Annotated in this window: 845 protein-coding genes, 6 tRNA genes, 6 rRNA genes, 20 pseudogenes and 1 riboswitch (1 of these 878 only partly in view); of the genes and pseudogenes, 464 read left to right on the top strand and 413 right to left on the bottom strand. The window is 69.8% G+C overall.

Annotation, left to right across the window (positions count from 1 at the left end; translation table 11 throughout):
* The 4 genes from ABFX55_RS27280 to ABFX55_RS27265 all read left to right on the top strand — a co-directional run.
* Positions 1 to 1,062 carry the 3' end of a sensor histidine kinase gene (locus ABFX55_RS27280; protein ID WP_346125563.1) on the top strand. The gene continues 1,971 nt to the left of window position 1, outside the view, so only the last 1,062 of its 3,033 coding nucleotides appear in the window; its start codon lies beyond the left edge, outside the window; its stop codon occupies positions 1,060 to 1,062.
* A 64-nt stretch (positions 1,063 to 1,126) separates the two neighbouring features.
* A complete protein-coding gene (locus ABFX55_RS27275) occupies positions 1,127 to 1,549 on the top strand; it encodes a roadblock/LC7 domain-containing protein (RefSeq protein WP_183648813.1) in 423 nt (140 codons plus the stop codon).
* 4 nt (positions 1,550 to 1,553) lie between these two features.
* Positions 1,554 to 1,919: a DUF742 domain-containing protein gene (locus tag ABFX55_RS27270; RefSeq protein ID WP_183648811.1), complete on the top strand. Its 366-nt coding sequence runs from the start codon at positions 1,554 to 1,556 to the stop codon at positions 1,917 to 1,919.
* Between the two features lie 72 nt (positions 1,920 to 1,991).
* Complete coding sequence (locus tag ABFX55_RS27265; RefSeq protein WP_183648808.1) at positions 1,992 to 2,576, top strand: GTP-binding protein; 585 nt, start codon at positions 1,992 to 1,994, stop codon at positions 2,574 to 2,576.
* A gap of 68 nt (positions 2,577 to 2,644) precedes the next feature.
* Here ABFX55_RS27265 and ABFX55_RS27260 read toward each other — a convergent pair whose 3' ends face one another.
* The 5 genes from ABFX55_RS27260 to ABFX55_RS27240 form a co-directional block, all read right to left on the bottom strand.
* Positions 2,645 to 3,403: a TetR/AcrR family transcriptional regulator gene (locus ABFX55_RS27260; RefSeq protein WP_346125561.1), complete on the bottom strand. Its 759-nt coding sequence runs from the start codon at positions 3,401 to 3,403 to the stop codon at positions 2,645 to 2,647.
* 157 nt (positions 3,404 to 3,560) lie between these two features.
* Positions 3,561 to 4,511 carry an ABC transporter substrate-binding protein gene (locus ABFX55_RS27255; protein WP_346125559.1) on the bottom strand — a complete coding sequence of 317 codons (951 nt, stop codon included), beginning with the start codon at positions 4,509 to 4,511 and terminating at the stop codon, positions 3,561 to 3,563.
* Entirely contained in the window at positions 4,496 to 5,476 is a 981-nt protein-coding gene (locus ABFX55_RS27250) for an ABC transporter substrate-binding protein (protein WP_346125557.1), read from the bottom strand. Before ABFX55_RS27250 ends, ABFX55_RS27255 begins: the two co-directional genes overlap by 16 nt.
* Before the next feature lie 7 nt (positions 5,477 to 5,483).
* Entirely contained in the window at positions 5,484 to 7,406 is a 1,923-nt protein-coding gene (locus ABFX55_RS27245; RefSeq protein WP_346125555.1) for an ABC transporter permease subunit, read from the bottom strand.
* Positions 7,403 to 8,632, bottom strand: coding sequence for a quaternary amine ABC transporter ATP-binding protein (locus tag ABFX55_RS27240; RefSeq protein ID WP_346125553.1), 1,230 nt, complete (start codon positions 8,630 to 8,632; stop codon positions 7,403 to 7,405). The genes ABFX55_RS27245 and ABFX55_RS27240 overlap by 4 nt, the downstream gene beginning before the upstream one ends.
* Positions 8,633 to 9,031: 399 nt before the next feature.
* Here ABFX55_RS27240 and ABFX55_RS27235 point away from each other — a divergent pair, with 399 nt between their 5' ends.
* From ABFX55_RS27235 to ABFX55_RS27220, 4 genes are read left to right on the top strand one after another with little or no spacing between them, the layout of a single operon-like run.
* Positions 9,032 to 12,001 (top strand): sensor histidine kinase, encoded by a 2,970-nt coding sequence (locus ABFX55_RS27235; protein ID WP_346125552.1) that lies wholly within the window; start codon positions 9,032 to 9,034, stop codon positions 11,999 to 12,001.
* Positions 11,998 to 12,420: a roadblock/LC7 domain-containing protein gene (locus tag ABFX55_RS27230; RefSeq protein ID WP_346125550.1), complete on the top strand. Its 423-nt coding sequence runs from the start codon at positions 11,998 to 12,000 to the stop codon at positions 12,418 to 12,420. Before ABFX55_RS27235 ends, ABFX55_RS27230 begins: the two co-directional genes overlap by 4 nt.
* Before the next feature lie 12 nt (positions 12,421 to 12,432).
* The gene (locus ABFX55_RS27225; protein WP_379479228.1) at positions 12,433 to 12,846 is read left to right on the top strand and encodes a DUF742 domain-containing protein; all 414 of its coding nucleotides are present in this window, start codon (positions 12,433 to 12,435) and stop codon (positions 12,844 to 12,846) included.
* A 54-nt stretch (positions 12,847 to 12,900) separates the two neighbouring features.
* The gene (locus ABFX55_RS27220) at positions 12,901 to 13,485 is read left to right on the top strand and encodes a GTP-binding protein (protein ID WP_346125548.1); all 585 of its coding nucleotides are present in this window, start codon (positions 12,901 to 12,903) and stop codon (positions 13,483 to 13,485) included.
* 9 nt (positions 13,486 to 13,494) lie between these two features.
* On the opposite strand, the gene ABFX55_RS27215 is transcribed toward ABFX55_RS27220, so the two are convergent.
* The gene (locus tag ABFX55_RS27215) at positions 13,495 to 14,448 is read right to left on the bottom strand and encodes an SIS domain-containing protein (RefSeq protein ID WP_346125546.1); all 954 of its coding nucleotides are present in this window, start codon (positions 14,446 to 14,448) and stop codon (positions 13,495 to 13,497) included.
* Positions 14,445 to 15,599, bottom strand: coding sequence for a hypothetical protein (locus tag ABFX55_RS27210; RefSeq protein WP_346125544.1), 1,155 nt, complete (start codon positions 15,597 to 15,599; stop codon positions 14,445 to 14,447). Before ABFX55_RS27210 ends, ABFX55_RS27215 begins: the two co-directional genes overlap by 4 nt.
* Before the next feature lie 169 nt (positions 15,600 to 15,768).
* Between ABFX55_RS27210 and ABFX55_RS27205 the strand changes: the two genes are divergently transcribed.
* From ABFX55_RS27205 to ABFX55_RS27190, 4 genes are read left to right on the top strand one after another with little or no spacing between them, the layout of a single operon-like run.
* A complete protein-coding gene (locus ABFX55_RS27205) occupies positions 15,769 to 16,887 on the top strand; it encodes a polyamine ABC transporter substrate-binding protein (RefSeq protein WP_346125542.1) in 1,119 nt (372 codons plus the stop codon).
* A gap of 29 nt (positions 16,888 to 16,916) precedes the next feature.
* Complete coding sequence (locus tag ABFX55_RS27200) at positions 16,917 to 17,744, top strand: ABC transporter permease (RefSeq protein WP_312895590.1); 828 nt, start codon at positions 16,917 to 16,919, stop codon at positions 17,742 to 17,744.
* Positions 17,737 to 18,516 (top strand): ABC transporter permease, encoded by a 780-nt coding sequence (locus tag ABFX55_RS27195; protein WP_312895589.1) that lies wholly within the window; start codon positions 17,737 to 17,739, stop codon positions 18,514 to 18,516. The genes ABFX55_RS27200 and ABFX55_RS27195 overlap by 8 nt, the downstream gene beginning before the upstream one ends.
* A complete protein-coding gene (locus tag ABFX55_RS27190) occupies positions 18,503 to 19,522 on the top strand; it encodes an ABC transporter ATP-binding protein (RefSeq protein WP_346125540.1) in 1,020 nt (339 codons plus the stop codon). The genes ABFX55_RS27195 and ABFX55_RS27190 overlap by 14 nt, the downstream gene beginning before the upstream one ends.
* Here the strand turns inward: ABFX55_RS27190 and ABFX55_RS27185 are convergent.
* On the bottom strand, positions 19,516 to 20,121 hold the full coding sequence (locus ABFX55_RS27185; RefSeq protein WP_346125538.1) for a TetR/AcrR family transcriptional regulator: 606 nt from the start codon (positions 20,119 to 20,121) through the stop codon (positions 19,516 to 19,518). The two genes, ABFX55_RS27190 and ABFX55_RS27185, sit on opposite strands and share 7 nt — an antisense overlap.
* Before the next feature lie 143 nt (positions 20,122 to 20,264).
* On the opposite strand from ABFX55_RS27185, the gene ABFX55_RS27180 reads away from it, so the two are divergent.
* The 9 genes from ABFX55_RS27180 (at position 20,265) to ABFX55_RS27140 (ending at position 30,868) form a co-directional block, all read left to right on the top strand.
* Positions 20,265 to 21,509, top strand: a complete 1,245-nt coding sequence (locus ABFX55_RS27180) for a glycosyltransferase (RefSeq protein ID WP_346125536.1) — start codon at positions 20,265 to 20,267, stop codon at positions 21,507 to 21,509.
* 92 nt (positions 21,510 to 21,601) lie between these two features.
* Entirely contained in the window at positions 21,602 to 22,999 is a 1,398-nt protein-coding gene (locus ABFX55_RS27175; RefSeq protein ID WP_346125534.1) for an aminobutyraldehyde dehydrogenase, read from the top strand.
* 266 nt (positions 23,000 to 23,265) lie between these two features.
* Positions 23,266 to 26,523, top strand: coding sequence for a nitrate- and nitrite sensing domain-containing protein (locus tag ABFX55_RS27170; protein WP_346125532.1), 3,258 nt, complete (start codon positions 23,266 to 23,268; stop codon positions 26,521 to 26,523).
* Positions 26,520 to 26,942, top strand: a complete 423-nt coding sequence (locus ABFX55_RS27165) for a roadblock/LC7 domain-containing protein (RefSeq protein WP_183648763.1) — start codon at positions 26,520 to 26,522, stop codon at positions 26,940 to 26,942. The genes ABFX55_RS27170 and ABFX55_RS27165 overlap by 4 nt, the downstream gene beginning before the upstream one ends.
* A 106-nt stretch (positions 26,943 to 27,048) precedes the next feature.
* Positions 27,049 to 27,375 (top strand): DUF742 domain-containing protein, encoded by a 327-nt coding sequence (locus ABFX55_RS27160; protein WP_221241885.1) that lies wholly within the window; start codon positions 27,049 to 27,051, stop codon positions 27,373 to 27,375.
* 72 nt (positions 27,376 to 27,447) lie between these two features.
* Positions 27,448 to 28,026 (top strand): GTP-binding protein, encoded by a 579-nt coding sequence (locus tag ABFX55_RS27155; RefSeq protein WP_183648757.1) that lies wholly within the window; start codon positions 27,448 to 27,450, stop codon positions 28,024 to 28,026.
* 54 nt (positions 28,027 to 28,080) lie between these two features.
* A complete protein-coding gene (locus ABFX55_RS27150; protein ID WP_346125530.1) occupies positions 28,081 to 29,412 on the top strand; it encodes an aldehyde dehydrogenase family protein in 1,332 nt (443 codons plus the stop codon).
* Positions 29,413 to 29,414: 2 nt separating this feature from the next.
* A complete protein-coding gene (locus ABFX55_RS27145; protein WP_346125528.1) occupies positions 29,415 to 29,858 on the top strand; it encodes a hypothetical protein in 444 nt (147 codons plus the stop codon).
* Complete coding sequence (locus ABFX55_RS27140; RefSeq protein WP_346125526.1) at positions 29,855 to 30,868, top strand: nitrilase-related carbon-nitrogen hydrolase; 1,014 nt, start codon at positions 29,855 to 29,857, stop codon at positions 30,866 to 30,868. Before ABFX55_RS27145 ends, ABFX55_RS27140 begins: the two co-directional genes overlap by 4 nt.
* Here ABFX55_RS27140 and ABFX55_RS27135 read toward each other — a convergent pair.
* The 8 genes from ABFX55_RS27135 to ABFX55_RS27100 all read right to left on the bottom strand — a co-directional run bounded on the left by ABFX55_RS27135 (position 30,837) and on the right by ABFX55_RS27100 (position 37,765).
* Positions 30,837 to 31,577, bottom strand: coding sequence for an ABC transporter permease (locus ABFX55_RS27135; RefSeq protein ID WP_346125524.1), 741 nt, complete (start codon positions 31,575 to 31,577; stop codon positions 30,837 to 30,839). The genes ABFX55_RS27140 and ABFX55_RS27135 overlap by 32 nt on opposite strands.
* The gene (locus tag ABFX55_RS27130; protein WP_346125522.1) at positions 31,574 to 32,308 is read right to left on the bottom strand and encodes an ABC transporter permease; all 735 of its coding nucleotides are present in this window, start codon (positions 32,306 to 32,308) and stop codon (positions 31,574 to 31,576) included. The genes ABFX55_RS27135 and ABFX55_RS27130 overlap by 4 nt, the downstream gene beginning before the upstream one ends.
* A complete protein-coding gene (locus tag ABFX55_RS27125) occupies positions 32,305 to 33,255 on the bottom strand; it encodes an ABC transporter substrate-binding protein (RefSeq protein WP_346125520.1) in 951 nt (316 codons plus the stop codon). The genes ABFX55_RS27130 and ABFX55_RS27125 overlap by 4 nt, the downstream gene beginning before the upstream one ends.
* Entirely contained in the window at positions 33,252 to 34,025 is a 774-nt protein-coding gene (locus ABFX55_RS27120) for an ABC transporter ATP-binding protein (protein ID WP_346125518.1), read from the bottom strand. The genes ABFX55_RS27125 and ABFX55_RS27120 overlap by 4 nt, the downstream gene beginning before the upstream one ends.
* A 183-nt stretch (positions 34,026 to 34,208) precedes the next feature.
* Entirely contained in the window at positions 34,209 to 35,213 is a 1,005-nt protein-coding gene (locus ABFX55_RS27115; RefSeq protein ID WP_346125516.1) for a methyltransferase, read from the bottom strand.
* Between the two features lie 19 nt (positions 35,214 to 35,232).
* On the bottom strand, positions 35,233 to 36,012 hold the full coding sequence (locus ABFX55_RS27110; protein ID WP_346125514.1) for an ABC transporter permease: 780 nt from the start codon (positions 36,010 to 36,012) through the stop codon (positions 35,233 to 35,235).
* A complete protein-coding gene (locus tag ABFX55_RS27105) occupies positions 36,009 to 36,782 on the bottom strand; it encodes an ABC transporter permease (RefSeq protein WP_346125512.1) in 774 nt (257 codons plus the stop codon). The genes ABFX55_RS27110 and ABFX55_RS27105 overlap by 4 nt, the downstream gene beginning before the upstream one ends.
* On the bottom strand, positions 36,779 to 37,765 hold the full coding sequence (locus ABFX55_RS27100) for an ABC transporter substrate-binding protein (RefSeq protein ID WP_346125510.1): 987 nt from the start codon (positions 37,763 to 37,765) through the stop codon (positions 36,779 to 36,781). Before ABFX55_RS27100 ends, ABFX55_RS27105 begins: the two co-directional genes overlap by 4 nt.
* A 451-nt stretch (positions 37,766 to 38,216) precedes the next feature.
* Between ABFX55_RS27100 and ABFX55_RS27095 the strand changes: the two genes are divergently transcribed.
* The 20 genes from ABFX55_RS27095 to ABFX55_RS27005 all read left to right on the top strand — a co-directional run bounded on the left by ABFX55_RS27095 (position 38,217) and on the right by ABFX55_RS27005 (position 56,906).
* A complete protein-coding gene (locus tag ABFX55_RS27095) occupies positions 38,217 to 41,087 on the top strand; it encodes a sensor histidine kinase (RefSeq protein ID WP_346125508.1) in 2,871 nt (956 codons plus the stop codon).
* Complete coding sequence (locus ABFX55_RS27090; protein WP_183648729.1) at positions 41,084 to 41,506, top strand: roadblock/LC7 domain-containing protein; 423 nt, start codon at positions 41,084 to 41,086, stop codon at positions 41,504 to 41,506. The genes ABFX55_RS27095 and ABFX55_RS27090 overlap by 4 nt, the downstream gene beginning before the upstream one ends.
* Before the next feature lie 5 nt (positions 41,507 to 41,511).
* Entirely contained in the window at positions 41,512 to 41,901 is a 390-nt protein-coding gene (locus tag ABFX55_RS27085; RefSeq protein WP_346125506.1) for a DUF742 domain-containing protein, read from the top strand.
* A 7-nt stretch (positions 41,902 to 41,908) separates the two neighbouring features.
* Positions 41,909 to 42,466, top strand: a complete 558-nt coding sequence (locus tag ABFX55_RS27080) for a GTP-binding protein (RefSeq protein ID WP_183660138.1) — start codon at positions 41,909 to 41,911, stop codon at positions 42,464 to 42,466.
* A gap of 55 nt (positions 42,467 to 42,521) precedes the next feature.
* Positions 42,522 to 44,078, top strand: a complete 1,557-nt coding sequence (ffh, locus tag ABFX55_RS27075; protein ID WP_346125504.1) for a signal recognition particle protein — start codon at positions 42,522 to 42,524, stop codon at positions 44,076 to 44,078.
* 474 nt (positions 44,079 to 44,552) lie between these two features.
* Entirely contained in the window at positions 44,553 to 45,002 is a 450-nt protein-coding gene (rpsP, locus tag ABFX55_RS27070) for a 30S ribosomal protein S16 (protein WP_346125502.1), read from the top strand.
* A gap of 1 nt (position 45,003) precedes the next feature.
* Entirely contained in the window at positions 45,004 to 45,249 is a 246-nt protein-coding gene (locus tag ABFX55_RS27065; protein ID WP_183648723.1) for an RNA-binding protein, read from the top strand.
* 69 nt (positions 45,250 to 45,318) lie between these two features.
* Positions 45,319 to 45,813: a ribosome maturation factor RimM gene (gene rimM / locus ABFX55_RS27060; protein WP_346125500.1), complete on the top strand. Its 495-nt coding sequence runs from the start codon at positions 45,319 to 45,321 to the stop codon at positions 45,811 to 45,813.
* Positions 45,810 to 46,583 (top strand): tRNA (guanosine(37)-N1)-methyltransferase TrmD, encoded by a 774-nt coding sequence (gene trmD, locus ABFX55_RS27055; protein ID WP_346125498.1) that lies wholly within the window; start codon positions 45,810 to 45,812, stop codon positions 46,581 to 46,583. The genes rimM and trmD overlap by 4 nt, the downstream gene beginning before the upstream one ends.
* 127 nt (positions 46,584 to 46,710) lie before the next feature.
* Positions 46,711 to 47,076, top strand: a complete 366-nt coding sequence (gene rplS / locus ABFX55_RS27050; protein WP_346125496.1) for a 50S ribosomal protein L19 — start codon at positions 46,711 to 46,713, stop codon at positions 47,074 to 47,076.
* A gap of 135 nt (positions 47,077 to 47,211) precedes the next feature.
* The gene (lepB, locus tag ABFX55_RS27045) at positions 47,212 to 48,003 is read left to right on the top strand and encodes a signal peptidase I (RefSeq protein WP_346125494.1); all 792 of its coding nucleotides are present in this window, start codon (positions 47,212 to 47,214) and stop codon (positions 48,001 to 48,003) included.
* A gap of 10 nt (positions 48,004 to 48,013) precedes the next feature.
* Positions 48,014 to 48,583: a signal peptidase I gene (lepB, locus tag ABFX55_RS27040; protein WP_346125492.1), complete on the top strand. Its 570-nt coding sequence runs from the start codon at positions 48,014 to 48,016 to the stop codon at positions 48,581 to 48,583.
* A 30-nt stretch (positions 48,584 to 48,613) separates the two neighbouring features.
* Positions 48,614 to 49,276: a ribonuclease HII gene (locus ABFX55_RS27035; RefSeq protein ID WP_183648707.1), complete on the top strand. Its 663-nt coding sequence runs from the start codon at positions 48,614 to 48,616 to the stop codon at positions 49,274 to 49,276.
* A gap of 18 nt (positions 49,277 to 49,294) precedes the next feature.
* Positions 49,295 to 49,618, top strand: coding sequence for a DUF2469 domain-containing protein (locus tag ABFX55_RS27030; RefSeq protein ID WP_067184127.1), 324 nt, complete (start codon positions 49,295 to 49,297; stop codon positions 49,616 to 49,618).
* 1,043 nt (positions 49,619 to 50,661) lie between these two features.
* Entirely contained in the window at positions 50,662 to 51,015 is a 354-nt protein-coding gene (locus tag ABFX55_RS27025) for a YraN family protein (RefSeq protein WP_346125490.1), read from the top strand.
* Positions 51,016 to 52,671: a YifB family Mg chelatase-like AAA ATPase gene (locus tag ABFX55_RS27020; protein WP_346125488.1), complete on the top strand. Its 1,656-nt coding sequence runs from the start codon at positions 51,016 to 51,018 to the stop codon at positions 52,669 to 52,671.
* Positions 52,672 to 52,933: 262 nt separating this feature from the next.
* Complete coding sequence (locus ABFX55_RS27015) at positions 52,934 to 53,383, top strand: hypothetical protein (RefSeq protein ID WP_346125487.1); 450 nt, start codon at positions 52,934 to 52,936, stop codon at positions 53,381 to 53,383.
* A 406-nt stretch (positions 53,384 to 53,789) separates the two neighbouring features.
* Complete coding sequence (locus ABFX55_RS49990; RefSeq protein WP_428834791.1) at positions 53,790 to 54,170, top strand: pentapeptide repeat-containing protein; 381 nt, start codon at positions 53,790 to 53,792, stop codon at positions 54,168 to 54,170.
* Entirely contained in the window at positions 54,092 to 55,225 is a 1,134-nt protein-coding gene (gene dprA, locus ABFX55_RS27010; protein ID WP_346125485.1) for a DNA-processing protein DprA, read from the top strand. The genes ABFX55_RS49990 and dprA overlap by 79 nt, the downstream gene beginning before the upstream one ends.
* A gap of 796 nt (positions 55,226 to 56,021) precedes the next feature.
* Positions 56,022 to 56,906, top strand: a complete 885-nt coding sequence (locus ABFX55_RS27005) for a tyrosine recombinase XerC (protein WP_346125483.1) — start codon at positions 56,022 to 56,024, stop codon at positions 56,904 to 56,906.
* Positions 56,907 to 58,030: 1,124 nt separating this feature from the next.
* Here the strand turns inward: ABFX55_RS27005 and ABFX55_RS27000 are convergent.
* Positions 58,031 to 58,705, bottom strand: a complete 675-nt coding sequence (locus ABFX55_RS27000; protein WP_346125481.1) for a M23 family metallopeptidase — start codon at positions 58,703 to 58,705, stop codon at positions 58,031 to 58,033.
* Positions 58,706 to 59,148: 443 nt separating this feature from the next.
* On the opposite strand from ABFX55_RS27000, the gene ABFX55_RS26995 reads away from it, so the two are divergent.
* The gene (locus tag ABFX55_RS26995; RefSeq protein ID WP_346125479.1) at positions 59,149 to 59,628 is read left to right on the top strand and encodes a GNAT family N-acetyltransferase; all 480 of its coding nucleotides are present in this window, start codon (positions 59,149 to 59,151) and stop codon (positions 59,626 to 59,628) included.
* A complete protein-coding gene (locus ABFX55_RS26990; protein ID WP_346125477.1) occupies positions 59,625 to 60,977 on the top strand; it encodes a CoA transferase in 1,353 nt (450 codons plus the stop codon). Before ABFX55_RS26995 ends, ABFX55_RS26990 begins: the two co-directional genes overlap by 4 nt.
* A 69-nt stretch (positions 60,978 to 61,046) precedes the next feature.
* Here the strand turns inward: ABFX55_RS26990 and ABFX55_RS26985 are convergent, their stop codons facing one another.
* Positions 61,047 to 62,381, bottom strand: a complete 1,335-nt coding sequence (locus tag ABFX55_RS26985; protein WP_346125475.1) for an MFS transporter — start codon at positions 62,379 to 62,381, stop codon at positions 61,047 to 61,049.
* Positions 62,382 to 62,438: 57 nt separating this feature from the next.
* Here ABFX55_RS26985 and ABFX55_RS26980 point away from each other — a divergent pair, with 57 nt between their 5' ends.
* The 6 genes from ABFX55_RS26980 (at position 62,439) to ABFX55_RS26955 (ending at position 67,649) form a co-directional block, all read left to right on the top strand.
* Positions 62,439 to 63,050: an ArsR/SmtB family transcription factor gene (locus ABFX55_RS26980; RefSeq protein WP_346125473.1), complete on the top strand. Its 612-nt coding sequence runs from the start codon at positions 62,439 to 62,441 to the stop codon at positions 63,048 to 63,050.
* A gap of 232 nt (positions 63,051 to 63,282) precedes the next feature.
* Positions 63,283 to 64,221, top strand: coding sequence for a 30S ribosomal protein S2 (rpsB, locus tag ABFX55_RS26975; protein WP_346125472.1), 939 nt, complete (start codon positions 63,283 to 63,285; stop codon positions 64,219 to 64,221).
* Positions 64,222 to 64,339: 118 nt separating this feature from the next.
* Complete coding sequence (gene tsf / locus ABFX55_RS26970; protein WP_346125470.1) at positions 64,340 to 65,173, top strand: translation elongation factor Ts; 834 nt, start codon at positions 64,340 to 64,342, stop codon at positions 65,171 to 65,173.
* 132 nt (positions 65,174 to 65,305) lie between these two features.
* A complete protein-coding gene (gene pyrH, locus ABFX55_RS26965) occupies positions 65,306 to 66,004 on the top strand; it encodes a UMP kinase (protein ID WP_346131258.1) in 699 nt (232 codons plus the stop codon).
* A 95-nt stretch (positions 66,005 to 66,099) separates the two neighbouring features.
* On the top strand, positions 66,100 to 66,657 hold the full coding sequence (gene frr / locus ABFX55_RS26960; RefSeq protein WP_183648670.1) for a ribosome recycling factor: 558 nt from the start codon (positions 66,100 to 66,102) through the stop codon (positions 66,655 to 66,657).
* Positions 66,658 to 66,827: 170 nt separating this feature from the next.
* A complete protein-coding gene (locus ABFX55_RS26955) occupies positions 66,828 to 67,649 on the top strand; it encodes a phosphatidate cytidylyltransferase (protein WP_346125468.1) in 822 nt (273 codons plus the stop codon).
* Between the two features lie 144 nt (positions 67,650 to 67,793).
* Here the strand turns inward: ABFX55_RS26955 and ABFX55_RS26950 are convergent, their stop codons facing one another.
* Positions 67,794 to 68,576 (bottom strand): SAM-dependent methyltransferase, encoded by a 783-nt coding sequence (locus ABFX55_RS26950; RefSeq protein ID WP_346125466.1) that lies wholly within the window; start codon positions 68,574 to 68,576, stop codon positions 67,794 to 67,796.
* An 18-nt stretch (positions 68,577 to 68,594) separates the two neighbouring features.
* Positions 68,595 to 69,515, bottom strand: a complete 921-nt coding sequence (locus ABFX55_RS26945; protein WP_346125464.1) for a suppressor of fused domain protein — start codon at positions 69,513 to 69,515, stop codon at positions 68,595 to 68,597.
* 112 nt (positions 69,516 to 69,627) lie between these two features.
* Between ABFX55_RS26945 and rlmN the strand changes: the two genes are divergently transcribed.
* Complete coding sequence (rlmN, locus tag ABFX55_RS26940; RefSeq protein WP_183648663.1) at positions 69,628 to 70,737, top strand: dual-specificity RNA methyltransferase RlmN; 1,110 nt, start codon at positions 69,628 to 69,630, stop codon at positions 70,735 to 70,737.
* Positions 70,738 to 70,741: 4 nt separating this feature from the next.
* Here rlmN and ABFX55_RS26935 read toward each other — a convergent pair whose 3' ends face one another.
* From ABFX55_RS26935 to ABFX55_RS26925, 3 genes are read right to left on the bottom strand one after another with little or no spacing between them, the layout of a single operon-like run.
* Positions 70,742 to 71,413 carry a hypothetical protein gene (locus ABFX55_RS26935; protein ID WP_346125462.1) on the bottom strand — a complete coding sequence of 224 codons (672 nt, stop codon included), beginning with the start codon at positions 71,411 to 71,413 and terminating at the stop codon, positions 70,742 to 70,744.
* Positions 71,410 to 72,132 carry an ATP-binding cassette domain-containing protein gene (locus ABFX55_RS26930; RefSeq protein WP_346125460.1) on the bottom strand — a complete coding sequence of 241 codons (723 nt, stop codon included), beginning with the start codon at positions 72,130 to 72,132 and terminating at the stop codon, positions 71,410 to 71,412. The genes ABFX55_RS26935 and ABFX55_RS26930 overlap by 4 nt, the downstream gene beginning before the upstream one ends.
* A gap of 48 nt (positions 72,133 to 72,180) precedes the next feature.
* Positions 72,181 to 73,629, bottom strand: coding sequence for a PucR family transcriptional regulator (locus ABFX55_RS26925; RefSeq protein ID WP_346125458.1), 1,449 nt, complete (start codon positions 73,627 to 73,629; stop codon positions 72,181 to 72,183).
* A gap of 72 nt (positions 73,630 to 73,701) precedes the next feature.
* Here ABFX55_RS26925 and speB point away from each other — a divergent pair, with 72 nt between their 5' ends.
* The 10 genes from speB to ABFX55_RS26875 all read left to right on the top strand — a co-directional run bounded on the left by speB (position 73,702) and on the right by ABFX55_RS26875 (position 84,779).
* Positions 73,702 to 74,643, top strand: a complete 942-nt coding sequence (gene speB, locus ABFX55_RS26920; protein WP_346125456.1) for an agmatinase — start codon at positions 73,702 to 73,704, stop codon at positions 74,641 to 74,643.
* Positions 74,640 to 76,133 carry a purine-cytosine permease family protein gene (locus tag ABFX55_RS26915; protein ID WP_346125454.1) on the top strand — a complete coding sequence of 498 codons (1,494 nt, stop codon included), beginning with the start codon at positions 74,640 to 74,642 and terminating at the stop codon, positions 76,131 to 76,133. The genes speB and ABFX55_RS26915 overlap by 4 nt, the downstream gene beginning before the upstream one ends.
* 10 nt (positions 76,134 to 76,143) lie before the next feature.
* Entirely contained in the window at positions 76,144 to 76,266 is a 123-nt protein-coding gene (locus ABFX55_RS26910) for a hypothetical protein (RefSeq protein WP_346125453.1), read from the top strand.
* Positions 76,267 to 76,354: 88 nt separating this feature from the next.
* Positions 76,355 to 76,618 carry a hypothetical protein gene (locus ABFX55_RS26905; protein ID WP_346125451.1) on the top strand — a complete coding sequence of 88 codons (264 nt, stop codon included), beginning with the start codon at positions 76,355 to 76,357 and terminating at the stop codon, positions 76,616 to 76,618.
* Positions 76,619 to 76,808: 190 nt separating this feature from the next.
* On the top strand, positions 76,809 to 78,185 hold the full coding sequence (locus ABFX55_RS26900) for an extracellular solute-binding protein (RefSeq protein WP_346125449.1): 1,377 nt from the start codon (positions 76,809 to 76,811) through the stop codon (positions 78,183 to 78,185).
* Positions 78,160 to 79,065 (top strand): carbohydrate ABC transporter permease, encoded by a 906-nt coding sequence (locus ABFX55_RS26895; protein ID WP_346125447.1) that lies wholly within the window; start codon positions 78,160 to 78,162, stop codon positions 79,063 to 79,065. The genes ABFX55_RS26900 and ABFX55_RS26895 overlap by 26 nt, the downstream gene beginning before the upstream one ends.
* Positions 79,062 to 79,880, top strand: coding sequence for a carbohydrate ABC transporter permease (locus tag ABFX55_RS26890; RefSeq protein ID WP_183648650.1), 819 nt, complete (start codon positions 79,062 to 79,064; stop codon positions 79,878 to 79,880). The genes ABFX55_RS26895 and ABFX55_RS26890 overlap by 4 nt, the downstream gene beginning before the upstream one ends.
* Complete coding sequence (locus ABFX55_RS26885; RefSeq protein WP_346125445.1) at positions 79,880 to 80,944, top strand: ABC transporter ATP-binding protein; 1,065 nt, start codon at positions 79,880 to 79,882, stop codon at positions 80,942 to 80,944. The genes ABFX55_RS26890 and ABFX55_RS26885 overlap by 1 nt, the downstream gene beginning before the upstream one ends.
* The gene (locus ABFX55_RS26880; protein WP_346125443.1) at positions 80,941 to 82,110 is read left to right on the top strand and encodes a CehA/McbA family metallohydrolase; all 1,170 of its coding nucleotides are present in this window, start codon (positions 80,941 to 80,943) and stop codon (positions 82,108 to 82,110) included. The genes ABFX55_RS26885 and ABFX55_RS26880 overlap by 4 nt, the downstream gene beginning before the upstream one ends.
* Positions 82,101 to 84,779, top strand: a complete 2,679-nt coding sequence (locus tag ABFX55_RS26875; RefSeq protein ID WP_346125441.1) for a glycoside hydrolase family 38 N-terminal domain-containing protein — start codon at positions 82,101 to 82,103, stop codon at positions 84,777 to 84,779. Before ABFX55_RS26880 ends, ABFX55_RS26875 begins: the two co-directional genes overlap by 10 nt.
* 71 nt (positions 84,780 to 84,850) lie before the next feature.
* On the opposite strand, the gene ABFX55_RS26870 is transcribed toward ABFX55_RS26875, so the two are convergent.
* Complete coding sequence (locus ABFX55_RS26870; RefSeq protein ID WP_346125440.1) at positions 84,851 to 85,276, bottom strand: MarR family winged helix-turn-helix transcriptional regulator; 426 nt, start codon at positions 85,274 to 85,276, stop codon at positions 84,851 to 84,853.
* 59 nt (positions 85,277 to 85,335) lie between these two features.
* Between ABFX55_RS26870 and ABFX55_RS26865 the strand changes: the two genes are divergently transcribed.
* Positions 85,336 to 85,752 carry a MarR family winged helix-turn-helix transcriptional regulator gene (locus tag ABFX55_RS26865; RefSeq protein WP_346125438.1) on the top strand — a complete coding sequence of 139 codons (417 nt, stop codon included), beginning with the start codon at positions 85,336 to 85,338 and terminating at the stop codon, positions 85,750 to 85,752.
* A 24-nt stretch (positions 85,753 to 85,776) separates the two neighbouring features.
* Here ABFX55_RS26865 and ABFX55_RS26860 read toward each other — a convergent pair whose 3' ends face one another.
* Complete coding sequence (locus ABFX55_RS26860; protein WP_183648636.1) at positions 85,777 to 86,274, bottom strand: Lrp/AsnC family transcriptional regulator; 498 nt, start codon at positions 86,272 to 86,274, stop codon at positions 85,777 to 85,779.
* Positions 86,275 to 86,458: 184 nt separating this feature from the next.
* Between ABFX55_RS26860 and ABFX55_RS26855 the strand changes: the two genes are divergently transcribed.
* The 9 genes and pseudogenes from ABFX55_RS26855 (at position 86,459) to ABFX55_RS26815 (ending at position 96,715) form a co-directional block, all read left to right on the top strand.
* Positions 86,459 to 87,892, top strand: coding sequence for a gamma-aminobutyraldehyde dehydrogenase (locus ABFX55_RS26855; protein WP_346125436.1), 1,434 nt, complete (start codon positions 86,459 to 86,461; stop codon positions 87,890 to 87,892).
* 26 nt (positions 87,893 to 87,918) lie between these two features.
* Positions 87,919 to 88,983, top strand: a complete 1,065-nt coding sequence (locus ABFX55_RS26850; protein WP_346125434.1) for an ABC transporter ATP-binding protein — start codon at positions 87,919 to 87,921, stop codon at positions 88,981 to 88,983.
* Between the two features lie 10 nt (positions 88,984 to 88,993).
* Positions 88,994 to 90,223 (top strand): polyamine ABC transporter substrate-binding protein, encoded by a 1,230-nt coding sequence (locus ABFX55_RS26845; protein ID WP_346125432.1) that lies wholly within the window; start codon positions 88,994 to 88,996, stop codon positions 90,221 to 90,223.
* A gap of 4 nt (positions 90,224 to 90,227) precedes the next feature.
* Positions 90,228 to 91,079, top strand: a complete 852-nt coding sequence (locus tag ABFX55_RS26840) for an ABC transporter permease (protein ID WP_346125430.1) — start codon at positions 90,228 to 90,230, stop codon at positions 91,077 to 91,079.
* Positions 91,076 to 91,862 (top strand): annotated as a pseudogene (locus ABFX55_RS26835) (ABC transporter permease). Before ABFX55_RS26840 ends, ABFX55_RS26835 begins: the two are co-directional and overlap by 4 nt.
* Positions 91,863 to 92,075: 213 nt before the next feature.
* The gene (locus ABFX55_RS26830) at positions 92,076 to 93,470 is read left to right on the top strand and encodes an NAD(P)/FAD-dependent oxidoreductase (RefSeq protein ID WP_346131256.1); all 1,395 of its coding nucleotides are present in this window, start codon (positions 92,076 to 92,078) and stop codon (positions 93,468 to 93,470) included.
* 53 nt (positions 93,471 to 93,523) lie between these two features.
* Positions 93,524 to 94,378, top strand: a complete 855-nt coding sequence (locus ABFX55_RS26825) for an alpha/beta hydrolase (protein ID WP_346125429.1) — start codon at positions 93,524 to 93,526, stop codon at positions 94,376 to 94,378.
* Positions 94,379 to 94,437: 59 nt separating this feature from the next.
* Positions 94,438 to 95,364 carry a serine hydrolase gene (locus ABFX55_RS26820; protein WP_346125427.1) on the top strand — a complete coding sequence of 309 codons (927 nt, stop codon included), beginning with the start codon at positions 94,438 to 94,440 and terminating at the stop codon, positions 95,362 to 95,364.
* 133 nt (positions 95,365 to 95,497) lie between these two features.
* Entirely contained in the window at positions 95,498 to 96,715 is a 1,218-nt protein-coding gene (locus ABFX55_RS26815; RefSeq protein ID WP_346125425.1) for an MFS transporter, read from the top strand.
* Positions 96,716 to 96,718: 3 nt separating this feature from the next.
* Here the strand turns inward: ABFX55_RS26815 and ABFX55_RS26810 are convergent, their stop codons facing one another.
* From ABFX55_RS26810 to ABFX55_RS26770, 9 genes are all read right to left on the bottom strand, one after another.
* The gene (locus ABFX55_RS26810) at positions 96,719 to 98,206 is read right to left on the bottom strand and encodes an MFS transporter (protein ID WP_346125423.1); all 1,488 of its coding nucleotides are present in this window, start codon (positions 98,204 to 98,206) and stop codon (positions 96,719 to 96,721) included.
* A 30-nt stretch (positions 98,207 to 98,236) separates the two neighbouring features.
* Positions 98,237 to 101,143: an AfsR/SARP family transcriptional regulator gene (locus tag ABFX55_RS26805; RefSeq protein WP_346125421.1), complete on the bottom strand. Its 2,907-nt coding sequence runs from the start codon at positions 101,141 to 101,143 to the stop codon at positions 98,237 to 98,239.
* A gap of 8 nt (positions 101,144 to 101,151) precedes the next feature.
* Positions 101,152 to 101,889, bottom strand: a complete 738-nt coding sequence (locus ABFX55_RS26800) for an isocitrate lyase/PEP mutase family protein (RefSeq protein ID WP_346125420.1) — start codon at positions 101,887 to 101,889, stop codon at positions 101,152 to 101,154.
* A complete protein-coding gene (locus ABFX55_RS26795) occupies positions 101,886 to 102,629 on the bottom strand; it encodes a cytochrome P450 family protein (protein ID WP_346125418.1) in 744 nt (247 codons plus the stop codon). The genes ABFX55_RS26800 and ABFX55_RS26795 overlap by 4 nt, the downstream gene beginning before the upstream one ends.
* A 21-nt stretch (positions 102,630 to 102,650) precedes the next feature.
* Positions 102,651 to 103,349, bottom strand: a complete 699-nt coding sequence (locus tag ABFX55_RS26790) for an ArsR/SmtB family transcription factor (protein WP_346125416.1) — start codon at positions 103,347 to 103,349, stop codon at positions 102,651 to 102,653.
* A 43-nt stretch (positions 103,350 to 103,392) separates the two neighbouring features.
* Positions 103,393 to 104,058, bottom strand: a complete 666-nt coding sequence (locus ABFX55_RS26785; protein ID WP_346125414.1) for a DUF998 domain-containing protein — start codon at positions 104,056 to 104,058, stop codon at positions 103,393 to 103,395.
* Positions 104,055 to 105,269 carry a glycosyltransferase gene (locus ABFX55_RS26780; protein WP_379479230.1) on the bottom strand — a complete coding sequence of 405 codons (1,215 nt, stop codon included), beginning with the start codon at positions 105,267 to 105,269 and terminating at the stop codon, positions 104,055 to 104,057. Before ABFX55_RS26780 ends, ABFX55_RS26785 begins: the two co-directional genes overlap by 4 nt.
* Positions 105,270 to 105,308: 39 nt before the next feature.
* Complete coding sequence (locus tag ABFX55_RS26775) at positions 105,309 to 106,112, bottom strand: DMT family transporter (RefSeq protein ID WP_346125412.1); 804 nt, start codon at positions 106,110 to 106,112, stop codon at positions 105,309 to 105,311.
* A gap of 78 nt (positions 106,113 to 106,190) precedes the next feature.
* Complete coding sequence (locus ABFX55_RS26770) at positions 106,191 to 106,823, bottom strand: DedA family protein (protein ID WP_346125411.1); 633 nt, start codon at positions 106,821 to 106,823, stop codon at positions 106,191 to 106,193.
* 345 nt (positions 106,824 to 107,168) lie between these two features.
* On the opposite strand from ABFX55_RS26770, the gene ABFX55_RS26765 reads away from it, so the two are divergent.
* Both ABFX55_RS26765 and ABFX55_RS26760 read left to right on the top strand, forming a co-directional pair.
* On the top strand, positions 107,169 to 108,344 hold the full coding sequence (locus ABFX55_RS26765; RefSeq protein WP_346125409.1) for a sensor histidine kinase: 1,176 nt from the start codon (positions 107,169 to 107,171) through the stop codon (positions 108,342 to 108,344).
* Between the two features lie 35 nt (positions 108,345 to 108,379).
* Positions 108,380 to 109,363: a hypothetical protein gene (locus ABFX55_RS26760; protein ID WP_346125407.1), complete on the top strand. Its 984-nt coding sequence runs from the start codon at positions 108,380 to 108,382 to the stop codon at positions 109,361 to 109,363.
* On the opposite strand, the gene ABFX55_RS26755 is transcribed toward ABFX55_RS26760, so the two are convergent.
* Complete coding sequence (locus tag ABFX55_RS26755; RefSeq protein WP_346125406.1) at positions 109,274 to 109,906, bottom strand: VC0807 family protein; 633 nt, start codon at positions 109,904 to 109,906, stop codon at positions 109,274 to 109,276. The two genes, ABFX55_RS26760 and ABFX55_RS26755, sit on opposite strands and share 90 nt — an antisense overlap.
* A gap of 215 nt (positions 109,907 to 110,121) precedes the next feature.
* Between ABFX55_RS26755 and ABFX55_RS26750 the strand changes: the two genes are divergently transcribed.
* Positions 110,122 to 110,583, top strand: a complete 462-nt coding sequence (locus ABFX55_RS26750) for a hypothetical protein (RefSeq protein WP_346125404.1) — start codon at positions 110,122 to 110,124, stop codon at positions 110,581 to 110,583.
* A gap of 9 nt (positions 110,584 to 110,592) precedes the next feature.
* Here ABFX55_RS26750 and leuE read toward each other — a convergent pair whose 3' ends face one another.
* Positions 110,593 to 112,491: a leucine efflux protein LeuE gene (gene leuE, locus ABFX55_RS26745; RefSeq protein WP_346125402.1), complete on the bottom strand. Its 1,899-nt coding sequence runs from the start codon at positions 112,489 to 112,491 to the stop codon at positions 110,593 to 110,595.
* A 103-nt stretch (positions 112,492 to 112,594) separates the two neighbouring features.
* Between leuE and ABFX55_RS26740 the strand changes: the two genes are divergently transcribed.
* Complete coding sequence (locus tag ABFX55_RS26740) at positions 112,595 to 113,083, top strand: MarR family winged helix-turn-helix transcriptional regulator (protein ID WP_346125400.1); 489 nt, start codon at positions 112,595 to 112,597, stop codon at positions 113,081 to 113,083.
* Here the strand turns inward: ABFX55_RS26740 and ABFX55_RS26735 are convergent.
* The gene (locus ABFX55_RS26735) at positions 113,080 to 114,117 is read right to left on the bottom strand and encodes an amidohydrolase family protein (RefSeq protein WP_346131253.1); all 1,038 of its coding nucleotides are present in this window, start codon (positions 114,115 to 114,117) and stop codon (positions 113,080 to 113,082) included. The two genes, ABFX55_RS26740 and ABFX55_RS26735, sit on opposite strands and share 4 nt — an antisense overlap.
* A 292-nt stretch (positions 114,118 to 114,409) precedes the next feature.
* On the opposite strand from ABFX55_RS26735, the pseudogene ABFX55_RS49985 reads away from it, so the two are divergent.
* Together ABFX55_RS49985 and ABFX55_RS49980 are read left to right on the top strand one after the other, a co-directional pair.
* Positions 114,410 to 115,435: pseudogene (locus ABFX55_RS49985) on the top strand (CBM35 domain-containing protein); the annotation flags it as partial.
* A gap of 12 nt (positions 115,436 to 115,447) precedes the next feature.
* Positions 115,448 to 116,476 (top strand): glycoside hydrolase family 5 protein, encoded by a 1,029-nt coding sequence (locus ABFX55_RS49980; protein ID WP_379479237.1) that lies wholly within the window; start codon positions 115,448 to 115,450, stop codon positions 116,474 to 116,476.
* A gap of 153 nt (positions 116,477 to 116,629) precedes the next feature.
* Here the strand turns inward: ABFX55_RS49980 and ABFX55_RS26725 are convergent, their stop codons facing one another.
* Positions 116,630 to 117,106, bottom strand: a complete 477-nt coding sequence (locus ABFX55_RS26725; protein ID WP_346125397.1) for an Lrp/AsnC family transcriptional regulator — start codon at positions 117,104 to 117,106, stop codon at positions 116,630 to 116,632.
* Between the two features lie 93 nt (positions 117,107 to 117,199).
* On the opposite strand from ABFX55_RS26725, the gene ABFX55_RS26720 reads away from it, so the two are divergent.
* The 4 genes from ABFX55_RS26720 to ABFX55_RS26705 all read left to right on the top strand — a co-directional run bounded on the left by ABFX55_RS26720 (position 117,200) and on the right by ABFX55_RS26705 (position 123,345).
* A complete protein-coding gene (locus ABFX55_RS26720; RefSeq protein ID WP_346125395.1) occupies positions 117,200 to 117,871 on the top strand; it encodes a nitroreductase family protein in 672 nt (223 codons plus the stop codon).
* Positions 117,872 to 117,946: 75 nt separating this feature from the next.
* On the top strand, positions 117,947 to 119,773 hold the full coding sequence (locus ABFX55_RS26715; RefSeq protein WP_346125393.1) for a M14 family metallopeptidase: 1,827 nt from the start codon (positions 117,947 to 117,949) through the stop codon (positions 119,771 to 119,773).
* Between the two features lie 336 nt (positions 119,774 to 120,109).
* Entirely contained in the window at positions 120,110 to 121,669 is a 1,560-nt protein-coding gene (locus ABFX55_RS26710; protein WP_346125391.1) for a chitinase, read from the top strand.
* Positions 121,666 to 123,345, top strand: coding sequence for a carbohydrate-binding protein (locus ABFX55_RS26705; protein ID WP_346125389.1), 1,680 nt, complete (start codon positions 121,666 to 121,668; stop codon positions 123,343 to 123,345). The genes ABFX55_RS26710 and ABFX55_RS26705 overlap by 4 nt, the downstream gene beginning before the upstream one ends.
* Before the next feature lie 50 nt (positions 123,346 to 123,395).
* Here ABFX55_RS26705 and ABFX55_RS26700 read toward each other — a convergent pair whose 3' ends face one another.
* Positions 123,396 to 125,402, bottom strand: a complete 2,007-nt coding sequence (locus ABFX55_RS26700; protein ID WP_346125387.1) for a molybdopterin-dependent oxidoreductase — start codon at positions 125,400 to 125,402, stop codon at positions 123,396 to 123,398.
* Between the two features lie 94 nt (positions 125,403 to 125,496).
* On the opposite strand from ABFX55_RS26700, the gene ABFX55_RS26695 reads away from it, so the two are divergent.
* On the top strand, positions 125,497 to 126,858 hold the full coding sequence (locus ABFX55_RS26695) for a hypothetical protein (RefSeq protein ID WP_346125386.1): 1,362 nt from the start codon (positions 125,497 to 125,499) through the stop codon (positions 126,856 to 126,858).
* A gap of 18 nt (positions 126,859 to 126,876) precedes the next feature.
* Here ABFX55_RS26695 and ABFX55_RS26690 read toward each other — a convergent pair whose 3' ends face one another.
* Positions 126,877 to 127,575, bottom strand: a complete 699-nt coding sequence (locus ABFX55_RS26690; RefSeq protein ID WP_379479238.1) for a ribosomal RNA small subunit methyltransferase A — start codon at positions 127,573 to 127,575, stop codon at positions 126,877 to 126,879.
* 317 nt (positions 127,576 to 127,892) lie between these two features.
* On the opposite strand from ABFX55_RS26690, the gene ABFX55_RS26685 reads away from it, so the two are divergent.
* Positions 127,893 to 128,960, top strand: coding sequence for an ATP-binding protein (locus ABFX55_RS26685; protein WP_346125383.1), 1,068 nt, complete (start codon positions 127,893 to 127,895; stop codon positions 128,958 to 128,960).
* A complete protein-coding gene (locus ABFX55_RS26680; protein ID WP_346125381.1) occupies positions 128,957 to 130,726 on the top strand; it encodes a vWA domain-containing protein in 1,770 nt (589 codons plus the stop codon). Before ABFX55_RS26685 ends, ABFX55_RS26680 begins: the two co-directional genes overlap by 4 nt.
* Positions 130,727 to 131,374: 648 nt before the next feature.
* Here ABFX55_RS26680 and ABFX55_RS26675 read toward each other — a convergent pair.
* Entirely contained in the window at positions 131,375 to 131,788 is a 414-nt protein-coding gene (locus ABFX55_RS26675) for a hypothetical protein (protein ID WP_346125379.1), read from the bottom strand.
* Positions 131,789 to 132,424: 636 nt separating this feature from the next.
* Here ABFX55_RS26675 and ABFX55_RS26670 point away from each other — a divergent pair.
* Complete coding sequence (locus ABFX55_RS26670; RefSeq protein ID WP_346125377.1) at positions 132,425 to 133,276, top strand: prenyltransferase/squalene oxidase repeat-containing protein; 852 nt, start codon at positions 132,425 to 132,427, stop codon at positions 133,274 to 133,276.
* A 221-nt stretch (positions 133,277 to 133,497) separates the two neighbouring features.
* Here ABFX55_RS26670 and ABFX55_RS26665 read toward each other — a convergent pair whose 3' ends face one another.
* Positions 133,498 to 134,151 (bottom strand): helix-turn-helix domain-containing protein, encoded by a 654-nt coding sequence (locus ABFX55_RS26665; RefSeq protein WP_346125375.1) that lies wholly within the window; start codon positions 134,149 to 134,151, stop codon positions 133,498 to 133,500.
* 199 nt (positions 134,152 to 134,350) lie between these two features.
* Positions 134,351 to 135,406, bottom strand: coding sequence for an AI-2E family transporter (locus ABFX55_RS26660; protein WP_346125373.1), 1,056 nt, complete (start codon positions 135,404 to 135,406; stop codon positions 134,351 to 134,353).
* 528 nt (positions 135,407 to 135,934) lie between these two features.
* On the opposite strand from ABFX55_RS26660, the gene ABFX55_RS26655 reads away from it, so the two are divergent.
* The 4 genes from ABFX55_RS26655 to ABFX55_RS26640 all read left to right on the top strand — a co-directional run bounded on the left by ABFX55_RS26655 (position 135,935) and on the right by ABFX55_RS26640 (position 142,993).
* A 16S ribosomal RNA gene (locus ABFX55_RS26655) occupies positions 135,935 to 137,456 on the top strand.
* A gap of 366 nt (positions 137,457 to 137,822) precedes the next feature.
* Positions 137,823 to 140,929, top strand: a 23S ribosomal RNA gene (locus ABFX55_RS26650).
* A 72-nt stretch (positions 140,930 to 141,001) separates the two neighbouring features.
* A 5S ribosomal RNA gene (rrf, locus tag ABFX55_RS26645) occupies positions 141,002 to 141,118 on the top strand.
* Together the 16S, 23S and 5S rRNA genes form the textbook arrangement of a ribosomal RNA operon.
* 636 nt (positions 141,119 to 141,754) lie before the next feature.
* Positions 141,755 to 142,993 (top strand): S1 family peptidase, encoded by a 1,239-nt coding sequence (locus tag ABFX55_RS26640; protein ID WP_346125371.1) that lies wholly within the window; start codon positions 141,755 to 141,757, stop codon positions 142,991 to 142,993.
* 1,005 nt (positions 142,994 to 143,998) lie between these two features.
* Here the strand turns inward: ABFX55_RS26640 and ABFX55_RS26635 are convergent.
* Entirely contained in the window at positions 143,999 to 145,468 is a 1,470-nt protein-coding gene (locus ABFX55_RS26635; protein WP_346125369.1) for a phosphodiester glycosidase family protein, read from the bottom strand.
* A gap of 208 nt (positions 145,469 to 145,676) precedes the next feature.
* On the opposite strand from ABFX55_RS26635, the gene ABFX55_RS26630 reads away from it, so the two are divergent.
* Positions 145,677 to 145,826 (top strand): hypothetical protein, encoded by a 150-nt coding sequence (locus ABFX55_RS26630; RefSeq protein WP_346125368.1) that lies wholly within the window; start codon positions 145,677 to 145,679, stop codon positions 145,824 to 145,826.
* A gap of 181 nt (positions 145,827 to 146,007) precedes the next feature.
* On the top strand, positions 146,008 to 146,970 hold the full coding sequence (trpS, locus tag ABFX55_RS26625; protein ID WP_346125366.1) for a tryptophan--tRNA ligase: 963 nt from the start codon (positions 146,008 to 146,010) through the stop codon (positions 146,968 to 146,970).
* 90 nt (positions 146,971 to 147,060) lie between these two features.
* Here trpS and ABFX55_RS26620 read toward each other — a convergent pair whose 3' ends face one another.
* From ABFX55_RS26620 to ABFX55_RS26605, 4 genes are all read right to left on the bottom strand, one after another.
* On the bottom strand, positions 147,061 to 147,378 hold the full coding sequence (locus ABFX55_RS26620) for a cupin domain-containing protein (RefSeq protein WP_346125364.1): 318 nt from the start codon (positions 147,376 to 147,378) through the stop codon (positions 147,061 to 147,063).
* Complete coding sequence (locus ABFX55_RS26615) at positions 147,375 to 148,991, bottom strand: PucR family transcriptional regulator (protein ID WP_346125362.1); 1,617 nt, start codon at positions 148,989 to 148,991, stop codon at positions 147,375 to 147,377. Before ABFX55_RS26615 ends, ABFX55_RS26620 begins: the two co-directional genes overlap by 4 nt.
* A gap of 88 nt (positions 148,992 to 149,079) precedes the next feature.
* A complete protein-coding gene (locus ABFX55_RS26610) occupies positions 149,080 to 150,687 on the bottom strand; it encodes an AMP-binding protein (RefSeq protein WP_346125360.1) in 1,608 nt (535 codons plus the stop codon).
* 13 nt (positions 150,688 to 150,700) lie between these two features.
* Positions 150,701 to 151,402 (bottom strand): TetR/AcrR family transcriptional regulator C-terminal domain-containing protein, encoded by a 702-nt coding sequence (locus tag ABFX55_RS26605; protein ID WP_346125358.1) that lies wholly within the window; start codon positions 151,400 to 151,402, stop codon positions 150,701 to 150,703.
* Positions 151,403 to 151,456: 54 nt separating this feature from the next.
* Between ABFX55_RS26605 and ABFX55_RS26600 the strand changes: the two genes are divergently transcribed.
* Entirely contained in the window at positions 151,457 to 152,908 is a 1,452-nt protein-coding gene (locus ABFX55_RS26600) for an MFS transporter (protein WP_346125356.1), read from the top strand.
* Positions 152,909 to 153,122: 214 nt separating this feature from the next.
* On the opposite strand, the gene ABFX55_RS26595 is transcribed toward ABFX55_RS26600, so the two are convergent.
* Positions 153,123 to 153,827, bottom strand: coding sequence for an alternative oxidase (locus tag ABFX55_RS26595; RefSeq protein ID WP_346125354.1), 705 nt, complete (start codon positions 153,825 to 153,827; stop codon positions 153,123 to 153,125).
* Positions 153,828 to 154,107: 280 nt separating this feature from the next.
* Here ABFX55_RS26595 and ABFX55_RS26590 point away from each other — a divergent pair, with 280 nt between their 5' ends.
* The 5 genes from ABFX55_RS26590 (at position 154,108) to ABFX55_RS26570 (ending at position 159,983) form a co-directional block, all read left to right on the top strand.
* Positions 154,108 to 155,382, top strand: a complete 1,275-nt coding sequence (locus ABFX55_RS26590) for an aspartate aminotransferase family protein (RefSeq protein WP_346125352.1) — start codon at positions 154,108 to 154,110, stop codon at positions 155,380 to 155,382.
* Positions 155,369 to 156,874, top strand: coding sequence for a CoA-acylating methylmalonate-semialdehyde dehydrogenase (locus tag ABFX55_RS26585; RefSeq protein ID WP_346125350.1), 1,506 nt, complete (start codon positions 155,369 to 155,371; stop codon positions 156,872 to 156,874). The genes ABFX55_RS26590 and ABFX55_RS26585 overlap by 14 nt, the downstream gene beginning before the upstream one ends.
* A gap of 105 nt (positions 156,875 to 156,979) precedes the next feature.
* Positions 156,980 to 158,131, top strand: a complete 1,152-nt coding sequence (locus ABFX55_RS26580; protein ID WP_346125349.1) for an extracellular solute-binding protein — start codon at positions 156,980 to 156,982, stop codon at positions 158,129 to 158,131.
* 190 nt (positions 158,132 to 158,321) lie between these two features.
* Positions 158,322 to 159,395: an LLM class flavin-dependent oxidoreductase gene (locus tag ABFX55_RS26575; protein WP_346125347.1), complete on the top strand. Its 1,074-nt coding sequence runs from the start codon at positions 158,322 to 158,324 to the stop codon at positions 159,393 to 159,395.
* Between the two features lie 6 nt (positions 159,396 to 159,401).
* The gene (locus ABFX55_RS26570; RefSeq protein ID WP_346125345.1) at positions 159,402 to 159,983 is read left to right on the top strand and encodes an FMN reductase; all 582 of its coding nucleotides are present in this window, start codon (positions 159,402 to 159,404) and stop codon (positions 159,981 to 159,983) included.
* A 55-nt stretch (positions 159,984 to 160,038) separates the two neighbouring features.
* On the opposite strand, the gene ABFX55_RS26565 is transcribed toward ABFX55_RS26570, so the two are convergent.
* A complete protein-coding gene (locus ABFX55_RS26565; RefSeq protein ID WP_346125343.1) occupies positions 160,039 to 161,466 on the bottom strand; it encodes an aldehyde dehydrogenase family protein in 1,428 nt (475 codons plus the stop codon).
* A 205-nt stretch (positions 161,467 to 161,671) separates the two neighbouring features.
* Between ABFX55_RS26565 and ABFX55_RS26560 the strand changes: the two genes are divergently transcribed.
* On the top strand, positions 161,672 to 162,298 hold the full coding sequence (locus ABFX55_RS26560) for a TetR/AcrR family transcriptional regulator (RefSeq protein ID WP_183648489.1): 627 nt from the start codon (positions 161,672 to 161,674) through the stop codon (positions 162,296 to 162,298).
* Here the strand turns inward: ABFX55_RS26560 and ABFX55_RS26555 are convergent.
* A complete protein-coding gene (locus tag ABFX55_RS26555; RefSeq protein WP_346125341.1) occupies positions 162,255 to 163,700 on the bottom strand; it encodes a PucR family transcriptional regulator in 1,446 nt (481 codons plus the stop codon). The two genes, ABFX55_RS26560 and ABFX55_RS26555, sit on opposite strands and share 44 nt — an antisense overlap.
* A 91-nt stretch (positions 163,701 to 163,791) precedes the next feature.
* On the opposite strand from ABFX55_RS26555, the gene gabT reads away from it, so the two are divergent.
* Complete coding sequence (gene gabT / locus ABFX55_RS26550) at positions 163,792 to 165,138, top strand: 4-aminobutyrate--2-oxoglutarate transaminase (RefSeq protein ID WP_346125340.1); 1,347 nt, start codon at positions 163,792 to 163,794, stop codon at positions 165,136 to 165,138.
* Between the two features lie 152 nt (positions 165,139 to 165,290).
* Positions 165,291 to 165,506, top strand: a complete 216-nt coding sequence (locus ABFX55_RS26545) for a hypothetical protein (protein ID WP_246451970.1) — start codon at positions 165,291 to 165,293, stop codon at positions 165,504 to 165,506.
* On the opposite strand, the gene ABFX55_RS26540 is transcribed toward ABFX55_RS26545, so the two are convergent.
* Genes ABFX55_RS26540 through ABFX55_RS26515 form a run of 6 tightly spaced genes read right to left on the bottom strand, consistent with a single transcriptional unit; the run spans position 165,503 to position 173,281 of the window.
* The gene (locus ABFX55_RS26540; RefSeq protein ID WP_346125339.1) at positions 165,503 to 166,723 is read right to left on the bottom strand and encodes a saccharopine dehydrogenase family protein; all 1,221 of its coding nucleotides are present in this window, start codon (positions 166,721 to 166,723) and stop codon (positions 165,503 to 165,505) included. The genes ABFX55_RS26545 and ABFX55_RS26540 overlap by 4 nt on opposite strands.
* A gap of 44 nt (positions 166,724 to 166,767) precedes the next feature.
* The gene (locus ABFX55_RS26535) at positions 166,768 to 167,601 is read right to left on the bottom strand and encodes a sugar ABC transporter permease (protein WP_346125338.1); all 834 of its coding nucleotides are present in this window, start codon (positions 167,599 to 167,601) and stop codon (positions 166,768 to 166,770) included.
* Positions 167,598 to 169,001 (bottom strand): ABC transporter permease subunit, encoded by a 1,404-nt coding sequence (locus ABFX55_RS26530; protein WP_346125336.1) that lies wholly within the window; start codon positions 168,999 to 169,001, stop codon positions 167,598 to 167,600. The genes ABFX55_RS26535 and ABFX55_RS26530 overlap by 4 nt, the downstream gene beginning before the upstream one ends.
* Positions 169,002 to 169,003: 2 nt before the next feature.
* Complete coding sequence (locus tag ABFX55_RS26525; protein ID WP_346125335.1) at positions 169,004 to 170,209, bottom strand: sugar ABC transporter substrate-binding protein; 1,206 nt, start codon at positions 170,207 to 170,209, stop codon at positions 169,004 to 169,006.
* A gap of 1 nt (position 170,210) precedes the next feature.
* Positions 170,211 to 171,521 carry an alpha/beta hydrolase gene (locus ABFX55_RS26520; protein WP_346125333.1) on the bottom strand — a complete coding sequence of 437 codons (1,311 nt, stop codon included), beginning with the start codon at positions 171,519 to 171,521 and terminating at the stop codon, positions 170,211 to 170,213.
* The gene (locus ABFX55_RS26515) at positions 171,518 to 173,281 is read right to left on the bottom strand and encodes a glycoside hydrolase family 13 protein (protein ID WP_346125331.1); all 1,764 of its coding nucleotides are present in this window, start codon (positions 173,279 to 173,281) and stop codon (positions 171,518 to 171,520) included. Before ABFX55_RS26515 ends, ABFX55_RS26520 begins: the two co-directional genes overlap by 4 nt.
* 123 nt (positions 173,282 to 173,404) lie before the next feature.
* Here ABFX55_RS26515 and ABFX55_RS26510 point away from each other — a divergent pair, with 123 nt between their 5' ends.
* Positions 173,405 to 174,394: a LacI family DNA-binding transcriptional regulator gene (locus tag ABFX55_RS26510; protein WP_346125329.1), complete on the top strand. Its 990-nt coding sequence runs from the start codon at positions 173,405 to 173,407 to the stop codon at positions 174,392 to 174,394.
* Here the strand turns inward: ABFX55_RS26510 and ABFX55_RS26505 are convergent.
* From ABFX55_RS26505 to ABFX55_RS26495, 3 genes are read right to left on the bottom strand one after another with little or no spacing between them, the layout of a single operon-like run.
* Positions 174,334 to 174,834, bottom strand: coding sequence for a GNAT family N-acetyltransferase (locus ABFX55_RS26505; protein ID WP_346125327.1), 501 nt, complete (start codon positions 174,832 to 174,834; stop codon positions 174,334 to 174,336). The two genes, ABFX55_RS26510 and ABFX55_RS26505, sit on opposite strands and share 61 nt — an antisense overlap.
* Before the next feature lie 47 nt (positions 174,835 to 174,881).
* A complete protein-coding gene (locus ABFX55_RS26500) occupies positions 174,882 to 175,949 on the bottom strand; it encodes a trypsin-like serine peptidase (protein WP_346125325.1) in 1,068 nt (355 codons plus the stop codon).
* Between the two features lie 56 nt (positions 175,950 to 176,005).
* Positions 176,006 to 176,998: a trypsin-like serine peptidase gene (locus ABFX55_RS26495; protein WP_183648471.1), complete on the bottom strand. Its 993-nt coding sequence runs from the start codon at positions 176,996 to 176,998 to the stop codon at positions 176,006 to 176,008.
* A 139-nt stretch (positions 176,999 to 177,137) separates the two neighbouring features.
* Between ABFX55_RS26495 and dxr the strand changes: the two genes are divergently transcribed.
* The 6 genes from dxr to ABFX55_RS26465 all read left to right on the top strand — a co-directional run bounded on the left by dxr (position 177,138) and on the right by ABFX55_RS26465 (position 184,703).
* Positions 177,138 to 178,319 (top strand): 1-deoxy-D-xylulose-5-phosphate reductoisomerase, encoded by a 1,182-nt coding sequence (gene dxr, locus ABFX55_RS26490; protein WP_346125323.1) that lies wholly within the window; start codon positions 177,138 to 177,140, stop codon positions 178,317 to 178,319.
* A gap of 44 nt (positions 178,320 to 178,363) precedes the next feature.
* Positions 178,364 to 179,530: a flavodoxin-dependent (E)-4-hydroxy-3-methylbut-2-enyl-diphosphate synthase gene (ispG, locus tag ABFX55_RS26485; RefSeq protein WP_183648464.1), complete on the top strand. Its 1,167-nt coding sequence runs from the start codon at positions 178,364 to 178,366 to the stop codon at positions 179,528 to 179,530.
* 358 nt (positions 179,531 to 179,888) lie between these two features.
* On the top strand, positions 179,889 to 181,256 hold the full coding sequence (locus ABFX55_RS26480; protein ID WP_346125321.1) for an MFS transporter: 1,368 nt from the start codon (positions 179,889 to 179,891) through the stop codon (positions 181,254 to 181,256).
* A gap of 98 nt (positions 181,257 to 181,354) precedes the next feature.
* Positions 181,355 to 182,968 (top strand): alpha/beta hydrolase, encoded by a 1,614-nt coding sequence (locus tag ABFX55_RS26475; protein WP_346125319.1) that lies wholly within the window; start codon positions 181,355 to 181,357, stop codon positions 182,966 to 182,968.
* A gap of 52 nt (positions 182,969 to 183,020) precedes the next feature.
* Positions 183,021 to 183,863 carry a GNAT family N-acetyltransferase gene (locus tag ABFX55_RS26470; RefSeq protein ID WP_346131251.1) on the top strand — a complete coding sequence of 281 codons (843 nt, stop codon included), beginning with the start codon at positions 183,021 to 183,023 and terminating at the stop codon, positions 183,861 to 183,863.
* 9 nt (positions 183,864 to 183,872) lie between these two features.
* Positions 183,873 to 184,703, top strand: coding sequence for an NAD(P)H-binding protein (locus ABFX55_RS26465; protein ID WP_346125317.1), 831 nt, complete (start codon positions 183,873 to 183,875; stop codon positions 184,701 to 184,703).
* A gap of 9 nt (positions 184,704 to 184,712) precedes the next feature.
* Here the strand turns inward: ABFX55_RS26465 and ABFX55_RS26460 are convergent, their stop codons facing one another.
* Entirely contained in the window at positions 184,713 to 185,408 is a 696-nt protein-coding gene (locus tag ABFX55_RS26460) for a DUF4097 family beta strand repeat-containing protein (protein WP_346125315.1), read from the bottom strand.
* A gap of 281 nt (positions 185,409 to 185,689) precedes the next feature.
* Between ABFX55_RS26460 and ABFX55_RS26455 the strand changes: the two genes are divergently transcribed.
* Together ABFX55_RS26455 and ABFX55_RS26450 are read left to right on the top strand one after the other, a co-directional pair.
* Positions 185,690 to 186,691 carry an NADP-dependent oxidoreductase gene (locus ABFX55_RS26455; RefSeq protein WP_346125313.1) on the top strand — a complete coding sequence of 334 codons (1,002 nt, stop codon included), beginning with the start codon at positions 185,690 to 185,692 and terminating at the stop codon, positions 186,689 to 186,691.
* Positions 186,692 to 186,787: 96 nt separating this feature from the next.
* A complete protein-coding gene (locus tag ABFX55_RS26450; protein WP_346125311.1) occupies positions 186,788 to 187,528 on the top strand; it encodes an MBL fold metallo-hydrolase in 741 nt (246 codons plus the stop codon).
* 9 nt (positions 187,529 to 187,537) lie between these two features.
* Here ABFX55_RS26450 and ABFX55_RS26445 read toward each other — a convergent pair whose 3' ends face one another.
* The 3 genes from ABFX55_RS26445 to ABFX55_RS26435 are packed head-to-tail and all read right to left on the bottom strand — an operon-like array spanning position 187,538 to position 189,264.
* Positions 187,538 to 187,915, bottom strand: coding sequence for a DUF3037 domain-containing protein (locus tag ABFX55_RS26445; RefSeq protein ID WP_346125309.1), 378 nt, complete (start codon positions 187,913 to 187,915; stop codon positions 187,538 to 187,540).
* A complete protein-coding gene (locus ABFX55_RS26440; RefSeq protein WP_346125307.1) occupies positions 187,915 to 188,727 on the bottom strand; it encodes a HipA family kinase in 813 nt (270 codons plus the stop codon). The genes ABFX55_RS26445 and ABFX55_RS26440 overlap by 1 nt, the downstream gene beginning before the upstream one ends.
* 9 nt (positions 188,728 to 188,736) lie before the next feature.
* Entirely contained in the window at positions 188,737 to 189,264 is a 528-nt protein-coding gene (locus ABFX55_RS26435; RefSeq protein ID WP_346125305.1) for a hypothetical protein, read from the bottom strand.
* 62 nt (positions 189,265 to 189,326) lie between these two features.
* Between ABFX55_RS26435 and ABFX55_RS26430 the strand changes: the two genes are divergently transcribed.
* Complete coding sequence (locus tag ABFX55_RS26430; RefSeq protein WP_346125303.1) at positions 189,327 to 189,890, top strand: TetR/AcrR family transcriptional regulator; 564 nt, start codon at positions 189,327 to 189,329, stop codon at positions 189,888 to 189,890.
* Here the strand turns inward: ABFX55_RS26430 and ABFX55_RS26425 are convergent.
* Positions 189,874 to 190,704 (bottom strand): TIGR03619 family F420-dependent LLM class oxidoreductase, encoded by an 831-nt coding sequence (locus ABFX55_RS26425; RefSeq protein ID WP_346125302.1) that lies wholly within the window; start codon positions 190,702 to 190,704, stop codon positions 189,874 to 189,876. The genes ABFX55_RS26430 and ABFX55_RS26425 overlap by 17 nt on opposite strands.
* A 26-nt stretch (positions 190,705 to 190,730) precedes the next feature.
* Here ABFX55_RS26425 and ABFX55_RS49975 point away from each other — a divergent pair, with 26 nt between their 5' ends.
* Entirely contained in the window at positions 190,731 to 191,195 is a 465-nt protein-coding gene (locus ABFX55_RS49975) for a zinc ribbon domain-containing protein (RefSeq protein WP_379479089.1), read from the top strand.
* Here the strand turns inward: ABFX55_RS49975 and ABFX55_RS26420 are convergent.
* Positions 191,178 to 192,440 (bottom strand): LLM class flavin-dependent oxidoreductase, encoded by a 1,263-nt coding sequence (locus tag ABFX55_RS26420; protein WP_346125300.1) that lies wholly within the window; start codon positions 192,438 to 192,440, stop codon positions 191,178 to 191,180. The genes ABFX55_RS49975 and ABFX55_RS26420 overlap by 18 nt on opposite strands.
* The gene (locus ABFX55_RS26415) at positions 192,437 to 193,210 is read right to left on the bottom strand and encodes an alpha/beta fold hydrolase (protein ID WP_346125298.1); all 774 of its coding nucleotides are present in this window, start codon (positions 193,208 to 193,210) and stop codon (positions 192,437 to 192,439) included. The genes ABFX55_RS26420 and ABFX55_RS26415 overlap by 4 nt, the downstream gene beginning before the upstream one ends.
* 58 nt (positions 193,211 to 193,268) lie before the next feature.
* Here ABFX55_RS26415 and ABFX55_RS26410 point away from each other — a divergent pair, with 58 nt between their 5' ends.
* The 3 genes from ABFX55_RS26410 to ABFX55_RS26400 all read left to right on the top strand — a co-directional run bounded on the left by ABFX55_RS26410 (position 193,269) and on the right by ABFX55_RS26400 (position 196,423).
* Entirely contained in the window at positions 193,269 to 194,063 is a 795-nt protein-coding gene (locus ABFX55_RS26410; RefSeq protein WP_346125296.1) for a TIGR03619 family F420-dependent LLM class oxidoreductase, read from the top strand.
* Positions 194,064 to 194,358: 295 nt separating this feature from the next.
* A complete protein-coding gene (locus ABFX55_RS26405) occupies positions 194,359 to 195,945 on the top strand; it encodes a serine/threonine-protein kinase (RefSeq protein ID WP_346125294.1) in 1,587 nt (528 codons plus the stop codon).
* On the top strand, positions 195,917 to 196,423 hold the full coding sequence (locus ABFX55_RS26400; protein WP_346125291.1) for a PASTA domain-containing protein: 507 nt from the start codon (positions 195,917 to 195,919) through the stop codon (positions 196,421 to 196,423). Before ABFX55_RS26405 ends, ABFX55_RS26400 begins: the two co-directional genes overlap by 29 nt.
* A 43-nt stretch (positions 196,424 to 196,466) precedes the next feature.
* Here ABFX55_RS26400 and qcrB (ABFX55_RS26395) read toward each other — a convergent pair whose 3' ends face one another.
* The 4 genes from qcrB (ABFX55_RS26395) to ABFX55_RS26380 form a co-directional block, all read right to left on the bottom strand.
* Positions 196,467 to 197,921, bottom strand: a complete 1,455-nt coding sequence (gene qcrB / locus ABFX55_RS26395; protein ID WP_346125289.1) for a cytochrome bc1 complex cytochrome b subunit — start codon at positions 197,919 to 197,921, stop codon at positions 196,467 to 196,469.
* Positions 197,918 to 199,207: an NAD(P)/FAD-dependent oxidoreductase gene (locus ABFX55_RS26390; RefSeq protein WP_346125287.1), complete on the bottom strand. Its 1,290-nt coding sequence runs from the start codon at positions 199,205 to 199,207 to the stop codon at positions 197,918 to 197,920. Before ABFX55_RS26390 ends, qcrB (ABFX55_RS26395) begins: the two co-directional genes overlap by 4 nt.
* Positions 199,208 to 199,484: 277 nt before the next feature.
* Positions 199,485 to 200,015, bottom strand: a complete 531-nt coding sequence (locus ABFX55_RS26385; protein WP_346125285.1) for a TetR/AcrR family transcriptional regulator — start codon at positions 200,013 to 200,015, stop codon at positions 199,485 to 199,487.
* A gap of 96 nt (positions 200,016 to 200,111) precedes the next feature.
* Positions 200,112 to 201,200, bottom strand: a complete 1,089-nt coding sequence (locus ABFX55_RS26380; RefSeq protein ID WP_346125283.1) for an alcohol dehydrogenase catalytic domain-containing protein — start codon at positions 201,198 to 201,200, stop codon at positions 200,112 to 200,114.
* Between the two features lie 112 nt (positions 201,201 to 201,312).
* On the opposite strand from ABFX55_RS26380, the gene ABFX55_RS26375 reads away from it, so the two are divergent.
* Genes ABFX55_RS26375 through ABFX55_RS26365 form a run of 3 tightly spaced genes read left to right on the top strand, consistent with a single transcriptional unit; the run spans position 201,313 to position 205,961 of the window.
* Entirely contained in the window at positions 201,313 to 202,545 is a 1,233-nt protein-coding gene (locus tag ABFX55_RS26375) for an ABC transporter substrate-binding protein (RefSeq protein ID WP_346125282.1), read from the top strand.
* Positions 202,546 to 205,218, top strand: coding sequence for an ABC transporter permease subunit (locus ABFX55_RS26370; protein WP_346125280.1), 2,673 nt, complete (start codon positions 202,546 to 202,548; stop codon positions 205,216 to 205,218).
* On the top strand, positions 205,215 to 205,961 hold the full coding sequence (locus ABFX55_RS26365; RefSeq protein WP_346125278.1) for an ABC transporter ATP-binding protein: 747 nt from the start codon (positions 205,215 to 205,217) through the stop codon (positions 205,959 to 205,961). Before ABFX55_RS26370 ends, ABFX55_RS26365 begins: the two co-directional genes overlap by 4 nt.
* An 11-nt stretch (positions 205,962 to 205,972) precedes the next feature.
* On the opposite strand, the gene ABFX55_RS26360 is transcribed toward ABFX55_RS26365, so the two are convergent.
* On the bottom strand, positions 205,973 to 206,392 hold the full coding sequence (locus tag ABFX55_RS26360; RefSeq protein ID WP_346125277.1) for an organic hydroperoxide resistance protein: 420 nt from the start codon (positions 206,390 to 206,392) through the stop codon (positions 205,973 to 205,975).
* A gap of 47 nt (positions 206,393 to 206,439) precedes the next feature.
* Here ABFX55_RS26360 and ABFX55_RS26355 point away from each other — a divergent pair, with 47 nt between their 5' ends.
* Complete coding sequence (locus tag ABFX55_RS26355) at positions 206,440 to 207,009, top strand: TetR/AcrR family transcriptional regulator (protein WP_346125275.1); 570 nt, start codon at positions 206,440 to 206,442, stop codon at positions 207,007 to 207,009.
* Here the strand turns inward: ABFX55_RS26355 and ABFX55_RS26350 are convergent.
* Positions 207,000 to 207,809: a thioesterase family protein gene (locus ABFX55_RS26350; RefSeq protein ID WP_346125274.1), complete on the bottom strand. Its 810-nt coding sequence runs from the start codon at positions 207,807 to 207,809 to the stop codon at positions 207,000 to 207,002. The two genes, ABFX55_RS26355 and ABFX55_RS26350, sit on opposite strands and share 10 nt — an antisense overlap.
* Before the next feature lie 45 nt (positions 207,810 to 207,854).
* Between ABFX55_RS26350 and ABFX55_RS26345 the strand changes: the two genes are divergently transcribed.
* Positions 207,855 to 208,514 carry a TetR/AcrR family transcriptional regulator gene (locus ABFX55_RS26345; protein ID WP_346125272.1) on the top strand — a complete coding sequence of 220 codons (660 nt, stop codon included), beginning with the start codon at positions 207,855 to 207,857 and terminating at the stop codon, positions 208,512 to 208,514.
* On the opposite strand, the gene ABFX55_RS26340 is transcribed toward ABFX55_RS26345, so the two are convergent.
* A complete protein-coding gene (locus ABFX55_RS26340; RefSeq protein ID WP_346125270.1) occupies positions 208,437 to 209,369 on the bottom strand; it encodes a LysR family transcriptional regulator in 933 nt (310 codons plus the stop codon). The two genes, ABFX55_RS26345 and ABFX55_RS26340, sit on opposite strands and share 78 nt — an antisense overlap.
* Positions 209,370 to 209,441: 72 nt before the next feature.
* Here ABFX55_RS26340 and ABFX55_RS26335 point away from each other — a divergent pair, with 72 nt between their 5' ends.
* The 4 genes from ABFX55_RS26335 to ABFX55_RS26320 are packed head-to-tail and all read left to right on the top strand — an operon-like array spanning position 209,442 to position 212,955.
* Positions 209,442 to 210,098 carry a type 1 glutamine amidotransferase domain-containing protein gene (locus ABFX55_RS26335; RefSeq protein ID WP_346125268.1) on the top strand — a complete coding sequence of 219 codons (657 nt, stop codon included), beginning with the start codon at positions 209,442 to 209,444 and terminating at the stop codon, positions 210,096 to 210,098.
* Positions 210,099 to 210,122: 24 nt separating this feature from the next.
* Positions 210,123 to 211,208 (top strand): acyl-CoA dehydrogenase family protein, encoded by a 1,086-nt coding sequence (locus tag ABFX55_RS26330; protein WP_346125267.1) that lies wholly within the window; start codon positions 210,123 to 210,125, stop codon positions 211,206 to 211,208.
* A complete protein-coding gene (locus tag ABFX55_RS26325; protein ID WP_346125265.1) occupies positions 211,205 to 212,101 on the top strand; it encodes an acyl-CoA dehydrogenase family protein in 897 nt (298 codons plus the stop codon). Before ABFX55_RS26330 ends, ABFX55_RS26325 begins: the two co-directional genes overlap by 4 nt.
* Complete coding sequence (locus tag ABFX55_RS26320) at positions 212,098 to 212,955, top strand: TIGR03619 family F420-dependent LLM class oxidoreductase (protein ID WP_346125263.1); 858 nt, start codon at positions 212,098 to 212,100, stop codon at positions 212,953 to 212,955. The genes ABFX55_RS26325 and ABFX55_RS26320 overlap by 4 nt, the downstream gene beginning before the upstream one ends.
* 77 nt (positions 212,956 to 213,032) lie before the next feature.
* On the opposite strand, the gene aroA is transcribed toward ABFX55_RS26320, so the two are convergent.
* Entirely contained in the window at positions 213,033 to 214,247 is a 1,215-nt protein-coding gene (gene aroA / locus ABFX55_RS26315) for a 3-phosphoshikimate 1-carboxyvinyltransferase (RefSeq protein WP_346125261.1), read from the bottom strand.
* A 32-nt stretch (positions 214,248 to 214,279) separates the two neighbouring features.
* On the bottom strand, positions 214,280 to 216,667 hold the full coding sequence (locus tag ABFX55_RS26310) for a CHAP domain-containing protein (protein WP_346125260.1): 2,388 nt from the start codon (positions 216,665 to 216,667) through the stop codon (positions 214,280 to 214,282).
* Positions 216,668 to 216,873: 206 nt separating this feature from the next.
* On the opposite strand from ABFX55_RS26310, the gene ABFX55_RS26305 reads away from it, so the two are divergent.
* Both ABFX55_RS26305 and ABFX55_RS26300 read left to right on the top strand, forming a co-directional pair.
* On the top strand, positions 216,874 to 217,485 hold the full coding sequence (locus tag ABFX55_RS26305; protein WP_346125258.1) for a PaaI family thioesterase: 612 nt from the start codon (positions 216,874 to 216,876) through the stop codon (positions 217,483 to 217,485).
* Between the two features lie 77 nt (positions 217,486 to 217,562).
* A complete protein-coding gene (locus ABFX55_RS26300) occupies positions 217,563 to 217,790 on the top strand; it encodes a hypothetical protein (protein WP_346125256.1) in 228 nt (75 codons plus the stop codon).
* Here ABFX55_RS26300 and ABFX55_RS26295 read toward each other — a convergent pair.
* From ABFX55_RS26295 to ABFX55_RS26255, 9 genes are all read right to left on the bottom strand, one after another.
* Positions 217,784 to 218,533 carry a glucose 1-dehydrogenase gene (locus tag ABFX55_RS26295; protein ID WP_346125254.1) on the bottom strand — a complete coding sequence of 250 codons (750 nt, stop codon included), beginning with the start codon at positions 218,531 to 218,533 and terminating at the stop codon, positions 217,784 to 217,786. The two genes, ABFX55_RS26300 and ABFX55_RS26295, sit on opposite strands and share 7 nt — an antisense overlap.
* On the bottom strand, positions 218,520 to 220,571 hold the full coding sequence (locus tag ABFX55_RS26290) for an acetate--CoA ligase family protein (RefSeq protein WP_346125253.1): 2,052 nt from the start codon (positions 220,569 to 220,571) through the stop codon (positions 218,520 to 218,522). The genes ABFX55_RS26295 and ABFX55_RS26290 overlap by 14 nt, the downstream gene beginning before the upstream one ends.
* Entirely contained in the window at positions 220,561 to 222,063 is a 1,503-nt protein-coding gene (locus tag ABFX55_RS26285; RefSeq protein ID WP_346125251.1) for a class I adenylate-forming enzyme family protein, read from the bottom strand. Before ABFX55_RS26285 ends, ABFX55_RS26290 begins: the two co-directional genes overlap by 11 nt.
* The gene (locus ABFX55_RS26280; RefSeq protein ID WP_346125249.1) at positions 222,060 to 222,374 is read right to left on the bottom strand and encodes a VOC family protein; all 315 of its coding nucleotides are present in this window, start codon (positions 222,372 to 222,374) and stop codon (positions 222,060 to 222,062) included. The genes ABFX55_RS26285 and ABFX55_RS26280 overlap by 4 nt, the downstream gene beginning before the upstream one ends.
* Entirely contained in the window at positions 222,371 to 222,721 is a 351-nt protein-coding gene (locus ABFX55_RS26275) for a Zn-ribbon domain-containing OB-fold protein (protein WP_346125248.1), read from the bottom strand. Before ABFX55_RS26275 ends, ABFX55_RS26280 begins: the two co-directional genes overlap by 4 nt.
* A 44-nt stretch (positions 222,722 to 222,765) precedes the next feature.
* Positions 222,766 to 224,607: a serine/threonine-protein kinase gene (locus ABFX55_RS26270; RefSeq protein ID WP_346125247.1), complete on the bottom strand. Its 1,842-nt coding sequence runs from the start codon at positions 224,605 to 224,607 to the stop codon at positions 222,766 to 222,768.
* A gap of 254 nt (positions 224,608 to 224,861) precedes the next feature.
* A complete protein-coding gene (locus ABFX55_RS26265) occupies positions 224,862 to 225,827 on the bottom strand; it encodes an alpha/beta hydrolase (RefSeq protein ID WP_346125245.1) in 966 nt (321 codons plus the stop codon).
* 138 nt (positions 225,828 to 225,965) lie between these two features.
* Complete coding sequence (locus ABFX55_RS26260; RefSeq protein WP_346125243.1) at positions 225,966 to 226,313, bottom strand: methyltransferase family protein; 348 nt, start codon at positions 226,311 to 226,313, stop codon at positions 225,966 to 225,968.
* A gap of 177 nt (positions 226,314 to 226,490) precedes the next feature.
* On the bottom strand, positions 226,491 to 227,048 hold the full coding sequence (locus tag ABFX55_RS26255) for a TetR/AcrR family transcriptional regulator (RefSeq protein ID WP_346125241.1): 558 nt from the start codon (positions 227,046 to 227,048) through the stop codon (positions 226,491 to 226,493).
* A gap of 26 nt (positions 227,049 to 227,074) precedes the next feature.
* Here ABFX55_RS26255 and ABFX55_RS26250 point away from each other — a divergent pair, with 26 nt between their 5' ends.
* From ABFX55_RS26250 to ABFX55_RS26235, 4 genes are all read left to right on the top strand, one after another.
* Positions 227,075 to 227,200: a hypothetical protein gene (locus ABFX55_RS26250; RefSeq protein ID WP_346125239.1), complete on the top strand. Its 126-nt coding sequence runs from the start codon at positions 227,075 to 227,077 to the stop codon at positions 227,198 to 227,200.
* The gene (locus tag ABFX55_RS26245; RefSeq protein WP_346125238.1) at positions 227,163 to 227,540 is read left to right on the top strand and encodes a helix-turn-helix domain-containing protein; all 378 of its coding nucleotides are present in this window, start codon (positions 227,163 to 227,165) and stop codon (positions 227,538 to 227,540) included. The genes ABFX55_RS26250 and ABFX55_RS26245 overlap by 38 nt, the downstream gene beginning before the upstream one ends.
* Before the next feature lie 229 nt (positions 227,541 to 227,769).
* The gene (locus ABFX55_RS26240) at positions 227,770 to 228,654 is read left to right on the top strand and encodes a LysR family transcriptional regulator (protein WP_346125236.1); all 885 of its coding nucleotides are present in this window, start codon (positions 227,770 to 227,772) and stop codon (positions 228,652 to 228,654) included.
* A gap of 12 nt (positions 228,655 to 228,666) precedes the next feature.
* Positions 228,667 to 229,548 carry a LysR family transcriptional regulator gene (locus tag ABFX55_RS26235; protein WP_346125234.1) on the top strand — a complete coding sequence of 294 codons (882 nt, stop codon included), beginning with the start codon at positions 228,667 to 228,669 and terminating at the stop codon, positions 229,546 to 229,548.
* 124 nt (positions 229,549 to 229,672) lie between these two features.
* Here ABFX55_RS26235 and ABFX55_RS26230 read toward each other — a convergent pair whose 3' ends face one another.
* From ABFX55_RS26230 to ABFX55_RS26215, 4 genes are all read right to left on the bottom strand, one after another.
* Complete coding sequence (locus ABFX55_RS26230; protein ID WP_346125232.1) at positions 229,673 to 230,917, bottom strand: serine hydrolase domain-containing protein; 1,245 nt, start codon at positions 230,915 to 230,917, stop codon at positions 229,673 to 229,675.
* A gap of 216 nt (positions 230,918 to 231,133) precedes the next feature.
* The gene (locus ABFX55_RS26225) at positions 231,134 to 231,541 is read right to left on the bottom strand and encodes a hypothetical protein (protein ID WP_346125230.1); all 408 of its coding nucleotides are present in this window, start codon (positions 231,539 to 231,541) and stop codon (positions 231,134 to 231,136) included.
* A 579-nt stretch (positions 231,542 to 232,120) separates the two neighbouring features.
* Positions 232,121 to 233,044 (bottom strand): dihydrodipicolinate synthase family protein, encoded by a 924-nt coding sequence (locus tag ABFX55_RS26220; RefSeq protein ID WP_346125228.1) that lies wholly within the window; start codon positions 233,042 to 233,044, stop codon positions 232,121 to 232,123.
* Entirely contained in the window at positions 233,041 to 234,216 is a 1,176-nt protein-coding gene (locus tag ABFX55_RS26215; protein ID WP_346125226.1) for a mandelate racemase/muconate lactonizing enzyme family protein, read from the bottom strand. Before ABFX55_RS26215 ends, ABFX55_RS26220 begins: the two co-directional genes overlap by 4 nt.
* Before the next feature lie 170 nt (positions 234,217 to 234,386).
* Between ABFX55_RS26215 and ABFX55_RS26210 the strand changes: the two genes are divergently transcribed.
* The gene (locus tag ABFX55_RS26210; protein ID WP_346125225.1) at positions 234,387 to 235,118 is read left to right on the top strand and encodes a FadR/GntR family transcriptional regulator; all 732 of its coding nucleotides are present in this window, start codon (positions 234,387 to 234,389) and stop codon (positions 235,116 to 235,118) included.
* A gap of 1 nt (position 235,119) precedes the next feature.
* Here the strand turns inward: ABFX55_RS26210 and ABFX55_RS26205 are convergent, their stop codons facing one another.
* From ABFX55_RS26205 to ABFX55_RS26190, 4 genes are all read right to left on the bottom strand, one after another.
* Entirely contained in the window at positions 235,120 to 236,379 is a 1,260-nt protein-coding gene (locus ABFX55_RS26205; RefSeq protein WP_346125223.1) for a mandelate racemase/muconate lactonizing enzyme family protein, read from the bottom strand.
* Between the two features lie 88 nt (positions 236,380 to 236,467).
* On the bottom strand, positions 236,468 to 237,313 hold the full coding sequence (locus tag ABFX55_RS26200; protein WP_183648311.1) for a carbohydrate ABC transporter permease: 846 nt from the start codon (positions 237,311 to 237,313) through the stop codon (positions 236,468 to 236,470).
* A gap of 8 nt (positions 237,314 to 237,321) precedes the next feature.
* Positions 237,322 to 238,272 (bottom strand): carbohydrate ABC transporter permease, encoded by a 951-nt coding sequence (locus ABFX55_RS26195; RefSeq protein ID WP_346125221.1) that lies wholly within the window; start codon positions 238,270 to 238,272, stop codon positions 237,322 to 237,324.
* Positions 238,272 to 239,549: an ABC transporter substrate-binding protein gene (locus ABFX55_RS26190; protein WP_346125219.1), complete on the bottom strand. Its 1,278-nt coding sequence runs from the start codon at positions 239,547 to 239,549 to the stop codon at positions 238,272 to 238,274. Before ABFX55_RS26190 ends, ABFX55_RS26195 begins: the two co-directional genes overlap by 1 nt.
* Before the next feature lie 173 nt (positions 239,550 to 239,722).
* Here ABFX55_RS26190 and ABFX55_RS26185 point away from each other — a divergent pair, with 173 nt between their 5' ends.
* On the top strand, positions 239,723 to 241,360 hold the full coding sequence (locus ABFX55_RS26185) for a right-handed parallel beta-helix repeat-containing protein (RefSeq protein ID WP_346125217.1): 1,638 nt from the start codon (positions 239,723 to 239,725) through the stop codon (positions 241,358 to 241,360).
* A gap of 29 nt (positions 241,361 to 241,389) precedes the next feature.
* On the top strand, positions 241,390 to 242,313 hold the full coding sequence (locus ABFX55_RS26180; protein ID WP_346125215.1) for a hypothetical protein: 924 nt from the start codon (positions 241,390 to 241,392) through the stop codon (positions 242,311 to 242,313).
* Between the two features lie 59 nt (positions 242,314 to 242,372).
* Here ABFX55_RS26180 and ABFX55_RS26175 read toward each other — a convergent pair whose 3' ends face one another.
* Positions 242,373 to 243,359 (bottom strand): Gfo/Idh/MocA family protein, encoded by a 987-nt coding sequence (locus ABFX55_RS26175; protein ID WP_346125213.1) that lies wholly within the window; start codon positions 243,357 to 243,359, stop codon positions 242,373 to 242,375.
* A 95-nt stretch (positions 243,360 to 243,454) separates the two neighbouring features.
* On the opposite strand from ABFX55_RS26175, the pseudogene ABFX55_RS26170 reads away from it, so the two are divergent.
* Positions 243,455 to 243,820 (top strand): annotated as a pseudogene (locus ABFX55_RS26170) (Gfo/Idh/MocA family oxidoreductase); the annotation flags it as partial.
* Between the two features lie 362 nt (positions 243,821 to 244,182).
* Here the strand turns inward: ABFX55_RS26170 and ABFX55_RS26165 are convergent.
* Positions 244,183 to 244,989, bottom strand: a complete 807-nt coding sequence (locus ABFX55_RS26165) for an alpha/beta hydrolase (protein WP_346125211.1) — start codon at positions 244,987 to 244,989, stop codon at positions 244,183 to 244,185.
* A 64-nt stretch (positions 244,990 to 245,053) separates the two neighbouring features.
* Here ABFX55_RS26165 and ABFX55_RS26160 point away from each other — a divergent pair, with 64 nt between their 5' ends.
* Genes ABFX55_RS26160 through ABFX55_RS26135 form a run of 6 tightly spaced genes read left to right on the top strand, consistent with a single transcriptional unit; the run spans position 245,054 to position 250,480 of the window.
* Positions 245,054 to 246,340 (top strand): enolase C-terminal domain-like protein, encoded by a 1,287-nt coding sequence (locus tag ABFX55_RS26160; RefSeq protein WP_346125209.1) that lies wholly within the window; start codon positions 245,054 to 245,056, stop codon positions 246,338 to 246,340.
* A gap of 45 nt (positions 246,341 to 246,385) precedes the next feature.
* On the top strand, positions 246,386 to 247,216 hold the full coding sequence (locus ABFX55_RS26155) for an NAD(P)-dependent oxidoreductase (RefSeq protein ID WP_346125207.1): 831 nt from the start codon (positions 246,386 to 246,388) through the stop codon (positions 247,214 to 247,216).
* The gene (locus ABFX55_RS26150; protein ID WP_346125206.1) at positions 247,213 to 247,980 is read left to right on the top strand and encodes an amidohydrolase family protein; all 768 of its coding nucleotides are present in this window, start codon (positions 247,213 to 247,215) and stop codon (positions 247,978 to 247,980) included. The genes ABFX55_RS26155 and ABFX55_RS26150 overlap by 4 nt, the downstream gene beginning before the upstream one ends.
* A complete protein-coding gene (locus ABFX55_RS26145) occupies positions 247,977 to 248,969 on the top strand; it encodes a Gfo/Idh/MocA family protein (RefSeq protein ID WP_346125205.1) in 993 nt (330 codons plus the stop codon). Before ABFX55_RS26150 ends, ABFX55_RS26145 begins: the two co-directional genes overlap by 4 nt.
* 34 nt (positions 248,970 to 249,003) lie before the next feature.
* Complete coding sequence (locus tag ABFX55_RS26140; protein ID WP_346125204.1) at positions 249,004 to 249,759, top strand: creatininase family protein; 756 nt, start codon at positions 249,004 to 249,006, stop codon at positions 249,757 to 249,759.
* A gap of 1 nt (position 249,760) precedes the next feature.
* Positions 249,761 to 250,480, top strand: coding sequence for an NAD-dependent epimerase/dehydratase family protein (locus ABFX55_RS26135; RefSeq protein WP_346125202.1), 720 nt, complete (start codon positions 249,761 to 249,763; stop codon positions 250,478 to 250,480).
* A 12-nt stretch (positions 250,481 to 250,492) separates the two neighbouring features.
* On the opposite strand, the gene ABFX55_RS26130 is transcribed toward ABFX55_RS26135, so the two are convergent.
* The 3 genes from ABFX55_RS26130 to ABFX55_RS26120 form a co-directional block, all read right to left on the bottom strand.
* The gene (locus tag ABFX55_RS26130) at positions 250,493 to 253,279 is read right to left on the bottom strand and encodes an early set domain-containing protein (protein WP_346125201.1); all 2,787 of its coding nucleotides are present in this window, start codon (positions 253,277 to 253,279) and stop codon (positions 250,493 to 250,495) included.
* 194 nt (positions 253,280 to 253,473) lie between these two features.
* Positions 253,474 to 255,375, bottom strand: a complete 1,902-nt coding sequence (locus ABFX55_RS26125) for an ABC transporter ATP-binding protein (protein ID WP_346125199.1) — start codon at positions 255,373 to 255,375, stop codon at positions 253,474 to 253,476.
* 1,085 nt (positions 255,376 to 256,460) lie between these two features.
* Positions 256,461 to 257,621 (bottom strand): esterase-like activity of phytase family protein, encoded by a 1,161-nt coding sequence (locus tag ABFX55_RS26120; protein ID WP_346125197.1) that lies wholly within the window; start codon positions 257,619 to 257,621, stop codon positions 256,461 to 256,463.
* A 177-nt stretch (positions 257,622 to 257,798) separates the two neighbouring features.
* Between ABFX55_RS26120 and ABFX55_RS26115 the strand changes: the two genes are divergently transcribed.
* Complete coding sequence (locus tag ABFX55_RS26115) at positions 257,799 to 258,560, top strand: hypothetical protein (protein ID WP_346125196.1); 762 nt, start codon at positions 257,799 to 257,801, stop codon at positions 258,558 to 258,560.
* Between the two features lie 142 nt (positions 258,561 to 258,702).
* Here ABFX55_RS26115 and ABFX55_RS26110 read toward each other — a convergent pair whose 3' ends face one another.
* Positions 258,703 to 259,845 carry an epoxide hydrolase family protein gene (locus ABFX55_RS26110; protein ID WP_346125194.1) on the bottom strand — a complete coding sequence of 381 codons (1,143 nt, stop codon included), beginning with the start codon at positions 259,843 to 259,845 and terminating at the stop codon, positions 258,703 to 258,705.
* A gap of 290 nt (positions 259,846 to 260,135) precedes the next feature.
* On the opposite strand from ABFX55_RS26110, the gene ABFX55_RS26105 reads away from it, so the two are divergent.
* Positions 260,136 to 260,384 (top strand): SCO4226 family nickel-binding protein, encoded by a 249-nt coding sequence (locus tag ABFX55_RS26105; protein ID WP_346125192.1) that lies wholly within the window; start codon positions 260,136 to 260,138, stop codon positions 260,382 to 260,384.
* Positions 260,385 to 260,400: 16 nt separating this feature from the next.
* Here ABFX55_RS26105 and ABFX55_RS26100 read toward each other — a convergent pair whose 3' ends face one another.
* Positions 260,401 to 261,540: an ROK family protein gene (locus ABFX55_RS26100; RefSeq protein ID WP_346125191.1), complete on the bottom strand. Its 1,140-nt coding sequence runs from the start codon at positions 261,538 to 261,540 to the stop codon at positions 260,401 to 260,403.
* A 123-nt stretch (positions 261,541 to 261,663) separates the two neighbouring features.
* On the opposite strand from ABFX55_RS26100, the gene ABFX55_RS26095 reads away from it, so the two are divergent.
* The 6 genes from ABFX55_RS26095 to ABFX55_RS26070 are packed head-to-tail and all read left to right on the top strand — an operon-like array spanning position 261,664 to position 266,260.
* The gene (locus tag ABFX55_RS26095; protein ID WP_346125189.1) at positions 261,664 to 262,392 is read left to right on the top strand and encodes an amino acid ABC transporter ATP-binding protein; all 729 of its coding nucleotides are present in this window, start codon (positions 261,664 to 261,666) and stop codon (positions 262,390 to 262,392) included.
* Between the two features lie 18 nt (positions 262,393 to 262,410).
* Positions 262,411 to 263,328: a glutamate ABC transporter substrate-binding protein gene (locus tag ABFX55_RS26090; RefSeq protein ID WP_346125187.1), complete on the top strand. Its 918-nt coding sequence runs from the start codon at positions 262,411 to 262,413 to the stop codon at positions 263,326 to 263,328.
* A complete protein-coding gene (locus tag ABFX55_RS26085) occupies positions 263,328 to 263,972 on the top strand; it encodes an amino acid ABC transporter permease (protein WP_346125185.1) in 645 nt (214 codons plus the stop codon). Before ABFX55_RS26090 ends, ABFX55_RS26085 begins: the two co-directional genes overlap by 1 nt.
* Entirely contained in the window at positions 263,969 to 264,763 is a 795-nt protein-coding gene (locus tag ABFX55_RS26080; protein ID WP_346125183.1) for an amino acid ABC transporter permease, read from the top strand. The genes ABFX55_RS26085 and ABFX55_RS26080 overlap by 4 nt, the downstream gene beginning before the upstream one ends.
* Positions 264,756 to 265,697 (top strand): asparaginase, encoded by a 942-nt coding sequence (locus ABFX55_RS26075; RefSeq protein WP_346125181.1) that lies wholly within the window; start codon positions 264,756 to 264,758, stop codon positions 265,695 to 265,697. Before ABFX55_RS26080 ends, ABFX55_RS26075 begins: the two co-directional genes overlap by 8 nt.
* Positions 265,698 to 265,714: 17 nt before the next feature.
* Positions 265,715 to 266,260, top strand: coding sequence for a hypothetical protein (locus ABFX55_RS26070; protein ID WP_346125180.1), 546 nt, complete (start codon positions 265,715 to 265,717; stop codon positions 266,258 to 266,260).
* A gap of 113 nt (positions 266,261 to 266,373) precedes the next feature.
* Here the strand turns inward: ABFX55_RS26070 and ABFX55_RS26065 are convergent, their stop codons facing one another.
* Together ABFX55_RS26065 and ABFX55_RS26060 are read right to left on the bottom strand one after the other, a co-directional pair.
* Positions 266,374 to 266,895 (bottom strand): nuclear transport factor 2 family protein, encoded by a 522-nt coding sequence (locus ABFX55_RS26065; RefSeq protein ID WP_346125178.1) that lies wholly within the window; start codon positions 266,893 to 266,895, stop codon positions 266,374 to 266,376.
* A 59-nt stretch (positions 266,896 to 266,954) separates the two neighbouring features.
* Positions 266,955 to 267,980, bottom strand: coding sequence for a CPBP family intramembrane glutamic endopeptidase (locus ABFX55_RS26060; protein WP_346125177.1), 1,026 nt, complete (start codon positions 267,978 to 267,980; stop codon positions 266,955 to 266,957).
* Between ABFX55_RS26060 and ABFX55_RS26055 the strand changes: the two genes are divergently transcribed.
* Genes ABFX55_RS26055 through ABFX55_RS26045 form a run of 3 tightly spaced genes read left to right on the top strand, consistent with a single transcriptional unit; the run spans position 267,979 to position 270,929 of the window.
* Positions 267,979 to 268,494 carry a hypothetical protein gene (locus ABFX55_RS26055; RefSeq protein ID WP_346125175.1) on the top strand — a complete coding sequence of 172 codons (516 nt, stop codon included), beginning with the start codon at positions 267,979 to 267,981 and terminating at the stop codon, positions 268,492 to 268,494. The genes ABFX55_RS26060 and ABFX55_RS26055 overlap by 2 nt on opposite strands.
* Positions 268,495 to 268,545: 51 nt before the next feature.
* The gene (locus ABFX55_RS26050) at positions 268,546 to 270,177 is read left to right on the top strand and encodes a RecQ family ATP-dependent DNA helicase (RefSeq protein ID WP_346125173.1); all 1,632 of its coding nucleotides are present in this window, start codon (positions 268,546 to 268,548) and stop codon (positions 270,175 to 270,177) included.
* 35 nt (positions 270,178 to 270,212) lie between these two features.
* Positions 270,213 to 270,929, top strand: coding sequence for a YqjF family protein (locus ABFX55_RS26045; protein WP_346125171.1), 717 nt, complete (start codon positions 270,213 to 270,215; stop codon positions 270,927 to 270,929).
* Here ABFX55_RS26045 and ABFX55_RS26040 read toward each other — a convergent pair.
* The 6 genes from ABFX55_RS26040 to ABFX55_RS26015 all read right to left on the bottom strand — a co-directional run bounded on the left by ABFX55_RS26040 (position 270,866) and on the right by ABFX55_RS26015 (position 274,829).
* Positions 270,866 to 271,159 (bottom strand): hypothetical protein, encoded by a 294-nt coding sequence (locus tag ABFX55_RS26040; RefSeq protein WP_346125170.1) that lies wholly within the window; start codon positions 271,157 to 271,159, stop codon positions 270,866 to 270,868. The two genes, ABFX55_RS26045 and ABFX55_RS26040, sit on opposite strands and share 64 nt — an antisense overlap.
* A 129-nt stretch (positions 271,160 to 271,288) precedes the next feature.
* The gene (locus ABFX55_RS26035; protein ID WP_346125168.1) at positions 271,289 to 271,915 is read right to left on the bottom strand and encodes a TetR/AcrR family transcriptional regulator; all 627 of its coding nucleotides are present in this window, start codon (positions 271,913 to 271,915) and stop codon (positions 271,289 to 271,291) included.
* Between the two features lie 28 nt (positions 271,916 to 271,943).
* Positions 271,944 to 272,345: a DUF6463 family protein gene (locus ABFX55_RS26030; protein WP_346125166.1), complete on the bottom strand. Its 402-nt coding sequence runs from the start codon at positions 272,343 to 272,345 to the stop codon at positions 271,944 to 271,946.
* A 361-nt stretch (positions 272,346 to 272,706) separates the two neighbouring features.
* On the bottom strand, positions 272,707 to 273,330 hold the full coding sequence (locus tag ABFX55_RS26025; RefSeq protein WP_346125164.1) for a DJ-1/PfpI family protein: 624 nt from the start codon (positions 273,328 to 273,330) through the stop codon (positions 272,707 to 272,709).
* Positions 273,331 to 273,332: 2 nt separating this feature from the next.
* Positions 273,333 to 274,298: a GlxA family transcriptional regulator gene (locus ABFX55_RS26020; protein ID WP_346125162.1), complete on the bottom strand. Its 966-nt coding sequence runs from the start codon at positions 274,296 to 274,298 to the stop codon at positions 273,333 to 273,335.
* 75 nt (positions 274,299 to 274,373) lie between these two features.
* On the bottom strand, positions 274,374 to 274,829 hold the full coding sequence (locus tag ABFX55_RS26015; RefSeq protein WP_346125160.1) for a hypothetical protein: 456 nt from the start codon (positions 274,827 to 274,829) through the stop codon (positions 274,374 to 274,376).
* Between the two features lie 200 nt (positions 274,830 to 275,029).
* Here ABFX55_RS26015 and ABFX55_RS26010 point away from each other — a divergent pair, with 200 nt between their 5' ends.
* A complete protein-coding gene (locus tag ABFX55_RS26010) occupies positions 275,030 to 278,560 on the top strand; it encodes a protein kinase domain-containing protein (protein ID WP_346125158.1) in 3,531 nt (1,176 codons plus the stop codon).
* A 35-nt stretch (positions 278,561 to 278,595) separates the two neighbouring features.
* Here ABFX55_RS26010 and ABFX55_RS26005 read toward each other — a convergent pair whose 3' ends face one another.
* The 3 genes from ABFX55_RS26005 to ABFX55_RS25995 form a co-directional block, all read right to left on the bottom strand.
* On the bottom strand, positions 278,596 to 279,429 hold the full coding sequence (locus ABFX55_RS26005; RefSeq protein ID WP_346125156.1) for a cytochrome c oxidase assembly protein: 834 nt from the start codon (positions 279,427 to 279,429) through the stop codon (positions 278,596 to 278,598).
* Positions 279,426 to 279,893: a DUF2243 domain-containing protein gene (locus ABFX55_RS26000; protein WP_346125154.1), complete on the bottom strand. Its 468-nt coding sequence runs from the start codon at positions 279,891 to 279,893 to the stop codon at positions 279,426 to 279,428. The genes ABFX55_RS26005 and ABFX55_RS26000 overlap by 4 nt, the downstream gene beginning before the upstream one ends.
* An 83-nt stretch (positions 279,894 to 279,976) precedes the next feature.
* The gene (locus ABFX55_RS25995) at positions 279,977 to 281,242 is read right to left on the bottom strand and encodes an MFS transporter (protein ID WP_346125152.1); all 1,266 of its coding nucleotides are present in this window, start codon (positions 281,240 to 281,242) and stop codon (positions 279,977 to 279,979) included.
* A 92-nt stretch (positions 281,243 to 281,334) separates the two neighbouring features.
* On the opposite strand from ABFX55_RS25995, the gene ABFX55_RS25990 reads away from it, so the two are divergent.
* The gene (locus ABFX55_RS25990; RefSeq protein ID WP_346125150.1) at positions 281,335 to 281,889 is read left to right on the top strand and encodes a CGNR zinc finger domain-containing protein; all 555 of its coding nucleotides are present in this window, start codon (positions 281,335 to 281,337) and stop codon (positions 281,887 to 281,889) included.
* Between the two features lie 85 nt (positions 281,890 to 281,974).
* Here the strand turns inward: ABFX55_RS25990 and ABFX55_RS25985 are convergent, their stop codons facing one another.
* The 3 genes from ABFX55_RS25985 to ABFX55_RS25975 all read right to left on the bottom strand — a co-directional run bounded on the left by ABFX55_RS25985 (position 281,975) and on the right by ABFX55_RS25975 (position 285,236).
* Positions 281,975 to 282,604, bottom strand: a complete 630-nt coding sequence (locus tag ABFX55_RS25985; protein ID WP_346125149.1) for a hypothetical protein — start codon at positions 282,602 to 282,604, stop codon at positions 281,975 to 281,977.
* A 116-nt stretch (positions 282,605 to 282,720) separates the two neighbouring features.
* Entirely contained in the window at positions 282,721 to 284,163 is a 1,443-nt protein-coding gene (locus tag ABFX55_RS25980; protein WP_346125147.1) for an N-acetylmuramoyl-L-alanine amidase, read from the bottom strand.
* 35 nt (positions 284,164 to 284,198) lie between these two features.
* Positions 284,199 to 285,236 (bottom strand): M23 family metallopeptidase, encoded by a 1,038-nt coding sequence (locus ABFX55_RS25975; RefSeq protein WP_346125145.1) that lies wholly within the window; start codon positions 285,234 to 285,236, stop codon positions 284,199 to 284,201.
* A gap of 242 nt (positions 285,237 to 285,478) precedes the next feature.
* Between ABFX55_RS25975 and ABFX55_RS25970 the strand changes: the two genes are divergently transcribed.
* Positions 285,479 to 288,325 carry an AfsR/SARP family transcriptional regulator gene (locus ABFX55_RS25970; RefSeq protein WP_346125143.1) on the top strand — a complete coding sequence of 949 codons (2,847 nt, stop codon included), beginning with the start codon at positions 285,479 to 285,481 and terminating at the stop codon, positions 288,323 to 288,325.
* A gap of 8 nt (positions 288,326 to 288,333) precedes the next feature.
* Here ABFX55_RS25970 and ABFX55_RS25965 read toward each other — a convergent pair whose 3' ends face one another.
* Both ABFX55_RS25965 and ABFX55_RS25960 read right to left on the bottom strand, forming a co-directional pair.
* A complete protein-coding gene (locus ABFX55_RS25965) occupies positions 288,334 to 289,062 on the bottom strand; it encodes a hypothetical protein (RefSeq protein ID WP_346125141.1) in 729 nt (242 codons plus the stop codon).
* Positions 289,063 to 289,143: 81 nt separating this feature from the next.
* The gene (locus ABFX55_RS25960) at positions 289,144 to 292,659 is read right to left on the bottom strand and encodes an AAA family ATPase (protein WP_346125140.1); all 3,516 of its coding nucleotides are present in this window, start codon (positions 292,657 to 292,659) and stop codon (positions 289,144 to 289,146) included.
* A gap of 285 nt (positions 292,660 to 292,944) precedes the next feature.
* Here ABFX55_RS25960 and ABFX55_RS25955 point away from each other — a divergent pair, with 285 nt between their 5' ends.
* On the top strand, positions 292,945 to 293,343 hold the full coding sequence (locus ABFX55_RS25955) for a hypothetical protein (RefSeq protein ID WP_346125138.1): 399 nt from the start codon (positions 292,945 to 292,947) through the stop codon (positions 293,341 to 293,343).
* A gap of 5 nt (positions 293,344 to 293,348) precedes the next feature.
* Here the strand turns inward: ABFX55_RS25955 and ABFX55_RS25950 are convergent, their stop codons facing one another.
* The 4 genes from ABFX55_RS25950 to ABFX55_RS25935 form a co-directional block, all read right to left on the bottom strand.
* Complete coding sequence (locus ABFX55_RS25950; RefSeq protein ID WP_346125136.1) at positions 293,349 to 294,023, bottom strand: MarC family protein; 675 nt, start codon at positions 294,021 to 294,023, stop codon at positions 293,349 to 293,351.
* Between the two features lie 74 nt (positions 294,024 to 294,097).
* Positions 294,098 to 295,372 (bottom strand): arginine deiminase, encoded by a 1,275-nt coding sequence (locus ABFX55_RS25945; protein WP_346125134.1) that lies wholly within the window; start codon positions 295,370 to 295,372, stop codon positions 294,098 to 294,100.
* 53 nt (positions 295,373 to 295,425) lie between these two features.
* Complete coding sequence (locus ABFX55_RS25940) at positions 295,426 to 295,929, bottom strand: DUF1269 domain-containing protein (protein ID WP_346125133.1); 504 nt, start codon at positions 295,927 to 295,929, stop codon at positions 295,426 to 295,428.
* 262 nt (positions 295,930 to 296,191) lie between these two features.
* Positions 296,192 to 298,333, bottom strand: coding sequence for a SpoIIE family protein phosphatase (locus ABFX55_RS25935; RefSeq protein ID WP_379479093.1), 2,142 nt, complete (start codon positions 298,331 to 298,333; stop codon positions 296,192 to 296,194).
* 300 nt (positions 298,334 to 298,633) lie between these two features.
* Here ABFX55_RS25935 and ABFX55_RS25930 point away from each other — a divergent pair, with 300 nt between their 5' ends.
* Positions 298,634 to 299,104, top strand: coding sequence for a MarR family winged helix-turn-helix transcriptional regulator (locus ABFX55_RS25930; protein WP_346125129.1), 471 nt, complete (start codon positions 298,634 to 298,636; stop codon positions 299,102 to 299,104).
* 164 nt (positions 299,105 to 299,268) lie between these two features.
* Here the strand turns inward: ABFX55_RS25930 and ABFX55_RS25925 are convergent, their stop codons facing one another.
* Positions 299,269 to 299,550 carry a hypothetical protein gene (locus ABFX55_RS25925; RefSeq protein ID WP_346125127.1) on the bottom strand — a complete coding sequence of 94 codons (282 nt, stop codon included), beginning with the start codon at positions 299,548 to 299,550 and terminating at the stop codon, positions 299,269 to 299,271.
* A gap of 244 nt (positions 299,551 to 299,794) precedes the next feature.
* On the bottom strand, positions 299,795 to 300,733 hold the full coding sequence (locus tag ABFX55_RS25920) for a threonine ammonia-lyase (RefSeq protein WP_346125126.1): 939 nt from the start codon (positions 300,731 to 300,733) through the stop codon (positions 299,795 to 299,797).
* Between the two features lie 96 nt (positions 300,734 to 300,829).
* Between ABFX55_RS25920 and ABFX55_RS25915 the strand changes: the two genes are divergently transcribed.
* Positions 300,830 to 301,288 carry an Lrp/AsnC family transcriptional regulator gene (locus ABFX55_RS25915; RefSeq protein WP_346125124.1) on the top strand — a complete coding sequence of 153 codons (459 nt, stop codon included), beginning with the start codon at positions 300,830 to 300,832 and terminating at the stop codon, positions 301,286 to 301,288.
* 23 nt (positions 301,289 to 301,311) lie between these two features.
* On the opposite strand, the gene ABFX55_RS25910 is transcribed toward ABFX55_RS25915, so the two are convergent.
* The 4 genes from ABFX55_RS25910 to ABFX55_RS25895 are packed head-to-tail and all read right to left on the bottom strand — an operon-like array spanning position 301,312 to position 304,961.
* A complete protein-coding gene (locus ABFX55_RS25910) occupies positions 301,312 to 301,896 on the bottom strand; it encodes a GTP-binding protein (protein ID WP_346125122.1) in 585 nt (194 codons plus the stop codon).
* Complete coding sequence (locus tag ABFX55_RS25905; RefSeq protein WP_346125120.1) at positions 301,877 to 302,245, bottom strand: DUF742 domain-containing protein; 369 nt, start codon at positions 302,243 to 302,245, stop codon at positions 301,877 to 301,879. Before ABFX55_RS25905 ends, ABFX55_RS25910 begins: the two co-directional genes overlap by 20 nt.
* The gene (locus ABFX55_RS25900; protein WP_346125118.1) at positions 302,242 to 302,661 is read right to left on the bottom strand and encodes a roadblock/LC7 domain-containing protein; all 420 of its coding nucleotides are present in this window, start codon (positions 302,659 to 302,661) and stop codon (positions 302,242 to 302,244) included. The genes ABFX55_RS25905 and ABFX55_RS25900 overlap by 4 nt, the downstream gene beginning before the upstream one ends.
* The gene (locus ABFX55_RS25895; RefSeq protein ID WP_346125116.1) at positions 302,658 to 304,961 is read right to left on the bottom strand and encodes a sensor histidine kinase; all 2,304 of its coding nucleotides are present in this window, start codon (positions 304,959 to 304,961) and stop codon (positions 302,658 to 302,660) included. The genes ABFX55_RS25900 and ABFX55_RS25895 overlap by 4 nt, the downstream gene beginning before the upstream one ends.
* Positions 304,962 to 305,171: 210 nt before the next feature.
* Between ABFX55_RS25895 and ABFX55_RS25890 the strand changes: the two genes are divergently transcribed.
* A complete protein-coding gene (locus ABFX55_RS25890; RefSeq protein ID WP_346125114.1) occupies positions 305,172 to 306,206 on the top strand; it encodes a terpene synthase family protein in 1,035 nt (344 codons plus the stop codon).
* A 265-nt stretch (positions 306,207 to 306,471) separates the two neighbouring features.
* Here ABFX55_RS25890 and ABFX55_RS25885 read toward each other — a convergent pair whose 3' ends face one another.
* The gene (locus ABFX55_RS25885; RefSeq protein ID WP_346125113.1) at positions 306,472 to 307,842 is read right to left on the bottom strand and encodes a cytochrome P450; all 1,371 of its coding nucleotides are present in this window, start codon (positions 307,840 to 307,842) and stop codon (positions 306,472 to 306,474) included.
* Between the two features lie 594 nt (positions 307,843 to 308,436).
* Between ABFX55_RS25885 and ABFX55_RS25880 the strand changes: the two genes are divergently transcribed.
* The 3 genes from ABFX55_RS25880 to ABFX55_RS25870 all read left to right on the top strand — a co-directional run bounded on the left by ABFX55_RS25880 (position 308,437) and on the right by ABFX55_RS25870 (position 322,503).
* On the top strand, positions 308,437 to 308,757 hold the full coding sequence (locus tag ABFX55_RS25880; RefSeq protein ID WP_346125111.1) for a hypothetical protein: 321 nt from the start codon (positions 308,437 to 308,439) through the stop codon (positions 308,755 to 308,757).
* Positions 308,758 to 309,115: 358 nt separating this feature from the next.
* On the top strand, positions 309,116 to 314,044 hold the full coding sequence (locus tag ABFX55_RS25875; protein ID WP_346125109.1) for an amino acid adenylation domain-containing protein: 4,929 nt from the start codon (positions 309,116 to 309,118) through the stop codon (positions 314,042 to 314,044).
* Positions 314,041 to 322,503: a non-ribosomal peptide synthetase/MFS transporter gene (locus tag ABFX55_RS25870; protein ID WP_346125107.1), complete on the top strand. Its 8,463-nt coding sequence runs from the start codon at positions 314,041 to 314,043 to the stop codon at positions 322,501 to 322,503. Before ABFX55_RS25875 ends, ABFX55_RS25870 begins: the two co-directional genes overlap by 4 nt.
* Before the next feature lie 62 nt (positions 322,504 to 322,565).
* Here ABFX55_RS25870 and ABFX55_RS25865 read toward each other — a convergent pair whose 3' ends face one another.
* From ABFX55_RS25865 to ABFX55_RS25855, 3 genes are all read right to left on the bottom strand, one after another.
* Positions 322,566 to 323,450, bottom strand: coding sequence for a haloalkane dehalogenase (locus ABFX55_RS25865; protein ID WP_346125105.1), 885 nt, complete (start codon positions 323,448 to 323,450; stop codon positions 322,566 to 322,568).
* A gap of 96 nt (positions 323,451 to 323,546) precedes the next feature.
* A complete protein-coding gene (locus ABFX55_RS25860; protein WP_346131249.1) occupies positions 323,547 to 324,626 on the bottom strand; it encodes a DUF1648 domain-containing protein in 1,080 nt (359 codons plus the stop codon).
* 5 nt (positions 324,627 to 324,631) lie between these two features.
* Positions 324,632 to 325,015, bottom strand: a complete 384-nt coding sequence (locus ABFX55_RS25855) for a GntR family transcriptional regulator (RefSeq protein ID WP_346125103.1) — start codon at positions 325,013 to 325,015, stop codon at positions 324,632 to 324,634.
* A 55-nt stretch (positions 325,016 to 325,070) separates the two neighbouring features.
* Between ABFX55_RS25855 and ABFX55_RS25850 the strand changes: the two genes are divergently transcribed.
* The 4 genes from ABFX55_RS25850 (at position 325,071) to ABFX55_RS25835 (ending at position 327,504) form a co-directional block, all read left to right on the top strand.
* Complete coding sequence (locus ABFX55_RS25850) at positions 325,071 to 325,412, top strand: hypothetical protein (protein WP_346125102.1); 342 nt, start codon at positions 325,071 to 325,073, stop codon at positions 325,410 to 325,412.
* The gene (locus ABFX55_RS25845; RefSeq protein WP_346125100.1) at positions 325,409 to 326,278 is read left to right on the top strand and encodes an ABC transporter ATP-binding protein; all 870 of its coding nucleotides are present in this window, start codon (positions 325,409 to 325,411) and stop codon (positions 326,276 to 326,278) included. Before ABFX55_RS25850 ends, ABFX55_RS25845 begins: the two co-directional genes overlap by 4 nt.
* A complete protein-coding gene (locus tag ABFX55_RS25840) occupies positions 326,275 to 327,069 on the top strand; it encodes an ABC transporter permease (RefSeq protein ID WP_346125098.1) in 795 nt (264 codons plus the stop codon). Before ABFX55_RS25845 ends, ABFX55_RS25840 begins: the two co-directional genes overlap by 4 nt.
* 69 nt (positions 327,070 to 327,138) lie before the next feature.
* Complete coding sequence (locus ABFX55_RS25835) at positions 327,139 to 327,504, top strand: WD40 repeat domain-containing protein (protein WP_346125097.1); 366 nt, start codon at positions 327,139 to 327,141, stop codon at positions 327,502 to 327,504.
* 43 nt (positions 327,505 to 327,547) lie between these two features.
* Here the strand turns inward: ABFX55_RS25835 and ABFX55_RS25830 are convergent, their stop codons facing one another.
* Together ABFX55_RS25830 and ABFX55_RS25825 are read right to left on the bottom strand one after the other, a co-directional pair.
* Complete coding sequence (locus ABFX55_RS25830) at positions 327,548 to 328,186, bottom strand: alpha/beta hydrolase family protein (RefSeq protein WP_346125095.1); 639 nt, start codon at positions 328,184 to 328,186, stop codon at positions 327,548 to 327,550.
* Positions 328,187 to 328,595: 409 nt separating this feature from the next.
* A complete protein-coding gene (locus ABFX55_RS25825; protein WP_346125093.1) occupies positions 328,596 to 329,414 on the bottom strand; it encodes a Rossmann-fold NAD(P)-binding domain-containing protein in 819 nt (272 codons plus the stop codon).
* Positions 329,415 to 329,821: 407 nt separating this feature from the next.
* Between ABFX55_RS25825 and ABFX55_RS25820 the strand changes: the two genes are divergently transcribed.
* Genes ABFX55_RS25820 through ABFX55_RS25810 form a run of 3 tightly spaced genes read left to right on the top strand, consistent with a single transcriptional unit; the run spans position 329,822 to position 331,697 of the window.
* Complete coding sequence (locus ABFX55_RS25820) at positions 329,822 to 330,415, top strand: DUF3618 domain-containing protein (RefSeq protein WP_346125091.1); 594 nt, start codon at positions 329,822 to 329,824, stop codon at positions 330,413 to 330,415.
* A gap of 6 nt (positions 330,416 to 330,421) precedes the next feature.
* Positions 330,422 to 330,718 (top strand): DUF4235 domain-containing protein, encoded by a 297-nt coding sequence (locus ABFX55_RS25815; RefSeq protein ID WP_346125089.1) that lies wholly within the window; start codon positions 330,422 to 330,424, stop codon positions 330,716 to 330,718.
* Entirely contained in the window at positions 330,711 to 331,697 is a 987-nt protein-coding gene (locus ABFX55_RS25810) for a YihY/virulence factor BrkB family protein (RefSeq protein ID WP_346125087.1), read from the top strand. Before ABFX55_RS25815 ends, ABFX55_RS25810 begins: the two co-directional genes overlap by 8 nt.
* A gap of 16 nt (positions 331,698 to 331,713) precedes the next feature.
* On the opposite strand, the gene ABFX55_RS25805 is transcribed toward ABFX55_RS25810, so the two are convergent.
* Positions 331,714 to 332,460, bottom strand: coding sequence for a polysaccharide deacetylase family protein (locus tag ABFX55_RS25805; RefSeq protein ID WP_346125085.1), 747 nt, complete (start codon positions 332,458 to 332,460; stop codon positions 331,714 to 331,716).
* 240 nt (positions 332,461 to 332,700) lie between these two features.
* Here ABFX55_RS25805 and ABFX55_RS25800 point away from each other — a divergent pair, with 240 nt between their 5' ends.
* From ABFX55_RS25800 to kstD, 3 genes are all read left to right on the top strand, one after another.
* Positions 332,701 to 333,684, top strand: coding sequence for a BtrH N-terminal domain-containing protein (locus ABFX55_RS25800; RefSeq protein ID WP_346125083.1), 984 nt, complete (start codon positions 332,701 to 332,703; stop codon positions 333,682 to 333,684).
* 149 nt (positions 333,685 to 333,833) lie between these two features.
* Positions 333,834 to 334,142: a hypothetical protein gene (locus tag ABFX55_RS25795; protein WP_346125082.1), complete on the top strand. Its 309-nt coding sequence runs from the start codon at positions 333,834 to 333,836 to the stop codon at positions 334,140 to 334,142.
* A gap of 153 nt (positions 334,143 to 334,295) precedes the next feature.
* Positions 334,296 to 336,077, top strand: a complete 1,782-nt coding sequence (gene kstD / locus ABFX55_RS25790; RefSeq protein WP_346125080.1) for a 3-oxosteroid 1-dehydrogenase — start codon at positions 334,296 to 334,298, stop codon at positions 336,075 to 336,077.
* Positions 336,078 to 336,128: 51 nt separating this feature from the next.
* On the opposite strand, the gene ABFX55_RS25785 is transcribed toward kstD, so the two are convergent.
* Complete coding sequence (locus ABFX55_RS25785; RefSeq protein ID WP_346125078.1) at positions 336,129 to 336,626, bottom strand: anthrone oxygenase family protein; 498 nt, start codon at positions 336,624 to 336,626, stop codon at positions 336,129 to 336,131.
* 157 nt (positions 336,627 to 336,783) lie between these two features.
* Between ABFX55_RS25785 and ABFX55_RS25780 the strand changes: the two genes are divergently transcribed.
* Positions 336,784 to 337,119: a putative quinol monooxygenase gene (locus ABFX55_RS25780; protein ID WP_346125076.1), complete on the top strand. Its 336-nt coding sequence runs from the start codon at positions 336,784 to 336,786 to the stop codon at positions 337,117 to 337,119.
* A gap of 1 nt (position 337,120) precedes the next feature.
* Here the strand turns inward: ABFX55_RS25780 and ABFX55_RS25775 are convergent, their stop codons facing one another.
* Positions 337,121 to 337,960, bottom strand: coding sequence for a class II glutamine amidotransferase (locus ABFX55_RS25775; protein ID WP_346125074.1), 840 nt, complete (start codon positions 337,958 to 337,960; stop codon positions 337,121 to 337,123).
* A gap of 263 nt (positions 337,961 to 338,223) precedes the next feature.
* Here ABFX55_RS25775 and ABFX55_RS25770 point away from each other — a divergent pair, with 263 nt between their 5' ends.
* Together ABFX55_RS25770 and ABFX55_RS25765 are read left to right on the top strand one after the other, a co-directional pair.
* Positions 338,224 to 339,180, top strand: a complete 957-nt coding sequence (locus ABFX55_RS25770; RefSeq protein WP_346125073.1) for an SDR family oxidoreductase — start codon at positions 338,224 to 338,226, stop codon at positions 339,178 to 339,180.
* Positions 339,181 to 339,209: 29 nt separating this feature from the next.
* Positions 339,210 to 340,136, top strand: coding sequence for a glycoside hydrolase family 113 protein (locus ABFX55_RS25765; protein WP_346125071.1), 927 nt, complete (start codon positions 339,210 to 339,212; stop codon positions 340,134 to 340,136).
* Between the two features lie 37 nt (positions 340,137 to 340,173).
* Here the strand turns inward: ABFX55_RS25765 and ABFX55_RS25760 are convergent, their stop codons facing one another.
* Entirely contained in the window at positions 340,174 to 340,758 is a 585-nt protein-coding gene (locus ABFX55_RS25760; protein ID WP_346125069.1) for a hypothetical protein, read from the bottom strand.
* A 238-nt stretch (positions 340,759 to 340,996) separates the two neighbouring features.
* On the opposite strand from ABFX55_RS25760, the gene ABFX55_RS25755 reads away from it, so the two are divergent.
* Both ABFX55_RS25755 and ABFX55_RS25750 read left to right on the top strand, forming a co-directional pair.
* Entirely contained in the window at positions 340,997 to 341,290 is a 294-nt protein-coding gene (locus ABFX55_RS25755) for a hypothetical protein (protein WP_346125067.1), read from the top strand.
* Complete coding sequence (locus ABFX55_RS25750; RefSeq protein ID WP_346125066.1) at positions 341,241 to 342,044, top strand: NAD(P)H-binding protein; 804 nt, start codon at positions 341,241 to 341,243, stop codon at positions 342,042 to 342,044. The genes ABFX55_RS25755 and ABFX55_RS25750 overlap by 50 nt, the downstream gene beginning before the upstream one ends.
* 90 nt (positions 342,045 to 342,134) lie before the next feature.
* On the opposite strand, the gene ABFX55_RS25745 is transcribed toward ABFX55_RS25750, so the two are convergent.
* From ABFX55_RS25745 to ABFX55_RS25735, 3 genes are read right to left on the bottom strand one after another with little or no spacing between them, the layout of a single operon-like run.
* A complete protein-coding gene (locus ABFX55_RS25745) occupies positions 342,135 to 344,405 on the bottom strand; it encodes an ATP-binding cassette domain-containing protein (protein WP_346125064.1) in 2,271 nt (756 codons plus the stop codon).
* A complete protein-coding gene (locus tag ABFX55_RS25740) occupies positions 344,402 to 345,211 on the bottom strand; it encodes an ABC transporter permease (protein WP_346125062.1) in 810 nt (269 codons plus the stop codon). The genes ABFX55_RS25745 and ABFX55_RS25740 overlap by 4 nt, the downstream gene beginning before the upstream one ends.
* The gene (locus ABFX55_RS25735; RefSeq protein ID WP_379479095.1) at positions 345,208 to 346,011 is read right to left on the bottom strand and encodes an ABC transporter ATP-binding protein; all 804 of its coding nucleotides are present in this window, start codon (positions 346,009 to 346,011) and stop codon (positions 345,208 to 345,210) included. Before ABFX55_RS25735 ends, ABFX55_RS25740 begins: the two co-directional genes overlap by 4 nt.
* 73 nt (positions 346,012 to 346,084) lie before the next feature.
* On the opposite strand from ABFX55_RS25735, the gene ABFX55_RS25730 reads away from it, so the two are divergent.
* Positions 346,085 to 346,858, top strand: a complete 774-nt coding sequence (locus ABFX55_RS25730) for a TetR/AcrR family transcriptional regulator (protein ID WP_346125061.1) — start codon at positions 346,085 to 346,087, stop codon at positions 346,856 to 346,858.
* A 314-nt stretch (positions 346,859 to 347,172) separates the two neighbouring features.
* Positions 347,173 to 348,798, top strand: coding sequence for an ABC-F family ATP-binding cassette domain-containing protein (locus ABFX55_RS25725; RefSeq protein ID WP_428834790.1), 1,626 nt, complete (start codon positions 347,173 to 347,175; stop codon positions 348,796 to 348,798).
* Positions 348,799 to 348,821: 23 nt separating this feature from the next.
* Here ABFX55_RS25725 and ABFX55_RS25720 read toward each other — a convergent pair whose 3' ends face one another.
* The gene (locus ABFX55_RS25720) at positions 348,822 to 349,268 is read right to left on the bottom strand and encodes a hypothetical protein (protein WP_346125058.1); all 447 of its coding nucleotides are present in this window, start codon (positions 349,266 to 349,268) and stop codon (positions 348,822 to 348,824) included.
* Between the two features lie 203 nt (positions 349,269 to 349,471).
* Between ABFX55_RS25720 and ABFX55_RS25715 the strand changes: the two genes are divergently transcribed.
* On the top strand, positions 349,472 to 350,089 hold the full coding sequence (locus ABFX55_RS25715; protein ID WP_346125056.1) for a hypothetical protein: 618 nt from the start codon (positions 349,472 to 349,474) through the stop codon (positions 350,087 to 350,089).
* Between the two features lie 79 nt (positions 350,090 to 350,168).
* On the opposite strand, the gene ABFX55_RS25710 is transcribed toward ABFX55_RS25715, so the two are convergent.
* From ABFX55_RS25710 to ABFX55_RS25700, 3 genes are all read right to left on the bottom strand, one after another.
* Positions 350,169 to 351,014 carry a class I SAM-dependent methyltransferase gene (locus ABFX55_RS25710; RefSeq protein WP_346125054.1) on the bottom strand — a complete coding sequence of 282 codons (846 nt, stop codon included), beginning with the start codon at positions 351,012 to 351,014 and terminating at the stop codon, positions 350,169 to 350,171.
* Positions 351,015 to 351,217: 203 nt separating this feature from the next.
* Positions 351,218 to 352,573, bottom strand: a complete 1,356-nt coding sequence (locus ABFX55_RS25705) for a sensor histidine kinase (RefSeq protein WP_346125052.1) — start codon at positions 352,571 to 352,573, stop codon at positions 351,218 to 351,220.
* A 552-nt stretch (positions 352,574 to 353,125) separates the two neighbouring features.
* Complete coding sequence (locus tag ABFX55_RS25700) at positions 353,126 to 353,917, bottom strand: SDR family NAD(P)-dependent oxidoreductase (RefSeq protein WP_346125051.1); 792 nt, start codon at positions 353,915 to 353,917, stop codon at positions 353,126 to 353,128.
* An 896-nt stretch (positions 353,918 to 354,813) separates the two neighbouring features.
* Here ABFX55_RS25700 and ABFX55_RS25695 point away from each other — a divergent pair.
* Entirely contained in the window at positions 354,814 to 355,287 is a 474-nt protein-coding gene (locus tag ABFX55_RS25695) for a winged helix-turn-helix transcriptional regulator (protein ID WP_346125049.1), read from the top strand.
* 145 nt (positions 355,288 to 355,432) lie between these two features.
* Here ABFX55_RS25695 and ABFX55_RS25690 read toward each other — a convergent pair whose 3' ends face one another.
* The 3 genes from ABFX55_RS25690 to ABFX55_RS25680 all read right to left on the bottom strand — a co-directional run bounded on the left by ABFX55_RS25690 (position 355,433) and on the right by ABFX55_RS25680 (position 359,147).
* A complete protein-coding gene (locus ABFX55_RS25690) occupies positions 355,433 to 357,670 on the bottom strand; it encodes an Orn/Lys/Arg family decarboxylase (RefSeq protein ID WP_346125047.1) in 2,238 nt (745 codons plus the stop codon).
* A gap of 206 nt (positions 357,671 to 357,876) precedes the next feature.
* Entirely contained in the window at positions 357,877 to 358,467 is a 591-nt protein-coding gene (locus tag ABFX55_RS25685; RefSeq protein WP_346125045.1) for a hypothetical protein, read from the bottom strand.
* Positions 358,464 to 359,147: a hypothetical protein gene (locus tag ABFX55_RS25680; protein ID WP_346125043.1), complete on the bottom strand. Its 684-nt coding sequence runs from the start codon at positions 359,145 to 359,147 to the stop codon at positions 358,464 to 358,466. Before ABFX55_RS25680 ends, ABFX55_RS25685 begins: the two co-directional genes overlap by 4 nt.
* 37 nt (positions 359,148 to 359,184) lie before the next feature.
* Here ABFX55_RS25680 and ABFX55_RS25675 point away from each other — a divergent pair, with 37 nt between their 5' ends.
* Complete coding sequence (locus ABFX55_RS25675; RefSeq protein ID WP_346125041.1) at positions 359,185 to 360,075, top strand: LysR family transcriptional regulator; 891 nt, start codon at positions 359,185 to 359,187, stop codon at positions 360,073 to 360,075.
* A 14-nt stretch (positions 360,076 to 360,089) separates the two neighbouring features.
* Here the strand turns inward: ABFX55_RS25675 and ABFX55_RS25670 are convergent.
* The 3 genes and pseudogenes from ABFX55_RS25670 to ABFX55_RS25660 form a co-directional block, all read right to left on the bottom strand.
* A pseudogene (locus tag ABFX55_RS25670) lies at positions 360,090 to 360,608 on the bottom strand (serine hydrolase); the annotation flags it as partial.
* 193 nt (positions 360,609 to 360,801) lie between these two features.
* A complete protein-coding gene (locus ABFX55_RS25665; protein ID WP_346125039.1) occupies positions 360,802 to 361,068 on the bottom strand; it encodes a WGxxGxxG family protein in 267 nt (88 codons plus the stop codon).
* Between the two features lie 557 nt (positions 361,069 to 361,625).
* Positions 361,626 to 362,258: a PRC-barrel domain-containing protein gene (locus ABFX55_RS25660; protein WP_346125037.1), complete on the bottom strand. Its 633-nt coding sequence runs from the start codon at positions 362,256 to 362,258 to the stop codon at positions 361,626 to 361,628.
* 402 nt (positions 362,259 to 362,660) lie between these two features.
* On the opposite strand from ABFX55_RS25660, the gene ABFX55_RS25655 reads away from it, so the two are divergent.
* Complete coding sequence (locus tag ABFX55_RS25655) at positions 362,661 to 363,140, top strand: MSMEG_6728 family protein (RefSeq protein ID WP_346125035.1); 480 nt, start codon at positions 362,661 to 362,663, stop codon at positions 363,138 to 363,140.
* 289 nt (positions 363,141 to 363,429) lie between these two features.
* Here the strand turns inward: ABFX55_RS25655 and ABFX55_RS25650 are convergent, their stop codons facing one another.
* Entirely contained in the window at positions 363,430 to 364,143 is a 714-nt protein-coding gene (locus ABFX55_RS25650; RefSeq protein ID WP_346125033.1) for an SRPBCC family protein, read from the bottom strand.
* 122 nt (positions 364,144 to 364,265) lie between these two features.
* Positions 364,266 to 364,613, bottom strand: a complete 348-nt coding sequence (locus tag ABFX55_RS25645; protein WP_346125031.1) for a hypothetical protein — start codon at positions 364,611 to 364,613, stop codon at positions 364,266 to 364,268.
* A gap of 171 nt (positions 364,614 to 364,784) precedes the next feature.
* Here ABFX55_RS25645 and ABFX55_RS25640 point away from each other — a divergent pair, with 171 nt between their 5' ends.
* Positions 364,785 to 365,432 (top strand): TetR/AcrR family transcriptional regulator, encoded by a 648-nt coding sequence (locus tag ABFX55_RS25640; protein ID WP_346125029.1) that lies wholly within the window; start codon positions 364,785 to 364,787, stop codon positions 365,430 to 365,432.
* A 162-nt stretch (positions 365,433 to 365,594) separates the two neighbouring features.
* Here ABFX55_RS25640 and ABFX55_RS25635 read toward each other — a convergent pair whose 3' ends face one another.
* The 3 genes from ABFX55_RS25635 to ABFX55_RS25625 form a co-directional block, all read right to left on the bottom strand.
* On the bottom strand, positions 365,595 to 365,912 hold the full coding sequence (locus tag ABFX55_RS25635; RefSeq protein WP_346125027.1) for a hypothetical protein: 318 nt from the start codon (positions 365,910 to 365,912) through the stop codon (positions 365,595 to 365,597).
* Between the two features lie 166 nt (positions 365,913 to 366,078).
* The gene (locus tag ABFX55_RS25630) at positions 366,079 to 366,747 is read right to left on the bottom strand and encodes an ABC transporter ATP-binding protein (protein ID WP_346125025.1); all 669 of its coding nucleotides are present in this window, start codon (positions 366,745 to 366,747) and stop codon (positions 366,079 to 366,081) included.
* Complete coding sequence (locus tag ABFX55_RS25625) at positions 366,744 to 367,805, bottom strand: ABC transporter permease (RefSeq protein WP_346125023.1); 1,062 nt, start codon at positions 367,803 to 367,805, stop codon at positions 366,744 to 366,746. The genes ABFX55_RS25630 and ABFX55_RS25625 overlap by 4 nt, the downstream gene beginning before the upstream one ends.
* A gap of 148 nt (positions 367,806 to 367,953) precedes the next feature.
* Here ABFX55_RS25625 and ABFX55_RS25620 point away from each other — a divergent pair, with 148 nt between their 5' ends.
* Together ABFX55_RS25620 and ABFX55_RS25615 are read left to right on the top strand one after the other, a co-directional pair.
* On the top strand, positions 367,954 to 369,123 hold the full coding sequence (locus ABFX55_RS25620) for a sensor histidine kinase (RefSeq protein ID WP_346125021.1): 1,170 nt from the start codon (positions 367,954 to 367,956) through the stop codon (positions 369,121 to 369,123).
* Positions 369,120 to 369,749 carry a response regulator gene (locus tag ABFX55_RS25615; RefSeq protein WP_346125019.1) on the top strand — a complete coding sequence of 210 codons (630 nt, stop codon included), beginning with the start codon at positions 369,120 to 369,122 and terminating at the stop codon, positions 369,747 to 369,749. Before ABFX55_RS25620 ends, ABFX55_RS25615 begins: the two co-directional genes overlap by 4 nt.
* On the opposite strand, the gene ABFX55_RS25610 is transcribed toward ABFX55_RS25615, so the two are convergent.
* Entirely contained in the window at positions 369,733 to 369,897 is a 165-nt protein-coding gene (locus ABFX55_RS25610) for a hypothetical protein (protein WP_346125017.1), read from the bottom strand. The two genes, ABFX55_RS25615 and ABFX55_RS25610, sit on opposite strands and share 17 nt — an antisense overlap.
* Positions 369,898 to 370,087: 190 nt before the next feature.
* Between ABFX55_RS25610 and ABFX55_RS25605 the strand changes: the two genes are divergently transcribed.
* The 4 genes from ABFX55_RS25605 to ABFX55_RS25590 all read left to right on the top strand — a co-directional run bounded on the left by ABFX55_RS25605 (position 370,088) and on the right by ABFX55_RS25590 (position 373,368).
* On the top strand, positions 370,088 to 371,887 hold the full coding sequence (locus ABFX55_RS25605; protein ID WP_346125015.1) for an alkyl/aryl-sulfatase: 1,800 nt from the start codon (positions 370,088 to 370,090) through the stop codon (positions 371,885 to 371,887).
* A gap of 7 nt (positions 371,888 to 371,894) precedes the next feature.
* Positions 371,895 to 372,302 (top strand): DUF389 domain-containing protein, encoded by a 408-nt coding sequence (locus ABFX55_RS25600; protein ID WP_346125013.1) that lies wholly within the window; start codon positions 371,895 to 371,897, stop codon positions 372,300 to 372,302.
* A gap of 174 nt (positions 372,303 to 372,476) precedes the next feature.
* Positions 372,477 to 372,998: an LURP-one-related/scramblase family protein gene (locus tag ABFX55_RS25595; RefSeq protein WP_346125011.1), complete on the top strand. Its 522-nt coding sequence runs from the start codon at positions 372,477 to 372,479 to the stop codon at positions 372,996 to 372,998.
* Position 372,999: 1 nt separating this feature from the next.
* The gene (locus ABFX55_RS25590) at positions 373,000 to 373,368 is read left to right on the top strand and encodes a phage holin family protein (RefSeq protein ID WP_346125009.1); all 369 of its coding nucleotides are present in this window, start codon (positions 373,000 to 373,002) and stop codon (positions 373,366 to 373,368) included.
* Between the two features lie 70 nt (positions 373,369 to 373,438).
* On the opposite strand, the gene ABFX55_RS25585 is transcribed toward ABFX55_RS25590, so the two are convergent.
* Positions 373,439 to 373,714, bottom strand: coding sequence for an ester cyclase (locus tag ABFX55_RS25585; protein ID WP_346125007.1), 276 nt, complete (start codon positions 373,712 to 373,714; stop codon positions 373,439 to 373,441).
* A complete protein-coding gene (locus ABFX55_RS25580) occupies positions 373,711 to 374,910 on the bottom strand; it encodes a DUF2254 family protein (RefSeq protein ID WP_346125005.1) in 1,200 nt (399 codons plus the stop codon). The genes ABFX55_RS25585 and ABFX55_RS25580 overlap by 4 nt, the downstream gene beginning before the upstream one ends.
* 386 nt (positions 374,911 to 375,296) lie before the next feature.
* Here ABFX55_RS25580 and ABFX55_RS25575 point away from each other — a divergent pair, with 386 nt between their 5' ends.
* The 9 genes from ABFX55_RS25575 (at position 375,297) to ABFX55_RS25535 (ending at position 383,726) form a co-directional block, all read left to right on the top strand.
* Positions 375,297 to 376,925, top strand: coding sequence for a SulP family inorganic anion transporter (locus ABFX55_RS25575; protein WP_346131247.1), 1,629 nt, complete (start codon positions 375,297 to 375,299; stop codon positions 376,923 to 376,925).
* Between the two features lie 226 nt (positions 376,926 to 377,151).
* Complete coding sequence (locus tag ABFX55_RS25570; protein WP_346125003.1) at positions 377,152 to 377,382, top strand: hypothetical protein; 231 nt, start codon at positions 377,152 to 377,154, stop codon at positions 377,380 to 377,382.
* A complete protein-coding gene (locus tag ABFX55_RS25565; RefSeq protein ID WP_346125001.1) occupies positions 377,383 to 377,706 on the top strand; it encodes a hypothetical protein in 324 nt (107 codons plus the stop codon). It abuts the gene before it with no gap.
* 368 nt (positions 377,707 to 378,074) lie between these two features.
* Positions 378,075 to 378,890: an SAM-dependent methyltransferase gene (locus ABFX55_RS25560; RefSeq protein ID WP_346124999.1), complete on the top strand. Its 816-nt coding sequence runs from the start codon at positions 378,075 to 378,077 to the stop codon at positions 378,888 to 378,890.
* A 500-nt stretch (positions 378,891 to 379,390) separates the two neighbouring features.
* Positions 379,391 to 380,014, top strand: a complete 624-nt coding sequence (locus tag ABFX55_RS25555) for an FMN-binding negative transcriptional regulator (RefSeq protein ID WP_346124997.1) — start codon at positions 379,391 to 379,393, stop codon at positions 380,012 to 380,014.
* Positions 380,011 to 381,492 (top strand): amidohydrolase, encoded by a 1,482-nt coding sequence (locus tag ABFX55_RS25550; protein WP_346124995.1) that lies wholly within the window; start codon positions 380,011 to 380,013, stop codon positions 381,490 to 381,492. The genes ABFX55_RS25555 and ABFX55_RS25550 overlap by 4 nt, the downstream gene beginning before the upstream one ends.
* Entirely contained in the window at positions 381,468 to 382,808 is a 1,341-nt protein-coding gene (locus ABFX55_RS25545; RefSeq protein WP_346124993.1) for a BTAD domain-containing putative transcriptional regulator, read from the top strand. The genes ABFX55_RS25550 and ABFX55_RS25545 overlap by 25 nt, the downstream gene beginning before the upstream one ends.
* 73 nt (positions 382,809 to 382,881) lie before the next feature.
* Positions 382,882 to 383,502 (top strand): L-threonylcarbamoyladenylate synthase, encoded by a 621-nt coding sequence (locus ABFX55_RS25540; protein ID WP_346124992.1) that lies wholly within the window; start codon positions 382,882 to 382,884, stop codon positions 383,500 to 383,502.
* Between the two features lie 62 nt (positions 383,503 to 383,564).
* Positions 383,565 to 383,726, top strand: coding sequence for a hypothetical protein (locus ABFX55_RS25535; protein WP_346124990.1), 162 nt, complete (start codon positions 383,565 to 383,567; stop codon positions 383,724 to 383,726).
* Positions 383,727 to 383,896: 170 nt separating this feature from the next.
* Here the strand turns inward: ABFX55_RS25535 and ABFX55_RS49970 are convergent, their stop codons facing one another.
* Complete coding sequence (locus ABFX55_RS49970) at positions 383,897 to 384,427, bottom strand: tetratricopeptide repeat protein (RefSeq protein WP_428834789.1); 531 nt, start codon at positions 384,425 to 384,427, stop codon at positions 383,897 to 383,899.
* A 22-nt stretch (positions 384,428 to 384,449) separates the two neighbouring features.
* Between ABFX55_RS49970 and ABFX55_RS25530 the strand changes: the two genes are divergently transcribed.
* Positions 384,450 to 384,665, top strand: coding sequence for a hypothetical protein (locus ABFX55_RS25530; protein ID WP_346124989.1), 216 nt, complete (start codon positions 384,450 to 384,452; stop codon positions 384,663 to 384,665).
* On the opposite strand, the gene ABFX55_RS25525 is transcribed toward ABFX55_RS25530, so the two are convergent.
* From ABFX55_RS25525 to ABFX55_RS25515, 3 genes are all read right to left on the bottom strand, one after another.
* Positions 384,660 to 384,890, bottom strand: a complete 231-nt coding sequence (locus ABFX55_RS25525) for a hypothetical protein (protein ID WP_346124987.1) — start codon at positions 384,888 to 384,890, stop codon at positions 384,660 to 384,662. The two genes, ABFX55_RS25530 and ABFX55_RS25525, sit on opposite strands and share 6 nt — an antisense overlap.
* 218 nt (positions 384,891 to 385,108) lie before the next feature.
* Positions 385,109 to 386,020 carry a GlxA family transcriptional regulator gene (locus ABFX55_RS25520; protein ID WP_346124986.1) on the bottom strand — a complete coding sequence of 304 codons (912 nt, stop codon included), beginning with the start codon at positions 386,018 to 386,020 and terminating at the stop codon, positions 385,109 to 385,111.
* A 12-nt stretch (positions 386,021 to 386,032) separates the two neighbouring features.
* A complete protein-coding gene (locus ABFX55_RS25515; protein ID WP_346124984.1) occupies positions 386,033 to 386,617 on the bottom strand; it encodes an isochorismatase family protein in 585 nt (194 codons plus the stop codon).
* 317 nt (positions 386,618 to 386,934) lie between these two features.
* Here ABFX55_RS25515 and ABFX55_RS25510 point away from each other — a divergent pair, with 317 nt between their 5' ends.
* From ABFX55_RS25510 to ABFX55_RS25500, 3 genes and pseudogenes are all read left to right on the top strand, one after another.
* Complete coding sequence (locus ABFX55_RS25510) at positions 386,935 to 387,798, top strand: MBL fold metallo-hydrolase (protein WP_346124982.1); 864 nt, start codon at positions 386,935 to 386,937, stop codon at positions 387,796 to 387,798.
* Positions 387,799 to 387,802: 4 nt separating this feature from the next.
* Positions 387,803 to 388,705, top strand: coding sequence for a PhzF family phenazine biosynthesis protein (locus ABFX55_RS25505; RefSeq protein WP_346124980.1), 903 nt, complete (start codon positions 387,803 to 387,805; stop codon positions 388,703 to 388,705).
* Positions 388,706 to 388,815: 110 nt separating this feature from the next.
* A pseudogene (locus ABFX55_RS25500) lies at positions 388,816 to 389,396 on the top strand (transposase); the annotation flags it as partial.
* Between the two features lie 21 nt (positions 389,397 to 389,417).
* Here ABFX55_RS25500 and ABFX55_RS25495 read toward each other — a convergent pair.
* Both ABFX55_RS25495 and ABFX55_RS25490 read right to left on the bottom strand, forming a co-directional pair.
* Positions 389,418 to 390,089, bottom strand: a complete 672-nt coding sequence (locus ABFX55_RS25495; RefSeq protein WP_346124978.1) for a peroxiredoxin-like family protein — start codon at positions 390,087 to 390,089, stop codon at positions 389,418 to 389,420.
* Between the two features lie 151 nt (positions 390,090 to 390,240).
* Complete coding sequence (locus ABFX55_RS25490) at positions 390,241 to 391,158, bottom strand: alpha/beta hydrolase (protein ID WP_346124976.1); 918 nt, start codon at positions 391,156 to 391,158, stop codon at positions 390,241 to 390,243.
* A gap of 464 nt (positions 391,159 to 391,622) precedes the next feature.
* Between ABFX55_RS25490 and ABFX55_RS25485 the strand changes: the two genes are divergently transcribed.
* Positions 391,623 to 392,624, top strand: coding sequence for a sigma-70 family RNA polymerase sigma factor (locus tag ABFX55_RS25485; protein WP_346124974.1), 1,002 nt, complete (start codon positions 391,623 to 391,625; stop codon positions 392,622 to 392,624).
* A gap of 665 nt (positions 392,625 to 393,289) precedes the next feature.
* Here the strand turns inward: ABFX55_RS25485 and ABFX55_RS25480 are convergent.
* On the bottom strand, positions 393,290 to 394,132 hold the full coding sequence (locus tag ABFX55_RS25480; protein WP_346124972.1) for an alpha/beta fold hydrolase: 843 nt from the start codon (positions 394,130 to 394,132) through the stop codon (positions 393,290 to 393,292).
* Positions 394,129 to 394,566 (bottom strand): MarR family winged helix-turn-helix transcriptional regulator, encoded by a 438-nt coding sequence (locus tag ABFX55_RS25475; RefSeq protein WP_346124970.1) that lies wholly within the window; start codon positions 394,564 to 394,566, stop codon positions 394,129 to 394,131. Before ABFX55_RS25475 ends, ABFX55_RS25480 begins: the two co-directional genes overlap by 4 nt.
* Positions 394,567 to 395,075: 509 nt before the next feature.
* Here ABFX55_RS25475 and ABFX55_RS25470 point away from each other — a divergent pair.
* Positions 395,076 to 395,225, top strand: coding sequence for a hypothetical protein (locus ABFX55_RS25470; RefSeq protein WP_346124968.1), 150 nt, complete (start codon positions 395,076 to 395,078; stop codon positions 395,223 to 395,225).
* Between the two features lie 70 nt (positions 395,226 to 395,295).
* Here ABFX55_RS25470 and ABFX55_RS25465 read toward each other — a convergent pair whose 3' ends face one another.
* From ABFX55_RS25465 to ABFX55_RS25455, 3 genes are all read right to left on the bottom strand, one after another.
* The gene (locus tag ABFX55_RS25465; RefSeq protein WP_346124966.1) at positions 395,296 to 395,883 is read right to left on the bottom strand and encodes a dihydrofolate reductase family protein; all 588 of its coding nucleotides are present in this window, start codon (positions 395,881 to 395,883) and stop codon (positions 395,296 to 395,298) included.
* Positions 395,884 to 396,044: 161 nt separating this feature from the next.
* Positions 396,045 to 396,620 (bottom strand): dihydrofolate reductase family protein, encoded by a 576-nt coding sequence (locus ABFX55_RS25460; RefSeq protein WP_346124964.1) that lies wholly within the window; start codon positions 396,618 to 396,620, stop codon positions 396,045 to 396,047.
* A gap of 50 nt (positions 396,621 to 396,670) precedes the next feature.
* A complete protein-coding gene (locus tag ABFX55_RS25455; protein WP_346124962.1) occupies positions 396,671 to 397,195 on the bottom strand; it encodes a pyridoxamine 5'-phosphate oxidase family protein in 525 nt (174 codons plus the stop codon).
* A gap of 88 nt (positions 397,196 to 397,283) precedes the next feature.
* Here ABFX55_RS25455 and ABFX55_RS25450 point away from each other — a divergent pair, with 88 nt between their 5' ends.
* The 5 genes and pseudogenes from ABFX55_RS25450 (at position 397,284) to ABFX55_RS25430 (ending at position 402,065) form a co-directional block, all read left to right on the top strand.
* Positions 397,284 to 397,955 (top strand): winged helix-turn-helix transcriptional regulator, encoded by a 672-nt coding sequence (locus ABFX55_RS25450; RefSeq protein WP_346124960.1) that lies wholly within the window; start codon positions 397,284 to 397,286, stop codon positions 397,953 to 397,955.
* A 62-nt stretch (positions 397,956 to 398,017) separates the two neighbouring features.
* A pseudogene (locus tag ABFX55_RS25445) lies at positions 398,018 to 398,424 on the top strand (transposase); the annotation flags it as partial.
* Positions 398,425 to 398,578: 154 nt separating this feature from the next.
* A protein-coding gene (locus tag ABFX55_RS25440) for an IS5 family transposase (protein ID WP_379479110.1) occupies positions 398,579 to 399,384 on the top strand; the annotation gives its coding sequence in 2 pieces (ribosomal slippage) (positions 398,579 to 398,930 and positions 398,930 to 399,384; 807 coding nt in all).
* A 57-nt stretch (positions 399,385 to 399,441) separates the two neighbouring features.
* Positions 399,442 to 399,726 carry a hypothetical protein gene (locus ABFX55_RS25435; protein ID WP_346124958.1) on the top strand — a complete coding sequence of 95 codons (285 nt, stop codon included), beginning with the start codon at positions 399,442 to 399,444 and terminating at the stop codon, positions 399,724 to 399,726.
* Complete coding sequence (locus tag ABFX55_RS25430; RefSeq protein WP_346124956.1) at positions 399,723 to 402,065, top strand: DUF4132 domain-containing protein; 2,343 nt, start codon at positions 399,723 to 399,725, stop codon at positions 402,063 to 402,065. Before ABFX55_RS25435 ends, ABFX55_RS25430 begins: the two co-directional genes overlap by 4 nt.
* A 154-nt stretch (positions 402,066 to 402,219) precedes the next feature.
* Here ABFX55_RS25430 and ABFX55_RS25425 read toward each other — a convergent pair whose 3' ends face one another.
* Entirely contained in the window at positions 402,220 to 402,780 is a 561-nt protein-coding gene (locus tag ABFX55_RS25425; RefSeq protein ID WP_346124955.1) for a cysteine hydrolase family protein, read from the bottom strand.
* Positions 402,781 to 403,129: 349 nt separating this feature from the next.
* On the opposite strand from ABFX55_RS25425, the gene ABFX55_RS25420 reads away from it, so the two are divergent.
* From ABFX55_RS25420 to ABFX55_RS25405, 4 genes are all read left to right on the top strand, one after another.
* Positions 403,130 to 403,339: a hypothetical protein gene (locus ABFX55_RS25420; protein ID WP_346124953.1), complete on the top strand. Its 210-nt coding sequence runs from the start codon at positions 403,130 to 403,132 to the stop codon at positions 403,337 to 403,339.
* A 104-nt stretch (positions 403,340 to 403,443) separates the two neighbouring features.
* Positions 403,444 to 403,596 carry a hypothetical protein gene (locus tag ABFX55_RS25415; protein WP_346124951.1) on the top strand — a complete coding sequence of 51 codons (153 nt, stop codon included), beginning with the start codon at positions 403,444 to 403,446 and terminating at the stop codon, positions 403,594 to 403,596.
* 2 nt (positions 403,597 to 403,598) lie between these two features.
* A complete protein-coding gene (locus ABFX55_RS25410) occupies positions 403,599 to 404,225 on the top strand; it encodes a TIGR00645 family protein (protein WP_346124949.1) in 627 nt (208 codons plus the stop codon).
* Between the two features lie 35 nt (positions 404,226 to 404,260).
* Positions 404,261 to 404,548 carry a hypothetical protein gene (locus ABFX55_RS25405; RefSeq protein WP_346124947.1) on the top strand — a complete coding sequence of 96 codons (288 nt, stop codon included), beginning with the start codon at positions 404,261 to 404,263 and terminating at the stop codon, positions 404,546 to 404,548.
* A gap of 90 nt (positions 404,549 to 404,638) precedes the next feature.
* Here ABFX55_RS25405 and ABFX55_RS49965 read toward each other — a convergent pair whose 3' ends face one another.
* From ABFX55_RS49965 to ABFX55_RS25365, 9 genes are all read right to left on the bottom strand, one after another.
* Positions 404,639 to 404,752, bottom strand: coding sequence for an ISAzo13-like element transposase-related protein (locus ABFX55_RS49965; RefSeq protein ID WP_379479099.1), 114 nt, complete (start codon positions 404,750 to 404,752; stop codon positions 404,639 to 404,641).
* Positions 404,753 to 404,804: 52 nt separating this feature from the next.
* The gene (locus ABFX55_RS25400) at positions 404,805 to 405,152 is read right to left on the bottom strand and encodes a DUF1330 domain-containing protein (RefSeq protein ID WP_346124945.1); all 348 of its coding nucleotides are present in this window, start codon (positions 405,150 to 405,152) and stop codon (positions 404,805 to 404,807) included.
* Positions 405,153 to 405,322: 170 nt separating this feature from the next.
* Positions 405,323 to 406,861 (bottom strand): amidohydrolase family protein, encoded by a 1,539-nt coding sequence (locus ABFX55_RS25395; RefSeq protein WP_346124943.1) that lies wholly within the window; start codon positions 406,859 to 406,861, stop codon positions 405,323 to 405,325.
* A 157-nt stretch (positions 406,862 to 407,018) separates the two neighbouring features.
* Positions 407,019 to 408,479: a multicopper oxidase family protein gene (locus tag ABFX55_RS25390; RefSeq protein WP_346124941.1), complete on the bottom strand. Its 1,461-nt coding sequence runs from the start codon at positions 408,477 to 408,479 to the stop codon at positions 407,019 to 407,021.
* Positions 408,476 to 408,823: a hypothetical protein gene (locus ABFX55_RS25385; protein ID WP_346124939.1), complete on the bottom strand. Its 348-nt coding sequence runs from the start codon at positions 408,821 to 408,823 to the stop codon at positions 408,476 to 408,478. The genes ABFX55_RS25390 and ABFX55_RS25385 overlap by 4 nt, the downstream gene beginning before the upstream one ends.
* Before the next feature lie 11 nt (positions 408,824 to 408,834).
* On the bottom strand, positions 408,835 to 409,221 hold the full coding sequence (locus tag ABFX55_RS25380) for an anthrone oxygenase family protein (protein ID WP_346124937.1): 387 nt from the start codon (positions 409,219 to 409,221) through the stop codon (positions 408,835 to 408,837).
* Between the two features lie 452 nt (positions 409,222 to 409,673).
* A complete protein-coding gene (locus ABFX55_RS25375; protein ID WP_346124935.1) occupies positions 409,674 to 410,687 on the bottom strand; it encodes an alpha/beta fold hydrolase in 1,014 nt (337 codons plus the stop codon).
* A gap of 50 nt (positions 410,688 to 410,737) precedes the next feature.
* On the bottom strand, positions 410,738 to 411,232 hold the full coding sequence (locus tag ABFX55_RS25370) for a DinB family protein (protein ID WP_346124933.1): 495 nt from the start codon (positions 411,230 to 411,232) through the stop codon (positions 410,738 to 410,740).
* 46 nt (positions 411,233 to 411,278) lie between these two features.
* Positions 411,279 to 411,905 carry an SAM-dependent methyltransferase gene (locus ABFX55_RS25365; RefSeq protein ID WP_346124931.1) on the bottom strand — a complete coding sequence of 209 codons (627 nt, stop codon included), beginning with the start codon at positions 411,903 to 411,905 and terminating at the stop codon, positions 411,279 to 411,281.
* 99 nt (positions 411,906 to 412,004) lie between these two features.
* Between ABFX55_RS25365 and ABFX55_RS25360 the strand changes: the two genes are divergently transcribed.
* Entirely contained in the window at positions 412,005 to 412,598 is a 594-nt protein-coding gene (locus tag ABFX55_RS25360) for a helix-turn-helix domain-containing protein (RefSeq protein ID WP_379479112.1), read from the top strand.
* A 382-nt stretch (positions 412,599 to 412,980) separates the two neighbouring features.
* Here ABFX55_RS25360 and ABFX55_RS25355 read toward each other — a convergent pair whose 3' ends face one another.
* Entirely contained in the window at positions 412,981 to 413,574 is a 594-nt protein-coding gene (locus tag ABFX55_RS25355; RefSeq protein ID WP_346124927.1) for a TetR/AcrR family transcriptional regulator, read from the bottom strand.
* A gap of 152 nt (positions 413,575 to 413,726) precedes the next feature.
* Between ABFX55_RS25355 and ABFX55_RS25350 the strand changes: the two genes are divergently transcribed.
* A complete protein-coding gene (locus ABFX55_RS25350) occupies positions 413,727 to 414,746 on the top strand; it encodes an aldo/keto reductase (RefSeq protein ID WP_346124925.1) in 1,020 nt (339 codons plus the stop codon).
* Between the two features lie 279 nt (positions 414,747 to 415,025).
* Here ABFX55_RS25350 and ABFX55_RS25345 read toward each other — a convergent pair whose 3' ends face one another.
* On the bottom strand, positions 415,026 to 415,295 hold the full coding sequence (locus ABFX55_RS25345) for a helix-turn-helix domain-containing protein (RefSeq protein ID WP_346124923.1): 270 nt from the start codon (positions 415,293 to 415,295) through the stop codon (positions 415,026 to 415,028).
* Positions 415,296 to 415,382: 87 nt separating this feature from the next.
* Here ABFX55_RS25345 and map point away from each other — a divergent pair, with 87 nt between their 5' ends.
* Positions 415,383 to 416,174: a type I methionyl aminopeptidase gene (map, locus tag ABFX55_RS25340; protein WP_346124921.1), complete on the top strand. Its 792-nt coding sequence runs from the start codon at positions 415,383 to 415,385 to the stop codon at positions 416,172 to 416,174.
* Positions 416,175 to 416,583: 409 nt separating this feature from the next.
* Entirely contained in the window at positions 416,584 to 417,468 is an 885-nt protein-coding gene (locus tag ABFX55_RS25335) for a LysR substrate-binding domain-containing protein (protein ID WP_346124920.1), read from the top strand.
* 6 nt (positions 417,469 to 417,474) lie between these two features.
* Here ABFX55_RS25335 and ABFX55_RS25330 read toward each other — a convergent pair whose 3' ends face one another.
* The 5 genes from ABFX55_RS25330 to ABFX55_RS25310 all read right to left on the bottom strand — a co-directional run bounded on the left by ABFX55_RS25330 (position 417,475) and on the right by ABFX55_RS25310 (position 424,277).
* On the bottom strand, positions 417,475 to 418,929 hold the full coding sequence (locus ABFX55_RS25330) for an aldehyde dehydrogenase family protein (protein WP_346124918.1): 1,455 nt from the start codon (positions 418,927 to 418,929) through the stop codon (positions 417,475 to 417,477).
* Positions 418,930 to 418,961: 32 nt separating this feature from the next.
* Positions 418,962 to 420,062, bottom strand: a complete 1,101-nt coding sequence (locus ABFX55_RS25325; RefSeq protein WP_346124916.1) for a zinc-binding dehydrogenase — start codon at positions 420,060 to 420,062, stop codon at positions 418,962 to 418,964.
* Positions 420,063 to 420,071: 9 nt separating this feature from the next.
* Positions 420,072 to 421,382 (bottom strand): MFS transporter, encoded by a 1,311-nt coding sequence (locus tag ABFX55_RS25320; RefSeq protein ID WP_346124914.1) that lies wholly within the window; start codon positions 421,380 to 421,382, stop codon positions 420,072 to 420,074.
* An 82-nt stretch (positions 421,383 to 421,464) separates the two neighbouring features.
* Positions 421,465 to 422,805, bottom strand: coding sequence for a phosphonoacetate hydrolase (phnA, locus tag ABFX55_RS25315; RefSeq protein WP_346124913.1), 1,341 nt, complete (start codon positions 422,803 to 422,805; stop codon positions 421,465 to 421,467).
* Positions 422,806 to 423,443: 638 nt separating this feature from the next.
* Positions 423,444 to 424,277 carry a helix-turn-helix transcriptional regulator gene (locus ABFX55_RS25310; protein WP_346124911.1) on the bottom strand — a complete coding sequence of 278 codons (834 nt, stop codon included), beginning with the start codon at positions 424,275 to 424,277 and terminating at the stop codon, positions 423,444 to 423,446.
* A gap of 82 nt (positions 424,278 to 424,359) precedes the next feature.
* Here ABFX55_RS25310 and ABFX55_RS25305 point away from each other — a divergent pair, with 82 nt between their 5' ends.
* The gene (locus tag ABFX55_RS25305) at positions 424,360 to 425,253 is read left to right on the top strand and encodes a phytanoyl-CoA dioxygenase family protein (RefSeq protein WP_346124909.1); all 894 of its coding nucleotides are present in this window, start codon (positions 424,360 to 424,362) and stop codon (positions 425,251 to 425,253) included.
* Positions 425,254 to 425,512: 259 nt separating this feature from the next.
* On the opposite strand, the gene aztD is transcribed toward ABFX55_RS25305, so the two are convergent.
* The 4 genes from aztD to aztB are packed head-to-tail and all read right to left on the bottom strand — an operon-like array spanning position 425,513 to position 429,723.
* Complete coding sequence (gene aztD / locus ABFX55_RS25300) at positions 425,513 to 426,700, bottom strand: zinc metallochaperone AztD (protein ID WP_346124907.1); 1,188 nt, start codon at positions 426,698 to 426,700, stop codon at positions 425,513 to 425,515.
* A 58-nt stretch (positions 426,701 to 426,758) separates the two neighbouring features.
* On the bottom strand, positions 426,759 to 427,670 hold the full coding sequence (gene aztC / locus ABFX55_RS25295; protein WP_346124905.1) for a zinc ABC transporter substrate-binding protein AztC: 912 nt from the start codon (positions 427,668 to 427,670) through the stop codon (positions 426,759 to 426,761).
* Complete coding sequence (locus ABFX55_RS25290; RefSeq protein WP_346124903.1) at positions 427,667 to 428,869, bottom strand: hypothetical protein; 1,203 nt, start codon at positions 428,867 to 428,869, stop codon at positions 427,667 to 427,669. Before ABFX55_RS25290 ends, aztC begins: the two co-directional genes overlap by 4 nt.
* Before the next feature lie 11 nt (positions 428,870 to 428,880).
* Positions 428,881 to 429,723: a zinc ABC transporter permease AztB gene (gene aztB / locus ABFX55_RS25285; protein ID WP_346124902.1), complete on the bottom strand. Its 843-nt coding sequence runs from the start codon at positions 429,721 to 429,723 to the stop codon at positions 428,881 to 428,883.
* Positions 429,724 to 429,772: 49 nt separating this feature from the next.
* On the opposite strand from aztB, the gene aztA reads away from it, so the two are divergent.
* A complete protein-coding gene (gene aztA / locus ABFX55_RS25280; RefSeq protein WP_346124900.1) occupies positions 429,773 to 430,552 on the top strand; it encodes a zinc ABC transporter ATP-binding protein AztA in 780 nt (259 codons plus the stop codon).
* A gap of 267 nt (positions 430,553 to 430,819) precedes the next feature.
* Here the strand turns inward: aztA and ABFX55_RS25275 are convergent, their stop codons facing one another.
* Positions 430,820 to 431,035 carry a tautomerase family protein gene (locus ABFX55_RS25275; protein WP_346124898.1) on the bottom strand — a complete coding sequence of 72 codons (216 nt, stop codon included), beginning with the start codon at positions 431,033 to 431,035 and terminating at the stop codon, positions 430,820 to 430,822.
* Between the two features lie 186 nt (positions 431,036 to 431,221).
* Here ABFX55_RS25275 and ABFX55_RS25270 point away from each other — a divergent pair, with 186 nt between their 5' ends.
* Complete coding sequence (locus ABFX55_RS25270; protein ID WP_346124896.1) at positions 431,222 to 431,458, top strand: hypothetical protein; 237 nt, start codon at positions 431,222 to 431,224, stop codon at positions 431,456 to 431,458.
* 19 nt (positions 431,459 to 431,477) lie between these two features.
* Positions 431,478 to 432,710, top strand: coding sequence for an amidohydrolase family protein (locus ABFX55_RS25265; protein WP_346124894.1), 1,233 nt, complete (start codon positions 431,478 to 431,480; stop codon positions 432,708 to 432,710).
* 415 nt (positions 432,711 to 433,125) lie between these two features.
* On the opposite strand, the gene ABFX55_RS25255 is transcribed toward ABFX55_RS25265, so the two are convergent.
* From ABFX55_RS25255 to ABFX55_RS25245, 3 genes are all read right to left on the bottom strand, one after another.
* Positions 433,126 to 433,563 carry a hypothetical protein gene (locus tag ABFX55_RS25255; protein WP_346124892.1) on the bottom strand — a complete coding sequence of 146 codons (438 nt, stop codon included), beginning with the start codon at positions 433,561 to 433,563 and terminating at the stop codon, positions 433,126 to 433,128.
* A gap of 191 nt (positions 433,564 to 433,754) precedes the next feature.
* On the bottom strand, positions 433,755 to 434,123 hold the full coding sequence (locus ABFX55_RS25250; protein WP_346124890.1) for a saccharopine dehydrogenase NADP-binding domain-containing protein: 369 nt from the start codon (positions 434,121 to 434,123) through the stop codon (positions 433,755 to 433,757).
* Positions 434,120 to 434,413 (bottom strand): hypothetical protein, encoded by a 294-nt coding sequence (locus ABFX55_RS25245; protein WP_346124888.1) that lies wholly within the window; start codon positions 434,411 to 434,413, stop codon positions 434,120 to 434,122. Before ABFX55_RS25245 ends, ABFX55_RS25250 begins: the two co-directional genes overlap by 4 nt.
* A 45-nt stretch (positions 434,414 to 434,458) precedes the next feature.
* On the opposite strand from ABFX55_RS25245, the gene ABFX55_RS25240 reads away from it, so the two are divergent.
* Positions 434,459 to 435,142: a TetR/AcrR family transcriptional regulator gene (locus tag ABFX55_RS25240; RefSeq protein ID WP_346124886.1), complete on the top strand. Its 684-nt coding sequence runs from the start codon at positions 434,459 to 434,461 to the stop codon at positions 435,140 to 435,142.
* A gap of 457 nt (positions 435,143 to 435,599) precedes the next feature.
* Positions 435,600 to 435,872: pseudogene (locus ABFX55_RS25235) on the top strand (VOC family protein); the annotation flags it as partial.
* A 7-nt stretch (positions 435,873 to 435,879) separates the two neighbouring features.
* Here the strand turns inward: ABFX55_RS25235 and ABFX55_RS25230 are convergent.
* Complete coding sequence (locus ABFX55_RS25230) at positions 435,880 to 436,584, bottom strand: GntR family transcriptional regulator (protein WP_346124884.1); 705 nt, start codon at positions 436,582 to 436,584, stop codon at positions 435,880 to 435,882.
* A 95-nt stretch (positions 436,585 to 436,679) separates the two neighbouring features.
* Here ABFX55_RS25230 and ABFX55_RS25225 point away from each other — a divergent pair, with 95 nt between their 5' ends.
* From ABFX55_RS25225 to ABFX55_RS25215, 3 genes are read left to right on the top strand one after another with little or no spacing between them, the layout of a single operon-like run.
* Entirely contained in the window at positions 436,680 to 437,405 is a 726-nt protein-coding gene (locus tag ABFX55_RS25225) for an SDR family NAD(P)-dependent oxidoreductase (RefSeq protein ID WP_346124882.1), read from the top strand.
* 13 nt (positions 437,406 to 437,418) lie between these two features.
* Positions 437,419 to 437,691, top strand: coding sequence for an EthD domain-containing protein (locus ABFX55_RS25220; RefSeq protein WP_346124881.1), 273 nt, complete (start codon positions 437,419 to 437,421; stop codon positions 437,689 to 437,691).
* Between the two features lie 47 nt (positions 437,692 to 437,738).
* Positions 437,739 to 438,173, top strand: a complete 435-nt coding sequence (locus ABFX55_RS25215) for a carboxymuconolactone decarboxylase family protein (protein WP_346124879.1) — start codon at positions 437,739 to 437,741, stop codon at positions 438,171 to 438,173.
* Between the two features lie 62 nt (positions 438,174 to 438,235).
* Here ABFX55_RS25215 and ABFX55_RS25210 read toward each other — a convergent pair whose 3' ends face one another.
* The 6 genes from ABFX55_RS25210 to ABFX55_RS25185 form a co-directional block, all read right to left on the bottom strand.
* Positions 438,236 to 438,511 (bottom strand): FAD-binding protein, encoded by a 276-nt coding sequence (locus tag ABFX55_RS25210; RefSeq protein WP_346124877.1) that lies wholly within the window; start codon positions 438,509 to 438,511, stop codon positions 438,236 to 438,238.
* Positions 438,495 to 439,844 carry a cytochrome bc1 complex cytochrome b subunit gene (gene qcrB / locus ABFX55_RS25205; RefSeq protein WP_346124875.1) on the bottom strand — a complete coding sequence of 450 codons (1,350 nt, stop codon included), beginning with the start codon at positions 439,842 to 439,844 and terminating at the stop codon, positions 438,495 to 438,497. The genes ABFX55_RS25210 and qcrB (ABFX55_RS25205) overlap by 17 nt, the downstream gene beginning before the upstream one ends.
* The gene (locus ABFX55_RS25200; protein WP_346124873.1) at positions 439,841 to 440,065 is read right to left on the bottom strand and encodes a hypothetical protein; all 225 of its coding nucleotides are present in this window, start codon (positions 440,063 to 440,065) and stop codon (positions 439,841 to 439,843) included. The genes qcrB (ABFX55_RS25205) and ABFX55_RS25200 overlap by 4 nt, the downstream gene beginning before the upstream one ends.
* 297 nt (positions 440,066 to 440,362) lie before the next feature.
* Positions 440,363 to 441,142, bottom strand: a complete 780-nt coding sequence (locus ABFX55_RS25195; RefSeq protein WP_346124871.1) for an SDR family oxidoreductase — start codon at positions 441,140 to 441,142, stop codon at positions 440,363 to 440,365.
* Positions 441,143 to 441,223: 81 nt separating this feature from the next.
* Complete coding sequence (locus ABFX55_RS25190; protein WP_346124869.1) at positions 441,224 to 441,865, bottom strand: hemerythrin domain-containing protein; 642 nt, start codon at positions 441,863 to 441,865, stop codon at positions 441,224 to 441,226.
* On the bottom strand, positions 441,862 to 442,071 hold the full coding sequence (locus ABFX55_RS25185; RefSeq protein WP_346124867.1) for a carboxymuconolactone decarboxylase family protein: 210 nt from the start codon (positions 442,069 to 442,071) through the stop codon (positions 441,862 to 441,864). Before ABFX55_RS25185 ends, ABFX55_RS25190 begins: the two co-directional genes overlap by 4 nt.
* Before the next feature lie 153 nt (positions 442,072 to 442,224).
* Here ABFX55_RS25185 and ABFX55_RS25180 point away from each other — a divergent pair, with 153 nt between their 5' ends.
* Positions 442,225 to 443,115 (top strand): LysR family transcriptional regulator, encoded by an 891-nt coding sequence (locus ABFX55_RS25180; protein ID WP_346124865.1) that lies wholly within the window; start codon positions 442,225 to 442,227, stop codon positions 443,113 to 443,115.
* A 38-nt stretch (positions 443,116 to 443,153) separates the two neighbouring features.
* Here the strand turns inward: ABFX55_RS25180 and ABFX55_RS25175 are convergent, their stop codons facing one another.
* A complete protein-coding gene (locus tag ABFX55_RS25175; RefSeq protein WP_346124864.1) occupies positions 443,154 to 443,471 on the bottom strand; it encodes a hypothetical protein in 318 nt (105 codons plus the stop codon).
* Between the two features lie 158 nt (positions 443,472 to 443,629).
* Between ABFX55_RS25175 and ABFX55_RS25170 the strand changes: the two genes are divergently transcribed.
* A complete protein-coding gene (locus tag ABFX55_RS25170; RefSeq protein ID WP_346124862.1) occupies positions 443,630 to 443,953 on the top strand; it encodes a PadR family transcriptional regulator in 324 nt (107 codons plus the stop codon).
* Between the two features lie 74 nt (positions 443,954 to 444,027).
* Complete coding sequence (locus ABFX55_RS25165; RefSeq protein WP_346124860.1) at positions 444,028 to 444,885, top strand: hypothetical protein; 858 nt, start codon at positions 444,028 to 444,030, stop codon at positions 444,883 to 444,885.
* A gap of 195 nt (positions 444,886 to 445,080) precedes the next feature.
* Here ABFX55_RS25165 and ABFX55_RS25160 read toward each other — a convergent pair.
* Positions 445,081 to 445,470, bottom strand: a pseudogene (locus ABFX55_RS25160) (IS701 family transposase); the annotation flags it as partial.
* A 442-nt stretch (positions 445,471 to 445,912) separates the two neighbouring features.
* On the opposite strand from ABFX55_RS25160, the gene ABFX55_RS25155 reads away from it, so the two are divergent.
* The 3 genes from ABFX55_RS25155 to ABFX55_RS25145 all read left to right on the top strand — a co-directional run bounded on the left by ABFX55_RS25155 (position 445,913) and on the right by ABFX55_RS25145 (position 450,985).
* Positions 445,913 to 446,266, top strand: coding sequence for an effector-associated constant component EACC1 (locus ABFX55_RS25155; protein ID WP_346124858.1), 354 nt, complete (start codon positions 445,913 to 445,915; stop codon positions 446,264 to 446,266).
* Complete coding sequence (locus ABFX55_RS25150; protein WP_346124856.1) at positions 446,247 to 449,006, top strand: caspase, EACC1-associated type; 2,760 nt, start codon at positions 446,247 to 446,249, stop codon at positions 449,004 to 449,006. Before ABFX55_RS25155 ends, ABFX55_RS25150 begins: the two co-directional genes overlap by 20 nt.
* A gap of 872 nt (positions 449,007 to 449,878) precedes the next feature.
* The gene (locus tag ABFX55_RS25145; protein WP_346124854.1) at positions 449,879 to 450,985 is read left to right on the top strand and encodes a hypothetical protein; all 1,107 of its coding nucleotides are present in this window, start codon (positions 449,879 to 449,881) and stop codon (positions 450,983 to 450,985) included.
* 395 nt (positions 450,986 to 451,380) lie between these two features.
* On the opposite strand, the gene ABFX55_RS25140 is transcribed toward ABFX55_RS25145, so the two are convergent.
* Positions 451,381 to 452,703: an aspartyl protease family protein gene (locus ABFX55_RS25140; RefSeq protein WP_346124852.1), complete on the bottom strand. Its 1,323-nt coding sequence runs from the start codon at positions 452,701 to 452,703 to the stop codon at positions 451,381 to 451,383.
* A gap of 388 nt (positions 452,704 to 453,091) precedes the next feature.
* Here ABFX55_RS25140 and ABFX55_RS25135 point away from each other — a divergent pair, with 388 nt between their 5' ends.
* On the top strand, positions 453,092 to 453,505 hold the full coding sequence (locus ABFX55_RS25135) for a hypothetical protein (protein WP_346124850.1): 414 nt from the start codon (positions 453,092 to 453,094) through the stop codon (positions 453,503 to 453,505).
* Between the two features lie 458 nt (positions 453,506 to 453,963).
* Here ABFX55_RS25135 and ABFX55_RS25130 read toward each other — a convergent pair whose 3' ends face one another.
* Positions 453,964 to 454,551, bottom strand: a complete 588-nt coding sequence (locus tag ABFX55_RS25130; RefSeq protein WP_346124848.1) for a TetR/AcrR family transcriptional regulator — start codon at positions 454,549 to 454,551, stop codon at positions 453,964 to 453,966.
* A gap of 89 nt (positions 454,552 to 454,640) precedes the next feature.
* Between ABFX55_RS25130 and ABFX55_RS25125 the strand changes: the two genes are divergently transcribed.
* Entirely contained in the window at positions 454,641 to 455,588 is a 948-nt protein-coding gene (locus ABFX55_RS25125) for an alpha/beta fold hydrolase (RefSeq protein ID WP_346124847.1), read from the top strand.
* Between the two features lie 50 nt (positions 455,589 to 455,638).
* On the opposite strand, the gene ABFX55_RS25120 is transcribed toward ABFX55_RS25125, so the two are convergent.
* Positions 455,639 to 455,812, bottom strand: a complete 174-nt coding sequence (locus ABFX55_RS25120) for a MarR family transcriptional regulator (RefSeq protein ID WP_379479113.1) — start codon at positions 455,810 to 455,812, stop codon at positions 455,639 to 455,641.
* Positions 455,813 to 455,913: 101 nt separating this feature from the next.
* Here ABFX55_RS25120 and ABFX55_RS49960 point away from each other — a divergent pair.
* Both ABFX55_RS49960 and ABFX55_RS25115 read left to right on the top strand, forming a co-directional pair.
* Positions 455,914 to 456,318 (top strand): annotated as a pseudogene (locus ABFX55_RS49960) (FAD-dependent monooxygenase); the annotation flags it as partial.
* Between the two features lie 82 nt (positions 456,319 to 456,400).
* A complete protein-coding gene (locus ABFX55_RS25115) occupies positions 456,401 to 456,784 on the top strand; it encodes an FAD-dependent oxidoreductase (protein WP_346131241.1) in 384 nt (127 codons plus the stop codon).
* Between the two features lie 495 nt (positions 456,785 to 457,279).
* Here ABFX55_RS25115 and ABFX55_RS25110 read toward each other — a convergent pair whose 3' ends face one another.
* Positions 457,280 to 458,797, bottom strand: a complete 1,518-nt coding sequence (locus ABFX55_RS25110; RefSeq protein ID WP_346124843.1) for a phosphodiester glycosidase family protein — start codon at positions 458,795 to 458,797, stop codon at positions 457,280 to 457,282.
* 314 nt (positions 458,798 to 459,111) lie between these two features.
* On the opposite strand from ABFX55_RS25110, the gene ABFX55_RS25105 reads away from it, so the two are divergent.
* The 6 genes from ABFX55_RS25105 (at position 459,112) to ABFX55_RS25080 (ending at position 465,543) form a co-directional block, all read left to right on the top strand.
* Entirely contained in the window at positions 459,112 to 460,377 is a 1,266-nt protein-coding gene (locus ABFX55_RS25105) for an extracellular solute-binding protein (protein WP_346124841.1), read from the top strand.
* On the top strand, positions 460,374 to 461,243 hold the full coding sequence (locus ABFX55_RS25100; RefSeq protein WP_346124839.1) for a carbohydrate ABC transporter permease: 870 nt from the start codon (positions 460,374 to 460,376) through the stop codon (positions 461,241 to 461,243). The genes ABFX55_RS25105 and ABFX55_RS25100 overlap by 4 nt, the downstream gene beginning before the upstream one ends.
* A complete protein-coding gene (locus tag ABFX55_RS25095; protein WP_346124837.1) occupies positions 461,240 to 462,058 on the top strand; it encodes a carbohydrate ABC transporter permease in 819 nt (272 codons plus the stop codon). The genes ABFX55_RS25100 and ABFX55_RS25095 overlap by 4 nt, the downstream gene beginning before the upstream one ends.
* Positions 462,059 to 462,130: 72 nt before the next feature.
* Positions 462,131 to 463,297 (top strand): ROK family transcriptional regulator, encoded by a 1,167-nt coding sequence (locus ABFX55_RS25090; protein WP_346124835.1) that lies wholly within the window; start codon positions 462,131 to 462,133, stop codon positions 463,295 to 463,297.
* A gap of 10 nt (positions 463,298 to 463,307) precedes the next feature.
* The gene (locus tag ABFX55_RS25085; RefSeq protein ID WP_346124833.1) at positions 463,308 to 464,549 is read left to right on the top strand and encodes a Gfo/Idh/MocA family protein; all 1,242 of its coding nucleotides are present in this window, start codon (positions 463,308 to 463,310) and stop codon (positions 464,547 to 464,549) included.
* A 37-nt stretch (positions 464,550 to 464,586) separates the two neighbouring features.
* Complete coding sequence (locus ABFX55_RS25080; RefSeq protein WP_346124831.1) at positions 464,587 to 465,543, top strand: endonuclease/exonuclease/phosphatase family protein; 957 nt, start codon at positions 464,587 to 464,589, stop codon at positions 465,541 to 465,543.
* Between the two features lie 612 nt (positions 465,544 to 466,155).
* On the opposite strand, the gene ABFX55_RS25075 is transcribed toward ABFX55_RS25080, so the two are convergent.
* The 8 genes from ABFX55_RS25075 to ABFX55_RS25040 form a co-directional block, all read right to left on the bottom strand.
* A complete protein-coding gene (locus ABFX55_RS25075; protein ID WP_346124829.1) occupies positions 466,156 to 466,794 on the bottom strand; it encodes a TetR/AcrR family transcriptional regulator in 639 nt (212 codons plus the stop codon).
* Between the two features lie 32 nt (positions 466,795 to 466,826).
* Complete coding sequence (locus ABFX55_RS25070; protein WP_346124827.1) at positions 466,827 to 467,261, bottom strand: M50 family metallopeptidase; 435 nt, start codon at positions 467,259 to 467,261, stop codon at positions 466,827 to 466,829.
* 83 nt (positions 467,262 to 467,344) lie between these two features.
* Positions 467,345 to 467,515, bottom strand: a complete 171-nt coding sequence (locus ABFX55_RS25065; protein WP_346124826.1) for a site-2 protease family protein — start codon at positions 467,513 to 467,515, stop codon at positions 467,345 to 467,347.
* Between the two features lie 17 nt (positions 467,516 to 467,532).
* Positions 467,533 to 468,186: a response regulator gene (locus tag ABFX55_RS25060; RefSeq protein ID WP_346124824.1), complete on the bottom strand. Its 654-nt coding sequence runs from the start codon at positions 468,184 to 468,186 to the stop codon at positions 467,533 to 467,535.
* Positions 468,183 to 469,211 (bottom strand): sensor histidine kinase, encoded by a 1,029-nt coding sequence (locus ABFX55_RS25055; protein ID WP_346124822.1) that lies wholly within the window; start codon positions 469,209 to 469,211, stop codon positions 468,183 to 468,185. The genes ABFX55_RS25060 and ABFX55_RS25055 overlap by 4 nt, the downstream gene beginning before the upstream one ends.
* A 41-nt stretch (positions 469,212 to 469,252) precedes the next feature.
* Positions 469,253 to 469,834, bottom strand: coding sequence for a DUF998 domain-containing protein (locus tag ABFX55_RS25050; RefSeq protein WP_346124820.1), 582 nt, complete (start codon positions 469,832 to 469,834; stop codon positions 469,253 to 469,255).
* A 119-nt stretch (positions 469,835 to 469,953) separates the two neighbouring features.
* A complete protein-coding gene (locus tag ABFX55_RS25045) occupies positions 469,954 to 470,226 on the bottom strand; it encodes a LysR substrate-binding domain-containing protein (protein ID WP_346131239.1) in 273 nt (90 codons plus the stop codon).
* Positions 470,227 to 470,385: 159 nt separating this feature from the next.
* A complete protein-coding gene (locus ABFX55_RS25040) occupies positions 470,386 to 471,372 on the bottom strand; it encodes an Lrp/AsnC family transcriptional regulator (RefSeq protein WP_346124819.1) in 987 nt (328 codons plus the stop codon).
* A 117-nt stretch (positions 471,373 to 471,489) separates the two neighbouring features.
* Between ABFX55_RS25040 and ABFX55_RS25035 the strand changes: the two genes are divergently transcribed.
* Both ABFX55_RS25035 and ABFX55_RS25030 read left to right on the top strand, forming a co-directional pair.
* Positions 471,490 to 473,022, top strand: a complete 1,533-nt coding sequence (locus ABFX55_RS25035) for an MFS transporter (RefSeq protein ID WP_346124817.1) — start codon at positions 471,490 to 471,492, stop codon at positions 473,020 to 473,022.
* A gap of 61 nt (positions 473,023 to 473,083) precedes the next feature.
* The gene (locus tag ABFX55_RS25030) at positions 473,084 to 473,656 is read left to right on the top strand and encodes a GNAT family N-acetyltransferase (RefSeq protein WP_346124815.1); all 573 of its coding nucleotides are present in this window, start codon (positions 473,084 to 473,086) and stop codon (positions 473,654 to 473,656) included.
* Positions 473,657 to 474,046: 390 nt separating this feature from the next.
* Here the strand turns inward: ABFX55_RS25030 and ABFX55_RS25025 are convergent, their stop codons facing one another.
* Positions 474,047 to 475,153, bottom strand: coding sequence for a GlxA family transcriptional regulator (locus ABFX55_RS25025; protein ID WP_346124813.1), 1,107 nt, complete (start codon positions 475,151 to 475,153; stop codon positions 474,047 to 474,049).
* A gap of 21 nt (positions 475,154 to 475,174) precedes the next feature.
* On the opposite strand from ABFX55_RS25025, the gene ABFX55_RS25020 reads away from it, so the two are divergent.
* The 3 genes from ABFX55_RS25020 (at position 475,175) to ABFX55_RS49955 (ending at position 476,586) form a co-directional block, all read left to right on the top strand.
* Positions 475,175 to 475,684 (top strand): MBL fold metallo-hydrolase, encoded by a 510-nt coding sequence (locus ABFX55_RS25020; protein ID WP_346124811.1) that lies wholly within the window; start codon positions 475,175 to 475,177, stop codon positions 475,682 to 475,684.
* A 426-nt stretch (positions 475,685 to 476,110) separates the two neighbouring features.
* Positions 476,111 to 476,461 (top strand): hypothetical protein, encoded by a 351-nt coding sequence (locus ABFX55_RS25015; protein WP_346124810.1) that lies wholly within the window; start codon positions 476,111 to 476,113, stop codon positions 476,459 to 476,461.
* Positions 476,422 to 476,586: an integrase core domain-containing protein gene (locus ABFX55_RS49955; protein WP_379479100.1), complete on the top strand. Its 165-nt coding sequence runs from the start codon at positions 476,422 to 476,424 to the stop codon at positions 476,584 to 476,586. Before ABFX55_RS25015 ends, ABFX55_RS49955 begins: the two co-directional genes overlap by 40 nt.
* A 43-nt stretch (positions 476,587 to 476,629) precedes the next feature.
* Here the strand turns inward: ABFX55_RS49955 and ABFX55_RS25010 are convergent, their stop codons facing one another.
* Together ABFX55_RS25010 and ABFX55_RS25005 are read right to left on the bottom strand one after the other, a co-directional pair.
* Positions 476,630 to 479,224 carry an ABC transporter permease gene (locus ABFX55_RS25010; RefSeq protein WP_346124808.1) on the bottom strand — a complete coding sequence of 865 codons (2,595 nt, stop codon included), beginning with the start codon at positions 479,222 to 479,224 and terminating at the stop codon, positions 476,630 to 476,632.
* Entirely contained in the window at positions 479,218 to 479,952 is a 735-nt protein-coding gene (locus tag ABFX55_RS25005; RefSeq protein ID WP_346124806.1) for an ABC transporter ATP-binding protein, read from the bottom strand. The genes ABFX55_RS25010 and ABFX55_RS25005 overlap by 7 nt, the downstream gene beginning before the upstream one ends.
* A 628-nt stretch (positions 479,953 to 480,580) precedes the next feature.
* Between ABFX55_RS25005 and istB the strand changes: the two genes are divergently transcribed.
* Positions 480,581 to 481,363 carry an IS21-like element helper ATPase IstB gene (istB, locus tag ABFX55_RS25000; RefSeq protein ID WP_346124804.1) on the top strand — a complete coding sequence of 261 codons (783 nt, stop codon included), beginning with the start codon at positions 480,581 to 480,583 and terminating at the stop codon, positions 481,361 to 481,363.
* A gap of 3 nt (positions 481,364 to 481,366) precedes the next feature.
* On the opposite strand, the gene ABFX55_RS24995 is transcribed toward istB, so the two are convergent.
* Entirely contained in the window at positions 481,367 to 481,870 is a 504-nt protein-coding gene (locus tag ABFX55_RS24995; protein ID WP_346124802.1) for a S1 RNA-binding domain-containing protein, read from the bottom strand.
* 134 nt (positions 481,871 to 482,004) lie between these two features.
* Positions 482,005 to 482,268, bottom strand: coding sequence for a nucleotidyltransferase domain-containing protein (locus ABFX55_RS24990; RefSeq protein ID WP_346124800.1), 264 nt, complete (start codon positions 482,266 to 482,268; stop codon positions 482,005 to 482,007).
* A gap of 394 nt (positions 482,269 to 482,662) precedes the next feature.
* On the opposite strand from ABFX55_RS24990, the gene ABFX55_RS24985 reads away from it, so the two are divergent.
* Positions 482,663 to 483,433 (top strand): class I SAM-dependent methyltransferase, encoded by a 771-nt coding sequence (locus tag ABFX55_RS24985; protein ID WP_346124798.1) that lies wholly within the window; start codon positions 482,663 to 482,665, stop codon positions 483,431 to 483,433.
* Between the two features lie 453 nt (positions 483,434 to 483,886).
* Entirely contained in the window at positions 483,887 to 484,672 is a 786-nt protein-coding gene (locus ABFX55_RS24980; RefSeq protein WP_346124796.1) for a tyrosine-type recombinase/integrase, read from the top strand.
* Between the two features lie 347 nt (positions 484,673 to 485,019).
* Here the strand turns inward: ABFX55_RS24980 and ABFX55_RS24975 are convergent, their stop codons facing one another.
* The 3 genes from ABFX55_RS24975 to ABFX55_RS24965 form a co-directional block, all read right to left on the bottom strand.
* Positions 485,020 to 485,985 (bottom strand): NAD(P)-dependent alcohol dehydrogenase, encoded by a 966-nt coding sequence (locus tag ABFX55_RS24975; protein ID WP_346124794.1) that lies wholly within the window; start codon positions 485,983 to 485,985, stop codon positions 485,020 to 485,022.
* Between the two features lie 101 nt (positions 485,986 to 486,086).
* Complete coding sequence (locus tag ABFX55_RS24970; protein WP_346124793.1) at positions 486,087 to 487,040, bottom strand: permease prefix domain 1-containing protein; 954 nt, start codon at positions 487,038 to 487,040, stop codon at positions 486,087 to 486,089.
* Positions 487,037 to 487,372 carry a PadR family transcriptional regulator gene (locus ABFX55_RS24965; protein WP_346124791.1) on the bottom strand — a complete coding sequence of 112 codons (336 nt, stop codon included), beginning with the start codon at positions 487,370 to 487,372 and terminating at the stop codon, positions 487,037 to 487,039. Before ABFX55_RS24965 ends, ABFX55_RS24970 begins: the two co-directional genes overlap by 4 nt.
* Positions 487,373 to 487,530: 158 nt before the next feature.
* On the opposite strand from ABFX55_RS24965, the pseudogene ABFX55_RS49950 reads away from it, so the two are divergent.
* The 3 genes and pseudogenes from ABFX55_RS49950 to ABFX55_RS24955 form a co-directional block, all read left to right on the top strand.
* Positions 487,531 to 487,683, top strand: a pseudogene (locus ABFX55_RS49950) (DUF4158 domain-containing protein); the annotation flags it as partial.
* Positions 487,684 to 487,685: 2 nt separating this feature from the next.
* A complete protein-coding gene (locus tag ABFX55_RS24960; RefSeq protein ID WP_346124789.1) occupies positions 487,686 to 487,910 on the top strand; it encodes a hypothetical protein in 225 nt (74 codons plus the stop codon).
* An 86-nt stretch (positions 487,911 to 487,996) separates the two neighbouring features.
* Positions 487,997 to 488,461, top strand: a complete 465-nt coding sequence (locus ABFX55_RS24955) for a hypothetical protein (RefSeq protein WP_346124787.1) — start codon at positions 487,997 to 487,999, stop codon at positions 488,459 to 488,461.
* A 221-nt stretch (positions 488,462 to 488,682) separates the two neighbouring features.
* On the opposite strand, the gene ABFX55_RS24950 is transcribed toward ABFX55_RS24955, so the two are convergent.
* The 3 genes from ABFX55_RS24950 to ABFX55_RS24940 all read right to left on the bottom strand — a co-directional run bounded on the left by ABFX55_RS24950 (position 488,683) and on the right by ABFX55_RS24940 (position 491,080).
* Positions 488,683 to 489,435: a class I SAM-dependent methyltransferase gene (locus ABFX55_RS24950; RefSeq protein ID WP_192774997.1), complete on the bottom strand. Its 753-nt coding sequence runs from the start codon at positions 489,433 to 489,435 to the stop codon at positions 488,683 to 488,685.
* 143 nt (positions 489,436 to 489,578) lie between these two features.
* Complete coding sequence (locus ABFX55_RS24945) at positions 489,579 to 489,815, bottom strand: hypothetical protein (RefSeq protein ID WP_346124785.1); 237 nt, start codon at positions 489,813 to 489,815, stop codon at positions 489,579 to 489,581.
* Positions 489,812 to 491,080: an IS256 family transposase gene (locus ABFX55_RS24940; protein ID WP_379479115.1), complete on the bottom strand. Its 1,269-nt coding sequence runs from the start codon at positions 491,078 to 491,080 to the stop codon at positions 489,812 to 489,814. Before ABFX55_RS24940 ends, ABFX55_RS24945 begins: the two co-directional genes overlap by 4 nt.
* Positions 491,081 to 491,870: 790 nt before the next feature.
* Here ABFX55_RS24940 and fxsT point away from each other — a divergent pair.
* Together fxsT and ABFX55_RS49945 are read left to right on the top strand one after the other, a co-directional pair.
* Positions 491,871 to 493,454, top strand: coding sequence for an FxSxx-COOH system tetratricopeptide repeat protein (fxsT, locus tag ABFX55_RS24935; protein WP_346124783.1), 1,584 nt, complete (start codon positions 491,871 to 491,873; stop codon positions 493,452 to 493,454).
* A pseudogene (locus ABFX55_RS49945) lies at positions 493,378 to 493,864 on the top strand (SRPBCC family protein). The gene fxsT and the pseudogene ABFX55_RS49945 overlap by 77 nt, the downstream one beginning before the upstream one ends.
* A gap of 1,919 nt (positions 493,865 to 495,783) precedes the next feature.
* On the opposite strand, the gene ABFX55_RS24925 reads toward ABFX55_RS49945, so the two are convergent.
* Together ABFX55_RS24925 and ABFX55_RS24920 are read right to left on the bottom strand one after the other, a co-directional pair.
* The gene (locus tag ABFX55_RS24925; RefSeq protein WP_346124779.1) at positions 495,784 to 496,215 is read right to left on the bottom strand and encodes a hemerythrin domain-containing protein; all 432 of its coding nucleotides are present in this window, start codon (positions 496,213 to 496,215) and stop codon (positions 495,784 to 495,786) included.
* 1 nt (position 496,216) lies between these two features.
* The gene (locus tag ABFX55_RS24920) at positions 496,217 to 497,284 is read right to left on the bottom strand and encodes an alkene reductase (protein ID WP_346124777.1); all 1,068 of its coding nucleotides are present in this window, start codon (positions 497,282 to 497,284) and stop codon (positions 496,217 to 496,219) included.
* Positions 497,285 to 497,350: 66 nt separating this feature from the next.
* On the opposite strand from ABFX55_RS24920, the gene ABFX55_RS24915 reads away from it, so the two are divergent.
* Entirely contained in the window at positions 497,351 to 499,501 is a 2,151-nt protein-coding gene (locus tag ABFX55_RS24915; protein ID WP_346124775.1) for a helix-turn-helix transcriptional regulator, read from the top strand.
* A 513-nt stretch (positions 499,502 to 500,014) separates the two neighbouring features.
* Here ABFX55_RS24915 and ABFX55_RS24910 read toward each other — a convergent pair.
* From ABFX55_RS24910 to ABFX55_RS24900, 3 genes are all read right to left on the bottom strand, one after another.
* Positions 500,015 to 501,646 carry a serine/threonine protein kinase gene (locus ABFX55_RS24910; protein WP_346124773.1) on the bottom strand — a complete coding sequence of 544 codons (1,632 nt, stop codon included), beginning with the start codon at positions 501,644 to 501,646 and terminating at the stop codon, positions 500,015 to 500,017.
* Between the two features lie 188 nt (positions 501,647 to 501,834).
* A complete protein-coding gene (locus ABFX55_RS24905) occupies positions 501,835 to 502,647 on the bottom strand; it encodes a hypothetical protein (protein WP_346124771.1) in 813 nt (270 codons plus the stop codon).
* A 353-nt stretch (positions 502,648 to 503,000) separates the two neighbouring features.
* Positions 503,001 to 503,513 carry a hypothetical protein gene (locus ABFX55_RS24900; protein ID WP_346124770.1) on the bottom strand — a complete coding sequence of 171 codons (513 nt, stop codon included), beginning with the start codon at positions 503,511 to 503,513 and terminating at the stop codon, positions 503,001 to 503,003.
* 147 nt (positions 503,514 to 503,660) lie between these two features.
* On the opposite strand from ABFX55_RS24900, the gene ABFX55_RS24895 reads away from it, so the two are divergent.
* Positions 503,661 to 505,019, top strand: coding sequence for a hypothetical protein (locus tag ABFX55_RS24895; protein WP_346124768.1), 1,359 nt, complete (start codon positions 503,661 to 503,663; stop codon positions 505,017 to 505,019).
* Here the strand turns inward: ABFX55_RS24895 and ABFX55_RS49940 are convergent.
* Positions 504,997 to 505,257, bottom strand: a complete 261-nt coding sequence (locus ABFX55_RS49940) for a serine hydrolase (protein ID WP_428834788.1) — start codon at positions 505,255 to 505,257, stop codon at positions 504,997 to 504,999. The two genes, ABFX55_RS24895 and ABFX55_RS49940, sit on opposite strands and share 23 nt — an antisense overlap.
* A 631-nt stretch (positions 505,258 to 505,888) precedes the next feature.
* Positions 505,889 to 506,701 carry an NmrA family NAD(P)-binding protein gene (locus tag ABFX55_RS24890; RefSeq protein ID WP_346124766.1) on the bottom strand — a complete coding sequence of 271 codons (813 nt, stop codon included), beginning with the start codon at positions 506,699 to 506,701 and terminating at the stop codon, positions 505,889 to 505,891.
* Between the two features lie 84 nt (positions 506,702 to 506,785).
* Here ABFX55_RS24890 and ABFX55_RS24885 point away from each other — a divergent pair, with 84 nt between their 5' ends.
* From ABFX55_RS24885 to ABFX55_RS24845, 9 genes and pseudogenes are all read left to right on the top strand, one after another.
* Positions 506,786 to 507,568 carry an AraC family transcriptional regulator gene (locus tag ABFX55_RS24885; protein WP_346124765.1) on the top strand — a complete coding sequence of 261 codons (783 nt, stop codon included), beginning with the start codon at positions 506,786 to 506,788 and terminating at the stop codon, positions 507,566 to 507,568.
* A gap of 160 nt (positions 507,569 to 507,728) precedes the next feature.
* A pseudogene (locus ABFX55_RS49935) lies at positions 507,729 to 507,922 on the top strand (transposase); the annotation flags it as partial.
* Positions 507,923 to 510,837: 2,915 nt separating this feature from the next.
* A complete protein-coding gene (locus ABFX55_RS24875; RefSeq protein ID WP_346124761.1) occupies positions 510,838 to 511,143 on the top strand; it encodes a circadian clock KaiB family protein in 306 nt (101 codons plus the stop codon).
* A complete protein-coding gene (kaiC, locus tag ABFX55_RS24870) occupies positions 511,140 to 512,669 on the top strand; it encodes a circadian clock protein KaiC (RefSeq protein ID WP_346124759.1) in 1,530 nt (509 codons plus the stop codon). Before ABFX55_RS24875 ends, kaiC begins: the two co-directional genes overlap by 4 nt.
* Positions 512,669 to 513,724 (top strand): PAS domain-containing sensor histidine kinase, encoded by a 1,056-nt coding sequence (locus ABFX55_RS24865; RefSeq protein WP_346124758.1) that lies wholly within the window; start codon positions 512,669 to 512,671, stop codon positions 513,722 to 513,724. Before kaiC ends, ABFX55_RS24865 begins: the two co-directional genes overlap by 1 nt.
* 720 nt (positions 513,725 to 514,444) lie before the next feature.
* Positions 514,445 to 514,756: a hypothetical protein gene (locus ABFX55_RS24860; RefSeq protein WP_346124756.1), complete on the top strand. Its 312-nt coding sequence runs from the start codon at positions 514,445 to 514,447 to the stop codon at positions 514,754 to 514,756.
* Positions 514,757 to 515,326: 570 nt separating this feature from the next.
* Positions 515,327 to 515,794 carry an RrF2 family transcriptional regulator gene (locus ABFX55_RS24855; protein WP_346124754.1) on the top strand — a complete coding sequence of 156 codons (468 nt, stop codon included), beginning with the start codon at positions 515,327 to 515,329 and terminating at the stop codon, positions 515,792 to 515,794.
* A 108-nt stretch (positions 515,795 to 515,902) separates the two neighbouring features.
* Entirely contained in the window at positions 515,903 to 517,057 is a 1,155-nt protein-coding gene (locus tag ABFX55_RS24850; protein WP_346124752.1) for an MFS transporter, read from the top strand.
* A gap of 276 nt (positions 517,058 to 517,333) precedes the next feature.
* Positions 517,334 to 517,489, top strand: a pseudogene (locus ABFX55_RS24845) (DUF4287 domain-containing protein); the annotation flags it as partial.
* Between the two features lie 262 nt (positions 517,490 to 517,751).
* On the opposite strand, the gene ABFX55_RS24840 reads toward ABFX55_RS24845, so the two are convergent.
* The 3 genes from ABFX55_RS24840 to ABFX55_RS24830 all read right to left on the bottom strand — a co-directional run bounded on the left by ABFX55_RS24840 (position 517,752) and on the right by ABFX55_RS24830 (position 519,244).
* Positions 517,752 to 518,150 carry a hypothetical protein gene (locus ABFX55_RS24840; protein WP_346124750.1) on the bottom strand — a complete coding sequence of 133 codons (399 nt, stop codon included), beginning with the start codon at positions 518,148 to 518,150 and terminating at the stop codon, positions 517,752 to 517,754.
* Positions 518,147 to 518,527, bottom strand: a complete 381-nt coding sequence (locus ABFX55_RS24835; RefSeq protein WP_346124748.1) for an SgcJ/EcaC family oxidoreductase — start codon at positions 518,525 to 518,527, stop codon at positions 518,147 to 518,149. Before ABFX55_RS24835 ends, ABFX55_RS24840 begins: the two co-directional genes overlap by 4 nt.
* Positions 518,528 to 518,641: 114 nt before the next feature.
* On the bottom strand, positions 518,642 to 519,244 hold the full coding sequence (locus ABFX55_RS24830) for a PadR family transcriptional regulator (protein ID WP_346124746.1): 603 nt from the start codon (positions 519,242 to 519,244) through the stop codon (positions 518,642 to 518,644).
* An 83-nt stretch (positions 519,245 to 519,327) separates the two neighbouring features.
* On the opposite strand from ABFX55_RS24830, the gene ABFX55_RS24825 reads away from it, so the two are divergent.
* A complete protein-coding gene (locus tag ABFX55_RS24825; RefSeq protein WP_346124744.1) occupies positions 519,328 to 519,924 on the top strand; it encodes an NAD(P)-dependent oxidoreductase in 597 nt (198 codons plus the stop codon).
* A 94-nt stretch (positions 519,925 to 520,018) separates the two neighbouring features.
* Here ABFX55_RS24825 and ABFX55_RS24820 read toward each other — a convergent pair whose 3' ends face one another.
* The 4 genes and pseudogenes from ABFX55_RS24820 to ABFX55_RS24805 form a co-directional block, all read right to left on the bottom strand.
* Positions 520,019 to 520,471, bottom strand: coding sequence for a hypothetical protein (locus tag ABFX55_RS24820; protein ID WP_346124742.1), 453 nt, complete (start codon positions 520,469 to 520,471; stop codon positions 520,019 to 520,021).
* 298 nt (positions 520,472 to 520,769) lie between these two features.
* Positions 520,770 to 521,576 carry an LLM class flavin-dependent oxidoreductase gene (locus ABFX55_RS24815; protein ID WP_346124740.1) on the bottom strand — a complete coding sequence of 269 codons (807 nt, stop codon included), beginning with the start codon at positions 521,574 to 521,576 and terminating at the stop codon, positions 520,770 to 520,772.
* Positions 521,577 to 521,936: 360 nt separating this feature from the next.
* Entirely contained in the window at positions 521,937 to 522,404 is a 468-nt protein-coding gene (locus tag ABFX55_RS24810; RefSeq protein WP_346124739.1) for a peroxiredoxin family protein, read from the bottom strand.
* A 451-nt stretch (positions 522,405 to 522,855) separates the two neighbouring features.
* A pseudogene (locus ABFX55_RS24805) lies at positions 522,856 to 523,164 on the bottom strand (integrase core domain-containing protein); the annotation flags it as partial.
* Positions 523,165 to 523,561: 397 nt separating this feature from the next.
* On the opposite strand from ABFX55_RS24805, the gene ABFX55_RS24800 reads away from it, so the two are divergent.
* The gene (locus ABFX55_RS24800; RefSeq protein WP_346124737.1) at positions 523,562 to 524,257 is read left to right on the top strand and encodes a hypothetical protein; all 696 of its coding nucleotides are present in this window, start codon (positions 523,562 to 523,564) and stop codon (positions 524,255 to 524,257) included.
* Positions 524,258 to 524,420: 163 nt separating this feature from the next.
* Positions 524,421 to 525,131, top strand: coding sequence for a C39 family peptidase (locus ABFX55_RS24795; protein ID WP_346124735.1), 711 nt, complete (start codon positions 524,421 to 524,423; stop codon positions 525,129 to 525,131).
* A gap of 248 nt (positions 525,132 to 525,379) precedes the next feature.
* Here ABFX55_RS24795 and ABFX55_RS24790 read toward each other — a convergent pair whose 3' ends face one another.
* Positions 525,380 to 525,577: a hypothetical protein gene (locus ABFX55_RS24790; protein ID WP_346124733.1), complete on the bottom strand. Its 198-nt coding sequence runs from the start codon at positions 525,575 to 525,577 to the stop codon at positions 525,380 to 525,382.
* 80 nt (positions 525,578 to 525,657) lie between these two features.
* On the opposite strand from ABFX55_RS24790, the gene ABFX55_RS24785 reads away from it, so the two are divergent.
* The 6 genes from ABFX55_RS24785 (at position 525,658) to ABFX55_RS24760 (ending at position 530,220) form a co-directional block, all read left to right on the top strand.
* Complete coding sequence (locus ABFX55_RS24785) at positions 525,658 to 526,161, top strand: integrase core domain-containing protein (RefSeq protein WP_346124732.1); 504 nt, start codon at positions 525,658 to 525,660, stop codon at positions 526,159 to 526,161.
* Positions 526,162 to 526,245: 84 nt separating this feature from the next.
* Positions 526,246 to 526,542, top strand: a complete 297-nt coding sequence (locus ABFX55_RS24780; RefSeq protein ID WP_487047408.1) for a tyrosine-type recombinase/integrase — start codon at positions 526,246 to 526,248, stop codon at positions 526,540 to 526,542.
* Positions 526,543 to 526,752: 210 nt separating this feature from the next.
* Positions 526,753 to 527,094: a hypothetical protein gene (locus tag ABFX55_RS24775; RefSeq protein ID WP_346124728.1), complete on the top strand. Its 342-nt coding sequence runs from the start codon at positions 526,753 to 526,755 to the stop codon at positions 527,092 to 527,094.
* Between the two features lie 979 nt (positions 527,095 to 528,073).
* The gene (locus tag ABFX55_RS24770; RefSeq protein ID WP_346124727.1) at positions 528,074 to 528,973 is read left to right on the top strand and encodes an integrase core domain-containing protein; all 900 of its coding nucleotides are present in this window, start codon (positions 528,074 to 528,076) and stop codon (positions 528,971 to 528,973) included.
* Between the two features lie 400 nt (positions 528,974 to 529,373).
* Entirely contained in the window at positions 529,374 to 529,679 is a 306-nt protein-coding gene (locus ABFX55_RS24765; RefSeq protein ID WP_346124726.1) for a hypothetical protein, read from the top strand.
* 100 nt (positions 529,680 to 529,779) lie between these two features.
* Positions 529,780 to 530,220 (top strand): STAS domain-containing protein, encoded by a 441-nt coding sequence (locus tag ABFX55_RS24760; protein WP_346124724.1) that lies wholly within the window; start codon positions 529,780 to 529,782, stop codon positions 530,218 to 530,220.
* 81 nt (positions 530,221 to 530,301) lie between these two features.
* Here the strand turns inward: ABFX55_RS24760 and ABFX55_RS24755 are convergent, their stop codons facing one another.
* Entirely contained in the window at positions 530,302 to 530,988 is a 687-nt protein-coding gene (locus ABFX55_RS24755) for a VC0807 family protein (RefSeq protein WP_346124723.1), read from the bottom strand.
* Positions 530,989 to 531,400: 412 nt separating this feature from the next.
* On the opposite strand from ABFX55_RS24755, the gene ABFX55_RS24750 reads away from it, so the two are divergent.
* Both ABFX55_RS24750 and ABFX55_RS24745 read left to right on the top strand, forming a co-directional pair.
* On the top strand, positions 531,401 to 531,712 hold the full coding sequence (locus ABFX55_RS24750) for a UBP-type zinc finger domain-containing protein (protein ID WP_346124721.1): 312 nt from the start codon (positions 531,401 to 531,403) through the stop codon (positions 531,710 to 531,712).
* Positions 531,713 to 531,830: 118 nt separating this feature from the next.
* Positions 531,831 to 532,769: an acyl-CoA desaturase gene (locus ABFX55_RS24745; RefSeq protein WP_346124719.1), complete on the top strand. Its 939-nt coding sequence runs from the start codon at positions 531,831 to 531,833 to the stop codon at positions 532,767 to 532,769.
* 166 nt (positions 532,770 to 532,935) lie between these two features.
* On the opposite strand, the gene ABFX55_RS24740 is transcribed toward ABFX55_RS24745, so the two are convergent.
* Positions 532,936 to 533,421: a DUF6328 family protein gene (locus ABFX55_RS24740; protein ID WP_346124717.1), complete on the bottom strand. Its 486-nt coding sequence runs from the start codon at positions 533,419 to 533,421 to the stop codon at positions 532,936 to 532,938.
* A 749-nt stretch (positions 533,422 to 534,170) separates the two neighbouring features.
* On the opposite strand from ABFX55_RS24740, the gene ABFX55_RS24735 reads away from it, so the two are divergent.
* From ABFX55_RS24735 to ABFX55_RS24705, 7 genes are all read left to right on the top strand, one after another.
* Positions 534,171 to 534,344 (top strand): CsbD family protein, encoded by a 174-nt coding sequence (locus ABFX55_RS24735; protein ID WP_346124715.1) that lies wholly within the window; start codon positions 534,171 to 534,173, stop codon positions 534,342 to 534,344.
* Positions 534,345 to 534,607: 263 nt separating this feature from the next.
* Complete coding sequence (locus tag ABFX55_RS24730) at positions 534,608 to 535,567, top strand: LysR family transcriptional regulator (RefSeq protein WP_346124713.1); 960 nt, start codon at positions 534,608 to 534,610, stop codon at positions 535,565 to 535,567.
* 77 nt (positions 535,568 to 535,644) lie between these two features.
* Positions 535,645 to 536,274: a hypothetical protein gene (locus tag ABFX55_RS24725; RefSeq protein ID WP_346124712.1), complete on the top strand. Its 630-nt coding sequence runs from the start codon at positions 535,645 to 535,647 to the stop codon at positions 536,272 to 536,274.
* A 139-nt stretch (positions 536,275 to 536,413) separates the two neighbouring features.
* Positions 536,414 to 536,845, top strand: coding sequence for a hypothetical protein (locus tag ABFX55_RS24720; protein WP_346124710.1), 432 nt, complete (start codon positions 536,414 to 536,416; stop codon positions 536,843 to 536,845).
* 11 nt (positions 536,846 to 536,856) lie between these two features.
* On the top strand, positions 536,857 to 537,045 hold the full coding sequence (locus ABFX55_RS24715) for a hypothetical protein (protein ID WP_346124709.1): 189 nt from the start codon (positions 536,857 to 536,859) through the stop codon (positions 537,043 to 537,045).
* Between the two features lie 5 nt (positions 537,046 to 537,050).
* Complete coding sequence (locus tag ABFX55_RS24710) at positions 537,051 to 537,353, top strand: hypothetical protein (RefSeq protein WP_346124707.1); 303 nt, start codon at positions 537,051 to 537,053, stop codon at positions 537,351 to 537,353.
* 164 nt (positions 537,354 to 537,517) lie between these two features.
* The gene (locus ABFX55_RS24705; protein ID WP_346124706.1) at positions 537,518 to 538,045 is read left to right on the top strand and encodes an integrase core domain-containing protein; all 528 of its coding nucleotides are present in this window, start codon (positions 537,518 to 537,520) and stop codon (positions 538,043 to 538,045) included.
* A gap of 248 nt (positions 538,046 to 538,293) precedes the next feature.
* Here ABFX55_RS24705 and ABFX55_RS24700 read toward each other — a convergent pair whose 3' ends face one another.
* From ABFX55_RS24700 to ABFX55_RS24675, 7 genes are all read right to left on the bottom strand, one after another.
* Complete coding sequence (locus ABFX55_RS24700) at positions 538,294 to 539,664, bottom strand: hypothetical protein (protein WP_346124704.1); 1,371 nt, start codon at positions 539,662 to 539,664, stop codon at positions 538,294 to 538,296.
* An 803-nt stretch (positions 539,665 to 540,467) separates the two neighbouring features.
* The gene (locus ABFX55_RS24695; protein WP_346124702.1) at positions 540,468 to 540,713 is read right to left on the bottom strand and encodes an alpha/beta fold hydrolase; all 246 of its coding nucleotides are present in this window, start codon (positions 540,711 to 540,713) and stop codon (positions 540,468 to 540,470) included.
* Between the two features lie 411 nt (positions 540,714 to 541,124).
* Positions 541,125 to 542,357 (bottom strand): methyltransferase, FxLD system, encoded by a 1,233-nt coding sequence (gene fxlM / locus ABFX55_RS24690; RefSeq protein WP_346131235.1) that lies wholly within the window; start codon positions 542,355 to 542,357, stop codon positions 541,125 to 541,127.
* Between the two features lie 147 nt (positions 542,358 to 542,504).
* Positions 542,505 to 542,792 carry a hypothetical protein gene (locus ABFX55_RS24685; protein WP_346124700.1) on the bottom strand — a complete coding sequence of 96 codons (288 nt, stop codon included), beginning with the start codon at positions 542,790 to 542,792 and terminating at the stop codon, positions 542,505 to 542,507.
* Positions 542,793 to 543,382: 590 nt separating this feature from the next.
* Positions 543,383 to 543,892 (bottom strand): NUDIX hydrolase, encoded by a 510-nt coding sequence (locus tag ABFX55_RS49930; RefSeq protein WP_379479105.1) that lies wholly within the window; start codon positions 543,890 to 543,892, stop codon positions 543,383 to 543,385.
* Positions 543,889 to 544,389 (bottom strand): methyltransferase domain-containing protein, encoded by a 501-nt coding sequence (locus tag ABFX55_RS24680; protein WP_346124699.1) that lies wholly within the window; start codon positions 544,387 to 544,389, stop codon positions 543,889 to 543,891. The genes ABFX55_RS49930 and ABFX55_RS24680 overlap by 4 nt, the downstream gene beginning before the upstream one ends.
* Before the next feature lie 1,203 nt (positions 544,390 to 545,592).
* Entirely contained in the window at positions 545,593 to 548,247 is a 2,655-nt protein-coding gene (locus ABFX55_RS24675) for an AfsR/SARP family transcriptional regulator (protein ID WP_346124697.1), read from the bottom strand.
* A 106-nt stretch (positions 548,248 to 548,353) separates the two neighbouring features.
* Here ABFX55_RS24675 and ABFX55_RS24670 point away from each other — a divergent pair, with 106 nt between their 5' ends.
* From ABFX55_RS24670 to ABFX55_RS49925, 5 genes are all read left to right on the top strand, one after another.
* Complete coding sequence (locus ABFX55_RS24670) at positions 548,354 to 549,031, top strand: DUF998 domain-containing protein (RefSeq protein WP_346124696.1); 678 nt, start codon at positions 548,354 to 548,356, stop codon at positions 549,029 to 549,031.
* Positions 549,032 to 549,174: 143 nt separating this feature from the next.
* On the top strand, positions 549,175 to 549,483 hold the full coding sequence (locus ABFX55_RS24665; protein WP_346124694.1) for a YdeI/OmpD-associated family protein: 309 nt from the start codon (positions 549,175 to 549,177) through the stop codon (positions 549,481 to 549,483).
* A 62-nt stretch (positions 549,484 to 549,545) separates the two neighbouring features.
* Positions 549,546 to 550,328 carry an alpha/beta hydrolase gene (locus tag ABFX55_RS24660; protein WP_346124692.1) on the top strand — a complete coding sequence of 261 codons (783 nt, stop codon included), beginning with the start codon at positions 549,546 to 549,548 and terminating at the stop codon, positions 550,326 to 550,328.
* Positions 550,325 to 550,876, top strand: a complete 552-nt coding sequence (locus ABFX55_RS24655) for a dihydrofolate reductase family protein (RefSeq protein WP_346124690.1) — start codon at positions 550,325 to 550,327, stop codon at positions 550,874 to 550,876. Before ABFX55_RS24660 ends, ABFX55_RS24655 begins: the two co-directional genes overlap by 4 nt.
* A gap of 5 nt (positions 550,877 to 550,881) precedes the next feature.
* Positions 550,882 to 551,130, top strand: a complete 249-nt coding sequence (locus ABFX55_RS49925) for a VOC family protein (protein WP_428834787.1) — start codon at positions 550,882 to 550,884, stop codon at positions 551,128 to 551,130.
* 643 nt (positions 551,131 to 551,773) lie between these two features.
* Here ABFX55_RS49925 and ABFX55_RS24650 read toward each other — a convergent pair.
* The gene (locus tag ABFX55_RS24650) at positions 551,774 to 552,244 is read right to left on the bottom strand and encodes an SPFH domain-containing protein (RefSeq protein WP_346124688.1); all 471 of its coding nucleotides are present in this window, start codon (positions 552,242 to 552,244) and stop codon (positions 551,774 to 551,776) included.
* A 122-nt stretch (positions 552,245 to 552,366) separates the two neighbouring features.
* Here ABFX55_RS24650 and ABFX55_RS24645 point away from each other — a divergent pair, with 122 nt between their 5' ends.
* The 5 genes from ABFX55_RS24645 (at position 552,367) to ABFX55_RS24625 (ending at position 556,219) form a co-directional block, all read left to right on the top strand.
* Positions 552,367 to 553,251 (top strand): hypothetical protein, encoded by an 885-nt coding sequence (locus ABFX55_RS24645; protein ID WP_346131497.1) that lies wholly within the window; start codon positions 552,367 to 552,369, stop codon positions 553,249 to 553,251.
* Complete coding sequence (locus tag ABFX55_RS49920; protein WP_379479106.1) at positions 553,200 to 553,457, top strand: integrase core domain-containing protein; 258 nt, start codon at positions 553,200 to 553,202, stop codon at positions 553,455 to 553,457. Before ABFX55_RS24645 ends, ABFX55_RS49920 begins: the two co-directional genes overlap by 52 nt.
* A gap of 440 nt (positions 553,458 to 553,897) precedes the next feature.
* Positions 553,898 to 554,524 (top strand): DedA family protein, encoded by a 627-nt coding sequence (locus ABFX55_RS24635; RefSeq protein WP_346124686.1) that lies wholly within the window; start codon positions 553,898 to 553,900, stop codon positions 554,522 to 554,524.
* A 400-nt stretch (positions 554,525 to 554,924) separates the two neighbouring features.
* Entirely contained in the window at positions 554,925 to 555,926 is a 1,002-nt protein-coding gene (locus ABFX55_RS24630; protein ID WP_346131233.1) for an integrase core domain-containing protein, read from the top strand.
* Positions 555,927 to 556,084: 158 nt separating this feature from the next.
* Positions 556,085 to 556,219 (top strand): hypothetical protein, encoded by a 135-nt coding sequence (locus ABFX55_RS24625; protein WP_346124684.1) that lies wholly within the window; start codon positions 556,085 to 556,087, stop codon positions 556,217 to 556,219.
* A 154-nt stretch (positions 556,220 to 556,373) separates the two neighbouring features.
* Here the strand turns inward: ABFX55_RS24625 and ABFX55_RS24620 are convergent, their stop codons facing one another.
* Positions 556,374 to 557,258: a DUF8189 domain-containing protein gene (locus ABFX55_RS24620; RefSeq protein WP_346124682.1), complete on the bottom strand. Its 885-nt coding sequence runs from the start codon at positions 557,256 to 557,258 to the stop codon at positions 556,374 to 556,376.
* 1,319 nt (positions 557,259 to 558,577) lie between these two features.
* On the bottom strand, positions 558,578 to 559,369 hold the full coding sequence (locus tag ABFX55_RS24615; protein WP_346124680.1) for a hypothetical protein: 792 nt from the start codon (positions 559,367 to 559,369) through the stop codon (positions 558,578 to 558,580).
* Between the two features lie 559 nt (positions 559,370 to 559,928).
* Here ABFX55_RS24615 and ABFX55_RS24610 point away from each other — a divergent pair.
* Entirely contained in the window at positions 559,929 to 560,282 is a 354-nt protein-coding gene (locus ABFX55_RS24610) for a hypothetical protein (protein ID WP_346124679.1), read from the top strand.
* A gap of 302 nt (positions 560,283 to 560,584) precedes the next feature.
* On the opposite strand, the gene ABFX55_RS24605 is transcribed toward ABFX55_RS24610, so the two are convergent.
* Positions 560,585 to 560,779: a hypothetical protein gene (locus tag ABFX55_RS24605; protein WP_346124677.1), complete on the bottom strand. Its 195-nt coding sequence runs from the start codon at positions 560,777 to 560,779 to the stop codon at positions 560,585 to 560,587.
* On the opposite strand from ABFX55_RS24605, the gene ABFX55_RS24600 reads away from it, so the two are divergent.
* Entirely contained in the window at positions 560,769 to 561,176 is a 408-nt protein-coding gene (locus tag ABFX55_RS24600) for an integrase core domain-containing protein (RefSeq protein WP_346124675.1), read from the top strand. The two genes, ABFX55_RS24605 and ABFX55_RS24600, sit on opposite strands and share 11 nt — an antisense overlap.
* Here the strand turns inward: ABFX55_RS24600 and ABFX55_RS24595 are convergent.
* From ABFX55_RS24595 to ABFX55_RS24565, 7 genes are all read right to left on the bottom strand, one after another.
* Positions 561,173 to 561,415 (bottom strand): hypothetical protein, encoded by a 243-nt coding sequence (locus tag ABFX55_RS24595; RefSeq protein WP_346124673.1) that lies wholly within the window; start codon positions 561,413 to 561,415, stop codon positions 561,173 to 561,175. The two genes, ABFX55_RS24600 and ABFX55_RS24595, sit on opposite strands and share 4 nt — an antisense overlap.
* A 521-nt stretch (positions 561,416 to 561,936) precedes the next feature.
* Positions 561,937 to 562,182 carry an RNA polymerase sigma factor gene (locus ABFX55_RS24590; RefSeq protein ID WP_346124671.1) on the bottom strand — a complete coding sequence of 82 codons (246 nt, stop codon included), beginning with the start codon at positions 562,180 to 562,182 and terminating at the stop codon, positions 561,937 to 561,939.
* Between the two features lie 104 nt (positions 562,183 to 562,286).
* On the bottom strand, positions 562,287 to 563,531 hold the full coding sequence (locus tag ABFX55_RS24585) for an SGNH/GDSL hydrolase family protein (protein ID WP_346124669.1): 1,245 nt from the start codon (positions 563,529 to 563,531) through the stop codon (positions 562,287 to 562,289).
* Positions 563,532 to 563,549: 18 nt separating this feature from the next.
* Positions 563,550 to 564,386, bottom strand: coding sequence for an NAD(P)H-binding protein (locus ABFX55_RS24580; RefSeq protein WP_346124667.1), 837 nt, complete (start codon positions 564,384 to 564,386; stop codon positions 563,550 to 563,552).
* A gap of 34 nt (positions 564,387 to 564,420) precedes the next feature.
* A complete protein-coding gene (locus ABFX55_RS24575; RefSeq protein ID WP_346124665.1) occupies positions 564,421 to 565,593 on the bottom strand; it encodes an aminotransferase class V-fold PLP-dependent enzyme in 1,173 nt (390 codons plus the stop codon).
* Positions 565,590 to 567,002, bottom strand: a complete 1,413-nt coding sequence (locus ABFX55_RS24570; RefSeq protein WP_346124663.1) for an aminopeptidase P family protein — start codon at positions 567,000 to 567,002, stop codon at positions 565,590 to 565,592. Before ABFX55_RS24570 ends, ABFX55_RS24575 begins: the two co-directional genes overlap by 4 nt.
* Entirely contained in the window at positions 566,999 to 567,292 is a 294-nt protein-coding gene (locus tag ABFX55_RS24565; RefSeq protein ID WP_346124661.1) for a DUF2218 domain-containing protein, read from the bottom strand. Before ABFX55_RS24565 ends, ABFX55_RS24570 begins: the two co-directional genes overlap by 4 nt.
* Before the next feature lie 104 nt (positions 567,293 to 567,396).
* On the opposite strand from ABFX55_RS24565, the gene ABFX55_RS24560 reads away from it, so the two are divergent.
* The gene (locus ABFX55_RS24560) at positions 567,397 to 567,924 is read left to right on the top strand and encodes an ArsR/SmtB family transcription factor (RefSeq protein WP_346124659.1); all 528 of its coding nucleotides are present in this window, start codon (positions 567,397 to 567,399) and stop codon (positions 567,922 to 567,924) included.
* Between the two features lie 490 nt (positions 567,925 to 568,414).
* Here the strand turns inward: ABFX55_RS24560 and ABFX55_RS24555 are convergent, their stop codons facing one another.
* Together ABFX55_RS24555 and ABFX55_RS24550 are read right to left on the bottom strand one after the other, a co-directional pair.
* On the bottom strand, positions 568,415 to 569,041 hold the full coding sequence (locus ABFX55_RS24555; RefSeq protein ID WP_346124657.1) for a hypothetical protein: 627 nt from the start codon (positions 569,039 to 569,041) through the stop codon (positions 568,415 to 568,417).
* Between the two features lie 38 nt (positions 569,042 to 569,079).
* Entirely contained in the window at positions 569,080 to 569,382 is a 303-nt protein-coding gene (locus tag ABFX55_RS24550; RefSeq protein WP_346124655.1) for a hypothetical protein, read from the bottom strand.
* A 521-nt stretch (positions 569,383 to 569,903) separates the two neighbouring features.
* Between ABFX55_RS24550 and ABFX55_RS24545 the strand changes: the two genes are divergently transcribed.
* Positions 569,904 to 570,917 carry a hypothetical protein gene (locus tag ABFX55_RS24545; protein WP_346124653.1) on the top strand — a complete coding sequence of 338 codons (1,014 nt, stop codon included), beginning with the start codon at positions 569,904 to 569,906 and terminating at the stop codon, positions 570,915 to 570,917.
* A gap of 44 nt (positions 570,918 to 570,961) precedes the next feature.
* Here ABFX55_RS24545 and ABFX55_RS24540 read toward each other — a convergent pair whose 3' ends face one another.
* Positions 570,962 to 571,492, bottom strand: a complete 531-nt coding sequence (locus tag ABFX55_RS24540; RefSeq protein ID WP_346124651.1) for a hypothetical protein — start codon at positions 571,490 to 571,492, stop codon at positions 570,962 to 570,964.
* Positions 571,493 to 571,956: 464 nt separating this feature from the next.
* Between ABFX55_RS24540 and ABFX55_RS24535 the strand changes: the two genes are divergently transcribed.
* Together ABFX55_RS24535 and ABFX55_RS24530 are read left to right on the top strand one after the other, a co-directional pair.
* Complete coding sequence (locus ABFX55_RS24535; protein ID WP_346124649.1) at positions 571,957 to 572,982, top strand: integrase core domain-containing protein; 1,026 nt, start codon at positions 571,957 to 571,959, stop codon at positions 572,980 to 572,982.
* Entirely contained in the window at positions 572,903 to 573,856 is a 954-nt protein-coding gene (locus tag ABFX55_RS24530) for a site-specific integrase (RefSeq protein ID WP_346124647.1), read from the top strand. The genes ABFX55_RS24535 and ABFX55_RS24530 overlap by 80 nt, the downstream gene beginning before the upstream one ends.
* A gap of 216 nt (positions 573,857 to 574,072) precedes the next feature.
* Here the strand turns inward: ABFX55_RS24530 and ABFX55_RS24525 are convergent.
* Together ABFX55_RS24525 and ABFX55_RS24520 are read right to left on the bottom strand one after the other, a co-directional pair.
* Positions 574,073 to 574,146, bottom strand: a tRNA-Arg gene (locus tag ABFX55_RS24525).
* A gap of 66 nt (positions 574,147 to 574,212) precedes the next feature.
* Positions 574,213 to 574,341 (bottom strand): hypothetical protein, encoded by a 129-nt coding sequence (locus tag ABFX55_RS24520; RefSeq protein WP_346124645.1) that lies wholly within the window; start codon positions 574,339 to 574,341, stop codon positions 574,213 to 574,215.
* Between the two features lie 167 nt (positions 574,342 to 574,508).
* On the opposite strand from ABFX55_RS24520, the gene ABFX55_RS24515 reads away from it, so the two are divergent.
* Positions 574,509 to 575,291 carry a phosphotransferase gene (locus ABFX55_RS24515; protein WP_183647829.1) on the top strand — a complete coding sequence of 261 codons (783 nt, stop codon included), beginning with the start codon at positions 574,509 to 574,511 and terminating at the stop codon, positions 575,289 to 575,291.
* Positions 575,275 to 576,303 (top strand): cobalamin biosynthesis protein, encoded by a 1,029-nt coding sequence (locus ABFX55_RS24510; RefSeq protein ID WP_379479108.1) that lies wholly within the window; start codon positions 575,275 to 575,277, stop codon positions 576,301 to 576,303. Before ABFX55_RS24515 ends, ABFX55_RS24510 begins: the two co-directional genes overlap by 17 nt.
* Here ABFX55_RS24510 and ABFX55_RS24505 read toward each other — a convergent pair.
* Together ABFX55_RS24505 and ABFX55_RS24500 are read right to left on the bottom strand one after the other, a co-directional pair.
* Positions 576,236 to 577,321 (bottom strand): annotated as a pseudogene (locus tag ABFX55_RS24505) (MFS transporter); the annotation flags it as partial. The gene ABFX55_RS24510 and the pseudogene ABFX55_RS24505 sit on opposite strands and share 68 nt — an antisense overlap.
* Before the next feature lie 12 nt (positions 577,322 to 577,333).
* Positions 577,334 to 577,582 carry a hypothetical protein gene (locus ABFX55_RS24500; protein WP_346124642.1) on the bottom strand — a complete coding sequence of 83 codons (249 nt, stop codon included), beginning with the start codon at positions 577,580 to 577,582 and terminating at the stop codon, positions 577,334 to 577,336.
* A gap of 107 nt (positions 577,583 to 577,689) precedes the next feature.
* Between ABFX55_RS24500 and ABFX55_RS24495 the strand changes: the two genes are divergently transcribed.
* Entirely contained in the window at positions 577,690 to 579,165 is a 1,476-nt protein-coding gene (locus ABFX55_RS24495) for a cobyric acid synthase (protein ID WP_346124640.1), read from the top strand.
* Positions 579,166 to 579,191: 26 nt separating this feature from the next.
* Here the strand turns inward: ABFX55_RS24495 and ABFX55_RS24490 are convergent, their stop codons facing one another.
* The gene (locus ABFX55_RS24490; RefSeq protein WP_346124638.1) at positions 579,192 to 579,716 is read right to left on the bottom strand and encodes a hypothetical protein; all 525 of its coding nucleotides are present in this window, start codon (positions 579,714 to 579,716) and stop codon (positions 579,192 to 579,194) included.
* Between the two features lie 91 nt (positions 579,717 to 579,807).
* On the opposite strand from ABFX55_RS24490, the gene ABFX55_RS24485 reads away from it, so the two are divergent.
* Both ABFX55_RS24485 and ABFX55_RS24480 read left to right on the top strand, forming a co-directional pair.
* A complete protein-coding gene (locus tag ABFX55_RS24485; RefSeq protein WP_183647815.1) occupies positions 579,808 to 580,158 on the top strand; it encodes a hypothetical protein in 351 nt (116 codons plus the stop codon).
* Positions 580,155 to 580,325, top strand: a complete 171-nt coding sequence (locus ABFX55_RS24480) for a hypothetical protein (protein ID WP_346124636.1) — start codon at positions 580,155 to 580,157, stop codon at positions 580,323 to 580,325. Before ABFX55_RS24485 ends, ABFX55_RS24480 begins: the two co-directional genes overlap by 4 nt.
* Before the next feature lie 4 nt (positions 580,326 to 580,329).
* Here the strand turns inward: ABFX55_RS24480 and ABFX55_RS24475 are convergent, their stop codons facing one another.
* Positions 580,330 to 581,151, bottom strand: coding sequence for a hypothetical protein (locus ABFX55_RS24475; RefSeq protein ID WP_346124634.1), 822 nt, complete (start codon positions 581,149 to 581,151; stop codon positions 580,330 to 580,332).
* Positions 581,151 to 581,888: a MerR family transcriptional regulator gene (locus ABFX55_RS24470; RefSeq protein WP_346124632.1), complete on the bottom strand. Its 738-nt coding sequence runs from the start codon at positions 581,886 to 581,888 to the stop codon at positions 581,151 to 581,153. The genes ABFX55_RS24475 and ABFX55_RS24470 overlap by 1 nt, the downstream gene beginning before the upstream one ends.
* 159 nt (positions 581,889 to 582,047) lie before the next feature.
* On the opposite strand from ABFX55_RS24470, the gene ABFX55_RS24465 reads away from it, so the two are divergent.
* Positions 582,048 to 582,593 carry an LLM class flavin-dependent oxidoreductase gene (locus ABFX55_RS24465; RefSeq protein WP_346124631.1) on the top strand — a complete coding sequence of 182 codons (546 nt, stop codon included), beginning with the start codon at positions 582,048 to 582,050 and terminating at the stop codon, positions 582,591 to 582,593.
* On the top strand, positions 582,590 to 583,852 hold the full coding sequence (locus tag ABFX55_RS24460; protein WP_346124629.1) for an amidohydrolase family protein: 1,263 nt from the start codon (positions 582,590 to 582,592) through the stop codon (positions 583,850 to 583,852). Before ABFX55_RS24465 ends, ABFX55_RS24460 begins: the two co-directional genes overlap by 4 nt.
* Before the next feature lie 71 nt (positions 583,853 to 583,923).
* On the opposite strand, the gene ABFX55_RS24455 is transcribed toward ABFX55_RS24460, so the two are convergent.
* Positions 583,924 to 584,073: a hypothetical protein gene (locus ABFX55_RS24455; RefSeq protein ID WP_346124627.1), complete on the bottom strand. Its 150-nt coding sequence runs from the start codon at positions 584,071 to 584,073 to the stop codon at positions 583,924 to 583,926.
* 247 nt (positions 584,074 to 584,320) lie between these two features.
* Between ABFX55_RS24455 and ABFX55_RS24450 the strand changes: the two genes are divergently transcribed.
* Genes ABFX55_RS24450 through ABFX55_RS24410 form a run of 9 tightly spaced genes read left to right on the top strand, consistent with a single transcriptional unit; the run spans position 584,321 to position 592,228 of the window.
* Complete coding sequence (locus ABFX55_RS24450) at positions 584,321 to 585,928, top strand: TIGR04028 family ABC transporter substrate-binding protein (RefSeq protein ID WP_346124625.1); 1,608 nt, start codon at positions 584,321 to 584,323, stop codon at positions 585,926 to 585,928.
* Positions 585,925 to 586,800: an ABC transporter permease gene (locus ABFX55_RS24445; protein ID WP_346124623.1), complete on the top strand. Its 876-nt coding sequence runs from the start codon at positions 585,925 to 585,927 to the stop codon at positions 586,798 to 586,800. Before ABFX55_RS24450 ends, ABFX55_RS24445 begins: the two co-directional genes overlap by 4 nt.
* Positions 586,797 to 587,573, top strand: a complete 777-nt coding sequence (locus ABFX55_RS24440; RefSeq protein ID WP_346124621.1) for an ABC transporter permease — start codon at positions 586,797 to 586,799, stop codon at positions 587,571 to 587,573. Before ABFX55_RS24445 ends, ABFX55_RS24440 begins: the two co-directional genes overlap by 4 nt.
* Positions 587,551 to 589,014, top strand: a complete 1,464-nt coding sequence (locus tag ABFX55_RS24435) for a dipeptide ABC transporter ATP-binding protein (protein ID WP_346124619.1) — start codon at positions 587,551 to 587,553, stop codon at positions 589,012 to 589,014. The genes ABFX55_RS24440 and ABFX55_RS24435 overlap by 23 nt, the downstream gene beginning before the upstream one ends.
* Positions 589,011 to 589,979 (top strand): putative FMN-dependent luciferase-like monooxygenase, encoded by a 969-nt coding sequence (locus ABFX55_RS24430; protein WP_346124617.1) that lies wholly within the window; start codon positions 589,011 to 589,013, stop codon positions 589,977 to 589,979. The genes ABFX55_RS24435 and ABFX55_RS24430 overlap by 4 nt, the downstream gene beginning before the upstream one ends.
* Positions 589,976 to 590,560 (top strand): CMD domain protein, encoded by a 585-nt coding sequence (locus tag ABFX55_RS24425; protein WP_346124615.1) that lies wholly within the window; start codon positions 589,976 to 589,978, stop codon positions 590,558 to 590,560. The genes ABFX55_RS24430 and ABFX55_RS24425 overlap by 4 nt, the downstream gene beginning before the upstream one ends.
* Positions 590,557 to 591,099 carry an alkylhydroperoxidase domain protein gene (locus ABFX55_RS24420; RefSeq protein WP_346124614.1) on the top strand — a complete coding sequence of 181 codons (543 nt, stop codon included), beginning with the start codon at positions 590,557 to 590,559 and terminating at the stop codon, positions 591,097 to 591,099. Before ABFX55_RS24425 ends, ABFX55_RS24420 begins: the two co-directional genes overlap by 4 nt.
* Positions 591,096 to 591,710 carry a VOC family protein gene (locus ABFX55_RS24415; RefSeq protein ID WP_346124612.1) on the top strand — a complete coding sequence of 205 codons (615 nt, stop codon included), beginning with the start codon at positions 591,096 to 591,098 and terminating at the stop codon, positions 591,708 to 591,710. Before ABFX55_RS24420 ends, ABFX55_RS24415 begins: the two co-directional genes overlap by 4 nt.
* Entirely contained in the window at positions 591,707 to 592,228 is a 522-nt protein-coding gene (locus tag ABFX55_RS24410; protein WP_346124610.1) for an OsmC family protein, read from the top strand. The genes ABFX55_RS24415 and ABFX55_RS24410 overlap by 4 nt, the downstream gene beginning before the upstream one ends.
* Here the strand turns inward: ABFX55_RS24410 and ABFX55_RS24405 are convergent.
* The 4 genes and pseudogenes from ABFX55_RS24405 to ABFX55_RS24390 form a co-directional block, all read right to left on the bottom strand.
* A pseudogene (locus ABFX55_RS24405) lies at positions 592,220 to 592,959 on the bottom strand (FecCD family ABC transporter permease). The gene ABFX55_RS24410 and the pseudogene ABFX55_RS24405 sit on opposite strands and share 9 nt — an antisense overlap.
* A gap of 50 nt (positions 592,960 to 593,009) precedes the next feature.
* Positions 593,010 to 593,204: an iron chelate uptake ABC transporter family permease subunit gene (locus ABFX55_RS24400; protein WP_346124608.1), complete on the bottom strand. Its 195-nt coding sequence runs from the start codon at positions 593,202 to 593,204 to the stop codon at positions 593,010 to 593,012.
* Between the two features lie 22 nt (positions 593,205 to 593,226).
* Positions 593,227 to 594,222, bottom strand: a complete 996-nt coding sequence (locus ABFX55_RS24395) for a 1-acyl-sn-glycerol-3-phosphate acyltransferase (protein ID WP_346124606.1) — start codon at positions 594,220 to 594,222, stop codon at positions 593,227 to 593,229.
* Between the two features lie 15 nt (positions 594,223 to 594,237).
* Positions 594,238 to 595,050 (bottom strand): patatin-like phospholipase family protein, encoded by an 813-nt coding sequence (locus tag ABFX55_RS24390; RefSeq protein WP_346124604.1) that lies wholly within the window; start codon positions 595,048 to 595,050, stop codon positions 594,238 to 594,240.
* A gap of 42 nt (positions 595,051 to 595,092) precedes the next feature.
* Here ABFX55_RS24390 and ABFX55_RS24385 point away from each other — a divergent pair, with 42 nt between their 5' ends.
* On the top strand, positions 595,093 to 595,296 hold the full coding sequence (locus ABFX55_RS24385; RefSeq protein WP_346124602.1) for an SHOCT domain-containing protein: 204 nt from the start codon (positions 595,093 to 595,095) through the stop codon (positions 595,294 to 595,296).
* On the opposite strand, the gene ABFX55_RS24380 is transcribed toward ABFX55_RS24385, so the two are convergent.
* The 4 genes from ABFX55_RS24380 to abc-f form a co-directional block, all read right to left on the bottom strand.
* Positions 595,284 to 595,748: a helix-turn-helix domain-containing protein gene (locus ABFX55_RS24380; RefSeq protein ID WP_346124600.1), complete on the bottom strand. Its 465-nt coding sequence runs from the start codon at positions 595,746 to 595,748 to the stop codon at positions 595,284 to 595,286. The two genes, ABFX55_RS24385 and ABFX55_RS24380, sit on opposite strands and share 13 nt — an antisense overlap.
* The gene (locus tag ABFX55_RS24375) at positions 595,745 to 596,647 is read right to left on the bottom strand and encodes a serine hydrolase (protein WP_346124598.1); all 903 of its coding nucleotides are present in this window, start codon (positions 596,645 to 596,647) and stop codon (positions 595,745 to 595,747) included. Before ABFX55_RS24375 ends, ABFX55_RS24380 begins: the two co-directional genes overlap by 4 nt.
* A gap of 73 nt (positions 596,648 to 596,720) precedes the next feature.
* A complete protein-coding gene (locus tag ABFX55_RS24370) occupies positions 596,721 to 597,680 on the bottom strand; it encodes a quinone oxidoreductase family protein (protein WP_346124596.1) in 960 nt (319 codons plus the stop codon).
* Complete coding sequence (gene abc-f / locus ABFX55_RS24365; RefSeq protein ID WP_346124594.1) at positions 597,665 to 599,182, bottom strand: ribosomal protection-like ABC-F family protein; 1,518 nt, start codon at positions 599,180 to 599,182, stop codon at positions 597,665 to 597,667. Before abc-f ends, ABFX55_RS24370 begins: the two co-directional genes overlap by 16 nt.
* A gap of 91 nt (positions 599,183 to 599,273) precedes the next feature.
* On the opposite strand from abc-f, the gene ABFX55_RS24360 reads away from it, so the two are divergent.
* Positions 599,274 to 599,795: a TetR/AcrR family transcriptional regulator gene (locus tag ABFX55_RS24360; protein ID WP_346124592.1), complete on the top strand. Its 522-nt coding sequence runs from the start codon at positions 599,274 to 599,276 to the stop codon at positions 599,793 to 599,795.
* On the opposite strand, the gene ABFX55_RS24355 is transcribed toward ABFX55_RS24360, so the two are convergent.
* Genes ABFX55_RS24355 through ABFX55_RS24330 form a run of 6 tightly spaced genes read right to left on the bottom strand, consistent with a single transcriptional unit; the run spans position 599,792 to position 605,907 of the window.
* Positions 599,792 to 601,426 carry a serine/threonine-protein kinase gene (locus ABFX55_RS24355; RefSeq protein ID WP_346124590.1) on the bottom strand — a complete coding sequence of 545 codons (1,635 nt, stop codon included), beginning with the start codon at positions 601,424 to 601,426 and terminating at the stop codon, positions 599,792 to 599,794. The genes ABFX55_RS24360 and ABFX55_RS24355 overlap by 4 nt on opposite strands.
* Positions 601,427 to 601,456: 30 nt before the next feature.
* Complete coding sequence (locus tag ABFX55_RS24350; protein WP_312895554.1) at positions 601,457 to 602,080, bottom strand: HAD family hydrolase; 624 nt, start codon at positions 602,078 to 602,080, stop codon at positions 601,457 to 601,459.
* Entirely contained in the window at positions 602,070 to 603,212 is a 1,143-nt protein-coding gene (locus tag ABFX55_RS24345) for an ABC transporter ATP-binding protein (protein WP_346124589.1), read from the bottom strand. The genes ABFX55_RS24350 and ABFX55_RS24345 overlap by 11 nt, the downstream gene beginning before the upstream one ends.
* The gene (locus ABFX55_RS24340; protein ID WP_346124587.1) at positions 603,193 to 604,056 is read right to left on the bottom strand and encodes an ABC transporter permease; all 864 of its coding nucleotides are present in this window, start codon (positions 604,054 to 604,056) and stop codon (positions 603,193 to 603,195) included. Before ABFX55_RS24340 ends, ABFX55_RS24345 begins: the two co-directional genes overlap by 20 nt.
* 10 nt (positions 604,057 to 604,066) lie before the next feature.
* Positions 604,067 to 604,867: an ABC transporter permease gene (locus tag ABFX55_RS24335; RefSeq protein WP_346124585.1), complete on the bottom strand. Its 801-nt coding sequence runs from the start codon at positions 604,865 to 604,867 to the stop codon at positions 604,067 to 604,069.
* Positions 604,867 to 605,907: an ABC transporter substrate-binding protein gene (locus ABFX55_RS24330; RefSeq protein ID WP_346124583.1), complete on the bottom strand. Its 1,041-nt coding sequence runs from the start codon at positions 605,905 to 605,907 to the stop codon at positions 604,867 to 604,869. Before ABFX55_RS24330 ends, ABFX55_RS24335 begins: the two co-directional genes overlap by 1 nt.
* Before the next feature lie 210 nt (positions 605,908 to 606,117).
* Here ABFX55_RS24330 and ABFX55_RS24325 point away from each other — a divergent pair, with 210 nt between their 5' ends.
* From ABFX55_RS24325 to ABFX55_RS24315, 3 genes are all read left to right on the top strand, one after another.
* Positions 606,118 to 606,849 (top strand): GntR family transcriptional regulator, encoded by a 732-nt coding sequence (locus ABFX55_RS24325; RefSeq protein ID WP_183647727.1) that lies wholly within the window; start codon positions 606,118 to 606,120, stop codon positions 606,847 to 606,849.
* 83 nt (positions 606,850 to 606,932) lie between these two features.
* Entirely contained in the window at positions 606,933 to 607,199 is a 267-nt protein-coding gene (locus ABFX55_RS24320) for a DUF6504 family protein (RefSeq protein ID WP_183647724.1), read from the top strand.
* On the top strand, positions 607,199 to 611,107 hold the full coding sequence (locus ABFX55_RS24315) for a DNA polymerase III subunit alpha (protein WP_346124581.1): 3,909 nt from the start codon (positions 607,199 to 607,201) through the stop codon (positions 611,105 to 611,107). Before ABFX55_RS24320 ends, ABFX55_RS24315 begins: the two co-directional genes overlap by 1 nt.
* 6 nt (positions 611,108 to 611,113) lie before the next feature.
* Here the strand turns inward: ABFX55_RS24315 and ABFX55_RS24310 are convergent, their stop codons facing one another.
* Positions 611,114 to 611,680 carry a DUF4328 domain-containing protein gene (locus ABFX55_RS24310; RefSeq protein WP_346124579.1) on the bottom strand — a complete coding sequence of 189 codons (567 nt, stop codon included), beginning with the start codon at positions 611,678 to 611,680 and terminating at the stop codon, positions 611,114 to 611,116.
* Between the two features lie 141 nt (positions 611,681 to 611,821).
* A complete protein-coding gene (locus ABFX55_RS24305) occupies positions 611,822 to 612,472 on the bottom strand; it encodes a response regulator (RefSeq protein ID WP_183647718.1) in 651 nt (216 codons plus the stop codon).
* A gap of 98 nt (positions 612,473 to 612,570) precedes the next feature.
* Here ABFX55_RS24305 and ABFX55_RS24300 point away from each other — a divergent pair, with 98 nt between their 5' ends.
* A complete protein-coding gene (locus ABFX55_RS24300) occupies positions 612,571 to 613,248 on the top strand; it encodes an ABC transporter ATP-binding protein (protein ID WP_346124577.1) in 678 nt (225 codons plus the stop codon).
* An 8-nt stretch (positions 613,249 to 613,256) separates the two neighbouring features.
* Positions 613,257 to 615,170 (top strand): FtsX-like permease family protein, encoded by a 1,914-nt coding sequence (locus tag ABFX55_RS24295; protein ID WP_346124575.1) that lies wholly within the window; start codon positions 613,257 to 613,259, stop codon positions 615,168 to 615,170.
* Here ABFX55_RS24295 and ABFX55_RS24290 read toward each other — a convergent pair.
* Positions 615,167 to 616,156 (bottom strand): LLM class F420-dependent oxidoreductase, encoded by a 990-nt coding sequence (locus ABFX55_RS24290; protein WP_346124574.1) that lies wholly within the window; start codon positions 616,154 to 616,156, stop codon positions 615,167 to 615,169. The genes ABFX55_RS24295 and ABFX55_RS24290 overlap by 4 nt on opposite strands.
* 56 nt (positions 616,157 to 616,212) lie before the next feature.
* Here ABFX55_RS24290 and ABFX55_RS24285 point away from each other — a divergent pair, with 56 nt between their 5' ends.
* Positions 616,213 to 617,688: a sulfatase family protein gene (locus ABFX55_RS24285; protein ID WP_346124572.1), complete on the top strand. Its 1,476-nt coding sequence runs from the start codon at positions 616,213 to 616,215 to the stop codon at positions 617,686 to 617,688.
* 13 nt (positions 617,689 to 617,701) lie between these two features.
* Here ABFX55_RS24285 and ABFX55_RS24280 read toward each other — a convergent pair whose 3' ends face one another.
* The gene (locus tag ABFX55_RS24280; protein WP_346124570.1) at positions 617,702 to 618,463 is read right to left on the bottom strand and encodes a helix-turn-helix domain-containing protein; all 762 of its coding nucleotides are present in this window, start codon (positions 618,461 to 618,463) and stop codon (positions 617,702 to 617,704) included.
* Positions 618,464 to 618,535: 72 nt separating this feature from the next.
* Here ABFX55_RS24280 and ABFX55_RS24275 point away from each other — a divergent pair, with 72 nt between their 5' ends.
* Complete coding sequence (locus ABFX55_RS24275) at positions 618,536 to 619,372, top strand: NAD(P)H-binding protein (protein WP_346124568.1); 837 nt, start codon at positions 618,536 to 618,538, stop codon at positions 619,370 to 619,372.
* Here the strand turns inward: ABFX55_RS24275 and ABFX55_RS24270 are convergent, their stop codons facing one another.
* The gene (locus tag ABFX55_RS24270; protein ID WP_346124566.1) at positions 619,373 to 620,074 is read right to left on the bottom strand and encodes a FadR/GntR family transcriptional regulator; all 702 of its coding nucleotides are present in this window, start codon (positions 620,072 to 620,074) and stop codon (positions 619,373 to 619,375) included.
* A 46-nt stretch (positions 620,075 to 620,120) separates the two neighbouring features.
* Between ABFX55_RS24270 and ABFX55_RS24265 the strand changes: the two genes are divergently transcribed.
* Genes ABFX55_RS24265 through ABFX55_RS24255 form a run of 3 tightly spaced genes read left to right on the top strand, consistent with a single transcriptional unit; the run spans position 620,121 to position 622,778 of the window.
* Positions 620,121 to 620,807, top strand: a complete 687-nt coding sequence (locus ABFX55_RS24265) for a (Fe-S)-binding protein (protein WP_344831196.1) — start codon at positions 620,121 to 620,123, stop codon at positions 620,805 to 620,807.
* On the top strand, positions 620,804 to 622,192 hold the full coding sequence (locus ABFX55_RS24260) for a lactate utilization protein B (RefSeq protein WP_346124564.1): 1,389 nt from the start codon (positions 620,804 to 620,806) through the stop codon (positions 622,190 to 622,192). Before ABFX55_RS24265 ends, ABFX55_RS24260 begins: the two co-directional genes overlap by 4 nt.
* Complete coding sequence (locus ABFX55_RS24255; protein ID WP_346124563.1) at positions 622,179 to 622,778, top strand: LutC/YkgG family protein; 600 nt, start codon at positions 622,179 to 622,181, stop codon at positions 622,776 to 622,778. Before ABFX55_RS24260 ends, ABFX55_RS24255 begins: the two co-directional genes overlap by 14 nt.
* On the opposite strand, the gene ABFX55_RS24250 is transcribed toward ABFX55_RS24255, so the two are convergent.
* Together ABFX55_RS24250 and ABFX55_RS24245 are read right to left on the bottom strand one after the other, a co-directional pair.
* Positions 622,768 to 623,781 carry a baeRF2 domain-containing protein gene (locus ABFX55_RS24250; protein WP_346124561.1) on the bottom strand — a complete coding sequence of 338 codons (1,014 nt, stop codon included), beginning with the start codon at positions 623,779 to 623,781 and terminating at the stop codon, positions 622,768 to 622,770. The two genes, ABFX55_RS24255 and ABFX55_RS24250, sit on opposite strands and share 11 nt — an antisense overlap.
* Before the next feature lies 1 nt (position 623,782).
* Positions 623,783 to 624,160, bottom strand: coding sequence for a DUF2795 domain-containing protein (locus ABFX55_RS24245; protein WP_346124560.1), 378 nt, complete (start codon positions 624,158 to 624,160; stop codon positions 623,783 to 623,785).
* 110 nt (positions 624,161 to 624,270) lie between these two features.
* On the opposite strand from ABFX55_RS24245, the gene ABFX55_RS24240 reads away from it, so the two are divergent.
* From ABFX55_RS24240 to ABFX55_RS24185, 12 genes are all read left to right on the top strand, one after another.
* Positions 624,271 to 625,356 carry a GNAT family N-acetyltransferase gene (locus ABFX55_RS24240; RefSeq protein ID WP_346124558.1) on the top strand — a complete coding sequence of 362 codons (1,086 nt, stop codon included), beginning with the start codon at positions 624,271 to 624,273 and terminating at the stop codon, positions 625,354 to 625,356.
* A gap of 116 nt (positions 625,357 to 625,472) precedes the next feature.
* Complete coding sequence (locus tag ABFX55_RS24235; protein WP_346124556.1) at positions 625,473 to 626,642, top strand: bifunctional cobalt-precorrin-7 (C(5))-methyltransferase/cobalt-precorrin-6B (C(15))-methyltransferase; 1,170 nt, start codon at positions 625,473 to 625,475, stop codon at positions 626,640 to 626,642.
* Between the two features lie 29 nt (positions 626,643 to 626,671).
* The gene (locus ABFX55_RS24230; RefSeq protein ID WP_346124554.1) at positions 626,672 to 627,565 is read left to right on the top strand and encodes a sirohydrochlorin chelatase; all 894 of its coding nucleotides are present in this window, start codon (positions 626,672 to 626,674) and stop codon (positions 627,563 to 627,565) included.
* A complete protein-coding gene (locus ABFX55_RS24225; protein WP_346124552.1) occupies positions 627,562 to 628,674 on the top strand; it encodes a nicotinate-nucleotide--dimethylbenzimidazole phosphoribosyltransferase in 1,113 nt (370 codons plus the stop codon). The genes ABFX55_RS24230 and ABFX55_RS24225 overlap by 4 nt, the downstream gene beginning before the upstream one ends.
* A gap of 64 nt (positions 628,675 to 628,738) precedes the next feature.
* Complete coding sequence (gene cobA / locus ABFX55_RS24220) at positions 628,739 to 629,971, top strand: uroporphyrinogen-III C-methyltransferase (RefSeq protein ID WP_346124550.1); 1,233 nt, start codon at positions 628,739 to 628,741, stop codon at positions 629,969 to 629,971.
* Positions 629,968 to 632,637 (top strand): GTPase, encoded by a 2,670-nt coding sequence (locus tag ABFX55_RS24215; RefSeq protein WP_346124548.1) that lies wholly within the window; start codon positions 629,968 to 629,970, stop codon positions 632,635 to 632,637. The genes cobA and ABFX55_RS24215 overlap by 4 nt, the downstream gene beginning before the upstream one ends.
* Positions 632,634 to 634,271 carry a P-loop NTPase family protein gene (locus ABFX55_RS24210; RefSeq protein WP_346124546.1) on the top strand — a complete coding sequence of 546 codons (1,638 nt, stop codon included), beginning with the start codon at positions 632,634 to 632,636 and terminating at the stop codon, positions 634,269 to 634,271. Before ABFX55_RS24215 ends, ABFX55_RS24210 begins: the two co-directional genes overlap by 4 nt.
* A 172-nt stretch (positions 634,272 to 634,443) precedes the next feature.
* Complete coding sequence (locus tag ABFX55_RS24205) at positions 634,444 to 635,436, top strand: single-stranded DNA-binding protein (protein WP_346124544.1); 993 nt, start codon at positions 634,444 to 634,446, stop codon at positions 635,434 to 635,436.
* Between the two features lie 551 nt (positions 635,437 to 635,987).
* Positions 635,988 to 637,247 (top strand): GGDEF domain-containing protein, encoded by a 1,260-nt coding sequence (locus tag ABFX55_RS24200; RefSeq protein ID WP_346124543.1) that lies wholly within the window; start codon positions 635,988 to 635,990, stop codon positions 637,245 to 637,247.
* 56 nt (positions 637,248 to 637,303) lie between these two features.
* Positions 637,304 to 638,968: an energy-dependent translational throttle protein EttA gene (gene ettA / locus ABFX55_RS24195; protein ID WP_346124541.1), complete on the top strand. Its 1,665-nt coding sequence runs from the start codon at positions 637,304 to 637,306 to the stop codon at positions 638,966 to 638,968.
* A gap of 645 nt (positions 638,969 to 639,613) precedes the next feature.
* Entirely contained in the window at positions 639,614 to 640,237 is a 624-nt protein-coding gene (locus ABFX55_RS24190; RefSeq protein ID WP_346124539.1) for a TetR/AcrR family transcriptional regulator, read from the top strand.
* Positions 640,238 to 640,683: 446 nt separating this feature from the next.
* The gene (locus ABFX55_RS24185) at positions 640,684 to 641,106 is read left to right on the top strand and encodes an acyl-CoA thioesterase (protein ID WP_346124537.1); all 423 of its coding nucleotides are present in this window, start codon (positions 640,684 to 640,686) and stop codon (positions 641,104 to 641,106) included.
* 325 nt (positions 641,107 to 641,431) lie between these two features.
* On the opposite strand, the gene ABFX55_RS24180 is transcribed toward ABFX55_RS24185, so the two are convergent.
* The 4 genes from ABFX55_RS24180 to ABFX55_RS24165 form a co-directional block, all read right to left on the bottom strand.
* The gene (locus ABFX55_RS24180) at positions 641,432 to 642,934 is read right to left on the bottom strand and encodes a glycoside hydrolase family 13 protein (protein ID WP_346124536.1); all 1,503 of its coding nucleotides are present in this window, start codon (positions 642,932 to 642,934) and stop codon (positions 641,432 to 641,434) included.
* A 17-nt stretch (positions 642,935 to 642,951) separates the two neighbouring features.
* Positions 642,952 to 643,338, bottom strand: a complete 387-nt coding sequence (locus ABFX55_RS24175) for a globin (RefSeq protein WP_346124534.1) — start codon at positions 643,336 to 643,338, stop codon at positions 642,952 to 642,954.
* Positions 643,339 to 643,468: 130 nt separating this feature from the next.
* Positions 643,469 to 644,374, bottom strand: coding sequence for a mechanosensitive ion channel family protein (locus tag ABFX55_RS24170; RefSeq protein WP_346124532.1), 906 nt, complete (start codon positions 644,372 to 644,374; stop codon positions 643,469 to 643,471).
* A gap of 505 nt (positions 644,375 to 644,879) precedes the next feature.
* On the bottom strand, positions 644,880 to 645,155 hold the full coding sequence (locus ABFX55_RS24165; protein ID WP_346124530.1) for an ATP-binding cassette domain-containing protein: 276 nt from the start codon (positions 645,153 to 645,155) through the stop codon (positions 644,880 to 644,882).
* 464 nt (positions 645,156 to 645,619) lie between these two features.
* Here ABFX55_RS24165 and ABFX55_RS24160 point away from each other — a divergent pair, with 464 nt between their 5' ends.
* The 7 genes from ABFX55_RS24160 (at position 645,620) to ABFX55_RS24130 (ending at position 654,624) form a co-directional block, all read left to right on the top strand.
* Positions 645,620 to 646,987, top strand: coding sequence for an NsdA family TPR-like regulatory protein (locus ABFX55_RS24160; RefSeq protein WP_487047401.1), 1,368 nt, complete (start codon positions 645,620 to 645,622; stop codon positions 646,985 to 646,987).
* Positions 646,984 to 647,466: a GNAT family N-acetyltransferase gene (locus ABFX55_RS24155; RefSeq protein ID WP_346124526.1), complete on the top strand. Its 483-nt coding sequence runs from the start codon at positions 646,984 to 646,986 to the stop codon at positions 647,464 to 647,466. The genes ABFX55_RS24160 and ABFX55_RS24155 overlap by 4 nt, the downstream gene beginning before the upstream one ends.
* An 86-nt stretch (positions 647,467 to 647,552) precedes the next feature.
* Entirely contained in the window at positions 647,553 to 649,262 is a 1,710-nt protein-coding gene (locus tag ABFX55_RS24150; protein WP_346124524.1) for an ABC transporter ATP-binding protein, read from the top strand.
* Positions 649,259 to 650,893 (top strand): ABC transporter ATP-binding protein, encoded by a 1,635-nt coding sequence (locus ABFX55_RS24145; protein WP_346124523.1) that lies wholly within the window; start codon positions 649,259 to 649,261, stop codon positions 650,891 to 650,893. The genes ABFX55_RS24150 and ABFX55_RS24145 overlap by 4 nt, the downstream gene beginning before the upstream one ends.
* Positions 650,894 to 651,083: 190 nt before the next feature.
* Positions 651,084 to 652,349 (top strand): DMT family transporter, encoded by a 1,266-nt coding sequence (locus tag ABFX55_RS24140; protein WP_346124522.1) that lies wholly within the window; start codon positions 651,084 to 651,086, stop codon positions 652,347 to 652,349.
* 320 nt (positions 652,350 to 652,669) lie between these two features.
* On the top strand, positions 652,670 to 654,154 hold the full coding sequence (locus ABFX55_RS24135; protein ID WP_346124520.1) for a tetratricopeptide repeat protein: 1,485 nt from the start codon (positions 652,670 to 652,672) through the stop codon (positions 654,152 to 654,154).
* Between the two features lie 17 nt (positions 654,155 to 654,171).
* Complete coding sequence (locus ABFX55_RS24130; RefSeq protein ID WP_346124518.1) at positions 654,172 to 654,624, top strand: hypothetical protein; 453 nt, start codon at positions 654,172 to 654,174, stop codon at positions 654,622 to 654,624.
* Here ABFX55_RS24130 and ABFX55_RS24125 read toward each other — a convergent pair.
* The 4 genes from ABFX55_RS24125 to ABFX55_RS24110 form a co-directional block, all read right to left on the bottom strand.
* Positions 654,612 to 655,622 (bottom strand): ABC transporter ATP-binding protein, encoded by a 1,011-nt coding sequence (locus tag ABFX55_RS24125; protein WP_346124516.1) that lies wholly within the window; start codon positions 655,620 to 655,622, stop codon positions 654,612 to 654,614. The genes ABFX55_RS24130 and ABFX55_RS24125 overlap by 13 nt on opposite strands.
* On the bottom strand, positions 655,619 to 656,422 hold the full coding sequence (locus tag ABFX55_RS24120; protein ID WP_346124514.1) for an ABC transporter permease: 804 nt from the start codon (positions 656,420 to 656,422) through the stop codon (positions 655,619 to 655,621). The genes ABFX55_RS24125 and ABFX55_RS24120 overlap by 4 nt, the downstream gene beginning before the upstream one ends.
* Positions 656,419 to 657,201: an ABC transporter permease subunit gene (locus ABFX55_RS24115; protein ID WP_346124513.1), complete on the bottom strand. Its 783-nt coding sequence runs from the start codon at positions 657,199 to 657,201 to the stop codon at positions 656,419 to 656,421. The genes ABFX55_RS24120 and ABFX55_RS24115 overlap by 4 nt, the downstream gene beginning before the upstream one ends.
* 128 nt (positions 657,202 to 657,329) lie before the next feature.
* Entirely contained in the window at positions 657,330 to 658,406 is a 1,077-nt protein-coding gene (locus tag ABFX55_RS24110) for an extracellular solute-binding protein (RefSeq protein ID WP_346124511.1), read from the bottom strand.
* Positions 658,407 to 658,690: 284 nt separating this feature from the next.
* Between ABFX55_RS24110 and ABFX55_RS24105 the strand changes: the two genes are divergently transcribed.
* The 5 genes from ABFX55_RS24105 to ABFX55_RS24085 are packed head-to-tail and all read left to right on the top strand — an operon-like array spanning position 658,691 to position 663,341.
* On the top strand, positions 658,691 to 660,103 hold the full coding sequence (locus ABFX55_RS24105; protein ID WP_346124509.1) for an aldehyde dehydrogenase family protein: 1,413 nt from the start codon (positions 658,691 to 658,693) through the stop codon (positions 660,101 to 660,103).
* A complete protein-coding gene (locus tag ABFX55_RS24100) occupies positions 660,088 to 660,984 on the top strand; it encodes a CoA transferase subunit A (protein WP_346124508.1) in 897 nt (298 codons plus the stop codon). The genes ABFX55_RS24105 and ABFX55_RS24100 overlap by 16 nt, the downstream gene beginning before the upstream one ends.
* Positions 660,981 to 661,733: a CoA-transferase subunit beta gene (locus tag ABFX55_RS24095; RefSeq protein WP_346124506.1), complete on the top strand. Its 753-nt coding sequence runs from the start codon at positions 660,981 to 660,983 to the stop codon at positions 661,731 to 661,733. The genes ABFX55_RS24100 and ABFX55_RS24095 overlap by 4 nt, the downstream gene beginning before the upstream one ends.
* Positions 661,730 to 662,542, top strand: a complete 813-nt coding sequence (locus ABFX55_RS24090) for a citrate/2-methylcitrate synthase (protein WP_346124504.1) — start codon at positions 661,730 to 661,732, stop codon at positions 662,540 to 662,542. Before ABFX55_RS24095 ends, ABFX55_RS24090 begins: the two co-directional genes overlap by 4 nt.
* A gap of 22 nt (positions 662,543 to 662,564) precedes the next feature.
* Positions 662,565 to 663,341 (top strand): hypothetical protein, encoded by a 777-nt coding sequence (locus ABFX55_RS24085; protein ID WP_346124503.1) that lies wholly within the window; start codon positions 662,565 to 662,567, stop codon positions 663,339 to 663,341.
* Between the two features lie 45 nt (positions 663,342 to 663,386).
* Here ABFX55_RS24085 and ABFX55_RS24080 read toward each other — a convergent pair whose 3' ends face one another.
* Positions 663,387 to 663,623 carry a DUF397 domain-containing protein gene (locus ABFX55_RS24080; RefSeq protein ID WP_183647630.1) on the bottom strand — a complete coding sequence of 79 codons (237 nt, stop codon included), beginning with the start codon at positions 663,621 to 663,623 and terminating at the stop codon, positions 663,387 to 663,389.
* On the bottom strand, positions 663,620 to 664,438 hold the full coding sequence (locus tag ABFX55_RS24075; protein ID WP_346124501.1) for a helix-turn-helix domain-containing protein: 819 nt from the start codon (positions 664,436 to 664,438) through the stop codon (positions 663,620 to 663,622). The genes ABFX55_RS24080 and ABFX55_RS24075 overlap by 4 nt, the downstream gene beginning before the upstream one ends.
* A gap of 154 nt (positions 664,439 to 664,592) precedes the next feature.
* On the opposite strand from ABFX55_RS24075, the gene ABFX55_RS24070 reads away from it, so the two are divergent.
* Positions 664,593 to 664,883 carry a hypothetical protein gene (locus ABFX55_RS24070; RefSeq protein WP_346124499.1) on the top strand — a complete coding sequence of 97 codons (291 nt, stop codon included), beginning with the start codon at positions 664,593 to 664,595 and terminating at the stop codon, positions 664,881 to 664,883.
* On the opposite strand, the gene ABFX55_RS24065 is transcribed toward ABFX55_RS24070, so the two are convergent.
* Positions 664,867 to 665,307 (bottom strand): NUDIX hydrolase, encoded by a 441-nt coding sequence (locus ABFX55_RS24065; protein WP_346124497.1) that lies wholly within the window; start codon positions 665,305 to 665,307, stop codon positions 664,867 to 664,869. The two genes, ABFX55_RS24070 and ABFX55_RS24065, sit on opposite strands and share 17 nt — an antisense overlap.
* A 430-nt stretch (positions 665,308 to 665,737) precedes the next feature.
* Positions 665,738 to 666,019 carry an ArsR/SmtB family transcription factor gene (locus ABFX55_RS24060; protein ID WP_346124495.1) on the bottom strand — a complete coding sequence of 94 codons (282 nt, stop codon included), beginning with the start codon at positions 666,017 to 666,019 and terminating at the stop codon, positions 665,738 to 665,740.
* A gap of 103 nt (positions 666,020 to 666,122) precedes the next feature.
* Between ABFX55_RS24060 and ABFX55_RS24055 the strand changes: the two genes are divergently transcribed.
* Entirely contained in the window at positions 666,123 to 667,007 is an 885-nt protein-coding gene (locus ABFX55_RS24055) for an LLM class F420-dependent oxidoreductase (RefSeq protein WP_346124494.1), read from the top strand.
* 735 nt (positions 667,008 to 667,742) lie between these two features.
* Here ABFX55_RS24055 and ABFX55_RS24050 read toward each other — a convergent pair.
* A complete protein-coding gene (locus tag ABFX55_RS24050) occupies positions 667,743 to 668,387 on the bottom strand; it encodes a DUF47 domain-containing protein (RefSeq protein WP_346124493.1) in 645 nt (214 codons plus the stop codon).
* 1,144 nt (positions 668,388 to 669,531) lie between these two features.
* Positions 669,532 to 670,455, bottom strand: coding sequence for an inorganic phosphate transporter (locus ABFX55_RS24045; RefSeq protein WP_346124491.1), 924 nt, complete (start codon positions 670,453 to 670,455; stop codon positions 669,532 to 669,534).
* A gap of 242 nt (positions 670,456 to 670,697) precedes the next feature.
* On the opposite strand from ABFX55_RS24045, the gene ABFX55_RS24040 reads away from it, so the two are divergent.
* From ABFX55_RS24040 to ABFX55_RS24030, 3 genes are read left to right on the top strand one after another with little or no spacing between them, the layout of a single operon-like run.
* Complete coding sequence (locus ABFX55_RS24040; RefSeq protein WP_346124489.1) at positions 670,698 to 671,786, top strand: pyridoxal-phosphate-dependent aminotransferase family protein; 1,089 nt, start codon at positions 670,698 to 670,700, stop codon at positions 671,784 to 671,786.
* A gap of 5 nt (positions 671,787 to 671,791) precedes the next feature.
* Complete coding sequence (locus tag ABFX55_RS24035; RefSeq protein ID WP_346124487.1) at positions 671,792 to 672,700, top strand: LysR family transcriptional regulator; 909 nt, start codon at positions 671,792 to 671,794, stop codon at positions 672,698 to 672,700.
* On the top strand, positions 672,673 to 675,054 hold the full coding sequence (locus ABFX55_RS24030; protein WP_346124485.1) for a GcvT family protein: 2,382 nt from the start codon (positions 672,673 to 672,675) through the stop codon (positions 675,052 to 675,054). The genes ABFX55_RS24035 and ABFX55_RS24030 overlap by 28 nt, the downstream gene beginning before the upstream one ends.
* Here ABFX55_RS24030 and ABFX55_RS24025 read toward each other — a convergent pair.
* A pseudogene (locus ABFX55_RS24025) lies at positions 675,021 to 676,281 on the bottom strand (RNA-guided endonuclease InsQ/TnpB family protein). The gene ABFX55_RS24030 and the pseudogene ABFX55_RS24025 overlap by 34 nt on opposite strands.
* A 134-nt stretch (positions 676,282 to 676,415) precedes the next feature.
* Between ABFX55_RS24025 and purU the strand changes: the two are divergent.
* The gene (gene purU, locus ABFX55_RS24020) at positions 676,416 to 677,264 is read left to right on the top strand and encodes a formyltetrahydrofolate deformylase (RefSeq protein ID WP_346124482.1); all 849 of its coding nucleotides are present in this window, start codon (positions 676,416 to 676,418) and stop codon (positions 677,262 to 677,264) included.
* 10 nt (positions 677,265 to 677,274) lie between these two features.
* Here purU and ABFX55_RS24015 read toward each other — a convergent pair whose 3' ends face one another.
* The 3 genes from ABFX55_RS24015 to ABFX55_RS24005 all read right to left on the bottom strand — a co-directional run bounded on the left by ABFX55_RS24015 (position 677,275) and on the right by ABFX55_RS24005 (position 680,565).
* Complete coding sequence (locus ABFX55_RS24015; protein ID WP_346124480.1) at positions 677,275 to 677,607, bottom strand: VOC family protein; 333 nt, start codon at positions 677,605 to 677,607, stop codon at positions 677,275 to 677,277.
* Positions 677,604 to 678,395 (bottom strand): helix-turn-helix domain-containing protein, encoded by a 792-nt coding sequence (locus ABFX55_RS24010; RefSeq protein WP_346124478.1) that lies wholly within the window; start codon positions 678,393 to 678,395, stop codon positions 677,604 to 677,606. The genes ABFX55_RS24015 and ABFX55_RS24010 overlap by 4 nt, the downstream gene beginning before the upstream one ends.
* 133 nt (positions 678,396 to 678,528) lie before the next feature.
* A complete protein-coding gene (locus tag ABFX55_RS24005) occupies positions 678,529 to 680,565 on the bottom strand; it encodes a prolyl oligopeptidase family serine peptidase (protein WP_346124477.1) in 2,037 nt (678 codons plus the stop codon).
* A 254-nt stretch (positions 680,566 to 680,819) separates the two neighbouring features.
* Between ABFX55_RS24005 and ABFX55_RS24000 the strand changes: the two genes are divergently transcribed.
* Complete coding sequence (locus ABFX55_RS24000; protein ID WP_183647602.1) at positions 680,820 to 681,329, top strand: HNH endonuclease; 510 nt, start codon at positions 680,820 to 680,822, stop codon at positions 681,327 to 681,329.
* On the opposite strand, the gene ABFX55_RS23995 is transcribed toward ABFX55_RS24000, so the two are convergent.
* From ABFX55_RS23995 to ABFX55_RS23985, 3 genes are read right to left on the bottom strand one after another with little or no spacing between them, the layout of a single operon-like run.
* Positions 681,326 to 681,685, bottom strand: a complete 360-nt coding sequence (locus tag ABFX55_RS23995; protein WP_346124475.1) for a DUF5130 family protein — start codon at positions 681,683 to 681,685, stop codon at positions 681,326 to 681,328. The genes ABFX55_RS24000 and ABFX55_RS23995 overlap by 4 nt on opposite strands.
* Before the next feature lie 5 nt (positions 681,686 to 681,690).
* Positions 681,691 to 681,981, bottom strand: coding sequence for a hypothetical protein (locus ABFX55_RS23990; protein ID WP_346124473.1), 291 nt, complete (start codon positions 681,979 to 681,981; stop codon positions 681,691 to 681,693).
* Positions 681,982 to 682,023: 42 nt separating this feature from the next.
* Positions 682,024 to 683,424 carry an amidase gene (locus tag ABFX55_RS23985; RefSeq protein ID WP_346124471.1) on the bottom strand — a complete coding sequence of 467 codons (1,401 nt, stop codon included), beginning with the start codon at positions 683,422 to 683,424 and terminating at the stop codon, positions 682,024 to 682,026.
* Positions 683,425 to 683,567: 143 nt separating this feature from the next.
* On the opposite strand from ABFX55_RS23985, the gene ABFX55_RS23980 reads away from it, so the two are divergent.
* The gene (locus ABFX55_RS23980) at positions 683,568 to 684,395 is read left to right on the top strand and encodes a nuclease-related domain-containing protein (RefSeq protein ID WP_183647594.1); all 828 of its coding nucleotides are present in this window, start codon (positions 683,568 to 683,570) and stop codon (positions 684,393 to 684,395) included.
* An 89-nt stretch (positions 684,396 to 684,484) separates the two neighbouring features.
* Positions 684,485 to 686,323 carry a dihydroxy-acid dehydratase gene (ilvD, locus tag ABFX55_RS23975; protein WP_346124469.1) on the top strand — a complete coding sequence of 613 codons (1,839 nt, stop codon included), beginning with the start codon at positions 684,485 to 684,487 and terminating at the stop codon, positions 686,321 to 686,323.
* Positions 686,324 to 686,390: 67 nt separating this feature from the next.
* Here the strand turns inward: ilvD and ABFX55_RS23970 are convergent, their stop codons facing one another.
* Positions 686,391 to 687,569, bottom strand: coding sequence for a multidrug effflux MFS transporter (locus ABFX55_RS23970; RefSeq protein WP_346124467.1), 1,179 nt, complete (start codon positions 687,567 to 687,569; stop codon positions 686,391 to 686,393).
* Positions 687,570 to 687,610: 41 nt separating this feature from the next.
* Here ABFX55_RS23970 and ABFX55_RS23965 point away from each other — a divergent pair, with 41 nt between their 5' ends.
* From ABFX55_RS23965 to ABFX55_RS23955, 3 genes are all read left to right on the top strand, one after another.
* Positions 687,611 to 688,063: a MarR family winged helix-turn-helix transcriptional regulator gene (locus ABFX55_RS23965; RefSeq protein WP_346124465.1), complete on the top strand. Its 453-nt coding sequence runs from the start codon at positions 687,611 to 687,613 to the stop codon at positions 688,061 to 688,063.
* Positions 688,064 to 688,111: 48 nt separating this feature from the next.
* The gene (locus ABFX55_RS23960) at positions 688,112 to 688,597 is read left to right on the top strand and encodes a helix-turn-helix transcriptional regulator (RefSeq protein WP_346124463.1); all 486 of its coding nucleotides are present in this window, start codon (positions 688,112 to 688,114) and stop codon (positions 688,595 to 688,597) included.
* A gap of 198 nt (positions 688,598 to 688,795) precedes the next feature.
* Complete coding sequence (locus ABFX55_RS23955; RefSeq protein ID WP_346124462.1) at positions 688,796 to 689,890, top strand: serine hydrolase; 1,095 nt, start codon at positions 688,796 to 688,798, stop codon at positions 689,888 to 689,890.
* 23 nt (positions 689,891 to 689,913) lie between these two features.
* On the opposite strand, the gene ABFX55_RS23950 is transcribed toward ABFX55_RS23955, so the two are convergent.
* The 13 genes from ABFX55_RS23950 to pepN form a co-directional block, all read right to left on the bottom strand.
* Positions 689,914 to 690,120, bottom strand: a complete 207-nt coding sequence (locus ABFX55_RS23950) for an FmdB family zinc ribbon protein (RefSeq protein ID WP_346124460.1) — start codon at positions 690,118 to 690,120, stop codon at positions 689,914 to 689,916.
* A 4-nt stretch (positions 690,121 to 690,124) separates the two neighbouring features.
* Positions 690,125 to 690,949, bottom strand: a complete 825-nt coding sequence (locus ABFX55_RS23945) for a GNAT family N-acetyltransferase (RefSeq protein ID WP_346124458.1) — start codon at positions 690,947 to 690,949, stop codon at positions 690,125 to 690,127.
* Positions 690,950 to 690,991: 42 nt separating this feature from the next.
* Positions 690,992 to 691,939, bottom strand: coding sequence for a hypothetical protein (locus tag ABFX55_RS23940; RefSeq protein ID WP_346124457.1), 948 nt, complete (start codon positions 691,937 to 691,939; stop codon positions 690,992 to 690,994).
* A gap of 71 nt (positions 691,940 to 692,010) precedes the next feature.
* On the bottom strand, positions 692,011 to 693,492 hold the full coding sequence (locus ABFX55_RS23935) for a serine/threonine-protein kinase (protein WP_346124455.1): 1,482 nt from the start codon (positions 693,490 to 693,492) through the stop codon (positions 692,011 to 692,013).
* Positions 693,493 to 693,602: 110 nt separating this feature from the next.
* Complete coding sequence (locus ABFX55_RS23930) at positions 693,603 to 696,431, bottom strand: TIM-barrel domain-containing protein (protein ID WP_346124453.1); 2,829 nt, start codon at positions 696,429 to 696,431, stop codon at positions 693,603 to 693,605.
* The gene (locus tag ABFX55_RS23925) at positions 696,428 to 699,676 is read right to left on the bottom strand and encodes a TIM-barrel domain-containing protein (protein WP_346124451.1); all 3,249 of its coding nucleotides are present in this window, start codon (positions 699,674 to 699,676) and stop codon (positions 696,428 to 696,430) included. Before ABFX55_RS23925 ends, ABFX55_RS23930 begins: the two co-directional genes overlap by 4 nt.
* Before the next feature lie 13 nt (positions 699,677 to 699,689).
* Positions 699,690 to 701,861, bottom strand: a complete 2,172-nt coding sequence (locus ABFX55_RS23920) for a glycoside hydrolase family 31 protein (RefSeq protein ID WP_346124449.1) — start codon at positions 701,859 to 701,861, stop codon at positions 699,690 to 699,692.
* On the bottom strand, positions 701,858 to 702,970 hold the full coding sequence (locus ABFX55_RS23915; protein WP_346124448.1) for a glycoside hydrolase family 15 protein: 1,113 nt from the start codon (positions 702,968 to 702,970) through the stop codon (positions 701,858 to 701,860). The genes ABFX55_RS23920 and ABFX55_RS23915 overlap by 4 nt, the downstream gene beginning before the upstream one ends.
* Positions 702,971 to 703,024: 54 nt before the next feature.
* Positions 703,025 to 704,287: an ABC transporter substrate-binding protein gene (locus tag ABFX55_RS23910; protein WP_346124446.1), complete on the bottom strand. Its 1,263-nt coding sequence runs from the start codon at positions 704,285 to 704,287 to the stop codon at positions 703,025 to 703,027.
* 12 nt (positions 704,288 to 704,299) lie between these two features.
* Positions 704,300 to 705,106 (bottom strand): carbohydrate ABC transporter permease, encoded by an 807-nt coding sequence (locus tag ABFX55_RS23905; protein ID WP_346124444.1) that lies wholly within the window; start codon positions 705,104 to 705,106, stop codon positions 704,300 to 704,302.
* Positions 705,099 to 706,028 carry a carbohydrate ABC transporter permease gene (locus ABFX55_RS23900; RefSeq protein ID WP_346124442.1) on the bottom strand — a complete coding sequence of 310 codons (930 nt, stop codon included), beginning with the start codon at positions 706,026 to 706,028 and terminating at the stop codon, positions 705,099 to 705,101. Before ABFX55_RS23900 ends, ABFX55_RS23905 begins: the two co-directional genes overlap by 8 nt.
* Positions 706,025 to 707,281: an ROK family protein gene (locus ABFX55_RS23895; protein WP_346124441.1), complete on the bottom strand. Its 1,257-nt coding sequence runs from the start codon at positions 707,279 to 707,281 to the stop codon at positions 706,025 to 706,027. Before ABFX55_RS23895 ends, ABFX55_RS23900 begins: the two co-directional genes overlap by 4 nt.
* 143 nt (positions 707,282 to 707,424) lie before the next feature.
* A complete protein-coding gene (gene pepN, locus ABFX55_RS23890) occupies positions 707,425 to 709,986 on the bottom strand; it encodes an aminopeptidase N (RefSeq protein WP_346124439.1) in 2,562 nt (853 codons plus the stop codon).
* A gap of 140 nt (positions 709,987 to 710,126) precedes the next feature.
* Here pepN and ABFX55_RS23885 point away from each other — a divergent pair, with 140 nt between their 5' ends.
* A complete protein-coding gene (locus ABFX55_RS23885) occupies positions 710,127 to 710,747 on the top strand; it encodes a mycothiol-dependent nitroreductase Rv2466c family protein (RefSeq protein ID WP_346124437.1) in 621 nt (206 codons plus the stop codon).
* A gap of 205 nt (positions 710,748 to 710,952) precedes the next feature.
* Complete coding sequence (locus tag ABFX55_RS23880) at positions 710,953 to 712,356, top strand: aldehyde dehydrogenase family protein (protein ID WP_346124435.1); 1,404 nt, start codon at positions 710,953 to 710,955, stop codon at positions 712,354 to 712,356.
* 69 nt (positions 712,357 to 712,425) lie between these two features.
* Here ABFX55_RS23880 and def read toward each other — a convergent pair whose 3' ends face one another.
* Positions 712,426 to 712,914 carry a peptide deformylase gene (gene def, locus ABFX55_RS23875; RefSeq protein WP_346124434.1) on the bottom strand — a complete coding sequence of 163 codons (489 nt, stop codon included), beginning with the start codon at positions 712,912 to 712,914 and terminating at the stop codon, positions 712,426 to 712,428.
* Between the two features lie 100 nt (positions 712,915 to 713,014).
* Here def and ABFX55_RS23870 point away from each other — a divergent pair, with 100 nt between their 5' ends.
* Positions 713,015 to 713,482: a ribose-5-phosphate isomerase gene (locus tag ABFX55_RS23870; RefSeq protein WP_346124432.1), complete on the top strand. Its 468-nt coding sequence runs from the start codon at positions 713,015 to 713,017 to the stop codon at positions 713,480 to 713,482.
* A 72-nt stretch (positions 713,483 to 713,554) separates the two neighbouring features.
* Here ABFX55_RS23870 and ABFX55_RS23865 read toward each other — a convergent pair whose 3' ends face one another.
* Positions 713,555 to 713,767 (bottom strand): hypothetical protein, encoded by a 213-nt coding sequence (locus ABFX55_RS23865; RefSeq protein ID WP_346124430.1) that lies wholly within the window; start codon positions 713,765 to 713,767, stop codon positions 713,555 to 713,557.
* Positions 713,768 to 713,878: 111 nt separating this feature from the next.
* Positions 713,879 to 715,105 (bottom strand): GNAT family N-acetyltransferase, encoded by a 1,227-nt coding sequence (locus tag ABFX55_RS23860; protein ID WP_346124428.1) that lies wholly within the window; start codon positions 715,103 to 715,105, stop codon positions 713,879 to 713,881.
* A gap of 118 nt (positions 715,106 to 715,223) precedes the next feature.
* On the opposite strand from ABFX55_RS23860, the gene ABFX55_RS23855 reads away from it, so the two are divergent.
* Together ABFX55_RS23855 and lanKC are read left to right on the top strand one after the other, a co-directional pair.
* Positions 715,224 to 716,339: a PP2C family protein-serine/threonine phosphatase gene (locus ABFX55_RS23855; protein ID WP_346124426.1), complete on the top strand. Its 1,116-nt coding sequence runs from the start codon at positions 715,224 to 715,226 to the stop codon at positions 716,337 to 716,339.
* A gap of 69 nt (positions 716,340 to 716,408) precedes the next feature.
* Entirely contained in the window at positions 716,409 to 718,937 is a 2,529-nt protein-coding gene (gene lanKC, locus ABFX55_RS23850; RefSeq protein WP_346124424.1) for a class III lanthionine synthetase LanKC, read from the top strand.
* Positions 718,938 to 719,043: 106 nt separating this feature from the next.
* Here lanKC and ABFX55_RS23845 read toward each other — a convergent pair whose 3' ends face one another.
* Positions 719,044 to 719,652, bottom strand: a complete 609-nt coding sequence (locus ABFX55_RS23845; RefSeq protein WP_312895545.1) for a response regulator transcription factor — start codon at positions 719,650 to 719,652, stop codon at positions 719,044 to 719,046.
* 140 nt (positions 719,653 to 719,792) lie between these two features.
* Between ABFX55_RS23845 and ABFX55_RS23840 the strand changes: the two genes are divergently transcribed.
* Positions 719,793 to 721,100: a M50 family metallopeptidase gene (locus ABFX55_RS23840; RefSeq protein ID WP_346124423.1), complete on the top strand. Its 1,308-nt coding sequence runs from the start codon at positions 719,793 to 719,795 to the stop codon at positions 721,098 to 721,100.
* A 3-nt stretch (positions 721,101 to 721,103) separates the two neighbouring features.
* Here ABFX55_RS23840 and ABFX55_RS23835 read toward each other — a convergent pair whose 3' ends face one another.
* Positions 721,104 to 721,610, bottom strand: a complete 507-nt coding sequence (locus tag ABFX55_RS23835) for a DinB family protein (RefSeq protein ID WP_346124421.1) — start codon at positions 721,608 to 721,610, stop codon at positions 721,104 to 721,106.
* Between the two features lie 11 nt (positions 721,611 to 721,621).
* Between ABFX55_RS23835 and ABFX55_RS23830 the strand changes: the two genes are divergently transcribed.
* Positions 721,622 to 721,957 carry an MmcQ/YjbR family DNA-binding protein gene (locus ABFX55_RS23830; RefSeq protein WP_346124419.1) on the top strand — a complete coding sequence of 112 codons (336 nt, stop codon included), beginning with the start codon at positions 721,622 to 721,624 and terminating at the stop codon, positions 721,955 to 721,957.
* 27 nt (positions 721,958 to 721,984) lie between these two features.
* Here ABFX55_RS23830 and ABFX55_RS23825 read toward each other — a convergent pair whose 3' ends face one another.
* Entirely contained in the window at positions 721,985 to 723,199 is a 1,215-nt protein-coding gene (locus ABFX55_RS23825) for a cytochrome P450 family protein (RefSeq protein WP_346124417.1), read from the bottom strand.
* Between the two features lie 337 nt (positions 723,200 to 723,536).
* On the opposite strand from ABFX55_RS23825, the gene ABFX55_RS23820 reads away from it, so the two are divergent.
* From ABFX55_RS23820 to ABFX55_RS23810, 3 genes and pseudogenes are all read left to right on the top strand, one after another.
* Positions 723,537 to 723,962, top strand: coding sequence for a Fur family transcriptional regulator (locus ABFX55_RS23820; RefSeq protein ID WP_346124415.1), 426 nt, complete (start codon positions 723,537 to 723,539; stop codon positions 723,960 to 723,962).
* Positions 723,963 to 723,984: 22 nt separating this feature from the next.
* On the top strand, positions 723,985 to 726,261 hold the full coding sequence (gene katG, locus ABFX55_RS23815) for a catalase/peroxidase HPI (protein ID WP_346124413.1): 2,277 nt from the start codon (positions 723,985 to 723,987) through the stop codon (positions 726,259 to 726,261).
* Between the two features lie 28 nt (positions 726,262 to 726,289).
* Positions 726,290 to 726,493 (top strand): annotated as a pseudogene (locus ABFX55_RS23810) (transposase); the annotation flags it as partial.
* Between the two features lie 59 nt (positions 726,494 to 726,552).
* Here the strand turns inward: ABFX55_RS23810 and ABFX55_RS23805 are convergent.
* The 3 genes from ABFX55_RS23805 to ABFX55_RS23795 form a co-directional block, all read right to left on the bottom strand.
* Positions 726,553 to 727,434 (bottom strand): VldE C-terminal domain-containing protein, encoded by an 882-nt coding sequence (locus ABFX55_RS23805; RefSeq protein ID WP_346124411.1) that lies wholly within the window; start codon positions 727,432 to 727,434, stop codon positions 726,553 to 726,555.
* A 75-nt stretch (positions 727,435 to 727,509) separates the two neighbouring features.
* A riboswitch (cyclic di-AMP (ydaO/yuaA leader) is annotated at positions 727,510 to 727,648 on the bottom strand.
* Between the two features lie 67 nt (positions 727,649 to 727,715).
* Positions 727,716 to 728,777 carry a galactose-1-phosphate uridylyltransferase gene (gene galT, locus ABFX55_RS23800; RefSeq protein ID WP_346124409.1) on the bottom strand — a complete coding sequence of 354 codons (1,062 nt, stop codon included), beginning with the start codon at positions 728,775 to 728,777 and terminating at the stop codon, positions 727,716 to 727,718.
* Positions 728,774 to 729,553, bottom strand: a complete 780-nt coding sequence (locus ABFX55_RS23795; protein ID WP_346124407.1) for a DeoR/GlpR family DNA-binding transcription regulator — start codon at positions 729,551 to 729,553, stop codon at positions 728,774 to 728,776. Before ABFX55_RS23795 ends, galT begins: the two co-directional genes overlap by 4 nt.
* Before the next feature lie 136 nt (positions 729,554 to 729,689).
* Here ABFX55_RS23795 and ABFX55_RS49915 point away from each other — a divergent pair, with 136 nt between their 5' ends.
* Positions 729,690 to 729,767, top strand: coding sequence for a 50S ribosomal protein bL37 (locus ABFX55_RS49915; protein ID WP_376773285.1), 78 nt, complete (start codon positions 729,690 to 729,692; stop codon positions 729,765 to 729,767).
* Positions 729,768 to 729,922: 155 nt separating this feature from the next.
* A complete protein-coding gene (locus ABFX55_RS23790; RefSeq protein WP_346124405.1) occupies positions 729,923 to 730,999 on the top strand; it encodes an AI-2E family transporter in 1,077 nt (358 codons plus the stop codon).
* Here the strand turns inward: ABFX55_RS23790 and ABFX55_RS23785 are convergent.
* The gene (locus ABFX55_RS23785; protein ID WP_346124403.1) at positions 730,926 to 732,224 is read right to left on the bottom strand and encodes a dihydrolipoyl dehydrogenase family protein; all 1,299 of its coding nucleotides are present in this window, start codon (positions 732,222 to 732,224) and stop codon (positions 730,926 to 730,928) included. The genes ABFX55_RS23790 and ABFX55_RS23785 overlap by 74 nt on opposite strands.
* A 38-nt stretch (positions 732,225 to 732,262) precedes the next feature.
* The gene (locus ABFX55_RS23780) at positions 732,263 to 732,853 is read right to left on the bottom strand and encodes a TetR/AcrR family transcriptional regulator (RefSeq protein WP_346124401.1); all 591 of its coding nucleotides are present in this window, start codon (positions 732,851 to 732,853) and stop codon (positions 732,263 to 732,265) included.
* 64 nt (positions 732,854 to 732,917) lie between these two features.
* Between ABFX55_RS23780 and ABFX55_RS23775 the strand changes: the two genes are divergently transcribed.
* Positions 732,918 to 734,138, top strand: a complete 1,221-nt coding sequence (locus ABFX55_RS23775; RefSeq protein ID WP_346124399.1) for an FAD-dependent oxidoreductase — start codon at positions 732,918 to 732,920, stop codon at positions 734,136 to 734,138.
* On the opposite strand, the gene ABFX55_RS23770 is transcribed toward ABFX55_RS23775, so the two are convergent.
* The 5 genes from ABFX55_RS23770 to ABFX55_RS23750 all read right to left on the bottom strand — a co-directional run bounded on the left by ABFX55_RS23770 (position 734,116) and on the right by ABFX55_RS23750 (position 736,870).
* The gene (locus ABFX55_RS23770; protein WP_346124397.1) at positions 734,116 to 735,444 is read right to left on the bottom strand and encodes a TrpB-like pyridoxal phosphate-dependent enzyme; all 1,329 of its coding nucleotides are present in this window, start codon (positions 735,442 to 735,444) and stop codon (positions 734,116 to 734,118) included. The genes ABFX55_RS23775 and ABFX55_RS23770 overlap by 23 nt on opposite strands.
* A 38-nt stretch (positions 735,445 to 735,482) precedes the next feature.
* Positions 735,483 to 735,863 (bottom strand): LLM class flavin-dependent oxidoreductase, encoded by a 381-nt coding sequence (locus ABFX55_RS23765; protein WP_346124395.1) that lies wholly within the window; start codon positions 735,861 to 735,863, stop codon positions 735,483 to 735,485.
* Positions 735,864 to 735,894: 31 nt separating this feature from the next.
* Positions 735,895 to 736,551, bottom strand: coding sequence for a nucleoside/nucleotide kinase family protein (locus tag ABFX55_RS23760; protein ID WP_346124394.1), 657 nt, complete (start codon positions 736,549 to 736,551; stop codon positions 735,895 to 735,897).
* Positions 736,524 to 736,772, bottom strand: a complete 249-nt coding sequence (locus ABFX55_RS23755) for a hypothetical protein (RefSeq protein ID WP_346124392.1) — start codon at positions 736,770 to 736,772, stop codon at positions 736,524 to 736,526. The genes ABFX55_RS23760 and ABFX55_RS23755 overlap by 28 nt, the downstream gene beginning before the upstream one ends.
* A 27-nt stretch (positions 736,773 to 736,799) precedes the next feature.
* Positions 736,800 to 736,870: transfer RNA gene (locus ABFX55_RS23750), tRNA-Gly, on the bottom strand.
* An 89-nt stretch (positions 736,871 to 736,959) separates the two neighbouring features.
* Here ABFX55_RS23750 and ABFX55_RS23745 point away from each other — a divergent pair.
* A tRNA-Pro gene (locus tag ABFX55_RS23745) sits at positions 736,960 to 737,033 on the top strand.
* 606 nt (positions 737,034 to 737,639) lie between these two features.
* On the opposite strand, the gene ABFX55_RS23740 is transcribed toward ABFX55_RS23745, so the two are convergent.
* Positions 737,640 to 738,131: an ATP-binding protein gene (locus ABFX55_RS23740; protein WP_246451866.1), complete on the bottom strand. Its 492-nt coding sequence runs from the start codon at positions 738,129 to 738,131 to the stop codon at positions 737,640 to 737,642.
* 204 nt (positions 738,132 to 738,335) lie between these two features.
* Here ABFX55_RS23740 and ABFX55_RS23735 point away from each other — a divergent pair, with 204 nt between their 5' ends.
* From ABFX55_RS23735 to ABFX55_RS23600, 28 genes are all read left to right on the top strand, one after another.
* Complete coding sequence (locus ABFX55_RS23735) at positions 738,336 to 739,202, top strand: Scr1 family TA system antitoxin-like transcriptional regulator (protein ID WP_183647488.1); 867 nt, start codon at positions 738,336 to 738,338, stop codon at positions 739,200 to 739,202.
* Positions 739,203 to 739,369: 167 nt separating this feature from the next.
* On the top strand, positions 739,370 to 740,734 hold the full coding sequence (gene tig / locus ABFX55_RS23730; RefSeq protein WP_346124390.1) for a trigger factor: 1,365 nt from the start codon (positions 739,370 to 739,372) through the stop codon (positions 740,732 to 740,734).
* A gap of 380 nt (positions 740,735 to 741,114) precedes the next feature.
* Entirely contained in the window at positions 741,115 to 741,747 is a 633-nt protein-coding gene (locus ABFX55_RS23725; RefSeq protein WP_183647483.1) for a ClpP family protease, read from the top strand.
* 12 nt (positions 741,748 to 741,759) lie between these two features.
* Complete coding sequence (locus ABFX55_RS23720) at positions 741,760 to 742,383, top strand: ATP-dependent Clp protease proteolytic subunit (protein WP_183647480.1); 624 nt, start codon at positions 741,760 to 741,762, stop codon at positions 742,381 to 742,383.
* A gap of 174 nt (positions 742,384 to 742,557) precedes the next feature.
* Complete coding sequence (gene clpX / locus ABFX55_RS23715) at positions 742,558 to 743,841, top strand: ATP-dependent Clp protease ATP-binding subunit ClpX (protein WP_183647477.1); 1,284 nt, start codon at positions 742,558 to 742,560, stop codon at positions 743,839 to 743,841.
* 108 nt (positions 743,842 to 743,949) lie between these two features.
* The gene (locus ABFX55_RS23710) at positions 743,950 to 746,514 is read left to right on the top strand and encodes a valine--tRNA ligase (protein ID WP_346124387.1); all 2,565 of its coding nucleotides are present in this window, start codon (positions 743,950 to 743,952) and stop codon (positions 746,512 to 746,514) included.
* Positions 746,515 to 747,041: 527 nt separating this feature from the next.
* A 16S ribosomal RNA gene (locus ABFX55_RS23705) occupies positions 747,042 to 748,562 on the top strand.
* 361 nt (positions 748,563 to 748,923) lie between these two features.
* Positions 748,924 to 752,035, top strand: a 23S ribosomal RNA gene (locus tag ABFX55_RS23700).
* Between the two features lie 58 nt (positions 752,036 to 752,093).
* Positions 752,094 to 752,210 (top strand): 5S ribosomal RNA (gene rrf, locus ABFX55_RS23695).
* A 224-nt stretch (positions 752,211 to 752,434) separates the two neighbouring features.
* Positions 752,435 to 753,754, top strand: a complete 1,320-nt coding sequence (locus tag ABFX55_RS23690) for a bifunctional folylpolyglutamate synthase/dihydrofolate synthase (RefSeq protein ID WP_346124385.1) — start codon at positions 752,435 to 752,437, stop codon at positions 753,752 to 753,754.
* Positions 753,751 to 754,092, top strand: a complete 342-nt coding sequence (locus tag ABFX55_RS23685) for a DUF4233 domain-containing protein (RefSeq protein ID WP_346124383.1) — start codon at positions 753,751 to 753,753, stop codon at positions 754,090 to 754,092. Before ABFX55_RS23690 ends, ABFX55_RS23685 begins: the two co-directional genes overlap by 4 nt.
* Before the next feature lie 11 nt (positions 754,093 to 754,103).
* Positions 754,104 to 756,233, top strand: coding sequence for a hypothetical protein (locus ABFX55_RS23680; RefSeq protein ID WP_346124381.1), 2,130 nt, complete (start codon positions 754,104 to 754,106; stop codon positions 756,231 to 756,233).
* 100 nt (positions 756,234 to 756,333) lie between these two features.
* On the top strand, positions 756,334 to 756,744 hold the full coding sequence (ndk, locus tag ABFX55_RS23675) for a nucleoside-diphosphate kinase (protein WP_346124379.1): 411 nt from the start codon (positions 756,334 to 756,336) through the stop codon (positions 756,742 to 756,744).
* Between the two features lie 559 nt (positions 756,745 to 757,303).
* The gene (locus ABFX55_RS23670) at positions 757,304 to 758,335 is read left to right on the top strand and encodes a rod shape-determining protein (RefSeq protein WP_346124377.1); all 1,032 of its coding nucleotides are present in this window, start codon (positions 757,304 to 757,306) and stop codon (positions 758,333 to 758,335) included.
* 1 nt (position 758,336) lies between these two features.
* The gene (gene mreC / locus ABFX55_RS23665; RefSeq protein WP_346124375.1) at positions 758,337 to 759,215 is read left to right on the top strand and encodes a rod shape-determining protein MreC; all 879 of its coding nucleotides are present in this window, start codon (positions 758,337 to 758,339) and stop codon (positions 759,213 to 759,215) included.
* Positions 759,212 to 759,676: a rod shape-determining protein MreD gene (gene mreD, locus ABFX55_RS23660; RefSeq protein WP_183647458.1), complete on the top strand. Its 465-nt coding sequence runs from the start codon at positions 759,212 to 759,214 to the stop codon at positions 759,674 to 759,676. Before mreC ends, mreD begins: the two co-directional genes overlap by 4 nt.
* A gap of 5 nt (positions 759,677 to 759,681) precedes the next feature.
* Positions 759,682 to 761,706 (top strand): penicillin-binding protein 2, encoded by a 2,025-nt coding sequence (mrdA, locus tag ABFX55_RS23655; protein ID WP_346124373.1) that lies wholly within the window; start codon positions 759,682 to 759,684, stop codon positions 761,704 to 761,706.
* Complete coding sequence (rodA, locus tag ABFX55_RS23650) at positions 761,703 to 762,863, top strand: rod shape-determining protein RodA (RefSeq protein WP_346124371.1); 1,161 nt, start codon at positions 761,703 to 761,705, stop codon at positions 762,861 to 762,863. The genes mrdA and rodA overlap by 4 nt, the downstream gene beginning before the upstream one ends.
* Positions 762,864 to 762,883: 20 nt before the next feature.
* Positions 762,884 to 764,794 (top strand): TIGR03960 family B12-binding radical SAM protein, encoded by a 1,911-nt coding sequence (locus ABFX55_RS23645; protein ID WP_346124370.1) that lies wholly within the window; start codon positions 762,884 to 762,886, stop codon positions 764,792 to 764,794.
* 93 nt (positions 764,795 to 764,887) lie between these two features.
* On the top strand, positions 764,888 to 765,646 hold the full coding sequence (locus tag ABFX55_RS23640) for a TIGR03936 family radical SAM-associated protein (RefSeq protein ID WP_346124368.1): 759 nt from the start codon (positions 764,888 to 764,890) through the stop codon (positions 765,644 to 765,646).
* Positions 765,647 to 765,872: 226 nt separating this feature from the next.
* Positions 765,873 to 768,671, top strand: coding sequence for an Rne/Rng family ribonuclease (locus tag ABFX55_RS23635; RefSeq protein WP_346124366.1), 2,799 nt, complete (start codon positions 765,873 to 765,875; stop codon positions 768,669 to 768,671).
* Positions 768,672 to 768,947: 276 nt separating this feature from the next.
* The gene (rplU, locus tag ABFX55_RS23630; RefSeq protein ID WP_183647442.1) at positions 768,948 to 769,250 is read left to right on the top strand and encodes a 50S ribosomal protein L21; all 303 of its coding nucleotides are present in this window, start codon (positions 768,948 to 768,950) and stop codon (positions 769,248 to 769,250) included.
* Between the two features lie 15 nt (positions 769,251 to 769,265).
* On the top strand, positions 769,266 to 769,523 hold the full coding sequence (gene rpmA / locus ABFX55_RS23625) for a 50S ribosomal protein L27 (RefSeq protein ID WP_090773491.1): 258 nt from the start codon (positions 769,266 to 769,268) through the stop codon (positions 769,521 to 769,523).
* 220 nt (positions 769,524 to 769,743) lie between these two features.
* Complete coding sequence (gene obgE, locus ABFX55_RS23620) at positions 769,744 to 771,096, top strand: GTPase ObgE (RefSeq protein WP_346124363.1); 1,353 nt, start codon at positions 769,744 to 769,746, stop codon at positions 771,094 to 771,096.
* Between the two features lie 10 nt (positions 771,097 to 771,106).
* The gene (gene proB, locus ABFX55_RS23615) at positions 771,107 to 772,225 is read left to right on the top strand and encodes a glutamate 5-kinase (protein ID WP_379479136.1); all 1,119 of its coding nucleotides are present in this window, start codon (positions 771,107 to 771,109) and stop codon (positions 772,223 to 772,225) included.
* Positions 772,170 to 773,522: a glutamate-5-semialdehyde dehydrogenase gene (locus ABFX55_RS23610; RefSeq protein WP_487047400.1), complete on the top strand. Its 1,353-nt coding sequence runs from the start codon at positions 772,170 to 772,172 to the stop codon at positions 773,520 to 773,522. Before proB ends, ABFX55_RS23610 begins: the two co-directional genes overlap by 56 nt.
* A 53-nt stretch (positions 773,523 to 773,575) precedes the next feature.
* Positions 773,576 to 773,752, top strand: a complete 177-nt coding sequence (locus ABFX55_RS23605; RefSeq protein ID WP_346124357.1) for a hypothetical protein — start codon at positions 773,576 to 773,578, stop codon at positions 773,750 to 773,752.
* 78 nt (positions 773,753 to 773,830) lie between these two features.
* The gene (locus ABFX55_RS23600; RefSeq protein WP_346124355.1) at positions 773,831 to 775,606 is read left to right on the top strand and encodes a serine/threonine-protein kinase; all 1,776 of its coding nucleotides are present in this window, start codon (positions 773,831 to 773,833) and stop codon (positions 775,604 to 775,606) included.
* Positions 775,607 to 775,662: 56 nt separating this feature from the next.
* On the opposite strand, the gene ABFX55_RS23595 is transcribed toward ABFX55_RS23600, so the two are convergent.
* Entirely contained in the window at positions 775,663 to 776,688 is a 1,026-nt protein-coding gene (locus ABFX55_RS23595; RefSeq protein WP_346124353.1) for a M48 family metallopeptidase, read from the bottom strand.
* Between the two features lie 86 nt (positions 776,689 to 776,774).
* On the opposite strand from ABFX55_RS23595, the gene nadD reads away from it, so the two are divergent.
* From nadD to ABFX55_RS23550, 9 genes are all read left to right on the top strand, one after another.
* Complete coding sequence (gene nadD, locus ABFX55_RS23590; RefSeq protein WP_346124351.1) at positions 776,775 to 777,407, top strand: nicotinate-nucleotide adenylyltransferase; 633 nt, start codon at positions 776,775 to 776,777, stop codon at positions 777,405 to 777,407.
* A 139-nt stretch (positions 777,408 to 777,546) separates the two neighbouring features.
* Entirely contained in the window at positions 777,547 to 777,942 is a 396-nt protein-coding gene (rsfS, locus tag ABFX55_RS23585; RefSeq protein ID WP_183647425.1) for a ribosome silencing factor, read from the top strand.
* Positions 777,939 to 778,568, top strand: a complete 630-nt coding sequence (locus ABFX55_RS23580; RefSeq protein WP_346124348.1) for a histidine phosphatase family protein — start codon at positions 777,939 to 777,941, stop codon at positions 778,566 to 778,568. The genes rsfS and ABFX55_RS23580 overlap by 4 nt, the downstream gene beginning before the upstream one ends.
* Positions 778,569 to 778,724: 156 nt before the next feature.
* Positions 778,725 to 778,797 (top strand) — tRNA-Ala (locus tag ABFX55_RS23575).
* Positions 778,798 to 779,415: 618 nt separating this feature from the next.
* The gene (locus ABFX55_RS23570) at positions 779,416 to 779,574 is read left to right on the top strand and encodes a hypothetical protein (protein WP_183647410.1); all 159 of its coding nucleotides are present in this window, start codon (positions 779,416 to 779,418) and stop codon (positions 779,572 to 779,574) included.
* 69 nt (positions 779,575 to 779,643) lie between these two features.
* Entirely contained in the window at positions 779,644 to 780,150 is a 507-nt protein-coding gene (locus ABFX55_RS23565) for a MauE/DoxX family redox-associated membrane protein (protein WP_346124346.1), read from the top strand.
* On the top strand, positions 780,151 to 780,663 hold the full coding sequence (locus ABFX55_RS23560) for a TlpA family protein disulfide reductase (protein WP_346124344.1): 513 nt from the start codon (positions 780,151 to 780,153) through the stop codon (positions 780,661 to 780,663).
* Entirely contained in the window at positions 780,660 to 782,471 is a 1,812-nt protein-coding gene (locus ABFX55_RS23555; RefSeq protein WP_346124343.1) for an ABC transporter ATP-binding protein, read from the top strand. The genes ABFX55_RS23560 and ABFX55_RS23555 overlap by 4 nt, the downstream gene beginning before the upstream one ends.
* A complete protein-coding gene (locus ABFX55_RS23550) occupies positions 782,468 to 782,962 on the top strand; it encodes a S26 family signal peptidase (RefSeq protein ID WP_346124341.1) in 495 nt (164 codons plus the stop codon). Before ABFX55_RS23555 ends, ABFX55_RS23550 begins: the two co-directional genes overlap by 4 nt.
* Before the next feature lie 9 nt (positions 782,963 to 782,971).
* On the opposite strand, the gene ABFX55_RS23545 is transcribed toward ABFX55_RS23550, so the two are convergent.
* From ABFX55_RS23545 to ABFX55_RS23525, 5 genes are all read right to left on the bottom strand, one after another.
* Positions 782,972 to 784,108, bottom strand: coding sequence for a WD40 repeat domain-containing protein (locus ABFX55_RS23545; protein ID WP_346124339.1), 1,137 nt, complete (start codon positions 784,106 to 784,108; stop codon positions 782,972 to 782,974).
* Positions 784,105 to 784,617 carry a SigE family RNA polymerase sigma factor gene (locus ABFX55_RS23540; protein WP_346124337.1) on the bottom strand — a complete coding sequence of 171 codons (513 nt, stop codon included), beginning with the start codon at positions 784,615 to 784,617 and terminating at the stop codon, positions 784,105 to 784,107. Before ABFX55_RS23540 ends, ABFX55_RS23545 begins: the two co-directional genes overlap by 4 nt.
* Positions 784,618 to 785,002: 385 nt before the next feature.
* Positions 785,003 to 785,503, bottom strand: coding sequence for a COG4315 family predicted lipoprotein (locus ABFX55_RS23535; protein WP_346124335.1), 501 nt, complete (start codon positions 785,501 to 785,503; stop codon positions 785,003 to 785,005).
* A gap of 123 nt (positions 785,504 to 785,626) precedes the next feature.
* A complete protein-coding gene (locus ABFX55_RS23530) occupies positions 785,627 to 786,004 on the bottom strand; it encodes a cupin domain-containing protein (RefSeq protein ID WP_346124334.1) in 378 nt (125 codons plus the stop codon).
* On the bottom strand, positions 786,004 to 786,378 hold the full coding sequence (locus ABFX55_RS23525; protein WP_346124332.1) for a cupin domain-containing protein: 375 nt from the start codon (positions 786,376 to 786,378) through the stop codon (positions 786,004 to 786,006). The genes ABFX55_RS23530 and ABFX55_RS23525 overlap by 1 nt, the downstream gene beginning before the upstream one ends.
* Before the next feature lie 73 nt (positions 786,379 to 786,451).
* On the opposite strand from ABFX55_RS23525, the gene ABFX55_RS23520 reads away from it, so the two are divergent.
* Positions 786,452 to 786,901: a MarR family winged helix-turn-helix transcriptional regulator gene (locus ABFX55_RS23520; protein WP_346124330.1), complete on the top strand. Its 450-nt coding sequence runs from the start codon at positions 786,452 to 786,454 to the stop codon at positions 786,899 to 786,901.
* Here the strand turns inward: ABFX55_RS23520 and ABFX55_RS23515 are convergent.
* From ABFX55_RS23515 to ABFX55_RS23480, 8 genes are all read right to left on the bottom strand, one after another.
* Positions 786,892 to 788,199 carry a nucleobase:cation symporter-2 family protein gene (locus ABFX55_RS23515; protein WP_346124328.1) on the bottom strand — a complete coding sequence of 436 codons (1,308 nt, stop codon included), beginning with the start codon at positions 788,197 to 788,199 and terminating at the stop codon, positions 786,892 to 786,894. The genes ABFX55_RS23520 and ABFX55_RS23515 overlap by 10 nt on opposite strands.
* Positions 788,200 to 788,313: 114 nt before the next feature.
* Complete coding sequence (locus ABFX55_RS23510) at positions 788,314 to 788,514, bottom strand: hypothetical protein (RefSeq protein WP_346124326.1); 201 nt, start codon at positions 788,512 to 788,514, stop codon at positions 788,314 to 788,316.
* Between the two features lie 327 nt (positions 788,515 to 788,841).
* Positions 788,842 to 789,291: a hypothetical protein gene (locus ABFX55_RS23505; RefSeq protein WP_346124324.1), complete on the bottom strand. Its 450-nt coding sequence runs from the start codon at positions 789,289 to 789,291 to the stop codon at positions 788,842 to 788,844.
* A 12-nt stretch (positions 789,292 to 789,303) separates the two neighbouring features.
* Complete coding sequence (gene nhaA / locus ABFX55_RS23500; protein ID WP_346124322.1) at positions 789,304 to 791,100, bottom strand: Na+/H+ antiporter NhaA; 1,797 nt, start codon at positions 791,098 to 791,100, stop codon at positions 789,304 to 789,306.
* 81 nt (positions 791,101 to 791,181) lie between these two features.
* Positions 791,182 to 792,555: a Dyp-type peroxidase gene (locus ABFX55_RS23495; RefSeq protein WP_346124320.1), complete on the bottom strand. Its 1,374-nt coding sequence runs from the start codon at positions 792,553 to 792,555 to the stop codon at positions 791,182 to 791,184.
* 45 nt (positions 792,556 to 792,600) lie between these two features.
* Positions 792,601 to 792,987: a winged helix-turn-helix transcriptional regulator gene (locus ABFX55_RS23490; RefSeq protein ID WP_346124318.1), complete on the bottom strand. Its 387-nt coding sequence runs from the start codon at positions 792,985 to 792,987 to the stop codon at positions 792,601 to 792,603.
* Between the two features lie 24 nt (positions 792,988 to 793,011).
* Positions 793,012 to 794,067, bottom strand: a complete 1,056-nt coding sequence (locus ABFX55_RS23485; RefSeq protein WP_346124316.1) for a phosphoribosyltransferase family protein — start codon at positions 794,065 to 794,067, stop codon at positions 793,012 to 793,014.
* Between the two features lie 40 nt (positions 794,068 to 794,107).
* Positions 794,108 to 795,088 carry a serine hydrolase domain-containing protein gene (locus tag ABFX55_RS23480; RefSeq protein WP_346124315.1) on the bottom strand — a complete coding sequence of 327 codons (981 nt, stop codon included), beginning with the start codon at positions 795,086 to 795,088 and terminating at the stop codon, positions 794,108 to 794,110.
* A 111-nt stretch (positions 795,089 to 795,199) separates the two neighbouring features.
* Here ABFX55_RS23480 and ABFX55_RS23475 point away from each other — a divergent pair, with 111 nt between their 5' ends.
* From ABFX55_RS23475 to ABFX55_RS23465, 3 genes are all read left to right on the top strand, one after another.
* Positions 795,200 to 795,856 (top strand): hypothetical protein, encoded by a 657-nt coding sequence (locus ABFX55_RS23475; RefSeq protein WP_346124313.1) that lies wholly within the window; start codon positions 795,200 to 795,202, stop codon positions 795,854 to 795,856.
* The gene (locus tag ABFX55_RS23470) at positions 795,853 to 796,509 is read left to right on the top strand and encodes a helix-turn-helix transcriptional regulator (protein ID WP_346124311.1); all 657 of its coding nucleotides are present in this window, start codon (positions 795,853 to 795,855) and stop codon (positions 796,507 to 796,509) included. Before ABFX55_RS23475 ends, ABFX55_RS23470 begins: the two co-directional genes overlap by 4 nt.
* Positions 796,510 to 796,601: 92 nt before the next feature.
* Positions 796,602 to 796,982 (top strand): hypothetical protein, encoded by a 381-nt coding sequence (locus tag ABFX55_RS23465; RefSeq protein WP_346124310.1) that lies wholly within the window; start codon positions 796,602 to 796,604, stop codon positions 796,980 to 796,982.
* Here ABFX55_RS23465 and ABFX55_RS23460 read toward each other — a convergent pair.
* Positions 796,958 to 797,452 (bottom strand): 2-thiouracil desulfurase family protein, encoded by a 495-nt coding sequence (locus ABFX55_RS23460; RefSeq protein WP_346124308.1) that lies wholly within the window; start codon positions 797,450 to 797,452, stop codon positions 796,958 to 796,960. The two genes, ABFX55_RS23465 and ABFX55_RS23460, sit on opposite strands and share 25 nt — an antisense overlap.
* A gap of 153 nt (positions 797,453 to 797,605) precedes the next feature.
* Between ABFX55_RS23460 and ABFX55_RS23455 the strand changes: the two genes are divergently transcribed.
* From ABFX55_RS23455 to ABFX55_RS23415, 9 genes are all read left to right on the top strand, one after another.
* Complete coding sequence (locus ABFX55_RS23455) at positions 797,606 to 797,968, top strand: hypothetical protein (protein ID WP_346124306.1); 363 nt, start codon at positions 797,606 to 797,608, stop codon at positions 797,966 to 797,968.
* Positions 797,965 to 798,348, top strand: a complete 384-nt coding sequence (locus ABFX55_RS23450) for a hypothetical protein (protein ID WP_346124304.1) — start codon at positions 797,965 to 797,967, stop codon at positions 798,346 to 798,348. Before ABFX55_RS23455 ends, ABFX55_RS23450 begins: the two co-directional genes overlap by 4 nt.
* A 31-nt stretch (positions 798,349 to 798,379) precedes the next feature.
* Positions 798,380 to 799,012 (top strand): SRPBCC family protein, encoded by a 633-nt coding sequence (locus ABFX55_RS23445; protein WP_346124303.1) that lies wholly within the window; start codon positions 798,380 to 798,382, stop codon positions 799,010 to 799,012.
* Between the two features lie 187 nt (positions 799,013 to 799,199).
* On the top strand, positions 799,200 to 800,447 hold the full coding sequence (locus ABFX55_RS23440; RefSeq protein WP_346124301.1) for a CynX/NimT family MFS transporter: 1,248 nt from the start codon (positions 799,200 to 799,202) through the stop codon (positions 800,445 to 800,447).
* Positions 800,444 to 801,274: an alanyl-tRNA editing protein gene (locus ABFX55_RS23435; RefSeq protein WP_346124299.1), complete on the top strand. Its 831-nt coding sequence runs from the start codon at positions 800,444 to 800,446 to the stop codon at positions 801,272 to 801,274. Before ABFX55_RS23440 ends, ABFX55_RS23435 begins: the two co-directional genes overlap by 4 nt.
* 18 nt (positions 801,275 to 801,292) lie before the next feature.
* Positions 801,293 to 802,465, top strand: a complete 1,173-nt coding sequence (locus tag ABFX55_RS23430) for an amidohydrolase (protein WP_346124297.1) — start codon at positions 801,293 to 801,295, stop codon at positions 802,463 to 802,465.
* Between the two features lie 77 nt (positions 802,466 to 802,542).
* Positions 802,543 to 802,758 (top strand): helix-turn-helix domain-containing protein, encoded by a 216-nt coding sequence (locus tag ABFX55_RS23425; protein ID WP_346124295.1) that lies wholly within the window; start codon positions 802,543 to 802,545, stop codon positions 802,756 to 802,758.
* A gap of 2 nt (positions 802,759 to 802,760) precedes the next feature.
* Positions 802,761 to 803,288 carry a Clp protease N-terminal domain-containing protein gene (locus ABFX55_RS23420; protein WP_346124293.1) on the top strand — a complete coding sequence of 176 codons (528 nt, stop codon included), beginning with the start codon at positions 802,761 to 802,763 and terminating at the stop codon, positions 803,286 to 803,288.
* A gap of 57 nt (positions 803,289 to 803,345) precedes the next feature.
* Positions 803,346 to 803,774 carry a DNA-binding protein gene (locus tag ABFX55_RS23415; RefSeq protein WP_346124291.1) on the top strand — a complete coding sequence of 143 codons (429 nt, stop codon included), beginning with the start codon at positions 803,346 to 803,348 and terminating at the stop codon, positions 803,772 to 803,774.
* Here ABFX55_RS23415 and ABFX55_RS23410 read toward each other — a convergent pair whose 3' ends face one another.
* The 5 genes from ABFX55_RS23410 to ABFX55_RS23390 form a co-directional block, all read right to left on the bottom strand.
* Positions 803,775 to 804,383 carry a hypothetical protein gene (locus ABFX55_RS23410; RefSeq protein ID WP_346124289.1) on the bottom strand — a complete coding sequence of 203 codons (609 nt, stop codon included), beginning with the start codon at positions 804,381 to 804,383 and terminating at the stop codon, positions 803,775 to 803,777. It abuts the gene before it with no gap.
* A gap of 171 nt (positions 804,384 to 804,554) precedes the next feature.
* Positions 804,555 to 804,917, bottom strand: coding sequence for a cupin domain-containing protein (locus tag ABFX55_RS23405; protein ID WP_346124287.1), 363 nt, complete (start codon positions 804,915 to 804,917; stop codon positions 804,555 to 804,557).
* 76 nt (positions 804,918 to 804,993) lie between these two features.
* Positions 804,994 to 805,758 carry an N-acetylmuramoyl-L-alanine amidase gene (locus ABFX55_RS23400; RefSeq protein ID WP_346124285.1) on the bottom strand — a complete coding sequence of 255 codons (765 nt, stop codon included), beginning with the start codon at positions 805,756 to 805,758 and terminating at the stop codon, positions 804,994 to 804,996.
* 72 nt (positions 805,759 to 805,830) lie between these two features.
* The gene (locus ABFX55_RS23395; RefSeq protein WP_346124284.1) at positions 805,831 to 806,694 is read right to left on the bottom strand and encodes an SDR family oxidoreductase; all 864 of its coding nucleotides are present in this window, start codon (positions 806,692 to 806,694) and stop codon (positions 805,831 to 805,833) included.
* 86 nt (positions 806,695 to 806,780) lie between these two features.
* Complete coding sequence (locus tag ABFX55_RS23390; protein ID WP_346124282.1) at positions 806,781 to 808,010, bottom strand: right-handed parallel beta-helix repeat-containing protein; 1,230 nt, start codon at positions 808,008 to 808,010, stop codon at positions 806,781 to 806,783.
* A gap of 189 nt (positions 808,011 to 808,199) precedes the next feature.
* Between ABFX55_RS23390 and ABFX55_RS23385 the strand changes: the two genes are divergently transcribed.
* Entirely contained in the window at positions 808,200 to 809,129 is a 930-nt protein-coding gene (locus ABFX55_RS23385; RefSeq protein WP_346124280.1) for a DUF8094 domain-containing protein, read from the top strand.
* Between the two features lie 5 nt (positions 809,130 to 809,134).
* Here the strand turns inward: ABFX55_RS23385 and ABFX55_RS23380 are convergent, their stop codons facing one another.
* Positions 809,135 to 810,034 carry an RNA polymerase sigma-70 factor gene (locus ABFX55_RS23380; RefSeq protein WP_346124278.1) on the bottom strand — a complete coding sequence of 300 codons (900 nt, stop codon included), beginning with the start codon at positions 810,032 to 810,034 and terminating at the stop codon, positions 809,135 to 809,137.
* A gap of 69 nt (positions 810,035 to 810,103) precedes the next feature.
* On the opposite strand from ABFX55_RS23380, the gene ABFX55_RS23375 reads away from it, so the two are divergent.
* Positions 810,104 to 810,176: transfer RNA gene (locus tag ABFX55_RS23375), tRNA-Ala, on the top strand.
* 293 nt (positions 810,177 to 810,469) lie between these two features.
* Positions 810,470 to 810,724, top strand: a complete 255-nt coding sequence (locus ABFX55_RS23370; RefSeq protein WP_346124276.1) for a GntR family transcriptional regulator — start codon at positions 810,470 to 810,472, stop codon at positions 810,722 to 810,724.
* A gap of 273 nt (positions 810,725 to 810,997) precedes the next feature.
* On the opposite strand, the gene ABFX55_RS23365 is transcribed toward ABFX55_RS23370, so the two are convergent.
* Together ABFX55_RS23365 and ABFX55_RS23360 are read right to left on the bottom strand one after the other, a co-directional pair.
* The gene (locus tag ABFX55_RS23365; protein ID WP_346124274.1) at positions 810,998 to 811,516 is read right to left on the bottom strand and encodes a GNAT family N-acetyltransferase; all 519 of its coding nucleotides are present in this window, start codon (positions 811,514 to 811,516) and stop codon (positions 810,998 to 811,000) included.
* 175 nt (positions 811,517 to 811,691) lie between these two features.
* Positions 811,692 to 812,087 (bottom strand): hypothetical protein, encoded by a 396-nt coding sequence (locus ABFX55_RS23360; protein WP_346124272.1) that lies wholly within the window; start codon positions 812,085 to 812,087, stop codon positions 811,692 to 811,694.
* Positions 812,088 to 812,401: 314 nt separating this feature from the next.
* Between ABFX55_RS23360 and ABFX55_RS23355 the strand changes: the two genes are divergently transcribed.
* The gene (locus ABFX55_RS23355) at positions 812,402 to 812,875 is read left to right on the top strand and encodes a GNAT family N-acetyltransferase (protein ID WP_346124270.1); all 474 of its coding nucleotides are present in this window, start codon (positions 812,402 to 812,404) and stop codon (positions 812,873 to 812,875) included.
* Between the two features lie 263 nt (positions 812,876 to 813,138).
* Here ABFX55_RS23355 and ABFX55_RS23350 read toward each other — a convergent pair whose 3' ends face one another.
* The 3 genes from ABFX55_RS23350 to ABFX55_RS23340 all read right to left on the bottom strand — a co-directional run bounded on the left by ABFX55_RS23350 (position 813,139) and on the right by ABFX55_RS23340 (position 815,867).
* The gene (locus ABFX55_RS23350) at positions 813,139 to 814,350 is read right to left on the bottom strand and encodes a glycosyltransferase (RefSeq protein WP_346124268.1); all 1,212 of its coding nucleotides are present in this window, start codon (positions 814,348 to 814,350) and stop codon (positions 813,139 to 813,141) included.
* A 7-nt stretch (positions 814,351 to 814,357) separates the two neighbouring features.
* Positions 814,358 to 815,053, bottom strand: coding sequence for a class I SAM-dependent methyltransferase (locus ABFX55_RS23345; RefSeq protein ID WP_346124266.1), 696 nt, complete (start codon positions 815,051 to 815,053; stop codon positions 814,358 to 814,360).
* Positions 815,054 to 815,144: 91 nt separating this feature from the next.
* Positions 815,145 to 815,867: a hypothetical protein gene (locus ABFX55_RS23340; RefSeq protein ID WP_346124264.1), complete on the bottom strand. Its 723-nt coding sequence runs from the start codon at positions 815,865 to 815,867 to the stop codon at positions 815,145 to 815,147.
* Between the two features lie 134 nt (positions 815,868 to 816,001).
* On the opposite strand from ABFX55_RS23340, the gene ABFX55_RS23335 reads away from it, so the two are divergent.
* The gene (locus tag ABFX55_RS23335) at positions 816,002 to 816,790 is read left to right on the top strand and encodes an LLM class flavin-dependent oxidoreductase (protein ID WP_346124262.1); all 789 of its coding nucleotides are present in this window, start codon (positions 816,002 to 816,004) and stop codon (positions 816,788 to 816,790) included.
* A gap of 35 nt (positions 816,791 to 816,825) precedes the next feature.
* Positions 816,826 to 817,218 carry a DUF3224 domain-containing protein gene (locus tag ABFX55_RS23330; RefSeq protein ID WP_346124260.1) on the top strand — a complete coding sequence of 131 codons (393 nt, stop codon included), beginning with the start codon at positions 816,826 to 816,828 and terminating at the stop codon, positions 817,216 to 817,218.
* Here the strand turns inward: ABFX55_RS23330 and ABFX55_RS23325 are convergent.
* The 6 genes and pseudogenes from ABFX55_RS23325 to ABFX55_RS23305 form a co-directional block, all read right to left on the bottom strand.
* Positions 817,186 to 817,995, bottom strand: coding sequence for an alpha/beta hydrolase (locus tag ABFX55_RS23325; RefSeq protein WP_346124258.1), 810 nt, complete (start codon positions 817,993 to 817,995; stop codon positions 817,186 to 817,188). The genes ABFX55_RS23330 and ABFX55_RS23325 overlap by 33 nt on opposite strands.
* Before the next feature lie 97 nt (positions 817,996 to 818,092).
* Complete coding sequence (locus tag ABFX55_RS23320) at positions 818,093 to 818,410, bottom strand: DUF1990 domain-containing protein (RefSeq protein ID WP_346124257.1); 318 nt, start codon at positions 818,408 to 818,410, stop codon at positions 818,093 to 818,095.
* A 94-nt stretch (positions 818,411 to 818,504) separates the two neighbouring features.
* Positions 818,505 to 818,600: pseudogene (locus tag ABFX55_RS49910) on the bottom strand (hypothetical protein); the annotation flags it as partial.
* Between the two features lie 7 nt (positions 818,601 to 818,607).
* The gene (locus tag ABFX55_RS23315; protein WP_346124255.1) at positions 818,608 to 819,360 is read right to left on the bottom strand and encodes a YndJ family protein; all 753 of its coding nucleotides are present in this window, start codon (positions 819,358 to 819,360) and stop codon (positions 818,608 to 818,610) included.
* 127 nt (positions 819,361 to 819,487) lie between these two features.
* On the bottom strand, positions 819,488 to 820,465 hold the full coding sequence (locus ABFX55_RS23310) for a helix-turn-helix domain-containing protein (protein WP_346124253.1): 978 nt from the start codon (positions 820,463 to 820,465) through the stop codon (positions 819,488 to 819,490).
* Positions 820,466 to 820,549: 84 nt separating this feature from the next.
* Positions 820,550 to 822,325: an asparagine synthase-related protein gene (locus ABFX55_RS23305; RefSeq protein WP_346124252.1), complete on the bottom strand. Its 1,776-nt coding sequence runs from the start codon at positions 822,323 to 822,325 to the stop codon at positions 820,550 to 820,552.
* 95 nt (positions 822,326 to 822,420) lie between these two features.
* Here ABFX55_RS23305 and ABFX55_RS23300 point away from each other — a divergent pair, with 95 nt between their 5' ends.
* Positions 822,421 to 823,887, top strand: a complete 1,467-nt coding sequence (locus tag ABFX55_RS23300) for a vWA domain-containing protein (RefSeq protein ID WP_346124250.1) — start codon at positions 822,421 to 822,423, stop codon at positions 823,885 to 823,887.
* 86 nt (positions 823,888 to 823,973) lie between these two features.
* Here the strand turns inward: ABFX55_RS23300 and ABFX55_RS23295 are convergent, their stop codons facing one another.
* Together ABFX55_RS23295 and rpmG are read right to left on the bottom strand one after the other, a co-directional pair.
* Positions 823,974 to 824,219, bottom strand: coding sequence for a type B 50S ribosomal protein L31 (locus ABFX55_RS23295; protein ID WP_346124248.1), 246 nt, complete (start codon positions 824,217 to 824,219; stop codon positions 823,974 to 823,976).
* Positions 824,216 to 824,380, bottom strand: a complete 165-nt coding sequence (gene rpmG / locus ABFX55_RS23290) for a 50S ribosomal protein L33 (RefSeq protein ID WP_346124246.1) — start codon at positions 824,378 to 824,380, stop codon at positions 824,216 to 824,218. Before rpmG ends, ABFX55_RS23295 begins: the two co-directional genes overlap by 4 nt.
* A gap of 117 nt (positions 824,381 to 824,497) precedes the next feature.
* On the opposite strand from rpmG, the gene ABFX55_RS23285 reads away from it, so the two are divergent.
* A tRNA-Ala gene (locus tag ABFX55_RS23285) sits at positions 824,498 to 824,570 on the top strand.
* 161 nt (positions 824,571 to 824,731) lie between these two features.
* Positions 824,732 to 825,496, top strand: a complete 765-nt coding sequence (locus tag ABFX55_RS23280; RefSeq protein WP_346124244.1) for a class II aldolase/adducin family protein — start codon at positions 824,732 to 824,734, stop codon at positions 825,494 to 825,496.
* A gap of 41 nt (positions 825,497 to 825,537) precedes the next feature.
* Here ABFX55_RS23280 and ABFX55_RS23275 read toward each other — a convergent pair whose 3' ends face one another.
* The 6 genes from ABFX55_RS23275 to ABFX55_RS23250 are packed head-to-tail and all read right to left on the bottom strand — an operon-like array spanning position 825,538 to position 831,354.
* Positions 825,538 to 826,188: an ABC transporter ATP-binding protein gene (locus ABFX55_RS23275; protein WP_346124242.1), complete on the bottom strand. Its 651-nt coding sequence runs from the start codon at positions 826,186 to 826,188 to the stop codon at positions 825,538 to 825,540.
* Positions 826,172 to 827,098 (bottom strand): ABC transporter ATP-binding protein, encoded by a 927-nt coding sequence (locus ABFX55_RS23270; protein ID WP_346124241.1) that lies wholly within the window; start codon positions 827,096 to 827,098, stop codon positions 826,172 to 826,174. The genes ABFX55_RS23275 and ABFX55_RS23270 overlap by 17 nt, the downstream gene beginning before the upstream one ends.
* Complete coding sequence (locus ABFX55_RS23265; RefSeq protein ID WP_346124239.1) at positions 827,095 to 827,901, bottom strand: ABC transporter permease; 807 nt, start codon at positions 827,899 to 827,901, stop codon at positions 827,095 to 827,097. Before ABFX55_RS23265 ends, ABFX55_RS23270 begins: the two co-directional genes overlap by 4 nt.
* A complete protein-coding gene (locus ABFX55_RS23260; RefSeq protein ID WP_346124237.1) occupies positions 827,898 to 828,857 on the bottom strand; it encodes an ABC transporter permease in 960 nt (319 codons plus the stop codon). The genes ABFX55_RS23265 and ABFX55_RS23260 overlap by 4 nt, the downstream gene beginning before the upstream one ends.
* Positions 828,857 to 830,365 carry an ABC transporter substrate-binding protein gene (locus tag ABFX55_RS23255; protein WP_346124235.1) on the bottom strand — a complete coding sequence of 503 codons (1,509 nt, stop codon included), beginning with the start codon at positions 830,363 to 830,365 and terminating at the stop codon, positions 828,857 to 828,859. The genes ABFX55_RS23260 and ABFX55_RS23255 overlap by 1 nt, the downstream gene beginning before the upstream one ends.
* A 38-nt stretch (positions 830,366 to 830,403) precedes the next feature.
* On the bottom strand, positions 830,404 to 831,354 hold the full coding sequence (locus tag ABFX55_RS23250) for a GlxA family transcriptional regulator (RefSeq protein ID WP_346124234.1): 951 nt from the start codon (positions 831,352 to 831,354) through the stop codon (positions 830,404 to 830,406).
* 72 nt (positions 831,355 to 831,426) lie between these two features.
* Between ABFX55_RS23250 and ABFX55_RS23245 the strand changes: the two genes are divergently transcribed.
* A complete protein-coding gene (locus ABFX55_RS23245; protein ID WP_346124232.1) occupies positions 831,427 to 832,710 on the top strand; it encodes an MFS transporter in 1,284 nt (427 codons plus the stop codon).
* A gap of 387 nt (positions 832,711 to 833,097) precedes the next feature.
* Positions 833,098 to 833,250 carry a hypothetical protein gene (locus ABFX55_RS23240; RefSeq protein WP_346124230.1) on the top strand — a complete coding sequence of 51 codons (153 nt, stop codon included), beginning with the start codon at positions 833,098 to 833,100 and terminating at the stop codon, positions 833,248 to 833,250.
* Here ABFX55_RS23240 and ABFX55_RS23235 read toward each other — a convergent pair.
* A complete protein-coding gene (locus ABFX55_RS23235; RefSeq protein ID WP_346124228.1) occupies positions 833,240 to 834,088 on the bottom strand; it encodes a DUF3616 domain-containing protein in 849 nt (282 codons plus the stop codon). The two genes, ABFX55_RS23240 and ABFX55_RS23235, sit on opposite strands and share 11 nt — an antisense overlap.
* A 209-nt stretch (positions 834,089 to 834,297) precedes the next feature.
* Between ABFX55_RS23235 and ABFX55_RS23230 the strand changes: the two genes are divergently transcribed.
* From ABFX55_RS23230 to ABFX55_RS23205, 6 genes are all read left to right on the top strand, one after another.
* Positions 834,298 to 835,098 (top strand): hypothetical protein, encoded by an 801-nt coding sequence (locus ABFX55_RS23230; RefSeq protein WP_346124227.1) that lies wholly within the window; start codon positions 834,298 to 834,300, stop codon positions 835,096 to 835,098.
* 37 nt (positions 835,099 to 835,135) lie between these two features.
* Positions 835,136 to 837,082 carry an ATP-dependent zinc metalloprotease FtsH gene (ftsH, locus tag ABFX55_RS23225; protein WP_346124225.1) on the top strand — a complete coding sequence of 649 codons (1,947 nt, stop codon included), beginning with the start codon at positions 835,136 to 835,138 and terminating at the stop codon, positions 837,080 to 837,082.
* 46 nt (positions 837,083 to 837,128) lie between these two features.
* Positions 837,129 to 837,872 (top strand): DUF937 domain-containing protein, encoded by a 744-nt coding sequence (locus ABFX55_RS23220; protein ID WP_346124223.1) that lies wholly within the window; start codon positions 837,129 to 837,131, stop codon positions 837,870 to 837,872.
* 154 nt (positions 837,873 to 838,026) lie between these two features.
* Positions 838,027 to 838,608: a Maf family protein gene (locus ABFX55_RS23215; RefSeq protein WP_346124222.1), complete on the top strand. Its 582-nt coding sequence runs from the start codon at positions 838,027 to 838,029 to the stop codon at positions 838,606 to 838,608.
* Positions 838,609 to 838,617: 9 nt separating this feature from the next.
* Complete coding sequence (locus ABFX55_RS23210; RefSeq protein ID WP_346124220.1) at positions 838,618 to 839,589, top strand: EI24 domain-containing protein; 972 nt, start codon at positions 838,618 to 838,620, stop codon at positions 839,587 to 839,589.
* 234 nt (positions 839,590 to 839,823) lie between these two features.
* A complete protein-coding gene (locus tag ABFX55_RS23205; RefSeq protein ID WP_346124218.1) occupies positions 839,824 to 840,918 on the top strand; it encodes a DUF4192 domain-containing protein in 1,095 nt (364 codons plus the stop codon).
* Positions 840,919 to 841,912: 994 nt separating this feature from the next.
* Here the strand turns inward: ABFX55_RS23205 and ABFX55_RS23200 are convergent.
* Entirely contained in the window at positions 841,913 to 842,254 is a 342-nt protein-coding gene (locus ABFX55_RS23200; RefSeq protein WP_183647238.1) for a hypothetical protein, read from the bottom strand.
* A 195-nt stretch (positions 842,255 to 842,449) separates the two neighbouring features.
* Here ABFX55_RS23200 and ABFX55_RS23195 point away from each other — a divergent pair, with 195 nt between their 5' ends.
* Positions 842,450 to 843,004 carry a DUF1707 and DUF4870 domain-containing protein gene (locus ABFX55_RS23195; RefSeq protein WP_346124216.1) on the top strand — a complete coding sequence of 185 codons (555 nt, stop codon included), beginning with the start codon at positions 842,450 to 842,452 and terminating at the stop codon, positions 843,002 to 843,004.
* Positions 843,005 to 843,176: 172 nt separating this feature from the next.
* On the opposite strand, the gene ABFX55_RS23190 is transcribed toward ABFX55_RS23195, so the two are convergent.
* Positions 843,177 to 844,565, bottom strand: coding sequence for an MFS transporter (locus ABFX55_RS23190; protein ID WP_346124215.1), 1,389 nt, complete (start codon positions 844,563 to 844,565; stop codon positions 843,177 to 843,179).
* 89 nt (positions 844,566 to 844,654) lie between these two features.
* Here ABFX55_RS23190 and ABFX55_RS23185 point away from each other — a divergent pair, with 89 nt between their 5' ends.
* Complete coding sequence (locus ABFX55_RS23185; RefSeq protein WP_346124213.1) at positions 844,655 to 845,233, top strand: TetR/AcrR family transcriptional regulator; 579 nt, start codon at positions 844,655 to 844,657, stop codon at positions 845,231 to 845,233.
* 703 nt (positions 845,234 to 845,936) lie between these two features.
* Here the strand turns inward: ABFX55_RS23185 and ABFX55_RS23180 are convergent.
* From ABFX55_RS23180 to ABFX55_RS23170, 3 genes are all read right to left on the bottom strand, one after another.
* Complete coding sequence (locus tag ABFX55_RS23180) at positions 845,937 to 846,851, bottom strand: septal ring lytic transglycosylase RlpA family protein (protein WP_346124211.1); 915 nt, start codon at positions 846,849 to 846,851, stop codon at positions 845,937 to 845,939.
* A gap of 249 nt (positions 846,852 to 847,100) precedes the next feature.
* The gene (locus tag ABFX55_RS23175; protein ID WP_346124209.1) at positions 847,101 to 848,627 is read right to left on the bottom strand and encodes an ATP-dependent DNA ligase; all 1,527 of its coding nucleotides are present in this window, start codon (positions 848,625 to 848,627) and stop codon (positions 847,101 to 847,103) included.
* A 191-nt stretch (positions 848,628 to 848,818) separates the two neighbouring features.
* Entirely contained in the window at positions 848,819 to 849,193 is a 375-nt protein-coding gene (locus ABFX55_RS23170; RefSeq protein WP_183647212.1) for an FKBP-type peptidyl-prolyl cis-trans isomerase, read from the bottom strand.
* A 114-nt stretch (positions 849,194 to 849,307) separates the two neighbouring features.
* Here ABFX55_RS23170 and ABFX55_RS23165 point away from each other — a divergent pair, with 114 nt between their 5' ends.
* Positions 849,308 to 849,892 carry an SDR family NAD(P)-dependent oxidoreductase gene (locus tag ABFX55_RS23165; protein WP_346124207.1) on the top strand — a complete coding sequence of 195 codons (585 nt, stop codon included), beginning with the start codon at positions 849,308 to 849,310 and terminating at the stop codon, positions 849,890 to 849,892.
* Here ABFX55_RS23165 and ABFX55_RS23160 read toward each other — a convergent pair.
* Positions 849,856 to 851,295, bottom strand: coding sequence for a GuaB1 family IMP dehydrogenase-related protein (locus ABFX55_RS23160; protein ID WP_346124206.1), 1,440 nt, complete (start codon positions 851,293 to 851,295; stop codon positions 849,856 to 849,858). The genes ABFX55_RS23165 and ABFX55_RS23160 overlap by 37 nt on opposite strands.
* Before the next feature lie 96 nt (positions 851,296 to 851,391).
* Here ABFX55_RS23160 and ABFX55_RS23155 point away from each other — a divergent pair, with 96 nt between their 5' ends.
* Positions 851,392 to 851,844: a GyrI-like domain-containing protein gene (locus ABFX55_RS23155; RefSeq protein ID WP_346124204.1), complete on the top strand. Its 453-nt coding sequence runs from the start codon at positions 851,392 to 851,394 to the stop codon at positions 851,842 to 851,844.
* Between the two features lie 3 nt (positions 851,845 to 851,847).
* Here the strand turns inward: ABFX55_RS23155 and ABFX55_RS23150 are convergent, their stop codons facing one another.
* From ABFX55_RS23150 to ABFX55_RS23125, 6 genes are all read right to left on the bottom strand, one after another.
* The gene (locus ABFX55_RS23150) at positions 851,848 to 854,244 is read right to left on the bottom strand and encodes a hypothetical protein (RefSeq protein ID WP_346124202.1); all 2,397 of its coding nucleotides are present in this window, start codon (positions 854,242 to 854,244) and stop codon (positions 851,848 to 851,850) included.
* Positions 854,245 to 854,321: 77 nt separating this feature from the next.
* Positions 854,322 to 854,846 carry a hypothetical protein gene (locus ABFX55_RS23145; RefSeq protein ID WP_346124200.1) on the bottom strand — a complete coding sequence of 175 codons (525 nt, stop codon included), beginning with the start codon at positions 854,844 to 854,846 and terminating at the stop codon, positions 854,322 to 854,324.
* On the bottom strand, positions 854,843 to 855,037 hold the full coding sequence (locus tag ABFX55_RS23140; RefSeq protein WP_203946469.1) for a helix-turn-helix transcriptional regulator: 195 nt from the start codon (positions 855,035 to 855,037) through the stop codon (positions 854,843 to 854,845). Before ABFX55_RS23140 ends, ABFX55_RS23145 begins: the two co-directional genes overlap by 4 nt.
* A gap of 42 nt (positions 855,038 to 855,079) precedes the next feature.
* Positions 855,080 to 855,850, bottom strand: coding sequence for an ABC transporter permease (locus ABFX55_RS23135; RefSeq protein ID WP_183647193.1), 771 nt, complete (start codon positions 855,848 to 855,850; stop codon positions 855,080 to 855,082).
* Positions 855,847 to 856,671, bottom strand: coding sequence for an ABC transporter ATP-binding protein (locus tag ABFX55_RS23130; RefSeq protein ID WP_346124198.1), 825 nt, complete (start codon positions 856,669 to 856,671; stop codon positions 855,847 to 855,849). The genes ABFX55_RS23135 and ABFX55_RS23130 overlap by 4 nt, the downstream gene beginning before the upstream one ends.
* 89 nt (positions 856,672 to 856,760) lie before the next feature.
* Positions 856,761 to 857,861 (bottom strand): CaiB/BaiF CoA transferase family protein, encoded by a 1,101-nt coding sequence (locus ABFX55_RS23125; RefSeq protein WP_346124196.1) that lies wholly within the window; start codon positions 857,859 to 857,861, stop codon positions 856,761 to 856,763.
* Between the two features lie 77 nt (positions 857,862 to 857,938).
* On the opposite strand from ABFX55_RS23125, the gene ABFX55_RS23120 reads away from it, so the two are divergent.
* The 4 genes from ABFX55_RS23120 (at position 857,939) to ABFX55_RS23105 (ending at position 863,209) form a co-directional block, all read left to right on the top strand.
* Complete coding sequence (locus ABFX55_RS23120) at positions 857,939 to 859,468, top strand: serine/threonine-protein kinase (RefSeq protein ID WP_346124194.1); 1,530 nt, start codon at positions 857,939 to 857,941, stop codon at positions 859,466 to 859,468.
* 9 nt (positions 859,469 to 859,477) lie between these two features.
* Positions 859,478 to 860,446 carry an NAD(P)-dependent oxidoreductase gene (locus ABFX55_RS23115; RefSeq protein ID WP_346124192.1) on the top strand — a complete coding sequence of 323 codons (969 nt, stop codon included), beginning with the start codon at positions 859,478 to 859,480 and terminating at the stop codon, positions 860,444 to 860,446.
* Positions 860,447 to 860,596: 150 nt separating this feature from the next.
* Complete coding sequence (locus ABFX55_RS23110) at positions 860,597 to 861,946, top strand: FAD-binding oxidoreductase (protein WP_346124190.1); 1,350 nt, start codon at positions 860,597 to 860,599, stop codon at positions 861,944 to 861,946.
* A 3-nt stretch (positions 861,947 to 861,949) separates the two neighbouring features.
* Complete coding sequence (locus tag ABFX55_RS23105) at positions 861,950 to 863,209, top strand: class I SAM-dependent methyltransferase (RefSeq protein WP_346124188.1); 1,260 nt, start codon at positions 861,950 to 861,952, stop codon at positions 863,207 to 863,209.
* A 146-nt stretch (positions 863,210 to 863,355) separates the two neighbouring features.
* Here ABFX55_RS23105 and ABFX55_RS23100 read toward each other — a convergent pair whose 3' ends face one another.
* Positions 863,356 to 863,511, bottom strand: coding sequence for a dienelactone hydrolase family protein (locus ABFX55_RS23100; RefSeq protein WP_346124186.1), 156 nt, complete (start codon positions 863,509 to 863,511; stop codon positions 863,356 to 863,358).
* 77 nt (positions 863,512 to 863,588) lie between these two features.
* A complete protein-coding gene (locus tag ABFX55_RS23095; RefSeq protein ID WP_346124184.1) occupies positions 863,589 to 864,794 on the bottom strand; it encodes an MFS transporter in 1,206 nt (401 codons plus the stop codon).
* 65 nt (positions 864,795 to 864,859) lie between these two features.
* Here ABFX55_RS23095 and ABFX55_RS23090 point away from each other — a divergent pair, with 65 nt between their 5' ends.
* Positions 864,860 to 865,237 (top strand): MerR family transcriptional regulator, encoded by a 378-nt coding sequence (locus tag ABFX55_RS23090; protein WP_346131231.1) that lies wholly within the window; start codon positions 864,860 to 864,862, stop codon positions 865,235 to 865,237.
* A gap of 13 nt (positions 865,238 to 865,250) precedes the next feature.
* Here ABFX55_RS23090 and ABFX55_RS23085 read toward each other — a convergent pair whose 3' ends face one another.
* From ABFX55_RS23085 to ABFX55_RS23075, 3 genes are all read right to left on the bottom strand, one after another.
* A complete protein-coding gene (locus ABFX55_RS23085; RefSeq protein ID WP_346124182.1) occupies positions 865,251 to 865,829 on the bottom strand; it encodes a carboxymuconolactone decarboxylase family protein in 579 nt (192 codons plus the stop codon).
* A gap of 194 nt (positions 865,830 to 866,023) precedes the next feature.
* Complete coding sequence (locus ABFX55_RS23080; RefSeq protein ID WP_346124180.1) at positions 866,024 to 866,563, bottom strand: hypothetical protein; 540 nt, start codon at positions 866,561 to 866,563, stop codon at positions 866,024 to 866,026.
* 49 nt (positions 866,564 to 866,612) lie between these two features.
* The gene (locus ABFX55_RS23075; RefSeq protein WP_346124178.1) at positions 866,613 to 867,089 is read right to left on the bottom strand and encodes a hypothetical protein; all 477 of its coding nucleotides are present in this window, start codon (positions 867,087 to 867,089) and stop codon (positions 866,613 to 866,615) included.
* 150 nt (positions 867,090 to 867,239) lie between these two features.
* Here ABFX55_RS23075 and ABFX55_RS23070 point away from each other — a divergent pair, with 150 nt between their 5' ends.
* Positions 867,240 to 867,839, top strand: a complete 600-nt coding sequence (locus ABFX55_RS23070; protein ID WP_346124176.1) for a class I SAM-dependent methyltransferase — start codon at positions 867,240 to 867,242, stop codon at positions 867,837 to 867,839.
* A gap of 37 nt (positions 867,840 to 867,876) precedes the next feature.
* Here ABFX55_RS23070 and ABFX55_RS23065 read toward each other — a convergent pair whose 3' ends face one another.
* The gene (locus ABFX55_RS23065) at positions 867,877 to 869,412 is read right to left on the bottom strand and encodes a long-chain-fatty-acid--CoA ligase (protein ID WP_346124174.1); all 1,536 of its coding nucleotides are present in this window, start codon (positions 869,410 to 869,412) and stop codon (positions 867,877 to 867,879) included.
* 128 nt (positions 869,413 to 869,540) lie between these two features.
* Here ABFX55_RS23065 and ABFX55_RS23060 point away from each other — a divergent pair, with 128 nt between their 5' ends.
* From ABFX55_RS23060 to ABFX55_RS23050, 3 genes are read left to right on the top strand one after another with little or no spacing between them, the layout of a single operon-like run.
* Positions 869,541 to 871,079 (top strand): GMC family oxidoreductase, encoded by a 1,539-nt coding sequence (locus tag ABFX55_RS23060; protein ID WP_346124172.1) that lies wholly within the window; start codon positions 869,541 to 869,543, stop codon positions 871,077 to 871,079.
* Positions 871,080 to 871,130: 51 nt separating this feature from the next.
* Positions 871,131 to 872,360: a cytochrome P450 gene (locus ABFX55_RS23055; RefSeq protein ID WP_346124170.1), complete on the top strand. Its 1,230-nt coding sequence runs from the start codon at positions 871,131 to 871,133 to the stop codon at positions 872,358 to 872,360.
* Positions 872,361 to 872,364: 4 nt separating this feature from the next.
* Positions 872,365 to 873,213: an alpha/beta fold hydrolase gene (locus ABFX55_RS23050; protein WP_346124168.1), complete on the top strand. Its 849-nt coding sequence runs from the start codon at positions 872,365 to 872,367 to the stop codon at positions 873,211 to 873,213.
* On the opposite strand, the gene ABFX55_RS23045 is transcribed toward ABFX55_RS23050, so the two are convergent.
* Complete coding sequence (locus ABFX55_RS23045; protein WP_346124166.1) at positions 873,179 to 874,210, bottom strand: methyltransferase domain-containing protein; 1,032 nt, start codon at positions 874,208 to 874,210, stop codon at positions 873,179 to 873,181. The genes ABFX55_RS23050 and ABFX55_RS23045 overlap by 35 nt on opposite strands.
* A gap of 254 nt (positions 874,211 to 874,464) precedes the next feature.
* The gene (locus ABFX55_RS23040; RefSeq protein ID WP_346124164.1) at positions 874,465 to 875,661 is read right to left on the bottom strand and encodes a beta-ketoacyl-[acyl-carrier-protein] synthase family protein; all 1,197 of its coding nucleotides are present in this window, start codon (positions 875,659 to 875,661) and stop codon (positions 874,465 to 874,467) included.
* A 125-nt stretch (positions 875,662 to 875,786) separates the two neighbouring features.
* Here ABFX55_RS23040 and ABFX55_RS23035 point away from each other — a divergent pair, with 125 nt between their 5' ends.
* Positions 875,787 to 877,028, top strand: coding sequence for a cytochrome P450 (locus tag ABFX55_RS23035; protein ID WP_346124162.1), 1,242 nt, complete (start codon positions 875,787 to 875,789; stop codon positions 877,026 to 877,028).
* An 18-nt stretch (positions 877,029 to 877,046) separates the two neighbouring features.
* On the opposite strand, the gene ABFX55_RS23030 is transcribed toward ABFX55_RS23035, so the two are convergent.
* Positions 877,047 to 878,543 carry a hypothetical protein gene (locus ABFX55_RS23030; protein ID WP_346124160.1) on the bottom strand — a complete coding sequence of 499 codons (1,497 nt, stop codon included), beginning with the start codon at positions 878,541 to 878,543 and terminating at the stop codon, positions 877,047 to 877,049.
* A gap of 549 nt (positions 878,544 to 879,092) precedes the next feature.
* Here ABFX55_RS23030 and leuS point away from each other — a divergent pair.
* The 3 genes from leuS (at position 879,093) to ABFX55_RS23015 (ending at position 885,487) form a co-directional block, all read left to right on the top strand.
* Positions 879,093 to 881,573, top strand: coding sequence for a leucine--tRNA ligase (gene leuS / locus ABFX55_RS23025; protein WP_346124158.1), 2,481 nt, complete (start codon positions 879,093 to 879,095; stop codon positions 881,571 to 881,573).
* 184 nt (positions 881,574 to 881,757) lie between these two features.
* Positions 881,758 to 882,276, top strand: coding sequence for a DUF1697 domain-containing protein (locus ABFX55_RS23020; RefSeq protein WP_346124156.1), 519 nt, complete (start codon positions 881,758 to 881,760; stop codon positions 882,274 to 882,276).
* A 64-nt stretch (positions 882,277 to 882,340) separates the two neighbouring features.
* Complete coding sequence (locus tag ABFX55_RS23015; protein ID WP_346124154.1) at positions 882,341 to 885,487, top strand: S41 family peptidase; 3,147 nt, start codon at positions 882,341 to 882,343, stop codon at positions 885,485 to 885,487.
* Between the two features lie 56 nt (positions 885,488 to 885,543).
* On the opposite strand, the gene ABFX55_RS23010 is transcribed toward ABFX55_RS23015, so the two are convergent.
* A complete protein-coding gene (locus tag ABFX55_RS23010) occupies positions 885,544 to 886,527 on the bottom strand; it encodes a MalY/PatB family protein (protein WP_346124152.1) in 984 nt (327 codons plus the stop codon).
* A gap of 234 nt (positions 886,528 to 886,761) precedes the next feature.
* Between ABFX55_RS23010 and ABFX55_RS23005 the strand changes: the two genes are divergently transcribed.
* The gene (locus tag ABFX55_RS23005; protein ID WP_346124150.1) at positions 886,762 to 887,007 is read left to right on the top strand and encodes a hypothetical protein; all 246 of its coding nucleotides are present in this window, start codon (positions 886,762 to 886,764) and stop codon (positions 887,005 to 887,007) included.
* A gap of 247 nt (positions 887,008 to 887,254) precedes the next feature.
* On the opposite strand, the gene ABFX55_RS23000 is transcribed toward ABFX55_RS23005, so the two are convergent.
* Positions 887,255 to 888,724 (bottom strand): glycoside hydrolase family 6 protein, encoded by a 1,470-nt coding sequence (locus tag ABFX55_RS23000; RefSeq protein ID WP_346124148.1) that lies wholly within the window; start codon positions 888,722 to 888,724, stop codon positions 887,255 to 887,257.
* Positions 888,725 to 889,253: 529 nt separating this feature from the next.
* Here ABFX55_RS23000 and ABFX55_RS22995 point away from each other — a divergent pair.
* A complete protein-coding gene (locus tag ABFX55_RS22995; protein WP_346124146.1) occupies positions 889,254 to 889,421 on the top strand; it encodes a hypothetical protein in 168 nt (55 codons plus the stop codon).
* A gap of 770 nt (positions 889,422 to 890,191) precedes the next feature.
* On the opposite strand, the gene lexA is transcribed toward ABFX55_RS22995, so the two are convergent.
* The 5 genes from lexA to ABFX55_RS22970 form a co-directional block, all read right to left on the bottom strand.
* The gene (lexA, locus tag ABFX55_RS22990) at positions 890,192 to 890,899 is read right to left on the bottom strand and encodes a transcriptional repressor LexA (RefSeq protein WP_346124144.1); all 708 of its coding nucleotides are present in this window, start codon (positions 890,897 to 890,899) and stop codon (positions 890,192 to 890,194) included.
* Positions 890,900 to 892,559: 1,660 nt separating this feature from the next.
* A complete protein-coding gene (locus ABFX55_RS22985) occupies positions 892,560 to 892,940 on the bottom strand; it encodes a YbaB/EbfC family nucleoid-associated protein (RefSeq protein ID WP_346124142.1) in 381 nt (126 codons plus the stop codon).
* The gene (locus ABFX55_RS22980; protein ID WP_346124140.1) at positions 892,933 to 893,331 is read right to left on the bottom strand and encodes a YbaB/EbfC family nucleoid-associated protein; all 399 of its coding nucleotides are present in this window, start codon (positions 893,329 to 893,331) and stop codon (positions 892,933 to 892,935) included. The genes ABFX55_RS22985 and ABFX55_RS22980 overlap by 8 nt, the downstream gene beginning before the upstream one ends.
* Positions 893,328 to 894,200, bottom strand: a complete 873-nt coding sequence (locus tag ABFX55_RS22975) for a hypothetical protein (RefSeq protein ID WP_346124138.1) — start codon at positions 894,198 to 894,200, stop codon at positions 893,328 to 893,330. Before ABFX55_RS22975 ends, ABFX55_RS22980 begins: the two co-directional genes overlap by 4 nt.
* Positions 894,201 to 894,211: 11 nt before the next feature.
* Positions 894,212 to 894,496 carry a hypothetical protein gene (locus ABFX55_RS22970; protein ID WP_346124136.1) on the bottom strand — a complete coding sequence of 95 codons (285 nt, stop codon included), beginning with the start codon at positions 894,494 to 894,496 and terminating at the stop codon, positions 894,212 to 894,214.
* An 806-nt stretch (positions 894,497 to 895,302) separates the two neighbouring features.
* On the opposite strand from ABFX55_RS22970, the gene nrdR reads away from it, so the two are divergent.
* Entirely contained in the window at positions 895,303 to 895,758 is a 456-nt protein-coding gene (gene nrdR, locus ABFX55_RS22965) for a transcriptional regulator NrdR (RefSeq protein WP_183647109.1), read from the top strand.
* Positions 895,755 to 898,563 (top strand): annotated as a pseudogene (locus tag ABFX55_RS22960) (vitamin B12-dependent ribonucleotide reductase). The gene nrdR and the pseudogene ABFX55_RS22960 overlap by 4 nt, the downstream one beginning before the upstream one ends.
* The last annotated feature ends 411 nt before the right edge of the window (positions 898,564 to 898,974 follow it).

Raw genomic sequence — 898,974 nt, 5'->3', positions numbered from 1 at the left:
AACGGCGCGTTCGCCGCGTTCGACTCCTTCGACTCGACCGGATGGGGCACCCAGCCGCCGAGGCAGGGGCTCGGCGCCTTCACCGCCGACACCGGCGGCGACAGCGGCTTCTTCCGCCAGCCGCACCAACAGGGCGGACCGCACCCGTCGTTCCCGAGCATCGACCTGAGCGCGATGCCGAACCTGGACCAGACGGCGCCGCATCCCGGCGGCTCGCACCCGTCCTTCCCGAGCCTGGAGCAGCCGGGTCAGCACTCGTTCCCCAGTGTCGACAACGGGCTGCCGCGCCGCGCGCCCCGCTCGGGCGACACCGGCGCGTTCGGGACGCCGCCCCGCTCGGGCGACACCGGCTCCTTCGGCGCGCAGGGCCGTCCTGAGGCCTTCGGGACGCCGCCCCGCGGCGAGCAACCTGGGGTCTTCGGACCGCCGTCGCGCGCGGGTGACAGCGGCGCCTTCCCGACGCCGCCACCGCGCGGCGGGGACACCGGCGCCTTCCCGACGCCGCCGCCCCCGATGTCGGCGCCGTCCTACCCGTCGGCGGAGCGGTTCGCGCCGTGGGAGGCCAACGCCCCCTCCATGCCCGCGGTGGACAACTCGCCGCTGGAGCAGGAGCAGGAGGAGTTCCTGCCGATCTTCGCCTCGGTGGAGTCCGCCTGGTTCCGCAGGCCCGAGGAGGGCGCCGCACCCGCGGCCTCCTCCCCTCAGGCCCGCAAGGAGCCGAAGTACCACATGCCTGAGGCGCAGGCGCCCGCGCAGGCCGTACCCTCTGAGGGTGACCTGTGGCGGACCCCCGCCGACGCAGGGTGGCAGGCGGCGGCCGCGGCCAGTGACCCCAGCCTCGGCGGGATCACCGCCGCCGGGCTCCCCAAGCGCACCCCCAAGGCGAACCTGGTCCCCGGTACGGCGGGCCAGCCGCCCCAGCAGATGACCCCGATGCCACCGGTCTCGGCGGATCGGGTCAGAAACCGGATGTCCAGCTTCCAGCAGGGCGTCCGAAGGGGCCGCGCGGAACTGAATGACGAGTCCGCCCCTAACGGGCTGGATAAGGAGGACAAGGCGTGAGCGAGCGTCGCGAGCGAACAGATAGTCACAGCACGTTCGTCACGCTTCCGACGAAGGAGGAAGTGTGACGACCTTGAGCCATGAGGCCCACAGGTTCGACTGGCTGATCACTGACTTCGTCAGGAACACCCCGGGGGTGGCCCACGCCGTCGTCGTGTCCGCCGACGGTCTGTGCCTGGCCAGCTCCGAGGGCTTCCCGCCGGACAGGGCCGACCAGCTGGCGGCGGTCTCGGCGGGTCTGCTGAGCCTCACCGTGGGCGCCTCGCGCGTCTTCGAGGGCGGGCCCGTGACCCAGACGGTCGTGGAGATGCAGCGTGGTCTGCTGCTGGTCATGGCGATCAGTGACGGGTCCGTGCTGACCGTCCTGGCCTCGCCCGACTGTGACATGGGTCTGGTGGCCTACCAGATGACACTGCTGGTGGACCGTGCCGGACAGGCGCTCACCCCGGCTCTTCGCGCGGAGCTCCAGGCTGCCAGGACCCGGTGATGTGATGGTGTACGGGAGTGACGGGACGGGGGACGACGAGCCCCTGTTCCGTCCGTACGCAGTCACCGGCGGCCGGTCGGAACCCCGCTACCACATGGCGATGGAGACGCTGATCTCCTCGATGTCGATCCCGGATGACGAGATGGCCCTGCTCACGCCCGAGCAGGAGGCCATCATGACGCTGTGCAGGTCGTTCCGGTCGGTCGCGGAGATCTCCGCCTTGCTGCGGGTTCCTCTCGGCGTGGCCAGGGTCGTCGTCGCCGACATGGCCGACGAAGGACTCGTTCGCCTGCACCAGCCGCGCCTCAACCAGGGACAGCCAGACATGAACATGCTCGAAAGGGTACTCAGTGGACTTCGCAGGCTCTAGCGTCAATGGGAAACGTGCGAAATCGACCGCTATCGCCTGCGTCAGCGGTCACGAACCTGGGATGGCGGTCTGATGAGCACGTTGCCCGTTGAAGGCGGGCTCACCTCGACGAAGATCGTCGTCGCGGGCGGGTTCGGCGTCGGTAAGACGACGTTCGTGGGTGCGGTGTCCGAGATCCTCCCGTTGACCACGGAAGCGGTCATGACCGACGCCTCCGCGGGCATCGACGACCTCGGCCTGACCCCGAACAAGCAGACGACGACCGTGGCCATGGACTTCGGCAGGCTGTCGCTGGACAGGGACCTGATCCTGTACCTGTTCGGCACGCCCGGTCAGCACCGGTTCTGGTTCATGTGGGACGACCTGGTGCGCGGCGCGATCGGCGCCGTGGTGCTGCTCGACACGCGGCGGCTGGCCGACTCCTTCCCCGCGATCGACTACTTCGAAGAGGCCAAGCTGCCCTTCGTCGTGGGCGTCAACGGGTGGGACGGTCAGTTCCCGCACGCGGAGAACGAGGTCCGTGAGGCGCTCGCCCTGGCGCCGCACATCCCGATCGTCAGGACCGACGCCCGCAACAGGGAGTCGGTCAAGGCCACGCTGATCTCGCTCGTCGAGCACGTGGTCAGGGTCAGGGCCTCCTACGGGACCCCTGCCTAGCCGTCAGCGAAAGGGGGAGGACCTACGGGTCCTCCCCCTTTCGCGTGCGGCGCCTGCGAAAGTAGCGGTCAGCGGCTCTCGATCAGCAGGGAGATGCCGTCGAGCAGGCGCTGGAGACCGAACTCGAAGGTGTGCTCGGGGCTGTGCGCCGAGCCGTACACCTCGGCGGCGGCCTCGCCCACGCGCGAGGCGACGGGGAAGCGCGAGACGTCCGAGATGCGGTGCAGGAAGGGGGCGTGGGAGGCCCACCACTGCTCGTCGGTCATCCCCGTGTGCTTCTCCGCCTCGAGCGCCTCCACGGCGCCCCTGGCCGCGCCGTGGACGAATCCGGTGACCAGCGTGATGACGGAGTCCATCTCGACGTCGCTCAGGCCGATGCCGTCGATGGCGCGCAGCTCGTACTCGTACTTGGCCGTGGTGTGCGGGCCGAGCACGGGGCGGCTGGTGGCGACCTGCAGCAGCCAGGGGTGACGCAGGTACAGGGCCCAGTTCTCGCGGGCGATCTGCTCCAGGCGCCCGCGCCAGCCGCCGGGGACGTCGTCGGGTCTGGCGGTCTCGCCGTAGACGGTGTCGAGCATGACGTCGAGCAGTTCGGGCTTGCCCGGCACGTAGGTGTAGAGCGACATGGTGCCGACGCCGAGCTTCTCCGCGACCCTGCGCATGGACAGCGCGCCGAGCCCTTCGGCGTCGGCGACCTCGATGGCGGCGCGCACGATGCGGTCGACGCTCAGCTCGGGCTTGCCCTTGCGGCTGGGCCTCTCGCTGGTGCGCCACAGCAGCGCGAGGCTGCGCGCGGGGTCGCCCTTGCCGGTGTACTCCACGGTCACATCTGTACGGTACACCGTACGGAGCCTGCCCTCCTGTCGACGGTGGAACTCCGCGTGTCCTGCGGCAGGGGGCTCGCGCCCGGAACGAGGCCGGCGGCTCCACCGGCGTCATCGCGGGCGCGCACACGCCGCCGCCGGTGACGTGTGCGCGCCCGCGTCACTTGGGCAGCCAGTCCTTCCACACGATCTTGTTCGCCTCGACCCACTTCTTGGCGGCAGCCTGCGCCGACATGCCACCGTCGGCCATGTCGCTGGCCACCGCGTTCTGGTGCTCGTTGGTCCAGGTGAAGTTGCGAACCAGCTCGTAGGCCCTGCCACCGGTGTCGGCGAACTTCCTGCTGACGATCTTGTCGAGCAGGTAGGGCGGGTAGTCACAGGCCACCTTCGCCGGTACGGCGTCGCAGCCGATGGCGTAGGGCGGAAGGTTGATCTTGACCAGCTTGACCTGGGTGAACAGCCACTGCGGCTCGTAGAAGTACATCAGCAGCGGCCGCCTGTTCCTGGTGGCGTTCTTCGCCGCGCTGATCAGGGCGTTCTCGCTGCCGGCGTAGACGACCCGGTAGTCGAGCTTCAGGTTCCTGACCAGCGCCTCGTCGGAGGTGACGAACGACGGGTCGCCGTCGAGCACCTGTCCCTTGTCACCGGACTTGGCGGTCCTGAACAGCTCGGCGTACTTGTTGAGGTTGCGCCAGTCGGTGATGTCCGGGTACTCCTCGGCCATCCACTGGGGCACGTACCAGCCGATGATGCCCTTGTTGCCGTTCAGCCCGGCGGAGACCGCGACCTTCTTGTCCTGGATGAACTCCTTCTTCTCCTGCTCGCGGCCCCAGTTCTCGACGATGACGTCGACCTCGCCGCTCTCGAAGCCCTTCCAGGACTCGTCCTCGGCCAGCTTCTTGGTCTGCACGCGATAGCCGAGCTCGTGCTCGAGCAGGTAGGCCAGGACGGCGGCGCTGGCCTCGTAGCCGACCCACGGGTTGACGGCCAGCCGTACGGTGCCCGTCTGCCTGGCCTGCTGGGGCGCCTCGGCCGTACAGCCGGTGAGGATCAGGGCGAGGGCGAGCGCCCCCGCCAGAGCCCTGCTTCGGAGCCTTACTTGGGAAGCCATGCCTGCCACTTGGCCTGGTTGGCCTCCACCCACTTCTTGGCGGCGTCCTCGGCGGACATGCCGTTGTTCTGGATGTCGTTGGCGACAGCGTTCTGGTCCTCGTTGGTCCAGCTGAAGTTCTTGACCAGCTCGTAGGCCTTGCCGCCGGTGTCGGCGAACTTCTTGCTCACGATCTTGTCGAGGTCGAGCTCGCCGTAGTCGCAGGCGACCTTCTTCGGGTCGGCGTCACAGCCGGCGGTGTACGGCGGCAGGTTCACCCTGGCCAGCTTGACCTTGTCGAAGAGCCAGTGCGGGGTCCAGAAGTAGAACAGCAGCGGCTTCTGCTGCTCCTGGGCCTGCACCGCGGACTCGAGCAGCGCGGCCTCGCTGCCGCCCGTGACGACCTTGAAGTCAAGCTTCAGGTTCTTGACCAGGGCCTCGTCGTTGGTGACGTAGGAGGGGTCGCCGTCGAGGAGCTGACCCTTGCCGCCCGACTCCGAGGTCTTGAACAGGTCGGCGTACTTGTTGAGGTTCTTGTAGTCGGTGATGTCGGGGTACTTGTCGGCCATCCACTGCGGGACGTACCAGCCGATGACGCCCTTGTTGCCGGTCGAGCCAGCGGAGAGGGCGACCTTCTTCTCCTCGAAGTACTTCTTCTTGAGATCGTCGTGGCCCCAGTTCTCGACGATGACGTCGACCTCGCCGGTCTCGAAGCCGGCCCAGGCGACCTCCTCCTTGAGCTCCTTCTTCTGCACCGTGTAGCCGAGCTCGTTCGTCAGCAGGTGGGCGATGACGGCGGCCGTGGCCTCGTAACCGACCCACGGATTGATGGCGATGTTGACGGTTCCCGCCGGCGCGGCGCTGCCCGAGCCGCTGGGCTGGGCGGCGGCTGTCGCTGTGGCGCCGGTGTCGACTCTGGCGCCGCCGCCGCAACCCGCGACGGCCAGGCCAAGGGCGACGACCCCGGCCATGAGGCGAATCTTCATGCGGTGTTCATCCTCTTACTTGGGGGGAAGAGCGCCTGTCGGCGCCCTGCGTGATGCGGTCGAGCATGATGCCCAGCAGCACCGTGCCGACGCCGGCGACGAAGCCCATGCCGAACTCGGAGTGCTGGGAGAAACCGGTGACGACGTCGTAGCCGAGCCCGCCGGCCCCGACCATGCCGCCCACCACGACCATGGCGAGCGTCATCACGATGCCCTGGTTGGCGGCGAGCAGGATGGCGCCTCTGGCCATGGGCAGCTGCACCTTCCACAGCAGCTGGCCGCCGGTCGAGCCCGCCGACAGCGCGGCCTCGACGGTCGTGGGGGAGACGCCGCGGATGCCGTCCTCGACCAGGCGCACCACCGGCGGCACCGCGTAGATGACCGAGGCGAAGATGGCGGTGAACCTGGTCGCGCCGAACAGCGCGAGGGCGGGCAGCAGGTAGACGATCGAGGGCATCGTCTGCGCGGCGTCCAGCAGGGGGCGCTGGACGGCGGAGAAGCCGCGCGAGCGCGCGGCCGCCACGCCGAGCAGCAGGCCGAGCAGCAGGGTGACGGTCACGGCGACCAGCACGGTGGTCAGCGTGGCCATGCTGTGCTCCCACAGACCGAGCAGCGCCAGACCCAGCAGACAGGCCAGCGCGGTCAGCGCGGGCCTCGGGCCGCTGGCCCACCAGGCCAGCGCCAGGACGGCTGCCGCCACCAGCCACCAAGGCGTGGAGGTCAGCACGTCCTGCAGCGGGTTGAGCAGGAGGTCGGAGGTCACGTTCCTGATGGCCGTGGTGACGTCGTACCAGCTGAACTTGGCCCAGTTCACCGCCTCGGTCACGGGAGGGCCGATGCGCAGGATCCACGCGTCGGGGAAGCGCGCGGGCAGGAGCGTGGCCGCCACCACCCCCGCGAGGGCGATCGCGCCCGCGACGGCGTAGCGGCGCGGGCCCGAGGGGGCGGCCTCCGCCGTCCCTTCGCGTTTCGCGGCGGCCATGGTCAGCCGGTCCAGGACGATCGCCATGACGACGATGGCGATGCCCGCCGGAAGCATGAAGCCGACGTTCGCCCTGGACAGGCCCCTGATGATGTCGGAGCCCAGCCCTGGGGCCGAGATGAGGGCGGCGATCACGACCATCGACAGCGCCATCATGATGGCCTGGTTGATCGCCAGCGCGATGGTCTCGCGGGCCATCGGCAGCTGCACCTTGCGCAGCGTCTGCCAGCGGGTCGCCCCCAGGGAGGCCGACGCCTCGATCGCGGTGGGCGAGACCCGCTCGACGGCCAGCGCGGTGATCCTGATCGCCACCGGCATCGCGTAGATGAGCGTGGCGACGGTCGCGGAGGAGGGGCCGATGCCGAAGAAGAGCACCATCGGCGTCAGGTAGGCGAACGTCGGCATGATCTGCATGACGTCCAGCACCGGGGTCAGCGCCCTGCGCACCCGCGCCGAACGGCCCGCCCACACCCCCAGCGGCAGGCCGACGGCCAGGGCCACCAGCACCGAGGTGAGGACCAGGGCGAGGGTGCGGACGCTCGCCTCCCACACCCCGAGCACACCGAGGGCGGCGAACCCGCCCACGCCGAGCAGCGCGAGCCGCCATCCGCCGGCGAGCCGGCCGAGAGCGCCCAGCACGCCGATGAGCCCAGGCCAGCCGAGCGCGAACAGGACGGTCTCGAAGGCGGCGTAGAGCTCGCCGAGGTAGATGCGGACGTAGTTGACGCCGTACAGGAAGAGCGGGTTGTCGTTCCTGTTGGTGTCGACCCAGTCGCGCGCCTCGTTGACGGCGAGGAAGGGAGCGGCCTCGTCGTCGTGAGGGAGCGTGGCGGTGCCGCGCATCGTGAGGTAGCCGGCCAGGAGGACGACGCCGACGGCCACGGGGACGAGCCATCGCGGCGGACGGCGCAGCGCCGGGGTCTCGAGGGCCGCGACGGCGCCGCTCACGATTTGGCCTCCGGCACGCGAGCGTCCTCGTCGCCGCCGTCCGCGCCGGGTGCGGCGCCTTTCACGCCGGATGCGCCGCCGTCAGGGCCGGGTGCCTCGTCGCCGCGGCCTTCGGCCTGCTTCGGGTCGGAGGTGAGCGGAGGGTCGAGGCCAGGTGAGGGCGCGGGGACGTGGCCGGACAGGCGCACCGCGGACGGCGCCTCGCCCATGGCCGACAGGATGTCCACGCGATCGACCACGCCGACCAGCCGGTCGCCGTCCATCACGCGGATGGGCCGGCCTGAGCCGGTCACGGCGGGGACGGCGTCCCTGATGACGGTGGCGGCCGGCAGCACTGGCCCGTCGAGCCGCTCGTCGGGCTCGGGGTCCCTGGAGATCCAGCGCAGCGACAGCACGTGGCTGCGGGGCACGTCGCGCACGAAGTCGGCCACGTAGTCGTCGGCGGGCGCGCCCACCACCTCCTCCGGCGTGCCGAGCTGCACGATGGCGCCCGCCCGCATGATCGCGATGCGCTCGCCGAGCTTGAGCGCCTCCGACAGGTCGTGGGTGATGAAGACCATGGTCTTGCCCACCTCGCGGTGCAGCCGGATGACCTCGGTCTGCATGTCCCTGCGGATCAGGGGGTCGAGCGCGCTGAACGGCTCGTCGAACAGCATCACCTGCGGCTCGACCGCCAGCGCCCTGGCCAGGCCCACGCGCTGCTGCATGCCGCCGGAGAGCTGGTCGGGATAGGCGTCGGCGTAGCCGTCCAGCCCGACGAGGGAGAGGATCTCGCCGGCCCTGGCGTGGCGGTCCCGGCGGGAGACGCCCTGGATCTCCAGGCCGTAGGCGACGTTGTCGATCACCTTGCGGTGCGGGAGCAGGCCGAAGTGCTGGAAGACCATGCTGACGCGATGGCGGCGCAGTTCGCGCAGCCTCGCGGGGGAGGCGGCGCGCACATCTTCGCCGCCGATGCTGATCTGCCCTGCCGTCGGCTCGACGAGCCTGGTGAGGCAGCGCACGAGAGTGGACTTACCGCTTCCCGACAGGCCCATCACGACGAACATCTCGCCTGGTCGCACGGTGAAAGTGACATCTCTGACGGCGGCGGTGCAACCGGTCTTCCCGCGAAGTTCGGAGGGGTCGAGGTCCTTGTCAGGGCCATTCAGGACACGGTCCGCCCGCGGCCCGAAGATCTTCCACAGCCCGCCGACCTCGATGGTCGCACTGTCCTGCCCGGCTTCCACTTTCTGCCTCCAGAAGCTCGCGGCCCTCGCCGCTTGGCGCGGTCCGAGTTGTCGAGGGTAGGCGCGACGGGGCTCAACATATGGCTTGAACAACGCAAATCACAACGTCGTGATCATCCAGAGACTGGGGCGTTACTGGAGTAGTCCAGGAGTGGAACGCACCAAACCCCCATTAACGGACACGGTCAGTTATATGCCTATATTTCTGGCGGCATGATCTTTTGTGGATCGCCCGAAAATGGGGGCTCCAGCTTCTCTTCGCTTGTGTCACACAAGATTGGTTTGTCGCGTTATGTTCGGCTAGCCGTTCCTTATAGTGATGTGCTCGAATAACCCGCAGTTGCTGGATTCTCCCAGGAGCCTCACCAGGAGGCCCTTTCCCTACTGAGGTTGCGTTCGGTGAGCAGAAGAACCAAGGCCGACGACGGCGGGTGGCGGTTACGCAACTGGCGCGTGCGTGCACGGCTGGTCGCACTGATCCTCGTGCCCACCGCCGCCGCCGTCCTGCTGGGCGGCCTGCAGGTCGTGGCCTCCACCAGCGCGGCCACGGACTACGACCGCGCCAACCAGCTGGCCAAGCTCGCCGAGCGGGTCGGCGCGCTCACCCACGAGCTGGGCGCCGAACGCGCCCGCACCGCCTGGTACATCGCGCTCGGCAGGCCCGAGCGTGGTCTGGCCGACGTGCGCCAGCAGATGAGCAGGGCCGACACCGAGGTCGACAAGGTACGGCAGAGCGCCACGGTCCTCGGCCCCGACCTCACAGGCCGCACCGGCGACGAGGTCGACGCCGTGCTGGCCCGCCTCGAGGACCTCACCGCGCTGCGCGACCAGGCGCTCGAGTCGGACCTGCTCCCCGGCGCGGCCCTCGGCTCCTACACCGCCGTCATCTCCGACCTGCTCGCGCTCAACGACCAGCTCGGCAAGGGCGCCGACGACGAGGAGCTGGCCCGCCAGTCGACTACGCTCGACGCGCTGGCCCGCGCCAAGGAGAGCGCCTCGCTGCAGCAGGCCCTGCTCACCACCGTGCTGGTGGCGGGCAGGTTCGAGCAGGAGCAGCTCAAGGCCTTCCTCGGCGAGCTGGCGCGCGAGACCAACGAGCGCAAGGCTTTCGCGGAGGAGGCCACCTCCGACGAGCGCCGCCTGTTCGACGAGACCGTCAACGGCCGCCGCGCCGACAGGGCGCGCTTCCTGCGCGAGCTGGTCCTCGACAGGGCCAACGCGGGAGCCCCGCTGAGGGGCCTCGACCTGAGCAAGCGCGACGACGCGCGCGAATGGTTCGAGGCGGCCACGATCGTCGTCGACTCCCTCCGCACGGTCGAGGAACGGCACGCCTCGGCGATCGTCGCCCGCACCGGTCTGCTGGCCTCCGCCGAGCAGCAGCGCGCCTACCTCGTCGCGGGAGCCGTGGCGGCGCTGCTGCTGGCCGTCCTGCTGATCACCACGGGGGTGGCCCGCTCGCTGGTGCGGCCGCTGCGGCGGCTGCGCAGCGAGGCGCTCGACATCGCGGGACAGCGCCTTCCCGGCTTCGTCCAGCGGCTGCGCGAGGCGCGCGACGGCGGCCCGCCCGCCGAGGTCGCGCCCATCGGCGTCTTCTCCAAGGACGAGGTCGGCGAGGTGGCCAGGGCCTTCGACGAGGTCCACCGCGAGGCCGTCCGGTTGGCGGGCGACGAGGCCAAGCTGCGCGCCAACGTCAACGCGATGTTCGTCAACCTTTCGCGCCGCAGCCAGACCCTCGTCGAGCGGCAGCTGTCGCTCATCGAGCGCCTCGAGCGCGGCGAACGCGACGACAACCGCCTCGGCGACCTGTTCAGGCTCGACCACCTGGCCACCCGCATGCGCCGCAACAGCGAGAACCTCCTGGTCCTCGCCGGCCAGGAGGCCGCCCGCAAGTGGACCCAGCCGGTCGAGCTCATGGACATCGTGCGGGCGGCGCTGGGCGAGGTCGAGAGCTACGACCGCGTCGTGAACCAGGTGCAGTCGGAGGTCGCGGTCGCGGGACAGGCGGTCAGCGACACCGTCCACCTGCTGGCCGAGCTGGTGGAGAACGCCGTGTCGTTCTCCGCGGGCGACACCAAGGTGACCATCTCCAGCAACCGCATCGACGGCGGCGGGGTCATGATCGCGGTGACCGACCACGGCATCGGGATGAGCCAGGAGGAGATCACCCAGGCGAACTGGCGTCTGGCCAACCCGCCGGTCGTGGACGTGTCGGTCTCGCGGCGCATGGGCCTGTTCGTGGTCGGCAGGCTGGCGCTCAGGCACGACATCCGCGTCCAGCTGCGCAGGCAGGACGTCGGCGGGCTCACCGCGATGGTGCTGATCCCCGAGGCGCTGCTCACCGCGATCCCCGGCCAGCCGCCGGTCGCGGGCCAGCCCGCCCACGGCCCTCACGGTCAGCCCGCGCCTCACGTGCAGCTCGGGCACGGCCCCCACGGTCCTGGCCCTCACGGCCCCGGTCCGCAGGGCCCCCAACGCCTCCACGGCGCTCACGGCCGGCCGCTCCCCGGCCAGGGCCAGCCGTCCGCACCGGGGCAGCCCTTCCTGCCGGGACAGCCGCAGGGCAGCCCGGTGGTGCCGGCGCAGGCGGGGCCCATGGCCTACGACCACCCGTCACTGGACGACCTGCGACCCGCGCCGATGGCGGCGCCGGTCCTCGACGGCCCGCCCGTCTTCGACAGCACCTCACCCTTCGACGGCCCTGGGACGTTCGACAGCCCGTCCGGCGACTGGTTCGCCACCAACGACGCGCCGTCCACCGATCTCGACCACGCCGCCCCTTCCGACCACACCGCGAACGGGCTGCCCAGGCGCGGAGGTCAGGGCGAGGGGCTGGGCTTCAGGCGGATGCCGGGGCTGGGCGGCTCACCGAATCCCTACGCGGGACAGCCCGACGCCACCAGACCGCTGCCGCGGGTGGAGAGCTCCTCGCTGGAGAAGGGCGAGGAGGAGTTCCTGCCGATCTTCGCCGCGGTGGAGTCCAACTGGTTCAAGCGCCCCGACGCCACGCTCGAACGCCCCAAGCACCCCGAGGGACGGCACGCGCAGGCCGGAGCGCCCGGCGCCGACGCTCCCGCGCCGCAGCAGCAGGCCGCCGACGTGTGGTCCTCGCCCGCCGACGCGGGGTGGCAGGCCGCCCGGTCGGTCAGCGAGCCGAACAGCGGCGGTCTCACCACCTCAGGCCTGCCCAAGCGCCAACCGCGGGCGAACCTCGTGCCGGGCTCGGCTCTCCCACAGACGCAGAGCGCCCCGCCTGCCCTGCCACCGCCTTCCCCCGACAGGATCCGCAGCAGGCTGGCCAGCTTCCAGCAGGGTGTGCGCAAGGGCCGCGCCGAGATCGAGCATGCGCACGAGGAGGAAGAGCAGCGGTGATGGAGTTGAGCCAGGCCGCCAGAGACGTCAGCTGGCTGGTCAGCGGCTTCGTCGAGGAGGTGCCGGGCGTCGCGCACGCCGTGGTGGTCTCCGCCGACGGCCTGCCGATGGCCTTCTCGAGAGGCTTTCCGCAGGACAGGGCCGACCAGCTGGCGGCCGTGGCCGCCGGACTGGTCAGCCTGGTCCAAGGCGCCGCGCGGGTCTTCGAGGCGGGTGGAGTCACCCAGACGGTCGTGGAGATGCAGCGAGGGCTGATGTTGGTCATGAACATCAGCGACGGGTCGTGCCTGGCCGTGCTGGCCGCGCCCGACTGTGACCTGGGCATGGTCGCCTATCAGATGACCGTTCTCGTCGAGCGGGCGGGGCAGGTGCTCACGCCCGCCGTACGGGCGGAACTGTCCTCAGCGCGCCCCTGGTGATGGGAGAGCAACGTGGCCACGTGGAATGACGGCCCCCCTTACGGGTACGGGGCGCCGCACTCCCCGAACTACGGGGAGCCCCCGCAGGAGGAGCGCAGCTCCCTGGTGCGGATGTACTCCCTCACGGGCGGGCGTACCGCGCCGCGCACGGACCTGGCCATGGAGGCGCTGGTCTCCTCGGCCACCTCGGCCCAGCTCGGCATGAGCCACACCCGTGAGTACCGGGCGATCAGCGAGCTGTGCCGCCAGATCAGGTCCGTCGCCGAGGTGTCGGCCCTGCTCGCCATGCCGCTCGGGGTGGCCCGCGTGCTGATCGCGGACATGGAGGCGGAAGGGCTCGTCCGGATCTACCAGCCGCAGCTGGACGCCGGCATGCCGAACAGGAACCTGCTGGAAAGGGTGCTCAGTGGACTTCGCAGGCTCTAGCCACAGGAAGCATGCACAATGCCTCATCGGTCACGAAGCTCACGTGGCGGTCTGATGAGCATGTTTCCTGTGGAAGGCGGGCTCACCTCGACGAAGATCGTCGTGGCGGGCGGGTTCGGCGTCGGCAAGACGACGTTCGTGGGCGCGGTGTCGGAGATCCTGCCGCTCACCACCGAGGCGGTCATGACGAACGCCTCGGCCGGGGTGGACGATCTCAGCCTCACCCCTGACAAGACGACCACCACGGTGGCCATGGACTTCGGCAGGGTCTCGCTCGACCGCGACCTGATCCTGTACCTGTTCGGCACGCCCGGCCAGCACCGGTTCTGGTTCATGTGGGACGACCTGGTGCGCGGCGCCATCGGCGCGATCGTCCTGGTCGACACGCGCAGGCTGGCCGACAGCTTCCCCGCCATCGACTACTTCGAAGAGGCCAAGCTGCCGTTCGTGATCGGGCTCAACGGGTGGAACGGGAGCTTCCCCCACGTGGAGAGCCAGGTGCGCGACGCGCTCACGCTGCCCTCTCCCGTGCCGATCGTGCGCACCGACGCCCGCTCCCGCGAGGCGGTCAAGAGCACGCTCATCACCTTGGTCGAGCACGCCCTGACCGTCCGCTCCGCCTACGGCCCCAGATACTGAGCCAGGAGATCAGGCGCCGCGCCACCAGTGGGCCGCGACCAGTTCGGCGACGAGGGTCTCGGTCAGCAGGGCGACGTCGGGGTCCTCGTCGTGCGCGTAGCGGATCGAGCCCCGCTCTCCCTCCACGTGGCCGCCGACCGTGAGGACGGTCGAGCCGCGCTGCCGTACCCAGTCCATGGCCTGGGCGTCGTAGGCGGAGCCTGGGAACAGCAGCGCCCGGTAGGAGAGCGTCTTGGTGAGGTAGACGTCCACGTGTGACCAGTCGCCGCTCTCGCACGCGTCGGCGGGGCGGCGCGGCCCTTCCCGGACCATCAGCGCCGACTGCTCGGCCGACGACATCCGCTCGGCGGGGGCGATGGCGTAGACGCCGTTCGGCCCGTCGAGCAGGTCGAGGGCGAGCGGCAGCCACTGCTCCCGCCGCTCCAGCAGGTCCGAGGTGGCCTCGGCGGCCAGCCGTACCAGCGAGGGGAGGTCGCGCCCGGCCCCCGTGAGCTCGGACTCCATCGCCAGCAGGTGGATCAGCGTGTGCTGGAAGGTACGGCAGGCCACGCCGCCTCGCTCCTCGCCCGCCAGCATCGGGATGACCGCGTCGGCCCCCTCGGTGATCGCCGAGTCCGGCACGTTGGTGAGGGCGACGACGGGGGAGGGGCCGCCCGCGTAGCGGGCGAGGGCGTCGAGCGTCTCCCTGCTCCCTCCGGTCGCCGAGATCGGCACGACGAGCGTCTCGGGGCCCGCGGGGAAGGTGGCGGCGGCCGAGCCGTACTCGGCGTAGGCGTCGAAACCCCTGGCCCGCAGGCGCAGGGCGGCCACGCCCGCGGCGTAGCGGGAGCTGCCCATGCCGAGGAAGACCACCCGCCTGACCCCCTCGGGCAGCGGCGGCCGCTCCTTTTCCAGCCAGGCGGCCAGGTCGATGAGGGCGGCGGGCTTGGCCTCCAGGTCGGCCTGGAAGAGTTCGGGGTTCACGGGGTCTCCTCGGTGAAGCGGGTGCGCAGCACGCCCATCGGGGCGTAGCGCCAGCGGGGCAGGTGACGGGCGGAGTAGATGAGCTCGCGGCACTCCTGCTCGATCTCGAACGGGCCGATCAGCCGCTCGTCCAGCAGTTCGGGCCTGCCCTCGGCGCGCAGCCTCTCCCTGTAGGCCGACAGCAACGTCTCGCGGGCGGTCGCGGCCCACGTGGCGGCGGCGGAGGGGGCGGTGCCCCTGCGCTTGATCGCGACCTGGGCGACGTGCTCGAGGCTGGTGGTGAGCTGGGCGACGTCGCGGGCGGCAGGCTGGTACGGCTCGGCCTCCGCGACGGTGGGGTTGCCGTCGAAGTCGATCACGGCGTAGCCGTCGCGCCACTGGAGGATCTGGCCCACGTGGAAGTCGCCGTGGATGCGGATCGTGGCGCCGCCGACGGCGTCTGCCAGGGGCTCGAGCCGGGCGCGGAGCGCGTCGGCGTGCTCGCGCAGCCACGTGCCGTCCTCCCCGTCGGTGAGCCCGAGCGCCTCTTCAAGCGCCCGCTCGGCCCTGTCGGAGAGCGCGGAGGCCGGCGCGGAGGCCGGCGGGGAAGCGGGTGAGGAGGCGGGCGGGGCCTGGGCACCGGCCGGCGGGAAGGTGGCGAGGGCCAGGTGGAGGTCGGCGGCCAGGCGGCCGAGCGTGGCGGCGAAGGCGGTACGGCCCGCCTCCGCCTCGTCCACGCACCACTCCCATCCGTCGCGCGCCTCGGGCAGGTACCCGGTGACCAGGGCGAGCAGCCGCTCGGCCCCCGAGGAACCGACCACGGTGAGCGCCGCGTACGGCGGCGCCGTGTGCTCGAAGCCGGCCTCGGTGAGGTGCGCGAAGGCGACGAGCGTCGGGTGGGGGAGCGGCGCGGGAACGGCCATCCACTTCACCACGATCCGCTCGCCCACGACCACCGAGTGGTTGGTCTGGTCGACGTCGATGCCGCGCTCCTCCCACGCTGGTTCCCCCGGTCCTGGACCGTCGGGCAGGGGAAGGTAGCGGTACAGGGAGAATGGCGGTGGAGGGTCGGAGCGCAGCGCCGCGAGGAGCGCCGAGGTGACGCCGTCTCCCGCGCGGGGAACAGCGGTGTCCTCCCGATCGGTGACGGGATTCTCACCCAGTGAGAGCAATCGCTCCCAAATTGAATCGCGATTCAACAACGGGATCAAACTTCCTGGTGACAATGTCCGGAAAAGTCTTGCTCATGTTGATGTTGGCTGCAACACTCCTGCTTTGGTCTGCAGTGCCCGGTTGGTCGCGAGACCCCTCGTACATCTGAATCTAGAAGGAGTAGCGGCCGTGTCCCGTATCCGGTACACCCGTCGTCTTCCGGTCGTCGTGGTGGCGACCGGACTCGCGCTCGCCGTCGCGGCGTGCGGCGGCGAGTCGTCGACCGACAGCGCGAAACCAGCTCCGAGCGCTGCGGCGCAGCTGGACGCCAAGGCCGACCTGTCCAAGCAGAGTCTCACGGTGACCGTCTGGCCGGGCTACACGCCCAAGGAGCTGGCCGAGAAGGCCAAGGCCGAGCTCAAGGTCGGCAAGGTCGACATCGTCGAGCACGACACCAACGAGACCGCGATGGCCAAGCTGACCACGCAGGCCGGCGAGAGCATCGACGTGGCGTTCGTCTCGGGGCAGTACGCCCAGGCGCTCAACGAGCAGGGGCTGCTGGAGCCGATCCACCCCGAGTTGATCCCCAACCTCAGCAACCTCTACCCCGAGGCCACGCAGCTCTCCTACGACAAGGGCAACAAGTTCTCGGTCCCCTACACCTGGGGCACCACCGGCATCTGCTACCGCAGCGACCTGGTCAAGGCCGAGCCGAAGAGCTGGAACGACATCCTGAAGCCGCCGGCATGGGCGGACAAGAAGGTCACGATGCTGGCCACCGAGCGCTGGCTGGCCCTGCCCGCGCTCAAGGTCCTCAAGTTCTCGGTCAACACCACCAAGGACGAGGAGATCGCCAAGGCCAAGGAGCTGCTGCTCGCGGCCAAGCCGCACGTGATCTACGACGACGTCACCTTCGGCCAGAAGCTCCAGTCGGGCGAGGCCGTGATGGCCGAGGCGTGGGACGGCTGGTGCCCGACCACCGACGCGAAGAAGAACATCAAGTTCGTCGTGCCGAGCGAGGGCAGCGACCTCTGGGTGGACACGATGGTGATCATGAAGTCCTCCAAGAACAAGGAGGCCGCGCACGCTCTGATCAACTACATCCTGAACCCGGAGATCCACAGCTGGGCGGCCGCCAACATCAACTACAAGGTGCCCAACAAGGCGGCCATGGACAAGGTCGAGGTGCCCGAGGGCTCGCTCCTCGGCATCTCTCCCGCCGAGCTGTTGAACGGTGAGGCTGCCATCGACCTGGGCGAGGCGTCGGTCAAGTACACCCGCCTCTCGACCGAGGTCGCGGCCAAGTAGCCGTGAAAGTCGTCGGCAAGCCCCGGCCGGTGTCCCCTCGATGGGGGCGCCGGCTGGGCGCGTTCGTGTTCCTGGGCCCGGGCGTCGCCTACCTGGCGGTGCTCCTGCTGGTGCCCCTCGCGCTGATCCTCAGCTACACCGTCTTCCGACGCGGCCGCTTCGGCGGGATCGTCTACGAGTTCACGACGGAGAACTTCAGCCGTCTGTTCGACCCGCTCTACCTCGACGTCGTCCTGACGTCGATCAAGCTGGCCACGCTCACCACGGTGTTCGCGCTCCTGCTCGGCTACCCCACGGCGTACCTGATCGCCAGGCTGCCGCGCACGTGGAAGACCGTCGCGCTGGTCGCGATCGTGCTGCCGTTCTGGACGAACTTCATCATCAGGGTCTACGCGTGGACGATCCTGCTGAGCGGGCCCGGCCTGATCAACTCGGCTCTGGGCACGCAGATGGAGCTCCTGTACAACCACGGAGCGATCGTCACGGGGCTGCTCTACTCCTACCTGCCGCTGATGGTGTTGCCGCTGTACGCGGCGATCGAGAAGCTCGACCCGCAGCTGCGGGAGGCCTCGGCCAACCTGGGCGCCTCGGCCTTCACGACCTTCCGCAGGGTCACGCTGCCGCTGACGCTGCCCGGCGTCGCCACCGGCTGCCTGTTCGTCTTCGTGCCCAGCTTCGGCAACTTCGTCATCCCCGAGATCCTCGGAGGAGGACGCACGGCCACGGTCGGCACCCTGATCCGCGCCGAGTTCCTCAAGTCGCGTGACTGGCCCTTCGGCTCGACGCTGGCGCTGGCCGTCATCCTGGTCCTGATCGTGCTCCTGGTGATCCAGTCGTGGGTGAGCCGCCGTGGGTAGGCCGCGCTTCCTCTACGTGCCGTTCTGGCTGACCTACGTCTTCCTCTACGCGCCGATCGCCGTCCTCGTCGTGATGTCCTTCAACGAGGGCAAGTCGCCCTACCTCCACGAGGGCTTCAGCCTCAAGTGGTACGGCGTGCTCGCCGAGGACGACAAGGTCATGGAGGGCCTGGTCAACACCCTCATCGTGGCGGGGGGATCGACCGTGCTCGCCACGGTCCTCGGCACCCTGCTCGCCGTGGGCCTGGCCAGGCACACCCGCTCCAAGCTGCTCGACGCGCTCGGGCTGATGCCGGCGATCCTGCCCGACCTCGTGCTGGCGATCGGGCTGCTGGTCTTCTACGACGTGGTGCAGTTCAGCCTCGGCCTGCACTCGGTGATCCTGTCGCACGCGCTGTTCGGCATGGCCTTCGTGGCGGCGGTCGTGCGCACCAGGCTCGCCCACGCCGACTCCTCGCTGGAGGAGGCCTCGCGCGACCTCGGGGCGGGGCCCGTCACCACCTTCGTCAGGGTGACGCTGCCGCAGCTCGCGCCCGGCATCGTGGCAGGCGCGCTGCTGGCCTTCACCCTGTCGATCGACGAGTTCGTCATCGCGTTCTTCACGGCGGCGCCGACCGAGCCGACGCTGCCCATCGTCATCTACTCAATGATCAGGTTCGGGGTGACCCCGGAGATCAACGCGCTCGCGTCGATCCTGCTGCTGGTGAGCTTCACCGTGGTGATCGTCGCCCAGCGCATGACGAAGATCGGGGAGTTTCGTGCTCAAGATTGACGGCGTCACCCGCAGGTTCGGTGACGTCACCGCGCTCGACAACGTCTCGCTGGAGATCGGGCAGGGCGAGTTCTTCGCCCTGCTCGGCCCCTCGGGCTGCGGGAAGACCACGCTGCTGCGGATTCTGGCCGGGTTCGAGACCCCCGACGCGGGCACCGTCACGCTCGACGGCGACGACCTGCTGTCGATGCAGCCGAACAGGCGGCCGATCAACCTGATGTTCCAGTCGTACGCGCTGTTCCCGCACATGAGCGTGGCCAAGAACATCGCCTACGGCCTGCAGCAGGAGAAGCTCGGCAGGGCCGAGATCAAGCAGCGGGTCGACGAGGTGCTCGAGACCGTCGGCCTGGCCGAGATGGCGGGGCGCAAGCCGTCCCAGCTGTCGGGCGGCCAGCGCCAGCGTGTCGCCCTGGCCCGCGCGATCGTCAAGCGCCCGCGCCTGCTGCTGCTCGACGAGCCGCTGTCGGCGCTGGACAAGAAGGTGCGGGCGGGCATGCAGCTGGAGCTCAAGCGGCTGCAGCACGAGGTCGGCATCACCTTCGTCGTGGTCACCCACGACCAGGAGGAGGCCATGTCGCTGGCCGACCGCATCGCCGTCTTCGAAAAGGGGCAGGTGCGGCAGGTGGACGAGCCCGTCACCCTGTACGAGCGGCCCCGCACGCCGTTCGTGGCCGACTTCGTCGGCGCCAACAACCTCTTCGAGGGCACCGTGGTGCCGGGCGGCCTCGACGTCCCCGAGCTCGGCGTGCTGCCGGGCGAGGGCGCCGAGGTGGCTGGGGTCGACGCGCTGCTGGCCGTCAGGCCTGAGAACGTCAGGCTCACCGATCGCGGCCTGCTCGGCACCGTGCTGGACGTCAGCTTCTACGGCGGGATCTCGCACATCGCGGTCACCGTGCCGGGCAGGGACAAGCCCGTCCTGGTCGCCCAGCAGGGCGCCGCGAAGGTCGAGGCGGGCGCTCAGGTCAGGCTCGGCTGGAACAGCGCCGACGCGGTGCTGATTCAGTGAGACAGGTCGCAGCCCGTGGCCGTGCGGGCGTAGTCGAGGATGAGCTCGGCGGCCTCCTCGGGGCCGATGAGCGGGTGCCTGGCGGTGATGCGGTAGCCGTAGGCGTCCTCCAGCGCCACCAGGTTGCGCGAGATCGTCAGAGACTCGGCCGTCAGGTCGAAGACGCCCAGCGCCTGTCCCGTGTCCAGGATCGCCTGGTACATCGACACCTGGCGGTCGAAGAGGGTGGTGAGCAGCAGGCCGTAGATCCGGTTGCGGCCCGCCGCCCCGCCCAGCTCGTTGAGCAGGCGCACGTCGGGATCGAGCGGCCCGGTGGGCAGCCCGGAGCGGATCGTCGTCACCAGCTTGCGGGCAGGGTCGCTGATCGTCGAGATCTGGCGCATGCGGTGCTCGTAGAAGCGCTCCACGCTGGCGTGGTGCGCCTCGACCAGCAGCTCGCTGAGGTCGGGGTAGTGGTAGAGCACCGCGCCGGAGGTCAGCCCCGCCTCCTCCGCCACGTGGGCCAGGTGCACCCCGTCGATGCCGTGGCGGATGATGGCCCTGCGCGCCGCCTCGATGAGGTCGATGCGCCGGTCCGAGCGGCTCTTGCGCGCGGTCACCAGCACCCCCGTTTCTATCGTGTCATTAAGGTCAACCGGGCACATACTGCCTTGAAGTTGACTCTCCCGCTAGATCAGTATTTGAATCGCAATTCAACTGAGCGTTCCTCCCGGAGTAGATGATGTCTCTCACCATCCTGTTCATGCCTGAAAGCGCGTACGGCCCGACGAACAACAGCATCGGCATCGGCGACATCCTGCGCCGTCGCGGGCACCGTGTGGTCTTCGCAGCTGAATCGTCGTGGAAGGGCAAGCTCGAGGCGCTGGGCTTCGAGGAGGACCTGGTCGACCTCGCCCCTCCGGCCGAGGAGGAGCAGGACGCGGGTCAGTTCTGGAAGGACTTCATCCGCGACACCGCCCCTGAGTACCGCAAGAGCACCCAGGAGCAGCTCGAGACCGTCACCAAGCCGATCTGGGACGCGCTCATCGACGGCGTGAAGTACTGCGAGCCGCAGCTGAAGGCGATCATCGACAGGGTGCGGCCCGACATCATCGTCGAGGACAACGTGATCACCTTCCCCGCGCTGCTGACCGCGGGCAAGAAGTTCGTGAGGATCGTCTCCTGCAACCCGCTGGAGGTGCGCGGCCCCCAGGTGGCGCCGGTCTTCTCCGGCCTGCCCGCCGACGACTCCTCCGAGTGGGACACCTTCCGCGCCGAGTACGACCGCACCCACCGCGAGATCTGGACCGCCTTCAACGAGTGGTGCGTCGAGCAGGGCACCGAGCCGCTGCCCGACCTCGACTTCATCCACGAGGGCGATCTCAACCTCTACGTCTACCCCGAGCCGCTCGACTACACCGACGCCCGTCCGCTCGGCCCGAGCTGGCACCGCCTCGACTCCTCCGTCCGCGAGACCGACGAGGAGTTCGAGCTGCCCTTCGCCAAGGGTGAGGGCGCGCTGGTCTACTTCTCGCTCGGCTCGCTCGGCTCGGCGGACGTGGAGCTCATGCAGCGCGTGATCGACGTGCTGGCCACCACCCCGCACCGCTTCATCGTCTCCAAGGGCCCGCTGCACGAGGAGATCAAGCTCGCCGACAACATGTGGGGCGCGGAGTTCCTGCCGCAGACTAAGATCATTCCCCAGGTCGACCTGGTCATCACGCACGGTGGCAACAACACCACCACCGAGGCGATGCACTTCGGCAAGCCGATGATCCTGCTGCCGCTGTTCTGGGACCAGTACGACAACGCCCAGCGCGTGGCCGAGCTGGGCTACGGCGTGCGCCTGTCCACCTACACCTTCACCGACGAGGAGCTCACCGGCGCCCTCGACAGGCTGCTGGGTGACGCGCCGCTGCGCGCGAAGCTGGCCGAGGCGGGCGAGGAGATCCGCCGTCGCGACGGCCTGCGCAAGGCCGCCGACCTGATCGAGCAGCTCGGCCAGTAGAAGCCAGGGGGAGCGCCGCACGCGCTCCCCCGCGGCCTGGTCTCCGCCGTCACGGCAGGCGACCGACCCGATCGTTTCCGAGGAAAGACACCATGCGCCAACTGATCAACCCCGCCACCGGCCAGCCGTTCGCCGAGGTGCCCGACACACCCGTCGCCGAGGTGGCGGCCGCCGTACGCAGGGCCAGGCAGGCCTTCGAGGAGTGGTCGCAGACCACGCCGGCCGACAGGGCCAGGATGCTGCTGCGCCTCGCGGACCTGGTGGAGGCCGACGCCGAGGAGCTGACCAGGCTCGAGGTGGAGGAGACTGGCAAGCCCGCCGCCGTCTTCAGGGACGGTGAGCTGCCCTTCGCCGCCGACAACCTGCGCTTCTTCGCGGGGGCCGCCCGCTCGCTCGACGGCAGCGGCGCCGGGGTGTTCAGCGCGGGCTACACCTCCGTGCTGCTGCGCCGTCCCGTCGGGGTCGTGGGTTCGATCGCGCCGTGGAACTTCCCCTTCGTGATGGCGGTGTGGAAGCTCGGCCCCGCGCTGGCGGCGGGCAACGCGGTGGTCATCAAGCCGGCCCCGCAGACCCCTCGCACGACCATGCGCCTGGCCGAGCTGATCGCCAAGGCCGGCGCGCCCGAGGGGCTCGTGCAGGTCGTGACGGGTGACGCCCAGGTGGGCGAGGCGCTGGTCACCGACCCTGGCGTGGACATGGTGAGCGTGACGGGCTCCACGGAGACCGGGCGGGCCGTGATGACCGGGGCCGCCCGCACGCTCAAGCGCGTGCACCTGGAGCTCGGCGGCAAGGCCCCCGCGCTGGTGTTCGAGGACGCCGACCTGGCCGAGACCGCGCGCGGTGTGGCCATGGGCGCGACCTACAACACCGGCCAGGACTGCACCGCGGCCACCCGCGTCTACGTCGCCAGGCAGGTGTACGCGGACGCGGTGGAGGCGATCCGCGCTACGCTGGCGGAGATCACGATCGGCGATCCGTGGGACCCCACGACGGACATCGGGCCGCTGATCTCGGCCGCGCACCGCGACAGGGTGCACGGCTTCGTGGCCCGTTCTGATGCGGAGGTGCTCTTCGGTGGCGCCCCCGTCGACGCACCAGGCTTCTTCTACCCGCCCACCCTCATCGCGGGTCCTGCGCAGGACAGCGAGATCGTCCAGGGCGAGCTTTTCGGCCCTGTCCTTGTCGTGCTGCCCTTCGACGGCGAGGACGAGGCTGTCAGGCTGGCCAACGACACCCGCTACGGCCTGGCCTCCTCGGTCTGGTCGAGGGACGTGGCCAGGGCCATGCGCGTCTCGCACCGGCTGGACGTCGGGGTGACGTGGGTGAACGATCATCTGCCGATCGCCAGCGAGGCTCCGCACGGCGGCGTCAAGGGCAGCGGCTTCGGCAAGGACATGAGCCAGGAGGCGGTCCAGGAGTACTCCGTGACCCGTCACCTCATGATCAAGCACGCGGCTCCAGCCGAGCGGGACTCGTTCCGGCCGGCCTAAACGGCATGCGGCGTTATGGGTGAAAAAAGCCAGATTTGTGGGTGTTTAGCGGAGTATGTCTCGTTCGCTGATCTGGTCAGGTTGTGTTCCAATTACGATCGCTCCTGGAATCCCATGCGCCACATGCGTGTCAGAGATTTTCGAGCACGTATGGCGAGAGGTTGCGAGACTCTGTGAGGACGGATAACCCCCGGCACGCCGCCCCGGGGGAGGACATAGGAAAGAAGCCCAGGTCGGGCAGTCGTTTCCAGCTGGGCAACTGGCGGGTGCGATCGCGCCTCATCCTGCTCATCCTGATCCCCACGGTCGTGGGCGTCCTCCTCGCCGGGATCCAGCTGGCCAACTCCATCGGCACCGCCGCCGAGTACCGCCGCCTGACCCAGGTGGCCGAACTCGTGCAGCGGCTCGGCGCGCTCTCCCACGAGCTGGGCAAGGAGCGCGCGCTCACCGCCTGGTACATCGCCGACAACCGGCGCGTGCGGCGCCTGGCCGCGCTGCGCAACCAGCGCGACGTGGTCGACGCCGAGAAGAAGAAGGTGCTCGCCAGCACCACGGCCATCGACGACGCGCACTCCGCCCGCGTGCGCCACGAGGTCGACGACGCCACCCGATGGCTCAACGGCCTCGACGGCCTGCGCGAGTCGATCGCCGGCGACAGCGACAGCGTGCCCGCCCGAGCGGCGATCAAAACCTTCACCTCGATGATCGACGTCATGGAGGGCCTGCAGAGCGAGCTGATCGCCTCGGGCAACAACGACCGCCTGCTCGGTGACGCCACCGCGCTCGGCGCGATCGAGCGCGCCAAGGAGGAGGTCTCCCGCCAGCAGGTCATCCTCCTCGTCGCGCAGATCGAGCGGAGCCTCGACTACGACGACCTGTCGGACTTCCTCGGCTCGTGGAACGCCCAGCAGGGCGAGCTCGCCATCTACGACACCGAGGCCTCGGCCGACGACCTCGCCTTCTACCGCAAGACGGTCAAGGGCCAGGAGATCGACCGCGCCGACGCGATGCGCCAGCGCGCGCTGGCCCAGATGCGCGAGTACAAGCAGATCCGCGACCTCGACATCACCTCGCGCCGCGACCTCCAGCTCTGGTACGACAGCACCGAGCAGACCGTCGACGCCATGCGCAAGGTCGAGACCCAGCTTGCCGCCTCGATCGTGGCCCAGACCAGGGTGCTGAGCGACGCCGAGCAGCGCGACGCCATCATCTCCGGCGCGGTCATCCTCGTCCTGCTGGTGCTCGTGCTGATAATCACCACCGGTGTGGCCGGCTCGCTGGTCCGCCCGCTGCGCAGGCTGCGCGCCGAGGCCCTGGAGGTGGCGGGCAGCCGCCTGCCCGACACGGTCCGCGCGCTGCGCGAGTCGGGCGACGGCGCCGTCATCCCCGAGGTCCCCTCCATCGGCGTGCTCACCCGCGACGAGATCGGGGAAGTGGCCAGGGCCTTCGACGAGGTCCACCGCGAGGCCGTACGGCTGGCGGGCGACGAGGCCAAGCTGCGCGCCAACGTCAACGCGATGTTCGTCAACCTCTCGCGCCGCAGCCAGACCCTCGTCGAGCGGCAGCTGTCGCTCATCGAGGGCCTGGAGAACGGCGAAGAGGACGAGCAGCGTCTGTCCAACCTCTTCAAGCTCGACCACCTGGCCACCCGCATGCGCCGCAACAGCGAGAACCTCCTGGTCCTCGCCGGCCAGGAGGCCGCGCGCAAGTGGACCGAGCCGGTCGAGCTGGTCGACATCGCCCGCGCCTCCCTGTCGGAGGTCGAAGGGTACGAGCGGGTCAACATCCAGGTGCCGACCGGCACCATGGTGGCCGGCCCCGCAGTCACCGACGTCGTCCACCTGCTCGCCGAGCTGATCGAGAACTCCATCTCCTTCTCGCCCCGCGAGACCAAGGTCAGCGTCTCCAGCAACCGCACCGAGGGCGGCGTCATGGTCGCGGTCGTCGACCTCGGCATCGGCATGACCGCCGACGAGGTCGCGCAGGCCAACTGGCGCCTGGCCAACCCGCCCGTCGTGGACGTGTCGGTCTCGCGCCGCATGGGCCTGTTCGTGGTCGGCCGCCTGGCCCTGCGCCACGGCATCAAGGTGCAGCTGCGCTCGCAGCCGACCGGCGGCGTCACCGCGCTGGTGGTGCTGCCCGACACCCTGCTGGTGTCCGCGTCGGCCCCCGCGCAGACCGGCTTCCCCTACCAGCAGACGCAGAGCTCCTACAGCCCGTTCGACTCGCCCGTGCTGGCGGCGCCCGTGGCGCAGTTCGGCATGGACACCCCGGACGTGCGGGCCTTCGAGGAGCCGATGCACACCCCGTGGCCCGGGGTGCTGCCTCCCGCCGAGGGCGAGTCCGCCTGGCCTCCGCTGGACGAGGAGCGCGCCTTCGGGACGCAGGGCGGCAACCCGTCCAGCAACGGCGGGCCCGCCGGCAGCGGCGTGCCGTCCGTGAACGGGTTCGCCGGCGCCCCCGACAGCGGGTTCGGCGACAGGTTCTCCGACGGCGGCTTCTCCGACAGCGGTTACTCCGACAGCGGTTTCTCCGACGGCGGGTTCCCCACCGACAGGGGTGGCTCCTCCACCGGGGCGTTCCCCACCGACAGGGGCGGCTCGTCCACCGGGGCGTTCCCCACCGACAGGGGCGGCTCGTCCACGGGCGCGTTCTCCGACAGTGGTTACTCCGACAGCGGGTTCTCGGACAGCGGCTTCGCCGACAGCGGGTGGCCGTCGGCCGCCCCGAGTCAGGCCGAGCCGACCTTCGACCCGTTCGCCAGGAGCCTGCCCGAGCCCGAGCCCAGGCCGATGGACGCCTTCGGCCGCCCGCCCGAGTTCGAGACCAGGCAGGCGCCGGGTCAGGACCTCCCGCGCAGGGAACCCTCCGACACCTCCGGCTTCCACTCGCAGGACTCCACGGCGACGTTCGGCAGGGTCGGCCAGGAGCCGCAGGGCGGCTTCATGGGGCTGCCGGAGCCCGACATGACAGGCCCGCTTCCCGTCGTGCGCACCTCGCCCATGGACGAGGACGGCGAGGAGTTCCTGCCGATCTTCTCCTCCGTCGGTTCCGACTGGTTCCGCAGGCCCGACCCCGAGGAACTGAAGGCCGCCAAGGACGAGACGCCGGCCCAGCCGGCCGCCCGTCGTCAGCCGCAGGCCGAGGAGCAGGCCGAGCAGGCCCCGCGCGGTCAGCAGCAGGCGCAGAGCATGCGTGAGGCGCGTCCGCAGGGACTGCCGCAGCGCAGGCCGGGCCAGAGCGCGCCGGTGACCCCGCCCTCGTGGTCCTCTCCTGCCGACAGCGGCTTCCAGGCGGCTCGCGCCGCCGCGGAACCCGTCCAGGGCGGCACCACGGCCTCCGGTCTGCCGCGCAGGGTTCCGAAGGCCAACCTGGTCCCCGGTACGGCGAGCGCGGCGGAGAGCGTCGCGCCCGAACCGGCGGCACCGATCTCGCCCGACCGGGTGCGCAGCCGTCTGTCCAGCTTCCAGCAGGGAGTCCGGCAGGGCCGCGAGTTCACCCGCGAGAACAAGGAGGAGCAATGAGAGAGCTGAGTCAGGGCGCCAGGGGCGTCAACTGGCTGATCACCGACTTCGTGAACAACGTGCCAGGTGTGGCCCACACCGTGGTGGTGTCGTCCGACGGTCTGCCCCTGGCCTACTCCGAGGGCTTCCCCAAGGACAGGGCCGACCAGCTCGCCGCGGTGGCCTCGGGTGTGATCAGCCTGACCCAGGGGGCGGCCAGGGTCTTCGAGGGCGGCATGGTCACCCAGACGGTGATCGAGATGCAGCGCGGCCTTTTGATGATCATGTCCATCAGTGATGGTTCGTGCCTGGCGGTCCTCGCCGCCGCCGACTGCGACATGGGTTTGGTGGCCTACCAGATGACGCTGCTCGTGGAGCGGGCGGGACAGGTGCTCACGCCTGCCGTACGCGCCGAGCTGCAGGCGACACGCCCTCGCTAGTCGGATGTGAGATGGGGGACAGGAGAAGGCTGTGACAGATCAGGGTTGGGCTGGTGATAACAATCAGGGGCGACAACCTGCCCCGCGCCCGCAGGGGTCGAGCTCTCTGGTCAGGCCGTATGCCGTGACCGGAGGGCGCACGGCGCCGCGGGTGAAGTTCGCGATGGAGGCGCTGGTCTCCTCGGCCACCTCCGAACATCGCGACCTCTCTCTCCTCAGTCCGGAGTACCAAGCGATCATCCAGTTGTGCCGATCGGTCAGATCGGTAGCGGAAGTCTCCGCCCTTTTACGAGTTCCGCTCGGCATCACCCGGGTGCTGATCGCGGACATGGCGTCCGAGGGCCTGATCCGCGTGCACCAGCCGCAGCTGGAAGCGGGTAAGCCGGATCTCAACCTGCTTGAAAGGGTGCTCAGTGGACTTCGTAGGCTCTAGTGTCAACGGGAAATGCGCGACATTGACCGCCATCGCCTGCCTCAGCCGGCTCGAACCTCACCTGGCGGACCGATGAGCACGTTCCCTGTTGAAGGTGGGCTCACCTCGACGAAGATCGTCGTCGCTGGTGGCTTCGGTGTGGGCAAGACGACGTTCGTGGGTGCGGTGTCGGAGATCCTGCCGCTCACCACCGAGGCGGTCATGACCGACGCGTCGGCGCACATCGACGACGTGTCGCTCACGCCGAACAAGACGACCACCACGGTGGCGATGGACTTCGGCAGGGTCTCGCTCGACCGCGACCTCATCCTCTATCTGTTCGGCACGCCCGGCCAGCACCGGTTCTGGTTCATGTGGGACGACCTGGTGCGCGGCGCGATCGGCGCCGTGGTGCTGGTCGACACCCGCAGGCTGGCCGACAGCTTCCCCGCCATCGACTACTTCGAGGAGGCGAAGCTGCCGTTCGTGGTCGGGATCAACGGTTGGGACGGCCAGTACCTCCACGCGGAGGAGGAGATCAGGGAGGCGCTGACCCTCTCGCCGCACATCCCGCTCGTGCGCCTGGACGCCAGGTCGCGCGAGTCGGTGAAGAGCACGCTGATCACTCTGGTGGAGCACGCGCTCACGAGCCACGTGGGACCGCGCCGCTGACCCGAGAGAACCGGTGGTGATCCGCCGTCCTTGCGGCTATTGTCGGCTCTGATCATGGTGGGGAACCCGCTCACAGGTGAGCCAGACCGGCCGCTGTCGCCGCCGTCGGCCGAGGAACTGGCCGCGACGGCCCAGACGCTGCGCTCGCGGTCGGCGGCCTGGCGCGCGGCCGACCGCGGCCGGGCGCTGACCGCCTTCGGCGCGGCCGTCGCGCGTGACGAGGACCTGCTCGAAGCGCTGGTCGCCGACACGGGCAGGCGGGAGGAGTCCGAGCTCGAACGGCGCGCCGTGGCCGCCACCGTCGACAGATGGGTACGGCAGGCTCCCGCCCTCCTGGCCGACAGACCCGACGAGCCCTCGGCGCTGCCCGGGATCGTGGTGGGCGGCGAGGCGGTGCCGTACGAGCTGGTGGGTGTGATCAGCCCGTGGAACTTCCCGCTGCTGCTCGGCCTCATCGACGCCGTCCCGGCGCTGGCGGCGGGGTGCGCGGTGCTGGTCAAGCCCAGCGAGCTGACGCCGAGGTTCGTCGAGCCGCTCATGCGGCTGGTCCCTGCCGAGCTGCCCCTGCGGGTGGTCGAGGGAGACGCGGAGACGGGCAGGTCGCTGGTCGGCCTGGTCGACGCGGTGGTGTTCACCGGCAGCGTCGCCACAGGCAGGCAGGTGGCCGAGGCGGCCGCCCGCGCCTTCATCCCCGCCTTCCTCGAACTGGGCGGCAAGGACCCCGCGATCGTGCTGGCGGGAGCCGACCTCGACCGGGCCTCCTCGGCGATCCTGCGCGGCGGCACCGCCAACGCGGGACAGGCCTGCCAGTCGATCGAACGCGTCTACGTGGCCCGCGAGGTTTTCGACGACTTCCTGCGTCTGCTGGTGGCCAAGGCCGCGCAGGCTCCCGCGGGGCCCCTGGTCACGACCGGCGTCATCCCCGAGCACCTGGCCGACGCCGTCGCCAGGGGAGCGGTCGTGCGCACAGGCGGTGAGATCGAGCGGCGCGAAGGGTGGCACCGGCTGCGCCCCACGGTGCTGACCGGCGTGGACCACACCATGCGGGTGATGACGGAGGAGACCTTCGGCCCGATCCTGCCCGTGATGCCGTTCGACGGTGTCGACGAGGCGGTCGAGCTGGCCAACGACTCCGACTACGGCCTGTCGGCCGCCGTCTTCGCCGCCACCGAGCAGGAGGCGAGGGCAGTGGCCTCCAGGCTGAGAGCCGGCGCGGTCAGCGTCAACGACGCCGCGCTGACCGCCTTCGTCCACGAGGGCGAGAAAGACTCCTTCAACCTTTCGGGCCTCGGCGGCTCGCGGATGGGCCCCGCCTCCATCGGCCGCTTCGTCAGGCGCCGAGCCCACCTGGTGAACAGGTCACCCCGATCCGTCTGGAGCGTGTAGCGATGGGACTTCGCGCGGAGATGCCGCTGCTGGCCAGGCACGAAGGCGAGTGGGAGGGCACCTACCTCCATCTCGGCCGCGACGGCGGCGTGCTCGACTCGCACCGCTCGCGCATCACCTGCGCGATCGTCGGCGACGCCGCCTACCACCAGGTCAACGAGTACACCTGGGACGACGGCAGGCGCGAGGTGCACGAGTTCCCCGGCGCCTATCTCGGCGGCGGGCGCTGCGCCTTCGACACCGAGCGCATCAGCGGCGAGTTCTGGGAGGTCGACGCCTCCACCATCTACCTCAACTGGGTCTACAAGGCCGAGGGCGAGGACCTCAAGCTGTTCGAGCTGATCGTGCTGAGCGACGACGGCGGCACCCGAAGCAGGGTGTGGCAGTGGATCAGGTCAGGCGAGTGCATCAGGCGCACGCTGATCGACGAGAAGCGAGTCGGATGACCGCCTACCGGGCGCTGGCCCTGCAGGTCAGCACCCAGGCGGTGAACGGCGCGGCCGACCCGCGCGCGCTCATGCGCGCGGCGATCGGCTCGATCGCCGCCCAGACGGCGGCCGCCAAGGCCTGGATCGGGCCCGACCTGCGGCTGGTCGTCCTGCCCGAGTACGTGCTCACCGGCTTCCCCTTCGGCGAGAGCGTCGAGGAGTGGCGGGCCAGGGCGGCCATCGCGCCGGGCGGGCCCGAGTACCAGGCGCTTGCCGAGATCGCCAAGGCGCAGGACGTGTACCTGTGCGTCAACGCCTACGAGAGCGATCCGCACTTCCCCGAGCTGTTCTTCCAGGCCACCGTCATCCTCGGGCCCGCGGGCGAGGACGTGCTGCGCTACCGGCGGCTGCACTCGATGTTCTCCCCCTCGCCCTACGACGTCTGGGAACGCTACCTCGACGTCTACGGGCTCGACGCCGTCCTGCCCGTCGCCCGCACCGAGCTCGGCAACCTGGCGGTGATCGCCTCGGAGGAGATCCTCTTCCCCGAGCTGGCCAGGGCGCTGGCGCTCAGGGGCGCGGAGGTCTTCTGCCATCCGACCTCCGAGGCCTCCTCTCCCTCGCTCACGCCGAAGGCGATCGCCAGGCGGGCCAGGGCGATCGAGAACCTCGCGTACGTGGTCTCGGCCAACAGCGGCGGCCTGGCGGGGCTGCCCATACCGGGCGACTCCACCAGCGGGGGCTCGGAGGTGCTCGACTTCGAGGGCCGTCCGCTGGCGCAGGCCGGTCAGGGGGAGTCTCTGGTGGCCGCGGCCGAGCTCGACCTGGCCGCGCTGCGCCGCTTCCGTCGCCGCCCGGGCATGGGCAACCTGCTGTCCAGGGTGAAGCCCGCCCTCTGGGCCGAGGAGTACGGCTGGCACGACGTCGAGCGCCCCGACGGGCTGGCCTCGTCCGCGCCGTCGCGGCAGTGGTTCGCCGAGCGGCAGAAGGAGGCGATCAGGCGGCTGTACGGCCCCGATGCCACCTGAGCGCCCTGCGCTCCACCGCCAGGAAGAGCCCGTTCAGCACCACGCCCAGCACGCCGAGCAGCACGATGCCCGCCCACATCGCGGGGATGTCGAAGCTGCCCTCCGCCTCGCGCATCCGGTGCCCGATGCCCTCGCTGCTGGCGTACAGCTCCGAGATCACCATCATGATCAGCGCGAGCGCCACGCTGAGCCGCAGCCCTGCGAAGATCTTCGGCGCCGCCGCGGCCAGCACGACCCGCCAGCGAGGCAGGTGGAAGACCTGGGCGGTGTCCAGGTACTGGGTGTCGACGTGGCGGGCGCCGTCCATCGAGTTGACGAGCACGGGCCACAGCACGCCGTAGACGATCGCGGCCAGCTGGATGGGGGTGCCGACCTTGAAGAACACCAGGAACACCGGCAGCAGGGCGGCGGGCGGCACCGACCTGCCGAAGTGGACCATCGGCTCCACCAGCTTGGCCAGCAGCGGCGAGCGGCCGAGCAGCACGCCGAGCGCGACGCCCGCCGCGGCGGCGAGCGCCCAGCCGGCGGCCAGCCTGGCCAGGCTCGGCACCAGGTCGGCGGCGACGTCCTCGGTCGCGGCCATCTCGCGCATCCTGGCCAGGATGGTGGAGGGCGGAGGGAAGTAGACCGCTCCCGCGGAGCGGGTGACCATCTCCCACGCGAGCGCCGCGACGGGGATCAGCCAGTACCAGGCCAGGCGCCTGATCACGTGGCCCACCTCCAGCGCAGCAGCCGCCGCTCCGCCGCGGTGAACAGCGCGTTGGCGGCGAGGCCGAGCGCCCCCGCCCAGACGGTGGCGGCGAGCATCCTGTCCACCCTGTTGGCGCTGCCCGCCTGCACCAGGTAGGCGCCGATCCCGCCGCCGCCTCCGGCGAGGAGCTCCACGCTGACGGCCACGATAAGGGTCACCGAGACCGCGATGCGCACGCCCGTCGCGATGAACGGCGCGGTGCTCGGCAGGGAGACGCGCCACAGCACGGCCATGGGGCCGAAGCCGAAGCCGCGCAGGGTGTCCTTGGCGAGCGGGTCGACGTCGGCCAGGCCGTACATCGTGTTGATGAGCAGCGGCCACGAGCAGGTGTAGACGATCAGTGCGATCTTGGCGTCATGGCTGTCGGTCCAGAGGAACATCGCCAGCGGGATGAGCGACAGCGAGGGGATCGGCCGCAGGAACTCCACCAGCGGTCGCACCGACCGCTCGACCGCGGGCACCGAGCCGAGCAGCAGCCCGGCCGGGACGGCCGTGACCACCGCGATCAGCAGCCCCGCCGCGCAGGCGGTCAGCGTGGCGCCCACGTCGGAGAGGAAGGAGCCGTCCGCCGCGAGTCCCGCGGCCGTCACGAGCACCACGGACACGGGAGGCAGCGCCTCGATGAGCCCCAGGCGTCCCGCGGCCTCCAGCACGAGCAGGAAGCCGAGGACCCCCAGCGTTCTGATCATCCGATCTTGGACGGGATCATGGTGGTGACGTCGGGCTTGGACTTCAGATAGCCATAGCCGTGCAGCAGGTCGGCCAGCTTCTGGAAGCTGGCCTTGTCGACCTCGGCGGAGAACTCGCCCAGCTTCATCGCCGACGCCGCCGCCGCGGGGATCTGCGTGTAGGTGGGGATGACGGCGTTGATGGCGTTCCTGTCGGCGCTGGCGACCTGCTGCGCCTTGGCCAGCGCGCGGTGGAAGGCCGCGGCCGTCTTGGGGTTCTTGGTCAGCCACTCCTCCGACACGCCCCACGCGTCGAGCGGCAGGCCCGCCGTCGGCCCCGAGGTGGTGTCGATGATCTCGACCGCGCCGAGGTCGTTCCTGGCGGCCGTCAGGAACGGCTCCACCAGCCACGCGGCGTCGATCTTCTTGGTCGACAGCGCGGTCAGCTGGTCGGCGAAGGGCACCGCGGTGAACTTCACGTCGTCGGGCTTGAGCCCCGCCTGCTGCAGGTGGGCGTTCGTGACGGTCTGGCCGAGCGCCTTGAGCACGTTGACGCCGACGGTCTTGCCCTTGAGGTCGGCCGCCGTCCTGATGGGGGAGTCCTTGGGCACCACGACGCTGGCGATGCCGGGCGCGGCGGTCTGCACGTGCTGGAAGAGCCTCAGCTTGGCGGCGCCGGAGTCGTTGATGGCCAGCAGCGAGACGTAGCTGGTCAGGAAGGCGTCCATGCTGCCGTTGAGGATCTTCGGCATGACCGCCTGAGGGGCCTGGATGATCTCGGTCTTGACCGTCAGGCCCTCGGCCTTGAAGAAGCCGTTCTTCTCGGCGATGAACAGCGGTGCGGAGGAGGGTACGGGGACCACGCCGACGGTCAGCGTCGTCTTCTCCTGGGCCGCCCCGCCGTCACCGCCGCCGCAGGCGGTCACGCCGCTGACCAGGAGAACGAGAGCTAGGGCGGCTCGTTTCACGCAGGGGTCCTCTCGAGGCCGCGCACGAGGCGTCCGACCTCGGCGCGCAGGTGGACGAAGTCGGAGTGCTCGCGGGTGGTGATCTGGTCGCGCGGCTCGGCCAGCTCGACCTTCAGGTCGCCGACGACGTGCGCGGGGGCCTTGGACAGCACCACGACCCTGTCGCCGACGTAGACGCTCTCGTCGATGTCGTGGGTGATCAGCACGATCGTCATCTTGTGGTGCCCGCGCACCTGCAGGACCAGGTCCTCCAGATCCTCCCTGGTCTGCGCGTCGACCGAGCCGAACGGCTCGTCCATCAGCATGAGCGCGGGCCGGTAGGCCAGGGCCCTGGCGATGGCGACCCGCTGCTGCATGCCGCCGGACAGCTGGAAGGGGTACTTCTTGCCGGCCTCCGCCAGCCCCACCGACTCCAGCGCCTCCTGTGCGGCCGCCCTGCGCTGTTGTTTGTCCATCTTCCTACGGCGCAGCGGCAGTGCCACGTTGTCGGCCACGGACATCCAGGGGAAAAGCGAGCGGCTGTAGTCCTGGAAGACGACCGCCAGATTGTCGGGGGTCTGCTTGACCAGCTTGCCCTCGATGCGGACCTCGCCGCCCGTGGGCTGGATGAGGCCGGCGATGGAGCGAAGCAGTGTCGACTTGCCCGCGCCGGAAGGGCCGACGATGCACAGCAGCTCGCCCTCGGCGACGCTCAGATTCAGCCCCTCGATGGCGTGATGGGCGCCGGGTCCAGTGCCGTAGACGTGGGAGAGGTTCGATATCTCAAGCACGGTGAATCCTCAGGCCGCAGGGGGAGTCGAAAAACGTGGTCCAGACTCTATCGGAGCACCTTGGCCATGGACTATGGTCGCGCCCGGTTTACTGCATTCAAGGAAATGTGCGGCTTTATGCCTAGGTAAATGTGGCTCCTAGGCACGAAGTCCCGAGAGCCACGTTCACCTGGGCATTTCCCGTCAGACGGGTACGGCCTCGACCAGGCTCGCTCCCGCCGAGAGGTCGAACACCTCGGTCAGCCTGAACCCGGTCTTCTCCAGCAGGACGGAATACTCCTGCCTGGTGCGCTCGGTGCCCCCGTCGAACAGGGCGAGCATGCGCATGTCCATGTCCTTTCCGACATGGGGCTCGTCTTCGTCGGGCAGGACCATTTCCAGGATGAGCAGCCGCCCGTCCTCCCTGATGGCCTCCCTGACCCGGCGGAGGATGCGCTCGGCGTCCTGGTCGTCCCAGTTGTGCAGGATGCTCGCGAGGAGATAGGCGTCGAAGCCCGCGGGCACCTGCGCGAAGAAGTCTCCGGCCAGGACCTCGCACCGCTCCATCAGGCCGTGCGCGGTGAGCGCCGCCGTCGCGCCGGGCACGACGTGATCGAGATCGACCAGCACGCCGCGCATCCGCGGGTTGGCGTGCAGGACCGCCGCGAGGATGTGGCCCTTGCCGCCCGCCACGTCCACCAGCGTGTCGACCCGCGAGAAGTCGTAGCGCTCGGCCACCTGCTCGGCGAAGGGCATGGCGCGCGAGGTCATGTAGGTGTCGAAGATCTGGCCCACCTCGGGGTGCTGCCCGAGGCGCTGGTAGAGGGGGCCGTACCGCTCGACGAACGCCGAACGGCCCTGTCGCACGGTCGTGGGGAGGTTGCCGAGGGCGTACCAGAAACTCTCCTCGGCGATCATCCGGACGGCGGGCAGCGTCGAGTCGGGTACGTCGGAGCGCAGCGACGAACCGTCCGCCGTCAACTCGTATCTGTCCTGCCCGACCGAGCGCACGATTCCCATGCCGGCCAGCTCGCGCAGCACCCGTCGCAGGGAGGGCGCGTGCGCGCCGCACCTGATGGCGAGTTCCTCGGCGTTCAACGGGCCTTCGGCCAGATGGTCGGCGCATCCCAGCTCCGCCATCGTGGCCAGCGCGGCGAACCTGGAGATGCCGGAGATCGACTCCCAGATGGGGCCGGCCGGATGGGACATGATTCCTCCAACACGGGATCTACAGTGTGCGCCTGGCGTGGTGGTGCCACACCAGGAGTCGTCGCTCGGCCACCGAGAACAGCGCGTTCACCAGATAGCCGAGCAGCCCGAGCAGCGCGATCGCTCCCCAGACGGTCGGGGTGTCGAACTCGCGCTGGGCCTGGAGCAGCTGGTAGCCGATGCCGTCGGTGCTGCCGAACAACTCGGAGATGACCATCAGGATGAGGGCGAGCGACAGGCTGAGCCGCAGGCCCGCGAAGATCTTGGGCGCCGCCGCGGGGATGACGACGTTGCGCAGCTGCTGCGCCCTGGTCAGGCCGAAGACGGTCGCGGTCTCGGTGTAGGTCCTGTCCACGCCCTTGGCGCCGTCGATGGAGTTGAGCAGCACGGGCCACACGACTCCGAAGACGATGGCGGCGACCTGCATCGCCAGGCCGGCGTGCAGGAGCACCATGAGCAGGGGCAGCAGGAGCGGCGGCGGGATGACCCTGCCGAACTGGATGAGCGGTTCGACGTAGTCGGCCGCGGTGCGGGCCCTGCCGATGATCACGCCGAGGACCACGCCGAGCACGGCCGCCAGGACCCACCCGAAGAACATGCGGCCCAGGCTGGGCAGGAGGTTGGCGACGGCGTCATCGGTCAGGAAGAGCCTGGTGAAGGGCCCCGAGAACCACAGCTCGTGCATCCTGAGCACGATCATGGAGGGCGGAGGGAAGTCGGTGTCCTGCGCGAGCCTGGTCGCCAGCTCCCACACGGCCACGACCAGCGGCACCAGCCACGCGCGCTTGAGAGCGGTCACGTCGTCGCTCCGGTTCTGGCCTGGTGCCAATGGAAGAGCCGCCGTTCGGCGAAGACCAGCAGCGAGTTGGCCACCATGCCGATGATCCCGGCCCAGAACGTGGCGGCCAGGATGAGGTCGGTTCGGTTACCGCTGCTCGCCTGGATGACGAAGACGCCGATCCCGCCGGTGCCGCCTGCCAGCAGCTCGGCGCTGACCGCGAGGATCAGCGCGATGCCCGCGGCGATGCGCACGCCGGTGAGCACGAACGGCGCCGCGCTCGGCAGGCTGACCCTGCGCAGCACGTCCAGGGGGCCGAAGCCGAAGCTGCGCAGCGACTCCTTGGCCAGCGGATCGACGTCGTGCATGCCGTAGAGGGTGTTGATCAGTACAGGCCACAGCGAGGCGTAGACGATGACGGTCACCTTCATCATCGAGTCCACCGGGATCAGCAGGATCGCCAGCGGGATGATCGCCACTGACGGGATCGGCCGCAGGAACTCCAGGAGCGGCCTGGTGGCACGCTCCACGGCTGGCAGGCTTCCCAACAGGACGCCGAGCGGAACCGCGATCACCACCGACACGAGCAGACCCAGCGCCCAGTTGGTGAGGGTGGTCGCGACCCCGGACAGGAAGAGCGGGTCGGCCAGCAGGGCCGCCGCCTCCCACAACACGAGCGAGGGCGGCGGGAAGACCACGTCATCGGTGAGCCCGAACCTGATGGTGAGCTCACCGACAATGAGGAACCCCGCGACGCCTGCCGCGCCGCGGAGGATTCGCGCACTGATCATCCGCTGGCGCCGACCAGAATGGTCTTCACGTCGAGCGGGCTCTCGATGTACTTGTACTCGAGCATGAGGTCGGCGACGCGCTGAAGCCGGGTCGCGTTGAGCGAGGTCGGGAACGTCCCGAGGGTGATCACCGACGCGGTCTTGGCGTCGATCTTGGTGTAGTCGTCCAGCACCGCCTCGACCTCCTTGCGGTCGTTGGCCACGAGCTGCTGGGCCTTGGCGATGGCGCGCTGGAAGGCGGCCAGCGTCTTCGGGTTCTTCTGCACCCACTCGTCGGTCGCCATCCACGCGGCGATCGGCAGGTCGGCTGTCTGTCCCGACATCGTGTCGGCCAGCTTGCGGAAGCCGGACTGGCTCTGGGTCGCGGTGATGAACGGCTCGGTCATCCATGCCGCGTCGCCCTGCCCCGTGCTGAGCGCGTTGGCCATGTCGGGGAAGGGCTTCTCGACGAACTTGACGTCGTCCTTCGTCAGGCCCGCGACCTTCAGGGTCGCCTCCACCGTCAGGGTGCCGATGTTCTTGAGGGTGTTGACCAGAACGGTCTTGCCCTTCAGGTCGGCGACGGAGTTGAGCGGGGAGTCCTTGGGGACCATGAGGTTGAAGGTGTTCGGGGCCGCCTGGTAGACGTCGCCGACGACCTTGATCTTCTCGCCCTTGCTGGCCGCGAGGAAGGTCGAGACGTAGTTGGTGTGCGAGATGTCGAGCTGGCCGCTCTTGATGTGGGGGAGCGCGAGGGCGCCGCCCTGGATGAGGACCGGCTCGACGGTGAGCCCCTCCGCCTTGAAGAAGCCCTTGGCGTTGGCGATGTAGAGCGCGGCCGGGTCGGGGATGGGCAGGGCGCCGACCTTGATGGTGGTCTTCTCCAGTCCCTTTCCTCCCGCGGTGGGGCTGCTGGCGGTATCGGAACCCCCGCCACAGGCGGCAAGGGTGAGCGCGGCCGCGATACCGAGAACGAGGGCGCGCGCGCGGACTGTGCGAGTCATGGAGGAGCTCCTGGGGGGGAAGCGTAAATGTCCGTTATGACGGGCGTGAAGCGTACAGGAGCGGGGATCTTTCCTGGAAGGCAAGCGCCCTGTATAGGAGCACATGCGCTAAAAGGAAAGATTATGATATGTCGCTAATGTGGGGCTTAATGTCCATAAGCGACTAAATGTCTGATTTTCTGGGCGATCTGCTGACGGTCCGTCGCCGCCCCTGCAATAAAGTGGATCTGTTTGGAGCGTTCCATAAGTTGCATTGCATTGGCTGGGGATAGAAGGTTGTGCTCCAATTGCCCCGATACTTGCCTGCAACCACTCGTCTCACCGGCGAGCCGGTTCACTCCGCACATGCGCAGGCATCCCCGAGAGGTTACGACTTGTGAGCACAGCAACGACCGGTTCCGGTCGTGGCATCGCGCCGGAACCCCCGGGCCCGCCAGAGGCTCGTGAGCCGATGCCCGAACCAGGTGAGGACGCCGGCAGGAAGATCGCCCTGCGTAACTGGCGAGTACGCACCAGACTGGTCGCGCTCATCGCCGTCCCGACCCTCGTGGCCGTTCTGCTCGGCGCGCTCCGCGTGACCACGTCGATCAGCAGCGCGGAGGAGTACGGGCGAGTCGCCGACGGAGCTGAACTGGTCGTCGCGCTCGGCGCTCTCGGACACGAACTCGCGCTCGAACGCGACCTTTCGGCTCGGCACGCCGCGGCCAACAGGAGCGGCGACGACCTTCAGAGCCTCAAGAGTCAGTACCAGGCGGTCGACACCGCCGTCACGAAGGCCAAGTCCGCCGCGAACGCCGCCGAAGAATCCATGTCGGAGCTGGGACGGCGTCAGCTGGCACAGGTACGGGCCCGGCTCGACCAGCTGCCCCTTCTGCGGGCCACGGTCTCCGGCGAGGGCAGCCAGCTGCCCCCGCTGCCCGTCATGGAGAAGTACTCCGAGGTCATGTCGGACCTTCACCCCCTGTACGACGAGACCGTCCAGGGCATTTCGGACGACGAGCTCACCGTCACCAACGCCGCACTCGGCGCCATCGCCAGGTCCAAGGACGAGGTCTCCAAGCAGCGGGCACTGCTGGCGATCGCCCTGGTCAGAGGCAGGTTCGACGGCACGGAGTTCGACGCCTTCCTGTCGGCCAGGTCCAGCCGCGAGAGCGAGCGCAACGCCTTCCGCGCCGCGGCCACCCCCGCGCAGAGGCAGTTCTACGACGACACGGTGACGGGCGCGGAGATCGGCCGCGCCGAGCTGTACGTCGCCAGAGCGGTCTACCTGCACAACCAGCGCACGTCGCTGCGCGCTCTCGACACCTCGACGACCCAGGACACCGCGCGCTGGTTCGAGGCGATCACCAAGACCGCCGACCGGCTCTACACCGTCGAGAAGAACCTGTCCGGCTCCATCAGCATGAGGGCCGCCGAGCTCAGGGCCGCCGAGCAACAGGTCGCCATCATCAACGTGGGCCTCGTCCTCGTGCTGCTCTTCATCGTCCTGGTCATCACCGCGATCATGGCGCGCTCCCTGGTGCTCCCCCTCCGACGGCTGCGCGGCGACGCGCTGGAGGTCGCGGGCAGGACACTGCCGGGAATCGTCCAGAAACTGCGCGAGGAGGGGCACACCGCGGAGAGCGTCGAGGTGCCGCCCATCGGGGTCTCGTCCAGGGACGAGATCGGAGAAGTGGCCAGGGCCTTCGACGAGGTGCACCGCGAGGCCGTACGGCTGGCCGGCGAGGAGTCCAAGCTCCGCGCCAACGTCAACGCCATGTTCGTCAACCTCTCCCGCCGCAGCCAGACGCTCGTCGAGCGGCAGATCACCCTCATCGACGGCCTGGAGCAGGGCGAGCAGGACGAGCAGCGACTCGCGAACCTGTTCAAGCTGGACCACCTTGCCACCCGCATGCGGCGCAACTCCGAGAACCTCCTGGTCCTCGCGGGCCAGGACCCCCCGCGCCGCTGGAGCCAGCCGGTGCAGCTGGTCGACGTGGCCCGCGCCTCGCTGTCGGAGGTCGAGAACTACGACAGGGTGACGCTCCAGGTCCCCGGCGGCGCGGCCGTCGCGGGACAGGCGGTCAACGACGTCATCCACCTGCTCGCCGAGCTGGTGGAGAACGCTCTCGCCTTCTCGCCTCGCGAGACCCACGTCGTCGTCTCGGGCAACAGGATCGACGGCGGCGGCGTGATGGTCTCCATCACCGACTCCGGCATCGGCATGACGCACGAGGAGATCGTCCAGGCCAACGAGCGCCTGGCCGTCGCCCCGACCGTGGACGTGTCGGTCTCGCGCCGCATGGGCCTGTTCGTGGTCTCGAGGCTGGCGCACAGACACGGCATCAGGGTGCAGCTGCGCCCGCACGGCTCGGGCGGCCTGACCGCGATGGTGCTGCTGCCCGAAGCGCTCCTGGGCGGCGCGCCCGCGCCCGCGATGGCCGGATCGGGCATGGCGGGTTCGGGCATGGCGGGTTCCGGCATGGCCGGAGCCGGTGCCATGACGGGCGCCAGGGGCGGCGACGCCCGTACGCCGATGGGCTGGGGGAGCGAGCCGCAGCGGCCCGTCCCCTTCACCGCTGACACGGGGCCCGCATGGGCCTCCGACCCAGGGCCCATGGGCGGTCCCGGCGGCTGGCCCTCCGAGCCAGGGCCCGCTCCCGGCTGGGGTGGCGCCGACAGCGTCGCCCCCGACCCGTGGCCCTCGGCGCCGCAGTGGCCCTCGGACCCCGGCGCGTGGGCCTCGGGCCCGCGCCAGGCGCCGAGCACCTTCGACAGCGGCGAGGCCGACGTATGGGCGCCCAGCAAGGGCGGCGGCGGCGGAGGCTGGCAGGACACCTCACCCCCCGACCCCGCGTCGTCCTGGTCCTTCCAGGACAGGGAGCCCACCGTCCAGCGGCCCGGCAGGTACGACTTCCCCTCGGTCGAGTCGAACCCGACGGGTCCGATCCCGGCCGTGAAGCCCTCCACGGGCGACGAGTTCCTGCCGATCTTCGCCTCGGTCGAGTCGGCCTGGTTCGACAAGGGCGACGAGAGCGCCTCGTGGGGATCGTCCAAGGCGGACGCGGGATGGACGGCCGCCGAGGCCGTACGGGAGCCCGTCAAGGACGGGTCCACCGCCGCGGGACTGCCCAAGCGGGTCCCGAAGGCCAACCTCGTGCCCGGCTCCGCCGACACCTCGGCCCCCAAGGGTGTCGCCCCTATGCCGGAGATCTCGCCGGAGCGGGTGCGCAACAGGTTCTCGAGCTTCCAGCAGGGGCTCAGGGCCGCACGCGACGACATCGGCGAGGGCCGCTACCAGGGCGGCCCGAGAACCGTTGACAACAGGGAGGAGGACGAGTGAACGACCTGAGCCACGCGGCGCGCGGGGTCGACTGGTTGATCACCGACTTCGTGAGCAATGTCCCCGGCGTCGCTCACGCGGTAGTGGTCTCCTCGGACGGATTACCGCTGGCCGCCTCCGCAGGCTTCCCCGCCGATCGGGCCGACCAGCTGGCGGCCATAGCCTCGGGCCTGATCAGCCTCACACAGGGGGCGGCGAGGGTCTTCGAGGGTGGCCCCGTCACCCAGACGATCGTGGAGATGCAGCGCGGCCTGATGCTGATCATGTCGATCAGCGACGGCTCGTGCTTGGCAGTGCTGGCAGCGCCCGATTGCGATATGGGGCTGGTGGCGTATCAGATGACACTGATGGTGGAGCGGGCGGGGCAGGTTCTCACTCCTGCCGTACGCGCCGAGCTCCGCGCGACCCAGACCAGGTGATGCAGGTGTCGGACCCCAGATGGAACACCGGCGGCGACTGGCAGCCGCAGCCTCATTCGGAGCCCGCCTCGCCGGTCCGTCCATACGCGGTGACGGGCGGGCGTACGGCGCCGCGGGTGAAGTTCGCGATGGAGGCCCTGGTCTCCTCCGCCACGGTCGAACCGCGCGACCTGTCGCACATGCCGGAGTACGCGGCGATCAGCCAGCTGTGCCGCAATGTCAGGTCGGTGGCGGAGATCTCGGCTCTCCTGCGGATCCCCCTCGGCGTGGTCAGGGTTCTGATCTCGGACATGGCGACGGAGGGACTGGTACGGGTGCACCAGCCGCAGCTCGACGCCGGCAAGCCCGACATCAACTTGCTCGAAAGGGTGCTCAGTGGACTTCGCAGGCTCTAGCCGCGGACTGACCTCGACGAAGATCGTCGTGGCCGGCGGCTTCGGCGTGGGCAAGACGACGTTCGTGGGTGCGGTGTCGGAGATCCTGCCGCTCACCACCGAGGCGGTCATGACGAACGCCTCGGCGGCGGTGGACGACCTGTCGCTCACCCCGAACAAGACGACCACGACCGTGGCGATGGACTTCGGCAGGGTGTCGCTGGACCAGGACCTGATCCTGTACCTGTTCGGCACGCCCGGCCAGCACCGGTTCTGGTTCATGTGGGACGACCTGGTGCGCGGCGCCATCGGCGCCGTCGTGCTGGTCGACACCAGGCGCCTGGCCGACAGCTTCCCCGCCGTCGACTACTTCGAGGAGGCGAAGCTCCCCTTCGTGGTCGGTCTGAACGGCTGGGACGGGCACCAGCTCCACACCGAGGAGGAGGTGCGCGACGCGCTCACGCTGTCGGCGCACGTCCCCATCGTCAGGCTGGACGCGCGCTCACGCGATTCGGTGAAAAGCGCACTGATCACCCTGGTGGAGCACGCGTTGACCGTCCGCATGGCCGTACCCGGTCTCCAGTAGCGGTTAGGCTGAGTCGCAAGACCACGCATATTCGCTTCGAGGACTGGCCAACCACGTGTTCGAGACGCTTTCCGACCGGCTGACATCGGTCTTCTCCTCCCTCCGATCCAAGGGTCGGCTGTCCGACGCCGACATCGACGCCACGTGCCGCGAGATCCGCATCGCGCTGCTCGAGGCCGACGTCGCGCTGCCTGTGGTCAAGGCGTTCGTCGCCCAGGTCAAGGAGCGGGCGCGCGGCGTCGAGGTCTCTCAGGCGCTCAACCCCGCCCAGCAGGTCGTCAAGATCGTCAATGACGAGCTGATCGGCATCCTGGGCGGGGAGACCCGCAGGCTCCGCTACGCCAAGACGCCGCCCACGGTCATCATGCTGGCCGGTCTGCAGGGCGCGGGTAAGACAACTCTGGCGGGCAAGCTGGCCAAGTGGCTGCGCGACCAGGGCCACGCGCCCATGCTGGTCGCCGCCGACCTGCAGCGCCCCAACGCGGTGACGCAGCTGCAGGTCGTGGGCGAGCGCGCCCAGGTCGCGGTGTTCGCGCCCTCGCCGGGCAACGGCGTCGGCGACCCCGTGGAGGTCGCGCGCGAGTCCATCGAGCAGGCCAGGCGCCAGCAGCACGACATCGTCATCATCGACACCGCCGGCCGCCTGGGCATCGACCAGGAGCTGATGAAGCAGGCCGCCGACATCCGCGACGCGGTCTCGCCCGACGAGGTCCTGTTCGTCGTCGACGCCATGATCGGTCAGGACGCGGTCACCACCGCGCAGGCCTTCATGGAGGGCGTCGGCTTCGACGGCGTCGTGCTCACCAAGCTCGACGGCGACGCCAGGGGCGGCGCCGCGCTGTCGGTGCGGCACATCACCGGCAGGCCGATCATGTTCGCCTCGACCGGTGAGAAGCTCGAGGACTTCGACGCCTTCCACCCCGACCGGATGGCCTCCCGCATCCTCGACATGGGTGACATCCTCACCCTGATCGAGCAGGCGCAGAAGACCTTCGACGAGGACCAGGCCGCCAAGATGGCGGGCAAGCTGACCTCGGGCGAGAACTTCACACTCGAGGACTTCCTCGAGCAGATGCAGATGGTCCAGAAGATGGGGCCCATCAAGAACCTGCTCGGCATGATGCCCGGCATGGGGCAGATGCGCGACCAGATCAACTCCATCGACGACCGCGACCTCGACCGCATCGCGGCGATCATCCGCTCGATGACGCCGGGCGAGCGGCAGGACCCGAAGATCATCAACGGGTCGCGGCGCTCGCGCATCGCCAACGGCTCCGGCGTGTCGGTCACCGCCGTCAACAACCTGGTCACCCGCTTCTTCGAGGCGCAGAAGATGATGAAGCGGATGGCGGGCGGCATGGGCATCCCCGGGATGCCTGGCGGCAGGAAGGCCGCGAAGGCGGCGCAGAAGAAGACCAAGAAGGGGCGTCGCGTGAGCGGCGACCCGCGCAAGGCCGCGCTCGGCAAGGGCCCCGCCACTCCTGAGGAGGCGGCCCCCTCCAAGGGCGGCGCGCTGGGCAACCTGGGCGGGCTCGGCGGCAAGCTGCCCAAGGGGATGGAGCTGCCGCCCGGCTTCGACCCCTCCAAGCTGAAGCTTCCCGGCCAGCAGTGATGTCCGGCAAGCGCACCCGCCTGATCATCGCGGTCCTCGTGCTCGCGATCGCCGTCCTCACGGCGCTGCAGGCGCTCGGCGTCGGACCGCGGACCTGAGACGGCCGTGCGGCGGGCTCCCCCGCCGCACGGCCGTCCGTCTTCCCGCACCCTCTTACGGCCGTCTCTCCGCCCCCCTTGCACGGCTGTTTCTCCGGCGTCCTGCGCGGCCGTCTGTCCGCCGTCACGTACGGCGGCGTCCTGGGTGGTCCGGGCAGGCGGGAACGCCGGGATGGCCGAGACTTTGCGGTGACCTGCCGTAGCCGGTCGAAGGCAGTACCAAGGGTCTGGCACAATGACATGTTGGAACACCGTGACCAGGTGGGTGCCCTCTCACCTCCCGCCGGCCACGCCTGTCCCTCGAACCGGTGCCTTGTCGTGCCCCACTCGGCGAGGCGAGGTTCACCCACGCTCTAATGCAGGAGAGACCACACCAGTGGCAGTCAAGATCAAGCTCAAGCGGCTCGGCATGATCCGCAACCCGCAGTACCGCATCGTCGTCGCCGACAGCCGCACCAAGCGTGACGGCAGGGCGATCGAAGAGATCGGTCTGTACCACCCGAAGGAGAACCCCTCCTTCATCAAGATCGACGCTGAGCGCGCCGCTTACTGGCTGGGTGTCGGCGCGCAGCCGACCGAGCCGGTCCTCAAGCTGCTCAAGCTCACCGGCGACTGGCAGAAGTTCAAGGGCGAGGCCGCCCCTGAGCCGCTGAAGGTCGCCGAGCCCAAGCCCGACCGTCACGCCATCTACGAGGCCGCGGCCAAGGAGTCGCTGTCCGGTGGCGACACCGGCACGACCGCCACCACGCCGAAGAAGGCCAAGAAGAAGGAAGAGGCCGCGGAGCCCGCCGCTGAGGCCCCCGCCGAGACTCCGGCCGAGGCCTGACATGCTCGAGGAGGCCCTTGAGCACCTCGTCAAGGGCATCGTCGAGAATCCCGACGATGTCCGGGTCCGCGCACGCCGCATTCGCAGCGGGCGCGTCCTCGAGGTCCGGGTCCACCCCGAGGACCTCGGCAAGGTCATCGGTCGCGGCGGCCGCACGGCCAAGGCGTTGCGCACAGTGATCAACGCCCTGTCCGACGGCAAGTACGTACGGGTCGACCTGCTCGACCTGGACGAGGCCGTCCGCTAGAAGGAAGTTTTGGGCGCCCCCATCGGCTCGGTCCGGTGGGGGCTGCTTTTCGTATCCGTGGAGGATCAGGTGCAGCTAGTCGTCGGCAGGATCGGCCGTCCGCATGGAGTGCGCGGCGAGGTGACCGTCGAGGTCCGCACCGACGAGCCGAGCCTGCGCTTCGCCGCGGGCACGACGCTCGACAGCGCGCGCGGCCCGTTGGCGGTCGAGGGCCACCGCTGGAACAAGGGTGTGCTGCTGGTGCGCTTCGAGGGCGTGCTGTCCAGGGAGGCGGCCGAGGAGCTGCGCGACACGCTGCTGGTCATCGACTCCGAGGACCTGCCGCCCTCCGACGACCCCGACGAGTTCCACGACCACCAGCTGATCGGGCTGGCCGTCGTGACCGTCGAGGGGGAGCCGGTGGGCGAGGTCACCGACGTGCTCCATCACGGCCAGGACCTTCTGGTGGTCGGGCGCGCAGGCGAGGACGACGCGCTCATCCCGTTCGTGAAGGCGCTGGTGCCCGAGGTCGACGTGGCAGGCGGCAAGCTGGTGGTCGATCCCCCCGAGGGCCTGCTGTCATGAGGCTCGACATCATCTCGATCTTCCCCGAGTACTTCTCGCCGCTCGACGTTTCGCTGATCGGCAAGGCGCGCGAGCGTGGCACCCTCGACGTGCGGCTCCACCAGCTGCGCGACTGGGCGCGCGACGTGCACAAGACCGTCGACGACACCCCGTACGGCGGCGGCCCCGGCATGGTCATGAAGCCTGAGATCTGGGGCGCGGCCATCGACGAGATCACCGAGGGCGGCACGCCCCGCATGATCGTCCCGACCCCCAGCGGCCGCCCCTTCACCCAGGGCCTGGCCCAGGAGCTGGCCCAGGAGCCGTGGTTGCTGTTCTGCTGCGGCCGCTACGAGGGCATCGACTCCCGCGTCATGGCCGAGTACGGCACGCGCATGCGCGTCGACGAGGTCAGCATCGGCGACTACGTCCTTGCCGGCGGCGAGGTGGCGGTCCTGGTGATGGTCGAGGCGATCGGCCGCCTGCTGCCCGGCGTGCTCGGCAACGCCCACTCGGCCGTCGACGACTCCTTCGCGCCGGGGGCGATGCAGAACCTGCTCGAGGGGCCCGTCTACACCAAGCCGCCGGTATGGAGAGGGCGCGAGGTGCCCGAGGTGTTGCTGTCGGGACACCACGGCAAGGTGGCGAGGTGGCGCAGGGACGAGGCGCTGCGCCGTACCATGAAGAACCGGCCCGATCTGGTCGAGGCGCTCGACGCCTCGGCTCTTGACAAGCGTGACAGGGAGCTGCTGCTCTCGTTTCGCGCTGAGCCGGAAGATATGGCAGACTGAATCGCTGGTGTGCCCGTCGTAGGCCACCTGATTCATCCAAACCAGCAGGCGTGTCCCCCTCGTCGCGGCGTCAAGGCGCTGCCGGGTGGACCTCCGCATGCTCGCTAAACGTTGAGGATACGCTCTCATGCACACGAAGATCCAGGAGCTCGAGAAGGCCACCCTTCGCAGCGACGTCCCGGCCTTCCGTCCCGGTGACACGCTCGAGGTGCACGTCCGAGTCGTCGAAGGCAGCCGCTCCCGCGTCCAGGTCTTCAAGGGCTTCGTGCTCCGCCGCCAGGGCAGTGGCGCCCGCGAGACCTTCACGGTCCGCAAGGTCAGCTACGGTGTCGGCGTCGAGCGCACCTTCCCCGTCCACAGCCCGGTCATCGAGAAGATCGCTCTGCTGACCCGCGGCGACGTCCGTCGCGCCAAGCTCTACTACATGCGTGACCTGCGCGGCAAGGCCGCCCGCATCCGCGAGAAGCGCGAGGCGCTGCCCGCCGGCAAGTAAGGCTTCCACCGAACGACCCCGTGACCCGCAGGTCACGGGGTCTTTTGGCTTTGCAGGGACATTTCCTTTATGTGGAGCGCCGCTGGGACACGTGTACCCTCCCTCGAGCAGGGCCTTCATCTAGGCTCGTCAGCGATGAAAAGCGAGAGCCAGGACAAGGTGGACGTGGCGGCTGCCAGGAGGAAAGGGTCGTTCTGGAAAGAACTGCCCGTGCTCGTGGTCCTGGCCCTGCTGCTGGCCCTGGTCGTGAAGACCTTCGTGCTCCAGGCGTTCTACATCCCGTCCGAATCCATGGAGAACACCCTGCTGACCAACGACAGGGTGCTGGTCAACAAGCTCGTCTATCACACGCGTGATGTCGAGCGCGGCGACGTCGTCGTCTTCTCGGGCACCGACTCGTGGGACGAGAGCCTCCCCTCCGAGGACTCCGCCAACCCCATCGCCGCCTTCTTCCGCTGGGTGGGCACCGCCTTCGGCGTCGTGCCCGGCGAGAAGGACTACATCAAGCGCGTCATCGGAGTCGGCGGCGACACCGTCAAGTGCTGCGACGCCAAGGGACGCGTGACGGTCAACGGGACAGCACTGGACGAATCGTCTTACCTCTATCCTGGCAACGTGCCCTCCCAGACCTACTTCGCGGCCAAGGTGCCGCAGGGACGGCTCTGGGTCATGGGCGACCACCGGCAGGTGTCGCTCGACTCCCGCGAGCACACCTCCGACCCCGGAGGCGGCACGATCCCTGTCGACCAGGTCATCGGCCGCGCCTTCCTCATCGTCTGGCCCTTCTCCCGGGCCACGACCCTGTCCATCCCCGAGACGTTCGCGCAGCCCGCCGCCGCTCTGGCAGGGGCGGCTCCGGCCATGGCCGGGTTCGCCGGTGCCCTGCCGCTGGTGTGGCTGCGTCGACGCTGGCTTGCGAGGCGGTAGCCGTACCCCCATGGCAGTTGAAGAGAGCAAGAAGCGCAAAGGCGGGCTCAAGGAGACGTTCTTCCTGATCGCGCTGGGCGTGGGTGTGGCGCTGCTGCTACAGGCCTTCGTCGTCAGGTCCTTCTCCATCCCCTCGGAGTCGATGGAGAACACCCTCCGCATCGGCGACAGGGTGAGCGTCAACAAGCTGCACGGCGCCAGCGAGCGCGGTGACATCGTGGTGTTCAAGGGCTGGAACAACGAGGACACCATCAAACGGGTCATCGCGGTCGGCGGCGACAAGATCGTCTGCTGTGACGCCAAGAAGCGCATCACGGTCAACGGGATCGCGCTGGACGAGAACTACCTGTTCCCCGACGACTACCCCTCGGGGGAGAACTTCTCCTACACCGTGCCCGACGGGAAGCTCTGGTTGATGGGCGACCATCGTTCGGCCTCGGTCGACTCCAGGAGCCACGTGCGCGAGGCGGGCGAGTGGATCTCCGAGGAGCAGGTGATCGGCAGGGCGTGGGCCATCTACTGGCCGTTCTCCCACGCCACGATCCTGTCCAGGCCGGAGATCTTCGGCAAGGTGCGGTGAGTCGCGGATGAGGCGTACGCTGCCTGTGTCATGTTTCGACCACGTCCTAGCGTTGTCCGGCGCGATTCCGGGCTCTACGCCTACGAGCGGGCGCTGGCGCGCAGGGGGCTCACCCCGATCGCCGGAGTCGACGAGGCGGGCAGGGGCGCCTGCGCCGGACCCCTCGTGGTCGCGGCGGTCGTGCTGAGGCGCGAGATCCAGGGGCTGGCCGACTCCAAGCTGCTGACGGCCGCCGTCAGGTCCGAGCTCCACGAGCAGATCATGGCGTCGGCGGAGGTCGGCGTCGTCGTCATCCCGCCCACCGAGATCGACGCCCGTGGGCTGCACAAGTGCAACATCGCGGGAATGCGGCGGGCCGTGGCGCGGTTGTCGTTCGTTCCCGAGTACATCCTCACCGACGGCTTCCCGGTACCTGGACTGCCGGCGCCGTCGCTGGCCGTGTGGAAGGGAGACCAGATCGCCGCCTGCGTCGCCGCGGCGTCCATCGTGGCGAAGGTGACGCGGGACAGGATGATGACGGAGCTGTCCTCGGTCTTTCCCGAGTACGGCTTCGACGAGCACAAGGGGTATGTGACTCCGGCCCACCGGCGGGCGTTGCGCGCGCACGGGCCGTGCCCGCACCACCGCTTCTCCTTCGTGACGGTGTCACGGACCTTCGTGGGGGAGAATGGAGTGGGGGCAGGAGTTGCCTGATCAGGCTGGAGGACCGGGATGAGCGCAGAGGATCTCGAGAAGTACGAAACCGAGATGGAGCTGCAGCTATACCGCGAATACCGTGACGTGGTCGGGCTGTTCACGTACGTCGTCGAGACGGAACGACGGTTCTACCTGACGAACTCGGTGGATCTCGACGTGCGGACGGCGGAGAACGGGGACGTGTTCTTCGACGTGAAGATGCAGGATGCGTGGGTGTGGGACATGTACCGGCCGGCACGGTTTGTGAAGAACGTGCGGGTGGTGACGTTCAAGGATGTGAACGTGGAGGAACTGGCCAAGCCTGACCTGGAGATGCCCAAGGAGGGGTTCTCCGGGTGAGTATCGGGCCTCTGCCCGGGGTGTGACCTGGGGCGTCCTGATTCGGCGGCTTCGGGGCCGCGGCTCTTCGCCGTGTGAGGTTTCGGCAGGCCGCCTGGAAATCTTCCGACGGGGACGCTCCTGTCGCGTCCCAGGCATCCACCATCCACACGGAGACCTGCCTTCTCGCGCCGCGGGGCCCACCGCCCTGCGGCTCCTCTCGCCTCGCGGCGCCCGTCCGGTCTGCATGGTGCGCTGTCGTGCCTGCGGCTCCTCTGGCCTCGCGGCGCCCGTCCGGTCCGCATGACGCGCTCTCGTGCTTGCGGCTCCGTCTGTCCCGCGCGATCTACCTAAGCTGCGGTTCTGCGCGTGCTGGTGGCTCCACCCCGCTCCACGGATCCGTCCTCTAGCGGCTCCCACCCACCACCCGGCGACGCCTCCCGCCCTGCGGCTCCACTGGCCCGCGTGGCCGTCCCAGATGTGGGTCCGCTCGCGGTGTGGTCTGTCCTGCTCTACGGGTTCGTCGTGCTGGGGCTCCGGTTCGCCTTGCAGGGCTCACTCGTGCTGTTGGTCTGCTCGCCTTGCGGTGATGTTCCGCAGTTTCGCCTGCCTCCTGCCTGTGATGCGGTTTCGCCTGCCTTGCGTGGCCGTCCCAGATGTGGATCCGCTCGCGGTGTGGTCTGTCCTGCTCTACGGGTTCGTCGCCCGGCGGCACCGACTCACCCTGCACGGCTCGCCCGCCCTGTCGGTCTACTCGCCGTGCGGTGCGCGCTCTGCGGCTCCGCCTGATCTGCGGTTCTACAAGCGAGGTGGCTCCACCTCATCCTGCGGTCTGCCCCGTGTCCTCTTTCCCCGTATGGCGCTCACACCCGGGAGGCTCCCCCCTGCGGGTCGCGCCCTGGCCGATCTGTCCAGCCCTCCTGGTCCAGCCCTGCCGGTTGACCCGCCACGGGCCTCGGCTATCCACAGCCCCTCGACCTCCACTGGCCTCTATCCACAGAACCCCGCTCGACCCCAACCCCCCACCGCCCCCTCCGGAAAACTCGCGCCCCGGAGGTGGTCCCATGGCATCGAAAGACGAGCTGGGCAAACAGGGCGAGCAACTCGCCGTCGACTACCTGCGTGCCGAGGGCATGCAGATCCTCGACAGGAACTGGCGCTGCCGCCAAGGCGAGATCGACGTGGTCGCCGAGCACGATCAGAAGCTGATCGTCGTCGAGGTCAAGACCCGATCAGGCCGCACCCACGGCACCGCCCTGGAGGCCGTCCGCCCCGCCAAGCTGGCCCGCCTGCGCATGCTCGCCGCCAAATGGCTCGCCGCGCAGCCCCGAAGCTTCGACTCCGTCCGCGTCGACGTGATCGCCCTCGAACAGATCGGCGGCGACTTCGCCCTGCGCCACGTCAAGGGGGCGATCTAGATGGCGGTGGCCCGCACCCGCAGCGTCACCCTCATCGGCGTCACAGGACGCAGCGTCGAGGTCGAGGCCGACGTCGGCAGCGGCCTGGCGGGCATCCACCTGATCGGCCTGCCTGACACCGCGCTGAGCGAGGCGCGCGACAGGGTGCGCTCCGCGATGGTCAACAGCCACTACCCGTGGCCAGATGCCCGCATCACCGTGAGCCTCTTCCCCGCCAGCCTGCCCAAACGCGGCAGCCAGTTCGATCTCGCCATCGCCATCGCGATCATGGGTGCGGCCGGGGCCGTACCCGCCGACCGGATCGCCGAGCCGTTCTTCCTGGGCGAGCTCGGGCTCGACGGGCGGCTCAGAGCCGTACGAGGGGTGCTGCCCTCGGTGCTCGGCGCGGTGGAGAGCGGAGGCTCGACATTGGTCGTCCCCGCCGCCAACGCCGCCGAGGCCGCGCTGGTGCCGGACGTCACCGTGGTGCCCATCGACGACCTGCGCCAGCTCGTGGAATGGCTGCGCAGAGGCGACGCGCCCCCTCGCCTGCGACTCGTGCCCGACGAACTCCCCGGCAACGAATCGCACCCAGACGGCGAAGGACCTCCCCAAGACGCCGGGCATGCGTCCCAGGACGCCCCACCGGGCCGGAGGCTCACCGTGGTCGGCTCCGGGGCCCAGACGGCTCCCGGGCTCACCTTCGAGACGGATCGTCCGCCCGTCGACCTGTCCGACGTGGTCGGCCAGCCGCTCGGACGGCGCGCGCTCGAGGTCTCCGCGGCGGGCGGACACAACCTCTGGATGCTCGGTCCGCCAGGCACCGGCAAGACACTCCTGGCCGAGCGTCTGCCGACCCTCCTACCCGACCTCGACGTCGACCAGGCGCTCGAGGTGACGGCGATCCACTCCATCGCAGGGGTTCTACCGTCCAACAGCCCGATGATGAGCCGGCCGCCGTTCGTGAGCCCGCACCACACGGCGAGCGTCGCCTCGATCGTCGGCGGCGGCAGCAACGTCGTGCGCCCCGGGGCAGTGTCCTTGGCGCATCATGGCGCGCTGTTCCTGGACGAGGCTCCCGAGTTCCCCCGGCACGTGCTCGATTCGCTCCGCCAGCCGTTGGAGGCGGGCAGGGTGACCGTGTCGCGCGCGGTCGGCACGATCACCTTCCCCGCGAAGTTCATGCTCGTCCTCGCCGCGAACCCCTGTCCCTGCGCCCAGCCCGCAGGCGCGGGCGAGCGCTGCCAGTGCTCACCCGCCGCCAGGCGCCGCTACCTGGGCAGGCTCTCCGGTCCTCTGCTCGACCGCATCGACATGAAGGTGACCATCGCCCGGTCGAGCAGGCGCGAACTGATGGCCGACCGCCAGTTCGTCGAGACCAGCAAGGTGGTGGCCGAACGCGTGCAGATGGCCCGCGAGCGTTCGGCCAAACGGCTGGCCGGGACGCCGTGGCGGACGAACGCCGAGATCCCCGCCGCCGTCCTGCACGCCGACTATCGCCCTTCGGACGCGGCGATGAAACCGATGACCGCCTGCCTCGACGCGGGCAGCCTCAGCGCCCGCGGCCTCGACCGCGTGGTACGCCTCGCCTGGACCATCGCCGACCTCGAAGGCAAAGACCGCCCCGACGTCCCAGAGACCTCCGCCGCCCTGGCCCTTTGGCTAGGAGTCGCCTGAGCTCCTGCCCCACAGCAAGGCGTCGCCCGATCGCCCTGGCCCTTCTGACTGGGAATCACCTGGCCCTGCCGTCACCCTCGATCCCATCGCCCTCCATCCCGCAGGCACTCACTCCTGTCCCGTCTCATTGGAGTGAGGAAGTCCCAGCGATCTGAGGTATCGGGCCATTCGTCTCACAAGTCTGAGACATGATCGCTGAAGTGCGGTTCACCACATCGGTGACCCGGTGAAGGCAACATCCGACCGCCCTGGAGAAGTCGCCGTGACCCTGCCTGAGCACAACACGACCTGGCACGACGCTCGCTACGACATGCCCGTGAGTCAGCAACTGGAGCGTTACAACGAGCTAGCCGCCAAGAACGCATCGGCTCGCGCCCGGATCGAGCTGGTGGCCCGAGGGATCTATGACCCCGCCCGGCATGGCGCCGATGACCGGCCTCCGCTCACCGTGGCCGAACACATCGAATTGCTGGCACTGGCGGAGAGCATCGCGCGCACCGTGCGCCATCCCTCCAACGTCCACCACGCGCTGCTGGCCGGGGTTACCTGGGCCGATATCGCCCGCATCGCCGACTCCGACGAGCTTGCCGTCCGGCGGGACTACCAGCAGTGGGCCGACGACCAGTACGACCTCAACCAGCGCTTCCCTGACCGCGGCATGACCGCCGACGAGCACGCCGCCGCGACCGCCAGAGCTGCGGATGGGAGATAAGGACACCTTCTTGCGGCCCGAGACATCCGCATGCCTCGTGATCAATGAGACACGGCTTCATCGATCTGTCTCATCCCATCTGAGACCGCAGCTCGAGAAGGCCTCCTGCCTCAAGTTCAACGAGACAGGACACCTTCACCTCAACGGGCACCGCCCACGGTCCACAGCCACGCGACTCCCAAGCCTTGGGGCCGCCACCCGAGATGGCAGCGCTCCAGAAACCCGAGGCGAGGAGCTGCCGTGCTGGGCCGCCCTCGACCACCCCAGCCGTACGGCACGCAGACGAGATCCTGATGGACCGGCCGGGACCCCGGCGAGGACACGGACCGTCCCTGCTGAACAAGAGAGGACATCAACCGGACGTCCTCGCGAGAACGACGGGAGCGTGAAGACATGACCGCCTGTCCTGGTCCGACCCCCGACGGCACCCAGGAGCCATCCCTGCAACGTCACCACCCAACCCACCCGGCACAGGACACCGTCATCACAGAACACCCCCCACCTCAACCACCCGCACCTGCGCCACCCGCACCTGCGCCGCTCGGACCTGCGCCGCTCGGACCTGCGCCGCTCGGACCTGCGCCGCTCGGACTTGAGCGGCTCCGCGCGGCGGGGCCCGGACCTGGGCCGCTCACACCTGGGTCATTTGGACCTGAGTATCCACCTTCGCTCGACGACGATCGGGAGCTCCTGGCGCGCGCCGCCCTCATGCGAGCCGCCGACGTGGGCGACGTCATCATGGGACGTCTCGTCCGGCTGTACGGCTCCGCGGCGACCGTCGAGATGATCTTCCGCGGCATCCTCCCCGAGGACTTCGTCGAAAAGGAGACCGCACGCAGGGGCGACCCCGAGCACGCCGCCGCCCTGGACCGCCGGTTGCGTGCCTGGCAGGCACGACTCCAGGCCGCCGCCCCCGCCGCCGACCTTGAGGCCGGTCACCAGGCCGGAGCCAGGCTGGTCATCCCGGGAGCCGCCGAATGGCCCACCCAACTGGACGCGCTCGGCCACAGCCGTCCACTCGGGCTGTGGGTGCACGGCAGCGCCGACCTCCGCTACTCCTGTCTGCGTTCGGTGGCGATGGTCGGCGCCCGCTCCGCCACCGCGTACGGCGTGCACGTCGCAGCCGAGTTCGGCATCGGACTCAGCGAAGCCAACTGGACCATCGTCTCGGGAGGCGCGTACGGCATCGACGGAGCCGCCCACCGGGGAGCGCTCGCCGGCTCTGCCCCGACCATCGCCGTACTCGCATGCGGTACCGACGTCTGCTATCCGAGCGCACACCATGACCTGTTCGCCGCGATCAGGGGTCAGGGCGCTGTGGTCAGCGAGTGCCCGCCGGGCGTTCACCCGACGCGTGCGCGATTCCTCATCAGGAACCGGCTCATCGCGGCGCTGTCCAGGGGCACCCTGGTGGTGGAGGCGGCGGTCCGCAGCGGCGCCCTCAACACCGCGACCCACGCCGCCAACCTCGGACGCCACCTCGCTGCGGTGCCTGGCCCGATCACCTCGGAGATGTCCCTCGGCTGCCACAAACTGCTGCGTGAACGGAACGCGGTCTGCGTGACCTCCCCTGCGGAGATGATCGAACTCGTCGGGATGATCGGCGACGACCTGGCCGCCACGCCAAGGGGCCCGGTGGTGCCCCGCGACACCCTGAACGACGAGACCCGGAGCGTGCTGGACGCCGTCCCTAGCCGCGGCGGCGCAGGACCCGCCTCGATCGCGGTGGCGGCAGGGGTGGACCTGAAGACAGCGTTGAGTTGCTTGGGCGGACTCGCCGCCGCAGGCTACATCGAACGCGTCCCCAAGGGCTGGCGCCTCCGAAGAGGCCACCCCAACTGACCGATCACCGCCTCAGCGTTCAAAGGCGACCGAGTCACCTGCACGTGCGTGGTGACCGTCGATTCCCCCATGCGGCTGGATGTTCACAGGCCGGGTCGCCACCATGCCGCAGGGGCATCCCGAACGTGGCGTGCGTGGCCAAAAGTAACAGAGCCGGCGACCGCCAGTTGTGAACGTGGTGATTGCTCAAAAAGAGGAGATCAGGGGATGGTGGATCGCAGTGGGGGAGCAGGGGGGCGGCTTCTGAAGGGGGCGGCTCGCGTGGGTGGGCCGCGGTGGGGGTCAGGGTGAGCGGTTTGTGAGGGCAGCGGCTCGGGTGGGTGGTTCGCGTTGGGGGGATCGCGGGATGGTGGGCCGCGGTGAGGGTCAGGGAGGGCGGCTTTTGAAGGGGGCGGCTCGCGTGGGCGGGTCGCGGTGAGGGTCAGGGAGGGCGGCTTTTGAAGGGGGCGGCTCGCGTGGGCGGGTCGCGGTGGGGGTCAGGGCGGGCGGTTTGTGAGGGCAGCGGCTCGGGTGGGTGGTTCGCGTCGGGGGGATCGCGGGAAGGTGGGCCGCGGTGAGGGTCAGGGGGGTGGTTTGTGAGAAGGGGCAGCTCGCGTGGGCGGATCGCTAAGGGGAAGATCGCGGGAAGGTGCGTCGCGGTGGGGGGCGGGGTGGGGTGGGTTTGTGAGAAGGGACGGCTCGCGTGGGTGGTTCGCGAAGGGGGAGATCGCGGGATGGCTGATCGCGGTGGGGTCAGGGAAGGCGACCCCTGAAAGGGGACATCTCGGGAGGGTGAGATCTCGGAAGGAGATTGTGGATGCCAAATGTCGATGAGGTGCTGGCCGAGTTCGAGAAGCACCTCCGGTTCGAACGTGATCTGTCGCCGCACACTGTGCGCGCCTATCTCTCCGATCTGGCCGCCCTGATGGCGCATCGTGGGGGAGAGCTGGGCGGGCTCGACATCGCGGTGCTCAGAGGATGGTTGGCCGAGCAGCACGCGGCAGGGCTGTCGAGGGCGACCCTGGCGCGTCGTACGGCATGCGTCAGGACCTTCACGGCCTTCGCGCACCGCCGTGGCTGGCTGGCCGACGATCCGGGGCTGCTCCTGGGGAGTGCGAAGGCGGCACGGGCGCTGCCTGCGGTACTCGATCAGGAGCAGGCGCAGGCCGTCCTCGACGCGCCGCAGGGGAGCGAGCCGAAGGAGCTTCGCGATCAGGCGATCATGGAGCTGCTGTACGCGACTGGGGTGCGGGTCGGCGAGCTGTGCGCGCTGGACGTGGACGACATGGACAGGGATCGTCACGTCGTCAGGGTGCTGGGCAAGGGGCGCAAGGAGCGGTCGGTGCCGTTCGGTCTGCCGGCGTTGCGGGCGGTGGACCGGTGGTGCGTGCACGGACGTCCTCGCTGGATCCGGGAGGGGTCAGGGCCCGCGCTGTTCCTCGGAGTGCGGGGCGGACGTATCGACGCGGGGACGGTACGGCGAATCGTGCATGCCCGGTTGGGGCAGGTCGACGGGGCGCCTGACATGGGCCCCCACGGACTACGGCACAGCGCGGCTACCCACCTGCTGGAAGGTGGGGCCGATCTACGGAGCGTGCAGGAGATGCTGGGGCACGCGTCGCTGAACACCACCCAGATCTACACACACGTGTCGATCGAGCGCCTGCGAGCCGCCTACCGGCAGGCTCATCCGCGCGCTTGACTCGAGGCGATCACCGGGAAGGGATGCCGCCCGTCCTCGTCTTGCTGAGAGCATCCCTGAGGAGCCCGCCGCCGGGAGCGGCCCGGGACCATGGGTGGACATCCGCACTCACCTCGCGCGCGAGTCCCTGTCGTAGGGCGGCGGTGGTCGCCGCGTGTTTCCACTCTCAGGGAGTGTCCCCAGCAAAGGCGGGCCGCCTCGTCCCTTGCTTTGACGCCGGTAGGAGTGCCTTTCTCGGTTCCCCCGCGCAGCAGCAGCCCCCTCGGCAGGGACGGTCGCTTCGTGTGCCCACGCATGGAACCCCCCGTTCTATGGAAGCTTCCCCCGGGTGAGAGTGACGGCCTCGCCTCTCCTGCTCAGCGCAGCCTTCCCCCAGCAGGGGCGGTCGCTTCATGTGTCCCTTGTATGGAAGCCCCCTTGCGTGGAAGCCCTGCCGGTAAGAGTGGCGGCCTCGTTTCCCCTGCTCAGAAGCAGCCCCCTCGGGCAGGGACGGTCGCCCTGTTCCTTTGTAGGGAAGCCCTCCGTTGTATGAAGCCTCCCCCGGCACGGGTGTCCGCCTCGTATCCCCCTGCTTAGGAGCCTCCCCCCGGCAAGGGGGTCACCTCGTCTTCTCCTGCCCAGAGCCTTCCCCGGCAGGGGTGGTCGCCTCCTGTTTCCTTGTATGGAAGCCCTTGCTCGGTAGGGGTGGTCGCTTCGTGCCCTCTGCCCAGGGGCCTCCTTGGCGGAGGTGGTTGCTTCGTGTCTGCCTGTATGAAAGCCCTTGCTCGGCAGGGGTGGTTCATGTGTTCTCCCGCCCAGCCGTCTCCCTGACGGGGGTGGTCGCTTCGGGTTTCTTGGGTATGGAGCTTCCTCCCGCAGCGGTGGTCGCTTCGTGTCCCCCTGTCAGGGAGCCTCCGGACGGCAGGGGGATCGCCCCATGTTCGCCCTGCCATGGGGCGGGGCGCCCCTGGGGAGGGGGGTGGCCTCCAGCCGTCCTGAAAGGAAGTCCTCGGACGCGATGCCTGTCTGGGATCACCCTGCGAGGAGCAGGTGCTGCCCTGTGGAGGAGCAGGTTCCTGCCTTGGGTGAGGAGCAGGTCCTCCCTCGGGCAGGGGTGGTCGTTCCTCGGGCAGATGTGGGCGTTCCTAATCGCTCTGCGAGGTGAGCCTCTGGGGAGGGGTGGTGGTGGCCGTATCGCTTGGCAGGAGGATCCCTGAGGACGGGGCGGGTGGCAGGTGCCAGTGGGGGAGGAGGCGGATCGGCGCCCAGGCGAGCAGGAGCAGGGGATCCAGGTAGCGGGGGCCCCGCAGCAGTCCCCAGTGAAGGCAGGACTCCGCGCAGTGGCCAGGGACCGCCTCGACGACGCCCAGCCGGTCGCCTGCGGAGACCGTCTGGCCGCGCCGTACCGACGCCTGTACGGGGAGGTAGGTGGTGCGCAGGCCGCCCGGATGGAGCAGGGAGATCACACCCCTGCCCGCCAGCGGGGCGGCGTAGGTGACGGTGCCTGGGCCGGGCGCGAGGACTGTGGTGGAGGGGGAGGCGGCGAGGTCCACGCCGCGATGGCCTGAGCGCCATGGTTCGGGCGGCGGGTTGAAGGTGCGCAGGATTCTGGGTTGTCCCGGTAGGGGCCAACGCCAGTCGGGCGGGTCGGCGTCGGCGGGTGTGGGTGCAAGGAGCAGCACCGCCACGGTGATCGCCAGCAGCACGGCGCAGCGGAGGAGTACCCGGTGTCGGAGGGGAAGGGGACGCGGCGGGCTGGTGTCTCGCAGACGGGCGCTGTTGGACGCGGCAGCCGCGTGGGTGGGGGGAGGGCAGGCCATGGGGGCAACGGTGGCAGCGGGCCGGGGTGGAGTTGGCCGGTGAACTGGGTTCTGTGGATATCTGGGCTCTGAGAGCGGGGCTGTGGATGGACCGGGCTTTGAGGGCGGGGCTGCGGGTGGACGTGCGGGGCTGCGGACGGGCGTGCGGGGCTGTGGGGGATGGGGTTTTGAGGGCGAGGCTGCGGATGGACGTGCGGCGCAGCGGACGGACGAGCGGGGCTGTGGACGGACGGGGGTCTGACAGTGGGGCTGTGGGTGGACGCGCGGGGATGGACGAGCGGAAGTGGACGAGTGGGGGTGGATGGGCGGGGCTGGGGATGGGCGGGGTTCCGAGAGCAAGGCCGGCGATGGACCGGCGTGCTAATGCAGTGAGAGGTGAGTGCTGGACGGCTGGGCCGCTGCGGGTGCCGGGTGGCTCTGGAGGCGGTGCCATGCTGGTGGTCATGAAGATCGAAGGGCGCAGGTTGGTGCTGCGTGAGGCCGTTCCTGACGACGAGTCCGCACTGCGGCGGATCCTCGCCACCCCCGAGGTGGCCAGGTGGTGGGGTGAGGTCGACGACCTGGACGGCATGCTGGCCGTCACCCTCGACGGCAGAGTGATCGGCGCGATCCAGTACGACGAGGAGGACGACCCGCAGTACCGCAGCGCGGGCATCGACATCTTCCTGGACCCCGAACACCACGGTCAGGGCTACGGCGCCGAGGCGGTGCGGGCACTGGCGACCTGGCTGATCGACGTGAGAGGCCATCACAGGCTCACCATCGACCCCGCCGCGCACAACACGGCGGCCATCAGGGCCTACGAGAAGGTGGGCTTCAGGCGCGTGGGCGTGATGCGGGCCTACGAGCGGGACCCGAGAACCGGCGCCTTCCACGACGGCCTGCTGATGGACCTGCTCGCGGAGGAGCTGATCCGCGGGTGACCGCGAAGCTGATCCAGGAGCTGGGGACGTCGGCAGGGGTGACGCTGCCCGAGGTGCGGGTCACGGACGACGGTTCGCGGCTGCCCTCGGCGTACCGGGTCGAGGTGGCGGCGGCCGTCTCGGTGGGGGCGGCGACGGCAGCGGCGGCGGCGGTGCTGGGAACGGACGCCGAGGTGGCGGTCAGGGAGGCGCTGGTCGCCTTCCGAGATGAGCGGTATTTCAGGATCGATGGCGAGCCGGGGGAGTTGTGGGCCGAGCTGTCGGGTGACTACAGGACCGCTGACGGATGGGTGCGGCTGCACTGCAACTTCGGTCATCACCGTGACGCGGCGCTGCGGGCGCTGGGGCTGTCACGGGGCTCGGACCGGGAGGCGGTACGGCGGGCGTGCGCGAGCCGTACGGCGCTGGAGGTCGAGCGGAGGGTGACGGAGCGGAACGGGTGCGCCGCGGCGCTGCGGACGCCGCAGGAGTGGCGTGAGGACCCGCGGGCGCGCACTGTCGCCGGGACGCCGCTCGTCGAGGTGGCGCGTGTGCTGGGAGACGGCGGATCTCCTCACGGGTGGCCCCTCGGAGGAGGCCGGGCGGGGCGAGACGGAGGGAGAGCGCTGGACGGGGTGCGGGTGCTCGATCTCACCAGGGTGATCGCCGGGCCGGTGGCGACCAGGACGATGGCCGCCTACGGGGCGGACGTGCTCAAAGTGGGGGCGCCCGACCTGCCCGAGGTTCCTGGGCTGGTGATCAGCACGGCCTTCGGGAAGCGGTCGTGCCACCTCGACCTGCGTTCGGCCGAGGGACGGCGGGCGCTCGCGGACCTGGTCGGGTCCGCCGACGTGGTGGTCAGGGCCGTGAGACCGGGCGCGCTGGGGATCGTGGACGAGCTGGCCGAGCGCACGCGGGGGCTGGTGAGCGTGGACATCACCGCCTACGGTCCGACGGGAGGGCGCGGGTTCGACAGCCTGGTCCAGATGGCGACGGGCATCGCGGGGGGAGACCCGCCGCGCCCGCTCCCCGCCCAGGTGCTGGACCATGCGACGGGATACCTGGCGGCCTTCGGGGCGATCGCGGCGTTGCTGAGGCGGCGGGCGGAGGGCGGGTCCTGGCGGGTGCGGCTGAGCCTGGCGAGGACCGCGCAGTGGCTGGACGAACTGGGCAGAGGCGAACCCGTCGACCGGCTGGAGGCCACGGGGTCGCTGGGCGAGATGGACAGCGACTTCGGACGGCTGACGTACGTGCTGCCGCCCGGACGGATCGGCGGCAGGAGGCCCGGGTGGACGAGCCCACCGCCACGGCAGGGCGCCGACCTGCCCGTGTGGCGGGACAACGCGCAGCGCGCGACCGGGGCCGGATAGCGCCGCTCTGGAGAGCGGTGGCGAGGCACCCGTGCGTCGGCAGCGCGATGTCCGGGACGAATCGCATGCCTAGACGGTGCGGATCTTGGTGTAGGCGAGTTCCCTCAGCGCCCTGCTCCTCACCGGATCGACGTCCTCGCCCCCGCCCCCGCCGCCGCCCGCGCCGCGCCGCCGCCGGGGCCGCAGTGGAGAGCCCCAGATCCAGAAGATCGCGAGGGACGTGCCGGCCGCGCAGACCAGGATGACCGCGCGCAGCCCCACCACCTCGGCCAGCAGCCCGCCGAACAGACCGCCGAGCGCCAGTACCCCCTGGATGGCGAAGGTCATCGTGGCGTTGACGCGGCCCATCACCTCGGCGGGCGCCTCCCGCATGGCGACGACGTTCATGCAGGTGGCGAAGGTGACAACCGTGGCGCCGATGAGCAGGCCCGTCGTGGCCATGATGGGGATCGTGACCCAGAGCGGGCCGCGCACCAGGCCCACCGTGAGCATGTCCACGGGGAAGAGCAGGATCGCGTAGACCATCACCCTGTTCTCGCCGTACCGCTTGACGAGCCTGGTGGTCGCCCACGCGCCGATCAGCCCGCCTGCGCCGGACACCGCGGTGAGCGCGCCGATCACGCCCTGCGGGAGGTGCAGGACCTGCAGCATGTAGAGGATGGCGATGGCGATGTAGGCCATCGCGAAGAAGTTCAGGGTCACGCCCGCGCCGAGGATGGCGCGCAGCACGGGCTGGGTGAGGCTGACGCGCAGCCCTTCGACGATGTCGCGCCACATGCCGCGCGACGGGCTCGGCTCGCGGTCGTCGGGGGTGCGGATGGAGCGCAGCATCAGCGCCGAGGCCAGGAACGACAGCGCCTCCATCAGGACGGCGAGCGGCGCGGTGAGCATCTGGACCAGCAGTCCCGCGAGGCCGGGCCCCGCGATCGAGGCGACGGAGTAGGAGGCGTGGAAGCCGGCCATCGCCTCGGTCCGCTGGCCGGCGGGGATGACCGCGGCCAGGTGGGGGAAGTTGGCCGCCTTGAAGACGACGCCCGCCGTACCGATGACGAGGGCGACGGCGGCCAGCAGCGGGACGCTCAGGACCCCGGCGAACCAGGCGAGGGGCACCGTCAGCGCCGCGAAGGCGGAGACGAGTTCGCAGGCGATCATCAGCGGGCGGTGCCGGCGGAGTCTGTCGGCCAGGGCGCCCGCGTGCAGGCCGAACAGCAGTGCGGGCACGAAGGCCAGCGCGGTCAGGACGCCCATCTGCGCGGGTGAGGCGGCCAGCAGGGTCACGGCGGTCAGTGGGACGGCCAGCTTGGAGACCTCCGAGCCGGTGACGGAGACCGTCCTGGCGGTCCAGAGGAGGCGGTAGTCGCGCTGCCTGCGAAGCGGGAGGGAGTCCTGAAGGGTTTGCTTCATAACTGTGAAAGTAATCCTTCATAACTCTGAAGGCAACCCTTCAGGTATGTTTGTGTCGTGAGCCACGACAGCCGTCAGCCGCTGAGCGATCCCAAGGCCATGCGGGCGCTGGCCCACCCGGCCAGGCTCGCCATGATCAACTTTTTGGGACGGCAGCCCGCCGCGACCGCCACCGAACTGGCCGAGGTCGTCGGGGTCACGCCCAGCGCCGCCAGCTACCACCTGCGGATGCTCGCGAAGTACGGCTTCGTGGAGGACGCGCCGCCGCGAGGCGACGGAAGGGAGAGGGTCTGGCAGGCGGTGAAGGAGGGCGTCTCCATCGAGAGGGAGCCCCAGGACGAGCCCATGGTCAAGGAGGCCAAGCAACTGCTGGTCGACATGATCCTGGCCGACGGCCAGCGCGAGATCAGGCGGGGGATGGCCGCGCTCGACACCGAGCCGCAGGAGTGGCGCGACGTCTCGAACTGGCGGCGCGCCTACCTGATGATGACCGCCGCCGAGGCGGCCGAGCTGCGTGACCGGATGGAGGAGCTGATCGAGCCCTACCTCACGCTGCGCAGGACCGACCCGCCCGAAGGCGCCCGCGAGGTCGTGACGCACACGTCCCTGTTCCCGCTCGTCGACCCGCCGAGGCCGGGCCTGCCGACCGAGGACCACGACGCGGGCTGACGTGCCAGGAACCCTCCGCCAGTCAGACGGTCGTGCCAGGCATGACGGTCAGGCCGGGCCTCCTCTGGAGGTATGCTTTTCGGTGGCCTGTCAGTGACAGGCCGACTTCGCATGCCCCGTCGCAAACCGTTCCCTCGGTCCGGCCGCAAGTCCGGCAGGAACGGGTGCGGGGCATCAGGGCGGCAGGCCGTACGGCTGCCGCGGCACAACCGAGAAACTGGAGGACCAGCACATGGCCCCCGTCGTCACCATGCGACAGCTCCTCGAGAGCGGTGTTCACTTCGGCCACCAGACCCGCCGGTGGAACCCGAAGATGAAGCGCTTCATCTTCACCGAGCGCAATGGCATCTACATCATCGACCTGCAGAAGTCGCTGTCGTTCATCGACCGCGCCTACGACTTCGTCAAGGAGACGGTCGCCCACGGCGGCACCATCCTGTTCATCGGCACGAAGAAGCAGGCTCAGGAGGCCATCGCCGAGCAGGCAGGCCGCGTCGGCATGCCGTACGTCAACCAGCGCTGGCTGGGTGGCATGCTCACCAACTTCTCCACCGTGCACAAGAGGCTCCAGCGTCTGAAGGAGCTCGAGGAGCTCGACTTCGACAACGTGGCCGCTTCGGGGCTCACCAAGAAGGAGCTCCTCATGCGCCGCCGCGAGAAGGAGAAGCTCGAGCGCACGCTCGGCGGCATCCGTGACATGGGCCGCGTGCCCAGCGCGGTGTGGATCGTCGACACCAAGAAGGAGCACATCGCGATCTCCGAGGCCAAGAAGCTCGGCATCCCGGTCGTCGCGATCCTCGACACCAACTGCGACCCCGACGAGGTCGACTACCCGATCCCGGGTAACGACGACGCCATCCGCGCCGTCGGTCTGCTGACCCGCGTCGTCGCCGACGGTGTGGCCGCCGGTCTCATGGCCCGCTCCGGCGCCGCTCGCGGCGACGAGAAGCCCGCCGCCGCCGAGCCGCTGGCCGAGTGGGAGCGCGAGCTCATCGAGCAGGGCTCGGGCGAGCAGAAGGCCGAGGAGGCCGAGGTCGCGGCTGAGGCCGTCGCCGAGGACGAAGCTGAGGTCACCGCCGAGACCGAGGCCGCTCCGGCCGAGGCCGAGGCCGGTGTCGAGGCTGAGACCGAGACCGAGGCCAAGGCCGAGGGCGAGACCGAGCAGGCCTAAGGGCATGCGCTGGTACGGCTCGCGCCACGCGTGCGAGCCGTACCCACGCCGGTCGCACCGGCACTGAGGCTTTTCGGGTGCACACCCGATCCACGACCGATCCCACGAGGAAATGCACATGGCTTCCGTGAACATGGCCGATGTCAAGCGGCTTCGCGAGCTGACCGCCGCCGGCATGATGGACTGCAAGAAGGCGCTGGAGGAGTCCGAGGGCGACTTCGACCGCGCCGTCGAGATCCTGCGCCTCAAGGGCGCCAAGGACGTCGGCAAGCGTGAGGCGCGCACCGCCTCCAACGGCCTGGTCGCCGTCAAGCAGGACGGCGAGTCCGCCGCCGCGCTGCTCGAGCTCAACTGCGAGACCGACTTCGTCGCCAAGGGCGAGCGCTTCCAGGAGCTGGCCGCGCAGGTCGTCGAGCACATCCTGGCCACCAGGCCCGGCGACGTCGACACCCTGCTCGCCTCCTCCCTCGACGGCAAGTCCGTCAAGGAGCACCTCGACGAGGCCAACGCCGCGCTGGGTGAGAAGATCGAGATCCGCCGCTTCGCGGTCCTCGAGGGCGGCTACATCGGCGCCTACATGCACAAGACCGACCCGCAGCTCCCGCCGGCGGTCGGCGTGCTGGTGCAGCTCGACAAGCCCAACGCCGACGTCGCCAAGGACATCGCGCAGCACGCCGCCGCGATGGCGCCGAAGTACCTCAACGCCGAAGCCGTTCCCGCCGACGTCGTCGAGAAGGAGCGCGCGCTCTTCGAGGAGATGACGCGCGACGAGGGCAAGCCCGAGGCCGCGATCGCCAAGATCGTCGAGGGTCGCGTCAACGGCTGGTACAAGGACTTCACCCTGCTGCAGCAGGCCTTCGTCAAGGACAACAAGAAGTCGATCGCCAAGTACGCCGACGAGAACGGCGTCGAGGTGCTCGCCTTCGTCCGATTCAAGGTCGGCCAGGCTTAGTCTCGTGGTGGGGGGTGTCAGTCGCCTCCCACCGCGATGACAGCTTTACTGGAAACACCACCCGAGGAGGCCGCCGCCGTGCAGGAGAACAAGGAGCCCGTCACGCCGGCGGCTTCGTCGTACAAGAGGGTCATGCTCAAGCTGTCAGGCGAGGCTTTCGCCGGCGGCGAGCCGATGGGCATCGATCCAGGCGTGGTCGGGCATGTGGCCGACTCCATCGCCGAAGCCGTCCGTGAGGGCGTGCAGGTGGCGGTCGTGGTGGGCGGCGGGAACATGTTCCGTGGCGCCGCCCTGTCCGCCGGCGGTCTCGACCGTGGCAGAGGCGACTACATGGGCATGCTGGGCACGGTGATCAACTGCCTGGCGCTCCAGGACTTCCTTGAGAAGCGCGGCATCGAGACCCGCGTGCAGACCGCCATCACCATGCAGCAGGTCGCCGAGCCGTTCCTTCCGCGCCGTGCCATCAGGCACCTGGAGAAGGGGCGCGTGGTCATCTTCGGCGCGGGCCTCGGCATCCCCTACTTCTCCACCGACACCTGCGCCGCCCAGCGCGCGCTCGAAGTCGGCGCGGAGGCGCTGCTCAAGGGCACTCAGGTGGACGGGGTCTACGACTCCGACCCGCGCAAGAACCCCGACGCGGTCCGTTTCGACCACCTCGACTACGCGGAGGTTCTCGTACGCGACCTCGCCGTCATGGACCAGACCGCGATCAGCCTGTGCAAGGAGAACGAACTGCCCATCGTGGTCTTCGACCTGATGGGTGAGGGCAACATCCTGCGCGCGGTCCGCGGTGAGAAGATCGGCACGCTGGTGAGTCCGGCAGGGAAATAGGGAGCGAGCCTGACACAGCTCGCGGAGTGGTCCCGACGGAGGAGGGACCACGAAGCGCGTGCGGAAGGTGAGCGACCAATAGACAGGGAGCCGCTGTGATCGACGAAACTCTCCTCGAAGCCGAGGAAAAGATGGACAAGGCCGTCTCGGTCGCGAAGGAGGACTTCGCGAGCATCCGGACGGGTCGCGTCACCCCGTCGATGTTCAACAAGATCAACGCCGAGTACTACGGTTCGCCGACCCCGATCCAGCAGCTGGCCTCGTTCCATGTTCCCGAGGCCCGCATGATCCTCATCCAGCCCTATGACAAGGGCTCGATGGCGGCGATCGAGAAGGCGATCCGCGACTCCGATCTCGGCGTCAACCCCGGCAACGACGGCTCGGTGATCCGCGTGAACTTCCCCGAGCTCTCGGAGGAGCGCCGCAAGGAGTACGTCAAGGTCGCGCGCAACAAGGGTGAGCAGGCCAAGGTCTCCATCCGCAACATCCGCCGCTCCGCCAAGGAGACCCTCGACAAGATGGTCAAGGACGGCGAGGCGGGAGAGGACGAGGTCCGTCGCGCCGAGAAGGAGCTCGACGACCTCACCCAGAAGCACGTTGCCAAGATCGACGAGCTGCTCAAGCAGAAGGAAGCCGAGCTGCTCGAGGTCTGAGCGGTCGGTCGCTTCCGCACGGCCCTCGCTTGATGCGGGGGCCGTGGCTTACTAACAGGAGACGTTCGTCAGACTGCCGCCCCACCGTAGCGGCAGTACGTCTGAGACGTTTCCCATTAGATCAAGCATCAGACGGCTCGTGGCGGTCTGACCGCTGAGTTGGAGAGTCTGTGGAAGAACGTACGGCGGGCAGCCGTGCCGGCAGGAACCTGCCCGCCGCGATCGCGGTGGGCGCGGGGCTGGGCGCGCTGGTCATCATCTCCCTCCTGACGATCAAGGAGCTCTTCCTCCCTGTCGTCGCGGTCGCCGTGGGTGTCGGAGCGGCCGAGGTGGTGCAGGCGCTGGCCACCAGAGGCATCAGGGTGCCGTTGATCCCCGTGCTGGTGGCGACGGCCGTGATGCAGGGCGGCGCCTACTGGGGCGGTGCGAGCTGGCTGGTGGGCACGTTCGTCGTCTTCGTCTTCGCGCTGCTGCTGTGGCGGATGTTCGACGGCGGGCAGGACGGCTACGTCCGTGACGCCACGGCCTCGGTCTTCGCGCTGGCCTATCCGCCGCTGCTGGCCGGGTTCGTGCCGCTGCTGCTTGCCGAGCCCGACGGGCACTTCCGGGTGCTGATCTTCATCGCGGTCACGGTCAGCAGCGACATCGGCGGTTACTTCGCGGGCGTCCTGTTCGGCAGACACAAGATGTCGATCATCAGCCCGAAGAAGACCTGGGAGGGCTTCGCGGGCTCGGTGATCGCGTGCACGGCCGTGGGGGCCTGGCTGGTGGTCTGGCTGATGGACGGTCAGATCTGGCAGGGAGCGCTGATCGGCGTGCTGGCGGCGATCATGGCCACGCTGGGCGACCTGGTCGAGTCGATGATCAAGCGTGACCTCGGCATCAAGGACATGGGCACGCTGTTGCCGGGCCACGGCGGGCTGATGGACAGGCTCGACTCGCTCGTGGCGACGCTGATCCCGGTGTGGCTCCTGCTGTCGCTGTTCTTCTAGGCGGCCCTGGCTCCGGACCGCCTTCCGCGACCGGCTCGACCGCCTTCCGCGACCGGCTCGACCGCCTTCCGCGACGACGGGACCGCCTTCCGTGGCCGGCTTGACCGCCTTCCGCGAGGGGTTTCACCGCCTTCGCGAGGGTTGCTAGACCGCCTTAGCGACGACGCCGATGGTGCTCGGCTTGGAGAAGTCGGGCCGCTGGTCGGTGCGCCAGGCGTTGACCGGCACCAGGTGCGGCTCCTGCAGCTCCATCCCTTCGAACAGCGCGCTGATCTGGGCGCGGGTGCGCGGGGTGAGGCCGCCGGGCGCGGACTTGGCGTAGACCTCCTGGACCGCCTCGACGGTGTCGTCCCCCGTGCGCTCACCGGCGAAGGCGTGCGACATCACGATGTAGCCGCCGGGACGCACGGCCGCGCGCAGGCTCGCCATGATCCTGGTCAGCTCCTCGTCGTCGATGACGAAGTGCGCGATCGACAGCAGCAGGACGGCCACCGGCTGCTCGAAGTCGAGGTGCGCGCCCGCGGCCGCCACGATCGCCTCCGGTTCGCGCAGGTCGCCCTCGATGACGGTGGTGTTCTCGTGGGTGGCCAGCAGCGCCCTGCCGTGGACGAGCACGATCGGGTCGTTGTCGACGTAGACGACACGCGAGTCGGGGGCCACGCGCATGGCCACCTCGTGGACGTTCTCCTGCGTGGGCAGGCCGCTGCCGATGTCGAGGAACTGCCTGATGCCCGAGGCCGCCAGGTGCTCGACGGACCTGCGCAGGAAGGCGCGGTTGTCGCGGCACATCTCCACGGCGTCGGGGACCAGCTTGAGCAGCTGCTCGGCCGCCTGCCTGTCGACCGCGAAGTTGTCCTTGCCACCCAGCCAGTAGTCGTAGACGCGAGCCACGCTGGGGGAGGTGGTGTCGATCTGGAGGTCGGTCATGTCCGGCATGTTAGGTGATCACGCCTCGCCGTTCCATGGTTCCAGCCAGAGCCATCGAACCGCCTCGCCGCCGAACCCGAACCCCGACATGTCGGGCTTGTCGTTGGCGTCCGCGAGCATGATCACCCCGTCGTACTGCCCGCCCAGCGGAAAGGTCGAGGGCTCGTGGTACCACTTGGCGGTGTGCCCGTGCCCCAGCCACGTCACCGAGTGCCACGGGTACTGCGCCAGCCACACCAGCAGCAGCGCCGCCTCGCGCGGGTCGCCGTGGGTGGCCACCGCCAGCTCGATCCTGGCGTAGGCGCGCGGCCTGTCGATCCACTGCTCGACCGTGGGCATGCGCTGACAGCTCATGCCGACCGTCGACAGGATCGTGAAGCCTCGCTTGCCGTACGGCGGGCGCTCGGTGATGCCGACCGTCGGCAGCCGTTCCCCGCTGGCGTCCCAGTAGCGGCCAGCGGGGCCGACGGCGCGGTCGAGGTGGCCCATCACGAACTGCTGGAAGGAGGCCCATGAGCCCTCGCTGTTGCGCCACTGCCAGTAGGCCCTCGCGTGGGTGAGCCTGGGCTGTAACCCCTCGAGCGCCTCGGGCAGCGCCCAGGCGAACGGTGTCTCGCCGATCGCGTCGCGCGCGTAGCCGGGCATGCCCCTGCTCATGTCGGCCCATCCAGGAATGACCGCCAGCAGCTCGTCGTTCTCATACAGGGCGACGCCGTCGCCCTCCTCGAACCACAGCGTGGTCAACTGGCCCAGCGCGTGCCGTCCCTCGGGATGGCGGGTGTTGGGCCTGGGCATGAGCGGCGGCGCGCCGGCGTTCAGCCTGGCCAGGTCGACCACCTCGGGGGCGGTCAGGTGGTTGGCCAGCCAGACGGCTCCGTGCACCTCGCCGCCCGGTGAGCACAGGTAAGCTACCGACGACGCTTCGTCGCGTTCGACCACCAGAGTGCGGCTCCCGTAAGGGTTCCCATCGGTGAGGACGACCTCGGTTTGCCCCTCGCCAGACGACCGGTATATCGCCATACATCTGGACTTTAGATCAAAGAGAGGGCTCATGACCGCCGAGAAGACCGAGCGCCCGTTGCTGCAGTTCGCCGCACCGCGGCGGGCCAAGCCCGCGAGGCACCTGGCGGACCTCACGATGCCCGAACGCCGTGCCGCCATCGCCGAGCTCGGCGAGAAGCCCTTCCGCGCCGACCAGCTCTCACGCCACTATTTCTCGCATCTGACCACCGATGTCGCCTCCATGACCGACCTGCCTGCCGCGGCCCGCGAGAAGCTGTCGGTGCTGCTTCCCCCGCTGCTCACCTCCGTACGGGAGATGAGCACCGACGCGGGCACCACGCGCAAGACGCTGTGGCGGCTGTTCGACGGCGCGCTGGTGGAGTCGGTGCTGATGCGCTATCCCGACAGGGTCACGATGTGCGTGTCCTCCCAGGCGGGCTGCGGCATGAACTGCCCGTTCTGCGCCACGGGCCAGGCGGGTCTGACGCGCAACATGTCCACGGCCGAGATCGTCGAGCAGGTGGTCTCGGGGGCGAGGGCGCTGGCCGCCGGTGAGGTGCCCGGCGGGCCCGGCAGGGTCAGCAACGTCGTCTTCATGGGCATGGGCGAGCCGCTGGCCAACTACAAGGCGGTGATCGGGGCGGTCCGCCGCCTCACCGACCCCGCCCCCGAGGGGCTCGGCATCTCCGCGCGCGGCGTCACGGTCTCCACGGTCGGGCTGGTCCCCGCGATCGGCAAGCTCGCCGACGAGGGCCTGCCCGTCACGCTCGCCCTGTCGCTGCACGCCCCCGACGACGAGCTGCGCGACACCCTGGTGCCGATCAACACCCGGTGGAAGGTGCGCGAGGTGCTCGACGCGGCATGGGCGTACGCGGCCAAGACCAAGCGCAGGGTCTCCATCGAGTACGCGCTGATCAAGGACATCAACGACCAGGAGTGGCGGGCCGACCTGCTCGGCAAGCTGGTGAAGAACAAGCTGGTGCACGTCAACCTGATCCCGCTCAACCCGACGCCCGGCTCGAAGTGGACCGCGTCGAGGCCCGAGGACGAGCGGGCGTTCGTGCGGCGGCTCGAGCTGCACGGGGTGCCGGTGACCGTCCGCGACACCCGTGGCCGCGAGATCGACGGCGCCTGCGGCCAGCTCGCCGCGGCCGAATGAGCTCTCACGGTCGGGCGCGGCGCAGCCTGGCGTAGGCGGCCAGGCCGAGCAGCGGCCACAGCAGCGAGGGAACGGCCAGCCACGGCAGGCCTTCGGTCAGCAGCCCGTCGGCGGCCGCTCGCATCCAGCCGCCCAGCGGCACCGTCAGCCAGGCGGCGGGCGAGAGGCTGACCAGCAGCATCGCCAGGAAGCCCAGCACCAGCATCATGATCGACAGCGCGGGCGAGGGCAGGATGGGGCGGCTGGTGAGCGCTCCGAGCGCGGTGCCTGCCAGCGCCGACAGCGCGTGCAGCGCGACGGCCGCCGCCAGCGCCCCTCGCGAGGGGAGCTCCGAGACGCCGAGCAGCAACCCCCACACCACGGCCAGCGCGGCGAAGGCCGTGGTCACCACCAGCGCGGCGAGCAGCCCCGCGGCCACCTCCCTCGACGGCGACCCCACCGCCGTGGCGGAGATCGCGCGCTGCTGGTCAGGCTCGGTGTCGAGCAGGCTCCTGGCCGACCAGGCCAGGAGCGGCACCAGCAGGACAGCGGTGTCGGTCAGCGCGGTGACCTCCTGACCGAGCGGGGCCCTGACGCCGTAGGCCAGCGCGAGCAGCACCAGGACGGGCAGCAGGGCCCTGACGACGCGATGCGACCTGGCGAACGCGGCGAGTCTGAAGAGGGTCAGAGCGATCATGCGCGGTCCAGCTCTCTGGCCTGGTAACCGTCGCCGCGCATCCTGGCCATGAACGCGGGCACCTCGTCGGCGGGCACCGTCACGACGACGTCCGAGGGGGGCGCGGCCGTCACGGGCGGGGTGCTCACCGTGCTCTCCTTCACCTCGCCGTCGAGGACGGCCCAGCGGCGCACCGAGGGCAGGCCGCGCAGGCCGCCCTGGTGGTCGCTCACCACCACCATGCCGCCCCTCCCCGCGACCTCGGTCACGATGGCGGGCAGCTCCGCCCTGGTGTCGGCGTCGAGCCCCGCGAACGGCTCGTCCAGCACGAGCAGGCCGGGCTCGGCCATCAGCGCCTGGACGAGGCCGACCTTGTGCGCGCTGCCCTTGGACAGGTCGCGCAGCCGCTCGTTCATGAGGGGCGCCATACCGAGCCTGTCGATCCACGGCTCGAAGCGGGCCCGTCTGATCCTGGCCTGGTGGGCGAGGTAGGCGGTGACGGTGAAGGGCTGTTCGGCGGGGAAGCGGTCAGGAGCGAAGCCGACCACGGCGGGGCGGTCCGAGATCGTGCCCGCGGTCGGCCGGGCGAGCCCCGCCATCAGGCGCAGCAGGGTGGACTTGCCCGCGCCGTTCGCGCCGACGACCTCAGCGACGTCGCCGGGGGCCAGAGCCATCTCGACGCCGCGCAGCACCGTGGGAGCGCGCCTTCGGTAGCTGTAGCTCACGTTCACCAGCCGCATGGCCCCCCATCCTGCACGGTCGGGCCCCGCCGGCGCTACGGGTGACGATCAGTCCTGCAGGCCGAGCTGGTGGGCGGCGCGGATGGCGAGCCAGACCTCGGCGAAAGCGGCGCTGGAGGACAGGTCGCGTCCGGTCAGCTCGGCGAAGCGCCGCAGCCTGTAGGCGAGCGTGTTCGGGTGGACGTGCAGCGCCGCCGCGGCGTCCTCCGTGCGCCTGTCGCGCTCCATCCAGGTGCGCGCCGAGGTGAGCAGCTGGGAGCCGTGCGCGGAGTCGTAGGCGAGCACCGCGCCGAGCACGTGTTCCACCAGCGCCGTCAGCACCCACGGGTCGTCCTGCAGCCAGCGGCCCGTGGTGTCGTCGCCGTAGTGGACCAGCGCCCTTCCCGACTCGGCGGCCCTGGCCGCGGCCCACACCGCCTCCCGCTGCGCCACGCGCAGCGGCTCTCCCGAGAGGAAGGGCCTGGAGACCCCCGCCGCCACCCCCTGGATCGCGGCGACGGCCGTGGCGAGGGAGGGGGAGCCGAGGACGTAGTGGTCGTCGCCGCGGCGCAGCATGAGGTGCGGCCGGCCGTCGAGCGCGCGGCGCAGCGCGTCGTCGCCGACCTGGCGGACGGCCAGCAGCGCGATCGGCGACTCGAGCCCCATCCTGGCCAGCCGCCGCCTGGCCGCGGCCGGGTCGAGCACGTCCTGCAGCAGCTCGGAGAGGGTCTCGGCCCCCTCGCGGCGCAGCGTCTCACGCTCGTGCCTGACCATGGCCACCTGCAGCGCGGCCACGGTCGCGATGTGCTGGACGACGGCGAGCCCCGCGGGCCGCGCGCCCTCACGCTCGAAGGCGACCAGGAAGCCGGCGGGACCGCCGGGCGCGGGCACCGGCAGCACGAACCCGCCGGGGATGGTGGGCGGAGCCTCGGGTACGGCCGGCAGCACGTCCACCGAGGGCACGGGCACGCCGGGCAGCAGCGGGCGCCCCTGCGGCGTGCAGAGGAAGACCTCGTAGCCGCTCAGCCGCTCCAGCCGCCCGAACAGCGTGGCGTGGTCGAGGTCCTCGGCAGCCAGCCAGCGCAGCGCTCCGAACACCTGCAGCTGCGCGCCGAGCCGCTGCCTCGCGTCCTCCTGGACGGCCGCCGCCACCTCCTGCGCGATCGCGATGAACGGCACGGCCAGCGGCACCTCCAGCACCGGCATGCCGCGCTCCTCGGCCGCCTCGAAGAAGGCCCTGCGCAGCGGGGGCACGTGCAGCTGCGCCGACAGCGCCAGCGCCGAGACACCGGCGTCGTCGAGCCGCTCCAGGTAGGCCCGCTGCCTGGCGGCCGAGTGCGGCACGCCGATGCCCGTGGTCATGATGACCTCGGCGCCCAGCAGCCAGGGTGTCGGGTCGTCCAGCTCGCTGACGTGCGCCCACGAGACGGAGCGCGACAGGCCCGCCTGTCCCGCGAGCAGGCGCAGCTGCAGCGCGGGGGAGCGGAGAAGATCCTCGACGGACACCTTTGTGGCCACACACAAAGCGTACGTACACCTTTGTGACCTGCACAATTGTCGCCTCTCTCGCGACGACGCAGACTCGTGCCCATGACTCAGCAGCCCAGGGGACCCGTCGATTCCTCCAGGACGCCGCGCTTCGCGGGATTCGCCACCTTCGCCCGCCTGCCGAGGCTCGACGAGGTCGAGCACGCGGACGTCGCCGTGGTGGGCGTGCCGTTCGACAGCGGCGTCTCCTACCGGCCTGGGGCGAGGTTCGGCCCCTCGGCGGTCAGGGAGGCCTCCCGGCTGCTGCGGCCGTACAACCCTGGCCTGGACGTGTCGCCCTTCGAGACGCTGCAGGTCGCGGACGCGGGCGACATCGCCTGCAACCCGTTCAACATCGGCGAGGCGGTCGAGACCCTCCAGGACGCGGCCGCCGCGTTCGACAGCAGGCTGGTCACCATCGGCGGCGACCACACGATCGCGCTGCCGCTGCTGCGCGCCGTCGCCGCCAAGCACGGGCCCGTGGCGCTGCTGCACTTCGACGCGCACCTCGACACCTGGGACACCTACTTCGGCGCCGAGTACACCCACGGCACGCCCTTCCGCAGGGCCGTCGAGGAGGGCATCCTCGACACCGAGGCGCTCAGCCACGTCGGCATCCGCGGCCCCCTGTACGGCAGGCGCGACCTCGAGGAGGACCGCAGGCTCGGCTTCGGCATCCTGACCTCGCGCGACGTCATGCGGATGGGCGTGGACGAGGTGGTCGACGCGCTGCGCCAGCGGATCGGCGACCGCCCGCTCTACATCTCCGTCGACATCGACGTGCTCGACCCCGCCCACGCCCCCGGTACCGGCACCCCCGAGGCGGGCGGGCTGACCAGCCGGGAGCTGCTGGAGATCCTGCGCGGCATGGCCGGAGCGAACCTGGTCGGCGCCGACGTGGTGGAGGTCGCCCCCGCCTACGACCACGCCGAGATCACCTCCATCGCCGCCTCCCACGTCGCCTACGACCTGGTCAGCCTGCTCGCACTGAAGGAAAAGCCGTGAAGATCGAGACCTACGGCGTCGAGCGCATTCCCGACGCCGACCGCAGCGCCCGGCCGATCGACCTGTTCAGGCTCGCCTTCGGTGGCGCGAACACCTTCGCCACCTGCGTGCTCGGCGCCTTCCCCATCCTGTTCGGCCTGTCGTTCTGGCAGGGGGTGACCGCGACCGTGCTGGGCCTGGTGGTGGGCGCGCTGATCCTGGCTCCGCTGTCGCTGTTCGGCCCGCTCAACGGCACGAACAACGCCGTCTCCTCCTCGGCGCACCTCGGCGTCCACGGCAGGATCGTCGGCTCGTTCCTGTCGCTGCTCACCGCCATCGCCTTCTTCTCCATCTCGGTGTGGTCCTCGGGCGACGCGCTGGTCGGCGGGGCGCACCGGCTGGTGGGCCTGCAGGAGAGCGACGTCACCTACGGCGTGGCCTACGCGCTCTTCGCCGTCCTGGTTCTCGTGGTCTGCGTCTACGGCTTCCGCTTCATGCTCTTCGTCAACAAGATCGCGGTCCTGGCGGCCTCGCTGCTGTTCGTCCTCGGCGTCTTCGCCTTCGCCGGCGACTTCGACCCCTCCTACGCGGGCACGCTGGCGGCCGGCGACCCGCTGTTCTGGCCGTCCTTCATCGGCGCCGCGCTGATCGTGCTGTCCAACCCGGTCTCCTTCGGCGCCTTCCTCGGCGACTGGTCGCGCTACATCCCCGCGCGGACGCCGCGCTCCAGGGTGCTGGCCGCCGCGTTCCTGTCGCAGATCGCCACCTTCCTGCCGTTCATGTTCGGCCTGACCACCGCCTCGATCATCGCCACCAAGGCCGCGAAGTACGTCGACCCCGCCGCGCCCAACTACGTGGGCGGCCTGCTGGCCATCTCTCCGGGCTGGTACTTCGTCCCCGTCTGCCTCATCGCGCTGATCGGCGGCATGTCCACGGGCACCACCGCGCTGTACGGCACCGGCCTCGACTTCTCCAGCGTCTTCCCCCGCTTCTCGAGGGTCCAGGCGACGATCTTCATCGGCACGCTGTCGATCGTCTTCATCTTCGTCGGCCGTTTCGCCGCGAACCTGACGCAGAGCATCTCCACCTTCGCCACGCTGATCATCACGTGCACCGCGCCGTGGATGGTCATCATGATGCTCGGCTACCTCACCAGGCGCGGCTGGTACGACGCCGAGGCGCTGCAGGTCTTCAACCGCCGTCAGCGCGGGGGCCGCTACTGGTTCGCCCACGGCTGGAACTGGCGGGGCATGACGGCCTGGCTCGTCTCCGCGGTCGTGGCCATCCTGTTCGTCAACCTGCCGGGCCAGTTCGTCGGCCCGCTGGGCGACCTGGCGGGCGGCGTGGACATCTCGCTGCCCGTGGGCCTGGCGATCGCCGCCGTGCTCTACCTCGTGCTGCTGGCCGCCTTCCCCGAGCCCCGCGAGGTCTACGGGCCCGCAGGCCCGCGCCTGGTCCGCGCCGCCGACACCCCCGTCCCTCCCATCGTCGCCGCCGAGCTCGTCGGCTAGCCTGTCCCGCGTGTCGCCGCGGATCCGCGCCAACGTCCCCGAGGACGCCGCCCGCGGCCCCGCGGGGGAGGGGGTCACCCTCGACGCCGTCATCCCCGTCGTTCACGAGCTGGAGACGGCCCTCTCGCCTTGACGGTGGCGCAGCAGCTTGACGGTGGCGCAGCAGCGCCACCACGACGGAGGTCACGGGGGCGGCCAGAAACGCGCCCACGAAGGTGAGCATGTCCGCCATGCGCGCGTCGTCGAGGCCGAGGCGGGCGGCCAGCGTGTGCGGGTCGTCCAGCGCGGTGCCCACGCTGACGTGCAGCCGAGACAGTCCGTTGATCGTGGGCGGCACGAGCAACGCGAAGAACGCCACCAGGAGCGCCAGGCCGCCCACGCACACGATCGCGGTCGACAGGCCCCTGCCCGTGCCACGGGCGCGCAGCAGGCGCGCGGGCGGCAGCAGCAGCGTGGTCAGCGACAGTAGAGGGCCACGGCGATGAGCGCGATCACCCCGAGCGCGCGCCATGGCTTCAGGCCCATGGCCTTCCCCCTGGAGGAACGCGGAGCAACAGAGGCACCACAAAGGGATGACCAAAAATACTGAGGTTGCCCGAATGTTGCCAGGTCTTTACGTCGTGCGGTTGTCATGACATATTGGCCCATGCTTTTCGGACACTCTCGGAGGGTTGCGTGAAAAGATCCATTGGCGCTGTCGCGGTTCTGGCCGCGACCGGAATGGCGCTCACCGCATGCGGGCAGTCGTCCTCCGACGCTGACACCATCGAGCTCACGATCACACAGAACGCCATCGCCGGAGGAAAGAACGCGGCGGCGGCCGACCACATCGCCAACTGGGTCATCCCCAAGTTCGAGGCGGCGCAGAAGGCCAAGGGCAAGGACGTCAAGGTCAAGTTCGTGCCGAGCGGCGTCGACGACGAGCAGTACAAGACCAAACTCGCGCTCGACCTCAAGTCCAAGAAGGGCGCCGACGTCATCGACATCGACGGCATCTGGGCGGGCGAGTTCGCGGAGGCCGGATACATCAAGCCGCTGTCGGAGGTCGCGGGAGCGGAGACCGACAGCTGGGAGGGCTGGTCGCAGATCCCCGAGGCCGTCCAGGGGCTGACCACCTACAACGACAAGAAGTACGCGCTGCCGATCGGCACCGACGGCCGTGTCCTCTACTTCAACAAGACCCTCTTCCAGAAGGCGGGCCTGCCCGCCGACTGGCAGCCGAAGAGCTGGCAGGAGGTCATCGACGCGGGCAACAAGCTGAAGACGGCGGGCGTGCCCACGCCGATCCAGATCAACGCGGGCACCGCCATGGGCGAGGCGACCTCGATGCAGGGCGTGCTGCCGCTGCTGGCGGGCGCGGGCGGCGAGATCTTCAAGGACGGCAAGTGGAGCGGCGCCTCCCAGCCGCTCAAGGACGCCCTCGGCCTCTACCAGCAGATCTACGGCGGCAGCGGCCTCGGCGACCCCAAGCTCCAGCAGGAGGCCAAGGGCCGCGACAAGTCCTTCGCCGAGTTCGCCGACGGCAAGATCGGCATCCTGATGGAGGGCGACTACTTCTGGCGCGGCGTCGTCAACCCCACGGACGGCGTGGCCAAGATGGCCGACCGTGACCAGGTCGTCGGCTTCGCGATGATCCCCGCCATCCAGCCGGGCAAGGGCATCCGCGGCCAGGACTTCGTCAGCATGTCGGGCGGCGCCCTGCGCACGATCAACCCCAACAGCAAGCACCCGAAGGAGGCCTTCGAACTGGCCGCCTTCACCCTCTCGCCCGAGGCGCTGAAGGAGGAGACCAAGCAGAACGTCCGCATCACCCCCCGTACGGACGTCAACAAGGAGATCCTCACCGGCGACCCGCTGCTGATGTTCATCTCCGAGAAGGTGCTCCCGCTGACGGCCTACCGGCCGCCGCTGGCCGTCTACCCGCAGGTCTCGGCCGCGCTGCAGGAGGCCACCGCCCAGGTGGTCAGCGGCAAGGCGCCCGACCAGGCGGCGACGGACTACCAGGCGAAGCTCGAAGGACTCGTCGGTGGCGCAGGCAACGTCGCGTCCTGAGGCCCGCTACAGCGCGGACGCGGCGGGTCTGGGCACACCCAGAGCCGCCGCGTTCATCGCCCCCGCGATGGCGCTCATCGCGGTGTTCCTGGTCTTCCCCGCGCTGTGGGTCATCTACCTGGGCCTGACCAACTACCGGCTGACCGGCCTGGCCGCGGCCGAACCGCAGTTCGTCGGACTCGACAACTTCGTCAAGGCCGTCTCCGACGAGGGCTTCTGGAACTCCGCCTGGCTGACCGTCCAGTTCGTGCTCGGCTCGGCCGTCATCGGCCAGGTCGTGCTCGGCTTCACCATCGCCTGGCTGCTGCGCGATCGGCAGGGGCCGCTCAAGCGCGTGGTCGAGGGCCTGGTCATCCTGGCCTGGATCCTGCCGGGCGCGGTCGTCTCCTTCCTGTGGATCGCGCTGCTCGACCGTGACGGCGGCACGCTCAACGCGCTGCTCGGCATCCCCGGCTTCGCCTGGCTGCTCGACCACCCGATGCTGTCGATCATCATCTTCAACACCTGGCGCGGCACCGCGTTCTCGATGATGCTGTACGGCGCCGCCCTCGGGAACGTGCCACCCTCGCACCTCGAAAGCGCCCGCCTGGCGGGGGCGTCGGGATGGCAGCAGCTGCGCGACGTGGTCTTCCCGCACATCAGGGGCCACATCCTGACCAACCTGCTGCTGATCAGCCTCTGGACCTTCAACGACTTCACCCCGTTCCTGCTCACCGCGGGAGGGCCCGACCACAAGTCGGAGGTGCTGGCGGTCCACGTCTACAACGTGGCGCTGAGGGGCGGCGAGCTCGGATTCGGCGCGGCGGTCTCCACGATCATCCTGCTGATCAACCTGGTGGTGGCCGTGTTCTACCTCCGGCTGCTCAGGAGGAAGTCATGACCCGACACATCGTCGGCAGGATCGGGTTCTACACCCTGATCGCGCTGCTGATGGCCTTCTTCACGGTGCCGCTGCTGTGGCTGGCCGCGGCGCCCTTCACCTCCGACCCGACGTACGAGGTCTCGCTGCCGGACTTCACGTTCACCAACTTCCAGGCGATCCTCGAACACCCCTACGCGCTCGGCTCGCTCTACAACTCGCTGCTGCTGGCCGTGGGCACCGCCGTCCTGGTGGTGCTGCTGGCCGCGCTGGCCGCCTACGCCCTCAGCCGGGTGCGCATGCCGGGCCGCGACGCGCTGCTCTACGCACTGCTGCTGCTGTCCTCGATCATCACGGGCACGGCCGCGATGGTGCCACTGTTCCAGCTGGCCGTCGAGCTGAACCTCATCGACTCGCAGCTCGGCCTCATCCTCATCCTCACCGGCGGCCTGCTGCCCGCGGCGATCTTCATGCTCAAGGACTTCATGGACTCCACGCCCAAGTCCTACGAGGAGTCGGCGCGCGTCTTCGGCGCCTCCCCTCTGCAGATCGTCGGCCACGTCGTGGTGCCACTGGTGCGGCCAGGCCTCGCCACGATCGGCGTCTGGGCGATCGCCAACGTCTGGGGCAACTTCCTGATGCCCTACCTGCTGCTGAGCGACATCGAGAAGCAGCCGGGCGCGGTGATCATGTTCACCCTCTACACCGAGGGCGGACAGGCCAACCTGCCGCTGCTGTCCACCTTCGGCCTGCTCTACTCGGTCCCTGTGGTCCTCATGTACCTGTTCGTCAGCAAGAAGTACGGCTTCCGCTTCCACGGAGGGATCAAGCGCTGATGGCCGCTATCGAACTCAAAGGCCTGACCAAGGTCTATCCCGGCGGCGTGAAGGCGCTCGACTCGCTGGACCTGGAGATTCCCGACGGCGAGTTCTTCGCCCTGCTCGGCCCTTCCGGCTGCGGCAAGACCACGCTCCTGCGCACGATCGCGGGCCTGGAGACCGCCACGGGCGGCGCGATCGTCATCGGCGACCGCGACGTCACGGGCGTCCAGCCCGGCGCGCGTGACGTGGCGATGGTCTTCCAGGACTACGCGCTCTTCCCGCACATGGACGTCACCGACAACATCGCCTACCCGCTGCGCATCAAGAAGGTGGCCAAGGCCGTCCGGGCCGAGAAGGCCCGCGAGGTGGGTGAGCGGCTCGGCCTGGCGCACCTCATGGACCGCCGCCCAGGGCAGCTCTCCGGAGGGCAGCAGCAGCGCGTGGCCCTGGCCCGCGTCATGGCCACCCAGGCGCAGGCGTTCCTGTTCGACGAGCCGCTGTCGAACCTGGACGCCAGGCTCAGGCTGGAGGCGCGCACCTTCCTGAAGAAGCTGCAGCGCGAGCTGGGCGTCACCACCGTCTTCGTGACCCACGACCAGGCCGAGGCGCTGGCCATGGCCGACAGGATGGCGGTCATGGAGAACGGGCTCATCAGGCAGATCGGCACCCCCGCCGAGGTCTTCCAGCGCCCCGCCAACACCTTCGTGGCCTCCTTCATCGGCTCCACCCCGATGAACCTGCTCGACGGGCAGGTCAGAGGAGAGAGGCTGGAGGTGGCAGGGTGCAAGCTGCCGGTGCCCTCCTCCGTCGAGGGGCGGCTGAGCGACGGGGAGCAGATCGTGTACGGCGTGCGTCCTGAGTACATGACCTACTCGGCCGAGCCCGTCGAGGGCGCCTTCGGCGGCAGAGTGTCGATCATGGAGAACCTCGGCGCCGCCCACCTGGTGACGCTGGAGGTCAACGACACCCTCGTCCAGGTTGTGGTGCAGGAAGGCAGCGAGCCTCCGCTCGGTGCGGAAGGATTCGCGGTGCCCAAGGACGGCAGGGCGCTGGTCTACCGGGATGGGAACGTCGTATGACCCTGATACAGGGCAGCTGGAGCCTGGAAGACCGCCTGGAGCAGATCCTGAGGGAGGTGCCCTTCGAGGTGCCACGCGGGGCGGCGGGGCTGACCGTGAGACTGGGCTACGACCGGTCGAAGGGGGTGCTCGACCTCGGGGCCGCCTCGCCGTACGGCTTCCGCGGCTGGTCGGGCGGCGCGCGCGACGAGTACACGATCACCCGTGACTGGGCCACGCCCGGCTACCTGCCGGGCGAGCTGGAGGGCGGGACGTGGCAGGTGTGGCTGCGGCTGCACAGGGTGCCGCCCGAGGGCCTGGAGTTCTCCCTCGAGGTGAGCGTCCACACGCGCGCGCCCGATCCGCCCGCCGAGGAGGCGCCGCTCGAGGCCGCCAGACCGCCGCGTCGGGACATCCCCGACGTCGAGGGCCTGCGGTGGTACGCGGGCGACTTCCACGCCCACACCGTCCACAGCGACGGCGCGCTGACCGTCCAGGAGCTGGCGGCGCTGGCCGCCGGCAGGGGGCTCGACTTCCTCGCCGTCACCGACCACAACACCGTCAGCCACCACCCCCACCTGGCGAAGGTCAGGGAGATCACGCTGATCCCCGGGCAGGAGGTGACCACCGACAGAGGCCACGCCAACGTCTTCGGCGACGTCGGCTGGGTGGACTTCAGGAAGCCCGCCGACACCTGGGGCGAGCGCGGCCTGATGTCGGTCAACCACCCGCTCGGCGGCGACTGCGCCTGGCTGCAGCCCGTCGCCGAGCGCCCGCGTGTGGCCGAGGTGTGGCACTCGGGCTGGTGGGACCGGCGCTGGGGCGCGCCGCTGGCCTGGGCCGAGGCCTGGCGCGACGATGTCATCGTGATCGGCGGCAGCGACTTCCACCGGCACGGCTCCGACGGCCTGCCGGGCGAGCCCACCACGTGGGTGCTGGCCGCGCATCCCGGCGAGATCCTCGAAGGGGTGCGCGAGGGCCGTACCGCGGTCTCGGCGGGCCCCGACGCGCCGCTGCTGCTCAGGCTCGGCGACGAGCTGCTCGCCCTGGACGCCGACGGGCTCGTGCTGGTGCGCCGGGGAGGCGCGCGGCAGGTGATCCGCGGCGACAGGGCGCTGGTGCCCGCCGGTGAGGGCCCCTTCAGGTTGGAAACGCACGAGAACGAGGTGATGGCGCTGTGCGCGTAGTCGTGGTCCCCCACACGCACTGGGACAGAGAGTGGTACGAGCCCTTCCAGCGCTTCAGGCTGCGGCTGGTCGCGCTGATGGACGAGGTGCTCGACACCATGGAGCGCGAGCCCGCCTACCACTTCACCCTCGACGGGCAGCTGGCCTGCGTCGACGACTACCTGGAGGTCCGCCCCGAGGCGCGCGACAGGATCGCGGCGCTGGTGCGCGAGGGCCGCCTGGCGATCGGGCCGTGGCAGATCCTGCTGGACGAGTTCCTGTGCTCGGGCGAGAACATCGTCCGCAACCTGGAGCTCGGGATGAGCCGCGCGGACAAGCTGGGCGGCGCCATGCCGGTCGGCTACCTGCCCGACATGTTCGGCCACACCGCCCAGATGCCGCAGATCCTGCGCCTCGCGGGGCTCACGCACGCGTGCGTGTACCGGGGCGTGCCGTCCTCCGTGGTCACCGACGCCTTCGCCTGGGTCGCGCCCGACGGCACCGCCGTGCGCACGCAGTACCTGCCCGCAGGCGGGTACGGCAACGGCGCGCACCTGTTCGAGGCCCCTGGGCAGTTGGAGGCGCGGGCCGAGGAGTTCGTCGCGACCATGACGCGGTGGCAGGGGGAGACCGCGCCGCTGCTGGCGATGTACGGCACCGACCACTCGGCTCCGGTGGCGGGGCTGCCGGAGATGGTGGCGTCGCTGGGCGCCCGCATGGACACCCTGTCCGGGTACATCACGTCGCTGGACGGACCCGCGGTCGAGCAGCTGCCCCGCGTGGAGGGCGAGCTGCGCTCGCACGCGCGCGCCAACATCCTGCCCGGCGTCATCTCGGTGCGCGCCCACGTCAAGCAGGCGATGGGCAGGGCCGAGCGGATGGTCGAGCGCTACGCCGAACCGCTCGCCACGCTCTGGGGCGAGGCGTGGCCCGGCAGGTTCCTCGACATGGCCTGGTGGCGGCTGGTCGACGCCAGCGGGCACGACTCGGTCACCGGCTGCGGCGTGGACGACACCGCCCAGCAGGTCGCCGCCCGCATCGCCGAGGCCGAGCACCTCGGGCAGGCCGTCCGCGACATGGTCACCGCGCGGCTGGCCGCCGCCGTGCCCTCGGGCGGGATCCTGGTCGTCAACCCCTCGCCCTACGACCGCTCGGGCGTGGTCCTGGTGGAGGTGGCGGGGTCGGACCCGCTGGTGGACGCCTCGGGCGCCCGCGTGCCCTCCCAGACTCTGGAGTACGCGCCGACGCTGCTGCTCGACGAGGAGATGGACCCCAGGGTGGCGCTGACGTTCGTCCACGGCACCGAGCTGTACGGCCAGCACGTCACCGGCTGGTCCGTGACCGAAGGGGTGCTGACGTTCACGGTCGCGCGGGAGTCCTCGGCGCCGTTCGACGTGTCGGAGGTCGCGGCGGCCCTCACCGACGACGTCACCCGCGTGCGCATCGTCGCCGAGCCCCGCCGTACGGTCGCGGCCCTGGTGAACACCCCCGCCCTCGGCCACACCAGCCTCGCCCCCTCAACCGCCCCGAACACCGCCGAAGGAACCTCAGCCGCCGCGGGCGTCAGCAGGGCCTGGGAAGGTGTGCGGGCCGGCGAGAGGGTGCTGGACAACGGCCTGCTCAAGGTGGAGATCGCCGCCGACGGCACCCTCACCCTCACCACCGCGGACGGTGTGACCGTGACCGGCGCAGGCCGCATCGTCGACGGCGGCGACGTCGGCGACACCTACAACTACGCGCCCCCCGCCACCGACCGGCTCGTCTCCGACCCCGACGACGTGGAGATCACCCCCGTCTGCACCGGCCCGCTGGTGGCCGCGGCCGACGTCCGCCGCGTCTACCGCTGGCCCGCCGACGCCCAGGTGGAGGGCACCCCCGAACTGCCGGCCGGCGCCCGCTCGGACGGCACGGAGGAGATCGTCGTCGGCACCCGGGTCGAGCTGCGGGCCGGCGAGCCGTTCGTCAGGCTGCGGGTGGAGTTCGACAACCGCTGCTCCGACCACAGGGTCAGGCTGCACGTGCCGGTGCCCGCCCCCGCCACGTCGTCCTTCGCCGAGGGGCAGTTCGCGGTGGTCGAGCGGGGGCTGACGTCGGAGGCGGGCTGCGGCGAGACCCCGCTGCCCACCTTCCCCGCCTCCTCGTGGGTGTCGGCCGGCGGAGTGGCGGCGCTGCTGGAGCACGTCACCGAGTACGAGCTGGTGGACGGCGAGCTGGCGCTCACGCTGCTTCGCTCGGTCGGCTACCTCTCCCGCAACCGCAACGCCCTCCGCCCCGAGCCGGCGGGCCCGCAGCTGCCCACGCCGGCCGCCCAGTCCCGGGGCCTGCGCACGGTGAGCATGGCCCTCATGCCCCACACCGGTTCGTGGGCGGCGGTGCCCCCCGCCGCCGAGGTCTTCCGTCACGACCTCCTCGCGGTTCCCGGCGCGGGCGAGCCGTCCCTTCCCCTGCCGCCCGCCGCGGCCGGGCTGTCGGTGACGGGCGAAGGCGTCGTCATGACGTCGCTGCGCGAGCGTGACGGCTGGAAGGAGCTGCGCGTGGTCGCCATGTCCGACGTCGACACGGTCGCCACGATCGAGGGGGCCTTCACCGAGGCGCGCTCGGCCGACCTCAGGGGCCGCCCCTGCGGCCCTGTCGACGCCTCTCGTCTGCCGTTGCGCGCGTGGGAGATCGCCACCATCCAGCTGCGCTGAGCCGGCGGCGGTCACGGCGGGCTCCTCCGATCACCGGCGAGCCCGCCGTCCTCCTTAGCGGTCGGCGGCGGTCAGCGCGGGGTGCCCGAGAACTCCAGGTTGTCGGCCATCCGCTGGAGCACGTCCATGGTCGCCTCGAACTCCTCTCCGCTCACGCCCGCGCTCATCAGCGTCCTGATGGCGCCCACCCGGCCCGCGGCCGCCGCGTGGGCGCTCCTGCCGCCCTCGGTGAGAGCGCGCCGCCCTTCGGGGTCGTCGCCGAGCCACCCCCTGCCCGTCAGCTCGCCGACGACGCCGGCCACCGTCTCGCCCCCGCCGTCCCAGAACGGACGCAGCTCCTCGCCGAGCCGCTCGTCGTCGCAGGCGCCACGGCTGAGCACGTTGAGGACCTGCCACTGGCGGCGCGAGAGGCCGGCCTCGGCCAGCAGGCGGTCGAAGGTCTGCTCGATGAGCCCGTCGAGCCGCTTGAGCCGGTAGCCGATCATCCGATTGTTCACCCGAATCAATCTCCATGCCATGAGGAATCTATATGTCAAGTGACATGTATCATGGCGGCGTGGACGATGTCGAGCGGGTCGAAGCGGCGATGGTGGCCGTCAGGCGAAGGCAGAGCAGAAGGGCGCTGGCGAGGCTCCAGGGCGTCGCAGGGCCGGTCCACGACGTGCTGGACGTCGTGGAGGCGGGCGGCCCTGTCACGGTCTCCACGCTGGCCCAGGCGCTCGGCGTCGACCAGCCGAGGGCGAGCAGGCTGGTCGCGGCGGCGGTGGCGGCGGGGCTGGTGGCGCGCGAGGCCGACCAGTCTGACGGGCGCCGCTCGGTGCTGGTGATGACGGAGGCCGGTCGCGCGGCGGCCGAGCAGGCGCACGAGGCGCGCAGGGCGGTGTTCGGCTCGGCGATGGAGGGCTGGACGGAGGCGGAGCGGGCCGAGTTCGCCCGTCTGCTGACCCGCTTCGTCCAGGCCCTCCCCGGCTGAGCCCGCCAGGGGGTGTCCGTGGGCTTAGCGGGTGCCCCAGGAGTAGGTCTGCTTGCGCAGCTTCAGGTAGACGAAGGACTCGGTCGCGCGGACGGCGGGGATGGCGCGGATCTTGCCGAGGATCTCCAGCAGGTGGCGGTCGCCCTCGCAGACCACCTCGACGATGACGTCGAAGGAGCCCGCCGTCAGCACCACGTAGTCGATCTCCTCGATCGAGGCCAGCTCGTCGGCGATCCTGTCGAGGTCGCCCTCGCAGTTGATGCCGATCATGGCCTGGCGGGGGAAGCCGAGCGTCAGCGGATCGGTGACGGCGACGATCTGCATGACCCCGTCGGTCTGGAGGCGCTGCACCCGCTGGCGCACCGCGGCCTCCGAGAGCCCGACGGCCTTGCCGATCGCCGCGTACGGCTTGCGGCCGTCCTCCTGCAGCTCCTCGATGATCCGCTTGGAGAGGTCGTCGAGCACGACCTGGGTAGGCCGGACCTCTGCTGGGTCCCTGCGAACCTTGGGCGGGGTCGTCATGTGGGGGCAATCCCTCCTGTGCCGCACATAGCTGGCGCGGCCCTGGTGCGACATGTTGTCAGTTCTTGGCTCTCTGTCAAGCGAATTCGTAGCAATTTGATATATTCACAACGAAATCCCTTGTCGTAATGCTGGCCCTCTGTCAGAGTCGCGACAACTCAGCCACCTCACCAGGAGGTCAACGTTGACCACCCGTCTGCAGAACTTCATCAACGGTGAGTTCGTGGACGCCAAGAGCGGCCGATTCTCCGACATCATCGACCCCTGCACGGGAGAGGCCTATCTCGAGGCCCCGATCTCAGGGCAGGAAGATGTCGACGCGGCTTACGCCGCGGCGGCCGCGGCGTTCGAATCGTGGGGCCAGACCACGCCGGGCGAGCGCGCCGGGCTGCTGCTGAAGGTCGCTGACGCGATCGAGGCGCGGGCCGACGAGATCAACGAGGCCGAGTGCCTCAACACCGGCAAGCCTCGGGCCCGCATGGCGGAGGACGAGACTCCCGTCGCCGCCGACCACTTCCGCTTCTTCGCCGGCGCCGCGCGCACTCTCGAGGGTCCCACGGCCGGTGAGTTCCTCGCCGAGCACACCAGCGTCATCAGGCACGAGCCCGTCGGCGTCATCGGCCAGGTCACGCCCTGGAACTACCCGATGATGATGGCGGTCTGGAAGATCGCCCCCGCGCTGGCCGCGGGCAACACGATCGTGCTGAAGCCGTCGGACACCACCCCTGCCTCGACGGTCAAGCTCGCCGAGATCCTCGGCAGCGTGCTGCCCGCCGGTGTCTTCAACGTCGTCACCGGCGACCGCGAGACCGGCGCGCTCGTCGTCAGCCACCCGACCGCCGCGATGGTCGCCATCACCGGCTCCGTCGGCGCCGGCATGGCCGTCGCCAAGAGCGCCGCCGACGACCTGAAGCGCGTGCACCTCGAGCTGGGCGGCAAGGCCCCCGTCGTGGTCTTCGACGACGTCAAGGACCTCAAGGCGGCCGCTGACTCCATCGCCACCGCGGGTCTCTACAACGCCGGCCAGGACTGCACCGCGGCCTGCCGCGTGCTGGTCCACGAGAGCGTGCACGACGAGTTCGTCGCCGCCCTCACCGAGGCCGCGGCCGGCACCGTCACGGGCGACCTGTCCAACGAGGAGGCGCTGTACGGCCCCCTCAACAACGAGAGCCAGCTGGCGAAGGTCTCCGGCTTCTTCGAGCGGCTGCCCTCGCACGCCAAGGTCCTCACCGGCGGTCACAGGGTCGGCGACAAGGGCTACTTCTTCGCCCCGACCATCGTCGACAACCTCCGGCAGGACGACGAGATGGTGCAGAACGAGGTCTTCGGCCCCGTCATCACCGTCCAGACGTTCACCGACGAGGCCGACGCCCTGGCCAAGGCCAACGGCGTGCAGTACGGCCTGTCGGGCTCGGTGTGGACCTCCGACCACGGCCGCGCCATGCGGATGTCCAACAAGCTCGATTTCGGCGTGGTGTGGGTCAACACTCACATTCCGTTCGTCTCCGAAATGCCGCACGGCGGTTTCAAGCACTCGGGCTACGGCAAGGACCTGTCGGTCTTCGGCCTGCACGACTACACCCGTGTCAAGCACGTCATGCACTACATCGGCGAATAGCCCCGACAAGAGGGATATCTCCTGGTATGACCAGCGCTATCGACCTTGATGAAGTGATCAAGGAATACGTCTCGCATGGCGAGGTCGTCCAGGCGGTCAAGGGCGTCTCGCTCTCCATAGCCGAGGGGGAGTTCTTCTCCCTCCTCGGCCCCTCCGGCTGTGGCAAGACCACCACCATGCGCATGATCGCCGGGTTCGAGGACCCGACGAGGGGCAAGGTGCGGCTCCACGGCCAGGACGTCACCAACGTCCCGCCCAACAAGCGCGACGTGAACATGGTGTTCCAGTCCTACGCGCTGTTCCCGCACATGAACGTGTGGGACAACGTCGCCTTCGGGCTGAAGCAGAAGAAGACCCCTGACGCGGAGATCAAGCGCCGCGTCGGGGAGATGCTGGACATCGTCGACCTGACCGGTCGTGAGAAGCGCAGACCGCGCGAGATGTCCGGCGGTCAGCAGCAGCGCGTGGCGCTGGCCAGGGCACTGGTCAACAATCCGAGGGCGCTGCTGCTCGACGAGCCGCTGGGTGCGCTCGACCTGAAGCTCCGTCAGGCCATGCAGATCGAGCTCAAGCGCATCCAGCGCGAGGTGGGCATCACCTTCGTGTACGTGACGCACGACCAGAGCGAGGCGCTCACCATGAGCGACCGCATCGCCGTCATGAACGACGGGCTGGTCGAGCAGCTCGCAGGGCCTCGTGAGATCTACGAGCAGCCCGCGAGCGCGTTCGTCGCGGGGTTCATCGGCACCTCCAACCTGCTGGCGGGCCCGCTCGCCGGCGGGGTACTGAAGGTGGCCGGAGGGCGCGTGCTGGTCCCTGGGGGGCAGGACGGCGAGGTCAACGTGACCGTGCGCCCCGAGAAGATCACGATCGACGTCGACGAACCCACGCAGAACGTCAGCGCGGTGCCGGGCACCGTCGCCGAGGTCGTCTACCTGGGCACCTACAACAGCTATGCCGTACGGCTGTCCGACGGCACCGAGGTGACGGTGTTCCAGCAGAACGCGAACGACGCGACGATCACGGCCGAGCGTGGCGACGCCGTCTGGCTGTCCTGGCAGCCGCAGCATTCATACGCGATTGGAAGTTGATAACCACCTCATGGACATCCGCACGAACCCCGCTTTCCTGCGCGGCATGACCACCAGTCGCCGCGACGCACTCAAGCTCGCCGGAATGTCGGCCGCCGCACTCGCCCTCGCCGCCTGTGGCGTCGAGGGGAAGAAGGCCGAAGCTCCGAAGAAGGACGCCGTCGCCGACTTCTGGGCCGGCAAGAAGCAGAACGGCACGCTCCGCTTCGCGAACTGGCCGCTCTACATCGACAAGGACGGCAAGGACTACCCTTCGCTGAAGATGTTCGAGCAGGACAAGGGCATCAAGGTCAGCTACACCGAGGCCATCCAGGACAACGGCTCCTGGTTCGGCAAGATCCAGCCGCAGCTCGCCGCCGGCACCGACATCGGCTTCGACCTGATGGTCATGACCAACGGCAACCAGCTCCAGCGAGCACTGAGCCTGGGCTATCTGGCCCCGCTCGACCACTCCAAGCTGCCCAACTTCGCCGCCAACGCGGCGCAGAAGGTGAAGAACCCGGCTTGGGACCCCAACAACACCTTCACCATCCCGTGGACGCTGGGCGTCACCGGCATCGCCTACAACCCGGAGTTCGTCGACGAGGTCACCAGCATGAACGACCTCTGGAACCCGAAGTACAAGGGCAAGGTCGGCATGATGATCGACGCCCAGGAGATCGCCAACTTCGGGATGTTCGCCCTGGGCATCGACCCGGAGAAGTCGAAGGAGGCCGACTGGCGCAAGGCCGCCGCCAAGCTGCAGGAGCAGCGTGACGCGGGGCTCGTGCGCAAGTACTACGAGAACGACTACATCGACGCGCTCGTGCGCGGCGACATCTGGATCACCATGGCCTGGTCGGGTGACGTGTTCCAGCAGATCACCGAGGGCAAGAACCTCAAGTTCGTGGTGCCGCAGGAGGGCGCGACGATCTGGTCGGACAACATGTGCATCCCGAAGACCGCGCAGAACCCGGTCGACGCGCTGGCGCTGATGGACTACGTCTACCAGCCGAAGATCGCCACGATGCTCGTGGAGTACATCAACTACATCACTCCCGTGCCCGCCACCAAGGACCTCGTGCTCGCCAACGCGGCCAAGGCCGAGGGGGAGGACAAGGAGTTCCTGGAGCAGCTGGCAGGCAGCCCGCTGATCTATCCCTCCGAGGCCGACCTGGCCAAGATGCGGGGGTACCTGATGCTGGACAGCAAGACCGACCAGCTCTTCGAGAGCATCTTCCAGCCCATCACACAGGGCTAGTGGCATGAAGCGGCTCACCCCCTACCTGCTGATCCTGCCGGGTGGGCTGTGGCTGGCGATCTTCCTGGTGGTGCCGATGGTCTTCATGGCCTCGGTGTCCACCCAGGAGGGCAACGTGGTCGACGGGTTCGCCCAGACCTTCAACTTCGCCAACTACACCAACACCCTGGCGCTGTTCCAGACCCAGTTCCTGCGCTCGGTCGGGTACGGCCTGGCGGGCACGCTCATCGCGATCGCGCTCGCCTATCCGATCGCCTACTGGATCGCCTTCAAGGGCGGCGCGAGGAAGTCCACCTACCTGCTGCTCGTCCTGCTGCCCTTCTTCGTCTCCTTCGTGCTGCGCACGGTGTCGTGGAAGTTCCTGCTGGCCGACGAGGGCATCGTGCTGGCGCCACTCAAGTCGCTCGGCGTGCTGCCCGAGGACTTCCACGTGCTGCAGACGACGGTCGCCGTGGTCGGCGGGCTGGTCTACAACTACCTGCCGTTCATGATCCTGCCGATCTACGTGGCACTGGAGCGGGTGGATCCGCGGGTCGTCGAGGCCGCGCAGGACCTCTACGCGACCAGGAGGGACGCCTTCCGCAAGATCGTGCTGCCGCTGTCGCTGCCCGGCGTGTTCGCGGGCGTGCTGATGACCTTCGTCCCGATGACGGCCGACTACGTGAACGCCGGCATCCTCGGCGGTCCGCAGAACACGATGATCGGCAACATCATCCAGACGAAGTACCTGGTCAACAACGACTACCCGTCCGCGGCGGCGCTGTCGTTCACGCTGATGGCCGCGATGCTCGTGGGCATCTTCGCCTACGCCAAGGCGCTGGGCACCGAGAACGTGCTGGAGGCGGCGGCCCGATGAGGAAGCGCAAACTCGCCGACCGGCTGCTGTTCGGCTACGTCTGGTTGATCATCGCCTGGCTGTTCCTGCCGATCGCCGTCATGATCGCCTTCGGTTTCAACGACACGCGGAGCAAGTCGAACGTCTCCTGGCAGGGCTTCACGCTCAAGTGGTGGGGACGGCTAGACGAGTATCCCGACCTGACCATCGCGGTCATGAACTCGATCAAGCTCGCCGTGCTCTCCGTGGTGATCACCACGGTGCTCGGCACGCTCATGGGCCTCGCGCTCGGGCGCTACAGGTTCAAGGGGCAGGGCCCGACGAACCTGGTCATGTTCGCCGCGATCTCCTCGCCCGAACTGGTCATGGGCGCCTCGCTGCTGTCGCTGTTCATCAGCGTGGGCGTGGACATGGGCTTCCCCACCGCGCTCATCGCCCACGTGCTGTTCTCGCTGTCGTTCGTGGCGATCACGGTGCGGGCCCGCGTGGTCGGGCTCGACCCCTCGCTCGAGGAGGCCGCCCGCGACCTGGGCGCCTCGTCGTGGACGACGTTCTGGCGGATCACCTTCCCGATGATCCTGCCAGGAGTCGTGGCGGGGGCGCTGCTGGCCTTCGCCCTGTCCATCGACGACTTCGTCATCACCCAGTTCACCAGCGGCGCGATGCAGACCTTCCCGCTGTGGATCTGGGGGGGCCACCCGCATCGGCGTCCCACCCCAGGTGAATATCCTGGGAACACTCATCTTCGCGGTGGGTGTCGTGATCGCGGTGGCCAACTCGGTCACCGCGCGACGGCGCCCCTAGAAGCGACCGTGATCCCCCGCTTCGGCGGGGGATTTCGGCATAATGCGAGGTCCTGGGCTCTCGGTGGAATCGGGAGCCCGTGGATCGCGTGGAACCTTGGCAAGGAACAGGGAGGCGAGATCGGATTCAGGCGGGGGGAACCCGCGCGCGGTCAACTGACTGATCGGGCAATCAATTCATTCAGAGATGCACTCACGTAGGGATGTGAGATTTGTGGATCCGCTGAAGGCTCTTGCTGACGCGGAGCGCAAGCCGTACTGGCTGGACACCCCGGCCAGGCCCGAGCCGCTCAAGCGGCTCATCGGGAACACGCGAGCCGATCTCGTCGTGGTGGGCGGCGGCTTCTCGGGGCTGTGGACGGCCCTGATGGCCAAGGAGAGAGACCCTGGGCAGGACGTCGTCCTGCTGGAGGGACGCAGGATCGGCTGGGCGGCCACCGGCCGCAACGGCGGGTTCTGCATGGCGACACTGACGCACGGCCTGCCCAACGGCATCGACAGATGGCCGCAGGACATCGGCAGGCTCGAGCGCATGGGCGTCGAGAACCTCGACGAGATCGAGCAGACGCTGCGGCGCTACGACGTCGACTGCTCTTTCGAGCGGACGGGCGAACTGCACGTCGCCACCGAGCCGTGGCAGCTCGACGACCTGTCCGGGCACCTCGATCTGATCCGGGATCTCGGGCTCGACTACGTCCCCATGGACCAGGAGCAGGTGCGGGCCGAGGTCAACTCGCCCACCTACCTCGGAGGACTGTGGGAGCGCAGCGGCTGCGCGATGGTCGACCCCGCCCGCCTGGCGTGGGGACTGCGCGAGGCCTGCCTCAAGGTGGGGGTGCGCATCTACGAGCGCAGCCCCGTCAGGTCGCTGGACGACAACGGCGTCACGATCGACCTGCGCACGCCGTACGGCGTGGCCAGGGCGGCCAGGGTGGCCCTCGGCACCGGCGTCTTCCCGCCGCTGCTGAAGCGGCTCAAGCACTTCCTGGTGCCCGTCTACGACTACGCGCTGATGACCGAGCCGATGTCGGAGGCGCAGCTGGCCTCCGTCGGGTGGCACAACAGGCAGGGCGTGGGAGACTCGGGCAACCAGTTCCACTACTACAGGCTCACCGACGACAACCGCATCCTGTGGGGCGGCTACGACGCCGTCTACTACAACGGGGGCCAGGTCAAGCAGGAGTACGAGCAGCGCGACGAGACCTTCGTCAAGCTGGCGGGACACTTCTACGACACCTTCCCCCAGTTGTCGGAGCTGAGCTTCACGCACAGGTGGGGCGGCGTCATCGACACCTGCAGCCGCTTCAGCGCCTTCTACGGACAGGCGCACGGCGGCCGCCTCGCCTACGCGGTCGGCTACACCGGCATGGGGGTCGGCGCGACGAGGTTCGGCGCCAACGTGATGCTCGACCTGCTCTCGGGCGAGCGCACCGAACGGACCGAGCTGGCCATGGTGCGCGAGAAGCCGATCCCGTTCCCGCCCGAGCCCGTGCGGTCGGGGGTGATCCAGTTCACCCGTTGGTCGATCGCCCAGGCCGACCAGCACCAGGGCAGGCGTAACCTCTGGCTGCGCACGCTCGACAGGATGGGCCTGGGCTTCGACTCCTGATCCGTCGCCTCCGGCCCTCCACGGCGACGGCCGGAGGCGACACACTGGATCACATGAGAGTCGAGTTCGAGGTCGACGGGATCACGCTCGTCGGCGACCTGAGGATCCCCGACGGTGAGGGGCCGCATCCCGCGCTGGTCTTCACCGGGCCCTTCACCGGCGTCCGCGACCAGGTCGCGGGGCTGTACGCGGAGCGGCTGACCGCCAAGGGCTACGTCACGCTGGCCTTCGACCACCGCAACTGGGGAGAGTCGGGCGGCCTGCCCCGCGGGCACGAGGATCCGCAGGGCAAGCTGAACGACCTCAGGGCCGCGGTGTCCCTGCTGCGCGGCAGGCCCGAGGCCGACCCCGAGCGCATCGGCGCGGTCGGCATCTGCCTGGGCGGCGGCTACGCGCTCAGGTTCGCCGCCTTCGACCCGAGGGTGAAGGCGTTCGCGGGCATCGCGGGCGCCTACAACCACCCGTACGGCAGGCACTACGAGACCATCCTCGCCGACCTCACCCAGGTGCTGGAGCGGCAGGACCAGGGAGGGGCGGTGGAGTACCTGCCCGCCGTCTCGGAGGAGGGCGAGGCCGCCATGCCGGGCGACGAGCCCTACGCCTACTACGGCTCGACCGCCTCGCCGACCTGGAGGAACGAGGTGACGAGGGCGAGCATCCGCGAGCTGGTCACGATGGACAACATGATGGGCGCCGACTTCCTGTCGCCCACGCCGGGCCTGATCGTGCACGGGGTGATCGACAAATTCTGCTCGCCCGAGGGCGCGGAGGAGGCCTACAAGCGGATGGGCCGGCCGAAGAAGCTCGTCTGGCTGGACGCCAGGAGGCACATCGACCTCTACGACGCCGAGCCGTACGTCACCCAGGCGGTGGAGGCGACCGCCGAGTTCTTGGGAGCGCACGTGTAGTGGTGTGATCTTCCGGGAAAAGACCGGACATTCCCCCGCATTGAGCACGGGGGTGGAATATGCGGTCGGCGATGTGGGCGGTGGTGCTCGCGGTCATGGTCGCGGCCTGTGGTGCGCCGCAGGAGCCTGCTCCCAAGCTGGCGAAGGTGAAGCTGGTCCTGCCGGGCCCCTGCACGGAGACCTACCAGGACAAGCCCGCCGCCGCCAGGGCCGGGACCGCGCTCAGGGCCGAGGCCAGGCGCTACCTCGCCAGGCAGCCTGGCAGGGTCGTCTACATGGCTCGCGACCTGCGCACCGGCGCCACCGTGGGGCAGGGCGAGCACGAGCACGACATGATCACCGCCAGCGGCGCCAAGGTCGACATCCTCACCGCCCTTCTCGACCGCCGTCACCGGCTGTCCGAGGGAGAGAAGGACCTGGCCACGCGCATGATCACGGAGAGCGACAACTCCGCGGCCGACTCGCTGTGGTGGAAGGTGGGCGGCGGCGAGGGCATGAGCCGCCTCTACGGCCGCCTCGGCCTGCGCGAGACGACCCCGGGGCCCAGCAAGTACTGGGGCGGCACCCACACCAGCCCCGCCGACCGGATCAGGCTCATGGAGCTGCTGGTGCGCGGCGGAAGGGGGCTGCGCGACGGCGACAGGGCCCAGGTGCTGGCGCTGATGGAGCGGGTGCAGCCCGAGCAGGCGTGGGGGATCAGCGCGGCGGCCAGGCCTGGGGACAAGGTCGCGCTGAAGAACGGGTGGACGCCCAGGCCCTTCGTCAGGAACACCTGGGCGGTGACCAGCTACGGGTGGGTGCACGGGCCCGGCAGGGACCTGCTGCTTGCCGTACAGACCGACCAGCAGCCCGGCCACGGCACCGGCATCAGGGCCATCGAGGGCCTGTCCAGGCTGATCGGGACGCGGGTGGGCGCGCTCGACCCGACGCGGACGCGGCCCTGCGTCAAAGAGCGTGAACGGCTGCGGGGGCCCCGGAGGTCCTGAGCGTCCTCATCCCCGCCATCCATCGACTAAAATGGACAACTGGTTCTATTGGCAGACCGCACGGCGGCCGCAGCGCGGTATCTACCCCGGTCGACGAAGCCCATCTCGATGGCGCTCCCGGGGGTCCCCAGCTGTGAAGTCCTATCTCGACGTTCTCGCCACACCTGGCGCGTGGCGCTTCCTGGCGCCCGCGCTCGTGGCCCGCCTGCCGTACGCGATGCTGCAGATGGGCATCCTGCTGCTGGTGCAGTGGTCCACCGGCTCGTACGGCGCGGCAGGGGTGGCCTCGGCGGCCGCCGCCGTCTCGCAGGCCGTCATCGGCCCGCAGACCGGACGCCTGGCCGACAGGTACGGCCAGCCACGCGTGCTCCTCCCGCAGGTCACGGTGCACGCGCTCGCCCTTGGAGCGCTGCTCGCGCTGGCCGCCTCGCACGCTTCCCTCGCGCTGCTCGTGCTCACCGCCGCGCTGGCAGGGGCCTCGCTGCCGCAGGTGGGCGCGATGGTCAGGGCCCGCTGGTCGCACACGCTCGGCGGCTCGGGCAAGCTCGGCACCGCCTTCGCCGTCGAGTCGATCACCGACGAGCTCACGTTCACGCTGGCGCCCGTGCTGCTGGTGACGCTCTCGACCCTCTTCTCTCCCGTCGTGGCGCTGGCCGTCGCGCTCACGCTCATCGTCACGGGCACCGTCGTCTTCGCGCTGACCCGCGTCGGCGCCCCCGAGCCGATGCCGGTGAAGGTGCGGTCGAGCAAGGGGGTGCTGCGGCTGCGCGGCGTCGCGCTGCTCGCGCTCGGCTTCCTCGCGATGGGCTCGGTCTTCGGCAGCATGCAGGTCGGCATCACCTCCTACACCGCCCAGCTCGGCGTCCCCGCCGTCGCGGGGCCGATCTACGCCACCTTCTCAGGGGCCAGCGTGGTGGGCGGGCTGCTCTACGGCGCGATCCGCTGGCGCGTCTCGGCTCCCGCCCGTCTGGCCTGGGGGCTCGCGCTGCTCGCCGCGGCGACCAGCGCGCTGATGTTCGCCGGGTCGGTCCCCCTCCTGTACGGCGCGGCGGGCCTGGCCGGCCTGGTGATCGCCCCCGTCGTCATCACCGGTTACACGATCATCGAGAGGCTGACCCCCGCCGAGGTGCGGACCGAGGCCTTCACCTGGCTGACCGGCGGGATCGGACTCGGGCTGGCCACCGGCGCCTCGATCGCGGGACAGCTCGTCGACCGCTTCGGCCCCTCGGTCGCCTTCGTGGTGCCGCCCCTGATGACCGGCCTCGCCGCCGTGCTCATCGTCACCCGCCTGAGGAGCCTGCGTCCCCTCCCGGAGCCCGCCGCCCCTCAGCAGGCCGCGGGCCGCCGCTGACGGTCACGCGTGTGAGAGGACGTCGTCGGGGATCACCTTGGGCACGCCGCGCAGAGTGAGGAAGGCGACCACGGCCAGCACCGCGAGCAGCCCGGTGGTGGTGAGGGCGGTCACCTGGAGCGCCTCGACGAAGGCGAGCCTGGCCGCCTCGATCACCGGGGGCGGCACCTGGTCGGCCACGCTGAGGGCGGCGCCGAGGCTGTCGGTCACCTGCGGCGGCAGCCCGGGGGGCAGCACGAGATTGTCGCGGTAGGCGCCGGCCAGGATGCTGCCGAGAACGGCGATGCCGAGGGAGCCGCCCAGTTCGAAGGCGGTCTCCGAGAGCGCGGCCGCGGCACCCGCCCGCTCCCTCGGCACGGCGGCCAGGATGGTGTCGTTGGTGACGGCGAAGGTGAAGCCGACTCCCAGCCCACCGATGATCATGCCGATCAGCAGGTAGGAGAAGGTCGTGGTGGTGTCGGCCTGGGTGTAGACGGCGAAGGAACAGGCCGACATCAGCAGGCCGAGCGCCACGACGGTGTTGCGCCCCCACCGCATGACCAGCTTGGCCGCCAGCGCGCCGCCGACCGCTCCCGCCAGACCGCCGGGCAGCGAGGCGAGGCCCGCCTGCAGCGGCGTCCAGCCCAGCACGAGCTGCATGTACTGAGCGAAGATCAGGCTGAGCGCGATCATCCCGAAGATGGCGAACAGGTTGGCGCCGACCGCGCCCGAGAACGCGCGGTAGCGGAAGAGGCGCAGGTCCACCAGCGGGACGGCCAGCCGTGTCTGCCGCCACCCGAAGGACAGCAGGGCGAGCACCGCCAGCAGGGCTGCGATCGCCACGTTGGCCGCGAAGCCGTCGATGACCCAGCTCTTGATCGTGTAGACCGCCGACACCACGCCGACGACCGACAGCACCACGCTCGCGGGGTCGATCCTCGCGGCGTGGGGGTTGCGCGACTCGGGCAGCACCAGGGCTCCGCCGATCAGCACCAGCGCCATCACCGGCAGGTTGATCAAGAAGACCGATCCCCACCAGAACGAGTTCAGCAGCAGGCCGCCCACGATGGGGCCGAGCGCGAAGCCCGCCGCGCCCATGCCGCTCCAGATGCCCACCGCCATGGTGCGCTCGGCGGGGTCGGTGAAGACGTTGCGGATGATGGACAGTGTGGAGGGCATGATCGTGGCGCCCGCGACACCGAGCAGCGCCCTCGCCGCGACGAGCAGTTCGGCGCTGGGCGCGTAGGCGGTGACGACCGAGGCGACGCCGAAGCCGAAGGCGCCGATCAGCAGGAGCTTCTTGCGGCCGATCCTGTCGCCCAGGTTGCCCATGGTGATCAGCAGGCCGGCCAGCGCGAAGCCGTACATGTCGCCGATCCAGAGCTGCTGCGTGGCGGTCGGGCTCAGGTCGGCGGTCAGCTTGGGCAGGGCGAGGTGGAGGACCGTCAGGTCGATGGCCAGCAGGAGCTGGGCAAGGCAGGCGATGGCGAGGCTGCCCCATTTCGTGTTCATGGAGGCAGCGTGGCGAGTGGCGCTGACCGTTCACTCACCAAGCGCTGACAGCCCCTCCTGCGCGCGTGCGTGCAGGGGCAGGTTGACGCCCTCGGTGCTCGCCAGGACGCGGGTGTACCAGTCGCGGGCCGCTTCGCGGTCACCTGCCAGCAGCTCGGCGGCGGCCAGGCCCAGCATGATCTGCAGCCGGGTGTCCTCCGCGCTGTACCAGTCGGAGGGGCACTCGGCCAGGGCCTGCCTCATGAGCGCCATGGCCACGGCCGCGTCGCCGCGCCGCCTGGCCACCTCGCCGAGGCCCAGATGGGCCCTGGCCAGGGTCTCGCGCGCGCCCGAGCGCCCCGCCAGCTCGACCACGCGCAGGTACTGCCGCTCGGCCTCGGCCAGGTCGCCCATCCGCACGACGCTGTCGGCCATGCGGCAGCTGTAGTCGGCGATGTCCTCGACCGCGCCCAGCTGCTCGGCCAGTGACAGTGTCCGGCCGAGCAGCTCGGCCGAGGCGGGGTAGTCGCCCTGCTGGTAGGCGAGGTCGGCCATGCCCGACAGGGCGATCGTGCTGCCCCACCGCTCGCCGAGCCGGCGGAAGTGGTCGAGTGACTGCTCGAAGTGGGCCCATGCCTGCCGGTGCCTGCCGAGGTTCTGCTGCATGAAGGCGAGCCCCGCATGGCTGAGACCCCGCAGCCACGGGCTCAGCTGGTCGATCGCGGCGGCCTGCATGGTCGCGATCATGTCGTAGTCGTCGGGGGGACCCTGGAACATCGGGAGCATCACGTTGAGGAACTCCCTGCGAAAGGCCCTGGACCCGTCGTACATCAGCGGCCCGAGATCGGCGGGCTGCCGCTGCTCGGCCCACGCCGACGCGAGCACGCACATGGCGTACTCCTCCTCGAGCCCCTCCTCGGGCTCGGGGCCGACCACGGCCAGCAGCTCGGCGGCCATGGCCGCGCTCTCCGCCCGCCTGCCCCTGATCCACCAGTAGCAGGACAGCGCGCCGACCAGCCGCAGCCCGTCGGCCGCCGCGCCCTCGTCCACCGCCCAGCGCAGCGCCGCGTTGAGGTTGTCGCGCTCCTTGTCGAGCATCGCCAGCCACTCCAGCTGCTCGGCCTGGCGCAGGTGCGGATCGGCGGCGTCGGCCAGGTCGCCGTAGTAGGCGGCGTGCGCCCGCCGGTACGTCTCTACCTCACCCGCCTCCGAGAGCCGTTCGGCGCAGAAGGCCCTGATCGTCTCCAGCATGCGGTAGCGCCCGCCCACCACCTCGACCAGCGACTTCTCCACCAGCGAGGTGAGCAGCTCCTCGGGCAGGCCGCAGACCCGCTCGGCCGCCTCGAGGGTCGCTCCTCCCGCGAACACCGTCAGCCGCCTGGCCATCGCCTGCTCGTCCTCGTCGAGCAGGTCCCAGCTCCACGCGACCACCGCGCGCAGCGTCTGGTGGCGTGGCAGGGCCGTACGGCTGCCGCGCGCCAGCAACCTGAACCTGTCGTCGAGCCGGGCGGCCACCTCCCTCACCGGCATGGCCCGCAGCCTGGCGGCGGCCAGCTCGATCGCCAGCGGCAGCCCGTCGAGCGCCCTGCAGATGTGGATCACGTGGTCGAGGACGCCCTCCTCGACCGTGAAGCCCGGCAGCACGGCCGCCGCGCGGTCGGCGAAGAGCCTGACCGCCGGGTAGCCCGGCGCGTCGGTCGCGCCGGGAGGCGGCAGCCGCAGCGGTTGCACGGGGTAGATCGCCTCGCCGGTGATGCCGAGCGCCTCACGGCTGGTGGCCATCAGCCGAAGGTGCGGGCAGGCCGCCAGCAGCCGGTCGGCCAGGGCGGCGGCCGCGCCGATGAGGTGCTCGCAGTTGTCGAGGATGAGCAGGAGCGTGCGGTCGGCCAGCGCGGTGACCAGCCTCGCGGCGGGGTTGGTGGCCGGGCGGTCGGGGCTGGGCAGCATCGTGTCGCGCAGGTCGAGGGCGTCGACCACCGCCTGGGCGACGTCGGCGCCGTCGGTGAGCGGGGCGAGCTCGACGAAGCAGACGTCGAGCGGCGCCGGCGCGGCCGCCTCGGCTGCCAGCCTCGACTTGCCCGCCCCTCCAGGCCCGATCAGGGTGACCAGCCTGGCCTCCTCCAGCAGCCTGCGCACCCGTCCGAGGTCTTCTGTCCTGCCGACGAAGCTGGTGAGCGGGGCGCGCAGGCCCTGCCTGGACGGCTCGGCGCCGGTGCGGGGCGCGGGGTCGAGTGAAGGGTCGGCGCGCAGCACGGCGAGGTGGGTGGCAGCCAGCTCGGCTCCGGGTTCGACGCCGAGCTCCTCGTCGAGGAGCCTGCGACCCTCCTCGTAGGTGGCCAGGGCCTCGGCCTGGCGGCCGCTGCCGTAGAGGGCGCGCATCAGCTGCACTCTCAGCCGCTCGCGCAGCGGATGGGCCGCGACCAGCGCGCGCAGCTCGCCGACCAGCTCGCGGTGCGCGCCGAGCTCCAGCTCGGCCTGTGTCCTGTCCTCGGTGGCGGCGAGCCTGAGCTCGGCGAGGCGGGTGGCGGCCGCCCGTGCGAGCGGCGCGTCGGCCAGTGCCGCGCCGCGCCACAGCCCGAGCGCCTGCCTGAGCGAGCCAGTCGCCCGCGCGGGATCGCCCGCGCGCAGCGTCTCGCGACCTTCGGCGGCCAGCCGCTCGAAGCGGTGCGCGTCGACGTCCTGCGGGTCGATCGCCAGGCGGTAGCCCGCAGGATGGAACTCCACCAGCTGTCTGCCGAGGGCTCGGCGCAACCTGGAGACCTGCGACTGCAGCGCGTTGGCCGCCCCCTCGGGCGGATCGGCCCCGTAGAGGCCGTCGATCAGCTGCTCCTGGGTGATGACCCTGCCGGCCTCGGCCGCCAGCAGGACCAGCAGCGCTCGCACCCGTGGCCCGCCGAGCGCGACGGGACGCCCTTCCCCGTCGAGGACCCGGACGGGACCGAGGATGTCGACACGCATGGTGGCGATTATCGTGGTTCCGGCAGCAGCCCGACGATCTCCGCATAGGCGGGCATCGCCGCATCCTTCTCCAGGACGGCGAGGGCGCCCTGGAGCGCGGCCCTGTAGAGCAGCGAGCCGGTGCTGACCCTGGCCACGCCCGCGCCCGCGAGCTCCTCGACGCTGTGGCTGTGGCTGTAGAGGACGTTGAGCGGCAGCGCGGTGGCGCGCGCCAGCTCCGCGATCTCCGCCAGGTCGGCCACGCCCGGGACGAAGACGCCGTCGGCGCCCGCGTCGGCGTAGGCGCGGATCCGCTCGGTGGCGGACTCGCCCGTGCCGAGCCAGTGGGTGTCGGTGCGCGCGTTGACGAACACGCCCCTGCCCGCGACGGCCTCCAGGATGCGGGTCTGCTCGCCGACAGGGCGCAGCGTGCCGTCGGCCCTGCCGTCTTCGAGGTTGATCCCCGCCACGCCCAGTCCCGCGAGCAGGTCGACCAGGTCGGCGACGGCGGCGGGGTCGTCGCTGAAGCCGTTCTCGACGTCGACGGTGAGGTAGGCGGGCAGGTCCTTCACGAGCAGGACGAGGTCGAGGGTCTCCGCCCTGGTGGCGGCGGCCGCGTCGGGCTTGCCGTGGACGGCGGCCACCCCGAGGCTGGTGGTGCCGATGGCGGGGTAGCCGCGGGAGGCGAGCAGCGAGGCCGAGCCGTAGTCCCATGCGTTGGGCAGCAGGAGCGGGTCGCCGGGCCTGTGCAGGTCGTGGAAGGTCATCGCAACTCCATGTTCGTTTCTAGGACGCCTGTGGCGATGGCCATGGCGTGCTCGGCTCCTGGACAGGGGCGCACGCCGTGACCGAAGGTCAGGTGCTCGTCGTGCCCGTCGTTCGCGGCCACGAGGTCGATCTCGATCGGCGTGCCGTGGGCGTCGACCCGCTTGGTGACCAGCAGCGGCGGGTCACGGCGAAGGGTCTCCAGCAGCAGCCGTCCGGCGGTGGTAGGAGCGCTCTCGCCGGCGAGACGGGCGACGGCGTTGCGCAGGAGGCCGGTGGTGGCGCCGTGGGCCTGCAGCAGGACGGTGATCCGGGCGACGGCGCGCGGCAGGTCCCCGGCGGGGCCGACGAGGCCGAGCAGGGTCGCGACCGCGGCGTCCGCCTCGGGGGTGCCGTCGCCCGAGAGATAGCCGGTGGCCGCCGCGTCGACGGCGCGGACGAGCGCGCCGGTGTCGTCGATCCCGAGCGCCTCGCCCAGGACCCCGGCGGGGATCTCCATGATCTCGGCTCCGCGCGCCGCGCGGGTCGCGGCGGCCGAGCGCAGGGCCGAGGGGTCGAGAGCGGCCAGGCACTCCTCCACCAGGGCGCGGCGCTCGGCGTGCTCGGCGCCGGAGGCGAAGCGGGAGACCTGCGAGCGCAGCCAGGCCAGCGTGCCGAAGGGAGCGCCTGAGGGCACGGGCGGCGGGACGCACGAAGGATCGGACAGGACGGCACGGGCCGCCGCGTGGTCGGTGATGCGCATGGCAACGACGTTAGGTCCTGGTCAGTTCGGCGACGGCCGAAGCGTGTCGGAGGGAATGTCCAGCAACAGGGCGAGGCTGCTCAGGCCCGAGTCGGTCACCTTGAGCGCCCGCTGGCCGCCGATCCTGGTGACCCAGCCCGCCTCGAGGGCGTGGCGGCACAGCGCGGCGCCGGCCGTACCGGCCAGGTGGGGACGGCGCTCGGTCCAGTCGAGGCACGGCCTGGCCATCGGCCGCGTACGGCTGGCCGTCAGCGCGATGCCGAGCTTCTCGAACCATGCCGCGCCCGGCGCGCTCAGCGAGAAACCGGGGTCGAGCAGGCCGTGGGAGAGAAGGGCGTCGGTGACGGAGACGCCGAGGCGTCCCGCGAGGTGGTCGTAGCAGGTGCGCGCCCTGGCCAGGGCACTGGCCGCGCTGGCGGCCCTCAGGGTCGTGTGCGTGGCGGCGGAGGGGCTGACCCGCGCGGCCAGATCCTCGACCAGCTGCGCGGTGGCCGCGTCGCGCAACCGGACGTAGCGGTGCCTGCCCTGCCGTTCCTCGGCGAGCAGGCCGCCTTCGACCATCTTGCTGAGGTGCTCGCTGGCGGTGGAGGCCGCGACCCCCGCGGTCCTCGCGAGCTCGCCCGCGGTCCAGGCCCGGCCGTCGAGCAGGGCCAGGCAGAACGCCGCCCTGGTCGGGTCGGCGAGCAGCGCGGCGAAGGAGGCGAGGCCTTGTGCTGACATGTCTCCACGTTAGGGCCCTGACGGTTCGGCCTGCGCCGAACCGTCAGGCCGCCTTGGCCCGGTCGGCGGGCGCGGCGGGCGCTGGGTGGCTCTCGCGCGTCATCACAGGGATCTGCGTGGGAAGGCGGTTGTCGAGGGAGGCGGCCAGACCCATCGCGACCACCAGGGCGACGTCGGCCATGACCACCGCCCGCTCCAGCAGGCCGTAGTAGGCCTCTCCGCCGATGAACGGCGAGGTGAGGGCCGCGGGGTGCGCGGCGAGGTAGACGGCCAGCGTGACGACGGCGGTGACGACGAGCGACCTGACCAGGTTCCATCGGGGGAGCGGGGCCCTGCCTCTGGCCAGCGTCCAGCCGGCGACGGGAAGCGAGGTGAACACCACGGCCGCGGCCCATCGGTGCACCTCGCCCGACAGGGAGGTGGCAGGGCCTGGATCGGTGGGGAACAGCGCGCTCAGCATGAGCCCGCCCACCGCCGCGATCAGCAGCAGCCTGGTCGCGGCGGTGCGTCCCGGCTCGCGTACGGTCAGGCCGTAGGCGAGGAAGACACAGCCCGCGGCCAGCGCCAGCGTGCCGATCATGACGGGCGCCACCCCGCCGGGCACGAGCGCGTAGTCGCTGATGAGGGTCTGCTGGGGCAGCGCCAGATGCGCGTAGGTCAGCGCGGCGGCGCACACGAGCGCGGCCATCAGGGGAGCCAGCAGGATCATCGGCCGACCTCGGCGTAGATCTCCTCGAAACGGGCCAGCGAGGCCTGGTGGTCGTGGGTGAGCGCCAGCTCGCGGCTGGCCTTGCCCGCCCTGTCGCGCAGGCCCGTGTCGGTCAGCAGCGCGGTCAGGTGCCGGGCCAGCTCGATCACGTCGCCAGGCTCGTACAGGAAGCCGTTCTCCTCGACCAGGTGCGGCAGCGCCATCGCGTTGGCCGCGACGACGGGCAGGCCGCTGGCCATGGCCTCCAGCGTCGCGATGCTCTGCAGCTCGGCGATGCCGGGCATGGCGAACGCGTCGGCCGCCGCGAACGCCTGCGGCATCGCCTCGTCGGGCACGAACCCGAGGAAGAACACCCGGTCGCCGACGCCGATCCTCCTGGCCAGCCGCTCCAGCGGCTCCCGCTGGTTGCCCTTGCCCACCAGCGCGACCTGGGCGTCGGTCTCGTTCACGATGTACGGCAGCGCCCGCACCAGCTCGTCCAGCCGCTTCTCCTCGTCGAGGCGGCCCACGAACAGCACCGTCTCGCGGTCGGGCAGCCCGAACGCCTTGCGGGCCCAGGCCTTCGGCTCCGAGCGAGGGTGGAACCTGGTCAGGTCGATCCCGCAGGAGACCGCCTCCACCTCGCGCTCGAATCCCTGCTCGGACAGCAGACCGGCGGCCAGCGGCGTGGGGGTGGTGATGTGGTTGGCGTGGGAGAAGACGCGGCTGAAGTCGCGCCAGGCCAGCCTGCCCGCCTTCTCCCTGAGCTTCGCCGGGATGTGCGCGAACTGGAAGAGGTTGTCGGGCATGAAGTGGTTGGTGGCCACGATCGGCACGCCGTTCCTTCGCGCCGCGGCCATCGCGGCCCTGCCGACGACGAAGTGCCCCTGGGTGTGCAGCACGTCGGGCTGGATCGCGTTCACCAGGCGGTCGAGCCTGGCGGGCACCGTCACCCGCATCGTCGGGTGGACCAGCAGCGGAGCCGAGCGCAACCGGTGCACGATCACACCGTCCTCCACCGTGGCCTTGGCGGGGCCGTCCTCCGACTGGCAGATCACGTGGACGTCGTTGCCGCGCTCGGCCAGGCCCGTGGCCAGGCGGTGGGTGAAGACGGCGGCGCCGTTCACGTCGGGCGGGTAGGTGTCGGTCGAGATCAGCACGCGGCGGGGCCTGGTCGGCACCGGCACGAGGGTCGGGCGGGAGGCCTGGGGTGAGATGAGCGGCATGGCCATGGGGGACTCCTACGTGGTTGAGCCAGGAAAGTGGTTCAGCTAGGTACGTGCTTCGAGCGGGGTGGTGCGGGCGAGCGCCACCGTGCCCACGGCGGTGAGGGCGGCGGCGGCGATCGGGGCGATGCCCTGGGGGAGGGGCTCGCCGAGCAGGAGGGCGCCGAAGGCGACAGCGGTCAGGGGGTCGGCGATCTGCAGCGAGGCGAACGACACGCCGAAGTGGCCGACGGCGTAGGCGCGCTGCAGGAGCACGAGGGCGAGCAGGGCGGGAACCGGCAGCGCCAGCAGGTACCACCAGTTCCACGCGCCGTCGACGAGGACGCGCATGAGGGTCGCGGTGGCGCCGTACAGCACGCCCGCGCTGGTGGCCAGCAGCGCCGCCCGCCCGGCGGGCGAGGCCACCTTCGCCCCTGCCCACAGCAGGACCGCCGCGATGCCGGCGACGGCGAGCAGCGTGGCCGCGCCGTTGGAGCTGAGGTAGGTGGGGCCGTCGTGGGCGGGCACGAGCAGGACCAGGCCGATCAGCCCGATGGCGACGGTCGCAGCCGCGGCCAGCTCCCTGCGGGAGGGCCTGCGTCCGTGCAGGCCGGCGGCGATCGGCAGGGCGAACAGCAGGCTGGCCACGCCCATGGGCTGGACGACGGTCAGCGGGCCGAGGCCGAGCGCGACGATGTGCAGCCCGCCGCCCACGGTGATGGACACCCCGCCGATCAGCCAGCGGGGCTTCCTCAGCAGGGCAAGCAGGCCGGGCTTGGCCGAGTCCGCCGCCTCGAACTGCTGGAGAGCGGCGCCGAGTGCGAAGAACAACGAGCCGAACAGGGCTACCGCCGCGGCCAGCACAGTCATGGACGCTCTCCTTTCACCTGGATGAAGCCATATGGAGGTGTCCGTTCATGGACACCCAGGGGCACGGGGGGCGAACAGTCAGGAGTCTCCTTGCGCGCCCTGTGCGGCCGCGACGAGCGCTCTGTGAGAACCCTGTGAGCGCCTCTTGCGCACCCAGCGGACGACCTCGACGAGCACCGTGATGGACACGGCGATGCCCAGGCCGAGCAGCAGGCCCCTGATCGGGTCGTTCTCGAAGGCCATGCCGCCGAAGAAGCCGATCAGCGCGGAGTAGACCGCCCAGGAGCCCGCCGCGATCGCGTCGAAGAAGGCGAACGACCTGCGCGGATAGCGGACGGCACCCATGGTCAGGGTCGCCGCCGTCCTGCCGCCAGGGATGTAGCGCGCCACGACGAGCAGCAGCCCGCCGCGCTCGGCGAGCGCCTGCTGCGCCCAGGCGTAGGTCTTCTTGCCGCGCAGCCGCTCGCCGGCCTTGCCGCCGATGGCGTAGGAGATGTGGTCACCTGCGAACGCCCCGAGCGCGGCGACGACCATCACCAGCCAGAGGGCCGGCTCGCCCGTCGAGGCCGCGAAGACGCCCGCGGTGATCACTGACGTCTCGGCGGGGACGATGGGGAAGAACCCGTCGAGCAACGCCAGCGCGAACAGCGCGGGATACAACCACGGTGACGACATCACCTGGTTGAGCAGGTCGAGAATGGCGTGAGACATGGGATTGCGCTCCGGTCTGTGGAGGAGTTCTCCCAGAGTGGCGGCGGGAGGTGCGTGCGGCATCGGGGATGGCCCCTTGCCCGCACCCTTGCCGTCCCCTGGAAAAGTCAGGGATCCAGCTCCTCGAACCTAGGGATCGGCCACTCGGCGGCACATCGGACGAACGGCACCCGCGACCCCCTACTTTCGTCAGGTACGTCGATCCAACCTGGGGCGGAGCCCGGACACACTGGGGCGAGGATGGAGATCGGCGGTAGGCCTGGCACCACCTTTCGCGGTGGGCCAGGCCGTACCCCTTACTTTCGGCAGGGGTGGCGGCCGACCTCTCCGGCTAACGTTTCGGGCATGCGCCGCACACCTCGCCAGGTCCTCTACGACGTCCTCGCCTGGCTCGGGCTGTCCGTTCTTGCCGCGGCGGCCGGCCCCGACCCTTTCGCCGAGCCAGGAGTGTTCGCGGTCGTGACCGGTGGGCGCGTGCTGCTGCTCGGGCTGGCCGTCCTGGTGGGCAGGGCGTGGCCGCTGGCCGCGTCGGTGATCCTGCTGCCGCTCGGCCCGTGGGACTTCGGCGAGGGCCTGGCCACCACCACATGGGACTTCACCGGCGGCGTCGCCACGACCGACCAGCTGTGGCCGTTGTCGTTGGTCAGCGTGAAGATCTTCCCGCTGACGGTGACCACGCTCGCCGTGGTCTGGTATGCCTACCGGACGGGCCTGCGCGCCTCGAGGACCTGGCCCGCGACGGCTCTGTTCGGCGCGGCGGCCGTCATCGGCTCGGGCGTCGTGCTGGCCCAGGGTGGCCTCCTGCGCTACTGGGTGACCATGGTGAGCGGTCTCATCGGCTGCTACGTCGTGCCGTACCTGCTGGGCACGCTCAGGCGGCTGCTGCTCCAGCAGCGCGAGCGGACCCAGCTGTCGGTGGCCGCGCAGGCCAGGCTGCGCGAGCGCACCCGCATCGCGCACGACATGCACGACTCCCTCGGTCATGACCTGGCTCTGATCGCGGTGCGGGCGGCGGGCCTCGAGATCGCTCCAGGGCTCGCTCCCGCGCAGGCGAAGGCCGCGGGCGAGCTGCGGGTGGCCGCCTCGGAGGCGACCGAGCGGCTACGCGAGATCGTCGGGCTGCTGCGCGACGACATCGACCCCGCCCCCCTCGTACCGGTCGCCTCCGACGTCACCGACCTGGTGGAACGCGCCCGCGACTCCGGCATGGAGGTCTCGCTGGAGGTGGCGGAGGGGTCCGTGCCCTCGCTGGCCTACCGCGCGGTCCAGGAAGGGCTGACCAACGCAGCCAAGCACGCGCCCGGCGCGTGGGTGCGCGTCTCGGTCTCGCCCGCGAGGATCTGGGTGCGCAACGGCCCCGCCCGCGGCAGGCCCACCGCGCTTCCCGGCGGCATGGGCCTCACCGGCCTGCGCGAGCGCGTACGGCTGGCGGGCGGCACGATGACGGCCGGGCCCGTGGACGACGGCTTCGAGCTCGTCGTTCTCCCCCTCCAGGGGGAGGAGGATCCCCTCGGGGCGTGAGGGAGCGGCGGCGCGGACCAGGCAGGTTCGGGAGCATGGACGTTCCCCGAGCCGGCATCGGCCGGATCACCGCCGCGGTGGTCGCGATGGCCGCCATCCTGCCCTACCTGACGATCAAGATCCTTTGGCTGACCGGCGACATGGTCGGCGTGACGGCTCCGTCCCTCATGGACTCCGCCACGATGGTCGGGCTCAACGCCATGACCTTCGGCATGGACCTGGTCGGCCTCCTGCTCGCGCTGGCCTTCACGATGCGGTGGGGGATGCGCCTGCCCGCCTGGCTGGTGCTCCTGCCGATCTGGGTGGGCATCGGGCTGCTGTCGCAGATCCTGGTGAGCCTGCCGGCCACGCTGCTGCTGGAAGGGCCAGGGGCCTTCGGCGAGGACTTCCTCGCCGCCTGGGTGTACCTGGCCGTCTACGGCGGCTTCTCGCTGCAGGGACTCGGGCTGATCGTCGCCTTCGTGCTCTACGCCCGCGACCGCTGGCCGTGGATCTTCGTCTCGGGCGGCAGGCGGACCGCCGTGCCGTTCCAGCACGTCGTGGGGCGCGGCAGCCTGCTGGTCACCATGGTCGTCGGCGGCGCGAACCTCTACTGGGCACTCGGCGGCACGGCCGGCCTCGACCCGGCGGTGGTGGCGGCGAAGACCGCGGCGAGTGGTGTCGCGCTGGCCTTCAGCGGTGCGGTGGCGATCGGGGCCGCGCTCGCCTATCTGTACCTGCTACGCGGCCACGCGCCCTGGGCGGTGGCGCTGAGCTGGCTGGGCAGCGGCTCGCTGTTCGGCTGGGGCCTCTACAAGATGATCGTCCTCGTGACCGCGGGGCCGCTGCGCGCGAACGTCCCGATGGTCGCCACCGACCTCGTGGACCTGTTCTCGCTCCTGACCGGGCTGGTGATGGGGATGGCGGGCGCGTTCCTGCTGATCGAGAAGTCAGGCGGGGGTGTGCAGGCGGCGAAGGACCCGCTTGAAGGCCCACAGCGAGAAGGCGATCGCGAGACCGCTGATAGCGGCCACCGCTGAGGTGCGCAGCAGCATGTAGACGCCGATCATCGCCGACTCGTGGATGTAGAGCAGGATGCTCACCGTGGAGTTGGCCAGCAGCACGAAGGCCCACAGCAGGGTGATCCTGGCGAAGAACCTGCGCATCCGCTCGTGCCTGAGCACCGCCTGCGGCAGGTGGATGTAGTCGAGCGTGAGCTTCTGGACCATGGGCGCGTTCAGCCTGACCGAGGCGAGGAAGATCATGCTGATGCAGATCGTGCCGAACTCGGGCGTGAGGAAGAAGACGGCGTTGTTGCCGGTGACCAGCGCGATCAGGGTGCGGGCGGTGATCGCCACCGCGGCGAGGAACATCGTCGCGGGCACCCTGACCCTTCTGACGAGCCGCCATCCCACCCCGAGGTAGACCCACGACACCGCCGCGATCAGCGCGCCCGTCTCGCCCAGGATCATGAGGGCGGTGTAGAAGACGGCCAGCGGCGCGACGACGCCTTCGAGCAGGCGGGGGGCCGCCTGCTTGGCCATGGCGGTCAGGCGGGGCAGCACGACAGGGGGATGACTCAACTCTGCTCCGTAGGTCGGCCGGCGTTCAGCGTCTACCCAGGCTTCGCTGGACCAGGCATCGGCGGACGCTGCCACCGGGGTGACGGCACGGTTACCCCGGCACGCGAGGGGCGCGCCGGTGGCTTACCGTACCTGAGCCCTCCGAGTGCCACCGTCAGATTGTGCACACTCAGCACTTGTTGATCTTGTCCAGGACGAATGTCATGATCCGTGACATGCGTCCTTACAAGTCCGTCGCGCTCGGACTGCTGATCGTCGCCATCGACCTCCGATTAAACGGGTTCGACCTGCTCATGGACGTGATCGGGTGGGTCGTCGTCGTGGCGGCGCTCGGACGGGTGGGGCATCCGGCGTTCCACGGAGCCAGGGTGGCGGTGGTGGCGGCCGCCGTCGTCTCAGTGACGGAGCTCATGCCGCTGCCGTCCTCACTGACCCTGATGCTCGGCCTCGCGGAGGTCCTGGCGGTGTGGATGATCGCGACGGGGATCATGGTCTCCCATCCGGACCCCCGCACCGCGAAGGTGTTCGGCCTGCTGCGCTGGGCGACGGTGGCCGCGGCGGGATGCGGGTGGCTGGCGGCGTTCGCGGGGGCCTGGCCGCTGGCGTTCGTGGGGCTCGCCGTGCGGCTCTGGCTCATCGTGGAGCTGCTCAGGGCCGAGCGCGTCGCCCCCGCGTAGAGGGCGGGATCAGCCCAGGCCCGCGGTGGCGAGCTTGGCCCCGAATCCGAGGAAGAGGGCGCCGACGCCCGCGGTGAGCGTGGCCGACAGCCTGCGCCTGGACCTGAACTGCCCGGCGAGGAAGTTGCCCCCGAAGATCAGCGCCGACAGGTAGAGCGCGCTGAAGACCTGGATGATCGCGCCGAGGATGAGGAACGACACGGCGGGGGTCGCGTAGGAGGGGTCCACGAACAGGATGAAGTAGGAGACGAAGAACAGGATCGCCTTCGGGTTGAGCAGGCTGATCGTCAGGGCCTTGGTGAAGGGGCGCACGTCACGCTCGCTCACCAGGGCGCTGGCAGGGGCCTGCGCGGTGGAGGGGGAGCGCCAGGCTCTCCACGCTCCCCTGATCATCTGGAAGCCGATCCACCCCAGGTAGGCGGCGCCCGCGACCTTGACGATCATGAACACCAGCGGGGCCGAGCGCAGCAGCGACGCGGCGCCGGCGGAGGCCAGCACCATGAGGATCGTGTCGCCGACGAACACGCCCGCCGCCGCCCGATAGCCCTGGCGCACGCCTCGCTGGGCGGCGAGCGCCAGCACGTAGAGCGAGTTGGGGCCGGGCAGCAGGATGATGAAGAACGCACCGACCATGTACGTCCAGATGTCGGTCACCCCGAAGAACATGCCTTTCACATTAGCGTGCCCTTTTGACGGACATGTCAGGTCGGGCGGTACCACAGGCCGCCGCGCGCCCGCCGGTGGCCGAGCGACCGGTAGACGGCGTCCACCAGCGCCTGTCCCCTCGGGTTGATGCCGAGGCCGGTGCCCTGGCGGTTCATCGTGTAGCCGAAGGCCAGGCGGGCGGGCGGGTCGCAGAAGCCGACCGAGCCGCCCATGCCCGCGTGGCCGAACGCCGTCTCGGTCAGCAGCGCCCCCTCGCTGTCGGCGGCGGGCAGGTGCCGGTTGTCGACGGCCTTCATGAAGCCGAGCGAGAACCTGGTCGGCACGAGCAGCACCGCGTCCACGGAGGAGGCGGACTGCGCGGGCGACATGATCGCCAGCTGCTCCTCGCCGACCAGCTCGCCCCCCGCCGAGCGACAGCGGCCGGTACATCCCGGCCAGACCCCGGGCGTTGGTGATGGCCCCGACCGCCCCGAACTCCGCCGCGTGCGCGGTCCTGGTGTCGGACTCGCCGGGGGCCTTCATGTACCCGCCGTCGTTGCCCAGCACCAGGGCGGGAATCGAGTCCGGGTCGGCGAACGCCGCGGCGTAGAAGCTGGGCAGCCGCGCGGGAGGCTCGGCGGGGATCGTCGGCGCGACGCGTCCCTCCTGCTCCTCGGGCAGCCCCAGCCAGAAGTCGAGGTCGAGCGGCTCGGCCACCTCCTCGCGGAAGAAGGCGCCGAGCGAGCGGCCGCTCACCCTGCGCACGACCTCCCCGACCAGGAACCCGAAGGTGAGAGCGTGGTAGCCGTGCCTGGTGCCGGGCTCCCAGAACGGCTCCTCGCCCGCGAGCCTGTCGGCCATCAGCTTCCAGTCGTAGAACGCCCCGCTCGGCAGCGGCTCGCGCAGGGCGGGCAGCCCCGCCTGGTGGGTCAGCAGGTGCCGCACCAGCGTGCCGTCCTTGCCGCGGGCGCCGTACTCGGGCCAGTGGCGCACGACCGGCGCGTCGAGGTCGAGCTCTCCTCGGGCGGCGAGCATGTGCGCGCACAGCGCGGTGGCCCCCTTGGTGCACGACCAGACGTGGCCGATGGTGTCGTGCAGCCAGGGGAGGCCGGGGGCAGCGTCGCCACCCCAGAGGTCGACGACCGTCTCCCCGTCGACGACGACGCAGACCGACGCGCCCACCTCGCCGCGCTCGGTGAGGTTGCGCTCGAACTCCTCGGCGACCGTGGCGAATCGAGGGTCGCAGGCGCCTTGTACCGTCATTGCCTGAATTCACCACGAATCTCACTCCGCGTCCACCAGCGGAGCCGCCCGGTGAGATCCGACGAATCCTGGGCGGCCGCCTCCGGTCCCCTAAGGTCTGAGCATGAACAGCGAGCAGGACCCGATCGACGTCATCCTCGAGCAGTGGCGGCGGGAGCGGCCCGATCTCGACCTGTCGGCGATGGGGGTCTTCAGCAGGCTGGCCCAGGCGTCACGGCTCGTCGAGTCGGCCGTGGAGCAGGTCTTCAGGCGGCACGGCCTGCGCCCTGGAGAGTTCGACGTGCTGGCGGCGCTGCGCAGGTCGGGCCCGCCGTACACGCTGATCCCCTCCGAGCTGTCCGACGTGCTGATGATGTCGCGGGCGGGCATGACCAACCGCATCGACAGGCTGGAGGCGGCGGGGCTGGTGGAGCGCAGCCTCGACCCCGCCGACCGCCGCAGCTTCCGCGTCGCGCTGACGCAGGAGGGGCGCGAGGTCATCGACGCCACCCTCACCGAGCACGCGGCCAACCTGGCCACGCTGGCCGCCCGCCTGACCGAGCAGGAGGCGGCCACGCTCGACACCGTCCTGCGCGGCATGCTGGCGCGCTAGCGCGCCTGCCGTACCCCTCGGCGCCAGATCTCCCTGATGGCGCGGGTGGCGGTGATGTCGGTGGTCGGGTCGCCCTCGACCAGCAGCAGGTCGGCGCGGAAGCCGGGCGCGATCCTGCCGCGATCGGCCAGCCCGAACCTGCGGGCGGGCACGCTGGTGGCGGCCGCGAGCGCCTCGGCGGGGCTCAGCCCGGCCTCCGTCAGCAGCAGCACCTCGCGGTGCATGCTGGCGCCGTGCAACGGCGCCCACGGGTTGGCGTCGGTGCCCGCGAGCAGCGCCACCCCTGCCCCGTGCAGCGTCGCGGCCGCCTGTACGGCGTTGCGAACCCCGTCGGGGTGGACGGGCACGACGCTCGGATCACGGTCGAGGGCCGCCATGGCCTGGGCGGGAAGCAGCGAGCCGATGCGCCCGTCGCGCACCAGCTCGGCGCCGCTCGGGTCGCCGGTGACCGCCTCGAAGTAGGTGAGCGTGCTGACCACGAACACGTCCTGGGCGGCGATCCTGGCGGCGACCTCCTCGGGGAGCGGATCGGTGACGAGGTGGGCCAGGCCGTCGACGCCCGCGTCCAGTGCGACGACGGCGTCCTCGGTGGTGACCGCGTGCGCGACGGCCATGAGCCCGGCGGCGTGCCCGGCCTCGACGAGGGCGGCGACCACGTCGGGGGCGAGGACGGGCAGGTCGAGGCCCGACACGTGCCCGCTGTCGATCACGATCTTGAGGTAGTCGGCGCCCTCGGCCAGCCGCGCCTCGACGAACGCCTTGGCCTGTCCAGCGTCGGCCACCGTGTCGAACGCCCCGACCGCGTCGCCGAGGTCCTGTCCCGAGGTCGCCTCCATGATCTGGCTGGGATGCCCGCCGGGCGCGGTGGCGAGGATCCCCGAGCTGCGCAGGTCGGCCACGTCGTCGCGCTCGGCGGCCAGGCGGCGCTGACGGGCCAGGTTCCCCGGCAGGCAGAACATGTCGAGCTCGGTCGTCACCCCGAACCTCAGCGCCTGGGCGAGGTCGCCGTCGAAGGTGTGGGTGTGGGCGTCGATCAGGCCGGGCAGCAGGGTCGCTCCGGTGCCGTCGATCTCGAGGTCGGCGCGGCCGCCGTCGTAGGCGGCGAGCCTGTCGTCCTCGATCAGGACCTCGGTGGGGGGGGACGGTCAGGACGCCGTCGAAGACGCGGACGTTTCGAATCACGGTACGCATGCGCCCTGATAGTAAGATATCAAACTATCTGACGTCAAAGGACTGACTCCCGACTTTTGGGCCTTGTGTCGGCCAGGTGTCGGACCTATCCTCCGATTGTTCGTTAGTTAACTTTCCTAATAAACCGGAGAGGCGATGCTCCGACCCATTCGTTTCCTCGCCCTGACCGCCGTCCTCACCACCGCCTTAGCGGTTCCCGCCATGACCCCCGCCATGGCGCAGGCGCCCACCCGACACGAAGCGGAGAACGCCGCCGTCTCCCAGGGAACGGTCGAGTCCAACCACGCGGGGTACAGCGGGACAGGCTTCGTCAACTACGACAACGTCGCAGGCGGCTACGTCGAGTTCGCCGTGAACGCGCCGTCGGCGGGGACCGCCTCGATCGTCCTTCGCTACGCCAACGGCACGACGACCAACAGGCCGATGACCATCGCGGTCAACGGCACGAGCGTCACCCGTGACTTCCCCGGCACGGGAGCCTGGTCCACCTGGGCCTCCACCACGATCACCGCACCGGTCAACGCGGGCGCCAACACCATCCGCGCCACCGCCACCACCGCGGGCGGCGGGCCGAACCTCGACTACGCCGAGGTCGACGTGGCCGCCCCCGCCAGTGAGTACCAGGCGGAGAACGCGGTGATCTCGCAGGGCATCGTCGACACCAAGCACGCCGGCTACACCGGCAGCGGCTTCGTGGACTACGCCAACGTCGAGGGCTCCTACGTCGAGTTCACCGTCGACGCCGCCGCCGCGGGGAACGCGGCGCTGACCTTCCGCTACGCCAACGGCACGACCGTCAACAGGCCCCTTGCCGTCGCGGTCAACGGCACGAGCGTGAACCGCGACTTCCCCGGCACCGGCGCGTGGAGCACCTGGGCCGAGACCACGGTCAACGCGGCGCTGAGGGCGGGCCCCAACACCGTCCGCGCCACCGCCACCACCGCGAACGGCGGGCCCAACCTCGACCGCCTGACGGTCTCGGCGGGAGGCCCCTCCGACACCGAGAAGCCGACGGCGCCAGGCGGGCTGCGATCCACCGCCACCACCTCCAGCTCCATCTCCCTGGCCTGGAACGCCTCGACGGACAACAGCGGCACGATCAAGGACTACCGGGTCTACGAGGGCACGTCGCTGAAGGCCACCGTGAGCGGCACCTCGGCCACGATCACCGGCCTGGCCCCCTCCTCGACCCACACCTACACCGTGACCGCGCGCGACCCCTCGGACAACGAGTCCGACAGGAGCGCCTCCGTCACGGCCACCACCCAGGCGGGCGGCACCGGCACCCCGGTGCAGGCCAACGGCCAGCTCAAGGTCTGCGGCGTACGGCTGTGCAATGAGCGCGGCGAGCAGATCCAGCTGCGCGGCATGAGCACGCACGGCCTGCAGTGGTACTCCCAGTGCCTCAACACCGCCTCACTCGACGCGCTGGCCACCGACTGGAAGTCCGACATCCTCCGGGTCTCGATGTACATCCAGGACGGCGGCTACGAGAGCAACCCCCGGCAGTTCACCGACAGGGTCCACAACCTGATCGAGATGGCCACCGCGCGCGGCATGTACGCCATCGTCGACTGGCACATGCTCGACCCCGGCGACCCGATGTACAACCTCAGCAGGGCCAAGACGTTCTTCGCCGAGATCGCCCAGCGGCACAACGGCAAGAACAACCTGCTGTACGAGATCGCCAACGAGCCGAGCGGCGTCTCGTGGTCCACGATCAGGAACTACGCCCACCAGCTCATCCCGGTGATCAGGCAGAACGACCCCGACACCCCGATCCTCGTCGGCACCCGCGCCTGGTCGTCGCTGGGCGTCTCCGAGGGGTCCGACGAGAACGAGGTCGTCGCCAACCCGGTCAACGCGACCAACATCATGTACACCTTCCACTTCTACGCCGCCTCCCACGGCAGCGACTACCTGAACACGCTGTCGCGGGCGGCCGACAGGATCCCGGTCTTCGTCACCGAGTTCGGCACCCAGGAGGCCACGGGTGACGGGCCGAACAACTTCACCAGGTCGCAGCAGTACATCGACCTGATGGCGCAGAAGAAGATCAGCTGGGTGAACTGGAACTACTCCGACGACTTCCGCTCGGGCGCCGTCTTCACCACCGGCACCTGCCCGAACGGCCCCTTCGCCGGCACCTCGCGGCTCAAGCCGGCCGGCGTCTGGATCCGCGACCGCGTCCGCGCCGACTGACAGGAGACGTGTGAGGCAGCCCGCGCGGCCCGGACGACCGCGCGGGCTCGCTCGCGTCCCGTGAACCCGCCTCCGCGGGAACCCGTCTCCTGGGGGCCGGCCGTCTGCCGGGCTGCCGGCTCGCAGGGGCGGTCCGCCGGTCGCCCGTCCCGCCTACCCGCGCAGCTCCGCCAGCGGGTGCACCCGGTGGGCGACGACCTCGGACAGCGTGATGACGGTCGTGCTGCGCCGTACGCCGGGGATGGTCAGCATGCCGTCGATCACCCGCTGGATGTGCTCGTTGTCGCGGCCGGCCAGGCGGCACCACACGTCGCCCTGACCGGTGACGATGTGGGCCTCGAGCAGCTCGGGGATGGCGTGCAGGGCGGCGGAGATGTGCTCGCGGGAGGCCTGCTCCACCTCCAGGGTGGCGAACGCCTGCACCGGGTAGCCCAGCGCGGCGGGGGAGAGCACGGGGCCGAAGCCGGTGATCACGCCGTCGGCGCTCATCCGGTCGAGCCTGGCCTGCACGGTGCCGCGCGCGACGCCGAGCAGGCGGGCGATCTCCAGCAGGCCGGTGCGAGGGCGCTCGCGCACCAGGCGCAGGATCTCGAGGTCGAGCGCGTCCAGTCCCTTGCGGCGTGCTGGCAATTCGCCTCCCGAAAGTGGCTTCGACTGTCAGTTCGTCAGGATAGCCACGCCGGTGTTGTCACGATCGCCAGGTGTGCCGAGACTGCGGGTTCCATGGAGCACACGTATCCGTTCGTCCCCTACGCGCCCGACCGTTACGACGAGGCGGACATGATCCGCAGAGGCAGGGAGTTCTTCGAGCACGTCGACAGGCGGCGCAGCGTCCGCTTCTTCAGCGACGAGCCCGTGCCGCGCGAATGCGTGGAGCTGGCCGTCATGGCGGCCAACACCGCGCCCTCCGGCGCGCACCAGCAGCCGTGGAAGTTCGTGCTGATCGGCGACGCCGCGACCAGGCGGCGGATCAGGCTGGCGGCCGAGGAGGAGGAGCGCCAGAACTACGAGGGAGGGCGGCTGACCCCCGAGTGGCGGCAGGCGCTGGCCCCGCTGGAGACCACCTCCGACAAGGGCTACCTCGAGGTGGTCCCGTGGATCGTGGTGTGCTTCGCGGAGAAATACGGCCTGCGCCCCGACGGCGGCAGGGTCAAGCACTACTACGTCAACGAGAGCGTGGGCATCGCGTGCGGGCTGTTCATCACCGCGCTGCACACGATGGGCCTGTCGACGCTCACGCACACCCCCAACCCCATGGCCTTCCTCAGCGAGATCTGCTCCCGGCCTGGCAACGAGCGGCCCTACATCCTCTTCCCCGTCGGCTACGCGGCCCCCGGCGCGGAGGTCCCCGACCTGACGAGGAAGCCCCTGAGCGAGGCTCTGGTGGATTTCTGAAATTTGGGCCTATTACGGTTGTTCATCCTTCTCCACTCTCAGTGCAGACGCTCGTCAAGCCCGAGGAGGCTGAAGGTGAAAAGCCGATTAGTCGTCCTGCTCTCCGTCCTGGCCCTGATCTGCCTGACCGGCATGACAGGGGCGGGCGCGTCCGCCGAACCGCCGCGCAACAAGCAGTACAAGGTGCAGGGACCCGCAGACGCCAGGCAGCGCAGCGCCGTCGCCGCCACCGGCGCGGCGATCGACGAGGTGGCGTCCGACTCCGTGGTGGTCACCGCCACCACGGACGAGGTCGCCGCGATCAAACGGCTCGGCTACCGCGTCGTGGAGCTGCCGTCCCCGTTACCCCCGTCCGATGCGAGGACTCTTGACTTCCCGCCATCGGACTCCGGCTACCACAACTACGCGGAGATGACCGCGAACGTGAACGCGTTGGTGGCCGCCTACCCCGCGATCGCCAGCAAGTTCGTCTACGGCAACTCCTACGAGGGCAGGCAGCTGATCGGCGTCAAGATCAGTGACAACGTCGGCTCCGACGAGGCCGAGCCCGAGGTGCTCTTCACCGCCCACCAGCACGCCCGCGAGCACCTCACGGTCGAGATGGCGCTGTACATCATGCACCTGCTCGCCGAGGGCTACGGCAGCGACGCCCGCATCACCAACCTCGTCAACACGCGCGAGATCTGGATCATGCCGGACCTCAACCCCGACGGCGGAGAGTACGACATCGCCACGGGCTCCTACCGCTCGTGGCGCAAGAACCGCCAGCCCAACGCGGGCTCCTCCGCCGTCGGCACCGACATGAACCGCAACTGGGGCTACAACTGGGGCTGCTGCGGCGGCTCCTCAGGCACTCCCTCCAGTGACACCTACCGCGGTCCATCGGCAGAGTCGGCCCCCGAGGTCAAGGCCGTGGCCGACTGGGTGCGCGGCCGCGTCGTCGGCGGCGTGCAGCAGATCAAGTCGCACATCGACTGGCACACCTACAGCGAGCTGATCCTCTGGCCGTACGGCTACACCTTCAACGACACCGCGCCAGGCCTGACCCAGGACGACAGGGACGCCCACGCCACCCTCGGCCAGAACATGGCCTCCACCAACGGGTACACCCCCGAACAGGCCAGCGACCTCTACATCACCGACGGCACCATCGACGACTGGCTGTGGGGCGTCCACAAGATCTTCAGCTTCACGTTCGAGATGTACCCGACGGGCTCCAGCCCAGGCTTCTACCCGCCGGACGAGCAGATCGTCCCGCAGACCACCCGCAACAAGGAGGCCGTGCTCCGCTTCCTCGAGTACTCCGACTGCGTCTACCGCATCATCGGCAAGGAGGCGCAGTACTGCGGGACCGGCGGAGGGACCACCGTCTACTCCGACACCTTCGAGACCGCCACCGGCTGGACCGTCAACCCGGGTGGCACCGACACCGCCACGCTCGGCCAGTGGGAGCGGGGCGACCCCGCCGCCACCACCTCCTCGGGGACCAAGCAGCTCGGCACCACGGTCAGCGGCGTCAACGACCTGGTGACCGGACGCCTCGCGGGCTCCTCCGCCGGCGCGTACGACATCGACGGCGGCGTCACCACCATCCAGTCCCCGCCGATCACTCTGCCGGCCTCGGGCACCCTCAACCTGTCGCTGTCGTGGTATCTGGCGCACGGCTCGAACTCCTCCAGCGCCGACTACTTCAGGGTGCGGGTCGTCGGATCCACCACGAGCACCGTCGTCAACCAGCAGGGGGCCGCCTCCAACAGGAACGGCTCGTGGACGGTGGCGACGGCGAACCTGAGCTCGCACGCGGGGCAGACGGTGAGGATTGTCATCGACGCGGCGGACGCCTCCACCGCCTCACTGGTCGAGGCCGCCGTCGACGACGTCAAGATCACCCACCAACCCTGACAGGGGGCGCCGGGAGCCGGCGACCCCGGCCCCTGCGCTCCACCCACGACCCGCCTCTCCAGGTCTCTTCGCGGACCGGGAGGGGCGGGTTTTTTGGGTCTTGTAAGGGGTCGGTGTCAAGGCTACGATCGCGACAACTCTTAGGAAACTTTCCTAAAAGAAATCATGACCAACGTCCGACCTGCGAAGACACGTCGTCCCTCGGCCGGTCCGGTCGAGGGAGCACCCTGCGCCGCGAGTCTCACCGCCATGGGCGCGTGAAGGCGGCGCACCCCCGCCTGACTCACTCTGACAGCCCCTGCAAAGGGAGCGCACCCCCCGAAAAGAAGGAACAGCGTGAGATTACGCGCATCAGTGGTCGCCCTGATCACCCTCGCCCTCACCCTGGTCGCCCTGCCCGCACAGGCCGCAGGCCTCACCGCCACCTTCACCAAGGCCGCGGACTGGGGCTCGGGCTTCGAGGGAAGGGTGACCGTCACCAACGGCACCGCCGCCCCCGTCAGCTGGAACGTCCAGTTCGACCTGCCCGCAGGGCACACCATCCCCTCCGCGTGGGACGCCGTCATGGTCCGCAGCGGCCAGCACTACACCTTCACCCCTCCGAGCTGGGCAGGACAGCTCGCGGCTGGCGCAAGCGCCAGCTTCGGCTTCAACGGCAGCCCTGGCAACTTCCCCGGCATCACCGGCTGCACCGTCAACGGCGCCTCCTGCGGAGGCGGCGAGCCCCAGCCCGGCGTGCCGGGACAGCCGGGCGCGGTGAGCGCCACCTCCACCCCCGGCGCCGTCTCCCTGTCATGGGGTACGGCCGGCGGCACCGTCACCGGCTACCGCGTCTACGAGGGCTCGACGCTCAAGACCACCGTGACCGCCACGAGCGCCACCATCTCCGGCCTCGGCGCGTGCGAGACCCACACCTACACCGTCAAGGCCTACAACACCGTCGGCGAATCGGCAGGCCGCGACGCCACCGCCACCACCGCGGGCTGCACCACGGGCCCACTGCCCAGGCACTTCCTCACCGGCTACTGGCACAACTTCGTCAACCCCGCCGTGGAGCTCAAGCTCTCGGCCGTGCCCGCCGAGTACGACTTGGTCGCGATCGCCTTCGGCGAGGCCACCTCGACCCCTGGCGAGGTCGTCTTCGGCGTCGACCAGGGCCTGGCCACCGCGGTGGGCGGCTATACCGACGCCCAGTTCAAGGCCGACGTCGCCGCCCTGCACCAGCGCGGCAAGAAGGTCATCCTGTCGGTCGGCGGAGAGGCGGGACGCGTCCAGGTCGCCAGTGCGGCGGCGGCCACGAAGTTCGCCGACTCCGTCCACGCCCTGATGCAGAGCTACGGCTTCGACGGCGTCGACATCGACCTGGAGAACGGGCTCAACGCCACCTACATGGCCCAGGCGCTGCGGTCGCTGCGCGCCAAGGCGGGCTCGGGGCTGATCATCACGATGGCGCCGCAGACCATCGACATGCAGTCGACCAGCGCGGAGTACTTCAAGCTCGCCCTGTCCATCAAGGACATCCTCACCGTCGTCCACACGCAGTTCTACAACTCGGGCTCGATGCTCGGCTGCGACCAGAACGCGGCCTACTCCCAGGGCACCGTCAACTTCATGGTCGCGCTGGCCTGCATCCAGCTCGAGAACGGCCTGCGCCCCGACCAGGTCGCCCTCGGCCTGCCCGCGGGAGCCGGCGCGGCAGGCGGCGGCGTCGTCTCGCCCGCCCTGGTCAACCAGGCGCTCGACTGCCTGGCCAAGCGCACGAGCTGCGGAAGCTTCGTCCCGCCCCGCGCATACCCCGACATCAGGGGCGCGATGACCTGGTCCATCAACTGGGACGCCAGCCACAACTGGAACTTCTCCAAGACCGTCAAGCCGCACCTCCAGGGAATGCCATGAGACGCATCACGCTCGCCTTACTGGCCGCCTTCGCCCTCGCGGGCACGGGCCTGGCCACGACCACCCCCGCCGCCGCGCACAGCGTCACGGTGGCCGCCTACCCCGCGTGGCAGGCCTGGACGTCCTATGCGATCGGCACCCGCGTCACCCACAACGGCGTCGACTACGAGTGCATCCAGGCGCACACCTCGCAGCCGGGCTGGGAGCCTTCCAACGTGCCCGCGCTGTGGAAGACGGTCTCGGGCGGCGGCGGCGACACCACCGCGCCCTCGGTGCCCGGCAACCTGCGCTCCACGGGCAGCACGTCCAGCAGCATCGCGCTGGCGTGGAACGCCTCCACCGACAACGTCGGCGTCACCGGCTACAACGTCTACAGGGGCTCGACGCTGGTGACCACCGTCACCGGCACCACCCACACCGACACCGGTCTTGCGTCGGGCACGAGCCACACCTACACCGTCCGCGCCCGCGACGCGGCCGGCAACCTGTCGGCCGCGAGCAACGCCGTCACCGCCTCCACCTCGGGCGGCACGGGCGCGCCCGGGCAGCCGGGCGCGCCGAGCGTCACAGGCGCCACCAACAGCTCGATCTCGCTGTCGTGGGGCGCGTCGAGCGGCACCGTCACCGGCTACCGCGTCTACGAGGGCTCGACCCAGCGCGCTCAGGTCACGGGCGCCTCGGCCACGGTCTCAGGCCTCGGCGTCTGCACCTCGCACACCTACACCGTCAGGGCCTACAACTCCGCGGGCGAGTCGGCCTCCAGCGCCTCCGTCACCGGCTCCACGACCGGCTGCCCGACCGGCGCGCGCATGCCGGGCGCGCCGTACCTCTACATGGGCTGGGGCAGCCCGCCCAACCCCGGCACCGTCATGGACGCCACCGGCGTGAAGTCCTTCACCATGGCCTTCATCCTGTCCGGCGGCGGCTGCAACCCCGCGTGGGACGGCAACCGCCCGCTGACCGGCGGCGCCGACGCCCAGGCCATCTCCACGATCAAGTCGAAGGGCGGCAGCGTCCAGATCTCCTTCGGCGGCTGGTCGGGCAACAAGCTCGGCCCGAACTGCTCCTCTCCCGAGGCCTTCGCCGGCGCCGTCCAGCAGGTCATCAACGCCGTCGGCCCCGCCGTCGTCGACTTCGACATCGAGAACAGCGACGAGTTCGAGAACTACACCGTGCAGGACCGCATCCTGAACGGCCTGAAGATCGTCAAGTCCAACAACCCGAACGTCAAGGTGGTCGTCACCTTCGGCACCACCACGACGGGCCCGAACGCCCACGGCATCCGCCTGATCAACCGCTCCAAGGAGCTCGCGGTGCCGATCGACAACTACACGATCATGCCGTTCGACTTCGGCGGCTCCAACATCTACAACGACACCGTCAACGCCTCGGAGGGGCTGAAGAACGCGCTGAAGAACGCCTTCGGCTGGAGCGACGCCCAGGCCTACGCCAAGATGGGCATCTCCGGCATGAACGGCCTGTCCGACCAGCAGGAGCTCACCACCCCGGCGACCTGGACCCAGATCACCGACTGGGCCAAGTCCAAGGGGCTGACCAGGCTGGCGTACTGGGCGGTCAACCGTGACCGTCCCTGCCCGGGCGGCGGCGTGGTCTCCCACTGCAGCGGCATCGCGCAGACCGAGTGGGAGTTCACCAGGATCACCGCAGGGTTCTGATCCCGCTCGCCGGGGGAGGGACCGCCAGGTGCCAGGCGCTCCCTCCCCCTTCAGCCCTGCTGCCCCCTGTGCCTGACCATCAGCGTCGGCTTCACCGGCTGGCCGGTTCCCGGCGGCCGGTAGGTGGGCAGCGCCTCGCCGTACTCGTGCATCCAGTCGTGGTCGACGAAGGTGTGCATGCGGCCCGAGAGGGTCCGCCAGGGCATCCCCTCGGGCCGTACGGCGGGCCCTGGCACCGCGGCCAGCAGCGCCGCGGTCTCCGGGTAGTTCCGCTCGACGAGCACGCCGCGCACGAAGTCCCTGCGCGTGCCGAGATGGTCCACCGCGAGCTTGGCGAAGGCCTCCGCCAGCTGCCGCACATCGGGCAGCGGGAAGTCGGCGTACTCCGAGGCGCCGAGCAGCAGGTCCAGCTTGCCCGCGGGAGCGCTCTGGTCGGCGCACGGCAGCCCTGGCGCCGCCCCGATCAGGTGGTGCAGGAAGCAGTCGTCGACCTGGTCGCTGTGCGCCAGCGTGAGCACCCTGGGCCAGTTCGCCGGGTGGTCGGGATCGTCGCAGGCGTGCCTGGACGGCTCGGCCACCGTGTCGAGCGGATTGCGGTCGTACTCGGGCGCCATCGGCAGCCAGCCCTCCCGTACGGCCTCGACCAGCACGGAGGCGGGCACCCTGTCGTTGAACAGCCCCTCGCCCAGCACCCACGACAGCATCCCCACATCGGTGCCGTCGTAGCGCCATCTGTCGCCATGCAGGTAGAAGTAGGCGCCGGCCTCCACCACCCGCTCGCCCTCGGCCCTCGGCCTGACCCAGCCGCCGCCCTGCACCCCCGCGCACCCGGTGAGCACCAGCAGCGGCAGCATCGCCCTGTGCGCGGTGTCGGCGTGCTCGGTGCCCAGCCGTCCCGGCATGATCATGCACCTGCCGCCGGTGCGCAGCGCGGTCTCACCCAGCTCGCGGGCGAGCCTGACCGCCCGCGCCGCCTGGACCCCGGTGATCGGCTCCTGCCAGCCAGGCGTGTACGGCTCGAGCGCGTCGTCGTACCCGGTCGGCCACGTGCCCGGCAGCCCGTCGCGCGCCACGCCGTACTGCGCGAGCAGCAGGTCGTAGACGGTCGTCACCACGTGCTCGCCCACCCGCACCACCGGCACGCCGCGACGCAGCAGCGCCGACCCCTCGTCGAAGCGGGCGAGCAGCACCTCGGCCGCGCCGCCGCCCTTGCCGTACATGGTGAGGGCGGGGTCGGTCTCCAGCGTCAGGTTCCAGTGGGCGTGGTCGCGGCGGAAGCCCAGCGAGCCGTTCGGCACCACGGGCCTGCCGCCCCTGCCGAGCAGGACGGTCTTCAGGTGCGCGGTGGGCGAGTGGTCGCCCAGGTCGGCGGCGGTCAGGAAGCGGTGCGGCACGTACCCGCCGGCGCGCTCGCGCAGGCGCACCAGGAAGGGCAGGTCGGTGCGGTGCTTGGCGTGCTCGGCGAAGGCGGGCGCCTCCACGTGGAACTCCTTCAGCAGCACGTGCCCCATCGCCATGGCCAGCGCCGCGTCGGTGCCCGCGCGCACCACGACCGTCTCGTCGGACAGCCGCGTCGGATGCCGCCCGATCGCCACCACCTTCTGGCCCCTGTAGCGGCCCGCGACCAGCCAGTGCGTGTCGGGGGAGCGGACCGCGCGGTCGTTCTCGCCCCACACGATCGCGAGGGCGGCGTGCGCCCAGTCGGCAGGCTCGGGCACCTCGGCGCAGGGGCCGAAGACCTGGTCGGCGGCGAGCGGCTGGTCCACCAGCACCGCGCCGCCGATCAGCCCGACGAAGCGGGAGAGCGTGGAGGTGGAGTGGGCCGCCACCCTGTCGGGGCCGTGGACGGCGATCGTGTGCACGTGGGCGGCCGCGGCGATCTCGATCACCTCGGCGTCGCCGACGGGCGAGACCTCCTGGCCGCGGGCCATCTGGTAGGCCCTTCTCGCCTGTGGGTTGGCTGTGAGTTCGGCCCAGGCCGCGACCGGATCATGAAGCCTGCTGCGTGCCTCTCGATAGAAGCCGACCAGCCGCGCGTTGCCCCGTGATCCCCCCATGCTCCTAATTGAACACACAGAGTGACGATCCGGGCCGGAGCGACCCGCGCAACAGGTGGCAGTACCTCCAAACGTGCGGCAGGCTAGGACCGCCATGGACTACGCAGTGCTCACGGGGATCGTCCTCGTCTCAGGTGTCGTGCTCGCCCTCGTCGCGCAATGGCGCGATTGGCGGCCTCCCCTCTGGCTCGCCATAGCGGTGGGCGTGGGGGTCCGCGTGCTCATCATGTACACCTCCGCCATCGACACCTGGCAGCCCGTCGACTTCGTCAACAGCTTCAAACCGGCGGGCGAGGCGGTGCTCAACCGGCAGGACCCCGTCCTGGGAAGCAACGGCGGCTGGCACTTCCTGCCGACCATCCCCTACGTCTACGGGATCCTGCTCTGGCTGGGCATCCCGTGGGAGTACGCCGGCCGCCTGGTCACCGTGGTCGCCGACATCGTGCTGATCCCGCTGGTCGGCAAGCTGGCGGGCGGCCCCCGCGCCTCGCTGCGCGCCTTCCAGTACGCGCTCAGCCCGCTCGCCCTGCTGGTCGCCTCCGTGCACGGCCAGGTCGAGCCCGTCGCGCTGGTCTTCGGCGTCGCCGCCTTCGTCGTCGCCCGCGGCCCCGGCGATCCGCACCGGCCGGGTGTCACGATGACCGTGCGCGAGATGCTCGGTCTCGGCGGCGGATGGCGCGGTCTCGGCCCGGCCGTCAGGCAGTCGGCCACCCACCTCGCGAGCCTGGCCAGGCCCGCCTTCACCTTCCACGCCGACGAACGGCCCGCCTACCGCAGGGCCCTGTGGGCCGGGCTGCTGATGGGCCTGGCGCTGTGCGCGAAGAGCTGGCCGATCTGGCTCATCCCCGGCATGCTCCTGCTGCTGCGCGGCTTCAGGCCCAGGCTGATCGGGCTGATCGCCACCGGCATCCCACCGATCTTCTTCCTGGTGACACTGCCGATCTTCGCGGGCACCTCGCTGTCGGACATCCCCAAGGTGATGGACGTCATGAGCGACATCCGCCCGATCGTAGGTGAGTGGGGCTGGACCGCGGTCCTGGTCGGCGGCGACTGGACGCTCCACTCCGCCTACGCCAAGATCGGCACGTACCTCATCTACGCCAGCGTGCTGGCCGTCTGCTGGGTGTGGCGCAGAGCCGACCCCGTCGACCTGACCACCGCGATCCTGCTGGTGTTCATGGTCGTCACGCCGCGCCTGGGCGCGCAGTACCTGCTGTGGTTCGTGCCGTTCCTGATCGCCAGGCCCACCCGCTTCGCCTGGCCCGCCCTGCTCGGCACGGCGCTGTGGGCCTCGATCGGCTATCTGTGGATGACACAGCACTGGAAGATCTGGCAGGACTGGCACCCCGGCTGGGCGATGGCCTCGATCGTGCTGCTGCCGGTGCTCGCCCTGGCGATGCCGTGGGGGAGGCGGGTCTTCGCCGCCCCCACCGCCCCGCTGGAGGGGCCGCGGTAGCACCGCGACCCCTCGCCGCTAGCGCGACAGGTTCCCGAACAGCGTGATCCACTGGTCGGGGTGGACGAACGCGACGACCGTGTCACGGGCGATGCCCGCACGGGCGAACGCCGCGTCCACCCCGCCGTAGTGCGGGCGCAACGAGGCGTACAGCGAGCCGCCGACACCCCCGAAGCCCAGCCTGACCAGCTCGGCGAAGCCGTCGGCGTCGTCGAGCAGCGGCTCGGGACGCCGTTCGATGCGCAGGATGCCCGAGTCGACAGAGGGCACGGGCCTGAAGCTCTCCCTGCCCACCCTGCCGACCAGTTCCCACGTGAACCACGGCCAGCTCTCCACGGTGAGCAGGCTCCACCTGCCGAAGTCACCGCTGCGCTTGCGCGCGTACTCCAGCTGGGTGAGCAGCGTCGCCGACGTGAGCGCCGGCGCGCGCAGGCACCAGTCGACGATCTTCGAGGTGATCGAGTAGGGGATGTTCCCCACGACCGCGAACGGCTCGGCCGGCGGCCGTACGGAGGTGAAGTCGCCCTTGACGATCCTCAGCCCCGTCCTGGCCTTGAGCTTGACCGCCAGCAGCGGGTCGATCTCGTAGCCGACGACCTCGGCGCCCGTCGCCGCGAGCGCGACGGTCAGGGCACCCTCACCGGCGCCAGGTTCGAGGACCAGGCCGCTGGGCCTGGCCGCCTTCACCATCAGCTCGACGGCATGCCGATCGACCAGGAAGTTCTGCGAGAGCTCCCGCCGAGCCCGATCTCTGGGCGAGTGACCGCCACCGCTGTTCCTGGCCTTCTTCTGGGTGTGCGAATAATTTCCGTGCGCGAAGTTCTGCGCCACAGCAAAAGCCCTTTCGGGTCCTCGAGACGAATGGGATCTCGACGGGCCCTGGGCTCGCGAACATGCGAAGCTAGCGAGCCAGAGCCCGGCTGCCGCGCATGCGGATGTAGTAGACGCATGAGTTACAGGTCATGGCGGCGAGCCTACGGAAGGCCGCCGGTAAATGCGATGCGTTTTCCGGCGGAGATCGTCACCCTGGTGGCATGCAGGCAACGGTCACCGTCACTCCCTCCCGCCTGCCCGAGGTGCTGCTCCACGTCGCCGTGGTGCGTCCCGTCTTCCTCTGGGGCGCGCCAGGCATCGGCAAGAGCTCGCTGGTCAGGCAGTTCGCCGACTCCCTCGGGCTCGAGTGCGTCACGCTCCTCGGCACGCAGCTCGCGCCCGAGGACCTCATCGGCGTGCCCGAGCTCGTCGGCGGGCGCAGCAGGTTCGCGCCGCCCGAGTCGATCGCCAGGGACGAGCCGTACTGCCTGTTCCTCGACGAGCTGAACGCCAGCGCGCCCGAGGTGCAGAAGGCGTTCTACTCGCTGATCCTCGACCGCAGGATCGGCTCCTACGAGCTGCCCGAGGGCTCGGTCGTGATCGGCGCGGGCAACAGGGCCAGCGACAACGCCCTCGCCCGCCCGATGGCCTCGGCGCTGGTCAACCGCCTGGTCCACGTCCACCTGCGCGTCTCCGCCGACGACTGGCTGAAGTGGGCGGCGGCCAACGGCGTCCACCCGTGGATCGTCGACTACCTCATCCAGCGGCCCGACCACCTCTGGAGCGCGCCGCCCAAGACGGAGGAGCCCTTCTCCTCGCCGCGCGCCTGGCACATGCTCTCCGACGTCATGCACTCCTTCGGCCCCTCGGAGTCGCTCGACGACGACACCCTCGCCGTGCTGGCCTTCGGCACGCTCACCACCTCGCACGCCTCGGCCTTCCGCGCCTACGTCAAGACCGTGCGGCACGCCTACGACCTCGACGCCGTCATCAAGGGCGAGGTGTCGTGGCCGCGCCGTCCCGAGGACCGCGACCTGCTCTACTTCCTTTCGGAGACCTTCCGCGCCAGGCTGGTCAAGGAGCTGCCCGCCGACAAGCGCGGCGCGTCGGCCCGAGGCAGGGACCTGGGCTTCCGCGCCAAGACGCTGCTGGTGGAGCTGGCGGAGATCTCGCTGGAGTGCGCGCAGCTGGTCATCGCCAACGACGAGAACGGCGCGCCCGCCCTGCCCACCTGGTTCCTGGTGGAGGTCGGCCGCGACCTGCCCCGCCTGATCGCCGCCCGCTCATGAGCAGGAGAGCCGCAGGCCGCGACAAGAAGGCCGACCCGTGGCGCCTGGAGGCGCTCAAGGGCTGGCAGCTCGCGAGCGGGCACCCGCTGTTCGGCCACTACCACCGCGAGCTGGTGGAGGACCGGCAGACCTACGTCACCGCCCACGGCGACGTCCACTACGACACCGCCACCCGCGCCGACGCCGCCGAGTGGGCGTGGACGTTCGCACACCTCATGCTGCACCTCGGCTTCGGCCACGCCGACCCCGGCACCTGCGCCCCCGGCGACCTCGGGCCCAAGGTGTCGGACACCTGCCACCTGCCCGACCCTGCCTACCTGGCGGCCTGCTGCGTGACCGTCGACCGTTTCCTCACGACGCTCAAGCTCGGCCGCAACCCCGCGCCGCTGCCCGCCGCACTCCCCACCGAGGACGAGTTCACGCTGTCGGAACGCTGGCGCAGAACCGGCGTGCCGGCCGAACACGCCCCGCTCGGCCCCGCCGACTTCCGCATCGGCTCGCGCGAGCAGGCCACCGCCTACGACTACCCGCGCTCCTTCGCCATCGGCGTCGCCAGGACCGCCACCTCGGCACTCGACCTGGCGGGCACCTCCAAAACCCGGCAGGAAGGCCCCTGGGACAGGGCGCTGAGCTGGTTCGTCTCCTCCTACCCCCTGCTCGGCGCGCTGGCGGCGGGCATGACGGTCGTCGCCGACGCCGAACTCGCCAGAGGCTGGGACATCTCGATCGCCGCCGTCAGCGCCGAGGCGGCCGAGATCTACGTCAACCCGCTGGCAGGGCTCAAGACCGAGGAGTGGCGCTTCGTGCTGGCCCACGAGATGCTGCACGCCGCGCTCAGGCACGGCGAGCGCATCGGCGGGCGTGACCCGTTCGTGTGGAACGTCGCCTGCGACTACGTGATCAACGGCTGGCTGGTCGAGATGGGCGTCGGCGAGCTGCCCGAAGGGCTGCTGCACGACCCCTCGCTGGCGGGCCTGTCGGCCGAGGCCGTCTACGACAGGATCGTCACCGACCTGCGCCGCCTGCGCAGGCTCGCCACCCTGCGAGGGCGCGGCCTCGGCGACGTGCTCGACAGGCCCATCGGTGGCGGCAAGGGCTATCTCGACCTCGACGACTACTACCGCAACGCGCTCAGCCAGGGGCTGGTCTACCACCAGAGCAGCGGGCGGGGGCTGGTGCCGTACGGGCTGGAGCAGGAGATCCGCGCGCTCGACCAGCCGCCGCTGCCATGGGACGCCAGGCTCGCCCGCTGGTTCGACGAGCACGTGCCCGCCGTCGAGAAGCGCCGCTCCTACGCCCGCGCCTCCCGCCGCCAGGCCGCCAGCCCCGGCATCCCGCGCCCCGGCTGGGTCCGCCCCGAAGAGGTCGTACGGCAGGCCACCTTCGGCGTCGTCCTCGATACCTCGGGCTCGATGGACACCAAACTGCTCGGCAAGGCGCTGGGCGCGATCGCCTCCTACGCCACCGCCCGCGACGTGCCGCGCGCCCGCGTGATCTTCTGCGACGCCGCGGCCTACGACGCCGGTTACCTGCCGGTGGAGGACATCGCGACCAGAGTGCGGGTGCGCGGACGCGGAGGCACCGTGCTGCAGCCGGGGGTCAACCTGCTCGAGCGGGCCGAGGACTTCCCCCGGGACGGGCCGATCCTGGTGATCACCGACGGGGACTGCGACGTGCTGAGGATCAGGAGGGAGCATGCCTTCCTCGTCCCGCAGAGCGCCAGGCTGCCTTTCAGACCGCGCGGGCCGGTCTTCGCGATGAAGTGAACCTGTAGCGGCGTGAGACGGGTGGGCTGGTGGTCTGCCGCGAGCCCCTGGCCATACGCTGCCCACCTCGACAACCAACATGTTGTACGGCAAGCGGCCCCGCGCTCATCGGCGACCGCCTCTCCAGAGACGCCTCTGCACCGGAATCGCCTGCCTTCGCCTCGCCTGTCTTCGCGTCGCCTGTCTTCGCGTCGACAGTCTTCCGGCGTCGCGTGTCTTCCGGCGCCGCGTGTCTTGGGGTGTCGCGTGTCTTGGGGTGTCGCGTGTCTTGGGGCGTTGCCTCTTCTTCGCTGGCGTCGCCTCTTTAACGGTGTCGCCTGCCTTCCGGCGTCGTTCTCTCTGGCGGCGTCGCCACTCTTCTCGCCGACGTGCTTCGGCGTTGGGGGCCGTCGTTTGCGCCTCATGGCATGGCTGGCCTCCCATCGTTCCCGCGTGGGGGATCGCGGGCGGCGTGGTGGTGACAGCAGTCATTGGCAGCCCCGCCGGCCTCTGCGCTGCCAGACTCTGCCCTGCCGGGTTCCTCCCCGCAGGGTCGTGTCCTGCCGGGTTCTGCCCCGCAGGGTTCTTCCGTGCCGCGCTTTCCTCGCAGGCCCCGCTGGGTCTGTTCCGCCTTCAGAGCGGCTCGCGTGTCGCCGACAGGGGCGCTGGCTATTCCGTGACGACCAGCCGTACGAGGTGACCGTGCGTGGCGTAACCGGGAGGGTCGCCCGGCATCACGCCGGTCACGCAGTCGAAGGTGGCCGGGGCGCTCTGCCGTACGAAGAAGGAGGGCTCGGCGATCGCGGCCAGGAGCCTGATGACGGCCCTGTACACCTTGATCCCCTCGAGCGGCTCGTCGGGACGTACGGTCACCTCGTACACACCGTCCTCCTGCAGCCGTTCGCCCAGCACCTGCCAGCCCCGGGCTCGGCGCAGGTGGGGCAGCAGGTGGGCGTGCGGATCCTCGGCCACCCATCCGGGCCTGGAGGCGGCCTCGGTGAGCGCGTGAAGGGCGGGCAGGATCGAGCTGCCGTCGCTGATCCCGGAAAACCGTTCGTCTGTGTCCCAACGCCGCTGTTCCATGCCCTCGATTGTGACAACCAGGGCCGCCCTTGTGACCGGATGACCGACTCCCGCTATCGCAAGACCCCTTCTCCCGCCCTCTGTCTCTGCTTCGTTCTCGCCGCCATCTCCCTCACCCTCACAGCCATCTGCTTCGCCGCCACCTGCCCCACCGCCTCGACCTCACCCTTCGGTCCACTCCTTCGGTTAACCCCCTTTCGGCCTTCTCCGGTACGCGGTGCCCCGGGGCCCGGGGCGGTGCCGGGGATCCGCGCCCCGCGCCCCGGGGACTCCTGGTCCTGGTCCCGGTCTCCCGGGTCCCTACCTCCCGCAGCCCCATTCCAGAGCCTGAGCTGGGTCTGAGTCTTCGGTCTCGCGATCCTTTTCTCACCGAGGGAGGGCGCCTTGGGTGCGGGACCGCCGCCTGACTGCCCCGGGCGCGCAGGATGGCATCGGATGTCGCCCGCGGTGTCGAGCCCCTTCAGCCGCCGGCTACACGAGACCGTTCCGCTGCTCGCCAGCGAATGCGTGGCCCAACCCCGGCCGGGCACACCGCGCCTCCGCGACACTCTGACGGCGTGCCCCCAGAGCTGCCAGGCCAGAGGATGGCTGATTTCTACAAGGCAGCGACCACGTCCCCGTCGTACGTTGGGGAGCATGGAACGGGAAGCAGAGCGATACCTCCAGCTGAATGCCAGGCTCATCGAAAGGCTCAGATTCGAGGCGTTGTACAGGGGCGGTTCGAAGGAGCGCGTGCTTCAGGTCCTGCGCGGATACCAGAACCCCGACGGCGGTTTCGGCCACGCCATGGAACCCGACCTTCGCGGCCCGTCCAGCCAGCCGGAACCCGTCGAAGTGGCGTTCTGGATCCTGGACGAGCTCGACGCCTTCGACGACCCGATGGTCGCCGCGGCCTGCGACTATCTGGTCTCCATCACCACGAAGGACGGCGGCGTGCCCTTCGTCCTGCCCAGCGTCAGCGAGGCGCCGCACGCGCCCTGGTGGGAGCCCGAGGACGACCCGCCCGGCAGTCTCATCCCCACCGCCTCCATCGCCGGACTCCTCCACAAGCACGGTGTGCGGCACCCGTGGCTCGAGTCCGCCACCTCGTTCTGCTGGAGCGCCATCGCCAGGATCGAGGGGACCACGCCGTACCACGCCCGCGCCATCGTCACCTTCCTCGACCTGGTCGACGACAGGGACCGGGCGGACGCGGAGTTCGCCAGGCTCAAGGAGGCGATTCTCGCGACGGTCACGATGGATCCCTTCGCGGAGGGCGAGGCGCACTTCCCCCTGGACCTCGCGCCCGCGCCGCTGCGCCACCTCTCTCTGTTCTCGGATGAGACTCTCGCGGAGCACCTCGACGCGCTGGTCCGGCTGCAGACACCCGAGGGCGGCTGGGAGCCCAACTTCCCGATGTGGACGCCGCTGGTCCGCCACGAATGGGGCGGCTACCTGACCGTGGCCACCCTCAAGACCTTCCGCGCGTACGGCCGCCCGACGACCTGATCTCACCGCGGCAGCCTTTCCAACGAGGACCATCCACCGGCCTCCCGAGTCCCTGGCTGAGCCTCCCCGCCCTCGCCGATCCCCTAGGCAGATCCTCCGCGCTGCCCGGTCCCCGGCTGAGCCTCCATCAGCGATTCGGGTCAGCCCCCGGGAAGACCACGCGGGTTGCATGGACTCTTCCTGCTGACTCGAGCCGCCGTCGCAGCGAGACGCGAGGCGGGTCAGGCCGCGACGAGGAGGCCGCTCATAGGGACGCCGCTCAAACGTTTCACCTCGTGGGAGAGATGAGCCTGGTCGGTGTAGCCGCTCTCCACGGCGACCGTGGCCAGCGGCACCCCCGATCGGGCCAGGCTGAGCGCCCGCTGGAACCGCACGATCCGCTGCAAGGTCTTCGGCGAGTAGCCGAATGCCGCCACAGCCCTCCGGTGCAGGTGCCGCTCACTCAGTCCGAGATCCCACGCCACCTCTCGCACCGACGACCCACTTCGCAGCGCGGCGGCGATGGCGGGGGCCGCGGGGTCCGGCGCGGCGCTCCTTCGCAACCGTTCGGCCAGGGCCTCGAGCGTCAGATCCGAGGGAAGCCCGAGCTCGGCGAACGAAACGCGTTCGTCGCGCAGCTCGCCGGTCGGCACGCCGAGCAGCCCGCCCAGTGCGCCAGGCCTGAACCGGATGCCTCTGTACACGTCGCCCGCGCGCATGCGCACCGGCACGGGCCCTGTGTCCGGACCCGCCACGTGGGGTCCTTCCGGCCCCCAGATCAGGTCGACGCAGGCGTCGGGCACCACGATCTGGGTGCCTTCCTCCGCGCAGTCCTGCTTCCACAGGCAGGCCACCCGATCGACGAGCGACGCACCAGGGCTCCATTCCGCGTACATGCCTTCCACGCTACGACCCGCCACCGACACTTCGCCGAAGCGTCCTGTCGCTGCTGATGTCCCGCAGCCAGGGGAGGGTCCACGTGACGGTGGCCAGCCGGAGTCCCGCTGGAGTACGCGTGATGGACGGGCGCCCGCCACGTGACCGCGGTGGGCTGGGGGTGGCTTCGCCGTACCAGAAGATGCGTGAACGGAAAGACTACGGAGAGCCGGTCGGACGAGGGGACGGGTCGCCGGAGACGAGGGCGGCGGCCCAGCGGGCGCTGGGGTCGCTGTCGATGAGCAGGGCGCGCGCCAGCAGGCTGAGCGGGATCGCGAGCACCGCCCCGAGCGGCCCCAGCACGAACGTCCACACGATGAGCGACAACAGGGTCATCGTGGTCGAAAGCCCCACCGCGTCGCCGAGGAACTTCGGCAGGATGAACGACTGGAACACCACGTTGATGGCGCAGTAGGCGGCGATGACCAGGATCATCTGCCGCACACCACCATCGAGCAGGGCGAGCATCGCGGGTGGGATCAGACCGAGCACGAAGCCGATGTTCGGGATATAGGTCGTGATGAGCGCCAGCACGCCCCAGAGCAGTGGCAAGGGGACGCCCAGCAGCGCCAACGCCGCCACGTCGAATGCGGCGCAGATGATCCCGAAAACCGTGGAGACCAGCAGATAACGCCTGGTCTTTCCGGCGAAGGTGGCAAGTGAGGAGACCAGGGCGGGCCTGTGCTCCCTGCCCGAATCAAGGATCTTCGCCATCACCGGCGCGTCGAGGGACATCGCCAGCAGGAGCACCACCATCAGGAACAAACCCGACAGGACGGCCAGCAGACTCGCCAGCAACGACTGGGCGAGACTCAGCACCTTGCCCGGGTCGAAGGACTGGATCGCCTGGTTGAGCTGCGCGTTGCTGATGCCATGCTCGGTGGCGAAACGTTGAGCGTCCGCGAGTAGTTGCTGGAACTCCGGGGCGTAGGTGGGGAGGATCCCGGCGAGCTGGGCCATCGAGATCGTCAGCACCCCGACCATCCCGAGCAGGACGAACACCACAATCAGGAACGGCACCGCCACCTGTGCCCAGATGGGAGCGCCGCGCGAGCCGAGCCACCCCCGTACGGGAGAGACGGCGATCACGAGCACGAGCGCCAGGACCAGGGGGCCGACGATCGAGGCGACCTCGCGCAGCCCGAACAGCGTGACGACCGCCCCGGCCGCCGTGAGCAGGACGATCAGCGCCCGCGGGGCCGAGTGATCGTTCATTTCGCCTACATACCCCGGCATCCCATGCGAACACCGCCCAAAGTGCCCGATCCACTACGACAGGTAGCTGAACCCCCTCTTTCTGTACGGCGGAACGTCGATTTGACGGTTGGCGGGGTCGTACATAGAGTTCACCAGTCCCAACCGGTCGGCGATGATCGCCGACCATCCAGGGAAACTTCCTTGACCAACTCCGCACCTTCGATCGTCATGTTCGCGGGTGAGTCTGATTCGACAGGAATCAGATGTCGGCGTAAGTTAGAGGGGTTGCCCCGGAAGCGGGGTGGTCTGGATTTCCGCAGGTCAATCCGATGAAAGTCAAATCACTGAATTTGACACGAATCGGAAGGGCTGAAAGAATAAAGACATAACGAAGCGAGTGCCACCGGGTAGGTGACGGTGAATGCGTCCGTTTCTTGAGAACTCAACAGTGTGTTAAAAGCCAGTGCATGATGCACAACCCCGTCCATTGGACGGATTCCTTTGGTTGGAACATTCATGTTTCAGCCGGGAGAAATTCTCAAACATTGTTTGGAGAGTTTGATCCTGGCTCAGGACGAACGCTGGCGGCGTGCTTAACACATGCAAGTCGAGCGGAAAGGCCCTTCGGGGTACTCGAGCGGCGAACGGGTGAGTAACACGTGAGCAACCTGCCCCTGACTCTGGGATAAGCCCGGGAAACTGGGTCTAATACCGGATACGACCGCCCCCGGCATCGGGTGGTGGTGGAAAGTTTTTTCGGTTGGGGATGGGCTCGCGGCCTATCAGCTTGTTGGTGGGGTAGTGGCCTACCAAGGCGACGACGGGTAGCCGGCCTGAGAGGGCGACCGGCCACACTGGGACTGAGACACGGCCCAGACTCCTACGGGAGGCAGCAGTGGGGAATATTGCGCAATGGGCGAAAGCCTGACGCAGCGACGCCGCGTGGGGGATGACGGCCTTCGGGTTGTAAACCTCTTTCAGCAGGGACGAAGTTGACGTGTACCTGCAGAAGAAGCGCCGGCTAACTACGTGCCAGCAGCCGCGGTAATACGTAGGGCGCAAGCGTTGTCCGGAATTATTGGGCGTAAAGAGCTCGTAGGTGGCTTGTCGCGTCTGCCGTGAAAGCTCGCAGCTTAACTGCGGGTCTGCGGTGGATACGGGCTGGCTAGAGGTAGGTAGGGGAGAACGGAATTCCTGGTGTAGCGGTGAAATGCGCAGATATCAGGAGGAACACCGGTGGCGAAGGCGGTTCTCTGGGCCTTACCTGACGCTGAGGAGCGAAAGCGTGGGGAGCGAACAGGATTAGATACCCTGGTAGTCCACGCTGTAAACGTTGGGCGCTAGGTGTGGGGATCTTCCACGATCTCCGTGCCGGAGCTAACGCATTAAGCGCCCCGCCTGGGGAGTACGGCCGCAAGGCTAAAACTCAAAGGAATTGACGGGGGCCCGCACAAGCGGCGGAGCATGTTGCTTAATTCGACGCAACGCGAAGAACCTTACCAAGGCTTGACATCGCCCGGAAAGCTGCAGAGATGCGGCCCTCTTCGGACTGGGTGACAGGTGGTGCATGGCTGTCGTCAGCTCGTGTCGTGAGATGTTGGGTTAAGTCCCGCAACGAGCGCAACCCTTGCTCCATGTTGCCAGCAGGCGCTTCGGCGTGCTGGGGACTCATGGGGGACTGCCGGGGTCAACTCGGAGGAAGGTGGGGATGACGTCAAGTCATCATGCCCCTTATGTCTTGGGCTGCAAACATGCTACAATGGCCGGTACAGAGGGTTGCGATACCGTGAGGTGGAGCGAATCCCTAAAAGCCGGTCTCAGTTCGGATTGGGGTCTGCAACTCGACCCCATGAAGTCGGAGTCGCTAGTAATCGCAGATCAGCAACGCTGCGGTGAATACGTTCCCGGGCCTTGTACACACCGCCCGTCACGTCACGAAAGTCGGCAACACCCGAAGCCCGTGGCCCAACCAGCTTGCTGGGGGGAGCGGTCGAAGGTGGGGCTGGCGATTGGGACGAAGTCGTAACAAGGTAGCCGTACCGGAAGGTGCGGCTGGATCACCTCCTTTCTAAGGAGCAGCTGGTCGAAGGCGCGAGCCTCCGGCCTACGTCGAGGTCATCAGCGAACGTCTGATGCTCGGCAGCTCATTAGTGGAGCACTGGCTACTCGGTTCAGCGTGACTGCTGCCCGTCTAGTACCGCCCGGCTTGCCGGGAGTGGGAACGAGGGTGACAGGGGTTACGAGGTTCCGGACACACTGTTGGGTCCTGAGGAAACGGACCGGATCGTAGGGGCCACCCGCTGCGGGTTTCGCATGGTGGCCTGATCCGTCTGTTCCGCCTCATACAGGGCCAGCGAAGAACCATCATTGTGTGGTTTGGAGTTGGTTGCTGTTTGTTGTTTGAGATTTGCATAGTGGACGCGAGCATCTTTGTGGCCAAGTTTTTTAGGGCACACGGTGGATGCCTTGGCATCAGGAGCCGATGAAGGACGTGGGAGGCTGCGTTAAGCCTCGGGGAGTCGCCAACCAGACGTTGATCCGGGGATGTCCGAATGGGGAAACCTAGCACCAGTCATGTGGTGTTGCCTCCGCCTGAATGTATAGGGCGGTTGGTGGTAACGCGGGGAAGTGAAACATCTCAGTACCCGTAGGAAGAGAAAACAACAGTGATTCCGTGAGTAGTGGTGAGCGAAAGCGGATGAGGCTAAACCGGGCATGTGTGATAGCCGGCAGGCGTTGCATGTTCGGGGTCGTGGGACCCTCTTGACTGATCTGCCGATCGGTCGAACAGTGAGAAACCTGTCTGATAGTTGAAGCCTCTGGGAAGGGGCGCCGTAGACCGTGAGAGCCGGGTAGGCGAAATCGGATGGGCTGTTTGAGGGGATCCCAAGTAGCACGGGGCCCGAGAAATCCTGTGTGAATCTGCCAGGACCACCTGGTAAGCCTAAATACTCCCTGATGACCGATAGTGCACTAGTACCGTGAGGGAAAGGTGAAAAGTGCCCCGGTGAGGGGTCGTGAAATAGTACCTGAAACCGTGTGCCTACAAGCCGTAGGAGCTTACATCAGCTTGCTGGTGTGTGATGTGACTGCGTGCCTTTTGAAGAATGAGCCTGCGAGTTATGGTGTGTGGCGAGGTTAACCCGTGTGGGGGAGCCGTAGCGAAAGCGAGTCTGAATAGGGCGTTTGAGTCGCATGCTGTAGACCCGAAGCGGAGTGATCTACGCATGGGCAGGTTGAAGCGAGGGTAAGACCTCGTGGAGGACCGAACCCACCAGGGTTGAAAACCTGGGGGATGACCTGTGTGTAGGGGTGAAAGGCCAATCAAACTCCGTGATAGCTGGTTCTCCCCGAAATGCATTTAGGTGCAGCGTCACGTGTTTCTTGCCGGAGGTAGAGCACTGGATGGCCGATGGGCCCGACAAGGTTACTGACGTCAGCCAAACTCCGAATGCCGGTAAGTGAGAGCGTGGCAGTGAGACTGCGGGGGATAAGCTCCGTAGTCGAGAGGGAAACAGCCCAGATCACCGACTAAGGCCCCTAAGCGTGTGCTAAGTGGGAAAGGATGTGGAGTCGCAGAGACAACCAGGAGGTTGGCTTAGAAGCAGCCACCCTTGAAAGAGTGCGTAATAGCTCACTGGTCAAGTGATTCCGCGCCGACAATGTAGCGGGGCTCAAGTACACCGCCGAAGTCGTGGCATTGACCCCCATGCGGGGTTGATGGGTAGGGGAGCGTCGTGCAGCCGGCGAAGCAGCAGAGTGATCTAGTTGTGGAGGCTGTGCGAGTGAGAATGCAGGCATGAGTAGCGAATGCAGGGTGAGAAACCCTGCCGCCGAATGACCAAGGGTTCCTGGGCCAGGCTAATCCGCCCAGGGTAAGTCGGGACCTAAGGCGAGGCCGACAGGCGTAGTCGATGGACAACGGGTTGATATTCCCGTACCCGCTTTAACACGCCCATATCGAACCTCGTGATGCTAAGAGTCCTTAAGCCCCGCAGCGTCCTTCGGGACAAGTGGTGAGGCTGAACGCTCGATCCGATCGGGTAGTAGGTAAGCGATGGGGTGACGCAGGAAGGTAGTCCAACCCAGGCGATGGTTGTTCCTGGGGTAAGCATGTAGGGAGTGTCGTAGGCAAATCCGCGACGCATTGATCCTGAGATGTGATGCCGAGCCGATTGTGGCGAAGTGGATGATCCTATGCTGCCGAGAAAAGCCTCTAGCGAGTGTTGTGGCGGCCCGTACCCTAAACCGACTCAGGTGGTCAGGTAGAGAATACCAAGGCGATCGGGTGAACTGTGGTTAAGGAACTCGGCAAATTGCCCCCGTAACTTCGGGAGAAGGGGGACCTCTGCTGGTGACGAAACTAGCTTTCTGAGCTGGTGGGGGTCGCAGTGGCCAGGGGGAAGCGACTGTTTACTAAAAACACAGGTCCGTGCGAAGTCGTAAGACGATGTATACGGACTGACGCCTGCCCGGTGCCGGAACGTTAAGGGGACCGCTTAGCCACGCAAGTGGCGAAGGTGAGAACTTAAGCGCCGGTAAACGGCGGTGGTAACTATAACCATCCTAAGGTAGCGAAATTCCTTGTCGGGTAAGTTCCGACCTGCACGAATGGCGTAACGACTTCCCCGCTGTCTCAACCGCAGACCCGGCGAAATTGCACTACGAGTAAAGATGCTCGTTACGCGCAGCAGGACGGAAAGACCCCGGGACCTTCACTACAGCTTGACATTGGCGTTTGGAACGTCTTGTGTAGGATAGGTGGGAGACTGTGAAGCTCGGACGCTAGTTCGGGTGGAGTCATTGGTGAAATACCACTCTGGTCGTTTTGAACGTCTAACTCTGGTCCGTGATCCGGATCGGGGACAGTGTCTGGTGGGTAGTTTAACTGGGGCGGTTGCCTCCTAAAGAGTAACGGAGGCGCCCAAAGGTTCCCTCAGCCTGGTTGGCAATCAGGTGTTGAGTGTAAGTGCACAAGGGAGCTTGACTGTGAGACTGACGGGTCGAGCAGGAGCGAAAGCTGGGACTAGTGATCCGGCGGTGGCATGTGGAAGCGCCGTCGCTCAACGGCTAAAAGGTACCCCGGGGATAACAGGCTGATCTTCCCCAAGAGTCCATATCGACGGGATGGTTTGGCACCTCGATGTCGGCTCGTCGCATCCTGGGGCTGGAGTAGGTCCCAAGGGTTGGGCTGTTCGCCCATTAAAGCGGTACGCGAGCTGGGTTTAGAACGTCGCGAGACAGTTCGGTCCCTATCCGCTGCGCGCGCAGGAGACTTGAAAGGGGCTGTCCCTAGTACGAGAGGACCGGGACGGACGAACCTCTGGTGTGCCAGTTGTACCGCCAGGTGCACGGCTGGTTGGCTACGTTCGGAAGGGATAACCGCTGAAAGCATCTAAGCGGGAAGCTCGCCTTGAGATGAGGTCTCCCACCACGTTGTGTGGGTAAGGCTCCCGGTAGACGACCGGGTTGATAGGCCGGAGGTGGAAGCACGGTAACGTGTGGAGCTGACCGGTACTAATAGGCCGAGGACTTGACCACAAAGCTTTTGCTCGCGTCCACTAGGCAATTCTGAGACAACAAGCACGTCTGTGTTTGTTAGTTTCACAGGGTTGCGGCGGTTATAGCGTAGAGGAAACACCCGGTTACATTCCGAACCCGGAAGTTAAGCTCTGCAGCGCCGATGGTACTGCACTCGGGAGGGTGTGGGAGAGTAGGTCGCCGCCGCGCAATCTTTGTATGGAAGGGCTTCACCCGTTGGGTGGGGCCCTTTCTGCATTTCCGGGGTCTCTTCTGTTGTCCAAGCGGACGTGGGATTCATGCGCGCTTCTCCACTCAAATTCCAGGCTCGTGATTCCCCGGCAGGCCGCTGGGCGGCTGGTCCGAAACGGCTGGTCCCGAGGTCAGGTGTGGTGAAATGCCTCCCGAGGCGCCAGAGCTTGCACGTGATCCCCGCAGGCCGTCGGGCGGCTGGCCCCACGCGGCTGATCAGGGCGGCGAGGGCACAGATGGCGGCGAGGGCACAGATATGGTGAAGCGCTTCGCGAGGTCCAGGACTCGCGCGTGATCCCCAGGTCGTCGGACGGCTGGCCCCCCACACGGCTGATTAAGGCGGCGAGGGCAGGGGTGTGGTGAGGTGCTTCGCCACGTCCAGGACTCGTGCGTCATCCTCCAGGTCGTTGGATGGCCGGCCCGAGGTGGCTGGTCCTGAGGGCGAAGGCGCGAAGTGTGGGGGTGAAGTGCTTCGCAAGGCGTTCGAAACCGGACGTCGGTCGTCTGTAAGCTCCTCGCCGCACGCTCGCTCCAACGACGTATCCAAGGGGCGGGACCATGCGCAGTCGACGTGTACCAGCAGCAGCCATCGCCATGGCACTCTCAGCAGCGACACTCGCGCAGGGGATCGCGCATGCCGACCCGCGCCCGCGAGACATCGCCGTGGGCACCCGGCTCGCGGCCAGGACCAATCCGGCCGTCCAACTGATCGGCATGTCCTACAGCGGGACGGTCATGGTTCCCTCACCCGTTCCCACCGCGGCTTTCACCGCGCTGTTCGCCAAGGCGAAGAAGCACGCGAAGGCGGGTCGCATCCCGGCTGACCATCAGAGCCAGGTCAAGTGGGTGCTCAGGACGGCGTCGCGGAACGTGGGAAAGTATCTCGTGCCGAGTAAGCCCGCCAGGAAGGCGGCCACCGAGGTCAGCTCCATCTGCACGGGCTGGTGGATCACGCCCGACGGTTACATGGTGACCGGGGCGCACTGCGTGGCCACGAACAACACCCTTCTCCGCCAGCGGTTCGCCGAGCTGGCGCTCCCCAAGGTCATCGAGGCTGACGTGCGCGGCTTCCTCAAGAGCGTGGCGGGATTCGCCCAGCCCGACGACGGCATGGCGAAGTTGGCCAAAACGCTGTTCACGGCATACGACCTGAAGGTGATGCGGGTGACGGGCGTGCGGAAGCGGCTCGCCGTCAAGATGCACGACGGGAAGGGCAGGATCAGCGTTCGCGCTCTCGGGCTGGTCGCCAAGGGCAGCGATTACCCGGGGGTGGACTTCGCGCTGCTGCGGATGAAGGGTGCGCGTAACCTCCCGACGCTTTCGCTCGGGCGGGACGGCGATGTCAGGGTGGGCGACTACCTCTACATCAGCGGGTTCCCCGGCATCACGGTGTTCAACGCGACGCTGGACGAGCGGTCGAGGATGTATCCGTCGCTCACCGAGGGCGCGTACAACGTGAAGCGTACGACGGTGAGCGGCGTGCCGTACCTGCAGGCGCAGGCGCCGTCCTACGGAGGGAACTCAGGTGGGCCGGTGTTCAGCAAGGAGGGGAAGGTCGTCGGCACGCTGATCGCGGGTGCCCGGCAGGTGGACGGCGCGGACACGGAGAACGCGAGCTTCGTGCTTCCTGTGGGCGTCATCAGGAAGCGGCTGGCGGCGGCGGGGGTGGCGCCGGTGATGTCGGAGACATCCAAGGTGTACGACGCGGCGCTCGACGACTACTTTGCCGGGCGGAACGGCCGGGCGCTGGAGAGGTTCTACCGGGTGCGAGAGCTGTACCCCGCGCACCCGTATGTCGGCGCCTTCATCACCGAGCTGAAGTCATCCCGCTGAAGTGGCCGCGCTGGCTCAGGCAACTGGGCTGAGATCGCCGCTGAGCCAAGCCGAAACCGTCCCGCCGAGATACCCAGGTCGGCATATCTCCTGAACCCCGGGGCTGTCGACCAACCCCTGAGGAGACCGCCGGGAACCCCACGGCGCTCCGCCGGTCTCCACAAGATCCCCTGGGGCGTCACCGTTCTGCGAGGATCCCTCGGGACCCGCCGATCTCGCCGCCGCTCTCCCTGCAACACCGGCGGCCCGCGGGCTTTGCGGCATCACAGGGAGAGCGGCGGCAATCCCATGAAGATCGGCGGGGTCTCAAGGAGGATCCTTCGAAGATCGGTGACGCCTCAAGCAGGATTCCCGGAGGGTCGGCGGGATTCCCAGAGGAATCCCCAAGGATCGGTGACGCCCCAACGGGGATCCCTGGAGACAGACTGAGCTCGCGGGGGCCTGGTGGTATTTCAGGGAAGCTGGCGGCATTCCCTATGGAGATCGGCGGCGTCTCAAGGGGGATCCTTCGAAGATCGGTGACGACTCAAGGAGGATCCCCGGAGGTCGGCTGAGCTCACGGGGCCTGGTGGTATTTCAGGGGAGGCCGGCGGCATTCCCTACGGAGATCGGCGGGGTCTAAAGAGGAGTCCCCCAAGGATCGGTGACGCCTCGACGAGGATCCTTGGAGACAGGCTGAGCCCACGGGGTCATGCGGTATCTAAGAGAGGCTGCGGCATCTCCCGGAGATCGGCGGGGTCTCAAGGGGGATTCTCCGAAGATCGGTGACCTCAACGAGGATTCCCGGAGACGCGCTGAGCTCACGAGACTAGGGTCTCAAGGGGGATTCTCCGAAGATCGGTGACCTCAACGAGGATTCCCGGAGACGCGCTGAGCTCACGAGACTAGGTGGGATTTCAGGTATCTCCCGGAGATCGGCGGAACCTCGCGGAGGTTGCCCGGAAGCCGCCGGCGCCTTGAGGGAGGCGCCGGCGGATACTCAGGAACCGACCCCGGTGGAGCGGGTCAGGGGAGGACCAGGAGGGCGTCGCCCACCGCGCGCTCTCCTCCGTCGGAGGGCTGGTTGACGACCTTGCCGCCGACGACCATCGCGGTCGAGCCGCCGCCGTCCAGGTTGATCGCCTGCACCGCGCCCAGCCACTTCATCAGCTGCGCCGCCTCGATCATGTTCGCGCCCACCGTGATGCCCGGCTTGCGTCCGTCGACCGTGGCGAGCACCAGCCCGCCCGACCTCGTCACGCCGAGGAGGGTGCGGGGGTGGCGGCGGAGGATCATGTTGACCGAGTCGTGGCCGTCGCGCTTGGCGGTCACCTTGATGCGGCCGTTGCGGATGAGCCCGACGCCGCCGCCGATCACGCTGACGTCGGGGGTGAGGGCGACCCTGCGCCCCGTGCGCTCGTCGATGACCTTGGTGTCGACGGTCACGCTCCACTTCTCCCACGCGTGCTCCCACAGCCAGTCGGCCGCCGCGCCCGCGCCGTGCAGGACCCGCGCGCCCTTGGGCACGGCGCCGCCCGCCGTCCGCAGGGCGATGACCTTGCCAGAGGCGTCGAGGACGGCCTCGGCGCCGCCGTTGGCCGGGGTCTTGGCGCCGTACTCCTCGGTGTAGAGGATCAGCTCGTCCGTGGTGCCGAGCCGGTTGACGCCGTTGATGTCGAGGCGGGTGCCGTCCTGGGAGATGGCGGACATCTTGGTGGTGAGCTCGGTGATGCGGGCCGTACGGCCCTTGAGGACGACGGCCGAGCGGCCGGGGACGGCCTCGCTGAGCAGCCTGCCGCCGACCACGGAGATGCCGACGGGCTCGCCGCGCAGGGCCGGAGAGGTGTGGATGTTGAAGAAGCCACCGTTGACGGCGGCGATCGCCTTACGCGCGCCGGCCATCGAGGAGGTGGTCTCGCGCTTGGCGACGCTCGTGCCGAGGCTCGCGGCGTAGGAACCCCGGAACCTGCGCGGGTCGACGGTGAGGACCTGCATCTGCCAGGGGCCCGTCGTCTTCACCCCGTCGTCGCCGAGGTAGTCGGCGCGGGCCTTCACCCCCGCGTCGGACAGCTCCTTGGCCGCTTTGACGGCCTTGTCCTTGTCCTTCAGCGGCCAGAGCCCGACGCGGACCATGAAGATCTCCTCGGACGGGTCGTCCGAGACGGCGGGACGGACCACGCGCTGCACGCTGGCCGTCTGGCCCGCCGCCTCCACCTCGGCGGCCTTCGCCTCGGCGGTCTCGCGTCTGCCGTAGTCGCGCCCGCTGGGCATCAGCACGGTGACGGTGTAGCCGTCGTTGGCGGTGCCGGTCGCGACGCTGTAGAGGTCGATGCCGCCGCCGACGCTCTTGTGCGTCTTCGCCGGCAGCCCGCGCTCGCCGAGGGGGAACCTCGCTGAGGGGAAGGGGGCCGACACCTCCTCTGCCGTGGCGGGCACCGCAACGGTGACCGTGAGAGCGGCGGCCATGGCAAGGCCGACGAGGGCGCGTCGAGACATGAAAAACTCCCCAGAAGGACGGCAACCGATCCATACTGGCGAGATCAACAGCGCCCAGTCAGCCGAACACGCAGACCAGGTAAGACAGTTACCTAATTGACACGACAATGCCGGGATTCAGCTGCGGTGGGTGACCATCCGGGGTTACCTTTCGGTAAGCCGCTTTCCAATGAGTTCGAGCGGCACATCATCCCGAGAGGCAGCCGACATGGGGCTGAGCATCCTCCTTGTGATCATCGCGAGCGTTGTCCTGGGATTCATTCTTGGCGCGTTCGTGGCGCGTCCCCGGCGGTGGGACATGTACATCTGCGCGGACGACACGATCCACGCCGACGCGACGCGGGATCAGCGCAGGTGAACAACTAGCCGGGCGCAAGCCGTACGGAATCTGGGTCCAGTGCGGCTTGCGCCCTATAATGGGTTCATGACTATCGGCATGTGGTGGTGGCCGCCCGACGGCCCCTGACTTCCACATGCGTGAAGGCCGTCTCCGGACGGCCTTTCGTGGTCTCTGGGGACGCTTGCGAAAGGACCCCAGAATGAACCACATCGTGCTCACAGGTGACCGCCCGACGGGCCCGCTCCACCTGGGCCACTATTTCGGCACGCTGGCCAACCGGGTGCGGCTGCAGGAGCTCCACCAGATGTACGTCCTGGTCGCCGACTACCAGGTGATCACCGACAGGGACGTGCCTGGCCGGATCCAGCACAACATCACCGAGCTGCTGCTCGACTACCTAGCGATCGGACTCGACCCGGCCAAGGTGACGATCTTCCAGCACAGCGCCGTACCCGAGCTCAACCAGCTGCTGCTGCCGTTCCTCTCGCTGGTCAGCGTGGCGGAGCTGAAGCGCAACCCGACCGTCAAGGACGAGATCGCGCACAGTTCGCAGAGCGCGGTCAGCGGGCTGATGTTCACCTACCCTGTGCACCAGGCGGCCGACATCCTGTTCTGCAAGGGCACGCTGGTGCCCGTCGGCAAGGACCAGCTGCCGCACGTCGAGGTGACCAGGTTGGTCGCGCGCCGCTTTAACGAGCGCTACGCCCCGGTCTTCCCGCTGCCGGAGGCCATGATGGGCTCGGCTCCGCTGCTCAGGGGCCTCGACGGCGGCAAGATGAGCAAGAGCAGGGGCAACGCGATCGCGCTGAAGGCCACAGCGGACGAGACCGCGGCCGTGATCAGGGCCGCCCGCACCGACGCCGACCGGCACATCTCCTACGACCCTGAGCGCAGGCCCGAGGTGGCCAACCTGCTCACGCTGGCCGGGCTCTGCCTCGGCCGCGCGCCAGAGGAGATCGCCGAGGAGATCGGGGACGGTGGAGCCGCGCGGCTCAAGCGGCTGCTCACCGAGGCGGTCAACGAGTTCCTCCACCCGATGAGGAAGCTGAGGTCCTCGCTGGACGCCGCCGACGCGCGCGAGGTGCTGACGGCCGGCAACGCCAGGGCGAGGGAGCGGGCTGTGCTGACGCTGGAGGAGGTCAGGCAGGCCATGGGGTTCTAGCCGGCGCTGGTGGCGATCGGCTCGCTGTCCGAGACGCCTCGGTGGCCACATGTCGAACATAGGCCGGCGATCAACCAGGGCAGGGACTGCTCAGTGGGCCTGGTAGACCTTGCGCAGGGTCTCGTGCACCGTCCACGTGGTCTTCGCGCCCTCGGGCAGGAGGCACACGTCGCCCGGGCCGACCTCCACGCGCTGCCCGTCGTCGGTCTCGATCGTGGCCCGCCCCGACAGGACGACGAAGATCTCGTCGCGCTCCACGTCGGTCACCACGCCAGGGGTGATCTCCCAGATGCCACGCCCCTCGTCGAGCTCGGCGACCGAGGTGACGGGGGTGCCGGAGACGATCTGGGACGGGTCGAGCGGATCGGGTTCGAGCCGGACGTCGGCGACGTGCATGACGCGGATCAACGGTTCTCCCTGCGGAAGGATTCGAGGGCCAGGAGGGCGACGTGGAGCGACAGGCACGACTCCACGTCGTCGAGGTCGGTGTCGAGGATGCGCTCGAGGCGGCGCAGCCGGTCGTAGAAGGCGGGGCGCGACAGGTGCGCCTTCTGGGCGGCGACCGCCTTGTTGCGTCCGGCGTCGAGGTAGATGCGCAGGATGCGGGTGAGGTCGCCGCCGCGTTGGGCGTCGTGCGCGAGCAGCGGCCCCAGCTCGCGTTCGGCGAACGTCTGGATCCTGGCGTCGTCGCGCAGCAGGTGGAGCAGGCCGCGCAGGCGCAGGTCGGGCAGGCGGTAGTAGGGCCTGCCGTCGGGCTGGCGGACGGCCACGTCGGCGACCTGCTCGGCCTCGAGGAAGCTGCGCCGCACGTCGCGGATGGACTCGACCGCCGAGCCCGCGGCCAGCACGAACGTCGAGCCAGGCTTCCACAGCGCGCGCAGGCGCTCGGCCAGCGCGGTCAGCGCCGGCTCGACCTGCGTGCGCGGCGGCAGCGGGAGCAGCACACCGACGCGGTCCTGGTCGAGCGCGCCGACGAGGGCGGGCAGCTTGGCGTCGCGGCAGACCGAGGCGGTGGCCTCGGCCAGCTCGCCGAGCAGTGCCTGGCCGTCGAGGGCCTGGTCGACGGGGTCGACCAGGCGCAGGACCACGCTGACGAGCTTGCGTCCGGTGAGCGGCACGCCCACCGCGCGGGCGCGGGCGGCGGCCTCGTCGGGGTCGGCGTAGGCGTGGGTGAGGATGCCGGTGATGATCGTGCCGTGCGCCTGGCGTTCGAGCGACTCCTGGTGGCGCTCCAGCAGGCGGCCCAGCGCCAGCGTGGTGGCGGCGCGCTCGGCCAGCACCATCTCGCGGGGGCCCGGCGGGGCGTCGCAGAGCAGGATGAGCCGTCCCCAGTCCTGGCCGCGGGCGCCGACGGTGGTGACCAGCCAGCCCGAGGAGGCGTCGTAGGAGGTGCGCTCCTGCGGGGCGACCGCGCGCGACCTCGACTCCCATCCGGCCAGCAGCACACCGGTGTCGCGGCCCGCCGACTCGCAGGCCAGTACCTGGTGGGCGAGGTTCTCCAGCAGCACGGGCCGGCCGGACAGCCTGGAGACCTGGGCGAGCACCTCGGCGGGCGAGGCGCCCTCCACCGACAGCTCGGTGAAGACCTCGTGCAGTTGCTCGGAGGCGCGCAGCTCCTCCAGCTGGATGTCGATGATCCTGGCGTGGACCGACTCGGTGATCTGCACGAAAGGGGTCTCGCGGGCCAGCACGATCAGCGGCAGGCCGTGCTCCTCCGCCGCCTTGACCACCGCGCGCGGCAGCTCGCGGACGAATCTGCGGCCCAGCTCCACGACCAGCCCGGCGGCGCCGACGGCCGACAGCTCGCCGATGTAGGCGGCCAGCTTCTCGGGATCTTCAGGCAGGGCGACGCCGGTGGTCAGGACCAGCTCGCCGCCGCGCAGCAGGTGTGCGATGTCGGCGATCTCGCCCACGTGCACCCACCGCACCCGGCTGTCGAGCCGATCCGCGCCTGCGACCACGCGGGGATTGCCCCTGCGAACGGTCTCCAGGGACAGAACGTCGGAGATGGTGGGCAGCACGTGTGGAGCCTATCCGATCAGGATGTAACTATGGCTACCACGACATTTACACGATGTCGCGCGAACCATTCTATGTCCGCGTACCGGCTCACGCCCTCAGATCATCGTCGGTGTACTCGTGGGCGGGCGCCTGTTCCCGCAGCTCAACGCGGCGGATCTTGCCGGAGATCGTCTTGGGGAGGTCGCCGAACTCCAGGCGGCGCACGCGCTTGTAGGGGGCCAGGTGCTCGCGGGCGTACGACAGGATCGAGCGGGCCGTCTCGGCCGTCGGCTCGAAGCCGGGGGCCAGCGTGACATAGGCCTTCGGTACGGCCAGCCGTACCGGATCGGGGGCGGGGACGACCGCGGCCTCGGCCACCGCCTCGTGCTCCAGCAGCACGCTCTCCAGCTCGAACGGCGAGATGCGGTAGTCGGAGGCCTTGAAGACGTCGTCGGTGCGGCCGACGTAGGTGATGTAGCCGTCGGCGTCGCGGCTGGCCACGTCGCCGGTGTGGTAGTAGCCGGCCTGGTCGCTCTCCCGCCCGACATATCCGGACATCAGGCCGAGGGGGCGGCGGTCGTCCAGCGGGAGGCAGATCTCGCCGTCGTCGCCAGGCTCACCGGTCACCGGGTCGAGCAGGGCGATGTCGTAGCCGGGCAGCGGCAGGCCCATCGAGCCGGGCTTGACGGGCAGGCCGGGAACGTTGCCGATCTGCGCGGTCGTCTCCGTCTGGCCGTAGCCGTCGCGGATGGTGATGCCCCACGCCTTGTCGACCTGGTCGATGATCTCGGGGTTGAGCGGCTCGCCCGCGGCGACCGCGGTGCGCAGCGGGAGCCGCCACGCGCCGAGGTCCTCCTGGATGAGCATCCGCCACACCGTCGGCGGCGCGCAGAAGGTGGCGACGTTCTCCGTCCTGAGCACCTCGAGCAGCTCGGCGGCGGAGAAGCGCTGGTAGTCGTGGACGAGCACGGTCGCGCCCGCGTTCCACGGGGCGAAGACGTTGCTCCACGCGTGCTTGGCCCAGCCGGGGGAGGAGACGTTGAGGTGCACCTCCCCCGGCCGTACGCCGATCCAGTACATCGTCGACAGGTGGCCGACGGGGTAGGACAGGTGCGTGTGCTCGACCAGCTTGGGCTGGGAGGTCGTGCCCGAGGTGAAGTAGAGCAGCAGCGTGTCGTCCGCGCGGGTGACGCCGTCGGGCGTGAAGCCCTCCTCCCCGTAGGAGAACGGCAGCCAGCCCTCCGCCTCGCCCACGGAGATCTTCGTGTACGGCCCGCCGGTGAACTTGGCCGCGTCCGCCGCGTTGGCGATGACGTGCGCGACCGCGCCGCGCTCGACCCTGTCGGCCACGTCCTTGGCCGACAGCAGCGTCGTGGCGGGGATGACCACCGCGCCGAGCTTCATCGCCGCCAGCAACGCCTCCCACAGCTCGGCCTGGTTGCCGAGCATGAGCAGGATGCGGTCGCCGCGCCGTACGCCCTGCTCGCGCAGCCGGTTGGCGACCTGGCCTGAGCGTCTGGACAGCTCGGCGAAGGTGTAGGAGACCCTGCCCACGATCTTGAGCGCGACGGCGTCGGGGGTCTCCGCGGCCAGCACGCCGTCGAACCAGTCGAGCGCCCAGTTGAACTCCGCGGGCCTGGGCCAGCGGAAGTCGCGGCGGGCGGTGGCGTAGTCGGCCTGCAGCAGGAAGTCTCTGGCGGCGCGGAAATCGCTCATGCTGGCGATCCTGCTACGTGACCAGCCGCCTCTCAAGGCCATCGAGCACGCAGGCGAGTCCGAAGGCGAAGTTCATCTCGCGGACCGCCGCGGGTTCGTGGGCGGCGTACTCCTCCGCGCGGGCGATGAGGTCGGGGTAGTCGGCCGCGGCTGTCTTGACGGCCTCGCGCATGCTCGCGGTGTCGTAGTTCTTCTCCGCGGCCGCGCTCGTCCACACGACCTCGGGGATGACCGAGCCGAAGACGAAAGCGGTGATCGCCGCCCCCGCGTAGTCCTCCTCGAGGCCGCGGAAGCCCGCCTGGTGCAGACCCTTGCGCAGCAGTTCGGCCGCGCGCAGCGCGTTGGGGCCGATGGCGGGCAACTTGCCGAGGAGTCCGGCGAGCCATGGATGACGCAGGATCACCTTGCGCATGCCGTGCGCGAAGGCCCACCCGGTGTCGCGCCAGCCGGCCGAGTCGGGGTCGGGGACCGACATCTCGCCCCAGACCTCGTCGTAGACCAGCTCCAGCAGCTCGTCCTTGTTGGCCACGTGCCAGTAGAGGCTCGTGGCGCCGGCGCCGAGCCTGGCGCCGAGCTTGCGCATGCTCAGCGCGGCGAGGCCCTCGGCGTCCAGGATCTCGATCGCGGCCCTGACGATCTGGTCGCGGGTCAGACCCTGCGCTTTCCCCTGGCGGGGTTCACGAGTCCAGACGGAGGCGAACTGCTTGGCGGTCACAGGACCAGCATAAATCCGCTCGCACAGTGTGCGAGTGTGTCGTACAGTGTGCGAGTGAACTCGAACGCTGTACGAGACCCTCGTCGTTGGTGGTCTCTCGTCGTCCTCTGCCTGGCGTTGATGCCGCTCGTGGTGGACAGCACCGTCCTCAACGTGGCGATCCCCACCCTCATGCAGGACCTGGGCGCCAGCCCCTCCGAGATCCAGTGGATCCTCGACTCCTACGTGCTGGTCTTCGCGGGCCTGCTGCTCACCGCGGGCAGTCTCTCCGACCGGTACGGCAGGCGCCGCTTCCTCGTCATCGGCCTCGCCCTGTTCGGCGGCGCCTCCCTGGTGGCCGTGCTGGCCGTCGAACCCTGGCAGCTCATCGCCGCCAGAGGGCTGATGGGCGTGGGAGGGGCGATCCTCATGCCCTCGACCCTGTCCATCCTGATCACGACCTTCGACGACGACGAGCGGCGCAAGGCCATGGCCGCGTGGAGCGCCGTCGCGATGATCGGCGTGATCGCCGGGCCCATCGTGGGCGGCCTGCTCATCGAGCACTACTGGTGGGGCTCGGTCTTCCTGCTCAACGTCCCCATCGCGGTGGTCGGCGTCATCGCCGCCCTTGTGCTGATGCCCGAGACCAAGGGGCCGGCCCGCAGCCTCGACCCGCTGGGCGTGGTGCTCTCGATCGTCGGCCTGGTCTCGCTGGTCTACGTGGTCATCGAGCGGACGTGGAACCCCGTCATGATCGCCGTGGCCGTGCTGGCCCTGGGCGGTTTCCTGGTGTGGGAGCGCAGGTCGGCCAGCCCGATGCTGCCGCTCGGCCTGTTCAGGAACCGCAACTTCAGCGGGTCGTCGTTCTCGATCCTGCTGATGTCGTTCGGGTCGGGCGCGGTGATGCTGATGCTGACGCAGTACCTGCAGTTCGTGCTCGGCTACGGCGCGGCGCAGGCGGGGCTCGCGCTGCTGCCGTACGCGGTCTCGGCGGCGATCTTCAACGGCGTGGGGGCCGCGCTCGGACAGAAGGCCAGCAACAAGACGCTGATCGTCGCGGGCATGCTGATCATGGGTGTGTCGTTCGTAGTGATGGCCATGAGCAGCGGTTACTGGTCGCTGTTCGTGGCCTTCCTCGTCATGGGGGCGGGTGGCGGGATCGCGGGGCCCGCGGCGTACGCGACGCTCATGGGGGCGGTGCCGATGGAGCACGCCGGTGTCGGGTCGGCGCTCAACGACACCATCCAGCAGGTTGGCATGGCCCTCAGCATCGCGGCGCTCGGCAGCGTGCTGGCGGGGGTGTACACCTCGGCGATGCCCTCGACCGCGCCCGAGGCGGCCCAGGAGTCGATCGCGAACGCCGTGCTGCTCGGGCCCGAGGTGGCGGCGGCCGGCAGGGAGGCGTTCGGCACGGCGATGGCGACGGGGTCGTGGATCGGGGCGGTGTCGTGCGTGGCGGCGGCGTGCCTGGCGATGGCCGTCCTGCGCCCGAAGGCCCCCGCGGCCCCGGTGCCGGCCGAGGTGTGACCCCGGCCGTTCGGTGTGCCGCTCGCGGCGTTCGCGAACGAGCCGAAGAGAGGCGCGCCTCGGGGAGTTGCGGCCTGCTGATGGGGGAGAGGGCCGGACGGATGCTCGGCCCTCTCCGAGGGGCTCTGCCCGTAGGACCTCCGGCCCGTGACTTCGGTGAGTCTCCTCCCCGAGGAACCTCGGCTCCGTGGTCGGGGAGAGGGGCGGTCGGGGGTCACCGGGTGGGGGCCCAGTGGGGGTCCTTGACGTTCTCCAGGCTGTCCAGCTTGTGAACGCGCTCGTCGTGGCCGATCTGCCGCATCAGGTCGGCCACCGACCGGTAGCGCCCGTACTCGTCGGCGTACGTCCCGGGGTCGGGCATGAACTCCAGGTCGGGGTTGTCGGCCACGAAGGTCATGTACTCGTGCTCGGCATGGTCCTCGAACTCCGCGTTCAGCCGGTACGAGGCCTCGGGCCTGACCAGGAACAGCACCCACGAGACGTGGTAGTAGAAGAACGAGATGAACCACGGCGCCACCTTGTGCAGCAGCCAGTTCTGCTTCATCCCGTTGCGCTGGATGAGGTCCTGCATGATCAGCAGGTGCCACTGCTCGTTGTCCTGGTCGGCGCGGGCCTCGACGATCCGCTCGAACACCCTCTTGGCCAGGGCAGACCTGCCCGAGTAACGGTGCACCGCCCAGTAACCCATCCGCTCCCACGCCTGGTACGGCACGCGGGCGATGACCTCGAGCATGGCGAACTTGGTGAACGACCCCTGCTTGCCGTACATGAGGTCGACGGGCTTGAACATCATCTTGGCCAGCAGGCTGTAGTCCATACGCGGCGTGTCCAGAGTCTCGGCCTGCGCGCGGCGAAGGGCGTCGCGGTCGAGCTTGGGCGGTCCCGCGGGGGCCTCGGGGCGGTCGATCGTGATGGTCATCTCTGTCTCCTTCGTTTCGATGACCTGATCGTGCTCGAAGGCAGGGTGCCCCGGCGTCCGCCGACGGAGGGCAATCGGCATGCCTCTCGCGATGTAGCGAGACTCTCCGGCGTACGTCGCCAGGTGCACGGGACATCCCCTAGGGGAGGGGCGTTCGAGACCCTCCGTTGGACGTCGTTATGTCCAGACATATTCTGTGAGGACAACGTGTAAGCCGATGTCGCGTCATGCCGACAGTTTGGAGGTGGGATGCGTGGTGGATAACCGGGATACTCGTAGCATGTCGGACCTTCTCGCGCGCCACAGGGCGGTAATCCCCAACTGGGTGGCCCTCTACTACAACGAGCCCATCGAGATCGTCAGCGGCAAGGGCAACCGTGTCGTCGACGCCTCGGGCAAGAGCTATCTCGACTTCTTCGCCGGGATCCTCACCAACATGATCGGGTACGACGTGCCCGAGGTGCGTGAGGCCGTCGAGCGTCAGCTGGCCACCGGAGTGGTGCACACCAGTACGGTCTACCTGCTGCGCGGCCAGATCGAGCTGGCCGAGAAGATCGCAAGGCTCTCGGGCATCCCCGACGCGAAGGTGTTCTTCACCAACTCGGGCACCGAGGCCAACGAGACGGCCCTGCTGCTGGCCACCTACGCGCGCAAGTCCGACCAGGTGCTCGCCATGCGGCAGAGCTACCATGGCCGCTCCTTCGGCGCGATCGGCGTCACCTCCAACCGCGCGTGGAAGAACAACTCCTACTCGCCGGTCAACGCGACGTTCCTGCACGGCGCCGACCGCCACCTGCCCCAGTTCGCGGGCCTGTCCGACGCCGACTACATCAAGGTCTGCGTCGAGGACCTGCGCCACGTGCTGGCCACCTCCGTGTCCAACGACGTGGCGGCGCTGATCGCCGAGCCGATCCAGGGCGTGGGCGGCTTCACGATGGCCCCCGACGGGCTGTTCGCCGCCTACAAGGAGGTGCTCGACGAAGAGGGCATCCTGTTCATCTCCGACGAGGTGCAGACGGGCTGGGGCCGTACGGGCTCGGCCTTCTTCGGGATCCAGAACCACGGTGTGACCCCCGACATGATGACCTTCGCCAAGGGCCTGGGCAACGGCTTCGCGGTCGGCGGCATCGTGGCCCGCGGAGACCTGCTCGACAACCTGCACGCGGTGGGCCTGGCCACCTTCGGCGGCAACCCGATCTCGATGGCCGCCGCCAACGCCACGCTCGACTACGTACTCGACCACGACCTGCAGGCCAATGCCCAGCGCACCGGCACGCTGATCATCAACGGACTGCGCGAGGCCGCCGAGCGGCTGCCGATCGTCACCGGCGTCCGCGGCAAGGGCCTGATGTTCGCGGTGGAGCTGGCCGACGGCGCGCTGGCCGCCAGGTTCATGGAGGAGTCCAAGAAGGCGGGCCTGCTCGCGGGCAAGGGCGGCCTCCACGGCAACGTCATCCGCATGGCGCCGCCGCTCACCCTGACGATGGACGAGGCCGCTGAGGGGCTCGGCATCATCGTCAACGCTCTGGAGACCATCAACGATGAAGCTCGTTAAGCACTGGATCAACGGATCCCTGGTGGACGGCGACAGCCGTACCGCCGAGATCTTCAACCCCGCCACCGGAGAGGTCAGCGGGCACGTGTCGCTGGCGTCGGTCGCCGACGTCGACGCGGCCGTCGCGGCCGCGGTCGCGGCCTTCCCCGCCTGGCGCGACGCGTCGCTGGTCAAGCGGGCGCAGGTGCTCTTCCGCTTCCGCGAGTTGATGTACGCCCACCGCGACGAGCTGGCCGCGCTGATCTCCGCCGAGCACGGCAAGGTGCACTCCGACGCGCTCGGCGAGGTGGCCAGGGGCCTGGAGGTCGTGGAGTTCGCCTGCGGCATCCCGCACCTGCTGAAGGGCGGCTTCTCCGAGGGCGTCTCGACCAGGGTCGACTCCTACTCCATCCGGCAGCCTGTCGGGGTCGTGGCGGGCATCACGCCGTTCAACTTCCCCGCGATGGTGCCGATGTGGATGTATCCCATCGCGATCGCCTGCGGCAACGCCTTCATCCTCAAGCCCTCGGAGAAGGACCCCTCGGCCTCGCTGCTCATGGCGCGGCTCTGGAAGGAGGCAGGGCTGCCCGACGGCGTCTTCAACGTCGTCCAGGGCGACAAGGTGGCCGTCGACAGGCTGCTGGCCCACGAGGACGTCAGGGCCGTCTCCTTCGTCGGCTCCACCCCGATCGCCCGCTACGTCTACGAGACCGGCACCGCGAACGGCAAGCGGGTCCAGGCGCTCGGCGGCGCGAAGAACCACATGCTGGTGCTGCCCGACGCCGACCTCGACCTGGTCGCCGACGCGGCGGTCTCGGCGGGCTTCGGCTCGGCCGGCGAGCGGTGCATGGCGATCTCGGTCGTGCTGGCCGTGGACCCCGTCGGCGACGAGCTCGTCTCCAAGATCGAGGAGAGGGTCGCCAAGCTGACCATCGGCCCGGGCGACGACGAGCGCTCCCAGATGGGGCCGCTGGTCACCGAGGTGCACCGCGACAAGGTCGCCTCCTACCTCGACCTGGGCGTCTCCGAGGGCGCGAAGCTGGTGATCGACGGGCGCGAGACCGCGGTGCTCGGCGGCGGCAAGGCGGTGGAGACGCCGGGCTTCTGGCTCGGTCCCACCCTCCTCGACCACGTGCCCGCGGGTTCTCGCGTGCACACCGAGGAGATCTTCGGCCCGGTGCTGTCGGTGGTGCGGATCTCCTCCTACGAGGAGGGCCTGGAGCTCATCAACGGCGGCGAGTTCGGCAACGGCACCGCGATCTTCACCAACGACGGGGGCGCCGCCAGGCGCTTCCAGAACGAGGTCGAGGTCGGCATGATCGGCATCAACGTGCCGATCCCCGTGCCGATGGCCTTCTACAGCTTCGGCGGATGGAAGGCCTCGCTCTTCGGCGACACGCATGTCCACGGCGCGGAGGGCGTGCACTTCTACACGCGGGGCAAGGTCGTCACCTCGCGGTGGCTCGACCCTTCGCACGGCGGCGTGAACCTCGGGTTCCCCACCAACAAGTAGTCAGCAAGGGGTGCGGGCCGTGGCGGCGCGCACCCCTGCCCCACGCGGTCCCCGGTAAGCTCCAGCCTGGACAAGGGGGACTTCGTGAAACACCACATATCTGCCATGGCTGTCGCCGTTGCGGCGTGTACGGCGATGGCCGGATGCGCGACGGCGACCGCGACGGCCAGGCCCGTGACCCCCGCTCCCAAGACCAGTCCCACTCCCTCGCGGACACCGGTGCCGAGCCCGACGCCGACCACGAGCCCCACGCAGAGCGACGGCACCCTGCAGATCCTCACCTACAAGGGGTACGCGGAGTCGGGCGGCGCCACGACGAACTGGGTGGCCGACTTCGAGAGCACGACGGGCTGCCGCATCGCCAGGCTCGACACCGTGCAGACCGCCCAGGAGATGCAGGCCAGGGTGGGTGAGCGGGCCTACGACGTGATCTCGGCGGGGCCCGAGGTGGCCGCGGGCCTGATCGCGGCCCAGCAGGTGCAGCCCATCGACACCGCCAGGGTCACGGGGTACGACGAGCTGACCAAGCGGCTGCGCGACCAGAGCGAGGTCGACGGCAAGGTGTACGGCGTGCCGTACCTGTGGGGCACCCACGAGATCATCTACGACGCCTCGAAGACCAAACCGCGTGACGCCTCGGCGCTGTACGACAGCCAGACGGCCGCGCTGCCCGACAGCCCTCTCTCCATCGCCGACGCCGCGCTCGCCGGCGGGGCCGACGACCCGTACGAGCTCACCGCGGGCCAGCTCGACCAGGCCATGACGCTGCTGGGCAAGAACAAGAACCGGCTGTACTGGAAGGACCCGATCACCCTGGTGCGCGCGTTCGCCACGGGCAAGGTCGACATCGCGCAGGCCACGCCGTACTTCAGGATGCTGCTGCAGAAGGCGGGCAGGAACGTCAAGGCGCTCGACACGTCCGAGACCACGGGCTGGGTCGACTCCTGGATGCTGAACGCGAGCACGCCCAGCCTCGACTGCGCCTACCGCTGGCTCAGCTGGACCGCGATGGCCGAGACCCAGCGTGACGCCGCCGCGTGGGTGGGGCTGGCCCCCGCCACCTCCAAGGCCTGCAGAGGCAGGGCCACGGCGGTCTGCGCCGCCTACGGCGTCACCAAGACGGCCAAGCCGGACAAGACGGCCAAGCCGGCAAAGGTGGTCTTTGCCGTACGCCCACCGGGGGATTGCACACCCCCTGAGGGGGAATGCACTGACTATGCCGCCTGGACCGAGCGGTGGCGAGGACTTGTGAGCTGATCGGGGGCCTGCCAGCCACCGCTTGACCATGCCGCGGGCGCGCCCGTCCCCCCCGCTGGGTGACGTCCGCCAAGGGGCGTCCCGGGTGTTCCCCCCGACCCCGGGGCGCTCCTTCTTCATGTGTGGAATATCCTGTCAATGGTCACTGTTCATGACGATTGAAACTTCAACATGAAGGGCGGCGATCGCCATGCAGTTCGGAATCTTCACCGTCAGCGACGTCACGACCGACCCGACCACCGGCAGGACGCCGACGGAGGCCGAGCGGATCAAGGCGATGGTCACGATCGCGCTCAAGGCCGAAGAGGTGGGCCTCGACGTGTTCGCGACAGGTGAGCACCACAACCCGCCCTTCGTCGCCTCCTCGCCGACGACGATGCTCGGCTACATCGCGGCCAGGACCGAGCGCCTGATCCTGTCGACCTCGACCACGCTGATCACCACGAACGACCCCGTGAAGATCGCCGAGGACTTCGCGATGCTGCAGCACCTGGCCGACGGCAGGGTGGATCTGATGATGGGCCGCGGCAACACGGGTCCCGTCTACCCCTGGTTCGGCAAGGACATCCGCGACGGCATCCCGCTGGCCATCGAGAACTACGCGCTGCTGCACAGGCTGTGGCGCGAGCCCGTGGTCGACTGGGAGGGCCGCTTCCGCACCCCGCTGCAGGGCTACACCTCGACGCCCGCGCCCCTCGACGGCGTGCCGCCGTTCGTCTGGCACGGCTCGATCCGCAGCCCCGAGATCGCCGAGCAGGCCGCCTACTACGGCGACGGGTTCTTCGCCAACAACATCTTCTGGCCGAAGGAGCACTACCAGCAGCTGGTCAGCCTCTACAGGAGGCGGTACGCCCACTACGGTCACGGCCTTCCCGAGCAGGCCATCGTCGGCCTCGGCGGCCAGGTGTTCATGCGGAGGAACTCCCAGGACGCCATCCGCGAGTTCCGCCCCTACTTCGACAACGCCCCCGTCTACGGCCACGGCCCCTCGCTCGAGGAGTTCATGGCCGAGACCCCGCTCACGGTCGGCAGCCCCGACCAGGTCATCGAGCGGACGCTCAAGTTCAGGGAGTACTTCGGCGACTACCAGCGCCAGCTGTTCCTCATGGACCACGCGGGACTGCCGCTGAAGACGGTCCTGGAGCAGCTCGACATCCTCGGCGAGGAGGTCGTGCCCGTGCTCCGCAAGGAGTTCGCGATCGGGCGGCCCGCCAACGTGCCCGACGCCCCCACCCACCAGTCGCTGCTCGCGCAGAAGGGTTGATCCATCATGAAGCTCGCCGTCGTCTCGGCCGGTCTCAGCCTGCCGTCCTCCACCCGCCTGCTGGCCGATCGGCTGACGTCGGCGCTGGTGGATCGGGCGCCCGAGGTGGAGGTCGAGATCATCGAACTGCGTGACCTGGCCGTCGACATCGCCAACAACCTGGTGACCGGGTTCCCCGCGACCCGGCTGCGCGCCGCGATCGACGCGGTGACCTCGGCCGACGGCCTGATCGCCGTCTCGCCGATCTTCACCGCGTCCTACAGCGGGCTGTTCAAGTCCTTCTTCGACGTGATCGACCACGACGCCCTCGCGGGCAAGCCGGTGCTGATCGCGGCGACGGGAGGCACGGCGCGGCACTCGCTGGCGCTGGAGCACGCGCTGCGGCCGATGTTCGCCTACCTGAGGGCGATCGTGGCCCCGACCGCGGTCTACGCGGCCTCGGAGGACTGGGGAGCGGAGGGCCTGTCGGAGCGCATCGAGCGCGCGGCCTCCGAGCTGGCGGGGCTGATGGGCAAGGAGCAGCCGGTCAGGGCCCAGGTTGACGAGGTCGTCCCGTTCGAGCAGCAGCTCGCGGCGCTCAGGCCGTGAGCGCGGGACAGGGCGGGGAGCGGCGTTCCTGAACGCCGCTCCCCGCCCCGTGCGATCAGAGCGACAGGCCCGTGAGGACCATGACCTTCTCGTAGGTGAGGTCCTCCATGGCCGAGTGGACGCCCTCGCGGCCGACCCCCGACTCCTTGACGCCGCCGTAGGGCATCTGGTCGGCGCGGTACGACGGCACGTCGCCGATGATCACGCCACCGACCTCCAGCTCGCGGTTGGCCTTGAACGCCACGTCGAGCGAGCGGGTGAAGACGCCCGCCTGCAGGCCGTACTTGGAGGAGTTGACCTCGGCGAAGGCCTCGTCGACCGAGGCGACCGGCTTGACGATCATGACGGGGCCGAAGACCTCCTCGCAGGAGACCTTGGCGTCGGCGGGGACGTCGGTGAGCACCGTGGGCGCGACGGTGGCGCCGTCGCGGGTGCCGCCGGCCAGCACGCGGGCGCCCGAGGCGACGGCCTCGTCCACCCATGCCGCCACGCGCTCGGCGGCGGCCACCGAGACCAGCGGGCCCACCTGCGTCTTCTCATCGAGCGGGTCGCCGGTGACCAGGCCGGCGACGGCCTCGACCAGCTTCTCCTCGAAGGCCGCCCGCACCGACTCCTCGACGATGACCCGCTGCACGGCGATGCAGCTCTGCCCCGCCTGGTAGTTGGAGAACAGGGCGACGCGCGAGGCCGCCCAGTCGAGGTCGGCGTCGGCCAGCACGACGGCCGCGGCGTTGCCGCCCAGCTCCAGCGTGACGTGCTTGCGCGGCACCTGGTCCATGATCGCGTAGCCGACCGGGCCCGATCCCGTGAAGGAGACCACCGGCAGGCGGGGGTCCTGGACCAGGGCGGAGGCGCGCTCGTTCTCGACGGGCAGGACCGAGAACATCCCAGCGGGCAGGTCGGTCTCGGCCAGGATCTCGCCGAGCACCAGCGACGACAGCGGCGTGGCGGGCGCGGGCTTCACGATGACGGGCGCCCCGACCGCGATCGCGGGGGCGACCTTGTGGGCGACGAGGTTGAGCGGGAAGTTGAAGGGCGTGATCGCCAGCACGGGGCCCTTGGGCTGGCGGCTGACGTAGGCCAGCCGTCCTGCCGCGGCGGGCTCGGTGTCGAGCCGCTGCACGCCGCCCGACCAGCGCCTGGTCTCCTCCGCGGCGAAGCGGAAGGTGGAGATGGCCCTGTTGACCTCGCCGCGCGCCCAGAAGATCGGCTTGCCGTTCTCGCCGGTGATCAGCTGCGCGATCTCCTCGTGCCGCTCGGCCAGCCGCTTGGCCACGTGGGCCAGCGCCTCGGCGCGCACGTGCACGGGCAGTGCGGCGGCCTCCTTCTGTACGGCCGCGGCCGCGGCGACAGCCTCCTCGACCTGCGCGTCGGTGGGCACCGAGTAGGTGCCGACCACACGACCGTCGTGGGAGTTGGTAACGGTGAGCTCGCGGTCGCCCGTGGCGGGCCGACCTGCGAGCCAGAAGCTGCGCACGTCCATACCCCGACGGTATGCCACATCCGGCGACGGGTAAGTTCTCCACGTTGCACAACAGCTGGGGGGCCAGCAGGCCGTTCCGAACAAAGCCGTCTGTAACAGATGTAGTGCTATTTCGGGATGTTTAGCTTGTCGAGTGGTTTGAGCGATCTCCTTACTGGCTAAGTCCTCCTGGTGCGGTTCCCCCGAGCATGAAAGGCATGGCCCCATGACCACGTCTGCGCCGCTGGGGCTTCAAGGTGCCTACCTGCTGGGTGAACGGACCTCCCACGACCGGCTGCGCGGCCGCACCCTCGAGGTGGCGGTGACCCTGCTCACCCGCGAAGGGCCCGACAGCCTGTCCATGCGCAGGATCGCGACAGAGGCGGGCTGCTCCACCACGGTCATCTACACGATGTTCGGCAGCAGGGAGGGCCTGGCCGAGGCGCTCTACCTGGAGGGCTTCGAGCGCTTCCGCCGCTTCCTCGAGGCGGTGCCCGCCAGGAAGGACCCCTTCGAGTACCTCACCGCGCTCGGCCCCGCCTACCGCGAGGCGTGCCTGGCCGAGCCCGGCTTCTACACGCTGATGTTCGAGCGGGCCATCCCCGGCTTCGAGCCGAGCGAGCGGGCGCGCACCCTGGCCCGCGCCGCGCTCAACATCCTCGACAGGGTGATCTCCGACTGCATCTCGGCCGGCTACCTCGTGCCCACGCAGCCTCGCAAGATCGCCGACGCGCTGTGGGCGGCGGCGCAGGGCGCGATCAGCCTCGAACGGGCCGGGCACCTGCGCGACGGCCGCACCTACGAGGCGGTCACGACCGCGACGATCTGCTGTTACCTGGCGGGCAAGAGCTGAGCGCGATCCACAGCTCGGCGCGCACCCCTGGATCGTCGAGGTCGCGGCCGAGCAGTTCGGAGACGCGCTTCATCCGGTAGCGCAGCGTGTGCCTGTGCACGCCGAGGCGCTGGGCGGCCGCGTCCCAGTGGCCGTTGGCGCCGAGGTAGGCGCGCAGCGACTCGACGAGATCGGCGCGCGAGCCGTACTCGTTGAGCGGCGCGAGCAGCGCCGAGGAGAAGGCGTGCGCGGCCGCGGGGTCGAGCAGGGCCAGCAGGCCCTGGCCCGCCAGGTCGGCGAACCTCACCGTGCCGCCTTCGGCCTTGCGCGCCGCCTCGAGCGCGCGGCCCGCCTGCTCGATCGCGCTGTCGAGCTCGCCGTACGGCACGGGCGAGCTCACCCCGACGGGCCCCTCGAGCCCTGGCGGCACCTCCTCGACCAGCGCGAGACCCTCGGTGGTGAACGTGCGCGGATCCATGGCCTCCAGCGTCTCGCCGTCGGCCGCCAGCACGGTGACGGGCTCGGCGGGCAGCCGCCCTCCCATCGGGGCCAGCGCCGCGCGCGCCCGCTCCACCTCTCCCGCCAGCAGCAGGGTCAGGACGGCCGTGCGCACCCCTCTCTCCGCCGCCAGCTGCGACCTGCCCTGCTCCAGCGCGAGGGTGAGCAGCGAGCCCGCGGCGTTGACGACGGTGTGCGCGACGGGGGAGAAGGGGTGCGGAGCGCCGACGGCGAAGAATCCCCTGATGCGCCTGGAGGTGCCGCTGAGCGGCTGCACGATCACGTGCTCGCCCGGCGACGACAGCGCCACGCTGGACAGCGGGCGTTCGGCGGGCTCCTGCCGGTGAGAGCCGCGGCGCAACCGGTCGAGCGCGGGCAGCACGGTGTCGAGGCGGGCGTCAGGGGTGGCGTGCGCGACCTCGCCCGACTCGCCGATCAGGGCGGCCCAGCCGCCCACCTCCTTGGCCAGTCTGTCGATGACCGCGTGCGTGCCCTCGGGCCGCAGCGCCGCCCGCGTGAGCCTGCCCTGCGCGGCGAACGCCCTGCTGATCTCGTCGTACTGCTCGGCCGCCAGCAGCTCGCTGACCGTCTTGCCGATCGCGATGAACGGGGTCTCGCGCGGCACCTCGAGCAGCGGCAGGCCCGCCGCCATGGCCGCCTCGACCAGCTCGGCGGGCACGTCGTCGTGGGTCAGGCCGACACCGAACCCGAGCCCCGCCACCCCGCGCTCGACCAGCCTGCCCACGTAGGCAGAGAAGCCCGAGGTCAGCCGCATGCCGGTGGTCAGCACCAGCTCGCCGCCCTCGAGGAACGGCGTGGGATCCTCGAGCTCGCTGACCGCGACCCAGCGAACGGGACGGTCGAGCGAACCGGCCAGCGGGCGCAGCCGCATGCGGCGCACCACGGTCTGCAGAGAAGGCGGCATCGGGTGTTTGTCCATTCCGGCAAAGCGAGCTGTGCCCATTGTGCCATCGCGACACATCGGCGTTGGGCGCCGCCCGCCGTACCGTCACGGTATGAGCACATATCAGGGAGGCCCGGCGCTTCCGCAGGAGCGTCGCCTCGTCACCGAGATCCCAGGGCCGAAGTCGCGGGAGCTGCTCGCGCGCAAGCAGGCGGCGGTGCCGCCCGGCATCGGCACCACGCTGCCCGTCTTCGTGACGAGGGCCGGTGGCGGCGTGGTCGTCGACATCGACGGCAACTCCCTGATCGACTTCGGCTCCGGCATCGCCGTCACCAGCGTGGGCAACGCCGCTCCCCGCGTGGTCGAGCGGGTCAGCAGGCAGGTGGCCGACTTCACGCACACCTGTTTCATGGTCACGCCGTACGAGTCGTACGTCGAGGTGTGCGAGAAGCTCAACGAGCTCACCCCCGGCGACCACGAGAAGCGCACGTTCCTGGTGAACAGCGGCGCCGAGGCCGTGGAGAACGCGGTCAAGGTGGCGCGCCTTGCCACCGGCAGGCAGGCCGTCGTGGTCTTCGACCACGGCTACCACGGGCGCACGCTGCTCACCATGACGCTGACCGCCAAGAACATGCCCTACAAGCAGGGCTTCGGTCCCTTCGCGCCCGAGGTGTACAGGGTGCCGCTGGCCTACCCCTACCGCTGGCCGACGGGTCCCGAGAACTGCGCCGAGGAGGCCGCCGCCCAGGCCATCGACGCGATCAACAAGCAGATCGGCGCGGGCAACGTGGCCGCCGTCGTGATCGAGCCGATCGCGGGCGAGGGGGGCTTCATCGAGCCCGCCAAGGGCTTCCTGCCGCGCATCGCGGAGTACTGCCGCGAGAACGGCATCGTCTTCATCGCCGACGAGGTGCAGACCGGCTTCGCCCGCACCGGGCAGCTGTTCGCCTGTGAGGACGAGGGCATCGTCCCCGACATCATCACCACCGCCAAGGGCATCGCGGGCGGTCTGCCGCTGGCCGCCGTCACCGGCCGCGCCGACCTGCTCGACAAGGTGCACGCGGGCGGCCTGGGCGGCACCTACGGCGGCAATCCGCTGGCCTGCGAGGCCGCGCTGGGCGTGCTGGAGACCATCGAGTCGGAGGACCTGGTCGCCAGGGCGCGCCGCATCGGCGAGATCATGCTGCCGAGGCTGCGCGCGATGCAGGAGCGCTTCGACGTCATCGGCGACGTCCGCGGGCGCGGTGCGATGATCGCGATCGAGCTGGTCAAGCCCGGCACCAAGGAGCCCAACCCCGAGGTCGTGGCGGAGATCGTCCGCAGATGCCACGCCGAGGGCCTGCTCGTGCTGACCGCCGGCACCTACGGCAACGTGCTGCGTTTCCTGCCGCCGCTCGTGATGCCCGAGCACCTGCTCGAAGAGGGCCTGGCCATCCTCGAGAAGGCGCTGTCGGCCTAACCTCGCGAAAATCGGGCATCCGGCTTGCGGCTGGATGCCCGTTTTTGCGTATCGCCATCGCCGAGTTTTCACCATCGCTTGGCAGTGCGCTCAACGATCATCCGGCTATAACGGTTCCGGTATGACCACGAGCGGTGACTGCGAGGAGCGTGATGGACTGGCTCGGCATGGCGACGTTCGACCCTGAGGGGCTGAGCTTCGCGCAGCGCGACGGCGACGCCTGCGTGGTGTGCCACAAACGGTGGCCGAGGCCCAGGGTGCACGTCGGGCGCCTGCCCGACAGCTCCCGTGTGCTGGCCTGCCCCGACTGCGCCGAGGCGCTGCTTCCTGCCATGTCCGCCACCGTCGTGGGCCTTCCCTCGCGTTAGGCGGCCCGGCTCGCCGTCTGCTCGCGCAGGCCCCACGGCGAGCCGTACTCGGTGAGCAGGTCGAGGAAGGGCACCGCGTCGAACGCCTCGGGGCCCAGCACGCCCTCGCCCCTCCACACGCCCCTGGCCACCAGCTCCAGCGCCACCACCGGGTGGATGGCGGTCTGCCACACCACGGCCTGCGCGCCGTACTCCCTCATCGACCAGGCGTTGTCGACCACGTGGTACAGGTAGACCTCGCGCGGCCTGCCGTCCTTGCCGGTGCCCTTCACCCACGTGCCCGCGCAGGTCTTGCCGCGCATGCGCTCGCCCAGCGTGGCGGGGTCGGGCAGGCTCGCGGCGACCACGTCGCGCGGCGCCACCTCCTCGTCGCCCACCCGCACCTTGTCGGTACCGTCGAGGCCGAGCTTGTGAAGGGTCTTGAGGACGCCGATGAACTCCTCGCCCAGGCCGTACTTGAACGTCACCCGCTTGGCGTCGATCCACCTCGGGACCAGGAGCACCTCCTCGTGCTCGACGTTCACGCACTCCACGGGGCCGATGCCCTCGGGGAAGTCGAACACCTCGGGTTCGCTGAACGGCTCGGTCGTGCGCCACCCGCCGTCCTCCCACACCACCGGCGGGTTGAGGCACTCCTCGATCGTCGTCCAGATGGAGAAGGTGGGCGCGAAGTCGTAGCCCTCGACGACCAGGTTCGAGCCGTCCCTGACGCCCAGCTCCTCGATGCTCTCGAACAGGTGGTCGGCGGCGTACCTGGCGAACACGTCGGCCAGGCCGGGCTCGACGCCCATCCCGACCAGCGCCAGCTTTCCGCCGGCGCGCCACTCGGCGTCCTTCGCGAACTGCTCGTCGCCGAGCTTCACGCCCGTCAGCTCGTACGGCGCGCGCGGATGCGGCCTGGACAGGGACATCGCCATGTCGAGGTAGTGCGCCCCCGCCTCAAGCGCCGCCTCGAACAGGGGCATGGTGAAGCGCGGGTCGACGGCGTTGAACAGCACGTCGCACCGGTGCTCGCGCAACGCGGCGACCACGGCGGCCCGGTCGGAGGCGTCGAGCTGGATGGCGCTGAACCGGGCGTCGCCGGCCTTGGCGGCGGCCTCGGCCGCCCGGTCCTGTTTCGAGTCGGCGACCACGATGTGTTCGAAGAAATCTCGGCGGGCGGCGATGGGGACCACGGCGGAGCCGACGCCGCCGGCTCCCACAAGGAGGATTCTCATGCGGGAACACTACCCACTGACTGGTCATTCAGCCAATCGGTGTCTCAGCCCTTCACCGCGCCGCTGGACAGGCCGCCGACGATGAACCGCTGGAGGAACTGGAACAGGACCAGCACCGGCAGCGCGCCGAGAAGCGCTCCCGCCGCGAACACCCCCCAGTTCTGCCCGAGCTGGTAGGAGACGAGCTGATAGAGGCCGACCGCGAGCGTCTGCTGGTCGGGATCGGTCAGCACCAGCCCGGCGATGACGAAGTCGTTCAGCGTGGCGACGAAGGAGAACAGCGCCACCACGACCAGGATCGGGGCGGTCAGGGGGAGCAGCACCCTGAAGAAGACCTGAGCGTGCGAGGCTCCGTCGATCTTCGCCGACTCGTCCAGCTCCAGGGGGACCGAGTCGAAGAACCCCTTCATGAGGTAGGTGTTCACGCCGAGCGCTCCGCCGAGGTAGACCATGACCAGCCCGAGCCTGCTGCCCAGCCCGAGGGGCGGGTAGACCTCCTTCAGCGCCGACAGCAGCAGGAAGATCGCCACGTAGGCGAGCACCTGCGGGAAGAGCTGCACGAACACCAGCCCGGTCAGGCCCGCCGTACGGCCGGTGAACCTGAAGCGGGAGAAGGCGTAGGCCGCGCAGGCGCCGAGGAAGACCGAGCCCGCTGCCGTGGTCAGCCCGATCGCCATCGAGTTGCCGAACCACAGGGAGAAGGGGTGCAGCGCGTCGCGGAACAGCGTGGCGTAGTGGTCGAGGGTGACGTCGGCGAACAGGTCGTTCGAGCCGGTCAGCGTGCCGCTGGGGTTGAGGGAGGCGGCCACGACGAACACCAGGGGGAACAGGGCGACGACGGCCGCGGCCATGCCGACCACGTGCCTCCAGAGCCTCATGCCGCGGCCTCCAGCCTGCGGGTCCTGCGGAAGCCCGCCAGCGAGACCGCCGCGATCACCGCGAAGATCAGGATGGAGACCGCGCAGGCCAGACCGTAGTTCCTGCTGGAGCCGCCGAAGGCCAGCTTGTAGACCAGCGAGATCAGCAGGTCGGTGGAGCCCACGTCGATGGGCGCCCGCGGGTCGCGGGGGCCGCCGCCCGTCAGCATGTAGATGACGTTGAAGTTGTTGAAGTTGAAGGCGAACGTCGCCACCAGCACCGGCGCGGTCGAGGCCAGCAGCAGCGGCAGCTTGATCCTGCGCAGCACCCTCCAGGGGCCCGCGCCGTCCACCTGGGCGGCCTCCGACAGCGCGGGCGGTATCGCCTGGAGCGCGCCCGTGCAGATGAGGAACATGTAGGGGAAGCCGATCCACACGTTCACGGCCAGCACGCTGACCTTGGCCAGCCATGGGTCCGACAGCCACGGGACGTGCGCGCCGCCGAGCAGCACCTCGTTGACGAAGCCGTGGTCGGGGTTGAGCAGCCCTTGCCACAGCAGCGCCGCCATGAAGGCGGGGAAGGCGTAGGGGAAGACCAGCAGCGTCCTGTAGACGCGGTAGCCGTCCAGCACCAGCGCCAGCACCAGCCCGAAGCCGAAGCTGAGCGCCACCGACAGGCCCGCGAAGACGAACGTCCAGGCCAGCACCCCGAGGAAGGGCCCGCGGATGTCGGCGTTGGTGAGCACCGCGGTGAAGTTCTCGGGCCCGACGAACACCTTCCATCCAGGGCTGAGCTCGCGCTCTCCGGCGGCGAACGTCCCCCGCCCGCTGTCGCGGTAGACGGTCCCCGTGGCGGTGTCGGTGATGGTGTCCGTGCGGGCGTCGTGCCTGAGCGTCGAGCGGTACAGCGCCGCCGTCATCCCGTCGGCGGTCCTGAGGCTGCCGCCCGCGGACGGCACGCGCAGAGCGGTGACCTCCCTCTGCCTGGCGACGATCTCCGCGTAGGCGAGGGGCCGCCATCCCTCCTGGACGGCCGCGCCGACCTGGAACCCGAGCCTGCCGTCCTTCTCGATCACCTTGATCGGCCTGGACGGCACGCCGGGCACCCTGACCTCGCTGCCCGCCAGGATGGCGCTGACCGCGTCCTGCTTGGTCCCGTTGTGCCCGTCGCCGTAGTTGGTGAAGGCCGCGTACCCGGTGTAGAGCACGACATAGACCTGGTAGACCAGCAGCAGCACCACTCCAGGTGCGAGGTACTTGGCGGGCACCGCCCGCCTGCTGAGGTAGACCGCGTTGACCGCGACGGTGCCGAGCAGCAGCGCGGCGAACATCCACCACGACCGTTGCCCGCCGAGCACCACGAGCCCGTGGACCGCGAGCGCGTCCACGACCCCGAGCACCACGTACTTCACGTAACGCATGGTCAGTTCCCGATCTTCGCGCGGATCCGGTCCGCGGCCTTCCTAGTCAGCTCCGCGGGATCGCCCTGTCTGCTGATGACCGCCAGTTGCGACAGTCCCCAGTCGGCCCAGACCGCGTCCATCTCGGGGATGTTCGGCGTCGGCTCGCCCTGGGCGGCCGCCTTGGCGAACCCGGTCATCACCAGGTCGCCGCGCCGCTCCTCGCGCACCGACGTCATCGCAGGCGGCCGCCCGCCCGCGTCGTACAGCGCCGTCTGCGCGCCTGCGGTGGCGAGGTAGTTGAGCAGGAGGTCGTTGGCCAGGATCGGGTTGGCGCTCTTGGCGCTGACGTAGAAGCCCTGCACCCCGACGAACGGCCTGGCCGCCTCCCTGCCCGCAGGGGGGACGGGCTCGACGGAGAACGACACCCCCGACTTGACCAGCGCGGGCGCGTCCCACGGCCCGGTCACCAGGAAGGGGGTCTCGCCCTTGAGGAAGGCGCTGGTGGCGATGTCGCCCGTCAGCGACGTGGACAGGACCTTCTCCCTGGCCAGGTCCGCGAGGTAGGCGGCGAACGTCAGGCCGCCAGGCCCGTCCAGCTCCAGCTTCCTGCCCTCGCCGAAGACGCGGGAGCCGAAGGAGGTCTGCAGCGGGTACAGGTGGAAGGGCGAGCCCGCCTTCGGGTCGATCGGCAGCCCCACCGGATACTTCGCTTTGCCCGCCTTCACCAGCGCCCTGCCCGCCTTCACCACCTCGTCGAACGTCGTGGGCCGCGAAGGGGCAAGCGTCGGATTGCGCAGCAACGCCACACTCTCGATCGCGTACGGCACGCCGTACGTCTGGCCCTCGTAGGTCATCGCCCGCACCGCCACGGGGGAGAACAGCGAGGCCGCGGCCGACAGGTCGATCGGGGCGAGCACGCCGTTCTGCACGAGCTTGCCCAGCCAGTCGTGCGGGCCGACGATGACGTCGGGTCCCTGACCGGAGGGCGCCTGGGAGACGAAGTCGTCACGCAGGTTGCCCATGGGCTTCTGCACGATCTTGACGCGGACACCCCTGTCCTTCTCGAAGGCGGCGATGATCGGCTGGAGCGCGGCGGCCCTGTCGTCGTCGGCCCACACGGTGAGAGTCGGTGTTTCGGCGGAGGTCTTCTCCCCGGAGGCCTTCTCCTCGGGGGCAGTGGCGCACCCGGCGGCCAGCAGGAGGCAGAGGGCGAGTAGTTTGCGCATGTCAGGCTCCCTTGTGCGGATCGTCATGGGCGGGGTCGCTCCAGCCCGCGACCCGCACCCGCAGGTGCCGGTCGTCCTCGTGGATGAAGGGGGCACGGATCACCGCGCCGTCGGCGTCCAGGCCGTCGCAGCGCCAGCCTCTGCCGACGGTGCCGTTGAGCCCGATGCCGCGCGGCAGCCGCCAGCTGCCGTGGCGCACGCCGGGCGCCTTCTCGCCGGTGACCAGCCCGGAGAAGTAGACCGTGTCGTCGGGCGGGGTTCCCCGCGGCACCTCGATCGTGACCTCGAGGAGCGCGTCGGCCTCACCCTCGACGACCGTGACGAGGCTCGTCCCCGCCCGCGTGACGACCTCGGCGGTGCCGGGGCGCGCGCCGGCGAGCAGGGCGGGCCCCACCCGCTCCAGGAGATCCTCTGGCGTCCATGTGAGGGGGCCGCCGAGCACCGAGGAGCGCGAGCCGTCGGCCCGCTCGCCGATCGGAGCGGCGTCGAAGACCTGGCCGACCGCGGTGCTGCCGTCCGGCGCGGTCACCGAGACCAGAGGGCTGGGCCGGCCGAACAGGTGCAGCAGCGCGCTGCCCGCGCGGCGCGCCCACGCGTCCTCGTGGTGCGGGGCCAGCGGGTCGTGGTGGTAGCGCAGCTCGTCGTCGGGGGCGTAGCCGGCCACCTCGACGAGGTGACCGGCCAGCTCGCGGACGGGCCTGACCATGATCAGGCCCTCCATGCCGCCGATGTCGAGCCACAGCCTGCGCGGGCCGCGCTCGTCGAAGCGCCTGAAGACGGGCGTCTCGGCCAGCGTCTCGGGATCCACGAAGACCAGGAACGGCGAAAGCACAGCGGCCAGGCCGAAGACGTCGGGGCGGCGGAAGGCCAGGTGGTAGCTGACCAGCCCGCCCATCGACGACCCCATCACCGCCGTGGCCCCTGGATCGTCGGTCAGCGCGTAACGGGAGCGGAGCAGCGGAAGCAGCTCCTCGATGAGGAAGCGCTCGTACAGCTCGCCGCGCGGACTGGCATGCGGGTCACGGGGATAGGCCACCTCGTGGGAGTACTCGGCGCCGCGCTGGTCACCGGCGTTGGAGACGCCCACCGCCACCAGCGGCGGCAGCAGCCCCCTGCCGATCAGGTCGTCGAGCGTCTCGTCCAGCCGCCAGCTCGGCGACAGGCCGGCGCCGGCGAACACGTGCTGGCCGTCGTGCAGGATCACGACAGGGTGGGGCCCCGCCGAGGCGTCGTAGCCGGGCGGGAGGTAGACGAAGACGTCACGGGAGTTGCCGAGCGCCCGTGAGGCGACGCCCTTCAGGATGTCGATCACGCGGAGAACTCCCAGATGTGGAAAGCGGGCCCATCGGCGGGCATCGGCTCGCCTGGCCGCAGGTCGGGGCCGCCGGTGAGGCAGGCCATGGCGGCGGGAGCGAGCACGGGGGCGTGGTCACGGCGGCTGACCTGGACCAGCAGCGTCTCTCCTGGCAGCGCCCGCTCGAACAGCAGCACGTCCTCCTCGGCCCGAAGCCAGCGCAGGCCGCCGCTGCGCAGCGCGGGCCTGGTCCTGCGCAGCCCGATGAGGTCGCGGTAGATCCGGTGGGTCCCCTCGTCCTGAGGGCCGTCCCACGGGAAGGGCCGCCGGCCGTCCTCCAGGTGGACGCCCTCGACGCCGACCTCGTCGCCCGCGAAGACCATCGGCAGGCCAGGCAGCGTGAACAGCAGCGCGGCGCCCAGGTGCTGATGGTCCCTGCCGGCGATCGAACGGAACCTGGCGGTGTCGTGCGAGTCGAGCAGCGTCATGCTGTGGGTGAGCGAGCGCCAGGGGACGCGGCTGGAGTGGCGGCGCATCACCTCGGCCACGTCGTGCCCGCCGTACAGGGGGATGGGTCCTGGTGTGCCCCAGAACTCAGTGGAACGTTCCCTTGCCAGCCACGACCAGACGGGACGGGCGAAGCCCGCGTAGGACATCGTGCCGTGCCAGCCGTCGCCCCTCAGCGCGGCGGAGGCGTCGAACTGGTGCTCGGCCAGGAGCAGGCGGTCTCCCACGGCGGCTCGCGCGTCTCCTGCGACCTGGGCGTTGAGCTCGATGCCGCCGTGACGGCCCGCCGACTGGGCGACGTCCACCCGCCAGCCGTCCAGGCCGAACTCCTCCAGGTAGCGGGTGACCACCCGTGACAGGCGGCGGCGCAGTTCCTCCGAGCGGTGGTCGAACTTGGGCAGCGTCTTCACGCCCGCGAACGTGGCGTAGTCGTCGCCGTGCAAGTAGTAGAAGCCGCGCTCGGGGCTGGACTCCTCGGCCCTGCCGCGCAGGAACCACTCGTGGCCGTCGCCGGAGTGGTTGAGCGTGATGTCGCCGATCACCCGCATGCCCCGGGCGTGCGCGGCCGCGGTGAGCGCCCTGAGCGCCTCGTCGCCGCCGAGCAGCGGGTCCACGCGGTCGAAGCTCGTGGCGTCGTAGCGGTGGTTGGACCTGGCGGGGAAGAACGGCGTGAGGTAGATCAGGTTGGCGCCGAGCCGCTCGATGTGGTCGAGCCGCTCCGCCACACCCCACAGGTCTCCGCCGTAGAGCTGCTGGAGGGCGCCTGGCGTGCCGTACGGGATGGGATCGTGCCATTCCGCCCGCCTGGCCCACGAGGGCAGCGCCGCGGGCGGCCGGGACGAGCGGGCGAACCTGTCGGGGAAGATCTGGTAGATCACCGCGTCGGCGGCCCACGCGGGCGGCGGGGGATAGGCGGTGAGCGTGAAATCGGCCGCGTCGGTGACCTCGACGCGTGACAGGCCGGCGGCGGTCAGCCAGAGCTGGCCCCCAGCGGTGTGCAGCAGGAAGCGGTAGCCGCACTCGGGATTGACGATCTCGACGCTCGCCCGCCACCAGGTCTCGCTGTCGTCCGCGCGGTCCACGAGCGCCTCGGCGAACCTCGGCTCACCGTCGGGCGCGGTGCGCACGAAGGCGCGGCGGACGCCGAGCGCGTTGGCGGTGCGCAGGAACACCTCGACCCGTTCGCCGAGGGCGGGCGCCTGGTCGGCCACGTACAGCGGCGACCCGTCGTGATGCGCCCCGGTGTTGCAAAGTGTTTCTGGCTGCCCCATGCTGTTGCCGCTCCGAAATGCAGTGTTTACCTGGCCTTACGCTCGGCGAGCCTAAGAGCGACGATTTGTCGGAGGCAACACGTTGCAACATGTTTCGGTGATTTCTCGGAGAGGGAGGATCGCGTGACGCGACTGTCCGTGCGGACGATCGCCAAGCGGATCGGGGTGAGCGCCGCGACGGTCAGCCGCGTGCTCAACGACCGCCCCGGCGTGGCAGAGGCTACCCGCGCCAGGGTGCTGAGAGAGATGCACGAGCAGGGCATGGCCGCGCCCGCCCCCGAGTCCGAGCCGTTCGTCGGCATCATCGTCCCCGAGCTGGACAACCCGGTCTTCCCGCTGCTGGCGGGGGCGATCGAGGCCAAGCTCGGCGGCCAGGGCGTCACAGCGATGATCGGCAGCTCCACCAGGAAGGGGCCGACCGAGCTCGACTACATCGCGACGCTGCTCAGGCAGCACATCCAGGGTCTGGTGCTGATCTCAGGACGGCACGCCAACCCCTCGGCCGACCACGGCTTCTACTGGCAACTGCATCGCAGGCACCTGCCGATGGTGCTGGTCGGCGGCCAGGTCAAGGACCTGCCGGTTCCCACGGTGACCACGGACGAGGCCGCGGGAGCGGCGATGGCCGTCGCCCACCTGCACTCCCTCGGTCACACCAGGATCGGCCTGGCCGGAGGGCAGGGCTATCTGCGGCCCTCGCGCAACCGGCTGAGGGGATACCGCAGGGAGATGCGCAGGCTGTTCGGCGGCGTGGACGACGCGCTCTACGCCGAGACGGACTACTCGATCACCGGCGGGCAGGCCGCCGCCAGGATCCTGCTCACAGCGGGCGCCACCGCGATCATCGCGGGCAGCGACCTGATGGCGCTGGGCGTGATGGAGGCCGTGAGGGAGGCGGGGCTGTCGGTGCCCCGCGACGTGTCGGTGATCGGTTACGACGACTCCTACCTGGCCGCCCACAGCGCGCTGACCACCGTGAGGCAGCCGGTGGAGGAGATGGCCGGAGCCGTCGCGACGGCGCTGGGTGAGCGGTTGCAGGGCTACCACACCGCTCATGTGGACCACGTGTTCACGCCCACCCTGGTCGTCCGCGGTTCGACAGGTGCCAGCTGATCGAGGCGCTTTTCGAAGCAGACGCTCTCGGCGCAGTCGGCGTAGTCGCCGAAGCGCGGGATCGAGGCGTAGCCGGTGGAGGTGTAGAGGCCGATCGCCTCCTCGAACAGGCGGCCCGTCTCGAGCCTGAGCGTGTGCATGCCGCGCTCGGCGGCGAGCCTCTCCACCTCCGCCAGCAGCGCCCTGGACAGGCCGCGACCGCGGAAGGCGGGCCTTACGTACATCCGCTTGACCTCGCCCACGCCGGGCTCCAGCGGCTGGAGCCCCACGCACCCCGCCGCCAGCTCGTCCGAGCGCAACAGCAGGAAGGAGATGCGGGGGTCGAGGTGCTTGGGTGTGTCGTCGACGACGTCGCGCTGACGCCAGGCCAGCTCGGCCTGCTGCTCCGCGCACAGCTCCACGACCTGCGGCGACTCGGAGTTCTCAGACGTTATCCGCATGCGCGGCAGGATAACGACCTCCGTGTTTCGAACGTGTGACGCGACGGTCAGGCCCGCTCTGCGGTGGCGAACAGCGCCTTGGCCGAGTCGCCCAAGTAGGGGCCGTACATGGTGCCGCGGTCGTTGCTGTACTTGAAGCTGCTGACCGAGGTGAGTTTGCCGCGCCCGGTGGTGGCGTCGAAGGAGGACAGCCAGGGGCCGCCGCTGGAGCCCGCGGTCATGTCGCAGCGCAGGCCCTGGTCGCGCGTCTGGCCGTAGGGATCGTCGCGGACCTGCCCCGAGCAGTAGATGAGGTTCTCGCCGTCGAACGGCGGGTCGGCGGGGAAGCCGAAGCCGTAGACCTGGCCGCCGCGCGAGGAGTTGAAGGCGATCTCCTGCGTGCCGACCACGTCGGCGACGTGGCGGCCGCCCGAGGTGTTGAGCGCCACCATGCCGACGTCGTAGCTGTCGTCGGCCGAGCGGGACCACGGCCCCGCGACGAACATCCTGCGGGCGGTGTAGGAGCCGTACGGCTTGCCGCCACCGGGCTCGTAGCCGGGCACGAAGGTCCAGTTGCCGGCCCACGCGCCCTTGCCGTCCTTGACGCAGTGGCCCGCGGTGACGACGACGTCCTTGCTGGCGCTCTTGACGGTGCTGGCCGAGCAGACGAAGTCGACGCCGTCCATGGTGAGGAAGACCCTGCCGGTGGTGCGGGTGACGAGGCCGCCCGTGCCCCAGCGCGAGCCGCTGGTCGTGGCGGTGGGCCTGGCGGACTGCCGGCGGGGGGTGACGATCCTGCCTGCGGCTCCCGAGAGCTCGGGCGCGGTGGCGAGGCCCGCCCTGTTGGACAGGCCGCTCAGCAGGCCACCGTCCTTGGGGAGGGCGGCCTTGGCCATCGTGTCGAGCAGGTCGATCGGCAGCGCCTTCGACATCCTGGTGGGGGTCCAGTAGTCGAGCACGCGGCGCTGCTCGTCAGAACTGCGAGCCGCCACGTGCTCGACGACGTCCTCCTGCGGGGCAGGAACCGGCGCGACCGGCTTCGATGCGTGCTGGACGGGCGTGGCGCCGATCAGTGCCGCGCCCATCATGCCTGCGACGAGTGGAACGGACGCAAGCAGGGGGAGGCTCGAGGTCATGACCCACGAGTCTGCACTACTAGGTGTGTTCTTGTGACTACTTTCGGTAAATCAGCTCAGAGTGCGTTCGTGTTCTGCGCGGCGTTGTAGACAGCCTGGGCCTCGGCGCCGAAATACGGGCCGAACATCCAGTTGGGCGCGAAGTTGTACTTGAAACTGTTCACCGAATTCTGCGTGCCGAGCCCGGTCTTCTCGTCGAAGCTCACGAACCAGGGCCCGCCGCTGGAGCCGCCCGTCATGTTGCAGGTGAGCCCGTGGTCCTTCGACATCAGGAAGTCGTCGAAGGCCCTGCCGCTGCAGTAGATCAGCTTCGACCCGTCGTACGGCGCGGCGGCCGGGTAGCCGAAGGAGTGCATCTGCTGGCGCCTGCCCTGGTTGAAGGCCACGCCCTGGCCGCCGACGACGTCGGTCAGCGCCTTGCCCTGCAGCGGGGCCACGACCACGGCGGCGACGTCGTGGTTGATGTCCTCGCGCGCGTCCCACTGCGGGGTGGTGAGCAGCTTGCTGGCCACCCAGGTGCCGTGCGGCCTCGCGCCCTTGTCGTAGCCGGGGACGAAGACCCAGTTGGTGTGGAAGGCGCCGCCCATCTTGACGCAGTGCCCCGCGGTCATGACGACGCTCTTGTTCGCGCTGGTCACCGCGTTGCCCGAGCAGGAGGCGTTGCGGCCCTGGTAGGTGAAGAAGACGCGGCCCGCGGTCTTGGTGATCGCGCCGCCGCCCGTCCACGCGGTGCCCGAGCTGGCCTTGGCCGCCTGCGGCTGGCCGGGCGCCGAGCTGGTCGGCGGGGCCTCCCACGGGATGCCGGTGGTGGGCTCGCCCGGAGCGCCGTACTTGCCGCCGGACTTGGGCGCGGGAGGCGTGAGCGGCTGGGCCTCCTCCATCTTCTCCGGCGTCCAGTACTGCGTGACCGCCTTCTGCTCGGTCTTGGTGTCGGCGGCCTCCTCGGCGACCGGCTTCGGTCCCGCTCCCGCCTGAGCCGCCGCCGCTGGGAGCGCGGCGGCGCCGGTGGCGAGGGTGAGGATGGAAAGCAGAGCGAGTCTGCGGTGCATGCGTACCTCCATTGACCGGAACTGAGGTTGGAAGCTAGCGGCACCAATATCCAGATTTCTCGCTAATTGCGTAGAACGATATAGCGTTATTCGGACATTTATTTACTTCGATTCACCTGATTAACAGGCGTTGCGGCGGATGCGGAACAATGGAGCCGTGGACTCAGACCTCTCCCGCTCCGTGACCGTGCTCGGATCGACCGGTTCCATCGGCACCCAGGCCCTCGACGTCATCGCCCGAAACCCGGGGCGGTTCGCCGTCGCCGCCCTCGCCGCGGGCGGAGGCAGGACCGATCTGCTCGCCAGGCAGGCCGTCGAGACGGGCGCGAAGGTGGTGGCGGTGGCCGACGCGGCGGCCGTGCCCGCGCTGAGGGAGGCGCTGCCGGGGGTCACCGTGCTGGGAGGTCCCGAGGGGGTCGCCGAGGTGGCGGCCATGCCGGCCGACGTCGTGCTCAACGGCATCACCGGCGCGCTCGGGCTCACCTCCACCCTGGCCACGCTGGAGGCGGGCCACACGCTCGCGCTGGCCAACAAGGAGTCGCTGATCATCGGAGGGCCGCTGGTCAAACGGCTGGCCAAGCCGGGCCAGATCCTGCCCGTCGACTCCGAGCACTCCGCGCTGCAGCAGTCGCTGTGGGCGGCAGGCCCGTCGGGCCACGACCCCGAGGCGGTGCGCAGGCTCGTCGTCACCGCCAGCGGCGGGCCCTTCCGCGGGCGCAGGCGCTCGGAGCTGGCCGACGTGACGCCCGAGATGGCGATGGCGCACCCCACCTGGTCGATGGGGCCGGTCATCACGATCAACTCGGCCACGCTGGTCAACAAGGGCCTGGAGGTGATCGAGGCGCACCTGCTCTTCGACATCGGCTTCGACAGGATCCAGGTGGTGGTGCACCCGCAGTCGATCATCCACTCGATGGTGGAGTTCGTCGACGGCTCCACCATCGCCCAGGCCAGCCCGCCTGACATGCGCCTGCCGATCGCGCTCGCGCTCGGCCATCCCCGTAGGGTCGCAGGCGCCGCCCACGCCGTCGACTGGACCACGGCGCACACCTGGACCTTCGAGCCGCTCGACGACGAGGCCTTCCCCGCCGTCGCGCTCGCCAGGCACGTCGGCGAGGAGGGCGGCACCGCTCCGGCCGTCTACAACGCGGCGAACGAGGTGTGCGTCGAGGCTTTCCAGCAAGGCAGACTTCCCTTCCTGGGAATCGTCGACACTGTCGCCAAGGTCGTCGAACAGCACAGGGCAACTCCGGCCGAATCGGTGGAAGAGGTCCTAGCGGCTGACGCATGGGCCCGGGAGGCGGCGAAGCGGATGTTCTAAACGGCGTAACCGGACGGTCCCTATCGCTGCCTAGACTGGAGGACGTGACTTCCGTAGCACTGGGCATCCCGTCGGTCCGTCCGAAGCCGTTGGCCGAGCGGCGCCACTCCCGTCAGATCATGGTCGGCAGCGTGCCGGTGGGAGGCGACGCTCCGGTCTCGGTCCAGTCGATGACCACCACGGTCACCGCCGACATCAACGCGACTCTCCAGCAGATCGCCGAGCTCACCGCCTCGGGCTGCCAGATCGTGCGCGTCGCCGTCCCTTCGCAGGACGACGCCGACGCGCTGCCGATCATCGCGAAGAAGTCCCAGATCCCCGTCATCGCGGACATCCACTTCCAGCCGAAGTACGTCTTCGCCGCCATCGAGGCGGGCTGCGCGGCCGTCCGCGTCAACCCCGGCAACATCAAGAAGTTCGACGACAAGGTCGGTGAGATCGCCAAGGCCGCCGCCGACGCCGGCGTGCCGATCCGCATCGGCGTCAACGCGGGCTCGCTCGACCCCAGGCTCCTGCAGAAGTACGGCAAGGCCACGCCCGAGGCGCTGGTGGAGTCAGCGCTGTGGGAGTGCTCGCTGTTCGAGGAGCACGGCTTCCGCGACATCAAGATCTCGGTCAAGCACAACGACCCCGTCGTCATGATCAACGCCTACCGGCAGCTGGCCAGGCAGTGCGACTACCCGCTGCACCTCGGCGTCACCGAGGCAGGCCCCGCCTTCCAGGGCACGATCAAGTCAGCCGTCGCGTTCGGCGCGCTGCTGGCCGAGGGCATCGGCGACACCATCCGCGTCTCGCTGTCGGCGCCTCCCGTCGAGGAGGTCAAGGTCGGCGCCCAGATCCTCGAGTCTCTCGGGCTGCGCGAGCGCGGTCTCGAGATCGTCTCCTGCCCCTCGTGCGGGCGCGCCCAGGTCGATGTCTACACCCTCGCCGAGCAGGTCCAGGCGGGCCTGGAGGGCATGAAGGTGCCGCTGCGCGTCGCGGTCATGGGCTGCGTCGTCAACGGCCCGGGCGAGGCGCGTGAGGCCGACCTCGGGGTCGCCTCGGGCAACGGCAAGGGGCAGATCTTCGTGAAGGGCGAGGTCATCAAGACCGTCCCCGAGTCGCAGATCGTCGAGACGCTGATCGAGGAGGCGCTGCGCATCGCCGAGCAGATGGGCGTCGAGGTCGACCTCGACGACGAGGTCTCAGGCCCGCAGGTCGTCGTCGGCTGAGACCCGCAGGGGCCCCGTGGCCCCCGCCGCCCCCGCCCCCCGCCGCCCCCGCCCCCCGTCGCTCCCGTCGCTCCCGTCGTCACGGAGCGCCGGGGAACCTGGCCGCGTTCCGGTCGTCATGGCGCAGGGCCGTCGTGGTGCAAAGGCCGTCATGGCGCAGAGAAGTTGACGGCCGGGAACCTCGTCCGGTAGAAAACCGAGCGTTCATCGTGCCAGTGAAAGGCAGACATGCCCGAGTCGGACAGAGTGCGCCGCCCCTAGCGGCGGCGTGATCCCACTCTGAGCCGCCGCATCAGCGTCAGTCGCCGGTGCGGCCTTTACCGCTGCCCGGCTCCATGCTCGACACACGGAGCGCGCGGTGCGACGAACACTCGTCATCATTCTTCTTGCCCTCATCACCCTTCCCCTGTCCATCACGGGCGCCTCTGTCGCGCTGCCCGGCATCAGGGCCGACCTGGACGCGGGCCTGGCCGCGACCCAGTGGGTGGTCAACAGCTACAACGCCTGCTTCGCCGCCTTCCTGGTGTTCGCGGGCTCGCTGACCGACGTTCTGGGCCGCAGGCGGGTCTTCGCCTGGGGCGTGGCGTTGTTCTGCGCGAGCGGCGTGGCCGGCGCGGCCGCGACCGACATCCTGCTGCTCGACCTCGTGCGGGCAGTCGGCGGGATCGGCGCGGCGGCGGCGACCACCGGCGGGACGTCGATCCTCGCCGAGACCTTCCACGGCCAGGCCAGAGCGCGCGCCTTCGGCCTGCTCGGCGCGGCGCTCGGGGCGGGGCTCGCCCTCGGCCCCACGGCGGGCGGCCTGCTGGTGGAGTGGCTGGGCTGGCGGGCGGTGTTCGCCGTGCCCGCGGCGATCTCCGCGCTGGCCCTGGCGCTCGTGCCCGCGCTGCCCGCCATGCGCGGGGCGCGTGGACGCGGGATCGACCGGGCGGGCGCGGCCCTGTTCACCTCTGCCCTGCTGGTACTGATCTTCGCCCTGGACGAGGGCCCCGCCTTGGGCTTCGGCAGCCCGCTCATCGTCGGCTCGTTCGCCGCGGCGCTCGTGCTGGCCGCGGCCTTCGTCGTCGTGGAGCGCCGCGTGGCCTTTCCGATGATCGAGACCGGTCTCGTCGCCGACAGGAGGTTCCTGGCGTTCGCGGTGGCGGCGGGGGCGCTCATGGGCATCCTCGTGCCGCTGGTGGTCTACCTCCCCTCGTACCTGATCTCGGTCGTCGGCCTCCAGCCCGCGCAGGCGGGGCTCTGGCTGCTCATGCTGACCGTCCCCTCGGTCGTCCTTCCCCCGGCAGGGGCGGCGCTGGCCAGGCGGCGTCCCGTGGCGACCGTGGCCGGCTGTGTGGCGGTGAGCGGGTCGGGAGCGCTGCTTCTGGCCACCATCGGGCCCGACAGCACGCTCATGACGCTGCTGGCGCCGTTCGCGCTGGTCGGCATCGGCGTGGGACTGTCCAACGGGGTGCTCGACGGGCTGGCCATCGGCAGCCTTCCGCCTGAGCGGGCGGGGGCCGCCTCAGGTCTGTTCAACACCGCGCGTCTGACCAGCGAGACCGTGGCGCTGGCGGCCGTGGGCGCGATGCTGGCCGCGCTCAGCGGAGGCAGCATGGAAGGCGCGGCCTTCACCTCCGCCCTTCGCGCGGTGTGCCTCGCCCTGGCCGCTCTCGCCGCCGTCGCCACGGTCTGCGTCCTCGTCATGGCCCGAGGGACACATCACCATGGCTACGCAGAGCAATGAGAGCATTACACGTTGGCAAGCAATCACCCATGCGCACAGTAGTCAAATGACAGCGCAGGGGAGTATCTCCCTGTCCTATGAGCAGAGGAGACAGCAGGGTGAAGCGGTTTGTCGGGATTGGCGCCGGACTGGCGCTGCTGGTCGCCGGGCTGGGCGGGGCGGGAAGCGCCGAGGCGAACGCGGGCTCCGGGGTGATCTGGGGACCGTGTGTGAAGCAGCCTTCGCTCGCCGCCCGGGTCCTGGGCAGTCTCGGGATCATCGATCAGCCGGCGGTCGAGCCGGAGCAGCCGGGGGTGGAGTGCGCCACCCTGCGGGTGCCTCTCGACCACCGTGATCCCTACGGCCAGAAGATCAAGCTGGCGCTCAACAGGGTGAAGGGATCGGTCTCCCGCGACGCCAACCACCTGGGCACGCTGCTGGTCAACCCCGGCGGCCCGGGCGCCTCGGGGCTCGACCTGGCCACGTACGTCGCCTCGGCGCTGCCGCCAGGCCTGGCGGCCCGCTACGACGTGGTCGGCTTCGACCCGCGCGGGGTCGGCAAGAGCGAGCCGGCCCTGCGCTGCGTCGATCCTGCCAAGTACTTCACGGCGCCCCGCCCCGACCAGGTGCCGAGAAGCTTCGCGGCCGAAAGGGTGCTGCTCGGCAGGGCCCAGGAGTACGCGGCCCGCTGCGGCAACCTGTGGGCGTGGATGCTGCCGCATCTGACCTCCGAGAACACCGTCCGCGACATGGACGCCATCAGGGCCGCGCTCGGGGAGGAGCGCATCAGCTACTTCGGCTACTCCTACGGCACCTACCTCGGCGCCGTCTACGCCTCGCTCTTCCCCGGCAGGCTCAAGCGCCTCGTGCTCGACAGCACGGTCGACCCCAAGGGCGTCTGGTACAAGGCCAACCTCGCCCAGAACCTCGCCTTCGAACGGCGTCACCGCGACTTCCTCGCCTGGACGGCCAAGCACAACGCGGTCTACCGGCTGGGCCGTACGGCGAAGGAGACCTCCTTCGCCTACTACTCCATGCGCCAGCGCCTGGCCGCCAGGCCGGCGGGCGGACTGGTGGGGGCGAGCGAGCTCGACGACCTGTTCACCCTCGGCGGGTACGCCAACGAGATCTGGCCGAGGCTGGCGGGCGCCTGGTCGAGGTACGTGCGCCAGGGTGACGTGCAGGGCCTGGTGGAGGCGTGGAAGCAGCACGGCCAGAGCAGCGCGGAGGACGAGAACGGCTACGCGGTCTACCTGGGCGTGCAGTGCACCGACGCCACGTGGCCGCGCACCTGGACGACCTGGCGGACCGACATGGCCAGGCTGCACCGCGTCGCGCCCTTCCTGACCTGGCCCAATGCCTGGTACAACGCGCCGTGCGCGTTCTGGACCACACGGGCAGGGACGCCCGTGACGCTCAGGGCGGCCCGTGAGCTGCCGCCGATCCTGATGATCCAGTCGCGGCGCGACGCCGCCACGCCGTACGAGGGGGCGGTGAACATGCGCAGGCTGTTCCCGAGCGCCCGCATGCTCGTCGTGCCTGGCGGCAACCACGGCGTCGCGCTGGGCGGCGACAGATGCGTGGACCAGCACCTGTTCCGCTACCTCGAGGACGGCTCGCTGCCCTCCACGCGGGCGAACTGCCCCGGCGTGCCGGATCCGACGCCGACGGCGCGGATGGCGGCGGGGGACGCGCCGCACCTGCGCCTGATGGAGGCGCTCGGCCGTCGATAGCTGGGCGTGGTTCATGTCAAAACGGGGCAGGTCGCGTAGGCTGGCCGGTGTGATGCTGCGTACATCGGCGTCGCGCGTGCTCGACGACAGCGACAGGGACGAAGTGCTCGCACTTCTCGACACCAACCCTGTCGCCAACGTCTTCGTCGCCTCACGGGTCAGGAGCGTCGGCTTGCACCCGACGCGCCTGGGCGGGCAGATGTGGGGGTTCGGGCCGCGCGGCGCGCTCACCTCGCTCTGCTACGCCGGAGCAAATCTGGTGCCGGTCAACGCCGGGCCCGAGGCCGTGCACGCCTTCGCCGACCGCGCGCGCAAGCAGGGCCGCCGATGCTCGTCCATCGTCGGCCCCGCCCCCGCGGTCGAGCTGCTGTGGGAGCGGCTGGAGCCGCACTGGGGGCGGGCCAGGGCCATCCGCTGGTCGCAGCCGGTCATGGCGACCACCCAGAAGTCCCCTTATCCCGCCGACCCGCTCGTACGGCGGGTGCGTCCCGAGGAGTTCGACATCCTCCTGCCCGCCTGCGTGGCGATGTTCACCGAAGAGGTGGGCATCTCGCCCAACGGAGGCGACGGCGGCGCGCTCTACCGCACGCGGGTGGCCGAGCTGATCCGCATCGGCCGCTCCTACGCGCGCATCGACGACGGCAAGGTCGTGTTCAAGGCCGAGGTCGGCGCCGTCACCCCGCAGGCCTGCCAGATCCAGGGCGTCTGGGTCGACCCCGCGCTGCGCGGCCACGGTCACGCGGTGGCGGGCATGGCGGCGGTGGTGGAGGCGGCGCTCTCCTGCTTCGCTCCAGTCGTCTCGCTGTACGTCAACGACTTCAACCACCCGGCCAGGGCCGTCTACAGGAGGGTCGGCTTCCACGAGGTCGACACGTTCATGTCTGTCCTGTTCTAGGCTCTTTTCATGATCCTCGTCACTGGGGCCACAGGAAACGCGGGCAGGGCCGTCGTAGGCGCGCTCGCCGAGGCGGGCGAGCCGGTCCGCGCACTGGTCAGGCGGCAGGCCGACCTGCCGGCCGAGCTCGCCACGGGCGACCTCAACGACCCCGCCTCCGTCGTGGCGGCGCTGGAGGGGGTGCGGGGGGTCTTCCTGCTCAGCGGCTACGACAACATGGCCGCGACGCTGGCGGAGATCGCCAAGGCGGGCGTGGAGCGCGTCGTGCTGCTGTCGGCGAGCGCCGCCGAGACGGGCAACCCGGCCAACGCCGTCTCTCGCTACCACATCGAGTCGGAGGCGATGGTCCGCGAGTCGGGCGTGCCGTGGACGATCCTGCGCCCGCGCACCTTCTTCGCCAACACCTTCCGCTGGCTCGAACAGCTGAGGGCGGGCGACGTGGTGAAGGACGCCTTCCCCGACGTGCGGGTGGCCGCGATCGACCCCCTCGACATCGGCGCGGTCGCCGCCACGGCCTTCCTGACCGACGGGCACGAGGGGCAGGTCTACCCGCTCACGGGGCCGCAGTCGCTGTCGCCCGCCGACAGGGTGCGCCTGCTCGGCGAGGCGCTGGGACGCGACCTCACCTTCGTCGGGCTCTCCGACGAGGAGGCCAGGGCCCAGATGAGCGCCGCCATGCCGCAGATGTACGTCGACGCCTTTTTCGACTTCTTCGCCGAGGGCAACCTCGACGAGTCGACCGTGCTGCCCACCGTCGAGCAGGTCACCGGCCGTCCGCCCAGGCCCTTCGCGGAGTGGGCCGCAGCCAACACCGCGGCCTTCCGCCGGTCGGACGTCTAGGTGTACCAGCTAGGAGGCGGCGACCTCCAGGCGGCCCGAGTCGCTGCTCATCTCGATCGTCCTGGCGGCGGAGTCGTCGTGGATCGCCGCGATCTCCTTGTCGCCCGAGTCGGTCTCGGCCGTGACGTGGTAGGGCCCCTTCGGCACGCGCACCTCGCTTGAGCCGGAGTCGCTTCTGGTCTCCACCTTGTCGGGCGGCGTGGTGAACACCAGCTTCGTGTCGCCCGAGTCGGTCTCCGCCACGACCTTCTTGGCGGTCAGCCGGTCGGCCTCGATCGCGCCCGAGTCGCTCTTGGCCTTCACCTCGCCCGACAGGCCGGTCAGTGTCATCCGGCCGGAGTCGGTCTCGGCGTCCACCCGCAGGCCCTTCGGCACCTCGACCACGTAGCTCACGTCGCAGCTCGAGTTGATCCCCACCGAGACCGGGCAGGTGAACGTCAGCGTCAGCGTGTCGCCCTTCACCACGTGGCTGGCGGCGGGCTTGTTCTTCCTCCAGACGAGGGTCTCGGTCACGTGGATCCCCTGGCGGTCGGACTCCACCACCTCGACGGTGCCCGAGTCGGCCTCCACCCTCAGCGCCGCCACCTTGTCGGTGACGTCGTAGCTGACGCTCTCCCGCTCCTTCGCGCCCAGCCCGCCGCACCCCGTCAGGGCCGCCCCGAGCCCGACCAGGCCCACGATCACGATCGTCCTCTTCGTCTTCACGAGAGCCAACTCTCCTACAGGCAGGGAGCGACGCCTTCAGGGACCACCCTGAAACACCCCTGAGTGGCCACCCTCGCAAGCCCCGGGACCCGGCGGCGATCCCTCGACGACGCCCTGCCCGGCGGGCGGATCGCCGAGCTCCCGAGGCGCCCCGGCCGTACCCCCAGCCGACCCCCAGCCGACCCCCAGCCGACCCCCAGCCGACCCCCAGCCGATCGTGCGCGGTGCTCGGCACAGTGGTCCCACCGGTCGGCGAGACCGGCCGAACAAGGAGAGACACCATGACCGCAAGCCGTGAGATCCGCCTGGCCTCCCGCCCTGTCGGCGAGCCCACTCCTCAGCACTTCGAACTGGTGGAGACCACCGTCCCCGAGCCCGAAGAGGGCCAGATCGTGGTCCGCAACACCTGGATGTCCGTGGACCCCTACATGCGCGAGCGGATGGACGACGTCGAGTCGTACCTGCCGCCGTTCCAGCTCGGCGCCCCCATGGACGGCTCGGCGGTCGGCGAGGTCGTCGCCTCCCGCTCGGCCGCCGTCCCCGTCGGCGCGACCGTCGTGCACTTCCTCGGCTGGCGCGAGTACGCCGTCATGGACGCGGCCGCCGCCACCGTGGTCGACACCGCTCTGGCCCCCGCCGAGGCCTACCTGGGCGCGCTCGGCACCACGGGCCTGACCGCCTACGCCGCGCTGACCGAGGTCGCCCCCGTACGGCAGGGCGACGTCGTCCTGGTCTCGGCGGCGGCAGGAGCGGTGGGCAGCATCGCGGGTCAGCTGGCCCGCAAGCTGGGCGCCGCCAGGGTCATCGGCTCGGCGGGTGGACCGCTGAAGGCCAAGAAGCTGGTCGAGGAGTTCGGCTACGACGCGGCCATCGACTACCGGGCGGGCTCGCTCGCCGCCCAGCTGGCCGAGGCCGCGCCCGACGGCGTCGACGTCTACGTCGACCACGTCGGCGGCGACCACCTGGTGGCCGCCATCGACGCCCTGCGGCACGGTGGCAGGATCGCGCTGGTCGGCGCGATCAGCACCTACAACGCCACCTCGCCCGTCCCCGGCCCCTCCAACCTGTTCTCGCTGGCGGCCAAGGACGCCAACCTGCGCGGCATGCTGATCAACAGCTACTTCCACCTGTTCCCCGAGTGGATCGGCAAGGCGGCGGGCTGGCTGGCGGACGGCTCGCTGCACACCGAGCTGACCGTGGCGGAGGGCATCGCCCAGGCCCCCTCGGCCTTCCTCGACATGATGCGAGGAGGCAACGTCGGCAAGATGCTGGTCAGGCTCTGAACGGCCGGAGAGCGGCACATGACAGGACGGCCCTGAGGGAGCCGGCGACGCCGAGGGGCGCGCCGGCTCCCCGCGCTCGATGGCATCATCGAGCTTATGAGGATCACTGTGCTGGGAGGGTGCGGCGCCTGGCCGACCGCGGGACAGGCCTGCAGCGGATTCCTGGTGGAGCACGACGGCTTCAGACTGCTGCTCGACCTGGGCTACGCGGCGCTGCCACGCCTGCTGGAGACGACGACCGCCGAGCAGGTCGACGCGGTCGTCATCAGCCACGGACATCCCGACCACTGCGCGGACCTCAACCCGCTGCTGAGGGCAAGGGCGCTGGGCGGGCACAGGCCGCCGCCGCTGCCGATCCACGCCCTGCCCGGTGCGCTGTCGGCGGTCCTGTCCCTGGACCGGCCGGGCATGCTGGAGGAGGCCTACCAGGTGCGTGAGTTCGAGGCCGGTGACCGGCTGGCCTTCGGCCCCTTCACGGTCGACACGGCGCTGCTGCCGCACTGGGTGCCCAACGCCGCCGTGCGGGTGCGGGCGGGCGGCACGTCGGTCACCTACACAGGGGACGGCGGCCCAAGCCCCGACCTGGTCGCGCTGGCCCGCGACAGCGACCTCCTGATCGCCGAGGCGACCTATCCCGACCAGATGCCGCCCGACGACGCGGGCTACCTCACCAGCGCCTTCCAGGCCGGCCAGCAGGCCGCCGATGCGGCGGTGGGACGGCTGCTGCTGACGCATCTGTGGCCGGGCACGGACCCCGGGGCCGCCGTGGAGGCCGCGGGCAGGAGCTTCCGCGACGAGATCGCGGTCGCGGTGGGCGGCATGAGCGTCGAGGTGTGAGCCGCTCGGTCAGAGGCGGACCAGGCGGTCGAAGAGCCTGTCCAGCTCGGCGTCGGGGTCGGAGGTGAGGCCGGCGTGCACGGCCGAGGTCTGCACCACCGTGCTGCGAGGGGCGGTCAGCCAGCGGAACCTGCTGCCGAGGGACTCGCGCACCAGCGGGCCCGCCTCGTCGCCGCACGCCAGCTCGTAGGCCGACAGCGCCTGCCGTACCTGGGCGGCGTCGGCGGCGGGGTCGAGGGCGCGCAGGCGGGCCTCGTCGAGCTCGACGCGAGCGCACAGGTACGCGCGCGGCTGGCAGTAGAGCAGGATCCCGACGTTGATCTGCTCCCCGCGCTCCATCTGCGGGATGACGCGGATGACGGCGTACTCGTAGACGTCGCGCTGCATCACTTGTCTCCCTGCTTCCAGAACGCGCCGACCGAGCTCGGGCCGCTCTTCGGCCTCGCGGGCGTCTCGCCCGCCATGCGCAGCCAGGCCCGAGGGCCGTGGGCGCGCGCGAGCAGGTGCTCGACGTAGGCCTCGCGCGCGGCCTGCGCCGAGTCGAACACGTCGTCCTCCAGCCACTCGTCAGGCACCAGAGCGGTGATCGACGAGAGGAGCTCCCTGGTGACCCTCTCGGCCAACCTGTCGCCCGCCGCGGAGACGTCGGTGGCGAAAGGCGCGAGGACGTGGTCGCCGGCGTCGAAGGGCCGCTGCGGGTCGGCGCTCTTCCAGCTGTAGTGGAACCACAGCGCGGCGCCGTGGTCGATGAGCCAGGTGTCGTGGTGCCAGACCAGCAGGTTGGGGTTGCGCCAGCTGCGGTCGACGTTGTGGATGAGGCCGTCGAACCACACCACCTCGGCGGCGAACGTGGCGTCGGGCTGCCACGAGAGCGGGTCGAACCCCAGCGCGCCCGGCAGGAAGTCGACGGCGAGGTTGAGCCCCTCGCTCGCCTGGAGCAGGGCCTGGATCTCGAAGTCGGGCTCGCGCAGGCCGATCTGGGGATCGAGGTCGATGAGCTTGAGCTCGGGGGTGCGCAGCCCGAGCGCCCTGGCCAGCTCGGCGCAGATGACCTCCGCGACCAGCACCTTGGGCCCCTGACCCGCGCCCCGGAACTTCACGGCGTAGGTGCCGAGGTCGTCGGCCTCCACCACGCCTGGCAGCGACCCGCCCTCGCGCAACGGTGTCACGTAGCGGGTCGCCGTGATCTCTTCCAGCATGGGACGAGGCTATCGGCCCGCCGCCCTGCGCTTCACCGCCCCCAGCATCGCCCTGCGGACCAGGCCGCTGCCCAGCCTGATCACCAGCCAGTAGCGGGCCATGGCGCGGCGCGCGTCGGGGCTGGTGGTCACGATCCTGGTCTCCGTGGTCAGCCGGGTCTGCCCGCCGCCGAGGTCGGTCAGCAGGAAGCCGAAGGTGGCCTTGCCGTACCCGGGGCTGTCGAAGGTCTCGAAGTCGGCGACGGTGAGGTTGGCGGCGGCGCCCAGCCGCCACCACTGCCCGACCACCCCGTGCACGACCTCTCTGCCGGGCTCCTCGGCCAGGACGGCCAAGCTCGGCAGGTCGGTCTGGGCGTGCCCGTGGAGCAGGCGGGAGATGAGATCGCGAGCGGCGAAGAGCGGCCTGGCCGCCTTGATGTCGCTCGGGCGCAGGTCCTGGACGGCGGCCCAGACCCGTTCCCGCGGGGCGCGGATGACGATCGAGTGCCGCTCGGCGAGTTCGGGGACGGGGATGTAGCGGTCAGCGAGCGTGGGCATGGCGACCTTCCATACGGTGGCGTATGGTCAGACTATACGGCATCGTATGGAAGGCTGGCCGGATGGGTCGGTTGACGGCGGACGACTGGGCGAAGGCAGCGCTGGACGCACTCGTGGAGGGCGGCCTGGCGGCCGTCGCGGTGGAACCGGTGGCGGCCAGGCTGGGCGTGTCGAAGGGCAGCTTCTACTGGCACTTCGCCAACAGGCAGGCACTGGTGGCGGCGGCTCTCGCGCTCTGGGAGTCGCGCACCGAGCAGGTGATCGCCGAACTCGAGACGATCGAGGAACCGGGCGCGCGCATGCGCGCGCTGCTGGAGCTGGCCTTCGCCGACCCCGCCGACGCGGCGATCTCCTTCAGGCTGATCAGCGCGGCCGACGACCCCTTCGTCGCAGGCGTGGCGCGCAGGGTCAGCACCCGCAGGCTCGAGGTCATGCAGGCGGCGCTGGAGGAGCTGGGCCAGCCCGCCCCCGCGGCCAGGGACAGGGTGGTCGCCGGATACAGCAGCTATCTCGGGATCGCCGCGCTGACCAGGATCGGCGTGGTGGAGGCGGCCCCGCGCGACGTCGTGGCCCAGGCGCTGGCCGAGCTGGGCGTGGACCCTCCCGAGATCACATCTTCGAGATGACCTCCTCGGCGAAGCGCTCCATCGTCGCGACCTTGGGCTCGCCTGGCGACAGCCACCAGGGCGCGGCCATCGTGGCCGTGATGCCCTTGTCGGCGAAACGCCGGTAGGTGGCGGCGTCGGGGAGCACGGCCAGCGGGGCGACGATCTCGAGCGCGTCCTCGGGCCTGCCGTACTCCTTCAGATAGCGGCGCAGGTCGGCGAGGACCGCGTCGATCTGCTCCTCGGTGTAGATCCGGTTGCCGATCCAGCCGTCTCCCGCCCTGGCCGCCCTGCGCAGCGCCGCCTCGCTGTCGCCGCCCACATAGATCGGGATCGGCGCGGCCGGCACCGGCGACATCGACAGCGGCGGCAGTCCCGGCAACTCGACCTGGGCGCCCGACCAGAGCTCGCGCAGGCGCGGGAGCATCTCGTCGAGCCTGCGCCCACGTGTGTGGAAGTCCTGCCCGGTGGCGGCGAACTCCTCCTTGCACCAGCCCACGCCCACCCCGAAGCTCACCCTGTCGCCCGACAGCACGGCGGCGGTCGACACCTGCTTGGCCACGGTGATCAGGTCGCGGGCGGGGGCGATGTAGACGTTGGGGGAGAAACGCAGCCGCGTCGTGACCGCCGACATCGCGCCGATCGTCACCCATACGTCCGGCCAGTGCGTCTCGGCGGTCCAGCGCATCCTGCCGTAGGGGTACGGCGTGCTGAAGTCGGCGAAGAACAGGTGGTCCGACAGCGTGAAGGTGTCGAACCCGCACCGCTCGGCCGCCACGGCCAGCTCGACGAACTCGTTCGTGTCGCAGAACGAGGCGCCGAGCCAGAACCTCATCGGCTGTGCCTCATGATTCGCTCCTTATGTCGATAACTCTGTGCAATGAGCTCAATGCGTTCGGTAGTGTGTGCGATGCGTGGAGGAGGCGGGTGATCGCATTGGCGTTTCGTCAGTCAGGGGCCGGGCGGGCAAGGGCTCATCGGTCCCAGCGGCGCACCTTGCACTCCTGGGCCTTCGCTCAGCAGATCGCGTTCACGCGCTACAAGGCCGCACGGCTCGGGATCGCCTTCGTGCTCGTGGATCCGGCCTACACGAGCCAGCGCTGCCCGGAATGCGGTTGTGTCGCGAAGGCCAACCGGCCGGTACGCGGCCGGTTCCTCTGCACCAGGTGCCGCCTCGCTGGGCGCGCCGATCACATCGCAGCCCGCGACATCGCCCAGCGCGCCGTTGCGAGTTGGGGCGCAGTCAATCGCCCACACGCTACCGGCCTCCCTTCCGCCAGACGGGACCGTGAGAGCGAGCCTTCGAGATCAACCGAAGGTAGTTGACTGGAACTCCGGGATGACCTTGGTGGCGAACAGTTCGAGGTTGCGTTTGACGGTGTCGAGGGGCAGCACGCCCTGCTGGCCCTGCATGTACAGGCCGAACCACTCCAGGTCGGGCATGCGGTCGAGCATGCGCTGGATGCCGCGCTTGACGTCGTCGGGTGAGCCGAACAGCGCCATCTCGACGTCGTTCATGCGCCGCACGTCGCCCTTCTCCGGTGAGATCGGTTCATGCCTGTCGTCCTCCTTCTTGCGCAGCACCTCCAGGTAGCCGAAGGGGCCGAAGAAGGCGGCGAAGTCCTTGGGGATCTTCTTGCCGTAGGTGTTGATCGCCTCTTCCGTGGTGTCGGCGATTCCGACGATCTTGAGGATGCCGGTGTGCTCACCCAGCTTGTAGTTGCGGCCCTGCTTGGCCGACTCCTCCTGGTAGAGCTTGGCCTTCGCGGCGTGGTCGTCGGGGTTCGGCGTGAACATCCACGGCATGATGTCCTCCTGCGCGGCCCTGATGACCGAGCGGTCGGAGATCGTGAACGGCTGCCACAGCTCGGGGTGCGGGTTCTGGTACGGCCTCGGGCACACGCTGACCGCCTGGACCCTGCCCTCGTCGTCGAGCTCGTCGGGCGCGCCGAAGGTCCGCGTCCACTCGGTGGCCGGCCATCCCTCGATGCCCTCGAAGGGATAGGGCACCTGATAGTCGAGGACGTCGGACTTGTAGCGGAGCGTCTCCTGCGTCCACGCCATCTTCATGATCTTCAGGACCTCGCCGAAGACGTCGAAGTTGCGGTTGTCGCTGGAGGAGCCGTCCGACCTGGCGGCCGCCGCCTGCCAGCGCTGGCCCAGCACGTTCATCCACCTGTTCTGGTAGCCGCGCGCCACGCCGAGCCGCAGCCGCCCCTTGGAGAACTGGTCGAGCAGCGCCACGTCCTCCGCCGCCCTGATCGGGTCCCAGGCGGGCAGCACCAGGCCGAGCGGGGCCAGCAGGATCCGCTCCGTCCGCGCCGCAAGGTCGGTCAGGAACATCAGCGGGTTGACGGAGAACTCCATCCCCTCCGAATGGAAGTGGTGCTCGGTCATCATCAGCGCGTCGAAGCCGATCCTGTCGGCGTGCACCGCGATCTCCCGCACCTCGTGCAGCAGCCTCTGGTACGACTCGGTGTCCCGCCCGATCGGGCGCCTGGCGCGGGCGTTCTCCTCGGCCGCGTACCCGGAACCGGGGATCTGGGGGTTGAGAAAGATCGCGAACTTCACCGGGAGATCTCCTTCAGCCATTGGTTGACCACGAGCGTGAACTCGGCGGGCCGCTCCTCGTGCAGCCGGTGGCCGCTGCCCTGCCAGCAGACCGTGCGCGAGGCGGGATGCTTGAACAGGTCCGACTCCCACGCCGCCTGCGCGGGGTCGGTCCAGAAGGTGAGCACGGGGCATTCGCGGCGGGAGAGGTAGGGCTCGGCGGCGGCCCGCGAGCCGATCGCCTCGGGTCCCGACCACAGCGCGTCGTACGCCTCGGTCAGCACGTGCGGGGGTGTGGCGAGCAGCCGCCGCCTGTGCCACTCGCGCAGCCAGGTGGGCGAGGCGGGCGTGTAGCACCACTCGTCGATGCGCACGGCGGGCGTCTCGCGCATCGCGACCGCCATGGCGACGACCTCGTCGGGCCTTCCGTAGCCCGGGTCGACTCCGACCACGGCCTCGATCCGCGAGGGGTGTTCGACGGCGAGTCTGGAGGCGACCACGCCGCCCATGGAGTGCCCGATCGCCACGCAGCGCTCGACGCCGAGCAGGTCGAGCAGGGCGAGGAGGTCCTCGGCCATGGTGGGCGGGTTGTTGCCGCTCGGCGGAGCCGACGAGTAGCCGTGTCCGCGAAGGTCCACGGCGATGACCCGGAATCTCGCGGCGAAGGAGGGGATGTGGTGGACCCACTGGTGGGAGTCCGCGCCCCAGCCGTGCACGAGCAGCAGCGTCGTGTCGCCTGAGCCGTCGTCGGTGTAGAACAGCCGCACATCCCCGGCCGCAGCGAATCCCATGAGCGGCAAGCTACTCTAAGAAACGGTCCCGAGCAATCGCTTGGTTAAGGAGTCGGTCATGCGGCTTGGCGTCACGATGTTCAGCACCGACCTGGCGATGCCGGTCGCCGATCTGGCCAGGGCGGCGGAGGAGCGCGGCTTCTCCTCGCTCTACCTTCCCGAGCACACCCACATCCCCGTCTCCCGCCGCACGCCGCCGCCGACGGGCACGCCGCAGCTGGCCGAGGAGTACAGGCGCACGCTCGACCCGCTGGTCGCGCTGGCCTCGGCCGCCACCGTGACCTCGACGATCACGCTCGGGACCGGCATCCTGCTGGCCGCCCAGCGCGAGCCGATCGTCACGGCCAAGGCGATCGCCACGCTCGACCACCTGTCGGGCGGGCGCGTGGCGGTCGGCGTGGGTTTCGGCTGGAACGTCGAGGAGATCGAGAACCACGGTGTGCCGTACAGGGACAGGAGAGAGGTGGCCAGGCGCAACGTGCTGGCGATGAAGGCGCTGTGGAGCCAGGAGGTGGCGGCCTTCGAGGGCGTCGAGCCCTCGTGGTCGTGGCCCAAGCCGCTGTCGGGTCCGCCGGTCTACGTCGGCGGCGCGGCGGGGCCCAGGCTGTTCGAGCACGTCGCGCAGTACGCCGACGGATGGATGCCGATCGGGGGCAAGGGGATCAAGGCCGCGCTGCCCGCGCTGCGCGAGGTGGCGGCCACGGCCAGGGTCATCCCGTTCGGCACGCTGCCCACACAGGGCAAGCTCGACTACTACGCCTCACTCGGCATCGAGGAGGTCGTGCTGTCGCTGCCCAGCGGGCCAGGCGACGAGGTGCTGCCCGTTCTGGACCAGTACGCGACATTTCTCTAGCCGCGGCACCCTAACGCGAAGGTCACCTTCCCGGTACGGCTCGCATCCGTCCCCCGGCGCCCGCGCCGCCTGCCCGTACGGCCGCGCTCGCCACCTGGTTTCGACCTGTCCCAGGTCAGAGGCGGCCTTTCCGGCTAAGCGCGCGTTTCGGGTGATCAGGGCGGGTGAGACCGCCGCTCGCCCTACCGCAAGTGTGCAGAAATAGGGACATCACAACGGAGTTACGGTCCGTTGACGCGCCGCGATCCCTCGACTTCAGTAGAGAGGTGACGGGTGGCAGCGAGGGGAGGCGCCCGTGCCTGTACCGCTCAAGATGGGGGACCCGAAGAGACTGGGAGACTACGAGCTGTCCGGACGCCTGGGGGAGGGCGGCCAGGGCGTCGTCTACTTGGGCACTCTGGGGGAAGAATCGTTCGCGGTCAAGTTGCTTCACGGACCTGTGGGGGACGAGCAGGCGGCTTTCCTGCGTGAGGTCGAGCTGGCCAAGCACGTCGCCAGGTTCTGCACCGCGCAGGTGGTGGACGCGGGGTTCGACGACGGCAGGCCGTACATCGTCAGCGAGTACGTCGACGGCCCCTCCCTGAGCAGGGAGGTGGCGCTGGCGGGGCCGCGCAGCGGCGGCGCCCTCGAACGGCTGGCCGTCGGCACCGCGACCGCGCTGGCCGCCATCCACAGGGCCGGGATCGTGCACCGCGACTTCAAGCCGCAGAACGTGCTGCTCGGCCCCGACGGGCCTCGCGTGATCGACTTCGGCCTGGCCAAGGCGCTGGACGCGGCGGCCACCGTCAGCGGCAGGGGCGTGGGAACGCCGGCCTACATGGCGCCGGAGCAGATCACCGCCTCAGCGATAACCGGCGCGGTGGACGTGTTCTCCTGGGGCGCCACCATGTGCTTCGCGGCCAACGCCTCCGCGCCGTTCGGGCAGGACTCGGTGGCGCCGGTGCTGCACCGCATCCTGACCGCGGAGCCCGAACTCGGCCGTCTCGACGGCCGGCTCGGCGCCCTTGTCGAGCACTGCCTCGACAAGGACCCGCGCAACCGGCCGACCAGCAGGGAGTTGCTGCTCGCGCTGCTGGGAGCCGGTGACGAGATTCCGGCGGAGGTGCTGCGCTCGCCTCCGCCGCACATCCTCAGGGTCGATCCCTACCCGCTGGCCGAGCCCGAGGCGACGGGGGCGGCGGAGGGCTACCTGCTGCCCGAGTCGCGCGGCAGGGTGTCGTCGGGCGCGTCGCTGGCCAGGGCCTCGCGATCGGCGGGCGGTCCGGGCTCGCCCGCCGTCCGGAGCGATCCGAGGGGGTCGGTCGTGCCGTGGCCACGGGTGCCGGGCGACGACGGAGGGCACCCCTCGTGGCCGGGGGGAGACGGGCGGACGCCCGAGGCCACGCACCCCGGCAGGTGGGTGGGGCCGGCCGCGAACAGGGCGTCGCTGGCCGTGTCCGGCGCGCTGCTGGTCAGCGCCGCGGTGCTGGTGGCGGTGCTGGTGCCCGCGCTCCAGAGCAGCGAGGCGCCTCCCGTGTCCGTCGCCGAGCCCACGCGGGTGACCTCCTCGGTCGCCGCGTCGCCGCCGGACCAGCAGGGCTCCGGAAAGATCAAGGACACCCCCACCTCGATCAAGCGCCAGCCCTCCCCGCCGCCGCCGGTCGCCCCCGTGACCTATTCCGTGCCCTCGCTCGTGGGCATGGATCGTTCCGCCGCCGTCCGCGCGATCAAGGACGCGGGGCTCGTGGCGGGGTCGGTGTCCGAGCGCGACTCGGCGCGCTCGCCGGGTGAGGTGCTCGGGAGCACGCCGGGGGGGCGGGACCAGGGTCGCCAGAGGCACCCGCGTCGACCTGGAGGTGGCGGCGGGTCCGAGGGTGCCGGCGCTGGCCGGGCTCACCCGTGAGGCCGCCTCGTCCGCGCTGGCCGCCGCGGGGCTGAGGACGGGGAAGATCACGCGGAGCTGCTCCGAGCTGCCCAGCGGTCAGGTGATCAGCAGCAAGCCGGGGGCGGGCGCCAGACTCGCGCCGGGCAGGACGGTGTCGCTGCTGGTGGCCCAGCAGGGCGCGCGGGTTCCGCCGGTCGTGGGGCTCTCCCGCGCCGAGGCGCGGGGTTCGCTGAAGGCGGCGGGCTTCGCGGTACGGCAGAAGGCGCAGATCGTGGACGACCCCGACGTCGTGAACTCCGTCCTGGGACAGAGCGTGTCGCCGGGAACGTGCGCCACGCCTGGACGGACCGTGGTGATCACGGTGGGGGTGGCAGGCCAGTCCTTCCCCGACCCCTCCGAACCGACCCTGCCTCCCGACAGCGCCGAACCGCCTGCCGGCGCCGAACCCACCCCGAGGCCGACCCCGACCGACGAGGAGAGCCCGCCCGAGAACTGATCACTGCTCGCACGCGGTCATCGGCGTCGGACCCTGGCTGTGGTCATGGGCGGCGTTCCAGTTCACGGCGTTCGACGGCACCAGGAGCGAGCAGCAGCGCGGCTTCCTCCTCGGTGACGGGACGGTCGATCTCGGCATAGCTGCCGTCCGCGCCGCGGAGGATGACGCCGGTCTCCACCCCGTGCGTGACGGTGTGCCGGTCGCGCTCCTGGAGGCCCAGGCAGATCCGGTAGGTGATCAGGTAGCCCAGCACCGGACCCGCGAAGATCGCGACGCGGAAGAACCACGTGGTGGCGTACAGCGAGACGCCGAAGGCGGTGGCCAGGACGTCGTTGCCGCCGGCCGCCCAGAGGATGCCGTAGTACACGATGCCGGCGACGCCGAGGCCGGTGCGCCAGGGTACGTCCCGTGGCCGGTCGAGCAGGTTGTGCACACGGGTGTCCCTGGTGAAGCGACGCTCCAGCATCGGGTAGACGGCGAGGCCGGTGAACAGCAGGCCGGGAGCTATCAACGCGGGGATGATGAGGCTGAGCGTCAGCGTGTGCCCGAAGACGGTCATCTCCCAGCCGGGCATGATGCGCAGCGCGCCCTCCAGGAAGCCCATGTACCAGTCGGGCTGCGAGCCTGAACTGACCACGCTGGGACGAGCGGGGCCGTACAGCCAGATCGGGTTGATCTGGAACAGCGTGGCCAGCAGGGAGACGACCGCGAACGTGAACAGGAAGAACGCCGTCGTCTTCGCCAGGAAGGCGGGGAAGAACGGCGCCCCCCTGACCACCCGGTTCGACAGGCCCTTGGCCCTGAACTGCGTGTGCGTCTGCCGCCAGGTCAGCACCACCGCGTGCAGCGGGATGAGCGCCAGCAGCAGGCCGGGGATCAGCAGCGTGTGGATGCTGAACAGGCGCGAGATGATGTCGTCGCTCGGGTACTCGCCGCCGAACAGGAACATCGCGGTGTGGGTGCCCACCAGTGGGATCGACAGGATGACCGCGTGCAGGATGCGCAGCCCCGCGCCCGACAGCGCGTCATCGGGGAGCGAGTAGCCGAACAGCCCGTTGAGCAGCACCAGTATGAACAGCAGGACACCGATCAGCCAGTTCAGGTCGCGTGGCTTACGGAAGGCGCCGGTGAAGAAGTTGCGCAGCATGTGGACACAGATCGCGGCCAGGAAGACCAACGTGGACCAGTGGTGCAGCTGGCGCATCAGCAGCCCGCCGCGCACGTCGAAGCTGATCTCCAGGCTCGAGGCGTAGGCCTCGCTCATGACGACCCCGCGCAGCGGCACGTAGGAGCCGTCGTAGATCACCTCGGTCATGCTGGGCTTGAAGAAGAAGGTGAGGAAGACGCCGGTCAGCAAGACGATGACGAAGGCATACAGGGCGATCTCGCCGAGCAGGAACGTCCAGTGATCGGGGAAGACCTTCCGCATCGCCTTGTTCAGCCAGGCCCCGCCGCCGACCCGCTCGTCCAGGGCCTTGGCCAGCCCACTTGCCTTCATCGTTTCTCCTGGGTGAGATTCAGCGGCGTCATCGACACGGGAGCCCGGTGGCGCGGGGTGCGCCGGCCCGGCAGCAGCGCGTCGACCAGCCAGTCGTTGACGATTCCCATGCGGTTGGCCGGGATGGTGAACAGGCGGTAGGCGAGAGTCGCCGCCTTGGCCGCGATGCCGGAGAACGGGATGCCCAGCGGGTCGGCCGCCGCCTGCCGGCCGCCCAGGTCCACGGTGGCGCCGCGGTTGCCGTGCCGGTACGGCCTGCGCCTGCCGGATCCGAGGGAGGCGGCGACGTTGCGGCCTGCCAGCCTGCCCTGGCGTACGGCGTGCCGTCCGCTCATCGGGGTGATCTTGCCGGGTCGGGTGAGGTCGGGGACGGCTGCGGCGTCCCCGCAGACGTAGATCTCGGGATGACCGGGCACGGAGAGGTACTCGTCGACCCTGATCCGCCCCTGCTCGACCGGGAGCCGGAGCCCGTTGATCAGGGGATCGGGGCGAACCCCGAAGCTCCAGACGATCGTCCGCGTGGGGACGAACTCGCCGTCGGTCAGCCGCAGCCCTCCGGAGGTGACCTGCCCCACCGAGGTCTGAGTCCGCACGTCCACGCCGCGTCGCCGCAGCACTCGCGTCGCGGTTTCGGACAGGCGGGGATGCATGTCGGGCAGCAGCTGCTCGGCGGGCTCGGCCAGGATCCAGCGGATCGGCTGTTCTCGCAGCCGGGGGTAGCGGCGTGCGATCTCCTTGGACATGAGCTGTCCGGCGGCGGCCACCTCTGTGCCGGTGTGTCCCGCGCCGAGCACGACGAAGGTGCAGCGTGCGGCGCGTTCGGTGGTGTTGTCGCTGGTGGCGGCCAGGTAGAGCTGGCGCAGGATGTGGTCGCGCAGGTGGAGGGCCTCGGCGACGTCGTGGAAGCCGAAGCTGTGCGCCGAGACCGCCGAGACCGGCCGGACCTTGGTGACGCCGCCGACGGTGACGATGAGCCGGTCGTAGGCGAGCAGGCCCGTGGTTCGGTCGGCGTCGACATAGTGGACGCGCCGGGAGCCGGTGTCTATGCGGTCGACGGTGCCGAGGACGACCCGAACGTCGGGCAGCGCTCTGGCGAGCGGGACCGTGACCCGGCTCGGATCGAGCTTCCCTGCTGCCACGTCGAGCAGCAGGGGCAGGTAGAGCGTGAAGCCGGTCGGGTTCACCAGCACCACCTCGGCCCTGTCCCGCATGCGGCGAGAGAGAGCGGAGGCGGCGTGATATCCGGCGAGGCCGGCTCCGACGATCACGACACGTGGCGGCGACATGGAGTGTCAGTCAGGGGCTGGGAAGCGGACACGTGGTGTGCCCCCGTCACCAGCGCGATCGTGGGTTCCACCATGGTGGACTCCTCCGCGGTTCCTAGGTGCTTACACACCTACGACGGAATAGCCCGGCGAGCTGTGACATGAGGGGAGGTGACATCAGCCTCCCCTGCGGCACGGCGGCAGAGGTCACCGCAGAAAGTCCGGCCATGAGCACGCGCGCGCGTACGGCGGGGCAGCCGGAGGAAGAGGCGCGGGTCGGGAGTCGGCCTCGGGCGGGTCAGATGGCGAGAGCGGCGGTGGTCAGGGTGGCGCGGACGGTCTCCTCAGGCAGGTCCATCGTGTGGACGACGCCCCACTGGAGCGCGCCGAGCACCGCCCACCCGCGCAACCGGTCCTGCGCCGACGGCTCGGCCCCGACGAGCTTGGCGAAGATCTCGTCGCGGAAGGTCCTGATCGCCTCGCCTGGCGATCCTGGAGGGGCCTCGTCGGCGCCGCCGAGATCCTCCATGACCAGCCTGGTCACCGCACGGTGCCGTACGGTGAACTCCACCAGCGCCGTCACGAACGCCGCCCGGTCGGTGAACTGCGCGCCCAGCAGGTCGAGCATGTCGTCGGCGCACGGCGCGATCAGCTCGGCGGCCAGCCGGTCCTTGGGGTGGAAGTGGTAGGCGACGGCCGTCTTGGTGAGCCCGACGGCGGCGGCGATGTCGGCCAGCGAGGTCGCGGCGTACCCACGCTCGGCGAACAGCTTCCTGGCCGCCGCGAGGATGCGCGTGCGGGTGTCGTGACCCTGCTCGAGTGTGGTCATCGTCTCTTTCCACCAGAGGCTCCACGTCCAGTGTGCCCATCGTAGGGCTCTGTACGGACGTACAGGACGCAGGTGGGGAGACGTTCCCCGTGGCGGCTAGAAGACGATCACCGTGCGCGCGACGGAGCCCTCGCGCACGTGGGCGACGGCCTGGTTGACGTCGGACAGCGGCAGCCGTTCGGTGACGAGGCCGTCGAGGTCGAGGCGGCCCCGCAGGTACTGCGCCGCGAGCATCGGCAGGTCGCGCAGGGGGGCGGCGTCGCCGCCCTGGGTCCCCATGAGCCTGCGGGAGGCGAAGAGCAGCCCCGGCTCGATGGTCAGGGCAGCGCCCGAGGGCGGGCTGCCGACCATGACCGTGGTGCCGCCTGGCTGGGTGGCGGCGAAGGCCTGGCCGAGGACGTCGGCCACCCCCGTGGCGTCGAAGGCGTAGTCGACGCCGCCACGCGTGATCTCGCCGACCTGTGCGGGGAGATCGCCCGCGAGCAGGGTGTGGGTGGCGCCGAAGCGGGAGGCGAGCTTGAGCTTCTGCTCGGCGACGTCGGCGGCGATGATCGTGGTCGCCCCCGCCAGCACCGCCCCCTGGACGACGTTGAGCCCGACGCCGCCGCAGCCCACGACCAGCACGCTGGAGCCGGGGCTCACGCGAGCGACGTTCAGCACCGCGCCCACGCCGGTGACGACGCCGCAGGCCAGCAGGCACATGGCGTCGAAGGGCGCATCGGTGGCGATCTTGACGCACATCGCCTCGCTGACGAGCGCGTACTCGGCGAAGGAGCCGATGCCGATGAACCTGCGGGTCTCCTGCCCCTCGAGCGTGACGCGCGGCGCGCCTCCCATGATCGCGGTCATCCTCGCGGGGCCCGAGCACAGGTGGAAGCGGCCGGCGCCGCACTGGCGGCACCTCCCGCAGGCGCCGCTCATCGCGATGATGACGTGGTCGCCGGGCCTGACTCCTGTCACGCCCTCGCCGACGCTCTCGACGACGCCCGCGCTCTCGTGCCCCAAGATGTACGGCAGCCGCCGTACGACGGGGCTCTTGCCGTCGATGGCCTTCAGGTCGGACCCGCACACCCCCGACGCCTTGATCCGCACCCGCACCTCGCCCGGTCCCGGGTCGGCGATCTCGACCTCGCGGATCTCCATCGGCTCGCGGAATCCGGTGAGGACGGCGGCGCGCATCAGCATGCGCCACACGCTAGCAAGCAAATGCTTGGTAGAGAAGCGTTGACACCCCCGCGGCCCGAACCTACGCTGACCCAAAACCAAGCGAGCGCTAGGCCAAAAGGCGGAGGCTGGGTTGCGGCGAGAACTCGTGGTGCTGGCGGTGGTGGTGGCGCTCGCGGGATGCGCGGCGCAGCAGAAGGCGGCTCCGGGCGCGCAGACGCCGGGGGTGACCGACACGACGGTCAAGGTGGGCGGGGTCCTCACCAAGACCAGCGCGAGCGGCTACTCCACCAAGGACGCCGAGCTCGGCGCCAGGGCCAGGTTCGAAAGAGCCAACGCGGCGGGCGGCGTGCACGGCAGGAAGATCGAGTTCGTCGGGGCGGAGGACGACACCCAGGACGCCGCCAAGGGCGACGCCGCGGCCAAGAAGCTGGTCCAGAAGGACAAGGTGTTCGCGCTGGTCCCCGTGCACGCCCCCAACTTCGGCGGCGCGGTCTTCCTCGAGCAGCAGGGCGTGCCGTGGTTCGGCTGGGCGACGGGCCCGCAGTGGTGCGGCACCAGAACCGGCTTCGGCTACAACGGCTGCCTGGCGCCCAAGCCGGGCGCCGGCTCGCAGACCTGGTGGGGCAACCAGATGGCCGACCTGCTCGGCGGCGCGAGCGGCAAGACCGTCTACGTGCAGACCTCCGACTCCAGCGGCAGCAAGTACGGCGGCAAGACCATCTCGCAGTCCTTCCAGGCGGCGGGGTTCACGCTGGTCGGGCTCAACTCGGCGCTGCCGGGCGCCGCGCCGCCCGCCGACTGGCTGCCCTACGTCAACAAGATCATGACCTCGGACGGCGGAGCGCCTCCCGACATCGTCGTCTCGATCATCGCGGGCACCAAGTTCAACGTCGGCCTCTACTCCGCGCTGAAGAAGGCCGGCTACAAGGGCGTGCTCAGCGACGCGACCAGCTACGACGCCGCCATACTGAAGGACCCCGCCACGGCGAGGGCGCTCGAGGGGGTGGTCGCCGCGCCGATGTTCGAGCCCTTCGAGTCGAGCGCGCCCGAGATCGCCCAGCTCAGACAGGACGTGGACAAGGTCTCCCCGGGCGCGACGCTCACCCAGCACCTGGCGATCGGCTACTGGTCGGCCGACATCTTCCTGAAGATGCTGGAGCAGACGGGCCGCGACCTGACCCGCGAGAAGTTCCTGGCCACGGGCAACGGCTCCTTCCTCTACGAGAACGCGGGGTTCGGGAAGATCCAGTACCCCAAGGACCACGCCGAACCCAACGGCTGCGGGGCGCTGGTCAAGCTCGAAGGCGGCGCCTACCGGGTGGCCAAGAGCATGAAGTGCTTCGACAACGTGCCGCTCAAGTAGATGCTGGCCTACATCCTCAGCGGGCTGGTCACCGGCGCCGTCTTCGCGGTGATGGCGTCGGGCCTGACCCTGTCGTACGCGGCCACGGGCGTGTTCAACTTCGCCCACGGCGCGGTCGGCTTCCTGACCGCGCTGGTCTTCTTCGAGCTCAACGTGGGTCTCGGCTGGCCGGGATGGGCCGCGGGGCTGGTCGCGGTGCTGGGCTTCGCCCCCCTGCTCGGGTACGGCCTGCACAGGGCGATGTTCAGGGGCCTGGCCCATGCGGGGGAGACCGCGCAGATCGTGGCGACGATCGGGTTGACGATCGCGCTGCCCGCGCTCGGGCTGCTGATCGCCGACCTGGTGGAGGAGCCCTTCGGGCTGCCGCCTGCCGACGCCACGGCGCTGCCGCACGGCGTGGGGCCCTACCCCGCGGTCGAGGTGGCCTTCGGCTTCGACTCCGACCAGGTGATCACCTTCTGCGTCGCGATCCTCGTGGCGGCGGGGCTCTGGCTGTTCATGCGGCACACGCCGTACGGCCTGCGGATGCGGGCCTCGGTCGACAGGCGCAGGCTGGCCACGCTCAGGGGCATCGACGCCGACGCGAGCTCCGCGCTGGCCTGGACGCTCAGCTCGGCTCTCGCGGGTCTCGCGGGCGTGTTGGCCGTTCCGGTGGTGGGCCTGGACTCGGGGGCGTTCACCGTGCTGCTGTTCGCCTCGGCGACGGCGTCGGTGTTCGGGCGGCTGCGCTCGATCCCCTGGACGTTCGCGGCGGGGCTCGGGCTCGGGGTCGTGCAGAACCTGGTGGCGGGCTACGCCGACTTCGCCGCGGACATCACCGGGCTGCGCACCGCGGTGCCCGTGCTCCTGCTGTTCGCGGGGCTGGTCCTGCTCAACAGGTCGAGGGAGCGGGTGGCCGGTAGCGCGGCCGAGGACGCGCCGCCCCCCGACTACCTGGCCGACCTGCCGGTGTGGCGGCGCCGCCTGCCCTGGCTCGTCTCACTGGCCGCGCTGCTGGTCTGGACCTTCACCCGGCCCGCCGACGACTACTACGTGGGCGTGGTGGCGCAGGGGCTGGTGCTCGCGCTGATCTTCTGCTCGTTCGTGGTGGTGACGGGGATCGGCGGCATGGTCAACCTGGCACAGGCCGCCTTCGCCGCGATGGCGGCGCTGACGTGCGGCTGGGCGTTCGCCTCCGGATGGCCGCTGCCCGTGGCGATCCTGGTGGGCGTGCTGGCGGCCGCGGCGGTCGGCGTGCTGGTGGCGATGCCCGCGCTGCGGCTCGGCGGCCGGATCCTCACGCTGGCCACGCTGGCGCTCGCGCTCCTCGCCGACCAGGTGCTCTTCCAGGTCGACGCCTTCAGCAACGGCACCATCGGCTGGCCGCTGCCGGCGATCTCCTTCGGGGTGGCCGACACCACCGACCCCCGCGTGCGGGTGGTGCTGTTGCTGGTCCTGATCGGGCTGGTCGGGCTGCTGGTGCGCAACCTGGAGCGGTCGGTGTCGGGCAGGGCGATCCTCGCCGTCAGGTCGGCCCCGGCCGCGGCGGCGACCGTGGGCGTCTCGGGGCCACGCACGAAGATCATGCTGTTCGCGCTGGCGTCGGCGATCGCCGGGCTCGGCGGGGTGCTGTACGCCACGTCGAAGGGGTCGATCACGGCGACGGACCTGCCCGCCTTCGCCGGGTTCGTCTGGCTGGCCGTGGTCGTGCTGCAGGGGGTGCGCAGGATCGGAGGGGCGGTGCTGGGCGGGCTGATCGCCGCCGTCTTCCCCGAGCTGCTGGCAGGATGGGGCGTCTCCGCGCACGTCGGCGCGATCCTGTTCGGCACCGGCGGCATGATCCTGGCCAAGCATCCCGACGGGGTGCTCGCCCAGCTCGCCGAGGCCCGCCACCGCCGCCGCGCCCGCCGCCAGGCCACAGCCCCGTCCCCGGCCACCGACGCGCTCTCCCCTCGGGGCCACGCGGCCCTTGGCGCCGCCCCTGAGAACCTCGCCGAACCCGGCAGGGCCGAGCCGGTGCTCAGGCTCGAGGGCGTCGTCGCGGGATACGGCGACGTGACCGTCCTGCGCGGCGTCGACCTGGCCATCCACCAGGGAGAGGTGGTCGCGCTGCTCGGCGCCAACGGGGCGGGCAAGTCCACCACCTGCGCCGTCGCCGCGGGAGACCTGCCCGTCACCGCGGGCGCGGTCCTGCTCGACGGCGATGACGTCACCGGCCGGCCCGCCCACCGGCGCGCCCGCGCGGGAGTGCTGCTGGCACCCGAGGGGCGAGGCGTCTTCCCCGGTCTGACCGTGGAGGAGAACCTGCGGACGTGGCTGGAGTCGCCCGATCCCGTCTACGAGAGGCTGCCGCAGCTGGCCGCCCGCCGTACGGTGCTCGCGGGCGCGCTGTCGGGCGGTGAGCAGCAGCTGCTGACGCTCGCGCCCGCACTCGTCAGGCCGCCCAGGGTGCTGATCGCCGACGAGCCCTCCCTCGGCCTGGCCCCGCTGGTCGTCGAGCAGATCTTCGCCCTCTTCGCCGAGCTGCGACAGCGAGGGGTGGCGCTGCTGCTGGTGGAGGAGAAGGCCACGGAGGCGCTGGCCGTCGCCGACAGGGTGGCCTTCATGCGGCTGGGCCGCATCACCTGGACAGGGCCCCGCTCCGAGGTCGACGCCGACCGCCTGACCGCCGCCTACCTGGGGGTCTCGTCATGACCGCGCTGGCCGTGGAGGGCGTCTCCGTCTCCTTCGGCGGGGTGATGGCGCTGTCGGAGGTCTCCTTCACCGTGCCGGAGGGCCAGGTCTGCGGGGTGATCGGGCCGAACGGCGCGGGCAAGACCACCCTGTTCGACGTCGTGTCAGGGCTGCGCAGGCCCAGGTCGGGCCGGGTGCTGGTCGCCGGGGCCGACGTCACGGGCGACTCCCCCGTACGGCGGGCGCGGGCGGGGCTGCGCCGTACCTTCCAGCGCACGCAGGTCTTCGGCCGCCTCACCGTCGCCGACAACGTGCTGTCCGCCCTGGAGTGGCGCGGCGGCGGAGGCGGCCTGCTCGCCGACCTGACCGCCCTGCCCGCCAGGCGCCGCCTGGAGGCCGCGCGCAGGGAGCGGGTGAACGAGGTGCTGGAGCTGTGCGGGCTGCTCCCGCTGCGCGACGCCTACGCTGCCGCGCTCCCCGTCGGGCAGCGGCGGCTGGTGGAGCTGGCCCGCGCGCTGGCCGACCGCCCCTCGCTGCTCCTGCTCGACGAGCCCACCTCGGGCCTGGACGCCGACCAGACGGTACGGCTGCGCGAGGTCATCGCCGCGCTGGAGACCACGGTGCTGCTGGTGGAGCACGACATGGGCTTCGTCATGGACACCTGCGACCACCTCGTCGTCCTCGACCTCGGCAAGGTCATCGCCGCAGGGCCGCCCTCCGAGATCAGGACCGACCCTGTCGTCAGAGCGGCCTACCTCGGCTGACCACCGCCGGGCTACTCGATCACCAGGTTCACCGCGATGTTGCCCCTGGTGGCGTTGGAGTAGGGGCAGACCTGGTGGGTGGCCTCGACGAGGCGCTGCCCCGCCTCGCCCTGGAGCTCGTCGGGCAGCTCCACCCGCAGCGTCACCTCCAGGCCGAACCTGCCCTCACCGATGCCTCCGAGGCCGACCTCCGCCGTGACCGACGCGTCGGAGACGTCCAGCTTCATCCTGCGGCCCACGTTCTGCATGGCGCTGGCGAAGCAGGCGGCATAACCGGTGGCGAACAGCTGCTCGGGGTTGGTGCCCTGGCCGGATCCGCCGAGCTCGACGGGGTGGGCGAGGGTGACGGCCAGCCTGCCGTCGTTGGTGGCCGCGCGGCCCTCTCGGCCCGAGGCGGTGGCGATGGCGGTGTAGAGGATGTTCATACTCATCACAATAATCGACGCTATGTCGATTATTCCCGGCGTAGTGTTGAGACATGAACCGGCGCAGGGGGATGACCAAGGGAGACCGCCGTGAGCGGGCCATCGTCGAGACGGCGAAGGAGCTGCTGCAGTCCGTGCCACCAGGGCAGATCACGGTCGACAGGCTGGCGGCGGGGGCGGGCATCTCGCGCTCGAGCTTCTACTTCTACTTCGACTCCAAGAGCGCGGTGCTCGAGGCGCTGCTGGAGGAGATCGCCCAGGAGATGGAGGAGGCGGCCAGGGGCTGGCTCGACGGCGCGGGCGACGATCCCGCCGCGCTGAGGAAAGCGCTCGGGGTGAGCGCGCGGCTGTGGCGCGAGCACGGGACCCTGCTGCGCCCCGCCCTGCTGGGCGAGGACGAGGAGTTCGCCGGCTTCAGGTCGAGAGTGGTCGAGGGCTACATCGGGCAGGCGGCCGCAAGGATCGGCAGGGAGCGGGCCGAGGGGCGTGCCCCCGAGGGGCCGCCGCAGGACGGCCTGGCCAGGGCGCTGGTGCGGATGAAGTTCGCGGTGCTGGCCGAGGACCAGTCGGCGCAGGCCATCGAGACCTGCGCCGTGGTGATCACTCGGGCGATCTACGCCTGAGCCGTGCGGACCGCGGCCAGCTGCGTGGCCTGGGCGACGAGGTGGCCCTTGGCGTCCCACGCGTGGGCGGTCTCGTCCATGCGGTCGCCGGTGACGTCGGCCGCCTTCACGCGCACCCTGACGGGGCCGGGGGCGGGCAGCCGCCTGATGTAGGCCGACAGCTGGATGGTCGGGGCCCAGCCGGGAGCGCCGAGGTCGTAGGAGACCGGCGGCACCGCGTCGATCGCGACGAGCAGCGACAGCGGGTCCCACTCGGAGCCGTCGGCCAGGCGCTGCCAGCCCGCGATGACGCCCTCGCGCGCGGGGGTGCCGAAGGCGAAGCCCAGGTGGGCGGGGTTGAGCCGCTGCTCGACGACGTCCATGAGCGGCACCCTGAACCCGGCGCCCGGCGCCTCGGCGGGGGTCAGGAAGCACTCCTGTTCGTCGGGCAGCTCCACCGGCTCGGTGTCCGACCACCACGGGTCACCCTCCGACAGGCGGCCAAGGGTGATGAGCGCCTCGACGAGCGGCGCGCCGTCCTGCGAGAGGCGGGCGCGCACCTGGGTGAGGGCGCGGCCCTGTCGTAGCGTCTCGACCGCGACCCGCACGGGGCCGAAGGCGGGAGGCGCCAGGAAGGAGCCGCTGACCGCCGTCACGTGGGGGTGGTCGGCGCCCGCGCTCTCGATGGCCGCCCTGCCCATGATCGCGAGGAGGTAGCCGCCGTGCGCCCTGCCGCCCACGCTCCACTGTTCGTCCAGGGTGGCGTGGAAATCGCCGTCCGCGCCTGCCGTGATCGCCGTGGCATCCCGAAATGTCGTCATATGGTCAGATTGACGGCGTTAACCTGACGGTGTCAACCTGATCCCATGAAACGGGTGAGGGCCAATCCTGGCGAAGGGACGCGGCTGCGGGAGGAGATCCTCGCGGCGGCAGAGGCGCTGCTGGTGGAGCGGGGGAGCGAGGAGGCGCTGACGCTGCGCGCGGTCGCCGGCCGTACGGGTGTGTCCACCCCCTCGGTCTACCTGCACTTCGCCGACAAGGAGCAGCTGATCGAGGCGGTCTGCCTGCGTGCGTGGGACGAGCTCGAGCGCAGGATGCGCGAGGCCGCGCAGGGCATCGACGACCCGTTCTGGGCCCTGGGCAGGTGCGGGCACGTGTACGTCAGATTCGCGCTCGACCATCCCGTGCAGTACCGGGTGCTGATGATGCGGCAGGGGTCGGGCTCGGCGGCGACGGCATGCTTCGGCTACATGGTGGAGGCGGTCTCGGCCTGCGTCGCCTCAGGCACCCTGCGCGGCGACCCGCAGACGCTCGCCCTCGGCCTGTGGTCGGCCGCGCACGGCTGCGCGTCGCTGCTGATCAGCCAGCCGTCCTTCCCCTGGCCCGATGATCTCGACGCCTTCATCGACGACACGGTCTGGATGGCGGGTCTCGGCACTGCCATCGCCTCACGCCTGTCCAGGCGCCGGGTCCTGCCCGAGGTGGTCGCCGAGCTCGACGCCTTCGCCGACCGGCTCAACGGCTAGCGGACCGCTCCCCAGCCGCCTGCGGAACTCCTCGCTGAGATGGCGGTGCACCGTGGCGACCGCGGGGACGGCCAGCCCTCCCGCCCTGACCGCGAGATAGCCGGTGTTGAGCGGCGGCACCTCGGGCGCGGTCAGCGCCACCAGCCTGCCCGCAGCGAGGTCGCCTGCGCAGAGATAGGCGGGCAGCACGGAGATCCCGGCCCCCGCCCGTACGGCTGCCAGCACCCCCCGCAGATCGGGGACGATCGCCCCCGCGGTCATCGTCGCGCGGCGGCCGAAGACGGTCCGCCAGTAGCGCCTGATGATCGGCAGGTCCTCGGCGTAGGCGACGACCGGCGCGTCCATCGTCACGCCCGGCGCCGCCACCAGGACGAACTCCTCGTCGTAGAGCGGCTCGGCGCGCACGCCGCGCAGGCGCGGCCGTACCGTGGCGACCACGAGGTCGAGCCGTCCGGCCGCCAGTTCGGCCAGCAGGTCGTCGGTCAGCCCGAACGTGGTGCGCAGCCTCAGCCCGTCGGCCACCAGCGGCGCGAGCACGGGCATCACCTGCTCGCACAGGAACTCCGCAGGGCCGCCCAGATGCACGCTCCGCCCTGACGGCAGTTCGGCGCCGACCACCTCGGCCAGCGCGTCGAGCGAGCCCGCCACCCGCCTGGCCAGCTCGTCGGCCGCCGCCGTGGGCGCGACGCCGCGCGGCAGCCGGTCGAACAGCGGCCGGTCGAGCGCCGCCTCCAGCGCCCTGACCTGCGCCGTCACCGCGGGCTGCGACAGCCCGAGCGTCTGCGCGGCGGCCGTGATCGAGCCGGTGCGGTGCACGGCGAGAAACGTCCTGAGCAGGTCGAGCGAGAGTGACATATCAGAATTGTGATGGCTGAGGGGCGATGAAGCTATTTGTGACTGATGGCTGACGCGGCGCATCATCGAGACATGAGCAAGCGCATTCTGATCGCACTGACCAGCCATGACGACCTCGGCGGCGTGCGGAGCACCGGATACTACGTCTCGGAGGCGGCCCACCCGTGGCACGTCTTCCGCGAGGCGGGCTTCGAGGTCGTGGTGGCCAGCGTCAAGGGCGGGCAGCCGCCACAGGACGGTTTCGACCCCTCCGACGACACGCAGACCGCCTTCCTCGACTCCGCCGAACTGCGGGAGGCGGGCAGGCTGGCCGACCTCGAAGGCCGCTCCTTCGACGCGGTGCTGTACGCCGGTGGCCACGGCACCATGTGGGACTTCCCCGGCGACCCCGACGTCGCGCGCCTCGGCCGCGAGGTCTACGAGAGCGGCGGCGTGGTGGCCGCCGTCTGCCACGGACCCTCGGCGCTGGTCAACCTGACCCTGTCCGACGGCGCCCCGCTCGTGGCGGGCAGGCGCGTGGCCGCCTTCACCAACGCGGAGGAGAAGGCCGCGGGCGTGGCCGAGATCGTGCCGTTCCTGCTGGCCGACGCGCTGGTGGGCAAGGGGGCGACGCACGAGCCCGCCGCCGACTGGCAGCCCCAGGTCGTCGTCGACGGCCGTCTGGCCACTGGGCAGAACCCGGCGAGCGCCGCGCCGCTGGCCGAGCGGATCGTCGAGCTTCTCAAGTAACCAAGCGTGCGCTAGGTTGGGTGAGTGGATCTCGACTTCACCCCGGCCGAACAGGCCTTCCGCGCCGAGGTTCGGGACTGGCTGGCCGCGCATGTGCCCTCGCGGCTGCCGTCCATGGACACCCGCGAGGGCTTCGAGGCGCACCGCGCGTGGGAGGCGCGGCTGGCCGAGGCCCGCCTGTCGGTGGTCTCGTGGCCGGAGGAGTACGGCGGCCGCTCCGCCTCCCCGATCGAGTGGCTGATCTTCGAGGAGGAGTACTGGGCCTCGGGCGCTCCCGCCAGGGTCAGCCAGAACGGCATCTTCCTGCTCGCCCCCACCCTCTTCACCTTCGGCACCCCCTCGCAGCAGGCCGCGTTCCTGGGCAGGATGGCGAAGGCCGAGGACGTGTGGGCGCAGGCCTGGTCCGAGCCCGAGGCGGGCAGCGACCTGGCGGCCCTGTCCTCCCGCGCGGTCAAGGTGGAGGGCGGCTGGCTCCTGCACGGCAGGAAGACCTGGAGCTCCCGCGCCGCCTTCGCCTCGCACGGTTTCGGCCTGTTCAGGACCTCGGGCTCGCGGCACCACGGGCTCACGTACTTCCTCTTCTCGCTGGAGGACGTCGCCGTCAGGCCCATCGCCCAGCTGGACGGAACGCCCGGATTCGCCGAACTGCTCTTCGACGGCGTCTTCGTCCCCGACGCCATGGTCCTGGGAGAGCCGGGGCAGGGCTGGAAGATCGCCATGGCCACCACCTCCTCCGAACGCGGCCTCACGCTGCGCAGCCCCGGACGCTTCCTCGCCACGGCCGAGCGGCTGGTCGCGCTGGCACGGACGGCCGATCCCGCGCTGCAGGACAGGGCGGCCCGCTGCCTCGTCGACGCAGAGGCCTACCGCCTGCACACCTTCGGCGCCGTGAAGGGCGAGCTCGGAGCCACCACCAGCATGGGCAAGGTCTTCTGGTCCGAGCTCGACCTGCGCATGCACGCCGTCGCCATGGACCTGCTCGGCCCCTGCGCGGCCGAGACGCCGTGGTTCGACGGCTACCTGTTCTCGCTCGCGGGGCCGATCTACGCGGGCACGAACGAGATCCAGCGCAACATCATCGCCGAACGCGTCCTGGGGCTGCCCCGATGAACTTCGCCTTCACCTCCGAGCAGCTCGCCTTCGCCGCCGCCGTGCGGGAGGTGCTGCGCGACCGCTGCGACCCCTCCGACCGCCTGTCGTGCTGGAAGGAGCTGGCCGAGCTCGGCTTCTTCGGGGCGCTCGCGCCGGAGGAGGCGGGCGGGCTCGGCCTCTCACTGATCGACGTCGTCCCCGCGCTCGAGGAGACCGGACGCGCCGCCATGCCGGGGCCCGTCGTGGAGACGCTGGTCGCCGCGCCGTACGCCCCGGAGGGAGTGACGCGCGTGAGCCTGCTCGTGGACGGCGTCGCGCTGGACGCCGACCTGGCCGACCTGGTCGTGGATGTCACGGGACCCTCCGCCGTGCCGGTACGGCTGGAGCCGCGCAGGGCGCTCGATCCAGGGCGGCAGCCGTACGGGGTGACGGTGGCGGGCGAGCCCGAGCGCCTGCCCGGCTCGGCCGAAGCGCTGCTGAGAAGGGCGACCGTCGGGACGGCGGCGCAGCTCGTCGGGGTCGCCAGGCAACTGCTCGCCAGGTCGGTGGGGTATGCCAGGGCGCGCACCCAGTTCGGACGGCCGATCGGGGCCTTCCAGGCGGTCAAGCACCAGCTCGCCGACGTGGCGATCGCGGTGGAGTTCGCCGCGCCGCTGGTCCACCGCGCCGCGCTCTCCGTGGACGGGCGGGAGGCCCCCTGGCCCGACCGGGACGTCAGCGCGGCGAAGGCGGCCGCGGGAGAGGCCGCCTCGCTGGCCGCCCGCACCGCGCTGCAGGTGCACGGCGCGATCGGCTACACCAGCGAGCTGGACCTGCGCTTCTGGCTGGCCAGGACCTGGTCGCTCGGCGCCGCCTACGGCACCAGCGCCGAGCACAGGACCCGCGTGCGTGAGGCGGTGTTCGGAGCGTGAAGTTCGGTGTCCCCCTGGGCCTGCTCCACCCCGCCGCGTGGAAGGACGTCGCCGTCGCCGCCGACTCCCTCGGCTTCGAGTCGCTGTGGGTCCCCGAGCATCTCGTCTTCACCACCGACCTGTCGCTGGCCACCTATCCGGGCACCTCGACACCCGGCATCAGGCCGCACACCCCGCTCTTCGACGCGCCCGCCTACCTGTGCTGGCTGGCGGGGCTCACCACCCGCGTCAGGCTCGGTACGGCGGTGCACCTGTTCGCGCTCAGGCATCCCTTCGTCTCCGCCCGCGCCTTCGCCACCCTCGACATCGTGTCGGGAGGGCGAGCCGTCTGCGGAGTGGGCGCGGGGTGGTACTCGGGGGAGTGGGCCGCGGCGGGCGTCGACTTCGCGACCAGGGGCCCCCGCCTCGACGAGGCGATCACGGTCGCCAAGCGGCTGTGGTCGGAGGAGACGGTCGCCCACACGGGCCGCTTCTTCTCCTTCCCCGAGGTCGCCTTCGAGCCCAAGCCGATCCAGCACACGCTTCCCGTCCTGGCGGGCGGCGAGTCGGCCGCGGCGCTGCGGAGGGCGGCCACGCTGTGCGACGGCTGGATCAGCATGCCGCACACGCTGGAGTCGGTGCGGCCGCAGCTCGAACGGCTGGCCGCGCTGCGCGACGGACGCAGGTTCTCGGTGACCGTCCACGCCTCCTCTCTGGCCTCGCCCGAGGAGATCGCCGCGTGGGAGGCGCTGGGCGTCGACCGGCTGATCGTCCGCCCGTGGAAGGGCACCAGCGACGCGGTCGCGAAGCTGACCGCCTTCGCCTCGGACTACGGCGTCACGCCAGACCGTGAGCGCCCTTCAGCGAGGTCGTAGGGCTGAGGCCGCTTCCCGAGTCCGTCGGGCCCACGTCGCTTCCCGAGTCCGTCGGGCCCACGCCGCTTCCGAGGCCGTCAGACCCAGGCGGCGAGCACCTCGTGGAAGGTCGGGAAGGTCTTCCTGACACAGCCAGGGTCGTCCAGGGTGACGCCGGAGGTGCGCAGCCCCGTGACGCTGAAGGCCATGGCGATGCGATGGTCGCCGTGGCAGGCGATCTCGGCCGCCTCCGGCGTCCCCGGCTGGATCTCGATCCAGTCGCGTCCGCTGCGCACGCCGACGCCCAGCCTGCGCAGGTTCTCCTCGCAGGCCGCCAGGCGGTCGCACTCCTTCACACGGGTGTTGTAGACGTCCTCGATGCGGACGGGGCCCGCGGCGAACGGGGCGATGGCGGCGAGGGTCGGCACGGTGTCGGAGATGTCGCGCATGTTCACCGTGACGCCCGACAGCCGCTCGGGGCCCGTGACCGTGGTGGCCTCGGTGGTGATCTCGACGGCAGCGCCCATGCGCTCCAGGACTTCGACGAAGCGCAGGTCGCCCTGGAGGCTGTCGCGGGTCAGGCCGGGGACGGTGACCGTACGGCCGGTGAGCGCGGCGGCGGCGAAGAAGTAGCTGGCGCTGGAGGCGTCGGGCTCGACCTCGTAGGCGTGGGCGCGGTAGGTGCCGGGCGGCACCGCGAACGTGTCGCCCTCCCTCGCCACCGTGATCCCGAAGCGGCGCATCATCGCGAGCGTCATCTCGACGTACGGCGCCGACACCAGGTCGGTCACCGTGATCCGCAGGCCTTCGGCGGTCAGCGGGCCGAGCAGCAGCAGGGCGGTGAGGAACTGCGAGGACAGGCCCGCGTCGAGGCGCAGGTCGCCGCCCTTGACGCCGGACGCCTCGACGGTGAGGGGGAGATGGCCGTCGGCGTCGGACAGCCGTACGCCCAGCTCTCTCAGCGCGGCGGTGAGCGGGCCGACGGGACGGCGGCGCATCTGGGCGGAGGCGTCGAAGGCGAAGGTGCCGTGACCGGCGGCGACCAGGGCGGGCAGGAATCTGGACGCGGTGGCGGCGTCGCGGCAGTAGACCTCGGCGCGGTCGGCGGGCGGGCCGTCGGGACGGCCGTGCACGCTCCACCGGTCGGCGTCCTGGGTCACCTGATAGCCGAGGTCGCGCAGGCCCTGGGCGAATCCCTCGGTGTCGTCGGACCGGAGCGGCCGCTCCAGCGTGGTGATCCCGTCGGAGGCGGCGGCCATGAACAGGGCTCGCGCCATGACGGACTTGGAGCCGGGGATGCGCACGACGGTCACCGCGAGATCGTATCCAACCGGGGCGTACGGGGTCAGGCGCGGTGACGCCCTCCGCGTCCTCTGCCGCTACGGCCCCCCGACCCGCCGGAGGCTCCCACGAGCACCGGCTCCTGCCGGCGGCCGGACGGAACCTGAGACGTCTGGGACGGCGGGGTGAAGGCCGCGGGCACGTGCGCCGGGGCCTGGTCCGGCGGAGCCTGCAGAGAAACGACGCGGGCCGGCGGGGTGGTGGCGGGCTCGGGAGAGGGGAACGGGTGGGGTGCGGGAGCCGCGTCGCGGGGCTCGGATGAGTCCCTGTGGCGGCGGCCACGGAGAGGGACGGCGGCGGAGAAGGTGTCCGTGGCGCCGCGGCCGAAACCGTCGGCGGCGCCGCTGTGGACCAGTTGGTCGGCGTGCGGCCCTGTGACGAGGCTCTCGCGCTGACGGCCTGTCGCGGCGTCGCGGGGGAGGGCGCCCGCCCGCGGGGCGCCGCTGTGGACGAGGGTGTCCGCGTGCGGTCCAGTGATGGCGCTGTGGACGAGGGTGTCGGTGGTCCTGGCGCTGTGGACGAGGACGTCGGCGTGGGGGGCCGTCGTCGCGCCGCGGGCCGGCTGCTCGGGGCGGGCAGGACGCGTCGGGCGGCTGAGCCGCGCGGGCCGGGTGAGCCGGGCGGGGGAGCCCGTGGAGGTGGCGCGATGGGCTCGGATGTCCTGGCCTCGGGTGAAGGCAGGGGCCTGCGAGCGGTGCCGTCGTCCGCGGATCGGCGCGTCGGAGGAGAAGGCGGCACTCTCCTCCGCGAGGTGCTCTCTGCGCCTGCGCCTGCCCCTGTAGCCGTCGCCCGAGGGGGCGGTCGCCTCGGCGAACGCGTCGAAGGGAGCCGAGGAGAACGCGTCGAACGGTGCCGACGAGAACGCCTCCAACTGCGCCAGGATCGCGCTCGAGGTCTCCAGCCCGGCCGCGAGCGCTGCGGCGGGGTCGGACGCGAGAGCGGAGGCCCGCACGGATCCGGCCCTCGTGCCGGTGGCGGCCATGGCGTCGAAGGCCGTCGCCTCGGAGGTGGTCGGCGTCTGCAGGGAGCTCACCGCCTTGGAGGTGAGCGACGCGTCGAAGGCGCCCACGGCCTCGGAGGCGGTCGTCGAGGCGGCGGCGGCCGAGGCTTCGGAGGCGGTCGAGGCGATGGCGTGCTCGGCGGCGGCCGTCGCGGCGAAGGCGAGCGTGGGGTCGGCGGTGGTGACGGGGTCGGGCAGGGCGACGGGGGCCGAGATGGTCAGCGCCGTGGCCGTCAGGGGGGAGGTCGCCGGGTGCTCGGCAGGACGGGCCGACACGGGCCTGCCGCGGCGGGAGCCCGAGGCGCGACGGCGGCCAGGCTGCCGGGAGGGACGGGCCGACGCCGACGCCACGGCCGGCCGCGAGGCCGCCGCCGATCCCAGGGTCGGCGCCGACGCCGAGCGCGACGTCGAGGCCGTCGCGGCAGCGGCGGCGGCGGGCGACAGCCGTACTCTCAGCTGGCGGGTGCGGGCGACGGCCAGCACGCCGAGGGCGGCCAGCAGCACCGGGCCGATCAGCGCGGGAGAGCCGAGGCTGGGCACCGGGGTCGCGGCCGAGGCGTCCTTGAAGGCGGTGACGGGCTCGCGGGTGGCGGCCTCGGTGTCGGCGGTCGCGGGCTTGGCGTGCTTGGCCTTCTTCGCGACGGGCCTGTCCGTGGCGGTGGTCGCGGGCGAGCGGGGCGAGGACGCGCTCGGCGAGGGGGAGGTGCTCTTCGGCGCGGTGGCGGCCTTGGGCGTGACCGCGTCCTCGGCGCCCGCCGCCATCGTCGGCGAGGACGGCTCCGCGGAGGGGATCCGCGAGGGGATGAGCGAGGTGACGGTGGTGGTCTCGGCGGGGACGGGCAGCTGGAGCCTGTCGGCCTGGCCCTGCTCGGTGTCGGGCGGGAGAGAGCCCTCGACCTCGGCCTCCTTCAGCCGCGCCGCCTCCAGCCGCTCCTTGATCTTCTCCGGGTACCCGTAGCCGGCGACCTTGCTCTGGTCGCGCTCCTTGCGCTTGGCGACGCCCCCGTCGATGTTGCCCTCGATCGTGAAGATCGTGTCCCCGACGACCTTCGTGACGATCCCGACGTGGTCGATGTTGTCGATGTCGTTGGAGCCGCCCCAGTCGTAGAAGACCAGCGCGCCGGGTTTCGGCTTGTGCCCCCAGGCGTCGTTCTTCTTGAACCACTCCGCGTGTGCGACGGTGTAGGCGAACTGCCCGACCCACTCCTCGTAGCCCAGCTTGTGCGCCGCCCAGGACAGGAACATGTCGCACCACGGCGCGCCGCTGTAGTCGGCGTCGAACTCGACCGTCCTGCCGTACCAGTCGCCGAACTTGGTGTACGCGCCCTTGCCCTCGGAGTAGCCGAGATGGCTCTCCAGGAGCTCGATGAGCTTCTGTGTCTCTGGGGTCATGGAAGTTGCGGGGGAACCCTTCCGTGCACGACGGGACTCGTGAGGAGGGAGGCTACCCTGGGGAAAGGGCAGGTCAAGACAGTACCAAGGGAGCCTCAAGGGGGTGCGCGTGATGAAACTGCAGGTCAAGAGGCTTCCAGAAATATCTCCCAAATCCCGACAAATGTGTAAAAGATCTACCTTATGGGTTCGCTATGGTGTCCCGCATGTCGGTCGAACTCGGCACCGAGGAATCCCGCCTCGCCGCCCTCTGCGCTCTTGCCCAGCAGACCCGTGAGCTGATGGACGCGGTCGCGCTGACCGACGTCGGAGAGGACGACCTCACCGCCGCGCACGCGGCTCTGACCGCCGTCAACGAGCGGCTGCGCTCGGTCCTGCGCCAGACCCCCCAGCCCTTCGAGATCGGTCCTGACGGCACGCTCAGGCACCTCGGCAACGCCGTCACCGGCGGCGCCAACCCGCACGCCCTGCCTCTGCTCATCGAGGTGCGCGACGGAGGGGTGCGCGCCGAGGTGGTGTTCAGGCCGCTGCACGAGGGCCCGCCTGGCGCGGTCCACGGCGGCATCAGCGCCATGATCCTCGACCACCTGCTCGGCCAGGCCGTCGCCGCCGCCGGCTCGGCGGGCATGACCGGGACGCTGACCGTCCGCTACCGCAGGCCCGTGTCGTACGGCACGCCGCTGGTGGCGACCGCGGAGTACACCCGCACCGAGGGCCGCAAGACCTGGGCGGAGGGCAGGATCTCGCTGCCGGACGGCGAGTCGCTGGTGGAGGCGACGGGGTTGTTCATCACCCCGTCCGCGTGGATCGGAGCCTGAGCCTCCATAGGAAGGCCGTCACGCACCGTTGCCTTATCGTTACCAACCGTTGGCGTGTTCTGTGGGTCTAACCCGAAGTGAAGATCCTCTACGGCACACTCGCGCTCATCGTGCTGACCCAGGCGCTCTCCGGTGGCCTCGTGGGCCGCGCCGCGCCCGTCGAGGTCGCATGGCCGGCTCCGCCGCCGGCCCATGACGGCATCGCCTCGACGGGCAGGTGTCACCTCCTGCTCGCCGAAGGAGGACGGGAAGGCCTGGCGGTCAGAGTCCAGGACGGCCCCGGCCTTCCTGCCTCGCGTCAGTAGCCCGCCCCGGTCAGCAGGCCTCCGTCCACGGTGAACTCACTGCCCGTGCAGTAGCTCGACCGGTCGGAGGCCAGGAACGCCACCACGTGCGAGACCTCGACGGGCTTCGCGAACCGCTTGATCACCATCGAGTTGATGAACGCCTCTCCGTCGACCTCGGCCATGAGGTCGGGGTCGGTCACCATCGAGGTGTTGATCGCGCCGGGATGCACCGAGTTGACCCGGATCTTGAAGGGCGCCAGCTCGCGGGCGGCCGCCTTGGTGACTCCTCGCACGCCGAACTTCGAGGCCGCGTAGGCCGACAGCCCCGCCGCGCCGATGAAGCCCTCGATGGAGGAGATGTTGACGATCGCGCCGCGTCCAGCGGCCTTCATCGGCTCGATGACCGACTTCACACCCAGCCAGGTGCCCTTGAGGTTCACGTCGATGACCTGGCCGAAGTCCTCCAGCGGCATCTCGGCGATCCTGCGGAACCTGATGATCCCCGCGTTGTTGACCAGGACGTCGAGCTTGCCGTACGTCTCGACGGCGGTCGCGACCGCGCGCCCCCACTCGGCCTCGCTCCTGACGTCGTGGCGCACGTAGGTCGCGCCGGTCTCCTCGGCCAGCGCCTTGCCCTCGTCGTCGAGCACGTCCCCGAAGACGACCCTCGCGCCCTCCTCCAGGAACAGCCGCACATGCGCCTCGCCCATGCCCCGCGCCCCGCCGGTGATCAGCGCGACCTTGCCGTCAAGCAGTCCCATCGGTGCCTCCGCAGAAACGTTGTCCGGCGGCGACGGCGATCGCGGCCGCCTCCATGGATCGGTAGACAGGTATCCCGGCTCCGGCGGCGATGGCCATGAGTTCGTCCTCGACGCCGGGCGGGGCGAACTCGCCGTTCCTGGTGACCAGCGTGACCCTGACGCCGCGGACCTCGCCGAGGTGGCGGGCGTAGGCGAGCAGGGGGTCGGCGGTCGTGCCGTAGGTGAAGAAGCTCTGCACGTTCACGTGCGCGACCACATCCCGGTACGGCAGGCGCCCGGTGATGGCGGTGATCACCTCTTTGACGAGGTCGGGCCTGCCTCTGGGGCCCACGGGGACCTCCAGGGGGTTGGCCAGCGAGCTGCCGGCGCCCAGGCCGAGCGCCCTGAGGTCGTCGAGCACGTCGTCGGGGAGCGGGTCGAGGGTGAGCCCCGCCTCGTCGAAGGCGTCGGCGGCGAGCACGCCGGCGCCCCCGCTGGGCCCGACCACCAACACCCCGGCCGTCCGGCGCTCCCCCGAACGAAGGCCCTGCGAGCCGGGGGCGGGGTTCGCGAGCGGGCGGGGGGTGTGGGCCTGGAAGTAGGCGAGGGCGCCGATGAGGGCGTCCTGGGTGGTGACGAGGGTCGCGCCGGTCTGGTCGGCGAGGGCCTGCCAGATCCGCGCGTCGCTCACCATCCCGCCCGTGTGGGACGCGGCCGCCCTGCGCCCCTGTCCGCTGCGTCCGCCCACCAGCAGCACCACGGGCAGCGGGCAGGACGACAGCGCCGAGAAGAGGGCGAGGCCGTCACGGGGGTCCTCCAGGTACAGCCCGACCGCCGAGGTCGAAGGGTCGAGGGAGAGCCACCCGAGCAGTTCGGCGGGCGTGACGTCGGCCGCGTTCCCCAGGGTGGCGACCCTGCTGAAGGCCAGCCCGCGACGCTCACCCACCTTGATCACCTCGCCCGCCAGCCCGCCGCTCTGCGAGATCAGCGCGACGCTCCCCTCGGGCCCGACGCCGCCGCCCACGAACGTCTGCCGCCCCTTCGGGCAGTAGACGCCCATGCAGTTCGGTCCGAGCAGGCGCGTGCCCGCCTCACGGGCCGCCGCCACCAGCGCCTCCTCCAGGTCGGCGCGCCCCGCCTCGCCGAAGCCGCCGCTCATGACCTGCGTGTACGGCACGCCGCGCGCCTGCCTTACGACCTCGGCGCAGGCGGCGGCGGGCACCGCGACCAGCGCGTAGTCCACCTCGGCCGCTGCGAGGGTGGGCACCGCGGGCACCCCGCCGATCGAGGCGGCCGTGGGGTGGACGGCCACCACGGGCGTCCCTGCGGCGCGGTAGAAGTCGAGGAACATGTTCCCGAAGGCGGGCTTGCTCGCGGAGGCGCCCACCACGGCCACCGCTCGCGGCTCGAACAGCGGGGTGAAGTCGGCCGCGGCGCGCGGGGCGGCCGAGGGAGGGCAGGGGGAGGGGAGGTAGCGCGCGTCCACCGCGATCACCCCGGACGGTGTGGCGATCACCGGGTTGAGCTCGAACTCGCCCAGCTCCAGCCGCTCCCACAGCCCGCCGGGGCCGCCGAGCGTCATCAGCAGCTTCACCACGGCGTCCACGTCGACGGCGGGCCGGCCGCGGTAGCCGTACAGGAGGGAGGAGCCGCGCAGCGAGGCCAGCATGCGCCGGGCGTCGCTCTCGGAGATCGGGCACAGGCGCAGGGCGGTGTCGCGCAGCGCCTCGGTCCACACGCCGCCCAGGCCCGCCAGCAGGACGGGCCCGAAGGCGGGATCGCGGATCAGCCCGGCGATCAGCTCCACCCCCTCGGGGGCCTGCTCCTCCACCAGGAAGCCGTCGCCCAGCCGTTCGCGCATCTCGGCGACGGCGGCGCCCAGTGTGTCGTGGGTCAGGCCGAGCCTGACCCCTCCCGCGTCGGACTTGTGCAGCAGCCCCGCCGCCTTCAGCACCAGCGGCGCTCGCAGCGTGCCGGCGAGCGCGGGGTCGCGGACGCCGCGGGGCACCGGGATGCCCGCCTGCCTGAGCAGCTCCTTGACCTCGTGTTCAGTCCACAAGGTGCTGGTACTTCTCTCGGATCTCGCGCCGCAGCAGCTTGCCGGGGCCGCCTGAGGCGTCCTCGACGTGCGGCAGCGACTCGGCGACCACAATCACGTCGGGCCGCTGGTGCGGCGGCAGCGTGTCGGCGAGCTCGAGTGAGATCTTGGAGGAGTCGAGCGTCTGTCCCGCCCTCGGCACCACCGCCAGCAGGATTCTGCCGTCGCCGATCCCCACCGCGCCCGCCTCGGCCACGGAGTCGAGCGCGGTGGCCGCCTCCTCGACGGCGGCCGGCTGGGTCCACACTCCGCCCTTGAGTATCGCGTCCTCTCGCCGCCCGAGCACGCGCAGCACCCCGTCCGCCGACACGGTGCCGAGGTCGCCGCCGACGTACCACTCCCCGCGCAGCACCTCGGCGGTCCTGTCGGGCAGCAGGTCGTAGCCCGACATCCGGTGCGGCCCTGCCAGGTTGATCTCACCGATCGTGTCGACGACGCGCGCGCCCGAGGGGTCGGTGACGGCGACCGCGCAGCCCGTGCGGGCCCTCCCCGAGGAGCCGAGCGGCGTGGAGCCGTCGTCCACCCTGCCCATGCAGGTGTAGGGGGCCTCGGTCTGCCCGTAGTAGGAGAAGACGCCCGCCTCGGGCAGGCGCTGCTTGATCCGGGCCAGCAGTGAGGCGGTCAGCGGCTCGCCGCCGAGCATGATGACCCTGATCGACGACAGGTCCACCGGTTCGTGCGCGGAGTCGCCGAGCAGCGCGGCGTAGAAGGAGGGGATCTGCGAGACGTGGGTGACCTTCTCGCGCGGGACGACCTTCAGGAAGTTGGCCGGGCCCCAGTCCTGCTCGAGGACCAGCCGCATCCCCGCGTAGAGCGCGGGCCCGACGATCGCGGGGAAGCCGATGCCCCAGATGATCGCGCCGGTGCCGAAGACCGAGCCGGTGGCGCGCGGCACGTCCAGCCAGATCTGCGCGGTGGCCAGCGACGAGGCGTGCGTGTGGACGACGGGCTTGGGCAGCCCCGTCGTGCCCGAGGTGTAGTAGAGCGCCAGCGGGTCGTCGAAGAAGGCGCCGAGAGGGGGTTCGGCCTCCTCGCCGGAGTCGAGGTCCTCGGCGGAGATCCACGTGGTGATCTCCGGCAGCGAGGGTCTGATCTCCTCGACGACGTGGGCCACGGTGGCGTCGTGGACGAAGGCCGTGCACCCGGAGGAGGCGACCACCGCACGCAGCGTCTCCACCGGCCAGTACGGGTTGAGCGCGGCGGTGATCGCCCCGATCTTGGCCTGCGCGAGGTAGACCTCCGCCACCCTCAGCGTCTCGTTCAGCAGCGCGGCGACGCGCTGGCCCGGCCGTACGCCCGCCGCGAGCAGCGCGTGCGCCCGCCGGTTGACGAGCCTGTTCAGCTCGTCGTAGGTGAAGCTCTGCTCGCCGCAGTAGGTGAGCGCGACCTGGTCGGGGGTTCGCGCCGCCCCCGACGTCAGGAGCGCGTGGCCGTAGTTGCCGTAGGGCGTCACTGAGAACCTCCTGGGGAGTAGAGCACGAAGAGGTTTCCTGAGGGGTCGCGCAGGACCGCGCGCGTCTCGTGCGGGCCGGCCTCGGGGCCGCGCACCAGCGCGCCGCCCCTGTCCAGGAGGTCCTGTACGGCCCGCGCCAGGTCCTCCGCCTTGAGGCAGACGGCCGTGGAGCCGGTCAGGTGCTCGTCGGGTCCCGCCAGCCCGATGCCGCCCTCCAGCAGCGCGAACCTGTCGCCGTCCCTGAACTTCACGGGCAGCCCGTAGAACTCGATCGCCTTGCCGACGTCCTCCACGGGGATGAATACGTTCATGCGGGCCTCCATTGCGGTAGTTCGTCGCGGAACGTCACCCGTACCGGCATGCCGACGCGCACCCGCTCGGGTGGGCACTCCACCACCTGGCCGAGCACGCGCGCCCCTTCGGGCAGGTCCACCCAGGCCAGCACGTACGGCTCCCGCCCCATGAACTCCCCGACGAACGAGCGGTGGACGACGGTGAAGGTGTGCACGACGCCCTCGCCGCCGACCGGTTCGAAGGGGAGGTCGCCGCCGCCGCACCAGGGGCACTCGGAAGCGGGCAGGTGGACTCGTCGCCCGCAGGCCGTACATCGCTGAATGACCAACTCGCCGCGCGCGCAGGCGGCCCAGTAGGCGTCCATCGCCTGCCAAGCTAGCGCACGCTTGGTTGGGTCACAAGAGCGGGCTAGGAGTCCTCCTGGCGGGGCAGGTCGCCCTCCGAGGCTTGCTCGCCGGTCGGGTTCCCGTCGGGCTCGGGCTCCTGCGTGGGCGGCTCGGAGGTGATCCTCGGCGCGGGCGCCGTCGAGGGCGGATCGGGGACCGTGGCGGGCGCGGTGGTCGAAGAGGAGGAGGCGGGAGGGGAGACGCCGGCGGTCGTGGAGGAGGATGTGGGAGCCGACGCGCGGTTCGACGGGCTCTCGCACGGCGGGCCGTCCACCGGCACCTCGGAGATCTGCGGTCCGTTGGCCGCGGCCCGCTCGGTCTGCACGATCAACCCGAAGTGGGCGCGCTTCCCGCACGCCACCGTGCCGAGGTCGCGCAGCAGCGCGACGGTGTAGGAGGTCTTGCCCGACAGCTGCTTGACCTCCTCGTGAAGGGTGCGCGACGGGCCTTCGCCGTCCCTGCGGGTGTAGCTGACGCGCAGCCGTACCGGGCCGGTTCCCTCGGCGGCGATCCGCACCGCGCCCGCGGACCCGCTCCAGGTGACGATGTCGGCCGACTTGACCGCGGGCGACAGCGCCGCCGCTCTGCCCGTCGTCCCGGTGGGGGAGGGCGCGCTGGAGGACGGCGGCGGCGAGGGCGGCGGCGTGGGAGGGGCGGCGGGCGCCGTGCTCCTCGGCGTCGTCGTCCTGGGCGCCGCCGTCGTCGGAGCGGGCGTCCTGGCAGGCGTCGGAGCGGCGCTTCTCGACGCCTTGGGGGTGGAGCGTCTCGTCGCCGCCGGTTCGGAGTCGACGGGGGTGGCCCCCAGCTCGAAGGGCGACCGGGGAGGAGGGGCGAGGAAGGTGCCGGGGTCGGGCAGCCGTCCGCCGCTGAGCAGCAGCGCGATCAGCGTCGCGGCCAGCGCGCCGCCCGCGATCCAGAGGTGGGGCGGCAGCCTCGGCATCCGCCACTGCCTGACCAGCGCGCCCTTGACCGGCGCCTCCTGCGGCGAGCCCGGGTTGGCCAGCGGGTAGTGCAGCGCGAGCAGCGTCGCCAGCTCGCCCAGGTGCCTGCGTCCCCGCTTCTCCCACTCCGCGCCGAACCCCGTCACGGCGGCCACCTCGAGCTCGGCGGCGAACTCCCTGGCCGAGCGGGGCCGGCCTGCGGGGTCCTTGGCCAGCCCGCGCCTTAACAGCTCGCGCACCGCCTCGGGCACCACCTCCACGGGCACGGGCTCCACCAGATGCTTGTCGCGCAGCGCCGCCACATCGGGCGCCCGGTACGGCTGCCGCCCCGTGACGCACTCGAACAGCACGCACGCCGCCGCGTACAGATCGGCCAGCACGCCGGCCGCCCCCTGGGTCCACAACTCAGGCGCCATGTACGGCGGGCTGCCCGCGGGCACCCCCGGCTCCTCCACGTGCACCACGAGGCCGAAGTCGGCCAGCTTGCTGGTCCCGTCGGCCTGGACCAGCACGTTCTCCGGCTTGACGTCCCTGTGCGCGATGCCCCGCTCGTGGGCGGCGGCCAGCCCGAGCAGCGTCCCCTTCAGCACCACCAGGGCGGCTTCGGGGCTGGTCCTCCTGTGCTCGGACAGGATCGCCCGCAGCGACACGCCGTCGACCAGCTCCATCACCACGGCGGTCCTGGTCGGGGTCTCGACGTACTCGTAGAAGCGCACGACGTTGGGATCGTCGATCTCCACGAGGCCGGGCGTCTCGGCCCCGTACCGGGACATGAACTCGTCGTCCCTGCGCAGCGTCGCGTTCAGGTACTTGATCGCCACGTATGCGCCCGTGGACTGGTAGGTGGCGAGGAACACCCGGCCGGTACGGCCGGCGCCCAGCTGACGTACTTCGCGGTAACCCGGAACCAATCCAGCCCCCATGCGCGCGCGTGCTCAATGGTTCGACGGTCTCACCCGGGGTTCTGGTTGTCACGAGTCACACTATTTCGCCCAACGTAAACGAGAATGACCCTCAGTAGCCGTCTCGGTCACTCTGTGACGTAGCGCGACCGCGAGGTGCTCCACGGCCGGCTGCTCGCACCGGCCGGGCGCGCGGACCACCTCGCCCGGCGGCCGCCCGCGTCCGGAACGCCGCGTGATGTCGTCCCGGCCGAGAGGACGGTCGCTCTGTCCTGTCAGGAGTCAGTGCCGAGGAGTTTGCGGATGAAGGCGGTGGAGACCTCCAGCGCCGCCTGGTTGGCGTGGGTGTCACGCAGCAGGTCGACCATGACGAAGTCGTGGACCATCCCCTGGAAGCGGATCGCGGTGACGGGGACGCCCGCCTCACGCAGCTTGTTGGCGTAGGCCTCGCCCTCGTCGCGCAGCACGTCGGCCTCGCCGTTCAGGACCATCGCGGGCGGCAACCCCCGGAGATCGTCCAGGCCGGCGCGCAGCGGTGAGGCGTGGATCTCGGCGCGCTGCGCGGGATCGGTCGTGTACTGGTCCCAGAACCACTTCATGCCGTCGCGGTTGAGGAAGTAGCCCAGCGCGAACTGCTGGTAGGAGCCGGTGTCGAAGGAGGCGTCGGTGACCGGGTAGAACAGGACCTGGCCCTTCAGGCCGACGTCGCCGCGCTCCTTCGCCATGATCGCCAGGACGGCGGCCATGTTGCCGCCGACGGAGTCGCCCGCGACCACCATGCGGGAGGCGTCCATGCCCTTCTCCGCGCCCTTGTTCACCACCCACTGGGCGGCGGCGTAGTTCTGCTCGATCGCCGTCGGGTACTTCGCCTCAGGCGAGCGGTCGTACTCGGGGAAGACCACCGCGGCCCTGCTGCGTACGGCCAGTTCGCGCACGAGCCTGTCATGGGTGTTGGCGCTGCCGAAGACCCAGCCCGCGCCGTGGATGTAGAAGATCACCGGGAGGGTGCCGGTGACGCCAGGGGGCTTGACGATGCGCACCCGCACGCTGCCGGTGGGCCCGCCCTCGACCGTGATCCACTCGTCGCCGACCTCGGGCTTGGGCACGCTGGCGTCGGACTGGAGGTCCTCCAGGATCTGGCGGCCCTGCTCGGGAGGAAGCTGGTAGATGTACGGCTCGTTGGAGTTGGCGTCGGCGAACCGCTGGGCCGCCTCTTCCAGGACCACCTTGTTCTCAGCCATGGATGTGCTGCTCCGTATCGTGGACGAGTGAGACGAGAATGCTCGCCTCGGGTCCTCCCCACGGTGCGGTCTCGGCCGCTCTCACCTGTGATGATTTGTCAGCTTATTTAGGTATTGATGGCGAGTTCGGTCACGCGGTCATGGCCGGTAGGGACGCAGGCGCGGCCACCAGCCGGGCACCTTCGAGCGGTAGCTGTCGTAGTCGGCGCCGAACTTCGCCCGCAGCGTCGGCTCCTCGTACCAGCGGACGAACGCGACGACGGGGACGGCCACCACCGCGACGTAGAGCAGCAGCGAGGGCTGCCCGAGCAGCAGCGCCTGCCCGATGACCGCCGAGAAGACCGCCACGTACATGGGGTTGCGCACGTACCGGTAGAGACCACCGACCACCAGCCGTTCGGGCGGGGCGGCGGGGAGCGGCGTGCCGAGCCCCTCGACCATGAACCGCGCGAACGCGTTGACGATGACCGCCGCCCGCCAGGACAAGGAGCACCCCGAGCGCCCTGAGCGGGGTCATCTCCCACCCGGGCAGCGGGGTACGCGACTCCCGTCCGGTGATCCACCACAGGACGAGGACGGCGACGGTGCCGGGGGCGGCGGCGAAGAAGAGGGTGCTGATGACAGTCGCTGGTGATCAGCCGGGGCGCCCATCGGCCAGCGCGTTCACTCGCTCGTTTTCTTCTCCTGCGGCGCCAGGCGCAGGGCCAGCGTGTAGATCTCCTTCAGCTCGTCGGCGGACACGGGAGGAACCACCTGCTGCGCCCCCACGAGCACCAGGTAGAGCAGGCGCCCCATGGGGTCCGCGTCGTCCTCGGAGCCGCCGAGCTCCCGCCACAGCGAGCGCAGATAGTCGACGCGCAACTGGTCGACGCGCCGCTGCAGCGCCTGGGCCTCCGCGTCCTGCAGGGCCCACGCGCGTACCGCGATCTCCAGGTCGTGGTCGGTGTCCTTGTCGTCGAGCACCAGGTTGAGCAGGTGGTACAGCTTGGCCTGGGCGCTGTCTCCCGCGCTTTCCGCGCCGTCGATGTAGCGGCCGGTGTGCTCGGTCTCGAAGTGCTCGAGCAGGTCACTCTTGTATCTGGCCATGCCCCCGAAGTGATGGTAGAAGGAGCCCTTGGTCAGGTTGAGGTGGGCGCACAGCCGCTCGATGGTCAGCGAGGGCGCGCCCTCCTCGCTCAGAACCTCCAGGCCCGCTTCCAGCCAGTCACGTTTACTTGCCATGCCATCACCGTACCATACTAAATGGTATGGTGGCCTGGCTCAGCTCGGATGTGGCCGGTCCCGCCGAGGTCGTCTCCACCGCCGATGACCTCGGCTACGCGTGCACCTTCGCCTATGTCGCAGAGGACAGCCAGGTCGCACGCCCATCGTGACGGCATCGCGGCGCAGGTCAGCCCGATGCTGCGCCGGCGCTCGCACGTGGACGAGACCGTGCACCGGATCCAGGACCTGATCGAGTCCCGCTTCACCGAACGGCTGCCGCTGCGCCTGCTGGCCAAGGCGGCCGGTTGCAGCGAACGCACCGTGACCCGGCTGTTCCGCCAGGCGACCGGGCTCACCCCCTTGGCGTATCCGAGCACGCTACGCCTGGAGCGGGCCGAGCACCTCCTGCGCCAGGGCGCCACCATCGAGGCCGCCGCCAGGGAGGCAGGCTTCAGGGATGCTCGGACGCTGCGCAGGCTGCGCGCCCGCGCAAGGGCCGCAAGCCGGTGAGGGCTGGCAGGCCATGTTCCGCGCCAAGAAGCAGCCCCCGGACGTTCCGCGTCGAGAAGCAGCGCCGTTCCGGTCAACCTCCGGACCGATCTGGACATGCGCACCACCCGGTCACGCTCGATGGCCTGGCCATTCGCCTCCCGAAGCGGCCTACTCCGGGAGGCGTCTGTTTTGCGGTGGATAATGCGCATATGCCACTCTTCTCCTCTCGTTGACGAGAGGAGGAAACGTGGAGCTTCGTGATATCGAGATCTTTCTGACGCTGGCCAAGGAGCTTCATTTCGGCCGTACCGCCGAACAGCTCCACGTGTCGGCCGCCCGGGTCAGTCAGGCGATCAAGAAGCAGGAACGCGCCATCGGCGCCGAGCTGTTCCATCGTGACAGCCGCAAGGTGAGGCTGACGCCTGCGGGGATACGGCTGCGCGACGACCTGACACCCGTCTACCGGGACCTGCAGGCCAGCATGGAGCGGGCCAGGCTGGCCGCCCGCGGCAAGACCGACGTGCTGCGCATCGGCATGCTGAGCAGCAACGCCCAGGACCTGCGCCCGATCATGGACGAGTTCGCGGCCCGCCATCCCGGCTGCGAGCCCCAGTTCCGGACGATCGACTTCGGCGACCCCTTCGGCCCCCTGCGCGAGGGCAGGGTCGACGTGGCGATCCTGTGGCTGCCGGTTCTGGAGCCCGACCTCACCGTCGGCCCCGTCGCCTACATCGACTCCGTCGTGCTCGCCATGGCAGCCACCCACCGCCTCGCCGGCCGTACGTCGGTCTCGCTGGAGGACCTCGGCGACGAGGTCGTCATGGGCGGCGCCAAGCCCGCCTACTGGCGTGAGGCGCTCGTGCCGCTCAGGACGCCCAGCGGGCGGCTGATCCGGATCGGGCCGATCGTGTCCTCCAACGAGGAGATGCTCCCCATCCTGTCCACCGGCGAGGCGGTCTCCCCAGGGCACGGCCACGCCATGCGCTACTACACGCGACCGGACATCGCCTACGTGCCCATCCATGACGCGCCGCCCGCCCAGATGGCGCTCGTCTGGCGCACCGGCGCCGAGAACGAGGTCACCCGCGCCTTCACCGAGGCCGTCCGCGACCTGGGCCCGCTGTCCCCGTGACCTGGTGAACCCGTGGAACTACGCGATATCGAGATCTTCCTGACGCTGGCCGACCTGCTGCATTTCGGACGCACCGCCGAACGGCTGTACGTGTCGGTGGCCAGAGTCAGCCAGGCGATCAAGAAGCAGGAACGCGGCATCGGCGCCCAGCTGTTCTACCGCGACAGCCGCAAAGTCCGGCTGACGCCCGCGGGAGAGCAGCTCCGGCGGGATCTGGCCCCGATCTACCAGGGGCTGAAGGACAGCATGGAGCGCGCCAGGCTGGCTGCCCAGGGCAAGATCGACGTGCTGCGCATCGGCATGATCCCGGGCAACGCCCACGACCTGCGCCGCTACTGGGAGGCCTTCCGGACCCGCCATCCGCAGTGGGGCCTGCGCCTGCGGCACGCCCCGTTCGTCGAGCCCTTCCGCGGGCTGCGCCGGGGAGAGGTCGACATGCTGGTCACCTGGCTGCCCGTTCAGGAACCCGACCTCGTCGTGGGGCCGACGATGTTCGCCGAGCGCCGGGTGCTGGCCGTGTCCATCGATCACGAGCTGGCCGGCCGTACTTCGGCCTCCGTGGAGATGCTCGGCGACTTCCAGGTCGCGCACGGCAAGCCTCTCCCCGACTACTGGGCCGAGAGCTACACGCCGTGGCACACGCCCAGGGGCAACATCATCGAGCGGAGCGCGGAGCTCGAGAACGTCGACGACATCTTCACCCTCGTCAGCGCCGGTGAGATCGTCAACGTCTTCCCCGTGCACGCCAGCCGCTACTGGAACCGGCCGGACATCGACTGGCTGCCCATCCACGACATGGCCGCGCTGGACTACGGACTGGCCTGGCGAGGGGAGGCGGAGAACGACATGATCCGCGCCTTCGCCCAGGTCGTCCGCGACCTCGGCACCCTCTGACGAACAAACGGCCGGGCCCCCGCAGGAGCCCGGCCGCCTGTCTACTTGGTCAGGTACGGCGTCGCCGGGCCGAGCCGACGAAACGCGTACCCGGTCCGTCGGCTGGGCCATCCCGGCCGCCGCGTCAGCCGATCCGGCGCCCGTCGCAGAACACTTCCTGGACGAGCCCGTCCACCAGCTTCTGGAAGTCCTTCGCCGGACCTCTCGTGACCTCGTCCACCCAGGTCACCGAGGCGGTCAGGGTCCTCTTGCCGTCGGGTGAGCTGTACATCAGCGCGCCGTAGCCGTGCGGGGGGCTGCCGTTGTGCTGGAAGACGGTCCCGCAGTTCGGGCCCAGGTCCTGCACGAACAGCCCGAGACCGTAGCCGAGCTTCCCGTACGGCTTGCGCATCTCGGCCAGCAACTCGGCCGGCAGGAGCTTGCCGCCGTTCAGCGCCGAGAAGAACGTCTGGAGATCCTGGGTGGTCGAGATCAGGTCCCCGGCGCCGGCCAGCAGCGAGAGGTTCTGCCGGGAGATGTCGACCGTCTTCCACTGGCCGGCTTCCTGGTAGCGGTAGTAGCCGTGAGCGTGCGGCCCGGGGAGCTGGGTCCGGGCGCCCGGCACCGCGGTGCCCCGCATCCCGAGCGGCCGCAGGATGCGCCGCTGCATCTCCTCGGCGTAGGAGTGGCCGGTGACCTTCTCGATCAGCAGCAAGGCCAGCGTGTAGTTGGTGTTGGAGTAGTTCTGGTCCGTCCCCGGCTCGAACCGCGCCGGCTTGGACAGCGCCAGCCGTACCAGCTCCTGTGGCCGGTAGGTCTTGAACCTGTTGTCCAGCCATTCGTCACCGGTGGCGGGGATCCCCGGCACGAACGTTCCGTTGTCGTAGTATTCGCCGGTGTAGTTGAACAACCCGCTGGTGTGCCGCAGCAGCATCCGCACGGTGATCCGCCGGTCCAAACCGAGCTCGGGCAGGTAGCCGGCCACCGGGGCGTCCAGCCCGATCTTGCCCTCGGCCACCAGCTGCAACACCAGGGTCGCGGTGAAAGGCTTGATGACGCTGCCCGTCCAGAACCGCCCGTTCGTCGGCGGCCTGGCGGCCTGGCCCAGCTTGCGCACCCCGGCGCTGCCGGCCCACTCGCCCCGCTGATCGTTCACGCGCAGCTGCACCCCGGCGAAACCGGCATCGACGAACGCCTGCATGGCCTTGTGCAGCTCCGGGCGATCCTGCCCGGCACCGGCCTTCGACCCGGCCCCGCTGTCGGCTGCGGCCGTCCCGGTGGTGGCCGCCCCGGCCAGCAGCGCCGCCGCCAGCGCGCTGACCGCCACTCGCCGCGAGACCCTGCCGCGGAGCCTGGTCGTCGTGATCGCTGATGGGGACTGGGTTCTCATTGTTCCTCGTCTCTGGTGTCGCGCTCAGGCGAAGGGCTCGCCGAGCGACTCGGGGTCGATGGGGGATGGGGGCCAGGCCCCGGGCACGATGAGCAGCTCGACATCCTGTCGGCGGCGATGGGCCGGCCGGCCAGCTGTCGCGTGTGTTCCAGGCGGACCTGGTCGTCCATGCCTGCGGCGTCGGCCAGGCCGAGCGAGCCGCTGGACGACGTGCCGTCAGGCGGCGTCGAGGGCCTCGGTGATCTTGCGGGTCATCGCGGCCAGGGTGGGGCTGAGCGGGCCCTGGTGAGTCCGGGCGGCTGCTTCGGTGGCGAGGATGACGGTGTTGCGGAAGTTGTCGGCTTCGGCGGGGTTGTGCTGCTTGAGCAGGCTCATGGCTTCGGTCAGGGCCGGGAGGACGTGGTCGGCGAGTGCGGCGGTGGTCTTGCCGTACAGGTGGATGTCCTTGGACTTGGCGGCGAGGATGTGACCGACCAGGCCGGTGGCGGAGGACAGGGCGATGGAACCCTCGGTGGCGCTCTTGTGGGGTGAGCCGGTGGCGTCGGCGGCGGCCATGAGTGAGACGGCGCCGTAGGCGGCGGTGCGCAGGGTGGCCTTGTCCTGGTCGGTAAGGGTGAGGGACATGGTGGTGTGCTCCTTCAATACGGAATTCGATGGAAAGGACGATGGTGGAATGGGGTCCTGCTGGTGATCAGTTCGCCATCCCTGAACCGTTCATGGATCCACCATCGCGGTTCTGTCTGATACCGGGCCGCTACCGTCCTGACACGGCCGCTGACACGACACATCGCATGGTCGGTGGCGAGCGCGAGGGCTGGTCAACCCACCGAGCACTGGCGCCAGGCCACTCCGGTGATCGGCTCCAGTGAGGGCCGCGGAGGGCGGCCTCAGTGAGCGACGGTGACCGGGGTCTGCTGCCGGGTCGAGGGGGGCGGTGTGGGCGCCGGTCTTGCGGCCGCGCAGGGCATCGAGATCTTCCTGACCTGGCCGGGGAGCTGCGCGTCGGCCGTACGCCGCAACGGCCCCACATGCCGGTGGTGCGCGTCAGTCAGGCGATCAACAAGCAGGCGCGCGACGCCGGTGCCCCTGCCTGACCACCAGCGCCGTCCAGCGGGGGCCATCGAGGTCTTGTGGACGGCGGCGGCGTCGCCCGCAGGCCGGGTTGACGAGCAAGGCGACGCCGAACGGGGAGCCGGGCGTTCCTCAGACGTTGGATGCGGATGGCCGATCGAAGCCAGACCACCATGGTGCGGCCTGCAGCGTCTTCTCCAGCATGCTCAGTTCGGTGGGGTCGAGGTCGCGCAGCGGAGGGCGGCAGAAGCCCGCGGGCCGTCCCCATATCCGCAGCAACCCCCGGTAGAGGGCCAGGTCGCTCACGCCCCGCACCGCGGGATCGGTGACCAGGCGGCGCAGGGGCAGCAGGCGGGCCCAGACGGCGCGGGCCCGCGGCAGGTCGCCCGCGCCCACGGCCTCCCACAACTCGACGGCCGTGGCGGGCGCGACGTTCAGCAGCCCGCTGATCCAGCCGTGGGCACCGCCCGCCATCGCCTCGAGCGGGGCGGTGAAACCGCCGTAGAACGCGCGGAACCCCTCGTCGGTGGCCGCGCGCAACTCGTGGATCTGGTGCACGGTCGGCAGCGTGCTCTTGACCCCGCTCACCACGCCCTCGTGGTAGAGCCCCGCGAGGTCGGCCGTGGTCAGCGGGTCGGTCGCGGCGTTGGCGGGGATGTTGTAGACCCACAGAGGCAGGTCCGTGGCGGCCGCGACACGGCGGTAGTGGCCGAGGACCTCCTCGCGCGAGGGTCGCTGGAAGTACGGCAGGACGACGAGCGCGGCCGCCGCCCCCGCCTCCTCGGCGTGCCTGGTCAGCTCGATCGTCGCGGAGGTCGCGTAGGTCCCGGTCCCGGCGAGGATCGCCACCCTGCCCGCCACGGCCTCGACCGCCACCTCGAGCAGCCGCCGCCGCTCGGCGTCGGTGAGGGCGACGAACTCGCCGCTGGTCCCGCCCACGACCAGGCCGTGGACGCCCTCGGTGACGAGCAGGTCGAGGTGCGCGGCGGTTGCGTCCTCGTCGAGTCGCCCTTCGGCGTCGAACATGGTCAGCGCGGCCGGCCAGACGCCTCTCACCTGGTGCCTCCGCGGTCGTACTCGGGCCTGAACGGGTGCTTGACGAGCTCCTCGATCCGCAGGCGGGGGCCGAGGCCGGGCTTGTCGGAGACCAGCCACTCGCCGCCGCTCACCTGCGGGGGGTCGTCGGTGTAGCGGTCCCAGAAGACGAGCTGCTCGGGCGTCAGCATCGACTCGGAGATGAGGAGGTTGGGCAGCGTGGCGGCCAGGTGCCACGTGGCCGCGCTGGCCAGCGGCCCGAACGGGTTGTGGAAGGCGATGGAGACGGCGTTCGCCTCGGCGAGGGTGGCGATGCGCTTGGCGGCGGTGATCCCGCCGCAGAAGATGACGTCGGGCTGGGCCACCGCGACCGCGCGCTGTTCGAGGAAGGGCGCGGCGGCGTAGGGGCCCGCCCACCGCTCGCCCGAGGCGATCGGCGTGGTCGAGCGCCTGGAGACCTCGGCCAGCCACTCGGGGCGCTCCGGCGGCACCGGCTCCTCGATGAAGGTCAGGTGGTACGGCTCCAGCACCTCGCACAGCCGTACCGCGTTGGCGACGTTCAGCCTGCCGTGGCAGTCGAGCATCAGGTGCACGTCGGGGCCCGCCACCTCGCGCGCGGCGGCGAAGTACTCGGCGAGCAGCGGCCAGATCCAGTTGGGCAGCAGCTCGGTCTCGGTCTGCCTGGCGGGGATGGCCGCAGGGGTCTCGTGGTGGACGCTGGAGACCTTGGTGTAGAAGCCGGGCAGCGTGGTCTTGATGGCGGTGAAGCCCATCGCGATGCGGTCGGCCACCTCCCGGGCGAACGTCTCCGGGGTCTCCGTCGCCCTGGCGTGAGTGTAGACCGGCACGCTGTCGCGGAACTTCCCGCCGAGCAGGCGGTGGACGGGCACGCCGAGCGCACGCGCGTTGAGGTCCCACAACGCCACGTCGATGGCCGACATCCCGATCGTCAGCAGCGTGCCGCCGAGGAAGGAGTCGCGGTACATCCGCTCGGAGTGCTGCTCGATGCGGGTGGGATCCTTGCCGACGAGGTACTCGCCGAGCTCCTCGACGATCGCGGAGACCGTCCTGGTGCGGCGGCGCATGGCGACCTCGGCCACGCCCTCCACACCGTCGTCGGTCTCGATGCGGACGTAGATGGCGTTGTAGTAACCGAACTCGACGATCCACTGCCGGACGGCGGTCACGCGCATGCGCTGGCTCCTCAGGTGGGGTGCCCTCATCCTCCGAAGAGAAAGGACCTAAGTCAAGAGTCCGAAGTTCGCTGCAGTCGCCGTGGTTGGGCGACCGCACAAGAGAGGGCCTGACGAAGCGGTTCCATGGTCTACGATGACGTGGAACATAGGTCTTTAGTGGAGGTGTCGTGCCAGAGTCATCCGGGCCCACCGGTGCGCTCCCACGCGACCGCGAGCCTCTCGGCACCCGCGTCGCCGCTCTGATCACCGAGCACATCGGACGTCACGGGCTCGCCGACGGCGACGAGCTCCCCTCCGAGGCGAAGCTCGCCGAGGAGTACGGCGTGAGCCAGCGCATCGTGCGCGACGCGCTGCGCGCGCTCAGCCAGCAGGGGGTCATCCGCACCCGCCAGGGCAAGCGCGCCGTGGTCAGCGAGCTGCGCCCGGTGGCCGTGCACAGCTACTTCAAGCTCGCCATGGAGGCCGACGGCTCGGCCATCGACGAGCTCATCGAACTGCGCCTCGCTCTCGAGACCAAGGCGGCGGGGCTGGCCGCCACCAGGATCTCGCCTGAGGAGCTCGAGCGGCTGCGGAGCCTGCTCGACGAGGCCGAGCAGGCGGGCGACGACCTGCGCAGGCGGGTCGAGCTCGATCTGACCTTCCACATCGGCATCGTCAAGGCGGCCCGCAACCGCTTCTTCAGCGGGGTGATCGAGGCGCTGTCCGACGTGCTGGCCACCGAGCGCGAGCGCGGCAAGGAGCTGACGGAGATCCTCGGAGAGTCGCACGCGGAGAGCGACGCCGAGCACAGGGCCCTGCTGCTCGGCCTCGGCACCGGTGACGCGGCGCTGGCCGAGCAGCAGATGCGCACCCACCTGGAGCGTGTCCAGCGCACCTTCCGCGGCGACGGCCCGGAGTGAGCTACTCCCAGACAGGGGCGCGCTCCGCCTGCCGGTAGAGCGCGTCGAACTCCGCCGTGCCGTCGTCCTCGCGCACGTCCAGGCTGGCGCCGCGCGGCTGGACCGGCAGGTTGCCGACATACCTGCACTCCTCGAACAGCTGCTTGATGCCCGCGTAGCGGCGCACCCGACCGTCGCCGAGGTGGAAGCCGAGCAGCCGTCTGGGCGGCGTGGGGGTGAACCCGTCGGGCACCCGCCAGCGTTCCAGCGCGTCCTCGTCGAGGGTGACGCCGAGGCCGGGCCCCTCGGGGACCCTGGCGTAGCCGCCGCGGATCTCGATCGGCTCGGTGATCAGGTCGTCGGCGTAGACGTTGAGGCAGGTGACGGCGGGCCAGCGGGCATGGGTGAGCACCGCGCCGAGGTGCAGTGTCCACGCCGTGGTCAGCCCTGGCCCGACGATCTGCAGGAACAGGTCCTTGTTGAAGGCCGCCGCCTGCAGCCCCTGGGCCAGGGTGCCGGCCACGCCCGCGTTGCACGACACGAAGCCGTCGACGGCGTCCTCCCTCATCCACACGGGGAACAGCGCCTTGTTGTAGTGCTCGGCGACCGGCCTGTTCACCCTGGCGCGGACGGCCTTCTGCCCCGCCACGTCCGACTGCAGCACCGGAGACTCGTACATGCCCACGCGCGGCTGCCGGTCCAGCTCGCGCAGCACCTCGATAGCCTCCCCCGGCGTGCGCAGCATGCCGTTCCAGTCGAGGTCGAGCACGTAGGTCTCGGGCGTGACGGCCGAGAGCGCGGCCACCTGCTCGTGGACGTCGAACCATGGCCTGGCCTTGAGCTTGTGGGCGAGGTAGCCCTCGGCGAGCGCGTCCTTGGCCTCCTGCGCCAGCACGGAGGGCGGCATCTTGGTGCTCCACCAGGCCAGCGGGCACCACTGGCGCACCATCGGCTGGCCGAGCAGTCGGTGCACGGGCACGCCGAGGGCCCTGCCGACCACGTCGTGGAGCGCCATCTGCAGGCCGGCGCCGAGGGAGTCGTCGGCCATCAGCTCGGCAGGGTGGCGGTCCACCACGCGGGCGGCGCTCTCGTCGGTGGTCCTGGCCCAGGTGTAGTGCGGCAGGCTCTCGCCGTACCCGATCAGGCCGGGGGAGTTCGTGCGGACCCGCACCACCTCCACCACGCCGAACTCCGAGACCAGGATGTCGTTCCACGGCCGTGAGCGCTCCCTGAAGGGGACGTGCAGGGTGATGCGCTCGACAGCGGTCACACGCAGGCTCATGACTGCTCCTTGCCGATGGTGAAGAGAGCGACGTCGTCGAGGTCCACCGTGATGTCGGCGGCGCCGTCGACCAGGAAGATCATTTCTGTCACTTCCCGTATCCGGCGGCGATGCCCTCGATGAGGCGGCTGCTCATCCACAGGTAGAGCAGCAGCAGGGGGATGACGACGATGCAGATCCCCGCGAACAGCACCGACCAGCGGGCGCCGGTGTACTGCATCGTCTGGATGAAGTTCAGCAGCGTCAGGGAGATCGTCTTCTGCTCCCGCAGGAACGACAGGGCGAAGAACGTCTCACCCCAGTCGCCGATGGCCTGCAGGATGAACAGCGCGATCAGCCCCGACCTGGTCAGCGGCAGCATGACGCGCCAGTAGGTGTGGTACGGGCTGGAGCCGTCCAGCGCGGCGGCCTCCTCGAGCTCACGGGGCAGCGAGGCGAAGAAGGCCGTGAGGAAGAAGACCGAGAAGGGCAGGTTCGTGGCGATGTAGACGATCAGCAGGCCCGCCAGCGAGTCGATCAGCCCCATCCGGTCGAGGCCGAGGTAGATCGGGATCATGATGGCGGGTCCCGGGATGCCGAGCCCCATCGCGAAGAAGACGGTGACGGGGCCGGACAGCCGCCAGCGGAAGCGCGACAGCACGTAGGCGGCGGGCGCGGCCAGCAGGATCGTGCCGAGACCGCTGCCCGTCACCAGCAGCAGCGAGTTGAGCACGCCGTCGCCGAAGGCGGCGGAGGTCCAGGCCTCGCCGTAGTTGCCCCACTGGAGCTCGGACGGCAGGCCCCACGGGTCGTGGACGACCTCCCTGGTGGTCTTGAGCGACGACAGCGCCATCCAGCCGACCACGAACAGGTCGAAGACGGCCAGCGACCAGGCCAGCGGCATCGCCAGGAGGAACAGCGGGCCGCGGCTGCGCCGTACGGTGCGGGTGGTCATGCGGCTCCTCAGTAGTCGGTCCGCTCGCGGCGGCCCATCACCCTGCGGACCAACAGGGTCAGCACGACGGTGAGGACCATGGTGAGGACGGCGGCCGCCGAGGCGATGCCGTACCTCGGGACGCCGTCGGAGGGGAAGGCGCCGGCGTAGGCGTAGACGGAGAAGGTCCAGAGGCCCGTGGGCGGCAGGCTGCCGGTGGCTCCGGCGAAGACGAGCACGAACTCGAAGGTCTTCAGCGCGCCGATCGCCCACAGCACCGCGCACACCCCGATGACGTCCCACATCAGCGGCATGGTGATGTGCCAGAACCTGCGCACCGCCGACGCGCCGTCGAGCTCGGCCGCCTCGTAGAAGGCGCGGGGGATGCGGTCGGCGGCGGCCATGAAGATCACTGTGTAGGTCCCCGCCGCCAGCCACGTCATGCCCGCCATCACGGTGGTGAACATGTTCTCCGGCGCCAGCCACAGCGGCGGCTCTGCCACGCCCAGCGCCTCGAGCACCGAGTTGGCCAGCCCGTCGGGGTCGAGCATGAACCCCCACAGGATGGCGATCACCAGCCCCGGCACCAGACTCGGGAAGAACACCACGGCGCGCACGAACTTCCTGCCGACCATGTCCTGCAGGAGCATGGTCAGCACGAAGGAGATGAGGAAGACGGCGCCGCCCACACCGAAGAGGATCTTCATCGTGTTCACGAACGACTGGCCGAAGGCCGGGTCGGCGATCATCTCGGTGTAGTTGCCGAGCCCCGCCCACTCCATCGGCCCCGCGCCCGCCCAGTCGTTGAAGCTGATCCAGACGGTGAAGACGCTCGGCACGATCATGACGAGCGCGTAGACGAGCAGCGCGGGCAGCAGGAAGGGGCCGATCATCCGCCGCCTGGCCGCCTCGAAGGGCCCGATGCCCTCCACCCGTACGGCGGGCCGCGCCGCCGTACGCTCCAGGACGGGAGTGGCCATCAGCCCTTCGACTTCCAGTACGCGGCGGCGTTCTCGGCCATCTTCTGGGTGAACCCGACCGCGGTGATCTTCCCGAAGAGCAGTTCGTCGCTGAGCGGCAGCAGCACCTTGGCGTTGAAGTCGCCGACGTCGACCACGTCCGCCTTGTTGATCTCCCCGCTGTCGAGCGCCCGCTTCAGGTCGGCGACCTGCGCGGCGGCGGGGACGTCCTTTCGCACCGACATCTCCAGCGCCACGCTCGACACCTTCTCCTGGTACTTCTTCTGCAGGAAGAAGGCCAGGAAGCGCTTGGCGTCGGCGGCGTTGCGGGCCTTCTTGGGAATGCCGAACCCGGTGGTGGTGACGTTCATCGTGGGGGTCCTGCCCTCCACCGAGGGGAAGCGGAAGGCGCGGAACTCGAAGCCGGGGTCGGCGTAGGGCGCGACCTCCTTGGGCAGGTAGGTGCCCTGGTAGAGGAAGTCGGACTCCCCGCCCGCCCACTTCTGCTGCATGGCGGGGAACTTGGTGGCGTTGAACCCGGCGGGGAAGTAGCCGCCCTTGGCCAGCGACTCGACCATCGTGGCGGCCTTCAGCACCTCGGGCCTGAGCCAGCCCTGCCCCGTCCGGTCGGGGGCGAGCGCGTGCCAGCCCTCGTCGCCCATGAGCGCGCGGGCGAAGTGCTCCAGGTAGCGCACGTTGTAGTTGGGGATGCTGCCGTCCTGCCCGAGCGGGCTGCGGCCCTTGGCCTTCTGCGCCCTCAGCACGGCGGTGAAGTCCTCCCAGGTCTTCGGCGGGGCGGTGACCAGTTCGGGGAAGGTCTTGCCGTTGAAGAACCAGCCGTAGGTCGAGACCTGGTAGGGCAGCTGGGTCACCACCCCGTCGGCCGAGGTGGCCATCCGCCTGTAGGCCTCGCCCACGGTGTCGGCGACGGTGGCCTGCTCGCCGTGGACCTTCACGCCGTAGACGTCGGACAGGTCGAGAGCCGCCTTGGTGGCGGCGAACTGCCTGGTCAGCTCCCTGTTGTTGCCCTCCACCAGGTCGGCGGGCACGTTGTCGGTGTTCAGGCTCGGCAGGAACGTCTTGACCGCGGTGCGGCCCTTCCACTGGGTCCTGACCCTGACCCCGGTCTCCTTCTCGAAGTCCTTGGCGGCCTCGGCCAGCACCTTCTGGTTGGGCTCGCCCTCCGACCACATGCTCCAGATCGTGATCTCCTTGCCCGTGCCACCCGGCTGACCGCCGCACGCGGTCAGCAGGCAGACGGCGGCGATGATCGCGGTTCCGCCTCGGCTGATCACCATGGGCACCGCCCTCTCTTAACTAAGACATAGGACAGATGTGTGTGCCCACCGTACAGCGCATCGGCGTGCGGTCAAGAGGCGTTCCGGTGGGGCCGATTCCTTGACGGGGGCTGTCGCGGCGGTTACATTCCGGCCAACCCTTCTGTCCTAGGTCCTAACGAAAGGTCCCTGCGGTGACTGCTCAGGAAACCCCCCGCCGCCGCGTGCTCGCGGGACTCGGCCTGCTCGGCGCGGCCGTCACGGTCCCTCTGGCGGCGGCCACGCCGGCCGAGGCGTCCCTCACCAAGCCCAACGACCTCAACGCCTACCCCGCCATCGCCTACGGCGCGATCGCCGACGGCGTGGCCGACGACGCCGCCGCCCTGCAGCGCGCCATCGACGCGGCGGCTGCGGCGGGCGGCGGCACCGTCCACCTGGCCGCGGGCCACCGTTACCTGATCGGCACGTCGCTGAAGCTCAAGAGCGGGGTCGCGCTCGTCTCGGACAGGTCGAGGGCGTCGATCGTGCTGACCGCCGGGTACGGCGAGCCGCAGGTGATCTCCGCCACGGGCGTCTCGACCGTGGCCCTGCGCAACCTGAAGATCATGTGCGACGAGCGGCCCTCGCTCGTGGCCGGTGTCCTGGTCACCGGGGGCACCGACGTGCTCGTGGACAACGTGCACGTGGAGGGCATCAGCGCGGGCACCTACGACATCGAGTCCGGCGAGGCCTCCAGCGCGCTCATCAGGTTCCTGAACTCCCGCCGCGTCCAGATCACCGGCTGCAGGGTGACCAAGGCGTACGTCGGGATCAACATCGCGGGCAACTCCAGCCACGTCACCATCGACGACTGCGACGTCCACGACGTCACGCAGTTCGGCGTGCACGTGCTCGGCAACGCGACCAGCCACACCGAGCACCTGACCGTCAGCAGGTGCCGCCTGGAGCGGATCGGCGGCACCTTCCCGCAGGTCGGCTACCCGATCTACATCACCGCGGGCGGCAACAAGCAGAGCCTGCACAAGCACCGCTACGTCCGCGCGATGGACAACAGCGTCGTCGGCAACCGCAAGGCCTACGGCAAGGGCGGCAACGCCGACCTGCTGGCCGTCTACGACATCTTCGACGGCGTCTTCGAGCGCAACGTGCTCTTCTACGGCGGCGACGCGGGACTGTCGACCGACCGCTGCCGCAAGCTGGTGATCGCCAACAACATCGTCGGGTACTGCAACACCGTCGGCATCAACGTCTGGCAGAGCAACGACGTCACCGTCGTCGGCAACGTGGTCTACAACAACTACCAGAACTACGGCGGCGGCCTGAGCGTCGAGGCGCGCGGGGGGATCAGGACCTACGCGCGCGCGGGCTTCAAGGCGGAGAACGTGGTCATCACCGGCAACCGCTGCTTCGACGACCAGCAGACCAAGACCCAGGACTACGGCATCTTCATCCATGAGCGCACCAAGGGGGTGGACATCGGCGCCAACACGCTCACCGGCAACAAGGAGGGCATGTTCAAGACGGGGTCGAAGGAGAACATCACCTACTCCTTCGTCGTGACGCTGGACGCGCTGCCCACCACGGGCTACTGGGAGAAGGGCATGGTCGTCCAGTTGCGCGACCCGGCCCCGGGGCAGCCGCTGCGTTGGGTGTGCGTCGTGGCGGACACGCCGGGCACCTGGCGTCCCGAGGCGGCCCAGGGCGTGCCCGCCTCCATCACGGCCGTCCCCTCCTACCAGGGGCAGCTGGCCCTGCAGGGCGCCGCGCTCTACGTCGCCACCGGCACCGCCTCGGCCGCCGACTGGCGCAAGGTCGCCGACCTGCCCGCCTGACCACCGCCCCGCGACGGAAGGACGGCCGAGTGGAACGTCGATCGATGCTGGTGGTCGGCGCGGCGGCGGTGGCAGGCGCGCTCACGGCAGGACGGTCGCGGGCCGAGGCCACGGCTGTCTCGAACCTGTACCTGCACCGGCGTAGCCCCGCCGAGCTGCGGATCTGGACGCGAAGGCCCGGCCATCGCTGGATCCGCTACGACCTGAAGCGTTTCGTCGACACCTCGATCCACCTGGACGCCTGGAGGGTGCAGGAGGTGGCGGCGGTGCTGCTGTCGGCCGACGCCCCGGGTCCCGGCGTGACCGAGATCGGCACGCGCAGGCTCACCACCGGCGCCAACTACGAGTACGCGATCAAGTTCGTCGGCGGGGCGCACGTGACGGGCTCCCACGGCTACGAGCAGCTGCGGGAGTTCCTTCCCCTCCTCGACGGCAGGCCCGCCCCGAGCGCCGAGTACACCCCTGGAGAGGAGTTCGAGCTGGCCCAGGAGAACATCGTCTACGACAGGTCGAAGGCCGAGGTCGCGGAGGTGCGCGTCAGACACGTGATCACCCCCGAGGGGCTGCGCCTGCGCTGGGATCTCGGCTGGCGGGCGGAGCGGACGGTGGACGCCGCCTACGGGGCGATGCTGCCCGCGGTGAACGAGCCCGACGTGAGCAGCGCGTGCAGGTTCACCGACAGGGCCCGCACGCAGGCGCCGGGGCCCGGCGCGCACGCCGACGCTCCCGGTGTGCGGCTGTTCAACGCGCTCAACGGCGCGACCCTCTCGGTGGAGGTCGGGCCCGACTTCTTCGGCGGGTACGCCAGGTCGGCGGGCCACGGCATCTGGGTCTACACGGGCGTCTACAACAAGGCCTATCCGACCAGGGTGTATCCGGGACAGCAGGAGGTGGTCACGCCCGGTACGACCTGGCGGCTCGACGCCTCCTACCGCTTCGGCCACCCCGCATGACCTCGGCCCTCCCTCCCCAGGACCGGAAGGGGAGGGAGGGCGGAGGCCGTACCCGCTGGTCAGCCCGGCTTGACCGGGCCACCCGAGCGGGCGGACTCGTAGACGGCCAGCACCAGCGCCAGCGCGGCGCGGCCGTCGGCAGAGGTGACCTCGGGGGCCCTGCCCTCCGCCACGGCGGAGACGAAGTCGGCCAGCTGCAGGTGATGCGCCTGCGCTCCCAGCCGCTCCCCTGGCTCGGTTCTGTCCTCCTCGCCCACCTTGAAGGAGGCGAACACCTCGTTCTCCACGACGGCGTACCCCCTGTCGCCGTGCACCGACACCCGCACGCTGGCGCCGCCGTGCGCGGCGGTGGTGGCGAACAGCCGTCCCAGGGCGCCTCCCGCGAACCGCACGGCCGCGACCGCGGTGTCCTCCACCTCGATGCCCTCGTGCGCGAGCAGCCCCGCGTACGCCGACACCTCCGCAGCGGGCCCGAGCAGGGCCAGCATCAGGTCGACGACGTGCACGCCCTGGTTCATCAGCGCGCCGCCGCCGTCCAGCGCCCAGGTGCCGCGCCAGCCGCCCGAGTCGTAGTAGGACTGCGGGCGCCACAGCGTCACCTCGGCCGCGCCGGAGGTGAGGCGGCCGAGCTCGCCCGCCTCGATCGCCGCCTTGAGCCGCCGGAAGGACGGCTCGAACCGGCGCTGGCTGATCACCGTGACGGTCCTGCCCGACTCGCGCTCGGCCGCGATGATCCGGTCCGCGGCCTCCAGCGTGATGTCGATCGGCTTCTCGATGACCACGTGCTTGCCCGCCCGAAGCGCCGGCACCGCGGCCTCGGCGTGCAGGCCGCTCGGCACGCAGACGACGACCGCGTCGACGTCCTGCCTGGCGTAGAGCTCGGCGAGGTCGCCGTGCGCGTCCACGCCGTGCTCGGCGGCCAGCCGCGAGGCCCGTTCCAGGTCGGTGTCGGCCACGGCGACCAGCTCGGCCGTACCGTCCATGGCGGCGATCAACCTCGCGTGCAACGCCCCGATGACCCCGCATCCAACGATCCCGAATCGCACGGCTCTCCCTCCATAGATATGACCTAGGACTCTAGTTCTACGCCGGAAAAGGGTCAATAAGACGGGCAGAATGGCCTGCAACTGACCTATGTCATATGATCGCCCGGACATCGGAGAACGGAGCAGCCATGCGAGTGGGCATCATCGGCACCGACAACACCCATGCCGATCACGCCGTCAGGCACCTGAACGAGGAGCGCGCGCTCGGGGCCGCGCGCGTCGTCGCGGTTCACGGCGGCACACGGGAGCGGGCCGAGCAGCTCGGGGTTCCCACGCGTGTGGAGCGCCCTGAGGAGCTGATCGGCCTGGTCGACGCGGTGATCGTGATGGACAGGGACGGCTCCCTGCACAGGAGGCACGCTGAGCCTCTGCTCAAGGCGGGCATCCCGGTCTTCGTCGACAAGCCGCTGGCGACGACGGTCGCCGACGCGGAGGCGATCCTGGAGGCGGCCCGCGCCGGGGGCGCGCCCGTCACCTCCTTCAGCGCGCTGCGCTGGAACGCGGCGCTGGAGGAGCTGTCGTCCGACGTGGGCGAGCTGCGCGCGGTGGTCGCCACCGGGCCCGTCCAGCGCGACAGCCCGTTCGGCGGGGTCGGCTTCTACGGCGTGCACGCGGTCGAGCTGGCCCTGCACCTGCTGCCCGCGCCCACCGCCGCGCCCGTCGTGTCGGTGCTGGAGGGCGTGGTCCTCGCCACCGTGCGGGCGGGGGACGCGCACGCCGTGATCAACCTGGTCGAACGCGACGCCTCGACCGCCGTGCCCTTCCACCTCCAGGTGGTCGGGGCGAAGGCGGTTGCCGCCGATCGGCTGCTGCTCGGCAAGGACTACACGCTGCCCTCGCTGCGCCGCTTCGCCGACATGGTGGACACGGGGGAGTGGCCGCTCGGAGCCGACGACCTGCTGGCGCCGATCCGCGTGCTGGAATCGGTCACCGAGGCTGTGAGGAACGCGTCGATCTCCGCCTGAGCGGCAGCCGAGCCCTCGGAGCCGGTGCGGTAGAAGAAGCCGTGCTCGGCGCCGGGCAGGGTCACGACCCTGGCGGAGGGCAGCAGGGCGGCCAGGGCGTGGACGTGGGCATGCGGGAAGAAGCGCTCCTTGCCGACCACGACGAACAGGAAGGGCGGCGCTCCCGCGTGGGCGAGCGCCCCGGGGTCGGCCGCGTCGCCCCCCTCCTCCGCGAGCCGCTGGACGGCCGGCCCGATCTCCGGGTGCATGCCCTGCCAGGAGAACGGCGTGCCGGGCCCGTTGAGGCTCACGCACGCCAGCGGCGCCTCGCCCTCGCGGTGGCCGTCAAGGGCGAGCAGCGTGGCCAGATGCGCGCCCGCCGAGCTGCCGACCAGGGCGACGGGCAACTCGCCGAGCAGCCCCCGCAGGCGGTGGTAGCCGTCGGCCACGTCGGCCGTCATCTCCGCCAGCCGCCCGCCCACCCGGTAGCCGAGCGACGCGCTCACCGTGCCCCTTCCTGCCGCCGCGCGCATCTGCTCGTGCCACTGCTCCCTGGCGCCGCCTGTCCAGCCGCCGCCGTGCACGAAGCAGAGGGCGTACGGCGCGCGCACCCGCGCCGGTTCCAGCAGGTCGAGGCCGCGTCGCTCGGAGGGAATCGAGTCGTACGGCAAACTCACGATCTTCACGGCGCTCCCTGCGTGTGGTGGAATGGTAGCTCCGAAGATAGATCCTAGGTCCTAGGTTGGCGAGATGCGTTCGACAGACATAGCGATCCGCGAGGCGGCGGCCACCTTCCGCGACATCGAGCTCGACCACCCCTTACGCCTCGCGGGCGCGACGGTCGACAGGTTCACCCTGGCGATCGTCAGGGTGACCGTCGAGGACCGCGCCGGCCGCCTGGCGTGCGGAGAGGGCGCGAGCGTTCTGTCGGTTCCCTGGTCGTGGCCGGTGTCGCGGCTGTCGTGGGCCGCCCGCGACCTGGCGATGCGCGCCCTGGCCGAGCGCCTCGCGGCCGCCGCGCTCACGGCGGGGCCAGGCGATCCCTTCGCGATCTGCGCGGAGCTCGCGGCCGGCCTGACGTCGAACGGGGAAGGCGCGCAGGGCGGAGGTGACGGCGAGCCGATGCCCGCACTGGCGGCGGCCCTCGCCCTGGGCGCGGTCGACAACGCCGTCCACGACGGCTGGGCGCGCGCGGCGAGGCGTCCGGCCACCTCGCTCTACGAGGGCTTCGCCCTCGGCCGCCCACGCCACCTGCTCCCCGTCCAGCACGTCGTGGGGGTGGGCGATCCGCTGGAGTCGCCAGGGCGGCGCGCCAGGACCGAGCCATCGGTCAGGGGCCGTGAAGGCCGCGACCATGGAGGGACGGCCTGGCCCGTCAGGCCGCTGCGGGCGTGGCTGCGCGCCGAGGGCATCACCCACGTCAAGGTCAAGCTCACGGGGCAGGACCCGGTCGCGGACGCCCGCAGGGTCGCCGACGTCCACCGCGTCCTGCGCAAGAGCCCCGGCGGCCACCACACGATCTCGCTCGACCCCAACGAGGGCTACGCCGAGACCGCGGCCGTCGTGGAGTTGCTCGACATCCTGCGCGCGAGCCCGGCGTGGGACGCCCTCGCCTACCTGGAGCAGCCCGTTCCCAGGGACGCGCCGCCCGACCCCGACGGCATGAGGAGGATCGCCGACAGGCTGCCCGTGCTCGCCGACGAGAGCCTGGCCGCCGAGCGGGACCTGTCCCGCCTCGCCGAGGAGGGCTGGAGCGGCCTGGTGGTCAAGGCCGCCAGGGGGCAGAGTCTGGCGATGAGGAGCCTGGCCCACGCCCGCGGCCACGGCCTGCGTGTCACCGTCCAGGACCTCACCGCCGTGGACGTGGCGCTGGCGCACTCGGCCAGGCTGGCCGCGGCCCTGCCGCTCGACTGGCCCGCCTTCGAGTACAACAGCCGCCAGTACGCTCCGCGCGCCAACGACGGCCTGCCCGGCCACCTCGTCCAGGTGCGTCAGGGACACATCGTGCCGGGCCCGGCGCGTCCCGGAATCCTCTGACCTATGTCTTTTCTTTGCGCCGTTCGGACCGTAGAGTCGTTGACCATGCATGTGGGATGGATCGGTACCGGCCTGATGGGCGAGCCGATGGCCCGCCGCCTCCTCGGGGCGGGGCATCGGGTGACGGCGCACAACCGCACGGCCGGCCGTACGGGCCCGCTGGTGGAGCTGGGCGCGAGCGCGGCGGCGACGGTCGCTGAGGTGAAGGGGGAGGTGGTGATCACGATGCTGCCCTTCCCCGCCGAGGTCATGGCCGAGGTGCTGGAGTGCGCGGCTCCCGGCACTGTCGTCGTCGACTGCTCCACCACCGCCCCCGCCCTGGCCAGGACGTGGGCGGCGCAGGGGGAGCGCAGAGGCGTGGCCGTGCTGGACGCTCCGGTGAGCGGCGGCCCCGCGGGTGCGGGTGCGGGCACGCTGTCGATCATGGTGGGCGGCGACCCTGCCGCCTTCGAGCGCGTCAGGCCGCTGCTGGAGCTCATGGGATCGACCGTCGTCCACCACGGGCCGCCGGGCTCGGGACAGCTGGCCAAGCTGGTCAACCAGACGCTCGTGGCGGGGGCGACGCTGGCCGCCTGCGAGGCGTACGCGCTGGCGGTGCACGGCGGGCTCGACGTCGACAGGGTCCGCGAGTCGGTCAGACCGGGCGTGGCGGGCTCCCCTCTGCTGGACTTCCTGTGGTCACGCCTGGCCGAAGGCGACCTTGAGCCCGGCTTCAAGCTCGACCACTTCACGAAGGATCTGCGCCTGATCCGCGAGGCGGCGGGCGAGCTGCCGATGCCCGGCACCGACCGGGTCGCCGAGCTGGCCGAGCGGGTGCGCGCCGCGCACGGCGGCGAGCGCGGCACCCAGGCCATGGTCAGGGTGGCCGACCGGTGATCGTCGACTCGCACGTGCACGTCGGCAGGTGGAAGTACCCGCCGATCGAGGACTACCTGCCCGCCATGGCGCAGACCGGAGTGGAGGGCGCCGTCCTCGTCCAGTTCATCGGCAACGCCGACAACTCCTACCTCACCGGCCTCGTCGCCGCGCGCCCCGGCAGGTTCGCCGCCGTCGCGATGGTCGAGGCCGACACCCACGGCGCCCCCGCGCACGTCGCGCGGCTGGCCGCGACCGGCCTGGTCAGGGGCGTCAGGCTGTGGGCCGAGACCCGCTCGCCCGGCCCCGACCCGCTGGCGCTCTGGCGGGCGATCGCCGCCGAGGGGCTGGTCGCCAGCGTGAGGGGACCGCTGGAGGACATCGCGAGCCCGCGCTTCGCCGCCCTGCTCGCCGAACTGCCGGACCTGCGCGTACGGCTGGAGCACGTCGGCTTCACCACCTACCCCGACGCCGACCGCGCCGCCTTCGACCGCTTCCTGGCCCTCGCGGCCCGCCCCCTGACCTACACCATGTGGGGCGGTTTCCACGCCAACAGCGGCACGCCGTACCCGTATCCCGACGCCGACCCGTACCTGCGCGAGACGGTCGCCGCGTACGGCGCGCGCAGGATCACCTGGAGCGGCGACTGGAACAGGCCCGACCCCGCACCCGGCGACTACGCCGCCGCCGTCAGGCACGTCCTCGAGCGGCCCTACCTCACCGAGGACGACCAGCGGCAGATCCTGGGCGGCGCGGCCAGGGAGCTGTTCGGGCTGGCCCCATGAGCGTGCGCGTGGGCATCGTCGGCCCCGGCGGCATCGCCGGACGGCACGCGGACGCGCTGGCGGAGGCGGGCGCGGTGCTGGCGGCCGTCGCGGGGCCCGACCGCGAGCAGGCCACGGCGTTCGCCGAGGCTCACGCCACCCCCGGCCACGGCCCGCCCGCCGTCCACGCCACCGCCGGCGACCTGTACGCCCACCCGGGGCTCGACGCCGTGGTCATCGCCTCACCGCACGCCCACCACGCCGCACAGGCGGAGGCCGCCCTGCGCGCCGGGCTCCACACGCTGTGCGAGATCCCCGTGGCGCTCAGCCTGGGCGAGGCCGAGTCGCTGGCCAGGACCGCCGCGCGGACCGGCAGGCAGCTGGCCGTCGCCCACACGCTGCGCCACTGCGCGCCCTACCTCGCCGTCCGTGAGCTGGTCGAGGCGGGCGAGCTGCGCGTGACGCACGTCGTGGCCCGCACGCTGATGCTGCGCCAGCGCGATCTCGGGATGGAGGGCCGCCCCAGGGACTGGACCGACGACGTCCTGTGGCACCACGGGGCGCACACCGTCGACGCGGCCCTGTGGTTCCTCGGCGCCGAGTCCGCCCGCGAGTGCGGGGGCGACGCCTCGGGGGCGGTCGTCGTGCGAGGGGCGCGCGGCGAGCCGTGGCAGGGCAGCGGGAAGCCGATGGACGTGGCGGCCGTGCTCCGCGCGCCCGGGGGCGGACTGGCCACGATCGCCCTCTCCTATCACTCGCGCCTGGCCGTGCGAGACCTGACGATCATCGCGGAGGACCGCACCCTGCGGCTGTCGGGAGGAGTGCTGCGCGACCACGACGGCGTGCTCGTCGACCGCGGCGACGGCGACCGCATGGAGCGCGAAGGGCTCGCCCGCCAGGACCGCGACTTCGTCACCGCGATCACGCGGGGGCGGCGGCCCGCCTGCACGGTCGACGACATCCTGCCCGCGATGCGGGTGCTCGACGGCCTCGCCCAGAGCGCGCCATGAACCGGCACCCTGTCAGAACACACGGAGGAACCAGGTGAACGAACTCGCGCGGATGGTCACCGATGAGATCGGCGAGGCCCTCACCAGGGCGAGGATCGCCATCCTGCCCATCGGCTCGACCGAGCAGCACGGCAGGCACCTCACCTACGACACCGACTTCGCCATCGCCGACGCCTTCGCCCGCAGGCTCGCCGCCGACCTCGGCCATGAGGCGGTCCTCTGCCCCGGCCTGCCGTACGGGCTGTCGGAGCATCACCTGCCGTTCGCGGGCACTCTCACCCTCAGGCCCGCGACCCTGCTGGGCGTGTTGCGCGACGTGGCCGAGTCGCTCGCGGCGGCGGGGCTGCGCAGGATCCTCGTGGTCAACGGCCACGGCGGCAACGTGGACGCGGTCAGGCTCGCGGGACGCGAGCTGCGGCGTGACCACGGGGTGATCATGGCCCACGTCATGTGGGCGACGCTGGCGGGCGATCTCATCCAGGACCTGATGGGCAGCGAGCGATACGGCCACGCCTGCGAGGGCGAGACGTCGGTGGCGATGGCGCTGGCGCCGCAGGTCGTCCGCGCGGACCGGATCGGGCCGCCCGACCCTGCGCTCCCTGTCCTGCCGCACGCCGCGCCGCCCGCGTCGAGGGTGGACCTGCCGCTCGCCTACGACGCGCTGTCGGCGGGCGGCGCGCTCGGCGACGCCCGCCTGGCGGGCCTGGAGCTGGGGGAGAAGATCGTCGCGACGGCGTACGGCAGAGCGCTGGAGTTCGCCCGCGCCTTCGCCGCCGAAGCGGAGGCGTGAGGTGAGGGTGCTCGTGGCGGGCGGGTCGGGAGCCGTGGGCAGGCTCGTGGTGCCCGTGCTCGCCACCCGTCACACGGTCCGCGTCATGGACCTCAGCCCTCCCCGCGACGAGCCCTTCCACGGGAGCGAGTTCTTCCACGGAAGCGTCACCGATCCAGGCGCGGTCGAGCGCGCGGCCGAGGGCCAGGACGCCGTCGTCTACCTGGCCATGGGGCGCAAGACCGGCTGGCGCGAGGGGCCCGAGTGGGTGGCCAGCCACTTCGCGGCCAACGTGACGGGGACCTACGTGACCCTGCAGGGCTGCGCCGCGGCAGGGGTACGGCGCGCGGTCTACGCCGGCAGCATGTCGGTCTTCACCGACTACACCGCACGCGACTACACCGCCCGCCCCGAACCCGACGCGACCGACGCCTACGGGCTCACCAAGCGGCTCGGCGAGCAGGTGTGCGAGGCGGCAGCGGCCGAGCACGGGCTCGCGGTCACCGTCCTGCGGCTGGTCGGGCCCATGCCCGACGAGGAGTGGCACGTCTACGGGGGCGACCACCGCGACGTGGTCACCGCGGGAAGCGACGTGGCCGCCGCCTTCCTCGCGGCGCTCGAACGCGCGGAGCCCGGCCACGCCGCCTACACGATCACCGGCGACCACGAACGGCGGGTGCTGGACTGGTCGCCCGCTCTCGCCGGCCTCGGCTGGCAGCCGCTGGCCCGGCGAGAGCGGTGACAGGAGACGCGGTCAGCTCCCCGCGACCGTCGAGATCAGCCTGGCGCGGTGCGCCGCCGTGAGGAGCCCCTCCGCGGCCAGCGCTCGCGACTCGCGGGCGACATAGGAGACCAGGCTCCCGTGGTCGGGCCAGCCCCTGTCGAGCCCGAGCCGCTGGGCCAGCGAGCACCCCTGTGGGTCCTCCGTGTTGGGCACGCCAGAGTCGGCGTCCCCGACGACGACCGTCGGCGCGGAGTCCCGCGCGCACGCGGTGACGGGGGCGCGGACCGAGCGGGCGAAGTCGCCGTGACCGTATGAGGCGACGAGCACCTCGCCAGGCGAGGCGCCCAGCTGCGAGGGCGTGATCTCGCCGCGCAGGGTGGTGGCGTCGGGGGCGCTCTCCCTCACCGTCACCTCGACCACCTCGTCGCCGACGCGCACCTCGACCTCGGCGCTGTCGAAGGCTCCCGCGGTGAGGTTGAGCGGCGCGGTGAGCTCGACGGTGACGGGGGAGTCCGGCTGCACCCTGGTGACCGGCGCGCCGTCGGGGTCGAGCAGGCGCACCGCCGTACGGTCGGCGGCCAGCCAGGCCAGGGAGGCGTTCCACGCGGTGTTGAACGAGACCCAGCCCTCGGTGTGGCCGATGTTGCCGACGGTGGGGTTGAAGGGGTAGTGCCCGTTCTTCGGCGAGCCGTCGAGCACCCCTGGCACGCCCTGCAGCATGCCGACGCCGCCCTGGTACTCGCTGAACCAGCCGAGGTCGGCCCCCTCGAAGCCCCACCGCTCCGTGGTCGCGCGGTAGGTCGCGTGCCTGCCGGTGGGGTTGCGCCCGAAGATGTTGTCCACGTGGGCCGCCGCCACCTCGCGCAGCCTGGCGGCCAGGCCCGGGTCGCGCACGACCCCTGCCGCGGCGAGCGCCGGAGCGGCGAACCCGGCGACGTTGCCCGTCTCGTTCGGGTCGCTGCCCGTGCCGCCGCCGCTGAACGACGGGATCGTCCACCGGTCGGCGGAGTACTTCCTGAAGTCCCAGAGGTTGCCCGAGCGGTCGACGGCGGTGCGCGCCCATGCCTCGATCTTCGCCAGGAGACCCGAGGGGGCGTGCCCCGGATACTCGGTCAGGAAGCGCGCCAGGGACGGGATGGTGACGTACTCCGACTGCCGCTGCCCCTTCGTCGTGCGCGGGTCGGCCCAGTCGAGGTTGTCCACGATCCAGCGCGCGTTGGCCGTGGCGGCGGCCAGGTAGCGGCCCGCGTCCGCCCGGCCCTCGCGCAGCGCCACCTCGTACATGTCGAGGTTCGGCCTGATGGAGTGGCCCGGAGGGAACTCGCCCTTGCCGGTGCCGAGCTGGGTGTAGGTCTGGAACAGGTCGCCGGTGTGCGCGGTGTAGTCGTAGGCGGAGTTGAACCTGCCGCGCTCCTGCTGACCCCAGATCGGGAACAGGTAGTCGCGAACCTCCTCGTAGAGGGCTCGTGGCACCCAGGGCGACAGGTCGGGGTAGGCGGCCAGGAAGGAGGCGAGCTGCTCCTTCCACAGGGTGGTGTTGACCCTGGCGTCGAGCAGCATCTCGGTGCCCCAGGCGATCAGCCGTACGATCTCGGGGGCGTCGGCCGGCAGCGGATGGCGCAGGCCCTTGTACACGGCGGCGTCGAGACGCAGACCCTCGAAGGCCGAGGGGTTGGCCGCGTACAGGTCGACGAGCGTGGGGATCTCGAAGGAGTAGGTGTCGCCGTCGCGCCACATCACGCTCCAGCCGCACTGCGAGGCGTTGAAGCCGGCCCACGACACACCCGCGTCGCCGAAGTAGCAGCGGGTGCCGCTCATGAACTCGATGGCCCGCCGGTAGGCGACGCGGAAGGTCCACGCGGGCCCGATGCCGAAGTCGAAGGAGCTCCCGCTGCCTTCCACCACCACCCTGTACGGCCCCGCGCCCGCCGGGCGGAAGGCGGTGAAGTCGCCGACCCCGCCCCTCACGGCCCCGGAGAAGCGGACCGCGCCGCCCTCGTCGACGACGGTGAAGGCGGTGCCGTCGGCCGCCTTCGGAGCGGTGAACCGCTTCGGCCCCTCGAGGTCGTAGCCGCTCTGGTTGACCATCACGAGCTTGGCGGCCGCGCTCCACGAGCATCCGCCGGGCTGGGCGGGGTGGTCGGGTGGGATCTGCGGCAGCGTGCGCGCGACGAGGGAGTCGATCGAGATCTTGGCCAGGTAGACGCCGATGCCGATCGTTCCCGACCCTTCACGCGCCGCCACGCTCGCCACGCGCTCGCCCGCGATCTCCACCACGACGACGCCGCGAGCCCTGCGTACGGTGAGGTCGAACCAGTCGCCCTGCACGACCAGCGGCCCGGGGCCGGAGCAGACGGTGGTGGTGGCCAGCGGCCTGGCCACCGTGATCCCGCCACCGGGCATCACCTGGGCGGCGAGGTTGGCGGCGCGCACGTCGGAGGGGTCGGCCCAGTCGGTGATGAGGTTGAAGGGCCTGCTGCTCGCCCCGCCTGTCGCCTCGACCCTGACGCGGGCGGTGACCTCGTAGTTCTCGGGCAGGTCGAGCCTGGGGTCGAGGGTCAGGTAGCGGCCGGAGGTCTGCCCTCTGGTGTCCACGGTCGCGCGCCCCTCGGCGGTCGTCCACTCCGACAGCGAGCCGGTCACGGCCCGCCATCCCGCCATGCCGCCGGTGAAGTCCGCGCGCAGGAGCTCCTCGCCCCGGGCGGCCGCCGGTGGCGCGGACGGCAGGGCGAGCGCCGCGCCCGCCACCACGCCTGCCACCATGCCCGCGACCACCTTGGCGACCGCCCGCCGCGCGCGTGCCCGTAATCCAGCCATCGCCTCGTCCTCACTTTCGCACACTCAGCACCGTGACTTCTCGCATCATGGATGATGCTTGCGTCATTTCGCAATGAGTTGCATCTAGTGAGAGTGAGTTGCGATTCGGCCCGGCACGCTGCCCTTCCACCGCCGTTCAGCGCGCGGCCGCGCAGACCGCCTGGGAACTGAGCGGAGCTGCGCGGCCGCGCGGGTCATGCCCTCGTGATCGACCCCCTTCCCCGCCTGAGACCCTGCGCGTGCCGGATCCGCAGAGGAGCGGCGCGCGTGAGGGGCTCGAGTGCGATCACCCGGGCGTCCACGGGCACGTGCCTGAGGTCGTGGGTGATGAGAATGGTGGTCCTGCCCGCCATGAGCACCCGCAGCGGCTCCATGATCTGGGCCGCCGTCTTCTCGTCCAGCCCGGTCATCGGCTCGTCGAGCACCAGCACGGGCGTGTCCCGCAGAATCGCCCTCGCGATCGCGAGGCGCTGGCGCTGGCCGCCGGACAGCAGCCGTCCCCTCGCCCCGATCCGCGTGTCGTACCTCTTGGGCAGCGCCATCACGAAGTCGTGCACCCCCGCCAGGGTGGCGGCGCGGACCACGTCCTCCTGCGAGGCGTCGGGGCGGCCGTAGGCGATGTTGTCCCTGACCGTTCCTGAGAACAGCAGGTTCTCCTGTTGCAGGAGTGTGACGTGGTCGCGCAGCGAGTGCCTGGTCAGGTCGCGGATGTCGGTGCCGTCCAGCAGGATGGCGCCAGAGTCGGGATCGTAGAAGCGCATGAGCAACTTCGTGATCGTCGACTTGCCCGAGCCGCTCGCCCCCGTGCACACCAGCACCTCACCGGGCTCGACGGTGAAGGACAGCCCGCGCAGAACCGGCTGCCTGCGCGCGGGATAGGTGAAGCCCACCGAGGCGAACTCCACCCGCCCAGGACCCCGCTCCTTCAGGTCGACCGCGCCGGGCCGGTCGGTGACCGTGGGCTTGGTGCCCAGGACCTCCATGACGCGGTCGGAGCCCGCGGCCGCCTCCGACACCGTGAGCGCGATCTCACCGAGAGACTGCACCGCCGGATAGAGGTAGGCCAGGTAGGCGGCGAAGGCCAGCAGCCCGCCCAGGGTGAGCTTGCCCTGTGCGATCTCCCACGCGCCGAAGCCGATGATGACGATCAGGCAGACCGTCTCCAGCACCTGTACGGCGGGCCCGTACAGACCCGACAGCCGGGCCTGCGTCATGTTGGCCCGCAGCCACGTGCGCCCCTCCCTGTGCAGGTGGCGTGCCTCCGCCTCCTGCCGGTTGTAGGCCTGGACCAGGGCCTGGTTGGACAGGCCCTCCTCGATGACGCTGTTCATCATGCCGTTGCTGAGCCGCTCGCGCGCCGCCGCCGTCCTGAACCTGGAGGCGAACACCTTGGAGACCAGCAGGAAGGCAGGGATCAGCGCCATGGTGACCAGCGCCAGATCCCACCTGATGAAGAAGGCCGCCGCGGAGAAGAAGATGACGGTGGCCACCGTGGTGAAGACCTTGACCAGCCCGGAGCCGACCAGTTGCTCGATGGCCTCGATGTCGTCGGTGAGCCTGGCCATGAGGTCGCCCAGGCGCCGGTTGTCGACATAGTCGGGTGTGAGCCGCTGGACGTGGCCGAAGACCCGGTCGCGCAGCCGCAGCAGGAATCGTTCGGAACCAAGGGCCGTCGTCATGGTGCCGGCGAAGGCGACACCGCCCGCCACGGCGGTCAGCCCCAGCCAGCTCAGCGCCGGAGCCCAGAACGCGCTCAGATCGCCCGTGGTGAGTACCTTGTCGGTGATGTAGCCGAACAGCGCGATCACCGCGACCTCGCACAGCGCCGCCACGATCGCGAGGATCATGCCGCTGACGAACAGCCAGCGCAGACCCTTGGTGTTCGGCCAGAACTCGGCGAACGTCTTACGGATGGACGTGGAGGGGGCGAGCGGTTCACCGCTCGCCCCCGGTTGGAATGAGAGCCGGCGGGAAGCCCGCCGACTCTCACGCGGCGTTGCTACCACCACCACCGCCGCCTGCGGCAGCCGCAGCCGCCACCCCAGAAGCGGCGACCGCCACCCCACCAGCGACGACGGCCACAGCCGCCTCCCCAACCTCCGCCCCACCAATGGTCGGTGCGGACCGGCAAGAGCTTCATAGGAATCATGATTGTTGCCCCCTTTCCTTTTCGCTCTCTGAAATGGGACGCTAGCACCCAAAATCGGGTCTTTGTCCGTGCAGTTCCTTTGTTGGGGCAGTTTTGACGGGAGGGCTCTGGTGTGGGCGTGTTGTTGGTGGGTGGCTGGTTATATGTGCAGTTGTCATGGTCGTCAGAGAGTGCTAACGATCGTGGGCCGGGCCGCTCCGAGCCTGGTCAGACGCTGGTCGGGAGCGCCTGCAGGGGATGGCTTCGAGGAGCCTGTCCCAGGTCGGACACCTCGTGACCTTCTTGCCTGCCGGATGGTCCAGGTCGGCTGCGGTGAGGCTCCCGCGCGCTGCGCCGGCTGACGTATGCCCAGGTCAACTGCTTCTTCGACCTGGTCGAGGCCGTCCAGGGGGCGCACGTCGAACCGGCTCGGCGAAGCGCCGGCGGAGGCCAGGCGCGGCTCTCGCCGTCCGACCGCACGCGTCGGTGGGACCCTCGCCGTGGCCGCGGAGCGGCTCCTGTGTCAGCTCACCGATCCGATGAAGGCGCGCTGCCTGCTGAGCAGCCGCAAGGTTTCCTCTGCCAGGACGCGCACGGTGGCCGACACCTTCCTGCGGGCGGACGTAACGGGCACCTGAAAAACAGCCGGAATAGTCGCGTGGATACCATCGAAGTGACAACCTGAGCGCACCCCATATGTCTGCCTCACCACCTTCCCAAAGAGGTGCAGAAATGCGGCGGACATAAGGGATGTATAAATTGCAGGGTAGCCATGGGTAAACACCGTCATGAGGCTGCCGCGGACCCCTGGAGCGGGTGGCCCCGCCTTCCTGGGCAGCCCCCTGGTGCGCCACCGCCTGCGGCGCCGACGCGAAGGCGTGCCCGCCCTGCTCCGCGCCGCCGGGAACGGCTTCCCCGCCTGGGTGATGCCCATCCTCCAGAGCATCCGGCACGGTGTGGTGATCGCTGGGTCGATCCTCGCCCTGGCCGAGCGAGGCGCTGGAGCCGGGACGGCGGGCCCGGCTCCAGCGCTTTCCCGTGTCAGGGCAGCCGTCAGCAGCCCCGGGCGGCGAACGCCAGGAACTGGGTGGCCTCCGCGCTGTCGAAGTTGTCGTCGGAGCCGATCACGAGCGTGCACTCGCCCGTGTCCAGGCGCGGCCCCCATGCCAGGCTCTCCAGGTTCTGCACCGGCGGACGCAGCGTGCTGAGGTCGGTGACCAGGCGCTTGGCCACCGGCCGGTACGGCCTGCGGGTCAGCAGGCTGTCCCTGCCGAGCACGTTCGTGGCGCCGCGCAGGTCGATCTCGTACAGCTTGACCCGGTAGCCGACGCCCTCGATCCAGGAGCGTTCGAGGGCCAGGTGGCGGTCGTCGTCGATCGCGAGGATCTCGGAGACGCCGCTGTCGGAGTGGCCGCCCTGCGGGACCGGCTCGGCGGGCAGTCGGTCGAGCGGGTAGACGAACTGCCCGAGGGTCCGGCCCGAGCGGCTCCAGACGGTGATGCGCGCGGGCGCGCCGTGCCGGACGGTCGGCGGCTCGCCGTCCTCGTAGCGCGGGCCCTCCGCGACGGCGGCGACGGTCCGTGGCGCGATGGCCAGGCCCTCGAACCCGAAGTTGCGCCGGGGGCCGCTGGTGGTCTCGGTCATCCTGAGGTTGCGGGGAAGGGGGAGCTCGCCGAGGTGCCTGCCCTGACGGTCGATCCTGCGGACGAACAGCTGCGACACCGGAACCGTGGGGTTGTTCGCGTCGGGCCGGTCGCCCTCGTGGCCCCACAGCAGCTGCCCGCTGCGCCGGTCGAAGCGGATCGTCTCGGGATCGGCCGACTCGGGCTGGCCGTAGCCGGGATAGGGGGTGGAGTCGGGACGCAGCAGAGTGGTGACCCCTGTGATGCTCACTCCGGTGAATTCTCCGGTCGCCCCGTCGATATCGAGGCGGCCGGTGTAGAAACGGGCAGGATTGTATCGCCAGCGGTCGTCGGAGATGAAATACCAGGTATTCGTACGGGGATCCCTGTCGATACCGGAAAGGCCGCCGACGGTGGTTCCCTCGAATGGCATCCTGTGCGGCAGGCGCTGCTCGCCGAGGAAGCGGGTGATCTGCACCTCTCGTGGGTCTTGAGGTGGCGCGGCCCCCGCAGGAGCTGCGCCGACGACTCCGAGACTGGTCGCCGCCGTCAAGGCGACGGCGATTCCCGCGATTCTCCGCGAATTTGCCATATGGCTCTCCTTGTTCCCGTGAAGATCCCTGAGGGGCCGGCGGGAATATGAGATCGCAGATTCAGAAGAATGTCAGCCGGATGGGCGCTCCACTCTGCGTTCGCCGTTCGATTGGCAGGGAAATATCGGGATAGTCGCGTTTGTGGAAGCGTTCCTCAATGACCCACACTGTGCGGTGTGAACGAGGAGATGGTGGAGTACGCGCGGCGCTGGCTGGCCGAGGACGGAGTCGTCCAGGTCGGCGACGGCTCCTGGACCAGCGGTGAGGAGCCGCAGGAGCGGCTGACGGCCAACGAGGTGGCTCACACCTGGACGCGCCTGGCGCTGGAGGACCCCGACCTCGACCAGGACGGCAGGCTGCGCCTGGCCCTCGGCCTCCTCGACCTTCTCGACGACTACTGGGTGACGTGCGAGATCGGCTTCGTCCTGGAGGGGCGCGATCCGAGGGAGGCGGGGCCGCTGTGGGCCGCCTACCGCCGCCGGCTGGAGGCCTCCCGACCGGCCGCGCCCATCACCTATTCGCTGTGGGTCGACTGGTTCGAGGACCGCGCCACGGCGGCGGCCGCGTTCGGTGAGGTGCTGGGTGACGAGGTCGAGACACTGCGGGCCCATGGCAGGCTCCGCGAGCTGACCGCGGACCCGCTGTTCCGCAGGGCGCGGCGTGTCCTGGAGATCTCCGGCCCCGTGCCGTGGGAGACCAAGCACCCCGTCTACCAGGCGGTGGCCACGCTGCCCGAGCTCCACCCCGCGCTGTTCAAAGGACTGCTCGGCAGCTACCACGACGTCTACGGCAGTCTCGAGCCCGAGGCCGCCCTCGCCCTCCTGCGGCGGCTGGACCTTCCGCAGGACACCACGCACCTCGCCTCCCTGCGCGCTGTCCTGGAGGCCGGCCACCGCAACCACTACCGCTCGCCTGACGCCTGGCCCTCGACCCCGTAGGGCTACCGCGTCAGCGGGCGCGCGTCAGGGCGTGGGGGCCGGGTGGCCGGCGACCCTCCGGGCGGCCGGCCGCCCGGCCTGACGCCGGGTGGTCGGCGAAGCGCCGGGCGGCCAGAGGTAAGGCCGCCCGGCGGGGGAGCGATCAGCCTTGGCGCCTCAGCGGGCCGAAGAACGTCCTGAGCTCGCGGGCGACCTGTTCGGGCTCCTCATGCGACATGAAGTGGCCGCCGCGCCCCGGCGTGCTCCAGTGGCGCAGGTCGGTGCAGACGCGCTCGGGCAGGCTCCTGGGCAGGTTCGCGTAGGCGGGCTCGTTGCTCAGGGTGATCGCCGAGGGCACGGTGATGGGCGGGACGGGCTTGTTGTGCGGGTAGTCGTAGTACTGGCGGAAGGACGAGCCGATCGTGCCGGTGGCCCAGTAGAGCGTGGCGACGGTCAGGATCGTGTCCTTGTCCCAGCGGGTCTCCAGGTCGCCGTCGCAGTCGCTCCAGTCGCGGTACTTGTCGATGATCCAGGCGACCAGCCCGGCCGGTGAGTCCATCAGGGCGGCGGCGATCGTGTCGGGCCTGGTCCACATGATCTCGCTGTAGCCCTGGTCCCTGAGGTCGTAGGCGGCGAGGCCGTCGAGGTAGGCCTGCTCCTCGGGGGTGGCGGGCGACTGGCTGAAGTCGGTCGTGAGCACGGCCGAGGTGACGTGCACCCCGGCCACCTCGCCCGGATACAGGGCGCCGAGCCACTGCGTCACGCCGCCGCCGATGTCCCCGCCGAACGCGCCGAAGCGCTCGTAGCCGAGGGTCTCGGTCATGAGCGAGTGCCAGATCTCCGCGACGCCCCTGCGGGTGAACGGCTCCCGAGGCAGCTCGGAGAACAGGAAGCCGGGCAGCGAGGGGATGACCACGTCGAAGGCGTCCGCGGGATCGTCGGGGTCGGCCAGCAGCGGCGCGACGCGCAGCATCTCGACGAAGCTGCTGGGCCAGCCATGGGTCAGCACCAGCGGCAGCGGCGCGGGCCCGCCTTCGGTACGGCTGCCGCGCAGGTGGACGAAGTGCACCTGCCGCCCCGCCACCTCGGCCACGAAATGAGGGAAGGCGTTGAGCGACGCCTCGGCCTTGCGCCAGTCGAAGCCGTCTGCCCAGTAGGCGACCAGCTCGCGCAGGTAGCCGGGGTCGACTCCCGCCGCCCAGGAGGCGGAGTCGGACGCGGTGGTGAAAAGGGTGCGCTCCAGACGGGCACGCAGGTCGGCGAGCACGTCGTCGGACACGGAGATGCGAAAAGCGTTGACTGTCATGATTCCTTCATTCAGGAGTGTTCGACGCTCCTGAACCGCTGGTCAGACAGACACAGCGGCGAGGAGCGCCCGTGCGGACCGGAACATCGACATGGGGCTCACCTCCTCGCGTAGATCAACAGTAAAGGACTATACACGGCGGCGATCTCTGGTGACCGGCCGGGGTTCCGAACCTCTCCCGCAGTCGCGCCCTCTCGAAGGGGCATCCTATTTGGCGAAGTTTTGGGGGTCGGCGGTCAGGGAGCGACCTACGCTGAGAATGATCGGCACAGCCCTCTGGGGAGGAAGCCATGGCGAAGTTCATGGACGTCCATCACGGCATGATGGGCATCACCGACGAGCAGCTCAGGCAGGCGCACGACGCCGACCTCGCGATACAGAGCGAGGAGGGGGTGGCCTTCGAGCACGCGTGGGCCGACCCTGAGCAGGGCGTGGTCTACTGCCTGTCGGAGGCGCCCGACGCGGAGGCCGTCCAGCGCATCCACCAGCGGGCCGGACACCCGGCCGACGAGATCCACAAGGTGCCGCTGAACGTCTGACCGGTCGACGAGGGCGTCAGAGCACCGCGTCGAGCAGGAGGGCGCCCGCTCCCAGCAGCGCGGAGTCCTGGCCCGCGCGGGCCGCGGCGATCTCCAGGTCGCGGGTGGCCAGCGGCAGGCAGCGCTCGTACACCGCCGCCCTGATCGCCGCGATCAGCGGCTCGGCCGCCGACAGGCTGCCCCCGACCGCGATGACGTCGGGGTTGAAGAAGTTGACGAGGACGGTGAGGACCTCGCCGATCAGCCGCCCGGCGTTGCGCACCTGGCTGGTCGCCTCCGGCACCGCGTCGTTGACCAGGCCGACGATGTCGGCGGGCCTGTCCACCGCGACGCCAACCTCGGCCAGCGCCGCCATGAGGGCGGCGCCGCTGGCGTACGCCTCCAGGCAGTCGGGATGGCCGCACGCGCACATGATCGAGGAGTCGGTGCGGACCCTGACGTGGCTGATGTCCCCCGCCGCGCCCCTTCCCCTGTGCAGGCGGCCGTTGACGATCACGCCGCACCCTATGCCGGTGCCCGCCTTGAGCACCATGAGGTTGTCCGAGCCCGGCCACGAGCGGGCCTCGCCGACGGCCATGAGGTTGGCGTCGTTCTCCACGAGCACCGGCAGGTCGTAGCGGGCGCCCAGCTGGTCGGCGACCGGGTAGTTGTTCCACCCCGGCATGCGGGAGGGACCGACCACGCGGCCCGAGGCGGGATCGACGGGCCCTGGGATGCCGGTCCCCACGCCGCGCAGCGGCACCCCAGGGGGAGCGTGCGTACGCAGGAGGTCGTCGAAGGCGTCGGCCATCCAGTCGAGCACCGTCTCAGGGCCGGCCGTTATGTCACAGGCCCTCTCCTCCACGGCGAGCGGCCTCCCGCTGAGGTCGAGCAGGCCGAGCCGTACGTGGTGGGCGCCGAGGTCGGCGACGGCCAGCAGGCCGGCGCTCGGCGCCAGCCGCAGCCTGCGCGGCCTTCGCCCTCCTCGCGAGGTGCCGGACCCCTCCTCCACCAGCAGCCTGGCCTCGAGCAGCTCCTCCACGCGCAGCGACACGCTCGAGGCGGCCAGGCCGGAAAGCCGCGCCAGTTCGGCGCGGGACTCGGCCTGGCCGGTGGCGACGAGCCGCAGCAGTCCCCCCTGCGCCCCGGTCACGGGTAGCCGCTCTTTGCCAGACATGAGCAGATGAATACCACGCTTTACCTTCGTACGACAATGTGTTGACTTATCTCGAAATCATCCAATACGGTCCCCTTTGACTTCGATATCGAAGGAAGTACGAGCGTTACGGGTGGAGGTCGGATGATTCGGGTACGCGGGCTGAACAAGTGGTTCGGCGCGCACCACGTGCTGCGCGACATCGACCTGCACGTGGCGCGCGGCGAGGTCGTCGTCGTGATCGGCCCCTCGGGTTCGGGCAAGTCGACGCTGTGCCGCTGCCTCAACAGACTGGAGACGGCACAGCAGGGCGAGGTCGTCATCGACGGCGTGCCCGCCCCTCTGGAAGGCCGCGAGCTGGCCAGGCTGCGCGCCGACGTCGGCATGGTCTTCCAGTCCTTCAACCTCTTCCAGCACAAGACGGTGCTGGAGAACATCACGCTCGCCCCGATGAAGGTGCGCGGCGTCAGCCGTCCCGAGGCCGAGCAGACCGCTCGCGAGCTGCTCACCAGGGTCGGCATCGGCGAGCAGGCGGGCAAGCTGCCCGGACAGCTGTCGGGCGGCCAGCAGCAGCGCGCGGCCATCGCCCGCGCGCTGGCCATGCGGCCCAAGGTGATGCTCTTCGACGAGCCCACCTCCGCCCTCGACCCCGAGATGGTGGGGGAGGTGCTCGACGTCATGACCGGCCTCGCGGCCGACGGCATGACCATGGTCGTCGTCACCCACGAGATGGGCTTCGCCCGCAGGGCCGCCGACCGCGTGGTGTTCATGGCCGACGGCCAGATCGTCGAGCAGGGCGCGCCCGCCGCCTTCTTCGACCGACCCCAGACGGACCGGGCCAGGGACTTCCTGGCCAAGGTGCTCACTCACTGAAAGCAAGGGATGGTGCCCATGAAGAAGATGGTCGCTGTCGTCGCCGTGTCGCTCCTCGGCCTCGCCGCCTGTTCCAGCACGAACACCTCAGGCAGCCCCGCCGTACCAGGAGAGGCGAAGCCCGCCGCCGCCGAGTGGCTCGCCAAGGCGCCCGTCGCCGACGCTGCCGCGATCCTGCCGGGCTCGACGATGGAAAAGATCAAGAAGCGCGGCGAGCTCATCGTCGGCGGCTCGCTCGACGCACCGCTGCTGTCCCAGCAGAACCCGGTCAGCGGCGAGATCGAGGGTTTCGACGCCGACATGGGCAAGGCGCTGGCGAAGTACATCATCGGCGAGCCGAAGGTGAAGATCGTCAACTCGGCCTCGGAGACGCGCGAGGCGCTGCTCGGCAACGGCACCGTGGACGTCGTCTTCCAGACGTACACGATCACCCCCGAGCGGGCCGAGCAGGTCGCCTTCGCCGGCCCGTACTACACCTCCGGCCTCACGATCGCCGTCAAGAAGGGCACCACGGGCATCGCCAAGCCCGAGGACCTCAACGGCAAGAAGGTCATCGCGGGCGCCAACACCCCGGCCATCGCCGCGATCAAGAAGCTGGCCCCGAAGGCCGAGATCGTCACCTTCGGCAGCGACCCCGAGTGCATGCAGGCGCTCAAGCAGGACCGGGGCGTCGCCTACGTCCAGGACGAGACGCTGCTGATCGCCAACGCCAAGAAGGACCCGTCCATCGAGGTGATCGGCAACCCCTTCACCCAGGACCCCTACGGCATCGGCCTCAAGCACGGCGACGAGCAGTTCAAGACGTTCGTCAACGACTGGCTGAAGAAGACGCAGAGCGCCGGCGTCTGGCAGCAGGTGTGGAAGAACTCCATCGGCACGGTCGTCCAGGGTGAGGCCCCCGCCCCGCCGCAGATCGGCTCGGTGCCGGGTTCCTGATGTCCGTCCTGCTGGACCACCTGCCTGTGATCTGGCAGGGACTGGTCGTGACGCTCCAGCTCACCGTCGCGTCGTTCCTCGGCGCGGCGGTGCTCGGGGTGCTGATCACCGCGATGCGGGTGAGCCCGGTCGGCGTGCTGCGCGCCATGGGCACCGCCTACGTCGAGACCTTCCAGAACATTCCGTTGCTGGTGCTGCTCACGCTGGCCTTCTTCGCTCTGCCCGAGATCGGGATCAAGGCGGACGCGCTGGTGACCGCCATCGTGGTGATCTCGGTCTACACGGCCGCCTACATCGCCGAGGCGCTGCGCTCGGGCGTCAACGCGGTCGGCAAGGGACAGGGTGAGGCGGCAAGGGCGCTCGGGCTGACGTTCAGGCAGTCGCTGTGGCACGTCATCCTGCCTCAGGCGCTGCGCACCGTCGTGCAGCCGCTCGGCAACATCGTCATCGCGCTTCTCATGAACACCACGCTGGCGGGCGCGATCAGCGTGGTCGACCTGACGGATGAGGCCAAGAGGGTGAACCTGGTCGAGGCCCAGCCCATCGCGATCTTCGTCGGCGTCGGCGTGATGTACGCGCTCCTCGCCTCCGTCATCGGCTACGTGACAGGACGCCTCGAACGGCGGCTGGTGATGGTGCGATGAGCGTGCTGTTCGACGAGCCTGGCCCGCGCGCCAGGCGCAGGATCCGCATCGCCACCGTCCTCGGTGTGCTGGCCGCCGTGGCGCTCGTCGCGCTCGCGATCCGCCAGTTCGCCGCCAACGGGCAGCTGGCTCCCGAGCGCTGGCAGCCGTACGCCACCTGGCCCATGTGGCGCTACCTGCTCGACGGGCTGTGGTCCACCGCGCTGGCCGCCGTCGTGTCGGCGGCGCTGTCCATGGCCCTCGGCCTGGTGCTCGCTCTCGGCAGGCTGTCGGAGCGACGCTGGCTGCGCGCCCCCTCGGCCGCCTACGTCGAGGTCGTACGGGTCATCCCCGCGCTGCTGCTGGTCTACGTGGTGCTGTTCGCGCTGCCCAAGTACGGGCTCGACCTTCCGCTGTTCTGGAAGCTCGTGGTGCCGCTGACCGTGTCGAACGCGGCGGCCTTCGCCGAGATCTTCCGCGCCGGCATCCTGTCGATCGAACGCGGCCAGACCGAGGCTGGCCTGGCGGTCGGTCTCAGCCGTGGCCAGACCATGCGGATGATCGTGCTGCCGCAGGCCGCCCGCAGGGTGCTGCCCTCGATCGTCAGCCAGTCCGTCGGCCTGCTCAAGGACACCTCGCTCGGCTTCGTGGTCAGCTACGGCGAGCTCCTGTACTCGGGCAAGGTCCTGGCCTCCTACAACGGCCTGGTCATCCAGACCTACGTGGTGGTGGCACTCGTCTACCTCGTGGTCAACGCCTCACTGTCCAAGCTCGCCAGAGTCCTGGAGCAAAGGAGCAGAGCCCGTGCCTGAATTCGCCGCCCTCGCCGAGGTCGTCCGCTCGGGGTTCGCCGAGAGCGTCCACTACGGCAGCGCCGTCGGCCTCACCCCCGACGGCCGCGCGGAGGTCGCGCTCGGCCCCGTGGACGCCCCCGTCCTTCCGCGCTCCTCCGCCAAGCCCTTCCAGGCGCTGGCCTGCCTGGTCACCGGCGCGGCGCTGCCGGGCGCCCGCCTGGCCATCGCCGCGGGCAGTCACACGGGCGAGGACTTCCACGTACGGCTGGTCGCCGAATTGCTCGAGGAGTACGGTCTCGGCCTCGACGCTCTGCGCTGCCCCGAGGACTGGCCTGAGGACGAGAGCACCCGTCAGCGGCTGATCCGCGAAGGGCTCGCCAAGACCCGCGAGCGCATGAACTGCTCGGGCAAGCACGCCGCGATGCTCGCCGCCTCGGTCGCCAACGGCTGGGACGTCACCTCCTATCTGGACCAGGACCACCCGCTGCAGCGCCAGGTCAGGGCCGCCGTGGAGGAGCTGTCGGGGGAGAAGGCCGCCGCCGTGGCGGTCGACGGGTGCGGCGCGCCGCTGTTCGGGCTCTCCCTCACGGGGCTGGCCAGGGCCGTGCAGGCGCTCGTCCTGGCCACGCCGGGCAGCGCGCCGAGGCAGGTCGCCGACGCCATGCGCGAGCATCCCGAGTACGTCGGCGGCACCGGGCACCAGAACACCGAGCTCATGAGGGCGCTCCCCGGCGCGGTCGTGAAGGGCGGCGCGGAGGGCGTGCTGGTCGCGGCGCTGGAGTCTGGCCACACGGCGGCCGTCAAGGTCATCGACGGCAGCCCCAGGGCGACGACGGCCATCGCGCTGTCGGTGCTGCGCCGCATGGGCTGCGACGTGTCGGGCGCCGACGCCTTCTCCGTGGTCCAGGTGCTCGGCGGCGGCGTGCCCGTGGGGGAGATCCACGCCCTTTAGCGGCATACGATCCGGTGATGAAGCGGGATCGCTGGCACGACTATCTCCACGAACGGCACTCGCCCGGCCTGCTGCGCGCCTGGGCGAGGTCGCTGACGTACTTCCGCTTCTGCCGCGCCTACGGCGGACACTCCAACGACGGCGACCGGCTGCTGGTCAGGCTGCGCGTCGAGACCGAGAGCGACCTGCCGGCGGTGATGTCCGCCCTCGGCCTGCCGATCGAACGGCTCCCGCCCGACGATCCGCGGCCGGTGGCGGGCATGGCGTACACGGCTGCCGAGTTCGGCGGCTTCCGCCTCCCCATGCCGCGCTTCCCCCACGTCAGGCAGCCCGGTGCGGTGCGGATCGCGGGCGCGGCGGCCCATGTCTGGGCCGACACCGGCTCGCTGACCCTGAGCGTCAACGACCGGCGGGACGTCTACAGCGTCACGGACGCCGCGGTCGAGAGCGCGAGGGCGATCGAGGACCTGCTCGTCCCCGTCGGGCACCACGTCATCGACCCGCCCCAGGACGACCGCAACTGTGTCTGCCCCCGCTACTACCCGCAGCTCTGGACGTCCTGACCCGCCGGAGCGCGCGGCTAGTGCGGTGTCCACGAACCTTCGCCGAGTCGGTGTGGGTCGTCAACCTCGGCGCTCCTCAAGCCCCGAGCCGGTGCACGTTAGTGGACACCGCACTAGCCGACGTAGCGGCCCACGCAGTCGGCGAACCTCGCGCCTTCGACCGCGCAGTCATAGGTGAAGTGCTCGGATCCGCCGTGGCCGGTGGCGAAGTCGTACTCGGCGATCACCCGGCCGCCCGCTCCGGCGCTCACCCCGCGCAGGGTGTAGGCGCCACCCGCCTCGATGACCTCGGGGACGAGGAACCGGTCCATGATCTGCGCCCGGCCGTCGTAGATCCTGCCCACGCTGTCGAACCTGGCGTCCTTGGTGAAGGTCTCGGCCACCTGTCCCGCGTCACCCGCGTTGATCGCCGCGACGAACCGATCGACCAGCGCGCGGTGATCGGCGGGCACGGAGCCGGCGGGCACGGAGCCGGCGGGCCCGGTCGTCGCGGGCCCGGTCGTCGCGGGCGTGGACGCGGCGGACGCGGAGGTGGCGGGCGCTGAGGTGGGAGCAGTCGAGGCGACGGGAGGCGCGGTGGAGCAGGCGCTGAGGAGGAGGACCAGAACACAGAGGGCGAGGCGGAGGCGCTGCATGCGTTCATGCTCGGCCGGTCTCGGCGGCGCTGTCCAAGACCCCTTGTCATAACCATTGGTTATGGCCGGTCCGCGCGGCGGGGAAGCGCCTTGCGGAGCAGATGGGCCAGGCCCCAGCAGGCGGGCAGCGCGATGACCGAGACGACGGCGAACTTGGCGACCGGGTCGACGCGCAGGTTGGCCGGCGCCACGGAGACGGCGACGAGCACGGGCGCGTGGATGACGTAGACGGTGAAGGCGTTCGAGGTCAGGAAGGCAGCTCGGCCTGGCGGCCTCCGACGACCACAACCGCCGCGTGCTGGCCGTCCTGGCCTATCTCGACGGGTCGAGGTGAGCGCGCTCGCCCGCGCCGGTGGGGCCAGGGTGGTCAACGCCGTGGCGACGAGCGCGGTGACCAGGGCGGAGCAGGCGATGAGGGTCTCGCCGGTGGCGTAGCCGGGCAGCAGCGACGGCACCACGTTGAGCATCGCGTGGAAGACGATCGCCGACAGTACGCTCGCGCCTGTGCCGTTGTAGAGCCAGACCATGATGACGCGCGCCGCCACCGTGCCGACGAACCACGAGGCGATCCAGGCGGGAGAGCGGCCGGCCTGCAGCAGCGGAACCACGTGCCAGATTCCCCACACCATGCCGAGAACCAGGCCCGCGCCGAGCGCGCCCCACCGCGCCTGCAGAGGGCCGGCGGCATAGCCCATCCAGCCCGCCTCCTCACAGGCGGCGGCCACGAAGAACACCGCGAACAGCAACGGAGTGGCCAGCGGTGACACGTGCTCCCCTTCGAGCGGGCCTCCTGCCAGGGCCAGCCCGTAGGCGGGCAGTTCGATGGCGGGCACCAGCAGGAAGGCTGCGGCGGGCCAGCGCGTGCGCCGCATGCCCCTCACGGCGAAGGCCCTCCTCAGCAGCCGGCGCGTCGAGCCTGGCCCGTCCCGCCGCCGCAGGAGGATCGCCGCCGCGACGAGCGGGCACGCAAACATCAGCGCGCCCACCGGCAGGTTCATGGGAGTGCCTGGCAGGTTCCCCGCGAACGCTCCCACGACCCAGAACGGGACGGCCAGCGCGAAAACCAGGGCGAAGAACCGCGACATGCTGTGCGCTTCCTTTGAGCTGGTGCGCGAGGGAGCCCTCCAGGACTTCCTGAGCATCCACGGTTCGACGGAGTGGCGCACCTACCTGGCCCTGCACGCCACCTTCCAGGGCCTGCCCGACGGAGAGCTGCGCGAGGAGGTGGGCGAGGTCCTCGCCCGTTCCGAGCAGAACTTCGTCGCCGGGATCGCGGCTGCCTACGAGCGGCTCACCGCGCTGCTGGGCTACCGGTTGCGACCGGACGCGGGAGTCACGTTCGAGACGGTGGCGCTGCTGACGGGCGCCACCCTGCGGGGGCTCGTCACGACCGCGCTCAGCACCCCCGACGTGGCGACCCGCCGCGTGAGCGCCGCTCCCTTCGGCGGCGCAGAGGCGGCCGAGTGGTCGCTGCCCTCCCTCGGCATCGCCACCACCCTCTTCGCCTTCCTCGAACCCGACCCCGGCATCGAGTGGGACGACGACAGGGCGGCGAAGGTCCGCCGTGCGCTGGAGGCGGAGGAGTGGGAGAGCGGCTGACATGCCGGGTGGCTGCCTGGGCAGGAAGGACCTCTCTGACGAGGAGGTTCGATGCGGGATGCGGGTGCGAAGTGCGAACGGGCGGCCAGGCGCGTCCTCGGCCTGACCGATCTGCGTCCTGGCCAGCTGGCGGCCATGACGGCGCTGGCCGAGGGCAGGGACACGCTGGTGGTGATGCCGACGGGGGCCGGCAAGTCGGCGATCTATCAGGTGCCCGCGCTGCTGCTGCCGGGGCCCACGCTCGTGGTCTCACCGCTGATCGCCCTGCAACGCGACCAGGTGGAGAGCCTGCGCCGCCGTGACGAGGAGGCGGTGAGCCTGGACGCGGGCACGCCCGCGCGCAGGCGGTCGGAGGCCTTCGAGGCGCTGCGCGCGGGGGAGACGGAGTTCCTGTTCTGCGCGCCGGAGCAGCTGGCCCGCCCCGACGTTGTGCGCGAACTGGCGGCGGCCTCCCCCTCGCTGATGGTGGTGGACGAGGCGCACTGCGTCTCCTCGTGGGGTCACGACTTCCGCCCCGACTACCTGCGGCTTGGGGCGGTGGCCGAGGCGCTGGGCCGTCCGGTGATCGCCGCTCTGACGGCCACCGCGGCGCCGCCCGTGCGCGCGGAGATCGTCGACAGGCTCGGCATGCGCGAGCCTCTGGAGATCGTGCAGGGCTTCGACCGCCCCAACATCTCGCTCACGGTGCGCAGGATGCTCGACGACCCCGCAGCCGAGCTCGTCGCGGCGGTCGCGCAGGAGGCGCTCCCCGGCATCGTCTACACGGCCTCGCGCAGGCAGACGGGCCGTCTGGCGGGGATGCTGACCGAGGCGGGCCTCAGGGCCGAGGCCTACCACGCGGGGTTGCGGCGGGCCGAGCGTGACGAGGTGCACGGCAGGTTCATGAGCGGCGAGCTGGACGTCGTGGTCTCGACCAACGCGTTCGGCATGGGCATCGACAAGCCGGACGTGCGGTTCGTCCATCACGCGGAGGTTCCGGGCTCGCCCGACTCCTACTACCAGGAGATCGGCAGGGCGGGCAGGGACGGCGAGGCGGCCAGGGCGGTGCTGTTCTACCGGCCTGAGGATCTCGGTCTGCACCGCTTCTTCACCGGCGCCCTGCCCGATCCCGAGACGCTCGAGCGGCTGGCCGAGGCCGTCGCGGCGTCGGGCCCCTGCACCGACCGCAAGCAGCTGCGGGAGCGGACCGAGCTGTCGCCACGGCGGCTGACCTCACTGCTCGACCTGCTGGAAAGGGCCGGCGCCGTACGGCTGGGCACGCGCAGGGTGTCTCCCGTCCCTGGAGCGCCTGACCCGCACGCCGCCGCGGAGCTGGCCATGCGGCTGGCCGAGCGCCGTCGCGACGTCGAAAGGACCCGGCTGGAGATGATGCGCCGCTACGCCGAGACCGAGGAATGCCGCCGCCGCTTCCTGCTCGGGTACTTCGGCGAGGAGCTCGCCGAACCCTGCGGCAACTGCGACACGTGCCGGGCAGGGACCGCCGACCAGCCGGCGAACGGGGAGGGCCCCTTCCGCGTGCACGCCCAGGTGGAGCACGAGACCTGGGGCCACGGCCAGGTCATCCAGCGCGGCGAGGACAGGCTGACGGTGCTCTTCCAGGAGGCCGGCTACCGGGAGCTGTCGCTCGAGGCGGTGCTCGAGCAGCGCCTCCTCACCGAGACGGGCGCGGAAGGGCGTTCGTAGGAGCAGGTCAGGCCCCCCGAGGACAGGAGCACCTGATGCGAGCACCCGCCTCCCCGAGAGTCGCCAGGCCGGTGATGTACCACCGCTGGTCGGACATCACCTTCGTCCACTGGCGCTTTCCCGCCGATGTCGTCCAGGCCCTGGTGCCCGGCTGCCTGACGGTCGAGACCTTCGACGGCACCGCCTGGGTCGGGCTGACGCCCCTCCTCATGGAGGGCGTGAGGGTGCCGGGCACGCCCGCCCTGCCATGGCTGTCGCGCTTCCCCGAGACGAACCTGCGCACCTACGTCCGCGACGCTCGCGGACGCAGCGGGATCTGGTTCCTGTCGATGGAGGCGGGGCGGCTGCCCGCCGCCCTCGGCGGACGCGCCGGCTACTGGCTGCCCTACTTCTGGTCGGACATGTCCGTGCGGACGGACGGCTCACTCCGGCGGTACAGATCGAGAAGGCGCTGGCCAGGACCCAGCGGCGCGCGCTGCGACGTGGACGTCGAAACGGGCCCTGACCTGGCGGAGGGCGAGCTCGACGAACTCGCGCACTTCCTGACCGCCCGCTTTCGGCTGTTCACGGTCGTGGCGGGCCGGCCGGCCTCCGCCGAGGTCGAACACCCCCCGTGGCCGCTGCGGCACGCCCGTCTGGCCGGCCTGGACCAGGACCTGGTCCGGGTGGCGGGGCTGCCCGCCCCCGATCAGGCCCCTCTTCTGCACGCCTCGCCGGGGGTGCCCGTACGGGTCGGCCTGTGGAGCTGGTGACGCGGTCGCCCGGCTGGCAGGGTCGCGAGCGTGGCGACCCTGGCGCGCAGGTACTCGACCGCCAGGCGCTCCACGATCTCCTCGGTCGGCGTGCAGCCCACATGCCTGGCGCAGTCGGCGGCGATCGCCACCGACGTCGACACCAGCCGGCTCTCGACGGCCGGGTAGACGTCCCGCAACTTCTCCACCAGGGCCCTGTAGTCGTCGGCCCTGCTCAGCGTGGTGGCCATGGTCACCGACTTTCGCTTCGAGCTGATGTCGCCCGGCACCAGGGACCGCGACAGAGCACTTCGGACTCCTCGCCAGCCCTGATCCCGCTCTTAGCACCATAAAACGCCTTTTTCTGGCATTGAGCGTATTTACCGTGATTTCAGATGGACCAGAGCAGGGCTTGACGGCGAAGGCCCGGTGAACGCCGACGTCAGCCGGGCGGCCAGATCGCGGGCGAAGACCTCGGGACTCTGGCCGCGGATCATGAACAGCCAGGCGAAGACGGGGCCGACCAGCATGGCGTGCACCAGGTCCAGCTCGGGCGGCTCGTCCAGCTCGCCCCGCTGGACGGCGCGGTCCAGCACCGCCCTGACGCAGTCGCGCTGCCGCTCCATGAAGGTCTGCTGGAACCTGACCGTCAGGTCGGCGTCCGCGGTGATCTCGGCGAGCAGGCCGGGAACCGTGACGAGGGCGACGGGATTGCCGAGCGTGGCGAGCACGTCGTCGATCAGCGCGGCCATGTCGGTGGTGAAGGCGCCCGTGTCGGCGGGAGCGGGCAGCGCCATGGTGTGGACGGTGGCGGCGAACACCATCTCCTGCTTGGTGGCGTGGCGGCGGTAGATGGCGGCCTTTCCGACGCCGGCCCTGCCGGCGACGGCGTCCACCGTGAGGCGGGCGTACCCGGTCTCGGCGAGGACCTCCCTCGTGGCCGCCAGGATGGACGCGTCGACCCTGCTGTCCCTCGGCCGCCCTGCGCGCTGGCCTTCGGCGCTCATGGCGCGCCCTGCCGTACGGAGGTCATGGTCATGCCTGCCTCCTGGCGGCGACGAGGAGGAGGGCCGCGGGCAGCCAGAGGAGGATCGCCGGCGAAGGCTCGAACAGGACCGCGAGGAGCGTGCCCCACGCGCCGAGCGCCCATGCCGCGAACGCAGGGGGAGTGACGTCCCTGCGGCCGAGCCAGGTGATCAGCAGTCCCAGCAGGAGCAGCGGCAGGCCGAAGGAGCCGATCGTCAGCCAGAAGGCGCCCGCGTCCGGAGGGAGCTCGCTCAGGCCGTTGGCGGGAAACCACAGCCCCAGGGTGAGCCAGGCGGGCAGGCGGTGGAGGTTGAAGGCCAGGGTCATGACCAGGTGCAGCAGGCCCAGAAAGGCGATGATCCGACCGGCGAGGACGACGTGGCGTAGCGGGGAGAGGGCGGGGGCGGCCATGTGCGCTCCTTACGGAACTGAATGTATCGGAACCGGCGGTTCCATAATGCCACAGTGATCCCGCCTCGGGTGCATGCCATGCCGTATGGTGCGTTCGGCCGCATGACGATGATCACGACAGGGAAGATCCGGGGCCTGCACGACGACGGCGTCACCGCGTTCAAGGGCGTCTGTCCAGGCAGTTCCGCACGGCGTGGACCCGCTTCGCCGCCACCGGCGACCCGGGCTGGCCCGCCTACGACTCGCTGACGGCCACCACCCACCTGTTCGACCTGGAGCCCTCGGACGTCTCCGACCCTGAGGCGGCCTCGCGGGCGCTCTGGGCGGAGCGCGGCATCGCGCTCCTCGATCAGGGCGCCTCCTAGACGATCAGTTGGATGGCCCGCTCGGCCAGCCCCGCGGGGGCGGTCCTGGGCGAGCCGGCGTTGAACGGCGGCTGCGGGTCGTACTCGATGGCCAGCTGGACGGCCTGCGCCGTCTCCACGTCACTGGCCTGGGCGAGCAGGGTGAGCGCCATGTCGATCCCCGCCGAGACCCCGGCCGCCGTCACGATCTTGCCCTCCACCACCGTCCGCTCGCTCACCGGCTCGGCGCCGTACGTGGCCAGGTGCTCGAGCAGGGCCCAGTGCGTGGTGGCCTTCCTGCCGTCGAGCAGCCCGGCGGCGCCCAGCAGGAGGGCTCCGCTGCAGACCGAGGTCGTCCACCGGCTGTGCGGGTGCGCCTGGGTGATCCAGTCGAGCAGCGCCTGGTCGGCGAGCGCGTCGAAGGTCCCGATGCCGCCCGGCACCAGGATCACGTCGGGCCTGGGAATGCTCGCGTAGCTCGCCGTCGCCTCGAGGGTGAGGCCGCCCTTGTCATCGGTGACGGGCCCTGGCTCGGCGGCGACGAACGTGACGGTGAAGCCGGGGGCGAAGGCCAGCACGGTGTACGGCCCGACAGCGTCGAGCGCGGTGAAACGCGGATACAGCGGGATGGCGACCTGCATGGTCAGCTCTCCTTTGCCTGGAATCGGCGACGGTAGTCGCCCGGTGAGATCCGCCAGTGGCGGCGGAAGACGCGATAGAGGGTCTCCGGCGTGCCGAGGCCCGCCTCCCTCGCCACGCGTTCGAGCGGGTGGTCGGTCGTCTCCAGCAGCCGCCTGGCCGCGTCGGCCCTGCTGAGCTCGACGTAGCGGCCAGGAGACACGCCGGACTGCTCGGTGAAGACGCGGGAGAAGTGCCGCTCGCTCATCCCCGCGTGCCGGGCGAGCGCGGGCACGCTCAGGTCGTCGGCGGGGTTGGCGTCGATGAACGCCTGCAGCTCGCGCAACGGCTCGCTGCGCGGGGGCAGCGCGTTCATCGGCACGCTGAACTGGCTCTGCCCGCCTGGCCTGTGCAGGTAGACGACCAGCGCGCAGGCCACGTCCCTGGCGAGCGCGTGCCCGTGGTCCTCGGCCACGAGCGCGAGGGCCAGGTCGATGCCCGCGGTCACGCCGGCCGAGGTCCAGACCTGACCCTCCTTGACGTAGATGGGGTCGGAGTCCACCTCGACGCGCGGATACCTGCCGCGCAGCTCGTCGGCGGCCAGCCAGTGGGTGGTCGCGCGCATGCCGTCCAGCAGCCCCGCCTCGGCCAGCAACAGGGCCCCGCTGCACACGGACGTGACCCGGCGGGACGAACCGGCCAGGCGCGCGATGCCGTCGACGAGCTCCCTGTCCGCGAGGAGCTCCATGGCGGCCCATCCGCCGACGACCACGAGCGTGTCGATGGGCCCCGTGACGTGGGCGAGCGGCGTGTCGACGGCGACGGCGATCCCGTTGACCGCGCGGACGTTCCCCTCCCGCAGGGAGGTCACCTCGACCTGATAATCGCCTTCGCCGCTCAGCAGCGCCGCCATGGCGAACACGTCGGCGGGCCCGGCCATGTCGAGCAGCTGGAACCCTTCGAAGATCACCATGACGACACGTCGCTGCATGTCTTTCATGCTGGTCAGCAAGGCGCTATGGCGTCAATGACACGAAGATTGCATATCCGGCCATGCGTCGCTTCTTCACGACGCGTCCGCCCGCCGGGGCACGGCTGTACGGCGGTGGAAGGCGAGGGTCGCGGTCGTCAGGAGGAGCGCCCAGACCGCGCAGTAGCCGCCGAAGACGGCGCCGCCTCTGCCGGTCAGCACGGCCCCGCCCAGCATGCCGACCGCGCCCGCCGCGGCCATGGCGACGCAGACCCACAGCATCACGATCAGCGCCCGTCGCGGCAGCGGACGACGGATCGGCAGGAAGGACGCCAGCAGCAGCCCGATGATGAGCGCTCCTGACGCGGCGTTGGCCCACTGAGCCTGCGCGACCGCGCCCGGCCCGTAGTCGCGGTAGGCGTCGGGGAGCACCCGAGGCCCGCCGGTGACGCCGAGACGCCCGTCGAGCGCGAAGAGCGCCTTCGACACCACGTAGAGCAGCGTCCAGCCGATCGCCGCCCATCCCGCCCGTCGCCCGATCCACATCGTCATGCCGTCAAGGCTGGCAGCCGCGCCCTCATGGGGCCTCCCCATCGTGAGCGACGAGGCTCCCTCTCGCGGGGGAGAGTTCTGGTACGACCGGGTCGGCGTCGTCGGCGGGCCTCGGCGTCACCTGACACCATCAACCACGGCAGACCCAGCAATACGGGTGATACGCGAACTTTGTCGCGATGCTTTCCATCCAAGATCCTGTGACACTTGTTGCGGGAGATCCGCTGCGAATCGGGGACTACTGGCTCGCCGGGCGGCTGGGCGCGGGCGGTCAAGGCGTGGTCTACGAGGCGTACGACCAGGATGGGCGCCGGGTGGCGGTCAAGATGCTGCACGGCGTCGACGTGAGCCTGCTGCAGCGCGAGGTCACCGCGGCCCGCAGGGTCTCCTCCTTCTGCACGGCGGGCGTGATCGAGGCCGACCTCACCGGGCCCAGGCCGTACCTGGTCAGTGAGTACGTGGAAGGTCCCAGCCTGGGCGGCGCGGTACGAGGCGGCAGGGTCTTCACCGCGGGAGACCTGCACAGGCTCGCGACCGGCATCGCCACCGCGCTGACCGCCATCCATGACGCGGGCGTGATCCATCGGGACATGAAGCCCGACAACGTGCTGCTCGGTCCCGACGGTCCGAGGGTGATCGACTTCGGGCTGGCGCGCACGCTGGAGATGTCGCTGACCGCGACAGGCCTGATCTCAGGGACACCCACCTACATGGCGCCCGAGGTGTTCACGGGCGAGCGGGCGGGGGCGCCCGCCGACGTGTTCGCGTGGGGCGGGATCATGCTCTTCGCCGCGACGGGCAGGGATCCGTTCAAGGCCGAGACGCTCGGTGCCGTCATGCACCAGGTCATGTCGGTCGAGCCCGACCTCACCTGCCTGCCCGAGTCGCTCAGGCCGCTGGTCCACGCCGCGCTGCGCAAGGACCCGCTGCTGCGGCCCACGGCCCGCGCCCTGCTGCTCGCCCTGATCAGCGGCGACGGCCAGCTCGACACCGCCAGGCTGCTGGCCGAAGGCGGCAGGGCCGCACAGCTCACCACGGACGCCCGTGATCCCGGCCTCGGCCCGCTCGCGGAGGAGGCGTACGGCATGCTGAGCCCCGCCGACCGCGAACTGGCCGCGCAGGTCTTCCTGCGGCTGGTCACGGTGGACGAGGAGGGCGAGCTGTCCGTACGGCGCGCGCGTCTGAGCGAGTTCGCCGAGGCGCAGGGCGTCCTGCGGGTGTTCGGCTACCTCCTGGAGACCAGCGGCGACGAGGTACGGCTGGCCAGGCCCGCGCTGCCGCACGCCTGGCCCAGGTTCCGCCGCTGGATCGAGATGAACAGGGACGGCCTCGCCGCCCACCGCGACATCCTGGCCGCCGCCAGGCGGTGGGACGACCGCGGCAGGCGCGACGGCGACCTGTTCGCGGGGCACTCGCTGGAGAACGCGCTGCAGTGGGCGGCCACCGGCCGCAAGGACATCACGCTGGCCAGGTTCGAGCGGGACTTCCTCGACGCGGGGGCCGCGCTGGGCCGCCGCAGGGCGCGCAGGACCAGGCTGCTGTCGATGAGCCTGGCCGTCCTGTTGGTGGTCTCGCTGGCCGCCACAGGGGTGGCGCTCTGGCAGGGCAAGGTGGCCGACGACCGGTTCAGGGCCGCGGAGGCGGCCAGGATCGCGGCGGCCGCGGGGACGATCCGCGCCACCGATCCAGGGCTCGGCGGGCTGCTGAGCGTCGCGGCCTGGCGGCTCCACCCGACCCCTCAGACCCGCAAGGCCATGAACGACTCCCTCGCCAAGCGCGAGACCGCCATGTTCCAGGACCCCGCGACCGAACCCGAGACGATCCGCACGCTCAGCGCCGACAGCAGGACCCTGGTCAGCGTCAGCGCGAACGAGGCGCGCCTGTGGGACGTGGTCGGCCGCCGTCAGGTCGGAAGCGTGAAGCTCGGCGTCAAGGGCACGCCGATCGACGTGGCGCTGAGCCCGTCGGGCCAGGTGCTGGTGGTCCTGACCAGCAGGGGCGTCCATGCGTGGGAGGTCAAGACGGGCAAGGTCAGACGCGCGTGGCCGTTCCGCACCGCCCTCGGAGGCGACCAGTTCGACCTGGCCGCCGTCATGTTCGGCACGGTCGACCGCTACGTGCTGCTCGAGCGGGAGACCCTCACGCTCTGGGACCTCGAGACGGGCAGGACCGCGGCCTATCCCGGCGTGGGCAGCGGCGCGATGACTCCGGACGGGTCCGCGCTCTACCTGCGCCACGACGACAGGACGATCGCCAGGTTCGCGCTGCCCAGCCTGAGACGCACCGGGACCAGGCCCGCGCAGGAAGCGTGCAAGCACTGCCCCGACCCGCCGGCCGTCACCAAGAAGGGCTGGCTGGTCGAGGTGCTGCCCGGAGGGCGGCTCGGCACGGCGGACCTGTCGGACCCGACGGTGTTCACGATCGACTCCTTGATCGACAGCGGCGTCGACCGATGGAACCAGGGAAGCCTGGTCTTCAGCCCTGACGAGAAGCTGTTCGCTTCGGCGACGGACGACGAGATCCAGCTCTGGGGTGAGGGCATGCTTCTCACCACGCTCACCGTCAGCTCCGCCCCCGACCCCAACCAGTGGGCGGCCAGTGCGATGTCACCGCAGCCGCGATTCGACCCCGACGGGAAGACGCTGCGCTACCTCAGCGAGGACCGCGTGTTCTTCCTCGACTACTCGGCGCTCACCACCCCGGCCGACCCCGAGTCGACCACTGCGGCGATCAGCCAGGACGGCGCCCAGAGCCTTGAGCTGCGCAGCAGCGACACCGCCGCCGACGCCGCCTACCTCAACGGTGCGGGCAGACGCAGACCGCTGCTGCGCGGCGGGCCCACCGGCGAGCTCGACTACCTCGGCGCGGCCTTCAGCCCTGACGGAAAGCAGGTCGCCCTGGCCACCTTCGAGATCTCCGGCGCCTTGTCCGACGACGTGGAGAACACCACCCGCCTCCGGGTCTACGACACCGCGAGCGGTAAGGAGATCAAGCGGCTCACCCTGAGCGAGAGCGGCCAGGCCTTCCTGCTCGGCTTCAGCCCTGACGGCGGCAAGGTCGCGGTGCATCTGCAGCTGTCGGACGACTCGACGAAGTCCACGCTCCAGCTCTGGGACTGGAAGGCAGGCCGCGCGCTGTGGTCGGCCAAGCTGAACGAGCTGAAGGACGTCGCCTTCGCCCGCGACGGGTCCAGGCTCGCGGTGCTGGCGCAGCGCTCAGGCCTGCTGGACGCCGCGACGGGCAAGCCCACAGGGAGCGCGCTGGTCGCCACCGGCAGGGCGACCAGCCTCGTCTTCGCCGTGTTCACCCGCGCGGGAGATCTCGTCACCGCGGACAGCAGAGGACGTCTCACGGTCTGGAACCACGAGGGCTCGCCCCGGACGGTCATCAGGGGCGCCTCCGGCGCCCCCACGGCGCCGATCGCGGTGTCACCGACCGAGGACCTGGCCGCCGTCGTCGGCGGTGACGGCCGGCTCCGTCTCTACGACCTGGCGCTGGGACAGCCGGTCGGCGCGGTGGTGGACGACGATCGGGGGACCGTCCAGCGGGCGGCCTTCACCTCCGACGGCGCCAGGTTGATCACCTTCGACCAGTACGGTGGGCGGCACGAATACCCCGTCGCGGCGTCGGCCGTCGCCGACGCCCTCTGCGGCCGATCCGGCAGAACGCTCACCGAGCAGGAGTGGGCGGCCCACCTGCCGGACGTCCCCGCGGTCGAGGTGTGCGGCTGACCGCACGGGCCGACGCCGCCGCCCTGAGCCCGCCTTCAGCGACTCGTGAAAGGCGGGGTGACAGGCGCTTCGAGGAGTCGAGCCCGGCGGAGGGCGCGGGCGCGGGCACGCCCTGTGACGGTGTACCACTGGACGGCCAGCACGGCGGCCAGGCCGAGTTCGACCAGATCGCCGCCGTAGTACATCAGCTGGGCGCCGGTGCGCAGATCGGGGACGGCGAAGCCGGTGCCGGGCGGGGGAGCGGCGTACAGGGTCTTGGCCAGGACGGCGTGAGCGGCCCCCGCCGCGAGCAGCGTGGCCGCGCGCCACGGCAGGCTCCAGCGCCTGCGCAGCGGGTCGAGCTGACAGACGGAGAAGGCCAGCAGGAAGCCGGCCGCCACGACGTGGACGTGGACGGCGGCGTGCAGCCATGGCCGCTCGTGGGCGGCGGCGAGCAGCGGCGTGCGGTACAGCATCCACAGCCCGCCCAGATCCAGCACCGCCGCCGTCGGCGGGAAGACCAGCCACGACGCCGGACGTGAATGCGCCATCGCCAGCAGCCCGCGCCGCGGGGCACCGGGCCGCAGCGCCCGCAGCGCCAGCGTCAACGGGCGTCCCAGCGCCATCAGCAGCGGAGCGGCCATCCCCGCGACCAGGTGCTGGGCCATGTGAGCGGTGAACGGCTCCCCTGGCGGTTCCAGCGTGGCGGCGGCCACCAGGGACAGGCCGCCGGCGGTGAACCAGGCGGTTCGCCGCCACGACCAGGCGTCGCCCCTGCGGCGCAGCCGTCGCGCCGCCGCCAGGTAGAGGGCGACCGCCAGCAGGCCGGTGACCGCTGCCGCCACCTGCCAGGCGTCCAGCCAGGCGGAGGCGTGCTCGTGCGCCGTCACCCCTCGGTGTCCTTCGGGCCCGGCGCGCGCCGGGCCCTGAGAGCCAGCCCGGCGCCGATGAGCAGCAGGACCGCGCCCGCGGCGTTCCATGCCAGGTCGTACGGCAACAGCTCGACCCCGTACCGGATCTGGTGCACCCGCAGCACCTTGTGGTCGACCAGGCCGTCGAACAGTTGGAAACCGCCCAGCCCCAGCAGCAGCCCGGCCCAGGCGTGGCCCGGTGACAGCGCGCGGCGGCGACGCAGATCGGCCCACATCACGAACCCGGCCACCAGGGCGAGCAGTTCGGCGGTGTGCAGCAGGCCGTCCGACAGCAGTCCGACCGCGGGGGTGGAGCGGTCGTAGAAGTGATGCCAGCCCAGGAGCTGGTGGAAGACGATCTCGTCGACCGCCGCCATCACCGCCACCCCGATCAACGCCGCGGCCGCCGTCGACCGCCCGGACTGCGGCGAAGAGCGCGGCACACCCACGATCGTGATGGTCCTTCCCCCGAGGCCCGATCCCGAGTCTGGCCTACCCCTCACGAAGGCGATCACTCGCTCCCGCCTCAGGCGAGGGCCCGGTGCTCCTGGCCCGCTTCCATGGCGGCCGACAGGTCCGTACGGCGGGCGAACGGCACGAAGACGGCCAGGATGAGCAGCGCCAGCCCGGTGGCGACGGCGAACACCGTCCGCACGTCGAACAGCTCCGCGCCCACCCCGGCCAAAGCGGCGCTGACCGGGATGACGCCCCAGCTGAGCACCCGCGACGCCGAGTAGATGCGCCCCAACAGATCCGGCGGTGACAGGTTCTGCCGGATCGTGGCGACCAGGATCCGCCAGATGCTCGAGCCGGCTCCCGCGACCACCGCACCCGCTGCCACGGCCCACACCGGAGCGTCGAAGGCCACCGGCGCCACCAGCAGGACGGTGCCGACGGCGTCCGCGATCAGCAGCGTGGTCACGCCGAACCGCCGCCACAGCCGCTCGACCACCATCGAGGCGAGCAGTCCTCCGACGGCCATCGCGGTCAGCAGCAGGCCGTACTGGGCGGCGGTGAGACCGAGCGGGCCTGGACGCACGGCGTAGACGACGAGCAGCGCGGTCGCGGCCGCCCAGACCACGTTCATCGCGGCGGTGAACAGCGTGAGCGCCCGCACCACCGGCTGCCGCCACAGGTGGAGGAATCCCGCGACGACCCCGCCGCTCCCCGCGGCCCGTGGGCCGCCCTCCTGTGACAGGGGCTCGACCGGCGGGCGGCGCAGCGTCATCGCCGCGATCCCGGCGACCGCCAGGACGTACAGGCCCGCGCTCACGCCCGTGGCCAGGGCCAGGGTGAGGCCCGCCAGCAGCCCCGCGAGCGGCGGCCCCACCAGCTGGTTGGTGACGTTGATGGTCGCCTCGATCCGCGCGTTCGCCCTGCCACGACCGGCCGGTTCGACGACCGAGGGGATGGTCGAGGTCAGCGCGGTGTCGACCAGGGTCTCGCCGACGCCGAGCAGCACGGCCGCGGCCAGGAGCAGCGGCAGCGACAGCGTGCCGGTGAGGTGGCCGGCCGTGAGCCCCGCCAGCACGAGCCCCCTGACGATGTTGACGCCGCTCAGCAGGGCGCGGCGGTCGACCCTGTCGACGATCCAGCCGGCGTGCAGCCCGAAGATCGGCCAGGCCAGGGTGAGCGCCGTCGTCACGGCCGCCACGCCGCCGGGTGTGGCGTCGACGGCGAGGGCGAGCAGCGGCAGGACGAACAGGGCCATGCCGTCACCCAGGTTCGCCGCCCCGGTGCCGAACCACAGCCCGTTGAACGATCGGCCCAGTGAGGCGGGTAGAACGCGCATGGAGTCTCACCTGTCAAAGCCATTTGATCGGTAATATCGGCCTCAGGCTATCTCACCTGTCAATAGCCGATAGAGGGTGAGAGAATGGCCGCATGACCCCTGTCGAGCTGGTCGGCAACGCGCTCTGCCTTGACTTCGCGAACACCGTCAACAGCAGGCCGGTGGCGCGGCGGGACTGGATGGCCACCCCCGAGGAGGCGACGACCTGGGCGGAGGCCGCGGGCCGTCCGATCGAGGACCCGCGCGGCCTCGCCGCCGCGCTGCCCGCCGCCCGCGAGCTACGCGAAGCCGTCTTCAGGGTGTTCGAGGCGCTGGCGCACGAGGACGGTCCGCCGCGGCAGGACCTCGACGCCATCGCCGTCCTGTACGCCGAGGGCGTCGCCCGCAGCCACCTCGAGGCGCACGGCGCGGGGTACCGGCTGGCATGGGAGGCGCCACGGACGGCGGAGATCCTCCTCTGGGAGGTCGCGGCCTCGGCTGTCGAACTCCTCACCCACGGGCAGCTGGAGCGGCTGGGAGCATGCCCCTCGTGCTGCTGGCTGTTCCTCGACACCAGCAAGAACGGCAGACGCCGGTGGTGCAGCATGGCCTCCTGCGGCAGCCGCGACAAGGCCCGACGCTACTACGCCACCCGCTCCACGCCCTGATCGTCAGGCCGTCAGCACCGCCGACCACCCTCCGGCTCCAGCGAGACCGGCAGGCAGCGTGCGGGCCCCGTGCCAGAACGTCCGGTCACCCCGACGCGTTCAGGGTGTCACGGCCACCTGGGATCTCGCCCTTCTTCACCGTGGGGGCGAGTGCCCTCGCGACCGTCTCGCCCCGCGCGGACAGCCGGTACCCGACGTCCAGGCTCTCGGTCAGGCCCAGCTCCTTGAGCCTTCGGACGTCGCTTTTCAGCGCCGCTGTCCGCCTGCCGAGCCGCTCGGCCAGAACGGCGGCAGGGGTCATGGGCCGCTCCTGGATGAGCAGGAGCAGATCCACGGTCCAGGGAGTCCGGCGGCTGGCCCTGTCGATGCGGTCCAGCGCCAGACGGACCTCGGCGATCTCCTCGGCGTCGAGGTCGCCCCGCTCGCGCAGCTCGGTTCGGGGATCGGGACCGCTCAGGTGGAGGGCGATCCTGAAGAGGGTGCCGTCGGGGGCCAGGTCCTTCCACAGGTCGTCCAGTGAGGCGTAGCCCGCGCTCGCGGCGTCCTGCGGTGTCACGTCGTCCGCGGCGTACTCCTCGACCCCGTCGATCTCCACGACGCCGACAGGGGTGCGCAACCGGCTTCCCCCGCGTACGCCGCAGCGCTTCCAGCGGCGGAAGGCAAGGGTGACGCTCCCGTCCGCGATGCCTTCCAGGATTGTCTGCCTGAACAGCACGGCTCCCCCTCCGGCGATGATCGACCAGCCTATGCCTCACAGCGGACGAGCGCCCGCCCTCCACCAGGGGAGAGCGGGCGCACGCCATGCGGATCAGCGCTGGTCGGGAGCCGGTGCTAGCCGCAGTGCTCGAAGGGGCTGTCGTAGACCGCCGAGCCTGCCTTGCCGCCCCACCTGACGCACTTGTCGGCCGCGCTCGCGCGCACAGGACCGGCGTAGTAGGCGAAGTTGCCCGAGTCGGTGACTCGCGTCCTGCCCTGCACCTCCAGGTAGGCGCTGGTGGCGGTGGCCGTGCCGAGCGAGGTCTTCTTGATGGTGGCCACGCAGTTGTAGCCGTTGGCCGAGTTGTACAGCAGGTAGACGGTGCCCGCCGTGCCGAGGGCCGCCGAGTCGATCACCTTGTACCCGCTGCCGCACACCGACTCGGCGGTGTGCGGGTTGCTGCCGCCGCTGCCGCCGGTGACGTACTGCATGTACTTGGTCCAGTCCCAGTACGGGCCAGGGTCGGTGTGGTCGGCGCCGGGAACCTGGTGGTGCCCGACGATGTGGGTGCGGTCCTTGGGGATGCCGTACCTGTCGGCGATGCTGCGGGTCAGCGCCGCCGAGGCCCGGTACATGGTGTCGGTGAACCAGGAGGCGTTGTTGACGTAGCCCTCGTGCTCGATGCCCACCGAGCGCCTGTTGTAGTCGCCCGCGTGGAAGGCCCTGTCCTTCTCCCGCACCATCTGGGTGATGTCACCGTCGGAGGAGCGGATGACGTAGTGCGCGGAGGTGGGGTTGGGCCTCGGTCCCTGCTGGAACCAGGAGATGGTCCCCGCGTAGGAGCCCTGCGCCACGTGGATGACGATGCGGTCGATCGCGTCGCTGGTGGGACGGCTGGAGACGGCGTAGTTGCTGCTGTGCGCCGGCACCCAGTGAGCCGAGGGGTAGTCCACGGCCGCGGCCGCGGCGCTGGTGTTCAGGTCGCGCGCCCTGGCGTAGGCCCCGCGGTCGGGCTCGACGGCCTGCGGCCGCACGGTGACGCTCTCGCCGTCCGCCGTGTCGGCGTCGACGCCCTCGGCCAGCAGGTCGTAGACGGTGTCGGCGTACAGCCTGGCGACGTCGGGCGAGGCGGCGTTGCCGTACTTGGCGACCACGGGGTACCACTTGGCCGGGTCCTTGCGGGCCGCCGCGTCGAGGCCGAGGTCGTCGGCGTAGGCGCGCAGGACGGCCGCGCCGCCCGCGATGTTGGCCGCGTCGTCGGACTTCAGCGCGGAGACCGGCTGGTTCGTCAGCTTGGCCGCCCGCTCCAGCGTGTGCGCGGTGGGGTTGCTGACCAGGTGCATGACGCCGTAGCCGCCGCTGGCGCTGGGCTCGCCTTCGTGCCCGTCGAGATGGGTCTCGGCGAAGGCGAGCGTGACCAGCAGGTCGCGCGGCACCTCGTAGGTGGCGGCCGCGCGGGCGAACGCGTCGGTCATGGGATCAGCGGAGACGGCGTTGGCCGGCTGTCCCGTCAGGAGGGAGAGGGGGATGAGTGAGCCGGCCAGCAGAGCAGCCGAACGGCGGAGTCGAGCCTTCACAGGTTCTCCTCGAAGGGTTGGGGGGTTCTCACGCGTCAGCCGCAGTGCTCGAAGGGGCTGTTGTAGACGTCGGAGCCTGCCTTGCCGCCCCACTTGACGCACTTGCCCGGCGCGCTGGCCTGTACGGGGCCGGCGAAGTAGGCGAAGTTGCCGCTGTCGGTGACGCGACTCTTGCCCTGCACCTCCAGATAGGCGCTGGTGGCGGTGGCCTTGCCGAGTGAGGTCTTCTTGATCGTGGCGACGCAGTTCTTGCCGCTGCCCGCGCTGTACAGCAGGTGGACGGTGCCCGCTGTGCCCAGCGCCGCGGAGTCGACCACCTTGTAGCCGCTGCCGCAGACCGACTGCGCGGTGTGCGGGTTGGTGGCGCCGCCGCCTCCGCTGCCGCACTTGTTCTTGGACGTGAGGGTCTGGATCGGGTAGCCGAACGTGGCTCCGTTGAAGACGGCCCTGCGGATGTTGCCGGGGTAGCCCTCGCCCTGACGGACCTCGTAGTGCAGGTGGGACGAGATGTTGTTGCCCGGCTTGCTGGTCCTGCCGACCGTGCCGATCTGCTGGCCCTGGGTGACGCGGGCGCCCGCGCTGACGCTACGGACGGTCAGGTGCGCGTAGAAGGTCGTCCAGCCGCCGCCGTGGTCGATCTTGACGAGGTTGCCGAAGCCGTTGGCCGAGCCCTGGTGGGAGGAGATGACCACCGTGCCGGCGGCGGCGGCCACGACGGGGTCTCCGCGGTCGGCCTCGGCCGTGCTGCCCCGGTTGAAGTCGATCTCATAGGCCCTGTGGGCGCTGCTCCCGCTGTTGTTGCCGACCCAGGTCTGGCCGCAGGGGAAGGGGAGCTGGAAGTTGGTGCTCGCCATGACCGTGGCCGATCGCTCGGCCACGGTGGCCTCGTTCGGCGGGTCGTTGTCCTCGTCGGCCGCGGGGGCCGGCGTGGCCGTGGAGTTCGGCTGCGCGGCCGTGGGACTCGGCGTGGGGCTGGCCGGTGGGTTCGCGGCGGCAGCGGCCGTCGCTCCGGTGAACCCGAGCAGGCCGGGTAGCAGGACCAATCCTGCTGTGAGCACCCCGTTGAGTCTCATGCGGATCCTTTCTGCGGCGCGAGAGGCGAAGACCCGGCTCGCGCCATGTGCTGTCCGTGGAGCTGTCGAAAGGCTCTTGTTGCGGCTCAAGAGTGCGAGGAATCCATACAAAGAACATCCGAAATCGGTATAAAGAGCTTCCAGTACGCACAGCAACCAGTTGCAAGCCTCCATTGAGGAGTACCTGCGTCATGGTGGTTGATCAGCCTGTCTTCAGCGTTCTCGGTTCTTTGCTGGTCCGGATGCCGGAGGGGAGACTTCCCGTCGCGGGCACCAAGCCGCGGGTCCTGCTGGCCTCGCTGCTGCTCGACGCGAACCGGGTGGTCAGCTCGGATCTGCTCGTGGAGGTGCTGTGGCCGCAGCGCCGCCCGCAGTCCGCGCTGGCCAACCTCCGTACCTACGTCAGCTCCTTACGGGGAACCCTCGCAGCGGTCGGCGCGCAGATCCTGGCCAGGCCGTCCGGCTACGCGATCGAGCTGGAGGCAGAGCAGCTCGACGCGCTGCTGTTCGAGGACCTGATCGCCAGGGCGAGGGCGGCGGGCGACGACGAGGAGGCCTCCGAGCACCTGCGCGGGGCCCTCGCGCTCTGGCGGGGCACGCCGTTGGGCGATCTGCCGGCCAGCCCGTTGTGGGACGAAAGGCTGCTCTCGCTCACGGAGGCGCGGTTCGGCGCCACCGAGGAGCTGGCCGCCATGAGAATGGCGAGAGGGGAGTACGCGGCCGCGATCGGCGACCTGAAGGAGCTGGTCGCGGTCCATCCCTTCAGAGAGGATCTCTGGCGGCAGCTGATGCTCGCCCTGCACGGCAGCGGACGGCAGGCCGAGGCGCTGCAGGCCTACAAGACCGTCAGGCGGCAGCTGGTCGACGAACTCGGCGTCGAGCCGGGGCCTGACCTGCGCATGGTGCACGCCGCCGTCCTCGCGGGAGAGTCGCCTCCCGTCGCGCCCGCCGCGAACGCGCTCCAGCAGTCACCGCCGCGTTCCGCACGAAGCGTCGTCGCGCCCCAGCAGCTCCCGCCGGACATCCCTGACTTCACAGGGCGAGCCGACGCCGTCGCCACGCTGACGCGGGCCCTGGCGGAGGCGGGACGGCGGCCGGAGGGACCGCCGGCGATCGCCGTGGTCGTGGGGCCGCCCGGCGTGGGCAAGTCGGCGCTCGCCGTGCACTGCGCGCGCGCCGTACGGGCCGACTATGCGGCGGGGCAGCTCTACCTCAGCCTCGGCGGTACGGCGGATGCCCCCGCCGACCCCGCCGAACTCCTGGCGGAGGCGTTACGCGCGCTGGGGACGGACGAGAAGGACCTGCCGCCCACGACGCACGAACGCTCGGCCCTGTACCGCTCCTTGCTGGCGGAACGCCCCATGCTCGTCTTCCTCGACGACGCCGCCGACGCCGCCCAGGTGCGGACGCTGCTGCCCGGCAACGGTTGCGCGGTGCTCGTGACGAGCAGGCGGCGGATCACCGAGCTGCCCGGCGCGCTCCAGCTCGACCTGGACGTCCTGTCACCCGCGGAGGCCGAGGAGCTCCTGGAGAAGATCGTGGGCGTCGAACGGCTGCGAGAGGAGAGGGAGGCCGCCGCGACGATCGTGCGCTCCTGCGGCTGTCTGCCGCTCGCCGTCAGGATCGCGGGAGCCAGGCTCGCGGGACGGCCGGACTGGCCGCTGAGCGCGCTGCGGCAGCGGCTGGAGGACGAGGCGAACAGGCTCGACGAGCTGAGAGCCGGCGACCTGGAGGTACGCGACTCCTTCGACCGCACCTACCGGCAGCTGCCCGACGACGTGGCCACGGCCTACAGGACGCTGGGTTTGCTCGGCCCGCGGTCCATGCCCGGCTGGGTGGTCGACGCGGTCCTGGACCGTCACAGGACCGAGACCGTGGTGGACGCGCTCGTGGACGTGAACCTCGTGCGGCTGGCGGGCACGGACGCCATCGGCCAGCTTCGCTACCAGCTGCACGACCTGGCCCGCTGCAACGCCAGGGAGAAGGCCGGAGGCGACGTCGAGCGTCACGCGCTGACCCGGGTGCTCGGGGCGTGGATGAGCGCCACCGAGCAGGCCTCCGCACGGCTGCCGACCACGCTCTTCAGCCTGACCTCCCCGACGGCGCCCCGGTGGAACCCCGAGGGAGACACCTTCGGACTCCTGACCGCCGACCCTCTCTCGTGGCTCGACGCCGAGCGGGAGTCGCTGGTCGGTGCCGTACGGCTGGCCGCCGACGCCGGACTGACGCAGGCCTCATGGGGCCTGGCCGCGGCGCTCGTCCCCTACTTCGACCTTCACTGCCGGTACGAGGAGTGGCGGCACACCCATCAGATCGCCCTGGAGTCCGCGCGCACGGCAGAGGACCTCAACGGCGAGGCCGCCATGCTCCGGGGACTGGCCCAGGTCTGCCTGTACCAGGACCGGTACGCCGAGGCGGAGGAGATGCTCAGGAGATCGCGCGCGATCTTCCACGAGCTGGGTGACAGACGCGGCGAGGCCATCTCGATCTGCGGGCTGGGAGCCGCCAGCCAGTTCTCCGGCGACCGGCTCAAGGCGCTCGGCTACTTCAGGCAGGCGCTGTCGATGTTCCTCGCCATGGACGACCCGAGCGGCGAGGCCTACGCGCGGCAGGCGATCGGACGGGTGTACCTGACCCTGCAGGATCTCGGCCAGGCCTCGAGATGGCTGGGGCAGGCGCTTCGGCTGGCCGAGGAGCTCGGCGACGCCCATCGTGAAGGTTGCGTGTCCATGCAGCTGGGGCGCCTGTACGGCCTGGCCGCCGAATCCGACAGGGCGATGCGCGTCCACGAGCACGCGCTCGGCATCTTCGAGACACTCGGCGACAGGCACTGCGGCGCCTACGCCATGCAGAACCTCGGCGGCCTGCGGGCGGTCAACGGCGACCGGTCCCACGGCTCCGACCAGCTGGAGCGGTCATTGGCGATCTTCCAGCAGCTCGGTGACAGGAGCGGAGAGGCCGCCACGTTCCAGACGCTCGGCGAGCTGTACCGCTCGGCAGGCCGCACGACTCTCGCCCAGGAGTACCTGCACCACGCCCATACGCTGCGGCGCGACCTGCGGGAAGGCGCGGGCGCCTGCGTCCGCTGAGCCAGGGGTCAGGGCCCGATCTCCCGCGCCGGATACACGCCGACGTCCTTGAGCACCCGGTCACCGAGCGGCGCGTCGAGCTCGACGGCGAACGGGGTGGCCGGACTGCCCTGGCACGTCTGCGCTCCGCCCTGCGGCTCCACCCCGATGATCAGGCGCACCTCCTGCGGGGTCTCCTCCCGCGAGAACACCCGCACCCGGCCCTCGGCCGCGCGCCCGCTCGCGCACGCGCGCTCGGTGACCAGCAGGTGGACCGTGCCCTGCGTCCTGGCCAAGGGCCTGGCCGGGTCCAGCGTGAGGTCGGCCACGCCCAGCGCGTCCATCTTCCTCCGCAGGTCGCAGCGCGTGGAGGTGCGCAGGTGCCAGCCTGGGCGGCCGTCGGCTCCCCTCGGGCCGAACCGCTCGACCTTCAGCAGAGCGTGGGTGAACGTCGTGCCCTGCTCGCGCACGTCGGGCCGTTCGAGCTGACGGACGAGCGTCAGCCGGTCGGTGCCGTCCTCGACGATCCGCCAGGCGGCCAGGTCGCCGACCGGTCCCACGCCTGTGCCCTTCAACGCCTCGCGCCCGTCCTGCCCGAGCTCTGTCGCCGGCCGTCCCCTCTTCAGGACGTCCAACGGGACGTCCTCGCCATGACAGGCATGGGCCGCCTCCATCGACAGCCCCGGTGTCCCGACGGCACCGCACCCTGCCGCCAGCGCGCTGGCGACCGACAGGACGGCGACCCATGCTCGCGTCATCGAAACTCCTCTCTGCCTGACGACGTGAGCGACCCTGCCGAGGTTCACAGGGAACCGCCGCCCCGCGGCCCGGGGTGGCGGTCACAGGTACTGGCCGGTCCTGCCCTCCTCGGGGGTGTGCGAGGGGCTCGCCACGATGTCCGAGGCCAGCAGCGCCCTGACCTCCTCGCTCGTCGGGTTCGGCAGCGCCAGGATGCGCTCGGCCTGGAGCGCCGTCGCGCGGTCGAGCAGGTTGCGCACGACGCGGCCGTTGCCGAAGGACTCCCCCCGTGGGATCGCCCGCAGCGCGCGGCGGACCTCGTCGCGCGCGTCGCCGTACAGGACGAGACCCGCGTCCGAGGCCATGGACTCGAAGATCGCGACGAGCTCGTCCTCGGAGTAGTCGGGGAACCGCACCGTGGTGGGGAAACGCGAGGCCAGCCCTGGATTGGCCGCGAGGAAGTCCTTCATCCTGTTGTCGTAACCGGCGGCGATCACGACCAGGTCGTCTCGGTGCTCCTCCATCAGGCGCAGCAGTTCGGCGATCGCCTCAGGGCCGTAGGAGTTGTGCGAGCCGCCTGGCGTGAGCGCGTACGCCTCGTCGATGAAGAGCACGCCGCCCAGCGCGCTTTCGACCGCCGCGCGCACCTTGGGCGCGGTCTGGCCGAGGTACTCGGCGATCAGGTCGGCGTGGGAGACCTCGACCAGATGGCCGGACGACAGCAGGCCCAGCCGCGCGTACGCCGAGGCGACGAGCCTGGCGACGGTCGTCTTGGCCGTGCCGGGGTTGCCCGTGAACACCAGGTGCCTGGTGGGGGAGGTGATCGGCAGGCCCGCCGACCTGCGCAGGCGGTCGGCCTCGACCTCGGCGGCCAGCAGCCGCACCTCGCGCTTGACCGGCTCGAGGCCGATCAGCGCGTCGATCGCGGCGAGCGGGTCGTCGGAGGGACCGGTGCTCACGCGGGCGGCGGCGGTGCCGGGGACGTCCTCGGCGAGGATCTCGTGCAGCGACTCGTCCCCGTCGATCACCCCGTCGGCCAGCACCCGGCGTGACTGCATGGCCACCGACCGCTCCAGCAGGCGCAGCGCGAGGCGGGCGCCCGCCGCCTCCGGCCGCGCCGATCGGACGATGTTCCCCACCTTGGCCAGAACCCCCTCGCGAAGGGTGAATCCGGCCTCGGCCGCCTTGATCTCGTAGAGGGCGACCACCTGGTCGCCGGTGAGGTCGGGGAAGCGCACGACCTTCGGGAAGTACTCCGCCAGCTCCGGCGAGGACTTCAGCAGACCGTTGACCGCTCCATCGGGTCCGCACAGGACGACCACCAGGTCCTCGCGGTGCGCCTGGACCCCCGCGAGCAGGGCGTCGACGACGTCGCGGCTGCGGGCCCTGTCGACGTCGATGCCGGGACGGGCGAGGTTGCCCGCGTCCTCGACGCACAGCACGCCGCCGAGGGCGCGGTCGACGGCACGCCGTACGTTCACCGTGGCGTCCCCGATGTGCTGCCCCGCCAGGTCGGCGCGGTCGACGGTGACCAGGTGACCGGAGGAGAGCAGCCCGAGCTCGGCGAACATCCGGCCGGCAAGGCCCGCCACCATGGTCTTGCCGGTGCCGGGACGGCCGGTGAAGACCAGGTGCGGCGCCCGCAGGGGTGAGGGCATCCCCGCCTCACGCCGCAGCCTCGCCGCCCGCGCCTCGGCGATGACGAGGGCGAGCTCCGCCTTGACCGGCTCGAGCCCGAGGCAGGCGTCCAGCCCGGTCCCCTGCGGGGAGGGGGCGGCGGGCAGGTCGGCGACGCTCACCCTGACGGAGCCCCGGCCGCGCGCCGAGGCGACGGCCGGCTCCGCGAGGTGTTCCATGAGGCGGGCGCCGCGCAGGTTGAGATGGCCCACCAGGCGGGCCGCGGTCTCCGCCGCGTCGTCGAAGGCCACCGCGTCCCGACGGGCGACGGCCCGCCTGAACAGCTCCGCCCGCTCGTTCTCGGTGAACTCGCGGGTGCGCGCGACGCGGAACTCGTGGAGCAGCGCAGGGTTGGCCTGCGCGAGCCCGAGGTCGCCACCCACCGCGCAGGTCGCGACCACGTGCAGGTGTCGTTGCTGCCGCAGCACCCGCCGCAGCTCTTCGAGGGCCACGGCCCCGCAGCGGCCGTACTCGCCGATCCGGTCCAGCCCCTGCAACACCAGCAGGTCGCCGTCCGCCAGATCCCTCGTTCTCGACAGCACGTGCAGCGCCGCCTCGCTGGCGTTCATGCTGGCGAAGACCTGGTCGGAGATGTGGACCACCTCGGGAGGGCCGTCGGCCCCCGCCAACGCGCGCCGCAGGATGTCGGCCGCCGTCATCCGTCCCGTGCTGTCAGGCCCCGCCAGCAGCAGCCGCGCCGGTCTCCTGCCGCCGCGCCACCTGGCCTCGACCACGGCACGGAGCGCCTCGGCCAGCTCCGGCTGACCGACCAGCTCGGCGGCGGGGTCGGTGTGGGGGCGCTGATCGGCGACGTACCTCGCCAGCAGCGGGTTGACGGCCCTGCGCGGCGCGCACAGCACGCGCAGATCCCGCTGGAACGCGGTGACCGGCAGCGAGCTTTCCGGATTCACCGCCGGACCTGGCAACCCCTGGACGGCGCCGGAGACCCTGATCGCCATGTCGAGCCAGGCACGGCAGGCCTCGGCCTCGCCCGCCAGCACCCCGCGCGCCAGCCACGACCGCACCATCGAGTGCCAGGAGTCGGCGTCGAAGCCCTCGCGCAGCCGGGAGAAGACCGCCTGCACCTGGGTGTACCTCGACAGGCCCAGGCTCATCGCCAGCTCGGCGGGGACCTCGCTGACCTCGGCCTGCGCGAGCAGGCAGGCCAGCGTCACCTCGTGTTCGAACGTGAGGGCGGTGCCAGGCAACGGTCCCGCACTCGTCGCGCCGGGCACGTGCTCGATGAGACGGGTGTGCGCGGCGAGGAAGCCCGAACAGGCCCAGTCCAGATAGCCGGCGGGTCCCAGGAGCTCGGGCAGTACGGCGAGCAGCTCGGGCTCGGCTCGCTCGGCCCACAGCCCTGGCAGCGCCTCCAGCGGCGCGACCCGATCCTCCTTGGCCAGGGCGGGATCCGCGGCGCGCAGGTCGTGCAGCGCGATCAGCGCCCTGCGCCGGGGCTCGAGCGGCTCGATGCCCGCGAAGACGTCCAGGCACCGGCGCGCGAGCCCCAACGCGAGCTCGCGCAGCTCCGGGTCGTCGCCGGTGCCGTCCATCAGCCAGTACGCGGGCGGAAGGAAGGGCGTGTCGCCCGACGACCACGTCCAGCTGCGGTTCGGCTGCCGCGGCTCGGCCACGAAGTCGCTCAACGTCTCGTAGGCGAGGTCGCAGGCCGAGCCCCCGCACAGCGCGACCGAGCCGACGAGGAACTGCAGCAGGTGCCACAGCTCCGCGCCGATCACGGTGGTGTCCTCGGCGAAGAAGCCGGGAAGCTCGACCGCGAGCGCCTCGGCCGCGGGATCGCCGTTCAGCGCGACGGCGCGCGCCCGCACCTGCTCGTACAGGCCGTCCGGGACTCGCCAGGGGCCGTAGGAGTACAGGTCCAGGACGGGGTCGTCGGAGAGCAGCAGCTGGAGGCTGCCGGGCAGGCTTGGGCGATCCATGGCGGGGATCTTACGTCAGCTCGACGATGCCGCTCGCACGCGATCGGACCCTCGCCCTGGACACCGATCGCGTCGGCAGGCAGGTCCACCTGTGCGGGCGGCCTGGCCTCGCGAGCTGGTCCAGCGTCGCGACAGCCTTGGCGAACAGCGCGTGGTCGGTCGGCCGCTCCCCATGACGACGGGCAGGCGAGCCGACGTCAGGAAGGGCCCGGGCCTCGTCCCTCACGGACTGCGGCCAGAATGTTCTCCGTTCGAATCAGTCGCCCAGCCCTGAAGGACCCCGGCATGAACCACCTCCTGCTCGATCTGAAGTACCACTGGGCCGTCTTCGGCCTCGCCGTCTTCAAGCCCGTGGTCACGCTGAACGGATACCCGGTGCCGGTCAGGTGGGGGCAGAACGTGATCCCTGTGGCGCCCGGCGCCTACCACCTCCACGTGCACGTCCCCGGCATCCTGCCGCCCCGGGTCGGCAACGCCGATCTCCAGGTGTGGGTCGCGCAGGGGCAGTCGGTGGCCGTGGAGTACCGCGCGCCGGTGTGGTCCTTCTCGCCCGGCACGCTCGGGCCTGCCCCGCAGCCGTGGAACGGACTGGCCTACCAGCTGGCGCTGCTGGGCGCCCTGCTCATCCCGCTGATCCTCATCCTCGGCCTGCTCGGCGCCGTGCTGGTGTCCATCGCGAACTAGACCCCTCACTGGTTGAGCCGCGCGGTGACCAGGTCGGTGAAACCGTTGGCCAGCAGGATGACGGCGATGGCGGTGAGGAGGATGCCGGCCACGCGGTCGAGGAGCATGGCCCCCTTCAGCGAGATGCGGCGTTTGACGTGCCCGGACAGGTACAGGGTCAGGCCGGTGAGCGCCGCGAAGCACACGACCGCGAGGGACAGGGCGAGCTTCTCCCGCATGCTTGTCGCCGCCGCCGAGGCGGCGACGCAGAAGGCGAAGGTGGTGCCGCCGACGGTCAGGGGAAAGGTGAGCGGGGTGAACAGGATCGACTTGACGTCGGCGACGGGCTCGGGCGGCGCCGCGACCCCCTGTTCCCTCTGCTCCTCCTGGCGTTGGAGCTTCTCCAGCTCTTCGACCGCCCCCGCCTGACCGCGCATGAGCGGGATGGCGGCGTAGGCGAGCGCGATGCCGCCGGTGGCGGTGAGAGCCGCGGTGCTGATCCCGAGCAGCTTGAGCAACGGCTCACCCACCCAGAGCGCGACGAGCACGAAGACCGCGACGTTGAGCGCCAGCCCCAGTGCCAGCCGGTTGACGTCCCTGTGCTCGTACGGGCGGACGATCGGCAGGTAGGAGGCCAGCGCGGCGACCGGACTGTAGAGCCCGAACAGCGCCAAGAACAGGATCAGTGCTGGGTGGGTCATCGTGGTGCTCCCGGATGGACGCCTGGCGGCTGGTCACAGAGGGGAGTTTCACGCGATGGACGGGACGGCGGGCCTCAGACGGGGTCGCGCAGGATCGGGCAGGTCATGCAGTGCCCGCCGCCTCGACCCTTGCCCAGCTCGAAGCCCTCGATCTCGACGACGTCCACGCCGTGCTCGCGCAGCTTCCTGTTGGTGAACTCGTTCTTGTGGTAGCCCACCACGACACCAGGTTCCAGGGCGACGAAGTTGCTGCCGCTGTCCCACTGCTCCCTGGCCCGCTGGTAGTCGTCCCCGCCGGTGGGGATGATGTCGAGCTTGCCGATGCCGAGCGCGTCTTCGAAGGCGGCGGCCAGGCTCGGCTCGCGGTGCACGTCCACGGTGCCCTCCTTGTCGCCGGGCCGCAGCGAGTAGACCGCCGCGTTCTCCACCACGGGTGGGTATCCGGTGGCCTTGTCCACGTCCAGCAGGGTGAACACGGTGTCGAGGTGCATGTAGGAGCGGTGCGGAGGGATGTTGACCGCCAGCACCCTGGTGGCCGCCCCCGCGGCGAACAGCTCTCCGGCGAGGTGCTCGATCATGATGGGGCTGGTGCGCTCGCTGACGCCGATGGCGACGGCGCCCTTTCCGATGGGCATCATGTCGCCGCCCTCCAGCGAGGCACGGCCGAAGTCCTCCTCGTCGAAGGTGCCGTCGTCGCCCATGGGCGGATACCAGTAGGCGAAGCCGTCGTCAGCGAACATCGGATGGAAGTGGTAGATGATGCTCTGGTTGATCGTCTCCAGGCGGCGGGCGTGGTAGTAGAGCGGGTTGAGTGAGACCCCGCCGTACAGCCAGGCGGAAGGGTCGCGCTGGTAGAGCGAGTTCGGGAGCGGCGGCAGGATGAACGATCCGGTCGTGGCCATCGCGGTGACCAGGGATCGGGCGTCGAAGTTCTCGCGGCTGGCTCGGGCCTCCGCGACGAACTCCTCCTTGGTGAGCCCGCCGATCAGATGCTCGGCCAGTTTGTCCCCGCTCCATGACGCGAGCTCGGCGCGGACCTCGTCGACGAGTGACGGTCCCACCGTCAGATGGGTGACCGTCCGCTCGACCGCGTGCCTCTTGGCCTCGGGCGCGGCCTCCAGCGCCTCGGCGAGCAGTTGCTGGTGGTGGAACACCTCGATGCCGCGGCCGCGCATCATCTCCACGAACTCGTCGTGCTCGATCTGGGCGCGACGCACCCACAGCACGTCGTCGTAGAGCAGCTCGTCCTTGTTGGCAGGGGTGAGCCTCTTCAGGCTGAGATCGGGCCGGTGTACGATCACCTGCCGCAGCGTGCCCACCTCGGAGTGGACTCCGTACTTGGTACTCACGACGCCTCCCAGGCGGGTCGATCAGGAATGGAGATGGATGTCGCGCGCCCGCGCTACTGTTCGGCGACGGCCTGGACGTGGCGGACGGCCTCCCGCAGGTCGGCCTCCGCCTCCTCGGTCAGCGAGGTCTGGATGATCTCCCCGCCGAAGGGGGCGACCTCCACGATCACCTTGTCCGGCGTGCTCTGGGTGACCAGCAGGAACAGCGCGGCCCCGCCGGGCTGGAGCCGCTGCCCCAGATCCCGCATGAAGGCGTCGTTGACGCCGACGTCCGTCGCCGCCCCCGCGGCCGCGCCCGTCGCCGCTCCCACCGCCATCCCCAGCAGCGGCGCCAGGAACAGCATGCCGATCAGCCCGCCCCACAGGGTGCCCGCCGCCGCGCCGCCGCCGGTCGTGCTGTTGAGCTGGTGCAACTTGATCTTGCCGTCCGGCTTCTTCTCCGCCACCGCGGCGTCGGCCAGAATGATGAGCCTTTCGCGCTGCAACTCCAGCAGTCGGTCGCGCACCCGGGTCGCCGTGGCGACGTCCGGATAGGCGATGGCTATCAGATTGCTCATGGAATCCCCCGATTCCCGCTGTGTCGAAGCAGTGGCCCGTGAAGAGGACGGGAAAGCCAGATCTGCCCCGTAAAGGTCATGACGGCACATAGGCCATCGTTCCATCGCGTTCACCGCGCAGACGTAAAGGCAGTTCAATATCCAGACCTGCGACAGATTTCGCCAGATCTCGAGCTGATGGGCGGCGCCGCGGCGGCCTGGCGGACGGACCCCGCCTTCCGGGACGGCATTCTGAGCGCGACATACTTTGTAAAGGCCAGCCCTACGGGACAGGCTCGGCGGCCAGGCGCAGCAGGAGCAGGGCGACGTCGTCGCTGCGGCGGCCGACCCCCTCGACGTTCCTGATCAGGCTCTCCGCCAGCTCGTTCAGCGGCTGGTCGCCGTCGCTCGCGAGCCTGGCGCCAAGAGCCGCCAGGCCGTCGTCGATGTCGATGCCCGGCACCTCGATCAGGCCGTCGGTATAGAGCGCCAGGAGGCTGCCGACCTCCAGAGGCACGTTCGTGCACGGGTACTCCGTCTCGGGTTCGATACCGAGCAGGAGGCCCCCAGGGACGTGTATCACCTCGACGTCGCCGTTGGGATGCCGGACGAGAGGCTCGGGATGACCCGCTCGGGCGAGACGCGCCTCGCAGTGCCGGCGGTCGAGATGAACGTAGACACAACTGGCGAACAGGCCGGGATCGAGGTCGGTGAGCATCTGGTTCGTCCGGTACATCACCTCGCCGGGATCGGCGCCGGCCGCGGCGTAGGCGCGCACCGCCGTACGGATCTGGCCCATGAGGGCGGCGGCGGTGACGTTGTGCCCCTGGACGTCGCCGATGATGGCGGCGGCCGCGCCGTCGGGCAGGCGGATGAGGTCGTAGAAGTCGCCCCCGATGTCCATGCCCTCGGTGCCCGGCAGGTAGCGGGCCGCCGCGTCGAGCCCCGGTATGCGGGGAAGGGCGTGGGGGAGCAGGCCCTCCTGCAGGCCGCGAGCGAGCTCCGACTTGGCGTCGTACAGCCGGGCGCGCTCCATCGCCTGGGCGATCAGGCCGCCCAGCGAGGTCAGGACGGCTCGGTCCTCGACGGTGAAGGGGTGCGGCTCGCGGAAGGCGAGCACACACGTGCCGACGGGGCGGCCGGAGGCGATCAGGGGCAGCAGCGCCCATGCGGCCATGCCGTCGTCAGGGGCGACGGCGGACGGGTAGATCTGGTACAGCTCGTCATGCGATTCGAAGAAGTTGGGCACTCCGGTGACCATCGCCCGGATGCTCGGAGTGGGTGAGGTCAGGGTGAGCCGGCCGTACTGCTCGATGATGTGGGGCGGGAAACCCCGATGGCCGACGACGCGCAGCAGTCCCTCCTCGGCCGCCAGCAGAGCCACGGCCTGGGCGCCGAACGCGGGCATGATCTGGTCGGCGACCAGGGTCACCACATCCTGGACGCCGGCGGCCTGTGTCAGCGTGCTCGCCAGATGGAGGACGTGGTAGATGGCCCCCGTCCTGATGGGAAGCGCCACGTCGATCGGAAGCGTGCGGGCCGGAGCGGCCTCCGTCTCCACGGGAGCCGGGCTGATGCGTACGGTGATGCCGGAGATCGAGGGGTACAGGTCGAAGGCCAGCCACCGCTCCGGTGGGCACAGCGCCACGAACGAGGACGGCTGCTGGCTGATCATCGCTCTGCGGTAGCGGTCCTCGTACACCGGGTCGTCCAGCCACGGCAGCACGGTCCAGGGCTGGGCGCCGATCAGTCGCAGCGGTGACTCGCCGAGCAGGGCGGCTCCCCTGGGGCTGATGTAGGTGAGGCGGCCTTTGACGTCCAGCGTGCAGATCCCCTCGGGCAGGCGTGCCACCATCGCCCCGAGTACCTCCGCCGGATCGGTGAGGGGCACCGCCTCGTGCCAGCCGGTGCGCCGCCTCGACGGACTCTTCCTGGCCAGGACCTGCAGCTTCTCCGCCAGTTCGGCCGCGGCGGCGGTGAGGCGCTCACGCGTGTGGGCGGGCGGCGGAGGATAGGAGCCGGACCAGACGATGAACATCGCCCCGTAGTCGCCCGCGGGGGTGGACAGCGGGACCGCCGCGAGGGAGAACTCGTAGGGCAGGGCGACGGCGATCGTCGGGTAGCAGCGGACCATGTCCTCCTCGTTGCCCACCCACACCAGCCGCTTGTCCCGCAACGCGTCGGCCACGGGGATCGGCGCGGTCAGGCTCACCCGCTCCCACGGCTGGACGAACTCCCGCGGCAACCCCTCCATCATCGCCAGCTCCAGCACCTGGCCGTCGGGAGAGAGGCGGTAGATGGCGCCGGTATGGGCGCCGATCTCCTCCAGCATGTCGGTCAGGACCTTGTGCAGCGCGTCCTGGTCGTCTCCCTCATTCGAGGCAGAGATCGTCTCGCTGGGTGGGAACTGTCGCCCCAAAGCCACCACCTCATTCCAGGGTCCTACATATAGGACGTTACCCCGACTGACCTGGAACTTTGGTGACGAGCCCGGTGGATGGGCGCGCTTCAGCGGGGACGTGGCGCATGGCTGGTGCGATGGACGGCTGGGTCAACCCGTCCGCTGAGCGTTCCTCCGCGCGACGGCGTCCCAGGTGCTCTTCTGGAAGACGCCAACGGAGGGTCAAGCGAGATCGGTGGCGACCCGCGGATCGTCATGGCCCCGGACGTCGGCGCGGCGTCAGTATCGTTAGGGCGACTAACGCAAGTCGCTACGATCGACGGCATGAGCACTGGCGACATGCGGCACCTCGGCGATGATCCGGCCACTCCGGCACGGCTGAGGCAGATCCCGAGCAGGCTGCTGTCGATCGCGGCGGCGCAGGCCGACCGGTCGGTGAGCGCAGGGCTGGCCGCCGCCGACGCGCACAAGTGGCACTACGCCGTCCTGGCCGCCCTGGACGACTCCGGCCAGGCCAGCCAGGCCACGCTGAGCCGCCGCACCGGCATCTACCGCAGTGACCTGGTCTCGGTCATCAACGAACTGGCCGGACGTGGGCTGGTGCGACGCGAGCACGACCTGTCCGACCGCAGGCGCAACATCATCACCCTGACCGCGGAAGGGCGGGAGCAGTTGAGCCGGCTCGACCATCTCGTGTCGGCCCTCCAGGACGACGTGCTCGCCCCGCTGTCGTCGGCGGAACGGGAGCAGCTGGTCGGGCTGCTGACCCGGCTGGTCCAGCACCACGCCACGTAGGCGCGGTCGTGCGGGGAGGCCGCGGCGATCACGCCGGTCGCGCGCCGATGCGGAGGGCCTCCTTCGGGAACACGGGGTAGACGCGGGTGGTCACCCGATCGGGTCGAGCGATGGTGGGGTGGAGTGCTGGCCCGTGAGCTACCGAACCGAGAGGCCGGGCCGGCCTAGTTCCCTGCGTCGGCGGCCCCGGCCTTGAGCGCCGCCCCCTTGGCGGCGAGGGCGTCGGCGAGCTCCTGGCCCTGCGCGAGCGCGTGGGCTCGCGCCTGCTCGATCATCGCTCGGGTGTCGGCCTTGCCCGGCGTGGCGGCGGCGAGGCGCTCGGCCTCGGCCGCCCTGACGGCCGACCGCTCGCAGGTCTCGCCCGCCGCGGTCACGGCCAGCTCCGCCTTCGACCGGGCTCGCTCGATGCGGGCGTCGACCAGCTCGCACAGCGTGTCGTGCGACATGTCGTTCCCCTTTTCGCTTCTCTGTGTGGGTGACGCCGAGGTCTGTGGATCGGCTGCCCCGAACCTCTGGCGTGACTCAGACAATGGCCGCCGCCGCTGACACCGCGCTGACACGGAGTCTCGGCGCCGGCGCCCCGGGCGGGGCGGCTCGTGCCCGGCGAGCGGTACAGATCGGATCTTGCGTGCGCTCGCGGGCGCGCGCCCTCGTCCTGGGTGGATCTGACGTCGGCAGGCTCCGTCGTGCTCAGCGCGCGAGCCGGGCGAGGAGCTCTCCGAGCTGCTCGGGCCGGGGGTTCGCGCCGGTCAGCACGGTGGCCAGCCGGTCGCCGGCGACCTGACCCGTTTCGATCGCGGCCAGACCTGCCGCGCCCGCGGGCTCGAGGAGCACTCCCAGCGTCCGCGCCGCTCGCTCCATGGCGGCGGCGATGGCCTCGTCGGTCACCAGCACCATCTCGTCGACGAGTTCGCGCGCCCGCTGCACGGACTCCTCGATGGGGAGGCACACCGAGATCCCTTCGGCGAAGGTGTCGGCCCGCTCGATGGCGACCGCGTGCCCTGCCTCCAGGCTGCGCAGCATCGAGGGCGCGCCCGCGGCGTTGACGCCCACGACGCGGGTGGCGGAGGAGTGCGCCTTGATCCAGCGCGCCACGCCGCTGATGAGGGCGCCGTCTCCGACGGGGAGCACGATGGCGTCGAACGCCTGGCCCGCGGCCAGCTCCACGCCGATGGTGCCCGCTCCCTCCGCGATCGCCGGATGGAGGCCGTCCCTGAGGAAGACGACGTCGGGATGCTCGGCGGCGTAGGCGGCCGCGGCGGCGCGGGCGGCCGAGCCGTCCGCGCCGGCCGGGCTGACGCGGGCGCCGAAGGCCTCCATCCTGGCCTGCTTGCCTGGATTGATCGTCCGAGGGACGAACACCTGGACCCGCATGCCGCGAGCCCGCCCCGCGTAGGCGACGGCCTGCCCGAAGTTCCCCGAGGACGCGCAGACCACCCGGGTGCCGGGGTCGAGGGTGCTCAGCGCGAAGTCGGCGCCTCTGCCCTTGAAGCTGCGTATGGGGTTGGCGGTCTCCAGTTTCACCGTGACGGTGCGGTCCAGTATCTCGTCGACGTACTGCGGGGTGTCGAGGAACTGCGGGTCGATCACCCGCGAGGCCTTCTCGATCCGAGCCAGGTCGAGATCCATGGTGGTCGCCTTTCGCCAGGGGTTTCGTGTCAGACGCTAGGCGAACGGGTGATCGATGCGATTGAGATTTTTCGCGTCCAGGCGCAATAATTTTGCATGGACGAGATCGACCACCGCCTGCTGGGTCTTCTGCAGGACGACGCCGGCCGTACCTTGTTCGAGCTCGGGGAGCTGGTCGGCCTCTCTCCGAGCGCCGTGCAGCGTCGTATCGCCCGATACCGCGCCGACGGGGTGCTGCTCAAGGAGGTCGCCGTCCTGGATCCTCGGCGTCTCGGTCCCGTGGTCCTGGCCACCGTCCTGGTGACGCTGGTTCACGAGACGTTCGAGCACCACCGCGCCTTCGCCGACAGGATGCGGGAGACGCCGCAGGTGCAGCAGTGCTACAACGTCGCGGGCCCGTGGGACTACGTCGTCATCCTGGCGGCTCCGAGCATCCTCGAGTGCGGGATGCTCGGGAACCGGCTGTTCAAGAGCGACGACAACGTCCAGCGCTACGAGACGCTGGTCGTGTTCGACACGGTGAAGACCGGCCTCGCGATCCCGTTCTCCGTGTGAGCGCCGGTCGTGGCGCCGCTTCCCTACGGCAGCGCCATCATGCGGGACTCGGCGGAGTGCTGCACCAGTGTGACGAGCACGTCCCTGGTCGAGTTGCGCTTGCGTGCGTCGCACATGACGATCGGGATCGAGGGCTTGAGCTGGAGCGCCAGCCGTACCTCGTCGAGATCGTAGGTGGGCGCGCCTTCGAAGGCGTTGACCGCGACCACGAACGGCGTTCCGCGCCGTTCGAAGTAGTCGATCGAGTGGAAGCAGTCGGCCAGGCGCCGGGTGTCGGCGAGGACGACAGCACCGAGGGAGCCCTTGGCCAGTTCGTCCCAGACGAACCAGAACCGCTCCTGGCCCGGTGTGCCGAACAGGTAGAGCACGTAGTCCTGGCCGAGAGTGATGCGTCCGAAGTCCATCGCGACGGTGGTCGTGCCCTTGGCGGCCACTCCTGAGATGTCGTCGACGCCGACGCTGCGGTCGGTGAGGATCTCCTCGGTTCGCAGCGGCCTGATCTCGGACACGGCGCCGACCATGGTGGTCTTGCCCGCGCCGAAGCCGCCCGCGACGACGATTTTGATAGCAGTGGGCAGTCGTAGGTGGTTAGAGCGATCGAAGGCCATCGAGCACCGCCTTGTACATGTTCATGTCGGCCATGTCCGCCTCGAATTGCGGTTCTCGTGCGGAGATGAGATTGCGGTCGTAGAGGTCTGCCAGCAGCACGCGGATGATGCCGACGGGGAGATTCAGATCGGCGGCGAGCTCGGCGACGGATCTGGGCGCCCGGCAGAGCCGCAGGATCGACAGGTGTTCGGGGTCGAGCCCTGTCTCGGTTTCGGGCGGTGTCTCCACCGTGAGCGCCATGGAGATCAGGTCGAACTTACCGTTGGCGGGTCGCGCCCGCCCACGTGTCACCACATAGGGCCGGATGATCTCCGGTTCGACCCATCCGTCACCTGAGAGTTCGTTCACTGTTGGCTCCGGGCGTGCATCTCTGCAGTGCGGGCGTCTGAAGTGAGGTAGTGGCCGACACGAGTGACGAGCGTGGCCATCTCGAAGACCACCAGGCCGATGTCGGCCTCGTGACCGCACAGTACGGCCAGGCAGGCCCCTTGCCCTGCCACGCTGACGATGAGGAACCCGGACTTCCACTCCACCACCGTCTGCCGGACCTTGCCGCCGCTGACGTGATCGGCGACGCCTCTGGCCAGGCTCTGCAGTCCGGCCGCCACGGCCGACAGATGCTCTCCGTCGGTGCGCTGCAGGTCTGCTGAGGATGCCATCAGCAGGCCGTCAGAGGAGAACACGATGGCGTGGTCGGTGTCGTTGACCCGATTGACCAGATCGTCGAGCAGCCAGTTCAGATCTGGGCTCGCACTGGATGTCACGCGTCGTCTCCAGACTGGTGGTCCTGTATGAGCTTCTCGGCCGCGGACCTGCCGCGCCGGTTACCGGACTGCAGGGACTGCATCATCGCGCGGATCTCTTCCGGCGAGCGCAGGTCGTCGTCCTGCTCATCCGGCGGCGGCCCGATGAGGCTGGGCGGTGTGGGCACGGCCTCCTCGCGCAGAGCGGGCACGAGGTTGGCCTGCGGCACCCTGAACGGCAGCCCCGACGGGGTGAACCCGGTGGGCGTCGACGCGGCGGGCGCGGCTTCCTCGGCCGGTTCGCTGTCGGCGGCGGGCGGTGCCGTACGGTGTGGCAGCGCTGTGAGGCCGGCCTGGGGCGAGGCCGCACGGGCAGGCTGACGCGTGACTGTGGCGCGCGTGGCCGTCGCACGCGTGGCGGTGGCAGTCGTCTGCCTGATCGGCAGGCTCGTCCGAGGCTCGTCCTCGAGCGGCTGGACGGGGCCGGTTTCGACGAGCTCCTGGGGCAGCATCACGACGACGGTGGTTCCGCCGTAGGGGGAGGCCTTCAGCACGACCTGGATCTGGTGACGTGCGGCCAGGCGACTGACGACGTAGAGGCCCAGCCTCGCCGTGGCGCCGGTGATGCGGAACTCCGGCGGGTCGGCGATGCGCTCGTTGGCGGCGGCCAGGTCTTCCGGCTTCATGCCCAGACCGCGATCCTCGATCTCCACCACGTAGCCATTGGCCACGAGCTGCCCGCTGACCTGGACGTTGGTGTAGGGCGGGGAGAAGGAGACCGCGTTCTCGATCAGCTCGGCCAGCAGGTGGACGACGTCTCCGACGGCGCGGCCGACCAGGACGACATCGCCCATGGGCATGAGCGAGACGCGTGTGTAGTCCTCGACCTCGGCCAGCGCGCCGCGGACCACGTCGACCATGGGCACCGAGCGGCGCCAGGTACGCGCGGGAGAGGAGCCGGAGAGCACGATGAGGTTCTCCGCGTTGCGCCGCGTGCGGACGGCCAGGTGGTCCAGGCGGAAGAGGTCCTCCAGCTCCACGGGGTCGGTCTCGCGCCGCTCCATCACGTCCAGCACGTTGAGCTGCCTTTGCACGAGGCCCTGGGTTCTGCGGGCCATGCTGATCAGGATGTCGCGGATGCTCTGCCGCAGCGCCGCCTGCTCGGCGGCGATCCGGATGGCGGTCTCCTGCACGGTGTTGAACGCCTGACCGACCTGCCCGATCTCGCCGGTGCCGAACTGCAGCGGCGGCGCCTCGACGGCGACGTCGACCCGCTCGCCGTTGCCGATGCGCTCGACCACCCGAGGCAGCCGTTCGTCAGAGAGCTCGTGCGCCGCGTCGCGCAGTTTCTGCAGCTGGGCGAAGAGGGCCCGAGCGGTGGTGATGGACAGGACGATCGACGCGACGACGGCGATGAGGCCAAGACCTCCTGCCAGGGCCAGCCGCACGACGACGCCCACGGCGACGGGCGTCGCGCGCTCCACGACACGGTCGCCCGCGCCGAGCACCATGCCGTTGAAGTCGGCCAGGGCCTGCTCGGTCGTGGACCTCCACTGCTCGGCGCTGAAAGGAATGGTCTCGACGACACTTCCCTGCCGCGCGAGAAGAGTCTCGAGGTCGTGCAGCCGGGTGAACGACCTGCCCTTGATCAGCTTGTCGTAGGCCGCTCGATCGGCATCGGGCAGCTCCGATGCGGCTTGCTCGGCGACGATGTGCCAGGCGCCCACCGTCTTGGTGAACTGCTCGTGCTCCTGTGCGTCCAGCCGTCCTTCGGCCAGCGCTCCGGCCAGCAGAGCGTCCTCTCTGGCGAGGATCTCTCGAGCGTTGCTGAGCGCCATGAGGGTGCGGGCGTCCCCGGCGAGGGTCTTGTCGTCGAGGGTCGCCATCGCGCCGTACATCCGATAGAAGGAGTCGATGACGCCGGCGTACGCCGCGCTCGCCTCGATGCGGGTCACGCGTCCGGCGTCGACGGCCTGCCGGACGCTCGCGAGGTCGTCGAGCTTGGCGAACATGGTGGCCAGTCGTCTCTCGCCCACGTCATCGGCCGCCCACTCGACGATTCCCGCGCGGGCTGACGTCTCGAAGTCGGCTTTGGCGCGATTGGCGCGCTGTCGCTGATCCTGCAGCTCCTTGCGGGAGCGGGGGGACCGCTCACCCAGCTGGATCATCGATGCCCTGCGTTCACGCTGGAGCTCGACCAGGAGCGGCTCGCTCGGCCCGACCACGCTGCTGTCGAGCTGGGCGACCCAGAGAAGGTTGACGCCCTCGCGCAGGGTGACCCAGGCGGCGAAGGACCACAGAGCCGCCAGGGAGAGGAGCAAAGCCGTGACTTTGGTCCGCAGACGTGTATTGCGGAGGCGCATGGTACCTACTCTGCGAAGTCATGTGAGGGGCTGACTGCCGGGAGACAGCGGCATAACGGCGCCGACGACCCGGGCACCCTAGCAAAGAATCGTGATCTTGATCAAGCAGTGTTTTCCGCCTGGTTTTTCTTTTTGTCAACCAAGATCGTTAATGGGTATGGTCGGCTCGTGAGCGGACCTGACCCTGAGGCTTATTTCGAGATCCGTAACGACCTGGCAGACGGCTTGCTCAAGGGGTCGCACCAACTCGCGGGTGTGCCCGAGACGGATCGGGCGACCGTCCTGCGCGCGGCACTGGATGCCGTGCCCGAGGCGTCCGCGATGCTGCGTCCTTTTCCTGTGCTGTTCGCCGACGGCGGGAGCTCGGCCAGCAGGCTGGCCTTCAGCTGCCTGTCGGCCGCCGCCACGTTTCCGCGCGCGACCCGTGGCCGGCTGGCCGAGCTCGGAGCGTTGACCACGATCCTGTTCGGCGTCGACGACATCGCCGACAGCATCGCCGGCCAGTGGTCCGAGCGGGAGGTCGCGGCGTTCTTCGCGCAGTTCCCCGCGATCCTGTCCGGCACCGCCGAAGCGGATCCGTCCGGGGAGCCTGTCGGGCAGGTGCTGGCCGCGTGGACCCTGTGGTGCGCCCGCTTCCACACATATGCGGGTGCCGCGGTCCACTCGCCGAACCTGGCACGGCAGATGGAGATCGCTTTCACGGCCATGGCGCACGAGCGCGCCTGGACGACGGGGGTCGAGCCGTGGCCGTCCTATGACGGCTATCTCGCGAACGGGATGCTCACCATCCTCTACCACACCTGGTGGGCGGCGGCCCTGGCCATGTGCGGACCCTCCCCGGCCGTCGCGGCGCACTGGCCGATGATCGAGCCCATGACGCATCTGGGCGCATCGTCCCTGCGGCTGGCCAACGACATCCGGTCGTTCGAACGCGAGAAGAGCGAGGGCAAGCCCAACTCCATCAGCATCCTGCAGGCCTCAGGCGTCGGCGCGGCCGCTGCGGTACGGCGGGTCGCGGCCCACATCGACGAGATCAACGCGGCTTTCCGCGGCGAGGTCGCCCAGGTGGGCGGTGAACTGGCGGAGATCGCGGAAGGGCAGCTCAGGAGCGTCTCCTTCAACGGCCGCTGGTACATGGCCAGGGACACCCACGCCTACACCGTGCAGGAACTGGCAGGCGAGGCCGACCTCCACCAGGGCTAGAGGTCCAAGGAACAAGCCCTGGCCGACCCGACTGTCTTGCTTCCAGTGGGCTGGGTTCTGTACCTGCCCAACGCCCGCTTCGACACCAGCCCGACCCCCACCACCCCGTACACCGCCGTCGCCGTCCCCCGCCCCTGAGCGGCGGTCATGGGCTTCCGGTAGCGATCAACGGCGGTCAGGCCGATGCTCACCTGGACACCTCCGACATGCCTGTCGACGCGCGCGGCAAGCGAGCCCCGCCGGCCGTCTTGGCGGGGCCACACGCTCACGCCCGGCGGCCCGACTTGAGCTCGAGTCTTAGCATGAGCTTCTCCTTGGGCCGCACTGACGCTCCGGGCACCGGCGTCAGGCGCTGCGGGTTGGTCAGCGTCAGGTGATACCTGCTGAGCAGGTTGGCGATCACGAGCGGGGCCTCGAGGTAGAACAGGTGCTGGCCGAGGCAGACGTGCGGGCCGGCGCCGAAGGGGATGAAGGCGTAGCGATGCCGCCGCTCGTTCCGCTCCGGCGCCCAGCGCTCGGGGTCGAAGACGAGTGGTCGCTCCCAGAACTCCGCCAACCGGTGGGTGGTGTAGGGGCTGACCAGCACCTGCGAGCCCGCCTCGATCGGGACGCCACCGATCTCCGTGTCCGCCACCGTCTGGCGAGGGATGATCCACGCCGACGGGTAGACGCGCAACAGCTCCTGCAGGACCATGCGGAGGTAGCCGAGCCTGGGGACGTGCTCCGATCGGACCGGACCTTCCCCGACCACCTCGTCGACCTCCGCCTGCAGGCGGGCGTAGACGTCAGGATGATCATGCAGGACGGACCACAGCCAGGTCAGCGACATCGCGGTGGTCTCCGACGCGGCCCCGTAGATGCTGACCAGGTCGTCGCGGACCTGCTTGAGGTCGGCTTCACCGTCCTGCTGGATCCTGGCGCCGATCAGCGCAGAGACCACCTCCTTGGAGCCGGTGCCCTCGGCGCGCGCCTGCTCGATCAGGGGATAGACGATCTCGTCGATCTTCTTGGCGGCCGCGAGAAAGGCACGGTCCCCCGGCACCTTGATGGAGTAGGGCGCGAAGGGGAACAGCAGCCGGAAGGCGATCGAGGTCGCGCACGTGGCGAACTCCGGCGAGAGCCGCTCGGCGACGTCGCGGGAGATTCGCCCACCGAACAGCACCTTGATGACGGCCTGGTTGACGATCGTCGTCATCTGATAGCCGCCGTCGACGGGCTGGCCGCTCAGCGCGTACTTGTCCAGCTCCAGGATGCAGTCGGCGATGATGTCGGCCATGTCCTCGCCCAGCGAGGCGGTGTATCTCGCGGTGAACAGCGGCTGGAGGATCCTCCTGCTGGACTCCCAGCCCTCGCCCTCCCCGAGGATGCTCTGGCCGATCACCCGTTGGAGCGGCCGCCAGAACATTCCCTCGCGCACGAAGTTGGACCAGTCCGTCTTCAGTACCTGTTGGACGTGGTCGGGGTGGGAGACCAGGTACGGGCGGAAAGGACCGATGTCCAACCGGACGATCCGACCGTCGGTCTCGGTGCCTATCTTGGCCAGCTCGGTGACCGGATCCTTCACGAGCCGGGGGACGGCACGGTAGAAGGGAAGGACGCGCAGTCCAGAGGCAGCGGTGTCCGCGTCGAACGGCATGCGTCGATCCCCACTTCAAACGCCTCGGGCATCACATGCCCAAAGAGTCGCTCTTCCGACATATGTCACTCTTTGCGCGAAGTATCACATGATCATCCATATCTGATCAAGATGGTCACGCAAGTGTCCTTGCCGCGCTCCCGCGCCACGCATCCCGAGGGCCGGCCGGAAGGCGCGCCTGAGCCGGACGGGGGCGTGTGTGGTCGGTGCGGCCGTTCCCTGCCCGAGCTGCCGCGCCGCAGGCTCGGGCAGGGAACGGTCGCCGGTGGCGCGGCGGCCGCGCTTGGCGTACGGCTCGCCCATCGCCCACCGCTAATGATCTTCCCATGGACACGGAGTGCGGCGTCTCGCCGGCCTGTCTGACCTGCCTCACCGGGGCGCGGACCCGCGACCGCCGTCGCGGGGATCCTGCCGACCGCCACGACCGCTCTCCTGTCATGGCGGCCCTGACCCTCGGCGGGGGTCGGCATCCGCTTCGAGAAGGTCGGTGTGCCGGGGCCGGCCCGCGCTCCGCGTTCGTCCGCACCGTTGGCGGACAAACCTTTACAATGCGGCCGAACGTGATCTTTGCCTCCAAGTCAGAAAAGGGGACAGATGTCGATCCACAGGCGTACGGCGGGCGCGCTTCTCGTCGGAGCTCTCACCATCGTGGGACTGGGAGCGGGAACCACCGCGGCCTCGGCGGGCGCGAGCGGCGCCCCGTGCTCGGGCAAGAGCGGCCTGCACATCACGGCCAAGGGCGAGACCAGCGGAAAGGCCTGGGCGGATGTCCTCAACTGCGGCAGCACGGACCTCGTGACGCTCGACATCGCGTACGGGCCGGATCCGTTGTGCCGCGAGATCCGTCACGGAGTCAACGCGAGGATCACCGCCCCCACCGCCGTCGGCAGCGTCAGGAAGGCCAAGTACTGCTGATCGTCTGACGAGCGCGACCGGCGCGAGCCCGCACTCCCCGGTCGCCCGTTCTTTGACGGCTGACAGGATCTCGTCCGATCTCGATGTTCGGGCGGGATCCTGTCGTTTCCACCTGTGCGCCGAGCCGGTTGAAGCCCTCGGGCGCCTTACCGGGCGCCTTACCGGGCGCCTTACCGGGCGCCTTACCGGGCGCCTTACCGGGCGCCGTTCGAAGTCCGGCCTTCCGGGCTCGCCGACTGCGGCGGGAGAGCCATGACCTGTCCGCAATATTGGAAAACAAGCGGTTTTATACCGTTTTGGCCGCGAATGTGTGACACGCCGTCCGTCAGATGATCATTGCTGTCTAGTGTCAGCGGCCGTGACCATTCATGCGGCGGTGACGGCCCAGGCGACGCGCACACCCGACGCGACCGCCTATGTGGCCGGTGAACTGCGGATCTCCTACCAGGAGATGGAACGGCGCGCGAACCGGATCGCGCACACTCTGTTACGCGGCGGCGTGGCGCCTGAGGAGCCCGTCGGGGTGCTCCTGGATCGGGGCGAACACCTGATCCCGTCATTGCTCGGCGTTCTGAAGGCGGGAGCGGCCTACGTGCCGCTGGACCCCGCCTACCCTCCGGACCGGATCAAGCTCCTCGCCGCCGACAGCGGCCTGAAGACAGTGATCACGCTTCCCGGACTCGACCGCGTGCTGGAGGCGCGCCCGATCCTCGCGGGGACGGACGACGCGGCGGCCCCCGAGACCGACCCGGATATGGCGGTGACCCCCGACGACCTGGCCTACGTCATCTACACCTCGGGCTCGACCGGCAGGCCCAAGGGCGTGGCCGTCGAACACCGCAGCGTGCTGAACCAGCTGAACTGGATCATCGAGACGTGGCGGCCCGAAGCGCTGAGCGGCATGCTGGCCGCCGCGTCGATCTGCTTCGACCCCTCGGTGATGGAGATCTTCGCGCCGTTGCTGACGGGCGGCACGGTCATCCTGGCCGACAACCTGCTCGCGCTGCCGCACCTGCCCGCGCGCGACGAGGTCACGACACTCGGCGGCCCGCCCTCCGTGCTGGCCGCGCTGGTGCGTTCAGGTCCGCTGCCCCGCCGTACGCGCCTGGTGCACTCGGGCGCGGAGGCCGCTTCGGCCGAACTGATCGCCGAGATCTACCGCAACCCGCAGGTGGAGCGGGTCTTCAACCTGTACGGGCCGACCGAGTGCACGATCCAGTGCCTCGCGCACGAGATCCCGCGTGGGGCGAGCGGCGTCCCGCCGATCGGGCTGCCCATCGCGGGCGCCATGCTGAGCGTCAGGGACGGCGACGGCGCCGAGGTCGCCGAAGGAGAGATCGGCGAGCTGTGGGTGAGCGGCCCCGTGGTGGCGCGCGGCTACCTGAACAGGCCCGCAGAGGACCGGTTCGTCGAACGCCCAGGGGCCGGGCGGACCTACAGGACCGGTGACCTGGTCAGATTCGACGGCGAGGTCTACCACTTCGCGGGGCGGGCCGACGACCAGGTCAAGATCCGCGGCCACCGGGTGGAGCTGGGCGAGATCGAGCGCGTTCTCGCCTCCCACCCCCGCGTGACGGCCGCGGCCGTCCTGGCCCTGCCCGACGCGGACGGCACGCGGCGGCTGGCCGCCTACGCCCAGGCCGGCGACGTGGACGAGCGCGCGCTGCTGGACTTCCTGCGCGAGCGGCTGCCCGGGTACATGGTGCCCGACCGGCTGGCCCTGCTCGACCGCCTCCCGCTGAGCCCGAACGGCAAGATCGACCGCCAGGCCCTCAGCGCTGTTCGGGCCGCCGCGCGCGAGGCCACGGTGGCGCCTCGCGACGACGTCGAACGCCGGCTGGCCGCGATCGTGGCGGAGGTGCTGCGTATCGACAGCGCGCAGGTCGGCGTGGAGGATCGCTTCCCCGATCTCGGCGGGCACTCCCTCGCGGCGGCCCGCGTCGTGGCGATGGCGGCCGCCGCCCTCGGCACCGAGGTTCCGCTGCACGAGTTCCTCACCGAGCCCACGGTGGCGGCCCTGGCCCTGCGGGTACGCTCCGGATCCTCTGGACGCGCGCCGCTGGTCCGGCACGCCGGTCGCGACGGCTACCCGATCACCGACATGCAAAGGCAGCTCTGGGCCCTGCGGCAGATCGAGCCTGGGACGCGCGCCACGACGATCGCCCTGCGGCTGCGTGTGCGCGGCGTCGTGAGCGCCGACCGTTTCAGGTCCGCCCTCGACGACATCGTCCGCCGCCACGAGTCGCTGCGCGGCGTGATCGAGCAGCACGAAGGGGAGCCGGTGGTCCGCGTGCGCGCCGCCGTGCCGGTGCGCGTGGACGAGCACGACCTTCGGGACCTGGAGCCGGGAGCGCGCGAGAGCGAGATCCTGCGCCTCGCCGGCCGCGCGGCGACGCCGTTCGACCTCACCGCGGACGCGCCGCTGCTGCGGGCCGTTCTCGCCTGGACGGGTACGGCGGCGGCCGACCTGGTCGTCGTCACCGACCACATCGCCTCCGACGGCTGGTCGTCACGGATCCTGATCGACGAGCTCGCGGCCGGGCTCGCCGGGCTGCCGGTGCCCGATCCCGCCCTCCAGCTCGGCGACGTCGCGCTGGACGAGGAGCAGCGCAGGGCGGCGGCGCTGGAGCGCGAGGGCGCCCACTGGCGGGAGGCGCTGGCCGGCGCCGCCGTGCCCGACGACCTCCTGGGCGCGGAGCGGCCTGCGACGCACGAAGGACGCAGGCTCAGGCGGCCGATCGACCCCGCGCTCGAAACGGGGATCAGGCGGCTCGCCGCCCGCCATGGCGTCACCCCCGCGGCGGTTCACCTCGCCGCGCTCGCCACCGTCACGGGCGGCCTGTCCGCGCGCGCCGAGACGATGATCGGGCTGGCCGCGGCCGAGCGTGACAGGCCCGGCCTCGACAGGGTCATGGGGCCGCTGCTCGGCGTGCTCCCGATCCCGCTGCGCTTCGGCGACGATCCTGCGTTCGGGGAGCTGGTGGCCGCGGCCGGCGCGGCGATCACCGGCGCTCTCGCCCACCAGGAGCTGGCCGGGTCGGCGGTCGCCGGCGTGCTGCCCCGCCCGCTGGGGGCGGCGCCCACGCCCGTCGTGCTGTCGGTGCAGCCCGAGGACGTGCCCGCGGTCCTGGAGGTCGAGAGGGAACCAGGACGGCAAGCCGGTCACGAGGCAGGCGAAGGCGGCAAGGTCAGGATCGAGCTGGTCGGCGAGCTGGACTGCGGCGGCGCGATGGCTGATCTGTCGGTCCTGGTGAACTCCGGGGCCGACGGGCCCGAGCTGCTGGTCGAGTACGCCACCTCTCGTTTCGCCGCGGCGGACGCCGAACGGGTCGCCGACGCGCTGATCCGCACGCTCGAACGCGGCCTGGACGACCCAAGCGCCCCGGTCTCGGCGCTGGGGCTGGTCTCGGAGGAGGAGCGCAAGGCGCTCCTCACGGCGGGGACAGGAGCCGAGATCCAGCCGCCCGCCACGATCGTCGACGCGATCCTCGCCCACGACGGCAACCGGATCGCGGTCGAGGCGGCAGGGAGCCGGCTGACCTACGGCGAGCTGGAGGAGCTCTCCGCCAGGGTCGCCACGGGACTGCTCGCCGAGGGCGTCACAGCCGACGAGCCGGTCGGGGTGAGCCTGCCCCGCGACCATCACCTGCCTGCCGTCCTGCTCGGCGTGCTCAGGGCGGGCGGCGCCTACGTGCCGATGGACCCCGACCTGCCGGCCGGGCGGCTGGCGGCGATCGCCGAGGACGGCGGTGTACGGCGGGTGCTCGCGCTCGGCGAGCAGGCGCACGTAGCGGTCGCGCCGATCGGCGGCGTGACGGTCCTGGACGCCGCGGCGCTGATGGCGGTGCCGCGGGGCGAGATCCCGGAGGCCGACCCCGAGGGACTCGCCTACGTGATCTTCACGTCGGGCTCGACAGGGCGCCCCAAGGGCATCGAGATCGGTCATCGCGGGCTGGCCGCGTTCGTCGCCTCCATCCAGGCCGATCCGGGGCTGGTCAGGGACGACGCCGTGCTCGCCGTCTCCCCGATGGTGTTCGACGTCTCCGCGTTCGACCTGTGGGCCACGCTGACGGCGGGGGCGCGCGTGGTCATGGCCGACACCGCGACGGCCTTCGACGGCCACGCCCTCGTCGAGCTCTGCGACAGCGCGGGCGTCACGCTGGCGCTCACCACGCCGAGCCGGATGCGGCTCATGGTGGAGGCGGGCTGGCGGGGCCGCCAGGGGATGCGGCTCATGGTCGGCGGCGAGCCGCTCGATCCCGCGCTGGCGCGCGAGCTCCAGACGCGGGTCGCGACGCTCTGGAACGCCTACGGCCCGGCCGAGGCGACCGTGGCCTCCAGCGTCCATCCGGTGACCGGGCCGGTCGGGGACACCGTCCCCATCGGCCACCCGATCCCCGGCGAGCGCTTCTACGTCGTCGATCCGCTCGGCCGGCTGCTCCCGCCCGGCGTGCCCGGTGAGCTGTGGCTGGGCGGCCACGGCGTGGCACGGGGATACCGCGGGCGACCCGACCTGTCCGCGGCCGCGTTCGTCCCCGACCCCGAGGCCGTGAACTCCGGCCCTGAGGCCGCGAGCCTCGACCCCGAGGGCGCGGGCCCCGGCCACGAGACCGGCGCCGTCGCGGCTCCTGCGCGCCGCTACCGCTCCGGCGACATCGTGCGCTGGGTCCCTGACGGCATGGGCGGGCTGGTGCTCGACTTCGTCGGCCGCAGGGACGGCCAGGTGAAGGTGCGCGGCTACCGCGTCGAGCTCGGCGAGATCGACGGAGTGCTGCGCGCCCACCCCGCCGTCGCCGATGTCGCGGTCGTCGCCACGACAGGTCCCGACGCCCACCTGATCGGGCACGTCGTCTGGCGGGGCGAGGAGCGGACCTCCGAGCTGGAGGACCACGCGGGGGAGCGGCTGCCCGGCTACATGGTGCCGCGCCGCTGGGCCGCGCACGACGCGCTCCCTCGAACGGTGAGCGGCAAGCTCGACCGGCGGGCCCTGGAGAGCGTCGAGCCGGCGAGCGCGCCGCACACCCCGCCGGAAGGCCCCATGCAGGAGTTCACGGCCGAGCTCTGGCAGGAGGTGCTGCGGGTCCCGCTGGTCGGCGCGCGTGACGACTTCTTCGCGCTCGGCGGCACCTCGCTGCTGGCCACCCGGCTGACGGTCCGGCTGCGCGAGGCGCTCGCCTGCGACCTGCCGGTGCGCCTGCTGTTCGACCATCCCGTACTCGCCGACTACGCCGCCGAGGCGGAACGACTGGCCATCGCCGAGATGGCCGGGCAGGAGAATCACTCATGACCGTCGTATCCGGCGACGACCGGCTGCGCGAACTGCTCAGCCGGCGCATCGAACAGGCGCGCAAGACGGCGCCCGAGGCCATCCCGCGCCGTGCGGACGACGGCCCCTGGCGTCTGTCTCCCGTGCAGCGGCGGATGTGGCTCGCCTCCGAGGTGGACGGCGAGAGCCCCGCCTACAACGTGCCGCTCGTGCTGCGCCTGCGCGGCGAACTGGACCTGGCCGCGCTGCGGCAGGCCGTGGTCGACGTGGCGCAGCGGCACGAGGTGCTCCGTTCGACCGTGGAGGTCCGCGACGGCGAGCCGTACGCGGTCACGGGCGGAGCGGAGCCGATCGCCGTCACGGTGGAGGAGGTCGCCCCCGAGGCGCTGGAGGACCGGATCGCCGAGCTGGCGCTGCGGCCGTTCCGGCTGGCGCAGGAGTATCCGCTGCGCGCGGCCGTCCTCGCGGCCGGCCCTGACGATCACGTGCTGGTCCTGCTCATCCACCACATCGCGATCGACGCGTGGGCGCAGCCGCTGCTCCTCGACGACCTCGCGGCGCTGTACCGCTTCCGTCTCGGGATCGGGCCTGAGCCCGCTCCGCCGTCCCTGCGCTACTCCGACGTGGCCGCGTGGGCGAACGCCCGCGCCACGTCCGCGCGGACCGACCAGGCGCTCGACTGGTGGGAGGAGCGGCTGGCCGGGCTGGAACCCGCGCCAGGCCTGCCGCCTGACCGTCCTGCGTCCGCCGCGGCACCGGGGTGGCGCGGCGCCGCGGTGGACGTCGCCCTCGCCCCCGAGACCGTCGCCCGCGTGCGCGCGCTGGCCGCCGAGAGCGGCGCGACCGTGTTCATGGTGCTGCTGGCCGCGCTCCAGGCGACGCTGGCGCGCGTGTCGGGCGGCGACGGCGGCGACGTGGCCGTGGGCGTGCCGGAGTCGGGCCGGACGCACCAGGACACCGAGTCCATGGTCGGCTGCCTGGTCGAGACCCTGGTCATGCGCGGCTCTGTCGACGGCGGGCGCACCGGCAGGGAGCTGGTGGAGCGGGCTCGCGCCCTGGCCCTGGACGTCTTCGGCCACGCCGACGTGCCGTTCGACCGCGTGGTGGAGCGGGTCCGCCCGCACCGCTCCGGTACGGCGGCGCCGCTGTTCGACGTGCTGCTCAACGTCTACGACGGCCCCGCGGAGGTCACCGGTTTCCCCGGGCTGACTGCCGAGACGGTCGAGGTGCCGCCGTTCGCCGCGAAGTTCGACCAGACCTGGGCCTTCCGCGACGACGGCACCGCTCTGCACGGCGAGCTGACCTACCGGGCCGATCTGTACGAGCCCGACACGGCGGCACGCCTGGCCGGCTGGTTCGGCACCCTGCTCGCCCAGCTCGTGGCCGAGCCCGACCGCCCGGTCGGCGAGCTGGCCCTGGAGCCAGGCGCCGACCCCGTCCTCACCGAGCCCGAGCCGCCTGTCCTCGGCGAGCCGATCCTGCACGGGCGGATCAGCGCCCAGGCGGCTCTGACCCCCTCGGCCACGGCCGTCGTGGCGGCGGACGGCACGCTCACCTACGCGGAGCTGGAGGAGCGCGCCAACCTGCTCGCCCACCGCCTGCGCGAGGCAGGAGTCGACCGGGGGGACAGGGTCGCCCTGCTCATGGAGCGGACCCTGGACCTGCCCGTGGCCCTTTTGGGCGTGCTGAAGGCGGGGGCCGCCTACGTCCCGATCGACGACGCCGCGCCCGCCGACAGGATCGCCGCCGTCATGGCCGGTGGCGGGGTCCGCGTCGCGATCTGCGCGCCGGAACTGGCCGCCAGGGTGCCGGAGGACGTCACCGCCCTTCTGCCCTGGTCGCCGGATGCCGCCGCCCCGCCGGCGGAGGCGGTGACGGTCGAGCCAGGGGATCTCGCCTACGTGATCTTCACCTCCGGTTCGACGGGTACGCCGAAGGGCGTGGCGGTCGAGCATCGCCAGGTGACCGCGTACCTCGACGCGGTGCTCACCAGGGTCGGAGCGGACGCGGCGGCGCCCCGCTCGTACGCGCTGGTGTCGACGATCGCCGCCGACCTCGGCCTGCTGAACGTCTTCGGCGCGCTGACCACCGGCGCGGCGCTGCACCTGCTCGGCAGGGAGACGGCGGTCGACCCCGTGGCGTACGCCGACTGGCTGCGCCGGCACGAGGTGGACGCGGTGAAGTGCGTGCCCAGCCAGCTCGAGCTCCTGGCGTCGCACGGCGATCTCTCGGCGGTGCTGCCCCGTCGCCTGCTCGTGCTCGCGGGCGAGGCCACGCCCTGGACCCTGGTCGACAGGATCGCGGACGTCCGTCCCGACCTGGAGGTCCAGATCCACTACGGTCCGACGGAGACCACGGTCTCGGTGCTCGGATGCGTGGCCCGATCGACCCCGAGGACGGGACCCGGCGTGCCGCTCGGCACGCCCTTCCCCGGGGTGCGCTGTTTCGTCGCCGACCCCGCGGGACGTCCTCTGCCGCACGGCGTGGCGGGCGAGCTGTGGATCGGCGGCCCGCAGGTCGCCAGGGGATATCTGGGCGCACCCGACGACGCGCGGTACGTGGAGCGTGCCGACGGTCGCCACTACCGTTCGGGAGACCGCGTCCGGATCACCCGCGACGGGTTCGTGGAGTTCCTCGGCCGCGTCGACGACCAGGTCAAGATCAGGGGATACCGGGTCGAGCCGGGTGAGGTGGCCGCCGCCTGCAGGGAGCTGGCGGGTGTCGCCGAGGCGGTGGTCCTCCCGGTGGGCGAGGGCACGGCCCGGCGGCTGGCCGCGTGGCTGGTCGCCAGGGCTCAAGGGCAAGCGGCGGGGAACGGCGCCGACGAGGCCCCCGTCACCCTCACCGTGGACGGCGTCCGCGCGGCCCTGCGGCGCACGCTGCCCGACTACATGGTGCCTTCGACGATCACACTGGTGGACGCGCTGCCGCTGAACGCCAACGGCAAGGTGGACAGGGCCAGGCTGCTCGGCCTGCTCGCCGCCGACCCGTCAGGCGGCGTCGCCTCCGATGGTGAGGGGCCCGCGCCTGCGACGGACACCGAGCGGCTGATCGCGGAGATCTGGGCGGAGCTGCTCGAAGCCGACACGATCGGGGTGAACAGCGATTTCTTCGCGCTGGGCGGTGACTCCTTCACCGCCGTGCGCGTGGCCGGGCGGCTCGCCGTCGGGCTCGGGGCCACCGTCCCGCTGCGGCTGCTCTTCGAGCATCCCGTGCTCTCCGGGCTGGCCGCCGAGCTGGACGCGCTGCCAGGCGACGCGAGCGCTCCCGCGACCGTCGCGATTCCCCGTCGGGCGGGCACGGGCCCGGTGCCGCTGTCCCCCGTCCAGCGCCAGATGTGGCTGGCGGGGGAGGTGGATCCGGACAGCGCGGCCTACAACGTGCCGATGGTGATCCGGCTCGACGGCGAGCTCGATGTGGAGGCGCTGCGGCTGGCCGTCGTGGATCTGGCCGAGCGGCACGAGGTGCTGCGCTCGACGGTCGTGGTCCGCGACGCGGAGCCGTACACGGTGGCAGGACCTTCGTCCGGGATCGTCGTGGACGTGGTCACGGAGCTGGAGGGCGGTCGCGAGGCGCTGGACGATCGGATCGCCGAGCTGGCGACCAGGCCGTTCCTGCTGGCGCGGGACTATCCGCTGCGCGCGGCGATCCTCTCCACCGGCCCGCGCGAGCACGTGCTCGCGCTCGTGCTCCACCACCTGGCCAGCGACGCCTGGTCCCGCGGCGTCCTCCTGGAGGACCTCGCCTGCCTGTACGCGGCACGGACGGGGGCGGGGCCCGCGCCCACGCCGCTCGACCGGCAGTTCGCGGACGTCGCGGAATGGCAGCGGCTGGCCGCCGCGGCGGCGGATCCCGGCTGGTGGGCGGCGAAGCTGGACGGGATGCCGGCCGAGATCGCGCTTCCCGCCGACCGGGTGAGGCCGGCGACACCCGGGTCCGGAGTGGGCCTGCTCGACCTGGACCTGCCGGACGAGCTGGCCACGCGGGTGCGGGCGCTCGCCGCCGCGACAGGCGCGACGGTGTTCATGGTCCTGCTGGCCGCGTTGCAGGCCATGCTCGCGCGGGTGTCGGGCGGCTCCGACATCGCCGTGGGCGTGCCGGAGTCAGGCCGCCGTCACCCCGAGGCCGAGCGCCTCATCGGCTGTTTTCTCCAGACCCTGGTCATCAGGACCGAGGTGGAGGACGACCTCACGGGAAGGGACCTGGTCGAGCGGGCCCGCGCGGAGGCGCTGGACGCCTTCGCGCACGCGGGCGAGCCGATGGGGTCGGCCTCTCCCCAGGTCCTGCTCAACGTCTACGACGCGCCGGGCCCGATCACCGGCTTCCCCGGTCTCGAGGCCCACGCCGTGGAGATGAAGCCCGTCACGGCGAAGTTCGACCTGAGCTGGACCGTGCAGGACACCCGCACCGGCCTGTGGGGCGCTCTCGCCTACCGCCCCGAGCTGTTCGACGAGGCGACGGCGCGTCGCGTCGCCGGGTTCTTCGTGGCGGTCCTCGACCAGCTCACCGCCGATCCCGACCGCCGGCTCGGCGACCTGGACCTCGATCCCGGCAAGGACGCGCTCCTGACCGGGCCTGAGGGCGCGCCCGCCGGCGGGCCGACGCTGCATGGGCGGATCTCCGCCCACGCGGTCCGCACCCCGTCGGCGCCCGCCGTCGTCGCCTCGGACGGCACGCTCACCTACGCGGAGCTGGAGGAGCGAGCCAACCTGCTCGCCCACCGGCTGCGCCAGGCGGGAGTCGAGCGAGGGGACCGGGTCGCCGTCCTGATGGAGCGGACCAAGGACCTTCCCGTTGCCATGCTGGGCGTGCTGAAGGCGGGAGCGGGCTACGTCCCGATCGACGACGCGGCGCCCACCGACCGGATCGCGGCGGTGCTGGCCACCGCGGGGGCGCGCGTCGCGGTCTGCGCGCCCGAACTGGCCGCCAGGGTGCCCGAGGACGTCACCGCCCTTCTGCCCTGGTCACCTGAGGCGGCCCCTTCGCAGGGGGAGGCCGTGGCGGTCGAGCCGGAGGACCTCGCCTATGTCATCTTCACATCCGGCTCGACAGGCACGCCGAAGGGCGTGGCGGTCGAGCACCGCAACATCACCGCCTACCTCGACGGGATCCTGTCCCGTCTCGAGCCCGCGGGGCCGTTCGGATCGTGGGCGCTGGCCTCCACGGCCGCCGCTGACCTGGGCGTACTCAACGTCTTCGGCGCGCTGACCACGGGAGCGGCGCTCCACCTGCTCGACAGGGACACGGCGACCGACCCGCCGGCCTTCGCCGCGCACATGACAGGGCACGCCGTCGACTTCCTCAAGTGCGTGCCCAGCCACCTGGAGCTGCTGGCCTCTCACGGAGACCTGTCGGCGGTGCTGCCGCGCCGCGTGCTCGTCCTGGCGGGCGAGGCCGTCCCGTGGACGCTGGTGGACCGGATCGCGGAGGTGCGGCCCGACCTGGAGGTGCAGGTCCACTACGGCCCGACCGAGACCACCGTCGCCGTCCTCGGCTGCTCGGCCAAGGCGGCGCCGCGCGCGACCGCCAACGTCCCGCTGGGCCTTCCGCTGCCGCGGGCGCGCTGCTTCGTGGCCGACCAGGCAGGGCGGGCCCTGCCGTACGGCGTGGCGGGCGAGCTGTGGATCGGCGGCCCGCAGGTGGCGCGGGGCTATCTGGGGCATCCGGCGGACCCGCGCTACGTGACCAGGGACGACGGTCGCTGGTACCGTTCGGGCGACCGGGCCAGGGTCACCTCCGAGGGATTCGTCGAATTCCTCGGCCGGATCGACGACCAGGTGAAGATCCGGGGATACCGGGTCGAGCCGGGCGAGGTCGCCGCCACCTGCCGGGCGCTGCCCGGCGTCGCGGAGGCGGTGGTCCTCCCTGTGGGTGAGGGCACGGGACGGCGACTGGCGGCCTGGCTGGTCCCGGCCACCCCGTCGAGCGCGGCGCCGACCGTGGACGAGGTCCGCGCGGCGCTGCGGGACGCCCTCCCCGACTACATGGTGCCGTCGGTGATCACGCTGGTGGACGCCTTCCCGCTGAACGCCAACGGCAAGGTGGACCGCACCCGGCTGGTCGCCGAGCTGGGCGCGGTGAGCGCGGGCGAGCAGGTGGCGCCCGCGACGGACACCGAGCGGCGGATCGCGGAGATCTGGGCGCGGCTGCTCGGCGTGGGGTCCGTCGGGGCGACCGACGACTTCTTCGCGCTCGGCGGTGACTCCTTCATCGCGGTCAAGGCCGTGCACGAGATCGACGAGGGACTGCGGGTCATCGACCTGTTCACCAACCCGACCGTGCGCGAGCTCGGCGCCCACCTCGACGGCCGTTCCGGCGGCCAGGGCGGGCTGCTGCACCGGCTCGGCGGGCCGAAGGCGGGCGCGAAGGCGACCGCCACCGTGGTCTGCGTGCCGTACGGCGGCGGCTCGGCGGCCGTCTACCGGCCGCTCGCCGAGGCGCTGCCCGACGGGGTGGAGCTGCTCGCGCTCGAGCTGCCCGGCCACGATCCCGCCAGGCCCGACGAGGAACCGCGGCCCCTCGAGGAGGTGGTCGAGCGATGCGTGGCCGAGCTCGCCGCGCGGGAGAGCGGGCCCATCTCCGTGTACGGCCACTGCGTCGGCACCGCGCTCGCCACCGCACTGGCCCTGGGCCTGGAGGAGGCAGGTGTACAGGTCACCGGCGTCTTCCTGGGCGGCAGCTTCCCCACGGCGCGGCTGCCGGGAAAGCTGTCGGCGTGGTTCAACCGGCACCTGCCCGCCGACCGCTGGCTGTCCGACCGCGCCTACCGTGACGTCCTGCGGGCGATGGGCGGCCTGCCAGAGGACCTGGAGGGCGCGGCGGTCGAGACCGCCGTCAACGCGCTCAGGCACGACGCCCGCCAGGCGCAGTCATGGTTCACCCGCAGGCTCGCCGACCCCGCGCGAGGCAGGCTGCGCGCGCCGGTGCTGGTCGTCATCGGCGGCGCCGACCGTGCCACGGAGCTGTACGAGGAGCGCTACCGCGAGTGGACGGCGTTCGCCGACCAGGTGGAGCTCGCCGTGATCCCGAACGCCGGGCACTACTTCCTGCGGCACCAGGCCGACCAGCTCGCCGACCACCTGGCCGCGGCGCTACGGCGCTGGGCGCTACCGGAAGGGGAGCGGGGCGCCGCCCCCTCGGCGGCCGCCGCCGCGCCGGCCGCGCCCGAACCTCGTGCCCTGCGCGGTTTCTACACCGTGGCGTTCGGCCAGCTCGTGTCGATGGTCGGCAGCTCCCTCAGCTCGTTCGGCCTCGGCGTGTGGACCTTCCAGCGCAGCGGCGCGGTCTTCGACTTCGCGCTGGTCACGATGCTGGCGCTGTTGCCGTCCGTGCTGGCGGGGCCGGTGGGCGGCGCGGTCGCCGACCGGTACGACCGACGGCGGATCATGCTGGTCTGCGACGCGCTGAACGGGCTCGGCATGGCCGCCGTGGCGCTGCTGCTGTGGCTGGACCGGCTGGACTTCGTCGCCGTCTGCGCGATCGTGACGCTCACGTCGGTGGTGACGGCCTTCCATCGGCCGGCCTACCTGGCGGCGATCGCCCAGCTGGTGCCCAAGCCGTACCTGCCGCAGGCGAACGCGCTGGCCCAGGCGGGCCTGGGCCTCGGCAACCTGGTCGCCCCGCTGGCGGGCGGCGCGCTCGTCGCGCTGGCCGGGCTGCCGATCGTGGTCGGCGCCGACGTGGTGACGTTCGCGATCGCGTTCTTCTCGCTGCTCGCCGTACGGATTCCCGACAGGGGGTTCCGGCGCAGGGAGGAGTCGTTCCGCGCCTCGGTGGCCGGTGGCTGGCGCTTCTTCACGCGGCGGCCCCCGCTGATGGTGATGGCCGGATACTTCATGGTCGTCAACTACTTCACCGCCCTGACGCTCGCCGTGGTCTCGCCGATGGTGCTGTCGCTCGGGGACGCCACCGACCTCGGCGTGGTGACGGCCGTGGGCGGGCTCGGCGCGGTGCTCGGCAGCGTCGTCATGATGATCTGGGGCGGCACCCGGCGCCTGGCCGACGGGATGGTCGGGTTCGTGGCTCTCGCCGGCCTGGCGACCGTGCTGGTCGGGCTGGCCGGCGCAGTGGCGGCGATCCCGCTGATCGCCGTCGGGCTGGCGCTGCGGTGGGGCGCGAGCAGTGTGATCAACGCTCACTGGCTGTCGATCATCCAGCTCAAGGTCAGGATCGAGCTGCAGGGCAGAGTGCTGTCCACCAACCAGATGCTGGCCACCACGATGACCCCGATCGGCTACCTCACAGCGGCACCGCTCACCTCGTGGTCGGAGTCGCTGACAGGAGTCGCGACGGGCCCGTCGATCGGTGTGCTCTTGGGCGTGTCCGGCGTGCTGCTGACGCTGTGGGGCGTCGCCGGGTTGCGGATCAGGAGGCTGCGCCTCATCGAGGACGAGCTGCCGGACGTCCTGCCGTCGGCGGTGATCAGCACCGACCTGGACGAACTCCAGGAAGAGGCCGATCGGCAGGCGCTGGTGCGGTGACAGGGAACAGGGGTGTCGCCCCGGCTCCTTCCGAGCCGAGCGGCGACACCCCTGTTCTTCTTTCAGCCGGCGGAACCGGCGGCACGAGGGTCAACCGCTGTGCTCTCGATGATCCAGGCGGTGATCGCTGCCGCGATCGCCTCGGGCTGGTCCTCCGTGGCGTGGTGGCCGGACGGGCCGATGTGTTCGACCCTCAGGCCGGCGATGTTGTCCTTGCACCAGGCCGCCGTTTCCTGGGTGATGAGCAGGGTCGGGGAGGAGTCGAAGGTGAGCAGCAGCTTGGGGACGTCGGGGCTGGCGGCCAGCCAGGTGTCGTAGGCCGCCACGCGTTCGGCCACGTCGGCGGGGTCGCCGTCGAGCGGCAGCGAGCGGGCCCACTGCAGGATGGGACGGCGGCTGTCGCGGGTGGGGTAGGGGTCGAGGTAGGGGGCCATCTCGTCCGGGGTCAGCGGGGTGAGGACGCCGCCGGTGTAGGCGGTCTCGATGAAGAAGTTCTGGTCGAGGACCAGCTCTTCGCCCTTCGGCGAGCGCATCGTCTCAGCACGGGAGCGGGGGGCTTCACCCAGGTCGTTCCAGGACATGGGGCGGACGATGGTTTCGAAGAAGGCGATGCCCCGCACCCGTCCGGGGTGGCGGGCGGCCAGGTCGAAGGCCAGGGCGCCGCCCCAGTCGTGGCCCACGAGGACGACGTCCCGCAGGTCGAGGGCGTCGAACCAGGCGTCGAGGTAGCGGGCGTGGTCGGCGAAGGTGTAGGCGATGTCGGGCTTGCCGGAGCGGCCCATGCCGATCAGGTCGGGCGCCAGCAACCGGGCCGGTGCGCCGATCGCGGGCAGGATCTTGCGCCAGGCGTGGGAGGAGGAGGGGTTGCCGTGGAGGAAGACGATCGGGGCGCCGCTTCCGCTGTCTTCGTAGTGGATGGAGGAGTCCAGGACATCAATGGAGGGCATGATCCGACAATCTGTTAGTGCGAAAAACGTTTATGACACGAACGAATGTATATCGTTAGTGTGACTAACGCAAGCGGGTCATGCCTCCAGAGGCGGCTAGAAGGCGCTCTCCCTCATGGGCAGATCGACGACGCCGGTCAGGGCGAGCAGGATCAGCGCGACCAGGAGGGCCACGATGACCCAGGCCACCGGGTGCCCGAGGTTGAGCGTCCAGGTGTGACCGATGCGGGCGTGGACGAGCAGGGCAGGGTCGCGGCGGTTGACGTACACCGTGCCTGCCAGGAACCAGTGCCGGTCGTCATCGCGCTGCACGACCCCGGAATCCTCCCGCTCCTCGCCGGGCAGGGCGGGCAGGCGGTGCCCCGCCGACCCCACCCGGCGCTCCCAGGCCAGGGCCCCGACCACCAGCGCGGCCAGCGGCAGGTACGTGGCCACCCGCCAGCCGCCGGACGGCTCGGCGACACCCCAGAGCTGCAGGGCCGAGATCAGCAGGCCCACGTTCAGGCAGGCGGCGGCCAGCAGCGACAGTACGGCGATGCCGCGCAGGTAGGTCCGGTATCGGCGGGCCGAGCCCCGAGGTCTGGCCGCGTCAAGGTCGGGGCGTGCGCGCAGGATCACCAGCATGAGCGCGAGGGTCAGCACGGTGATCGCGGCCTGAAGGATCACGGGCTGGAAGGCGCTCGGCATCGTGGTGGCCACGCGGCGCGAGGGGTCGACGCCGTAGCCGCCGAACGCCGGGAGGGTGGCCGGCAGCCCGCCGTACCGTGACCAGCCGAGGGCGGCGGTGGACAGCAGGACAGCCAGTGCCGGCAGGGCCCAGCGCCATGGGACGCGGACCGGATCGGTGCGGAAGCTGGTGTCCACGGTGACGCCCTGACGGTATCCGGCCTGCCACCGCCCGTCCTGCTTCGCACGCGCGACCCTGCGATGGGCGCGGTAGAACAGCAGCAGGTCGACGGGCACCAGAACGGCGACGGCGAGCACCTCGAAGGAGAGGGCCGCGGCGACCACGCCCGCTGCCACGACCAGGCGGGCGTAGACCCGCCGCTCGGCGATGATCACCGGATCGGAGGCCCGCTCCGCCGGGACCCGCACCCCGAACGGCAGCGTCGGACGGGACAGCGCCGGAAGCGCGGCCATCACGATGGTGATCAGCGCGACGGTGGCCAGGTTCATGGCGATCACGAGCGAAATCCCTCCAGCAGTGTCTCGCAGCGGCGAAGCACCTCGTCACGGTCGAGGCCGTGGACGGTGGCTTCGGCCAGCAGTACGCGCATGCGTTCCTCCCAGTCGTCGGTAAAGCCGGCCTCCGGTGGGCCGGAGGCGGCGTCTCGCCGGATGACCGCGCCGCTCTTGCGGTTGATCCGGATCACACCCTGATGCCGCAGCAGGTCGTAGGCCTTGTTCACGGTGTGGAAGTTGATGCCGAAGTCGGCCGCCAGCTGCCGCGTGGAGGGGAGCGGATCGCCTTCCCGCGCCTCGCCGCAGGCGATGGCCTCCACGATCCGGTCACGGATCTGCTGGTAGATCGGGACCTCGCTGTCCAGATCGAGACTCAGATTCACCAGGCCATCTTATCTGATGTATAACTAATAGAACAGATAGATCTAGGAGATCAACGTGATCAAGATCGAGATTCGTGACCAAGCCCTGACCGTGCTGTTCGACCCGTGGGCCCGGCTGTTCACCCGCAGGAGCTCCATGACCGTGCCGCTGGCGTCCATCCGCGAGATCGAGCACCTCGACCACCCGCTCCGCGCCGCCACCGGCCTGCATGCCGGACTGCGCATGAGCGGCGTCGCCAAGGTCGGCGCCTGGACCTCCCTGCGGGGCGTCAAGCGCCTGGTCGCCGCCAGGCGGGGCGAGCCTGGCGTGCGGATCGTCCTCGCCGACCGTTCGTCGGGATACGACGAACTGATCCTCAGCGCTCCCGCGCCGGCCTTGGCTGAGGTGCGCCGATGATCGAGGTGCGCGGTCTGACCAAGACCTTCGGCCCGGTGGCCGCCGTCACCGACCTCACCTTCGACGTCGGACCCGGCACCGTGACAGGCTTCCTCGGCCCCAACGGAGCAGGCAAGACCACCACCATGCGGATGATGCTGGGCCTGGTGGCGCCAGGCTCGGGCAGCGTCACCATCGACGGCAGGCCGTACCGCGAACTGCAGGACCCCACCTCCGTCGTCGGCGCCGTACTCGACAGCTCCGGCTTCCACCCCGCGCACACCGCCCGCGACCACCTGCGTCTGTACGCTCGCATGGGCCGGTACGGCAGCGACCGCGTCGCCCGCGTGGCCGAGCTGACCGGGGTCTCCGCTTTCGCCCACCGGCGGACCCGTGGCCTGTCCACCGGCATGCGGCAGCGGCTCAACCTGGCCACCGCCCTGCTCGGCGACCCGCGGGTGTTGTTGCTCGACGAGCCGAGCAACGGGCTGGACCCGGAGGGCATCGCCTGGCTTCGCCGGTTCCTGCGCGACCTGGCCGCGCAGGGCCGCACGATCCTGGTCTCCAGCCACGTGCTCGGCGAGATCGAGCAGACGGCCGACCAGGTCGTGGTCATCCGCGAAGGGCGCCTGGTCACCGCGGGCCCTCTCAGCGAGCTGTACGGCTCCGCCTCGGTCCTGGTCCGCTCGCCGCAGGCGGACCGGCTGCGCACGATGCTCGCGGCGCCGATGGAGATCCTGAGCTCCGAGGTTCTGCGGGTCCACGACCTGAGCGCCGCCGAGATCGCCTCGGTGGCCGCCGCGAACGGCATCCCGCTGCACGAGATCACCTCCGAGCGGCCCACCCTGGAGCAGGCATTTCTCCACCTGACAGGAGGCACCCCGTGACCACACTCATCTCCGCCGAGTGGATCCGCCTGACCAGCAGCAGAATCTGGCTGTGGGGTGGGGTCGCCGCGCTCGCCAGCGGCGCCCTCATCGGGCTGCTGGCTCTGGTGGGCCCGGAGAACTTCGACCCTCCGCTGCCTCCACTGGAAACCGCTGCGGGCACTCGGGTGCTGCTGGGCCTGCTCGGCTTCCTCGCCTGCCTTCCCGCCCTGTTCGGCACCGCCGCCGTGGCCTCGGAATACCGGCACGGGACGGTCACCACCACGAGCCTCTTCGCGCCCAGGCGCTGGACCTGGCTCACCGCCAAACTGCTGGCCTACACGGCGGCCGGCCTCGTCTACGGATTCCTGGCCGCGGCTGTGGCGGCAGCGGCCCTCTTCTCCGCGGCCGCGATCGACGGCGTCACGCTCGGTCTGCCGGTGGGTGTCGTGCTGTCGCTGCTGGGCCGGGTGGCGCTGACCATGGCCGTCTACACCCTCCTGGGCGTGGCGATCGGCGCGCTCCTGCGCAATCAGGTCGCGGCGATGGCGGTCGTCGGCGGGTATCTCTACGCGGTCGAGACCGCGTTGACGATGATCCCAGGGGTGAAGGCTCTGTATCCCCTCCTGCCCGGCGGAGCCACGGCCGCGTTGACGGGGTTCACCTACCTGGCCGACGCCGTCGCCGGCCAGACGGGCGAGCCGGCCGTCCCGCTCCTGTCCGCGCCGGCCGGTGGCGCGGTGCTGGTCGGCTACGCGCTGGTCGCGGCCGCCATCGCGGTCCTGGCACCGCTGCGCAGAGACATCACCTGAGGCTCGGCGCCCGTCCGGCGGGCTCGGCCTGACCATCGCGCCAGGCCACGCCCGCATCGCCTGTGGAACGTGGGCCCCGACGGCCCGCTCGGCGCGCCGCTCACCGGTCACACGGAAGCCGCCATCGCGGTGGCGTTCAGCCCGGACGGCAGGACGTTCGCCAGCGCCGACCAGACGATCCGGCTGTGGGACGTCGGCACCCGCCGTCAGCTCGGCGCGCCACTGGTCGGCCACACCGGAACGGTGCTGGGCGTGGCCTTCAGCCCGGACGGCGAGAGCCTGGCCACCGCCGGTACCGACTCGATCGTCAGGCTGTGGAACATGAGGCGGCCCGACGAACTCGTGGCCGCCGTCTGCGCTGTCGCCGGCCGTTCGCTCACCCGCGCCGAATGGGACCGCTACGCCTCGCGGGAGGACTTCCGGCCCGTGTGCTGAGGCCCGCTCACCGGCGGAGCGGCCCGGCCAGGCGGCGCGGGCCTCACTTCCAGAACCTGGCCTCGGGGAAGGTCGCTGAGGGCCCGTCCAGCAGCCGCTGCTCGCGCCCGCGCAGGTGCCGGTCCATGAAGGCGACCACGTAGGCTCGGGTGATCTCCAGCTCCCTGGCCGACTGCTTGGTCAGCAGCGGGTAGTCCGTGAAGGAGGCATGGTCGCCGCCCTCCACCGTGATCCAGCGCTTCCAATCCGTCATGCGCGCCCAGTCGCGGCCCCAGGTGAAGTCCTTGCCGCCCGGCTCGTGCACCTCGCCCGCGCCCATCAGCATGAACGGCCTGGCCAGATTCTTGTCAGCGATGGGCACGAAGAAGGTGCCGTCCATGTTGACTCCGGCCCGCACACGCGAGTCCTTCAGCAGCGTCCACGACGCGCTCGAGCCGCCCAGCGAGTGCCCGGCCATGCCGATGCGCGAGCGGTCGATGAGCCTGGCGCCCTTCCACACCGGGTGCCGCCCGAGCAGCCGGTCGAGCACGAACGACACGTCCGCCTGCCGTCCCTTGACCGCCTTGGCGCCGAAGGCCCAGGCGTCGGCCTGCTGCTCCTCGCAGGCCGCGCAGCCGGCCAGCCGGTCTCCGGGCAGAGTTGTGCCGTACGACTCGTGCACGTGGTCGATGCCGACGACCACGTACCCCCAACCATGAGCTCCCTGGCCTTCTCCGAAGGCACCCAGGGATCGGGGCGACTGCGGTCGACCAGGTGCAGGCTGACCGTCCCCACCGGCTGGGCTCCGGTGGGCGCCGGCAGCGCCAGGCTCTTGTCCTGGACGGGCTCGGTTCGTGTCAGACTCGCGGCCTGCGCCGGCACGACCGCGAGGAGGGCGAGCGGGCCCGCCGTGACGGCGCCCGCGACGCGGGCACCGCGCATGATCTTGATTTTCATGACGCCCATGCTCTCGATCCCCCCGAGGCCCGCGCTTCGGACGAATGTCCAGCTTCACGTGCGACTCGCGCAGTACGGCGGGTCCACCTGGAGTCGCAACGACGCGATCACGAAGCCCTGCCGGTATGCCCCGGCCGAGACGGCGACCTCGCGTTTCAGGCGCGCCAGGCGTCGGCGGCGTCCTTGGCGTACTGGGTGAAGTCGCGGGCCGGTCGGCCCAGCGCCTGCCGTACCCCGTCGGCGAGGCTCTCGTTGCGGCCGTCGAGCACCTCGGCGAACAGCGCGTTGAGGCCCGCGATCTCGTCCTCGGGCAGGCCAGCCGCGCGCGCGCCCTCGGCGAACTCCTCGGGGGTGACCGGCACGTAGGCGACCTCGCGGCCGCTGGCGGCGGAGATGTCCGCCGCGGCCTCGGCGAAGGAGAGCAGGCGCGGCCCCGTGAGCTCGTACACCTTCCCCGCGTGCCCGTCCTCGGTGAGGGCGGCGGTGGCCACGTCGGCGATGTCCTCGACGTCCACGAAGGGCTCGGTCACGTCCCCTGCGGGCAGCGCGATCGTGCCGCTCAGCACCGGGTCGAGCAGCCAGCCCTCGCTGAAGTTCTGCATGAACCAGCTGCAGCGCACGATCGTGGCCTCGACGCCGGAGCTGAGCACGGCCTGCTCGGCCTGCTGGGCCAGCTCCTCGTTGCGCCCCGACAACAGCACCAGGCGGCGCACTCCGGCCTGGACGGCCAGCGCGGTGAACTGGCGGATGCGGTCCAGAGCGCCGGGGAAGGCCAGGTCGGGGTAGTAGGTGATGTAGACGGCATCGACGTCGCGCACGATCGGCGCCCAGGTGGCGCTGTCCTCCCAGTCGAAAGCGGGGCGGGAGCCGGCGCGCACGTCGCGGCCCATCGCCTTCAGGCGGTCCGCCACGCGGCGGCCGGTCTTGCCGGTAGCTCCGAGAACCAGGGTGGTGGTGTTGCTGTTGTTTGTCATGGCTCTAGTCCATCAGCCGGCGGTAAGACTGAACATCGTCGAGACGCGCAGGCGCATAAGCGAGCGTCTCATTCCTCCCGCCCCCGAACGTCACCGTCCCGGGCCCGGACCGCGAGCTCGTCATCCCGTCAGGCGATCGAGTGATCCTGGCTCTTGTACCTGCCCCCGAGGAGGGAGCCTGCCCTGATGACACATGGTGAGGGCCATCGAGGGGTAGCGGTGCAGCTAGGGGAGGAACATCGCAGGCCGCGCGCGGCAGGCGAGGAGACGAACGGCAATGAGCGCAACCGCCTGCCGGTGGGCCTGACAGGCCGCGAACGGGTCGCCTACGCGATGCGCCGCACCTCCCTGGCGGGCGATCGACAGCACCCGACAAGACGTGACCGAGATCAAGAAAGAGTACGACGATGACCATCAGCGGATCTCACAGTACGAACTCGACCCAGGTCGGGTCGCCCCAGGGGGATGACAAGGCCGACTCCGCCGAGCGGCTGCGTGCCGACATCGCCCAGATGCGCGAGGACCTGGGGGACATCGTGGAGGCGCTGGCCGCCAAGGCCGACGTCAAGGCTCGCGCGAAGGCCGGGGCCAAGGACAAGACCGAGCACGTCAAGGCGAACCTGGCCGCTCATGCGCACCAGGCAGAAGCCCACGTCCGGACCATGGCCACCGAGGTCACCACCAAGGCGCGGGAGATCGCCGCGAAGGACAACACCATGCCGGCGGTGCGTCGCGGTGCGGTCGCCACCGCCGCGGTCGCGACGGCGGGCGGTGGGGCCGTCGCCGTGACGGCGTGGCTGCGCCGCCGCAACGCCGCCAGGCAGACCACCTGGCAGCGAGCACTGCGGACCGCTCGGCGCAGCGGGGTACAGGTGCGCCACGCCGCCACGTCACCGGCGGCCACGCCAGGGACGCGTGGCGCAGCCGCCGCGGCGATCGGCCTGCTCACGTTCGTGTGGCTGCGCCGCCGCCGGGCCCGCCGGCACGTCGAAATGGGGTGAGGTGCGATGGCCCTGATCTACAAGCCACTGTCACTGCTGATCAGCGTGCTGGGCGGGATGATCGCGGGCGCGCTGTTCAAGCAGGTGTGGAAGGTCGTCGCCGGGCAGGACGACGCACCTGACGCCGACGATCAGGACTACACCTGGCGGGAGGTGCTCGTGGCCGCCATGGTGCAGGGAGCCATCTTCGGCCTGGTGAAGGCGGCCATTCAACGCGCCGGCGCACAGGGTGTCCGCAGGACGACCGGGCACTGGCCCGGCGACGACCGACGCAAACCCTCGAAGGCTCACGGTCATGAGTAGACGCGCCGCCGCCGACCGGCCAGGGGAACCGGTCGGCGGTGACACCCCGGACAAGCCGACCGAGCTGCCCAAGAGGTCGTGGTGGGAGGTACTCAAACGCACCGTCAAGGAGTTCCAGGGGGACCACCTCACCGACTGGGCCGCGGCTCTGACCTACTACGCGACCTTGTCGATCTTTCCCGCGCTGCTGGCCGTGGTCTCGGTGCTCGGCCTGTTCGGTCAGTCGACCACCCAGTCGCTCATCGACAACCTGGGCGCCATGGCGCCGGGGCCCGCCAGGCAGACTCTCAACACCGTGCTGCAGGCCCTGCAGGGCAACCAGCGTGCCGCCGGCATCGCCGCGATCCTGGGTATCGCCGTCGCGCTGTGGTCCGCCTCCGGCTATGTCGGGGGATTCATGCGGGCCGCCAACATCGTGTACGAGATGCCCGAGGGCCGGCCCATCTGGAAGACCCTGCCGTTGCGCCTGGCCATCACCACGGTTCTGGTGATCCTGACGGCGATCGGCTCGGTCGCGGTCGTGTTCACCGGCGGGCTGGCCGATCAGGTGGGAAAGGTCCTCGGCATCGGCGAGACCGCGCTGGTGATCTGGGGCATCGTCAAGTGGCCGATCCTGGTGATCATGGTGGCGCTGGTCCTGGCCCTGCTGTACTGGGCCGCGCCCAACGTCGAGCATCCCGGCTTCCGCTGGCTCACCCCCGGCAGCATGCTCGCCGTCGTGGTGTGGATCATCGCGTCCGCCGCGTTCGGTTTCTACGTGGCCAACTTCGGCTCCTACAGCAAGACCTACGCCGCCCTGGCCGGTGTCATCGTCTTCCTGATCTGGCTGTGGATCTCCAACATCGCCGTGCTGCTCGGGGTGGAGCTCGACGCCGAACTCGCCCGCGAACGCGCCATCAGGGACGGACACCCCGCCGGCCGGGAGCCCTACGTCGAGCCCCGCGACACCCGCAAGTTCAGCGAGGACGAGCCTGCTTGAAGTCCCTTCCGGCCGCTCACCCGCGCTGCAGGGCGAGCAGCTCGGAGACCGTGACGAACCTGTAGCCCTGCTCGCGGAGGCCGGTGATCACGCCTTCGACGGCCTGGCGGGTGCTCGCCCCGCCGGCGTACCACGGGTGCAGCAAGATGATCGACCCCGGCCTGGTCTGCTCCCGTACCGCGGCGACGATCTCGGCGGGCCCGGGGGTCTTGCCGGAGTCCGGCTCCACGTCCCACATGACCGTGTGCCGCTGGTGCTCGGCCAGGTACAGCGGCAGCATCAGCAACTTCTTGCCCGTCGGCGGACGGAACGGGATCTCGCCGCGCTGGCCCGCCACGCGGATGGCCGCGTCGGTCCTCTCGACCTCCTCTGCCACGGTGGAGGGGGAGACGAAGACCATGCGCTGGTGGGTGTAGGTGTGGTTGGCGAGCTGGTGCCCCGCGGCCACGAGCGCCTTCGCGTCCTGCGGCCTGGCCTCCACCTGGGAGCCGATGACGAAGAACGTCGCGCGGACCCGCTGCTCGGCGAGGACGTCGATGATCTGGCCGGTGTGCTCGTCGGGGCCGTCGTCGAAGGTCAGGGCGACGACCTTCTCGGTGGTCGGCACCCGGTGGGTCAGCTGCCCCGCCAGCTGGAAGGTCCGCGCGTTCATCAGCCGGTAGAGGCCCGCCGCCACCAGGAGGAGGACCGCGAGGAGGGCCGCGACCAGCACGAGCCGTCTTCTCCACCCGGACTCGCGCCCGCCCGTTGAACCTGCGTTCATGGATGATCATCGAACCACACGGCCCGGGACCGCATGGCGACTTCCGCGGGATGCTCAAGACCGCTGCGACGCCCTGTTCCTCATGCTCCACGACAGCACGGCGGCTGGACTCTCCCCCTGAGGGAGACTTCATGCTGTTTCCACTGGAGCCGCTGGGGACCCGGCGTGCCGACCATCCCGCGTCGGCCCGGACAGCGGCTCCGCACACGCTGATCGCCCAGTCACCGAGGAGAGCGACACATGACGATCGTGGAGGACATCGAGGCCCGGGGCATGCAGCACTGCGAGACGACGGCGCTCGGGGTGCTGCTGCGGCACGAGGGGCTTGATCTGTCCGAGCCTATGCTGTTCGGGCTCGGCTCGGGCCTGTCCTTCATCTACTGGGACAGCAAGGCCATGGCGTTCCCCTTCCTCGGAGGCCGTGTCAAGCCGTTCGAGCTCACCCGGAATCTGGCCGCGAGGCTGGGGCTGACCCTGCGGGTCGAGGAGACCACCTCACCGCGCAAGGCGTGGGAGAACGTGGCGGCTCAGCTCGACGCCGGCCGTCCGGTCGGCCTCCAGCTCGACTGCTACCACCTCGACTACTTCCGGTCCAAGGTGCGCTTCGGCGGTCATGTCGTCGCGATGTACGGCTACGACGAACACCATGCCTACCTGGTGGACACCGAGCAGCAGGGCGGAGCGGTGCGCACCAGCCGGGCCGGCCTGGCCTTGGCGAGGGCCGAACGCGGCCCGATGACCGCCAGGAACCGGTCCTTCGCCATCTCTCTGCCGGCGCACCCGCCCCGCTGGCAGGACCAGCTCATCCCCGCGATCAAAGCCTGCGCTGACGCCTTCCTCGCCGCCCCCATCGCGAACGTGGGTCATCGCGGCATCGAGAAGGCCGCCGGACAGGTGCCCAGGTGGCTGCTGCGCGCGGAGCGGCCGGAGCGGGACCTGCCGCAGGCGGCCCTCCTCATGGAGAAGGCCGGCACCGGCGGCGCCCTGTTCCGCGCCCTCTACCGTGACTTCCTCGAAGAGTGCGCCGGGCTGATCGACGACGGCGGCCTCCGTACCGGCCACAGGCTGTACGGCGAGGCCGCCACCATGTGGACGGACGTGGCCGGCTTGATCGCCGAAGCCGGGCAGAGCGGTGACGCCGCGCACCTCCAGCAGGCCGGCGTCATCCTCCACGACCTTTCGCGCATCGAGAGGGAGGCCATGCAGGTGCTGCGTCAGCTGTAGCCCTGGAGAGCGGCCGTCCGCCGCCTCCTCGACCCCGGTAGCGTAGGGATCAGGTTCTCCAGCGGCGGTGCGAAGTCGGAGGTGATCACGGTGCATCCGGTCTCATGACAGCCCCATCCCGGGGTGTCACGGAGCCGAAAGGTGACCGTATGAGCAAGACCGACAAGACCCGGCCCTGGTGGGTGCGGATGGCCGACGCGCCGATGAGGACCTACCTGCCCGTGCACGATCATCGGTTCGGGCCGTGCACGCTGCCGGACGAGATCACCGCCGACAGCGCGTCCCTGAGCCGCCGCACGAGCGGCTGTTACTGGGGCGCCACCGCCTTCTACCTGTTCGCCTGCGGCAGCAGCGACGGGTGCAGGGAGTGCACGGGTTACTACTTCCGACGCGAAGAGCATCGCCGCAGCCGTCAACGGGCGCGCCGCGAGCTGCGCGCCTATCACGGCGAAGACTGAAAGCAGGCGGAGAGCCGGACGGCAGCGGGCACCGCGCCCGCTCCTGGTCAGGCTCGGCCACCCGTTGACAGGCCTACCAACCAAGCGCATGCTTCGTCAGCGCCAGGCGCGAAGTGCCGGCCACAGGTCAGCCTCATGTCGAAGGGATGCGCCATGCCCACGGACCAGAACCCCCAGCCGACGCCCCTCCCAAGGCACACCAGGCGGCAGGTGTTACGCGGGGCGGCGGGAGCCGTCCTCACCACCGGCGTCCTGGGCGGCCTCGGCGGCACCGCCTACGCGGCCGTCGAGGACTACGACGTCGTCGTGGTGGGCTCGGGCGCGGCGGGTATGACGGCGGCGCTGCGGGCGGCCAGGCGCGGGCTGCGGACCGTGGTGATCGAGAAGGCGCCCACGTTCGGGGGTTCGGCGGCCCGCTCGGGAGCGGGCATCTGGATCCCGAACAACGAGGTCATCCTGGCCGCGGGCGTCCCCGACACGCCCGCGAAGGCGGCCGCCTACCTCGCGGCGGTCGTGGGCGGCGGGGTGCCCGCCGACCGGCAGGCCGCGTTCCTGGCCCACGGCCCCGCCATGATCTCGTTCGTGATGCGGAACAGCCCCCTGCGCTTCCGCTGGATGGAGGGCTACTCCGACTACTATCCGGAGCTGCAGGGCGGGATGCCGAACGGCCGCTCCATCGAGCCCGACCAGCTCGACGGCAGGGTCCTCGGCGCCGAACTGGCCCGTCTGAACCCCGCCTACATCCCCACGCCCGCAGGGCTCGTCGTGTTCAGCGCCGACTACAAGTGGCTCAACCTCGCCGCCGTCAACCTCAAGGGGGCGGCCGTCTCCGCCGAGTGCGTGGCCAGGTACACGGCCGCCGCGCTGCGCGGGGAGATCCCCCTGACGATGGGCCAGGCGCTGGCGGGCGGGCTGCGCGCGGGTCTGCTGGCCGCCGGGGTGCCGGTGCGGCTGAACACGCCGCTGCTGGACCTGCGGTTCGACGGGGACGGCAGGGCCACGGGCGTGGTCGTGTCGCAGAACGGGGGGCAGGTGCTGGTCAGGGCCGCGCGCGGCGTCATCGTCGGCTCGGGCGGCTTCGAGCACGACCTGGCCATGCGCACGGAGTTCCAGCGGCAGCCCATCGGGACGGACTGGACGGTCGGCGCCCAGGAGAACACCGGAGACGGCATCAGGGCGGGCCGCCGCGCCGGAGCCGCCCTCGACCTGATGGACGACGCCTGGTGGGGCCCGGCGATCCCGCTGCCGGGCGAGCCGTACTTCTGCCTGGCCGAGCGCACGCTGCCGGGCGGCATCCTGGTCAACGGGGACGGCGTGCGGTTCGTCAACGAGGGCGCGCCGTACAGCGACGTCGTGCACGTCATGTACGACCGCAACGCCAGCGGGCCGCACATTCCCTGCTGGCTGATCGTGGACCAGAACTACCGCAACAGGTACCTGTTCAAGGACCTCGCGCCGACGCTGCCGTTCCCCGACTCCTGGTACGCCGCGGGCGCCGTCCACAAGGCCTGGACGATCGGCGACCTGGCGGCGAAGATCGGCGTCCCCTCCGCGGCGCTGCGGCAGACGGTCACCAGGTTCAACGGCTTCGCGCGGACGGGCAAGGACCTGGACTTCCATCGCGGCGACAGCGTCTACGACCACTACTACACCGACCCCGCCGTCCGCCCGAACTCCTGCCTGGCGCCGCTGTGGCTGCCGCCGTACTACGCCCTCAAGATCGTCCCAGGGGATCTCGGCACCAAGGGCGGGATGCGCACGGACGCGCGGGCGCGCGTGCTCCGCGCGGACGGATCCGTCATCCCCGGCCTGTACGCCGCGGGCAACGCGAGCGGGGCGGTGATGGGCCACAGCTACGCGGGAGCGGGCTCGACGCTCGGTCCCGCGATGACCTTCGGCTACATCGCCGCCGACGATCTCGCCGGCGCGCCGTGACACCAGGGTGGACGGTCGAGGACGCCGCGGCCGTCCACCCGAGGGCGGCCGTCAGGCCGACGACTGGCCGTGCAGCACGAGAGCCCAGACCAGCAGCGCGAAGGCGGGGACGCTGGTGAACACGCGGACCAGGTTGAACCTGGCCCACCTGGCCTCGTCGAACTGCCGGCGGACGGCGGCCACGTCCATCCGGTCAGGGTCCCCCGCCGCCTTGATCGCGTCGTTGCGCGGCACGTTGACCGCGATCGTGATGACGAAGGTGACGGCGTACAGCACGAGTGCGATGACGATCCACGGGAAGGCGGGCCTGCCGAGCTGTGTCGCGGCGGCGGCGATGGTGAACAGCAGCGCGCCGAGGAAGCCGCCGCCGATGAACCACGGATTGATGATCGCCCGGTCGAGCGCCTGGAACGCCCCGACGAAGGTGCGATCGTCGGTCCGTCTGAGGCCCGGCATGACAGTGTGCGCGTAGAGGGCGAACACGCTGGAGACCATTCCCATGGACAGCGTCGCGGCGATCAGTGCCAGCGTCGAGAGTACGTCCATCATGCGCTCCCAACGTGAGGGGATGGGGGGTCCGCCCGGGATGACTGTAGCGGACATACCGCTCGCCGAGCGAGCCGTCGACGATCATGATGGGGCGGGCGCTAGCCTCGTCTCGCCGGGTGTCGTGGGCCGGGTTCCGAGCTTGAAGGAGCGAGCAACAATGATCTTCATCACCGCGAAGTTCCGCGTACGGCCCGAGCACGCCGACAGGTGGCCCGAAATCACGGACGAGTTCACCAGGGCCACCCGCGGCGAGCCCGGCTGCCTGTGGTTCGACTGGTCGCGCAGCGTCGACAGGCCCGACGAGTACGTCCTGGTCGAGGCGTTCCGCGACGGCGAGGCAGGCGCCGCCCACGTCCAGTCCGAGCACTTCAGGAAGGCGCAGCAGGAGCTGCCCGGGTATCTGGCGGAGACGCCGCGGATCGTGAACGCGGAGGTGCCGCAGCAGGACTGGTCGCTCCTCGGCGAGCTCGCTGTCGCCGAGGACCGCGCGTAGGTCAGCGAGCCGTCACCGCCACATCGAAGCCTGCCAGCAGCTCGCCGTCGGGCGGGATGACGCCGTAGCTGCTCTCAGGCAGCTCGTTCCAGGCTCCCGGCAGATCGCCGAGCGGCTCGGACACCACCAGACGGGTGTCGGCGGACAGCCCGCGCAGCCACGCGACATCGGGGTGCAGCGCGCGCAGGGACTCGACGCTGGAGCTGTAGAACAGGGTGCGCGACTCGCGCCGGCTGGAGTAGCGGAAGACCCAGACCCGTTCGCCGTTCGACGTCGCGACCGTCATCTGCAGCGGGAACTCGATGCCGTGGTCGTGGCCGAGCCGTTCGACCAGACCGGCCATGCGGGCCACGGCCCCCGGCGGATCGTCGTCCAGGCCGAACGTCAGCGCCAGGTAGAACATCACCTCCGAGTCCGTCGTGCCCTCGATGCGGGAGAACAGCGCGGGGTCGACGGCCATGCACAGCTCCCGGCGGAGCCGGTCGAAGCCCGCGACCACGCCGTTGTGCATCCACATCCAGCGTCCGTGACGGAACGGGTGGCAGTTGGTCTGCTGCACCGCCGTGCCGGTCGACGAGCGGATGTGGGCGAAGAACAGCGGCGAGCGCACATGGTCGGCGATCTCCCGCAGGTTGCGGTTGTTCCACGCGGGACCGGTGTCCCTGAAGATCGCCGGGGTGGCCACGTCATCGGTGTACCAGCCGATGCCGAACCCGTCGCCGTTCGTCGTCTCCACACCCATCCGGGAGCGCAGGCTCTGGTCGATCAGCGACGGCACCGGACGGTACATCACGTCGCACAGCAGCACGGGCGTCCCCGAGTAAACGAGCCATCGGCACATGAGCCACGCCTTTCCTCACCGGGTCGTACAACCTCAGCCGTACCCCCTCAGCCGGGTGGTATGGCGCGGCGGGTTCGGCGCGCGAACCTCCTGCTGAGCGCGGAGCGCGGCGTCGAGGGCGGCGTCGACCCGCTCGGCGCGGGCTGCCGTGCGGACATGCGGGCGGTCTGCGCGGGTGGTAGGGTCGGCGAACTCGGATCCGCAACCTCCCCCGGCCACCGGGGCGGCGCAAGATCTCCACTCTCGTGTTGGAGGCTCTTGCCATGGGCGGAATCAAACAGGTCACGAATGCCCCGCAGGCCGGTCTGCGCCTGCTCACTGCCGTCAGCGCCAGAAAAGACGCGGGCAGCAGCCCCACGGGGATCGTCGGGCGGAGCCTGGCGCGGCAACTGCTGGACGCAGGGGATCGCGTGCGCGTTCTCGCCGAGCCCGCCCAGGCGGACGGCTGGCCTGACGAGGTCGAGGTCGTCGAGGGGTCCATCACCCGGCCGCTGGAGTACGCCGAGGTCTTCGCCGGCGTCGACGGCGTCTTCCTCGCCGGAGCCGTGCCCACGACGGTGCGGGACGCCCTGGAGATCGCCCGGGGCGCCGGTGTGCGGCGGATCGTCGTGCTGTCCTCCCACGGGCCGGAGTACGAGGAGGCCTATCCGCCGGAGACGTGGTTCTGGCTGGCCATCGAGCGGGCCGTCGAACGCTCCGGAATGGAGTGGACGCACATCCGCCCGTCAGCGGTGATGGGGGCGATGATCGAGGGCACCTATCCCGCCACGGGCTCGGACTGGCCGCAGACGATCAGCGGCGAGCGCGTCGTGCGGGAGGCCTTCCTGGACGGCGGCCACTATCCCTTCATCCACGAGGAGGACCTCGCCGCCGTGGCGGTGGCGGCGCTGCGTGCCGACGACTGTGCCGGGGCCGTCCTCGAGGCGGTCGGACCGCCGATCAGCACCCGATCGCGCGTGGCGAGCATCGCCGGAGCCATCGGCGGCGACATCGCGACCGTCGAGGTGAAACCCGACGACAGCCGCGCGAACTGGCGGCGTCACGGCTGGCCCGACAGCGGCATCGACGTGACGCTGTACGCCCTGGAGGAGTACGGCGCGCGGCTCGCCGAGCTCACCCAGTGGACGCTCGACCAGCGGCCCGCCGTACGCGAGATCATCGGCCGCCCGCTGCGCGGCTTCGACGACTGGGCGGTCGAGAACGCCCACCTGTTCCGCTGAACGTCCGCCCTGTCGCGAGAGGAAACGTCATGAAGAAGGGCATCAACTACGACACCGGGTTCCTGCCGGGAGACCACCACACTCGCGAGGTCTTCGACGTCGCGACCGTGCGGCGTGAGATGCGGGTCATCGCCGGCGACCTGCGCTGCCAGGCCGTCCGCGTGTCCGGCGGCGACCCTGCGCGGCTGAGCGTCGCCGCGCAGGAGGCCGCCGCCGCGGGGCTGGAGGTCTGGTTCGCCCCCTTCCCCGTGGACCTGGACGTACGGGACACGCTGGACCTCTTCGCCGACTGCGCCGAGCGCGCCGAGGCGCTACAGCGGGGCGGAGCCGAGGTGGTGCTCGTGACCGGCTGTGAGTACACCACCTTCGGCCTGGGCTACCTGCCCGGTGACACCTACACCGAGCGCATGGCGGCGATGACCGCCGACCTTTCCTGGCTGGAGACGCTGGGCGCCGCCTCTGGCCGCTTCAACGCCTTTCTCTCCGAGGCCGCCGCGACCGTGCGCCCGTTGTTCGGCGGCAGGATCACCTACGCCTCGGCTCCATGGGAGACGGTCGACTGGAGCCCGTTCGACCTGGTGGGCGTGGACGCCTACCGAGCGGCCTGGAACGCCGGCCACTTCGCGGAGGAGGTGCGCGCGCACTTCGCCCACGGCAAGCCCGTGGCGGTCACCGAGTTCGGCACCTGCGCCTACCTGGGCGCCGCCGACCTGGGCGGCGCGGCGTACCTGGTGCCGGAGGGAGCGGTGCCGGACGAGGGGGAGCAGGTGCGCTACTTCGGTGAACTGATGGACCTGTTCGAGAAGGAGGGTGTGGCCGCGGCCTTCTGGTTCACCTTCGCCGGATACTCCCTCCCCGGCGGCGCCGACGTCGGCTCCTACGGGGCCGTCAGGATGCTGGACGCGACCCGGTGGGAGCCCAAGGCGGTCTTCCACGCCATCGCCGCCCGCGACTGACGAGAGCTCACGGCCCGCCCCGGGCGTGGCTCTTCGCTCACAGCCGGATCTTCTTGACGATCTCGTCGAGCTCGGGGACGAGCGGCTCGCTGGCCATCACGGTGACGATCACACCCTCGCGCTCGACCCAGCCGACGTAGCGCCCGTGCCCGAGAGCTCCGTCGCCCTCCTTGGTGAGCACCGTGCGCCCGCCGATCCTGGCGCTCTTGTCGTCGCGGGAGAAGGTGCCGAGGACGAGCGGGGCCTTCTTCAGGTGGGACAGCTTGCCCGCCGCCGGCCAGCACACCACGCGCACCCACAGCGACCGGTGCTTCCTGTCGATCTCGTCGCGGTCGTCGTACCACTGGTAGCCGTACTCGACGGCTCCGCGCAGCTTGTTCACCACGACCTGACCCGCGAGGAAGCCCTTCGGCAGATGGCCGACGCGCACGCCCTTCAGGGCGGTGGCTCCCTTGGCCGGCCGGTCCTCCTTCCCGTCAGCGGATCGGCGGGCCTCCGCCTTGGTGGGGGTGGGACAGCCGGCCGTACCGGTGGGCGCGGCGTGCGCCGGCGAGGCGACGAGGACGGTGGCCGAGACAAGGGACAACGCGGTCAGAGCGAGCGTCTTCTGCAGCTTTTTCATGATTCATTGGATGCCGCAGGGTGGGCAGAAGTTCGCGGAACACCCGATGTGTCCTTATGTCATGAGGGTGGCCCCCGTGGTCTCAGCGGCGGAGCCGGCCGGCCCGTTCGAGAGCGGCGTACGGCCCTGGCTCACCTGCCGACTGGAGCGGGGCAAGTGGGACATGGGGGCTGGAACGTTCTACACTCCTGCGACGAGCTGATCATGCTCCCTCCCGCGTCCCTTTGGTCAAGGAATCATGAGAGTCATCTTCGCGGCGATCGTCGCCATCTCCCTTCTGCTGGTCACGCTTCCCCCCACCGCCTCCGAGGCCACGACCGCGCGGCCGTACTGCAACGAGAGGCATCCGCCCAAGAACCGGTACTACTTCAAGCACAAGAACCACTGGGACTGTGTCGGCGAGCACCTCACCTGCTCCAAGGAGCAGCGCGGGGCGTACGGCTACTCGATGAACCACGCGCCGCACAGTCGCAGGCTCAGGTGTGTCTTCTGGACGGACGCCTACCGCTGGAAGCCGGTCAGGAGGAGCTAGGCGACCCGCCACCAACGTGTCCGCGTCAGGGCGGCCGGTTCGGGGCGGTCGCCGTGCGGGGGGAGGCGCCGGCCATGTCCGCCGGCCTGGCTTGACTTCAACATTGGTTCACGTGCGAGCATGGTCGCATGATCACCTCAGACAAGATCTTGGTGATCAGTGCGACGGGAACATCGGCAGGCACCTGGTGCCCCTGCTCGCCGAGGCGGGCGTTGCGGTGACCCGCGATCCGGGGCGGACCGGCCTGCCCGGCGGCGTCGAGGTAGTGCGCGGGGACCTGACCGAGCCGGAGACCCTGGAGGCGGCTCTGGAGAGCGTGGGCGCGGTGTTCCTGCTGTGGCCGTTCTTCTCGGCAGCCGGGGCGCAGGCCGTCGTCGAGGCGATCGCCCGGCACGCGCACCGGGGTCGTCTACGTCTCCGCCTTCTCCGTGCAGGGCGGGCGCGACACGGCGCAGAACGGGGTGTGGGGCGGGATCGAGGAGCAGCCGCGGGAGGAATCAGCGGCGGGCGGCGGGGCGCAGATGCGCGAGTCACGGGGGACGAACACCTTGCGGGATCGGCGAGGGGCCTGGGCGCTACGGAGGCGGAACGTCGCCATCTCACCGAGGCCGATCTACGGTCGATCGTCGAGAACGAGCTCCGGGAGCGCTCGGTCGCCGCGGAGGAGCACGAGCGCATCGGCCGCGACGACCACGCCGAGCGGCTCAGGGCGGAGGCCGAGGTGCTGAGCCGGCACCTGGGACCGGCTCTCTGACGTCTCACAGCTCGCGAACCCTGCCCACCGACGTCTTCGGCACGGAGACCCGCCGGCATCCGGTTCGGCTCCCGGTGCTCGGGCGGCCGGCTACCTCCGGGAGCGGGCGGCGAGGTGGCGACGGAGGTGATGGGCGGTGTGGGTGGCGGAGGTGGCGATCATCTGGTGCGGGGTGCCCTCGAAGACGACGTGACCGCCGTCCCGTCCCGCGTCGGGCCCGAGGTCGATGGCCCAGTCGGCGGCGAGGATGACGTCAAGGTTGTGCTCGATGACGATGACGGTCGAGCCGGAGTCCACGAGCCGGTCGATCAGGCCGATGAGCCGATCGATGTCGGCGATGTGCAGGCCGGTGGTGGGCTCGTCGAGCACGATCGTCCGGCCGGGGGTGGCCAGCTCGGCGGCCAGCTTGAGCCGCTGGCGCTCGCCTCCGGACAGGGAGTCGAGCGACTGGCCCAGGGTGAGGTAGCCGAGACCGACGTCGGCGAGACGCTCGAGAACGGACAGGACGGGCTTCTGGGAGAAGAAACGCCGGGCGTCGTCGACACTCATCTCGAAGACGTCGGCGATGGTGCGCCCGTCGACCTCGTAGCGCTGCGCCTCAGGGGTGAAGCGCCTGCCCTTGCACGACTCGCAGCGGGTGGTGACGCCCTCCATGAACGCCAGGTCGGTGTAGATGAGGCCGGTGCCTTCGCAGGCGGGGCAGCCACCGGAGGAGTTCGGTGTGAACAGCCCGGCCGGCTGCCGGGTCGCTCGGGCGAAGATCTGCCTGATGAGGTCGAGCAGGCCGGTGAAGGTCGCGGGGTTGGACCTCCTGGAGCCGCGGATGGGCCGCTGGTCGATCACGACGGCGTCGGGTTCGACGGCCGGCAGGTGGCCGAGGACGAGGCTGCTCTTGCCGGATCCGGCGACGCCGGTGACCACGGTCATGACGTCGCGCGGGATGCGTACCGTGACGTCGCGGAGGTTGTGGGTGCCGGCACGCTCGATCAGCATCCACGCGCTCGCGGGCCTCGGATCCGCGCGCTCGGTCCGCTCCGCCCGCAGCCCCGCGCCGGTCGGGGTGTCGGCCCGCTGGAGTTCGGCGTAGGTGCCCTGGAAGACGACGTGACCGCCGGCTGCTCCGGCCCCCGGCCCCATGTCGATGCAGTGGTCGGCGATGGCCATGATCTCCGGGTCGTGCTCGACCACGATGACCGTGTTGCCGCGGTCGCGGAGGGCGAGCAGCATCTGCCCGAGCGTGTGGACGTCGCGGGGGTGCAGGCCGACGGTGGGTTCGTCGAAGACGTAGAGCATGTCGGTGAGGGCGCTGCCGAGGTGGCGCACCATCTTGATGCGCTGCGACTCGCCGCCCGACAGGGTGGAGGTCGCGCGGTCGAGGCTCAGGTAGCCCAGGCCCAGGGTGACCAGGCGCTGCAGGTGCTCGCGGAGCCTGCCGAGCAGAGGCGCGACCTCCGGATGGTCGAGGGCGTCGATGACGGCGAGGAGCTCGTCCACCTGCATCGCGTTGCAGTCGGCGATGGAGCGCCCTGCTATCAGGCTGTTGCGCGCGGGCTCGGCCAGTCGTGAGCCGCCGCACTGGGGGCAGCGGCGCCGGGCGACGATCCGCTCGAACGCCTCACGCTGCCTGCCCTTGAACGACTCCGGTTCCCGCTGGAGGTAGATGCGGGTGAAGCGGGGGATCAGGCCCTCGTACGCGGTGCCGACCGCGTCCATGCCGGCGGGTGGGCTGAGGGTGTCGGCAGGTGTGTGCAGGAGGATGTCACGCTCCTCGGAGGTGTAGTCACGGATCTTCTTGTCGACGTCGAAGAAGCCGGAGCGCGCGTACGCCTTCCACATCCACTGTCCCGGCGCGAAGGGCGGGAAGGTGATCGCGCCCTCGGCCAGCGACCTGTCCTCGTCGAGGAGTTCGCCCACGTCGACAGTGGCGGAGACCCCCAGGCCCTGGCAGTTCGGGCACATTCCGGCGGGGTCGTTGAAGCTGTAGGCGTTGGAGTAGCCGGCGGAGGGCGTGCCGACGCGCGAGAACAGCAGCCGCAGGCGCGCCCCGATGTCCGTCGCGGTGCCCACGGTGGAGCGCGGGCCGCCCGACAGGCGCCTCTGGTCCACGATGATCACCGCTGACAGGTTCTCCAGGTGGTCGACGTCGGGCTGCCCGTAGCTGGGCAGGCGCCCCTGCGCGAAGGCCGAGAACGTCTCGTTGAGCTGCCGCCCCGACTCCGCCGCGAGCGTGTCAAAGACCAGGGAGGACTTGCCCGAGCCTGACACGCCGGTGACGACGCTCAGGCAGCGCTTGGGGATGTCGAGATCGACGTTCTTGAGGGAGTTCTCCCGCGCGCCGCGGATCCGGATCACATCGGTCATCGGTTGAGTCCTTGGAAGGTACGGACAGCGAGGGGAGCGAAGATCAGGGTGAGCAGGAGCGGCGCGATCATGGCGGTGGTGAGCGCGTGCTGCGCGGCCCAGGTCTGTCCCCCTGCATAGGCGCCGGTGAACAGCTCGCGGACGGCGGTGGCCGTCGCCGAGAGCGGGTTCCACTCGGCGGCCACGCCGAGCCAGCGGGGCATGGTGGCCGGGTCGACGAACACGGTCGACAGGAACCCGATCGGCCAGGCCAGGAGCTGCGCGGCGCTCACGGCCTCGGGCGAGCCCGCCTTCAGGCCTGCCCAGACACCGACCCAGAGAAGGCCGAAGCGCAGCCACAGCAACAGCCCGTAGGCCGGCAGCGCTGCGAACAGCCCGTTCTCCCACCGCCAGCCCAGGGCGAGACCGGCCACTGTGATGATGGTGATCTCCAGGGCCGAGGTCAGCATGTCGGCCATGACGCGGCCGAGGAGCACCGCACCGGGTGCGATCGGCAGCGAGCGGAACCGGTCGGTGACGGTCTTCGCCGCGTCGGTGGTGACCGCGATCATGGTCGTCTCCACGCCGAACAGCATCGTGAACGCCAGGACGCCCGGGATGACGAACAGGATGTAGTCTCCCGTGCTTCCCGCGATCGCGCCTCCGAGGAGGCCGCCCATCATGAGGATGATGAGGACGGGGAACAGGAGCTGGATCGCGAAGACTCCGGGCCGGGCCCGCCAGTGCCGCATGGTGCGCCCGGTGATGATCGCCGCGTCTCTCCAGAGACGCGAACGTACCGGGCCGGACAGGGTCGAGGTGCTCATGGGGCGGGCGCTCCTTCGGGCTCTGTCGCGTGCAGGTGGAGGTAGACGTCTTCGAGGGTGGGCCGGCGCAGCACCAGGCGAGGCTCCCCGACGAGTTTCTTGAGGTCGTCCGGCGTCCCCTGAGCGATGACGGCGCCCTCGCGCAGGATCACCACGTCGTCCGCGAGCGCGTCCGCCTCCTCCAGGTACTGGGTGGTCAGCAGGACAGTGGTCCCGGCGTCGGCCAGGGCGCGCACCGAGTCCCACAGACCGTGCCGCGCCTCGGGATCGAGTCCCGTGGTGGGCTCGTCGATGAACAGCACGCCGGGTGTGGTGATCAGAGAGGTCGCCAGATCGAGACGACGGCGCATCCCGCCGGAGAACGCGCTTACCGGACGCCTGCCCACATCGGCCAGCCCTGCCGTTTCGAGCAGCTCGCCGGCCCGGTCACGCGCGCTGCGCCGGGTCAGGCCCGACAACCTGCCGAACAGCTCGAGGTTCTCGCGCGCGCTCAGCAGCTCGTCCAGTGCGGCGTACTGCCCGACCAGCCCGACAGAGGCCCGCACCTGCGTCGCCTCACGTACGACATCACGGCCCGCGACGCGGGCCGTGCCCTCGTCGGGGAGGGTCAGCGTCGTCAAGATCCGGACCATCGTGGTCTTACCGGCGCCGTTGCCGCCGAGTAACGCGCAGACCCGCCCCGCCTCGACCGTAAGGTTGACGCCGTCGAGCGTCGGGCGCACGTTGCCGCGGAAGTGCTTGCGAATGCCACGAGCGACGATCGGGGCCGTCGTGGGGCTTTCTACCGAATTCGAGGTCACGCAGCCTGCCTCCTGCCTCGCCATACTTCTTACGCAGTACAATACATTGTAAGAAACCAGAGAGGAGTCCTCGGTGGCCAAGAGAGCGGAGCGTCCGGGCGATCCGGCCAAGTTGATCGGGCTGCTGTGGCGGCCCACGGAGGCCGTGAGCCGGTCGGGGCTGACGCCGAAGGTCATCACCCGGGCGGCGATCGCCCTGGCCGACCAGGAGGGGCTCGACGCGCTCACCATCCGCCGCGTGGCAGGCGACCTCGGCGTCAGCACGATGGCTCTCTATCCCTACATCGCCGGACGGTCCGAGCTCGTCGAGCTCATGCTCGACGCCGTGGCCACAGAGGTCTACGCCCACACCACCCCACCGGCACAGGCGGGGCAGTGGCGGGCCAGGATCGAGCACATCGCCCAGGCCAACTGGGACCATCACATGGCCCATCCGTGGACCGTCGACATCGCGGCGGGCCGCCCGGTCCCCGGACCCGGCATCTCGGGCAAGTACGAGATCGAGCTCTCCGCCCTCGACGGGCTGGGCCTGAGCGACATCGAGATGGACCAGACCCTGACGGCGATCCTCGGCCTGGTCTCCAACGCGGCGCGCGAGACGATCTCGTTGCGGCGCGTCAGGCAGGAGAGCTCTCTGACGGACACCCAGTGGTGGGAGAGCGTCGGGCCGAGCCTGGGCAAGGCGATGGCGGGCGCCTCCTATCCCGTCGCCAGGCGGGTGGCGGCGAGTCTCGGCGAGGCCACCGGCCTGGCGACTGACCCGGAGGGGGCGTTCCGATTCGGGCTCGGCATGCTCATGGACGGACTCGGCGCACTCATCGGCACCCGCGGACAGCACCCGCTCTGATCGGGCTTCGACCGTGGCGGAGCTGAAGCCGTCGCTGCTCAGGGCAACTGCCTACCGGTCGCGGCAGGAGGAGGCCCGGACGGCCGACGCGCGCTGATCTCGACGGCTGCTATGGTGAAAGACGCTCGTACGGAAACTAGGAGACCAGACGTGGCAGGTGACGACGACATCTCCGGGTGATACCGGAGGTTGACCGGCCCCGGCAGGCGCGCATGACCGCCGCCGATGTGGCCCCCGTCGTCGTACCCGAATCCCTGTCCCCTTTGCCGGGCGGCTTCGGCGCGCCCGGATCACGTACGTACGAGGTCTTCCACATGTCCGATGCGTTCATCATCTGCTCCAACCTGTCCTTCTCCTGGCCTGACGACACGCCGGTCTTCAGTGACCTGTCCTTCACCGTGGGTGCCGGCCGTACGGGCCTCGTCGCCCCGAACGGCGCGGGCAAGAGCACGCTGCTCAAGCTGATCGCCGGCGAGTACCGGCCCGGTGGCGGGAGCGTGTCCGTCAACGGCGTGCTCGGGTACCTGCCGCAGAGCCTGCCGCTCGCCGGCGACCTGACCGTGGCCGAGGTCCTGGGCATCGCCCCCGTGGTCGCCGCGCTGGACGCCATCGAGTCGGGGGACGCGAGCGAGGAGCACTTCACCACGATCGGCAACGACTGGGACATCGAGGAGCGCACCCGAGCCCAGCTCGACCGGCTCGGGCTCGGCGACCTCGAGTTGGCGCGTACGCTGCGCACGCTGAGCGGCGGCCAGGTCGTCTCGCTCGGCCTGGCCGCGCAGCTGCTCAGGCGTCCCGACGTGCTGCTGCTCGACGAGCCGACGAACAACCTCGACCTCGACGCGCGCCGCAAACTCTACGCCGTGCTCGGCGACTGGACCGGCTGCCTGCTCGTGGTCGGCCACGACCGGGCCCTGCTCGACTGCATGGACCGCATCGCCGAGCTGGACAGGGGCGAGGTCCGCTTCTACGGCGGCGACTTCACGGCCTACGAGCAGGCCGTACGGACGGAGCAGGAGGCCGCCGAGCGGAACGTGCGCAGCGCCGAGCAGGAGCTCAAGCGCGAGAAGCGGGAGATGCAGCAGGCCCGCGAGCGGGCCGAGCGCCGGGCGAGCAACGCCGCCCGCAACCTCAAGAACGCCGGTCTGCCGCGGATCTTCGCGGGGAACATGAAGCGTGGCGCCCAGGAGTCGGCCGGGCGGGCGGGCCAGACGCACGCCGCCCGTGTCGGCGACGCCAAGGCCAGGCTCGACGAGGCCGGGCGCACCCTGCGCGACGACCAGAGGATCGCGCTGCGACTGCCCGGGACCAACGTCCCCGCGGGGCGCACGGTCTTCCTCGGCGAACACCTGCAGGCCCGCGGCCTGTTCGCCGAGCCCGGCATCGACCTGACGATCCGCGGACCCGAGCGCATCGCGCTGACCGGCCCCAACGGCGCGGGCAAGTCAACCCTGCTGCGCCTGGTCAGCGGCGAGCTGGAACCCGACGGCGGCAGTGCCAGGCGGGCCGACGGCCGGATCGCCTCCCTCTCACAGCGGCTCGACCTGCTCGACGTCGAGCGCACCGTGGCGGAGAACCTGGCCGCGTTCGCTCCCGGCATGCCGGAGGCGGAGCGGATGAACCTGCTGGCCCGCTTCCTGTTCAGGGGCGCGCGTGCGCACCTGCCGGTCGGCGTGCTGTCGGGCGGCGAACGGCTGCGCGCCACGCTGGCCTGCGTGCTCTGCGCCGAACCCGCGCCCCAGCTCCTGCTGCTGGACGAGCCCACCAACAACCTCGACCTGACCAGCGTGGGACAGCTGGAGAGCGCGCTCGGAGCGTACGAGGGGGCGTTCGTGGTGGTCAGCCATGACGAACGGTTCCTCACGGAGATCGGGGTGGACCGCTGGCTGGAGCTGTCCGGCGGGCGGCTGCTGGAGACCGGAGGGCTCGCCGGTGAGTGACGCGCCGCTCACCCCGTGGGGGGTCACTGGGGCCAGTTCGCGATGATCTCGGGCGTGATGGCGTCGGAGTGGCAGGTGAAGGTCTTGCGCGAAGCAAGGTCGTAGAGGCAGACCCTGACGTCCACCCGCTTGATCTCTCCGTCCGAGGTGAGCCGGAAGGAGCTCCTGGCCGAACAGGTCGAGCGGGGCCGGCTCCATCCGGTGCCGCCGCCCACGTAGTGGAAGCGGGCACGGATGGAGGCACAGTGGCCGCGATGTGTGTCGCGGTCGTGGAGCGTGCCGTGCACGGTGAATGTCTCGGCGCTGAAGTCGGTGATCCAGACGTCGGCCTTGGCGTGGCCGGCGTGTCCCGCTGACGATCTGACGGGGCCCCAATGGATGGGGGAGGCCGCGGCCGCCTGCGCCGAGGCCGGGACGCCTGTGCCGATCACGAGGGCGAGGACTCCACCGATGACATGTGTCTTTCCCATGGCCAGGACGGTAGGAGACGCGACTTGGAGAGATCTTGCATCCGGCTGGCGTCTCCCCGCGACAGTCCCGGCTCGCATCCTCAGGCGTGCTCACGCCGGTGGATCTTCGTCCCGGCGGGGGTGTTCGTCCCGCCGGGCCCGGCCGCCTCGCTGATCGAGAGCCCTGGCGGTCGAAGGCCATCTTTTCGTGCAAAGATTCGCATATGGATGCGGCTATCATTCTTCGCACGGCTAAGGAATGCGGGTCTTACCTGCGTTCAGTGGCAGATCAGAAGTGGGCGGAAACGCAGATCCCGGGGATGGACCGGACCGCGGCGGGCATCGTGGCCCACATCGGTGACTGCCTGATCTGGTACGCCACTGACCTTGTCGCCGGCGACAGGGAACTCAGCACCATGGAGATGCGCGTTCGCCCGGAATCCGAGCCGGAGGACCTGATCGCCACGATGGACGCCTTCGCCACCGTCCTCGCGCATGTTGTCAACGGAACCTCGCCCGAGGCCCGAGGATGGCACCCCGACGGCAGAGCCGACGCGACCGGCTTCGCGGCCATGGCCTGCGACGAGATGCTCGTGCATACCGCTGATGTCGGGACAGGCGTCAATCAGCCCTTTGTTCCCTCTGGGGAGGTCGCGGCCGCCACACTGCGGCGCCTGTTCCCATGGGCGCCGACGGACACGGACCCCTGGCTGACCCTGCTATGGGCCAACGGTCGTGCGGACCTGCCTGGCCAGGAGCGGCAGGTGGGGTGGAAATGGCACTGCGCTCCCCTGGAGGAGTGGGACGGAACCAACCCCAGAAGCTCAGCCGCCACCTCCTGAAGATCTGGGAGCCTTGCACACCGTCGGGATGGACGGACCTTCGATCACGGACGGGCTGCGGGCCGTCGCGGCGTCGCCGTCACCGCTCACGACGCGGCTTGCGCCAGCTCATGATCTCGGTTGCCGGAAGACGCTCAGCGAAGCGGTCGTCGGGCGCCGCTCGCTGCAGCACCGCGCGCAGGTCCCGCTCGAAGTCCTCCAGCCTGCCGTCGAACAGGTGAGGGGCGGAGTCGGATCGGGAGAACACCCACGCCACGATGTCGTCCGCGGTGCGGTCGACCACTTCCCCTGCCGGCACGACATGCCGTTGGAAGTTCTCGAACCCGGCCCGCGCCAGGACGAGGTCCTCCCGGCCCGGCGTGCCGTTGACGAGCGTTCCCTGACCCGCGCGGCGTACCGGGCCCAGGTGGCGACGGACCAAGTCGCTGATCTGCGCGTACGGCGGAGCGGGCAGCGGCGGCGGCACCGGTTCGGGCGGCGGACTCTTGAGGTCGCTCATGTGAACGAACGTGCCTCCCGGCTCCAGCATCTCCAGCACGGTCGCGGCGACACGGTCCCGATCCGTCCAGTGGAAGGACTGGGCGAACACCGCGACCCGGAACTCGCCCAGACCGGCCGGTAGGTCCTCGGCGCGCGCAGCCACCCACCGCGCGTTGGTCACCCCGCGACGCGTGGCCTGCCGCTCGGCCTCGGCCAGCATGTCCTCATCTGGGTCGACGCCGACCGCCTCGGCGAAGAACCGCGCCATGGCCAGCGTCACGATGCCAGGCCCGCAGCCGACGTCGAGGAGCCGGCCCCGGCCGTCCAGGGCGAGCGCCGCGGCCATCGTTTCGGCGAAGCCCGGAGCGTACGGCAGCCGGCCGCGCTCGTAGTAGGCGGCACTTCCCTGGAACAGGGTGCTGTCCCACTGCCATCCATCCGGCATGGCGATCCCTCCACGAGTCGGCGAAGCCGCAGGCAGATCGAGCCGCCGGCGGCGTCGCGGTCATCCTGGCCCCTTCACCCGGCGGGAGACGCGGACCAGCGGGCTCTGGACGGGCTCGGCAATGGTAGCGAGAGGGAGAACTCGCCGACCCGCTTCGAACACCGCGCCGGCACGCACGTGCCGAGTCTCTGGCAGGTCGGTGACTAGGCAGGACGGGGCGCGGGGGCCGGCGCAGGGGCGGGAAGGCGCAGGACGAAACACGCGCCGACGGGACTGTCGACGATCGTCAGGGATCCGTGATGATCGCGCACGATCTCCCTGGAGATGGCCAGTCCGAGGCCGCTCCCGCGCGGATCGCGCCGGCGGCCCTCGCCGAGCCGTACGAACCGCTCGAAGACGCGCTCCCTGCTGCCGGCGGGGACGCCGTGGCCGTCGTCATGGACGGAGACGACGGCGTCCTCGCCGTCTCTGAACACTCTCACCTGAACGGCGGCGCGGGCATGGCGTGCGCCGTTGTCGAGCAGGTTGGTGAGAACCCTGCTGATCCCGAGCGTGCTGGCCTCCACCATCACCCGCGGATCGGCCGTGACCGTGACCGGCACCCGTCGCGGACGGCGGTCCACCTCCTGCCTGACGAGCGCGGCCAGATCGACCGGCTCGGTACTTTCGGCGATGCCGGCGTCGCGCCGCGCCAGGACCAGCAGGTCGGCGACGATGTTCTCCAGCCGTTCGGTGGCCGTCAGCGCCGACTCCACGACCTCGGCCCTGTCGATCTCGTCAGGCAGCAGCGCGGCGGCCTCCAGTCCCGTCCGCAGGCCAGTGATGGGGCTGCGCAGCTCGTGGGAGACGTCGGAGACGAACCTGCGCTGCTGCTCGACGGCGCGCTCCAGCCGGTCCAGCGTCGCGTTGACGCTCATGGCCAGCCGCTGGATCTCATCTCGCCTCTCAGGAAGAGGCACTCGGCGATGCAGGTCCGTCGCGGTGATGATCCGGTCCATCTCGGCCCTGATCGCCTCCACCGGCGCCAGCGTACGGCCCACCGCCCACCACATGGAGACACCCCGCAAGATCAAGGTGACGATCGCGACGACCCCGAACAACAGCGCCCACATCGGCCGAGGCAGCAGGCCGGGTTCCGGTGTGGCGGCGATGGCGATGAAGGGCTTGTTGTCGAGGAAGAACCGGTGCGCCGTGGCCAGCAGGCAGGGGCTGTCCGGCCGCGGGTAGCCGCACACCGAACTGTCGCTGCGAAGCTCCTGCGGTGCGGGTAGCGTCGCGGGGATCGACGGCTCCCCGAGGATCGTGGCGCTGGCCTTGACGACCTGTCCCTTGCGGCCGAGAATCTGCGCGAGCTCGTCCCGGCTCGAGGTGATGAGCGGGCTCGACAGCTTGTCGGCCTCGGCGTCGAAGACCAGGCGCTGAGCGGCCCGTGACGCGTGCAGCTGGGCCTCGTCCACCGCCTCCTGCCTGAGCAGCACCAGCACGACCGCGTACAGCGCACCGACCAGCAGGCCGGTCACCAGTACCGCGGCGACCGACATCCTGACTTTGATGGGCATGTGTGCCGGCGACCACGTCACGCTAGAGCATCCGGCGTCGCGAGCCTGTTGCAGATCTCATCAGTTCCCCCGAGCTGTACGGAAAGCATAGAGAACCGCTGGCAAAGTCAGGGTGACCGACCACGGCACGCCGCAGCGTGAGGCATCCCTCGCCGACGTCATGGATGAGGGGCCCTTGCGTCGCCGACGGCAGGGAGGGGAGAACGGCTCGAAGGTCAGGTGCTCGCCGAAGGCGAGGGCGGTCAGCCTGGCCCGCGACGACGCTCTCCTTATCAGGGCGGCTGGTGACCGGCCGGGTTCCCTGAGGAGCGAACGCTCCCAGGGAACGGCTTTCTCACCACGGCTTTGTCACCACGGCTTTGTCACCACGGCTTTGTCACCACGTCTTTGTCACCACGGCTTTCTCACCAACCGCGGGCACGACGACGCGCGGGCTCGTCCAGCGGAAACGCCGGAAGAAGCCGCGTACGTCTTCCAGGAGGCCTTTATCCACCCCCCGACGACGCCGCCAGGGTCACGATGAAAGGCGGGCAGCACGCGGCCCCGCGGAGGTCACACGTTCTTGATCATGCCCCCGTCGATGAGGTACTCGTTGCCGGTGATGTTGTTGGGCGAGGCCAGGAAGGCGATGAGCCGCGCCACCTCCTCCGGCGTGCTGATGCGGCCGGTCGTCACGCCGAGCCCGATGATCGCCTGCTCCACGAACGATTCGTGGGACACGCCCTGCTCCTTCGCGAGGCGGCCGACGAAGCCGTCCGGGTCGGCCCATACCGCGGTGCTCACCGGTCCCGGCGACACGGTGACGGCGCGCACGCCCTGCCCCCCGAACTGCTCGGCGATCACCTTGGTGAGAGCGTTGAGCGCGGCCTTGGAGACGTTGTAGTCAGCGGGCCCGGCGGCGACGGTCCGCGCCCCGACCGAGGAGACGTTGATGATCGTGCCCCGGCGCTCGATCAGGCTGGGAAGCGCGGCGCGGCTGACACGCAGCGCGCTGTAGAAGTGCAGGTTGAAGGTGTGCTCCCAGGCGTCATCCGGCAGCTCCAGCAGATTGAGCCTGGCCCCCTTGGCGAAGTCGTCGGTGTCGCCGACGCCCACGTTGTTGACCAGCAGGTCGATGCCGCCGAGCTCGTCGATGGCTCTGTCGATGAGCCGGGCCGGGCCCTCGGCCGTGGAGAGGTCGACGGTCACGGGCACGGCCCCGGTCTCCTTCAGCTCCGCTGTGATGGTGCGTGAGCCGGTGACCACGTGCATCCCCTCGGCGAGCAGGGTGCGGACGAGAGCCAGGCCGATTCCCTTGCTGCCGCCGGTGACGACCGCGGTCTTGCCTGTCAGGTGCAGATCCACTGGGCGTTCTCCTCTTTCGTGACCGCAGCGGGCGCCGCGGTGCAGGGGCTGTGGGCAGCGGGACTCATCACGACGTCTCCGAAACCTCGCCTGTACGGGTGGCCCGCCGACACGGCGCCCCGGTCGGTCGGGTGCGCCTGTGCTGGATGGCGACCGGATGGCCTCGGGTTGGTCGGGGTGTGCCTGTGCTGGATGGCGACCGGATGGCCTCGGGTTGGTCGGGGTGTGGCCTCGGTGGGTGGGTGTGCCTGTGCCGGATGGCGACCGGATCGTCCCGGTTCGGTGAAACGCGGTCGGTTACCGACCTGGGCCGCGTTCGCCGCCGACGTCCGCGCCCTGCTCACTCGCGGTCCCGTAGCAAGCCCTCGAAGATGCCGGTGGCCTCGGAGTCGGGCGGTTGGTCGTGGTCGCGGCCGGTGAGGAGGTCGAATGAAGTGGCCGATGGTGTGCGGTGGCGGTGGACTGGATCACGTCGACGGGGGCGCGGCCGCATGCGCTCCGGCGCGTTCGTCCGGTGGGAGGCCGGAGCCTGGGCCGTCGGTCCAGGTGCCGGGCAGCAGGCCGTTGGAGTAGGGACGGATGCGCGGATCGTTGCCGTCCGGGACTTCCCGAGCGGTCCCGGCCGAGGCGTGGCCGGCGACGACGGGACGGCAGCGACGATGCTTACGTGCGCCGCAACCTGGTCGGTGTCCCAGCCGGCCGGCGGGACAGGGCTCGTGCCGCCGGAGTCGGCCGCTGTGACAGCAGCGTCCCGGTGTGCGGGTCAGGCGTTGCTGGGCGGGTGGCGTCCATGGTCTTCTCTCTTTCCTGGGCCCTCGGAGAACACTTGCGTGATGCAAGTGAGGCTAGGGCCGTACACTTGCTTGACGCAAGTGTCTATCCGGGAGGTGGCCGTCATGCTGGGCAGGACATACGACACGCAGGTGTGCTCTGCCGCCAGGGCGCTCGAGGTCATCGGTGAGCGGTGGAGCCTGCTGATCGTGCGCGACGCGCTCTTCGCCGGCGCGACCCGTTTCGCCGACTTCCAGCGCTTGGGCATCGCGACCAACATCCTGGCGAAACGCCTCGACAGCCTTGTCGACTCAGGCATTCTCGAGCGGCGGTCGAGCGAGGAGCAGCCCGATCGGGCCGGCTACGTCGTGACGCAGAAGGGGCTCGACCTGGCGCCCGTGATCATCACACTGACGCAGTGGGGCGATCGATGGGCGGCGCCAGACGGCCCGCCCATCCTGTATCGGCACATCGGTTGCGGCGGGGCGATCGCCGAGCAGACGACCTGCTCCAGCTGTGGGCCGGTCACCGACCTCAAGCAGATCCACGTCGTACACGGCCCCGGCATGCCGGGCTCACACTCCGCGGACGTGGACTGACCAAGCGGTGAGCACTGCCACTCATGGCACTGACCTGACTTCACGTGGCGTCGCCGGAGTGCCGTACCTCGCCGAGTGAGCATCACCGCGACCAGCAGGCCGCCCCCACTCCGTCTGTCCCCTAGAGCGCGCGTAGACGCCGAGCTCAGTCCTTGACGACTTCCACCCAGTAGCGGCCTTCGCCGTCGCGGTGGGCGCCGTGGATGTCAGTGGCCAGGTCGGGGAAGGTCCGGTCGAAGTCCTCCAAGGCTCGCAGATACGTCAGCAGCGGGCCATCGGCCGGACCGGTCGCCTCGCCGGGCATCAGCATGGGAATTCCCGGCGGGGTGACCACCACCGTGGCCGCGGCGACCCGGCCCGGCAGATCGTCCAGAGGGACAGACTCGGTGCGGGCCCGGATCATGGCCTGGTAGCAGTCGGCGGGGGTTGACACCGGTTCGGGCAGGCTGGTGAACACCTGGTCCAGCAGCTTCCCCACGCCGGAGTCGCGTAGTTTCTCGTGGACCAGGGTGCAGTACTTCTGTAGCGAGATCGCGGGCGGCCCGAAGCCGGGCAACACCTCCGCCAGGGACAGGTCGTCGTCGTAGGCGTTCTTGAAGTCGGTGAGCGCGTCGATGAGCGTGCCCCACTTGCCCTTGGTGATCCCCATGGAGAACAGCACCAGCAACGTGTGATCGCCGGTCTTCTCCACCACGATGCCGCGCCGCTCCAGGTGGGCGGCCACGACGCGGGCCGGGATGCCCCAGTCGAGCGTGCCCGTGACGGCGTCGGCGCCCGGGCAGGTGATCGTCACCTTGACGGGGTCGAGCAGGCAGTAGCCCTCGGACATCCCGTCGAACCCGTGCCACGCGGCCCCCGCCTCCATGGTCCAGCACCGCGGCTCGGCGCACAGCAGCGCCGGATCGGCGTCGGCGAAGGAGAAGACCTGGCCGGTGCGCGGGTCGGTGACCTCAGCGGGCTGCCAGACGCCGAAGAACCAGTCGGACCGCAGGCCGTCCTCGCGGATGCGGGCGGCCAGCCGTACCATCGCCTGCCGGAACCGGACCGCCTCGACGATCGCCTCCCCGGTGAGGAACGGCCCCGACGGGCCGTCCATCATCGCCGCCGCGACGTCCAGCGAGGCGATCAACGGGTAGAGCGGCGACGTGGAGGCGTGCATGAGGTACGTCTCGTTGAACGCGTCGTAGTCGACCTCCGCCCGCTCCGCGGGGCGGAGGTGCACCATCGCCGCCTGCGACAGCGCCGCCAGCAGCTTGTGCGTCGACTGGGTGGCGAACACGGTGGGACGGTCGGGGCCCGGCAGCGTGCGCTCGTCGATCGCCATGCCGTACCGGCGGGCGTAGAGCGGATTGAATCGGGCGTAGGCGAACCACGCCTCGTCGAAGTGCAGCCGTGGCACGCTGGCGCCGAGCAACTCGCCGACCCGCACCGCGTCGTAGCACACCCCGTCGTACGTCGAGTTGGTGATCACCGCGTACGTCGGCTCTCCGGCGGCAAGGGGATGGGCGGCCACCCGAGCCCGGACCGCGTCCGCCTCCAGCGTCGCGGAGGGGATCGGGCCCGCCAGCCCGAGCCCGTTGCGCTCGGGCACCAGATAGACCGGGCGGGCGCCGCTGATGGCCAGCGCGTGCTGGACCGACTTGTGGCAGTTGCGGTCCACCAGGACGGTGTCGTCGCGGGCGATCGCATGGTGACCGACGATGCGGTTGGCGGTGGAGTTGCCGTTGACCACGAAGAACGTGCGGTCGGCGCCGAAAATGCGGGCGGCGTTGCGCTCAGCCTCTCCGATCGGGCCGGTGTGGTCGAGCGGCGACCCCAGTTCGGTGACGGAGATGGACAGATCCGTCCGTAGGAGCCGCTCGCCGTAGAAGTCGAAGAACGCCCGCCCGACCGGTGACTTGAGGAACGCCACGCCGCCGGCGTGCGCCGGGGTGTGCCAGGAGTAGCGATGGTGATCCTGCAGGCGGCGCAGCGCGCCGAAGAACGGCGGAAGAATCTTCTCGGCGTACTCGTCGGCCGCGTGGGCGATGCGCCCGGCGATGAACTGCGGGGTGTCCTCCAGCGGGAAGACGTAGCCCTGGATGACCTCGTACACCCACAGCGGAAGCTCCTGCTCCTGCGTCATCAGGAAGACGGGCAGGCCGCGGAACCGCCTGCCCACCGCGCCCAGCAGTTCCTCGGCCCCGGGAGCGTCCCACGCTGCCAGGACCGCCGTCAGCGACGCGTCCGACCCCACCACCGCCATGGCGTCCGCGGCCCGGTGGGTCCAGCGCACCTGCAGCCCGTGCTCATCCATCGCCGCGCACACCCGGCGGATCTGCTCGGCGAGCGCCGAATCGGCGTCGGGACGTTCGGTGACGGCGGCCAGAACGGTTCGCTCCATGCGGCACTCCGTGATCGGGGGAGGGGTGGGAAGATCCCTACACAAGGGTAACGCAGAGGAGTCGAAGGTCAACCCTGGGTAATCGTATTTCCCAGGCCAGTCCATGGCAGGCGCGGGACGTCGTAGAGCCGCGGGAACACATCCTCATGTCGCTCAGCCCCTTTCTCAGCTGCACGGACGGCTGACCCGGCGTTCCCGCGCGCCGGTCAGGTGTAGGCGATCAGCCGCCCACAGGCGACCACTCCCGTCCACGTCGCCAGCGAGACGGCGCCCGCCGCCCTGGCCGCCGGAGGCGCTCGGCGATCGTCGCCCCACGCCTCCACCCGGCGATAGACGCCGAGATGGAACAGCGCCACATTGAGGCCGGCCACGGCGAGCAGACCCGCCTTGACCGGTGCCGCGCCGGTGCCTGCGATCTCCCGGGCACCGGCCGTGAACATCGCCGCTCCGGACAGCGCGGCAAGCGCCAACCCCGCCCTGGCCACCGGGAGCAACCGCCGCGCCGCCGCCGACACCGAGATCACGTCCGCTCCCGCGCCGAGCAGCCGCAGGTCGAAAAGCAGGGCCGGTCCGACCAGTAACGCCAGCCCCATCAAGTGCACGATCTCCAGCGACGAGTACACCCACGGCGTCACCCGCACGAACTCCGCCACCCACGTCTCCTGGAGCCAGGTAAGCGCGTCGAGCCACCCCGCTGACTGAGGGTCCGACCGCGCGGCGTGGTACCCCTGCAGTGCCCCTGCCTCACCGGCTGCCTCCGCCTGCGCGGTGTGGCGCTGCGGGAAGGCCGCTGTCATGAGGCTTTCCCTCCGGTCCGCCTGGCCCGGATCGTCAGCGCCACGGTGCCACCGCCGATCAGAAGGGCGCCACCGATCAGCCACGGCAGAACGACAGGGCCTTGGTCGGAGCCGGAGGCCGCGGTGGTGGAGCCCTGCCCGGCAGGCTGTTCGGCGGGATCGCCCGGCGAAACGGGGGGCGGGCTTTGCGGCAAAGGAACCGAACGCTGCCGGACGGCCTGCCCGTCCTGCCGGACCAGCAGCTCAGGCCGGAACTCTTCGGCGTGCTCACGGTGCACGTACCCGACCGCCTCCACCCGCTCACCCTCGGTCACCCGATCCGGCATCCCCCATGCCGTCAGCCGCTCCACGGGCGCGAGGATCAGCACCACCTCCTCCTCCCGCCCATCGAAGGCCTGGGTACGCCGCAGCACGTCCCGCCCGCCCAGTTGCTCCAGCTCGGCGGGGATGGAACGCTCGGCGAGCCCGGACGGCAGACGCGCGGGGGCGGCCACCCGCACACGCACCTCTGGATGAGGGTTTCCCCACCGGACCTGCGTCACCGTCCCGGACAGGTACAGCGGCCGGTCGGTCCTGAAGTCCTCCCACCCGTGATGAAACGTGCTGCTCAGAAGGGAGAGGGCGACAATCATCGATTTCATATCGCCCAGCTTCAGCGAGCCTGCCCGATTACACCGCACTAAAAGGGATATACGCCCCCATTGATATCCTCCGCCTATGAATCTCCAGCAGCTGCGCTACGCCGTCGCGCTGGCCGAAGAGCTCAGCTTCGGCCGGGCCGCGCTTCGCGAGGGCGTGCGGCAGCCGCCGTTCAGCCAGCAGATCGCCAAACTGGAAGAGGAACTGGGCGTGCGACTGTTCGAACGCACGACCCGTCAGGTACGCCTCACGCCCGCCGGTGAAGCTTTCGTGGCCGAGGCCCGCGCCAGCCTGGCCCATGCCGCGCTCGCCGTCGAGACGGCCCGCCGGGTCGGCAGGGGACAGACGGGCCGACTGGTGATCGGGTTCGTCGGGTCGGCGACCAACCTCACGCTGCCCCGGGTATTGCGCCGCTTCCGCGCCCGCTACCCAGGTGTCCAGGTTGAGTTGCGGGAACTGCCCACCGCCCAGCAGGCAGAGGAACTGCGTCAGGGCCTGCTCGACGTCGGCCTGCTGCACGCGCCGCTGGCCGGGCCCGCCGCCGAGGTGCTCACCACGCAGACCGTCTCCCGTGAGCTGTTGCTGGCCGCCCTGCCGGCCGATCATCCACTGGCCTCGCGCACGTCCCTGCCGGCGACGGCACTCGCGGGGCAGCCGTTCGTCATGTTCCCGCGGAGATACGGGCCGGCGCTGCACGACCGGATCACCTCGGTGGCACGTACGGCCGGATTCGAACCCGACGTCGTGCAGGAGGCCGTGCAGATGCAGACCATCGTGGGCCTGGTGGCAGCAGGGATCGGCGTGTCCATCGTGCCGGAGTCCGTGACCCGGCTGCGGCGCCGCGACGTCGCCTTCCGCCCCCTGTCGCCACCGGTCCGCGCGGTCACACTGGATCTGACCTGGCGCACCGGCGACCCGAACCCGATGGTCGGCAACTTCCGTTCCCTGTTTCCACCCCCTCACCCCTGACGTGATGCGCGCGCTCAGTCGCCTTCGCCGGTCCGTGACCCGGATGGCTGCGGTCTCGGCGACGGCGCCTGCTCGGGCAGGTCGAACACGTGGTCCGGGGTCACGATGCGCGTGATGGCCTGACCGAAGAGAGTGCTGGGCTGCGCACCGTCGTGCGAGATATCCGTGTTGATCAGGATCACCAGCGTCGCCTGCGCCTCGGGCAGGTACACCGTCAGCGACTGGTAGCCGGGCAGCGAGCCGTTGTGTCCGATCCAGCCCCGCACGTCGAAGACGCCAAGTCCGTACCCGGTGCCCGGGATGGTCGCCGGGCGCGTCTTGAGGCGTTCGGCCTGCGTCTTGGGGGTCAGCAGGGTGCCGGTGGCGAGGACGCGGGCCCACGTGCGCAGGTCCTGAAGGTTGGAGATCATCGCTCCCGCGGCCCAGCCCCAGGAGGGATTCCAGTCGGTGGCGTCCTCGACCGCGCCCGAGGCGGTCTGGTCGGTGTAGCCGTGGGCGTGGGGCTTCGAGAAGGCGGCGCCGGTCGGGAGGGCGGTGTGCCGTAGGCGGCCGGCTCCAGGACGTTCTGCTGGATGAACTCGGGCAGGGGCAGGCCGCCGACCTTCTCCACCACAAGCCCCAGCAGGATGATGTTCGTGTGCAGCCTAGACCCGCCTTCGCAAGGCGCTCGGGGCGACGGTTCCCGCCGCCCCGGCTTCTGCGGCATGCGGCCGCCCCGCCTCCGCCTTACGGCCTCGGGCGGTTGGGCATGTGCTCGGCCGTGCCGACGCGGGCCTTCTGCTTGCGTAGGCCGGCGAGGCCGAGCAGACCGAGCAGGCCCAGCAGCCCCCACATGCCCCCGTTGCCGCCCTCGTCTCTGTTCTCGGTGGGTTGCGGCGATGGGGTGATCTGGCTGTGCGCGGCCGGGACGGCGGCAGCCTCCGCCGTGACGGCCGCGGCCGGGGCGAGCGTGAGCAGGAAGACCAGCCCCAGGCTCGTGAGGATCGTACGCATTGAATTCCCCCGATCTGGCGGTCTCGCGTTCGGAGACCGCCTGTTGCCCCCTCCGGACGATGTACCGAGAGTCTTCCCGGAAGGGGAGAACGCCGGATTCCCTGCTGCGCGAAACCCCTACGATGGCCGACTGGCTTCGACACGAAGCGTCCCGCCACCTTGCGAGGTCGTGCCTCATCAGGGACGTCGAGCGATGGAAGGGGTCCCCGCCGTTCCGCGGACAGGAATGGCAGGAACCAGGCGTGGCGAACAGCCTGTGGGATCAGGACACCGACGATGTCATGGAATGTGGTGTCCTGGTATGCCGGGTGTCCGCCCTCAGTAGGTGCGGCCCGTCTCGTGGGAGACGGTCTCCTCGTCGGCGACCTGGTCCTTGGTCATGCGGACCCGGCTCCTACGGGACGGTCTCCTCCACCTTCGGCCATTTCTCGTGCGGGGTGACGCTCGTGCTCGGACTCGGTGATGTCCGGCCCGCCAGGCGCCGCGTCTCGGTCGGCCTCGGTGGTCGGTTCCCGCTCCACCCGCACCTCGTAGCGGGTGAGCGGAACGTTGGCGTGCTACTCGTCGGTGACGATGTACTTGCGCAACCGGGCTCGGCGCTCGGGGGTCCCGGCGCCGACATCCGGCCGATCCTCCCCGCGTGCCATCGGGTCGCCGCGACGGCCCATGCCGGTGTCGGCGTAGCCCGTTTCGGTACCCATGTCCCCGGTGTCGGCGTAGCCGTTCTGGATACCCGTGTCCCCGGTGTCGGCGTAGCCGTTCTGGATGTCCATGTCTCCGGTGTCGGTGTGGCCGAGGCGCTCGCGCTCGCGCATTCCGCCCTCGTGGGCCCAGCCTTCGCCGGGCCGGTTGGCCTGCTGCCAGGAGGACTCCCAGTCCATCCCGTAGTACCGGTACAGCTCGCGCTCCTCCTCGGCCGACAGGTACCCGCCGGCGTCCACGTCGACGTTCGGGGCGTCCTTGACGCGGTCCTTGTCGTAGGGCACCTCGACGTGGTCGGTGACCAGCTCCGCATCCCGCATCGGGACGAAGGACTCCTTGGTGCCGAACAGGCCGGTCTTGATGCACAGCCACTCGGGCCGCCCGGTGGCCTCGTCGAGGAAGAGGTGCTTGACCTCGCCGATCTTGGCTCCGTTGGCGTCGTAGACGTCATGGTCCAGAACCGCGGGGATCTGCTCCTGCGTGATCATTCGCTTTCCCCCTTCTCCTTGGTGTCGGTCGTTACCCGACCTACCCGCCAAATTGGGACGAAATATCTCAAACTGGTACAGAGCACCTTACGGTTCCTCAGCTCGCGGCGGTCCTACGGTGACGCCGAGACGGTCCCGCGTGGCCTGCGGCATCGCGGTTCAGCGGCGACACCGCTTCACATCAGGCCAGAAGCGCACCTCTACGCTGCGTTGACCAGGTCTTTGAACGGCTGACCTGGTGCGACCCGGGGCGGTTGGCGGGGCAGGACCGCCACGCGATCCCCCGTGTTCGTATGCGGGCGTTCCAGCCAGGCGCTTCGAGAGCGGATGCACATCTCGCGCCGCAGCCTCGCGCCCAGCCGTGTGCGTGAGTTGGTACGGCATGCAGGGTAGTCACCGTGGGTGCAGACGTTCTTGCCCTATCCCGACTTCGTGGCCACGTCGCTGATCTTGGACCCACGGCGGCTCGGCAAACAGCGTGTCGAGGCGATACAGGTGCTGCGCGGGCTGACCGTTGCCGGGTACGGCTGGCGCCACCATCCTGCGGTCGCCATGTGGGCGGGCTACGAGGAAGCGCTCACCAGATACGGCATGGAGATGTGCCGCGCCTGGTGTGAGATCGGATATGCCGACACCTGCGCGACCACCCTGTTGGCTGACTTCCGGCGCGCGCTCGCCGTCGAAACGGTGCGTTCGCAGGACGCGCTCGCCACGGCGGGGGAGTTGCCGCCGTGGCTGGGGGAGGAGGACTTCCACCGCAGCCACCGGTCAGCGTTGCTACGCAAGGATCCCGAGCACTACCAGAGGTGGTTCACCGGTGTGCCGATGGACCTGCCGTACGTGTGGCCGGTGTCGGATCGGGCCCGCCGTACACCTGTATGACGCCGGATCCGCAGCATCACGCCCTCGACGAGCAGCCCGTACACCACCGGATCCAGCTCCAGCCGGCCGACGGGCAGGACTGCGGCCACGGCGGCCGTCAAAGCGAGCAGGCCGACCGCGATCTCGGGCCGGCCTGGGCGCATCGTGGAGGCGGCGTCGGCGGGAGCGGGCCGGCGCGGGTGGTCAAGGTGGTGGGAGGGGTGGACAGGACCCTGCCTCAGGCTCGCGAGGCCATCGGCAGGGCCGTTCTTGGCGCCACGTCTCCTGGAGGGCCGCAGCGCTCCGTACTTCAGCGCCTGCGCGACTGGGTGCGGGCTTCGGCGGTGGTCTTCAGGTCGCGCAGCCAGGCTTCGAGACCTTTTCCGAGAAAGTGGGTGGCGAGGGGAACGTCGGTCTCGATCTGGTCGCCGGCGTGGGTCTCCTCGGTGCGTACGAGGACACCGCCCCTGACCTTGGTGAAGGTCCAGACGTGGACGCCCCGGTCGATGCGCAGCCCTTCGCCGATCGCGGGCCCGGTCCAGCGGATGCACGTGTGGTGCTGCAGTTGCCGGACGGTGGAGGTGATGACCAGCGTGGTGGGCGGGCTGACGGGGGTGGCGGGCACCGGGGTGGTCCACCGGAACCGCGAGTGCTTGCGCAGCGGGCCCGGATCCAGGCGCTTCACGCTGGTGACGGGCTTCTGCCACGAGGGCCAGCGTTCCACGTCGGTCTGCAGTTTCCAGATGGTGCTCAGCGGCGCCTTGATCAACGTCTCGGTCCGGTACCGGATCTTGGCGGTGGTGTCGACGCCCTCCCCACGGCACTGGAGTCCACCACCGTGGTGGGTGGCCAGGGGCCGGCCGGTGGCGGCCTGTGCGGCAGGGAGGTTGCCTGCGAGGGTGCCGGCGATGGCGAGTGAGACCGTGAGCGCGGTGAGCCGGGCGCGGGTCCGGGGGCGGACAGTTCGTTCGTCCGTGGGGCGGGACTGCTGACCGGAGAGGGTCGAGGGGCCGTTGTCCGTCATGGTGTTCCTTTCGGTTGGGAGGACCGGGAGTGAACGCTCGTAGGCGATGCCGCCGCGCTCGAGGGCGGGCCGTTCGGCGCGCGGCCGTAGGGGGACAGGAGTGCCGCCGGGGGCAGACTCCTTCAGTGCCGGCGGGCTCGGAGGATGGACCCGATGAGTACGGCGGACGCGGCGACGATCAAAGCGACGAACCCGGGGTGCATGTCCTTGGACAGGCTCGGCGCGCCGTCGGGCCGCGTCAGCCATATGACGAGCGGGACCGCGTACGAGATGGTCAGCAGCGCGGCCGCCCAGCGGACCGCGCGGTCGCGGCCGTTGCGGAGAGCGCCGACCATCGCGATCGCGACCGGGACGATCGCCAGCATGGCGAACTGACCCAGCACCATGACGGGGACGGCCCAGGAGGAGACGGTCACCGCCAGCGGAGTGGACCGGCCGGTGGGGGCGAGTGAGGGGGACGCGGTCGTCATGGTGTTTCCCTTCGTCTGCCGAGTGCGCCGCCGCGTATCCGCGCCGCGCACTCAGGGCAGTTAGAGCCTGATGCGTACGTTAGAAGTTATAACCAGACATGTAAGGGGGCGTCAATAAGGTTCGTGATAGCCTCTAACTAAATCTTCAAGCTGTAGCGAGGGGGGCAGGTCATGGCGGGGACGGGCACGAAGACCCCACGTGAGCGCTACCGCACCCAGGTGCGCGCGGAGATCAAGAAACACGCGTGGGAGCAGCTCGCCACGACGGGGGCGTCCGCGCTCTCCCTCAACGGGATCGCCAAGCAGATGGGCATGAGCGGGCCCGCGCTCTACCGCTACTACGCCAGCCGCGACGAACTGATCACCGAGCTGGTCAGGGACGCCTACCGAAGCCTGGCCGACACTCTCCGGGCGGCCGCCACAACCGGCGCCGACCTAAGCGTGCTGGCGCACACCCTGCGCGCCTGGGCCCTGGAGGATCCCCAGAGGTACCTCCTCATCTACGGCACCCCCGTCCCCGGCTACCACGCGCCCGACGACATCACGCTCATCTCCTCCGAGACCATGGCGATCCTGCTCGACGCCTGCTCGGCGCTGCCCACGGACAGTCCCGCGACGCCGTTCGACGCACACCTGGCGGACCACCGCGAATGGGCGAACGGCCACCCCGCCCGGCCCGAGGTCCTGCACCGCGCCTTGAGCTTCTGGACCCGGCTGCACGGCGTCCTGTCCCTGGAGCTCGCCGGCCACTTCACCGGCATGGGGTTCGACCCCGCCCTGCTCTTCGCGGCCGAACTGGACGACCTGCTGGCGCACTGAGCAGAGACGGCAGCAGCGGAAGCCGCTTCAGCGGCCTGGCGAGAGACCGGGATCTTGGCGCTCTCCGGAGAAGACGTGAACAGATGATGGACCCGCGTTCCGGTTACCTGGTCTTCGCCAGACGCGGGGCCGTTCTCCACAAGAGCGCGATGACAACAGCCACTAGTCAGCGGCCAAACAGGCGTCCAGGAATGCCTTCGGCCCTTCCGGGAGCCGCAGGGGCTCGCCCATCGACGCCACCGGCAATCGCAGAGGCTTGTCCTCGTCCACAATCCAGCCGGCGATGTGCCCGCATAGCTTCTTCCGCTCCCTCGACTGGGGCTTACCGGCATCACGTTCGAGATTGAAGTGAGACCTGGAGATCAAGTCGAGGTTCTCGGCCACTTCGCTTCCCCGGAACTGCTCACCCGAGGGCAGCACGACGACGACCGGGTCACCTCTGCCGAATCCGTCAGGAGATCGACCTCGCTCGCGATCCACGGATGGACGCCCGCCCGATCACCGCACCCGCGTCCGAGCTCGTATCACCCGCACCCGCGTCCGAGCTCGTTTCCTTCCGCACCTGATCAGAGTCGAGAGGTCGGCATTCGTGTCCGGCGCGTTGAAACGGCGGAGCGGCCGGGCTCGGCTTCGCGTCTGACGCCGCTCAACCGGTCAACCTGCCGTCGGTCATCCTCAGTACGGTGTCCACCATGCTCAGGGTGGCCAGGTCGTGCGTGACCAGCACGGTCGCGAGGCCTTCCCGCCGGGTCAGATCGGCCAGCAGCGACACGATCTGGGCGCCGCGCTGGTGATCGAGCGCGCTCGTGGGCTCGTCGACCAGGAGCACTTCGGGCCGGTTCATCAGCGCGCGGGCGATGTTGACCCGCTGTCGCTCGCCACCGGACAGCTGGTGCGGCCGCCGATTCTGCCTGTCCTCCAGGCCCACGGCCAGCAGCAACTCGCGGGCCCTGGAGGCCGCCCCCTTCGTCGAGTGGCCTGACAGGTCGGCCATGACCAGCAGCTGGTCGAGCGCGGTGAGCGAGGCCAGCAGGTTGGACTGCTGGAACACGATGCCGATGTGCTCACGCCTGATGCGGGTTCTCGCCTCCCGGCTCGCACCTGACACCTCCTGCCCGGCCACCATCACGCTCCCGGAGGCGGGGGTGACCAGGGTGGCGGCGACGGCCAGCAGGCTGGACTTGCCCGAGCCGGACGGGCCGACGACCGCGGTGAACTCACCCGGCGCCACGGCCAGCTCGACGTGGTCGAGCGCTGTCATCATGCTGTCGCCGTCGGGGTAGGTCAGCACGACGTCGGAGAGCTTCAGGGTCATCGGGACGCTCCCAGCGCGGTCAGCGGATCGACGGAGGTGATCTTGCGGATCGCCAGCACCGCGCCGGCGGCGCCGAGCAGGATCATCACGGCGACGGGAAGGACGGTGGTGGTGACCGAAAGGACGAACGGGACCGTGCCCTCGGCCAGCGCGCCCATGGCCGCGCCGAGCGCCCCTCCGATCCCGGCGCCAAGCAGCAGCACCAGTACGGCCTGGGCGAGCGCATCGCGCAGCAGGTAGCCGGTGCTCGCGCCCAGTGCCTTCAGCACCGCGACGTCCCCGCGACGCTGGATCGTCCACACCGTGAAGAAGGCGCCGATGACCAGCGCGGAGATCGCGAACAGGAATGCCCGCATGAGCTGGAGCGAGCCGTTCTCCGAGGAGAACGAGCCGATCGCGGCGGGCGCGTCGGCCAGCGGCACGGTCGTGGTTCCCAGCCGGTTGTCGTCGGCTGCGACATCCCGGTCCTGCCCGCCGCGCACGGCCAGGACCGTGGCCACGGTGTCGGGCTCGCTCTGGCGGCCGATCCGCTGCCAGTCGTCGACGCCGATCCAGGCGACGGGGGTGTGGCTGTAGGAGGCCGCGGCGCTGGTGCCGGAGACGGTGAAGTCGCGGCCGAAGAGCCGTACCCGGTCTCCCACGGCCAGCGAGCTCTCCTCGGCCAGAGTGGCGGACAGCACGACGTCGCCGCTGCCCACGGGCCCGGCCGCCGCGGCCAGTCGGCCGCCCGGCTCGACGCCGAAGATCGCGGCGGCGTTCCCGCGGGCCCCGTGCGTGATACGGCCCATGGTGATGCCGAGCCGCTCCACGGCGGAGACCGACCGCCACTCACGCCAGACCCTGTCGGTGATGCGGCTGTCGGAGAAGGCGGGCTTCCCGTCACCCGAGAAGACGATCCTGTCGGCCGGCAGGCCGATGATCGCGGAGATGTTCTCCCGCGCCAGTCCGGCGGTGAGGCCGGACAGCATCGTCACCAGGAGCGTGATGAGCAGGACCACCACGCCCATCAGGGCGAATCTTCCCTTGGCGAAACGTAGATCTCTGAGCGCCACGAACACGGCGCGAACCCCCGATGCATAGCTGTGGACGCGAACGCGGTCCAGCCTGCTGCAGGGAATCCCCGCGCGGCTTCCCTCATTCGGTCGCTCGCAAATACATCATTTGTACGATCCGGGCAGCGGAAGGGCTCACCTACCCTGGGGGAAAATGATGGACTTTCCCTTCCCCCCAGCACTCAGGCTGCTCCGGTGGGCCATTCACGGCACCTTCGCGGTGCTGCTCGTGCTCGCGGTCGCCGCGGTCGGGCACGAGGGCCGGATGCCGCTGATGATCGGCGGCCTGCTACTCGGCGTGCTCTACGCCGTGGGGATCCTCATCGAGGGCCGGTTGCCCCACTTCGGCGGCCCCGTCCACCTTGTGCTGGGGGGCGTCTGGCTCGCCGTCGTGACGCTCGGCTGGGCCGTACTCGTGGTGGGTTCGCCGCAGTTCACCTGGCTCGCCTTCCCGCTGTTCTTCGCCTGCCTCCACCTGCTGCCCCTGCGCGTCGCGTTGCCGGGCGTCGTGCTCCTCACCGCCGCCGCCATCGCCGCGACCGGCTGGCATGCGGGAGCCGTCACCCCACCGCAGGTGATCGGGCCCACGATCGGCGCGGTGGTGGCCACGCTGATGGCGCTGGTCTACAAAGCGCTCTACTCGGAGAGCGAGCAGCGCCGCCTGCTCATCGAGGACGTCGTCAGCACGAGGAGCAGGCTGCTGCGGATGGAGGGCGAGTCAGCCCGCCTGGCCGAGCGGGAACGCCTCGCCAGGGAGATCCATGACACCCTCGCCCAGGGCATGTCCAGCATCATCCTGCTGTTGCGCGCCGCCCGCCGCGACCTGTCCGACCTTCCGTACGACGCTGAACGGCACATCACCGAGGCCGAGCGGGCCGCGCAGGACAACCTCGAGGAGGCACGCAACTTCGTACGCGCGCTGGCCCCACCCGCCCTGCAGCACGCGTCTCTGACCACCGCGCTGCGCAGGATCAGCGACACGGCCGCGGCCAGCACCGGCACACAGGTCCGCTTCGAGGTCTCAGGCGCCGCGGTGCCGCTGCCCGCCGAATACGATCTGGCGCTGCTGCGCATCGCCCAGGGCGCGCTGGGCAACGTCAGCCGCCACTCGGCGGCCGAGCACGCCAACGTGACCCTCACCTACCTGGAGGACATGATCGCGCTGGACGTCTACGACGACGGTCGAGGCTTCGACGCCACCGTAACGGGCTACGGCCTGCGCGCCATGCGTGATCGCGTGACCGCCCTGGGCGGGACCCTCACCGTCGAGTCCTCACCCGGAGAGGGTACGGCTGTCGCCGCCACTCTTCCCCTCAAGCCATGACGCCGATCCGGATCCTCCTCGTGGACGACCATCCCGTGGTGCGCTCGGGCCTGCGCGCCATGCTCGCAGGGCAGCCCGACCTCGAACTGGTCGGCGAGGCCGCCACCGGCGAGGAGGGCGTCGAGGCGGCCAGGGAGCTCGCCCCCGACGTCGTCCTGATGGACCTGCAGCTCGGACCGGGCATTCACGGCAGCGAAGCCACCCGGCAGATCGTGACGCCCAACGGGCCACGCGTCCTGGTGCTCACCACCTTCGACACCGACGCCGACATCGTGGCCGCGATCGACGCGGGCGCCACCGGCTACCTGCTCAAAGACGCTCCCTCGGACGACCTGCACGCCGCCATCCGCTCCGCCGCGAGCGGCGCCAGCGCGCTCGCTCCCAGCGTCGCCTCCCGCCTGCTGGGCCGGGTGCGCACCCCCGAGGCCACCCTCAGCGCGCGGGAGCTGGAAGTCCTCGGCCACGTCGCCGCCGGCCTGTCGAACCGGCAGATCAGCAAGCGCATGTTCCTGAGCGAGACCACGGTGAAAACCCACCTCGTGCACATCTACGCCAAGCTCGGCGTCGACTCCCGCACCGCGGCCGTCGCCACGGCCACCAGGAAGGGCCTCATCCGCTCCCCTTGAACCCCTCCGTCGTTGCGAAGGAGTGCACGCCGTCCTGTTCCAGCCGGTCCTTCTGATGGCCGGAGGCGGGCGGCGCCAGCACCGGGTCCCTGGTCGGCTGGGTGGCGGGCATCGTGGTCGTGACGGGCGTGCCGATCGTGCCGGCCAACGCGATCGGACTGGCGTCCGCGAGAGGGCAGCCGTCAGCACGGTGCTGGCCGCGTGCAGCGTGGCGGTCCCCGTGATCGCCGTGCGTGCCGTACATGCGGTCTTTTGCCCGTTCCGTTGTGCTGAGCCGGGAAAGTCCGGGGAATAAGGCGGCAGCATTTGTCTTGTTTCAGGGGGGTCCTGTGGACGTCATGCCGTCGCTCGAAGACCGGGCCGACTTCGAGAAAGCCGACAGGGGTTTCATGGGGTCGGTGTCCCAAACGGAGATCACAGATGCGTCGGGCCGGGTCGTCTGGGACCTGGACGCCTACGCCTTCCTCACGGCGAAATGCCCTGACACGGCGAATCCGAGCCTGTGGCGCCAGTCCCAGCTCACCGCCAGGCACGGCCTCTACCAGGTGACCGACGGCGTCTTCCAGGTGCGTGGGTTCGACCTGTCCAATATCTCCTTCATCGAGGGGGACCGGGGCGTCATCGTCGTCGATCCCCTGCTGTCCGTCGAGCCCGCGGCGGCGGCGTTGGCGCTCTACCGGGAGCATCGGGGTGATCGCCCGGTGACCGCGGTCATCTACACCCACTCTCACGCCGACCACTTCGGCGGTGTCCGCGGAGTGGTGGCGCGCGGGGAGGAGGTTCCGATCATCGCTCCGGCGGGCTTCCTGGAGCATGCCGTCTCCGAGAACGTGTATGCCGGCACCGCCATGAACCGGCGGTCCATCTTCATGTACGGGGCGGAGCTTCCCCGGAATCCGACCGGCCAGATCGGCGCGGGACTCGGCCAGACCACCTCCACCGGCACGATCTCCTTGATCGCGCCGACACTGACGATCACCGGGACGGGGCAGCAGGAGGTGATCGACGGCGTGCGGATCGTGTTCCAGCTCACGCCGGGCACCGAGGCGCCGGCCGAGATGAACTTCTTCCTGCCCGACCGGCGCACCCTGTGCATGGCGGAGAACGCCACCCACAATCTCCACAACGTGCTGACGCTGCGTGGCGCGCTCGTCCGTGACCCGCGCGTCTGGGCCCGCTATCTCACCGAGGCGATCGAGCTGTTCTCCGGCGAGTCCGATGTGCTGTTCGCCTCGCATCACTGGCCGACCTGGGGCACCCGAGAACTCACCGAGTTCCTGTCCCAGCAGCGGGACCTGTACGCCTACCTGCACGACCAGACCCTGCGGATGCTCAATCAGGGCTACACCGGCACGGAGATCGCCGAGATGATCCAGATGCCGCCGGCGCTGGAGCGGGCCTGGCACACGCACGGCTACTACGGCTCGGTCTCCCACAACGTCAAGGCCATCTACCAGCGCTACATGGGATGGTTCGACGGCAATCCCGCTCATCTGTGGGAGCTGCCCCCCGAGGAGTCGGCGAAGAAGCACGTCGAGTGCATGGGCGGGATCGACAGCGTCCTCTCCAAGGCCAGGGCCGCCGTCGAGGCCGGGGAGTGGCGCTGGGCCGCACAGATTCTCAACTATGCCGTCTTCGCCGATCCTGACGAGAGCGCCGCCCGCGACCTACTCGCCGAGGTCTACGACCATCTCGGATACGGCAGCGAGAACGGCACCTGGCGGAACTTCTATCTGCAGGGCGCGGCCGAGCTACGCGGCCGCAAGCCCGAGAACACCCTCGACAGCGCCACCCCGGACGTGGTGAGCGCCCTGAGCCTCAGTCAGGTCTTCGACTCGATCGCCATCCGCGTCAACGGTCCGCGTGCCTGGGACACCCGCCTGACGATCGACTGGAAGTTCACCGATCTCGACGAGGAGATCAGGCTCAGCCTCGCCAACGGCGTGCTCACCCAGACCCATAACCGCGACGGTGCCCCCGCCGACCTCACCGTGACCCTCACCAAGCCGCAACTGCTCGGCCTGGTGGCGTCGCAGAGCCTCGACGGCATCCAGATGGACGGCGACCGCCAGGCGCTCGAAACGCTGATCGGGCTTCTGGACGACGACGATCGCGATTTCGACATCGTCACGCCGTGACAGGCGGGTGAGTCGACCCAGCGGCCGGACTTCAGATCGGGAGTCGGATCAGGGGCGGGAGCGGCGACACCATGGCGGGGCCCGTCGCCGCCTCGCGCTCGCCCGCCGCGATGTGGCCGCGGTACTGCCGGGCGTGGCCATCTCGATCCCGCTCGTGCCCCCGCTCGTCGTGGTGGGAGTGCGCCTTGGGAGCGGCGCGCCGATGCTCTTCCTGTCCAACATGCTGTCGCTCGTGTTCGCCGCCCTCGGATACGCGGGGCTCCCGTCGGCCGGCAGGTCGCGGCGGGCGATGACCTTCCGGATCGCCGTCCGTACGCCCGCCGACCCGCCACCGGTTTCTGATCTGCTCGCCCGCCTCCACGGCGTCATCCCCGCCGCCTCTCGGTCGTCGTGCGGACCACCCAGGGCCGCCTGATCACTGTTGGACGCATGGGCTCCTGAGGCCTCCCGGGTGACGCCGACCTCGGTGAGACGACCATCGTCCGCAGGACCTCCGGGAGGGGAGACTTGCCGGTTGTCCGGCCCTGTCTTTGCCGGCTTCAGGGCAGGACGTTTCCATCGAGGCGGCTTCGGCATGTGGGGGTGAATAATGATCTTCAGAAGGGGTGATGATCCGGCGCCGCCGGCCACCACGATGTACCAGCTCCGGCAGCGCCTCGCGTCCGTCGGCGAGGACTACTGGATCGACAACGGCCTCGGCCAGCACGCCTACCGCGTCGACGGCAAGGCGCTGCGCCTGCGCCAGACCTTCGTACTCAAGGACACCTCGGACAACGAGCTGCTCCACCTCCAGCGCAAGCTGCTCCGTCTCCGGGAGACCATGGTCATGCAGCATGGCGACCAGACCGTGGCGACCGTGCACAAGCACCTCATCGGCCTGCGCGACCGCTTCACCATCGACCTGGCCGACGGTGGCGAGCTGCACACACGGGGTAACTTCCTCGACCACGAGTACACCATCAGCCGTGACGACTCCATCGTCGCCGAGGTCTCCAAGCGATGGTTGAGCGTCCGCGACACCTACGCGATCTCGATCGTCGAAGGCCAGGACATTCCTTTCCTGCTCGCCACCGCCGTGTGCATCGACGTCCTGTGCCACGAGGGGCGATGACTTGAGAGCTCTGCTGAAGATCCTGATCGTCGGCGCCGCGCTGTGGGTGACGACGCTGGTCGTCGACGGCATCTACGTGCAGGCCGACTCCCTGATCGAGAGGCTTCTGACCTTCGTCTGCGTCGGGTTGATCTTCGGCATCGTCAACGTGGTCCTCAAGCCGATCATCCACGTTCTGGGCTGCGCGTTCTACATTCTCACGCTCGGCCTGTTCGCCCTGGTGGTCAACGGCGGGCTGCTGCTCCTGACGGGCTGGTTGTCCGGGTTGCTGCGCCTGCCGTTCCACGTGGCCGGCTTCTGGCCGGCCGTGTGGGGCGCGCTCATCATCAGCGTCGTGAGCTGGGCCCTCGGCCTTTTCATCCGCGTCTGACGCGGCTGATCTGACGCGGCGCGCCTTCACCTGCCTCGACCACCTGCCTCGACCACCTGCCTCGACGACGTCAGGCCGGGAGCAGGCCGAGCTGTTCGAACAGATCAGCCTCGTCCCAGTACTGGCGGAACTCGCTGATCCGGCCCTGGTCGACCCTGGCGAACAGCGCACCCCGCAGGTCCAGAGACCGTCCGGTCGCCGGAATGACGACGTCGTCGTCCAACTTCAGGCTCCCGGTGTGCCGCGCGGTGAGTCGCCATTCGGCGACCACCGTGCCGTCGGGCAGCTCCACCGGCGAGGCCACCGGCGCGCAGCCCTGGGGGATCAGGATGGCAGCGCAGGTCACGCGGAGATCTCCCGGGGGAAGTCGGACCGCAGGCGATCCTCGACGAGTCGCAGGCGGTCGGCGACCGAACTGCTGCGGGGGCGAGGCACCTCGTCGTACAGCCCCAGCAGCAGATCGCGCAGCCGTACCAGGACCATGGGGCTGTGAGAGGCGGCGACGATGACCTCGTCGAGCGCGAGGCGCAGATAGTCGTCCCAGGTCGGGAGGGGAATGACGAGCCGGACCCTGGCGCGGGCGTCGGCCACGTAGCCGATGTCGAGCTCCTTCCCGGCCAGGCGACGCAGGAGGTCGTGGATCTGCTCCAGCGACTGGACAGCGGTGGCGGGGTCGTTGACGGCCGTGGAGAGGGCTCTGAGCGCGATGTCCGCCAACAGGCGGAGCCCGAACGTCACATCCTGGTCGAAGGTGCGCTCCCTTCCCGTGAGGGTGTTGCGCAGGAGGAGTTGGTCGGGGATGGCGTGCTGGTGGACCTCGGCGAGCAGGTCACCTTCGAAAAGCTGCCCCCCGATGGGGACGCGCAGGGCGATGACGACGTCGTGATCGGTCGCCGCGGTGAGAAGCGCGGGCACGTTGATCTGCTGGAGCACGACGGGCCGGCCGGACCAGCGAATCGGCATGACAGGCGCGGGCAGGTCGACCGGTTCGCCGGGGGTGTCCCGGTAGGGCGCGCTGTAGACGGCGTCGTGGACTCTGCGGGTGCGCTGGTTGATCTCGTCCAGACATGGGGTGAGCCGGATGAAGACGAAGGCGTGCAGCTGGACGGTACGCATGAGCAGCGCCGCGACGAGCGCCAGGAGCAGCGCCACCACCGGAACGACGACGGAGACACGTCCGCGATGAGCGACGGCGAGCGCCGCGGTGATCGTGTAGATGAAGACGCCGACGGCGAAGGCGAAGGTCCGCCAGACGATCGGATCGTCACTGAACAGGTTCAGCCGCGGAGTGAAGGTGCCGGAGGTGAACTGCACGACCAGGAACAGCAGGGAGAAGACGACGCTGGCCAGGCCGATGACGCCGAACCCGATGGTGAAGAGCGCCCCGATGATGTCCTTGCTCAAAACGGCGGGCGAGGGCGGCAGCGCGGGCAGGGCCAGCCCTCCCACCAGGCCGACCACCGCGCAGAGGATCTGGGCCAGTTCGGCACGCAGGCGCCGCCGAGGCCGCCGGAACAGCGTCGGCGAACCACTTTCGTTCATGAGGCGGAGTAGACGCATTCGGAGTCGGGCCCGATCGATGAATGACTGCGCATTGCCTGGGCCCTACCCGAGCCCCGTCGCGGGCAATGTCAGAAACGAGCCAACAGTTGATGATGGTCCGCAGCGAGGACGACTGACCTGACGCCTTCCGTACGGCCCGCGCCCGCTCGCCGACGCACCCTCCGTACGGGGCCCGCCACGCTGCACGGACTCGCCACACGCTGGACGCACCGCCTCACCGGATACAAGCCGGCCGCAGCCCCCGATTCCTGGCGACGACGATGACACATGCTGATGTTTTGCCCGCCCCCAAGCCCCTGCAGGCTGACGACCGGGTAACTCCCACATATGGTCGATGATCCGACGGCAGGGCGCGAGCGGCCGTGATGTTCGCGGGGCTGCGAGGGGTACCACGAGCGGATCTGCCGAGGGAGATCGTCGCTGGGATCACGCTGGCCGCGCTGGCGATTCCGCTCAACATCGGTTATGCGCAGATCGCCGGCCTCCCGGCGGTGGTGGGCCTCTACGCGGCGATCGCACCGATGCTGGTGTTCGCGCTGCTCTCCTCCTCACGTCAGCTCGTGGCGAGCCCCGATGCCCCGATCGCGGCCCTGATCGCCTCACTGCTGGGCGCGCTCGCCGTCGCGGGCAGCGAGAACTACGTGGAGCTCGCCTACGCCCAATCGCTGGTGTGCGCGGCCGTGTTTCTGCTGTTCTACGTCTTCAAGCTCGGTTTCCTGGCCAACTTCCTGTCCGAGCCCGTGCTGGTCGGCTTCATCGCCGGCCTGGCGGTCGAGATCCTCACCAGCCAGGTGAAGAAGATCCTCGGCATCACCACCACGTCCGAGGAGTTCTTCCCCGAGGTGTGGGAGATCGTCACCAAGATTCCTCAGGCGCATTGGTGGAACGTCCTGATCGGTGTGGCCACGATGGCGGTGATCCTGGTGCTGCGCCGCCTGGCGCCGATGCTGCCAGGACCGCTGATCGCGCTGGTCGCGGCCACGGCGGCCGTAGCCGCCACCGGGCTGAACAGCAAGGGTGTGTCGGTCCTCGGCTCCGTGCCCTCCGGCCTGCCCACGCCCCATTTCCCGAGCGGGGTCACGCTGGGCCAGTGGGCCTCGCTGATCCCCGGCGCCATCGCGATCTGCGCCGTGACGCTGGCCGACGGGTTGCTGACCGCGCGGCGTTACGCCGAGCAGCATGACTACCGTATCGACGGCAACCAGGAACTGAGGGCGTTCGGTGCCAGCAACATCGCGGCGGGCCTGACCGGATCGATGACGATCGGCTCAAGCGCGTCGCGCACGGCGGCCATGGACTCGGTCGGCTCCCGCTCGCAGATCCCCAGCCTTGTCTGCGCCGTGGTTGTCGCGATCCTGCTGGCCTTCTTCAGCGATCTGCTGGCCTATCTGCCCAACGCCGCGCTGGCCGGCATCGTCGCCGTCGCGGTGATCAAGCTGATCGACGTGCGCAAGCTGGCCGAGCTGTGGCGGCTGCGCCGCTCCGAATTCTGGATCGCCGTGGTCTGCCTGCTCGGCGTGCCGGTGCTGGGGTCACTGTCGGCGGTGGTGATCGCCTTCCTGCTGTCAGCCGTCGACATGGTACGGCGGGCGTCCAAGCCGAGCACGGCCATACTCAAGCCGGGCCCGGCCGGGCGCTACATCCGTGCCCACGAGCCTGGCCCGGGACCGGCGGTATACCGATTCGAGGGACCGCTCTTCTTCGCCAACGCCGACACCTTCAAGACGGAGATCCTCGCGTTGGAGACGACCGACGTGGTCCTTGACGCCGAAGCGATCTCGGACGTGGACACCACGGGAGCGGAGGCGCTACGTCAGGTGGAGGCGCAGCTGACTGCGGCAGGACGACGCCTCGTCGTGGCACGTGCCACGGGGGGCCTGCGCGACCTGCTGACACACTACGAGTTCAACCTCACACATTTCGACTCCAACGAAGCAGCCGTGGAGGGTGTCAGGTCGGGCAGAAGTCCTGATCCGGGGCCACAGGGAGGGTGACGAGTCGCGCCGTACGGATGACCAGGGCATCCACGGAGCCGGCGACGCCCTGCCGGAGTCCCCGATTCGGCGTGGACCGACGCAGCGCATGAATGGGCACTTTTCGGCGATCTGACTGTCAGATGGCCGCCGTCACCACGCGCTCGGCCTGCCCGCGTACCTACGGTGGGTGAGGATCAGAGGTCACCTCGCAGTCGAGCTGCGGACAGGGGAGATGGTCGAGCTCATGCCATCGCGATTCATTCCTTACACCCCGGACGTCGAAGCCGCCGTCCCCGATTCCGACGAGATGCTGCGGACCGCGATCGCCAAGACCGAGCGGTTCATCGCCGAATCGGTCACCGCTGAGGGCACCGGCCTGGCGGTCCGTGACGCGCACGCCAAGGGGTACGGGCTCCTCAGGGGAGAGGTCGAGATCCTCGACGAGCTGCCCGCCGAGTACGCGCAGGGCATCTAGATGGACGCGCTCTCCTTCACCCCGTGGCGGGTGACGGCCGAACACGCGCCCCTCGGCGACATCATGCGGGCGCGCAAGGAGGTCTACCGCCGCTCCTCCCTCCAGCGTCACCGGCTCAACCAGCAGGAGCACTGGGAGCCACGCAGCGCCGGGATGCTGGCCCACCTGGCGCCCCGCGTCGCCTCCAGCGCCAGATGGTGGGAGCCGCCGGACCGGGCGTGGTCCAGCGTCGCGCTCAGCCATTCCGGGCTGCGGGCCCTGGGCGTGCCGCAGTCGTCGCTGGACAGCTTTCCCGCCGAGTTCCGGCAGGGGATGCGCGCCTGATCGCAGTCGGGGGACCGGCCTCGTGTCCGTCGCGTCGAAGCGGGGGACCGGGGCCGTTTCTCGTGCCTTCGTGTATTTCCACAGGTCAGGGCCATGATCGAAATGCTTTCTGCGGGATTCGAACCTGCGACCGTCGGATGAGAAGTAAGATCTTTTAGTGTTAAGGCATGTCGGTTGGTGATATTTCGTTCCGCGCTGGGCTGGCGGTGGCAGAACAGCCGAACCCATCGGTTTCGGGTGCGGCCGGATCGTCGGCCGCACATCCTCGGCGCGCCCAGAATGGCCGGTTCGCCTCGCCGGGCTCCAAGAATGGTGAGCCCGGGTAGCACGTTGTACGGTCGGAAGCCCTCCATCTTCAAGGATGAACAATGAGCGACGAGAGCTCCGCCGCGCAGGCGGCATGGGAGCGCGTGGACACGACCATCCCGCACTCCGCCCGCGTGTGGGACTTCCTGTTGGGTGGCAAGGATCACTACGCCGTTGACCGCGAGGTCGGCGAGACCCTGCTGAAGTTGTTCCCCGACTTCGCGATGGTCGCCCGGCTCCAGCGCGAGTTCCTCATGCGCGCTGTCCGGTACCTGGTGAGCGAGGCGGGAGTGCGCCAGTTCCTGGACATCGGCACCGGCCTGCCTACTGCCAACAACACCCATGAGGTCGCCCAGAGCATCGCACCCGAGACCCGCGTCGTGTACGTGGACAACGACCCCATTGTCCTGGCGCATGCTCGCGCGCTCCTCACCAGCGCGGAGCCAGGCGTCACCGACTACATCGATGCCGACGTCCGTCACCCCGACGTGATCCTCAACGGAGCGGCCAAGACTCTCGACTTCACCCGGCCCGTCGCCGTGATGATGCTGAGCATCGCCGGCCAGCTCACCGACGATGACAACCCCGCGGCCATCATCGGTCAGCTGCTGGAACGCCTGCCTTCGGGCAGCTATCTGGCGCTGAGCGACGGCACCGACACCAATCCGGCACTGGTCCGGGCTGTGACGAACTACAACCGCACCGCGGCCAACACCTACCAACTACGCAGCCCGGCACAGATCGCGGCGTTCTTCGCCGGCCTCGACCTGGTGGAGCCGGGCGTGGTGCCGACGCCGCAATGGCGGCCCGAACCTGATCGGTGGGATGAGCCGACGGCTGTCGTGAGCGCCGTCTGCGGCATCGCCCGTAAACCGTGACAGCCCGGCAGGAGGCCCACTGGCCGGTCTGGTTGGGCTGGTGCCGATCGAACCCTGCGCCTGAACTCGGCCAGTACGTCTGGCCCGTGGTTTGGCGTTCCCAACCCTGCGGTCCAGGCCCCATCGACGGTCTGGCCGACCCCAAGGCTGCAGGGATGGGCCTTCTCCGCGGTGTGCGGGGCCGATCGAGATGCCAAGTTCCCGACTCTCATGGACGCGTCCTGGCCGACGCCGATGTGCCGGATCACGTTCATGCGTTCGAGGCGCCGCTTTGTCCGGCTCGCACCCAGAACGCCGCACCATCGCAGGCGACCGCACCCCACCCTGCCGCCCACCTACGTGCTGGTCAAGCAGATGGATGTGGAGGCGGAGGAGGACGGGGCGGTCGCTGGGGGCTGCGACGAGCTGGGCTGTCATCCTTTGTGTGGCCACAATGAGGCCGCACTTCTTGTGCCGACACCCTCTAGGTCACGGCGGTGCAGCAGGCGACAGTCGTGCCTGTGCGCCACAATCCTGACTATCTGCTGGACGACGAGGCGCGCGTGCGTGCTCTCGTCGCGGACCATCCCTGGGCCACCCTGGTGAGCGGCACCACGTGCGGCAGCGTAGCCTCACATCTTCCGGTCCTGCTGGAGGACGGCCCCGAACTGTCGGTGGTGAGCCATCTCGGTCGGCCCGATGACGAGCTGCACGAGCTGGGCCGTCACGCGGTGCTGCTGATCGTCGAAGGGCCGGGCGGCTATGTCTCCCCCGGCTGGTACGGTGACGGCGCCGCCCTCGCTGTCCCCACGTGGAACTACGTGGCCGCCCACCTGTACGGATACCCCGAGCTGCTGGGGCCGGAGGAGACCTTCGACGTGCTGTCGGCCACGGTCGACCGCTTCGAGCGAGTGCGGCCGTGGCCGTACAGAATCGATGAAGGGCACGCGCGCGGCATCGCGCACGGCGTGGCGGGCTTCCGCCTGCGGGTGACGCACTGGAGCGCCAAGGCCAAGCTCAGCCAGGACAAACCCGCCGCCATCGCCCGCAACATCATCCACGCGCTCGAAACCGACGAACAGTACGCCGACGCCGCGCTCGCGCGGGAGACGCGCCGGGTCTGGACCTCTGAGGAGACGGTATGAACACCCTGCTGCGCTCGGCCCGGCTGGGCCGGAACGCCGCGCCGTACGATGTGCTGGTCTCGGCCGGCCGCGTGGCGCGGGTCCGTGAGAGCATCACCGCCGAGCCCGGCTGGGAGGTCGTCGATCTCGACGGCCGTTTCGTGCTGCCGGGCCTCTGGGATCACCACGTGCACTTCGACCAGTGGACGCTCGCCCGCGAGCGTGTGGACCTGTCCGGGGCGGAGTCGGCGGCGGCGACCGCTCGCCTGGTGGCGGAGCGGTTGCGCACCAGGCCGCCGGAGGGGGAGTTGCCGCTGGTGGGCTACGGCTTCCGCGACGCGATGTGGGCCGACCGCCCCCATCGCGATCTGCTGGACGCCGCCGCTCCCGACGTCGCGCACATTCCCGTCGTGCTGATCAGCGGCGACCTGCACTCGTGCTGGCTGAACTCAGCCGCCGCCCGCAGGTACGGCTGGACCGAGCACGCCTCCGGCGTCCTGCGTGAGTCCGAATGGCAGCCGATCCTCGCCGAGGTCAACAAGCTGCCGCCTGAGCTGCTCGACGCGTGGGCGGCGAAGACCGCGGCGGCGGCGGCCGCGCGGGGTGTTGTCGGTGTGGTCGAGTTGGAGGCGCCCTGGCCGCTGGACGCCTGGGTCCGCCGCGTCCGCGACGGCAACAGGGCGCTGCGGGTGGCGTGCGGGGTGTGGCCCTCGCACCTGGAGGAGGCGATCGAGCGGGGCCTGCGCTCTGGCGAGGTGATCCCCGACACCGGCGGGTTGGTCGAGATGGGACCGTTCAAGGTCATCACCGACGGCTCACTGAACACCCGCACGGCCTACTGCCACGACCCGTACCCGGGCCTCGAGGGCGACGCGCACCCTCACGGCATGCTGCTGGTGCCGCCGGAGGAACTGGTCCCGCTCATGGAGCGTGCGTGGGGGTCGGGGCTGCGCCCGGCGGTGCACGCCATCGGCGACCGGGCCAACAGCCTCGCGCTCGATGCTTTCGAGCGCGTCGGCGCGCGGGGCACGATCGAGCACGCGCAACTCCTGGACGAGGCCGACCTCGGCCGCTTCGCCGCGCTTGGAGTGGTGGCCAGCGTGCAGCCGGAGCACGCGATGGATGACAGGGACGTGGCCGACCACCACTGGGCCGGCCGTACGGGGCGGGCCTTCGCCTTCGGCGCGCTGCTGTCGGCCGGCGCACGGCTGGTGCTGGGCTCCGACGCCCCGGTGTCTCCGCTGGATCCGTGGGTCACGATCGCCGCCGCCGTCGACCGCAGCCGGGATGGCCGCGAGCCCTGGCATCCTGAGCACGCGATCCCGATCGATGAAGCGATCGCGGCCTCGACCCGTAACGGGCGGGCGAGCCTGGCCGAAGGCGACGAGGCCGACCTGGTGGTCATCGACGACAACCCATTTGAGGGCAGGGCTCTGCGGTCGATGCCGGTCACCGCCACGATGCTCGCGGGCCGGTGGACCTGGCGCAAGGGTGTCTAGCCCAGCAGCCTGACGCGGCAGGCCATCTGCAGTGCGAAGCGGGTGTCGGCGTCGGCCAGGTCGACGCCGAGCACCTCACAGCCACGTTTTCGCCTCCCTGGAGTTCGGCGGCGATTCCTACGCGGGCGGCGTGCTGCTGCGCGCCCAGTCTCCGATCGAGCGCGTACGGCAGGTGCGTACGCCGACCCTGCTGGTGCACGCGGTCAACGACGACCGCTGCCCGGTGGGCCAGTCGGAGGAGCGCGGTGATCGAGCACCCGCTGCACGAACGGCTACTGGGACAACTCATGCTTGCCTTGCATCGGTGCGGGCGCCGCGCCGTCTACCGCGATGTGCGGCAGCGGCTGGTGGATGAGCTGGAAATCGAGCCCGGGCAGGCACTGCGCCGGCTGCACCAGCAGCTTCTCGCCGACGAACCGGACAGCCCGGTGCGCAGCGCGGGGCCGGACTCTCCTCCCGCGCGGCCGTCCCCTCCGCCGCCGCGCGAGTCAGCGGCACCCCTGGCGGCGCCGGTGGCCGCGCGGCCGGCGGAGTTGCCCAGGGACGTGCGCGGGTTCGTCGCCCGCGAAGCCGAGCTGGCGTGGCTGGAGGAGTGCCTGGGCGGCGGCGACGGCGTGTGCGTGCTCAGCGGGACGGCCGGCATGGGCAAGACGGCGCTCGCGCTGCACTGGGCGCACCAGGCCGCGGACCGTTTCCCCGACGGCCAGCTCTACATCGATCTTCGCGGCTACGATTCCGACCACGAGCCGCTGACCGCAGCCGTCGCGCTGACCCGGCTGCTGGCCTCGCTCGGTGTCGATCCCGACCAGGCGCCTGGCGGTTTCGAGGACAGGCTCGGTCTCTACCGCTCCCTGCTGGCGAGGCGCTCGGTCCTGCTGTTCCTGGACAACGCCCGCTCCGCGGCCCAGGTCCTGCCGCTCCTGCCCCCGGCCGGTGCGGTGCTCCTGGCCGACGCAGGGCTCCACCTCGGTCTGACCGCCGAGGCAGAGGACAGCCTCAACCTGGCCGACGAGCTCATCGCCGCGAGTGGCCTGCGCTGGCACTCGGCGTACTCGTCGATCGCCCGTGCCCGGCTGCGCTCCGCCGTGGGCGACCACGAGGGCGCTGTCCGCCACGCGCTGAAGGGTCGTGACGTGTCGATCGAGGCTTCGTACCGGCTGCCGGAGCTGGCGGCGCTCACAGAGCTGGCGGTCCTGGAACGGCGACGAGGTGAGGACGAGGCGGCGGCGCGCATGGCCACGCAGGCCCTCCGGCTGTGCCGGGAGATCGGCCACGCGCCGTGCGAGGAGAAGCTGGCGCCGTTCCTGCAAGCCTGACAGCAGGTACGCCGAAGTGCTGGAGGGGCCACGTGTGTCATGCCGTGAAGTCTCCGCTTCTAAGCTCTGGGGTGTGGCCAGATATTTCGATGTGCATCCGGACAGTCCGCAGCCCCGGCTGATCAGTCAGGTGGTCGAGCTTCTGCATGCGGACGGGCTGATCGCGTACCCGACGGACTCCTGCTACGCGCTGGGGTGCCGGCTGGGCAACAAGGAGGGCATCGAGCGCATCAGGGAGATCCGCAGCCTCGGCAGCGACCATCATTTCACCCTGGTCTGCAGGGATTTCTCCCAGTTCGGCCAGTTCGTCCACGTCAGCAATGCGCTGTTCCGCTCGGTCAAGGCGGCGACCCCCGGCGGTTACACGTTCATCCTGCCCGCGACCAAGGAGGTGCCGCGGCGGCTGCTGCACCCCCGGAAGAAGACGGTCGGCGTCCGGATCCCCGATCACGTCGTCACGCAGGCGCTGCTGGCCGAGCTCGGCGAACCGCTGGTGTCGAGCACCCTGCTGCTGCCCGATGAGACCGAGCCCTTGACGCAGGGCTGGGAGATCAAGGAGAGGCTCGACCACGAGGTGGACGCCGTCATCGACGCCGGCGAGTGCGGCGCCACCCCGACGACGGTCGTCGACTTCTCGCAGGGCGAGCCGGAGATCCTCCGCCGAGGCGCCGGAGACTCGTCCCTCTTCGAGTAGGCGATCGCCGTCATCTGAGGCGGCCCGACGACGAGCTGTGTGATCCGGGCCGCCACGAGGCGTTGTCGATCGTCGTCCGTAACGGGCGGGCGAGCCTGGCCGAAGGCGACGAGGCCGACCTGATGGTCATCGACGACAACCCATTTGAGGGCAGGGCTCTGCGGTCGATGCCGGTCACCGCCACGATGCTCGCGGGCCGGTGGACCTGGCGTAAGGGCATCTAGCCGTACTTACGACAGAGGGTGAGCACGGGCGACACCGAGGGCCTCGAGGTTCCTGCCCGGCGCGTTGGCGGCTCGAAAGGGCGATCTCAACCGTGTGTCATGGCTGATGGAGATCGCTGAGTTAGTTGCGGGTCTCGCCGGCCTCGGGGACGTCCAGGGCGGTGTACAGGTCAAGGGCCTGGAGGGCGTGGTCGCGGGCGAGGTCGACATGGCCGAGGTCGCGGTGGACGTGCGCCAGGCCGTCGTGGGCGCGAGCCTGCTCGAGGGGATAGCTCGCTCACCTCGCGGGCGAGGGCCAGCGCGCTGTCGTGGTCGTCCACGGCCTGGGCGAGACGGGCGGTCTCCGCCAGGCCGTTGAGCGACTCGGCTTCGTCTCCGGGAAAGCCGAACGTGCGGCACAGGTGCAGGGCGTCGCGATGATGGCGGCGGGCCTGGTCATAGCGGCCCTGCCGTTGGCACACCAGCCCGAGGTTGTTCAGGACGACGGTTTCGCCGATGCGGGATCCGGTCTCGCGATACAGGTGCAGCGCCCGGCGATGGTGGTCGTGGGCGTCTTCGTAGCGTCCTTGGTGCTCATGGACGATGCCGAGGTTGGTCAGGGTGCTGGCTTCGCCGGCGCGGTCGCCGAACTCACGGAACGGGACGAGGGACTGCCGATGAGCTCGGCCAGCAGGCGGCCCAGCCGGATGGCCTCGGCGCACAGCTCGGTTGACCTGCACGCTCGTGGTCTGGGATCTCGACGAGGACGAGGGGTTCGCCGACTGTCCGGTCCTCCTCGACTTCGAGGGCGAACAAGTCGAGATCAACCACCGGAAGTTCGACGCGCTCACGATCTTCACGTTCATGATCGTCCGCCTGGGTGGCTCCCAAGGTGGCTTCAGAAGGCTGATGGATCGCGTGCTTGCGAGCCGGTCCGATCTCGTGCCGTACTGGTCATGAGCCGGGCGGCGGGCTCCCCGCCAGCGTCCCTGACTGACCGCTGCCGGCCACCCTGAACGGCTCGGTAACCCAGTGATCGGGCTTCGGCAGTCTCGGCAGGAGGAGCGCGAAGAGCGTGCCGCCAGGTCCGAACACCAAGCAGATGAACACCCAGGCAAGCCAGTTATGCCCTTTGCGATAAGCCAACCAGGGGCCGAGGACGCTCAGCACCAGAATAACGATCATCAGCAAGGCGTACAGCGACCCAGGCACGGGGGAAGTTTCTCACTTTTGATCTTCTGGTCATAGCTCGGGCGAGCGTACACATCGCGCTCGCGCGATCATCCCGATGCTCCTATGGATGTCAATCGGCGGGGCATCGGCGCATGGCACGAGGAGCCTGTCCGGGCTGGCAGGCCGAGTCCTTGGCACCACCGGGCTGAGGCTCCACTCATGCGGGTGCCTCATCGATCGGCCGGCGGCACCGTGCGGGCGCGGAGTCTGCGCAGCATCCGGGTGTCTTCGAAGCCCACCTCGCGGGCCGCGACCTCGGCGGTGGCGCCCCGTCCGAGGAGGTGTTCGGCGCGTTCCAGTCGCAGAGCGGTCTGGTAGGCCAGGGGAGTGAGGCCAGTCGCCCGGGTGAACAGCCGGGTCACGGTCCGCTCGCTGCAGCCGGTGGCCTCGGCCAGCAGACTCAGGGGCAGCCGCTCGGTGAAACGGGTCTCGATCAGATCCTGGATGCGGTGGACCGTCTCGTCCACGTGTGAGCGCCATCGCACCATGGGGCTGATCTGCTCCGCCGTACCGTCGCGGTGGGTGTGGACGAGCAGGGCACGGGCCACCTGCCCTGCCGTGTAGGGGCCGTGGCGGGTGGTCACCAGGTGCAGCGCGACGTCGATCCCACTGGCCACGCCCGCGGAGGTGACGACCCTGTCGTCTTCGACGTACAGCGCGTCTTTGACGACCTTCGCCTGCGGGTAGAGGCGCGCGAGCTCGTCCTGGACGGTGTGGTGGGTCGTGCAGCGGCGACCGTCGAGCAGTCCGGCGCGGCCCAGCGCGTCGGCGCCCGCGCACACACTGGCGACCGTGCCGCCCGATTCGTGATGCTCGCGCAGGCGGCGCAGTGTCTGCTTGCCTGCCGGGCGGGTGGGGCCGCGCCAGCCGGGCACGATGATCAGGTCGTCGGGGGTCAGCGGCGGCCAGGTGATCTCCGCTTGCAGGGGCAGCCCTTGTACGGTGGCGACCTCGCCGGCCTCGGCGACGTAGGCGGGGGTGTACGGCCAGCCGAGGTCGTTGGCGGTGGAGAAGACCTGGGCGGGTCCGGCCACGTCGAGGAGGTGCACCTGCGGGATGAGCAGGAAGACGACTCGGGACATGGCCGGTGCCTCCTAGTTCCTGGTGAGCTCGTCCACGGTCTTGATGGTGGCGAAACGGCCTGACAGAGCGTATTCGGTGCGGGCGATGATCTCGTCCACGCCGAGGGTGCGCGGGTCTTGGAGGAGTTCGGAGAAGGGCAGGTCGTCTGGTGCGTTGCGGTGCGGGATGGGTGTGGTCGCGGTGGCGTCGATGGCGAAGTCGACCTCGAATCCGAGGTCGGAAGCGAGGCGGGTGGTGGTCTCGCAGCACTGTTCGGTGCGGATGCCGCAGATGGTCAGCTTCGTGACGGCGCGCTGGGTGAGGTACTGGTGGAGGTTGGTGGTGGTGAAGGCGTTGTGGGCGGTCTTGGTGAGGATCGGCTCGCCGTCGAGGGGCTGGATGCCGTCCATCAGGCGGACGAACCCGCGGGCCGGGTCGAAGACCGAGCCTGATCCCGGGCGCGAGCCGAGCACCCACACGACCGCGTCGCCCGCGTTCCTGGCGGCCGCGGCCAGGCGGTTGACCTGGGAGACGATGTCCGGCTGCGAGGTGTGCCGCCAGTCTGGGAGCTCCAGGAAGGAGTTCTGGACGTCGATGACGATGAGGGCGCGGGTCATGCCCTTCAGCCTGGTGAGACGGGGCTGCAAGCTGAAGGCATCACCTGGTCAGGCTTCGGGCCGATCCGGTCAGGCCTGGGTCACCCGCCGGTGGAGGCCCGGACCACAGCGGTTCGGCACGTTCTGAGCGCTCGTCATGCTGGTCAGCGTAGGCGCGAGCGGCAGCGAGCATGGTCCGCGTCTTCTCGCCCAGCGGTTCGGTGTCAGGCCCTGCTGAGTGCCGAGGTTGGCCAGGTGCGCGGGTATGGGTAGGCGCACAGTATGTCAATTGAGACATCATGAGTGACGTAGAGAAGCCTTTCTAAGGAACCCTCCCGTTGATCAACTTCGCGTCCAGATCGCCACGACCGCGCGCCTTCGACGTCGACTGGATCCATGGATCGCCGTCGGCCAAGCACAACACCGACCCCGACATCCAGGTGTACGCCTATGACGAGCACACGTTCGTCTTGCGGCAGAACATGGCGATCAACTACGAGGCGCCCTTTCTCTTCCTGCTGTTCGGCAACGACCAGGCCGTCCTCCTCGACACCGGTGCGACCGAATCCGCCGAGTTCTTCCCTTTGCGCAAGGTGGTCGACGAACTGGTCGACGACTGGCTCACCCGCCACCCAGCAGACGGCTACCGCTTGCTCGTCCTCCACACGCATGCGCACGGCGACCACATCGCCGGCGACCCCCAGTTCGTCGATCGTCCCGACACTCTCATCGTGGACGCACGCCTGGGCAACGCCTGGAAGTTCTTCGGCTTCGACGAGGATCCTTCGCGCATCGCCCATGTCGACCTGGGCGGCAGAGTGCTGGAGTGCCTGGCAACCCCTGGCCACCACGAAGCGGCCGTCACGTTCTACGACCCCCACACCGGCTTCCTGCTCACCGGCGACACGATCTACCCTGGCAGGCTCTACGTCCAGGACTGGCCCGCTTTCATCGCCACCGTCGATCGGTTGATCGACTTCACCGCCACCCGCCCTGTCACCCACGTGGTCGGCTGCCACATCGAAATGACCACCAGGCCAGGCGTCGACTACCCGGTCCGCACCACCTATCAGCCCGACGAGCCACCCCTTGAGCTGACCGTCGGCCACCTGCGGCAGATCCGCAGCGCCATTGAGGAGGTCGGCGAGCGATCCGGCTCTCACGCCTTCGCCGACTTCATCATCTGCCGCCGGGACAGCTGACCCCATGCCTCAGACTGCCTGCCTGGTAACCGGTTCAGCCTTCGTCGACGTGGCCGACCCCGGCAGCGGCCTGGGTAATCCTTTCGCCGTCGTGCTGGGCGACGACGTGCCGGCGTGGGATCTCGAGCGACGTCGTACGGTGGCCAGGCGGTCAGGCGCCCCCGAGACCGTCTTCGTCAACGCCCTGCGCGGCTCACAGCTCGAGGTCACCGTGCTGACGCCCACGGGACAAGAGCTCGGCGCCTGCGCACATGGCTTCATCGGCGCCGTGCACACCCTGGCCGAGAACGGAGCCCTCGCCTCCGGCGACGAAGTGGAGATCAGAACGTCCGCCACGGCCGCAGCCGTTGCCTCGGTGAGGCCCGGCGATGTCGTCATGCTGCGATTCGTGTCCCGACCACCGAGACGCGCCGACGACCTCGGCCCCGCCCTGACCGGCATCTTCCCGCTCCCCGTACAGAGGCCAGGCTCCACCCTGCAGATCCTGTCCGTCGGCTCGCCCAAGCTGACCGTCGAAGTGACGCCCGAGACCTTCACCCTGCTCCGCACTCAGCTGCACAGGCTCGACTTCGACCGCCTGCTGCACCTGCAACGCACCGCAGAGATCAACGGAGTACACCTGTTCTGCCGCGCCCCCCAGACCCTTCTGCCTGCTCAGTCGATCCAGGTGAACGCCTACCTCGGCGAAGACCTGATGATCGACCGCGCCACCGGGGTGTCGAACGCCGCACAAGTCAGCGCCGACCCGTACGTCCAACCAGGCCAGCAAGTGCAGATCGCTCAGTACTCCCAGCAGGGACGCACCGCGATCCTGACCATCATCAAGGGCCACCGCGGCGAGGTCCAGGTAGGAGGCGCCGCCACGCTCACCTCCCGCCGTCCCGCTGCTCTTATGCACCAGAGCTGATCGGACGTCGACGGCGAGTTCGCAGAAGCCGGGAAGGGAGCCGCCATCCACAGGTGCGGGTCAGCGAACGAGGTGCGGTGTTTGATGCCCACAATCCGGGCCCCTCGCGGTGGGTGACGGATCAGACACCCTCACCGTGCGGCCGTTCCCCCCACCACCCAGCGCTCGGACTTGGCCGGCTGGGCCGGCTACGGCTACCGCCGCTCCCACTCCCGCTGGTTCTGGGGCCTGCGACTACACCTGATCTGCACTCCGGCCGGACGGCCGGTCACCTCGGCCCTGGCCACCCCGAAGATCGACGAACGGCAGGTGCTGATGGCCGTCCTCGATCACCATCCTGACCTGCTCGTCGACCGGCCAGGATTGCTGATCGCGGACAAGGGCCACGTGTCGGCTGAACTGGACCGCTACCTGACTGAACGAGGCGTGCTGCGGCCTTCCTACTGCAACCGCACACCCCGCCCGGCGAGCAGTACCTCAAACCCATTCGTCAGCTCATCGAATCGGTCAACGACACCCTGAAGGGTCAACTCGATCTCGAGCTTCACGCCGGACGTAGCCCGGAGGACGTAGCCCGGAGGGGGTCGGCGCGCGCATCGCTCAGCGCATCTTGGCGTTGACCGCCACGATCTGGCACAACCGCGCCACCGGCCAGCCGATCACCCGGTCACTGATCGCCTACGACCACTAACCGGAGATAGGACTTACTCGGCTAGGCCAAGGCGTCGAGGCCGGCGATGATGTCCGGAACCTCGGTTCGCGAAGTGTAGTCGGGGTGGACACTGATCCATCGGAGGACATGAGCGCCGTCGATGATGGCGACAGTGGGCATCGGCACCGTCACCGTGCCATCGGCATTGGCGGCGGCCACGTCGATGCCCAGCCGGGCCAGTGATGCCAGGGCGTCCGGCGTAGGCTGCGTGAGAATGCCGAGACCGGCGGCCAGCCGGTTCCCCACGTCAGAAAAGACCGGGAACGTCAGCTCATTCTTCTGTCGCATGGCCAGCGAACCCTGGAAGGTCTGTGGGCTGATACCCGCCAGTTCCACGCCACGGTTGGCCAACTGCGGCAGTAGCCGCTTCTGGTACGTCCGCAGCGCTAGGTTGCAGTACGGTCCCCACACCCCCCGGTAGAACACCAGCACAGTCGTCCGGCCGCCCGTAATCGCATACAGCGACGTCGAGTGGCCGTTGACATCGACGAGGGGCATGTCGGGCACCGTGAGTCCCAGCGTGGCGAGCCCGACCGGGACCCCTGCGGCTCGCAGTGCAGCCTGTTCGGCGGTGAACGGGCTGAGCGCGCCGGCGGGTGCCTGGCTCATCATGGTCGCAGTCAGTTCCTGCGCCTGCTCGGCTATCGAGGTGTCATGCGTGTGGATCGTCATCGGAGCCTCTTATGAACGAGTGAGTAGGGCGTGGTCGACTGAACAGGTCGTACGGGTGGACGGTTCACGGGGAAGGGAGGGAGCCTGGGTGGGTGTCCCGGTCGGCGAAGACAGCCGAAACACCCGCCCGAGGGCTTTCAGGTCTATGGCGTCAGGCGAGGCCGAGCCGGGGGCGCACCCATTGCGCCAGCTTCCTGATCGCCTCGTCGGCGGCCGGGGCGCGGCCGGCGCCCATGTGCCAGGTGTGCTGCTGGTCTTCGAAGATCTCTACCTTGACCTCCACGCCCTCCTTTTCGGCGAGTGTGGCGAGCCGGTGGCTGTCATCGAGGATCATCTCGGTGCTGCTGGCCTGGATGTACAGCGGGGGCAGGCCGGCCAGGTCGGCGTAGAGAGCGTTGATGGCCGGGTTCTTGGGGTCGCCGTGCTCGCCCAGCAGGATCTGTACCAGGAATTCCAGATTCATCGGTGTCTCGCCGCCGAAGAGGACGTCCGTCATCCGGTTGGTCGTGCGGGTCTGGCCACCGTTCTCGATGTCGAACCAGGGCGACAGCGGCATCACGGCCGCCGCGACGGGCAGCCCGCTGTCGCGGGCGTGCAGCATCGTCAGCACGCTGAGCCCCCCGCCTGCCGAGTCGCCGGTGACGGCGACGTGCTCTGCCTTGATGCCCTGATCGAGCAGCCAACGGTAGGCTGCGGCGGTGTCGTTGATCTGGGCGGGGTGCTGGTGCTCGGGCGTCAGGCGGTAGTCGACGATGAGGGCCCTGGCACCGACGGCCTTGGCGAGATGCGCGAACATCTTGCGATGGGTGTACATCGAACCGCCGATGAACCCACCTCCGTGCAGGCACAAAAGCACCCGATCTTCCACACTGGCCTTCGGCGTCACCCACATGGCCGGCACGCCGCCGGCGTCCACCTCGACATAGTCGACCCCACCAGGTTCGGTGGTCGCGTCGCTCCAGTGGTCATTGAGGTCGCGGGACTCTTCCAGCGGGATCGGCGGATTCTGCGCGAACGCCGCGTTGACCTGCCGGTAGTGCTCGGTCAGCCAATCGGTCTTGCCTGTCATGTGCAGAGTTCCTTTGCGGTATACGCCGTCACACCGTGAATGCGTGGGAGGGGACGGCGTCGGTTTCCTTGAGCGGTCGCCTGCCTGCAGCAGGCAAGCGATACCCATGCCGTAGGCGACACAGGTATAGGTGTGCAGTGCTTCTCGCCGGAGACGAGCGCTGTTTCGGCGAGGCTTTCACCCATAGAGACAAGCCTCACGCTGAGAAGGAATCGCTGCTCCCGTGAGAAGCTCAGAGCGGCTTCGGCACGCAAGGGCCAGGCGCGTGCGCCGTCTCAATCCCCTACCCAGGGCTGGTGTGGAAGGCATGGACCTGCCACTAGCCGTCGTTTCGGGAGAGGACCCAGGTGTCGTAGCTGCCGGCGGGATCGGCCGATTCCTCCGCCTGCCCTTGTCTGCCGAGCCCGGCGCGGCCTGGACCGCTCGGCGGCGATTCCTTTTGCCGCCCTGGATGGTCCTCATTGGTGAGGCTCAGCGAGAGTCGACACAACAGGCGGGAGAGGACCACGGTGAGCACGCTCGAGGAGTTCGCCGCGCTCGCGGAGCCATACCGTCGCGAACTGCTGGCGCACTGCTACCGCATGATGGGCTCGGTGCACGAAGCCGAAGACCTGGTGCAGGAGACCTACCTGCGTGCCTGGCGCGGCTTTGAGAAGTTCGAGGGCCGCTCGTCTCTGCGCACCTGGCTCTACACGATCGCCACCAACGCCTGCCTGAACGAGCGCAAGCAACGCAGCCGGCGTGAGCTGCCCTCCGGCCTCGGGCCGGCGTTCGGTGACCCCGATGCCCCGCCCGAAGCGGCGCGCGGAGACGTGCTCTGGCTGCAGCCGATCCCCGACACGATGGTCACGCCCGGCCCGGGCGACCCCGCCTCCATCGTCACCTCGCGCGAACAACTGCGTCTCGCCCTCATTGCCAGCCTCCAGAAGCTGACGCCGCGGCAGCGGGCGGTCTACCTGCTGCGCGAGGTGCTGGAATTCCCTGCCGCGAACGTGGCGGCCATGCTGGAGACCTCCGTGGCCGCGGTCAAGAGCTCGCTGCAGCGCGCTCGCGCGGCCCTGACCGACCTCGACACCACGCACGAGAAACTCACCGAGCATGATGTCCAGGACCTGCTGGAGCAGTACATGACCGCCTTCGAGAAGGCGGATCTGGCGGCTCTGGAACGGGCCCTGCGCAAGGACGCCGCGCTGGAGATGGTCGGCTACTCCACGTGGTTCTCCGGGCTGGACACCTGCCTGCGTCACCTCGCCCGGGCGCTGGGCTCTCCCGGAACCTGGCGGATGGTTCCCGTCCAGGCCAACGGGCAGCCCGCCGCTGCCGCCTACCTACGCGGGGAGAACGGCACCTACGACGCCTTCGGCCTCGCTGTCCTCACCGTCACGCCGGGCGGCATCAGCCGGATCACCGTTTTCGGTAAGGAAGACTTGCTTCCTTCGTTCGGCATACCGAGCGCACTGTTGTGAGGTCACGACGAGACGCGCCGTCCGAACCGCGCCATGAGCCGGTTGCCTGGGCCGGCTCCATCGGGAACAGGTAAGGGCGGGCCATGCTGCAAGTGGCTGGTACCTGTGGTCAAGACTAGAGGGAGGAGCTCCAGGACACCGGCGGCCAGCGGCGGCGGAACGGCCCGGTCGCGTCTACAGGCCCAGCCGACGTCCCAGGCGTAGACGGTGATCTACACCGTGCACGCGGCAAGAAGGAGACCCCGGGGCAGGTAGTGGTCACCGATCGCGATAGGACTGTCCGGCGCGCACTCGGCGCGGCCACGGCCAGCAGCCTGCGCGTCCGGTGGAAGAAGGCAACAGGATCGTCCCCCGCCTGAATGACAGGCTCCCAGCCGATCACCGCTTCTGTGAGGGCCTCGTAGAGGAGTTCAAGCGCGTCGTTCAGGCGCCACAGCAGCGCCTCGACATCTCCTGGGTCCGGTGCGCCTGAGGCGAGACTCTTGACCCACGAGGTGGCTCGACGTAGCCCCCGCTAATCCGTCGCCGCCGGCGAACCCGTCGCTACTCGGCCGCAGGTTGTGGTCGGCGTCGGGCACCGGCGCTTCGATGCCCGGGCAGCTGTGCATCACCACAGCTGGAGGGGAAAGGTCTGGACAGGGCGGGGCGTGTCTTCCGGCTGAACGTCAAAGGAGGAACTGCAGGGTGCGCTCGGCCACAACCGGGGCCGTTTTCCCTTCCGGCCCGAAATGGTTAAGGCCGGGCACACTTTCGAGTGTGACCTGGGGAAGGGTGTCGCGTACAGCATCGAACTCCGCTCTGGTCGCGCGCGGCGTACGACCCCCGCACAGCAGCAGCACCGGAGCGGTGACGGCCGCGAACGCGGCAAGCCGGCCCTGCTGGTCCGCCATCTGCTCGTGCTCGGCCAGGTTGGCCTCCAGAAGCGGCCGCATCCGCTGCCAACTCGGCCCGCGGAACCCGATGCGCAACGCCATCCGCAGATACCAGTACGGCAGCTTGGACAGGAAGGCGGGCGCGCCGCCCGAGCCTTTTATGAAATGGACGAACGCGCCATAGGGATCGCCTGCGGCCAGCCGTTCCCGGTAAGGGGCCATCCAGTCTGTGGAAAGGGGGCCGACGGGAACTCCGGGCTCGTAGACCGCGATGCGCTCGAACACCTGGAACGACCGTGCGGTCTCAAGGATGACAAGGCCGCCGTAGCTGTGGCCGAACGCCAGCCGCGCGCCGGTCTCCGCCTGGACGGCCAGCAGGTCTTCCACTTCCTTGCCCAGGGTGTACTGGGGCCCCTGAGGGCCGCTGGCACCGCGTCCTCGCCGGTCGACGACGTGCACAGTGAAGGAGCGAGCCAGAGCGGAGGCCAGCGGCAGGTAGTCCTGCGAGGTTCGCAGAGCGCCGCCGAGCACGATGAGGCCCGACCCTGCGCCTATCGTTTGATAGCTGATCGGCGTGCCGTCGGTTGAGGAGACTGTGCGCTGATGCGTCTGCGGGATCTGGTTGGACTGCTTCATTTGGTTGACTCCCGTTCCACGCGGTCCAACGTCGCGAGCAGCGTCGCGGTGTGCTCGGCGAACTCGGCGTAGGGCACACCGCTGTGTGCGACCAGGGCGGCCAGCCTTTCCTCGAACTCCTGCCGGAGCGAGGCCGCGACTTGCTTTCCCTCGTCGGTGAGGCTGAGCTGCCGGCGGTTCCCACCCGCAGGGTCGGGCTGGACATCGAGAAGCCCCTCGGCGGCAAGTACGGCGGTCATGCGGCTCACCGACGGCTCGGTCACACCCAGGCCGTCGGCAAGGGCGCGTTGCGTTGAGACGCCCAGCTCGCCTACCAGGGCCAGCGCAAGAAAGCGGCTGTAGGAGATGTTGTGCTCGGCCCGCAGGATCCGGTCGGCCGCCCGGTCAAGGCGGGCGACGAGCACGTGCAGGTTGAGGCTGAGGTTGCGTTCCACGTCCTATAACTTAGCATTCTAACTTAGCATTGCAAGGTTGGATCCGAAGCTTGCTGTGACCGGTATGGCGGTCTGCAGGAGTTTCACCCGTTGTCCTTGGGGTTCCAGGTGCCGGTGGCGGCGCTCTCGCGGGCGAAGTCGGCGAAGTCGCGGGGGTGCGGCCCAGTGCGCGTGCACTCCGTCGCCGAGGTGGGCGCTGCGGCCGTCCATGACGGTGGTGAACGGGTAGCCGCGCAACTCGACGATGTGGGCGGGCACGCCCTCGGCGGTCACCGCGGCCGAACTCGAAGCGATCACCCACGAGCCGGTCGTCGACCTGGCGGCGCTGGACGACTTCCTATCCGGTTGGTGACGCATCGCCTCCCGCGCCGCCGCCGCCGACCCGGCCGGCTGGCAGGCGCATGCACGAAGAGGCCGAGCAGCTTCAATCCAGCGCGCGTACGGCAGGCCCCACGTTGGCCGAGGTGCTGGCCCGGCGCGGAGCCCAGCCGTAGGTGTACACCATCCGCATGGGTAGCGACGTCGCCAAAGCCCAGATCGACGCCCTATCCGACCCCGAGATCGATGTCCTGCCGGAAATCTACGAAGTGCTCCGCCTGACTCCCGGCAATGGCCGCGATTATCGACAAGATCAGATTCGTGTGCTGTCCGCCTGGTAGGCCCGCCAACGCGCATGGCCGCCCGGGCCGAGCGCGCCCGACGATGCCGTATCGCCAGCCGCGTCGGGATTCAGGAGGCGGCGGGGGAGCGGTCGACCGGCCGGTACTTCATCAGGACGACACCTGAGGTGAACGGCTCGGCGGAGATCAGCTCCAGCCGTTGCGGTGGTCGGCCGCCCTCAAACAGAGCCTTGCCGTCGCGCAGGAACACGGGATGTACCAGCAGGTGGAACTCGTCGACGAGCGTGAGCTCAACGAGAGACCAGATCACTCCGAGGCTGCCGTAGACCACGATGTCCCCGCCGTGGCCGCGCTTGAGTTCGATGATCTCGTCCGGGTCGACGCGTTCGTGTCTGCGGGTGTTCTGCCACGCCGCGATGTTTCCCGAAGCGGAGATGACGATTTTCTCCATGGTGTCGACCCGTCGGGCGTATCTCCGCACCTCCTCCGCTTCGTCAGGGTCCTGTGCGGCCCGCGGCCAATGGCCGGCGAAGTCGGCGTGCGTGATCCGCCCCAGCAGCAGGCCACCGGATCCCTCCACCAACTCCCGCTCATACCTGAGCACCTGCTCGTCGATCTGCAACCAGTCCATCTCGTCTCGCGGACCGGCGACGAATCCGTCGAGCGTCGTCCACATCGACACAATGATCTTGCGCATCTTTCATTCTCCATCGCGGTGCGTTGAACTTGGCGTCTTGCCGGGCCGGTGTTGATCTCCGAAGTCGTCTGCATGGGTGACCGTAGTCCCGTGCACACAGGCGGGCTGGGGCTGGCGACTGCGACGTGATCCCTCTTGAGGCACCAGGGAGGCGGCGTCGATCAGGTCCGTCGATAGGTGGAGATGACCACTCCGGTCCATGCCGTGGTGGTGTCGGTCAGTTCCAGGTCCAGCGGGGTGTCGGCGTTGAATAGCCGCTTGCCGCCACCGATCACGGTGGGGTAGGTCAGCAGTACGAATTCGTCGATGAGTCCGGCGGGCAGCAGCGTGGTGATCAGCTGGCTGCTGCCCCAGATGCTGATGTGGTCGTGCCGCTGTTTCAGCTGGGTGACCTGCTCGGTGACGTCTCCGCGCAGCAGGGTGGAGTTGTTCCAGTCGACGGTCTGCAGGGTGCGGGAGGCCACGTACTTGGGCTGGCTGTTGAGCTGGACGGTCCGCGGGTCTGCTGGATCGGCGCCGGGCCAGTAACTGGCGAACAGCTCATAGGTTCGCCTGCCGATCAGCAGCGCGTCGGCGTCCAGCACCGATTTGGTGGTGCGCTGGTCCACCACCGGGTCGGCGTAGGGCTGGGTCCAGCCGCCGGACCTGAACCCGCCGTCGCGGTCTTCGTCCGGGAGGCCGGGTGCCTGGATCACGCCGTCGAGGGTGACGAACGCCGTCACAACAATCTTGCCCATTCTCAGATGTCCTTGCCCAGTCGCGTCTGCGGTCTTGGGGGTGCGGGTTGTTATCGGTTGGCGCCGAAGGCGGCCAGGACGGGTTCGGGAGTCCGCTCTGGAAAGCGCTTCTGGAAGTCCAGGACGCCGACCCGGGTGGGGCGCAGTGCGATCCGGACCATCCGGAGGCCCGGCTGGTCGATCGCCGTCAGGTAGGCGGTTCCGGCCTCCTCGCCCATCACCGCGCGCTGTATCGTGGCGTACTCGGGAAGCACTCCTTCCACCTCGGTGAGGGTGACCTTCCCGCGCAGCATGAGGGCCTGTGGGGGAGCGTCGGCGGTGTCGATGCAGATCGCCACGTCACGGCGGGCGCGCAGGTCGCGGATCTTGTAGGTGCTGGCGAACGCGCCGATGACGACCTCATCGCCGTTCCAGAGGAAGTTGACCGGGATCAGCCGCGGTGTCCCGTCCTTACTGATGTAGGCCAGCCGCGCCACCAGAGTCGAGTCGTTGAGCAGGCGCTGCGCGGTGGGGGTGCCCAGCAGTCGCACGTCGCCCTGCGGTGGGCCCGCCGCCTGGGTGTCAGAAAGGCTCATGAGGCTTCAAGTTAGCGAGGTAACTCCTAAAGAACAAGTGATGCTCCTAAACTAGGATTTCTGCCGTAGTCTGAAGACTATGAGCGGCATGCGCAGCTATGGAGACCCGTGCGGTGTGGCCCGCGGACTGGACGTCATTGGCGAACGCTGGGCCCTGCTGGTGGTACGCGACCTCCTGCTGGGCCCCAAACGCTTCAACGACCTGCACGCCGGCCTGCCGGGCGTCAGCCCGAACGTGCTCACCCAGCGGCTACGCGACCTGACCGAGCACGGCGTCGTGCAACGCCGTGACCTGCCACCCCCGACCCGCGTCCGCCTCTACGAACTCACCGACTGGGGCCGCGCGCTGGAACCGCTCGTCCTCTACCTCGGCCGCTGGGGCAGCCAGACCGCGGCCGCCCCCGACGGCCTTCTCGGCGTCGACTCGATCCTGCTCAGCATCAAGGCAGGCTTCGACCCGACCCGGGCCGCGTATCTCCATGGCATCTACGAACTGCACATCGACGCCGACACCTACTTCATCGAGGTCACCGACGACTCGCTCCACATCAGCCGCGACAGCGCACCCACGCCCCCCCACGCCACCCTCACCACCGACCTCGACACCCTCCGCGCCATCTGCGACCACCAGATCACCCTGGCGGCGGCACTGGACTCGGGCTCGCTGAACCTCGGCGGCGACGAACACGCCAAACAGGGCCTCACAGACCTTCTCTTGGCCCCGTTCATGCCCTCACCCCAGCCGACCAACACGCCCTAAGGCGCCGGACAGGTGTCGGGGACGAACCGCAGCCGGTTTCTCGGCGTGCCTATCGCAGTGACCTGTCCGATGCCCGGTGGGTGTTGATCGAGCCGACGTTGACGGCGTGGCGAGCGGCCCGGCAGGGACCGGGCGTGGCGGCTCGCATCCATGACCTGCGGGAGATCGTCAACGCAATCTTGTATGTATGTCGGACCGGGATCGCCTGGGAATACCTGCCGCACGACTTCCCGCCGTACAAGACGGTCTATGACTACTACGCCAATGGGAGTCCGACGGGACCACCCGGACGCTGCATGACCTGCTGCGACAGCAGGTCAGAGTGACCAAGGGGCGTACTCCCGCTCCGACTGCAGCGATCATTGATGCGCAGAGTGTGAAGACCTCCGGCAACGTCGGTGAATCCAGTCAGGGCATCGACGCCGGCAAGAAGATCAAGGGCCGGAAACGGCACATCGCCACGGACACGGAGAATCCACCCAAACCTGGTGCATCAAACACCTTAGAACGGACATGTAGCTCAACATCTAGATCAGATGCCCTCTTGGAGGTCCTAACAGAATGATCTCTGCTGTGCTTTGATCTCTCGCTGTAGCCGAGCGATGGGAGCATGAGTGGCCAAGCTGAAGCCGTGGGAGGTCAGCGACGAGCTGTGGGCGGTGATCGAGCCGTTGCTGCCCCAGCGTCAGCGGCGCTTCCGTCATCCGGGACGTAAACGGCTCGATGATCGGCTGGCGTTGCAGGGCATCTTGTTCGTGCTGCACACCGGGATCGCCTGGGAGCACCTGCCGCAGGAACTGGGCTACGGCTCGGGCATGACCTGCTGGCGACGCCTGGCCGAGTGGAACGCCTCCGGCACCTGGCAGCGTCTGCACGAGGTGCTGCTGGACCGGTTACGGGCGGCCGACGCACTGGACTTCTCTCGTTCTGCCGTGGACTCCTCGCAGATCAGAGCGTTAAAAGGGGGGCGCAGGCCGGCCCCTCCCCGGTCGATCGAGGACGGGCCGGCAGCAAACACCACCTGATCACCGAGGCCACCGGCATCCCGCTCGCGGTGATCCTGACCGGTGCCAACCGCAACGACGTGACCCAGCTCATCCCGCTCCTGCATGCCATCCCGAAGATGCGCGGCAAGCGCGGCCGCCCCCGGCAACGCCCCGACGTGGTGCTCGCCGACCGCGGTTACGACCACGACACGTACCGCCGCTTGGTCCGCGAACTGCAGATCCGACCCCTGATCGCCCGCCGCGGCACCGCACACGGCTCCGGCCTGGGCAAACATCGCTACGTCGTCGAGCAGACCTTCGCCCTGCTGCACGCCTTCCGACGCCTGCGCATCCGCTGGGAGGTCCGCGCCGAGATCCACGAGGCATTTCTCAGTCTGGCCTGCGCGCTGACCTGCTGGCGACGCCTCAACTCATTGCGTTAGGACCTCTTACTTCATGAAGGGCCCACTGTCGGCCCGTCCCTCTAGGAGGAGTTTCCCATGGACACGGTCACGGTTGTGGTTGCCGTCATCTCGATCATCATGGCCCCGATGTGCGGCCTGCTGGGTTTGTGGCTGCGCTGGCGGATGCGACGTGAAAAGGTTCGGGGCCAATACCTCACCCGCATCAGTGAGCGGCCACGACGTCCCCGGTCTGAATCGGACGAGGAGGCGGAAGCGGCTTTCGTGGAGACATGTCTGAATCATGGCAGGGGGAATCTGTCGGTTCCGGCTGATATCCATGATCACCCAGCGTTTCCGATCATCAGTGGAGCCGTGTCATGACGTCAGCGGGCAGATGGGACCACATGGACCCGGCCACGAGGGCCGCCTACCAGCGGTTCGACGAGCTCACCGAGCAGGGACTCGACCCCGGCCCCGGCGTCGACTGGCGGGTCTACGGCACCTACGCGCAGATGAAGCTCTGGCTGGGGCCGGAAGGCGGCCACGACTACGACGAGCGGGTGCTGCGCGTGGTCCGGTCGGTGGCCGAGCGTGACATCGACTTCACCTACCGGGAAGCGCACCACCTCATGGGCCGGGCGGAGTACTGGGTGCGGCAGGGGCACACCCGCTACGAGGAGCTGTTCCGGATCCCGCTTGCGGCCACCCGCCGGTTCGACTACCAGCTGCGCCGAGACCTGCTGCGCTGGCTGACATCGGGACCGTGGCTGAAGGACGCGCGGGCGCTCCTGGCCGAGCAGGTGACCGAGCTGCTCACCGAACCCGCCGAGCACGGCCCGGCCGGGGTGGTCCGGACCGAGATCGGGGACACCGACCACTTCGCCCGCATGCTGGCCGAGGAATACGGCCCGCGCCTGGTCGAGGTGCTGCCGCTGTTCCGCCACTGGAACACCGCCCGCTCGACCAAACCCAGCGCCCGGTGGCTCAGGAACGCCGCGCGGATGCTCACCCCCGGCGCGGTCGCCCTGGTCCGTGAGCTGCTCACGCGGCTGGTGGCCTACCGGGGCGGAGACTGGGTCGTCCGCTATGACGACGAGGAGTGGTGGGACAAGGTCTTCCTCAAGGAGCACACCATCGTCGTGGTGCGCGGCATCCTGTGGACCTGCCAGGTCATCGACGAGCGCTGGGTGACCTCGCTCGTCACCGACGTCGCGATGACCTGCGGCACCGGCAGCAACGGGATGGGCTCCACGTGCCGCTGCGAACCCGTCACCAACGCCGCCGTCGGCGTCCTGGCCCGCAGGGGCGGCCTCGACATGATCGTCCCGCTGTCCAGAATCCAGGCGAAGGTGCGCGCGAGGTCCGTACAGAGGAATCTGAGCCTCGCCCTCGACGCGGTGGCCGTCGAGAACGGGCTGACCCGCGAGCAGCTGCTCGACCGGACGGTCCCCACCTTCGGCCTGGACGCCGACGGCGTCCGCGAGGAGAAGATCGGCGACTACCGGGTCAGGTTGTGCGCCGACGTGCCCGCCCTGCGCTACGTGAACGCCGCCGGCAAGACCGTCAAGTCGCTGCCGAAGGATCTGCGCGCGGAGCTGTCCGATCTGCGGGCCATCCTGAAGGAGCTCAAGCTGGCGCAGGCGGCCGAGCGGTCCCGCTTGGAACAGGCGATCGTCCATGAGCGGACGTGGCACTGGCGCGAGGTGACCGAGTACTTCCTCGACCATCCCGTCACCGGCCCCTACGCCCGCACCCTGGTCTGGCAGATCGCCGGCGGCCCGGCGGCCCTGCCGGTCAAGACCGCCGACGGCTGGGAACTGGCCGGCCACCGCCCCGCACCCGACGCCGTGGCAGGCCTGTGGCACCCGATCCACGCGACCGCCGACGAGGTGGCGACGTGGCGCGACCATCTTCTCGAGGGTGGTGTACGCCAGCCGTTCAAGCAGGTCTTCCGCGAGCTCTACCTGCTGACCCCCGCCGAGGAGCGGACCGGCACCTTCTCCAACCGCTTCGCCGGCCACATTCTGCGCTACGGCCAGGCCCGGACCCTGCTGGGCCAGCGCGGCTGGACCGGCCGGTCGATCGGCAACTGGGACTACGAGAACGGCGGCGACCAGGGCGAGGTGGTGCGCGACCTGGCGGGCTGGCAGGCCCGCTGGGCCATGCACATCGTCTCCGCCCCCGGGGCCGAGACCACCATGCTGTGCGCCACCGAGGGCATCACCTTCCACCGCGACGGGCAACCGGCGTCGATGGCCGATCTGCCGCCGCTGGTGCTGTCGGAGATCCTCCGCGAGGCCGACCTCGCCGTGGGCGTGGCCACGGTCGCCCGCGACGACCAGGCGCTGATCGGCCACGAACGCTATTGGCGCTCCCACGGCTTCGGCGAGCTGACGGAGACGGCCAAGACCCGGCGCGAGGTGCTGGCGCGGCTGCTGCCGAAACTGAAGATCGCCTCCCGTGTGGAGCTGACCGACAGATTCCTTCTTGTACGGGGTGATCTGAAGACGTACAAGATCCATCTGGGGTCGACGAACATCCTGATGGAGCCCAACGACGCGTACCTGTGCATCGTCCCGGCGAGCGGGCGCGCGGCCGGATCGGTGTTCCTGCCGTTCGAGGACGACGGGGGGACTCTGTCGGTGATCCTTTCGAAGGCGTGCCTCCTGGCCAACGACACGGCGATCACCGACCCGACGATCATCCGGCAGCTCGGCTGAACGACCGCTCAGACACCGTCGTATCTCTCGATCGACCGGGGAGGGGCCGGTCTGCGCCCCCCTTTTAACGCCCTGATCTGCGAGGAGTCCACGGCAGCGGTCAAGTGCGCCGTCTCGCCAAGGGCATGACCCAGTCTTCAGTGCTGACGGCTGCTCACAGGCGTGCGGTCCACTCGTGGCTCGTGAGAACCTCAGCACCCCTGGCAGGGAAGACGCGGTTGATCAGGAAGTCGTGCACGTCCGGTTCCTCATCGGCGCAGGCGTCGCTGAGGACGGTCACGCGGTAGTCGCGGTCGGCGGCGTCGTAGAGCGTGGCGGCGACCATCGCCCCGGTCGCGACACCGGTCAGCACGATCGAGTCGATGCGCTGGGCGCGCAGGAGCAGATCGAGGTCGGTGGCCGCGAACGCGCTGGCGCGGTGCTTGAGGACGACGGCCTCGCCCGGCAACGGTTGGATGCGCGGGTGCACGAGCGTCTCGGGGGATTCTTCGTGGAACAGTGTCCCCACCCCGTGCAGGGTACTGATCAACTGGTTGCTTGCTGCCACATCAAGGCCTGAGGCCCGGAGCCCGAAACGGATGAAGATCACCGGGATTCCGGCGGCTCTGGCCGCGGGGAGAACTTTCTCCATGACGGGAAGCACGCCGGCGGCGAAGGGGTAGTTGTCCACGATGCCCGCCTGCAGGTCGCCGACGATGAGCGCGGTGGTGGTCATAAGGTTTCCTTGTCTGTGCGGCGTGCCATCGGCGTCGTGTCCTTGGCGTTGTCGATCTAGTACGACGATAGTGGGACAGATTGGCGTATGGGCCATCGGCCACGGCGCAGGCGGCCCGCGACCTCCGCCACGCCTGTCTCGACCTGGCTCAACGCTGGTGTGGCTGCGACGCAGGCGGTCGACTAGGCGGTGCGCCCTCCCGTGCTTTCCTTGGGCGGACCGAGCCCTGAGGTGAGGTTTACCTACCCGCGTATGGCCAGGTCGTCGCCACCCCTGGAACACAGCGTAACTGATCGACTACTTTGTGTGATGAGTTGGTCATCCCCCGTTACCGCCAGCAGGAGGTTTCATGCGCCCGACTGCCCGTCTCCTCACCGCCGCCACGCTCACCGCAGGCGGCCTCCTACTGTTCACCGCTCAACCCGCCCACGCCATCATCGATCCCATCACGACGATCAGCTGCCTCACCGAGACGGCGGCCGACGTGACCGCCCTGGTCGATCCGGCCGCCGTGGCCGCGCCCGCCGAGGCGCCCGCGGTTCACTGCCTCCAGCCCTGACCCTGTAGCCGATGCTCACGACGGCGCGGCAGGCCCTGCCGCGCCGTCCCCCCGCCTGACGTGCATCGAAAGCGGAAGCACCCGCGACGTCTTCGAAGGAGATCATGTTGAAGATCCGAGCTCTGGCCGCGGGGTCGGCCCTCGCGCTGGCGACGGCGGTCGCCGTCCCTCCCGTCATGGTGGGAAGCGGTGACCCAGCGGGCGTCAACGTCCAGGCCATCGTCGACAGGGTGAACCTCTACGTCCTCACGTCGTAGCGATGGGACCACTCCTCCACGTAGCCGCAGCGCCGGCCCAGCGGAACGGCGTGCTCAAGCGGCTGAGCTACGTCATGTTCGTCAGTCGCTGGATACAGACTCCGCTCTACCTGGGGCTCATCGTGGCCCAAGTCGTCTACGTGTGGCGGTTCATGGCCGAGCTGATGCACCTGGTCACGCTCGGATTCGGCGGCACGCCAGCGGAGACCACCATCATGCTGATCGTCCTCGGGCTGGTAGACGTGGTGATGATCTCGAACCTGCTGATCATGGTGATCATCGGCGGCTACGAGACCTTCGTCTCACGGTTGCGCATCGAGGGACATCCCGACCAGCCCCAATGGCTCTCCCACGTCAACGCCAATGTGCTCAAGGTCAAACTGGCCATGGCGATCATCGGTATCTCCTCCATCCACCTCCTCCAGATCTTCATCAACGCAGCCAGGCCCACCATCACCGACAGGGAACTTCTATGGAAGACACTGATCCATTTGACCTTCATCGTCTCCGCGGTCGCGCTCGCCCTCATCGATCGGATCATGGAAGGCGGCCGTCCCGATCAGAACGCCACCCGGGACGTTCACGGCCCGGGCCAGACGGACCTGACGCAGGAACGCGTGGCCGCCTAGACATGATCGCGCGGGCCGTACCGGGGAAGGGGCCGGTGACGGCGGCGTGGGTGATCACGGCCGCCACGCTGGGCTACGCGCTGGTGGGGCCGGCGCCGGGCGCTCCCGCTCACGCCGCCGTCTCTGGTACGGCCCGCGTCCACCACCAGGAGCCCGCTCCCACCGCTGCTCGCCCCCTGATCGGCGACGTGATCGTCTTCAACGACGAGATCGTCGAACCCGTGTCAGCGCCGGTGAGCACCTGTGGCGGCCCGCTTCCGCTGTTCAGCAGCGCGACCATCTCCTGTCAGGGGGCCTCGCGCGTGTCCGACGACGACGCCTGATCCACCCCCGTCCGGATGGTCAGTGTGACCTCCGGAACCCGTCGCGTGCCCGCCGTGGCTGCCGGGCACGCGACACAGGTGGAAGGCCCCTCATCTGTGGCAGAACAACCGGTGCTCGATGCGGTTCCATTTCGACCTGCCGGGCGGGAAGTGGCGGACCGAGCTCGACGAAGGAGTCCGTGCGCTGGTTGACCACCATCGCATGGCTCCCCTGGTAGAAGGGCCGGACGCTGCTGAGCCGGCCAGAACTCGAGGGCTACTCGGCAGGCATGGCCTCCCGCATCGCCTTCGCGGTGGCGGTGGGGTCGTAGCCCTCGGGGACGCCTTCGATCAGGATGATGTCGCCCTTGATGTGTCGCGAGCGCAGCGGTGCGATCTCCTGGTATGCGGGTGAGTCCCACCATGCCCGCGCCTCGGCGATCCCCGGGAAGCCGATCATCACGACGTTCCCTGGCCAGGTGCCCTCCTTCACCTCGTGCTGCGTCACGTGCACGAGGAAGCGGCCGCCGTATGGCTCGAAGGTGGCGGTGATGCGCTCGATGTACTCAGCGATCTCCGGGTGCGGGGCGGCCTCGTGCAGGTTTGCGATGACGTAGGCGGACATGGTGTCCTTTCGGTCGGTCGGGCTCTGTACGTTGACGATCGTGGCATGCGGACGCGCCGGGGCGACGACCTGGCAGGAAAGCGGCCAGGGTCCTACGGCCTGTCAAAGCGCTCCTGGCACGCGATGGAGCTGCGGTCACCTTGACAGGCCGCGCCCCCCAAAGTCGCTGATCAGCTGAGCGTGAGGCCGGGGCAGCAACCGTGAGAACGTGGCGCGGCGGCGGGGTGCGCCTCAGGCTGCTCCGCTGCCGCGCGGGCTACGTCGGCGAGCAGGCGGGTGCGCTGCTCGGCGGAGATGACGCGTCCGCGCGTCACAACGGCATGGATGTTCATGGTGTTGCGGATGTCGGCCAGCGGGTCGGCGTTCAGAATCACCAGATCGGCGCTCTTGCCGAGCCCCACGGTGCCCTGGGAGTGGTGCAGGCCGAGGAGTCGCGCGGGCCGGCTGGTTGCGGCCTGGAGTGCCTGCATGGGGGTGAAACCGGACCGTACCAGCAGGGCGAGTTCGTCGTGCAGGCCGAAGCCGGGGATGACGTAGGGCAGGTCGCCGCCGTCGGTACCGGCCAGAACGGGAACCCCGCTGGAGCGCAGGGCATCGGCGAAGGCGAGCCGACGCTCGAAGAGCTGCTCTCTTTGCGCGCTCTCCTGAGAGGTACGGCCGGCCCGGATGATGTTCTCCAACGCCCACGACCAGGCGGCGACGAGCGGGGCCGGAACGTACCGCAGTCGTTCGTCGGTCAGATCGACCTCGTCGGGTCGGTCCAGCACCTGGTACACGCTGAGCGTGGGGACGACGTGGGTGTGGTCGCGCGCCAGGGCGGCGAACACCTTGCCGGCCTTGCGGCGGCTGTAGGTGGTGGCCGCCAGCCACTCCAGCCGGTGGATCTCGTGCAGCCAGGTGACGTAGTCGCCCTGGGCGATCGTCAGCCGGGCGAGCCGGTGGCGGATCTCGGCCTCCTGGGTGGAGGTGGCGTACCAGGTGGAGTACAGGTGCTCGATGCTGCGCTGTCCCGCGCGGCTGGCGGTGGTGAGAGGAACGGCGTCGGGGCAGTGTCCGGCGAACGGGATCCGGAGACGGCGCGCCTCGTCGGCGACCGCGCGGTAGGCGCGGTCGCCGAGCCTGGAGTACACCTTGACGAAGTCGGCGCCCTCCGCCTTGGCCTGGCGTACGGCCTGCCGCGCTTGGGTTTCCGTGTCGACCACGGTGAATGAGGCGGGATCTCCGATGGTGGGTTCTCCGTCGACGATCCGGCTGCCGATGACCATGCGCGGGCCGAGCATCGTTTCGGCTTCGATTCGGTCGCGCCACTGGTGCAGGAGGGGAGAGCCGGACATCTCGCGGACGGTGGTGATGCCGTTGGCGAGGTAGAGCGGTGGTGCTATCTCCTCCGAGGGGATGCTGTGGACGTGCATGTCACACAGTCCGGGGATCACGTGCTTTCCGGTCAGGTCGAGCACGGTTGCCCCGGCGGGGAGGGGGACCCGGTCGGAGGGCCCGATCATGCTGATCCGTTCTCCCGTGATGAGGACGGTCGTGTCGGGTCGCGGTGGGGCTCCGGTGGCGTCGATGACCGTGGCGTGGGTCAGTGCAACGGTTTGCGCGGGTGTGGCCGCCATGGCTGGACGGCTCGACTGGGTCGTTGCCGCAGCTCCTGCGGCAACGACTATCACGGCAGCACGCAGGCTGGCGCGCCGGGTCAGCTCGGCCATGATGCTCCTTCGGCGATAGGGGTTCGGGGTCGGCAGACGTCGACGCTCACGCGGTTCACGCTCCGGCCCGGGGCGAGGACCAAGAGGGAAACTGCGCGTCCGCCCGCGCCGGCGCGCGCGGCTTGGTGCCGCAGTGCCTCGGCCGCGACGTGGTGCATCAGACCACCTCGAAGGTGCTCATCATGGCCATGTCCTCGTGTTCGAGGTTGTGGCAGTGCAGGACGTACCGGCCCCGGTAGCCGGTGAAGCGGGTGATGATCTCCACGGTCTGCGCCTCCCGCAGCTCGACGGTGTCCTTCCACTCCGGCGGCCCGCTCGGCCGCTCGCCACCGACCGACAGCACCTGGAAGCCGGCCAGGTGCAGGTGGACGGGATGGGCGACATCGCTGGTCAGCCGCCAGATCTCGATATCACCCAGCCGCGGCTTGGCGTCGACCCTGCGAGCGTCGAACGGCTTGCCGTTGATCATCCAGCCCGTGTGGCCGTGCAGATCGCCGCTGGTGAACTGGAAGTCGCGGGTCACCGTGGCCTTGGCCGGGTCGAGCTGCTCCACGCGCGACAGCGTCTTGGGGATCGCCGAGTCGTCGCGGACGTCACGCTCGACGGTGAACCGCATCACCCTGGCCTGCGCTCCCTCGTCCAAGAGGTTGCGCAGCTCGACATGGTCGCCCACACGGTAGGCGGCGAAGTCGACCACCACGTCGGCGCGTTCGCCCGGCGCCAGCCGTACCCGCTCCAGGGTTCTCGGGGCGGCCAGCAGGCCGCCGTCACTGCCGATCTGGGTCAGCGTGCCGCCAGGCGGCAGGGCCAGCTCGTAGGTACGGGCGTTGGAGCCGTTGAGCAGCCGCAGCCGGTAGCGGGCCCGATCGACCCCCAACTGCGGCCAGGGCGCGCCGTTGACCAGGATGACATCGCCCAGCACGCCGCCCATGAACGCCTCCCGGGCGCCGGGCCCGCCGTCGCGCGCGGGGTACGGCATGGTCCCGTCGGCGGCGAAGGAGCGGTCGCAGATCATCAGCGGCACGTCCCGCTCACCCGACGGCAGCGGCAGCGCCGACTCCTCCGCGTCGCCGACCAGGAAGAACCCGGCCAGCCCCCGCCACACCTGCGGCCCGGTGTAGTCCATGCGGTGGTCGTGGTACCACAGCGTGGCCGCCCGCTGCTCCAGCGGGAACACGTAGTCGCGTCGCGCGCCAGGCTGGACCAGGTCGGTGGGATAGCCGTCGGACTCGGGCGGGGTGTGCCCGCCGTGCAGATGGGTGACGGTCGGCGCGCCCAGGTGGTTGGCGACGCGCACGACGGTCCTGCGCCCGGCGCGCGCTCTGATGGTCGGTCCGGGGAACTGCCCGCCGTACCCCCAGATCGGGGTACGGAGGCCGGGCAGGATCTCCACCTCGGCCGCGCGCTGGACGAGCTCGTAGTAGTCGGCTGAGGCATCGGACCTGTACGGCTTCGCGAGCGCGGGTATGGGCAGCGGCACCGTGAAAGGCGTCGGCAGCGGCGCGCTGCTCGCCAGCAGCCTGGGCAGCGGGGTGCTGCCGATCAGCGAGCAGCCGGTGACGCTCAGCGTCGCGCCCAGGCCGAGCAGGCGCAGCGCCTGCCGCCTTGTCATCGTCATGCCGGCACCGCGGCAGCACGGCGGTCCGACCACGCGGGAACCAGCTGGAGCAGGCTCACGCCGAACATCAGCACGCCGAGCGGGACGTGCAGAGTCTTCAGGTGGGCCATGCCCAGCGCCATCTGAGCCAACGTCATCACCAGCATGCCGACCGCGGGCAGGATGGCGCTCAAGCGCCGTGCCACCAGCGCGGCGACCAGGTGCAGCAGCACGGTGACCACCACGGCGATCGCCGAGGCGCTGTGCATCGTCCGCCCGTTGGGAGAGGAGAGCAGCAGCCCGGCGGTGACCGCCTGGAGCAGCAGGGCAACGGTCTGCAGGGTGATCGCGATACGCGTGAACATGGGTGACTTCCTCAACGGGCCGGGGGCTGGGCAACGACGGCGATGGAGATGATCAATAGGAACGCGGTCAGTGCGGACTGGGTGCGAAGAGTGTGGAACGGTTCCCACCGCTGCAGGATCTCGGCGTGTCCGGCCGGGACCGGGCCGGCGGCCCACCGCCGGAAGTGCGCGTGCAGCGGGATGTTGCCGAACACCGTGATCAGCAGAGAGGTCAGTGCCAGGACGCCCGCGCCGAGCGCCAACCGCCGCGGCCTGCCGCGACCGGCGATCGCCAGGCCGAACGAGGTGAGGATGACCAGGGCCATCGCGCTCTGCATGACCGGCTCGTTGGCCTTCTTCATCGTGGTGTGGAAGGTCAGGCGCACATCCAGCGGGACGGCCCCGAATGTGGGGATCACGTTGGCCGCGCCGTATCCGAACGCGCCCGCCAGCAGCCGGGTGGCCAGCGACGCGGCGCCATGGATGTACCTGGCTGGGGGTTCTCATGAGCCGATATCGTCGTCCAGGTGCGGGGCCCAGGGCGTCCCACCAGGGGCTCTTCTGTCCCTACGACACCAGGACCACCCAATGGGCCGATCTACGACACCAGGAGTAGCTCGGCTGTACAACACCCCACGGATGAGCGGATTTCGGGTTCGCCCGTTTCCCGGTGCTGTGCCGCTTGATCCGGGCCATGAGGCCCTCGACTGCGCCTGTGACCTCTACCTCGGAACCAACGTCAATCCCCGAAGAACCAGCGCTCGCGACCACTTGGGGTGACACCGTTCTCGGCACCTACGGGCTTCCTGCCTCGGTCGGCGAGGGCGGCGAAAGGTCAGCTGATCGGCGCCGAGCCGGGCACACTCCTCTGTCAACTGTTCCCGTCAAGGAAACGCACCAGCTCCGCAGTGACGAACCGAGGGTTCTCCTCGACGAGCCAGTGCCCTGCATGCGGCACGTCCACCGCGCGTACGATCTTGGTCATGCGCGGGGCCACTGTGGCTCGGATCGCGTCGAGCTGCCCCTGGGCGGTCATGAGCAGCGTCGGGACATGTACCGGCGCCGCTGCCGCGGTGTCGCGGACGTCTTTGCCGAGGGCGCGATAGAGCTCGAAGCCGCCCGACAGGACCTCTGGCCGGCTGTAGGTCCGTGCGTACTCGTTGATCTCGGTGTCGGTGAACGGGGACCGATCTGAGGTGCCACCGAACGCCGTTCCGCCGAACGAGACCTGGGGATAGAACAGCTCCAGGTACTCGCGGACGTCGTCGCCTACGACCGCCTCGGGGACCCGTCGCTGGGAGTGGAAGGCGATGTGCCAGCTCAGTGAGCGGTAGGTGGATGCATCGATCGCGGGCCCAGGAAGCGGCAGGTCGAAGTAGCCGAGGCGTGCGGTGTCGTCGGGGAATTGGCTGGCGTACTGGAATGCTACTGCGGCGCCGAAATCGTGGCCGACGACGGCGGCGTCCCGGATCTTGAGCCAGTCGGCGATCAACGTGTGCACGTACCGCGCCAGGGTGGCCTTGTCGTAGCCGGTCGGTGAGCCGTTGCTGTCGCCCAGTCCCGGAAGGTCGACAGCGTAGACGGTGTGGTGTTCGGCGAGTGCCGGCATGATCGGCCACCAGCCGTACCAAGTCTGGGGCCACCCGTGGATCAGCACCACCGGTGTGCCGCTGCCGCCAGTCACGTAGTGCATGCGGACGCCGTCGACATCGGCGAACTCGTGTCGGAAGGTGTTCTTGAACTCCGGGTCGTCCTGGGTGGCGACGGCGTAGGGGGCAACGTTCGACGCGGTCGGCGTGGAACAGGCTGCGGTGCCCATCGTGAGCAGGAGGGTGATCATGATGGTCGCCACCGTGCGCGCGGATCGGAGGAACTGGCGCGACAACGGCCGGGTTGTGGTCTTCATGTGTTCCTGTCCTGGAGAAGGTGGTGGGGTCAGCGTCCGGTCGTGCCGTCGATCAGTTCGCGGAGGATGTCCGCGTGGCCCGCGTGGCGGCCGGTCTCCTCGATCATGTGGGTGAGTGCCCAGCGGATGCTGGGAGCGGGGCGGTTCGACCGCGGTCGAGGGACCGGCGCGCCGAGATCGGTGCACCCGTCGAGCACGTCGTTCGCACGCTCGACCGTCTCGCGGTAGCGGGCGACGACATCGGCCACGCTGTCCTCTGGTGCGGCATGGAACGTCGCCTGCCAGTCGGTGACGTCGTCCCCGAGGAACATCGAGCGTTCGACGAAAGTCAGGTGGTTGAGCAGGCCGAGCAGGTTCGTGCCCGACGGGACCGCGGCCGTTCGCACCTCCGGTTCGGGCGCACTCTCGACCTTCGCGGCGACCGAGGCCCGGAGGTAGCCGAGGAATCGGCGCAGGATTTCAGCCTCGCTGCTCCCGGTCGAGGGCGGCGGAGTGTCGCGGCGGCGGCGCACGGTGTCCGGCATAGTGGTCTCCTCTCTTCGTGGGGTGGGGGCGGCGCTGTTCGCCGTGTCAGGCGCTTCGGCGGATGAGCAGCACGTGGTCGGTGACCTCGGCGGTGCGCCCGCCCGGCCCGGCCGCGATCCTGCGGGGTGCGTCGGCCCGCTCGACCGTCCACGTCGCCGCGTCCAGATCGATACCCGCCGCGACCTCCCGCGGGCTCAGATACCGGACGTCGGGATCCTGGTTCCACGACCACGGCGCGGTCGAACCGTGGTCGACAATCAGCAGCCGCCCATCCGGGCGCAACGCGTGCGCGGCCGAGCGCAGGACGGCCGCCCTGTCCAGGTCGAAGGGGGTGTGCAGATAGTGGGCGCAGATCAGGTCGAACTCGCCGTGCGGGAAAGACCTGCGTAGGTCGTGCCGCACGGCGGTCACGCGATCGCCCAGGCCGTGTGCGCAGGCGAGTGCCGCGAGCCGCTCGACCGCCACGGCCGAGATGTCGGCGGCGGTGACGTGCCACCCCTGTCCGGCGAGCCACAGCGCGTCACCGCCGGCGCCGCATCCGAGGTCCAGCGCGTCGCCGGGCGGCAGGGTCGTGACCGTCTCGGTGAGAGGAACATTCGGCCGCGGATCGGTGGCCGCCGGTCGCGCCGCGTACACGCCGTCCCAGAACATGACCGCATCGCTGGCCTTCATCAAGACTCCTTCCGTCGGTGTCCGCTCAGTCTCACCAGACGCGCCCCGATCTGGCACGAAATCTTGCGGTTCTGGCAAGATGGCCTCGTGGACCACGAAATGGACGAGGCGCTCGCCGCAGTGGGGCCGCGACTTCGTGCGCTGCGTCGTCACCGCGGCATCACCCTCGCCGACCTCGCCACGACAACCGGCGTGTCGGAGAGCACACTGTCCCGGCTTGAGAGCGGGCAGCGCCGGGCGACCTTGGAGTTGCTGCTGCCGCTGGCCCGTACTTACAACGTTCCGCTGGACGACCTCGTAGGCGCCCCGCGCACCGGCGACCCCCGGATCCACCTCACGCCGATCCGGAGGTTCGGGATGACCTTCGTGCCGCTGTCCCGGCGACCGGGCGGGGTGCAGGCGTTCAAAATGATCATCCCTGCCCAGCTGGAACCGCTCGTACCGACCCCGCAGACCCACGACGGCTTCGAATGGCTGTACGTGCTCAACGGACGCCTGCGGCTCATCCTCGGCGAGCGCGACCTGACGTTGCCGGCCGGTGAGGCAGCCGAGTTCGACACGTCCTTGCCACACTGGCTGGGCAGCGCCGACGGCGGCGTTGTCGAGCTTCTTATCCTGTTCGACCCGCAAGGGATGCGCACGCACATACACGCCGACCCCCATCGGCCGTCTCACGGCGGGAGCCGGCGGTGAGCTCCATGCGGCACCACCCAACGTAACCTCTGTCACTCACGGTTACTTTTCCCCGTACGCACGGACCCGGCGGGAGGGCCGTAACGGTGCGCCGCCGCAGACGCCATTCGATGGTTCGGCGGGCCTCCGCGATCTCCCGCCGGCGGCGGTTGGAGAAGGCCGGGACGGAGCCTCAAGTAGCTCTCTGGCCGACAGGATCTGCCCGGTGGAGACGTCGCGAGGAGCGGCTGCGCGCCACGTTGTTGACCCGCTGCCGGGAGGAAAGGGCCGAGCCGCCGAATCGCCAGGACCCCGTGGGGCTCCTGTCCTGCAGGCGCCACCTGCTGCCCCGGCGGCCACGCACGGCTGTCACTACATCCCGATGTCACCCTGCAAGACGAGGTCAGTGATGTGGTCGGCACAGCCCTGCGATGAGGAGTTCGACCATGTGGCGTGCGTCGTAGCGGGGGTCGCTGTCCGCGCCGATGCAGAGGTTGCCGACGCCGCGCATGAGCTCGTACGCATCGATGTCGGGGCGGATCTCGCCGGCGACGGTTGCGGCTTCGAGCAGTTCGGTGCAGACGGGTAGGAGGCGGTCGAGGAAGTAGGCGTGCAGCGCCTCGAAGTCGGAGTTGTCGGATCGCAGCACGGCAGCGAGTCCGTGCTTGGTGACCAGGAAATCGACGAAGAGGTTGATCCACTGCCCTAGTGCGGCGTGCGGTGAAGGGCTGGTCGCCAGCAGGGTTGGCCCGGCCTCGGCGCAGGCGTCGACCTGGTGCCGGTAGACGGCGATGATGAGGTCCGCTCGCGTCGGGAAGTGGCGGTAGATCGTGCCCAGCCCGACGCCGGCCTTGGCCGCGATGTCGCGTACGGGGGCGTTAACGCCTGACGTGACGAAGACCGCGGCGGCCGTCTCGAGCAGGGTTTCCTGGTTACGCCGGGCGTCCTTCCGCTTGGACGCGCCCGCCTGCCCTGTGACCTCGTTTCTGTCGTTCACCGCGTCGCTCCCTCCGCCACCGCTTGCAAAAACGGAACTGTGTTCCGTATTGTTTCGGAACGAGGTTCCGCTTTGGTCATGATGTCAGAGCGGGGCCTGGTAGCCAAGCCATGCCATGCACCACGCTTCACCCGCAATGAGGAGACACGGTCATGCAGTACCGCACTTTGGGTCGCACAGGTGTGCAGGTCAGCGCTCTCGCGCTCGGCGCCATGAACTTCGGAAAGATCGGGCGCACCACCCAGGACGAGGCCACAGCCATCGTCGACGCCGCCCTGGAGGCCGGGATCAACCTCATCGACACCGCCGACATCTACAGCGGCGGCCAGTCGGAGGAGATGGTCGGCAAAGCCATCGCGGGCCGCCGCGACGACATCGTGCTGGCCACGAAGGCGACCATGCCGATGAGCGACGAGCGCAACCATCAGGGCAGTTCGCGCCGCTGGCTGGTCACCGCGCTGGAGGACAGCCTGCGCCGCCTCGGCATCGACTGCGTCGACCTCTATCAGATCCACCGATGGGACCCGAGCACCAGCGACGAGGAGACCCTGTCGGCCCTGACCGACCTGCAACGCGCGGGAAAGATCCGCTACTTCGGCTCCTCGACCTTCCCCGCCTACCGCATCGTGCAGGCCCAGTGGGCCGCCCACGAGCACCGCCTGAGCCGCTACGTCACCGAACAGCCCAGCTACTCGATCCTGCAGCGCGGGATCGAGACCCACGTCCTGCCCGTGACCCAGCAGTACGGGCTCGGCGTGCTGGCATGGAGCCCGTTGGCCTCGGGCTGGCTGTCGGGCGCGATCCGCGAGGGCCGGGCGATCACCACCAGCCGCTCAACGTTCATGCCGCAACGCTTCGACACCACCATCCCCTCCAACCAGGCCAGGCTTGACGCCGTCGAGCAGCTGGCCGAAATCGCCGACGAGGCCGGCCTGACGATGATCCAGCTCGCGCTCGGCTTCGTGACAGCGCACCCCGCCGTGACCAGCGCGCTCATCGGCCCCCGCACGCTGGACCACCTGCACTCGCAACTCGCCGCCGCAGACACCACGCTCTCCGCCGACGTACTCGACGCCATCGACGCCATCGTCGCCCCCGGCATCGACCTCGCCGCACACGAGAAGTACGACACCCCGCCCGCTCTGCTCGACCCGTCACTGCGCCGCCGCTGATCGTCCCTGCGACAGCCTCCACACCGTCTCCCGCATGGGGCGATTGCAAGAGGGGACGACGGGCGGCGTAAGCCCTCCGGGACGTGCCGGTCCGCCAGCGGTGGGCGGCGACCAACTCGGTGTACGGGTGGCGCGCCGGCCGTCGGGCCGCGCGGTGTCCCGTGGACCGGGCGGGTCGCGATGCTGGCTCGACCAGCAGTGGCTGGATCAACAGGCACAGGCGCTGGATGAGGGGCCGGCCGGTGTCCACCGGGACTTCGTGGGCGGGCGCGACAGCGGCTAGGAGACGGCTTCCAGCGGTAGGTCGTTGCCGCGCCAGATAGCTGCCAACTCCTGAATCGGCACGTTGAGTGCCTCGCCGAGGCAGACGATCGTGCCGAATCCGGGAGAGGGCAGTCGTCCGGTCTCGATCTTGCGCAGGGTTTCCGGCGAGATGCCGGCCGCGTGCGCGACTTCCACCAGGTCGCGTCCCGCTCGCGCGTGGCGCAGCAGGGCGCCGAGACGCCTGCCGGCTTCGATCTGATCAGGTGTGAGCGGTTGGCGGACCATGCTCCCAGGATAGGGCTGGTATTACTATACCGGCAAGTGTTAAGGTGCCGGTATAACTATACCAACACCCGTGATGCGAGGTATTTCGTGATTGAACTGAAGACGCCTGCGGAGATCCAACGCATGCATGTGGCCGGGCGTTTCGTCGCCGAGGTGCTCTCCGAGGTCGGCCGGCTCGCTGACGTGGGCGTCAACCTGTTGGACCTGGAGCGCCACGTGCGCGGCATGATCAAACGGCGCGGGGCGGAGTCGTGCTACTGGGACTACGCGCCGTCTTTCGGACGCGGCCCGTTCCGCAACGTCATCTGCCTGTCGGTCAACGACGCCGTCCTGCACGGTCTACCCCACAACTACACACTGCGTGACGGCGACGTGCTCAGCGCGGACCTCGCGGTCAGCGTCGATGGCTGGGTGGCCGACTCGGCGCGCACGGTCGTCGTCGGCACTGCTGCTGAGGAGGACCTGCGGATCATCCGTGCCACCGAGGAAGCGTTGGAGGCGGCGATCGAGGTGGCACGTCCGGGCAACCGCCTGGGTGACATCTCGGCGGCCATCGGGTCGGTGGCCCGTGACTACGGCTACCCGGTCAACACCGAGTTCGGTGGCCACGGTATCGGCCGCACCATGCACGAGGGGCCCCACGTTTCCAACACGGGCCGGGCAGGGCGTGGCCTTACGCTCCGGCCGGGGCTGACCCTCGCGCTCGAACCCTGGTTCGCGCGTACGACCGGCCGGATCGTCTACGACGCCGACGGCTGGACCATCCGGTCGGCCGACGGCTCACGCACAGCCCACTCCGAGCACACGGTCGCCATCACCGAGGACGCCCCCTTGGTGCTCACCCGGCGTGAACCGGAGAACCCCGGCAACGCGGGCTGATTCCGCCAGTCGGCCATCCACAAAGGACGCCTAAGCCGCCCTGTTCAACCGATGCCGGCCTGATCGAACGGTGCTGACGACAGCATCCGCTCGTGCCGCTGACCCGACCAGTGCGTGAGAGGAAAAGGGGCGGCTGCCTGCGGTTCCCGACCTGTCGGGGGCGGTGTCGGCGACGCGTGCCAGAAGTCGTGCAGGGCGGTTGAACTGGTCATCTACTCTCGAAGCTCGTGTTCCCCCGGCTGTTGTATCTGATCTTTGTTCGTCTGATCGGCCGGCTGATGCTGCCGGCCCGGAGCGAAGTCGCCGAACCGCGGTTTCTCCGGGCGAGATATGACCTCTGGTGTGCGATGGAGTACACCTAGAACGAGCGGCGAGCTCTGAACAGTGGGAGGTTCGCAGCATGGTGACCTTGAACCAGCTGGAAGTCTTGGTGAAGGTAGTCGAGTCCAAGGGCTTCTCAGGGGCGGCGAAGTCTCTCTACATGAGCCAGCCTGCCGTGTCGAACCACATCAGGAACCTGGAGAGGTCCCTCGGGGTCCAGCTCGTCCACCGGACAAGCCATGGCGCCCGTCCCACTCCCGCAGGGGAGGTCGTGGTCGAGCACGCGCACAGGGTGTTCGAGATCCTGGACTCCTTGGAGCGCGTCGTTGCCGACTACCGCGGGCTGGAAGGCGGCCAACTGGTGCTGGCAGGCACGACCACTCTCGGCACCTACCTCCTGCCTCGCCTCCTTTCCGACTTCTCTCACCGAGCGCCCAAGGTCAGCTGCCAGATCCGCGTAGGCAACGAAGAGGCGGTCGAATCCTGGCTGCTGCGCGGAGAGGTCGCGTTGGGCCTGTGCGTCGACACTCCGCGCGATGATCAGCTGATGGCGCAGGAGATGTTCGTGGAGTCCATGGTGCTCGTGGCCGAACCTGGCTCTCCCCTCGTGGGACGGGCTCTGACCCCCGCCGACCTGGCCGATCAGCGCTTCCTCATGCGCGAGAGCGGGTCGGCGAGCCGGCGGCTCCAGGAGTCCGCGTTGCGGACATGGGGACTGGAGAGCGCCGAGCAGTGGGACATGTGGGGCCCCGACACGCTCAAGCAGGCAGTAGGCCAGGGACTCGGCATCTCGCTCCTGTCCGAACACGCCGTCCGGCAGGAGACGGAGTCAGGGAATCTGGCCGCGCTGACCGTCATCCCGGCTCCTCCGACCCGCACGGTTTCCCTGGTCAGACGGATCGACCGTGTCCTCACGCCGCCGGAGGAGGCGTTCGTGGAACTCGTGAGAACCGTCGCGGAGTGGCCCGCGTGATGGCTTTCAGTACCTGATGCAGGCGGACCGGAGGTCGGTGTAGAAGTCCCAGACGTCCGGCGAGCATTCGGGAGCGCCGAGCTGGGATGCCTTCGCTCCCATGTGCGGCAGGTGCGAGTACGCGCCCACACCAGGACGGTTCACGTGCAGCATGCCCGCCTGGAAGTCGTGCAGGGCCTGGAACATCAGGGACGGGTTCTGGGTGAAGATCGTGCCCGACATGCCGTATCGCACCGAGTTCGAGATGCGCATGGCGTCCTCGTAACCGTCGCAGTCGATGACGGAGAGCACCGGCCCGAAGACCTCCTCCTGGGCGATCTCGCTGTCCCAGGCGACATCGGTCAGGACGGTCGGCTCGACGAAGTAGCCGGGGGTGTCGAGCGTGGCCTCGTGCCCGCCGCAGGCGACCCGCGCACCCGCGGCGACCGCGCCCTCCACCGCCGTCAGGCAGGCGCGCTGCCGCTCGTCGTTGACCACCGGGCCGATGTCGGCCCATTCCTGGTCGCCGCGCCCGACCCGCATGGCCTGGACCCGCGGAACCAGGAGGTCGAGGAGTTTGTTCCGTACTGACCTCTCCACGATGATCCGGCTGGTGGCGCTGCAGCGCTGGCCGCTCTGCCCGAACGCGCCGTGAACGATGGCGTCGGCAGCCGCGTCGAGATCGGCGTCGGCCAGGACGATCAGCGCGTTCTTGCCGCCCAGTTCGAGTTGGGTGCGCATCAGCCGTCCTGCGCCGGCCCGGTTGATCGCCTGGCCTACGGGCAGGGAGCCGGTGAAGGAGATGCCGGCGACGCGCGGGTCGGCGACCAGCGCCTCGCCTGGGTCACGGTCGCCCTGCACCAGATTGAGGACGCCAGACGGCACTCCCGCGTCGGCGAAGGCCTGCACCAGCAAGGCGGAGGTCCACGGGGTCAGCGGCGACGGCTTGAGCACTGCCGTACAGCCGGCCACCAGGGCAGGGGCGACCTTCCACATGGGGATGGCCAGAGGGAAGTTCCATGGCGTGATGAGACCGACGACCCCGAGCGGACGCCGGAAGGTCATCGCCAGCGTGCGGGGCTCCTCCGCCGGAGTCGTGACACCGTTGATCCGGCGGGCCTCGCCGATCGTGAAGTCGAGGATGGCCAGCGAGCGGGATACCTCGCCCTTGCTCTCGGACAGGCGTTTGCCCTGCTCTCGCGTGATCGCCTCGGCGAACGTGTCGCCTCGCTGCTCGATCAGCCGCGCGGCGACGGTGAGGACTTTGGCCCGCTCGATCGGGCCGATCGCGTCCCACTCGGAATGCGCTGCGGTCGCGGCGTCGACGGCGGCGGTGGCGTCCTTCGCGCCTGACTCGGTGAACTCCCCGATGATGTCGTCGGTGTTCGCGGGGTTGAGGTTCGGCCGGACGGCACCGGTCTGGGACGGCAGCCATCGGCCGCCGATGTGGTTGAGCAGGTGGTCGGGACTGGGCTGGGCCATGGTGGACTCCGTCAGAGGTGAGGTTCGCGGCTTCAGTTCATGCGCACGGCGATCCGGGGAGCAGTCCCGGTTCTCGCCATGGCGACCGCGGCGTCGATGTCCGAGAGCGGGAACGACTCGGGTACGAGCGTGGCGAACAGGTCCTGCTTCGAGGTGCGCATGAGGAAGTCGACGGCTTCGGCCAGGTCGTGGACGGCGTAGTTGTGGCTGCCGATCACGCGGGACAGGTTGCGCACGAAGGCGTTCGGCTCGAAGCTGACCTTCGGTCCCGGTGACACGGAGCCGACGAGTGCCACGCGCCCGTCCAGCCCGACGATGTCCAAGGCCGACTGCACCGCCCGGCTGTTGCCTGACAGCTCGAAGACGACATCCGCGCCGAGGTCCTTCGCTGCGGCCTCCAGCGCGTCTGGGGAGCAGGCCACGGTGGCTCCGAACTTCAGCGCGAGGTCCCTACGGCCGGCGTCGACGTCGCACGCGATGACGTGCTCGGCCCCGAGGTCACGCGCGAACGCCACGGCTGTGAGCCCCAGCATTCCGCAGCCGATCACGACCACCGAGTCGCCTGCCGCGAGCTCGGCGCGTCGGGCCGCGGACACGACCGTGGCCGTGGCGCAGTTCGCCGGCGCCGCCACCTCCGCGGGCAGCGAGGTGGGCACGGGCACCAGCCCGGTGCCCGCGACGAGGTGGCAGTGGGTCGCGAGGCCGCCGTTGAGCCGCCACTGGTCCGTGATGGCCTCGTGGCCGTACTTGCGGACGCCCTCGCACTTCTGGGGAACGCCGCGGGTGCAGCGCCGGCACAAGCCGCACGACGTGCCGATCGTCCAGGTGATGCGCTGTCCGGGACGCAGCGGCTCCCCCAGGGAGGTGAGGACGTTGCCGCCGACGGCCTCGACGGTGCCGACGGCCTCGTGCCCGAGCACCGTGGGGAGCGGGGTCGGCCGGTCACCTGCGACGGTGTGCAGGTCACTGCCGCAGATGGTGGCCAGCTCGATCCGGACGAGCACCTCGCCCGGCAGCAGCCGCGGCAACGGCTGGGGCTCCACGGTGAAGCCGCGTCCGGGCCCGTCCCAGACGGCTGCCGTCGCGGCTGGGGCCTCACGTAGTCCGAGAGCTCCGCTGCTGAGTTCAGTCATGTCCGCCTCCTAGCGTCGGATGGTGAGGGCGACCAGGGCGCTGCATCCGCAGGCCACAGCCACGACGGGGAAGATGAGACTGGTGTCGCCGGTCCGGTCCATGAGAGCGCCGATCATCGGCTCGGCCGCACCGGCGAAGATGTAGGCGAAGCAGTTGACCGCGCCGGTCGCGGTGCCGGCCATGCGCTTGCCTGCGATGTCCGGGCACAGAGCCCAAAAGGAGGACTGCGGGCCGTACACGAAGAAGCCGGTGAGGAAGAGGACGACGATGCCGAACGTCGTGCCGAGCGGTGCGAGGTACATGATGAGCGCCATCACCGCGCCCAGCAGCATGAACAGGATGATGGGGCGGTCCCGCCGTGCCCCGAACAACCGGTCGGAGATCTGACCGTTGACCAGGGCGCCCACCGCCATGCCCACGGGCAGGGCGACCGAGATCCAGAGCGGGCTGATGCCGCCGACGCCCTCCTTCCAGTCCTCTCCGAGGAAGTAGACGGGGACCCAGATCAGCAGGCCGTAACGCGCGGTGTTCTGGAATCCGATGGCGATGCCGGCCGACCAGATCTTGGGGTTCCGCAGGACGGCCTTGTAGCGCTGGAACGAGGTCTCACCGGCGACCTGGTCGGCGGATTCCGCCGCCCTGTCGGCAGCGGTGGCGAAGTAGCCGACAGGCTGGGTGACACCGGCGTGCGCGGGACTGTCCCTGGCGATCAGATAGAAGGTGACACCGCCGACGAGCATGAGCAGGACCGGCACGCGGAAGATCCACTGCCAGTCCAGGTCGAGGGTGTCCACGACGATGGTCGAGGTGACGAAGGCCAGCACCGAGGCCATGCCGGCGGCGAAGGTGTAGAAGCCGAAGCTCCTACCGCGCTCGTGCGGGGCCCACCAGTTGGAGATGACCCGCCCGCCGGAGGGCCAGCCGAGGGACTGCGCGTAGCCGTTCAAGCCCCAGAACAGGCCCAGCGTCTTCGGACCTGTGGAGAAGCTGGTGAACCAGTTGAGGATGGTGGAGAGAATGGCGCCGCCCGCCATCATGCGGCGGCCGCCCCACTTGTCGGCGAGGTTGCCGTTGATCATCTGACCCGCGGCGTAGGACCACAACAGGATTCCGCTGATCGCACCCAGCGTGGCCTTGCTGAGGCCGAGGTCCTCCTCGATGCCCGGGATGGCGAAACCGAACGTCTGCCTGCCCGTGTAGAAGAAGAAGTAGCAGAACATGGCGGCCAGGAGCATGCGCCACTTGAGTCGCGCGTACTCGTGCTCCGGCAGAGGCTCGGGACTACGAGTCCCGGATATCACGTTTCCGACGTTCGACATGGTCTCTCAACCACCTTAAAAGGTGTCGGTTTCGCCGCAGGTGGGGCGGGTCTGGTGGCGGCAGGCCGCCGGGGGCGTCCCGTCAGGACGCGCTCTCCTCCTCGGCGACCAGCGTCGTGGCCACCCAGAAGGCGTCGTAGTTGTGGATGCGGGCTGGGTCACCGAACGGGGTGTCCAGCAGGTCCGGCGTAGGCAGGCGCCGGTTGATCAGGAAGGGGATCCGCAGCTCGCCCAGGGCTCCGTGTGACCGCAGCGGCGCGTCGAGCCCGCTGAGGTCGTGCCAGGCGGCGAAGCGGCCGAGAGCGGTGCCGGCCTCGGCCAGGACCACGATGTGCCCGATGCGGTCGGCCGGCAGAGAGTAACGCTCGACTGCCGCCTCACGGCCGTGCACCTCCTGGATCCCCTCGATGTCCCTGAGGGCCGCGATGGTGGCCTCATGGTCGGCGCCCTCCGGCAGGTAGACGCTCGCGAAGGAACCCAGAGCACCGTGGTGCACGGTGTACGGGTCGGTGATCGGCAGGATCACCCGCAGGCCGTTCGCCTGCGCGTCGTCGGGGATGCCGAGGATGCGGCAGACTTCGTCCTCGACGTAGACCACGCGCGGGAGGCCGACGTCGTCCGACTTGGCGCTCATGCCATGGTCGGCCGTGAGCACGACGATCGCACCGAGCTCGGCCAGCCTGCCGGCGTAGTGGTCGATCATCTCGTAGAACGCGTTCGCGGTCTCGGTACCGGGCGCGTTCTTGTGCTGGATGTAATCGGTCAACGACAGGTACATCAGGTCCGCGCCACGCGTCGCCAGGATCTCCACGCCCGCGGCGAGCGCGAACTCACTGAGATCGGCCGAGTAGACGTCCGGCAGCGGCCTGCCGGCCAGGGCCAGGACGTCGCCGATGCCGTTCTCCTCGACGGTGGCCTGGTCGGCCTTCTCCGCCGAGAAACAGATGCCGCGCCGAGACGGTGCGACGAACTCACCAGAGCCGTCCAGGGCGGGTCCCTCCTCGACGAGGCCTGCCCCCAGCAACCTGCGGAGCTTGTCCTTGGCGGTCACGACGACGACGTCAAGACCGGCCTCGTTCGCCGCGGCGAAGATGGTGGGCGCCCGCAGGAAGCGCTTGTCGTTCATCAGCACTTCTTCGCCGAGCTCGGTGTCGAAGATGTAGTTGCCGCTGATGCCGTGCACGCTCGGCGGGCGGCCCGTCGCGATGGACACGTTGTTCGGGTTGGTGAGCGCAGGCATCGCGCAGTGCGCGGGCCATGAGCTTCCCTCCCACTCAAGGACCTTGCTCAGCCAGGGCATCCGGCCGGCCGCCATGGCCTCGACGTGGTAGTCCGGCTCGCTGCCGTCAATACAGATCACCACGACGGGGCTTACGGGCTTCGCATATGTCCTGCCGTTGACGCTGAACGTCCCCGTTGTCACAAGGGCTCCTTGGTGCGTGTGAATGACTTCTGCTGTAAGCACGAGAGTGCGTGTCAGCTCCGTCGGGGAGGAACCCCTGTTTCGGTTATCGGCGCTATAAGCCCCCAGGTAGCGGTGCTTACCACTGCCGTTGACTTAGCCCGATGCCTTAAGTGGGCGTTTGATCTCTCTTCGTGGTTTCAGGCGCCTCGCCGGGTGGATTCGCCGGTGAGGCGTCGGGTCATGAGGTCGATCATGGCGATGTGGATCATGGCTGTGGAGCGTTCGTGCCGAGTCTCGTAGTCGCGGTGGAGCATCAGCGGCGCCGCCGGAGAGGCTGGCGGCGGTGAGCAGGACTGCTATCAGCAGGCCGAGGGCGTCGGTGACGATGCTGCGTTTGCGGCCGGCGGTGCCAGAACTGGTAGCGAGGTTCTGACCTGGACTTCCAGGTTCGGCTCTCGTGCTGTTTCGACTTCTGGATCTGCTGGTGGTCAGGCGGCCGATCGGGCGCTGCTGGCCGCGCTGGCCAGGCTGTTACCCGCTCGCCCTCGACTGCATCGCATCGTGACCCCCGGCGCGCTGCTCGCCTGGCGCCGCAGCTGGTCAAGAAGAAGTGGACCTACCCCGCCAAGCAGGGCCGGCCCAGTAGCGGCGACCTCTCAGCGCTTCTGCTGGCCGCGGAAGGCTGATGGCGCGACACCCACGTGCCGGGTGAACAGCCGGGTGAAATAGGCGGGATCGGGATAGCCGACCTTCCTGGCGATGAGTGCTACGGGCAGATCGGTGTCGGCCAGCAGTGCCTTCGCGCGGTCGAGGCGGCGGCGCATGAGGTAGACCGTGGGTGTGGACCCGGTCACCCGGCGAACGGCGACGGCGAGGCTGTCGCGGGAGACCGCCAGTTGGTGAGCGATCTCGCTGATCCGGACCGGGCCTTCAGCGCCGTCCAGCAGCTCCAGAGCACGTTTTCCCAGATCGTTCCGGGCCCGCCCTGGATCGGTCGACCTCCGCCTGCCCGTCCCGACCGCAGTGATCAGCGCGTGGAGGGAGCTCGCGGCCGCGACATGGCAGTCCAGCGATTCTGGCCGGGCGAGCAGTTCCAGGAGGCGGATGCAGAGGGTGTGGGTCTCGGCCGGCTCGGTCGGCTCGACGACGGGCCGAGCCGTACCCAGATAGCCGAGCTCGGCGTATCTCGCCGCGGCAGCCCCCTCGAACAGGACCCAGTATTCGTCCCAGCCGCCCGCCGAGGGGCCGTAGGAGTGGCGGACGCCGGGAGGCAGCCAGAAGAACGTTCCCGGCTGTACCTCGTGCCTGCCGGTACCGCCGTGCAGTTCCAGAAATCCCGACCCCTGAATGACGAAGACCCCCGCGTAGCAGTTCAGGACCCGGTCGCCGAGGGGCTCGGGCTGGCCCAGGATGCGACCTGCGCCGGTCACGGCGATTCCCAGCGCCCGCACCGCGCCAGGAGGCGTGCGGTAATAGGCCGCTGACTCCACGTCATCGCTCCGTCGACAATAGTCCAAGTTCCTCCGGAATCCGTGCATTGTCGCACGCCGGGACAGACCGGAGTATTCCGATATGAGCATCGGACAACTCCAGGAAACTCCGTCGGGGGTCCTCGCCTCCAACGGCTACCGGCTGGACGACGGCGCCCATCGACTTGGCCGCCTGCTGCCCGTCCCGGACGCTGAGCGCCACGACAGGGACGCCCTGCGAGGCCGGCTCACCCGCGACGGCTACCTGTACTTGCCCGGCTTCTTCGAGCGCGCCATGATCGAGGACTTTCGCCGCTACTACTTCGCCACGCTCGCCGAGAGTGGGCTGACCCTTCCGGGCACCGATCCCATCGACGGCCTGGCCGCCTCGGCCTCTGGCCTGGACCGCGCCCGGTTCCGGTCGCTGCTGTTCCAACAGATCGTTCCCGGCAGGGAGTACGAGGCACTGTGCCGGAACCCCGCGCTGGTGGCCTTCTACCAGTGGCTGCTCGGCTCCGACGAGGTCCACCTGCACCGACGGAAGATCATCCGTCATGTCGGTCCCGGCGAATCGGGCATCGGGACCGCCACTCAGGCCCACTACGACCTCGTCTACCTGCGCGAGGGCACCGACCGGGTCCTCTCCTCCTGGATCCCCTTGGGCGACTGCCCCGTCGTCCGCGGACCGCTGATCTACCTTGAGGGCAGCCATCACCGCGTCCTGGCCGACGAGGCCGAAGGCAGGCTGCGCCGTCCCGCCGCGTCGATGACCGCGAACCTGCCCGCGCTCGCTGAGGAATACGACTCCCGCTGGCTCGTCACCGACTTCGCCGCAGGCGACCTCATGGTGCACAGCCCGTTCATCATCCACGCCTCCCTGGACAACCAGGACCCCGACGGCGCCTTTCGGCTGTCGACCGACATCCGCTACCAGACCGCCTCCGAACCGATCGACGCCCGCTGGCAGAACCACTGGCACGACCAGGACGGCCTCTAGACGCTCCGCGTGCACTGCGGCCTTCTCGCCCGCCCGCCCTGCCGCTTCACGAACGCCTCTCCCGGATCGCCCGGGTGGGATGCGCCGGAGTTGACCTGGCGCCAGTTCCTCATCGTCACCGCTCATCCGACCGGTGCCTGGACGGCGCAGCAGGCGCGCAACCTGCTGATGGAACTGGGCGCCTCGAGAAGGGCGTCTGAGTCCCTGAGCGCGGAGCGCCTCGTCACGAAGTCCTTTTGGGGTTGAAGTCTTTTTGGGGTCAGCCGGTGACGACGCCGGTCAACTCGTTCGGGGGGTGCGGCAGCGAAGCGCTCTTGGTGATTGTGCCGGTGGTGAAGTCGATCGCGTGGACCTGCTTGGCCGCCGGATCGCTCACATAAACGACCTGGTCGCGGACGAAGATGTTGGGGCGGGGCTGCTGCCAGTCCAGCGGCTCCTTCCATTCCTCGAGCACCTTGATGGTTCGGGTGACCTTGCCCTCGGAGGGGTCGATCACGTGGATGGCGCCGTCCGTGCCGAGGACGAGGGCTTCGCCTTGAGGGCCGCGGGCCAATGAGCGGAAGGTGTAGCTGGCGCCTAGGTCGACCAGTGTGAGCTTGCCGGTCTCCGTGTTGATGAGGGAGATCTGGGTGGGGCGTTCCAGTTCGGCGTCCTTGTCCTTCTTGTAGTCGCCCAGGACGATCGGCGACACGCCGGAGCCGGACTGGTTGCCGATGCGGCCGTACTCGTCGGGACTGTCGATCTTGGTGATCTTGCCGTCCTTGTAGACGAGCACGCCGTTCTCGCAGCCGATCACGACGGCCTCGTCCTTGGCCGTGGCCTCGCCGTGGACGCCGGGGCAGTCCTCGCTGCGGGTGATCTCCTTGCGGTCCCTGTCGAGGACGAAGATGCCCGTGCGCTTCTCCTCGGTGCCGAGGGTGACGACGAGTTCGCCGTTCTCGAGCTGGATCGCGACCCCATGGTGCGGCGAGGCCGCCCGGTACGTCTCGCCCTTGGGCAGCCCGGCGGCCAGCTCGTCCGGGTCGAAGACGACGACCTCGCCGGTGCCGTCGGAGAACAGGACGGTGACGCCGCCGTGCCGGACCACGTGGCCCGGCTTGGCACCCTTGAACTCGTCGGCCTTCAGCGTGGCCGAGGCGGCGTCGAGGACGCGGAACCCGGTGGAGGTCGACACCAGGACGTGCCGCTCGTCGCCCGCCGGATTGACGCGGTTGTATCCGGTGAGGGGGATGTCCTGGACGAGTTCGAGGCTCTGGCCGTCGAGGACGTACAGGCCGCCGTCGTAGGTCATGACGACGGGGTTCGTCACTGCTTTCTGTGCGGCCTGGGTGGAGGGGGCCGCCGCGGGCTCCGCGGTGGCGGGGGCCGCCGCGGGCTGCTGCGCTCCGCAGGCGGTGAGCAGGAGGCCTGCTGCGAGGAGTGCGGTTGTCCGGGACCGGACGCTCATGTGTCATGCGCCTTTCTGATAGCTGACAAGCGGTTCAGTGCAGGTCTGTCGAGGGGGTTCAGCGCAGGCCGTCGGTCATGGCCTTGGTGTTGGTGCGGACCATCTCGAGGTACGTGGCCGCGCCCGGCGACCTGCGGCTCAGCGATTCCGAGAACAGGGGGACGACCTTGACGTCCACGCCCGCCTCGGAGGCGAGCACCTGGGCGAGCCGGTCGGGCTGGGAGGAGTCGGCGAAGATCGCCTTGACGCCGGTACGGCGGATCGCGTCCCTGAGCGACTTCAGGTCCGAGGCGCTCGGGGAGGCCAGCGTGGTGCCGCTGGGGATCACGGCTCCGACGACCTCGAAGCCGTACCGCTGGGCGAAGTAGCCGAAGACGTGATGGTTGGTGACCAGGTGGCGGGACTCGGGCGGGATGGTGGCGACCTGCTCCTCGACCCAGGAGTCCACTTGCTCGACCTGGTCCCGGTACTTCGCGGCGCCCGACCGTACGGCGGTGGCGTCCACACCGTCCACGTGTGCCACGACCTGCTCCGCGATCAGGTTCACGGCCTTGGCCACGCGCTGCGGATCGGTCCAGAAATGGGGGTCGGGCCGGCCCGCCGTCTCACCGGAGGATGCGGCGAACCGGATCGGATCGACGCCCTCCCCGACCGCCAGCGCGGGTACCCCGGACCGCTTGGCGGCCTCGACGTTGCGCAGGACGCCTTCTTCCAGGCCGAGCCCGTTGTAGACGAGCAGGTCGGCGTCCTCAATGAGCGCCGCCTCCTTGGCGGAGACGCCGAACGAATGCGGGTCGGAATCCGGCTTCATGAGCACGGTCACCTCGGCCTCCCCGCCGACGACCGCTTTCGTGACGTCGCCGAGGATGTTGGTGGTGACGACCACCGTGGGCCCGCGGTCCGCGGCGCTGGCGCATCCGGCCACCGCCACGAGCACGATTGCCGCCGCGATCCGGAACAGCGCGGTCATCGGCCGGTCTCCGTCATGTGGGCGGGGACGAAGCCGGGGCGGAACGTGCGTGCGCGGCGCAGGGCGTCGTTGTAGTCGATCTCGTGGATCACCTGGCCCGCCGGGTCGTTGACGTAGGCGCGGGCGGTGTCCGTCTGGATGGTCGGCGAGCCCGTCGGCGGGGTCTCGAAGAGCCTGGTCTCGGCGGTCTGCTTTCCGGTGACGGAGTCGTGGGCGCGCAGTACGCCGTCCGCGCCCAGTGACACCACCGGCGTGTCCTCTCCGGTGGCGCTCACCGCCACCACGGGACCGGTCCGCAGCCTCCGCCACACCCTGTCGGCGACGTCCAGCACCCAGACCCCGGCGTCGCCGGCCTTCGCGGCCAGCGTCGAGCTCCCGGGACGGTGCCGGAACGCCGTCACGCGCTCGCCGGCCGCCGTCTTGCGCGGGTATCGGATCTTCACGCCCTCGAACTCCCCTTCCTTCTCGGCGACCAGCAGGGCGCCGTCGGCGCACCCGAAGACCACGCCGCGCCGGGTCACCGCCGTTCCCGCCGCATCCGGGCAGTTCCCGACGGCGGCTCCCGCCTCGCCGGTCCGCGTTCTGACGCGCACGCCGCCGCCGTCCTCGGCGACCAGCAGGCGGTCCCGGTACGGCACCGCGGCCGCGGCCCCGGCGATCCGGCCCATCTCGGCCAGTTCGCCCTTCTCCATGCGGGCGCGGTCGTAGAGCGTGACCGTGCCGTCGGCGGACCGGACGGCGGTGACCGCCGGATCCGCGGCCACCTCGTACGGCGCCGTCCCGGCGATCACGCCGAGATCGCGCGTCGCGGCCCGGTAGTAGTGCATGTGGTCACCGTGATCGACGGTCCAGCCGCCGCTGTCGACGACCCTCAGCCCGCCCGCGCCCGTGGTGAGGTAGGCGAACCGGCCGTCGCCGGTGGCCTCCCGCACGCCGGCGACGTCGGCGACCGCGGTGGCCCGCTCGGTGAGCAGGTCGAACACGTGCGCCTGCGCCCCGTCGGCCAGGACGAGGCGGTACTGCGGCTCGGCCGTCTCCTCGGCGCCCTCGACGTACCCGTGCGGGACAGCCTCCCGCTCGGCACCCCCCGACACGGCCGCCTCCTGCTCGGTGCCGCCGGACGCGACCGCCTCGTCCGTGCCGCCTTCACGTGGGGCGCAGCCCGCGAGGAGGACCCCCGCCAAAACCCCCGCGACCATCCGGTACGCCCTCAACTCGCCGCCCCCTCGAGCCGGACCGGCCGCCGACGCAGCAGGTCGCCCAGGGCGGACAGGAAGAACGCCCCCACGGCCACGGCCGCGATGGTGGCGCCCGCCGCCGTGGCCGCGTGCCACGACACGATCAGCCCGATCACGGTCGAGGCGATCCCGATCAGCGCCGCGCCGAGCATGATCGTCGGGATGCGGCGGGACCACAGTGCCGCGGCGGCGGGCGGCCCGATCAGCAGCCCGAACACCAGCAGCGTGCCGACGATGTGGAACGAGGCCACGATCGCCAGCGTGACCAGCGCGAGCAGCAGCACATGGGCCACCCGGGGACGCATCCCCAGCGTGTGCGCCTTGCGCGGGTCGAAGGCGAGCGCGACGAACAGCCGGTGCCCGAGCACCGCCACCCCGGCCGTGACGGCGAGCGCCAGGCCGAGCCCGGCCAGGTCGCGCCCGCCGACCGCGAGTACGTCGCCGAACAGGAACGCGGTCAGGTCCACCGCGAAGGACTGGGAGTGCGAGACCACGATCACGCCCAGGGACAACATCCCGGCGAAGAGCAGACCGATGCTGGTGTCCTGCGTCAACCGGGCGGACCGGCTGAGCACGCTCACCCCGAACGCCATCCCGCCCGCGCTCAGCAGCGCGCCGATCAGCACGTTCACTCCGGCCAGCGACGCGAGCGCCACTCCCAGCAGCATCCCGTGCGACATCGCGTCGCCCAGGAAGGCCATGCCGCGCAGCACGACCCACGTCCCGGCCAGCGCGCAGAGCAGCGACACCAGGATTCCGGCCCATAGCGCTTGCCGGACAAATGACACCTGAAAGGGATCAAGCAACCAATCCATGACTCAGGACTCTACAATGAAAACCGTTGTCATTTTCAAGGGAGGCTTCATGACGGGCGAGACGTTGGGCGAGATGACGGGTGAAACAGTGAGCGGGAACGCGGTCGTGATCAGCGAGGTCACGGCGGGTTATGGCCGCACAACGGTCCTGCGCGGGCTCTCGGCCCGGTTGCCCCGCTGCGGCGTGACCGCCGTCGTAGGCCCGAACGGCTCGGGCAAGTCGACGCTGCTGGGCGTGCTGGCCGGCACCGTACGCCCGTCGCGGGGCACCGTCGAGCACGCCGCCCCCGGCCGCCCCGGCTACGTGGTCCAGCGCGACGCGGTCTCCGACGCCATGCCGATCACCGTGCGCGACACGGTGGCCATGGGCCGCTGGGCGCTGCGCGGCCCGTGGCGGCGACTCACGGCGCAGGACTGGTCGATCGTCGACGCCTGTATGGCCATGCTGGACGTCACCCCGCTGGCCGCCCGCCACCTGAGCACGCTGTCAGGCGGCCAGCGCCAGCGTGTCCTGCTGGCGCAGGGGCTCGCCCAGGAGCCCGCCCTGCTCCTGCTGGACGAGCCCACGACCGGCCTGGACATGAACGCCAAGCACCACATCACGTCCGTCCTCGACCGGGAGAAGGCGCGCGGCGTCACGATCGTGCACGCCACGCACGACCTGACCGCTGCCATGCGCGCCGACCACTGCCTCCTCCTCGACGGGGGCCGGCTGGTCGCGGAGGGCCCGCCCGAGTCCGTCCTGACGCCGCGGACGCTCGAGCGGGTATTCGAGTACGCGGTCCGACCCACAGACGCCGCGCCCCGAACTGCAGAAGCCAAGCCCTGATCTACGGACGCCGGGCCTGTGAGCGGCCAGGCGCATGCTGCCGCCGTGCTTGCGACTGAAAGGCTGCGTCCTGATCAGCACGTTCAGGCCGGTGCAGTCCATGAACGACACCTGCGGGGCGAGACCCGCGGATTGGGCACCCGGCTCGGCCGCGCAGGCCGCGACGGGGAAAGCGACGGTGACGCGCTCGGGGGGTCCTCAGGTCCCGTGCGATGGCGGGCGGTCCCGGCGGCGGGATCGCCCGCACCACGTCACCCCGTCCGCGGGTCAGCCCGCGGCCAGAGCCTTCACGTCCGCGGTGGTCAGGGTCTTCCCCCCGATACCCCAGTCACCGCTCTTGACCTCCTCGATGACGACCCAGGTCACCGAACGCATGTTCTCGCCCTCGATGCTGACCATGGCGTCGGTCAGTTTCGTGACCATCTCGGCCTTCTGGGCCTCGGTGAAGACGTCCTCGATGATCTTGACGTTGATGAGTGGCATGATTCCTCCCCGTTGTTCTGCACGACATGGTGAGGGGAGCGGGTGACCCGTCAGCCGAACTTCATGGTGACGCTGTGCTCCACGTCGACCAGGAACACCACGCGCTCCTCATCCCGCGGATACGGCCGGCCTGTGTACTTCACCGACATCCTGCGTATATGGCCAGTCTCACACGAGAATGACCGGATGCCACGTACTGCGACACCATGGGGCATCGTCGCCTTCGGCACGCCGCTGGACGGGGGCGGCACGCGGGCCGTCCTGGAGTTCCTCTCCCCGCTGGATGAGGCGTGGGCCTCGGAGGTCGCGCGCCAGTGGCGGGAGGGCGTGGGCGACGCCGCCCTTGACGAGGTACGGCACGCGGCCGCAGCGGTCGACGCCGAGTACCGGGCGCGGCTGCCTGGTGGGACGGCATCGACCTGAACGCCGTAGGGTCGGCAGCGTGGACCTGCTCATCCGCGACGCGACCCTGCGAGCCCGTCCTGGCCGCTGGATGCTCACCGCCGACGCCGGCGTCCTGACCGCGGTGACCCCTGAGGACCGTGACGCGCCTGGCGATGCCGTCCAGGTGATCGACGCCGAAGGGCACCTGGTCACCGAGCCGTTCGCCGACGCCCATCTGCACCTGTGCAAGGTCCACACGCTCGACCTGGCAGGCTCGCACGCGCTCGAGGCCTACACCGAGGGCACGATGGGCGCGGCGATGGACGCGATCGAGACCGCCGCCGCCGTCAAGCGCGAGCAGACCACCGCCGCCGTCCTCGAGCGCGCCAGGCGGGCGCTGACCGAGTCGGTACGGCATGGCGTCCGCGTCGTCCAGGCGTTCGCCGACGTGGACCCTGACGCCGGGCTCACCGGGGTGGAGGCACTGCTGGCGCTGCGCGATGAGTTCCGTGATCTGGTCGAGGTGCGCGTCGTCGCCTTCCCTCAGGACGGCCTGCTGCGCCGTCCTGGCACCGAGGAACTGATCGCCGAGGCGGTACGGCTGGGCGCCGACGTCGTGGGCGGCATCCCGTGGATCGAGTACACCGACGCCGACGCGGCCGAGCACGTGCGCCGTATGGTCGATCTCGCCCGCCGTACGGGAAGGCGGGTGGCGATGCTGGTCGACGACGCGGGCGATCCCGGGCTGCGCACCACCGAGATGCTCGCCTGCGCGCTGCTGGCCACCGGTGTGCGCGGCAGCGCCCAGCATGCCCGCGCGATGGCGCTCTACCCCGAGCCCTACCTGCGCAGGCTGATCGGGCTGTGCCGTAGGGCGGGCCTGGGGTTCGTCAGCGATCCGCACACGGGCCCGCTGCACCTGCCGGTCTTCACCCTCGCCGACGCCGGGCTGCCGGTGGCGCTCGGGCAGGACGACATCGAGGACGCCTACTACCCTTTCGGCCGCCACAACCTGCTGGAGGTGGCGTTCCTGGCGGCGCACCTGCTGGAGGCGCGCGCCGACGCCCACCTCGACCGGCTGTTCGACATGGTGACGGTGGACGCGGCCCGCGTGCTCGGCCGCCCGGCGCGCCGCCTCGTCCCCGGCGCGCCCGCCGATCTGGTCGTCCTGGAGGGTCGGACGGTCAGGGAGGCCCTCACCCTGCACGCCGCGCCGCGCCACGTCGTCGTCGGCGGGCGGGTGGTCGCGAGCACGAGCACGAGGACGGAGTTCCAGCCGCCGTGCCGTTGACAGGTCTGCCGACCAAGCGCATGCGGCGTCATCTTCGGCACAGCACGGCGGCGCGGCAGGCGTTCCAGGTGCTGACCGTCGCGCCGCCCAACAGCGCCTCCAGGGCCTCGCCGGCTCAGACCAGAGTGCTCCAGCCCAGAACCGATGAGCGATCAAGGTAGCGATACCGAGGAACCAGAGGGTCAGGGCCAGCGTGTGGTAGTCGGCCGAGGACGACGCCTGAGGTGACGCCAGCCTGAAAGCCGAGCCAGAATCACCGGCCGAACCGAGCCCCGGCCAGCAGGGCGACGCCCACGGTGGTGACGACGGCGAAGCCGGCGATGCCCAACATGGGCCACGGCGATGAGCAAGAGCATGCCGCCCCTGGCGAGATCGGGTGCCAGCACCCGCGTGCCGGGGGCGGCCCGGGTGACGGTCATGCGAGCGTGCCCTGCGGGTCGTCGCCGAAGTCGAGGGCGAATCCATCGGTGGCCAGCTCGGTCAGGAACCGTTCAGGGTCCACGAGCTGCTCGATGTGGGCGGCCCCGGGCGGCAGGCCGGGGAGGTGGCAGATGAGCAGGGCGGCGGTACGTCCGGTGGCGCGGCTTTGCCGCCGCCCGGTGAAGGATGCCTGGACCGTGCCGCAACGCACCGTCACGGCGAATCCGTCCCCGCCGACGTGGGCCGTGCTCAGCGCGCTGAGCAGCAGGCGACGGACCCGGGGGCGGTGGAGCAGGCGGGCGACGGCCGGCCGTCCAGCCACCGACAGCAGCCGGGTGACGAGGCGGGAGTCCAGGCACAGACCCGTACGGGCCGAGGTGACGCCGAGGGTGCCGGTCAGGGTGTATTGGTCGGAGAATGGGAAGCGGTGCACGGTGCGCTCGCCATACGGTTCCGGGAAGCGCATCGTCCACGAGCCCTCGAGCTGTCCCAGGCCGTCCAGCGTCCAGGCGAGTGCGGCGGGTCCGTGCGCTTCGCCTGAGCCGAGCAGCGCGCCGATGAGCAGGTAGTCCGCCGCCGAGTGTTCGGCGCAGAAGCGTGCCAGCAGGTTGGTGACGCCGGGGATCAGGCCGACGCTGAGCGCGAGCGTCGCGCCGTGTTCCCTGGCCGGTCCGTCCAGGGCCTGGAGGCCGGCGACCAGGCGGGGGAGGCGGTCACGTCCACGTAGTGGATGCCGCGCTCCACGCAGGCGCGGGCCACCCGGGCGTTGTCGATCTCGGCGCACATGAGCACGGTGTCGACCCCGTCCAACGCTTTGGCCAGATCGGCGGGGTCGGCGGCGTCCACGCGCATCGCCGTGGTGGCGGGGATGGGCGGGACCTTGTCGGGATTGCGTCCGGCCACGATGACGTTCGTGCCGGGGTGGCTGGTGAGCGCCTGCGCGGCCTCGCGACCGACCGCGCCGTAGCCGCCCAGGATGAGGATCGTGGTCATCGGCGGTTGGCTCCTTGCGGTTGTGCGGTGGTTGTGGCCGGGTCTACGCCCGGGCGGGTGAACATGACCAGAGCGCGGACGATCCCGAGGACGGCCAGGCCGGCCGCGATCGCGAAGCCCGCCCTGAGCCCGCCGGCGACGTCTCCTCTCGGGCCGGTCCGCGTCGCCGCGGCCAGCAGCACGCCGGTCAGGCCGAGCGCATAGCCGGTGCGGGCGAATCCGAGCAGGCCCATGCCCGCCGCCAGCACCGCGCGCATCCCGAAACGCCCCACTGCCCCCCAAGTTTTCATAGTCACGCTATAAGAATGTTTTCATAGTGGCGCTATAGTCAAGTTGTGAGCGAAACACCACGACCCCAGACCCGGCGCGCATCCGGCAGGGAGGATGGGCGGGAGGACGGGCGGGCCGCGCGGGCCCGGTCCACCCGCGCCCGCATCGTGACCGCGGCCGCCGAGCTGTTCACGACGGCCGGCTACACCACCACGAGCATCACCGCGATCGCGGCCAAAGCCGGGGTGAGCGAGCCGACCGTCTACTACTCCTTCGGCACCAAGCGGGCCATCCTCACCACCGCCCTCGACCTGGCCGTCGCCGGTGACGACGAGCCCATCCCCACCCTGCAGCGGCAGTGGGTGCGCGACGCGCTCACCGACCCCGACCCGCTGGGACAGTTGCACAGCCAGGTCGTCGGAGCCGCAGACATCTACCTGCGCGCCGCACCCCTGCTGGACGTCGTGCGCAGCGCCGCCACCACCGACCCCGACCTGGCCGAGGTCTGGGCCGCCAACCTCCAGCAGCGGCTCACCGTGCAACGCGTCTTCGCCGACGCCCTGGCCCGCAAGACCGCCTTGCGCGACGGACTCATCGCCGAGGCCGCCGCCGACATCGCCCTGGCCGTACTCTCCCCAGAGACCTACAACCTGCTCGTCAACGACCGCGGCTGGGCCCACCAGCGGTGGCAGGACTGGGCCGTCGACGCGCTCACCCGCCTGCTCACCACGACGGACCGCCACGCCTGAATCCCCCGCCGAACCCCGGAAGACACGTCGCATGCCCCATGTACTCGTCGACGGCCTCCGCTTGCACCACCAGCGCACTGCGCACGGACAGCCCATGATCCTCGTGCACGGGTCCTGGGACATCCACCACGGCTGGGACAGGCTCGTTCCCCATGGTCCGCTTTGGCGGGAGTCATCGAACTCGGCTCGTGACGTCAACGGCGAACGCAACCAATGTCACCCAGCCAGCACGCATGGAACACGAAGAGGGCCTCGGCGAGCTGTCGGCTGCGGCGGTTGGCCGCTTGGAGGCGACGTCGCAGGGACGCATCGCTGCAGCGTTGCTGGGCGTTCAACCGCAGCGGCCCGTCCACACCACATGCGATGACCAGGGCGTGTACCTGGTGACAGCTTCGTCAACGACAGGCCGTTCTGGGCGGAGGCGCTCGGTTGGGGTGTTTCCAGCGAGGGGCCCGGCGTGACCAACCTCTGGCCCGAGGGCTTCGTCTGGCCGGACCCTGCGGCCTTCTCCATCGATCTCGTCACCGTCCCGGACCCCGAAACGGTGAAGTACCGCGTGCACCTCGATCTCGCCACCACCTCTGCGGCTCATCAGACGGAGTTGGTCGCGAGTCTGAAGGAGCTCGGTGCGACGCCCGCCGATGTGGGCCAGGGCGACGTCCCGTGGACGGTCCTGGCCGACCCGGAGGGCAACGTGTTCTGCGTGCTGGAGCCTCAGGAGATCTACCAAGGCCGGATCAGTGGTTCCCGGTGGACCAGCTCAGGGCCGCATCGTCGAGCGGGATGCCGCCGGCGATAGAGATCAGGTGCCGTTGCGCCGCTGTGAGCATGTCTCTCATCCGTGCGGAGGCGGTGTCCGGATCACGATCGCGTACGGCGGTCGCGATGTCCTGGTAGCGGTCTCGCGCATGCTCGTAGGCGGCCCGCGGCGGGCTGGCGCTGAGGCTCATCCAAACGCGGTGTGCCTCGAACACCAGGCTGTCGACGATGGGCACAGCTCGCTTGTTGCCCGTGGCGAGGACGATGTCGTGGTGGATCCGCATGGCGAGCCGGACCTGGCGCTGCCAGTCTTGCTCGGCAACGTAGCGCGCGACGAGTTCCTCCAGGGCGTGTGCCTGTTCCTCCGTGGCCCGGCCGGCGGCATCGGCCGCCAGTCCCGGCTCCAGGAACAGGCGCAACCGGAACACCTCAACCAGGTCGCCGAGGCCGACCGGGCGGACGACGTATCCGCGGCGGGGCATGACCTGCAGGATCCCGTCTCCCACGAGCAGGCGCAGCGCCTCGCGCGCGGGTGTCTTCGAGACCTCGAAGCGGCGCGCGACGTCGGCTTCGAACACCAGGGCCCCGGGGGCGAGCCGGGCGAGAAGTATGTCCTCCCGTACCTGGTTGTAGACGGAGGCGACGAGGGAGTCGGCGAACTCGGCGACGTCTATGGAGGGCATGAGCGCTAATATATCAGTAGTCATTACTTGACACATCAGAAGTTCCTCACTTATATCCTGGTAACCCCTTAAGTCCTCTCGCCTGGAGACATGTATTGAAGGTCGTCATTGTCACCGGCGCCGCGTCGGGCATCGGCCACGCCGTCGCCGCGGACCTCGCGAGCGACCACCGCGTCGTCGCCGTGGACTCCGACGAGTCCGCGCTCGGCGCCGCGGCCTCGACCGCCGCACGGGTGCTCGTGGTTGCTGACGTAACCGACGAGCAGCAGGTCCAGCGGGTCGTGGATACCGCGGTCGCCGAGTTCGGCGGCGTTGACGGCCTCGTCCACTGCGCGGGGATCGAGGAGGCGGCGGTGCCCGCGATCGACATGCCCGCCGAGGTGTTCCGGCACACTGTCGACGTCAACCTGTACGGCAGCTTTCTCGTCTGCCGCGCGGTCGCCGCCCACCTGCGATCTACCGGGAGACCGGGATCCCTGGTACTGATCGGCAGCATCCTGTCCCAGGTCGCCTGGGGTGGGAACCTCGCCTACACGGCCAGCAAAGGTGGCGTCCTGCAGCTTGGCCGCGGCTTCGCGGTCGAGTTGGCCGACACCGGCATCCGCGTCAACGTGATCGGCCCTGGCATCGTCGCCACCCCGATGAGTCAGGCGACGATCGACGATCCGCAGCGTGCGCCGCGCATTCTCGAGCGGGTCCCGATCGGACGCTTCGCCGAGCCTGCGGAGGTCGCCGCCGTGGCGAGGTTCCTGCTCAGCGATGCCGCCTCGTACATCACTGGAGCGTTCCTTCCGGTCGACGGTGGCTGGCTGTCCCTCTGACCCGAGGAGATTCGTGATCAAGCTTGTCTGGCTGCTCAAGCGAGCGCCTCTTCTCACGCTCGAGGAGTTCCGGCGGTGGTGGATCGAGGAGCATGCCCCTCTGGTCGCCGGCAGGCAGCAGCCGCCACGCCGCAAGAACCGGATCTCCGCGCGCGATGGCGACACCGACACCCTCGCCGGCGCACCGTCAGCGGACTGCGGCTGGGACGGGTTCGCCGAGCAACGGTTCGACAGCGAAGAAGCGTTCGGCCACCTGGCCGGGCGGCACGCTGCCGGCCGACGATGACAGGCCGTCAGAGATCCATCACCACGGTTACGACGTAAGGAGCCAGCATGCCGCGCATCACGGATGGAACCCACGGGACCACCGGATTTCAACGATTGCTCGGGCACAACGCCGCCATCCTCGCCGCCTGGGAGCACCTGGAAGAAACACTGATCGTCAAGGGCACGCTCACCCCGGAACTGAAGGAGCAGGTGCGGCGTGTGCTCGCGTTCGGCAACGGCTGCGAGTACTGCCAGGCGTGGGGAAGCGCCGCGGACTCGCATCCCGATCCCAAGGAATCGCTCGCGGTGGCGTTCGCCGAATTCATGCTGCAGGGGCCGAACGACATCATCGACGCGCAGTTCGACGTCCTGCGGACCGAGTTCACCGATGCCGAGATCAGCGAGCTTCTCGCCTGGATCACCTTCATCACCGCCAGCCAGACGATCGGCGCCGTCCTCCAGCTCAAGCCAGAACCAGAACAGTTCCAGACGTCCCCCTGACACCGGATTCTTCTCGACACGCACGGCGGGGCACTGTCCGTCGAGGCGCCGGTTCTTGAGGATCAACTTCCAGCCCGCCCGGGAAGGCACCCCGACGGACCAGGGTCGCCGAGGCCGTAGCCCTCCTTGCAGGTGTCGGCGAAGATCCGGGTGCCGAGCACGGCGTTGATGCCACCGGCGGCGAGCGCGGTGTGGGCGTCCGTCCTGGCCCGCTTGCCGACGATGAGCGCCTCGCAGCCCGCCTCCGCGGCGGCGATCGCCGCCCGCAGCCCGGTCGCGCCGGAGCCGATGACCAGGACGTTCGCCGCGTGGATCTCGATATCAGTGTTGATCGGCATGGATACCTCTCTGTGCGGGGGACGTGGTGGCCTCGGTGTATTCGCCACGGGGCGAACGGCGAAGGCTGCCGGTCTCGACGCCGTGCGCGAGCCGTTCCCTGTCCTGCTCCTGTAGTGCCAGGCAGATCCGGCGGGTGAGCTCGAAGACCACGACAGGCCCGGCGACGACCGCGATGCGGAAGAACCAGGTGACGGCGAACAAGGACAGGCTGAAGTGGTGGGCGAGCTGGTCATTGGCGGCCGCCACCCACAGCAGGCCGTAGAACGTCATGCCGGCCGCGCCCACGGCGGTGCGGACGGCGGCATCGCGGGGCCGATCCAGCGTGTGGTGGATCCTGCTGTCGCCGCTGAGCCGGCGTTCGATGAGCGGGTAGGCGGCCAGGACGGTGAAGAAGGCGCCCGGGACGACCAGGGCGGGAATGAGGACCGACAGGGGGAGCGGGTGACCGGCGACGATGGGCTCCCAGGCCGGCATGATGCGGATGGCGCCGTCGAGGAAGCCCATATACCAGTCGGGCACGGCTCCGGCGCCGGTGGTGCCTGGCCGGGCGGGGCCGTACTGCCAGATGGGGTTGATCTGCGCGACGGTGCCCAGCAGGGTGAGCACGCCGCAGGTGGCGAAGAACAACGCCAGCGAGCTGAGCGGCGGCACGTGGGTCGTGCCCGGGTAGTGGCTGCGGCCGTGCCGCTGGAGCAGCCAGCGCCTGACGACGAGCAGCTCGACCATGATCACCGGGATGAGCAGCACGTGCAGCCGGTAGAACAGCGGGATGACCTGGTCGCCGGGGACGGCTCCGCCGAACAGCAGGCCGGTCAGGTAGGTGCCGACGAGCGGGATGGACTGGGTGACGCCCTGAATCAGGCTGAGGCTGCCACCGGAGAGCATGTCGTCGGGCAGGATGCCGCCGGTGACGCCGGCGACGATGCCCAGGACGAACTGGCCGACCCAGATCAGCCAGTTCGGGCCGCGTGGCCGGCGGAAGGCGCCGGTGAAGAACAGGCGTAGCAGGTGCAGGCAGACCGCGCCGATGAAGATCAGCGTGGCCCAGTGGTGGACCTGCCGCATCAGCAGACCGCCGCGCACCTCCAGGCTGACCTCCAAGGTGGAGGCGAAGGCGCGGCTGACCGGCACGCCACGCAGCGGGGTGTAGCCGCCTTGGTAGATCACCTGGGTCATGTCCGGGTCGTAGAAGAAGGTCAGGAAGGCTCCGGTGACGACGAGCACCACCAGGCTGTAGACCGCGATCTGGCCGAACAGGAACGACCAATGGTCGCTACGGCTTCGCTGCCGCGTGCCCACCACGTGCGCGAGGCGTACCTGCAGGCCCTTCACGAGGAGACCGAGCGAGGTAGCTCGGGCTCAGCGCTGTCCAGCGGCCCTGCATCTCCCCGGACCAGCCCGAGCTGCACACGCGGCAGCATGGCGTCCAGCGCCCAGTCAGCGGCGCCCCTGATCCGGTTGCGGTGGCCGGCCAGGTGGTGAGCGGGGGAGGTGGTGCCGAGCGCGAGCCGGGACACCGAAAGGCCGCCACGGCCATGGTGGGTGTACTGCATGTTCAAAACCTTTCAGGCGGTGGGGCTGAACTGCTCGGTGAAGCGGCCGGCGAACAGATCCGGGCGACGAATGGCCCTCAGGGAGGGCAGTTGTCCGCCACCGCCGTTCGGGCCGAGCGGGAGCAGGATCATGGGGAAGGGCATGGGCTGGTAGGTGGCCGTGGGCTGCTCACCGTGCAGTTGGGCGTGATGTCCTTGGCGACCACTTCGGCGTGTTGCAACCTCGGGTTGGCTTCGGCCATGTGGACACCTTGTTGCCGTTGTTGCCTGTTGCCCCCACGGTTGGTTGCGCGGCGGTCACCAGGCAACAAGGCCAAGGCGGTCGATGAAGGTACCGGTCGGCCCGTCGGCGTCGATCATCGCGAGTTTGACGATCGAGTCGGTGCCTTCGGTGACCGTCAGCTCGCCGGTGTGATGGTTCATGTCGGTGGCGGCGAATTTGCGATTGGCGATTTCTCCGGGGGTGGCGATGTTGAATTTGATCTCCGGGAGCGCCTGGGCGTACCGGACGGTGATCATGTTCAGCGCCGCCTTCGACGAGCTGTAGGCGAGCTCGTGGAACTTCGAGAAGGGCTGCTCCGGATCGGTTACGACCGTGAAGGAACCGCCACCGCTGGACACCATCACCACCCGCGGATGGTCCGCCGCCTGCAGCAAGGGAAGGAACGCGTGCGTGACCCTGATCGGTCCGTACACGTTGGTGTCGTAGACGGAATGAATCTCGTCAACGGTCGCGTCTGCAGGGGTAATGCCCCTTCCTGGCGCGCCGGCGTTGTTGATCAGCACATCCAGCCGGTCGGTGTGCTCCCGGACCAGCCGTACGGCGTCGGTCACCGACTCGTCCGAGGTCACGTCCAGCGGGACCATGATCACGTTCGCGCCAGCGTCAGTCAGCTTGTCGGCCGCTGCCCGTCCTCGAGCTTCGTCGCGCGAGCCGAGAAAGATCGTCCAGCCCTGTTCCCCGAGCCGCCGGGCCGCCTCGAAGCCGAGTCCTTTGTTGCCTCCGGTGATCAACGCCGAGGTCGGCCTGGCGATGGTGTCATTCCCAGGGTGCGGGGTCTCCACGTTGGTCGTCATGATCGTCCCTTTCGAGTAATGGAACGTAGCGTTTCGTTTCATGGATATGTACGGGTCGACGGATTGCCGTCGCGGCGGAAGTCAGGCCACGGTTACGGCACTCCAGCGGTCGAGGGCCACGTAGGCGGGTCGCCACTGGTTCTGGTAGGCCTGGCGCGCCGGTTCGGGGAGTGGAGCCAGCATCGTGGTGATGGCCTGGTCGCTCGCGCCATCCAGGAGCCACGGCAGGATTCGGGGCACGTCGGGGCCGATCCGCTGAGCGTGGATCTGCCCGAAGTGCGCCCACTGCTCCTGGGTGGTGACCGCTTGGATCAGCGGCAGCGCCTGGTCCTCCTCGTGCCCGAGGTGTCCGGTGAGGCCGGTGACCAGGGAGTCGGTGAGGTCGCCGAGCCGGTCCAGTCTGAACTCGGGTTCGGCCAGTGCCGCGTCGATCGCCTCGATGACCTGGTTGATGCCGGCGTGCTCGGCCTCCATCGCCTCCAGCAGGGTTAGGTCGGCGGGGCGGTCGGCCAGGGTCCGGCGCAGCACGGGCCACAACGCGTCGTCCTCGGCGGTGTGGTGGACGTGCAGGGACGTCTTGAACAGCTCCCAGCCTGCGGCGGTGCGCAAGACGGTGCGGGGGTCGCGGTCGACCCGGGCGGTGACCCTGGCCAGGTGCTCGGCTTCCCGACGCAGCGCATCATGCATCGCATACATCGCCGTCATGTCGAGCGTATTGCTCACGGTTTTCTCCTTCGGGCGGGTCTGCGCCGGCTGGTGCCCGCGGGTTCCTGGATGGTGGCGGTGAGCCGGTTGCACAGGTTCGTGAGAGAGATCAGCAGGATCAGCGCCACCAGTTGGATCTCCTCGTAGTGGTCGGCGACCTGGCCCCGTAGTTCGGCCTCACCGCGCCCCCGACCGGCCGGGTTCGCGGTGGGCTTCTCTATCACTCTCCTCGCAGGGCGCCGACCACCCCGATCGACCGCCAGTGCCCCAACGTGCGGTTTTGGACGTCTCCCACCTTGGGGCGGTGGCGCGTCCGCATCAACGTGAGATTCCGTGTGGTCCGATAACTTGGGGGTTATCACGCGAATAGGAACAAAATGGAACTTCGGGACATCGAGATCTTTCTGACTCTGGCCGAGGAGCTGCACTTCGGCCGGACCGCCGCCCGGCTCTACGTGTCCCAGGCGCGGGTCAGCCAGGCGATCAGCCAGCAGGAACGCCGCATCGGGAGCCCGTTGTTCGACCGCTCCAACCGCCGTCAGGTCCGCCTGACCCCGATCGGACGGCAGTTGCGCGACGACCTGCGACCGGTCTACGCCGGCCTGCGCGAAAGCCTCGAACGCGCCCGGATGGCCACCCGCGGCATCACCGCGCGGCTGCGGGTGGGCATGCTGCCCTTCAACGTCCACGACCTGCATCCCTACTGGCAGGCATTCCGCGTCCGGCACCCGCAATGGGAACTGCAGCTGCGCCGCGCTCCCTACACCGACCCGTTCGCCAGGCTCCGCGACGGCGACATGGACGTCCTGATCGCCTGGCTACCCGTGGAAGAACCCGACCTGACCGTGGGCCCGCCCCTGTTCACCGACCCCCGGGTGCTCGCCGTCTCCGCCGATCACGAACTGGCCGGACGGTCCTCAGTACAATTGGAAGCGCTCGGTGACTTCCAGCACGCCACCGCAGCCCACATGCCGGACTACTGGGAGGACAGCTACCTGCCCTTCCGCACCCCGCGCGGCCAGACGATCGAACGCATCGAACCCATCACCAACGCCGACGACCTGATCAACCTCGTCAGCACCGGCGAGATCGTCCACAACTTTCCCGCCCACGTCACCCGGTATTGGTCAATGCCCCACCTCCGATGGCTGCCCATCCCCGACATGCCGTCCCTGGTGTACGCCCTGGTGTGGCAAACCGAAGCCGAAAACGACCTCATCCGCGCCCTCGCCCAGACCGTCCACGACCTCGGCACCACCACCGGCTGAGCAACGCCCACGACCGTGAGGTCGGCGAAACGGCCTGGTCAGGGCTTCATCACCGCTGGCGGCTGGGTGCCTGAGTCGTCATGTTCGCGCAGCTTGATCAGGCGGGCTGCCGGGGATGGGTGCCAGCTTTGCTTCGTGCCCTGGGTGATGGCGGGTCGCGAAGCGATGTCACGCAGGCGGAGGTCCTGGTCACGTGTCCGCAGGTGGAGAGCCATCGACAGCATGGCGTCGTCGGTGACACTGGCGCCGCCGACGCTCTTGCCGCGGGTGCGGGCGCTTTCTGGCAACGGGTCTTCCCGCCCTTCCCGGCATGTCCGGCGGATCTTGCCGTCGCCGTGGCAGATCTTGCGGGCCACTCGGTGACGCGACTCCTGGATGGATGGCTGGCGGCCGAGGGGTGCGACGGAAGGTGTTGCCGATCGGGTCCAGCACCGATAGCGGGAGCAGGGGTTTCGCCGACCAAGGCTCACCCTCAATAGAAAGATCATCGGTATATGATGATCGAATGAGATCCATGCAGGAACCCACCTTCCTGATCCTTACCGCGCTCTCCGCCGGCCCTCAACATGGGTATGGCGTCATCACCGACGTCGAACAGATCTCCGAGGGCCGGGTACGGTTGCGCGCCGGAACCCTCTACGCCGCCTTCGACCGACTGCAGGGAGAGGGCCTCATCGCCGAGGATCGCGAAGAGATCGTGGACGGCAGAGTCCGGCGGTACTACAAGCTGACCGATGACGGGGCGACCCGGCTGGCAGCGGAGGCCGAGCGGATGCGCCGTCACGCGCGAGCGGCTTCCACGCGGCTGCGCGCTGCCGGCCTCGGAGGAACGGCGTGAGCTCCCTCGAAGCCCGATATCGGCGGCTCGTGGCCTGCTATCCCTTTGATCACCGCACGCGGCACGAGGAAGACATGATCGGCGTACTGCTGGCCGGATCACGGCCCGGCCAGACCCGCCCGCACCTCGCCGACACGGCCGATCTGCTGGCAGGCGCGGTTCGCATACACTGCAGGCGGGCCTTCGGCACGGTGTCGGCGCCCGCCTGGCGGGACGCCATGGCCGCGGGCATGGCGCTGTGGCCTCTTCTCATCCTGACCGACACGCTGGCCCGCCAGGTCCTGTCGCTGGCGCAGAGCGGCCCTGACCTACTGAGCTACTGGATGCAAGAACCGTGGTCGCTCCTGCACTGGGCTCGACCGATCATCGTCTTCGCGCTGCCCGTGCTCGCGGTCGTGCTCCGCCATCGGGGGATCGCCACACTGGGCGCACTCGCTTTCGTGCTGTACCTATCGGGCAGATCGCCCTTAACTCTGCCCCTGGCGCTGCCGAACGTCGGCCTGCCTCTCTTGGCGCAAGTGGTGGCGGTCGCCGCCGCCTTCACCCGTCCGGCCCGCAACGGGATGTCGCTCATCTACCGGCGCACACTCATGCTCTGGATGCTGTTCGGCCTGATCGGGTTGGTCGCCAGCAAGGTCGGCAGGGGTGTGCTCGACGCGGCCACCAACCATGAGATCGCACTCTGGAAACCTGTGCCGTGGCTCATCATCATGGCAGCGGCAGCGGGATACGCGGCACGGTCCGTGGTGGGACGGCGCGCGGCACTGCTGCTGTCGCTGCCCGTGGCGGCGCTGGGCGACCTCGGGAAACTCCCTTCCCTGCCCACCTCCGTGGCCCTTGCGCAGATCGGCTGCGTGCTGAGCGCTTTCGCCATGGGGACGATGCTCGCGCGCTGGCAGGCCGGACGTGATCCTGCCGCTCGTAGGCACTGACCTTGTGATCAGCTGCGCAAATCGGATGCCACCGACATCCTTCAGGGCGACGTGGGGGCCGCATGGCTCGGGCCCCGGCCCCTGAATGCCACAGTGCGGGGCCTGCGGCCATGGGTGGAGCATGAACGAGATGCCGGACTCGTGGACGGTGGTCGGGCGTGGCGGGGCCGGCACCCCGCCTCGATCGCCCGGGTCAATCCGACGCGCCAGCACCTGTTTGGCGGCGAACTCCACCTCGGCCCCGATCCCCGCCTCGGCGCACCGGTCGCGATCACCGATCCACGACTTGGGCAGATACAGGTCCCGATCCAAGAGGGTGCGGCCGGCGCTGGTGGCATAAGCCAGGGACACCCCAGCTGACAGTTCTCGATCCGGCCGGCCGTCCCGGAGTACTGGCGCTGCACCCCGGCGGACTTGTCGCCCTTCCTCACAAGCCTGGTCTCGTCCACGATCAACACGCCATCACGTGCACCCAGATGCTCAACCACATGTGCGCAGGTCATCGCGTACCGCGTCGGCGTCCCACCGGGCCGGCTTCAGCAGCCGCTGCATCCCCAGCGGGTTGCTCTCGCCCGCCGCCTCGGCGCTTCCTGGCCGGGGCGCGATCGTCTGATCATCAGCGCGAACCCATCAGGGTTTGGACCAGGCGAGGGTGGCATCGGCTGCTGGATCCACCTCCTCTGCCGCCGAGCCTGGAGGCGCGCGGTGCAAGTTCGTCGGCGAGAGTGAACCCGAGGGCGAGGGACGCGACCGGGACGGGGACTGATTTCGGCTCGAACATGGCGGGATGAGCCCGGCGCGATAACGCGATCTTCACGGTTTCCGCAGATCGCGTCCTGGCCACCGGCGAGGCTTACAAACGCCCAGCTTTCGACCTGACCTGGCTACGCTACGCATCTATCTGAAAATAACCTCGACCGCGAAGATCGCAAGGGTTTAAAAGACAGGCAGACGCCTGCGATGATATAAGCAGGAAGCGGTCGCTGATCGCTCGCTGGGGTCTGGTCTCCTGCATTAAGAGGTGTACGTGGACGCTGAGATCCGTCTGATCGGTGGGAATGAGAAGATTCTGATCCCATCACTCTGGGAATGGCTGCGGTCGGAGCGGGAACTGCGGGGACGGGTCGATGTCATACGGGGAACCCCGGGAGAGGAAGACCTCGGTCCCGCGCTTGAGGCGCTGGTTGTCGCCGTCGGCAGCGGGGGTATGGCCACCGCCCTCGTCACCGCTCTGGGGACATGGCTTTCCAGCCGGGGTCGAGGAGATGTTTCAATCACCGTGAAGACCGACAACGGAACCGTCCGCGTCGATGCCAAGGGCGTCAGGGATGCGCTTCCTTTGCTTCAAGAAGTGCTGAGAAATGCCGCTGACGAACCCTGAGCCTCCTGATTTCAGCAGGTCAAGAGCGATTCTCATCGGAGTGTCGTCCTATTCCGATCCTTCTTTCGGGCAACTTCCCGCCGCGTACAACAGCGTGCGCAGGTTCGAGGAAGTCCTGGTGGACGAACAACTCTGTGGATGGCCGCGCGATCGACTCACGATCATGCACAATCCAGAGAGCCCCATGCTGCTCGCGCAGCGGTTGCGGCGGCTCGCCCGTGAGACCGAAGACGTTCTGCTGGTCTACTACGTCGGACACGGGACGATCACTCCCGGCGGGGAACTGTGTCTCACGCTGCCAGATACGGACTCCGACGATCCGGACCTCACCGGCTTGGAGCACCGGCACATCAAGAACGCGCTGTTGGACAGTCCGGCCCGGATCAAGGTGGCGATTCTGGACTGCTGCTACTCGGGCCGGGCCATCGAGGCGCTCGCCGACTCGGTGAACGTCATTGCCGATGCCACGGCGACCCGCGGAGTCTTCACCCTTACGGCCAGCGAGCACGCCGCCCACGTCGTCCCGTTCGCGCAGCAGACCGACCGGGCCACCTCGTTCACCGCCGAACTCATCGACCTCATCCGCGAGGGGTTGCCTTCCGGTGCTCCCTTCCTGACGCTGCGCACCCTCTACATACATCTGCGTCGCCGTCTGGCCGAGCGCGGGTTGCCGCTGCCGAACCAGCGCGGCACCGAGACGGTGTCCGAGTTCGCCTTCACCCAGAACGCCGCCCTCGCTCCCGACCCGTTCGGAGAGCAGACTGTCCCATTCAGGGTGCGCCCCAGGGCCCAGTCGGCACCCCGGCGGCCCGAACCGCCGAACCGTGAGCAGCAGCCTCGGTCTCGTCCCGAATCTGAGCCGAGCGGCCGCCCCCAGTCGCGGGACGGTGCGGCACCGCGTTTCGGTCGCCTGGACGAACCGCGGGAAATGGTGGAGCCGAGGGGCGATGCGGCAGGCCCAGATCGGCGGGCGACCAAGGAGAGGCCGGATCGCGGGACGATCGTGGCGATCGACTTCGGGATGACGGACTGTACCGTGTCCGTGCTGCGCGACGGTCGCCCAGTGATGGTCCCCACCCCCGGGGGCGCGAACGTCACACCATCGATCGTGGCCTTCGCGAGCAACGGTGAGGTACTCGTCGGTGAAGCAGCCCAGCGGTATAGCCGCAGCCATCCCGATCGGGCCTTCCGGGGAATCAAACGGACCTTAGGGACAGCCTGGAGTCCGACTGTGGATGGGAAGACGCTGACGCCACAGCAGTTCGGAGCGTTCGTGTTCCAGAAGCTGAAGCGCGATGCGGAGGAATTCCTCGACGAAACGGTCAGCAAGGCCGTGATCACGGTCCCTGCTCTCTATTCGGAACGTCGGCGCCAGGCCACGTCCGAGGCGGCGCAGATCGCAGGCCTCCAGGTCCTGCGCATGGTCCACGAGCCCACGGCGATCGCTGCGGTCTTCGGCGAGCAGATCGCCGCGGAGGGGGCCACCTACGTGCTCGTGGTGAATCTCGGTGGCGGCGCGTTCGACGTCTCGTTGATGGCGCTGGAGGACGGCGTCATCGAGGTGAAGGTGACCAGCGGCGACGATCTTCTGGGCGCCGAGGACTGGAACACCGTGATCATCGACTGGCTCGTCCAGAAGTTCCGCAGAGGCCACGGCATTGACCTTTCGCTGGACCCGCTGGCGGCCGAACGGCTGCGAGAGGCGGTCGAACAGGCGAAGCTCGAACTCTCTTCGGCGTCCGAGACCACGATCGACCTGCCCTATCTCGCAACTTCTGGCCAGGTGCCACTCCATCTCACCGAGACACTCAGCCGCGCTCGTTTCGAACAGCTCACCAAGGGCCTGCTCGACCGCTGTCGTGGCGTGGTCAAAGTGGCGTTCGCAGACGCCGATGCTGTGCTGACCGACCTCGGAGGCAAGATCGACCGCGTGGTCCTGGCAGGTGGAGGCAGCAGGATGCCCGGCTTCGCGGACATGGTGAGATCAATGGCCGCTCCGGGTGTCCAGACGAGGCTTGCGCCCGAGTACGCGGCGGCGAAGGGGGCGGCCCTGCTCGGTGGAGCGTCCGATTCGATCCTCGTCTTGGAGGTCACGCCGCTGTCGCTGGGTATCGAGACCGCGGGAGGTGTCTTCACGAAGATCATTGAGCGGAACACGACGATCCCCACCAGACGTTCGGAGATCTTCACCACCGCGGAGAACAATCAGGCGTCGGTACGGATCCAGGTGTTCCAGGGGGAGCGGGAGATCGCTGCCTACAACAAGCGGCTGGGCGTGTTCGAACTGGCCGGGCTGCCTCCCGCGCCAAAGGGCGTCCCACAGATCGAGGTCACCTTCGACATCGATGCCAACGGCATGGTCAACATCAGCGCCAAGGACCTCGGAACGGGCCGGGAGAAATCGGTCATCATGACGGGTGGATCGTCGCTGCCGCCCGAGGAGATCGACCGGATGATCCGCGAGGCCGAGGAGCACGCCGATCGGGATCGAACGGCGCGCGAGGCCTCCGAACTACGCGTCCGTGCGAGCGCTCTCGTCGACCGCGTGGACGAGGTCATCGGCATCGGTGGCGACCGGATCCCCGCAGCCATCATCACGGAGGCCCGGACAGCTCAAGCTCGTGTGCGCCATGCCCTGACCCGCGAGGCGTCCGCACCCGGCGCCACGGCCGACCTCGACGTCGCGGTACGCGCACTTGAGACGAGCGCCCAGGCGCTCGGATCAGCCCTGTACTCCTGAGGCGGAGTTTGATCAGGGGAGACGGCGCGACAGGAATCGCGCCTGCGTCCGTAGACAGCCCGACCGCCGTGTGTTCCTGGGATCGGGACGATCCACGGTCGGGCCGTTCTCGCGGCGTTGGCCCGGTGGCTGCCGACCGTCTTATGCGGGCATCGGTTCGCTACTCCGGCGACCTTGCTGGCGTGGCATCGGCGTCTGCTCCGACGGGCCTGGACCTACCCGCATCGTGACGGACGGCCGAGAACGGGCCCGGAGATCCGGTTGATCGTCCGTCTTGCGAGGGAGAACCCGGGGTGGGGCCATCGATTGACACGATCTTTCTGAAGCGTCTGTACGTGTTGTTCGTGTTGGAGGTCCATACGCGGCGCGTGCACATTCCGGGTGTGACCTCCCATCCGACCGGCGCGCGGACCGCTCAGAAGGCCCGTAACCTCCTCATCGACCTTGGCGGGCGAGCGGAGTCTTTCCGCTTTCTTATCCGCGATCGGGATCACTGCCTTCGCTGACACCGGCCAGCCCATGCGAGCCCGCGAGGGCATCAACTCACGAACCGCCCTCTGAGAGCGAGCCGCCAGGCCATCAGCAGAATGGGGGTCTCGGCCAGGTCGTGGATGGCTCAAGCGAGTTGCCGGGGGCTCCATTCGGCTTTGCCTGCTTTGGCGCTGCTGCTCGGCGATCTCCAGGCGGCGTCTGGCGCTGGCGTCCACCAACCGACCGTACAACGTCGCTTGACGCCGGTGAAGTCGCGGGTTTGCCGCAACCCATGGCGACCTTCGGGACCTGCGGCGGCACCGGCACGATTTATGCCCCATTGCCTAATATGTAGGTATATCCTGCCTCGGACCTACGTGGCTGCGGCAGGGAGGGCTGGCATGGGCGAGTTCGATGGGATCGACGTGAATTTCTCGGCACCTATGGGCGCCGCCGAAGATTCGGCATCCATGCGGATGGGATTCAAGCTGGCCGCCGACGACCTATCCGTCGCCAAGCTACCCGTAGTGGGGATGGGGGTGGTCGGTGAGCTGTTCCGCTGGAAATACAACGAGGCTGTCGAATCGGACTTCGATAACGCCTTACGTGGGTTGAAAGCGGCCCACCAAATGGGTGTCGCGTTCTACAACAACGGCGTCAACTATGTAGACGTCGAGGAGATCGCCAGCGCTCAGGTAGCCAATCTCAAGCGCGATATCGGCGAACTGTTCGAAACGAACCCGTCCGCCACATATCAGCCCGCTGAGCCTTCGTGGATTGAGTCGAACCGTCACGAGGGTCACTTTGGGGGAAGAAACCCCCTTCGCACCATGGCCATATCCGCCGTATCGCTCACCGCAATGGACTGGCGCAAGATCAAGGGACCGGTGTCACAGCTGGCCAAATCGAGCGCTGGAATGTACGCATTGGGCACACTCGCCTCGAGGATGTCCGTGCAAGGCCTCATGGTCATGGTGCTGGCCGGTCTCTTTGTCATCCCCTCCGACGAGGCGATCGACAAGGCACTCTACGCCTACGGCGATGCGCAATCCAAGGTCAAGGATCTCAGGGATGCCGCTTCGGTGATTCCTGACCGATTCAAGACGTGGAAGGGGCCGGCCAGCAAGGCGGCCGGAAATCGTCTGGAGGACTTCAACGAGGCGCTCAAGAGGTATGAGGCATATCTGATCATGCGCACCGAGACTCTCCACGTTACGGTCAAGGCGCTGGACACGGCGTATGCCGTGATGCTCGGAGTGGTGGGCGCCCAGGTCCTGCGAATCTTGGTCCTCTTCGCTCTCTCGACATACAACCCGACGCTTATTGCGGCGAAGGAGGCATCGGCCGCGCAACTCGCTGCGTCGTTCGCCGAATTCGGGAAGAGGGTGAAGGGGGTGTTCTTGTCCGCAAGTATCGCCATGGGTCTGGCAGGTTCACTGGACCTCTTGGGAGAGTTCGACACGGAAGTCATCGGTTACGGGGAGCAGAAGCCGCTGCCGGGCCATTAGGTGACGACGATGACGGACCAGGAGGCGGCCGGGAGTCGGGCGCGTATCGTGGTGCCGTCGAGTTCTACCGCGAGCGGCTCGGGTGCGGCATCTACCCGGTGAAGGTTGGGTGGCTTGCGGCGATGACCTGGGCGTGGGCCCGCCGAGGTCCGGTCTGCCTCGGGGGCGGCCAGGATCAGACCGTCGACCGTGGCCCGGGACCAGCCGGGCCGCCAGGCCGGATTCGCCCGGCAACCGCACGGGCCCGTTTGGGAGTCGTGATCACGCGGCTGGGAGAGGATTGGCCCAAGAGGAGGGTCGGACCGGGTAAGGGCGCCTGGTCCGCCCCTCACCCCCTCGACCGTGGGAGCCGGCAGTTCCAGGTAGCTCCCATGACGCCCGTGCAGTCGCGGTGATCAGGCGGCCTCGCCGCGGGCGATGTAGAGGTTCATGTCGGTGAAGTCGACGGTGATGTTGTAGGGCTTCCAGAAGCAGTGGGAAAACCAGCCCATCGTGTCGAACCCTGTCCCATAGGGCCAGGGCACGTTGACCGGCTGGTTTGGGTTCGTGTAGGAGTAGACCTCCTTGGCGACGGCGTTGCCGAGGCGGATCTCCTTCGGGTAGCAGGGGTAGACGACGGCCGGGTGGCTTTGGGCGAAAGTCCCGACCTGGCGGTCGTAGTCGGTGCGGATCTCCAACTGCTCGGCCGTTTCCCCGCGCATGCCCGCGGCGATCTCGCTGCCTCCGCCGAAGTTCACGCCCACCACCCCTGTGCGGGAGCCGGCGACGCCGGCGAAGCTGCCCGTGCTGTGCAGGTATTGCTCACGGGCCAGCCACAGCGGCAGGGGTTCGGCGCCCGCCCGTGTGGCGGCGGCGCGTGCCTTCCTGGCCGTTTCGGGGGTGCGGCGGCGCAGGATCAGTTGCCGACCCGCGTAGTCGAAGGTGGTCAGCAAGTGGTAGAAGACCCACGTGCCGATCAGGCCGTCGCTGTCGGTGTCGACATCTTCGCCCGACTCCGTCGCCGACCAGCCCACCGGGACGTTGCGCAGTTCGATGCCGCCCAGCTTGAAGGAGTCCAGTATCCCGTAGTACGCCCATATGGTGCCGCCCTCGAAATCGATCTTCTGACTGGCGACGGGGCTCAGCCCAGCCTCCTTGGCCACCGACGCGCGCATGCTCAGATTCGGGGCGCCGGTGTAGAACGTGAAGCGCTTCGTCGGTCCGCCGTTGACCGAGGCCTCCACCAGCGGCATCGGGTCCGTCTGCTTCCATGGCACCCGCGCGGTCTGGCCGTGGACCTGATACGCCTCGCCGCGGACTGCCGCGAACCACTTGGCGTAGCTGTCCTCGCCGGCCGCTTTCCAGTGGGGTGCGGACAGGCCGAATCTGTCCTGCCGGATGTAGCAGTCGGCCAGGAAGTGGTTGGCGTCCTTGTCGTCGGGCGCCAACTGGAGGGCCATCTTGAGGTATTTTTCGGCGACGGCGAACCGATTGGCCAGCAGCGCTACAAAGCCGCGCTGGCGGGCCGCGTGCAGGTTCTTGGGGTCCTTTTTGAGGATCTCCTCGTACGCGCGGCCGGCCTGCTCGAACTTCCCGGCCTTGAACAGCGCGTCCGCGTCACCGCTGTCGGCCAGCGCCGTGGCCGCCTCGCCCAACAGTGGCGCCGTCGCGGCCGCACCGGCCAGCACCGCGGCGCCTCGCAACACCGAACGCCGGTCCCATTCTCCGTCATTTACCAACGCCTTCTCCTCTCGTGATCACTTCGCCGGAACTTTCTGTCCACGGACGGTCACAGCAGCCACCTGGATGGTCGGCCCGTTCCGCTTCGACCAGCCGACCGGTACGGTCACCGTGCCGCAGTCCACCTCGGGCTTGTCCGGACACGGTTTCCAGCCGACGGTGCCGCGCTCGCGGTGCCCGCAGTGCTGAGGGCGCCGGCGGACCCGGCCGCCGCCACGGCCGCGACCACGGCGGCGGCTGCCACGCCTGTGCGCATGACTGCCTCCTCAGGCTGCTTCACGACGTAGGATCGCCGGCCTGACGAGCACATCCTGCGCGTACGACGGGCTGGCGCCGACAGTGATGCGCTGTGGTCCATGCCTCCACTGAAGACGGAAGACTGTTGCCGTGACGTATGCGTTTTTCGATACGCCCGCGATACACGAAATCCCCGGCATCAAGGAGGCCTGGGTGGAGCGGCGCCGATTCCTGCTGTTCCCGGTCGAGGCGGATCACGCCCGCCAGGCATACCTGTCGCGCAGGCCGGCCGAGCGCGTCGGCCGGACCATCCGCGGCGGCCGGCCGGTCGGGCACCTGCACGAGGACGTCCGCGTCCTGGCGGCGCCGGCCACCGCGGCCCGGCTCAAGACGGTGGCAAGGGACGAGGTGCCACAGGTTGACGGCCGCGTGGTCATGGCGGCGTTCCGTAAGGGGACCCCTCAACGGAACACCACCCGGGCCGGATGGACACCCAGGTCGGGTGTTCCGTATAGGTGTTCCGCGGACTGTTCCGGCGAAGGGCTCCCTACCCGGAACACTTGAACGTGTGAGCGGGACCCGGGTCGGCTACGCGCGTATCGAGCAGCTCGTGGCGCTCGGCGTGCCGCAAGACCGGATCTACCACGAAGACGGTCACCTGGCCGGAGAGTCGCGGGGTGACGCTCACGTTCCCGCCCGTGGACCGGCCGCTGACGGTGGTCGCCTACCGCACGGGGGGAACGTCGGCCGGCTGCACGGCGAGATCAGCGTCAACGGGCGTCGGCCGAAGGGCTCGTCCAGGTGCTGGGAGCCACCTTCGGGGGTAGCTTCAGCGTCGGCAACCTCGGCATGGTGAGCCCGGGGACGACGGCAAGGTGACCATCCGACTCAGCGCCTCGGCCGGGGGGATCACCGCGTACGAGCGCCGCCCGGGCACGCTGACCATGGCCGTCTACGAGCAAATGGAATGAGCCACCGGCTCATTCCCCGCTGGCGGCGTGTGTCGGGAACCCGCCTTCCCGTCACAAGTCCACTGACAAGCCGATCCGGCCGAGCTGGTGGTCGAGGACCGCGGCCGCCTCCGCGACGCCCAGTTCCCCGACCAGCACCCCGTCGGCCAGGCCGCGCGCGAGCCCGAGAAGCACGTGGGCCTCGGCGTCGGCCTCGACGCCGGGTTCCGAAGCGGTGGCGGCCACGAGCGCGGCGATTTCGCGGTGGACCGCGTCGCCGCCTGCGCGGTACAGCTCGCGTACATCAGGGTCGGCGACGGCCCTGGCCAGGAACGCGTGTCCGGCGAGCAGGAGCACCGGAGCGCGCGCGCCCAGCTCGACGACGGCGAGCAGCGTGCGCCGCAGCGTGTCGGCCGGGCTGTCGGCGTTCAGCAGCGCCGCGCGAACATGGCGCTCGATCTCCTGCCTGAGCAGGTGCGCGCTCGCGCGCAGCAGGTCGGCCTTCGCCGCGAAATAGTGCTGCACGAGCCCTTTGGAGACGCCGGCCTCCTGGGCGACCCGCCCGATGCTCACACCGCCCAGGCCGTCCCGAGCGCACAGCCTGAGGGCGGCATGGGCGATCTCCGCCCGCCGCGCCGCGTGGTCCACCTGCTTCGGCACGGCCCGGCCTCCTTTCTTTGCGATATGAGTGTATCGTGACCTTGACGCGATACGATCGTATTGCGAAAGGCGAACGGAGGATCCCCTACGTGAACGACCTCGTGGAACCCCACATCGGAGCCGCGTTCCGTCGGCGGCGGCTCGGCCACTTCCGCGACGCGTCCGCCTTCGCGCGCTACCGGAACGCCTACGACCGGGCCATGGCCGAGCTTCCCGAACCCGATCAGATCCAGGACGTAACGACTCGCTTTGGGACCGTCCGGGTCTATCGCTTCGGCACCGGCGACGGCATACCGCTTCTGCTGCTGCCGGGACGCACCGCGTCCACCCCGATGTGGGAGGCGAACCTGGCCGGCCTCACCGCCCATCGGCCGGTTTACACGGTCGACCTGCTCGGCGAGCCTGGCCTCTCGGTACAGACCCGGGCGTTCGCGAGCGCGGCCGACCAGGCAGGCTGGCTGGCGGAGCTGCTGGCCCGGCTTGGCCATGACCGGGTGCACCTCGTCGGAGTGTCCATCGGCGGGTGGAGCGCTTTTCACCTCGCCCTGCATGTCCCAAAGAAGATCGCCTCAGTGAGCCTGCTCGATCCCGCCATGCTTTTCGGCCGGATCACCTGGAAGGTCGTCGTCGTTTCGCTGGGCTCGGTGGTGCCGTTCTTTCCCGAGTCGTGGCGCCGGAGGCTGCTGAGCTGGATCTCCGGCGGAGCCGACGCCTCCGACGACGAACCCGTCGCCAACCTGATATCGGCCGGGATGCGAGACTTCACCGCTTTCCTGCCGCCACCGACGTACCCCACGGACGACCAGGTGGCCGGAGTCGACGTGCCGGTGCTCGCCCTGATCGCCGGGCGCAGCATCATCCACGATCCGCGCAAGGCCGCCCTGCGTGCCCGCCGCCTGCTCGCCCGCGGCGTCGTCGAGCTGTGGCCGGACGCCTCCCACGCCATCAACGGCGAGTTCCCCGAGCGCGTCAACGCCCGGGTCCTCGCCTTTGTCGACGAGATCGACCGCACCGGCCACGCCGACGACACGCCGTGATGAGCGGAAACCTCACACTGACAGAGCCATGAAGAGGGTGTTCAGGCGCTTCAGCCGGCCATGCCACCTTCTACCAGCTCCACGGTGACCATGCGCCGGTCGCGCTCGCCGCGCACCCGCCGCACATAGCCGGCCTTCTCCAAGCGGTCGATGAGCCGGGTCGCGGAGGCGGACGGCAGCCCCAGCTCCTCGGAGATGCCCCCCACGGGGAGCGGGCCGCGCAGCCGTGCTGCACGATCTCGGTGTCAGCCTTGACGGTGTCGGCGGCCGGTTCGACCGGATCGACGCGCTGACGGAGGACGGCCGCTTGCGGCTCAGCTCCGACATGGCCCACGCGGCCACACGTTACGGTTTCCCGAACAAGTCGATCTCCCGCCGCCTTCTGCTGGAGCGGCTGTCCGAGGGGCTGCCTGGCGACCTGATCAGCTACGGCACGGGCTGCCGGAAAGTGACCCAGGACGGCGACGGGGTCACGGCGACCTTCGACGACGGCTCGACGATCACAGGGGACCTGCTCATCGGAGCCGACGGCCACCACTCGGTCGTCCGGCGCGAGCTGTGGGGCGACGTCCCCATCCGGACGGCCACCTTCGGCACCTGGCAGGCCCTGAGCCGGATCGACATCGACCTCACCCGCACCCACCTCCACCTCATGATCACCGGAAGGGAGGGTGCGTGCGGGATCATCCCCGCCGGGGACGGCAACCTCCAGTGGTGGTTCGACGTGCGCTGGTCCCCCGGCGAGCCGCGTCCCGCCGCGCCCTTGGCCGAGCTGAGGCGCCGCTTCGGCCACTGGGCCCCCCGTCCCCGAGCTGCTCGCCCAGGCCTCCGAGGACGGCCTCGACTTCTTCGGCCACCACTGGCAGAAGGTGCGCAGGGAGTGGGGCAAGGGCCGCGTCACCCTGCTCGGCGACGCCGCCCACCTCATGCCGCCCACCCTCGGCCAGGGCGCCAACCAGACCCTGGAGGACGTGTGGGTGCTCGGGCGCGAGCTCGCCAAGGGCGGCGACCCGGCGCAACGGCTACGCGCCTACGAGCAGGCCCGCTACCCGCACGTCAACCTGGTGTCCAGGCTGGCCAGGCACAGCCCCGCCAACTGGAGGATCCCCCCGCTCATCGGCCGGATGTTCTCCGAGACGTCCCAGAGCGCGATGCTCGCCCGCTTCAGCAACCGCCTCACCGCCCTCTCCCACTGAGAACGGGCGTGAGAAGACGGCGGCTTGGCCGATCAGGACGCGTCGTAGCCCAGGCGCGAGCTGGCCGCGTGGCACGGCACTGTGCGGCCAGGCGACGAATCCGGAGACTTCGGTTGAGAGCGTCTGCCCGCCGGGTGAGCCCGCTGGGGCCAAGACGCTGAAGGACGAGCCGGCCGCGATGCTGCCGTTACGACCTCGTTGGCCTGGTCCATGCAGCGCCGCATCGAGCGAGGGGAACCGAGGCGCGCTCGACTCCTGCCAGAGGGCGCCGGACGGAAGCCTCAGCCGCCGGGTGGAGCCGCACCCGCCCGGCCGCCGGCCAGCACCCGGAGCAGGTCTCGCGCCTGCGCCGGGTATGGGCGAGCGGGGGCCACGGCCAGCGCCACGGGCACGCGCCGATCTTCCAAGAAAGGCACCCCTCCCGGCAGGACCGTGCTCCCAGCGCATGGACAGCCCGAGCGTGAGCAGCGCGCCGCCCACCCGATCCACGGTCCGCTACGGCCTGACCAGGATGACGTTGCCGAGCGAGCGCTGGCCCGTGGCGTCCGACGGCCGGTTGACGATGCCCGTGCCGGCAGTGGCCATGACGCTCGATCCGCCGCCGTCGAGGTTCATCGCCTCAACCGCGCCGAGCCGCTTCATCAGTTCAGCCGTCTGTGCGATGCCGAGCCCTTCGCTGTATCCGGCCTGCCGGCCGTCAACCACGACGAGCATCAGCCGGCCGCGATCGTCGACGCCGATCATGGATCGCGGGTTGGCGCGCAGGGTCCAGTTGTAGGTGAACGTCTGATCGGTGCCTTCGCGGATCAGGCCGTCGGCGCCGGCGTTGACCGACACCTGCCCGTCGCGGACCAGCGTGGGCCCGACCTGCAGGATCGTGGTGCCGGGGGTGAGGGGGACACGGTGTCCCCTGCTGTCCTCGACGCGTTCGGAGACGGTCAGCCGTCCTCCGGGCTCGGCGTGGGCGAGGAGCCAGGCGGCGCTGTCGCCGATCGCCTGGATGCTCGATCCGCCAGGCGGGATGCTCGCACCGCGCGTGGTGTTGACCGCGAGGACAGTGCCACGCGCGTCGAGCAGGGCCTCGGCTCCTTCGCCCTGCGGAGGCACGCCCCATTCGGGGGTGAAGCGCACAAGCTCGCTGGAGTCGGTGCACTTCAGGTCGTGCTGCGGCTTCTCCGTGGGCTGGTCGCCGCCGACGCCGCCGCAGTTCCAGATCTCGCCCGGCAGCCGGTTGACCCCGTCGATCTCGATCGACGCGCGACCGGCTCGCAGGGTCACGTGCGCGGTATAGGCGTCGACGTCGACCCGGCGGCCACCATGAGTGATCTTGATGCCGCCGCGGCCCTGGGTGGCGGAGCCGAGGAGCTTGCCGTCCTTGACATACAGGCCGCCCGGGGCGCGGTTGTAGAACCACTGGGCGTTGATCCCGGCTGCGGCGCCGGTCGCGGCGACCAGGTCGGTCAAGGTCTCCGTGCCGTTCAGCACCGGGCCGAAGTCGGTGTCCACGGTGCCGCGGAACTGGCGGAAGTCGACGCGCAGCACGTGGACCTTCTGCGGCGCGCCCGGGTCGATCCCGTCCTGCGCGGTGTAGCGGGTCCCTCCCGCGAAGCCGGCCGCCTTGACCCGGGTCAGAGCCGCCGCCGCCTCACCGCTGGCGGGGTAGCTGCCCAGCCGTACGATCCAGCCGAGAACACCCGCGGGACGGTCGGCGAAGCCGGGCAGGTCGACCTGCTCGAGGCGGGGCTCGAAACCCTTCTCCCGCAGAGCTCCGGCGACCCGGTCGGCGATCTCCTTCGGCCCGAGGGCCGTTCCCGCCGTGTTCAGCGGGCCGTCGACGGTCGCGGGGAGGTAGACGTGCACCGTCCAGAAGTCGTCGGCGTCCTGCGCGCCCAGCGAGTGCGTGCTCAGCGTCACGCCCGGAGGGAGCTCCGCCTCGGTCGCCGCCGCTGGAGCGGCTGTGGCGGTGGGAAGCAGGACGGCCAGCGCCGCCACCAGGGACGATAAAGCCTTCACGGACGGTGTAGCTCTGTGGCGCATGTGCGTCCTTTGCTCACGGGTGGGGTCGGATCGGACGCCCTCCGAACAGGCGACAGCCCGGTGACGAAGCAGGGCGGTGCCTCATTGACTACCGGTCCCTCAGCGCCTCCGTCAAGACGACGTCCGAGGGCTATGCCGTACCGCCGCCGGCTGGACAACCCGCGTACACCTGGCGGTCATCCCCCTTGACCTGCGCACTCACCGAGCCTTGACGGCAGCGCCCTGCCCTCTTATTCTTCCGAGTCAATTAATAAATATCATTAAAAAAACCACACCCCCCGAGGATCCCCATGAAGAATCTGCTCCGGCTGGCCGCCGCCGCGCTCACCGCGCTGCCGCTCGCCGCGTGCGCCGCCGAGAGCGAGGGCCCTGTCGCGCTCACCTGGTGGCAGGGCCCCAACGCGGAAACCCCCACCCAGGCCGCCGTGGCCGCCTGCACCCGCGACGGCAAGTACACGATCAAGGTCGAGACCCTGCCCGACGGCTCCGACAAGCAACGCGAACAGCTCGTCCGGCGGTTGTCGGCCAAGGACCGGGCGGTGAACCTCGTCACCATGGACGTCGTCTGGACGGCCGAGTTCGCCGAGGCCGGCTGGATCCTGCCCCTGCCCGCCGCCACCGCCGCCACCGTCACGCAGGGCACGCTGGACGGCGCGCTCAAGTCCGCGACATGGAAGGACAAGCTGTACGCCGCGCCGCTGCTGTCCGGCTCGCAACTGCTCTGGTACCGCAAGTCGCGAGCCCAGCAGGCGGGCATCGACCCGGCCAAGGGCGAGCTGACCTGGGAACAGCTGCTCGCGGCCGCCGGCCGTATGCCCGAGGGCGAGCGCGGCGTGGCCACGCCCGGCAATCGCTACGAGGGCTACACGGTCTTCGTCAACGCGCTCGTCGCCTCGGCGGGCGGTCAGATCGTCGACGCCGAGGGCAGGCCCGGCCTCGACGGCGACGCCGGGCGGGCGGCGGCGTCCGTCATCGGCTCGCTGGCCTCCGGCCCTGCCGCGTTGAAGGGGATGAGCACGCTCGATGAGGAGACCATGCGCGCGGCTTTCGAGCAGGGCGAGGCGTCGTTCATGACGAACTGGGGCTACGTCTACGCCGCCGCCGCCGAACGCGCCCAGAAGGAGCCCGCGTTCAAGAAGGTCTTCGACGACTACGGCTGGGCCCGCTACCCGAAGGTCACGGCCGACCGTGCCAGCGCTCCTCCGCTCGGCGGCTCCAACATCGCCGTGGGAGCCGGTACGCCCGAGGACCAGCGTGACAGCGCCTTCGCCGCCCTGGCCTGCCTGACCTCGGAGCAGGCGCAGAAGGGCTTCATGACGCAGGCAGGCATCCCGGCTGCCCGCGCGTCGGTCTACGACGACGCGGAGGTCCGCGCCAAGTTCCCCTTCGCCGACGTCATGCGCGACTCGATCGCCGAGGCGGCGCCCCGGCCGATGGTCCGCAAGTACAACGCCCTGTCCACCGCGATCCAGACGGCCTTCCACCCGCCCGCGTCGGTGTCGCCGGAGACCGCGGCGAAGGCGCACGCGGCCGTCGCCGAGGCAGTGGGGCCGTGAACGGTGGGGCGCTGAACCGGACCCGCAGGGAGCAGCGGCTGGGCTGGCTCATGGCCGGCCCGGCGCTGCTGCTCATGATGGCGGTGACGGTCGTGCCGATCCTGCGCACCGCCGGGCTGTCGCTGGAGCGCTACTCGCTGAGCGCGCCGGACGAGCGGGGGTTCGCGGGGCTGGGCAACTTCCGTGAGATCCTCACCGGCCAGGACTGGTGGCAGGACCTCGCCGCCACGATCGTCCTGACGGTGACCAGCGTGGGCGTCGAGTTCGTGCTGGGCTTCGCCCTGGCGATGGCGATGCACAAGGTCCTGTGGGGCAGGCGGCTGCTGCGCACCGTCGTGCTCGTGCCGTACGCGGTGCTCACGGTGGTGTCCGCGTTCGCCTTCCGCTTCGCCTTCCAGCCGTCGGTGGGGTTCGTCGGCGGCGACTTCAACTGGCTCGGCGAGACCTGGTCGGCCTACTTCGTGATCGTGCTGACCGAGGTCTGGAAGACCACGCCGTTCATGGCGCTGATGCTGCTGGCCGGGCTGGTCACCGTCCCCGGTGAGGTGTACGAGGCCGCCAAGGTGGACGGGGCGGGCGCCTGGCAGCGCTTCTGGCGCGTGACGGTCCCGTGCGTGCGCCCGGCGATCATGGTCGCCCTTCTGTTCCGCACCATGGACGCCTTTCGGATCTTCGACACGGTCTACATCCAGACGCAGGGCGCGGTCGGCACCGAGACGCTGTCGTTCCTGAGCTACCGCTTCCTGATCAGGGACTTGGAGGTCGGCCTGGGCTCGGCCGTGTCGGTGCTGCTGTTCGCCTGCGTCGCGCTGATCGCGAGCGGATTCGTCAGGGCGTTCAGGTCCGAGCTGGGAGGTGGGCGATGAGCCGCCGGATCGGCGACCTGCTGGTCACCGCCATTGTCGCGGTCTGGACGCTGGCCCCGCTGGTGTGGGTGGTGAGCCTGTCGCTGAAGCCGCCCACCCTGCAGAACGACGGCCGCTTCCTGCCCGCCTCTCCCACGCTGGACAACTACACCGGGCTGTTCACCAAGCCGGTGTTCACCAGCGCGCTGGGCAACTCCGTGGGCATCTCGCTGATCGCCACGACCGCCTCGGTGCTCGTCGCCGTCCTCGCGGCGTACGCGATCGCCCGCCTGCGCTTCCGCGGGAGCCGCCTGGTGCTCGGCGTCGCCCTGTGCCTGACCATGTTCCCGGCGATCGCGCTGGTGGGCCCGCTGTTCACGCTGTGGACGGAGGTCGGCCTGTTCGACACCTGGCTCGGCCTCGTCATCCCGTACGTGTCGTTCTCGCTGCCACTGGCGATCTGGTTGATGACCGCCTTCTTCCGCACCATCCCGTGGGATCTGGAGGAATCCGCGCAGATGGACGGGGCCACCCGCCTCCAGGCCCTGGTCAGGGTGATCCTCCCCGTCGCTGCGCCGGGGGTGGTCACCACGTTCCTGCTCACGTTCCTGGCCTGCTGGGGCGAGTTCCTGTTCGCGATCTCGCTCACCTCGACGGAGTCTTCTCGTACGGTGCCCGCCGCCCTGGCCTTCTTCACAGGGGATTCGGAGTTCCAGCAGCCGTACGGCGCCATCGCCGCGGCCGCCCTGCTGGTGACGGTGCCCGTCGTGATCCTCGTGCTGCTCAGCCAGCGCCGCATCGTCGCCGGGCTCACCTCCGGCGCCGTGAAGGGATGACCTCATGCGTGACTTCGCCGATCTTGCCAGAATCACCGGGACCGATCCCGGTGTCTCCATGAGGGTGTTTCCATGACCGCTTCCGCGACCGCTCCTCTGCTTCGCCGCCTCAACGCCGAACGGGTCCTCGACGTGCTCCGGGAGGTCGACACGATCCGGCACACCGAACTCGCCGACGCCGCGGGCCTGTCCAGGCCGACGGTCGACGCGGTGATCGAGGATCTGCGGCGGATCGGGCTGATCGCCGAGGTGGAGGACGACACTCCCGGACGTCGCGGCCGCCCCGCCCGGCTCGTCCGGCTGAAGGCGGAGAAGGGGCATGTCGTCGGCATCGACATCGGGGTGCACAAGTGCATGGTCTCGGTGGCGGACCTGCGCGGGACCGTACTGGCGACCGAGGTGCGCACACTCGGACAGGAACTCGGCCGCAAGGCGCGGCTGGATGGGGTCCGCCGCGCTGTCCGTGACACCCTGAAGCGGGCCAGGGTCGAGCGCTCGGCCGTGCTGGCGGCCTGCACGGCGACGCCCGGCATCGTCGACCCCCGCACCGGGGTGGTGCTGATTTGCGATGTCCTGCCCGACTGGACGGGCCTGAACCTGCGAACCGAGCTGGGCCGCTCCTTCAACGCGCCCGTCCTGGCCGACAACGACGCCAACCTCGCCGTGGTCGGCGAGCGCTGGCGTGGCGTGGCCGCCGCGAGTCAGGACGTCATCTACGTGCTGGCCGGTGAACGGCTTGGCGCGGGGATCGTCTCGGGCGGACAGGTCTTCCGCGGCCACGACGGGGGCGCGGGGGAAATGGCCTTCCTCAGCCTGCTGGAGCACACCCCCGGCGCCGAGGGCATCGGCGCGCTGGCCGCCAACGTCGGCAAGGAGGTCGTGGCCAGGCTGCGCGAGCACACCCACGAGCTGACAGGCGACGCCGCGCTCCTGCTGGCCGCCGCCCGTGACGGCGACGCCGAGGCCCAGCAGGTGCTCGAACAGATCCTCGCCCGCATGGCCAGGGCGGTCGGCACCCTGGCCCTGCTCCTGAACCCCGAGCTGATCGTCATTGGGGGCGGCGTGGCGGCGGCCGGCGAGCAGATCGCCGAGCCGATCCGGCGCAGGCTGCCGCAGATGACCTCCCTTACGCCCCAACTGCAGGTGTCGCTGCTGGGCGACCGGGCGGTCACCGTCGGAGCGCTGCGGACCGCGCTGGACGCCGTCGAAAGTTCCCTGCTGGACGACCTGAACACCTGAGTGGAGAAGCATGTCACCCGTGTCCTTGGCCATCGTCGGAGCCGGAGACCGCGGCACCGGATACGCCCGGTGGGCGCTGGCACATCCGGAGCAGGCGCGGATCGTGGCCGTCGCCGACCCATCCGCGGAACGGGCGCTGCCCCTGGCCGCCGAGAGCGGCGCCCCGCGCTTCACCGGTTGGAAGCAGTTGGCCGAGATGGGCAGGATCGCCGACGCCGTCGTGATCGCCACCCAGGACGGCGAGCATGCCGAGCCCGCCAAGGCCTTCGCCGAGCTCGGTTACCACATCCTGGTGGAGAAACCACTGGCGCCGACCGAGGCCGAGTGCCGTGAAATCGTCGCGGCCGTGGAGAAAGCCGGAGTGATCTTCGCCGTCTGCCACGTCCTGCGGTACGCGCCCTACACCGACACCGTCAGATCTGTGCTGGAATCCGGGCAGATCGGGGAGATCGTGTCCATCCAGCATCTCGAACCCGTGGGCTTCTGGCACCAGGCGCACTCCTACGTACGCGGCAACTGGCGCCGCTCGGACCAGTCGGCGTTCATGCTGCTGGCCAAGTCGTCCCACGACCTCGACTGGCTCCAGTACGTCGTGGGCCGTCGCATCCGGCGGGTTTCCAGCTTCGGCGGGCTCAAGCACTTCCGCCCCGAGAATCGTCCGGAGGGGGCCGCCGCGAGGTGCCTGGACTGCGCGGTCGAGCCTGACTGCCCCTACTCGGCCACCCGCCTGTACTTCGGCCGCCTGCGCGAAGGGCGGCACGGGTGGCCGCTGAGCGTGGTCACACCCACCTTCACCGAGGAGGCCCTCACCAGCGCCCTCAGGCACGGCCCGTACGGCAGATGCGTCTACGACTGTGACAACGACGTCGTCGATCACCAGGTCGTCGCCATGGAGTTCGACGGCGGGGCCAGCGGGACGTTCACCATGACGGCCTTCACCACCGGTGGGCACCGCCGTACCCGGATCTTCGGAACGCACGGCGAGCTGTCGTGCGACGGCCAGAGCGTGCGGGTCCACGATTTCCGCACCGGCCTCTCCACGGCCGTCGCCGTGACGATGGACGGGGACGCGACGGCGGGCGGCGGCCACGCGGGCGGCGACGGACGCCTGATGGCGGCGTTCGTCGCCGCGGTCTCCAACGGCGAGCGCGACCGGATCCGCTCCGGGCCCGCCGAATCCCTCGCCTCCCATCTCGCCGTCTTCGCCGCCGAGAGAGCCAGGCTCACCGACCGGATCATCACCGTGGAGTGAGCCACCACCCGAAACCGATCACGAAAGGAACTCGCCGATGCGGGCAGCACTCAGAACGTTCCTCGCCACGCTCTTCTCCTTACCCCTGGTCCTCGCCACCGGGTCCGCCCACGCGGACACCCCCGACGCTGACAACTGGCCGCGGCCGCGCTTCATCTCCTACAACGTCTGCGGCGCCGCGGCTCAGTGCGCGAACATCTATGGCGACTCGCCGGCCGCCTGGCGTGACCAGCTCGTGCACGCCATCGACTACTGGGGCGCGGACCTCGTGATGCTCCAGGAGGTCTGCTACGGCCAGTGGACGCTCCTGCGCGACCACCTGCAGAGCCGCTCCGGCGGACCGAGGTACGACTCCGTCTGGGCGGCGGCTCTGCCGTCGGCCTCGGGCTGCTCGCGATGGGGTACGGATCACCGCTTCGGCCTGGTGATCTTCGCCAAGGGGGAGGCGGGGACCATCAACAACGGCTCCCGTAGCGTCCACGCGCTGCCCGAGGTCGAGCCGGTCGAGAACCGGATCATGCTGTGCGCGAGGGCGTCGGTCACCGGCCGGGCGGTCCGTGCCTGCAACACGCACATCGACTACCACCGCTCGACCGCCGTGGCCCAGGTGGAACGCGTCGCCTCCCTCACCGAAACCTTCGCCGCCCAAGGCGACCCGGTGGTGCTGGGCGGGGACTTCAACGTGCTGCCCAAGGACGACGTCCTCGACCCGCTGTATGACCACACCGGCGGTCATGGCGTGTTCCAGGAGGTCGACGAGAATGACAAGAGCTACTTCACCGGGACTGAGTGCGGCCAGGACCAGGACCGCTGCCGCAGCGGTGAGGCGACCGCAGAACCGGGATGCTCGCCCAAGGTCGGCGAGCCCGGAAAGATCGACTACATCTTCCTGAGCCACTACTGGTTCACCACCGTGCGCGGTGACGCGGCCGCCTGCACCCCAGGCATGTCCGACCATCACCTCCTGCGGGGCGCCGCCGCCTGGGAGAACTGACCGCACGGTACGGCAGGCAGGCACTCGACTGGTATCAGTACCAGCTGATACCAGTCGAGCGCGATGCCCGGGCGTGGCAGGGGACGCGCTCGTTGCACGGCGATCATGGAAGTCAGCGAGCGACCAAGTCGCCGGTCTCTGGACGCCTGCAGGGGGTCGCGCACCACGGCGATCACCTCTGCACGGGTGGACAGGTGCTTGACGACCAGGCGGGCAAGTGCCCCGGTCCAGGCATTGCCGCTGCGGTTGGCGGTTGGCTGTCCGCCCAGTCCGGGAGCGCCTGGGCGGTTTGGAAGCGTCGGCTGGAATTCGTCTCGCCGAGGATCACGCCGATGTACCTGTGGCCGTTGCGCTCGGCGGCGAAAGCGAGCGTGTAGCCCACGTCGCGGATGTGTCCCGTCTTCACGCCGATCGCTCCAGCCGAGCCGAGCAGCCTGTCGGTGTTCCTCCAACGGCAGGAGCATTGATCCGCTGTCCGGGCGACCGTGTGGGGGCGCGTGAAGGTGATCGTCTCAGCGTCGGGTTGCGTAGCACCGACTCGGCCGGCCGCGCCTGGTCCCGCGCTGTGGAGCGGTCCCGCCGTTGTCGGGCATTCTCAAGCGTCCGCCTGCGTCAGGGGGTCTTCTGCGGCGGGGTGAGCAGACGGTCGAGCAGAAGGTGGAGGTACCTGCGGAAGTCCATACGGGCTTGCTGATCATCGGGGCCGAGGCGGTTGCCCTCGTCGTCGAGTACGTCGCCGCAGCAGAAGCCTTCGACGCACCAGATCATCGTCCACAGGACGTACCTGAAGCCGGGGGCGTCGTCGATGTGCCCGGCCTGGAGGGCGGGCTGGATGCTCTTGTGGATCTGGGCGTGCAACGGCCAGACGTAGCGACGCTCGAGGTCGGTGATGTCCTGGGCGTCGAAGAGGCTGCGGTGCGCCCAGAGCGCGGGGATCTGCGGGTTGGACAGGCAGAAGTCCAGATAGTCGTCGGCCAGCGCGTGGATCATCTTGGGGGCGTCGGCGGGAGACAGCGGAGTGAACCGGGCCATGACCGCCTCGATCGCGGCGCGATCAGCCTCGTGGGCACGCTCCATGATGGTGAGGTAGAGGTCCCGCTTGCTCCCCAACAAGGAGGTCACCGCGGCGACGTCGAATCCAGCGGCCTCCGCTATCTGCTGAAGGGAAGTCCCGTCGTATCCGAGAGCCGCGAACATGCGGGTCGCGATCTGCAGGATCGTCTCGCGCTGTTCGTCGGCAGCAGGGTTCATGAATCGGACGGTATGGATGGAATCCGGCATGGTCAACCATTTGGCAGGCAAGGGCAGGCCATCTGTCGGCCCGTTCGTTGAGCATCGGCAACAGCCGCAGCGAAGCGAGCGCATTCGTGACGGCGAGATGCGCCGTGGGAGCGGACCAGGCTGATGGCGTCGTCCCAGGAGCCGATCGTGGCGCGGTTGAAGGAGACCATGTGGTCGCCCGGCTTGAGGCCCGCCTGCGCGGCCGGGGTGGGCTGGTCGCCGGGCTTGCAGGCGGCGCGCTGCTCGGAGACGGGGATCACGCACGCGTGGGTGGCGGGCGAGACCATCGGGGCCTCGGCGGGCAGCCCGATGCCGACCAGCAGGATGGCGGAGAAGACGAACGCGAGCACGAAGTTCATCGCCGGGCCGCCGGACATGATGACCTTCTGCCACCACTTCTTGCGGTGGAAGACGCGGTTCTCGTCGCCCGGACGCACCTCTTCCGGCGCGGCCTCGCGGGCGGACTCGATCAGCCCCTGGAACGATCCTGTCGCCGTGCTCCGACCTTGGCGGGATCCGCTCAGGGACGCGGCGGCAGCATGCCGATCATGCGGATGTAGCCGCCGAGCGGAATCCATTTGATGCCGTATTCGGTCTCGCCCTTGCGCCGGGACCAGACTGTGGAGCCGAAGCCCACCCGGCAGACCCGCGCGCTCGAAGCCGCCGGCTGCATCCGCATCTTCGCCGACAAGCCGGGCCCTCCCCCTCTCAGTAGCCCGGCTGTACCAGACCGGTCTCGTAGGCGAGGATCACCAGCTGTACCCGGTCGCGGACATTCAGCTTCATCAAGGCTCGGGCGATGTGTGTTTTGGCGGTTAGCGGGCTGATCACGAGCTTTGCGGCGATCTGATCGTTGGACAGACCCTCGGCCACCAGGCGGACGACCTCGCGTTCGCGGGTGGTGAGCACTGCGAGCCCGTCGCCGCATACCGGGGCGGGCCGCTGAGCGAACTGCTCGACGACCCGTCGGGTGACGCTCGGTGACAGCAGCGACTCTCCCGCTGCCACCACGGCGACGGCCCGGCGCAACTCGGCCGGTTCGACCTCCTTGGTGAGGAAGCCGCTGGCGCCGGCGCGCAGCGCGGCGAAGACGTGTTCGTCGGTGTCGAACGTGGTCAGGATGATGACCTTGGTCGCCGGACGTTCGGCGAGGACCCGACGCGTTGCCTCGATGCCGTCCATGCCGGGCATGCGGATGTCCATGAGGATCACATCGGGCTCGGCGGCGCGGGCCTGCCGTACCGCGTCGTCACCCGTGGCCGCCTCGCCGACCACGGTGAGCTCCTTAGACCGGGCGAGCAGGCTGCGAAAGCCCGCCCGAACGAGGGCTTGGTCGTCGGCGAGCAGTACTTTGATCGTCATGTCTGCAGGGGGATGCTCGCCCGTACGGTGAAGCCCCCGTTCCCTTCGATGCTCATGATGCCGCCCAGGGTAGTGACACGCTCGCGCATGCCGGTCAGGCCGTGCCCCTCGGTGGGAGCTGCCGCCCCGTAGCCGTCGTCGACGACCTCCACGGCCACCTCGGTGCTCGTGTAGCGCAGCCGTACCGATACGTGGGTGGCGTTGGCGTGCTTGATGGTGTTGGTCAGTGCCTCCTGGACGACCCGGTGGGCCGCGACGGCCTGGGGTCCAGTGACGGTCGTGGGGTCGCCCTCCTCGTGCAGGGTGACGTCCAGTCCGGCCCCTCTGGCGGCGGTGACGAGGTCGGCGATGGCGCCCAGGTCCGGCTGAGGGGCCGGGTCGCCGTCGATGCGCAGCACGCCGATGAGGGAGCGCAGGTCGGCCATGGCCTTGCCGCGCACGTCCATCGCGGTGCGCAGCGCCTGGCGCGCATCCTGGGGGGACTCATCGAGCGCGTCGGCGGCCACGTTCAGGTGCACGCCGACCACTGCCAGCGTGTGGGCGACGATGTCGTGCAGCTCGCGGGAGATCTCCAGCCGCTGTTCGGCAAGGCGGCGGCGAGCGTCGGCCTCGCGCGTCTCCTCCATCTGGGCTCGCCAGCGCGCCTGGAGGTCGCGGCCGTTGCCGATCGCCAGCACGAGCGCCAGCCAGAGCGCCTCGGCCCCACTCGCCGCGAGCGCGCGGGCCGGGGGACCGTCCGTGACGGCCCAATCCCAAACCAGCGCGTAGACCAGCAGGAACAGTCCCACACCGACCGCCCAGCGGGTACGGCCCGCCGCGGCGACGGTGTAGCAGGCCACCGTCAGCGGCCACACCCAGCCGCCCTCGAACAGTCCCGCCCCCTGAAAGGCGATCAGCACGACCGCCGAGGCCAGCAGAACGCCAACCGGCCATCGCCGCCGCACCACCAGCAGCCCGCCGAGCAGGAGCCCCAGCGTGACCACCGGCCAGCCGATCGGGGCCCCGACCGCCGCCAGCCCGGTCAAGACAGCGACCGTCGTGAGGACCGCGGGAAGCAGGGTGAAGGTCATTGGCTGTTGCGGGGCAGGCGGACGGCGGCCAGTGCCATCCAGGCGAGGTTGGCGGCGATGGCGATGCGTTCTGTCAGCCCCACCACCGGCGGCAGAGAACGGGCGATCATGACGTCGACGAGGGTGACCACAAACAGGATCATCCCAGCCACCACGACAATGGTGGTACCGGTGAGCAGGGCGTCCCGCGGCCACGTTTTGGTGAGGAGCACAGCGGCGATCATGAAGGCCAAGAAGGCCGCCCATGCGGCCAAGCCGTGGACGGTCTCGGAGACCGAGGGGTTGTCCCAGCGCCCCGGCGGGTCGGCGGGGAAGATCGCGGCCACGAGGACACCCGCCGACCAGATACCGAGCAGCCAGGTCCCCGCACGGCTGGCGCCGGTGTGAGCCGCCGCCACCGTGAGGGCTGCCGCGGCGAGCGCGACGGCGGCCAGCCCGAGCGGGACCAGCCATCCTGCGCCCGTGTTGACGAACCTGCTGACCGTCTCGCCAACGGGGCTCATCTCCCTGTTGACCACATCCGAGATCGTGAAAGCCGCAGCGCCGACACCGACGCCGGCAAGAACCATCTTCTTCATGGCTCCGACGCTAGAGACCGAGCGTGGTCCCGGCGTCGTCCGTTCGCAGACACCTGCGGGTACACCAATCGATGTATGAGCTGTCGCCCAGCGTGCCCCGATAAGCCCGACGACGACCTCTACGTCAAGAAGATCTCGATATCGCGTAGTTCCACGGGTTCACCAGGCCAGTAGGCGGGCTTGGCGCCGCCCATGACGACCTCGTCGCCGAGGTCCTCCAGCGAGACCGACGTATGGCCGGCGAGGCGGTGGGTGGCTGCCATGGCGAGCACGACGGAGTCGATGTAGGCGACGGGGCCGACGGTGAGGTCGGGCTCCAGAACCGGCAGCCACAGGATCGCCACGTCGACCCTGCCCTCGCGCAGGGGGCCGAAGGGGTCGCCGAAGTCGATCGTCCGGAACTGGGGCTCGCAGCAGGCCCGGTAGCAATGAAGATGTACGGGTTTCGGGACGATCGTTCCTGCGGAAACATGATCACGCCGTCGTCGGCCGTCCCTGAAACGCGTTTCAGGGACGAGCTACAGGCGGTCGATGAGGCTGCGGGTGCCCTCTCAGCCTGCGGATGGTATGAGGAGTGTGCCAGCTCCTTTGACTCGGCGGACGACGGGTGCGGTTTCGGCCTGCAGTATGCCGTCAAGGGTGCCGATGCGGGTGGCCAGGTAGTCGTAGAGCGCGTCGGCATCGCGGCAGACGACGAAGGCGACCACGTTGGCCGGTCCGGTGGTGGCGGCGGCGAAGCCGATCTCGGGGTGTGTGGACAGGGCTTGGGTGACGGTGGTCAGTGCGGCTGGGGCGATCGTGAGCCACAACATGGCTTCGGTGGTGTGGTCGAACAGCAGAGGGTCGGCCTCGACGGCGAAGTACAGGACGTTGGTGCGGCGTAGCTGGTCCAGGCGGCGTCGGACGGTGGTTTCCGACCAGCCTGTGGCACCGGCCAGGTGCGGGTAGCTGGTGCGGCCGTCCTTGGCGAGTTCGGTGAGGAGTCTGTTGTCGGCGTCGGTGAGTTCGACGTTGTGGTCGGTCCGGGGAGTCGGTGTTGACGCGGGCCGCAGGTCGTCGATCTGTTGCCGGTTGAGTGCGGCTGTACGGCCCGGCCAGCCGCCGGTCCCGGCCACGGCGCGGAGCAGGCAGTGCGCGGTGACGGCCGTGATGCGCGGTGTGCGCGGCAGTTTCTGCAGCAGCAACTCGCTGTCCTTGGCTCTGCCGCTGGTCCGGGTGATGCAGGTGATCTCGGTGCCGCCGGAGATGAGGCTGACCCATGAGGTGTCCTGGCGGCGCGCCAGTGCGGCTGCCACGGCGGTGGCGGAGTCGGGGGTGCACCGTAGGCGGACCAGCCAGTCGACCTGACCGAGGTGCCGGCCGTTGGGCAGGCCCACCACTCGTACGGCGCCTGCTGAGCGCAGCCGTCGATACCGGCGGGCGATCGTGCGATCGGAGGTGCCCAGCACGGCGGCGATGTGGCTGAACGCCGCGCGGCCGTCGATCTGTAGGGCGTGCACCAGCCGCCGGTCGAGTTCGTCGAGTGTGAGTGGATCCACCGCAGGACCGTAGCAGCGTGTCGGATAGCGCCGTATCCGGCGCCTGAGCGCCTGCCGCTGAGGGATGTCTGGAAATCTCTGCGCGGCATGTCCGCAATCGTGGAGAGGTAAGGAATCATGCGCAGGTGGTTGCCGTTGCTGGCGATCTCGTTGAGTACGTTCATGCTGCTGGTGGACCTGACCATCGTCAGCGTCGCGGCGCCCGCCATAGCCGGCGCACTGCACTCCTCGTTCGCAGCGCTGCAGTGGAGCGTTGACCTCTATGTGCTGGTGCTGGCCGCCCTCATGATGGCGGCCGGGTCGATCTCGGACCTGCTCGGGCAGCGCCGGGTCTTCGTGGCCGGCCTGGTGGTCTTCGCGGTCGCCTCGCTGGCCTGTGGAATGGCGCCGAACACTGCCGCACTGATCGCTGCCCGGGGCGTGCAAGGTCTTGGCGCCGCGGCCATGTACGCCACCAACGCGGCGCTGTTGGGCAGCACCTACACCGGCCGGGACCGATCGGTGGCCTTCGGCGTGTGGGGGGCGGCCAACGGGGCAGCCGCCGCGGCCGGACCCATTCTCGGAGGGCTGCTGACCGAGCACGCGGGCTGGCGAGCGATCTTCCTGGTCAATCTGCCGGTCGCCGCCGTCGCCGTGTTGATCGCCATGCGCGCGATCGCTGAATCACGCGGCTCGAGCGGCGGCCGGGTCGACCTGCCCGGCACCGCCGCCTTCACTCTCGCCGCCACCTTGATGGTCTATGGCCTCATCCGCGCCGGAGAGCACGGATGGACAGATCCGGCCACAGTTGGCGTCTTGGTCGCCGGAGCGGCAGCCGCAGCGGCTTTCGTGCTGCTGGAGCGAGGCCGCACCAATCCCATGATCGATTTGTCGCTGTTTCGGCAGCCGTCCTTCTCAACCCTCATGTTCGCCGGGGCGGCGCTGACCGCGTCCGCGTTCGCCCATCTCGTGTTCGTCTCGCTGTGGGCACAGTCGATTCTCGGCCTCAGCCCCATGATGGCGGGGCTGGCGCTGACCCCGCTGGCCGCCGTCGCCTTCGTGGTAGCCGGTGCCGGTGGCCGGCTGCTGCACAACGTCGCGCCGCGGCATTCCATCGGCTGGGGGCTGCTGCTGGTCGGCACCGGCACTTTGCTGGGCATGCTCCTGGGCCCGGACTCCGGCTGGAGCGTGCTGATTCCCTCGCTGTGCCTCACCGGCCTCGGGGTGGGATTGGCCTCCCCCGTGCTCGCGTCCGCGGCCTTGACCGCCGCACCGCCTCACCGCACCGGAATGGCCAACGCAGCCATGAACACCTTCCGGCAGCTCGGCTACGCCATCGCCCTCCCGCTCCTGGCCACGGTATCGGCGGGGCAGGCCGAAGGCGTGCTGGCCGGCAGCGGCTCATTCGCCGACCCCGGTGCTGCGGCAATGGAACTGACCGGCGGCGCGTACCCGGAACTGCTCGCTCAGGCATCCACCGGCACGCGAGCGGCCGTGGAAGACGTTCTTCGCAGCGCCTACGCCGCAGGACTCGACTCGATATTCCTGCTGAGCGGCATCCTCGCCTTGATCGCAGGGGGCGCCGTGCTGGCCCTGGTTCGCCGCTCGCCTGCCCCATCCGAGCAAGCCTCGGTGCCGGACACCGTCGCCGCGCGGGGCCCTCGTGGCTGAGCGCACCCCACCGCATGAGTACAGGCCGCTCACCGTCCCGCCACCCGGATTGGTTCCGCCCATGAATTCCCCCATGAACCCGCACCACCACCGCCAGGCTTCCGAGGGCAGCGGCTACGATGACCCGATCCGGATCAGAGCGGTCCGCCCGGCCGAGTTCGCCCTCCTTCAAGACATCGAGCGCGCCGCAGGACGTTGCTTTTTCGACATCGGCATGCCAGAGATCGCCCAGGACGAGCCGCTGCCCCTCGAGGCATTCGCCCGCTACCTCAGCGCCGACATGGCCTGGGCCGCCACCGACCCCGCGGACGTGCCGGTCGCCTACCTCATCGCAGACCTCGTCGACGGCAATCTCCACATCGAGCAGGTCTCGGTACATCCCCGCAGCGCACGCCGCCGGGTGGGACGCCGGCTCATCGACCACCTGGCCGACCAGGCGACGGCCACCGGGATACCGGCCCTCACCCTCACCACGTTCACCGACGTGCCGTGGAACGCTCCCTACTACACCCGCTGTGGGTTCGTAACCCTCAACGACAACGACCTGACACCCGGCCTACGCGCCGTCCGCCGGCGTGAGGCCGCACATGGCCTGGATCGATGGCCCCGCGTGTGCATGCGCCGCAACCTGTGAAAGGAGGCGCCAGCGGCGGCGGGGACGCTTCAGTGTCCGGCCGTGCCGTGACCTGTCGGCGCGTTCCGGGGTGGACGAGCACGGACCGAGGACGGCTGACCCGCCGATGTCGCATCACGCGTCAGTGTCACCGAGGTGTACGAGCCGCATGGCCAACGCCATGAAGTATCAGGTCAGCTCTGTGCGATGCGTTTTGATGCGGTACAGGCGCCTGTTTCGACGCCGGGCCCTGGCAGAGCAGACCTTCGCCGACCCCAGCGAGATCGCCGACGCCACCGCCGTGGCGATGACCCAGCTCACAAGACTCGTCAACGTGGACACCGCTGCACCTCCCTCCTTTGAGGAGCGGAGAACTAGGAGTCCGATGCCATTGAGGCGGCGGTGGCGTCTTCACAACTGGCTGAAGGCTCGCCGATATGCGCGAGGCGACACACCACGGCGCTGAATGAACAACTCGCGGAGCACGGAGACCGAGCCGATGCCGACCTGGTGTGCGATCTGTTCGACCTGCAGGTCGGTGATCTCGAGCAGTTCCTCGGCGCGATCAAGCCGTCGTGTGCGCAGCCATGCGTACGGTGTGGTTCCTGTCGCCATCCTGAAACGCCGGGCGAACGTGCGGGGGCTCATGAGCGCCTGCGCCGCGAGGTCGTTGACCGACAGCGGCTTGTCCAGGTTCCGCCGCGCCCAGTCCAGCACGCCCGCGAGCCGTTCGTCACAACCGTCGGTCGGCACGGGGACGGGGATGTACTGGGCCTGGCCTCCGTCGCGGTGGGGGGCGACGACGATCTCGCGGGCGATGACGTTGGCGATCGCCGCGCCGTGTTCGCGGCGCAGCAGGTGGAGGCAGAGGTCGATCCCGGCGGCCGCGCCGGCCCCGGTGACGACGGTGCCCTCGTCCACGTAGAGGACCTCTGGCATGACGGTGACGGTCGGGTGGCGAGCGGCCAAGTCGCCGGCCAGGCTCCAGTGGGTGGTGGCGCGGCGACCGTCGAGCAGACCTGTGGCCGCCAGGACGAAGGACCCCGTACAGAAACTCGCGACGATCGAACCCCGCTCGCTGGCGGCGCGAATCGCGCCCACCACGGCGGATGAGGGTGCATCGGGCGGAACCGCATCGTCCGGGGGGATCAAGATGATCAGATCCGCTCGAGCGAGATGGTTCAACCCGAACTCGACATGGAGCGGAAGGCCGAGGTCGGTACGCACATCGCCGGGCCGCTCCGCACACACGAAGAACTCGAAGGCGGGCAGGCCCAGTCGCGCGCGGTCAGCGAAGACCTTGCCCACCAGCCCGAGGCTGAAGGCGCTCACTCCTTGCATCGCGAAGGCAGCGATCGAACGGAAAGGGCGCACTACCGCATCATGGCAGAAATCCGGCGAACGTCTGCAGTCTTGCCACTTCCGGCCGTGGACCGGCCGCTCCACACTCATCATGAAACACAGAAAAGAGGTGAAATGACGGATTTGACGGCCAGCGCGGTTCAGGCCGTACTGCATGAGGGGTACGGCAGCGCAGGGGTGGCCAGCACGGTCGGCTATGTAGAAGACGGCGATGTCCGGCTGGTGATCGATCCCGGCATGGTGCGTAGCCGGTCGTTGATCCTCGACCCGCTGACGGCTCGGGGAGTGGCACCGGATCAGGTCACCGACGTGGTGTTCAGTCACCACCACCCCGACCACACTCTCAACGCGGCTCTGTTCCCCAACGCCAGGTTCCATGACCACTGGGCGATCTACCGCGACGATGAGTGGATCTGGAGGGACGCCGAGGGCTACCGGCTCAGCCCAGGGATCATGTTGATCCGCACGCCGGGACACACCTTCGAGGACATCACCACCCTTGTCGGAACGCGCGAAGGCATCGTCGCGTTCACGCATGCCTGGAACGACGCCACCTCGCAGGGAGACAGGCACGCCGTCGACATGGACGCGCTCCGCACCGCACGCAAGCGGGTGGTGTCCGTCGCGGACATCATCGTGCCCGGCCACGGCCCCGCTTTCATCCCCGGACCGGAAACGCCACTCTGACGGGACCGGCACTGAGCTCCCCCTCGTAGCGTGGAGACCGAGCCGGGGAGAGGTTTGGTCGTGGCAGGTACCACGAGGCGTCGCTTTGATCCCTGGCGCGGCTATCGCCATCTGCCAGGCGCGCTCATCGGCTGGTTAAGCCGGGCACCCTGCTGGCCTGGCACCGTCGCTTGGTCCGACGCCGATGGACGTATCCGAGCCGGGTCGGCCGCCGCCGGATGAGCAAGGAGGTTCGAGACCTGGTGCTGCGCCTGGCGCGGGGGAACCCGCCCTGGGGATATCGCCGGGTGCACGGTGAGCTGGTTCGGCTCGGCTTGCAGGTCAGTGAAGCGACGGTGAGACGGATTCTGCGCTCGCGCCGATCCGGCTCCCCGAAGCTTCGACACCTCCTGGCGGACGTTCCTGCGTCTACAGGCGAAAGGGTTGTTGGCCTGCGATTTCTTCCATGTCGACACGGTCTTCTCGAAGCGTCTGTACGTGTTGTTCGTCATGGAGGTGGAGACGCGGCGCGGGCACGTCCTGGGTGTGACCGCCCATCCAACGGGCGCCTGGACGGCCCAGCAGGCCCGCAATCTGCTCATGAACCGCGCGCAGAGGGCCAGCTCGTTCCGGTTCCTCATCCGTGACCGGGATGCCGAGTTCACCGCCTTCTTCGATGAGATCTTCGCCGGCGAGGGTGTCACGGTGATGAAGATGCCGCCGCGGACGCCTCGAGCCAATCGCTACGCGAACGCCGGGTGCGCACCGTACGAGCCGAATGCGCCGACCGGATGCTGATCTACGACCAACGCCACCGGCGATCGGTGCTGGAGGAGTACGCCGAGCACTACAACGGGCATCGCCCGCACCAGTCCCGCCAGCAACGCCCACCCACGGTTCGCCATGCTCGGCGAAACAGGTGAGGCGTGACCGAAGCCACGCCTCACCTGCGACAGCGGTCGTACGTCACTCGGGCCGCGCGATCGCCTCGATGGCCGGGGGCCGCAGTACGAGCCGGGCCGGCAGCATCACAGCGGGCCAGGCGATCACCGCGGCCGCGATCACGATGCCGAGGTAGGTCAGGGGAGGGATGGAGGGGAACACCGAGTGGCGTATCGCGTAGCTCATCCCGATCAGTGACGGCAGTGCGGCGATCGTGCCGACGATGACCGCGCAGAGCACGATGATGCCCGCCTCCTGGCGCATCATCGACCGGACCTGGCTGGTGCGGGTGCCGACAAGGCGCAGCAGGGCGAACTCGCGTCGCCGTGAGATCGTCGCCATGACCAGCGTATTGACGACGGCGATGGCGAGATAGCCGAGCAGTATGGCGTTGAGCACGAGGCTGATCCCGCTGTCGCCCGCGTCAGCGGTCGGTGCGGCGGTGACCGCCCCGGCGTCACGCGCGCTCATCGTCGGGTACGCCTTCAGCGCCGCGCTCAGGTCCGCCTCCCGGTCGGAGTTCACCAGCAGCCACTGGTCGAGGTGGTCGGTGGTGTGTGCGAGGACCATGTCGTGGGGCAGCGTGACGTCGCCGAAGCCGAGCCCGTTCTCGTAGATCGCGACCACCATGGCCTTCTTGACGGTGCCGTCGCCCAGGTGCACGTCGACGCGGCCGCCCACGTCGACGCCGACCGTGCCGGCGACGAGGCGGCTGAGTGCGACCGTGGACCCGGTGAGACCGCTCAGGTCGCCGCGCAGCACGTCCAGGTTCATGGTGTCCGGTACGGCCGCAGGGTCGACGCCCTGCGCCGTGGAGACCCGGTACTGGATGCTGTCGCCATCGGGCCAGGTGAGGATCGTCGAGGTCCGGGCGACCGGGCCGACCGTGCGGACGCCGGGAACGCTTCGAAGCTCCTCGGCCAGGTCGGGTGAGATCCCCGCGCTGTCGGAGGTGACCACGTAGTCGGCGATCAAGCCGTCGGCGACCTGGTCGTGCGCGGTCGCGGCGAGAGTTGTGCCGCTGAACAGCTGTGCGGACGCCATGGTCACGCCCATGATCAGCGGGGTTGTGGCGGCGCTGAGCCGGCGGGCGCGGGCCCGGGAGTTGGCGATGGCGAGGAACCGGGTGACGCCGCCCGGGCGACGGCCGATCAGCGTCGCGATGCCGCCGAACAACCTCGGTCCGAGCAGGCCGACAGCGATCACCAGGATCAGGGCGGAGCCGGCGGCGCCCTCGATGGCCGACTCACCGGGCAGCGCGATCGGCAGCACGATCGCGACGGCCAGGCCCGCGGGCACGAGCAGCACGCCGAGCGAGAGCCGGAACCAGCCGAGCTTCTTCGGTTCCACGGCCACGTCGCCGAGCGCTTCGACGGCACTGACCTTCGCGGCGCGCCGGGCCGCGAGCCAGCCGCCGATCCGGGCCGCGAGGACGCAGATCAGCAGGGCGAACAGCACGGGCAGCGGCGTGATCACCAGCGAGAAGCCGGACGGAAGCGCGCCGGCCGCCGTGAACACGGTGTGCAGCAGCATGGCGAGTAAGATGCCGGGGACGGCGCCGAGCACAGCGCCGATCCCGCCAACGAGCACGGCCTCACTGCCGATCATGCGCAGCACCTGCCGGGGGGTGGCACCGACGGCCCGCAGCAGGGCCAACTCGCGGCGGCGCTGCTGCACCGACAAGGCCAGCGTGCCGGCGACCACGATGATCACGAGCAGGATCATGGTGGCGCCGAACGCACTGGCCACCTCGATGACGAACGACCGCATCTGCCCGACGTCGAGCGTCTCGACGTCGCTGCGGTCGTCGCCGGTGTACGTGACCACGCCGGGCACGGCCTTCTCGATCCGGTCGGCGAGGTCGCCCGCGTCGGTCCCCTTCGCGGCCAGCACACCGACCGCGTCGATCTTGCCGGACGTGCCGTAGAGCAGCGCCGCCTGGTCGTCGGTGAAGAAGACCGCGGACTGCCGGTCGAGCGAGGCCGCGGGCTCGGCGACGCCGCTGACCCGGTACGACCCCGGTTTCGACCCGGTCACCAGCGTGACCGTGTCTCCTGGGACGAGCCCGGCCCGCTGGGCGAGGTCGCTGTCGAGCACGACGTCGTCGGCCGCTCGTGGCTGGGTGCCCGAGCGCAGCGTGAACGGCGCCAGCACCGAGGCGGACCAGCCGTGCCCGTACACGGACGGGCCGTCGAGGACGGAGTCCTTCCTGAGGACGGTCATACGGACGCTGACGTCCCCGACCGCGGACTCGACTCCCTTGACCGCGGCGACCTTCGCGACTGTGTCGGCGGGCAGCCGGACCCGCTCGGAGAGCCGCGGGTCCGTATCGCCCTCGACGGACATGGCCTGGTAGCCGCCGACGACCACGGCCGCCCGGTGGTACCGCTCGGCCGGGACTCCCGAGCCGATACCGGTCTCCAGCAACACACCGCAGGCGGTGATCACGGCGGAGCCGACCGCGACGGCGATCAGCACCGCCGCGAAGCCGCCCTTGCGGCCGCGAATCGTGCTCCAGGCCAACGAAAGGTTCTGGCGCGAGAGCGTACGGATCTTCTTCTTGGCCTTCTTGGCCGCCGGCGGATCTGCCGCCTTGGGCCCGCTCTTGCGGCTCACCACTCACCCAGCCTGGTCATCCGGTCGGCCACCTTCTCCGGAGTCGGCCCGATGAGTTCGCCGGCCAGCCGGCCGTCGGCCAGGAAGGTCACCGAGTCCGCGTGCGAGGCGGCGACCGGGTCGTGGGTCACCATCACCACGGTCTGGCCGGTCCGGTCGACGACCTCCCGCAGCAGGTGCAGCACCTGCCTGCCGGTACGTGTGTCGAGCGCGCCCGTCGGCTCGTCGGCGAAGATCACGTCGGGTCCGGTGATGAGGGCGCGGGCGATGGCCACGCGCTGCCGCTGACCGCCGGAGAGCTGCCCGGGGTAGCGGTCGCCCATGTCGGCGAGCCCGACGTTCGTCAGCTCGGCGCGCACCCGGTCGGCGGGGACCGGAGCGCCGGCCAGCCGGAACGGCAGGCCCACGTTGTCGGCGACGGTGAGCGAGTCGAGCAGGTTGTACGCCTGGAAGACGAACCCGACCCGTTCCCGGCGGATCTCGGTGAGCTGCTCCTCGTTCAGGCCGGCCAGGCGGGTGTCGCCGAGGATCACGCCACCCTTCGTGGGTTTGTCGAGACCCGCCGAGCAGTGCAGGAACGTGCTCTTACCCGAGCCGGAGGGACCCATGATCGCGATGAATGACCCGTGCGGCACGCCCATCGTCACGTCGTTCAAGGCTGTGACCGCATTACGACCGGAACCGTAGATTTTCGTCACGGATTCCAGTGCGAGAGCATACCTACTAGTCAATGCATACCCTTCCCCCGTTTGCCGGAACAGTACTGGTTCCAGCCGAGATGTGGGTACCGGCCGTGGGCGGATCCTGAAGACGCTGACCTGACCAGACGGCAGCGGGCGCCGAGGCCGGCCCTGCGGACGGGCTCGAAGCACGAACACCCCGTTCACGCCAGGAGGGCCCGGTCTGAGGCCAGGTCTCGAAGACCCTCCCAAAAGTCAGGCTCATCAGCCCAGCATCCACCGGTCGCGACTACGGCCGATCGACAGACAAAGCAGGCGCCGGCTGAGGCCGGTCTGGGGATGGGCATCATGTGCCCTCGCCCGGTCAGGCTCTGAGGTCGGCGCCTGCCCACAACATGTGATGAGCCTGCACCGCTTCATGACTCATCGCAGGGTGCTTGATCTGCGGCTTTGACGCGGTCGCGTTGGAGGCCCGCAAGGCCGGCGAGGACGAGGAGAGGACCCGACCCGCGCAAGACGCTGTCGTGCTGGGGCGCCGCGAGCGGGTCGCGTCCCTGACCGAGCGGCGGCTGATCCAGCTGCCCCTTGATCGCAGGCCTCTGCCTTCGGTGGCGGTCTATTACCAGCTACTCCGCCACGCTCGACCGGCCGGCGAGCGTCCTGCCCAGGGAGGAACACCGTGACCACGCCCCGCCGCCGCGGCATGACCGAGCAGGCCGCCCAGGCCTCTATCGACCAGGCCTGCCGGATGCTGCGCCTGCCCACCATCCGCAACCAGTTCCCCGACCTGGCCGAAACCGCCGCCCGCGACCAGATGTCCTGTCTGGGGTTCCTCGCCGAACTCCTCATGGCTGAGTGCGACGACCGCGCGCGCCGCCGCTCCGAACGCCGCATCAAGGCCGCCCAGTTCCCGCGCGACAAGTCCCTGCGGGCCTTCGACTTCGACGCCAACCCCAACGTTGATCCCGCCGTCATCCATACCCTCGCTACCTGCGAGTGGGTCGACAAAGGCCAGCCGCTCTGCCTCATCGGTGACTCCGGAACCGGCAAGTCGCACCTGCTCATCGCGCTGGGCACCGAGGCCGCGATGAAAGGCCACCGGGTCCGCTACACGCTGGCCACCAAACTCGTGAACGAGCTCGTCGAGGCCGCCGACGAGAAGGTCCTCACCAAGACCATCGCCCGCTACGGACGACTCGACCTTCTCTGCATCGACGAGCTGGGATATATGGAGCTGGACCGGCACGGCGCCGAGCTCCTCTTCCAGGTTCTGACCGAGCGGGAGGAGAAGAACAGCGTCGCCGTCGCGTCCAGCGAGTCGTTCTCGGGCTGGACCCGCACCTTCACTGACCCGCGTCTTTGCGCCGCGATCGTCGATCGCCTCACCTTCGGCGGCAACATCATCGAGACCGGCACCGACTCCTACCGGCTCGCCCAAACCCGAGCCCGCGCCGAAGCGTGACCATCAGGCGAGCTCAAGGCGGGTCCGGTGACGCCCCAGGTTGATATCAGCGATCCGGACCAGCAATTCGTGGCCCTCGGAAGGCAGCTCACCATCGGGGAACTCCGAGATATGGACCAGACCTTCGATCCCATCGCCGATCTCGACGAACACCCCGAACGGGATCACCTTGGTCACAGGCGCTCTCAACACCGCGCCCAGGCGCGTTCGAGTCAGCTCGACCAGAGGGTCGTCCTGCAGCGCCTTCAACGACAACGACATGCGCTCACGCTCGAGATCGACATCAAGGACCATGACCACGATCTCCTGGCCGACCTCGACGACCTCAGACGGATCATCGAACCGCCGCCAGGACAGTTCGGCCATGTTCACCATGCCATCGACGTCGCCCAGATCCACGAACACGCCGAACGGCTTGATAGAGCTCACCACGCCCCTGCAGACCTGCCCCAGCTCGAAGGACCGCAAGATCTCAACGACGTCTTTCGGGTCACCTTCATCCACCATCGTGAGACGACCCTACGAGCCCACGCCAGCCACGGCAAGATCCAGAAGTGGTGCCCAAACTCGTGACCACGGCGCACCCCAACGATCAGTCGGTGGTGCTCAAACCCGTGACGAACTGGTGCTCGTTCCCGCGTTCATAGCCAGCGTGCGGCAACGTCGGCGGCGAAGAGGTCCGCGAGACCGGCACGGGTGTGGACGAAGAGCTCCACGGCACGTCCTTCGAACCGGATCGTCTCTCGGCCGGTCTCGCCGCCGTCCTCGACGAGCACCGCGATGTCCAGGTCACTGCGGGCAGTGGCCCGCCCGGCAGCCGCCGACCCGGCAAGGGTCACGGCGAGGGCATCGGGGAAACGGTCACAGGCGAGACGTCGCGCCTGGTCGATGGGGTCCGCGTTCATGTCGGAAGGGTTCCAGGGATCTTGATCAACAGCGACTGGGTTTTCCATCCCACGACACGGGCGGCGGCGTGGCCTCAGTCGGCCGCGGGGGCCTGGTGGTCACGGACACCTGCGACGATGACGCCGATCAGCCTGGTCAGGCGGCCTGTCAGCTCGGCGAGTTGGCTCTCCCACCCGGTCGGCGATCCCGCGTCGGCATCCTGGTCGACGCCAACGGTGGGGATCGCGGCGTCACGCCGTTCTTCCCTGGCCCGTTACGAAAGTGGCCGACAGTTCATGCCGATGTCGTCCGGAGCAAGAGTCCACTTGACCGTCCGCACGGGCTTCCTTCAAGGCGTCATCCCACGATTCGTCGCATCAACCCAGCGAACCAGACCCGCATATTCTTCGCATCGTGATCACATCGAATACGCCTCGAGAACCTGGCCCCGGTCGAGGAGGCGCCTTCTACGACGCACCACAGGTCATGGAACGCTACCTACAGCACCGCCACAGCGGGGTGCACAGCCCAAACCACGTCATGGAGGAACCGGTACTCCTCGATGAACTGGGTCCAGTCGCCGGCCTCCGCGTGCTGGACCTCGGTTGCGGGGACGCCGTCATCGGCAGAACCCTGCTCGCCGCTGGCTGTCGCAGCTACCTCGGAATCGACGGCTCGACCGAGATGACCCGAGCGGCTACGGCCAGCCTCGCAGGCACCTCAGGCCGCGTGGAGAGGATGGACATCGAAAAGTTTTCCGCCCCACCGCACACGTTCGATTTGATCATCTCCCGCCTGGCGCTGCACTACGTCGACGACCTCGACGCTGTTCTGTCGGCCTGCTGGAGTTCCCTATCACCAGGCGGGCGATTGCTGATCACGGTCGTCCACCCTGTCATCACCTCCCACGAAGCTCGCCAGAGCACGAAAGAGGCACGCACCAACTGGGTCGTTGACAACTATTTCCACCCCGGAGCACGTCAGCGCAACTGGTTGGGCAACCGCGTCACCTGGTATCACCGGACTATCGAGGACTACGTCACCGCCCTGACCCGCGCGGACTTTGCCCTCACCTCGCTGCGTGAGTGCGCCCCTCGCCACGATCGCTTCGACGGCGACACGGCCGAATTCGCGCGTCGCCAGCGCGTTCCCCTGTTCCTCCTCTTGGCCGGCTCACGAGCATGAGTCACGGCGTTCCATGATCACGGCCTCAGGTGGCTTGAGGCTCTCCTGCTGGGTGCAGGCGGCCATCATCTGGATCAGTTATGGAGTACGACCAACTTGCAAAGGACGCCCCGGCGCCGCCCGCGGCGCTCCCGCCGTCCGCCGGTGCACTCCAGAGCGGCACCGACGACACTGACGACGCCGTCGTCCCGGCCGCGGCCGCGCTGAGCGCCGCCGCGCTGGCCCGCCTGCCGGCCGCCGACCGGCGCGAGGCGGTCACCGCCGCGGTCGCCGCGCTGCCCGGCCTCGGCCCGCTCCGGCTGGCCGACCGCTACGGGCTGCACCGGCTGACCGCCGTCTGGCTGCACACCCGGCCCTCGCCGGCCACCACCGCCGCCTACCTCGCGGACCTGACCGGCTACCTGCGCTGGTGCGCCGGCCAGCGGCTGGACCCGCTGCGCGCCTACCGCGCCGATGTGGACCCTGTGGGCGACCACGCTGGCCGAGCGGTACGCCCCGGCCACCGTCGCCCGCAAGCTGGCCGTCGTCTCCTCCTGGTACGGCTACCTGCTCGCGCACGAGGTGGCCACCCGCAACCCGCTGGCCGGCCTGGACCGCCCCGCCCTCGATCGCGACGCCTCGGCCACCGTCAGCCTGTCGCGCGCCGAGGCCGCCGCCTTCCTGGCCGCCGCCGGCGCCGACGCCCGCCCGCGCGCGCTGCGCACCGCGGCCCTGCTCGGCCTGATGCTCACCGAGGGCCTGCGGGTGGCCGAGGTGTGCGGCGCCGACATCGCCGATCTGGGCCACCACCGCGGCTACCGCACGCTGACCGTGCGCCGCAAGGGCGGCAAAACCCGCGCCTACCCGCTGGCCCCGCCGATCGCCCTGGCCGTCGACGACTACCTGGACGACCGCGCGGCGCGCGACGGCACGCCGCGGGAGAGGCTGGCCGGGCCGCTGTTCGTCACCGAGCCGTCCGGCCCGCACCCGGGCGGCAAACGGCTGGACCGCTGGGGGATCACCAAGCTGATCCGCCGCATCGCCCGCCAGGCCCGCATCCCCGCAGCCGCCCAGCTGTCCCCGCACAGCCTGCGCCACAGCTTCGCCACCCTGACCCTGGACGCCGGCACCGCGTTGCGCGACGTCCAGGACGCGATGGGCCACGCCGACCCGCGCACCACCCGCCGCTACGACCGCTCCCGCTACCAGCTGGACCGCCACCCCGCCCAACGCATCCTGGCCTACCTCACCGAATCGTGAAACGACTCGCGATCGCCCTCTCAGAAAGAGTGAGCGGCGCTTGGCTATCTCGGATCAGGAGCCCCAACAGAAAGTCATTCACCGACAACCATCCACAGTCGCCAGCCGTCACATGGAGCGTTCCCATATCCCCTCACCGCAGAGGATCTCGACGGTGCGATCTCTCCGTAGGTCGATCGAGCGGAGGCCCCCTGCTTCATCGGGGGGCCGCTCCTCTAGTTCTGGACGATCATCTCCGCCCACCCGGTCAACGCCTGCCTGAGCTCGCCGGCCTCGTCCGAGTGCAGCACCGGACCTATTTCGGGGTCACGCTCGACCGGCTCCCGGCGCGCCCCAGCTGAGCGCCGTCACACGGTGAGCACGATCTTGCCGCGCGCGTGTTCGGCCTCCAGGGAGCGGATGGCGTCGGGGGTCTCGCACAGCGGATACGTCCGCTCGATCACCGGGGTGATCCGCCCCGCCACGACGAGCGCGGCGAGATGGGCCAGGTCCTCGACGTCGAGTGTGGCGAACAGGCCGCGGAGCCGCTGGCTCACGAAGGGCGAGACGAGGGTGGCGGCGACCAGCCGCGGGATGGGGCCGAGCACCGGGCCGCCGCTGCCGCTGGAGGAGACGTAGACGCCCTTCGGCGTGAGCACCCTGCGGAACGCCGAGAGCCGGTGGTTGCCCACGAGGTCGATGACGGCGTCGAACAGGACCTTCCCCCGGGTGACGTCCTCGCGGGTGTAGTCGATCACGTGGTCGGCGCCGATGGAGCGCACCAGATCCACGTTGCGGGTGCTGCAGACGCCGGTCACCTGCGCGCCGAGCGTCTTCGCCAGTTGCACGGCGAAGGTGCCGACCCCGCCGGAGGCCCCGTTGACGAGCACTTTCCCGCCGGGCGCGACCGCGCCGAGCCGTAACGCCTTCAGGGCGGTCTCGGCCGCCACGGGGAGGGTGGCCGCCTGCTCGAAGGTGACCTCCGCAGGCTTGGCGGCCAGAAGGGTCTGCTTCGCCGCGACGTACTCGGCGAAGCCCCGCTGGTTCACCTCGCCGAACACCTCGTCGCCGACCTTGAACCGCGTCACGTCGCGGCCGGCCGCGTCCACCGTCCCCGCGACGGCCCGGCCCAGGACGTTCTGCCTGGGCCGGCCGATCCCGAACGCCAGGCGCCCCAGGCGGGGGGAGCCGCGCATGGCGAACAGGTCGCCGTGGTTGATCGAGGCCGCGCTGACCCGTACGAGCACCTCGTCGTCGCCGACGGCGGGCTTGTCGGCGTCGGTGTAGCGTAGGACGTCGGCCGAGCCGTACTTCTCGTAGACGATCGCTTTCACGGCTGTTCCTCATTTCGGTGGGCGGTTCGAGATTCCGGTGGGCAGTTCGGGATTTCGTTGGGCGGTTCCAGGGCAGGAGAGGCCAGCGCAGGGGACGTGGCTCAGCGGCGGCGCGCGCGGGCGAGACCGTCGAGGACGGTGTGGACGAGCGTGCCGATGGAGAGCACGACGAGTCCCGTGGTGATCCACTGCGGAACGCTCGGCGGCCAGCCTGCCGCCTGGACGAAGGCGGGGTTGAGTAGCCTGTCGTTCGCCGCCAGCCAGATCAGCATGAGCGGGCAGGTGAGGTCGACCAGCGAGCCCGCGACGGCGAAGGGAACGCTCCAGCGGACGTGGTGCCTGGCGTAGGCGAAGGCGAGACTGGCGATCACCAGGGCGATGAAGAGGTGGACTTCGCCCGTCTCCCACAGCCGGGGCGAGAACAGGCCGATGGCGTCGCCATCCGCATCCGTCTCGGTGCTCACCACGGGCGAGAGCAGGATGAAGGTGGTGAACAGGACCGTCACCACGGTCAGGGCGATCAGCTCGCCGTACCTGGCGCGGCGGCTGGGCGGCGGATCGGGTAGCGCGGCAGGAGTCCATGGCCGTGCGGGGGTCCCGCGCGAGGCGGCGGTGCGTTCGATGATCACGAAGACGAGCGTCGTCCAGAACGCGATGTGGAGACCGGCCGTGAGAGCCGCGCTGAGAGTGTCGCCTGCCACGCTCGGGGCCGGGGCGCCATGGAGGCCCCGCATGAGCCCGACGACGGCGGCGACCGCGGGCACGACCGTCGCGAGCAGGGCCGTCAGCACGCGCACGTAGTCGAGGTAGAGGCCTGGGCCGATGAGATGGAGCGGGCGGTCGGCGTAGCCCGCGGCCAGCCGCGCGGGGTCGCCGAGCTCGGTGAGGACCGCGAGCTCCGCCTCCGCCGGGTCGCTGCCCGCCGCCAGGTGGTCGTCGACGGCGTCGGCGATCGAGGCGCGTAACTCCCTCTCGATGTCGGGGCGCTGCCTTCCCGGCACGCGGCGCAGGGTCGCCTCGACGTAGCGGTCGGTGAGGGTGCGCGAGGTGGTCATGACTCGCCTTTCAGCGTGCGGAACGCGGTGTGGAGCGCGTCCCAGTCGCGGCTCAGGGTGTCGGCGAGCGCGACGCCCTCGGCGCTCGTCCGGTAGAACTTGCGCGGCCTGGAGTCCTCGGTGTTCCAGTCGCTCGTCAGGAGCCCCTGCTTCTCGAGGCGGCGCAGGAGGGGGTACAGCGTGTTGGCGTCGACGGCGAAGCCGCGCCGGTCGAGCAGGTCGAGCAGCGCGTACCCGTAGTTGGGCTGCTTGAGGATGAGCAGGCAGGCGAGCACGACAGTTCCTCTGCGCAGTTCCTGCAGGTGCGCCGAGAGGAGCTCATCGCTTGGCATGTGTGTCACAATAGTGTGTGTCGCACAGTATGACAACATGCGCGGCAGCCCCCCGTACCAGCGGGGGGCAGCCGGAATACGGGAGAAAGACACCGCGGGCTGAAGGTTGATCGTTAAGGTGGTCGTCATCGTGTTGGTGACGGTCTCGGGGGTTGTGCGTGACCTCGATCGATCGGACCGCGTATCCGCGGTTTGGGCGGGTGGTGTCGGCGCGTGAGCTGGCCGAGGTGTTCACCCCGACTGATGCAGAGGTGGAGTGGGCACGGGGCCGTACTCAGGACGAGCATCATCTGCTGGCGCTGGCGCTGGCGGTGTGGCTGAAGTCCTACCAGCGGCTGGGGTACTTCCCGAAGATCGCGGGGCCGCCGAAGGCCACCCCGTCGACCTGGACGACCTGGCCACCATCTCGCCCTACATCACACACACCATCCGCAGGTTCGGCAACTGGACCCTCAACCTCAGCCCGCCCGACCAGGCACCCGCCACCCGGCTGGACCTGGAACCGCGCGTCCTATTCGGCGCCTCACCCGCCCCCTGACGGCGGCAAAAATGAACTCGATCGCTGCACCGGGAGCCCGCTAGTGTCGCGCGGATGACCAACGTTTCTCTACCTCTGACGTCGATGTGAAACAGATCGGGGCGCTGCGTCCCGCCGCGGACGACGACGTGGACAGCCATCGCCTGAAGGCCCGCAACCTCGCGGCCATCTGGGCAGGGCACCGCGCGGCTGGCGCCCAGTGCCTGGTCGTCTCCGGGGAGGCCGACTCCGACGACATTGTCCGCGGCTACGCCGAGTTGCTGCCCGGAACGGCCTTGACTGTGTCCCGCTTGCATGCGGGGCCAGAAACGCTGGCCGAGCGCGTCGCGCAGCGTGGCCGGGGAGGCGGGCCGGCCACACCGGGTGATGAGCTACGGGGGTTGGGCTCGGACGCCCTGCACCGTATCGCCGAACGAGCGGCGTTCGAGGCCAAGGCGCTCGACAGCGCCGGGGCAGGGGATCTGCGCGTGGACACCGACGGTCGGTCGGTGAAAGAGGTGGCCGCGGACGTACGGGCTCGCGGCGGCAACTGGCCGAATCTCTTCCCCTGAACGCAGTCCTCTCGAGCAGGGTCAGCCGCCACTGGACAGCGAAATCCCCAGTCTGACGGCTGAGGAGAGCCCCATACCGATCACGGTAGCCGGGCGCACTTCCGCACGTTACCGGCACCCCCGGTACGACGCGGGCTGTAGAAGTGCCTGTCGACGGTGCGGGATGCGTGTCGTTCGCCAGGGCGAGTTTTGCTTGACCGAGACTGTGCTCTCGCCTTCAGTCACGCGGACTCGCAGATGCAGAGTTGAAGCGGCGTATCCACGGCAAATGGCCGACCGGACCAGTCGCCGAAGCGCTCGACGAGCCGAAGGCCGCCGAGCGAGACGAGCAGCGGCAGCTCCTGCGGGAAGATGCTCCTGATTTCGAGCGGTGCGACGACGAAGTCGGGTTCGGAGTCGGTCGAGAGGTGCCACGTCCCGCGTGTGACTTGCGCGGGCGCATCGTAGATCTCAGCGACATCGACGCTGACGTTGCCACGGTCAGGATCCATGAACGACAACGACTCCCGGGTGCGCCGCACGCCATCGGCTTCGGCAAGGAGGCGCACGCTCGGGTTGAACACATCGAAGACGAACCGTGCTCCAGGCGCCAGGTGTCGTCGAACCGACCGGAAGCAGCTCACCAGATCCTCAGCATCATGCAGATGCAGGAGGGAATTGGCTGTGATGAACACGAAGTCGAATGTGCGGCCCAGATCGAAGGCCCGCATGTCGCCCTGCACCCATTCCACCGCCACACCGCGCTCGTTCGCCTTACGCTGAGCCTCAGCCAGCATGTCTGATGAGAAGTCCACGCCGACGCACGGATGCCCGTCAGATGCGATGGGGATCAGCTTGTGCCCGGTGCCGCACCCGAGTTCCAATACGCGCCCGCCTTGCCGATTGGCGTCGGCCCGGTAGAAGTCGACTGCGGGCCCGCCGCCCGGGAACATGAGGTCGTACAGCCTCGCGTGCGAGTAGAACGCTTCACTCATGAAGCGCCTCCTCCTTCCGACTCATCCGCAGTTGGCCGTGGTGGCCTGCTGATTCAAGCGTGTGCGCCACAGCCGCGACAACAGCTTTACCGTCATCCGCGCCAACCTCCGCTTCGCCGCGGTGATGACCCGCCACACCAAGATCAATGGCTGGTAGCGTTCCCTCTTTCTATCTCCATCTTGATCGGCCAGATGGGGAAGTCGGCCCCATCGTGAGTGCAGTTGTCATTGCGCCGGATCTCGATCTCTATGGTGCCGACGCGCAGCAGGCGGCCATCACGTATCGCGCCCAGGGCACGAGCGGTCAGCTCGATCGCAGCCTCTTCGCTTGCGCCGCGTAGGTAGAGCCCGCAGTAGTCGTAGCGGTCGGGGCTGGTCATGCGGCGTCTTTCCCCTCGTGACGTTCCAGCAGAACGCCTCGTTCGAAGCGGGCGCCCGCACGGACGAGGGCGACCAGGTGAGGTGCGCTCACGGCGCGCCGGCGGGCCTGGGCCGACTCGATCAGTTTGAAGGCCATCGCCAGCCCGGCGGCGCGGGAGCCCGGCCCCTTGGTGACCTTGGTCCGGTGTCGGACGGTGGCGAAGGTGCTCTCGATGGGGTTGGTCGTGCGCAGATGCACCCAGTGCTCGGCCGGGAAATCGTAGAAGGCCAGCAGCTCATCGAGGTCGTCGACGACCTTGGCGACGGCCTTGGGATATTTGGCGCCGTAGGCGGCGGCGAAGTCCTTGACCGCGGCCTGGGCGTGGGTCTTGTCCTCGGCGTTCCAGATCTCGGCCATGGCCTTCTTCGCGCCAGGATGGGCGGACTTCGGTAGCGCCCCGAGCACATTCGCGATCTTGTGAAACCAGCACCGCTGCTCTCTGGCCTGCGGAAATACCTCGCGCAGCGCCGACCAGAAGCCGAGCGCGCCGTCCCCGATGGCCAGCACCGGAGCACACATGCCACGCCGCTTGGCATCGCGCAGCAGGTCGGCCCACGACTCGGTGGACTCGCGATAGCCGTCGGACAGGGCGACGAGTTCCTTGCGGCCGTCGGCGCGCACGCCGATCATCACTAGCAGGCACAGCTTGTGTTCCTCCAGCCGAATATTGACGTGGATGCCATCGACCCACAGGTAGACGTAGTCGACGCTTCCCAGGTCGCGGGCGGCGAAAGCGCGCTGCTCGCCCTTCCAGGTCTCGGTGAGCTTGGTGATGACCGAGGCCGACAGGCCCGAGCTCGAGCCGAGGAACTGACCCAGCGCGGGCACGAAGTCGCTGGAGGACAGGCCGTGCAGGTACAGCAGCGGCAACACCTCGTTGACCTGTGGTGTCTTACGCGCCCAGGCGGGCAAGATCGCCGAGGAGAACCGCCGCCGCTCGCCCGTCTGCTCGTCGGTGCGCTTGTCGTTGACCCGCGGGGCGACCACCTCGATCGCGCCGGCCGCGGTGAGGATCTCGCGCGGCTGGTGAGAGCCGTTACGCACGACCAGGCGGCGGCCGTTCTCGTCGCGCTCGTCGGCGGAGGCGGCGATGTAGGCCTCGACTTCAGCCTGCAACGCGGCGGCCAGCATCTTGCGGGCACCCTCGCGGACGAGTTGGTCGATCAGCGAGGGCGAGACGGCGCTCGCCGTATGGTCGTGGTCGTCAGCGGGCAGCTCGGGCACTACGGTGAGCGGCACGGGTGTGCCTTCCCGACCGACGTTGGCGCGTCGGCCTTATCTCGAAACCATCATCGGATGATCCGGGAAGGTACACCCCTTCCCGGCAGATCCACAGGTTTCGATCATTGCTCCGCCCACGCCCCCGGACCCAGTGCCGCGCTCCCGCTACCAGCTGGACCGCCACCCCGCCCAACGCATCCTGGCCTACCTCACTGACGCCTGAAATTTCGCGTTTCATCAGGAACAACAGTCGTTCGTGATCCGCTGAATGCGGGTTTGACCTTATGTGGACTAGACCCGTTCGTCATTGCAAGTCGTCGGGTAACCCGCACAGACAGCTGGCCCGGGAAGAGATGACGCAGGGGCCTGCTGCAGAGCAGGTGCAGATGGTGCTGCTGCCAGCCCATCGCGACCTGCCTCGTGTAGCTGGTCCAGGGTTGCGATCGACGGCACGTGGACGCGCTGCCAGACCGGCGGCTGAACCCCGCGCAAGATGACCTTCAGCTGGTGGACGGCACTCACGGTGACGGTGCTCACGGCAGTGCCCACGGTGGCCATGCCTCGGTGTGTCCGCCGACGATATGCGCCACCGTAGCGGCGCATACGCCGGGCAGAAGCTAGGAGGCAGGATCAAGCCCGATGGGGTGACCTCCCGGTCGGCCGAGTGCCAGGCGGGGGTAGCGGTTTGCGAACGGGTGCGTGCTTTTGGTGGTGATCGGATCACTATGGGGGAGTGACGCTCCTTTCCCCTCGGCAGACACCCGATCCAGCGCGGCGCCGCCGATGGCCGCGCGTGCTGGCCTGGTCGGCGGCGCTGGTGACGCTGGTGGGGGGAGCGGCCGGGTTCTTCCTGGCCGATCCGCTCTATCTTCCCGGGGAACTGCTGGAGGTGCTCGACAAGCGGGCCAGTGTGATCAGCATGGTGGCCGGGCTGCTGTTCGGCGGGGTTGGGGTATGGCTGCAGCTGCGTCTGCCCGCCCCGTCTTCGCCTCCGGTCGCGGCCTCCTCGACGGGGTCGGGCTCGCCGGCGGTGGGCATGATGTCGGGCGGCATGCTGGTCGGACAGGTCGCGCTACACGTGCCGCCGCTGCGGGCGCCCTCCTGGTCGGTGCATCTGATGCCACGCCCGCTCCAACTAGCCGGGCGCGATGAAGCGCTGGCCGGCCTGCACGACCGCCTCAGCGCGGCCCTGACGCTGCCGTGGGTGGTAGCGGTCCACGGCCTGGGCGGCGTCGGCAAGACCAGCCTGGTGACCGAATACGGCCACCGCTACCTGCACGAATACCAGCTGGCCTGGCACCTGCCCGCAGAAGAACCCACCCTGCTGTCGGCCGCCTTCGCCGATCTGGCCGCCCAGCTGGGAGCTCGGCACCAGGCCGACGCCGCCGATCCGGTCCATCAGGTCCACGCCGCGCTCGCCGCCTACCCTGGCCGATGGTTGCTGATCTTCGACAACGCGCCCGATGCCGACGCCGTGCAGGCTTTCCTTCCACCAGCCGGATCCGGGCACGTCCTGATCACCAGCCGGTCGGGCAGTTGGCCACTCCAGCGCGGGATGGAGTTGCCGACCCTGGATCCAGAACCGGCCACCGCCTTCCTGCTCCAGCGCAGCGGCCACGATGACACACCGGCGGTAGCCGCCGTGGTGACCGAGCTCGGCGCCCTGCCGCTGGCACTGGACCAGGCCGGCGCCTACATGGCCGAAACTGGTACCGACCCGGGCGGCTACCTCACCTTGCTGACCCGCCACCGAACCGACCTGCTAGCCGAGGGCAAGCCACGGGGCTACGCCGAGAAGGTCACCTCAACCTGGCACATGGCCTTCCAACAGCTCGACGACACCAACCCGCAGGCGATCGCCCTGCTGCGGCTACTGGCCTGCTACGCGCCTGAGGACATTCCCTACCAGCTTCTGCTCGACGACCTCGATGTCGACGCGCTCGTCCACCTCGGCACCGGCAAGGGCGCGAAGAAGCAGCTAGGTCTGCTTCCCACCGGACGCCTGCAGGTCAACACCGCAGTGACCGCGCTCCGTCGCTACTGCCTGATCAGCCGGCCGCAAAACGGGCTGGTCTCGGTGCACCGCCTGGTTCAGGCCGTCACCCTGGACCGGGTCACCTCCGGCCAGCGCACCGCCTGGGCCGCTGCCGCAGACAGCATCCTGCAACAGGCCCTTCCCGGCACACCCCGCGCACCCGGAGCCTGGCCTGGCTATCGACTGTTGCTGCCGCACGCCCTCACCGTCTTGCCGCCCGGCTCCGACGCTCTGCTCGAAATCTCCACGTATCTCGGCGCCGCCGGTGACTTTCGCACCGCCCGCACTCTCGGCCGCCAGCTGTGCGACCACCGCGCCAAACACCGTGAGCAGGACGATTGAGCAGACGTTGCACATTCGTGCGCGTCCCGAGACGGTCTGGCGGTTCTTCACCGACCCGGCACGCCTGGCGCGATGGTGGGGAACGGCCGAGCTGGACGCCCGCCCCGGCGGCACCTTGCAGGTTGCGATGCATGAAGGCCCACGCCCGGTGATGCGCGGACGGTTCGTGGAGTTCGTGCCGTATGAACGTCTCGTCTTCACCTTCGGACTGGGAGGCCACACCGGGAGCGCCCGACATGGCACCAGAGGCATCCCGAGTCGAAGTCACCCTGGCCCCGGACGGTGACGGTACCGAGCTCACCCTGCGCCACAGCGGTCTGCCGGCCGTACTCGAAGAGGAGACCAGCGACGGCTGGACGCACCTGCTCCATCGTCTGGGCGAAACCGCAGAACGCCAGGAACTCCCCTGAACCTGGTCGAACATGCGCGTACGTCGCACCCCTGCTGCCGCCTCACGAACCCTGGCCGCAGTCAAAGCCACATCACCGCCACCGGCTAACCGCCATCGGACTGTGCACGTTTACGCGTACTCGCCTCCGCAGCGGGAGGTGTGCGCCGACAACACTCACACAGCGTCACGAGAGCCATGCCCCAGCCCCACGGGCATGGCTCTCTTTTTCACTAACACTCCAAGGCAGTTGATCAGCAAGTGGCTCTCAAGCCGACCGACACATGGCTCTCGGATCCACCTTCATAGCCACCTACGGCGCCATGATGCCGTCACTCACATCGAGGCCGACATCACCGCTCTCGACGACACGCCCGAGACAGCCAGCCCTGCGGACGATGAAGGCTGATCCGGCCCGAACTTGCGGGTCGATGAGCGGAACTCGTCGGCGCAAGTTCGGGCCGAAGGCGATCAATCAAGGGTTGGCGGCTGTGCCGCCAGCTTCTGGCGGGGCTGGTCTACCACCAGCCGCCGCCCCAGCCGCCCCACCAGCGACGGCGGCAGCCGCCGCCCCACCAGCGACGACCGCGCCACCAGCGACGACGGCGCCACCAGTGGTCTTGCCTGTAGCCAAGCTCATACCGAGGTGTCCTAGTCATGATTCCTCCCCCGAGGACTATCTGACCCAAATTCGGACATTACGCCGACATTCCGCGCATCGCCAGGGGGGTCGCACCGATTGTGCGCGTGGAGTTGCGAAGGGCAGTCCCGCTGAAGTCTGACGATCCGCAACCAGGCGCACAGGCGACCATGCCCTCGCCGCACGTCAGTCGCATGGGTGGCTGTCCAAGCTTCGAAGCCGCGCTCATGGACGCGCTGCGGGCCGGCAACGTAATTTTGTCGTCCATTGACCCTGACGGGAGACGCCCGCGAGGCCATGGACCCGCCTGCCGGCGTCGAGCTGGGAGATCGTCGCCCTGCTGGACCGGGTCGCCGCACAGACCGAAACCGTAGGCACGGCGCTGGTCGACCAGGGGTTCAAGAGCACGGTCGTCACCCACGGCGCCGCCCTCGGCATCGACGTGCAGATCGTCGAGCGCAACCCCGCCGACAAGGCTTCGTCCCCCAGCCCAAGAGGTGGGTGGTCGAGTAGACGTGCGGAATCCTCGCGTGGCCGCCGCCTGATCCGCGACTACGAACACCGGACCGCCAGCTCCGAATCGCGCGTGACTGGGCGATGACCGACGTGATGGCACGGCAGCTGACCAGCACCTCCACTCCGTCCCGGCGCTCTACATGACCAGCCAAGACCTCACCTCGAGTACGGCGGCGTGGCATCCGTATCCAAGACGCTTCGGCGACGAGAGCGAGGTCGACGGCAGCCGACCCGAGCATGCGGACCCGCTGAACGGTGGGGGCGAGCTGGGCGTGGAGGGCGAGCACGGCGTGGTTGCGCTCGGCGGTGCCCTCTCCGATGCCGTAGTCGCCGAAGGCCACTACGGCATCGGCCAGCTCCTGGGTGTGGGCGGCGCGGATCGGCTGCTTGTCGCGCCAGGCGCCGAGCCCGTCGGCGGCCCGGGACCCGCCCACAGGGCCACTCTTCAGATGGCGCAGGGCGGGCGCACGTACGCCCGCCCTGCAAGGGTAAGGCCGGCTGGAGCCGCCCACGTGACTGCCCTCACGCCCCCATTTTCCGGTGAGAGGGCGGTTCGAGAGTTGATGTCAGCCATGTCGTAGTGTGATCGAGTCGATCTGTAGCGTTACGCCTGGCTGGCGGGTTTGGTGAAGGTTGAGTGGACCGGTCAGAGCAGGTCAGCGGGCAGGCACAGCGGGTGCCGTGTGCGATGCGAGGGCGTCGCGCGGATCCACTCATCCGGACTCGCGTGGTTGGGCGCTCAACCCTCGTTGCGACAGATCATTTTCAGGGATTCCCACGTCACGTCAGGCCGGGGCGGGCAGTTGGTTGAGCGCGGCCACAAGCTGCTCCTCCTCATAGTCGAAGTGGCTTTCCAACTCGGCCGCCAGACGGTCGAGGTCGGCCCGGAGCTGCCCGAGATCGTCCTGCCTGAGGGCCTCGTTCAGGTCGCGGTAGATCCGTGCCACCACGACATGCTCCTGTCTCAGCTTCTCCAGCACCGGCCGCAGCGCGGGAAAGTGCTGTTCGAGCAGGGGGAAGCCGATGTGGTCCTCGCCCTGGTGGTGCTCGTGGAGGGCTTCGCAGAAGGTCAGGCAGTGGGTTCTGAGGTCCAGCTCCAACCGCGGCGGGTGGGCGGCGGCCTGGGTGCGCAAGGTGGCGAGCTGGTCACGGAAGCGGGCGTGGATGGCGATCAGCTCGTTGCCCACGGCGAGGGCACGCCGGAGGTCGTCGGCCACGCTAGCGGGCCGAAGTCGGGTAGTCGGTGTAGCCGCGGTGGTCGCCGCCGTAGAACGTCTCGTGGTCCGGTTCGTTGTACGGCCCGCCGTTCCGGATCCGGTCGGGCAGGTCGGGATTGGCGAGCCACAGCCCGCCGAGCGCGACGACGTCGGCGACCGGCAGTGCCGCCTCGGCCTCCTCGGCGGAGGCGAACATGCCCGCCACGGGGTTGATCCCGGTGTGCGGATTGAGCACGAGCGTGCCCGGCCAGACCGACCGCAGGTGCTCGGTCACGGGCCGGTTGCCGATCTCCAGCAGATGGACGTAGGCCAGGTCGGGCCGCAAGACGCCGAGCAGCGAGGTGTACAGCGCCGAGGGATCGCCTTCCTCGATGCCGTTGTAGGGGTTGCCAGGCGACAGATGGATGCCGGTCCGCTCGGGGCCGATGGCCTCGGCCACCGCGTGAGTGACGTCGAGAGCGAAGCGGGTCCGTTCGCCGTACGCGTCGTCACGCAGGTTGACGTTGTCGGACAGGAACTGGTGGATCAGGTAGCCGTTGGCGGCGTGCAGTTCGACCCCGTCGAACCCGGCGGCGATCGCGTTGCGCGCGGCGGCGACGAAGTCGGCGATCGTCTCGGCGATCTCCTCCAGCGTCAGCGCCTGTGGGACGGGGTGGTCGAGCCGCTCCCCGGTGTGGCTGATCATGTGGCCGCCGGAGGGCACGGCGGACGGGGCCACGGGCAGCCGCCCGTCGGGGTAGAGGCTGGAGTGGGCCACCCGGCCGCTGTGCCAGAGCTGCGCGAAGATGTGTCCGCCACGCTCGTGCACGGCGTCGGTCACTCGCTGCCACGAGGTGACCTGCTCGTCGATGTACAGGCCGGGCGTGTTGATGGAGCCCTGGCCGATGACCGACGGCTGGATGCCCTCGGTGATGATCAATCCGGCGGTCGCGCGCTGGGCGTAGTACTCCACCATCAGGTCGGAGGCCAGGCCGTCGTAGGCGCGGCTGCGGGTCATGGGCGACATGGCCAGGCGGTTGGGCAGGTCCAGCTTGCCCACGGTGACGCTGTCGAAAAGGCTCTTCGTCATGGCGCCGACGCTACGGACGGGACTACTGGGGCCGATTCCGTAGCGCCACTGGATAGCGTTACCGGTATGTATGAGGGGGAAAGGGCGGAGGTCCTGGCCGCCGTCGATCGTACGGCAGGCGGTATCAGCACCGCCGTGGTCGTGTTCGGCGAGCCGGGCATCGGCAAGACCACGCTGCTGGACGGGGTGCGGGCGACGATCCGGATCAGCGGGATCGAGGCCGAGGCGGCTCTGCCGTACGCGGCCGTGGATCGGTTGCTGCGCTCCGCGGCCGCGTTGATCGACGGCCTGCCGCCTGCCCTGCGTGATCTGGTGACCCGGCCGCAGGAGGATCCGTTCCTGGTCGGCCTCGCGGTCCTCACCCTGCTGTCGGATCTGGCCCCCGTGACGGTCGTGATCGACGACGCGCACTGGCTGGACCGGCAGTCGGCCGAGGCGCTGCTGTTCACCGCGAGACGGCTGGACGCCGACGGCATCGCCATGATCTTCGCCGCGGAACCCGGTTTCGACGCGTCCGGCCTGCGCACGCTCGCCCTGGACCGCTCGGCTGACGCGGCCGGCCTGCTGGACGGCATCGAGCTGAACCCGCAGGTCCGGGACAGGATCGCACAGGAGGCGGAGGGCAATCCGCTGGCGCTGCTGGAGTTCGCCCGCGCGCTCACCCCCGAGCAGCGGCTCGGTCAGGTCCTGCCCGTGTCCGTGCTGCCCGCGGGCAACGCTGTACTGGCCAGGTTCGGGCATCGCCTCGCCATGGCCGTGCCGTACGGGAGCCGGCTGTTGCTGACCCTCGCCGCCGCCGAGCGGGACGGCGACCTGGCGATCGTGATGTCCGCCGCGGCGGCGCTCGGTCTGTCCGAAGGCGACCTGGCCGGCGCCGAGGGGGTGTTGCGGGTGAGCGGGATGCGGCTCGCCTTCCGCCATCCCCTGGAGCGCAGCGCGGCCTACTACCTCGTCCCGCTGACCGACCGGCTGCGGGTCCATCGCGTGCTGGCGGAGGCGAGCGCGGACCCGATCCGCCGCCTCGGACACCTCGCCGCGGCCACGCTCACCCCCGACGAGCACGTCGCGGCCGAGCTGGAGGATCTCGCCCGGCGGGCCGATCCGGCCCTCGCGGCCTGCATGCTCGACCACGCAGCCCAGATCACCCCGATCCCGGCCGAACGGGCCCGGCGCAGCAGCGAGGCGGCGCGGAACCTGCTGCGCACCGACGACTACGAGCGCGCGTTGCCGCGCCTGGCCGGGCACGCCAGCGTCCGCGACACCCTACTCGCCGGAGACGAGCAGGCCGCCCTGACCCTGGCGACCAAGCAGATCGACGAACTGCGCGAACGCGGCACGCCGGGCGAGCTGCCAGGCATGCTGGGGTTGTACGCGGAGGCCCAGATCACGGCCGGCCAGTACGGCGAGGCCCGGGCCGCCCTCGACGAGGCGGCCGAGATCGCCGCCGCCACCGGAGGGAGCGAACCGCCCGCCGAGCTGCTGGCGGAGATCGCCGCCATCCAGGGAGACGCCTCGGGCCGGCCGGGGCTCCTGGCGCTCGGGCAGGGCCGCTACGAGGAGGCGATCCCGCACCTGCAGGCTGACTGGCGGGCGCGGCCGGAGGTGATGACCGTCGCCGCCGACCTGGTGGAGGCCACGGCCAGGGCGGGCCGTCCGGATCTCGCCGCCGAACCGCTGGAGCGGCTCACCGCCTGGGCCCAGGCGGCTGGCCACCCCTGGTGCCAGGCGGTCGCGCTTCGCGCCCGCGCCTTCCTCGCCCCCACCGAGGAGGCGGGGGAACTCCTGGCGAGAGCCGTCCACCTGCATGAAGGGGCGGGCCGCCCCTTCGAGCAGGCGCGTACGGCGCTGCAGTTCGGCCAGTGGCTGCGCCGAGCGGGGCGCAAGGCCGAGTCGAGGCAGCCGCTGCAACTGGCCGCGGAGCAGTTCGACCGGTTGGGCGCCGCGCCGTGGGCCGAACGGGCCCACGGCGAGTTGCGCGCGGCAGGGGCGCCTGTTGTGAACGCCGCCGCTGCGCCCGAGGACCCGCTTGGCGGGCTGAGCCCGCAAGAGCGCCGGATCATCCGGCTGGCCGCGGAAGGCGCCAGCAACCGCGAGATCGCCGCGCAGCTCTTCCTCAGCCCTCGCACGGTGGAGTATCACCTCTACCGCGCCTATCCCAAGCTCGGCGTGAGCTCGCGCCAGGATCTCCGCCGCAAGATTTCCGGGCGAACTTCTTGAACAGGAAGAAGTGCAGCTGGCGTGCCGTCCGACGAGAATGCCGTTGATCTTCGGGGTGACTGGCTCAGTGACTACGCGGTTGCCCGTGTCGAGTTCGTCACGGTTCGCGTGTCCGACGCCACGCGCTGAACCCGTATCCAGGGCTCCTTGGCCGCCCCTGCACCTGGGAAACGATCACCGGAAATCCAGGAAGCGATCTTTCTGGCGGCGGCATTGTCACTGCTCAGCCGTACTCGTGAACATTGACTTCAACACCGACTTCGCCGACAAGACCACGCACGGCCTGGCATGTCCCCGGCCTTGCCCAACCCCTGGCCGCAGCCGTCGGCCACCTGTCGCCGTTCAGTTCCCGGCAGGCCGAGTATCTGACCTGGACCGCCGCCCGGTACGGCCCCAACAGCGTCATCGGCGCGACTGGCGCAGAAGTTCTGCCCATCCTGCGGGACGGTTTCCGATCGGATGCGGCGCCGGTATGAGCGAGCCCTGCCGACAGTGCCCTATCCGGCCCGGATGTCAAGAGACCCGGAAGTTGGCAAAATCGATCTTCCCGCCCTTGGCGTACAGGCTGACCGTCATGGGGGTACGCCCGTGCTTGAGTGTCCGCGTGCCCATGCTCACGCCGTTCAGCCGGTACTCGAACCGTTCGCCCCGCTTGATGATCTCCATACGGTGGATCTTGGTGAAGTCCCACGCCTCGGTCAGGTGCCCGCGGTCCTCGCCCATGCCGTCATCGTTGTCCAGCCACGGGTCGGGAGAGCCCTGGATGATGACGTCGTCCTCGGAGGGGTTCAGCATGAGACCGGCCATCGAGCCGGGCCTGCCGCCGGCACCGGGAGGTACGGCCTGCTCGATGAGCAGGCCGTACCTGCAGTCGGCGTCATCGGCGAACAGGTACACCATCTGCACCTGCACAGACACGGAGTAGTCCCCTCGGGGCAATTGCTCCTTCCTGAAGAGCCGGTTCACTTGGGCGCGCCGCTCAGGCTCGGCGAGGGCAGCGGTCGTGTCGGCCACCTGCCACGAGCCCAGCTTCCGGCCCCAGGCCGCTGCGGGTTCTGCCTGCGCGGTTGTCGGCGGGGTCTGTGCCCGCGGACCACCGGAGGGCCCGGGCAGGGGGCTGCCGTCGCCCAGATGCGGGAGAGCGAGAACGATCCCCGCCGCAACGGTGGCTCCCAGGGCCGCCGCGCCGACAAGGACGGCCGTCCTGCGTGATCTTTTGACAGCGGTGTCCTGCGGATGTGGCGAGGTCGTGAGGAAGTGGCCTTCCGCGCGGTCCGCCTTCATGTGCCCGGCGGCAATCGGCGGGACGGCGGTGCCGGCAACCGCCGTTCGCTGCGGCCGGAGCACCAAGGTGTACGCCTCGTGCGCGGAGGGCCGCGCGTCGGGATCCTTCGCCAGGCACGCCGCCAGAGCCGGCCGCAGCGCGGCCGGGACCCCGCTCAGGTCAGGCGCGTGATGCAGGACCCGGTTCAGGATGGCCACGGGGCTGCCAGAACCGAACGGGGGCGCCCCGGTGGCGGCGAACACCAGGGTGGCGGCCCAGCCGAACATGTCGGTCGCTGAACTGATGCGCTTGCCCTCGAACTGCTCGGGCGCCATGTACGCGGGCGTGCCAATGACGCCGCTGGCGGTGGTGGAGGTGGTGTCCAGGACGCGGGCGATGCCGAAGTCGATGATGCGGGGCCCGTCGGTTGCCATCAGGATGTTGGATGGTTTGAGGTCGCGATGCACGATTCCGGCCTGATGCACGGCGGTCAGCCCGGTCGCGGTCGTCAGGGCCAGGCGGGTCAGCTCGTCGACGGTCAACGGGCCCCGCTCCTGCACCTGCTGGGCAAGGGACGGGCCGTCGATGTACTCGTTCACCACGTACGGCAGGCACTCCGCGCTGAGCCCGGCATCCAGGACACGAGCCGTGCAGAACTGCGCCACGCGAGAGGCGATCTCGGCCTCCTTCAAGAACAGCTGCATCTCCTCCGCGTCTGCGGCCACCTGGGCGTGCGGCATCTTGATGGCCACCGGCAGGCCGTCGGGGCCGTGCGCCAGGTAGACGGTGCCCTGGCCGCCGCGGGCGAGGAATCCGGCCAAGCGGTACGGGCCGAGAGCGGGTGGATCGCCGGGGCGTAATGGCTGAACCTGCGGCATCATCACTTTTCCCGTGGGTGGTGGGGCTCTAGATCATCCGGGTAAGGCGCGATGAGGGCAACTGCCCCGACCCAGCGTGCGTCTCGATCGTCGGGTCGGCAGCAGGTCCGGGCGCTGGTCACGGCCTGCTGCCCTGGCGTCTGGGCCGGAGCCGGCCGGCCGCCCGCCTTTCCTGTCGGCATCCACCGGTGTCAGCTGATCGCGTGGAAGAGGATGCCGTAGGTCTCCTGGGTGCTGATGGTGATCTCCCGCCAGCCCAGCGGATTGTCGTCAAGCAGGTAGGTGCCGCGATCGGTCTTCGTCATGTTCAGATGGCTCAGATCCTCGAAGGCCGACTCGTCGAGCCGCTGCTTGATCTTGCCCACGGCCTCGGCGCAATCGGACGCCTGCTCCTTGGCCGCCATCGCGGACTTGGCCTGCTCGGTCATGTACGGCTCATCGCAGATTCTTGAGATGGAGTCGCTGCCCATGAGCCCGAGGAACGCCTGCGCCTGCTCGACCTCCTTCGGCAGGCCGCTGCCAGAGAACCGGTCCACAGTGGTCAGCGTCGTGGCCAGGCACAAGAACCAGACGATTCCCAGGACCGCCAGCTTGACTCCGCGCAGCGTTCCCTTCCGATAGAGAACGAACGCGACGATCGGCAGAGCCACCGCTCCGACGAAGCTGCCGATGGTGAACAGGAACACCATGGCGGCCAGTCCGGCCAGGATCGCGACGAACCCGCCCGTCCCCATCCCGCCCAGCGCCTGCTGCACCGCCCCGGCGCCCTTATCGCTCCAGACCTGGCGGTTCTTTTCCGCCAGCTCATCGATGACGCTCGACCCGCCGCGGGGTGGCGAGGCGGCGTTGGGCAGCCTGGGGGCGGACATCTGGGGCGGGGTGCCGGGGATGTGGTGGTCGCGGTAGACGCCACCGGACGAGTCGCGTACCTGGTCTCCCCATTGACCGTTCTCGCTCCACCGGGTCTTGCCCTGAGGGTCTTGGCGCCAGCCGGGTTCGTACATGTGGGTCCTCTTCGGGGGTGTTGGGGCAGGTGCGTCTACCCCGCTTCTGGGCTGTGTGTTGGGGCCGCGTGTTCTTGCGCGCGTGGGTTTGTGGGGGGTGCGCGTCGTCTCTTGCGGACGCAGTGATCGTGCGGGCTCGGGGTGGCCGGCTGGCTCGCTCCCGCACCAGGAGAGGCGCCGTGCGTCCCCTGGGCCGTTCCCCGTGCAGGCCGGCCTCGGTCAGGCCAAGGGACGATCCGTCGAGCCATGCGGCCTCATGACGGGCGGTCGAGCTGCGACGTCCACTGCGCCCCCGTGAATCCTTGGTTCAGGCGGATCGGCGTCGAGTCGTCTTGGGCAGATTGGTGGGAGGGTCAGCGGGTGGCTTCGGTGGCCTCCCTCGTGGCCTCTTCGACGTCGCGCTGGGCGACACGGGCGCTGCTCACCCTGGCGATCGCCCGGGACTGGTTGATCCCGTAGTTGTCGTTCCACCAGATCCGGCCGACGCCCATGATGTAGCCGTCCGTGATCCGCAGAGTGACCTTGTTGCTGCGCCCGCTGCTCCACCCGCCGACCGCCGTCGACTGCAACTGACCGTTGCACACGCCGCGCGTACTGCTGGGCCGCTGACAGTGCTTGAGCTGGATGGTCATGTGCTTGGAGTAGCCCCACGTCTGGTTGCTGGAGTTGAGGTACGCGCAGGCGATGGCCGTCCGCGAGTCGTAGAAGACGTGGACGTAGGCGGCGGTGTCCCCGCTCTGGATGCGCACGGGCGTGTGCAGGATCCGCACACCATCGCAGCTTGGCAACGGCGCCGACTGCGCCGAGGCCGCCGCCGGTGAGGCCAGCAGTCCGGCGGTTAGCAGACCTATGAACGCGGCACGCATGAGCCCTCCTCGTTTCGTTGGCATGCCTGACAGGTTGGCCACGAACCGACAGGGATGGAAGGATCTTGAGAGTTGAACTCTCTCACCGCTGATACAGCGCCCTGAGCTGCCGTTTCAGCGGACTGCAACAGTTACACGGGGAACTGGATGAACGTAGATGAAACCGCCGACGCGCTCGGCTGCGCGCTGGACGAGGCCGCCACGGGCTTACGCGAAGCGCTGGAATCTGCAGGGAAACAGCAGAAGTACCTGGTCAACCACGTCAGGAACACCACACCCTCGATGGTGTCGAACTGGTTGTCCGGTCACCGCCAGCTCAACAAGGGCACCAGGCTGCCGGGCGTCGACGACATGCGCGATGTCGCCACCGCGCTGGGTGTGTCTGGCGATCGTGCCGACCGCCTGCTGGCCATCGGCGGGCGGATCGACGAACTTCGCGGCACCCTGGAGAAGACCGGACGCGGATGGCGCCAGAACGCCGCCGGTCGCATCGCCGCCATCGCCTCGACGGAGACTCCGCCGGCCCCGACATCGGCGGCATCGCCTTCGGGGGTGCGCCCTGAGCCGGAGTCGGCATCCTCCACATCGGCCGTGGTCGCGCCGGACGGCTCGGCCCCAACGCCGGCCTCGGCTGCCCCGCCGGTGTCCGGTGCCGCTGTATCCGATTTCCCCGAGGCATCAGGGGGCTCGCCATCGGCCGCTGGCGTTGCCACCGCATCGATCCCGGCCGCACCGGTATCCCCTGACACGCCGCTGCCTGCTTCGCCGGAGCCCACGACGACAGCCACGGTGAGCTCAACGGTCGACTCACCCATGCCTCCGCCCGATCCGGGGGCGGCCTCCGCAGCGCCGCCATCCGTTGCGGCGTCGCCGAACGGCACCGCGGTGTCCGTGACGGCATCCCCCTCTGCCGCACTGGCCCGCACTGCCGAGATGTCGCCGCCAGCCGTTGGGGATGCGCACGCCGTAGCCGTTGACATGCGAGAAGCCAGCGTCGCAGGCGAGCCCGAGCGCGGACACGGCGGCGAAACCGGGGCCCGGGGTAAGGTCCGCCGGATGGTACCGCTGACACACGCCGCGCTGGCCGCCGCCGTACTCGCGGGGCTGGCGTTCTACGGCGGCACGGTCTTCGGCGGGACCGACCATCGCGCCGGCGAGGGCACCGAACGCTGCGGCGCGTGGACGCACGCCAGCCAGGGTGTGCAGTTGCAGCCCTGCATCAAGGTCAGTGACGAGACCCTGATGGTACGGACGCGGCTCCGCGGACCCGTCGGGATCAAGACCGACATGGCCGTCCAGCTGTACGACCCGATGACCGAGTTGCCGGTCTCTCAGCAGCTCAAGTGCCACAAAATGTACATCACCGTGCCGGGGCAGGTGCAGTCATGCGGGTACTTCGCCGTCCGGACCCTCTCGGGGCGTGACTACGCCGCGAGGAGCTCCTGGAAGATCGAGGACGGCCCGGGCTTCATCGGCGAGGTCCTCAGCCCCACGCTGCGCTGGTGACGGACGCCGGCCTCCCGCGTTGTGCACCTTCTGACGGGTCGGGATGACGGCTCAGGAGTGCTCCGTATGCAGGGCGGTCCACAGAGCGTCGCGTGTTGCTGAGGACGGCGACACCCACGCCCTTCTCGGGGGCGAAGCCGACGAAAGAGGAGAACCCGCCGGTCATCCCGTTGTGCCAGATCTGAAGGTGACCGCCCTGCCGAGGGCGCAGACGTTGTCCGATCCAGCCGAGATGCACCCAGGAGAAGGGGTTGGGCAGCGTCACGCCCGTACCTGTCAGAGGAAACGGCGGGCCGTCCACCCACCGTGCGCTCCATCCGCGCGCTCATTCTGCGGCTGGTCCGAGAGAACCCCGCGTGGGGTTACCGGCGCGTGCACGGCGAGCTCGCCACCCTGGGCATCAAGGTCGCGCCTTCCACCGTGTGGGAGATCTTCAAGCGGGAAGGCGGAGATCCATCCCCTGAGCGGACATCGGTGACGTGGACCGGTTTCTTGCGTTCGCAGGCCGACGCTCTGCTGGCCTGCGACTTCATCGAGACCGTCACTCTCGGCGGGCAGCGCCAGTACATCTTGGCGGTCATCGAGCATGCCACCAGGCGCGTTCGCGTGCTGGGCGTCACCTCTCACCCGACCGGCGCGGCAAGATCCTGGAACTCCTGGCCGGCCAGCCCTGGCGCGCCTGGAAAGGAACCGAACTGGCCGCCATCCTCGGTATCGACAACATCAACAGCTTCCGCGTCCGACTGTCCCAATGGTCTCACCAGGGCTACATCTACAAGATCGGACCAGCCCTCCACGGCACCATCCCCACGAGCACTTAAGCCTTCGTCAGCAGGCTCTTGGAGATCACTCGGAGATTTCGGCACGATCTAGCGCCATGCGGACGCGGCCCGAGCGACATAGGTGTCGAAGTCGATCGGGGCGCGTCCGAGCACACGCTGCACGTCGTCACACGGCTCGGCGTAGAGGCCCTCGCGCATCACAGCGAACAGCGCGTTGAGCTCCGCCGCGGCTTCCTCGGAAGCTCCCTGCGCCAGGAGTTCGTCCCGGTACTGCTCCGGAGTGAGCTCCTCGTACCGGATGGACCGTCCCGACGCCTTGGCGATGGCCGCCACAGCCGCGCCGAAGGTCAGCGCCCGGGGCCCGGACAGGGTGTACACCCGCTCGTGATGGCCTTCCTCGGTGAGCGCCGCCGCGGCGACGTCGGCAATGTCCTGAGTGTCGATGAACGGCTCCGGCGTGTCCCCGATGGGCAGGGCCAGCCGTCCCTCGCGCAGCGGGGCCAGCCAGATCTGCGGGTCGTCGAAGTTCTGGTTGAAATTGTTCGAGCGGATGATCGTCCACTCCGCGCCGGAGTCGCGCACGGCCCGTTCCGCCGCGGCCATGCCGAGCAAATCCTTGGGAAACTTGTCGATCTCGCGACCGGACAACGCCACGAACCGGCGCACACCCGCCTCGGTCGCCTGCTTCACGAACACCTCGGCGGATTCCGGTTCCTGTGGCGCGACCAGGTAGAGCGCTGACGCGCCCGCTACCGCGGCCGTCCACGTGTTCTGATCGGACCAGTCGAACCGCGTTCCGCTCGACCGGGTCGCGACGCGGACGTCCTCGCCGCGCCCACGCAACGTGTCCACCAGGCGGCGCCCGGTCTTGCCCGTTCCGCCCAACACCACAATCGTCATGCCGACGAGTCAAGCGGTTCGGCACGGTCACGGACATGGTTCAGCGTCCGGAGCGCATGTCCGATCGTCCGTAGACTTGGATGCATGGATCCGGTCGATGACCTGCTGCGCGCTATCCGGTCGGAAGGCGCCGGAGTCAGCATCGAGGAGTTGACGCCACCCCGGCGCGTCACCGGCGACGCGGCCCTGACCTTGCTCGCACCGATTCAAGGCGTGACTGAGCTGGCAGACAGCGTTGTGCGCGTCGGCGAGACGGCGATCGTGCGCGGACCGTTCACCGCCCACTCGCACGAACACACTGTCCTACTCGTCGCGGCGTACAACGTGCGCGGGGCCGTGGCACACCGGCTGCTGGACATACTGCCGCCGATGCTGGTGCTGCCGGACAGCGACGACTGCACGGCGATGCGAGACTTCCTGGCGTCGCAATCGGCCTCGTGCGCGTCCGGTCAGCAGGTCGTTCTGGACCGGCTGCTCGAGTGGCTGCTGGTGTGCACGCTGCGTGCCTGGTTCGACCAGCAGCCCGCAGCCCCCGTCGGATGGCACGACGAGACGCTGGGCCCGGTGCTGCGTGCGATGCACGCGGCGCCCGGCAGGCCGTGGACGCTGGCCGCGCTGGCCGACAAGGCGGGCGTGTCGCGGACCACCCTCGCCGAACGGTTCGTCAAGGTGGTCGGCAAGCCGCCGCTGACGTACCTGAAGGACTGGCGGATGACGTTGGCCGCCGATCTGCTGGCCGAGTCGACATCGACCGTCGCCGCGGTCGCCCACCAGGTCGGGTACGCCGACGCGTTCGGGTTCAGCACGGCCTTCAAGCGCTTCCACGGAGTCAACCCCACCGAGTGCCGCACGGGCTGCCGGACGTGACTGCGAAGCGACGGGGCGCGAGCGGCGGGCGGCATCGTGGCCGGGGTTGGACGGGATCCACTGCAGTGACCCCGTCCAGTCCTTGACTGGGAATAGGTTGCCCACTTTCGGCCCTGACGCCCGCAACGGACCAGCTTCACCTGGTGGTTGTGCTCGGCGTGCCAGATCACGCAAGCCGGTCTACACCGCGCGACCGAGGCCGCCGTGCTCGAGCGGTTCTACGAATTCGCCGAGGTCTGGAGCGGTAAGTATCTGGCGATCGTGAAGTTGTAGGAGGACGCCTGAGCCGCGTTCGTGCCCTTCCTCAACTTCGACACCGAGATCCGCCGGGTGATCTGCTCGACCAACGCGATCGTCATATTGAGCTCTCACATGGGTGTCCATCATGTCCGGCACGGCAGCTCCGGTGGCCCGGGCGAGCGTGATCTGGTCCTGCAGGTCGTCCCAAGTGGGCAGGAGCCCGCCGAGATCGCGCTGCGGCAGCTCCCACCCGCCGCGGCGAGCGGTTCGCCGATGGCCGCCCAGGTCGCCGGAGGTCATCAGCTCGAACGGGTCGCCGGTGCGGTGGAACCACAGGCCCGCTCCTGTCCGCGGCCACATCACCTGAAGAGGCTCCGCCCGGACCATCCCAGACCCCGCACTCAGCGACCAAAGGCCTTTGCCAGCAGGCTCCTAGGGCCTGTACGGAGTTCGGATCTTAAATCGGTTGAAGGCTTCGGACCCACAAGATGGCCCGCGTAGCGGCAGAGTGCGACGGCAGGCGAGTCTCGCGGCCGGTCTGCCGCTGCCACGTTGCCTATCCTCCGAGCGTGTCTCCCAGCTTCCGAAGCGCCTCAGCCTTCGCCTTGTCGGTGAGGCGTCATCCTTGCCGACGCGAAGATCGAGGCTGCAGTGCGCGGACCGTCCCGGACCGAACGTGGTCCGGGACGTCTGGCGCCGTGTTCACGTGATGGTGGCAGTCCACACCCACGTATCCGTGTTGTCGTCGACGTGGGTCGCGTGCAGACCCCCCTGCTTAGGAGCATTGATGAGATCCAGTGGGGCCCGTACCCGGCGTCCGGGACAAGCGGCGCCCCTTCTCGGCTCGACGCTCATTCCGCATTGAGCCACCAGTCTCTGCCGGCCGCCGACCCTTACGTAGACGACCATGGCTGCGGAGTGCCGTTCTGGCGAAGTGTTGAGGACCGTTCCGGTCACCTGGTATCGCTCGCCCCGAAGCGGGGTGATGCACACCCTGGCCGTGAGGGCCCGGTCGATCGCTTGAGTCGCACAGGTCTGCCGGCCCAGGGCTTCGGACGCTGTAGCCGCTTCCGTCTGCAAGGCGGCGGCCTCCTGGGCTTGAGCCGGCGGAATTGCGATGACGGTCGCGAGGACGAGTGAGCTCGCGACCGATTCCGTGATTCGCTTTCCGCGCATGAACGTCTCCTTTCAGGCGGTGACGCCTGGAAAGTCCCCCGCTGCCAAGGTGACGAGGAAGGCCCCGTCTTGGCCGCAGGACGATGTTGCGCGAACGGGAGGGGCGGCCGCGCTGGGATTCCTCTCGTTTCTCGTGCCCTTCAGCGCTTCCCTGTAAGGGCTCGGATGTGACGCTTACGCGGCCTCGTTCCTGTACCAATGCTACGCCTCAGTGTCGATCATCCTCTCGTCTGGCGGCCCACCCGCGTCACTCATCAGGGACGGTTCAGGACGATGCATCAAACGGATCAAGGAGTGGCGTGAACCGGCTTTCCGCTTCGATAAGACCCCCGATAGCTATCGGGCGAGTCTTCATCCACGCGGGTGGGCCCGAAGCCTTCGACCGATCTGAAGATCCGAACTCCGTACAGGCCCTAGATCCTTACCGCGAGCAATCCGGCAATGCGCGGCTTACCGTCCGTCCTGTTCGAGGCATCGCTACCGCGGCTGTGGCGATCACGTGAGCGACCGTCGGATTAGAAGAATGATTGTTTGCTGTTCAGTGGTGTCATTTAGTGTCGGTTCATCCCGTGCTGGGGTGGCTTCGGTGTTTGGGCCGTGACGGGACCTGTCAGTACGTTCCGGGGCGGACGAGCACGGCCGAGCACGTCCGACCCCCCGATGCGCACCACGGATCCATGACTCGGGGTGTGCGAGCCGCATGGCCAACGCGGTGAACCACCAGGTCAGCTCTGTGCGATGAGTTTTGATGCGGTACAGGTGCCCGGCCGGTCGGAAGTGCGGGAGGAGGAGGGCACGCAAAGCACGCAGCGGTGCTGGAGGACAAGGTCGGCGGCGGCACGGGTGCTCTCGACGGTTCCCTCGTAGACGATGGGCGAGAATCCGGCCGAGCGGCACAGCTCGATGACGAACTGGTTGAATTCCGGCGTGCGGGTTCCTCGCCGAGCAGGAGCCGTTCGTCGGCCAGGGAAGCGACGGGCACTGTGCCTGCCGATAATGTCATCCGCGCAGGTAATCCCGCTTGCCCAGCTCCTCCTGGCGTGCGCCCGATTCTAACGCCTTTGCCGCGCCGCGCGCCCGCCCACCGTCCGCTCCATCCGGGCTCTCATCGTGCGGCTGGTCCGGGAGAATCCCTCGTGGGGATACCGGCGCATGCACGGAGAGCCATCGGATATACCCCGGACCTGCTCTGATGTGAGGGCGTCGCAAGGGTGGTGTGTCGGTGCAGTGGATGCGGCGGGCTGGGCTGAGGATGCCGCTGACCTCGCCCGGCTCGTCGGTGCGTGGGGCTGGACATCCTGGCCAAGACCCGCATGCGGGTGATCACCGCGACACACCGCAGCACAATCCCATCTCTCAGATACTTACCGCTTAACCTGCGGAAAGAGGATCACGCGAAGGTCAACTCATACGCCACTTCGCTGGATGTGACTCAGAGCATCGGAGCTACGTCAGGTTCGCTGGGACGGGACATCAACGGCGGCCAGAGCGGGCTTGGGCGGTTGAGACCGTGAGGAAAGCGGTCGTGGGTCAGCGGCGGCTGGTACGGCTGGTCCCGGTGTGGGCGGCGATGGCCGGCACCTTCGCCGGTTGCTCCCGCAGGGCTTCGAACAGCGCCGGTCGACATCGACGGGCAGATAGCGGGGCGGTCAGCGGGGGTATACCGGGGTTGAAGGGGGCCGATTGGCGCCGGCGGGGGGGGGCGACCGGCCGCATAGGCACCGGGCGCAAGCGGCCAGGGCCGTGATGAGCGTGTCGGCCGCCACGGGTCGGCGTGGCGAGGGGGACGTCATGAAAGGGAATCTCGCCGGGTCGGAACACGAGTTCCTGACGGCACGGCGGTGTTGACGCCGATGGCGACCTACTCGTTCAGGTTGTACGTGGCAGGACAGACACCGAGGTCGCTGGCCGCGGTGGCGAATCTGCGGGCCCTGTGTGACACCTATCTTCCCGGCTGCCATGAGATCGAGGTCATCGATGCCGCCGAACAACCGGATCTCGCGGAGGAGGAGCGGATTCTGGCCATCCCGATCGTGATCAGAACCAAGCCGCTCCCAAGTTTCCGGGTTATCGGAGATCTGTCCGATCGGGCTCGGGCTGCAGCTTTGCTTGGCCTTCCTGAGGTGGGCAGATCGTCCCCAGAAGGGCAGGCACAATGACGGGCAGTGCCGCGGTCGGGCGGACACCGACCGGTATCAGCGGTTTCGACGACATCGCCATCGGGGGGCTTCCTGCCGGCCGGTCCACGCTCGTGGCCGGCACGACCGGCACCGGGAAGACGCTGTTCTGCCTGGAGTTTCTCGCCCGGGGCATTGCCGGTTTCGGCGACCCCGGCGTGTTCGTCGCCTTCGACGAGACACCCGAGAATCTCCGCCGCAACGTCGGCTCCCTGGGCTTCGACATCGCACGCTGGGAGGCCGAAGGAAAGTGGACGTTCGTCGACGCCTCCCCGGAGGCCGGTGAGCAGACGCCCACCGTGGGGACGTACGATCTGGGCGCGCTGATGGCCCGCGTCGATCGCGCCGTGCGTCAGATCGGCGCCAAACGGGTCTCCTTGGATTCGCTTGGCGCGGTCTTCATGCGTTTCGACGATCGGGAACTCATTCGCCGTGAGTTGTATCGGCTCGCCCGGGTCTTGGAGTCGCTCGAGGTCACTTCGGTCCTGACCGCCGAACGCGACGCGGAATACAACCACATTACCCGGCAAGGCGTCGAGGAGTTCGTATTCGATAACGTCATGATCATGCGGAACGTCATGCGGAACGAAAGACGACACCGGACGATCGAGATTGTCAAGTTCCGCGGCACCACTCACCGCACCGGGGAGTGGTTGTTCACCATCGACCCGAAAGACGGGCTGGTCATCATCCCGGTCGCGTTCCTCGTGCCACGTGACCGGGCATCGCAGGAGCGGGTCTCCATCGGGAACATCGAGCTGGACGCCATGGTGGGCGGTGGTGTCTTCCGGGACGCGGTCGTCCTGCTCATCGGGTCGTACGGCGGCGGAAAGACCCTGGCGGCTCTGCAGTTCGCCGATGCCGCGTTCCGGGCGGGCGAACGCTGCCTTTTCCATGCCTTCGACGAGACTCGCGGGCAACTCGGCCGCAACGCCGCTGGCTGGGGTCTGGACTTGGACGTCATGGAGGCGTCGGGACTGCTCCGAGTAACTGCCACGTACCCGGAAATGGCCTCAGTGGAGGATCATTTCCTGCGTATCAGGAGAGACATCGCGGACTTTGCCCCCGCTCGGCTCATCATCGACGGTCTCTCCGCCCTTGAGCGGAGAGCGACGCCGCGGACACTGCTGGATTTCGTCATCGCACTGGGCGGGGTCGTGCGGCAGCACGAGATCACGACCCTGTTCACCTCCGCACCGACCGGCGGGGGAACGTCGATGTTCACAGCGCCGATCATGGAGGTCGCCAGCATCGCCGACGTGACGATTCTGCTGCCCTACATCGAAGGGGCGGGTGTGGTCCGGCGTGCCATCGCCGTCCTGCAGACGCGCGGCTCGGCACATGACCACACCATCCGCCAGGTCGCCATCGACGGTGCCGGCATGCACATCGGTGACCCCTATACCGAAGCCTTCCACATGCTCTCCGACGCCGCCGTACTGCCCCGCCACCCGGAGTGGCCGACCGACCCAGACCGCGCAACGGCCGGGGACCAGGATAAGAGCTGATGGGTGAGCCCCGCGACAGCGCGGACAGGCCGAACACAGAACCGACGCGGCTCTCCGATCCCGGGCGCGACGCCGGACATATGGTCATGGCGGCGCTGGCGGACGGGATCGTCGCGGTCGACGAGGACGGTGTGATCCGGATCTGCAACCCCGCCGCCGAGGAACTGCTCGGCCGGCCGTCGGACGAACTCATCGGCACCCCGTTCGGCTACCCGGTCGTCAACGGCGAATCGACTGAGATCGACCTGATGCTGCCCGGCGGCCAGACGCGAGTGGTCGAGATGCGCGCCACCACCGCGACGGTGGCAGGAGAACACCTGTACGTCGCCGCGCTGCGCGACGTCACCCTCCGGCGCGAGGCCGAACAGCAGCTCGAAGCAGAACTCGAACGCCACAGCATGGTGATCGCCGTGGTCGCCCATGAAGTTCGCAACCCGCTGGCGGGGATCGGCCTGCTGGTGGACATGCTGCGTGAGCCCGAGGAGAGCTTTTCCGACGAGGAGCGTGCCGACGTCCTCGACCGCATCGCGGTTCGCACGGCGAATCTCCAGGCACTAGTCAAAAAGCTGCTCACCGTGGCGAAGATCGATGCGAACGCCGTGCGTGTCTCTGTGGAGCCGGTGCCGGTGCTGGAGGTGATCCTCGAACGGCTGGCCGAGTTCGCCGATCGGCCCAAGGACGTGTACGTGTCGTGCGATCCCCAAGTCCGGGCTCTGGTGGATCGTAGCGAGTTGTCAGAGATGTTGATCAACTATCTGGAGAACGCCTTCCGATACGGAGCCCCGCCGTTCGAGGTACGGGTGGCCGAGCAGCCCGATGACGTGGAGATCCGGGTGTGCGACAACGGGCCCGGCGTGCCCGAAGCGTTCCGGCCGAGCCTGTTCGAGAGGTTCAGCCGTGAATCGCGCACCAAGCGGGCGACCGAGGGCTCGGGGCTGGGTCTGTGGATCGTCCAAAGCCTGGCCCGGGCCAACGGTGGCGACACCTACTTCGAACCGGGCGAACAAGGAGGCGCTTGCTTTTGCCTGCGTCTACCCCAGGCACCGCCGTTCTGAGCGTTCGCCTGTGGGTGCCAAGAACTCGGCCGCCCTATGCAACCTGCGCGTATTCGTGGATCAGTCCGCCGAGGCGGTCACGTCGGATGACCTTGATATCGTCCTCAGCCGGGTCGGGAAGGGCTCGTAGCGGGGCGGCCTGGCCCGGGGAGTGATGTCGGCGATGCTCGTTGAAGCGGGTCTCGTACATAGTCAACACTGCGCCTGCCGATAATTCATCCGCCCAGGTCATGGCCTTGTAGGGCTTCGCCTAGGCTGAGCGAGCTCCAGCCATGAGGGAAAGGAAACGGTGCGGCATGATGATCAGCCGTGCTCCTTCGTCTGGCCTACCTGACCGTTACGAACGCCTTCGCCGCGCTGCGGCTGCTGCCGATGAGCGATCGGGACAAGGACATCGAGATACTTGCCCTGCGTCATCAGATCTAGCGGCGCCGTGCCCGTACCTGCCGGCCGAAGCGGCCTGGGTGCCCGCCTACCGTGCGATCCATCCGCACTCGCACCTTGCGCCCTGGTTCGCGAGAATCCGGCATGGGGATATCGGCGGGTGCACGGCGAGCTCGCCACCCTCGGCATCAAGGTCGCCCCGTCCACCGTGTCCCGCTCGGAAACACGGTTTCGGGCTATGGGCTGGGATTTTGCTGCGCGATCAGAACGGCGCCTGCCTGTTCGGTGCCAGACCTGGTAACGAGGTTCTGACCTGGACTTCTAGGCGCGGCTCTCGTGCTGTTTCGACTTCTGTATCTGCTGGTGGTCAGGGTGTTCGGCTTGGTGCTGCTCACACGGGGCAGCACTTCCAAAGAGGTGGAGATCTTGGTGTTGCGGCATGAGGTCGCGGTGCTGCGTCGGCAGGCCGCCCAGCCCCGGCCGAACTGGGCCGATCGGGCGCTGCTGGCCGCGCTGTTCGACCTGGCCACCCGTCTGGTGGAGGCCAAGATCCTGCTTCCCGGTGTCACCACCCTGGAGCGGCTGATCGCCGCGCTGCGCTGCTGCCCCGCCTCCTGGCCGGGCGCGCCCATGGCCCGCTCTTCCTGACCGACCGCAAGTCCACTCGCCCGGTCGCCTCCCTGGACCTGTGCCCGATCACCGGCCGTGCCCGCCTGTCCTACCGACGTGCCGCCGAGATCTTGTCTTGGGCGCGGGTGGAGACGCGGGCGTAGCCGATCCGGATCGCGTTGGCCGAGCTGTGCGCCGTAGTGGCGGTGACGGTGGGGGGTCACTCGCCCATCGTCCCTAAAACCGTCCCGAAACTTAAGAAGCGGGAAGGTGGTTTCGGGACGACTGTCGGTTTCCGGAGTCGTCTGCACGAATGCGCGAAGTGGTCTGCACGCCCGCAGTGTGCAGACCATCTGGTGATGTGCGGCGTAGGTGTGCTGGTGCGTGGGGTGGTCGCTCCCGTGTTGGCCTGGAACTCCCGTAGCTACGGCGAGCCACCACGCCATTGATCATCTAGAGGAATCGAGTGGTGAGCCGAGACAGACCAAGTACGCCGAAGGGGTTGGCGGCGCTGAGGTCTACGCCGGGGGTGTATGGGGAACCAGGCTGGATGACCGCGGCTACGTCGCCCGGCGGAGTGCCACTAATCGGGACGTATAGTATCCCGATATGCGGATCGGTGAAGGAGTCGAGTGGGGGCTGCACTGCTGCCTCACGCTGGCGTGGCTCGGTGAGCAGCCGGTGTCCACGGCGAAGTTCGCGACGCTGTTCGAGCTGCCGCCCGCGTATCTGAAGAAGCGGCTGCAGGTGCTGGTCAGGGCCGGGATCCTCGCCTCGGCGCCTGGGGCCAGGGGCGGGTTCCTGCTGGCCCGGCCGCCGGAGCGGATCACGTTGATGGATGTGGTGACGGCGCTGGAGGGGCCGGACGAGGCGTTCCGGTGCACCGAGATCCGGCAGCGCGGGGTGGAGTCCTCGCCGGAGTTCGCCTGGCCGTGCGGGGTGGCCACGGCCATGCGCAAGGCGGAGCTGGCCTGGCGGCGGGAGTTGGCAGGGCAGACGGTGGCCGACCTGGTGGCCACGGCTCCGGCCGGGGCGGCGGCCCGGATGCGGCAGCGGTACGCCCGCCTCGCCCCTTAGCGGGCCTCTCAAAGAGGGCCCCGCCCTTTGGTCGGCGCCGTCCTGCCGTACCTCTGAAAACTCGCGGCGCCCTCCTCCGGGTGCCGCATTCACGTAAGGAGAATGGGGATGTTGAATGTCCCGGTTAAGAGTTGGTCGAGTTTGGCGCTGGTGCTGGCGTTGGGCACGTTCGCGGTGGGGACCGACGCCTTCGTGGTGGCCGGGTTCCTGCCTGAGATGGCGGCGTCGTTGCATGTCTCCGAGGCGGCCGCCGGGCAGTCGGTGACCGTGTTCGCGGCGGCCTACGCCATCGGGTCGCCGGTGCTGGCCACGTTGACGGCCCGGCTGCCGCGACGATGGCTGCTCGTGGGGGCGCTGGTCGTGCTCGGGCTGGCGAACCTGGGATCGGCGCTGGCGCCCAGCCTGCCGGTCCTGATCGCGACCCGGGTGCTGGCCGCGCTGGGCGCCGCCGCCTACACGCCGAACGCGGGCGCGGTGGCCGCCTCCCTGGTCCGGCCGGAGTCGCGGGCGCGGGCGCTGGCCGTGGTGGTCGGCGGGCTGACGATCGCGACGGCGCTCGGGGTGCCACTGGGCAACGTGGCCGCCCAGTGGCTCGGCTGGCGCAGCGCGCTGGGGCTGGTCGCCGTGCTCAGCGTGGTGGTGGCCGCCGGGGTCTTCGCGATCATGCCTTGGCTGCCGGGTGGCCCGCGGGTCCCGTTGCGGACCCGGCTCGCGGTGCTGCGCCATCCGGCCGTGGTGCGCGTGCTGCCGCTGACCGTGCTGGGCATGGGGGCCGCATACACGGCCTACGCCTACAGCGTTCCTGCCTTGGAGGGCGTCGGGGTCTCGGCGATCGGGCTGATGCTCTTCCTGTACGGCGTCGGCGCCGTCACGGGTAACCTGCTGTCCGGCTACGCGACCGACCGGTGGGGCGCCCGCCGGGTCCTCACGATCGGCTACGCACTCATGGCGCTCACCATGGGCGTGCTGGCCTGGCTCGCGGCGTCGGGCGCGGTGATCCCTGTCGGGGTGGGCGCGCTCATGGTGGTGTGGGGGGCGAGCAGTTGGTGCCAGACCCCGCCTCAGCAGCACCGCCTCATCTCCGCCTCCCCGGGCGAGGCCGCGCTGCTGGTCTCCCTGAACTCCTCCGCGATCTACGCAGGAATCGGGCTGGGCACCGTCCTCGGCGGCCTGACCCTCACCTCGGGGGCTTCCTGGATGTACGGCACCGCCGCCCTCTTGGCCCTCGCCGCCCTTGCCTTCACCACCTCCCACCCCCGCTAAGTTAGCCACCCCGCCTCCGACACCCTCCGTCGACCAGCTCGGCCTGCCGCGTCCAGCGCAACGCCGCCAGCAGCGTGCACCGGGGTCGTTAGGCCTCCGAGGAGGATGAGTGCAGAAATTAGCCGTAGCGATGATCATGGTCAGCGCCGTCCTGGGAGAACACCCCGCTGCGGCGCCGGGCACGGAACGTGCGCTAACGTCCTCGGGCGCCTTACCCCTGCTGACCTCTTGGAACCGGCTTAGCGTGCGTTTCGGTTCCATTGCAGGTCCACCCCCGAATACGGCCTGGGTCGCGGGCACGCGATGGCCCTGGTGCACGTCATCCAGAAGGGCGCGAAGATCGACGCCAAGCACGTCGGAACCTCAGGCTCACACCGCGACGAGTCCGACACGCTCTGGCTCGATGGAAAGCACAACCGGCCGCCCACATGAGCGTCCGTGGACGGGCGCTGCGGGAAGCGGTGCGGACGGGGCGCCTTGCGACCGGGCCCTCCACTCGCCGGGTAGCCCCGGTGCATTGCTGCACCGAGGCCCCTCAGAGTGAAGTCGACGCTGGCGAGGTGCCCCTGGACAGGGCCCTTCTCCATCGGTCTCTTCCCGAACGATGCGTGACAGTTTCCCGTCACACCGCTCTCTAGTGACCTTCGTTGGGCGTGGTTGGGCCGTCCGGCTTCACCGCGCTTACCGATGATCTTCAGGCCGGACGGGTGGGACACCCCAGACGATGTCCCATCCGGGCGAGCTTCTCCATGAAGGCCGCACGTGTACTGTCGGCGAAACCGACGAACATGCGGTTGGCGAGCGGCACGCCCCAGCGCGCCCACCGCGCCACGTTGAAGACGCGATGCACGAGCAGCGTCCCCTCGGGATGCGGTTCGACGCTCCACTCGCCCCGGTACCACCAGCCGCCCTGCAAGGAGATGGTGTGACCGGCCACCTCCACCGTGGAGGTGTGGCCGGGGACGTCTTCGATGGTGAAGCGGCCGGAGCACCTGCTACCGGGCAGCAATTCGTCGGTCACGGCGACCCAGGCCTTGGCGACCGGCGCCTCGATGACCCCGGCCACCTCGGCGAGCAGCTTCTTCTTCGTCACGACGTCACCCTGGTGTTCTGGAAGGAGGCGAAGCGCCAGCCTTCGGGGGTGCGTACGGCGGTGAAGGTGACGATCGAGTCGCGTCGGCGGCCGTCCACGGCGGTGCCGCCCTGGGAGATCACCAGCGCGGCGCCGTCGGCCAGCGGCTTGACCTGGACGTCGCTGTCGGGGGCGGACATGGTGGAGCTCCTGAGCGGCCCCTCGAACAGCCATCGGTGCGAGGATTCGATGGCCTGTCGCCCACGGGTGTGCGTGCCGTCGAAGGAGATGTAGTCGGCGTCTTCGGTGAACCGCGCGGCGTAGGCAGTGGCGTCACCTGCGTTCCACGCCTCGGCGAGGCAGGTGAGCATGGTGATGATCTCCGCGTTGGCGGACATGGCGCAACTCCTTGTGGTCGCGGCGCCTATCCTGAGGTTGCGACTCCAGGCAGGGCAGGCGCCTTGTTCGGATGTCCGGCTGTCAGGGTGTTGGCGCACCCTGACAGCCGCTTCTCATGATTCGTCGAGCACGTTTTCCAGCTGGTCGCGGTTGAAGGTGCCCGACCAGTCGAGTTCGCCCGACTCCAGGCGGGCGATGAGCTGCCGGATCCAGGCCAGCTCGGTCTCGGTCAAGGCCCGCTCGTAGTCGAGCTCGATCGTCAGGACGTCGGGCAGGCCACTGTCGCGCAGGGCTTTCAGGTGTCCGTTCAGCCCGGCGACGTTCCCTTCGAGTGCCGCCTCCCTGGTGCGCAGGGACTGCAACGCGTCGGGCATCGGGAGGACGCCGATGAGCGAGACGGCCGCGGTGAAGACGCGGCGCTCGCCGCCCGGGTTCTCCAGAAGCGCCCGGAGCCTGGTCGCCAGTTCGTGGCGGCCCTCGTCAGTGATCTCATAGATCGTGCGTTCGGGCCGGCGGCCTTCCCGGCTGGTCTCGACGGGGACGATCAGCTCCTCGCCGGCCAGCTTGTCGACCGCGTGGTAGAGGCTTCTCGGCAGCCCCGTCACGTAGTCCTTGTGCGTGTGGACGATGAAGCGGTGCAGCTCGTACGGGTGGCCGGGACGTACCGACAGCATGGCCAGCACGGTCAGGCCGACCAGGTCGGGACGTCGTGCCATGACTCTCCTTTCTTAGTGCAGTTTGCACTATAGCTTAAGAATATTGCTATAGTGCAAACTGCCATATTGAAGGAGGCGCTAGCATGAAGATCATGGTCATCGGACCGACCGGCCGGACCGGAAAGCACGTCCTGACGCAAGGCGTCAAGCGAGGACACGAGATCACCGCCTTCGCCCGCCGGCCGGAACTGCTCGCCGGCCGCGCCGGGCTGGCAGGCGTGCACCAGGGCGACGCGCACGACCTCGAGGCCGTACGCCGGGTCGTACAGGGGCAGGACGCCGTCATCGCCGCAGTCGGCGGCAGCCGGATCGCCGCCACCCTTATCACCGCCATGCACGAGCACGGCGTACGGCGGGTGGTGATGACCAGCAGCCGCTCCGTGCCCGCCACCCGGCCCCGCCTCGCGGTCTCCCTGGCGTGGCTGCTCTTCCGCGAGGCGTACGTGGACCTCGCGCGCGCCGAGGGCATGCTGCAGGTCAGCGGGCTCGACTGGAGCATCGCCCGCGCCACGATGCTCAACGACAAGCCGCCCGCCGGGCGCGTGCACATCGACTTCGAGGCCAACGCCACGGGCGGCGCGATGCAGCTCTCGCGCGCCGACTACGCAATGGCGCTGCTCGACACCGTCGAGGATCCCGCCTTGATCGGCAAGGCCCTCGGCATCTGCGGCCCCCGATAGCATCGCTCATAGGCCCTCCACCCGGGTCGGTGTCACCAGGGGCAAAGTAGCTCTTTGTAGCCGGAAACTCTCGGACGGTTTGACATAAGAGTCCTTAGCAGGCGTCGGTGTCGGGCGTCGGACTCATCCCCGAGTGCCCGAACCGAAACACAGGAACGGTGCGATCAATCGTCACCGCGGTCACCTGCAGAAACGCTCCACTTTGCGGCTGGTGACACGGACCCGAGCGGAGGGCCTTCCAGCGCGACCGCAGGTGGTGGTCGAGTACGTGGCTGAGCAGATGGGGATCGTCGACGTCGAAAGAAGTCTCCACGGTGAGGCGGCGCACCCCGCCGGCGCTCGAGCCAGGCTGTCGTTCCACGCGGACCGGTATCCGGTAGGTCCCACCGCTGGGTGCGGTGTTGCGGGCGTCCAGCTTGGGGGAGAAGCGGATAACGGAGACCGGCAGCGGCAGCGGGTTGTCACCCTCGGCGTGCTCGGAGCGGAACCTCCAGGCAGTGGAAGTGCGGGTCGACAGGGTGGCGGGGGCGTCCCGTTCGGCCTCCACGACCAGCCGGTAGTCCGCGGCGCCGGGCGGGACGGGGAAACCCTTCCCCCCGAGCGTGGGCTGTTCGGCGACCAGGTCGCCGTCGCGGTAGAGCGCGGTGCGCGCCCGGGTGATTGCCGCCCGGCCGACGTGCCCAGGGCGGTGAGGAGCTGAGCCGCTGGTGAGCAGCCATAGTCGAGCTGGCCGCGGGCAGCGTTCCGGCGGACGCCGAGGCGATCTCGCAAGCCGCCTTGGCACGCGGGGACACTGTGAGCCTGTGCATCGAGCTGTCCTGAGCCACGCGCGCACCGCAGGTGCTTCACACGGGCGGGCCCGCCTTGACGCGCCGCACCAGTCGTTCCATCGACCCCCGGTAGCTGTGGAGGTGTTCCAGCCACCACGTGGCGCCCGCGTCGGCGTAGGCCCGGACCGACGAGCCTGGCTCGCTCACCCCGATGACCGCCACGTCGAGGTCGCCCGCGTTTGCCCGGTGCCGGCGCAGCTCACTGACCTGGGCGGCCAGGGAGTCGGGTGAAAGCGTCATGCGGCCCTCCCGGTCGTCGCCGACGACGATCCAGCCGTCCCAGCGGGCGGCACGCCGAAGGGCACCCGGAGCCGTGCCGCCGACCCACACCGGCACCCGGGGCCGCTGGAGGGGCAGCGGCGCGAGCCGCACCCCGTCGACGGTGTAATGAGCGCCCCGGTGGTGCACCTCCTCGCCGGACCAGAGCGAGACCATCACGTCGAGTGCCTCGTCGAGCACGACCCCGCCAGGACGCATTGAGCCGAAGGCGGTGAACTCCTGCCTCACGCCACCCAGCCCTGCGCCCAGGATCGCGCGACCGCCGCTCAGCCTGTCGAGCGTCGCCACCGTCTGGGCCAGACTTTCCGGGCGGTGCCGGGCCACGGCCGTCACCGCCGTGCCCAGCCTGATGTGCGAGGTCGCCTGCGCCGCCGCGGCCAGCGTCACCCATGGGTCGGCCGATGGCATGCCCCAGGTGAAGGCCAAGTGGTCCCACACCAGTACGGCGTCCCACCCGGCGGCCTCGGCCTCCCGGGCGAGGGTGACCAGGTGTGCCGGCTCCACGAGGTCACCGAGAATCGCGACGTCGATGCCGTAACGCATGCCCCCACCCAAGCACCCGGCACCGACAGTTCTGGGTGCCGCGCTCGCGCAGCGCGGCACCGACGAGCGGGTGAGCGCCGCCCAAGAGGGGGTCCCGATAGTATCGGCGAAATTTTGCCGGCGTTCGAAAGCTCGCGGACGGCGATCGAATACCCCGACATCGCCCGAAGCCTATTGACGCGTCCTCTTGAGGCCCGTCGTTGACTGGAGACACTCACAAACCGCTGACGCGCGGTGCACTTGCATGGCCTATCGCAGACGGACCGTCACCAGCGACGCGGCCGTCGAGGGCGGTTGGAACTTGGATGAAACAGTGCACCACGCGCGAGATGTCGCGGCTGGTCCAGGTTCTCTTCTAGATCATGCGTGAGCGCGGAGACCCTGGACAGCAGCCATGATCCCTTTCTTGTCGTAGCTGCTGGTGGGCATGGTGGCGCCGTGAGCATGGCGGATGATGCCCTGGGAATCGATGAGGATGTCGCCTGACTGCTGCATCGAGCCGAAAACCTTTCTGCTCAGGCCGATCATCTCGTGCGGGGTGCCGCGGCGCCCTGTGAGGACGGGGAACGGGACCTGGCGCTTGGCCTTCCACGCGGCCGCTTCCTGGCGGTCCTCAGGAACTGCGACAAATACCTGGACGTTGTCAGCCGCGAGCTCCTCGCGGCACCGGATGAGATCTTGGACGTGCCTGTTGCAGATCGGGCACGACGTCGACCGCATGAAATAGATCAGCACGGCATGACTGCCCCGGTAGTCGGACAGGTGGACGGTCCGGCCGTCGGTGTCCTCCAGCACTACGTCGGGCGCGGGCGATCCGGTTGTGAGCATGGTGGAACTCCTCTTCGAACTCGGGTTGTGGAAATGCGGTCGGCTCAGGTCAGGCGCTGGTGGTTCCGGGGTCCTGCGGACGCCGGTTGGGCTGGTCATGCCGCCCGAGCTGTGCCGGAGCCTGTTGCGGGTCCGTGTAGCTGGGATCCGTCGCGGCGTTGTTCAAGTTGTTCAAGCCGAGTGCCTCCGCGGTCCTTCGGCCCGGGTAGCCCAGGCGAGAATGAGCACCACAGATCACCGCTGTGATCGACTCGCGACCACCAGCCTGCGCGGCCTCAACGAGCTGCGCGCTCGCCCACGAGCCGTCAGCCACGTCCACGCCCTTGCGGTCGGAACGAGATCGTGAAAAGTACCCGCTGGACAGCCGACATCACAACGTCATCCATACTCATCTCCTTCCGGTGTGGCCATCACCACATAAGAGGCCACCACACCGCGAAAGGATTCACCGCTATCCGAGCCAACCTCGCCGGGCGCACACCGAGCAGTACTCCGGAGGAGGAGGGGGCTTCCACCTGAGGACTGGACACGGCTCATGTGGCGGGTGCCAGCGTGCTGTTGTTGGTTGAAGGATCGCTTCGTAGGCCTGTGGCGTGCGGTGCCCGAGCGTGGAGTGGCGGCGTCGGGTGTTGTAGCGGCTGACCCAGCGGAACACCTCCAGGCGGGCGTGGCGGGCGGTCGGCCAGTTGGTCCTGCCTCGGAGTGTCTCGCGCTTCAACGCGGCATTGAGAGACTCGGCCGTGTGGGTGCCAGAAACTCGGCCCGGCTGATCTGCGGCTCGACGCTCGCTCGTTCACTGTGCATGATCGTTGCTCATGGCGCTGCAACTGCTCTAACTGATCTTCCTCAGACTCGGGGGCTGGCTGGCGCTGCTGGTCCGTTCCGAGACGTCGAAGGACGTCGAGATCCTGATGCTGCGCCAACAACTCGCGGTGCTGCGTCGTCAGGGTGGTCCGACCGCGACTGTCGTGGGCGGACCGGGCGATGATCACCGCGCTTGCGCGGCTACTGCCCACAGCCGGTCGGCTGCGGTTGTTCGTGACGCCGGGCACGCTGCTGCGCTGGCACGCTGACTTGGTACGGCGCCGCTGGACGTTCAAACGCCGCAGGCAGGGCCGTCCTCCCACACGGGCCTCGTACGATCACTGGTCCTCCGGATGGCCCGGGAGAACCCGCTGTGGGGATATCGCCGTATCGCCGGCGAACTCGCCGGTCTGGGATACCGCGTTGGTGCCTCCACCGTGTGGCTCATCCTGAAGAAGGCCGGCCTCGACCCAGCGCCGCGACGCACGGGGCCGACCTGGAGTGAGTTTCTGCGTGCTCAAGCCCCCGGGATCCTGGCGTGCGACTTCCTCCACTGCGACACGGTGCTGCTCAAACGCCTGTACTGCCTGGTCGTCATGGAGATCTCCACTCGGAGAGTGCACCTGCTCGGCGTCACTGATCACCCCACTGGGCAGTGGATCGCTCAGCGGGCCAGGAAGCTGGTGATCGAGCTGGGGGATCGGGCCGAGCAGTTCAGGTTCCTCATCCGTGATCGGGATGCGAAGTTCACCGCCGTGTTCGATGAGGTGTTCATCGGCGCGGGCGTTCGGGTCGTGAAAACGCCGCCTGGGGCTCCGCGGGCGAACGCTTACGTCGAGCGATGGATCGGCGGCCTGCGCCGGGAGGTTCTCGACCGGATGCTGATGTCAACGCTCGCCATCTGCGCCGGGTGCTGCCCGCGTACGAGGCTCATTTCAACCAGTACTGTCCGCACCGGCCCCTGGGGCAGGCTGCTCCTTTGCGAGCCTTGTCCGCCTCGGTCGGAGCCGATATCGAGGTCAACCGCCGCGATCGTCTCGATGGGCTGATCCACGAGTATGCGCAGGTCGCGTAGGGGGCCGAGTTCCTGGCACCCACAGGTCGATCTCAGGGCTCGAATGCAGTCGTGAATCAGACAAGACAGAAAAGCGGATCATGTAGAGTCCAGCCACGATTGTTCACGATTGTCCCGACTTCCCCCGGAGATCTCGCGTGAAGACGTTTCTGGCCGGTACCGCGCTGAGCACCGTCCTGGTCTCAGCCTTCGTCGCCCTCCAGCCAGGCAGCGCGCAGGCCACCCCCGCGATCAGTACCCAGCTCCGGGCGAGCAGCGCCGTCGCGCAAGCGACCTTGCCCGCCGGGTCAACGTCACCTGTCCGGGCCAAGCTCGCTATCAAGGGGGTCTTCCAGGCCACGGACTACTGGTGCGTCCCGGCGGCGGCTGAGATCGCTCTGCGCACGCTCGGTATCAAGGTCGGCCAGGCCACCTTGGCCAAGAAGATGGGCACCACCAAGGACGGCACGTCCGCCGAAGACATGCTGCGGGTGCTGAACGCATATTCCAAGAAGACCAGATACACCTATGCGCCCGCATGGGACGTGTACAACGCCAAGCGTCTCGGCGAGCGGATCGCCTACAGCGTCGGCGTCCTGCGCAAGACCGTTCCGATCCAGCTCTTCATCGACCGGCTTCCCTGGTACAGGGGCGTCGACTTCGGCGCGACAGACGTCGGTCACTTCGTCGTCGCCTACGGCTATGACAAGGAAAGGAAGACCATCCTCGTCTGGGATCCCAACCCCTTCGCAGGTGGAGGCGGCAAGTACGTCATCACCATGGCACAGCTCGCCAAGGCCACCGAGTCGACTGAAAGAAACGAGTACGGTCACCGTTACTGGGGCATGCTCCAGCCCGTCAAGAAGTGAGATCGCGGCATATCTGTTCCCGATCTCACACCTAGCCTCGCGTGAGCGGACCCGGGCCCCGGGGGTGGGTGCAAGTCCTAGAGGTCGTCGCAACGCCCCAGCCCAGGGGATGCGATGGCTCACACGCTTGGCTTCGGCAGCCATTTCTCACATGATCGGCCGCCTGAACGCCAGGTTGAACCGGTGTTCGCGACATGACGCCACAAGCCCCAGGTCCAGGTGGGTGTCCATGTTGATCTGGATCGTGCCTACAGGCTGGCGTGTGCCCAGAAGAGCGGACTGAACGCGCGCCGGTCAGCCTCGGGGTGGGTGGGGGCCGAGTTGGCCACGGCCTCGGCATCGAGCACACGTCCTTCTCGGTCAGCATGAAGACGAAAACGCAGGGCGTAGTCGCTGTCGGTGTCATCGGAGCCGTCCCGCAGATCGTCGGCCAGACGACTTGTCATCGGCACTTACCTCACTTTCTGTAACAGCCCTACACCGACGTATCAGACGAGAGTTGGCGCGTCAGGTTCGGGAGGACGGGGTGCGCGATCTCGCGCCACAGCGTGCCGTCGTCGAAGATCACGCTACCGCCAGGTCGCACATGTCTGGGCAGGTGCGCGAAACACAGCTCCCGCCCGGCTGCCGGAGAGTAACCGGCGGTGGTGACAAGCGAGCGGCATCGTTCCGCTTTCTCAACCGCGATCGGGACACCAAGTTCACCGCCGTGTTCGATCACATTTTCGCCGCCGTGGGTATCGCGGTGCTGAAGACGCCGCCGCGCACACCTCGGGCGAACTGCTATGCCGAGCGGTGGATCCGTACGGTGCGAGCCGAGTGCACCGACCGCCTGCTGATCTATGGCGAACGACACCTGCGCGCGGTCCTGGGCGAGTACATCGATCATTACAACGGGCATCGGCCTCACCAAGCGCGCGGGCAACAACCACCCGATCAAGACGAGCAGGTGGTTATGTCGATGAAAGGCCGGATCGAACGCCGGAAGGTACTCGGAGGAGCGATTAACGAGTATCGCCGAGCCGCATAACCCGGGCGAAGGAACCCCAGATCAGACTCTGCGCGCGAGTTTTGACGCACTACAGGGAGGCGTGGAAGGGCACCGGTTTGGTTCATCCAGTCCGACGGGGATCGGCTGCACCCGCAACACGTGTCCGACCAGTTCCTGTGGCTGGCCTATCTGGCGGGACTGCCGCCGATCCGGCTTCATGATCTACGGCATGGCGCGGCCTCGTTGATGCTGGCCGCGGGCGTGGAGATCAAGGTGGTCCAGGAGACGCTGGGGCACACGTCCAGTGCTTTCACCGCTGACACCTACACCTCGGTCTTTCCGCAGGTGGCGATCGCGGCGGCGGAGAAGACCCGGCGCTGTTGCTGGGAGACGACGATCAGGAGGAGAGGGGCGCGCTGAGGCATCTCCGTGCATAACCGGAGTGGACGAGCGGCCTCGTCTCGCCGGATTCAAGGCGGAACGGGGCTGTTCGTCTTGACGATGCGCCGCGTCCTTAGTCGTAGCCGGCCGGAGGCGTCTGGGTGCGCGATGTGTTCCGTTACGATGCGACTCAGGTGCTGAGTGTTTCCCTTCGAGGGCGTCAGCCACTATCTGAGAGCGAGACGCGACATGAGTAGTGCTCGCAAGAACGACGATCAACACGCCACGGGGCCCGGCCAGAGGAACGAGGCCGATGAACGGGCCGAGCATGCGGCCAACGCGCAGTGGCTCAAGGACAACCCGGCCGCGATGCCGCAGGTGAGCGCGGGCCGATGGGCCGTGTACGACCGCGCCGGTCATCTGTGCGGTCACCTCGTCGGCAACGGCCCGACCCGCGATACTCGTTTCAAGGCGATCGTCGCCGCCAGCGAGGGGATGCCGGCCGATGGTGTGCCGGACGGCTACGGCATCACCCTGCACGATGCGGGGGCGCACCTCCTCGACGCCGTCATGCGCGGCGAGAGCCTCTAGCGTGGTGGACGCATGCCCTCGATGAGGGTGGTGACCGGCGCACGGGCGAATCCGACGCGGGTGTCGCTCGCCCCGTAGGGCAGCCATACGGCATCGGCGTGTAGCAGGGCTTCACAGGAGTACACGACACGGGGACGTAGCCTTCGCGTTCGGTGCCGCTGGCGGTGAGGAGCGTGCCGGGGAGTTCGGCGATGACGCGGTACGGCTGGTGGGAGTAGAGCAGCAGGGCGCCCATGGCGTAGTCGCGCGTGGGGCCGACGCCATGGGTCAGGACAAGCCAGCCGAATCCGGTCTCGATGGGTGATCCTGTGGGTGCCGAGAACTGCGTCACCTGCTCTGACCTGGCATGCGTCCCTCGGACAGCGGCGGTATGCGAGGTGCTGTCAATTCCCGTCCGGCATGCTTGATCGTCGTGGCCTTCCGTCCGATCTATCTGATCTTCGCTCGGCTGTGTGGCTGGCTCGTTCTGCTCGGCAGATCTGCTGCAGCTAAGGATGTCGAGATCTTGGTGCTACGCCACCAGGTGGCTGTCCTTGAGCGGCAGGTGAAGCGGCCTGGGCGGACCGGGCGATCCTGTCGGCCTAGACGAGGGCGTTGCCGAGGGGGCGACGGAGCCAGCTGAGGTTGATCGTCTCCGCGCACGCTCCTGCGCTGGCACGCCGATCTGGTCAAGCGCCGCAAGACGTTTCCACGCCGCCGCCCAGGCAGGCAGGGAACGGGCATGACCCTCCAGCGTGTGGGTGCCGGAAACTCGGTCGTGAGGCTGACCTGGGGTTCGGCGTTTCAGCGCTGGCAGGCATGATCGCGTCTGTGGCGCTGCGGCTGGCGTATCTGATCTTCGTTCGGCTCACAGGATGGGTGGTGCTACTGGGTCGCTCGCAGAGGGGCGAAGGACGCGGAGATTCTGGTCCTGCGTCATCAGCTCGCGGTGTTGCGCCGTCAGGTCGCAAGGCCTCGGCCATCGTGGGCGGATCGAGCGGTGATCAGCGCGCTGGCGCGCCTGCTGTCTCCAGCCGGTCGTCGGCAGTTGTTTGTGACGCCGGGCACGCTGCTGCGCTGGCACGCCGATCTGGTCCGGCGGCGCTGGACATTCAAGCGCCGCGCCCAGGGCCGGCCTGCCTCCCACCCGCGCCTTCATCCGGACCTTGGCACTTCGTCTGGCCGGGAGAATTCGCTGTGGGGTTACCGGCGGATCGCCGGGGAGCTCGCCGGTGTGGGCTACCGGGTTGGGGCCTCCACGGTGTGGCTGATCTTGAAGAGGGCTGGCATCGACCCAGCGCCACGACGCGCGGGACCGTCCTGGAGTGAGTTCCTGCGTGCTTCAAGCTACGGGATCTTGGCGTGCGACTTCTTCCACTGCGGCACCGTGCTGTTCAAACGCCTCTATTGCTTGGTTGTCATGGAGATCGGTACCCGCCGCGTGCATGCTCTCGGCGTCACCGCGCATCCGACCGGGCCGTGGGTTGCGCAGCAGGCCAGGAACCTGATGATCGAGCTGGGGGACAGGGCGGAGGGGTTCAGATTCCTCATCCGCGATCGGGATACGAAGTTCACCACGATGTTCGACGAAGTCTTCACGGCTGAGGGCGTCGGCATCATCAAGACGCCACCTCGGGCTCCGCGGGCCAACGCGTTCGCCGAACGCTGGATCGGTGGCTTGCGCCGAGAACTCTTTGATCGGATCCTCATCGTCAACGCCGGTCACTTGCGACGCGTGCTGGCCATCTACGAGGCCCACTTCAATGAGCATCGCCCGCATCGTTCCCTGGGCCAGGCAGCTCCGCTGCGAGCCCTTCCCGACCCTGCGGAGGGCGAAATCAAGGTCATCCGGCGTGACCGCTTCGGCGTGCTGATCCACGAATACGGGCGGGTCGCATAGGGTAGCCGAGTTCTTGGCACCCACACGCTCCTGTGGTGGTGTCCACCGTGTACCCGCGCTCTCCTAGCGCCTTGGCGAGCGGAGAGACCCACGTTCGCGACGTGTCCGTCAGTAGCACGGTGGCCACTGGGGCTCCTCGTCCGTTCTCCGCATGCCGCCATGGTCCCGCCTGTCGTTGCCGTAGGAGCGGTTCCATACGCCATTTGGACGGCAACCCGGCCAAAGGCTACGCGTACTTGACGCGTCCGCGGTTGGCGGCGCCGTCGCTCGCCGATCTGAGGCGGGCCCTGACAAGAAGGCGTATGGATCGCCGCCTCGCGCGTCAGGATCACCTGGGGATCGGCGATGCCGCCGGCGGTATCGCCTGATAGTGGGAATGCCGCAACATTCAGGAGGAGTCATGGCATTGCTGGCACGGAATCCCCTGCTGATACGCGGACGTCCTTGGGACGTGGGAGGGAAACAGTTCCGCCATCCACGACCGGTACGCCGCGGAGATCGCCCCACACCCGAACGTGAGCGACTGCTCAAGGGCCTGTCTGGCCAGGTCCTGGAGATCGGCGCCGGCGATGGCGTCAAGGTCACGTGCTACCCGCGTGCGGTCAGCGAGATCGTGCTGATCGAGGATGATCCCTTTCAGTCATCTCCAGCAGTGATAAACCAAGTCGAAACCAGCGGCTTCCGCACTGGCGGGTCTGATGAATGATGGGACCACCGCAACGATCAGGTCGACACGATCGAGAACGTCCTCATGGCACCTGGACCTCGCGACCACCCTGTCCGGTACGCCCCCAGGAGGAATCGGCATGAACGCCACCGTCAGCCCCAGCACCCCTCACGATCTCGCTGTCGAACCCTTCACGATCAACTACCGGCATCTATGCATCGCCCAGATCCTCGACCCTCCCGGGCTGCGGATCGAGGGAGAACTCGACGTCGCCACGCTGCCCGCCCTGACCTGGGCGCTGGCCGCGATCACCGGCGACGGCGACATCTGCCTCGACCTGGCGGGTCTGACTTTCATTGACGTCGGCTGTCTGCGAGCCCTGCTCACCACCGCCGCCGGTCTGGACGACGGCCACGCGCTGACGCTGCGGTCTGCGCCGTCACAACTGCGCCGCCTTCTGGAGATCACCAGCTGGCACGAGACGCCGCAGCTTCGGCTGCGGAACCCGCCGCTGGCCGTTGCTCCGCTGCGCCGGCTCCAGCAGATCTGGGGCTTCCGGCGGCCAGCATCGCTCGCTTGATCACCCCGCGCCCTTCCACCCGAAGGGCCCTCCGACGGGCAGGTCCGCCCCGGGCAGACCACCAAAGGTGAGTGCATGACTTCAGGTCGGCGGCACGACTTCGCTACCAAGACGGCGCAGAACTCGCAGGAAGGCCAAGATCGAGCCGAGGAAAGCCAGCCCGCTGATGCACGCCACAGCAACGGGACGCACCAGCAAGTAGACCTCGATCGACTGGCTCAGCAGCAGCCAGATGCTCAAGGTGGCGTTGACCAGCAGGACCAACGCCCACAACACGGTCAGCCGGACGAAACACCGCCGGACGCGCTCATGCTTCGCGATGACCGCGGGCAGGCGGACGTAGTCAAGGATCAGCTTGCCCACCAGCGGGCGGCGAAGCCGCACCGAGGCCAAGAACACCAGGCTGATGCAGATGGTGCCCAGCTCGGGCTGCAGGAAGTAGACAACTGCGCTGCCGCTCCACAACGCCAGCGCGGACCGGACAGTGATCGCGACCATGGCCAGGATCATGGTGCCGGAGATCGGGCGGCGCAAAAGAAGCCGCCCGGCCACGCTGCCATACACCCACGCGAGCACCGCGGCCAGGGCGCCGGTCAGGCCGAAGAGGGTCAATCCTGCGTAGAACACCGCCAGAGGAACGACCACACCCTCGCAAAGCCGAGGCACTACCTGTCTGGTCAGCGTCCTGGCGCTGGGGAACGACACCCGCACCGGGCCTGCGTCGACCCGACGGGCGCCGCTGTCGATGCTGGCCTGAACGGTCGCCATGATGTCCTCTGGATCCGGGGACACGTGGCTGAAGGCGACCCAGCGTCACGTGTCCCCGGACATTTACCGGCACAGCCGCCTCGATGAAGGCGGGTGGCCGGGCACTTCCAGTCAACGCCAGCCACCGTGATGCGGATACCGGTATTCCCGCCAAAGCCCATCACCGCCGCTGATCAACACTGCAGCGCTGTCACTTCTCATCGACATTCTGTGCGCCGGCCAGCCTCTGAGCGCTGCTCAAACTGAACGATGAACGTTGTCACTCGACAGGGTCTGGCACACATTCGGCTCGCTATCGCTGCTGGTGATGGGGCTTGCTGGGATTGGACGTTGCCGTTGGCTCGCCGTTCACCTTGACTGGTAGGTGACCAGTCGACGCATCTGGCGTCGCTGTCACCGTAAGGGGGTCGTGATGACCCTGGACGCTGAAGGCATGAACGTGACCGCGCGCGCCGGTCTGAATGGTCAGGCGCCGCGCTGCGACCACCTCGACCTGCTCCCGGCAGTGGAGCGCGGACTACCCGAATGTAAGGAGTGTCTGGCCGTTGGCTGGGCCTGGAAGCGGCTGCTGGTGTGCCTGACCTGCGGGTGGGTGGCCTGTTCCGACGGCTCACCGGGCGGCCACGCTCAGGCGCATTACCGGGAAACCGACCATCCGGTGGTCGCAGATTTGGAACCCGGGTCGGCCTGGCGATGGTGCTACGTACACGGGCGGACCGTGTGAGCGAGACGAGAAGAAGCTCATGACTATGTCTGAACGAACGGTGAAAGCCCGGCAAGACTACGACGGTGCGTCACCGTTCCCTGGTGGAGCAGAGCATGCTCCGGCGGGCAGGGCGCAGGTGGGGCTGACTGGGACGATCGTGGTGCTGCCGTTCATCGCGCTGGGTGTCGCGATCTTCCTGGCCTGGGGGCAGGGTATCGCGCTTGCCGATCTGCTGCTGGCAGCGGCCTTCTATGTGGTGACCGGGCTCGGGGTCACCGTCGGGTTCCACCGGCTGCTCACCCACGGGTCCTTCACCGCTCGGCCATGGTTGCGGGTGGTCCTGGGGGTGGCCGGGTCGATGAGTTTCCAGGGCAACCTCATCGACTGGGTGGCGGTCCATCGTCGCCATCACGCCTTCACCGACCGTCCGGGCGATCCACACTCTCCCTACCGGTACGGCACCAGCGTGCGAGGGCAGCTTCGGGGGCTTGCCCACGCCCATCTGGGCTGGATGTTCACCAGCGATCGGACCTCGGCCGAACGCTACGCTCCTGACCTGCTGGACGATCCGGCGATGGTGCGGGTGGCGCGCGCCTTCCCCGCGCTGTGCGTGGTCTCGCTGGTGCTGCCGTTCCTGGCCGGCTGGGCGATCAGCGGCAGCCTGTACGGCGGGCTGACCGCTTTCCTATGGGCTGGACTGGTCCGCGTCGCACTGTTGCAGCACGTCACCTGGAGCGTCAACTCCCTGTGCCACATGGTCGGCAGCAGGCCGTTCAAGACCCGCCGCCACGACCGGTCGACCAACCTGTGGCCGCTGGCCCTGCTGTCATTCGGGGAGAGCTGGCACAACGGCCACCACAGCGAACCCACCTGCGCCCGCCACGGCCTCGACCGCGGCCAGATCGACCCTTCTGCCGGCTTGATCCGCCTGTTCGAGCGGCTGGGCTGGGCCACCGACGTGCACTGGCCCGACCACGATCGCATCCAACGCCGCCGCACCGGCATCCCGCCACAAGCCCGCGCCCGGCCGGAGGCTGACCGGTATCCCTTGCGGTGTCGCCGTTGGGCAGCTTAGGCACCGATGATGGGCCATGTGGGAGAGAACTGGCGAGGGCAACGGCGCGGCATGTCCGTCAGCACCATGCCGCCGGTTAGAGCAGATGCGTGCGCTGCGTTCGTGGTGGCCTGATCGGTCGCCATGGCGCTCTCCCAGATCGGGCCGCGATGGCCAAGGACCTCATCTAGTGTTCCTCTCGGTCACGCAGGCGGTACAGGTCGACGATCGGCTGGAGGATCCAGAGCCAGCTGGTCGCCAGCGCCACCGCCGCTCCGAACAGGATGGCGAGCCAGTTGCCGAGGACGACCTCGGCCACCAGGGCTACCGCGGTGGTCATCGCGATCGCCAGCGATATGGCGCCGGCAACGCCCAGTTCGTTCGCGCGGTGCAACATCTTCTCTTTCAGGCCGGTGCGGAACAGCAGTCGATGCTGGACCGCGGGTGTGATGAAGCAGACGGAGGCGGCGGCGGAGCTGGTGAGCGCGATGAAGAACAGCCAATGGCCCGAGGTGTCCACCTTGGCGAAGCCGGCCTGGAACGGCATCGCGAACAGGAAGGCGAACAGCACCTGCACCCCGGTCACCATGACTCGCAGGCCCTGGAGGAGTTCGGACAGTTCGCGGTCGACGCGTTCCTTTGGGTTTTCGTCGGGGTTGCCGTTGGCAGGCATGTCGGCTCCTATCTATTGGCAGATGCGACTAACCGGCTTCGTTCAGGGGGCCGCGACCGGTGGGGGCTGCAGTCATGAGGTCACCGATCCGATCCGGAAGGCGCTGGCCAAGGCGGCAGGCCACGCCCGGCACGGACTCGCCACTCCTGTGCTCAGCCTCCCTTCGGTCCAGTTCATCCAGGGGGAATTCTCAGCCACCCACCCTTGGTCATGGTCTCGGTGGAGATGACTGACTCCTATTCGGTACTGCAGCCTGCGCACATCCTTCGGTCGGCGGCCGCGGTTGCAGCTGGGGCCCGTTCATAGGCAAAGGGATATGGGCGTTCTCAACAAGGCGCCGATCGTAGGTCGAGTGTTTGACGAGGACGTTTGCTGTCGAGCTTGTTGGCTAGTCCTCGCCATCGGCGTCGCTGTCGCTTGGGGTTGTGGTGATGCTCTCCGATCACCTGGTCAGTGTCGCTTCTCGCGGGATCGTCGTATCGGGGCACAGCGCCTCTCCACAGCGGCCGTTCCTTCCCACGTTCCTTCACCGAGGCCGGGCGCTGATCGGTTCTGGTGATAACCGGCCTGGTGCTTGCTCGTTTCGCCATCTCGTGAGAAGGAGGACAGTGAGCTCCAGGCCGCCGTACTGCTGCTGACGCCGGACGCTGTCTGGTGAGAGCAACTGGCCCGCTGTAAGGGGCACGGCCGGTCCGCAGATCCACGCTTCATGCGGGCACTGGTCCGAAGGGCCGGAGAAGGGAATCACCATGAGTCTCAAAAGGAAGATCAGCGCAAAGGTACAGGCCATCAAGGGTCGGGTCGCGCAGCGCTTCGGCGGCGCCACCCGAAACCGGCGGCTGGAGAACGAAGGCAGGACCGACCGGTTCATGGGCAACCTGAGACTGTCCGGTGAGAAGGTCAAGGACGTCTTCAAGCGCTGACCGCGCTCGCTCAGGTGGAGTCCGGGCCGCAAGCCGGTCCGCCTGCGGCTGCAACCGCACCCCACTGTGCGCCGACCGGCTCCTGGGCTGAACCCGGAGATTCGCCACATCCGCACTCCGCTCCACCGAGACCAAGGATTCCCTGAGGACGTGCCTACTGTCTGTTCCACTCTGGTTCCCGTATGGCTGCCACCACTGCGAGGACCTAAAGTGAGGAAAGACGGTCCGCATTTGCGCCGCCCGGCTGGAAAGGGGTGGCGGCCATGGAGTTGCGCCAACTTCGCTACTTCGTGACCCTGGCCGAGGAACTGCACTTCGGCCGGGCGGCGGCCCGTGAGCACATCGTGCAGTCGGCCTTGAGCCAGCAGATCCAGCGACTTGAACGCGAACTCGGGGTGCGGTTGATGGATCGCAGCACTCACCACGTCGAGCTCACCCCTGCCGGCACCGCTTTCCTCGTCGAAGCGCGCCAGATCCTCGACCACGTAGGCCGGGCTGCCAAGGCCGCACGGAGCGCCGCCGTGGCCGCGCCGACGGTGCGCGTCGGCATCATCGACGCCGGTTATGACTCCATGCCGCAGATCCTGCGCGAGGTTCAGAAGCGCCATCCTGATCTGACGATCCACCAGGTTGAAGCCAGTACTCCCGAGCAGTACCGGCAATTGGCCGATGGCCGCATGGACATCGGGATCGGTCGGGCTTCGCAGACGCCGGCGGGCGTGGATTCTGAGCTGATCCGGCTCGATCCGCTTGGTGTACTGGTTCCCGACGACCACCGTTTCGCCGCTCTGGTCGGCGTGCCCGTCGCTGCCCTCGCTGATGAATTGCTTCTGATGGGGGAGGACTCCCAGACACCTGAGCTCAACCAGTTCGTCATCGCGCTGTGTCGCTCGGTCGGATTCGCGCCCACTGTCTATGAGGGAACGGTGGAGAGCACCCGCGCTGCAGCCGACCTCGTGCTCCAGCACCGCTGCGTGCTCTGTGTCCCCTCATCCTTCCGCACATCCAACCGGCCGGGCACCGTGTGGCGACCCCTGATCGAACCCACGACCCACTATCAGTGGTCGCTCCTGCGGCACTCCGGCACTCCTTCCGTCCACGTCGCCGGTGTCATCGACAGCGCCAGGCAACTCGCCTACGAGCTTGGCTGGTTGGAAACCGCCGACCCGGCTTCGGGGCCGGGGGTGTCGACGGTCATCAGCCATGGCGAGAACGAGCCATAAATGTGGTCCGACCTGGGCGTTTCTGGTGTCTTCTGCGGGGCAGCCGTGGTTCTAGCAAGCAGATTCGGAGGCGTCACATGACCACCGAGACTCTGATCTGGGTGGCCGTCGTCGTGGTAGTGGTGGTGGCCCTCGCCGCAGTCGCGTTCCTCGTGCTGCGGCATCAGCGCCGTGGCCGTCTCCGCGAACGGTTCGGCCCTGAGTACGACCGCACGCTGGCCGAGCAGGAGGACAGAGGCGCGGGCGAGCAGGAGCTGCTCGCCCGTGAGGAGCGCGTCGCCGAGCTCGACATCCGTCCGCTGGACCCGGAGCGCCGGCGGACCTATGCCGTCCGCTGGACGGAGGTGCAGGAGCGGTTCGTCAACGCTCCCGGTTTCGCGGTGACGGAGGCCGACCAGCTGGTGACGGAGGTCATGGCCGAGCGCGGCTACCCGATCGAGGACTTCGACCAGCGGGTGTCCGACCTTTCGGTAGGACACGGCGCCGCTCTTGACCACTACCGGCAAGCCCATGAGATCAGCGGCCGTGAGGCCGCCAAGAGGGCCTCGACGGAGGAGTTGCGCCAGGCGATGGTGCACTACCGCTTCCTGTTCCAAGAGCTCCTCGGGGAGTCGCCGTCGGACGGCCGCGCGTCCCGCCGCGATCCGGCGGCGAACCGCGATGACCATGACGAAGGCACCTCCCGTCGCGATTCTGGAGGATGGTGACGGCATGGACCCGCGCAAGCACGAAGACGAAGGACTGCAATCGCCGAGGCAGTACGACGACACCGTGAACGAGACCGGCGGACCAGTGGCAGGCCCTGGCCCTGTGCACAGGGAAGAGGCCAGCCGGGATGCTCCGGGGGTGGAACCGACAGGCCGCGAAGCCCAGAGGGCAACCGGCCCCGACGTCGGGGTTCAGGACAGGGGGTTCACGGACACCGACGCCGCCACCGGCGACGTGCCGGTCGAGTCCGAACCCGCCCCGGCCCGGGCGCAGGCCGTACCACCGCAGAGAGCTGCCCTGTTCGACCAGGACGTCGACCAGGCCCACACGCGCTGGCACGACCTGCAGGCCACATTCGTGGACGACCCGCGCCAGGCGGTGGAGCAGGCGGACCAGCTGGTCGACGAGGTCGTCAACGCGCTCACCAGTTCGCTGACCACGCGCACGAGCGAGCTGGGCGGTCGGTGGAAGAACACCGACCAGGGCGACACCGAGCAGCTCAGGCTGGCTCTTCGCGACTACGGGGCCATGCTCGAACAACTGCTCGCGCTGTCCGGCCCTCGGAAATGAGGTGAGGTGACATGCTCGCCATCGTGGCAGCGATCATCTTCGGGCTGGGCTTCCTGCTCGAACTGCTGGCCTTCGAGATCCCTGGCGGGATCAGCGGTGTGACGTTCATGCTGCTCGGCCTGTGCCTGCTGGCCCTGCACCAGGCGGGAATCGGCGCGGGCAGCACCGGTGGCCTCCTCGGCGGCTCGCGCCGTACATGACGCTGATGCGGCGCCAGGTGGCGGTGCTGCGGCGTCAGGTGGCCAAGCCCGCCCTCACGCTCGGCGACCGCTTCCTGCTCGCCGGACTGCTTGGCCACCTGTCGATGGACAAACTGCGCCACCTCACGCTGCTGGTACACCCGGAGACCATCCTGCGCTGGCACCGCGATCTGCTCAGACGCCGCCACTCCGCAGCCTGCACGCTCCGGCGCCGAGGACGCCCGCGCACCATCTCCGCCATCCGCCTGCTGGTGCTGCGCCTGGCTCGGGAGAACCCCTTCTGGGGGTACCCGGCGCATCCACGGTGAGCTAGCCGCGCTCGGCATCACGGTCGCCGCCTCCACCGTGTGGGAAACCTTGAAGGTTCACGGCATCGACCCAGCCCCCGAGCGGCAGCACACCATCTGGTCCGGCTTCCTGCGCAGCCAGGCGGATGCGTTGCTGGCTTGTGACTTCTTCGAGGTCCGCACCTTTGACCGGGGCACGGCTGTACGTCACGGCCGTCATTGAGCACGCCACTCGGCGTGTCCGGATCCTCGGCACCACCGTGCTCCCCACCGGCCAGTGGGTCACCCAGCTCGGACGGAACCTCATCATGGACCTGCAAGAGGCGGGCAGCGCGGCCAGGTTCCTCATCCGTGACCGCGATGCGAAGTTCTCTACGGCCTTCGACGCCGTGCTGGCTGATGCCGGGATTCGAGTCGTCACGACTGGTAGCCGGCTTCCCCGGATGAACGCCATCATGGAGCGGTGGATCCAGACCTGCCGGCGTGAACTGCTGGACCGCACCTTGATCGGGAACCAGCGCCACCTACTTCATGCTCTACGCGAGTTCGAGACGTTCTACAACGGTCACCGGCCACACCGGACCCTCCGGCAGGCCGCCCCGCTCCGACCGCTCCCCGGCCCGGGCGCCGACCGAGCCCAGATCGCTCAGCTCGACGTCCGTCGACATGATCGTCTGGGCGGTGTCCCCAGGGCGTACCGACATGCCGCTTGACCTGAACGGATGAATTTTCGGCACCCGCAGAGACATGCAGGGCTACAGCGAATGGATCGCCACTAGGTCGGGCCTCGGCTCCGGGAGCGCGTGAGCTACCTCTACGCCTCGCCTCTCAGCCAGCGTCGCAGCCGAGGCCACGGCCTACCACCGCAGCTCCCGCCCTCTTCGGGATGGCGGTCCGTGCTCATGCTGCGAGGCCCCGCCTCCGTCGCGGAGGCGGGGCGGTGCGGTCGGCGGGCGAAGCGCTAATCCTTAGTCGTGGACGACGCCGAGTCGCCTGGGGTATCAGCCGTGACGAATGGGCCGCCCTTTGAGTCCGAAGACCAGCTGCCAGCATCGGTGTAGAGCGTGGCCACGCCCTGCTCATCAATTACGCAACTTTCGTGAAGAGCCTTGGTTTCTAGTCGGGAGCGTACGTCACTCTGGTCGCCCGCAATGCAAAACTCGGCTCGTAGCGGAGGCGTGCCATAGTACACGCCATTGTCGCCGGGGCAGTCGAACGGCGCTGCACAGGGGGTCCCCGCGGGAGGGTCACGCCTGGCGGGATGCGTGAAACCTGCGATATGCATCATCTCGTGAATGAGCGTTTGGGAGATCTCCTCATCACCCTGCGGGAAAAGGACTCCGAAGTTGATATTCACCTGTGTTCCATTGAGGGGCGCGCTGGCGTTCACTCCGGGCTCGTTGAGCGTCGTGTGATGAATCGCGCGGTCGTAGGCTACGTCGAGGAGACGCCGCTTCTCCTCCGCCGACAGGTTGTTACATCCTAGGATGCGCCTCAGCACGAATCTGTGTCGGTCGATCGTCCTGTTCCGGTTCGCCACGGAGATATCGTTCGCGAAAGTAAAGTGCAAGAGGCGAAAGTTCATCGGGAAACCTGGTCCGATGGTGTTGCCGGTGATCTCATGGCCCCAGACGTCGCCGTCTTCCCTGATGACGACGATGCGGTTGTCGCTCGTGACCACGAACCTGTCGACGGGACCGTTGAACGCGACCTTCGCTCCGCCGAACTTGAAGCCTGGTTTGATGGTGTTGCCGGTGCCACCCTGATCGATCTCATGGCCCCAGACGTCGCCGCTTTGCGTAACGACAATGATGCGCGTGCCCATCGTGACCACGAACCTGTCCACGGGACCGTTGAACGCGACCTTGGCTCCGCCGAGCTTAATGCCTGGTCCGACGTTGTTGCCGGTGATCTCATGGCCCCAGACGTCGCCGCTTTGCGTAAAGACGTAGATGCGGTCGTGATTCATGAGGCCACTCGCGACCACGAACCTGTCCACGGGACCGTTGAACGCGACCTTGGCACCGCCGAGCTTAATGCCTGGTCCGACGTTGTTGCCGGTGAACTCGTGACCCCAGACGTCGCCGCTTTGCGTAATGACGAACATGCGGTCGTCCTTCACGACCACGAACCTGTCAACGGGACCGTTGAAGGCGACCTTCGCTCCGCCGAGCTTGAAGCCTGGTCCGATGTTGTTGCCGGTGATCTCATGGCCCCAGACGTCGCCGCTTTGCGTAATGACAAAGATCTGCCTGCCGAACACGTGACTCGTGACCACGAACCTGTCCACGGGACCGTTGAACGCGACAGGAAAAGGTGCGGTCTTGGGCATGATCGGAACCCTCCGGTACAGTTTGAAACTGTGATGCATGGCCGCGCACATGGCCATAAGGCGCACACGCTCGGAATATTACTCAGTGTCCCCACTTGGCCACTGTTCGACACATCTGCCATACTCCGGCCGAGCCCCGCCACAGATAGCGGAGACGTGGCTACTTCCATGAGGTGTCATGACCGTCACCCGGGAGCCGCCCTGGCGGGAGATCCTCGTTTTGCGTCATCAGCTCGCGGTGTTGCGTCGGTAGGTGGCAAGGCCTCAGCCGTCGTGGGCGGATCGAGCGCAGCGCGCTGGCGCGGCTGCTGTCTCCGGAAGGTCGTCTACGGTTGGGTCGGCTCGGTCTACGCGTGAGCACGGACTCGCCGCACGTGGGTGAGCACTTCGGCGACGACCGTCTCCGGCTGATGGCGGTGCACATGATGTCCGGCTGGGTCGGCCACGACGTAACGGGTGTTGGATGACAGATTCGCCAGGTCTTTTTGCTGCGGCTCCCAGATGTCGTAGAACGCCGACCGCCTTGCGACGGCTGCTGGGTCCGTAAGATCGGGGTCGGTGCGGCTCGAGCTGACGACTGTAAGGGGGATCGAGCCCAGGGTGGGTGCGGCACGGAGCCCCGGGGCGGGTTGATGGTGATGGTGGCCAGCATTTCACGGAGCTCGCCGCGCCGCTGCCGGTCGCTGAAGTCCAGCGCCACCCTGGCCCGGCTCCACTCGGACGGGAGCCGCCGCGCGGCGACCTCGCGCATGGCCGCGCCGTTCCATCCGAGCTCGGTGGCCAGGCGCCGCAGACCAGCGGGGTCAGCCGCCACCGCACGATGCGCCAGAGCATCTTGGTCCTGGTCCATGGGAAGTGGCGGCCTTGTTCCGGGTGGTGGCGTCGACCAGGACCACCCCGGCAACCTGCTCGGGGTGCGCGGCGCAGAACAGCCGGACGATGTAACCGCCGGCGGAGTGTCCGACCAGGATGTACGGCGGGCCGATCCCGCTTGCTGCAGCGCCCGCCGGAGGTCGTCGGCATGTCGGCGGGCGGAGCCAGCACCCCAAGCCGGATCACTCCACCCCAGATGCGCCTCGTCGAACAGGATCGTCGTCGTCTCGGTGGCGGGCTCGGGGAGCACGCCTGCCCAGTTCAACGCGGGCTCCCCGAGCGCAGGGACGACCACCACGGTGGGGCTGCCGACGCCGTGGTCCAGAGGTGGATGCGGCGACCGTCAACGTCAACGAGTGTGCCGGGTGGCGTAAACCGCGCCGGTCACGGCACGAGGCCCAGGTTTGGTAGGTGGCGCTGGCCAGTGTCACGGCGCCTCCAGCGAGTGCCGCTCGGGTGAGGATTCGGGTCAGGACGCTCGATCGGCCGGAGCATAGACAGCCGTGCGAGGAGGTCATAGGCAGGGCCTTCCAGAGGTTGGTTGTCACCGCTCCTGTTACGAGTAAGGGGGCGGTTCTATGCGACCATCACACCCAGGTCATGACCAGTTGGGTGTGACGCTTGCGGAAGATCCGGCCGTCAGCGGGTTCAGGCACGGTGGCATCGGCGGAATGAAGCGTGAAGTCCGGGCCGGAGTGGTTGCGCCAGTCGCGGTCCCAGTTCTGCAGGTGATCGCAGAGCTGCTGGGCGAGCTCGGCGCGGTGGGGGCCGTGACTGTGGATACCGAACTCCCAGCGCCGCTCCTCGGCCTCGTTGGTCCGTTGAACTTCGCGGATGGTGAGGTAAGCGAACGAGTCTGGGGTGATGAGGACCGGGCAGTACCAGCGCATCGCCAAGGTGACGAGATCCTTGCCCCGTTCAGGGTCCGCCCAGATCATGCCGAACCTGTCGTCGACCGTCGCGATCCGCAGGTGCATCGAGTCGAACGACTCCGCGTGAGCGGCCGTCACGCCGGTCCACAGCTCAGCTCGCTCCCCGGCCAGCGCCTGGTCGAGCGCGGAGACGTCCAGCGGGGGGCCGCTCTCGATCGTCAGTCTCACGGCGCCATCCGCGAGAGAGGCCTCCTGGTCGAGATAAGCGCCGGCACCCTGGATCGCGACGAACCCGCACACGGTCGGGTCGAGGCCGCGCAGCCGGTCGCCGTCTCGGACGAAGGTGAACGAGCGGGTGATCGTCGAGAAACGGAGCGGGATGACCAGACGGCCGCCCTCGGCAAGAAGGTGCCCCCACGGGCAGTCCCAGGCCCCCACGGTGACGATGATGGCGTCATATCCGCCCTCAGGAGCGTGCTCCTCAGCGATGTGCTCGGCATCGCCCAGGACGACCCTCACCTGCGGGTAGCCGGTCGCGGCCAGGAACCGGGCTGCGCGCTCGGTAACCCACGGATCGATATCCACGGTGACCGTCAAGCCCTCATCGCCGACGATCTCGGCGATCAGGGCCGCGTTGTACCCGCCGCTTCCCACCTCGAGAACCTTGGCTCCGCGGAAGAGGTGGGCGGCCTCCAACATGTCGGCCTGAAGCCACGCCGCGGAGACCGAGCTCGTCGCCCGGCCCGTGGCGTTGCGCTTGGTGACGACCACATCTCTGGGCGAGTAGGCGGCGGTAAGGGCCGCTTCAGGGGCGAACCGCTCTCTCGCGACCTTCGCGAAGGCCACTGCGACCTCCGGGGAACGGATGTAGCCCTGCTCAGTCAGCGTCGCGACCATGTCGGCACGCAGGCGCTCAGAGGACTCGGAGGGCAGGGTGTCAATGGTCATCAGACAACGGTACTTTCGCTCGGGGACAGTTTCGGGAACCTGGCAAGCGCGGAGAGCCTCGCTCATGGCCTGCCGGAGTCGGCTAACTCGGTCTCTCCAGGGGAAAGAGGTGGCCCTTGACCAAAGCAACCGCGGACAGGAGATCGTTCATGAGGTGGTGCGGGCCGGGGCGAGGTCAGGCCGGGCGGCGACTGCGTCGCGGAGGAAGGTGCGCTTGGAGTAGTAGGTGCGCCCCTGCGTCAGACCGCGCGCGGTGAGGTAGCCCTGGAGCCAGTGGCTGATGCGTTCCATCTCCGCCAGCACCTCGTCTTGATCGTCGTCCAGGAGGCTGCGCGAGCGCCGGTACTCCAGCTCGCATTGCGCGAGCACCGCGTCCGGTGCGGCAAGGAGCGAACAGTGGTCGAGGAAGATGCCGTAGATGTGGCCGGTGACCATGGATTCGCACTGGATGTCGTAGCGGACGCGGCGGAAGTGGCATGGCCCGCACCTGAAGGCCCATCTCCTCGCGTAGATACTCCTCGAAGCCGCCCGGGGGGACATCCACGCGAGAGAGCTGCTCGCGGCGCGCGAAGGTGTCCTCCGAATACCACTTCCGCTTCAGCACATGACCGCCGTCCACCGTCCGGATGAAGGAGGCGTAGCCGAGTTCTTCCTCAGGTCCGGTGACGTCGAAGAGGTGGTTCTCGGTGAAGTAGATCTGGAATTCATCCCGGTACTCCGGCCGGCAGCCGTCCAGGACGCCGTGACGCAGAGTCTTCAGCAGCTCCATGGCAGCTGCCCAGATGTCCGTTCCCGGCGTCAGGTTGTACTTGAACTCCAGCTCGGTCCCGGCGAAGTGGGTGTGGAAGTACCTTTTGTGGTTGTTGAGGCGGAGCGCCGAGGCAGTGTGCACAGCGAGTGCGGGCTCCAGCCAGCGCAGCGCCTCCACCGGTCCCCCGCCGACGGGCTCACTGGTGATCCGGACGAAGCAGGCGTCCTCGGCGTAGAACCGGATCTGCGCGTAGGCGTAGTAGCCGCCGGGGTCCTCAGCCAGGTAGCACAGCGGCACGAGGCCGGGTGCTGCCTGGCCGACCATCGCGCGGAGGGCAAGCCTGGGGTGCGCCGTGAACTCGGCCTCGCTGATCTGACCGGCGGCGTACGCGGCGGTGCGGTGCGCGTGCTGCTGGAGGGGCGGGGCGTATCCATCGGGGGACCCTCACTTCTCGGGCGGATGGGCGGAGCGGACCGGATGTCTGGGCCTCGTAGACCCACCACTGGTGACCGACATTGCCGTTGGCTGGGCGGCGGCACCGGTTGGGCCGCGATCCCTGGTGCAACAGATGAAGGCCGGTGACGGTCAGGCCGACTTCTTCGGCGACCTCCTTGGCGGCGGCCTGCTCCGGGCTGCCATGCTGGTCGATGTGACCGGCGACGGGCGCGATCCCAGCCGGGGGTGTAGCCCGCTCGAAGACGAGGAGCCCAGCCATGCTGGAGATGAGCACCCCGACGCTGGTGTGATCGCACGGCGTATCGCCGGAGGGGATCGAGGCGGTCAAGACTGTTCCCCGGCGCGTTGGGCGACGACGACGAGCCAGCTCGTCACGATCGGCGCGTCGGGGGTGGTCTGGGCGTAGGCCTTGGCCAGGATCTCCATGCGCTGTTCGTGGGTGAAGTCACCGTCCGGGCGGGCGAACACCGGGATGGACAGCCACGCCTTCTTCTCTGCCATGGTGCTTTGCTGGGCGGTGACCTCGGCGTTCACCAGGGTCAGCCCAGGGCCGGTCAGGTGGTTGAGGACGGTGTCCAGCGGCAGTTTGGGGCGCTGGTCGCCGACCGCCGGCGGTGGGGTGTAGTCGTAGTTGCGGGTGGCGATCTGGCGAATCAGCGCATTCAGCGAAGGCCCGGTACGTACTGTCTGCTCGTCGGGGTGGGTAACGCCGGCGAAGCCGCCGCCGATGTTGAACACGAACCGTCCGCCGGGCCGCAGGACGCGGTGGACCGCCGTGAAAACGGCGGGGACGTCGGTCTTCCAGATCGCCGAGTTGCACACCACGGCGTCGACGCCCGCAGCCGGGACGTGCTCGGCCAGGTTCTCAGCCGGGCGGTGACCCAGGACAGGCGTGGGTCGGTCAGTGTGCGGCGGCCGATGCGCTGCATGGCGGCGGCGTTGTCGAGGGAGATGACACGGGTCTGGGCCGGGGTCACGGCGAGGATCGCCTCTGCGGTCGCGCCGGTCCCGCCGCACAGGTCGATGACCAGGCGACTGTGGGTGAGGTGGGCGCGGCGGGCAAGATCACGATGGAGGCGTTCTGCGGCAACTCCGCGCATAACCCGGAAGGAGAGAGTCGGCCGGGTGAGATGACGGCTTCGTTCCGCTGAAATCGCGGCGGAACGGGGCCGTTCGTCATGTGGCGGAAGCGATGAACACGGTGATGGACGGCATGATGATCACGGTGTGTACAGGGTTGGTGCGGGCGAGCACGGCAGGAGCACGGATCGGCTAGAACTATGTTCCGCACGAGTGCGGCGGTGCATGTTTCTGCAGGTCAGTGCCATGATCAAAGCGCGCCCTGCAGGATTCGAACCTGCGACCGTCGGATTAGAAGAAAGATCGTTTGCTGTTGGGTGGTGTCAGCTGGTGTCTGTCTGTCCCGTGCGGGGTTGATTTCGGTGTCAGGCCGTGACGGGTTCTGTCGGTACGGTCCGGGGCGGACGAGCACGGACCGAGCACGGCGGACCCGCCGGTGCGCACCACGCATCCATGACTCGGGGATGTGTGAGCCACATGGTCAACGCGGTGAACCAGAAGTCAGCTCTGTGCGATGAGTTTCGACGCTCTACACGGTACGGGTTGAGTATGCCGATCCCTACAACGGCCATCGGCCGCATCCACCCGATCACGATGAGCGGACCGTCGTTCCGTTGGAAGGCTCGATCAAGCGTAGGCAAGTGCACGGCGGAGTTATCAACGAGTACCACCGAGCCGCATAGCCGCTTCGAAGAAATGCAGCTCAGCCCCTGCGCGATGGGTTTTGACGCGGTACAGGCGACCGCGAACGCGTAGGAGGCGGCGTACTTCTTGCGCCACCGTAGGCCTTGGCCACGCACACGCCGGCTGTAGTACCCGCCTCGAAGAGCCGGGCGGCAGCAGTTTCGAGCACGGCCGCCAGGCGCACCGCGTTGAGCAGGGTGGCGTCGGCGTGTGCGGCGCGGTGGGCGTCATGGCCGGATCGGGCGTTCCGGTCGTGGGCGGGTCTCAGAGGAGGAACTGCTCCAGCAGTGGCGCCAGGACGTCGGGTGCTATGTCGTGTGGTGCGTCCACGCTGTGGCGCCGTCCGTGAGTCAGCAGGTCGGTGACCGCTTTTGCGGCGTCCCGTCGCCAGGCGGCGCTGTGCGTGCCGTCGATGACCAAGGTGGGGACGGTGATGGCGGCGGTCCAGTGCACGGGCAGGGAGAAGTCGCCCATCACGGCCATGTCATAGGCCAGGGTGTGGGCCATGGCTTCGAGGTTTCGCCACTGGGGAGCCGAGCGCATCGCGGCGATGACCTCGGCTGGCATCTCCACAGCGGTGGTCAGGAAGAGTTCGACCGCGTCGCCTCGGCGATCTGCCCGCACGAGCTTGTCGAGCTGTGCGCTGAAGTCCAGGGGCATGGCTGTGCGGGCGCCGTCGAGGATGAAGGGCGGCTCGATCAACACCAGCCCGGTGATCGGCACGCCGCGCGCAGCCGCGTCGGCGACAAGGACGGCGCCTGAGGAGACGCCGAGGGCGAACGCGGCCTCACCGGCCTGGCCGAGGACGGCTGTCAGGTCCTCGATCTCCCGGACGACCGTGTACGGCCTGGCGTCCCCGCTCCCGCCGCGGCCGCGCCGATCATAGGTGATCACGGTGAACCGCGGAGCTAGCCGTACGGCCAGCGGGGTGAAGTCCGTCCGCTCGTTCAGTGCGCCGCCGACCAGGATGAGTGGTGGGCCTTGGCCCCATCGCTCGACGGCAATAATCGTGCCGTCGAGCGAGGTGACGGTGGCCTTCGCTCCGCCATGCGGGGTGCACGTCGCAGGGCGCGGCTCACGGTAGAGGTCGCTGGCCTGGATGAGCAGGCCGCCGTGCCCGTAAAGCCGTGGCTCGTTACGGTGTGTCAGTTCCTCGTAATAGGCGACGTACTGCCTGCGGGTCTCCTCGAACTCGCCCGAGTCGAGCAGGCGGTCCAGGCAGAAGGCCCGTACGGTTTCCAGGAGCCGGTACCGCGAGCCGGTCGTCCCGGTCAGCGGCGAGACCAGGGAACGGTCGACGAGGCGGGTGAGTAGGTCGGCGACGTCGCCGGGGCAGATCGCCTCCGCCGCCTGCAGGCTCCACGCGTCGGGGTGGATGGCCAGTCGGCGCAGCACGGTTCGTTCTGGCTCGGTGAGCAGGTCCCAGCTCCATTCAATCATGGCCTGCAACGTCCGCTGCCGGTCCGGCGCGCCGCGACGGCCGGTGGCAAGCACCCGGAAACGATCGTCAAGACGCGTGGCGAGATCGTGGATCTCCAGGGCGCGGACGCGGGTCGCCGCCAGTTCGAGCGCGAGGGGCAGGCCGTCGAGTCTGCGGCAGATCTCCACCACGGCCGGGGTGTTGGCGGGAGTGAGCTGGAAGTCGGGCTTGGCAGCGGTGGCCCTGGCCACGAACAGCTGGATGGCGCTGGATCGCGCCACGGCGCCGGAGTCAGTGGCCGAGGACGGCAGGCCGAGCGGCGGCACCGGCCACACCTGCTCGCCGAGGATGCCAAGGGGTTCGCGGCTGGTGGCCAGGATCCGCAGATGCGGAGCGGCCCGCAGCAGCTTGTCGGCCACTGCGGCCACCTGCTCTACCACGTGCTCGCAGTTGTCCAGGACCAGCACGCGCTCCCCGTCGGGCTGGGTGAGGTTCCGGATCGCCTGGAGGAGGTCCTGCTCACCGGCGGAGGCGTCGAGGGCGGCCAATTCCACCAGCCAGGCGTCGTCCAGATCCCGGGCGACCTCCAGGGCCAGGCTGGTCTTGCCCACGCCACCCGGCCCGGTGAGCGTCACGAGCCTGCCGCTGCGCAGGCGGGCCCGAACATGCTCCACTGCCGCGGCCCGGCCGATCAACTCGGTAATGGCGGCGGGCAAATTCGTCTGAGCCGACGCTTCGGCCGGTACTGCGGCCAGCGCGGGATCCTGGCTGAGAATCGCCTGGTGGAGGCTGACGAGGTCGGCGGCGGGGTCCAGGCCCAGCTCGTCGGCCAGGCGGGTGCGGAGGTCATGGTAGGTGTCCAGCGCCTGGCTGTGCCGTCCTGACCGGTACAACACGCGCATGTAGACCGCGCGCAGGCGCTGCCGTAACGGATGTCCGGCCACGACCTCGGCGAGCTCGGCCGACAGCAGGTGGTGCTCACCCAGCTCCAGGCGGGCCTCGGCGTGCTCCTCGATGACGACCATCCGTTCCTCTTCGAGCCGGTCGATGGCCGCGCGGGCGAAGGGCGCCTCGGATACGTCGGCGAAGGCCGGGCCCCGCCACAGCGCCAGCGCGTCGGCGAGAAGCGACCCGCGGGTACGCGGCTCGGCGACTGTCCGCGCACGCTGGGCCAGCCCCCGGAACCGGCCCACGTCCACCGCGTCGGCGGCTACTCCCAGCACGTAGCCCGGCGGCTGGGTCACCACCAGGTCTCGGCTTCCCGGCTCCGCCTCCTCCAGCGCCCGCCGTAACTGGGAGACGCGGGTCTGCAGGGTGCTGGTGGGATTGACCGGAAGGTCATCGCCCCACAGATCGTCGATCAGGGCGCTGATCGACACCGGGCGGCCCTCTCCTAGGAGCAGGCCAGCCAGCAGGGCGCGGACCTTCGTGTCGGGAACCCGAACCAGGACACCGTCATCTGTCCAGACGGCAAGCGGACCAAGCACGCCGAATCGCATGCCTCAGGCTAGTGGCTCAAGGTCACCGGAAGTAGTTCTGAAGCCGTTCTGAAGCCTCCGCCGACAAGCTGTGGACATCAGCAAGAGAGACGGAAGGAACCCCGAGATGACCGCCATCACCGCAACCGCCCTCCGTACCGACTGTTCTCCTCAGGCCCGAATCACCAAGTCCCTGCTGGGCTGGGGGGTGCTCGCAGGTCCGCTGTATGTGGTCGTGACCGGCGTGCAGGCACTGACCCGCGACGGGTTCGACCTCACCCGGCACCCGGCCAGCCTGCTGGCCAACGGCGGCCTCGGCTGGGTCCAGATCGCCAACCTCATCCTGGCCGGTCTGATGACCGTCGCCGCCGCGGTCGGAATGCGGCGGGCAGTGCGGGCAGGCAGGGGCCGCGTCTGGGGGCCGCGGCTGGTCGCCCTGTACGGCGCGGGCCTGATCTTCGGCGGGATCTTCCGTGCCGACCCGGCTTTCGGATTCCCGGTCGGAACGCCCGACGGGCCCGGGCCGGTCAGCTGGCACGGTCTGCTGCACTTCGTCTGCGGCGGGATCGGCTTCCTCGGGTTGATCGGCGCCTGCCTGGTGTTCGCCCGCGCCTACGCCGCCCTCGGTCGCCGTGGATGGGCGATCTACAGCGGGGCTACCGGGATCGTCTTCTTCGCCGCCTTCGCCGGGATCGCCTCCGGCCCCGGGAACGCCGTCATCAACCTCGCCTTCACCGCGGCTGTGGTGCTCGGCTGGGCCTGGATCTGCGCCACCTCCGCCCACCTGATGCGACAGGCGGCCTAGGTCATGCGATTCCGCACCATCGTCCTGAGCATCGGCAAGACCGCCACCGGGATCGAAGTGCCAGCCGAGATCGTCGAAGCCCTCGGCTCCGGCCGTCGGCCAAAGTCCGCGTCACCATCGCCGGCCACACCTTTCGCAGCTCGGTGGCACCGATGAACGGCGCCCATATGCTCGGCCTGAGCGCCGACGTCCGGCAGCAGACCGGCGTGGCGGCCGGCGACACCATCGAGATCGACCTGCAGGTCGACACCGAACCGCGAGAGGTCACCGTTCCGGCTGACTGCGCAGCGGCCCTCGACCGCGAACCGGAAGCCTGGAACAAATTCGACCGGCTGTCCTACAGCAACCGCCGCGCCCACGTCTTTTCGATCGAGGGCGCCAAGACCGACGCCACCCGCCAGCGGCGCATCGACAAATCCGTCTCCACGCTGGCCGCCGGGAACATCCGCTAACCAGCCCAATCCCACCCGCATGGCCCCGTCCAGCACTGCCAAACGAATCGGAAGAGATCATCATGAGCTTCGTCACCTCCCAGGACGGCACTCGCATCGCCTACGACAGCATCGGTTCAGGCCCGGCGGTCATCGTGATCGGCGGCGGGCCAGTCGACCGGACAGCCGAGTCGCCGCTGGCCACACTGCTGTCCGAACACTTCACCGTCTACAGCTACGACCGGCGCGGCCGCGGTGAGACCGTAGACACCGCTCCGTACTCGGTCGACCGCGAGTTCGACGACCTCCAGGCCCTGATCACCCAGGCTGGCGGGTCCGCGATGGTCTACGGCACCTCCGGCGGCGGAATGATCGCGATCCAGGCCGCCGCCCGCGGCCTGCCCATCACCAAGCTGGCCCTATGGGAGGTCCCTTACATCCAGCCCGGTACACGCGAGCCCGTCCCCGCCGACTACCGCGACCAGCAATACGCCCTACGCGCAGAAGGCCGCTTCGGCGACATGATGGAACTATTCATGGTCAAGGCCGTACTCATGCCCGCCGAGTTCGTCGAAGGCATGAAGGCCGCTCCGGTCTGGGAGGCGATGGCGGCCGGGGCGAGCTGCCTGGCCTACGACGCCGACGTCGCCGCAGACTTCGCCCTGCCCTGCGAGGTGCTGAAGTCAATCACCATCCCCACCGTCGTCATAGACGGCGCGACGACGCCCTGGATCACCGCCGCGGCCGAGGCGATCGCCGATGCTCTGCCCGACGCCCACCGCACCACGCTGCACGGCCAACCCCACAACGTCGACGCGGCGGCCATCGCCCCCGCCGTCGCCGAGTTCTTCGGATCGAACCGATGAGGAAGATCGTCGCGCAGCTCTTTGTGTCCGTCGACGGTGTCATGCAAGCGCCTGAGAACTGGCACCTTCCCTACTACGACGAGCGGATGGCCGAAGTGGTCGCCGAGCAGTTCCACCAGTCCGACATCCTGCTTCTGGGTCGGACCACCTACCAGGTGTTCGCCGGCTCCTGGCCAGAACACGGCAGCGAAGTGCCGCTCGCGGACCGGATCAACACGATGCCCAAGCTGGTCGCCTCCACCACCCTGAACACCGTGGTGTGGCAGAACAGCACCCTGATCAGCGGCACCGTCGCCGACGAGCTCACCAAGCTCAAGCAGCAACCCGGCCGCAACATCACCATCGCAGGCAGCCCCACCTTGGTCCGCTCACTGCTGCATGACGACGTCCTGGACGAACTCCAGCTGCTGGTTCACCCGGTGGTTCTCGGCCACGGCCGGCGCCTTTTCGAGGAGGACAACTTGAACAAGTCACTACGCCTGGCCGACTCTGAGGTCTTCAAGACCGGCGTCGTCCACCTGACTTATCAGCCGACGGTTCCCCAGTAGAATACATCTCTCGTAGCCGGTATCCCGCAACGGGATACCGGCTACGACAGCGTCATCATGTTGTTCGCCGCCAAGCCAGGCTGCCGTCTACCCCCGCTCACCTCCGAGTTTATGTCGATGACGTTGCTGCGGCCGTCGAGCGAGCCGTCACTGCTGGCGCGCGTGTGGTGACCCGCCCGACCATGCTCGCGTTCGGCGAGCGTGTCGCCCGTGTCCGCGACGTCCAGGGCCTGTCCGGTGCTAGAAACTGGTAACGAGGTTCTGACCTGGTCTTCTAGGCGCGGCTCTCGTGCTGTTTCGACTGCTGTATCTGCTGGTGGTCAGGGTGTTCGGCTGGCAGGTGCTGCTCACACGGGGCAGCGCTTCCAAAGAGGTGGAGATCTTGGTGTTGCGGCATGAGGTCGCGGTGCTGCGTCGCCAGGTCGCCCAGCCCAGCCCGGACTGGGCCGATCGGGCGCTGCTGGCCGCGCTGGCAAGGCCGTTACCCGCTCGCCTTCGACTGCATCGCATCGTGACACCCGGCACGCTGCTCGCCTGGCACCGCCGGCTGGTCAAGAAGAAGTGGACCTACCCCGCCAAGCAGGGCCGGCCCCCAATCTCCGAAGAGATCCGCAGTCTGATCGTCCGGTTGGCGCGGGAGACATCGATGCTCGTGTGCACGCGCAGCCTGCCTGCCGCGTCGATGACGGAGCTGACGTCCTCTCCTGTCGGGGCGGCGACGCCAGGGCTGCCCCAGGCAGCTCTGGAAGGCGCTGCCCGAGGCCCTGCGCAAGCTCCCGTGTCGGTCCTGGCCTGTTCGGTCCGTCGTCGCCACTGCCAGCGGGTGGGGTGTGGGTGCTGGCGATGCTGGCCGCTGTCGCGGCTTTCGCGAGCTGGGCCGGCTTCATCTGGCCAGCTTCAGTCGTCCGACTGCTCGCTGTTGGAATGCTGGAGAACGGCGAGGGCAGGCTCTTCGCCCGCAGGAGCGGGCCCCCCTGGGAAGCCGTCAGGCTCCTTGCCGCGGCCGGCCGACGGGAGCTCTGAATGCGTGGCGCCGGGCAGTTCCTGCTGGGGCGTGGCGGTCTCCGGGGCCTGGCCGTCCGCCGAGTTCTGCGTCGCGCGGTCGAAGAAGCGCAGCAACTCCACCGGCAGCGGCATGACCAAGGTGGAGTTCTTCTCCGCCGCGACCTCCACCACCGTCTGCAACAGCCGTAGCTGCAGAGCGCCCGGCGTCTGGGCCATGATCCCGGATGCGTCGGCGAGTTTCTGAGCCGCCTGCAGTTCGCCGTCCGCCACGATCACGCGCGCCCGGCGCTCCCTCTCCGCCTCCGCCTGCCGTGACATCGAGCGCTTCATAGCCTCGGGCAGCTGGACGTCCTTGATCTCCACCCGATCGATGTGGATTGCGGGTGCCGAATATTCATCCGTGCAGGTTAGAGGCGTGGTGGACGATCCATCCTTTCGGGCGAGCGCCTCGAGCGCCGCGCCAGGTAACGGCAGGATGGTCGGTCGTGTTGCTGCGCTTGGCCTATCTCATGGTGACGACCGTCTTCTCGCTCCTGCGATTGCTGTCCACCGGCGATCGTGCCAAGGACATCGTGATCCTGGTGCTCCGGCATCAGTTGACCGTGCTCCAACGGCAGGTGAGCAAGCCCGCGTTCACTCGGGAAGATCGGTTCCTCCTCGCGGGGCTGCTCCATCGTCTGCCGATGGACACACTGCGGCGCCTCACGTTGTCGATCCGCCCTGACACGATCCTGCGCTGGCATCGTGATCTGCTTCGGCGCCAGCACGCCGCAGCCAGTGCTCATCGGCGGCGGGGACGCCCGCGCACCGTCCGATCCATCCGCGTCCTGGTGCTGCGGCTGGCCCGGGAGAACTTCTCGTGGGGCTACCGGCGTATCCACGGCGAACTGGCTGCACTCGGTATCAAGGTCGCGGCTTCCACGGTGCGGGAGATCCTCAAAGCCCATGGCATCGATCCGTCTCCGGAACGGGAGCACACCGCCTGGTCCGATTTCTTACGCAGTCAGGCCGATGCCCTGTTGGCCTGTGATTTCTTTGAAGTCCGCACGCTGATGGGGGCACGACTGTACGTCTTGGCGGTCGTCGAGCACGCCACCCGCCGGGTGCGGATCCTCGGTGTCAGCGCGCACCCCACCGGGCAGTGGGTCACCCAGCTCGGCCGTAACCTCGTCATGGACCTGCAGGATGCGGGCAGTTCAGCGAAGTTCCTCATCCGTGACCGAGACGCCAAGTTCCCCGCGGCCTTCGACGCCGTGCTGGCCGGTGCCGGAGTACTCTCGATCAAGAGCGGCGTACGTATGCCGCGGATGAATCCGTCATGGAGCGCTGGATTCAGACCTGTCGACGCGAGCTGCTGGATCGAACCTTGATCTGGAATCAGCGCCACCTTCTGTATGCGCTGCGCGAGTTCGAGACCTCCTATAACGAACACCGGCCTCATCGGGCTCTCCGGCAGGCTGCTCCGCTTCGACCACTCGTTGATCCCCGCGTCGACTCGGCCTCGATCGCCTCGTTCGAGATTCGCCGACGTGATCGGCTCGGAGGTGTCCTGAAGGAATACCGACACGCGGCTTGACTTGGCCGGATGATTAATCGGCACGCGCAGCTGCCGGACGAGCCGCTGCGACGGGCACTCCCGGCAGAGTGAGGGACGCTGACGCCGACGTTCGCCGGGCTGCTTGTGTCCTTTAGTCGGAAATACATCGACATAAGAGGCGAGAGCGTCGAGGACCTCTTCGGCGGTCTTTGTCCAGACGAAGGGCTTGGGTCCCCCTTTCAAGAGGCGATCCAGGCACGGATGTCCTTTTCTAGCGCGTGTACCGTCTTGTGGACTCCGCGTCGTATCTGCTTGGTCGTCAGCTCGGTGAACCACCGTTCCACCAGGTTCAGGCGGTCGGGGTGAAGTGAAGGTGGAAACACGGGTGCGCCAGCAGCCATTTCTTGATCGCAGCCTGGCTCGAGTGGTGCCCGACAGCGGCGATCAAGGATGTTCGACGAATCAACGGGGGTGGCGGGGTGGACTTCATTACGGAGGTCGTTCGGGCGATCAGCGATTTACCCTTCCCTGTGGTGGGGGTGGTGGCCGGGCTCATGGCGTTCGCCGAGTCCGGCCTGGGCGTCGGGTCGATCTTTCCCGGAGAAACGGGCGTGCTGCTACTCGGAGCCGCCGCCGCCACGCCCGTGCGGTTCGCCGTCATGCTCCTACTCGTCGCCCTGGGCGTCACAGCAGGTGATCACGTCGGCTACCTGCTGGGCCGCCGCTACGGCGAGCGGATGCGCGAGCTGGCGGTGGTGCGGCGGCTCGGTGTGCGGCACTGGGACCGCGCCACAGCGGCACTGCACCGGTACGGCGCGGCGGCCGTGTTCATCACCCGGCTGATCCCCATAGTGCGCACACTCACGCCGGCCGCGGCCGGCGCCGCCCAGGTGCGGTACGGGCGCTTCCTGCCCGCTTCGCTGGCGGGATCGCTGCTGTGGTCGGCGTTATACGTGAGCCTGGGCGCGTTCGCGGGTGCCTCCGCCGCCCACCTGGAGCGGCTGCTGGGACGCGCGTCATGGATCCTGCTCGGCGCCCTGGCGGTGCTCGTCGTGGTGGTGAGCCTGATACGGCGCAGGCGCGCGAAAGCGAAGACATCGCCGTAACCAGGGTGAACCACGCGCAGGGTGACCTTGATCTGGTGAACGGTGCCTGCGGCGCCCACGACGGTCACCGTATCGGCGTGATCATCACCAGAATCGGGTCATGCGCCTTTCCGGCGGCGCGGCTGTCCCACTCCTCCAGCGTGGCCCGCAGATGCTGGGCCACGTCGGGAAGCCGAGCTGATGCGCTTCGTCCCGCGCAGCGTCATGGTCGGCTTCGTCAACGCCCTGGCCATCTTGGTCTTCACCTGTCCACCGAACCGGGTCAGGTCGAAGGCGCCCGGGCCAAGCTGAACCGTGTGGGTGCCGAGAACTGCGTCACCTGCTCTGACCTGGCATGCGTCCCTCAGGCAGCGGCGGTACACGAGGTGCTGTCGATTCCCGTCCGGCATGCTTGATCGCCGTGGTCTTCCGTCTGCCTTATCTGATCTTTGCTCGGCTGTGTGGCTGGCTCCTTCTGCTCGGCAGGTCTGCTGGAGCCAAGGATGCCGAGATCTTGGTACTACGCCACCAGGTGGCTGTCCTTGAGCGGCAGGTGAAGCGGCCGCGGCTGTCGTGGGCGGACCGGGTGATCCTGTCGGCCTTGACGAGGGCGCTGCCGACGGGGCGACGTAGCCAGCTGAGGTTGATCGTCTCCCCACGCACACTCCTGCGCTGGCACGCCGATCTGGTCAAGCGCCGCTGGACGTTTCCGCGCCGCCGCTCGGGCAGGCCGCGAACGGGCATGACCCTCCAGCGGCTGGTGGTGAGATTGGCTCGAGAGAACGTGACCTGGGGATATCGACGCATTCACGGTGAACTGATCGGCCTGGGCTACGGGGTCGCCCCGTCGACGGTGTGGGCGATCCTCAAGGCCGCGGGGATGGAGCCGTCCCCAAAGCGTGCGGGGCCGACATGGCGCGCGTTCCTCGCCGCCCGGGCCAAGACGATTGTGGCCATGGACTTCTTCCACGTTGACACCGCGTTCCTGCGCCGCTTGTATGTGCTGTTCTTCATCGAGCACGGCACTCGCCGGGTGCATCTGGCCGGCGTGACGGCGAATCCGACCGGTACGTGGGTCGTGCAGCAGGCCCGCAACCTGCTCATGGATCTCCAGGAAAGCGCCGGTGGTGTACGGTTTCTGATCCGGGATCGAGATGCGAAGTTCACGACGATGTTCGATGCGGTGTTCGCCTCGATCGGGGTGAAGGTCATCACGACGCCGGTGCGAGCGCCGCGGGCCAACGCGATTGCGGAGCGGTGGATCGGTAGCGTACGCCGCGAATGCCTGGACCGTATGCTGATCACCGGTGAGCGGCATCTGCGACACGTCCTGGCGGAGTACACCGATTACTACAACCGCCATCGACCTCACCGGACTCTGAACCAGACATCGCCGAACGGGCGGTCCGATCCGCCCCACTGACGGGCCGCACTCGGCTGGTTCGCAGAGACCGCCTCGGTGGCCTGATCCATGAGTACGCGCAGGTCGCTTAGGGGGACACCATTTTCGGCACCCACAGGCTCTCTCCAGATGGGATCGAGGTCGAGCACATCATCCGAGAGGGGCGCTCCTGCCTCCGTGTGTCCCATCGCGTCAACGGCGCCCTCTACCACGTCGCCGACTGCTGGAGCCCGGCCAAAGTCGGCATGCACGTGGACCTGGCCAGCCTTGTCGAGGTCGTCGACCTCGCGCAGATTAGGGCAAAGCGGACCTGATGCTTGAGGACTGGGTATACAGCCGGAACACTTACCTGACGACCTCATCGATCTTTGGGTCTACGGATCGCCGTGGTATCAGAGTCGGCAACGACCTGGCGAATCGATCAGCGACTTGTCGCCAGGACGTCAACTGGACACCTTGCACGTACGCCTACACGTGAGCTGATACCCTCACGCCCTTGCCGAAGACGTAGAGCCGGTTGCCGAACGATGCGGCGGCGACCGGGTCTTGGGTGTGGCCGCCTCCTTGGACTTCTTGCCAGCCGCCGAATGGTTGGTTCTCCAGGGCGGAGTTCACGTAGATGCGGTTGTCGTTTATTCCCGTGGCGAAGACGTAGAGCCGGTTGCCGAACGATGCGGCGGCGACCGCGCGCTGGGTGAGGCCGCCTCCTTGGACTTCTTGCCAGCCGCCGAATGGTTGGTTCTCCAGGGCGGAGTTCACGTAGATGCGGTTGTCGTTTCCCTTGCCGAAGACGTAGAGCCGGTTGCCGAACGATGCGGCGGCGACCGCGCGCTGGGTACGGCCGCCTCCTTGGACTTCTTGCCAGCCGCCGAATGGTTGGTTCTCCAGGGCGGAGTTCACGTGGATGCGTTGGTCGGTTTCCGTGGCGAAGACGTAGAGCCGGTTGCCGAACGATGCGGCGGCGAGCGAGAAGAGTCTGATGCCGCTGATGCCGCCTCCTTGGACTTCTTGCCAGGCGCCGAACGGTTGGCCGTCCCGGGCGGAGTTCACGTAGATGCGTTTGTCGGTGCCCTTGGCGAAGACGTAGAGCCGATCGCCGAACGATGCGGCGGCGAGCGAGAAGGGGCTGATGCCGCCTCCTTGGACTTGTTGCCAGCCGCCGAATGGTTGGCCGTCCCGGGCGGAGTTCACGTAGATGCGTTGGTCGGTTCCCGTGGCGAAGACGTAGAGCCGGTTGCCGAACGATGCGGCGGCGACCGGGTGGTGGGTGAGGCCGCCTCCTTGGACTTCTTGCCAGCCGCCGAATGGTTGGTTCTCCAGGGCGGAGTTCACGTAGATGCGGTTTTCTATCATTTGTTCCTCCCCAGTTTGGTTTGCGACGTAGTCGCTGACGATTGGGGGCGGGCTCGGTGGTATCGCCGTCAGACGGACGGGGGCAGGATTTCACCGTAGGCAGTTCCCGAACATCTGCACATACGTCACGGCGGGGAGAGCGGATCCTGCAGCCGGATCTGCGCTCCCCAAAGCCACCTGAACCGTCATCTCCGTTCCTCCGCCAAGGAGGTTGAGGAAGTGGGGCGGACTTTCATACCAAGCGTCGAAAGCGGCGCGGGGCGTCACGCGATCCGGCCCCCAGCCCACGTAGGTGTTTTCAGCCGAGGACCACCCCTTCGTGCAACCACGCGGGTAGCCCATCTCCTGGGCGCGAAGGTGCGGCGTCGACTTGGTCTGTGGATTGATATGCGAGTCGCACCACTCAGGTTTGTTCTGCTGGGGGACGCAGTTCTTGCCTGGCTCGACCTTGCCCCACCAGCGGAGCTTGACCGCGTCTTGGACGTGGCGGTAGGCGGCCCCGGGGAGCCCGGGCGCAGCGCCGCGTCCAATGCCCTTTGGCCGCGCTCGCGTCGCTGGCGGCCACTGAGGCAAACCGGACCCCCATTCGCCCGGTGGCCACCAAGGAGGCTTAGGCGGCCGGGGCAGGAGATCATTGCTCCAGTAGTGCCGTGTTTGGTTGACCATGCACAAGATCGCATCTTCGATAAGCCGGTCCTGCTTCCGAAAGGCGACGTGTCCCATGGGGGTAGCGGGGAACTCGGATCTAGGCCGGAGGATCATGTGCTCATTCGGGCAAGCTTCACTTCCGGAGTGCTTCGTAGCCACAGGAACGGTCGGCACTGCGGGCTGCACAGGAGATTCGGTGACTGGCAGGACCATGCTGACAGCGCTAGCTACGGCGATAGCCCCTCGTTGAAGCGAGGCACGGCGCATGACTGGTCTCCCCTCTACAGGGGGCTCGTATCTCCCCTCATGGTGCTCCTACCTTCGTGCTGCGGGCGTGACAGCGCCGTGACGGGAAAGATACGACGGCAGGGTCAGGCCTTGGCCGCCTTCAGCAGCGCCATCCACGCCGGGGCACGGCTCAGTCCTTCGGTCGAACGGGAAACCGTCAGTGTGCACGTTGACACCACAAACAGGCACACGAGGCAACAGTTACGCAGCGAGATGGACACCACGCGGCTGCACCGTCGTAGGCGGGAGGCGTGGCCCGTACTGGGAATGGCGCTGCTCGACGGCGAAGTCTGGGGTGCACCCGGCTCACCAGCTTCCCTTTAGCAACACGGCCTAACGGCTCGTCGGGCCCTGTCGAGCAGCCAGCGCAGCAGCCGCTCCCGCTAGTTGCCGGTCAGGGGTGTAACGCACTTCCAGCCGACGAAAGTTTGTCCGTTGGCCAGATCCGTGTAGATGCCGTTGGTATCGACTCTGCCGGCCGAGACCGCGCCGGTGTGTTCGCTGTAGAAGAGCACTTCTCGGCCTATGGCTGTCATGTGGGTCCAGCCCCCGGCAAGTTGTCTGTTGGCCAGGTGCGTGAAGATGCCGTTTGTGTCGATTCTGCCGGTCGAGGTGAAGCCCTGGTGATGATAGAAGAGCACTTCTCGGTCTGTGGCGATGATGCGGTGCCAGTGTTTGACGAGCTGTCCGTTGGCCAGGTGCGTGAAGATGCCGTTGGTGTCGATCCTGCCGGTCGAGATCGCGCCGTTGGTGCCGTCGTAGAAGAGTAGTTCTCGGCCTATGGCTGTGATGTGGGTCCAGCTCCCGGCAAGTTGTCCGTTGGCCAGGTTCGTGAAGATGCCGTTGGTGTCGATTCTGCCGGTCGAGATTGCGCCGTTGCTCTTTTTGTAGAAGAGTAGTTCTCGGCCTATGGCTGTGATGTGGGTCCAGCCCCCGGCAAGTTGTCCGTTGGCCAGGTGCGTGAAGATGCCGTTGGTATCGACCCTACCGGTCGAGATCCCGCCGTTGGTCCAGTTGTAGAAGAGTAGTTCTCGGCCTACCGCTACGACGTGGGACCAACTCTCCTCAACCTTTCCGGTGATCAGCTCTGTGTAGACACCGTTGGTTTCGAGTCTGGAGGTCGCGATATCGCCGAAACCAACGTGGCTGGCGTAGCAAATAAGTTCCCTGGCCACGATTACTCTCCCGCCCCTCGCCGCATCCGGCATCGCAAACTGACCCTGCCCCGTGCGCACAGTTAGACTCAGGGCGGCATGACGTATATGCCATGTTCTACAATGCCCGGTGTTATAGCTCGCCTATCCCTATATGTGAGTCCTAGTCCATGTCTTTAGCGTTGGCATTCCAACTTCGTTGAGTTACTCGCAGGTGATCAGCCGTGTCCGAGCTCCGCCGTACGGCTCGCGCTAGCCGTACTTCCCAGATGAGCCAATCTCGGAAGTGGTCTCCAGGGCGGACTTCCGAGATTGCGCTGTTCACGCTCTCGGAAGGACCGGATCCCACTTCCGAGATGACGACGCAAGTGGATCACTGGCCGCTTCTGCCCGTATTTCGGCTGAACCCGAGACGGTAGCCAGACGGTTGCGAGCTGTGTCTGTGCGCCCGTTGCGAAGGAACACTGCGCGCTGTGCTAACGACTTCCGTGATCGACCGTAAGTACGCTGCGCAGGTCGGATCCGCCGAACGGGGTTTGACGCCATAAATTTCCAAAGGATTCTCAGTAAAGGACAGGAAATGAAAAGAAATCTCAGGCGATGGGGTGCCCTCGGCACCGCGGCCGTTTCCCTGGCAGGGGCCATGGTCGTCGCGGGCGGCGCCACAGCGGCGCACGCGGGCACCTCGTGCTACACGAATTCGATCTTTATCAACGACAGTCCCGGCGGAGACCCCAAGCAGCGGGCGTACGGTCACTCCCACAACACCGGTAACCACTACGTCAACGGCTCCCTCTACGACGCCGCTCGGGGATTGCACAAATGGTTCTGGATGGCCGACAACGACGGCGGGTCGGACGGCGACACCGGCGACACCTTCTACGGCAACTCCTGGTGCTATTCATCCGCGCCACCGCAGCCGACCAGCGTGTGAAGCGAGCCGCGTGACAGCGGACGGGCTCACAGGGTAGGAGCCGTCAGCGCCTCGGTAGTTGTCTTCGATCGTCTGCTCGATCATGAGGTAGATGGCGTCATGCAGGGGGTCACTTGGCGCCGGCGTCTCCGATCTGGACCACGTCGTAGTGCGCACGTCGCGCCCGGTAGAGGTGGCGGCTACAGAGCACGAACGAGAGTGCCTGATGCTTGTCTGCCTTCCAGCAAGCACGGCGAGCGCACTCGGCCGGGTAGCCGAGATCCCACGCCTGGCAGGTCCGGGCAGCTTCCGCTGCGATGGGGTCAGGCATCGGAGCCTCCCGCATAGGCGAGGAGCCGCTCCTCGAACCCGTCGTCGTCTTCGTCGTCGATGTCCCGGTAGTAGCCGTGGTCGAGGGTCGCCTGCGAGTGGTCGCCTGCGATGCACTTCCGGACGGCGGCCACGACGTCGGACGGGTCGGGCAGCACGTCATCGCAGATCCACCAGATGCCGGACACGGTGCAGCAGGCCCGCAACCTGGCGATGGACCTGGGGGAGCGCATCGCCGGGCTGCGGTTCTTGATCCACGATCGGGACCCGCTCTTCACCGTCGCCCTTCGGGAGGTCTTCACAACCGAAGGGAGGATGAACGCCATCTGCGAGCGGATCATCGGCACCCTGCGCCGCGAACTGTTGGACCGGATCCTGATCCTCAGTGAACGCCATCTGGCCCTGGTGCTTCGCGAGTACCTGATCCACTACAACGGCCATCGGCCGCACCAGTCCCGGCACCAACGGCCCCCGGACACCGCAACGCAGTTCGCCCGCGACGTGACCGAACTCAACGACCTGCGGTCCATCCGCCGAAGACCCGTCGTCGCAGGCGTGATCAGCGAATACCACCACGCCGCTTAACCGCAGCTCAGCCCACGAAACTCAATATTCGAGCGGCACAGCAGGAACCTGGACCTGCTTGGCCACGTGCTCAACCACGTCGTTCGGCAGCTCTGAACGGCGCGCGGGAACCGGCCGTGCTGCGTGTAGAACTTCAGCAAGATCGCGAATCCGAGTCGAGTGGCATCACGCTTTCCGGCGATCAGGTCGCGCTCTTCGTCCAGGATCGTCCAGTGCTCAACCAACTCGTCGATGTGCATCGGGGGGTTTCATGACCAACCAGCGTTGCGGCTGAACTGCCGGTCGTCCAGCCGACGGAACGCGGCCGCGTCACAGCCACGCAGCTCCCGGCGTTCCTGCTCATGGGAACGCTGCCTGAGGGCGTCGGCGATCGTCAGTGGCGTGGGCCGGGTCGTCAAGCTAGGCAAACCTCCTACTGATGGGGCGAGGGCGCGTTCCGGCACGATCAGGTGAGGACGAGCGTGTCCGCGACCGGAGCGGACGGGATCGGCTGGATCATGCCGGGACTCGCGCGGGTGAGGGCTGGTTCATAGCACGAAGGTAACCGAGGCACACCCGCCGTGCAGCCCCTTTCACCCCACCCTGGTGAGTCCCTCAAGCCCCTGCTGTCCTGGCCGTGCGCAGCTGGCGCAACGCCTCGGCCCGGCGCCCGTCGAGACGCGCGCCGCGACCCGGTCGGCGTACCCGTCGGCCACCTCGTCCACGCCGGTTCTGGCCAGCGCGGTGTAGGCCCGCACCTCGGCCCGCCGGTGCTTGGCGATCAGGTTGCCGCGATGCCGTACAACCAGGGGCGGGCGTCGCGCTGGGCGGTGTCGTAGCGGCGCACCTTGCGGAAGGCCACCAGGAACGTCCCGGCGACGACGTCGTCGGCCAGCGAGTCGCCCAGCCTCCTGGTTACATAGCGGTGGAGCGCGGGCGCGTGCCGATCGAAGAGCTCCGCGAAGGCCGAGGGCTCTCGCCGGGCGCGCTCGATCACCTCCGCGTCGTCTCGGGTGGGGATGATCAAGGGCGACTCCGTTCGTCGGGGCGGCCACATCCTTTCCCCCGAAGTCCACGATCGGGTTCTCGGGCCGATCGACCCGGCCGCGCGTGGGCGGCCTGGCCGGTGTCCTACAGGATGCTCAGGTCGATGGCCTCGGCCATCGCGTTCAGGCCCGCGTCGTTCGGGTGGAGCCAGTCGCCCTCCTGGCCTTCGCGGACGTTGAACTCCGGCCGCAGCCGGTCGGGGTCGTCCGGGGAGACGAGGGCGCGTTCGAAGTTGGCCACGGCGTCGTACTCGCCGCTGGTCCTGATCCAGGTGTTGACCTGGTCGCGGATCTGCTCCAGCCCGTACGGCTCAGCCGTGCCGTCGGGGTAGAGCCACGGGTTGCCCTTGAACGGCATGATGGTGCCGCCGACGACGCGGATCCCGCGCGCGTGGGCGCGCCGGATGAGCTCGCGGTGTCCCGCGATGAGCTGCTCGGCGGTGACGTCGGGGTCGCGGTAGGTGATGTCGTTGATGCCCTCCATCACGATCACCGTCCGCACGCCCGGCTTGTCGAGCACGTCCCGCTGGAAGCGGGCGAGGGCGCGTTCGCCGAAGAGCGGGTGGTCGTACAGGACCCGGTTGCCGGAGATGCCGCTGTTCAGGACGGTCAGCCGGGTTCCGGAGGCGACGAGGCGCTCGGCGAGCTGGTCGGGGTAGCGGTTGTCGGCGTCGGGGGTGGAGCCGGTGCCGTCGGTGACCGAGTCGCCGAAGGTCACCACCGCGCCGCGGGCGGGGCCGCCGAGCACGTCCACGCCGCTCAGGTAGTACCACGACTGGGTGGTGTCGGTGAAGGCGGTGCCACGCGGGTCGAACCGGTGGTCGCCTGACGCCCGGTAGCTGGTGGCCGAGGAGACGTCGTGGAAGGTGGAGGGTCCGGTCTTGCCGCGGAAGTAGAGGGTGACGGCCAGCCGGTCGAGCGCCTGGACCGGGAGCGGGATCGGGTCGCTCACCAGCTCCTGCCCGGCCTTGACCACGGCGTCCGCGCGCCGGGAGAAGGTCACGGCGCGCAGCGTGCCAGGACGTACGGCCGCGCCGGCGGCGGCCTTGGCGATCGTCGCCCCGTTCACGGTGAGGGGCGCCGTGCCGTACCTGTTGGAGATCGTGATGCGGAGGGCGGCTCCCGATCCGGTGACGCGGAGCACCTGACGGACGGACTGGCGTTCGAAGCCCTGCTCCGACCAGTTGGACGACCACGGCAGCCCGCCGGGTGAGGGCTGCTGGACGGCTGCCGCCCAGGCGCCCGTCCAGCGGGGCTGCGCCGTAGCCGCTTGGGCGGGAACGGCGGTGAGGGCGAGGGTGAGCGCGGCGATGGTCTTGGTGAACAGCATGAGGGGAGGATCCTTGGGTCAGAAATCGGTGGCGTGGTCGGCGGCCCACTGCGCGTAGGTGCGGGCGGGGTGGCCGGTGATCCGCTCGACGGTGTCGTTGACCTCGGCGGGCTTGCCGACGCAGGCCGCCATCAGGTCGAACAGGGCGCCGAGGAAGGCCGGGTCCATGAAGGCGCTCATCTGCTCCAGCACCGGCGCGGGGTCGAGGTCCTCGACGGTGAGCGGGCGGCCGAGCGCCTGGCCGAGGATGGCGACCTGGTCGGCCTGGGTGAGCGACTCCGGCCCGGTCAGGCGGTAGGTCCGCCCGGCGTGAACGGGCTGGGTCAGCGTCGTGACCGCGACGTCGGCGACGTCGAGCTCGTGGACGGCGCTGAAGGCGGCCTTGGTGTACGGCGCGCGGATCACGTCGCCTCCGGCGAGCTGCATCGCGAAGGTCAGCGAGTTGATCGCCGGGAAGAGCAGGCGCAGGGTCGTCCACTCCAGGCCGGACTCGCGCACGGCCCGCTCCACGTCGCCGTGGTACTGGGCGATCACATCCGGCTGCGGGTCGGCTCCGTCGACCACCGCACCCGAGGACAGGAAGACGATCCGGCTCACCCCGGCTTCGCGGGCGGCGGCCAGCAGCGGCGCCGGGTCCATGCCGTACTGCAGGACCAGCAGGACGGCGCTCACTCCGTCGAGCGCGGCCGGGAGGGTTTCCGGCTTGGTTAGGTCGGCCTGGGCCAGCTCGACGCCCTGCGGCAGGGCGGCTCGTTCGGGCGTGCGGGTCAGAGCGCGGACGGGGTGGCCCGCGGCGTGCAGGGCTTCGACGGCCTGACGGCCGAAGTGGGCGGTGGCGCCGGTGACGAGGTACATGAGCACTCCAGAATGCGGAAGGGAATATTCTGTTCTAATACTGCAAAATGGCGCAGAGCGCGTCGATCTCCTCGTCGGTGTTGTAGTAGTGCACCGACGCCCGCACCACAGCCGCCAGACCACGGCCGCCCAGGTCGTAGCGGGCGGAGGTGACCGCGGACACGCTGGTGTTGATCCCGGCCGCGCCCAGGCGGTGATGCACGTCGGCGGCGGACTCGCCGTCCACGGTGAAGGTGACGATCCCGCACAGCCGCTGCCCGCGGTCCTGGACGGTCACCCTGGGCAGCTCCCCCAGCCGCCGCCGCAGCCGGGCGGCCAGCGCGGTGACGCGCTCCTCGATGGCCTCGACGCCCCAGCTCAGGGCGTAGTCCACCGCGACACCGAGGCCGATCTTGGCCGCGTAGTTGGTCTCCCAGTTCTCGAACCGGCGCGCTCCGGGACGGATCTCGTAGGCGTCGTGGCTTGTCCAGATGGCGGCGTGCAGGTCGAGGAAGGGCGGCTCCAGGGTGTCGGCGAGCCGCTCGGAGACGTAGAGGAACCCGGTGCCGCGCGGCCCGCGCAGGAACTTGCGGCCGGTGGCCGACAGCAGGTCGCAGCCGAGCTCCCGCACGTCGACGGGGAGTTGCCCGACGGACTGGCAGGCGTCGAGCAGGAACGGGACGCCTGCGGCGCGGGTCAGCCGGCCGATCTCTGCCGCGGGGTTGACCAGTCCGCTCTGGGTCGGGACGTGGGTGACGGCGACGAGCTTGACGTCGCCGTCGAGCCGCCGCTCCAGGTCGCGCACCGACAGCTGGCCGTGCTCGTCGTCGTCGACCACCTCGACCCGGAGGCCGGTACGGCGCGCGACCTGGAGGAAGGCGATGACGTTGCTGGCGTACTCGGCGCGGGAGGTCAGGATCCTGTCCCCCGGCTTGAAGCGCAGCGCGTAGAAGGCCATGTCCCAGGCGCGGGTGGCGTTCTCGACGACGGCGATCTCGCCCGGCAGGCAGCCGATCAGCCGGGCGATCGCCTCGTAGACCGCGTCCACCTTCACAGCCGCGGCCGCGGCGGCTTCGTATCCGCCGAGCCGCGCCTCCAGCCGCAGGTGTCCGATGACAGCGTCGAGCACCGGGGCCGGAGGAAGTGCCGCACCGGCGTTGTTGAGGTGCACCACCTCGGCGCATCCCGGGGTGTCGTGGCGGGCACGGGCCACGTCCAAGAGGGTCATGGCAGTCGCGGTCCGGCCTCGCGCTGGGCGGCGAGCCAGCTCTCCACCTCGTCGGCCCGGCTGGGCAGCGCGCCGGACAGGTTGACCGCGCCTTCCGCGGTGACCAGGATGTCGTCCTCCACCCGGATCCCGATCCCGCGAAGCTCGGCGGGAACCAGGTCGTCCTCCGGCTGGAAGTACAGCCCGGGCTCGACGGTCAGCACGTTGCCCGCGCTGAGCTCGCCCCCGCGATAGCGCTCGGGTCGGGCGGTGGCGCAGTCGTGCACGTCGGTGCCGAGCATGTGACCGAACCCGTGCAGCGTCCACCGCCAGTAGTGCATCGAGGAGGGGTCCATCGCCTCGTCGGCGCTCACCTTGAGCACCCCGAGCTCGACCAGCCCCTCGGCGAGCGCCCGCATGCAGGTCAGATGGACGTCGGCGAACTTCACCCCCGGTTTGACCGCCGCGATCCCGGCCTGCTGGGCCGCGTGGACGATGTCGTAGACCTCGCGCTGGAGCGGGGTGAAGACACCGGAGACGGGCAGCGTGCGGGTGAGGTCGGCGGTGTAGAGCTGATGACCTTCCACGCCCATGTCCATGAGCAGCAACTGCCCGGGCGCGGTGAAGCCGTCGTTGCGCTTCCAGCACAGGATCGTGGCATGCGCCCCCGCGCAGACGATCGAACCGTACCCGACGTCGTTGCCGTCGTGGCGAGCACGCAGCCCGAAGACGCCTTCGACCAGCCGCTCGGACACGCCCCGGTCGGCGGGCAGCGCCCGGGCGACGTCCTCGAAGCCCCGGATGGTGGCGTCGACCGCCTCCTGGAGCTGGGCGATCTCCCACTCGTCCTTGACGAGCTTGAGCTCGGCGATCGCCGCCGCGAGCGCCCGGTCACGGACGCCGTCGGCGGGCACGGCCGCGTCGACCCGGGCGTCGAGCCCGCGCAGCACCCGGGTGCGGCCCCGCGCGCAGCGGGCCAGAGCGGCGTCGAGGTCCGCGAGCGGAGCGGTGTCGACGCCGAGCTCGGTCGTCTTTTCCCCCAGCGTACGGCGGCGCCCGGCCCACAGCTCTCCGGCCCGGTCGCGGAAGAACTCGTCCGTCTCCCGCGACGAGCGCTGGTGGGTGTAGAGCACGGCGTCACCGCCCGGCCGCAGGAACAGCACGCTGTCGGGGTCGTGGTCGCCGGTGAGGTAGGAGAAGTCGCTGCCCGGGCGGAAGCGGTAGAGGGTGGCGTTGGCGCGGATCTTGGCGGGTCCGGTGGGGATGACCAGCGTCTCCCCGGGAAAGGCCCGCGTCAGCTCGGCACGGCGGCGCGCGTAGTGCGGCACGGCCGGTTGGGGTCGCACGTCGAGCGGCTGGTCGAGCCAGCCCGCGCGCATGAACTCCAGGAGCCTGGGCGGGAAGTCGGGGTCGTGGGCGGCCTTGGTCATCGTCGGCTCTCGGTCCAGTCGACGTGCAGGTCCTCCTGCGTGGCGAAGCGCAGGAGATGCCGGGTGACGACGTCCTGGACGCCGCCCAGCGCGTCGAGGTCGGCAGCCTCTGCGACCAGGACGAGCCCTCCCTCGGCCGACCGCAGCGAGCAGGTGCCGGACCGGAAGGTGATCGTCGCGCATCCGGGGCCGGTGTGCTCGGCGCTGGCCTTGTGGCCCAGGTGGGAGACGAGCTGTTTGGCGTAGCGCTCGGGGCGGTCGGTCGCGACGTGTGCCGTGGACAGGAGCATGCGCCCTCCAAGTGTTTAGATCTGTAGACGCTTTCAGCGCTCGGCAGTCTGTCAACGACGTCCGCGATTTGTCAAAAGCGTCGACGGTCCTAGACACTTGTTCCATGGCCGATGAGCAGCTCCTCTCTCTGCGCTCATCCGCGCAGTACAAAGCGCTCGGGCACCCGATGCGCCACCGCATGGTGAACCTCTTGCGCCAGCGCCCCGCCACCCTCGGCGAGCTGACCGCCGCGCTCGACTCCACCAAGGGCACGGTCGGCTACCACGTGCGGATCCTGCGCGAGGCCGGGCTGGTCCGCCTGGCGAGCACTCGGCAGGTGCGCGGCGGCACCGAGCAGCGCTTCGAGCTCGTCAACCGCGGATTCCAGCTCGACGAGGAGACCGGGGCCAGGTTCCTGCACGACGCGGCCCTGGCCGAGATGTCCCCCGTACGGCCGGGCGACCCCGGCCACACCGTGCTGCACCACGTGTGGCTCACTCCGGAGGAGGCCCGCGCCCTGGCGGAACGCGTCGAAAACTACGACCACGGCCAGCGGCTGGACCCCGAGCAGGGCACCGAGGCCTACGGCCTGCTCCTCAGCCTCTACCGCGCCGACATCCCCCGCCTCCCTCCGGAACGCCCCACGACCTGACGCCCGGCCACGCCTCGACCTGGCGACGACCAGATCGGGTGGGTCGCGGCACAGCGTGGCGGGTCACGGTGCCGGGGTGGGTCCTCGCCATAACTGCCCCGGCTGCCTCGCGAATCAAGCCAGCCAAGAGCAGAAGCACGCTCGGGCGCCGTTTCCCCTCGCGCACTCCCAGCTCAGCGGACGTAAAGCGGGCATGTCACCTTCAGGGATCACAGCGGACGGGTGAGCGCCATCGTAGATCATCTTCTTGCTGCCAAGGCCTGGCACGGCGGCTGTCGGCGCAGCAGTCTGCTCGCGCGAAAGTGTCGGTGGACATGCGGCCGAGACCGTTGCGCATAGAAAACACATAGATGATCGTCGAGGGCTACATCGACGTCCCATGAGCGTGCCCCGCCTCTATGACTTATCGTCCGTCGCTGTGCAGGCGATCAGGTCAGCAGCGGCGCCGTGGGGCTGGTAGGAGTAGCGGAGCGCGGTGAACATACGCCCATCATGCAGAAGGGGACCTAAAAAATCCCAACGCTCTGACCATGAGACCGAAGCCAGCGAACGGCAGAATCCAGCCCAGGTGCAACGGAAGCGCGGCCAGCCACTCGGGGATGCCGCTGAGCACGACGCCAGCGGCGATGACGGGGAGACCGCGGGCATCGATCCGGCCAGCCTGCCGTTCCTGCTCGCTTATCCGCTCGTCCAACTGGCCCAAGCCCGTCTCGAGGCTTGTGGTCAGATCCGCCAACTGCTTGTCCCTAGCGCTTTTGTCCTCGGCCAGCCTCGTGGTGACCTGGTTGAGACGGCTTTCAACGCTGCGCACGTAGGCATGCACCATCGCGACCTGGTCTGCGAGCGGCTGGTCGGCGTTCAGGGGCGGGGGTCTGTTCGTGAGCACCGCATTGCCGAACGACTCGCTGGACCCTGATCCGCTGAGGTTGATGGTCTGCGGCGGCAGGTTCAGAATCCGGTTGGCCTGTGTTCGGGCCCAGTTGGTGGAGGACGTAAGGAGCTCCCGCCAGCCGGCAGGTGCTGTGATGATCGCGCCGACCACAGCGATAAGGACGCCGATGCCTTTGTTGACCTCGGCGAGCACGGCCGCTTCAGTCAGAACGCTCGCATTGATCACGGTTAACCAGGCTAGCGGCATTCGTCAGCTATCCCGCACTACCGAAGTGCCGCCACGTCCACGCCCTCGAACTGGTACGTGACCGTGATGTCGCCGCCCACCAGCTGCTTGACGGGGATGTCCAGGCCGTCGAGCTTGCGCTGCGACTCCTGGATCTTCACGAGCCGGTCAATCGCGGCGAGGATCGGGCCGTCATCTTGGATGGGCACGCCGTCCCACATGACGACCCTGCCCTTGTCCACGAGGTAGTGCGTCGTGTCGGCCACCGCGCGGGCCCGCCGGGCGAGCTCGTCGAGCTGCATCCACATGAGCTGGCGAACCTCTCCGGCCAGCTCCCGCACGGTGTCCTTCAGCGCGCGCTGTACGGCGTCGTAGGCGCTGCTCTTGGACGCGAAGCCGAGCCGTTCGGCGATGTCGCCGTAGGTGAGGTTCTGGGCGCGGAGGGGCAGGCTTCGGCGTCGCGTTCGGCGGTGTCGGGGCTGCGGTGTAGCGGCCGTTGCCGCCTCGGGGTTTGGTCATGGGGGCTTCCCTTCCTGACCTCAGGGTACGGAGGCCCGTGGCGGGGCGTAGCGGTCCAGCTCAGAGGAACCGGCGAATCTGGAGCAGCTCGAAGAGCGCCGTCCGTCTTGCGGACGATCAGGCCGCGGGCGCCAGGGTTGGCGAGCATCATCGCGTGCAACTTCTCCAGCGCCGTGCGGGATTTGCCGGTCCCGGCGGGGCCAGACAAGAGCACCTCAGGGTCGCTGCGGCGGAAAATCTCGGCCACCGCGCCGCGCGGCAGGTAGCGGTGCTGGAGCGCTATGGCCATGGGAGAGATTGTGAAGGATGCGCCCCGATCTTTGCCGAGTCCTAAGATCACCCCGTGACGTCAACCGCTTACGTGCGCGATCTGATCAGCACGGCGCTTCAGGAATTCGACGACCGTCCCCTTACGGCCAATGTGCGGAGGGCTATCCGCATCGCCAACCTGGTGGGTGATACGCAGACTGCGATCCGGCTCTCCTACGAGCTCAGAGATATCGGTGGCGACAAGACAAGCAATATTCGTGATGTCCAACGCCTCATGGCGGACCCGGGCACCTGGCACGACCCTTCAGGGCCCGCCTCTATGGCGCTTGAGGGCTACCTCGCCGATCGCCGCAGAAGCCCGGGCACTCGCGATGACACGATTCTCGCGCACTCGCTCGACCACATGGACTTTCTCGATCGCGTCTTCGCCGAGATAGGTGACGAGAAGATCAGTGATCGGCAGTGGACAGAACAGCTCGGGATCGACAGCAGGTTCAACGAGATACGGAGCACGGTCCGCTACAGGGTGTTCATGGCGCTCTGCGGCTGGGAGCGCCAATTGAGCTACCAGGGCGTCCGTGAGCGGATCTTCTCGGCACAGCGGGCGCGAGTTGATCAGCTCCTTGCCCAGGAAGCGCCTCACCTCATGGACATGTTCAACGTTGCGTTTCGGCGGCTAGCCGAAGCAGCGGGCGGGCAGCCAGGCGTTGCGGTCGCTGAGGAGCTTTCCCAGGCCATCACCTCGTGCCGGAGGATCCTGAAGGCCGTTGCCGATCATGTCTATCCACCAACTCCGGGCGCAACAACGGAAACCGGGGCCAAACTTGACGACCCTGCGTACAGGAATCGGCTCAGGGAGTACACCAAGCAGGCCATCGACAGCGGCAGTGTTGCCGCGACCGTCGAGGCCATGATTGCCGGGGTTTATGACCGCTTCGCCACGCTCGATCGGCTTTCCAGTAAGGGTGTCCACGCCGAGCTGGCTCTCGAAGAGGCAGAGTGGTGCGCCCTCAACACCTACCTGGTCTGTGGGGAGATCCTCCGCATACATGAGCGCCGTAGCGTAAGCGGATCCCCTGCCTGCTAGCGGGAGGTGTCGCCGGGGACACCTGGACCACTAACCGAGGGGAGCTACCTCAGGTCGTCGAGCGAGATTCCCTCGAAGCTGTACGTCACCGTGACGTCGCCGCCCACCAGCTGCTTGACGGGGATGTCCAACCCGAGCAGCTTCGCCCGCCGCTCCTGAATCTTCAGCATGCGGTCAATCGCCGCCAGCACCGGCGCGTCGTCCTCGATCGGGTCGCCGCGGCCGTCGTCGACCGCGGCGTTCCCGTCGTCGTCGATGAACGGCTGGCCGAGTCGTACGACCCGGCCTTGGGACACGGTGACGTGCCTGCGCTCCAGGACCTCGCGGGCCTTGCGGGCGAGCTCGTCGAGCTGCATCAGCTCCAGTTGCCGGAGCTCCTCGGCCGGCTCCTGGACCGTGGCCTTGAGGGCGCGTTGGACGGCGTCGTAGGCGCTGCTCTTGGACGCGTAGCCGAGCTGGTCGGCGATGTCCTGGTAGCTGAGGTTCTGGGTGCGGAGGCGGCACGCTTCGGCGTCGCGGGCCGCGGTGTCGGGGTCGCGGGTGAACTGGCCGTCGCCGCCTCGGGTCTTGGACATGGCGCCCCCTTCCTGGATCAAGGGTACGGAGATCGGCGACATTGTCGTGGGTCCTGGGTGCCGCACGCGACGACTATTCATCAGGCCCGCCTATGTGCGGGGTGGGAGCTCCGTCGTGACGGAGATGGACACGGAGGGGCGGTAGCACCCGCTCACGACGCCGCTTCCGACGCAAGAGTCGGATGATCTTGGTGGGGTGATAGGCATTCCACCGTGAGGCGATTCTCTCTTCCAGAGGCAGACAGAATCCCCACAGGGACGATCTCTCCTCACTCCGAACGGAACAAAATTCGAGATCTTGGTGGGTGGCTGTTGGCCCACGTCGTAGCCTGAACACATGGAAGGGCCTGTACCGCGTCAAAACTCCGTCGTTACGGCTCTGAGCTGCGGTTTGACTGAGTTCGCCGGTATAGACAAGATCACGGCTTGTGCTTGTTCGCCTGCTCTACCTCACCATGGTTCGGGTGTTCGGCTGGCTGATGTTGCTGGGCCGCAGCCAGGCTTCGAAGAACGTGGAGATCATGGTGCTGCGTCAAGAGGTGGCGGTGCTACGGCGTCAGGTCGCCCGCCCGAAGCCGGACTGGGCCGATCGGGCCGTTTTCGCGGCGTTGGCCCGGTGGCTGCCGGCCGTCTTACGCGGTCATCGGCTCGTTACTCCGGCGACCTTGCTGGCGTGGCATCGGCGTCTGCTCCGAGTGGCCTGGACCTATCCGCATCGTGGCGGACGGCCGAGAACGGGCCCGGAGATCCGGGACTTGATCGTCCGTCTCGCGAGGGAGAACCCGGGGTGGGGATATCGACGGGTGCATGGGGAACTGGTGCGGCTTGGCTACCAGGTCAGTGAGGCGACCGTGCGGCGCATCCTGCGCTTATGTCGCTTCGGCCCGGCACCCCGGAATCTCGACACCTCCTGGCGGGCCTTTCTGCGGTCACAGGCCAAGGGGCTTGTTGCCTGCGATTTCTTGCACGTTGACACGATCTTTCTGAAGCGCCTGTACGTGTTGTTCGTGATGGAGGTCCATACGCGGCGCGTGCACATTCTGGGTGTGACCTCCCATCCGACCGGCGCGTGGACCGCTCAGCAGGCCCGCAACCTCCTGATCGACCTTGGCGAGCGAGCGGAGTCGTTCCGCTTTCTTATCCGCGATCGGGACGCCAAGTTCACCGCCGTCTTCGATGAGATCTTCGCCGCCGCGGGCATCACGGTGTTGAAGACGCCGCCGCGGACACCGAGGGCGAATTGCTACGCCGAGCGATGGATCCGTACCGTGCGCGCCGAATGCACCGACCGCCTGCTCATCTACGGTGAACGGCACCTGCGCACGGTCCTGGATGAGTACATCGATCACTACAACCGGCATCGGCCTCACCAAGCGCGTGGGCAACGACCACCCAATCAAGATGAATACGTTGTGGTACCGATGGGAGGCCGGATCGAACGCCGCAAGGTACTCGGCGGAGCGATCAGCGAGTACCGCCGAGCCGCATAACTCGGTCTGGGAAACCCCCGCTCAGACCGTACGCGTGGGTTTTGATGCGCTACAGCCGGCCAAGACCCGCCCCAAGGCGCTGGTGTGGACCAGGGACCGGGTCAACGACTGGCATCAGGAGTTCCAGGACTACCGCAGGGCGGAGAAGCTCCGGCGTGGAGGGCGGCGGGTCGATCCGATCGACGCCTACATCCGCGTACCGCGCCCTTCGCCGGTGATGGTGTGGACACCTGAGCAGACCCGGCTGTTCCTGGAAGGAGCCAGCCGGCATCGGCTGTTCGCCCTGTACCGGCTGATCACGCTTCGAGGGCTACGACGAGGCGAGGCGTGCGGGCTGCGCTGGAAGGACGTCGATCTCGACACCGGAACCGCGAACATCACCTGGCAACTCGTGCAACTGGCCGGACAGATCCACGAGGGCAGGCCCAAGACCGACGCCTCCATGCGCACCATCGCCCTGGATGCCGAAACGATCGCGATCCTGCGTGCCCACCAGCGGCGCCAGCGCGAAGAACGGCTCGCGGCGGGGGAGGCCTGGAAAGGCACCGGCTTCGTGTTCACCCAGTCCGACGGGGATCGGCTGCACCCGCAACACGTGTCCGACCAGTTCCTGTGGCTGGCCTACCTGGCGGGACTACCACCGATCCGGCTTCATGATCTACGGCATGGCGCGGCCTCGTTGATGCTGGCCGCAGGCGTGGCGATCAAAGTGGTCCAGGAGACGCTCGGGCACACCTCCAGTGCTTTCACCGCCGATACCTACACCTCGGTCTTTCCGCAGGTGGCGATGGCGGCGGCGGAGAAGACCGCGGCGCTGTTGCTGGGAGATGACGATCAGGAGGAGCGGGGCGCGCTGAGGCATCTCCGCGCATAACCGAAGTGGGAGAACGGCCTCGTCTCGCCGGATTCACGGCGGAACGGGGCTGTTCGTCTTGACGCTGCGCCGCTGAGCGACGCGTGAGATGGCATCATGATCATGGTGTGTACGGGGTTGGTACGGGCGAGCACCGCGCGAGCACGGATCGGCTAGAACTATGTTCCGCATCGCTGGTGCGACATGCATCTCCGCAGGTCAGCGCCATGATCAAAGCGCGCCCTGCAGGATTCGAACCTGCGACCGTCGGATTAGAAGTCCGGTGCTCTATCCAGCTGAGCTAAGGGCGCTCCCGCCTAATTGTGCATGATCCTGGGAGCTCGTACGTACTCGATTCTGCGTGTCACGCCGCTCCCTCAGCTCAGCGACCACTCGCCCTGCTGCTCCCCGAACACCGACCCCACCCCGAACTGGGCTTTCGTGAGGGTTGTGGTCTCGGACACCTCGAAGCCGGTCATGCCGCCGAAGCCTCGCCCCTCGCCCATGGCGGTACCGGAGCGGGACCGGTTGCCGGCCGGGTGGACGCGGGTTCCCCTGCCCCGGACGAACGTCGGTGGAAGCGGCCAAGGCGCCGGGAACGATCCACAACGTGAGCGGGAATGTCCGAAAACCCCAGGCGGGGGGCGCACATATAGGGCTAAGGTGTCGTGGCATGGTCGCGACGGTCCTGCACGAGATTCCTCTGCAGGGCGGGGACGTGACGGACGGAGTGGTGCGGATCGCCGACACGGTGCGTAGGCCCATCTGCCGTTCCAGCCCCGCCGTGCACGCTCTGCTCCGCCACCTCGAGGCGGTCGGCTTCGACGGGGCGCCGCGGCTCGTAGGCATGGACGCCACCGGTCGCGAGATCATCACCTTCGTTCCGGGCACGGCGGGCCTGACCGTCCACAGCGTCACGGACGAGGCGCTCGGGTCCCTGGCCGTCCTGCTGCGGCGTTTCCATGACGCGACCGAGGGCTTTCCGCTGGCCGGGCATCGGTGGGAGGGCGGGTCGAACGACGACGACGTCCCCGAGGTGATCGGGCACTGCGACCTGACCCCCGAGAACGTGATCTTCCAGGGCGCCGAGCCCGTCGCGCTCATCGACTTCGATCTGGCGCGGCCCACGACGAGGGCGTTCGACGTGGTCACCACGCTGCGTCACTGGGCGCCGATCGCCGATCCCGTCGACAGGCATCCGCTGCTGCGCCACGTCGACGTCGGCGCGCGGCTGCGGCTGTTCTGCGAGGCGTACGACCTGCCGCCGCGCACGCGCCGCCGCCTGCTTCCGCTGGCCAGGCTGCGCTTCGGCCGTTCCTACGAGGTGATGAGGGCCAGGGCGGCCGAGGGCGGCGGCTGGGCGAGGTTGTGGGAGGACGGCGCGGGCGAGCGCATCCGGCGGGCCGCGGCATGGCTCGACACCCACGAAGATGAGCTTCATGCACATCTCGTCTAGGTCCGCGGGAATCGCACTCGGAGTTCTCGTGGACGCCGTCGTCGGCGACCCCAGGCGCGGGCATCCCGTCGCGCTGTTCGGGCGGGCGGCGGCGGCGCTGGAGCGGCGCCTGTACGGCGACGCCCGCCCCAACGGCGTCGCGCACGTCGCGATCTGCGTGGGCGCCGCGGCCGGCCTGGGCGCACTGGCGAGCCTGGCGCCCGAACGCGTACTGAGCGGCTCCCCTGCGCGACTCGGTGGTCCCGCAGCGCGTCCGGCATCGGGCAGGGCGGGCGTGGTCAGGGCGGTGGTGGAGACCGGGTTGACCGCAGCCGCCACGTGGGCGGTCCTGGGCGGCACCACGCTGGCCCGTGAAGGCGTCCACATGGCCGAGGCCCTCGAGGCCAAGGACATCGAGGCCGCCAGGAAGCGCCTGCCGCACCTGTGCGGCAGGGATCCCCGCACGCTGGAAGCGCCCGAACTGGCCAGGGCCACGGTCGAGTCGCTGGCGGAGAACACCTCCGACGCCGTCGTCGCCCCGCTGTTCTGGGGCGCGATCGCGGGGGTTCCGGGGCTGCTCGCCTACCGCGCCGTCAACACCCTCGACGCGATGGTCGGCCACCGCTCCCCGCGCTACGAACGCTTCGGCTGGGCCGCCGCCAGGCTCGACGACGTCGCCAACTACGTCCCCGCGAGGATCACCGGGCTGCTGGCCGTCCTGGCCGCTCCTGACAGCAGGCGCGCCCTGCGGGTGCTCAGGAGGGACGGTCACCGTCACCCCAGCCCCAACGCGGGCAGGTGCGAGGCCGCGTTCGCGGGCGCGCTCGACGTCACGCTGGGCGGCGTCAACGTCTACGGCAGCAGGGTCGAGCACCGTCCGGAGATGGGGGAGGGGTCCAGGCCGGAGGTGCGCGACATCCGCAGGGCGGTGCGGCTCACCAGGACGGTGAGTCTCGCGGCCGCCGCTATCGCCGTGCTTGCTCCAGCACTCTGGCCGCGTCGCGCTCGTAGAAGCCCCGCGCCAGGAGCGTGATCACGCCGCCGACCACCATGAAGGGGATCAGCGCGTACATGCCGGTGGTGAGCGAGCCGCTGGTGTCGGAGATCCGTCCGACGACCAGCGAGCCGAACGCGCCGCCGAACGTCGTCAGCAACTGCAGGACGGCGAAGCCGAGCCCGCGGGCGTGCGCGCCGACCACGTCGGCCAGGCAGGCGGTCATGTTCGGGATCGCGATCGACATCAGCGTGCTGGCCACCAGGGTCAGGACGCTGAGCCAGAGCATGGAGTCCATGGCCAGGGCCCCCGCGAGCACCGCGGAGCCCGCGGTGATGCCGCCGCCGCCCGCGAGCAGGCGGCCGCCCCTGACGGTGCCGTGCCACTTGGAGCCGAGCCTGGAGCCGATCAACGTGCCGAGCACGGGTCCCGCGATCGTGATGAGGCCGCTGACCGAGCCCGCCGCGCCGGTGCCGACGCCGAACGTACGGACCATGAGCGAGGGCATCCAGTAGAAGATGCCGGCCAGGCCGAGTGTCAGCAGGGCCAGCCCGACGCAGACGATGGCCAGCGTGGGGATGCGCAGGACCTCGAGGAAGCGTCCCGCGCGCCTGTCCTTGAGTTCGGCGGGCACGGCGGCCTCTGCGACTCCGGCGGGCTCGCCCGGCTGGGTGGAGCCGCCCGCGACGAGCGAGTCCAGGTGTCCTCTGGCCGGTTCGCGCAGGCGCCAGCACAGCCACGCCGCGATCAGGCCGGGCACGACCATGACGAGGAAGGCGGTCCGCCAGCCGTACGCCTGGGCCAGGACGCCGCCGATCAGCGTGCCGATGCCGCCGAGATAGGTGGTGACCCTGGTCAGGCCGTACGCCTTGGCCCTGGAGACCGGCGGGTAGTAGTCGGCGGTCAGGGAGCCGGAGGCGGGGTTGTCGATGCACTCGGCGGCGGCCAGGAAGACGCGCATCGCGTAAAACATCGCGAAACCGGCGGCCAGGCCGGAGCCGAGTGTGGCCACCGCCCACAGCAGCACGACGACCGCGAGGATGCGGGTCCTGTTGACGCGGTCGGCGAGCTAGCCGGCGGGGATGGCGACGAGGGCGGCGGCCAGCGCGGAGGCCGTGGGGATCGAGCCCGCGGCGGTGTCGCTGAAGCCCCATTCGGCCTGCACGTGCGGCAGCACGCCGGACAGGAGGTTGTGCTCCACGCGGTCGACCAGGCCGACGACGAACAACACGATCAGCGGAGCCCAGCCGTAGGGCGCGCGGGAGGCGGCGTCGATCCCTGCCGGAGGAGGGCTGCCGAACAGGCGGGTCGCGACCATGCCCCATCCTTTCCAGAATTGTATTCTAGGAGTTTGTTCTAGACAGAGTGGCAGAAGTCACAGCCTGCGCCAAGAGGTATCGGGAGACGGACCGCTACCGTGGCCGCGTGAAGGGTGCGCTGCTGGTGGCCGGGACCACGTCGGATGCGGGGAAGAGCGTGGTGACGGCGGGCATCTGCCGCTGGCTGGCCAGGCAGGGGGTGCGGGTCGCGCCGTACAAGGCGCAGAACATGTCGCTCAACTCCTTTGTCACCGCCGACGGCGCCGAGATCGGCCGCGCGCAGGCGATGCAGGCGCAGGCGGCCGGGCTGGAGCCGCTCGCCGACATGAACCCGATCCTGCTCAAGCCGGGCAGCGACCGCCGCAGCCAGGTGGTGCTCATGGGCAGGCCACTGACCGACGTCGACGCCATGGAGTACGGCGCACTCAAGGACTTCCTGCGCGAGAAGGCCCTGGAGTCCTTCGAGCGGCTGAGGTCCGCCTACGACGTGGTGATCTGCGAGGGCGCGGGCAGTCCCGCCGAGATCAACCTCAGGCGCGGCGACATCGCCAACATGGGCCTGGCCCGCGCCGCGGGTCTGCCGGTCGTCGTGGTCGGCGACATCGACAGGGGCGGCGTCTTCGCCGCCTTCTACGGGACCGTCGCCCTCCTCGACAGGGAGGACCAGGCGCACATCGCCGGGTTCGTCGTGAACAAGTTCAGGGGAGCGGTCGAGCTGCTCGAGCCCGGCCTCGACACGCTGCGCGGGCTGACCGGCCGCGAGGTGTACGGCGTGCTGCCCTGGCTCGAAGGGCTGTGGCTGGACGTCGAGGACTCCCTGGCCCTCGACAACCGTCCCGCCGTCACCGGCACGCCGTACGGCAGGCAGACGCTCCGCGTCGCCGTCGTCAGGCTGCCTCGCGTCTCGAACTTCACCGACCTCGACGCGCTGGCCGGCGAGCCCGGCGTGGTGGTGCGCTTCGTCACCACCCCCGCCGAGCTGGACGACGCCGATCTGGTGGTCCTGCCGGGCTCAAGGGCCACGATCGCCGACCTGGCGTGGCTGCGCTCGACGGGCCTGGCCGACGCCCTGGTCGCGCGCGAGCTGCCGGTCCTGGGCATCTGCGGCGGCTACCAGATGCTGGCCCGCGAGATCGTCGACGAGGTGGAGTCGGGCGCGGGCCTGGTGAAGGGGCTGGGACTGCTGCCGGTGCACGTCACGTTCGCCAGGGACAAGCGCCTGGCCAGGCCCACCGGCGAGGAGTACGGGCACCCGGTCTCCGCCTACGAGATCCACCACGGCGTCGCCACGGTGGAGGGCGGCGAGCCGTTCCTCGACGGGTGCAGGGTCGGCGCGGTGTACGGCACGACGTGGCACGGCGCGCTGGAGAACGACGGCTTCCGCCGCGCGTTCCTGACGGACGTGGCCGCGCGCGCCGGCCGCGACTTCGTGCCCGCGCCGGCCACGAGCTTCGCCGCGCTCAGGGAGGCGCGGCTCGACGCCCTCGGTGACCTGGTCGAGCGCCATCTCGACACCGACGCGCTGCTCAGGCTGATCGAGAACGGCACAGGGCCTGTGCCGTTCCTGCCGCCGGGCGCGTAAGCGCGGCCGCCGCCCCCGAGAGGCGGTCAGTGGATGCGGTCGGGGATCGTGCGGGGCAGCGCCCGCAGCCAGGCGTCGAGGTCGCGCGGCCACCATCGCCCCGCCGCCAGCCTGCCGAGCGTGCCCGCCACGCTGGCCGCCGACGAGGGGGAGGGCACGACCCGCGCAGGGGCCGCTCCCGCCAGCACCCCGAGCCACCAGTGCCGCTTCGTGGCGGGAAGCTCCTCGGGCTCCAGCACGACGTAGTAGTCGGGCAGCACCCTCCGCTCCTCGCGCAGCGCCGCGAGCGTCTCCTCGACAGCGACCTCCAGCCCTCCGACGGGCTCGGTGCCGTCGAAGAAACCCGCCCACGCGCGCCCGACCTCGGCCAGCGGATCGGCGTCGTGGACCACGTAGGTGGCCCTGGCTCTGGTCACCGCCTCCGTCACCTGCTCGGGCAGGAGTTCGCCCGTCGTCAGGGTCCGCACGTTGTGCAGCCCCTCGAGCCCCGTGACCACCTCGGTCGCCCGCTCTCCCGTCACCACGACCACCGTGCTGCTCACCCGCCGCATCCCTGGAGTCTACGGAAACCGTGTGCTTCAATCACCTGACGGGCATGTGGGGCGCCCGCTGACACTCGTTGTCCAGGACAGGCAGGCCCCCATGAACGACAGCGACACGATCGCCCAGCTGGCACGGCGTGCGGTCAGGGCGAGCAAGCGCATCGAATGGCACAACAGGCTCGTGCGCGATCTCGAGCTCACCCGGCAGAAGCTGCGGCGCGCCACGCGTCTCATCGAGGAGCTGTCGGCCGCCGAGCCGCCGCCTCCCGAGTACCTCACCGCCGTCCGCTCGCCCACGCGCAGGCCGTTCCAGCAGGTGACGGTGGTGATCGACGGCTCTGCCTGCCTGATAGGTCTGAGCCAGGCCCGCTCCTCGTGGGGACACGAGGCAGACGACTGGCGCAGAACGGTCGATCTCGTCAGGCGGGTGCGGAGCGGGCGGCTCCCGTGATCGCGCCCACTGTCTACCGGCCGCTGCCGCGGCCCCAGGCGTGGCTGATCACGTGGGTCGACGGCGAGCCTGTCATCGTGATCAACTCCAACCTCGACGAGGGCGAGCAGCGCGCCGCGCGCCTGGACGCGCAGCGCGCCGCCCGATCCACCCGCCCGCCGTCGTGACGGCTCAGGCGGCCGTCTGCTGAAGGACGGCGCCGGGCGTGTCGGCGAAGAAGCGGACGGTGGTGACCGACTCCCTGGCGCCGAGCGGGCGGGTCACGGTGATGGGCTCGGCCAGCTGGACGATCACGTTGGTCTGCGAGGAGACCGCCACGCTGAGCCGTCCGTCGGCGACCGTGACCATGCCGTTCTCGTTGTAGGTGCGCGAGACGCGCATCGAGGTGATGAGCTCGCGGGGGATGCGCAGGTCGAAGTAGGCGCCGCAGCGGACGCGCAGCTCGTCCTCGGTCAGGACGTGCGGCCTGGTGACGCAGGCCGCGCCGAAGGCCAGCCCGAACAGCACGCCGTACAGGTCGATCACGAGGACGGCGACGCGGATGGGGGCCGGCACGTCGAAGGCGACCATCAGCAGGTCCACCGCCACCAGCTCGACGATCATCATGAACAGCACGAGCAGGATGGTCGTGCTCTGCTCCTTGGAGTAGGAGAGCGCGGTCGCGCCGGGCGGCACCCCGTGGCGCCGCCTGGCCACCCACAGGCCCAGGCTGGCCATGCCCTTCAGCTCGAACTCCAGCAGCCTGCGCACCTTCGCGGGCACCAGCTGCTCGTAGGTAGCCGAGAGCGCGGCCCGCCGTCCGAGCCCTGCTCTGCGCGAGGCGCTGAACAGCCGGTAGGCGGTCACCGCCTCCAGCGCGAGCACGAGCATCACGATGGTCTCCCCGGCCACCAGGACGGGCGTCGGCAGCGGTACGCCCGCGATGAGCAGGGTCATGAGGACCAGCTCGGCGGGGATGACGGTGTACAGCGCGGCGCGCGCGAACCTGAGCATCACACTCCTTCCTTCAGGGTGAGCAACAACAGCTTGAACACCTCGGTCTGGGCCGGGTTGAGCTCGTCGGTCAGCGCCTCCAGCCACGCCGACCCCGGCCCCGAGTGGGCCGCCATCGCCGAGGTCATCTCGGCGGGCAGGTAGTCGGCGAGATCGGCGGCGAGAGCCGCGATCCTGGGGTCGCCCGGCTCGGCGTCGTCGAGCGCGTCGAGCCGGGCGTAGAGCTCGTGGGCCTTGGCGAGGGCCTCGGGCGAGGTGAGCGGGGCCAGCAGGGCGCGCACCTCCTCCTCGCCCGCCATGGTGCCGACCAGGGTCAGCAGCTCCCTGTCGAGCGCGGCGAACCTGGAGCCGCCCGATGACAGGTCGCGCAGCGCCGTGGTGAGGTCGGGGGAGATCAGCGAGTCGGGGTTGAGGTCCACCAGGCGGAGGAGCTCGGCCAGCTTCTCGCGCCTGAGCCTGATCACCGCCTGCTGCCTGGCCAGGTCGGCGTCGAGCTCCTCCAGGACCTCGCGCAGCTCCTTGCCCGCGTCGTCGGCCAGCACGTCGCGCAGCTCGTCCAGCGACAGGCCGAGCGCGGCCAGCTGCCTGACGCGCGACAGCAGCACCGCGTCGCGCAGCCGGTACTCCCGGTAGCCGTTGGGCAGCCGTTCGGGCTCGGGGAGCAGCCCCAGGTGGTGGTAGTGGCGCACGGTCCGGGTGGACACCCCGACCAGCGCGGCGAGCTCGCCGATCCTCATGGGCTCATTACACACGTTGACGTTACGTCAAGGTCAAACCCTTCACGCCGTTGCGCGTTGGCAGCAAAGCGACGAAAGATGACAGTCGTCCGGCTGGGGCCGACGCCCCGAGTCAGCGAGGATGACCCGGTTGCCGAGGCCGTGTGGAAGGAGCGAGGGATGGATCTTGGAGTGGCCCTGCCCACGTCCGGCGCGTACGCGTCGGCGGAGGCGATCGTGCGGGTGGCGCAGGGCGCCGAGCGCCTGGGCTATGGAGCGGTCTGGACCTACGAGCGCCTGCTGTATCCCACCGGCGGAGCCACCGCGGGCGGCAGGCCCCAGCCGCTGCCCGACTTCTATGCCTCGACGTTCGAGCCGATCGAGACGCTGAGCCACGTGGCGGCGTGCACCGACCGCGTCAGGCTGGGAACCAGCGTCGTCGACGCGGTCTTCCACAGCCCTGTCGTGCTCGCCCGCCGCTTCGCCACTCTCGATCGGTTCAGCGGTGGGCGCGCCATCGCGGGGCTGGGGCTGGGCTGGATGGACCAGGAGTTCGAGGCGGTCGGCGTCTCGCAACGCGCCAGGGGCGAGGCGCTGGAGGAGGCGGTCGGCCTCGACCACGTCCTGTTCGCCGACACCGCCTCCACCACGGCCGACGAACTGCTGCGCCGCCTGTCCGAGCTGCGGGAGGCCGTTCCCTCGGCCGAATGGGGGCCTGCCGCGTGAGAAGCGGATTTCTGGATCGCCGTCCGGAGCGGATCGCGATACGTGCCGCCAGACTGTTCGACGGCCATGGGCCCGGCTACCTGCTCGATCCGCTGGTGCTCGTCGAAGGGGGCCGGGTCGTCGAGGCCGGGTCCGGCCTCGAGCCGCCGCCGGGGGTCGAGGTCGTGGATCTCCTCGGGCTCACCCTGCTGCCCGGGCTGGTCGACAGCCACGTCCACCTGGCGCTGAACGCTACGGACGAGGCCGTGGACCATGTCACGCACGCCGACGAGGCCGCGCTGCTCGTGTCCATGAGGGCGGCCGCCGCGCGCACGCTGGCGGCCGGCGTCACCACCGTCCGCGACCTCGGTGACCGCGACTATCTCTCGTTACGGCTGCGCGAGGAGACGGCGGCCGACCCCACGGCAGGACCTACCATCCTCGCCTCCGGCCCTCCGCTCACCACGCCCGGAGGACACTGCTGGTTCCTCGGAGGGGAGACCAGCGGCGTCGACGGCGTCAGGGCGGCGGTCAGGGAGCGGGCGGAGCGCGGGGCCGACGTGGTCAAGGTGATGGCCACCGGCGGAGGGATCACCGCGGGCTCGGCCATGCACGAGCGGCAGTACGGCCGGGCCGAGCTCAGGGCCGCCGCCGAGGAGGCGCATCGGCTGGGCCTGCCCATCACCGCCCACGCGCACTCGCCCGAGGGCATCGCCGACGTCGTGGCGGCGGGTTTCGACGGGATCGAGCACTGCACGTTCTACGCCGAGGACGGCGTCAGGGCCGACGAGGGGCTGGTCAGGGAGCTGGCGGAGAGAGGGATCGCGGTCTCGCTCACCCTCGGCGCGCTTCCCGGCGGCCCGCCGCTCACTCCAGAGCAGGCCAAGCAGCTGCCGGCCTTCGTCGCGGGCCTCCACATGATGCGGGAGGCGGGTGTCACCCTCGTGTGCGGCAGCGACTCGGGCATCTTCGCCGTCAAACCGCACGGCGGTCTGGCCCACAGCGTCGCTGCCATGGTGGACATGGCGGGGCTCACGCCGCTGGACGCGCTCCGCTCGGCCACCTCGGTGGCGGCGCGGGCGTGCGGAGTCGGCGAGCGCAAGGGAAGGGTGGCCGCGGGCTTCGACGCCGACCTCATCGGCGTGGAGGGCGACCCCCTGGCCGACCCCGCGGCGCTGCTGGACGTCCGAGCCGTCTTCCGGGCGGGACGTCCAGTCGCCCTCGACGAGCAGGACGCGCGGGGACGCGGGCAGGCAGGCGGCGGGACAGACAAGCCCTGACCGGGCGTGGACGGCGAGGCTCGCGCGTCCACGCCCGGTCAGGGCGGGTTCTCACGTGCGCCGCTCAGGCGTCACCACTCGCGGTTGTCCGTCCCGGTGCCGCCGTCGACGGGGACGCTGGTGATGCGCACGCTGTCGGCCGCGCTCGGCAGGGCGCTGACAGCGGTGAACCCGATGGCGACCACTCCTGACGCGACCAGCGTTGCGATGATGCGTCGCATATTTCCTCCCGTGTGATTGGCAAGCGTTCCTCATGCTGACATTCACCGTGTCGATGCCAGGAGCAGGAAAACTGCCGCCCTTGCCGAAATTCCCGCCACGGTGGTGGTCATCGTGTGGCGCGACACCGTGCCATCAGCTCATGCCGCCGCGTGGGAACCCCGATGAGCCTTGACCACGGGGATACCTACAATTCCAGTAGGTTATTATGGGTTTACCCGAACCCCCGCATCGAAGGGCGATCTCCCCATGTCTAGACGCGTCACAGCGGCCGTGCTCCTCGCCGTCACGGGACTCCTCGCCGCCTGTGGCGGGGGAGAGCCGGCCGCCAAGGCCGTGGCGGCAGGCCGGCCGGTGTACGGCGGCACGCTCACCTACCTGGAGCATCAGCCGCCGTCCTGCCTCTACCTGCCCGCGGCGGGCTTCTATCCCAACGGCGGCCTGCTCAACCAGCTCACCGACAAGCTGACCTGGCAGAACCCCGAGACGCTCGCGATCGAGCCGTGGATCGCCACCAGGTGGGAGGTCAACAAGGACGCCACCGAGTACACCTTCCACCTGCGCGACGGCGTGACCTTCAGTGACGGCAGCCCGCTCGACGCCTCCGCGGTGGCGGCCAACTTCGACGTGTACGGCAAGGGCAGCACCGAGCTCAAGCTCCCTCCTGCCGAGTTCGTCAACAACTACGAGCGCAGCGAGGTCGTCGACGCCAGGACCGTGCGTTTCTTCTTCGACAAGCCGTCGCCCGGCTTCCTGCAGGGCACCTCGGTGATCGGAGCGGGGCTGGTGTCGAAGAAGACGATCAGCCTGCCGTACGAGCAGCAGTGCCAGCTGAAGAACGTGGTCGGCTCTGGACCGTTCACCGTCGCCGACCAGATCGTGGACAAGCAGATCGACCTGAAGGCGCGCAAGGACTACAACTGGGCGCCGCCGTCGTCGAAGCATCAGGGTCGTGCCTACCTCGACGAAATCAAGATCATCGTCACGCCCGAGGACAACGTCCGCGTGGGCGCGCTCACCAGCGGACAGGCCGACTTCGTCCGCTACGTGCAGGCCTACGACGAGCAGACGGTCAAGAGCGCGGGCTTCACCCTCTACGCCGAGCCGACCAGAGGCGTCAACAACGGCCTCTACCTGCGCCCCTCCAACAGCATCCTGAGCGACGTCAAGGTGCGCAGGGCGCTGCAGAAGGGCACGAACATCAAGGAGGTCGTGGACACCCTGTTCACGCCGAGCTACCCGGTGGCCACCTCCGTGCTCAGCCACCTCGCCCAGGGCTACACCGACCTGTCCAAGGAGCTGGTCTTCGACCCCGACCAGGCCAACACGCTGCTCGACGAGGCCGGATGGAAGCGCGGCGCCGACGGCGTACGCGAGAAGGACGGCAAGAAGCTGGAGCTGGGAGTGTTCGTCTCGCTGCCCCAGCCGCTGTCCAAGCAGACCCTCGAACTCGTCGCCCAGCAGTGGGCCAAGCTCGGCGTGAAGCTGGAGGTCCGTCCTGGCGACGCGGGCACCCTCGCGGTCGACATCAAGAACGCGGAGAGGACGGCGGTCAGCCACGGCATGGTCGGCCGCGCCGACCAGGACGTCATCAAGAGCCACTTCCACAGCAAGAACCGCGACGTCATCCTCTCCGAGGACGAGCAGCTCGACAGGCTCCTCGAGGAGCAGTCCGCGCTGGCCGACGTCGCCAGGCGCAACGAGAAGGTCGCCGAGATCCAGCGCTACGTCGTCGAGCGGGGCTACGCGATCCCGCTGTTCGAGGAGCCCCAGGTGTACGGCGGCGCGCCCACCGTCCACGGGGTGAGCTTCGAGGCGGTGGGAAGGCCGAGCTTCTACTCGGTCTGGAAGTCATGAGGAGGGCGGGGCAGGCGCTCCTGGTCCTGTGGGCCGCCTTCACCGCGAGCTACGTGCTGCTGCACCTCCTGCCCGGCGACGCGATCCTGATCAAGTTCCAGAACCCCGAGCTCGGCCTGTCGCCCGAGCAGATCGCGCAGATCAGGCAGGCCTACGGCTCCGACGGACCTGCCGCCTACCTGCACACCCTGCTCGGCTTCCTGCGCGGCGACTTCGGCTACTCCATCGACACCGGCACCCCTGTCGTCGAGCGGCTGGCCGAGGCGCTGCCCGAGACGGCGAAGCTGGCGGGGCTCGGGTTCGCCGTGGCGATCGTGCTCGCGGTGGGCATCGCCTTCACCCCGTGGCTGAGGGAGCTGCCGTCGCTGTTCGTGGCGATCCCGGTCTTCTGGGTCGGCATCCTGCTGATCCAGCTGTTCTCCTTCAGGCTGAAGCTCGTCCCCGTGATCGGCGGCAGCGAGTGGCAGCAGCTGATCCTGCCGGTGCTGACGCTCGCCGTCCCCATCTGCGCGCCGATCGCCCAGGTACTGGCGCGCGGCATCGACCACGCGGCCACCCAGCCGTTCGTCCAGGTGGTGGCGGCCAAGGGGGCCTCGCGCCGGTGGATCCTGTGGCGGCACGTGGCGCGCAACGCCATGCTGCCCGCCCTGACCATGGCCGGCCTCACCTTCGGCGAGCTGATCGCCGGATCGGTCGTGACCGAGACGGTGTTCGGCAGGAACGGCGTCGGCCGCCTCACCGAGCAGGCCGTCAGCAGCCAGGACACGCCCGTGCTGCTGGCCGTGGTGGTGCTGGCCGCGACCGTGTTCGTGCTGGTCAACCTCATCGTGGACCTGCTGTTCCCGATCCTGGACCCGAGGCTCAGATCATGAAGTGGATCGTCGTCGCGCTGGTGCTGCTCTGGGCGGCGGTGCCCGCGCTGTTCACCGGATACGACCCGATCGCGGGCGTGCCCGCCGACAAGCTGCTGCCGCCGAGCACCGAGCACCTGTTCGGCACCGACGCCGTCGGCCGCGACCTGTTCGCCCGCGTCGTCCACGGGGCGGTCCACTCGCTGTCGGGCGCCTTCGTCGCCGTGGGGGTCGGGCTGGTGCTCGGGACCCTGCTGGGGCTGCTGGCCGGCTCGCTGGGCGGTCTGGTCGACACGCTGGTCATGCGCGTGGTGGACGTGCTGCTGTCGGTGCCGGGTCTGCTGCTCGCGCTCACCGTGATCATCCTGCTGGGTCCAGGCACGGTGAACGTGGCCCTCGCCGTCGGCATCGGCTCGGTGGCGACCTTCACCCGGCTGGCCCGCTCCGAGGTGGTGAAGGTACGGCGCAGCGACTACGTGGAGGCCGCGTTCGGCAGCGGCGGCGGCTTCGCGGGCGTGCTGTGGCGGCACGTGCTGCCCAACTCGCTCGGACCCGTCATCGCGCTGGCCGCCCTGCAGTTCGGCGCGGCCATCCTGGCCGTCTCCACGCTCGGCTTCCTCGGCTACGGCGCCGAGCCGCCCACCCCCGAATGGGGACTGCTCATCGCCGAGGGACGCAACTACCTGGCGACCGCCTGGTGGCTGACCACGCTGCCCGGAGCCGTCGTCGTGGCCGTGGTGCTCGCCGCGGGCCGTATCAGCAGGAGGATCGATGAGCTTGCTCGACGTGCGTGACCTGACCGTCTCATATGGTGGGCGCCGCGTGGTCCACGGGGTCTCCTTCTCCCTCGACCAGGGCGAGGCCGTCGCGCTGGTCGGCGAGTCCGGCTCGGGCAAGACCACGACCGCCCACGCCATCATGGGCCTGCACAGGGCCGACGGCGGCCAGATCCTCCTCAACGGCACTGACATCGCGCGCTGGTCCTCCCGCAGGATGGAGTCGGTGCGCGGCGCCCAGATCGGGCTCGTGCCGCAGGATCCCGGCAACTCGCTCAACCCGGTCAAGACCGTCGGCGCGCAGATCGGTGAGACGCTGCGCATCCACAGGAAGGGCGACCGCCGCCACGTCAGGGACCGGGTCGCCGAGCTGCTGGTGCGGGTCGGCCTGACCGAGGAGCACGCCACCCGCTACCCGCACGAGCTGTCAGGAGGCATGCGCCAGCGGGTGCTGATCGCCGCCGCGATCGTGCTGCGCCCGCAGCTGATCATCGCCGACGAGCCCACCAGCGCACTCGACGTGACCGTCCAGCGGCGCATCCTGGACCTCATCGACGACCTGCGCTCGGAGTTCGGCACGGCGCTGCTGATGGTGACCCACGATCTCGGCGTGGCCGCGGGACGGGCCGACAGGATCGTGGTGATGAAGGAGGGCCGCGTCGAGGAGCAGGGCCCCGCCTCCGCCGTGGCCTACGCCAGACGGCCCGAGCAGGAGGCCTTCCGCGCTCCCGCCCCCGAGGCGCCCGTCGCGCTTGCCGTACGCGAGCTGGTGAAGGACTACGGCGCGTTCCGCGCCGTGGACCAGGTCTCCTTCGAGGTACGGCAGGGCACCACCCACGCGGTGGTGGGGGAGTCGGGCTCGGGCAAGACCACCACCGCCCGCATGATCGCCAGATTCGTCGCGCCCACCTCGGGCGAGGTCGAGGTCGGCGGCGCGGCGGGCGGGCGCGACTTCAGGAGGCACGTGCAGCTCGTCTACCAGAACCCGTACGGCTCGCTCGACCCCCGCCAGAGCGTACGGCGGATCGTCGAGGAGCCGCTGCGCAACTTCCGGCTGGAAGGCTCGGCCGCCGAGCTGCTCGAGCGGGTCGGCCTGCCCGCCGACCTGCTCACCCGCAGGCCCCGCGAGCTGTCGGGAGGCCAGCGGCAGCGGGTGGCGATCGCCAGGGCGCTGGCCGTCTCACCCAGGCTGCTCGTGCTCGACGAGGCCGTCTCCGCGCTGGACGTCGGCTCCCAGGAGCAGATCCTCGAGCTGCTGGGGACGCTCCAGCGCGAGCTGGGCATCACCTACCTGTTCATCTCCCACGACCTGAAGGTCGTGCGGCAGATCTCCCACACCGTGTCCGTCATGAACAAGGGAAAGATCGTGGAATCGGGAACCACCAGGGACGTCTTCACCGACCCGCAGCACGAGTACACCCGCGAGCTGCTCGCCGCCATCCCCGAGCCGGTCCGATGACGCGCAGGAGACTGGGCTTCTTCACCAGGCTGCTCGACCAGGCCTCCGCGGGCGAACGCTACGAGCTGGCCGCCGAGCAGATCGCGCACGCCGAGGCGCACGGCTTCGACTCGGCGTGGGTGGCCCAGCACCACTTCGGCGAGAGCGAGGGAGGGCTGCCGGCGCCGCTGGTGTTCCTGGCGGCCGTCGCCGCGAGGACGAGCCGCATCAGGCTCGGCACCGGCATCATCACCCTTCCCCTCGAGCACCCCGTCCGGGTCGCCGAGGACAGCGCCGTTCTCGACCTGCTGTCGGGCGGGCGGCTGGAGGTCGGCGTCGGCAGCGGCGGCACCGCCTCCTCCTTCGCCGCCTTCGGCCACGACAGCGCCGCCAGGTCGGCGATCTACGCCGAGCACCTGGCGATCCTGGTGAACGCCTGGTCGGGCGGCGACCTGGGTGGCGGCAACCACCTCTACCCCGCCGCGCCCAGGCTGCTCGGCGCGGTGTGGGAGGCGACGTTCTCGGTCAGCGGCGGCGAGCGGGCGGGGCGGGCGGGCAACGGCCTGATGCTCTCCCGCACCCAGCCGCGCGCCGAGGGCGTCACCCTGGCCGAGGTGCAGAAGCCGATCGTGGACGCCTACCACGAACACCTGCCCGCGGGTACGGCACCGCGCATCGTCGCCTCCCGCACAGCCTTCGTCGCCGACTCCCGCGAGGAGGCGCAGAGGTACGCGCGGGCGGGCATCGCGCGCGCATCCCGCCAGTCACCCGAGCTGGCGGCCTTCCTCCAGGCCGACACCCACGTCGGCACGCCCGACGAGGTGGTCGCGAGCCTGCGCGCGGACCCCACCCTCGACAGGGTCACCGACCTGGTCTTCCAGGTGCACTCGGTGGACCCGCCGCACCCTCTCATCCTCCGCTCGATCGAGCTGCTGGCCACCAAGGTGGCGCCGGCGCTCGGCTGGACCCCTTCGGAGCACGCGTGAGCGACATCATCGACCACCTGGCGGGAGTCAGCCCCGGCTCGCCTCTCGACGTGCTGCGCAGGCGGCGGCCCGACGCGAGAGAGCACGCGCAGCGCGCCTACGAGGCGCTCTTCGTGCCGAGGGACGCCCTCCACGAGGGCGGCGTCAGCGAGGTGGGGCTCGAGGAGGTGACCCAGGCCGAACGGCACGCGGTCGCCGCCTTCGTCGCCGACCTGCACGGGCACGACAAGACCACCGCCCTCTACGCCGAAGGTCTCGACCCCGATCTGGCCAAGCAGGTCGCCGTGCAGGCGGCGGCGGGAAGGGCGCAGGGCCCCTACGGCCGCTACCGCGACCCCGAGCTGGCCCACGAGAGCGTGGAGGGACCGCGCTTCGGCGCCGAGGCGATCGACGGCAGGCTGGCCGCGGCGCTGGAGCACGCGCACCTGCTGGTGTTCCGTCCGAGAGAGGCCGCGCCCGAGGACCTGGGGCGGCTGCGCGAGGCGGGCTGGTCCGTCACCGGCATCGTCACGCTCTCACAACTGGTCGCCTTCCTCACCTTCCAGATCCGTGTGGTCACCGCACTGGAGGCACTCGCATGAAGTTCACCCAGGACCAGCTCGGCTGGGAGCCGTGGATCGAGCCGCTGGCCGAGGACGAGCTGACCGACGAGCACAGGCACGCGCTGGTCGACAGGGCCAGGGCCGCCTCGCCGTACTTCAGGCTGCTGGCCCGCGATCCGGCCGTCCTGCACGCCCGCACCAAGACCGACAACGACATCTTCTACAACGCCGAGGACGGCCTGCCGCGCGGTGAGCGGGAGCTGGCGGCCACGGCCGTCTCCCGCGACAACGGCTGCGTCTTCTGCGCCTCGGTCCACGCCCGCTTCGCCTCCCACCACAGCAAGCGGGAGGAGGACGTCCAGCGGCTGCTGGACGAGGGAACGGCGGCCGAGCAGGACGACAGGTGGCGCGCGATCGTCGACGCCGCCTCGGCGCTGACGCGGACCCCTCCGAGGGCCGACGTCGCCGCGCTGCGCGGGCAGGGGCTCGACGATCTGGCCATCAGCGACGCGCTGCACGCGGCCGCCTTCTTCAACTGGGCCAACAGGCTCATGCTTTCCCTGGGAGAACCACGATGAGTCTTGACCATCTCGTCTACGCCGTTCCCGCCCTCGAGGAAGGGGTGGCGGCGTTCGCCGAGCGGACGGGGGTCCGCCCCGTGAAGGGCGGCTCGCATCCCGGCGGGACCGCCAACTACCTCGTCGGCCTTGGCCCGACCGCCTATCTGGAGATCATCGGGCCCGATCCCGAGGTGGAGGGCGCCAGACCGAGGGCGTTCGGTCTCGAGACGCTGACCGAGGCGCGCCTGGCGGCGTGGGCGATCCGGCCCGAGGACCTGGACGCGACCGTCGAGCGGGCGCGCCAGCGGGGCTACGACCCTGGAGAGGTGCATCCGCTGTCGCGCCGCACGCCTGACGGCACGCTTCTCGAATGGCGGCTGACCCGCAGGCACGACCCCGCGGCGATCAGGCCGGTGCCCTTCCTCATCGACTGGGGCGCGACCGCGCACCCCGCCGCCTCGGGGCTGCCGCAGCTCACCCTGGCCGCCTTCGCCGCCGTCACGCCCGAAGCCGAAGGACTGCGCGCCGACCTCGACGCGGTCGGCGCCGAACTCGACGTCGAGGAGGGGCCCGAGGTCGTGCTGAGGGCCGTCCTCGACACCCCGAACGGAAAGGTGGAGCTGGCATGAGCAGTCTGCGTGAGTATCTCTCCCAGAAGCGGGCGGCGCTGCTGGCCAGGCGTGAGAGCCAGACCGGCGGGCCCGTGCCGCTGCGTGCGAGCGTCACGGCTGAAGGCCGAAGCGGGGTGCGCAGGATCAGGATCAGGGACTTCCAGATCCTCAGCGACAGCGGGCCCGACTTCGCAGGCTACGACCTCGGCCCCGGCTCGCCCGAGCTGCAGGCCGGCGTGCTCGGCAGCTGCGTCACCCACATCTTCCTGATCAAGGCGGCCGAGCTGGAGATCCCGCTCGACTCGCTCACCGTGGACGTGGAGGCGGAGTACGACCCGCGCGCCCAGGCCCCCGGCAACACCGACATCCCGGTGTACCCGCAGAACTTCAGGTACGAGGTGCGCATCGACTCGCCCGCCTCCGACGAGGAGCTTGCCAGGCTGCACGCCGAGGTCGAGCGGGTCTGCCCCATCCTCAACCTGATCCGCAACCCCCAGGAGATCAAGGGGCAGGTGGTGCGAGCGGTCTCAGCGTGACCGTCTGAGCAGCCAGATCAGGTACGGTGTGCCGACCAGCGCGACGATCAGCCCCGAAGGCAGCTCCTTGGGGGCAAGCAGCCACCGCCCGAGGCTGTCGGCGGCCACCACGAGCGCCGCGCCGAGCAGCATCGCGGCGGGCAGCAGCCGCCGGTGGCCAGGGCCGACCAGGCGCCTGGCCAGGTGCGGAGCCACCAGGCCGACGAAGCCCACCGAGCCGACCGCGGCGGCCGCACCCCTGCCAGGAGCGCGCCGGCGGACAGGACGGCCATCCTGGCCCCGTTGAGCGGCAGCCCGAGGGAGCGGGGCAGGTCCTCGCCCAGCGCCAGCAGGTCGAGCGGCCTGGCCGCCAGCCAGAGCAGCACGGCGGCGAGCATGGGCAGCGCCAGCCACACCAGGTCGTCGCTCGACCTGGCGTAGGTGCTGCCGCTCATCCAGGTCAGGGCGGCGGCCAGCGCCATGCCCGCCTTGAGCGCGGCGAAGTACACCAGGGCCTGCGCGGCGGCCAGGATCCCGATGCCGACCAGCACGACCCGCACGGGATCGAAGCCGCCCTTCCTGTAGGCGACCGCGACCAGCAGGCCGAGCGCGGCCAGCGCTCCGGCGAAGGCGACCAGCGGGAGCAGGGGGCGCGGGGCGGCCGGCACCAGGATCAGCAGCCCGACGGCGGCGACGCCCGCCCCGCCCGCGACGCCGAGCAGGCCGGGCTCGGCCAGCGGGTTGCGGATCACCGCCTGCACCGCCACCCCCGCCGCGGCCAGGGCCGCTCCTGCTACGGCCTTCAGCCGAGACCGAGCAGCCTGACGGAGACGGGGGCGATGAGCCCGACGAAGGCCAGCGGCCCCGCCACGGTGACGACGGCGGCGGCCAGCGCGATGGCCAGCAGGAGCGCGCCCGCCCGCACCCTGAGGACGGCGGTGCCCATCGTGGCGGTCGCCATCAACGCCATGGCCACGGCCGTACCGGCCAGGATCACCCGGTATGGGGGTAACTTAGCGCTAAGGGACACGGTTCTCGGAAATCCAGTCGTCGATCAGCTCCCACTGGTCGTACAGCCAGCGGATGCGCTCCTCCCGCGTGGCGGGGATCCGGGCGGCGGGGATCCGCCACCACTGCGCCCTGATCCTGGCGCTCACCGGCAGCTTGCGCCACACGTCGCCGATCGTGACGAGGTCGTCGAGGCCGGTGTGGGCGACGAAGACGACATCGGCTGCGGGGCACGCCTCGATCGCGGCGATCGCCCCTCCCGGCCTCGGCGGCAGCAGGTGGTCCATGGCCCCCGCCCGCTTCGCCTCCTCGGCCAGGCCCTTCTCCTCCAGGCGCCTGATGGCCAGCCTGCGGCGGCGCGGGGTGAAGTTGCCGCCCTCGGGGAAGATCACCAGCGCGTCGTCGGCGTCCATGGTGGCCGACAGGCGCCTGATCTCCTCGATGATCCCGCTCTCGCCGCCCTTGCGCGGGACGAACGCGTTGGGCAGGCGGTTGATGACCACGTCCAGCGAGGGATCGAACTGCAGGGCCGCCTTCATGACGATCCTCGGCCTGCGGTCGTAGAGCTGTAACAGGTGGTAGACCAGCAGGAACGAGTCGCCGGGACCCGCGTGCCTCGACAGGACGATCACCGGGCGGGCCAGCCGTGCCGAGGGGTCCTCCCGCGGCTCCTGGATGTCGACGGTCAGCCTGAAGACCCTGACGGCCACGAGGTAGACCCTGGACAGGAACCATCTGATCAGCTGGTAGTGGCGCTCCTGGTGCGTGTCACGGTGCAGGCGGCCGCCGAAGCCGCCGGCCACCCACAGCCCCAGGCACGCGGCCAGCACCCCGCACTCCAGGGCCAGCCAGGCGACCCCGAACCACAGGAAGCGGACGCCGCGCCGCTGCGGCGGCGGCAGGCGCATCGAGGCGGCGGTCACCACGACCAGCCACAGGGGCAGGGTGACCACCGCGACCACGGCCAGCACGATCACCAGGGGGACGAGAACCAGCCGGCGGACCATCCGAGGGGGCACACCTCATCGGATCACGTCAGCCAGATAGCGGGAAGAGGCTTCGTAGGCCCTGTCGATGTAGCGCGAGATCTGCGACAGGTCCCTGTAGCGCAGCGGTGACACCGGCACGTCGAGCCCCGCGGGCAGCACGTGCACCTCCACGGAGCCGGGCAGCGCGGCCATCTCCTCGGCGAAGCGGTGCCTGCGCGCGATCTCGAAGGCCACCATGCCCACCTCCCACGGCCGCCTCGGCGCGGCCAGCGGCCGCTCGATCCTGCCCACCTGCAGGACGAACACCCTGCGGGCGCCCAGCTGGACGGCCCTGCCGACCGGGATGCTGTGGACCAGCCCGCCGTCGAAGAAGTGCTCGTCGCCGACGCGCACGGGCGGCAGCAGCCCCGGCACGGCGCACGAGGCCAGCACGGCGGTCACCAGCGGCCCCTCGCTGAACCAGTGAGCGCTTGCCCGTTCGATCGAGGCCGCGACACACTGGAACGGAATGGGCAGCTCCTCGATGCGCGACACCGGCACCAGCTCGTCGAGCAGGTGGCGCAGCGGCGCGATCGGATGCAGGTGCGTGCCGGTCCTGGCCAGCGTCGAAAGCCGCCTCACCCACGAGCCCGCGAAGGCGGTGCGCACGATGTCGGAGCGCCACAGCGTGGTCAGCCGCTTGACCGCGTCGGAGGGCGAGGCGGCCAGCAGCACGCCGTTCAGCGCGCCGACGGAGGTGCCGAGCACCAGGTCGGGCGTGATCCCCACCTCGTCGAGCGCTCGCAGCATGCCCACCTCGTGTGCTCCGAGCACTCCACCGCCACCGAGCACGAACGCTGTCTCCACAACCTCGTATCATCGCCTCAGAACGACGAGAGGGAGTACCGAATGATCAGGCTGCTTGTCATCCTTCTCGTGATAGTCATCGTGGTGCTCGTGCTGATGATGATCAGGATGCGCCCCTCCCCGCCCAAGAAGCAGCCCCCTCAGCAGGAGAGCCCGCGCGAGATCCTCAAGCGCCGCTACGCGGCGGGCGAGATTGACGAAGACGAGTACCTCAGACGCATGTCGGGCCTCGGTCAGGACTGGTGAGCCACATCCACGGCGGCGGCTGCCAGCGCCAGCACGGGGAAGACGGCCTTCGGCGGCACCCGGTAGACGCCGCGCTCCGGCTGGTCGACCAGCCCCGCGGCGGTCAGGGTCTTCAGGTGGTGGTAGAGCTGGCCCGGTGAGGCCAGCCCCAGCTCAGCCTGCAGCTCCGTGATCGGCCTCGGCCCTGTGACCAGCAGCTTGAGTATCTCGAAGCGGGCCGGATGCCCCGCGGCCGCGAGCACCGCGGCCAGCTGGGCGGACGGCTGCTCCAGCAGCCATTCGGGGCTGCGCGAGACCTGCCACGACCACTCGTAGCCGCCGAGGCTGGCCTGGCCGCCGTAGGTGAACAGGCCGGAGTCGTCGGCGCGCGGTGCGGGCGCGGCGAGCTGGGCCTCCAGGGCGGCGACCCTGGCTTCGAGCGCCAGGAGCCTGTCGTCGGTCTCGTCGCTCACTTCAGTGCGGCACGCACCCTTTCGTGGAAGGCCCTGTCAGTGGCCAGTCGCAGCATGAACTGCTGATGAGCATAGCTTTCCAGACCGGAGAACCAGGTCTGCTCGGGCAGGCGGCGCAGCGCGAACACCGTGACCTTCGGCTTCTGGCCGGGGGTCACCGTGTACATCGCCTCGGTGATCACACCGGGCAGAGCGCCGCCCTTGGTGCCGATGACCAGGTCCTTGGAGGCGCCGGGCTGGCGCATCGGCCACTCCAGGTGCTTCCTGGCGACCTTGTCCCCGGCCAGCCTGCTCAGCGTGGCGTGCAGGACGGCGGGCCGGTTCCTCGTGACCGTGTCGGCCCAGGCGGCCTGCTTGTCGTAGCCGGGCAGCGGCAGCTGGACCTGCTTGCCCGCGGCGGCGTACGTCCTGATGCAGGTGTCGGCGTCGGTGGCGCATCCGCCGAAGGCGCGCAGGATCTCGCCGTTGATCGTCGACACCTTCTTGTGCAGGCCCAGCTTCTCGCGCAGCAGGTCGGCCGCGGCGTTGTCGCTCTCCTCGATCATGGCGGAGACGAGCTGGTCGAAGGTGACGGTCGCGCCCACCTTCAGCCGCTTGAGCGCCGCCTCGTGCGCGCCGCCGTCGGTGCCGGGCAGGTGGTAGGCGTTCCAGGTGGCGACGGGGATCTGGGCGCCGGGCTTCAGCTTGCCGGTCTTCACGGCCTTGGCGTACGCCTCGAGGTGGACGATCTTGATGGCCGAGGCGAAGGGGGTGGAGGCTCCCGCGTTGTGGCTGATTCCGGAGGTCACCAGGGCGACGTCGCCGGGGTGCGCCTTGACGTAGGCGAGCACGGCTTCCACGTCGTCCAGCGGAGGAGCTGTGGTGATGAACAGGCTCACGACGGTGGCGAGGATTCTCATGCCGTCAGCTTATCCAATTATTCGGAATTTCGGATAACCGGTGAAGCCGCCGAGCGGCTTCACCGGTTGACGCTCACGGCACGAGCAGGAGCTTGCCCGTCGTCCTGCGGCCCTGCAGATCCTCGTGCGCCCGTGCCGCGTCGGCCAGCGGGTAGCGCTCCGAGACGGTGATCTTCAGTTCGCCCGACGCCAGCCAGCCGAACAGGTCGGCCGCGCGCCAGAGGAGCTCGTCGCGCTCGGCGATGAAGTGCACGAGCGACGGCCTGGTCAGGTAGAGCGAGCCGCTCCTGTTGAGCACCTGGGGGTCGAGTGGCGGCACGGGCCCGCTTGCGGCGCCGTACAGGACCATGAGCCCTCGGGCTCGCAGGGAGGCCAGGCCTCCGTCGAAGGTGGCGGCGCCCACGCCGTCGTAGACGACGTCCACGCCACCGGGAACCGTCTTCCGCACCGAGGCGGGGAAGTCGTCGTAGCGGAACACCTCGTCCGCGCCCGCCTCGCGGGCCAGCTTCTCCTTGGCCTCGGAGGAGACGGTGGTGAGCACCGTGGCTCCCTTGAGCTTGCCGAGCTGGATGAGCATCTGGCCCATGCCGCCCGCCCCCGCGTGCACGAGCATGACCTCGCCCTGCTTCACCTCGTGCACGGAGTGGGTGAGGAAGTGGGCGGTCATGCCCTGCAACAGCGAGGCGGCGGCCTGCTCGGAGGAGACTCCGGCCGGCACGGGCACCACCCTGTCGGCCGGCACGACGGCCTTCTCGGCGTAGCTGCCGAGCACGTTCACCCACGCCACGCTGTCACCGACGCTCACTCCGCTCACCCCTTCGCCCACGGCGGCGACGGTCCCCGCCCCCTCGGAGCCGATGGGGGAGGGCAGGGCGAGGGGGTAGGTGCCGGTGCGGTGGTAGACGTCGATGAAGTTGACGCCGCTGGCCGCGACGTCGATCAGCACCTCGCCGGGGCCCGGCGCAGGGTCGGGGTGCTCGGCGTACTCGAGAACCTCGGGTCCGCCCTGGGCATTGATCACAATGGCATGCATGGCTCCAGTCTCCACCTGGCCCCTCTGAAGCGTTCGCGCAGGGTCCTGTCGTGCGAGACGACCACGAGCGCGCCCCTGTAGGCGTCCAGCGCCCGCTCCAGCTCCTCCACCAGCGTCAGCGACAGGTGGTTGGTGGGCTCGTCGAGCAGCAGCAGATCGTGCTCGTCCGCCAGGAGCCTGGCCAGCGCCAGGCGCCGCCGCTGGCCGACCGACAGGGCCTCGACCCTCACGCCGAGCGACTCGGGCGCGAACAGCCCGGTGGCCAGCAGCTTCGCGCGGTGCTCGTCGGGGTGGCCGGGCAGCCCCTCGGCGTAGCGGGCCAGGAGCGAGGCGCCCGGCTCGAAGGAGTCCTCCTGCCGCAGGTGGCCGACGCTGACGGCTCCCTCCGCCGCCGCGGCCACCTTCCCGAGCAGCGTGGACTTGCCCGCGCCGTTCGGACCCGTGATGAGCAGCCTGTCGCCCGACCCGATCGTGAGCTCGGGCAGCTCGACCAGCGTGCGGGCCGAGCCCCCCGCGGCGAAGGCGCCCGTGAAACGCAGCGGCCTCGGCGGCCTCGGCACCGGGTTCTCCTCCAGGCGCCGCAGCCGCTCCTGGGCGTTGCGGACCCTGCTCGCCACCGAGCTCTGCACCCTGCCTGCGTTGCGGTCGTAGGCCATCTTGTTGTTGTCCTTCATCCCCCTGCCCGCCGCCACCCTGTGCGCGGTGGTGGCGGCGAAGCGCCTGACCTCCTCGACCTCGTCGAGCCAGTCCTGGTGGGCCTGCTCCCATCGCTGCCTGGCCGCGGCCTTCTCGGCGAGGAAGCCGCTGTAGCCGCCGCCGAAGCGGGTCACGCCGCCCTCTGCGACCTCGATGATCGCGGTGGCCACGCCGTCGAGGAAGGCGCGGTCGTGCGAGACCGCGACGACCGTGCCCCTGTGCTCGCGCAGTCGCTCCTCGAGCCAGGCCGTCGAGCTGTCGTCCAGGTGGTTGGTCGGCTCGTCGAGCAGCATCACCTCGGGCGCGGCCGCCAGCAGGCAGGCCAGGCCCAGCCGCGCCTGCTCCCCGCCCGACAGCGAGTCGAGCCTGCGCTCCTTGGCCACGTGCGCGAGGCCGAGCCCGTGCAGGGACTTGTCGACCCGCGCGTCGGCCTCGTAGCCGCCGCGCGCCTCGAAGACGGTGAGCAGGTCGCCGTAGGCCGTCATGTCCTCGGCCTCGGCGGCGGCCTGCATCGCCCGCTCCATCGCACGCAGCTCCGACAGCGCGGCATCGACGGCCTGCCGGACGGTGTGGGAGCCGGGCAGGTCGAGCGTCTGCCCCAGGTAGCCGGCGCCCGTGCTGATCACCGACCCCTCGTCGGGGCGCTCGAGCCCCGCCATGATCCGCAGGAGCGTGGACTTGCCCGATCCGTTCTCGCCCACGACGCCCGCGCGCTCTCCCGGCCGTACGGCGAGCGAGACGTGGTCGAGGACGAGGCGGTCGCCGTACGACTTGCTGATCCCATGAAGGCTGAGCTGAGTAGTCATCGCAACTATAGTTGCATTAAGAGCGTCACTAATGCAACTGGAGTAGACTTTGGAACGTCCTGGAGGGCGCAGCTCCCGGGTTCGCGACGCCGTGAGACAGGCCACGCTCGCCGAGCTGGCCGAGCACGGCTACCAGGGACTGACCGTGGAGAACGTGGCCGCCCGTTCGGGCGTGCATAAGACCACCGTCTACCGGCGGTGGACGGGCGTGGAGGGGCTGATCGCCGACGCGCTCGAACTGGCCGCCGAAGAGCCGTGGCCGGTGCCCGACACCGGCACGATCGAGGGGGACCTGCGGGAGCTGGCCAGGATGGTGCGGAGGGGGATGGACCCGACCGCGACGGCCTTCGTCGCCGCAGGCATGCAGGACGAGGCCGCGGCCAGGGCGCTGAACGGCTTCTACACCGCCCGCCACGCCCAATCGGCGGTGATCGTGCACAGGGCCGTCGAGCGCGGCGAGCTGCCGGCGGGCACCGACGCCGAGGAGGTGGTCAGGGCCGCGGTCGCGCCGGTGTACTACCGCCTGTTCATCGCCCACGAGCGGGTGGAGGAGAAGGACGCCGACAGGGCCGCCGCCACCGCGCTGGCCGCCGCCAGGGCGGGGGTCCTCTAGGGCTGCTGCTTGACCCCGCGCATCTCGAAGTCGTCGTAGACCACCTTGAGAGGGTTGGCGCTGCCCTTGGGGATGCGGGCGAACAGCCCGATGTCGCCCGTCGGCAGGCCGTTGGGGTCGTCGACCTTGTGGACCCGCTTGCCGTTGATCCACATGGTCAGCCGGGTGGCGCTGCCGTTCTCCTCGCAGGCCACCTGGATCTGGTTGCGCTCCTTGGGATTGAAGCCGTCGACCTTGACGGGAGCGGCCAGGTTCCCGCCCGCCTTCTCCAGGATGCGGCGGATCCTGGCGTTGCCCGAGGTGTCGAGGGTGAACTCGTAGTAGGTGCCGGCGTCGTCGCCTCGGCACCACATGCCGAACTCGCCGCTGCCCGACCTGACCTTGGCCGCCACCCCGATGACCAGCGTCGAGGGGATCATCGGCGTCGGTGTGGCCGTGGGGTCGGGCGTGGGGTTCTTCTCGGTGGCGTAGGGGACGGGGGCCTGCGCCCGGCGCTCCTCGTTGTACTCGCCCGCGTCGATGCCGTAGGTGAAGTCGGAGGTGATGTAGCCCTCGCTGTCGGTGGCGTCGGGGTCGTAGGTGCCGCTCCACCCGCTGGAGGTCGAGGTGAAGTCGTCGGAGAAGAGCGGAGGCAGGTTGGGCGGCCCGCTCGGCAGCATCGCCCACACCGCGACGCCCCCGCCCACCAGCAGCGCCGCCGCCACCGCCAGCCCTGCCAGCAGCCTGCCCCGCGACGTGCTCCGTGAGCCGTCCCTCGGCCCGCCGGGCGGACGCCGCGCGGCGGCCGTGTAGGGCGTCGTGCCCTCCTGCCAGGCCACCTGGACGGTGTGCGCCACCTGCTCGGGCGCGGCCTGGCGGCCGATCAGCTGGTCGAGGAGCTGCTGCGCGGTCGGCCTCCAGGCCGGGTCCTTGGCCAGCGAGGCCACGACCAGCTCGCGCAGCGGGGGCTCCAGCCCTTCGAGCACGGGCTCGGTGTTGAGCACCTGGTAGATGATCGAGGGGAGCGTCTCGCCGGGGAAGGGCGCCTTCCCCGTCGCGGCGAACGCCAGCAGGCAGCCCCACGAGAACACGTCGCACGCGGCGGCGACGGGCTCGCCCCTCAGCACCTCCGGCGCCATGTAGCGGGGCGTGCCGATCAGCTCGCCGGTGCCGGTGACCCCGCCGATCTCGTCGAGCGCCCTGGCGATGCCGAAGTCGATCACCCTCGGGCCCACGGGCGACAGCAGCACGTTGGACGGCTTCAGGTCCCTGTGCACCACGCCCGCGCCGTGGATGGCGGTCAGCGCGGTGGCCACGCTCACGGCCAGCGCGTCGAGGCTGGAGCCCCTGAGCGGCCCCGACTGCCTGACCGCCTCCTCCAGGTTGGGCCCCGGCACGTACTCGGTCACCACGTACAGCTGGTCGCCGTCGAGGGCCGCCTCCAGCACCGCGGCCGTGCAGAACCTGCGCACCCTGAGCGCCGCGTCGGCCTCTCTCCTGAAGCGCATCCTGAACTGCTCGTGCTGGCTGAGTTCGGGATTGATCACCTTGATCGCGACGCGCTGCCCCGTGGGATCCTCGGCCAGGTGGACGGTGCCCATGCCCCCTCTGCCGAGCACGTGCAACAGCCTGTAGCGTCCGATCTGGTTCACGACGGGTCAGCTTAGCGACATCGACGCCATTTAGGACCTCCCCTTGCGCCGGATGACGTCGGCGAGCGCGGGCAGCCCCACCTCGACGGACACGACCAGCACGTCGCATCCCGCGGTAGTGGCGGCGGCGACGCCTGTGGGGCTGTCCTCCAGCGCCACGCACCGCCGCGGGTCGGTCTCCAGCAGGCGCGCGGCCTCCAGATAGGGATCGGGGTACGGCTTGCCTCGCGCGGTGTCCTCGGCGGCCACCACCACCTCGAAGCGGTGGCCGAGCGAGGGCAGCACCAGCTCGACGATCGACCGGGGCGAGGCGCTGACCAGCGCGGTGGGAACGGCGCTCGCGGTGAGGGCGCGCAGAAGCTCCCTCGCCCCCGGCACGACCCGCACGCCCTTCCTGATGCGGTCGGCGAAGGAGTCCGTCAGCCGGTCGGACACCCTGGCGACGTCGTCGGGGGCGAGGTGGCACGCGGTGTCGTGGACCGTGCGGCCGAGCACGTGGGGGAGGTCGGAGGGGCCCAGCTCACGGCCGAGGCCGGCGGCCACGTCGGCGGTCGCCTCCCACCACAGCCCCTCGGTGTCCACGAGGGTGCCGTCCATGTCGAACAGGACCGCGTCGAAGGGCGCGGGGGCGGAACGGGTGGGGTCAGGAGGCACCCGCGGGATCCTTCGGAGCATCGGAGGCCGCCGAAGGGGTGCCTGAGGCGGCTTCCGCGGCCCCGTGGTCCGACTCCTTCGACGGCGCGGGGGCGGCGGAGGTGCGCGGCGCCACCAGGACGGGCCTTTCGACCAGGCGCACGGACACGCGCGTGCCGGGCGCCAGCCGTACGGCCTCGTGGCCCGGCACGTCGGCCAGCACCTCGCCGCCCTCGAGGGAGAGCCTCAGGCGGACGGACGCGCCTCGGAACGAGGCGGCCACGACCTCGGCGCGCCCCTCGGGCGAAGGGCTGACCAGGACCGCCTCCGGCCTGATCAGGACGTCCACGTCGGGTCCTGCGAAGGCGCCGTCGAGGGGCAGGAGCTGACCCAGCACCGTCACCTGGTCGCCGGAGACCCGTCCAGGCAGGTGGTTCATGGCGCCGACGAACTCGGCCACGAACGGGGTGGAGGGGCGGTCGTAGACCTCGGCGGGCGTGCCGCACTGCTCGAGCCGCCCGTCGCGCAGGACGGCGACGCGGTCGGCGATCGACAGCGCCTCCTCCTGGTCGTGCGTCACGAAGATCGTGGTGATGCCCAGGTCGAGCTGGAGGCGGCGGATCTCCTCGCGCAGCGAGACGCGCACCTTGGCGTCCAACGCCGACAGCGGCTCGTCCAGGAGCAGCACGCGAGGCGACAGCGCCAGCGCGCGGGCCAGGGCCACGCGCTGCTGCTGGCCGCCCGAGAGCTGGTGCGGGTAGCGGTCGGCCTGGGAGGGCAGGCCGACCAGCTCCAGCAGCTCCAGCGCCCTGGCCCGCCGCTGGGCCTTCGGGGCCTTGCGGACGCGCAGGCCGAAGGCGACGTTCTCCGCGGCGTCGAGGTTGGGGAACAGGGAGTAGGACTGGAAGACCATGCCCGCGTCGCGCTTGTTGGCGGGCACGCCGGTGATGTCCTTGCCGTCCACCAGCACCGCGCCCTCGTCGGGGCGTTCGAAGCCGGCCACGCAGCGCAGCGCGGTCGTCTTGCCGCAGCCCGAGGGGCCGAGCAGGGCGACGAGCTCGCCGGGCTCGATGGTCAGGTCGAAGCCGTCGAGGGCGACCGTCCTGCCGAAGGCCCTGCGCAGGCCCTTGAACTCAAGCCGAGCGGCGGCCACGGGTACCTCCAGAGATAGTGAGCAGCAGCAGCCAGGTGAGCAGGAGGCTGAGCACGGAGACGGCGACCGACAGCTGGCCCTTGGAGCCCGAGATCGTGACGATCCAGACCGCGAACGGCTGGTAGCCGAGGATGCTGGCCACGGTGTACTCGCCCAGCACCAGGGCCAGGGTGAGGAAGGAGGCGCTGGCCAGCGCCGAGCGCAGGTTGGGGACGATCACCCTGAACATCACGTACGGCCACGACGCGCCCAGGTTGCGCGCCGCCTCGACCAGCGTGCGCACGTCCATCGTGCGCAGCCCCGCGTCGAGCGAACGGTAGACGAACGGCAGCACGAGGATGACGTAGACGAACACCAGCACCAGGGGGAAGTCCTGGTCCTGGATCGCGATCAGCGTGGCCCAGAACGGCGTCGGCGCGAGCACCTCGCCGCCCACCTGGAGCGACCTGCTGATGCCCGCGACGAAGGTGATCGGCGGCACCACCAGCGGCAGCGTGCAGACGACCTCCATGACGGGACGCAGGCGCGGCGCGGCCAGCCGTACGGTGATCATGGCGGGCAGGGTGAGCAGGAGCACCAGCACGATGGTGGCCACGGCCAGCCCGAGGGAGAGCAGCAGGCTCGACAGGAAGCCCTCGGCGGTCCACAGCTCCGCGTACGGCGCGAACGACACGCCCGTGGTCTCGTTGTAGATCGTGAACCAGAAGGACGCGCCGAGCGGGACCAGGAAGTAGAGGCCGGCCAGCGCCAGGACGAAGCGGCGCCAGAGCCTGGACCCGCCGGTGCGGGCCTGCCCCGAGGGGACGGACTCGGGGACCGGCGCGACGGGCGCGAGCGTGGTCATGGCGCGCACCTCACTGCAGCCATCGGGTGCTCCTCTTCTGCAGCGGCAGGTAGACCGCCATGACCAGCGCGGCGACCAGGACCATGTCCAGGCTGAGCGCGAGGCCCACGTTCTCGAAACCGGTCTGCACGTCGCCCGAAAGGGCCGCCGCGATCTTCAGCGTGACCAGCGGCAGCACGGTGCCCGCGCCCATCGCCGAGGCGGTGGCGTAGGCGGCGAAGGCCGAGCCGAACAGCAGCACCACGCCGCCGAGCAGGCCTGGGGTCAGCACGGGCAGGCCGACGTGGCGCCAGTAGTGCCAGGTGGTGGCGCCGTTGTTCGCGGCGGCCTCGCGCCACTGCGGGCGCAGGCCGTCCAGGGCCGGCGCGATGACCAGCACCATGAGCGGCACGGCGAAGTACAGGTAGACCAGGGCCAGGCCCCAGAAGCTGAACAGCGAGCCTGACGGCAGGCCGAGCAGGCCGCTGACCACACCCGCGTTGCCGAGCGTGGCCACCCAGAAGAAGGCCAGCGGCACGCCGCCGAAGTTGGCCAGCACGCCCGAGGCGGTCAGGACGGCCTCGCGCAGCGCCGTCGAGCGGGAGGTGACGACGGCCTGGGCGAGGAAGGTGCCGAGCACCGCGCCCAGCACCGCCACCACGGCCGAGAGCTTCACGCTGTTGAGGAGGGCGAGCAGGTAGCCGCCCTGCAGGGTCAGCGCCAGGTTGTCCAGCCCAGGGGTGAAGGCCCCCGCCACCATGGCGATGGCGGGGATCCCGAAGGCGAGCCCGACGAAGACGAGCAGCGGCAGCGCGCCGAGTGAGCGCCGCATCAGCCGGCGACGGCCGCGTCCCAGGTCTTGGCCAGGGCGTCCTTGGCCTTGTTGACCTGGTCCTCGGTCGGGAACTTGGCCTCACCCTCGACCGGCGGCAGCTTGTCGGCCAGCGCCTTGTCGATGGTGCCATCGGTGGTCATCGAGGGCATCAGCACCGGACGGGCGCCGCCCTTGAGCCACAGGTTCTGGCCCTCGGCGCTGTAGAGGAACTCCATCCACAGCCGCGCGGCGGCCGGGTGCGGGGCGTCCTTGTTGATGGCCTGCGCGTAGTACTGGGCGTAGACGCCGTCCGTCGGCACGACCACCTGGAAGTCGAGGCCCTTGGGCAGGAACTGCTCGCGGTAGCCGGCGTTGAGGTAGTCCCAGTCGATGCTGATGGGCGTCTCGCCCTTCTCGACCGTCGCCGGCGTGGACTCGACGGGGTTGTAGTTGCCGACGTCCTTCAGCTTCTTGAAGAACTGCACGCCGGGGCCGATGTCGTCGAGCGAGCCGCCCTCGGCCAGCGAGGCCGCCCAGACGCCGCCGAAGGCCGAGCCCGACTTGTTCGGGTTGCCGTTGAGCGCGACCTTGCCCTTGTACTCGGGCTTCAGCAGGTCGGCGAAGGTCTGCGGGCAGGTGCCGATCTTCTTGGCGTCGCAGCCGATGGAGACGTAGCCGCCGTAGTCGTTGACCCACAGGCCGTTCGGGTCCTTCTGGCCCTCGGGGATCTTGTCCCAGCTCTGCACCTTGTAGGAGGCGTACAGGCCCTCCTTGGCGCCGCTGAAGGCGAAGGCCTGGCCGACGTCCAGCACGTCGGGCGCGCGATCCTGGCCCTTGCGGGTCTTCACCGCGTTGATCTCGTCGGCGCTGGAGGCGTCGGGGTTCTCGCTCTCGATGGCGATGCCGTACTTCTCCTGGAACTTCTTGATTATCTCGCCGTAGTTGGCCCAATCCGGCGGGAGTGCGATGACGTGGAGGTTGCCCTCCTTCTTGGCCGCTTCGACCAGCTTGTCGAGACCACCGAAGTCGGCGGCCGAGGTCGCCGTCGCGGCGTTCACCCCGCCTTCCGTCTTGGTCTCCGTGGCCGGCGCTGCGCCGCACGCCGCGGTCACTACCGTTAGAGCTGCGATCAAGCCTGCGATGCGAGGTGCGGACACGTCGCCTCCACTCTCGGGGGTGTGGATAAAACCTAGGGGAACTTGTACAAACAAGGCCAGACCCAGTTAGTCGCATAAACATTGCTTTTTCGTGAACGAGAGGGATCACATATGGCCGCGCGCTATGAACTCATCGCCGCTGAGCTGCGCGACGAGATCCTCGCCGGGGTCCATCCCGTCGGGTCGCAGTTGCCCTCGGAGGCCGAGCTCGCTGCGCGCTACTCCGCCGCCAGGGGCACCGTACGGCAGGCGGTGGCCGTCCTGGCCGCGGAGGGCCTGGTGGGCTCGCGGCAGGGAGCCAGGCGCATCGTGCTGGGCGGCGAGCGCAGCCAGAGTTTCGCCGAGTTGCACAGCTTCGCCCAGTGGGCCAGGTCCAAGGGACACAGGGTGGGCGGCGAGGTGCTCGGACAGCGCCGCCGCAGGGCGGGGCCCGCCGAGCTGGTCAGGCTCGGCAGCCCCGAGGTCCTGGAGGTGCTGCGACTGCGCACACTGGAGGGCGAGCCCGTGCTGCTGGAGCGGACCGTCTACGCCTCGTGGATCGCCGGCGCGGTGGAGGCGCTGCCGCCCGACTGCGTCTCCGTCACCCAGGGGCTCTACGAGAGCGTGGGGCTCGTCTTCGCGTACGGCGAGCACCTCATCGACGCGGTGGCCGCGGGCAGCGAGGACGCCCGCCTGCTGGGGGTGCGGAGGGGCAGCCCGCTCCTGCGCCAGCGCAGGGTCACCACCACCCAGGAGGGGCGGCCCGTGGAGTGGTCGGACGACCGCTACCGGGCGGGCAGTGTCGCCTTCAGCATCCGCAACTCGATCGGCGCGAACCCGCTCACCCGGCTTGCGCTCTCATGACTTCGAACATATGCTCGAAGTAACACCCGACTTCCCCCGGGTGGCTCAGCAACAGACCCAGAGCCACGGGGAGAAGAAGCGTCTTGAGCAGACTCTACGGCGATCCCATAGAGGTGTGGACCCGAGAGGGCCAGCCGACCCAGTTCGTCTGGCGCGACCGGCTCTACCTCGTCCGCCGCGTCCTCGACCAGTGGGTGGTGGCCCGCGAATGGTGGAAGACCCGCGAGGGCGATCCCGGCGAGCGCCAGTTCTGGCGCGTCGAGGCCAGCCCCGGGCGTGATCTCGGCTCCTACGAGCTGCGCTTCGACACCGCCAGCGAGGGCTGGCTGCTGCTGAGGGCGTGGGACTGATGACCTCCTTCCCTCACCTGCACGTGAGCTCCGCCTACTCGATGCGCTACGGCACCGCCTTCCCCCATGCCCTGGCACGGCGGGCGGCCGAGCACGGGATGGACATCCTCGCGCTGACCGACCGCGACGGGCTCTACGGGGCGCTCAAGCACGCCCAGGCGTGCGCGGACGCGAGGATCTCGCCGGTGTTCGGCGTGGATTTCGCGCTCGCGCCCTTCGCGGGCGCCGTACCCGCCGCCTCGGAGGAGGACCACGGCCCGCTCTCCGGCTCCACCAGGCCCGCCTCACAGGGCTCGCGCTCGGCCGCCCCAGGCTCCAACCGGTCGGCTCCCGCCTCCGGCGCTTCCCGGGCGGGCGCTCCCCGGGCTTCCGGCGCCCCCGGTGCTTCCGGTCCGCGGGAGGCGCGCCCGCGGACCGGTCCCGACGCCGAGGACAGGGTCACCGTGCTGGCCCGCTCCGGCGGCTGGTCCCGGCTGTGCCGCCTGGTCACCGCCGCCCACCACACGGGCGTCAGGGGAGAGCCCGCGCTCACCCACGAGCTGGTCGCCGAATGGGCCGCGGGCTCCTCGGGCCCGAGCTCCTTCGGTCACCAGGGTCCGGCCCCCGCGCCCGGCGCCTCCCTCTCACGCGACCCCACGCGCCCCGGGGGCTCCCGAGGATCCGAGGGCGGGTTCGGCCCCGACGACGGGCTCGTCGTGCTGCTCGGCCCGAGGTCCGACGTCGGCCGCGCGGTGGCGGCCAGACGTGACGAGCACGCCAGGACACTGCTGAACCTCTGGCGCTCCCACGTGCGCGGCGTCGTCATCGAACTGGTCGACCAGTACGGCTACCGCGACGCCACCACCGCCGTCCGCATGCTCGCCCTCGCCGAGGAGTCCGGCGTGCCCGCCGTCCTCACCAACGCCGCCAGGTACCTCGACCCCGCCGACCACCAGACCGGCGACGTGCTCGACGCCGCCCGGCAGTTGGTCCCTCTGCACCCCAGGCACCTGGACAGGGCCACCTCCCACGCCTATCTCAAGAGCACCGACGAGATGCGCAGGGTCGCCCACAAGGTCTGCGGCGGTGACCAGGCGAGGGTCAACAGACTGCTGCACACCACGCGAGCCCTCGCCGAGGCGTGCGTGATCGAGCCGAAGGACCTGCTCGCCCTCCGCAACGACCCGCCCGGCCTGCACCTGCCCGAGATCGGCCGCGACCCCGTGCCGCTGCTGCGCCACCGCTGCGAGGACGGCCTCGACGACAGGGGCCTGCGCGGCGACAGGGACGCCCGCGAGCGGCTCGAGTCCGAGCTGAACATCATCGAGAAGAAGCAGCTGTCCGGATATTTCATGGCCGTCGTCGGCATCACCGACAAGATCCGGCACATGGGCATCCGCTGCGCCATCCGCGGCTCGGGCGCCGGCAGCCTGGTCAACTACCTGATCGGCATCGGCGAGGTGAACCCGCTCCACCACGGCCTGCTCATGGAGCGCTTCCTGTCCGAGGGCCGCATCGGCCTGCCCGACATCGACATCGACGTCGAATCCGCCCGCCGCCTCGACTGCTACAAGGCGATCTACGACATGTACGGCGAGGCGCGCGTGGCCTGCGTGTCCATGATGGAGACCTACCGCGCCCGCAGCGCCCTGCGCGACGTGGGCGGCGCGATGGGCCTGCCGCCCCACGAGGTCGACGCGATCGCCAAGACCTTCCCGCACATCCGCGCCCGCCAGATCACCGCCTCGCTGAAGGACCTGCCCGAGCTGCGCGAGAGCAGGCTCGACGACGCGGGGCTCGGCAGGGTGTTCCAGCTGGCCGAGAAGCTCGACGGGCTGCCCAGGCACATCGCGCTGCACCCGTGCGGGGTGCTGGTCGGCAACTCGGGCCTGCGCGACCGCACCCCCGTGGAGCGCAGCGCGCTCGACTTCCCCATGTCGCAGTTCGACAAGGACGACGTCGAGGAGGCGGGGCTGCTCAAGCTCGACGTCCTCGGCGTGCGCATGCAGTCGGCGATGGCCTACACGCTGACCGAGATCAAGCGGGTCGACGACGTCGACGTCGAACTCGACGCCGTGGCCCAGGACGACGACGACACCTACGACATGATCTGCGCCAGCCGTACGCTCGGGTGCTTCCAGATCGAGTCGCCGGGTCAACGCGAGCTGGTCGCCAAGCTCGAGCCCCGCACGATGGACGACCTGATCGTCGACATCTCGCTGTTCAGGCCGGGACCCGTCAACTCCGACATGGTCACGCCGTACCTGGAGTCCAGGCACGGCTGGCGGGCCGTCTCCTACCCGCACCCGAGCCTGCGCGCCGCCCTCACCGAGACCAACGGGGTGGTCGTCTTCCACGAGCAGGTCCTGAAGATCATCGACATCATGACGGAGGCGGGACTGTCCGAGGCGGAGAAGGTGCGGCGCAGCCTTGGCGATCCCGCAGGGCGCGAGGTCGCGCGGGAGTGGTTCTTCGCGAACGTGCGCCCGATCTATGACCGGGCGACGGTCACGCGCGCGTGGCAGGTCCTGGACGCCTTCGGGGCGTTCGGCTTCTGCAAGGCGCACGCGGCGGCGTTCGCGCTGCCCACCTACCAGTCGGCCTGGCTCAAACGGCACCACGCGGCCGCCTTCTTCGCGGGGGTGCTCACCCACGAGCCCGGCATGTACCCGCAGCGGGTGATCATTGACGAGGCCCGGCAGTGCGGTGTCACCATCCTTCCCCTGGACGTGAACAAGTCCTCCAGGCACTGGACCGTCGAGCGCGTCGGCCCCGCGCCGCTGCGCCTCAGCGTGCGTCCCTCCTCCCTCGGGCCGCCTCCCTCTTCGGACTCTCCGGACTCTCCGGGTGAGGAGAACGGCTACCGGCGGCGGGTGCGCGACTTCAGGGCGGAGGATCTCGGCCGGGGGTACGGCCTGCGCGTGCCGTTCTCCGCGGTGAAGGGGGTGAGCGAGGCGGAGGTGGACCGGATGGTGGCGGGACAGCCCTACACCTCGCTGGCCGACTTCTGGGATCGTGCCAGGCCGTCCCGTCCGATCATCGAACGGCTGGTCCAGGTGGGCGGGTTCGACGCGCTCCACTCGCTGCGTCCGGGAGGACCCCGCTGGCGTGAGGGGGAGCTGACCAGGCGCGACCTGGTCGCCCAGGTCGGCGTGCTCGAACGGGCCTCGGCCTCGGGCGTCAAGGCGGGATCCCGCGCCCGCAAGGGCTACACGGGAGAGCGCCACCCCGGCTCGCGGGCGCCGGTGGACGAGCCGCCGGCCGTGCAGCTGCCCCTGGGATTCGCCGAGCGGATCGAGCCCGGCGAGCTGCCCGAGATGACCGAGACCGAGATGGTCGAGGCGGAGCTGGAGATCCTCGGCATCGACATCAGCCGCCATGTCATGAGCTTCCACGACGACCTGCTCGACGCCATCGGAGTGGTGCGTTCCAGAGATCTCCTGGCCCAGCGCAACGGCGCGGAGGTGCTGGTGGCGGGCGTCAAGGTGGCAACCCAGACCCCGGCGGTCCGCTCGGGGCAGCGCGTCATCTTCACCACCCTCGACGACTCCACCGGCCCCGTCGACCTGACCTTCTTCGAGTCGGTGCAGGGCAGGTGCGCCTCGACGGTGTTCGGATCGTGGCTGATGGTGGCCAGGGGGGTGATCCGCCGCACCGGCACCCGCGCGGTCTCCATGCGCGCCGTCGACTGCTGGAACCTCGTGGACCTCGACGCCGCCTGGCGCGAGGACGGCCTGGAAGCGGTCCTCGCCCTGCTCGAGCGCCGCGAGCCGCGAACGGAGGGTGTGGGCGGCCGCCGCATCGAGTACGCCAACGGCTTCCGCATCTCCCCCTACTCCGACATCGGCCCCACACCCGGCGTCGTCACCCCGCCCCGCCGGCTCTGGCACGCCAGCCAGGGCAGCTCAGGCCCCACCCAAGCCGCCTGACCCGGGTCAGGGGATGGCGGGGGTGAGGCGGGGAAGGCGGGCGGGGGCGGTCTGGATGCGGGTGATCTCGCGGACCGTGCAGGCGCACAGCAGGGCCGCCACCGCCGCCGCGCCCAGTTCGAGCCCGCTCAGCCCCGTCAGGTCGCCCGTCGAGTCGCGCAGCGGCAGCCGGATCGCGACCAGCGCCACGGCCGTCAGCCAGCTCAGCCACCACGCGCCGACCAGCGCGAGCCAGCGGCCCCTGCGGTCGAACGGCGGGCGGGCGCCCCTCCACACCTCGTCCACCAGCATGACGGGAGCGATCAGGTTGATCCCCGGCAGCAGCCAGGCCGCCAGCACGGGCCCGGAGGGGTTGGCGGCCTTGTTGGCGCGGCGCGCCCTGACCAGCCAGGTCAGGTAGGCGGCGCCCGCCGCGAACGTGGTGGTCACCGCGGCCAGCATCAGCACGGCGAACAGGGTGACCGCGCCGACCACGGCCTCCGCGCCGGGGGCGCGCGGGTCGCCGCCCATGATGACGATCTCGGCGGCCAGGCGCCTGCCGCGTATCTCCTCGAACGCCACCAGGGCCGTCATCGCGGCGAGCTGCGCCGCGAGAGCCAGGTAAACAGTCGAAGCCGACCGTTTCGCTACGGAAGGGGTAAGGCGCACGAATCTCTCCCCCCGGGCATGCGCTGAGGTTCTGATTCACATGTATCCCGCCTGACCCTCCGTTAATCAGCTCACCACGCCGGACTCCCACGCCCATGCTGCGATTTCCACCCGATTCCTCGCCCCGAGTTTGGCCATGATGCTGCCGATATGGGTCTTGACGGTGGAAAGGGAGACAAAGAGCTCGGCTGCCACCTCCTGGTTGGTTCTGCCCCTGGCGACCAGGCGCGCGACGTCGAGCTCCCGCTCGGTCAGCGGGTCCTTCAACGGCCTGACGGTGCCGGCGGCGGGCTGGGCCAGGTGCTGCAGCAGGCGTACGGTCACCGAGGGTGAGACCAGCGCGTCACCGGCGGCGGCGGCCCTGATGGCCTCCAGCAGCAGGGTCGGGCCGCTGTCCTTGAGCAGGAAGCCGGTGGCGCCGGACCGCAGCGCGCCGTAGACGTACTCGTCCAGGTCGAAGGTCGTGACGATCACCACGCGCATGGGGTTCTCGACGCCTGGACCCGCCAGGATCCTGGTCACCTCCAGGCCGTCGAGCTTGGGCATCCTGATGTCGAGCAGGCACACGTCGGGGCGCAGCCGCCTGGCCGCCTCCACCGCGTCGGCACCGTCGGCCACGGCGGCGACCACCTCCATGTCGGGCTGGGCGTCGAGAATCATCTGGAAGCCCGTCCGCACCAGTTCCTGGTCGTCGGCGATGAGCACACGAATCGTCACAGCGGTAAGCCTAATCACGGGAGATCGTCCGATCGGCCGATGCCCATCGGACGCACGGCCGATCCGGCCCCATGGCCCCACGCGACAAGGTCGTTCCCATGAACGACGTACTCGCGGGACACGGCCTGGCCAAGCGCTTCGGCCAGACAGTGGCACTGAACGGTGTGGACATCTCCATCAGGGCGGGGGAGGCGGTGGCGATCATGGGCCCCAGCGGTTCGGGCAAGTCCACGCTGCTGCACTGCCTGGCCGGGATCATGAAGCCGGACGCGGGGGAGGTGCACCTGCTCGGCAGGCGCATCGACTCGATGAAGGAGCGCGAGCGCAGCGCTCTGCGCAGGACCAGGTTCGGCTTCGTCTTCCAGTTCGGCCAGCTGCTGCCCGAGCTGCCCGCGGAGGAGAACGTGGCGCTGCCCCTCATGCTCGGCAACGTCTCGAGGCCCGACGCCGTACGGCAGGCCAGGCAGTGGTTCGTCCCGCTGGGCCTGGGCGGCATGGAGGGGCGCAGGCCAGGTGAGCTGTCAGGCGGGCAGGCGCAGCGGGTGGCGATCGCCAGGGCGCTGGTGACCAAGCCCGCCGTGGTCTTCGCCGACGAGCCGACGGGCGCGCTCGACCAGAGCACCGGCCACGAGACGATGCGCCTGCTGGTGGAGGCGACCAAGCACAACGGCGCCTCGCTCATCGTGGTCACCCACGACCCCGGTGTGGCCGGGTGGTGCGACCGCACGGTCGAGGTCCGCGACGGCAACCTGCTGCACAGCGCGGTGAGCCAGTGAGCACGCTCATGAGCCTCACCTGGCGCCTGCTCAGGGGCGGCGGACGCAGGGGCATGCTGAGCACCTGGCTGACGCTGGGCGCGGTGGTGATCTCCACGGGGCTGCTGCTCTTCGCGGTCTCGGCCAACGTCGCCTTCTCAGGACGCGCCGACAGGGGAGCCTGGCGCAATCCGGTCCAGGCCACGGGGCAGCCGGTCGCGATCGAGGCCGGGCGCACCGACTGGGTGGGGGACAGGCAGATCACCGTCGTCGACCTGGCCGCGCTCGGCCCGAAGGCGGAGCCGCCACCCGGAATGGCGCGCTTTCCCGCGCCGGGGGAGACCTGGCTCTCACCAGCGCTGGCCGAGCTGGCCAGGAAGCTGCCAGGCGACCAGCTCGCCGGACGCTTCACCGACGTCACAGGCGTGCTGGGCGAGGCCGCGCTCGTCCACCCCGAGGAGCTGGTCGCGGTCGTGGGTCACGAGCGCGACGCCCCCGCCATGACCGCCTCGCGCGGCCATTCCCTGCGCGGCGACATCTCGCCCACCAAGGTCGACTCCCTGGCGGGCGTCCCGAGCGAGGACGCCGAGGGGTACCGGATCCTGGCCCTGATCGCCAGCGTGCTCATGGTGGTGCCGCTGCTGGTCTTCGGCGGGGCCGCGGCGCGGCTCACCGTGGCCCGCCGCGACCAGCGACTGGCCGCGCTCAGACTGGTCGGCGCCACGCCTGGCCAGGTGGTCAGGATGACCGTGGCCGAGGCGATGATCGTCGCGTTCGCGGGAGCGGTCCTCGGCACCGTGCTGTACGGCCTGGCGGTCCCCCTGCTCACCAGGATCAGGATCGGCGGAGGCCCCTGGTTCGCCAGCGACCTGCTGCCTGGTCCGCTCGTCGTGCTCGGCGTCCTGGTGGCCGTGCCCGTGCTGGTGGGGCTGTCGGCGGTCGTGGGACTGCGCAGGGTCGTGGTCAGCCCCCTCGGCGTGGCCAAGAGGGAGACGCCGCCCGGCATACGCGCCGTCAGGTTGGTCGCGCTGCTCGCGGTGCTGGCCGTGGTCCCCATGCTCGGCACGAATGCGAGCGTCGGCGTGGTCGCGGTGGTGCTCGGCCTGGCCTTCCTCTGTATCAACCTGGTCGGCCCCTGGGCGGTCGGCCTCATCGGCAGGATCACCGCCAAGCGCGCCAGGAGGCCGGCCAAGCTGCTGGCGGGGCGCAGGCTGATGGACGACCCCCGCTCGGCGTGGCGGACGGTCAGCGGCGTGGCGCTGACGGGGTTCGTCGCGGGCTTCCTCGGGCTGCTCAGCCCTGGCGACGCTCTGGCGGGGCACGTCGCGAGCGAGCAGCTCAGGCTCACCGCGCCGAACACCGCGGTCGTGGCGGACCAGGCGCGGGAGCGGCTCGAGAAGGCGGGCGTGAAGGCCACGGTGAAGACCGAGAAGAACCTGGTCGTCACCGACGTGCGCACGGCCGACCTCGACAGGGCGCGCACGGCGCTCGACGGGCTGGTCCCCGGGCGCTCGGCCACCAGCGAGGCCGACGACCAGCGCTTCACGGGGCAGCTGCTCGACGACATCGCCACCGGCACGATCGTCGTGCTGTCGGTGTCGTTCCTGGTGGCGATCGCCAGCTCGGGCATCACCGCCGCCTCCTCGGTACTGGACCGCCGCCAGACCTACGCGCTGCTGCGCCTGGCGGGCACCCCGCTGGAGGTGCTGGACAGAGCGCGCAGGTCGGAGACGCTGATCCCGCTCGTCGTGATGGGCGGCGGCTCGATCGCGGTCGGGGTGTTCTGCGCCTCGCCCTTCATGATGATGTCGCCGAACGTCTCGGGGGCGATCATGCTGGCGGTGTGCGTCGTGGTCGGGTTCGCCGGCGTGATCGGCGCCGGCGCGCTGAGCCGTCCGCTGCTGCGCGCGGTCACGGACGACCCCGCTCCGCGTCCTGACTAGCCGAGCACCAGGTCGCGGACGGTGGTCAGGGAGCGTTCGTCGCGCGGGCCCATGACCAGCAGGTTCGTCACGGGCGAGTCGCGCCACAGCTGCAGGCGCTCCTTGATCCTGCCGGGCGGGCCCACCAGGGAGATGCCGTCGGCCAGCTCGTCGGGGATGGCGTCGAAGGCCTCCTGCCTGCGTCCTGCCAGGTAGAGGGCCTGGATGCGGGAGGCGGCCTCGGCGTAGCCCATCCTGCCGACGATGTCGGCGTGGAAGTTGCGCGACTTGGCGCCCATGCCGCCGATGTAGAGGCTGAGCATCATCTTGACCCCGTCGAGCGCGCTCCTGACGTCGTCGGTGATCGCGACCATGACCATGGCGGCGACGTCGAAGCCCTCGGGGAAGTCGCCGTACAGCTCGGAGATCTTCGAGGGGAAGGTGAACAGGGGCAGCCAGCCCTGGGCGATCTCGGCGGCCATGGCGACGTTCTTGGGGCCCTCCGCGCCGATGTAGACGGGGATGTCGGGGCGCAGGGGATGGGTGATGAGCTTCAGCGGCTTGCCCAGGCCGCCGGGCAGCGGCAGAGGGTAGTGCGGGCCCTCGTTGGTGACAGGCTCCTCCCGCCGCCACACCTTGCGCATGATCTCGACGTACTCGCGGGTCCTGGCCAGCGGTCGGGGGAACGGCTGGCCGTACCAGCCCTCCACCACCTGCGGGCCCGACGCGCCGACGCCGAGAAGTAACCGCCCGCCGGTGAGGTGGTCGAGCGTCATCGCGGTCATCGCGGTGGCGACGGGCGTGCGCGCCGACAGCTGCGCGACGGAGGTGCCGAGCTTGATGCGCCTGGTGCGCGCGCCGTACCACGCGAGAGGGGTGAAGGCGTCGCTGCCGTAGGCCTCGGCCGTCCATACCGAGTCGTAGCCGAGGCGCTCGGCGGTCTGGACGACCTCGGTCGCATCGTCCGCGTGGCGCTGCCAGTAGCCCAGGTTCAGCCCCAACTTCATGCGACACCTCCGTAAATGAGAACAGGTTCTAATAACGCTGTGAGGGGTGTCAATGCGTGACTTTCGGGAAGTTCAGCCCTGTGCTGATGAAGGGGTTGCGCCGACTGACCTGTCTGCTGCTGCTGTACCCACTGCTCGCCGTGCCGGGCAACTCGGTACCGGCGGGAGCCACGGCACCGGTGCGGCCGAACATCCTCTTCGTCCTCGTCGACGACCTCGAGTACGGCGTGCTGCAGAACTTCCCCAACATCACCGGCCAGCTCGTCCAGCAGGGCGCCTCCTTCGACCACATGTTCGTCACGAACTCCTGGTGCTGCCCTTCGAGGGCCTCGATCCTGCGCTCGCAGTACGTCCACAGCCACACCGTGTGGACCAACACCGCCCCCGAGGGGGGCTTCGACCGCTTCCACACCGCAGGTCTGGAACGCTCCACGATCGGCACCTGGATGAAGGACGCCGGCTACCGCACCGCGCTGATGGGCAAGTTCCTCAATCACTATCCAGGCAAGACGGCGACCGCCGAGTACGTCCCGCCCGGCTGGGACGAGTGGTACGTCCCGGTCAAGCGGCTGTACGAGGAGTACGACTACACGCTCAACGAGAACGGCGACCTGGAGGAGTACGGATGGGAGGAGGACGACTACCTGGCCGACGTCCTGACGCGCGAGGCCGAGGAGTTCGTCACCTCGGATGACGAGCCCTTCTTCCTCTACCTCGCGCCGGTCGCCCCGCACAACCCGGCCAACCCCGCGCGCCGTCACGTCTCGGCGTTCCCCGGCGTGAAGGCGCCTCGCACGCCGTCCTTCAACCAGCAGAACGTCGAGGAGGAGCCCGCGTGGCTGCGCGGCAGGCCGCTGCTCGACCCCGAGGCCGAGGCGCGCGTCGACGAGCGGTACGGGCGCAGGATGCGCGCCATGCTCGGCGTGGACGACATGGTCGCCACCCTGGTCGAGGCGCTGAGGAGGACGGGCAAGCTCGAGAACACCTACCTGTTCTTCGCCTCGGACAACGGCTTCCACCTCGGCACCCACCGCCTGCAGCAGGGCAAGACCACGCCGTTCGAGGAGGCGGTGAAGGTGCCGCTGGTGGTGCGAGGGCCCGGGGTGAAGCCCGGCTCGGCCATCCACGCCATGGCGCAGACCGTCGACCTCGCGCCCACCTTCGCCGAGCTCGGAGGGGCGAGGACTCCCGACTTCGCCGAGGGGCGCTCGCTGGTGCCGCTGCTGCGCGGCCTCACGCCGACGCCGTGGCGGCGCAACGCGCTGATCGAGTTCACCCGTCCCGCCAACAAGAGGTCGGCCAGGCAGACGCCCGTGCCCGCCTACTCGGCGCTGCGCACCGAGACCCACACCTACGTGAGGTACGAGACGGGCGAGATTCAGCTCTACGACCTCACCCAGGACCCCTACCAGCTTCACAACCTGGCCAGGACCGCGCCCGCGGACCTGCTGGCGAACCTGCAGGCCCGTCTCGACATGATGCGTGCGTGCTCGGGCGCGACGTGCCGTACGGCCGACGTCTCCGGCGGATAGCCGAGCCGCGGCCCTAGGCGGAGCAGGTGGCGGCGGCGGGCAGCTCGCCCGCCATGAAGGCGCCAGGGGAGACGCCCATCACCGAGCGGAAGTCGGCGGTCAGGTGCGACTGGTCGTAGTAGCCCGACTCGGCCGCCAGCGACGCCCAGCTGCCGGTGCTGGCCCTGGCCAGCACGTCGCGCACCCTGTCGATGCGGGCGAAGCGCTTGGGCGGCACCCCGACCGCGCCGGTGAACAGCGTGCGCAGATGGCGCTCGCTGATGCCGAGGTCGCGCGCCACGTCGGGCACGCGCGGGGCCGTCCCCTCCTTCGTCGCGTACGGCGGGCGGCGCGAGGCGGAGAGCCTGCCGACGGCGGCGTCCAGCAGCCCCGCCTGCGACAGGTCGGCGGGCGAGCACGAGGCCAGGCGGCCCAGCAGCGCCTCCTCGATCAGCGCGGACTCCTCGCCCGGCCGGTCCTTCATGCGCTCGGCCAGCAGGTCGGCCCGCGCGCCCCACAGCTCGCGCAGCGGCACGACGCGGTCGACGAGCTCGCTCACCGGCACGCCCAGCGCCGCCCTGGCCCAGCCGGGTCGCAGCCGGACGGTGACGCACCGGGAGAGCGCCTTCGGCGTCAGGTAGGAGGCGCGGGTGCGAGGACCGAGCACCATGAGGTCGCCGTGCCCTTCCTCGGACGCCCGGAAGGCGAGCACGGTCGCGGGGTCGGGCTCGCGCACGTGCACGATGCTCTTGTCGTCGACCGCGCTCTCGCTGATCTCCTCGACCCAGACGCTCATGACTCGGACCAAGGCGCGAGCTGTGCCGAATATTCCTATAGGACGACCCCTCTCGGGCGCCACCGTGGAGACATGATCCTGATTACCGGTGCCACGGGCACCATCGGCAGTGAAGTGCTCCGTCAGCTGGCGGACAGGGGTGAGCGGGTCCGCCCGATGGCGCGCGACCTGTCGAAGCTGAGCGTCGAGGGGGTGCGGGGCGACTTCGCCGACCCGGGCTCGCTGGAGCGGGCGCTGCAGGGCGTCGACAGCGTGCTCCTGGTGACCGCCTTCGGCAGGGACCTCGCCAGGCACGACCTCGCCCTCGTCGAGGCGGCCAGGCGGGCGGGCACCAGGAAGGTGGTGAAGATCTCGGCCGTCGGCACCGGCGAGAGCACCGAGGAGAACGACGTGCGCTCCTGGCACCACCCCGGCGAGCAGGCCGTGCGCGACAGCGGGATGGCATGGACACTCCTGCGGCCCGCGGGCTTCGCCTCCAACGCGCTGATGTGGGCGCAGGCCGTCGGCGCGGGCCGGCCGATCCCGAACATGACGGGCGACGGCGGGCAGGGCGTGGTCGATCCGCGCGACGTGGCGGCAGTCGCGGTGGAGGCGCTCACGGGCGAGCACGACGGCAGGACCTACACGCTCACGGGGCCCGAGGTGATCAGCGTGCCGGGCCAGGCGGAGACGCTCGGCGAGGTGCTCGGCCGTGACGTGGCGACGGTGCCGGTGCCGCTGGAGGCGGCGAGGGAGGGGATGCTGGCCTCCGGGATGGACCCGCTCATGGTCGAGGTGTTCATGACGGGCTCCGCCTTCGTCGCGGGCGGCGGGGCGGCCGTGCTCAGCGGCGACGTCGAGGCCGTCCTCGGCCGCGCGCCCCGGAGCTTCGCCGACTGGGCGCGCGACCACAAGGACGCCTTCGCCTGATCATCCCGGGGCGCCTGCTTGCGTGGGGCCTTCGCCGGCCAGCGAGGGATAGGCGTGCGCGAGGTGGTCGGCCACCGCGCGGGCCGCGCCCTGCCCGTCCCTCGCCCCCACCAGCTCGTAGATGCGCCAGTGATCGGCCATCAGCACGTCGGTACGGCCCGCGGCCCGCACCGCCGACACGGAGTAGGCGTGGATCGTCTGGCGCAGGGCTCGCATGGTGGCGGCCAGGAGCCTGTTGCCCGACAGCAGCGCCACCCCCATGTGGAAGGTGACGTCGTGGTCGACGAACTCCTCGAAGGACGCCGCCGCCTCCATGGAGTCGAGCGCCGACCGCATGACCTCCATGGCCTCGGGCGCGTCGACGTGCTGGACGGCCCACTGCTCGATCATCAGCCGGGTGTCGATCACCTCGGGCAGCGCGAGCGAGGCCGTGCCGAGGTGCAGTCGCAGCAGGTCGGCCAGCGCGCTCTCGGGCCTGGAGATGAGCACGGCGCCCGCGTCGGGCCCCCTGCCGGCCTGCGAGGTGATCACGCCGAGCGTCTCGAGCACCCGCAGGGCCTCGCGCACCGACGAGCGGCCCACCTGAAGCTGCTCGGCCAGTTGCCGCTCGCCGGGCAGGCGGTCGCCGACGGTGAGGCCGTCGTCGGCGATGCGCCGCTCGATCTGGGCGATGACATCTTCGAACGTCCGCGACTTCCTCATATGGTCAGACCATACTATGGTCAGACCATACCCAGAAGGGAGTGCCGTGCGAGTCGCCCTGTTCATCACGTGTGTCAACGACACACTCTTCCCCGACACGGGGAAGGCGGTGGTGTCGCTGCTGCGCCGCCTCGGCTGCGACGTCGACTTCCCGAAGGCCCAGACCTGCTGCGGGCAGATGCACGTCAACACCGGCTACCGCGAGGAGGGGGTACGGCTGGCCAGGCACTTCGCCGAGGTGTTCGACGGCTACGACGCCGTCGTGGCGCCCTCTGGCTCCTGCGCGGCGATGGTGCGCGAGCAGTACCCGAGGCTCGGCGTGCAGGCCCCGCCGGTGCACGACCTGTCGGAGTTCCTGGTGGACGTGCTCGAGGTGGAGGACGTCGGCGCGTACTTCCCGCACAGGGTGACCTACCACCCCACCTGCCACTCGCTCAGAGGGCTGCATCTGGGCGACAGGCCCACGCGGCTGCTCAGCCACGTGCGCGGCCTCGAACTGGTGCCGCTCGAAGGGGCCGACGAATGCTGCGGGTTCGGCGGCACGTTCGCGGTGAAGAACCCCGCGATCTCGGCCGCGATGTGCTCCGACAAGGTCCGCAACGTCATGGACACGGGGGCGGAGGTGCTCTGCGCGGCCGACAACTCCTGCCTCATGCACATCGGCGGCACGCTGCGCCGCCAGAAGACGGGAGTGCGCATCATGCATCTGGCCGAGATCCTGGACGCGCGATGAGCGTCTTCATCGGCATGCCAGGAGACTTCCCCGCCAACTCCGCAAAGGCGGTGCAGGACTCCCAGCTGCGCTTCAACCTGCGCAAGGCCACCCACACGATCCGCGGCAAGCGGGCCTCGGTGGTCGGCGAGCTGCCCGACTGGGCGGAGCTGCGGGCCGCGGGCAAGGCGATCAAGGACCACACGCTGCGCCACCTCGACCGCTATCTCGTGCAGATGGAGGAGGCGGTCGAGAAGGCGGGCGGGCGGGTCCACTGGGCGCGCGACGCCGACGAGGCCAATCGCATCGTCACCGACCTGGTCAGGCAGACCGGCGAGAGCGAGGTCGTCAAGGTCAAGTCGATGGCCACCCAGGAGATCGGCCTCAACGAGCACCTGGCCGCGCAGGGCATCACCGCCTACGAGACCGACCTGGCCGAGCTGATCGTCCAGCTCGGCGACGACTTCCCCAGCCACATCCTGGTGCCGGCCATCCACCGCAACCGCTCGGAGATCCGCGAGATCTTCCTGGCGAAGATGGGCGACGCCCCCGCCGACCTCACCGACGAGCCCGCCGCGCTGGCCGAGGCGGCCAGGCTCCACCTGCGCGAGCGCTTCCTGCGCAGCAAGGTCGCCATCTCGGGCGCCAACTTCATGATCGCCGAGACGGGCACCTGCGTGGTGCTCGAGTCCGAGGGCAACGGCCGGATGTGCCTGACGCTGCCCGAGACCCTGATCAGCGTGGTCGGCATCGAGAAGCTGCTGCCCACCTGGCGCGACCTGGAGGTCTTCCTCCAGCTGCTGCCGCGCAGCTCCACCGGCGAGCGGATGAACCCCTACACCTCCACCTGGACCGGCGCGACGGAGGGCCAGACCTTCCACCTGGTGCTGCTCGACAACGGCCGCACGAACGTCCTGGCCGACGAGGTCGGCCGCCAGGCGTTGCGCTGCATCCGCTGCTCGGCCTGCCTCAACGTCTGCCCCGTCTACGAGCGGGCGGGCGGCCACGCCTACGGCTCGGTCTATCCGGGGCCGATCGGCGCCATCCTCACCCCGCAGCTGCGCGGCCTCGGTTCCGACCTCGACGCCTCGCTGCCCTACGCCTCCACGCTGTGCGGGGCCTGCTTCGAGGCCTGCCCCGTGGCGATCGACATCCCCGAGGTGCTGGTCGACCTGCGCGCCAAGGTGGCCCACCCGCGCGCCGAGCGCGCGGGCATGCGGGTGGCGGGATGGGTGCTGGCCAAGGAGGTACGGCTGGCCAGGGCCCAGCGCCTGGCCTCGCGCTTCCGCAAGCTGGTGCCCAAACGCCTGCCCGGTCCGCTGTCGGCCTGGACCGACACCAGAGACCTGCCCGAGATCCCCAAGGAGTCCTTCAGAGAGTGGTGGGCCCGCAATGAGCGAGCGTAGCGAGCGACCAGGCAGACACAGCGCTCGTAAGGAGATTCTCGACAGGGTGCGGAAGGCGGTCGAGGGGGCTGCCGAGGTGGAGATCCCGCGCGACTACCGCATGACCATCCCCCGCGACGACCTGGTCGCCCACTTCGCCGAGCGCGTCGACGACTACCGGGCGATCGTCCATGTGGTCCCCGCCGCCGAGGTGCCCGCGCTGGTCGCCGAGGTGACCGAGGGAAAGCGCATGATCGTGCCAGGGGGAGCCGCGTTCGCCGTCGGGCAGGCCGTGCCAGAGGACGAACTGCTGACCGCCGACGGCGTGGTCACTGGCTGCGCCGTCGCCATCGCCGAGACGGGCACCATCGTCCTCGACGCGGGTCCCGACCAGGGGCGCAGGGCGCTGACGCTGGTGCCCGACTACCACCTGTGCGTGGTGCGGGCAGACCAGATCGTCTCCGGCGTTCCCGAGGCGGTGGCCAGGCTCGACCCCGCGCGACCGCTCACCTGGATCAGCGGCCCCTCGGCCACCAGCGACATCGAGCTGAACAGGGTCGAGGGCGTCCACGGCCCCCGCACCCTCGAGGTGATCGTCAGTACCTGATCACCGCCGCGACGTCCTTCACCTCGGGTGAGAACCACAGCTCGGTGTCCGTCATCGCGGCCGCCCTGGCGATCGCGGAGTCCGCGCGGTCCTGGACCGGCGCCTCCACCCCCCACCTGCGCAGCTCGTCGGCCTCGATCGACAGCTGCGTGCCCCCCATGCCCGTCCACACCAGCTCGGGGAGCTCACCCGGCAGCAGCACCGCGTGGGCCCTGCCCTCCCGGAGGGCGCGCGCCACCTGCTCGATGCCGACAGGCCCCTCCGCGTCGCGGTGCCTGTCGAGCAGCTCGCTCCTGCGGCGTTCGATCCAGGAGTCGAGGCTGATCTCCGCGTCGCTCTCGTAGGGGCCGTGGTCGGCGCGGCTGCCGTGCTCGACCATCATCACCCTGTCAGAGGCCTTGGTGCCCAGGTGGTCGCAGACCAGCGAGCGCGACTTCGGCTCGCCCGCCACCACGACCAGCTCCGCGCCGATCCTGCGCACCTGCTCGTCGATCTCCCTGGCGACGGCCGAGGCGTTGTGCTCCCAGCCCTCGTCCACCATCCGCTCGTACCTCTTCTGCGACCAGCCGCCCTGTGCCGTCTTCTGCAGCGGCCACCGCTCGGCCTCGGCGGTCGTCCTGCGCGGCGACCCGCCGCCGAACACCGTCACCTCCGCGCCCGCGTGGTCCACGATGACGCGCAGGTGCGGCACGTTCTCGCCGCGCAGCATCAGCAGCGGTGTCACGTGCGGCAGCGGCGACCAGCGCGCCTGCTCCTGCGGCGGCGGCTCGGAAAGCGTCTCGGCCAGCATCAGCTCGCCTCCCGCCGCGAACATGGCCTGGCCGGGGGCGGGGTCGGTCGCGGCCTCCTCCAGCGCGTCGAGTGTGGTCTGGTCCGCCTCCTCCATGCCCTCTCTCAGCGAGCGCCAGCGTCGTCGTCTGTCCTCGGTGCTCAACCCCGCGAGGTAGACCGAGGCGTAAGGCCCCTGCCGCTCGTACATCGGGCGGGCGAAGTCGAGCCTCACCTCACCACCTCTTTCGCTCGATGCCCAGTCCGAGCTCCTTGGCCACCGCGGCGATGTTGGCGAACCTGGTGCCTTCCGGCAGGCCGTCCACGGCCTCCAGCACGAAGTCGGGGGCCGAGGCACGCTCGGCGTGCGCCCTCAGCGTTCCCCTGTCGGCGGGGTAGTCGGCGTCGCTCAGCCACTTGGCCAGCTCACTGCGCCGGTCCACGCCCTCGGCTGAGATGCCCTCAGGTGTGCCCGGCTCGTGCCCCGGAGGATAGGAGCCCCGCGGCGGCGGATCCTCCTGCTGACGCCACTCCTCCACGTGGGTGGAGTTCACGCCGTCCTGCTTCTGGTCGTCGTCCAGCCTGGGCCCGTGCTTGTCGCTCTCGCGGCTCATGCCTCATACACCCCTTTCCAACTGCCCGAATATCCGCCCCTACCCGCGCGCCCCCCGGCAAACATCGGGCTTGTATGGTTTGCGCACTGCTTGGAGCACCTAGGGGAACTGTGAGCGTTTTTGACCCTCGCCTGCGGATCACGACCGACCGGTTGGTCCTTCGGCTCTTCCAGTCCGACGACGCGGGGAGGGTCAGAGCCGTCGTCGAGGCGGGCCATCGGTTCCTGCCGCCGGGAGCGCCCGGCCACGTGGCCGCCATCGCCCACTGGCTGTCCACGGGCGTGCACGAGCTCCAGCGGTCCGGCCAGGGCGTGCACCTGGCGATGATCGACGCCGAGCAGCGCGTGGTCGGCGCCATCAGCCTGTTCAGGACGCAGTGGGGCGCGGGCATCACCGAGGTCGGGTACGGCGTGCACCCCCTCCACCGAGGCCGCGGCTTCGCCACCGAGGCCGTGCGCGGCCTGTCGGCGTGGGTGTTCGCCACCACCGAGCTGCGCAGGATCGAGCTGCGTGCCAACCTCGACAACGGCCCCTCGCTCAGAGTCGCCGAGAAGGCCGGCTACGCCTACGAGGGCGTGCTGCGAGGGGCGGAGCTCGAGGATGACGGCCCGCACGACCTGGTCGTCTTCGGGCTGCTGCGCGGGGCCATCGGCGCGCCCAACGTCTTCCCCCACGAGGAACTCCTCACGCCGCGCCTGCTGCTGCGCCGCTTCACCCCCGACGACGTGCCCGACCTGACCGCCACCGCCGCCGACGAGCTCACCCAGCTGCGCACGGGCCTGCCGCGCGACTACACCGAGGGGCACGGCCGCGCCTACGCCCTGCTGATCAGCGAGCAGCACCGCCTCAGCGGAGGGGGCATCGCCTGGGCGGTCGTCGAGAGGGAGACGGGACGCTTCGTGGCCAGCGTCGACCTCAAGGGCACCGAGTGGGGACACCGCGCGACCGAGGTGGGGTACATGACCGCGCCGTGGGCGCGCGGCAAGGGGTACGCGGGTGAGGCGGTGCTGGGGATCGCCAGATGGCTGTTCGGCGGGCACGGCTTCCAGCGGCTCCAGCTGCGCGCCGCCGTCTCCAACCTCGCCTCCCAGCGGGTGGCGGAGAAGGCGGGCTTCGTCAGGGAGGGCGTGGCGCGCAACGGGACGGGAGACGAGGACCTGGTGATCTTCAGCCTCGTCCCCTCGGACCTTCCGTGACGGCGGCCGGCCCCGCGCGCCCGGGGAGCGTGTCCCTGGACTGACGCCGGGCCCCGCGGAGGATGGCGCGTGGGCGGGCTTGCCGTACACACTGGGTCCAGAGGACGGTGAGTCGGATGATCACGGTGATCGGCTGGGACGGAGCGCCACTGTCGACCAGGGCGAGCGACTGTCTGCGACAGGCCACGCTCGTCGCGGGACCGGGACGGATCCTCAGGCACCTCGATCTCCCCGAGCCGGGCGGCGAGCTCCTCGCCACCCTCGACGAGCACCTCGAACACGGCGAGGGACCCGCCGTCGTCTTCACGGAGGGCGATCCCGGCTTCTTCGGCGTCGTGCGTGAGCTGCGCGGCCACGGGTTCAAACCGGCAGTGATCCCGGCCACCTCGCTCGTCACGCGCGCCTTCGCCCGAGCCGGCCTCAACTGGGAGGACGCCCTCGTGGTCGCCCCCGACGGTCCCGGCCGGCTCAACAGGGTCGTCAACGCGTGCCGCGCCCACCACAAGGTCGCGCTCATCGTCGCCCCCGGCGTCGGCCCCGCCGAGATCGCCAGGGAGCTCGCGCCCACCACCCCTCGCGCGCTCATCGTCTGCGAGGACCTTGGAGGGCCCGACGAGCGCGTCACCCACAGCCGCATGGGCGAGGCCACCACCAGGCCATGGAAGGACCCCGACGTGGTGCTGGTCATCGACCCGCTCTACCGCCCGGCCGAGGCCGCCGAGGCCGCCTGGGTCGCGGGGGCGCGTCCAGGCCCCGACGAGTGGGCCGTCGAGGGCGATCTGCCGCCCGAGGTCAGCGCGTACGTGCTGGCCAAGCTCGGCCCCCGTCTCGGCGACCTGGTCTGGGACGTCGGCGCGGGCTCGGGCGGCATCGCGGTCGAGTGCGCCAGGCTCGGCGCGGCCGTCGTCGCCGTCGAACGCGACGACGACTCCTGCGCCAGGCTGCGCGCCAACGTCATCCGCCACGGCGTCAAGGTCGCGCTCACCCGAGGCCAGGCCCCACCCGCCCTCGAACCCCTGCCCGACCCCGACGCGGTCTTCGTCGGCGGCGGCGGCCCCGACGTGATCGTCGCCTGCGCCGCCCGCCTTCCCTTCCGGCTGGTCTGCACCCTCAAGACCGTCGAGCAGGTGCCCTCCGTGCTCGAACGGCTGAAGCAGCACGGCTACCGCGCCGAGGGCACCCAGATCCAGGCATCACGCCTGGTCGTACAGCCTGACGGCGCCCACGCGCTGGCGGCCGCCGACCCCGTGTTCGTCGTGCATGCACGCAGAGTGACCTGGGCATGAGCTCTGCGAATCGGATATCCTCGCGTTTCTTGTCTACGTACCCCCAGGTCACAGGCGTGGAGATCCCCTTCATGAAGCCGCCGCTGCTGCTCATCGGGCAGGGCTCGCACGACGACACAGGTGCCGCCGAGTTCGGAAGGTTCGTCCACAGGTTGCGTTGCCGCCTGGAGGAGAGCTCAGCCGAGGTCTCGGGCGGCTACCTGGCCAAAGCCAAACCTCGTCTCAGCGAGTCCGTCGCCTCCCTGGTCGCCAGGGGTCACCATCGTCTGGTGGCCCTGCCGCTCAGCCTCAGCCGCATGGGGGAGGAGTTCCCCGCCGCCATGGCGTTGGAGCAGGAACGGCACCCCACGTTGATGTACGACTACGGCCGTCCCCTCGGCCCCGACCCCCGCGTGCTGACGCTGCTGGCCGAACGGCTGGCGGAGGCCGCCGCCGACGCGCCGAAGCTGCGTCCGATCGAGGAGGTCATGCCGCGGCTCAGGGTGGTGCCCTCGGTGCCCTTCGAGGAGCCCGCGCAGCACATCGAGCTGGGCGAGACGGCCGTCGTGCTGGTCGGCGAGGGCTCCACCGACCCTGCCGCCAACGCCGAGGTGCACAGGGTCTCGCGGCTGTTCTGGGAGACCCACGCCTACGACTTCATGACGGTGGAGACCGCGTTCGTCTCCGTCACCCCTCCTGGCGTGCCAGGAGGGCTCGAGCGCTGCAGGCGCCTCGGCGCCCGGCGCGTCATCGTCGTGCCGTACCTGCTGTTCGCCGGCGGCATGCTGGAGCGCGTCTGGGCCCAGGCCCTGGCCTACGGCGCGGGACACCCCGACCTCGACATCCGCTGCGCCGAGGTGATCGGCGACTGCGAGGTGCTGGCCGACGTCGTGATCGACCGCTACGAGGAAGCGCTGCAGCTGGCCGAAGGGGTCTCCGCATGACGCTGCGGGAGACCCTGGCCCGCGTGGCGGCGGCCTCGCCGTCCGCCATGGCGCAGGCCAGGGCGCACCAGGGCCGCCTCACCAAGCCGCCGGGCTCGCTCGGCGCGCTGGAGGAGGTCGCGGTGCGCCTGGCGGGCGCGGCGGGCGTCAGCCCGCCTCCCATGCCCGAGCCGGCCGCGCTGGCCATCTTCGCCGCCGACCACGGCGTCCACGCCCAGGGGGTCTCGCCGTGGCCGCAGGAGGTCACGCTGCAGATGGTCGCCAACTTCCTCGCGGGCGGTGCGGTGGCCAACGCCTTCGCCGCTCAGGTCGGCGCGTCGGTCACCGTCGTCGACGTGGGGGTCGCAGGTGAGCTTCCCGTCGCCGAGGGGCTGCTCTCCCGCAAGATCGCGTACGGCACGGCGGACCTGTCCCAGGGCCCCGCGATGACCGTTCCGCAGGCCGTCGCCGCCCTCGAGGCCGGCATCGAGGTGGCCTCCTCCCTGGTGGCCTCGGGCGCCCGCTGCCTGATCACCGGCGACATGGGCATCGCGAACACCACGGCGTCGGCGGCGCTCATCTGCGCCTTCACCGGCAGGGACGCGGCGCGGGTCACGGGACGCGGCACCGGCATCGACGACACGACCCACGCCCACAAGATCGCCATCGTCCGCCAGGCCCTCCACGCCAACGGCCTGCCATCCACGGGCCTCCCGACCCCCGCACCCGCGGAGAGCGGCCAGGGCAGCCCGGGCGGACGGGAACCGCTGGAGGTCCTCGCCGCCCTGGGAGGGTTCGAGCACGCCGCCATCGCCGGTTTCATCCTCGGCGGCGCCGCCGCGAGAGTCCCCGTGATCCTCGACGGCGTGATCGCCGGCTCCGCCGCCCTGGCCGCCGCGGCCCTCGCGCCCGCCGCGATCGACCACTGCGTCGCGGGGCACCGCTCGGCCGAGCCGGGTCACGCGGCAGCCCTCGACCACCTCGGGCTGCGCCCGCTCGTGGACCTGGAGCTCCGCCTGGGCGAGGGCACGGGGGGCCTGCTCGCGCACCCACTCGTCTGCGCCGCCGTACGGGTGATGCACGACGTGGCCACCTTCGACTCCGCGGGTGTCACGGAGAAGCAGTCGTAGTGACGTAGACCCGGTAGGTTTGCCTCCTAACACACCAATCATCGCGAACGGGAGATCCGCCGTCATGAGCCCCTACCTTCTCGGCCTGCGCCTCTCGGGCCGCCGGGTGCTCGTCGTGGGCGGCGGACGGGTCGCCCAGCGACGCGTTCCCGCACTGCTGGACGCGGGCGCCGAGATCACCATCGTGTCGACGAGCGTCACCCCCGCCCTCGACGACCTCATCGCCGCGGGACGCGTCACCTGGGAGGCCAGGCCGTACCAGGTGGACGACTGTGACGGCGCCTGGCTCGTGCAGGCCTGCACCAGCGACAAGGCCGTCAACACCGCCATCGCCGCCGAGGCCGAGGCCAAGCGGATCTGGTGCGTGCGCGCCGACGACAAGGACGCCTCAGCCGCCTGGACACCCGCCAGCGGCAAGGTCGACGAGATCGGCATCGCCGTCACCGCGGGCGGCGACCCGCGCAGGGCGGCGGGCATCAGGGACGCCGTGGTCAGCGCGCTGCGCGACGGCACCGTCGACGCGCGCCGCAACCGCACCAAGCCGGTCGGCGTCGCGCTGGTCGGCGGCGGCCCTGGCGACCCCGGGCTGATCACCGTGCGCGGACGCCAGCTGCTCGCCCAGGCCGACGTGGTCGTGGCCGACAGACTCGCCCCCCGCGCCCTGCTGGACGAGCTTGCCCCCGACGTCGAACTGGTCGACGCGGCCAAGGTGCCGTACGGCAGGTCGCTGTCCCAGGAGAAGATCAACGAGCTGCTGATCTCGCACGCCCGCCAGGGCAAGTTCGTCGTCAGGCTGAAGGGCGGCGACCCCTACGTCTTCGGCAGGGGCGGCGAGGAGATGCTCGCCTGCGCCCGTGCGGGCATCCCCGTCACCGTGGTCCCCGGCATCACCAGCGCCGTCGCCGTCCCCGCCTCGGCGGGGGTTCCCGTGACGCATCGCGGTGTCAGCCAGGAGTTCCACGTGATCTCGGTGCACGTCGCGCCGGACCATCCGCAGTCGACCGTGGACTGGCCAGGACTGGCCCGTTCCGCAGGCACGCTGGTGCTCATGATGGCCGTCGAACGCATCGGCGCGATAGCTGAAACGCTCATCCGCGACGGACGTTCCCCGGAAACTCCCGTAATGGTGGTACAGGACGGTACTCTTCCGACCCAGCGGGCCGTCACGGCCTCGCTGTCCACCGTGGCCGACCGAGTGGTCGCCGCCGGAATACGGCCGCCGGCGATCGTCATCGTCGGCGACGTCGTGCGGGTGGGCCAGGAGGTCGAGATGGTTCGAGCGGAGCGCGTGCCGTGAGATCGGCTGGTGACGCCCCCGAGTCGGTGGGGGAACAGACCCTCAACTTCCGTGCGATCAGGGACGACGACGATCCCGATCGCGTCGCCGACGAGCCCGAGGCGGTCCGGAGGGCAGACCCTTCCAGCGATCCTGACGCCGAGCCGGCGGGTGACTTCTTCGCGTTCGCCCGCCCCGCCTCGCACGACCGTCCACGGGCGGGGGACACCGAGGACGACCTCGACGATTCCGACACCCTCGACCCCGAGCCCGCCTTCGAGACCCTCGAGCCCACCTCGGCCGAGCCCTCTGACGACTTCGCTCCCTTCGGTCGTTCCGACGACACCTTCAGGCCTTTCGGCGGACCGGCGCCCGCTCGCGACAGCTTCACGCCTTACCGGGCGGCGGAGCCACCTGTCGACAACTTCACCCCGTTCCGCAGCTCAGGGCTCCGCCCTCCCGCCGACGCCGCCCCTTCGCCTGCGCCACCCGCCCGCGAGGAGCCGGCCACCGACGTTCCCTGGGCGACCTCCGGCGTCCGCGGTGATGAGGCGGACGATCCCGAGGCGGTCGTGGACTTCGAGGTGATCGACGCCGACACCGACGACGCAGAGGGTGACGCCCTCGAGGATCTCTCCCACGACGCCGAGCCCGGCGGCGTAGAACCCGACAGCACGGGAACCGAGAGCGCGGAGGCCGACAGCGCGGAGGCCGACGGCACGGGAGCCGGTAGCGCGGGGACCGACAGCGCGGAACCCGACAGCACGGGAACCAATAGCGCGGATCCCGACGTTTCGGCGATCGAGAGAGCGACGACTCGCGGCACGGCAGCCGATGGCTCGGCGCCCCACGGCTCGGCGCCCCACGGCTCGGCGCCCCACGGCTCGGCACCCCACGGCGCGACGGCCGACGGTTCGGAGGCCGATGCCGGGCTCGAGGGTGTGACGGCCGACGACCCGGAGGCCGACGACCTAGAGATCGGCCGTGGGCTCGAGGGCGCGGGTGGCGGGGTCGAGGCCGGCGATGCCGTGACCGGCGAGCCCGCCGTACCCGAGCAGCTCGTTGAGGTGGACCTGCCCGACGCGGCCGCGCAGGCGCTCACCGCCGCCCTCGACGCTCTCAAGGAGGCCGTGGCCGACCTGAGGTTCGGGCTCGACCTGCCAGGATCGGAAGAGGCCAGGCAGGCGCAGGAGGAGATCCTCACGCAGCTGCGCGACTACGTGCTGCCGAGGGTGCGCGTGAGCGCCGCCCCCGCGCTGATCGTCATCGCGGGCTCCACGGGCGCGGGCAAGTCCACGCTGGTCAACACCCTGGCCGAGAAGAACGTCAGCCGCACGGGCGTGCGCCGTCCCACCACGGGCATCCCCGTCCTGGCCTGCCACCCCGACGACAGGGGCTGGTTCGCCGGAAGCGACCTGCTCGGCGGGCTCGAGCGGATCGAACGGCAGAGCAGGGAGGCCGCGCCCGACAGCCTGGTCCTCGTCACCACCGAACGGCTTCCGCAGGGCGTGGCGCTGCTCGACACCCCCGACATCGACTCCGTCGTCGAGGAGCACCACGAGATCGCGCGCCGCATGCTCGACGCCGCCGACCTGTGGGTCTTCGTCACCACGGCCAGCCGCTACGCCGACGCCCCCGCATGGAACCTGCTCAGGCTGGCCAAGGAGCGCGCCGCCAGGGTCGCCATCGTCCTGTCGCGCGTGCAGCCCAAGACCAGGGACGTCGTGGTCAAGCACTTCGTCAGGATGCTCACGGAGTACGGCCTCGGCGAGGTCGAGCGCTTCGTCATCGAGGAGTCGGCCGTCGCCGACGGCAGGCTGCCCGACGGCGAGATGACCGAGCTGCGGATGTGGCTGGCCGAGCTGTCGGTGGACGAGGAGCGGCGCGCGCAGGCCGTACAGGAGACCCTGAACGGCGTGCTGAACAGCTTCCGCACCCGCGTGCCCGCGCTGGCCAGGTACCTGGAGGGCCAGGTGGCCTTCCGCGGAGAGCTGCGCACCGACGTCGACGCCGCCTACTCGGGCGCGCTGACGCACATCGAGAGCGCCGTGCGCGGGGGGACGCTGCTGCGCGGCGAGGTGCGCGCCAGGTGGCAGGACTTCGCGGGCTCGGGTGACCTCACCCGCAGCTTCCAGCTGCGCAAGAAGCGCAGGCCGGTGCCGCCCGAGCGGATCACCGCCTTCCGCGCAGCGCTGCGCACCGCGCTGGAGTCGCTGATCACCTCGGCCGCGCACCAGGCCGCCGACGAGGTCGCCGCCAGATGGCGGCGACGTTCGGAGCTGGCCGCGGGGCTCGACAGGCCCTCCGACGACCTGGCCCGCCGTACGGGCAGGGCCGTCGCCGCGTGGCAGGAGTACGTCATCGAGCTGCTGAGCACCGACGGGGTGACCAAGCGCTCGCTGTCGAAGGTGGTGTCGCTCGACACCGAGTCGCTGTCGCTGCTGTTCATGGTGGGCCTGTTCAGCGCCGACGAGCTGCCACAGAAGCTGCTGAAGGGGCTGCTGGGCGCGGAGGCGCTGCGCAGCATCAGCGCCAAGGCCCTCAGCGACCTGCGCGCGAGGATCGTCATGCTGTTCGACGAGGAGGCCATGCGCTACGTCAGGGCGCTCGACGCGGCGGGCATTCCCGACGAAGCCGCCGCGACCCGCCTCTACCAGGCCACGTACAACCTCGAGGTCGCTCGATGAGCATCTACTCCGTCACCAAGCCCGGCCTCGGGGCCAGGCTCGCCGCGCTCTCCAAGGTCGTGGAGCTCGGCCAGGGACGGCTGGAAGCCAAACTGCTCGATGACGCTTCCCAGCTGCTGACCCGTGCGGGCGAGCGGCTCAAGCTGTCGTCCGACCACACCGTCGTCGCGCTGGCGGGCGGCACGGGCAGCGGCAAGTCGTCGCTGTTCAACGCCATCTCCGGCCTGGAACTGTCCCCCACGGGCGTACGCCGCCCGACCACCGCCCGCACCCACGCCTGCGTCTGGGGGCTGGAGGGCGCGGGGCCGCTGCTCGACTGGCTGCAGATCCAGTGGCGCCACCGCTTCGCCAGGGCCAGCGCGCTGGACAAGGGCGAGAGCCAGCTCCACGGCCTGGTCCTGCTCGACCTGCCCGACCACGACTCCATCAGGGCGCTGACCGACCCCGAGGCCGACCGCCTCATCGGCCTGGCCGACATGGTGGTGTGGGTGCTCGACCCGCAGAAGTACGCCGACGCCTCCACGCACCGCCGTTACGTCGCCGAGCTGGCAGGGCACGACGCGGTCACCGTCTTCGCGCTCAACCAGTCGGACAAGCTGTCGACCGAGGAGGTCGCCGAGCTCGTCATCGACCTCAACGACCTGCTGCGCCGCGAGGGCGTGTCGCAGCCGTCCGTGGTGCCGACCTCGGCCGTCACCGGACGCGGCATCGACAGCCTCAAGGGCGTGATCGCCGACGCCGTCTCCAAGCGCAGGGCAGCCATCCAGCGCCTGGACGCCGACGTCGACCGTGTCGAACGCCGGCTCGAACAGGCCATGCCCGTCGGCGCCGCGCTGGCCGCGCCCTCCTCCGTCGACGCCGCGCGCAGGGTCGGACTGACCGACGCCCTGTGCGACGCGGTCGGCGTGCCCGCCGTCGGCGAGGCCATGGAGAGCGTCTACGCCTCCCGCTCCGCCTCCTGGATCTCCTGGCCGTTCGCCCGCATGGCCTCGGCCATGAGCGGCGACCCGCTCAAGAGCCTGCGCCTCGGAGACCTGCGCGAGGAGATCAGGTCGCTGGCCGACGGCGCGGTCACCGCGCAGTCGTCCGAGGTCGACAACGCCGTCCAGGCGCTGAGTGACGGCCTCACAGTCGGGATGAACGAGGTGTGGCGCTCGTCGGTGCACCACGCGGCCCGTTCGAGGGCGGGGCAGCTGCCGCAGGCGCTGTCGGACGAGCTGTCCGAGGTCGCGCCGCAGCTCGACAGGGTGCCGCTGTGGTGGCGCCTGCTCAAGGGCTGGCAGTACCTGCTGGTGCTGGCCTTCGTCGCGGGCCTGGCCTGGATCGGGTTCGCGCTCGTCTTCGGCGTCTTCGGGGCGGGCAGGGTTCCCGACTCGCTGGCGCTGTTCGGCGACGCGGCGACGCTGCCGTGGGTGGGCCTGATGACCGCCTCCCTGCTCGGGCTGGGAGCGCTGTCGGCGGTCGCCTCACGCAACTTCGTGGCGCTCGGGGCGGCGTCGGAGCGCGACAGGCTGGAGCGGGAGATGCGCAGGCGCGTGGGCGCGGTGGCGGAGAGCATGGTGGTGGAGCCGGTGGAGCGGGAGCTGACCCGCCATCACGAGTTCTACACGGCCATGAAGGCCCTGTCGGGCTGAGCGCGCGCCTCGGTCGGTCCTGTCGGGCTGGGCCCGCGCCACGGTCGGTCCACAGGGTCGTGGCGTCTCGGGGCGTCGTCCACAGAATGCGGTTCGGTTCAGTCTCCCCACGCCCCTGCACGACAACGTTTCCCCATGCAGCGGGCGCCCGGCCCGCCACATGGGAGGCACGATGAACGACATCTACATCACGCTCACCGGCAACGTCGCAGCCCCGCCCCGCCAGCACACCTTCACCGACGGGTCGCGGGTCACCTCGCTGAGGGTGGCCACCAGGCATCGCTTCTTCGACAAGAAGACCCAGGAGTGGTCCGACGGCGAGACCGTCTTCTTCGCGGTCCGCTGCTGGCGCACGCTGGGCGACAACGTGGCCCAGTCCTTCCAGGTCGGCCACCCCGTGGTCGTCTGCGGGAAGCTGCGCATCAGGGAGTTCGGCCCCGACGGCGACCGCCGCTTCATGCCGGAGGTGGAGGCCAGCTCGATCGGCCACGACCTGCGCTGGGGGGTGGGCGCCTTCTCCAAGCCCGAACGGTCGGGTGGCATCGGCACCCTGAGCAGGGAGACCCGCGAGAGCCTCGACGAGTCGACCCAAGACTGGGCGATGTCGGGCTCAGGCAACGTCCACCCGTTCACGGGCAGGCACACGCCGTCCGACGCGACACTCGTGGAGGAGGCCGCCTCGCCGGAATGGGCCTCAGCCGCTCGCTCTGCCGGGTCGCCGTCCGCAGGCCAGGGTGTTACGGCGGCCGTCGTCCCGGCATTCGCCGGCCGCTCCGTCGCGGACTCGCCCGGAGACCCGGCTGATGCTCTCGTGGAGGGTTCCCCTGGAGACAGGGTGGACGGTTTCCCGGAAGCTGCCATGGGCGGTTTCCCGGCAGCTCGCGTGGACGCGGCCACGGGAGCTTCCTCGGGAGACGCCTCCGAGGCGGCCGGTTCCTCGGGTGTCGATGCGGCCAGATCCTCGGGCGGCGACGTGACCGAGCCTGCCGGTGAGGGCGGCCAGGACGACGGCTCGGAGGTCAGCGGCGCTGGTCGAGACGGCGCTGGTCGAGACGGCGCTGGTCGAGACGGCGGGCAGCCCGGTGGTGCCGGCCGGGTGCGTGTTCTGACCGGCGATGACGCGTCTCGCACGGTCGGCCGCTCTCGTCGCGTGAAGGCCGCCTGACAGGATGACCCGGTGTCAGGTCCGCGCTGATCGGACGCTTCCGGCGCGGGCCTGACGCTGCGGCGCGTCAATGGAAGCCTCTCGGCTGCGACACGGCACGGCGCGGTTGTTCAGGGGCACGTCACGGCGAGGTTTCAGGGGCAGGTCACGGCGAGGTTGTTCAGAGGCAGGTCACGGCGAGGTTGTTCAGGGGGAAGGTGTGCGGCACCACGGAAATCTGGTGGAGGGGGCATCGGCCGCATGCGGTGAGATCGCGGGCACCGAGCCCGGCTGCCCGGAGGGGCCGGCCGATGGTTTTCCGTGTCAGATGGCTAGAGCACCTGTCAGGTCCAGGTGACGCCCCGCACCATGGCTGCTCCTTTCCCGCACGGCTCGCTCGCGGAGTGAGCGGTATTCCATTTCCAGGCCACCAGACGTGGGTGGCCATGGTGCCAAGGTAGCGGTTCCCGTCGCGCAACGCACACTCTGCAACTATTGTGTTACACATCGTTAGTCAGGGAGGAGACGAGATGGCGGCGACCAGTCACACCTCGATCAGACCTCGTGACAGTGTGTCCACACTTGCCAGCCGGTGGCCGTTGCTCGCGCAACGCCGGCCCCTCGTCGTCTACCTCATCGGGATCGTCGCGCTCGATCTCGTGGCGATCGGGTTCTTCGCGACGTCGGCCCCCTATCGCTGGCCCGATGCGCTGATGTTCGCCGCCCTGATGGCGTGTGGCGCGGCCTGCATCGAGGCGACGCGACGCCTCGGCATGCCCGCGGGCGTCTCACGCGACCTGTTGTCGGCCTGGTGGCTGCCGGTCGCGCTGCTGCTTCCGCCGATCTACGCCCTGCTGGCGCCGATTCTGTTGCAGGCACTGCTCCAGGTGCGGGTCAGGGCCACGGTGGTCTACCGGAGGGTCTTCAGCTCGGCGGCCATCGGGCTAGCGGGGGCGACGGCCTCGGTGGTCTTCCACACCCTGGTGCCCGACGTCTCCGTGCTGTCGAGAGGCGAGGGAACCCCGATCATGCTGGCGGTGGGGTGTGCGGCGCTGTTCGCCGTGCTCAACACCGCGCTGATCGCGGTCGCCGCGCACACCGCCGACCCCGACACCCACTGGCGCGACGTCCTGTGGGACAGGGAGAGCGCGATCCTCGACATCGTCGAGCTGTGCCTCGGCGTGGTCGTGGCCATCGTGTGCGGGCTCAACCTGGCGCTGCTCGTTCTCGCGCTGCCTCCGGTCGTGTTGCTGCAACGCAGCCTGCTCCACGCCCAGTTGCAGGCGGCGGCCCGCACCGATCCCAAGACCGGCCTGCTGAACGCCGCCGCCTGGCAGCGCGAGGCCGACACCGAGATCGTCAGAGCCAGGCGCACCGGCGAGACGCTGGCGCTGCTGATCATCGACATCGACCATTTCAAACGGGTCAACGACGCCCACGGTCACCTGGTCGGCGACCAGGTTCTGGTCGGGGTGGCCGCGACGCTGCGCAGCCAGTTGCGCGACTACGACGTGGTCGGCAGGTTCGGCGGCGAGGAGTTCGTCGTCCTCCTGCCCCGCGCCGACGTCTCCGAGGCCCGCAGGGTCGCCGAACGTCTGCGCAGCCGCGTCGGCCGCATGGCGGTGCCCGTCGACGACGCCCTGATCACCGTGACCATCTCTGCGGGTGTGGCGATCATGAGCATCCACGGCGACGATCTCATCGAACTGCTGGCCGCGGCCGACCTCGCGCTCTACAGGGCGAAGGAGCTCGGGCGCGATCGCATCTGTATTCCGGCGGTGCAGGCGGTGCCTTCCTCCTCTCCGGAGACAGTCGACGACGCCACCGCCTGAGCACGCTCACCGCTTCCCGGTCCAGCCTCACGTCAGCAGCCCCTAAGCTAGAGACCATGCCGGAGTACATCTACACGCTGCAGCGCGTGCGCAAGGCGCACGGCGACAAGGTTGTCCTTGATGACGTCACCCTGTCGTTCCTGCCCGGAGCCAAGATCGGTGTCCTGGGCCCGAACGGCACCGGTAAGTCGACGCTGCTCCGGATGATGGCCGGCCTGGAGCAGCCGTCAAACGGCGAGGCCAAGCTCATGCCGGGGTTCACCGTCGGCATGCTCCAGCAGGAGCCCCCGCTCAACGAGTCCAAGACGGTCCTCGGCAACGTGCAGGAAGGCGTCGCCGAGACGATGGCGATGCTCAACCGCTACAACGAGATCGCCGAGCAGATGGCCACCGACTACAGCGACGAACTGCTGGAGGAGATGGGCAAGCTGCAGGACCAGCTCGAGCACCGCAACGCATGGGACCTCGACTCCCAGCTCGAGCAGGCGATGGACGCCCTGCGCTGCCCGCCGCCCGACGCCGACGTCACCACGCTGTCCGGTGGTGAGCGCCGCCGTGTGGCGCTGTGCAAGCTGCTGCTCGAGGCGCCCGACCTGCTGCTGCTCGACGAGCCGACCAACCACCTCGACGCGGAGAGCGTCCAGTGGCTCGAGTCGCATCTGGAGAAGTACGCGGGCACCGTCCTGGCCGTCACCCACGACCGCTACTTCCTCGACAACGTCGCGGGCTGGATCCTCGAGCTCGACCGCGGCCGCTGCTACGCCTACGAGGGCAACTACTCCACCTACCTGGAGGCCAAGGCGCAGCGTCTCAAGGTCGAGGGCCAGAAGGACGTCAAGCGCAAGAAGCGCCTCGAAGACGAACTCGAGTGGGTCCGCTCGAACCCCAAGGCCCGCCAGACCAAGAGCAAGGCCCGTCTCCAGCGCTACGAGGAGATGGCGGCCGAGGCCGACAAGCACCGCAAGCTTGACTTCGAGGAGATCCAGATCCCGCCGGGCCCGCGTCTGGGCACCACGGTGATCAGGGCCGAGGAGCTCACCAAGGGCTTCGGCGACCGCCTCCTCATGGAGAACCTGACCTTCGACCTGCCCCGCAACGGCATCGTCGGCGTCATCGGCCCCAACGGCGTCGGCAAGACCACGCTGTTCCGGATGATCACCGGCAGCGAGTCGGCCGACACCGGCTCGATCATCGTCGGCGACACCGTCAAGATCTCCTACGCCGATCAGAGCCGCGGCGGCATCGAGCCGAACAAGAACGTCTGGGAGGTCGTCTCCGACGGGCTCGACCACATCAAGGTCGGCAACGTCGAGATGCCGTCCCGCGCCTACATCGCCGCATTCGGCTTCAAGGGCCCCGACCAGCAGAAGAAGGCCGGTGTCCTGTCGGGCGGCGAGCGCAACAGGCTCAACCTGGCGCTCACTCTCAAGCAGGGCGGCAACGTCCTCCTGCTCGACGAGCCGACCAACGACCTCGACACCGAGACCCTGTCCAGCCTGGAGAACGCGCTGCTCGACTTCCCGGGTTGCGCCGTGATCACCTCCCACGACCGGTGGTTCCTCGACCGCATCGCCACGCACATCCTGGCGTGGGAAGAGGGCTCCAACTGGTTCTGGTTCGAGGGCAACTTCGCCGACTACGAGAAGAACAAGGTCGAGCGACTCGGCGCCGACGCGGCGCGCCCGCACCGCGTCACCTACCGCCAGCTCCGCCGCGACTGACAACCGCCGCCCCGGGGAGGCCACCCCTTCCCGGGCCGACGCCCATTTGGTCTTCTCTCCGGGCCCGCTTCGAGGTAGTCCCTCGGTGCGGGCCTGAGCGCTGATCTGGCTCGTCCGCGCCCCTTCGGCACGGCCCCTTTTTCGGGTCTGTCATCGCCTCGCCCTTTCCGCACGTCTCCGGCCCCTGGGGGCGTGCCTGGAGTGGGCTTCCAGCGCGGGCCTACGTCCCGGTGGGCTCTGCGGGCGTGCCTTGCGTTGGGCGTTCAGCGTGGGCGTACGTCCCGGCGGGTTTGCGGGCGTGCCTAGCTGGGCTCTCAGTGGGGCCTGCGCGTCCGCGGGGGTTTCTGTGGGGGCGCCTTGCGCTAGGCGTTCAGTGCGGGGCTACGTCCCGATGGGTTCTGCCTTGAGCTGGGGGCTTCCGGGATGGGACAGCGCGTCTCCGTGGGCTTGCGGGGCGGCTGGCCTTGGTGCGGGTCTGCACGCCCACCTCCCCGTACGGCCAGCCCTCAAGCCCCACCCGGAGCCTCCGGCAGCCCTCTGTCCAGGGAGACGCTCCTCGGGCGCGCGGGCCGGTCGCCGTTACGCGGTGGAAAGTGTTCCACCGCGACCAAGACCCCAGGACAGATCGTCCCTAGCATGGTGGGCATGGCACGCAAGTCCTCCGGTGCGTGGGAGTGGAGCCGCACGGCTCAGACGCGCAAGAGCATGCTGCAGGCGGCTCGTGAGGTGTTCGGCGAGCACGGCTTCGCCGAGGCGAACGTCTCCGACGTCGTCACCCGCGCGGGGTCGAGCGTCGGCAGCCTCTACCACCACTTCGGCGGCAAGGCCGAGCTGTTCATGGCGCTGTGGGAGGACCATCAGCTCGCCCAGGAGCAGGCGTCGGCCTCGAGCGTCGCCAAGGCCAGGCAGGACGGCGTGGACGACCCGGTCGAACTGCTCATCACCGGATCGCGCGCCTACCTCACGGGGGCGTGGGAGAGGCGCGACCTGGTCAGGCTGTTCATGGACGGCGACGGGCCACCGGGGTTCGAGCTGCTGCGCCGTACGAGGGGGAGGCAGTGGCTCCGGCAGAACGCGGCGCTGCTGGGGGCGGGGGCCGAGCCGATCGACAGGTTGACGGTCGCGGTGCTGACCACGGTGATCGGCGAGGCGGCACGAGAGGTGGCCACCAGCGACACCGAGGAGGCCGCCTGCGAGGTGATCGAGGCGGCCGTGGTCCTGATCAGACGCCTGGACCCGGTCTCCCGCCACCCCGACCCCGCCGCATGACCCTGGAGCCGGGAGTCCTTGCGGGCCTGGGGCGCGGCGGTTCTAAGGTCCCATGCGTCTGGGAAGTCCTGATCTGAGGAGCCCTCGCGGGTCTGGTCGTGGGATTCTGGGGTCCCGTGAGTCGAGGAGTCCATCCGAGCCTTGGGAGACCTGTGGGTCTGGAGTATTGCGCGGCTTTGCCGGTTCGCCGTGAGCTTGGGCCGCATGAGCCTCGCGTTGTCGGAGCTCGGACCGTGTCCGGGGGCTGGGTGATAAACCGCTCGATCCCGCTCCGTGCCGTGCCATGTCCCGCATACCGGTGACGGAGCGCTGTCCTTCCCCGAACCCGTCCAGTGGCGCTGGTGTCTTCGCGGACCTGTCCCGTAGCGCTGGTCCCTTCAACGAGCTGCGAGGGTTAGCGGGGTGCTGGTGTCGGGTGGTGGGGCGGGGATGGATACGGTGTGGGCGTGGTTGAACGATCCCTCGCACGCGCCAGCAAGCACGTCTTCCCCCGCACGGTCCGGTTCGCCGACATCGACTCCCAGGGGCACGTGAACAACGTCCGCTTTCTCGACTACCTCGAGGACGCGCGGTTCGGGATGCTGCACGTCGACCTCCACAAGGAGGGCGAGGAGACGTTCAAGGGTCTGGTGGTGGCCAGGCACGAGATCGACTACCTGCGTCCGCTCTCCTTCCGGGCCGACCCCGTGCTGGTCGAGACGTGGGTGACCGAGATCAGGCCGGTACGGTTCACGCTCGACTACGAGATCCGTGACGACGAGGAGGTGTTCGTCAGGGCGCGGTCGGTGATCGTCGCCTACGACGTGGAGAACGCCGCCCCCCGCCGCCTGTCACAGAACGAACTGACCTACCTCCGCCGCTTCGCCTGACCTCCCGGCCTGGAGCGGGAAACCGCAGAGGCCGACGGAGGCACCAGACCCGGAAGCCGGGGGGTGCCGGGGAACCACTGAAACCTACTGAACCTCGGGTGGGGGAGCTCGTGAGGGGCACGGGCGGAGTGGAGTGACGATGCCCCCCGGATGCGGGCGCGAGCCCGATGGAGCTCCGCGTCGAGTCGGTGTAGCTCGGTCCGCTCCGCGTGCACAGCGTCGGGGCCGTGCACGCGCAGGGACCGGAAGGACGCTCCCATGAGTGACAGGGCGGCAGCGCGCGTCATGATCAGGAGCCTCATGACGCCGAGCGGGGGGCCGCCTTCTACGCCTGCAACCAGGCGGCGGTGTCGGGCGGCAGGGAGTCGCCGGTGATCGGTCCGCTCGACATGATCAGATGGTCGTACGGCGGCAGCGGTACGGGCTCGGGGCCGCAGTTGATGACGCAGGTCAGCGAGCCACGGGTGAAGAAAAGCGCACCCTCGGGGGAATCCATCCACTCCAAGTGGTAAGGGATCGATCGCACCAGGTCACGGCGGCAGGCGAGCGCCCTGCGGTAGAACTCGAGGGTCGAGTCGCTGTCGCCGCTCTGCGCCTCGGCGGTCAGCGCGGCGAACGTCCCCGGCTGGGGCAGCCACGGGTCCACGCCCTGGGGTGAGAAGCCGAACGGCGCCGCGTCGCCGGACCAGGGCAGCGGCACGCGGCAGCCGTCACGCCCGGGAAGAGTCCCCTTCGACTGGAAGAAGATGGGGTCCTGCCGGGCCTCGGGTGGAATGTCCTTCACCTCGGGAAGGCCCAGTTCCTCCCCCTGGTAGAGATAGGCCGATCCGGGCAGCGCCAGCATGACCAGGAGGGCGGCCTTGGCTCGGGCGAGACCGGTGCCGGGGTCGGCGGTGTCGTAGCGGGTGCGGTGCCGTACGACGTCGTGGTTGGACAGCACCCAGGTCGCGAACGGGACGGTGCCCAGCGTGTCGTCGATGACCTTCTTGAACGCCGTCGGCGACCACGGCGCCTGCAGCCAGGCGAAGTTGAAGCTCTGGTGCAGCTCGTCGGGCCTGACGTACAGCGCCAGGTCGGCCGCGCTGTCGGTCCAGACCTCGCCGACGGCCATGCGCTCGCCGGGATACGACTCCAGCAGCTTGCGCCACTGCCTGTAGACCTCGTGCACCTCGGGCTGGCCCCAGATCGGCGAGACCGACATGAAGGACTGGTCGCCGACGTCCGGCAGGCCCTCCGCCTTGTACAGGCCCATCGCCACGTCGATGCGGAAGCCGTCGACCCCGCGATCGAGCCAGAACCGCAGCACGTCGAGGAACTCCTCGTGCACCTCGGGGTTGCGCCAGTTGAAGTCGGGCTGTTCGGGCGCGAACAGGTGGAGGTACCACTGCCCGTCGTCGACCTGGGTCCAGGCGGGCCCGCTGAAGGTGGACTGCCAGTTGTTGGGCTCGTCGCGGAAGACGTAGCGGTCGCGGCCCCGGCCGGCCAGCGCCTCCTGGAACCAGGGATGCCCGGAGGAGCTGTGGTTGGGCACGATGTCGACCAGCACCTTCATGCCGTGCGTGTGCGCGTCGGCCACCAGCGCCTCGAAGTCGGCGAGCGTGCCGAACAGCGGGTCGACGCCGCGGTAGTCGGCCACGTCGTAGCCGCCGTCGGCCATGGGGGACGGGTAGAAGGGGGTCAGCCAGATCGCGTCCACACCCAGCTGGGCCAGGTACGGCAGGCGCTCCCTGACCCCCACCAGGTCGCCGACGCCGTCTCCCGAAGCGTCGGCGAAGCTGCGGACGTAGATCTCGTAAACGACGGCGTCACGCCACCAGGGGATATCCATGGTGCGAATATTGCCCGTTACGCCGGTGCATTCACCAAGCTGTGCGCGGCCATCACCAGATAGTCCCAGAGCCGCTTCTCCAGCTCTTCGGGCAGTTGGAGGTCCTCGACCGCGTCGTGCATGTGCCTGAGCCACGCGTCACGCTCGGCCTCGCCGATGACGAAGGGGACGTGGCGCATGCGCAGCCTGGGGTGGCCGCGCTCCTCGCTGTAGGTCTTGGGGCCGCCCCAGTACTGGACGAGGAAGCCGCGCAGCCGGTCCTCGGCTCCCGTGAGGTCTTCCTCGGGGTAGAGCGGCCGCAGCAGCGGGTCGGCGGCGACACCCTCGTAGAAGCGGTGAACGAGCCGGCGAAAGGTCTCCTCGCCGCCGACCGCATCGTAGAAAGAACCCTCAGTCACAGTCATCCATTCTCTACGGCAAGCACAATGACGGCCACCGCGGTCACCGCTGACCGTCTGTCTCCCACGCGTGCTCCAGCGGACTTCGCAGCCCGCCGTCACGTCAGGGTCGTTGGCCGCCCCCATCGTTAAGCGTTCAGGCGGCGAGCGCGATTCCCGCCCCGTCGAGAGCGGCCTTGACGCGCAGGCGGAGCTCGCGGGCCACCTCGGCCTGCTTGGAGGGAAGCGTCTTGGCGGAGACGCGGAAGATGACCGAGGTGTCGGAGATCTGCTCGATGCCGTAGACGGCGGGCTCCTCCACGATCACGCTCTCGCGGTAGTCGAGGTCGCTCCACAGCTCCTCGGTCACCCGCTTGAGCAGCTCGCGGACCTCGGGCACGTCGGCGTCGTAGGCCACGGGCACGTCGATGTAGGCGCGCGACCAGCCCTGGGACTCGTTGCCGACGCGGGTGATGGTGCCGTTGCGGATGTACCAGACGCGGCCGTCGGCGTCACGCAGCCTGGTCACCCGCAGCGTGACGGCCTCGACCGTGCCGATGGCCGCGCCGGTGTCGATCACGTCGCCGACGCCGTACTGGTCTTCGAGCAGCATGAACATGCCGGCGATGAAGTCCTTGACGAGTTCCTGCGCGCCGAAGCCGATCGCGACGCCCAGGATGCCGACGCTGGTCAGCAGGGGGGCGATGGGGATCGTCAGACGGTCGAGGACGGTCAGGATCGCGGTGCCCATGATGACGATCGAGGCGATGTGCCGCAGGACCGAGCCCATGGTCTCGGCGCGCTGCTTGCGCCGCTCGTGCAGGAGGGCGTCGATGCCGTCGGTGGCCTGCGTCCTGCGCAGACGCCCGGTGATGGAGGTGCCGCTGGCGGCCCTGTTGACGACACGAGTGATCACCCGTTGCGACAGCTTGCGCACCACGATGGCGATCACGACGATGAGCACGATCGTGATCACGCTGGCGACGAGCGGTGCCCAGGCCGCCTTCTGGAAGAGACCGACGAAGGCTGAGCACACCGGGTCGGTGCCGCATCCGTTCGCCATCCCGTTCGCCAACTGCTCGAGATCAGGAATGGGTGACGGTTGTTTCGGCGTGGCCAGCAGGAACACGAGGTGAATCCCCCTCCGGAAGCGGTTCGGTCGGCAATGTTTGGACCAGTACGACCCAAAACATACTGCCGACCGAACCGGTCGCCGTCACATCACGCCGGGGAAGACGGGGTTGTCAGGGCCCGGGGCCGCGGAGGGCGGGACCTGACGCTCCGGTGACGGTAGACCCGGAAGGAACACACACCCGGAAGCATGTTCCGTTCCGTTTCCGGGAGGGACCCCCCGATCGTCCTCCGGGTGGAACCGGAGGGCGCTTCTCTCCGTACGGCCCGCGCCGCGCCTGCGGCTGTGCCGTACAAGTCATGTGGCGGGAACCGACGGGATGTCCAGGACCACCGTGAACGGAGGCCCTCCGCACCGGACACCCCGTCGGCTCCGCGAGGCCGCGGTCGGAGCGGTGAGCCGCGGTGGCTGCGCCCCACCCGGATCACCGCCATCGTCATTCTCCTACCGCGGCGAGTACGCGGGCGACCTTGGTCGCCGCCCCCGCAGGATCGTCCGCCTGGTGCATCCGCTCGCCCCACGACCAGCAGTACCACCAGTCAGGAACCTCGGACGCCGATCGGCAGGTGACGTTCTCGGCCAAACTGGTCGCGTTCGGATTGATCACCCTGACGAAGACCTTGCCAGAATGCGTTCGCACCACTCTCGCAAGCAGTCCGCGAGCGTCCAGCTCTGAAACCAAGCGCTCCAGATGCCCGAAGTCGTCCCCCACTCTCTCGCCCTCCCTCGAACGAATCGTTGCTGGTGAGAGAAAGGTGACTCATGACCATGCGAGGCGTCAACGCACTGCAACTGCTCCAGGGGAGTGTCCTTGACCCTCGCGGGTTGTAAGAAACAGTCCCCTGGAGGACGATCCTTATCCGTAAGCTTCAAGGGTGCATTTTCATCCTGTCACTAATGGTTCATAGTTTTCATGAGGCAGAGTGCATCCCTCCCGCTACTCTGCGTCAGTAGACGGTGCCTTGCGGCTCAGAGAGAGGGGCCGGGATGTCCGGCAGGCAGCACAGGGAAACGGAGATCGCCAGGCGGATCCGGGCAAAGGGTCTGGCCAGTGGCCGCTCGTGTGCTCAGATAGCCGAAGAGATCCACGAGACATGCAGCCCTCAGTTCGGCACGACGAAGATCAAGGGTCATCGGCTGGCACACGGCATTGCGCTGGCCGACGTTATCGAACAGGTGCGAGCGCTGTTCGAAAGGGACGAGAAACCCGCTCCCGGCATCGGTGAGACGCTGTTGTCGGCCTACGAAAGCGGCCTGAAACGCCCAGGTCCTGAATATCTTCACTATTTGTGCACTGTCTATCGCGTCGAGCCGGTCTCACTCGGTTATGACGGCCCTTGCATCTGTGGCCACGGTCACCGAATGCCCGGCCTCGTGCGGGGTGACTCCCAGGACAGCAGGGGCGAGCTACTCGCCTCACGCCACCTGCTGATCAATCAGTCCGGCGCGGAGCCCCACTCCGAGCCCAACAACGACGACGACGAGAACGTCCTTCGCAGGACGTTGTTAATGCTTCTGGACAACAAGGCCAACGGCACCCTGAGAGAGCTCGAGCCGCAGGTGCTCGCCGCCGTCGAGGGCATCAGAAGGCGCATGGACGAGACGCTGGTGACGGCCACGGTCTCACCGGCCATGCTCGACCAGTGGGAGGAGGCGACGCTCAGCTTCGGCCGTCAGTACACCAGCACGCCGCCGCTGCGGCTGCTGTGCGACGTGCTGCTGGAGCTCAGCGCGGTGCGCGCGGCGATGAGCCGTCGCCAGCCGACCGACCTCCAGGAGCGGCTGTGCCGGATGGCCGCCCAGCTGTCAGGGCTGAGCGGCATGATCATGATCAACCTCGGCGACCACAGGCTCGCCCGCTCCTTCTTCCGCACCGGGCGCACCGCGGCCGACGAGACGGGCGACCGCGCGCTGCGCGCGTGGGTCACCGCCCGTGAGTCGCTCGTGCCGCTCTACTACGGCGACGCGCGCGAGGCGCTCAACCTCGCCAAGAAGAGTCGCGACCTGGCGGGCCAGACACCCTGTGCCGCCCAGGCCATGGCTCCTGTCGTCGAGGCCCGCGCGCTCGCGCTGCTGGCCGGCACCAGCGGCAAGAAGGAAGTGGTCGACCAGGCCAAGCGGGCGCTGCAGAAGGCGCGCAACGCCTTCTCCCACATGAAGGCCAACGAGCAGGAGGACGTCGCCTTCGGCTACACCGAGCGGCAGCTGTTCTTCTACCAGGGTGACGTGCTCACCAAGCTCGGGCAGACGATCGAGGCCGACATGGTGCTGGAGCAGGCCCTGGAGAAGTACTCCGACCACATCCTCGACCAGACGCTGATCAGGCTCGACATGGCCCAGTGCAGGGTCATCGAGGGCGACATCGACGAGGCGCTCGAGGTCGCCAACAACGCGGCGCGCCTGCTGAAGCCCGAGTACCGCACCGACTTCATTCTCCGGCCGGCGATCGAGTTCGGTAAGGCCGTCGAGGACGGCGGGTGGAAGGACCACCCCGGCCTCAAGGAGTTCTACGAGTTGATGGGAATCGGGAGCAAGAAGGCATGAGCCTGCGTATCCGGCGATACCGTTGGTCCGATCTCGACGGGATCTACGCGCTGCACCAGATCTGTCTGGCGCAGGTCGGGATCGTGCCGGGCGACGGTGTCTACTACGACGACGACTTCCCGCGCATTCACCAGATCTACGTCAGCAGTGGCGGGGAGTTCCTGGTCGGCGAGGCGGACAGCCGCCTCGCCGCCATGGGCGGGCTGCGCCCGATCGACGTGCACACCGTGGAGGTGTGCAGGCTGCGCGTCCATCCCGACTTCCAGCGTCGCGGCTTCGGCGCGCGGATGCTGCAGGCGCTGGAGGGGCGCGCGGCCATGCTGGGCTTCACCAAGCTGCGCGGTGACACCACGATCAACCAGGACGCCGCCCTGGCGCTCTACGAGCGGCAGGGGTGGAGGGAGCTGTCCAGACAGCAGGTGGGCGACCACACCGTGATCTACGGAGAGAAGACGCTCACCTCCGTCCTCGCTCCCTGAGAGCGCGGACGGCGGGGCGGGTCGGCCTTCCGCCCGCCGCGTAACGCCATGGGCGCGGCTCCCCGGCCGCTATAGCGTCGGCTGGTGTGCTGATCCGACTGCTGCGCACGCGTCTGACCTCGTCCCGCACGGCCGTCATCACCCTCGTCCTGCTGCAGGGCGCGCAGACGCTCGCCCTGCTCTGCCTCCCGGCTCTCAACGCCGCCCTCATCGACGACGGCGTGCTCAAGGGCGACACCCGGCGCGTCCTGACCCTGGGAGGGGTCATGGTGGCGGTCACGCTGGCGCAGGTGGTGTGCGCGGGAGCGGCGATCCATCTCGGCGTCCGCGTCGCGGCGAGGCTCGGCAGGGACCTCAGGGCCGCGGTCTTCACCAGGGTGCAGGGCATGTCGGGCAGGCAGCTCGCCCACTTCGGCACGGCGTCGCTCATCACCCGCACCACCGGCGACGTCCAGCAGGTCCAGCAGTTCGTGCTGGCGGCCTGCACGGTGCTCGTCTCCGTGCCCGTCATGTGCGTCGGCGCGGTGGCGCTCGCGCTCGGGCAGGACGTCCCGCTGTCGGGCGCGCTGCTGGTGATGACCCCCGTGCTGGCAGGCGCGCTCGCCGTCGTCGTCCGCAGGATGCGTCCGCTGTTCAGGCGGATGCAGCGGCGGGTCGACGCCGTCAACAGAATCCTGCGCGAGCAGATCACCGGCCTCCGCGTCATCAGGGCCTTCGGGAAGGACGAGCACGAGAGGCGGCGATTCGCCGCCGCCAGTCACGACCTGGCCGAGGTCGCGGTGCGGGCGGGCAGGCTGCAGACGCTGATGCTCCCGCTGGGCACCACCGTGGTGAACGTCTTCAGCGTGGCGGTGGTGTGGCTCGGCGCCTCCAGGGTGAGCGGCGGCGCGATGGGCGCCGGCGAGCTGATCGCCTTTCTCACCTACCTGACCCAGATCGTCGCCGCCGTCATGTCGGCGACGTTCGTCCTCATGACGATGCCGCGCGCCGAGGTCTGCGCCGAGCGGATCCAGGAGGTGCTCGGCGCCGACCCGGAGCCGGCCCCGCCCGCGGGCCCCGTGCGGACGATGAGCCGCAGGGGGCAGGTGGAGGTGCGCGCGGCCACCTTCGCCTACCCGGGCGCGACGACGCTCGCGCTGCGCGGGGCCGACCTGGTGGCGAGGCCGGGGGGGACCACCGCGGTGATCGGCTCCATCGGCAGCGGCAAGTCGACTCTGCTCGGGCTGGTGCCCAGGCTGTTCGACGTCTCGGAGGGCCAGGTGCTGGTCGGCGGCGTGGACGTGCGCGAGCTCGACCCCGCTCTGCTGACGGCGGCGATCGGGCTGGTGCCGCAGCGCCCCTACCTGTTCTCCGGCACGGTCGCCGACACCCTCAGGTACGGCAGGCCGCAGGCGTCCGACGAGGAGCTGTGGCGGGCGCTGGAGGTGAGCCAGTCCCTCGACTTCGTCAGGAGCCTCGGCCAGCGGGTGAGCCAGGGCGGCACCAACCTGTCGGGCGGTCAGCGTCAGCGGCTGTCGATCGCCAGGGCGCTGGTGCGGCGGCCCGAGATCTACCTGTTCGACGATCCCTTCTCCGCGCTGGACAGGGACACGGCGGACGCGCTGGGGGCCGCGCTCGCCGTCGAGACCGAGGGCGCGACGGTGGTGATCGTGGCCCAGCGGGTCGACGCGGTCCGCGACGCCGACCGCGTCGTGGTCATGGAGGCGGGCCTGGTGGTGGGCACGGGCACGCACGCCGAACTGCTGCGCACCTGCCCCACGTACCAGGAGATCGCGCTGTCCCAGGAGACGGTGTGAGAGGCCTGCTCGTGGCGCAGTGGCCGTTGCTGGCGGCCTCCGCCCTGTGCGGCCTCGTCAGCGTCGCGCTGGTCGTGGCGGGGCCGAGGCTGCTCGGCGCGGCCACCGACCTGGTCGTGGCGGGCCGGCTGGAGCGGCTGGCGCCCGCGCTGGGCGTGACGCTGGCGGTCTATGTCGTGTCGGGGCTGTTCTGGATGGCGCAGGGCAGGCTGACCACCCTCGTCGTGCAGCGCGCGGCGCTGCGGCTGCGCCGGGACGTCGAGGCGAAGCTGGCCAGGCTCCCCATGGCCTACGTGGACGGCAGGCCGCGCGGCGAGCTGCTCAGCAGGGCCACCAACGACATCGAGGCCATCACGCTGACGCTGCAGCAGTCGGTCAGCCAGATCGTCAACTCCGCGCTCATCGTGGCGGGCACGCTGGCGATGATGGTCGGCATCTCGCCGCTGCTGGCGCTCGTCGCGGTGGTCACCGTACCGGTGTCGGTGGCCGTGTCCGCGGCCGTCGGCAGGCGCGCGAGGCCGCACTTCACCCGGCAGGGGAGGGTCACGGGCGAGCTCAGCGCGCATGTGGAGGAGATGTACACCGGGCACGCCCTCGTGCGGGCCTTCGGCCGTCAGGCCGAGTCCGCGGCCGTCTTCCACCGGCGCAACCAGGAGCTGTTCGAGGCCGGTTCGCGCGCCCAGTTCGTCAGCGGGCTGATCCAGCCCGCGCTGATGTTCGTCGCGAACCTCGGCTACGTGGTCGTCGCCGTGGCGGGCGGGCTGCGGGTGGCCTCGGGCGCGCTGACGATCGGGGAGGTGCAGGCGTTCGTGCAGTACGCCCGCACCTTCAGCGGCCCGCTCTCCAACGTGGGGAGCCTGTCGGCGCTGGTGCAGGCGGGAATCGCCTCCTCCGAGCGCGTCGCGGAGCTGCTGGCCGTCCCCGAGGAGACGCCGGACCCGCTCCACCCGGTACGGCCGGCGGCGCGCGGCCATGTCGCCTTCCACGACGTGAGCTTCGGCTACGCCACGGGCCCACCGGTGATCGAGCACCTGTCGCTGGAGATCCGGCCGGGTCAGCGGGCGGCCGTCGTCGGCCCGACGGGAGCGGGCAAGACCACGCTGGTCAACCTGCTGATGCGCTTCCACGAGGTCACGGGGGGCCGCATCACCGTCGACGGCGTCGACCTGACCGCCATGACCAGGGCCGACCTGCGCTCGGTGGTCGGCATGGTGCCGCAGGACACGTGGCTGTTCGACGGCACGATCGCCGACAACATCGCCTACGGCGCGACCCGCCCCACCGAGGAGCAGGTCGCCAGGGCCGCCCGCCTGGCCTGCGTGGACAGGCCGCTCGACACCGTGATCGGCGAGGACGGCGGAGGGCTCAGCGCGGGCGAGCGCCAGCTCATCGCCATCGCCAGGGCGTTCCTGGCCGACCCCGCCGTCCTGGTGCTGGACGAGGCGACCAGCTCGGTCGACACCAGGACCGAGGCGCGGGTGCTCAGGGCCATGAGACAGCTCAGCGAGGGCCGCACCTGTTTCGTGATCGCTCACAGGCCGTCCGCGATCAGCGGCGCCGACGTGGTCATCTCCATGGCGGCCCCTGAACGGGACGACAGGAATCCTCGAATCGGGGTGGGTGATGCGTGAGGGTCTGAGGTTAATGGGCGGATTGCCGTTATTGCTCGGGGGAGTATTGGCGGGCCCGCGAGTGATGCCCTTCCCCCTGCGTGTAAGTGCAGCCCCTCCGGTCGCTCCAAGCGCGTGAGGAGGCGCGCGACCTAGTGAGATGCTGCGGTGCATGGCAGTGGTGCCCGCTCCCCGACCCCTCCTGGGAGCCGTGCTTCTGTTGTTCGTCAGCGCCGCTTGGGGGTCGGCCTTCCCGCTGATGAAGAGTCTCATCGACGAGCCGTTGAGCATGTCGGTGACCGACCTGCTGGCCGAGCGCTACACCATCGCGGCCGTGGTCCTCTTCCTCATCAGGCCCAGGAGTCTGCGCGGCCTCGCGAGGGGCACCTGGTCGCGGGGCATCGTCCTGGGCGTCATGTTCGGGGTCGGCCAGACCATGCAGGCCTTCGCCCTCGACGACCTCTCCTCGGCCGTGTCGGGCTTCGCCGTCGGCTGCAACGTGGTCATGACTCCGGTGCTGGCGCTGATCCTGTTCCGCGTCAGGGTGCCCAAGCGCATCTGGTTCGGCGTGGCGCTGGCGCTCTGCGGCGTGGCGATCTTCGCGCTGATGAAGGGCGACGGGGTGAGGTTCGCCCCCGTGGCGCTCGGCCTGACGCTGTGCGCGGCCGCGCTGTACGCCTGTCACACGCTCGTGCTGGGCAACCTCTCCAGGGCCAACTACAACGCCTACGCCATCACCGTCATCCAGCTGCTGACGATCGGGCTGCTCACGGGGGTGATGGCGGTGCCCGACGGGCTCGAGGCGCCGCCGGGACCGTACGGCTGGCTCAAGCTCGCGCACCTGGCGATCGTCTCCTGCGCCCTGGGCTTCCTGGCCCGCTCCTTCGGCCAGCGGCACCTGCAGGCGGTGCCCAGCGCGGTGCTGCTGGCGTCCCAGCCGCTGTGGGTGGCGCTCATCGCGCTGCTGTGCGACGAGCCTGTGGCGGCCAGCGTGCTGGTGGGCGGGCCCTTCATGGCGGCGGCGATGCTGCTGGCCGTCCCGTCGAAGGGCGCGGCCGTGGTGGTCGGCGATCCTCCCGCCAGGGTGCACCAGGCGCCAGAGGCCGACGAGGGGCTGCGCAGGGCTGCCAAGCGGGCGGCCGAGGTGCTGGCCTCGCTGCGCGCTCCCGAGCCCGCTCCCGTGCGCCCGCCGATCCCCTTCGACCTCGCTCAGGTCAGGGAGTGCTGGATCAGGGCGGCCGAGCGCGACCCCGACGTGGAGCCCTGGTGCTCGCTGGCCAGCAAGGGCGGCGGCGAGCCGGGCATCGAGCGGCTCATCGAGCACGCCACCGAGATCGTCAAGGCCAGGCAGGAGCCGGCGAGCCAGGACGGCTGCCTCACCTTCCCGCTCAGCGGGCGCTGCCTGTGCGCGTTGCGGCCCGAACCTGTGCGAGAGCGTGAGCCTCAAGAGGCCCCAGATATCGGTGTGATGCGGTGATCCAGACCCCTTTCACATAGGCCTTGAACTTTGTCGACATCTCAACTAAGTGTGTCTTTACCTAGGCAAGGAGAAGGACGCATGAAGAGGATCGTCGTCCGCAAGCCCGGCACCGCCCGGCTCACAGGGACCGCCTCCGTCATCCACAAGGGGTGACCCAGCACCGGCGGCTCCAAGGTGCGTACCAGGAGAACCCGGCGTCCACTCCGCTGCTGATGTCGCCGATAGACGCGCATCGGCGCCCTCGCGGTCCCTACACCGTGGCGGCGGCGTTGCTGGCCCGGCTGGTTCCTGACGCATTGGAACGTTCCCCTGATCTCGTGTCCGCGTACGACATCGAGATCAGGGCGGCGGCGCCGGCCCTGCGTGGGCGGGTGCCCGCCAGGCGGGTCACGATCGACGAGGGGCTGCCCGACGAGGAGCGCATCCTCGTCCCCGCACCCCGCCGCACGCTGCGGCTGGCCAACGGGCTGGCGGAGTTCGTCGCCGCGGTGGCTCCTCCTGGAGCCGTGCTCGTCGTCCACAACGCCGACGAGGCCGACCCGACCGACGCCGAGCTGCTCGAGGTCATGACGCGCAGGATCCCCGCTTCGCACCTGCGCATCGAGGTCTACGCCGATGGCCCCAGGCCGCCGGAGGACGACAGGACGGTGGGGCAGCTGTGGGAGCTGGTCGACCACTGCGTCCGCGAGGGCTTCCTGCACGCGGTGGCCGAGCTGGGCCGCCGGGGGCTGGCGGCGACGGAGCAGGGCGGCCAGGCGTGGTGGCGCTTCGCGCAGCGCACGGCGACCGCCCTCGGTGGCCTCGGCCGCCATGACGAGGCCAGAGCGTTGTGGGAGCAGGTGCGCAGGGCCAGTCAGGATCCCGCCATGCACGCCGCGGCCGCCTACGGCACCGCGATGCTCGACGCCCGCCACCCCGACCCCGCCCAGCGCGACCTCGGCAGAGCGAGGGGCTGGGCCAACCAGGCCATCGCCATCTCCACCCTGGTGCCCGACCGCGCCTTCAAGCTGGGCTTCGACCGCAACGGCCTGGCCCTGATCGAGCTGCGCGAAGGTCGCAAGGAGGCCGCTCTCGCCCTGGTGGAGTCGGCCATCGACCTGGCCGCCCGCGAGCTGCCCGACCGCCATCCCGTCCATCGCATGGTGCTGCTGGCCAACAGGGCGCAGTTGCTGGTCGCGCTGGGCCACACCAAGGAGGCGCTCGAGGACTACTCCGCGGCGATCGCGATCGACCCCGCCTTCCCCGACCACTACCTCGACCGCGGCAACCTCTGGTTCTCGCTGGGAAGGAACGAGGAGGCGCTGGCCGACTACCAGAGCGCGATCGCGATGAGCCCGCCGCTGCCCGAGGCGTACTACAACAGGGCCGAGGTGCGGATCGCGCTGGGGGAGCAGGAGACCGCGCTTGCCGACCTCGCGTACGTGCTGGAGCTCGACCCCGCCTTCCTCGACGCCTACATCAACAGGGCGGGCCTGCTGGCCGGCATGGAGAGGGACGGCGAGGCGTTCGAGGACGTGCGCGCGGGGCTGGCCCTCGCCCCCGGCAACCCGCATCTGCTCACGGTGCTCGGACAGCTGGAGACCGCGGCCGGACGTCCGGAGGAGGCGGCGAGGGCGCTGGATGCGGCCATCGCCGCGGCCCCCGCACTGGCGGCGGCGTGGGCGAACAGGGGAGCGTTGCGCTACGAGCTCGGGCAGCTCGAGCCCGCGCTCGACGATCTCACCCGAGCCGTCGAGCTGGACCCCCAGCCCGACCTCCTCGCCAACAGGGCGGTGGTTCTTGCGGCGCTCGGCAGGCGGTGATCGCGCACAATGGCGGTATGTGGGCGACGATCGGGCGGGTGGCGGCCATCTACGCGAGCCTGGGAGCGCTGTGGTGGGTGGCGATCAACGCCACCAGGACGGCGGCCCGCTGCGGCGACTGGCCCTGCCTCTACCCCACGCTCGGCGCCTACCTGGTGGTGACGGTGGTGACGCTGGCCGCGGCCGTGCCCCTGCTCAGGCGGGTCGAGGTCGGCGCCGCCCGCCGCGTGGCCCTGGCGGCGGCGGCCGTGCTGCTGGCGATCAGAGGGTTCGGCGAGGCGGTGCCCGCCTCGCCCTCCCAGGTGATGGAGGTCGTGCGCGCGGGCCTGGCGTTCACCGTGGCGGGCACGGTCGGCGCCGTGCTGTCGGCGCCGGGGCTGGCCGCGCGCTGGCGGGTGCTCGGCTGGCTCGTCGTCCTGGCGTTGCCCGTGGCGGGCATCGCGCTGGTGTGGTCGCGCTACGGGTTCTGAGGGAAGACCTGCACGTGGTCGGGGTCGACCGTGAAGCGGACCTCGGAACCGGGAGCGAGTGAGGCCGCCGCCCGCGAGGGCAGGTCGGCGAAGACGGTCACCGGCTGCCCGTGGATCTCGGCCCGCAGGTACAGGCGCGTGGTGGCGCCGAGGAAGACGCTCACGTCGACCGTCGCCCTCGTGCCCTCCGCCGACAGGGAGACGTCCTCAGGGCGGAACATGCACAGCACCCGCTCCGAAGGCGCGGGGACGCCGAGCACCCGCCCGCCCACGGCGGTCAGCTCCAGCGCGTTCCTGTTGCCGACGAAGCCCGCGGCGAACCTGGTGGAGGGCGAGCTGTAGATCTCGGCGGGCGGCGCGCACTGCTCGATGTCGCCGTGGTTCATCACCGCCACCCTGTCGGAGATCGCCAGTGCCTCGGCCTGGTCGTGGGTGACGAAGATGGTGGTGATCCCCACCTGGTGCTGGATGCGCCTGACCTCGTCGCGCAGCCGGTGCCGCACCTGGGCGTCCAGCGCCGACAGCGGCTCGTCCAGCAGGAGCACCTCGGGGCGCGGCGAGAGCGCGCGGGCCAGCGCGACGCGCTGCTGCTGCCCGCCCGACAGCTGGTTGGGCAGCCGGTCGCCCTGCTCGGTGAGGCCGACCAGCTCCAGCATCTCCTCCACCCGCTCCTGGACGTTCTTCTCCTTGCGCACGGTCAGCGGGAAGGCGATGTTGCCGCGCACGGTGAGGTTGGGGAACAGCGCGTAGGACTGGAAGACCATCCCGATCGGGCGCTTGCGGGCGGGCACGCCGGTCATGTCCGCGCCGCCGATGCGCAGCCGTCCCCCGTCGAACGTCGTCAGCCCCGCCACGCAGCGCAGGAGCGTGGTCTTGCCGCAGCCCGACGGGCCGAGCAGGGCCAGCAGCTCGCCCTGCTCGACGCTGACGTTCACGCCGTTGAGTGCGGTGTGGCCCGCGTAGCGCTTGGTGATGCCTTCGAGGACGACGTGGCTCAACGAAGGGTCCTTCCGATGGTGGTGACACGGCCCCTGCCCAGCCGTACGACCAGGGCCGACAGCGCGAACAGGAAGCCGAAGGTGAAGACGGTGACGACGGCGAGCGCGTTGGGGTCGCTCAGCGTGCGGGAGACGAACTGGCGGGCCGACCACAGCGGCAGCGTCTCGTAGCTCACCCCGACCAGGATCTTGGCCAGTGCGAACTCGTTCATCGCCGTGGCCACGACCAGCAGCGCTCCCGAGACCACGCCGCCCTTGATGGCGGGCAGGACGACCCTGGTGAGCGTCTGCGCGGGGTTGGCGCCGCAGGTGGCCGCCGCCTCGCTGAGCTGGACGGCGCCCGCCGCCAGCAGCGCGCTCTCCACCGCCCAGTACATGAAGGGGAAGGAGATCGCCGCGGTCGCCGCGGCCAGCAGCCAGAAGGTGTGGAACAGCTGCGGGGCGAAGGAGGCCGTCACGAGCTGGATGCCGGCGCCGACCACCACCCACGGGACGGCGAAGGGGATGACCGCGATCGTCTGGATGAGCGAGCCGATGCGCGGGTTGTGCACCACCGACCAGTACGCCGCAGGCACCACCAGCACGATGTCGACGGCCACGACGACCGCCGACAGCAGCAGCGACCTGCCCAGCGCCCCGACGACCTCGGGCTCGGTGAAGAGTTTGGCCCAGTGCTCCAGGGTGTAGCCGTCGGGCAGGGGAGTGTCGGTCCACCTGGTGGCGAGCGAGTACAGCAGCGCGGCCAGCAGCGGCAGCGCGAAGTAGGCGCCCAGCAGCGTGAGGAAGATCCGTCTGGTCACAGCCACCTCGCGGCGCGCCTGAGTGAGAGCCGGTACAGCGCGGTGGCTCCGACGGCCAGCAGCATGAGCAGCACCGACAGCACCGCCGCCCGTTCGAAGCCGAAGACCGACGACTCCAGCGTGGTGCCGATCTGCAGCGTGATCAGCTTCTGCGCGCCGGGGGAGGAGGCCAGGGCGTAGGCGACCGCGTAGACGCCGATCGTCCAGGTGAAGACGAGCAGCCACCCCGCCACGACGAACGGCGAGAGCACCGGGATGCCGACGTGGCGCCAGAACTGCAGCCGCGTCGCGCGGCAGACTTCGGCGGCCTCCTGCCAGTCGTCCTTCAGCACGCTCAGCGCCGGCAGCGTGAGCAGCACGAACATCGGGACGTTGAAGTAGAGGTAGACGATGTTCATCCCGCTGAAGGAGCCCACCGAGGGGAAGGAGACGCCGAGCAGCAGCGTGAGCATGCCCGTCGCCCCGATCAGCGCCACGAAGCCGAAGGCCAGGCCGATGCCGGCGAAGTTGGATGCCACGTTCATGAGCGAGAGCCAGAAGGCCTTGCCGCCCAGCCGCATCCTGGTGATCAGCCAAGCCGCGGGAGCGCCGATCGCGGTGGCCAGCGTCGCCTGCACGAAGCCGAGCGCCAGCGAACCGCCGATGGCCCGCAGGTCTACCGGGTTCTCGATGACCTTGACGATGTTGGCCAGTCCGTAGCCGCCGCCGCGCAGCGCGAAGGTGTCGTGCACCAGGCGGAGCGCGGGCAGCACCAGCAGCGCGAAGGTGAAGAGCAGCAACGGCAGCGCCGGACCCCACTGCGGGAGAAATCTCCGGGTGGAGAATCTTCCACCGCTCCGGCCGGAGGAGGATTCTCCACCTGAGGCGGGCAGGGTTACCACCGAGGCGGACGTTTCTTGTCCCAGGCTCACGCGAGAACCTTCGACTCCCAGTCGGCGACGATCGTCTCGGGGTTCACCCTGGTGATCTCGATCTCCTTGACGGGAGCGTAGGCCGACTCGGGCAGCCAGTTGGCCTTCGCCTCCTCGGGCAGTCGCAGGTCGCCGTTGAGCGCCCTGATCGGCCTGGCGCCGAACTTGGCGAACATGATCTGCGCCTCGTCGGACAACACGTAGTCGATGAAGCCCTTGAGGAAGTCCCCCTTGGCGCTGTTGTACTTGTTGATCATGAGGCCGGACGGCGACCAGACAGAGCCGTCGCTCGGCACGATCACCTCGACGTTGACGTTCTTCGCCTTCAGCGCCGCCTTCTGGGCCAGGCCGTTGAAGTCGTAGTTGATCTGGATGGGGGCCTCGCCCTTCTCCAGCGTCTCCTCGCTCATCTTGACGGCGCTGATGTTGCCCGCGTCGGTGAGCTTCTTGAAGTAGGCGTAGGCGGGGGCGAGGTCGTCCACGGAGCCGCCGTTGGCGATCGCCGCGGCCACCACCATCGCCTGCCCGGTGCCGGAGGAGGTCGGGTTCTTGATGGCGACCTGGCCCTTGTACTCGGGCTTCAGCAGGTCGGCCCAGCTCTTCGGCGGGTTGGGCACCTTGTCGACGTTGACGACGAAGGCGGGCGCGCCGACGAACGTCGCCACCCAGCCTCCCTTGCCCTTCTGCCAGGCCTTGAGCCTGCTCGCCGCCGGCGGCAGGTACTCGGGCACGACGCCCTTGGCCTCGGCGATCGGGCCCCACATCAGGCCGATGTCGCTGGCCGTGCCGACCGGGTTGTCCTTCTCTGCGTCGAACTTGACGATCTCCTCGGAGGAGGACATGTCGGTGTCCTTGTGGGCGCAGGTCCCGTTGTGCTTGGCGCAGAAGGCCTTGACCACCTCGCCGTAGTTGGCCCAGTCGGGGGCCAGCCCATAGGTCGGCAGGTCCTTGCCCTGCTCGGCGATCTTGCTGGAGTCCGGGGCCGCCTGCCAGTCGTAGCTGGAGCCGGTGGCGCCGCACGCGGTCATCGCCACCGCTGAGGCGGCCGCGAGCAATGCAATACGGAGTTTCATCACCTGTCTACCCTTCTAAGCCTATTTCGCACCGAATGATGGCCTTTGTCGGGTATATCCGCACGGGCCGCCAAGTGAATTCGGCGTGAACTCCTTCAGGCAGGGCTTTTCTGGAATGTCTAGTGCAGTGGTACGGCGTGGCCAATGCGCGATTTGTCTATCGCGGCCATAGGGAGAGCCGTATAACGCCTGCCTATCGGTGGCATCGGGGTTATCCCCCTTGTCCGGATCGCGGTGGGGCCGTGAGGCTGTGCCGTACGAGAAGCAGACTGGAAAGGAACCCGATGGGGAGTCGATACCTGCTCAATCACATCGGAGGCGAGTGGCGTGCCCCCGAGAGCGGGCAGACCCGGCCCAACCTCAACCCCGGCGACCTCTCCGACCACCTCGGGGACTTCGCCGAGTCCGGCGGGGCGGACGTGGAGCTGGCGGTCGAGGCCGCCACAGCGGCCATGCCGGCGTGGAAGGCGCTCGGGCCGATCAAGCGGGCCGAGTACCTGCGCGCGGCCGAGCGGCTGCTGGAGGAGCGCGCCGAGGACTTCGCCCAGGCCATCACCCGCGAGCAGGGCAAGCTGCCGAAGGAGGCGCGCGGCGAGGTCAAGCGCGCGCTGGCCATCCTCGACTTCACCGCGGGAGAGGGACGCAGGCTCAAGGGCGAGACATTGCCCGCCGAGGAGCCGCGCACCTTCTCCTACACCTTCCGCTCGCCGATCGGCGTCGTCGGCCTGGTCACGCCGTGGAACTTCCCGCTGGCCATCCCGATGTGGAAGGTCGCGCCCGCGCTGCTGGCCGGCTGCGCGGCGGTGCTCAAGCCGTCGCCGTTCACGCCGCTGACGGCCGCGCTGCTGACCGAGGTCTTCGCCGACGCGGGCGTGCCCGCGGGCGTGCTGAACCTGGTGCAGGGCGACATCGCCGCCGGCGAGGCGCTGGTGGCCCACCCGGGCGTGGCGGGCATCAGCTTCACCGGCTCGCTGCCCGTGGGCCTGGCCATCCACCAGGCAGGCGCCTCCAGGCTGCTGCGCACGCAGCTGGAGCTCGGTGGGAAGAACGCCGTGCTCGTGCTCAAGGACGCCGACCTCGACAAGGCCGTCAAGGCCACGGTCTTCGGCGCGTTCGGCCAGTCGGGCCAGCGCTGCAGCGCCACCTCCAGGGTGGTCGTGGACGTCGCGGTCAAGGAGGAGTTCCTCTCCCGCCTGGTCGAGGAGGTCTCCGCTCTGGAGGAGCTAGGACCGGTGGTGAGCGAGGCCAGGATGCAGGCGTGCCTCGACGCGATCAGGACCGCCCAGGAGGCGGGCGCGAAGGTCGCGGCAGGCGGAGGGCGCGCTCCCGGCAACGGCTGGTACGTCCAGCCGACCGTGCTGCGTGACGTGCCGTGGGACAGCGAGATCGCCCAGGAGGAGATCTTCGGTCCGGTCCTGTCGGTGGTCGACTGCGACGGGTTCGACGACGCGATGCGCATCTCCAACTCGGTGAAGTACGGCATGAGCGGCACGATCTTCACCCAGGACCCCTCGACCATCTTCGAGGCGCTGGAGCGCTTCGAGGCCGGGATGCTGCACGTCAACAGGCCGGGCGTGGGAGCGTATGCGCACCTTCCGCACATGGGCGCCAAGCTGTCGCAGTTCGGCCCGCCCGAGTGCTCGCCGCAGGTCTGGGACTTCTACACCGAGTGGCGGTCGGCGTGCATAAGCTACTGACCGCCTCGGAGGCGGTCGGGCGGTATGTCACCCCCGGCGTGGTGGTCGGCATGGGCGGGCAGAACATCAACCGCTGCCCGATGGCCCTGGTCCACGAGGTGATCAGGCAGTCGGTCGGCGGGCTGACCGTGGTCGGCTGCAACCTCTCCCTGCCGCTCGACATGCTGGTCGCCGCGGGGCTCGTGGTCAGGACCGAACAGGGCACCGGCAACCTCGAGCGGTACGGCACGCTGTTCGCCTGGCGGCGGGCGGTGGAGCGGGGCTCGCTCACCGTGGGGGACCACAGCCACCTGGCCATGGCGTCGCGGTTCGCGGCGGCGGCGCTCGGCCTGCCGTACCTGCCGACCAGGAGCCTGCTGGGCACGGACCTGCTGGCGGACATGGTGCAGGACGGCGTCGCGGTGGAGTCGGTCGATCCCTTCGAAGGGCGGCCTGTCGTGCTGGTCAGGGCGCTGGCGCCGGACGTCGCACTCATCCACGCCAACCGAGCCGACACTTCCGGAAATATCGTGATCGACGGGGTTACGTCGCATGAAGTGGACATGGTGCGCGCCGCGAAGGTGACCATCGTCTCCGCCGAGGAGGTCCTGCCCGCGGGTGCCTTCGCCGACAGGCCCGAGCGGGTGACGATCCCCGAGGCGTACGTGACGGCCGTCGTCGAGCAGCCCTTCGGGGCCTTCCCCACCTCGGTCTACCGCGCCTACGACTTCGCCGAGTCGGAGATCAAGGAGTACCAGGCGCTGGGCAGGTCGGGCGACGGCGAGCTGCGGGAGTGGATCTCCGCGAACCTCGGCGACTCCTTCGACGACCACCTAGCCCTCCGAGACGGTGACGGCGCCCTGCGCGGGTCGCTCGTCGAGCGGATGAGGAGTCTCGTGTGACCGCGTTGCCCAGGGAACTGCTGGTCGTCGAGGGCGCGCGGCAGATCCGCGACGGCGACCTGGTGATCGTCGGCACCGGGCTTCCCCTCCTGGCCGCCACCCTCGCGCAGAAGACCCACGCCCCGGGAGCCAAGCTGGTCATCGAGTCGGGTGTGATGTTCCCCCAGGTGGTGCCCACGCCGGTCTCCGTCGTCGACCCCAGGCTCATGCGCGGAGCCTCCAGGCACGGCTCGCTGTTCGAGGCGCTCGGCGGGCTCGTGCAGCGGGGACTCGTGCGCACCGGCTTCCTCGGCGGGGCCGAGGTCGACCAGTTCGCCAACATCAACTCCACCACGATCGCGGGCAAGCGCCTGCCGGGCAGCGGAGGGGCCAACGACATCGCCAGCCACTGCTCGCAGGTCGTCATCCTGACCGACCACGAGAAGCGGCGCTTCCCCGCCCGCTGCTCCTACGTCACCAGCCCCGGCTTCCTCGGAGGGCCGGGCGAACGGGCCAAGGCGGGGCTCGGGCCGCTGCGCGTGAAGGTCGTCACCGACCTCTGCGTCATGGAGGCCGAGGACTGCGCCCTCACCGTCACCGCGCTCATGCCGGGCGCCACGGCTCAGGCCGTACTGGAGAACACGGGGTTCACTCCCGCCTTCGCCGACCCGCTGGGCACCGTCCTGCCGCCGGACCCCGAGGAGCTTCGCCTGCTGCGCGAGGAGATCGATCCCGCGTGCGTGTACTTCCCCGAAAGGATCAGCCGATGAAGAAGCCCTTCGCCTGGGAGACGGCGATCGCCTGGAAGAACAGGGACCGCATCGTCATCCGCGGTTACGACGTCAACGAGCTGACGGGGAACATCTCCTTCGGCGACCACTTCCACCTGGTGCTCAAGGGCGAGCTGCCCACACCCGAGGTGGGCAGGATGACCGAGGCGATCATGGTGAACATGGCCGAGCACGCCATGTCGCCCTCCTCCGCCACGGTGCGCTTCGCCACCTCCGGAGGCGCCGAGCTCAACTCGGCCGTCGCGGCGGGCGTGGCGGGCATCGGCCGCCTGCACGGCACCGCCGACCGGCCCGCCGAGATGTTCCTCGCCGTCGCCGCGAGGGCAGCCACGGACGGCCTGAGCGACCAAGAGGCGGCGGCCAAGGTCGTCGCGGAGATGCGGGAGCGCCGCGAGCGGATGCCCGGATTCCACCACGCCCAGCACATCCGCGACCCGCGCACCGTCCGGCTGCTCGAACTGTCGGACTCCTACGGCATCTCCGGACGGCACGTGGCCATCGCCCGCGCCATGGAGGACGCCACCGAGGACGTCTTCGGCCGCCGCATCTGGATCAACGGCCCCGGCGCGATGGGCTGCATCGGCCTGGACATGGGCTACGAGCCGCTGCAGCTGAAGGCGCTGTTCATCGTGTGCAGATCGCTGTCGCTGTGCGCGCACTCCATCGAGGAGATGACCCGCGAGAAGGGCTGGCGCGCCTCGTCCAACTCGCCGATGGTGCAGCCGCTCGATCTGTCCATGCAGGGGCCCGACCACTACGACGGCCCTGGAGACAGAACCCTCGGCTGATCGGCAGGTATAGCATCGGCCGATGGGCACGAGCTTCGCCGAGTCGCTGCGCGACCTCCGTCAAGGAGGCAGCGCACAGGCCGCCGCCATCACCCGTGGCGCGAGCGGGCCACCACCTCGGGCCGTCAGCGTGGTCCACGGCCTCGACCGGCTGCGCTGCGCCTCGCTGCTCAAGCCGCTCTACTGCTGGGCCGCCGCGGCGCACGTCGCCGACCAGGGCTTCTGGCGCCGCCACGCCGAACCCGCCGTGATCACCTCCTCCAACAGCGACACGCGGGCGCTGTGGATGGCGGTCGGGCCGCGGGTGATCCTGGCCGAGCTCCGCCGTCGCTGCGGCGTCAGCTGGCGCCCCGCCAACGGCGACCCCTCGCGGTTCGGCTCGGTGGAGGTGGCCGCCGCCGAGGTGGCCGACGCCTACGCGGCCCTCTCCCAGTCCGCGCTGGCGGGCGACCCGGTGGCCGCCGACGTGCTCTCCTGGATGCGCGAGGTGCCGGCAGATCAGGCCTTCGGCGTGCGCGACGTGCTCAGGGTGCCCGAGGCGGCGATCAAGTGCGGCTGGTACGGCGGCGCCGACGAGAGCTGGCTGCGCACGCACGCCGTCGTGGTCATCCCGCGCGGCGGCGTCGGGGTCACCGTCGTCGTGGGCATGACCGCGCAGCTCTACACCGACGAACGGCAACGCGAGATCTACCACGCGAGGGTGGCCGAGGGACTGCCGGTGGAGGCCGAGCACGAACGGGTCGGAGGACCACTGCTGCGCGGCCTGATGACCAGAGCCCTCGCCGAGACGGGAGCCTGACGGAGACCGGGCGCGCGCCGCGCCAACGCGCGCCCGGATCGGCGATCAGACCAGATCGTCGAATTCGCCGTCCTTCATGCCGAGGCGGAAGGCCTCCCACTCGGCTTCGGTGAAGAACAGCCTGGGCCCGTCAGGGTCCTTGGAATCGCGCAGGACGAAGAGCCTGTCCTGCTCGGACTTGTGAGCGGCGGTGTCCCCGGGCGCGTCGAGGACGGCTACTTCAACGCAGTCTCCGCCATTGCCACCACTACGACGCGCCTTGTGCCAGGTGAGGTCGTTCATATGCTCTCCTCCACTTTCGACAGCAAATTTAGACTTGAGTGAACCGGTAAGGCGAGTGACCTGATCACGTCATATCGTCGGACAATGGATTCGACGTCGGACGGGCGATCGGTGACATATCCCGCTCCCGCCGATTCCAGATAGACGAGATCGGGCTCACCCTGCACCTTCGCGATGACGAAGGCGCCGGTCAGCCCCGGCACCGCCTGGGCGTCCGCGGGGACGACCTGAACGGTGACGTTGGGCAGCTCGGACGCCTCCAGCAGCGCGCGCACCTGCCCGCGCATGGTCGCGGCCGAGCCGACCTGCCTGCGGACCACCCATTCGTCGAGCACCACCCAGTACATCGGGGGGTCACGACGATGCAGGATGGACTGCCTGGTCATGCGAGCCGACACCGCCTCCTCCGCCTGCTCCGCCGTCGCCGCCGGCTCCCTTCGGAAGACCTCGCGGGCGTAGTCCTCGGTCTGCAGCAGGCCGGGGACCAGCAACGGCTGCCACGTCTGGAGTGTGCGCGCCGTCTGCTCAATCTCCAACCACGGGCGGAACCAGGCGGGGTAGGCCGCCTGCCGTACCAGAGGCCACAGCCGGACCAGCGAACCGCCGGTCTCGAGCACCTGGTCGGCCCGCTCGGCGAAGTCGCGCGAGGGGGTGCGCCTGGCCAGTTCGATCGCGCACACCAGCGAGAGGGAGTAGCTCAGCCTCTCGGCCAGCTGTTCCTGGGACAGGCCCGCACGGGTGCGGTACTCCCTCAGCTCCGCTCCGAAGAAGGCCAGCGGACTGGAGCTGGGATCGAGCTCACGTGCAGCAGGCATCGGGGGGCTCCGGTTCTACACGGGTTCTACAAAATGCGGCCGGGTCTCTCACAGTCCATGTGTGAGACCCGAATCCGTACCTAGAGTAGTCACTTGAATGCAGGCTGGGGTCACGACAGGGGAATTCTCGCCGATCTAAGGACGTGAGGTGCGAATGGGCGCCGTCTACACCCAACGGGTGGAAGAAGAGCAGATCGAACAGTTGGAATGGGTTCAGGAACGGCTCGCCGCATCGGGCATCCGTGCCCTTCTCGTCAGGCATCTGCGCCTGACCCTCCTCCAGAACAGGTACGACCCGCCCGAACACCGGGGCCCGGTGCTCATGGCGGGCTCGATGCGGATCAGCGTCGAGGACGGCTTCCACGTCGAGCGCGAGGACGGCCGCACGGCCGACTTCCGCGACGCCGACGAGGCCGCGGCCTACGTCGCTAGCGCAGTTTCCTGATCACCTCGGGCAGCTCCGGCGGGTCGAGACGGCCCGGCAGCGAGCCAAGCTCCTCGGCGCCGAACCAGCCGTAGCCGAGGAAGGCCTCGCTCTCCTCCTCCGTGAGCTCGCCGGGATCCACCGCGGGACGCGCCTCGTCGAAGCGGGCCACGTAGAACGGCTCGACCTTCACGTAGTGCACGCCGAGCCAGGTGAAGTCCCGATCGACCGCGACCCACCTGTCCTGGACCGCGTCACCCGGCAGGCCGGTCTCCTCGGTCAGCTCGCGTCTGGCCGCCTCCAGCGAAGTCTCACCCGCGTCGAGCCCGCCGCCTGGCGGCTCCCAGATCTCCTGACGGCTGACCTTGTCGCGCCAGTGCATCAGCAGCACCCGCTCGTCGCGATCCAGACACACCACCCGCGCCGCCGGCCGCGCCTCGCTCACACACTCCACCCTTTCCTGGTGCTGCCGAGCTTCTCTCCCTGCCCGGCGTTCCGCCTTGCCTCGACCGCCCTGCCTTGCTTCCTGCCCCGCCTCGACCGCCCTGTCTTGCTTCCTGCCTTGCCCAGCCTTCCGCTCTGCGTTGCCTTCCGCTCTGCGTTGCCTTCCGCTCTGCGTTGCCTTCCGCTCTGCGTTGCCTTCCGCTCTGCGTTGCCTTCCGCTCTGCGTTGCCTTCCGCTCTGCGTTGCCTTCCGCTCTGCGCGGCCTTCTGTTACGGCCGGCACCCCCCACGGGCCACCGTGGTCACCGGTGATCGTCCGTCCGCCACGCTACTCCGGCAGGACTTCGCCTCCGTCGCGAACGTGACGCCCCCCGGGCGGGGCCGTGCGGATGCGTGACGCCCCCCGGGGCGGGCCGTACGGGATGAGGTCGGTCAGGGTTCGGACAGGACGAGGTCGAGCAGGCCGGGGAAGCGCTCGTCGAACTCCGGCTTGCGCAGCCGGTTGAGGCGGCGGGCGCCCTCGTCGCGCTGCTCCAGCAGGCCCACGTTGCGCAACACCGAGAAGTGGTGGCTGAGCGTGGACTTGGCCACGGGCAGCTCGTTGAACGTGCCGCACGGCCGTGACCAGTCGGGCACCTGGGCGAGCTCGCGCACGATGCGCCGCCTGATCGGGTCGGACAGCGCCTCGAGCGCGGCCTGGAGCGAGGCCTCCATGGGAGAGCCGTGGGTCAGTCCGCGCGTTCTGTTCGACGGCGCTCGAACATTACTGTAGTGTTCCATCTCGATCAAACAGTCTACCTGAGGGGTCTCGAGAGCGATGGACAACGGTCGAATCGGTGTCTGGCACCCCTCGTTCAGCAGGGCGCCCGCGCCCCTCGCGCGCGAAGCCGCCGCCAGGCTGGACGAGCTCGGCTACTCCACCCTGTGGCTCAACGAGGGCCCTGGCAGCAGGGAGCCGTTCGCCGCGGCCGCGATGCTGCTCGCGGCGACCAGCAAGATCAAGATCGGCACCGGCATCGCCAACATCTGGGCCCGCGACGCCACCGCGATGGCGGCAGGGCGCTCCACACTCGGTGAGGCCCACCCCGGCAGGTTCCTGCTGGGCATCGGCGTCAGCCACGGCTCGCTCGTCTCCTGGCGCGGCCATGAGTACGGCAAGCCGCTCACCGCCATGCGCGCCTACCTCGACGGCATGAACCAAGCGGCCGACAGCGTCATCAAGGGCGGCGACGCGCCCCTGCTGCTGGCCGCGCTGCGCCCCAAGATGCTGGAGCTCTCGCGCGACAGGGCCGACGGCGCGCACTCCTACCTCGTCCCCGCCGAGCACACCGTCATGGCCCGCGACATCCTCGGGCGCGATCGGCTTCTGGTGCCCGAGGTGGGGGTGGTCCTCGAACGCGACCCGGCGAAGGCCCGTGCGATCGCACGCGAGCACATGTCCTACTACCTCACACTGCCCAACTACGTGAACAACCTGCGCCACCTCGGCTACACAGACGACGACCTGGCCGACGGCGGCAGCGACCGGCTGGCCGACGCCATCGTGGGCTGGGGCGACGAGGAGGCGGTCGTCGCACGGGTGCGCGCCCACCTCGACGCTGGCGCCGACCAGGTGGCCATCCAGCCGCTGACGGCAGGCGGGGCCGACCTGGCCGACGGGATGTCCCAGCTCGAACGCCTCGCGCGGGCGCTGGACCTCTGACCTGCTCTCAGTTTCGTCCCCCTCTTGACACCCGCCTGAGGCGGCCCGACCATCCTCGGCGCGGGTTCGCGGGTTCGCGGGTTCGCGGGTTCGCGGGTTCGCGGGTTCGCGGGTTCGCGGGTTCGCGGGTTCGCGGGTTCGCGGGTTCGCGGGTTCGCGGGTTCGCGGGTTCGCGGGTTCGCGGGTTCGCGGGTTCGCGGGTTCGCGGGTTCGCGGGTTCGCGGGTTCGCGGGTTCGCGGGTTCGCGGGTTCGCGGGTTCGCGGGTTCGCGGGTTCGCGGGTTCGCGGGTTCGCGGGTTCGCGGGTTCGCGGGTTCGCGGGTTCGCGGGTTCGCGGGTTCGCGGGTTCGCGGGTTCGCGGGTTCGCGGGTTCGCGGGTTCGCGGGTTCGCGGGTTCGCGGGTTCGCGGGTTCGCGGGTTCGCGGGTTCGCGGGTTCGCGGGTTCGCGGGTTCGCGGGTTCGCGGGTTCGCGGGTTCGCGGGTTCGCGGGTTCGCGGGTTCGCGGGTTCGCGGGTTCGCGGGTTCGCGGGTTCGCGGGTTCGCGGGTTCGCGGGTTCGCGGGTTCGCGGGTTCGCGGGTTCGCGGGTTCGCGGGTTCGCGGGTTCGCGGGTTCGCGGGTTCGCGGGTTCGCGGGTTCGCGGGTTCGCGGGTTCGCGGGTTCGCGGGTTCGCGGGTTCGCGGGTTCGCGGGTTCGCGGGTTCGCGGGTTCGCGGGTTCGCGGGTTCGCGGGTTCGCTTCAGCGTTTCATCGCGCCGTCGGCGATGGCGTCGGCGGCGTGACCGATGGCCATGCCGACGATCTCGAGGCGGCGAACGAGCTCCCGCTCCTTCATCGCCTCCGCGGTCAGCTCTCCGGAGAAGATCCTGGAGATCTCGTACTGGTACATACGCCGCACCGCACCCCCCGCCTTCTTGGCCTCCAACGCGTCCTGCACCACCCCGGACGGACGAGACGCCAGGTCGCGCACCGCGCGCTCCAGCGCCTCGATGCCGACGATCACCTGATCCAGCAGCGGAGCGAACCTGATCTGCTCCGGCACCCTGTACAGATGCGACTCCCTGACGAAGTCGCGCAACGAGTCGAGCACGTCGTCGATCGAGCGGGACAGCCGGAACAGGTCCTCCCTGTCGATCGGTGTGACCAGCGCGCCCTTGAGCTCCTCGACCAGCCTGGCGCGCTCGGTGTCGCCGAGATGCTCGATGGAGCGCATCTGCTCATGCGCGCCCGTCCTGCCCACCTCGCCGCCGATCATCGCCATCGCCAGCCAGGCGCCCTCCTTGGTCGCCTTCAACTGACCCACGAGGGCCTCGGTCAGCGCGCCGTCCATGCGGCCCGCCAGCAGGTCACGAATCCGGCTCACCCGCCTCAGAAACCCTCTCACCACGGCCACCTCCTTCACGACCTCCTATCAACGCAAACCCGGCAGGGCCGGCACAGGCACACGCCTCGCGTGATCGACACCCCCTGTCGCCACGAGGACACACGGACCCGGTAGCGCCACAACGGGGCGCGACGCCATGACGCGACGCGAGACGACGCGAGACGACGCGAGACGACGCGAGACGACGCGAGACGACGCGAGACGACGCGACACGAGACGACGCGACACGAGACGCGAGACGACGGGGCGGGACAACGGAGTGCGACAGGTTGGGAGGCGAGGCGCCCACCCCACCCCACGACGCGACGGATGGGACGCGGCGCCACGCGACGAGAAGCCGCGCGAGACCCCACCCCACCCCACGACGTGACGGGACGCCACACGACGCGCCGCGACGGGGTGAGCCGCGACGGGGTGCGACACGGTGGGACGCGAGGCGCGGTGGGATACGAGGCGCGGTGGGATACGAGGCGCGGTGGGATACGAGGCGCGCCGCGGCCCGACGAGACGCCACGCGAGGCACCCCCCCCACCACACGACACGACGAGATTCCGCGCCAGGCTCCACCCATCCCGCCTCGCGACATGCTGTGACGGGACGCCACGCGACCCGCCGCGACGGTGTGCGACAGGGCAGGAGGCCACGCCACGCCACGCCCGACGCGACGCGACGCGACGCGACGCGACGCCACGCGACGCGACGCGACGCGACGCCACGCGACGAGATCCCACGTGAGGTTCCACCCCATCCCGCCTCGCTACATGCTGTGCCGGGACGCCACACGACGCGCCGAGACGAGGTGTGACACGGCAGGGGGCGGGACGCGAGGCGGGCGCGGTGAGATCCCAGGTGAGGCCCCGCCATCCAGCCCACCCCGCCCCATGGCGTGACGGGACGCCACGCGGGGCGCCACCCCACCACGCGCCGCGATGGGATGCGACGCGACGGGACACAACGTGGCGTCACGGGAGGCGTCACCCCGCCGCGTCCCGCACAACGTGATGCGACCCAAGCGAGGGAGAAGAGCAGCCCTTCGATGAAGAAGGAGCGCGTCGGGTGGCTCGTTCGGCCGGTCTCGGGTGGCGTCGGGGCGGTGGGTGTCACCTGTCCTCCCAAGCAGGGGCGCAGGTGAAGGCGGGTCGTTTCATGAGATGCCTTTCACCGTGATCGCTGCCACGGCTGCCAGGAGCCCAGCCGCCGGTAGGGTCAGGACCCAGGCGATCACGATCTTGACCGCCGCGTACCAGCGCACCCTTCCGCCCCCGTAGGCCACGCCCGTCCCGATCAGGCTGCCTGCGATCGACTGGGTCATGCTCACCGGCATGCCCACCGCCGCGCACCCGATCACGGTGGTCCCCGAGGCGAGTTCGGCCGCCACGCCGTGCAGCGGTCGGGAGGCCAGGATCTCGCGGCCGAGGGTGCGCCCCGCCCTCGGCATGCCGTACATCGTGCCGAGACCGAACAGCGCGGCCGCCGCGAAGGAGACCGAGGGGCCCGAGGAGCCGACGGCGACGAGGAAGACGGCCAGCATCTTCTGCCCGTCGTTGGCGGCATAGGCCACGCACTGCAGGACGAATCCCGCCCAGTGCCAGCGCCGCAGCCCCCTGCTGGTGGTCATGGCGACGAGCAGCCGGGTCGTCGCCCATGCTGCCAGTGCGCCTGCGAACGGCGCGGCCAGGCCGACGGCCAGGACGAGGGCCACCGAGCCCGCCGAGACCTCCAGCCCCCAGCCCAGTCCCGCGCCCGTGAGTCCGCCGACGATCGCGAGGGTCAGGCTGGTGGGGCGTCCGTGGTGGCTGAGCGCCATGACCACGGCTATCGCTGAGAGTACGGCGATGGTCATGGCGCGCGTGGCCCCCGGGCCCTCGAAGGAGGCGAGCCTGGTCACGAAGGTGTGCGCGACCTGCTGGGAGACGAGGGGGACGAGCGCGGTCAGCAGTACCAGGGTGAGCACGCCGACGATCGGCCTGACGGTGGGCAGCTTGAGTCCGGTCGCCAGCAGCGTGCCGCCGTCGTTCACCCCCGACACGACGGCGAACAGGCAGGCGACCACGACCTCTAAAGGCACGCGCCCCAGCCAATCCGACCGCCGGCCGGCAGGGAACCCCGCGATCGTTGATGACCGGCATAACGAGCTTTCACGTGGCTGATCGTTCCCCGAGAGAGCTGCGGCGCAACGGATCGGCGTTCACCGGGTTCGAGGGCAACCCCGGATCGCCTTATGGCCGCCATAGCGAAATCCTGGCTGTCTCGCCGTCTCTCCACCGGGCTAACGTCCATATCACCCGATATCTCCCCAAGATCGAGTGGATGATGGACGAAGAGCTCATTCTGCTGAATCCCGGCCCCGCCTGTACCTCCCAGCGAGTCAAGGACGCCCTGCTGCGCGGAGACCTGTGCCACCGCGAGCCGGAGTTCACCGAGCTGCTGTTCAGGATCCGCGAGGCGCTGCCCCGCTGCCTGAACCTCGGCGCCACGCACGAGGCGGTGCTGGTCACGGGGTCGGGCACCGCGGCCATGGAGATGGCGGTCATCAGCTCCGTGCGCGAGGGCCGCGCGGTGCTCGTCGTCAACAACGGCGTGTACGGCGACCGCATGATCAAGATCGCGAAGGCGCACGGAATCACCGTTCACGAGGTCAGGAGCGACTGGACGGTCCCCGCCGACCCGGCCGCGGTGGCAGCGGCGCTCGCCGAGCACGACGACGTGGACGCGGTGGTCTGCGTCCACCACGAGACCACCACCGGCCTGATCAACCCGATCAGGGAGATCGGCGAGGTGGTCGCGGCCTCGGGCAGCCTCTTCGTGATCGACGCGATCTCCGGCACCGCGATCGAGGACCAGGACCTGGCCGAGGTCAAGGTCGACGTGGTCTGCGGCACGGCCAACAAGGGTCTGCACGGCCTGCCCGGCATGGCCTTCATCCTGTGCAGCGAGGCGTCGATCGCGCGTGTCCACGAGGTGCCCGAGCGCAGCCTCTACCTCAACGCCGCGAGCTACCTCAAGAGCGACGTGCCGTTCACGCCTGCCGTACAGGTGCTCTACGCACTGGATGAGGCGATCAAGGAGTACGAGGAGAACGGCGGGTTCGCCGGGCGCACCAAGCTGTACCGCGAGCGGGCCGCGCTGGTGCGCGGCCAGTTCGAGCGGCTCGGCCTGAAGATCCTCGTCGATGAACGGTTCAGGTCCAACACCGTCACCATGCTTCACCTGCCGGACGGCGTGACGTACCAGCCGCTTCACGACGAGCTCAAAAAGCGTGGCTACGTTGTCTACGCCGGTCAGGGACAGCTCTCCAACGACTTCTTCCGCATCTGCACGATGGGGGAGATCCCCTGGCACCGGCTGGAGCAGCTCGAGGCGGCGCTCCGGGAGTCGATCGAGGCAGCTAGGGGTTAACGCGCATGCAGCTCAACCTGCACCGACTGTGGATCTTCATGACGGTCGTGGAGTGCGGGGGGTTCTCTGCCGCCGCGCAGAAGCTCTACCTCAGCCAGCCGTCGGTCTCCCACCAGGTCAGGCAGCTTGAGCAGGCGCTGCGCGCCACGCTGATCGACCGCAGCGGGGCGCGCATCAGGCTCACGCCCGAGGGCGAGGTCATGCTGGAGTACGCCAAGCGCGTCTTCCTGCTGGCCGACGAGGCCGTCGCGGCGATCAGGCAGGTCTCGGGGCTGCAGACGGGCAAGCTGGTCGCGGGCGGAACCACCACGGTCGGCACCTACCTGCTGCCGCCGCTGCTGGCGGCCTTCCGCGAGCGCCATCCGGGTATCGAGATCGGCATCCACGTCGGCAACGGCCAGCAGGTCGAGCGCGGCCTGGTGGACGGTGAGATCGGCGTCGCCGTCCTCGCGGGCCAGCCGTCGGCGCCCCAGCTGGTCAGCGAGCCGATCCTGCAGGACCGCCTGGTCGTGATCACCCAGCCGGGACACTCCCTCTCCTCCAGGGATACGGCCGAGCCGTCCGAGCTGGCGGGGGAGCTCTTCCTGCTGCGCGAGCCTGGCTCATCCACGCGTGAGCTGCAGGAACAGGCGATGGAGACGTGGGGTCTGGACAGGAGCACCGAGATCTGGGGCCCCGAGACGATCAAGCAGGCGGTGGCGGCGGGGCTCGGCGTCTCGCTGGTCTCCGAGCACTGCGTGGAGCAGGAGCTGGCCGACGGCAGGCTCGCGGCGGTGGAGGTCACGCCCGCGCCCAAGCCCCGTCCCATCGTGCTGGCCCACCGCCGCGACCGGCTGCTGGGCCCCGCCGAACAGGCTTTCATCGCCATGCTGCGCACCGTGCGCACATGGCCGAGACTGAGGAGCGTTTCGTGAGGAGCCGGGCGCGGGTCGTCATCGTCGGCGGCGGCATCGTCGGGTGCAGCGTGGCCTACCACCTGGCCGAGCTGGGCTGGAGCGACGTGGTCGTGCTGGAGCAGGGGCAGCTGTCGTGCGGCACCACCTGGCACGCGGCGGGGCTGGTCGGCCAGCTGCGCAGTACCGAGAGCATGACCAGCCTGATCCGCTACAGCACCGACCTGTACGCCCGTCTGGAGAAGGAGACGGGCTTCGGCACCGGCTGGAAGCGGTGCGGCAGCGTCAGCGTGGCCCGTACGCCCGAGCGCATGATCCAGCTGAAGAGGACCGCCGCCCAGGCGCGCGCCTACGGGATCGAGGCCGAGCTCATCACCCCCGCGCAGGCGGGGGAGCTGTGGCCGGTCATGCGGACCGACGACCTCGTGGGGGGTGTCTGGCTGCCGGGCGACGGAATGGCCAACCCCTCCGACCTCACGCAGGCCCTGGCCCGCGGGGCGCAGCGGCACGGCGTGGAGGTCGTCGAGCGCGTCAGGGTCACCGGCACCGCCGTCAAGGACGGGCGGGTGACGGGCGTCGAGACGACCGAGGGTTTCGTCGAGTGCGAGATCCTGGTCAACTGCGCGGGACAGTGGGCCAAGGAGCTGGGCCGCCAGGCGGGCGTGACCGTGCCGCTGCACTCGGCCGAGCACTTCTACGTGGTCACCGAGCAGGTCACGGGCGTGAGCCCCCACCTGCCCGTGCTGCGCGACCCCGACGGCTACGCCTACTTCAAGGAGGAGGTGGGCGGGCTGGTGGTCGGCGGCTTCGAGCCCGACGCCAAACCGTGGGGCATGGACGGCATCCCGCACCCCTTCGAGTTCCAGCTGCTCGACGAGGACTGGGACCAGTTCTCGATCATCATGGAGAACGCGATCCAGCGGGTGCCCGCCCTCGAGAGCACCGGCATCAGGATGTTCTACAACGGCCCCGAAAGCTTCACCCCCGACAACATGTTCCTGCTCGGCGAGGCGCCCGAGGTGCGCGGCTACTTCGTGGCCGCCGGGTTCAACTCCGCGGGCATCGCCTCGGCCGGAGGGGCGGGCATGGCCCTGGCCGAGTGGATCGTGCAGGGCCAGCCGACCAGCGACCTCTGGCCCGCGGACCTGCGCCGCTTCGCGCCGTGGGCGGGCAACGACACCTGGCTGCGCGACCGCGTCAAGGAGACGCTCGGCCTGCACTACGCCATGTCGTGGCCCAATCGCGAGCTCGAGAGCGCCAGGCCGCTGCGCCGATCTCCCGTCCACCACCTGCTTGCTGAGGCGGGGGCCAGCTTCGGCTCCAAGATGGGGTGGGAGCGGGTCAACTACTTCGGTACGGCGGCGCCCTACACCTTCGGGCGGCCGGGATGGCAGGAGACGGTCGACGCGGAGATCGCCGCCTGCAGGAACGGCGCCGCGCTGTTCGACCAGACGTCGTTCTCGAAGTTCACGCTGAAGGGCCCCGAGGCGTGCGAGGCGCTGCAGTGGCTGTGCACGGCCGACGTGGACGTGCCGGTGGGCCGGGTCGTCTACACCGGAATGCTCAACGACAGGGGTGGGTACGAGAGCGACCTGACGGTCACCAGGGTCGCGCGCGAGGAGTACCTCGTGGTCACCGGCTCCGCGCAGGCCACCCGCGACTTCGACCTCATCTCGCGGGGGATCGGCGAGCGCCGTGCCGTCCTCGTGGACGTCACCAGCGCGTACGCCGTCTTCAGCGTCATGGGCCCCTCATCACGAAATATCTTGAAATCTGTTTCCAAGTCGGCTTTTGAAGGCGGTTTCGGGACGTCCGAGCTGGTGGATCTCGGCTACGCCACCGTCAGGGCGAGCCGCGTCACCTATGTCGGCGAGCTGGGCTGGGAGCTGTACGTCCCCGCCGAGTTCGCGGTGACGGTCTACGAGAGCCTGCTGTCGACCGGCATCACCCAGGCCGGCTACTACGCCATCGAGGCCATGCGGCTGGAGAAGGGATACAGAGCGTGGGGCCGCGAGCTCGGCCCCGACGTTTCACCGGTCGAGGCCGGACTGCTGTTCACCTGCAAGAAGAGCGGCGACTACCGAGGACGCGACGCGGTCGAACGCCTGAGTGCGGCAGGGCCCGCGCGCAGGATCGTCTCCATCACCCTCGACGAGCACCTGTGGGGCGGGGAGGCGCTGCTGCACGACGGCGCGCCGGTCGGCCACGTGACCTCGGCCGCCCACAGCCCCACGCTGGGCAGGACGGTCGGACTGGCGTTCGTCTCCGGCGCGGGGCTGGAGAAGGTGGAGGTGCAGGTGGCCGGGGAGAGGTACCCTGCCCAGATCAGCCGCAAGGCGCCCTACGATCCCACCTCCGCGAGAGTGAAAGCTTGACATCCTCCCCCCGTCAACGAGGGGAGTCCCCCGGTCGCCCGTGGGGGTTCCTGTTTCACGGCCGACCGCCTTACAGGAGAGGACTCTCCTTTGAGGTCTTACGTCAGCTCCGCAGGCGTTTCACCTCTCCGCCAGCCCGGCGGCGAGGATGTTCTTGGCCGCGTTCACGTCCCGGTCATGGGTCGCGCCGCAGGCGCACTCCCAGGTCCGGACGTTCAGCGGCATCTTGTCGGTGATGGTGCCGCAGGCCGAGCACAGTTTGGAGGAGGGGAACCAGCGGTCCACGACCAGCAGCTCCCGCCCATACCAGGCGCATTTGTACTCCAGCATGCCGCGCAGTTCCCGCCAGGAGGCATCGGAGATGGCGTGGGCCAGCGAGCGGTTTTTGACCATGTTGCGGACGGTCAGGTCTTCCACGGCGATCACTTGGTTCTCGCGAACAAGCCGTGTGGTGACCTTGTGCAGGTGGTCGCGGCGGCGGTCGGCGATCCGCGCATACACACGAGCCACCTTCAGCCGGGCCTTGGCCCGGTTGTTGCCGCCTTTCTGTGTGCGGACCAGGGCTCGTTGGGCCTTGGCCAGTTTCTTACGGTCGGCCCTCTCGTGTTTGGGGTTGACGATCTTTTCGCCGGTGGACAGGGTGGCCAGCGCGGTGATGCCCGCGTCCAGCCCGACCGCGCTCTCGGTTGGCTCCCATGGCTGGACCGTGTTCTGGCACAGGATGGAGACGAACCAGCGGCCCGCGCTGTCACGCGACACGGTGACCGTGGACGGCTCCGCCTCCTCCGGCAAGGGGCGCGACCACACGATGTTCAGCGGGGCGTCCATCTTGGCCAGGGTGAGTGCGCCGCCCGAGTACCGGAACGCCGAGCGGGTGTACTCCGCCGAGGCCCGCGACTTTTTACGGGACCTGAAGCTGGGATACTTAGCCCGCTTGGCGAAGAAGTTCGCGAACGCCGCCTGAAGGTGGCGCAGCGCCTGCTGCAGAGGAACGCTGGACACCTCGGAAAGGAAGCAGAGTTCCTCGGTGCGTTTCCACTCGGTCAGCGCGGCCGACGACTCCACGTAGGAGATCCGGCGCTGCTGTTGAGTGTAGGCGCGGGTGCGTTCCTCCAGCGCCTTGTTGTAGACCAGGCGGACGCAGCCGAACGTCCGGGCAAGCTCTGCGGCTTGTTCGGGGGTGGGGTAGAAGCGGTACTTGAACGCCCGCTTCACGGGCTGTGCCACGCCTCACATTCTACTGCTAGATCAGTTAAGGTATGGAGTGGGGCGTGCAAATGCAGGCACGCTCAGGCCCGAGAGGCCTTCCCGCTCCCGTCTTCTCTCCGGCCTGACGGCCGGAGTACCCACGGGGGGATCTGATGAACGCCGAGTACGTCCTGACACTGTCCTGCCCCGACCGCCCTGGCGTCGTCGCCGCCGTCTCGGGTCTGCTCGCGGCGCGCGGCTGCAACATCACCGAGAGCCAGCAGTTCGGCGACCAGGCCGCGAAGCGCTTCTTCATGCGGGTGCAGTTCACCGCCGCGCTGCCGCAGGACGAGCTCTCCAGCGCGTTCGCGGGGCTGGTCCCCGAGTTCGGCATGGACTTCAAGCTGCGCGACCTGTCGGTCAAGCCGAAGGTGCTGATCCTGGTCAGCAAGTTCGGCCACTGCCTGAACGACCTGCTCTACCGGGTCAGGTCCGGACTGCTCGACATCGAGATCGTCGCGGTCGCCTCCAACCACCCCGACCTGCGGCCACTCACCCAGTCGTACGGCATCGACTACCACCACCTGCCGGTGACCCGCGAGACCAGGCCGCGCCAGGAGGCGGAGATCCTCGCGCTGGTCGAGCACTACCAGGTCGAACTCGTGGTGCTGGCCCGCTACATGCAGGTCCTGTCGGAGGACCTGTGCGAGAAGCTGTCGGGCAGGGCGATCAACATCCACCACTCGTTCCTGCCGTCGTTCAAGGGGGCCAAGCCGTATCACCAGGCCCACGACCGCGGCGTGAAGCTGATCGGCGCGACCGCCCACTACGTCACCTCCGACCTGGACGAGGGGCCGATCATCGAGCAGGAGGTCGCCCGCGTCGACCACAGCCACTCGCCCACCGACCTGGTGGCGATCGGACGCGACGTGGAGTGTGTCGCCCTGGCCCGCGCGGTGAGGTGGCACGCCGAACAGCGCGTCCTGCTCGACGGCCACAAGACCATCGTCTTCCCCCGCTGACGGTGCGGGCTCAGGGGCGGTAGGTGCCGAAGAACCAGGCGTTGCCCTCGGGGTCCTCGCAGGCGTACTCACGAGAGCCGTACGGCTGCTCCACCAGCTCCATCGTGATCCTGGCGCCGGCGGCCAGCGCGCGGTCGTGGTGGGCGTCGGGGTCGTCCACGGCGACGTAGATGCCGGGACCGCCGGGCTTGCCCTCGCCCAGCATGATCATGTCATCGCCGACCAGCATCTCGACGTGGTTGTTCGACACCTCGTGCGGGATGAAGCCGAAGGCGGTGCCCAGGAAGCCGGCGGCCGCGGGGACGTCCCGGTAGCGGGCGAGCGCGAAGACGGTTCGTTTCATGAGGCCAAGTCTGCGCCCCTGCTGAGCTGCGGTCTTGGACGAATCTGACCGGGCGTGGCGCCCGCCATGGCGCGGAACTCGCGGTTCATGTGCGGCTGGTCGTAGAAGCCGCACGAGGCGGCCACGTCGGAGAGCGGAAGGCCCTCGCGCAGCAGGCCCATGGCGCGGTCGAAGCGGATCACCCTGGCCGACGCCTTCGGGGTGAGGCCGACCTGGTCGTGGAAGCGAGCGACGAGGTGGCGGTGGCTCCAGCCGAGGGAGCTCGCCAGCGAGGCCACGCTGACGGAGCCGCCCGAGGCGACCAGGCGCTCCCAGGCCCACAGCACGGGCGGGTCGGGCGGGGGAGCGGTCAGGATGCGGGCGGCCAGCAGCGACTCGGCCAGCGCCAGGCGCTCAGCGGACGAGGCGAGCGCGGCGAGTCTCTCGCCGGCCGTACGGCTCCATGCGGGCAGCAGGTCGTCGACGGGCAGCACCAGGTTGGTCAGCTCGCGCATCGGGACGCCGAACAGGCGGCGGGCGCCGAAGGGGGTGAGCACGACCTCGACGCCCTCGGTGGGCCCGGAGATCCTGGTGACCGTGTAGCGGTCGCCGAGCCCCCCGGTGAAGGAGGTGAGACGGGCGCCGCCGACCTCCATGGGAGCCCCGAAGGCGAGGATGAGCACCGCCCCCGGCACCGCGGCCTCGGTGCGCGTCAGGGGGCGGTCGTAGCGCTCCCTGTAGGCGCACAACCGGGTGACGTAGGGCCGAAGGGCGGCACGGGGCACGCCCTCGGCCATGGTCAGGCCCATACCGCAGACGATACGTCAGCGGCCGTGGATCTTGGCGAACGTCAGCCCGCCCCGCCGCACGCCGGCGAGGAGGCGGCCCGACGGCGGACGCAGGCCGTCGAGGCCGCCGCCGGGCAGGGTCCTGTGGGCGTGCTCACAGCCCGGTGTGCCTGGCCAGGAAGGTGAGCTGGTCGGCGGCCAGGTCGACGGTGCGGCTCACCGAGCGGGCGCCGTGGCCGACCTCGCCCTCGTTGCGCAGCAGGATCGGTGCGGAGCCCGACGTGGCGTGCTGCAGCGCGGCGCACATCTTCCACGCGTGCAGCGGATGCACCCGCGTGTCGGACTGGAAGACCGTGAACAGCGTCGCGGGGTAGGACACGCCCTCGCGTACGTGGTGGTAGGGAGAGTAGGCCCACAGCCAGGGGAACTCGGAGGGGTCCTCGGCCGAGCCGTACTCGACGTTCCACGTGGCGCCCAGGCCGAACAGCTCGTAGCGGATCATGTCGAGCAGCGGCGCCGAGCAGGCGACGGCCGCGTAGAGCTCGGGTCGCTGGGTGAGGGCCGCGCCGACCAGCAGGCCGCCGTTGGAGCCGCCCGAGACGGCCAGCTGGGCCGAGGTGGTGACGCCGGTGGCGATGAGGTGCTCGGCCGCCGCGTGGAAGTCGTCGAAGACGTTCTGCTTGTTGCCGAGCATGCCGGCGCGGTGCCAGTCTTCGCCCTCCTCGCCGCCGCCGCGCAGCCCCGCGATCGCGTAGACGCCGCCCGCCTCGACCCAGGTGAGGACGGAGGCGGAGTAGCCGGGCGTCATGGAGATGCCGAAGCCGCCGTAGCCGTTCAGGATGGTGGGCCTTGGCCCCTCGCCGGAGACCGGCGAGATCACCAGCATGCGCACCTGCGTGCCGTCCTTGGACAGGTAGGTGACCTGCTCGGTGCGGACGGCGGGCACGTCGACCGCGCCGGGGGAGGCCGCCCACAGCGAGGTCTCGCCCGTGCGGGCGTCGTAGCGCTGGATGGTCGGCGGCGTGGTGTTGTCGGTGTAGCCGAACCACGCCTCGTAGCCGCCCTCGGGCCGCTCGGAGATGCCGCCGATCGTGCCGAGCCCAGGCGTGGGCACCTCGCCGACCCGCTCGCCGCTCTCGAGGGAGTGGAGGCTGATCTCGCTCAGCGCGTGGCGGGTCCAGCCGACGACCATGACGGGGCGCTCGAGGTCGTCGAGGATGGCGAAGTCGGTCAGCACCGCCTCGGGGTCCTCGGGGATCAGGTCGGTCCAGACGGAGGGGTCGGCCGGGTCGGCCACGCAGACCCTCGCTCGCGGCGCGTCGCGGTCGGTGTGGACGTAGATGCGCCCGTCGCGGCCGAAGACCAGCCCGGTCTGCGCGTCGACGCCCTCCTGGACCACGGTCAGCTCGGGCCGCTCGGCCGGGGAGGAGGACAGGTCGGCCACCCACAGGTCGTTGCGCGGCGCGGTGCCCTCGGAGGCGGAGATCTGCAGCCAGCGGCCGTCGCGGGAGACCGAGACGCCGTAGTAGTTGGTCATCTTCAGGCCGTCGCCGAAGATCATGACGTCGTCCTCGGTGGAGGTGCCGACGCGGTGCAGGTAGACACGGCGGTGGAACTGCGACTCGCCCTCGGGCACCTCGGTGCTCGGCAGGCGGCGCACGTAGTAGTACGCCTCGCCGCCGGGCAGCCACGCCACGGGGGAGTAGCGGCACCTGTCGATCGGGCCCTCGACCCTGGCGCCGGTGCTCACGTCGATGATGTAGAGCGAGGACTCCTCGTCGCCGCCGACAGAGATCTGGTACGCCAGCAGGCGCCCCTCCTTGTCGGGCTGCACGGCGTCGAGCGTGGTCAGCCCCGAGGGGTCGATCGCCATCGGGTCGATGAGCGCCCGCTCGGTGCCGTCGGCCTCGACCACGTAGTAGACCGCGTGCTCCTGGTCGGGGGTGCGGCGGGAGAAGAAGTGCCGCTCGCCCCGCCAGACGGGAACGCCGACCGAGCCCGACCGGAGCAGCTCCGCGATGCGCTCCTTGAACCTGACGGGCTCCGCCTGGGCCCTGAACAGCTCTTCCTGAGCCAGCAACCAGCCCTTCACCTCAGGCTCTTCGGGGTCCTCGAGCCAGCGGTAGGGGTCGGGCACGGGGGTGCCGTGCAGGTTCTCGACGATCTCGTCTCGGCGTGCGGCTGGGTACATGTCTGAACCTTACCGGGGACGCGTAAAGCCCAGGAGGGGCGGGCATAAATGACATCGTGTGTCCCTCTGGTCATCTCTATTGGGTGGCGGGGGCATGCGAGAGACGCCAGACTTGGTAAAGGACGGTGCCGTGGTGACCATCCGTTGGACCGTCCGGCGGAGGTCCACGTGACGGAAGCAACCGGGTCCCAGGAGGGACCGCCAACAGGGGCCATGGCCCCTCTGATACCCGTGCGTCGGGGGGTGGCCCCCTGATGCGCCAAGTACTCCTGCTCAACGCCACCTACGAGCCGCTGACCACGCTCTCGCTGCACAGGGCCGTCGTGCTCGTGCTCAGGGAGAAGGCCGACGTCGTCCACCGCGACGGCAGGGGAGCGGTGCTCCGCTCCGCGACCTGCACGGTCGATGTGCCTTCGGTGATCAGGCTCCGAAGATATGTCCGTATTCCCTACCGGTCTCGCATCCCCCTGACGCGCGCCGCGCTGATGCGTCGTGACGACTTCCGCTGCGCCTACTGCGGGCAGCGGGCCGAGACGATCGACCACGTCGTACCCCGTTCGCGGGGCGGCACGCACACGTGGGAGAACTGCGTGGCCTCCTGCATGCCCTGCAACCACAGGAAGGCGGACAAGTTCCTGGAGGAGCTGGGGTGGACGCTCCGCGTCGCCCCCGCGGTGCCGAGGGGAGCGCACTGGCGGCTGATCGGCGCCCAGCTCGTCGGCGACCCCCAGTGGGCGCCCTACCTGTCGGAGACGGCGGCCTAACGGCGCGCGGCCTGCTCCGCGAGAGCGTTGATCCCGTAGAGCAGGCCGCCGACCAGGTCACCCGCGCTGAAGACGGTGGCCATCGACATGGCCGTCAGCCTGCACGAGCCGTCCGGCAGGCGAAGTCTGGCGTGCTCCCCTGTGACGATCTCCAGCGCGCGGCCCTCGACGTCGACGAAGACGACCACGGCGTCGGGCGACTCCTCGCCCATGGCGGCGTGCAGCCGTTCGGCGAAGTGCCTGCGGGCGCCCACCGGCGGGCCGAGGAAGGCGCCGAAGCGAAGGCCGGTGCGCCGCTCGGCCGAGGTCAGCGCCGTGCGGAGGTCGTCGGCCTGGGTGGCGGTGAGCCCGCGCATCGCTCTCACCACCCCGCCGAGGCGCCGCCGAGTTGCCCGCCGGGCTCGGCCGTCTCGGCCATGCGCGGCCAGTCGGCCTCCGGGACCGGCGCCCAGTGCGCCCTCCTGTTGGCCAGGACCAGGTTGGCGGTGCTGACGCCGTGCTCGCTGTGGCGCGGACCGCCCAGCCACACGACGTCGGAGGGCGCCTCCGTGTCCCTGCTCGCGCCTGGCAGCAGGACCATGAGGCTGATCAGCAGGAACAGCCCCGTCGAGGTGCCGATGAGGAAGCCGAGGATTTCCAGCGCGCTGTCCACACCATGACCGTAATCCCGCGCGGACGCCCCGGCCAGACCCCATCACCAGACCGATGGCCTCCTGTCGCCCCAGAAGCCGCCCCTGGCCGCCTCGACCTGTGCCGACAGCGAGATGAGCGTGCCCTCGCCGCCGACGCGCCCCGCCAGCATGACGCCGATCGGCAGGCCCTCGGCGTTCCAGTGCAACGGCAGGTTGACGGCGGGCTGCCCGCTCACGTTGTAGATCGCGGGGAAGGCCGCGAACCGCTTCATCCGCTCGAAGGTCTGCTCGGGGTCGCCGCCCTCCTCGAACCAGCCGACGGGCCTGGGCGGCTGGGTGAGCGTCGGGGTCAGCACGGCGTCGTAGGCGTCCGTCACCGTCAGCGCCAGCCGCGTGGCCATCTGCAACGACGACTGCGCCTGCAGGAAGTCGGGGGCGGAGGTGGCGAAGCCGCGCTCGCGCAGCCAGGCGGTGAGCGGCCGCAGCAGGTCCTGCCTGTCGAGGGCCACGGGGTGCACGCAGGCGAAGGCGAACCACAGGGTCACGAACTGCGGTACCAGGTCGGGGCCGAAGGGAGGGGCGATGTCGACGACCTCGTGGCCCAGCAGCTCCAGTGTCTTGGACGCCTCCTCGTAGGCGGTCAGCACGTCGGGGTGGACCGCGGCGCCCGGCACGACCGGCTCGGCGTAGCGCGCGATGCGCAGACGGCCTGGCTCCCTCGCGGCGCACTCGAGGAACGTGCCCTCGTGCGCGGGCGCGAGGTAGAGGTCGCCTGGGTTGTGGTGGCTCATCACGTCGAGCAGCGCCGCGGCGTCGGCGACGGTCCTGGCGATCGGGCCGTTGGTCGACAACCCGGCCAGGTCGGGGATGATCGGGGCGAAGCTGATGCGCCCCCTGGTCGGCTTGATGCCGAACAGGCCGCAGACGGACGAGGGGATCCTGATGGAGCCCGCGCCGTCGCTGCCCTGGGCGGCGGGCGCGAGCCCCGCCGCCACCGCGGCCGCCGCGCCCCCGCTCGACCCGCCCGCCGAGCGGGAGAGGTCCCACGGCGTACGGCTCGGCGGCGACACCGAGGTCTCGGTGTAGCACGGCAGGCCGAACTCGGGCGTGGCCGTCTTGCCGAGCATGACCGTGCCCGCGTCGCGCAGCCGCTCCACGACCGTGTCGTCGACGGGCGAGACGAAGCCGGCGTAGGTGGCCGAGCCGAAGCTGATCGGCACATCCTTGACCAGGTTGAGGTCCTTGACCGGGATCGGCACGCCGTACAGGGGGCCGCTGGGCTCGGTGAGGTCGCGCGCCTGCGCGAGCGCCCGCTCGGCGGTCACGGTGACGAACGCGCCGACCTGTGGATCGATCCGTTCGATGCGGTCGAGATAGTGCCGGGTGATCTCAATGGGTGAGATTTCCCGGCGCCTGACGGCTTCCGCCTGCTCAAGTGCGGTGAGATCATGGATGTGCGCCACGAACCGCAGAGTAGGCCGAGTTATCTAGAGAAGAAAAGAACTAGATACCCGGAAACCGGGCCCCCTACGCGGTGACCTGGGCCATAAAACTATGGACGGGTCAACAGTAGGAACCGGGGTGGGGCTCGGCTACCTTTTGTAGCGTGGACTCCGCTAAGCAGCGAGAAGACGGTAACAACACGTCACCGATCTGGGTGAGTGACAGGCCGGCCAAGGAAGAGGGCACCGGCGCCAAACACTCGGCACCCACGTCAACGTACGCTCCCGTCGAACGCGCTTCCCTGCGCAGCCTGCTCCAACAGCCCCGCTATCGCCATCTGCGCACGCGCGCGCTCATCGCCGTCGCGGCCGGCGTCGTCGTGGGCTTCCTCGTCGGCGACCCGCGCGTGGGCATCAGCGCCGCGGTCGTGGCCGCGATCGCCGACACGGTCTACCGCGCCAAGTCCAACTCGAGCGTGCCCGCGTGGCGGCGCTCGTCCGTGGCGGAGCGCAAGACCGAGGCGCAGCTGAAGAGGCTCGAGCGCAGCGGCTACCGCACGCTCCACGCCAGGGCGATCCCCGGCAGCGAGGCGCAGATCGACCACCTGGTGATCGGCCCCACGGGCGTCTACGCGGTCGACTCGGAGAAGTGGGACAAGCGCCTGCCGGTGCGGGTGCAGATGGGCAAGAAGCTCTTCCACGGACCCTTCGACATGAAGCCGCGGCTGACAGAGGCGCGCTGGGAGGCGACCCAGGCGAGCGAGCTGATCAGCAAGGCCTACGGCCGCGAGATCACGGTCGTGGCTTCGCTGGCGATCTACGGCCCGCCGGTCCCCTGGAAGATCATGACGATCCGCGAGGTGGACGTCTACGAGGGCGCCAGGGCCAGGAAGTGGATCACCAAGCGCGAGCGGGCGCTCACCGAGGCCGAGATCGACAGGATCTACGAGATCGCCAGCCAGGTGCTGCCTCCGCGCTACGGCGAGGGGTGACCTGAGCGTCCGATCCATGGACGCGCGTCTCAGTCAGCGAGCGAGGGGTCGTACCATGTGATGACTCGCTAGCGATGGGAGACGCACCAATGCCCGCCCTCAGGTCTCGTACGGTCACGCACGGCAGGAACATGGTCGGCGCCCGGGCCCTGCTCCGGGCGACCGGCGTAGCCGGGAGCGATTTCGGCAAGCCCATCATCGCCGTGGCCAACAGCTTCACCCAGTTCGTGCCAGGCCACGTGCACCTGCGCGAGGTCGGCGACCTGGTCGCAGGCGCCATCAGGGAGGCGGGCGCGATCCCGCGCGAGTTCAACACGATCGCCGTCGACGACGGCATCGCGATGGGCCACGGCGGCATGCTCTACTCCCTGCCCAGCCGCGAGCTGATCGCCGACGCGGTCGAGTACATGGTGAACGCGCACTGCGCCGACGCCCTGATCTGCGTCTCCAACTGCGACAAGATCACCCCCGGCATGCTCCTGGCCGCCTTCAGGCTGAACATCCCGACCGTCTTCGTCTCGGGCGGCCCCATGGAGGCCGGCAAGACGCCCGGCCGCAAGCTCGACCTCGTCGACCCGATGGTCGCCGCGGCCGACGCCTCCGTCACCGACGAGGAACTCCTCGAGATGGAGGAGAACGCCTGCCCGACCTGCGGGTCCTGCTCGGGCATGTTCACCGCCAACTCCATGAACTGCCTGGCCGAGGCGATCGGCCTGGCGCTGCCCGGCAACGGCACGATCCTGGCCACGCACAAGGCGCGCAAGAAGCTGTTCGAGGACGCGGGCCGCCGCGTGGTCGACATCGCCAAGCGCTACTACGAGGACGACGACGAGTCGGTGCTGCCGCGCTCGATCGCCTCCAAGGACGCCTTCGAGAACGCGATGACCCTCGACGTGGCGATGGGCGGGTCCACCAACACGATCCTGCACATCCTGGCCGCCGCCCGCGAGGCCGAGGTCGACTTCGGCCTCAAGGAGGTCAACGAGGTCTCGCTGCGGGTGCCGTGCCTGTGCAAGGTCGCTCCCGCGACGAACAAGTACCACATCGAGGACGTCCACCGCGCCGGCGGCATCCCCGGCATCCTGGGCCAGCTCGACAGGGCGGGGCTGCTGCACCGGGACGTTCCCACGGTCAACGGCGGCACCCTCGGCGAGGTCATCGCCGCATGGGACCCCTCGTCGCCGACCGTGCTGCCCGAGGCCGTGGAGCTCTGGCACGCCGCTCCAGGCAACGTCCGCACGGTCAGGCCCTACTCCCAGGACAACCGCTGGGACGACCTCGACCTCGACCGCGCCGAGGGCTGCATCCGCGACCGTGAGCACGCCTACAGCAAGGACGGCGGGCTTGCCGTCCTCTACGGCAACATCTCCCGCGACGGCGCGGTGGTGAAGACCGCGGGCGTCGACGAGTCGATCTGGAAGTTCTCCGGGCCCGCGGTGGTCTTCGAGTCGCAGGAGGAGGCCGTCGACGGCATCCTGGCCGGCAAGGTGAAGGAGGGCGACGTCGTCGTCATCCGCTACGAGGGCCCCAAGGGCGGCCCCGGCATGCAGGAGATGCTCTACCCGACCTCCTTCCTCAAGGGCAAGGGCCTGGGCAAGGCCTGCGCGCTGGTCACCGACGGCCGCTTCTCCGGCGGCACCTCGGGTCTGTCCATCGGCCACGCCTCGCCCGAGGCTGCCGAGGGCGGGGCCATCGCGCTGGTGGAGGACGGCGACCTCATCGAGATCGACATCCCCAACCGCCTGCTCGAGCTGCGGGTGCCCGAGGAGGAGCTGGCGGTGCGGCGCGAGAGGCTGCTGGCCGACCTCGGCGGCTACCGCCCCCGTGAGCGCCAGCGTCAGGTGAGCGTGGCCCTGCAGGCCTACGCCGCCATGACCACCTCGGCCTCCACGGGCGCCTCCAGGGACCTGTCCCAGCTCGCCCGCTGAGTTCCGTCCGTACGGCCCGCGCCTCCCGGTTCGCCGGGGACGCGGGCCGTCGCCGTACCGGGCTCTCTCAGGCGGCGACGAGGTCGGGTCTGCGACTCCTGGCGAGGCCGAGCGCGGCCAGCGCCAGGGCGGACATCAGCGCCATCCCCACGGCCATCGCCACCGCGTCGTGGTCGCCGCCCAGCCCGACCAGCGGCGCGACGACCGCGGCGAGCGCGTGCTGCAGGGTGCCGAGCACCGCCGAACCCGCGCCCGCCGCGTACGGCACGCGCCCGATGGCCAGCGCGGTGGCGTTGGCGAACACCAGCCCCAGGCTGACGGAGAAGCACAGGACGGCGGTCAGCGCGACGGGCAGGCTCAGCCCTCCCGCCACCGTGATCACGGCCTGCGCGGCCGTTGACACCATCAGCCCGGTCAGGCCCGCCGCCAGCAGCCGCTCCGCGCTCACCCTGGCGACCAGGACGGCGTTGGCCGACGCCGACAGCGTGACGATCACCGCGCCGCCGCCGAACACCAGGGAGGCCTCGCCCACACTCAACCCCAGCACGTTCTGGAGCACGAACTGCGAGGCGGAGATGTAGCAGAACAGCGCGCCGAAAGCGAAGGTGAAGGCCAGCGTGTAGCCGAGGTAGCCCCTGTCGGAGAGCATCCGGCGGGCCGAGCGCATGCTGCCCGCGACCCCTCCCGCCTGCCTGCGCGGCCTCGGCAGGCTCTCGGGTACGGCGAGCAGCACGCCGAGGAAGGAGACGGCGGCGAGCACGGCCAGCGCGACGTACACGCCGCGCCAGCCGTACAACTCGCTGATCAGCGCGCCCGCGGGAGGGGCCACGATGGGGCCGATGCCGGTCAACGCCATGAGGATGCCGAACATCCGCGCCGCCGCCGCGCCGTCGGCCACGTCGGAGACGACGGCGCGGCTGATGACCACGCCCGCCGCCACGCTGAGGCCCTGCAGGAAGCGGAGCCCGGTCAGCGCGGGGAGCGAGGGGGCGAGCGCGCACAGGGCGGAGGTGGCGCAGGCGAGGGCCGCGCCCGCGAGAAGGGGGAGGCGCCTGCCGTACCGGTCGGAGAGGGGCCCGAGGACCAGCTGGCCGACGGCCAGGCCCGCCACCATCGAGGTGAGCGTCAGCTGGAGCGCGGGGGCGCCCGCGCCGAACTCCTCGGTCATGCGGGGGAAGGCGGGCAGGTACATGTCCGTGGCCAGCGGACCGACCAGGGAGAGCAGGGCGAGGACGAGCAGCAACATGCTTATAGTTATATACATATAAGTGTCTGTAGGATAGCCGGGTGGCAGAAGACCTTCTCGCTCAGGCGCGCGCGCTCACCTCGCCCCTCTATGACCTGGCCAGGGCGCTGCGCTTCAGCGGCGTCGCAGAGGCGGGGCTCTACGCGCTGCCCCCCTCGGAGCTGGAGGTGCTGCGCTACGTCGTCCAGGAGCCGGGCGTGGGTCTCACGGCGCTGGCCAGGGCGCTCGGCATGCAGGCGAGCAACGTCAGCGCGACCGTGCGCTCGCTGGTCGGCCGCGACCTGGTCACGCGCGAGCCTGATCCCGCCGACCGCAGGTCCGTACGGCTGAAGCCGACCGTCCACGCGCTGCACGGCATGGCGCTGATCGAGGGGGCGTGGGCCGAGATCTTCGCCGCGGCCCTGGCGGACCTCAGCCCTTCGCAGCGCGAGTCGTTCACGGCGGCGATACCTGCGATGGTCGCGCTGGCCGAGGCGCTCAAATCACGCCGATAGGCGCACAGAGTTTCGAAAAATGTCGGTGCCGACCCGTACTCTATGGGTATGACGACAGTCGTGAAGTCCTCCACGCGACCCCTGACGACCGCCGAGATCGCCGCCCTCGCCCTCTCCCTCGCCCACCTGGGCGCGGGGCCGCAGGCCGTCACCGCCCGGCGCGGCCTGCGCCACGCCTTCGAGCACCTGGAGCTCGACGACGACGTCATCAGCACCACGCTCGCGACCCTCACCGACCCGCTGCCCGTGGAGGTGGCCTCCAGGGCCAGGGTCATCGCCGACGCCATCACCAGCAGGCTCGTGGTCCGCATCCACTATCGCGACGCCTCGGGCAAGGTCACGATCCGCGACGTCGACCCGGTGACCTGCCTGGTCCACAGGGAGTTCTGGTACCTCGTCGGCGTCTGCAGGATGCGGCGAGCCATCAGGGCGTTCAGGTTCGACCGCGTCATCGCGGTGGAGCCGACGCTGACTCCTGCCCGTCCCCACCTGGCAGACCGCTTCCTGCCCTTCCAGCGCAGGAGGGCCGCCTGATCCCGTAGCCCGCGCGAAGGATCGCCGTGACCGCCAGGTAGGCGGCGCGGCGATCCTGAGATCCCGCGGTGCTTCGAGAGCGAGGACCCCGATTCCGGTGCTTCTGCGCCCCTGGTCCTGGGCCTCACCTCCAATACTGAGGGACGCTTGACCTCCGTCAGGCTTCGAGGTTGCCGCGCGGCTGGCAGGCTCCGCTTCATGCGTCTTCGGGGGATCTCACTCGTCGTCGTGCTGGCGATCGTCACCTGCGCCTGCGGCCAGGCGGCCGGCGCGCCACCTCCCAGCCACGCCGTCGCGCCGCTGGAGGTTCCTGAGGGGGCGGGCCGCGATCAGGTGAGGTTCCATCTCGCCCGCATGATCGAGACCGGCGCCCGCGCGGCCACCGAAGAGGAGGGACGGCTGCCCCCCTCGGTACAGCGGGGCCTGAACCGCTCGCTTGCCGCTCACCTCGACCGGCATCCTGGACGCTTCTCCGTGGCCGTCTACGACAGGACCACCTCGGTGCGCTACGCCTTTCGCGAGAGCACGCCGTTCATGCTGGCCAGCGTGGCGAAGGTGGACATCCTGCTGGCCCTGCTGCTGCTCGCCCAGCGCGAGGAGCGTCGCCTGACGGACGGCGAACGCCGGCTCGCCGGCCAGATGATCAGGCAGAGCGACAACTACAGCGCGCACAGGCTCTACACCGCCATCGGCGGGAACCAGGGTCTCAGCGACACCCTTCGGAGGCTGGGCATATCGCACACCAGTCCGGGGCCTGGCTCGTACTGGGGCCTGACCAGGAGCAGTCCGTCCGACCAGGTGAAGGTCCTCGAGAAGCTGACCGATCCCGCGGGCCCCGTCTCGGCCCGCAACCGGCGCTACGCGCTCTCGCTGATGTCGTCGGTCGACAGGACGCAGGCGTGGGGTGTCAGCGCGGCGGCCTCGGGCGGGCGTGTCGCGCTGAAGAACGGCTGGCTGCCCGCGCGGGTGCACGGCGGGCTGTGGACGATCAACAGCGTGGGACGCCTCGCGCTGCCTGGACACGAACTGCTCATCGCGGTGCTGTCGGAGCGCAGCCAGGACATGAGCGCGGGCGTCTCGCTGGTCGAGCGCGTGGCCAGGACGGCCGTGCACGCCTTCACCGGCGTCAGAACGCCCCTGACCCCACGACGGCCGGTGTCAGAACGCCTGCCTGGCCCTCCGACCGTCGGCGTCCGTCTGGCGGACCGTGACCTCTGCCCGGTGGCCGGATGCCAGGCCCGGCCCATCGACACGAACCAACCGGCGCCGCCTGGCAGCCGAGCGGATCGCTAGCGCGCTGCACGGCCCGGGCGTGCCTAGGCGCAGCAGCCGCCGCCACAGCACCCGCCGCCGCCACCGCCCGCCGGAGCTCCGGCGTTGCCGGTCACGGCCACGGTCGACAGGAGCCTGACCGTGTCGTCGTGGCCCTCGGGGCAGGCGGCGGGGTCGCCGGAGGCCGCCATCGGACGGGTGACCTCGAAGGTGGATCCGCAGGCGCGGCAGCGGAAGTCGTAGCGCGGCATGGCCCTAGGGTACGGGGTCGAGCGCGATGTGGGCGTAGTCGGACACCGGTTCGTAGCCGATCGACTGGTAGACGGCGTTGCTGGTGGGGTTGTTCAGGTCGGTGAACAGCACCACCTCCTGGCAGCGCTCGGCCAGCGCCATCCGGCTGGCGTAGGCGGTGACGGCCGCGCCGTAGCCTCTGCGCCGGCACGACGGCGGCGTGTAGACGGGGCCGACCCTGCACATCCCCGCCGCCTCGGGGGAGACGCCCGCCAGGGAGACCGGCGCGTCGCCGTCCACCCAGAGATGGACGTCGCCGTGGGCGATGCGCCGCTGGGTCAGCTCGGCCAGGTCGGCGCCGTCGATCAGGCTCACCTCGTCGGTGAAGGCCTGGAACCAGTTCATGACCAGCGGGAAGTCGCCCATGTCCGCGCGGCGTCCCGCGCCCGGCACCTCGGGCACGGCCAGCGTGCCGAGCCGGTAGAGGCGTTCTGGCCTGCGCCTGGACGAGGTCGAGCCCCATGCGGCGACGAAGGCGTCACCGAGCTCGACCGGTCCCGAGACCTCCGGCACGTCGAGGCCGCGCTCGCGCAGCGCCCCGGCCAGCGGGACGAGCGAGGACGGCGGCATCCCCGCGAGGTAGAGCGGGCGGGGAGGGGTGCGGAAGACCGCTCCGCAGACCTCGCCCTCCTCGCTCCACCAGCCGAAGAAGGAGCCCTCGGCGACCGGCATGCCGGAGCGCAGTCCCGCCAGGAGCGTCAGGGCGACGGTGTTGGCGACGGGCTCACGGCGCAGGAAGGCTTCGGCGTGCTTGGCGTACTCCGCGACGTCCGAGGAGAAGATCCACATGGTCGGAGATGATGCCAGATCGCCCGTTCGAGGCGCTCGCCCTCAGTCGGCCAGCAGGCGCGCGACGTGCGCACTGACGTCGTGCAGCAGAGTGGAAGGCTCGACCCGCACGCCCGCGACGGCCGAGACCAGCGAGGCCAGCCCCGCTATCGGGAAGCCGTCGTCGACCATGGCCTTGGCGCCGACGTCGTTCTTGTCCAGCGCCAGCCTGCTGCGCTGCCAGGCGTCGAGCACCTCCTCGGGGGAGGGCACGCCGAATCCGTGACCGACGGGCGCGGCGTGGCGCAGCTTCACCAGAGGGGTCTCGGCGAAGGCCAGCGAGGTGCGCGCCCGCACGTGCAGGTCTTCGCGCTCCCCTGGAGCGATCCAGTCCATCGCCGTGCAGGGGTTGCGGCAGGTCGCCACGCACACCGCCATGGCGCCCGCGACCTGGCTGTGCTGCCTGTCGAAGTAGGCGCGCCATCCCTCGGGGGGCTCGGAGGCGACGCGGAGGGTGCGGTTGGTGGCCGACTGCTCGGACTTGGTGTGGTCGCACTCCCTGTCGCCGATCACGCCGAACCTGCTGCCCGGCGCGCTCAGCCCCTCCGGCCAGCGGGCGGGGTCGCCCGCGTGCCCCAGGTGCGGCTCGAAGGCCAGCAGCGGGAGGTATTCGCTCGCGATGTGCACCGCGGCGATCATCGGGCTCAGCTCGCGGCGGAACCACCTGATCGCGATGACCTCCAGCAGGAGGGCGTAGGCGGGCCGCAGGGACTCGAGGGCGCCGCGCGGTTGCTCGCGCGGAGTCTGCGGCATGTGGCACTCGCGCGCCCTGCGCCTCAGGTCGCTGGGTACGGCAGGCGCCCCCACCGCGAAGTCCTCGGCGTCCAGCGACAGCAGCCGCTGTCCGAACTCGCAGACCTCGGCGATCTCCTTGGTAGGGGCCAGCGCACCGAGATCGGCGAACGCGTAGCGGCGAGCCAGCGCGATGAGCAGATCACGAGTCGTTTCCACGCGATCACTCTCTCATGACCTGCCCGTGGTCACGGATTCGTCCCCCGCTCCCGCCGCAGGGAGCGGCCGCGTCACGGACAGGGAGCCTTGACGCACTGGACGTCTCCTGGGCCGGTCTGCGGGTCGGGGGTCGGCGGGTCGGTCGTCGGCTCGGCCGTCGGCTCCTGCGGGCTGGGCTGGGTGCTCGGCTCGGGGGAGGGCTCGGGCGTGGGCTCCTTGGTCGGCTCCTGCGGGGGCGAGGCGGGCGGCGTGACGGGCGCGCTCGGCTTGGGAGGGGTGGTCGGGCGGCCCACGGACGGGACGGGGGCGCTGGGCACGACCTTGCCGTCCTTGATCGTCGAGGTCGGCGGTCTGGTCTGGCCCTGCTTGACGGGCAGCCTGACCTCGATCGTGCGTCCCCCGACGGGCAGGGGCACGGACTGGTCGCGCCGTACGCTCTGGAGGGGCTCGGGCTCCCTGAACCACGTCCACCCCACGGCGGCCACCGTCGCGACGAGAGCGGCCGCGATCGCCGCGGCCATGACGAGCGCTCGCCTGCGCCCGCCCCGCTCGAGGACCGCGGGCCTCGTGGCCGGCCCCGCGGTCGAGGGGGCGGAGCCCTGTTCCTGACCGGCTCCCTGCTCCAGGGGCAGGTCGGCCTCGGGAGAATCGGCGGCGGGCCGCTGGTTGACGGGGGAGTGGCCGGGTTCGGCGGCGGACGGCGCGGCCGACCAGATGCTCGCGCTGGGATGGGCCGAGGCGTGCCTGGCGGCGGCGGCCATGTCGGAGGCCGAGGGCCAGCGCCGCTCGGGGTCCTTCTCCAGCGCCCTGCCCACCAGCACGCGAGGGCCCGCGGGCACGTCGTCGGGCAGCGGCGGCACCGGGGCCCTGAGGTGCTTGAAGATGATCTGGACAGGCGTCTCGCCGTCGAAGGGCAGCTCGCCCGTCAGGCACTGGTAGGCCACCACGCCGAGCGCGTAGACGTCGACGGCGGGCGTGATCGTGCCGGCCGAGGCCTGCTCGGGCGCGCAGTATCCGGCCGAGCACAGCACGGTGCCCGTGGCGGTGAGCTGCCCGCCCGAGGCCGAGTGGGCGATGCCGAAGTCGGTGAGCGTGACGCTGCCGTCGGGCCTGATCATGAGGTTGGCCGGCTTGACGTCGCGGTGCACGATGCCCTGCTCGTGGGCGGCGGCCAGCGCGTCGGCGACCTCGGCGACCAGGCGCATCGTCTCCTCGGGCGTCAGCGCCGAGCGGCGCAGCAGCCGGTCGAGCGACTCGCCGTCGATGAACTCCATCACCAGGAAGCTGACCCTGCGCCCGTCGCCCAGCTCGCAGGTGCCGCAGTCGTAGACGTCGACCACGCCAGGGTGGGCGAGGGTGGCCATCGCCCTGGCCTCGTTCTGGAAGCGCTGGGCGAAGCGCGGATCCTCCATGAGCGCGGGAAGGAGGACCTTCACCGCGACGGCGCGACCGAGCACGGCGTCGTCGGCGCGCCAGACCTCGCCCATGCCGCCACCACCCAGTCTGGTGGTGAGGCGGTAGCGATTATTGAGCGTGGTCCCCGAGCCGAGCACCTGTCGAGGCTAACACCGCAGGTCTCGGCGGGCCGGGTAAACGGAGGAGCGGGTAAGTCCCGGAGGAGCCCCTCCCACCTGGACATATCCGGGCGGGAGGGGCGAATCACTCAGAAGGATCCGGTGGTGGTGCCGCCGTTGCCGGAAGCCGGCGTGGTGAGCGTGCTGTTGGATCCCGGCTGCCACGCGTCGGCCGTGTCGGGGAAGTTCGCCTCCTTCCGCTTGACGCACTTCCACTCGACCGTGGTGTTCGGCGGGAGCTTGCCGACCGTCCCCGTCCAGGTCGGGTAGGCGGTCGGCGACAGCTTCACCGCGCTGGCCACCGACCAGCCGCCCAGCTGGGGCACGCTGCCCACGGCGTAGACGGACTGACCCGCGGTGGTCGTCCCGTTCGCGCACGAGAAGGTCACCGACACCGGCGCCTGCCCGAGCGTGAAGGCGAACGTCTTGGCCGTGCCCACCCCGAGGGAGGCGGACTTGGCCACGATCAGGTTGCCGCCCGCGTTGTACCAGCCGCTGGCCGCCGCGTCGAAGGCCGCCTTGGTCGCGTGCTGGGTGAGCGGGGAGCCGTTCAGCGTCACGGCGGAGGCCTGCGTCTCCGCCACCAGCTCGACCACGTTGGCGCGGCCGGCAGGCGCGCCGGTGTAGGTGCCGCTGGAGGCCGCGACGGTGACCGTGGCCGTGGACCCGCTGAGCTGCTGGCTGAGCAGGGTGGTGCGGACGGCGCCGCCCTGGTACCCGGTGGAGGCGCCGTCGTCCTCGTAGAGGGTGAAGCTGGAGGCGGCGGGGGCGGCGTAGACCCTGGCCACCAGCTCGTTCCTGGTGGTCGCGTCGGTCCGCTTGCCCAGCACGTTCATGGTCTTGTCGTCCACGAACATCTTGGGGATGATCGCTCCCGCCCTGGCGAAGGCGGGCAGCCGGTAGGAGCCGTTCACCCACAGCGGCCTGTCGTTGAACCACTGTCCCGTGCTGGTGAGCTTCTCGTTGGTGGCGTAGTCGAACCAGGTGCCCGCGGGCAGGTACATGTTCCGCTTGCGCTCGCCCGCACCCGCCACCACGCCCACCAGCAGATCCCTGCCGACGAGCTTCTGGTGTCCCATCTCACGCACGTTCAGGTCGTTCTGGTAGTGGTACGCCAGCGGGGGCACCACGGGCTCGCCGAACCGGTGCGCCCTGTGCGCCAGCGAGTAGTAGTACGGCGTCAGCTCGTAGCGCTGCCGCAGGTTGGCCAGGTTGCTGGCGGTGTGGCCGATCTTGTCGGGCGAGGTCTGCGCGCAGTTGCACAGGTTCTCGGTGTGCGGCCTGATCGGCACCTCGAACCAGGCTCCGTCGGCGAACCACTGTGTGTAGAGCTCGTCCAGGTCGGAGTTGAGCATCTCGCGCCTGAAGCCGCCGATGTCGGAGCCGAAGTAGTCGATGCCGGACATCGACATGTGCATCTGGACGTTCTGCTGCTGGGCCAGCGCCGTCAGCTTGGAGCCGATGTCGGCCGACCACATCGCCACGCCGTGCCGCTGGATGCCGCCCGCGCCGGAGCGGGCCAGCATGAACGGGCGCTTGGTGCCGGAGGCGTAGCCGCGGGCGATGCTCTCGGCCCACTTGAGGTTGTAGACGTTGTGGTAGTCGGCGTGGGCGTGCTTGCCGGGCAGCACGCCCGCGGTCCAGTCGCCGGCGTCGTACATCTCGGGCTCGCCCAGGTCGAGCCAGTGGCCCATGACGCCCTGGTCGGACAGCGGCTTGCGCTTGGTGGCGTGCCAGTGGTCGGCGGCGGCGTCCTGCGTCCAGTCGATCATGCCGCCGCGGCCCCACCAGTCGTTGGTGGTCAGGTAGACGGGCGCGCACGTGGAGCAGCCGGCCCTGTTGAGATAGCCGCGGGAGGCCATGTCGGCGTGTTCGGGCCGGTTCTTGCCGATGTAGGACTCCTCGATCGTCATCAGCCCCACCCCCTCGCTGGAGGACAGGGAGGCGATCTTCGTCGAGGGGTTGGGGAAGGCGGCGGTGTCCCACGACAGCGACCCCATGCGGGTGTTGTCCGAGCCCGCCGTCACCCCGCCGAACCACGGCAGGTCGAGCACGAAGCCGTCGACGGGGAACTTCGCGGTGCGCAGCCCCGACAGCCGGTTGTCGATCTCGGCCCAGTTGTCGTAGCCGAACTCCGACACCCACATCCCGAACGCCTTCTTCGGCGGCACCGGCGGCCTGCCGGTCAGCTCCATGTAGTCCTTGCGAAGGTCGGGCAGGTCGGCGCCGGTCATCGTGTACCAGCGGACCTGGTCGCCCCAGGTGTCGACGGTCCACGGATCGCCCGTGAGGTTCCACTCCTGCTTGTAGACCTGGTCGAGGAAGAAGCCGTAGTTGAGGTTGGCGGCGCCGACGGCGAACAGGATCGGGATCTGCGCGTTGCCGACGGGGCCGTTGTCGGTGTCGTAGGCCATGGCGTTGCCGTACTGGCCTCCGGGGGTACGGCTGCGGCCCACCCAGTCGCCGTCGGCGCTGCCGCCCATGAAGAACTGCTCGCCGAGGCCGTAGGCGTTCTGGATCGAGCCCTTGGTGATCGTCAGGCCCTTCCACGCCTGCGAGAGGTTGCGGGGGCAGGCCTCGTACAGCAGTCGCGTGGGGTCGGAGACCTTCACACACAGCGTGCCGGCCGTGACCTCGACCTTCATCGAGGCCGTGGTCAGCGTGTTGCCCGACTGGTTGAAGCTGGTCGGGCCCGTGTAGTCCTTCTTGGCCACCTGCGGCGTGGTGAACAGCGCCGCGCCCGTGCCAGGGCTGGTGCCGTCGGCCAGCTCGAAGTGGACCAGGTCGTCGTCGAGGAACTCCGCGATGAGGTAGGTCGAGCCGCTGGTGAACTGCACCCGCTGCACGGCGGCCTGCGCGGGCAGCGCGACCAGCAGCGGGACGACCAGCGCGATGAGCATCACGAACGCACGTCTCATGGCCGTGCCACCACCAGGTTGTCGAGGTTGACGCCGCCGCTGGCGTAGATGATCTTGACCGTGTGCGCCCCCGCCGTCAGCGACGTGCCGAGGGAGGCGCTGCCCCAGGTGTCCCAGTTCGACGTCGAGGGCATCGGCAGGGTGCCCGCGGTGACGCCGTCCACCTGGATCGTGGCCGAGGCGGCGGTGGCCACGCCGTTGGCGTAGCGGAACTTCAGCTGGTGGCTGCCCGCCGCGTCCGCCTTGACCTGGAACGTCACGGCGTCGCCCGCGGCGGAGAAGCCGTCGACGAAGCCGGTGCCGGTGTAGCCGGGGTGGTCGGTGTTGGTCGAGGTTCCGGTCCCCGCCGCGAACTCGGCCTCGTAGGCGGCCTTGTCCACGCCGTTGAGCGTGACGGTCCTGCTGGCCGCCGCGCTCGCCAGCTTCACATGGGTGAGCTGCTGTACGGGGTCCCACCACCAGCCCTCGGCGGCGGCCTTCAGGTCGGCGAGCGTGGCCCGCGCCGTGGCCCCTGTCACCGAGGCGGGCTTGGTGGAGGCCACCTGCAGCGTCGCCGTCGTGGTCAGCGCGGGCACGGTCACCGTCACCTGGTGCGCGCCCCAGTTCTCCGCCGAGCTCACGGTACGGCTGGCGCCCGCCGAGTCCTCGAAGTAGGCGTAGGAGCTGTTGCCCGCCGGATAGATCCTGAAGGCGAGGTTGGTGTAGGCCGTGACGCTGTTGCCGATCTCGCCGCCGAGCTGGTAGTCGGCGTTGAGGTTGAGCGGGATGATCGCGCCGGGCTTGGCGTAGACGGGGATCGTGTCGAGCCCCGCGTTGTAGGTCTTCGTGCCGGGACCGGTGAAGCGCCCTCCGTTCCACAGGTCGTACCACTCGCCCGCGGGCAGGTAGACGTTCTTGGACGTGGCGCCCTGGGCGGTGATCGGCGCCACCAGCAGCTGCGATCCGAACAGGTACTGCTGGTCGAGCGCGGCCGCCGTCGCGTCACCGGGGAAGGCGAAGCTCATCGCCCTCATCATCGGCACGCCCGTCGTCGAGCTCGCCTTCGCCTCGGTGTAGAGGTAGGGGATCAGGTTCATCCTGACGTTGGCGAACTTCCTGAACGCGGGGAGCACCGAGGTGTTGCCGGTGCGTGCCTGCACGTTCCACGGCGTGCGCGCCTCGGAGGTGGAGGGGCTGGCCTTCTCCGAGTGGTACTGCATGATCGGCGAGAAGGTCGCCTGCGCGGCCGAGCGCAGGTACAGCTCGGCGCTGGGGAAGTCGCCGGTGAAGCCGGCCATGTCCCACGCCGTGAACGGCACGCCCGACTGGCCCGCCGACAGCTGCGCCCGCACCGCCTCCTGGAAGGCGGAGAAGCTGGAGTTCTGGTCGCCCGCCCAGAAGATGGAGGTCGTCTGGGCGCCGGACGTGCCCGCCCTGCTGAAGATCGTGTTCTGCGCGTTCTTGCCCTTGACGTAGGTGTTGTAGGCCTTGGTGTAGCTGTTGGGGTAGGCGTTGTGCATCTCGTCGCCCTTGCGGCCGTCGGCGAACTTCACGCTCCTGCCGAAGATCGCCTCGCTGCCGTCGGTCTTGAAGCCGTCGATGCCGACCTCGTCCATGAGGTAGTCGCGCTTGCTCATCCACCAGCTGGTGGCCGCCGTGCTGGTGAAGTCGGGGACCATGCTGTCGCCGAACCACTGGCCCGTCGGGATGCGGTAGGGCCCGTTGACGGCGTTCTTGGCGACGTAGCCCTGCGCCTCGGCGTACGCCTTGTCGTTGAGGTGCTGCTGGGGCGCGGTCGGCGGGTTGGAGTCGAAGTTCTCCTTCAGCACCGGGATCTGCCAGAGGATCATCTTGATCCCCTTGTTGTGCGCGTCGGTGACCATGGCCTTGGGGTTCTGCCATGCCGTGCCCGCGGGGAAGGTGAGGTTCGAGTACGCCAGCTTGCCGCTGCCCGGGGTGGGGGTGTAGGTGGCGCCGTGCCAGACGTAGAAGGTCGCCTCGTCGCTCCATTGCTCCAGCACCATGGCCGTGTGCGGGATCTTGTGCGTGGTGGCGTTGGCCAGCTCGGCGCTGACCTCCGCCTGGGTGTTCCACTCGTTGGCCGACATCCACACCCCGAAGGCCCACTTGGGCGGCAGCTGCGGCCTGCCCGTGACGGCGGTGTAGTCGTTGACGATCTTCGCGGGGGTGCCGGCGAAGAAGTGGTAGTCGAGCGTGGAGTTCAGCGCGCCGCCCGTGTCGACGGCGAACCCCGCCCTGTCGCCGGGGGTGAACAGGGCATAGCGGGTGCTCGGCAGGTAGATGCCGTAGCCGGCCGAGTTGGTGAAGAACGGCACCGACAGGTAGGTACGGCGGGTCGCGCCCTGGTCGCGGTACTGGTTGTAGACGTAGTTGTGCACCTGGGTGCCGCGCTGGTCGAGCCGGTCGTAGCGCTCGCCGTACCCCTCGAAGCGCTCGCCCGCCGGTGACAGGTAGTTGTCCTCGATCCTGGTGACCGTGGTGGAGCCGTCGCTGGCCCAGCGGATGTTGTTGGAGGCGTCCTGCCTGGTGATCAGCGTCGTGCCGTCGCCCTTGTAGACCGACAGCCTGTACGGCGACTTCTGGATCTTCAGCACGAGCGAGCTGGTGGAGATCGTCAGCGTGCTCGCCGAGTCCGTCACCGTGTAGCCGGAGACGCCCGAGATGTTCAGCCCCTGGCCGTTGGGGGCGATCTGGGTCCTGAAGCGGTCGAGCGCGGGGAAGGCGAAGCGGATCCTCGGCGTGAAGGAGCCCGCGCTGTCCCCGGTCGTGACGTCCACCGACGTGCCGTTGTTGGTGAAGGACGTCACGTTCGTGACCGTGCTCCACGAGGTGACCGTGAACGAGAACGGGCCCGTGCTCTTCTGCCCGCCACCGTTCACGTCCGCGTTGACGGTGTAGGTGATCTTGTCGCCCCTGGCGAAGGGGCCGAGGCCGATCCGCCAGTAGCTGTTGTTGCCGCTGTTGTGGTCCCATGCGGCGCCGACGGGGGTCTGGTTCACCCCGTTCTTCGTCCACGTGACCCAGACGGTCTGTCCCGGCTCGATCGGCCAGGTCGTGGCGTTGATCTGGACGTTCTCCCCGGCCATGGGGTCGCGGGGGGAGCGTTCGGTCGGCTCGGTCGAGTAGATGTCGTCGATGCCGGTCGGATGGTGGTGGACGCCGTCCAGCGCGTACGCGGGGGCGGCGATGAGCGAGGCCAGCAGGACGATCACCGAGACGATGACGCCCGACCGTAACCGGGTCACAGGGTTACTCCCTTCAGGGGGCGAAGACGGCGGAGAGTTCCTGCCAGTGCTGCGCCGTACAGAGCACCGGAGGCCTGTCGATGGGGGCGGGCAGCGTGAGCACCTGCCCGCCGTCCAGAGCCAGACCGGTCCAGACGTCGACCCACTCGCCCTCGGGCAGGTAGGCCTCCACCTTGTCGGCGTCCGGCTCGGTCACGGGGATGACAAGCAGGGCGTCGCCAAGCTTGTACTGCAACGGATAGGACCAGATGGCCTCGTCGCCAGGGTGGTCGAAGAACAGGCCGCGCATCAGCGGCGCGCCGCCCTCGATCGCCCGCCGTGCCTCCCTCGCCAGGTACGGCACGAGCCTCTCGCGCAGGTGGGCGAAGCGCCTGAAGACCGGGATCACCCGGGAGTCGCCGGTCTGCTCGGCGATGTTCCACGGGGTGCGGTCGCGCAGCGGCCTGCGGTGGTGGTTGAACTCCGAGTGGTACTGCATGATCGGCATGAACGCCGACGTCCCCGCCGCCCGCAGGTACAGCTCCGCGCTGGGCAGGTCGCCAGAGAACCCGGCCAGGTCCCATCCCCAGTAGACGATTCCGCAGGCCGAGGCGGTGATCCCGGCCCTGATCGAGGAGCGGAACGCCTCCCACGTGGAGTCCTCGTCACCTGCCCAGAACGCGCCGTGCGGCTGCGAGCCCGCGAACCCCGCCCTGCTGAAGGTCACGGGCGCCTTGCCCGCGCTTCTCAGCAGGTCGCCGAAGGCGCGGGCGTAGTGCACGGGGAACAGCCCGTTGCCGTCGTCGCCCCTGCGGCCGTCGCCATAGCGCAGGTCGTGGCCCCACGCGTGCTCGCCGCCGTCTGTCTTGAACCCGTCGACGCCGACCTCGTCGACCAGGTAGCGGCGCTTGGCCGTCCACCAGTCGCGCACGTCCTGCCGTGACAGATCGGGCATGAGCGCCAGCGGGAACCACCAGCCGCGGTTGCGGTACGGCCTGCCGTCGGCCTCCCTGACGCATCTGTCGAGGATCTGCCGGGCGTCCACCGCCGCCTGGTGCTTGGGGTGGGGCCGCATCTTCTGCAGCGGGATCTGCCACAGCAGCACCTTGATGTCGCGTTCGTGCAGCTCGTCGACCATGCCCTTGGGGTCGGGCCACGGGCCGTCCTCGGGGAAGCGGTAGTCGGCCAGGCGGTGCGGCTGCTCCGAGGGCTCGTACTCGGCGCCCCGGAAGGCGGTGAACGTCGTCTCGTCGCTCCAGGCCTCGATGACCAGGGCGCCCACCGGGATGTCGCTCTCGCGGTGCCTGTCCATCTCGGCCATCACGCGTTCCTGCGTGTTCCACTCGTTGCCGCTGGCCCACAGCCTGAACACCCACTCGGGCAGCTCGGTCGGGCGGCCCACGGTGCCGAGGAAGGCGTCGAGCACCCCTGCGGGCGAGCCCTCGTGGATCCTCAGCGTCAGCTCGTCCTCGACCTCGGCCTCCACGACCAGGCGCGGGCCGCTGAGGTCGTACCAGGTCCTGCGGGAGGTGTCCACGTGGAGGCCCCAGCTGCGCGGCCCGTCGACGACCAGGGCGAACGGCATCGGCAGGTAGGTGCGGCCGTGCGCGCCCTGCGACTTGTACTGCTCGAACACGACCGCGTCGAGCGCCCTGCCGCGCTGGTCGACGGCGTCGAAGCGCTCGCCGAAGCCGACCACGTGCGCGCCGGGCTCCAGCTCCAGCTCGAACCGCACCCTGCGGACGCCGTCGCCGTCGGCCAGCCAGCGGACGCTGCCCGGCACCACCCGGTCACCGCCCTCGACCACCAGCCGCCCGCCGTCCGGGCTCCACTGCGCCGCCGTCACCTCGAACCACCTGGTGGTACGGCCGCCTCCGCGGAAGCGGTAGGAGTAGCGGCGTCCCGCCTCGAGCGGAGGGGTCACGACCGACCACGAACCCGAGGCGGCCCTGGCCGCCTTCGCCTGCGCCGCGGCCAGATGGCCGCCGTCGACCTTCGTGTCCTCCTCCTCGGCCGCGGGACGGCTGAGCGGCAGCTCCATCACGGGAGCGCCGACCATGAGCCAGTCGCACACCACCGACGTGACGTTCGCCGAGGCCCGCACCCGCAGCTCGACGCTCTGGCCGTCCATGGGCAGCACGGGCACCCGCTGGTCCTCGGAGTCGGCGTAGGGATGGCCGGAGCCGTGGGGACGATGGCGGATCACGAGCGCACCTCCAGCGCGTCGGCGAGCATCAGGTACATCCCGTGCGACCACAGCAGCGGCGTCGCCACCGACCCCCACCGCTGCAGCCACTCCTCGAAGCGTCCCGGCGCGAGCAGCACGTCCGACACCTGCTCGGGCAGCTCGCCCGAGTCGGTGGCCTGCGCGCCCATCCAGTCGAGGTAGCGCAGCGCCTGCTCGCGCCGGCCCGCCGCCGCGTGGTTGAGCCCCATGAAGCCCGCCAGCAGCACCCAGCGGCCGCCGCCGTAGAAGGTGTCGGCGAGGTAGCGGTGGACACCGCCCTCGTGCGCGAGCTGCCGCTCGACCTCCGCCACCGTGGCCACGGCGACCGGGTGGTCGGCGGGGTAGAGGCCGAACGGGTACACGCACGACAGCAGGCTCGCGTCCACCTCGTCGCTGCCCAGCCACTTGCGCAGGTGACCGCCCTGCGCCACGCCCTCGGCCTCGACCAGCGCGGTGATGCCCTCGACCGCCTCGGCGGCGGCCTTGGCCTCCGCCTCGTCGAGCAGGCCGGTGCCGATCGCGGCCCGCAGGCCCGCGTGGATGGCGCCGAGCGTCGAGACGTGGCGCTGGTCGACGTGCTCCTCCCACCAGTCGTAGCAGGGCTGGTCCCAGAACCACGACAGGTACGTCGCGGCCACCCTCACCGCGCGCTCGGCGCCCCGGACCGCGGCGCCGTGCCGTGCCGTGTGCTCGGCCAGCGCCCACAGCCACGTGCCGTAGCCGTCGAGCTGGTGGTCCCACCACTCGTCCGTGCCGTCGCCGCCCTCCAGGGTGAACCTGGTGGGCAGCATCTCGGCGGGGGAGACGCTCTCGCCGTCCGCGGCCCTCCTGACCAGGGACTCAACCTGGCCCTCCCGTGCGCCGATCACCTCGGCGCACCACTCGTGGAAGGCGGTCACCCCTTCGATCTCGCCCGCGCGGCTCATCCCCTCGGCGATGAACGCGCCGTCGCGCAGCCACGCGTAGCCGCGGTAGGCGGAGAAGGTGGGACACGCCGGGTAGGCCCCCGAGGGCGACTGATGCGTGCTGATCACATCGACGCTGCGCGACACGAGCCGCGCCCGCGCCAGGTCGCTTCCTACGATCACTGGGTCAGATCTCCTGGTGAAGTGGGTGGTTCTTCGGTACGGCGGGAGCCAGGGTCAGCCGAGTAGCTCGTCGACCTTGGCCGCGGCCGCCTTGAGCGCCTCCTCGACGGAGACGCGACCGGCGGCCGCGTTGGAGAGCTCCTGGGTCACCGCGTCCTGCATCTCCTGCTGCCTCTTGATCACCGGGGGCAGCGCGATCGACTGCAGCGAGTCGAAGACGGCCTGCCTGTTGGCGGGCTTGGGGTCTTTCAGGTATCCGTCGAGCACCGCCTGGTCGGAGACGGGCGGCAGCTCCCACGACGACTGGATGCGCGTGGTGGCCGCGACGTTCGACGAGCTCAGGAACTTGGCCCAGGCGTAGGCCTCCTTGCCGTGCCTGGTCGTCTTGGAGGCGGCGACGGAGTTGTGGAAGACCGCGCTGGCCTTGGCGGTGTCACCCGGCTCGACGACCACGTCCCACTCGAAGGGCACGTCCTTGAGGCCGGAGAACTGCCAGATGCCGTTGTGCCACATCGCGAGCTTGCCCGACTTGAACAGGTTGGTGTCGTAGTCGGCCGTGCCGCCGATCTCCGCCTCCGTGGGCATGGTCTTGCCGACCTTGGAGACCAGCCAGGTGGCCGCCTTGATGCCTTCGGGGCTGTTGAAGGTGGCCTTCTTGCCGTCCGCCGAGAGGAACTCGCCGCCCGCCTGCTTGAGCGTCTTGTAGAACTCGAAGAACTGCACGGGCTGGAAGTCGCCGAACACCCCTGCCTTCTTGTCGGTCAGCTTCTCGGCCGCGGCCTGCTCGTCCTTCCAGGTCCACGACGCGGTCGGCTCGGCGACCCCCGCCTTCTTGAACAGCTCCTTGTTGTAGAAGAGCACGACGGTGGAGAAGGAGGCGGGCAGCGCGTACTGCTTGCCCTCGTGCCTGAAGGCCTCGAGCGACTCCTTGGCATAGCCGGCGGGCGCCGAGTCTCCCGCCACCGACCCCAGGTCGAGCAGGGAGCCCGCGCTGGCGTAGGTGACGAAGTTCTCGTAGTTGAGCTCGAAGGTGTCGGGCGCGGTGCCGCCGGCGATGCTGGTCTGCAGCTTGGTGAAGTACTGGTCGTACGGCGCGGTCTCGACGACCACGTCCACCTTCGGGTTCTCCTTCTCGAAGGCGGCCACGATCGTGTCGAGGTCCTTCACGTGGTCGGGAGCGGCGGAGAAGGTGAAGTAGCGCAGCGTCACCTTGCCGCCGTCGGCGGAGGTGTCCCTGGTCGCCGAGCCCTGGGAGCAGGCGGTGGCGAGGACGGCGGTGGCCAGGGCCGCGGCGGCGAGCCTTGTGCTCTTGGTCATGGGGGTGATCCTTTACTTGAGCCCGGACTGGGCGACTGAGGCGATGACGTGCTTCTGCGCGAAGAGATAGAGGATGAGGATGGGCACCACGCTGACCACCGAGCCGGCCATGACGACGTTCCACTCTGTGGTGAAGCGGCCGTGCAGTTCGGCCAGGCCGAGCGGGAGCGTCATGAACTCGGGCGACTTGATGATCACCAGCGGCCACAGGTAGCTGTTCCAGCTGGCCATGAAGCCGAAGATGGCGAAGGTCGCCAGAGCGGGCCTGATCAGAGGCACCACAATGAGCGCAAAAATCCTGAAATGTCCGGCGCCGTCCAGCACCGCCGCCTCGTCGAACTCCTTCGGGACCTGCGCGATCGCCTGCCGCAGGAGGAAGACCCCGAACGCCGAGGCGATGGTGGGGGCGAGCACCGCGAAGTAGGTGTCGATGAGGTTGAAGGTCCGCATCTCGATGAACAGCGGCACGATCAGCACCTGCAGCGGCACCATCAGCGTCGCCAGGTAGACGGCGAACAGCGCGCCCCTGCCGGGGAAGGGCAGCCTGGCGAAGGCGTAGGCGGCCATCGCGCTCGTGACGAGTTGCAGGATGGTCGAGGCCGCGCCGATCCACGCGCTGTTGAGCAGGATCCGCCAGAACGGCGTGACCTCGAGCAGCTTGCCGTACGCGCCGAGGTTGGCGCCCTCGGGGGTGAAGTCGGGAGGGCTGGCCAGCACGCTGCCGCCGGGGGTGATCGAGGTGATCACCGCCCACGCGAACGGGAACAGCATCACCAGCGCGCCGCCGACGACCAGCAGGTACTTCAGAGCCTTACCCATAGTTCACCCACCGGCGCTGGACACGGACCTGGATCAGCGTCACCAGGAGGACGACGGCGAACAGCAGCCACGACAGCGCCGAGGCGGCGCCCGCCCTGCCGTACTCGAAGGTGAGCCTGTAGACCTGCTCGACCACGACCTCGGTGGCCCCGCCAGGACCGCCGCCGGTCATGACGTGCACCTGGTCGAAGACCTGGAAGCCGTTGATCAGCGAGATGACGACCACGAAGAACGTCGAGGGCGACAGCAGGGGCAGCGTGATGCGCCGGAAGCGCTGCCACGCCGAGGCGCCGTCGACCCGAGCCGCCTCGTGGTACTCGTTCGGGATCGCCTGCAGCCCCGCCAGCAGGATGATCATGACGAAGCCGAGGTCCTTCCACGCCGAGGCGAGGATGATCGACGGCATCGCCCACGTCGGGTCGGTCCACCAGCCGGGGCCCTCGACACCGAGCAGTCCGAGCGCCCAGTTCACGATGCCGCTGGCCGGGTTGAGCAGCCACTTCCACATCAGCGCCACCACGACCCAGCTGGTGATCACCGGCAGGAAGTAGATCGCGCGGAAGAGGTTGCGCCCTCCCATCGCCCTGTTCAGCAGCATCGCCAGGCCGAGGCCTCCGGCGTAGACCAGCGGCAGGTAGCCGGCGATGAAGGCGAGCGTGTGCAGGAAGGCGGCCCGCGTCTTCGGGTCGGCGAGCACCTCGCCGTAGTTGTCGAGCCCGACCCATCGCATCGGCTCGATCAGGTTCCACTCGTGCAGGCTGACCCACAGCGAGCCCGCCATCGGGACCAGCGTGAACAGCACCAGCGGGATCAGGCTCGGCAGCAGGAAGACCGCGACCGTGCCCGCGTAGCGCAGTTTGCGGCGCGGTGGCCTGGGCGCGGAGGTGGGCGTGGTCCTGGGCGGGGCGGCGGTGAGCGTCACGGCGTCGCCCCGATCAGCCTGGCGCGCACGAGCCTGCCCTGCTCGCCCGCCGCGCCGGCCGCGTCGAACGGCGTGGCCAGCACCAGCGCGGCGGCGCCCTGCGCCCAGTTCGTCTCGTCCCAGCTCTCCACCTCGATGGAGATGTCACGCCGTCCCGGCATGAGCTGGGCGCGCACCGCCCTGTCGAAGCCGACCTGCCAGAACGGCCAGTTCGCGACGCCCTCGCCGAGGATCACCACCACCTCGGGGTCGACCACGTTGATCAGCCCCGCGGTGGAGCGGCCGAGGATCCTGCCCGCCTCGTCGAAGAGGTCCTGGGCGGCCCTGTCGCCCGCGGCCGCCGCCCTGCCGAGCTCGTCCACGGCCGCGCGGGCTCCTGGGTCGCCGGTCGCGGCCCCCGTGTCGGGATCCTCCGCCGAGGCGGAAGCCTCGCCGAGCAGGCCCTTGGACCTGGCGGCCGTCACCAGGCCCGCCGACCCCACGAACGCCTCCAGACAGCCGGCCGTCCCGCAGCCGCACATCGGGCCCGAGGGGTCGACGGGCACGTGGCCGAACTCGCCGGCGCCGCCCCTCGCCCCCCTGTACACGCGCCCGTCCATCACGATGGCGGCGCCGACGCCCCGCCCGATCGTCAGGACCAGGAAGTCGCGGTGCGTGCGGCCCCTGCCGTACAGGCGCTCGGCCGCGGCCAGGGCGTTGACGTCGTTCTCCACCAGCACGGGCAGGCTGAGGCTGCGGCGCAGCCGCTCGCCGACCGGCATGGCCTGCCAGCCGAGCGTGGGCGCGTTGACCGTGCCCACGGCCTGGTCGTCCACGCTGCCAGGCACGCCCACGCCGACGCCGAGGAGCGGGGGAGCCGCCTCGACCTGGGCGACCACATCGGCCACCGCCCTGACGAGGTCGTCGAGCGCGTGCGGAGAGGAAGGGTCGAAGGGCCGCTCCCACGAGCCGAGCACCTCGCCGTCCAGGCGCACGTCCACGATCACCAGGTGGTCGGCCGTCACCTTCACCCCGAGAGCGCGCCCCGCGCTGCCCACCAGCCCGAGGCGCTGAGCGGGACGGCCGCCGCGCGAGGGCTTCAGATCGAGCTCCTCCAGCATGCCGTGGCCCATCAGCTCGCGGGTCACCTGCGTGACGGAGGCGGGGCTGAGGTCGAGCTCTCTGGCGATTTCGGTACGGCTGAGCGGACCGACCGTCCCGAGGAGAGCGAGTATCGCCGTCCTGGTCAGGTCGCCGCGATCACTGCCTGCCATACAGGGACCGGACTTTCTTCAGAAATAAAGTTAGTGGTGAAAATATGGGACCCCGTATGTCTCGGTGTCAAGAGTTCGAAACCGTCCTGAAACCAAACAAGGCCCCCACCCGGAACCGGGTGGGGGCCTCGCCGCGAACTAGATCAGGAAGCGTCCTTGGCGCGGGCGCGCAGCGCGCGGCTCACGCCGTCGGCGCCCTCCAGGATCATCCTGCGCAGCGCCTGCGGGGCGCCGGAGGCCGCGAGGTACTCCTCGGCCGCCCCCACCGTCTCCTGCTCGATGAGCAGCGCGGGGAAGCAGCCCACCGCGAAGCTCTGCGCCATGTCGAACGTCCACTCCTCGTAGACGCGCCCGACCTCGGAGAAGTACTTCTCCTTGTACGGCCTGAGCAGATCGGCGTGGTGCGGGTCCTGGAACCCGGCGATCGTCGTGCGGAAGACGGCGTTGGCCAGCTTGCCGCCGGTGATCGCCGCCCACGCCTCAGCCTTGGCCTCGGCGGTGGGGATGGCGGCCCTGCACAGCGCGGCCGAACGCTCGCCCGAGGCGGTCGCGTCGCGCTTGAGCTCGGCGTCGATGTCGGCGGCGCCGAGCACCCCGCCGGAGACCAGCGCGTGGGTCAGCGTCCAGCGCAGGTCGGCGTCGACGGCCAGCCCCTCCGGCGCCGAGGTGCCGTCGAGGATGCCCTTGACGAAGGCGAGGTCCTCGGAGGAGGTGGCCACCGCGCAGAAGGCGTTGACGTAGGCGAGCTGGTGGTCAGAGCCCGCCTCGGCGGCGCCGATCCACGACTTGAGCGCGGCGGCCAGCTGGGCCAGGCCCTCGGCCCGCCATGCGGGGTCCGCGTACTGCTGCACGGCCTGGCGCGCCTGGCGCAGCACGGTCTGCACGACCGTGATGTCCTTGACGGTCTCGATGCCGGAGATGACCAGCTGCACGTAGTCGCGGGTGGCCATCTCGGCGTCGCGGGTCATGTCCCACGCCGCCGACCAGGACAGGGCGCGCGGCAGCGACTCGGTGAACTGCGAGATGCCGCCGCCCACCAGCGTGGCGAGCGAGCGCTCGTCCAGGCGGACCTTCGCGTAGGTCAGGTCGTCGTCGTTGATCAGCACGAGGTCGGGCTGGGTCTCGCCGACCAGCTCGGCCACGGCCGTACGGGCGCCCACCACGTCGAGCTCGACCCGCTTGGTCCTGGTCAGCGCGCCGTCGGCCAGGGAGTACAGGCCGATGGCGACGCGGTGCGAACGCAGCGTCGGGTACTCGGCGGGAGCCTCCTGCAGCACCTCGAAGCTCTCGAAGCGGCCCTCGGCGTCGACGGTGAAGGACGGGCGCAGCGTGTTGACCCACGAGGTCTCCAGCCACTCCTTCGACCAGGACGACAGGTCGCGGCCGCTGGTGCGCTCCAGCGCGGTGAGCAGGTCCTTGAGCTCGGTGTTGCCCCAGGCGTGCTCGTTGAAGTAGTCGCGCACGCCCGCCAGGAAGTTGTCCAGGCCGACGTAGGCCACCAGCTGCTTGAGCACCGAGGCGCCCTTGGCGTAGGTGATGCCGTCGAAGTTGACCTCGACCGCCTGCATGTCGGGGATGTCGGCGGCGATCGGGTGGGTCGAGGGCAGCTGGTCCTGGCGGTAGGCCCACGCCTTCTCCACGTTCGCGAACGTGGTCCACGCGCCCTTGCCCCAGCGGGTGGCCTCAGCCTGGCACAGCACGGAGGCGTAGGTGGCGAACGACTCGTTCAGCCACAGGTCGTCCCACCAGCGCATGGTGACCAGGTCGCCGAACCACATGTGCGCCATCTCGTGCAGGATGGTCTCGGCGCGGCGCTCGACCATGGCGTCGGTGACCCTGGAGCGGAAGACGTAGTCCTCCAGGAAGGTCACGCAGCCCGCGTTCTCCATCGCGCCCGCGTTGAACTCCGGCACGAACAGCTGGTCGTACTTGCCGAACGGGTAGCGGACCCCGAACACCTTGTGGAAGAAGTCGAAGCCCTGGCGGGTGAGCTCGAAGATGTTGTCGGCGTCGAGGTGCTCGGCCAGCGAGGCGCGGCAGTAGATGCCCAGCGGGATGCCGTCGTGCTCGGAGGTCACCTTGTGGTAGCCGCCGGCCACCAGCGCGGTGATGTAGGTCGAGATGGGCGCGGTGGGCGCGAAGTGGTGGCGTCTGGCCGCCTGCATCACGCCGTGGCGGCCCTGGTGGCCCGCCAGCTCCTCCACCGCGTCGGCGGCGGCGTTGGAGACGACCTCCCAGTCGGCCGGCGCGATCACGGTCAGCTCGAAGGTCGCCTTCAGGTCGGGCTGGTCGAAACAGGCGTACATGCGGTGGGCGTCGGCCGTCTCGAACTGCGTGTGCAGGTAGACCTTCTGGTCCTCGGGATCGACGAACCTGTGCAGGCCCTCGCCGGTGCGCATGTAGGCGCAGTCGGCGTCGACGACCAGTTCGTTCTCCGCCGCCAGCCCCGGCAGCGGGAACCTGCCCTTGTCCTCGTCATAGGCGGCCACGTCGAGCGCGACCCCGTTCAGCTCCACCGAGCGCACGTGCGCGCCGTGCAGGTCGACGAACGTCGTCGCGCCGGGCTCCGCGGCGGAGAAGCGAACGGTCGTGACACTCTCGAACCGCTCCTCACCCTCCGTCAGGTCGAGCTTGACGTCGTACGACTCGACCTTCAACAGCCGGGCCCGCTCGCGAGCTTCGTCACGGGTCAGGTTGCCTGCCAAGATCCGCTCCTCTTCACCACATCATTGGGGTTTTGTCTGAATCCTGCCATGCCAGGAATAGTCCTGACTGTCACTCAGGTTATGGCCGAGGGCCCAGGTTATTGCCCGGGCAGGTCATCACGAACGAGGGAACCGCACCCATGGCCGAACGAACCCCCGTAGATCTCTGGTTCGACCCCTTCTGTCCCTTCGCCTGGATCACCTCGCGCTGGTTGGTGGAGGTCGAGCAGGTGCGCCAGATCGAACCCCGCTGGCACATCATGAGCTTGACCGTCCTCAACGAGGACAAGGAGATCTCCGACTCCTACCGCGAGATGCTGGCCGCCGCGATCGGCCCCGTGCGGGTCGTCGCCGCAGCGGCCGACAAGTACGGCGAGCACGTCGTCGGCCCGCTCTACACCGAGCTCGGCACCCGCTTCCACAACGAGGGCAGGCCCAAGGAGGGCCCCACGCTCAGGGACACGATCGGCGACGCCCTGGTGGCCGCGGGCCTCGACAGGGAGCTGGCCGACGCCATGGACTCCACCGACTACGACGAGGCCGTCAGGGAGTCGCACACGCGCGGCATCGACCTGGTCGGCCAGGAGGTCGGCACCCCGGTGATCCAGGTCGAGGGCGTCGCCTTCTTCGGCCCGGTCCTGACCAGGATCCCCAGGGGAGAGGACGCGGGCCGCCTCTGGGACGGCGTGCGCACCGTGGCGGCCTTCGACGACTTCTTCGAGCTCAAGCGCTCGCGCACCCGCCGCCCCGTCTTCGACTGACCCCCTGCGCATGGCGATCGCCCTGGACTCCCCGGGGCGATCGGCCCCACGGCCCCCTTGGCCGCGATCTCGGACATCTCCCCCTAACCGCGGCGCTTCGCCGTACCCTCTTGGGAGGCGGCAGAGGGGCGGGTGGTGGCGCAGACACCCCGCGTGACGCGCCGACCACTCGCTTTGTGACCTTCGACGCGCAAGGATGGGGACCATGCGTCATCTCTATATCAACGGGGCGTGGACCGCCTCGGTCTCGGGCGAGGGCATCGACGTGGTCAACCCGGCCACCGAGGAGACGATCGACCGAGTTCCGGCCGGAGCCCCCGATGACGCAGAGGCGGCGGTGCTGTTCGCCCGCGCCGCCTTCCCCGCGTGGGCAGCCACGGCTCCCGCCGAGCGGAGCAAGCTGCTCGCCGCCGCCGCCGACCTGCTGAAGGAGCGGGCCGAGAGCGTCGCCAGGACGATCGCGACCGACATGGGCGCGCCGTACGGCTTCGCGCTCAAGGTGCAGACGCTCATGCCCGCAGGGGTGCTCGCCTTCTACGCGCAGCTGGCCGAGTCCTACCCGCGCGAGGCCAGGGTCGGCAACTCCGTCGTGGTGAAGGAGCCCGCGGGGGTGGTCGCCGCGATCACGCCGTGGAACTACCCGCTGCACCAGATCATCTGCAAGGTCGCTCCCGCGCTCGCCGCGGGGTGCACGGTCGTGCTCAAGCCCAGCGAGGTCGCGCCGCTGGCCGCCTACGAACTGGCCGAGATCTTCCACGAGGTGGGCCTGCCGCGAGGCGTGTTCAACCTGATCAGCGGGGCAGGGCCGGTGGTCGGCGAGGCGCTCGCCGCCCACCCCGAGGTCGACATGGTCTCCTTCACCGGCTCGACCAGGGCGGGCAGGCGCGTGGCCGCCCTGGCCGCCGAGAGCGTCAAGCGCGTCGCGCTCGAGCTGGGCGGCAAGTCGGCCAACCTCATCCTGCCCGACGCCGACCTCGCGAGCGCGGTGAAGGCGGGCGTCGCCAACGCCTTCGTCAACTCGGGCCAGACCTGCTCGGCCTGGTCGCGGATGATCGTCCACCGCGACCAGTACGACAAGGCGGTCGGCATGGCGGTCGAGGCGGCCCGCAAGTACACCATCGGCGACCCCTTCGACGAGGCGACCAGGCTGGGCCCGCTCGTCTCGGCCGCGCAGCGCGACAGGGTGGTCCGCTACATCAACACCGGGCAGGAGGAGGGGGCGCGCCTCATCATCGGCGGCACCGAGCCTTCGACCGAGCGCGGCTACTTCATCGAGCCCACGATCTTCGCGGGCGTGGAGCCCGGCATGACGATCGAGCAGGAGGAGATCTTCGGGCCGGTCCTGTCGATCATCCCCTACACCAGCGAGGAGCAGGCGGTGCAGATCGCCGACGGCACCCGCTACGGGCTGGCGGGCGCCGTGTGGGCCGGCACACAGGAGCGGGCGGTCGCGGTGGCGAGACGGCTGCGCACGGGGCAGGTCTCGATCAACGGAGGCCAGTTCAACCCGCAGGCGCCCTTCGGCGGCTACAAGCACTCGGGCATCGGCAGGGAGCTGGGCGAGCACGGTCTCGAGGAGTACTTCGAGATCAAGTCCCTCCAGCTCTGAGCGCCGAAGGATCATCCCGCGGCACCCACCACTCCCCGGCCGCTGGGAGCGGCGACCCCGGCGAGCGGTCTACGGGGTGCGCTGGAGAATCTTCCTGGCCTCGCTCTTCGGCAGGCGGTCGACGTAGAGCGTGCCTTCGAGGTGGTCGCTCTCGTGCTGGAAGCATCGTGCCAGCAGGCCCCTGGCCCTCAGCCGCACCTTCCTGCCGAGCCTGTCCACGCCCTCGATGCGCACGCCCGCCGCCCTGGGGGTGGGCGCGTAGAGCGGCCTGCCCGTGTCGCGTCCCGGGACCGAGAGGCAGCCCTCCTCGTCGAGCACCACCTCGGGATCGTCGACGGTGAGCACCGGGTTGATCAGGTGCCCCTTGCGCCCGCTGCAGTCGTAGACGAACAGCCTGCGTGACACGCCGATCTGCGGCCCGGCCAGCCCCACGCCGTCGGCCGCGTACATCGCCTCGAACATCTCGTCGATCAGCTTGCGCAGCTCGCGGTCGAAGTCGACGACAGGCTCGGCGGGGGTGCGCAGCACTGGGTCGCCGATGTACCGGATCTCGCGCATGGGGCCGTCTTCTCCTGTAAGGACTGGGAAGGTCAACAGCCTCTTACTCTAGCGTGGGACCGCCGTCGAACGTGCCCAGGGAACCTGAGAGACTGGACGGGTGCGTGTCTACATCGGTGCCGACCATGCCGGCTATGAGCTGAAGAACCACCTTGCCACCTGGTTGAAGGACCACGGGCACGAGGTGACCGACTGCGGTCCGTTCGTCTACGACGCCGAGGACGACTACCCCGCCTTCGTGCTGCGCGCGGCGGAGGGAGTCGCGGGAGACCCGGGCAGCCTCGGCATCGTCATCGGCGGCTCGGGCAACGGCGAGCAGATCGCCGCCAACAAGGTGCGCGGCATCCGCGCCGCCCTGGCCTGGAGCGAGGAGACGGCGCAGCTGGCGCGCGAGCACAACAACGCCAACGTCGTGAGCGTGGGCGCGCGCATGCACACCCAGGAGGAGGCGACCAGGTTCGTCGAGGTCTTCCTCGCCACCGCCTTCTCCGGCGCGGCCCGCCACAGCCGCCGCATCGCGCAGCTGTCGTCCTACGAGACCATCGGCCAGCTGCCCGCGCTGCCGTAGCGCCCTGCCCGCAGCCCTGCCCCCGCCGCTCTGCCTGTCCGCTCCGTCCTCCGCCATGTCGGCCGCCGCGGGTCACGACCTGCGGCGGAAGCCCTTGCGCGGGCTCTCCTCGCGCGAACGGCCCTCCCCTCGAGGGTGCTCCTCCCGCGCCTTCGCCTCACGGCGCGGGCTCTCGTCGCGCAGCGGCCGTCGGTCGGCGGCGTCCTGCTGCTCCTGCGAGGGTTTCGACACGTCTCTCGCCCGCATCGCGGTGATCGCCGTGATCTGCAAGCTCTGCAGTGCCATGCCTTCGACTGTACGCCGTGACGGCGGGAGGCGAAGTCCTGCTGGGCGGCGCGCCCGCGGTGGAGGGGACCACGTGACCGCGGAGGCGCCGGACAGGCCTGCCGTACGGGATCAGAAGACGAGACCCGCCCAAGGGGCGGGCGACCACGACAGAGCGGTGGCGAGCGCGCGCACGGCGCCCGCGCTGTGCTCGGTCAGCAGCCCCGCGGCGTGCTGCGCGTCGAGCGAGCCCCCGCCCAGGTACGCGCCGCCGAGCACGGCCACCGGCAGCGACACGTCGGGCGCCTCGCCGGTCGGCTTGCACGAGGCCGAGGCGGTGTCGGCGGTCAGGCGCCAGCGGCCGGCGTTCCACGGGCACACGTCGTCGGCCACCTCCAGCACCACGTCCACAGGCGCGGAGTAGGCGCGGGAGCTCAGCGCCGCGTCCACCGAGACCAGGCGCACCCACAGCTCGTCGCCCCATGAGGCGTTGAGGTAGCGGACGTCGGTCAGCCACTGCGTGATCGGGTCGTCCACGGGGCGCGTGGCCTTGACCCTGCCGACCAGGTCGCGGTTGAGCAACGACTGCCACAGCAGCGCGTGGGCCGCAGGGTCCGTCGCGTAGAGCTCGCGCAGCAGCAGCTCGCCGTCGGGCTGCCCGTTGTCGCCCCACAGGGACTTGACCCTGAACAGCGCGTAGCCGCGCACCCTGTCGGAGTCCTCGGCCAGCACGCACCGCAGGGCGCCCGCGCCGTCCTGGTCGAACTCCTCGTCGGCCAGGACGGCCGTCCAGAAGTGCTCGTTGCGCCGGTACTGGCCGGGCCGCTCGGCCAGGATCGACTCGTAGACGCTCTCCAGCGTGGCCCTGACCTCGGCGGGCTTGGCCACGGTGATTCTCAGCGCCGGGTCCGAGGGCGCGCCCGCGACGAAGGCCGAGCCGTGCTTGGGGATGCGCAGGGACAGCCCGTCGGAGGCCCTGCCGTAGCCGTACCTGCCGTAGATGACGGCTTCCGAGGCGTAGAGCGCGGCCACGGCCTCGCCGCGCTCGCGCACGTCGGCCAGCTGGCGGCGCATGAGCTGGGAGAGGATGCCGCGGCGGCGGTGGGAGGGAAGGACGCTGACCGCGGTCACACCCGCCACGGGCAGCTGCCCGCCCGGCACGGTCATCGTGAAGCTGTGGATGCCGGTGACCCCGGCGATGACGTCTCCGTCGAGGGCGGCGAGCGTCCTGTCGAACTCGGTGTTGGACTTCCAGCGCTCGGACTGGATCGGGTGGGGCGTCCAGTTGAAGCCCTCGGCGAGCACGCCGCTGAAGGAGGACCACTCGTCTTCCGAGATGGGGCGGATCGGATAGCTCATCCGTCCACGGTAGGAGCGGGCAAAGGGGGAGGGCCACCCAATATCCGTCCCTAATGATCAAGGCGTTGGTCAAGTGGGCTGCCCAAATCGAGGAGAGACCGATACAGTCGAGCGCATCATGAAGTCACGTCCGGCGCCGCTCATCCCGCCACGGCTCCGAGCGCTGCTCGTCAAGGTGCCGGGTTTGGTGCCCGTTGTCAGATTCATGCGGCGAGGGCCGCTGGCCAGAGACCGCAACCTGCTGATCACCCTGGGCGTGCTGACCCTTCTGATCGGCGCGCTGGCGGCGCGGGTGTCCACCGAGTGGTTCTCCCCCTCGCTGCTCATCCTCGTCACCCTCGTCGGCGGGCTGCAGCTGCGGCTGCGCAGCCTCGCGGTCCTGCTCATGTGCGTCCTGGCCTCGCTCGCATACGTTGGAGCGGTCCTCGGGGTCAACAGGATCGGTCTCGGCCTCATGGTCACCATCGGTTTCACCGCGGTCCTGGCCGCGCTCATGGCGCGCACCCGCGGCAAGCTGGGCGTGCAGGGGCTGCGCGGCGACGCGATGCTGCTGGAGCTGCGCGACAGGCTCAAGAGCCAGAGCGAGCTGCCCCAGCTGCCCAAGGACTGGGGCGCCAAGGTCGTGCTCAAGCAGGCGGGCGGCTCCTCCTTCGGCGGCGACTTCCTGGTCTCCATGCGCGACGGCGACCAGGTGGAGCTGGCGCTGGTCGACGTCTCCGGCAAGGGCGTCGACGCGGGCACCAGGGCGCTGCTGCTGTCGGGCACGTTCGGCGGGCTGCTCGGCTCGGTCGACGACTTCCTGCAGGCCTGTAACGCCTACCTCCACCGCCAGCGCGGCGACGAGGGCTTCGTCACCGCCGTCCACCTGCGCCTCGACCTGGCCACGGGCGAGTACACGATCACCTCGGCCGGGCACCCGCCCGTGGTGAAGCTCGACGCGGGCACCGGCAACTGGGAGATCGCCTCGGCCAAGGGAGTGGTCCTCGGCGTGGTGCCCGACCTGCACTGCGAGCCCGACAGCGGAGTGCTGCGCAAGGGCGACGCGCTCCTGCTCTACACCGACGGCCTGATCGAGCAACCGGGCCGCGACATCGACGCGGGGCTCGACAGGCTGCTGGGCGAGGCCGACAGGCTGCTTCCCAAGGGCTTCCGCGACGGAGCCAAAGCCCTGGTCAACTCGATGGCCTCGGGTCACAACGACGACTGCGCGCTCGTGCTCATCTGGCGACCATGACGAATGACACGACCAGATCGTGAGCTGAGTCACTGTCTGGCGGTGGATCAGGCTTGAGATTCTCAAGGCGTGGACAACAGGTATGAGCTCTACTGCCTCGTCGACCCCCTGTTCTACGACTCACCGGTGATCGACGGCGCCGCCGACTTCGTCCACGCCAGCAGGCCCGCGCCCACCGGCTGGGCACGGACCGAGCAGGGTGAGCTGGTGGCCCTGCGCCCCGTCGAGGCGGGGCTGCCCGAGCAGGGCTGGAAGATCCAGGTCTCCGCCCGCCCTGGCGACGCGGCCCTCGTGATGGACACGGTGTGGTCCTACTGCGTGCGGACCGGCCTGGCCTTCACGTTCCTGCGTGGCGAGCACGTCCTCCACCTGCGCAACGCCAAGCACGCGGGCAGGGGCGCGGGCGGCGAGCTCGCCACGCTCTACCCCGTCGACGAGACCAGGCTGGAGCGGGCGCTCACCGACCTCGGCGCGCTGCTCGACGGCCGGCCCTGCCCCTCCCTCCCCGGCGGCCTGCGCATCGGCGGGGGTCCGCTGCACGTCCGCTACGGCGCCTTCGCCGAGCGCCACTGCGCGGGGCCCGACGGCAGGCTCGAACCCGCCATCGCCGACCACGACGGCAGGCTGGTGCCCGAGTGGCACGGCCCGGTGTTCGCCACCCCCGCGTGGGTACGGCTGCCCGCCTTCCTCATGCCTCACCTGAAGGCGGGGCGGGCCGTCGCGCTCGACCGCCTGCCGTACACCGTCGAGGCCGCTCTGCGCCTTACCGGTGGGGGAGGCGTCCACCTGGCGCGCGACGAGCGCACCGGCACGCGGGTGGTCATCAAGGAGGCCAGGCCCCACGCGGGGCTCGACGCCGACGGCGCCGACGCGGTGACCAGACTCGGACGCGAGCGCGAGGCGCTGACCAGGCTCGCGGGCCTCGACGCGGTCCCCGCCCTGCTGGGCGAGCACACCGTCGGCGAGCATCGCTTCCTGGTGCTGGAGCACATCCAGGGCACCCCGCTCGACAGGCTCGGCAGGCAGGGCCGCGGCGCCGCCGACCACACCGCGTGGGCGCTCGAGCTGTGCGCGAAGGTGGAGGCGGCCGTGGCCGCCGTCCACGCGCGCGGACTGGTCTTCGGCGACCTCCACCCCGGCAACGTCATCGTCAGACCCGACGGCGGCGTCGCGCTCGTCGGCTACGAGCGGTGCGTGCCCCTGGACGAGGCGGGCGGCGGCGCCTTCGCCGTCCCCGACGGCGTCACGGGGGCCGACGTCGACCACCACGCCACGGCCCGCCTGCGCCTCGCGCTCTTCCTGCCGGTGACCGAGTTGCTGCGCATCGACAGGTTCAAGGCGGCCGAACTGGCCGACCTCATCCGCGAGTCCTACCCCGTCCCCCGCGCCTTCCTCGACGAGGCGGTGCGCACCATCACCGGGGTACGGCGCGCCAAGAGGGTTCCCGGCGCGCACATCCCCGCCTGGTACTCCGCCACCCTGCCCGACCCCGAGCGCTGGCAGCGGCTGCGCAGGTCGATGACGATGGCGATCCTGTCCTCGGCCACCCCCGAGCGCGACGACAGGCTCTTCCCCGGCGACATCGCCCAGTTCGCCACCGGAGGGCTCAACCTCGCCCACGGCGCGGCCGGCGTGCTGCTCGCCCTCGAGGCCGCGGGCTCAGGCCGCTTCCCCGAGCACGAGCGCTGGCTGCTCGAGCGGGCCATGCGCCCGCCCGAGGGCGCAAGGCTCGGCTTCTACGACGGCCTGCACGGCATCGCCCACGCGCTGGCCCGCCTCGGCAGGCAGGCCGACGCCCTCGACCTGGTGCAGCTCGCCTCCAGACGGCGGTGGGAGTCGCTCGGCCTCGACCTGCACGGTGGGCTGGCAGGCATCGGGCTCAATCTCGCCCACCTGGCCGACCTCACCGGCGAGTCGCAGCTGCTGCTGCGCGCCTACGACGTCGCCGACCTGGTCGCCACGCGGCTGAGCGGCAGGCAGCCCGCTCCCTCGGCCCCTCGCACCGGCCTGATGTACGGCTCGGCGGGCCCGGCCCTGTTCCTGCTGCGCATGCACGAGCGCACGGGCGAGCCGGGCCTGCTCGACCTGGCCGAGGCCGCCCTGCGGCAGGACCTCGGCCGCAGGGCGGCGCAGGGCGACGCCTCGCCACACCTTGACAGGGGAGGCGCGGGCCTGGCCTGGGTGCTGGCCGAATACCTCAGGTGGCGCCACGACGACGACCTCCTGCTCGCGCACGGCGCCCTCGACAGGGCGGCCCGCACGCCGTTCTCCTTCCAGCCGGGCCTGTTCACCGGACGGGCGGGACTGCTCGCCTACCTGGCCAGGGAGCGCGGCGACGATCCCGAGGTCGAGACGCAGCTGCGCGGGCTCGGCTGCCACGCGGTGCGCTACCAGGCCCATCTCGCCTTCCCCGGCGAGCGGCTGCTGCGCCTGTCGATGGACCTGGCCACAGGCACGGCAGGCGTGCTGTTCGCGGTGGCCGCCGCGCTGCACGACGACCCGGTGACGCTGCCGTTCATGCGCTCGTCGGCCGCGGGCGAGCAGCCCCATCTGACACTGCTCGACCAGCAGGGCCTGGGGAGCGAGACTCCCTGCTGACCCCCAAGAGCCCGGGTCCCGGAGGAGCGGCGCGGTTCCACCGGGGCTCGGCCGAGTCAGACCGCCTGCTCGCCGCGAGATCGGCGGGCAGGCGGGCTGGACGGCCCTACAGCCAGCCCGAGTCGCTGGCGATGCGCACCGCGTCGATGCGGTTGCGCGCGCCGGTCTTGCACATGATCCGCGACAGGTGGTTGCGGACCGTGCCGACCGACAGGAACAGCTCGCCGGCGATCTCCGTGGAGCGGGCGCCGCCCGCCGCGACGCGCAGCACGTCGCGCTCGCGCGGCGTCAGCGGGTTGGCGGCCGACTCCAGCGCGGCCAGTGCCAGCTCCGAGTCGACGGCCCTGCCGCCCGCGCCCATCGCCCGCAGGCCCTCGGCCAGGCTTTCGGGCGCCACCTCGAGGCTCATGAAGCCCACCGCGTGCGCCTCGAACGCCCTGCGCACCTGACCGGGGTTGGGCTGGGCGGACAGGATCAGCACTCTGCACCCCGGCGCCGCCTCGCGCAGGCGGGCGGCGGCGTTCAGCCCGCCGAGGTCGGGCAGGTCGAGGTCGATGACGGCGGCGTCGGGCTCGTGCTCCATGGCCGCGACGCCGACCTCCTGGCCGTGGCCGACGTCGGCGACGACCTCGAGATCGGCCTCAGCGGCGAGCGAGGCGACCAGGCCCCGCCGTACCAGCGGCAGGTGCTCGGCGACCAGGATCCGAAGCAACACATCTCCTAGGGTGATCGGGTGACTGCGCACTGTCAACGCAGTCTCCTCACTGGGCAAAGGACACGCAAGCCGTTCCGCATCTGATTGTTCGACTACTCTGGCCTTGTCGGACCTTCACCACTGCCCTGGAGCGCGCACAGATGAGTTGGCTCTACATCGCGGGGATCGTCGTCTTCGTGCTGGGGCTGATGGCCTCCATCGCGCTGCACGAGATCGGCCACCTCGTGCCCGCCAAGCTGTTCGGCGTCAGGGTGACGCAGTACATGGTCGGCTTCGGCGGCACCATGTGGTCCAAGAAGAAGGGCGAGACGGAGTACGGGATCAAGTGGATCCCGTTCGGCGGCTACATCCGGATGATCGGCATGCTGCCGCCCCGTCCAGGCGATGATCCGACCAAGCTGCGGCGTGCCTCCACCGGACCGTTCCAGGGCCTGATCGACACCGCGCGCGACGTGGCGCAGGAGGAGGTGCGGCCGGGCGACGAGGACCGCGTCTTCTATCGCAAGAAGTGGTGGCAGAAGGTCATCATCATGTCCGGCGGCCCGCTGATGAACCTCGTGCTGGCGTTCATCCTGTTCGCCGTCCTGCTGATGGGCTTCGGCCTGCCCACGCCCAAGCCGATCGTCTCGCCGCTGACCGCCACCTGCGTGATCCCGGCCAACCAGCCGGTCCGCGCCTGCAAGCCCACCGACCCGCCCACCCCCGCGGCCAAGGCGGGGATGAAGGTGGGCGACCAGCTCGTCACCTTCAACGGGGCGAAGATCACCTCGTGGGACGACACGACCAAGAAGATCAGGTCGCACGGCGCGGGCCCGGTCAAGATCGGCATCGTCCGCGACGGCAAGCCGATGACGCTCGACGTCACGCTGATCTCCCAGGACCGTCCCGCCATCGACGATCCCAAGCGCATCGAGAAGAACGTCGGCTTCCTCGGCGTCGGCCCCACCGAGGTGTACGAGACCCAGAGCCTGGGCGCCGTCGTGGGCTACATGGGCGATCTGACGGGCCGCGTCGCGCAGTCGATGCTCAACCTGCCGCAGAAGATGGTGGGCGTGTGGAACGCCGCCTTCTCCGGGCACGAGCGCGACAGGGAAGGGCCCGTCGGTGTCGTGGGCGCAGGCAGGATGGGCGGGGAGATCCTCGCCTCCGAGGCGCTGTCCGACCGCGAGAAGATCATGATCTTCCTGAACCTGCTGGCCGGGTTCAACCTGGCGATCGGCATGTTCAACCTGATCCCGCTGCTCCCGCTCGACGGCGGGCACATCGCGGGCGGCCTGTGGGAAGGGCTCAAGCGCGCCTACGCCCGCGTCATGCGCCGCCCCGAGCCGAGCTACGTCGACATCGCCAAGGTGCTCCCGCTGACCTACGCCCTGGCCATGGTCATGATCGTGATGGCAGGCCTGCTCGTCTACGCCGACCTGGTCAACCCGATCAGGCTCTCGGGCTGAGGCTCACTCACCCCTCACCCCGTCGATCCGCTCGCGCAGCAGGTCGGCATGGCCGTTGTGACGGGCGTACTCCTCGATCATGTGCACCATGATCCAGCGCAGCGACACCTCGCTGCCGTGGCGCAGCCCCTTGCCGATCGTGTCGAGGGACAGATCCGCCGACACCTCGCGGGCGTTGGCGACCTCGGTCCGCCAGGCCGCGAACGCCTCCTCGCCGGTCGTCGTGGCGATGGCCTCGAACTGGTCGTCGGGCCTTTCCGCGCTCTTGTAGCGCGGCGGCGCGTCCTGTCCCATCAAAATCGCGCGGAACCAGGCGCGCTCCACGTCGGCCAGGTGCCGCACCAGGCCGAGCAGCGACAGCGTCGACGGCGGCGCGGACCGCTCGCGCAGCTGCTCGTCGCTCAGGCCCGCGCACTTGACCGCGAGCGTCTCGCGGTGCCAGTCGAGCCACGACTCGAGCATCTCTCGCTCACCGGCGATGAAGGGAGGATCGATCCGAGGGTCTGTCATAGCGTGTGATTATGGACCCTCTGGAAGAGCTGCGCCGACTGTGCCTGGCGCAGCCCGAGGCGACCGAGCGGCTCAGCCACGGCGAGCCGACCTGGTTCGTCAAGGGCAGGAAGACCTTCGTGATGTTCGCCGACCACCACCACGACGACAGGCTCGCCTTCTGGTGCGCGGCTGCGCCGGGAACGCAGGAGGCGCTGGTGGCGGAGGATCCCACGCGCTTCTTCCGCCCGCCGTACGTGGGGCACAGGGGGTGGCTCGGGGTCTATCTCGATGTGCGGGTCGACTGGGCGGAGATCGGCGAGCTGGTGGCCGACGCCTACAGGATCGTCAGGTACGGCGCGCCCTGACGCGCCTCTCACGACCCCCGTTCTCCGTCAGCGCAGGAGTACGGGAAGGCTCGCGAGCCGCCACGAGGCGGGCATGAGCTGCCGTTCGAGCTCCTCGGATGCGACGGCGAGGCGCAGCTTCGGGAAGCGTGAGAGGAGCCCGGCGAAGGCGACCTCGCCCTCCTGCCTGGCCAGCGCCGCGCCGAGGCAGTAGTGCAGGCCGTGCCCGAAGCCGACGTGGACCTCGCGCCTGCCGTCCTCCTCGCGGGTGAGGTCGAGCCGGTCGGGGCGCTCGAAGCGGCGGGGGTCGTAGTTGGCCGAGACCAGTACGGCCATCACGGCCTCGCCCCGCTTCACCGTCATGCCGCCGAGCTCCACGTCCTCGGCCGCGTAGCGGACCCTGGTGCCCTGCACCGGCCCGCACCAGCGCATGAGCTCGTGGACGGCGCGCGGCATGAGCTCGGGCCGCGCGCGCAGCATGGCCAGCTGGTCGGGGTGGGTGAGCAGGGCCGCGGTGCCGTTGCCGATCAGGTGGGCGGTGGTCTCGTGTCCTGCGAGGACGAGAGTGAGCACCATCGTGATCAGCTCGGTGTCGGTGAAGCGGTCGCCGTCGTCGTCGTGTGCCCTGATCAGCCCGGTGAGCAGGTCGTCGGCGGGCGCGGCGCGGCGGCGGGGGATCAGGTCGCGGATGTAGTCGACCATGCTGATCACGGGTTCGGCCATGGCGCCCGGTGACAGGGACACCATCTTGGCGCCCCACTCTCGCCACAGCGGGCGGTCGCTCTCGGGGATGCCGACGAGCTCGCAGATGACCGTGATCGGCAGCGGGTAGGCGTACTCCTCGACCAGGTCCACGACGCGGTCGCCCGGCAGCGCGTCGAGCAGCCTGCCGCTGATCTCCTCGACCCTCGGACGCATCTCCATGACGCGCCTGGCGGTGAAGGCCCGCGAGACGAGCCTGCGCAGCCTGAGGTGGTCCTCGCCGTCGAGGTCGAGGATGCCGTCGGTGAGGTAGACGACGTAGTCGTCGGGGATCCCGCGCGCCTTCATGAGCTTCTCGCGCAGGTCGGGGACGTCGGCCCCGCGAATGGAGGCCGGATTGTTGACGAAGCGGTGCTCGCCCAGCACGGTCTTGACGTCCTCGTACCGGGTGACCAGCCAGACGGGTGTGTCCTGACCGGGGAAGCAGGCACGCGCGATCGGCGCCTCCTCCCTGATTCGTGAGAAGCCCCTGAAGGGGTCGGCCATCAGTGCGGGATCCATCAGGTTGACGGTGTCCATCGTCGCCTCTCGTGACCGTAAGGAGGATCTGGTCATCGAGTCAAACGTACGCCCGAGGATTCCGCAGGGCAAGGAGGGCCGTCGGCGCGGCATGGATCGGCGGGCCCCGGTGAGCGGCCTCCCTCAGCGGGGAGGCCGCCGCCTCACGTCCAGTGGCGGAGAGCCATTGTCAAAGTGTCGCCTGCGCTGTCCACGACCGCCTGGCCCACAGCCACCCGCGAGCACCTGCTCGCTCGCACGACCCCTGGCCGCAGCTGCCACCCAGACGGCAGGGCAGGCCGCGTATCTGCTCTTCGAAGGGGGCGGCTATGGTGACCGTATGGCGTCTGACTTCGAGGCGCAGTTGCGAGCCGTCTCGTTGCGCGTGATCCGGCCGCGGTTGGCAGTGCGCGCCGCGCTGCTCGATCACGCGCACGTCGACACCGACACGGTGATCGCCCTGGTATGGGCCGAACCCCCCAGGGTCTCCCTCCAGGCGGTGTACGAAGTGCCGCGTGCGCTGACCAACGCCGGTTCGGAGCGGCGCATCGAGCCCGCCGGTACCGCCCGCTACGAGTCACGGGTGGGGGACGACCACCACCATGTCGTGAGCCGCTCTCGCGGTGCGATCGCGGACGTCGACTGCGCCGTCGGCCACGCCCCCTGTCTCACCGCCTCGGATGACCAGGAATTCGTGGTCGACGAGGCGGAGGTCCTCTCTTGGGGGACCCACCCCGGCGGTGCGACCAGACGCATTGCCCAGTGATCCGGCAATTCGGAGGAAGCAGATGAGCGACACCCAGGACAACGCCCCCTCCAGCGCGCAGGGCGTGGACCAGAAGGCGGCGGCCGGCTTCCCGGTCGCGCATGACTCCGTGACCGCGCATGGCAGCGAGAGCGAGAACCCGGCAATCGACTCGCCGACTCCCAAGACCGGCGGTCGTCCGCGCACGAACCGGGACTGGTGGCCCAACCAGCTCGATCTCTCGGTGTTGCGCGCGCACTCGTCCAAGGGCAACCCACTGGCAGAGGGCTTCAGCTACGCCAAGGAGTTCGAGAAGCTCGACATCGAGGCCCTCAAGCAGGACATCATCGAGGCGCTCACCACCTCGCAGGACTGGTGGCCGGCCGACTTCGGCCACTACGGCGGTCTCATGATCCGGATGAGCTGGCACGCCGCGGGCACCTACCGCATCCACGACGGTCGCGGCGGGGCCGGCGACGGTGCTCAGCGTTTCGCCCCGCTCAACAGCTGGCCCGACAACGCCAACCTCGACAAGGCCCGCCGGCTGCTGTGGCCGGTCAAGCAGAAGTACGGCCAGAAGATCTCGTGGGCCGATCTGCTCGTGCTTGCCGGCAACGTCGCCCTGGAGTCGATGGGTTTCAAGACCTTCGGCTTCGGCTTCGGCCGCGAGGACGTCTGGGAGCCAGAGGAGATTTTGTGGGGTCCGGAGGAGGCCTGGCTCGGTGATGAGCGCTACGCCACCGACACCGAGATGGTGCCGAACTTCGGCGCGACCGAGATGGGTCTCATCTACGTCAACCCGGAGGGTCCCCGCGGCAACGCGGAGCCGGCCGCGGCGGCGCATTTCATCCGCGAGACCTTCCGGCGGATGGCGATGAACGACGAGGAGACGGTGGCTCTCATCGCGGGCGGCCACACGTTCGGCAAGACCCACGGCGCCGGCATCGCGGACGGCCATGTGGGGCCGGAGCCCGAGGGCGCGCCGCTGGAGGCGCAGGGCCTGGGCTGGCTGAGCAGCTACGGCACCGGCAAGGCTGGTGACACGATCACCAGCGGTCTCGAGGTGACGTGGAGCGACCGGCCGACGCAGTGGAGCAACCGTTTCTTCGAGATCCTCTTCGGCTATGAGTGGGAGCTCACCACGAGCCCCGGCGGCGCGAAGCAGTGGGTCGCGAAGGACGCCGAGGCGATCATCCCGGACGCTCACGACCCGTCGAAGAAGCACAGGCCGACGATGCTCACGACCGACCTGGCGCTGCGCGTCGACCCGACGTACCAGAAGATCTCCCTCCGCTTCCTGGAGAACCCCGACGAACTCGCGTTGGCCTTCGCCAAGGCCTGGTACAAGCTGCTGCACCGCGACATGGGTCCGGTCAGCCGCTTCCTCGGACCGTGGGTCGCCGAGCCGCAGCTGTGGCAGGACCCGGTGCCGGCCGTCGACCACGAACTCGTGGGTGACGCCGACGTCGCTTCCCTCAAGGCGAAGGTTCTGGAGTCCGGTCTCACGACCGCTCAGCTGGTCTCCACCGCCTGGGCTTCTGCCGCGAGCTTCCGGTCCACCGACAAGCGCGGCGGCGCCAACGGCGCCAGGCTCCGTCTGCAGCCGCAGCGCAGTTGGGAGGTCAACCAGCCCGAGCAACTCGCGACGGTCCTGGACATTCTCGAGAGCATCCAGCGCGAGTTCAACGAGGCCGGCGGCGCGAAGATCTCGCTCGCCGACCTGATCGTGCTGGCCGGCTCAGCCGCCGTCGAGAAGGCAGCAGGCGAGGCCGGCGTGGCAGTGACGGTGCCGTTCCGCCCGGGCCGCACCGACGCCACTCAGGAGCAGACCGACGTGGAGTCCTTCCGGGTCCTTGAGCCGCAGGCCGACGGTTTCCGCAACTACCTGCGTTCCGGCGAGAAGATGCAACCGGAGGTGCTGCTGGTCGATCGTGCCTACATGCTCAACCTGACCCCGCCGGAAATGACCGTCCTTATCGGCGGCCTGCGTTCCCTCGGAGCCAACTTCGGCGGTACCCAGCACGGCGTCCTCACCGACCGGCCCGGCGTGCTCACCAACGACTTCTTCACCAACCTGCTCTCCCCGGGCGCCCGGTGGAAGGCGTCGGACTCCGAGGAGGATGTGTACGAGATCCGCGACGTGGCCACCGATGAGGTGAAGTGGACCGCCACCGCGGTCGACCTCATCTTCGGCTCCAACTCGCAGCTACGAGCCCTTGCGGAGGTCTATGCCAGCCAGGACGCCCGCGACAAGTTCGTGACCGACTTCGTTGCAGCCTGGACCAAGGTCATGGAACTCGACCGGTTCGACCTCGCCTGACCCGTCTCCACCCCACGAGCCCGAGCCGGCGATTCCGAAGCCGCGCTCGGGCTCCTACTTCCCGCACTGGCTGTGGGAACGGCGTCGCCGGGCCGAACCAGCGCTGATCAGCATGGAGGCCACCAGCTACTTGCTGGCAGTCTCCACGCGGCGGGCGGACAAGCCGGTCGAGCAACTCGGCATCGAGCACATCTCCAAGAGCCAGGTCTCGGAGATGGCCAAGGTGCTCGACGGGCCTGCGCCACCTGGTGGCCGGCGGGCTAAATCGGCCAGAACCAGCTCAAGCACCCTTCACTGCATGGAGATGTGCACGTGGTCGTAGTGGTTGGCGGTGGTGCTGCCCCTGTCGGACATCGAGCGCCAGCCGCTGCCGCTGTTGATGCGCTGTCGCCAGATGACGTACTTCACGCCGAGCCGGCTCTGGTTCTTCAGCGCCCAGGCCGCGATCTGGTCGCCGAGCGCCTGGTTGGCGCCGGTGGGGGAGCTGCCTCCCGAGCTCATCATGAAGTCGCAGGCACGACCCAGCGGGTGCTCTCCGCTGTTGTCGACCCGGTAACACCCCACCTCGTACGGCAGGCTGAAGGCCTTCTTGATCTCGTCGCGCATGAGCCGCGTGCGGGGGGTGATGTTGTCGGTCCCCGACGGCAGCTCAGGCGCCCAGCTGCCGTCGGACTTGCGGCCGGGGCCGGTCGGAACGAGGTTCTGGAGCTTCTTCTCGATGTCGTCGATCATGCCCTCCGCCTCCTTCCGATCGTCGGCGACCTGGTCGGCCTGCTCGTCGATCTGGGTGGCAAGGGCCGTGGCCTCGGTGGCGGCCTTCTTCCTTTCGTCGCGGGCGGCTGCGACGTTCTTCACGACGGCGTCCTGCTCGACGCTCAACTGCTCCAGCAGCGCGGCGCTGTTCAGGTCGGGGGAGTACACCAGGGCGGGCAGATTGGGGGTGTTGGCCTGGTAGCGCATCTCGGTGATCTGCGAGGCGACGTTCTCGGCCTTGGCGAGCGTCTGCTCGGCGGCGGCCAGACGCTCCTTGGCCGCCGCGGCGGCCTTCTCCGCCTCGGCCAGCGCGACCCGCTTGGCGTTGTATCTCTCGATGAGCTTGTCGACCTTGGTGTTGAGCTTCTTCAGCTCGGCCCTCAGTTGCTTCTCCGACGGCTTGGGGGCAGCCGAGGACACGGAGGCGGAGCCGAGAACGAGGGAAAGCGCGGCAATGGCACCGCAGGCGAAACGAGACGTGGGGGACGCCACGAATGATCCTCTCCGTCTGCCGACCGGGTTAGCTGACGGGTTCGGGCGGGAGATGTGGCCCTACCACGGAACGTGGATTCACCCCAGGTGCATGGGTCCCCGGCTCCCGGGCGACTTGCCCGGGATTAGGCGTGCAACGGCTGTGAAAGCCGATGTCAGAGGGATATTAGTAGTAAAACGCCGGTAATGCGACTCCAAGCGGAAACCAATTAGTGATCTACCTGTGATCGAATTAGCTGCGCGGCCTCCTCGGGCAGCACGTCGTTGACGAACGCGCCCATCGCCGACTCCGAGCCCGCCAGGTACTTCAGCTTGCCCGGCGCCCTGCGGATGCTGAACAGCTCCATGTGAAGATAGGCGAGGTCGCGGCCCTGCCGTACGGGTGCCTGATGCCAGGCGGCGACATACGGCATGACCACGCCGAACAGCCCGTCGAGCGCCCTGAGCACCCTGGTGTAGACGGGGCCGAACGCGGCGCGCTCCTCCTGGGTGAGGGCGGCCAGATCCGGCACCTGGCGGTGCGGGTAGAGGTGCACCTCGAAGGGGTAGCGCGCGGCGGCGGGCACGAACGCCGTCCAGTGCTCGTTGGCGGCGACCACGCGCTCGCCGGCCCGCTCCGCGGCCAGCACGCCGGCGAACAGGCCTGGACGCTTGGCGGCGGCGGCCAGGTGCTGACGGGTGCGAGGGGTGATGTAGGGGTAGGCGTAGATCTGGCCGTGCGGGTGGGCCAGCGTGATGCCGATCTCCGCGCCCCTGTTCTCGAAGCAGAAGACCTGCTCGACGCCGGAGATCTCCGACAGCTCCGCCGTACGGTCGGCCCACGCCTCCATGACGAGCTCGACCTGGTCGTCGGAGAGCTTGGAGAAGGAGGAGCTGTGGTCGGAGGTGAAGCAGACCACCTCGCAGCGCCCCACACCTGGAAGCACCTCGCTGAGGCCGCCTGCGTCGGGGTAGCTGCCGAGGTGGGTGGAGAAACTGGGGAAGCGGTTCTCGAAGACCACCACGTCGTAGGAGGAGGCGGGGATCTCCGTCGACTTACCCGGCGTGGACGGGCACAGCGGGCACTCGTCAGCCGGCGGCAGGAAGGTGCGGGTCTGGCGGTGGCCCGCCATCGCCACCCACTCCTCGGTGAGAGGGTCGTAGCGCAGCTCGGAGGCCACGGGCCTCGGCGGCAGCTCGCGTTGGTCGATCGCGCTGCGATCGGCGTCGTCGCGCCGGTCGAAGTAGATCAGCTCTCGGCCGTCGGCCAGGTGCGCGATGGTGCGCTTCACTTCGTGTCCTCCGCGATGATCAGTTCTCCGGCCCTCTCGGCCAGCTCTCTGCGCGCGGCCTGGGGCAGGCCGGCGTCGCTGATGACGACGTCGGCCTCCGACAGCTCCGCGATCGTGCTGATGCCGACCGTGCCCCACTTGGTGTGGTCGGCGGGGACGACCAGGCGGTGCGCCGAGGCGACCAGCTCCCTGTCGGTCTCCGACTCCAGCAGGTTCGGCGTGGTGAACCCCGCGTTCACGCTCATCCCGTGAACGCCGAGGAAGAGCGTGTCGACGTGCAGCCGCCTGATCGCCGCCACCGCGACGGGCCCCACGAGCGCGTCGGAAGGGGTGCGGACGCCGCCGGTCAGCACCACCGTGCGGTCGGCTCGGGGGCTGCGGTGGAAGACGTCGGCCACCGGGATCGAGTTGGTGATGACGGTCAGCTCGTCCACGTCCACCAGCAGATGGGCCAGGGCCCAGGTGGTCGTGCCCGCCGACAGCGCCACGGCGGTGCCCGGGCGCACCAGCGCGGCGGCCCTGCGGGCGATGGCGTCCTTCTCCGCCTGCTGGCGCACCGACTTGGCGGCGAAGCCGGGCTCCTCCGTCGAGCCTGGGCCGTTGATGGTCGCCCCGCCGTGGACCTTCTCCAGCAGCCCGCGCTCGGCGAGCGCCTCGAGGTCCCTGCGGATCGTCATGTCGGAAACGCCGAGCTCGCGCACGAGGTCGGCCACCCGGACCCCGCCGCTGCGACGGACGCGCTCCAGGATCGCCTGCTGCCGCTGTGGTGCGAGCACGAGTCCCTCCTTCAAACAGATTCCACCAAATTATGACACATGCATGTTGAAACATGGGGAGTGGAATCGGCCAAACCCCTTGTCCGGCGAGCCGCCTCCGCGAGAGGTTGGAGCCTTACACGGGAGGAGGTAAGCCATGGCCAAGCGCGCTCGCAAGACCAAGGCCCGCAAGAAGAAGGCGGCCAACCACGGCAAGCGTCCCAACGCTCGCTGAGGCGTGACATCGGGTACGGCTCGTACCCGATGTTCATCCCTCCCGCGGGCCGGCGAAAGGCCCGAGGCGAGAATTGTCGCCCCACCCCGCCGAGGGCGGGCCGCACCGGCGCGTTGACCCGCGGTCACCTGGGGAAACCGGTCATAGTGTGACGCATGATGTCGCGCGGACTCCGGGTCCTCATCGGCCTGGCGGCCGCGATGATCGCCATGGTCGGACTCGAACGCTTCAGCTCGGTCGCCGGTCCCGCCTTCCTGGCGCTCACGCTGACGATCGCCGTCAGCCCGCTGCGCTCATGGCTGAGGCGTCGCCGCGCGCCGGGCTGGGCGCTGGTGGCCGTGCCGCTGACCGTCGTGCTGCTGGGAATGATCGCGTTCGTGGCGGCGCTGGTCGTCTCCGTCGCGCAGCTGGCCGTGCTGCTGCCCACCTACTCCGACGAGTACACCGCGCTCGCCGCCTCCGCGACCAGGTGGCTCGGCGCGCACGGCATCACCTCGGCCGAGGTCAACGCGGTGCTCGGCTCGCTCGACCCCAGCCAGCTGCTGCCGATCGTGCAGGGCTTCCTGTCCAGCCTGCTGAGCGTCGGCTCGGCGTTCGTGCTCATCCTGCTACTGCTGTACGGCATGAGCCTGGACGCGGGCCCGCTCCAGTCGGCCGTGAACGCTCTGGAGGCGACCAGGCCGCACCTGGTGCGGGCGCTGCGGGACTTCACCGGAGGCACCTGCCGCTACCTGGTGGTCTCCACCGTCTTCGGTCTGATCGTGGCCGTGCTCGACGCGGGGGCGCTGTTGCTGCTGGGGGTGCCGCTGCCGCTGCTGTGGGGGTTGCTGGCCTTCATCACCAACTACATCCCCAACATCGGATTCGTCCTGGGCCTGGTGCCGCCCGCGCTGCTGGCCCTGCTCGACTCGGGCTGGATCACGATGGTCTGGGTGATCGCGGTCTACAGCGTGCTCAACTTCGTCATCCAGTCGGTGATCCAGCCGAAGTACGCGGGCCAGTCGGCCGGCCTGTCGACCACGATCACCATCCTGTCGCTGCTGATCTGGACGGTCGTGCTCGGCGCGCTCGGCGCCGTGCTCGCCGTGCCGCTCACCGCGCTGGCCAGGGCCCTGCTCATCGACGCGGACCCTGGCACCCGCTGGGCGATCCCGCTGGTCAGCGGTCAAGATCGGCAAGAGCCGCCGACACCGCGCGGTGGAACGTCGGGTATGCGTAGATCATCTGGCTGAGCCGCCGCACAGGGACGCGCTCGTGCACGGCCAGCGTCAGCATGCTCAGCACCTCGCCGCCCGAGGGCCCCGCGTTGGTCGCGCCGACCAGGACCCCGTCGGCGGCCACCAGCTTGACGAAGCCGCGCGCCTGGGCGATCCAGCCCCGCGTGGACTCGGCCAGGTCGGTGAAGCCCACACGGACGTCAAGCCCCTTCTCCCTGGCCTGCGCCTCGGTCAGACCCACCGCGCCGACCTCGGGATCGGTGAACGTCACCCTCGGCACCGCGTGGTACTCCGCCTCGTACGCCGGCTCACCGAGGATCTCCTTGACGATGATGTCGGCGTGGTACATCGACATGTGCGTGAACGCGCCCTTGCCGACCGCGTCGCCGAGCGCCCACACGCCCTCGGCGGCCCGCATCCTGCCGTCCACGGGGATCGCCCTCGCGCTCTCGTCGAGGCCGATCGCCGCCACCCCGAGCGCCTTCAGATCGACCCTGCGGCCCGTGGCCACCAGCAGCCTGCTCGCCGTCACGCCCGCGAGGGTGAAGCCGTCGTCCCCGTATGTCACGCGCGAGACCTTCACCCCTGTGCGCACGTCGATGCCCTCGTCGGCGAAGGCCTTGGCGATCAGCTCGCCCCCCTCGGGCTCCTCGATCGCGACCAGCCTGTCGAGGCCCTCCAGCACCGTCACCCTTGCGCCGAACCTGGAGAAGACCTGCGCGAGTTCCACGCCGACGGCTCCGCCGCCCAGCACGATCAGTGACTCGGGGACCGTCTCGGTCTCGATCGCCTGGTGGTTGGTCCAGTACGGCGTGCCCTCGAGCCCCTCGATGGGCGGTACGGCCGGCTGCGACCCCGAGGCGATCACTATCCCCCTCGAGGCCCTGATCACCCGATCGCCCACGGTGACCTCGTTGGCCCCCGTGATGCGTCCGTGGCCTCTGACCAGGTGGCCGCCCTTGCCCGTGAAGCGGTCGGCGGCGACCTTGTCGTTCCAGTCGTCGGTCGCCTCCTCGCGAATCCTGCGCGCGAGCGGCCCCCAGTCGGGCGGCAGAGCGCCCTTCGCCACCTGGTCGGCCGCGTGGAGCATCATCTTGGAGGGGATGCAGCCCCAGTAAGGGCACTCCCCGCCGACGAGGTTCGCCTCGACGCCCGCCACCCGCAGCCCCGCCTCGGCCAGTCGGCCCGCGACGTCCTCGCCTCCTGGGCCCATACCCAGCACGATCACATCGACATCCATCCACCCACGCTAACCGCAGGGGCCGGACGCCCTCCCTCTCACCCGGCGGCGAGTGCGCCCAGCAGCGCCTCGACCTGGGCGGCGTAGCGCTCGGCGAACGCGGGGGAGGCGGGGTCCTCGCCGTACACCGCCCTGACGATCTGCGGGAAGGCCACCCCCGCCGCGGCCATCGCGAACAGCGCCACCAGCACCGCCTCAGGCTCGAGCGAGGAGGGGAGCTCGCCGAGCCGCTGCCGCTCGCGCAGGGCCTCGACGTTGCGCCGCATGTCGGCGACGAACTCATGGGCGGGCTCGCCTTCGCGCAGCCCCTCCCACACCAGCAGCTTGCCGAAGGCGGGGTTGGCGGCGTTGGCGCGCACGTACCCGGCGACCAGCTCGCCCAGAGACAGGGAGGGGTCGGCGAACCCGCTCTCGGTGCTCTGCCACTGGCTCGTCAGCTCGCGGTAGAGACCCTCCTTGCCGCCGAAGTAGTAGGAGATCAGCTGCTTGTTGACCCCCGCCCTGTCAGCGATGGCGCTCACCCTGGCGCCGGCGAAGCCCTTGGCGGCGAACTCCTCCACCGCCGCCTGGACGATCCGCTGTTTGGTGCGCTCGGCGTCGCGCTGCTTGTCCTCGGGCTCTCTCCGCATGGCGGAAAACTATCATCCATCCGTATGGTTGACACAATTATCCATTTGGTTGATAGTCGGGGACATGAGAACTCATATCGCGATCATCGGCGGCGGGATCGGCGGACTCTGCCTGGCCCACGGCCTGCGCAGGGCGGGCATGGACGTCACGGTCTTCGAAAGGGACCGCACCCCCCAGGACCGCCTCCAGGGCTACCGGGTGCACATCGACCCCGACGGCGCGCGGGCCCTGCACGACTGCCTGCCCCCGCATCTGTGGCGGACCTTCCTCGAGACCACGGGCCGGGGCGGCCAGAACTTCGGCTTCCTCACCGAGCAGCTCGGACGGCTGCTCGTGCTCCAGACGCCCCTGGCGGCCGACCCGGCCGACGACCACCACTCGGTCAGCCGCATCACGCTCAGGGACATCCTGCTGTCGGAGCTCGGCGACGTGGTCCGCTTCGGCAGCACCTTCGAGCGCTACGAGCGCGACGGCGAGGGCGCAAGGCTGTTCTTCGAGGACGGGACGAGCGCCACGGCCGGCATCGTGGTCGCGGCCGACGGCGGCAACTCACGGGTCAGGCGGCAGTACCTCCCGCACGCCCGGCGCGTCGACACCGGCATCACCACCGTCGCGGGCAAGTTCCCGCTCACCGCGCGGACGAGGAAGCTCATCGACGCCAGGCTGAGCGAGGGACCGAACACCATCCTGCCGCCCAGGGGCATGGGCCTGTTCACCGCCCCGCACGACCTGGGCGACACCGGCGAGACGACCTCGCTCATGGACAACACCGGCAGCTACATCCTGTGGGCCTTCGGCGCCGCCAGACGACGTTTCCCCTCCGGACTCGCCGACCTGAGCGGTGAGCGGCTCCAGCGGATCGTCGCCGGCCTCATCCACAGCTGGCACCCCGACCTGAAGAAGCTCGTCGAGCTGTCGCACCCCGACACCGTGTCGCTGCTGCCCATCCGCACCTCGATCCCGATCGAGCCGTGGGAACCCACCACCATCACGCTGCTGGGCGACGCCATCCACAGCATGACGCCGATGCGCGGGATCGGCGCCAACACCGCCCTGCGCGACGCCAGGCTGCTGTGCCAGGCCCTGACGGCGGGCGGCGACCCCGTCGCGGCCATCGGCGGCTACGAGCGCAGGATGCGTGAGTACGGCTTCGCCGCCGTCCGCGACTCCCTCCAGGCCGCCGAGCAGTTCGTCGGCGAGAACGCGGTGGCCAGGCTCGGCTTCAAGACCTTCCTGCGCACCGCCCAGCGGGTGCCCAGCCTCAGGGCGAAGGCGTTCGGATGACAGGCAGCCCCGCAAGCGCCGCCGAGATCCGCTCCTCGGGCAGCGAGAAGTCCTCCATCTCGCCGCCCAGGAAGCGGTCGTAGGCGGCCAGGTCGAAGTGGCCGTGCCCGCACAGCGCGGTCAGGATGACCTTCTCCTGCCCGCTCTCCCTGCAGCGCAGCGCCTCGGCGATCGTCTCGGCCAGCGCGTGCGTCGGCTCTGGAGCCGGCACGATGCCCTCGGCGCGGGCGAACCTCACCCCGGCCTGGAAGCACTCCTTCTGTGACTTGGCGACCGCCTCGAACATCCCCAGCTCGTACATGTGCGACAGCAGGGGCGACATCCCGTGGTAGCGCAGGCCGCCCGCGTGGATCGGGTCGGGGACGAAGCCGTGGCCGAGGGTGTGCATCTTCAGCAGCGGCGTGAACCCCGCCGTGTCACCGAAGTCGTAGGCGTAGACGCCCCTGGTGAACGAGGGGCACGCCTCGGGCTCCACCGCCCGCAGCACCGGTGAGATCCGCCCGGCCAGCTTCTCCCTCAGGAACGGGAAGACCAGCCCCGCGAAGTTGGACCCGCCGCCCGTGCAGCCGATGACGACGTCAGGCATCTCGGGCAGCTGCTCCAGCGCCTCCTCGCCGATGACCGTCTGGTGCATCAGGACGTGGTTGAGCACCGAGCCGAGCGCGTAGCGGGTGTCGTCCGAGGCGCCCGCCACCTCCACCGCCTCGCTGATCGCGATGCCCAGGCTGCCGGGCGAGCCTGGCTCCTCGGCCAGCACCTTGCTGCCTGCGCCCGTCACGGACGAAGGGCTGGCGTGCACCGTCGCGCCGTACAGCCTCATCAACGAACGCCGGTAGGGCTTCTGGTCGTAGGAGGCGCGCACCATCCAGATCTCGCACTCCAGGCCGTACTGCGCGCAGGCGAAGGCCAGCGCGGAGCCCCACTGGCCCGCTCCGGTCTCGGTGGTGAGGCGGCGCACGCCCTGCCTGGCGTTGTAGTAGGCCTGCGGCACCGCGGTGTTGGGCTTGTGCGAGCCCGCGGGCGAGACGCCCTCGTACTTGTAGTAGATGCGGGCGGGTGTGCCGAGCGCCTTCTCCAGGCGGTGCGCCCGCATCAGCGGCGTCGGCCGCCAGAGCCGGTAGACGTCGAGCACCTCCTGCGGGATCTCGACGAACCTGTCGCCGCTGACCTCCTGCGCGATCAGCTCCGCGGGGAACAGCGGCGCGAGATCGTCAGGTCCGACCGGCCGCATCGTGCCGGGATGCAGCGGTGGCGGGGGAGGGGCGGGCAGGTCGGGAACGATGTTGTACCAGTGACTCGGTGTCATCGATCCATCGTGACTCCGTTATCCCTGCCGTTCCATAGTCACCTGCCTGCGAACCTCGGGGACGACCTCCTCGGCGAACAGGCGCAGCAGCGGCTGTTGCGCTCCCCGCTCCACACCTTCCTGATCACCGTGACCGCCTCGGTGAGCGCGTCCATGGCCTCACCCCTCGTACGGCGCGGCCCGCCGTACGCCTCGATGGCCTCCCGGAAGCCGCCCGCCCCGAGCCCGAGCTCCACCCGCCCGCCACTGAGCAGGTCGGGGCCGGCGGCGGCCTTGGCCAGCACGGACGGCTGCCGCAGCGGCAGGTTGGCCACGTCGGGGAAGACGGTGACCCGCTCGGTCACGGCGATGATCACGCTGAGCAGCGTCCAGGTGTCGAGGTAGCGGCACCGGTAGGGATGGAGGAGTACCTCGACCACGCCGCTGTGGCGCGCACCCTCTCCTCGGCGCTCACGCCGGTGTCAGCAGCGCCGGATGGCGCGGGTCGTCGGCCTTGACCACGACGTCGGCCGCCGTGATGGGGGCCACCTCGTGCTCGTAACGCTCGTACGCGGGCAGCCGCCAGCGCTGGTCCTGGTCGGCGCGGCGCGCCAGAGCCGCCCGCGACAGCCACAGATGGACGGTCAGCTCGGCGGGCAGCCCCCGCCCGAGCAGCAGCGTCCCGTCGAGCAGCAGCACGCCCCCGGCAGGAAGAGTCTCGTACGGCGCGCGCGTCGCCCTGTCCCTGACGCTGTCCCACAGGGTGGGCAGGACCCTGCCGGTGCCGCCCGGGTCCAGCGGGCCGAGCACCTCGCGGCGCAGCGCGCCCTCGTCCAGCCAGTCGTCGTAGAAGGCGTCGGGGTCGGTCCTGCCGTACTCCAGGCGCAGCGACGCGGGGCGCAGGAAGTCACCCGCCGACACCCGCAGGACGGGCCTGCCTCGCTCCCGCAGCGGCTCCACCAGCGCGTCGGCGAGGCGCGAAGGCTCCGCGGCGGGCGCGCCGTCGACCAGCACCCGCACCCACGAGTGGCGCGGGCCAGCGGCGATCCGCTCGGCCAGCTCCTCGACGAGCAGACCGGGCGAAACAGGCCTCGCCCTCGTCACGGCCGCCCGGGGAACAGCCCGCACAGGCTGACACTGATCGGGATGAACAGGGCGACGCCGCCCAGCATCGGATGGAAGATCAACGTGGCCTCCTCGACGTGTTGATCATAGTCGGCGGCCCGCCCCGGAGCCCGAGTGCTCCCGCCTGAGGCGTTCTTCCGACCAGCTCCAGAGGCCTCGGGCACACAGCGGGCGCGGCAGATCGAAAAGAATTCCTGAAGATCACAAAAGGCCAGGTCCTCCATGTGGATGACCTGGCCTTTTGCCGTCTGAGCGGACGACGGGAATCGAACCCGCGTAGCTAGTTTGGAAGACTAGGGCTCTACCATTGAGCTACGTCCGCGCGAGCCGGTCGAAGTCTGGTCTAGACTTCATCCGGTCGTCAGGGCGTAAGCGTACCGGAGTCACGGGGCGCATGCGTAACCGACGTCGCGGGGCGTGGCGCAGCTTGGTAGCGCGCCTGCTTTGGGAGCAGGAAGTCGCAGGTTCAAATCCTGTCGCCCCGACTGCCGTACCTGCCGGAAGGCCACTCCAGAAGATCGGGAGTGGCCTTCTGAGTGTCTACGGTTCCTCGGATGCGCCGAAGATGCGGTCCATCGCCACGGCGCCTCCGACGCCTCCTGCGGGGCGGCTTGGTCAGCTCGCCTGATCGATGACGTCGTGGAGGTACCGCATGGCGAGCTTTTCGGCGTGGCGACGGGGTTCGATCACCGCTTCGGTGCCGTCGAGCCACTGCCGGTAGAGCTCCACGCAGGCGAGCAGAGCCTGACCTGCGTCGTGCCGGTCGTAACCGCAGAGGGTTGCCTGAGGGCGTGCGCCTCATCCGGTGCGATGGACTCGAGGTGCCGGACGCCGCGCGGTGACGCACCCACCCACCGTCCGGCCGGCCGGATACGTGAGGAGAGCGCGGCGCGAAGGCCGGCCGTGCCTACCGCGACGGCAGGAACCGTGCCGATCCCGTGGATGAGCAGATCCTGTCGCCTGGCCGCCGGGTCTAGGGCCCGGACGGCGCGACCAGGTCGAGGCGGCGCGTAAGGGGAACGCCCGATTTGGGGCTCAGGTGTTTGGGGCTCAGGTGTAGGGCGGTGGCGCGCTGTCGGGGAGGGGCGGCGTCAGTCGCCGGTGTGGAACAGCGCCCAGACGGCCTTGCCGCCGCCGTCGAGGCAGTCCCAGCCCCAGCACTCGCTGTAGGTCTCGACGATGTAGAGCCCGCGCCCGTTCTCCGAGATGAAGTCGGGCTCCTTGGGAGTGGGCACCTCGTCGCTGGGGTCGGCCACCGCCAGCAGCACATGGGGCGCGGCCCGCATCAGCAGGAGGGTGATCTCGCGGTGCCCTCTGGCGTACCTGACCGCGTTGGTCACCAGCTCGGAGACCACCAGCGCCGCGTCGTCGCTGAGCTCGGACAGTCCCCAGTCGTGAAGTGTCGAGCGTGTGACGTCTCGCGCCGTGCGCACCGAATCGGCCTGGAAAGGCAGCGGAGTCGCGGTGGTGTCCGGTTCTTCTGCGCGGAGGAGGCGGTCGAAGCCCACCTCGCGAGTGATCTTCAGGCAGGTGGCAGTGCCCAGGGGGTCCTCCACCATCCCGCCGTTACCTCCGCTACTCATGAATCGGTGCATATTTCGGCGTTTGTCCCCAATATGCACTAAGCCATCATGGGTCACGACAAGCGGCGCTGCAAGACCCAAATGCACGTGCAGCTGCAATGTGCAACAGCATGTTCGGTTACTGGCAAAGCGGACACACGGCTGAGACCTTGTCACAGCGCCCGGAACTAGTGACACTGTGTGCGGACCGAAGAGGGAGGCATTGTGACGCAGAACCCGCCGGGGTCGGGGCCAACGGCTCTGCGCATCCTCCTGGGCTCCCAGCTGCGGAGGCTGCGAGAGTCGCGCGGCGTCACGCGCGAGGAGGCGGGTCACCTCATCAGGGGCTCCGAGTCGAAGATCAGCCGCATGGAGCTCGGCAGGGTCGGTTTCAAGGAGCGCGACGTCGCCGACCTGCTCACCCTGTACGGCGTAGCCGACGAGAGCGCGCGCAGAGCGGTGCTCGACCTGGTCTCCACCGCCAACGAGCCGGGCTGGTGGCACCGGTTCAACGACCTGCTGCCCTCCTGGTTCCAGGCCTACGTCGGCCTGGAGGAGGCCGCCACCCGCATCAGGACCTATGAGGTCCAGTTCGTCCCCGGCCTGCTGCAGACCAAGGAGTACGCCAAGGCCGTCATCACCGCGGGATCGGCGGGAGTCAGCTCCGACGAGATCGCCCGCAGGGTGGACCTGCGCCTGGAGCGCCAGCGCGTGCTCGACCGTCCGGGTGGACCGGTCCTCTGGGCGGTGATCGACGAGGCCGCCCTGCGCCGTCCCATCGGCGGAGCCGAGGTGATGAAGGCACAGCTGGAGCACCTGATCGACCTCATGCGCCAGGCCAACATCACCATCCAGGTCATGCCGTTCGACTTCGGAGGACACAGCGCCGAGGGCGGCGCTTTCAGCATCCTGCGCTTCCCCGACCAGGACCTGCCGGACGTCGTCTACGTCGAGCAACTCGCCAGCGCCCTCTACCTCGACAAGCGCGAGGACGTCGACCGCTACACCGAGGTCATGGAGCGCCTCTGCGCGGTCAGCACCACCCCTGACGAGACCGTCAGCCTGCTCAACAAGATCAGGGACGAGATCTGAACGCCTCTTCGTCGTGCTTGGGTGCACATCTGCCCTAGACTGGCGTGCGGCGTTGGACATTCGCCGGTGCGAGCATGCCCAAGCCGATCATGTGGGCGCGGCGCGTGAGCCGCAGAGAATTTGGACGCGCCCGCGAACACTCAAAGCTTGATCAAGGAGACCACCCCGTGAAGACCGCTGTCGAGGAGCTCAGCCCGACCCGGGTGAAGCTCACCGTCGAAGTGCCGTTCGACGAGCTTGGCCCGAGCATGCAGGCGGCGTACAAGAAGGTCGCGTCGCAGGTGCGCGTCCCCGGCTTCCGCCCCGGCAAGGTCCCGGCCCGCATCATCGAGCAGCGCTTCGGCCGCGCGGTGGTGCTGGAGGAGACCCTCAACGACGCGGTGCCGAAGCTGTACAGCCAGGCCGTCGACGAGGTCGACGTCTTCCCTGTCAGCCAGCCCGACATCGAGGTCACGAAGATCGAGGACGGTGAGCAGATCGAGTTCACCGCCGAGGTCGACATCAGGCCCAACTTCGAGGTGCCCGCCTACGCCGGCATCGAGGTCACCGTCCCGACCGCCGAGGTCACCGACGAGGACATCAACAGTCAGCTCGACGCGCTGCGCCAGCGCTTCGCCACGCTGACCGGCGTCGAGCGCGCCGCCACCACCGGCGACTTCGTCGTCATGGACCTGCGCGCCGAGATCGACGGCGTCAACCTCGAGGAGCAGCAGGCCAACGAGGTGTCCTACGAGGTCGGCGCCGGCTCGGTGCTCCAGGGCCTCGACGACGCGCTCGAGGGCATGTCCGCCGGCGAGGAGAAGACCTTCCGCACCGAGCTCGTCGGTGGTGAGAACGCCGGCGAGGAGGCCGACGTCATCATCAGCGTCAAGTCGGTCAAGGAGAAGGTCCTGCCCGAGCTCGACGACGAGTTCGCCCAGCTGGCCAGCGAGTTCGACACCCTCGAGGAGCTCAAGGACAGCATCCGCGAGCAGGCTCATCGCAACAAGCTGGTCGACCAGGTCGTGCAGTCGCGCGAGAAGGCCCTCGACACGCTGCTGGAGCAGATCGACATCCCGATCCCCGACAGCGCGCTCAAGGCCGAGCTCGACGCCCGCAAGCACAACCTCGACCACCAGATCGCCGAGAGCGGCCTGAGCCGTGACGCCTTCTTCCGCCTCTACCAGACGACCGAGGAGGAGCGTCTCGCCGAGTTCGAGACCAGCTCCGCCAAGGCCATCAAGAGTGGCTTCGTCCTCGACAAGATCGTCAAGGCCGAGGAGCTGGGCGTCAGCGAGCAGGAGCTGACCAACTTCGTGGTCCGCCGCGCCATGCAGATGGGCGTCGCGCCCAACACGCTGGCCCAGCACCTCGCCGACAACGACCAGCTCACGCTGGCCATGGTCGAGATCGTCCGCGACAAGGCCAAGACCGTCGTCGGCGACGCGGCCAAGGTCGTCGACGAGGCCGGCAACGAGGTCGACCTCAAGGCCATCTACACCGAGATCAACGGTGAAGAGGTCGTCGAAGAGGCCGACGCCACCGAGGAGTGATCTCTCCCTCACGTCGCGAAACCCCCGTCCTGCGCAGGGCGGGGGTTTCGCCGTCTTCCGCCGTGGGGCGCATGGTGATCAGGGGGCGGGGGGACACCGCGGCGCCATCGCGTCGCGCGTCCCTCAGCCCTTCCATGGGCCGCCCCCGTCGTGAGGCCGTACTGCTTGAGACCAGGGCAGGCCCCTGGCGGCACAGGAGAAGGATCAGCGTGAAAGCCCGCCGGAGCGGGGCTCGCGAGAGCGCGGGAGCGTCCCTGGCGGACGTTGACCGCCACCTGCGCCGACAGCGAACAGTCCGTGGACCGGGCATGACCTGTGGGCCGTGCGCGTTAAGGTCACAAGCAAAGCCCATCGATTACGACGCATCGGAAGGTGACGCTGTGACCAGCCCGCCGACCTTCTATCAGCCCGAGTCGCGAGGCCGTGAGAACGGCTCAGCTTTCCGGCTTGAGGACCAGCTTTACCAGCGCCTGCTGCGCGAGCGCATCATCGTGCTCGGCACGGACGTCAATGACGAGATCGCCAACCGCATCTGCGCCGAGTTGCTGCTGCTGGCCGCCGACGACTCCGAACGTGACATCTACCTGTACATCAACTCGCCCGGCGGATCCGTGACCGCGGGCATGGCGATTTACGACATGATGGAATACGTGCCGAACAACGTGGCCACGGTCGCGATGGGTCTGGCGGCCTCCATGGGGCAGTTCCTGCTCTGCGCGGGCGCGCCCGGCAAGCGCTACGCGCTGCCGCACGCGCGCATCATGATGCACCAGCCCTCGGGTGGCATCGGCGGCACCGCCGCCGACATCGCCATCCAGGCGGAGCAGATGCTCTATGTGAAGAAGACGCTTGCCGAGCGGATCGCCTTCCACACCGGCCAGGAGCTCGACCAGATCGAGGCCGACTCCGACCGTGACCGGTGGTTCACCGCCGATGAGGCCAAGGACTACGGCTTCATCGACCATGTCGTGCGCAGTGCGCGCCAGGTGTCCTCCCAGGGCGCCGTTTCCTAAGGGGGAGCTGAAGTGAACATCGAGAGCCGCTACGTTCTCCCCTCCTTCGTCGAGCGCACGTCCTACGGCGTGAAGGAGATGAACCCGTACAACAAGCTCTTCGAGGACCGCATCATCTTCCTCGGAGTGCAGATCGACGACGCGTCGGCCAACGACGTCATGGCGCAGTTGCTCACGCTGGAGTCGCTCGACCCCGACCGTGACATCAGCATCTACATCAACTCGCCCGGCGGGTCGTTCACGGCCATGACGGCGATCTACGACACGATGCAGTTCGTCAGGCCTGAGATCCAGACGGTCTGCCTCGGTCAGGCCGCCTCGGCCGCGGCCGTGCTGCTGTCGGGCGGCACGCCGGGCAAGCGGTTCGCTCTGCCCAACGCCAGGGTCCTGATCCACCAGCCCTCCACCGAGGGCGGCGGTCAGGGAAGTGACATCGAGATCCAGGCCAGGGAGATCCTTCGTATGCGATCCCTCCTTGAGGAGATCATCGCGAAGCACTCTGGAAAGCCCGCGGCAGAAGTTCGCAAGGACATCGAACGCGACAAAATTCTCAACGCCGATGAGGCCAAGGCGTATGGTCTGATCGACGACATCATCCCGATCAGGAAGAAGCGAGCTCAGGCCGTTGCTTCCTGATCGAACGTGACGCACCGGAGCGCTGCCCAATTGGGCACGTTCCGGTGCGACTCGCCGCCAGGGGGCTCACTGAGGGCCCAGAAGACGGTAACGTCGAAACCTGAGCGGTTCGGACCGGGTCCGGAGGATACGGATCGCGGGAGCAGGGCGGTCCCACGCAAAGGAGTATCTGGGGTGGCACGCATCGGCGACGGGGGAGACCTGCTGAAGTGCTCTTTCTGCGGGAAGAGCCAGAAGCAAGTCAAGAAGCTCATCGCCGGTCCCGGCGTCTACATCTGCGATGAGTGCATCGATCTCTGCAACGAGATCATCGAAGAGGAGCTCTCAGAGTCCTCCGAGCTCAAGTGGGACAACCTGCCGAAGCCGAGGGAGATCTACGAGTTCCTCGACGCCTACGTGATCGGCCAGGACGCGGCCAAGAAGGCACTCTCGGTGGCGGTCTACAACCACTACAAGCGGGTGCAGTCGGGCGACCGTGGCAGGGATGACGGCCTCGAACTGGGCAAGTCCAACATCCTGCTGCTCGGTCCCACGGGATCCGGCAAGACGCTGCTGGCGCAGACGCTGGCCAAAATGCTCAACGTTCCCTTCGCCATCGCCGACGCGACGGCGCTCACCGAGGCCGGCTACGTCGGCGAGGACGTCGAGAACATTCTTCTCAAGCTGATCCAGGCCGCTGACTACGACGTCAAGAAGGCCGAGACCGGCATCATCTACATCGACGAGGTCGACAAGATCGCTCGCAAGAGCGAGAACCCGTCGATCACCCGCGACGTCTCGGGCGAAGGCGTCCAGCAGGCGCTGCTGAAGATCCTGGAAGGCACGACGGCCTCGGTGCCGCCGCAGGGCGGGCGCAAGCACCCGCACCAGGAGTTCATCCAGATCGACACCACCAACGTGCTGTTCATCTGCGGTGGCGCGTTCGCCGGCCTCGAGAAGATCATCGAGTCGCGCATCGGTAAGAAGGGCATCGGCTTCAACGCCATCATCCGCTCGAAGGAGGAGATCGACTCCTCCGACATCTTCGGCGACGTGATGCCCGAAGACCTGCTCAAGTTCGGCATGATCCCCGAGTTCGTCGGGCGTCTGCCGATCATCACCTCGGTGCACAACCTCAACCGCGAGGCGCTCATCCAGATCCTCACCGAGCCCCGCAACGCCCTGGTCAAGCAGTACCGCAAGCTGTTCGAGCTCGACGGGGTGGAGCTGGAGTTCACCGACGACGCGCTCGAGGCCATCGCCGACCAGGCGATCCTGCGCGGCACGGGCGCCAGAGGCCTGCGGGCCATCCTGGAGGAGGTGCTCCTGTCGGTGATGTACGAGGTGCCCTCCAGGGAGGACGTCGCCCGCGTCGTCATCACGCGCGACTCCGTGCTGGAGCACGCGATCCCCACGCTGGTCCCGCGCGACCAGCTGGCGGCCAAGCAGCAGCGCACACCGCGCGAGAAGTCTGCCTGAACCACGCTTCACACGGCGAGGCCCCCGGAGTCCGCTCCGGGGGCCTCGCCGTCTGACTTGCGGGCGACGATTCCACGGAAGTCGCCCGAGGTCCCTAAACTTGACCGCGTGACAACGCCAGAGCTGCCTACCCAGTACACACCCGCCGACGTCGAGACCCAGAGCTACGAGCGATGGGTATCAGGCGGATACTTCGGCGCGGACCCGGGCAGCGGGCGTGAGCCGTACTCCCTCGTGCTGCCCCCGCCCAACGTGACGGGCGTGCTCCACATCGGCCACGCGCTCGACCACTCCATCCAGGACGCGCTCAGCCGCAGGGCCCGCATGAGGGGCATGGAGACGCTCTGGCTGCCCGGCATGGACCACGCCGGCATCGCCACGCAGAACGTCGTGGAGCGCGAGCTCGGCAAGGAGGGCCTGTCCCGCCACGACCTCGGCCGCGAGGCGTTCATCGAACGCGTCTGGCAGTGGAAGGACGAGTCGGGCGGCAGGATCCTCGGTCAGATGAGGCGGCTGGGCGACGGCGTCGACTGGTCGCGCGAGCGCTTCACCATGGACGAGGGGCTCTCACGTGCCGTCCAGACCATCTTCAAGCGGCTCTTCGACGACGGGCTGATCTACCGCGCCGAGCGCATCATCAACTGGTGCCCCCGCTGCCTCACCGCGCTGTCCGACATCGAGGTCGAGCACAGCGAGGACGAGGGCGAGCTCGTCTCGATCCGCTACTCCGACGAGATCGTGGTCGCCACCACGCGCCCCGAGACGATGCTCGGCGACACCGCCGTGGCCGTCCACCCGAGCGACGAACGCTACGCCCACCTGATCGGCACCACGGTCGAGCTGCCGCTGACCGGGCGCAGGATCCCGATCGTCGCCGACGAGCACGTCGACCCCGCCTTCGGCACCGGCTGCGTGAAGGTGACCCCCGCGCACGACCCCAACGACTTCGAGATCGGCCGACGACACTCGCTGCCGTCGCTGACCGTCATGGACGAGCGCGGCGTCATCACCACGCACGGCCCCTTCCAGGGGCTCGACAGGTTCGAGGCCAGGCCCGCCGTGGTCGCCGCGCTGCGCCAGCAGGGGCTGATCGTCGCGGAGAAGCGCCCCTACCTGCACGCCGTCGGCCACTGCTCGCGCTGCAAGACCGTCGTCGAACCGAGGCTCTCGCTGCAGTGGTTCGTCAACGTCTCGCCGCTGGCCAAGGCCGCGGGCGACGCCGTCCGCGACGGCCGCACCCGCATCCACCCGCCGGAGCTGGCCAAGCGCTACTTCGACTGGGTCGACGACATGCACGACTGGTGCATCTCGCGCCAGCTGTGGTGGGGGCACAGGATCCCGGTCTGGTACGGCCCTGCGGGCGAGGTCGTGTGCCTCGGCCCCGACGAGTCGGCGCCCGAGGGCTACGTCCAGGACCCCGACGTGCTCGACACCTGGTTCTCCTCGGGGCTGTGGCCGTTCTCGACCCTGGGCTGGCCGGAGAAGACGCCGGAGCTGGCGCGCTTCTACCCGACCTCCGTGCTGGTGACCGGCTACGACATCCTCTTCTTCTGGGTCGCCAGGATGATGATGTTCGGTCTGTACGCCATGGACGGCCAGCCGCCGTTCCGCACGGTCGCCCTGCACGGCATGGTCCGCGACCAGTTCGGCAAGAAGATGTCGAAGTCGTTCGGCAACGTGGTCGACCCGCTCGACTGGATCGAGCGCTACGGGGCCGACGCCACCCGCTTCACGCTGCTGCGCGGCGCCAACCCCGGCTCCGACGTCGCGGTCAGCGAGGACTGGGCGGCCGGCTCGCGCAACTTCTGCAACAAGATCTGGAACGCCACCCGCTTCGCGCTGATGAACGGCGCGGCGGTCGGAGAGCTGCCCGAGTCGCTGACGGCGGCCGACCGCTGGATCCTCTCGCGGCTCCAGACGGTCATCGGCGAAACCGACGCGGCGTTCGAGGAGTTCGAGTTCGCCAAGGCCTCCGACCTGCTCTACCACTTCGCGTGGGACGAGGTCTGCGACTGGTACCTCGAGCTGGCCAAGGTCCAGCTCTCGCAGGGGCTCGACGGCACCCGCCTGGTGCTCGGCCACGTGTTCGACGCCCTGCTGCGGCTGCTGCATCCGCTGGTGCCCTTCGTCACCGAGGAGCTCTGGCGCGCGGTGACCGGCGGCGAGTCCGTCGTGGTGTCCACCTGGCCGGTGGCCGACGCCCGCTACGCCGACCCCGCAGCGGAGGCGGAGATCCTCGCGATGCAGGAGCTGGTGACCGAGATCCGTCGCTTCCGCTCCGACCAGGGGCTCAAGCCGGGTCAGAAGGTGGCGGCCAGGCTCTCCTTGTCGGGTACGGCGCTCGCGGAGCACGAGGCGGCGATCAGGTCGCTGCTGCGGCTGCAGGAGCCGTCGGAGACTTTCGCGGCGACGGCTTCGCTGGTGGTCGCGGGGGTGACCGTGCAGCTCGACACGGCGGGCACCATCGACGTCGCCGCCGAGCGCAAGCGGCTGGAGAAGGACCTGGCCGTGGCGCGCAAGGACGCCGCCCAGGTGGCGGCGAAGCTCGGCAACGAGCAGTTCATGGCCAAGGCGCCTGACGACGTGGTGGCGAAGGTCAGGGCCAGGGCCGAGTCCTCCGCCGCCGACATCGCCCGCCTCGAGGGGCAGCTGGCGGCGCTGCCGGCGGGCTGACGACCCACAGGACCCTCGAAGGCCCGGAGTCGTCTCACGACTTCGGGCCTTCGGTGTGTTTGAGGAACGCGCACCGGGGGAAGACCCATTCGTTACCGAAGTTGGGTCTCGTGGGCGCGGGCTGCTGCTACAGTTTTCAACGCAGGGCAGCGATCCACAGCGGCTTCGGGACGAAGCCCGCAGAGGGGCTGCTAGGCTCTGAACATCCACTGACTCACTCCCGATCTTCGGGCCGTGTCCACGTGATTGGACAAGGACCGAATGCTGGAGTAAGTTAAGAGGGTTGCCCCGGAGACGGGGGCGTCGAAATTTTAGCTAGGTTTGACCGATTTGACACCAAATCGGGTGATCTGCTAAGATTGAGACATAACGAAGCGAGTGCCACCGGGCAGGTGACGGTGAATGCGTCCGTTTCTTGAGAACTCAACAGTGTGTTAAAAGCCAGTGCATGATGCACAACCCCGTCCATTGGACGGATTCCTTTGGTTGGAACATTCATGTTTCAGCCGGGAGAAATTCTCAAACATTGTTTGGAGAGTTTGATCCTGGCTCAGGACGAACGCTGGCGGCGTGCTTAACACATGCAAGTCGAGCGGAAAGGCCCTTCGGGGTACTCGAGCGGCGAACGGGTGAGTAACACGTGAGCAACCTGCCCCTGACTCTGGGATAAGCCCGGGAAACTGGGTCTAATACCGGATACGACCGCCCCCGGCATCGGGTGGTGGTGGAAAGTTTTTCGGTTGGGGATGGGCTCGCGGCCTATCAGCTTGTTGGTGGGGTAGTGGCCTACCAAGGCGACGACGGGTAGCCGGCCTGAGAGGGCGACCGGCCACACTGGGACTGAGACACGGCCCAGACTCCTACGGGAGGCAGCAGTGGGGAATATTGCGCAATGGGCGAAAGCCTGACGCAGCGACGCCGCGTGGGGGATGACGGCCTTCGGGTTGTAAACCTCTTTCAGCAGGGACGAAGTTGACGTGTACCTGCAGAAGAAGCGCCGGCTAACTACGTGCCAGCAGCCGCGGTAATACGTAGGGCGCAAGCGTTGTCCGGAATTATTGGGCGTAAAGAGCTCGTAGGTGGCTTGTCGCGTCTGCCGTGAAAGCTCGCAGCTTAACTGCGGGTCTGCGGTGGATACGGGCTGGCTAGAGGTAGGTAGGGGAGAACGGAATTCCTGGTGTAGCGGTGAAATGCGCAGATATCAGGAGGAACACCGGTGGCGAAGGCGGTTCTCTGGGCCTTACCTGACGCTGAGGAGCGAAAGCGTGGGGAGCGAACAGGATTAGATACCCTGGTAGTCCACGCTGTAAACGTTGGGCGCTAGGTGTGGGGATCTTCCACGATCTCCGTGCCGGAGCTAACGCATTAAGCGCCCCGCCTGGGGAGTACGGCCGCAAGGCTAAAACTCAAAGGAATTGACGGGGGCCCGCACAAGCGGCGGAGCATGTTGCTTAATTCGACGCAACGCGAAGAACCTTACCAAGGCTTGACATCGCCCGGAAAGCTGCAGAGATGTGGCCCTCTTCGGACTGGGTGACAGGTGGTGCATGGCTGTCGTCAGCTCGTGTCGTGAGATGTTGGGTTAAGTCCCGCAACGAGCGCAACCCTTGCTCCATGTTGCCAGCAGGCGCTTCGGCGTGCTGGGGACTCATGGGGGACTGCCGGGGTCAACTCGGAGGAAGGTGGGGATGACGTCAAGTCATCATGCCCCTTATGTCTTGGGCTGCAAACATGCTACAATGGCCGGTACAGAGGGTTGCGATACCGTGAGGTGGAGCGAATCCCTAAAAGCCGGTCTCAGTTCGGATTGGGGTCTGCAACTCGACCCCATGAAGTCGGAGTCGCTAGTAATCGCAGATCAGCAACGCTGCGGTGAATACGTTCCCGGGCCTTGTACACACCGCCCGTCACGTCACGAAAGTCGGCAACACCCGAAGCCCGTGGCCCAACCAGCTTGCTGGGGGGAGCGGTCGAAGGTGGGGCTGGCGATTGGGACGAAGTCGTAACAAGGTAGCCGTACCGGAAGGTGCGGCTGGATCACCTCCTTTCTAAGGAGCACCGACTGATCTTTGATCGGTCTACGTCGAGGTCATCAGCGAACGTCTGATGCTCGGCAGCTCATTAGTGGAGCACTGGCTACTCAACCAGGTTTGGTTGCCTGCGGGTTAGTACCGCCTTCTTCGGAGGGAGTGGGAACGGCCGTGAGGGGGCTTGGACTGGTTGGACACACTGTTGGGTCCTGAGGAAACGGACCGGATCGTAGAGGCCACCCGCTGCGGGTTTCGCATGGTGGCCTGATCCGTCTGTTCCGCCTCATACAGGATCATTGAACGATCGGGTTTTTGCCGGGTCGGGATGTGGTTGCTGTTTGTTGTTTGAGATTTGCATAGTGGACGCGAGCATCTTTGTGGCCAAGTTTTTTAGGGCACACGGTGGATGCCTTGGCATCAGGAGCCGATGAAGGACGTGGGAGGCTGCGTTAAGCCTCGGGGAGTCGCCAACCAGACGTTGATCCGGGGATGTCCGAATGGGGAAACCTAGCACCAGTCATGTGGTGTTGCCTCCGCCTGAATGTATAGGGCGGTTGGTGGTAACGCGGGGAAGTGAAACATCTCAGTACCCGTAGGAAGAGAAAACAACAGTGATTCCGTGAGTAGTGGTGAGCGAAAGCGGATGAGGCTAAACCGGGCATGTGTGATAGCCGGCAGGCGTTGCATGTTCGGGGTCGTGGGACCCTCTGGTGGTTTCTGCCGAGACCACAAACAGTGAGAAATCGATGGGGTAGTTGAAAGCTCTGGGAAGGGCTGCCGTAGACCGTGAGAGCCGGGTAGGCGAAACCTTGTCGACTGTTTGAGGGGATCCCAAGTAGCACGGGGCCCGAGAAATCCTGTGTGAATCTGCCAGGACCACCTGGTAAGCCTAAATACTCCCTGATGACCGATAGTGCACTAGTACCGTGAGGGAAAGGTGAAAAGTGCCCCGGTGAGGGGTCGTGAAATAGTACCTGAAACCGTGTGCCTACAAGCCGTAGGAGCTTAGCTGGGCTTGCTCAGCTGTGATGTGACTGCGTGCCTTTTGAAGAATGAGCCTGCGAGTTATGGTGTGTGGCGAGGTTAACCCGTGTGGGGGAGCCGTAGCGAAAGCGAGTCTGAATAGGGCGTTTGAGTCGCATGCTGTAGACCCGAAGCGGAGTGATCTACGCATGGGCAGGTTGAAGCGAGGGTAAGACCTCGTGGAGGACCGAACCCACCAGGGTTGAAAACCTGGGGGATGACCTGTGTGTAGGGGTGAAAGGCCAATCAAACTCCGTGATAGCTGGTTCTCCCCGAAATGCATTTAGGTGCAGCGTCACGTGTTTCTTGCCGGAGGTAGAGCACTGGATGGCCGATGGGCCCGACAAGGTTACTGACGTCAGCCAAACTCCGAATGCCGGTAAGTGAGAGCGTGGCAGTGAGACTGCGGGGGATAAGCTCCGTAGTCGAGAGGGAAACAGCCCAGATCACCGACTAAGGCCCCTAAGCGTGTGCTAAGTGGGAAAGGATGTGGAGTCGCAGAGACAACCAGGAGGTTGGCTTAGAAGCAGCCACCCTTGAAAGAGTGCGTAATAGCTCACTGGTCAAGTGATTCCGCGCCGACAATGTAGCGGGGCTCAAGTACACCGCCGAAGTCGTGGCATTGATGAGAACTTGTTCTTGTTGATGGGTAGGGGAGCGTCGTGCAGCCGGCGAAGCAGCAGAGTGATCTAGTTGTGGAGGCTGTGCGAGTGAGAATGCAGGCATGAGTAGCGAATGCAGGGTGAGAAACCCTGCCGCCGAATGACCAAGGGTTCCTGGGCCAGGCTAATCCGCCCAGGGTAAGTCGGGACCTAAGGCGAGGCCGACAGGCGTAGTCGATGGACAACGGGTTGATATTCCCGTACCCGCTTTAACACGCCCATATCGAACCTCGTGATGCTAAGAGTCCTTAAGCCCCGCAGCGTCCTTCGGGACAAGTGGTGAGGCTGAACGCTCGATCCGATCGGGTAGTAGGTAAGCGATGGGGTGACGCAGGAAGGTAGTCCAACCCAGGCGATGGTTGTTCCTGGGGTAAGCATGTAGGGAGTGTCGTAGGCAAATCCGCGACGCATTGATCCTGAGATGTGATGCCGAGCCGATTGTGGCGAAGTGGATGATCCTATGCTGCCGAGAAAAGCCTCTAGCGAGTGTTGTGGCGGCCCGTACCCTAAACCGACTCAGGTGGTCAGGTAGAGAATACCAAGGCGATCGGGTGAACTGTGGTTAAGGAACTCGGCAAATTGCCCCCGTAACTTCGGGAGAAGGGGGACCTCTGCTGGTGACGAAACTAGCTTTCTGAGCTGGTGGGGGTCGCAGTGGCCAGGGGGAAGCGACTGTTTACTAAAAACACAGGTCCGTGCGAAGTCGTAAGACGATGTATACGGACTGACGCCTGCCCGGTGCCGGAACGTTAAGGGGACCGCTTAGCTGTGGCAACACAGCGAAGGTGAGAACTTAAGCGCCGGTAAACGGCGGTGGTAACTATAACCATCCTAAGGTAGCGAAATTCCTTGTCGGGTAAGTTCCGACCTGCACGAATGGCGTAACGACTTCCCCGCTGTCTCAACCGCAGACCCGGCGAAATTGCACTACGAGTAAAGATGCTCGTTACGCGCAGCAGGACGGAAAGACCCCGGGACCTTCACTACAGCTTGACATTGGCGTTTGGAACGTCTTGTGTAGGATAGGTGGGAGACTGTGAAGCTCGGACGCTAGTTCGGGTGGAGTCATTGGTGAAATACCACTCTGGTCGTTTTGAACGTCTAACTCTGGTCCGTGATCCGGATCGGGGACAGTGTCTGGTGGGTAGTTTAACTGGGGCGGTTGCCTCCTAAAGAGTAACGGAGGCGCCCAAAGGTTCCCTCAGCCTGGTTGGCAATCAGGTGTTGAGTGTAAGTGCACAAGGGAGCTTGACTGTGAGACTGACGGGTCGAGCAGGAGCGAAAGCTGGGACTAGTGATCCGGCGGTGGCATGTGGAAGCGCCGTCGCTCAACGGCTAAAAGGTACCCCGGGGATAACAGGCTGATCTTCCCCAAGAGTCCATATCGACGGGATGGTTTGGCACCTCGATGTCGGCTCGTCGCATCCTGGGGCTGGAGTAGGTCCCAAGGGTTGGGCTGTTCGCCCATTAAAGCGGTACGCGAGCTGGGTTTAGAACGTCGCGAGACAGTTCGGTCCCTATCCGCTGCGCGCGCAGGAGACTTGAAAGGGGCTGTCCCTAGTACGAGAGGACCGGGACGGACGAACCTCTGGTGTGCCAGTTGTACCGCCAGGTGCACGGCTGGTTGGCTACGTTCGGAAGGGATAACCGCTGAAAGCATCTAAGCGGGAAGCTCGCCTTGAGATGAGGTCTCCCACCACGTTGTGTGGGTAAGGCTCCCGGTAGACGACCGGGTTGATAGGCCGGAGGTGGAAGCACGGTAACGTGTGGAGCTGACCGGTACTAATAGGCCGAGGACTTGACCACAAAGCTTTTTGCTCGCGTCCACTAGGCAATTCTGAGACAACAAATGGTCTCGTAGGGTTGCGGCGGTTATAGCGTAGAGGAAACACCCGGTTACATTCCGAACCCGGAAGTTAAGCTCTGCAGCGCCGATGGTACTGCACTCGGGAGGGTGTGGGAGAGTAGGTCGCCGCCGCGCAATCTTTGTATGGAAGGGCTTCACCCGTTGGGTGGGGCCCTTTCTGCATTTCCGAGGTCTCTTCTGTTGTCCGGGCGGGCTTCGGATGCGTGCGCTCTTTCCGTCTGCTCGCGTCTCTCCGCGCTGCACCCAGACCGTGCGAGCGCGGGGCGTGGGGAAGGCCGGGTGGCGCACGCGGTGCGGGCGGGGGAAGGGCGGGCGGTACGAGCGGATAGGCTTGTCAGGTGGATTATCGTGCGGTCGAGCGGGCCATCTTGGAACGCGGCGTCGAGTGGGACTTCGAGCCGACGCTGGACAGAATCGTGGCCCTTCTGGACCTGCTCGGCTCCCCGCAACAGGCCTACCCCGTCGTGCACATCGCGGGAACGAACGGCAAGACCAGCACGGCGCGGCTGACCGAGGTGCTGCTCAGGGAGCGCAACCTGCGGGTCGGGCGGTTCACGAGCCCGCACCTGATCTCGATGCGCGAGCGCATCGTGGTCGACGGCGAGCCGTTGAGCGAGGAGCGGTTCGCGGAGGTGTACGAGGAGATCGCCCCGTACGTCGAGCTGACCGACACCCAGGGCCGGCGCATCCAGTTCTTCGAGTTGCTGACGGCCATGGCGTACGCCGCCTTCGCGGACACACCGGTCGACGTCGCGGTGATCGAGACGGGGATGGGCGGCAGCTGGGACGCCACCAACGTGGTGGAGTCTGCCGTCTCCATCATCACGCCGATCTCGCTGGACCACACCGACAGGCTCGGGCCCGACATCCCCTCCATCGCGGGGGAGAAGGCGGGCATCATCAAGGCGGGCTCCACCACGATCTTCGCCCAGCAGGACCTGGAGGCCGCCGAGGTGCTCATGCGCAGGGCGGTCGAGGTGGGCGCCGTCGTGGCGCGCGAGGGGCTCGAGTTCGGTGTGCTGAGCCGGGAGGTGGCGCTCGGCGGGCAGCTGCTCACCCTGCGCGGCCTCAAGGGCGTCTACGAGGACGTCTACCTCCCCCTGTACGGCGCGCACCAGGCGAGCAACGCCGTGTGCGCCCTGGCGGCCGTGGAGGCCCTCACAGGGGGTGACGACCCGCTCGACGTCGAGCTCGTGCGGCAGGCCTTCGCCCAGGCGTCCTCGCCCGGACGGCTGGAAGTGGTCCGCACGAGTCCCACGGTCATCATCGACGCCGCCCACAACCCCGGAGGCATGGAGGCCACGCTCGACGGCCTGCACGAGTCCTTCGACTTCGCCAAGGTGATCGGCGTCGTGGCGGTCATGGCGGACAAGGACGTCAGCGCGCTCCTCGAGCTCCTGGAGCCGATACTGGAGGAGATCGTCGTCACCCGTAACTCCTCGCCCCGCTCGATGCCCCTGGAGGAACTGGCCGAGCTGGCCGTGGGCATGTTCGGCGAGGACCGCGTCCACGTGGTCGAACGGCTCGACGACGCCATCGACAGGGGCATCGGCATCGCCGACGCGGCCGGCGAGTTCAGCGGCACCGGCGTGCTCATCACCGGCTCCGTGGTCACCGCGGGCGACGCGCGCCTGCTGCTGAAGGTGGACAGGCCATGAACTTCGAGGTGACCCCCGGCATGCGGCGGCTGGGCGCGAGCGTCCTCGGCATGCAGGCGATCGTGGTGGCGCTGATCACCCCGGTGGCCATCAGGATCCAGGGCGTTGCCGTGCCCGTGGCCGTCACTGTGGGCATCGGGCTGGCCGTGCTCTGCGTGGTCGCCGCGGGGCTGCTCAAGCGGCCCTCCGGGTACGTGGTCGGCAGCCTGGTGCAGGTGCTGGCCATCGCCACGGGCTTCCTCGTGCCCATGATGTTCTTCCTCGGGGCGATCTTCGCGGCGCTGTGGATCACGGCGATATTCGTCGCTCGCCGTGTCGAAGGCGTGACTTCCCGCTAAAGTCGGCGAACATGGCCGTCCCCCCCATCGAGCGGTCCCAGGCCGTCGGCCTCGCCGGACCCCTCACAGGCACCAGGTACTCCTGGCTGCTTGACCTCATACTCGGGCTGCTGATCGTCGCGGCGCTGCCCCTGGCGATCCTCGCGATCCCCAACACCGTCTCGCTCGTCGCCGGGCTGCTGCCCGCCGACATGGACAAGCTCGGCCTCATCAGGGCACACGGGCTCGCCCTGCCCGCGATGATGCTCACAGTGCCGCTCGCCGCGGTGCTGGTGCAGCGCATGAAGGCGGCGCCCATCCTGCTCGTCGGCCTGGCCGTGCTGGCGGCGGCCGACGCGGCGGGCGGGTTCGCGGGCTCCGCGCTCGTCGTGGGCGTGCTGCGAGTCGTCCACGGGGTGGGCGCCGGCCTGCTGATCCCCGCGCTGCTGATGGCGGCCTGGGAACGGGCGCCGCTGCTGCGGGCGCTGTGGACGGGCATGCTGGCGGTCAGCCTCCTCGCCGCTCAGGCGCTGGCGCTGCTGCCGCTCGACAACGCGCGCGACTGGCGGATCACGCTGCAGCCGTACCCGATGCTGACCGGGGTCGCGCTCGCGCTGGCCGCGATCTACCTCGCGCTCAGCGTGGCGACGGGCGCCATGAGCACGCCGGGGCCCCGGGCTCTCGAGCGCAGCAAGCTGACGTTGACCGCCGTGCCCGCCGCGGGGCTGGCCGTGCTGGCCATCGGCACCACGTTCGGGTGGCCGCCTCCGCTGGTCATCCTGGCGGCGCTGTTCTCGATCGCGGCGCTGTTGACGCTGGCCTCGATGGGCACGTTCGAGGGACCCGCAGGGCGCACGTTGTCCTACGCGATGCTCGCCGTCGGCGTGGTCGTGCTGCCGACGGCCGCTCAGGTCACGTACATGGAGCTGGGCGGGGTGGGCGGTCCTGGGCTCAAGGGCCTGTGGCTGCCGTTCCTCGTCTGCGCGGTGGCGGGGGCGGTGGCGGCGCTGGTCGTCGGGCTGCTCGACAGGGCCTCGATGCAGAAGCTCTCAGGGGCCGGGCTCGTCACGGTCGTGCTGGGGTTGTGCGCGGTGCGGGTGATGGTCCCGGCCAGCGAGGGCCTCACACTGATCGTGCCGTTCGTGCTGCTGGCCGTGGGCGCGGCGGTGGCGCTGACCGCCGCGCTGCGCATGACGGGGCCAGGCGCCGCGCTCTACGGGCTGTCGCTGTGCTTCCCCGGCGTGCTGGCCGGGTACCTGCTCGGCACAGGCGTGCAGATGGTGCTGCTGGGCAGGCCGACGTCACCACAGCAGCTGGTCGACAGGTTCGTGGGCGCGCTCCACCTGTGGGTGCTCATCGCTGGGTTCCTGGTGGTGGCGGTCATCATGCTGGCGGCGCTGCTCGGACGGCGCACCGCGGTGCGGCGCTCCGGCGCTCCGGAGCCTGCCGGCGGCACGGTCTCGGAGACGCCTGAGAAGCCGGTGCCGCCCGCCGCGGCGTCCGACGTGCTGGTGGTGTCCGGGCAGACGGAGACGGCAGGGCGCAGGCCGTACGACACGTTGCCGACGGTGGACGCCACGGGCGCCGATCAACGCAACGACCTGGAGCGGCCAGGAGCCGCGGGCTCCGGCGGCAGGGCCGACGAGGCGGATGATCCTGTCGGCGCCCTGTCCGGCGGGCCGGGGGACGGATCGGCTGTGGACGAGGAGAAGGACGCTCCCACGGGAGAGATCCCCCGCGTGCCCGCCGCGCGCGTCAGGCCGTCGGCCGGGGCGGCTCACTCTTCGGCGGCCTCCGGGGAGCGCCCCTCCGGCGGCACGACGTCGGGCGAGGGCAGCTCCAGGGACGCCGTCCCACGCGACGGCGTCCCGGACGGCACCTCACCCGACGGTTCCTCGGCCGGCGGGGGTTCGACGGACGGCTCCTCGGCCGGCATGGGTTCGACGGACGGCTCCCCGGCCGGCGGGGGTTCGACGGGCGGTTCCTCGGCCCGCAGGGGTTCGGAAGACGGATCCTCCGGCGGCGGGGGCTCCGCGGACGGTTCCTCGGAGGGTGGGGGCTCGACCGGCGGCGACGAGCCTGAGCGGCCGGGTGAAGTACCAGGTTCGACACCGGTCGTCCCGCCGCCCACGCAGTCACCCGAAGACTCCGAGCCCGACTAGGTGAGCGCCGTCGAGCACGGGGAATTCGTGTGGGGGCGGTAAGCTTCGCGCGTTCGCCGCATTTCGCGACCAAGACATCCAGTTCAAAGGAGAACCACCAGTGTCCGAGCGCACTCTTGTCCTGATCAAGCCCGACGGGGTGAAGCGCGGTCTCATCGGTGACGTGATCGCTCGTATCGAGCGCAAGGGCCTCAAGATCGCGGCCATGGAGCTGCGCCACCTCGACGCCGAGACCGCCAAGGCCCACTACGCCGAGCACGCCGAGCGGCCGTTCTTCGGCGAGCTGGTGGAGTTCATCACCTCCGCGCCGCTGGTGGCACTGGTGGTCGAGGGCCCGCGCGCGATCGAGGCCTTCCGTTCGCTGGCCGGCCTGACCGACCCGGTGAAGTCGGCTCCCGGCACGATCCGCGGCGACCACGCGCTGGAGATCGGCGAGAACGTCGTCCACGGGTCCGACTCGCCTGAGTCCGCTGCCCGTGAGATCAAGATCTTCTTCCCGGACCGCTTCTAGAGGTCCCTCTGAACGCCGGCCCGCTTGGTGCGGGTCGGCGTTTTTGTTTTTCGTACGGCAAGCACAGCCAAGCGCCCCCGTGCTCACCGGCCGGGCTCTGCCCAGGGGACGCTCCTCGAGACCCGCAGGCCGGGCGCCGCTACGGACCAGGCCGGGCCCGCGGGGAAGGCTCCGGGTTGGGGAGAGCGGGGCTCAGAGCGTAGGGGAAGGCGCCCGGTTCGGGGGAACGGGGCGCGGTGGTTCCCGACGGCGGTGGGGTTGTCGGGCGCACTTTCCCTCAGTCGGATTCGGGAAAAGTGATCTCCGGCGGGCGTGGGAGAGATCTGGGCGGGGTTTGGGGTGACATTACGGTCGGTGGCACCTGGATGACCTTCCCCGCAGGCGATGGGGTGGTGCCGTTGCCGAAGTGGGCTATGTGGGCAAACGGGTGGTGGCCAAGAGGCGGGGAGTTTTTTGTGGGCCGTCAGCGGTCATTGCTCTCCCAGGTGGGTACGTCACGTTACGATTCGAATGCGATCCGTAATTATTAGCGGACGACGTTACGGAAGGCTCGTTCCCCATGGGCAGCAAGCTCGCCTTTCTCGGCCGTGACATGGCGGTCGACCTTGGCACCGCCAACACGTTGGTATACGTGCGTGGCCGCGGAATCGTGCTCAACGAGCCGTCCGTCGTCGCGATCAACACCACCACGGGCAAGATCGTGGCGGTGGGGATCGAGGCCAAGCGGATGATCGGCCGCACGCCAGGCAACATCGTCGCCGTACGACCACTCAAAGACGGAGTGATCGCCGACTTCGACGTGACAGAACGGATGTTGCGCTATTTCATCCAGCGCGTCCACAAGCGCCGGCACTTCGCCAAGCCGCGCATCATCATCGCCGTGCCCAGTGGCATCACCGGTGTCGAGCAGCGGGCGGTGAAGGAGGCCGGCTACCAGGCCGGCGCGCGCAAGGTCTACATCGTCGAGGAGCCCATGGCCGCCGCGATCGGCGCGGGACTGCCCGTGCACGAGCCGACCGGCAACATGGTCGTCGACATCGGCGGCGGCACCACCGAGGTGGCGATCATCTCGATGGGCGGCGTGGTGACCAGCCAGTCGATCAGGGTCGGCGGCGACGAGCTCGACCAGGCGGTGATCACCTTCGCCAAGAAGGAGCACTCCCTGATGCTCGGCGAGCGCACCGCCGAGGAGATCAAGATGGCGATCGGCTCGGCCCGTCCCTCTCACGACGAGCTCCACGCCGAGATCCGCGGGCGCGACCTGGTGAGCGGGCTGCCCAAGACGATCGTGGTGTCGGCGGGGGAGATCAGGAAGGCGATCGAGGAGCAGGTCAACTCCATCGTCGACGCGGTGAAGACCACGCTCGACAAGTGCCCGCCCGAGCTGTCGGGCGACCTCATGGACCGCGGCATCGCCCTGACGGGCGGCGGCGCGCTGCTCAAGGGGCTGGACGAGCGGTTGAGAGACGAGACGGGCATGCCGGTGCACATGGTGGAGAACCCGCTCGACTCGGTCGCGCTCGGCTCGGGCAAGTGCGTGGAGGAGTTCGAGGATCTCAGCTCCGTGCTCGTCCCGGAACCGCGTCACTGACATGAGGGACACGCGCCGGGCCCGGCTCATTCTCGGTCTGCTGCTCACCGCGGCACTGGTCGTCCTGACCATCGATCACCGCACGGGCGTGAGTTCGCCGCTTGGCCCCGCGCGCGGGGTCGGCGCCTCGCTGTTCGGCACGGCCGAGCAGGTCGTCACCGGCATCACGCGGCCGGTGGGGGAGTTCGTCAGCGCCGTCGCGAACTCCACCAGCGCCCAGGGCAGGATCGAGGAGCTCGAGGGGCAGAACGCCAGGCTCCGCGCCGACCTGGCGGCCTCGGCCCTCGACAAGGCCCGTTCGGCCGAGCTGCGCCGGCTGATCGGCACCTCGCAGCGCGGCGGCTTCACGGTCGTCACCGCCAGCGTGATCGCCCGCAGGGGCCATCCCGGCTTCGAGGACGCGGTCGAGATCGACGCGGGCACCGACGACGGCGTGCGGCCCGAGATGACGGTCGTCAACGCCGACGGGCTGGTCGGCAGGGTCGTGCAGGCCACGGCGCGGACCTCGACCGTGGTGCTGCTGAGCGACCCCGCCTCCTCGGCGGGCGCGCGCCTCGAGGGCGGCAACGAGATCGGCGTCATCAACGGCGTGGGCGAGTACGGCAGGCTGGTGCGTTTCCGGCTGCTCGACTCGACCGCGCAGCTCACCCCGGGCACGCGCATCGTCAGCTTCGGTTCCCAGCGCGGCGTGCCGTACGTGCCGGGGGTGCCGATCGGGGTGATCGAGCAGGTGGAGGCGACGCCGGGGGAGCTGACACGCATCGCCTACGCGCGCCCCTTCGCCAACCTCAGCGGGCTCGACGTGGTGGGTGTCGTGGTGGCCGCGCCCAAGCGCGACCCGCGCGACGCGGTACTGCCCATCAGGGACGGTCAGCGGTGATCGCCGCGATAGCGGTGGTCGCCGCCCTGCTGCTCCAGCTCACCATCGTCAACAGGCTGTCGCTCCCGGCGGGCGGCGTGCCCGATCTGGTGCTGCTCGTCGTGGTCGGCGTGGCGCTGGCCAGAGGGCCGGCCGCGGGCGCGGTGATCGGGTTCGGCACGGGGATCCTGGTCGACCTGGCGCCGCCGACCGCGCACATGCTCGGGCAGTACGCCTTCGTCTACACCGTGGTCGGCTACCTGGCGGGACGCGGCGTCGGAGGGCCGGTCTGGACCGTCGTGCTGTGCGTGCTGGCGGCGCCGCTGCTGGCCGCGGCCGTGGCGGGGCTGATCGCCGACCCTCGCGTGGCGAGCGCGTCCCTGGCGCTGTCGCTGCCGGTGACCGCGGTCTACTCATTGCTGATGGCCCCCGTGGTGGTCTGGCTGGTGGCAGGCGACCGAGCGCGGGTGATCCCGGCGTGATCCGCATGCGCACCCGACTCGTCGTGCTCCACGTGCTGGTGCTGACGATGCTCGTGGTGCTGGCCGTACGGCTGTGGCAGGTCCAGATTCTGCGCGGCGACGAGTTCGTCCACGCCGCCACGGAGACCAGGACCAGGGCCGTCGTCGTGCCGGCCGTGCGGGGGCAGATCCTCGACGCGTCGGGGCGGCCGCTGGTGCGCAACAGGACGGCGTTGGTGGTGTCGGTCGACAGGACCGAGCTCATCAGGATGAAGGACGGCGGCGCGACCGTGCTCAAGCGGCTGTCCGAGGTGCTCGGCAGCCCGGTCAAGCTGCTGGAGCGCCGCATCACGCCGTGCGGGCCGAAGGTGACAAGGCCGTGCTGGCCAGGCTCGCCGTACCAGCCGATCCCGATCGACCTGAAGGCCACCACGCGCGAGGCGCTGCAGATCCTCGAGCGTCAGGAGGAGTTCCCCGGCGTGACCGCCGAGGTGCAGGCCGTACGGGAGTATCCGGGAGGGAAGGCGGGCGCGCAGATGCTCGGCTACCTGCAGCCGGTCACCCAGGACGAGCTGGACAAGCGCGAGGGGCTGAAGGCCGGGTTCTCCGGCGTCGACCTGGTCGGCAGGGACGGCGTAGAGGCGATCTACGACCACTACCTGCGCGGGACGCCAGGCCTGCGGCGGGTGCAGGTCGACAGGATGGGCAAGGCGCTCGGCGTGGAGAAGCAGGTGGCGCCCATTCCCGGCGACACGCTCATCACCAGCGTCGACGCGCGGGTGCAGAACATCGTGGAGAAGGCCGTGGACGGGGCGATGAAGAAGGCCCCGAAGGCCGACGGCGCGGCGGGCGTCGTGCTCGACGCCCGCACCGGCAGGGTGGTGGCGCTGGCCAGCGCGCCGGGCTACGACCCTGCGATCTGGACGGGCGGCATCTCGGAGAAGGAGTACCAGCGCCTGCTGTCGGAGCGCGCGGGCAAGCCGCTGGTCTCGCGGGCCATCAAGGGGGAGTTCGCTCCGGGCTCGACGTTCAAGGTGTCGTCGGTCTCGGCGATGCTGCGCGCGGGCTACCCGATCAACGGCACGTACGGCTGTCCCGGCTCGTTCATGGTGGGCAGCAGGGCGTTCAACAACTTCCGCGGCATCGGCCTCGGCTCACTGACGCTGCACACGGCGCTGGTGAAGTCGTGCGACACGATCTTCTACAAGGCGGCCTACGAGCAGTGGATCAAGGACGGCGGACTGCGGCCCAAGAAGCCGCCGAAGGAGCGCTTCGCCAACATGGCGAGGGCCTTCGGGTTCGGCCGTCCGACGGGCATCGACCTGCCGGGCGAGTCGGCGGGGCGTATCCCCGACCGCACGTGGAAGAAGAATCTGTGGGCGGCCACGAGCGCCGACAACTGCCGCAGGGCGCGCACCGGCTACCCGGAGGTCACCGACAGGTCGCGAGCGGCCTTCCTCAAGCAGCTGGCCCACGAGAACTGCCTGGAGGGGTACCTGCTGCGTCCCGGTGACGCGGCCAACTTCTCCATCGGGCAGGGCGACGTGCTGGTCACACCGCTGCAGCTGGCCTCCGCCTACGCGGCGCTGGTCAGCGACGGCAAACTGCGCAGCCCCAGGATCGGATGGGCGCTGGTACGGCCGGGCGGCCAGGTGGTCAAGCGCATCGACGTCCCCGTCAGGGGCAAGCTGCCGCTGAGCCCGAGCGAGCGGGCCTACATCAAGAACGCCCTCAGCCAGGTGGCCTCGGACGGCACCGCGGCGGGCGCGTTCGCGGGCTTCCCGATGGACAAGGTGAAGGTCGGCGGCAAGACCGGCACGGCCGAGGTGTGGGGCAAGGCCGACACCTCCTGGTTCGCCTCGTTCGCCCCGACCTCCAAGCCGCGGTTCGTGATCGTGGTCATGGTCTCGCAGGGCGGCATGGGCGGTTCCACGGCGGCGCCCGCCGTACGGGAGATCTACGAGGGCATCTACGGCCTCAAGGGGCAGCCTCCCGCGATCCCCGACACCAAGCTGCCGACCATCAGGAGCGACGGCACGGTGGCGCGATGATGGACCGCACGCTCCTGGAGCGCCGTCATCCCTTCGCCCGCGCGGTGGGCGCGCAGTCGAACATGTGGCGCATCGACTGGGTGCTGCTGGTGGCGGTCGCCGCGTTGTGCGTGATCGGCACGCTGCTGGTGTGGTCCTCGACCCGCACCTGGGCGTCCGGCTCCACGGGGCTGGTCAAGAAGCACATGCTCAACCTGGCGATCGGCGCGGTCCTGTGCGGGCTGGTGACGATGGTCGACCACCGGCTGCTGCGGGCCTACGCGCCCGTGGTCTATCTGGTGACGCTGATCGGGCTGGTGCTGGTCGTCACCCCGGTCGGCACGACGGTCAACGGGTCGCACTCGTGGATCATGCTGGGTGGCGGGTTCGCGATCCAGCCGTCGGAGTTCGCCAAGCTGGGCCTGGTGCTGATGCTGGCGATGCTGCTGGCCCAGCCCGCCGAGGGCAGCGACAGGCCGCGCGCGCTCGACGTGGTGCTGTCGCTGCTGTCAGCGGTGGTGGCGATGGGCCTGGTCATGCTCCAGCCCGACCTCGGCACCACGCTGGTGCTCGCGGTGATCATCGCGGGTGCGCTGATCCTCGGGGGCGTGCAGAAGCGGTGGATCCTGCTGCTGGCCTTCTCCGTGGTGGTGGCGGCGGTGGCGGTGTGGCTGCTCGATCTGCTGGAGCCGTACCAGGTGGCCCGGTTCACCGCCTTCATCGACCCCGGCGTCGACCCGCGTGGGGTGGGCTACAACAGCACCCAGTCGCTGATCGCGATCGGCTCGGGCGAGCTGTTCGGCAAGGGGCTGTTCGAGGGCGGGCAGACGACCGGCAGGTTCGTGCCCGAGCAGCACACCGACTTCATCTTCACGGTGGCGGGCGAGGAGTTCGGCTTCCTCGGCTCGGTCACGGTGGTGGTCCTGCTGGGCGTGGTGCTGCTGCGCGGGCTGCACATCGCCAAGCAGTGCGACGACCGATTCGGCACGCTGGTGGCGGGCTCGATCGTGTGCTGGCTGGGCTTCCAGTCGTTCGTGAACATCGGGATGACGGTCGGAATCATGCCGATCACCGGCCTGCCGCTGCCGTTCGTCTCCTACGGCGGCACCTCCACCTTCGCCAACCTGATAGCCGTCGGGTTCCTCCAGGCGATCCGGATCAGGGAACAGTCCTTCTGACACCGACTACCCTTGGTGCTATGTCTGTCGAGTCACTGTTCCCACGCCTGGAAGCGCTGCTGCCCAAGGTGCAGAAGCCGATCCAGTACGTCGGGGGTGAGCTCAACTCGACGGTGAAGGACTGGGACGACGCCTCCGTGCGCTGGGCGCTCATGTACCCCGACGCCTACGAGGTGGGCCTGCCCAACCAGGGCGTGGCGATTCTCTACGAGATCCTCAACGAGCTGCCCGACACGCTGGCCGAGCGTACGTACTCGGTCTGGCCCGACCTCGAGGCGCTCATGCGCGCCGAGGGCGTGCCGCAGTTCACCGTGGACGGCCACCGCCCCGTGCGCGCCTTCGACGTGCTCGGCGTCTCGTTCTCCACCGAGCTGGGCTACACCAACATGCTGACCGCGCTCGACCTGGCGGGCATCCCGCTCGCCGCCGTCGACCGCGGTGACGACGACCCGATCGTGCTGGCCGGCGGGCACGCCGCCTTCAACCCCGAGCCGATCGCCGACTTCCTCGACGCGGCCGTGCTCGGCGACGGCGAGCAGATCGCCATCGCCATCAGCGAGGTCGTCCGCGAGTGGAAGTCCGAGGGCAGCCCAGGAGGGCGCGACGAGCTGCTCATGCGGCTGGCCGAGTCCGGCGGGGTCTATGTGCCCAAGTTCTACGACGTCGAGTACCACCCCGACGGGCGCATCAAGCGTGTCGCGCCCAACAGGCCCAACGTGCCGTGGCGGGTGCACAAGCACACCGTCATGGACCTCGACGAGTGGCCGTACCCGAAGAAGCCGCTGGTCCCGCTGGCCGAGACGGTCCACGAGCGCTTCAGCGTCGAGATCTTCAGGGGCTGCACCCGCGGCTGCAGGTTCTGCCAGGCCGGCATGATCACCCGCCCGGTCCGCGAGCGGTCGATCACCACGATCGGCGCGATGGTCGAGAACGGCATCCGCGAGTCGGGCTTCAACGAGGTCGGGCTGCTGTCGCTGTCGTCGGCCGACCACTCCGAGATCGGCGCGGTCGCCAAGGGCCTGGCCGATCGCTACGAGGGCACGAACACCTCGCTCTCGCTGCCTTCGACCAGGGTCGACGCCTTCAACATCGATCTGGCCAACGAGTTCTCGCGCAACGGCCGCCGCTCCGGCCTGACCTTCGCTCCTGAGGGCGGCTCCGAGCGCATGCGCAAGGTGATCAACAAGATGGTCACCGAGGAAGACCTGATCCGCACCGTCACCACGGCCTACAGCCAGGGCTGGCGGCAGGTGAAGCTCTACTTCATGTGCGGCCTGCCCACCGAGCGCGACGAAGACGTGATGGGCATCGCCGACCTGGCCAAGAAGGTCATCAAGGCCGGCAGGGAGGCGACGGGTTCGCGCGACATCCGCTGCACGGTCTCCATCGGCGGGTTCGTGCCCAAGCCGCACACCCCGTTCCAGTGGGCCGCGCAGGCCGACCACGAGACCGTCGACCGGCGGCTCAGGGCGCTGCGCGAGTCACTGCGTGGTGACAGGGAGTACGGCAAGGCCATCGGCTACCGTTACCACGACGGCAAGCCCTCGATCGTGGAAGGCCTGCTCTCGCGCGGCGACCGCAGGGTCGGCGCGGTCATCAGGGCGGTCTGGGAGGACGGCGGCCGTTTCGACGGCTGGAGCGAGCACTTCTCCTACGAACGCTGGATGGCGGCGGCCGAGAAGACCGGGGTCGGGGTCGACTGGTACACCACGCGCGAGCGCGAGGAGAACGAGGTCCTTCCGTGGGACCACCTCGACGCGGGTCTCGACCGCGAGTGGCTCTGGCAGGACTGGAAGGACGCCGTCAACGAGACGGAGGTCGAGGACTGCCGGTGGACTCCGTGCTACGACTGCGGTGTCTGCCCCACGATGGGCACCGAGATCCAGATCGGTCCCACAGGTAAGAAACTGCTGCCGCTTACTGTGGTATAGACACGGCCTTATCCTGGAACCAAGAAACTCTGACACGGGAAGGAAGACGACGCTCTGAAGCCTGTTCCCGAGGGGCCTCCGCCCGCGCCGACGGTGCAGCGCGTACGCGTGCGCTACGCCAAGCGCGGTCGCCTGCGCTTCACCAGCCACCGCGACATCTCGCGGGCCGTCGAGAGGGCGGTCCGCCGTGCCGGCATTCCGGTCGCTTTCAGCGCGGGTTTCTCTCCCCATCCGAAGATCTCCTACGCGGGGGCGGCGCCGACCGGTGTCGCCAGCGAGGCCGAATATCTCGAGCTCGGTCTGACCGAGCCGTGCGATCCCGACAGGATCCGCGCGCAGCTCGACGCCTCGCTCCCTCCCGGCCTCGACGTGATCGACGTCGTCGAGGCGCGTTCGGGAGCGCTCGCCGACCGGCTGGAGGGATCGGCATGGGAGCTGAGGCTGCCAGGCGCCGACGCCGAGCTCGCGCGCATGGCGGTGGAGAAGTTCCTCGCCGCCGGCACCGTCGAGGTCGAACGCCTCACCAAGAAGGGGATGCGGCGTTTCGACGCCCGCGAGGCGGTGCTGACACTGGCTTCAGAAGGAACTGCAGCTCAGGTGCCCGGACAGTCGTGTGTCATACTGCGCATGGTTGTTCGGCACATGACGCCTGCCGTTCGACCCGACGACGTGCTCACGGGCCTGCGCCTTGTGGCCGACTTCGCGCCGCCGGTCCCCCCCGAGGTGACCAGGCTGGCGCAGGGGCCGCTCGACGCGGTATCCGGTGAACCCGCCGACCCGCTCGACCTTGACCGCGACACGATGCGCGGCGGCGAAGCGGAGCCGGCAGGCGCGCACGGCGCCGGTCAATGAGGAATGTGCTGAGGGACCGCCGTCACTCGTGACATGGCGGTCCGATGAGCCCGTCCTCATGGATTGGGAAGGCTTTGCGAGCCCCGCACGGTGGCGGGGTTCGGAGGGCTCGACCGCTGACAGGACTTGGCGCCCGCGCCTTTCGCAAGGTGCGGGCGGACAACGAGACACGATGGCTCCTGCGCGGCGCGGCGACGCGCCCGGGGGCTGACGGGAGAGCGCCCGCATGCTCGACAACGAGCCCAACGCCGGGGCCCATGGCCCTGACGGGGACACAACACAACAGCCCACCACGCCCAAGCGCCGGCGCGCGGCGAGCAGGCCCGCGGGCCCGCCGCCGGAGATCGACGAGGCTCCCGCGGTAGTGGTCACCACGCAGGCTTCCGGGGGTCCGGGGGCCGCGTCAACCGATTTTCCGGCAGCCGACGGCGGGGCAGGCGGAGCGTCCGTGACGACGACTTCTGGCACGGCCGGCGTCGTCGAGGAGGCCGTGGCCGAGGCCGTCGAGGAGCCCGCGCCCAAGCGGGCCACCAGGTCCAGGTCGACCGCCACCACGACCACGCGCCGCCGTACCAGCAAGAAGGCCGCAGAGGCCGCTGAGAGCGCGACTGAGGCCGTGCCTGCGCAGGTCGTGGCCGGCGACACCGGGGCGGAGGCCGCAGGCCCCCTCGCCGAGCAGAAGGCCGAGCAGGCCGTCGCGGAGGAGGCCGCGCCCAAGCGGCGCCGCACCCGCAAGAAGGCGGAACCCGAGCCGGCGCCCGAGCAGGAGCCCGAGTCGCCGGTCGAGGCCGTCGTCGCCGAGGAACTGCTCGAGACGCTGCCGGAGAGCGAGCCGCTCGACGACGAGCCCGCCGGTGAGGACCTCGACGAGGAGCCGGTCACCAGGCCCGCGCTGTTCGTCGACCCGTTCGGGCTCTCGCCGCAGGCGGCTCAGGAGACCGGCGCCGCCTTCCAGCGTCCCGCCGCCGTCTTCACCCCGCTGTTCCAGGCGCCCGACCCGAGCCAGGCCCAGGCTGTCAGGGTCGAGCCGCCGCAGCCGGTGAAGCCGCCGCAGGCCGACGAGGCCGACTCGCAGTTCGGCGAGGAGCAGGCCGAGGAGACCGACGAGGACGTCGACACCGACGACACCGACCACGAGGACGACGGCGGCAGCCGTCGCCGTCGCCGCCGCAGGGGCGGCAGGGGCAGGGGCAAGTCGCGTGAGCGCGACGACGAGTCCGACTCCGACGACTCCGACGAGCAGGAGGAGTCCGACGACAGCGGCGAGGAGGCCGAGGAGGCCCACGCCGAGGAGGAGGAGAGCTCCAGCTCGCGCCGTCGCAGGCGCAGGCGGCGCAGGGGCGGCGACGAGGTCGCCGAGGTGGCCACCGACGACCCGCCCAACACCGTCGTGCGCATCCGCGCGCCGCGCACCGGCAGGTCGAGCGCGCTCGACACCTCCGCCGACGGCGTGCAGAGCGTGCGCGGCTCGACCCGCCTCGAGGCCAAGAAGCAGCGCCGCCGCGAGGGGCGCGAGCTGGGCCGCCGCAGGCCGCCGATCATCACCGAGTCGGAGTTCCTCGCCAGGCGCGAGTCCGTCGACAGGATGATGGTGGTGCGCCGCAACGGCGACCGCACCCAGATCGCGGTCCTCGAGGACGGCATCCTCGTCGAGCACTACGTCAACCGCGAGGCCAGCCAGTCGTACGTGGGCAACGTCTACCTCGGCAAGGTGCAGAACGTGCTGCCCTCGATGGAGGCGGCCTTCGTCGACATCGGCAAGGGGCGCAACGCCGTCCTGTACGCCGGTGAGGTGAACTTCGACACCGCGGGGCTCGAGGGCCAGCCCAAGCGCATCGAGGCGGCGCTGAAGTCGGGCCAGTCGGTCCTGGTGCAGGTCACCAAGGACCCGATGGGTCACAAGGGCGCCAGGCTCACCAGCCAGATCTCGCTGCCGGGCCGCTACCTGGTCTACGTGCCCGACGGGTCGATGACCGGCATCAGCCGCAAGCTGCCCGACAAGGAGCGCACGCGGCTCAAGAGCATCCTGAAGAAGGTCATGCCGGAGAACGCCGGCGTGATCGTGCGCACGGCCGCGGAGGGCGCCTCCGAGGAGGAGCTCGGCCGCGACGTGGCCAGGCTGTCGGCGCAGTGGGAGGCCATCCAGAAGAAGGCCAAGTCCGCCAGCCCGCCCGAGCTGCTGTCCTCCGAGCCCGACCTGACCATCAGGGTCGTCCGCGACGTGTTCAACGAGGACTTCTCCTCGCTGGTCGTGCAGGGCGAGGACGCGTGGGACACGGTCGAGGAGTACGTCAAGTACGTCGCGCCGCACCTGGCCGACCGGCTGGGCAGGTGGGACGAGGACGGCGACGTCTTCGAGACCTACAGGATCGACGAGCAGCTGGCCAAGGCGATGGAGCGCAAGGTGTGGCTGCCCTCGGGCGGCTCGCTGGTGATCGACCGCACCGAGGCGATGACCGTCGTCGACGTCAACACCGGCAAGTTCACCGGGCAGGGCGGCAACCTCGAGGAGACCGTCACCCGCAACAACCTGGAGGCGGCCGAGGAGATCGTCCGCCAGCTCAGGCTGCGCGACATCGGCGGCATCATCGTCATCGACTTCATCGACATGGTCCTGGAGTCCAACCGCGACCTGGTGCTGCGGCGGATGCTCGAGTGCCTGGCGCGCGACAGGACCAAGCACCAGGTCGCGGAGGTCACCTCGCTCGGTCTGGTCCAGATGACCCGTAAGAGGGTCGGACAGGGCCTGCTGGAGGCCTTCTCGACGCCGTGTGAGTGCTGCAACGGGCGGGGCCTGATCGTCTCGGCCGAGCCGGTCGAGGGCAAGCCGGAGCCGCGCGGCACGCAGGGCAAGATGGCGGTGGAGAAGGCGGTCGCCGAGAAGGTCTCCGCGGCCAACGACTCCGCCAGCCGTGATACCGTGACCGGTGCGCTTGAAGACGTTCCGGGCTCGGAGGACGACCAGGCGAACCAGACTTCCGGCAGGGGGCGGAGACGCTCCCGCCGTGCCAAGTCGGCCGATTAGCGCCGTCTTCGGCGGCGCCCCGCCCCAGCGGGGCGCCAACCGGGCCGGCTTTTCCCACATGGCGGCGTGACCTCCCCTCCGGGGGTGGGGCGCCACCGGGTTGGGCCGGCTTGTCCGACGATCCGACCGGTTCGACCGGGGGCCGGGAATCCGGTAACCTAGTCAATCGGTGCGTCCGGTGACGCGCCCTGTTCGCGCGCCCACTCGGTTCGTCGTTTCCAGACAGCAATCGAATGCCGGGCGCAGCATTCAGAGAGTCAGCAGAAGGGTTCCGCGGTGTACGCGATCGTTCGTTGCGGCGGCAGGCAGCAGAAGGTCTCCGTCGGTGACGTCCTCGAGGTGGACAAGGTCGCCGGCGAGGTTGGTTCTTCGGTTTCGCTGCCGACGGTGCTCGTCGTCAACGATGGCGACGTGACCACGGAGGCGGGCAAGTTCCTGGTGAGCGCCGAGATCCTCGGTGAGACCAAGGGCCCCAAGATCCGCATCCTCAAGTACAAGAACAAGACCGGTTACAAGAAGCGCCAGGGTCACCGCCAGCGGTACACCCAGGTGAAGATCACCGGTATCAACCAGGCCTGATCGGGAGTTGTAGAGATGGCACACAAGAAGGGCGCGTCGTCCACCCGGAACGGCCGTGACTCCAACGCCCAGCGCCTGGGCGTCAAGCGCTTCGGCGGCCAGCTGGTCAACGCGGGCGAGATCATCGTCCGTCAGCGTGGCACCCACTTCCACCCCGGCGACAACGTCGGTCGTGGTGGCGACGACACACTGTTCGCACTGGCCGCGGGCCACGTGCAGTTCGGCCTCAAGCGCGGCCGTCGCGCCGTGAGCATCGTCCCGGTCGCGGAGTAAATCCGCCGCCGCAAGACGTTGTAACGAGGGGTGGATCGTTCCGGTCCACCCCTCGTTCGCGTTCAGGGGGTCCTGCGGGGCTCTCGGGTACGGCACGCGGCACCGACCGCGTAACGGTGGCCAGCCACGTGCGCCGCAGGAGCGTCTCCCTGGAGGGGCACCGGCCACGTGACAAGGGTGGGCTGTGGTCGGCCTGCCGTACAAGATGGAGAGAAGAGCTGTGGCGGATTTCGTGGACCAGGTGGTCCTGCACATCAGGGCAGGCGACGGCGGGAACGGCTGCGCCTCCGTCCACCGCGAGAAGTTCAAGCCGCTCGGCGGCCCCGACGGGGGCAACGGCGGCAGGGGCGGCGACGTCATCCTCGAGGTCGACCCCAACACCGCCACGCTGCTCGACTACCACCGCCGCCCGCACCGCAAGGCCGACAACGGCAAGCAGGGGCAGGGCAGCAACAGGGAGGGCGCCAACGGCGGCGACGTGGTCCTTCCCGTGCCCAACGGCACCGTGGTCAAGGACGCCAAGACCGGTGAGGTCCTGATCGACCTCGTCGGCATGGGCACCCGCTACGTGATCGCCCAGGGCGGTCACGGCGGGCTCGGCAACGCGGCGCTGGCCAACTCCAAGCGCAAGGCGCCCGGTTTCGCGCTGCTCGGCGAGCCCGGCGACGCGCTCGACGTCATGCTGGAGCTCAAGAGCGTCGCCGACGTGGCGCTGGTGGGCTTCCCGAGCGCGGGCAAGTCGTCGCTGATCGCCGCGCTCAGCGCGGCCAGGCCGAAGATCGCCGACTACCCGTTCACCACGCTGATCCCCAACCTGGGCGTGGTCACCGCCGGCGAGACCGTGTTCACGGTGGCCGACGTGCCGGGGCTGATCCCCGGGGCCTCGCAGGGCAAGGGGCTCGGGCACGAGTTCCTGCGCCACGTGGAGCGCTGCGACATGCTCGTGCACGTCATCGACTGCGCGACCATGGAGCCAGGCCGCGACCCGATCACCGACTACGAGGTGATCGAGGCTGAGCTGCACGCCTACGGCAAGCTCGAGGACAGGCCCAGGATGGTGGTGCTCAACAAGGCCGACGTGCCCGACGCCAGGGAGCTGGCCGACATCGTCCGCGCCGACCTGGAGGAGCGCGGGCTGAAGGTCTTCACCGTCTCCGCCGCCACGCACGAGGGCCTGCGCGAGCTGACCTTCGCCATGGGCGAGTGGGTGGCCGCCGCCAGGGCGACCAGGCCGGTCGAGGAGCCCACCAGGCTGGTGCTGCGGCCCAAGCAGCTCGGCGCGGCGACCTTCGCGGTCCGCAAGGTCAACGACAACCTCTTCCAGGTCACCGGCGAGAAGCCGGAGCGCTGGATCAGGCAGACCGACTTCACCAACGACGAGGCCGTGGGCTACCTCGCCGACCGCCTGGAGCGGCTGGGCGTCGAGGAGGAGCTGGTCAAGGCGGGGGCGACGGCCGGCGCCGAGGTGGTCATCGGCTCGATGGACGACGGCTACATCTTCGACTGGCAGCCCACGCTCAACGCCGAGTCGATCCACTCGGGGCCGCGAGGGACGGACAACAGGCTCGGATAGGGTGCAGCTCGTGCGCGAACAGATCAGCTCAGCGTCGAGGGTCGTCGTCAAGGTGGGCTCCTCCTCGCTCACCACCCCCCAGGGCGTGATCGACGTCGACAGGGTCGACGCGCTGGTCGATGTGCTGGCGGCGCGGCGCCGTACCGGCACGCAGATCGTGCTCGTCTCCTCGGGCGCGATCGCGGCCGGTCTCGGCCCGCTCGGACTGTCGGCGCGCCCACGCGACCTGGCCACCCAGCAGGCCGCCGCCTCCGTCGGCCAGGGCGTCCTGGTCGCGCGCTACACCTCCTCCTTCGCCAGGTACGGCCTGCGCGTCGGCCAGGTGCTGCTGACGGCCGACGACATGATGCGCCGCTCCCACCACGCCAACGCGCAGCGCACGCTGAGCAGGCTGCTGGAGCTGGGCATCATGCCGGTCGTCAACGAGAACGACACGGTGGCCACCGACGAGATCCGCTTCGGCGACAACGACCGGCTGGCGGCCCTGGTGGCCCATCTCATCCACGCCGACGCGCTGGTGCTGCTGTCGGACGTCGACGCGCTCTACGACGGCCCGCCCTCGAGGGCGGGCTCCAGCCGCCTGGCCGAGGTCAGGGGCCCCGACGACCTGGTAGGCGTCGAGCTGGGCAAGAACGGCGCGGCGGTCGGCACCGGCGGCATGGTCACCAAGGTGCAGGCCGCGCGCATCGCGACGGGCGCGGGGGTGCCCGTGGTGCTCACCGCCGCCGCGCACGCGGCCCAGGCGCTGGCGGGCGCTGACGTCGGCACCTTCTTCCACCCGGGCGGCAGGCACCCCGGCACCAGGCTGCTGTGGCTGGCGCACGCGACCACCGGCCGCGGACGGATCACGCTGGACGAGGGCGCGGTCGAGGCGGTCGTCACGCGCCGCAAGTCGCTGCTGCCCGCGGGCGTGGTGTCGGTGGAGGGTGACTTCGCCGCGGGCGACCCCGTGGACCTGTGTGGGCCGCGTGGCCGTGTGGTGGCGCGCGGGCTGGTGAACTTCGACGCGGGCGAGATCCCCGGCCTGATGGGCCGTTCCACGAGAGAGCTGGCCAGCACGCTGGGTCCGGAATATGAACGCGAGCTCATCCACCGCGACGACATCGTCATACTGGAGTCCCACAGCTAGTGAGAGGCAGGGCGCGATGTCCGAGGAGTTCCTGAAGGTTGCCCATGCGGCGCGAGAGGCCGCCGCCGAGCTGGCCCCGCTGCCGCGGGCGGCCAAGGACAGGGCACTGCGCGCCATCGCCGACGCCCTCGTGGCGGGCGCCAAGGAGATCATCGAGGCCAACGTCCTCGACGTGGACAAGGCCCGCGAGGGCGGCACCTCCGAGGGCATGATCGACAGGCTCAGGCTCGACGAGGACAGGATCGAGGCCATCGCGCAGGCCGTGCGCGACATCGCCGACCTGCCCGACCCCGTCGGCGAGGTGGTCAGGGGCTCGACACTGCCCAACGGCCTGGAGCTGCGCCAGCTCAGGGTGCCGCTCGGCGTGATCGGCATCATCTACGAGGGCAGGCCCAACGTCACCGTCGACGGCGCCGCGCTGTGCCTCAAGAGCGGCAACGCGGTCCTGCTGCGCGGCTCCTCCAGCGCCTACTCCTCCAACACCGCACTGGTCAAGATCATGCAGGCGGCGCTGGAGCCGACCGAGGTGCCCTCGGGGGCCGTGCAGTTGGTGCCCGGGCTGACCCGCGACTCCGTCAAGGAGCTGATGCGGGCGCGCGGCCTGGTGGACGTGCTGATCCCGCGCGGCGGCGCCTCGCTGATCAACTCGGTCGTGGAGGAGTCCACGGTCCCGGTGATCGAGACGGGCGTGGGCAACTGCCACGTGTACGTCGACGCGGACGCCGACCTCGACCTGGCCGTGGAGATCCTGCTCAACGCCAAGGCGCAGCGGCCCTCGGTCTGCAACGCGGCGGAGACGCTGCTGGTGCACGCCGACGTGGCCGAGAGCTTCCTGCCCAGGGCGCTGGCCGCGCTGAAGGAAGCGGGGGTGACCGTCCACGCCGATCCCGGCATGGCCGTCCACGGAGAGGTCGTCCCCGCGACCGAGGAGGACTTCTTCACCGAGTACCTCTCGCTCGACATCGCCGCCGCCGTCGTCGGGTCGCTGGAGGAGGCGGTGGCCCACATCAGGAAGTACGGCTCTGGCCACACCGACGCGATCGTCACCCGCTCCCAGGGCGCGGCCCGCAGGTTCGTGCAGCTCGTCGACTCGGCGGCGGTCGCGGTCAACGCCTCCACGAGGTTCACCGACGGCGGCGAGTTCGGCTTCGGCGCCGAGATCGGGATCTCCACCCAGAAGCTGCACGCGCGCGGCCCGATGGGCCTGCCCGAATTGACCTCCACCAAGTGGGTCTACACCGGTGAGGGGCATCTGCGCACGTCAACGGGGACCGTTATCCCGGCCTGCGGAGGGTAATCCTGCGTGTCTCCCATGTGCGGGCGCGCCCGCACATGGCTTGACTGGCCTTCATGGCTTTGGTGATAGCGATCATTTTCGCGGGCGCCGTGCTGTTCGGCGCTGACCGGTTGCTGCTGTGGATGGAGAGCCGCGGACACATCAACTGGCGCAGGAAGGGCCGCAGGAAGCTCTCGGAGGAGCCGACGGTCAGGCTCGACTCCATGCTGTCCCATACTTCCCGCCGATGACCGGCGTGCCGCGGACATAAACAGGGGTCACACCGCTAGGGTTGTGTCCCTTATGGGCGCGCCGAGCGGGGAGGGAGCGTGAGCAAGCTCGGCAAGGTCGGGCCTTACACCTTGCTCGAACGCCTCGGTCGTGGCGGCATGGGCGAGGTGTATCTTGCCAGCACCCGCCGGGGTGAGCGCGTCGCTCTCAAGGTGCTGCACGACCTCATCGAGGATTCCGCCTCGCGCATCCGGCTGGAGCGCGAGGTCCGAGCGTTGCGCAGGGTCGAGAGCCCCTACGTCGCGAGGGTGATCGACGCCGATCTCGACTGCGTGCGGCCGTACCTGGTGATGGAGCACATCGAGGGCGACACCCTGCTCGAGCGCGTACGCCGCAGCGGCCCCCTGAAGGGCGCCGACCTCGTGCAGCTGGCTCAGGGCGTGGCGGCGGCGCTGGCGATCGTCCATGCTGCGGGCGTCATCCACCGCGACCTGAAGCCCGCCAACATCCTCATGGGCACCGAGGGGCCTGTGCTGATCGACTTCGGCATCGCCCAGGTGATCGACGCCACCAGGCTGACGATGACGGGCACCTTCCTCGGAACGCCGGGCTACGCCGCTCCCGAGCTGTTCGCCGACGAGCACGTGGGCGAGCCCGCCGACGTCCACGCGTGGGCTGCCACGGTGGCCTTCGCGGCGACCGGCAGGCCGACGTTCGGGCGGGGCACGGTCGAGGCGCAGATGTACGCGGTGCTGAACGGCCAGGCCGACCTCAAAGGTGTGCCCGCGGGGCTGCTGCCGCTGGTGCGGGCGGCGCTCAACAGGGAGCCTGGCAAGCGGCCGACGGCGGCGTTGCTGGCCGACCGGCTGGCCAGACTCGCCAGGGCGACCGTCTCGGCCGCCGACGAGGACGTGAAGGCGCTCAGGGGCAGGGCGGCCGACGCGGCCAAGGCCGCGAGGAGCCGCGCCTCCGAGGCGGCGAAAGCGGTCAGGGCCCGCTCCGCCGAGGAGGGCAAGGTCGTCAGGCCGCGCCTGTCCGAGGACAGCAAGCCGGTCAGGCCGCGAGTCTCGGAGGAGGGCAAGCTCGCCAGGCCGCGGGTTTCCGAGGAGGGCAAGCCGGTCAGACCCAGGGTCTCTCCCGAGGAGGGCAAGGTCGTGCGCTCGCGCGCCCAGGAGGGTGCGCGCAGCCGTACGCCCGAGGAGCCGAAGGCGGCGCGTGGCCGGATGTCGGTGACGGCCAGGAGCCGCGCCGCGGGCCGTACCGCCGAGGAGGGGAAGGCGGTCAGGGCGCAGCCCAGGGTGCCGCGCGTCAGGCGGCCCGCCGCACAGGCCGGTCAGGTGCAGCCCGCCTCGACCACGCTGCCTGCCGGCAACGCGGCGCTGCTGCTGCTGGCCGTGCTGGCGGTGCCGTGCGTGGTGGCTACGGTGATCTGGCCGATCGCCGGTGTGGGCATCACGGCCGCGTTCGTGGTGCTGGTGCGGACGGTGTGGATCAACCACTGGATGGTGCGCAACCGCACCTCGAAGCGGGTCAAGGTGGCGCTCAGAGTGCTGCTGTTCCCGCTGGCGCTGGCCGGGTCCGCGATCACCGCGGCGGGCTGGCCAGGGCTACCCGTGGCCGCGGCGGCGGGCGGGATCCTGTGGATGGTGGCGGGAGGGGAGCTGGGCCCCGACTGGTGGCAGCAGACCGCGCCCGTCACGGCGGCGGGCGTCGTCTTCGGTGTGCTGTGCGGCGCGATCACCGGCAGAGAGGTCGAGCGCGTCGGCGCCATGCTGCCCGACCTGCGCAAGGAGGGACTGCGCGCGCTGGCCGTACTGGGCGGCTTCGTCGCCCTCTGCGCGGCGGCGGTGCGCGCGATCGCCCTGCTGCTGTAGCGCCCTGCCGCTCTGACGGCCTGGAAGCCGCGTCTTCCAGGCCGCCGGCGTCTTCGTCAGCTGCCGTCGCGGCGGGAGAAGCGGTTGAAGATCCGCTCGCCCGCGTTGACCGCGCCCTCGGCCACGTCGCGCAGGACGCCGATGAACGGGTCCTGCGACTCCGACCACGAGCGGCGGTAGGACTCGGCGGCCGCCTTGACCTCGTCGGTGACGCGGGCGTCGGCGTCGTGCTCCCTGCGCGGGTAGTCGCCGCCGATGATGCGCTCGTACTCGCCGCTGCGGTGCCACTTGTCGAGCTCGGCGACGCGGACCACGGCGAACGGGTGCGTGGTGCCGAGCAGGTTGAGCACCTTCAGGAAGCCGTCACGCAGGTCGCCCGCCGTGTCGTACTCCTGGTACTGGGCCAGGAAGGCCTCGATGTTCATCTCGTGGGTGTAGGCGCCGCCCGCGAGCTTCATCAGCGCGCGCTTGGCCGCCTCGGGGTCCTGGCCGGTCAGCAGGCCGCCGCGGTCGGAGGACAGCTCCGACTTGCGGTACCACTCCTCCAGGCCCGCCACGATCGCGCGCAGGCCGATGTAGCCCAGCGGGATCCAGGCCACGCGCGTGGCAAGACGGGTGAGGATGTCGAGCATCGTCCGGTAGACGGCGTGGCCCGACAGGATGTGCGCGGTCTCGTGACCGATCACGAAACGCTGCTCCTCCTCGTTCATGAGGTTGAGCAGACCCGTCGTCACCACGATGAACGGGTCGTCGAAGCCGATGGCCTTGGCCTGTACCTGGGGGTCCTGCTGGACGTAGATCTCAGGGACCCGGTGCAGATCGAGGGTGTAGGCCGCGTCGCGGCCCATGTCGTACAGGGAACGGAACTGCGTCTCGCTCACGCGTACCGCGGAGGCGAGATACATCAGGCGCAGCCGGCGCTCACTGATCAGGCCGGACATCTGCTTGAGAACCGTGTCGAACCCGCTGAGCTTGCGCAGAGCGACCAGAGCGGACCGGTCTGCGGGGTGTTCGTAGGCACGGGACGAGATGCCGGGCAGTTGCACGCGGCTGCGATCCGGGGTGGTCGTCATGTCCGGCATGCTACGTCGGCGGCGGGTGTGGTGCGCGTTTCTCAGAAAGGGGGGTGCTGAATGCTTGGTCACGGCTTCCGCGTAGGGTCCGTTTCATGATGAACGCGCCCAGGGTCCAGGGAAAGCGACGCGTGGGGGTCATGGGCGGCACCTTCGACCCGATCCACCACGGTCACCTGGTGGCCGCGAGTGAAGTGGCCCATCACTACGACCTCGACGAGGTCGTCTTCGTGCCGACGGGCCGGCCGTACCAGAAGGCGGAGAGGGAGGTGTCGGCGCCCGAGGACAGGTATCTGATGACGGTCATCGCGACCGCGTCGAACCCCCGCTTCTCGGTGAGCAGGGTGGACGTGGACAGGCCTGGGCCGACGTTCACCATCGACACCCTGCGCGACGTCAAACAGGTCTACGGTCCCGACGCCGACCTGTTCTTCATCACCGGCGCCGACGCGCTCGCCGCGATCCTCGACTGGCAGGACGCCTCCGAGCTGTTCGAGCTGGCCCACTTCGTCGGCTGCACCAGGCCGGGACACACGCTGCGCGACCCGGGGCTGCCCGAGGGCAAGGTGAGCCTGATCGAGATCCCGGCGCTGGCGATCTCCTCCTCCGAGTGCCGGCAGCGCGTGGAGCAGGGGGAGCCCATCTGGTATCTCGTGCCGGACGGGATCGTGCAGTACATCGGCAAGCGCGGGCTGTACCACACGGGTTCGGCCGGGAGCGTCGGCTAGCCTGGGACCACATGCCCCATCCCTGACCAGGACAGACGGATGGCCCGAAATCCAGGAGCATATGCCTGGGGGCGTCGGGGATACTATCAGGGTAAGCGTGGGGTATACACGTGGTCACACAGGAGGACAGAACCGCATCGTGACAGCATCCGAAAGATCCGTTCAGCTCGTCAGAGTCGCGGCCGAGGCCGCCGCCGACAAGCTGGCCGACGACATTCTCGCCTACGACGTGAGCGAGCAGCTCGTCATCACCGACGCGTTCCTGCTCTGCTCCGCCACCAACGACCGCCAGGTGCGCGCCATCGTCGACGAGATCGAGGACAGGCTCCGCATCGAGTGCGATGCCAAGCCGGTCCGCCGCGAAGGTGAGCGCGAGGGGCGCTGGGTGCTCCTCGACTTCATCGACATCGTGGTGCACGTCCAGCACGAGGAGGACCGCACCTTCTACGCGCTGGAGCGCCTCTGGAAGGACTGCCCTGCCATCGGGCTGCCCGAAAGCGTGACCCAGACCGCCGCCCAAAGGGCCCGTACGTGAGCAAGCGGATCGTCTGCCTGCGCCACGGCCAGACCCTCTGGAACGTCGAACACCGCTTTCAGGGCCACACCGACATCCCGCTCGACGAGACCGGCGTCGCCCAGGCGGCCAGGGCGGCGTCGCTGCTGGCCGCGTTGCGCCCGACGATGATCGTCTCCTCCGACCTGCGCAGGGCCAACGACACGGCCCTCGCGCTGGCCAGACTGGTAGGGCTCGACGTCTCGGTCGACAAGGACTTCCGCGAGCGGGGCGGAGGCGCATGGGAGGGGCTGACCCGCGAGGAGATCGCCTCTCGCTGGCCGGCTGAGTACGTCGCGTGGGAGGCGCCGGACGGCGAGCCCGTCCCCGACGTGGCCGACCGCGTGGGGGCGGCGCTGCGCCGCTGGGCCGGCCAGCTCGACGACGACGGGCTGCTGGTGGTGGCCTCTCACGGAGCGGCGCTGCGGCTCGGCATCGCGCACCTGCTCGGCCTGCCGCAGGAGCTCTGGTCAGCGCTGGGCGGGCTCGGCAACTGCTCGTGGTCGGTGCTGGAGGAGGGGCGCAAGGGCTGGCGCCTGCTCGAGCACAACGCGGGCACCTTGCCGGAGCCGATCAACAGCGACGACACCCCCGAGGCCGCTTCCTGACCTCGGTCGTCTTTCAGCGGCTGTCCCTTCAGGGGCGGCCGGTGAACGGTCGGGGGATGGGCGCGGTCCGGTGGTGTAACTCTTGATTATGCGAATCGGGAGCGATGGTTATATGCTCTGCGAGCGCCGCAACGGGAGGACTCGGAGCGGTGACCAGGGGCTATAGCGCAGTTGGTAGCGCACCTCCATGGCATGGAGGGGGTCAGGAGTTCGAGTCTCCTTAGCTCCACCCAAATGCTGTTACTCGAACACGGCTCATCTGGGGCGGTGGCGAGTAGCGACGACGTGCTTGTGGCGGCGGTGTCAGTGATGACACCGCCGCTCTTGCGTTTTCCGGCCCTGGTGACGCAGGAGCGGGGCGATCGGCTCTGCAGGGTCGTCGAGAGCTGACGCGGGGCGTGCTGTCGTGCTCGTGCGCGTCGAGGCCGGCTCCGGGCAATGGACTGGGCGGGCAAGCCGTAGTCGGCGCGCAGGAGCGTGTGCAGGTCGGTGGACGGGCTTATGACGGGAGCTCGGACTGACAGTCAGTCGGGATGAGCGTTTCCCTCGCCCGGTCCGTGACAGCCTGTGCGTCCGCGCGTGCGCCCTGTTCACGCCTACGAACAGGCACTATCCATGATCCAAGAGTGATGGGCCCTCGGTCGTCCCTTCCGGCCCCGGTGCTGTCCAGTGGTCTGAAGCCCCATTCGGTGCACATCGACACGACCGATAGTGCATGTCCGAAATTTCGGAAGCTGCGCCGCTCAAGCGTTTTCGGGGATTTAGGGCTCGGTTATTGCGCCGTAATTCGGAAGACCTGATCATCGTGATCACCAACCACCTCGGCTAGAGCCGGAGAGGAGACACCATGATCGGTCTGGTCGATCGTCTGCTGTCGCGCGTTGCCCACAAGGTGACCGTGGAGGCTGGCTGCAGCAACTACTACTACTGCTCGGGTGGCGTGAAGTACCTGCGTCAGTGCTGTCTGAACGAGGGTTGCACGACCGTCAGGGTCGGCACCTGCTGACGAGGTTGACATAGTGATCCCGCGGGCGGCGGTTCCTGCCGCCGCCCGCGTGGCATTGGAGGGGTGCGGATGGAGTACCTGCGGATCGGATGCGCCTGCCTGGTCGCTTTGGTCTTCACGGTCACGGCGGTGTCGAAGGTCCGGGACTTCGACGCATTCCGCCGTTCGCTGCCCGCGCTCGTCCCGGTCCCGCAGGGGGCCGTTCGCCCGCTCGCCGTGGCGGTCGTCCTGCTGGAGGCGCTCGTTCCTGTCCTGGTTCTGGCGCCGGCGACAACGTCGTACGGCCTCGGGCTCGCCGGCGTGATGCTCGTCGCGTTCACCGTTGCGATCGCCGTCGCGCTGGCACGGGGACAACGCGCTCCCTGCCGCTGCTTCGGCGCGTCCGCCACCCCTCTCGGAGCCCGTCACCTGGTCCGCAACAGCCTGCTGGTCATCGCCGCCGCGCTCGGCGTGCTTCTGCCCGACGGCTTACCGGCGCTCGGCGGTGTGGCCCTGGCGGGTGCGGCGGGTGCGATCGGGGCGATCTTGATCGTTACCTTCGACGACGTCGTCGATCTCTTCGCAAGGAACTCCTGAATGTCCTACCTGACCGCCGCCGTCGTGCTCGTCGGCCTGCTGTGCGTGTTCAACCTGCTGCTCACCTTCGGTCTCATCCGCCGGTTGAAGCAACTCGGAGGAGCAGGTGCCGGGCACGCCGGTCCTCCCATCGCGTTGCGGCCGGGATCGCCCGTGGGCGAGTTCGCCGCCGTGACCCTCGACGGTGAGCAGGTCTCCCACGACACGGTCGAGGGACTGGTCGGGTTCTTCTCCGCCGGTTGCGAGCCGTGCCACAAGCTCATTCCCGGCTTCACCGCGCAGGCCCGCGCCCAGGGACGGCAGAACGTCCTGGCCGTGGTCGCCGGTGAGGACGCCGAGGCGGTCGAAGCACTCTCGCCGGTGGCCCGAGTCATTGTCGAGGACTTCGAGGGCCCGGTGGCGGGCGCGTTCCAGAACACCTGGACCCCGGCGCTCTACCTGCTCGGGTCCGACCACCGCGTCGTCGCCGCCGGCGGCCGTATGGAGGACCTCCCCCTCGCGTCGACGGCATGAGCGCCGGAGGAGCGCGGGGACTGGCCTCTGCCGCGGCGGAGGCCATGTCGCTGACCTGGAGATCGGCTCCTGGAGGAGTGAGCGGCTACGTCTTCGTGACGCTCGCCGAAGCAGCAGCCCCGATCGCCACCGCCTGGATGACGAAATCGGTCATCGACCGGCTGGCCGCTCCCGAGGGCGAGGTCACGGGTCTCGCGCTCGGGCTGGCCGCATCCGGCCTGGCGGCCGCCGCGCTCCCGGGGATCGCCCGCTACCTGCGCGTTCAGACCGGACGCCGCGCGCGGGTGGTCGCGACCGACCGGTTGTTCGCCGCGGCCGAGCGGCAGGTTGGTCTCCGGCGTTTCGAAGATCCGGTGTTTCTCGACCGGCTGCGCCTGGCGCAGGAGTCCGCGGGGGCCACCGGCGACCTCGTCAGCGGAGTCTGCGGGAGCCTGCACGGTGTCCTGTCGCTGGTCGGGTTCGTCACCTCCTTGCTGATCCTGAGTCCCGCCATGACGGCGCTGGTGCTGCTGGCCGCGGTCCCGGTCCTCGTCGCCGAACTGCTGCTCTCACGCAGGCGGGCCACCCTCCAATGGGAGACCGAGCAGATCCACCGCCGCGAGTTCTTCTACAGCCGGCTGCTCACCGGCGTGCAGGCCGCCACCGAGATCCGGTTGTTCGGCATCGGCGCGTTCCTGCGCGCGCGGATGATGGCGGAGCGGCGTGTGGCCGACACGGCCGAAAGCCGGATGGACCGCCGGGAACTGGTCACGCAGGGCGGCCTCACGGCGTTGAGCGCGGCGGTCGCCGGAGCGGGGCTGTGGTGGGCCATCGTGGCCGCCCGCCAGGGCTCGATCAGCGTCGGCGACGTCGCCATGTTCATCGCGGCCGTGGGCGGCGTTCAGGCCGCGCTCAACTCGCTCGTCTCCTCGGTGGCCTCCAGCCACCAGCTGCTCCTTACCTTCTCTCACTATGTCGCGGTGATCAGGACCGAGCCGGACCTGCTGAGCGTGGACGAGGGCACGGCCTCCGAGCTGCGCCGGGGCATCGAGCTGCGGGACGTCTGGTTCCGCTACAGCGACGACCACGCGTGGGTGCTGCGCGGCGTCGACCTGACGATCCCGTACGGCTCCGCGGTCGCCCTGGTGGGGTTGAACGGCGCAGGCAAGAGCACCCTCATCAAGCTCCTGTGCAGGATGTACGACCCGACGTGCGGCATGATTCTGTGGGACGGCGTGGACCTTCGGGACATTCCTCCCGCCGAGCTTCGCGAGCGGATCAGTGCCGTGTTCCAGGACCACATGAACTTCGACATGTCCGCCGCCGAGAACATCGGGCTCGGCGACCTGCCCACCCTCAACGACCCGGTCCGCATCCGGGACGCGGCCGTCCGCGCCGGAGTGCACGACAAGATCTCGCAGCTGCCACGCGGCTATGACACGCTGCTCACGCGCATGTTCTTCTCCGAGGCCGACAAGGGCGACCCGGAAACCGGAGTGGTGCTGTCGGGCGGGCAGTGGCAGCGTCTCGCCCTGGCCAGGGCCCTCGTCCGCGACGGCAGGGACCTGATGATCCTTGACGAGCCCAGCTCCGGTCTGGACCCCGAGGCGGAGCACGAGGTCCATACCCGTATCCGGGAGTATCGGGCGGGCCGGACGAGCTTGCTGATCTCCCATCGCCTCAGCGCCGTACGGGACGCCGACCTCATCGCCGTGCTTCACGAAGGGCGGGTCGCCGAGCTGGGACCGCATGAGATGCTGCTGGCGGCGGACGGCCACTACGCCCGCCTGTTCCGGCTGCAGGCCGCGGGTTACCAGGAGGCACGGTGAAGACGGGCAAGCTGCTGCTGGCGGCATCCGCCGTGGTGGCGTTGGCGGCTCCCCTGTGGTGGATCCGCGGGCGCTACCTGGTCGCCACTGTCAGCGGGCCGAGCATGGAACCTCATCTGCGCTCCGGGGACAGGGTGCTCGTCCGCCGGACGAGGCAGGTCCGATCGGGCCAGATCGTGGTCGTCAAGATCGCGGACCCTGCTCCCCTGGCCGGATTGCCGCCGGGCCTCGAACCGGGCGACGCGGCCGAGCTGCCGGAGAAGCCGGATCACCCCGGCTGGCGGTTGCTCGTCAAGCGCGCGGCCGCGGTGGCGGGCGAACCCGTGCCGAGACACCGAGTCCCCGCACTTCGCGACGTACCCGAGACGGTCGTGCCCCCGGGCGCCCTGGTCGTGCTGGGCGACAATCCTGGCAGCAGCTGGGATTCCCGAGAGTTCGGCTTCGTGCGGGGTGACGAGCTGGTCGGCGTCATGGTGCGCCGCCTGCCGTGAAACGGTTCGTCACAAGGCGGGTGCGGCGGCTCCGGGGACGACATCGTGGCCCCCGAGCTGGGGACGGTAGACGGCGAGCCGCCTGACCTGACCGGTCTCCACGTTCACCGCGTAGGTGATGTGACGGTTCTCGTTCCATTCCTTCGACGCGAGGGTGGCGAGCGTGACCTCGGTCGCGTTCAACCAGGAGCCGAGGGTGAGAATGTGGCTGCCCTTCGGCAGCCCGCGCATGGTCGCCATCTTCTTGACCTGGCCGGTCCTGGCGTCGAGCACGGTGATCGTGCCGTCATACCTCGACGGGGACCGGCCCTGGCGCAGCGCGGCCACTGCGGTGCCGTCGAAGGCAAGCGCGCTGAAACGTGTGTACTCCTGGCCCACCGTGACCGGTGAACCGCCCCCTGCCAAAGGCATCACCCAGATCCCTGGCTTCTGCCCGGACTCCCCGTACCGGGCCAAGGTCACAGTCGTGCCGTCGATGCTCCTGGGATCCCACCCGGCCGGCAGGGGCATCGTGGTTCTCGCTCGCATATCGATGATCAGGCCGGGATGGGCGGTGAAGGCGAGGTACCGCCCGTCGTCGGAGAGTTCCAGGCGCGATCTGGCGCCCAGCTTCGCTTCGGCGATGGCGACAGGGGCGGCCTGCTCGGCGCCGCTGGCCAGGTCGCGTACCTTGAACGTTCTGGCCGATCTGCTGTAGTAGGCGATGATGCGCCCGTCGCGGCTGATCGCCAGCGGGTAGAAGTTCGGTCCGCTCTTCCAGCCCAGCGCCTGCGGCACGTGGTACGTCTCGCCGGTGCGGGTGACCACGCGCCATCCGCCGTTCCTGCAGTCGGGCGGTACAGGACCGCCGACGAGGCAGAAGGTTCGGTAGGCGTGGCTGATCGGCCCGACACCCCGGCTGGGCAGATCGGCGATCGTGCCGCTCTGCGTCACGACGATGGGCTTGTCGGCCTGCACCGCTCCCGGGCCGGGGAACATGCCCAGCGTGACGCCGGCGAGCACCACCAGTCCCATCGCGGAAGCCGACCCGGCGGCGGCCATGCGGATCCGCCTCCTGCGCCTGCTGCCCGCGATCGCCAGATCGGCCAGGTTGAGGGCCGGGGCGTCGGCGGCCACATCATCTAGCGCCTCGCGCAGCCTGCTCACTGGCGCACCTCCTCGTTCTCGGTGAACAACTGGGACAGCTCGGGCGCGAGCGCGCGCAGGCGGCCGAGCGCGTGGTGGGTCTGGCTCTTGACGGTGCCGAGCGAACAGCCGAGGATCTCGGCGGTCTCGCGCTCGCTGAGGTCCTCGTAGAAGCGCAGGACGATCACGGCGCGCTGCCGCGGCGTCAACCTGGCCAGCGCCTGGCGCAAGATGAGCCGATCGACCGTGGCATCGTCGTGGGCGTGCCCGTGCTCGGGAGGGTCGGCGCTGGGCGACTCCAGGCGTTTGCGCCGCTGCCACGAGATGTATTGGTTGATCATGGCCTTGCGCGTGTACGCCTCAGGGGTGCCGCGCAGGACCAGTCTGGGCCAGTGGTTGGCGACCTTGAGCAGGACGCTCTGCATCAGGTCCTCGGCGAGGTGGGCGTCTCCCGTGAGCAGGTACGCGCTCCGCGTCAGCGCCTGCTGCCGGGCGAGCACGAACTCGCGGAAGCCGTCATAACGATCCAAAGGGATGATCTCCTCTCGTCGGTTCTCACGCCAACGAGAGGCAGAAAGGTTGGAACCCCGCATCTCCGTCGTCAGGGACGCACTGGACCGCGGGCTTCCTCTCCCACTCCGAGGACGAGCCACGGGAGCCGACGCCTTGCTTGTGGCTTCCTCCGGCCCTCTCGTCCTCCCGGGAGAGTTCGGCGAGGTGGGAAGCCCTGCGATCGACTCTGCTCCGACCCTTGGGGATCACCTGAAGTTCTCTGATCTTCGTGCGGACGAACGGCGGGTATTCTGCCGGACGTGCGGCGATTGATCATGTCCCGTGGGGTGGTCCGCAGGATCCCGTTCGATCACCTTATTCGTCGGGATTCGTCGTTTCCGGGCCTTCGTGGCCGTCTGCGGGCTAACCGGACGCCTTCATCCCCGCGGCGGTGAGCGCGTACCACTCGGCGCCGAACTCCTCCTTGTCGTGCCCGGTGGTGTCACCTGCCTTCTTGTCGTCGTGGTAGTAGTACAGCGGCCACTTGCCGTAGACGACCTGCTTGGATCCGTCATCGCGCGTCGTGGTGGAGATCAGGTCGGCCTTCGCTCCCTCACCGGCCCGCGGCGCTTCCGTGGTGAGATAGGGCGGCCATTCCTTCGCGCACTCGCCGTAGCACGTCGACTTCCCGCCCGTGTCCTTCTCGAACAGGTAGAGCGTGCGCCCGTGGGCGTCGACTATGATCTTGCCGATTCCCGTGTCGCCCACGCGCACTGCCGCGTTCGGGTCGGGCATGCCGGAGAGGGTCTCGTCCGGTGTCGAGGACGCGGCCATGGCGGCGCTCTCGGTGCTGTGGCCGCCGCCCCCGGCGATCACGAGGGAGGCGGCGACCGTCCCCATCAGGGGGGCCAGAAATTTCCTCATAACCCCGGCACGGGACGGGCCCGGCCAGGGTTCACCAGGCGGCGTGAACCTTACGGAAAACTTACGCTCGCCGCCCGGCTGTCCTTCTGTCACTTCGCTGGGGGCGTGGCAGGGGAGCTGGGGTCATCGAGCCCACGGTGGGACGAACGGCTCCATTCCCTGCATGATCGCCTGCCCGCCGACCGGCAGCACGGCGACCAGTTCGGCGGGCTCGTCGTTCGGATTGCCCAGCGCGAAGGGGGTGTGCGGCGGCACGATGAGCGCGTCGCCGGCCACCAGCAGGTGCTCGGCGCCCTCCAGCCTGGCGGTCACGCCGCCGGAGAGCACCACGAAGATCTCCTCCCTGTCGACCATGTGCGTGGTGTCGGCGGGCGCGCCTGGCGCGAAGGTGAAGCGCCACGCGCAGGTCTCGCTCGCGCCCCTGCTGGGCGCGGCCAGGCCGATGGCGGTGACGTGCGGGACGGCGAAGGCCGGGGCGTCGCTCCCCTGGATGACCGCCATCAGACGGCCGCGGGCGGGACGATCAGGCTGCCGTCGGCGAGCCTGGCCATCGCCCCGACGGGCAGCGCCACGATCAGCTCCAGCGGCTCGTCATGCGGGTTGGCCATGCCGAAGAGGGCTCCGGCCGGCACCACGATCGCGTCGCCCGAGGTGATGGGGTGGGCGGTGCCGTCGAGGTGGGCCACGCCCGAGCCCGAGGTGACGACGAGCACCTCCTCCCTGTCGAAGGAGTGGATGTTCGGCTCGGTGCGCGGGGCGACGTGGGTGCGCCACACGCAGGTCTCCTTGGAACCCCTGCTGGGGGAGGCGAGACCGGTGAAGCGGGTGGTTCCGACGGTGAAAACAGGAGCGGTGGCTCCCTGGACGACTGGCACGGGGTGTATCCTCCATACAGATCTACAACCAAGGTTTTCAACCATGGTTGTCTATCTGGGAAGGGAAGTCAACATGGATTTCGGGGTTCTGCTCGGGCTGGCCTACACCCAGTTCGTGGCCGAGCTGCACGACTATCTGGCCGAGCGCGGGTTCACCCACCTGCGGCCGGCGTTCGGCTTCGCGTTGAAGGTGCTCGCCGTCCGGCCGATGACCACCAGCCAGCTGGCGGCCAGGCTGGAGATCACCCCGCAGGGCGCGGCCAAGACGGTCGAGGAGATGGTGGCGGCCGGTTTGGTGGAGCGGGTGTCCGATCCTGCCGACGGCAGGGTGAAGATGCTGCATCTCACGGAGAGGGCCCGCGCCCTGCTGGCCGCGGGCCACGACTTCCATGTCGACTTCGAGCGGCGGCTCTCCGCCGAGTCGGGGGAGGCCGCGATCGGGGCGCTGCGCGAGGTGCTCACCGCGGTGGTGGCACGCAGCGACTCGCCCGAGGGCCTGGCCCGGACGCTGCGTCAGGTCTGAGTGACGCTCTTCCTGCCGCCGACGTGGTTGAAGAGCAGGTTGAGCAGGATCACCGCCATGCAGCCGGCGCTGATGCCGCTGTGCATGATGATCTGGAACCAGTGCGGGAACCTGTCGTAGATGCCCTCGGCGCCGATCGGGATCAGTGCGATGCCGATCGACAGCGCGACGACCAGCAGGTTGGCGTTGCCGGTGAAGTTCACTTTCGACAGGGTGCGGATTCCGGTCGCCGCGACCGTGCCGAACATCGCGATGCCCGCACCGCCGAGCACCGCGGCGGGAACCGCGGCCACGATCGCGCCGAGCACAGGGAACAGGCCCAGCAGCACCAGGAGACCGCCCGACATCGCGACGACCCAGCGGCTCCTGACCCCGGTCAGCCCGACCAGGCCGACGTTCTGCGCGAAGGCGGTGTAGGGGAAGGTGTTGAAGACGCCGCCGAGCGCCGTGGACAGGCCGTCGGCGCGCAGGCCGTCGGCCAGGCGGCTGGGCGGCAGCTCCGACTCGGTGATCTCGGCGACGGCGATGAAGTCGCCCGTCGTCTCGGTCATCGACACCAGCATCACGATGATCATCGAGACGACCGCGGCCACCTCGAAGGTCGGCAGGCCGAAGTGGAACGGCGTGCTGATCCCGATCAGGTCGGCCTCGCCCACGTGGGAGAAGTCGGTGAAGTCGAACGGGATCGCCACCAGTGTGCCGATCAGGATGCCCAGCAGTACCGCGATCCGTGAGAGGGCGGGAGGGGCGAACCTGTAGATGGCGATGACGAAGGCCAGGACGGCGCCGGCCAGCGCGATGTTGCGCGGCTCGCCGTAGGTGGGGGAGCCCGCCCCTCCCGCGGCCCACTTGGCCGCCACAGGCAGCAGCGTGATGCCGATGATGGTGATGACGGTGCCGGTGACCAGCGGAGGGAAGAAGCGCAGGAGCTTGCTGAAGAACGGCGCTATCGCCACCACGAGCAGCCCCGAGACGATCACCGCCCCGTAGATGGCGGGCAACCCGCCGCCCGTGGTGCCGATGAGCACCATCGGGGTGACGGCGGCGAACGTGCAGCCCTGCATGATCGGCAGACGGACACCGAAGCGCCAGACGCCGACGCACTGGATCAGCGTGGCGATACCGGAGATGAGCAGGTCGGCGTTGATGAGATAGGCCAGGTCGGCGGGCGGCAGCTTCATCGCGCCGCCGACGATGAGCGGCACCGCGACCGCGCCCGCGTACATCGCGAGCACGTGCTGCAGGCCGAGCGCGGCCGTCTGGGGGAGTGGCAGGCGCTGGTCCACCGGGTGGGTCATGTGGCTCTCCGGAGGTCGGGGGGATGCGGTCAGTACATCAACCGCGTGTTTCCTGCGCGTGTCCCCGCCTCACGAAACTCCCGCCTCAGAACGGCGGTGGTTTTGGAGGATCCTCTACTGGAGCGCGCTGCTGTTCAGGCCGATCACCCCGAAGATCAGCGCCGCCAGCAGGAGGGCCGCCAGCACGACCGCGACCACCGCCCAGCGCCAGCGCGCCTGCGGTGGCGGCGCGTAGACCACGGGCGGGAGATCGTCGGGCGAGTACGGCAGGCGCACCGTCCCCGACCCGAGCTCCTCGGGGCCGCCCGGCCGCACCGGCTGCCTCGGCGGCTGAACAGGAGGCCCCGGCGGCATGGGTCGCCCGGGGGGTGTCGACTGCGCCGGAGGTACCGGAGGTCCTGGCTGCACGGGCAGCGGCTGGCTCACCTGCCCCGGCTGTGGCCTGCGGATCCTGACGGTCGGATTGGGGTCGCCCTCGGACCTCATTGATCTCCCCCGCGCCCTGGCCGATTGTCTAGCCCGAATATAGCCAGCTGTCACAATTCGCGGTACCACTCCGTCTTTGCCGCATGAGACGGATTCTGGTGACAGGCGCCCACGGGCAGGCTGGGCTCGGCGACCGGGGGTGATCGGCTGGGGTGACTACCTGGAGGGCCACTGACCGGGCGGCGGCTGCTGCGGGTACTGGGGCTGCTGGCCGTAAGGCTGCTGGCCGTAGGGCTGCTGCCAGCCCTGCCCCTGCCCCTGCCCCTGCGCCTGCTGCTGGGGCTGCGGCCCGCCGCGGCGGGCGACCACGCCGAAGATCAGCAACCCGATGCCGACCACGTTGAGCACCGTGAACAGCAGGCCCGTGATCATGGACATCATCGTGATGACCTCGAAGCCGCCCGACTCGACCAGCGAGGGGATCATGACCTGGTAGCCGCCCTGCAGGATCGCGGCCACCAGCAGCACGACACAGCCGACCAGGCCGAGGGTCGCGCCCCTGCCGTGCTCGGCCCTGGCCCGCGCGGTCAGCGCGATGCCGACGACCAGGAGGATCACCGTCGGGATGAGGTAGAGGAGCGGGAGGAGAGAGGTGGCAGTGCTCATAAGCCGTGGATGCTACGGCATCGGTGTCGAATCCCGCAGAGCCCTGGTCAGCGCCTCCAGCGTGAGGGGGCCGGTGTAGCGCGCGCCGTTGACGAACAGGGTGGGCGTGCCGCGCACCCCGCTGTCGAGGCCCGAGCTCTCGTCCTCCTCGATCCGCCTCAGGTGCTCGTCGCGGCCGATCCACGGGCGCACGCCGAGGTCGGCGGCGTACCGCTCCAGCTCGGCGTCGCCCAGGCGGTCCTGGTTGCGGTAGAGCACGTCGTGCATCTCCCAGAACCTGCCCGCCTCGCCCGCCGCCTCGGCCGCCAGCGCCGCGGGCAGCGAGCGGGGATGCATCTCGCGCAGCGGGAAGTGCCTGAACACCATCCGCACGTCAGGACGGCGCTCGCGCAGCCGTTCGAGGATCTCGTACAGCCGCCCGCAGTAGGGGCACTCGAAGTCGCCGTACTCGACGAGCGTCACGGCCGCGTCCTCGGGGCCGCGCGAGTGATCGCCCGCGTGCACGGGCACGGCCAGCGTGTCAGGCAGCGGCTCGTCGGGCTCGAGGCCGGGAGGGGCGCAGACGCCGCCCTGGTTCCAGGCCAGCTTGAAGATCAGCCAGCCCAGCCCCGCCGCCACCAGCGAACCCGCGATGATGCCGATCTTCGCCTGGCTCTGCACGACGGGATCGTCGAAGGCCAGGTCGGTGACGAACAGCGCGACAGTGAACCCGATGCCCGATACGGCGGCCCCGCCCAGCATCTGGCCCCACACCAGGTTGCCCGGCAGCAGGCCCCAGTTCATGCGCAGCGGCAGCCACGTGCCGAGGGAGATGCCGACCAGCTTGCCCAGCACCAGCCCCGCCACGATGCCGAGGGAGATCGGCGAGGTCGCCGCCTGGCGCAGCGACTCGGCGTCCAGCCGTACGCCCGCGTTGGCCAGGGCGAAGATCGGCACGATCACGTAGCTGGACCAGGGGTGCAGCATCAGCTGCAGCCTCTCGTTGATCGACACCGACCGCTTCACCCGCAGCGCGGCCTCACGGGCCAGGCGCGGGCTCGGGTCGCCCGCCAGCTCCTGTACGGCCTCGCCCGCCAGACGCAGCTTGTGCTCGCTCGGCGCGTAGACGAACACCAGCGCGCCGAGCGCGATGCCGACGAGCGTGGGGTGCACGCCGCTCTCCAGCGTGGCCACCCACAGCGCGAAGCCCAGCAGCACGTACGCGGGCGGCCGCCAGATCCGCAGCCTGCGCAGGAGCAGGATGAGCGCGAACAGCGCCACCGCGACCAGCAGCGCGACGACCGAGAGGTCGGCGGTGTAGAAGACCGCGATGACCAGGATGGCGAGTACGTCGTCGACGATCGCCAGCGTGAGCAGGAACGCGCGCAGCGGATCGGGGCAGCGCGCGCCCACGACGGCGAGCAGGCCGAGGACGAAGGCGGTGTCGGTGGCGATCGGGATGCCCCATCCCGCCTCGCCGGGGCCGCCCGCGTTGATCGCGAAGTAGAGGAGGGCGGGCAGGATCATGCCGCCGAGCGCGGCGACGGCGGGGACGGCGATCAGGCGGCGGTCGCGCAGCTGGCCGACGGTGACCTCGCGCGAGATCTCCAGCCCGATGACGAAGAAGAAGACCGCCATGAGACCGTCGTTGACCCAGTGGCGCAGGTCGAGCTCGAAGGTGGTGTCGCCGAAGGCGAGGCCCGCCTGGATGTGCCAGAAGGCGTCATAGGTCTCGGCCCACGGCGAGTTGGCCCAGAGCAGGCCGAGCAGGGTCGCGGCGAGCAGCACAGTCGTGCTGCCCACCTCGGTCCTGAAGAAAGCGCGCAACATCCCTTGTCCCCCCGGACGATCATAGAGTGCCCGGTCCATCGCCTGATGTCCGGTTCCTGGTGATCGCCAGGAGGGGTGGGGTCAGAGGGTGCGCAGGTAGGCCAGCGAGGGCATGAAGAAGTACTCCCCGCCCAGCATCGTGACCGTCCGGGGAACCTGCGCCTGCGGGAGCGACTGCTCGGGCCTGCCCCACACCTTGGGGAAGGTCACCTTGATGTCGCGCTCGCCCTGCCCGATGACCGGGTCGTGACCGGTCGCGGGGTTCAGGAAGTCGGCGTTGTCGGCCCAGTCGCGCTGGGTGAACTCGAACTGGTTCTCCAGACTGGAGTTGAACGCCATGAACAGCAGCCCGACCCCGGCGCTCGGCCTGCTCTCGGGCGGCGACTCGTCCCACGGCTGGTCGGTGCGCTCGCCGTAGGTCTGGCCGCGCCTGGCCATGAGCACGGGCCTGATGCCCTCGAAGCGCGGGTTGGTCTTGCGGATGTGCCCGCTGAAGGGGCACTTGGCGCCGTCGTCGGCGTCGAAGGCGAAGTCGTTGGTCACGGCGCCGCCGCCCGCCCTCGCCTTCGAGGTGACGGGCGTGCCGTCCTTGAACCTGCCGACCAGCATCGCCCCCGCGCGGTCGCGGTCGGCGCCGGTCAGGCCGAGGGCGTCGGCCAGCTCCCGCTCGATCTCCTTGAACGCCCTGACGTTCTGCTCCAGCTTGCGGAAGACGAAGTAGCTGCCGAAGTGACGGTCTGCCGATGACGCGAACGGGTCGGCGACCAGGACATTGGCCAGCGGGAACGCCGGATTCCACCGTTTGCGGGGCTCGCGCTCGACCTCGTCGGCCAGGAAGAGCGGCTGGCTGCGGCCGTCGACGTAGCCGAAGTGCTCGATGCCGTCGCCCGCGGGGTTGCGCATGCCCCTGCCGGTCTCCTCGCCCAGCACCCGCGCGCTGTCGGGCAGCCGGTCCAGGATCTGCTCGCGGAGCCTGGCCACAGGGGCGGCCTCGGCGTCGCCGATGAGGACGACGACGTGGATCTCGCGCTGGTAGGCCGCCTCCCACTCGGTCACGGCGGGATCGTGGACCTCTGCGACCCTGCGCTTCATGCCGTCCCGGAAGACGCGGTCGCCGAACAGACGCACCTCCTCGACGCTGTGGCCGAGGTCGCGGTAGCCGGCCTTGCTGACACCGATCCCGACGTACGGCGTGCCGCGCCTGCCGCTCCTGGCGAACTCGCGCACCTCCTCGAGGTGCCTGCGCGCCGACTTCATGCTCGTGGCGGCCACCTCGCGAAGGAAGCGCCTGCCGTCCGAGGCGTCGTTGAACCTGATGAAGAGCGCGCTCAGATGCTCGCGGACGTGCGCGCGCAGGATGTTGGGCTGGAGGTTGTCGAGCATCTCCCTGGTGTCAGGGTCGAGCGTGGCCGAGTCCCAGGCGAGGGGTTGCGCGTTGTCGAGGTCGACAGGCATGCGTCGAGTCCTTTCCCCGTGGCGAATGGGCCCCCGATATGTGACTCAGGAGTGAGGGGAAAGGTTCGCGTCGTGCCGGCTCTGTGCGAGCAGGATGTCGGGCGCGCGCAGGGCGATCCAGTCGAGCAGGGCGCGAAGGGGCGCCGAGCCCTCCTGGCCCAGCGGGCTCAGCCGATAGGAGACCTTGGGCGGGATGTCCGGCTCCACCATGCGCTCCACCAGCCCGTCGCGGGCCAGGACGCGCAGGTTCTGCGACAGCATCTTCTCGCTGATGCCGCCGATGCGGTCGCGCAGCTGATAGAAGCGGAGCGGGCCGTCGCGCAGCGCGGCCAGCACGAGGATGCCCCACCGGCTGGTCACGTGATCGAACACCTCTCGACCCGGGCAGTCCTTGTTGAAGGCGTCGGTGCTCGGATCCGGGCTCACTTTCATGCACCGAGCTTACCGTGAGATAGCTCAGCGGTTCAGATGCCTGACGAACCACGCGCGGGCCAGCTCGGCCACCGTGTCGAGGGTGCCGGGCTCGGCGAACAGGTGGGTCGCGCCCCGCACGATCTCCAGTTTGTTCGGGCAGCGCAGCCGTTCCTGCGCAGAGTGGTTGAGCGTGAGCACGGGCTCGTCGCGCTCGCCCACGATGAGCAGCGTCGGCGCGGTGACCCCCGCCAGGCGTGGACCCGCCAGGTCGGGGCGGCCTCCCCGCGAGACGACGGCGGCGATGTCGTCGCCCAGCTCGGCGGCCGACCACAGCGCGGCGGCCGCGCCCGTGCTCGCGCCGTAGTAGCCGATGCGCGCTCCCTGCGTCCGCTCCCGCACCCATCGGACGGTCTCGCTCAACCGCCTGGCCAGCAGCGGGATGTCGAAGACGTCCTCCTCGGGTCGGGTCAGGTCGAACAGCAGCGTGCCCAGGCGCGCCTCGTGGAGCGCCGCGGCGACGCGCCTGTTGCGCGGGCTGTGCCTGCTGCTGCCGCCGCCGTGCGCGAACACCACCATGCCGCCCGCGCCCTGCGGCGCGGTCAGCTCGACGTCGCGGGCGCGCGGAGCGGTCGCGGCCCTGCCGAGCATGGCGCTCACGTCCGCCTCCGTCACCTGCCCGAAGTCCTCGTACCACTCGCCCACCGCGCGCGGGCCTTCGGGCTCGATCAGGCAGACCACCTCGTCGGCCTCGGGCACGACGGCCTCCCGCGCGCGCAGGGGAGCCGCCATGACGACCCTGGCAGCCCCGCTCGCCCTGGCCGCCGCGCACGCCGCCCTGGCGGTCGAGCCAGAGGCGAGCCCGTCGCCGACCACGATCACCGTACGGCCGGCGAGCGCGACCCCGTCGCCCCCGTGCCCTGTCCCCTCACCCTCGGCGGACGCCCCCGCCACGTCCAGCGGCGCGTCGAGCTCGCGGGCCACCTCGAAGGCGACGGGCACGCCGCCCTCCGGCAGTCCGAGTACGACGGGCTCCTCACTCGCCAGATGGAGCAGCCTGACGGCCAGCCGCCTGCCCGCGTCGGCGCGATCGATGAACATGCTGTCCCGCTGCCCCCGCGCCCGCGTTTGACACCGGTGATCAGGCCTCGGTGCGCGCCTCGAGCAGCGCGTCGAGGACGGCCTGGGGCGCACGCCAGCTGTCGGGGTCGTCGTAGCGGCCCGCCGTCATCGCGACGACGAGGCCCAGCTCCGGATAGAGGACGAGCCGCTGGCCGCCGTTGCCGTTGGCGGACAGCGTCGGCGGGCGACCGGTGCCCAGCCACCACTGGTAGCCGTAGGCCGAGCCCTCGCCCAGCTCCACGCGCGGGCGCAGCGCCTGCTCCAGCCACGAGGAGGGGATGACCCCCGCGCCGCCCTCCAGGACGGCCTGCCCGAGCAGGGCCAGGTCGCGGGGCGTCATCCGCAGCCCCGCGGCGGCCGAGTGCACCCCGTCGTCGCCCGCCATCCACTCGAAGTGGGTGATGCCCAGCGGTTCGAACAGCCGCCTGCGCGCGAACTCGGGCAGCGGCTCGCCCGCGCCCTTGACCACGAGCCTGGCCAGGATGGCCGAGCTGCCTCCGTTGTAGTTCCAGCTCTCGCCAGGTTCGGCGACGATCGGCCGGTCCAGCACGAACCTGTGCCGGTCGGAGGCCATCTCCATCGCGATCTCGCTGTTCTCGGGCGTGGTGTAGGGCAGATCCTCCCTCCACTCCAGGCCGAGCGTCATCGTCAGCGCGTGCTCGACTCTCAGCGCCGCCCTGCGCGGGTCGGCCGCCAGGTCGGGATATTCGGGGAAGTGCGCGAGCAGCGGCTCGTGCGGCTCGGGCACCAGGCCGTCGGCCAGGGCGATGCCGTACAGGAGGCTGACCACGCTCTTGGTCACCGACCTCAGGTCGTGCAGCGTGTCGGGGCCGAAGTCGACCACGCCGTGGGAGATCTCCCACGAGTGGTCCTCGCCCTCGCCGTAGTGCTCGAGGACCAGACTGCCGTCCTTCGTGATCACCAGACCGTGCAGCTCGGCGGCGGGGGCCTTCAGACGGTCGGCGAGATCGGGGGCGAAGCCCGCCTCGTGAGGGTTCATCGTGCGCATTCCTCCAGCAGTACGTCGTGACACGGTGTGAGAGTCAAGCCCCTGCTGCGGGAATCCGCAACGCGCTTCTCTGCCGGCCCGGCGCCTGGACATGATCGGCGCATGCCGAACATCGTCGTCAACCGCAGGCGCGCCCTGCTGGCCGGGCTGGCCACAGTGGGAGCGGGCGTCATGGGAGTGAACGTCATGGGCGGGACCGCCGCCGCCGACCCCTACGTGACCCGCGAGCCGCTCCTGGCAGGAGCCAATCCGTTCGTGACCCTGTACGAGGAGGGGCGGCCCACCGGTTACGCCTCGGTGTGGCGGGTCGACTGGTCGCGGTACGGCTCGGGCGCCGCGCTCGTGGTGTGGACGCCCGGCGGGCTGCGCCTGATCGGCGACGAGCCCCGGCTCGCCCGCTGGATCGAGGAGCACTTCGTGCGGCACTTCGACGAGGCGAAGGCGCTGCCGTCGTGGCCCGCCGTACGCGTGGAGCGGGCCGCCGTGCACATCAGGATCGATCCCCTCAGAGGCGCCTTCGCGGGGGCAGGCGACCTCACGGTCAGGATCGGCGACCCTCTCGACGCCAGGCCCGTCGGTATCGCCGACTTCCCGATCCAGGGGGTGAGTCACGGCCTGTCCATGCAGCTCGTACCGTGCCGCAGCGCCTCGATCACGGTCGGCGGCGTGGCCGTGCCGGGGGCTCCCGCCGTCACGTGGAACGAGGGCAGGCCGTCCTCGTCCGCGGTCACCACTGTCCACGAGGCGTGGAGCATGTGACGGCGCGTGTGACAATGGGCGCCGTGCTCGCTCCAGGCAGGGTGGAAGGGCCGCAGGTGCGGCGGGTGCCCTCGCGGCTGGTGGCGGCCAGGGGCCGCGAGCTGCTCTCCAGGGCGCGTCGCGAGAACCTGGGGATGTACGCCTCGATGAGCGTGGACGAGGAGGCGGTACGGCGCGCGCTGCCCGCCGCCAGAGAGCGCCACCTGCGCGGGGTCCTCCTCCGCACGCTCGCGCCGGTAGGGGCCGCGACGCCGCGCGTGGACGCCGCCGACCTGGCGGTGATCGACGGCGACCACCGGCGTGCCGCGACGCTGCCGATCTCGCTCAACATCGTCGACCGCCGCGTTGCCCTGCTCCCCGCCGACCCCGCCGACCCCGATGGCGACCATCTGGAGGTCTGGGCGCCCGCGCTGGTGGCGGGGCTGCTGGCGATGTTCGAGCGGCACTGGACGGTCGCCGCGCCCGCCGAGCTGAGCGCGAGGGAGCGCGCGGTGGTCGAACTCCTGGCCGAGGGGTGCACCGACGCCGTCGTGGCCCGCCGTCTCGGCGTCAGCGAGCGCACCGTCACCGCCACGGTGCGGGTCCTGCTCGACAGGTACGGCGCGCGCAGCCGCTTCCAACTGGCCCTCGCGCTGGCGGGGCGGACCTGGTGAAGGCGCGGAGGCCCCCGCTACGCCCGGCGGTGTAGCCGCGATGTCCTCGCGGGGCGGATTCGCCCGGCGCCCGATGTTGCGACCGTGGGGCTGTGAACACTCTCAGGAAGAGCCTCGGCGCGCTCGCCATCGTCTACGCCCTCAGCTTCTACCTCGGGGCGCTCCTGCACACCGGCTTCGCCATCGGGCCCGTCACCGAGCCCGTGGTCGTGCCCGCCGTGATCGTCGAGACCGTCTGCGGCAGCGCCCTGCTCGCCGGCGCGTACGGCGCCCTCGCCGGCAGGCCGTGGGCGTGGGCCGGTCTGCGGCTCGGCCCCGCCATCGCCCTGGGCGGCGTGCTGCTCGGCATCGTCGCCATCACCTTCGGCGGCGGGCAGTCCACCCCGCTCAACGACTGGTACCACCGGATCATCGCGACCCTGCTCGCGCTGAGCCTGGGCGGCGCCCTCTACGCCTCGAGGGCGCGCAGGTAGGCGCCCGCCTCGGCGACGTGCTCCTCGGTGAAGACCCTGATGCCGTGCAGCTCCAGCAGGCTCGTCGTGACGCCCTGCCCGGGGGTCCTGTGCCCGCGGAAGGTGCCGTCGTAGATGGACAGCGCGCCGCACGACGGGCTGCCCTCCTTGAGGACGGCCAGCTTGATGTCGAAGGAGGTGGCGACGGCGAGGGCGGCCTGCGCCCCCGCCATGAAGGCGCCGGTGACGTCCTCGCCCTCGGTGGTCAGCACGCGGGCGGCCCCTGCGAGCACGGCGGCGCCGCCCGCGCCGCCCTCGATCTCGGCGGCGGGGCGCGGCGTCGGCAGTCCGCCCTCGACCTCGGGGCAGAAGGGGACCAGCCTGCCCTGCTCCCGCCACTCGGCGAGCAGGGCGTCGCGGCTGGTCTTCGCGCCCCCGTCGTAACGGACACGGCGCCCCATCAGGCAGGCGCTGACCAGGATGCGTTCCACTCCGTCAATCGTATGCCCGCGACTGCTGACGCGTGGTCGCGGCGGGTATCGCGCCCGGGGTCGAGGGTGCGGGCTGCCCGACTTCGAGCAGGGGCCGGTTCGGCTGCTGGACGGTATCGGGACCGGGGTGGGCGCGCGATAGCCTGTCCCGCGATGAACACCACCCTGGCGACCTGCGTGATCGTCGCCGCGCTGCTGCTGACCCTCGTGAGCCTGATCGTCGCCATCCGCGACAGGGCGATGGGCATGGTCCTGCTGATCGGCTTCGCCGTCCTGGAGGTGGCGCTGCTGGCGCAGGCGGGCGTGGCGATCGCGACCGTGGCGGGCGGCGAGGGGCCGCAGGAGAAGGCCACGCTCTTCGGCTATCTCGCCGGCACCGTGCTGATCCCGCCCGCGGGCGTCTTCCTCGCCCTGGCCGAGCGGAGCAGGTGGGGGTCGGCGATCCTGGTCGTGGCCGGCTTCGCGGTCGCGGTGATGACGGGCCGCCTGCTGCAGATCTGGCAGGGCGTCGCATGACGGACGGCACCGGCATCGGCACGGGCCCTGGGCGGGCGCTGCTCGCCCTCTACGGCCTGTTCGCGCTGGCCGCCGGGGCTCGGGCGACCGTGCAGATCCTCACCAGGTTCGGCGAGGCGCCGCTGGCCTACTCCCTGTCCGCCTTCGCCGCCGCCGTCTACGTCGTGCTGACCGTCGCGCTGGCCCGTGGCGCGCGCCGTCTGGCGCTGTGGGCGCTCGGCATCGAGCTGGCGGGTGTGCTGGTGATCGGCACGGCCAGTCTGCTCGCGCCGTCGGCCTTCCCTGACGACACAGTGTGGTCCACCTACGGCAAGGGCTACCTGTTCATCCCGCTGGTCCTGCCGCTCGTCGGTCTCTACTGGCTGTGGCGCAGGCGTTAGCCGTCCGCCTGAATGGGCAGCTCATCTCTCCATGAGCACCATCGAACATTCCGTTGACGTCAGGGTCCCGGTCCGCGTCGCATATGACCAGTGGACACAGTTCGAAAGCTTCCCTCAGTTCATGGAGGGCGTGGAGTCGGTCAAGCAGCTGACCGACACCCGCACCCAGTGGCTGGTGGACATCGCGGGGGTGACCCGCGAGTTCGAGGCCGAGATCACCGAGCAGCACCCGGACGAGCGCATCGCCTGGCGTTCGGTGGACTCGCCGCACCAGGCCGGAGTGGTGACCTTCCACCGGCTCGACGACGCCACGACCAGGGTCACGCTGCAGATGGACTATGACCCTCAGGGGTTCATCGAGACCGTCGGTGACTGGCTCCAGATCGTCCGCGCGCGGGTGCGCGGCGACCTCGAGCGCTTCAAGGACTTCATCGAGTCCCGCGGCACGGAGACCGGCGCGTGGCGGGGCGACGTGCCGGGCAAGCACCAGCGGGGCTCGGGCGCCCCGGGCACCGGAGGCTTCGACCAGCCGATGCCGCCCGGCACCGTCGGCAACGACTTCCCTCCGCAGTCGCCGCTCCCGCCTCCCGGCCCCGGTCCGGTTCCGCCCGCCGGTCGCCGTCCCGGCGAGGAGCCGCCGCCCGCGCCGGGTCCGATCCTGTAACGGCCGGCGAAAGCCGCTGTTCGAGCGAGGAGCCGCGGCGCCCTCCCGCCCCGGCCCTCGCCAGCCCCCGTCCCTCAGGGACGGGGGCTTCTTCGTGTCCCCAGGAATAAACAGGTGTTTCACTCCTGTTACGCTGGTGACTCATCAAGTCATCCCATGATTCCACGACTGGAGGATTCGGTCCGGCATGAGCGTGCTCACCCAAGAGACCAGAGGCGGCAGAAGCGGCTCGTTGGCCTGGCTCCTCGTGCTGGGAATCATCCTGGCGGCGCTCAACCTGCGGACCGCGGTCACCAGCGTCGGGCCCCTGCTCGACCAGCTGTCGGCCGGTCTCGGCATGTCGAATGTGGGCACCGGACTCCTCACCACCCTACCCGTCCTGGCCTTCGCCACGGTCGGTGCCATCACCCCGAGCCTGGCCCGCCGCCTCGGTGAGCACCGCCTCCTGCTGCTGGCCCTGGTCACGCTCGGCGCCGGCCTGGTGATCAGGGCGTCGGTCAACTCCGCCCCCGTGTTCCTGCTGAGCAGCGCCGTCGCGCTGTCCGGCGGCGCCGTCGGCAACGTGCTCATCCCGACCCTGATCAAGCGGCACTTCCCGGCCAGGGCCGGGGTCATGACCACCGTCTACACCACGGCGCTCGCCGTGGGCACCATGCTGGCCGCCTCCGCCACCGTCCCCATCGAGCGCGCCGCCGACGGCAACTGGCATATCGCGCTCGGGGTCTGGGCGGCTCTCGCGGCAGTCGCCGCCATTCCGTGGCTTGCGCTTCTGCGCAGTGAGCCGGAGCGGGACAACAGCAGGTCCGAGGCCACGCCGCGCACCCTGGTGCGCAGCAAGCTGGCGTGGGCGGTGGCCGTCTACTTCGGCACCCAGTCGATGATCGCCTACATCATGTTCGGCTGGCTGGCCAAGATCCTCACCGACGGCGGCTACACCACGAGCCAGGCGGGCGTGATCCTCGGCGTCTTCACCGCGCTGAGCATCCCCGTCTCGCTGGTGCTGCCCTCGCTGGCCACCCGCTTTCGCGACCAGCGCCCCGTCGTGGCAGGGCTGGTGGCCTTCTACGTGGTCGGCTTCCTCGGCCTGTGGTTCGCGCCGTCCTCCACCGCGTGGGTCTGGGTGCTGTTCGTGGGCGTGGGCATGGGCTCCTTCCCGCTCGCGCTCACCATGCTGGCGCTGCGCACCCGCACCGCCGCCACCACCGCCGCGCTCTCGGCCTTCGGCCAGAGCGTCGGCTACCTGATCGCGGGCGCGGGGCCGCTGCTGGTCGGCGTGCTGTACGAGACGACGGGCGGCTGGCACGTGCCGTACGTGATGATGCTCGCCGTCATCGGTGTGCAGCTGGTCACCGGCTGGTACGCCGGCGGCAACCGCTACCTCGAGGACGAGGGCTCGCAGGCCGAGGTGGAAGGTCCTGAGAAGATAGCAGTGTGAGATCCACTGTTGTCACTTTCCCAGAAGGCCAGGTCAACGGCCGTTCGGAGATCGTCGGGTCCGTGCCGCTGGGGGTACGGCACGGCCTCGTCACGGCTGAGACGCCGTTCCATCCGCTCGACCACACCTGGCCCGACCAGCCCGCCGATCGTGGCACGATCGGCGGGCTCGCCGTTGTCGACTGCGTGACGGGCGCGCGGTCGGCCGGGGGCGAGATCCTCCTCGGCCAGGACATCCCCGCCAGGCGCGGAGACGAGGGCTGGGACTGGCTCGTCGTGCACGTGGCCGACGCGCCGCTCGAGATCGGCGCGACCGTCGAACTGGCCGTCGACGAGGCCTACCGGCAGTCGCTGTCGGCCGGGCACACCGGCTGCCACCTGGCGGCGCTGGCGCTCAACGCCGCACTGGCCGACCGCTGGCGCAAGGAGGTCAGGACCGACGCCCTCGGCCATCCCGACTTCGACCAGAGCGCCATCACCAGCTCCCGCATCACGCCCCACGCGAGTGTCGACGAGTACCGGCTCGGCAAGTCGCTGCGCAAGAAGGGCTTCTCCGCTGAGGGCCTCGACCTCGGCGACGTCGCGGGACGGGTCAACGACCTGCTCAAGGCGTGGGTCGCGGCCGACGCGCCGGTGTGGATCGACGTCCCAGGGCCCGAGCTGACCGCCCGCCGCACCTGGCACTGCGCGCTGCCCGACGGCGAGGTGTCGATCCCGTGTGGCGGCACGCACGTGGAGCGCACCTCGCGGCTCGGCGCGATGAACGTGACGCTCACGCTCTCGGAGGACGGCTCCCAGCTCACCATGCACACCGCCGTGGGTCAATAGTGGTATACCATTAGGTGTATGACGACTGAGCTGCTGCTTCGCGACGCCAATCTCTGGGGCGCGGGACCCGCCGACGTGTTGATCAGGTCGGGCCGCATCGCGGAGATCGGGCACGGACTCCGGTCCTGCGAGGTGGAGGAGCTGGGCGGCAAGCTGGTCATCCCCGGACTCGTCGACGGCCACGCCCACATCGACAAGACGATGTGGGGTGGGCCGTGGGCGTCGCACGCCTCCGCGCCCGGCCTCATGGGCAAGATCCGGGGAGGGCAGGAGCGCCGTCCCGAGCTCGGCATCCCCAGCGCCGACTACATCTCCGCGCTCCTGGAGAACATGATCACCCTGGGCACCACCCACGTGCGCACCCACGTGGACGTCGACACGGTCATGGGTCTCGACGCGGTGGACGCCGTCCGCGAGGCGTTCGCGCGGCACGAGGGGCGCGTCACCGGCCAGCTGGTCGCCTTTCCCCAGGCGGGCCTGCTCATCGCCCCTGGCACCGACAAGCTGCTGGAGGAGGCGCTCAGGCAGGGCGTCGACCTGATCGGCGGCCTCGACCCCGCGGGGCTCGAGAACGACGCGGTCAAGCACCTCGACATCGTGTTCGGGCTGGCCGAGAGGTACGGCGTCGGCGTCGACATCCACCTGCACGACCGCGGGTCGCTCGGCGAGTGGCAGTACCGCCTCATCATCGAGCGCACCAGGGCCCTTGGCCTGCGGGGCAAGGTCACCGTCAGTCATGGCTTCGCGCTCAGCGACGCCGCGCCTGCCGTACGGGCCGAGCTGCTGGAAGGGCTGGCGGAGGCGGGCATCACCATCGCCTCCATCGCGCCTCCCGGCCGGGCGATGCCGCTGAAGGAGCTCGCGGCCGCGGGCGTGGCGATGACGCTGGGCAACGACGGCGTGCGCGACCTGTGGAGCCCGTACGGCACGGGGTGCATGCTCGACCGCGCGCTGCTTCAGGCGCAGCAGACCGGCCCTCTCGACGAGGACATCGAGCTCGCGCTCCACGCGGCGACCTACGGAGGCGCCCGCGTCACGGGCCTGGCCGACTACGGCCTGGCGGTGGGCGACGTCGCCGACCTGGTGGTCGTCGACGCCCGCAACGCCGCCGAGGCGGTGTGCGTGCGCCCTGTCCGCTCGCTGGTGCTCAAGGCGGGCCGCGTCGTCGCCCGCGAGGGCTCCCTCGTCTGACCGCGACCGGGATCCTCGGCACGATTCTCGTCAGCATGTGTTGACAAGCACCCGCTTGTCAGCTCATGCTGACAGGCATGAGAGTCACCGAGCTGGCCGAGGCGGCGGGAGACCGGGATCCGGGAGTGGGGCTGGCCGCGGTGGCGGCGCTGCGCGGCCTGCTGGAGGAGCTCGAGGCCGTTCACGTCACCAACGCACGGGCCCAGGGCTGGTCGTGGGAGCAGATCGCCGACGCGCTGGGCGTCAGGCGGCAGTCCGCACACCGCAAGCACGCCCGCAGGACCGGGAGGTAACCATGTTCGACAGATTCACCGACCCCGCCCGCCGCGCCGTGATGCGCGCGGGCATCCTGACGATGAACGCGGGCCGCACCTCGCTCGCCACCGACCTGCTGCTGCTCGGGCTGGCCGAGGAGCACCCGATGCCCCACCTGCCCGACCCGGCGGCCCTGCGGCCGCACATCGACACCGGCCGCACCCGTGAACTGCTCGCCGCGATCGGCATCGACGTCGAGGAGGTACGCCGGCGCACCCGCCAGGGCCTCGACGACCCGCGCCTGTGGCGGCTGGAGCGCTCGCGGGTCGCCTTCCTGCGGGTGACCCTGTCAGGACCCATGGGCGTCCTCCCGCTGCAGATGCACGCCAGGAAGGTGATCGAGGTCGCCCTGTGGAAGCCGGGTCCCGTGACGGGGGAGCGGCTGCTGTGGGGCCTGCTCGCCGACGCTGCCAACGGCAGCGCGGGAATCCTGCGCGAGGCGGGCGCCGACGTGCGCGAACTCGTGCGGGTGGCCGGGATCCCCGTCCACCGCGCCACCTCAAAATGAACAAGTTGTTCACATCGAAACGTTGACAACGATCGGTGTCGGCGACATGCTGGGCGCATGGATCCCTTCACACCTCCCGACCCCGGCCGGATGCGGGCGCATCGTGAGTACGCCTCGCTCCTGCGCATCACCGAGCGGCATGCCGCCACCGAGGCCCAGCGTTCCCGTCAGGCGCACGCCGACATCCTCGGCCCGCATGAGGCGGTCAGGCTCGTGTCGCTGCTCGCGGGCGGCGGCGCGCAGCACGAGGAGGCCGAGGAGAAGGTGGACGACGCCGACATCGTCGCCGCCCTCACCCTCATTCCGTCGGCACGCGCCGAGATGGACCAGCTGGAGTCGGCGCTCCTTCTGATGGCACGAGGGCGCGGGCTCACCTGGCAGGACATCGCCTTCGGGCTCGGCCTCGGCACCCCCCAGGCCGCGAGGCAGCGCTACGAGAGGCTGACCAGCCGCCTGGCCGTCGAACCGGGTGCGGACACGCCCTGATCAGCGGGCGGAGAGCAGCCAGGGGTCGCGGAGGTCGTAGTAGACCAGGTCGCCCTCGTACAGCGACATCTCCTCCTCGAAGAGCGCCTTGAGCTCGGGAGGCGGCTGCCTGCGCTCGCCCTCCCTGGCCGACTCCTCGGAGGTGAAGTAGATCGCCTGGGTGAAGGAGCCCTCGCCCCACAGCGCCGCGACGCCGCCGAGGACGTCGGAGCGGAAGTCGGTGAACTGCGACTCGTACAGGTCGTTGAGCTCGCGCATCCGCTGCACGTCCCGCACCCTGCCCTCGATGACCTGCACGAACCCGGCGTCGTCCGACCCTCCGCCCAGGAACGGCAGCACCTCGGGGCAGTCGTGGAAGACGACCTCGCCGCTGAGCAGCTTCGAGGTCTCCCTCCACCACTCGCCCTGCTCGGGCCGCTCGCTGTTGGCCCGCGCGGCCTGCTCGGACTCGAAGCGGGCCAGGTTGACGAACGTCCCGTCGTCGGTGACACCCGCGGTGGTGCCGAGCCACCCCGTCGCGCCGCCGGACAGCTCCTCGACCCATCGGTCCAGCGCGGCACGCAGCCCGCTCACGTCGGTGGCACCTGCTCGCATGACCTGGATGAACATGATGACGTCCTCCCCCCTCATCGCTCCCGGTGATTCGAGGCTACGGGGACGTCTCCATGGGGTCGAGCTGCGGAGATCCACAGGTAGGACAAGCAATGGCAAACGTCGGTGGCGGTTCGGGCGGCCCGGCACGGAGGCGAGGGCCTAGCCGCCGACGGGCGCGGCCGGCCGCTATTCGGCCTGCGACCTGGCATAGTCGGCGGCGCCGCCCGCGAAGTCGTAGATCACGGCCTGCTCGTCCCCGACCACCCAGGCGTCGTGGCCTGGCTGGCAGACGAAGATGTCGCCGGGGCCGACCTCGGCCTCGGAGCCGTCGTTCATCCTGATGCGCAGCCTGCCCGAGACGACGAAGCCGTTGTGGTAGACCTCGCACGAGTCGGTGCCCGCGATGGGTTTGACCGACTCGGACCAGCGCCACCCGGGCTCGAACGTGGCCACCCCGAAGGTCAGGCCGCTGAGGTTGCACACCTCGAGGTGGCCGTTCGGGAAGTCGCGGCGCTCGTCCGGCTTGTCGATGCTCTTGACCTCGATCATGACGTCCCCTTCCTTCGCCTCCAGTCTTACACCGGGGATTGACCCCAACAAGAGGCTGAGCTGGGAGAACGCCGGTTCAGCGACCGCCGAGATACTTGCCGACCCCGGCCGCGAGGGAGGCGGCGATGCGCTCGCGGAAGGCGGGATCGGACAGCTTGGCGGCGTCGCCGCCGTTGCCCATGTTGCCGCACTCGACGAACACGGCGGGACGGGTCGACAGGTTGAGCCCGCCCAGGTCGGTGCGGGTGTCGAGACCCTCCTTGCCGATGTAGGTCGCGTACGGCAGGCCCGTGCCCTCCCTGTAGGCGTCCCGGACGGCGAGCCCGAGCCGCCTCGACGGATCGATGATCGCGTCGTTGTGCCCCTGCACCAGGCCGGGAAGGATCACGTGGAAGCCGTGCCCGTCGGCGCCCGCGCCGTCGGCGTGGACCGACACCACCGCGTCCGCCTCCGCCTTGTTGGCGGTGGCCGCCCTCTCGGTGATGCACGGTCCCACGCCCTTGTCGTCGGGCCTGGTCAGCACCACCTTGGCGCCCATCTTCTCCAATATCGGCGTGAGCCTGCGGGCGACGTCCCAGGTGAACGCGTGCTCGGTGTACCCGGCGCGGGTCTGCGTCCCCGTGGTGTTGCACGGCTTGCGCTGGGTGATGATGTCGACGAGCTTGTTGATCTCTTCGGGGTGCGAGGCGTTGCCCCCGTTGTGGCCGGGGTCGATCGCGACCACCTTCCCCGCCAGCGGCGGGGCGGGCGCGTGATGCTGTTGTGCGGAAGTGGGCGCGCCGCCGCACGCGGTGGACAGCGCCACCAGTGCGGCGAGCGTCACCGCTTTGTCGGCGCGCATGATTCGTACCGTACCGGCTTGACCTGCGCGTTCTGGTCTGACGGGCCTCTCGATTGCGTAGATCCCGCCCTGTCAGCCGGGGAGGGTCTCGCCGCCGACGGGGGCCAGGATCTCGCCGGTGTAGTACGACGACAGCCGGTCGGCGGCGAAGAAGACGTAGGACGGCGCGATCTCGTCCGGGTCGGCCGCCCGCTTCATCGGGGCCTGCTGTCCGAAGGACTCCACCCTCTCCTGAGGCATCGTCGCGGGGATCAGCGGCGTCCAGACCGGCCCCGGAGCGACCGCGTTGACCCTGATGCCCTTCTCGACGAGGTTCTGCGCCATGGAGTAGGTGAAGGCGTTGATGGCGCCCTTGGTCGCGGCGTAGTCGATCAGCGTCTTGTTGCCGCGCAGGCCGTTGATGGAGGAGGTGTTGACGATCGCGCTGCCCTCGCGCAGGTGCGGCAGCGCCGCCTTGGTGACGCGGAAGTAGCTGTGGATGTTCACCGCGAACGTGCGCTCCCACTGTTCGTCGGTCAGCTCCTCGAGCGAGTCGACAGGCGCCTGGTAGGCCACGTTGTTCACCACGACGTCGAGGCCGCCGAGCTCGGCCACCGCCTGCTCGACCACCGCGACGCAGTGGTCGGCGTCCTGCAGGTCGCCTGGCAGCAGCACGCACCGCCGCCCCTCGGCCTCCACCAGCTTCCTGGTGTGGTTGGCGTCCTCGTGCTCGCTGAGGTAGGCGATCGCGACGTCGGCACCCTCCTTCGCGAACGCGACGGCGACGGCTCGCCCGATCCCCGAGTCGCCTCCTGTGATCAGCGTTCTCTTGTCGCGCAGCAGGCCCCTGCCCTCGTAGCCGCGCATCTCGTCGCGCGGCTCGGGCGACATCTCCCCGCTCTTCCCCGGGTACGGCTGGCTCTGCGCGGGTGGTGTGGCATTCGCTTCTTCTGGCATGACCTGCGCGTGCCCAGCACGGAGCCGGCCTAACGGCATGGAATTCCCATGTGTTCGACAGGCGGCCGGCGCCGCGTTGAGCCGGGTCAGTAACTCCTGCGCAGCCTCACGCCTGGGCCGATTCTGCGAGGGGTGCCGACGTTGTCGACGAGGTTGGCGGTGGAGACGACGGACATCGCCTCGCCCTCGCCGTCGCCCTTGGTGAACAGCAGGCCCGTCTCCCGCTTCGTGCCGTGCCCGAGGATGGTGTTGCCCGTCACCGCGGCGTGCCCCGTGCCGTAGTTGACGCCGTCCAGGGCCAGGTAGACGAAGTCGACGTCAGCGGGAAGCGGCCCGGCGGTGGTGTCGCGCCTGCGCTCGGGCGGCGCCGCCCTCAGCTTCCACGCCTTGGTCAGCTCCTGCAGCCCGTTCGGCGGCGGCAGGAACTTGTGGATCCTGTTGGCAGTGATGGTGGTGTTGGCCTCGCCCTGCAGGTCGCAGCGGATGCCGTAGTAGGTCTCGTTCGCCTTGCTCTCCGCGCCGAAGTCCTCGATGTAGTTGTTGTGGATCGAGGTGCCGAAGCAGCGATGGGCGTCGATGGCGTGCTTGGGCGTCGCGTACAGGTGGAGGTCGCTGAAGGTCCACCCCGCGGCGTTGTCGCTCTGGATGGCGTGCGTGCCGCTGAAGCCGATCCACGAGCGCTGGAAGGTCCAGTCGGTGACGGAGTTGCCGGGGTCGACCACCCTGAGGCCCGCCTCCACCGCGCCCGCGATGTAGACGTCGCTGATGACGCTGTTCACCATCGTGTTGCGCAGCATGACGCCGTCCTTCGACGGGTTGCTGATGCGGATGCCGTCGGACGGCGCGCCGTACACGTCGATGTCGTAGATCCTGGCGTTCCACGAGCGCAGCATCAGAGCGACGGTGCCGGTGTTGGCGTCGCGGTTGCCGTCGATGGTGAGGCGCTCGACGCGGAGCGTGTCGTCGCTCGTGTCGAAGTTCTTGACCCACCCCTCGGAGGCCAGCAGTGCGGGCAGGTTGGCGCCGTCGGCCTGCTTGATGACCGTCCCCGCCTTGGAGTCGCCGCGGAAGGTGCGGCGGCCCGGCAGGCTGATCGTCGCGTTGACCAGGCAGGGGCCCTTGACGACGATCTCGTCCCCGTCCTTGGAGGAGTCGATCGCGGCCTGGAGTGTCTTCGCGTCGTCGAGCGTGTTGGCGCAGGTGGCCTCCACCCTGGCGGCCGAGGCCGTCCCCATGGGCATGAGGATCGTGACGCCGGTGGCCGCCACCGCCAGGGCGGCGGCGCCTACAACGAATCGGCTTCTTAACTGCGGCATGTGATGCCCCCTTCGTGACCGAGTCAGATGACAGGGGGCACGAACCCAGCGGGATCCCCGTGTCCCGCATGCCCCCGTGATGATCAGCCTGGCACGCTCCGAGGCCGGTACCGCCTGGAACCCGGTAAATGGTCCGGTACGGTGTCCTTCGTTGTCATTTGTCGTAGTTCTGCGAAGGGGATCGGGCACATGCGTAAGGCGTCGCTCGCCGCCGTCCTGACTGTGAGCCTCGCCGGGTGCACGGTCGTGCCGAGCATCGTCGCCCAGCGGGCCGCCGCGCCGGCCTCCACCTCTCCCGCGCCCTCGGCCTCACCGTCGTCGTCCTCGCCGTCCCCCGCATCCTCCACTCCCGCGCCGAGCCCCACTCCCTCGCCCGCCCGGCTGACCGTCCAGGAGGCCAGGCAGGCCGCGGCCGGCTGGCTGGCCGAGCACAACAAGACCGTCAAGGACCGCGACTGGTGGGACGACGACGACAAGAGGGACACGCTGTTCGCCGACGGCATGCGGCACGAGATCGTGCTCGACAAGGGCCACGTGGAGGACGGCCAGAAGAACAAGGCGCGCAAGCCGATCAGGCTGACCGGCAGGCAGACCTACTACGTGCCGAGCGAGCAGCCCGAGGGCGTCGAGTGGTTCCTCCTCCACGCCACCTACCAGGGCCAGGACCGCGCGCACATCCTGGCCTTCTCGCGGCTGAAGGGCGAGTCCTTCAAGCTGGCCGCCAAGACCCCGCTGCACTACGGCCAGCGGATACCCGCGCCGAAGCTGGACGCCGACGGCTACGTCACCGCCGCCCCGATCGGCACGGGCACGACCATCGCGCAGGAGTACAGGACCTTCTGGAACTACTCCTCCAACAAGAAGGCGGGAAGGAGCGGCTACCGGCTGGCCAAGGACAACTACAGCCGCCGCGCCTTCGCTCGGGTCTCCAAGGGCATGTACGCCGGCTACCAGTCCTTCACCCGCCCGTACGGCTTCCGCACCACGGACGGCGGCTCCTTCTACGTCTTCAGCCTCCTCAACAACCCGCAGTCGATCACGCAGGTTCTGACCCTGGGCGCGTTCGTGCGGGGCGGCAGCAAGTTGATCCAGGAGATCGCCGGCGACTGGTACGCCTAGGCCGCTCAGGCCTCCGGATGGAGATGGGCCATCTTCTCCGGATTGGCGATGAGGTAGATCGTGTCGATCCTGCCGTCCACGACCACCAGCGAGATCACCGTCACCACCCGGCCCCCGGTGCTGATCACGGCCGCGGGCCCGCCGTTGACGGAGACCACATCGAAGGCCAGGTCGGCGTAGTCCTCCACGCCGATCGAGCCCATGAACTTGTGGATGTCGCTCGGCGAGGCGGTCGAGGTGAGAAAGCGGCCGACCTTCATCTGGCCCACCAGCACCCTGAGGGGCGCCCTGGCCTTGCCGCCGCCGTCCCCGACCAGCGTCACGCCGTCGGACAGCAGCGCCATGAGCCCCTCGAGATCCCCGCTCGTCGCGGCGTTGATGAACCGCTCGGTGATCTCCCTGCGCCGCACCCTGTCGGCGTCGAACCTGGGCCGGCCTTCCTGCACGTGCTCCCTGGCGCGCCTGGCCAACTGCCTGGTGGCCGCCTCCGACCTGCCGATCACCTCGGCGATCTCGGAGAACGGCAGGTCGAACGCCTCACGCAGCACGAACACCGCCCGCTCGAGCGGCGACAGCCTCTCCATCACCACCAGCAGCGCCAGCTCCACCGAGTCGGAGAGCTCGGCCCGCTCGGCCACGTCGGGCGTCGTGACGATCGGCTCGGGCAACCACGGACCCACGTACGACTCCCGCCGGGACTGCGCCCACCGCAACCGGTCGATCGCCAGGCGGGAGGTGACCCTGATGAGGTACGCCTTGGGGTCGGCGACGCTCTCGTGCTCGACCCCCGACCAGCGCAGCCAGGCCTCCTGCACGACGTCCTCGGCGTCGGCCGCGCTGCCGAGAATCCGGTAGGCGACACCGACCAGCAGGCGCCGGTGCTCATGGAAAATCTCCGTAGTCATGCCCTGAGAGTGGCACATGCTTCGATTCGTGGTCAGCGGCGGATTCGGCTACACTAACCAACGTTGCACGGGGCTATAGCGCAGCTGGTAGCGCACCTCCATGGCATGGAGGGGGTCAGGAGTTCGAGTCTCCTTAGCTCCACTAGCGGCACTCGAACACAGCTCGTCCAGGGCGGTGGCGAGTAGCGGCCGAAGTGCTTGTAACGGCGGTGTCAATGATGACACCGCCGTTCTTGCGTTCTCCGGCCCGGTGACGTCGAGGAGCGGGGCGATCGGCCCTGCAGGGTCGTCGGGGCTGACGCGGGGTGTGCTGTCGTGCTCGTCCGCGTCGTGGTAGAGCCGACGGAAGAACGCTTGGTTGAGCAGACGGCGGAGAAATGGTCTTCTTGGGCGTCGATCTTGGCGAGGCGTCCGTAGGATGCCTATCGTGCTCAGGTGATCATTTGGAAGCCGAGTATCCCCAGATGGAAGCAGCTCTACGAGATTCTCGCGGAGCGCATCAGGACGGGTGAGTACACCCCAGGTGATCGCATGCCCTCAGTCATGGCTCTCATGGACGAGTTCGGGCTTGCCGTGGCCACGACACAGAAGGCCGTGGCCAAGCTGCGCGAAGACGGCTTGATCTACACCGAACCGGGACTGGGTTCTTTCGTGGCCAAGCGAGACGGGGAAGCTTCCGACCAGCGATAGCTGACAGGGAGCTCCATGCTTCGTTAGTCGGAGTGTTGGTCGCGCGATCTCGACTCAGCAGACGGGCAACGGACACAAGACCTTTTCCGGCGGGGCATCCGACTCCAGAATGATCGCGGCCTGCAGGCGCTGGGTCCGCAGGTGGCGGGCTGAGTCCTGGTTCCCGTCTGCCGACCCCCCGGTGGTGTCCGTCGCCCTCCGCAGACGTCCGGCCGTCACCGGAAAACCAGCGGTAGAAGGAAAGGAGCTGTTTGCGAGAGAAGCTACGCGAGCTCAGAGCGGCAGCGTGTAGTGGACCTCTTCCACGGGCGGGAAGGGAGGAGGAAGGGGCTGGGTACGGCCGGACGAAATGAAGCCGAAGCGCTCGTAGAAGTGTCGGGCCTGGGCGTTGCCGGCCGCGACCCACAGGCCGATCTTCTCGTGGCCGTCGGCGCGGAGCTGCTTCACGGCGGCCGTCATGAGTGCGTGGCCGAGACCGTTGGACTGCTTCTCAGGCAGCACGTAGAGGGCGAACACATGACCGCCGCCGATCTCCTCGTCACGGCAACGGCCGAAGTTGATGAAACCGACGACCTTGCCGCCGATCTCACCCACCAGAAACGGGGTGCGCCCTTCGGCCAGCGCGTTTGCGAGCCCTTCCTTCATACCTGCCACCGCATCCGGCTCGACCTTGAGCGCGTCGAGATACTCATCGGGCATTATCCCGCGATAAGCGACCTTCCAGGTGGTCACACGCACGCATTCTCTGGCTTCGACGTCCTCGGGCACGCCTGGGCGGATTTCATGTGTCATGCGGACATGATGCCTGCCTGTCAGGCCGTGATCATTCGAATATCGGAGCTTCTCCTCCCCGGGTTCCGGCGAGCGGTTGGGGTGCACTCCGGGCTTCCTGCGCTGACCTGAGAAGCGGTCGAGATCGCGGCGACCGTACCAGGGCGTGTATCGGAAGTGGATCGTTCAGGTCAGCTCAGTAGGTGAGGTGCCGCCGAACGAAGGGCGCCGTGCCCAGAACAAGTGCGGTGAAGGCGATCAGTCGCTGGAGGCCAGGCTGAGTGGCGAGGCTGCTGTGCTGGATGCCATAGGTCGCGTACCAGTTGGCGGCGAGGTCGGTCGTCAAGATGGCGCAGGTGAGGTCTGTCCCTCGGCGCTTGCCGCTGATCAGAAGCACAGCTGCGAGCGGGTCGAGGAGCGCCAGCGAGGACCAGTAGAGGTTGAGCCACCTCGGTGCCCAGTCGTAAGCCTGGAGGCCGTGGTGAAGAAGGTCGGTGACATGCGCTACGGCGCCAACGAGGAGCAGGCCGGCCGCAATGGCGCACACCACTATCACCACCCAGAGTGGGGTGCGGTGCATCCAAGCGATCACGTCACGGATCGTCTCAGCCGCTGGTGTGTCCCGTCAGGCAGTCTGCCGAGGGATTGGCCGTCGAGCAAGGCCAGAAGCCGATGTCGATCGTGATCACAGCCGGGTAGCGCGGGGACTCTAGACCGACTACCGCGAGCGCCACACGGTGGAGTGCGCCATCAACCGCCTCAAGAGACATCAGGCGGTGGCCACCCGCTACGAGAAGCTCGCCGTCCGTCATGAAGCCACCGTCCTGGTCGCGGACATCAACGAATGGCTGTGACCAGGACGGAAATCAGTTCACCCCACTGCGGTACAACTGGGAAACTCGCCCCATGACCACAGACTTCACCGTGCGCCCGGCCCAACCCGCCGATGCGCGCCGCTTGGCCGAACTGCGCTGGAAGTTCAAGGAAGAGGACCATGAGGGTCGGCCACCAGCGCCGATTCGCCCCTTGGAACAGGCCGGGCAATGGATCCACGACCGGCTCAGCGACGGCCGGTGGCTGGCCTGGGTCGTGGAGACCGGAAGCGACATCTGCGGTCACGTCTTCCTCTGTCTGGTGGAGAGGATGCCGGATCCGTACAGCGACAACACCCCGATCGGCTACGTGACGAACTTCTACATCACGCCGCCGCACCGGAATCAGGGTGCTGGCTCGGCACTGCTTGAGGCGCTGAACCAGCACTGCCGCCGCACGGGCTTCGACACTCTCATCGCCTGGCCCTCCGAGCGCAGCAGCCCCCTCTGGAAGCGCTCCGGCTTCCAGCCCCCGGACGAACTGCTGGAACTTCCACTCGACGTCTGAAGAAATCCACGTTCGACACACGTCCTGGAAGTCCTGAAGAGCGCGGCGCAGGTCCTCCACCTGCGGCGCGGTGTTCGAGTAAGCGGTCATCAGGTCCACCGATCACAATCGCCTTCACCCGTCTGGTGGGTGGGGGCGATTGTCGTTTCGGGGGTCGGTGGCCTACTCCCGGAGGGAGGCGGGGTGGCCCTGAGGCTCTTCGCCGGCGGAGCCAGGGCGTGTGCGAACGTCTGCAGGGAAGCTGAGCCGCCCGTCGAGGGAGGTCACCGTGAGCGGAAGACCCAGCGGTCGAGCAGGGTGAAACGGATCACCGTCACCCCGATCGACGCCCCCACCAGCGCCAGCCCCTCCAGCCAGCGGACACCCGCGCCCACGACCACGACGGCGGTGGTGGTGACGGCGAAGTTGAGCAGGAACAGCAGCCCCGCCCTCGCGTGGACGACCGCCCTTCTGCTCGCGCCTCTGTTGAACGTCCATCGCCTGTTCGCCTCGGTGTTGACGACCGCGGTGGCCGCCAGCGCGAACAGATTGGCCACCTCGGCCGCCAGGCCGGCGCGCAGCAGCAGGTAGAGGCCGGCGTGCACCACCGTGGAGGCGAGCCCCACCAGCCCGAACGCGACCACCTTGCGCAGGACCTCGGCCCTCGGCCCGTCCGCCGAAGGCCCAGGACGCGCGGGCGCGAGCCCGGGCACGTGCGGGATCTCCACGGTGGCCGCTCCGGAGGAGATCGCCCTCGACACCCTGACCAGCCCGCGCAGGTCGCTCAGGGCGGTCCGCCAGAGATCGACCTTGGAGTCGGTGTCCTCCACCCAGTCCACCGCCACCTCGCGCACCCGCGCGCCGTTGTGCTCGGCGATCAGCAGCATCTCGGTGTCGAAGAACCACTCGTCGTCGGCGACCCTGGCGAGGATCGGGCGGATCACCTCCGCCCTCGCCGCCTTGAACCCGCAGGCGGAGTCGGTGAACCCGGCCCTGAACCCCACCCTGAGGAGGCTGTTGTAGGCCCTGGAGATGACCTCCCTGCGGAAGCTGCGCCTGATGCGCGCGCCGCCGAGCAGCCTGCTGCCGATGGCCACCTCGCAGTGGCCCGAGGCCACCGCCATGACCATCGGGAGCAGCGCGTGCAGCCCCGTGGACAGGTCCACGTCCATGAAGGCGACCACGTCGGCGCCGCTCGCCGTCCAGCCGGCCTTCACCGCCGCGCCCTTGCCCCGCTGGTCCAGCCGCATGACGGCCACGCCGTCCAGGCGGCGCGAGAGGTCGGTGGCCAGCTCCCACGTGCGGTCCGTGCTGCCGTTGTCGACGACGGTGATCCGCCAGGGCAGCGGGAAGGACTCCCTGAGGAAGCGGTGCACCGTCTCCACGCACCCGGGCAGCGCGCGCTCCTCGTTCAGCACGGGGATGATGATGTCGACGGTGACGGTCCTGGTGGCGCTGTCGGGGACGAAGGGAACCCCCTCGACGGCGGCGGTCACGGTCGCCTCATCGGCGCCGGGCGCGCGCCATCAGCGACACGCCCGGCAGAGACGAGACGGGAAGGAAGCGCTCGGCCATCACGACGGCCGACAGCGCCAGGTTCACAGGGCCGGGCAGCTCCTCCAGGTCACAACCGGTCGCCTTGCGCCTGCGGATCGCGGCCACCGGCCTGAGCAGGACGTTCCAGCTCCACAGCCGCTCGATCACCAGCCCCGCGCCCTCGATCAGGAGGTGGAGCTCCTCGCGGGTGTAGCGGCGGTGATGGCCGAGCGCCACGTCGTGCGCCGACCACAGCCGCATGTCGCACGGCACGGCGACGAAGGCGGTGCCGCCTGGCTTGAGCACCCTGGCGATCTCGGCCGCCGCCGCCTTGTCGTCGTCGATGTGCTCGAGCACGTCGAGCGCGGTGACCAGGTCGAACTCCGCGTCGTCCAGGGGCAGGCAGCGCAGGTCGGCCTTGATGGCCTCGAGCCCGCGCTGCCTGGCGTAGGCGACGGCGGTGTCGGAGAAGTCGGCGGCCAGGGCGCTCCAGCCGTAGCGCCTGAAGACCCTGGTGTTGCCGCCGCCCGCCGCGCCGACATCGAGGGCGCGCCCGGGACGGCCGATGCGGCGCAGCTCGCGGGCGAGGATGGCGCGCCGCTCCCTGTACCACCAGTGGCGGTCCTCCAACTCGACCGCGCGCTGGATCTCGGTGGCGTCCATGGCTCTCCCTGGTGCGACTGTCACGACGAAACCTCGTCCGTGTCCAGGAGCATCCTGACGGCTCGGCGCGGCGCAGGCCAGGGGGCGCGGCTCAGGACCTCGACAGTGTGAGAAGTCCGTCCATCAGCCGCCGCCTGTCGTCCTGACCCAGCAGCGCGTACGGCTCGGCCGCCCGCCGGTTGGTCTCCCGCTCGACCTTCTCCCACACCGGCCCCTCGCGCAACAGGGAGATCTCCCTCGCGGACAGCCCCTCCGCCTGCCAGGCCGCCGCGTGCGCGTCGGCCCGGTGATAGCGGAAGGCGGCGAGCCTGTTGAACAGCGCGACTCCGGCCGAGACCCCCTCGGGCTCGTACGGCGGCGCCATCGCCTCCAGCGCCCCGCCTCGCACCCGTTCCGCCGTCTCCAGCAGCCGCCCGACCAGCTCGCCGACCTCCCCGACCAGCTCGTCACGGCCGCCCCACAGCTTCGCGGTGGCCTGCTCGTGCAGCGTGTACAGCCCTTCGACGAAGGCCAGCGTGACCGGCGTCGCGTGGAGCCCGCCGTGCTCGTCCTCGCGCAGCGTTCCCTGCGAGAAGTGGTCGGCCACCTCGGCGTCGCGTTCGGCGGCTGTGCCGTACCTGTAGACGGCGGCGAGACCCGCCCTGGTCAGCGGGCGCAGCGGGAGCACGTACCGCTGGTCGATGAGGAAGCCGGGCCGCAGCCCCGAGCGCCGCACGTACTCCACCCCCGCCTGGCGTCCGGCGGCGTGGACGTCGATGTGCACGGCGTCGATCACCGGAGCGATGGACGCCGCGAAGGCCGCGATGTCATACATGGTCGGTCATTATGCCGATCGTTCGGGATACCGCAGCGTCGATCGTGGAGGCACTCGGCTCCTCCCACAGGAGTACCCACACCAGCAACCCCAGGGTGATGCCCGGCCCTCGGCCTCCGGGAGATCGTGGACGCATGACCACACGCCCCTTCAGATTCGGCGTCGTCGCGGGGAACGCGCCAGGCGGTGAGGCCTGGACGACCCTGGCGCGCCGCGCCGAGCGGCTCGGCTACGCCACGCTGCTGATTCCCGACACGCTCGGCACGCTCGCGCCGTTTCCCGCGCTGGCGGCCGCCGCCGCCGTCACCACGACGCTCCGCCTCGGCACGTACGTGCTCAGCGCGCCCAACCGCACCCCGGGCCAGGTCGCGTGGGAGGCCAACACGCTGCGCACGCTCTCCGACGGCCGTTTCGAGCTGGGGCTCGGAGCGGGCCGTCCCGGCGCGGAGGCCGACACCTCCAGGCTCGGGCTCCTGCACGGCACGCCCTCCGAGCGCGTCTCCCGCCTGGCCGAGACCATCGACGCCGTGGAGGGGGTGCCGATCCTCATCGCCGCCGCGGGGCCACGGGTGCTCCGCCTGGCCGCGCTGAAGGCCGACATCGTCACCCTCGCCATGCCCGTCCAGGCGAGCGAGGACCAGCTGGCCGCCAAGCTGGACGAGCTCTACGAGCTGGCCGGCGACAGGTTCCCCCAGCTGGAGATCAACGCCAATCTGGCCGCCGTCGGCGAGGACCTGCCGCCCTGGCTGCTGCGGCGGATCGGCGGCGAGCCCCGTGGCACCGGCATCCTGACCGGCTCGGTCGAGGAGATGGCCGAGACGCTGCGCAAGCGCAGGGACCGGCTCGGCGTCTCCTACGTCTCGATCAACGCCGACTACATGGAGGCGTTCGCGCCGGTGGTGGAAAGGCTCACCGGTACCTGACACAAGATGGCAGGTACGGGGCGGAGGATGGAGCCATGAACGCAAAGGGAACCTTCGACATCTTCGGCTGGACCCCCCAGGAGCCCTACGACGTGGCCGACGGCACCGCGCTGACCTTCGTCACGCTGAGCAAGACCTTCGAGGGCGACCTGGCAGGGTCGGGCTCGGTCACGATGATCGTCTCGTCCTCCGAGCGGGAGGACTCCCGCTCGTACGTGGCGATGGAGCGCGTCTCGTGCGCGCTCGGCGGCAGTGAGGGGACGTTCGTCCTGCAGCACAACGCCGTCAGCGAACGCGGGGAGGACTCCCTCGTCTGCACGGTCGTGCCGGGGTCGGGCACCGGCGGGCTCACGGGCCTGCGCGGCCGGATGCAGATCCTCGTCGCCCCCGACGGCTCACACTCCTACATCTTCGACTACGAGCTCTGAGGCGGGGCGAGGGACACCACGGCGGCGATCAGCTCGGGCCCGTCGAGAAGGGCCCTGTCGTTGTGCCCCGCGCCCTCGACCTCCACCTCGGTCACGGGGCCCGCCGCCGAGGCCGCCACCGTACGGCTCAGCGCGGCCGGGACGATCGTGTCGCGGGAGCCGTACACGACGGCGGTCGGCACCCGCACGGACGCCAGCGGTGCCGCGACGGGGAAGCGGTCCCACAGCAGGAGGCCCACCGGCAGGAACGGGTAGTTGTGGCGGCCGGCCGCGGCGAGGTCGGTGAAGGGGGGAGCGCAGCACCAGGGCGTCGGGCGGGTCCTCGGTGGCCAACGCGGTGACCACGGCCGCGCCCAGGCTCTCGCCGAAGTAGATCACGGGACCCTTCACCAGGGCGCGGGCCGCCCTCGCGTCGCGCAGCAGGCCCTCCTCCGAAGGAGAGCCCGGGTTGCCGCCGTAGCCCCTGTAGTCCATGAGCAGCACGTCGAAGCCCTCACGGCGCAGGGCCGAGGCCAGCGGTCCGCGGTGGAGACGGTTGCCCGCGTTGCCGCCCGCCACCAGGACGGTCACCCCGCGCCCGCCGCCCGTGAGATGCCAGGCGGTCAGGCGCAGGCCGTCGGAGGTGGTGAAGGCGACATCGCGGGCACCTGGCAGCACCGCGCCGGCCGCGGGCGGCGGCGCCGGGTCGGGCAGGTAGATCAGCCGGCGCTGGAAGATCCAGACCAGCGCCAGCAGCACGGCGGCCACGGCCAGGACGGCGAGCGCGGCCTTGATCACGCCGGCCCGACGAACCGGGCCATGACGGCGACCCCGAAGACGGCCGCGCGCGCGGGCACGACCGGGTCGATCCTGGTCTCCTCCAGTGCGCGGTAGGTCACATCATCTGATCCTTGTCGTCCGCGGGCTTGGCGTAAAGGTCCAACGCGCGGGCGTACAGCCGCAGGAAGAGGCGCTGTGTCAGCGTGACCAGCGGCCCGCCCAAACGCGTGAGCAGGCTCCCCGGACGGCTGAACACGGTGATGGTCACCTTGGCCCTGCCGTCGGGAAGCCGTTCGAGCAGGAAGCTCTCCTCCCCGCTCTCGGGGTGGCCCGGCAGCGTGCCGTACGCCCAGCCGACGCGGTCCTGCTCCTCGATCACCCAGACGATCCCGCAGGGCGCCTTCAGAACGGCCAGGTGGACGGTCACCCTCACGCCGGGGGGCGACGCGCGGCGCGGACGGCAGCGGGCGCATGCCGAGACGATGCTGCACCTGCCAGGTCATCAGCGCCTCGGCGGCCTCCTCGAAGGGGACGCGCAGCACGCGCGAGTGGCGCAGGTGGGTGTATCCGGCGGGCAGGTCGCCCGTCAGGGTCGCGCCGACGTCGGGATAGGTGAACTCCATGACCGCCTCACAAAGGGTCGAGCCGCCGCAGCGCGGCGACGGCGCAGAGGGCGAAACCGAACGCGTTGCCGACGCCGTGCGTGGCGATCATCAGCTCCATCGAGGGGTGCGGGAGGCCGGTGGCCTGCCCCACCGCCCAGGAGAGGGCCAGCAGCATGGACGCCAGGAGCACCGCGCCCGTCAGCAGGAACACGCCGCGGAAACTGCGCCAGGCCAGCCAGCCGACCCACCACATGCCCGCCGTCAGCACCACGGAACCGGCCAGCTCGGCCCAGTCGCCGACGAAGTAGCCGCCCAGCACCAGCAGCGTCCCGGCGGGGACGGTCAGCGCGGCGGCGCCCGAGCGCGCCTGCCTGCCGACGAGCCCCGCCACGAGCGCGGCGGCGAAACCGGCGAAGTGGAAGTGCGCGACGGTGAGCGCCAGCATGTGCGGCGTGTAGCCGAGCAGGTGGTAGCCGCCCCGCTCGGCGATCAGCGAGAGCGCCGCGACCGACGGGGTCGCCAGCGCGGTGGCCGCGGCCAGCTGCACGGGGTCGGGCCTGCGCAGCCGGGGAAGGGCGTGGAAGGCGAGGTAGAGGGTGGCCAGGCCGTAGCAGACCGCCAGCGCCACCGCGAAGGGCCCGCGCGGCAGCCAGAGCGACAGCGCCCCCGGCAGCGCGCCCGCGAGGAAGGGCCAGGCGCGCACGCCGAGCAGCCGCAGGCCCATGGGGATGACGACCAGCATGCCCAGCGTGACGATCGCGCCGATGAGGGGGGTCACGTCGCCTCCTTTTGAACGTGTTCAAATCGACTGTATATCAGTGCGGGAACACGGGAGGAGGCGGCCCTGCGCGGGAGGCGGCGACAGGCGCTCAGGGCGGTGGAAGGGCTCGGCGGCGGGGGAGGGCTCAGCGGGTGGCGCTGAAGGCGCGCCGGTAGGCCGAGGGAGAGGTGCGCATCGCGCGGGTGAAGTGGTGGCGGAAGGTGACGGGGCTCTCGAAGCCGACCGCGGCCCCGATCTCCTCCACCGGAGCCCCCGTCGACTCCAGCATCGGCAGGCTCGCGGCCACGCGCTGGGAGATCACCCACCGCAGAGGGGAGGTGCCGGTCTGCGCCTTGAAGCGCCTGACGAAGGTGCGCTCCGCCATGTGGGCCATCCTCGCCAGATCGGCGACGCTGATCGGGTCGCTCAGGTGGGCCAGCGCCCACTCCATCGCCCTGGCCACGGCGTCGTCCTCGCCGACCGGCGTCACCGCGGCCTGGATGAACTGCGCCTGCCCGCCGTCGCGATGCGGCGGGATGACCAGCCGCCTGGCGACGGCGTTGGCGACGCTCGCCCCGTGGTCGGTGCGTACGAGGTGGACCAGCAGGTCGAGCCCCGCCGCGCTGCCCGCGCTCGTGAGGATCTGCCCGCCGTCCACGTAGAGCACGTCGGGGTTGACGCGGATCTCGGGGAAGCGCCGCTGGAGCAGGTCGGCGTACTTCCAGTGGGTCGTCGCCTCGCGTCCGTCGAGCAGGCCGGCCGCCGCGAGGGCGAAGGCCCCCGAGCAGATGGACACGATCCTGGCCTTCCTCTCGAAGGACTTCCTGAGCGCCGCGACCAGCGCGGGGGAGACGGGGGCGCGCACGTCCGCCACGCCGGGCACGATCACGGTGTCCGCCGAGGCGAGCACGTCGAGCCCGTGCTCGGCCCGCATGCTGAACCCTCCGACGACCCGCATCGGCTCGCCGTCCTCCGCGCAGACCTTCAGGTCGTACCACGGCACCCGCAGTTCGGGCCTGGGCAGGCCGAAGATCTCCACGACGCAGCCGAGCTCGAAGGGCGACATGCCGTCGAAGGCGAGCGCGGCCACCGTGGGCAGACGGGAGGGCGGCGGAACCAGCATGAACCGGATCGTATCCGGAGCGTGTGCGGGACCCGGCCCACCGAGGTCCATGGACGACCTGCGTGCCCGACCGCCTGTTCGGCGTCAGCGCCCCGGATCGGGCCTGGACACCGTGATCTGCTCCAGCCCCTCTGGCCGCTTGCCGGGGTAGAGGCCGGTGAGCATGGCGGCGACGGTGTAGAGGTGCCAGGCCGTTCCCGGCTTCTTCACCACGGGGTCGGCGAACAGCGCCCGCACCTCGTCGGGGTTGACGATCGGCGCGAGGGCGTCGAGGCTGCCGAGCACCTGCTCCCTCAGCACCGCGGTCAGGTCGGGGCCAGGACTGGTCCGCCAGCTCCAGCCTCCGCCGCTCTTCTGCGTCGGCATCGACGGCGGCGGCACGTGCGACCACGGCCACCTCTTCTTCAGCCCGTCGGTGAACCGCCACGGCTTGCCCTCGATCGGCACCTCCCTGAGCTGCGGCGCGAAGCGCAGGATCAGGGTGTAGATCACCTCTTCGGACAGGCGCCAGCCCTGGTCGAGGGAGAGCGCGGCCCTGGCCACCCTGTTGTCGAGGAACGGCCTGACCGGGTCGCCCCTGCGCAGCGCGCCCGCCCGCGCGCTGGCCTGCCACCTGCCGACCTTGTACCAGATGTAGATGTGGTCGAGCGCCTCCAGCCGGTTCTCGCGCGCCTGCCACGGCTTGGCCAGCTCGCGCGCGTGCTCGTTGGCCTCGGCGGTGAACAGCTTCTCGTCCTTGTAGAAGGTGTTGTTGATCCGGCGCAGCAGCGCCTTGTCACCGAGGTCGGTCTGCAGCAGGTTGAGGCTGCCCGCGCGCAGCGTCTCTCCGCTCTGCCCCGACATGGTGGGCTTTGCAGAGTACGGCAGGTAGCCCACGATCGACTCGTAGGCCGATGTCATGCCCTCGCAGGTGCGCAGCGTCTCCCAGGCCCGCTCCAGCGGGTGCTCGACCAGCACCGCGTCCTTGGCCGCGGTCTGCGGCGGCGCGATCACGGTGTGCTCGACCTTCAGCGCCGCGGCGATCCGCCTGGCCAGGATCACGTCTGGGTGGGTGTCGAGCCCGTTGGTGGTCACCCTGAACGGCACCTTGGCCGCGTGCAGCAGCGCCGCCAGGATCCTGGTGTCGCGCCCGCCCGTCAGCGCCAGGTTGACCGGCTCGGGCGCGTTCCTGAGCGGCTCGACCGTGGCCAGCAGCGCCTCGGCCAGCTCCCCGATCGCCGCCCTCTTCAGCCGCGGCGAGTCGGGCGCGGACCCTGCCACCGGCAGCGGGGTCTCGCTGATCGTACGGCTCCCGCCGCGGATCGCGATCGTCGTGGAGGGGCGCAGCGCCGACACGCCCTTGTAGGGCGTCTCGTCGGACAGGAAGAAGCCCTGACGGACCATCGTCTGCAGGGCGAGCACGTCGAAGTCGATCCTGTCGGCGCGCTGGGCGAGCAGATGCACCAGCAGCGCCCTGCTGCCGACGATGTGCAGGTCGGGGGTCTCGGCGTAGAAGACGGGGCAGACCCTGTTGATCGCGGTGCTCGCGGTCAGCTCGCCGTCACGGGCGATCCACGCGGAGAAGGCGCCGCCGATCGAGTCGTCAGGCAGCCTGCTCACGTCGGCCGGGTCGGCCAGGTGGCCGTTCACCCCGACGATCCTGCCGCCGTCGAGGTGCAGCAGCCTGGGCAGGCGGGAGTCGTCGGGCTCGTTGCTCCAGCCGAACAGCGAGACGCCCCCACCGTGCCACTCGTCGGCCCTGATCACCTCGGCGGGCACGGGGAAGGCGCTCTCGATCGCCTCTCGGGCGGTGGCCAGAGCCTGCGGGGGAATGTCTCGGCCCTTGGAGGCCAGACCCAGATAGACACGCACGGCACCCATGCCTATCACGCCTCGAACACGGTTTGTACTCGCTTGAGTCAAGAGCCCGGCCACTGCCTCCAACGGTCCCGTCGTACCCGATGGAGGTGGTTGCCATGAAATTTCGCCCCTTAGTAGTGATCGCGCTATTGGTGCTGCTCGCCGCGTGCGGAGGGCCGGGAGGCTCGGGAACGAACGCCAGCGAGCGCGCGGCGCCCGTTCCCGCGTCCAAGCCCTCGGCCTCGTCGGCGCCCGTGGCCACGGAGGAGAGCAAGGAGAACGACACCGAGACGGCGCAGGTGTCGACGTTCGCGCTCGACGTCGACACCGCCTCCTACGGCTATGCCCGCCGTACCCTCGAGGAGGGACGGTGGCCGGAGCCCGCGCAGGTCAGGCCGGAGGAGTTCGTCAACTCCTTCCGCCAGGACTACGCCCAGCCCGGCGACGACGGGTTCACCGTCCACGTCGACGGCGCGCGCATGCCCGAGCGGAACACCGCCGTCCTCAGGGTCGGCCTGCAGACCAGGGCCGCCGACGCCGCGTCCAGGCGTCCTGCGAACCTGACGTTCGTGGTCGACGTGTCGGGCTCCATGGCCGAGCCCGGCCGCCTCGACCTGGTCAAGCAGGCCCTGCACACGCTGGTCGACCAGCTCGCCCCCGGCGACCAGGTCTCGATCGTCTCCTTCAGTGACGCGGCGCGGCTGGTGGCCTCCATGACCCCGCTGACCGCCCGCGCCGACCTGCACGCCGCCGTCGACAGGCTCGCCGTCGAGGGCTCGACCAACCTGGAGGACGGGCTCGTCACCGGCTACGAGGAGGCGGCGCGCGCCTTCCGTCCCGCCGCCACCAACCGCGTCATCCTGCTGTCGGACGGCCTGGCCAACACGGGCAGCACCGCGTGGCAGGCCATCCTCGACAGGGTCAAGGAGCACGCGGGCAGGCAGATCACGCTCCTGTCGGTCGGCGTCGGCAGAGACTACGGCGACGAGCTCATGGAGCAGCTGGCCGACAACGGCGACGGCGCGGCCGTCTACGTCAGCACGGTCGAGCAGGCCCGTCAGGTCTTCGTCGAGCGCCTGCCCGCCACCCTCGAACTGCGCGCCCGCGACGCCAAGGCGCAGGTCGTCTTCAACCCCTCGGCGGTGGAGAGCTACCGCCTCATCGGCTACGAGAACCGCGCCATGGCCACCGAGGACTTCCGCGACGACGCGCGCGACGGCGGAGAGGTGGGTCCAGGGCACTCGGTGACCGCGCTCTACGCGGTGCGGCTGCGCCCGGGAGCGTCGGGCCAGCTCGCCTCCGCCACCGTGCGCTGGCAGGAACCCGACACGCGCACGCCCTCGGAGGCGAGCGCGTCGGTGAAGTCTGCCGACCTCGGCGACGCGCTGTGGGAGGGCACGTCCTCGCGGCTCCAGGTGGACGTCGTGGCCGCCGCCTTCGCGCTCTACCTGCGCGACAGGGAGGCGTTCGGGCTCGACCTGCGAGAGCTGGGAGCGCACGCCACCAGGCTCGCCTCGGCCACCGAGGACGCCGCGGTGAGCGAGCTGGCCGGGCTGATCACCAAGGCGGCTTCCATCGGGTGACGGCGCCGCTTCGGCCCTTCAACGCGCTGACGCCGAGCGGGAGTGCTCCCGCTCGGCGTCAGCGTGCGCGCGGTGTGCCGCCCAGGTCAGCTCTTGCCGTACCTCTGCTTGAACTTCTCGACCCGGCCCGCGGTGTCGATCACGCGGCCGCGCCCGGTGTAGAACGGGTGGCTGGCCGAGGAGACGTCCACGTCGACGACGGGGTAGGTGTTCCCGTCGGTCCACTCGACGGTCTTGGCGCTCACGGCGGTCGACCTGGTCAGGAAGGCGTAGTCGGCGCTCGCGTCCCTGAAGACCACCGGACGGTACTCGGGGTGAATGCCCTTCTTCATCGTTCCTCCCTGAAGGTGACGTGCTGACGGATGATGGGGTCGTACTTGCGCACTTCGAGCCGGTCGGGGTCGTTCCTGCGGCTCTTGGTGGTCGCGTAGGTGTAACCCGTTCCCGCAGTGGATCGAAGCCTGATCACCGGCCGCTGATCGTTCCTGGCCATCTGGCGCCTCCTTGCGGTTGAAAACGGTTTTCATTGTAACCATGGTGGGGCGGCGTTCATTCCCGTCACCGAGTACTGCCGAAGTCCTATAGACTGGCTCCGCGCCGAGAGCGCAAAGGGGCTATAGCGCAGTTGGTAGCGCACCTCCATGGCATGGAGGGGGTCAGGAGTTCGAGTCTCCTTAGCTCCACCGATTGGTAGCGCAGCAGCGTCGATGGCATGGAGTTCGAGTTTCCTCGGGTCCATTGTCGGGCCACCATGACGAGCATGGCCGGTGAAACTCTCACCGGCCTTTTTCTATTCCGGCCGCGGTCTGGCGGCCGAGGGTGGTCCGCTCACTAGAATATTGTTATGTCCGAGAATCTGATCTTCCGTCTTCCTCCCACCTTCGAGACCGTGGAGGAGGAGCGGCGCCACCGCAAGGAACGGCTCACAGCCGCGCTCCGCATCTTCGGCAGGTTCGGGTTCGAGGAGGGAGTGGCGGGACACATCACCGCCCGCGACCCCGAGCTGGGCGACCACTTCTGGGTCAACCCGTTCGGCATGTCCTTCAAGCACGTCAGGGTCAGCGATCTCATCCTCGTCAACCACGAGGGCAAGGTGGTCGAGGGCCGCTACCACGTCAACGAGGCCGCGTTCGCGATCCACTCCCAGGTGCACCAGGCCAGGCCCGAGGTGGTCGCCGCGGCCCACAGCCACTCGGTGTACGGCAGGGCGCTGTCGGCGCTCGGTCAGACCATCGAGCCGATCACCCAGGACGCCTGCGCCTTCTACCAGGACAACGGCCTGTTCGACGACTACACGGGCGTGGTGACCGACCTCGAGGAGGGCAAGAGGATCGCCGCGGCGCTTGGCTCCCACAAGGCCGTCGTGCTGCGCAACCACGGCCTGCTGACGGTCGGCGCCACGGTGGACGCGGCGGCGTGGTGGTTCATCACCATGGAGCGGTCGGCGCAGGTCCAGCTGGTGGCCAAGGCGGCGGGGCAGGTGGTGCCGATCTCGCACGAGAACGCCGAGCTCACCCGCCAGCAGATCGGCAACGACCTGGTGGGGTGGATCAACTACCAGCCGCTCCACGACCAGATCATCCGCGAGCAGCCCGACCTGTTCGAGTGAGTCTTCCTCGAGCCCTCCCCGCCGCGCTTCCCGAGTGACGGTCAGACGGCGGGCTGGGCGGTCCAGGCGATGGTCGAGTCGGCCCAGCGGTCCAGCAGGACCTGGTCGTGGCTGATCGCCAGGACGCCCGCCCCCGTACGCGCCTGGTAGGCCAGGACCACCGCCACGAGGTGCGCCTGCGTGGACGCGTCCAGCATCGTGGTCATCTCGTCGCAGATCAGGTAGCGCGGCTCCAGCGTCAGCGCCCTGGCCAGGCAGGCCCGCTGCAGCTGCCCGTCGGACACCTCGTGGGGCCGCCGCGTGAGCAGGTCGCCGGTCAGCCCCACCTCGCCGGCCAGCGAGGCGACCAGGGACGGCGAGCGCCGTCCCGCCGCCGCAGGCGGTTCGGCGATGATCTCGCGCAGCGTCATGCGCGGGTCCACGGCCGTCCTGGGCTGCTGGTAGAGCAGCGCCACGCTGGTCCTGAGCGAGCGGGGCGCGCGCTGGCGCCAGCGCGACACGACGGCGCCGTCGATCGACACCTCGCCCGAGGCGGGCCGCATCATCAGCGACAGCACCCTGGCCAGTGTCGACTTGCCACAGCCGCTGGGCCCGCCGAGCCCCACGGTCCGTCCTGGCGGCACCTCCAGCGAGACGCCCGACAGCACGGGGCGCCTGGCGTACCCTGCGGTGATGTCATGCGCCCTGAGCATGGGCGACCTCCCTGAGCGGATGGTGGCAGGACACTCCCGAGCTCATCGCCGGCTGCCGCGCGCACGCCCCCGTGACGTGCGCGCAGCGCGGCGCGAACGCGCAGCCCTCGGGCAGCGCGGTCAGCTCGGGCGGCATCCCCGCGATGGCGACGAACTCCCTGTCGGGCTGCGCGGCGACGAGCCCGGCCGTGTAGGGATGGCGCGGCCGGTCGAGGAGCTCGGCCGCGGGGCCGGCCTCGACCAGCCGGCTGGCGTACATCACCGCGAGCCGGTCGGCGACCTGCGCGGCGGCGCGCAGGTCGTGGGTGATGACCAGCACCGCCCTGCCCTCCTCGCACAGCTCGCGCAGCACCGCCATGGTCCGCTCCACCAGCGGCCTGTCGAGCCCGCTGGTGGGCTCGTCGGCGATCAGCAGCTCGGGGTCGCCAGCCAGCGCGATCGCGTTGGCCACCCGCTGGGCCATCCCGCCCGAGAGCTCGTGCGGGTAGCGGTCCAGGTCGCGGGGGGCGAGCCCGAAGCGCTCCGCCAGCTCCGCCGCGCTCCTGGTGGAGCCGAGCTCCTCGAGGGCCTCCTCCAGCTGCGCCCGCGCGGTGCGGACGGGGGTGAGGTGCGTGGCGGGGCTCTGCGGGATCAGCCCGATCTGCCTGCCGCGCACCCTGCCCGCGAGGACGGCGGGCGAGGCCGACAGCAGGTCGAGCTCGTTGGCAAGCATGGCCTGCCCGGACACCCGCGCGTTGCCGGGCAGCAGGCCGAGCAGCGCGTGGGCCAGGACCGACTTGCCGCAGCCCGACTCGCCGACCAGCGCCAGGCACTCGCCCCGCCGTACAGAGAAGGAGGCGTCGGTGACCGCGCGGACGGTCGCCCCTGGGATGGAGAAGCTCACCGTGAGCCCCGTGACCTCGAGTTTCACAGCGCGAGCTCCGATCGCATCCGTGGGTTGAGCCGGTCGCGCCAGCGCTGCGACAGCACCGACACCGCCAGCGTGGGAGCCAGGATGAACAGGCCGGGCGCGAGGCTGGACCACCAGTTGCCCGCCAGCAGCGAGCGCTGGCCGTCGTTGATCATGTTGCCGAGCGAGGCCAGGTGCGGCGGCAGCCCGAGGCCGAGGAAGCTCAGCGCCGTCTCGTGCCAGATGGCGTGCGGCACCATCAGCACCATCGCCAGCAGCAGGTGCGGCACCAGGTGGGGCAGCAGGTGCCGGTGGATCACGCGGGAGCGGCTCGCGCCGCCCGAGATGGCCGCCTCCACGAAGGGCCGCCCGCGCAGCGACAGCACCTCCGAGCGGACGATGCGGGCGGCGGAGGTCCAGTGGGTGATGCCCACGGAGACGACCACGGCCACCGGGCTCGGCGCGAACATCGCCACGATGAAGATGCCGAGCAGCAGGTGCGGCAGCGAGGAGAAGCCGTCGACCACCCGCATCAGCAGCCTGTCGACCAGGCCGCCCGCGCTGCCGGCCGCCAGGCCGAGCGTGCCGCCGATGACCATGCTGACCAGCGCGGCGACCAGGCCGACGAGGAAGGAGACCCGCAGGCCGTACACGCAGCGCAGCAGCACGTCGCGGCCCACCTCGTCGGTGCCGAGAGGATGGGCGGGCGAGGGCGGCAGGCCCGCCGCGCGCAGGTCCACGAGCTGCTGGTCGAGCTGGAAGATCGGCGGCACCAGCAGGACGGCCAGGCCGAGCGCGACCAGGACGAAGGCGGCGGTTCTCATGAGGCGGTCCGAGGGTCGGCGATGCGGTAGGCGAGGTCGGCCAGGAGGTTGCCCGCGACGACGGCGAGCGTGCCGAGCAGGGTGAGGACGGCGAGCAGAGGGAAGTCCACGGACAGCGCCGCCTGCACGGTGGCCGAGGCGACGCCGGGCCAGGAGAAGACGGTCTCGACCAGGATCGCGCCGGTCACCAGCTCCGGCACGCGCGCCCCGAGCAGGGTGAGGAACGGCAGCAGCGCCGCCCTCAGCGCGTGCCTGACGACCACGGTGCGCTCCCGCAGGCCACGCGACCTGGCGCCGAGCACGAAGTCCTCGCGCAGGGTCGCGATGACCGACTCCCTGACGTACAGGACGAGCCAGGACGACTGCGAGATCGCCAGCACCGTCACCGGCAGCACCATGTGCGCGGCGACGTCGAGCGGGTCGAGCGTCGTGGAGCCCGCGTCGGTCAGCCCGCCCGCGGGCAGCCAGCGCAGCGTCACGGCGAAGACGTAGATCGCCGCGAGCGCCAGCCAGAACACCGGCGCCGACTCGTTGGCGAGCGCGCCACCGGTGATGATCCTGTCGAGGATAGAGCCCTTGCGCCAGGCGGCCAGCGTGCCCACGACCAGGCTGCCCGCCAGCATGAGGACGATCGCGCAGCCGGTGGCGAGCAGCGTCCACGGCAGGCGTTCGAGGATCACGTCGAGCACCGGCCTGTTGAAGGAGTGGGACTCGCCCAGCTCTCCGGAGGAGAGGTTGCCGAGCCAGGTGGCGTACTGCTCGAGCAGCGGCCTGTCGAGGCCCCACTCGGCCCTGATCCTGGCGACGACCTCGGGCGAGGTGACCATCGCGCGGTCGCCGAGGTACTGGCGGACGGGGTCGAAGGGGGAGTTGGCGGCCAGCGCGAACATCGCGGCGGTGACCGCCAGCAGCAGCGGTACGGCGAAGGCCAGCCGCCAGAGCACGATTCTCAGCATCAGGTGGCGGGCTTCCAGGTGTGCAGGTCGCGGAAGAGCCCGCCGGTGGCGTGCTCGTGGGCGTCGACCGAGGGGGTGACGCCCTGGTAGTCGCCGCGGATGACGTAGACGTGCTTGAGGAAGGCCAGGTAGGTCCAGGCCTCGTCGTCGTGGATGAGCTGCTGGAAGTCCTGGTAGGCCTGCCTGCGCACGGCCTGGTCGGTGCTCGCCCTGCCCTTCTCCAGGGCCGCGTCGACCTCGGGGTTGTCGTAGTGGCCGGGGTTGAAGAAGCCCTGTCCCGCATACCTGGAGTGGAAGAGCTCGAAGTTGACGTAGTCGGGGTCGTACGGGCTGCCGTAGCCCATCATCAGCGCGTCTCTGGCCATGCGCGGCTCGATCGCGTCCCAGTCGAGGCCGGCCAGCTTCACATCGATGCCGATCTTCTTGGCGTCGGAGGCGACGGCCAGGGACAGCTCCTTGCGCAGGGAGTCGCCCGCCGGGTACATCAGCGTGAAGCTCGCCCTGATGCCGTCGGGGCCCGGCTTGTGCCCCGCCTCGTCGAGGAGCTTCCTGGCCGCCTCGGGGTCGGTCCTGCCGGTGACCGAGGGGTTGTGCCAGACGGTGTCGGGCGAGATCGGGCCGTAGGCGGGCTTGCCCGCTCCCGCCAGGATCGTGTCGACCATCGCCTGCCTGTCGATGGCCAGGCTCATCGCCTTGCGGATCGCCACGTCGCCGGTGACCTTCTCCTTGAAGGGCCACATGATGCCGCGGTAGTCGGCGCTGTCGACCTTGTAGACCTTGAGGCCCTGCTGGTTCTCGAACCTGGCCGCGGCCTTCGGCGGCAGGATCGTCGCGTCGAACTCACCGGCGGCAAGGCGTGTGGCCCTGACGTTGTCGTCTGCGGCGAAGGCCACCACGACCCTGCCGATGGCCGGGGCGCCGCCCCAGTAGTCCTTGTTCGCCGTCATGACGACCTTGTCGCCGGGCGTCCACGAGACGAAGGTGTAGGGCCCGGTGCCGACCGGCTTGCCGGCGGGGAAGCCGCCCTCGGGGACGATGCCGAGCGTGGTGCGCTGGGTCAGCGGCGCGTATGCGTGCTTCAGCCTGAACTCCACCGTGTGGTCGTCCTTGGCGGTCACCGTGTCGATGGCCTCGTAGTCGCCGCCGATCGGCGAGCCCTTGACCGAGGTGTAGGTGTAGGCCACGTCCTTGGCCGTCAGCGGCCTGCCGTCATGGAAGCGCACGCCTTGGCGCAGGGTGAAGACGGCGCTCAGGCCGTCGGCCGAGACGACGGGAGGGGCGGTCGCCAGCGCGGGCCTGAGCGTCAGGTCGGCGCTCCTGGTCATGAGGCCGTCGAACATCATCGACCCGCCGTCGGGTGCGTAGCCCTTGACCGGGTCCAGGGTCTCGAACTCCGAGCTGATCGCGATGACGAAGGCGTCGTCAGCGGCCGGGGCGGTGGAGGGTGCGGAACAGGCGGTCAGAGCGAGGACGGCGACCAGCGCGGCCGGCCACAGGCGCGAGAGCATGTGGCTGACTTTAACTTGTAGTTGCAAATAGCTCGCAATTAGGTCCCGCGGAAGGTCTGCCGGTACGCCAGCGGCGGCACGCCCACCGCCGCGTGCAGGTGCTGGCGCAGCGACACGGCGGTGCCGAACCCCGAGCGCCTGGCGATCTGGGCCACCGCCAGGTCGGTGGTCTCCAGCAGGTGCCTGGCGTGCTCCACCCGCTGGCGGGACAGCCAGCGCGCAGGGCTGAGCCCTGTCTCCTCCCTGAAGCGCCTGGTGAAGGTGCGCACGCTCATCCGCGCGTGCTCGGCCAGCGCGGCCAGGTCGAGCGGGTCGTCGAGGTGCTCCAGCATCCACTGCCTGGTCGCCGCGGTTCCCGTGCCGGTGGGCTCGGGCAGCGGCCTGTCGATGAACTGCGCCTGACCTCCCTCGCGCCACGGCGGCATCACGCAGCGCCTGGCCGTACGGTTGGCCACCTCGCTGCCGTGGTCGCTGCGGATCACGTGCAGGCACAGGTCGAGCCCCGAGGCGACGCCGGCGGAGGTGAGCACGTCGCCGTCGTCGACGAACAGCACGTCCGGGTCGAGGAGCACCTCGGGGAAGAACCTGCGCAGGCGGGCGGCGTACATCCAGTGGGTGGTCGCGGGCCTGCCGTCGAGCAGGCCCGCCGCGGCCAGCACGAAGGCGCCCGTGCAGATGGACATCACCCTCGGCCGCCCCCGAAGGGCGTCGCGCAGCCTGACGGGGATGGTGCCCGAGGTCATCGCGGGGCCGCCGTGGACGCCCGGCACCAGCACGGTGTCGGCGGTGTCGAGCACCTCGAGCCCGTGGTCCGGCAGCACGCTGTAGCCGGCGCTCGTCCTGACCGGAGCCCTGTCGAGCGAACAGGTCACGACCTCGTACAGATGACTGCCGTCGCCGTCGCGCGCCGCCCAGAACAGCTGGCCAGGTATGCCCAGGTCGAGCGGGGCGAAGTCGTCGAGCACGACCACGGCGATCCGATGGGTCATGGCCTGATTCTTTCACATATTGGCTTTCCGGCCACTTCCGTTGAAATATCGTGTGTCGGGAGAATTCTCAGCATGAGAGTGCATCGTGCGTGGCTGGTGGCGGGTGTCGCCTTTGTGGCGATTCTGGGCGCGGCGGGATTCCGCGCCACCCCGGGCGTCCTGATCACGCCGCTCCACGAGGAGTTCGGCTGGTCCACGGGGGAGATCTCCCTCGCCGTCTCGATCAACCTGCTCCTGTACGGTCTGACCGCCCCCTTCGCCGCCGCTCTCATGGACCGCTTCGGCATGCGCAGGGTCGTGGCCGCCGCACTCACTCTCGTCGCGCTCGGCAGCGGGCTGACGGTGTTCATGGGAGCGAGCTGGCAGCTCGTGCTCTGCTGGGGCGTGCTCGTCGGCCTGGGCACCGGCTCGATGGCGCTGGTGTTCGTGGCGACCGTCACCGACCGGTGGTTCGTCAGGCACAGGGGCATCGTCACCGGCGTGCTCACCGCGGGAGGGGCCACGGGGCAGCTCGTCTTCCTGCCCGTGCTGGCCTGGCTGGCCGAGGGCCCCGGCTGGCGGGTGGCCTCCCTCACCGTGACCGCCGCCGCCCTGATCGTCGTGCCGCTGGTCTGGGTGTTCCTGCGCGACCACCCCTCCGACGTGGGCACCACGCCGCTCGGCGGCCCCGCCGTCGTCGTGCGCAGGCCGACCGCCAACGCCGCCGTCAGGGCGCTGGCCGTCCTGCGGAGCGCGGCGAGGACCCGCGCCTTCTGGTTCCTCGCCGGCGGCTTCGCCATCTGCGGAGCGAGCACCAACGGCCTGGTCGGCACGCACTTCATCCCCGCCGCCCACGACCACGGCATGCCCCAGGCCACCGCGGCCGGCCTGCTGGCGCTGGTCGGCATCTTCGACGTCGTCGGCACCGTCGCCTCGGGCTGGCTCAGCGACAAGGTCGACCCGAAGGTGCTGCTCGGCGTCTACTACGTGCTGCGCGGCCTTTCGCTCATGGTCCTGCCGGGGCTGTTCGCCGCCACCACCGAGCCGAGCATGCTGCTGTTCATCATCTTCTACGGCCTGGACTGGGTGGCCACCGTGCCGCCCACGGTCGCGCTGTGCAGGAAGATCTACGGCGCCGACGGCTCGGTGGTCTTCGGCTGGGTGTTCGCCTCCCACCAGGTCGGCGCGGCGGTCGCCGCGGTCGGCGCCGGCCTCACCCGCGACCACCTGGGCGCCTACGACCTCGCCTGGTACGCCGCGGGCGCGCTGTGCCTCCTGGCGGCGGTGATGTCGCTGGCCGTGCGGCATGCTGGAAGCCATGATGGTGCTCCCGCTGGTGGTCAGGATCGAACGCGCGACGCCTCCCGAGCGCACTGACGCGCTGGAGGCGGCCGCCATGGCCGTGCTCGGCCTGCTCGACGATCCCGGCGAGTGGCAGGCCGAGCTGGAGACGTGGCAGTCCACCGGCAGGATCCGCAAGGTGGTGCGCAGAGCGCGCGGCTCCGAATGGCGAAGGGCGCTCGAGCTGCCGGGCCGTACGGTGGAGCACGGCAGCGCCGAGGTGCGCGTCCACCCGCCTGTCCCGCTGGACGCCTGGCCGAAGGAGCTGGCCAAGCTGCAGGTGGGCGGCACAGAGCTGGCCGACTCCGCCGAGCCGGGCCCTGCCGGGCCGCCGATCCTGTGGGAGAACCCGGCGCTGGAGATGTCGGCGGGAAAGGCGATGGCGCAGGCGGGTCACGCCGCCCAGCTGGCCTGGTGGGGTCCATGGGGCTCAAGGTCTCGGTGCGGCGGGCGGAGGGCTTCGACGAGCTGGCCGCCGGCGGGCTGCCCGTCGTGCGCGACGCGGGCTTCACCGAGATCGCGCCGGGCTCGTGCACGTTCGTCGCGGACGTGCCGTGGCTGCGCGTCAGATCGTGATGAGGTCGGCCAGCACGCCGCCCTCCGGTGTCAGCCTCGCGGGCGACGGGCTGTCGTAGACGACCATGAGCCTGCCGTCGCCCATCACCGCCAGGCCCTCGGGATGGTCACAGCCCACGCCGTACGGCAGGTCGGCGACGGGCACCGGCGCGCCCGTGCCGTCCCACCGCATGATCCTGACCGGACCGTCCAGGCTCATGGTCGGCCCCGTGAGCAGGAGCAGGTCGCCGTCGTAGGGGCACAGGTCGCGCACCCCGAGGCCGCCCAGGTCGAGGAAGTGCTTGTGGTAGCCCCCGAGCTTGAGCCTGTGCGGGCCGTCCTCGCGCAGGTCGAGCTCCAGCACGACCGCCCAGCCGCGCAGCACGGGGCCGCGCAGGCCGAGCAGGACCCTGTCGCCGACCACGGCGAGGCCCTCGATGTCCAGCCCGTTGTCCTTGCCGGGAATGGCGGTGAAGGGGCCGAGGTGCGGGTCGTCTGCCAGCGCGTCGGCCAGTCCTGTGAGGATGGCCCCCTCGCCGAGCCCGTCGCCCTCCAGCGGGAGCCGTACGAGGATGAACCTGTTGGGCTCGCGGATGATCGCGCTGAGCCGCTTGGCGGCCTTCTCCCGCGACTTGGCGCGCCTGCGCTTGAGGCTGTGCGAGCCCACCGCCCAGAGCCACCCTCCGGCCCGCGCGAGGCCCTCGATGTCGGCCTCGTCGTCCCTGCCCGCAGGCAGGTCCACGAGGTCGGCGAGATGGAAGGTGCGCTGGTGGTCGTAGCGCTCTCCGGTCCAGGTCAGACGCTCGATGGTGGCGGTTTCGTCACCCGCGATCCACAGACCCGTGGCATCGGCGCGCAACGCGGACAGATTCGTGTGCGTTTGCGCGTCTCGTGACGCCTGGTCAAATCGGAGTTCCACCATGCGTGCTTTCTACACGCAATCCAGAGATATGTCGTACGCTCCCGATCGTGCTCGATGGGGAGAGTGGGCCCGCGGGGCCTCAGGTGAAGTTCCAAGCGAGGCCCACTGGCTCTCCGCTCAAGCGCAGTCGCCTCGGTGACCTGCGCATGCGAGACATCTACCGGATGCTCGCGGTCGTCGCCGCGCTGGCCGTCGCCGGCACGGGCGTGCTCGCCATCGCGCAGTCGGGAAGGGCGGACGAGGCCGCCGCCCGGCCGGTCGCCGCGCCACCGGCCGTGCCGGCCTCGTCCACCCCTTCACCCAGCCCGACCGCCACCCCAAGCCCCACCCCCACGGCGACTCCCGCGCCGACTCCCGCGCCGACTCCCGCGGCGATCCCCAGCCCCGGCGCCTCCATCGCGCCTGGCTACACCGCCATGGAGGCGCTGGCCGCCGACCGCCGCGTGCCGAAGCTGCCGGGCCGCGTCAAGCTGCGCGCGCTGCCGGGCAAGCCGATCAAGACCCGCGGGGTGATCAGGGACGCCAAGACCGGCGTGAGCGTGCCCCGCCTGCGCGGCCCGTGGAAGAGGTACGGCGCGGCCCCCTTCACCTCCAGGCAGGTGCTGCCCCCGGCGGGCAGAAGCCCGAGAGGCATGCTGGTCAGCTGCCCCGTGCCGATCGAGGCGCAGAAGTCGCTGCGCGACACCGCCCAGCTGGCCGCCCGCTGGACCCTCAACCACCACCCCAAGGGCGCGGTGATCCGCTGGCTCGGCGCCCAGCCGGTCAAGAAGGGGTGGTCGCTGGTCTACCAGGTGAAATACGGCAAGCGCTCCTCCGTGGCCGCCGTCGTCGTGCTCGACGCGGGAGAGACCAAGCCCGCCCTGGTCTTCGTCACCATCCCTGACACCCACAAGAAGAGATGGGCGGACATCCGCCGCGTGACCTCGGGGGTGCGTGTTCTAGGCTAGAGCGATCATGTATGCGGCGATTTGGGGGAGTGACGCCGTGGCTGAGCGTTCGAGCGTGCCGAAGAAGGAGCCGGACAAGGACCGTCCCAAGCCGTGGCGCGCCGAAGGCCTGCCGGGGGGCGGGTCAGGCGGCCGTCCCAAGATCAACTGGTGGCGCTTCGTCATCACGCTCCTCGTGGTCTACGCGGGGTTCTTCCTGATCTCCAGCTTCTTCGACGAGGGCCAGGTCGAGACGATCTCCTACAGCCAGTTCACCAAGCAGGTGACGGCGAACAACGTCAAGGAGGTCTACGCCCAGGGCTACTCCGTCCAGGGAGACCTGAAGAAGGCCGCGACCGACCCCGACAGCGCCAACAAGACCTACACCAAGTTCGTCACCGAGATCCCGGTCTTCGCCAACGACGAGCAGCTCTACCAGCAGCTGACCACCGCGGGCGTGGAGATCAAGGCCGAGCCGATCAGCACGGGCAGCCGCGGCTTCCTGCTCAACCTGCTGCTGTCGCTGCTGCCGATCGCCGTCCTCGCGGGACTGTGGATCTGGGTCATGCGCCGCGGCGCGAGCATGATGGGCGGAGGGGGGCTCGGCGGCCTCGGCAAGTCGAAGGCGGCCAAGCCGATCGAGAGCGACAAGATCCGGGTCACCTTCGAGGACGTCGCGGGCATCGACGAGGTGGAGAACGAGCTCGTCGAGATCGTCGACTACCTGAAGGACCCCGCCAAGTACCGCAGGCTCGGCGCCAAGCTGCCCAAGGGAGTACTGCTCGCCGGCCCTCCTGGCACCGGCAAGACGCTGCTGGCCAGGGCGGTCGCAGGTGAGGCCGACGTGCCGTTCTTCTCGGCCAGCGCCTCGGAGTTCATCGAGATGATCGTCGGCGTCGGCGCCTCGCGCGTGCGCGAGCTGTTCGAGGAGGCCCGCAAGGTCGCGCCCTCGATCATCTTCATCGACGAGATCGACGCCATCGGCCGCGCCCGAGGCGGCGCCAGCGGTCTCGGCGGACACGACGAGCGCGAGCAGACGCTCAACCAGATCCTCACCGAGATGGACGGCTTCTCCGGTGCCGAGGGCGTCATCGTCATCGGCGCCACCAACAGGCCCGAGGTGCTCGACCCCGCGCTGCTGCGTCCAGGCCGGTTCGACCGTACGGTCATGGTCGCCCCGCCCGACGCGGCGGGCCGCGTCGCCATCCTCAGGGTCCACACCCGAGGCGTCCCGCTGGACGGAGACGTCAGCCTGGAGCAACTGGCCAAGACCTCGCCGGGCATGACGGGCGCGGACCTGGCCAACCTGGTCAACGAGGCGGCCCTGCTGGCGGCCAAGCGCGGCAAGGAGAAGGTCTCGGCCGCCGACTTCGCCGACGCGCTGGAGAAGCTGCAGCTCGGCGCGGTCCGCTCGATCGTCATGCCGGAGGAGGAGCGCACCAGGACCGCCTACCACGAGGCGGGCCACGCGCTGCTCGGCATGCTGCAGCCGGGCGCCGACCCGGTCAGGAAGATTTCGATCATCCCGCGCGGCAGGGCGCTGGGCGTCACGCTGTCCACCCCCGACACCGACCGCTACGCCTACGACGAGAAGTACCTGCGCGGACGCATCATCGGCGCGCTCGGCGGCATGGCGGCCGAGCAGGTGATCTACGGCGTCATCACCACGGGCGCGGAGAACGACCTCGAGCAGGTCACGATGATCGCCCGCGGCATGGTCGGCAGGTGGGGCATGTCGGAGAAGATCGGCCCGCTCAGCATCCTGCCCAGCGACGGCCAGCCGCAGGCCGCCCCGCACACCCTCGCCGCCCTGGACGAGGAGGTGCGCAGGATCGTCGACGAGTGCTACGAGGTCGCCACGAGGGTCCTCACCGAGAACCGCGACAGGCTTGAGGCGATCGTCCTGGCGCTGCTGGAACAGGAGACGCTCGACGAGGCGCAGGCCTACGCGGCCGCGGGCCTCCCGCGCGCCAACAGGCCCGCCGTCGAGCCCAAGCCGCACTGACCTCTCCATGGTCTTATCCGGGTGCTGGCCGGGGCAGCTTCGGCCTGTGACTCTCAACGACGAACTCTTCGCCGCCCTCGGCGACTCGGGGCTCCAGCAGATCGCCGGTCTGCTGGGCACCGACACCGCGCAGGCCCGCACCGCGGTCGAGGCGGCGGTGGGCACCATCGTCGGCGGCATGGCGCACAGGACGGGTGACGCGCAGGGAGCGCAGGCCCTGCGCAGCGCGCTGGACCAGCACGTCGACAAGGACCCCCTCACCGCCGTCACCGCCGACCCCCAGGGTCTGGAGCGGGAGGGGCACGGCATCCTCGGGCACGTGCTCGGGCAGCAGGGGACCGAGCAGGCGGCGGCGGGGATCTCGCAGTTCGCGGGGCTGAACTCGCAGACGGTGATGAAGCTGCTCGCCGCGCTGGCGCCGATCGTGATGTCGCTGCTGGCGAACAGGGCGAACAGGCAGGGGATGGACGCGGGAGCGGTGGCCGACGACCTCAACAGGGAGCAGTCGTCGGCGCAGAGCGGTGGGCTCGGGGACGTGCTGGGCGGGCTGCTGGGCAGCATCCTGGGCGGCCAGAGCGCCGGTGGAGGCGGGCTCGGTGACGTGCTCGGAGGGATACTGGGAGGCGGCGGCCAGGCACCCAGGCCAGGTCAGGAGGTGCCCGGTGGCGGCCAGGAGCCCCGTCGGCGACCTGAGGCGCCCGGTGGCGGCCAGGAGAGCCGTCCGCGGCCTGAGGAGGCCCCGCCCGCACACGAGGACACCCCGAGGGGCGGCACCAACCCCGACTGGTGATCGCTGACTGTGCGGCTCCATGGCCTCCTTCGGACCAGTTCCTCCGGTTTCCCCGGCGGGAGTCATCGCCGTCCGAGGGGGTGAGGCCGCCGAGCCCGTGCGGGTGCGCCCGATCGCGGGCCTTCGCGGGGGTCGCGCCCGATAAACTGGGCGGGTGATCGTGCTCGCCTCAGCCTCGCCCGCCCGCCTCGCCCTCCTCCGCAGCGCGGGGCTCGATCCCAAGGTGATCGTCAGCGGGGTGGACGAAGAGGCCGTCACCGCGATCCTGCCGTCCGATCTGGCCTTGAAGCTGGCCGTCGCCAAGGCCACCGCCGTCGCCGAGGGCCTCACCGAGGGGCTCGTCATCGGGTGCGACTCGATTCTCGAACTCGACGGCAGGCCGTACGGCAAGCCCGCCGACGGCGAGGAGGCGCTGGCTCGCTGGCGCATGATGCGCGGCAGGACCGGCAGGCTGCTGACCGGCCACTGCGTGATCGACGCGGCCACCGGCAGGCGGGCCGCCGAGGTGGGCTCCACGGTGGTGCGGTTCGGCACGCCGTCCGAGCAGGAGATCGCGGCCTACGTCGCCACCGGCGAGCCGCTCAAGGTGGCGGGCGCCTTCACCCTCGACGGCCTCGGCGGATGGTTCGTCGAGAGCATCGAGGGCGACCACGGAAACGTCCTCGGGATCTCGCTGCCGCTGGTTCGCTCGCTGTTCGACGAACTCGGTTACGCGGTGACGGACTTCTGGCGCTAGTTTCTCCCCATGCGTTCATTGCGGGAGTTCGCCGGTGGCATCGGGTTCTTCTTCCAGGGTCTCGCCTGGGTGGCGAGAAACGGCCGTTGGTGGGCGTTCGGCCTCATCCCGGCACTGATCGCTTTCGCCGTCTATGTGGCGGCTCTGGTCTATCTGGGCAACAACGCCAACGACATCGCCGACTTCCTCACGCCCTTCGCCGACGGGTGGTCCGAGGGCTGGCGCGACTTCTTCAGGGGCGCGCTGGGAGTCCTGCTGTTCATCGGCGGGCTGGCGCTGGCGGTGGTCACGTTCACGGCGCTGACGCTGACGATCGGGGAGCCCTTCTACGAGAAGCTGTCGGAGAAGGTCGATCCGCTGGACGGGCCCGATGACACGCCGTGGTGGCGGTCGCTTCCCCGGTCGCTGCGCGACAGCCTGGTGACGCTGCTCTACGTGCTGATGTTCACGATCCCGCTGTTCCTGCTGGGGTTCGTGCCGGTGATCGGGCAGACGGTTGTGCCGGTGCTGGGCGCCCTCGTGTCCGGATTTTTCCTGACAGTTGAGCTGACGTCGCTCGCGATGGAGCGCCGCGGCATGCGGCGGCGCGCCCGCTTCGCCGTACTGCGCGGCAACAAGGCGCCGGCGCTGGGGTTCGGGGTGCTGGTCTTCCTGCTGTTCCTGGTGCCGCTGGTGGCGGTGATCGCGATGCCCGCGGCCGTGGCGGGCGCCGCCCTCATGGTCCGTTCGCGCCTCACCCCTACGCCGCCCACCGGCCTGCCCGGCACGGGTTCACCCGGCACCGGCCTGCCCGGCACCGGTCCGCGTGGCACCGGCCTGCCCGGCGCCGGTTCGCCTGGTACCGGCCTGCCCGGCCCTGGTCCGCGGGGCACCGGTATGCCTGGCGCCCCGTCTTCCCCCACCGGACTGCCCGGTACCGGCTCGCCTCCCCGCGGCATGCCGCCCACCGGGGGCTCGCCGTACGGTTCCCCTCCAGCCTGAGCCCGGCGCGGTCGCCGGCCTACGATCCGGTCCGCCCTGCTTGTTCACGGGCCGGCGTCAGTGGCATGTCGTTCCTGGACGTGCGGGTCGATGGCCCAGCTCGGCGCCTGCGCCGCTTGTTTTTGGGCTGGCGCGCGCGCCGCTCGTCCACAGGCCGGCCCATGCGGCACCCTTGTCCACAGAACGCCGCTCGCCCGAAATGTCCCCACCCCCGACCGGGCACCCTCATGCCCCATGAGCACCGACCTCACCGAACCCGCCCTCACCCTGTCCACCCCTGCCGACATCCTGGCCGCGGTGCCGTACATCGTCGGCTTCCACCCCACCGACAGCCTGGTCGTGATCGGGCTGGCGGGCCGGGTCGGCCAGGGGGAGATGCGGGTCTGCGCGCGCTGGAACCTCCCCCTGCAGCCCGGCACCCTGCGCCCCCTCGCCGCGCTGTTCGCCAGAGAGTCGATCACCCATCTGGTCGCCGTCGGCTACGGCCCTGGCGCCTCCGTCACCCCGGCCGTCGACGAGGTCATGAGCGTCGCCCGCTGGTGCGGGGTCACCCTCTGCGAGGTGCTGCGCGCCCATCAGGGCCGCTACTGGTCGTATGTCTGCGACCTGGCCGACTGCTGTCCCCCTGACGGCACGCCGTACGACACGTCCGTCAGCCAGATCGCGGCCGAGGCCACCGTCCAGGGCCTCGTGGCGCTGCCCGACCGCTCGACCCTCGAGGCCGCCATCGCCCCGCTGCCTGGCCCGGTCCGCCTGTCGATGCGCAGGGCCACCGCCGACGCCGTCACCGCCTTCCGGGCCGGGCTGGCCGCCGCCTCCGACGCCGGCCACTTCGCCCAGCGGTTCGTCGCCGACGGCCTGGCCAGGGTCCGTACGGCCATCGCCACGTCGGTGTCAGGGGGCAGGGTCGACGACAGGGAGGCCGCTCGGCTGGGCCTCGACCTGTCCGTGATCCGCGTCCGCGACGAGGCGTGGACGCTTCTCGACGACGCAGGCCAGCCCGCTCACCTGGCGCTCTGGAAGGACCTCACCCGACGCCTGGAGCCGCGTTTCGTCCCTCCGGCCGCCTCGCTGCTCGCCATGTCCGCCTGGCGTGGCGGCGACTGCGTCCTGGCGACCATCGCCCTGGAAAGAGCCCTTGCCGTCGATCCCGACTACTCGATGGCGAACCTGCTCATGCACGCGCTCCAGCACCTGCTCTCACCGAAGCTGCTACGCGACCGTATGCCGAGCCCCGCCGAACTCGACTCCGCCATGGGAACGCCTCACGCGGGCTGGCTCCTCCCTCTCATCGGCATCCTCGACGAGAAGGAAGAACCCGCAGCCTAGCCGTGCACCCCTCACAGACCGGCTGAGAAGCCCCGCCGTCCCTTCGAGGGCCGGAGCCCCTGCTGGGTGTGCGCCCACGGCGGACAGGTGAAGGCTGGCCGCATGGAGAGGTGCGAGCGCCAGGCGGAGCGGTGAAAGCGGTCCGCGCGGATGAGGTCGGCTCAGAGGCGTTAACCCCGACCGGTCATCCCCTCCGGCTCGGATGGCGCTGCCCTCCGAACACCACCCTCCACGGACCCCTCGAACGCGCCGGCATCGCCGCCGCGACGGGCCGAGAATGCATCTTTTCAGACGAGGAGGAAGTATCCGCCCTCGCCTGCGTCGCCGTCCCGGCCCTCGCCTGCGTCGCCGTCCCGGCCCTCGCCTGCGTCGCCGCCCTGGCCCTCGCCTACGTCGCCGCAGACGGAGGTGTAGCCCAATCCCGGCGAGAGATGAGCCCCGACCGTGGAAGGAAAGCCGGGCCCCGCGAGGAGGGGCTAGCGCCCTCAGCGGGCGGTGCCCCTTTGTCCCTGGGTAGTGAGCTCACATCCCAGGGAGCCGACAGGTCTGGCTCCTTGTGTCGAGGCAGCGGCCATGAGAAGAGCCGACAGTGTGGACGGCTCGCGTGGGGCGGTGGAGCACGCCTCGAAGGTGGCCCGACAGCCATGGCGTCAGGGGGCTTGTCGAGCGTCGAGCAGAACCGTTCCACGCCGTCAGTGAGGTGATGGCCCAGGTGGACTGGTTCGGCGCGCGCGAGGCTCGCGTACTGGCTGTGGTGTTCGAGGGTGTCCTGCCGATAGCTGAGGGTTGCCGGGGAAGTGGGGCGTTGCCCGGGGGGCGAAGGTGGGGCCTTTCCTGGGGCAAAAGGCGGGGCGTTGTCTGGGGGTGGAGGTGGGGTTTTTCCTAGGGCAAAGGTGGCCCGGGGGGCGAAGGTGGACGATTCCTGGGGCGGGGGTGGGGCGTTGTCTGGGAGTGAAGGTGGGGCGTTGTCTGGGGGTGGGGGCGGAGGTGGGGTCTAGCCTTGTTCCTCACGTTTGCGGCGTTCGTTATAAGCGCGCATGCGGGGTGGATAGCCGGTCAACTGGACGTCGTACACAGGAAGCGCGAGGTCGCGGGCCACCTTGCGGATCACCTGGGGCGCGCCGACGCGCCGTCGGGTCCACTCGCCGTCGTCTGCCACGGCCACCGCCGTGGTGTCGGTCGCGAAGGTCTCCGGTTCGACGAAGAACTCCACGCCGCGCTTCGACTTGGCGAAGGCGATGAGCGCCTCGATATCGGCGTCGGTAGCCTCACGGTCGAACTTGGCAATCTTGTTCCCGCGCCAGCGCCGCAATCCATAGCGGTCTCGCCATCTCATGCCTCCTTTTTATACCGTTCGCCGCGCCCCCGCGTCGGGGCTGTTATCGGGGTGACATCGGGGTTTCTCCCGATGCCTTCTCATATGTGAGGGAGGAGGATGTGTTCAGATCGCCCGACGAGGAAAGGCATGGCATTCATGGCAGCGCCACACACCCCAGCGCCGGCATCCTATGGGCACGGCCCGGTGCCGCCGATGGAGCTTCGGGTCACCAACCAGGACCGCGAGCATGTGGTCGAGCACGTCAAGGCCGCCTATGCCGAGGGTCGCTTCGACAAGTACGAGTTCGACGAGCGCCTCGAGCGCGCCATGACGGCACGCACGCACGGCGACCTCATGCCGATCATGACCGAGCTGTACGGCCCGCAGCGCCGCTGGCAGGAGTCGGTGCCCAGGCCGGTGTCCATCCCGCCCGCCAGCGCCAGAGGGATCCCCGCCGACAGCGGCGAGCGCCTGGGTGGAGCTGCGGCGCACCTGCTGGCCCTGCCAGGTCTGCTCATCATCGGACCGCTGATCATGCTGCTCACCGGTGGCAAGACCTCGCCCTACGTTCGCCGCCACGCGATGGAGGCGCTGAACTTCCACCTCATGGTGGTGGGGGCGACGATCCTGCTGCCTTTCACGATCATCGGTGTGGTGCTGATTCCGGTGATCTGGGTGGCCGCGTTCGTCCTGACGATCGTCGGCGGCGTCTCGGCGCTGGCGGAGAACGACTTCCGCTACCCCCTGACCCTGCGCTTGGTGAAGTAGTCCCGTCTGAGGGGCCTGGAGGCGCCGGCCTCGGGGCGTGCGGCGTAGCCGTTGAGCGGCGCCAACGTGGCGAGGCGGCTCGGCGGGGGAGGCGCGGCGAACGGCCGGCTCCTCCCCGGCGACAGAGCCCGCCCCCACCGCGATGAGGCGATTCGAAGGCGCCGCTCCCGAGTCATGTCGAGCGGCCAGGCGTCACCAGCGCGGCAGCGACAGCGCCGACCGCTGCCGCGACCGCGGCCACGGTGAACCCGCTGGCGAAGCCGCTCAACGTGGTCCCGGTCAGGCTCGCGGCTGCGACGCTCGAAACGACGGCGGCTCCGATGGAGGCGCCGAACTCGTGGAAGGTGCTCACGATGCCGGAAGCGATCCCGGCCTCGTGCGGCGCCACCTGGCCGAGTGCAGAGGCCGAGGCGATGACGAACATCGCGCCTGTACCCGCCGCCGCGACGGCCACGCCGGCCACGACGCTGACAGGATTCATCGCCACCGCCGGCGCGGCCATGCCGATCGCCGCGACCGTCAGACCCGTGACGGCCAGCCCGCGCCCGCCCCACCGGCCGAGCATGCGTCCGGTCAGGTTGGCCCCGAGCATCGTCGCCAGCGCGACCGGCAGGAACAGCAGCCCTGCCTGCAACGCGCCGTATCCCAGAGCGTGCTGGAAGTAGAAGGTTCCCAGGAAGAACACCGCGATCATCAGCGCGGTCGCCATCAGGATGAGGAAGGCGCCGATCGCCACAGGCCGGCGGGCCAGCAGCCGCACGTCCATCAGGGGCGAGCGCGCCCGCCTCTGCCACAGCACGAACAGCACGTAGCCCACGGCAGCCGCCAGCACGAGCCATCCGATGAGCGCGCTCAGCCACCCCTGCTCACCGGCGGCGATGAGCGCGTAGATCAACGACGCGGTGGAGGACGTCACCAAGATCGCGCCGAGAACGTCGAGCCGGGGCCGGTCGGCTGACGCCAGAGGCCGGGCAGGGAGCAGAACCGCGAGCACCACGGCGATCGCCAGCCCGATGGGCACATTGACATGGAACACCCACGGCCACCCAGGGCCGGCGGTGAGCAGGCCGCCAAGGAGAACGCCGAGGGCGGCGCCCCCGCCGCCGAGCGCGGACCATACGCCCAGGGCCCTGTTCCGCTCCTCGCCGTCGAACATGGCCACCACCAGCGACAGAGCCGCAGGAGACAGCAGCGCGGCCCCGACACCTTGCGCCACCCGACCGCCCAGCAGCATGCCTGCGGATCCGGCCAGCCCCGTGACCAGCGACGCCGTGGTGAACAGCAGCAGCCCAGCGATCACGACCCGCTTGGCGCCCAGTAAGTCCGTGATGCGCCCGCCGAGCAGCATCAGCCCGCCGAAGGTGAGCGTGTAGGCGCTGACCGCCCAGGTCAGCGCCTCGCGGCTGAGGCCGAGGTCCGTCTCGATGTGGGGCAGTGCGATGGCCACGACGGTGACATCGAGGATCAGCATGAGCTGTGCCACGCCGAGAAAGCCGAGAATGCGCCACCGCGCCGGATGCGGCTCCTGGGCCGCTGTCTGTTGCTCCGCGGGTTGGATCATCGAATCCTCCAGGCTTAACTCGTATGTCGATATACGAGTTCTGCTCCTCACTATAAGCCGTACATGCTCATACGGCTTAGGGTGATGGCATGGCTGCCACTCCTGGGGGCTCCAGACGCCGCGCCGATGCCGAGCGCAACATCGCTCGCATCGTGTCCGCAGCGCGCGAGTTGATGAGCTCGAACCCGAACGCGACCACCGACGACATCGCGCAGGCCGCAGGCGTCGGACGGATGACGCTGTACGGGCACTTCCGCACTCGGGCTGCCCTCGTCGAGGCCGCGCTCATGGACGCGCTGCGAGCCGGCGAGGAAACCTTGTCGTCCCTCGACCTGGCCGGAGACGCGCGTGAGGCCATGACGCGCCTGCTGGTGTCGAGTTGGGAGCTCGTGGCCGAATCCGCGGCCCTGCTGGCCGCCGCCGAAGGGGTCCTCCCCGCAGGACGGGTACGAGAACTGCACGCCGAACCCGTCCAGCGCATGGCCGAACTGATCCGTCGCGGGCAGGAGCAAGGCGTCTTCCGCACCGACATGCCCACCACCTGGCTGGTCAGCATGACCCACTACATCCTGCACGGCGCAGCCGACGAGGTACGCGCGGGACGCCTGCCCCCGCACGACGCCGCCGACGTGGTGACAAAGTCCATCCACTCGGTACTGACCAGCTAGAGGGCGAGTCCCCGCCGGCCAGGCACGCAGCGAAGAATGAAGGTCCTTCACCGTGTGGCCTTGGGGGAGGCTGGGTGCGGACGGTAGCGAAGATCGCGGAGCGGTCGCTCCCTGGTCCAGATCATCCGATCCAGGTTGCTGCCACCCGCTCACGCGTGGGGGGTGGACGCACCGCATGCGAGCCCTGGTCCCTGTTCGGGCGCCGATGCACGCGGCGGGGTACGGGCTACTTCCGCTGCCAGCGGCCGATCTTCTTGGAGACGAGGGTGGCGCCGATGCGCGTGTGGAACCGCTGTGCCGCCCCGTTGGCGTCGGCCCTCCCAGCCGATCAGCCTGCCGTCGGCGGCTTCGGCGACGGCCTGCACCAACCGCTCTCCCACGTCTTCACCTCAGACGGTTTCGCGGACGGGTGGTGAGGTCGCGAGATGGCTTGGCGGGGGTGGTGAGCGGGGGTGGGGTTGCGCGATGGCTTAGGGGCGCCCGGGGGTGAGGCGCGATGGCTTGGCTGGGGGATGGCGAGCGGAGGATGAGGTCGCGAGATGGCTTGGCTGGGGGTGGCGAGCGGGGGTGAGGTTGCCCGATGGCTTCGTTGGGGGGCGCCGGGGGGGTGAGGTGGCGAAGGTGGTTCGGGGTGGCTGCGACCGGGGTGTCGTCGGGGGCGAGGGCGAGGGCGGGGGTGGGACGGTGAGGAGGGGTGGGACGGTCAGCTGGCGAGTACCTGGTACTTGACGGTCATGACGCCCGCGTTGGTGTCGCCGATCGTGGAGAACGCGGCCTCGGACAGGTCGAGGCAGCGTCCGCCGGTGTACGGGCCGCGGTCGTTGATGCGCACGACCACCGCCTTGCCGTTCGACGGGTTGATGACGCGGACCTTGCTGCCCAGCGGCAGGGACTTGTGCGCCGCCGTCAGGGCCGACGGGTTGAATCGCTCTCCACTGGCGGTCATCTGGGGCTCGTCGTAGTAGGAGGCCCCGCAGCGTCCCGACGAGAGCACGCGGGCCTTCCGCTTCGCGGGCGCGGCGACGGCCTTCGGAGCCTGGGAGACCTTGGCCTGAGCGCCGTCCGGAGAGGTGTCGGCGCCCTCGGAACCCCTGGCGCCCTTGGAGCCCGTGACGCCCTTGGAACCGGTGGCGCCCTTCGAGCCTGAGACGCCCTTCGAAGCCGCCGTGGAGGTGGAGTTCCCGGTGCCGCTGTCCGGCGAGGTGGCCGTGGCGCCGGGAGAGGCCGGCGTGCTCGCGGTCCCACCGGTGGTGTTTGGAACGGTCCCACCGGTGGTGCCTGGAACGGTCCCGCTGGTGGTGGGGGAAACCGTCCCGCCGGTGGTGGGGGGAACGGTTACGCCGATGGTGGCGGGAGCGGTGCCGTCCGTGGTCCGGGAGATGGTCCCGGAAGAGAGGCCGGACGAAGTGCCGGGGCTCGCGGACGGGGAGAGGGTGGCGAAGAGGCCCGCGCCCGCCGTGGTCCGCGGGCTGTCGTCGTTCGCGACGGCGGCCCACGCGGTGGTCGAGGCGGCCAGTACGGCGGCGCCCGCAACGACGGTGGTCCAACGGCGTCTGCCCGGAGCCGTCAGACGGCTCAGCGGGTTGTGGCGAGACGGCTTGCTCGAATGCTGACCCAAGAGAAACACAGTCCTTGATCGGGGGACAGGACACGGAAGGGCCAGACGGGGGAGGGGGAAGGGGGAACGCGCGTCGGCCGATTCCCGTGGCGGGGCATCAAGGCCCCGCAATGCGCTCGAAGATATGCGACAAAGGAGCGGTAAAGGCAAATTAATGCCACATTCCGTGACACATCTCACTTAGGTCACGGCGTGGTGAGAAGACCCAGCGTACGCACTGGATCTTTGGGTTTTCGCCGAAGTGCGAAATCAGAACATGAGCGAGCGAACCGTCTCCACGGTGTCGGCCTCGTCGGCGCGCTTGTCGGGCCGGTAGCGCAGCACGCGGGCGAAACGGAGCGCCATGCCGCCCGGATAGCGCGGCGAACGCTGCACACCGTCGAAAGCGATCTCCACCACCAGCTCGGGCCTGAGCGTGACGGTCCACTCGTCGGTGGGGCCTTCGGCGATCTCGAGGAAGCGCTGGGTCTGCCAGGCGAGCAACTCGTCGGTCAGCCCCTTGAACGTCTTGCCGAGCATCACGAACGAGCCGCTGTCGGGGTCGCGCGCGCCCAGGTGGAGGTTGGACAGCTTGCCCTCGCGCCGCCCGTGCCCCCACTCCGCGGCCAGGACGACGAGGTCGAGCGTGTGGCGCGGCTTCACCTTGATCCAGCCCGCGCCCCTGCGGCCCGCCGCGTAGGGCGAGGTGAGGGACTTGGCGACCAGGCCCTCGTGGCCCCGCCGTACGACCTCGGTGAAGAACGCCTCGGCGGCGGGCAGGTCGGCGGTGACCAGGCGCGGGGTGAGCAGAGCGGGGGGAACGGTGGCGGCGAGAGCCCCCTGGCGCTCGCCGTACGGCAGGTCGAGCAGGTCGGCGCCGCCGACCCTGAGGGCGTCGAAGAAGAAGACGCTCAGCGGCGTGGCCTCGCGCAGCTTCGGGACGTCGGTCTTGCTGCTGACCCGGCTGGCGGTCACCTGGAAGGGATGGGGACGGCCGTCCTGCTGCAGCGCGAGGACCTCGCCGTCGAGCACCAGGTCGTCGGAGGGCAGCGCGAGCACCGCCTCGACCAGTTCGGGGACCTGGGGCGTGATGTCGTCGAGGGTGCGGGTGAAGACCCTGACCGTGTCGCCCGAGCGGTGGGCCTGCACGCGGATGCCGTCGAGCTTCCACTCGAGCGCGGCCTCGCCGCCGATCTTCTCCAGGGCGGCGGCGACGTTGGGGGCGCTGCCCGCGAGCATGGGGGCGACAGGGCGGCCCACCTCGAGCTTGAAGGCGCGCAACTCCTCGACGCCGCCTGACAGGGCGGCCGCGCCGACGGCAGGCAGCCAGCCGCGCAGCGTGAGCGCCCGCCGTACGTCGGCGGAGGCGGCGCCGGAGGCCTTGGCGACGGCCTCGATCATCACCCCGTCGAGCGCGCCCTGGCGCAGCTCGCCGGAGAGCAGGCGGAGCAGGAACGACTGCTCCTGGCTGGTGACGGCGGTGAACAGCTCCTCGACCAGCGCCTTGCGGGCGGCCTGGGAGCCGGGGCCCGAGACGGCCTTGATGCGGGTGAGAAGGGCGTCGACGTCGGTGAGGGTGGCGGTGGCGACCAATTTGGGCGGCGGAGGGTCCTGCAGGGTGCGCCAGCCGACGCCGATCTGGCGCTGGGGGAGCTCGCCCGAGAGGTAGGCGATGGCGATCTCGGCCTCGTCGGCGCCGACCCGGCCCAGGAGCTCGGCCAGATGGCCGATCTTGCCCAGGCGGGCAGAGGTCCTGGACACGGCCTCGGAAACGCGAACGACGTCGATCAGTAGCACAACGCTTATGTTGCCCTACAGGAGCGACAAAAGTCCCGCTTGACCTTTGGATCCAGTGTCTGGGGCCCTTTGGGGCAGCCGTCGTGCGAGGGTCGGCGATGCGGCGGTGGCGGTCGCTCGAAGATCGCGAGGGTCGCCGAGGGCGCGGGTGGTGTCGGGCACGGCGGGCCGTACCCGACACCACGCGAGCGTCAGCGAACGCCGAGCAGGTCGACGACGAAGATGAGCGTCTCGCCCGGCTTGATGGCGCGACCCGCGCCCTGGTTGCCGTAGCCCAGGTGCGGCGGGATGACGAGCTTGCGCCGTCCGCCGACCTTCATGCCCGCCACGCCGCGGTCCCAGCCGGCGATGACGCGCCCGCCGCCCAGCGGGAACTCGAACGGCGTGCCGCGGTTCCACGACGCGTCGAACTCCTCGCCGCTCGAGAAAGCGACACCGACGTAGTGCACCTGGACGCTCTGTCCAGGCTTGGCCTCGGGGCCGTCCCCCTCGACGATGTCGACGATCTCCAGGTCGGCGGGCGGGTTGCCCTCCGGGAAGTCGATCTCCGGCTTCTCGAGTGCCACGATGTACTCCTTGGTGGATGTCTTCTGACCTAGAAGACTCTAGGGGGCGCGGCGCTCGTGACGGGTGACGGCCATGCTGTGGTGGCGAGAGCTGTTCCGTGGTGAACTGATCGCATGGCCACCCCGTTGACCGGACGAGTCGCTGTGATCACCGGCGGGTCGAGGGGCGTCGCCGAGACGTTCCGCGCCCAAGGCGCCGTCTGCGCGATCTGCGACCGCGGGAACGCGGCCTCCCACGACCGCGGGAACGCGGCCCCTCACGACCGCGATCGCGGGAGGCCCCAGGGCGATCTCGTGATGACGCTGGACCTGCGCGACCCCATGGCCGTGGACGTCTTCGCCACCGCCGTCGAGGAGCGCTACGGTCGCGTCGACATCCTCGTCACCAGCGCGACGGCCACCACCGCAGCCCCCTTCGAGAGCGTGAGCGCGCCGGCCGAGCGCGCGCTCATCGAGGACAACTTCATCCAGGTCACCGGCCTCATCAGGCGGATGCTGCCCCTGATGGGCGACGGCTCGGCGATCGTCAACCTCGTCCAGGACGAGCCGTGCCACGCTCTCGACGCCGCCGTGAAGGCAGCCGTCGAGAGCCTCAGCGGCTCGCTGGCCGCCGAACTGGCCCCGCGCGGCATCAGCGTCATGGCCGCGACGGTGGAGCAGGCCTACCAGCTCTGGTGGAGCGGCATCCCCTCGGTGTAGCCGGACGAGCTCTGGATGCCGACCACGGCCCGCTCGTGGAACTCCTCCAGCGTCGTGGCCCCCGCGTACGTGCACGACGAGCGCAGACCGGCCACGATCGCGTCGATCTGGTCCTCGACGCTGGGCCGCTGCGGGTCGAGGTACATGCGGGAGGTCGAGATGCCCTCCTCGAACAGCGCCTTCCTGGCCCGCTCGAACGGGGTGTCCTCGGCGGTGCGCAGCCGTACGGCCCGCGCGGAGGCCATGCCGAAGTTCTCCTTGTACTTGCGTCCGTCGGCGTCGGTGCGCGCGTCGCCAGGCGACTCGTAGGTGCCCGCGAACCAGGAGCCGATCATCACGTTGGCCGCGCCCGCCGCCAGGGCCAGCGCCACGTCGCGCGGGTGCCGCACGCCGCCGTCCGCCCAGACGTGCCTGCCCAGGCGGCGCGCCTCGGCCGAGCACTCCAGGACCGCGGAGAACTGCGGACGTCCGACTCCGGTCATCATCCTGGTGGTGCACATGGCGCCGGGACCGACGCCCACCTTGATGATGTCGGCTCCGGCCTCCACCAGGTCGCGCACGCCTTCCGCGGTCACGACGTTGCCCGCGGCGACCGGCACCGAGGGGCCGAGCGCCCGTACGGCACGCAGCGCCGAGATCATCTTCTCCTGGTGGCCGTGCGCGGTGTCGACGACCAGGCAGTCGACGCCCGCGTCGAGCAGCTCCTTCGCCTTGGCCGCCACGTCGCCGTTGACGCCGACGGCGGCCGCGATCCTCAGCCTGCCCTGGGCGTCGAGGGCGGGCTGGTAGAGCGTGGCGCGCAGGGCGCCGGTACGGGTCAGGATGCCGACCAGCCTGCCCTCGCCGTCGACGATGGGCGCCAGGCGGTGGCGTCCCTCGTGCAGCATGTCGAAGGCCTCGCGCGGGTCGAGGCCCGCGGGGAGCGTGAGGAGGCTGGCCGACATCACCTGCGACAGCTGGGTGTACATGTCGACGCCGTGGCAGTCGGCCTCGGTGACGACGCCGATCGGGCGGTTCTCCCAGTCGACGACGATGACCGCGCCGTGGGCGCGCTTGGGCAGCAGGTTCAGCGCCTCGCCGACCGTGTCGTGCGGGGTGAGCGTGAGCGGCGTGTCGTGCACCAGGTCGCGCTTCTTGACCCAGTCGACGACGTCGGCGACCACGTCGATCGGGATGTCCTGCGGGATGACCGTGACGCCGCCCCTGCGGGCGACGGTCTCGGCCATGCGGCGGCCGGCGACGGCCGTCATGTTCGCGACCACGATGGGCAGCGTGGTGCCCGTGCCGTCGTTGGTCGACAGGTCGACCGCGAGCCGGGAACCGATCGAGGACCGCGACGGAACCATGAACACGTCGCTGTAGGTCAGGTCGTGGAACGGCTCGAGACCGTTGAGAAACTTCACGTTCGTCCATCATATGTGGTGACTGGTCAGCAGGGGTCATTCCCTCTTTCCGTGGCCATATGATCTGCGGGACAGACCTGGGGGATGGAGGACGCGGTGGACATCGTGGAGCGGTCCGAAGTGCTGGTGGTCGGCCTGGCCGTACGCACCAGCAACGCCGACGAGATGGACCCGTCGCGGGCGAGGCTGCCGACCCTCTGGCAGCGGGCGGGGGCCCCTGGGGCGTTCGCCCATGTGCCGGGGCGGCTGGACGAGAATCTCTACGCGGTCCTGACCGACTACGAGAGCGACCACCACGGGGCGTACACGCAGATCGTCGGTGTGGGGGTGCGCACGGTGCCGAGGCTGCCCGAGGGCATGGTCGCGGTGCGCGTGCCGGCGGGGCGGACGCTGAAGGTCGAGGCCAGAGGGCAGATGCCGCAGGCGATCATCGACGCGTGGCAGCGGGTGTGGAAGCACACCGAGTCGGGCGGCACGCCCGCCAGGTCGTTCACCACCGATCTGGAGGTGCACCACCCGGCGGGCGCCGATCTCTACATAGCCGTGTGAGGCTCAGCTGGGACAGCTGGACTGATAGCCGACGGGAGACGACACCGTCTCGTACGGCGTGCGGACCTCGAGCCTGAACTGCCCGTTGTCGCGTGAGCGCGCCGTGTACGTCTTGGAGACCTCCTTGACGCCTGCGGGCGCGTTCACCGTGACCCAGTCGCCCTCCCAGGTGCTGAAGGCCGTCCTGCGCGCCCACCGGTAGCTGAGGGCGGCGGGCGAGCCGAGCGTGATCTTGCCGCTCAGCGCCCAGTTCCCGCACGTGTTCGGCACCTTGGTGGCCTTCACGTCGCTGAAGGTGACCTTGTGGCAGGTGACGTCGACAGGGATGATCTGGCTGCGATACCCCTCGGAGGGCGAGGTGATCCGCAGCTGGGTGTCCACCTTGAGCGTCACGTTGAAGAACCGGTTCATCGTGACGGTCTCGGGCAGGTGGGCCAGAACCCTGTGGTCGGCGCGGTCGATCAGGGAGCCGCTGTGCGCCTCGACCAGTTCGACGCGCACGTTCTGGTGCTTCGTGGAGTGCAGCTTCGCGGTGAAGACGAACCGCTTGCCCGAGCAGTCGCCGCTCCAGGTGGCGGGGTCGACCTTGGCGTCGGTCAGCCACGCCGAGGGGCACGACAGCGTGTAGTCCTTGCGGACCGCCGGGTGGTTGTGCTCCTTGGTCTCCAGGGCGACCGTGCCGGTGACGGTCTTGGCGGCCTGCCACTCGTGCGGGCTCACCGCCTTCTCGCCCGCCGAAGCGAACGTCACCGTCCTCCAGTCCGTCGCCTTGCCGTCGACCACCCACCGGTAGGAGACCGTGCCCTCACGGTTCAGCCCGACGGCGCCGGTGCCCCTGAAGGTGTGCGGCCTCACGCAGTCGGTGTGCGTGGTGACCTTCGCCACCTCGGCGTTCACGGTGACCTTGGGCTCGGCCGCGCAGGTGACGGTGTAGGCCGCCTCCTTGGTCGGCGCGTTGTGGTTCTTCACCTCCACCCGCACGGTGCCGCTGGTGGCCGAGGCCCACGCGTCGGACTCCACGGTGACGCCGGAGCCGCCGGTGACCGTGGCCTTCCTGTAGGGGAAGGCCAGCTTGTCGATCACGAACCGGTACTCGATCTCGCCCGGCTGGCTGAGGGAGAGCACGGCGCGGGCCCGGTGGTTGGGCACCTTGGCGCAGTCGCCGGTGTAGGCGGGCGCGGTGATCTCGCCGATGGTGACGACGGGCTTCGGCGTCTCCTTGCACGTGAGGGTGAAGGACTTCGTGGCGGGTGAGCCGCCCGCCGCCCTGAGGGACACGACGTGCTCACCCGCGTCGGCCTTGGTCAGCCGCCAGGTCTTGACGACCCGGACGGTGCGCGGCTTGTCGTCGGCGACGAAGCTCGCCTCCTCCACACCGTCCTGGCGGCCGTCGAGCCCCCAGGCGTACTTCACCGTGGTCGCGGGGCCCGCGGGCAGCGCGAGGAGGCCGGTGGCGCGGTAGTCGACCGGCGTGTCGCACGAGCCGCTGTGGTCACCGGGGTCGATCTCCACGATCGACGGCACCGCGACCACAGGCGGCGGGCTGGACGGCGGCGGCGAGGTGGGCGGGGGCGAGGTGGGCGGCGGCGACGTCGGCGGCGAGGAGGTGGGCGGCGGCGACGTCGGAGGCGTGCTGGAGCACGTCACCGTGTAGAGGGCCCTGCCCGAGTCGTGACCCGCGCGATCCAGGATCCTGACGGCCTTCCAGCCGCTCGTGCTCGCGCTGACCGTCACGGGCAGCGACACCTGGCGCAGCCTGGGCCCTCCGGCGGGGAAGTCGAGGAACTCGGGACGGCTCTCGCCCCCCGCTGCGTCGATCCACTGGTAGCCGACCCTGGCGGGGGTGCGGGAGACCTGGAGCGTGGCGGTGAACCGTACGGTCGTGGGGCACTGCCCCGTGTAGGCGGGCGGTGTGACGTCCACATCGGCGGCGGCGATCACCGGACGGCCCGCGTGGCTCGCGGGCAGCGGGTGGCCCACGTCGTAGAGCTCGCCCCCGCCCGCGCACGTCACGCTGAAGTACGCCTTGCGGGACAGGCCCTTGCGGCCCAGCACCTCGACTGCCTGCCAGCCGGTGACCGAGCGCTCGAACGTCTGCCGGTCCCTGACGGTCGCCCTGCGGGCACCGTCGACGCGGAAGCTCTTCACGGCGCCCTTGCTGCCGTCGCCGCGCACCCAGCGATAGCGCACGACGCCCTTGCCCTTGGCCGCGATCACGGCGGAGAAGCCGACCGTGGTGGGGCAGTCACCCGACTGCCGCGCGGGGCTCGCCTTGGCCTTGGCCACCGACACGGTGACCGGGGCCGCGGCCGTGGGGGCCGCGAGCGCCGCGAGCGCTGGAGGGGCGGCCAGCAGCCCGCCGAGCATCATCGCGCTCAGCAGCAACGCTGTCCTGTTCACATCGGTTCCCTTCGTGTACTGAGAAGGGAACACATGATTCTCAGGTGTCCTTGGACGTCACTTGGATCTCACAGGGATCATTCGTCGTCGGGCGGCGGGTCGGTGAGCCGCCACCCGGTGATGAGGACAGGGATCGTGTAGTGCGTCGCGAACAGCGTCAGCGCGAGCGGCGCCACCAGGGCCATGGGGATGGTCAGCGTGAGCTGGCCGTCCGCGTAGCTCACCACGTTCGTCAGCACGAAGAGCAGGCCGAGCACGACGCTGGTGGCGCGGTGCGCGGAGGTGTAGGCCCTGCGCCGCTCGGCCAGCTGCCGCTCGTCGAGGAAGCGCTCGGGCAGCGAGAGGGCGCCTCGGGCCGCGGCGTTCAGCCATCCCATCACGGGGAAGCCGACCAGCAGGCTGACCGCGAACATCGACAGGTAGACGTTGCGCGCCAGGTCGCTCGGCGCGTACTGGACGATCACCACGAGCCCGGCCCAGAGCAGGCAGAGCGCCGCCACACCGACCGCCACGAGGCGGCGGCGGGCAGGGCGGGTGGCCCAGAGGCGCTGCGCCGGCATGCTCTCCAGGCGCTCGCGCTGTTTCTCCCACCTGTTCATCACGACCCCAACCTGGCGAACGGATGGAGGGAGAAGACGACCTCCACCGGCACCTCGAAATACTCAGCGATCTTCAGGGCCAGGAACAGGGACGGGCTGTACTCGCCCCGCTCGAGATAGCCCACGGTCTGGTAGTGGACCCCGAGCGCCGCGGCCAGGTCCTTGCGGGAGATCCCGCGTTCGGCCCTGAGCATCGGGATCCTGTTGTAGACGACCTCGTTCGACACCGCGAATCCTCACTTGCGAGTGACCCTGCGCAGCAACCACGGTGCCAGCACCATACCGGCGAGCGCCCACGCGCCCATCACGATCGCCGCGGTACCCAGCTGCCAGACGCCGTGCAGCTCGCCCGCGGGGGAGTCGAAGAACGCCGCCCGCAGCGCGTGGCCCTGCCAGTAGAGCGGGAAGGCCTGGGCGACCCACTGGACCGCCTCCGGCATCATCCGCACGGGCAGCATCACCCCCGAGCAGATCATCAGGAGCATCGTGGGCACGCCGATCACCGCGGCGGCCGTCTTCGCGCTCGGCAGCATCGCGCCGATCGCGGTGCCGAGCGGGACCACCGCGAGCGTGCCGAGCGCCAGCGACCACAGCAGCGTCGGCCAGTGCGCCGGCGCTCCCAGCCCGCCCACCGCGGCCCCGAGCGCCAGCATGATCGCCGAGTGCCCCGCGATGTGCAGCATGAGGGAGACCGCCCTGCCCGTGACGTAGACGCGCAGGCCGCGGGGCAGGGCGCGCAGCCGCAGCAGGGCGCCCTCCTCCCTGTCGGTGGCGATCAGCAGCGGCAGCGACATGGTCCCCGCCGAGAAGACGGTGAAGGCCATGAACCCGACCGCCATGAACGCGCTCATCCCGACCCCGCCGCCCGCGGGGTTGTCGCCGATCCACAGCATCAGCAGCACGAACATCACCAGGCCCGCGAGCTGGCCGCTCAGCTCCCTGCCGTCCCTCATGATCGAGGCCTGCTCGATCAGGCCGCGCCTGACCCCGAGTGCCAGCGTGCTCATGCCGCGCTCCTTTCCACCAGGTTGAGGTAGCTCTCTTCGAGGGTGGGCCGCCTGATCTCCAGGTCGGGGACCGGCCCTCCGTACTTCTGGTGCAGCTTCCACGCCAGCTCCGACGGCTGCGCCGTCTGCTCGGAGCCGTCCCTCCAGCGCACCAGGGAGGGCGCCTGTACGGCCCGCGCCAGCTCGTCGGGCGTGCCGAAGACCGCGATGCGCCCTTCGAGGAGGACGGCGATGCGGTCGGCCAGCTTCTCGGCCTCGGCCAGGTCGTGCGTGGTCAGCATGATCGTGGTGTCGAGGTTCGCGATCAGCTCGTGGAACTCTCTGCGCGCCTCGGGGTCGAAGCCCGTGGTCGGCTCGTCGAGGAAGAGCAGCTCGGGCCTGCCGACGATGCCGAGCGCGACGTCGAGCCTGCGCCGCTGGCCGCCGGACAGCTGGCCGACCTTGCTGACCGCCTGGCCGCCGAGGCCGAGCGCCCTGAGCAGCTCGCCGGTGTCCCACGGGTCGGGGTAGTGGGCCGCCACGTGGTCGATCAGGGTGGCGACCCGCCATCGGGGGTGGTCGCGCCAGTCCTGCAGCACCACGCCGATCCTGGCCCGCCAGTCGTCGCCGCCTCGGGAGGGGTCCTCGCCCAGCACCTCGACCTCGCCGCCCGCGCGGTGCCTGAAGCCCTCGAGGATCTCGATGGTGGTCGTCTTGCCCGCGCCGTTGGGGCCGAGGAGCGCCACGGTCTCGCCGCGCCGTACCTCGAGATCGACGCCGCGCAGGACCTCGCGCTTGCCGTACGACATCCGCAGCCCGCGGACACTCACCACAGTACTCATGCGGTTGAATGTAGTACGTCTACTACATCCGTGACAACTTCTACGACAGGGTGAGGGTAGACGTGGGCCGGCGGGCGGCTACTGCGCGCTCACGCCAGGACGCCGGCCTGCCTCAGCTTGGCCGCTCGCTCCTCGTCGAGGCCCCACTCCGACAGGTCGAGCAGCCTCGTCGCGGGGGACAGGTCGGGCTCGGGCGCGCCGAGCAGCCGGGGCGCGGGCCTCGGCTGGGTGGAGTCGCCGACCTTCACGAACGTGCCGCGCGCGACGTTGTGCGGGTGCTCGGCGGCCTCGCTCGGGGACAGCACGGGCGAGACGCACGCGTCGGAGCCCTCGAAGAGGGCCTCCCACTCGGCCCGCGTCCGCTCCTTGAAGGCCGCCTCCAGTCGTCGGCGCAGTGCGGGCCACTGGGCGCGGTCGTTCCTGTCGGGCAGGTCGGTCAGGCCCATCTTCTCGGTGAGCGCCGCCCAGAACTGCGGCTCGAGCGCTCCGACCGCCATGAACTGCCCGTCGGCGGTCTCGTAGGTGTCGTAGACCGGGGCGCCGGTGTCGAGCAGGTTCGTGCCGCGCGCGCCCCATCCGGAGTTGTAGAACATCGCGAACAGCACGGCCGCGCCGTCCACCATGGCCGCGTCGATCACCCGGCCCCTGCCGGTCCTCTCGCGCTCGAACAGGGCGAGCAGCACGCCGTACGCCAGCATGAGACCCCCGCCGGCGAAGTCGCCCAGTATGTTGATCGGCGGGGTGGGCTTGTCGCCCTCGCGCCCCAGCATGGACAGCGCCCCTGAGATCGCGATGTAGTCGATGTCGTGGCCCGCGGTGGGCGCGAGCGGCCCGTCCTGGCCCCAGCCGGTCATCCTGCCGTAGACGAGACGCTCGTTGACCGCGTGCAGGTCGTCGGGGCCGATGCCGAGCCGTTCGGCGACGCCCGGCCTGAACACCTCGATCACCACGTCGGCGCCCGCGGCGAGCTCCTTGAAGGCGGCCACGCCCTCGGGCGACTTCAGATCGAGGCCGATCGTGCGCTTGCCCCTGTCCATCACGTCCCTGCGCGGCCGGTCGGAGACGGCTTTGACCCGGTCGACCCGCAGTACCTCGGCACCGTGGTCGGCCAGCATCATCCCGGCGAAAGGGCCGGGCGCGAGCCCGGCCAGTTCCAGCACCTTCACCCCGGCGAGCGGTCCCTGCGTCATGTTCAGAACTTTATTCGGTACGGCGTCGCCGCGACACCCCCACGAGAGATCCGCCAGATATGGGAAACTTGCGCCTTATGGCTTCGGAATCCGATCGGATGATCGCCCACCGCTACCGCCTCGCCACAGAGCTGGGCAGGGGCGGCATGGGCGTGGTCTGGGAGGGCCACGACACCCTGCTCAACCGGCCGATAGCGGTCAAGGAGGTCTTACTCCCTCCTGAGTTGTCCGCTCTCGACCGTGAGAGTCACCTGGTGCGCACCGCCCGTGAGGCCCGCACGGCCGCCCAGCTCAACCACCCCAGCGTCGTGGCGATCTACGACGTGGTGGAGGAGGACGGCCGGCCCTGGATCATCATGGAGCTGGTCAGGGCTCCCTCCCTCGAGGAGGTCGTGGCCACCCACGGCGCCCTCCCCGTCCGGGAGGCCGCCGACGTCGGCCGCCAGGTGCTGTCGGCGCTGAAGGCCGCGCACGAGGTCGGGATCCTGCACCGCGACGTCAAGCCGAGCAACGTCCTGCTGTGCGACGACGGCCGCGCCGTCCTGACCGACTTCGGCATCGCCACCGCCGAGGGCGACTCCTCCCTCACCAGGACCGGCATGGTCACGGGCTCGCCGGCCTTCCTCGCCCCCGAACGGGTCCGCGCCCTCGACTTCGGCCCGCCCTCCGACCTCTGGTCGCTCGGCGCCACCCTGTACGCCGCGTTGATCGGTCGCTCGCCCTTCGACCGGGGCGATCCCATGGCCACGCTGTCGGCGCTGATGCGCGAGGAGCCCGACTACCGCAGGATCCCGCCCGCGCTCCACCCCGTGCTGAAGGGGCTGCTGAAGAAGGAGCCCGACGAGCGGCTGACCGTCGCGCAGGCCGACGCGATGTTCGCCGCTCTTGGCGCGCCGGACGAGGCCAGGTGGCACAGGGAGGACGACGACGAGGAACCGCCGAGCAGGCGCGGCAGCCGTACCACGCTGATGGCGGCCGCGGCCGCGGTGCTGGTCCTGACCGTGGGAGCGGGCGCCTACCTGAAGTTCACCCCCAGTCAGGCGGAGGGCAGCGCGCGCGTGCCGCAGGCCAGGGCCAGCACGCCGGTCTCGGCGCCCGCCACGAGCGCGGCGCCGTCGGCCTCGCCCACGCCGACCCCGACGACCAGCAGGACCCCTGTCGCGCTCACCCGCCCCTGGACCTCCCCCGACGGCTGGTCCATCCAGCGGCCGACCAGGTGGAGGGGGGCGCGCGCCGAGGCCTACACCCAGTGGACTCGTCCCGACCGCGGCGCGCACCTCGGCGTCGAGCAGCAGTACGCCACGCTCGACCCGCACCAGATCCTGCGCGACGCGGAGGAGAGCATCCAGGCCGCGACCGGCGTGCGCACCGTGCGCCGCGGCTCCGCAGCGCAGGGCGTGGCGGAGTGGGAGTTCACCTGGACCGCCGCCGCGGGCCACCCGTGGGCGACCGCCGGGCGCCAGTACCACGAGGTACGGCGGGCGACCGTGGCGGGCCCGACGGCCTTCGTGCTCTCCTGGACGGTCGCCGAGGACCAGTGGCGCAGGCAGGGGCGGCTGATGCGTCAGGTCCTGGGAAGCTTCTCCCCGCCGGGGGCGGCATCCTAGGGTCCAGTCATGACCCCTTGGAACCTGCTGGCCCTCACCCCGCTGCCGCCCGACGCCCTGCGCGGCCTGCTCGCCCCCCTCGGCGACCGCGTCACGCTGTCCTTCGCGCGCGACAGGGCGGCCATGGAGGCGGCCCTGCCGCAGGCGGAGATCGTGCTCGGCGACTGGAGCGCCAGCCTGGCCATGGACGCGGCCGCGGTGGCCGCCGCGCCCCGCCTGGCCTTCGTGCAGCAGCCGTCCGTCGGTGTGGACGGCCACGACCTGGCCGCTCTGTCGGCGGCGGGCGTGCCGCTGGCCAACACCGCGGGGGTCAGCGCCGTCGCGGTGGCCGAGTGGTGCCTGGGCGCCGCCCTCACGCTGAGCCGCCGCCTGGTCGCCGCCGACGCGGCCGTGCGAGCGGGCGGCTGGCCGCAGCTCGACCTCGGCCCCCGCGAGCTGTCGGGCTCCCACGTCGGCGTCGTCGGCTACGGCCCGATCGGACAGGAGTGCGCCAGGCTCTTCGGCGCGCTCGGCTGCCGGGTCTCCCACTGGACGCGCACGCCGCGCGGCGAGGGCTACGCGCCGCTCGAGGACGTCGTCGCCACCGCCGACGTGCTGGTCGTGGTGATCGCGCTGTCCGACGAGACGCGCGGCCTCATCGACCCCGCCCGGATGAAGCAGGGCGCCCTGCTCGTCAACGCGGCCCGAGGAGGGGTCGTCGACCAGCGGGCGCTGGCCGCCGCGCTGCGGGAGGGCCACCTGGGCGGCGCGGCGCTCGACGTCTTCGACACCGAGCCGCTGCCCCCGTACGACCCGCTGCGCGACCTCGCAAGCGTACTCCTGTCACCCCACGTGGCGGGCGTCACACCCCAGTCGACGGGCCGTCTGGTCGCCTCGGTGGTCGGCAACCTGACCGCGGCCGTCGAAGAAAAGAAGATCGAAAATGTGGTCAACGACGCGCCCGCCAGGATCCGGAGAAGGGACGGATCGGGAAAGTAGAGTTTCCCCTGCCCGTACATGGGGCGTGACCTGCGTCGTTATGGAGATCTCGGACGTTTCACCACCCCGATCTGTTCGATCGAGATTTGGGGAGATACGGTCTTACGGACGATCTCGACCGCAGCTTCTGGGGGTGTTTCTGTGACAACGATGTCGGCACACCAGCGGGCCGTCGAACAGATCAGGCAGTCCTACGCCGAGATCCCCGCGGACGCGGCGCCTCGGCTGGCCAAGGCGACCTCGAACCTGTTCAGGTTCCGCGACTCCGGCAAGGCCGCCAAGCTTTCGGCCCGCGACCTCGACCAGGTCATCAGCGTGGACCCGGTCACCATGACCGCCGAGGTCCAGGGCATGACGACCTACGAGCACCTGGTGGACGCCACGCTGCCGCACGGGCTCATGCCGTACGTCGTGCCCCAACTCAAGACGATCACCCTCGGCGGAGCGGTGACAGGGCTCGGCATCGAGTCCACCAGTTTCAGGGACGGGCTGCCGCACGAGTCGGTGGAGGAGCTGGAGATCCTCACCGGCGACGGGCGCATCGTGGTGGCCCGCGACGACAACGAGCACCGCGACCTGTTCCGCTCGTTCCCCAACTCCTACGGCACCCTGGGCTACGCGCTCAGGATCCGGATCAGGCTCAAGCCGGTCCAGCCGTACGTCAGGCTCACCCATCTGCGCTTCACCGACGCGGCCAAGTGCATGCTCGCCATGCAGGAGATCTGCGAGGCGATGACGCACGACGGCGAGCCCGTGGACTTCGTCGACGGGGTCTTCTTCGACCCCTCGGAGATGTACATCACGCTCGGCCGCTTCGCCGAGCGCGCGCCGTACACCTCCGACTACACCGGCATGCGCATCTACTACCAGTCGATCCAGAAGCGGGGACGCGACTGGCTGACCGTGCGCGACTACCTCTGGCGCTGGGACACCGACTGGTTCTGGTGCTCGCGCGCCTTCGGCGTCCAGCAGCCGCTGGTGCGCTCGCTGATGCCGCGCAAGTGGATGCGCTCGGACGTCTACCGCAAGCTGGTGGCCCTGGACCGCAGGTACGGGGTCGTGGCCAGGGTCGACAGGTGGCGCGACGCCCCTGTCCAGGAGTCGGTCATCCAGGACGTGGAGACCCCCGTCGAGCGGGGCGCGGACTTCCTCGAGTTCTTCCACTCCAAGGTCGGCATGACGCCGGTCTGGATGTGCCCCCTCCGATCGTCGAGTGAGTGGCCGCTGTACCCGTTGGAGACGGGCAAGCTCTACGTCAACTTCGGCTTCTGGGGCCTGGTCCCGTTGCCGCGCGGGCAGTTCGACGGCTACTACAACAGGCTCATCGAGAACGAGGTGCACGCTCTCGACGGCCACAAGTCGCTCTACTCGACCTCTTTCTACGCCCGTGAGCAGTTCTGGCAGCTGTACAACGGCGATGCTTACTGGCCGGTCAAGCAGGCATACGACCCGAACGGTCGCCTGCTGGACCTGTATGACAAGTGTGTGCGGGGAAGGTGAGAGATGGGTCTCGCGAGCATCTTTGAGAAGATCGTTGGTCCGAACTCCAACATCGCGTTCATGGCCTACGACGGCAGCAAGGCCGGTCCTGACGGCTCGGACGTGACCATCGAGGTGAAGTCGCCGATCGCCGTGGCCTACCTGGCCCAGGCGCCCGGCGAGCTCGGCCTGGCCAGGGCGTACGTCTCAGGGCACATCGATGTCCACGGCGACATGTACACCCTGCTCGACCGCATGTGGAACATCACCACCAACGACCTGACGCTGGCCGAGAAGCTGGACGCCGTACGGGCGCTCGGCCCGAAGCCACTGCTGATGCGCGTGCCGCCGCCGCCCCAGGAGATGCGCAGGAGCACCCTGGCCAGGCTCGGCTCGCGTCACGCCAAGCAGCGCGACGCGGAGGCGATCCACCACCACTACGACGTGTCCAACCGCTTCTACGAGTGGGTGCTCGGCCCGTCCATGGCCTACACCTGCGCCGTCTTCCCGCGGGAGGACGCGACGCTCGAGGAGGCGCAGTACACCAAGTTCGACCTGGTGGCCCGCAAGCTCGACCTCAAGCCTGGCATGCGCCTGCTCGACGTCGGCTGCGGCTGGGGCGGCATGGTCATGCACGCCGCCCGCGAGTACGGCGTCAAGGCCCTCGGCGTCACCCTGTCCAAGCAGCAGGCGGAGTGGGCGCAGAAGGCCATCGTCGACGCCGGGCTGCAGGACCTGGCCGAGGTGCGCTTCATGGACTACCGCGACGTGCCCGAGGGCGGCTTCGACGCGGTCAGCTCCATCGGCCTCACCGAGCACATCGGCAAGGAGCAGCTGCCCGGCTACTTCTCCTCCCTCTACAGCAAGCTCAAGCCGGGCGGGCGGCTGCTCAACCACTGCATCACCCGTCCGACGAGCACCGAGAAGACGATCAACAAGGGCGGCTTCATCAACCGCTACGTCTTCCCCGACGGTGAGCTCGAGTCGGTCGGCCACCTCACCACGCAGATGGAGAACTCCGGCTTCGAGGTTCGTCACGAGGAGAACCTGCGCGAGCACTACGCCCGCACGCTGAAGTTCTGGTGCGAGAACCTGGACGACAACTGGGAGGACGCCCTCCAGGAGGTCGGCCACGGGACGGCCAGGGTGTGGCGGCTGTACATGGCCGGCTGCATCGTGGGCTTCGAGCGGAACAAGGTGCAGCTGCACCAGGTGCTCGGCGTGAAGCTGGACGACCAGGGCGCCGCCCACTTCCCCCTCCGCCCCTCGATCGACTGGCCCTGACCCGCCAGCCTCCGGGGAGGCGACCCAACCCCCGCGAGGGGCTCCGGCCCCTCGCGCTCCTCGGGCTTCGGCGCAAAAGACCTGCGGGGGAGGGGGTCGCTCCGGCGCGAGTGCGGTGACCACTACCGTGCACCGGATCCGGGGACTCAGAGATGGCGCAGGAAGTCCAGGCTTCGCCGCCAGGTGAGTTCGGCCGCTGCCCGGTCGTGATCGGGCAGGCTCGCGTCCGTGTAGAAGTGCCCGACACCCGGATAGGTGAAGACCTGCACAGCGGCGCCCGTGCCCGTGGCGGCCTTCTCCAACGCGGCGACGGCGGCGGGGGTGCGAACACGTCAGGATCGGCGACGTGCACCTGCACGGGCAGACCGGCCCGCGCCGGTCAGGACCTCCTGCCGGGGAAGCCGTGGGTGCGGGCGGCGAGTACCACGACCAGCACCGGAGCGAGGAGCGCGAGGACGCTCCAGGGAAAGGACGTGGCGCCGAGCAGCCCCAGCAGGACGCCGCCGACGACTCCGCCGCCCGCCATGGCCGCGTTCCACAGCGTGACGAGCATGGCCTGGGCGGCGTCGGCCGCCTCGCCTCCCGCGTCGCCCACGGCGGTCTGCAGGAGCGTGGGCGCGCCTCCCCACCCGAGCCCCCACAGCGTCACCGCGACGTAGACCAGCGCGGGACTGCCTGCCAGTACGGCCAGGACGGCGGCCGCCGCGGCGACCAGCACGGTGCTGGCGATGGTGAGCGCGCGCAGCCTGCGGTTGATGTGCGCGGCCACGATCCAGATGCTCGCCAGGGAGGCGGCGCCGAAGACCAGCAGGACGAGGTCGGTGGAGCCGCCCATGCCGAGCCGGTCGAGGAAGGTGGCGATGTAGGTGTAGAGGATGGTGTGCGCCAGGACGAAGACCAGGGTGACGAACAGGACGGGCGCCACACCTGGGACGCGCAGGGTGCGCAGCATCGGGGTACGGCCGCCGCGCGGCTGCCCCGGGTAGTCGGGGACCACCGCTGTGATCCACAGGAGCAGGACGACGGTCAGCACGGTCATGATCAGGAAGGCCACCTGCCAGCCGAGCGCCTGGCCGAGGAAGGTGCCCGCGGGCACACCCAGCGACAGGGCGACGGGAATGCCGGCCATGGCGATCGCGATCGCCTTGCCCTGCAGGTGAACGGGGGCCATGCGGCGGGCGTACCCGGCCAGCAACGCCCAGGCCAGACCGGCGGCCACGCCTGCGACGAACCTGGCCACCATGGTCACGGGGAAGTTCGCCGAGACGGCGGTGACCGTGTTGGCGACGGCGAAGGCCGCCATGGCCGTCAGCAGCAGGCGCTTGCGCCGCCATCCCGCGGTGGCCGCGGTCAGCGGGATCGCCGTGAGAGCGGTGCCGATCGCGTAGATCGTCACGGACTGGCCCATCGCCGGCTCGCTGACGCCGAGGTCGGCGCTCATCGCGGGCAGGACGCCGGCCGGCAGCGTCTCGGTGAGGCTGGTGACGAAGACGGCGGTGGCGAGCGCCAGCAGCGCCGCCATGGGAAGCTTGCGCTGTTCGGAGCCGGTGGGGGAAGCGGCAAGAGGGGTGGCGTCGTTTCTCATGTTCCGTATGCTTGAACCATCACATCGATGTGAAGGTCAACGTGGCGGGATATGAGGTGGGTCACATGCTCATCGGAGAGCTGTCGGAGCGCACCGGCACCCCCAGGCGGCTGCTGCGCTACTACGAGGAGCAGGGGCTCATCAACCCCAGCCGCTCACCGAACGGCTACCGCGACTACGACGAGTCGCTCGTGGACAGGGTCGCGCAGATCAGGGGTCTGCTCGACGCGGGACTGCCGACCAGGCTCATCAAGCAGATCCTGCCCTGCCTGAACAAGCCCAGGGTCATCCACTTCTCCGACGCGACGCCCGAGATGATCGCCACCCTGGAGCACGAACGTGATCGCATGAGCGAGCGCGTCGCGTGCCTGACCCGCAACAGGGACGCCATCGCCGACTACCTCGAGGCCGTACGCGCGGGCGATCGCGCGGACCAGCCATGAGCGTATCGCTGTCTCACTCGATGGGCCTGCCATAGGTCACCGCGTCGAGCACCTCCCGCGGCGCCGTGGATCGCAGGGCCGCGTCGGGGCGGGCGCCCAGAGCGTCGTTGACGGTCGAGAACGCCACGCGCAGCGCCACGAAGGCGGTCATCGCGAAGATCTCGGTATCGCCGAACCCCGCCTCTCGCAGCGCGGCCACGTCGGCTTCGCCGGTGCTGTTGGGATCGCGGGCCACCTTGCGCGCCCACGCCGCCATGACGCGCTCGTCCTCCGTGAGCCCCTCGTCGTCGCCGCCGAGCACGCCGGCGGCGGTGCCGGGGCCGGTCTCCTCGGCCAGCCTGAGCCCCCAGGCCAGCGAGCAGTAGGAGTCGCCCAGCGCCGAGGCGCACGCCGTGACGAGGATGCCGCGCCGTCGGCGGGTGAAGCCGTGCGTGTCGGCGATCTCCCGCAGGAGGCCGGACAGGCCGGCGAGGGTCTCGGGGCGGTAGGCCCACAGCCTGGAGGTGTTCATGACGTAGCCGAGCTCGGCGACGTCCTCGTCGAAGAGCCGCTGGGCCTCGGGCGAGGTCTCGGGAGGGGGGAGAAAGCTCATCGTGGCGAGACCTCCAGGGCCGGGTGGTCGAAGCCGGCGGAGAGCGCCCGCCCTCTCAGGGCGACGTCGCGGCAGCGCGCGGCCGGTGGGTGGGCCCAGCAGGCGGACGGCCGGCATGCCCCACCCTCTCAGCGCGATTGTCGTCCCAGGACCGGCTCTTGGCCATAGTCATCTGAGAACGACCGTGCGACGGGTCAGCTCGTGGGATTCAGGGAGGTCAGGGCGCGCCTGCTGTAGGCGAGGGAGCCGGACAGCAGTGTCACGCCCGACGCCACGCCGCTCACGATCGGCACCCAGGCGATGGCCGAGGTGAACGTCATGACCAGGCCGACCACGCCGAGCACGGTGAGCACCACCCCCGGGATGAGGATGCTGGGCTCCTTCCAGACCGGCGCGAGGGCGACGAAGTGGAGGCCGACGACGAGTGCGATCCACGCGACGTTGGTCTCCTCGGGCCGTCCCAGCGCTCGCAGCACCGCGATGCCGCCGAAGAGCAGGATCGCCTCGGCGGCCACGATCAACAGGTAGCCGCGGCCGTAGAAGCTTCCTCCAGGCTCTCGGGCCGGAGCGGCGGCGCCGGTCCGAAGCCGCTTGCCCGCGGTGAACCACATGATGACGATGAAGGCCAGGGCCACGGAGGCGGCCACCTGGAGGACGGTGGCGAGCACGGAGTTCAGTGGGCTCGAAGCGTTCACGAAGACGAAGACGGCGCCGAAGACGGCGCCGATCAACATACCGGTCAGGCGATTTTGCACGACCGCAAACCCTACACGGTCGGCCGAATTACCGCTTGCGCCGGAAATAGGCGTTCGCCGAAGGGCTGAACATCAGCGTCATGGCCCCCAGAACCGCCGCCAGGTGCAGGACCCTGCTCACGGTGAACGTCAGGGTCAGGGCGTCGGCCGTGGTGAGGAACGTCGCGGCGGAGTTGCCCGCCAGCAGCCACTGGATCGGCTCGATCACCAGCGAGACGGTGCCGAAGACGCCCAGCGACACGGCCAGCGCGATCCTGGCCCAGCCGCGCCCCTGGCGCAGCCTGACGGCCAGGAAGACGGCGGCCGCGAAGATCGCCAGCCGTACGGCCAGGCCGCCCGCGAGCTCGGAGAAGGGCGTGCCCGCCGACAGCTTCTGGCCGACGGCCAGGGCCGCCTCGAAGGCGCCGGCTCCCACGGCGGCGAACCAGAGGGCGGAGGCGGCCTTGACGGGGTCGGGGACGGCCATGGTGGTCCTGGTGGTCGTGGGGGTCATGGTGGTGGTCATCGGGGGTCCTCCTGAGTAGGTGGTGGCGTGCCTCCAGTCTTCAGCCGGGCCCCTGTCCGGATCATCCCTGCGCGCACCCATGTCGGGGGTAGGGCCCGCCCTACCCCGCGAGTCGCCTCCTCCGGACAGGGACGCCGCTAGGGTGACCGGATGCCGGATCCGTACTGGAATCACAACGTCCACTACCACCCGCTGGTGCTCGGCGCGGTCCCCGAGGGGTGTCGTGCGGCGGTGGACGTGGGCTGCGGCGACGGCCTGCTGGTCCGCAAGCTGGCGGGGCGGGCGCGGACCGTCACGGGGGTGGACCGCTTCCCCGAGGCGATCAGGCAGGCCAGGGAGCAGAGCTCGCAGGTCGCGAACGCCGACTTCGTGGAAGCCGACTTCCTCGACGACCCGCTGCCCGAACGCGCGTACGACTTCGTCAGCGCCGTCGCCGTCGTGCACCACGTGGACTTCTCGAAGGCGCTGAGCGCGATGGCCAGGCTGCTGGCGCCCGGCGGGCGGCTGGTGGTCGTCGGGCTGGCCGACAACCGCACCCCGCTCGACTGGATCATCAGCGGAGCGGGCCTGCCCGCCGCGCGGTTCCTGGCGAGGCGACACGGCGGCAAGGGCGGTCCTGCCGTGCCGATCGAGCCGCCCGACCTGTCGTGGGCGCAGATACGGCAGGCGTCGCGGACGCTGTTGCCCGGCTCCCGCTTCCGCCGTCACCTGCTGTGGCGCTACTCCCTGATCTGGGAGAGGCGCGACTGAGCGGCCGGGGCCCCGAGAGCGGCCCCGGCGCCCGCGGCTAGCGCAGCTCGCGCTTGAGGATCTTGCCGGTGGCGGTCATCGGGAGGGAGTCGCGGAACTCGATGACGCGCGGGTACTTGTAGGCGGCCATGTTCTCCTTGCACCAGTCCACGAGCTCCGCCTCGGTGATCGAGGCCCCCGCGGTCAGGATGACGTACGCCTTGACCTCCTCGCCGTGCGACTCGTGCGCGACCCCGACCACGGCCGCGAGGGACACGGCGGGGTGGGTCATCAGGACCTCTTCCAGCTCCCTCGGGTAGACGTTGAAGCCGCCGCGGATGATCATGTCCTTGGCCCTGTCGATGATCGCGTAGTAGCCGTCGGCGTCGCGGGTGGCGATGTCGCCGGTGCGGAACCAGCCGTCGTTCATGACCTCGTCGGTCGCCTCGGGCCTGCCGTAGTAGCCCTTCATGACGTTGTGGCCGCGGATGGCGATCTCGCCGGGGCCCTCGCCCTCGATCGTCTTCCACTCGCTGTCGATCAGCTTCATCTCCACCCCCCAGATCGGGGTGCCGATGGTGCCGGGCTTGGTGGGACGGCCCAGCTGGTTGAAGCTGGCCACCGGCGAGGTCTCCGACAGGCCGTAGCCCTCCAGGATGCCCACGCCGAAGGTCTGCTGGAAGTCGCGCAGCACCTCGACGGGCGAGGAGGCGCCGCCCGCGACGGCCAGCTTGAGCGTGGAGGGCACGGGGGCGCCCTCGGCGTGGATCTTGGTGAGCATCGCCCAGAACATCGTGGGCACGCCCGCGAAGAACGTGACGTTCTCCTTGGCCATGAGCGCCAGCGCCTCGCCAGGCTCGAAGCGCGGCATGAGCACGATCGTGCCCCTGCGGCGGAAGCCGGTGTTCATCACGACGGTCTGGCCGAAGGAGTGGAAGAGGGGCAGCACGGCCAGGTAGGTGTCGCCGCCCGGCGTGCGGGGGAACATCTCGTCGCTGACCATGGCGTTCATGAGCATGTTCTGGTGGCTGAGCTCGGCGCCCTTGGGCTGGCCCGTGGTGCCGGAGGTGTAGAGGATGACAGCGGTGTCCTCGGGGGCGGTCTGCACGGTCTGGAACTCACCCGCCATGCCGTTCAGCGCGGCCCAGATCGACTCGCCGTACTCCGACTCGGTCGCCAGGGCGGTGGCGGGCAGCACGAAGAAGTGCTCGCAGCCTTCCGCGGCCTCGAACCCGGCCTTGCCGCGCTCGCCGAGCGGCAGCTCGGGGCTGCCCTCGAAGCAGAAGAGCGCCTTGGCGTCGCTGTCGTCGAGGTGGTAGGCGATCTCCCTCGACTGCAGGAGCACGTTCAGCGGCACGACGGTCGCGCCCGTCTTGAGGATGCCGAAGTAGACGAAGGGGAAGTACGGCAGGTTCGGACAGGCCAGCGCGACCTTGTCGCCCTTGCCGATGCCGCGCGCCACGAGCAGGTTCGCCACCTGGTTGGCGATCGTGTCCACCATCGAGTACGGCAGGCGCAGATCGCCGAAGACGACCGCGGTGTCGTCGGGCGCGGTGCGGGCGCTGTCCTCGAGAACGATCGACAGGTTGAGCATGGCAGGCCTTCCTCCCTCGCACGTATCACTACGCGCGACATCTTCGCAGTCACCGCATACCAACCGGTAGGTAACAAAGGTTACAGATGGATATGGACGGCGGCGGCCAGGTGAAGTAAGCACTGTCTGTGGAGTATGACTTCGTGATCGTCGGTGCGGGCTCGGCGGGCTGCGTGCTCGCCAACAGACTCTCCAGTGACCCTTCGGTGACAGTAGCGCTGGTCGAGGCGGGTGGGCAGGACGACAAGCTGGAGATCCGCATGCCTGTCGCGTTCGCCAAGCTCTTCAGGACCGACTACGACTGGAACTACTCCACCGCCAAGCAGCAGGAGCTGGCGGGGCGCGAGCTCTACTGGCCGCGCGGCAGGGTGGTCGGCGGTTCCTCCTCGCTCAACGCCCAGATGTGGGTGCGCGGCCACCGGCGCGACTACGACCAGTGGGAGATCCCCGGCTGGTCCTACGACGAGGTCCTGCCCTTCTTCCAGCGGGCCGAGCGCCGCACGGGCGGCAACGCGGGCGGCGTGTACGGCGAGGCGGGCCCGATCCACATCTCCGAACTGCGCAGCCCCAACCCCGTCACGCACGCCTTCCTGCGTGCCTGCGAGGAGCTCGGCCTGCACCGGCTCCCCGAGCTGAACGGCCCTTCCAACGAGGGCTACAGCCCGACCCCCGTCACCCAGCGGCGTGGCCGCAGGTGGAGCGCGGCCGACGCCTACCTGCGTCCCGCGCTCAAACGCCCCAACCTCACCCTCATCACCGGCGCGCGGGTCGAGCGCGTGGTGTTCGAGGGCAGAAGGGCCGTCGGCGTCGAGCACGACGGCGGCGCCCAGGTCAGGGCCAGGCGCGAGGTCATCCTGTCGGCGGGGGCGATCGGCTCGCCGTACCTGCTGATGCGCTCGGGCGTCGGCGACGCCGACGAGCTGCGGCAGTCGAGCGTGCCCGTCATCCACGAGCTGCCAGGGGTCGGCAGGAACCTGCAGGACCACCTCGCCTCCGCCGTCTACATGAGCTGCCCCCGCCCGATCACGCTCACCAAGCAGGCCGAGACGATCGGCAACCTCCTGCGCTACCTGGTGCTGGGCAAGGGCATGCTGACCACGAACGTGGGGGAGGCGGTCGCCTTCATCAGGACCGCCGAGCAGGAGCCCGCGCCCGACATCGAGCTGGTCTTCGCGCCGGGGTTCTTCTTCGAGCACGGACTCACCGCTCCCACCGAGCACGGGCTGACGATCGGCGCGGTGCTGCTGCAGCCGGAGAGCAGGGGCAGGATCGGGCTGCACGGGCGTGACGTGGTCATCGACCCCGGCTACCTGACGGCCGAGGCCGACCTGCGCAGGCTGGTGGCGGGGCTGCGGATGGCCAGGCGGCTGTTCGCGACGGCGGCGCTCGGGCCGTACGCCACGGCTCCGATGGCCCCTTACCAGGGGCAGGAGAGCGAGGACGAGCTGGCGCGGTGGGTACGCGAGCGCGCCGAGACCCTCTACCACCCGGTGGGCACCTGCAGGATGGGCCTCGACGAGGAGTCCGTGGTGGACCCCGAGCTGAGGGTGCGCGGGCTGGAGGGGCTGCGGGTGGCCGACGTCTCGATCATGCCGACGGTCAACAGGGGGCACACCCACGCGCCCGCCATCATGATCGGCGAGAAGGCCGCCTCGATGCTCGTCTGACCACGGCGTGGACCCTTGACGTAAGTAATCACTTGCGTCAAGCATGGAGCCATGAGCGTCGATCTGTCGCAGATCCCGTTCTGGGGGCTCCCGCAGGCCGAGCGGATGGACGCGTTCAGACGCCTGCGCGAGCTCGACAGACCGGTGTTCGTCAAGGAGAACGTCGTGCCCTTCATCGGCGCGGGCGAGGGCTACTACGCCCTGGTCAGGCACGCCGACGTCACCGAGGCCAGCCGCAACGCCGCGCTGTTCAGCAGCGAGCCTTGCTCCAACAGCATCCCCGACATGCCGCGATGGCTGGCGGTGTACTTCGGTTCGATGATCAACATGGACGATCCTAGGCACGCGCGCCTGCGCAGGATCGTCTCCAGGGCGTTCACGCCGCGCATCCTGGCCAAGATGGAGGACGACCTGGCCGTCGCGGCGGCCGAGATCGTGGACCAGGCGATCAAGGAGGGGCCGGGCGACTTCGTCGAGCAGATCGCCGCCAGGCTTCCCGTCCGGGTCATCTGCGACATGATGGGCATTCCGCCGAAATTTCATGACATGGTGCTGCGCCGTACCAACGTGATCCTCGGCAACGCCGACCCGGAGTACACCGGCATCAGGCCCGACCTCGACCGGTGGAACGTCGCCAAGGGCCTGGGCAAGCTGCTGCACGCGGGCCACTCGCTCAACAGGCTGGCCGCCAGCCTCGGCGACGAGCGGCGCAAGCGTCCCACGGGCGACCTGGTCAGCCTGCTGGTCAACGGCGAGGAGCGGCTGTCGTCCCAGGAGCTCGGCTCGTTCTTCATCCTGCTGGTCGTGGCGGGCAGCGAGACCACCCGCAACGCGATCGCCTACGGGCTCAAGCTCTTCACCGACCACCCCGAGCAGCGCGAGCACCTCATGGCCGACTTCGACGGGCGCATCGTCAAGGCGTGCGACGAGATCGTGCGCTACTCCACCCCGGTGATCCAGTTCCGCAGGACGGTCACCCAGGACCACGGGATGTACCGCAAGGGCGACAAGGTGCTGCTCTTCTACAACTCCGCCAACAGGGACGAGGCGGTCTTCACCGATCCCGACGCCTTCGACGTCACCCGCGACCCGAACCCGCACGTCGGCTTCGGCGGACCAGGACCGCACTACTGTCTCGGCGCCCACCTGGCGCGCAGGGAGATGACGGTGATGTTCCGCGAGCTGTTCACCAGGCTGCCGGAGATCCGCTCGGTGGGCGAGCCCGACTTCCTGCTCTCGAACTTCATCAACGGCGTCAAGCACCTGCGCTACGCGCACTGAGGCGGTGGCAGACTTGTCCGCCATGGAGATCAGGACCATCCACGCCAACGGGGTCGAGTTCACCTATCTGGCGCTGGGCGACGGCCCCCTCGCCCTGTGCCTGCACGGCTTCCCCGACACCGCGCACACCTGGCGCCACCTGATGCCCGAGCTGGCCGAGCGCGGATACCGCGCGGTCGCGCCGTTCCTTCGCGGCTACGCGCCCACCGAGGTGCCCGCCGACGGCGCCTACGAGGGCGCGGCGCTGGTCGCCGACGTCGTCGCCCTGCACGAGGAGCTCGGCGGCGACGAGAACGCGGTGCTCGTCGGCCACGACTGGGGCGCCTTCCCCGTCTACGGCACGACCGAGCGCTTCCGCAGGTCGGTGGCCATGGCGGTGCCTCCCGTCGGCGCCCTGCTGGCCGGGTTCATGGACTACGAGCAGCTCAAGCGCTCCTTCTACATCTTCCTGTTCCAGACCGGGCTGGCCGAGCAGGCCGCGGCGGCCGACGGCTTCCTCGAAGGACTGTGGCGCGACTGGTCGCCGGGCTACGACGCCACCCAGGACCTCGAGTTCGTCAGGCGCAGCCTCGGCGCTCCCGCCAACCTCGCCGCCGCCATCGGCTACTACCGCGCCATGCTCGGCGCCACCCCGCCCAGCGGCAGGTACCCCAAGCCCTCGGAGCCGACCGGGCCCGTCCTCTACCTGCACGGCGCCCAGGACGGCTGCCTCGGAGAGCACCTGACCAAGGACGCGCTCGCCCACCTGCCCGAAGGCTCGAGGGTCGAGCGCGTCGAAGGCGCGGGTCACTTCCTCCATCTCGAACAGCCCCGCAGGGTCAACGACCTCGTCCTCGACTGGCTGCGAGACTGAGCACCGCGATCACGGCGTGCCGTCCCATGAGGCTCACCGCGATCGTGTCCTTCACCTCGAAGCCCGGCGGGTCCGCCGGGCCGGGCAGCAGCGCCACCACCCGCCCGCGCTCGGCCAGGACCCGCCGCAGCTCCCGCCAGAACCCGCCGAACGAACCACCCGAGGCGACCTGGCGCTCCCACGGCGGGTTGACCAGGACCCTGTCGACACTGCCTGACGGCAGCGGCAGCCGCCCGGCGTCGGCGACGGCCCAGCCGATGCCGCCCCCGCCCGCGTTCCCCACGGCGGCCGTGACCGCTGAGGGGCTGAGGTCCACGCCCAGATAGCGGGCCATGGGCGCGCACGCGCGGGCCTCGATGAGCGTGGTGCCCGCCCCGCAGCACGGGTCGAGCACCGTGCGCGCCCCCTCGAGCCCCGCCAGCCTGGCCATCGCCGCGGCCACCGGAGGGTGCAGCGTGCCCGGCACCGTCCTCGTCTTGTACGGCCTGCGGTGCAGCGGCCTGTCGGCGATCCGCAGCCCGATCGCCGCCTCGTCGCCCTCCACGCTGACCCGCCACGACAGCGTGCCGGGCGGCGGCGGCCCGTGCCTTCTCGAGTGGTACGGCACGCCCAGCCGGGCGGCGAGCGCGCCGCCCACCGCGTCCTCCATGTCGTAGCGGTTGTAGGCACGGCGGCCGAGGAAGGAGGCGGACACGTCCACCCCCTTGACCAGCGGCGAGCCGCCGAAGGCCGTCTTCAGCTCGACCATGGCCGCGGCGTCCACACCGGCCGCGAGCGCCCTCAGCCGGCCGAGAGCCGCCTTGGCCCGCCCCACCCCGCTCGCGACGGCCGCCGGCAGCAGCACGTCGTCGGCCGTCCTCAGCTCGAGGACGCCGGGATCGGGGCTCTGCCGCTCGAACCACACCTCGCGATGCCTTCGCCGTACGGTGTGGCCGACCTCCTCGGCCACCAGCGGCTCCAGGCCGCGCACGGTCCTGGCCACCAGGAGCGTATGCACTTGTCTTCTCCCACGACGCGACCCGGGACGGCGGACAGCCGTCCCGCATCGCCGGCGGTGGGCGCGAGCCTCAGGCCTGCCTCGGGCCCGCCGGCGGTGGTCAGCGCAGTCGGAAGAAGAACGTCACGCGGCGAACCTAACGGGCGCCGCCCGACGGGTTCAACGCATTTGTCGCAGGACGCGGATCAGCTCCGGGACCAGCGGCTCGGCCGCCATGTCGTGGCCCCGCCTCGATCGTCACGCGACGGCCGTCCTCATCGGCTCAGAACGAGGGTGACGTTGTGCCCGCCGAACCCGAACGCGTTGACGATCACGGCCCCGTCGGGCAGAGGGCGCGGCGAGCCCGTGACGACGTCGAGCTCGATCGCGGGGTCCTGGGAGTCGAGGTTGAGGGTGGCGGGGATGCGGCCGTCCACGAGCGAGCGCACCGCCGCGACCGCCGCCACGCCGCCCGCCGCCCCGCACAGGTGGCCGAGCATCGACTTGATCGCGGTGACCGGCGGGTGCGCGCCGATCGACTTGACGATCGCCTGGGCCTCGACCACGTCACCTTCGGGCGTGGAGGTGGCGTGCGCGCTGACGTGGCCGACGTCCTCGGGGGAGACGTCCGCCTCACGCAGCGCGATCGCGACCGCGCGGGACTGGCCGTCCAGGCCGGAGGCGGTGATGTGGACGGCGTTGGAGGTGATCCCCGCCCCCGCCAGCCGCGCCAGCACCCTGGCCCCGCGCGCGGCGGCGAACTCGGCCCGCTCCAGCACCACCAGGCCCGCGCCCTCGGCCATGACGAACCCGTCACGGGCCACGTCGAACGGCCTGGAGGCGCGCTCAGGCTCGTCGTTGCGCCTGGACAGCGCCCTGGCCTGCGAGAAGCCGGCCAGCGTCAGAGGGTGGACGCACGCCTCCGCGCCGCCCGCCACCACCACGTCCGCCCTGCCCAGCCTGATCAGGTCGAGCCCGTACGCGATGGCCTCGGAGCCCGAGGCGCACGCGCTGACGGGGGCGTGCGCGCCGCCCTCGGCACCCAGCTCGATGCTCACCCAGGCGGCGGGGCCGTTGGCCATCAGCATCGGCACCGTGTGGGGCGAGACCCTGCGCACGCCGTCCCTCTCCAGGATGTCGTCCTGGCCGAGCATGGACAGCGCACCGCCGGTGCCCGTGCCGATCACCACCGCCAGCCGTACGGGATCGACCTCGGGCGCGCCGGCGTCGGCCCACGCCTCCCTCGCGGCCACCAGCGCCACCTGCTCGCAGCGGTCGAGACGGCGGGCCAGCGGCCTGCCGAGGATCTCCGCGGGGTCGTCGGTCAGCAGCGCGGCCATCCGCACGGGCAGGTCCCATTCCGTGGTCCGCACCCCCGACCGGCCCGCGAGGAGCCCCTCCCACGTTCGAGCCACGTCCCCGCCCAGAGGTGTGGTCGCGCCGAGCCCGGTGATCACCACGTCAGATCTCATGCCTCCACGCTGCATCCTGATGATCGCCGGGGCGGATGCCGGGAGCCACGAACGTTGAGGCCGATCATTGTTGGACCCCGACACAATCTTGACGTAAGTACTTACTTCCGCCAACCATGGAGCTCATGACGCTCGTGGACTTCGACCTGTCGGATCAGGCTTTCTGGGCGCTGCCCATGACCGAGCGCGAGGCCGCGTTCGCCAGGCTGCGCGCACTCGACGCGCCCGTATTCTTCGAGGAGATGGACGTCTCCTTCGCGCCGAAGGGACCGGGGTACCACGCGCTGGTGCGGCACGCCGACATCCTGGAGGCCAGCCGCAACCCGTCCGTCTTCAGCTCGGGACAGGGCGGCGCGACCAACATCCCCGACATGCCCGCCGAGTTCACCGAGTACTTCGGCTCGATGATCAACATGGACGACCCCCGCCACGCCAGGCTCCGCAGGATCGTCTCCAGGGCCTTCACCCCCAAGATGATCAAGCAGTTCGAGGCCGACGTGGAGTCGGCCGCCGCCCGCATCGTCGACGACCTGGTGGCCAAGGGCCCCGGCTGCGACTTCGTCACCGAGGTGGCGGCCAGGCTGCCCCTGAAGATCATCTGCGACATGATGGGCATCCCCGAGAAGGACTATCAGTTCGTCTTCGACCGCTCGAACTTCATCCTCGGTGGCTTCGACCCCGAATACACCGGCGGCGACGTCAGCGACATCGCAGGACGCCTGCTCAACGCGGGCCTCGAGCTCCAGCAGCTCGTCCAGGACCTGGCCGCCTACCGCGCCGAGCATCCCACGGCCGACCTGACCTCCTCGCTCGTCAACGCCAACCTCGACGGCGAGCGGCTCACCATGCAGGAGCTCGGCTCGTTCTTCATCCTGCTCGTCGTGGCGGGCAACGAGACCACCCGCAACGCCATCTCCTACGGCCTGCGCCTGCTCACCAAGAACCCCTCCCAGCGGGCGCTGCTGCTGTCGGACCCCGACGCGCACCTGCCAGGAGCGGTGGAGGAGATCGTCCGGCTGGCCTCTCCCGTCAACTTCATGCGTCGCAAGGTCACCCGCGACTTCGAGATGAACGGCCATCTCTACCGCGAGGGGGAGAAGGCGGTGCTCTTCTACTGGTCGGCCAACAGGGACGCCGCCGTCTTCGACGACCCCGACACCTTCGACATCACCCGCGACCCCAACCCGCACGTCGGCTACGGCGGGCCCGGCCCGCACTTCTGCCTCGGCGCGCACCTGGCCCGCAGGGAGATCACGGTGATGTTCCGCGAGCTGCTGCGCCGCGTGCCCGGCATTGAGGGCGGCAAGCCCGACCGGCTGCACTCCAGCTTCATCAACGGGATCAAGCACATGGAGTGCACCTTCTGACCCCTCGAGCGCGCGGGGTCAGGAGGCGGCGGTGACCTTGATCTGCTTGAAGACGCTGTTGACGTCGGGCAGCAGCTCCTTGTGCTCCGACGGCACCGACATGTAGACGACCGCCGGCACGTCCGCGCCGGTGACGATCGCCGCGGCGACGACCGTCGTCCTGACCCCGTCCACGGTCACCTCGTAGGCGTTCAGCTGCCCGGGCAGGCCGCCCACCTTGAGCGTCTGGGTGGCGGTCTTCCTCGCCGTGTTCGGCGTGGAGAAGTACAGCTTGCGGGCCGAGACCACGACCGCCTTGATCACCGGCTCCAGGCTCTCGGGCGAGCTGAAGGAGCCGGCCAGCTTGGCGGGCAGCGGGCCCGTCATGACCTGGGCGAAGACCTGCTTGCCCGCCGAGTCGGTGCCGGTGACGGCGAACTGGCGGGTGCTGTAGCCGTACGTGGACTTCATGGTGGAGCGCACGTCGGCCCTCCACGGGCCGCCCAGGCGCGGGACGGAGATGCCCGCGTCGGGGTCGGCCAGGGCGCCCGTGACAGGGGAGGCCTCGCCCGGGAACCTGGGCAGCCGGCCCACCGTGGACCTCTTGGCCGTGGGCTTGCCCGCGGGGGCCGTGGTGGACGGCTCGCTGGAGGGCGTCGCCTCGGGCTCGGAGGCCAGCGGTCCGGCCAGGAAGGCCCACAGGAGGGCGGCGACCAGCGCGATGGCGACCGAGCCTGCCAGGGCGTAGAGCCACACGGGCTTGCCTGGCTCGTCGTCGGAGCCGTCGTCGCCCATGGACTCGTAGCCCTCGCCGAAGACGGTGTCCCAGAGCTCCTGCTGGCGCTCGGGGGGAGGCGTGCGTGAGCCGCTGATCTGGCCCGCGGTGACGAAGCGGTGGTCGGGGTCGGAGGGGTCGCGGCTCAGGTTCGAGCCGGGCCGCGCCTCGCCCTGTGCCTCGCGCGGGTGGGTCTCCTGGGGGTGGCTGTCCTGCGGCTGGGGCGGCGCGGCGTGGGCGCCCACGACCACGGTGCGGTCGGCGGGGCCGCCCAGGGGGTCCTGCCTGCCTGGGGCCGTCAGGGGGTCGAGGCCCTGCGTCCCTGCGAGGGGGTCGGCGTTGCGCGGGGCGGAGGAGGCGCCGGTGAGGGGGTCGAAGCCCGGCTGGGCGCTCGGGGGGCCCGCGAGAGGATCGAGCCTGGGGTGGGTGCTCGGGGGACCCGCGAGGGGGTCGAGCCCGGGGTGGGTGCCCGTGTGGGCTCCTGGGTGGGCTCCCGTGTGCGTGGTCGCGTGGGCGCCGCTCGCGGCGGTGCCGTACGAGGACGAGAGCGGGTCGTGCTCCGGGCCGGACGGGCCGGAGAGGGGGTCCTGCCGGGGCGGCGGCCACGGTGCGGGACTGGACAGGTTGGACCAGGCGGGCAGCGGGGCGCGGACGGGAGGAGGCTCGGATCTGTTCGGCGCGGCGCCGCCTGCGCGGGGGGCCTCGGGCCACGACCCCGAGGCGGGCTCGATGCGCGGGGCCTCAGGCCAGGACGTGGGCACCGGCTCGTTACGAGGAGCCTCTGGCCACGACGTCGGCACTTCGGGCCAGGACGGCGGCAAGGGTGACGCTCCGGAATTCTCCGTTGCCATTGCTGCCGTACCTCCCGAGGTTATGTCCGGATTGGACGCACCCGGCATGATCTCATGCGATGCCGGTGGTTCCGCAGCCAAACGTGAGAAGCCGGTGGGATCGGTCGGCGGATCCTGCATGGGCAGGTCGTCGGGCTCCCATCCGGGCTCAGCTGAGCGCGCCACAGTGACGAGAGTAGACTAAAGGGACATACGGGGGCACGTAGCTCGAAGGTTCTCGGGGTGAGACGACCGGAAAAGGTTGCATACACCACCCTCGGTCTGACGGGAGCAGAAGGGTCCATTGTGCCCGCACGTCTCCTGCCTGGCATGGCTTTCCCTGAAGACGAGGGGTTGCGGGCTGCGCTAGTCTTGACGTATGCGTTCCGCGACCCAGCTCCTTAGCGGGCCGCGACGGCCGTCGAGCTGAACCTCCCGTCGTCGCGGCAGCCCCTCGTTGCGTGAACGAGGGGTTTTCTTATGGGTCAGAGTCAACCGAAGGACATCGCCGTGAGTGAGTACGATCCGCAGGCGCTGCAGGCCAAGTGGCAGCAGCGATGGGAGGAGCACGACCCCTTCCGGGCGAGCGAGGACGCCGCAGACCCCCGGGAGCGGCGCTACATGCTCGACATGTTCCCCTACCCCTCCGGTGACCTGCACATGGGGCACGGCGAGGTGTTCGCCATCGGCGACGTCGTCGCGCGCTACTGGTTCCAGAAGGGCTACAACGTCCTGCACCCGATCGGCTGGGACTCCTTCGGCCTGCCGGCCGAGAACGCCGCGATCAAGCGGAACGCCCACCCCGCCGAGTGGACCTACGCCAACATCGAGACGCAGGCCAACTCCTTCAGGCGCTACGGCATCTCCTTCGACTGGTCGCGCCGCCTGCACACCAGCGACCCCGAGTACTACCGCTGGAACCAGTGGTTGTTCATCCGCTTCTTCGAGCGCGGCCTGGCCTACCGCAAGGGCGGCCTGGTCAACTGGTGCCCCAACGACCAGACCGTGCTGGCCAACGAGCAGGTCGTCGCGGGCAGGTGCGAGCGCTGCGGCGCCGACGTCGTGCGCCGCGAGCTGACCCAGTGGTACTTCAAGATCACTGACTACGCCGACAGGCTGCTGGACGACATGGCGGGCCTGGAGGGCGGCTGGCCCGAGCGCGTGCTGACCATGCAGCGCAACTGGATCGGCCGCTCCACGGGCGCGGACGTGAAGTTCGAGATCGAGGGGCGCGAGGAGCCCGTCACGGTCTACACCACCCGCCCCGACACCCTGTACGGCGCGACCTTCTTCGTCGTCGCGGTCGACGCGGCGCTGGCCGAGGAGATCGTCACCGACGAGCAGCGGCCCGCCTTCGAGGCCTACCGCGCCGAGGTCGCCAAGCTGAGCGACATCGAGCGGCTGTCGACCGAGAAGGAGAAGACCGGCGTCTTCCTGGGCCGCTACGCGATCAACCCGGTCAACGGCCAGCGCATCCAGGTCTGGGCGGCCGACTACGTGCTGTCCGACTACGGCCACGGCGCGATCATGGCCGTGCCCGCGCACGACCAGCGCGACCTCGACTTCGCCCGCACCTTCGGCCTGCCGGTCAAGGTCGTCGTCCACACCGGCCTGGCCGACCCGGGCGAGACCGGCGTCGCCACCCCCGGCGAGGGCAAGCTGGTCAACTCGGGGCCGCTGGACGGCCTGAGCAAGGCCGAGGCGATCGAGAAGATCATCGAGGTGCTGGAGGAGCGCGGCACGGGCGTCGCGACCGTCAACTTCCGCCTGCGCGACTGGTTGCTGTCCCGCCAGCGCTTCTGGGGCACGCCGATCCCGATCATCCACTGCCCCGACTGCGGCGAGGTGCCCGTCCCCGACGAGCAGCTGCCCGTCACGCTGCCCGACCTGCGCGGCGAGGCGCTGTCGCCCAAGGGCGTCTCCCCGCTGGCCAGCGCCACCGACTGGGTGAACGTCGAGTGTCCCAAGTGCGGCGGCGCGGCAAGGCGCGACACCGACACCATGGACACCTTCGTCGACAGCTCCTGGTACTACCTGCGCTACACCGACCCCGGCTACACCGACGGCCCGTTCGACGTGGAGAAGGTCCGCGAGTGGGGCCCGATCGACCAGTACGTCGGCGGCGTCGAGCACGCGGTGCTGCACCTGCTGTACTCCAGGTTCTTCACCAAGGTGCTGCACGACATGGGCATGGTCGACTTCACCGAGCCGTTCCTGCGCCTGCTGAACCAGGGCCAGGTCATCAACGGCGGCAAGGCGATGTCGAAGTCGCTGGGCAACGGCGTCGACCTGGGCCAGCAGATCGACTCCTTCGGCGTCGACGCGGTCAGGCTGACGATGGTCTTCGCCGGTCCTCCCGAGGACGACATCGACTGGGCCGACGTCTCGCCCGCCGCCTCGCAGAAGTTCCTGGCCAGGGTGTTCCGCGTGTTCAACGAGGTGGCCAGCGAGCCGGGCGTCTCCTTCGCCGACGGCGACCTGGAGCTGCGCAAGTTCACGCACAAGACCATCGACGAGGTCACCAAGCTGGTCGAGTCCTACCGCTTCAACGTGGCGGTGGCCCGCATGATGGAGCTGACCTCGGCGATCCGCAAGGCCATCGACTCGGGCCCAGGCGCGGCCGACCCGGCCGTGCGCGAGGGCGCCGAGGCGCTGGCGGTCATGCTGTCGCTGGTCGCGCCGTACACCACGGAGGAGGGCTGGGAGCGGCTGGGCCGCACGGGGTCGGTCGCCCACGCGGGCTGGCCTGTCGCCGAACCCGAGCTGCTGGTGCAGGACTCCGTGACCTGCGTGGTGCAGGTGGCGGGCAAGGTGCGCGACAGGCTGGAGGTCTCGCCCGGCATCTCCGAGGACGACCTGCGCACGCTGGCGCTGGCCTCGGACAAGGTGCGCGCGCACCTGAGCGGTGAGCCGCGCAAGGTGATCGTCCGCGCGCCGAAGCTGGTCAACATCGTCCCTTAGTCCGTTCGCGGGCGTTCTTCAGGAACCTCCCGTACGGCAGGGCAGGCCGACGGCCACCGGGGTCACCCGGTGGCCGTCGGCCTTTCACGCCTCTCCAGCAGGACGTCGGCGCTCGCCGGAACGTCGCGTTCGTTCGCCGGATACCTGACAGCGGCCGGCAGGTTCACGGCGTAGCGTTCGGGACATGCGATATGTGGCGCTCCTGCGGGGGATCAACGTCAACCCCGGCACCAAGGTCGACATGGCCGACCTGCGCGGCCTGCTCCAAGGGCTCGGCTACACCGACGTCCGCACCCACCTGCGCAGCGGCAACGCCGTCTTCACCGCCGAGCCGCAGCCCACGGAGGCGATCGAGCGCGCCATCGGCGAGCGCCTGGCGCTGCCCGTCGCGGTCATGGTGCGCACCGCCGACGAGTGGCGGGCCGTGGTCGAGCGCAACCCGCTGGAGGTGCGCGAACCGGCCAAGTTCGCGGTGGTGTTCCTGACCGCGCCGCCCGACCGCGAGGCGCTGGAGGGCATCGACCCCGGCAGCTACGCGCCCGAGGTCATGCGGATCGGCGAGCGGGAGCTGTACATCGACTTCCCCAACGGCCTCGCCAGGCCGAAGCTCCCGCCGCTGCTGGAGAAGCGGACGAAGAACGCCGGCACGATGCGCAACTGGAACACCGTGACGAAGCTGCTCGAGCTGGTCGATACCTCCTGAGCGGCGGGGATTCCAGGCGAAAAAATCTTCAGCCGCCGACGAGGTCGCGCATTAGTGTGCATCTGTGACAAATGGCGCTTACCTGAGGTACCCACACCTGCACGGAGACCTGATCACCTTCGTGGCCGACGACGATGTCTGGCTGGCCCCTGTGGACGGGGGCAGGGCATGGCGGTTCACCGCCGACCGCACGCCCGTCTCCTTCCCCCGCTTCTCTCCCGACGGCGCCCGGCTGGCGTGGACCAGCACCAGAGAGGGCGCTCCCGAGGCCTTCGCCGCCGAGATCGACGGACCCGAGGGCGAAAGACTCACCCACTGGGGCAACGCCGTCACGGGCGTGCGCGGCTGGACGACCGACGGCAGGGTCCTGGCGATCAGCCCTGCGGGGCAGCCCTCCCGCGACAGGATGTGGGCCTACGCCGTGCCGCTGGACGGCGGCCAGGCCGAGCGCCTGCCGTACGGGTGGGTCAGCGAGGCGGCGGTCAACGAGGGCGGCGGCGTCGTGACGGTGTCGGCCGTCTGGCGCGAGCCCTCGCAGTGGAAGCGCTACAGGGGCGGCACCGCGGCCAAGATCTGGATCGACGCCGGCGGGTCGGGGGAGTTCACCAGGCTGTTCGCCGACAGCACCGCGCAGTACTGGTCGGCCATGTGGGTCGGCGACAGGATCGCCTTCCTGGCCGACCACGAGGGCACAGGCAACCTCTACTCCGCCCTGCCCGACGGCTCCGACCTGCGCAGGCACACCACGCACGACGGCTTCTACGCCAGGCACGCCGCCACCGACGGCGCCCGGGTGATCTACAGCCACGCGGGCGCGCTCTGGATGCTCGACTCGCTGGACGGCGAGCCGTACGAGCTGGAGGTCAGGCTCGGCGGCCCGCGCCCCGCACGGGCCAGGCGCCCCGCGCCGGCCAAGGTGGCCGACTTCTCGCCAGACGCCACGGGCAGGGCCAGCGCGGTCGAGATCCGCGGCACCGCCCACTGGGTCACCCACCGCGACGGGCCCTCCGGCGTGCTGAGGGCCGAGCCGGGCGTCAGGGTACGGCTGCCGCGCGTGCTCGGCGAGGACGGCCTGGCCGTCTGGGTGAGCGACGCTTCAGGCGAGGACGCCCTGGAGGTCGGCAGGCCTGGAGGGGAGATCCGCACGCTCGCCGCCGGCCAGATCGGACGGGTCCTCGACCTGGCCGCCGCCCCCGACGGCAAGCACGTCGCACTCGCCACGCACGACGGACGCCTGCTCACCGTCGACACCTCCGCGGGCTCGGTGAGGGAGCTCGACAGAACCGTCAACGGCGACATCAACGGCATCACCTTCTCGCCCGACTCGGCCTGGCTGGCCTGGTCGCACCCGCACCACGAGCCGCTGCGGCAGATCAAGATGGGGCGCGTCGACGGCACCTCCACCATCGACGTGACCTCGCAGCGCTTCAGCGACTACGCCCCCGTCTTCGCCAAGGACGGCAAGCACCTGGCGTTCCTGTCGATCAGGACGTTCGACCCCGTCTACGACGCGCACGTGTTCGACATGTCCTTCCCCGCGGGCGCCAAGCCGTACATCGTGCCGTTGCAGGCGACCACGTCCTCGCCGTTCGCGCCCTCGCTGGAGGGTCGCGGCTTCAACGGCGCCGAGGACTCCGGCGAGGAGGGCAAGGACAAGAAGAAGGACGTCAAGCCGGTCACCGAGGTGGACGCCGAGGGACTGCCCGCCCGTGTCGTCGCCGTCCCCGTCCCCGCTGGTCGTTACAGCAACCTGCGCACCGGCAAGGACGCGCTGCTGTGGCTGCGTCACCCCCTTGCGGGCGAGCTCGGCGACGGCAACGAGCGCGAGGAGGTCGCGCTGGAGCGCTACGACCTCAAGAAGCGCAGCAAGTGCGAGCTGGCCAGGGAGGTGCGCGCGTTCGAGGTCAGCGGTGACGGCACCCGCCTGGTCGTCACGGGCAAGGACGGCCTGCAGACCCGCGCGGCGGGCGAGAGCGAAGAGGTCATCACCATCGACCTCGGCAGGGTCCCTGTCACCATCGACCCCGTCGCCGAGTGGCGGCAGGCCTACCACGAGGCGGGCCGGCTCATGCGCGACCACTTCTGGCGCGAGGACATGAACGGCGTCGACTGGGCGGGCACGCTCGAGCGCTACGCGCCGCTGGTCGAACGGATCGGCAGCTACTCCGAGCTGATCGACCTGCTGTGGGAGGTCCAGGGCGAGCTGGCCACCTCGCACGCCTACGCCAGACCCAACGGCCAGCCGGTCGACCCCAGACGCCGCCAGGGCCTGCTCGGCGCCGACCTGGCGCTCCAGGAAGGCTCGTGGGTGGTCACCCGCATCCTGCCTGGCGAGTCCTCCGACCACGCCGCCCGCTCGCCGCTGCTCGCGCCGGGCGTGGCCGTCCGCCAGGGCGACGCCATCGTCGCCGTCGGCGGCCGTCCCGTGGACCCGGTGCGCGGCCCGCACCCCCTGCTCGCGGGCACGGCCGATCACCCCGTCGAGCTGACGATCAGGCCGGCCGCCGGCGGCGACACCCGCCGCGTGGTCGTGACGCCGCTGGCCGACGACACCGCGCTGCGCTACCACGACTGGGTGGAGGACCGTCGCGCCTACGTCAGGCAGGCGTCGGGCGGCAGGCTCGGCTACCTGCACGTGCCCGACATGGTCGCCAACGGCTGGGCGCAGTTCCACCGCGACCTGCGCACCGAGATGCCGCAGGAGGGGCTGATCGTGGACGTCAGGGGCAACGGCGGCGGCCACCTGTCCGAGCTGGTGCTGGAGAAGCTGTCGCGCAAGGTGACGGGGTGGGCGATCTCGCGAGGGTACGAGCCCATGCGCTACCCGGAGGACTCGCCGCGCGGGCCGATCGTCGCGCTCACCGACGAGTTCGCCGGCTCCGACGGCGACATCGTCAGCGCGGGGATCAAGAACCGCCGCATCGGTCCGCTCGTCGGGACCCGCACGTGGGGTGGCGTGATCGGCATCGACGGGCGCTACCAGCTGGTCGACGGCACCATCGTCACGCAGCCCCGCTACTCCTTCTGGCTGGAGGGACAGGGGTGGGGCGTCGAGAACTACGGCGTCGACCCTGACATCGAGGTGGTCATCACGCCGCAGGACAGGGTGGCGGGACGCGACCCGCAGCTGGAGAAGGCGGTGGAACTGGCGATGGCCGCCCTGAACGAACACCCGGCGGTCACCCCACCGGCCCTTCCCCCTGTGCCGTGACGACCCGGTCGCCCGTGACCGTCACCGGTGACGGGCGACCCGCCTCCATGGCGCGGTCATAGCAGGAGGCCGGCGGAGCGGGCTCGGTCCAGGCGGTCCAGCACCTCGGTGAGGATGGTCTCCGAGGTGGCGAAGTTGAGCCGGACGAAGCTCCCGCCTCCGGGCCCGAAGGCGGCGCCGTCGCTCACCAGGATCTTCGCCTCGCGCTCCAGCACCTCCGCCATGCCCGGACGCCCCAAGTCCAGCCACGCCAGGTAGGTGGCTTCGGGCGGCACGTATCCAGGCAGGCGCTCGGCGATCAGGCGCCGGTTGCGGTCGAGGACGGTCATGGTGTCGCGCAGCCATCCGTCGGCGTGCCGCCAGGCGGCGACCGTGGCCTCGACGCCGAAGACGTTGGCTCCGCCGTACAGGAAGGAGGGTTGCGCCCTGAGCGCCTCGCGCACCTGCGGAGGGCCCATGTGGGCCAGTGCGCAGCGGACGCCGCCCAGGTTGAAGGCCTTGGTGGCCGAGGTCAGCGTGATGGTGCGCTCGGGGAGGACCGAGGCGAAAGGGATGTGTCGACCCGGCGCGTAGACGAGGTCGGCGTGCACCTCGTCCGCGATGACGACCAGGTCGTGCCGCTCGGCCTGCTCGGCGAGCGCGACGAGCTCCGGCCTGCTGAAGACCTTGCCCGTGGGGTTGTGCGGGTTGACCAGGACGAGCGCGCGGCATCCGCTCAGATCGGACACCTCGGTGCGCAGGCGGCGGCCCATCTCCGCGATCGTGCCGAGGAACGGCGGGTAGGCGGGGGCGTGCATGGCGACGGTGTCGCCGGGTCCGGTGATGAGGTGGAGCATCACCTGGAGCGCCTGGTTGAGGTCGGAGAACGAGCGCACCCATGACGGCTCCGCGTCCCAGCCGTACGTGGCCAGCATCCGCTCGGCGAACGCCTCGGCCAGGGGGCCGGCGTGGGGCTCAGCGGCCCATGCGGGGTAGCCGAGATCGCCGCGGGCGCGCCGCTGAAGGGCTTCGACGATCTCGGGAGCGGTGGGGAAGTCCATGTCGGCGATCCAGCAGGCGATGACGTCCGGTCCGGCGCCGGCCCACTTGAGACCGTCCTTGGGGGGGCCTACGGATGGTTTCGTCCACCTGATCAGTGTCACCCACGACGCACGAATTGTCCGTTACGACCCGTCGAACCGCTTTCCGGCTTGCCCCATGTCACGGTCCGAGGAGACGATCAGGTCTTACTCGGTCATCCGTGAGGGTGGAGCAGCTGCGACGGAGGCACGGATATGCGCATCGATCCGGGTGGCGTGATCGGCTGGCTGTTCTCGATGGTGGTGCTCTTCCTGGTCATCTACGGGGCGATACGGCTGGCGCTCAAGCACGACAGGCGGAGCCGGATCCCCTCGCCTCGCGAGGTCGAGGACCGCAAACTCAGGGAGCGGGTCGCGGCCGAACGGGCGCGGCACGAGCGAGAAGCAGAGCAGCGGGCTGCTCGAGGTCGCGACGACGGGCTCAGCGGTTCCGCGGTCTGAGCGAGATCAGGACAGGTCCAGGCCCGCCAGCCGGGCCCTGCCGGCCAGCGTCGTCCGGTGGAAGAGACGTTCGCCTGGCTGCGGACCCGCCTCGCCGGGGTTCTCGCCGAAGCGGCGTTCAGCTTGGGGAAAGGTCTTCGGGAGGAGGAAGAGTCGCGCGCCACAGAGCGGTCTGACGGTTCCCGATGACCGGATGGACGAGGATGGCCCGGCCCGCTCTGGCGCGGGCCGGGCGCTCACGAGTTGGTCAGGTGCCGTCGATCAGGCGGACGGCGATGGCCGGGCTGAACTGGCCGGCGGGGACGTTCGGCGCGATGCCGCAGTTGCCGTCGGAGTCGCCGGGAATCTTCACCCACAGCAGCATCTCGGCTCCGCCGCCACCGCCGAGCTGGGTGGGAGTCCCGAGCTTGCGGCCCGCGGGGTTGCACCACTCGCCGTTGGAGCCGTTGCCGTTGCGGCTGGTGTCGATCACGAACCTGGCGCCGCCGCCGAGCGACGCGTTGACCGAGCTCGCGTAGGTGGCCGACTGGGCGGTCGTGTAGTAGTTGGAGACGTTCATCGAGAAGCCGCGGATGTTGCCGACGCCCGCGTTCTTCAGGCGGGTCGCCATCGTCCCCGCCGCGACCCAGCCGGCGTTGCCGCCGTCGAGGTAGGCCCACGCGTTGGTGGCCTTGTCGCGGAACTGCTGGGTGGCGTACACCAGCATGCGGTTACGGGCCTGGATGGCGGTATCGGTCATGCAGCCGAAGTCGCCGAGAGAGTCGGGCTCGATGACGACGATCGCGGGGCGGTTGCCGATCCCGGAAGCGAACGCGGAGATCCACGTCTTGTACGCCGACTCACTGCCCGCGCCGCCGCCCGAGTGGCCGCCACAGGCGTCGCGACCGGGGATGTTGTAGGCCACCAGGACCGGGAGCTTGTTCGCGGCGTCCGCGGCGGCCACGTGACGGGAGACCGCCGCGCCGACGTCGCCGCTCCAGTTGCCGAACCAGCGTGCCATCGGCTTGTCCGAGATCGACGACTTGATGCGCGCCGCCCTGGAGTCGCCCGCGTTGGCGCGCACCCAGATCGCCGGATTGGACTGGGGATCCACATAGAAGCCGTCGGTCATGGCGACCGGCCCTGAGCCCGGCTCCTCCGGCTTCGGCGTCGTCGTAGGCGACGTTGTGGGCGACGTCGTGGGGGAGGGAGAAGGCGACGGTGATGTCGATGACGTCTCGGTCAGCGAGACGTTGTCCAGGTAGAAGCTGAAGCCCGCGTTCTTGCCCAGCTGGAACGACACCTGGCCGCCCGACGTGCTCAGGCTTGAGGTGAACGGGAAGCTGAAACGCTTGCTCGTCGTGGTGAGCGAGATCGTCTTGGTCAGGGTGTTGGTGTACGGGGAGTTCGCGAGCTGGACTGTGGTGACCGCGGTGACCGGAGCGGAGGCCGAGGCGTCGAACGACAGCTTGTAGGCCTTGCCGCTGGTCAGCTTGATGTCGTTATGGCCGATCATGGCGTCCCACGGGTTGGCGGTGCCGCCCGGAACGTTGACGCGCAGACGCTCCGCGTCCAGGGCCATCGTGGTGTTGGCGGACTTCCACCAGGGAGCGGTGCCGCTGCCGAAGGTGCCGTTGACCACGAGTTCGGGAGCCGCGGCGGCGGAGACGGCGGCTGTCACCGACAGCACGGTCACCGTCGAGGCGGTGACCGCCATCAGGCGGGCTAACAATCGCACGAAATGCGTCCCTTCTGGATTCCAACATCATGTCGGTGATCAAATATCACAGGATTTAACCGCTTTCGTGACCTTTTGTGGAATGCCGATGTCCGCCGAGGGGCTCGCGCAGGAACCGCTGGGCTCGCTAGAGGAGTGGGCGCGTCTCCGCCATGCGCCGCGCCGTACGGGAGCACCGCCAGGCTGCTCGACCGGAGGAGTGCAGGCCCCGGCGGCCTTCGCAGGATGCCAACGCACCAGCCGAGTTCGGAGGCGCTCCTGGGCTCGGCTTCAGGGGGCGTGCCATTCAATTGGCTTGGGGTGGCCAGCTCACTTCTGGTGTCAGTACGGCCAGGTCGTCTCCACGACCCTTCCCCAGTTCCTCTCGCTAGAGAGCGTGCCCTTCCGACGAGCCGGGAGGAATCGTAGGGGTCGCTGCCGCCTCGAGAGTCGAGTGAGAGGGCCGCTCGATCGGCAGCCCCCGCCGGAGGACCGATCGAGCGACCCAAGACTGCGCGCTCCGATGCCGCGAGCGATGAGGGGTGGTGCCATGCGCTCGCCCCGTCAGGCCGCGAGGTGCGACACGCTCCACGGCCTCGCGACCAGGGCGGTGGACGATGTCTCGCTCGCCGTCGACGAGGGCGAGATCTTCGGTGTCCTCTCGGCTCGTGCCGCACCCGATGACGACCGTGAGACGGACTCCCACGCCAGCCGTTGACCGGCCGTGAGACGGACTCCCACGCCAGGTATTGACCGACCGTGAGGTGGACACGCATGTCAGCCCGCAAGATCCTGCGTGAGCATCAACCTCACCGTTGCCCAAACCGCCGTCTCGAGGGGCGGCATCGCCCAGCGCTCGGCATCGTCCAGCGATCCGCGTCCGCGATGCTCCGAGTGCGCCAGGCATGCGCCCGACGCCGTTCGAACAGCCCAAGATCGCAGAACACACAGGCACCTTCGAGCAGGCCACGTTCGCTGCCTCATGCGCCGTTGGATCAGACCGCGTTCGCGCGACACCGCAGGCACAGTTCGATCAGTGCGAGCCTGTCGGGCGCTCAGGCATCGTTCGAACAGATTGCGCTCGCTGCCTCATGCGTCGTTCGATCAGACCGCGTTCGCACGACGCTCAGGCGCGTCAGAGGCGCGCGACATGAACCCCAAGCCGTGCGATCGGCCGTCGGTCCGGCATGGCGATCTAGCAACCCGACCTCGCGCGATACTCGAGCATCGCGCTACTCGAGCACGAGGTTCGCGCGATATTCGGACAATAGAAAAGCGCCCGAGCCCGGACAGCCAGGCAACCTGGCCCGGCGATCGAATGGCCGATAGTTCACGACCTCGCGATCGAGGAGCCGTGCGACACCCACGCCTCACGGCCGTCTCGAACGGCTGAAAGTCGTGGGCTTGGAGAGCTTGCGGCATGCATCACGGGCCGCTCGATCGGCCGTCTCCCAGCAGAGGCCGATCGAGCGGTGGAGAGCCCCGCGGCTAGAGGCGGCGGAGGACCGCGACGACCTTGCCCAGGACGCTGGCCTCGTCGCCGGGGATCGGGTCGTAGTTGGAGTTGTGCGGGACCAGCCAGACATGGCCGTCCTTGCGCTTGAACGTCTTCACCGTCGCCTCGCCATCGATCATGGCCGCCACGATGTCGCCGCTCTCGGCAACCGGCTGCTGCCGTACGACCACCCAGTCACCGTCGGCGATGGCCGCCTCGATCATCGAGTCGCCGGTGACCTGGAGAAGGAAGAGGGTGCCCTCGCCGACCAGCTGCTTGGGCAGCGCGAAGACGTCCTCGACGCTCTCCTCAGCCAAGATCGGACCACCGGCCGCGATGCGCCCGACCAGCGGAACATAGGCCGCGGTCGGCCTGTTCACCGGCGCTTCGTCCTCGCTGCCGTCGGGGTCGACCCACAGCACCGGCTCGCCGGGCAGCCTCACCTCAAGAGCGCGGGGCCGGTGTGGATCACGCCTCAGATAGCCCTTGCGCTGCAACGCCGTCAGCTGGTGCGAGACGCTGGACGTGCTCGTCAGCTGCACAGCCTCGCCGATCTCGCGCATGGACGGCGGGTAACCCCGCTGCTGCACCGAGTCGCGGATCACCTCAAGGATCTTGCGTTGCCTGGGCGTCAGGCCCAGGGAGTCGCGACGGCGGACCGCAAGGTCGCTGACGCCGTTGTCGTCACTCCGCTCGCTCATGCTCTCCTCCTCGCCCGGCGGCCCACCTCATCGGCGCGCCTTCCGGTCCGTGGTCTTCATGTCGCACACAGCGACCGTACCGCCGATTGAGATCAACTTCAAACATTTGTTCGAGTCTTCCTCGAAATCGACGGCGACGTGGTGTACAACATCGTACGGGAGTTCGATCGACACCGTGTTCGATTCGCCGATCTTTATTGGGCCTTTTACTGAGGCCACAACGGTGCGGGAGGTCAGTTATGCGAGCGACCACAACCACGGAATCCACCACCGACGACGTCGAGAGGCTCACTCTCATCGCCGACATCGTCCTGGCAGAAGCCCGAGGAGCAGGGGGCGCCTCCGGCACGACACGCACCGACAGCGGTCCGCGGCGACTCGACGCCGGTGTTCATGGCACGCGCGCCGCGTCGGGCGCACGCCCCGTCCGCGGCCGACGCCGCCGTCCAGGCGGGCCCACCCTCGTGCTGGTGCCGTCGCCGCGCCCGGAAACCGAACGCGTCACGCAGGCACTCTCGAAAGGTGCGACGCGTCTCCCTGCAAGGGGGAAGGGCGGCGACTCGGCGCGACGAGGGCCGACCGAGACCGATGACGACCTGGCGGCCCGGCGTTCCGGCGCGGCGGCGAGGGTCAGGAACGCGGGGGCGAGCGGCGGCAAGAGGGCGGCCGAGTCGAGGGGCCGAGGGGTGATGCGGCTGGTTCGCTCTGAGGATGCCCAGGCAGTCCGGCAGTTCGGGGCGGAGGAGGGTGAGGGTGCCCGGCGCGGCGGGGCGCGGGATCGGAGGTCGAAGGGTGGGGGCACCCGGCGAGGAGTGGCCAGGGAGCGGGCGTTGCAGGGTGAGGATGCCCGGCGAACGGTGCCACAGGATCGGGCCGAGAAGGGCGAGGGTGCCGGGCGTGGCGGGGCGCGGGATCGGAGGTTGCAGGGTGGGGGCGCCCGGCGAGGGGTGGCACAGGGTCGGGCCGAGAAGGGCGAGGGTGCCGGGCGTGGAGTGGCCCGGGAGCGGGTGTTGCAGGGTGAGGGTGCCCGGCGAGGGGTGGCACAGGATCGGGCGGAGAAGGGTGAGGGTGCCCGGCGGGGGTGGTGGGAGGGCCGGCCGCGGAACGGCGCGGGCGCCTGGAGGGGCGGTGCGGACGGTCCTGGGATGGCGGGGACGTCCAGGAGGCGCCGGACCGCGCGGCGAAAGGGCGGCCAGGTTGCTCGGGCCACGGGCGCTCCCGAGCAAGGAGTGGCGGGGCGCGGTACCGAGGTGTTCGGGAGGGAGCGGGACACGCGGGCAGGCGCGGCAGAGTCAGGGCCGCCGCGTCAACCGCACTGGTACCCGCGCCCGCGGGCCGATGGGCCGAGGGCGCCGGTGCGGTTGACGCGGCGGGGGCGAGCGGCGCTCGTGGTCGTGATGGCGGCGCTGGCGCTGGCCGGGATGTGGGCCGGCACCCGGGCAGGGAGCCTCGACCGGGCTGCTGACGCCGTGCCCACCCGTGCGGACCTGCCCGGTGTGGTCGATCATGGAAACGCGCCCCGGAACCCGCTGGATCCCGCTTCTGGCTGAGCACGGTCGGCCACCACCTCCGCCAGGCCGTGGCGGGCGCCGTCATCGATGGGTCGTAAGGCGGGGAGCGCCACGGGGTGAGGGGCCGCAGGGGCGCGTGCGGGTGCCGCCTAGCGCGGGTCGGGGTTGATGCCGCTGCGCGACTCGAAGGAGCGCTGAGCCTCGCCGAACCGGTCGGCGAAGCTCGGCCCCGCCCCTACGCGCAGGTTCTCCAGCATCGTCGCCTTCGCCGTCGCCGCCGCCTTCTCCGCCGCGTGGACCGCGGCGACCACCGCGTCGCCGAGTGTCACTCCATCGAGACGTCGCTTGCTCACCACGCTGATGTCGAGTGCGACGAGGTTGCCCACGGCGTCGACGGTGGCGACGACGCCGTCGTGATCAGCCGTACCCGTGTACTGCTGCGTACTCCAGGCCGACACGGCGGCGTCGGCCTCGCCGGAGTCCTTCGACAGGAGTTCGGTCAGCCTGCGCAGTTCATCCAGCTCATCCATGGTCTGTCTCCCGCAGAACGGCGTCGAAGTACTGGTCGAGGGGGTCGTGGCCCGGGTCGGGATCGATCTGCCCGCCGTTCAGGGCGCTCATCGCGACGCCGAGGTTGTCGGCCATGATCTCCCGCGCCGCGCCGATCGCCTCCAGTACGGCCCGCGCGATCACGACATGGTCGAGGTCGCGCATGGACCGCCCGTCGATGCGCACCTCGAGCAGGCGTCCTGCGCCCGAGACCGTGGCGACCACCCGTTCGGCGGAGTCGGTCCCCGTCACCTTCTGCTCGTCCAGCTGACGCAGCGTTCCCGCGACCGCGTCGACCCACCCCTCGACCTGGCGAAGCAGTCCGCGAACGTCGCCCTCCCCGCCCGCGCCCATGGCGTCGCCGTACGTCATGAGTTCCCTCCGGAGCTCTGGTTGTTCTGGGTGACGGGCTTCCAGAAGTCGGGGTTGCTCACCCTGGGCGTGACCGTCAGGTCGCGCGCGCCGCGCTCCGGGTTGCCTCCGTTGTAGAACGCACCCGCGAGGTCGGTGAGCTTGAGCTCCAGGTCGTTCAGGTCGCCCTCGTACTTGTTGAACACGTCGGAGAACTGTGAGACCTGGTTGCCGAGGGCGGTGACGAAGACGCCGGCCTGAGCCACCATGGCGACCCGGCCGAGTGGAGTGGCGGCCAATGGTGTGGCCGCCTTGAAGACCGGCCCGTAGGTCTTCCACAGAACCAGCATCGACAGGTCGTATTCCAGCACCTCCTTGTACTGGCCGTGCATGGTGCCGCTCGCGTCCTTGGCGATGGCGCCGAGCTGATCGAACATGCCGATCAGCTTGAACCGGAGATACTGCTGCAACGCCCCGACGGCGTAGCCGTTCCAGTACGGCGAGACGTCGCTGAAGAAGCCGAGCCACACGTCCCAGGCGCTGCCCTTGAGATAGCCCAGCATCTGCTTCCAGTCGTCGCGGCGGAAGACGAAGATCGCAGGATTGCCCATGTTGAGCACGGCGAACACCATCAGCACCTTCACGAACAGGCCGAAGCCGCTCAGGAGCAGCCCGGTGCTGATCGGCGAATGGTGGGCCTTGATCTGGGCGATCGCGCTTCGGAAGAACCCGGGATCGACCCGGACCGGAGCGGTCGGGCGAGGGGCGGCGGCGCCGCCACCCGGCTTGTAAACGTTTTCAGTAGGCTTGAAAGTATTCGCCGGCACGGTGCCCGCCGGGCGGAAGGCGCTGGTCGCGTTCTTGGGCGGGTCGCCGGATGGGGTGGACATTGTGCGACCTCTCAGCGGTTGATCTTGTCGATGGCGGCCTTGCTCAACGCCTCGGCGCTTCGATAGTTGACGGCCGCGTCGGCGACCTTCTTGCTGTCGGTTTCGAGCACCGCCTGAAGGATCCTCGCGCAGTCGGCCCAGGTGTCACTGATGGAGTTGAACCGGTTGTAGTACAGGAGCCCGATCAGGGGCAGGCCGGCGCCCGGAACGAGGTTCCAGCCTTCGAACCTGGGGGTGATCGCCCTGATGTCGGAGACATTCTGGGCGCAGCTGTACATCAGGTCGGCGAACTTCATGAGCCGTTCGGTGGAGAACGTGACGACGCTCTCTCCGGGTGGGACGGGCTCGGGGCGGAGCGGATCCGGACGGGGTTGGTCAGAGGTGGGGCGAAGGCTCTGGTAGCTGCAGAGGCCGGGCACACAGGGCGGGGTGTGCGGGCACGGGGCCTCGTCGGCGGGTCCGCTCGAGGTGGCGGCGGCCGGCGAAGGGCTGGGCGTTCCGGAGCCACTGGGGGAGGGGTTCGCGGACGGATCCGGAGGTGTCGGGCTTGAGGGGAGGTCGGACACTCGGTACACCTTCCAGTGATTCGGCAGATGCGGCGTCCGGAACGCACCAGGTGGCGGGGCTGGTGCTTCTTGCTGCCGGTGCGGTCGAAAAGATCACGCACAATCTAGGGGAAGAGTGTTGCGAGCGTCCACGAATCCACATTTATGCCGGAATGCCGGTGATCTAGTGGAATCAGCATCAGGGTGAACTCTCGCGTTCAATGCCCCGTCTCACGTCACCCATCCTCGAGGGGTGATGTCGGTCATGGGCGGCACCTGTCACCTGCGTACATCCCTGCCCCGACAGTGCGACACGCCGACGTTCCAGGGCTCCGGCGCGGCTGATCAGCGACTTCGGTTGGATGGGCCGGGCCAACTTGCGTTCATGGTCGCGCGCTTCTACGGTTGGACCACAACATCTAGTAGTTACACCGATGTAGTTCACCACAACTTGTGTTTCCGTGACCGCTCCATGGCACCCCGTGGCGCGGGCGCGAGCGTCTGCCGACGAGCATTTTACGAGTGGTGAGCCCATGTCGCGGCCGAGGAGGCGAAGGGTGCACTGTCCGTTCTGTCGTCACCCGGACACCAGGGTCATCGACAGCCGCTCCACGGACGACGGAGGCGCCATCAGGCGTCGCCGTACCTGCCCTGAATGCGGGCGCAGGTTCACCACGCAGGAGACGGTCCTGCTGATGGTGAGCAAGCGCAGCGGAGTGACCGAGCCGTTCTCGAGGGACAAGGTGGTCGCCGGCGTCCGCAGGGCGTGCCAGGGCAGGCCCGTCACCGAGGACTCGCTCGCGCAACTCGGGCAGCGCGTGGAAGAGGCCATCAGGGCCAGAGGAGCGGCCGAGATCCCCTCCAACGAGGTCGGTCTGGCGATCCTCGGGCCGCTGCGGGACCTGGACGAGGTGGCGTACCTGCGGTTCGCATCGGTATATCGCGGTTTCGAGAGCCTGGCGGACTTCGAAGCCGAGATCAAGCAACTGAAAGCCGAGAAGGGGGAGTCATGACGGAGACGGTCAGCGGTTCAGTGACGCGTGGGGGCAAGCGCAAGGGGTTGAAGATGAAGCGGATCTTCACCAAGCCCGGAGTGCATCCCTATGACGAGATCACGTGGGAGCGCCGTGACGTCGTCATGACCAACTGGCGGGACGGCTCGATCAACTTCGAGCAGCGTGGTGTGGAGTTCCCCGAGTTCTGGTCGGTCAACGCGGCCAACATCGTGACGACGAAGTACTTCCGTGGCGCCGTGGGCACGCCGCAGCGCGAGTGGAGCCTGAAGCAGCTGGTCGACCGCGTGGTCGGGATGTACACCAGGACCGCGGTGGAGAACGGCTACTTCGCCTCCGACGAGGACGTGGAGATCTTCGACCACGAGCTGAAGCACGCGCTGGTCCACCAGATCTTCGCGTTCAACTCGCCGGTGTGGTTCAACGTGGGCACGCAGAGCCCGCAGCAGGTCAGCGCCTGTTTCATCTTGGCCGTCGACGACACCATGGAGTCGATCCTCGACTGGTACAAGGAAGAGGGCGTGATCTTCAAGGGTGGTTCGGGCTCGGGGGTGAACCTCTCTCGCATCCGCTCCTCCAAGGAGCTCCTGTCCAGCGGCGGTACGGCCAGCGGCCCTGTCAGCTTCATGCGCGGCGCCGACGCCTCCGCGGGCACGATCAAGTCGGGCGGCGCGACCCGCAGGGCCGCCAAGATGGTCGTCCTCGACGTCGACCACCCCGACATCGAGGAGTTCATCGAGACGAAGGCTCGCGAGGAGGACAAGGTCCGCGCGCTGCGCGACGCCGGGTTCGACATGGACCTCGGCGGCAAGGACATCGTCAGCGTCCAGTACCAGAACGCCAACAACTCGGTGCGCGTCTCCGACGAGTTCATGCGCGCGGTGGACAAGGGCGAGCAGTTCGGCCTGCGCGCCCGCCTGACTGGTGAGGTCATCGAGCAGGTCGACGCCAAGGACCTCTTCCGCAAGATGGCCAAGGCCGCGTGGGAGTGCGCCGACCCCGGCGTGCAGTACGACGACACGATCAACGACTGGCACACCAGCCCGGAGACCGGCCGCATCACCGCGTCCAACCCGTGCTCGGAGTACCTGCACCTGGACAACTCCTCGTGCAACCTGGCCAGCATCAACCTGCTGAAGTTCCTGAGGGACGACAACAGCTTCGACGTGGCGAGCTTCGTCAAGCTCACCGAGCTGATCATCACGGCGATGGACGTGTCGATCACCTTCGCCGACTTCCCGACCGAGAAGATCGGCGAGACCACCCGCGCCTACCGTCAGCTGGGCATCGGCTACGCCAACCTGGGCGCGCTGCTCATGGCTACCGGCCACGCCTACGACTCCGACGGCGGTCGCGCGGTCGCGGGGGCGATCACCTCGCTGATGACGGGCGTGTCCTACCGGCGCAGCGCCGAGCTGGCCGCGGTCGTCGGGCCGTACGAGGGTTATGCCAGGAACGCCGACGCCCACAAGCGCGTCATGCGCAAGCACGCGGGCGCCAACGACGGCCTGCGCACCCTCGGCACGATGGACGGCAAGATCCACGCCGAGGCGTCCAAGCAGTGGTCGGAGTGCCTCAAGCTGGGCGAGAAGAACGGCTACCGCAATGCCCAGGCGTCGCTGCTCGCGCCGACCGGCACCATCGGCCTGATGATGGACTGCGACACCACGGGCATCGAGCCCGACCTGGCGCTGGTGAAGTTCAAGAAGCTCGTCGGCGGCGGCTCGATGCAGATCGTCAACCAGACGATCCCGAGGGCGCTCAAGCAGCTGGGCTACCAGCAGGAGTCGATCGAGGCCATCGTCGAGTACATCGGCGAGCACGGCCACGTCGTTGACGCCCCCCGGCCTCAAGCGTGAGCACTACGAGGTCTTCGACTGCGCGATGGGCGAGCGGGCGATCGCGCCCATGGGCCACGTGCGCATGATGGCCGCCGCGCAGCCGTTCCTGTCCGGTGCGATCTCCAAGACCGTCAACCTGCCCGAGTCGGCGACGATCGAGGACATCGAGCAGGTCTACATGGAGGGCTGGCGTCTCGGCCTCAAGGCCCTGGCCGTCTACCGCGACAACTGCAAGGTCGGCCAGCCGCTGTCGGCGGGCAACGGCGCCAAGAAGGACGAGACCAAGGCCGCGGCCGAGCCCGAGGTCAAGGTCATCGAGGTCAACCGCCCGACCCGGCGCAGGATGCCGAACTCCAGGCCGAGCGTCACCACCCGCTTCACCGTGGGCGGCGCCAAGGGTTACATGACCGCTTCGTCCTACCCCGACGACGGGCTCGGCGAGGTCTTCCTCAAGATGTCCAAGCAGGGTTCGACGCTGGCGGGCGTCATGGACGCCTTCTCCGTGGCGATGTCCATAGGCCTGCAGTACGGCGTGCCGCTGGAGACCTACGTCAGCAAGTTCGTCAACATGCGCTTCGAGCCCGCCGGGATGACCGACGACCCGGACGTGCGGATGGCGACCTCGGTGATGGACTACATCTTCCGCCGCCTGGCGCTCGACCACCTGCCCTACGACGAGCGGGCCGCGCTCGGCATCTTCTCCGCCGCCGAGCGCACCGCGCAGCAGCGCGGCGAGGACCCCGCGGTCGACAAGGAGGCGCTGGCGCAGTCGGCTCCGATCGAGGCCAAGGCGGTGCAGCCGGCCGCTCCCGAGCCGGTGCGCGAGGTGAAGGAGCTGACGCTGGAGAGCCACCAGCGCTTCACCGCGGACGCTCCGCTGTGCATGACGTGCGGCACCAAGATGCGTCCGGCCGGCAGCTGCTACGTCTGCGAGGGCTGCGGCTCCACCAGCGGCTGCAGCTGAGGTCGCTGACAGGTAGATAGCAGGTCCGAAAGGGGAGCCGACCATGGGTCGGCTCCCCTTTCGGCGTCATCACCGCTGCTTCCGACAAGGGGGAGCCGGGCAGCTGCCCGGCTCCCCCTTCGTTTAAGCAACCTGTGTTGCTAAGGGAGAATTAGTCAACTAAGGTTGCTTGCATGGCCGCTGCCGGCGTCGACCCGGCCGGCCTGATGGTGCGCACCCTGCCGGGCCCTTTCGCGCGAGGACCGACGGCGAACAGAGGCGGCTGAAGCCGTCCCCCTTGTTCCAGACTCTCTGTCGAGACGAGGCACGATGAATAACCCTCTATCCAGACCGTTAATACCGACGACCGACACGGTCGTGCTCGACGTGGACGGCCTGCGCATGCGTTACGGCTCTACCGACGTCCTGCAC

Origin of the sequence: Nonomuraea roseola (assembly GCF_039535395.1) — a bacterium.
Lineage (GTDB): Bacteria > Actinomycetota > Actinomycetes > Streptosporangiales > Streptosporangiaceae > Nonomuraea > Nonomuraea roseola.
This window is presented reverse-complemented; position numbering and strand designations above follow the sequence as displayed.

What these genes read in the sequence shown, in the direction of transcription:
- ABFX55_RS25560 (WP_346124999.1), top strand. Translation starts at nt 378,075, where the DNA reads ATGAGCGACGAGAGCTCCGCCGCGCAGGCGGCATGGGAGCGCGTGGAC.
- ABFX55_RS26340 (WP_346125270.1), bottom strand. Translation starts at nt 209,369, where the DNA reads ATGTCACTCTCGCTCGACCTGCTCAGGACGTTTCTCGCCGTGCACCGC.
- ABFX55_RS24685 (WP_346124700.1), bottom strand. Translation starts at nt 542,792, where the DNA reads ATGGTCACCGGCCACATCTACGGCATCTTCCTCGACCACTGTTCGCTC.
- ABFX55_RS25105 (WP_346124841.1), top strand. Translation starts at nt 459,112, where the DNA reads ATGAAGAATCTGCTCCGGCTGGCCGCCGCCGCGCTCACCGCGCTGCCG.
- ABFX55_RS25975 (WP_346125145.1), bottom strand. Translation starts at nt 285,236, where the DNA reads ATGAGACTCAACGGGGTGCTCACAGCAGGATTGGTCCTGCTACCCGGC.
- ABFX55_RS23420 (WP_346124293.1), top strand. Translation starts at nt 802,761, where the DNA reads ATGTTCGACAGATTCACCGACCCCGCCCGCCGCGCCGTGATGCGCGCG.
- ABFX55_RS24295 (WP_346124575.1), top strand. Translation starts at nt 613,257, where the DNA reads ATGAGCCTCACCTGGCGCCTGCTCAGGGGCGGCGGACGCAGGGGCATG.
- ABFX55_RS25345 (WP_346124923.1), bottom strand. Translation starts at nt 415,295, where the DNA reads ATGGTCCGCCAACCGCTCACACCTGATCAGATCGAAGCCGGCAGGCGT.
- ABFX55_RS24055 (WP_346124494.1), top strand. Translation starts at nt 666,123, where the DNA reads ATGGACAACGGTCGAATCGGTGTCTGGCACCCCTCGTTCAGCAGGGCG.
- ABFX55_RS25760 (WP_346125069.1), bottom strand. Translation starts at nt 340,758, where the DNA reads ATGAAAAAGCTGCAGAAGACGCTCGCTCTGACCGCGTTGTCCCTTGTC.
- ettA (WP_346124541.1), top strand. Translation starts at nt 637,304, where the DNA reads ATGCCGGAGTACATCTACACGCTGCAGCGCGTGCGCAAGGCGCACGGC.
- ABFX55_RS24760 (WP_346124724.1), top strand. Translation starts at nt 529,780, where the DNA reads ATGAACGCCACCGTCAGCCCCAGCACCCCTCACGATCTCGCTGTCGAA.
- ABFX55_RS24905 (WP_346124771.1), bottom strand. Translation starts at nt 502,647, where the DNA reads ATGTACGAACCCGGCTGGCGCCAAGACCCTCAGGGCAAGACCCGGTGG.
- ABFX55_RS23195 (WP_346124216.1), top strand. Translation starts at nt 842,450, where the DNA reads ATGGAGCTTCGGGTCACCAACCAGGACCGCGAGCATGTGGTCGAGCAC.
- ABFX55_RS24570 (WP_346124663.1), bottom strand. Translation starts at nt 567,002, where the DNA reads ATGACCAAGGCCGCCCACGACCCCGACTTCCCGCCCAGGCTCCTGGAG.
- ABFX55_RS24790 (WP_346124733.1), bottom strand. Translation starts at nt 525,577, where the DNA reads ATGACAAGTCGTCTGGCCGACGATCTGCGGGACGGCTCCGATGACACC.
- ABFX55_RS23995 (WP_346124475.1), bottom strand. Translation starts at nt 681,685, where the DNA reads ATGCGCGGGCTCACCGCCACCCAGGCCGACGACCTCCGCACGGCGCTG.
- ABFX55_RS26085 (WP_346125185.1), top strand. Translation starts at nt 263,328, where the DNA reads ATGTCCGTCCTGCTGGACCACCTGCCTGTGATCTGGCAGGGACTGGTC.
- ABFX55_RS24235 (WP_346124556.1), top strand. Translation starts at nt 625,473, where the DNA reads ATGATCACGGTGATCGGCTGGGACGGAGCGCCACTGTCGACCAGGGCG.
- ABFX55_RS25885 (WP_346125113.1), bottom strand. Translation starts at nt 307,842, where the DNA reads ATGCCGTTCGACGCGGACACCGCTGCCTCTGGACTGCGCGTCCTTCCC.
- ABFX55_RS23480 (WP_346124315.1), bottom strand. Translation starts at nt 795,088, where the DNA reads ATGAACCCTCACGAGGCGGGCTTCGCCCCCGATCTCGCCGACCGTCTG.
- ABFX55_RS25270 (WP_346124896.1), top strand. Translation starts at nt 431,222, where the DNA reads ATGCCACGTACTGCGACACCATGGGGCATCGTCGCCTTCGGCACGCCG.
- ABFX55_RS25800 (WP_346125083.1), top strand. Translation starts at nt 332,701, where the DNA reads ATGACGATCGTGGAGGACATCGAGGCCCGGGGCATGCAGCACTGCGAG.
- ABFX55_RS27005 (WP_346125483.1), top strand. Translation starts at nt 56,022, where the DNA reads ATGCCAAATGTCGATGAGGTGCTGGCCGAGTTCGAGAAGCACCTCCGG.
- ABFX55_RS23355 (WP_346124270.1), top strand. Translation starts at nt 812,402, where the DNA reads ATGACCACAGACTTCACCGTGCGCCCGGCCCAACCCGCCGATGCGCGC.
- ABFX55_RS23410 (WP_346124289.1), bottom strand. Translation starts at nt 804,383, where the DNA reads ATGTTCATCCAGGTCATGCGAGCAGGTGCCACCGACGTGAGCGGGCTG.
- ABFX55_RS26495 (WP_183648471.1), bottom strand. Translation starts at nt 176,998, where the DNA reads ATGCACCGCAGACTCGCTCTGCTTTCCATCCTCACCCTCGCCACCGGC.
- ABFX55_RS24830 (WP_346124746.1), bottom strand. Translation starts at nt 519,244, where the DNA reads ATGGCACGACGTCCCGACCTGGTCGGCCTGACCGTGCTGGCCATGCTG.
- ABFX55_RS23560 (WP_346124344.1), top strand. Translation starts at nt 780,151, where the DNA reads ATGTCCTACCTGACCGCCGCCGTCGTGCTCGTCGGCCTGCTGTGCGTG.
- ABFX55_RS23115 (WP_346124192.1), top strand. Translation starts at nt 859,478, where the DNA reads ATGACCCCTTGGAACCTGCTGGCCCTCACCCCGCTGCCGCCCGACGCC.
- ABFX55_RS24300 (WP_346124577.1), top strand. Translation starts at nt 612,571, where the DNA reads ATGAACGACGTACTCGCGGGACACGGCCTGGCCAAGCGCTTCGGCCAG.
- ABFX55_RS25640 (WP_346125029.1), top strand. Translation starts at nt 364,785, where the DNA reads ATGGCGGGGACGGGCACGAAGACCCCACGTGAGCGCTACCGCACCCAG.
- ABFX55_RS24340 (WP_346124587.1), bottom strand. Translation starts at nt 604,056, where the DNA reads ATGACCACGCTCGCGCCCGTCGCGCCGGTCCCCGAGTCCGTCCCCTCG.
- ABFX55_RS23330 (WP_346124260.1), top strand. Translation starts at nt 816,826, where the DNA reads ATGAACGCAAAGGGAACCTTCGACATCTTCGGCTGGACCCCCCAGGAG.
- ABFX55_RS25095 (WP_346124837.1), top strand. Translation starts at nt 461,240, where the DNA reads ATGAGCCGCCGGATCGGCGACCTGCTGGTCACCGCCATTGTCGCGGTC.
- ABFX55_RS26310 (WP_346125260.1), bottom strand. Translation starts at nt 216,667, where the DNA reads ATGACCCCAGAGACACAGAAGCTCATCGAGCTCCTGGAGAGCCATCTC.
- ABFX55_RS23880 (WP_346124435.1), top strand. Translation starts at nt 710,953, where the DNA reads ATGCGTCATCTCTATATCAACGGGGCGTGGACCGCCTCGGTCTCGGGC.
- ABFX55_RS25620 (WP_346125021.1), top strand. Translation starts at nt 367,954, where the DNA reads ATGATGGACTTTCCCTTCCCCCCAGCACTCAGGCTGCTCCGGTGGGCC.
- ABFX55_RS25960 (WP_346125140.1), bottom strand. Translation starts at nt 292,659, where the DNA reads ATGGATCGCCCAAGCCTGCCCGGCAGCCTCCAGCTGCTGCTCTCCGAC.
- ABFX55_RS26465 (WP_346125317.1), top strand. Translation starts at nt 183,873, where the DNA reads ATGATCCTCGTCACTGGGGCCACAGGAAACGCGGGCAGGGCCGTCGTA.
- ABFX55_RS24825 (WP_346124744.1), top strand. Translation starts at nt 519,328, where the DNA reads ATGAAGATCATGGTCATCGGACCGACCGGCCGGACCGGAAAGCACGTC.
- ABFX55_RS26880 (WP_346125443.1), top strand. Translation starts at nt 80,941, where the DNA reads ATGACCCTGATACAGGGCAGCTGGAGCCTGGAAGACCGCCTGGAGCAG.
- ABFX55_RS26985 (WP_346125475.1), bottom strand. Translation starts at nt 62,381, where the DNA reads ATGAAGCAAACCCTTCAGGACTCCCTCCCGCTTCGCAGGCAGCGCGAC.
- dprA (WP_346125485.1), top strand. Translation starts at nt 54,092, where the DNA reads ATGCGAGCCGCCGACGTGGGCGACGTCATCATGGGACGTCTCGTCCGG.
- ABFX55_RS25250 (WP_346124890.1), bottom strand. Translation starts at nt 434,123, where the DNA reads ATGACCACGATCCTCATCCTGGGCGGCTACGGCGCGGTCGGTCGCGAG.
- ABFX55_RS22975 (WP_346124138.1), bottom strand. Translation starts at nt 894,200, where the DNA reads ATGTCCACCCCATCCGGCGACCCGCCCAAGAACGCGACCAGCGCCTTC.
- ABFX55_RS23405 (WP_346124287.1), bottom strand. Translation starts at nt 804,917, where the DNA reads ATGATCGAGGTCAAGAGCATCGACAAGCCGGACGAGCGCCGCGACTTC.
- ABFX55_RS24290 (WP_346124574.1), bottom strand. Translation starts at nt 616,156, where the DNA reads ATGAAGTTGGGGCTGAACCTGGGCTACTGGCAGCGCCACGCGGACGAT.
- ABFX55_RS27115 (WP_346125516.1), bottom strand. Translation starts at nt 35,213, where the DNA reads ATGTCCCATCCGGCCGGCCCCATCTGGGAGTCGATCTCCGGCATCTCC.
- ABFX55_RS26270 (WP_346125247.1), bottom strand. Translation starts at nt 224,607, where the DNA reads ATGGGGGCTGGATTGGTTCCGGGTTACCGCGAAGTACGTCAGCTGGGC.
- ABFX55_RS26325 (WP_346125265.1), top strand. Translation starts at nt 211,205, where the DNA reads ATGAACTTCGCCTTCACCTCCGAGCAGCTCGCCTTCGCCGCCGCCGTG.
- ABFX55_RS24540 (WP_346124651.1), bottom strand. Translation starts at nt 571,492, where the DNA reads ATGTCCAAGACCCGAGGCGGCGACGGCCAGTTCACCCGCGACCCCGAC.
- ABFX55_RS24775 (WP_346124728.1), top strand. Translation starts at nt 526,753, where the DNA reads ATGAGTAGTGCTCGCAAGAACGACGATCAACACGCCACGGGGCCCGGC.
- ABFX55_RS23445 (WP_346124303.1), top strand. Translation starts at nt 798,380, where the DNA reads ATGAGCACCATCGAACATTCCGTTGACGTCAGGGTCCCGGTCCGCGTC.
- ABFX55_RS26350 (WP_346125274.1), bottom strand. Translation starts at nt 207,809, where the DNA reads ATGACGACATTTCGGGATGCCACGGCGATCACGGCAGGCGCGGACGGC.
- ABFX55_RS23130 (WP_346124198.1), bottom strand. Translation starts at nt 856,671, where the DNA reads ATGAGTACTGTGGTGAGTGTCCGCGGGCTGCGGATGTCGTACGGCAAG.
- ABFX55_RS24725 (WP_346124712.1), top strand. Translation starts at nt 535,645, where the DNA reads ATGACCACCGAGACTCTGATCTGGGTGGCCGTCGTCGTGGTAGTGGTG.
- ABFX55_RS23055 (WP_346124170.1), top strand. Translation starts at nt 871,131, where the DNA reads ATGAGCGTCGATCTGTCGCAGATCCCGTTCTGGGGGCTCCCGCAGGCC.
- ABFX55_RS26415 (WP_346125298.1), bottom strand. Translation starts at nt 193,210, where the DNA reads ATGGGATTCGCTGCGGCCGGGGATGTGCGGCTGTTCTACACCGACGAC.
- ABFX55_RS26905 (WP_346125451.1), top strand. Translation starts at nt 76,355, where the DNA reads ATGTCCGCCATGCGCGCGTCGTCGAGGCCGAGGCGGGCGGCCAGCGTG.
- ABFX55_RS23245 (WP_346124232.1), top strand. Translation starts at nt 831,427, where the DNA reads ATGAGAGTGCATCGTGCGTGGCTGGTGGCGGGTGTCGCCTTTGTGGCG.
- ABFX55_RS26525 (WP_346125335.1), bottom strand. Translation starts at nt 170,209, where the DNA reads ATGCGCAAACTACTCGCCCTCTGCCTCCTGCTGGCCGCCGGGTGCGCC.
- ABFX55_RS26660 (WP_346125373.1), bottom strand. Translation starts at nt 135,406, where the DNA reads ATGAACGATCACTCGGCCCCGCGGGCGCTGATCGTCCTGCTCACGGCG.
- ABFX55_RS23905 (WP_346124444.1), bottom strand. Translation starts at nt 705,106, where the DNA reads ATGGGTAAGGCTCTGAAGTACCTGCTGGTCGTCGGCGGCGCGCTGGTG.
- ABFX55_RS26390 (WP_346125287.1), bottom strand. Translation starts at nt 199,207, where the DNA reads ATGTCGCCGCCACGTGTCGTGATCGTCGGAGCCGGCCTCGCCGGATAT.
- ABFX55_RS24875 (WP_346124761.1), top strand. Translation starts at nt 510,838, where the DNA reads ATGGCGACCTACTCGTTCAGGTTGTACGTGGCAGGACAGACACCGAGG.
- ABFX55_RS26430 (WP_346125303.1), top strand. Translation starts at nt 189,327, where the DNA reads ATGGGTCGGTTGACGGCGGACGACTGGGCGAAGGCAGCGCTGGACGCA.
- ABFX55_RS26265 (WP_346125245.1), bottom strand. Translation starts at nt 225,827, where the DNA reads ATGGCTGAGAACAAGGTGGTCCTGGAAGAGGCGGCCCAGCGGTTCGCC.
- ABFX55_RS26930 (WP_346125460.1), bottom strand. Translation starts at nt 72,132, where the DNA reads ATGCGGCTGGTGAACGTGAGCTACAGCTACCGAAGGCGCGCTCCCACG.
- ABFX55_RS25615 (WP_346125019.1), top strand. Translation starts at nt 369,120, where the DNA reads ATGACGCCGATCCGGATCCTCCTCGTGGACGACCATCCCGTGGTGCGC.
- ABFX55_RS24835 (WP_346124748.1), bottom strand. Translation starts at nt 518,527, where the DNA reads ATGTCCGCCAACGCGGAGATCATCACCATGCTCACCTGCCTCGCCGAG.
- ABFX55_RS23065 (WP_346124174.1), bottom strand. Translation starts at nt 869,412, where the DNA reads ATGCTCAACCTGTCGATCGTTCTCGAGGACAGCGCCCGCACCGCGCCC.
- ABFX55_RS49965 (WP_379479099.1), bottom strand. Translation starts at nt 404,752, where the DNA reads ATGCGATGGTGGTCAACCAGCGCACGGACTCCTTCGTCGAGCTCGGTC.
- ABFX55_RS25505 (WP_346124980.1), top strand. Translation starts at nt 387,803, where the DNA reads ATGCCTCAGACTGCCTGCCTGGTAACCGGTTCAGCCTTCGTCGACGTG.
- ABFX55_RS26065 (WP_346125178.1), bottom strand. Translation starts at nt 266,895, where the DNA reads ATGCAGCGCCTCCGCCTCGCCCTCTGTGTTCTGGTCCTCCTCCTCAGC.
- ABFX55_RS26670 (WP_346125377.1), top strand. Translation starts at nt 132,425, where the DNA reads ATGGAACGGGAAGCAGAGCGATACCTCCAGCTGAATGCCAGGCTCATC.
- ABFX55_RS26530 (WP_346125336.1), bottom strand. Translation starts at nt 169,001, where the DNA reads ATGCGTTACGTGAAGTACGTGGTGCTCGGGGTCGTGGACGCGCTCGCG.
- ABFX55_RS27140 (WP_346125526.1), top strand. Translation starts at nt 29,855, where the DNA reads ATGACCGCCTACCGGGCGCTGGCCCTGCAGGTCAGCACCCAGGCGGTG.
- ABFX55_RS24435 (WP_346124619.1), top strand. Translation starts at nt 587,551, where the DNA reads ATGAGCTTGCTCGACGTGCGTGACCTGACCGTCTCATATGGTGGGCGC.
- ABFX55_RS24075 (WP_346124501.1), bottom strand. Translation starts at nt 664,438, where the DNA reads ATGCCTGCTGCACGTGAGCTCGATCCCAGCTCCAGTCCGCTGGCCTTC.
- ABFX55_RS25360 (WP_379479112.1), top strand. Translation starts at nt 412,005, where the DNA reads ATGGACGAGGCGCTCGCCGCAGTGGGGCCGCGACTTCGTGCGCTGCGT.
- ABFX55_RS23255 (WP_346124235.1), bottom strand. Translation starts at nt 830,365, where the DNA reads ATGCTCTCGCGCCTGTGGCCGGCCGCGCTGGTCGCCGTCCTCGCTCTG.
- ABFX55_RS24580 (WP_346124667.1), bottom strand. Translation starts at nt 564,386, where the DNA reads ATGTACCTCGTCACCGGCGCCACCGCCCACTTCGGCCGTCAGGCCGTC.
- ABFX55_RS25650 (WP_346125033.1), bottom strand. Translation starts at nt 364,143, where the DNA reads ATGACGGACAACGGCCCCTCGACCCTCTCCGGTCAGCAGTCCCGCCCC.
- ABFX55_RS26750 (WP_346125404.1), top strand. Translation starts at nt 110,122, where the DNA reads ATGCGTCCTTACAAGTCCGTCGCGCTCGGACTGCTGATCGTCGCCATC.
- trmD (WP_346125498.1), top strand. Translation starts at nt 45,810, where the DNA reads ATGAGGCTCGACATCATCTCGATCTTCCCCGAGTACTTCTCGCCGCTC.
- ABFX55_RS26775 (WP_346125412.1), bottom strand. Translation starts at nt 106,112, where the DNA reads ATGACTGTGCTGGCCGCGGCGGTAGCCCTGTTCGGCTCGTTGTTCTTC.
- ABFX55_RS26560 (WP_183648489.1), top strand. Translation starts at nt 161,672, where the DNA reads ATGACCACGTCTGCGCCGCTGGGGCTTCAAGGTGCCTACCTGCTGGGT.
- ABFX55_RS23950 (WP_346124460.1), bottom strand. Translation starts at nt 690,120, where the DNA reads ATGCCGCGCTACGACTTCCGCTGCCGCGCCTGCGGATCCACCTTCGAG.
- ABFX55_RS24565 (WP_346124661.1), bottom strand. Translation starts at nt 567,292, where the DNA reads ATGCTCCTGTCCACGGCACACGTCGCGACCGACCGCCCCGAGCGCTAC.
- ABFX55_RS25715 (WP_346125056.1), top strand. Translation starts at nt 349,472, where the DNA reads ATGGATGCGGCTATCATTCTTCGCACGGCTAAGGAATGCGGGTCTTAC.
- ABFX55_RS26995 (WP_346125479.1), top strand. Translation starts at nt 59,149, where the DNA reads ATGAAGATCGAAGGGCGCAGGTTGGTGCTGCGTGAGGCCGTTCCTGAC.
- ABFX55_RS24730 (WP_346124713.1), top strand. Translation starts at nt 534,608, where the DNA reads ATGGAGTTGCGCCAACTTCGCTACTTCGTGACCCTGGCCGAGGAACTG.
- rplS (WP_346125496.1), top strand. Translation starts at nt 46,711, where the DNA reads ATGCACACGAAGATCCAGGAGCTCGAGAAGGCCACCCTTCGCAGCGAC.
- ABFX55_RS23400 (WP_346124285.1), bottom strand. Translation starts at nt 805,758, where the DNA reads ATGCGCGCCGACAAAGCGGTGACGCTCGCCGCACTGGTGGCGCTGTCC.
- ABFX55_RS24105 (WP_346124509.1), top strand. Translation starts at nt 658,691, where the DNA reads ATGGGGAGTCGATACCTGCTCAATCACATCGGAGGCGAGTGGCGTGCC.
- ABFX55_RS26110 (WP_346125194.1), bottom strand. Translation starts at nt 259,845, where the DNA reads ATGACAGTCAACGCTTTTCGCATCTCCGTGTCCGACGACGTGCTCGCC.
- ABFX55_RS26665 (WP_346125375.1), bottom strand. Translation starts at nt 134,151, where the DNA reads ATGTACGCGGAATGGAGCCCTGGTGCGTCGCTCGTCGATCGGGTGGCC.
- ABFX55_RS24620 (WP_346124682.1), bottom strand. Translation starts at nt 557,258, where the DNA reads ATGATAGAAAACCGCATCTACGTGAACTCCGCCCTGGAGAACCAACCA.
- def (WP_346124434.1), bottom strand. Translation starts at nt 712,914, where the DNA reads ATGCGCGAGATCCGGTACATCGGCGACCCAGTGCTGCGCACCCCCGCC.
- ABFX55_RS25795 (WP_346125082.1), top strand. Translation starts at nt 333,834, where the DNA reads ATGAGCAAGACCGACAAGACCCGGCCCTGGTGGGTGCGGATGGCCGAC.
- ABFX55_RS26740 (WP_346125400.1), top strand. Translation starts at nt 112,595, where the DNA reads ATGAACAGCGAGCAGGACCCGATCGACGTCATCCTCGAGCAGTGGCGG.
- ABFX55_RS26120 (WP_346125197.1), bottom strand. Translation starts at nt 257,621, where the DNA reads ATGGCAAATTCGCGGAGAATCGCGGGAATCGCCGTCGCCTTGACGGCG.
- ABFX55_RS23095 (WP_346124184.1), bottom strand. Translation starts at nt 864,794, where the DNA reads ATGAGAAACGACGCCACCCCTCTTGCCGCTTCCCCCACCGGCTCCGAA.
- rpsB (WP_346125472.1), top strand. Translation starts at nt 63,283, where the DNA reads ATGGCCCCCGTCGTCACCATGCGACAGCTCCTCGAGAGCGGTGTTCAC.
- ABFX55_RS24470 (WP_346124632.1), bottom strand. Translation starts at nt 581,888, where the DNA reads ATGAGGATCGGCGAGCTCGCCGCGCTGGTCGGGGTGTCCACCCGGACC.
- dxr (WP_346125323.1), top strand. Translation starts at nt 177,138, where the DNA reads ATGCGGAACAATGGAGCCGTGGACTCAGACCTCTCCCGCTCCGTGACC.
- ABFX55_RS24445 (WP_346124623.1), top strand. Translation starts at nt 585,925, where the DNA reads ATGAGGAGGGCGGGGCAGGCGCTCCTGGTCCTGTGGGCCGCCTTCACC.
- ABFX55_RS23945 (WP_346124458.1), bottom strand. Translation starts at nt 690,949, where the DNA reads ATGTGGATCTTCTCCTCGGACGTCGCGGAGTACGCCAAGCACGCCGAA.
- ABFX55_RS24890 (WP_346124766.1), bottom strand. Translation starts at nt 506,701, where the DNA reads ATGACGATTGTGGTGTTGGGCGGAACGGGCAAGACCGGGCGCCGCCTG.
- ABFX55_RS25550 (WP_346124995.1), top strand. Translation starts at nt 380,011, where the DNA reads ATGAACACCCTGCTGCGCTCGGCCCGGCTGGGCCGGAACGCCGCGCCG.
- ABFX55_RS25215 (WP_346124879.1), top strand. Translation starts at nt 437,739, where the DNA reads ATGCCGCGCATCACGGATGGAACCCACGGGACCACCGGATTTCAACGA.
- ABFX55_RS25920 (WP_346125126.1), bottom strand. Translation starts at nt 300,733, where the DNA reads ATGGATCTCGACCTGGCTCGGATCGAGAAGGCCTCGCGGGTGATCGAC.
- ABFX55_RS23855 (WP_346124426.1), top strand. Translation starts at nt 715,224, where the DNA reads ATGAAGTCACGTCCGGCGCCGCTCATCCCGCCACGGCTCCGAGCGCTG.
- ABFX55_RS23300 (WP_346124250.1), top strand. Translation starts at nt 822,421, where the DNA reads ATGAAATTTCGCCCCTTAGTAGTGATCGCGCTATTGGTGCTGCTCGCC.
- ABFX55_RS24850 (WP_346124752.1), top strand. Translation starts at nt 515,903, where the DNA reads ATGTTGAATGTCCCGGTTAAGAGTTGGTCGAGTTTGGCGCTGGTGCTG.
- ABFX55_RS24035 (WP_346124487.1), top strand. Translation starts at nt 671,792, where the DNA reads ATGCAGCTCAACCTGCACCGACTGTGGATCTTCATGACGGTCGTGGAG.
- ABFX55_RS25845 (WP_346125100.1), top strand. Translation starts at nt 325,409, where the DNA reads ATGATCGAGGTGCGCGGTCTGACCAAGACCTTCGGCCCGGTGGCCGCC.
- ABFX55_RS25925 (WP_346125127.1), bottom strand. Translation starts at nt 299,550, where the DNA reads ATGTCGCACGACACGCTGTGCGAGCTGGTCGACGCCCGCATCGAGCGA.
- ABFX55_RS25415 (WP_346124951.1), top strand. Translation starts at nt 403,444, where the DNA reads ATGTTGAAGATCCGAGCTCTGGCCGCGGGGTCGGCCCTCGCGCTGGCG.
- ABFX55_RS24500 (WP_346124642.1), bottom strand. Translation starts at nt 577,582, where the DNA reads ATGGTCGCGACCCGCCTGTTCGGCAGCCCTCCTCCGGCAGGGATCGAC.
- ABFX55_RS24275 (WP_346124568.1), top strand. Translation starts at nt 618,536, where the DNA reads ATGATCCTGATTACCGGTGCCACGGGCACCATCGGCAGTGAAGTGCTC.
- ABFX55_RS25275 (WP_346124898.1), bottom strand. Translation starts at nt 431,035, where the DNA reads ATGCCACTCATCAACGTCAAGATCATCGAGGACGTCTTCACCGAGGCC.
- ABFX55_RS26385 (WP_346125285.1), bottom strand. Translation starts at nt 200,015, where the DNA reads ATGACCACACTCGAGCAGGGTCACGACACCCGCACGCGCATCCTCGCG.
- ABFX55_RS26105 (WP_346125192.1), top strand. Translation starts at nt 260,136, where the DNA reads ATGGCGAAGTTCATGGACGTCCATCACGGCATGATGGGCATCACCGAC.
- ABFX55_RS24440 (WP_346124621.1), top strand. Translation starts at nt 586,797, where the DNA reads ATGAAGTGGATCGTCGTCGCGCTGGTGCTGCTCTGGGCGGCGGTGCCC.
- ABFX55_RS23455 (WP_346124306.1), top strand. Translation starts at nt 797,606, where the DNA reads ATGAACACCACCCTGGCGACCTGCGTGATCGTCGCCGCGCTGCTGCTG.
- ABFX55_RS25775 (WP_346125074.1), bottom strand. Translation starts at nt 337,960, where the DNA reads ATGTGCCGATGGCTCGTTTACTCGGGGACGCCCGTGCTGCTGTGCGAC.
- ABFX55_RS23785 (WP_346124403.1), bottom strand. Translation starts at nt 732,224, where the DNA reads ATGGATGTCGATGTGATCGTGCTGGGTATGGGCCCAGGAGGCGAGGAC.
- ABFX55_RS27175 (WP_346125534.1), top strand. Translation starts at nt 21,602, where the DNA reads ATGCGCCAACTGATCAACCCCGCCACCGGCCAGCCGTTCGCCGAGGTG.
- ABFX55_RS25090 (WP_346124835.1), top strand. Translation starts at nt 462,131, where the DNA reads ATGACCGCTTCCGCGACCGCTCCTCTGCTTCGCCGCCTCAACGCCGAA.
- ABFX55_RS25990 (WP_346125150.1), top strand. Translation starts at nt 281,335, where the DNA reads ATGACCCCTGTCGAGCTGGTCGGCAACGCGCTCTGCCTTGACTTCGCG.
- ABFX55_RS24205 (WP_346124544.1), top strand. Translation starts at nt 634,444, where the DNA reads ATGAACGACATCTACATCACGCTCACCGGCAACGTCGCAGCCCCGCCC.
- ABFX55_RS23395 (WP_346124284.1), bottom strand. Translation starts at nt 806,694, where the DNA reads ATGCCAGAAGAAGCGAATGCCACACCACCCGCGCAGAGCCAGCCGTAC.
- nadD (WP_346124351.1), top strand. Translation starts at nt 776,775, where the DNA reads ATGATGAACGCGCCCAGGGTCCAGGGAAAGCGACGCGTGGGGGTCATG.
- ABFX55_RS25060 (WP_346124824.1), bottom strand. Translation starts at nt 468,186, where the DNA reads ATGACGATCAAAGTACTGCTCGCCGACGACCAAGCCCTCGTTCGGGCG.
- ABFX55_RS26785 (WP_346125414.1), bottom strand. Translation starts at nt 104,058, where the DNA reads ATGATCCTGCTGGCTCCCCTGATGGCCGCGCTCGTGTGCGCCGCCGCG.
- ABFX55_RS22980 (WP_346124140.1), bottom strand. Translation starts at nt 893,331, where the DNA reads ATGACGTACGGCGACGCCATGGGCGCGGGCGGGGAGGGCGACGTTCGC.
- ABFX55_RS23230 (WP_346124227.1), top strand. Translation starts at nt 834,298, where the DNA reads ATGCGAGACATCTACCGGATGCTCGCGGTCGTCGCCGCGCTGGCCGTC.
- fxlM (WP_346131235.1), bottom strand. Translation starts at nt 542,357, where the DNA reads ATGACCATTGACACCCTGCCCTCCGAGTCCTCTGAGCGCCTGCGTGCC.
- kstD (WP_346125080.1), top strand. Translation starts at nt 334,296, where the DNA reads ATGCCCACGGACCAGAACCCCCAGCCGACGCCCCTCCCAAGGCACACC.
- ABFX55_RS24800 (WP_346124737.1), top strand. Translation starts at nt 523,562, where the DNA reads ATGGCCCGGGAGAACCCGCTGTGGGGATATCGCCGTATCGCCGGCGAA.
- lepB (WP_346125492.1), top strand. Translation starts at nt 48,014, where the DNA reads ATGGCAGTTGAAGAGAGCAAGAAGCGCAAAGGCGGGCTCAAGGAGACG.
- ABFX55_RS25370 (WP_346124933.1), bottom strand. Translation starts at nt 411,232, where the DNA reads ATGCCGGACACCGTGCGCCGCCGCCGCGACACTCCGCCGCCCTCGACC.
- ABFX55_RS25180 (WP_346124865.1), top strand. Translation starts at nt 442,225, where the DNA reads ATGGAACTTCGGGACATCGAGATCTTTCTGACTCTGGCCGAGGAGCTG.
- ABFX55_RS26610 (WP_346125360.1), bottom strand. Translation starts at nt 150,687, where the DNA reads ATGAGCGATTTCCGCGCCGCCAGAGACTTCCTGCTGCAGGCCGACTAC.
- ABFX55_RS26570 (WP_346125345.1), top strand. Translation starts at nt 159,402, where the DNA reads ATGAAGCTCGCCGTCGTCTCGGCCGGTCTCAGCCTGCCGTCCTCCACC.
- ABFX55_RS26230 (WP_346125232.1), bottom strand. Translation starts at nt 230,917, where the DNA reads ATGAGAACCCAGTCCCCATCAGCGATCACGACGACCAGGCTCCGCGGC.
- mreC (WP_346124375.1), top strand. Translation starts at nt 758,337, where the DNA reads ATGAGGGACACGCGCCGGGCCCGGCTCATTCTCGGTCTGCTGCTCACC.
- ABFX55_RS26470 (WP_346131251.1), top strand. Translation starts at nt 183,021, where the DNA reads ATGCTGCGTACATCGGCGTCGCGCGTGCTCGACGACAGCGACAGGGAC.
- ABFX55_RS25880 (WP_346125111.1), top strand. Translation starts at nt 308,437, where the DNA reads ATGTCGATCCACAGGCGTACGGCGGGCGCGCTTCTCGTCGGAGCTCTC.
- ABFX55_RS27105 (WP_346125512.1), bottom strand. Translation starts at nt 36,782, where the DNA reads ATGATCAGTGCGCGAATCCTCCGCGGCGCGGCAGGCGTCGCGGGGTTC.
- ABFX55_RS24710 (WP_346124707.1), top strand. Translation starts at nt 537,051, where the DNA reads ATGCGGCGCCAGGTGGCGGTGCTGCGGCGTCAGGTGGCCAAGCCCGCC.
- ABFX55_RS26535 (WP_346125338.1), bottom strand. Translation starts at nt 167,601, where the DNA reads ATGAGGCTCTGGAGGCACGTGGTCGGCATGGCCGCGGCCGTCGTCGCC.
- ABFX55_RS25575 (WP_346131247.1), top strand. Translation starts at nt 375,297, where the DNA reads ATGTTCGCGGGGCTGCGAGGGGTACCACGAGCGGATCTGCCGAGGGAG.
- ABFX55_RS24005 (WP_346124477.1), bottom strand. Translation starts at nt 680,565, where the DNA reads ATGTACCCAGCCGCACGCCGAGACGAGATCGTCGAGAACCTGCACGGC.
- ABFX55_RS25580 (WP_346125005.1), bottom strand. Translation starts at nt 374,910, where the DNA reads ATGAACGAAAGTGGTTCGCCGACGCTGTTCCGGCGGCCTCGGCGGCGC.
- ABFX55_RS25740 (WP_346125062.1), bottom strand. Translation starts at nt 345,211, where the DNA reads ATGAGCACCTCGACCCTGTCCGGCCCGGTACGTTCGCGTCTCTGGAGA.
- ABFX55_RS23820 (WP_346124415.1), top strand. Translation starts at nt 723,537, where the DNA reads ATGGCGTCTGACTTCGAGGCGCAGTTGCGAGCCGTCTCGTTGCGCGTG.
- ABFX55_RS26355 (WP_346125275.1), top strand. Translation starts at nt 206,440, where the DNA reads ATGAACCGGCGCAGGGGGATGACCAAGGGAGACCGCCGTGAGCGGGCC.
- ABFX55_RS23825 (WP_346124417.1), bottom strand. Translation starts at nt 723,199, where the DNA reads ATGGATCCCGCACTGATGGCCGACCCCTTCAGGGGCTTCTCACGAATC.
- ABFX55_RS24715 (WP_346124709.1), top strand. Translation starts at nt 536,857, where the DNA reads ATGCTCGCCATCGTGGCAGCGATCATCTTCGGGCTGGGCTTCCTGCTC.
- ABFX55_RS27270 (WP_183648811.1), top strand. Translation starts at nt 1,554, where the DNA reads ATGGTGTACGGGAGTGACGGGACGGGGGACGACGAGCCCCTGTTCCGT.
- ABFX55_RS24385 (WP_346124602.1), top strand. Translation starts at nt 595,093, where the DNA reads ATGATCAGGCTGCTTGTCATCCTTCTCGTGATAGTCATCGTGGTGCTC.
- ABFX55_RS24070 (WP_346124499.1), top strand. Translation starts at nt 664,593, where the DNA reads ATGGGCGCCGTCTACACCCAACGGGTGGAAGAAGAGCAGATCGAACAG.
- ABFX55_RS26250 (WP_346125239.1), top strand. Translation starts at nt 227,075, where the DNA reads ATGGTGGCCTGGCTCAGCTCGGATGTGGCCGGTCCCGCCGAGGTCGTC.
- ABFX55_RS27065 (WP_183648723.1), top strand. Translation starts at nt 45,004, where the DNA reads ATGCTCGAGGAGGCCCTTGAGCACCTCGTCAAGGGCATCGTCGAGAAT.
- ABFX55_RS23080 (WP_346124180.1), bottom strand. Translation starts at nt 866,563, where the DNA reads ATGTTGATCGGCGCCGTCTTCGGCGCCGTCTTCGTCTTCGTGAACGCT.
- ABFX55_RS25460 (WP_346124964.1), bottom strand. Translation starts at nt 396,620, where the DNA reads ATGGGCAAGATTGTTGTGACGGCGTTCGTCACCCTCGACGGCGTGATC.
- ABFX55_RS23390 (WP_346124282.1), bottom strand. Translation starts at nt 808,010, where the DNA reads ATGCCGCAGTTAAGAAGCCGATTCGTTGTAGGCGCCGCCGCCCTGGCG.
- ABFX55_RS26035 (WP_346125168.1), bottom strand. Translation starts at nt 271,915, where the DNA reads ATGAGCGCCGAAGGCCAGCGCGCAGGGCGGCCGAGGGACAGCAGGGTC.
- ABFX55_RS25525 (WP_346124987.1), bottom strand. Translation starts at nt 384,890, where the DNA reads ATGATCGTTATTCTGGTGCTGAGCGTCCTCGGCCCCTGGTTGGCTTAT.
- ABFX55_RS24765 (WP_346124726.1), top strand. Translation starts at nt 529,374, where the DNA reads ATGGCATTGCTGGCACGGAATCCCCTGCTGATACGCGGACGTCCTTGG.
- ABFX55_RS25660 (WP_346125037.1), bottom strand. Translation starts at nt 362,258, where the DNA reads ATGATCACGCAGGAGCAGATCCCCGCGGTTCTGGACCATGACGTCTAC.
- ABFX55_RS22970 (WP_346124136.1), bottom strand. Translation starts at nt 894,496, where the DNA reads ATGAAGTTCGCCGACCTGATGTACAGCTGCGCCCAGAATGTCTCCGAC.
- ABFX55_RS26205 (WP_346125223.1), bottom strand. Translation starts at nt 236,379, where the DNA reads ATGAGCCTGCGTGTGACCGCTGTCGAGCGCATCACCCTGCACGTCCCC.
- pyrH (WP_346131258.1), top strand. Translation starts at nt 65,306, where the DNA reads ATGCTCAAGCTGTCAGGCGAGGCTTTCGCCGGCGGCGAGCCGATGGGC.
- ABFX55_RS23840 (WP_346124423.1), top strand. Translation starts at nt 719,793, where the DNA reads ATGAGTTGGCTCTACATCGCGGGGATCGTCGTCTTCGTGCTGGGGCTG.
- ABFX55_RS24175 (WP_346124534.1), bottom strand. Translation starts at nt 643,338, where the DNA reads ATGACTGTGACTGAGGGTTCTTTCTACGATGCGGTCGGCGGCGAGGAG.
- ABFX55_RS24560 (WP_346124659.1), top strand. Translation starts at nt 567,397, where the DNA reads ATGGCCGATGAGCAGCTCCTCTCTCTGCGCTCATCCGCGCAGTACAAA.
- ABFX55_RS24430 (WP_346124617.1), top strand. Translation starts at nt 589,011, where the DNA reads ATGACGCGCAGGAGACTGGGCTTCTTCACCAGGCTGCTCGACCAGGCC.
- ABFX55_RS26860 (WP_183648636.1), bottom strand. Translation starts at nt 86,274, where the DNA reads ATGACGACCCCGCCCAAGGTTCGCAGGGACCCAGCAGAGGTCCGGCCT.
- ABFX55_RS24515 (WP_183647829.1), top strand. Translation starts at nt 574,509, where the DNA reads ATGGTCGCGACGGTCCTGCACGAGATTCCTCTGCAGGGCGGGGACGTG.
- ABFX55_RS24455 (WP_346124627.1), bottom strand. Translation starts at nt 584,073, where the DNA reads ATGCGACGCATCATCGCAACGCTGGTCGCGTCAGGAGTGGTCGCCATC.
- ABFX55_RS24600 (WP_346124675.1), top strand. Translation starts at nt 560,769, where the DNA reads ATGCCGGACACGGTGCAGCAGGCCCGCAACCTGGCGATGGACCTGGGG.
- ABFX55_RS24245 (WP_346124560.1), bottom strand. Translation starts at nt 624,160, where the DNA reads ATGAGCCGCGAGAGCGACAAGCACGGGCCCAGGCTGGACGACGACCAG.
- ABFX55_RS26540 (WP_346125339.1), bottom strand. Translation starts at nt 166,723, where the DNA reads ATGAGAATCCTCCTTGTGGGAGCCGGCGGCGTCGGCTCCGCCGTGGTC.
- ABFX55_RS25785 (WP_346125078.1), bottom strand. Translation starts at nt 336,626, where the DNA reads ATGATGGACGTACTCTCGACGCTGGCACTGATCGCCGCGACGCTGTCC.
- ABFX55_RS23125 (WP_346124196.1), bottom strand. Translation starts at nt 857,861, where the DNA reads ATGACGCAGGGACCGCTCGCCGGGGTGAAGGTGCTGGAACTGGCCGGG.
- ABFX55_RS24750 (WP_346124721.1), top strand. Translation starts at nt 531,401, where the DNA reads ATGACCCTGGACGCTGAAGGCATGAACGTGACCGCGCGCGCCGGTCTG.
- ABFX55_RS26700 (WP_346125387.1), bottom strand. Translation starts at nt 125,402, where the DNA reads ATGGGGGGATCACGGGGCAACGCGCGGCTGGTCGGCTTCTATCGAGAG.
- ABFX55_RS23885 (WP_346124437.1), top strand. Translation starts at nt 710,127, where the DNA reads ATGGCCGAACGAACCCCCGTAGATCTCTGGTTCGACCCCTTCTGTCCC.
- ABFX55_RS23490 (WP_346124318.1), bottom strand. Translation starts at nt 792,987, where the DNA reads ATGAAAGTGAGCCCGGATCCGAGCACCGACGCCTTCAACAAGGACTGC.
- ABFX55_RS24450 (WP_346124625.1), top strand. Translation starts at nt 584,321, where the DNA reads ATGTCTAGACGCGTCACAGCGGCCGTGCTCCTCGCCGTCACGGGACTC.
- ABFX55_RS27165 (WP_183648763.1), top strand. Translation starts at nt 26,520, where the DNA reads ATGAGAGAGCTGAGTCAGGGCGCCAGGGGCGTCAACTGGCTGATCACC.
- ABFX55_RS25320 (WP_346124914.1), bottom strand. Translation starts at nt 421,382, where the DNA reads ATGTCGAACGTCGGAAACGTGATATCCGGGACTCGTAGTCCCGAGCCT.
- ABFX55_RS26765 (WP_346125409.1), top strand. Translation starts at nt 107,169, where the DNA reads ATGCGCCGCACACCTCGCCAGGTCCTCTACGACGTCCTCGCCTGGCTC.
- ABFX55_RS25755 (WP_346125067.1), top strand. Translation starts at nt 340,997, where the DNA reads ATGAGAGTCATCTTCGCGGCGATCGTCGCCATCTCCCTTCTGCTGGTC.
- ABFX55_RS23955 (WP_346124462.1), top strand. Translation starts at nt 688,796, where the DNA reads ATGCGTCTTCGGGGGATCTCACTCGTCGTCGTGCTGGCGATCGTCACC.
- ABFX55_RS23605 (WP_346124357.1), top strand. Translation starts at nt 773,576, where the DNA reads ATGGCTTTGGTGATAGCGATCATTTTCGCGGGCGCCGTGCTGTTCGGC.
- ABFX55_RS24010 (WP_346124478.1), bottom strand. Translation starts at nt 678,395, where the DNA reads ATGGGCCTGACCATGGCCGAGGGCGTGCCCCGTGCCGCCCTTCGGCCC.
- ABFX55_RS23970 (WP_346124467.1), bottom strand. Translation starts at nt 687,569, where the DNA reads ATGTTGCTGCTCGTCCTCGCCCTGCTCTCCCTGGTCGGTCCGCTGGCC.
- ABFX55_RS26225 (WP_346125230.1), bottom strand. Translation starts at nt 231,541, where the DNA reads ATGTCCCTCACCCTTACCGACCAGGACAAGGCCACCCTGCGCACCGCC.
- ABFX55_RS24970 (WP_346124793.1), bottom strand. Translation starts at nt 487,040, where the DNA reads ATGACCACCTCGCGCACCCTCACCGACCGCTACGTCGAGGCGACCCTG.
- ABFX55_RS26365 (WP_346125278.1), top strand. Translation starts at nt 205,215, where the DNA reads ATGACCGCGCTGGCCGTGGAGGGCGTCTCCGTCTCCTTCGGCGGGGTG.
- ABFX55_RS23310 (WP_346124253.1), bottom strand. Translation starts at nt 820,465, where the DNA reads ATGCTGGTTCCGCCGCCCTCCCGTCTGCCCACGGTGGCCGCGCTCGCC.
- ABFX55_RS23340 (WP_346124264.1), bottom strand. Translation starts at nt 815,867, where the DNA reads ATGTATGACATCGCGGCCTTCGCGGCGTCCATCGCTCCGGTGATCGAC.
- ABFX55_RS24060 (WP_346124495.1), bottom strand. Translation starts at nt 666,019, where the DNA reads ATGGAGGCCTCGCTCCAGGCCGCGCTCGAGGCGCTGTCCGACCCGATC.
- ABFX55_RS23005 (WP_346124150.1), top strand. Translation starts at nt 886,762, where the DNA reads ATGCGCATCGATCCGGGTGGCGTGATCGGCTGGCTGTTCTCGATGGTG.
- ABFX55_RS24280 (WP_346124570.1), bottom strand. Translation starts at nt 618,463, where the DNA reads ATGAGCGTCTGGGTCGAGGAGATCAGCGAGAGCGCGGTCGACGACAAG.
- ABFX55_RS27100 (WP_346125510.1), bottom strand. Translation starts at nt 37,765, where the DNA reads ATGACTCGCACAGTCCGCGCGCGCGCCCTCGTTCTCGGTATCGCGGCC.
- ABFX55_RS26370 (WP_346125280.1), top strand. Translation starts at nt 202,546, where the DNA reads ATGCTGGCCTACATCCTCAGCGGGCTGGTCACCGGCGCCGTCTTCGCG.
- ABFX55_RS24225 (WP_346124552.1), top strand. Translation starts at nt 627,562, where the DNA reads ATGACGCTGCGGGAGACCCTGGCCCGCGTGGCGGCGGCCTCGCCGTCC.
- ABFX55_RS23335 (WP_346124262.1), top strand. Translation starts at nt 816,002, where the DNA reads ATGACCACACGCCCCTTCAGATTCGGCGTCGTCGCGGGGAACGCGCCA.
- ABFX55_RS26305 (WP_346125258.1), top strand. Translation starts at nt 216,874, where the DNA reads ATGTCGGTCGAACTCGGCACCGAGGAATCCCGCCTCGCCGCCCTCTGC.
- ABFX55_RS26950 (WP_346125466.1), bottom strand. Translation starts at nt 68,576, where the DNA reads ATGACCGACCTCCAGATCGACACCACCTCCCCCAGCGTGGCTCGCGTC.
- ABFX55_RS26935 (WP_346125462.1), bottom strand. Translation starts at nt 71,413, where the DNA reads ATGATCGCTCTGACCCTCTTCAGACTCGCCGCGTTCGCCAGGTCGCAT.
- ABFX55_RS27130 (WP_346125522.1), bottom strand. Translation starts at nt 32,308, where the DNA reads ATGATCAGAACGCTGGGGGTCCTCGGCTTCCTGCTCGTGCTGGAGGCC.
- ABFX55_RS26760 (WP_346125407.1), top strand. Translation starts at nt 108,380, where the DNA reads ATGGACGTTCCCCGAGCCGGCATCGGCCGGATCACCGCCGCGGTGGTC.
- ABFX55_RS26565 (WP_346125343.1), bottom strand. Translation starts at nt 161,466, where the DNA reads ATGGACGTGCGCAGCTTCTGGCTCGCAGGTCGGCCCGCCACGGGCGAC.
- abc-f (WP_346124594.1), bottom strand. Translation starts at nt 599,182, where the DNA reads ATGACTACTCAGCTCAGCCTTCATGGGATCAGCAAGTCGTACGGCGAC.
- ABFX55_RS25085 (WP_346124833.1), top strand. Translation starts at nt 463,308, where the DNA reads ATGTCACCCGTGTCCTTGGCCATCGTCGGAGCCGGAGACCGCGGCACC.
- ABFX55_RS24130 (WP_346124518.1), top strand. Translation starts at nt 654,172, where the DNA reads ATGTGGGCGACGATCGGGCGGGTGGCGGCCATCTACGCGAGCCTGGGA.
- ABFX55_RS23140 (WP_203946469.1), bottom strand. Translation starts at nt 855,037, where the DNA reads ATGCTCAGGGCCGAACGCGGGATCTCCCGCAAGGACCTGGCCGCGGCG.
- ABFX55_RS23430 (WP_346124297.1), top strand. Translation starts at nt 801,293, where the DNA reads ATGACGACTGAGCTGCTGCTTCGCGACGCCAATCTCTGGGGCGCGGGA.
- ABFX55_RS26275 (WP_346125248.1), bottom strand. Translation starts at nt 222,721, where the DNA reads ATGGACGCCTACTGGGCCGCCTGCGCGCGCGGCGAGTTGGTCATTCAG.
- ABFX55_RS24950 (WP_192774997.1), bottom strand. Translation starts at nt 489,435, where the DNA reads ATGAGTGAAGCGTTCTACTCGCACGCGAGGCTGTACGACCTCATGTTC.
- ABFX55_RS26070 (WP_346125180.1), top strand. Translation starts at nt 265,715, where the DNA reads ATGAAGCGGGATCGCTGGCACGACTATCTCCACGAACGGCACTCGCCC.
- ABFX55_RS24255 (WP_346124563.1), top strand. Translation starts at nt 622,179, where the DNA reads ATGAGCGAGCGTAGCGAGCGACCAGGCAGACACAGCGCTCGTAAGGAG.
- ABFX55_RS26780 (WP_379479230.1), bottom strand. Translation starts at nt 105,269, where the DNA reads ATGGCCATGCCGCTCATCTCACCCCAGGCCTCCCGCCCGACCCTCGTG.
- ABFX55_RS24910 (WP_346124773.1), bottom strand. Translation starts at nt 501,646, where the DNA reads ATGATGCCGCAGGTTCAGCCATTACGCCCCGGCGATCCACCCGCTCTC.
- ABFX55_RS25195 (WP_346124871.1), bottom strand. Translation starts at nt 441,142, where the DNA reads ATGACGACCAACGTGGAGACCCCGCACCCTGGGAATGACACCATCGCC.
- ABFX55_RS25630 (WP_346125025.1), bottom strand. Translation starts at nt 366,747, where the DNA reads ATGACCCTGAAGCTCTCCGACGTCGTGCTGACCTACCCCGACGGCGAC.
- ABFX55_RS23185 (WP_346124213.1), top strand. Translation starts at nt 844,655, where the DNA reads ATGGCTGCCACTCCTGGGGGCTCCAGACGCCGCGCCGATGCCGAGCGC.
- ABFX55_RS24485 (WP_183647815.1), top strand. Translation starts at nt 579,808, where the DNA reads ATGAACGACAGCGACACGATCGCCCAGCTGGCACGGCGTGCGGTCAGG.
- ABFX55_RS23770 (WP_346124397.1), bottom strand. Translation starts at nt 735,444, where the DNA reads ATGACACCGAGTCACTGGTACAACATCGTTCCCGACCTGCCCGCCCCT.
- ABFX55_RS26825 (WP_346125429.1), top strand. Translation starts at nt 93,524, where the DNA reads ATGAGAGTCGAGTTCGAGGTCGACGGGATCACGCTCGTCGGCGACCTG.
- ABFX55_RS24170 (WP_346124532.1), bottom strand. Translation starts at nt 644,374, where the DNA reads ATGGCGAACGGATGCGGCACCGACCCGGTGTGCTCAGCCTTCGTCGGT.
- ABFX55_RS25710 (WP_346125054.1), bottom strand. Translation starts at nt 351,014, where the DNA reads ATGCCGGATGGATGGCAGTGGGACAGCACCCTGTTCCAGGGAAGTGCC.
- ABFX55_RS23135 (WP_183647193.1), bottom strand. Translation starts at nt 855,850, where the DNA reads ATGAGCACGCTGGCACTCGGGGTCAGGCGCGGCCTGATCGAGCAGGCC.
- ABFX55_RS25490 (WP_346124976.1), bottom strand. Translation starts at nt 391,158, where the DNA reads ATGACAGGCAAGACCGATTGGCTGACCGAGCACTACCGGCAGGTCAAC.
- ABFX55_RS23910 (WP_346124446.1), bottom strand. Translation starts at nt 704,287, where the DNA reads ATGACCAAGAGCACAAGGCTCGCCGCCGCGGCCCTGGCCACCGCCGTC.
- ABFX55_RS24155 (WP_346124526.1), top strand. Translation starts at nt 646,984, where the DNA reads ATGAGCCTGCGTATCCGGCGATACCGTTGGTCCGATCTCGACGGGATC.
- ABFX55_RS26190 (WP_346125219.1), bottom strand. Translation starts at nt 239,549, where the DNA reads ATGGTGATCAGCCGAGGCGGAACCGCGATCATCGCCGCCGTCTGCCTG.
- ABFX55_RS26720 (WP_346125395.1), top strand. Translation starts at nt 117,200, where the DNA reads ATGGAGCACACGTATCCGTTCGTCCCCTACGCGCCCGACCGTTACGAC.
- ABFX55_RS24660 (WP_346124692.1), top strand. Translation starts at nt 549,546, where the DNA reads ATGAGCTTCGTCACCTCCCAGGACGGCACTCGCATCGCCTACGACAGC.
- ABFX55_RS25365 (WP_346124931.1), bottom strand. Translation starts at nt 411,905, where the DNA reads ATGAAGGCCAGCGATGCGGTCATGTTCTGGGACGGCGTGTACGCGGCG.
- ABFX55_RS24700 (WP_346124704.1), bottom strand. Translation starts at nt 539,664, where the DNA reads ATGCCCAAGACCGCACCTTTTCCTGTCGCGTTCAACGGTCCCGTGGAC.
- tsf (WP_346125470.1), top strand. Translation starts at nt 64,340, where the DNA reads ATGGCTTCCGTGAACATGGCCGATGTCAAGCGGCTTCGCGAGCTGACC.
- ABFX55_RS25770 (WP_346125073.1), top strand. Translation starts at nt 338,224, where the DNA reads ATGGGCGGAATCAAACAGGTCACGAATGCCCCGCAGGCCGGTCTGCGC.
- ABFX55_RS27180 (WP_346125536.1), top strand. Translation starts at nt 20,265, where the DNA reads ATGCCTGAAAGCGCGTACGGCCCGACGAACAACAGCATCGGCATCGGC.
- ABFX55_RS23520 (WP_346124330.1), top strand. Translation starts at nt 786,452, where the DNA reads ATGGATTTCGGGGTTCTGCTCGGGCTGGCCTACACCCAGTTCGTGGCC.
- rpmG (WP_346124246.1), bottom strand. Translation starts at nt 824,380, where the DNA reads ATGGCCAGGAACGATCAGCGGCCGGTGATCAGGCTTCGATCCACTGCG.
- ABFX55_RS23475 (WP_346124313.1), top strand. Translation starts at nt 795,200, where the DNA reads ATGCCGAACATCGTCGTCAACCGCAGGCGCGCCCTGCTGGCCGGGCTG.
- ABFX55_RS25450 (WP_346124960.1), top strand. Translation starts at nt 397,284, where the DNA reads ATGCGCAGCTATGGAGACCCGTGCGGTGTGGCCCGCGGACTGGACGTC.
- ABFX55_RS26040 (WP_346125170.1), bottom strand. Translation starts at nt 271,159, where the DNA reads ATGGCCACCACGCTGAGCAGGGCCGACGACTACAGGGCCCTGGTGGAG.
- ABFX55_RS23120 (WP_346124194.1), top strand. Translation starts at nt 857,939, where the DNA reads ATGGCTTCGGAATCCGATCGGATGATCGCCCACCGCTACCGCCTCGCC.
- ABFX55_RS23535 (WP_346124335.1), bottom strand. Translation starts at nt 785,503, where the DNA reads ATGAGGAAATTTCTGGCCCCCCTGATGGGGACGGTCGCCGCCTCCCTC.
- ABFX55_RS23425 (WP_346124295.1), top strand. Translation starts at nt 802,543, where the DNA reads ATGAGAGTCACCGAGCTGGCCGAGGCGGCGGGAGACCGGGATCCGGGA.
- ABFX55_RS26680 (WP_346125381.1), top strand. Translation starts at nt 128,957, where the DNA reads ATGAGCAGGAGAGCCGCAGGCCGCGACAAGAAGGCCGACCCGTGGCGC.
- ABFX55_RS25025 (WP_346124813.1), bottom strand. Translation starts at nt 475,153, where the DNA reads ATGCAGTACGGCCTGAACCGCGCTGGCCGTCAAATCCGTCATTTCACC.
- ABFX55_RS26440 (WP_346125307.1), bottom strand. Translation starts at nt 188,727, where the DNA reads ATGCTGGAAGAGATCACGGCGACCCGCTACGTGACACCGTTGCGCGAG.
- ABFX55_RS26675 (WP_346125379.1), bottom strand. Translation starts at nt 131,788, where the DNA reads ATGGAACAGCGGCGTTGGGACACAGACGAACGGTTTTCCGGGATCAGC.
- ABFX55_RS27025 (WP_346125490.1), top strand. Translation starts at nt 50,662, where the DNA reads ATGGCATCGAAAGACGAGCTGGGCAAACAGGGCGAGCAACTCGCCGTC.
- rodA (WP_346124371.1), top strand. Translation starts at nt 761,703, where the DNA reads ATGATGGACCGCACGCTCCTGGAGCGCCGTCATCCCTTCGCCCGCGCG.
- ABFX55_RS22995 (WP_346124146.1), top strand. Translation starts at nt 889,254, where the DNA reads ATGCGCTCGCCCCGTCAGGCCGCGAGGTGCGACACGCTCCACGGCCTC.
- ABFX55_RS24675 (WP_346124697.1), bottom strand. Translation starts at nt 548,247, where the DNA reads ATGCGATTCGGCGTGCTTGGTCCGCTTGCCGTCTGGACAGATGACGGT.
- ABFX55_RS23645 (WP_346124370.1), top strand. Translation starts at nt 762,884, where the DNA reads ATGTCTGTCGAGTCACTGTTCCCACGCCTGGAAGCGCTGCTGCCCAAG.
- ABFX55_RS23280 (WP_346124244.1), top strand. Translation starts at nt 824,732, where the DNA reads ATGTCCGAGAATCTGATCTTCCGTCTTCCTCCCACCTTCGAGACCGTG.
- ABFX55_RS23035 (WP_346124162.1), top strand. Translation starts at nt 875,787, where the DNA reads ATGACGCTCGTGGACTTCGACCTGTCGGATCAGGCTTTCTGGGCGCTG.
- ABFX55_RS23835 (WP_346124421.1), bottom strand. Translation starts at nt 721,610, where the DNA reads ATGACAGACCCTCGGATCGATCCTCCCTTCATCGCCGGTGAGCGAGAG.
- ABFX55_RS26500 (WP_346125325.1), bottom strand. Translation starts at nt 175,949, where the DNA reads ATGACCTCGAGCCTCCCCCTGCTTGCGTCCGTTCCACTCGTCGCAGGC.
- ABFX55_RS25605 (WP_346125015.1), top strand. Translation starts at nt 370,088, where the DNA reads ATGCCGTCGCTCGAAGACCGGGCCGACTTCGAGAAAGCCGACAGGGGT.
- ABFX55_RS26890 (WP_183648650.1), top strand. Translation starts at nt 79,062, where the DNA reads ATGACCCGACACATCGTCGGCAGGATCGGGTTCTACACCCTGATCGCG.
- ABFX55_RS23365 (WP_346124274.1), bottom strand. Translation starts at nt 811,516, where the DNA reads ATGACACATGAAATCCGCCCAGGCGTGCCCGAGGACGTCGAAGCCAGA.
- ABFX55_RS23960 (WP_346124463.1), top strand. Translation starts at nt 688,112, where the DNA reads ATGACGACAGTCGTGAAGTCCTCCACGCGACCCCTGACGACCGCCGAG.
- ABFX55_RS24920 (WP_346124777.1), bottom strand. Translation starts at nt 497,284, where the DNA reads ATGACGAAGAGCCTTTTCGACAGCGTCACCGTGGGCAAGCTGGACCTG.
- ABFX55_RS24755 (WP_346124723.1), bottom strand. Translation starts at nt 530,988, where the DNA reads ATGGCGACCGTTCAGGCCAGCATCGACAGCGGCGCCCGTCGGGTCGAC.
- ABFX55_RS25030 (WP_346124815.1), top strand. Translation starts at nt 473,084, where the DNA reads ATGAATTCCCCCATGAACCCGCACCACCACCGCCAGGCTTCCGAGGGC.
- rpmA (WP_090773491.1), top strand. Translation starts at nt 769,266, where the DNA reads ATGGCACACAAGAAGGGCGCGTCGTCCACCCGGAACGGCCGTGACTCC.
- ABFX55_RS26840 (WP_346125430.1), top strand. Translation starts at nt 90,228, where the DNA reads ATGAAGCGGCTCACCCCCTACCTGCTGATCCTGCCGGGTGGGCTGTGG.
- ABFX55_RS25815 (WP_346125089.1), top strand. Translation starts at nt 330,422, where the DNA reads ATGGCCCTGATCTACAAGCCACTGTCACTGCTGATCAGCGTGCTGGGC.
- ABFX55_RS25720 (WP_346125058.1), bottom strand. Translation starts at nt 349,268, where the DNA reads ATGGGAAAGACACATGTCATCGGTGGAGTCCTCGCCCTCGTGATCGGC.
- ABFX55_RS23610 (WP_487047400.1), top strand. Translation starts at nt 772,170, where the DNA reads ATGAACGCGAGCTCATCCACCGCGACGACATCGTCATACTGGAGTCCC.
- ABFX55_RS26790 (WP_346125416.1), bottom strand. Translation starts at nt 103,349, where the DNA reads ATGTCAGCACAAGGCCTCGCCTCCTTCGCCGCGCTGCTCGCCGACCCG.
- ABFX55_RS27265 (WP_183648808.1), top strand. Translation starts at nt 1,992, where the DNA reads ATGAGCACGTTGCCCGTTGAAGGCGGGCTCACCTCGACGAAGATCGTC.
- ABFX55_RS26805 (WP_346125421.1), bottom strand. Translation starts at nt 101,143, where the DNA reads ATGCGTGTCGACATCCTCGGTCCCGTCCGGGTCCTCGACGGGGAAGGG.
- ABFX55_RS23385 (WP_346124280.1), top strand. Translation starts at nt 808,200, where the DNA reads ATGCGTAAGGCGTCGCTCGCCGCCGTCCTGACTGTGAGCCTCGCCGGG.
- ABFX55_RS25955 (WP_346125138.1), top strand. Translation starts at nt 292,945, where the DNA reads ATGAACCACCTCCTGCTCGATCTGAAGTACCACTGGGCCGTCTTCGGC.
- ABFX55_RS24375 (WP_346124598.1), bottom strand. Translation starts at nt 596,647, where the DNA reads ATGAGAATCCTCGCCACCGTCGTGAGCCTGTTCATCACCACAGCTCCT.
- ABFX55_RS25995 (WP_346125152.1), bottom strand. Translation starts at nt 281,242, where the DNA reads ATGCGCGTTCTACCCGCCTCACTGGGCCGATCGTTCAACGGGCTGTGG.
- ABFX55_RS24520 (WP_346124645.1), bottom strand. Translation starts at nt 574,341, where the DNA reads ATGGGCGAGGGGCGAGGCTTCGGCGGCATGACCGGCTTCGAGGTGTCC.
- ABFX55_RS24945 (WP_346124785.1), bottom strand. Translation starts at nt 489,815, where the DNA reads ATGACCAGCCCCGACCGCTACGACTACTGCGGGCTCTACCTACGCGGC.
- ABFX55_RS26640 (WP_346125371.1), top strand. Translation starts at nt 141,755, where the DNA reads ATGGCACTCTCAGCAGCGACACTCGCGCAGGGGATCGCGCATGCCGAC.
- ABFX55_RS26045 (WP_346125171.1), top strand. Translation starts at nt 270,213, where the DNA reads ATGCGAGCACCCGCCTCCCCGAGAGTCGCCAGGCCGGTGATGTACCAC.
- ABFX55_RS24885 (WP_346124765.1), top strand. Translation starts at nt 506,786, where the DNA reads ATGGATCCGGTCGATGACCTGCTGCGCGCTATCCGGTCGGAAGGCGCC.
- katG (WP_346124413.1), top strand. Translation starts at nt 723,985, where the DNA reads ATGAGCGACACCCAGGACAACGCCCCCTCCAGCGCGCAGGGCGTGGAC.
- ABFX55_RS23240 (WP_346124230.1), top strand. Translation starts at nt 833,098, where the DNA reads ATGGGGCTCAAGGTCTCGGTGCGGCGGGCGGAGGGCTTCGACGAGCTG.
- ABFX55_RS25385 (WP_346124939.1), bottom strand. Translation starts at nt 408,823, where the DNA reads ATGTTCACGCGTATCGCGATCACCCTGCAGACCGTTGCCCTGCTGCTC.
- ABFX55_RS26820 (WP_346125427.1), top strand. Translation starts at nt 94,438, where the DNA reads ATGCGGTCGGCGATGTGGGCGGTGGTGCTCGCGGTCATGGTCGCGGCC.
- ABFX55_RS49915 (WP_376773285.1), top strand. Translation starts at nt 729,690, where the DNA reads ATGGCCAAGCGCGCTCGCAAGACCAAGGCCCGCAAGAAGAAGGCGGCC.
- ABFX55_RS25410 (WP_346124949.1), top strand. Translation starts at nt 403,599, where the DNA reads ATGGGACCACTCCTCCACGTAGCCGCAGCGCCGGCCCAGCGGAACGGC.
- ABFX55_RS26130 (WP_346125201.1), bottom strand. Translation starts at nt 253,279, where the DNA reads ATGGCTGGATTACGGGCACGCGCGCGGCGGGCGGTCGCCAAGGTGGTC.
- ABFX55_RS24575 (WP_346124665.1), bottom strand. Translation starts at nt 565,593, where the DNA reads ATGACCCTCTTGGACGTGGCCCGTGCCCGCCACGACACCCCGGGATGC.
- ABFX55_RS23450 (WP_346124304.1), top strand. Translation starts at nt 797,965, where the DNA reads ATGACGGACGGCACCGGCATCGGCACGGGCCCTGGGCGGGCGCTGCTC.
- ABFX55_RS26685 (WP_346125383.1), top strand. Translation starts at nt 127,893, where the DNA reads ATGCAGGCAACGGTCACCGTCACTCCCTCCCGCCTGCCCGAGGTGCTG.
- ABFX55_RS24325 (WP_183647727.1), top strand. Translation starts at nt 606,118, where the DNA reads ATGGCCGCGCGCTATGAACTCATCGCCGCTGAGCTGCGCGACGAGATC.
- ABFX55_RS24965 (WP_346124791.1), bottom strand. Translation starts at nt 487,372, where the DNA reads ATGCCAAGCGATGAGCTCCTCTCGGCGCACCTGCAGGAACTGCGCAGA.
- ABFX55_RS24810 (WP_346124739.1), bottom strand. Translation starts at nt 522,404, where the DNA reads ATGCTCACAACCGGATCGCCCGCGCCCGACGTAGTGCTGGAGGACACC.
- ABFX55_RS25470 (WP_346124968.1), top strand. Translation starts at nt 395,076, where the DNA reads ATGGGTAGCGACGTCGCCAAAGCCCAGATCGACGCCCTATCCGACCCC.
- ABFX55_RS24895 (WP_346124768.1), top strand. Translation starts at nt 503,661, where the DNA reads ATGAACGTAGATGAAACCGCCGACGCGCTCGGCTGCGCGCTGGACGAG.
- ABFX55_RS25290 (WP_346124903.1), bottom strand. Translation starts at nt 428,869, where the DNA reads ATGGTCGCGGGGGTTTTGGCGGGGGTCCTCCTCGCGGGCTGCGCCCCA.
- ABFX55_RS25245 (WP_346124888.1), bottom strand. Translation starts at nt 434,413, where the DNA reads ATGAAAACTTGGGGGGCAGTGGGGCGTTTCGGGATGCGCGCGGTGCTG.
- ABFX55_RS26280 (WP_346125249.1), bottom strand. Translation starts at nt 222,374, where the DNA reads ATGAACGTATTCATCCCCGTGGAGGACGTCGGCAAGGCGATCGAGTTC.
- ABFX55_RS25690 (WP_346125047.1), bottom strand. Translation starts at nt 357,670, where the DNA reads ATGGAGCGAACCGTTCTGGCCGCCGTCACCGAACGTCCCGACGCCGAT.
- ABFX55_RS25150 (WP_346124856.1), top strand. Translation starts at nt 446,247, where the DNA reads ATGCCGCTGACGAACCCTGAGCCTCCTGATTTCAGCAGGTCAAGAGCG.
- ABFX55_RS24395 (WP_346124606.1), bottom strand. Translation starts at nt 594,222, where the DNA reads ATGGTCCGCCGGCTGGTTCTCGTCCCCCTGGTGATCGTGCTGGCCGTG.
- ABFX55_RS25685 (WP_346125045.1), bottom strand. Translation starts at nt 358,467, where the DNA reads ATGACAGCGGCCTTCCCGCAGCGCCACACCGCGCAGGCGGAGGCAGCC.
- ABFX55_RS23260 (WP_346124237.1), bottom strand. Translation starts at nt 828,857, where the DNA reads ATGCTGAGAATCGTGCTCTGGCGGCTGGCCTTCGCCGTACCGCTGCTG.
- ABFX55_RS23570 (WP_183647410.1), top strand. Translation starts at nt 779,416, where the DNA reads ATGATCGGTCTGGTCGATCGTCTGCTGTCGCGCGTTGCCCACAAGGTG.
- lepB (WP_346125494.1), top strand. Translation starts at nt 47,212, where the DNA reads ATGAAAAGCGAGAGCCAGGACAAGGTGGACGTGGCGGCTGCCAGGAGG.
- ABFX55_RS26545 (WP_246451970.1), top strand. Translation starts at nt 165,291, where the DNA reads ATGGACTGGCTCGGCATGGCGACGTTCGACCCTGAGGGGCTGAGCTTC.
- ABFX55_RS25430 (WP_346124956.1), top strand. Translation starts at nt 399,723, where the DNA reads ATGACGTCAGCGGGCAGATGGGACCACATGGACCCGGCCACGAGGGCC.
- ABFX55_RS25515 (WP_346124984.1), bottom strand. Translation starts at nt 386,617, where the DNA reads ATGACCCGCGCCCTCATCGTCATCGACGTCCAGAACTCCTTCCTGGAG.
- ABFX55_RS25395 (WP_346124943.1), bottom strand. Translation starts at nt 406,861, where the DNA reads ATGGCCGAGCTGACCCGGCGCGCCAGCCTGCGTGCTGCCGTGATAGTC.
- ABFX55_RS24595 (WP_346124673.1), bottom strand. Translation starts at nt 561,415, where the DNA reads ATGCACATCGACGAGTTGGTTGAGCACTGGACGATCCTGGACGAAGAG.
- ABFX55_RS25950 (WP_346125136.1), bottom strand. Translation starts at nt 294,023, where the DNA reads ATGACCCACCCAGCACTGATCCTGTTCTTGGCGCTGTTCGGGCTCTAC.
- gabT (WP_346125340.1), top strand. Translation starts at nt 163,792, where the DNA reads ATGAGCACATATCAGGGAGGCCCGGCGCTTCCGCAGGAGCGTCGCCTC.
- ABFX55_RS24260 (WP_346124564.1), top strand. Translation starts at nt 620,804, where the DNA reads ATGAGCGTCTTCATCGGCATGCCAGGAGACTTCCCCGCCAACTCCGCA.
- ABFX55_RS25210 (WP_346124877.1), bottom strand. Translation starts at nt 438,511, where the DNA reads ATGCCGATCAACACTGATATCGAGATCCACGCGGCGAACGTCCTGGTC.
- ABFX55_RS23190 (WP_346124215.1), bottom strand. Translation starts at nt 844,565, where the DNA reads ATGATCCAACCCGCGGAGCAACAGACAGCGGCCCAGGAGCCGCATCCG.
- ABFX55_RS24990 (WP_346124800.1), bottom strand. Translation starts at nt 482,268, where the DNA reads ATGAACGCGGACCCCATCGACCAGGCGCGACGTCTCGCCTGTGACCGT.
- ABFX55_RS26050 (WP_346125173.1), top strand. Translation starts at nt 268,546, where the DNA reads ATGCGGGATGCGGGTGCGAAGTGCGAACGGGCGGCCAGGCGCGTCCTC.
- ABFX55_RS24815 (WP_346124740.1), bottom strand. Translation starts at nt 521,576, where the DNA reads ATGCGTTACGGCATCGACGTCGCGATTCTCGGTGACCTCGTGGAGCCG.
- ABFX55_RS26195 (WP_346125221.1), bottom strand. Translation starts at nt 238,272, where the DNA reads ATGGCCACTCCCGTCCTGGAGCGTACGGCGGCGCGGCCCGCCGTACGG.
- ABFX55_RS26455 (WP_346125313.1), top strand. Translation starts at nt 185,690, where the DNA reads ATGACCGCAAGCCGTGAGATCCGCCTGGCCTCCCGCCCTGTCGGCGAG.
- ABFX55_RS27220 (WP_346125548.1), top strand. Translation starts at nt 12,901, where the DNA reads ATGAGCATGTTTCCTGTGGAAGGCGGGCTCACCTCGACGAAGATCGTC.
- ABFX55_RS23775 (WP_346124399.1), top strand. Translation starts at nt 732,918, where the DNA reads ATGAGAACTCATATCGCGATCATCGGCGGCGGGATCGGCGGACTCTGC.
- leuS (WP_346124158.1), top strand. Translation starts at nt 879,093, where the DNA reads ATGGGTCAGAGTCAACCGAAGGACATCGCCGTGAGTGAGTACGATCCG.
- ABFX55_RS25765 (WP_346125071.1), top strand. Translation starts at nt 339,210, where the DNA reads ATGAAGAAGGGCATCAACTACGACACCGGGTTCCTGCCGGGAGACCAC.
- ABFX55_RS26435 (WP_346125305.1), bottom strand. Translation starts at nt 189,264, where the DNA reads ATGCCCACGCTCGCTGACCGCTACATCCCCGTCCCCGAACTCGCCGAG.
- ABFX55_RS25050 (WP_346124820.1), bottom strand. Translation starts at nt 469,834, where the DNA reads ATGAAGAAGATGGTTCTTGCCGGCGTCGGTGTCGGCGCTGCGGCTTTC.
- ABFX55_RS23250 (WP_346124234.1), bottom strand. Translation starts at nt 831,354, where the DNA reads ATGACCCATCGGATCGCCGTGGTCGTGCTCGACGACTTCGCCCCGCTC.
- ABFX55_RS23040 (WP_346124164.1), bottom strand. Translation starts at nt 875,661, where the DNA reads ATGAGATCTGACGTGGTGATCACCGGGCTCGGCGCGACCACACCTCTG.
- ABFX55_RS25915 (WP_346125124.1), top strand. Translation starts at nt 300,830, where the DNA reads ATGGACGAGATCGACCACCGCCTGCTGGGTCTTCTGCAGGACGACGCC.
- ABFX55_RS23105 (WP_346124188.1), top strand. Translation starts at nt 861,950, where the DNA reads ATGGGTCTCGCGAGCATCTTTGAGAAGATCGTTGGTCCGAACTCCAAC.
- trpS (WP_346125366.1), top strand. Translation starts at nt 146,008, where the DNA reads ATGAACCACATCGTGCTCACAGGTGACCGCCCGACGGGCCCGCTCCAC.
- ABFX55_RS26100 (WP_346125191.1), bottom strand. Translation starts at nt 261,540, where the DNA reads ATGTCTGGCAAAGAGCGGCTACCCGTGACCGGGGCGCAGGGGGGACTG.
- ABFX55_RS25910 (WP_346125122.1), bottom strand. Translation starts at nt 301,896, where the DNA reads ATGGCCTTCGATCGCTCTAACCACCTACGACTGCCCACTGCTATCAAA.
- ABFX55_RS24735 (WP_346124715.1), top strand. Translation starts at nt 534,171, where the DNA reads ATGAGTCTCAAAAGGAAGATCAGCGCAAAGGTACAGGCCATCAAGGGT.
- ABFX55_RS24410 (WP_346124610.1), top strand. Translation starts at nt 591,707, where the DNA reads ATGAGCAGTCTGCGTGAGTATCTCTCCCAGAAGCGGGCGGCGCTGCTG.
- ABFX55_RS23740 (WP_246451866.1), bottom strand. Translation starts at nt 738,131, where the DNA reads ATGAGTAGCGGAGGTAACGGCGGGATGGTGGAGGACCCCCTGGGCACT.
- ABFX55_RS26585 (WP_346125350.1), top strand. Translation starts at nt 155,369, where the DNA reads ATGAAGCTCGTTAAGCACTGGATCAACGGATCCCTGGTGGACGGCGAC.
- ABFX55_RS24015 (WP_346124480.1), bottom strand. Translation starts at nt 677,607, where the DNA reads ATGAAACGAACCGTCTTCGCGCTCGCCCGCTACCGGGACGTCCCCGCG.
- ABFX55_RS26295 (WP_346125254.1), bottom strand. Translation starts at nt 218,533, where the DNA reads ATGGGACTGCTTGACGGCAAGGTCGCGCTGATCACCGGCGGGGCGCGG.
- ABFX55_RS26630 (WP_346125368.1), top strand. Translation starts at nt 145,677, where the DNA reads ATGGGGCTGAGCATCCTCCTTGTGATCATCGCGAGCGTTGTCCTGGGA.
- ABFX55_RS27250 (WP_346125557.1), bottom strand. Translation starts at nt 5,476, where the DNA reads ATGAAGATTCGCCTCATGGCCGGGGTCGTCGCCCTTGGCCTGGCCGTC.
- ABFX55_RS26015 (WP_346125160.1), bottom strand. Translation starts at nt 274,829, where the DNA reads ATGACGATGTGGATCGGGCGACGGGCGGGATGGGCGGCGATCGGCTGG.
- ABFX55_RS25805 (WP_346125085.1), bottom strand. Translation starts at nt 332,460, where the DNA reads ATGAACGCAGGTTCAACGGGCGGGCGCGAGTCCGGGTGGAGAAGACGG.
- ABFX55_RS23865 (WP_346124430.1), bottom strand. Translation starts at nt 713,767, where the DNA reads ATGGCACTGCAGAGCTTGCAGATCACGGCGATCACCGCGATGCGGGCG.
- ABFX55_RS23345 (WP_346124266.1), bottom strand. Translation starts at nt 815,053, where the DNA reads ATGGACGCCACCGAGATCCAGCGCGCGGTCGAGTTGGAGGACCGCCAC.
- ABFX55_RS23205 (WP_346124218.1), top strand. Translation starts at nt 839,824, where the DNA reads ATGAGCACCGACCTCACCGAACCCGCCCTCACCCTGTCCACCCCTGCC.
- ABFX55_RS27150 (WP_346125530.1), top strand. Translation starts at nt 28,081, where the DNA reads ATGGTGGGGAACCCGCTCACAGGTGAGCCAGACCGGCCGCTGTCGCCG.
- ABFX55_RS26450 (WP_346125311.1), top strand. Translation starts at nt 186,788, where the DNA reads ATGAGGATCACTGTGCTGGGAGGGTGCGGCGCCTGGCCGACCGCGGGA.
- ABFX55_RS26345 (WP_346125272.1), top strand. Translation starts at nt 207,855, where the DNA reads ATGAAACGGGTGAGGGCCAATCCTGGCGAAGGGACGCGGCTGCGGGAG.
- aztA (WP_346124900.1), top strand. Translation starts at nt 429,773, where the DNA reads ATGACGGGCGAGACGTTGGGCGAGATGACGGGTGAAACAGTGAGCGGG.
- ABFX55_RS25595 (WP_346125011.1), top strand. Translation starts at nt 372,477, where the DNA reads ATGATCTTCAGAAGGGGTGATGATCCGGCGCCGCCGGCCACCACGATG.
- ABFX55_RS26810 (WP_346125423.1), bottom strand. Translation starts at nt 98,206, where the DNA reads ATGAACACGAAATGGGGCAGCCTCGCCATCGCCTGCCTTGCCCAGCTC.
- ABFX55_RS25330 (WP_346124918.1), bottom strand. Translation starts at nt 418,929, where the DNA reads ATGGCCCAGCCCAGTCCCGACCACCTGCTCAACCACATCGGCGGCCGA.
- ABFX55_RS25420 (WP_346124953.1), top strand. Translation starts at nt 403,130, where the DNA reads ATGCGCCCGACTGCCCGTCTCCTCACCGCCGCCACGCTCACCGCAGGC.
- qcrB (WP_346125289.1), bottom strand. Translation starts at nt 197,921, where the DNA reads ATGAAGGCAAGTGGGCTGGCCAAGGCCCTGGACGAGCGGGTCGGCGGC.
- ABFX55_RS25870 (WP_346125107.1), top strand. Translation starts at nt 314,041, where the DNA reads ATGACCGTCGTATCCGGCGACGACCGGCTGCGCGAACTGCTCAGCCGG.
- ABFX55_RS24490 (WP_346124638.1), bottom strand. Translation starts at nt 579,716, where the DNA reads ATGCGGCGGGTGAGCAGCACGGTGGTCGTGGTGACGGGAGAGCGGGCG.
- ABFX55_RS23210 (WP_346124220.1), top strand. Translation starts at nt 838,618, where the DNA reads ATGCGTTCATTGCGGGAGTTCGCCGGTGGCATCGGGTTCTTCTTCCAG.
- ABFX55_RS26145 (WP_346125205.1), top strand. Translation starts at nt 247,977, where the DNA reads ATGAGCGTGCGCGTGGGCATCGTCGGCCCCGGCGGCATCGCCGGACGG.
- ABFX55_RS25145 (WP_346124854.1), top strand. Translation starts at nt 449,879, where the DNA reads ATGGGCGAGTTCGATGGGATCGACGTGAATTTCTCGGCACCTATGGGC.
- ABFX55_RS26200 (WP_183648311.1), bottom strand. Translation starts at nt 237,313, where the DNA reads ATGACCACCCGCACCGTACGGCGCAGCCGCGGCCCGCTGTTCCTCCTG.
- ABFX55_RS24865 (WP_346124758.1), top strand. Translation starts at nt 512,669, where the DNA reads ATGGGTGAGCCCCGCGACAGCGCGGACAGGCCGAACACAGAACCGACG.
- ABFX55_RS27000 (WP_346125481.1), bottom strand. Translation starts at nt 58,705, where the DNA reads ATGGCCTGCCCTCCCCCCACCCACGCGGCTGCCGCGTCCAACAGCGCC.
- ABFX55_RS26580 (WP_346125349.1), top strand. Translation starts at nt 156,980, where the DNA reads ATGGCTGTCGCCGTTGCGGCGTGTACGGCGATGGCCGGATGCGCGACG.
- leuE (WP_346125402.1), bottom strand. Translation starts at nt 112,491, where the DNA reads ATGACGGTACAAGGCGCCTGCGACCCTCGATTCGCCACGGTCGCCGAG.
- ABFX55_RS26360 (WP_346125277.1), bottom strand. Translation starts at nt 206,392, where the DNA reads ATGAGTATGAACATCCTCTACACCGCCATCGCCACCGCCTCGGGCCGA.
- ABFX55_RS24085 (WP_346124503.1), top strand. Translation starts at nt 662,565, where the DNA reads ATGGGCACGAGCTTCGCCGAGTCGCTGCGCGACCTCCGTCAAGGAGGC.
- ABFX55_RS24475 (WP_346124634.1), bottom strand. Translation starts at nt 581,151, where the DNA reads ATGCTCAGGTTCGCGCGCGCCGCGCTGTACACCGTCATCCCCGCCGAG.
- ABFX55_RS23495 (WP_346124320.1), bottom strand. Translation starts at nt 792,555, where the DNA reads ATGCCTGTCGACCTCGACAACGCGCAACCCCTCGCCTGGGACTCGGCC.
- ABFX55_RS49975 (WP_379479089.1), top strand. Translation starts at nt 190,731, where the DNA reads ATGTCGATAACTCTGTGCAATGAGCTCAATGCGTTCGGTAGTGTGTGC.
- ABFX55_RS23090 (WP_346131231.1), top strand. Translation starts at nt 864,860, where the DNA reads ATGCTCATCGGAGAGCTGTCGGAGCGCACCGGCACCCCCAGGCGGCTG.
- ABFX55_RS26090 (WP_346125187.1), top strand. Translation starts at nt 262,411, where the DNA reads ATGAAGAAGATGGTCGCTGTCGTCGCCGTGTCGCTCCTCGGCCTCGCC.
- ABFX55_RS26635 (WP_346125369.1), bottom strand. Translation starts at nt 145,468, where the DNA reads ATGTCTCGACGCGCCCTCGTCGGCCTTGCCATGGCCGCCGCTCTCACG.
- ABFX55_RS25675 (WP_346125041.1), top strand. Translation starts at nt 359,185, where the DNA reads ATGAATCTCCAGCAGCTGCGCTACGCCGTCGCGCTGGCCGAAGAGCTC.
- ABFX55_RS25325 (WP_346124916.1), bottom strand. Translation starts at nt 420,062, where the DNA reads ATGACTGAACTCAGCAGCGGAGCTCTCGGACTACGTGAGGCCCCAGCC.
- ABFX55_RS23305 (WP_346124252.1), bottom strand. Translation starts at nt 822,325, where the DNA reads ATGGGTGCCGTGCGTGTCTATCTGGGTCTGGCCTCCAAGGGCCGAGAC.
- ABFX55_RS26030 (WP_346125166.1), bottom strand. Translation starts at nt 272,345, where the DNA reads ATGGCCGCCCCCGCCCTCTCCCCGCTACGCCACGTCGTCCTCGCCGGT.
- ABFX55_RS23670 (WP_346124377.1), top strand. Translation starts at nt 757,304, where the DNA reads ATGGGCAGCAAGCTCGCCTTTCTCGGCCGTGACATGGCGGTCGACCTT.
- ABFX55_RS25695 (WP_346125049.1), top strand. Translation starts at nt 354,814, where the DNA reads ATGCTGGGCAGGACATACGACACGCAGGTGTGCTCTGCCGCCAGGGCG.
- ABFX55_RS24900 (WP_346124770.1), bottom strand. Translation starts at nt 503,513, where the DNA reads ATGCGTGCCGCGTTCATAGGTCTGCTAACCGCCGGACTGCTGGCCTCA.
- lexA (WP_346124144.1), bottom strand. Translation starts at nt 890,899, where the DNA reads ATGAGCGAGCGGAGTGACGACAACGGCGTCAGCGACCTTGCGGTCCGC.
- ABFX55_RS25465 (WP_346124966.1), bottom strand. Translation starts at nt 395,883, where the DNA reads ATGCGCAAGATCATTGTGTCGATGTGGACGACGCTCGACGGATTCGTC.
- ABFX55_RS23860 (WP_346124428.1), bottom strand. Translation starts at nt 715,105, where the DNA reads ATGAGCTATCCGATCCGCCCCATCTCGGAAGACGAGTGGTCCTCCTTC.
- ABFX55_RS26255 (WP_346125241.1), bottom strand. Translation starts at nt 227,048, where the DNA reads ATGGCAAGTAAACGTGACTGGCTGGAAGCGGGCCTGGAGGTTCTGAGC.
- ABFX55_RS26505 (WP_346125327.1), bottom strand. Translation starts at nt 174,834, where the DNA reads ATGCGGATAACGTCTGAGAACTCCGAGTCGCCGCAGGTCGTGGAGCTG.
- ABFX55_RS24210 (WP_346124546.1), top strand. Translation starts at nt 632,634, where the DNA reads ATGAGCATCTACTCCGTCACCAAGCCCGGCCTCGGGGCCAGGCTCGCC.
- ABFX55_RS25865 (WP_346125105.1), bottom strand. Translation starts at nt 323,450, where the DNA reads ATGCCCTCCATTGATGTCCTGGACTCCTCCATCCACTACGAAGACAGC.
- ABFX55_RS24915 (WP_346124775.1), top strand. Translation starts at nt 497,351, where the DNA reads ATGTATGAGGGGGAAAGGGCGGAGGTCCTGGCCGCCGTCGATCGTACG.
- ABFX55_RS23895 (WP_346124441.1), bottom strand. Translation starts at nt 707,281, where the DNA reads ATGGCAGGCAGTGATCGCGGCGACCTGACCAGGACGGCGATACTCGCT.
- ABFX55_RS25645 (WP_346125031.1), bottom strand. Translation starts at nt 364,613, where the DNA reads ATGACGACCGCGTCCCCCTCACTCGCCCCCACCGGCCGGTCCACTCCG.
- ABFX55_RS23165 (WP_346124207.1), top strand. Translation starts at nt 849,308, where the DNA reads ATGGCCACCCCGTTGACCGGACGAGTCGCTGTGATCACCGGCGGGTCG.
- ABFX55_RS23075 (WP_346124178.1), bottom strand. Translation starts at nt 867,089, where the DNA reads ATGACCACCACCATGACCCCCACGACCACCAGGACCACCATGGCCGTC.
- ABFX55_RS26555 (WP_346125341.1), bottom strand. Translation starts at nt 163,700, where the DNA reads ATGCCGCCTTCTCTGCAGACCGTGGTGCGCCGCATGCGGCTGCGCCCG.
- ABFX55_RS26160 (WP_346125209.1), top strand. Translation starts at nt 245,054, where the DNA reads ATGCGTTCGACAGACATAGCGATCCGCGAGGCGGCGGCCACCTTCCGC.
- ABFX55_RS25230 (WP_346124884.1), bottom strand. Translation starts at nt 436,584, where the DNA reads ATGCCCTCCATAGACGTCGCCGAGTTCGCCGACTCCCTCGTCGCCTCC.
- cobA (WP_346124550.1), top strand. Translation starts at nt 628,739, where the DNA reads ATGAGCCCCTACCTTCTCGGCCTGCGCCTCTCGGGCCGCCGGGTGCTC.
- ABFX55_RS23555 (WP_346124343.1), top strand. Translation starts at nt 780,660, where the DNA reads ATGAGCGCCGGAGGAGCGCGGGGACTGGCCTCTGCCGCGGCGGAGGCC.
- ABFX55_RS23505 (WP_346124324.1), bottom strand. Translation starts at nt 789,291, where the DNA reads ATGAGCACTGCCACCTCTCTCCTCCCGCTCCTCTACCTCATCCCGACG.
- ABFX55_RS25780 (WP_346125076.1), top strand. Translation starts at nt 336,784, where the DNA reads ATGATCTTCATCACCGCGAAGTTCCGCGTACGGCCCGAGCACGCCGAC.
- rlmN (WP_183648663.1), top strand. Translation starts at nt 69,628, where the DNA reads ATGACCGCCGAGAAGACCGAGCGCCCGTTGCTGCAGTTCGCCGCACCG.
- ABFX55_RS24180 (WP_346124536.1), bottom strand. Translation starts at nt 642,934, where the DNA reads ATGGATATCCCCTGGTGGCGTGACGCCGTCGTTTACGAGATCTACGTC.
- ABFX55_RS23070 (WP_346124176.1), top strand. Translation starts at nt 867,240, where the DNA reads ATGCCGGATCCGTACTGGAATCACAACGTCCACTACCACCCGCTGGTG.
- ABFX55_RS23200 (WP_183647238.1), bottom strand. Translation starts at nt 842,254, where the DNA reads ATGAGATGGCGAGACCGCTATGGATTGCGGCGCTGGCGCGGGAACAAG.
- ABFX55_RS23415 (WP_346124291.1), top strand. Translation starts at nt 803,346, where the DNA reads ATGGATCCCTTCACACCTCCCGACCCCGGCCGGATGCGGGCGCATCGT.
- ABFX55_RS25965 (WP_346125141.1), bottom strand. Translation starts at nt 289,062, where the DNA reads ATGACGCGAGCATGGGTCGCCGTCCTGTCGGTCGCCAGCGCGCTGGCG.
- ABFX55_RS26885 (WP_346125445.1), top strand. Translation starts at nt 79,880, where the DNA reads ATGGCCGCTATCGAACTCAAAGGCCTGACCAAGGTCTATCCCGGCGGC.
- ABFX55_RS26770 (WP_346125411.1), bottom strand. Translation starts at nt 106,823, where the DNA reads ATGTCTCACGCCATTCTCGACCTGCTCAACCAGGTGATGTCGTCACCG.
- ABFX55_RS23565 (WP_346124346.1), top strand. Translation starts at nt 779,644, where the DNA reads ATGGAGTACCTGCGGATCGGATGCGCCTGCCTGGTCGCTTTGGTCTTC.
- ABFX55_RS26795 (WP_346125418.1), bottom strand. Translation starts at nt 102,629, where the DNA reads ATGCGCATCACCGACCACGCGGCGGCCCGTGCCGTCCTGTCCGATCCT.
- ABFX55_RS23265 (WP_346124239.1), bottom strand. Translation starts at nt 827,901, where the DNA reads ATGAGAACCGCCGCCTTCGTCCTGGTCGCGCTCGGCCTGGCCGTCCTG.
- ABFX55_RS23790 (WP_346124405.1), top strand. Translation starts at nt 729,923, where the DNA reads ATGATGTCGCGCGGACTCCGGGTCCTCATCGGCCTGGCGGCCGCGATG.
- ABFX55_RS26095 (WP_346125189.1), top strand. Translation starts at nt 261,664, where the DNA reads ATGATTCGGGTACGCGGGCTGAACAAGTGGTTCGGCGCGCACCACGTG.
- ABFX55_RS25820 (WP_346125091.1), top strand. Translation starts at nt 329,822, where the DNA reads ATGACCATCAGCGGATCTCACAGTACGAACTCGACCCAGGTCGGGTCG.
- ABFX55_RS24670 (WP_346124696.1), top strand. Translation starts at nt 548,354, where the DNA reads ATGACCGCCATCACCGCAACCGCCCTCCGTACCGACTGTTCTCCTCAG.
- ABFX55_RS25745 (WP_346125064.1), bottom strand. Translation starts at nt 344,405, where the DNA reads ATGACCGATGTGATCCGGATCCGCGGCGCGCGGGAGAACTCCCTCAAG.
- ABFX55_RS25480 (WP_346124972.1), bottom strand. Translation starts at nt 394,132, where the DNA reads ATGAAGCAGTCCAACCAGATCCCGCAGACGCATCAGCGCACAGTCTCC.
- ABFX55_RS26410 (WP_346125296.1), top strand. Translation starts at nt 193,269, where the DNA reads ATGCGGCTTGGCGTCACGATGTTCAGCACCGACCTGGCGATGCCGGTC.
- mrdA (WP_346124373.1), top strand. Translation starts at nt 759,682, where the DNA reads ATGCGCACCCGACTCGTCGTGCTCCACGTGCTGGTGCTGACGATGCTC.
- ABFX55_RS23830 (WP_346124419.1), top strand. Translation starts at nt 721,622, where the DNA reads ATGGACCCTCTGGAAGAGCTGCGCCGACTGTGCCTGGCGCAGCCCGAG.
- ABFX55_RS24510 (WP_379479108.1), top strand. Translation starts at nt 575,275, where the DNA reads ATGCACATCTCGTCTAGGTCCGCGGGAATCGCACTCGGAGTTCTCGTG.
- ABFX55_RS26705 (WP_346125389.1), top strand. Translation starts at nt 121,666, where the DNA reads ATGAGACGCATCACGCTCGCCTTACTGGCCGCCTTCGCCCTCGCGGGC.
- ABFX55_RS25305 (WP_346124909.1), top strand. Translation starts at nt 424,360, where the DNA reads ATGAGCATCGGACAACTCCAGGAAACTCCGTCGGGGGTCCTCGCCTCC.
- ABFX55_RS26850 (WP_346125434.1), top strand. Translation starts at nt 87,919, where the DNA reads ATGACCAGCGCTATCGACCTTGATGAAGTGATCAAGGAATACGTCTCG.
- ABFX55_RS24585 (WP_346124669.1), bottom strand. Translation starts at nt 563,531, where the DNA reads ATGCTGTTCACCAAGACCATCGCCGCGCTCACCCTCGCCCTCACCGCC.
- ABFX55_RS25665 (WP_346125039.1), bottom strand. Translation starts at nt 361,068, where the DNA reads ATGCGTACGATCCTCACGAGCCTGGGGCTGGTCTTCCTGCTCACGCTC.
- ABFX55_RS24980 (WP_346124796.1), top strand. Translation starts at nt 483,887, where the DNA reads ATGTGGACCCTGTGGGCGACCACGCTGGCCGAGCGGTACGCCCCGGCC.
- ABFX55_RS27030 (WP_067184127.1), top strand. Translation starts at nt 49,295, where the DNA reads ATGAGCGCAGAGGATCTCGAGAAGTACGAAACCGAGATGGAGCTGCAG.
- ABFX55_RS23485 (WP_346124316.1), bottom strand. Translation starts at nt 794,067, where the DNA reads ATGTTCATCGATCGCGCCGACGCGGGCAGGCGGCTGGCCGTCAGGCTG.
- ABFX55_RS25495 (WP_346124978.1), bottom strand. Translation starts at nt 390,089, where the DNA reads ATGACGATCCACACGCATGACACCTCGATAGCCGAGCAGGCGCAGGAA.
- ABFX55_RS24110 (WP_346124511.1), bottom strand. Translation starts at nt 658,406, where the DNA reads ATGAAACTCCGTATTGCATTGCTCGCGGCCGCCTCAGCGGTGGCGATG.
- ABFX55_RS26845 (WP_346125432.1), top strand. Translation starts at nt 88,994, where the DNA reads ATGGACATCCGCACGAACCCCGCTTTCCTGCGCGGCATGACCACCAGT.
- ABFX55_RS25075 (WP_346124829.1), bottom strand. Translation starts at nt 466,794, where the DNA reads ATGAACCCTGCTGCCGACGAACAGCGCGAGACGATCCTGCAGATCGCG.
- ABFX55_RS27035 (WP_183648707.1), top strand. Translation starts at nt 48,614, where the DNA reads ATGTTTCGACCACGTCCTAGCGTTGTCCGGCGCGATTCCGGGCTCTAC.
- ABFX55_RS23275 (WP_346124242.1), bottom strand. Translation starts at nt 826,188, where the DNA reads ATGCTCAGGGCGCATGACATCACCGCAGGGTACGCCAGGCGCCCCGTG.
- ABFX55_RS27020 (WP_346125488.1), top strand. Translation starts at nt 51,016, where the DNA reads ATGGCGGTGGCCCGCACCCGCAGCGTCACCCTCATCGGCGTCACAGGA.
- ABFX55_RS23685 (WP_346124383.1), top strand. Translation starts at nt 753,751, where the DNA reads ATGAACTTCGAGGTGACCCCCGGCATGCGGCGGCTGGGCGCGAGCGTC.
- speB (WP_346125456.1), top strand. Translation starts at nt 73,702, where the DNA reads ATGACTCAGCAGCCCAGGGGACCCGTCGATTCCTCCAGGACGCCGCGC.
- ABFX55_RS26025 (WP_346125164.1), bottom strand. Translation starts at nt 273,330, where the DNA reads ATGCAGGTCGCCATCCCGCTGTATCCGCGTTTCACCGCGCTCGACGCT.
- ABFX55_RS26020 (WP_346125162.1), bottom strand. Translation starts at nt 274,298, where the DNA reads ATGCAGCGACGTGTCGTCATGGTGATCTTCGAAGGGTTCCAGCTGCTC.
- ABFX55_RS25970 (WP_346125143.1), top strand. Translation starts at nt 285,479, where the DNA reads ATGCCGGAGGGGAGACTTCCCGTCGCGGGCACCAAGCCGCGGGTCCTG.
- ABFX55_RS23595 (WP_346124353.1), bottom strand. Translation starts at nt 776,688, where the DNA reads ATGCCGGACATGACGACCACCCCGGATCGCAGCCGCGTGCAACTGCCC.
- ABFX55_RS23380 (WP_346124278.1), bottom strand. Translation starts at nt 810,034, where the DNA reads ATGACTACGGAGATTTTCCATGAGCACCGGCGCCTGCTGGTCGGTGTC.
- ABFX55_RS26080 (WP_346125183.1), top strand. Translation starts at nt 263,969, where the DNA reads ATGAGCGTGCTGTTCGACGAGCCTGGCCCGCGCGCCAGGCGCAGGATC.
- ABFX55_RS22985 (WP_346124142.1), bottom strand. Translation starts at nt 892,940, where the DNA reads ATGGATGAGCTGGATGAACTGCGCAGGCTGACCGAACTCCTGTCGAAG.
- ABFX55_RS26425 (WP_346125302.1), bottom strand. Translation starts at nt 190,704, where the DNA reads ATGAGGTTCTGGCTCGGCGCCTCGTTCTGCGACACGAACGAGTTCGTC.
- ABFX55_RS25860 (WP_346131249.1), bottom strand. Translation starts at nt 324,626, where the DNA reads ATGAACCTGGCCACCGTCGCGCTGATCACCATCGTGATGGCCGCGCTT.
- ABFX55_RS25825 (WP_346125093.1), bottom strand. Translation starts at nt 329,414, where the DNA reads ATGACAAACAACAGCAACACCACCACCCTGGTTCTCGGAGCTACCGGC.
- ABFX55_RS23755 (WP_346124392.1), bottom strand. Translation starts at nt 736,772, where the DNA reads ATGGAGGACCTGGCCTTTTGTGATCTTCAGGAATTCTTTTCGATCTGC.
- ABFX55_RS26155 (WP_346125207.1), top strand. Translation starts at nt 246,386, where the DNA reads ATGCATGTGGGATGGATCGGTACCGGCCTGATGGGCGAGCCGATGGCC.
- ABFX55_RS24030 (WP_346124485.1), top strand. Translation starts at nt 672,673, where the DNA reads ATGGCCGAGACTGAGGAGCGTTTCGTGAGGAGCCGGGCGCGGGTCGTC.
- ABFX55_RS23635 (WP_346124366.1), top strand. Translation starts at nt 765,873, where the DNA reads ATGCTCGACAACGAGCCCAACGCCGGGGCCCATGGCCCTGACGGGGAC.
- ABFX55_RS26590 (WP_346125352.1), top strand. Translation starts at nt 154,108, where the DNA reads ATGTCGGACCTTCTCGCGCGCCACAGGGCGGTAATCCCCAACTGGGTG.
- ABFX55_RS49920 (WP_379479106.1), top strand. Translation starts at nt 553,200, where the DNA reads ATGGAGCGCTGGATTCAGACCTGTCGACGCGAGCTGCTGGATCGAACC.
- ABFX55_RS27155 (WP_183648757.1), top strand. Translation starts at nt 27,448, where the DNA reads ATGAGCACGTTCCCTGTTGAAGGTGGGCTCACCTCGACGAAGATCGTC.
- ABFX55_RS23530 (WP_346124334.1), bottom strand. Translation starts at nt 786,004, where the DNA reads ATGGCGGTCATCCAGGGGAGCGACGCCCCGGCCTTCGCCGTCCCGCAC.
- kaiC (WP_346124759.1), top strand. Translation starts at nt 511,140, where the DNA reads ATGACGGGCAGTGCCGCGGTCGGGCGGACACCGACCGGTATCAGCGGT.
- ABFX55_RS25705 (WP_346125052.1), bottom strand. Translation starts at nt 352,573, where the DNA reads ATGCCCATCAAAGTCAGGATGTCGGTCGCCGCGGTACTGGTGACCGGC.
- ABFX55_RS23295 (WP_346124248.1), bottom strand. Translation starts at nt 824,219, where the DNA reads ATGAAGAAGGGCATTCACCCCGAGTACCGTCCGGTGGTCTTCAGGGAC.
- aztC (WP_346124905.1), bottom strand. Translation starts at nt 427,670, where the DNA reads ATGACCGCGCTGTTCCGGATCGCGGCGGCAATCGTGCTCGTGGCGGTG.
- ABFX55_RS23930 (WP_346124453.1), bottom strand. Translation starts at nt 696,431, where the DNA reads ATGAGACGTGCGTTCGTGATGCTCATCGCGCTGGTCGTCCCGCTGCTG.
- ABFX55_RS23020 (WP_346124156.1), top strand. Translation starts at nt 881,758, where the DNA reads ATGCGATATGTGGCGCTCCTGCGGGGGATCAACGTCAACCCCGGCACC.
- aztB (WP_346124902.1), bottom strand. Translation starts at nt 429,723, where the DNA reads ATGGATTGGTTGCTTGATCCCTTTCAGGTGTCATTTGTCCGGCAAGCG.
- ABFX55_RS26335 (WP_346125268.1), top strand. Translation starts at nt 209,442, where the DNA reads ATGAGCAAGCGCATTCTGATCGCACTGACCAGCCATGACGACCTCGGC.
- ABFX55_RS23010 (WP_346124152.1), bottom strand. Translation starts at nt 886,527, where the DNA reads ATGGACTTCCCCACCGCTCCCGAGATCGTCGAAGCCCTTCAGCGGCGC.
- ABFX55_RS26515 (WP_346125331.1), bottom strand. Translation starts at nt 173,281, where the DNA reads ATGGGGCAGCCAGAAACACTTTGCAACACCGGGGCGCATCACGACGGG.
- ABFX55_RS25565 (WP_346125001.1), top strand. Translation starts at nt 377,383, where the DNA reads ATGGACGCGCTCTCCTTCACCCCGTGGCGGGTGACGGCCGAACACGCG.
- ABFX55_RS26245 (WP_346125238.1), top strand. Translation starts at nt 227,163, where the DNA reads ATGTCGCAGAGGACAGCCAGGTCGCACGCCCATCGTGACGGCATCGCG.
- ABFX55_RS24040 (WP_346124489.1), top strand. Translation starts at nt 670,698, where the DNA reads ATGATGGACGAAGAGCTCATTCTGCTGAATCCCGGCCCCGCCTGTACC.
- ABFX55_RS25170 (WP_346124862.1), top strand. Translation starts at nt 443,630, where the DNA reads ATGCAGGAACCCACCTTCCTGATCCTTACCGCGCTCTCCGCCGGCCCT.
- ABFX55_RS26800 (WP_346125420.1), bottom strand. Translation starts at nt 101,889, where the DNA reads ATGACCTTCCACGACCTGCACAGGCCCGGCGACCCGCTCCTGCTGCCC.
- ABFX55_RS24335 (WP_346124585.1), bottom strand. Translation starts at nt 604,867, where the DNA reads ATGCGGCGCTCACTCGGCGCGCTGCCGCTGCTCGTCTTCGTCGGGCTC.
- ABFX55_RS23085 (WP_346124182.1), bottom strand. Translation starts at nt 865,829, where the DNA reads ATGAGCTTTCTCCCCCCTCCCGAGACCTCGCCCGAGGCCCAGCGGCTC.
- ABFX55_RS24610 (WP_346124679.1), top strand. Translation starts at nt 559,929, where the DNA reads ATGAAAAGAAATCTCAGGCGATGGGGTGCCCTCGGCACCGCGGCCGTT.
- ABFX55_RS24000 (WP_183647602.1), top strand. Translation starts at nt 680,820, where the DNA reads ATGCGCCAAGTACTCCTGCTCAACGCCACCTACGAGCCGCTGACCACG.
- ABFX55_RS26060 (WP_346125177.1), bottom strand. Translation starts at nt 267,980, where the DNA reads ATGTCGCGGTTCTTCGCCCTGGTTTTCGCGCTGGCCGTCCCGTTCTGG.
- ABFX55_RS25080 (WP_346124831.1), top strand. Translation starts at nt 464,587, where the DNA reads ATGCGGGCAGCACTCAGAACGTTCCTCGCCACGCTCTTCTCCTTACCC.
- ilvD (WP_346124469.1), top strand. Translation starts at nt 684,485, where the DNA reads ATGCCCGCCCTCAGGTCTCGTACGGTCACGCACGGCAGGAACATGGTC.
- ABFX55_RS24740 (WP_346124717.1), bottom strand. Translation starts at nt 533,421, where the DNA reads ATGCCTGCCAACGGCAACCCCGACGAAAACCCAAAGGAACGCGTCGAC.
- ABFX55_RS23515 (WP_346124328.1), bottom strand. Translation starts at nt 788,199, where the DNA reads ATGACCCACCCGGTGGACCAGCGCCTGCCACTCCCCCAGACGGCCGCG.
- ABFX55_RS23440 (WP_346124301.1), top strand. Translation starts at nt 799,200, where the DNA reads ATGAGCGTGCTCACCCAAGAGACCAGAGGCGGCAGAAGCGGCTCGTTG.
- ABFX55_RS25435 (WP_346124958.1), top strand. Translation starts at nt 399,442, where the DNA reads ATGGACACGGTCACGGTTGTGGTTGCCGTCATCTCGATCATCATGGCC.
- purU (WP_346124482.1), top strand. Translation starts at nt 676,416, where the DNA reads ATGAACGCCGAGTACGTCCTGACACTGTCCTGCCCCGACCGCCCTGGC.
- ABFX55_RS26445 (WP_346125309.1), bottom strand. Translation starts at nt 187,915, where the DNA reads ATGCAGCGCGACGTCTACGAGTACGCCGTCATCCGCGTCATCCCGCAG.
- ABFX55_RS25425 (WP_346124955.1), bottom strand. Translation starts at nt 402,780, where the DNA reads ATGACCACCACCGCGCTCATCGTCGGCGACCTGCAGGCGGGCATCGTG.
- ABFX55_RS25035 (WP_346124817.1), top strand. Translation starts at nt 471,490, where the DNA reads ATGCGCAGGTGGTTGCCGTTGCTGGCGATCTCGTTGAGTACGTTCATG.
- ABFX55_RS25350 (WP_346124925.1), top strand. Translation starts at nt 413,727, where the DNA reads ATGCAGTACCGCACTTTGGGTCGCACAGGTGTGCAGGTCAGCGCTCTC.
- ABFX55_RS23780 (WP_346124401.1), bottom strand. Translation starts at nt 732,853, where the DNA reads ATGCGGAGAGAGCCCGAGGACAAGCAGCGCGACGCCGAGCGCACCAAA.
- ABFX55_RS26380 (WP_346125283.1), bottom strand. Translation starts at nt 201,200, where the DNA reads ATGCTGATGCGCGCCGCCGTCCTCACCGGATTCCGCGAGCCGATGGAG.
- ABFX55_RS26055 (WP_346125175.1), top strand. Translation starts at nt 267,979, where the DNA reads ATGCTGTGCGCTTCCTTTGAGCTGGTGCGCGAGGGAGCCCTCCAGGAC.
- ABFX55_RS24415 (WP_346124612.1), top strand. Translation starts at nt 591,096, where the DNA reads ATGAGTCTTGACCATCTCGTCTACGCCGTTCCCGCCCTCGAGGAAGGG.
- ABFX55_RS24855 (WP_346124754.1), top strand. Translation starts at nt 515,327, where the DNA reads ATGCGGATCGGTGAAGGAGTCGAGTGGGGGCTGCACTGCTGCCTCACG.
- ABFX55_RS24080 (WP_183647630.1), bottom strand. Translation starts at nt 663,623, where the DNA reads ATGAACGACCTCACCTGGCACAAGGCGCGTCGTAGTGGTGGCAATGGC.
- aztD (WP_346124907.1), bottom strand. Translation starts at nt 426,700, where the DNA reads ATGAGCGTCCGGTCCCGGACAACCGCACTCCTCGCAGCAGGCCTCCTG.
- ABFX55_RS24090 (WP_346124504.1), top strand. Translation starts at nt 661,730, where the DNA reads ATGAAGAAGCCCTTCGCCTGGGAGACGGCGATCGCCTGGAAGAACAGG.
- ABFX55_RS26215 (WP_346125226.1), bottom strand. Translation starts at nt 234,216, where the DNA reads ATGCGCGTGACCGCCGTCCGGCAGTGGATCGTCGAGTTCGGTTACTAC.
- ABFX55_RS25930 (WP_346125129.1), top strand. Translation starts at nt 298,634, where the DNA reads ATGAGCACTGGCGACATGCGGCACCTCGGCGATGATCCGGCCACTCCG.
- ABFX55_RS24655 (WP_346124690.1), top strand. Translation starts at nt 550,325, where the DNA reads ATGAGGAAGATCGTCGCGCAGCTCTTTGTGTCCGTCGACGGTGTCATG.
- ABFX55_RS25940 (WP_346125133.1), bottom strand. Translation starts at nt 295,929, where the DNA reads ATGAGCAATCTGATAGCCATCGCCTATCCGGACGTCGCCACGGCGACC.
- ABFX55_RS24310 (WP_346124579.1), bottom strand. Translation starts at nt 611,680, where the DNA reads ATGACGGCCCTGGTGGCGTTCGAGGAGATACGCGGCAGGCGCCTGGCC.
- ABFX55_RS25400 (WP_346124945.1), bottom strand. Translation starts at nt 405,152, where the DNA reads ATGTCCGCCTACGTCATCGCAAACCTGCACGAGGCCGCCCCGCACCCG.
- ABFX55_RS26695 (WP_346125386.1), top strand. Translation starts at nt 125,497, where the DNA reads ATGGACTACGCAGTGCTCACGGGGATCGTCCTCGTCTCAGGTGTCGTG.
- nhaA (WP_346124322.1), bottom strand. Translation starts at nt 791,100, where the DNA reads ATGTTGCGCGCTTTCTTCAGGACCGAGGTGGGCAGCACGACTGTGCTG.
- ABFX55_RS27095 (WP_346125508.1), top strand. Translation starts at nt 38,217, where the DNA reads ATGCCCGAACCAGGTGAGGACGCCGGCAGGAAGATCGCCCTGCGTAAC.
- ABFX55_RS24270 (WP_346124566.1), bottom strand. Translation starts at nt 620,074, where the DNA reads ATGAGGAAGTCGCGGACGTTCGAAGATGTCATCGCCCAGATCGAGCGG.
- ABFX55_RS25455 (WP_346124962.1), bottom strand. Translation starts at nt 397,195, where the DNA reads ATGAGCCTTTCTGACACCCAGGCGGCGGGCCCACCGCAGGGCGACGTG.
- ABFX55_RS26595 (WP_346125354.1), bottom strand. Translation starts at nt 153,827, where the DNA reads ATGACCATCACGATCGACCGCCCCGAGGCCCCCGCGGGACCGCCCAAG.
- ABFX55_RS25390 (WP_346124941.1), bottom strand. Translation starts at nt 408,479, where the DNA reads ATGACGATGACAAGGCGGCAGGCGCTGCGCCTGCTCGGCCTGGGCGCG.
- ABFX55_RS25165 (WP_346124860.1), top strand. Translation starts at nt 444,028, where the DNA reads ATGATCGGCGTACTGCTGGCCGGATCACGGCCCGGCCAGACCCGCCCG.
- ABFX55_RS25570 (WP_346125003.1), top strand. Translation starts at nt 377,152, where the DNA reads ATGCCATCGCGATTCATTCCTTACACCCCGGACGTCGAAGCCGCCGTC.
- ABFX55_RS23680 (WP_346124381.1), top strand. Translation starts at nt 754,104, where the DNA reads ATGGCCGTCCCCCCCATCGAGCGGTCCCAGGCCGTCGGCCTCGCCGGA.
- ABFX55_RS27255 (WP_346125559.1), bottom strand. Translation starts at nt 4,511, where the DNA reads ATGGCTTCCCAAGTAAGGCTCCGAAGCAGGGCTCTGGCGGGGGCGCTC.
- ABFX55_RS25725 (WP_428834790.1), top strand. Translation starts at nt 347,173, where the DNA reads ATGTCCGATGCGTTCATCATCTGCTCCAACCTGTCCTTCTCCTGGCCT.
- ABFX55_RS24315 (WP_346124581.1), top strand. Translation starts at nt 607,199, where the DNA reads ATGACCTCCTTCCCTCACCTGCACGTGAGCTCCGCCTACTCGATGCGC.
- ABFX55_RS24420 (WP_346124614.1), top strand. Translation starts at nt 590,557, where the DNA reads ATGAAGTTCACCCAGGACCAGCTCGGCTGGGAGCCGTGGATCGAGCCG.
- ABFX55_RS25200 (WP_346124873.1), bottom strand. Translation starts at nt 440,065, where the DNA reads ATGCAGTACACCCACCATGGCCGTGGCGGCCTTTCGGTGTCCCGGCTC.
- ABFX55_RS24465 (WP_346124631.1), top strand. Translation starts at nt 582,048, where the DNA reads ATGGATCTTGGAGTGGCCCTGCCCACGTCCGGCGCGTACGCGTCGGCG.
- ABFX55_RS25520 (WP_346124986.1), bottom strand. Translation starts at nt 386,020, where the DNA reads ATGTCCCGAGTCGTCTTCCTGCTCATCCCGCAGGTGCACCTCCTCGAC.
- ABFX55_RS27145 (WP_346125528.1), top strand. Translation starts at nt 29,415, where the DNA reads ATGGGACTTCGCGCGGAGATGCCGCTGCTGGCCAGGCACGAAGGCGAG.
- ABFX55_RS24190 (WP_346124539.1), top strand. Translation starts at nt 639,614, where the DNA reads ATGGCACGCAAGTCCTCCGGTGCGTGGGAGTGGAGCCGCACGGCTCAG.
- ABFX55_RS23110 (WP_346124190.1), top strand. Translation starts at nt 860,597, where the DNA reads ATGTCGGCACACCAGCGGGCCGTCGAACAGATCAGGCAGTCCTACGCC.
- ABFX55_RS25810 (WP_346125087.1), top strand. Translation starts at nt 330,711, where the DNA reads ATGAGTAGACGCGCCGCCGCCGACCGGCCAGGGGAACCGGTCGGCGGT.
- ABFX55_RS24370 (WP_346124596.1), bottom strand. Translation starts at nt 597,680, where the DNA reads ATGCATGCCATTGTGATCAATGCCCAGGGCGGACCCGAGGTTCTCGAG.
- ABFX55_RS26575 (WP_346125347.1), top strand. Translation starts at nt 158,322, where the DNA reads ATGCAGTTCGGAATCTTCACCGTCAGCGACGTCACGACCGACCCGACC.
- ABFX55_RS24995 (WP_346124802.1), bottom strand. Translation starts at nt 481,870, where the DNA reads ATGGTGGATGAAGGTGACCCGAAAGACGTCGTTGAGATCTTGCGGTCC.